We start from the raw sequence: 917,750 nt of genomic DNA, 5'->3' as shown, positions 1-917,750 counted from the left end.
GCCCAAGACGCGTGCGGCCTGCGGGACGGCCAGGTGCGGGGGCGCCCAGCTGAGCCCACCGAAGTCGCAGAACACCAGGTCGAAGCTCTCGTCGGCGAAGGGGAGTTGTTCGGCGGCGCCTTGCACCAGCGGGTAGCGGACCGCGCCCATCGCACGGGCCGCCGCGGCGAGTTGGGCTTCGGACAGGTCGAGCCCGACCACGGTGGCGCCCTCGGCGGCAAGCGCCCGGGACCACTGACCGGCGCCACAGCCGAGTTCGAGGACGCGCTTGCCGGTGACGTCACCCAGAGCGCGCAGGTGCACGTCGGGGATGGAGTACATGCCCCACAGCCGGGGTGCGGCGCCGATGTGCGGGTCGTGCCTGTGCTGGTAGGCGCTGCTGATCCGGTTCCAGAACCGCCGGTTGGCGGGGATGCTGTCCACGAGCCGACTCCAGCATTGCGCGCCGGGGGCGGTCAACACGATTAGGGCACCGACCCGCCCTCGCCGCGGTCCGGCCCAGGCTCACAGTAACGGAAAGCGATTAAGCGCCACACAAAGTAGACCTGTTGCCAAAAGTGGTGGAACAAGTTTAGATCGCCTGAATTCATGCGGATTAGGATGGGACCGACGGATGTAGATCGTTACGGTCCACAACCGATCACACAGAGCCCAGCCAGCACCCGAGCGGTGAGCGGAGGCGACAGTCGGCGTGGTGAACACCAGAAGCAGCGATGCGAATGGCATCGACTCCCCCAAGTCCCGCGTTCACCGTCCACCACATCAGACCCAAGGCCCGCGAACCGTGCAGACCATGCGGCCCCCGGCACGGCACAGCGTTCGCATGCGGCTGCTCGAGGCCGTGGCCGAGGACCGGCGGGACGTCGACGTGCTGCTGACGGCGCTCCAGCAGGCGGTGGCCGAGGTGCGTGGCCTGGGTGGGATGGTCCATCTCCCGGGCGGCGGCATGAGCGGCATCCTCTACTTGGTCGCCGACAGCGGCCTGCCGGAATCGATGACCCGGCCCTGGCTGATCATCCCGGCACGAGGCGCGGCACCGCCCAGCCGGGCCGCCCGTGACGACGCCATCACCTGGCAACCTCACCTGGCCCCGCCCGACCCGGTGCCGGGCCGGGACCCTGCCTCGCTGTGGCCTTCCCGGCTCCCTGCCGGCATCGGGCACCTGGCCGTCCCCATTCCGGGCGGCGGCAAGCGACGGGGCGCGCTCTCGGTCCTCTTCTCACCGGGTGAGCAACCCGGCGCGGCGGAGTGCGCGTTCCTGGACGAGGTGGCCGCCTGGGTGTCCGGGAGGCTCAGGGCTTCCGGGATCCTCAACCCGTCTCCCGCCCTGCTGCGGGCCCTGGAAAGCGGGCCCGGATCGCAGGCAGTGGATCCCTGGCATGCGGAAGGGGCGCCCTCCGTCACGTACACATGGGATCTGCGTACCGGTGAGCTGACCTGCGACCGACCCGTCGAGGAGGTGCTGACCGGCATAGATCCGGAGGTGATGGTCGGCGGTATCGAGGCATGGGCGGCACTGATCCACCCCGACGACCTGCCGGGGGCGGTCACCGGCTTCGACATGGGCATCCAGATGCGCGGCGGCTTCCAGGACGAGTACCGGATCCGGCGCCAGGACGGCACGTACCTCTGGATCGAGGCTCGCGCCCGGACGATCACGGACGCAGCGGGGGCGCCGGTGAAGGTGATCGGCACCCTTCGGGACAGCAGCGACACCCATACCGCGGCCGAGTCGGTGGGACGGGCGCTGCGACACATGAGCGACGGCTTCGTCTCCGTGGGCACAGACTGGCGCATCGGGTTCCTCAACGAGGCGGCTGAGGAGTTGTTCGGTCCCGCGGGGGACGTGGCCGGAGCCCTGCTCTGGGACATTCCCGCGCTGCATGCCGTGCCGGGGCTCGAGCAACGGTGTCGGGCGACGGTTGCCGAGGGCGAACCGGCCGGATTCGACGTACCGGGGCCGGACGGGTCGTCCTGGCACCACCTGCGACTGGTGCCGGTACCGGAAGGGCTCACGCTCTACATCACGGACACCACCGAGCGGCATCTGCGTGAAGTCGAGCGAGCCGACGCGGAACGGGCGGCGGCGGAACGGGCGGCCCTGGTCCAGCGGATCACGCGGGAGCTGGCCGAGGCGGCCACCGCCCAGGATGTGATGGCGGCGGTGGCCGACGGCGTGATGGCGCCTCTTGGGGCCACGGGACTCGTCATGCTCGGCGTGACCGGCGACCGGCTCACCGTGATCGGCTCCCGCGGGTATCCGGAACGGTTCATCCGACTTCTCGACGGCACCTGGGAATTGGGGGACACGACGAACCCGGTGGGGTACGCCCTGCACACCCGCGCGCCCCTCTGCGTCTCCTCGCCCGAGGAGATGCTGGAGAGCTACCCGGCAACCGAGAAGCTGGTCCGGGAAGGAGGCAAAGCGACGTGGGCCTTTCTGCCGCTGGCCGTGTCGGGGCGCGAGATCGGCGCGGCGGTGATCTCCTTCGGCCGGCCGCGGGCCCTGGACGAAGACGAGAAGACCCTGCTGGCGGCGCTCAGCGGACTGATCGCTCAGGCCCTGGAGCGGGCCGGGCTCTACGACGAAGCGACGACGCGAGCCCGTACCCTCCAGCGCAGCCTGCTGCCGAAAGCCCTGCCCGAGCTGCCTCAGGTGACGACGGCTGCCCGCTACCAGCCGGCCAAGCAAGGAGCCGACGTCGGTGGTGACTGGTACGACGTGATCCCGCTTTCCGCGGCGAGGGTGGCACTCGTGATCGGCGACGTGATGGGCCACGGCATGGCCGAGGCCGCCATCATGGGCGGCCTCCGCACGGCCGTGCGCACCCTCTCGGAACTTGACCTACCGCCCGACGAAATCCTCAGTCACCTCAACGACATCGTCGGAACCATGGGAAACGACGCCTTCGCGACCTGTCTGTACGGCATCTACGACCCGGTGACCCGACGTCTGTCCTACGCCAGCGCCGGTCACCCGCCCCCGGCCGTGGCTCACTCCGACGGCACCGTCGACTTCCTGCCTGTCACTCCGGACCCGCCGCTCGGGGTGGCCACTCCCCCCTTCGAAGCCCTGGAGACCCTGCTGCCCGCCGACAGCCTCCTCGCCCTCTACAGCGACGGTCTCGTCGAGAGCAAGGACAGGGACATCATCACCGGCATGAACCACCTCGCCGAGCTCCTCTCGCAGTCCATGACCGTCTCGGCGACCGCGCCGACGGACGCGCGGGATCTGGACACCCTCTGCGCCACCCTCGCCTCCGCCCTCCTTCCCGCCCACGGCGCGCTGAGCGATGACGCGGCCCTGCTGCTGGCCGGCACCCACCCGCTGACCGCGGAGAACGTGTCCGAGTGGCCGTTGCCCGAGGACCCGATGGCGGCCGGCCAGGCCCGCGAGCTGGTCCGCTCCCAGCTCACCGAATGGGGCCTGACCGATGAGGACCTGGTCATGACCACCGAGCTGCTGGTCAGCGAGCTGGTCGGGAACGTCATCCGGCACGCCTGCGGCCCCATCCGGCTGCGCATGCTGCGTAGCCGGACCCTGACCTGTGAAGTCTCCGACGCCAGCCTGACCACACCGCACATCCGCCACGCCTCCGCCATGGACGAAGGAGGGCGCGGCCTGCAGCTCATCTCCGCTCTCTGCCAACGCTGGGGCACCCGGCACACCCGAACCGGCAAGTCCATCTGGACCGAGCAGCCGCTTCCAGGGTCTCAGTGATCTCTGGGCATGGCGGGTTGCTGGGCCGATGGAACATCTGGCGCAACCTGTAACCGCCCGCGTCTCGTAGGGCGGGCCCAGCCGGAGTCCTCGCGTCACCTTCGCCAGAACAGGTGGTGCGTCACGCCGCTCGGGCTGGGCACGACCTCCAGGTGGAACCGGTCGAGCAGTTCATCGGGGGACTCCCAGAGCCGTAGTCCGGATCCGAGCTTCAGCGGCGACACCGCCACATGCATGGTGTCGACGAGGTCGGCGTCGAGGAACTGCCGGACGGTGGTCACCCCGCCGCCGAGCCGGACGTCCTTGCCCTGCGCCGCTTCCCGTGCCTGTTCGAGGACCGTGGCCGGGCTGCCGTCGACGAAATGGAACGTGGTGTCGGAGAGCGTGAACGACGGACGCGTGTGATGGGTCATGACGAAGACCGGGGTGCGGAACGGGGGCTCCTGACCCCACCAGCCGCGCCAGTCATGGTCCTGCCAGGGGCCGCGCTGAGGCCCGAACTTGTTGCGCCCCATGATCTCGGCGCCGATGTTGCGTGCGAAGTCCCGCGTGAAGTAGTCGTCGAGGCCGCGGCTCCCCCCGGAATCCCCGCGCATGGGCCAGCTCGCCGTGGCTCCGGCCCAGGCGAAGAGTCGCTCGGGATGCTCGAAGCCGAACGGCCGCTCGAGACTCTGGTGCTCACCGGCACCGATTCCGTCACTCGAGACGTTGAAGTTCATTACCCTCAGTAGCTGCTGCATGTCTGTCCTCGTCTGCCTTGTCGCGCCGGCGTGCGGGAAAGCACCGCACATCCCGACGTCGAACGGGACGCGGCAGGATCGACAGCGGCCCGTATATTTTTTCGAGCGTGTACGTTTTGGGCCCGGCGGTAGCGAAGCCCTGGCGATCAGGGTGTGTCGCCGGAATAGTGGAAGCGGCAGGCCACCCCCGGGCCGGGTGTGCGCGGCTCGTCAGCGCTCGGGTCGTACAGTGCACGGCCGCCGGGCCACCGCGACAGCTCGGTGGACAGGGCGACGCCGCCGTCGACTTCCTCGGGCATCCACCCGGTGATGTCCAGCAGCAGACCGTCCAGGGGCCCGCCGACGAGCGCGGCGTACGTCCGCTGGGGCAGGGGGCCGGGATGGGGGTCGTCGTGGTCGCAGCCGTAGACCCGGCCACGCAGCAGCTGCTCATCGCCGTTCATACGACCAGCCTCCCAGCCACCACTGACAACCCGGACAGGCGTGGGGCCGTTCGCCGGGCGTCCCCCAGGGCTTCCCCCTAAAAGCTCTCCGGCATCTCCAGCGCGCTCTCGTCGTCCGCCGCGGTCGGCAGTGCCTTATGGCCCTCCGACCAGTGATTGATCCACCCGCAAACGCCGCATGCGTACCGGCCATTGACCCCGGCGACCTCGGAACCACACCTCCCGCACTGGGTCCGGGTGATCTCCTGCCCGGCAAGGAACGCCGCGGCGGCCGCCGCCCGTTCGGGATCCGGGACCGGCTGTACGCGCTTCCGTGGTCGACTCACGACGTCGACCCTATCCGCGGCTCGGGGCGCGGTACCGGAGATCGGCCCGCGAAGTACACGACCTTGATCGGCGAGTGCGGGGGTCCGCAGTTTGTTCAACATGTTCCGTGACGACGCATGCCGTCACTTCAGTTCGATCTCGACGAAGGCGAGAGGGGCGGTGCCGGTGTTGACGACTTCGTGTTCACCACCGGCAGGGCGCGCGTAGGACTGGCCGGCCCGCAGTTCCGAGGAGGTGACGGTGCCGTCGGGAGTGATCACGCCGGTTTGCCCGTCGGTGACGGGTACGACGACGTAGTCGTACTCGTGCACGTGACGGCCGGTGCTCTCCTGGGGTTCGAAGTCCCAGCGGGTCACCCGAACCCGCTCGTCCTCGTGCTGCACGGTGGCGCGGGCGGTGGTCGTCATCGGCGAGCTCCTCATCGTCGGTCGCCGTACCGGTACGGCTGATGTCGCAGGTGGCAGGCTGACCGCCAGAGACTGCCGCGGCCGGGAGGCGTCCGTCCTTCGGCAGGCGGGCAGGTCGGCGACAACGGAGCCCCGGCAACCTGGGCGACGGGACTCCCGTCACTGGCCGGACGCCCGCATGCGTCAACCGCGGCGTGGGCCGGACCCGGCGCAGCGGACACAGGTCGTCGTCGCTGGACGGATCTCCAGGCGTTCCGGCGGGATCGTTCCGCCGCAGGCTTCACACTGCCCGTACTGTCCCAGATCCAGTCGTTCCAGCGCCCGGTCCAATTCGTGAAGGTGTTCGCGCGCCTGCGCCATCAAGGCGGCGACATGGGCGCGCTCGAAGGCGGTGGTGCCCCCTTCGGGATCGTGCTCGTCGTCCACCGCGATCAGGGCGTTCGCCGCGACGATCCCGTCGAAATCACGGCTCAGCGCGGCCGCCCGAGCCAGCGTGTCCGCACGGTCGGCCGCGAGGCGTGCACGCACGGTCGAGGCGGTGGGCGGGCCTGGCTCGTCATGGCCGTACCCGAATTCATCACCCATGCTCGGACAACAAGCCTCCTTGGCTCCCGATTCCAGGCGGCCGGCGGCGCCGGCCGCGGCGACCGGCCACCGGCCACCGGCCACCGGCGCAGGCTGTACGGCGGCCGAGTCAGGACTGCCGCCCCGTCCGCTCGGCGACGTAGCTCTGGACGAGGGACTGGAAACTGGGGTCGGGCTGCAGGCCGAGATCGGCGGCGCGGCGGTTGTCGAAGACGGCGGGCCAGGAGGCCACGATGGCTTCGACGGCCGGGTCTGGTGTGACGGTGACCAGGTCGGCCGCGGTGTCGCCGGCCGTCTCCCGCAGCACGTCGAGCATCTCGGCGACCGTCACGGTGAGGGCGGGGAGGTTGACCGGTGCTTGGCCGTCGAGCCGCCCGGGCCCGGTGCCACGGTCGGCCTGCGCGATGCGAAGGAGTCCTTGGAGGGTGGTCCGGGGTGACGCCAGCGCCACTTTCAGGTCGGGCCGCACAGGACAGATGGCGGGGAGTCCGGCAAGAGGCTCGCGGATGATCGAGGACAGGAAGCCGGAGGCGGCCGCGTTCGGGCGGCCCGGCCGCACGCTGACGGTCATCAGCCGGGCAACGCGCCCGTCCAGGAACCCCCGACGGGTGTAGTCGGCGATCAAGTGCTCGCAGATCAGCTTCTGGGTCCCGTAGCTGGAGCGGGGCATCGCCGGAGTCGCCTCGCTGACCACGGGCGGGAGCGGTAGGGCGGGGTCGTGGCCGTAGACGGCGAGGCTGCTGGTGAACACCACCCGTGCCACCGGTCCCCGCGCGGCGGCCTGTGCGCGTGCGGCATCCAGCAGCGCGCGGGTGGTGTCGATGTTGGCGCGCATGCCCAGGTCGAAGTCGGCCTCGCATTCTGCGGACACGGCGGCGGCGAGGTGGAAAAGGACGTCGACCGGTTCGGCGAAGATCTCGTCGAGCCGGTCGTTCAGGTCGCCGTGGATCAGGTTCACGAGCGGATCGTCTGCCGTCGTGTAATGAGGTGCCCGGACGCGGTCGGCCAGGACCAGCCCGGTGATCGGCACACCGTTGAAGGCGCGTTCACGAACGAGTGCCGTAGCGAGCCGCTCCCCCAGGAAGCCGGAGGCACCGGTGACGACGATCCTCATACGAGATCCTTCCGGGCGGGGTCTTCGCCTACGCGCGGGGTGCGGCCGCAGCGGACCGACGGGGTATTCACGGACTCATCCGCGGGCCGACGTGAAGAGGAGGCGGCGTTGCATCGATCACCCTGGTCTCGCCCACCCTCGCTGGAGCGAGCAGCCTGGCAGCCACAGTCATGCGTCGTCCCGCCTCTCCCCCACGGACACCGCCCAACCACCAGCGGCGGTCGCTCTACCCATCCCCACCCATCCGTCAAACAGAGACCTGCTCTGCAGGCCAGCGGTGCCACAGCGGACAAGACCACTTCACGCCACCTACGGGCGGACCGAGTGGTCGGCCTGCACGGGGGCCTACGTCGGCGAGAGGGCTGCCCCCTGACTGGCCGCAGTCAGACCGTCTTGACGACCGTGCCGGCCCCTTCCAGCGCGGTCACCTCGTCGGCGGGTGCGGACGAGTCGGTGACGAGGGTGTGCAGGAGCGCGGAGGGGCCGACGTAGGCGTAGGCGGTGCGGCCGAGTTTGCCGCCGTCCGTGGCGACGATGGTGCGTCGGGCGGAGGCGATGCTCGCCTTCTTCACTGCGGCTTCGTCCAGGTCGTAGGCGGTCAGGCCGTCGGCCGCGCTCAGTCCGCAGCAGCCGAGGACGGCGGTGTCGAAGCGCAGGGCTGCCAGGGAGGCGAGGGTGAGGGGGCCGGTGAGGGCTCCCTCGGCGGCTCGGGGCTGCCCGCCTGGCACCACCAGCGTGGCCGGGCCGGGTGTCTCGCCCAGCAGGTGGATGGCCTGCAAGGACAGCGCCAGGACGGTGACGGGCCGCTCCCGCAGGAGACGGGCGACCTCGAGGCAGGTGGTGCCGCTGTCCAGCAGGACACTCTCGCCGTCGGCGATGAGGGCGCAGACCTCGGCGGCGATCCGGCGCTTGGCGTCCACCGCCTCGTGGGCGCGTAGCGCGAAAGGCGGCTCCGCGCCCCTGAGCAGCAGGGTGCGTGCCCCACCTCGGACGCGTTCGAGGACACCCTGGGCTGCCAGCGTGTCGAGGTCGCGCCGGATGGTCATCTCCGAGGCGCCGGTCAGCTCGGCGAGTTCCTGGACCGTGGCACCGCCGGAGTCCCTGACGGTCTTCGCGATCAGCCCGTGCCGGTCTGCGTTGCTCATACCGGGATTGAACACCGCGCGTAAACAAACATGCAAGGCGTTCATTGCCGCCCCTTCCAAACATAAGACGTGTTCGTTTACGGTGAGCGGCATGGAACGTTCCCTTCGAGCCGCACGTGTGGCGACCTATGTCTACTTCGTCCTGTGCGGCACCCTCATGGGCGCATGGGTGGTGCACATCCCGGCCGTCGAGGAGCGGGTGGGCATCAGCCACGCCACGCTCGGTGGGCTGCTGGTCCTTCTCGGGCTCGGAGCCTTCGCCGGAATGCGGATGGCCGGCCCCTTGACCGACCGCCTCGGCGCCCGCGTCGTCGTGCCCGCCGGCGGCGTGCTGTGCGGCGCCACCCTGGTGCTGCCCGGTCTCGCCCGTGATCCGTGGACGCTGGCAGGAGCGCTGTTCGTCTTCGGGGTCTGCAACGGCTGCCTGGACGTGAGCATGAACGCTCACGCCGTGCACGTGGAGAAGGCGTACGGCCGGCCCGTCATGTCGGGCTTCCACGCCACGTTCTCCGTCGGCGGTGTCCTCGCCTCCCTCGTGGCGGCGAGCGCGGCGAGCGCCGGCCTCGACCTCGTCGCAAGCATGGCCGCCACGGGAGCCGTTGGCATCGCTATCGCTCTGGCGTCGGCACGCGCCCTGCTGCCGGCCGATCCCGCCGGCGCCGATGCGCGCGCCGCGGACGAGGCCGAGGCATCACCGACCGGCAAGCGCCGCGACACCGGGGGGCGGGTCTGGCTCCTCGCCGTCCTGGCGCTGATGGTCATGCTGTGCGAGGGCGCGGCCAACGACTGGAGCGCCCTGCACCTCAAGGACGTCCTCGGTGCGCCCGCCAGTACCGCCGCCTTCGCGTACGGCACCTTCGCTGCGGCCATGACCATCGGCCGGCTGGTCACCGACCGCCTCGTCGCCCGGTTCGGTTCCCCTGCGATCCTGCGCCACGGCTCGGCCATGGCCGCCGTCGGCATCACGCTCGTGGCTCTCGGCCCATGGATGTGGGCGGCGTTCGCGGGCTGGGCGCTGTTCGGACTGGGCTTGTCCGGGTGTGTCCCGCAGTTGTTCAGCGCGGCCGGGCACGCCGCCCCCGCGGCCGCCGGCGCCAACGTCTCCCGCGTCGCCGGACTCGGCTACGTCGGTATGCTCGCCGGTCCTGCCGTCATCGGCTGGCTGACCCACCTCGTCGCCCTGAACCACGCCTTCGTCCTGCTGACCCTGCTGTGCGTCACCACCGCTGTGGCTGCCGGGGTCCTGCGCACGGGGCCCGAACGCACGCGACGGAGCGAGATGGCGCGCGTCGGCCACTGACCGCTTGTGCGGCACGGTCCTGACCCCCAGGTGGTGCGATGTGGAGAGCCCCGAACCCGCCCTCGCCGCGTCGGATCTGCACGTGGTGATGTGCTGTGCGTTGTGCACTGTTACCTGTACGCGGTGCTGAGCTGCACTGTGTTGTGGGGAGTCGAACCCCCGCGTTGCTCTTCACGCGCCAGGAGTGGGCTGGAAAACCGCCGGCCCTCGGTGTGTGCACGCCTCCGAAGCAGCTACCTGCTCCACATCGTCCCAGCTTGCTGGACCGCTCAGTCCAGCAGATCGACCTCCCAGTTCGTACGCTGGATGCGCACGTCGACTTCGCGGATCTCCCGGGCGAGCGCATCCGCCTGACCTCGGAGTTCTGCGACCGGAAGTGCGGAAAGCATCATCAACTCGGACCGAAGCTGCCGGCCGTATCCCCGCTCGCCCTGGCCCGCCGCCGCGTCCGCTGCCGCGGTGACCACGGAGTGACGCAGCCGCAGGACATCCCGGCGTGCGAGGGCATCGGTGAGCGTGCCGTCCGGACCCATCTCCACGGTGGCGTTGGTGCGGTTGATCCGCCGGATCAACGTTTCCAGAGCGTCCAGCACCTCGCCGACCTCAGCCAGCAGCTGCGCTGCGTCCTCGGCGGGTGTCTCACCTTCCTGGTACCGCGCACTACTGACCACACGCGCGCGCAGTTGTTCTACACGGCGCGTCGCTTCCGCACGTTCCGCCAGTGCCTCGGCAAGCTTCATCGTCTCCCGCCTCCCCTCCATGAGTTCGCACGAGTATACGAGCGCCAACCGGCTCCCCCGCACCCGGATATTGGGTTCGCCGGGGCCCTGCTTCCGCGCCTTGTAAGGGGTGCTCGACGGGACCCACAGGGAGCCCGTGGGCCCCGTCTGTCGACGGCGCCGCAGTAGGCGCGGCCCGCCGGGGCGACGTGCGCAATCAGTTCCAGTTCGTGCACGCACGCAACCTGCCGCCCTTGCGGTTCGCGCAGGCCCTGGCCACGTAGCCGGGCGCGTTGTAGACGGCTCCGTCCCAGCCGATCGCCACGAGACCGTCGCGCGGCGAGATCTTGCCCAGCGCGTCGACGTTCTTCTGCGCGTGGAGGTTGGCCGTTGTGTACCAGCCGTTGACCGCCTTTCCGCGCACGGCCGGGTTGTGCGGCTGTCTCCGTGGCGCTCAGCGGTGGGCCGCTCCGACGAGTAGGACGAGCGCGGTGAGGACGACCGCGAGGGTCATCGCTGTCGTGACGGGCGCCCCGAGGACTCGCCGGTTCGCCGGTCGCTGCTTGTGGGCGAGTCCGAGCGCCACCCACGCCGCCTGCGCCAGTACACCGGCGACCACGGCGAGGAGCCACGGCATGAGAGCGTCCGGAATGGGGGCGGCGCTCGTCACGAAGACCCCCACGATCGGACTCACGCAGGCGAGCCCGATCCATGGAGCCATGCGCCGCCCAGGTTGCGTTCCCAGCAGTGCGGCCAGGGCCAGCCCCTCGCCGGCCGCGTGCACGAGGAGGGCCGCCACCACGGCGACCGAGGCGGTCAGGGCCAGGGTCGCCCCTTCCAGGAACCGGTGGAGAGCGAGCCCCGCGGCCGCGCCCATGCCGCCCGCGCGCCCCGGTGTGCACGGGCAGCCGAGGTGGGTCAGGGCGCCCACGAGCCAGAACGAGGCGAGCGCGGTCAGCGGCACTGCCCACTGCGGCACGCCGACCTCAGGGGCCTCCTCCCACGCGTCCGGCAGAAGATGGAGGACCGCGATGACCAGCAATATCCCGGACGCTGCGGCCAGTACGAGCGCCGAGCGCCCCGACGCCCGCCGCGCCGACCAGGCCCCCACGACCGTGGCCAGGGCCACCAGGAGCACAGCCACCAGTGATTCGGTGGAGGGCGGCTGCCGGTCCGCTCCGTCGGCGGTGTGCGCGCCCACTGCCTGAACCACGGGGAGCATGTTGCCTCCTACGGGAGCGGCGGGCTACGCGCCCAGCGCCCGCACGCCGCTTCGTCAGCGGCGGTAGCAGTAGGAGTCCGAGGAAGCGTCGCCTCCTTGCAGGCGCGTCTGGTGCACGCGCAGGCCGAGGAAGTCCTCGCCGTGCGGGAAGAAGCGGCTGTCGACCGAGAGACCCCCGTTCGAGGTGTCGGCGTCGAGCTTGATCATCCACGGATCGATGCCCGCGGGGTAGAACTGTTCGTCCCAGGCGGCGTACAGGGAGTTCGTCAGGTAGACGCGCCGCCCGTCGCGGCTGAGCTCGACCATCTGCGCTCCGCCCGTGAGCGGTACGTCGGGCTCGGCGGGGTGCGGCTGCCCGCCGCCGACGATGCCGCCAAGGCGCACCGCCGCGGTCTGTCTCGGATGGAACGGGTCACTCACGTCGTACTGGAACAGGTCGCCGGTACCCCATGCGGAGATGTACAGCCACTGGTCGTCCACCGACAGGTCGATGTCGGTGATCAGTGGGGGGACGGCTCCGAACGGCTTCAGGGCTGGGGGCAGGTCCTCAGGCTGCGCGGGCTCGGCCGGTATGGTGATCACCTTTCGGACCTTGAAGTCCTCTCCCTCCCTGTTCCACAGCCATACCGAGGCCGACAGGTCCTCCACGTTGATCACGGTGTTGGTGAACCCCCACGTCGCCTCCGGGTCGTGCGCGGGGCGCAGTTCCAGCACCATCTGGTGTTCGTCGCCCAGGTCCACCTGTTGCAGGTGCCGGCCGGTTTCGAGCTCCCAGAAGTGCAGTGAGTGGCCGTACTGGCGGTTCAGCAGCAGTTCGGGAACGACGCCGTCCTCGATCATGGAGGGGGTCCCCCACTCGCTGGTCACGGCCACGTTCTGGCGCAGATGCCACCAGACGTCGTACGCGAGCCGCTGCGGTCCGCGCTCGGTCTCCCAGCTGCGCAGCACGTCGAAGCTTTCGTGGTCCAGGAGCGCCACTCCGCCGGGCCCGTCCGCACCGTCCGCGCCGCCCAGGCAGGACAGGAAGACTCCGTCGGGGCCGCAGTGCAGGGTGTGTGGGCGCGAGTACCCGGCCTTGGTGGCCAGTTCCTCGGCCTCGATCACTTTGACCAGGCGAGGGTGCGCCGGGTCGGGGACGGTGTCGAAGACGTGCAGCCGGGAGGAGCGCAGTCCCGGAGCGATGAGAAAGCGACGTGCCGCGTGGTGGTGACCGGCGTGCGCCAGTGCGCTCGAGCAGGCGTTCCAGCCGAAGTGATGCAGTTCATTGCCCAGGTCGGGCAGCGTGGCGTGGGACTTCACGCGGCCATAGGTCGGGGATGCGGGGTCGGTGTCGACGGTGAACAACGCGTCCGCCTGCTGTGCGGTCGGGTCGAAGCCGACGACGTAGGCGAGCGCCTCGGGGGGCGCGGCCACGGCATCGGCCGGAGTGCGGTACAGGGTCGGGTCACCGTGGCCGTCGGAGTCGTGTATGTGCTCGGTCGTTCTCATCGCTTTCCCTTACTCCCGAACGGAAGCCAGGATCGGGTGAACTCCCGGCAGAAAGGCCGGATCCCTCGTTCGGCATCGACGTGCGGCGAGGGCCGGATGTGCCACCGATTCGAGCGTTTCACAGCCGCGGGAACTCTGCCAAGGCGACGGCACGACGGCCGTCCTGTATGAGCCATGTCCACGGATTCGCTGTCGGCACGGCTGCTGAGTGGATCGAACTTCCGGCGCCGTCTGCGGCGGCCAGGGTTCGTGGGGGGGCGCCGACCCTGGGGGGTTGGCGCCGACACCGTCGCGGCCTGCGGTTGCTCTGCCACCCAGGTGAGCGCAGGCCGAAGCCCGGAGATCAGGGCGGCGCCCGCGACACCGCGTCCGCACTGGCTATATGCAGGCGATTTCGGTGCCCTGGGAATTAACACACCGCGTCATTCCGAAGGAATGCGGAATTCGAATTCGGGACGATCCCACGGTACGGCGGGCGGGTTCGCGCGCGCGGTCCCAGTGCGCACGGCACCGACGCGGTGGTAGAAGTCCTCGGCGGGACGATGCGACACGACCATGACGCGGTCGAGCCCGGCGGCACGGGCTTCGGATTGCATATGCGCGACGAGCAGTCGTCCGATGCCCTGTCCCTGCGCTTCGTCGGCGACGAACAGCAGGTCGAGTTCCGGTGGATCAAGGACGAGCGAATAGAACCCGAGGACCAGGCCTCCGCGCTCGTCGGCGTCGACGGCTACGAAGGCGCGGTGGGCCTCGATGTAATCGGGACCGACCCGGTAGCCCGCGACTGCGGATGCGTACTTTCCCTCGTAGGCGCTTGAGTTGCGCACGAGCCGCGTGAGCCGTTTGGCATCCCGTGCGACGGCCCTCCGAATCATGATCGGCTGGCGGTTTTGGGACGTGCGTGAACTCATCGGGACAGTATGTCGCACCGGCAGATGCCTTTGTGCGACGGTCGGCTGCCGGGGCAGTTGCGGTCGGCGGCCCACTCGGTGCCGACCCACGCCGCACCGCCGACTCAGCCCCCCGCAGCCTTGACGTGTCCTGCGCCATGGTGAGGACAGGCAGAGGTCGAGGCGAGGTCCGCCACAACCGCGGTGCCGGCGAGTAGCAGCAGGCCGCACCGGTTCTGGCAGGCAGGGGGCCCTCGCGGGCAGTACCCGCGCCGCAGCGGCACGTGCGTACACCCCAGGCGCCGAGACCACCGCACACCGCCCTAGCCGGAATACGCACCCGCCCACCACCATCCCCACGGCCACAGCAGCTCCACCAAAACCACCACAACCGAAACCAGCAGCAAGGGCCGGGGCAGGTTCCGCACCCACGACCAGCACAACGCCGGCGACGGCCCGGTCAACGGCCAGTAGGGGCACAGGGCCGACCGGACGGGCGGTCCGCGACGAAGTGGACTCTCGCCGTTATCGACCGGCCGCTGATTGCTGTGGAGGGTGATCCGTCCTCCGCGACACGGCGGTGGCCCCCTGAAGCCCCCTGTGGTCTTGCAGGCAGCGCCGCATGGCGTAGTCAGATCAGTGAGCCGGCCGGCGGCGCGCCCGCATGGACGATCGAGCGGCGAACCGGCGTGTGTCTCATCCCCGAGTACGGGGCCCGCTGACCGCCGCTCTTCGTGCAGAGCTCCACCGGGACCGTGGTCAGGACCCGGCGGAGACGGCCGCGTCGAGGCCGCGCGAGGCGACGAGCTGTGCACTGCCGTCGGCCAGGCGGTAGCACAGGCCCACCACAGCGGCCTCACCGTCGGCCACCTTCTGGGCTAGTACCCGGGAGCGGTCCAGCAGCAGGTCGACGGTGTGCCTTATGTGCTCCGCGAGGATCTCGTCCGGCTCGACCCGCCCGGCGGCTCGCGCGGCCAGCACGCTGGGGGTCACCCGCTCGACGACGTCCCGGACGTATCCGGACGGCGTCATACCGTTCTCCAGGGCGGAACAGGCGGCGGCGACTGCGCCGCACGAGTCGTGGCCGAGGACCACGACCAGCGGGGAGCCCAGCACGTCCACGCCGTACTCGATGCTGCCGAGCACCTCCGGTCCCAGGACGTGGCCCGCGGTGCGTACGACGAACAGATCGCCCAGGCCGCGGTCGAAGATGATCTCGGCGGCAAGACGGGAGTCGGAGCACCCGAACATCACAGCGAAGGGCTGCTGGGAGGGCGCGATCTCACTACGGCGAGTGGCGTCCTGGTTGGGGTGCTCGGGGGCGCTGTTGACGAAGCGCTGGTTACCGGCCATCAGCAGCTCGAAAGCGTCGCGGGGTGTCGGGGCCTTGTTCTGAGTCATGGCCGCAGCCTAGGACCGGGCACCGGCCGTCGCACGCCTGGGTCCTCCCTGCCAGTCGGCGTGCCGTCGAAATACTTCGCCCTGGGCTCGACCGTTCCGGCAGCAGATAGCCTCACCGCTCCTCGGGGTGCAGGGCTCAAGCAGGTGGCTCTACGGCCGTCAGCAGCTCTCTCCTGGCCCGGCGGTCCCGACGGCCACAGTGATCACCTGTGCCTGTCGGCGGGCGCGGGATTCAGCTGGTGGCCGGGGCGGCGGCATTCAGCTGAGGGCCGGAGCGGCGGCGTACTCCTCGTCGGTGAAAGGCGTCAGCCGGTGCGCGTCAGCCAGTGCACTACGTCGTGATCGGTGTCAGCTTCGTTGATGGCCAGGTGCACCATCAGCCGGTCGGGCGCGGCGCCGTGCCAGTGCTCCTCGTCGGCCTCGAACAGGACGCGGTCGCCGGGCCGTATGACCTTGATCGAGCCGCCCCGGCGCTGGCACAGGCCGATCCCTTCAGTGACGAAGACGGTCTGGCTCAACGGGTGGCGGTGCCAGACGGGGGCGATGAACGCCGCAGCCTGCTGGTGTCGCGACGGCATCGGTACCACGCCGGACCTGATACAGGCAGTGCGCTGGTTCTTCGTCATGCTCGCGCGCGGCGACGGGGACGGCATCCACGAGGCGATCCGGCTGGCGAAGGCCGGGGCCCTGGACGAGGAGCAGATCCGCGAAGCTGGGCGGCTCGCCCGCGCCCTTGGGTCGGCGGAGGCCCTGATCAGCACAGTCCTGGGTAGCGGCCGGACCTGAGGAAATCTCCGGCCAGGGACAGATCCGCCGACCGCGCCTGGGTGGGTGCCGAGATCATCACGCTGTCCAGGGGGCGGGCTGGGAGTTGGCTTCCCACCTGGCACCCAGCCCGGACCGGGGCCGTTTGCGGAGTGGGCGCGCAGCCGACGCCATCCCCGAAATCGAGGCGACGAACTTCGTCGGTTCTCGGCAGACTGCAGACGTGTCCACGGACGTGAGCGGGATGATCGAGTGCAGGCCTCTGGCGCGGATCTATGGGGAGGACGACGAGGATGCGGTGTGGCATGCCGGCATCGACCTCTTCCTCCTCAACATCGGCAACGCCTACGACGCACTCGCCTGCCTCTTCGGCGTCCGCAACTCGTTCGGGTTCCAGCCCCTGGCGGAAGACCGCGGCCTACCCCATGACGCCTCGGACGGGCTACGGGCCGAGTTCGACGCGTGGAGCGGGCCACCGCACCCGTACGGAACAACATGGATCACCTGGGCCGAGTTGGCAGCCGCCGACTGGGACAGGACCGATGCATCGGGCAGACTCAGGCGCCGAGCGGTCGCTGGGCCAGGCAGCCACTGGGCGCCGGTATGGGACGTGATGCGGACGCTTGCCGAGCTCCACGGGCCGGACCACGTACGCCTCGTCGTGTGGTTCGTCTGAGCCCGCGAACGCTGTACGCCGGCAGGTGGGAGGGCGACGGCCGGATGGCCAGTGCCGGATGTCCGGGTGCCGCCCACCATCAATGCAGGATGCTCACCGCCCGCGCGATGACCAGGAGAGAGGTCAGCAGGGCCGAAACGCTCTCCACGCTCATCAGCAGCTTCGCCCGGCTGGAAAGCGGCATCGTGTCGGTGGGGCTGAACGCCGTGGAGTTGGTCAAGGAGACGTACAGGTAGTCGACCAGGGTCGGCACCCAGTCCGAACGGCTGCTGGAGCCGTCGGCCACCTCCTCGACCGTGCCCTCGTTCTCGTCCTGGGAGAAGCGGAAGTCGGCCAGCGGCAGTTCATCGCGCGGGAGTTGGGTGCGCAACACGGGTCCGCCGCGGTCCAGTTCCCAGAAGGCGAGACCGAAGACGATGATGTTGGTGAGCCAGACCTGGAGCGCCGCCAGCAGGAGCGACCGGCCGTCCTTGACGGAGGCGTAGACCAGTTGGTGGATGAGGAATCCCAGAGCCGACAGGTTGCTCACCGCGATGATGAGCACGAGCGCGAGAGACAGCACGCGGAAGGCACGGGTTTGCCGGGTGAGCCTTCTGGGGTTGATCGCCACGACCGGAATCAACAGCACTAGCTCCAGCGCGGGCAGTACATAGCGCGGAGCGACGAGCAGTTGCTGCGGCAGCAGCAGGTAGAGACAGATGGCGACGAGTGTCGCCACCACGGCCGGCAGCCGGGCCTCACCGCGGCGCTCGTGTCTCGGATGCCTGAGCCGAGCCTCATCACGACCGGTGCGCACCAATGTCCCGACCTCCTCGGTTGCGGCTGCCGCAGCGGAAACAGACTCCCACCTTCCCTGCCTCCACCTGCGAATGCGCGCGGTGGAGGTACGACTTGTCATCCCGTCGAGAGCCCAGTGGCCCGGGCATCCGAGCGGACGGTGACCATCGAACCGCCTGTGCATCACCCAGGCACAGTTGAGTTCCCGTACTCATGTCCGGCTTGGCCTCGGGTTGCGAGCATCAGTGCAGCGGCGGCGCCTGAGAGCGTCGCAGCCTGTCAGACGTTCAGCCAAGAGTGCTCAAACAAGAGTTACGGAGAACCCGCCATGTCCCGTCGTATCGCCCTGTTCGCCGTTGCCGGCGCCGTCGCCCTTGGAAGTGCCGGGGCCGTTGCTCTCGCCTACGCAGGCGATCAGCCGCCGGCCCTGGCACACAGCACCGCCCGATACACCGCCCCGCACGGTGGCCAGGACGGCTCGCTCGCCTTCTCCACCGAGGTCACTGCGTCCTCGGGCGTGAAGAGCCTCAAGGTGCTGGCCTGGCCGGCGAAGTCCGGGCTCGCCACGAAGCGGCCGACCGCCAAGGAGATGGCCGAGGTGGAGTCGGCCCACTGCAAGCCGGCCGGTGCGGACAGCGTGCGGTGCGTGTACTCGGCCGCGGTGACCGCCGCCGACGCCTCTTCGTCCCCGCACGGCTCCTGGCACGTGGCCGTTCTCGCCACGGCCGGGGACGGCACCACCACCCTGGACACCAAGGCGGCGGAGTTCACCGTCAGGTGACCTCGCGGCAGGCGGCAAGCGATCCCACCAGGTCATCTGCGGCAGGTCTGATCTCGCGATGGTGTTCAAGCTCGCCGAGTCCGCTCGGGCCCGCTGGCGCGCGATCACCGCACCACACCTCGGATGACCCTCGCGAGGAAACGAGGGCGGCGCCGCGGGCAGGACCGTGTCGAGGTCGTACCGGCTCTTGTGCGCCACGCGGAAGGAGGCCGGGCTGTCCGCCCGGTGCAGGAGTTCCAGACGCTCCAGCCGTCGGCCCTCAGGGCAGCAAAGGCCCAGCCGGTGAAAGCCTCCACAGCGCGGTCCAGTGGCGCAGTGCGGGGCCCGGGAACACTTCGACGAGTGCGGCAACGTCCTCCATAGAGCAGGGGCGGACGAGCTCGGGAGCAGACGGCGTCGCGCCCGCATGCAGGATGACGGTGTCGATCACCGGCCGACCATTACGGAAGGAGTCCGCCCCCACGCCGACGATCCCAGCCCGCTAGGGCGCGGACGGCCTGGACGGGCCAGTTGAACACCGGCGCCAGGCTTTGCGGGGCGGGCCAGCCGTTGATCACTGCGAGCAGCCGGAAGTACCGATCCCGGCGCGGGTCGTTCACGGTCTCCAGCCGGGCCGGCAGCAGGCGGCGCAGGTCGGTGTCGTCGGGGCGGCCGAGGAGGTGGGCATAGTGAGCCGCAAGCGCCGCAACGAAGTAGAGCGTGTCGCCATCCATGCCCCCACCTTGGCGTCTCCCCCTACGGGAGACTCAAGCCTCATCCGGCTATCGACGGCCGATCGCGCCACGAGTTTTGGCAATGTCTCGCAAATGTCGTTGCAAAGGATCAAGCATCCTGCCGTTGTCCCAACAAACGGGCCTGCTCCCTCTTCAGCTCGGAGAACCCCTGGCGTGCGTACACGGCGAGCGCCTCGCTGGGGAACGAGACCACCGACAGGTGCTGATCAAGGTGCCCATGCGCCCATCGGGCAGTCGTGATCTCGTAGCCGGACACATGCGCGCAGAGTTGGAGCAGTAGTGGCGGCATCTCCGGTTCGCTCAACAGGTCTGCGTGACTGATGACCAGGTCGCGCATGGCCTGGATGTTCGGAAGGAAGACCGTAGTGACCCACAGGCGCCATTCGGTGAGTTCGTCGGGGGTGGGCGGCGGTTCCTGAGCGAACGGCGATTCTCCGCCGGGGCGAGCGTGACGTTCCACGAACGCGCTGAAGGTGCGGCTGTTGGCCTCGGTGAGGGCATACAGCGGCCCGTAGAACTGGCCGAGTTGGCGATTCACGCGAGCAAGGCGTTCCTGACGCTGCGACAGGCGCAAGCCGTTGAGGTACGTGACGACGTAGCCGACGAACGCCAGCCCGATGGTGACGACCACTGCGATCATGAAGGGCGATGCTAGCGAGCAACGCGTCCCATGGTCAGAGGGCCGTCAGCGAGGGCCTCTTGCGGCACCTGACAGAGAGCCTCGTCGTAGCCATATCCCGGCGCTCGGGCCCGAGATGTACGAGGCGGTACTGGCCGTCCGCCGACGGTGTCGACCGGCTACTCCTCGGGCTCCCAGGCGATCAGCTGCTTGAACACCTGCTGGTCGCCCTCAATCTTGAGGTCGCTCAGCGTGAGGCGGCCCCAGACGAAGAGCAGCAGCTGCTCGGCCGTGCCCGTGGCCGAAGCGGAGGCGGGCGCGGCGTCGTCCGTGAGGGGTGCGGGCCAGGCGCCTGTGCCGTCCAGCGTGAGGAGCCAGGAGCGGCCCTCGGTGGCGTGGTAGTGGATGGTGGCGGCCTCGTGCGGCCAGGCTGCCGGGGTGGAGTTGCAGGTGTCGAGAAACTCGGCCACGCCGTCGATCGCGACGTCCGCCGGCATCGGCTGCACGGTGCCTGCGGCGAGCTGGGCGTCGTAGGTGTGCACCAGCACCTCGTGCACCCGGCGCCGGGCAACGCCCCAGGCATTCGCCGGTGACACGCCGGCGCTCCACCACGTCCAGCACGCGCGCTCCGGGCCGGCCTCGCGCAGCGCACTCAGCAGCAGCTCGTTCGACTCGTCGTACCAGGCCAGCAGCGCCTCGAGCTCGCGCGGCACCTCCGCGGCATCCTTGGCCGGCGGAGCCTCGGCCGGGCCGGCGGCGACGATCGCGGCCCACCACCGCTGGCCCGTACCCAGATGCTGCACGAGATCGAACAACGTCCACTCGGGGCAGGACGGCACCGGCGCGTCAAGGCCGGGCGCGGCGACGACCGCACTCCGGAACGCGGCCGACCGCTCGTCGATCAGCTGCAGCAGGGCGGAATACTCAAGACTCTCTGTCACGTCGCTTACCTATCACCCCAGATCAGCCGACCGCACTCTAATTTCCAGCCGTCAGCTTCGGGAGTGGGAACAGCTGATGGAACGCCTGGTCGTAGCCATGCCGCCGTACACGGCCTTGGCGGCGGGCATGGCCGGGCCGTCAGAGGGACGCCAAGAACGCGCGCGCGGACTGTTCGAGGACCTCAAGACGGAGGTGAGATGGAGCGACTCCGAAGAAGGATCGCCGGTCGGGGACCCTTCGGTCGGCGTGTGCAGAAGGTGGAAGTGATGTCCGAGTCCCGCACGCCCGCAACCGCCCGTGTCATCGTCGGGGTAAGCGGCTCGCCGGGGAGTCTCACCGCCCTGGGCAGGGCGGCCGGCGAGGCCCGGCACCGGGGAGCCGAGCTGTGGCCGGTGCTGACCTGGCAGGCCCCGGAGGGGGATCTCGCCGCCCGCAGGTTCCCCGCCTCCGCCTCCATGGTGCCGGCATGGGAGCAGCTGGCGCGGGAGCGGCTGCTACGAGCCCTGCGTGAGCTGTTCGGCAGCGTCGATACCGGGCCGGCCGGTCAGGCGCTCGTCGTCCGGGGTGCTCCCGGACCGGCGCTGGTACGGACCGCCGACCGGGACGACGACATTCTCCTCGTCGGCGCCGGTGGCCGGGGCCGGCTGCACCGGGCGCTGTGGCCGTCGGTCAGCCGCTATTGCCTCGCCCACGCCGGCTGTCCCGTCCTCGCGGTGCCGCCCTCCCCGCTGCAGGCGACGTTGGCGACGGTGCACCGCCGCAACGCCCTGCGGTTGCGCTTGGACACTGGCCATCTTGAGCGGGAGTTCGAAAGCTTGCCGCCTGACGCCTGAGGGGTTCAGGAGGTCGCGTCCGCCTGCAGGTCCAGGTGTCCCGGCCGCCCGCGCTCCGGTGCCGTGGGTAGGGCGAGCCTCCCAGCGCTACGACGACTCACTCCGCGGTGTCGGCGTCCGCCTCGGTCCCGCGGTCGCCCGTGGCTTCACCGAGAGGGAGCGCGTAGAAGAGTACGTCGCGCTCATGGCGCGGGGAACGGTCCCCACGGCAAGGGCGGTTGCCACTCTGGACTTGCACGAGCCACCGCAGGAATGCCCATCGACCATTGTCAGCACTGGGGCCTCCCTGTGGGAGTCGGTGCTGGGCGGTTCGGCGTTCAGTTCCTGCATCGTGGCGGACGACAAAAGTGGTTCACTTGCTGCCGGTTACCGGGTCTTAGTTACGGCCCCCTATAGCGAAGGAAGGCTGATAGATGACTGCCTCTGCTCCGATACCGCCTCCTCCGTCCGTGCCGCCTGCCACCGGTGGTCGTGCCCCCTTCGGCTGGATCGCGCTGTGGGTGGCTGTGGTCGTCGCAGCCGGTGTGGGCGTCGGCATCGGTTGGCTCCTCTGGGCCGGTTCGGACAACGCGGCGTCCGGGTCCGGCCCGGAGAACGCGGCGGCGGATGCCGCGGGCGCGTGCCAAGCGTGGAATCGGGTTCCGGCGTTGAGCAAGGTCTACAGCGACGACGAAATCTCCAGGGCGTACTTCGCCCGCGTCGGCGGTGCTGCCGCTCTGGCCCAGTCCGCCGCCCAACTCGACCACCGTTACGACACCCTGGACAAAGCCTTCCAGAACGTCACCAGGCGCCTGCAGACTTTCACTGTGAAGGGCGCCGGGGCAGTGGCGGCCCACGACAAGGTGACAACTCTCTGCGCCCGCCTGGACGACTGACCACACACCCTCACTCCCTCCCCCCGGTGTTGGCTGCTGAAGCCGATGGCGTCAGCTCCTCGGCTTGTTCCTCGCCGTGCGAGAAAAGCCAAAGGCCTGCCGGGGGGAAGACGTAGCGGCTGACGGCCAGGTAGGTTTCCGCCGTTGGTTCCCGGCCTGGCTGCGCGCCGGACCTGCGTGTCCTTTGGTGGCAGCCGACGCCGCCGCCGGCCAGACCCAGCGCCCAAAGGCGCAGGGAGCCGCCTCGGTCCCGGGCGGCGGAGGAGTGCTCATCTCACTCGTGGTTTCGTCCCGCTGCGGCAGTGCACTGTCCGCGCCCGTACAAGAATCATCCGAGCGCTGACACACCGTGCTGCACACACTGCGCGAGGCCGGCGCCACGGTCCGGTCACCTACGCGCATGGGAACCTCGCGGGCGGAGATCGTATCTGACAGGGCGACATGCCACAGCCGACAGAGAGTCCCCACGCGTTGCCCGGTCCGCCGGGCACCGGGACCTCCGGCACGGCAGCGCTTCGGAGACTTGGAGACACCCCCCATGCAGCTTTCCACCGCCCACAGAACCACGACCCGGCGGATCGCCTCCGCCGCTGTCGCCGCCGGCGCGGTCGTCGGGCTTCTCGGCACATTCACCGCGGCAGCCGACGCGGCGACAGGAGCGCACCCCACTCGCCCGAACCATCCCATCATCGGCGGCACCGAGAAGCCTGTCGGCTCGTACCCGTTCATGGCGGCGCTGCTGACCAAGGGCCGGGGCAACCCGCACGACCGGCAGTTCTGCGGCGGCAGCCTGCTGGCGCCGGACATCGTCATGACAGCCGCGCACTGCGTCATCGGCGCACAGCCCAAGCAGCTCGAAACGGTCGTCGGCCGCACCGTGCTGTCCAAGAAGAACCAGGGCCACCTGCGCAACGTCACCGACGTCGTCGTCCACCCCCGCTATGCCCGCGGGCAGGAGGCGTACGACATCGCCTTCCTGATGCTGGACAAGCCCGTGACCGGTACCGCACCGGTCAACTTGCCGACCGCCGGCACGGACGCTCTCATCCGCCCGGGCGCCAAGGCGACCGTCATCGGCTGGGGCAACACCGACACCGAGGTGACCCACTACCCCGACCGGATACGAGCGGTGGACGTCCCGATCGTGTCGCACATTGAGTGCAAGGCGTCCTACCCGGACTACGACAAGAAGGTCAACGTCTGCGCCGGCGTCGAGGGCAAGGACTCCTGCCAGGGCGACAGCGGCGGCCCGATGTTCCGCAAGCTGCCCGGCCGTCGCGGGGTCTACCAGACAGGCATCGTCTCGTACGGCGACGGCTGCGCCGCCCAGGGCGCTCCGGGCGTGTACACGTACACCGGTTCGGCCAAGCTGTGGGACACCCTGAGCGAGTCCGCGAAGGGCAAGAAACTGAAGCAACTGCTCGGCCGCTGATCCGGCGCAGGGGCGGGCCCGGCTGACCGGCTGCCCGCCCCAGCGATACGTCCCGTGACACCGGCAGGAGTGGCATCAGCTTGTTCACTTTTGCCGGTGCCGTTCTTTTGCGCGATCGCCATCTGGGACGGGGCCGACACACGCGCAGCCAGGCACGGCGAAGGCGCTGAGCAGCACGGCTGACCGTCCTGTTCCCTGCAGGGCCTGCCACCGACCGGCCGTCCGGCACGCATTCAACAGGCTGCGGATGCAGCCCACTTGTGATCTGCTGGGTAGCCCCGTCTCTTGGAGTGGCTGACGATCATTCAATACCGAGAGGCCCGAAGCCCAGGTCTTCCCGCATGAGACGACGCATCTGAGCCATGGCCGAGCGACGCATTCCTACCAGCGACGCTTCTTCGGCGGAGCCGACCGCCGTCCCCCGGGCGTACGCGTCGCGTATCGCGCGCATTCGATGAAACGCCTCGTTACTTGCCGCTACGACCTGCGGCGGGCCCACGAGCCAGAGTCGTTCGCTTGCTGTATAGAGACCGGTGCCACGGACGGCCTCCCTCACGGCCGCGTCACGCGCCGACTCGGACCGGTGATCGCCCAAGGCGACGGCCCGCATCTCCTCTCCGGCCTCCTTCAGGGCGGACACGAACTCTGTGTACACCTCGCGCCGCACTTCCAACGCGTGCCTGCCCTCCTCCCGGCGCCACCGGTTTCGATCGGCGATCAACGTGGCTGTGATGCCGATGACGGCACCGGTCAGTGTGGAGAGAAGCGACTTCCAATCCATGGGCCGCAGCTTGGCTCAACTCCCGCACCGGCACCAGTGGCTCTCACCCCACGGGAGCGGGCGCAGTAGTCCTCCCGGCGCCCTGCGGGCGTATGACCGCCCTCTCCGACATCGGACCAATGGCCGAGCACATCGACTGAGTCCGAGCCCTACCAGGCCGGGCGGGGGTCCCGGAGCTCCGGCGGCGTCTGTTTGGGCAGTCGCCGGTGAGTGTCGGTGCGCAGCAGGATCCCGGGGCTCGGCACGAACTCGTCGGTCGGCGGTGCAGGCTCGTGAAACCGCTCCGTGCGCGGCAACGCCACCTCCACCAGCTTGCCGTCGTGGAACATCCACAAGCCGAAACAGTCGTCGTCCTGGTCGCGAATCAGCACCTGCACCCGGAGCGGATTCGGCCAGGACAGCGCCTCCAGATCTGCGAGGAGCCCGGACCGTCCATAGGCCTTGTCGAATTCGAGCGCCCAGCCGTAGCCGAAGCCGCCATCCTGGCCCTGCACGGGTTCGAACCGCCCCCGCCAGCTGCGCTCGGGGTCCTGTCGGGTCAGCGGTTCCATCACTTCGTCGCTGTAGGGGGCCAGCACGATGACGTCTGCGTCTCTGCTCATGGCGAGATCGGACCACGCACCGCGCGCACCCGACAACCTCAATTGAGCGGCAGGCACTCGGCGAGCAGGGCGAGGACGTCACACCAGGCTCGCTGTGTGTGCTGTGGGTGGTGTCCGACGCCGGGGACCACGGCGTGGCCGACCGGTGGGTGGTGGAAGGCGTGCAAGGCGCCGCCGTAGACGACTAGGCGCCAGTCGACGGCTGCGGCCTGCATCTCGGCGGTGAATGCCTCCCGTTGCGCGGGTGGCATGATCGGGTCTTCCGAACCCACCCCGGCCCACACGGGGCAGCGGATGCGCGTCGACTCGCCCGGCCGGCCCGTGGTCAAGGCATTGACCGTCCCGATGGCGCGCAGGTCGACGCCGTCGCGCCCGAGTTCCAGCGCGATTGCTCCCCCGGTGCCGTAGCCTACGGCGGCGATCTGGTCGGGGTCGGTCCGCGGCTCGGCGCGGATCACGTCGAGCGCGGCGTGGCCGATGCCTCGCATGCGGTCGGGGTCGGCGAGCAACGGCATGCAACGGGCGAGCATCTGCTGGGGGTCTTCCAGATAGCGACCGCCGTGGAGATCGAAGGCCAGTGCCACGTATCCCAGCTCGGCGAGCGCATCGGCCCGGCGGCGCTCGACGTCGCTGAGTCCCATCCCTTCGGGCCCGACCAGGACCGCGGGCCGAGGGTCGGAACCGGCCGGAAGCGCGAGGTGTCCGATCATTGTCAGGCCGTCAGCCAGATACTGGACCGGGCGCGTTGTCACCGTCTTCATGCGTGGCGACTGTAGTGATCGACGGCGCCGGCAGGGCCGGTGTTCTGCCACTGGCAGACGTGGCGAACGCATCGCGTCTCAGCGTCCCCACCTGGGAGAGCCTCCACGATCCTCCTGAGCCATCGCAGATCAGGTGGTGTTTGCTGCCAATTTCTCGCTGGTCGATCGGCGACGGACCGGTCTCCGAGCATCGCGCGGATGTGAACGTTGCCCCACTGCCGCTCCCCGCTCCGTCGCTTCCGCCCGCCGGTAGCAGTCGATGCCGCAACCTGTCGACGTCCCGAGGCGATACGACTCCGCGGCCGCTACAGGGCTGGGGTGAGTTGGGCCTGGCCGAAGAGCAGGGCGTAGCCGGTGGGAAGCTGCTGCAGAATTCGGGTGAGGAGGTCGGGGCCGGCGAGGGCAGCCACGGTGGTGAGGACGGATCCGGTGTCCCAGCGGGTGGTGGCCAGGGACGCGCCGGCCTGTGTGGCGAGGTCCTTGACGAAGGCCCAGCCGGTCAGGGGCTGGAGGGTGGGGATCTGCGCGGAGAGGATGCGTGCGGCTTCCAGGGGAAGGCAGGCAGCGAGGTCGACGCGTTCGTCGCCCGTCAACTGGCGTCCGAGGCCCGCGAGGACGAGGCGTACGGCTTCTTCTGCTCTCTCCCGCGTGGGGTAGGCCCCTTCGTAGCGGACCTTCTCCAGCATCTGCTCATAGGTGATGGTGGAGTTGTGCTGCAGCGGTGCGTGCAGGTCGGTCGTCACTGCAGTGGCTGCCTTTCGTGTTCCTGTCGGGGTGCCCGGCCGACGGAGTGCGGCGGCACTTCCGTGCGGCCGCGGGCATCCGGTGAGTGTGATCAGTTGGGTTGGGGGTGGCCGAAGAGAAGGTCGTAGCCGGGGGGAAGCTGGAGCAGGATCTTCGACATGAGGTCGTCGCCGGCCGCGTCGGCGACCGTGCTGAGGACGGCGCTGACGTCCCAAGCGGCGGTCTGCTCGGTAGCCCCTTCGATCCAGGCCGCCGTCGCCCTGACGAACCTCTCCGGAGAAAGGGGTTCCGTGGCTTGCAGCGGACTGAGGAGGATCAGGGCGAAACCGTCCGACAGGCGCGCCGCCAACTGGGCGCGTACCTCGCCCACCAGGTGCGCGCCCAGCAGCGCGAGCACCACACGGGCCGCACGATCCGCTTCCTGCCGGTTCGCGTACTCGCCGCGTTCGGCCACGCGGTCGAGAAACGCTTCCATGCGCAAGGTCACATCGACCGCCACCTTTCCTCGGCCCGTGGCGCGGAGGACGGGCCAAGAGAGCGAGACGCCCGTCCTCCGCGGCAGCCCGTCCTCTGCGGCTGCCCGTCCTCCGCCGCTGCTCGGCCTGCTGTCGCTGCTCGGCCTGCTGTCGCTGCTCGGCCTGCTGTCGCCGATGGCTCAGCCGGAGATTTCCTTGCGGTCGGATCCCTCGCCGACGGCGATCTTGCGGGGCTTGGCGCGCTCGGCGATCGGGATGCGCAGGGTGAGCACGCCGGCGTCGTAGTCGGCCTTGATCCGCTCGGTGTCGAGCGTGTCCGCCAGCACCAGCTGGCGAGAGAAGACACCCAGTGGCCGCTCGGACAGTTCCATCTGCACGTCGTCGGACTTCGCCACCGGCCGGCGCTCGGCCCTCACGGTCAGCATGTTGCGTTCGACGTCGATGTCGATCGCCTCCGCGCTGACACCGGGAAGGTCGAAGACCACGACGTACGCGTCACCCTCGCGGTAGGCGTCCATCGCCATCGCCGACGGCCGCGACCACGTCCCCGGGCCGACCAGCTGCTGAGCCAGGCGGTCCAGCTCACGGAAGGGGTCGGTGCGCATCAACATCGGAAAACACCTCCAGCAGGTTCAGGCAGTTACTGCCAATGCGCCTCACGGAAGCTGTTGTAACATGTCATCCATTGGATGACAAGTTCAGCGTCGTCCAGGCGACGACCCCAGAAGGAGGTGCTGATGAAGTCAGCCGATCACCCGGACAGGCCGCTCCCCGCGAGGGCCGGCGCCCCGAGCCCGGCGTCCTTCCTCGCGGCCGCGGCGGCCCTGGAGGCCATAGACGGCGCCCTGCAAGCCGCCCAGCACCAACCCACACCCACCGGTGCGTCCGACGTGGGCCCGGAGCAGGCCCTCGCCTCGCTGCACCTGCTGCGGCAGGTCCGTGAGCAGCTCGCCGGCTGGGAGACCGGCCTGATCGAGACCGCCCGCGAGGCGGGGGCGAGCTGGGCCGACCTCGCACCTCCCCTCGGCGTCGCCAGCCGCCAGGCCGCCGAACGCCGCTACCTGCGCGGTCGGCCCGGCCCCGCCGGAAGCACCGGCGAACAACGCGTCCAGGCCACCCGCGACCGCCGCGCGGCCCAGCGCAGCACCAGCGCCTGGGCCCGCCGCAACGCAGCCGGTCTGCGTCGCATCGCCGGCCAGATCACCGCCCTCACCGATCTCCCCGCTGATGCCCGCCAACCCTTGCGCCAGCTCGACGAAGCCCTCGGCCAGGACGACCCCACCGCTCTCCTCGCACCCCTCAGAGCCGCGCAGCCCCACCTCGCGGCCCACCCCGACCTGGCCGCCCGACTCGACACCCTCACGACCTCCGCCGTGGCCGCGAACGATCCCGACTGATGCCCCAGCCCGGGCGGTCGGCGCTCCCCCACCACGAGATGCCTGGCGGAACCACCTCGGCCAGGCATCCACGTGGTGAGGCGTTCACCACCCCGGATCGGCACCGTCGGCGTCTCGCGACCTCCTTCAACTGCCTGCTCAGCGGCGCCCCAGACCCTCTTCCTGTAATTCATCATGTTGCTCCGATGACTGATTTGTGAGGTATCCACGACCATGCCGACCGAGACCTTCGAGTTCCAGGTAGAGGCCCGTCAGCTGCTCCAGCTGATGATCCACTCCGTCTACTCGAACAAGGACGTCTTCCTCCGCGAACTCGTCTCCAACGCCTCCGACGCACTCGACAAACTGCGCCTGGAGAAACTGCGTCACGACACACTGGACGCCGACACTTCCGACCTGCACATCGAGATCGACATCGACCAGGACGCCCGCACCCTCACCGTGCGGGACAACGGCATCGGCATGTCCTACGACGAGGTCGGGCAGCTCATCGGCACGATCGCCCACTCCGGCACCGCCCAGTTCCTCCAGGAGCTGCGCGAGGCCAAGGAAGGGGCGGAGGAAGGGCTCATCGGCCAGTTCGGCGTCGGCTTCTACTCCGGCTTCATGGTGGCCGACGAGATGACCCTGCTGACACGACGCGCCGGGGAAGGCGAAGGCACCCGGTGGACCTCCCGCGGTGAGGGCACCTACACGCTGGAGACGGTCGCTGACGCGCCGCAAGGCACCTCGGTCACCCTGCACCTCAAGCCGGCCGACCCCGACAACCAACTCCACGACTACACCTCGGCGTTCAAGGTCCGGGAGATCATCAAGCGGTACTCGGACTTCATCACCTGGCCCATCCGCATGGCATCCGAAGCTCCGGCTGCCGACAGCGATGACGACGGCAAGGGAGACGGGACACCGGCGCTGGAGACGTTGAACTCCATGAAGGCGCTGTGGGCACGGTCCCGCGACGAGGTGTCCGAGGAGGAGTACCACGAGCTGTACAAGCACGTCGGCCACGACTGGCGTGACCCGCTGGAGACGATCCGGCTCCAGGCGGAGGGCACTTTCGAGTACCAGGCCCTGCTGTTCCTGCCGGCCCATGCCCCCTTCGACCTGTTCACCCGTGACTACAAGCGCGGCCTGCAGCTCTACGTCAGGCGGGTCCTCATCATGGAGGACTGCGAAGCACTGCTGCCGCCGTACCTGCGCTTCGTCAAGGGGGTCGTCGACGCGGCAGATCTGTCGCTCAACGTCTCCCGCGAGATCCTCCAGCAGGACCGCCACATCGAAATGATGCGCCGCCGCCTGACGAAGAAGGTCCTCTCCACGGTCAAGGACATGATGGCCAAGGACTCCGACCGCTACGCCACTCTCTGGCGGGAGTTCGGGACGGTTCTCAAGGAAGGGCTCGTCACCGACTCCGAGAACCGCGACGCCCTCCTCGCCGTCGCATCGTTCGCCAGCACGCACCACGACAGCGAGCAGACGACCCTGAAGCAGTACGTGGAACGGATGAAGGACGGGCAGGACGCCATCTACTACCTGACCGGGGAGTCCCGGCAGAGCATCGAAGCCTCCCCGCACATGGAGGCGTTCAGGGACCGCGGCATCGAGGTCCTGCTGCTCACCGACCCGGTCGACGAGGTATGGGCCGACGCGGTCGGCGAGTACGAGGGCAAGAAGCTGCGCTCCGTCGCCAAGGGCCAGATCGACCTCGACACCCGGGACACCGACACCTCTGATGAGGAGCAGAAGAAGCGGGACGAGGAGTACGCGGCGCTCCTCGGATGGATGACGCAGGAGCTGGGCGAGGACATCAAGGAGGTACGCCTGTCCTCGCGTCTGACCGTCTCCCCCGCGTGCATGGTCTCGGACAGCGGTGATCTGACCCCGGCTCTGGAGAACATGTACCGCGCCATGGGGCAGGAAGTGCCCCGCACCAAGCGGATCCTGGAACTCAACCCCCATCACCAGCTGGTGCAGGCCCTCAACCAGGCGTACAACGAGCGCGAAGACCACGCGGAGCTCGGCGAGACCGCCGAAGTCCTGCACGGCCTGGCGGTCCTCGCCGAGGGCGGCCAGCCCAAGGACCCCGCACGGTTCGTCAAGCTGATGGCGGACCGCCTGGAACGCGCCCTGTAGCCGGCCCGGGCGCCGCAGCGAAGCCCACATGGGAACGGCCGTTCGATTTCCTCCGCTCAGCACAGCGGAGGCGCTCGCCGGATCGGGGCGCGCCGCACAAGCTGCCGGGCTGTGCGCCCCGGCCTAGCGAAGGACGCCGAACGCGGCTGCGTAAATACCCGCGGCGGCACGGTGGACGACACCGTGCCGCCCTACACAAGGCAACCGCGGCCTGCAGCCATGCAGTACTTTCCCGATGCCCGTCCGCCGGCGTCGAATCCACCGCCGGCCCGCATCCCTATGCGGTCAGAGCAGCGACGGCCTCACGCACAGTCGGGTAACACGTCAGGAATTGGTCGAGGCCGAGCACCTTGAAGAGCTCGGCCATGGTGGGACTGCTGTCCGCGATGACGAAGGCCGTGCCGATGGCTTCCGCGCGATGATGAGCATTGATGATCACCGTGATGCCTGTTGAGTCGCAGTACTGCACGCCTGACAGGTCGGCGACGGTGCCGGCGCCGCGGTCGAGGAGGGCGGCCTCGGTGGCCTGCCGCAAGACGGGACCGGTGTAGTGATCCAGTTCTCCCGTGACGCGAAGCACCACTACTCCTTGTGACCCCTGCTCCGTGGTGACGACGAGGGGGCCCTCCGGCTGGAGCGGCGGCCCTTGGTCATGGCCCGTGGGAATGCCTGCGAGGTCAGGCGCCGAACCACCATCACGGGAAGGATCCTCGGCAGGGTCGTGCAGGACGTCGTTCACTTTTACCCCCATCTGCTGCGTTCTGGCCGGGTCCCCCTGCCGACCTGCATCATGTTAATTGTGTGACGGCTTGTACGGACGACCGTCGACTGGTGAGGCGATATGGGAAGCCTGAAGAAGCCCATGAGCCGCTGTGCTGCCCTTGTTTTCGTGGCGACGGCAGCCGACGGGATGCGGTGTGCATCTCTTTCTTTCCACGGTGCAGAAGACAGTGAGCGAATCAGGCGCTCGATTCGCGCGCCGGCTTGCCGGTGACGGCGCCGTGAAGGTCGGCGGGAGGGAAAGGGTGACGTATGCCGGGTGGGGAAGAGAACGACGGTGTCGCGCTGCGGGCGGTCGGCGTGGACGTCTTCGCTGCCGACGCTGAGGTCGGCTCGGATCTCGCTGCGGTGGACTGGGCTGCGACGCCTTTGGGTCCACCGGAGGACTGGCCGCTGAGTCTGCAGACCACGGTCCGCATCCTGCTCTCGTCCAAATTTCCGATGTGGATGGCCTGGGGCGAACAACTCACGTTCTTCTGTAACGCTGCGTACCGTCACGCCACCCTGGGTCACAAATATCCGTGGGCGCTGGGCCGCCCGGCCAATGCGGTGTGGGCCGAGATCTGGGACGACATCGGCCCCCGCGTCCGCACGGTCCTCAGCTCGGGCCAGGCCACCTGGGATGAGGGTCTGCTGCTGTTCCTGGAACGGTCCGGCTACAGCGAAGAGACCTACCACACCTTCTCCTACAGCCCTCTCAGAGACGACTCCGGTGACGTCGTGGGCATGCTGTGCGTGGTCAGCGAAGACACCGAACGAGTGATCAACGAGCGGAGGATCGCGACACTGCGGGACCTCGGGTCGGACCCGAGCGTCGTCCGCACCGAGCAGGAGGTACTGAGCTTCGCCCACCAGCAGCTGTCCAGGAACCGTGAGGACCTGCCGTTTGCCCTGACCTATCTGTTCGAGGGCAGCACCGCCCGTCTGGCCGGCACGACCGGCATGCCCGTCGGACATCTGGCCGCACCGCCCACGCTCTCGACTGACGACGGGAACAGCCTGTGGCCGGTTGCCACCCTGTCGAGAGGTGAAACCGCACCGGTGCCACTCGCCGGTGACGCATTCTCCGGCCTGCCGGCAGGCACCTGGCCGGAGCCCCCCGTGCAGGCGCTGGTGGTCCCGCTGGTGCAGCAGGGCGCCCCGCCTTTCGGTTTCCTGGTGGCCGCACTCAACCGCTACCGGCCACTGGACGAGGGATACCGGGGATTCGTCGAGCTGACGGCCGGGCACATCGCCTCAGGAATCGCCAGCGCCCGCAGCTACGAGGCGGAACAGCGGCGAGCCGAAGAACTGGCCGAACTGGATCGAGCCAAAACCGCGTTCTTCTCCAACATCAGTCACGAGTTCCGCACACCCCTGGCCCTGATCATGGGGCCGGTGGAGGAGCTTCGGGACCGGCTGGCCACCGCCGGTGACGAGGCACGACAGGAACTCGACGTCATCCACCGCAACGGACTGCGGCTCGGCAGACTGGTCAACACTCTGCTGGACTTCTCCCGCATCGAAGCCGGCCGCATGCAGGCCCACTACGAACCGGTCGACCTGGGCCGGGTCACCGCCGAGCTGGCCAGCGTCTTCCGGTCAGCCATCGAGAAGGCGGGACTGGCCTTCGACGTCGACTGCCCACCGCTCCAGGAGCCGGTCTACGTCGACCGCCGCCTGTGGGAGAAGGTGATCCTCAACCTGGTCAGCAATGCGCTCAAATTCACTTTCGAAGGCTCCATCCGTGTCAGCGTGCGTCCAGCAGCCGGTCACGCCGTCGTTACCGTGACCGACACCGGCATCGGGGTGCCGGAAACGGAGATGCCCCGGTTGTTCGAGCGCTTCCACCGCATCGAGTACGCCCGCTCGCGTTCCCACGAGGGCAGCGGCATCGGTCTGGCCCTGGTGAAGGAGCTCGTCGGTCTGCATGGCGGCTCGATCACGGCTGCCAGCACCGAAGGAGTCGGCACCACGTTTGCCGTCCGTGTGCCCTTTGGGACGGCCCATCTACCGGCGGACGCCACGGTGACCGAGCCGAGCGGTAACGCGGCCTCCACGACCGTCGACCCCTACGTGCAGGAGGCCCTGCGCTGGCTGCCGGACCACAGCGCAAACCGGTTCGCCGAGGAAACCGTCGTCCAGACCGACGACACCCGCACACCCGGCTCGTCGGCCACAGCTGCCGGTGCCCGCGTGCTGGTCGCCGACGACAACGCCGACATGCGCGAATACCTCACACGCATCCTGACCGGTGCGGGCTATGCCGTCACCGCCGTCTCCGACGGGCACGAGGCATTCCAGGCCGTGCGCCGCGACTCCCACGACCTCGTGGTCAGCGACGTGATGATGCCCCGGCTGGACGGACTGCAACTGGTGACCCGGATGCGCGGCGACGCCCGTGCCGCTTCCGTGCCCGTCCTGCTGCTGTCCGCCAGGGCCGGCGAGGAGGCCTCCATCGAAGGGCTGGAAGCCGGCGCTGACGACTACCTGATCAAGCCGTTCGCGGCGGCGGACCTCCTCGCCCGGGTGCGGGCGAACATCGAGCTGGCACGGCTCCGCAACCATCACACCCGGTGGCGCAGCGCGTTGATCGACTCTCTCCAGGAGGGCTTCTTCGTGTGCGACGAGTCCGGGACGGTGGTGGAGATCAATCGTGCGTTCACCGACATTCTCGGGTACGGCCCCGACAGCCTGCCCTACGAGGCGGGTCAGCAGCCCTGGTGGCCGGACCCGGACACCGACCCCGACGCGCACCAGCAGGTCTACAAGGCGTTCGCCGATTTCCTGCGAATGCCCCGAGGCTCATTCACTCTGCCCGCCACCCACAGCGCCGGGCACCGGCTCTGGGTCACGGTCACCTTCACCAAAGCCGAGGACCCCGACACGGGACGGCTGGTCACCGTGGGCTCCCTGCGCGACGTCACCGCCGAGCACTACGCCGTTCAGCGGGAAACGGCTCTGGCCGCGCTGAGCACCAGCCTCTCCGAGGCCAGCAGCCTGGAAGAAGCGCTCGCGGGCGCCCTGCACGAACTGCAGACCCTATGGCGAGCCCGCCGAGTACTGGCCACGGTGCTGGGCAACGGCTACGTGCCGGCCCTGACCGCGACCGACCCCCACCTGCGCTGGGAAGATCTTCCCGCGGAACGTCGTCGGGGGATCGTCACGCTGGGCGAAAAAGCGCCCCTCACACCGGTCGCCGACGCCACGGGCGCAGGCGTCGTACTGGACCACCCCGACGGCGTCCTCGCACTCTGGATCGAACTCGGTGAACGCCGGCCCTTCACCCCGGAAGACCAGCTCTTGCTGTCCCTGCTGGCCGGCCGTCTCGCACAGGGACTGGTGCGCGCGCACCAGATGGACGAGCAACGCCATACCGCCCTCGCGCTGCAACGCGCCATCCTCGGACCGGCCCGCCTTCCCAAGGGCTTCGCCGTCCGCTACGAACCCGCCACCCCTCCTCTGGAAGTGGGCGGCGACTGGTACGACACCGTGCCGTTGCCGGACGGACGGATCGGCATCATCGTCGGCGACTGCGTGGGACGCGGCCTGGAAGCCGCCAGCGTCATGGGGCAACTGCGCAGCGCCTGCCGCGCGCTGATGCTGCAAAACACCAGCCCCTCCGAAACACTGATGGCCCTCGACCAATTCGCCGCGGGCGTCACGGGCGCGCCGTGCACGACCGTCTTCTGCGGCGCCCTCGACTCGAGCACCGGAGAGTTGACCTACTGCAGCGCCGGACACCCACCGGGCATCATCGCCCTCCCCGACGGCAGCACGCGGCTCCTCGACGAAGGGCGGTCACTACCTCTGGCCATTCGCACCGGCGTCCGGCGGCCGGAAGGCACGTACACCCTGCCGCCGCGAGGCACACTGCTCCTCTACACCGACGGTCTCGTGGAACGCCGCCGGCGTCTCCTCACCGACGGCATCGAAGAGGCGAGCAGGGCCCTCGAAGAAGGCCGCACCGTCCCCGTGGACGACCTCGCTGCTCGCCTCCTGACCCGGCTCGCACCGGCAGACGGCTATGAAGACGACGTGGCGCTGCTGCTGTACCGGCATCCAGCACCACTCAAGGTGAGCTTCCCCGCCGACGCGTCGCAACTCGCGACGATGCGCGGCACTTTGCGTGAGTGGCTCGACCAATTCGAGCTGCCGCCCAACGCGGTGCAGAACATCCTCGTCGCCGTCGGCGAGGCGTGCGCCAACGCCATCGAGCACGGGCACCGCCACTCGCCCGGCGCGACAGTTCGCCTGCACGCGGAAGTGGCCGTCGACCGGGTGCATCTCACCATCACCGACAGCGGACAGTGGAGAGAACCCCAGCCCGGCCGCGAGCCCCACCGGGGCCGCGGAATCCCTCTCATGCGGGCCATGATGCACCACGTCACCATCGCCCACAGTCTCTCCGGTACCACCGTCGACATGCAGATGAGGATCGCCTGATGCCCACACCCCTCTCCTTGACTCGCAGCCAACGCCCCGACGGAAAGCAGCAACTCACCGCTGCCGGCGAAATCGACATGAGCAACTACGACTCGCTCGCCAAAGCCCTCGAAGCCAGTGCCGAACCCGTGGTCCTGGACCTGACCTCAGTGGACTACCTCGACAGCGCCGGACTCATGGTGCTGTTCGCACACGCCGAGCGTCTCGAAGTCATCGTCAGCCCCCTGCTGGAGCCCGTTCTGTCCGTCTCGGGCCTCACTGATCTGACAACCGTCCACAGAACGGAGCACGGGCAAGGAGCACCATAGTCGCCCACCTGGGGCGGGAATGCAGGCAAGCGTGCGGGCCTGGCACTGGCTACAGCTTGCATCTCTTCACGCACCCGTTGGCCCGTGGGTACGCAGGGCGCTGGTGAGTGGGGCCAGTACGCGCCACCCCATCGTTTCGTACAGCGCCCGCCCATCCGGCGTGGCGCCCAGGACGCCCGCTGTAGCCCCCTGCTCAGCGGCAGCGTCGGCGAGTCCGCGCATCACCACCCGCCCGAGGCCGCGGCGCTGGTGGGCCGGGTCTGTCTCCACCTGGTCGACGACGGCGGTGGGGCCGGTGACAGCGATCTGTCCACGCGCGGCGAAAGCGCCGTCGGCTGTCCGCACCAGAGCGCGGGTAACGCCGGCACGGGTCCAGGTCGTCAGCCGATAGCCGTCAGGGACGGGGCCCGGGACCCCGGTGGGGGCGACGAGCAGGGACGCGGACATCAGGTAGCCCAATCCGCCGGCGAGTCGCCAGCCCGGGGCCAGCCAGGGTTCGAGTGTTTCCGGCGGGACGAAGGCCTTCAACCAGACGCCGGGTGTGGTGGTGCGCTGGGTGATCTCATGGACGGTCGCCTCGACCGCCTCGACCGCGGAGTACAGAACGTGGCGCATGACGTGTCCGGGGAGGCCCACGTCGACGGTGAAGCCCCAGGGAGACGGCGCGGGTTCGGCTGCGCCGCGCGAGGCGGACCAACCGTGAACCCATGCCCGTACAGCCTCGTCCGTGCTTGCGAAAGGCAAGGCTTCTCCCCCTCGTCGGTAACAGGTGAACTTCCCTCGTGATTATTACATCAGGAGGTCCACCGCGAGGGAAGGCTCGTCCCGGCTGGCCGCTCGCCGACCCTGGTGGCGCAGTGGCTCAGCTGAGGAAGCCACAGGGGAAGCAGCATGTAGAGGCGCAGAGAGCACAGCCAGGCTGGTAGATAGGGGCTTCCGCCACGACAGGGTGCCCCCGCCTCACTCCTGCTTGCGCCGTGCGAACCAGTTGGCCGCCAGCAGCCAGGACCACACCAGGACCAGCACGGCCGCTATCGCTACGCGGCTCACGCTGTCCTTGTCCATCAGGCGCCACACCAGCAGGCCGATACTCCGAGCGCTCTCGCTTGCTGTCAGATGTTCTGCACCAGCATCCAGGTGGCGAAGACCATGAAGATCACCCCCGTCACCCGCTGCATGGCGTACCCCTTCCCCGTGGGTTCGGTTCCCTCAGGATTCTTGACCCAGCCCCGCTGCATCCGGCTGTTGATCCGCCACAACAGCTGGGGACGGATGACCTGCACCAGGCCCATGACCAGGAACAGGCACATGAACACGATGAAGACGGGACTGGGAGTGCCACCGTCGGAGGCCACACGCTCTATCGCACTGTGTTCCATAATGCCCAGCTCCCCTGACCTATCCTCAGCAGAATTGCTGTCGCGGCTCGAACGTCAGCGCTTGTTACGCCGACGAATCGCCACCGCAGCGACCACGAAGCCCAGCACGACGATCAGTACCTCCACCCACGCGGGGACGAAATCCGGTGCACGGCCGCCCACCGCCGTCACGACCCACTCTCCGCCGGCCTCGGCGGACGACGCGCCTCGGACTCTTCGCCGGTAGTGCCGCCCGAGGGCTCGGTCTGCAGCGCCGCGCGCATCGTGCGCAGCCGACGGGTCTGCAGGTTGCTGTTGTAGACCATCCATCCGATGAAGACGACCGTGAGCACGGCCATGCCGATGGTCTGCCGTGGTCCGGCGGTGAGCGCGGTCAGCACGGTGATGGCACTGAAGAGCGCCGCCAGGAAGACCAGCGCGGCCACGCGGTGCCGGCTCCGGTGCAGCCGCTGCCCGACCAGGTCGCGCATCGCGGCCCGCTCCTGCGGATCCGACGGCACCTCGCCGGTTCGCAGCTTCCGGTCCAGTGACACGAGGCCTTCCGTCGTACCGCCCGCGGCCCGCTTCTCCCTGCGGCGCGCGACCAGCGCCACGGTGATTCCGCCAAGGGAAATGACCGCGGTCCGCGCCACCACGGAGGGAAACGACCGCCCCGGGTACAGCAGCGTGATCAGGACACTGGCAGTAAGGACGGACAGGGCGATCTGCGCCCACAGGTGCTTCGCCAGGAACACGTTGATCCGTTCCATCCCCGGCCTCCCTAGATCCGCTTCCTGGCCCGGACGGTCGTGAGCAGCGTGGCGCACGCCACCGCCAGAAGGATCCAGGCCACCACGCAGTAAGCCCAAGCCGTCATCCCCCGTGCCGCGCCGACCGAACTCGCCACCGCCCACACGGCCAGGACGAAACAAAGGGCGGTCCACGCGATGTCGGCCAGCCGCACACGTAGTTGAGCGCGCTGACGGGTGCCGGACTGCAGCGTGCCGAGTTCAGCGACCTCGGCCCTCTTGCTCGGTTCCACGAAACGTCACTCCTTTCAGCCGGACCGGGTCTCCCAACTACCCGGGCCCTACGCGCACACGCACCAAGTAGGTGTATATATGCGGAAGTTGTTGATCCGTTTGGCCCACGTAATGCCACCGCGGGGCCTGTTCGACCCCACCATCTCTTGCCGAGGACCCTCGTTTGTGATGGATCGACGAGGGCACGAGGTCTTCACCGCAACAATGGCGAAGACCCTACGAGGAGGCGTGCCTCATGAGTGCCGACGAAAAGGCCAAGGCGAAGACCGAGCAGGCTCAGGGAAAGGCCGAACAGGCTGTCGGAAAGGCCGTCGGGAACGACCGCATGGCCGCCGAGGGGCAGGCCAAGAAGAACAAGGGTGACGCCCGCGAAGCCAAGGAAAAGGCCAAGGACGCTTTCAAGCACTGAGCCGCCCTCAGCACAAGGGAGGGGCTGTCCCGGCATTGACTGGGACGGCCCCTCTTTCTCGTGCGCTCCAGAACCGCCGATCCACGCGGCCTGCGACAGCTCTGACCTGCGGCGCAGATCGCCGACCCAAGCCTGCGGCTCGCTATTGCACAGTGCACCCCGTCGCAGCGGACATCTGACAGGCTCCCCGCCTCGCCAACCTTCTCCATGTGTTTTGTCATGGAAGGTGGGGGCATTCGCAGCCTGCATCAAGGCGACGCGGGTAACGGCACCGTACTGCCCACGACATTCCGCGGACGGGACCAGGCCGAATCAGATGACGAGGGGTTGGTCACGATGACCGTGGCACGGCAGCAGGGCAGTGGGGGCGGCTCCAGCGGCCTGTACGACGTACTGGAGCTCATCCTCGACCGCGGGCTCGTCATCGACGCATTCATACGCGTCTCCGTCATCGGCATCGAGATCATCACGATCGACATACGGATCGTCGTCGCCAGCATCGACACCTATCTCCGCTTCGCCGAGGCGTGCAACCGCCTAGACCTGGAATCCGGGCCTCGCAAACCAGCCGGCCTCACTGATCTGACGGAGAAGCTGACCGAGTCCGGCTCCCGTGGCAAGGCCAAGGGAGCCCTCTCCGGCGCCGCCGAGACCGTCTTCGGCGCCTACCAGCAGGCACGCGACGAGGGCAGAGCCCGTCAGAGCGAGCGCGCTGCGGACCGGGAGACGGAATGATGCGACGACTACGAGGGCTGGCCGGGCGGTGCAGCCCCTGGTGACCTGGACCCGGGTCGGGGGGAGCAGACGACCCAGCGACCAGGTGGAGACACCCACCGCCACCCGAACGGTCCGGCGGCTTCTGCCTCGGGTGCGTGCCCCCGCCGGCTTCTGAGAACCTGGTGACGAGGGTGGTGTCCCATGACCGGTCCGTGCGGCGAGCTGAATCCTGGCTTCGGGGACGCCGTTCTACGTGACCTGGGTGCCGGTGTCTTCACTCTCGACACGGCCGGGCTGATCACCTACGTCAATCCATGGGCGGAGCGTCTGCTGGTCCGGCCGGCGGCGCAGATGCTGGGGCGTGACGCGCATGATCTGCTCCACCGCAGCCCGGACGGCGGTCGGGTGCCGCCCGAGCGGTGTCTGCTGCGGGCTCCGCTCGCGGGCGGCACGGATGCGGTCGAAGGAAGTGAGGAGTACTTCCTGCGCGGGGACGGGGTCCTGCTGCCGATCATCTGGTCGGCGACGCCGCTGGTGCTTCGCGGTGGCGCGCCCAGCGGGTTGGTGATCGTCTTCAGTGACTTCAGCCTGCACCGGGACGCCGAGGACCGGGCGACCGCCCACACCGCCGCTCTGGAAGCGCTCACCGACCGGCTGAATCTCCTCTCGGAGGTCTCGTCGGTCCTCATGTCCCACATGGACGCCACCGTCGCCGTACGCGAGCTGCTTCCCTTGCTGGTACCGGTGCTCGGTCACTGGGCCGCCATCGACCTCGTCGACGCGCAGTCCGGCACCTTGCGGCGCGTCGCCGTGCGCAGCCCGGCCGATCCACACCTCGCCAGGCGACTGACCGGCCCGCTTCCCCTGCCTGCGACGCAGCACCAGGCGGAGATCATCCGCGGCGACCGTCCGGTCCTGCTGCAGGCGACCGACATGCTCGATGCGGACATGCCGCTCACGGCCACCCACCGGATCTTGTTCGAACGGCTCGGCGGCCGCTGGGCCACAGCCGTACCCATCCGGTCCCGCCGGCGCTACTACGGCGTCCTGACCGTGGCGCGAGCCGAAGAGTCCCCTCCGCCCGCCGAGGCCGAGATGCGGCTGCTCGCCGACATCGGACGCCGTCTCGCACTGGTGCTGGACAACAATCAGCTCTACGACGAGCAGCGCAACGTCGCGGAGACCATGCAGCGCCAGTTGCTCGCCCCCTTGCCGCAGGTCGACCGCCTGCGCATGGCCGCCCGCTACCTGCCGGCGCAGCGCGCCCTGGAGGTCGGCGGGGACTGGTACGACGCCTTCCTGCTCTCCGACGGCGTCATGGCCCTGGTGATCGGCGACGTGGTGGGCCACGATCTGCAGGCCGCGGTCCACATGGCCGAGGTACGGAACATGCTGCGCGCACTGGCCTGGACCCACGTGGAGCCACCCAGCATGATCATGCAGCGGCTGGACGAGGCAGTGACCCACACCAGCGACGCACCCATGGCCACGCTGATCTTCGCCCGGATCGAAGGCCCCGAGGGAGGCCCTTGGCGGCTGCACTGGGTCAATGCCGGTCACCCTCCGCCGCTGCTGATCACGCCCGACGGAGCGACACGCTTCCTCAGCGGCGGCCACGGGCCGCTGATCGGCATGAGCACCACCTTGCACCTGGGCCTGACCTGGCCGGACGCGCGTGAGGACCTACCGGCGGAGGCCACCGTGCTCTTCTACACCGACGGGCTGGTCGAGAGCCGGGAACTGCCCATCGACGCCGGCATGGCCAGACTCCGCCATCACGCCTCTCTCCTGGCCGAACGACTGCACGCCGGGACCATCGACGACTTCTGCGATGAACTCCTGCGGCGCCTCTCCCCTCACGGCGACGACACCGCCCTGCTGGCCCTGCGCCTCCCATCGGCCGGAGCCGGCGCCGGCGACGACCACAGTCCGCCACCCCCACCGCAAGACCCTCACAGCCCCGCCGCCCCGGAACGGGCCGCCCCCGGTTCACTCCAGGAACACGCTCCCGTCCAGGACCCCACACGAGCGACCCGCGAGGCCCCTGTGTCGGACGGGGCCCGGTGACCGTGCCCATCCGCTGGCTTGGTCACCGGGCCCCGAGACAGTTCCGGCTGACTCTCCTTGGCCACTTCTGCGGTACAGCGCGGAACTCGCATGACGGTCCACGGAATCAACCTCGAAATGCCCCGCGTGTACTCGCAGGACAGAAGCTCCGAAATGACGACGTGGAACCGATCGAGTCGTTCGTGAGGTCAGTAATTCAGGTGAGGCCACCCGGTCGAGTTGCCCGCCCTCTGCTGGGGCACGCGCGCCACCCTGAGGTGATGGCCGGCCGAACGACCTGGCGGTACCTCCACTGCCGGCGGACGGCGGCGCGCACCGCCATGTTCACCCCAGTACAGGACGCTACCGCCAGCCAGGGCGAAGCCGATTCCCGCGCCCACCAAGGCACCGAAGGCACCTCCCGAGGCGAAGCCGAGCACGGCTCCGGTCAGCAACCCAGCCAGCGAGGCACGGAGGAAGTACCTGCGAATCCTCTCGTCCACCAAAATCACCGCCTTTCACAGAGGTCTCTGCCCAGCCCTCCGGCAACTAACCGGCGATTCGTCACACCAGGTGAATGATCGGCGGTTTCGGCGAGCCATGAAATGCCGACCAGCAGACTGGGCAGGTTCCTCCTTCATGACCAGGTGGTGAATACCGCCTTGGCAAGGGTCAGTTACTGCTGCCTTCTCGATTCGGCGAGTCCAACAGCCTGGAGCGGCCCCGCTGTCACCGGTCCCAGCGGGCACCAGGCCGACCGCGGGGCGTCCGCGCTGCACGAGCCATGTCGAAATCGACGGTCAGGTGTTGGAGCCGCCGCTGGTGTGACGTTGCCCGGAGCGGCTCCCGTGCCAGTCCAGCACCAGGGTGGTGGCGTCGTCCGCCAGGGAGCCGCCGCACGCGTCGAGTACCGCTGCGGTCAGGACCCTGACCACTTCGCGTGGGTGCTCGTCGCGGGTGTCGCGGAGCAGAGACGGCAGGTCGACCGCGGCAGCGCCGCGTTCCCGCATGCCGTCGGTGAGCAACACCAGGCGGTCACCGGGCTCCAGACACAGCCGCTGCACCTCGTACCTGACAGGGGCGGGCACCCCGAATGGCAGGTTGACCTTGATGGGCACTTCCTGCACCCGGCTGTTCCGCACCAGCAGCGGCCAGGGATGACCGGCGTTGATCAGCTCGCAGGCGCCGGTGTCCAGCTCGACGCGCAGCAGCTGCCCGGTTGTCATGCCGCGGGCGTAGCCGGCGAGCGCCCGGTGTGCGGCGTAGGCCTGATCGAGGATGCCGTGCCCTGCGCGGCGGGCTCCGCGCAGGGCGTTGACGGCCAGCGTGGCCAGCAACGCGGAGGCCGTGTCGTGGCCCATCGCGTCGGTGATCGACAGATGGAGGGTGTCCTGGTTGAGGGCGTAGTCGTAGGTGTCGCCGCCGATATCGTCGGCCGGGGCAAGGCCGCCGGCCAGGGTGAAGTGGGCCGCCTCGCAGCAGGACGCCGACGGCAGCAGCTGGTGCTGGATCTCCGCGGCCAGACTCATCGTGGTGGTGCGCCGGCCCCAGTGGTAGAGATCCGTGAAGCGGCGGTCGGTCACCACTATGTAGGCCAGCGCGTGTGCCGCCCTGCCCACCGCCTCACGTACCGTGTCGTCCGCGTACGGCACGATCAGGTCGAGGACGCCGATGCGGTCACCTCGGTTCGTCACCGGCGCCACCAGCCGCCAACCGCCCTCGACCTCCTCCTGGTGCAGTCGCTGGGACCGCAGAACCCGGTCGTAGACGCTGCCCGCCAGCACGATCCGCTCCGCCTCGCCTCGCGCCTGGGCGGCCGTCCCGGCCCTTGGCAGCCGTACGGCTGCATGCCCGAGCATGTCGACGAACAGAAACGAGACCTCCGCCGCCGAGAACCGCTTCTCCAGGTTCCGGGCGACCACGTCCACCGACTCCACCGGCGCGGCATCCTCCGCCGCCCGCAGCACCTCGTCCAGGCCCAAGCCCACATCACCGGCCACAGCCACCTCCGCAGTCCACTCGGACCGGGTTCCCGGCAGCCCGCGTATGGATGCGCCCGGCCTGGAACGTCGGGGAGCCGCAGCCCCCTAGCGCAAGCAGGGCATAACCGTTTAATATTCTCCGAACCTCTGCCGGAACTACGACGCTGCCCGCGTCGTAGTCACCGTTCGCCTCCTCGCAGGCACCCGGAAGGGGCTTCTTCATGACCTGCACTCCGAGCGAAGATCCGGCAGGCTCCGACTGGCGTGATCAAGCGGCTTGTGTCGGAGAAGATCCCGAGATCTTCTTTCCTCTCTCGGACCTCGTGGCTCCGCACGCGGAGGCTTCTCTGGCCCGCACGATATGCCGCCGCTGTCCCGTGATCATCGCGTGCCGCACCTGGGCGCTCGACCACGGTGAGGACGACGGCATCTGGGGCGCCACGACGGCCGCCCAGCGCCGCGCCATCCGCCGAGCGACCGCAGAATTCACGGCAGCGTCCGGCCGCCACAGCGACGAGACGGGAGAGCCTTCCGAGTTAGCCGTCCGGAGGCACGCCGTACCGCGGCCGCGCCTGCTCGGGAGGGCCGCGCGGCCGGCTACCCCGGTTCGCGGGAGGGCCTTGGTCAGGCGGCGCTCTTCTTACGACGCCGGCCGGCGCCGGCAAGGGCGTCGATGAGGTCCTCGCGGCTCATCTTCGACCGGCCCGGTACCTCCAGCTCGGTCGCCCGCTGATACAGGTCCGCCTTGCTCAGCTTCTGCAGCTCCCGTTTCCCGCCGGTCGCGGCGCTTCGGGAGCGGTTCGAGTCTGCTCCGGTCTTATTCGGCGGCGCCTTCCGCTTCGCGGTCTTCGCCGCCCTGCCGGCCGCGGCCTTGCGAGCGGGCCCGCCCGGCGCGGACGCCCGCCGGGCGGCCGGGTCCTCCCCACTGCCACGGCCGGAGCGGGCGGCCTTGAGGCTGCCCTCGAGGACCTTCATCAGGTCGATGACGTTGGTCGCGTCCGGCGGCGCGTCGGCCGTGGCGATCTCCTGGCCCTCTGCCTTGGCCTTGACCAGCTCACGCACCTTCTCCTGGTAGGTGTCGCGGTACCGCTTGGGATCCCAGTCGGTGCTCAGCGCGTCGACCAGCTGCAACGCCATGTCCACCTGCTTGCCCTGACCCGCCTTTCCGGAGGGCAGTCCGGGCAGTTCCTCGCCCGGGTCTCGAACCTCGTCCGCCCAGTGCAGGGTCTGCAGCACGAGCACCCTGTCCTCCGCGCGCAGGGCGGTCAGGTACTGCTTGTTGCGCATGACGAAAGCCGACCTCGTCACCGGTGCGCTCGTTCACCCGTCGGTTTCGGATCCGGTCGGAGGTGCCGCGCTGCAGCTGGTGGAAGTGCACCGTGTGGTCCTCGGTCGCGGGGCAGAGCCCCACCGGCACCGTGACCAGCCCGAACGTGATCACACCGGTCCAGGTCGCCCGCGCCATACCCCCGCTCCGTCTCGGCCACCCGGCTTCTCCCGGCACGACGGCCGGTGCTGCGCGCCCTGCCTCCACGCTCGCACCGCCGACGCCTCCTCGCCCGCCGGGCGGCCAGGTCAGACGCCCGAACGGGAGCGCCCCCGCACCGGCGATCCCAGGTCCTTATGGTCTCCGGCCGTCTCCGGGACTCGTGCATCTGTCCAGTCCCGAAATGCAGTGCCATGACGGGGCAGGCACGCGGCGGGCCTACTGGATGCACGACCACCACCAAGTCGCGCCGCGGCACCACCACCAAGACCACCACAACCGAAACCAGCAGCAAGGGCCGGAGCAAGTTCCACACCCACGACCAGCACAACGCCGGCGACGGCCCGGTCAACGGCCAGTAGGGCGCCCACCGGTAACGGCTACGGCCTGGGAGCCGGCGCCCCGCTCCCCGCCTGAGGCTGTCCCGCACCCACCGGTGCCGCGGCCCCGCGGAAGCTCCGGCCCGGCATTTCGGCCGGGAAACCGCCGCGCGAGACAGACCTCCCGTCGCGTAGTGTCACCGGTCATGACCGTGCTGCATGGTGCCTCCGTCGTACTCCGCCCGAGCGTCACCGAGGACGTTCCCGCCCTGGCTGCCATCCGGGCCACTCCCGAGGTGCAGGCCCGATGGAAGGGTGCGGACGATCTGGAAGCCGACGTCGCGGCCGGCCTCGAAGACGACGGCTGCCACTGCCTGACGATTCGTCACCAGCAGCGGATCATCGGCATGATCCAGTGGTATTCCGAGGAGGACCCGGACTACCGGCACGCCGGGATCGACATCTTCCTCGACCCCACCGCGCACGGCCGCGGGCTGGGCACCGACGCCGTACGCACCCTGGCCCGCCACCTCATCCACGAGTGCGGCTACCACCGGCTGATCATCGACCCGGCGGCCGACAACACCGTGGCGATCCGCTGCTACGAGAAGGTCGGGTTCCGCCCGGTCGGCATCATGCGGCAGTACGAGCGCGGTCCGGACGGCACCTGGCACGACGGCCTCTTGATGGATCTCCTGGCCTCGGAGCTGACGCGCTGAACCCTCCCCCGTCGCGCCGTCCGGTGACCGGAGAACGATCGCCCGTGCCCTCTGGCCTTCGGTCTCCTGCTGCCTCTAGGTTCGGTGCTGCGGGATCACCGAACCTTGTCAACTTCCTTTTCGCTTGGGAGCTTTACTCGTGAGTGAGCCAAGTCCCCGTCCGCATCAGACGCTCGCGTCCTCGACCGTGAAGCCGGGGGCTGACCGGTGAGGAGCGCTTCCCGGCTGGCCAAGGAGCAGAGGCAGTTGATGTCCGAGCTGGCCTCGGCCGTCGCCGGCCGAGTCGAGGTTCCCGCGGAGCCGACGGTCCTGTTCGAGGCGCTGTGCAATGCCATGGCCGAGCGGCGCGGCCGCCCCACGACGCTCGGCATCCGGGAGTTCCCGAAGGACATCGCCCACGGCACGACCGGGCTCTGGCTGGATCTCGAAGACCGGGATCTCGTGGTCATCGAGGAGAACCTGACTCCCGACCACCAGTTGGTCGTTCTCGGGCACGAACTCTGGCACATGCATGCCGGCCACGCAGGACACGCCATCGACGGCGGGGTGAGGGCCGCACGAGCGGCCCTCACCGCGGCGATCGACTGGCCGGAGATCGTCCGTCGCGTCGCCGCCCGTAGCCATTCGGTTCAGGACGACGAGGTCGCGGCGGAGAAGTTCGGGCTGCTCATGGGGAGTCAGATGCGCAGCTGGCTACTCGGCCCTCGTGCCGCCGGTGTGCAACTCGACGAGGTGGCACGACGGATCAACGCCGCCTTGGGGTATCCCGGAGTGCGGGGATGACCAGGTGAGCACAGGCAGCCTGGTCTACAACCCCTACACCGGCGTCGCGGTGCTCCTCGTGGTCGTGCTGTTGTACAAGGTGCCGGCGCTGGTGAGGGCCTGGCGCAATCCTCTGGTGCGCCAGGTCGGCGGGCTGCTCACGGTGGCCTGCTGCGTCTTCATCTTCGTCGTGCCCTCGACCATCAAGAAGGTCAACGACGTCACGGGGGTCACGAACTTCTCGGCACCGTGGGTCTACAGCCTGCTCACGGGCTTCTGTGCGTCGTGTCTGCTGCTGATCATCAAGTGGCGGGGCGGTCTCGAGGTGAAGGTCCGGCGCGCCACCTTCTGGGTCTACGGCAGCTATGGGGCGGTCGTCACCGCGCTCTGGGTGCTCTTCGCGCTCGGCGACCACCACGTCGAGCGGGTCAAGGACCTGGACACGTTCTACGCCACCACCCCGTACATGCGCGAGATGATCGTTCTGTACCTGCTCGCGCACACCGTGGCCGTCCTGATCACCTCCGCCCTGCTGTGGAGCTGGGAGAGCCGCGTGCGCGGCACCGGCTGGCTGCACGTCGGAGTGGTCGTCCTCGGCGTCGGCTACGCGCTGAACCTGGCCTACGACGTCGCCAAGGTGATCCCGGTGGTGGCTCGGTGGACCGGCAGGACCGGCCTCGACTGGATGAGCACCGACCTGGCGCCGCTGATCGCCTCGCTCGGCGGCCTGCTCATCGGCATCGGATTCGTCCTGCCGCACGCCGCCGAGCGTTTCTCCCACCGGTGGAGTGCCCGCCGCCTGTACTGGGCCCTGCGCCCCTTGGGCCGCGTCCTCCAGATGGTTCCCGCGGCGTCGGCGCCCGTGGCGCTCGGCCGCTTCGAGTCGCTGGACCTGCGCCTGACACACCGGCAGACCTTCATCCGGGACGCCCTGCGCCAGGTGGGCCCCTTCATGGACGCCGACTTGCGCGAGGCGACCCGGGAGCGGCACCTCGCCGCCGGCGACGATCACGCCGTGGCCGAGGCCGCGGCGGACGCGGCCGTCATCCTTGACGCCGTCCCACGACTGCACGTCAGCAGCAAGCCCCAACACCCCGTGCCACGACCGGCGGAGAGCATGCGGGACCTGGCCGCGATATCGCGCGCCATTCGCCGCTCGCCGCGCGTGCGGTCCACGCACCGGGCAGTGCCCAACCAGGAAGAGAGCGTGAACTCATGAGCGCGAGAGCCGCCATATCCACCACCGCCGATGCCGGTGCCGGTCGGAGGGCGATCGTCATCGGCGGCGGTCTGACCGGAATGCTCGCCGCGCAGGCTCTCGCCGGTGAGGCGCACGTCACCGTCATCGAACGCGACACGCTCCCCGACGCTCCGGAGCCTCGGAAGGGGCTGCCGCAGGCGCACCACGCGCACCTGCTGTGGTCCGGTGGCGCGGACGCCATCGAAACGCTCCTGCCCGGGACGGCTGAAGCGCTGGCCGGGCGCGGCGCACGCCGGATCCCGCTGACCGCCGGCATGGTGGGCTTGAGTCCGCAGGGTTGGTTCCGCCGCTGGGACGAGAGCAACTACGTGATCGGCTGCACTCGCGACCTCCTGGACGCGGTCGTCCGCGAGATGACGCGTGAGCACTCCGGCGATCGCATCACCGTTCTGCAGCGGACGGAGGTTCTGGGTCTGGAAGGCGATGCCTCCATGGTCACCGGCGTCCGTATCCGCCGGGCAGGGGGCGCGGAGGACGTCCTCTCCGCCGGCCTCGTCGTCGACGCGAGCGGCCGGTCCTCCCGCACCCCGCAGTGGCTGGGCGTCCTGGGCGTGCGGGCGCCGGCCTGCCGGGTGGTCGACTCCGGGCTCGTGTACGCCAGCCGGGTCTACCGGGCACCCGAGAAGACCCACCACATGGCGTGGCCCATCATCAACATCCAGGCCGTCAACCGGGGCGAGGGCCCCGGCCAGTCCGGTGTCATCCTGCCTGTCGAGGACGGCCGCTGGCTCGTCACCCTCTCCGGGACGAAGGGCGGGCAGCCCACCGGGAGCAACGACGACTTCCTGCCGTTCGCACGCCGGTTGCGGCACCCCGTCGTCGGCGAGCTGATCGAGAACCTCACCCCGCTGACCGACACCCGGATCAGCCGCACCACGGTGAACAGCCGACGGTTCTACGAGAAGACCGCCGTGCCGCGGGGCTTCGTGGTCCTCGGTGACGCGGTGGCCGCCTACAACCCGGCCTACGGGCACGGCATGTCCGTAGCGGCGTTGAGCGCGCTCACGCTGCGGGACACCGTACGTCGATACGGCTGGGCCGACCCGGGGGTGTCCCGGCGTGTGCAGAAGGGTGTGGCCGCCCACGTGAACACGGCCTGGAGCTTCGCCGCCGGATCCGACGTCTTCTATCCCGGCGCCACCGAGAACGGTCCCACCCTCGGGGAACGCGTGGCCGCGCGATTCGTGGACCGGCTCATCCACACCGCGACCGGCTCCGGACGCGTGGCCCGCGGCGTCACGGACGTCATGACGCTCCAGGCCGGCCCGCACACGCTCGCCCGCCCCAGCGCCCTGGTCGCGGCCATCCGCGGGCCTCTCAAACCGCCGCTGTCGCAGCCCCCGTTGACGGCCGAGGAACGGCGGGCCCTCGCAGCGACCTGACCGATCCGCCCCGGGACCGCGGCTCGGGACGGCCGTTTCCAGACTGCCCCGAGCCGCGGACCGGCGGCTCCTACCGCTTGCCGAGGATCTTGTTCATCTCGGTGATCTCGGCCGACTGCGAGGTGACGATCGACTCGGCCATCGTCGTGGCGGGTCCGTAGGCGCCCTTGGCCTGCTCGGTCTTCGCCATCTCGATGGCTCCCCGGTGATGGCTGATCATCATCTGGACGAACGCCCTGTCGAAGGCGTCACCGGACAGCTCCTCCAGCTTGTCCATGTCGTCGCCCGACATCATGCCGGGCTTGGACGAGTGGTCCATCCCGGGCATCGACGAGTGGTCCATGCCGGGCATCCCGGCGTCCGGGACCTTCTCGCCCCAGGCCTTCAGCCAGCCCGACATGGTGGTGATCTCCGGATCCTGCGCCTGCTCGATCTTGGCCGCGAGGTCCTTCACCCGTTGCGACTTCGCGCGCGACGGCGCCAGATCGGCCATGGCCACGGCCTGCCGGTGGTGCGGGATCATGCCCTGCGCGAACGACACGTCCTGCGCGTCGTGGCTGCCCTTCGCAGCCGAAGCGGTGGCCGACGCGCCGCCGGAGGGCATCGCCCCCATGCCGTGGCCCGAGGGCTTCGAGGACGGAGAGGAATCACTGCCGCCGCAGGCGGCCAGGACCACCGCGGCGACGGCGACAGCGGCCGGCGCGGCGGTCCGGCGGAAGAGGGAACGGCGAAATGCCATGGAAGTACAGCTCCTTGAGTGCCCGCGCCCATGCGCGGGAGAAAACGGATGCAGACACACCGGGGCACGCCACCCGCCTTTGGCAGGTGCCGTGCGGGCGCCTCTAGATCCGCAGAAGCTGCAGTTCGGAAAGATCGGGCGGGGCGCGTCCTTCCACCGCTCCGGCGACGGGTACGCCGCCGGCGGTCGCCGCGGGCCGGACGGCGACGGGTGACGGCACCAGGGCCGGCGGAATGTAGGCAGCGGCCGTACCGCCCGCTGCGCACGTACCGGCCGTATGGTCCATGGCCATACCGCCGTCGCCCGCGTCCGACAGGTGCCGGCAGTCTGCTCCGCCCGTGTGGACACGCGTGGGCTGATGCCCGTGGCCCGTCGACTGTGCGGCCATCAGGGCGTGCTGTCCGGTTGCCGGCACACCGGCGGGCGACAGGGCGTGCATGCCCAGCACCCCCGCCACCAGGGCGAGGACCAGCCACATCCAGCGCGCAGGACTCGTCTCAGAGTCGGTGTGCGCGCCGGTCGTCATGGGCCCATCGTAGGGGGGCGGCACCCCTGGAGGGCGCCACCCCCCTCCAAGTGCCTCATGCCACAGCCCTTCCAGGCCGGTGCCCGCCCTGCTCACTCCTCGACGGCACGCCGTACACGGCGGGAGGGTGAGAACGCGTAGAGGTCCAGGACGTCCGGCGGTTCGGCGATGCCCGGGCCGCCGGCCCGGACCCACGCCGTGATGTCGGCCGTGGCGTCGGCGTCGTTGACCAGTCCGAGCCACGCCGGTCTCCCGCCCGCGGCCCGGCCCGCCGGGGAGGGCTGTACGACGATGACGTTGGCCTGTTCGCAGGCGTCGAGGCAGTCGACCGCCCGGACCTGCGCCACCGGACCCAGCTCCGCCCTGAGTGTGGCGAGCTGGGCCGCGTGGTCGACGCCGGGGACCTTGGCGGTGCCGCAGCAGCAGCCCCGGCACACCGTGACCGTGCACCTCGGCGCGGCCTGCTCCTTGCCCGCCTTGCCGCGGCTCGTGCGGCGGCTCATGCTGCGGCCCGCTTCCACGCCGCCTCGCGCAGCAGTCGCAGGCCGTTGAGGCCGACGATGACGGTGGAGCCCTCGTGGCCCGCGACACCGAGTGGCAGCGGCAGCGTGCCGGCCAGGTCCCAGGCCACCAGGCCGGTGATGAAGACACCGGCGATGACGAGGTTCTGCACGACCAGGGCGCGGGCCCGGCGCGACAGCGAGATCACGGCCGGAACCGTGGTGAGTTCGTCGCGGACGACGACCGCGTCCGCGGTCTCCAGCGCCAGGTCGGAGCCGGCCCTGCCCATGGCGACACCGGTGTGGGCGGCGGCCAGGGCGGGGGCGTCGTTGACGCCGTCACCGACGACCAGCACCTTGCGGCCGGCGGCTTCCAGTTCCCTGACCGCGCTCACCTTGTGCTGCGGCAGCAGGCCCGCGCGTACGTCCTCGATGCCGACCTCTTCGGCGAGGCGGGCGGCGGCACGGGGGTTGTCACCGGTGAGCAGCACGGGCGCCGTTCCGGTCAGGGAGGCCAGCGCACGGACGGTCCGGGCCCCGTCGCGGCGGAGCCGGTCGGCGATGCCGAGCACGCCCACCGGCCGGCCGGCCACGGTGACGAGCACGGCCGTACGGCCCTCTTCCTCCAGTTCGGCGGCGAGGACCGCGGCGCGGGCGGACGAGGGGTCCGTGGCCCCGGTCAGCAGCCGCGCGGGTGTGCCGACCGCGACGACCTGTCCGTCGACGGTCGCGGTGACGCCCACACCGGAGGTCGAGTCGAAGTGCTCCGCGAGCGGCAGGGACAGCCCCCGCTCACGGGCCGCTTCCACGATCGCCCGCGCCAGCGGATGCTCACTCGGGTGCTCCGCAGCGGCCGCGAGACCCAGCAGCTCCTCGTCCGTGAGGCGGGAACGGGCCAGCGAGCGGACCTCGGTGACCCGCGGGGTGCCTTCGGTGAGAGTGCCGGTCTTGTCCAGGGCCACCGCGTCGACCTGCCCCAGGCGTTCCATCACCACGGCCGACTTCACCAGGACCCCGTGCCGTCCGGCGTTGGCGATCGCCGACAGCAGCGGCGGCATGGTGGCCAGCACCACGGCGCACGGCGAGGCCACGATCATGAAGGTCATGGCCCGCAGCAGCGAGCCGCCGAGGTCCGCGCCGGCAGCGAGGGGCACCAGGAACACGGCGAGGGTGGCGGCCACCATGCCGAGGGAATAGCGCTGCTCGACCTTCTCGATGAACAGCTGTGTCGGCGCCTTGGTCTCCGACGCCTCCTCGACCATGCGCACGATCCGGGCGATCACCGAGTCCGACGCGTCTCGCTCCACGCGCACGCGCAGTGCGCCGGTGCCGTTGAGGGTGCCGGCGAAGACCTCGTCGCCCTTGTCCTTGGCCACCGGCAGGGGCTCACCGGTGATGGTCGCCTGATCGACGTCACTGGCCCCGTCGAGGACCCTGCCGTCGGCGCCGACACGCTCGCCGGGCCGCACCAGGACGGTGTCGCCGACCGCGAGTTCCGCGACGGGGACCACGTGCTCGGTGCCGTCGTCCGCGAGGCGGGTCGCCGTGGCGGGCGCGAGGTCCAGCAGTCCGCGCACGGAGTCGGCGGTCCGTGCGGTGGCCAGCGCCTCCAGCGCGCCGGACGTGGCGAAGATGACGATGAGCAGCGCGCCGTCCGTCACCTGCCCGATCGCCGCCGCCCCCAGCGCGGCCACGACCATCAGCAGGTCGACGTCGAGGGTCTTCTGCCTGAGCGCCTGAAGTCCGGCCCGACCGGGTTCCCAGCCGCCGGCCGCGTAGGTGAGCGCGTACAGCGGACCCCAGGCCCAGGCCGGGGCGCCGGTCAGCCGCAGCGGCAGGGCGAGCAGGAACAGGACGAGAGCCGCGGCCGCCCACCGTGCCTCGGGCAGGGCGAGGACCCGGGTACGGCGCCGGGGCGCGCCGCCCTCCCGCAGGGGGACGGCCTTGCCTGTGGGGGCCGGAGCGAGCGTTGTCACGGAGATGCGGTCCTTCGAACGGCATGAGCGGACAGTGGGCTCCCGGGTTTCGCGGGTCCCACACAAGCCACCGTACAGGATTGAATGAAGAGTCATTCATGCGTTCATGGGTGGTCGTCCGTAGGATGAAGGCCATGGGCCACGGAGCTGATGCCAAGACCACCGCCACCGCGCGCCAGCGCCTGGAAACACTGGGCGCCGCCGATGTGGCCGCCACGCTCCAGGCCTTGGCGACACCCTCCCGGCTGCGGATCCTGGCCCGCCTCCAGGAGGGACCGTGCGCGGCGACCGAACTGGCCGACGCGGTCGGCATGGAACAGTCCGCCTGCTCGCACCAGCTGCGCCTGCTGCGCAATCTGGGACTGGTCACGACCGAGCGCCGGGGCCGCTCGATCATCTACGCCCTTTACGACAACCACGTGGCCGAACTTCTGGAGCAGGCCCTGTACCACCTCGAGCACCTGCGGCTCGGACTGCGCGACGCCTCCGCCGCGACGACCGCGGTGGCCGAGGCGCACTGAGGGAGCGGGGCCGGCGGCAGCGGGCCCGGAGGTCAGGTGGGGTGCGTCAGGGCGTGGACCAGCCGCTCCACCCGGTCCTGCTGGTGCGGTGCGGCGCAGGGCCGCCGCCGGCCGGGTCACCGCCCGCCCGACGACCCCGGGGTCCAGGTTCAGCAGCGCCGTGGCCAGGTCGACCAGGTTGCCGGCGACAAAGCCGCTGACGGGAGGTTCCGTCCGTGCACCCCCTTGCCAACACCGCGCAGGCAGAGGCCTGGAACGGCTACGAGGGCTCCCACCGGGCAGCCCACCACGACCGCCGGGACGCCGTGAACCGGGCCGGCGCCGAGAGCGCGGGCCCGGGCGACATCCGCTTCGAGCAGGGTGAGGCGCAGGTCCACCCACTCCCCCGGCCACGTTCGACCTCGCCATCAACCGCTTCGGCGTCATGTTCTCCACCGACCCGGCCGCCGCCTTCGCCCACATCGCCGCCGCACTGCGCCCGGGCGGCCGTGTCGCCCTGCTGTGCGCCGCCGAACCCGAGGGCTACCAGTGGCTGTCGGCCCTGGCGACCCTCCACGACCTGCTGCCGACGGCCGGCTTCGGCAAGCCCGGCACCCCCGGCATGTTCTCGCCGGCGCTGGCTGCTCACCGACACCGCGCCCGACGACGCCTGATCTCTGAGGCACGCCGTGAAAGGCGCCGCTTCCCTCAGACGGGCAGGCGGAGGGTGATCGTGGCTCCGGGACCCGTGGGGTCGGCGTGGGCCGTGCCGCCGTGAGCGGTGGCCACCGCGTGCACGAAGGCGAGGCCCAGACCGGATCCGTCGCTGGTCCGGCTGGCTTCGGCGCGGGTGAAGCGGTCGAACGCCCGGGGCAGGAAGTCCGGCGGGAAGCCGGGGCCCTCGTCGGTGACGCTCACCTGCAGCACGCCGGCCCGGACCGCCGCCGCGACGGTGACGGAGCCGTCCCCGTGCCGCAGCGCGTTGTCCACGAGGTTGCCGATGGCCGGGCGCAGCCACCGGTCGTCCACGTCGACGGCCACGAGGGCCGAGTCGACGGTGAGGGGACGACCGGCCTTCTGTGCCGTACCCCGATGGGAGGTGACGGCGGCGTCGAGGAGATCGGGAAGACGCACCGGAGTACGCGTGATGTGGTCGGTGCTGCCCAGCTCCTCCAGGTCCAGCAGGGCGTTGCTGAGGTCGGCCAGGCGCTGGACCTCGGCGTCGACGGATCGCAGGGTCTCGGTGAGTTCGTCGACCGAGCGGGGGCGGTGCAGGGCCACGTCGAGTTCGGCGCGCATCAGGGTGAGCGGTGTGCGCAGTTCATGGCTGGCGTCGGCGACGAACCGGCGCTCGCGTTCCGCGGATGCCTCCAAGCGGTCGAGCACGTGGTTGAGGGTGTGGCCGAGCCGGGTGATCTCGTCGTCCCGGTCGGCGGGCACGTCCAGGCGCAAGGTGTGGGTGCCGTCGGCGAGGGTGGCCGCCGCGGTGCGGTAGCGCTCGACCGGTCGCAGGGCGGCGCGGGCGGTGCGGTAGCCGACGTACGAGGCGGCGATCAGGGTCAGGCCGGAGGCGAGCGCGAGCTGCGCGAGGAGTTCCCGCAGCGCTTCGTCACGGTGCCCTCGCCGGACGGCGGCGATCACGACGTGTCGTCGGCTGCCGTCCGTGACGCGGTGGGCCTGCAGGCGCAGGGTGTCCGAGGTGATCGGCAGCAGGGAGCCGATGTCGCGCCGTACCGTGTTTCCGCGTGCGACGGCGCCGAGTTCGCCCGGTGTGAGCAGCGCCTGGTGGCGCACGGGCTCGCTGGAGCGCTGGACGTGGCCCTGTGTGTCGAGGATCTGGTGGAGGCTGCCGCTGGGGCCCGGCGGGAGCTTCGCCCCGGTGCGTACGGCCCGGTCGAGACTGCGCTGGTAGGCGGTCAGGTCGTCGTCGAGCTGCTGGTCGAGGGCGGTCTTGACCCGCCAGTAGACGAAGCCCGCCGCGCCCGTGAGGACCAAGGACATGGTGATCGCCACGGCCAGCACGAGGCGGGTGACGACGGGCATCCGCCGAAACCGCGGCAGCAGCCGACCGTACGGCTTCACGGCGCGGTCTCCAGCCGGTAGCCGCGTCCGCGCAGGGTCGTGATCGTCGTACGGCCGAAGGCGCGGTCGACCTTGGCGCGCACCTTGGAGACGTGCACGTCGATGGCGTTGCTGCGCAGGTCCGTCTCGCCGTCCCAGACCTCGTCGAGCAGGTGCAGCCGCGTCACCACGCGGCCGGCGTTCTCCATCAGCACCCGCAGCACGTCGAACTCGCGCCGGGACAGGTCCAGTTCGGTGTCGGCCCGCCAGGCCCGCTGCTGCCCCGCGTCGAGGACGAGGTCGCCGATCCGGAGACGGTCGGAGCAGTCGGGGCGGCGCCGGGACAGGGCGCGGAGGCGGGCCAGCAGTTCCTCCATGGCGAAGGGCTTGACCAGGTAGTCGTCGGCGCCGGCGTCCAGCCCGGCGACCCGTTCGCTGATCGCGCCGCGTGCCGTGAGCAGGATCACGGGCACGTCGACACCTTCGTCGCGCAGGGTCCGGCAGACCTCGAGTCCGTCCAGGCCCGGCAGCATCACGTCCAGGACGATGCCGTCCAGGCGCGGGTCGCGGGCGGCCGTGAGGCCGGAGGGGCCGTCGTAGCGGCCGTCGGCGGTGTGTCCGGACTCGGTGAGGTACCGGACGACGAGATCGGTCAGGCGGGTCTCGTCGTCGACGACCAGGTAGTGCATGGGGGTCAGGCTAACCATGCGTGACCCGGGGTTCGCCCGGCCAGGGAGGCTTCATGGTCTGTTCATGTGAAATCCCTACCGTCCTTCAGGTCGCGGTGCCCCGCGGACCGCGACCGGTCCGCCGTCCGACGTGCCGTGACGGAAGGGACTGCCATGCGTACACAGGTGCTCGCCGCCAAGGGCATCACCGACCACATCGCGGTCATCGACCTGATGGCCCGCGGTGGTCTGGACGTCATCGCCCTGCTGATCCTGATCGGCTGGCTCTACCGCCGCCGGCCCAGCGCTCCGGCGATGCCGCTGGTGCTGGCCGCACTGAACATCGGCCTGTTCGCCGCGATGAGCACGATCAGTGCCGGCAAGTTCCCCGCCGGCGTCGGATTCGGCCTGTTCGGCATTCTCTCCCTGGTCCGTCTGCGCAGCGCGGCCTTCACCCTGCGGGACGTCGCCTACACCTTCGTCGCCCTGGTGATCGCCCTGTGCACGGGGCTGCCGGAGCGGCAGACCTGGCTCGTCGTCGCGCTGGCCGTCGTGGTCCTGGTCGCGGTGCTCCTGGTGGACGATCCCCAGGGGTACGAGCCCGCGACGCGGACGGTGAAGCTCACCCTTGACCGGATATACCCCTCCCCGGCCGCGATCACCGAGGACGTCGAAAGCCGCTTCGGTCGGACGCCGCTGTCGGTCAGTGTGGACGAGGTCGACTACGTCCGCGAGACGACACGGGTGTCCGCCCGCTACCCCGCCGAGCCACGGGAACGCGCACTCGCCGCGGACGACGAGCCGCGGGAGCCGGTGACGGTGCCATGAACCCCGGCCTCTCCTTCCCGACCGGACTCGGCCTGGAGCAGCTGCGCGGAGCCACGCTCGCCGAGGTGGACGCGGCCGCCGCCCTGCAGCACCGCATCGACCGCAAGTACCTGGTCCCCCTCGGCCACGCCCGCCGCCTGCTGGCCCGCCTCGCCGACAGCCACCACGTCCTCGACCTCGGCGGGCGCCGTACGACGAGCTACCTGAGCACCTACTTCGACACACCGGAGCTGGGCGCCTGGCGCGCCCACATCCAGAAGCGCCGCCGCCGCTGGAAGGTCCGTACCCGTCTGTACGCGGAGGACGGTCTGTGCCGGGTGGAGGTCAAGACGAAGGACGGCCGGGGCGCCACGGTCAAGCACGCACTCACCGTGCCGGCCACCGCGTACGGGTCGCTCACCGACCACGCGGCCCGGTTCGTCGACCGCGTACTGGACCGCGCGGGCGTCCCCGTCACCGCCGGCGAGCTGACCGCCGCGGCCGAGGTCCGCTACGTCCGTGCCGCCCTCGCCGACCTCGGCCACGGCAGCCGCGTCACCCTCGACGGCGCTCTCACCTGCCACCGCGACGACCGCACCGCCGCGCTCGACCCCGAGCACGTCCTGGTCGAGACGAAAGGGGGCACGCGGCCCGCACCCGCCGACCGCCTGCTGCTCGGCATGGGCGCCCGGCCCCTCTCGCTCAGCAAGTACGTCGTCGGCCAGTCCCTGCTCACCCCCGGCCTGCCCGACAACGACGTACGCCACCTCGCCCGCACCCACTTCACCACCGGGCCCGACGCGGCACCTCTCCCGCTCCCGTTCGAAAGGATCCGAGTCGCATGACCATTCTGCGCGGCATCAAATGGCCGTACGTTCTGATCGCGCTGCTCGCCGCCGCGGCCGCCGTCGTCGGCCTGCTGCGACCGCAGTCGGTGACGGCCTCCACGTCCGCCGCCGCGAAGAAGAAGCCGGGCGCCACCGAGCGGATCAAGCAGAACCCGCCGCCGAAGCTCTTCACCGACGCCGAGATCGCCACGATCGGCAAGGACGCGGCGGCACAGCGCAAGAAGGCCGACGCCCTCTTCGCCCAGTGGAAGTCCACGCACGGCATCGCACGGGACGACAAGGCCTTCGCCGTGTGGGCCGCGAAGCAGGTGCCCGCCCCGCCGGCGGCGGCGCGCCGCACCGCGGAGCTTCGCCAGGTGCAGAAGCTCGCCAGGACGCGGACGCCGGCCGGGACGAAGGCCGCAACCTGGCTCGAGCTCAACGGCAAGAAGGACATCTGGAAGCTGTACCTGCACGACCAGCGCGAACTGATCCCCGCCCAGCAGGGCGAGGCCGAGAAGCTGCAGCTCAAGTCGGCGCTGAAGCTGGCCAAGACGATCAGTGACCGGCTGGCGGCCAAGGACAAGCAGTCCGCCCCGTTCGTGCTGGACCCCAGCCTGCGACCGGAGAAGCACATCAAGCCCGGCGCGAAGGGACCGTACTCCTACCCCTCCCGCCACGCGACCCGCTCGGCCGCGGCCGTCACCTTCCTCAGCGCCCTCTCACCGCACCGCGCCGCGGACTACGAGTGGATGCGGGCCGAAGTCCTCTACTCCCGCCTCTACATGGCCGGCCACGTCACCGACGACCTCACCGCGGGAACCCTTCTGGGCGATCTGATCGGCGACTACGAACTCGCCGTCGACGGCCACTGACAGCCGCGACCACTCGGGGTCGCCTGCTGCGCGGACGGGTAACCGCACAGCAGGCGAGCCGGTCTCCGACAGCGGGGACTGCTTCCGGCACCGGAGCCCATGGCACACTCAAAAAGGACGGCAGTATCCACACCGTCGTAAAGGGGCCGCCTGTATGCGCATCGCCGTCTATCTGCCGCTGCTGCTCTGCCTCTTCGCGCCTCTCGGCGCCCGGCCGCTGTCCGAGCGGTGCGAACCACGCCTGGCCACCTGGCTGCTCACCCTCTCCTCCCTGCTCCTGGCTGCGGCAAGCACCCTGTCCCTGGGGCTGCTGGCCATCACCGGCCTCATCCGGGTCCCCCGACTCGCCGCCCTCGGGCACTGGTCGGCCCACACCGCCCAGCACGACGACCCGACCGAACTCTCCATCGCCCTCCTCGCCGGGCTGCTGCTCGGCGGCGCCGTACTCATGGCCGCCCGCATGCTGTGGCGACGCGCCCGCAGCCTCGCCGCCACAGCGGCGGAAGCCGCCTGCCTGCCCGCACGGAACGGGCTGGTCATCGTGGACGACGACGTCCCGGACGCCTTCGCCCTGCCAGGGCTGCCCGGCCGGATCGTCGTCTCCACCGGCATGCTGCACACCCTCGACGAGACCGAACACGACATCCTGCTCGCCCACGAACGCGCCCACCTCACCGCTCACCACTACGCCTTCGTCGCCCTGGCCCAGCTGGGCGCCGCCGCCAACCCCCTCCTGCGCCCTCTCGCCACCGCCGTCAGCTACACGGTCGAACGCTGGGCGGACGAAGCCGCGGTCACCACCACCGGCGACCGGATCCGGGTCGCCCGCACCGTCGGCAAGGCAGCCCTCGCCTCCTACCGCACATCGGCCCGCACCAACAGGGCCGTCCTCGGCATGCTCGGCCGCCGGAGCCACCGCGACCCGCTCGCCACGGCAGGACCGGTGCCCCGGCGCGTCGCCGCCCTCCTCGCCCCTCCCCTGTCCCGCCGGCCGGCCCTGGCCGTCGCGACCGCCGCCGTCCTCGCCGCCGCGACGCTCGCCTCCGCCGAAGCCGCCCACGATCTCCACCGGCTGCTGGAGACCGTCGGAGTGTCCTAGAGACCGCGGAGAGGTACGGGCGTCGGAGGAACCCCGAAGCGCACAGTGGCATGTCCTCCATGTCGGCTCACAGGTGGGCCTGCGTGTGGTCACGCACGATGATCTTGCCGGTGTTGTCGCCGCGGAGCATTCCCAGGAACGCGTCCACGATGCGCTCGAACCCGTCGACGACCGTCTCGTCGAGAGCGAGCCGGCCACTCTGCAGATGCGGCACCGCGAAGTCGTACAACTCCTCTTGAAGAGCACGGTAGTTGCTGACCAGGAAGCCCTCCATGCGGATGCTCTTCTCCACGACGGCCGCGTGGTCGATGCGCGGAGACGGGGCGCCGGGAGTGTTGTACTGGCTGATCGTGCCGACCCGGACGATGCGGCCGAACTCGCGCAGCGCTCCCACCGCCGCGGCCAGCTGGTCACCACCGACGTTGTCGACGAACGCGTCGATGCCGTCGGGCGCGGCCTTGCCGAGCAGGTCGGCGGCGGGCCCCTCGTGGTAGTCGAAGACGGCGTCATAGCCCACCTCCCGGGTGAGGTGGCCGGCCTTAGCCGCCGAGCCCGTGCTGCCCACGAGCCGTCCGGCGCCGAGCAGCCCGGCGAACCGGCCGGTCGCCGTGCCGACGCCGCCCGCCGCGCCCGACACGAACAGGTCCTCGCCTCCCTGGAGCCGGGCGACCCGGGTGAGGCCCACGTAGGCGGTCAGGCCGGTGCCCCCGAGGACGCTCAAGTACGCGGTGAGGGGCACCCCGTCGAAGCGGGGCAACCGTCGGATCTCCTCGGGCCCGACCACCGCGTGAGTGCGCCAGCCCTGCCGGTGGAACACGATCTCCCCCTCGGCCAGCCGAGGCGTGCGCGAGGCGATGACACGCCCGATGGTGCGGCCCTCCAGCGGTGCGTCGAGGGCGAATCCACCGGGCACGTCGTCCATCATCTCCCGGTGGTACGGGTCGACGGACCAGTAGAGGTTCTCCACGAGCGCGCTGCCGGCCGCGGGCTCGGGAAGCGGGGACTCGACGAAGGCGAAGTGGTCGGCGGAGGGGAAACCGTGGGGGCGGGCGGTCTGCTGCACGGTGAGCGCGGTCTCGTTCATGCCCGGACCGTACGGCGGGAATGGGCGGCCTCATCAGGGGGTTCGGCTCATGTGACAGCCCGTTCCATGAACAGTTCTCATACCTTGAGGTGAGCGCCCCGTGGGCCGCACGAACGACTCCGATCTCGCGCCGCAGGAGCTGCGCGTCCTGGTGGCGGTCGCGGACGCCGGCGGGTTCTCCGCCGCGGCCGAGGCGCTCGGTCTGACTCAGTCCGCGGTGTCGCACGCGGTGCGCGGCAGCGAGCGGAAGATCGGTGCCGTGCTGTTCGACCGGGGCCGCGGCGGCGCCCGCCCCACCCCGGCAGGCGACAGGGCCGTGGCGCACGCCCGCCGCATTCTGCGCCTGCTGGACGTCCTGACCGCTGAGGCACGCGGCGCCGCCCGGCTCGACGCCGCGGAGGGGCCGCTACGGATCGCGGCCTTCCGAAGCGCTGCCCTCCACCTGCTGCCGCCCGTCCTCGCGCGACTGCGCGCCCGGCACCCCGGCATCGAGCCGCACGTGCGGATCGTCCGCGAGGTGGGGCGTGGCACCGCGGGCGAAGTGGCCGACGGCAAGGCCGACGTAGCCATCGCCACACTGGGCGGCTCCGCACCGCTTCCGCCGGGCCTGGTCGCGAGGGAACTCCTCGAAGAGCCGTACTCCCTCGTGCACCCGACGGGTCACCCCGCTCCACGCTCGCTGCCGCTGGTCGACTGGGCCGAGAACTGCGGATCGTACACGCGCGACTGGTGGGCGGCGCAGGACTGGATCCCGCGGGCGACCGTCGAGGCCGAGGACGACGGAGCGGTGCTCTCCCTGGTGAGCGGCGGACACGGAATGGCGATCATGCCGGCGCTGTCCTTGGTCGGAGCGCAGGGCTCGGTCGGGATCACCGATCTCGGTCTCCATCGCCCCAGCCGCCGGGTCGGCTATGTCACCACCTCCGAACTGGCCGGGTCCTCGGTCGTCCGGGCCCTGGTGAGGGAATTGCGAACCGCACTCCCCCAGGGTGTGAGCCTTCTCGGAAGCCAGGCGTGACGAGGCCGAGTGGGTGAACAGGTGCCTTGGTACCGGTGACCGGGCAGCCGTGTGGCCGCGGCCGGGAACGCGAGTGCGCCCACGGTGATGGCCGCAATGGTCGGACAGCGCGCGGAAGCAGAAGGGGACGCGAGGGTCCTCCAGTTACCCAAGTCGCCGCCGCGATCAGGTGTCCCGGCGGTGGCCCCCCGGTGGCGTGGGCGGGTCACTGTTGCCGAGCGGCACCTTCGCCGGTGAGGCGGGTCTCGAAGCCGTCGAGGAGCGACTGGAGGCCGAACTCGAAGGTAGGGTCGGGCGCTGCGACGTACTCGGTGGCGGCCGTAGTGTCGAGGCGTTCCCGCAGACGCGGAAATTGTTTGGCGATCTCGGCGGCGCGTGTCATGGCGTCGGCCGTCAACTGCCCGGCGTCCGCGCCGTCTTTGCTCAGCCGGCGGTTGAGTGAGACCTGCGCGGCGGGCCCGAGCGCATTGCCGAGCACGAAGGTGAACACGGCGGCGGCCGCCCGGTCCGCGTCGTCCGCGGCGAAGCCCGCCTCTTCGTAGATGGCCAGACCGAGGTCGTTGTAGCGCGCCTGGCCCGGGCCGTACAGGAGGTGGCTGCCGAACGCCTGCACGAGCCAGGGATGCCGGGTGAGCATCGCATGCATGCCCCGGGCATGGGCGGTGGCGGCGGCGCGCCAGTCGGTGCCATCGACATCGGGCAGCTCGACCTCGCCCCAGATCACGTCGCCGGCGAGCCGGACCAGATCGTCCTTGGTCTTGATGTGCCAGTAGACGGCCGTGGCGGCCGAGCCGAGCCGTTTGGCCAGGCTCCGCATGTTGAGGCCGTCCAATCCCTCGTCGTCGAGCAGCTCGATGGCCGCACGGACGATCCGGTCTGCGGTCAGGGTTTCGCGGGGCATGACCCCATCTTACTTGCACTTAGTTCAGGGAGCCTGTTCAGAGCGCCTTGCACTTTGTTCAAGTCGTGCCTACGCTGCTTCTCGTACTTAGTTCAAGTGTCCGGAGGGGGAGCCATGTCACAGGAGAAGTTGTCGGAGTTCGTCGGGGCGCAGGCCACATCACTCGGTGTCCCCGGTGTCGCCGTCGGCGTCCTCGTCGACGGTCGGGAGATCTACGCCTCGCACGGCGTGACCAGCGTCCACACCCCACTGCCGGTCGACGAGCACACGCTGTTTCCGCTGGCTTCGGTGTCCAAGACCTTCACGGCGACCGCGCTGATGCGCCTGGTCGCCGAGGGAAAGGTGGACCTCCACGACCCGGTACGGACGTACGTGCCCGAGCTGAAGCTCGCCGACGAGGAGTCCGCGGCACGGATCACCGTGCTGAACCTGCTCAACCACACCGCCGGCCTGGAGTGGAACCTGATCGACGACGGCGAGGGCGACCGCTCCCTTGCCGGCCTCGTGGCGAAGCTGTCCCAACTTCGCCTGATCGCACCGCCCGGAGCCCGCGCCTCCTACAGCCAGGCCGGTTACAACCTGGCGGGCCGGATCATCGAGAAGGTCACGGGCCTGCCCTTCGAGCAGGCCATGGCCTCCCTCGTCCTGGAACCGGTCGGCCTAGCGGACACCGTGTACGGCCTTTCCGAGGTGATGGTCCGCAAGTTCGCCGTGGGCCACAACCGCGGGGAGGACGGTAAATTGCGCCCCGCCCGGCCCTGGGCGGCTTTCAAGGAGGGCGCGCGCGGAGACAACCCGGGCGGCGGCCTCGCCTCCTCGGTGAGCGACCTTCTGCGCTGGGCACGGTTCCAACTCGGCGACGGTGAAGACGTGCTGCCGGCCGCGCAACTGCATCGCATGCGGGAGCAGACGGTACGGCTGCGCGCCAGCACGCTGGGCGAGGGCTTCGGGATCTGCTGGTTCCTGCACGACCTGGACGGCCTGCACGGGATCGGCCACGGCGGCTCGGGAAACGGCCAGTTCGCCGAGCTGCTGATCGTGCCCGAGCGCGACTTCGCGGTGGTCTGCCTCGCCAACGCCGGCCCGGACGGCTACCCCTTCAACCAGTCCGTCGTTCGATGGGCCCTGGAGCACTACCTCGGCGTCATCGAGAAGACGGTGGAGCCGGTCGCGCACGACGAGGGGCGGGCCCGGCAGGTCGCCGGCCGCTACGAGATCGACGCCATGAACCTCGACATCGCCCGCGACGGTACCCGGCTCACCCTGGCGGTCGGCATCAAGCCGGAGATCCGTGCGGCGTCGGACGAGGAGATGCCCCCGGACTACCCGGCCGCGGAGATCGGCTTCCTCCCCGGCGACGGCGACGGCGACGGCGACGGCGACGGCGACGAGTACATCGTCACCGAGGGCGGCCTCGCAGGGCAGCGCGGCTACTTCTCCCGCGACGCCGAAGGCGCGATCACCGGTGTCGACCTCGCCGGCCGGCTCTTCAATCGGGTCGCGGAAGCATCCTGATGGAACCCCGGCAGCCAGCCGGGGGCCGCTGGCTGAGCCGTATCCCACCGGCCGTGGCCAGCCCGGATCGCTCCGCCCGGTCACCGAACAGGGGCTGGTCGGACTTCGGGCCACGCGATGTCGTCGACGGCGAGAAACGGCTCCCGTGCCACGGCTGCGGGAGTCGCCCCGGTGAACTCCACGACGTCCCGGTGCAGATGGGACTGGTCGGCGTAGCCGGCGTCGGCCGCGACGCGGGCCGCGCCTTCACCAGCGACCAGGCGGTGGGCGGCATGGTCGAAGCGGACCAGCTTCGCTGCGCGCTTGGGCGGCAGCCCGATCTGTGACCGGAACCGGGACCACAACCGCTTACGACTCCAGCCGACCTCGGCCGCGAGTTCGTCGACCCGCGCCAGGCCGTGGCCGGCGACGATCCGGTGCCAGGCCCAGGTAACCTCCGGGTCCACCGGCGGCCCGGCCGCCTGCCGGCGAGCGAGCAGCGCGTCCGTCAACGCGAAGCGATCCTGCCACGCGGAGACCTCCCCGAGTCGCTCGCGGATCCGGGAAGCAGCCCTGCCCCACAGGTCGTCCAGCGACACGACCACACCGTCGAGTTCGGCCGGGGACGTGCCCAGCATCGCGCCTGCGACCAGCGGGGACAGCCGCACCTGCACACACTCGACGTTCTCCCCCCGCGCAAGGACTGCGCCCGCGGACCCGAGCCCCGGCCCGGCGACCACGCTTCCCAGCTGCTGCCGCCCGCCGGCACCGTCGATGACGGGCGAGCCGGCACCGAAATCCAGCAGCAGCGTCACGGCCGGGTGCGGGACGATCCGGAGTGCTTGGAGGTCACGGACGTGGAATCCGGCCATGGTGACACCGTCCACCCGGCTGGGCCGTCGCGGGCTCTCGACACCCCACACAGCCGCACCGTGCACGAAGGTCCGCATGATCCCATCTACGCTTGGTTGTCAGTGGCCTGCTCTATGTTGATTGCGCAGGAGCAGAGGGGGTGGGCTGGATGATCCGTGCGTACAAGTTTCTGATGCGGCCCACCGGGGGTCAGCAGGGTGCGCTCGCTGACATGTTGCGCGATCACTGCTCTTTATACAACGGGGCGTTGCAGGAACGGCGCGCCGCCTACCGGCACGGCTCGAGGACGACGGTCCGCTATGGGCAGCAGTCCGCTCAGCTGAAGGACATCCGGGCTTTCGATCCGGAGCGTCAGGGCCGCTGGTCCTTCTCCTCCCAGCAGGCCACCTAGCGCCGTCTGGACAAGGCTTTCGCCGCGTTCTTCCGCCGCGTGAAGTCCGGTGAATTGCCGGGTTATCCCCGGTTCCGCTCGAGCAAGCGGTTCGACACCGTGGACTTCCCGAGGGACGGGGACGGCTGCCGGTGGAAAGCGACCCCGCACGACCCCGTCACCCGCGTGCGCCTGCAAGGTGTCGGTCACGTCAAGGTGCACCAGCACCGGCCCGTGGTGGGGAAGGTCAAGACGATCTCGGTCAAGCGCGAGGGCAGGCGCTGGTACGTCGTGCTGACTGCCGAACAAGCTCGGCCCGACCCGCTGCCCGAGACCGGTGCGGTAGTCGGCATCGACATGGGTGTGGCGAACTTCCTCGCCACCTCCGACGGCGAGTTCGTGTCCAATCCTCGCCACGGGGAGAAAACCGCCGCGAGACTCGAAGCCGCACAGCAGGCCCTCGCCCGGTGCAAGCGCGGATCGAAGCGGCGCCGCAAGGCCGTGGAGACCGTGGCCCGGCTGCACCGCAAGGTCCGCCGCCGGCGCCTGGACCACGCCCACAAGACTGCGCTCGGCCTCGTGCGTGAGCATTACTTCATCGCGCACGAAGACCTCAGGATCCGCAACATGAGCAAGGCCCCCGACCCGAAGCCGGACCCCGGACAGCCAGGCAGATTCCTGCCCAACGGGGGCGGCCGCGAAGGCCGGGCTGAACCGATCGATTTTGGATGCCGGATGGGGGGTGTTCCTGCAGATCCTCACCGCCAAGGCAGCATGGGCCGGACGGGAAGTGATGGCCGTGGACCCCCGCAACACCTCCCGGCGGTGCCCCGCATGCGGGCACACCGCCAAGGAGAACCGGCCCACCCAGGACAAGTTCCACTGTCAGGTATGCGGCCACACCGCGCACGCGGACACCGTGGGCGCCCTGAACGTTCTACGGGCCGGGCTGGCCCGTCGCGAAGCCACACCGGCATAGCGAGAAGCCCCCTCATACATTGAGGGGGAGAAGTTACCGTAGGGGAGCCAGCTGAGGGGAACATTCGTCCAATCCAGCAGCGCGCACCACCGGAGACAGTGGGCGCATGAATGTTTCTGACGGTTCGTACGCGAGCGACGATGCCGGCGTCGCCGAGGCCTCGCCGGTGTCGGCCTCGTCCCTGTCGCTGGAGGACGGCGACATCCATGTGTGCCAGGACGGTCCCCGTGACGCCCCCGCGCTCCTGCTCATTCACGGTTCGGCGTCCTCGGGGCGCTCGTGGGCCCCGATGGTTCGGCTGTTGAGCGGATCCCACCACGTGATCCGCATCGACCTGCTCGGGCACGGCCGGTCGGCCAAACCCGCCGACGGCAGCTACGCGATCCCCGACCAGGCGCGACGCGCCGCCGCGGTACTCGACCGCCTCGGCATCGAGCGCGCGGTCGTCGTCGCCCACTCCAGCGGTGGCACGGTCGCCACCGCTCTCGCCGAACAGCGGTCCGAGCTGGTCACCGCGCTCGCCCTCGTCAACACCGGCCCCAGCCTGGCCGCCTACCTCGCACCGGACTCCGCCGCGACCGGCATCTTGCAGTGGCCGCCGACCGACGAACAGCTCAGGGAGCTGGCGAGCACCGGCTTCAGCCGACCGGGCTATCAGGTACCGGAAGAGCTCCTGGACGACGTCCGATCCATGACCCACCACACGTTCCTCGCGACGATGCAGGCCACCCGCTCCTACCTCGAACAGCGCCCGCTGCCGGACCGGCTGGCGGTCCTGGGCAAACCGCTCTTGGTGATCTTCGGTGCGGACGACCGCAGATGGCGGTCGTCCTCCGCCGGCGAGTACCGCGCCGTCGCGGGCGCCGAGGTCGAACTGCTGCCCGGCCTCGGACACTCGCCCCTGCTCGAGGATCCGCCGCGAACGGCCGTCCCGCTGCTGGCCTTCACCGCGAAGCACGCTGTGCCGGTGGAGCGATGAAGAGGAGCGCTGCCCTGCGCGTTCTGGTCTCCGGCGCCAGTGTCGCCGGTCCCGTGGTGGCCTACTGGCTCAGCAGGCACGGCTTCGCCGTCACGGTCGTCGAGCACGCACCCGCCCTGCGCAGGACCGGTGGTCACGCGGTCGACCTGTTCCGGCCCGCGGTGGACATCTCGCAGAAGATGGGCGTACTCCCGCAGATCGAGGAGCGGGCCGTCACCACCAGCCGTATGACCGTCCACCGGGAGGGCTCACGGCGTCCCGTCCGGGCGGACCTCTCCAAGATCTTCGGTGCCGCCTCCGACCGACACGTGGAGATCATGCGCGACGACCTCAGCGAGATCTACTACGACGCCGCACGCGACGACGTCGAGTACCTGTTCGGCGACTCGATCACCTCGCTCTCCCCCGACGGCGACGTGCGCTTCGCGCACGCCGGACCGCGTCACTTCGACCTCGTCATCGGCGCGGACGGGCTGCACTCCAACGTGCGCCGTCTCGCCTTCGACGGGGAGTCCCGCCACCGCAGCTTCACCGGGGCCTACTTCGGAGTGCTGACACTGCCGAACCTCTTCGCGCTCGACGGCGAGCTCCTCCTGCACGTCGGCATCGGCCGAACCGCGGGCATGTACGGCGCGCGGCACCTCGGCGACGCGCGGGCGTTGTTCCTGTTCCGCGGCGAGCGTCAACTCGCCTACCGTCGCCGGGACGTGCCGCGTCAGAAGGGGTTGTTGCGCGAGGCGTTCGCGGGCATGCACTCCCAGGTGGACCGCTGGCTGGACGAACTCGACCAGGCTCCTGGTTTCTACTTCGCCTCCATCACCCAGCTCCGCATGGACACTTGGTCGAAGGGGAGGGTGACGCTCGTCGGTGACGCGGGCTACTGCCCTGGCGCGGCCGTCGGTGGTAGCACCAGCCTGGCCGTCGTCGGTGCGTACGTCCTCGCCGGGGAGCTGGCACGGGCGGACGGCGACCACGAGCTTGCCTTCCCCGCGTACGAGCACGCGATGGCAGGGTACGTGCGCGGCAGTCGCGAGGTCGCGCTGAGCGCGGCCAGGACCCTGATCCCCACCTCACAACTCGGCGTTCGGGGGCTGGTCCAGGGCGCCCGGCTCATCTCCGCCCTGCCCGCCGGTCCCAGTCGCGCCCTCGTCCGCCTCACCACCAAGAGCGCACGCCTCCACAACTCCGTAGTTCTCAACGACTATTGGGCGTCGACCAGCCCCGTCACGACGCCACCCCGACCTCGCGGGTGACGCCCCAACCGGACTCGGGAGAGAACAGTCAGCGCGTCCGGAACACGGAAGGTCGCTGTCAGAAGGCGCGTGACCAGGACGAGTGCGGCCTCCGCTTCGGCCGACGGAAACCATCAGTTCACCGGGACAGGGCCGGCGTGCCGAAGGCGCAGGCCGGTCAGGCCCTTTCGGGCTTGCGGGCCAGCAGGCAGACGTGCGGTCTCTTCACCCGGCCGCCGGGCTCCTGCTCCAGCCTCGCGGTGACGACGAGTCCGGCCTGCTCCAGCAGACCGGCCATGCGGTCCGAGGGCAGGAGGTACGACTCGTAGGACACCGGACGGCCGTAACCCTGCGTCGGCTGCAGCCGCTCATCGCCGACATAGTCTCCCCAGAGCAGGTAGCCGCCCGGTGCGAGCGTGCGGTGGAACTCGGCGAACACCGTCGGCAGCCACTGCGGGGGTGTGTGGTGGGTGGAGTACCAGGCCAGGATGCCGCCGAGTTCGCCACCCCTCGTCTCCAACGCGGTCATCGAGCCCTCGGAGAAACGTAGTTCCGGGTAGGCGAGCCGGGCCAGTCCGATCATCTTCGGCGACAGATCGACGCCGAAGGCGGACACTCCCAGCCCGGCCAGGTGGGCCGTCAGACGGCCGGGGCCACACCCCAGGTCCGCGACCGGCCCCAGACCGGCCGTCCGCACGAGCTCGGCGAACCCGGCCAGCATCCCGCGCGACAGCGGGTCCAACTCGGCGGGAGGCGGTACGCGTTCGACGTAGTCGGCGGCGACGGTGTCGTACGACTCGCGCACGGCAGCCAGAAAGGAGGGCTCAGCCATGCGGGCGACCCTAGACGAGAGACCTGAACAGGCATGTCACGGTCTCGAGTTGACCTACGCGGCATCCGTCGCCGTAGACACCCGGCAGAACCCACCTCGGGGAGGGTTCTCGGGGCACGGCACTGGGTGACCTGAGGCTTCGGTCACCGCCCTGGTAAGTCGGCGGCCGGCTCATGCGATCACGCGGGCGGCTCTCGATCGAACGAGTGGACGGTCAACTCAGCAAATAGTCGGACGAATTGAGCCCTCGCTGGCGTACGTACCCACCGGCCAGACCTCGACGCAGGACAGGCTGGTACGTGACCGGGCTGGTGGCGGCCGTGGTCCCCCTGGTCGTGGGGCTCTTCCCGGAGCGGGTCGTCGGCTGGTTCGGCGGTGGCGACAGCGGCCGGGACGAGGCGCCGTTGGCCGCCGAGACGGCAAGCCCGCGCACGGCACCCGGCGCCGAGCCGGATCTGCGCCCGACGCTCACCGAACCCTTCCGCGGTTCGCCTGCCGCCCACTGGGCCGACGGCGCGGCAGGGATCACGGTGCCGCCGGCCAAGGCCACCGGCTGGATGGACACCGCCCAGGTCGAGCGGGCGCTGCGAAGAAGCCGGGACTTCCTCGCGGCAGCGGGGCTCGACTCCCGCGTGCTGCGCGGCGAACGGCCCACGAAGGCCATCGCGCTGCTGAACCCGCACCAGGAGGACGTCAAGGCGTATCTCTGTGCCGCCCTGTCGTCGGCGGCACCCACTGCCAAGACCGACCCGCTGCTGTTGTTCAGCCGCTTCCGACCTGAGCGGACCCGACTGGTCGGTGACGTGGTCAAGACGCGCGGTCGGCTCACGTACCGGGAGGGGAAACGCGGGGCGCTCGTGGTGACCGCCGACGTCACCTTCGTGTACCCGGTCACTCCGGCGGGCCACGGCGGGCGGGACCCAGAGGTCGTCCGCACGATCGTGCGGCGCAAGATAGTGATGAGCTGGGACGACCCGGCCAAGGTCATCACTGAACCGGGCACGATGTCGCTCGTCCTGTACGCACTCCACATGACCAACGGCGGCTGCTCCGCCCCGTCCGGGTACTTCGTGCCGCCCTTCGGCACGGCCGTCGAGCAGCCCACCGACGAGACCCGCACTATTGATCCGTACGACCGCAGCAAGCCGATGGGGACGGCCGCCGGCACGACGGCCTCGGGCAAGGACTGCGAGACCGCCACCCGCTCCTGAACCCGGCCGGCACAGGGTCTGCATCTCGGGCGTTTGGGCCGGTCGGCCTGGGCACAAGCCGACTCGCCGCGGGGCCAAGTGGCCACCGCACCACCCGGAGGGTGGGCGGTGGCCGGCAGCGCCACTGGTGGAGCGGGGACCTGGCCCGTCGGTTACAGGCCGACCGGGTTGACGTAGGTGCCCGGGTGGGTGGCGCCGTCCTGCTTGAGGATCTGGCCGCCGAACGGCCACTTCAGCGTGAAGTGCTTCGTCTCGTTCGGCGGGGTGACCAGGAACTTCGCCGGCACGAACTTCTGCTTCTGCGGCGTGGACTTGGCCACCGGGAGCAGGTTGATGCTGAAGTCGACCGTGTCCCCGTGCTCCAGGACGATCTTCTGGGGCTTCTTGGCCGAGCGCACCAGCGACCAGGTGCTGTCGGTCTTCTGAGCGCCGATCATGTCGACACCGGCGAAGCCGGACAGGGTGCAGGTGCGCTTGCTCTGGTTGGTGAACCAGATGAACGCCTGGGTCTGCTTCTTGGTCTGGTCCATCTCCGGCTTCGCGTCCTCCCCCGTCGCGAAGCCGGCCTTCAGGTCTGCGGTGTGGCAGCGGGTCGGCGCGGCCTTGGCGGTGGCGGCCGAGGCCGGTACGGCGGCAGCGGCGGTGCCGGCGACGACGACGGTCGCAAGGGCCACGGCGGTCAGCTTGCTCTTCATGGAGTTTCAGGTTCCCCTCGTGTACGAATCGGCGCGCGAGGTCAGCGCGCGCCTGCGCACCTGAAGACGTCCAACGCCTGGAAGGCGTTCCGTGTGCCGGGCAACCATTATCCGGCGGCCAGGCTTCCGGTCCGCGTCGTCCGACAGCCGCCCCTCTCACGCCGGCCCTCTCCTGCCGGCCCCGGGACGGGCGTCATCCACGGCGTTGCCCATGCTGGTCCGGACGTGCGCATGGTTGCCCGTGCCTCTCGGCGGGCACTCCGGAGCCCCGGCACTCTGACGGAATTCGCCTGACCGGGCGGACGCACCCTGGAAATGCCCCCTCGGACTCTGGTCCTCTCGTGCGAGGCGGTCGCCGCCATCCCTCGGTCAGGTGAGGTGCTGGACGGTCCGCGCCGTCGAGTCGTAGCTGCGGGCTCCTTCGAAGGTTCCGTCCCACTGCTGTGACAGTTCCGCGGGGAGCAGTTCATCCGGCCAGGGCACCGCACCGGACCTGGCCCGCGCCAGGCTGATGTGCGGGACCCAGTTGCCCGGCTCGTGCAGCGGGTTCCCCTCTCCTGTGCCATACCCGGCCAGCACCTCCCACACCTGCCGCTGCAGGGCCGCCAGCGCGGCGTCCGGCACCACGCGCCAGGCCAGGACCTTCACTCGCCCGGAGAAGCGGATGACGCCCCGCAGGCTCAGCGGAAGGGGAAGCGCCGTGAGAGCCGCGCACAGTTCACGCCGTACGCCCCAAGGCAGCTCGGGCGATGTCGCGAGCGTCACGTGCGGCCGGTTCGTCGGGTGCGGGTGAGCAGACAGACTCGGCAGACCCGCGTCGGCGAGCCGCTGCCAGATGTGGCGTACCCGCTCCTCGGTCGAGGTGTCGGCCAGCAGTTCCACTGTGTGCACGGAAGTAGCCTAAGAGCTGCCCCACAAAAGCCCGTGGGGCCACGCAACTCGGACTTCGCGCCTGTGGCAGCCGCCGTCATGCCTGCCGAACTGCGAGAGCATGCGGGGCGTCATTACGCCATCCAGTTCCACTACGCCTTGCCCGACGATGCCTGGGCCGTGGAACTGAGCGAGGCCGTGCCTGCGCCGGCTGCGTGGGCCGAGGAACCCCAGCGCCCAGAGGCACCTGCCTGGAGCAGCCGGTGGAATGATCTTGCCGTGGTTGGGGTGCTCACGGCGTCGGAGGCTTCCTGCGCAGTCCCGTTCACCGGGCGGAGCCTGCGGCACTTCGGAGCGGGTGACGGTTCCGCTGCGGCAGGTCGGCGCGGATGCAGAATGAAGGGCCGACCGTGGAGTCTTCCGTTGAGCCTCATTCGAACTCTGCCGGACCCACATCCTCACCCAGCCACTGACTCGACATAGCTGATACTTACGCAGGTGGATACACCTACCAGCGATTCCATCGACCAACCGCGCGATACCCGCCTGGCCGACATGGCCAACAATCTCTGCGGCATCATCAAAGGGGGCATCGGCCCTGCGCTGGTGGCCTCTCGCCTGGAGTCACTCGGCTGGAAGACTCGGTCGGCTTCCTGGTACTCCTACGAGGCCGAAACCCTTTGGTGCCGCATCGAAATCGACCAGACCGACGACGGGACGACACTGATCAATGGTGTGATCGACCCTCATCGGATCGATGACCTGGCCATGCTCCTTGCAAGAAGCGGCTGGCAGCACAGCCTTGAACTCTACGACGAGAACGACGAACTGGCCGAACGCCCCTGACTCGCAGCCTCACGACCTGACTGCACGTGGCTTCACCGGAGCGCAACCTGTGCGAAGAGACGGAATCGGCATCGTGGCACACCCGTCGTCGGCCAGGGGTCCCACCGATTAACGGGGCAATGAGCCCCCAATCGGGTTACGAGATAGGGTAATTCGATGCCACAGAAGCTCCCACCCTTGATCACTGAGGCGGCGGCTCTGGCCGTCGCCGGTGTCGGGCTCCACCGGTACGAAATGGGTCCGGCCGTGATCGGGGCGGGGGATGCGACCGTCGTCATAGTCGAGTCCGGGGACAACCCAGGGGTCAGCGGCGTTCAGGACGCCACCAACGTGCTTCTGCACGGGGATGCCGTTACGGCACTGCGCCCACGGCTCGACTTCCGGGCTCCCTGGCCCCTTCACGTCTTCGCCCGCCTGGACGGGGACTGCCTTCCTCTGGGCACCGCACTCTGCCGGGGAGGGTCGTCGACACCAGACCATCTCCACCATGCCCGTCTGGAACTGGACAAGCCTCTGACCCGCGAGGTGTTGGACGCGGTACGGCCCGTACCGGAACCCGGGCCGGTACCGGGGGTGGACTGGGTCGGCCTCGTGGAATCAGATCCGATCCGCGCCCTGGAGGCTTTCGTGCTCGGCTGGTTTCCCGCCGGGGCTGCAGGGTCGATCGGCGAGGGGGAGCAACCGGACAATCTCCCGGGGGCGTTGACGGCCTTCTACAGCCTGGCCCGCCTTCGCCCTGCCGTCCTCGGGTTCCACAACCCGGTGCTGCAACAGCCTCAACGGACCTCGGGCCCGTTCGGCGACCGGCTGGTCTTCGCCGTAGATGCCGAGGGAATCCGGGACTGGTCCATCGCTTGGCCGCCGAAGACCAGGACGCCGAGCGAGAACGATCCCCGCGTATGGCTCACCGAAGATCCGTCCATGGATGACCCGGAGACGAGCCCTGAAGAGGAACCGCTCAGTCGCTTCCTCCTGCAGTTCACCCTCTACGAGGCCATGAACATCGCCCCCTACCAAGCACGGACCTATTGCATGCCGTCCCCGTGCATCGCCCCTTTGCGGAGCGTGCTGCGTCCCGTTCCCCTGAGCCCGTTCCTGCCGACCTACACCGGTGAGCGGTTCTCTGTCGCCCCTGGACTGCTCGCGGCGATCAGCGGCGACGAGAAGGAGGCCGTCGTCACCTTCTCAGCACTGCACGGCGCCACTTTGACACCCCTGCTCGCACACGGATACCGCTGGATTCGCTTCGACGGTTGAGACGCGAGTTCTGCCACCACTGCGCACACCTCTTCGCCAGGGGAATCACGGCTGTACCCGCGGCGGGCTCGACGCAAAACGCCGTAGCCGAACTGCCCATGAGGGCTGTCCGTCAGCGGAAAGGGTCCGCACCGCAGCCGGCGGCCGGTCAAGACGTCGATAGCCTGCCTCCATGGTCACGGGCGAGGACGCTGAGCACATCGGAACCGATCTCGCGGACAAGCGCTGGGATGCGACCCGCGCATGGGCGGAGAAGCAGCTCGTCGAGGGCGAACACATCGCGGCGGTCGCACAGTTGCGCGGCGGCTGGACGTCGGAGATAGGCGGGATGGACGTCCGTGGGCCGAGCGGTCGACGCTCGCTGGTCCTCCGGTCGTTCGTCAGACCCTTCTTCGTCCGCCACGCCGAGGGCCTGCTGACCCGCGAGGCAGCCGTGCTGCGCCTGCTCCACGACACGGACCTCCCCGCGGCCAGGCTGGTGGCCGTGGACGCGACAGCCGAGTACTGCGATCACCCCTCGCTGCTGATGTCCCGGTTGCCGGGGACCCTTCGCCTGGGCGGTGAAGACGCGGACTGGCGTGCGGAGTTGCTTGCCCGGCAGTTGCTGCGCATCCACCGGCTACCAGTGACCGCCGAGGCGAGGCCCCGTGACTATCAGGCGTGGACCTCTCCTGAGCGTGTGCGGCCGCCTGAAGACACCGAGCAGCGCGGGCTGTGGCAGCGGGCCGTGGACGTGCTCCGCCGCGAGCCACCGCAATACCGGGGCTGCTTCCTGCACCGGGACTTCCACCCCGGAAATGTCCTCTTCACAGGGGACGGTGACGGCTTGCGGATCAGCGGCGTCGTCGACTGGGTGGAGACCTCCTGGGGGCCGGCCGACCTGGACGTGGCCCACTGCTCGACCGCCCTGGCTCTCCTCCACGGGGTTTCCACGGGCATGCGGTTCGCCGACCGTTACGTTGCAGCGGGCGGGGCGCTGGCTGACGACCCCGTCGACCATCTCTACTGGCGGCTGCTGGACGCCTTGGCCTTCGCTCCGGACGCCCAGAAGGTCGCCGTCCCTTGGCGCGAAGTGGGCCGTGCCGATCTGACTCCGGCCCTGCTCACCCAGCGGCTTGAGGGATATGTGAGGGCCCTCTTCGATCGTTACGCCTGCTAACGTGCGCGCATGGAGGACCTGGGACTCGTGGCGTGGCCGCCTGCGCCGATCAGGACCGGGCGGCTCGTGCTCCGTGAGCCCGAGGGTCGGGACCGTGCGGTGTTCATCGAGCTGCTTTCTTCGCCGGAGGTGAACGCCTACCTCGGCGGCCCCCGAAGGCGTGACGAGCTTGAACGCGAGACGCCTGAGGTGCCCGAGCGATGGCCCGGGAGTTTCGTCGTGGAACTCGACGGGGCGATGATCGGCCAGATCCTGCTCAGGAGAGCTACCCGGCACCGTCGCCCGGCTGCCGTGGGGAAGGCCGATCTCGGCTACATGTTCCTCCCCCGAGCCTGGGGGTTCGGGTACGCCGCCGAGGCATGCGCGGCAGCACTCGCCTGGTTCGACGGCGTCCTTCCCGGCGAGCCGGTGGTACTCACCACCCAGACCGCCAACGTCGGCTCGATGCGCCTCGCGGCGAAGCTGAGGTTCCGGGAAGTCGAGCGGTTCGAGGCGTGGGGCGCCGAGCAGTGGCTCGGCATGTGGTCCCCAGCCACACCGTCCAGTTGACCGGCGTCGACCGATCCTGCCTGCGTCGGCCGCCGGTGACCACCTGGGACCCGTTTTACGACCAGCAGGGCGGGCGCCCCACGTGCCCTCGGTCAGCCGCTGGGAGCCGAGCGGCCCCTGTCGAGCTACGCGGACGCACCGCCGGACCGCTCCGCACGGAGCATGGAGTAGATCACCTGATCGTGCCACTGCCCGGCGCGCCACTGCGCGGAGCGCAGCACGCCCTCCTTGACGAACCCCGCCTTCTCCAACGCGCGTTGCTCGGCGAGGTTGGCGCAGTCCGTCCAGGCTTGGAGCCGTTCCGCCCTGGTGTGGTCGAAGAGGTACTCGGCAAGCAGCCGCTGAGCGTGCGTGCCTATGCCGCGGCCGTGCGCGGCAGGCACCAGGCCGATCGCCAGGGTCCAGCAGGTGGAGGTCGCCGGCCGCCCCCAGGTACTGGCGAACCACTCCACCCGCCCCACCGTCCGGCCCGCCTCCGCCACGCAGAGCACGCCGCCGTCGGGCCTGAGCAGGCCGGTGTCGGCGAACTCCCGTCGCAGGGCGGCCGGTGAACCGAAGCCGAACCACTGATAGGGGCCGGTCCCCTCGGGCCCGCTGAACTCACGCTCGAACAAGTCGAGGTCGTCGGCCCTCACCGGACGCAGCGTAATCTCGGTGGACATGGAACGCCTCCTGTTCCTCATGGGCCCACGGCTCGACCTCGTACGGCCGGTGTGGGCGACGGCGCCCGACTCTTCCACACGCCTGGCCAAGCCCACGCAGGGTGCCGCGAGTTCGGATCCGAAAGCGATCACCGAAAGGTTGTCGGAGGCCGCCGACGGTCCGGGTTCCTCCCCCGTCAGGCCCGGCTGGTCGCGCTGGCGTGCAGATGGTTGAGGGCGGTCACGACTGCGGTGTTGCGGTACCACAGCAGCCACCTGCCGACCTGACTGCCGAGTTCCTGCAGCATCGTCAGTTGGGCGGGTGCGAGGTCGTGCAAGGGCTGCTCGTGATGGGAGGAGATCATCCCGATCACTGTGCCGTCCGGCCGGAGCAGGGGAACACTGTGACAGGCGCGGCTACCCGTCTGGAGGATCACCTGCCGGGAACCGTCGTCGAAGCTGTCCGAGGCGGCGACGTCCTTGACGGTCACCTGCCGGCGGTCGAGCGCCGCCTGAGCGCACGAGGTCGTCGATGCTCCGACGAAGGCGAAGTAGTCGCTGAAGCGCCGGTTCACTCCGACGTGCTTCTCCATGCGCAGCATCCCGTTCTCCACCAGCTGCACATTGCCCATGCGGGCGCCGGTCACGCTCAGCGTCCTGCGCAGGGCAGCGGTGAGGACGGCGCCCGGGTTGTCGAACCTGGCTCCGACCGCTCGCAGGGCGGGCACCGGTGGTGCGGCGCTGCCCCCGGTGCTCGGCACCCATTTGGGAGCGTCCGGCTTCGGAGCAGGGAGCTGCACGGCGACGTCGGCCAGAGTGTGCAGCTTGATGTTGAACTTCTGGGACGAACTGCGGAGCAGATCGAACGCCTCCCGCTTCGAGGACAGCCGGAAGTGCCTCACGAGCAGCTTCTCGGCACGGGCGACACCGGCGTGGGCCAACCGGCGATTGCGCTCATCGACGTCCTGTCCCGCGTCGTCCCGCAGCTCGGTCTCTGCGGCAGCCGGCGGGGCGGGCGCATGCGAATGTTCGGTCACTGACGGGCCTCCCAACCTGGAAACACCCGTACGCCAGCACGCGGCTGCGTCCGCGCACGAGCGGAAGCACTGCGGTGCCTGCTGGCCGAAGCACCCACCCCCACTCTAAGCACGCCCGCCCCCGCGCCCGCCAGACGGCCTCCCTCCGCTTCACCCGCCCGGGAGTTCCCACCTGATCTCGCCCTCATGCCAGTGACTGGTGGGCGTCAGACCGGCAGCACCGGCGACGGCCGCGGAGGCGTGGTGATCCGGGTGGATATGGGCACGGACCGCCCCTGCGTCCTGTTCTCGCAGCCAGGCAACCAGAGCTCGTGCCGCCTCGCTGGCAATCCCGCGGCCCTGCCACCGAGTCCCGATGACCCAGGCGATCTCGGCGGCGCGTGCGAACTCGCTCCCGGTGACCGTTGCTTGCACCGTCCCGACGAGACTCTTCTCCGCCCGGAGCCGGATCACCCAGTTCCACCACGTCTGGGAGGCATCGGGAGAGCCCGCCACCAGGCGTGCGTACCGTGACCGCAGAGCCTGCGCGGAGTACGGGGTGCCGCCCGTGAAGGCGTGCAGAGCCGGGTCGGCGAGTACGCCGGCCATCTCGTCCGCGTGCTCGACGGCCAGCGGTACGAGGCTCAGCCTCTCGGTCCGGACGGCCTCGATCTTCAGGGCGTCCACGCCGTCTCCGGTACGGACGCCTGCCCTTCCGCCGTCCCGGCGCGCACGTCAGCACTCCCGCACGTACGCACGGCCCGGGTGTTCAACGCGGTCCGCCCGCGCGTCGACGTCGCTGCGGGCGTCGGGTGGGCATGGGTGCGCCCTCGTCCGGGACCGCCGCGGGCGAGGAGAACCCGCCGGGAACGCTCGCCCGGGCGGCAGCCGGCACCTGCGCGACGGGCCGCTCGGCCACGCGGCGTTGACGCGCTGCGCGGGCTACGACGGTGATGTGCGGGATCCGCGAGGCGCAGGCCTCGCAGACCTCCTCGACGCTCCATACCTGGCCCACCGTCGGATCGTGGCGCAGGATCAGCACCACGGCGCCGGCGCACTGGACCGTCTCCGGGTGGGCGGAGCACTGCTGGGCGCCGCAGTAGCAGAAGGCATGGGGGCGTACGGTGGCCGCCTTGGCGTGGGCGGCCGCATGCCCGGCCGCGAAGGCGCGCAAGGCCGCGAGGTCGCGGGAGCGGGGCGGCATCCGGCAACCCTCCTTGCTGCACGTGACCGTGGCGGAGTGGTCACGGTGTCCGGTGAGCCGGACGGTCCAGGCCCGCCCGGGGACCCGCTCGGTGGGGGATTCGCTGTACGCGGTCGTCACAACAACGGCCGTCCATTCTTGGTCGCTGGAAGAGATGCGTCCACTATGAGTTACCCACCGAGCCAGCATGCACCGGTTTTCCGTCCACCACCGTGCGCGCCACCGGGTCGGCGGCTCAAATGGTGACGCAGAACCCGTCCTCGATCACCCGGCCGTCGCCCTCCAGGCCGCTGGGCACATGCCGCGAGCAGCGTCGCAAGCCTCTTCATGTTGTTCATGCCCCGCTGAACGATCACATGGCTCCGAGGTGACGATAGTCAGCGCGTAGCCCGCGACATCGACGACAATCCCGACGAAGGTCGTTTCCGTAGGAGTCATTGGAGGCAAAACCTCCAGCATGCTCGCCGGCTACCCGCACGGCTTCGGCAATGACAGGACCAGAGCGGTACGCGCCCCCAGCCCGGCCAAGCCGTGCCGACCGCGCGGCGACGTCACGGAGGGCGGCAGCCCGGCGAGGGGCGCTCCGTGCGATCGGTGAGACGCGCCCGTGCCGCCGCACGCGGCCACCCGTTTCGCCCGCTGGCCCCTCCGTACACATGAACGACTGGAGTCGCCATGAACTCCCTCTCCGCCACCGACGTCACTCTGAGGGGTGTGGGAGCGTGCTGCGCCGTCGGCAATGTGGTGCTGCACGCCCTCCTCGTCCCTGATCACCTCGAGGAGAAGTTCTACATCGGCGTTCTCTTCGCCCTGGGCAGTGTCGTCATGCTCATCGTGGCGGCGGCACTGGTGACCTGGAAACGCCCCATGATCGCGTGGCTGACCGGAGCCCTCGTCAGCTTCGGAATGATCATCGCCTTCCTGCTGTCGCGCACCGTCGGTCTGCCCGACGGCTACTACGAGTCCGGCTGGGAGCCGCCGTACGGCCCGCTTTCCTTGCTCGTCGAAGGACTGTTCATCCTCGCGTTCCTCACCTGGCTGACGAACACGCCGCCGACCGCCGGCGCAGCGAAACCGCCGGGGAACGCGGACCGGGAACCGGCCGTGGCCGCGCGAAACGGTTGGTGGAGGTGATACGGCGGGCGTCCGCCGGCCATGACTATGCGGTGGGCCGCGGCGCGCGCCGAGGTGCCCGCTGCTTCAGCTCCTCCTCGTCGACAAAGGTGAGCATCGGCTGCCCCGGTTCGCACAACATGGTGACGACGAACTTGGTCGGCGCGTCCGACAGGGCGTTGCCGTCCTGGTAATGGATCACGTCGCCGCCGGGTTCCCAGAACGTTTCACCAGCCTTCACCACGCGCTCCGGCTCTCCTTCGAGTTCGAAGCGGACGGCACCCTCGATCACGTAGCCGAAGCAGGGGCCCGAATGGCGGTGCGGCGGAGTGCCGGGGTCGCCCGGAGGCCATTCGACGAGGATGGTCATCCCCGACGCGCCCTCGGGGATGAACGGCGGTTTGACGTCCGCCAGCATCCTCGGTCCGTACGTCGCCGAGGTTTCCGGCCCGGTGGTTCCCTCGACCAAGTTTTTGTCCGACACCTCGCCACACCTCCGAGGGCTTGAAGGCCGACGCACCGGAGTAACCGCATCTGTGGTAATCCGTGCGCATTCGCTGCCCCGTTCAGGGGTTTCCCCCACCGTGCCTCGCTGCTGCGCCCGTCACAACTCGAAAGGCCGGTCCGAAGTGGTGGGACCCAGACAAGTCAGCTGCCCCAATATTTTCGCAGCTGGCCTTCCATGAACGGCTTCGGGCTCACGCTCACTTCGCCGGCGAAGGGGTAGTCGAGAACGAGGACGAGGGTAAGACTCAAGCCGACCAGCAAGGCGATGGTGCCTACGAAAAGCAGCTGCACCTTGAGGTTCTCCACCCCGTAAAGCAAGGTGACCAGCATCACGACCACCGCTCCCCCGTAGGTGAGGACCTGCAGAAGAGCGGGCAATCGTTGCGTCGCAGCCAGAATCCGGAGTCTGCGTTGTGCGGTCACATCGTTCAGTCGCTCGACCGACTCGTTGTAGAAGGTCTGCTCGGAAGTGCTTTTCGGATTGTAGCCCTGGAATACTCCGTACAAAGCCTCGAGTTTCCCCGAGGTCGCGCTGAGGCTGTTCTTTCCTTCACGCATGAGCGGCCATGCGTCCTCTACGACGGAGTGGATGTAGCCACCGACGGCCAAGTCCAGTTTTTTCTGTACCTCATCCGGAAACGAATGCGCGTTGCGGGAGATCACGGCAAGGTCTGTGGCCTCGGAAGTCACCACCGTCTGCACTTGCTCGAGCTCGGTCCACAAGGTCACGATGACGAAAGCAAGCACGATTCCGTAGATGGCTCCGAACAGCTCGAGGACCGTGCGCGACACGTCATTGGTCACGCCATGGGTCAGCTGCGGAAAAATTCGACGCGCCACCAGGCAAGCGGCGAGCGACAGAACAACCACGCCTCCCACCATGACGAGTGCGAGGCCGGCGGTGTTCAGGTTGTTCAGGAGCCAAAGTCCCACGCGGCCGACCTTACCATGCATGACCAGCTATTCCGGATTTCTGATGAATCCTCCAAAGCCGACCCTGTCCGTGGGCAAAGTGGTTAAAGGCGGAGTGCCGGACGAGTGAAACCCTTGCCATATGGGTTTTCGTCAGTCGGTTGCACCTTCCCGATCCGTGGCCCGCTGGACGCCGTACTCGGAGCGCCTGCGGTAAATCGTGTGACCGTGCCGTCCGGGCAGGCTACTTTGGGCGCATGAACGTCACGGGCCGAAGCACCACAGCGACCGCGCGAGCGACCAGCTCGCCGGTTGCCGCCGCCTGACGTACTCCACTTCCCACCGGCGACCGGAAACGGTTTGCCGGTGGTTCCATGGCGTTCCCGCCCGGGTTCCGATGATCGTGCCGCCCGTTTCCGGTGCCTCCCCGCCGCACACGCGAAGGAGCCACCCCATGAACACCGATCACGTCGTCCGCACATTCGTCGAGTACTTCCAGGAGCGCGGCCACCGCCGCATCACCGGCTCGACGCTGTTGCCGCCGCCCGTCGATCCCGTGCTGTTCACGACCTCCGGCATGCACCCGCTCACCCCCTACCTCGAAGGGCGCCCGCACCCCCTCGGCAGGCGGCTGGTGAACGTGCAGCGCTGTCTGCGTACGACTGACCTCGACGAGGTCGGCGACAACACGCATCTGACCGTCTTCGAGATGCTCGGTACCTGGTCACTCGGCGACTACGAGGGCCGGCAGAGTCTCGGCTGGGGATATGAGCTGCTCACCCAGGGATTCGGTGTCGATCCGGGACTGCTCCACGCCACTGCCTTCGGCGGCGACGGCCGGACGGGACCGGACACCGCCTCCCTGGAGGTGTGGCAGGAGCGCGGCGTGCCCGTGGAAATCACCACCGACGACAACTGGTGGTCCAACGGCCCGACCGGCCCCTGCGGCCCCGACTCGGAGATCTTCCTGTGGACCGGCGACACCCCACCGCAGTCGACGCCGACGGGTGACGACCGCTGGGTGGAGGTGTGGAACCACGTCATGATGCGCCATCGGCGCCTGGACGACGGTTCGCTCGTACCGCTCCCCCAGCGCAACGTCGACACCGGACTGGGTCTCGAACGGCTCGCCACTGTGCTGCAAGGCCGGACATCGGTCTTCGAGTGCGACGTGTTCGATCCCTGGCGCCGTCTCGTGCCCGCCTTGTGGGAACTGGACGAACCGTCGCTGCGGTTGGTCTGCGACCATCTGCGCTCGGCCATCGTGGTGATCGGCGACGGGGTGTCTCCGGCCAACACCGGACGCGGCTACGTGCTCCGCCGTCTGGTGCGACGGGTGCTGACCGTGCTGCGGCGCGACGATCCCTCCCGCGGTCTCGGAGACCTGCCCGACGAACTGTTCCGGCACACCCTCCACCGTTTCCGGCAGACCGTCGCCCCGGACGCCGTCCGCAAGGTGCTGCTCGACGAGGAGCGGCGCTTCGGTCGTCTCCTGGAGCGCGGTCGACAGGTCCTCGCCCGGCCCCGGTTCCGCGGCCCGTTGAGCGAGGAGGACCTCTCCTATCTCCACGACACCCACGGGCTGCCGCGCGACCTCGTCCGCAGCCTGCGACCGCGGTGACCGTTCCCTGCCCGGCGCACGGTCCCAGCCGCCCGCAGGAGTGAACCAGCCGGTGAAGAGATGAGGGCGGGTCCCCCGGTTGCGTGAATCGGGGGACCCGCAGGTGCGGCCGGCGCGGGCGGCCGCGTCAGCGCACGTCGACGTAGTCGGCCGGGCTGGTGGCGACGCCGGTCGTGGAGTTGCCGTAGTACACCCAGCGGTAGGAGCCGTCGACCGAGGCGGTGACTGCGGCCTTCAGGCTTCCGGTGCTGCTGGTGGTGGCCTTCTTGACCGTCTTGAAGGCGTCGGCGCCCTTGGCGCGGAACTGGAGGCTGACGGTACGCCCGCTGTAGGCGTCGTACTTCTTCGTGCTCCAGTTCGCCCGGGTCAGCTTGCCCGTGACGCTGATCGACCTGCCCTTGGCGACCGGCTCCGGCGAGGCGTTGGCGGTGGCCTTCGCCGCGCGCTTGAGCCGGGCGGTCTGAGCGCGCGTCTCCAACTCGCCGGTCTTGAGGCCGCCGTCGGCCTTCCACAGCTTCAGCGAGACGCCAACCTTCCAGGTGGTGGCGTCACTGTTGGAGTCGACGTGTTCCTGGCTCGGGTGAGGGTCGATGTAGAGGTTGCCCTCGCAGTGAGCGTGCTTGGAGTCGGTCTCGTAGCAGGTGTAGCCGCTGGGGCCGATGAAGTTCTCTCCGGTGTCGGCCGCCGTCGTGATACTGCCCCGGTAGAGGAAGGGGTACGCGTCATAGCGGGAGGGGTCGGCCGTGCTGTACCCGGAGGGCAACGCGATGGTGAAGCTGAGGGTCGGCTCCACCACCTTCGACGTGCCGACGACGATCGGCTTGTCGTTGTTGACGACGATGTCCGACACGGTGATACCGGTGTCCGCCGCCTGAGCCGTCGGCGCGTTCAGCGCCGAGAGCCCCAGCGCCCCCACGAGCGTGGCCACCGCGGCGGTTCGTCTGCCTGTCTTCATTCACACCTCTTCAGGAAGATCCCTTACAGGAGGCGGCAGCCTATCCGACGAGTTCGCGAGCAGTAGCCCTGGTTCCAGCAGCACACCTTGGGTCAGCCGAGACCGAACCGCTCGGCCTGTTCGGCCGTCACGGAGAGGAGGACCGTACGCGCCTCTTCCGCGCGGGGAGAGTCCAGTGCGGTGTAGAGGGACACTGCTCGGTCGAGGTGGTCGATGGCTTGCGCCCGCTCTCCCCTCGCCTGCCGGACGAGCGCCGTGCCCATGTGGGCGCGGGCCTGTTCCTCCTGTTCCCCGATTCCGCGGGCCACCTCCAGGGCCGCCGCGTAGGCGTCGAGGGCCTCGGCGTGCCGTCCGGTTCCGTGCAGGGCCTCGCCCAGGCCGTTGAGCGCGCCCGCTTCTCCGTAGGGTTCCCCGGTGCGGCGGAAGTGGTCGAGGGCCTGTCGTTGGTGTTCGGCGGCCTCGTCGTACCTTCCCTGTCGGCACAGTGCGTTTCCCAGGTTGGACAGCGCGTGCGCCTCTCCCCCGGTGTGCCCGAGCCGGCGGAAGAGCGCGAGCGCCTGCTCGAACCGCCCAGCCGCGGCCGCGTGGTCGTCCAGCCGCGACAGGACGATGCCCAGGTTGCCGAGAGCACTCGCTTCCCCGAACGTATGGCCGGTGAGCCGGTAGAGGGCCAGCGCCTGCTCGTACCGCTCGATCGACGCGTGGTAGTCCTCCAGCAACTCCTGCACGATGCCGAGGTTGTTCAGCACGTCGGCCTCTCCGTGGGCGTCACCGGCCGCGCGAAACAGTTCGACCGCCTTCTCGTGGTGCTCGGCGGCCTCCCGGTAGCGGCCCCGCAACTCGTGGAGCACGCCCACGTTGGTGAGATGACGCGCCTCCCCGGCCTCGTACCCGATCCGCCGGCACAGTTCCAGCGCGTCCGCGTGGTGCCGGTGCGCGCTCTCGTAGTCTCCGAGTCGCCGGTGGACCGCGCCGACGCAGGCCAGGACATCGATTTCACCCCGGGTGTCCCCCACCGCGCGGGCTGCGCGAAGGGCATGCGTGTGCACCGTCAGGGCGTCGGTGAGGTGTCCCGAGCGTTCGTAGTGACGGTGGAGCGTGGTGGCGATGCGCACGGTGTGCCGGGACGGTCCGGGCTCCTCGGTCCTGGAACACAGAGCCACCAGTGTGTGCTGGGCGGCGCGCAGCCAGGCACGGCACTCGTCGGCCGTCCGCAGAGGCGGCAGACCTGTGTCGGGCACTTCGACGGCGGGCCGCAGATGCCGTTCGGCGGGATACAGCACGTTCATGGCCGCCGCAGACGCCGCGAGGCAGTGGTCGAGCAGGCGGGTCAGGGCGGCGTCACACTCCGCCGCGCCGTCGTGCCGGCTCGCGAGCTCCGCGGCGTAGGCGCGCAGCAGGTCGTGCATGACATGACGGCCGGGCCCACTCCGACGCACCAGGTGCGCGCGGGACAGGACGTCCAGGGACCGTCGGGCGCGCTCCACGGTTTCGCCGGTCAGCGCGGCGGCCGCGTACACGTCCGCGTCGGTCCCTGGGTGCAGGCCCAGCAGCCTGAACAGTCGCGCCGCCTGGTCGGGGAGGCGGTCGTAGGACCAGGAGAAGACCGCGCGGACGGCGGCCCGGGGATCTCCGTCGCCGGAGTCGAGCAGGTCCAGGCGCCGCCGTTCGTCCCGCAGTTCCTCCACCAGGCGGGCCAGTGGCTCCAGGGGGCGTGACAGGGCCAGCTCGGCCGCCACTCGCAGGGCCAGCGGCAGGCGCCCGCACTGTTCGGCCAGGCCGGCTGCGGCCGCGTGGTCCGCGTCGACGCGCGGTCCGATCAGGGAGCGCAGCAGCGCGAATGCCTCGTCCGGGGAGAGGACGTCGAGGACCACGCGGTGCGCCCCGTGCAACGACACCAGGGACGACAGCGAGTCGCGGCTCGTGATGACCACTTTGCACGTCGGGCTTCCCGGCAGCAGCGGGCGCACCTGTGCGGCGGATGCGGCATTGTCGAGAAGGACGAGCAGCCGCCGTCCGTCCACCGCGGTGCGGTAGCGCGCGGCCCGGTCGTCGAGCCGCAGCGGTATCTCCTGGCCGGGCACGCCCAGGGCGGAGAGGAACCCCGAGAGTGCCTGGGCGGCGGAGACCGGTTCGTCCGGGTCGTAGCCCCGGAGATCGACGTAGAGCTGTCCGTCGGGGAAGGCGTCACGCACCTGGTGCGCCCAGCGCACCGCCAGCGCGGTCTTGCCGATGCCCGCGACGCCGGAGACGGCGGAGACGACCGCTGCTGTTCCGGCCTGCGGGCCGTCTGTGATGAGCAGGCACTCCGTGAGCTCGGTCAGCTGCTCCTCCCTGCCACTGAAGTGGGCTACCGCCGGTGGGAGTTGGGCGGGAGGCAGGACGGTGGCCGGGGCGGCTGACTTGGCCAGGACCGGGTCGGTCACCGTCGCCGCCGGCTCCTGACCTCGGGCGTCGCGCAGCAGCTCCTCGTACGCCGACCGCAGTTCACGGCCCGGAGCCACGCCCAGATCGAAGTCGAGCTGCCGACGGATCCGGGTGTAGGTGTCCACGGCCTCGGCGGTTCTCCCACTGGTGGCCAGGCTGCGGATCAGCAGCATGGCGAGGGGCTCGCTCAGCGGGTGCTCCGCCAGCAAGGGCCGCAGTACGGCGGGCACTTCCGCGGACTTCTCCTGCCTCAGCAGGGCGTGGGCCCACGCCAGCGCCGTCTCCAGACGCTCCTGCGTCCAGGCGGTACGCGTGCGCTCCGCCCATGCCCCAGGCAGCCCCGCCAACGGCACTCCCCGCCACAGCCGCAGCGCCTCTCCCAGGAACTCGGTGCGCTGCGGGTCGGACACCTGCGGCTGGCGCGCCCGCTCGACGAGCGAGCGGAATCGGAGCAGGTCGACGGCGTGTTCGTCCGCCTCCAGGACGTATCCACCGGAGGTGCGTGCGATGCGAAACGACGTCCTGGGTACGGCTGCCCGGTCACCGTCTGCCGTGGGCGCCACGCCGTCCGTGGATGCCGCGCCGTCGAACAGCCGCCTCAGACGGCTGATGTGGGAGTAGAGGGCGGAACGGGCTCCGTCGGGCGCGGTGGTGTCCCAGACCCGGTCCACCAGCGTGCTCACGGAGACCGGCCGACCGGTGTCGGTCGCCAGCGCCGCGAGGACCGCTCGACGACGCGGCTCCCCGATGTCGACCGCGCGTCCCGCGACACGCAGGTCCACAGGTCCGAGCAGGTGCAGGTTCATCGCGCCTCACGCGGGAGGAGGAGGGAACGGCCGTGGTGCGGCGGGCTGTTCATCCGCCGAGGAGGGCCGGCACGCCCTCGGTCCTCCGTCATTCGCTCCGGGGCCACCGACAGGGCGGCCGTCCCAAGGTTTCCGCAAGGTTCACCGTAGATCCTCACCTCACATGCCGTCAGGCGGATCGCGGCAAGCACCGCATGCCGCGGAGAACACCGACATCCGCTCCCGGAGCCTTCCCGGGAGCGGCGTGTCCGCCCGCCCTGCCGGCAGTCGCGTCAGACGTGACCAACCCGACGCAACAAGAGAATGGAATTGTCATGCGCAAGATAATGTCCCGAGCCAATCGGACAGCCGTCGCCGTCGTCGCGACCGCTTTCATGGCGTCCGGAGCGGTCGTCGCGGGGGCGACGACCGCCTCCGCGGACGGCTGTGTGGGTCCCCTGTGCGGCGCGGTGAAGAACCGGACCGGCGAGACGATGCACTACACCATGAGTCTTGGCGAGGGCCCGCACTACTGCGACGTGTGGAACTGGGGCGGCGGCACCGGGAGCGAGTTCAAGCACGCCAAGTGCAGGCAGGAGTCGTTCGGCAACGGAACGCGGGGCGGTAACGGCACCGGTAAGGACGTCGACGCCTTCACGTTCGCCACGCACGGCTACCACGAGCGGTTCTCGCGGGTCGGCACCTGGCACTGGCGGGCCAAGGGGGTCTGGACGAAGATCCGCAGCGGGGAGATCGGCGACTGCGGCATCGGGGACCACAACGAGGTCTGGTGCACCGTGCTCGTGCAGGCCTGAGGGAAGCCTCGCTCAGGCCTGAGGGCGCCTCGGGGAGGGAGAACGTCCCTGGAAGGCGGCGGCACGGGTATGCCGCCGCCTTCCGGCATGACCGGTCGCTGCCACCCGAAGCCACCGCCACAGAGAGTTAGCGCTCGATTACGCGTACGCGTCTGGGCAGTCGACTGACGGGCGCCGCGCCCTTCCGGCCGGCCCTCGCCTCCCCCCGACCGGAACCGGTCACCGGACCGGGCTATTCTGGCCGCCATACCTGGACACGGGGTGCCCCCGCACGGGGGCTGAGATCACACCCGTTGAACCTGAACCAGTTAGGACTGGCGGAGGGATGTCGTATGTCGTTGCCGTATGCCCATGATGAGACGGCCGTGGCCGAGGCGCGGGGGGTCTTCGACGGCCGGATGCCGACGGCCCCCGGCGATCTGCGAGTGGAAGCCCGCGGCATCGCGCCGGTGCCCGAGGACGCTCGCTACGGCAGCCCCCGCCGCCTGTTCACCGTGTGGTTCGCGCCCAACCTGACGATGACCGGCGTCTTCACGGGTACGGTCGGCGCGGCCCTCGGGCTGGACTTCGCCACCGCGCTGCTCGCCGTGGTGCTCGGTACCCTGCTCGGCGCGGTGCCCACGGCCTATCTGGGAACCTGGGGCAGCCAGACCGGGGCGGGCCAACTCCCGCTGGCGAGGCTGGCCTTCGGACGGGCCGTCGCTCTGCCGGGCGCCCTGCAGTGGCTGTCCTCCATCGCCTGGGACGCCCTGATCGGCCTGTTCGGGGGTGACGCGCTGGCCCAGCTGTTCGGCTGGCCGTTCTGGCTGGGCGTCCTGGTGATGCTCGTGGCCCAGGGGGCGCTCGGCGTGATCGGGTACGAGGCGATCCACCGCCTGCAGACGGTGATGACCTTCGCGCTCGCCGCCTCGTTCGTCGCGTTGGCGGTGAAGCTCGTGCACGGCACCCAGCCCGCGACGGCCGCGACCGTGCACGGTGCCGACCGGGCCGGCGCATTCGTGCTGACCTGCACCATCGCCTTGAGTCTCGCGCTCTCGTGGGCGCCGTACGCCAGTGACTTCAGTCGCTACCTGCCCCGCACCGCCTCGCGTCCCAGCATGTTCTGGTGCACCCTGCTCGGTGTCAGCGTGTCGTTCGTCGCCGTGCAGGCACTCGGTCTGTGGGGCGCCGCCCAGTTCACCGACCAGACCGCCCGCGGTGTCGACCGGCTGCTCGGCGGCGGCGCGCTCGGCGCGTTCGGCCTCCTCGCCGTCGCCGTCGCGGCCCTGTGCAGCAACGCCATGAACGACTACAGCGGGTCGCTGGCGCTGCAGACCATCGGCGTGCGGCTGCCCCGGCCGGTCGCCGCCGCGCTCGCCGCTGTGCTCGGATTCCCGCTCGTGCTGTGGATGCACGCCGCGGACACCACGGCCCGCTTCCAGAACGTGCTGTTGTTCGTCGGCTACTGGATCCCCGCGTTCGTCGCGATCGTGATCGTCGACTGGGTGGCCCGCGCACGGGCGCGCGGCGACCGCCCGGTCGACCTGGCGCAGGAGGAAGCCGCACCGCAGCCGTGGTGGCCGGCCGTCACCGCGTTCGTCGTCGGTTTCGCCGTGGCGGTGCCGTTCATGAGCACCAGCCTGTACGTGGGGCCCGTCGCCCGGGCCCTGCACAGCGCGGACCTCGCCTACCCCGTCGCGTTCCTCGCGGCGCTGCTCGTCTATGTGCCGTTGCGTGTACGACGCCGGTCCTGACCCGCGCGCCCTCCCGAGCGAGTGGGGCGGATCGTGTGAGGCGGCGGCGTTCCGGGACTGGGCCCAGGGCCTGTTGTGAAAGTGCTGGTCCGATGCCTTCGTACGCACACCAGGCTGGGCTGCCGCAGGTCGCGGTCAGCGCTTGGCAGTCAGGGTGATGGTGACGGCCTGTTCGCGGTTGCCGAGATCAACAAAGGTAGCGGTCCCCCCAGCGCCGACGTACGCTCCCGTGCCTCCCGTGACCGCGGCAGTCGGGTTCTCGCCGGCTTTCTGCCGACTGTGGAACATGATCTGTCCTTCGGGTAGATCAAGGACGCTGAGGCACTGAAGCATCGTGACGGGCGGTTCGTGCTGCGTGACAGTGCACTCCACCGCGAACGAGCCGATGACCTTGCCCCGAGCATCGAGGATGTCGCCGCTTCCGATCGTCTCATTCCCCACACTCGGCTGAGGGCCTCCCAGCTCGAGCACTCGAACCCGGGTCAGCCGGTTGGTGACCTTGATCACCTTGGCGGTCTTGCCGTCCCGACCCGTTTCCACCCCCGCAGCCAGGGACGACTCAGCCGGCGCCAGGAGTACCGTCGCGGCCGCCACACCAATCAGCCCCACGGCTCGCATACGACGCACCATCATTCGCTCCTCTGATCGACACGACGACCCCGCTGGACAGCGCATGACAACGTGTTGATCAGAACAGCCTTCACCCCGCCCCGCACTCCAAGCCAGCCACCCTAGTGAACGCGCGTCACCCGGTGGCGGAGGTAGACGACCTGCGAACCGAAGGTGCGGGTCTCGACGAGTTCGAGGTCCACGCGGCGCTCGTGCCGGGGGAAGTACGGGATGCCGCCGCCGACGAGCACCGGGTGGACCAGCGTCCGGTATTCGTCGATCAGGCCCAGCGCGGCCGCCTCGGCGGCGAGGGTGGCGCCGCCGATGGCGATGTCGCCCTCCCCCGGCTCGGCTCGCAACCGCTCGATCTCCTCCGCCAGGCCGCCGGAAGCGAGCCGGGCGTTGCCCTCGACCGCCGACAGCGTGGTGGAGAAGACCACTTTGGGGAGCCGCGTCCAGAGCGCGGCCCATTCGAGCTTCGAGTCGTCGAGCGACGGGTCCTGGTCGGCGGTCTCCCAGTACAGCATCGTCTCGTACAGCCGTCGTCCCAGCAGGTGGACGCCGACCTCTCGTGTCCTGTCGATCCAGGATCGAAAGATCTCCTCGTCGGGCTCCGTCCACGCGAAGCCGCCGTCCGGCCCGACGATGTAGCCGTCGAGTGAGACGCCCATCGAATAGGTCACGCTACGCATCGGAAGTCCTCCTCGGCCGCGGTTCGACAGTACGACCGCCGCATGCCGCGGGCTTGTTACGGCTCGCGACAGCCCTTGGCAAACCCTCGCCCCGCGGGCACTCTCCCCGTACCTGAGTACGTTCTGAGTAGGCGCGCTCATGCGGCCCGACGTGGCGCGGGACACACTCCGAACCATGACACATGTTCCGCCACCGGCCGAGGAGCTGCGGCTCATCGACACCGAGCTGTGGCAACTGGACGCTCGCCGGGCCCAGTTGCTGGCGCGCCGTGCCTGGCTGGTCGCTCGTCTGCCCTCGCTGTCACACCCGAGTCCGGTACCGCCCACGGCCCTGCCCCCACCGCGCGGCCCCGAGGCCACCGCGCCGCGCGTGCAGAACGTGCTGCTGCTCCTGGGCGGCCTGCTGCTGACCATCGCGGCGATCGCGTTCACGCTGGTCAGCTGGGGCCATCTGGGGATCGCCGGACGCTCGCTCGTGCTGGGCGCGGTCACGGTGGCCGCCCTGGCCGCCCCGCTGCCGCTGCTGGGTCGCGGTCTGCGTTCGACGGCCGAGGCGGTGGCCGGACTGGCGCTGGCACTCACGGTGCTCGACGCCTACGCCCTGCACGCGGTCGCCCTCACCGGCGTGGACCCCGCGGGGTACGCCGCCGGGGCGTCGGCGGTGCTGGCGGCCGTGTGGACGGGGTACGGACTCGTACCGCGTACGAGGACGCTGCGGCTGCCGCTGCCGACCGCGCTCACCGCGGCGCAGCTGCCGCTCCTGCTGGGGGCGGTGGCGGCCGACGCGGGTCGGTACGGGATCACCGGCGCGCTGCTCGTGACGGCCGCGTGCGACACGGCGGTGGCGCTGCGCGCTCCGGCCGGGCCGGTGCGGATCACGGCCACGGTCGGCGCGTACGGCGTGGGGGCCTGGGGAGTGCTGGGTGCCGCCTGGCTGTCGTGGACGGCGGACGGTCCGGGCGCCGCGACCCTCGCGGCCGTACTGCTGTTGTTCGCGGCCGGTACCGCCCTGGCGGCGGCATGGCGGGGTCGTGCCGCGGGCCACGCCGTCGGGCTGTCCCTCGCCGTCGGTCTGCTTGTGGTCGCCGCGCTCGGCGGCATCGTCCACCCGGTGCTGCCCGTCGCCTGGCTGGTTCCCGCCCATCTCGTCCTGGGCATAGGTCTGCTGGCTGCGGCGCGGGCCGTTCGGCTGCCGGAGCCCGTGCGGCTGCCGAAGCCCGTTAGGCACGGTCTCGTCCTCGCCTCCGCCGCCGTGCAGGGACTGGCGGTGCTGTGGGCGCTGCCGCTGCCGGCGCTGACTCTGCTGGGGCCGGCGGGCTGGGCGGCGCGGATCTGGTCGGGAACACCGGACGGTGCCCGGGAAGCGGTGTCGGCGGACGCGCCGTGGCTGCCGCAGCTGCTGACGGCACCGCTGGTCCTGATTGCCGTGGCTGCCGTCCTCGCGTTCGCGGTCCGCGCCACGACGTGGCGCCCGAGGGCGCTGGTGGGCGCGCCGGCGCTGGGGTGGTCGGCGCTCATGGCCGTCCCGGTGGTGCTCGACGCGCCGTACCCGGCGGTGCTCGTGGTGGAGCTGCTGGCGACGGCGGCCCTGCTCGCGGCAGCGTCGTGGTGGCCTTGGACGACGGAGAGCGGCGGCCCGCTCCCGGCGCTGGTGCTCGCCCTGGTCACGTCGGTTTCCCTCGCGTTCCTCTCGCTGCCGACGCGGTCCGCGACCGTAGGGGTGCTCGCCGCCCTGACAGTGCTCTTCGGGGCGGCGTCCCTCGTGCGGCGTCTCGTCACCCTCGCGGTCCCGGCCGCGCTCGGGTACGGGACCGCTCTGGCCTGCGCGCTGGGCGCCGCGGCGGGCTGGGCACCGGAGCACACGGCGCTGCTCGTGCTCGTGGTCCCCGCGGTGGCGGCGCTGTTCGCAGCGCGGGCGACCGACGCTCGGACGGCCGTGGTCGCCGAGGTGACGGGTGCGGCCGCGGGGCTCCTGGCGATCGGGCTGGCGGTCGGCGATCCGCCGATGCTCTCCCTGACGTTGTCCCTGTCTGCGGTGATCGCCGCAGGGACGGCCGTGCGCGCCGACCGCCGCCCCGCCGCCTATGCGGCCACCGCGCTCTTCGCGCTGGCCGCCTGGGTACGTCTCGCCGCATGGGGCGTCACGGCGCCGGAGGCGTACACGGTGCCGGCGTCCCTCCCGGCGCTCTTGATCGGCGTGCTGAGGCGGCGCCGGGATCCGCGGGTGTCGTCGTGGGTGGCGTACGGCCCCGGGCTGGCCGCCACGCTCCTGCCGAGCCTCGCTGCCGCCTGGACCGACGTGCACGCCACCCGACCGTGGCTGCTGGGCGCGGCGGCACTGCTGGTCACCCTGGTGGGCGCACGGCACCAGCTGCGCGCACCGCTGCTGCTGGGCGGTGGGGTGCTCGTGCTGGACGCACTGCACGAACTGGCGCCCTACCTGGTGCAGATCGCCGGCTTCCTTCCCCGGTGGGCGCCGCCCGCGCTCGCTGGTCTGCTGCTGCTCGCCGTCGGCGCGACGTACGAACGGCGGCTGCGGGACGTGCGGCGGGTGCGGGATGTGCTCGGCCGGATGAGCTAGGGGTACGTCGTCCGGTTCGGTCTCCGCACGTCGGCAGCGGACCGCATCCGGTCTTGGCTCGCGGAAACCTTCGGAGTACACCGTTGCGGCATCGGGGAAGGTCTTCTCCGATGCCGTCGTTCCGCTCAGACGGTGGCCGTCAGCGGGGCACTGGCACTGGCTTCCCAGACGAAGTCGTCCAGATCCTTGCAGGGGCCGGCGACGCCGGAGAGCACGAGACGATGCGATCCGGTGCCCTCGGCGGAGACGCCCACGTCCTTGGCGAGACCGCGGCGCTTGTACAGACCGAGCTTGACGTGGCCGGCGCCGGTGGCGAACTCGACGTACTTGCCGCCGAAGCTCTTGCCCACCGTCAGTCCCCGGTCGGCGTAGAAATGCTTGGTGGCCTTCACGTCCTCGACACCCAGCAGGACCACGAACTCGTCGAACTCCTGGGAGACCGGGCCGGTGTCCTTCTTCGCCGACGTCGCGATCTTCACGATCGTGCCGTCCGGGGCCTGGACGACGCCGCCGTAGCCCCACAGCGACTTGGAGGCGGGCTTGAGGGAGGTGGCACCTGCGTCCAGAGCCGCCTTGATGAGCGCGTCGGCGTTGCCGGGCTGGGACACCACCAGCGACAGGGTGAAGCCGCGGAATCCTGTCGTGGGGGTCCCGGACGCCCGCAGGCGCAGGTGCGGCGAGTCGGGCCCCAGAAGGGCGGAGTAGAAGCGGTTGGCCGCCGCGAGGTCGGCCACTTCCAGGATGACGGCGTCGATGGAGTTCATGCCGTCGACGTTACGGGCGGCGGGGCGACCGGTGCTTCTCGAAAACTGACCGATCGGCCCGCCGACGCTCATCAGACCACCGGTGGTCCCGCTTCGATCCGGCGCAGTACCGCAGGGAGGCGGTCGAGCCCGGGGCCGGTCTGAATCTGTCGCTCGTCCCACCAGGTGGCACCGGCGTCGTACAGGGGACCGATCACGTCCCTGGCCTTCGCCGCGTCCGAGGGCGTGGCACCGCCGAGCACCAACTCGAAGGGCCGCTCGGCCCCGGCCGTGCGGTGCTTGCGCACATAGGCGACCAGCTCGCGTACGTCGGACACGTCCGGCACGTGACCGTGCCGAGCCGTCTCGAAGAGCGGTACCGCGCCGTCCCACCGCGCTGCCCGCCGCATGGGCGCACGGCGTGGCCAGAACCCGCCGATCCACACCGGCGGTCCGGGCCGTTGCACGGTGGCGGGCAGCAGCGTCACATCGCGTACCTCGTAGTGCCGGCCCCGGTGGTTCACCGGTTCGCCGGACCAGAAGCGGGGCAGCAGCTCCAGCCCTTCGTCCAGCCGCTCGGCGAGGACACGCGGCTCGGCGGTGTCGCCGAAGCTCCGGTACTCGTCCTCCACGGGACCGCCCAGACCTGCGGCGAAGATCACCCGCCCGCCGCTGAGCTGGTCGAGGGTGGCCACCTGGCGGGCCAGCTGCTGCGGCCGGTAGCGGGGAACCGGCGTCAGCAGCGTGCCGAGGCGGATCCGGGAGGTGGCCAGCGCCGCCGCGGTCAACAGCATCCAGGGGTCTCCGAAGGGACGTCCTTGATGCTGTCGGTGCAGTACGTGGTCCCAGACGAACAGACCGTCCCAGCCCGCCTCTTCGGCGGCAGCCGCGACGGTCGCGACCTTACGGGGGTCGGCGAAGTCACCGAAGTTCGGGATGTTGACGGAGAAGCGCATCCGATCAGGTTGCGTGGGCGGCCGCGGTGCGGCAACTGGATATACGTACTTGTGGCTTGAACGAGCAATACGAGCCGCGCACGGTGTGTCGGGTGCCGTCGAGGGGAGATGTGCGCTGACGGCGCGAGCACCCTCAATTCCCCTCGCGGTGCATCTCCCACACCAACTCGTGCAGGGACTGCCTGTATTGATGGATCGCCTCGGCGTACACCGACTGTGCATCACCGGAGGCAGTGGCGTCGAGCAAGCACATGTAGATGGATCGCGAATGATCAAAAACGCGCTGAACGGCCTCGGCCACAGAGTTGCCGGCATCTACGACCATCACATCGCAGGCCCTGGTGAACGGACCGTATGCCTCGCGCAACTGCTTGGCGTGCTCCTCGACAGCCGCCGCCTTCTCCGCGCCCGCCGGCATGGCCAGGACGAGCGGCAGCTCCCTGTACAACGCGCCCATGTCATGCGCCCGGTTGACCACTTCGATGTAGGAGTCCCTGCGGGACTGTGCAAGCCAAGATCTCCTCTGCGCCCTGGCCGCAGCGTCAGCCTGCTCCCGCGCCGCCCTCAGACTCCCACGGCTCGTCACCCAGCTGGCCATGATCGCCGTGGCCGCTGTCAAACATGCCACCCATAATGACCCATCCCCCACGTCAGCGATTCTTGCGAACTCACTGCACTGGGCGAAAGACCGCCTACCGTCCGAGCAGAGGCAGGCAGCCGTCGTCCCTCGCTCGCGGCTTGATGCGCAACGCCAGGTTGTACTAGGTGTTTCATCGCAGCGCTCAACCACGTCGCGTCACCTGCGAAGGAGACACAGTGCCCGCTGAGGACATCAACGCCCGCGCCTGGGCCCTCTACGGAGAGCGTCAGCTCGCCCGCTCCTACATGCCGCCCATCCCCGATCGGATGTCCTGGGCACCGTGGGAGGGGGTAGGACCCGGTGCCGAGATCCTGGGCGACATCGGCGCCCGTCGCGTCCTGGACATCGGCTCCGGCGCGGGCCACCATGCCGTGCACCTCGCCCGGGCCCACGGTGCGCGCGTCACCGGGATCGAGCTGTCGCCCACCCAGTACGAGCGCGCCGCCTCAGCCCACGCGGGCGTCGTAGGCGTGGAGTTCGTCCAGGCCGACCTGGTCGACCACCTCGCCGAGTCCGAGCCCTTCGATGCCGCGTACGCCATCGGCACCCTGGCGTTCCTCGACCCGCACCGCTCCCTGCCCGCGCTGCGTGACGGCCTTCGCCCCGGGGCTCCGCTGATCCTCTCGCTCCTGCACACCGACCTGCACGACCGTGGCCCGTCCACCGAGGTCGTGCCACGCGAGCAGTTCATCCGGCTCAGGGACGATCCACCACTGCCCACCCGGATGTGGGTCCTGGCGCCCCACTTGTGGGAGGACCTGCTCACCGAGTACGGCTTCCGCGTGGAGGCCATCGACCTGCTGCGCCATCCCGACCGTGGTGAGCGGGTCGTTCAGCAGCTCATCCGGGCCCGCCGCCTCACCGTCCGGCCCGCACGTGTCTCCAGCCGCCCGCGCACTGGCCGGCCTCCGCTGCCGCACGCCGCCGTGGGTGTCGGGACGATTCTTCTCGGCGAGCAGGGACTGCTGCTCGGTCGCCACAGGCGCGGCACACTCGAACTGCCCGGCGGTACCGTCGAGGCCGGGGAGTCCTTCGAAGCGGCTGCTGTCCGCGAACTCCGCGAGGAGACCGGCCTGATCGCCCGCCCCGACGACGTCGAGCTGCTGGGCACGCTCGTCGATAACGCCGGAGGCATCGTGCGGGTCACCGTGGGCGCCGTGGTCGGCGCATGGGAGGGCCGACCCGCCACGCAGCCGGACGAGAGCGTAGGCGACTGGGCCTGGCATCCCCTGGACCAGCTGCCCGACGGCCTCTTCGTGTGCAGCGCACAGATCCTCACGGCCTGGCGCCCCGGCCTGCCCATCGACCACTCCCCCGCGCACTTCACGCCCTTCGCCACCCACCGCACCCCTCATACCACAACGCCCCCGACGGACGGCCTGACGTGACGGGCGTCGCCCAGCCGAACGGGGTTGAGTCTCCAGTGGGTGGAGACGGCAGAGTGAGGGCATGGACGTTACGACCCTCTGCTCGATCGGGGAGCTGTCCCGGCGGACCGGCTTGTCCGTGCGGACCATCCGGTTCTACTCCGACGCGGGGGTGGTGGCGCCGACCACCCGAAGCCCCGCCGGCTACCGGCTCTACGACCTCGACGCACTGCTTCGCCTGGAACTCCTCCGCACCCTGCGCGAATTGGGCCTGGACCTGGCCACGATCCGACAGGTCCTGGACCGGGAGCTCCCACTGGCGGACGTGGCAGCGGCACACGCCGACGCCCTGGATGTCCAGATCCGGGTGCTGCAGCTGCGTCGAAGTGTTCTGCGGGTCGTGGCCCGGCACGGCTCCGATCCGGAGGAGATCAAGTTCATGCACAGGCTCACGCAGTTGTCCGTCGAGGAACGCCGCCGTCTGATCGACACGTTCCTTGACGGGACCTTCGGCACAGAGGATGCCGATCAAGCCGCCGTCGCCATGGTCCGCGCCGCCACTCCCGACCTGCCCGAGGACCCGTCCGACGAGCAGGTCGCCGCATGGGTCGAGCTCGCCGAGCTGGTCGGCGACGAGGCCTTCCGGGCCCGGATGCGCCGCACGGCCGTACGCCAGGCCGCCGGGCGCCCGCTCGACATCGAGAGCGAGGCCGGCGAGGCCCTGACGAACCTCACCCGTCAGAAGGTGACCGAGGCCATGGAGGCGGGCATCGACCCCCTTGGCGACAGGGCCGTACCCATCATCGACGATCTGGTACGGCGCTTCGCCGAGGTGTTCACGCGCACTCCCGACCCGGCGTTCCGGAACTGGATGGCCCAGCAGTTCGAGGAGGCCCACGACCCCGAGGTGGACCGGTACTGGCGGCTGGTGTGGATCGTCAACGGCTGGGAGGTCGTCCCCAGCCTGACCCCGGTGTACCCCTGGCTCGTCCAGGCGCTGCGGAACGGCGACGCCGCCTAGGAGCCGTCCCCCTGGCCGGTGCCGACCGCCTCGACCAGCCGCTGGTCTGCGGCGCTCAGCGGCACCGCTCATGATCCGGTCCTGCCGCACGTGGATCCATCATGCGGCTCAGTACGACTGGTGACCGTGCCAGTACGACCAGGCCGCACAGGGCTGCCGTAGCGCTGGTTCATGTAGCTCAGGCCCCATGTGATCTGCGTGGCCGGGTTGGTCCTCCAGTCGGCGCCCGCGCTCGCCATTTTGACGCCGGGGTACGCCTGGACGAGACCGTAGGCGCCGGATGGGTTGAGGGCGCGATAGTCCCAGGTGGACTCGTGGGCCACGATGTTGCTGGAGCACTGGAACTGGGCCGCGCCCACGGTCTGCCGGGCCATCGTCTGAAGCTGCGCGACGGTGTAGGAGCTCTGAACGGGCATGGACGCGGGTGCGGACACGGAGGGGCGTGCGGTGGAGCGGTCGGCAGCCTTACGGGCGGTCCTGCGCTCCTTGGCCTCCGCTTCGGCCTTCCGCGCCGCCTGTCGCTTGACCAGCGCGTGGGCCGCGGCCTGCCCTCGGGCGGACTCCTCGGCGACCTTCTTCGCGGTCGTGTCGGCGGCGATGGCCTGTGCGTCGGCCTGCTGCGTCAAGGGCGCGCTTCGTATCGGGGCTTGCTGACCGGCCGGGACGGCAGCGAGAAGCGTCGGATCGTCGGCAAGCCCCTCGGCACTGTTTCCAGGCTCGCCGGTACTGGTGGAGGTAACTCCGCTGACGGCGCCCAACGCGGTGACCGCCGTGGCCGAAGCCACCGCGAGTCCCCGCACCGAAATCCTGGTCACGCCGATACCCGGACTGCGGTGTCTCCGGTCGACACGGGTGGTCGCCGCGGTTCCGGGACGGCCGGCGGCCAGACCGGCCGAACGGTTCGAGTGCACAAGCCCCTCCGCCAAGTGAAGTGCGGTCATCGACTCCTGTACGCACGGGCCCGGAACCGGGTTGCATCGGATCGGGATCGAGTGATGACCGCATTCCACGGTCGTTCAGCTGATTCTCATCATGAGGCCGCACACTCCGGGTGTGGTGTCGGCTGCCTGGTCGGCGCAGAACCAACCATTCGTCAGAGTCGATGTACAAGCGGCCACTTGTACGGCTCTTGAAGGAATATCCGGGGGATCCCAGTCATGAGGAGTGCGTTCAGGCGTCTGAGCCTGCGGTTGCGGCTCGGCCTGTCCGCGGCCGTGGCGGTGACCATCGCCGTCAGTGCCGTCGCGATCGCGTCGTGGCTGGTGACCAAGCAGCAGTTGACCGACCAGCTGGACTCCAACCTGCAGAACGTGCAGGCGTCGCCGGGATACGTCCAGGAACTGCTGAGCCTCTGCGGTGCTGAGCTGCCGGGTCGTGATCAGCGCACCGAGACCCCCACGCCCTATGTGGTGCAAGTCATCACGTCCGACGGCACGGTCTGCGTGGCGCCAGGACACAAGAAACTGGAGGTCGGCGACTCCGACCTCGCCGTGGCCCGGGGCATCCTCAGATCGACGGTCCACGACACCGTGTCAGCCGACGGGCAGAAGATGCGCGTCTCGACGACGCGCCCGAACACGCCGCCAAGGTTCTCTGGAGGCTACGCCGTATCGATCGCCCAGTCGTTCAGCGTCGTCCACGAGCCGTTGAACAGTCTTGCTCTCTGGTTGCTGGGGTTCTCGGGAGTGGGCATCATCGGAGCGGCGACAGCTGGTGTCGCCGTCAGCCGTAGCGGCCTGAGACCGGTCGAAGCTCTGACTCGGGCGGCAGAACGAATCGCTCGGACACAGGACTTGACCATCCGCATACCGGCCGACGGTGGCGACGAGATCGCCCGGCTCTCCAAGAGCTTCAACGAGATGACCGAAGCGCTGGCGGTCTCGCGAGACAGTCAACAGCAGCTGATCGCCGACGCGGGCCACGAGTTGCGTACGCCCCTGACATCGCTCCGCGCGAACGTCCAGCTGCTGGCCAAGAGCTACCGGTCCGGTCGAGAGCTCCCCGAGAAGGTGATGGACGATTTGCTCACCTCCGTGGAGTCACAGACCGGGGAGCTCGCCGTCCTCATCGCCGACCTTCAAGAGCTTTCCCGTTCCGACACGGTTCACGATGCGACCGCTGCCGGTGTCGTGCCGATGCATGAAGTGGCGCGTCGTGCCATGGAAAGAGTGAAACACCGCGGGAGTGACATCCAGTTCATCAGCGACCTCGACGAGTGGTACGTGATGGCCGAGGCAGCCGCGCTGGAACGCGCCGTTGTGAACCTTCTGGACAACGCGGTGAAGTTCTCACCGCCGGGTGCGGTCGTGAGTCTGCAGCTCAGCAGCGGACAACTCGTCGTACGGGATCGAGGATCGGGGATCCCTGCCGACGAACTCCCTTACGTCTTCGACCGATTCTGGCGGTCCCCGACATCTCGGGGCATGCCAGGGAGCGGCTTGGGCCTGGCCATCGTGGCGAAAGCGGTCGAGGGAGCCGGTGGCACCGTGTCACTGCGGGCCGCTGCCACCCAGGGAACCGAGGCAGTCGTCCGCGTTCCAGGCACCCGGACACCGCCCTCGGAGGGACCCGACCTCCCCTGACATCAGCAGCGACACGGCTCCAAAGTGTCGGGAGTCAGGTGTCAGGTGTCGGAACCCTCGGAGCGGCCGGTCCGCTCGTAGCGGCTGGGGAACGGGAAGTAGGACTCCAGGAAGGCCTTGAGTTCGCCGGCCAGATGATCGCGCTGCTCGGCGGGGGTGTTCACGTCGTTGAGGCAGAAGAAGTCGAAGCGGCGGGTCGCCAGCAGATCCGCCATGCGGTCGGCGGCGTCGGGCCGGGCGACGTCTATGTAGCGCAGCTTGAACGATCCCGGCACGGCTCGGCCGGTGAGGTACGCGTGGTGGTGGTGCAGGGACGCGCCCATGGCGATGTCGGTGGTGTCCCGGAGGCGGGAGCGACTGGTGCGGGCCACGTCCTCGGCGAACCGCTCCTCGATGTCGCGCATCACGGACCGGATCTGCGGGTGCGGGGTGTGCATGAACTTGTTCACGGTGAACCGCGCGTGCTCGCCCAGCAGGAGGCGGCGGACGTTCTTGCCGGCGGCGTTGGGCGCGGGCTCGTCGGGATGCGGGGCGCCCAGGCCCAACTGGAACGGCGAGAAGGGGAGCTTGGCGATGCCGTTGCCGTGGAAGAAGTGTCCGGCGGTGACGGGGCGGCCGACGAAGACGTCGTCGTTGAAGTAGAGGTAGTGCTCGGACAGGCCCTCGATGTGGTGGAGTTGGGTCTCGATGGCGTGCGAGTTGAACACCGGTAGCGCGGTGGGGTCGCTGAAGACGTCCTTGTGGTCGATGACCTGGATGCCGGTGGCGCCGGTGTCGAGCCAGTCAGGGGTCTGACCGTCGGTCACGAGGTAGACGGTGCGGACGAACGGGGCGTACATCTGCAGGGAGCGCAGGGAGTACTTCAGTTCGTCGTGGCTGGTGTAGCGCGAAGCGCCGGTCTCGCGGGCGTGGATGCGGGGTGCTGTGCCGTCGCTGAGATGGGCCTGGCGCCGAGCGGCGTGGACGGGGTCGTTGCCGTCGACCCAGGTGTAGACGACGTCGATGGGGAAGTCGACGGCGTCGATGGTGGGCTGGAGGAAGTCGGCCCACGTGGGGTACGTCCGGTCGGCTATGTCACGGGTTGCCGGCACGAGGGCGTCGACGGGCAGGACGTCCGATACGGCGTTCGAACGCGGTGCGACCAGGGCTCCGGCGAGCACGGCACGCGGGGTCTGGGTGCGCAGGCCGTCGATCCGTTCGGCAGCGCGCTCGTCGCCGCTGTCCTCAGCTGCGAGGAGTTCGTCTCCCTCGCGCCAGAACTCCACGTCACAGCCCTGGGAGAGATCTGCGAGCACCTGGTTCGCGGGGCCGAGCAGGATCTCGCCGAAGCGAATGGCGTCGCCTCGCTTGAGGGCCGTGGGCAGGGCGCCGTCCGCGTACAGGGCCGTGTCCGCCGACCAGGGGTCCTTGCCGGGCTTCATGGCGTACAGCGCCGTCGAGGCGTACAGCTTGCGCAACGCGTCCAGCAGTGCCTTGCGGTCCCCGAGGCGCACCCCGACGACGTGCCGCAGCGGTGAGCGGCCGGGCACCAGGAAGTACGGGACGCCCGCATGGTCCAGTGCGTCGGCGACCAGGGCCAGATTCCGGGCCGACGCCCCGGCCGCTGTGAGCGACTTCACCCTGCGACCGAAGTAGGTGCGGCCTCCCGCGGAGAATTCCGCCAGCTCCGCGTCATCCGCGAGCAGCTTCCCGCGACGAGCTGCGATCTTGTCGGCGCGTTCGCGCTCGGCCGCGCGCTGCTCCTGCTCAGCCGCCTCTGCTTCCGCTCGGCGGCGCATCTCCTCGCGCTCGTGCTCCCGACGCTGGCGAACGGAGGCGGGAAGGAGGCGCTCACCTGCGGTCTTCAGTCGCGACGGCATGAGTTGATCGATTCCTTCTTCGCAGCGGACGACTGCCTCGGCCGGTTTCGCGACCCTGGCGGACATGACAGATATCGAAATCCGCGGATCATACTAAGCCGCTTTTCGATCGCGATCTCTCGCGGCAATCACAACGCTGTAAATAGTGGGGATGTGCGCATGTTGGGGCATTTCCGGCGATAGCCAGATGCTCAGTACCGGCTCCTGAACAGGGCCCGGTCGCCTGCGAGTTCACCGGTCATGGCCGCCGCCGGGAGCCGGTCCGCGAAGCGCTCGTACGCGGCGCACTCCCCGTCGGACAGGTCGACGGGGCGGGTGCCCTCACCGAACCGCTCGGGCGCCAGGCCTCGGCCAGGATGTCGACGTCTTCGTCGGAGTCGAGCGTCAGGACGGCCACGGTCCGCTCCACCGTGCCGCGGTACGCACCCGGACCCGGCACGCTTTCGACGTCCGCCGCACCGTCGGCACGGTGGGTCGCCCGCAGGGAGGGGTTGGCATTCGCGCCGGCCCGGACGGTCGCCGTACACGCGTGAGGGCGCGCAGGTCCGATTCGTCGAGGGTGACCGGGTGGAACGGGACCGGACGCCTGCCGTCCGGGGCGTGGAGCATGCCGCCACGGTGGGGTCACCGTGTCCTGAGTGCAGGGCCGTACGACTGCCCAGGGCCGACGGGAACGCGCGATGGATGTTGCTCCAGGCGTCGAGGGCGGCCGGCGCACGCTCTCCAGACGCACGGCCAGCAGTCCGGCGGCGACACCGTACCCACACACGTCGCGCGTCATCCATGCGCCCTATCCCCGGTGACGGTCGCCCGCGCCACCCGCCGACGGCGTCTCGGAGCGCGCACCACGCCCACACCCGCTTCGGCCGTACGGGCGAGGTGTCGGCGCCCGGAGCACGTCTATCACCCGCGAAGGGCATCAACGCCCGGACGGAAGATTCCCTGCCGTGGACGATCGCGGCGTCTCCCACCGCTTCCACGAGAGGAGCTGTCGTGCGAGCCATCACCGTCCGAGACCGCGAAGCCGGGGTCAGCGGGCCGGCCCTGGAGGACCTGCCGCACCCGCACGCCGCCGAGAACGACGTCATCGTGCGGGTGCACGCGGCGGGATTCACCCGGGGTGAGCTCGACTGGCCCGCAACCTGGACCGACCGGGCCGGTCGTGACCGCACGCCGTCGGTGCCGGGGCACGAGGTCTCGGGAGTGGTGACGGAACTCGGTTACGGGACCACCGGGCTCAGCGTCGGCCAGCGCGTCTTCGGGCTGACGGACTGGGCCCGTGACGGCTCGCTCGCCGAGTACGTCGCCGTCGAAGCCCGCAATCTCGCTCCGCTCCCCGCCGACCTCGGCCACACGGTGGCAGCGGCGCTGCCGATCTCGGGACTGACCGCCTGGCAGGGTCTGTTCGACCACGCCCGCCTCACCACCGGCCAGACCGTACTGGTCCACGGTGCCGCCGGCGGCGTCGGCTCGATCGCCGTCCAGTTGGCCCGCGAGGTGGGAGCCCGCGTCATCGGGACGGGCCGGGCCGCCGACCGGGACACCGTCCTCGGTCTGGGCGCCGATGTGTTCCTCGCCCTGGACGCCGACCCATGGACGGCAGCCGATCAGGTCGACGTGGTGTTCGACGTGATCGGCGGCACGGTCCTCGAACGCTCGGCCCCGCTCGTCCGCGCCGGCGGCACGCTCGTCACCATCGCCCACCCGCCGACCGTGCGCCCCGAGGACGGGCGGTCCGTCTTCTTCGTCGTGGAACCCGACCGCGCCCGTCTCGCCGATCTCGCGCAGCGGCTTCGGGACGGACGACTCGAAGTGCGCGTCGGCTCCGTCCGCCCGCTGTCCGAGGCAGCCGCCGCCTTCGCGCCGGACCGCCGCGTCGAGCGCCGCACGATCGTCCGCGTCGCCGAGGACTGACCGGCTGCGACCCGCGATCACCAAGGAGGTCACAGCCCCCGCGGCGTCCTCACCGTCCGCTGTCGCGGGGTGATCCGCCGATGTGGGCGAAGCGACTCCCGGTGTTATTCAATGAGGTGTGCGGTCAGGGATCTCGGGGCCCCGTCGCACGGGTCCGAGTACGGCCCCGGTGCTGCGCCGGGGATTGCCGAGAGAGCCGCATGGACTCCACACCCTCCCCCTCGTCGTCCTCGCCGTTCGAGCTGGTCAGCAGCGCCCTCGGGCGCTACATCCCGCGCGGCGGAGCGGCAGCGGCGGGTGGGCCGGTCGAGGCGCAGGGCGACCGCGCCACCGGCCGGCGCGTGCCCGACAACGGGGCGGCCGGCCGGCAGGACCAGATCCTCGGCGCGATCAACGTCGACGGGGATCTGAGGATCACCCGCTGCAATCTCGACGCCCCGGTGTTCGCGGGCCTGGAAGCCGTGACCGGGAGCCCTTTCGTCGACCTGCTGCCTCCCAGGGACGTACCGACGGTGACCCGGCGGTTGCGGCAGGTGCTGGAGACCGGTGAGGCGCATGTCGCCCGGATCCAGCGGCTGCGGCGCCGCGACGGCTCGGAACTGGTGGTCTCGCTGAGCATCCTGCCCGCCGCGGTGCCCCAGGAGGGCCTGACCGTTTCCGTGATCGCCATGGCCAGGAGGCTGCACCTGTACGCCGCCGAGACCGCGATCGGCACCTCTCTGGACATCGGCGAGACCGCGCAGTCGCTGGCGGAGTCCCTGCTGGCCTGGGGGGACGTGGCCGCCATCGACCTCGACTTCGCCGTGTGGACGGGTGAGGGGGTCAGCGAGCGGGCGCACGGGCGCATCCGGCTGCGGCGCGCGGCCCTCGTACCGGACCGGGCGTGGCCGGAGGGCTATGTGACTCCGGGTGACGATCTTCCCAGTGACGCGAGTCGACTGCTGTCGCAGGCGGTGCAGCGTGACGACGCCCCGCAGGCCATCGTCATACCCGACCGGGAGGCGGTCGAGCGGGTGCTCGGCAGTCCGCGCGTGATGCGGGCCCTGGTGCCGGGCGACCGGTCGGCGGGGGTGGCGTGCATACCTCTGGTCCTGGACGGCGTGCCGCCGGTCGTGCTGGGGGTGGCGGAGGTCTGGCGGCGGGCGGACCGCCCCTTCCGGGACAGCGAGCTGTTCGAGCTGCAGGAACTGGTGGCCAGGACCGCCCATCATGTCGACCTGGCCCGTCAGCACCAGCGCGAGCACACGCAGGTCCTGGCGTTGCAGCGCCGGCTGCTGCCCAGGACCGGCGGCGACACCGTCGAGATCGCGAGCATCTACCAGCCCGCCACCCCGGACAGCGCGGGCGTGGGCGGTGACTGGGTGAACAGCTTTCCGCTGCCGGACGGCCGTACCGCGCTGGTGGTCGGCGACGTCGTCGGGCACGGTCTGGGGGCAGCGGCGACCATGGGGCAGCTGAGCATGGAGGCCCGCGCGTTGCTGTCCGCTGGGCTGGCGCCCGACGAGGTGCTGGAGCACCTGGACGAGACCGTGTCACTGCTGGACGACGCGGAGTCCGGGCTGGCGGCCGGCTACAGCGCCCTCGGGTCGACCTGCTGCATCGCCCTCTACGACCCGGTCAGCCACCGTGTGGCGCTGTCCAGCGCCGGCCACCTCCCCCCGATCCTGGTGTCGCCGGACGGGCACGCGGGCCCGCTCGCGGTCCGCCCCCATCCCGGGCTGGGCGCCGAGTTCGCCCTCCGCGAGCCGTTTGACGTGCACACGTTCGACGCACCTCCGGGGTCCCTGCTCGCCCTGTACACCGACGGCCTGGTGGAGGACCCGGCCCTGTCGATCGACGAGGGCATCGGCAGGCTGGCGGACGCCGTGTCCGCGGTGCACCCGTGGGACACCCTGCAGCAGGCCGCACGGCGTGTCGTCGCGGCCCTCGCGCCCGTGCGCCAGCGTGACGACGTGACCCTGCTGCTGGCCCGCATGATCGGCTACCGCAAGGAGGACACGGCCACCTGGCGGCTGCCCGCCCGTTACGACGCGCCCGCTCGTGCCCGAGCACAGGTCGCCGCGCTGCTCCGGCAGTGGCGCACCAGGGAGGGCACCCGGGACGACGTGTCGCTGCTGGTCGGCGAGCTGGTCACGAACGCGGTGCGCTACGCGACGGGCCCCATCACGGTACGGCTGATCCGGTCCGGTCACGGCCTGCTCTGCGAGGTCGGCGACACGGGCAACGGCAGGCCACGTCTGAGCCGGCGCGACCTCCTCGACGAGGGCGGTCGTGGCCTGCACATCGTGCACAAGCTCACCAAGCGGTGGGGGGTGCGGTGGACGGACTCCGGCAAGGTGGTCTGGGCGGAGGTCGCGAGGTGACGCGCAGTGCGGACCGACGGGTGGCCGGCGTACGGGCGGCGCATGGGGGGAGCTAGTGGCGGCGCATGGGAGGGGAGCTAGTGGCGGCGCATGGGAGGGGAGCTGGTGGCGGCGTGAGCGTAGGCCGCGGTCCGAGGGACGGCGCTCACAGCGGTACGGACGTCGTGACCGGTGATCCGGGCGGCCCGTGCGCCGGTACGGGCCGCGCAGGTGCGTACTACAGCCACTCCCCCTCCAGGGCGGTGGCGGTGAGGCCCGGTGCCGCCGCGTAGAGGACGGCGCGGCTGCCCGGCTTCTGTCCGGCGTCGTACGCCCGCCGCATGATGTCGAACACGGCGGCGCCACCGCGATTGCCACTGGTGTAGCTGTCGCGGCTGTAGTCCAGCAGCCCCGACGGCCAGGTCTCGGGCATCGTCTGCTCCATGTACTCCAGCACCCGGGTCCCGCCGGGGTGCGCGAGCAGTACGTCGGGGTGCCAGGAGTCGGGGCTGTCCTCGTACCGGACGCGCAGCCACTCCCACATCGCGGTGACCGTCTCCTGTACGGCGCGCGGGCCCCGCCGGTCCATCACGAAGTGGGTGCCGTCGGACCGTGTCTCCAGGCGGTGCAGGTCCATGGTGCCGGGCAGGGTGTGGTTCCAGGCGGCGTCCAGCCGCAGCACCGATTCACGCCTGGGGCGGCCCGTGACGACGGCGGCGACCGCGGTGTCCGCGAACAGCAGCCGGACGATCAGGGACTCGAGGGTGTCGTCCGCGGGCTGGTAGGTCGTGCTCAGCGCCTCCGAGATCACGACCAGGACCACTCGGTCGGGGTCCGCGGCCACGAGATCCGCGGCCAGCGCCAGGGAACGGGTTCCCGCGATGCAGGCCCACTGCGTGGCCGGCAGCAGCATCGCGTCGGCGCGGAGCTGGAGCTTGTTCGCCAGGGCGATGTCCAGTCCCGGCAGCGCCGGGGTGGTCGAGTTGCTGGTGATCAGGCAGTCCACGTCGGAGGCGTCGATCCCGGCGATCTGGAGGGCCCCGCGCGCCGCACGCTCACCGTAGTTCTGCACGGCCTCCCAGGCCGGCGCGGTCCGCTCCTGGACCGTCTTGGGTGCGGGTATCGCTTCGAGAGCGGCCATCACGCGGTCCACGTCCTGCTGGGTGAACCCCTCGCGCGCCAAAGCCTCTTGGGCCGGTCCGGCACCCACGGTACCCAGGCCGCCGCCACTGCCGGGTGCGACGGCTGTCTCCAGCGGCAGCATCCATCCGCGGCTTTCGATGCCCGTGCTGGCCGCGATGCCGTCGATTCGCGGCGCCCAGGCCGCATCCGGGTGCCGATCGCGCACCTCCGCCACGATCTCGCTGGTCTTCACGGCGTGCTTGCCGTGTATCACGGCAGGAGCGCAGACGTAAGCAGCCATGGTGGGGCCCTTTCTGGGGGAAGCAGGGAGGAACGTCACGATTGCTGTGTGATGGGCCACTTTGTGAGGTCACGCCCAAGGGGATGGCGGGTGGCTCCACTTCGGGAGCGAGTGGCCGGTTCGAGCATGGACGCTAAAGGGACATTTGCGCTGTGATGCACACAACTTGGGCACCTTTTAGGCGCGTGACGCGGCACACATCACCGAATGAACGGGGTGCACCTTGGGGCGAGCCGCGCCCACCCTCCTCTGTCTGACCTGCCGTCAGCCGGACTCGGCCAACTCGACGGGCCCCCCTGAAGCCAAAAGGGCATGGAAGGCCGACGCGACGAGGGCGGCCCCTCAAGGGGCGAGGCCGCAGGCCGGAACGCGCTCGTGACTGAGGCCACAGGTCGGCACGTTTTCGTGAGTGAGGCCACAGGCCGGCATGCGCTCGGCCACTTCGCCAGGCCCGCTCAGACGGGGCACTCCGACGACGCAGGTGCCGCGCCATGGCCCGGCCTGCTCAGAGGCCGACGGTTGCACTGGACAAATTAGGACATATACGCATCAAGCTTCTCCGGCGGGAGAGCGCGTCCCGCTCGGTCGCCTCACCGCAGGGGCTTCTCGAGGAGCGTGTAGGACTTGGTCGTGCCACCCGGCTGGGGCTTGCCCTCCTTGCGCCCTACGACGTGATAGCCGGAGTCGACGTAGTACGCGGTCAGCCGCGCATTGCCGGCCAGACAGTCGAGGCGGGCCAGGGTGCGGCCCGCTTCCGCCACACGGCGCTCAGCGGCTCGCAGCAGTCGCAGTCCTGTTCCTGGCAGAGCGGCGGTACGGTCCACCATCAGGCGGTGCACATACCCGGCCGTCGGAGGCTGCGGGCCCCAGGCCTCCGGGTCCTCCCACCACAGCTCCCAGGCCCCGACCGGACGACCCTGCAGTTCCGCGATCCACACTTCCCCGTCTTCCATGATCCGGCGGAAGTGCTCCTCATCCAGTTCGCCGGGCTGCCACTGTCCGGTGTTGCCCCGGAAGTTCATCCAGCGGGCGGCGTCGTCACGCAGGCGGACGAGGGTGGAGAGGTCCGAGCCGACAGCCGGGCGGAAGCGTAGATCGTTCACCCACCGATCCTCACACGCGCCCCCGGTGCACCTTTCTCCGGACCCGGGCCCCGGGCCCCGGGCCCCGGGGTGACTCTCCATGACCGCGAAGGCGACGACGATGCCGGGAGGGGCCCATGTCCACACGTACGCGACGTACGCGTACGTACGGCCGATGAGCCGGTCGCTGCCGGGGCCGGAATCCCGGCGCCCGGCCCGCCCCGCCGGCACCGCTCTTCTCATGCGGCGTGACGGACCCGAAAGCGGTCGGGCGACGCCGGATCTCGGTCGGCGACTTGAATGGGCGCCCCGAGCGACTGCCACACGCTGACGCCGTTCCTCCGGGAGAACCGAATCCGCCCGCGGGTGCCGTCAACTGCAACGCGGGGCCACGATTCGGCAACGCGCGCCCTGTCGGCGCCGTGCGAGCGCAGTGCTTCGGCGAGGACGGTGACGGTGTCGTATCCCTCGAAGGCAACGAAGGAGGGCGCTTCGACGAGCCGCGCACGCAGGGCTGCCTCGACTCGTGTACCGAGTGGGCCCAGACGTTCGGGCAGGTAGCGCAGGAACGGGATCCCTGCGCCGTCGACACCGAGCAGGTCCGCCCATGTGGCGAACTCCGGTTGGCCGGCCGGCGCACCGATCAGAATCTCGTCGAGGCGCCGGTCGCGGCGGACGGACCTGACGAGGGACACTGCCGGTTCCGGGTGGCCGACCAGAAGGAGGAGCGCCGTCGCCCGGTGGTCGACGAGCGCGTCGCACACCGCGGCAGGGGCGAGCCCGCCTGTGTCGAGTTCGATGACGGTGCCGCCGCGTGGAGTGAGGTGGTCCCCCAGGACGTCGACTCCGGATGCCCAGTAGACACTCGGCTGGGTTGCCACGACGATCCTGCTGTGGCCCGTACCGAGAAGGAAGTCCGCGTAGACCCGCCAGCCGTCGGACTGCGGCGGAGCAAGACGCGCGACCCACTGCGTCGGCTGTTCGGTAAGCGCGTCCAAAACTGCTGAGGAACACAGGAACGGCACACCGAGGGCATCCGCCCGGTCGGCAACGGCGCGAGCGACGACGCTGTGGTACTCCCCCGCCACGGCGACCACACCCTGCTGAGCCAGTTCCTCGACGGCCGCCGCGGCTTTCCCAGGGTCCGCGGCGGTGTCTCGTACCACCAGTTCGAGCGGTCTTCCACCGATCCCTCCGGCGTCGTTGACGTCGCGCGCGGCCAACTCCAGCCCGGCGAGGAGGTGTCGGCCTGCCTCGACCCAGCCGGGTCGGGTCAACGGAACGAGTGCGCCGATCCGAACGGGCCCTTCAATATGCGCTGCTGTGAGCGGCGACGAGGACGTACTCATGCTCATGCTCATGCGGTGGTCTCTCCCGTGCGGCGGCGATTCGGTTGCGGACGGGCAGGCCCGCTTGAACTCCTGACAAAAGTAATGGGCTTGGCCTGGTCGGAGGTCGGTGTCGTGCACGAGGCCGCCGGGCAGCGGGGTGCGTTCGGCCGTGTTGTCGCACGTGACAAACCCGGCGACGTCGGCGGGCATCCCCGGGATACTGGTCGCCCATGGATGAGGTCGAAGTCGTCGTCGCTCATTCCGAGCGCGCGACCTTGCGCGTCGGGGACGTGTTCCTGAAGGTGGACGCCGACCAGGCACGCGTCGACGTCGAGGTCGAGATGATGGCCCTCGCGCCGGCCCCGACCCCGACGGTCCTGTGGCGCAGGCCGCCCGTGCTCGCGCTCGCCGCACTCCGGGGACGACGCTCGGGCGCCTCGGCGGGCCGTCGACCGGGGCGCCGGCGGGGTGGGCCGCGGCGGGCGCCGCCATCCGGAGGCTGCACGAAGCTCCCCTGCCGCCCCGGACCGGCCGCGCCGGCCGGAGCATCGCCGCGCTGACCGCGGAACTCGACGACGAGTGCGAGTCGCTCGTGACGAACGGCGTCCTGCCCGCCGACCTCGTCACCCGCAACCGCCAGGTCGCCGAGGCCGCGCTCCGCCCGTGGGCCCCGGCGTTCACGCACGGCGACCTGCAGATCGCGCACCTTTTCGTCGACGGCGACGAGGTCACCGGCATCATCGACTGGTCCGAGGCGGGCCAGGGTGACGCCCTCTACGACCTCGCCACCTTCACACTGGGACACGAGGAACACCTGGACGACGTCATGGCCGGCTACGGCTCCGGCATCGACCTCGACGTGATCCACGCGTGGTGGTCGTTGCGAAGCCTGCTGGCGGTCCGCTGGCTGATCGAGCACGGCTTCGACCCGTTCGCGCCGGGCTGTGAGATCGACGTACTGAGATCCCGGATGTGAGGCTGCGGGGACCCGACTGGTCCGGCGTCCGGGGCCGGTTTCTCGCCTGCCGGTTGGTACGGCCGGACGAGCCGGCCTCTTGGGGGAGGCTGCCGAGATCACGCAGCTCCCCCGCGCCGAAGGGCTCCACCAGTGGCAGGCCGGTGCGTTCGGTCAGCGTCGGATCGACGAAGCCGCCCGCTGCCAGATTCCGGTGACGTCCCGCCCACGAACCGAGTGCTGCGACGAGGGCGTGCAGGTCCGTACCCTGCGGGTCCTCCATGATGACGGGGCGGTCCCGATCCGGCGGATCCCCCTCGATCAGGCGCCGGACCGCGTCGACGAATGCACTGGTCTCCATGGCCGTGAGTCAAGCGCATGCCACTGACATCCCTGCGGCAGGCTGGTCTCACCGCGGCAGCGTCTCTGTGGGAGCAGTTGTCGGGACGGTGCAAGCCAGCTGACGCGTGACCAGGCGGGGGGCCGTCGCGCTCTCGACCAGGACGCCTGTGCATCCCGGCCAGGTCCAGCCCAGCTCCACATCAAGGTCACCTGCGTCCGGACGGCGGCTCCTCGGTCCCCGCTTCTACGATGACAGTCATGGCAAGTCACGAGGACCTTCAGCCTCCCTTCTGGGACACCAGGAGTGGCTACGGCATACAGCCGCCCTTGACCGACCAGGCCGTGAGCGAGGCCGAGCGGCTGTTGGGCGTCACCCTCCCTGAGGCGCTGCTGGACCTGCTCCGGCGTCAGAACGGTGGCCAGGTCAGCGAGAGCCGGAGTGCCTTCCCCACCACTAGACCGACCTCGTGGAGTTCCGACCACGTCCCGTTCGACAGCGTGATGGGCATCGGTCACCGTGAGCAGACGCTGTCCCTGCTTGACAGTCCGTACCTGATCGAAGAGTGGGGCCTGCCAGCGGACGTGGTGGTGCTCTCGGGTGACGGGCACTGCTGGATCGGGCTCGACTACCGGACCTGTGGCCGACAGGGGCAACCCTCCGTTGCCTGGTTCGACGCGGACGACGAGTCGGAGCTGGCCCTCGCGCCGGATTTCGGCTCCTTCCTCCGGGGTCTCACCTCAACCGCGGAGTTCTAGAGCGAGCCGGGCCAAGGAACGACCGGCTGACCTCACCATTGGGCCGCCTACACACCCCGATCTCGACTCGACGACGCGGCAGCTGCGGATGTCGTAAGGAGCGGGTACGTAGGATCGCCGGCATGGCACTGCGACCTGTTCAGGTGAACATCAAGGCTGTTGACAGCTCGGCGGTCGGCCGGTTCTGGGCGGAAGCGCTCGGCTGGAGCGCGTACAGCCCCGGCGTGACCACCTACGTCGGGCCCGCCGGCGGCCCGGTCTGGCCGGACCCGGTCGCCGTCGGCATCGACGTCGTTCCCGTGCCGGAACGCAAGACGGCGACGAAGAACCGTGTGCACCTCGATCTCGCCACAACCTCTGCGGCCCATTACACCGAGTTGGTCGCACGCGTTCGGGCGCTCGGTGCGACGCCGGCCGACGTAGGTCAGGGCGACGTGCCGTGGACGGTCCTCGCCGACCCCGAGGGCAACGAGTTCTGCGTGCTCGAACCTCGGGACCTCTACCGGGGCACCGGGCCGATCGCCGCGGTTGCGGTCGACTGCGAGAATCCTCGGGCCATGGCCGGGTTCTGGGGCCAGGCGTTGGACTGGACCGTGCACGAGATGACCGACGACCTCGCGCGGCTGCGCTCCGCCAAGGGGAACGGCCCGTATCTCGAGTTCCTCCGCACGCCCGACGTGAAGACCGTGCCGGACCGTGTCCATCTGGACCTGCTGCCGTACCCCGGTGACGACAAGGCGGCGGAGGTGGCCCGGCTGCGGACTCTCGGCGCCACCGATCTCGACATCGGCCAGGGCGACGTCCCGTGGACGTGCCTGATCGATCCCGAGGGCCACGAATTCTGCGTCTGCGCCCTGCACTGACGGTGTGACGTGCCGGGCGCCCGGCACGCAGACCGCGTGCTCGGGGCTCACCGGCTTGCTACTGGCTCGCGATCGTCGGGTGTTCTCGTCAGTCCGCGGGCAGGGCGGTGGCGGTTGCGACCGCCCCAGGTTGGGTTCGTGTCGCCGTTGTTGGAGCAGGTCCGGTGCGCCGGTACACATGCGTGGTGGCCAGAGCGAGCAGCAGGAGGCCGCCCGCGAGGACGTAGACGGTGCGGGGCTGTACGACCGCGCCGACGAACCCCGCACCGACCAGGCCGGCGATGGTGGCACTGTTCAGGAGTGCGGCGTGGGCAGCCGCCGCGCTTCCCTGGCCGGCTGAGTCGATGGTGCGCCCCAGCGCTGTCTGACGTACGACACCGAATGCTCCGTTGGCGGCGCCTGCCAGAGCGGTCAGGACGAAGAGGACCGGCAGGCTGTTCAAGGCTGCGATGGTCAGAAGCGCTGCGCCCACAGCACACGCGGTGAGCGCGGCCGGTCGGGCCGTGGCACGTTCGGAAAGCAGACGCCCGGCAGTCCCTGCCCCGATGATCTGCCCTGCCGCCCAGGCCGTCGTCAGCAGGCCGAAGACCGTGGCGGTGGCTCCGTAGGAGTCGCGTACGAGGTAGATCTCCACGACGTTCGTGACCTGCAGGGCGAACGTGAGCACGAGTCCGACGAGCACCACACGTGCAAGGTGGAGGTGCTGCACGAGAATCCGAAGTCCGACCAGGAACCCGGACTGTTGTGCGGGCCGTGCGGGGTCGGCAGTGGTGGCGGACTCAGGTGGAGCGGGCAGGCAGAGGGCCACGAGGGGCACGGCAAGGTAGGTGGCCGCGTCCACCAGGAGCACGCCGCGCAGTCCGACGGCGTCCATGAGGAGGGCACCGACGGCGGGCCCGATGAGGAAGCCCAGGTTGGACGCCATGGAGACGAGTGCACCCGCACGACTGATCAAAGGCGCGGGTGAAGCCTGGAACAGTGCTTTCACGAATACCGGTGCCGCGATCGCCATGAGGCCTGACAGCACGGCCAGCAGGCCGACGAGCAATGCGACGGCATCGGTCAACGACATCACCGCGCACACGCCGACCAGGCCCACGCCCAGGGGAGGCAGCACACGTCTGGCCGGGTGGCGGTCGGATATCCGGCCGGCGAGCCCGGCCAGCAGGATCGCCGGCACGGACATCGCCCCGAACAGTGCGGCGATCCCCAAGCCGCCGGTGGCCCGGTCGTGGAAGTCGAGCATCAATGCGGTGATGGCCAGCCCGTCCCCCAGGCAGGAAACCAGGAACGCGGCAGCGATGGCTGTCACTTGACCTGGAAGACGGATGCGTGCGGCAGCCGAAGTCATGATCCGAAGCTATAGCTTCGAAGCTCACGATGGGAGCCAGTTTCGAAGTTGTTACTTCGAAGTTTTAGCTTCGGGGTTCAATGTCTGCCTCGGGAAGGACCTCCGGGACCGCCCGCAGCGAGATGGCCACCGGACGGCGACCCGCCTCGCCCCCGTCTCGCGCACGGTCGCCGTACGCCTGGAAGAGGGCCTTGACCTGAACGAGGAGTTCGTCCAACTCCTCGGGCCTCACCTCGACCTTGGCGTTGAGGATGGACAGCGCCTCACGCCACTCTTCCGGCTGCTCGCCCTCGACGCTGAGCCACTCCTCCAACTGCCGGTCGCCGCGGGACAGGTACTGCCGTAGCAGTTCCCGGCTCGCCGCACCGCCGTCGCTCCGGCTGTTCGCTACCACGAGTTGGGACGAGCGCGCGCGCCACAGGTGCTTGCGCTTGTCGGGATGCTCGGCTTCCTCGATCAGGCCGGACTCGGCGAGTGCCCGTAGGTGCCAACTCGTCGCGGACGGCGAGAGGCCCGTCGCGGCGGCACATTCGGTCGCCGTGCCCGGCCCCACCTCCGCCAAGCGCGCCATGATCGCCAACCGGGCTGGATGGGCGAGCGCCCGCATCACCTTGGGGTCATCGACGCGAAAGGGCGGCAGTTGAGGGTTCGTCGCTGGGGACATGCGGGCAAGCGTATCCGAAGCGATTCCTTCCGATTTGGCCGTCGTCCGGGCAGGCAGCACATGGTGACTCCTCGGCCTGTTCCGGTACGCGGCGTTCCAGCCAGGGCCCCCTCACCGCCTCGCCAATTCGTCCAGCCAAGCGTGTCCGGGATGCACACGCGTCAGCCAAGTGTTGAGTCTGTTTTGCCGTGTCCGGCTCAGCAGGGGGAGGACTCCGTGGAAGTCCGCCTGATCCTTGGGGCGAGCCGCCTTCGCCTTGAACAACAGGACGAGCTCGGGTGCCAGATAGGGGATGCCGTCCGTGGTCCGCTCGATGATCGTGTCGTACGGCAGTCTCAGGCTCTCGTCCCGTCGGCAGATCCAGGTCCTGCCCTCGTGCGGCTCCCGGAAGACGTCGAAGAGGAACCGACCGTCTTCCGGATCCCGCAGCCAGGTCTGGTGGGTGACGGCGAGCGCCTCCACTCCTGCGCCCGTCCAGATCCGCCCCGAGCCCACCGCGTCGAAGACGTACGTCGGGAACCGGTCCCGAATCTCCGTGAAGTCCGCCGCGGGCACTGCGATCTCCAGATCGTCGTGCGACCGCGACTGCTCTCCGCGGAACAGATCCAGTGCCCAGCCCGCCGCGACACACCACGGCGCACGGACACCGGCCAGCCGCTCAGCGACCTGTTCCGGCCGCCAGGCGTGCGCCCACCGGGCGTCCAAGTCATCCGGGTCGAGAACAGCGCCACCCGGCGGCACGGAGTCGGTCATCGGATCGGCGTACGGCTCGAGATGTCCTGCGACCGCCGCCGCCGGTGGGACCAGGCGCGGCGGAACCGTCGGGTCAGGACGGCGACGGAAGCCATAGACGCCGGTCCTGTCTCCCGGTACATGAGGTCGCCGTCATGGCGCCTCACTGCGGCCAGCCGGAGCTCCTGGACATCGATGAGGGCGTCGAGGAACGGTCGGTACTCGGCCGCGACGAGTGACGGGAGATCTCGGCAAGCGGCCAGAGCCGTTTCGGCTCGGTCGGTCTGAGCGCGGACCAGACCTTCCAGAGCGGGTACGCACGCCTGCGACCTGCTTCGCAGGTCCTCGAACTTCAATCCGTAGCGTACGAGTTCGTCCTGCGGAACTCCGATACGGCCTTGAGTCACGTCCTCGGCCAAGTCGGCGAGGAAGTCGCAGCGCTGCCACCCCTCGATCAGTGCTCGGCAGCCGGCGGCGAACGGGTCGTCCGCTGCGGCCTCCGGGCGGGGCGCGAGCAGCGACGCTGTCAGCATCAGGGCCGGGAGGGCGTAGCGGTCCACGTAGTCCTGGAAGCCGGCCTCGGTGTCGAAGCCTGTCCAAGCGGCCTCGACCGGTGCGCCCGCGAGAAAGGCGCGCACGCGTTCGGCCATGTAAGGGTGCCGATGGACGGTGTCCCACAGAGTCAACAGGGTGTGGTCCGCGGGCGGATCGTCGGCCTCCAGGGCCGTTGCGGTCTGCTCGGCCCAGGAGCGCAGAGCCGCCTGGCGGACGCTCACCTCGCCGGCGTCGATCAGCTCGTCCGTCCTGTGCATGTACGCCACGGCGGCGATGACGGGCGGCTGGAGCCGCGCGGGGAGCAGCAACCGGACAGCCACGTACTCGTGCGGGGCAAACTTTCGCACGTCCCGACGTTGTGTCTCGTAGGCCCGCCGCACGTGCGGATCAGTGATCCCCGCCTCGGTCAGAGCAGTGGACCAACGCATCGCACCCCTTTGTAGGACCGTCAAGCGGCCGCTGCCGGCGCTCCCACCACGGTTCCGGCCGGCGGCACCTTGTCGTGGAGGGGACAGTGTCCCAGCTGTGGTCACCGCCCTGCACGCTGAGGTGCGGGGTCGGGTGTCGGCGTCAGGGGATCCGGCCGGGAGAGCGTCTCGGACAGCGGCCGCCCGTCAGTACGGTGCCCGGGAGTGCGCCGGACATGACTTCGCTCCGCCGCCCCGGCGCGACGTCCGCCAGTGGTCGGTGGTGACCGCGGTGCCGGCGGAAGGCCTGCGCTACGAAGGACGATCGGCCTGCGGCTGTGACAAGGACCCCAAGTACCGTCCGCGGACACGCGCCGAACTCCCCACATCGCCCCTTGACTCGCGGCAATCGGGAACCTTGGACGTCCTGAGGCAATCGTTCATACCGTAGGCGTCACTCTGAGGCCGGGCGCTCGGCCTTGTGGCGTCGCTCAGGTGCGGGGCCTGGGGGTGAAAGGGTCTGTCGTGGGAGTGGAAGAGATCTTGGACGAACCTCGTCGTCGTGACGCGCATACGCCGCCCGCCGGGCGCCACGGCACGGGCCACCGCACGGAGGCCGGCAGGACACCGGGCATCCGGTTCGCCGTTCTCGGCCAGCTCCGCGCCACCCGCGCCGACCAGACGCTTCGCCTCGGGTCGCCGCAGCAGCAGGCGATGCTGGCGGTGCTGCTGCTGCGCTCCGGGCGGGCCGCGTCGATGGCGGAGCTCATCGACGGGGTGTGGGGCGACGAGCCGCCGTACTCGGCGGCCGCGATGATGCGGACGTACGCCTGGCGGCTGCGGCGGAGCCTCGACGAGTCCCCCACCCAGCCGCAGGTCCTCGTCTCCGTGGGCGACGGCTACCGGTTGGCCCTGGATCCCGGCGATGTCGACGCGGTACGGGCCGAACAGCTCGCCGGGCAGGCGGCCGGGCACCGCGCGGCCGGGCGGCCCGCCGAGGCGGCCGCCCGGATCGGGCAGGCGCTCGCGCTCTGGCACGGGGAGCCGCTGGCCGGTGTGCCCGGCCCGCACGCGGAGCAGCAGCGGGGACGGCTGGAAGAGGTGCGGCTGACGCTGCTGGAAGAGCACTTCGACCTGCTGATCGGCGAGGGTTCGCCCCTGCTGGCAGTACCTGAGTTGGGCGCCCTGGTGAGCGCCCATCCGCTGCGCGAGAGCTTCCACGCGCTGTACATACGGGCCTTGCAGCGTGCCGGGAGACAGGCCGACGCCCTGGCTGCGTACCACCGGCTGCGCACCCAGCTGGCCGAGACGCTGGGCGTCGAGCCGAGTCGGGAGCTGCGCACCCTCTACCAGCGCCTCCTCGCCGATGACGCCTCCTCCGCGCCTGCGGTAGAAGGAGAAGCAGAAACCCCGGGCCGTGCCTCGGGGGCCTCCACTGCCGGGTCCGGCCGGCGCTCCGCCGCACGCACGCCCGACGGCGGCGAAGGGACCTCGGCCGGTCGCGGGGGTGCGGTGTCGCCGGGCGTCGTGGGTCAGGCCTCCGCGTTATCCACGACGGGCCTACCGGACGATGCCGGCGAGGACGCCCAAGGTTCTCCGGCACCCGCCGGCGCGGCCACCGCCACGTCTTCCGCCGCAGCCGGCGGGATCTTCGTCGGCTCGCCTCCCGTGCCCGCGCAGTTGCCGGCCGGCACCGTGGACTTCACCGGTCGCTCGCCCGCTCTCGACCGGCTCACGCGGGCGCTGGCCACGGACCACGGCGACGCACCACCGGTCGTCGTGATCACGGGCATGGGCGGGGTGGGAAAGTCCGCCCTGGCGGTGCGGGCGGCACACGGTGTCAGTGCACGGTTCCCCGACGGTCAGCTGTACGCCGACATGCGTGGCAACCGGCACGACCCCACCGACGCCGGCGTGGTGCTCACCAGCTTCCTCACCGCGCTGGGAGTCGCCGCACAGTTCGTACCGGAGAGCCTCGACGACCGCGCCGGGCTCCTGCGCTCGCTGCTGAACGGGCGGCGCGTGCTGATCCTGCTGGACGACGTTCGCGACGCCACCCAGATCTCGCCGCTGCTCCCGGGAGCGGCCAGCTGCGCGGTGCTCATCACCAGCAGGTCGAGACTGTGGGGGTTGCCCACCTCGGCCCGTGTCGACCTGGCCGCTTTCGAGGCGGACGAGGCGGTGTCCCTCCTGGAACGCGTCGTCGGCCCCGCCCGGGTCGCCGAGGACCCGGCGGCAGCAAGGGAGTTGGTGCACAGCTGCGGTCTGCTCCCGCTGGCGGTGCGGATCGCCGCTTCCCGGCTGGCGTCGCGGCCCGCGTGGGGTGCGCGGTCTCTGGCGGTACGACTGGCCGACGAGCGGCGCCGGATGGCCGAGTTGCGTGCCGGTGACCTCACCGTGGCGTCGGTGTTCGAGATGGGCTACCGCCAGCTGAGTGAGGCGCAGGCCAGAGCGTTCCGGCTGGTCGCGGCGGTGTGCGACACGGAGATCGGCACCCCGGCGGCGTCCGCCGTACTCGGGATGGACGAGGAGGACGCCAAGGAACAGCTCGAGGCTCTGGTCGACCTCTCCCTCCTGGACACCTCCGGTCCGGGCCGGTACCGGCTCCACGACCTGCTCCGTGTCTACGGGCAGCAGCAGGCGACACAGGAGGAACGCCTCTCCGCGCTCGACCGGCTGCTCGACTTCCTGCTGGCCACCGCGGCCGGGGCCTTCCAGCGGGTGGTGCCCGGTGACGCGGTCGCCACCACCCTGAGCCCGACTCGCTCGGCCGGTGTGAGGTTCGCCGATGTGCGGGCGGCCCGGGACTGGGCCGCCGCCGAATCCGAGGCCGCCTTCTCCGTCGTCCTGGTCGCCGCCCGCGAGTCACAGGTGGCGGACGTGGCCGAGCCGAGCGCGGGGCCGCGAGCCGCAACCCGTGCGCCCCTCTTGCGCGTCGCCGTGGATCTGCTGATCGCCCTGACGGCCTTCGGACCCTACGTGCAGCGGGAGCAACTGGTCCGCGCCGCCGTGGCGGTGGCCGAGTCGGCCGAAGGACTCGCCGATCACCGCACCGTGGGCCGCGCCCGTTTCCTGTGCGGCAACATCGCGGTGCAGAGCGCCAGGCTGGGGGTGGCCAGGCAGCATCTGCGGATGGCCGAGACCCACTGCCGGGAGAACGGCGACGCGCCCATCCTCCGCCAGATCCTCAACGACCTCGGACTGGTCGCGCTCCTCCAGCACGATCACGAAGACGCCGTGGACCGCCTTGACGAGGCGGTCCGGCTCGCCCGCGAACTCGGCCAGCGGTCCGGCGCTCTGGTGACGACGGTGAACGCGGCCCTCGCCAGGCTGCGTTGCGGACGTGTCGAGGAGGCCCGGCGGGCTTGTGAGAGCGCACTGGCCGAACTGAGAGCCGCCGCGGACCATCAGGGCGTGGCCTACGCACTGTCCGTGCTGGGACTGTGCATGCACGAACTCGGGCGGTACGACGAGGCGGTGGCGCACTACACCGAGTGCCTGAGCGTATGCCGGGCGATGGAGCTGCACGGCCGGGAGGCACAGGCCCACTACCGCTTGGCCGACACCCTCCGTGCCCTGGGCAGGCCGGCGGAAGCGGTGGCCGCCGCCGGGCAGGCGGTGGCCCGCTGCGCGGACGGCCGTGCCGAGCGCGACCACGGGCACGCGCTGGTCGCGCTCGGCCGGGCGCTCGCCGACCTCGGCCGGAACGCGGAGGCGGCGGCCCGACTGGGCGAAGCCGCCGCCGTGTTCACCCGGCTGGAGTTGCCGGACGCCCTGCACGCGACGGCGCTGCGGGAGGAACTGCCCGTGTGACGACGGGCGGTATCGGCGTCGTGGACCGACGGGCGGTACCGGCGCCGTGAACCGATCAGCTCGTGGGGCGGGGCTGCGAGACGGTGTTGTTCCAGTCCTCCGGGCCACCCGCGGAGACGTGGACACCGGCCGGCCCGTCGCCGTGCCGGTGTTCCGTCACGCCGTGGGCCACCACGACGGACGCCGCCCCGGACAGGAGCGCGGCTGTGAACAGGCCGAAGGCGACCCTGACGGACACCGGCGTTCGTACGGCGCGCCCGTCCGGTCGACGGCCGGCCTCATGGGAACTGCGCATTCCACATCTCCTCGTGCTCTTCCGTGCTGACTTGCCGTGCGAAGGCGGGATCACCGTGGCAGGCTCCGATCTACATCGGATCTACGCCGCACTCCACGGCCGGGCGTCGGCGTCCCGACAGCGACTCGCCGGTCCCGGCCGCTACCAACGCCATCAGGACGCCGTCCCCCGGTCTCGGACGCCGGAACGGCCCCTCAGCCTCGCAGGAACACCTCCGCCCTCGCGGTCGAGTAGTGCAGCGACAGCAGGCGGAAGGGCAGGCGCAACAGGAGGATCAGCGCGCGTACCCGCTGCTGCTGATCCGCGTAGTAGTCGTCCAGGACGTCGATGTGGATCGCTCCGGAGCCGGCTTTTCCGAGGACGTCCGTCACGAGGGCCAGGACACCGGGGTCGGCGGACGCCAGGCCGGTGAACGGCGCGAACTTCCCTTCCAGGGCGGCCAGTCGGCGGATTCTCGCCTCGTGCTCCAGCGCTGCGTCGAGGATGCCGGTCATGGCCCGGTGGGGATCATCGGACAGCCCGAGGTGGTCCTGGAAGTACGCGTCGAAGCGGGCGGGATCGGTGCGGTAGATGAGGAGGGCCGCCTCCAGCAGCAGGCCGCCGCTGCTGGTCGCCTCCCCTGTGCCGCCGATCAGTTCCCAGTATTTGCCGTCCCCCAGATCGATGTAGAGGCCTCCGCGGTGCCGCTGCACCCGGTGTCCCAAGCCCAGCGCCAGCAAACGCGCGTAGAGGACGGCGGCGATCGACCGGACGAGGGGGCTGGCGGTGGGGACGAGGACGAGCGGCGACGCGGGCAGCCGGAGCCGCAGATAGGCGCGGTAGTTCCTGGGTGTCAGCCGGACGATCGGACCGTCGTCGTCCATCCGCGCCGTCAACAAGGGTGCCTGCGCGCCCTCTTCGAGGAGCCGGCGGAGGACTGCGCCGCCTACCACCGTAGCGGTCTCCTGCTCCGGACCCAGACCCCTGTCCAGCCGTACTCGACCGGGCACGACGCTGAGAACGGCGCACTCCCGGTGGGCGTCGGTGATACGGGCGGCGACAAGTGCGGCGGCACGCCGCGCCGACCGGTTCGAGCCCGGGGGCGGGGTCCGTGCGGCGTACACCAGGGCGCGCACCGGTGCCCCGGTCGCGCGTTCCGCGGCCACCTCGACGATGCCGGGGGCGGGCGCCCGGACGGTCACCGGTTCACCCGCCCCGGCCACCAGGACCTCCCCGTGCGCGGGGACGGGGGCCACCGAGGGGAGGCGGTCACGGCACAGCTGTACGGGATCGCGCCCCGGCTGCGACCCGGGCCCGGGCCGGTAGGCCCACCGCGTTCTCCGCGGAGCGCCGTCGTGGGTCACCAGGAGGAAGTCGAGTGCCGCGGCGGGCTGCAACTGGTGGACGTGGGCCCACAACGCCCACGCCGCGTCCGAGGGGGTGAGGTACCGCCGCAGGCCGTCGAGCAGCGCGGGAATGCTGCGGCCGTACGGCAGCCTCGCGCCGGCCACCACCAGGGCGTAGGCGTGATCCGCCGGGCTGATCAGAACGGTCCCGCGGTCCACCCGCTGACCGAGGGAAGGACCCGTGATCACGGGCCCGGGTAAGGGGAGGTCGCGGATCAGGCGGGTGCGGTGGGAGCGGATGGTGGAAAGGGCCGAGGCGAGCCTCTTCAGTGACGGCGGAAGCGAGGTCCGACCGGGCCGCGGGTCTGCCGTCAGAGGCGGGCTCGGGCACCCCGGGGCACGGCACGGATCGTCGCCCCCGTACCCCGGGGTGCCCGGTGAGCCGTACGCGGCACGGCGCAGTGCGCGCATGACCTCGCCCATGTGCGCGGCTTCGCCGGGTCGCCCGCCGGTCTCCAGGAAGGCCTCGACTGTGCCTACGGCGTCCAGGTCGTGGGCGGCGTGCGACGACAGGGCGAGTGCGTCCAGCAGCTTCGCCGGTGCGCCCGGCCCGTGTGCAGCCGTCAGAGCGCTGAGGCGGAAGAGGAGTCCCGTGACCGCACGTAAGGCGCGATCGCGCGGCGCACAGAGGTGGTCGGGGCGGCCGGGGGCGTCTAGGAGGTCAGGGACACCGAGGCCGTCCGGGCCGTCGAGCATCGCGTATGCCGTCAGGAGCCGACGGGCCGTCACGAGGTCCATGGAGCGGATCCTGTCGGCAAGTGATCAACAGTGCCTCTGCGGACGACCGTCGCCGCTCGCACGGGTGCATAGCGTGCGGAGAGCGAGCGTAGACCGGGATGCCTCAAGGTCGTCTCAGGCAAGGGTGCTCCGGTACGCCGGAACCGGTTCCCCGGGCACCTCTAAGCGCATGAGCACAAGGAGACTCCCCGCATGGCCACCTCCCCCGTCATCCGCACGTCCGGAATCTCACGGCGCCGCACGTCCGCCGTCTCGGTCGTGGCCGCACTCCTGGCCGTGGCGTCCCTGTCGGCGTTCACCGATGGACCGCGGCCCGGCGCCGATGCGCGGAGTGAGCACTCCGCGTCGGCGCCGGCCCGGACCGACCCGCCGCTGGACACGGATTTCCCGCCCTGCTGCTGAGTGCCTTGACTGGTTGTTGAACTGTCTGGTTTACTTTCCGGTAACATATCCGGAAGGCTGATTCCCGTGCACGACATGGCGGAATTGGGGTCGCGGATCCGTCGTCAGCGCCGCTTGAGGCGCATGTCGCAGACCGACCTCGCAGGCAGCGATCTCTCGCACAGTTACATTTCGCTCCTGGAAAGCGGCAAGCGCACCCCTTCCGAAGAGGTGCTGCGCCGCATCGCCGCGCGCCTGGAATGCGACCCCGGGTATCTGCTCGAGTGTCTGGCGCCGGAGCCGCCCGGCAACCTCGAAGTCGAGATCTCCTACGCGGAGATGTCCTTGGCGAACGGCGAGCCCGAGGCGGCGCTGACCACCTTCCTCGCCGCCCGCGAGAAGGCGGGCGACGGCGGACCGGCCGAGGTCCGGTCCGCCGTGGGCCTCGGCGTCGCCCGATCGCTCGAAGCACTCGGCCGCCTCGAGGAGGCACTGGTCGAGTACGAGCGCCTGCGCGAGGCCGGCACCGACCACCAAGGACAGCCGGCGAGCGCGGTGGCCGATCTGACCGTGGTCATCGCCCTGTGCCGCTGCTACCGGGAGCTCGGCGACCTCACGCACGCCGTGGAGCTGGCCGAGTCGAAGCTGGCCGACCTCCAGCGGCTGGAGATCCCTCCGTCCGTCACCGCGATCGAACTGATGTCGACGCTGGTGGGGCTGTACAGCGAGCGCGGCGATCTGAACCGCGCCGGATACCTCGCCGCACGCGCCATCGAGGAGGCGGAACACCTCACCGACAACCGGGCCCGTGGCGCGGCGTACTGGAACGCCAGCCTCGTCGCCCACCGCAACGGCCGGGCGGCGGACGCCCTGACCTTCGTCCGCAAGGCCCTCGCCCTCTACGCGGAGGGCGAGGACCAGCGGGCCATGGCCCGGTTGCGCAACGCCTACGCGGTGGTGCTGCTGGACGCGGAAACCCCGGACGCGGCCGCCGCCAAGCAGCAGCTCACACTGGCGGAGCGGGAACTCGACCGCCACGGCAGTACCGTCGACCAGGCCTACTGCCAGACGGCGATGGCCCGTGCGGACCTGGCTCTGGACGACAGCGCCGCCGCCGCGGAGCGGGCCCGGTCCGCACTGAACCTGCTGGGCACCGGGCACCGATTGCAGAGCGCCCGGGCGCTTCTGGTGCTGGCCAGGGCCGAGCTGCGGCAGGGCCACGGCGAGCGGGCCCGTGCGGCCTGCGAGCGGGCCGCCCTGTCCCTCGAAGCGTCCGAGGCGACCCGCCAGGCCGGCTTCGCCTGGGCCGAGCTGGCCGAGATCCAGCAGGAGTCGGGGGACGAGCGGGGCAGCCTCGCGTCCTACCGGGAGAGCCTGCGATGCCTCGGGTACCGCTCCAGCACCGTGTCGGCCGCCGAACCGGCTCCCGCAGCCGCCGAGGGCTGACACTCCCGGCACCCTCCTGCCCGTGGACCATCCGTGGTCCACGGGCTTCTTCGTCACCCCTCCCCTCGCCGACGCGTCCCGGCGCGTCTCCATCGGATCTCGCCCATTTTTGTGACTGACGATATTGACCCGTCAGTCACGACTATGTGACCATGGTGGTGACAGCACGGAGGACACCGAAACCGGGGAGGGATGGTGCTCGTCTTGAAAAACGCAGCGTCTTCACCTCTCTCCGGACGGGGCGTCACCGTTCTCGGAATGTCCGCGGGGGTCGGCAAGACCGCCGTCTCGATCGGCATTCTGCGCAGTCTTTTCCGCCGGGGCGTTCCTTGCGCTCCGTTCAAGGCGGTCGCCGTCGTCACCCCCGACGAATACGCCGGGCGGTCGCTGCCTCCCTGGCGACGGGGCGTGGTGCAGAGCTGCGCGGCAGCCGGGACGGTTCCCCGCTGGTGGCACAACCCCGTCGTGGTGAACCTTCCGGACGCGCGCACCCCCGTGGGGGACCTGTACGTACGCGGTCGGCGCCTCGGACGGGTCCCGGTCACCGGGGCCGACCGCCTCGATCTCGGTGCGCTGCCGGACCGGCTGCGCCGCCGCTGCCAGGACGCCGTCGAAGAGGGCTACCAGCGCCTCGCCGGCGAGGTGCCGTGGCTCCTCGTGGAGGGTGCCGCCGGGGTGGGAGACCTGCCCCCGGCCTCGGACCTGGCCAACCGGATCCTGCCCGAACTGGCGGGACTTCCGGTGATCGTCGTGGCAAGCGCCCGGCAGGCGGGTCCCGTTGACGTCTCTGGAGTCACGGACCGGCTGCCCCCGGCCCTGCGCGCGCTCCTGCTCGGCTTCGTACTGAACCGGGTGAGCGACCTTCCCGCCGCGGACGCGACCGCCCAACGGCTCACCCGCGCTTCGGACTTGCCCGTGCTCGCGCGGATCACCGACGCACCACCTCCCATCGGGTACGACGGCTCACCGGAGAAGATCGACGCCATGTGCGAGTACCGCGCCTCGCGTGTCGACGAGTCGGGGCTGATGCGCCTGCTCGACGCACTGCCCGCCGCCGGCCCCGGCCTCGTGGAGGCCGCGCGATGAACGCCGTGGAGGTCCTGGGACTGCACCGGAGCTTCCCTCCGTCACGTGGCGGAGGAACCGCACGCACCGCCCTCGACGGCGTGGACCTGTCGGTCGGCGAGGGCGAGGTGCACGCGCTGCTCGGCCCCAACGGAGCGGGCAAGACGACCCTCTGCAAGATCCTCGCCACCGTCCTGGTGCCCGACGCCGGTACAGCGCGCGTCCTCGGACACGACGTCGTGGGCGAACTCGCCGCGGTGCGCCCGCTGATCGGATGTGTCTTCGGCGGCGACCGGGGGCTGTACGGCAGGCTCTCCGCCCGGCGCAACCTGCACTACTGGGGTGCTCTGTACGGCGTGCCCGGCCGCGAGATCCGGCAGCGGGCCGCAACGCTCCTGGAGCGGTTCGGCCTCACCGCGCACGCCGACGAGCGGGTGGAGACCTTCTCCCGCGGCATGAAGCAGCGCCTGCACCTCGCCCGCGGGCTGATGCACGGCCCGCGTGTGCTGCTGCTCGACGAGCCGACCACCGGAATGGACCCCGTCGCGGCCCGCGACTTCCGCACCCTGATCGGCGAGTTGCGCGAGGAAGGGCGTTCCGTCCTGCTCACCACCCACGACATGGCGGAGGCCGAGGCCGTCTGCGACCGGGCCACCCTCATCGACGGCGGACGCATCCTGCGCACGGCCACCCCCCGTGAACTCGGCTCGCTCCTGTCGCGGCACGAGCGCATCGAGGCGACGGGCGTCCCGGACGAGCTCGTCGAACGGATCCGCATCCATCCCGGCGTGGTCACGGTCGGCGCGGGCCCGCGCGGGGCCACCCGGATCGAGGTGAGCGACCGTCAGGCGCTCGCACCCGTACTGCGGCTCCTCGTCGATGCCGGCGTCACCGAACTGGCGACCTCGCGCCCGGGGCTGGAAGAGGTCTATCTGAGCCTCATCGGCGAGCGCGGCATGGAGGTCGTCGGATGAGGCCCTTCCTGGCGGGCCTGCGCCTGCAAGCCGCCCTGCTGCGCCGGTCGCCCGGCGAACTGCACACGCTGGCGACCGTGCCGTTGTACACCCTGATCCTGCTGGCCATGACCGACGACCCCACCCGGCCCGGCATCGCGGCCAACGCGGTCATCGCCCCCATGCTGATGGCGCTCTGGTCGTTGGGACTGTTCACCGCCGGCGACCTGATCGACCGGGACCGCTACAGCGGCACCCTCGAACCCACGGTGGCGGCCCCGGCTCCGCTGGCCCTGGTCGTCGGCGGGCGTATCTGCGCCGTGACCGCGGCCGGTCTGATCGCCTTCGCCGAGGCATGGGCCGTCGGCCTGTGCTTCGGCGTCCACCTGACGCTGCACCACCCGCTCGCCCTGCTCGCCGGCATCCTCGCGTCGTGTCTCGCGACGGGATGCACCGCGACGATGATCGCGGCGATCCTCGTGCTCACCCGGCGCGGGCGGCCCTATCAGAACTCCCTCAGCTTCCCCGTCTACCTGCTGTCCGGCATCGTCCTGCCCCTCAGTGCGCTCCCCCACTGGCTGCACCCGGTCAGCCGCCTGATCTACCTGTCCTGGTCGGCCGACCTGCTGCGGTCCGCCTTCCGGCCGGACGCGCCCAGGCACCTGCCCGTGCAGCTGCTCGCGCTGATCCTGCTGGCGGCGGCCGGCCTGGGCGCCGCCACGCTCCTGCTGCGCCGGGTGCTCGACCGCGTGCGCGTGCTCGGCACCCTGGGGCACGCATGAGACCCCGCCCGCGCCACCAGGCGCTCACCATCCTGCGACACGGCAGCGCGATCGCCCTGGCCGAGTTGAGGGCCGTCTACACCTGGCGGACCTGGCTGTTCGGCTGGCTGGTCCGCATGCTCAGCCAGGTGGTGTTCTTCACCCTCGTCGGACGGCTGACCGGCGCCGGCAGCGACGAACGGTTCCTGGTCACCGGCAACGCCCTGATGGCCTGCGCCATCGAGGCCACCATGGTCGTCGCCTCCAGTGCCTGGGAACGCTCGCTCGGCACCCTGCCCCTGCTGATCGCGGCGCCCTCCCAGCTCGCCTGGACCTTCGTCGTGCGCAGCCTGCAGTGGGTCGTGAGCGGTACGGCCACCTCGGCGGCCGCGCTGTTCGCCCTGGGCCCGGTGTTCGGGCTGCGCTGGACCCCCGGCACCGTGCCGGTGGCCCTGGTGCTGGTCGTGCTGACGGCGCTCGGAACCTACTGCTTCGGGCTCACGCTGGCCGCCCTGGTCACCGACAGGCCCGCCCTGCGCAACGTCGTCTCCAACACGGCCTACCTCGGCATGATGGCGGTCTGCGGGGTCCAGGTCCCCACCGGCTACTGGCCGGTGCCCGTCCAGGCCCTGGCCCAGGCACTGCCGCTGACCCATGAACTCGATGCCCTGCGGGCCCTATTGGACGGTGGTCCGGCCGTGCGGGTACTGCAACAGGCCTCGCTGGGCGCGGTGATCGGGGCCGGCTGGCTGACTGTCGCCGTGCTCGCCTTCGGCCGGGTGGCACAGCGCGGGAGGCACACCGGAGCCATCGAGTTCGGCACATGACCACGGAACACCGCCCTGGCGGCCAGGCGGCCAGGCGGCCAGGCGGCCACCGACGCGTACCCCGGCACGCGTTCGTCGGCCGCACGAGCACCCACCGCACGACCACCAGATCCGCGACCACCAGATCCACGACCACCCGACACGCGGCCATCGACCACAGGGCCGTAGCCGCTCATGAAACGCCATGAGCCCGGCCCCTGCGCCACTGACCGGCGCATGGGTCCCCGAACCACCGGTACCGCGCCATGGTGCGGCGCCGGCGGCCGGCCGGAGGCTTCCGCCCGGCAGGCCATCGTCCCCCGGCCCCGACCCCGTGAGAGGAGGTGCACCATGGAGCGCAACCACGTCAGCCTTCTTCGTCCCCGCCTGGACAAGATCAAGGTGAAGCCCGTCAAGTAAGGCCCCGCTGCCGGGAAGCCGCTGTGCTTCCCGGCAGCGTCCGTCCGTCCACCGGCCTGGACCTCCGTGCGCCCGGCGGACCGTACCGCTATCCGCTGAGCGAGGGTGTATGAGCACGATGATCGGTGACCTGCCGGTTGCGGTGATCGGGGAGAGCGACGGGCGTTGGAGGACCACGACCCTCTGCCTGGCCGTCGACTTCGGTTCCCGTGACGATCCGCCCGCCCGGGGCGGAGTCGCCCATCTGCTGGAGCACGTACTGATGTCGGCGCCCGTCGACGGCGGCCGTTCGCTCAGCGAGCGTGTCGAGCGGCTCGGCGGACGGGCGAACGCCACCACCGGTCTCGACCGCATGTTCTTCCAGGCGCAGGTGCTGGGCGACCATGTCCCCGAGGTGGCCCGCCTCCTCACCCGGGCCGTGCTGGATCCGCAGCTCGACGAAGCCGTGCTGGAGACCGAACGCCAGGCGGTGCTGCAGGAGCTGGCCGCCGCGGCGGCCGATCCCAGCGACACGGTGCAGGACGCGTTCCTCGCCGCCTGCTTCTCCGGCCATCCGCTGGGCCGTCCGGTCGGCGGCACGGACCAGGCCATGCGCGCCATGGAGTTGGCGGACGTGCTGGGCGTGCACCGCTACGTCCTTCTGCGCAGGCGCATGACCCTGGTCTGCACGGGAGCGACCGCGCCCGCCGAGGTCGCCGAGCAACTCGCCGACACCCCCTTCGCCGGGATCCCCGCGGCCCGCCCGTCGGCGGCCGCCGAGCCGGCGGCGGAGCCGCTGCCCGATCTCGCGGCGGAGCCCTGGACCCCTCTGGACACGGGTGCCGATCCGGACGGATTCTCCTGGTTCGCGACCGGAAGCCGTTCCCCGTCCGTGCACGATCCCCGGCGCCACGCCTTCACCGTCCTGGCCCAGCTGCTCGGCCCCTCCCCCGCCTCACCGCTCTACCGCAGGCTGAGGGGCCGAGAAGGGCTGGTGTACGCCTTCTTCACCTGGTCGCGCGGATACACGGAGACCGGGGCCTGGCGCATCATGGCGGGGGTCGAGAACCGTAATCTCCGGCGCGCGCAGGAGGTCGTCCGCGAGGTGCTGCTGGAGATCGCCGCGGCCGGTCCCGATCCGGAGGACCTCGCCGTTGCCCGGCGCCAGGCGGTGACGGACCTGGTGACCACCGCAGAGCGGCCCTGGGACCATGCGATGGCCCTGAGCCAGGAGACCGGGCTGGGCACCCGACCGTGGTCCCTGGAGACGGGGATCCGTGATCTGGAGAGGGTGACGGCGGAGCAAGTACGGCAGGCCGCAACTTTTGTGACGGAGCATCAGCTCACCGTCGCACGGCCGGAGCCGGCGTGATCCCGGCCGGCCCCGGCCCCCAGGACGCCGACCCCGCCTATCTGGCGGCCTGCCGAGACGCCGGCCTGCTCGTGGACACCGGTGCGGGCCACTGTGTGCTGGGGGCGACGCAGGACCCGTTGAGCGGGCGCGACTACTGCCTCGTCGAGTACGCCCACCCGGCTCCGGTGACCACCGAGGCGGCCGAGGCACTGCGCCGGTATGCCACGGCCGTCCATCCCCACACCGGCGGAGTGCTCCTGCGCACCGGGCCCGGCGTTCGGCTCGGCGCGCCCTGGACCCCTCATCTGACCTACCTGCGGCACGACCCGCCCACCGACGCCGACGGCTCGGGCGGTGACGCCGTTTCCGATGTCGTCATTCGTGCGGCGGGCCCCGAGCACCAGGGGCGGATCCGTGCCTGGCTCGCCGATGCCTTCGAGGCGGGGGCGGCCCAGCAGAACGCGCCGGTGCATCGCGGGGACGCGGAGGTGCAGGCGGACGCGGTCATGGCCGCCCCCGGGCGGTCCAGTCTCGTCGCCGTCGCCGGCGGCGCGCCCGCCGGGCACGCGACGCTGCTGCCGTTCACCGACGAGGTGACCGGCACCGACTACCTCGAACTCTTCGACACCCTGGTCGCCGAGCCCTTCGACGTCCGCGCCGTCACCGCGCGTCTGGTCGAGGCCTCGCTCGCCCGGGCCGCCCGAGCCGGCGTGCCCCTGCTGGGCAATGTGGTCCACGGCGGCGCGACGGGCACGACGGAGCACGGCAGTCGCATCGTCGCCTCGCTGCACGGGCGTGGCTGGCGCACCGAGCACGTCTACTGGCACGCCCCCAACCCGACCGACACCGCGAGGACTTGACGTGAGCGCCCACGACGACGCCCAGGCGTCTCGCCACGAGCCCCACCCCGGCACCCTCCCGGTGCCGGATCTGGCCCTCTTCCGCCGCCTCCTCGACCTCCACGAGGACGCCACGCCCTACGAGGTGGTGACGGCGGCGGGCCGGGTCTCCCAGGCGTACCGGGCACTGGTGATGACGGCGGCCGCCCGCGAGGGCGTCGTCGGCAGCGGCTCGGCGGACGAGTTGCGGCGCCGGGCCGAACGCACCGCGTTCTACGCCCGTGTCCAGGAGCGCTGTGCCGCGCTGGGCGCCCGTCCCCTCAAGGGGCTGTCCCTCGCCGCGTGGTACCCGGACGACCTGCCCCGGCCGATGAACGACCTGGATCTCGTCGTACCGGACACGGCCACCCTGTGGCGGGTCGTCGGGGCGCTGGTGGCCGAGTACGCGCCCCAGGAGATGGACCTGGCGGTGCTGGACGGCGAGGCCCGGCATCTCGCGGTGGCCCTCTCCTGGCCCGGCGCGGATCCGCTGCTGGACTACGAGACCCGCGTGGAGATCCTGACCTGTGCGCTCACCGGCGACGAGGGCGCGGTGCCGCGGCGGCCCGTGCTGCCGGAGGATCCGCTCGCGGCGGCGCTCCTGGCCGTCGCCGAGGAACGCTTCCAACGGCCGTTCAACGGCAAGGACGTGGTCGACGTCATGATGGCGCTGGCCCCGGGGCGCCCTCTCGATCTGCCGTTGCTCGCGCGCGCCGCCGACGCGTACCACCTCGCTCCTGAGCTCGCGGAGCTCCTGGAGCTGTACGCCGGCGCGGTACAGGTACCGGGTCCGGGGTCGGCCCGGGATCCGGGGCGGCTGCCGTCCGGATTCCACCCGCTGCTCGCGACGCTGGGCGAGGCGTCCGTACGTGAGCTGCGGCGACGCGAGGACTGGCGCGGGGAGCGCGGGACGGCGACCGCCCCGGGTGCGGGCGCGCTGCGCCACGGCATGCGCCTCACGCCCCTCGAATCCGTGCCGCGGCCGCATCGCCGGGCGGAGGCCGCCGGCCTGCACCCGTTCGACGGCGGCAGCCTGCTGCTGACCCCGGTCGCCGATTTCCTGCTGGTGACCGGGGCCGTGGTGGATCCCGCGCTGTACGACGCGGCGAGGAGCGCTCTCGCGGAGGTCAGTCCAGCAGTCCGAGGGAGCTGAGCAGGGCCCCCAGGGAGTCCGCGTCGGCGGTGCCGAACGGCCGCTCGGGACGCTCCTTCCGCGCTTCGGAGGCGACGCCCGACTTGCGTTCCGCGAACGCCGTGAGATCGCGGTTGAGCCGCACCGCGTACTCCCCCACGGACGGCCCCCTCAGCAGCAGCGACACGGTTCCGGCCGCCGCGGTCGCGGAGTGCACGGCCTGCGGGTGCAGGACGTAGGAACTGCCCACGGACTCGGTGCGCTCCACCAGGTGCCGTGCCGGGCCGCCGTCCGCGGCCAGCCGTCGCTCCACGTCGGCCACGTCGCCGTAGAGCCGGTGGACGTAGCTGCCGTGCAGGATCGTGGAGGCGAAGGCCCAGCGGTGGTTGTGCGGGCGCCCGTGCGGGTCCTGGTCGCCGCCCGCCCAGTGCTGCAGACGCAGCCGGGTGCCCGAGGCCGGGTCCTCGTGGAGCACCATGCGATTGCCCCAGGGCCTGACCTCCGAAAGGCCGAGCAGTCGTGGGTCGGTCCGCGCGGAGCGCAGCAGGGCGGCCAGCCGGTCCGGTCGGGCGAACCGGCGCAGTGCGTCCTCAAGGGCTCGGGCGGTCCGTGCCGGGTCGAACCGGTCGGCCTCGGCCAGGTGCGGGTCAGGCATGGGCGCGCGGGACGGCGGGAGGGGGCTGCGGCATGGTGTACTGCCGGGCGATGCCCCGGGCGTAGGCGTCGGCCAGCCGGCGGCCGTCCGGGACGGTGAGCCACATCCGCATCAGATGGCGCTGCTCGTCGGGCCCGGTGCCGTTCTGGAAGCCGTCGCGGGCGTGCAGGACCGTGTGGTTGTCGACGTACTGGACGTCACCCGGCACGAGGTCCATGGACAGGGCGACGCCGGGCTCGCCGGCGATGGTGTCCATCATCTCCAGCGCCTCCAGCTGCTGCCGGCTCGGCTCGGGGGGAGCCTGGCCGCCGGCCGGCTGGAGGTAGGCGGGCTGTCCGTTGGCGGCGGCCCTGCGGCGCCAGGACGGCCGGCGCCGGAAGGACAGCTTGCCGTCCAGCCAGGAGATGTGCGAGGCCGCGTAGTACGGGACGCGGTCGCCGTCGGCCTCGTCCTTGTTGTTCATCCAGAACGGTTCGTAGAGGCCGTCGACGAGGTCGGGCCGGCGGCGCAGCAGTTCGTTGTACACGGTGACCGAGCTCGCCACGCGGGAGGCGCCTCCCGTGCGGGACCGGCCGACGCACAACAGGGAGACGATGTCGCACCAGTCGGTGTGGAAGGGCAGTTCCACGTTGGTCTGGTAGGCGAACCGGTCGGGGCGCGCGGGTCCGTCCTCGCGGACGTGGGCCAGGTACAACTCCCGTTTGTCCTGCGGTGTCGGGAACCCGATGGCGCAGGACAGCGCCCAGTACATGAGTTCCAGCCGCTCCTGCGACTGGCCGGCCACAGGCATGCCGCGTACGAGCAGCACCCCGGGGCCGTCCTCCAGGTGGTGTCGCCAGCCCACGGCCTTCACCGCGAGCCGGGGCAGCCGCAGTTCGTCCGCCGGGATGTGGTGCAGCGGGCGGGACCCGCTGGCCAACCGGTCGGCCAGCGCGGTGAGTTCGTCCAGGTCCTGGTCGGTGAGGCGGACCTGCCAGTCGCCGGGCCGGGTGGTCATGCGGTCCCCGCGCCAGGCGGCCGGGGAGTCGAGCGGGGTGCGCAGGACCGGGCCTGCCGTGAGGTCGGTGTTCATAAGTCGACGCTAGCCGTCGGCGAGTGTTTGTGACAAGTAATGTGACTAGCCTGTCACAAGCCCTTGATGGCTGGCTTGATGCTCTGTCATGATGGCCGTCCCGACGCCACTTTGGAGCAAAGTGAACGCTCATACCCCTCTCGCGGATCCCGTAGTCCGGCGGTCCGCCGTGACCACCGTCGAGCCACTGGAGCCCGTGGACGTCGTCGTACGTCACGAATTCTGCGGACCCCTGCTGTGGAGCAATCGCCGCCACGCTTTCTTCCTGCCGAAGGAGGCCCGCGAGAACGCCCTCGTCACGCGGGCCGTCGAGCGCAAGAGCGCCGGCCAGGAATGGGACGACGGGTCCCTGCCCGCCGGCCTCGCGGACGACCTGCGCGAACTCGGCCTGGACGGCCGGGTCCGGGAGATCCGGTCCCCCTACCAGGACCGGCTCAGCGGGCCGCTGGAAATCTACTTCGACTACACCTGGCTGTGTAATCTGGCCCGCCACAAATGCGGCCAGGACTCCTTCTGCTACGCCGCCGAGTTCCTGGGTCCCACCACGATGCGCGAACAGCGCGTTCGGGAACTCATGGCCGAACTCGCGCAGTGGGGCGTCATGCGCGTCCATCTCGCGGGCGGCGAGCCGACCATCAACAAACGCGCGCTGGCGAACTATCTGGACAGCGCGAGCGAGCAGGGGCTCTACACGTCGATGGCGACCAACGGTCTCCTCATCGACGACGACACGCTGGACATCATCCTGCGGAACGGGCTGAAGTCCGTCAGCTTCAGCATCGACGGCGCGTCGGAGGAGACGTTCGGCGCGGTGCGCGGCCCCGGTCTCTTCGACAAGGTCGTCGCCGCGCTGCGGCACACCGTGCGGCGCAAGCGCGAGACCGGTTCCGACATGCGGGTGTGCGTCAAGCCGACGTACACGCCGTCCACCCCCTACTCCGAACTGGAGGCGCTGGTCGAGCTCGGCATCGACGCCGGCGCGGACGTGGTGAAGTTCGCCAACCCCGAGCGCTGCCTCCACCACGAACAGGGCTTCTACTCCCAGCAGGTGGACGAGTACTACGCCGCCATCGAGTACATCGGCACGCTGCAGAAGACCTACGGCTCGCAGATCTCCATCACCAACGTCAGCAACCCGATGGCCGGCTGCGGCGACATCGGCATACCGGGCCTGTCCGGCTGCATCGGAGGTCAGGAGCTGATCGCGCTCAACCCGGACGGCAGCGTCACACCGTGCCTGATGCACCCGCGCAAACTCGGCAACATCGACGACCAGTTCACCGGTCTGCGGGACTTCTGGAACGGGTCGACGCAGCTCACCGACTTCTGGAAGGCCCTGGAGAAGCCCGAGGGCTGCTCCGGCTGCGACATCTACAGCTCCTGCCGCTCGGGCAGCACCACGCGCCGCATCGTCCAGATCGGCCGCTTCGACCCGGAGCGCACCACCGGCGACTTCAGCGCGGTCAAGGACCCGCTGTGCACCCGGGACTACCTCGCCCGGCATCCCGAGAAGAAGCTGCCCGAACCGCCGGCGGACGACCCCACGGCGCTGCGGCACTTCCGCGAGATAGCCGTACGCCACTCGCTGTGAACTCCCCTGCTCTTCGAGGAGCCCCCATGAGAGTCGCGCTCGTCAGTTTCTACGACTCGCAGCGCTTCGCCGAGTTCCCCATCACCCACGCGCTCAGCTCCATGCGACTCGGCGCCTACCTGAGCCGTCAGCACCCCGAGTGGGAGATCAGGCTGCGGGCGTTCGACGAGCAGGGCTGGTCGGCCGAGGCGGCCGGGGCCTCGCTGCTAACCGAGGGATTCGACGTGGTGGGCGTCCCCGCCTACATCTGGACCCTGGAGCGCACCCGGCAGCTGACCGTGGAGCTGTCGAACGCCCCGCAGGCCCCGCTGGTGGTCTGCGGCGGGCCGGAGACCAGGGCCATGCCCTACGCCGACTGGCCCGAGGGAACGGTGTTCGCCATGGGGCAGGGGGAGGAGCCCCTCACCTGGCTCTGCGAACAGCGCGCCGAGGACGCCGGGTTCGACGGGCTCCGCCTGGCGAACGGGCTGGCCCAACCCCTGTACTCGGCGCGCCGGGAGCGTCGGGACGCCTACCGGCACGCGGTCCCCGACCGGCGCGACCGACGACTCCCGCACGGTATCGAGCTGTTCGGCCCGGAGTTCGAGGAACTCCTGGCCGGTGACCCGGTGGAGACCGACTTCACCTGGTACGAGACCGCGCGGGGCTGCATCTACGACTGCAGCTTCTGCGGTCACAACACGCTGCCGTTCTTCGCCACCTTCGACACCGACTTCGTGCGTACCGAGATCAGCAACATGCGGGCCCGGGGGATCCGCCGCATCTTCCTGATCGACCCGATCCTCGGCGGCAAGGCGGCCCGCGGCAAGGAGATCCTGCGCATGTTCCGGGACCTCGCTCCGGAGATCGCCATCAACGCGTACATGCGCCCCGAGTTCCTGGACGACGAATTCGTCGAGGTCCTCGTCGAGTCCAACATCGAAGAGCTGCTGATGGGGCTCCAGACGACCAACCCCAGCGTGCCCAAGCACGTGCGCGGCAACCACTTCGGAAAGATCATGAAGTACGTCCCGCACCTGACGGCCCGGGGCATTCCCTGGCGGGCCGAGCTGATCGTCGGACTGCCCGGGGACGACATGGCGGGCCTGCGCGAGTCGCTGCGGTTCACCGTGGAGGAGCTGCGCCCGTGGTCGGTGCACTCGTACCACCTGACGGCCATCCCGGAGACCAAGCTGTTCGAACTGCTCGACCGCACCGACGACGAGATCTGGATCAAGGCCGACGACAAGCTGCGCGTGGTCTCCGCCAGCAGCTACAACGAGCGCGAGCTGCGGGACATGCTCATCTACGCGGGCGCCGTCACCTCGCTCCACGCCCACCTGCGCGAACAGGGCGTGTTCGACGTCCCGTTCAGCGAGCTCGACGCCCAGGTGGGCCGCATCCTGTCCGACCCCGCCGCCCGTTCGGCCCGCTCGACCTTCCTGCGGATGGGCCAGGACGCGGGGCGGGCCGCATGGGCCGCGTACGGCGCGGGCGCCGTCACGGCCGCGGCCGGCTGAGGGGGACGGTCGTGGCGACACACACCCCGGTGCGGTTGACCGTGCGCCGGCACGCCGAGTCGGTGTGGAACGCGCAGGCCAGGATCCAGGGCGACATCGCCTCGCCGCCCCTGACCGCGGCCGGAGCCGCCGAGGCCGAGCGGTGGGCGGCCGATCTCACGGTCGACGCCGGCATCCGCACCGTCTGGAGCAGCGACGCCGTGCGTGCCCGAGCGACCGCGGCCGCCGCCGGCCGCCGACTGGGTCTGCCCGTGACCAGCACCCGGCTGCTCGCGGAGGCGGGCGCGGGGGTCCTGGAGGGACTCACCCACGCCGAGGCAGCGCGCACCCTCCCCGAGCCCCACCGGGTGTGGAAGGCACGCGGCGACCTGGACGCCATCCCGGGAGCCGAATCGGGTGACCGGCTCCAGGCCAGGGCGATCGCCTTCCTCACGGCCGCGACGGGACCCGGCGGGGCGGAACTGTACGGCGGCGCCCAACTCGTCGTGAGTCATGCCGCGTTCCTGCGCTGCCTGGTGAACACCGCGCGGCAGCGGCCCCGCACCACCCCCGTGGCGATCGGTCACGGCGACACCCATCTGCTCACCGATCCCTGGACGGCTCTGCGGCCGGAGCGGCTCAACCAGCTCTGGCGGCCCGCGGCCCACCGTGTCTCCCCGGGCCCCGACGGCGGTGCCGGCCCGGCGGCCACGCGGTTCGTGGTCAAGCTGGTCCCGGGCCTCGGCGCCGACGGAAGGCTGGACCAGTACCGCACCGTCCAGCACGCCGTGAGCACCGCGACCGGCACTCCCCCGTTGCTTGCGGCGGCGACCCGCGGAGACGGCTCGGCCGTCACGGTGCGCCGATTCGTACCCGGTACCACCCTCGGCCACCGGCTCGGCACCGACGAGGAATGGGAACTCCTCGACTTCTACCAGCGGTTCAACACGCGGCTCGGGGCGGCGGTGCAAGCCGACGCCCTCACCGGCGTCCGGTCGCTCGCCGACCGCATCGACATCGCGCTGCGCGGACCGGACAACGAGGCGGTGCGCGAACTGCGCGCCCTCACGGGCGACCGCGGAATGCGCGCGTTGTTCCACGACCGTTCCCAGGTCGCGGACTTCGACCTCCACCGCGACAACACCCTGCGCACCGACACGGGGCAGTTGCTGCGGATCGACCTGGACTCGCTCTGCCCCGGCCCCCCTCTGCTCGGTGAGGCCTGTGCCCTGGTCGGCGCCTCCGCGCTCTATCCCACGGGGCAGTCCGCCTCCCCGTACGAACGACCTCACGTGAGGCGGCTCGGCGGCGACTCGGACCACGCCCGGGAACTGCGGCACCTGGTCCGGGTCCGGCTCCTGCTGGGCCTGTGGTTCTTCCTCGCCGCCCCCGGAGCCGCCGGCACCGAGGGCAGCGAACGGCACGCCGCGCTCTACCGCGCGGCCCTGACCGAGCTGACGGCGCTCGACCAGGAGAAAGGCAGCTGCACCCGATGACCGCACCGACCGAGGACTCGTTCCTCCTCCTCAAGCCCGACACGCTGGAAAGGGGACTCGCCGACCATGCCGTCGACGCCGTCCGCCGTGCCGGCCTCACCGTGACGGGGCGCGTGCCCGTCCGGCTGACGGAGAGCCAGGTGGCGGGGATCTACCCGCAGGTCGACCCGGACCGGCGTCCACTCACCGCGGGCATCATCCGCCGCTATCTGATCGGCAGGCCCGCCGCCTGCATCACGGTGAGCGGACGCGACGCCTGCGCACGGGTGGTGGAGGTCAAGACCGCGCTGCGCCGGGAACTCTCCGACGTCCTGTACGGCAACCTCGCGCACAGCCCCGACACCCCCGACCAGGCCACCTCCCAGCTGCTCGTGCTCGCCGGACGCGGACCCCACGCCGTGTTCACGCCCAAGCCGGGCCCGTGGCGCGGCTGGAGTCAGGAGCGCATCGAGGCGGCCCTCGACGTCTGGGCCGCGGACGCCGTCGAGGTGGGCACCCGCAGGCCCACCCGCTGGTCGCCGCTCCCGAAGACGGGAGGACCCGGGGTGCGGGTGGCCGTGCCGCGCCGCTGGGTCATCGCCTTCGACGACATCGCCGCCTTCCTCGCCCGGCTCGCCGGCCGCGACGATCCGGGATTCGCCGTACGGGCGACGCTGGCCGCCCTCTACGACCGTGACGGACTCCCGCTCGCGGCCCCCACCGCCGCCGACGCCGAGGCGCTCGCCGCCCAGGTGACCGAGTTCGGCCTGCTGGCCACGCCCGTGGCCGGATCCGACGGTTCCCGACGAGTCGCAAGGAGTGCCACACGATGACCGGCAAACTGGGCAAAGGCGTCCGCGCCGCGTCGGACCTCTGCTTCCGCGCGCTCTCGGCGACGGCCCGACGGATCACCCCCAAAGCGCGTGCGTCCACCCGGGAGCAGACCGAGTCGGATCTGATCCGCTTCCGGCGAGCGCGGAACCGCAGCGGCGACAGCTACCCGCTGTGGTGAGCCGCGCCGACGGGGCCGTCGCCGCCGTGTCGTACGCCCTGACCTCCGCCGTGTACTACGCCGTGATCACCCCGCTGGCCCTGCTCGGGCGCATCGGCGGTGCACGCGACCCCCTCGCTCTGCGGTCCTTCCGCGCGAGCACCGGCTCGGCCCTGCGCCGACTCGACCGGGCGTTCGGACCGGACGACTTCCTGCCCGGACGGGCCGGGATCTCACCCGCCGAACGTTCGTGCCACCGCCTCGACGGGCCGAAGGGACCGGTGCAGCCATGACCGCCATCGTGGGCATCTCGGCCTTCTACCACGACAGCGCCGCGGCGCTGGTCGTCGACGGCGAGATCGTCGCCGCCGCGCAGGAGGAGCGCTTCACACGGCGCAAGCACGACCCCGCCTTCCCCCAGCAGGCCCTGGCCTATCTGCTCGGTCAGGCGCCCGGCGAGGTGGACGCGGTCGCCTACTACGAGTCGCCCTGGCTCAAGCGCCAGCGGGTCCGGCGGAGCCTGCTCGGCACCGCGCCGGGAGGGGCCGAGGCGTTCCGGCTCGCTCTGCGCGGCGGTATCGCACGGCCCGACCACACCGAGCGGCGCATCCGTGCCGGGCTGCGCACCGCAGGACTCTCCGGGGACCTGCCCGTCCTGTGGTCGAGGCACCACCTCTCGCACGCGGCGAGCGCGTACTACCCCTCCCCGTTCGAGCGTGCCGCCGTCCTGACCGTCGACGGGGTGGGCGAGTGGGCGACCACCGGCATCTTCCTCGGCGAGGGCGCACGCATCACCGCCCTGGCCGAACAGGTCTTCCCGCACTCCCTTGGCCTGCTGTACTCGGCGGTGACCCACTTCTGCGGGTTCAAGGTGGACAGCGGCGAGTACAAACTGATGGGCCTGGCCGCCTACGGCGACCCCGGCTCCCCGCAGACCCGGGCGTTGCGCGAACTGATCCGGGAGCGGCTCGTCGACGTGCGCGAGGACGGCTCGTTCGTCCTGGACATGCGGTACTTCACCTTCCACCGCGGCGGCACCATCATCGACGTACGGCGCTGGGAGCGGCTGTTCGGGATGGCGCGTCGCAGGCCCGAGAGCGGGGGTGCCCAGCGGTACGCCAACCTCGCGCTCGCCGTGCAGCAGGTCACCGAGGAGGTGATGGTGCGTCTCGCCCGCCACGCACGCGAGCTCACCGGCGCCGACGCGCTGTGCCTGGCCGGCGGGGTCGCCCTCAACTGCGTGGCCAACTCCCGGGTGCTGCACGAGGCCGGGTTCGACCGGGTGTGGGTCCAGCCCGCCGCCGGAGACGCCGGCGGCGCCGTCGGGGCCGCCCTCGCCGCCCACCATCTGGCCCTGGGCGGTCACCGCCCCACCGCTCCTCTCCCGGACGGGATGAAGGCGGCCCACCTCGGCCCCGACATACCCGACGGCGCGGTCGCCGACCTGGTGCGCCGGTACGGCGCGCACTGCACGTCGTACGACGACTTCGACAAGCTGGCCGAGGAGGTGGCCGGGGAGCTGGCCGAGGGGAAGGTCGTCGGCTGGGTCCAGGGGCGGATGGAGTTCGGCCCCCGGGCACTGGGCAACCGCAGCATCCTCGCCGACCCGCGCAACGCCACCGCCAAGTCCTGGCTGAACGCGAAGATCAAGGCCCGGGAGGACTTCCGCCCCTTCGCGCCCTCGCTCCTCGCCGAGGCGGCGGACGCTTACCTGGAGCCCCCCGTGCCCTCCCGCTACATGCTGCTGACCACCCGGGTCCGGCCTGGCGACGACGGCTCGCCCATCCCGGCGGCCACGCACGTCGACGGCACCGCACGGCACCACACCGTCGAGGCCGCGGACAACCCCCGCTTCTGGGGGCTCATCGACGCCTTCCGGACCCGCACCGGCTGTGCCGCCCTGGTCAACACCAGTTTCAACGTCCGTGGTGAGCCGGTGGTCGCCACCGCCGACGACGCGTACCGGTGCTTCCTGCGCACCGGCATGGACCTGCTGGTCATCGGCGACCACCTGTTCCGTCAGGCCGACCAGTCGGCCGAACTCGCCCACGACAGCCTGCCGCTCGACTGACCCGACCGGACCGGACGCCCCGTTCACCGGGACGACGCGGCCGGCATCCGCCCGGCTGACGTCCGCGGCAGGAGGAGAAGGACAACTGATGACCACCGCGCTGCTGTGCACCGGCTGGCCCCGCGGGATCGAGGTGGCGCTGGACCGGCTCGAACGCGACGGGCGACGCCCCGCCCTGCTCATCCTGCCGGACACGGTGGCCGGCGACCGGGCGTGGACGGAAGCGGCGTTCGAACGGTTCGGGCTGCCGGTGCTCCTCCTCCCGCAGGCGGAGATCGTGGCCGGCCGGCTCGCCCCGGAGGGCAGGCGCGCGGTACGTGCCGCGGGCGTGACCGCACTGCTGGTGTTCCGTAACGACGGCGGGACGGTCGACCGCGGGGCTGCGGTCCGGTTCGCACTCTCGGTACCGGTACGCGAACTGCTGGTCATGCACGGACGTGGGGACGTCACCCGGTACGGGCGTACGGCTCTGCTGGCCGCCCTGTTCCGCGACCGTGAGCCGGGGCGCGGGGGGTGGCGCGAGCGTGTATCCCGCCGCACGCGTGGGACGGGGCGCGGCCGCCGCGAGGACGCCCCGCCGGCGGAGCTGTTCGATCCCGTGGCCGGACGGCACCTCCCCCGGGGCGGCGACTTCGCCGGCGTCGACGCGCGCGGCGGCCTGGACGTCAGTCCGCTGGGGTTCCTGCGCGTGCCCGGGATGGCGGAGCCCGCCGATCTGGAACCGTCCCACCGGCGCCGGGTGATCATGCTGGGCGGCAGCGCGCTGTACGGGCTCGGCCTGCCGGACAACGCCGCCACCGTGCCCGCACGCCTCCACCGGCGCCTCGCCGACGCCGACGACGGGCCCGAGGTGCTCAGCTTCGCCGTGCCGGGTGGATGGTCGCGCGGCGAGTCCGCGATGCTGCTCTACCGGCTGCGTCACGCCAGGCCCGACAGCGTGGTGACCCTCTCCGGCTGGAACGACTTCAACACCCTGTTCGCCATGGACCTGGTCAACGGTCCGGGTGCACAGGTGCTGAACTGGACCTTCTCCGACTACCACCACTACTTGAGGATCCACGCCCCGCACGAGATCGACGACACCCACGTCCCGTTCGCCCGCAAACCCTCCGTGGTGCGCAGCCTGCCGCACCTGGACTCCGCCGTCTTCCCCCGCTCGGGAGCACGGCTGCGCGGTTCCCAGTGGCTGGACAACCAGGCGCTGATGGCCACCGTCTGCGAGCAGCAGGGCAGCCACTTCGTCTGCGCCCTGCAGCCGCACTCGCTGCTCCAGCCGGCGCTGGGCACGGAGTTCACCCGGAACTGGGTCACCTCGCACTACGACTTCGCCTTCACCGGCAGGGACGGGCAGCCCGGCCGCGCCGAACTGTTCGACGCCTACGCCGATTCGATCGCCTCCGTCTACCAGGTCTACCGGCAGGGCCTGGCCGAGCTGTCCGCGCGCTTCCCGACCGCGACCTTCCTCGATCTGTCCACCGTGTACGCGGACGAGGACGCCCCCTGCTTCCTCGACGGAGTCCACCTCAGCGCCCACGGAGCGGACGTACTCGCCGACGCCCTCGCGAAGGCGCTGGGGCAGCCGACGGCCGGCGTCCCCCGCGGAAGCGGAACCGCGCCGTCCCGGACGGCGGACGAGAGCGGGGGCACTTGGTCTTCCACGCAGGGGGCGGCCGATCCGCGACCTGCTGCGGGGCGACGCCTTTCCGGCCTCTGAGCAGGCCCGCGATCCGCACTGCGAGCGCTACGGGTGCTGATCCCCGGCGCGGCGGGACGAGCGTGCTCGCGCCGCGGCCACCGTCAGGATCGACCCGCGGCACGGTCGGGAAGCCACCAGGGGCCGATCGACCGTCCCCGTTTCGCGTGCCGAGCGTGCGTTCGCTCCTCCACCCCTTGATCGGTGGGCGGGTGACCGGCGAGGGGAATCGACCGTGGGGGCGGTCGTGCAGTACACCGTGACGAGTGGGGGGCCAGGACCTGCCCGAGCCGAAGGACTGGACCGGCGCCCTCAAGGGCGTCCAGCACAGCAAGGACGCGGGACGGCAGGTGGTGAACCTCCTCGCCGACGAGATCTACCGCCACCTCCGACATGGGCCCGTGCCACTCCTGCCGGTCAGTGATCAAGGACTTCCGCAGGGGCTTCCCGGCCCTGACACTCCGGATCCGCTACCGCAACGCGCTGCGCGGCGGCAGCTCCGCGGCCCTGATCCCGGCGGGCGACGGCCTGTACGGGCAGTACGGAATCGGCGACGCCACGCAGCGCGCGGACCAGCTGTGGGCCAAGACCTACCCGGGCAATCCGGTGGCCGCAGCCGCCGGAACCTTCGACGTCAAGGTCACCGGGCCCGGCGGCCGGCGATTCACCGGCACCGTGCGGGGCATCGGCCAACAGCCCACTCCTCGTACCTGTGCCCGGCACCGACTTCGACCGCGGCTCCGCTCGACGAGGTGGCTGCTGTCATGGACGGGATCGCCCAGGACATCAGCACCCAGATGGTGCCCGAGCGGCTGATGCGCCCGCAGGCGTTCCGGCAGTGGATCCGCGGCATCGGCCAGGGGACCGTACGGCTCGACTGCGAACGAGGGCCCGGCAAGGACGGCAGGACGGCTACACGGACGCCACCGAGCAGGACGGGGGCACCTGGCTGAAGACCTTCCCGGCCGCCCGCTGACCCGACGGGGTCCTTCGCGCGCCCGTTCGCCCCTGCCGTTCCGGCCTCGGCCGAGCCGAGGAGGACAGCTTTACGGCGCTTCGGGCGCGTCGTTCTTCCCCGCGGTCGCGGGCCGCCGGGCTGACGCGTGTCACCTGGGCGCGCCACAGTGCTTCCACCGCAGCCCCCAGCCGCGTCCCGCAGGGCGTCCACCGCGATGGCGAGGGGTGTCGCCGTCGTGGGACGTCTCCGCGGGGCGCCGGGCGCCCCGACCGAGGACCGCGGTCGCTACAGCTTGGTCATCTTGCTGTACGGGCTCAGGATCCGCATCTGCTCGGAACCGAAGTCCACGAGTGCAGCGACTCCGTCCTCGATACCGATCACTCGGCCGAGGCCGTACGCGTCGTGCGTGACCTGGTCGCCCACGGCGAAGTGCTTCGGAGGCGGCGTGATGGGAGCCTTGAAGGGGCTCGTGGGCAAATGGCGCTTAGGTGCAGCAGGCTTTGTCATCGCCCCTAGTATGCGCCTACGAAGTGCACTGGTGGCTACCCTCGCTGACCGTTGGCCCCCTTTCCCGCACGAGCTGAGCCTGCCGGTCGGCCGGTCGGCGGGCGGTTCGACTTCGTGGAAGGCCGAACCGCCCGTACCCTTCTGGTGTCTACGGGCGTCACATAGCGGGCGCCGAAAAGTTGGAGGCAATACCTCGTGCTGATTGCTCAGCGTCCGTCCCTGACCGAAGAGGTCGTCGACGAGTTCCGCTCCCGGTTCGTGATCGAACCGCTGGAGCCGGGCTTCGGCTACACCCTCGGCAACTCTCTCCGTCGCACCCTCCTGTCGTCGATCCCCGGCGCTGCTGTCACCAGCATCCGCGTCGACGGTGTCCTGCATGAGTTCACCACCGTGCCGGGCGTCAAGGAGGATGTCACCGACCTGATCCTCAACATCAAGCAGCTGGTCGTCTCCTCGGAGCACGACGAGCCGGTCGTGATGTACCTGCGCAAGCAGGGCCCGGGTCTGGTCACCGCCGCCGACATCGCGCCCCCGGCCGGTGTCGAGGTCCACAACCCCGACCTCGCCCTCGCCACGCTCAACGGCAAGGGCAAGCTGGAGATGGAGCTGACCGTCGAGCGCGGCCGCGGCTACGTCTCCGCCGTGCAGAACAAGCAGGCGGGCCAGGAGATCGGCCGCGTCCCGGTCGACTCCATCTACTCGCCGGTGCTGAAGGTCACGTACAAGGTCGAGGCCACGCGTGTCGAGCAGCGGACCGACTTCGACAAGCTGATCGTCGACGTCGAGACGAAGCAGGCCATGCGTCCGCGTGACGCCATGGCGTCGGCCGGCAAGACCCTGGTCGAGCTGTTCGGTCTCGCCCGCGAGCTGAACATCGACGCCGAAGGCATCGACATGGGCCCGTCCCCCACGGACGCCGCCCTGGCCGCCGACCTGGCGCTGCCGATCGAGGAGCTGGAGCTCACGGTCCGTTCCTACAACTGCCTCAAGCGTGAGGGCGTCCACTCGGTGGGCGAGCTGCTCGCGCGCTCGGAGGCGGACCTCCTGGACATCCGCAACTTCGGTGCGAAGTCCATCGACGAGGTCAAGGCGAAGCTGGCCGGCATGGGCCTGGCCCTGAAGGACAGCCCGCCCGGATTCGACCCGACCGCCGCCGCCTTCGACGCGGACGACAACGGGGGCACGGGCTTCATGGAGACCGAGCAGTACTGATCGGCTCACCGGGCCGCGCACAGCGGGAAGGGCGGCCACGCCGCCCTCCCCCGATGCCCCCGGATCCGCGACGGCCCCCTCGGAGATCACTCCGAGGGGGCCGTCGTCTGCGTACTTCCGCACTCCCGATGTCCGTGCCGCCGCCGTACCAACTCGGGCGTGCCCTTATTGGTTTGCCGTGGGCCTCTCCCGCCGGATAGGAAGCTCGCATGTTGAGAGGCGGCAAGGTGGGGCTCAGGGCCCGGCACGAGGACGACATCCCGGTTCTGCGAGCCGAGCTCTACGACGACGTGGTCAACTCCTCCCGGGCCGAGAGCGGCCCGTGGCGGCCGATCACACCCGGCTACCAGGATCCGCGGCTCGTGGTGGACGACGAGGAGGAGCGGCGCGCCCAGTTCTCCGTGGTGGAGCTCGAAGGCGGCACCCTGGTCGGCTCCACGGTGCTCTGGGGCATCGACACGCACAACCGGTCCGCGCACATCGGGCTCGGGCTGCTGCCGGCCTCCCGTGGCAAGGGTTACGGCACCGACGTGGTCGCGGTGCTGTGCCACTACGCCTTCGTCGTGCGCGGCCTGCAGCGGCTGCAGATCGAGACGTTGTCGGACAACACCGCGATGCTGCGCTCCGCCGAGCGGAACGGCTTCGTCCGTGAGGGTGTGCTGCGTTCCTCGGCCTGGGTGCTGGGCGAGTTCGTGGACGAAGTGGTGCTCGGGCTCCTCGCCCGGGACTGGACGCGGGATGCGCAGGCTCAGGTTGCCGTCCGGACCCGCGGCTGAACGGTCAGCGGCCCTCCAGGTAGGTGGTGCGGCCGTCGTCGTCGAGTTCGAAGGGGCCCTCGGGGATGATGCAGAACTCGTTGCCCTCGGGGTCCGCCATGACCAGGAATCCCCCGTCCGCGTACTGCTCCAGCCGGCGCCCGCCGAGCGCCTCGACCCGCTGCTGCTCGCTCGCCGGGTCGGGTGAGGTGATGTCGAAGTGCATGCGGTTCTTGCCCGACTTGGGCTCGTCGGTCTGCTGGAAGCCGAGGCCAAGGCCGTTCTCCCGCCGCAGCCACACGTACGGCCCGGTCCGGCCCACGACGGGCCTGCCGAGCACCTCGGCCCAGAACGCGGCCAGCCGCTCAGGGTCGGCGGCGTCGACGATGAGGGCGTTGATGTGCATCGGGGAATCTGCCATGCCGGCATCTTCTCAGGACGCGTACGGCTGCCCCACGCACGCGCGATCACCGGAGCCCCCGGCGTCCCACTCGTCCACGCCGGCGCCCGCTTCGAACGCGGGCTGCCGGTGGATCACGGCCACACCTTCGCAGCCTGAGGAGCACCTCGAACCGTGACCGCTTTCGACACCTACGGCACGAGCGTCCACACCGCCCGGCAGCTTGCCGACCTGGTGACCGACCGCCTCGGCGCAGCCTTCACCGAACGGGACAGCGACCACCTCGGCGCCTTCTTGCTCGCCACCCTCAGCGACGCGACCCGCATCCAGGTCCAGCCCAACGCGATACCCGGCGACGACGGCGACGACGACCTCTACGACGAGCAGCACCCCGATCTGCCCGTGCTCCTTCTGATCACCGCTCCGAGTCCAGACACCGTCATCCACGACCAACTCGCAGGCATCGAAGGGCTCGTCAGGCTCGCCCCTACGCGAAGGTGAAGCCAGAGCCCGTACCACTCCCACGGGTTTGACGATCGTTCGCCAAGACTGCGAGTCGCGGCGCCTGGTGACAGTATGCGTACGGCGGTGCGCGCCGGGAGGAGTCGGGCGGACCGTCGGCGCCGGGGAGACGCGGGTCACATCCAGGGGTGTCACAGGGCGTTGGGCCGTCTCGTCTCAAGGGGTGAAGCCACTGACGAGCGTGGAGGAGCACACCATGGACGCGCGACTGAACTACTTCGCCGACCCGACCGCCGCCAAGGTCCTGAAGCACTTCATGTCGGCGGGCAAGGCGCTCAAGGAGTCGCCGCTGCCGGCCGCGACGCAGGAGCTGGTGGCGCTGCGCGTCAGCCAGATCAACGGCTGCGCCGCCTGCATCGACATGCACACCAAGGACGCCGCCGCAGCGGGCGAGACCTCGGTCCGGCTGAACCTGGTCGCGGCGTGGCGGGAGGCCACGGTCTTCACCGACGCCGAGCGTGCCGCGCTGGAGCTGGCGGAGGCAGGGACCCGGGTCGCGGACGCGGCCACGGGCGTCAGCGACGAGGTGTGGGCGTACGCCGCCAAGCACTACGCCGAGGAACAGCTCAGCGCCCTGGTGGTCCTCGTCTCCTTCATGAACGCGGCGAACCGGCTGAACATCATCACCCGGCAGCCGGCCGGCCACTACGAGCCCGGGCAGTTCCACTGACGTGAACAAGATCGATGAGTTCGAGGAGCTGCGGCCGCTGCTGTTCTCGATCGCCTACCGCATCCTCGGCAGCGTGGGCGAGGCCGAGGACGCGGTGCAGGAGACGTGGCTGCGCTACGACGGTTCGGCAACCCGGGTCGCGTCGGCCAAGGCGTTTCTGTCGGCCACGGTGACGCGGATCTCGATCGACGTGCTGCGCTCCGCGCGGGTGAGGCGGGAGGAGTACGTCGGCCCGTGGTTCCCCGAGCCGCTGCTCAGCGATCCGTATGAGGATCCGGCACGTTCGGCGGAGCTGGCCGACTCGGTGTCGATGGCGGCGCTGCTGCTATTGGAGCGGCTCAGCCCGCTGGAGCGCTCGGTGTTCGTCCTGCGCGAGGTGTTCGACTTCGGGTTCGACGAGGTCGCCGCCGCGGTGGGGCGGTCGGAGGCGGCGTGCCGGCAGCTGCTCGTACGGGCCCGACGGCACATGCGGGCCGGACGGCCACGGTTCGAAGCGGACGGCCAGGAGCGGCAGGAGCTGGCGACGCGGTTCTTCGACGCGCTGAGAGGCGGTGACGTGGGCGGGCTGCGGGATCTGCTGGCCGCCGACGTCCAGCTGGTCGGGGACGGCGGCGGCAAGGCCCCGCAGCTCGCCAGGGCGGTCAGCGGTACCGAGAACGTGGCCCGGCTGCTCGTCTCCGTCATCCCGCTGCTCGCCCGGATCGGAGTCACCTTCGAGCCGCGAGAGATCAACCGGGAGCCAGGCGCGATCTTCCGCGACCGGGACGGCAAGGTGCTCCACGTCCTCGCCCTTGACGTGGTCGACGGGCAGATCCGGACCATTCGCTCCGTGATCAACCCCGACAAGCTCGGCCACCTCGGGCCGGTCGCCGACGCCTGGGCCGTCGACCGCCAGGTGAGGCAGGCCCGGTTGGCCGACCACCGGTAGTTCTCGGCACGAAGGGGCCGTGAAGTGGCTGGAGCCGTTCCGCTCCGGTGGGGGTGGCCGGTCCGGCACGACTGTCAGAGGCGTCTGTCAGGCTCTGCCCATGGAGATGACGCTGCAACTGACGATCGACTGTGCCGATCCCCGGCGGCTGGTGGCGTTCTGGAGCGAGGCCCTGGGATACGTGCCGGAACCTCCGCCGGGCGGTCATGCCACGTGGCGGGCGTACTGGGCGGCCATGGGGGTGCCCGAGGAGGAGTTGCCCGATGGTGCGGGCGACGTGCCGGAGTCGATCGTCGACCCCGCCGGCCGGGGGCCGCGCGTGTGGTTCCAGCAGGTTCCGGAGCCCAAGGCGGTCAAGAACCGCATCCACTTCGACCTGAAGGTCGGCGGCGGGCGGGACGTCCCGTTGGCGGTCCGCACGCAGCGCGTCACCGCCACGGTGGAGCGACTGGTGAAGGCCGGCGCCGACGTGCTCCGGATCACGGACTTGCCGGACATGGGGCAGTACGCCGTCCTGCTCCAGGACCCGGAGGGCAACGAATTCGACGTCGTCTAAGGGCTGTCCCGCAATCCCCCGCGGGCGCACGCCGCCGGCTACGGCGCCTCGCTGCGTTGCCGGAACACCCGAATTTGCCCCGTATGAGGACGCTCCTCCGCCTTGCGATGCACCGCGTCCGACGCCGCGCACTGATCCACCAGGGACTACGGGACAGCCCTCAGCGCACCGCCGGGGCCCGGCTCCGCTTCGGGCGCCGGGATCAGCTCCTGGGCCGCGCCCGGTGGAGCTGCCAGGCCGCCAGGGCCTCGCGCCGGGTGCCGTCCGGGTGGCGGGCGTGCCAGTCCCGCAGGAACCGGTTGAGCTCGAACTGGGCCCCGATCTCCTGCGGTCGGGCCGCCTGCGGCCGAGTGGCGTGCCAGTGGGCCACCGCCTCGGCGAGGGTGTGGCCCGCTTGCCGGGCGATGTAGTCCCGCATGAAGGCGTCGAAGTGGAAGCCGGGCCCGATCTCCCGCAGGAAGTACTCGCGCAGCACCTGGCTGCACCGCTGACCCTCCGGAATCACGGTGTCACCGTCGACGGGGGCCGTGAGCTGGCGCCCGCCGCGCCGCGCGGGACGTGCCGGCTCCGGCGCGGGGAGACCGTCGAGCGCGGCGGCGAGCCGGGCCGTCAGCGCGGGCTTGCCCCCTGCGGTGGGCAGACCCATCCTGCGGGCCAGACCGGACAGTTCGGCCAGGGTCCAGTACCAGCGCAGGAGCTCCGCCCCGGTCAATCCGGGAGTCAGAGCGGGCCGCAATTCCTCTTCATTCGCACGCACGTTCCCATCCTAAGGCCGGTCCCGTAACTGCCGGTCACGGGTGAGGTGATCTTCCTGTGGCTAACTTGACGATGCGGCAGCTCGCTCCGCTGTTCGGGGTCTCGAAGTCGGCCGCGGACCGCGTCATCGACCATCTCGGGCCGGTGCTCGCGCTCCAGCCCCGTAGGCGGTTTGCCAGGGACACGGTGCTGATCGTGGACGGCACTCTCGTGCCCACCCGCGACCACGCGGTGGCCGTGCAGTCCAAGAACTACCGGTACTCCACCGCTCACCAGGTTGTCATCGACGCGGACACCCGACTCGTCGTGGTGGTCGGCCGGCCGCTGCCGGGCAACCGCCACGACTCCCGCGGCTGGGAGGAGTCCGGCGCCAAGGCCGCCGTGGGCAACACGACCACGATCGCCGACGGCGGCTACCAGGGCACCGGACTGGTGATCCCTCACCGCCGGGACCGCGGCCAGGCAGAACTCCCCGACTGGAAAGAGGAGCACAATCGGTCCGGCACTGGCGTCACTTGGCGTTGGGGTCACGCAAGCCGACTGCGTCATGCCGCCAGAACGGCTCTGCATAGACCAGCGTCCCCGTCATCCATGGCTCATACTCCGGGAACCTGATGACCTGAAAGGCACCATCCGGGATGCGCAAGGACGGCTTTCGGAAGCCCAGGCCACCACCGGGCACGAAACCGAAACGCGAGTAATAGCCCGGATCACCCTCCAAGAAGACGAGCGGAACAGCCCGCTCGGCCAGGACCCCCAGTCCGTGTCGAACCAGGGCTGAGCCGATACCCCGCTCATGGAGCTCAGGCATCACGGCCAAAGGACTGAGGACTTGCACGTCAACCAGCCGACGAGGCGCATCGAGAAGACTGCGGGTGAACATGACATGCCCGACGACCTGCCTGTCGTGCTCGGCGACCAGCGAGAGACCGTCCTCGGGTGTGATGGTGTCCCGCAGGGTATCGACCAGGTCGGCCACGGCAAGGCCATGGTCACCGAACGCCTGCAGGTGAACATCCCGCACGGCCTGCCTGTCGCCCGGAAGTTCTTCGCGAAGATCCATGCCCGGAGGCTAAAGGCCCCTCCGGGCGGCTCGCACACGGTTTTGGAACCGGAAGGACACTCGGCCAGTGCCCGCTCAGTTGCACACCGGAGCAGCATCCGAACCGAACGCTCGCCCCGGCGGGGCGAAGGTTCGCTGATGCGGCACTAGGATGAATCATGAACACTAACTCCATGCATCCTCGACGTGGTTGGACCCAGCGGCGGCGGACGGCTGTCCTGGCCTCCCTGTTGAGCGCGGCGGCCCTCGGATGGACCGCGGTCGCACTGAGCGTGCACACGACCGGCTCGGCCGCACTGGACCCCGACCGTGTGACCGACGCCGACGTGGCCCGGCTGGGCGCCGCTGTCATGGCCGGCATCGCGGCGCTGGCCGCGGGGCTGTGGGGGCGTCACTGGTCGACCCTGGCCCGGCCGATGGCCGGCGGTGGTTGGGCGCGCGGGGCGTTCGCTGCCACCGCCCTCCATTCGATGTTCGTCGTGCCGGTGATCCTGCTCGCCTCCTGGGAGTGGAAGGCCCTTGCCATCGCGTTCACGTGCGCGGTGCTCGCCGCCGGTGTGCGGGAGGCCGCCGGCGCGACCGGCCGAGCCACCGAGGCATTCGCCTAGGAGCTGTCCGGGCGATCTTGTGACTGGTCTCGGGCCGGGTCGTTGACCGGGAATGGGTCGGAAGATCTGACGGACGCCGAGTGGGGCCGGCTGCGGTTGTTTCTGCCGGTCAACAACGGTCGTTGTGGCGGCCCGGCCAGACTGGTCCTGCGCAGAAGGGGGGCGTTCAGCTCACCGCGTGCCACCTCCAGGACCGCTTTTCCGGGGATCCGACGTCCGCGAAGCGCCTCGGCCGCCTCATTGAAGCGGTCCCATGATCCTTGCCAGCCAATCTCGACGGTGACGGCCCCCTCGGCGGCCAGCTCGGTGAGAACGGCCAGCTCCGCGCCGGTGTCGCCCTGGATGACGAAAGAGGTCGGCGATGCTGGTGGGCTGGGCCGAGCGGCATCGGTCCGCGGTCGCCGAGGCCCGCGCCGCCTACGACACCGCGGCGAAGCAGGGACCCGACGCCGACTGAACGGGCCCGGACCGGCTCTCGGGCTTCTGCATGTCAGCGACAGCCAGCGGGGAGCGAAGGGCCTGCCATCGGCGTCACCAGACCTGCATGATCGCCCGGACAGGTCCTAGGGGCTACGGCAGGGCGCCGGTATGTACGCCGGTGTCAGCGGGTCGGCCGGCCTGTCGGCCTGGGCTCCGGAGCGCTGTCCCGCCCGCTGTCGGAAGACTTCCGCGGGCCCGGCCCTCATGAGGGTGCGTGGGGCGGCCGTGTCGCCGGAGGAACCTCGGGGCCGTTGCGCGTCTGTGCCTGATCGTGTCCGAGCTGCGCGCCGAGTGGCGCGTCGTAGGTGGGCCACGGGTGCGTTGACGGTACGTGGACGGCCGGCGCCTGCTGGGCGACGGTACTGACCGCGGCGATACCGCGGCGCCGTGCGAACCACAGGACGGCCGCGGCATAGATCAGGATCGTCGGTATGTCGACGGCCGCTTCCACCCAGCCCATGTCAGCGGCCGTTTCGTCCGTGTCGAGCGCACCCTCGACACCCGCCGCGACGCCCATTCCCACCAGGTTGTTCACGGTGTGCAACGCGATGGAGGCTTCGAGCCCGCCGGTGCGTACCGCCAGCAGCCCCATCACCCCGCCGAAGACGACCAGATCGGCGAAGCCCCACGCCGTGCCCCACCCGTGAGCCGCGGCGAACAGCACGGCCTGGGGCAGCACGGCAATCCACGGTGACCGCAGCCAGGACCCGACGGCCTGCACCAACCAGCCCCGGAACACGTACTCTTCGGCAGCCGCCTGCAACGGTACGAAGCAACAGAGCATCACGAGGGCCAGGAGGAACGAGCGCCAACCGACCCACTCGGCCTCCCCGCCGCTGTCCCCCGTCCCCGGCAGCAGGAAGGTGATCCCCAACGACACCGCGACGATCGGCAGCGCCAGGCAGAGACACAGTCCCAACCAGCGTCGGCGCAGTCGCCCCGTCACCGACGAGACGGTCCCGGCCGGACGGCCCTGCACCCAGCGCGCCGCCAGCAGGACCGCCGGGATCGCGATGGCTATGGACAGCAACTCGACGGCCATGTCGCCGATCGAGCCCCAGGTGCGCATGTCGTCGGCGTCGGTCGGGCGGTCGAGGATCGCCCCGCCGACCTCGGACACGACGACGAGCACCATCATGAGCAGGGCCGTGCCGACGCCCACCACGACCGTCCCGGCCAGCGGGCGCCACCACCGCCCGCGCCGTCCCTTCAGGAGCGCCAGCCGGTGATAGGGCAACGTAGGGGCCGGATCCGGGTCCTGCGGAACAGCCAGAGGACCGTACGGACGGGGGAAGTTGATCGACATGACGCCAGCATGCCAAGTTACGCCGGCCGGAGCACCCTGCCCACGGTCCGGCCGGTACTCCCCGGCCCACGCGTGCCCGGCCGCTGCGGATGTCTCCCGTCGCCCGGGCCGGGTGCGGTGGTGTTGAATACGGCGGCACGGGCGAGCGTGGGCGTGCGGCGAGTCGGACCGCTGGGCCGGTCTGCCAGGGGCGGGCGGCCGCGGACGGCAGAGCTGCTGACGGCCGGTTCGCGGATCCGGTGGCGGCACGGCTGCTCCGTGTCGCGGAGCGTGCCTCCGTGGACCTGGTTCGCGCGGGCACTCCCCCGCACGGCCGGCGGGAACGCACGGTGCACGAGAGTGTGCGAGCGTGCGGCGAGGTCGTCGTACCGCGGACCGTCGCGATCGACGAGGCGCTCCGTGCTCGCCCGACCGGATAGCTCGTGATCCTCGGAGCCGGTCTCGACCCGTGGGCGTGGCGGCTGGCCGAACTCGCGCGGACGGATGTGTGGAAGGTCGACCATCCCGCCTCCCAGCAGGACAAGCGCGCCCGTCTCGCCGAGGCCGCCGCCGTACCACGGGAGACGGACGAGGGCGACCGGCGCGGCGGCGGGTTGCCCGTCCTCGCCCGAGCCGTACGGTTCACGCCGGTCGATTTCGCCGTCGGCGATCTCGGGACCGCCTTGGAGGCCGCCCGGCACGATCCGTCCGCGCCGACGACATGGCTGTGGGAGGGCGTCGTGCCGTACCTCACGCGCGACGAGGTGCGCGCCACCGTGGCCGCCCTCGCCGCCCGGACCGCACCGGGAAGCGCACTCGTCCTCAAGTACCAGGCACCGTCGGCGAAGGCGGCCGTAGGACGGCTCCTGACGCGGGTGCTCGGCGGTTCCGTCAACGCGGGCGAGCCGTGGCGCTCGCTGTGGCGACCACGGCAGACGGCCACTGCTGGCGGAGTACGGCCTGCGCGTGGTGGTGGACGAGGACCTCCTCGACCTCGCCCGCACCCTCGGCGGTCCCACACGTGCGCGGGCATCCCTGCGGTCGGGGCGCGTGGCCGTCGCCGAGAGCCGCTGAGGCGTGAAACGGCATCGACGGTCGGCAGTCGGCGAACCGGCGAAGCGTGCAGGGCGTGGAGCCGCTCGGGAGCGGGTCCACGCCCTGCCGTGCGGTACGCGCGACCGCCGTCTACGGTTCCGTGCCCCATACCAAGGTGCCGCCCACGTACACGGTGACCTTCGTGGCGTCCGCGTACGACGTCCCGGTGCCGCGGCTGTAGTCGTCGGTCTCGTTGAGGTTGGACCAGTCCGCTTTCGCCAGCCGGAGCTGGATGTCGCCGGTGTTCGCGCCTGCAGCGAGGGAGCCCGAGGCGAAGGTGACGTCGAGGCTGTGGTCGGCGCCGGTGCGGCCGGCCGGGAGGGTCGTGACGGACGTCTTCACGGTGGAGCATCCGACCTGGGCGTAGTCGCACCACGTCTGAAAGCCCACGGACGACGACTCCCCGGTGAACCAGTAGCGGACGGTCACCCTCGACAGGTCGACGGCGCCGGTGCCCGTGTTGACGAGCTGGAGGCCGGGCTTGATCTGGTTGTCGCCGGAGGCGGAGTCGTTGTTCTTGTACCGCGCCTTCAGGCCACTGGTGCCGCCGCCCCCGCCGCCGGAGGTCTTCGTCGTCGCCGAGACGGCCGCCGAGGCGGTGGAGACGTTCCCCGCCGCGTCGCGCGCCTTGACCGTGTACTTGTAGGTGGTGGCGGGCGACAGCCCCTGATCGGTGTAGGACGTGCCGGTGGCCGTCCCGGCCTTGACGCCGTCACGGTAGACGTCGTAGCCGGCCACTGCGGTGTCGTCGGTGGCGGCGGTCCAGGTGAGGGAGACGCTGTCGGCGGCCGTCGCGGAGACGGTCAGGCCGGTGGGTACCGTCGGCGCCTTCGTGTCGCCGCCGGTCCCACCGCCGCCCGAACCGCCCACGGGCGGGTAGGCGTTGGCGAGCAGCTGGCGGAACTGGGCGGAGAACCAGTGACCGGCCAGCGGCGCGTCGGCCAGCGCTCCGGTGGGGTTGTTGCCGTTGCGCGCGTTGCCGGTGTACGTCGGGTCGCACATCCGGTCGAAGTTCTTGCCCTCGTCGTTGTCGACGGCTTTGCTCGCGCCGTCCGACTCGCCCGGCGGCTTGGCCCAGACGTAGGCGTCGACGCCGGCATCCGGTGCGGTGGCCGGACGTTCGCCGAGTCCAGCGCCGTTCTGGTTGCACCAGTTGCCGGCGTGGATGCGGCGGTCGACGCGGCCCCCGTCGACGTAAGCGTCCACGCTCGTCGAGGGACCGGGACCGGTCGGTCGTGCGGAGCCGCCCCAGCCGTTACGGGAGGTGTCGATCAGCATGCCGATGCCGCTGTCGAAGCCCTGGGCGACCAGCGCGGTGCGCAGGCCCTGGGCGTACGTCGTCTCGTCCACGTACTGGTTCCAGTCGATCCACTTCGACTGGCGGACGCTCTGCCCGTTCACCGTGTCGGTGATCTTGACGTGGGGTTCCTTGGTGGCCGAGTAGTTGGCGGTGTTCACGATGAAGCCGGTCACGTCGCCGACGGTCGCGCCGCTGGTCGTCGCGGCCTTCTTGAACTCCAGCGCGGAGGGCACCAGGTTGCTGTCCCAGCCGAGCCAGCCGTGGTGGCCGGCGTCGATGTAGTTGTACGTGTTCGACAGCGCGCCGAGCTTGTGCAGGGCGTACCCCACGCCCTTCTCGTAGTTGCCGTTGGACTTCATGGTGGCGCACTCGGGGGTGGACCCGGCCGTGCCGCCGGCGTTGGTGACCAGGTTGGGCAGCGAGTCGGGTTCGATGAGGTTGACGATGCGCAGGCTCGCGTAGGCCGGGTCGGCGAGCACCGTGGCGATGGGGTCGATGTACTCGGACTCGTAGCGCCCCAGGTCGTCGGGGCCCAGCTCGCCGTTGGAGGCGAGTGCCGCGCAGTCGCGGCCGGGCAGGTCGTAGATCACCAGCTGGACCAGGTTGGCGCCCTGTGCCTTGGCCGCGTCCAGGTGTGCCTTCAGACCGCGCGCCTCGGAGGTGCCGTTGATCGCGGCGATGCGGTCGAGCCAGACGAAGGTGGGCTGGTCGGCGACGGCCGAACCGCCGGGTTCCGCCGCCGCCCTGGCCGACCAGTCGGGGTTCACATAGGGCTTGGCTCCGACGTAGGGGTTGTCGAGTTCGGCGGCGGCCGACGCGGTGCCCGGCAGGGCTGCCACGCACAGCCCCGCCGCCAGGACGACGGACGCGAGGGATGCGGCGGACGCCGTGGCCGCTCGCTCACGGCGACGCCAGGGCTGCGGTGGCGAGGCGTCCGGCTCGCGGAAGCGTGTGACGGGCCTGGGGAGGGACATGAGGCGACTCCTGGTGGACGGCGGGCTGGTGACGGGCTGTGGGGTGGGCGCGGTCCGACCGCGGACGGGCCGCCTCGTGGGCGCGCGGGCACGCTCATTGGGCGGGCACGGGTGGTTCGGACGGCTTCCACGGGCTGCGCGCGTGGTGCAACGGGTGCGATCAGGTAGGTGCGTGGCGCACCTCGGTCCGACCGGAGCCTGGTCCGCGACACGGTGACGCGGGGCGTCCTTCCGACCACGGGGACTGTGGGCGGACCGGAGAGAACAGGACCAATGTGCGCCTCGCCGTCCGGCCCGGGCCGTACCGGCAGGCGAGTTCGTTCCGTCGAGCGAGCAAGCGACGGATCGACCGGCTGAGTGGCCCGCCGGTGCGGCGCGAGCCGGTGCCGCGGTACGACACCCAGGGCGGAGCACTCGGAGCGGTGCCCGGCCGCTGGGACACGCGGAGGACAGGGCACCGGGGGCTGGACACCGGGGACTGGGAGCGCTCCCACGGTGAAGCCGTCCGGCCTTTCATGTCAACACCCTTGCCGCGAAAGGCTTTTCGTCCGGTTCCCCACGCGGGACAGGCCGATTGCGACCGCAGGTATTGACGTGTGCACGCTTAGTGGCTTCCATGGGGCGCAGTCCGGCTCCGACGAGCCGGGCCGGCCGGGGCGGGACACCCCGGACGGCCCGCGGGAGCCGTCGGCCGGACGCCCTCCCCCACCCGAAACCGATATGCGACACCCCACGCCTGACCATGGGAGCGCTCCCACCTCATATCGGCCCGCCGAGAGGACCCCCACGATGCGTCATCCTCCCGCTCACCACCTCGGCCGCACCCTCGCCGCCCTCGTCTGCGCGGCCGCCACCGCGCTGGTCCCCGTGCTTTCCCTACCGGCCACGGCACGGGCCGCGACGCCCTCCGAGCCGCGTCGGCCGGTGGCGACCGCCGTGCCGGGTGCCGGCTACTGGCACACCAGCGGGCGCCGGATCCTCGACGCGCGGAACGAGCCCGTGCGGATCGCCGGGATCAACTGGTTCGGCTTCGAGACCGCCAACTACGCGCCGCACGGCCTCTGGTCGCGCGACTACAAGTCGATGACGGACCAGATGAAGTCGCTGGGGTACAACACGATCCGGCTGCCCTACAGCGACGACATCTTCAAGAACACCACGCCCAACGGCATCTCGTTCGCGGGCGGCATCAACGCCGATCTCGAAGGGCTGACGTCGCTCCAGGTCATGGACAAGATCGTCGGCTACGCGGGCTCGATCGGCATGAAGGTCGTCCTCGACCGCCATCGGCCCGACTCCTCGGGGCAGTCGGCGCTCTGGTACACCTCGGCCGTACCCGAGACGACGTGGATCGGCGACCTCAAGGCACTCGCCGCCCGCTACCTGGGCGACACCGCCGTGATCGGTATCGATCTGCACAACGAACCGCACGATCCCGCGTGTTGGGGCTGCGGTGACGCGGCCACCGACTGGCGGCTCGCCGCCGAACGCGCCGGCAACGCGGTACTGTCCGTCAACCCGGACCTGCTGGTCTTCGTGGAGGGCGTGCAGACGGTCGGCGGCCAGAGCTACTGGTGGGGCGGCAATCTCGCCGGTGCCGGTTCCGCCCCGGTGTGCCTGGACGTACAGGGCCGCCTGGTGTACTCGGCGCACGACTACGCCACCAGCGTGGCCCAGCAGCCCTGGTTCGGCGACGCGTCGTTCCCGGCGAACATGCCGGGGATCTGGGACAGGTACTGGGGCTACCTCTTCAAGCAGAACACCGCCCCGGTGCTCCTCGGTGAGTTCGGCACCACTCTCCAGTCCGCTGTCGACCAGAAGTGGCTGGCCGCGCTGGTGGAGTACCTGCGCCCCACCGGCACGTACGGCGCGGACAGCTTCAACTGGACGTTCTGGTCATGGAATCCGAACTCCGGCGACACCGGCGGCATCCTCAAGGACGACTGGCAGACGGTGGACACGGTGAAGGACGGCTACCTGGCATCCGTCAAGGCGCCCGGGTTCGGTGGAGGCGGCTCCGGCGGCGACACCACGGCCCCCTCGGTTCCGACGGGGCTCAGGGTGACCGGCACGACGGCGTCCTCGGTCTCGCTCACCTGGTCGGCGTCCTCCGACGACACCGGCGTGGCGGGGTACGACGTCTACCGGGGCACCGGCAAGGCCGGATCGGTCACCGGTACCTCGTTCACCGACAGCGGGCTGACGGCGGGCACCGCGTGCGACTACACGGTCCGGGCGCGGGATTCGGCCGGCAACACCTCGGCGGCCTCCGCCGCGCTCACCGCGACCACGGCCGGCACCGGTGGGGGCGGGGACGCGGGGTGTTCGGCCGTCTACAAGGTGAGCAGTGACTGGGGCAGCGGATTCAACGCCGACGTCACGGTCACGAACACCGGCCGTGTCCCGACGAAGTCGTGGCAGGTCACCTGGAGTTGGCCGGGCGGTCAGACCGTCACCGGAATGTGGAACGCCTCCTACAGCCAGAGCGGCCGGGCGGTGACGGTCAGCAACGCCGGTCACAACGGTGCCGTCGCGCCCGGCGCGTCCACCTCGTTCGGTTTCGGAGCGGCTCCGGGCGGTGCGGGTGCACCGGTCCTGGCCTGTCGCGCGGGCTGACGCCCGACGCCCCGTGCGGGGAGAGCCGGCCGGCCACGGCACTCCCCGCACTCGCCGGCCGCGCAGGATCAGGCGAGGGCGTCGCGCAGGTAGCCGGGCAGGATCTGACACACATCGGGGTCCACCGTCGAGCCGTGTGCGCGGAGGTCGTCCGGCGAGACGGTCAGGCTGCCGCCCGCGCCGGTGCGGACGACGGCGCGGAACGTTTCCCCACCGCGGGCCGGAACCCTGGCGAGGTGGCCGGCCAGGGCGGCACGGCCCAGCTCGACCGGGTCGACGTCGGTGGTCGTACGGCCGTAGCCCTTGCAGATCCACACGCGGCTGAACGGCTCATACCGCTGGACCTCCCATACCACCAGGCCGTCGGCGTCACTCTCAGGGGACATGACTGCGATCATGCCCCGAACCGCTGACCGCACCGCCGCTACCAGTGAGTACTGGCCGAAAACAGTGATGGGCGGCGGGAGCCGGAGGTTGACGTCCGGTAACGATCTACCGATCTCGGCCACGCCGGTACATGGAACATACATACGATCCCCTGCATGAACAGAGCTGTGAAGATCGGCCTCGCCGGTACGTGCACCGCCCTGCTCGTCCTCGGGGGAATCGGTACGTACAACGTCGTGCACAGCCTGAGTTCCCCGGATGACGGCACACCGGCCGCCGGGGGCACCTTCGACGCGGCGGCGTTGTCGAGCACGCCGCCGTCGAACGCCGAAGCGGTCAAGCTGACCCGCGCGTTCCTGGACAGCTGGTCGCATCAGCACCTCGAAGGCGCGGCGAGCGACACCGACGTGCCGAACACCGCCGGACAGGCTCTGCGCAACTACGCGGACGGCCTGCGGCTGAAGAAGCTGTCCTTCGCCCGCGTGCACGCCGCCGGGCCTTCGGCGGTCACGCACGGCGCCACCAAGGTCGACTTCGAGGTCACCGCACGCGTCGCCGGTGGCACGTGGACGTACCCGAGTGCGGTGGCCGTACTGAAGAGCGCGGAGGGCGTGCTCGCCGTCCACTGGAACAACTCGGTGCTCTACCCGGGCCTGGCCGAGGACCAGTCGTTGACCGCGGGTGAGCTCCCCGCCGACGCGAGCGCGGTGAAGGTGGTGGCACGCGACGGGAAGACGAAGCTGTCCGGATTCCCGTCCCTGCGGGAGATCACCGCGACGCTCCGCCAGAACGCCCGGGCCACCGGAGGCAGCACCGGGACCGGCGTGGCCGTGGTCGACGGCGGCGGCGCTCTCGTGGAGAGGGTGAAGGTCTTCTCCAAGGGTCGGGCACCGGTCGTCAGGACGACCATCGACGCCCGGCTCCAAGCGGTCGCCGAGAAGGCGGTGAAGGACTCCCACCTGCAGGACAAGCCCGCCGGGACCGTGGCGCTCGACTGGAGCAACGGCCACATCCTGTCGATCGCGCACACCGGTGCGGACGGGGACATCGCCATCAACGGCATCAAGTCGCCGGGCTCCACGATGAAGATCATCACCTCGGCGGCCCTGTTCGACCAGGCGGGCCTGACGGTGAACAGCCCGGCGCCGTGCACCGATTCGCTGATGGCCAACAGCCAGGTGTTCCACAACGACCCAGGGGTGAAGGCGAATCCGTCCTCTTCCCTCGTCCAAGCCTTCACCGTGTCGTGCAACACCTCTTTCATCAAGGACGGCTTCCACCATCTGGTGCACGACGGGGACGCCTCCGCCCTGCACGACGAGGCCGTGAACGTCTTCGGCATGGGCAGCTGGTCGATCGGCGGCGGCGTGGCCACCACCGACCCGAGCATCCCGCCGGACGTGCGGGGCAGTGACCAGGCCGCACAGTTCATCGGCCAGGGCAAGGTCACGGCCACTCCCCTGTTCATGGCGTCCGTGGCGGCGACCGTGCGCAACGCCGGCTTCGAGCAGCCGGTCATCCTTCCCGGGCAGCACCAGGACACCGCGCCCCGGCCCATCTCCGCGCGGACGGCCGGGGCTCTGCAGTCGATGATGCGCCGCGTCGCCACCTCCGGTACGGCGGCTCCCCGGCTGGGCGGCCTGGCGGGCGTCGGCGCCAAGACGGGCACCGCCGAGGAGGGCGACCACACCAACGGCTGGCTGACCGCGTACAACTCCCGCATATCGGTGGCGGCCCTCGTCGAAGGCGGCAGTTCCGGCGTGGACTCCGCCGGCTATGTCGTACGGCAGTTGCTCACCGCCCGCTGACACCCGCACCGGCGGACGTCGTTGCCGCGCCCGTCCTCCACGCGCCCTTCTCCCGGCGTGATCGCAACGGGACCCGGCACGCGAGGTGCCGGGGCCCTGGGGAAGGACGGCCCGTCGGTCAGGACGAGGGGACGGTGTCCTCGAACGTGGTGCCGGCCGACCGGTAGGCGGCCACCTTCGCCGCCACCGTCGCCGGGGTGAGTACCTGGTCCTTGACGTGCAGGACGTAGTCGACCTGCTCGTCGTACTTCCGCGGGCTGGTGCCGCTCTGGCCCGTCAGGTCGATGAGCCACTGGTTGAAGTTGATCGACATGGGCCGCTCCGGCAGGTAGGCGGCGTCGTGCGTGCCGAAGAGCCGGCCGTCGATGTAGTAGCGGATCGTGCTGTCGTCGATGGTGAGGAGGACGTCGTGCCAGCCGTCGTAGCTCTGCCGGCTCTCGGTGTGCTGGTTCACGGCCTGCCACGGGTCGGGGTTGTAGGTCTCCCAGGACGTCGTGTACAGGATGTTCGACGTCTCGCCCCAGCCGCCGTTGGGCAGGTACTCGAAGTCGTACTCGGCGTAGTCGTCCGCCATCGGTGCCTTGAGGTCGTTGATGGTGAAGAACGTCTGCACCAGGTGGTCGCCGTCCGGGCCGCTCCTGGGCGCGTCGCTGAACCTGATCCGTGCCGCGTACGTGCCGTTCTTGAACTTCGTGGCCTTGGTGAGGACTTCCGTCTGCCGGGTGCTCTCACCGGTGCCGGAGGTGGAGGTCTCCAGGTTCATCACCGAGTTGCCGCCGGAGGAGGAGAACGTCACGTTCTCGGGCGCCCAGGTGGCTCCCGGCACGCCGGGCCCGCCGGAGTTGGAGCGCACGTTCCAGCCGTGGGCCGAGATCTTGGGGTCGTTGTGCGCGGTGTAGTCGAAGTCGTCGAAGAGGGTGGCCCCTTGGGCAGGTGGATCGGTGGGATCGGTCGGGTCGGTGGGATCGGTCGGGTCGTTCCCCTCGGGTGCGCTCCCCCAGACCACGGCCCCGTCGAGCTGGGCGGTCACCTTGCTCCAGTTCCCGTAGGTGGTCTGCGCCGGGCCGAAGGAGTAGTCGTCGGCCTGGTTCAGCGGTTGCCAGTCCGAGCGGTAGAAGCGCAGTTGCAGGTCGCCGGAGTCGGCGCCGGGGGCGAGTGAACCGGCACCGGCGGTGAACCCGATCTCCAGGTAGCGGTCGGCGTTCGCCGTGGGACGGGCCAGGGTGCCGAACGTGCCGGTCACGTTGGCGCAGCCCTTGACGGCCCACGAGCAGGCGAAGCGGTAAGTGGTGCTCGGAGTGTCGGACTTGAAGTAGTAGCGCACCTTGACGCCGCTGAGCGCGACACCGGCGGCGCCGACGTTCTTCACCTTCAGCCAGGGTTCGGCCTGGTCGCTGCCGGTGGACCCGGTGTGGTACTGCACGGTCAGCTCGCCCGGGGCGGCGTTCGCGGTCGCCGGCTGCGCGGCGAGGCCCGCGCAGCCGAGCACGGCGGCTAGGGCGAAGGTCAGCGAGTTCTTCCTGGTTCTGCCGAGGCTGGGCCGGGGCATGTGCGTCCTCCTCATGGCTGTTCACTTCCGGAACGGTGGGGGCGTCGGGATGTGCGAGTCGGGGACGTACCGGTGGAGCGGCCCGTGCCGGGCGCGATCGGCGGGTGCACGGACGGGGGAGGTCGCGGGGCCGACATGTCCGGCCGTCGAGACCTGACCAGTTGGACTGGTCAGGTGACCTCTCGTAGGGGAGAAAGTGGCATAGACCAAAGGCCGCGTCAACTGCTCAGTGCGACAGTTGAGTTGTGGATCAGCGTGGGGGCGTGGTCAACTGGACAGGCAACTGGTCAGCCGGCGCTGAGGGGGGCGGACAGTGGACGCCGACGAGAAGAGGGGCGCGCCCGGGGCGGTGCTGAAACGCGAGCGCGTGCGCGAGCACATCCTCGAACTCGTCGAGGCGCGAAGCCCCGGCGACCCCATCCCCTCCGAGCGCACGCTCTGCGCGCACCTCGGTGTCTCCCGGCCCACGCTGCGCACCGCCGTCGACGAACTCGTCACCGCGGGCCTTCTCGTCCGCGAACACGGACGCGGCATGTTCGTCGCACCGGAGAAGATCACGCAGGAACTCGTCTCCCCGGGACACGCGTTGGCCGTCACCCAGGCCGCGGGCGCCTGGTCCAGCCGGCTGCTCGAGTTCACCACCATGCCGGCCGGGGCTCGCGTCGGCCGCAAGCTGCGTCTTTCACCGGCCGCGGGCATCGTCTACGTCGCCCGGCTGCGCCTCGTCGACGGCGCGCCCATGGCCATCGAGCACCTGCACATCCGCGCCGACCTCGTCCCGGGCCTCACCTCGGAGGAGTTGGAGAGCGGCGATCTGTACGAGCATCTGCGCGAACACCACGCCGTGCACGTCCGCGACGCCGTCCAGGCGATCGAACCGACCGTCGTCACGCGCGCCGAGGCAGAACTCCTCGGCGTGCCGGAGCTGTCGCCCGCCCTGTTGTTCGAACGGCTCACCTCGGACGCGGACGGGCGGCCCGTCGAGTACGTCCATTCGCTCTACCGGGGTGACCGCTACCGCATCGTCTCCCGGCTCACCCTGGGTCCGGCCGCGAACCTGGCCGACCCGCCGGCGGGCCATCATCCGGGCATCCCGCCGGGGGACTTCGCGCACCGCGACACGGTCGCCTCCTCCACACGGGGCGACGTGCAGGCGTAGCGGCTGCTTGCCGCCCGCCGGGGCCGTTGACCGCCTACGAGGACATGGCCGCCAGGAGCCCGCTACCAGGACTACGGGCTGCCCAAAGGTGCGGAGGTCGTCCTCGACCGCTGCCAGGTCCGGGATTCCGGCGCGCGCCGTACGACCAGTCGTGGATGTCGAGGCGAGCCGGCAGGGCTCCCGCCCGGACCCGTCGGTCGAAGCCGGCCAGTGCGGTCGCGGCGTCGCCCGGAGGACGAGCGAGGAACGGTTCGACCGAGCGGGTCGATGCCAGGACGTCGGTGCCCGGCTCGTCGGGGAACCAGCGCGCCGGATCGGCGTCCAGTCCCCCGGTCCACGGTCCACGTACCCGGTCAACTGATCAACGGTGAGAGGCACACGGGAAGACCAAGCGCCGGTTCCTGGCCGGACTCACGGGGCCGGGGCCCCGGTACGGCGCCCTGCGGCGGGACTCCGGGCCGGGTGCCGACGTCGGGCATGGAGACGCACTGAGTACGAGAACTCATGTGCCCCGGGACGGCGGCTGGCAGGCTGCCCCGCATGACAAGCGGCAGAGGGACGCTGACGGCCCTGCATCTCTTCCTGGTCTGGGCGGCGACGGCGGCCGTGATGCCGGTGCTCGGATTCGGGGTGGTGGTGGCGGGCTGGGGCGGTGGCGCCGGGGCGGCGGTGACCGTCCTCGTGCTGGGTGTGCCGCTCATGGTGGTCCTCCTGGTCCTGGCGGGCCTGCCGGCGAGGACCGTGGTGCCCCTGTGCGGCTCGGCGGGCCGGCGGGTCGGGTGGGCGGTGGCGGTCTTCGCCCTCGGCACGCTCGGTGTCCTGGCGGGGCTGGCCGCCTACAGCGGGGACGTCGACCTGGGGAGCGCCGGCACGCGGATCGCGTTGACGGGCGTGCCGTACGCCGTCGCCGCGGCGTGCTTCGTGCCGAACCGGTGGGTGCGGCTGGGGGCGGTGGCCGCGCTGGCGGCCGGCCTGGTCCACGGGGGCTTCGTCGGCCCGGCGCAGGCGGGGCAGCACCGTCACACAGCGGAGATCGCCCGCTTCCGGGAGCATCCCGGACTGCTGTATCTGGGCGCGGCGCCGTCCGGGATGCGGGTGTCCCGGGCCGTGGTCGGGCCCGCCTCTTTCAGCGTCGACTACCGCCCCGTGCGGGAGGGATACGAGTCGGGGCACGTGGGCCTGGTGGTGCGTACACCGTTGACGCCGGCACCCCGATGTCCGGAGCCCGCCGACAAGGGCGCCACCTGCACGGTGGACGCGCACGGTGTGATGCGCGTGATCCGCCGTCTCCCCGGCGGCGCCGTGGACATCACCCTCACGCAGCGCCACCACGACGCGGAGGTCGAGGTCGGCAGCCAGTCGCTGGACGAACCCGGCCTGCGTCGCCCGCTGCACACGGTGCACCCGCTGTCGGACACGGAGCTGGAATCCCTGATGCGGGAAAAGGCGATCACCCAGGGCTACTGAGTCGGACGGTGCCGGTCCGAGTATCGACTGGTGCCGGCAGCGGTCGGCGTCGCGCGGGACGACCCCGTGCGTGTTGGATGGGCACCAGCGGTGTGCGCCGACGCGGAGGAGGAGATGGTGCCCGGAAGAAGCACTCGGCTGTTCGCGGGCGCCCTGACCGCGGTCTGCGTGTTGCTCGTCGGCTCCAGCGCGCCGAACGGCGCGCTCCTCGCCAGGCCGCTGCCGGTCGACGCCGCCGAGACCGTCGTACCGAATCGCGTCATGACGTGGAACATCTGCAATCCCTGCAATCGGAGCGGATACAACGTCGGCCGGGCGGCGGAGATCGCCACCTACGCACCCCAGGTCATCGGCCTGCAGGAAGCGTGCGTGCGGGACGTCGAGGAGATCCGCAAGCTCCTGAAGAGCCTCTACGGCCTGGACTACCACGTCGAGTACGGGAGCGTGCTCCGTAACTGGAACCGCTGCGGGGGCCTGCCGTGGCGACCGGGAGCCTACGGCCAGGCCGTCCTCTCGGCGGCACCCATGACCGGGCGCATCAGCGTCGAATACCCCGACGGCGGGTCCGAGGACCGCGGGTACATGGCGGTGACCACTCTCGTGGGCGGCCGGCCGGTGCGCGTCTTCAACACCCACCTCGCCCAACGGCGTCAGGAGACGGTCCGGGCGGACCAGGTCGACGTGCTCGCCCCTCAAGTCGCCCGGTACGACCGGGTGATCGTGCTCGGCGACTTCAACAGCGTGCCGAACGCTCCCGAACTGGGGAGGATGTGGGCGCTGGCCTCGGACGCGGATCCCGAGTGCCGTCCGTCGCCCGCCGACGCCTGTGAGACGACCACCGACTGGCACAGCAAGTTCGACTACGTGTTCCTGCGCGGCATCGCGCCGCTGGCGCACGGTGTGCATCCGAGCCCGTACTCGGATCACCACCTCTTCCACGCCGACCTGGGGCCGGTCTGAGGCGTGTCCCGCCGGATGCCCTGCGAGCCGCCGGGTGGCAGAAAAGACGAAGGGCAAGGAGAGCCCTCTCCTTGCCACTCTCAAGTTATAGCGCGACGGGGGGCTTGCGGCAAGGCCCGGGTCACGGCGCAGAATCGTCGGCCGGTGCCCCAACGTGGGGAAATGAGGCGGCGATGCGATCGGCCACCGCGGTGTCACGGTGCACGCCCGCCCCGGAGGGAGCTTTGTGATCGAGCGGTACGTGTTGGATCTTCAGGAGACCGACGAGACCCAGGTCGCGGTCGTCGGCGGCAAGGGCGCGCACCTGGGCGGGCTGACGCGGATCGAGGGGGTCCGCGTACCGGACGGCTTCTGCGTCACGACGGACGCCTTCCGGCGGATCATGGCGGAGGCCCCGTCGCTCGATGATCTGCTCGCTCGGCTGTCGCGCGCGCACCCGGACGACCGGGAGACCATCCGCACACTCGGCGCGGAGATCCGCCGGACCGTCGAGGGGATCGCCGTCCCGGACGACCTCGCGACGGCGGTCACCCGCGCGCTCGCCCGGCTCGGCGAGGAAACCGCCTGTGCCGTCCGGTCCAGCGCGACGGCGGAGGACCTGCCGACGGCCTCCTTCGCCGGCCAGCAGGACACGTACCTGAACGTGGTGGGGCCGACGGCGATCCTCCGGCACATCAGCCGGTGCTGGGCCTCGCTGTTCACCGAACGGGCCGTGACCTACCGCCAACGCAACGGCGTCGACCACCGTACGGTCCAGATGGCCGTGGTCGTCCAGCGGATGGTCTTCCCGCAGGCGGCAGGCATCCTGTTCACCGCCGACCCCGTCACGGGGAACCGGACGGTGGCCACCGTGGACGCCGGCTTCGGCCTGGGCGAGGCCCTGGTCTCCGGTCTGGTGAACCCGGACGTCTTCAGGGTGCGGGATGGCGCGGTCGTCGCCAGAACGATCGCCGTCAAAGAGCGTGCCGTGCACGCGCTGCCGGCCGGCGGAACTCGGGAGGTGCCGGTCGACCCGCCCCGGCAGGGGCAGCCGACGCTGACGGACGCGCAAGTCGTGCGGCTCGTGGGGCTCGGGCGGCGGATCGAAGCACACTTCGGCCGCCCGCAGGACATCGAGTGGTGCCTGGCCGACGACGGCTTCCAGATCGTTCAGAGCCGGCCCATCACGACGCTCTTCCCCGTTCCCGACGTCGGCGACCGGGAGAACCACGTCTACGTCTCCGTCGGCCACCAGCAGATGATGACCGACGCCATGAAGCCCCTCGGGCTCTCCATGTGGCGGCTGACCGCCATGGTGCCGATGCACGAGGCCGGCGGGCGGCTGTTCGTGGACGTCACCCCGCGCCTGGCCTCCCCCGCGAGCCGCGCCGGCCTCCTGGACCTCATGGGGAAGGGCGATCCGCTGGTCAGGGACGCACTCGAGACCGTGCTCGACCGCGCCGGCTTCGTCCCGTCGCTCCCGGACGCGGGCCCGGGCGGGCCGCCCGCGGGCGGCGCGCCGGCCCCGATCCCGACCGATCCGGCCGTCGTCACCGAGCTGATCGAGCGCAGCGAGGCGTCCCTCGCGGCCCTGGAACGCGACATCCGGACGAAGACCGGGCCGGCGCTGTTCGACTTCCTGCTGGAGGCCTTCGAGGAGCACAAGCGAGTCCTCAGTGATCCGCTGAGCATCCAGGCGATCATGGCGGGCATGGAGGCCACCTGGTGGCTCAACGACAGGCTGCGGGAGTGGCTGGGCGAGAAGAACGCGGCCGACACGCTCACGCTGTCCGCCCCCGACAACATCACCTCGGAGATGGGCCTGGCGCTGCTCGACGTGGCGGACGTGATCCGTCCGCGGCCCGAGGTGGTGGAGTTCCTCCAGGGCGTCGAGGACGAGGACTTCCTGGACGAGCTGGCGAAGCTCCCGGGCGGGACCGAAGCGCGTGACGCCATCGAGGCCTACCTCGACCGGTACGGTATGCGCTGCGTCGGCGAGATCGACATCACGAGGCCGCGCTGGCGCGAGCGGCCCGCCACGCTCGTGCCCGTGATCCTGGACAACGTCCGCAACTTCGGCCCCGGCGCCGCCGAGCGGCGCTTCGAGCTGGGGCGCCGGAAGGCACAGCAGAAGGAACAGGACGTGCTGGCACGCCTGCGGGCCCTGCCGGACGGAGACCGGAAGGCCGACGAGACCAAGCGGATGATCGACCGGGTCCGCACCTTCATCGGGTACCGGGAGTACCCGAAGTACGGCATCGTCAGCCGCTACTTCGTCTACAAGCAGGCCCTCCTGGCGGAGGCCGAACGCCTCGTACGGGCCGGCGTGATCCCCGAGCGGGAGGACGTCTTCCACCTCACGTTCCAGGAGTTCCACGACGCGGTGCGCTCGAACCGGGTGGATCTCCGGCTGATCCAGCGGCGCAAGGACGCGTTCCGGTCGTACCAGGCGCTCACACCGCCCCGGGTGCTCACCTCGGACGGCGAGGCCGTCAACGGCGCGTACCGGCGCGACGACGTGCCGGCCGGCGCCCTCATCGGGCTCCCCGTCTCCGCCGGGACCGTCGAGGGAAGGGCCCGCGTCGTCCTCGACATCGCGGACGCCGACCTCGAAGCGGGCGACATCCTCGTCACGGCCTACACGGACCCCAGTTGGTCCCCGCTGTTCGTCGGCATCGCGGGCCTGGTGACGGAGGTGGGCGGCCTGATGACCCACGGCGCGGTGATCGCCCGGGAGTACGGCCTGCCGGCCCTCGTGGGTGTGGAGCGGGCCACCCGGCTGATCCGGGACGGGCAGCGGATCCGCGTGCACGGCACCGACGGGTACGTCGAGATCCTCTCGTGACCGGCCACGGGCGGTGAGGAGCGCCGTGCCGGCCCCTCCTGGGGCGAGGGGCCGGCACGGCGTGGACCGGTGTCACTGCAGGGCGGGTGGTGCCGCTTCCGTGCCGGTGCCCCACGAGGAGGGCGTCGAGCCGACCTGGAAGGACAGTTCGCGCAGCCGGCGGAGGTTATCGGTGGTCAGGTACGTCTTGCCGTAGGCGCTGCCGTCCGTCCGCGCGGACTGGATGTAGCGCCGGGAGTCCGAGGTGCCCGGCGCGCGCACGGTGAGCCGGCCCTGCGGGTAGTAGCGGCGGTCGAGCGTGATGTCGACACGTGCGAAGACGGGCGTCGACAGGCCCCAGGTGTCGGTGCCGGGCTGCACCGGGAAGAGGCCGATGGACGACAGCACGTTCCAGGCCGACATGGTGCCCAGGTCGTCGTTGCCGGTCATACCGGTCGGCGCGTCCGTGAACAGGGTCAGTGCCGCGTGGACCACGTCGGTGGTCTTCCAGGGCTGTCCGGTGGAGAGGTAGGTGTAGGGGGCGATCAGGTCCGGTTCGTTCTGCGGGTTGTACTTGTCCGCGTTGTAGTAGTCGTACGGCCCGTTGACCCACACCTCACGGGCGGTCCTCGCGGGGTCGGTGACCAGCTTGTCGTAGGCGAAGAAGGAGTCGAGCCGCTGGTTGGCGGCGTCCTTGCCGCCGATCAGGTCGATCATGCCGGGCAGGTCCTGGGGCACCAGCCACTGGTACTGCCACGACGTGCCCTCGTGGAAGCCCTCGCTGCGGGCCGGGTCCGCCGGTCCGGTGAAGGCGCCCGAGGCGTCGCGCGCGCGGAAGAACCCGGTCGACCGGTCGTAGATCTTCCGGTAGTTGCGTGCCCGCTCGGTGTACCGCCGTGCGTCCGCGCGGTGTCCCAGGTCCTTGGCCATCCGGCCGAGCATGGCGTCGGACAGGGCGTACTCCAGGGTGGCCGAGGCGCCGTGGTCGTAGTCGGAGTCGCCGGGCTTGGCGTGCGGCCGGCCCTTGACGTAGGGAGCGAAACCGTCGGCGATGTACTCCTTGTTGGCCTCACGGCCGACGGGAGCGGAGTCGGCGGGCGGGACACCGTCGGCGTTCCGCTTGAGCGCGCGGTAGGCGTCCTCCTCGTGCCCCTTCAACAGCCCCTGCTGGTAGGCGTTGGTGAGGAAGGGGGTGACGGGGTCACCGGTCATGATGTTGGTCTCGACCGTGCCGTAGCCCCACTTGGGCAGCCAGCCGCTGTCCTTGTCGACACGGATCACGGACAGCGCCATGTCCCGTGCTTCACGCGGCGCCAGAAGGGACAGCAGCTGGGTCTGGGTCCGGTAGGTGTCCCAGAGGGACCAGTTCTGGTAGTAGGTGAAATTTTCGGCGCGGTGCACCTTCTGGTCCCAGCCGGTGTAGCGGCCGTCGACGTCGCTGCCGATGTTCGGTGCGAGGAACGAGCGGTACAGCGAGGAGTAGAACGTTCGCCGCAGGGTCGTGCTGCCGCCCTGGGCTCGGACGTCGTCGAGCCGGTCCTCCCACGCGTCCACCGCGGCCCGGCGGGCGTTGTCGAAGGAACGGCCGCCCTCGGCGCGGAGGTTGGCATCCGCCCCTCGCGCGTCGACGTACGACAGGGCGGTGGTCGCCTCGACGGTACGGTCCTTGGAGGTGTCGAAGCGTACGAAGGCGCCGTTGCGCTCGCCGTCCGCCTGCGACGTCTTCGAGCCGTCGGTGACGTCGGCGCCCTTCCAGGTGCCGGACGCGGTGAACGGCCGGTCGAACCGCGTGATCGTGTAGACCGTGTACGGCTTGGTGTCCTGGCAGAAGCCGCTGCCCGTGATGGCCGTCCGCACGGTCCGGTCGTCGAGGATCTCCACCTTGGTGCGGAGGGTCTTGTGCAGCGACTGACCGGCGTTGATGAGCACGTTGGCCTTGTCGGTGGCCGGGAACGTGTAGCGCTGCACGGCGGTGCGCTCGGTCGCGGTCAGCTCCGCCCTGACACCGCTGTCGAGGCCGACGCCGTAGTAGCCGGGCGCGGCCGTCTCGTCGTCGTGGCTGAATCCCGCGGCGTAGGTGGCGTTGTCCGTGCTGGTGACGTCGCCCGTGGTGGGCAGCACCGGGAGGTCGCCGCCCAGCCCGCAGCCGACCCCGGACAGGTGGACCATGGAGAATCCGCGTATGTGGTCCTGCGAGTAGTCGTAGCCGGTGTTGTGCCCGGTGTCGGGGGAGAACTGGACCATGCCGAACGGTACGGCCGCGCCGGGATAGGTGTTCCCCTCGTTCTCCGTGCCGATGAAGGGGTTGACCAGATCGGTCAGCCGGTCCGCGCCGCGCGTCCCGCCGACCGCGGCATGCGCTGCCCGCGTGGTGAGCCCGGTGCCCGGCAGTCCGGTGCACAGTCCCGCGCCCAGCAGAGCGGCCACCGCCAACGCGCTCAGGGAGCGCGGTCGGTGACGGCTGATGCGTTGTTTCATCATGCGCCTTTCGACAACGTTGTCAGGGCCGCGGGCCATTCTTCGTGAGCGGTATTGGGGCGTCAAGGTGGCGTGCGGAGGGGGTTGTTGGGGAATCCTGAGGTGTCCGAGGGATCGGACGCATCCGGGAGTTCCTGCCGATCGGGCGACGGGAGACGGTTGGTGGGCGGCTGGTCGGTCGGTGGACTGGTCGGTCGGCCGGTCGGCGACAGCCAGTCCCGCCGGGGTTCGGCGGCGCCGTGTCGATGACGGGTGCCGAGGGGGCACAGCCGACGGCACCGTGTCGATAGCGGACAGCGATGGGGCACAGTCGGAGGCACCGTGTCGATCGCGGGTGCCGATGGGGCACAGTGGGAGAGTCACTCCCACGTCCCGTCGCCCGACGGCCCCGCACCACGCCCCCAGGCCCCACCTGGCCGAAGCCGGCCACTGTCGATGCCAGCACTGGAGCAGGAGGACACCGATGCGTCTCTACGCCCAGACCCCGCCCCGCCGGATCCGTCAGGTGTTCGCGGACCTGATCGCCGTGGCCCTGATCGCGGCCTCGGTCTGGTTCGCGCTGACCGTCCGCGACGCGATCATGTCGCTGGCCGAGCCCGGCCGGAAGGCACAGAGCGCGGGTGACGACCTCGCGACGGGCCTCAACAACGCCGCCGACAGCGCCTCCGGAGTACCGCTGATCGGGGGCGCTCTGAAGAAGCCTCTCCAGGCCGCGGCGAGCGCCGGCGACGGTCTCTCCGACGCCGGCCGGTCACTGCAGGACGTCGTGGGCCAGGTCGCCGACCTGACCGCCCTCGCGTTGATCGTCCTTCCCGTCGCCTTCGTCCTGGTGCTCTGGCTCCCACCGCGGCTGCTCTGGATCCGGCGCAGCGCCACCACCCGGCGGCTCCTGGACGCACCCGGGGGTGCCGACCTGCTGGCCCTGCGGGCCCTCACCGGGCCGCTCCGCGATCTCGCCCGGGTCCCCGTCCCGCCGGGTGGCCTGGCCGACGCCTGGCGCCGCGGAGACCGGCAGGCGATCGCCGACCTCTCCGAAGTCGCCCTGGCGCGGGCGGGGTTGCGGGCTTGACGGCCGGAAGGGGGCGGGCGGGGCGGTAGGGGCGGGGGCGCCCCGGCCGAGCGGGCTTTCCTGCCCATTGGGGGCGGACGCACGCCTCCGCCCCGGCCGGTCCTCCCCCTCCCCCACCGGCCTGATCCATTGCCGCCGGGTGCCTGGAGCCTGCCGTCCGGATCATTCCCCGCTCGGGTCGGCCGACAAGCCCTTTTGGGCCAGGCCGGCCTGATGGCGTCTCCGGACGGTGCTGCGCGGCTCGCCCTGCCGATCCTGCTCTGAACTGGCGTCGCGTGCTTCGCCTGCCGCCCGAGGAGAGCCTTCAGTGAAGATCCGACCGGACCTCGGTCAGTCGATGCCTTCGACGATGCGGAAGTCGCGCTCAACGCCGTCGGAAAGGGCGACCAACGCCTCCTGGTAGGCCGCACTCTCGTACGCCGCGACGGCCTGCTCGAAGCTGTCGAACTCGACCAGGACGGTGCGCTCGGCGATTCCGGCGCCATGCGCCACGACCCGACCGCCACGGACGAGGGTCCGGCCGCCCCCGGCCTTGACGGCCGCAGCGGCCAGCTTGCCGTAAGCAGCCAGTTTCTCAGGGTCCGAAATGGTGCGGTAGGCGCTGATCCAGTAGCCCTTGGGCATGGGACCTCCAGTGTGGGGATGAGTGCGTCTGGCTTACGAGGTGGTCTCGGACGAGCGTCTGTCCGGGGTGAGGATAAGGCCGCCGATGGCGCTGCCCAGGGAGTATTTGACGCTGCGGACGACGTAGTTGAAGCTCATGGCGCTCGACGTCTCGCTGCTGAGCGGCGTCCCGAGGCTGGCGACCGCCGCGACGACCAGAGCGGTGAACATCAGGGCGGGGCCAGCAGCCGCGCCTCGGAACGCGCCACCGGGAACGCCCCCACCGCGGCCCCGCCGACCGGCTGCGCGGTCACCGCTTCGGCCCTTCGCGGTCCTGGCTTTCGAGCTCTGCAAGATGCTTCAGCGCCGGAAGGGCCGCCACCAGCGCCTCGACCTCGCCGCCGGTGAGCTCGCCGGTCAACCGCTCGAACGCGAGAACGCCCGCCTGGTGCCGCGTCCGGGACATAGGAGGCGCCGGCCTCGGTCAGGCACCCCAGCGTGACCCGCTTGTCGGACGCGTCGCCCCGCCGCTCGACCAGGCCGTTCGCCTCCATCACCCGGACCAGGGCGGTCATCGCGGGCTGGGTGACGCCCTCGACCGCGGCCAGATCGGTGATGCGCCGCGGGCCGGTCCGGTCCAGGAGGAGAAATGGCCTAGCCGCGTGGGCTGATCCGGTGGTCGAATCCGAGGGTTCCGGGATCGAGGGCCGTCGTACCGCCGTCGACGGTGAGGACCGAGCCGTTCACGTACGACGCCGCCGGCGACAGCAACCAGTCGATCACCTCGGCGACTTCGCCCGGCTCGCCCGGCCGGCCCATGGGCAGGAACGCGGTCGCCGCGTCGTAGGCGGCGTCCACACCGCCGTCGAGGCTCGCTTCCTGCGCGAAGCGCGTCATGCGCCGGTCGGCCATCTCGGTGCGCACCCAGCCTGGGCACACGATGTTGGCCCGCACGCCCTGACGCCCGTAGTCGACGGCGACGGAGCGGCAGAGCTGGAGCAGGGCCGCCTTCGAGGTGGCGTACGGGGCGTTGCTCGTGCCGTTGCGCAGCGCGGACACCGAAGCGACGGCGACCACGGCCCCGCGCGCCGCCACCAGGTGCGGGAGCGCCGCGCGCAGGAGCATCAGCGGGCCCGTGACGTTGGTCCGCATCACCTCGTCCCAGTCCTTGAGGGACAGGTCCCCCACGGCTCCGCCGCGCCCGATGCCCGCGTTGAGCACCAGCCCGTCGAGTCGCCCGTGGGCGGCCAGGGCCGCCTGGACGAGACCATCGGCCGCCGCGGGGTCCCCCACGTCGGACGGATGGGCCAGAACCCCGGTCTCGGCTTCGAGGCGTCGCAGGGGCTCGACGCGCCGGCCGGACACGACGACGTGGTGGCCGCCCTCGCTCAGCAGCCGGGCCGTCGCCTCCCCGATACCCGAACCCCCACCCGTCACGATGACCACTCGTTTGTCCGTCACTGCTGTTCAGCGCCCTCCTCCGGGATCATGAAGCACGACCGAGCCTAGGTCCCGGCGATCCGTCGCGGACGACTTTGAGACAGGTGGACGACGCGGGCGACGCGGCTCAGGTGGGGGAAGGCCTGCCGGCCGGTGGCTCCGCCGGACGCCCGGGCGGAGGCCGCCGCACCCCTCGCCCGATCTCGTCGGCAGGCCGGGAATTTCGGGGTCACGCCCCGCGTTGCCGCGATCATGACGTCGCCGCTGCCCGAAGTTCTGCGCTACACCGCCTTCTCCAGCAACCCCGAGGGGGGCAACCCCGCGGGGGTTGTCCTGGACGCCGCCGGTCTGGACGACGATGCCATGCTGGCCATCGCCGCCGACCTCGGTTACTCCGAGTCGGCGTTCCTGACCGTCCCGCCGGAAGGCGTCGAGGGGCGAACGGAACGGGCCTACGCCATCCGCTACTTCAGCCCCAAGGCCGAGGTGTCGTTCTGCGGGCACGCCACCATCGCGACCGCCATCGCGCTCGCCGAGCGGACCGGCCCCGGAGAGCTGGTGTTCGCGACGCCCGCGGGCACGGTGCCGGTCGAGGTGGCCGCGGAGGGCGGCACGCTGCGAGCCACGCTCACCAGCGTCGCGCCGCACATCGAGGAGGTCTCCGACGCCGATGTCACCGAGGCACTGGCGGCCCTCGGCTGGCGGCGGAGCGAACTCGACCCGGCCTTCCCACCCCGGATCGCCTTCGCCGGCGCCCGCCACCTGGTCCTCGCGGCGGCCACCCGCGCCCGCCTGGCCGACCTCGCCTACGACTTCGCGCGCCTCGAGACGCTCATGCACCGCCTCGACCTGACCACGGTCCAGTTGGTGTGGCGGGAGTCGGACACGGTCTTCCACGTCCGTGACCCCTTCCCGGTCGGCGGCGTCGTCGAGGATCCGGCGACCGGCGCCGCTGCCGCCGCGTTCGGTGCGTACGCCCGCGAACTCGGTCTGGTTCCCGAGCAGTCCGTCCTCACCCTGCGCCAGGGTGAGGACATGGGCCGCCCGGGCGAGCTCACGGTGACGCTCCGCGCGGGAGACCCCCGCGTCCGAGTGAGTGGAGCCGGGACCCCCATCGGCTGAACGGGGTCCGCATCAACTGAACGGGGCTCGGCGCCGACGCGCTCGCGCCGGCACAGCCGTCCGAGTACGCGCCCGTGACGATTCGGGTCGAGCGGCGACCGGGTCCGCCGCCGCGGGGGCCCGCGTCGGCCGCAAGGGCCGTGCTCCGTCCGGCCCTTGCGGCCGTCCCGACGCACGCGCGGTTCGGACGTCGGTCGGCGTCACCGCTCGGGTCGGCGCCGTGCCGGCCGTGCACTCCGGCCGGCCCCGGCGGCGCCCGCGCGGTCCCCCAACCGCAACCGCAACCGCAACCGCAACCGCAACCGCAACCGCAACCGCAAGGACGACGCGCTGCACCGCGCCGATGCTCCTCGTTCCCGAAGAAGTTTCGATCCGATGCAACCCGGCCCCGGGCCCGTGCGTATACGAGGCGACACCGCACCTCACACGGGGGAACACTCATGCATCTGGACCGTTCGGCCGGTCGGACCGCCGGCCGCCTCGGCGCCGCTGTCACCGCCTGCGTCGCTCTGCTCTCGGCCGTCGGCTGCTCGACCGACGCGGGGACCGGCGTCCGTGTGGCCGATGACGCACCACGCACCCATGACTCCACGGCGGCCCCCGCCCAGACTCATGGCAGAACCGCCCATGCACGCCCCGCTCCGTCCACGCCGGAGCCCGCGGTACTGGCGCGGGCGACGGTGAACATGTCCGACGGGCAGACGGTCGGTGTGGGCATGCCGATATCCGTCACCTTTCCGCAGCCGGTTCCCCTCGCCGACCGCAAGGCCGTCGAGGACTGGCTGCGTGTGCGGACCTCGTCCGGTGCCACTGGCGCCTGGAGCTGGGTGAAGGGACACAACCTCTGGGACGGTCAGCGTGTCGACTTCCGCCCGAGCACCACCTACTGGGCGCCCGGCACCGAGATCACGCTCCGTCTGGGCTCGCACGGCGTCCGCCACTTCACGATCGGCCGTTCACTGGTCGCCACGGTCGACGCCGAGACGCACCAGATGACCGTCGTCACCGGGGGGAGGACGCAGCGCATCCCCGTCACCACCGGGGCGCCGGGTACGGACACCTGGAACGGAACCATGGTCGTCATGGACAAGCAGCCCAAGGTGCTCATGGACTCGCGGACCGTCGGCCTCGGTGACGAGTACCGCGGTGACTACTACTGGGCGGTGCACCTGACGACGTCGGGGACGTACGTGCACCAGAACCCGAGGGCGGACACCGAGGCCGGCCACCGTAATGTCACCCATGGCTGTGTCGGCCTCGCCACCGACGGCACCGCCAAGCGCTTCTACGACCAGGTGCGGATCGGTGACGTCGTTAAGGTCGTCGGGGCGAAGAAGGACCGCGTCGCCGCCGGCAACGGCTACGGCGACTGGAACCTGACCTGGAAGCAGTGGCTCGCGCACAGTGCCGCCGGCGCCACGACGACCGCGTGATCCCCACCGCACCGGCCCACCAGACGCGCCCCGCGCCGTGATGAAGAGAGCAAGAGAAGGTGACCGAGGACGAGTTCGACCTCTTCTACACGGCTGCCTGCCCGCGTCTTGTCGGCCAGTTGTACGCCTTGACGGGCGACTACGCCGAGGCCCAGGACGTGGTGCAGGAGGCGTTCGCTCGCGCCTGGGAGCGGCGTTCGTCCGTCCTCACCGGCGACCAGTCCCCGGAGGCGTGGATCCGCACGGTGGCGCACCGTCTGGCGATGAGCCGCTGGCGGCGCGCGCGCCACTGGTGGGACCTGGTCCGCGGCGAGTCGCCGCCGCGGTCGGTGCCCGAACCGAGCCCGGACCACGTGGCGTTGGTCGCCGCTCTGCGCCGCCTGCCGGAGGTCCAGCGGACCGCGATCGTGCTGCACCACCTGTGCGATCTGAGCGTGGAGCAGATAGCCACGGAGACCGGTGCGGCCGTAGGCACCGTCAAGGCACGCCTGTCACGCGGCCGTACGGCGCTCGCCGCTCACCTGGTGAGCGAGGAAACCCACTCCACGGAGGAAGCCCGTGTCTGACCGGACGCCACCGCAGCCCCTGACCGAGACGGAGTTGTCGGCCCGGCTCCGTGGCCTGGCCGCGCACGGCGCGGCACCGGCCACCGGGTCCCAGGCGAGGAGCCGGGCGCAGCGCCGCCGGCGCAACAGGCGCGCGGTGCTGTCCACGGGCGGGATCGCCGCGATGGCCGTGGCGGCCGTCGCGGCGGTCACCTCGGGCGGCCTCGACTCCCCCACCCGACCGGCCGTGCCTCCGCCCGCCCCTTCCCCGGCGCCCGTCCAGCGGGTGATGGTCGACCTGGACGCCCACACGCTGAGTATCGACGGGAGGGTGTTCACCATCGCCGCGCCGGCGAGCTTCTGCTCGATCGGCGAGACTACGGTCACGGTCACCGCCAAGTACGCCGGCGTGCACCTCCAGCCCAGCAAGCAGCACGTGGGCCGCCCGGGGCCCAGGAAGTGGGCGGTCACCTTCACCGACCGCAGTCACCACCAGCGGCTGCTGTTGTTCGCGATGGAGAAGTCCGATCTCCCCTACCTCGGCCAGGACCACATCCTCGGCGCCATCGCCCTCGCTCCGGCGGACGGGAAGCGGGTGTACGACGCCGTGCGGCCCGGCGCCCGGGTGGAGATCAAGGGCCGGCACGCCGCGAGCAAGGGCTCGGACTCGGCGTGCATCGACCGTCAGCCGATCACCCCTGGCCACTGATGTCGAACCTTCGACGCACCGCACACGCGGTGCACGCGACCCTGATCCCCGAGGAGAGGAAGTCCCGTGGCCCGCACCGGTATCGAGGCGGCTCTGAACGATCTGCTGTTCGACCGCGCACTCACCCTCCAGGAGGGGGTTGATCGCCACGTCACCCCGGAGTACCGCCGGCACGCCTACGGCCGGTTCAGCCGCATCGAGGAGACCACCCTGATGCTCCAGGGCTCCGGCTCGGACCGCGATCTCGGCAGCGCCCGCTGACCGCCTCCGGCGGGGGCCGTCGGACCCCGGCGGAGGAACACGTCGCGCTGAGCAGGGGTCAGGAAACGCTCGCGAGGATCTTCCGCGCCACCTCGGCCGCTGCGTGCCCCTCGTCGTCTCCACCCGACGTTGGGGCAGGCCCTTCGACGCGTACGGCGACGGCCGTGCGGCGTCCGCCGGGCGCCTCCGTCCAGCCGATGAACCATGAGCTGGCGGACTCCCCCCTGCCGCCGACCGTCCAACCCGCCTGTCCGCTCCGCCCGATGACCTCCCGCAGGGCGTCGGCCGTGCCCCGGGAGATCGCCCGCTTCGCGGAGCGGCCGTCCTGGGACTCGGGCCGGTGGGTGGAGCCGTCCGCATCCGTCACCAGTTTCACCAGCCGTGGGGGAACCAGCCGTCCGCCGTCGGCGACCGCGGCCACCACGCGCGCCATCGCCAGCGGAGTCGCCCGGACGTCTCCGGCGCCGATCCCCGTCAGAGCCACGCCGGCGGTCGACGTGCCGGCGGCTGGATAGCTGCTCTCGGCGACGGACAGGGGCACCTTGAGCGTGTCGTCGTTGAAACCGAACTTCTCCGCCACCGCACCGAGTCGGGTCAGGCCCAGGTCAGCGGCCATCTTGACGAAGACGTTGGCGCAGGAATGGCGCAGCGCCGTTCGGATCGAGGCGTTCTCGCACTGGGGCGATGTGCCGGTGACCCGTTTCGTGGACAGGGGGAGGACGAAGGTGCGCGGGCTGGCGGTGGCCTCGTCGACCGTCGTGTAGAGCTTCTGCTCCAGAGCCGCGGCCGCGACGACCACGCTGAAGGTGGCGCCCGGGGCATCGGGCTGTTTCAGGGCCCGGTTGAGCATCGGTGAACGGCTGTCGGTGGTGGCCGACTTCCACGCCCGAGCGTCCTTCGATCCCCGGCCGCTGAATCGCGCCGGGTCGTAGGACGGTGTACTCACGACGGCGAGGAGCTCCCCGGAGTCCGCGTCGAGCGCCACCGCGGCACCCTGCCGGTCGTCCAGCGCGTCGAACGCGGCCTCCTGCACGGCGGGTTCGATGGTCGTCGTGACGTCGCCCCGTGCGGAGCCGGACGCTCCGGCGCCCAGCGTGCGGTCGTACACTGCTTCGAGGCCGGAGTTGCCGTACACCATCGATCGGTAGCCGGTGACCGGCGCGTAGAGCGGGCCGTTCGTGTAGGTGCGCTGGTACGGGGCCTTGGCGAGGTGACTGGGCTGCGAACCGGTGACGGCCTTCCCGCCGACGATGATGTCACCGAGTCCGTGTTGCGAGCGGGGCGGAGTGACGCTTCTGCCGTTGGTGTCGGTGCTCGTGTCCTGGCTGCAGCCGGTCGTCACAGCCGCAATTGCGACGAGAGCCCCCGTGACGCGGAGCGCCACTCTCGTGGTCGTGTGCATGGGTGCATTTTAGAGAACACCGCCGAGAAGACGGGCAGTTGCTCACGAACGGTTCGTGGATCTCGTTTCCGTGTGCGCATCCGGACGGTGCGGGACGTGCGATCCGGACGGTGGCGGATGCGCGACTTCAGCCTCCGCCAGGGCGATCAGGACCACCTGGAAACGCGGGCTGGGACTTCGGCCGCCCGGCCTCCGGCCCAGTGGCACGGCCGAGATCGTCCGGCGCGGCCGTCGGCACGGCGCGGCTGCTCCACGTGCGGATGTCGCCCCCTATGGTGCGCGCGCACGGGCCGCTGACGGCTCCGGTTGAAGTCGTCGGCGGGCAGGCCGACAGTGGAGGGTATGAGCCGTCACCGGCGCCCGCCTCGCAAGGCCCCGTGGATCGCGGCCGGCGCGGCTGTGCTCGTGCTGGGGGGCGGCGTGGGTGTGTGGCTGGCAACCACGGACGGCGGTACGCCCCGTCCCAGCCCGTCGCCCTCGAAGGACATCTCCGTGCCGACGTCGACCCCGCGCCCGTCCCGAAGCCCCGCGCCGGAGACGTCGAGCAGCACACCGTCGGCGACACCGACCACCCCGGCGCCCCGTCCTACCCGGACGGCACCGAGCAGGCCGCCCCGGACGTCCCAGGCGCCGACCACCCCGCCGGCACACCGCCCCGCGCCGACCGCGCCCACCGTGTCCGCCCCCGCCCAGCCACCCACCCACCGGTCGACGCGGGTGACGCCGAACCCGGTCCGGCCGCCGGCGAGCACTCCCCGGTCACGCCCTCACGCCCCACGGCGACCACGGCCCCGCGGCCGTCGACGCGTCCGCATACGCCCGCTCCCACCGGCACTCCCACCCCCGCCCCGACCGCCACCGGGTCCGGTCCGACGACGACGTGGTTCACCTCGGCCGCCGCGATCGCCGCCGCGCAACGGATGGCAGCGGCCGGAACCGTCGGCGACCCCGCGTGTTCGATGGCCGCCGTGGGCCGGCCGGATCCGAGCCTCGTCCCCCAGGGCGGCCGTATCGGCATCGGGAGCTACGGCGGCTACTGGTGCCTGATCTGGTGAGCGGCCGGACCGCGCGGGTCAGTGCTGAAGCACCCAGCCCGGCGTCCAGGTGCCCGCCGTGTCGTGGCCGGCGGCCGCGGCCGCCAGGTAGGTCCGGAGGGTGGCCAGTGCCGGGTGGGGGTTGTCGCGGTGCCAGACGAGCGAGTGCGGGTAGACGGGCTGCGGGTCGGTCACCGGGATACGGCGCAGACCATGGGCGGCGGGCCAGACGTGACGGGTGTGCTCCCCCATGAAGGTGGCCAGCGCAGGGGTGTCGGCGATGGTGTCGAGGAGGGCGTCGGAGCCGAAGTTGGGGCCGGTCGCCTCGATCGTGAGGCCGAACTCGGCGACGAGGTCGTCGTAGTACGCGGCCCATTCGGAACCGGGGACGATGCCGGGCATCCAGATCCGGTGCCCGACGAGCTGAGCGACGGTCACCGAACGCGCGCCCGCCAGCGCGTGGGCGGGGCCGGTGAGGAGCTGGAGCGGCTCGTCGAGCACCCGGACGGACTCGATGTCCTCCGGGAAGGGCCGGCCGGGCATGGCGACCGCGCGGAAGGACGCGTCGATCGTGCCGGACCGGATGGCGGCGACGGCCGTCTCGATGTCGAGCAGCATCAGCACGTCGAGGTCGATCTCGGGGTGTGCCTCGTGGAAGCCGCGCATCAGGCCCGACGCCGCGCCACGTGAGGCGATCACGTCGACGCGCAGGGGACGGCGCCCGGTGTGCACGGACGCGACCGCGCGCTCGGCGACACGCAGCAGCTCGCGCGCGTGGGGCAGGAAGGCCTGCCCGTCGATCGTGAGCTCGGCCCCGCGTGGCGTGCGGGTGAACAGTCGTACGCCGAGGGTGCGCTCCAGCGCGGCGATGCGCTTGGACACCGCCTGCTGGGTGACCGCCAGCTGGGCGGCGGCCTCCTGGAAACGCCCCGCGTCGGCGGCGGCGACGAAGGTCCGGACGGTGTCGAGGTCCATGACCGCACCCTACGGCCACAACCACGGGTTGTGCGTAGCGCCTCGGTCGTTGTTTGACCCCTGGACACAGCGCTCGCTTTGATGATTCCGATCGCGATTCGGTTGTTCGGGTGAACGGTGTGTGGGGGCAGGCGTGCGGAGCGGGCACCGGCTGGGACGGCTTCGCGGCCGGCGACTGGGGCGGCCCTTCGGGTGGCTCTGGGCCGCCTACGGGACCAGCGCGCTGGGCACCTGGCTCGCCTTCGGCGCGTTCCCGCTGATCGCCGTCCAGGTGCTGCGGTGCGGACCGGCGGCGGTCGCCGCGCTCTCCTCCGTGGGGGCGGCGGTCGGCGCGGCCGTGGCGGTGCCGCTGGGGCCGTGGGTGGAGTTCCGCCGCAAGCGGCAGGTGCTGATCGCGATGGACCTGGTGCGGTGCGTGGCGCTGCTGACGATCCCGGCCGCGTTCACGCTCGGCGCGCTCACCTTCGTTCAGCTCGTGCTCGTCTCGGTCGTCGTCGCGGCGGCGGACATCACCTTCCGCGCGGCCTCCGGCGCGTACCTGAAAGCGCTGCTGCCGGGCGAGGATCTCCTCGTCGCGAACGCCCGGTTCGAGTCCACGTCCTGGACGACCACGATCGTCGGGCCGCCACTGGGAGGCGTGGCGATCGGGCTCCTCGGTCCGCTGGCGACGGTGGTGGCCGATGCGGTCAGCTACCTGCTGTCCGCTCTGGGCCTCCGTGCGATGGGCGGGGCGATGGGTGGGGCGATGGATGGTGCGACGGACGGGCAGGAACCGCGGCCCGAGCGCCGGAGGACCGCGCGCCTGCGCCCCGGGGACCTGCTCGACGGCTGGCGGTACGTCCTCGCCGACGTGCCGCTGCGGTCGCTGTTCTTCAACACCGCCCTGTTCAACGGCCTGGTGATGGCCACCCAGCCGCTGCTGGCCGTCCTCATGCTCGGCCGGCTCGGGTTCTCCCCGTGGCAGTACGGCCTCGCCTTCGCCGCACCGTCGATCGGCGGGCTCCTCGGTTCACGGCTGGCCCGGCCGCTCGTCACCCGGTTCGGACAGCACCAGGTCCTGGTCGCGACCGGGGCGCTGCGCGCGCTCTGGCCCGTGGGCCTGGCCTTCCTCGGACCGGGCACCGGAGGGCTGCTGCTGGTGATGGGCGTCGAGTTCGGGCTCATCTTCTGCTGCGGCGTCTTCAACCCCGTCTACACCACCTTCCGCCTGGAGCACACCGCGACCGACCGGGTCACCCGCACCCTGACCGCCTGGGCGGTGTCGACGAAGGCCGCGACCGCCCTCCTGACGGCTCTCTGGGGTGTGCTGGGCAGCCTGCTCGGCCCGCGTACGGCCATCGGACTGGCCGGTGTGTTCCTGCTGACGACCCCGCTCCTGCTCCCCCGCCGGCCGGCGGCACGAGTCCCGGAGCCGGAGCCGGCCCCGAACCGCGCCTGACGGCCGCCGGGCGGCACCGGGGGCATACGGAGCCTGAGCCCCCGACCGCTCTCCGTGATCGGCGGCTCAGGCGTTGTTCACGCCGTCGGCAGCAGCGGGCCGGAGGCCTCCGGCTCGGCGGCGCCGCCTTCCTCGCCGGACCGGAGTCGCAGTTCGGGGGGGCGGCGGAAGCCCGAGGAGCAGGTACCGCACGGCCGAGTGGCGGGTTCCCGCGCGCCACTGGCGCACGGCGTAGGCGATCACGCAGACGTTGACGAGCGTGAAGCCGAGGAACGCCCCGAAGTTGATGAAGGAGGTGGCGTCGGCCAGCGAGAGGTTCCCCCGCCTGCATCCTCGGCAGCGCCGGCGACCGGTGCGACTGACACGACCGACCCGGTACGACCGCGGAGGGCGTTGCCCGGTGTGGCTCTTAGGTCGGCTCCCGGTCGCTCCTCGGCGCGCCGGCCGCCAGCTTCAGGAGCTCATCGACCGACCACTGGTCGTAGGCGTGCTCGCCGTACTTGGCGGCGAGCACGCGGCCGTCGGGCGCGACGAGGAAGTCGCCGGGCAGGCCGAGCCGGCCGCCGTGCGGGCGGGTGACGGGCAGCCTCTCGCGGCCGCGGACGACGTTCCAGGTACCGCTGAGGACGGCCCACACGATGGGCCCCCAGACACGCGGGTCGAGCAGGGCGCGGGACGAGCGTTCCACACCGAACTCGACGTACAGCCGCCGGTCCGGGTCGGCTGTTACGGCGAACGGCAGGGCCTCCACATGCGGCGCCAGTTCCTCGGCCGGCGAGTGGAACAGCACGACTTCTCGCACACCGGCGGCTTCGATCTCCTCGTGCCGCCGCACCACGGTCCGCAGGTGCAGATTGCAGACCGGACAGCCGGCGAAGCGACGGAACTGCAGGTGGACCAGCCGGTCGGGATCGGGAAGGGTGATCCGCTCCCCGGAGACGGTGGACAGGTGGCGTGGGTCGACGGTGGATCCGGGCTCCACCGGGCCGCGTGTCGGGCGCATGCTTCCCCCTTTTTTAGGCGTACGGCCTACACTTACGAGTGTTAGGCGTATGTCGTACGCTGTCAACCGCCATGCCACGTCCTCGTTCGCTCACCCCGGAACAGCTCGCTTCGGCCGCCCTCGCCGTCATCGACCGCGACGGGCTGGCCGCGTTGTCCATGCGTGCCGTCGCCAAGGAACTCGGCATGAGCACCATGGCGCTCTACCGGTACGTGGCGGACCGCGGGGAACTCGAACTGCTCGTCGTCGAGCGGGTCCTGAACGACGTGGACACCGGGATGCCGGATCCGGCAGCGTCATGGCGCGAGCAGGTCTCGGTCATGGCACGGCGCCTGCGTGACACCGTGGGCGCCCACCCGGAGGTGGTTCCCCTCACGGTCGCCCACCGGCATCACTCCCTAGGGGTACTGCGCTGGTCGGAGACCGTGCTGGCCGTCCTCACCGCGGCCGGACTCGAAGGGGAGCGGCGAGTCGTCGCCCTGCGCGGTCTCCTCAGTTACGTCATCGGAGCCATCCAGCTGGAGCACCTCGGCCCCCTGGCCGGTCCCGGCACGACAGCCATCACCCGACTCTCCCCCACCGACTTCCCGCTCATGACCCGGACCGCCCGGGACGCCCGTGACGTCGGCCCCGACCAGGAGTTCCTGGGTGGCCTCACCATGCTGCTCGACGGCCTGGAGCCGTAGGACTCCGGCGGGTTCCGGGCCGCCGCTTGACGGTCACAGTCGCCGTACGCGCAGCACACCGGTCCGCATCGGGAGAGTGAACTCGCCGCGGGCGGTCTCCGGTCGGGTCGCTAGGAAGGCGTGGATCCGGGCCAGCGTGGCGTCCCGCTCCGGTTCCGGCATGACCAGCATCCCCGCGCGAGTCGCCAGGGTCGCGACCAGGGAATCAGCTGTACGGCGTTGACCGTGCGGGAACTCGGCCTGCCTCGGCCACCCGAATCGGGCGGCCGCGCCATCCCCGGGAAGGTGCATGGCGGCCGTCTCGGCGCGCCAGGCCGCGGGCGTGTCACGGGAGCCGACAGCCGCGTCCCCGCCGACCCGTGCCAACGCGGCCACCCACTCGACCTGGTCGTCCATGAGGTTCCACAGGCCGGCCAGGACGCCGTCGGGTGCGAGGACCCGGGCGATCTCCGGTCCCGCGGTGGCCATGTCGAACCAGTGCATCGCGTTGCCGGCCAGCACCGCGTCCACCGAGGCGTCCGGCAGCGGGATCGCCTCGGCACTCCCGGGCAGGGCGCGAACACCGGGCAGTGAGCGGCGCAGTTCGGTCCGCATCCCCGTATCGGGCTCGACGGCGATGACCTCGGCGCCCAGGACGACCAGCGTGGCGGTCAGCTTGCCGGTGCCGGCACCGAGGTCGAGGACGCGTGGGCCGGGCGCGGGTTCGAGTGCCCAGCGCACCGCGGCCCGCGCGTAGTCAGGTCGGTGCGCGGCGTACGCGTCCGCCACCGCACCGAACGACGAGGCGTGCAGCTGCCGTTCATCCTGATCCACGGGGTGACGCTAGCGGGGTGGCCGCCGGTCGGCCACCCCGCCCGGCCCCGTCGACGCGCGGGGGTCACCTGCGCGGTGCGGGGAACGCGATGCCGGTGGGGGTGTTGAGGCCGGTGAGGGGAACGGTGGTCTGCCGACCGCCGCTCTCCTGGAATCTCACGACGCGATGGTGCGAACCGTCGGCCACGTAGAGGTTCTTGTGGCCGTCGACGGCGAGGCCCAGCGGACCCAGCAGACCGGTGACGGGCACCGTGGTCTGCGATCCGCCGCGCCCGGCCACCTTCACCACGCGGTCGTTGCCACTGTCGGAGATGTAGAGGTCGCCCGCGGAGTTCAGGGCCAGTCCGGTCGGCTGGGAGAGGCCCACCGTGGGCACGGTGGTCTGACCGCTTCCGTCCACCGCCACCTTGACCACGCGGTTGTTGATGAAGTCCGAGACGTACAGGCTGCCGCCGGCGAGTGCGAGACCCCAGGGGTGCAGCAGGCCGGTGGTGGGGACGATGCTGCGCCGCCCGTCCGGGGTCACCCTCACGACGCGGTTGTCGAAGCTGTCGGCGATGAACAGGTTGCCGCCCCGGTCGACCGCGAGGCCCAGGGGGCGCGAGAGGTCGCCCGTGGGCACCGTGGACTGCGTGCCGTCCGCGGCCAGCTTCACGACCCGGTTGTTGCCCGTGTCGGAGACGTAGAGGTCGCACGCGGCGTCCCATGCCAGACCGGTCGGACGTACCACGCCGTCGAGCGGAACGGTCGCCTGTTCGTCTCCCGCGGCCGGCAGCGTGACCACGCGGTTGTTGCCGTAGTCGGACACGAACAGTGCTTCCTCGCCCGGCGCGCGCGTGTGGCCCTGCACGGCGCCGGCGGAGGGGATCGACAGAGCACAGGCCATGAGGAGGCTCGCGGCGCCCGCCAGTCGCCCGGTCCATCGGCGCGTGCGGTCGGCTCCGGGCAGAGCCGTGTCCGTTCGTGACGTCGCGGTGGTGTGCTCCACGATTCACCCCTCTGTCATCGACAGCCGGCGTGCTGCCGAACGTCTCTCGCCGACCTCGGGAAGCGGCTTCTCGCCGACCTTAGGAAGCGATGCGAGGGGGTGCGGGAACCACGCCACCGTCCGGTGTGCTGATCACTCCAATGCCCGCGGCCGATCGTGCTCGGACGGGGGGAGGCTGCCGAATCAGGCGGCGGCCGGGCTGCCGGCGTCGCCCGAGAAAACACGAAGGGCCCGGCCTGATCGGCCGAGCCCTTCGATTCGTAGCGGGGACAGGATTTGAACCTGCGACCTCTGGGTTATGAGCCCAGCGAGCTACCGAGCTGCTCCACCCCGCGTCGGTACCTCCACTCTACCCCCTCCAGGAGGGCCGCCCGACCAGCCTGCTCGGACGGCCCGGGGACCGGCATGGTCACGGCCACCGCGCTCTTCGTCAAGTCCCGAGTCCTCGGAACGTGACCCGGTTCTCGCATTCGGGCCTACTTGAAGCACGGGCCGCACCGGAAAGACCGGAAACAGAAAAGGCCCCTGAAACAAGTAGGAGAAAACCATGCAGCGCATCAGCCAGACCACCCCGGAAATCCGTACCAAGCGCGGCTTCCGTATCTCGACCCTCGTCGCCTCGGCCGTGGTCGTCGCCGGCGGAATCCTCCTTCCGGCCACCGTGGCGTCGGCGGGCACGATGCCCGACTCGGTCGTGACGACGGTGGCCGCCCACCATAAGAACCACGATCAGAAGAATCACCACGAGAAGAGCCATCACAAGGAGGATCACAAGAAGAACAAGGGCAATGCGACGGGTGGTAACGGCGGTGACGCCACGACCAATGGTGGCGGAAATGCGACCGGCGGAAACGGCGGCAACGCCACCACCAACGGCGGCGGGAACGCGACCGGCGGAAAGGGCGGCGACGCCACAACCAATGCGGGCGGAGATGCAACGGGCGGTAAGGGTGGCGACGCGACCACCAATGCCGGCGGCGACGCCACCGGCGGAAAGGGTGGCGACGCAACCACCAATGCCGGCGGCGACGCCACTGGTGGTGACGGCGGCAACGCCACGAGCAATGGCGGCGGCGACGCGACCGGCGGCAACGGCGGCAACGCCACGAGCAATGGTGGCGGGGACGCGACCGGCGGAAACGGTGGCGATGCCACTGCCTGAGGCATGAGCCGCTGACGGCAGTCAGTGAACGACAGGGGCTGGGTGGCGCGACCACCGGCCGGGCCACCCACTCCCCCGACCCACCCCTGATCTTCGATTCCGAGCCCCGACATCCCCGATCTCCACGGAAACGGCACTCCTCATGACCCGCAACGTCCGGAAGCACGGCCTGGCCATGGCCGCCGCCTCACTCCTGCTCCCCCTCGGCATGGTTCTGATCCCGGCGGGCGGCGCGGTCGCCGCCACCGCACCGCACTCGATGGCGGCCTCGGCGAAGCACGACGACCACGGCAGCGGCAAGAAGGACCACGGTGACCACCACAAGGGCGATCACCACAAGAAGCACGACGAGCACGGCGGCCGGCACCACAAGGACAACGGCGACCACGACACCTGCCGCCCCGGGAACGGCACCGGCGGCGACGGCGGCAACGGCACCGGCGGCGACGCGACCGTCTGCACCGCCCCGGGCGGCACGGGCACCGGTGGCACCGGCGGCCGGGGCAGGGGCTCCTGCGGCGGCAAGGGAACCAACGGCGGCAACGGCACGGGCACCAACGGCAAGAACGGCCCGCCGTGCCCCGACGGGAAGACCCCGCCCCCGCACAGCGGCGGCGGCTCCAGCACCCCGGACGGCACCGGCAGCACCCCGCCGCCCGAGAAGCCCGCTCCCGAGCCCGACACCGGCGGCTCCGCCCCCGACACCCCCGCTCCGCCGCCCCCGCCCGACGTGGTCGTCAAGTAGACAGACCCGACGGACACCCACCTGAAGATCTCCACCACGCTGCCCCGCCGCCCTCCTCGCGGCGGGGCGGCGCGGTGTTCCCCGAGCGGTCAGCCGGCACGGCAGGGACCGGTCAGCGGCGGACCGGCCGTCCCGATGCTCCCGCGTCGCCGCGCCGTCCGTCTCCGTTCGGGCGAAAATCGGGGGGAGGGGTGCCCTGACGCCCCTCCGTCCGCATGGCCCCGATTCGGGAGTGAGTGCTGTGGGAAATCAGCCCGGCATGATCGAGAGCGTGGTGCGCGGGGGCGCGGCAGGCGCCGCCGGCACGACCGTACTGAACGCCGTGACCTATGCCGACATGGCGGTGCGAGGCAGGCCCTCGAGCCAGGCTCCGGCCGAGGTGGTGGAGAAGATCGCCCAGGACACGGGGCATCCGGTCGCGGGGGCGGGCGAGACCCGGGACAACCGCCTCTCGGGCCTCGGCGCGCTGTCGGGTATCGCCGTCGGCTGCGGGATGGGCGTGGCCGTCTCGCTGATGCGTCAGGCCGGTGTCCGGATGCCCTGGTGGCTGGGTGGTGTCGTGACCGGTGGCCTAGCCATGGTCGCGACCGACCTGCCGATGGCCCGGCTGGGCGTGAGCGATCCGCGGACCTGGTCGGCCAAGGACTGGGTGTCGGACGTGATACCGCATGTGGCGTACGGACTGGTCACCTATGGGATGGTGACGGCTTCCGACCACCGGGCATGAGCGGGCACCGGGACCCGGCTGCCGTGCGCAGGTGCCCGATGCGGCCCTAGAGACTCGCCAGGATCTGCGGCGACACATTCTTGATCATGGTGTTGGTCCAGCGGATCTGCCGACGGGGTCTGCGGATGGCAGTCCGAGGCCAGGGTCAGCAGCGCCTCGTTCCTGGTGGCCTGTGCGACCTGGGCGAGCATCTCCCAGTACAGGGAGTTCTCCGTGGCGTAGAGATGCAGTGCGCGCAGGTCGCGCAGGAGGAGCAGGCCCGGCTCCGGACGGCGTCCGACCGCTTCGGCCGCCTTCCGCCCGAGCTCGGCGAGGACACCGGAGCCCGTCCCCGAGGAGTGGAGGTCGAGGCCCTGGTCGCGGGCCGCCTGGGCCGCCACTCGCAGCGCGTGTTCCACGGACCATCGGGCGAGGTCGGTGGCGACGTGGTGCACCTCGTGGTCGGTGCGGAGGCGGTCGGCGGCCAGCCGGAGTTCGCCGGCCAGGTGCTTCTCCCCGTGGTGGAGCACACGCAGGACGAGGGTGGTGCCGTTCACGGGGCGTCCTCCGTACGGTTGTCCCGGGCCGGCTCCGCCCCGCACCCCTCGGGCCGCGGTACGGCCGGCCCGGCTCGTCGGCGCGCCGGTCAGAAGAGTGTGGCCGCGCCCACCGAGGGAGCGTCGTCGTAGACGAGGAGACCGTCGTCGCGCAGGCGGACGCCGGGCGTCGGGGTGTGCGTGGTGAGGCGTCCGTCGTGCATGAGGTGGTGGACGGGCTCGCCGAGGGCCAGTACGGCGAAGTCCGCGATCAGGCGGCGGTGGCATCGCCACCACACCGCCTCGCTGCACATCACCGCGGTGCGTGCCGCACCCGCCTGCCGCATCAGCTCGTCCATGGCGGCGACGAACTCCGGGCTGCGGGTGTGCGCCGCGTAGCCGCGGAACGAGTCGTTGCGCCAGACCGTGTCCGGCGAGTCCGGCGACGGTTTGCGCCAGCCGCCCAGCCGCTGCTCCCACCGGTAGGCGAGGTGCTCCGCGGGCATCCACTCGGTCAGCCGCTGCCGTGACAGGTCGGGGTCGCGGCGGCTGCCGGGCGCGGTCCTGACGTCCACGACGGCGGTGACACCGGCGCCTCGGAGGAGTTCGGCCAGCGTGGTCCGGTCCGCTGTGCTGTGGCCGAAAGTGATCAGTCCAGCGGGGTTCGGTTGCCCCTCGGGCGGAGCCGGTCCGGTCATCACGGGCCCCGTCGCCGGCCGACGACCGTGCGTGATCCAGCCGAAAGCATCGTGCTCCTCGGGTTGCGGGCGATTCACTCCCCCGCCCCCGGTACCCGTCTCCGCCCGGTGCGATACGTCGCGGCGGGCGGAAGGGGCCTCCCGCTGCCCGCCAGGCGGCCCCGCGCCACCTCCTCCGCCGGCCGGCCGGCGGAGGAGCACGGGGGCGGTCAGCCTCGGCCGAAGCTCCGCCGCTCCAGCGCGACGGCCAGTTGGGGGTACCGGCCGGGCACGAGCCGTACGAGCCGGTCCACGATCTTGGCGTCGGTGCCGACGCGGATACGCGGTCGGCCCGCCTCGACGCCGTCGACGATGATGCGGGCCGCCTGCTCGGCGGGCATCTTCAGCAGCTTCTCGTTGTAGACGCGGGCGCGGTCGAGCTGCTGCCGGGTCGGGGCGAGCCCGCGTGCCCGGGCCTGTTCCAGTGCCGCGTTCGCGATGTTGGTTTTCACCCCGCCCGGGTGGACCACACTCACCTGGACCGGGTGACGGCCGGCGAGCATCTCGGTGCGCAGCGCCTCGGTGAAGCCGCGGACGCCGAACTTGCTCGCGCAGTAGGCGGACAGGGTGGGCTGTGCCAGGTAGCCGTTGAGGCTGGAGACGTTGACCACGTGGCCGTCGCCGGAGGCGATCAGGTGCGGCAGGAACGCCTTCGTGCCGTGGATGACGCCGAACAGGTTGACCGCCAGCGTCCGGTCGTACAGTTCCCACTCCGCGTCGAGGACCGACTGCCCGCCACCGGCGATCCCGGCGTTGTTGTAGATCTGGTGGACCACTCCGAAGTGCTCGGCGACGGTGGCGACGTAGGCCTCGACCGCGGCGCGGTCGCTGACGTCCAGGTGGGCGGCGTGCACCTCGGCGCCGAGGGCCTTCGCCCGGTCCGCGGTTTCGGCGAGACCGAGGTCGTCGACGTCGCTGACGGCCAACCGGGCTCCCCGCTTGGCCAGTTCGAAGGCCAGGTGCCGGCCGATGCCGGACCCGGCTCCGGTGACGGCGGCGACCTTGCCGCGGACGCTGCTCATACGGGATCTCCTGTCGGTGAGGCGGGCGTGACCGGGGCGGTGGCGGCGCCGGCGAGCTCGCTGGTGAGCTCGACCAGTCGGTCGAGGACGCCGGGGGCGAGGTGGTGACCCATGCCCGGGATCTCCACGTGCCGGGCGCCGGGGACGGCGGCGGCGGTCGCCCGGCCCCCGCTGGGGTGCACCATGCGGTCGGCGTCCCCGTGCACGACGAGTGTGGGCGCGGTGATGCGGCGCAGCTCGGCGGTGCGGTCGCCGGAGGCCCGGATGGCGTCGATCTGACGCGCCACCGGTGCGCCGGCGCGGTTGCCGCCGCACCGGTCCCAGACGGTGGCCGCCCAGGCTCGTTCGAGGGTCTCGTCGGGCAGGTACGAGGTCCCGCCGATGTGGGCGAGCATCGCCAGGTGCCGCTCCACGGACTCCTCGACGGTGCGCGCCGGGGCCTTGGCCAGCCGGACGAGGGTCGACCAGGCCGGCTGCCCGACGCGCCGGCTCCCCGTGGTGGAGAAGATCGAGGTGAGCGTGGCGACCCGCTCGGGGTGCCGGGCCGCGACGGTCTGCGCGATCATGCCGCCCATCGACATGCCGACCAGGTGGACCCGGTCGATGCCGAGGAAGTCGAGCAGGCCGACGGCGTCGGCGGCCATGTCGGCGAGGTCGTAGGCGTCCGGCCGGGGCCGGGCGAGGAGCTGGCGCACCCGGCCCGGCGGTGGGGCGTCGACGCGGCTCGACCGGCCGGCGTCCCGGTTGTCGAACCGGACGACGCGGAAGCCGCGGCCGGTGAACCCGTCGACCATCCGGTCCGGCCACGAGGTGAGGTCGAGCCCGAGCCCGGCGATCAGCAGCAGGGGGACGCCGTCGGCCGGACCTTCGACCCGGAAGCAGAGCCGCGGCCCGGCCGGCAGGTCGAGGAAGCGGTCCCCGGTCGCGTCCGGCTCGGTGGACTCGACGGGGGCGAGGCCCGTCATGCGGTCACCTCCGCGGGGGCGGCGGCACGGGAGAAGTGCAGCTCCGGATCGGACACACCGCTGCCCCGCAGCAGTTTGACGTCGTCCCGGTAGTCCATGGAGGTCAGCCACGGCATCCGGTCGCCCTGTCGGGGCAGGGAGTCGACGGCGCGCCGGATGTAGCCGGCGCCGAAGTCGAGGAACGGCCGGGTCGGCATGTCCGGGTCGGCCGGTTCGGGCCGGCAGATGTCGTACGCGTGCCGGTCCATGTGCGCCAGCAGCCGGCAGAAGTGCTCGCAGAGCAGGCCGATCTTCAGTGTCCAGGAGGAGTTGGTGTAGCCGATGGCGTACGCCAGGTTCGGCACGCCGGAGAGCATCATGCCCTTGTAGGCGAGGGTGTCCGCGAGCCGCACCTCCCGGCCGTCGACGGTGACCTGGACGCCTCCGAAGGCCTGCACGTTCAGCCCGGTGGCGGTGACGACGACGTCCGCCTCCAGTTCCCGGCCCGACTCCAGCAGGATGCCCTTCTCGGTGAAGCCGGCGATGCGGTCGGTGACCACCGAGGCGTCGCCGTCGCGGATCGCCCGGAACAGGTCGCCGTCGGGTACGGCGCACAGCCGCTGGTCCCACGGGTCGTACGGCGGGTTGAAGTGCTCGTCCACGGCGAACCCCTCGGGCAGCTGCCTGACGTTGATCCAGCGGATCAGCCGTCGCGCCGCCTTCGGGTGCCGCTGGCACCAGCTCCACACGAAGCGCTGCTGGGCGATGTTCTTGCGCCGGGTGAGCGCGTAGCCGCGCTCGGGGCCGAGGTACTTCTTCAGCGCGTTGCCGATCAGGTCCTTCCGCGGCACCGGCAGGATGTACGTCGGCGTCCGCTGGAGCATCGTCACGTGCGCGGCGGTGCCCGCCATAGCCGGTACCAGCGTGACCGCGGTGGCACCGCTGCCGATCACCACGACCCGCTTCCCGGCGTAGTCCAGGTCCTCGGGCCAGTCCTGCGGGTGCACGATCGGTCCGGTGAACCGGTCGCGGCCGGGGAAGGACGGGGTGAACCCCTCGTCGTAGCGGTAGTAGCCGCCGGCGCAGAAGACCCATCCGGCGGTCAGCGTGATCCGTTCCCCGGTGTCGGTGCGCTCCACGTCGACGGTCCACCGCCCCTCGCCGGTCGACCAGGACACCGCGTGCACCTTGTGGTGGTAGCGGATGTGCGGGTCCAGGCCGTTCTCGGTCGCCGTCTCCCGCAGGTACGACAGGATCCGGGGCGCGTCGGCGATGGACTGCTCGTCCCGCCAGGGCTTGAACTCGTAGCCGAAGGTGTGCAGGTCCGAGTCGGACCGGATGCCCGGGTAGCGGAACAGGTCCCAGGTCCCGCCGGAGGCCTCGCGGGCCTCCAGGATCGCGAAGCGCTTCGACGGCAGCTCGGTCTTGAGATAGCGGGCGGCACCGATGCCCGAGATCCCGGCCCCGACGATGAGGACGTCGAGATGTTCCGGGGCGGGTGGCTGGGGGGCGGTTGACATGGCTGGCGGCTCCGGGCGTTGTCGGTCGACGCGTCCATGGTGTGGGGCGGGCCGCGGGACCGCAAAGGGCATGTCGCACCGCTCCTGCCCGGCCTGGGTGGCGATCTGCACCTCTACGATGGTCGCCATGTCGTGGAAGACGCCCTCGCCGCGGGTCCGGGAACTCATTCGCCAGGGCGCCGAGATCGCGCTCAATCCGCCGGCCGAGTGGCTCGCCGAGCTCGACGCCGCCACCCTGACCGGCCAGGCGAGGCAGCAGATCGCCGCCGACCCGGTGCTCGCGGCCGGCACCCGCCAGACCAACCGCTCCAACCTGCTGTTCTGGGCCGCCGCCAACGTCCGCGCTCCCGGTGAACCGGTCCCGGCCAATGACACCGAGGCACCCCTGTCCGTCGCCCGGGACCTCATCCGGCGCGGCCTGGACGAGTCGGCCCTCGACGCCTATCGCGCCGGCGAGAGCGTCGCCGTGCGGCTGTGGACGCAGGTCGCCTGCTCGCTCACCACCGACTCCGAGGAACTGCGCGAGCTGCTCGACGTGTCCCTGCGGTCCATCGCCGCGTTCGTCGACGACACGGTGAGCGCGATCTCCGTGCGCATGCGCGCCGAACGGGACGAGCTGACCCGCGGCACACACGCGGAGCGGCGGGAGACGGTCGCCCTGCTGCTGGAGGGCGCCCCGATCACGCGCCGCCGGGCCGAGAGCCGGCTGGGCTACGGTCTCGAACCCACGCACACGGCCGCGATCGTCTGGACCGACGCCCCCGATGCCGATCTGCGCCACCTCGACCGTGCCGCGGACTCCCTCGCCGAGGCCGCCGGCCAGGCACGCCCGCTGAACATCCTCGCCAGCGCCGCCACCCGGTGGGTGTGGGTCCACGGCGGCCCCGACACCGACCGGTTGCGCGCCGCACTCGACCGGCTGCCGGGGGTGCGGATCGCGCTGGGCTCCACGGTGCCGGGCATCGACGGCTTCCGCCGCAGCCACCTCGACGCCCTCACCACCCAGCAGATGCTCACCCGGCTGACCTCGCCGTCCCGGCTGGCCTCCCATCACGAGGTCGAACTCGTCGCGCTGCTCACCGCCGACCCCGAGCGCGCCGACCGGTTCGTCAACCGCACCCTGGGCGGCCTGGAGACCGCGCCGCCCGAGGTCGTCGAATCGCTGCGTGTCTTCATCGCCGAGCAGTGCAACGCCACGCGGGCCGCCGTACGGCTCTTCACCCACCGCAACACGCTGCTACGGCGCCTGGCCCGCGCGGAACGACTGCTGCCGCGCCCCCTCGCCGAGCACACGGTCGAGGTCGGCGCCGCCCTGGAGGTCCTCCGCTGGCGGGGCCGTCCCTGAGCCGCCCCCTGCCCGCACGTAACCGTTGGGTAATTACCCGGTGCCGGGGTGCGGTTGCCGGGCAGGCTCCCCGGATGCAGATGACAGAGGACTTCGCCGCGACGGCCGCATCCGTGGCCTCGGCCATCCTGATCGCCGCCACTGTGGAGGTCAGCGCGTACCGCAAGTCCATCCAGAACTCGGCCAGGACCGGTTTCACGAGCTACCGCCGCCTTTCCGAGGAGTGGCGCGACCTCTCGCCGGAGGACCGCCGGGCGGCGGCCAGGTCCTTCTGGGAGTCGGACGGTCCCGCCCTCGGGGTGGGGGCGCTCAAATCCTGGGTGACCGTGGTGGTGGCCTGCGTCTGGTCCGTGCTGATGCTGGCGCAGGGCGTGGTGATCGTGGCGGGCCTCGCGTGGCTGGCCTCGGACCATCCGAGGGCGGAGCGGCTGGCGCTTGCCATGCTCGCGATCGTGGCCTGCGGATCGCTGATGGTCGCCGTGGTGCCGATTCTGCGGGTGCTGCGCGCGCCGTTCGAGCCCTTCGGCGGCATGTGGGCCGAGCGGTTGATCCGGGACCGGGCGGAGCGGGTGCTGGCGGACGAGAACGCCGGTGCGCACACCGCTGACGGCGGCGCCCCGTCGCGGGGGGCGGCGGGCGCGGACGAGCCGGCACCTCGCACAAGGTGACCTTGTGCGAGGTGCCGGCTTGCCTCATCCGTCAGCCCTGGGTGCCGCCCTGAGTGTTGCCGCTGCCTCCACCCTGGGTCCCACCCTGGGTGTTGCCGCTGCCTCCACCCTGGGTCCCACCCTGGGTGTTGCCGCTGCCTCCACCCTGGGTCCCACCCTGGGTGTTGCCGCTCCCGCCACCCTGCGTACCACCCTGGGTGTTCCCGCTGCCACCACCCTGCGTACCACCCTGGGTGTTGCCGCTCCCGCCACCCTGCGTACCACCCTGGGTGTTGCCGCTCCCGCCACCCTGCGTACCACCCTGGGTGTTGCCGCTCCCGCCACCCTGCGTACCGCCCTGGGTGTTCCCGTTGCCGGAGCCCTGGGTGCCGCCCTGGGTGTTTCCGCCCTTCGGCATGCTCTTCGAGGAGTTGCTCTTCGACGAGCTGTTGGAGCTGCTGTTCTTCGACGAGCTGTTCATCGAGTTCGTGGAGCTGTGGTGGGAAGAGCTGTGCTGGTGGTGATGGTCGCTGGCGTGGGACGCCGTGTGGTGCTTCATCATCGGCGCGGCCTCGGCGCTGGCCACACCGACCGATCCCGCGGCCAGAGCGGCGAGGCAGGAGATACCGGCGATACGGGCCAGGTGACGTCGGGCGTTCATCATGGGGATTCCTCGGATTTCTGAATTCTGTGATCTGTGTGGATTGCAGTTCGTGGTTGAACTTGCTTGATTTAATTTCAGCTCTTCCGGCCGCCGCTGTACGTCCCCCAGCCGGTGGAGCGACCGGCTGACCCGCGCGTCGCCCCCTCGGCCGACCGGTTGCGGAGCCTCCTGAAGGGTGAGGACCATTTCCGTGAGGCCGTCTGCACATACATGGCGAGGAGCCGGTTAGAGGACGAGATGACATCTCCGAACGCGTTGCCGACCGCCCACGAGGGCCGCCCGCCCGGTCACGGAGGGGAGGCCGAGGTTCCCGCGCTGCATCTGCGCAGGTCGTTCCGGTGGCAGGCGCTGCTGCGGATCGCCGTGGTGATCGCGTTCGCGGTGGATCTGGCGGTGTTCCCACCGTCGGAGCAGCTACCGCTGTCGGTGGCGGTGGCCGCCGTCTACGTGCTGTGGACCGCGGCGACGCTGTGGGCCGCCTTCGGACCGCACCAGCCGTTTCCGAACTGGGTGTATCCGCTGGCCGACCTGACACTGCTCACCGTGTTGATGGCGGTTTCCGGGAATTTCTCCGACCCGAACTGGAGCTCTCCGCTCTCGGCCGACATTTTCCTGTTCATTCCCGTTCTCGCCTCCTTTCAGATGGAGCCGATTCTCACCGCCACCTCCGGGGTGCTGGCCGCGGCGAGCTACGCCACCGGCACCGGCCTGGGACACATGCAGCAGCCGTACTGGCATTTCATCTTCGTCCACACGTTGTTCATTCTGGTGGTCTGCGCCGGCTGCGTGCTGCTCTCCGACGTCCAGCAGCACCGGGTGCGGTCGATCAGGGAACTCGCGGAACATCGCCTGTGGCTGCTGGACCGCATCATGGCGGCGGAGGAACGCGAGCAGCGGAAGATCGCGGAGGTGCTCCACGACGGCGCCCTGCAGAACGTCCTCGCGGCCCGGCACTTCATCGACGAGGCGGCGTGCGGCCCGGAGGACGTCACCGATTCCCTGCAGCGTGCCGACGAGGCCCTCACGGCCGCGAGCAGGCAGCTCCGCTCCTCGGTGCGGACGCTGCACCCCGAGGTGCTCGTCTCGGGCGGCCTCGTACCCGCCCTGGAACACCTGACCCAGCAGGCGTCCGAGCGCGGCCGATTCCACGCGGAGGTCCACGCGTCCGTCACCACGGCGGGGAGCGCCGACCGGCCGCTCTACTGGCTGGCCAGAGAACTGCTGGAAAACGTCGTCAAACACGCGCAGGCGAAGAACGTCACCGTCACGCTGCGGCAGAGCGACGCGGCGAGCGTAGGGCTGTCGATCCGCGACGACGGCATCGGAATTCCCCCCGACGCCATGACCAGAAGCCTTTCTTCCGGGCATATCGGTATCGCCTCACATCGTGCCCGCGTCGAGGGAATGGGAGGCACGTTCACCGTCCACTCCAATCCCACCGGCGGCACCACCGTCGAGGCCACTCTCCCCCTCGAATAGCCGCCCGTCCTTTCCGGTGGCGAGAGGCTGGGCGGCGTAGGTGAGGCGCACGACACCGTCGGCGTGCCGTTCCGCGGACGCGTGTACCCCGAACACGTCGGCGAGGATCTCGGGGGTGAGCACTTCGAGGACCGGTCCGGCCGCGACCACGGTTCCCTCGTGCAGGACGACGATGCGGTCGCAGAGCCGGGCGGCCAGGTCCAGGTCGTGCAGGACCGCCAGCGTGGTGACGCCGGTGGTGCGGATCAGCTCCAGCAGTTCGAAGCGGGCGCGGATGTCGAGGTGATTGGTCAGCTCGTCGAGCACGAGCAGCCGGGGCCGCTGCGCCAGTGCCCTCGCCAGCAGGACGCGCTGCCGCTCCCCTCCGGACAGGGAGGCGTAGTCACGGTCCGCGTAGGGCCGCACCCCGCACCGGTCGATCGCGTCCCGCACGGCCCGGTGGTCCTCGGCGCCGTCGCGTCCCAGCAGACCGTGGTGCGGGGCGCGGCCGAGCGAGACGATCTCGGTGACGGTCAGCCCGGACGTGCTGCCCGTGGCGTCCTGCAGGACGGCGGCGGTACGGCGGGCCGCGGCGCGTGCGGACAGGGCCCACACGTCGTCGCCGCCGACGGCGACCACGCCGTCCGCCGGCCGGAGCGAACGGTAGACGGCGCGCAGCAGTGTGGACTTCCCGCTGCCGTTGGGGCCGATCAGGCCGACGACGTCGCCGGTGCGTGCCTCCAGGCTCACGGCGTGCAGGATCGGCCGGTGGTCCAGGGTGATGCGGAGCTGGTCGACGGTCAGTTTCATGGGTCAGTCCAGGCCCTTGTCGCGGCGCAGCAGCCAGAGGAAGAAGGGGGCGCCCAGCAGGGCGGTGAGGATGCCCAGTGGCAGTTCGTTGGGGCGGTCGAGCGTCCGGGACAGCAGGTCGACGAGGACGAGGTAGAGGGCGCCCAGCTGGGCGGTGAGGGGCAGCAGGCGGCGGTGGTCGGCGCCCAGGGTGAGGCGGACCAGGTGCGGGATCATCAGGCCGACGAAGCCGATGCTGCCGGCCACGGCGATGACCGTTCCGGTGAGGAGCGCGCTGAGCACCAGGAGTGTCGCGCGCAGCCGGTTGACGTCGACGCCCAGCGCGGTGGCGGACTCGTCGCCCGCCAGCAGGACGTTCAGACGGCGTCCGAAGAGGGTCAGGAGGGCGGTGCCGGCCAGGACCACCACGGCGACGGCCGGGATGCGGTCCCACTGGGCACCGGCCACGCTGCCCAGCATCCAGAACATGACCGTGCGCAGTTCGGTCGGGGTCGCCTGGAGCTGGACGTAGGACGTCGCCGAGAGGAAGACGTAGCCGACGGCGACTCCGGCCAGTACCAGTCTGGTGGGTGCCATCCGGCCCCTGCGCCGTCCGAGCGCGAAGACGAGTGCGCCCGCCACCACCGCGCCGAGGAAGGCGGCCGCCGACACCCCCAGACCGGCGAGTGCCGCGCCGCCGCCCAGGGTGATGACCAGCACGGCGCCGAGCGTGGCGCCGTAGGAGAAGCCGAGGACGATGGGGTCGGCGAGCGGGTTGGACACCACGGTCTGCAGCACCGCTCCGGAGACGGCGAGGCCCGCGCCGACCAGCGCGGCGAGGACCACCCTGGGGGTGCGGAAGTTCCAGACGATCTGGTCGGTCGCGAGGTCGCCGGCCGTGCCCCGCCCGGTGAGGTGGTGCCAGACGATCCCCCAGACGTCGCCGAGCGGGACGGTGACGGCTCCGATGCTGATCGCCACGATCATGGTGGCGATCAGCGCGCCGGGCAGGAGGGTGAAGGCCAGGGCGGCCCCGAGCCTGTCGCGTCGGTTCAGAAGGCGTCCGGGTGCAGCATCCGCGCGATCTTCCGTACGGCCAGGTCGTTGCTCGGGCCGAGGTACATGGAGTCGGACAGGACCACGAACGTGTTCTTCCTGGCGGCCGGCCACTGGGGGAACTCCTTCAGCAGTTTCCTGGCGTAGGCCGCCGGGTCGGGGTCGTGGTAGCCGATGACGACGAGTGCGTCGACGTCGGTGGCGGCCACCTTCTCCTTGCTCAGGTCGGCGAAGGCGGTCCTGGAGGCCGACTCGAAGGCGTTGGCGCCGCCGGCCTTGGCGAGGATGTCGTTGTAGATGCCGTGGGCGACGACGGAGCTGAAGTCGTTGCCGCCCATGGACATGTTGGAGAAGAGGACCATGACCTTGGGCGGCTTCCTGCCCTTGACCATGGCGGCCACCTCGTCGATGTGGCTTCGGGAGGCGGCGATCAGCTTCTCGGCCCGCCGGGGGACGCCGAAGATCTTCCCCATGTCGCGCAGCAGCGTGTAACTGTCGGCGATGGTCGTCTTCGAGGTGTCCTGATCGCAACCCTGCGGTGAGACATAGGTGTTGGCCCCGACCTGCCCCAACTGGTCGCGGGTGGCGAAGCCGTTCTTCTCGTCGAAGCCGTACGACGTCGTGGACAGCACCAGGTCGGGGCGCAGGCCGAGCATGGCCTCGCGGGGAATGTCGTAGGCGTCGTTGAGTTCGATGTGTCCGGTGGGCAGCGCCTTGACGGCCTCGGCCCGGCCCGGCACCTCGCTCATGCCGTAGTTCTGCTCGTTGGCGACGATCCGGTCCCCGAGGCCGAGGGCGAGCAGGGTCGAAACCTCCGCCACGGAAGCGCCGTTCATCACGACGACCCGGCCGGGAGCCTTCTTGAAGGTCTCGTTCCGGCCGCAGTTCTCGATGGTCACCGGGTGCCCGGTCCTGGAGGCGGCCCCGGTCCGGTCGCCGTTCGTCCTCCCCTCGGTCGAGGAGTCGGCGCATGCCGTCGTGATCAGGCAGAGGGCCGCGGTCAGCACCGCGGCGACCGGCCGTTTGAGGGACATGGTGGCTCCTTGCTCACAGGCTCGGTGGTGTTCCGTTGGAGTAGTCGTGGCGCGGTGGTCCCGAGTTCCCGGCGCGGGGCGACCACTGCGCCGGGGAGGCCGGGCGGGGACCGTGTCCGGCCGGTGCGGGCAGCTTGCCGGTGGCCACGCAGTGGTCGAGGTACCGGAAGACCAGGCCGCGGTCGACGGGCGGACAGGTGAGGCCGCTGCCGCGCAGTCCCTGGCGGACGTGGTCGGTGCGAACGTGTCCGAGGCGCAGCTCGGGTGTGCCGCTCCCGGTGGTGCCGTGGGAGTCGAAGAAGGCGAGCAGGGTGGCGGCCGGCCCGGACGCAGGGGGCAGGTGGTCGCGCCATCGGGCGAGCGGCAGGCGTCGTACGGCGTACCCGTACTCCTCCACCCAGTCGTAGAGATCGCTCAGCCTGATCCGCGGTACGGCCGCGTGGTTGAAGACGGGTCCGGTGGCCGTGCGGGCGAGGTGCACCACGGCCTTGGCGATGTGGTCGACCGGTGTCCAGATCTCGTCGTCGAACAACTCCGGGAGGATTCCGGCCGGGAGACCCGCGCGCAGCACGCTCCACAGGAAGTCGTCGGTGTGGACGTATCCGGTTCCGGCGGGTCCGACCACGCGTCCCAGCCGGTGCACGGTGACCGGCAGACCGCGCCCGGCCGCCTGTTCGAGCAGGCGTTCGGAGGCCCATTTCGACTGCTGGTAGCCGTGGCGCAGGCCCTCGTGCGGTGGCAGGAACGCCTCTCGCACCTCGGGCTCGAGGCTCGCCGGCGGGGCCACGGACAGCGTGGACACGTAGTGGAGGGGAACGGTCCGTCGGGCCGCCAGGCGCAGCAGGTGCCGGGTGGATTCGGTGTTGACCGCGCGCAGGGTGCCGTACTCGCGCAGGATGCTGACCGTGGCGGCGTTGTGGAAGACCGCGTCGCAGGTCTCGGCCAGTTCACCGAGGAGTCCCGGTGCGAGGCCGAGGTCGGGGCGGGCGAGGTCGGCGGGGACGGCGGTGACGCGCCGCCGCGCGGGTTCCGGGAGGCCGAGGTGGTGTTCCCGCAGGGCCTTGCGCACGCGGCCGGCGGCCGCGTCGCCGCTGGGCGCCCGGACGGTGCAGACGATCTCCGCGTCCGTGGCGGCCAGGAGTTCCGCCAGCAGGTGCGCGCCGACGAAGCCGGTGGCTCCGGTCAGCAGGATGCGCGCCGGGGTGCCCGTGCGCCGGACTGTCCCGGGGCGGATGTCCGGATCGAGGACGGTGTCGGCGTGCAGGGCCGCGGGGAGGCCGGTGGCGGCGGGTGAGCGGTCGTCGAGGAAGCGGGCGAGTGCCTTCGCCGTCGGGTGCTGGAAGAGCCAGGCGACCCGCACGTCACGGCCGAGTTCCGCGCCGAGCCGGTTGGCGGCCTGGATGGCCTGCAGGGACTGCGCGCCCAGGTCGAACACGTCGTCGTCGGGAGTGATGCCGTCGACGCCCAGGATCCCTTGCCAGACGCCGATGACGGTCCGCTCCAGGGGGCTGCCGGTGGCCGGGACGCGGGGCCCGCACGCGGTGCCCAGTGCGGGGCGGTCGATCTTGCCGGATCCGGTGCGGGGCAGGCGGTCGTGGAATGCGACGGCCGAGGGGATCATCGCGGCCGGCAGCCTCGCCCGGAGGTGAGCCCTCACCTCGGAGGCGGACGGGTCCGGGGGGTCCGTGACCAGATGGGCGGCGAGCCGGCGGGTGCCGTCCGGCATCGCCTGGCCGACGACGGCCGCCTCGCGTATCCGGGGATGGGCCAGGAGCGCGCTCTCCACCTCGGCCGGGTGCACACGGTGACCGCTGATCTTGAATTCCTCGTCCACCCGGCCGAGGAACCGCAGTTGCCCGTCGTCTCCGATGTCCACCAGGTCGCCCGTGCGGTAGGCGCGGGGTGCTCCGGGAAGCGCTGCGAGAGGCGCGAACCGGGCGGTGTCGCGGGCTCCGGTCCCCCGGTAGCCGAGGGCCAGGTTGTCACCCAGCAGGTACAGCTCCCCGCCGACGACGGCGGCCCTGGTGCCGGGCAGGGGCAGCCCGATGGGTACGGCGCCCGGGGCGAGCCCGGGATCGTGCAGGTCGGCGACGGTGGCGACCACGGTGGCCTCGGTCGGACCGTAGGTGTTGAACAGCCGGACGGAGGTGCCGACGGCCTTGCGCCAGCGCTCCACCCGTTCCGGCAGCGCGGCCTCACCGCCGATGACGACGGTCCGTACACCCGCGGGCAGGGCGGCCAGGCCCGTCGAGAGGGCGTGGGTGAGTTCGTGCCAGTAGGCGGTGGGCAGGTCCAGCACGCTGATGCGCAGGCGCGCGCACGCCTCCAGGAATCGCGGGACCGACTCCGTCATGTCGTCGGTCCGCACGACGAGGGTGGCTCCGGCGCAGAGAGTCAGGAGGATCTCCTCCACGCTGGCGTCGAAATGGAGCGGCGCGAACTGCAGGACGCGGTCGTCGCTCTGCAGCCCGTAGCGGTGGGTCGCCCCGGTCACGAAGTTCGCGAGGGCGCCGTGGCCGATCTCGACGCCCTTGGGGCGACCGGTGGAGCCGGAGGTGTGGATGACGTAGGCGGGGTCCTCGGCCGACGGGGTTCTCGGGGCGGGGCCGCGCGGCGAGTCCGGCTGGTCGAGCGCGACGACGGGTGTGCCGGTGAAGGTGTCCGCCCGGGTGCTCGTCGTCAGGACCAGGGCGGGCTCGGTCCCGCTCAGCAGCTGTGCCGTCCGCTCGGGCGGCGCCGCCGGGTCGAGAGGGCAGTAGGCCGCGCCCGCGAGCAGCACGGCGAGGACCGCGGTGACGGCACCGATCCCTCTCGGCAGCGCCACGGCCACCAGGGTGCCCGGGCCGGCACCCCGCGCCGTCAGCCGGTGCGCCAGCTCGCGTGCGTCGGCGTACAGCCGTGCGTACGTGATGCTGTTCCCGGCGTGCTCCACGGCCGCCACCGCGCCCCGGTGGGCGGCGTGGTCGGCGATCAGGCTCAGCACCGGGCGGGCCGGGGCGGGCAGTGGGCCGCCGTCGAGAACCAGTGCGGCCGGCGGACCCAGGGGACGGTCGGGAGCAGCCACCGCCTCGGCCAGCAGGGCGAGCAACCCCGTGTGGAACACGTCGAGTTCGGTCTCGTCGTACAGGCCGGGGTTGGCGTCGGTCACGATCCGCAGGCCGGTTCCGTCCGAGCGGTCGTACACATTGACCGCCAGGTCGTCGACGGGACCGGCGGAGACGTTGTGCACGGTGCTGCGGTGTCCGGCGAACCGCAGATCGTAGGCGAACGGCATGATGTTGACGCCCGGCCCGGAGAGGCGCCGCTGTCCGCCCACCAGCTTCAGGTCGCGGCGCAACTGTTCGTAGCGGTAGCGCTGGTGCGGCAGAGCGGCGCGCAGTTCGCCGGAGACGCGGGCCGCCAGGACGCGCAGGGTGTCGCCGGCGGTGACGGGCACCCGCAGCGGCAGGATGTTGCGCACCATCGCCGGTACACGCAGCGCCACCGAGCCGAGACGGCCCATGACGGGCAGGCTCAGGACGGTCTCCGGGGCTCCGGTGACGCGGTGGAGATGGGCCGCCGTCACCGCGAGCAGCACCTCGGACCACGTCACCGCCAGCTCTCGGGCGACCGCGCGCAGCGCGTCCGCCCGGTCCGGTCCGAGGTCGGTGACGCGGCGGTGGAAGGTGTGGGCGGGCAGCGCGGACCGGCCGGCCGGTGAGGCCACCGGGGGCCGGTCGGCGTACCGCGTGTTCCAGTGGGCGCGGTCCCCGGCGTGACGGTCGCTCTCCCGGTACGCCTGTTCCTCGGCGCGGACGGAGTCCAGTGTGCCGAAGCCGCTGTCCGGTATCGGCTCGCCGGCCACGAGGGCGGTGTAGACCTGGGCCACCCGGCGGGCGACCAAGGAGAGGCCGAAGCCGTCGAGGGCGATGTGGTGCACCCGGTGGTACCAGAGGTACTGCTCGGCGCCGGTCTTCAGCAGGGCGTGGCCGAACACGGGTCCCCGGGCCAGGTCCACGGGCCGGGCCAGGTCCCCGGTCATCCACGCGGCGGCGGCGGCGCGCGGGTCCGGTTCGCCGGTGAGGTCGACGGTGTGCGGCTGCCAGTCGGTGACCGGAGTCTCGAGCTGCCAGGGGCGCCCCGTCCCGTCCGCCACGTAGGTGACGTTGAGGGCTTCGGTCTCGGCGACGACGTGGTGGAGGGCGAGTGCGAAGACGGCAGCGTCGACGGGTCCCTCGATGCACACGTACTCGGCCGTGTTGTAGGCGGGGCTGTCCGGGTCGAGCTGCTGGCCGGTCCAGATGCCTTCCTGCGCGGCCAGCAGGGGACGGCGGCGCGCGGGCCTAGGTGCCGGCATGGTGCCCTCCTCCTCGGCGTTCGGCGAGCAGCCGCCACCACTGGGCGAAGGAGGTGCGCTCGGCGAGGTCCACGAAGCTGACGTCGGCACCGGCGGCCTGCCACCGTTCGAGCAGGGTGACGATGCGCAGGGAGTCGAGGCCCGCGTCCAGCGGGTTGTCGTCCAGGTCGACTTCGTCGGGCCGCAGGTACAGGAACTCGGCGAGGTCGGCGCGGAAGCTGTCCGGGGTGAGGGGTTGAGGCATGGTCTCTCTCTACGGCGGTGTCGGCGGCGTCAGTTGACCTTGCGGGCGGAGTCGCCCCAGAAGCGGTCGCGCAGCTCCCGGCGGAGGATCTTGCCGCTGGGGTTGCGCGGTACGCGGTCGATGAACTCGTAGCGCGAGGGCAGCTTGAAGGCGGCCAGTCGCGGTACGAGGAAGGTGTGCAGGTCCCGTGGGCTCGGCCGTTCGCCGGGAGCGGGGACGACGAAGGCGTGGACCCGTTCGCCCCAGCGCTCGTCGGGGGCTCCGACGATCACGGCCTCGGCGACGCCCGGGTGGTTCGCCAGCACGTTCTCGATCTCGGCGGGGTAGACGTTCTCGCCGGCGACGAGGACGGCGTCCTTGATCCTGTCCTGGATGAAGAGGTAGCCGTCGTCGTCGAGGTACCCGGCGTCGCCGGTATGGATCCAGCCGTCCACCAGGGTCTGGGCGGTCCTCTCGGGCAGCCCCCAGTACGCGACCATGCGGGCCGGGGTGTGCAGGCAGACCTCTCCGATCTCGCCCGGTGGCAGCTCTCGGCCCTGGTCGTCGATCACTTTGGCGCGGACGCCCGGATAGGGGCGGCCCGCGGCCCGCATGCGCGCTCCGCCGGGCAGATGGTCGGCCGGTGGCAGGCACAGGGCGGTGTTGCCGGTCTCGGTGAGGCCGTAGATCTGGGCGAACTCGCAGTCCAGGACGGTGAGGCTGTCCTCCAGCAGGTTCTCGGAGATCGGCGAGCCGCCGTAGACGGTCTTGCGGAGTGTGGTGAAGTCCGCCGCGGACACACCTGGTTCGGTGAGCAGCAGACGGAGCATCGCCGGCACCACGCAGGCGGTGGTGACGCCGAGTTCGCGGATCAGGTCGATCGCGTGGCGGCCGGCGAAGGCGCGCATCGCCACGATGGTCGTGCCCGCGTTGAGGTTCTGCGTGGCCCACCACAGACCCCCGATGTGGAAGCCGGGGATGCCGACGAGCGCGATGTCACCGTCCCGCCAGTCGATCCAGTCGAGCCCTTCGCGCAGCAGGGCGTCACGGACGGCGAAGAAGCTGCGGTGCGCGAGGACGACGCCCTTGGGGAGTCCGGTGGTGCCGCTGGTGTAGAGCTGCGCGATCGGGGTTCCGGCTCCGGCCTCGAACTCCGTCTCCGTATCCGGGTGTCGGGCGCTCCACGCGGTGATGGATTCCAGCGGTACGACCGTCTCGGGCGGCGCGGTCGGCATGCGCGCCACGACCGGCGCGAACTCGCCTTCCAGGAAGAGGAGTCTGGTGCCGGAGTCCTGGAGGATGTGGCTCACCTCGGGGGCGGTGAGCCGCCAGTTGACGGGGACCAGCACGGTGCCGCTCTTGGCACAGCCGTAGAGGATCTCATAGTAGTGCTCGGACTCCTTGCCGAGGTACGCCACGCGGTCGCCCTCGGTGAGTCCGGCGGCCCGGATGGCGTGGGCGATGCGGTTGCTCTCGTGGTGCAGGGCACCGTAGGACAGGCTGCGGCCTTCGCAGAGCACGGCCGGGGTGTCGGGGCGGCGGCCGGCGTGGAAGCGGACGGTTTCGATGAGGGTTTCCATGGGCGGTCCCTTCGACGGCCGGGTCAGGGGAGGTTGACGAAGGCGAGGGTGGCCTCGCCGTCGCAGCGTCCGCCGTCGGCGTCCCAGTAGCGGTAGGAGGTCCTGGCGTGGAGGAACGGTCCGCGGCCGTCGGGCTCGCGCCGGATGACGGACAGGAACTCCATCTCGCCCGAGAAGGCGCGGGGGTCGATCGGGCGCCGGAAGCTGCCCGAGAAGCGGGCGATGAGGATGTCCGGGAGCTGGTGCCGCCAGAAGTCGTCCAGGGTCCAGTCCTCGAACCCGGCCAGCAGTCCTTCCCGGACGGACTTCGCGACGAGGTAGTACATCATCTGGTTGTAGGCGATGTTGACCTCGACCGAGTTCAGGTGCCCGGTGTCGTCGATGTAGCAGGACTCGGGGATCACGAACTCGCAGCGCGCCGCGGGGTGTTCCGGTCCTGGCGTGACGACCGCGGACGTCAGGTACTTGCAGTGCGCCTTGTACGGCGCCAGGACACGCTCCAGGAGGTCGGTGTCGGTGGCGTACGGGCGCCGGGCGGAAGTGGTGGTCATGGCACTCGTATCCCGTCGTGCAGCTTGTGGTCGTCGTGGACGGTGACGCGGTAGGAGACGGTCGGTTCCGGGGTGGCCGTGTGCCGGGCGCGGTGGACGAGGCTGCGGTTGTCCCAGACGAGGAGATCGCCCTGCTCGAAGCCCTGTAGATGGATACCGTCGTGCTCGAAGGTGTCGTCGAGCTGGCCGGTGGCCTCCAAGAGACGGTGCAGCAGGTCGTCGTCGAGGGGCCTGCCGTCCGCGTCCTCCATGCCGACCGTGAAGCCCTCACTGATGTAGAGCACGGTCTCGCCGGTGAACGGGTGCGTGAACGTGGTGGGTTGGCGCACGGCCGGAGTCTTGCGCTCGACCTCTTCGGCGACTTCGGAGAGCGGACGGTAGACGTCCTGCGGGCGGATCTTGAAGTATTTGCGGACGGAGTGCCGGCAGTAGGTGCCGGCGATCCGCTCGCGGAGGTCCTCGGGCAGTTTCGCGTGGGCCCGGCCCATGTCGATGAAGTAGGTGCCGCGGTCGCGTCGCGGGACGACCTGGGGGTGGATGAGGGTGATGCCGAAGGGGTCGGGCATGAACTGGTAGTCGGCGTGCCAGAACGTGCCGGTCTTCGGCACACCTATCCGCTTGCCGTTCTCCGGGACGTTGGAGGAGACGAAGATCTCCGGGAGCTCGGGGTGGTGGTACATGGGCTCGTAGTACGTCTCGGGACGTCCGAGGCGGCTGCCGAGGTCGAGGAACTGCCGGGGAGTGAGGTCCTGCCCCTTAAGGACGGCGATCTTCTTCGTGTAGACGGTCTGCTTGAGCCTCCGGACGTCCGCCTCCGCGGCGGTGGTGTGGTCGAAGCCCTCGATCGTGGCGCCGAGGGCGGAGCCGGGATGTTCGGTGATCTTCATGACGGGATTCCTTCGTGGGGGTGTTCGGAGAACGGGTGCCGGCAGCACCCCGTGGGGCGGCGCGGTCTAGGAAGCGGCCGGGGTCCTGCGCAGGGCGTGGGCCAGGGGCACACCGCAGGCGATCCCCGCCGCTATCGCGAACACGGCGGTGCGCAGGCCGGCCGCCGAGGTGCTGTCGGCCGGATGCCGTCCGGTGGCGCCGGCCAGCGCCACCAGCACCGCGAGTCCCACCGCGCCGCCGATCTGGAGGCCGGTGGAGGTGATTCCCGACGCCACGCCCTGGTCGTCGGGGGCGACACCGGCGCCCGCGGTGATCCATATACCGGTCCAGGCGGCACCCTGGCCCAGACCGACGAGCACGATGCCGGGGAGCAGCAGGAGGTAGGAGCCGTGCGGGGTGAGTGCGAGGCCGAGCGCGGCCGCCCCCGTCGCACCGAGTGCCATCCCGCCGGTCAGCGTGCGGTGCACACCGACGGCCGCGACGGCCCGCTCCCCGGCCTGTGTCCCCACGGCGACCACGACGGCGGGAACGACGAAGGCCACGCCGGTCGTCAACGCGCCGTACCCGCACACCTCCTGGAAGTACAGGGTCAGGAAGTACGGCAGCGAGCTGAACGTGGCGCTGTAGACGGCGGTCACGGCGATCGCCGTGACAAGCCCTCCGCGCCCGACGAGGCGGCCCGGCACCAGCGGATCGCGGGAGCGACTCTCGACGACGGTGAAGAGGGTGAGCAGAGCCACCGCGAGGACCGCGCTCACCAGGGCGGACGGGGTGCTCCAGCCGGCCCGGGGGGCACGCACCAGCAGGAACACCAGCAGGGTGATGCCCGCCGTACCGGTCAGCGCGCCCGCCAGGTCGAAGCTCCGCGCCGCGACCGGTGGGACGTCCGCGGGGAAGAGCGTCCAGCCCGCCCACGCGACGGCCGCCGCCAGGGGAACTCCGGCGAAGAACACCGACGGCCAGCCGAAGGCCTGCACCAGGACGCCGCCGAGAAGGGAACCGGAGCAGAGACCGCAGGCGCCCGCGGCACCCCACACCGCCAACGCCCGGTTACGGTCCGGTCCTTCGGCGTAGATCGTGTTGATCAGGGACAGGGTGGCCGGGAAGAGCAGGGCGCCCCCGATCCCCTGGACGGCCCGCACGGCGATCAGTGCTCCTGGAGTCACGGAGAACCCTCCCACCAGCGAGGACACCGCGTAGACCGAGGCCGCGACGACGAACGTACGGCGCCTGCCCAGCAGGTCCGCTGCCCGGCCGCCCAGCAGCAGGAAACCCCCTGTCGCCACGACGTAGGCGCTGACCACCCACTGCAGGTCGTGCTCCGCGAAGCCGAGGCCGGTGCCCATGGCGGGCAGGGCGACGTACACGATGTTGTAGTCGAGGGCGATGACCAGTTGGGCCAGCGCCAGAACGAGGAGCGGCAGCCGTGCCGACATGGTCCGCTCCACCTACCCGTCCGCTCCCATCAGCCGTCTGACCTCCGTGACGAGCACCACCAGCGCCCGCCGTTCGGCAAGGGTCGTCTCGGGATGCCAGAGGTCCACGAGGAGACAGGTGCGTGGACGGTCGCCGTCGTTGCGCGCCTCGTGCTCGAAGGAGTAGTCGAAGAGCAGGCACCGGCCCTCCTGCCAGGTACGGGTCTCACCGGCGACGGTGATGCTGCACCCGTCGGGGATGTCGACGGCCAGGTGCAGGTTGATGCTGAAGTTCCACAGGTCGCAGTGCGGGGCTATGGACGCCCCGGGCAGCAGGGTGGAGAAGTGGCTCTCCAGGAGGGGGCAGATCTTCTCCGAGTCGACGGCGAACTCTTCGAGCACCTTGTAGGCGGTGGGCACGAGCGCGGCCGACGGCTCGACCATGGCTCCACCGCGGTAGAGGTGGAGGGCCTGCCAGTCCTCCTGCCGGGTCAGATAGTGCTCGTAGGCGGAGAACGCCTCCCGGCGCATCTCCCAGGCCGAGGTCGACTCGTCCTTGATGGCGGGATGAGCGCGCTCCAGCGCCTCGACGACGGGGACCAGTTCCGGGTGGGCACGGGGCTCGTGCCACGGAGTGGCGGACAGACCCGGCAGGATCCATCTGGCCCCCCGCCGGAGCGGGTGCCGGGGGCCGCCCCCTCCGGGTTCCAGCATCCGCTCCACCCGGCTGAGGGATGTCGCACCGTGGTCGCTTCTGATCGCCGCGAACGCGTCGTCCGTCTCCGGTGTCATGAGGTCCTCCTGGCCGCTCGTGCGACCGTCCCTGTGCCGTGCCGTCGCATCAGTAGTCGGGCGGACGACCGGGCGAGTTCCCGTGACTTTCGGACAAGACGACGCGTCACCAGGGGAATTGGCACCTCCGTTCACTCGTGGGGAGCTGCGGCGGGGCGTCCGGGCCGGCGGTCACGTGAGGCGGCGCCGGCTGCCGGCGCCGCCTCGCGGGTCGTCCGCGGGCGGCACCGGTCCGGTCGCCGTCAGGCCGCCCGGCCGGCCGGGGCGGACCCGGGAGGAGTGGGTTTCCCGACGGCCGGGCCGCCGGCGGGCCCGTCGGCGTCGGCCAGCAGCGCGGTGAGGGTCGCCCGTGCGCGGGCCACGCGTGAGCGCACCGTCCCCACCGGGCAGCCCCCGAACCGGGCCGCCTCCTCGTAGGACAGGCCGACCACCTGAGTCAGCACGAACGCCTCGCGGCGTTCGTCGGGGAGGGCGTCCAGCAGGTCGAGGAGGGCGATGCCGTCGTCGAAGCCGGGCAGACCTCTCGGCTGCGCCCACTCGGCGGCCGCCTGCCAGTCGTGGGTGTGCGCCGTCCGGGGGCGTACGGCGGCACGGCGGAAACTGTCGACGACCGCGCGGCGGGCGATGGACAGCAACCAGGTACGGGCGGAGGCCCGGCCCTCGAAGCGGTGCAGGCTGTCGAGTGCCCGCACGAACGTGTCCTGGGTGAGGTCGTCGACGTTCTGGGGGTCGGCGCCCAGGTGGGTGACGAAGCGCAGCACGTCGGCGTGCAGGGCCCGCACGAAGCGTTCGGCCGCTTGCGGGTCACCGCTGCGGGCGGCCAGCGCCCAGGCGGTCGCGGCGGCGTCCGCCGCGGCCTTCTGCGTTCGCGAAGCGGGCAGGGCGGAAGTGATCACGAGGTGTCCTTCTCAGGTCCTCCGGAGCCCGGTTGTGGTGGGACCGCGGTTCTCCGGTGAATGGGGTGCCGCCGTAGGGGTGGTACGGCGGTGCCCGGGGCTCGTGCGCACTCGTGCGTGGGCAGCGGTGCTGGGGGTTCTCGGGAACCCATCAGGTCCCTTGAGGACCGCTCAGGTCCTCAGGACCGCTCAGGTCCGCGGGACCACGCAGGTCCGCGGGACCACGCAGGTCCGCGGGACCACGCAGGTCCGCGGGACCACTGAGGTCCTGGAGAACCGCTCTCGGCACGACCGCTGGACTCTTCCGAGGAGGTCTCAGAAACGCCCTCGGGAAGGGAAAGAAGGGGGAGCCCCGGTGGATCCGGCTGTCTCAGGCGACAGCGAGGCCCACCGGCGGCCCGCGGGAGATGATGGCGTGGCAGAGCAGGAGTCGTGCCAGGCGGCGGTGCCCGGGGGCGCGGCGCCTGCGCACCGGCGGCCGGCTCGGCGGCACGGGCAGGGCGAGCAGCATCCGCAGAGGGGCCACCAGGCGCGTCGCGGCGGTCCTCAGCAGGCGGAACACCGCGCGCTCGCCGTGCGCCAGCCACAGGCCGCACAGGATCGCGGCGAGCAGGTGGGCGGCGAACATGCCGAACGTGCCGTCGCCGCCCATGCTGTGAGCCATGTGCATGCTGGGGCCCATGGGCGTCACGGAGCCCGGCCCGGTGTCCCCCAGGCCGGGCATGTGCATCGCGTCCATGTGCAGGGAACCCATGTGCATGGGCCCCATGTGCAGCGAACCCACGTGCGTAGCGCCCATGTCCATGGCGTCCATGTGCGCGGAGCCCGCAGGACCCGCGCCCATGCCCATGGTGTCCACGCCCCGTGCCACGGCGGGCGGCCCCTCGGACCGGCCTGACACGAACGTCTGCGCCAGCGAGAAGCCCTCGTGCAGGACCGCCTGCGCACCGACCACGACCGTGACGATCAGCGCCTGTCCGCGCTCACGCCCGGCGAGGCACCAGCCGGCGGCACCCGTCCCGGCCGCCCCCGCCGCCATGGCCCACCAGGGCACCGGGACACCGGACATCATCACGTGACCGAGGGCAGCGAGCAGCACGCAGGCGGCGGCGAACACACCGGCCCGCAGCGTGCGGCACCACCCTCCGACAGTCATGACGCGCCCATCTTCCCACCAGTGGTCAGGTCGTCGTCAGGGGGTACGTACGGACGCCTGCCCCGGACTCAGCCAGAGAAGAGTGACACATACCGAACCGTCAGGGCGGGAACTCCACGGACGTCGCGGACGACTCCGGCACGTGGCCGTGCTCAGGCGCGGCAGCGCAGCAACTCCAGCGGCGGCTTGGTGTGGAGGTCCGTCCAGAAGTCGGCGCCGAACTCACGGACGCCGTCCTCGGACACCTGGAGCGGGACCCACTCCACCGCACGGAAGCCGGCCGCCCGCAGACTGTCCTCGTAGACCTCGCGGCGCGGCGCCGTGGTGACGATGGTGATCGGCTCGGGCTCGACGAGGGCGGTGACCCGCACCCGCGGACCCGTCTCGGTCTCCTCGCCGGTCGGCTCGCAGCGGAACCCGTACCGTTCCAGGGACGGGCAGTAGAACCGGTAGTCGGGCTTCTGCGCCAGCACGAAGAACGCCCCGCCCGGCACCAGGCTCCGGTGGATGTTGCGGCACATCCGCTCCATGGCCGCGACGTCCTCGGCGTAGTTGAGGCACTGGACGCCCACGGCGACGTCGAAGCGCCTTTCCCGAGGCCGGAGTTCGGTCACGTCGCCGACCTCGTGGCGCACCCCCAGCGGGTCACGCCGCTCGATGTCCCGGGCGGCGGCGATCATCTCGGCGGAGATGTCCACACCGAGGACGTCCGAGGCGCCGCGCAGCTGGAACTCCCTGCTGTAGAAGCCGGTGCCGCACGCCACGTCGAGGACCGACCTGCCGCGCACGTCCCCGACCATGCCCAGGAGGCTCGGCACCTCCCCGTAGCGCGTCAGCGGCAGGGACGGACGGGCCGTACCGTGGTCATGCGGCGAGTCTCCTCCGCGCCCGTCCGGACGGCGTACTGGCGGATGGCACAGGGAAGTTGGCCGGATACCCCCGAATCGACCAATCCCGTCCGGTCACGGCGTTCCCGCCATGGGCCTCGTCCGACACGGTCAGGGCCGGAAGGCGGCCGTCCCCGGGCGGACCACCACGGCGGGTATCCGCACTCGGCCGCCGCGGCGGAACGTCAGTGTGAACGACACCCGGTCACCCGCCCGCCACGCGCCGGCCGGGACCGGGACCGTCAGGTCCACCGAGTGCGGTGACATCGCGACCGTCCGCCCGGCCGGTATCTCGACCGCGTCGATCGAGTCCCGGTAGCCCGTCGCCCCTGCGCCCATGCGGTGCCGGGCGAGTGTCACCCCACCGGGGACCCCGGGTGAGGTGACCCCGAGCAGACGGTCGGTCGAGCCGCCGCCGTTGGTGATGCGGAAGAACGCCGCCGTTTCGGGCGAGGCACCGGTCGGGAGCAGCACGCGTCCTTCGGTGACTCGTATGCGGGCGGGGCTTCCCGCGTGGCCCGCGCCGACCCAGGCGGTCAGGCCGGCCAGCGCCAGGCCGGCCGCGGCGACGGGCACGAGGGCGGCGAGCAGGGCGTCGGTCAGCGGCCCGCCACCGGTGAGCCGGGCGATGGTCCCGGCAAGGGGTCCGTTCACCGCTGCACCGTCCTCCTCCGCCGCCGCTCACGTGCCGGAGCGGGCCGCCACGCCCGCAGGCGCAGGCTGTTGCCCACCACCAGCACGGAGCTGGCCGACATCGCCGCCGCGGCCACCATGGGGTTGAGCAGTCCGGCCACGGCGAGTGGCACGGTCACGACGTTGTAGCCGAAGGCCCACACCAGGTTGGCCCGGATCGTGCCGAGCGTGCGCCGGGCGAGCAGCACGGCGTCCACCAGGGCTTCGATGTCCTCGCGTACGAGGGTCAGGTCGGCCGCGCCGATGGCCACGTCCGTACCGCTGCCCATGGCGATGCCCAGATCGGCGCCGGCGAGCGCGGCGGCGTCGTTCACGCCGTCCCCGACGACCGCGACCCGGCCACCCTCGTCCCGCAACCGCCCGACGAGGGCTGCCTTGTCCTCAGGCGTGCACCGGGCGTGCACCTCGTCGATGCCGAGTGCGCCGGCCACGGCTCTGGCGGGTGCCTCACGGTCACCGGTGGCGAGGACCGGCCGGATCCCGAGTCGGCGCAGCCGGTCCACGGCTCGGTAACTGCCGGGCCGGACGACGTCGCCGACCGCGATCAGCGCCTCGGCGCGTCCGTCGACGCGTACGAGGACGGGGGTGTATGCGGCGTTCTCCGCCGCCGTGAGCGCGGCCCGCAGCGCGGTCGGCAACTCGCCCTCCGGGGCGACGACCTCCACCGTGCGGCCGTCGACGTGGCCGCGTACCCCCCGTCCCGGCGTGGCCGTGAAGTCGCGTACGGCGGGCAGCGGTTGTCCGGCCGGTGCGCGTCGCGCGCAACTGGTGACGGCTCGCCCGAGCGGGTGTTCCGACCCCTGTTCCACGGCACCGGCCAGGCGAAGGACCGTCTCCTGGCCGAGGCCGCCCGGAGCCGCGGTGATCCCGGCGACGGTCATGTGGCCGCTGGTCAGCGTTCCGGTCTTGTCCAGGACCACGATGTCGACGTGCCGGAGTGCCTCCAGGGTCCGCGGACCACGGACCAGTACGCCCAGTTGGGCCCCGCGGCCGGTCGCGGCCATGAGGGCGGTGGGCGTGGCCAGGCCGAGCGCGCAGGGGCAGGCCACGACGAGTACGGCCACGCACGCGGTGATCGCCGCCTGGGGGTCGGCTCCGGCGCCGAGCCAGAACCCGAGCACGGTGACGGCGACGGTCAGCACGACGGGTACGAACACCCCGGCCACCGCGTCGGCCAGTCGTTGCGCCCGCGCCTTGCCCGCCTGGGCGTCGGTCACCAGCCGGGTGATCCGGGCCAGTCGGGTGTCGCTCCCGACGGCGGTGGCTCGCACCAGGAGCAGACCACCGGCGTTGACCGCACCGCCGACCAGGGCCGATCCTGGCCCCACCTCGACCGGCTCGCTCTCGCCGGTGACCAGGGACAGATCCAGGGCGGAACTGCCCTCCACCACCAGGCCGTCGGTGGCGACCCGCTCACCGGGGCGCACGGCGAAGACCTGCCCCACCCGCAGCTGTTCGAGGGGCACGGAACGCTCGCCGTGCCCGTCCCGTACGGACACCTCCTTGGCGGCCAGCTCCGCCAGCGACCGCAGGGCGGCTCCGGTCCCTCGTCCCGCCCGTGCCTCCAGGAACCGTCCGGCGAGCACGAACAGCGGGACGCCGACCGCGGCTTCGAGGTACACGTGCGCGGGGCCTTCCGACGCGGACGGCAGCAGACTGAACGGCATCCGCATCCCCGGGTCGCCCGCTCCCCCGAGGAACAGCGCGTACGCCGACCAGGAGAAGGACGCCACCACACCCAGCGACACGAGGGTGTCCATGGTGGCCGCCGAGTGGCGCAGTCCGCGCACGGCCCGTACGTGGAACGGCCAGGCGCTCCACACCGCGACCGGGGCCGCCAGCACGAAGCACAGCCACTGCCAGTTCCGGAACTGCAGGGAGGGCGCCATCGACAGGACCAGGACGGGAACGGCGAGCAGCGCGGTGACCACGAGCCGCTCGCGCTCCCGCCGCGCGGCGGCCTCGGCGTCCCTCTCGCGGCCGTCGGTCCCTTCGCGCCCGTCCGGTACGGCGGCCTCGGGCAGCGCGGCCTCGTACCCCGCCTGTCCGACCGCCGTGACGAGGTCCTCCGCGGGGACGTCCGCCGGATGGCTGACCCGGGCGCGTCCGGTGGCGAGGTTGACGGTGGCCGTGACCCCGTCGAGTCCGGTCAGCTTCTTCTCCACCCGGCGGACGCACGCGGCACACGTCATGCCGCTGACCGTCAGATCCGTGACCACCAGCGGCGCCGGGATCTCGGCCCCCATCACTCACCGCCGCCGTGCATGCCGGGCATGTCACCCGTGCCGCCCCCGCTGCTTCCGCCGCCTCCGGAGCCGCGCATCCCGGGCGCCACCGGCCCGGTGGCCGATCCCACGGCGTACGACACCGAGAAGACCAGCACCAGCAGCAACAGGAAGCCGCAAAGCTTGGGCGGGGGCAGGAGCGTGCGGGGAACCCCGGCCGCGCGGCGGGAGGGGTGTCGGGACTCGGCCATGCTCGACCTTCCTGGTCGCTCGAACCGTCGTACGGCGCAGCAGGTCGCAGCCGTACCGCTCCAGCAGTCGGACGGATCGGTGGCCGAGTTCCCGCACGGGACGATGGCGTAGGCCACATGGCGTACGCGTGCGGGGCTCGACGTCAGCCGGTGTCCGCGGAGCGGGTGTTCCAGCGTTCCTCGATCCTGGCCAGGCGCCAGTAGGCGATGGCCACCGCCCAGACCACCACGAACAGACCGACGATGACGTAGCCGACGCTGTCCAGGTTCAGTCCCGCTATCCAGCCGGTGACGCCGTCACTCAGGCCGAGCTTGTCGTGCAGGACGCCGACCAGCTCGATGGTGCCGACGAAGAACGCGACGGCGATGGACAGGCCGGTGATCGTGAGGTTGTAGAACACCTTGCGGACGGGGTTGGAGAACGCCCACTGGTAGGCGAAGTTCATGAACGTGCCGTCGAGGGTGTCGAACAGGCTCATGCCCGCGGCGAACAGCAGGGGCAGGCACAGCACCGCGTACCAGGGCAGCCCGGCGGCCGCGCCGTTGCCGGCCAGGGCGAGGAGCAGGACCTCGGTCGTGGTGTCGAAGCCGATCCCGAAGAGGAAGCCGAGGGGGAACATCTGGCCCGGGCGGCGGATGGACCTGGTGAGCCGTCCCAGGACGCGGTTCATGAACCCGCGTGAGTCGAGGTGCGCCTGCAGTTCGGCCTCGTCGTACTGGCCGGCGCGCATGGCCCGGAAGACCCGGAGGATGCCGAACAGCGCCACGAGGTTGAGGGCGGCGATGAGGTACAGGAAGGACCCCGAGACCGTGGTGCCCACGGTGCCCAGGACCTGGTGGGTGCGGGAGCCGTCGTTCATCAGGGTGCCGGCGAGCTTCGCACCGCCGGCGACCAGGGCGGCCATCGCGACCACGACGCTGGAGTGCCCGAGGGCGAACCAGAAGCCCACGGAGACGGGCCGTTTGCCGTCGGCCATCAGCTTGCGGGTGGTGTTGTCGATCGCGGCGATGTGGTCGGCGTCGAAGGCGTGCCGCATGCCGAGCGTGTACGCGGTGACGCCCAGCCCGACCCCGAACGCCTTGGTGCCGACCTCATAGTGACGGGGTATCACCAGCAGGAAGAGGATCCCGAAGGCGACGACGTGCAGTGCCACGATCACGGCCAGGAGTCCCGCGGTGCGGACGGTGTCCTCGCGACGCCAGCGGAAGGACGGTTCGGCGTCGGTTTCGGGCACGCCTTGGGACACGGTCATGCGGTCACGCTCCAGCACCTCGTGGATCAGCTTCGTGATGCCGTGGCCGGTCTCCTGGCTGACGGGTCGACGCGCCCGCCCCTGCCTTCCCGGCCGTGCGGCCAGTGGCATACGTGGGGCGGGAACTCCCCGATCACAGTGGCGAGGGCCGCTCCGGCCTGAGCCCCTGAGGGCTGTCACCGGTCTTCCCGAACACCACGGCCCGTCCACCCTAGAAGGCCGGGGTCGTCAGCTGCAAGATTGCACAACTGCTCAGGTATGGAGGCGAACGCCCGGGGCTGCGATGATGGCGGCATGCATCTCGTCCCCGCGGACCGTTCCGGGCGGCGCACCATCGACGGCCACCGGGTCTGTGACGCCATCGCCGCCGTCGGCGAGCCCGAGCGGGTGCGCACCTGGGCCGACCGCTTCTCCCTGCTCTCCGATCCCGGTCGGCTGTCCCTGCTGCTCGCCGTCCACGAGGCCGGTCCCATCGCCGTCTCCGACCTCGCCGTGGCCACCGGCATGCGCGACACGACCGTCTCGCAGGCACTGCGCCTGCTGCGGGCCGCGGGAGTGGTCGAGGGCCGCAAGGACGGCCGGATCGTGCGCTACCACCTCGTCGACGGCCCGGTGGCCGCGCTGCTGGAGCACTGCAAGTCGGCCGGCACCGGCGACGGCCGCGTACGGCCCCACCGGTCCGAGGAGTAGGGCGTCGTACGCGGCTGCGCACCGGTGACGCGGCGCGGTCGTCGGGATCCCGGCCGGTGCCTGTGCCGGCCGGAGCCCTCAGTCGCGGATGCGGGCGTTGAGCCGGGCGGCCTGCCGCGTCAGGTGGTCGCGTTCCGCCAGGTTGGGAGCCTTGTGAGCCGCTTCGGCGTACAGGCGTGCCGCCGTCACCACGTCCCCGTCGCGCTCGTGCAGGTACGCCGACACGGCCGAGTGGCGGGGCAGCGAGGCGTCCAGCTCCGCCAGCGCGGCGAGCCCGGCCCGCGGGCCGTCCGCCTCGCCGACGGCGACGGCACGGTTGAGCCGGACGACGGGGCTGTCCGTGAGCCGTACCAACTCGTCGTACCACTCGACGATCTGCACCCAGTCCGTGTCCTGCGCACGCTGCGCGTCCGCGTGCAGGGCGGCGACGGCGGCCTGGGCCTGGAACTCGCCCAGCCGGTCCCTCGACAGGGCCGCCTGCAGGATGGTGATGCCCTCGGCGATCGCCTTCGTGTCCCAGCGGCCGCGGTCCTGTTCGGCGAGCGGCACCAGGCTGCCGTCCGGCCGGGTCCGGGCGGGCCGCCGGGCATGGTGCAGCAGCATCAGCGCGAGCAGCCCCGCCACCTCCGGGTGGTCGATCCCGGCCGCGAGCTGCCGGGTGAGCCGGATCGCCTCCGCGGCGAGGTCCACATCACCGCCGTACCCCTCGTTGAAGATCAGGTACAGCACGCGCAGCACGGTGGCGACGTCGCCCGGCCGGTCCAGCCGCACGCCCGAGACGGTGCGCTTGGCCCGGCTGATGCGCTGGGCCATGGTCGCCTCGGGCACCAGGTACGCCCGGGCGATCTGCCGGGTGGTCAGCCCGCCCACCGCGCGCAGCGTCAGTGCCACCGCCGACGACGGCGTCAGCGAGGGGTGTGCGCACAGGAAGTACAGCTGGAGGGTGTCGTCCACCGCCGGTGAGGGCGCGGGCGCCGGCTCCTGGTCGACGCGGTCCTCCCGCCGGCGGCGGGCGGCGTCCGCCCGCACCGCGTCGAGGTACCGGCGCCAGGCCACGGTCACCAGCCAGCCCTTCGCGTCCCGCGGCGGATCGGCCGGCCACACGCGCACCGCTTCGACCAGCGCGTCCTGTACGGCGTCCTCGGCCGCGGCGAAGTCCGCGCCACGCGCCACCATGACGGCGAGCACGCCGGGCGTCAGACTTCGCAGCAGCACCTCGTCCACGGCCGAGGTCACTCCGTGACGGTCGGCGGCTCGGCGAGGAACGGGCGCAGCTCCAGCCACTCGTGGATCGGCTCGCCGCCCGCGCCCGGCGCGGCAGACAGTTCGCCCGCCAGCTCGACCGCCCGCTCGTAGTCGTCGACGTCGATGACCATCCAGCCGGCGATCAGGTCCTTGGTCTCCGCGAACGGACCGTCGGTGACCGGCGGGCGTCCCTCACCGTCGTACCGGACCCACGTCCCCTCCGGGGCCAGCGCCTGCCCGTCGACGAACTCTCCGGTCTTCTCCAGCCGCGCCGCGAAATCGCGCATGTACTGCACGTGCGCCGTGATCTCGTCCTGCGTCCACTGGTCCATCGGCACGCAGTTGGCGGCGGCCGGAGCGCCCCGGTAGTGCTTCAGCAGCAGATACTTCGCCATGGTGACCGTCTCCTCGAAGCTCGTGCGGCCCATTGTGGCCGCCTTCACCCTGGAGACGGAGCGGCTCACGGGATCTCGACATCGCCGCCGGATTTTTTTTCGGCCGGGTTCGACGCCCTTGCACGACCGACTTGCCGCACGTCGGCTCGGCCGTGCCTCACCCGCGCGGGCTGCCGGCTTCGGGGAGCTTGCGTGCCATGCGTTCGTCGTGCACGAACAGGGCCAGTCCGGCCGCCAGCACCGCGCAGGCCGCCCACACCGCGCGGGTACCCCAGTGGAACGTCAGCCAGCCTCCGCCGAACGCCCCCGCGAGGAAGGCCAGCACCACGGCGGCGAAGTGGCGTGCCCGGCGGCGGGCGTCGGCGCTCCGGCCGACCACCGCCTCGTAGGCGTTCTGCATGGCCGAGCGGAGGTTCCCGGTCGTCATCGTGCTGTTGTAGACGGTGTCGACGAGGGTGCGGAAGGTGGACATCTGGACCGACGCCATGAACGCGATCAGGACCGTGACCAGGGCGTCGGGCGCGCTCGCGGGGATGAGTCCGACCACCGCCAGCACGACGCACTCCAGCACCATCGCCACGCAGGCCGGCCGGCGCAGCACCGCCGCCACCCTCGGTCGCCGGATCGTTTCGGCGACCAGGACACCGGCGAGGAAGGCAACGACCGCGGGGAGGTGGCCCAGCGCGTCCCACCAGTGCCGCTGCGCGGCCGCCACGCCCATCAGGACCACGTTGCCGGTCTGCGCGTTGGCGAAGACGCCTCCACGGCTGATGAAGGTGTAGGCGTCCAGTCCCCCGCCGACCAGCGCCAGCAGGATGCCCAGCCGTACGGACCGGTCCGTCGGCAGCACCTCTTCGACTCCACCGGGCCCGACGGCGGCGCCCGGCCGAGGCCCCGTCGAGTCGCCGTGCCCCGCGGCATCCTCCGCCCCGGCCGCGGCGGAACCCGACCGCTCGCCCGGGCGTCGTCCGGTGGCACCGCCGGCGTCCCCGGCACCATCCGCCCCGGCCGCGGCGGAACCCGACCGCTCACCCGGGCCTCGTCCGGTGGCACCGCCGGCGTCCCCGGCACCAGCCGGCCCCGGCGCACCCCCCGCCTGAGACCCCCTTGAGTCGCCACGCCCCTCGGCACCATCCGCCCCGGCCGCGGCGGAACCCGACCGCTCACCCGGGCCTCGTCCGGTGGCACCGTCGGACCCGGACCCTGCTTCTGCGCCCGTCCCTACAGCACCGTCGGCGGGCGGGCTCTGCTGCTCGGGGTGGCCTCCCGTCTGCGGTGTGGCGTCCGACATGTCTGCCCCTTCCGCCTCCCGCGGCCCGCCGTCCGGCAACCTGGCGCGCGGGGGTCGAGCCTGTCGTGTCCCGGCCGGCAGTCCGTGCCGCCGCCGCGCCCCGGCTCGATCAGCCGGCGTCCGTGCGCCGGCCGATCCGGCAACCGGTCGTTGGCGTGCTCGCGCGCCGCCGGGGCTCGGCCTGCCAGAGGTGCCTTGCGGTCCGGTCGGAGGCTCGCCCTGCCAGAGGCGCCTGATGTTCCGGCCGGCCCGGCGCCACCGCCCGCAGCCCCGGCGCGGCGCGCAGATGTCTTCCGATCATCCCCCACTCCCCCGGCGGCTGCCCGGTGGCGCGGGCCTCGGACGCCCTGCCATCGGGCCTGGCCGGTCCCGTCCAGGCCTCGTAGGACCGGCAGGGCCCGCAGGAGCCTCTGGTGATCGGCCCGCGTCACCGTCCCGCGTTCGCCCGGCGACGGCCCCTTCCGCGGGAGGAGCGCACCGACGCGTGCGTACGGCCCCCCGTGCGCCAGGCGGATGCGCCCGCCGCACGCCGGGGGGAGCATGGAGAACAGCCCACCACACAGCCACGCAGCCAGCTTCAGCCTCACGCGCCCTCCGGACGGGCGTCCGACGCGGGACACGGCCATGAACGAACCCACGGACCCCCAGACCACTCTGCACCGGGACTCCGCCCTCGCGACCACCTTGCGGGACGTCGTCGAGCACCTGGGCGCGAACACGGGCCTCGCCTACCTGCTGGACGAGGACAGGCGGACCCTGCGGACCGCGATCGTCGCGGGGGCCCAGCCCGCGATCTACACCATGCCGGAACGGGTGGACGTCGACGCCCCGTACGCCACCGCGGCGGCGTTCCGCACCGGTCAGATGACCATGGCCGGGTTCGCCGCCCCGTACTACCCCGATCTGAAGCTCGCCAGCCGCATCCCCTTCCCCTATTCGGTGATCTCCCTCCCCCTGGACGCCGAGAGCAGCCGCCTCGGCGTTCTCACCTTCGCCTGGGTGCCACCCCGTACCCGCTTCCTGCACGCCCACGAGATCGCCTGGCTGACCGACCGGGCCGAAGACCTCGGCCGTACCCTGCACACCCTCCTCGGCCAGGGCGTCGACATGCGTCCCGGCACCAAGCCCGCGCTGATCCCGCTGTACCAGCCGAAGTCCCACGCGGCGCAGGCCGACAACTCGGGCTGGGGCCTGCCGCACGTCCCGGGCTCCACCGAGGTCAGCTTCATGTACCAGGTGCACCAGCTCGCCGCCGAACTCAACGAGGCCGCGAGCATCGACGAGATCATGCAGGTCGCGCGCGACCGGGTGATGGCCCCGTTCGGCGCCTCCGCGTTCGTCGTGAGCACGCTCAAGGACGGCAGGCTCTGGATCACCGGGCACAGCGGGTATCCCACCGTCGCCCTGCGGCTGCTGCACGGCCAGGCCGCCGGCCCCCATCGCCCCGACGCCGACGCCCTCCTGACCCACACCCCGCTGTTCTTCGAGGACCACGCGACCCTCACGCAGGCGTATCCGCACGCCGTGGACGACGAGCTCGAAGCGACCGCCCACCTGCCGCTCATCCTCAAGGACCGGCTCACCGGGGTGTGCACGCTCGGCTTCGGCCGGCCCCGCACCTTCAGCTCGCAGGAACGCGCCGTCGCCATGATGATGATGGACCTCCTCGGTCCCGCGATCGAGCGCGCGAGTCTCGACGAGAACGCCCGCTCGTTGGCCGAGAACCTGCAGAAGAAGCTCCTCCCCCGCGATCTCGTCGAGGTCCCCGGCATCACCACCACCGCGCGCTACCTGCCCGCTCCGTCCACCGCCGGACTGGGCGGCGACTGGTACGACATGATCCCGCTGCCCGCCGGCCGCCTCGCCCTGGTCATCGGCGACGTCGAGGGGCACAGCATCGAGAGCTGCGTGGTGATGGGGCAACTCAGGAGCGCCGTCCGCGCGTACACCACCGAGGGCCACCCCCCGGACGCCGTGATGACGCGCGCCAACCGTCTCCTCAACGCCCTCGACACCGATCTCATGGCCACGTGCTGCCTCACCACCGTGGACCCCTCGACCGGCGTCGCCGAGACCGCCCTCGCCGGTCATCCGCCGCCGCTCATCCGCACCCCGAACGGGCAGATCGCCGCCCCGGACCTCCCTCCGGGCATTCCCCTCGGGATCGACCCCGAGACCACGTACACCGCCGACGAGACCCCGCTCAGCCCCGACACCCTGCTCATCCTCTACACCGACGGCCTCACCCACACGCACACCCACGACACGATCCTGTGGACCCACACGCTCGACACCACCACCTCGCCGCCTCCCCACGCTCCGCCGTCGGCCACCCCCGCCCAGGTCGCACCCTCCCTCGACACCCTCGCGGACCATCTGATCGACCAGGCCACCACGCACGGCACGCACCACGACGACGTCGCGCTCCTCCTCGCCCACTACGAGGGACCGCACCCCGGCCCCAACCGCCGCATCAAGCGCACCACGTTCCACCGCCACGACCTGAGGGCCGTCAAGGCGGCCCGTCAGTTCATCACCGACAACCTCCACCAGTGGGGCCTGGACGACCTCATCGACAACTTCCAGCTCATCACCAGCGAGATCGTCACCAACGCCCTCATCCACGCGGACAGCGACGTCGATCTCCGCCTGCGCGAGTACCCCGACCACCTGCGACTCGAAGTGCGCGACACCAACCCCACGCCGCCCATCCCGACGCCCATCACCCAGACCCTGGAACAGAATCAGCACGCCGAGCACGGGCGGGGGCTCAACATCGTCGACACCCTCTCCACGCAGTGGGGCAACACCCCCAGCGGGCGGGGCAAGACCATCTGGGTCGACATCTACAACACCTAGCGCGCGGTCGTCCGCCTCCCCGGCGCACTCGTGTCCCCCGTACGGACGGGACGGTTCCGCCCACGAACCCCCCAGGTGGACGACGGCGCCCGTGGCGACGGTCCCCAAATCTGGACGCCAGGGCACGAACCCGTGCCCGCGCCTGAGGAAAGGACTGTCGAGATGAAGCAGCACAACCGGTCGGTGTCCGTCGTGCTCGTGGCCGTGTCCGTGGTGGGTGTGTCGGCGGGCATCGCGTCCGCGGACGGCATGACCCCGTCGCACGCACCGAGCGACAAGGCCTTCGTCGCGTTCATGGCGAACGTGAACGTGAGCGAGATCGCCGCGGGGAGCAACGCGCAGAAGAACGCGACCAGCGAGTGCGTCAGGCAGGCGGGCCGTGTCCTGTACGACAACCACACGCAGCTCGAGGTGAAACTCAAGCCGGTCGCGAAATCCCTGGGCGTGTCGCTGCCCAGCGGTCCGACCACGGCCGACCAGCGAATGTTCGCCCCCGTGGCGGAGAAGGCGCACACACCCGCCTACGACACGGCCTGGCTGAAAATGATGTACCCGGGTCACAAGGAGGCACTGGCCACCATCGACCAGGAGATCGCGAGCACACGGAACAGCCAGGTCAAGGCGTACGCGGAGATGGCCCGTCCGATCATCCAGGCGCACCTGGACATGGTCTACGGCGCCAAGTGCCACACGCCCCCGAGCACGAGCTGACCCGCCGGGCGCAGGAGGTCCGGGCACCGCGGCGGGGCGGATCCTCTCGGGGGTTCCGCCCCGCCGCCTCGGGGCGTCGGCATGCGCGCCGCCCGGGGGCGTCCGCCCCGGTGCCGTCACACCGGGGACGGCATATGGTCCGTATATGGGTGATGCTCGACTGCTCGCCATGGGTGGAGCGGCACGGGGCGGCCACTGTTCCACCCTGGCTCGGGTGCCCGAGCCGGCCGGGCAGTTGACGCGCCGAGCGGCGAGTGCCCGCGCCCGGAGGTGAGGCGTGTCCGAAGCGGTCACCGGCTCTTCCGCCGCCGGCTCCGGTCCCGAGGCGGTCGGCGCCGTACTCGGCCGGCTCGCGCGGGACGCCGGCGCCTACGCGAGCGCTCTCTATCTGATGCCGCCGGACCGGCAGGTGCTGCAACTCGCCATGCTGAGCGGTCTGTCGATGCGCATCGCCTCGCCCTGGTCCCGGGTGGCGCTCGCCGCCGCGACTCCGGTGAGCGACGCGGTGCGGGAACGGCGGCTGGTGTGGATCGGCGGTCAGGAGGAACTGGCGCGCCGCTATCCGCAACTGGCGCTCGTCCTCCCCCATCCCTTCGCCATGGCCGCCGCACCGATCGTCACCGGCGACCGGGCATGGGGTGGAGTGGTGCTGCACTGGGCCGGCACCCACGCGTCCGTGCTGAGTGCACAGGAGCAGGACGCCGTCTCCGGCGCCTGCCACGACCTGGGGCACCTCCTGCGGGAGGCCGCCGGCAGCGGACACCCGGTGGTGGCCGGTCCGGAGCCGCGGGTCCTGCCCACCCTGCGGCCCCGTGCCACCACCCCGGCCGAGGCGCAGGCCGCGGTCGACTTCGCCGAGCGCCTCCCCAGCGGCTGCTGCGCGCTCGACCAGGACGGCAGGATCACCTTCCTCACCACCGCCGCCGCCGAGCTCCTCGACGCCGACATCCCCGACCTGCTGGGCCGGCGGCCCTGGGAGGCCCTGCGGTGGCTGGACAACCCCGTGGCCGAGGACCGCTACCGGGCCGCCACGCTCAGCCGCCAGCCGACGTCCTTCACCGCCCGGCGTCCGCCGGACCAGTGGCTGTCCTTCCACCTCTACCCGGACGCGTCCGGGATCAGCGTGCGCGTCGTCCCCACGCACTCGGGCGGCACCGTCGTCCCCCCGCACCTGCTGCACCCCGCGCCCGCCGCAGGACCGGGCCGCGCCACGGCGCTCTACCACCTGATGCATCTGGCCGCCACCCTCACCGAGGCCGTCGGCGTACGGGACGTCGTCGAGAAGGTCGCCGACCAGGTCCTTCCGGCCTTCGGGGCCCAGGCCCTCGCCCTCATGGCCACGGAGGAGGCCCGGCTGCGGATCATCGGGTTCCGCGGCTACTCCGCCGAGCTCTTGCACCGCTTCGACGCCGCCCCGCTGAGCTCCGACACGCCCGCGGTGCACGTCCTGACGACGGGCGCCGCCAAGTTCTTCGGCACCTTCACCGATCTGAAGCGGGCCTACCCGCCCGCGGTCCTCCAGGACGGCATGGCCGCCTGGGCGTTCCTCCCCCTGATCACCTCCGGGCGTCCGGTCGGCTCACTGGTCCTCGCCTACGACCGGCCGCGCGCCTTTCCGCCGGAGGAGCGGTCCTTCCTCACGTCGGCGGCCGGACTGATAGCCCAGGCACTGGACCGCGCCCGTCTGTACGACGCCAAGCAGCAGCTCGCCCACAACCTCCAGGCCGGTCTCCTGCCCCGCACCCTGCCCGGCGTTCCCGGCCTGGACGTGGCGGCCCGCTACCTCCCCGCGAGCCGCGGCATGGAGATCGGCGGCGACTTCTACGACCTCATCCGCCTCGACGAATCGACGGCCGCGGCGGCCATCGGTGACGTCCAGGGCCACAACGTGCAGGCCGCCACCCTGATGGGGCAGGTCCGTACGGCGGTCCACGCCACCGCCGGCGCGTCTCCCGGTGAGGTGCTCGCGCGGACGAACCGGCTGCTCAACGACCTCGACGCCGGTCTGTTCACCAGTTGCCTCTACGCCTATCTCGATCTCGACCGCCAGTGCGCCTGCCTGGCCACCGCCGGCCACCCACCGCCGATCCTGCGCCACCCCGACGGCCGAGCCGAGATCCTCCCGCTGCCGCCCGGAGTCCTCCTCGGCATCGATCCCGCCGCCGACTACCCGACCACCGAGGTGCCGTTCCCGCCCGGGTCCGTGCTCGCCCTGTACACCGACGGACTCGTGGAGGCTCCGGGCACGGACATCGAGGACGCCATCGACGCTCTCGCCGACCGGCTGGCGCACGCCCGGGAGCGGACCATGGACGCCCTCGCCGACACCCTCATCGACCAGGCCCGGCTCACCGAGCCCCGCAGCGACGACATCGCGCTGCTCCTGATCCACCCCCAGCAGACGGCCCGCTGACAGCGCTCGGCGCCGACGGGCCGCTCAGCGGCCCGTCACCGACCGGGCGGCCGCCTCGATGACGGCGGTGACCGCCGCCGGATGGGCGACGGGGATCGCGTGGGAGGAGTCCACCTCGGTGACATGGGCGTTCGCCCGCTCGGCCATGTGGCGTTGCGCGGCCGGCGGGATGACCCGGTCGTCGTTCGCCACCAGGTACCAGGACGGGAGGTCGTGCCACGCGGCGTTCTCGCTCCGGGCCGCCAGGGCGGAGGCGTCGATGGGCCGTTGGGTCGCGGCGAGCACCGCCGCCTCACGTTCCGGGACGTCCGCGGCGAACACCTCCCGGAACAGCTCCGGGCGCACATACAGATCCGTTCCCCGCTCGCCGTCGGCGAGCGGGTAGGAGGCCTGGTCGAGAGCGCCGGGGAGAAGGCTGCCGGGGAACGCGCCGAGGACGTCATCGGCGCTCTCGCCCTTCTCGGGCACGATCGCGGCCACGTACACGAGCGCCTTGACCTGGGGGCCGGCCGCGGCGGCGTTCGTGATCACCTCGCCGCCGTAGGAGTGGCCGACGAGTACGACGGGTTCCTCGATGGTCTCGAGGACGCTGCCCAGGTAGGCGGAGTCGGCCGCCAGGCCGCGCAGCGGGTTGGCCGGGACGACGACGCGGTGGCCGAGGATCTGAAGCCTCTCCGTCACCAGGTTCCAACTGGATCCGTCGGCGAAGGCGCCGTGCACCAGGACGACGGTGGGGTGCTGCGGCCGCTTCTTCGCCGGGGCGGCGAGAGAGGTCGTGGCGGTGCCGATGACGGCCGCGGCGGCGAGCGCCGAAACGGCCGGAAGGGTTTTGATCATGATGAGTTCCCGTGAGGTGTCGTGCGCGCACGCACGCTGGGCGGAGAAGTGTTCCGCCTTCACGGTCCCTGACCGGCCCACCCCGCCTCACCAACCGATCGGCCTACGGAACGGGGGAAGGCCGGTGGCCCGATCGACCGACACGACCCGTGTCCGCGAACACGGTTGAGCACCCGTCACCTACCGGGAGCAACTCGGCGGCTCGGCCGCACAAATACCGGACCACCCAGGCGGGCGTCAGCGAACGATCCGTCGAACCGGAGCAGGGCACGCTCAGTCCACGCCGTCGCCCGAGGGCGTCCCGAGTGGTGGCGTCGGGGGCAGGTCGTCGAGGATCTGCTGGAAAGGGCGGCGCAGGGCCACGGCCGCGGGTCGGCTGTCGGAGCGGGCGTAGGCCGCCAGTGCCGCGCGGGCCTCGGTGACGAGGGGCCGGAAGTCCTGCTCGGAGAGGAGGGCGTCGATGGCCCGTGCCGTGGCGTCCGCCACGGGACGCAGCTGCCGTTGGGCCCGTCGCACGTCCGCGGCCAGATCCGGGCGGTCGGAGAGGGCTGCCGCCTCACGGGCGAGGGTGCCGAGATCCACGGCGATCCGCTCCGCCGTCTCGATGGCCTGGACGAGGCCGGCCACGGCGCCTCGGTGCCGGCGCCGCAGCGGATTGAAACGCATCGCGCGCTGGGCCTCACGCGCGCGGGTGGCGTCCGCCTTGACGGCGGCGATGTGACCGTTGACGACGGCGAGGTTGTCCCGCGCGACGGCCGCGCCGCCGGTGAGGACGGCGGGGGTGACCGTGACCCCCTGGGCGAGCCGGTTGCGGCAGTCGTCCGCCAGGACCTTCAGGACGCGCCGTGGATGCGGCGGCCAGAGCAGCGGGGCGAGCGCTGTCGTCACCAGCGCTCCCAGGGCCGTCTCCCAGAACCGGGACAGGGCGTAGGCGTCGGGAGCGGGATTGGCGAGGACCAGCAGGGAGGAGGCGGGCACCTGGACGTTCAGGCCGGCGCCCTTGGGGAAGAAGATGCCGACCGCGAGGCCGAGGGCCACGACGACCACGAGCGACTCGGTCGACGGCCGCAGGACGTTCAGGGTCGCGATGCCGATCGCCACACCCGCGACGACGGCCAGGACACGCTCGTAGGAGATCTGCAGGGCGCTCATCGGGTCGCCGCGCAGGGCGACGAGGGGGACGATCGCCGCGTAGACGGGTGGCTGGTCGGCCCCGGCCCACTTGGCCGCCGTCCAGGCGGCGACCACGGTGACGAGGATCCGGGAGGCGGCCGGTCCTTCGGCGCGCAGCTGGTCGCGGATCCGGTCCCATCGGCTCACCCGTGAAGCGCGATCGGGCTTCATGAAGGGGAGGAATCATCGGAAACCGGCACGCGCGCACCCTATCCCGGGCATGGTCCGGGCAGGGGGCAACTCCGTGCCGGGGCGCAGGTGTCGTGAGCCGGGTGTCCGGGCCGTCCGCCGGGGTCAGCCGGCAGGGCGTGCCGTCGGGGCGGGGATCGCGGCGTCGACCCGCTCGACCAGGATCAGGGCCGCGTCGTCCTGTCGCCGGCCTCCCCCGTGCCGGAGAAGGTCCTCGCGCAGGGTGTCGAGCAGGGCCGCGCCGGTGAGCCCGGTCCAGCGCTGCAGCCGCCGCAGCAGGGGGTAGAACGTGCCGTCGTCGGCGCGGCATTCGGTCACTCCGTCGGTGTACAGCAGGATGCGGTCGCCCAGCCGGAAGGGCCTGGTCACCAGTTGGTGCCCGGCCTGGGCCAGGTCGCCGAACCCCAGCGGCAGTCCGCTCACGGACGGGGTGAGGGGCACCGAGCAGCCGCTGCGCAGCAGGAGCGGCCGGGGATGGCCGAAGTGCACGATGCGCACGACTTCCTCGGTGGGGATCTCGACGACGACGGCGGTGGCGAAGCACTCGGAGAAGGCGCCGGCCGTTCGCGCGTAGCGTTGCGTGCTGTCCTCCAGGCGCTTGGCCAGGCGGTCCAGTGACCTCTCGGTGTGCGCGGCCTCCCGGAAGCAGGTCAGCAGCGCGGCCGCGGCATCGACAGCGGGCAGGCCCTTGCCGCGGATGTCGGCGATGAGCACCCGCACGCCGAAGGCGGTTTCCAGGCATTCGTAGGCGTCCCCGCCGATGCGCGCCCGGTGGTGCGCGGCGAGGTAGAGGCCGTTCAGGCGGACCGGTCCGAGGCGTTCGGGCACCGGGCGCAGGACCACCCGCTGGGCCGTCTCGGCGATCAGCCGGACGTCGGCCAGTTCCTGTTCCCGGCGCAGCCGGACGGATCCCGCCCACATGGCCGCCAGCGACACGGCGGCGATGCAGATGATCGTGCCCAGGGACGGGGCGTCCAGGAGCCAGCCGTGGAGCCATGCGACGAGCAAGGACGTCAGGCTGGTGAGCAGCCCTGTGCAGGCTATGCCGGTCACGGTGCAGGTGGCCGCCGCCAGTGCGGGTACGGCCGCGAACACGGGTCCGAACCGGGTGTGCGAGGGAGCCCAGAGCACCAGGACGGCCGAGACGACCAGGGCGACGAGGGGCACGAGGATCCCTATGGTCGCCCCGTACGCCGCCTCGCCGACCGCGCGCCGGGCACGGGGCATGTGCGTGCGCTCCTGTACGAGCACGGGATCTCCTGTTCAACGGGCTGCCGACGGGCCTCCGTCGGGGGATCCGCGGCGGATCCGGAAGGCGTCTTCAAACTAGGGCCGGGACCGGACGCCGCTCGTGGCCCGTCCGGCTGTTCTGGCGGGCGGGGGGCCGTCCCCCGAGCGGGGGAACGGCCGGGTCCACCGGTCGGCGGACGGCGGCGTTCCCCCGATCGGCCGACACCCGCGTCAGGAGGCGCGTCCCTCCGCCGGCCCATTCGGCGGCCCGGGCGGCGGGCCTAGCGTCGAGGCATTCCCACTCACACAGGAGGACGACATGCCCGATGTCTTCGCACGCCTGGCCCGGGAGGGCGTCTCCGTCTGGCTGGACGACCTCGGCCGGGCCCGCCTGGACGCGAGCTCGATCGACCGGCACGTACGGCAGGGACGGGTGTCCGGGCTGATCACCGACCCGGCTCCCACCGCCCTGTTGCGCTGCATGTACGCGAGCCGCGTCGGCAGGGCAGCCGACCGGACGCCTTCGTGGTTCCCCGCTCCGGCCGTGCTGCGCGACATGGGGGCGGCCGATCTCCGTCTCTCGTGCGATCTGCTCGCGCCGGTCCACCGGGACAGCGGCGGCCGGGACGGCTACGTGAGCGTCGCGCTCTCCCCCCGGATCACGAACCGAGCGACCGACGTGGTGAACGCGGCCGTGGCACTGCGCGCCCGGGTCGGACGGCCCAACCTCATGATCCGGATACCGGCGACGGACGCGACCCTGCCGGCCGTCTCGGCCTGTCTGGAGCTGGGCATACCCGTCCAGGCGACCGGGGTGTTCAACCCGCTGCGGCACGAGCAGGTGCTGTCGGCCGCGTGCACCGGCCTGGAGCGGGCCCGGGACCGGAGGCAGCGGCTGAGTGACGTGGCCTTCGTGGTGTCCTTCGCGCCCGGCGCGGTGGACGTCGCCGTGGACCGGTGCCTGGACCTGGCGGGCGGAGCCGAGGCGGCCGCGCTGCGGGGCGTGGCGGGGCCGGCACTGGCCCGCCTCGCTCAGGAACGTCAGGAACGGCTGCTGGACAGCCCCCGGCTGCGGCGGCTGACGGCGGCCGGAGCACTGCCGCCGCGCATGCTCTGGCTGACCTCCGTCCCGGGCCGGTCCGCGGACACCCGCTACGTCGAGGAGCTGGTCTGCCCCGGCACCGTCACGGCGGTGCCCGAGGGCTTGCTGAACGCGGTCGCGGATCACGCGTGCGTCAGCGGGGACCGGGTGCACGGGCGTGTCGCCGACGCCCGTCGCAGGCTCGGCCACCTCGCGTGGTTCGGCGTCGAGCTGGACGGCCTGACCACGGCTCTGGAGCAGGAGGCGGCCCGTGGGACCCGTCGAGGACGGACACCGGCCACGCCCATCGCCACGGTCGACGCCTCGCGGACGGGTACGGCACGCGACGGGGTGCGTCACCCGGCGGGCTTCGCGGCCTGACGAGGAACGGGCTTCCAGGCACCGGGCCGGTCCCACGGGCCGTCCACGGCATGCGGAAGCCCCTCTCGCCGGATAGGCTCTTTTCCCCCTTCTGCACGGAAAATCCGTTCTCCCATCGGAAGATGGGCTCTTCCCCCGGGAATCGGTCATGCGCAGAACGCAGAGGACAGCTCGCGGTTGTGCCGCTGTGGCGGCCGCTTCGCTGCTCGGCGCGGGGCTCGGTCTCACGCCCGCCGCCGCGGCCGCGCCGCCGGCCGGCACACCCTCCGCCGCGTCGAGTGCCGGGCAGGACGCGATCACCCCGGTCACCGCGTCCACGACGACCGTCCCCGTCCCCGTCCGGGGCACGGACGGCAGGACACACCTCGCGTACGAGCTCACGGTGGTCAACGAGAGCACCCTGCCGGCCACGCTGACCGGGGTGACCGTCCAGGACCGCGACGGCCACCGCACCCTGCTGAAGCTGACCGGCGACGCCCTCGGGGCGCACTTCCGGCCGTCCGGTTCGGCCCCCGGCACCAAGCCCACCGACCAGTTGTCGCCGGGGCGTCAGGGACGGGTCTGGATCGATGCCGTCGTACCCGCCGGCATCTCGTTCCCACTGCGGCTCGGCCACCAGGTGTCGGTGACCTATCCGAAGGCCGTCGGCATCATCCCCGAACAGGTGACGGAGTCCGTCGCGAACCTGACGGTCCCCGACCGCCATCCGGTCGTCCTGCGTCCGCCGCTCGGCGGCGCCGGCTGGCTCGACGGCAACGGATGCTGCGACCAGGTCACTCCGCACCGGGGCGCGGGTTCCCCGCTGAACGGGTCCACGTACTTCGCCGAGCGCTTCGCGATCGACTTCGTGCGCCTGGGCGCCGACGACCGGCTGCGCACGGGTGCGGTGGACAAGGTGAGCAGCTATCCCTACTACGGCGTTCCCGTCACGGCGGCGGCCGACGGGGAGATCGTCTCGGTCGTCGACGGGCTGCCGGACTCCACCCCGGGCGAGAGCCCGGCGAACCTCCCGCTGAGCGACTACGCGGGCAATCACGTCGTGGAGAGGCTGCCGGGCGGCGAGTACGTGCTGTACGCCCATCTCGCCCCGGGCTCGACGGGCGGCAGGGTGCGGCCCGGTCAGAAGGTGACGGCGGGCACGCGGATCGGACAGCTCGGGAACTCGGGCAACAGCGACGCCCCGCACCTGCACTTCCAGGTGATGAACGGCCCGGACCCGCTCGCCTCGGACGGACTGCCGTTCGTGTTCTCGTCCATGTCCCTCCAGGGCGGCCTGCAAGGCTCCGTAGACAGCCTCTTCAGCGGGAAACCGGCCCGGATCAGCCCCGCCCCGGCCGACCGGGCCGACGCAGACGAGGAGATGCCCCTCTACCTCGACCAAGTGGCCTTCCCCGCGAACGGATGACTCTCGGGGTCCCCGCGAACGGATGACCTACGACGTCCCCACGAACCGGTGGCTATCGGTCCCCGGCCCGCCCTCACGCACGGCTGGTGAAGAACTCGGTCCAGACGGCCTTGCCGTCCGCGTCGTGGCTCTCGTACCCCCAGGCCGCGGAGAGCGACTCCACGATGAGCATCCCGCGCCCACCGGTGTCGCCTTCCGCCGGCTGCCGCACGCGAGGCGTGCTCAGCGGGTCGTCGTCCTCGACCTCGACCCGGATGAGGGTGTCGTCGGCGTCGATACGGACGTGGAAGACATGGCCGCCGTCCTCGGTGGGGGTCCCGTGGTTGACGGCGTTGGACGCCAGTTCGGAAACACACAGCCGCACGTCGTCCATGCGACCGGTCACCCGCCAAGCTTCCAGCGTTTCCTCGGTGAAAGCCCGGGCGGCCGCTATGGACTCGGGAACAGCGGTGAACGAATGTTCTGCGTGTTCTTGCTTGTGCATGGCATATGTCGCAATCAGGGGGCGCAACCGTACGGCACGCGTGTCCTTCTCTTGTCCAGAGCCGGCGCCGGTGAAACGCCTGTTCTCCTTGTGAGCGGCGGCGCTGCCGTTCTGTCCACCAGTACGCCTCCGACGGCGCTCGGCCCGCGTCGTCCGAACGGCTGACCCTGCGGGGGACTCGCGTCCATGCGGGTTGCAGTTGCCGCCCGGACGAGTCGAAACGGCGACCGCGACCGTTGTGCACGGCACCCGATAAGCCGCCAGAAAGGCCCCGCCATGCAGCGCACGACCTTCTTCCTCGCCCTGGGCGCCCTACTCAGCGCGGCGGCCACGGGGTTCCTGGCCACCACCGCCATCCGCAACCACCACGAACATCACTGAACCGTCGCCGAGGGCCGGTAGCCGCATCGCCAATCCAAATGCGCCCCGCTCACGTATCACGTGATGAGGTGACCTCGGGGCCGGCCCGTCTCGTGCCGCCGAGGTCGTGCGCGACGATGGAAGAAGGCGTATACCCATGCGAGCAACACGCCCGAAGCGTCTCGCCGTGGCGTCCGCGGTCGGCATCGTGCTGGTCGGCGGCGCCACGATCGGCGCGGCGGGGACGGCCGCGGCAGCGACTCCCGCCGTGCACACGAGCGTCGGCACCGGCTGGTGCGGCGGAGGCGACTGGAACCGCTGGTGCTTCGACCACCACGGCGACCGCTTCGACAACCGCTTCGATCACCGATTCGACCACCGCTTCGACCACCGCTTCGACCACCGCTTCGACCGGGGCGCGGTCGTGATCATCGTGCTGTAGCCCCCACTCCGGGGCCCCACGCGGTCGCCCTCCCGCCTCCGCTCGTCCGCCGCCCTGACCGGCTACGGGTGCTCGTAGAGCTGGAGCACGCCGGCGAGCGAGAAGCAGAGGGCGCCCGTGAGGGTGCCCCAGTTGGCGATGTCGGCGTTGACCGGACTGCCGGTCGCCGGGCGGGTGTACGCGGCGAGTGCGGAGGCCATGAAGAGGACGGAGCCGAGCTGGTTCACGGCGACGATCCACCAGCCCAGACTGTGCGGGCGGACGCAGGGCCGGCCGTGGCAGAGCTCGACGAAGCCCAGGTGCCCCGAGACGAGGAACAGTACGCAGCCGATCACGTCGGGCACCCAGATCAGCCGGTTGACCTGCTGGACGCTCAGGCCCTGGAGGAAGGAGTCCAGCAGGTTGACCGCGAAGACGAGTGTGCCCAGGAAGAGGACGAACGCGCCCAGCCAGTCCACCCGCATCGGCTCGTAGCTCCACCACCGCCAGCCGCGGGTGGCGAGCCGGCCTACCCCGGTGGTGTCGTGGCGGGGTGCGTTGATCACCTGGAGCAGCGAGACATAGCCGCCGGTGTTGAAGAACAGGCCGCCCGCGAAGTAGATCGACGCCAGCTCGGTGGCGTCGCCCGACCCGTACAGGGCGAAGCCGGCGCCGGCGGCGAAGAGGCCCCCTCCGATGACGAACGCGACCGCCGCGATGACGTTGAGTCTGCGCAGCCGGCCGAGCGCGGCGGCGTCCGCGCGGGTGTGCCGGCTCTCCGTCCCGCCGGGCGCCCGGACGGCGAGTGCTCCACGGCGCCGTGCGGTCCGTGACTCCCACACCGTCTCTCCGCCGCCGGGCAGCGGCCAGGTGACTCTGGTGACGAACGGTCCCGCGCCCTCGGCACGCTGCTCAGGCTGCCCCACGCGCCGAGCCTAGACATCGGCCGGGACCGCGTGGCCCGCGAAACGCCGATCCGCGCGCGGGTCCCCCTGGGTAAGCTCGCACGCGATTGTTCTCAGCCGGGCGGGAAGGGGTCGTGGCGGGCAGGCCCCGTGCGGACATGGCGGGCATCGAGACGGCAGGGCTCGGCAGCGGCCGACTTCTCCGCGTTCGATCCCGCGCGCCATCCGCGCGACCTCCCCCGATAACATGTTCGACTTGTGGCGATCACCCTGGACACCGGCCCTCGCACCGGTGAAGAAGCACCGTCCAGGCCGATCGACAACTTTCCTGGACAATATCTACTAAATCGGCCGGACAATTGACATCAATACCACCGCGGGTATTCGCGCGAATGGACTGGAGATCCGCATTCGCCGCATGGCGCCGGCCGCGGGCGATCCTGTGGACCGTGGCCGGGACCGTCACCGTCGGCTTCCTTGTCGCGCTGGAGATCGCCGCACGCCACTACGGCCTGCCCGGGCCCATGACCAACCAGGCGAAGGAAGTCGTCCTCGCCCCCAAGTCCGGGCCGCTGCTGTACGCCAGCATGGCGTTGATGATGGTCGTGCTCCCCTGGCGGCAACGGTTCGTCGCGGCCGGGGTGGCGGTCGGCATCGACGTCGTCTTCTTCCTGGTGCGATGGGCCGTCGACGCCAAGATGATGTTCGGCAACGGCGCGCTGTGGGTGGTGCTGGGCTACGCGGTCATCGCCGTCACACGACGCACCGGCCGCGAGCGCGTGCTGCTGCTGAAGGGCGTGGGCCTGGCGCTGCTGCTGGTGGCCGGCCGCAAGACGGGTGACACCTGGCTGCTCATCACGTCGAAGACCCGCCCGACGGTGCTGGATCAGTACGTGGCGACGGCAGACCACGCGCTGGGCAACCCGTCCTGGGTGGTCGGGAGAGTGGTCAGGGCCACCGGTCCGGTCGGCTCCCATCTCCTCGACTACGTCTACATCCAGCTCGCGGTCGCGGCCGTCGTCGTCGCGCTGTACCAGCTGCGTGACGTGGCGAAGGAGGGCCGGTTCCCGAGCCATCACCTGGTGCGCACCTTCCTGGTGATCGGCCTCCTGGGACCGGGCATCTACATGCTCTTCCCCGTGGTCGGGCCCGTCTTCGCCTACGGCCCCGGCGCCACCGGCACCGGCGGTCTGCACTGGGCGGTGGGCGACCTCTGGCCGAACACGCCACCGGTCGGCGCGCCGCACCCGATGCCCTACGACGACCTCACCCCGCGGAACTGCATGCCCAGCCTGCACACCGCGTGGGCCACCGCGATCTTCATCCATTCCCGCAAGGCCCCACGCGCTCTGCGCATCGGCGGGGCGTTCTGGCTCGTCGCCACCCTCGGCGCGACTCTCGGTTTCGGCTACCACTACGGCGCCGACATCATCGCCGGCGTGGTGTTCACGCTCACCATCGAGGCGGCCCTGCGTTCGGCCGCACGCGGCTGGAATCGCGCGGGAACGCAGTTCGTCGCCTACGGGACGACGGTTTTCGGCGCGCTCCTGGTCACCTACCGCTATCTGCCGGTGGAGATGGCGAGGCACCCGTGGGCTTTCGGCCCCCTTCTCGTACTGGCGACGGCCTCGGTGATCCAGGGCTACATACGGACCACCCGATCGTGGGAACCCCAGGTTCTCCCGGCCGTACAACCGGAGCCCCAGCCCGAACCCGTCTGAAGCCTGCCGCACCGAGATGTCGACCGGGTGAATCACCAGTGGCGGAATACGGTGCCGCGGGAAACGGAGGGAGTTCGCGTCCGCGGACAGGACCAGGAGCCGGCTGGTGCCGTCGGTGCGGTCGGTGGCGAAGGTCAGCCAGTAACCCCGGTCGCCTCGGTGGGAGCCGGGCACGGGGGCGAAGACGGGTTCGCCGACGGAGAGGTCACCGGCGGCCCAGACCACGGTGGTGGTTCCGGTGCCGCCGACGTCGTACCAGCGCAGCGCGTCGGTCCCGGGTTCCCGGCACCGGTCGTCCCCGGTGCCGTGCGTCTACAGGCGGACGACGATCAGGGCGACGTCGTCGCGTCCGCCGTCGGCCACGCCGAGCCGGGTCAGGAGGGTGTCGGCCAGCTCGTCCGGGCTCATCCGCGCGTGGCGGCCGACGACGCCGGTGAGACGGCGCAGCCCCACGTCGATGTCCTCGTCACGGCGTTCGACGAGCCCGTCGGTGTACAGGACGAGGGTGTCGCCCGGGTTGTACGGCACCGTGACCTGGGGGCGCTTGTCCTCGTCCGAGGGCACGCCGAGCGGCGGATCGGTGGCCTGGTCGAGCAGGACCGTGGTGCCGTTCGCCTGGGTCAGCACGGGCGGCAGATGGCCGGCGCTGGTGTAGGTGACGCGCTCGGCCCGCGTGTCGACCACGGCCTTGACCGCGGTCGTGGCCAGAGCGCCCTCACAGGTCTGGGCGTAGCGGTTCAGGACGTCCATCGCCCTGCCGGGTTCGTCGGTGGCGCGGATGGCGGCGGACAGCGTGCTGCGGAGCATGCCCATGACGGCGGCGGCGTCGAGGCCGTGGCCCACGACGTCGCCGACCGCGACGGTGTACCGGCCTTCCGGCAGGTCCACGACGTCGTACCAGTCGCCGCAGACGTTGAGTGAGCGGGCGGCCGGCAGGTAGCGCACGGCGATGTTGTCGTGCGCGGCCAGGTCCGGGGTGTGCAGCATGGACTCCTGGAGCCTGAGGGCGGTCTGCCGCTCCCGGCCGTGGGCGTCGCGGAGCTCGTCGTTCAGGCGCTGGAGTTCCTGCGCCCGCGTGTACAGCTCGGCCTCCATCGAGGCCCGCTCGCCGCACGGGTCGTCGGGGCCCGCCCGCAGGTCGCGGCTCAGCAGGAACTCGGTCATGTCCTCGACCCGGTGGATGATCCAGGCGACCTCTCCGTCGGGTCCGAGAACGGGGGTGTTGATCGGCGACCACCACTTCACCTGGAAGACGCCCGGACTGCCGGTGACGGGGACGTCGTACTTCTGCACCGCCATGGTGTCCGGCTTGCGCGAGGACATGACCCGCTCCAGGGACGCGCTCAGATTGCGCACGCCGTCGGCATGGGGGTCGGCGGGATTGTCGGGGTGGACGTCGAAGAGGTAGCGGCCGATCAGCTCGTCCCGGGTGCGGCCGGTGGCCCGCAGGTACGCCTCGTTGACCTCGGCGATCACCAGGTCGGGGCGCAACACCAGGTAGGGGCTGGGCGTCACGGTGAACAGCGCCCGATAGTCGATCCCCGATGTGGTCACGGCCGGCCTCCCGTCGTGCCGCCGGATCCCGTACGAGAAGTATGCGCCTGGCAGCGCGTGGCGGCCGACCGCGAGCGTGTCCGGAGGGGGGGTGCTCAGGGGCGCGGGCCCGCACCGCCGTCGAGTCCTGCGGACGAAAGACCCGTCCACTCGGCCGCCACGGCGGCGGGCTCGGTGTGCGGGCCGATCCACTCGCACAGCAGGACGGTGGCGTCGTCCTGGAGACGGCCCTCGTGGTATTCGAGCAGGGCGTGGATGAGGCGGCGCAGGGTCTCGGGCACGGGCAGGCCGTCGGCGTGGTGGCGGATGAGGAAGTCGGTGAAGCGCTCGATGCCGAACTCCCGGCCGCCCGGCCGGCGGGCCTCGGTGATGCCGTCGGTGTACAGGACGACGCGGTCGCCCGGCTGGAGGTGCTCCTGGCAGACGGTGGTGGGCAGTCCGAGGTCGGTGCCCATGGGATGACCGGGTGTGCAGGCCAGGCGGGTGGTCCAGCGGTTGTCCCGGATGACGATCGGCGGGTGGTGGCCCCGGTTGACCCACTGCAGGGTGCCGGTGCCGGTGTCGAGGGTGGCCAGGATGCCGGTGACGTACCGCTGGTGGCCGTACTGCTCCAGCAGGGCCGCTTCGACGGCCTCGGACCTGCCGATGAGGTCGGCGCCCTGGCGGCGGGCGTTGCGGTAGGCGCCCAGCGCGAGTGTGCCGGACAGGCCAGCCGCGGTGTCGTGGCCCATCGCGTCGAAGATCGCCAGGTGGACCAGGGGGCCGTCGACGGCGTACTCGAAGACGTCGCCGCTGATCCGGTAGGCCGGTTCCAGTGAGGCGGAGATGGCCACCCGCGCGTCCGCGTAGGTGCGGGGAGGCAGGAGGTTCCACTGCATCTCCGCGGCGAGGCTCATCGGCTGCGCCCGCACCCGCTTGGCCAGCTCGTCGCTGGTCGGCCGCTTGCTCACGATGATCAACGCGATGAGCGCGGCCAGCGCCTCCATGTCCGTGCGGGTCTCGGCGTCGTTGCGGCCCGCGCTCACCCGGAGCAGCCCGATGCGTTCCGTCCCGTCCAGCAGCGGCACCCACCAGTCGAAGACGTCCTCACCCGCCGACGCGGCGGGCAGGACGTCGATGTACTGGTACGCGCGTCCCGGCACGGTCCCCTCCACGTGGAGCTCCGCCTCGTGCCCCCGTCCGGTCGTCTCGTCCCCGGCCAGCAGGCGGAGGCTGGTGCGCTGCAGATCCGCCACGTAGATCAGCACCTGGTGGAAGCCGGCCGCGCGGGCGCACTCGGAGGCCTTCGCGGGCAGCATCTCGATCGGCATGAGGTGGCTGGCGCGCAACAGATCGGCGAGCATCGCCCGGCCTCCCCCGCCGCTCCTTGCCGTCACCGTCCACCTCCAGTCGTCGCCGGCCGCGTCACGAGCACGCACGCCTCCCTCCCTACGAAACACCAGGAAGCGGCGGACGCGCACGAGAACGCGGGCGGCGCGGCGGGGCCGGGAGCGGCGGCGCGGCGGGGCCGGGAGCGGCGGCGCGGCGGGGCCGGGAGCGGCGGCGCGGCGGGGCCGCGGCCGGGAGCGGGGGTGGGACGTCGCCGCGGCCGGCAGCGGGCAGGGCCGGGGCCGGGAGCGGCAGTGTGGCGGCGCCGCGGCCGGGAGCGGCAGTGGGGCGGCGCCGCGGCCGGCAGCAGCAGTGGGCGGGCGGCGCCGCGGCCGGCAGCAGCAGTGGGCGGGCGGCGCCGCGGCCGGCAGCGGCAGTGGGGCGGCGCCGCGGCCGGGAGCGGCGGTGGGGCGGCGCCGCGGCCGGCAGCAGCAGTGGGCGGGCGGCGCCGCGGCCGGCAGCGGCAGTGGGGCGGCGCCGCGGCCGGGAGCGGCGGTGGGGCGGCGCCGCGGCCGGGAGCGGCGGTGGCCCTGCCCGCTGTCACCCTGGCGGCGCCGGCCGTCGTGGCTCGGCGGCATTTACTGCACCTGAGCCCGGCGCGGCCGTGGACGCCCCGTGAAGGGGACGCCGCCGGGCCGCGCCGCGTCTCCCATCTACCGGCTGTGCCGGCGCAGCAGCGCGCCGAGCACGGCCGGGTCGACCTCGGCGGGCTCCGGGGGCGGCTCCAGAAGACGTCGTCGGTATGCTCCCGGACCTGCGCGCGGTTCGTCCGGGGCCGGCGCGGAGGCTCGCCCGGCGTACCCGTGTGCCGGGCTACGCGGAGGCTTCGAGAGCCGCCGGGAGGCCGTTCAGGCGGAGGCGGACGGCACCTCGCAGATGCGCGAGGTCGGCGGCGCCGTCACCGGTGGGTACGAGGAATGCCGCCTGCTCGGTCCAGGTCAGCGAGGTGCCCCGGCCCTCGGGGGTCAGTTCGACCGTCACCAGCGAGGTCCAGCGCAGGACGTCGTCGACGAGGGACTCGTACCCCTGGACGATGCGCCTGTCCGGCACGATGTCGAGGTAGCGGGAGCGGTATGCGAGGCGTTCCTCGGTGCCGTCGAGGTGGCGGAAGGTGCTGCGGGCCCGGTCGCCGCCGCCGACGCGGAAGTCCAGTGTGTACGTCGCGCCGTGACCGGGGAGTGCGAACCAGCGCCGCAGGACCACCGGATCGGCGAACGCCCCGTACACCGCCCGGGGTTCGGCGTCGAGGTGCCGGGTCTCGGTGAAGGCGGTGTGCCGGACGGCCGTCACCGCTCGCGCGTGGGTCATGCCCGGTGAACGCGGAGCCGGCGGTCCCCATTCCCGCCCCTGACGGCTCCGGCCGCCTCAACACCGTTCGGAGACCGCCGTGTTGCGGAGCCGGGGTCTCGCACCGGCAGCACGCGCCGCCCGGGACGCCTGCTCTCCGGTCGAGCGGGCATACGGCGTGAGCCGGGGGACGGACGCTGCCGGCGACCGCCGTACACCCGCTCGACCACAGGGGGAACCATGCCGACCGCCGCCATCCGGAGAACCGCCGGCCCTGCGCAGCCGGTGCGGGAGGGGTGAATGGGTACCGCCACGAAGGTTCCCGAGACCCGGGACATGAGCGGCGAGGAGCTGTCCGGCGACGAGGCGTGGGCGGCGCTGCGCCGCTACGGCGGCTGGTCCCTGATGCGCGACGCCTTCACCCGCTTCCGCTACGCCGACGGCTTCAGCCACTCCCGGGCCCTCGCCCTGCAGACGGTGCTGGCCGTCATCCCCCTGACGATCGCCTTCGTCGGCCTGTCGGCCACCCTGCACACCGAGACGCTGGGCAGGCTGGCCGAACTGACGATCCACCGGATCGCCCGGGGACCCAGCGCCGGCGTGGTCGACGACGCCCTCGCCCGCAGCCGGCGCACGGCCGGTGACGGCGCGGCGGTGGCCCTCTGGCTCTGTGCCGCCTTCTCCCTGGTCAACGTCACCACCGCGATGTGCCAGATCGAGCGGGGCGCCAACCGGATCTACGGCAACGAGCGCGACCGCCCCTTCCGTGCCAAGTACCTGCGCGGACTGCTGATGGCCCTCGGCGCGGGCCTCCCGCTCGGACTGGGGTTCGTCGTCCTCGTCGCCGGTGACGACCTCGCCGCGGCGGCGGTGACGGTCTACCACCTCGACGACGGCGCCCGGACGGCCTGGGACGTCCTGCGCTGGCCCTTCGGCCTGCTGCTGGCCCTCATCTCCGCGAGCACCGTCTTCCGCCGCTCCCCGCGCCGCAGGCAGCCCGGCTACACCTGGCTGGCGTTCGGCGCGGCCGTCTACCTGATCCTGTGGATGACACTGACCTGGCTGCTGACCCTCTACCTGAACGTCAGCGGTTCCTTCGACGCGATCTACGGCCCCCTGAGCGCCTTCATGTCCTTGCTGCTGTGGGCCTACCTGACCTCCATCGCCCTCTTCCTCGGACTCTCCTTCGCCGCGCAGCTTGAGGCGGCGCGCGGACGGCGACCCGAACCGATCCGGGCCGACCCGGGAGTGTGAGTGCTCGTGTCCGGGCACCCGCCATTCTTGGGACACGTTTTACGCAACGCACGCAACTGGGTCCGGTCCCCCGTCTGTCTGACAGGGAGTCGGGCCCATGAGGGCCGAAGGGCTAGAGAGCGGGGGCAGGTCGTGGGACGGCGCAAGGGCGGCATAGGGATCGCACTCGTCACGGCTGCGATGCTGGTGGGCGCGAGTGCCTGCGGCGGGGGCGGCAGTGACATGGCGGGCGGGGACGACGCCAAGGCGCCGGGCAAGCCGGGTGCGAGTGCCTCCCCCTCGCCGAAGAAGCCCAAGGGGCCGCCGATGCTGCTGGAGACGATCACTCCGCAGAGCGGGACCACGGTCGGCGTGGCCATGCCGATCTCGGTGGTCTTCACGAATCCGGTGGCGGCGAAGGCACGGGCGAACGTCGAGAAGCACCTGAAGGTCAGCACCTCGCAGCCGGTCACCGGCGCCTGGCACTGGTTCGGCGACAAGCGGGCCGACTGGCGGCCGCAGACGTACTGGCCGTCCGGCACCACGGTGAAGATCGACGCCGACATGACGGGCGTCGGCAACGGCAACGGCCGCTACGGGGTGCACGGTTACACGCACACCTTCAAGATCGGTGACGACGTGCGCGCGGACGTCTCCGTGACGGGCCACACCATGAAGGTGACTCGCAACGACAAAACGGTGCGCACCCTGTCGATCAACGCGGGCAGCCCGCAGTACCCGACGTGGAACGGCACGATGGCCGTCATCGACAAGCAGGAGAAGGTCCACATGACCTCCTGCAGCGTCGGCATCAGCTGCGACAAGGGCAGCCCCAACTACTACGACCTCACGCTGCCCTGGGACGTGCACCTGACCCAGTCCGGCACCTACGTGCACTACTCGACCGGCGACCCCAACCCGGGCAGCGGCAGCGCCCGTGGCTCGCACGGCTGCGTGCACCTGTCCATGTCGGACGCCAAGTGGTTCTACGGCCAGGTCAAGCAGGGCGACCCGGTCACCATCACCGGTTCGTCCCGCGCCAAGGCCCCGGCCGACAACGGCTATGCGGCCTTCAACCTGAGCTGGGACCAGTGGCTCGCGGGCAGCGCGTCCGGGAAGGGAACGACCTCGGCGCTGTGACGTCCCGAGGTGACGGGCGGATCGTCCGCCGCTCCCGCGGTCCCGTTCTCCTCCGGGAGAGCGGGACCGCCGTCCTTCCCGGGCGGCTCAGCCAATCCTGCCCCGGGACTTGATGAGCGGCGCGTCCCGGGTGAACTCCCTGAAGCCGACGCCGTAGTACAGCCCGCGCGCCCGGGCGTGTCCCGGTGCGCCGAGGCAGGCGACCGTCATGTGGTCGGCGCCGGCCTCGCGGGCCAGCCGCATCCCGTGCAGCAGCATCGCCGTGCCCAGCCCGCGCCGCCGGTGGTCCGGGTGCGTTCCGACCGGCTCGAACTGGGCGGTCCTGTTGACCGTGTCGAGCCACATGATCGTCGATGCGGCCATGGTCCCGTCCGGCGCCTCCACCAGGACGTGCAGGTCGCCGCGGTACGGCGGGGTCCGCCGTACCCCCTCGTAGCCCTCGGCCGTGTACGTCGACGGCGCCCAGGCGTCCACGTGGGCCCGGACCGCGGCGCGCGGCCCGGCCTCGTCGGCGGTGCGGAACCGGAACCCGTCGGGCAGGACCGGCCGTGCCACGTCGTCGAGGTCGCGCCGGTTGAGCTGCGTCCAGGAGCCGGTGTCGCCGAGTGCGGCCGGATCGGTCCCGTAGCCGTGCGCCGCCCACCGCCCCAGGGCGTACTCGTTGGCGGCGCTCGGCACCACGGTGCGCTCGACACCGGCCGCCACGGCGTCGTACCAGTCGATCACCTCGTCCACCAGCTCCCTGTGGTCGGGATGGACCTGGTAGGTCAGCGCGGCCCCGGTGACGTCCTTCACCGACCCGTCGCCGCGCGACACCCGGTGGGGCAGGGCCACCCAGCCCCAGGCGACCAGGACGTCACCGGAGAACCACAGCCGGCGGACCCAGCTCCCGCCCTCGCGCGCGTGGCCCTTGCCCCAGATCCAGGCCAGCTCCCCCAGCGACGCGTCGCTGTTCACGAGGTCGGGACGGACGGCGGTGACCCGCTGGGCCAGGTCCTGCATGAGCTCCACGTCGGCCGCCGTAAGACGCTCGAAGTCATCCATGGTGGGCCACTGTGCCAGGGCACCGCGGCGCCATCGACTGCTTTTCCCGGCGCGGAGCCGGCACCGGGGGGCGCGCGGGGCTTGCCGCGCGCCTGAGCGGTCTGGTTGGGTACCAGCGCCGTAGGCACGGTGGGCGTGCGGGGCGGTGGGAGCGGAGCGATCAACGTGCACACGACGGGACGGCAGGACGGCTCGTGGTCCTTGCCCGAGGGGCTGGGACAGGCGATCCGGGGCACTGCCGAGGAGATCGCCACGCTGGTGCGCGGCGTGGGCGACACGGCGCTCGCCGTGCCGGGGTCGGCGTGGGCCATCGGCGAAGCCGCCGCCCACCTCGCCCTGGCCAACGAGCTGATGGCCGACCTGGCGGCGGGACGGGAGCGCCCTTACGGCGACGGGACCCCGCAGAGTCTCGCCGAGGCGAACGCGCGGTCCCTCGCCGTCTTCGGGGAGCGCGGGGCGGAGCCCCTCGCGACGATGATCACGCAGCAGGCAGACGCGTTCCTGGACGCCGTGTCGCGTTCCGGGGCCGACGGCCCGGCACCCACCACGCCGCTGGGCCCGATGAACCGCTCCGTTCTCGCGTCCTACCTGCTCACGCACATGCTCGGCCACGGGTACGACCTGGCGCGCGCCGTGCGGCGGCCGCACATGATCGACCGTGACCGGGTGGGGCTGTGCATGCCGTTCATGCTGTCGGTCATGCCGCGGGTCACGAACCCCGCGGCGACGGCGGGGCTCGACGCCGACTACCGGATCCGGCTGCGCGGGGGCGGGACGTTCGGTGTGTCCCTGGCCGACGGCGCCGTACGGGTGACGCCGGGGGCGCCGCCGGGGCGCGCCGACTGCACCATCCTGCTCGATCCCGTCGCCTTCCTGCTGATCGCCCTGGGCAGGCTCAACCCGTGGCGTGCGATCGCGCAGGGGCAGGTCCTCGCCTGGGGCACCCGGCCATGGCTGGCCCCCCGCTTCCCCACCCTGTTCACCGCGCCCTGAGCCGGCCGTCAGCGGTTCGACGGGTGGCCCCGGCGCGGGCGGCCGGCGGCACCGCCGCGGGAGCGGTGGACCAGGAACAGCGCCAGGGCGAGCAGCGCGTGCACCTGGTGGACGAGCGGTGCGTGCGCCATGGCCGTGACGTCGGGTTCGGGGCGGTGACAGGTGACGGCCCTCGCCCGACGAGCGTGAACGCGCTCGTCGGGGTCCACCGGCCGAACCGGCGGACCCCCCGAGGCGGTCGCCTCCCCCGGTCAACCGAGCGCGTTCCAGAACGCGCAGTGGTGGCGTTGCCGCGCGGTGCCCGTGGGTACGACGTGGTCCGGTGCCAGTGACTGCACCGTCCGTTCGGACCAGGGCGGTGTGGACGGGCCGTTCGGGTCGCCGGTGCGGGCGAAGCGGGTCCAGTAGTCGATCATCGTGTCGGCCAGCCGGTGCTGTGGCGCGGTCAGCTCGCGGGGGCGTCCGCCCAGGTCGAACAGGTAGGGCAGCTCGCTCGCGTGCGGTGCGCCGAGTGGGAACGGCGGCGTGCCCGGGGTGAGGGGCGGGGCGTGCTCGTCGGCGAACTCGTACCGCCGGACGGGCACATGGGCGGCGAGCAGGTCCCCGGTGCGTGCCGTGGGGCAGGCGAAGTTCGCGTCACCGATGACCGCGCCGAACACCGTACCGCCGTCGGTGCGGTGCACGGGATACTCGCGGACGATCGCCTTGGCCCGGCCCGGGGCGGGGAAGAAGGTGGCGGCGACGTCGGGCCAGGTTGCGGGCGTGACGGGATTCCCGGCCTGGACGATGCCCGCGGCCCAGCCGTTGCCCTCGTCGTGGTTGTTGCCGACGAGCACGGGGACGTGGTGGAAGCGGCCGGCGGCGATCGCCGCCGCGGGCTCGTCGGGCAGCAGGGGTGTGGTGTACGCGGGCTGCTGGTCGGTGTCCTGGACCGCGAGCAGGCGGGAGACGTCCACGCGTCGCAGACAGGCCATCACGTCTCGGGCGGATCCGCAGCCGGCCCTCGCCGCCAGCTCCGCACCCGTGGCGCGGGCCGTGGAGAGTGGGACGGAGGAGGGGGCGAACGGCCGGTCGGGGCGCCCCGTGCACGGGCCGCTCTCGATGATCGCCCGGTCGAACAGGCCCGCGGCGGCCGGTGACGCGAGCTGGGCGCAGACGCTGTAGCCGCCCGCCGACTCGCCGGCCAGTGTCACGTCGTGCGCGTCCCCGCCGAAGGCTCCGATCTCGGCCCGGACCCAGCGCAGCGCCGCCTGCTGATCGGCCAGGCCGAAGGTGCCGGAGCCGGGCAGCCCCCGGTGCGCGAGGAAACCCAGGGCGCCGAGGCGGTAGTTCACGGTGACGACCACGACGCCGCCCCGGGTGCCCATGCGGTGGGCGTCGTACGAGCTGCCAGCTCCGGTGGTGAAGCCGCCGCCGTGCAGCCAGACGACCACCGGACGGGGGCGTTCGGGGCGCGCGCCGTCGGGCGTCGTGACGTTCAGGTGGAGGCAGTCCTCGTCGGTGCCGCCGCCGGGCACCTCGCCGGCGTGTTGCGGGCAGGCGCTCGCGGGCCGCGTCGCGTCCCGCACCCCGGACCAGGGGCCTCCCGGTGGGGCGGCGCCCAGCGCAGCCCGCCGACCGGGGGCGCCGCGTAGGGCATGCCGTCGAAGGTGCGGTAGCCGTCGTGGTCGGCACCGCGCACCAGGCCGTCGTGGGTGCGCAGGGTCGTGGTGGCACCCGGCCCCCGGCCGGCCCGGGCGCCGGTCGTCGCCACGGCGGGAGGGCCCGGCTGCGGTGGTGGTGCCGCCGACCAGGCCGTCGCGAGTACGGCGGTCAGGGCGCAGCCCAGGGTGGTCAGGACGCGGTGCGTGGTCATCGTCTCCCCCAGCGGGTCAGCTGCCGCCCATGCCGCCCTGCGCGGCGATCATGGTCGTCGGCAGGGCACGTACGGTCTTCTCCAGTCCGGGCGCGAGGGCTGCCAGCCGGGCCGTGCCGGCGTCGATGCGGGCCCGGAAGGTCTTCCGGTCCCGGCGTGACACGACCGAGCGGACTCCGCCCGCGGCGGCGAGCGCGAGCAGCGCGGCGTCGGCCAGGGGGATGTCCTGTACGGGGCCGTCCCCGTGCAGCGCGGCGGTCACGCGGGCGTGCGGGGCGGTGCGCGCGGCGGGGTCCGTCAGGGTCAGCCGCCGGGTGCCGAAGGGGGTGCGGGGTTCCCGCACGGTGAGAAGGCCCTCCGCGGCGAGCCGGTCTTCGACCTCCCTCAGGGTCCGCTTGCGGTGCTGGCGGACGAGCTGCTTCCAGCCGTGCCCGTCCGCGGCGTCGCGCAGCACGCCGTCGAGGACGGGGTCGCCGGTCGGCCGGCTGCCGGACACGGTGACGGTGCCGCCGTCCTCCCCGAGCCGGCCGCGCATGGCGAGGTCGACCAGGGCGGCGGCCCGGACCAGCAGCTCCGTCCGGGAGCGGTCGTACGGGCCGTGGGCCGTGTCGTCGTGGGCGAGCAGATACATGTGGCGGGTCAGGTCGTCGGTCACATCCCGACGCTACGGCGGGGCGCCCCGGCCACGGATCGGCCGCGGGAACGGACCGGCGCTGGGAGCACAGGAGGATCACCGCCCGGTCTCCTCCCCGAGGAGGAGACCGCTGTCAGGGGCGGCGCGGCTGGACGAGGCCGTGGTCGTAGGCGGCGACGACGGCCTGGACGCGGTCGCGCAGGCCCAGTTTGCGCAGCACCGCGGTGACGTGGTTCTTGACGGTGGCCTCCGACAGGCGCAGCCGCTCGGCGATCTCCGCGTTCGACAGGGCCTGCCCGATCAGGGTGAGCACCTCGCGCTCGCGGCCGGAGAGGTCCCGCAGCGAGGGCGGCGGCCCGGGGTCGGGCGTGGTGCGCAGGAACCGGTCGAGGACGCGGCTCAGGACGGTCGGCGCCAGGAGCGCGTCGCCGCGCGCCGTGAGCCGGATCGCGTCCACGAGTTCGGCGGGACGGATGTCCTTCAGCAGGAATCCGCTCGCCCCGGCGCGCAGCGCGGCGACCACGTGCGCGTCCACGTCCCAGGTGGTCAGCACGAGCACGCGGGCCCGGCTGCCGTACTCCGCGATGCGCCGGGTGGCCTCGATGCCGTCCAGGACGGGCATGCGTACGTCCATCAGCACCACGTCGGGCTGCCGCTCCCGCGTCAGCCGCACCGCCTCCTGGCCGTCGGACGCCTCACCGACCACCTCCAAGTCGTCCTGGGCGTCGATGATCATGCGGAATCCGGTGCGCACCAGGGTCTGGTCGTCGGCCACCACCACACGCAGGGTCATGAGGCACGCTCCATCGGCAGCCGGGCCGCTACCTCGAAGCCGCCTCCGGGCAGTGGACCGGCGCGCAGGCTGCCGCCCACGAGCCGGGCGCGCTCGTTCATCCCCAGGAGACCGCGTCCCGATCCGGCCGTACCCGAACCACCCGACGGGGCACGCCCGTTGTCGACCACTCTCACCGTCACGCACTCCTCCTCGACCGTCACGCGCACGCTCGCCTCGTCGGCGCCGGCCGCGTGGCGCAGCGTGTTGGTCAGTGCCTCCTGGACGATCCGGTACGCCGCCAGGTCCACCGCGGCCGGCAGCCCCTCGGTGGTGCCCTCGCGGTGCAGGCGCACGGTCATCCCGGTGGCCCGGACGGTGTCGGCCAGCTCGTCCAGACGCGCGAGCGAGGGCACCGGCCGCCTCGGCTCCCCCACTTCCTCCTCGCCCTCGTCGGGCCGGAACGCACTCAGCAGCAGGCGGAGTTCGCCCAGCGCCGAGCGGGCACTCGTCTCGATGGCCCGCAGGGCCTGCCGGGCCTGTTCGGGACGTTCGGTGAACACGTGATCGGCGGCGCCGGCCTGAATGACCATCACCGAGAGGGTGTGGGCGACGACGTCGTGCACCTCGCGCGCGATCCGTGCGCGCTCCTCCACCACGGCCCGGCGCGTCTCCGCCCGCGTGCGGGCCTGTTGCGCCCGGCGCCACTGCCCCGCCGTCCATGCCAGGACCACCGTCAGGAGATAGACCGCGAGCCCCGTGGGGCCGCCCGCCGTGAACGCCAGCGGCGCCGGCAGACACATCGCCGCGAGCGCCCACGCCGACAGCCGTCGCGGTCCGGTCGCCGACAGCACGCACAACGTGATCTGCGCCGCGAGCAGCGCTCCGGTCAGGGTGACCGCGGGCAGCAGCGCCCACACCGCGAGCCCCGTCACCGCGCCGGCCGCGAGTACGGCGACCGGGGCACGCGTCTGCCACCTGAGGGCGAGGGCCTGCGCGAGGACCAGGGCCGCGGCCACGGCCGGCCGCCGGCCGTCCCCATCGCCCGCGACGAGCACCGAGGTGCCGAGTACCGCGAGGACCAGACCGGCCGACCCCCACCACAGGGCCCTGGCCGTCCGGGGCGGCACCCGGCCCGGCGCCTCCCCGTCGAGGGCGTCGTCCCGGCCGCCGCTCACGGCCGGGGCCGGCCCGACGCGCCGGGCCTGAGCGGCGTCCTTCGGGGGGTGCCCTGCCGGCATCGTGTCTCCTGCCGCTGATGGTGGTACGTCACCGACCCTAACCTCCGCCGGGGGCGCGGCGGGGTCCGTCGGTGCACCACCGGTCGTGTGCCGCGCCCTCGCTGTGCAGGGCGAGCCTGCAGCACGGGATCAGCGGACCGGGCCGCTCACCCGGTACGCGACGCCGCCGCTCCCATTCCTCCTGCCACAGTCGGCGACGGTGGTCGGCGCGCAGGCGCCGTTCGCACCAGGCGAGGAAGACGGCGCAGTAGAAACCGGGCACGCACCACCAGGAGGCGTGGACCGCGAAGTAGACACCGGTGGCGGCGCTGGAGGTGGCGAGGACCAGACAGACACGGGCGTCTCGCAGGCTGTTCGTCATCGGCTGCTCCGGGGGGTGTCGGCTGCGGAGGGCTCGGCCCGCCCGACTGAGGCCGAGCAGAGCAACGGTGATGAACTGGAAACGACGCCGCCTACCGGGAGGACGCGGACATTCACCGTGTCGTTCCCGGTCGGGCCGTGGGCATGCGGACGGACGTTCGGCGCGGACACGGCCTAGCGCATCGCCGCGGCCGCGCTTGCCGGAATCGGTGTTCGCGAGTCGGGCATTTGCCTGAATCGTCGGCGCATCCCGGGCCCTGTGGCGGGCAGGCGGGCTGCTTCGCTTGAAGGAGACCGCAGGACGACACCACGTGTCAGGCGCGCTCGAAGGCCGCCGTACCGCACAGGCCGCCTTTCGCGCAGGGACCGAACAGCAGAGGAGTTGGGTATTCGTGAGCAAGGTGCTGTACGTGCATGCCAAGGGCGGCCCCCCGGTGGGGCACGCCCTGTCGCGGGTGGCCGCCAGGTCCGCGGTGCACCTGCTGGCACTCAGCGAACTGCCCGCCACCGTCGCGGCGGAAGCCGCCCGGCTGTGCGCCACGGCCGTCACCACCCCGGACGCCGACGGCGTCGACCTCGTCGAACTCATCACCGCACGCGCCCGCGAGGTCGGCGCCGACGCCGTCATCACGTTCTCCGAGTATGCGGTGGTCGCCGTCGCCGAGGCGGCACGGCGGCTCGGGCTGAAGGGTCCCGGGCCGGCGGCGACGCTGGCCCGGGACAAGCGGCTGATGCGTGCCGCCTGGGAGCGGCACGGCATCCCGCAGCCCCGGTTCCGCGGGGTGCGGGCCGTGGCCGAACTCGACGCGGCGGGCATGGAGTTGACGTACCCGCTGCTGCTGAAGGCGGCGTGGAGCGCCGGCTCCACCGCACACCAGATCATCGACTCGCCCGCGGATCTGCACGGCGCCTGGGCGCGTTCGGGTGCGGTGATGACGGAGTCCGCCCGGCTCGGCTTCGCGGAGCTGCATGTCATCGGCGCCGGCGAGGACTTCATCGTCGAGGAGATCGTCAGCGGCTGCGCGGAGGAGTGGTTCGACGGCCCCGGCTGGGGTGACTACGTCAGTGTGGAGGGCGTCGTGGTCGACGGCGTCTTCCAGCCGGTCTGCCTCAGCGGCCGGATGCCGACGATTCCTCCCTTCACCGAGCGCGCGGGCATCACTCCGGCCGCTCTCGGCGGCGAGGCGCAGGACAGGATCGTGGAGCTGGCCCGGCGCGCCGTGGCGGCGCTCGGACTCGAGAACTGCGGCACCCACACCGAGATCAAGCTGGGCGCGGAGGGCCGGATGTGGGTCATCGAGACGGCCGCCCGGTTCGGTGGCGCGATGACCGTGCCGCAGATCGAGGAGGTGTTCGGACTCGACCTGGTCGGCATGTTCACCGACCAGTTGCTGGGCAGGTCGCCGGACTGGCCCGCGCGCGTCCTGACACCCGACGACGCCGACGGCGCGGCCGGGTCCCTGGTCGTGCTCGCGGTGGACGGCGACGGCAAGGCGTGGCCGCAGCGGCACGTGTGGGACGCGTCCGCGGTCGTGCGGTCCGCGCCCCTCGGTCCGGGCAGCACGTTGTCCGTGGTCGCGGAGAGCTCCCTGCCGGACGGCACCCCCGTACCGGTCTACGACCCCGCCGCGGGCGCCAACACCATGGCGGGCCTGTGCCTGCTGTCGGCCGACCGGCCGCAGAGCGTCGTACGCGACTTCGCGGCTCTGGTGGACGCGCTGCCGCACCTCCTGCCCGCGGCCATCGGTGGGGAGGCACGGGCATGACGCTCGCCATGGACCAGGCCGGCCTGCCCGAGGCGGCGGGCGACCGCACCGTCGTCGGCGCCAACCTGTCGCTGCCGCTGTTCCGGACGCTGTCCGGGGTGCTCGCCGGTCACCCCTACCTGAAGGTGGTGCTGGACCGGTCCGAGGACACCTGGCATCTCCTCGACACCCGGGTGCACCCCTTTCACGTCAACTACATCGCCACCCGGATCCTCGGCATGACACTCGACGAACTCGACGCGGATCTGGACGCGTTCAACGCCTCCGTGTACATGGACCCGGAGCGCCGCTTCCTGCTCGGGGTGCTGTCCCTGCACACCGACGACGACCCCGACGGCTCCGAGCGGCCCTTCCTGGTGCTGGAGACGACCGAGGCCGACACGATGAGCGGTGCGCTGCTGGAGGAGTTCTACACCTATGTGCGCGGGCGGGTCGACGGGCGGCTGCCGCTGCTGCTGAAGCCCGCCAACCACGGGCAGGAGCAGGAGCTGGCCTCGATCGGTGAGGCCCGGGTGCCGCGCATCCTCAGCCACGAGCTGTTCGGCAACCGGACCCGTACCTGCCTCAACCCCGGGGAGGCGGAGGGCAGGCTTCGGTACTTCCGCAGCACGGCCGAGTACGCGGCGGCGGCCGCGGAACTCGGTTGGTCGGACATCGTCGCCATGCCGTGCCTGCCGGACGACGTGCCGCGGGTCGCCGGGTTCGTCAACACCGCTCCCATCACCCCGCTTTCGCACACCAACGTCCTCGCCTCGGGGTGGGCCATTCCCAACGCGATCGTCCGTGACCTCGACGCGCTCGTGGAGCGGGACGGTCTCGACGGTGCCTGGGTGCGCTACCGGGTCCGCGAGGACGCGATCACACTGGAACGGCTGCCCGGCGCACCGGCTCTGGACCGGCCCGTCTGGCATCAGCAGCGCATCCGCATCGGTGCGCCGCTGCTGGAGGAGGCGCCCGTCCTGGCACTGCACCGGCTGCGCCGGACCGACCGCGACAGCTACGGCACCAAGGCGGCCAACCTCGGGGAGCTGCACCACGTCCTGGACAGCCGTACCGCCGATCTGACCGCGTTCTACGCACGTCCGCGCCCGCCGCGGCCCCATCTGCTCGCCCACCTCGCCGCCCGTCTCGGCGAGACGGACCCGTCGCCGGAGCGGCTGCGCACCGCAGCGGCCGAACGCGTGGCGGACACGGTCCGGGCTCCGGACGGCGTGGCCCTGCCCTTCCGGCTGCACCACCTCTTCCTCACCTCCTCCCCCGCGCTGCAACAGGGCATCGGCAAACTGAAGATGGCCCTCGAACTGGAGGCGTTCGACGTCATCGACTCGCTCTGCCTGGGCCTGCAGCGTCTGATCCACGGCACACCCATGCCGGAGGAGGTCGTCCGGATGATCACGGGGGCGGTGCCGGCCGCTCTGGCGGACGGCCGCCGGCTGGTGGTGCGCTCCTCCTCCAACGCGGAGGACCTGCCGGGCTTCTCCGCGGCCGGCATCTACGACTCCGTCACCACGGTCCAGGGCGAGGACCAGCTCATGGACGCCGTACGGCAGGTGTGGGCCTCCCTGGTCTCGCCGCGCAGCGTGCGGCTGCGGCACCAGGTCGGCATCTCGCTGGACGACACCTACATGGGCGTGATCGTCCAGGAGTACGTACCCGCCGGCCTCGGCGGTGTGCTGGTGACGTGCAATCCCACGCGCCGCGAGGACTTCCGCAACGTGTATCTCAACTGCACGGCCGACTCGCCCGAGCGGGTGGTGGACGGGACGGTCCTGCCGCACCAGTACCTGTACAACACCGTGGAGGGCGGCGGTCGTACCGTCGACGTCGGCTCGTCGGGCGCGGACCTCCCCGGGCCCACGCGCGCGGCGCTGGCCCGACTCGCCCTGACGGGACGCCTGTTGCAGTCGCACTTCAGCGCGGAGGATCCCGACGACGCGCTGGACATCGAATGGCTGATGACCGCCGAGGGCGCGTTCCGGCTGGTCCAGATCCGCCCCTACGCCCGGTGAGGGACCGTATGCGCGCCCTGCCCTTCCGGAGGACCGCGGCGGCCGCGCCCCCGGCCGCCCGGCGCATCATCCGCCTCAACAACGGCTTCCAGCTGCTGTTCAACCTGCTGTGGTGGATGCCCGTCTTCTACGCGTACCAGCGGGACGCCGGTCTGTCCGACGGCCAGATCTTCGGCATCCAGAGCATCTACTACATCGCGTTCTGCCTGTTCGAGATACCGACGGGAGTGGTCGCCGACCGTATCGGCGCTCGCAACTGTCTGCGCGCGGGCGCCGTGGTCATGACGGCGGCCAATCTGGTGCCCGTGGTGTCGGCGTCGTACGCGGGCTTCCTCGTGCACTTCCTGGCCATCGCCGCCGGCCGTTCGCTGACGTCGGGTGCGGCGAGCGCCTACCTGTACGAGGGGCTGCGTGCCGAGCGGGCGGAGTCGCACTACCTCCGGGCGGAGGGTACGGCCCGGGCGCTCGGACTCGCCGCCAAGGTCGGCTGCTGGCCGCTGGTGGGGCCGCTGATGGCGCTGGCACCGCAGACCCCGTACGTGCTGAGCGCGGCGAGCGCGGCCGGTTCGCTCGGCTGTGCGCTCGCCCTGCCGCGGCTGGCCCCGGGCGGCGCGGAGGCCGGGGCGGACGCCCGGCGGGGCCGGCGTGGCTCGCTGCTGCGCGACTCGGGCGCCGCGCTGCGTGCCCTGCGGGCTTCGCCGTGGCTGGCTCTGCTCATGGTGCAGGGGGTGGCGGTGTTCACGCTGTCCCGGATCTGTCAGGTCAACCTGTTCCAGCCGGTGCTGCTGGAGCACGGGGTCGGGGAGAGCACGCACGGCAGTGTGCTGGCGGCGATGACGGTCGCCGAGGCCGTGGCCTCGGGCCGGCCGCAGTGGCTGTGCCGCCGGCTGTCGCCGATGGCGTGGGTGTCGGTGCTGAGCGTGGCACTCGCCGCGACGCTCGCCGGTACGGCCCTGGGCAGGCCGTGGGCCGTGATCGCCCTGCTGTGCGCGTTCGCCGCGGTCACCGGGTTCGTGTATCCGGTGCAGCGCAAGCTCGTCAACGACGCCATCCCGTCCGACGCGCCGCGTGCCACGCTGCTGTCGGTCGAGAGCATCGTGGACCGCGGTGTGTGCGCGATCGCGGCGGTCGCCGCCGGCGCGTACCTGGCGGCGGGCCGGCTGGACGCGCTGCTGTGGCAGAGCGCGGCGGTCACCTGTGTGCTCATTCCGGCGATCCACATGGCCCTGCACCGGATGAGCCCGGAGAAGGCCGCCGCCCGGAGGGCGAAGCGCGCCGCCTTCTCGGCCTCCGGCCAGCTTCCCGTCGACTCGGGCAGCCGTGCGGCTCCCCCGGTACCGGAACAGCCGGTGCCCCTGCCGGTCGACGAGGGAGCGGCACCTCGCCCGTGATCCGGCACGGGCGCGGTCCGCGGCGGCCGCCCACCCCGTCACCGGCTGGCCGGAACTGACCGGTCCGGCGCACATCTGAGCACTCACGCGTGGTATGTGACGCACAGTGAGCGAGTCGGTACGCCGGAGGAGTTGCCATGGACGAGACCGCTTTGAACACACTGCTGGCTTCCCTCCCCGTGTCGTGGTGGGAGGCCGGCCGCGACGCGGGACCGACGGGGAGCGGGGGCGGCGCGTTCGCGGACGAGCGCACCGCCCGCCGCTTCCTGGCGGCCCTGTGCGCCGAGCGCGCCGGTCCGTCGCGGCCGACGGACGACGGCCCCCACCCCGCCATGCCGTTCGCCGACCTCAGCCCGGCCGCGGTGTTCGTCCGCGATCCCGACGGTCGCTACGTCTGGGCCAACCACGCGTACGCCCACATGTACGGGACCACACGCGACACGCTGATCGGACGCCACCTGTCCGACTTCGACGAGCCCGACGACGCGGCCCGGTTCCTCGCCCTCGACGAGGAGGTGCTCACCCGCGGCCACCCCGTGCGGCACACGCTGGTCTACCAGCGATCGGACGGCTCCCCCGGCCACGCCGCCGGCTACCGCTTCCCCGTGCACTGGGGCTCGCGCTGCGTGGCGGGCATCTACGTCGACATCACCGACTACGTCCACGCGTTGGACGAACGGCGCCGGGCCGAGGAGGACCTTCGCGCGCTGCGGGACCACAGCGGCCTTCCGTGTCTGCGCCTGTCGGCGGACGGAGTGGTCGGGGAGGCCAGCGCCGCCGTCGCCGAGGTGCTGCGGGTACGGCTGCGCGACCTCGTCGGGCACCCTGCCGACCGCCATCTGGCGCCGACGCCCGAGCGGACCGCGTTGCACCGCGTGTGGGGCGACCTCGTCGGCGGCCGCCGCAGAAGCGTGCGTACCAGCGCGGTCATCGTCGACGGCGACCAGCGCCGGCGCCGGGCCTGGGTCTGCCTGAGCGCCAGTCGGCACGCCCCGGAACGCCGGCCTCACATATGGGCCGTCATCACCCAACTGGGCCTGAGCGACGAGGCGCAGTCCCCGCTGACGGCCACTCAGGTGCGCATTCTCGCCCTGCTGGCCGCCGGCCACAACAACGTGGACATCTCCAAGGCTCTGCACCTGTCGCGGCAGACCATCGACTATCACCTGGGGCGCCTGCGGCACCGGCTGGACGCACCCACGCGTCCCGCCCTCGTCGCCCGCGCCTACGCGCTCGGCATCCTCTCCCCCCATGCCTGGCCGCCTCGCGCCACCACGGCGACCCACCCGCGAAGTCCGGCGTGAGCGGCGCGATGGAGAGAGGCCGAGGACCCGCCGGGGTGGGACGGTCCGGGCACCGCGCGGGTGCCCGGACGGCGGGGACCTCGGTCCAGACCTTGCCGGCTGGGAGGTCGTGTTCGTTCTGGTTGCTTTGCGCAACATGCGGAGAGGGGCGCCGGTACGACCCCGGCGCCCCTCCACGAACCCGCGTGTCTACTTCAGCTCGGCGCCGAACGCCGCCTTGCTGTACGGCGCGCCGACCGCCTTCCCGCCGAAGCTGAGGACGTCGTCGGTGACCACGCCGGAGGGGCCGCCGCGCAGCACCCAGACCGCGCCGTTGCCGTTGTCCTCCCACGGCGCGTCGGCGGCCAGGTCGGCGCGGCCGTTGCCGTCGGTGTCGAGCAGCCGGACGGCGGCGCCGAACGCGTCGTACTTCTCGGCGGTGCCGGGCACGCCCTCGGTGTTCTGCCCGATCGACTGGGCGCCGGTGCCGGTCAGACCGGCACGGCTGCCGCGCAGAACGTTGACCACGCCCATCTCGTTCTCGCCGGGCACACCGACCGCCACGTCGTCGATGCCGTCACCGGTGAGGTCGCCGACGGCGATCGACGCGCCGAACCGGTCGTCCTCCTCCCGGCTGCCGGGGACTCCGGGCGAGTCCTGCGAGAACGTCGCCCAGGTCCCCGGCCCGCCGAGGCCCCCGGCCCTGCCGTACATCACCGAGACCGAGCTGTCGTTCTCGGAACCGGTCAGGAGGTCGTCATACCCGTCGCCGTTCACGTCGCCGACCGCCACCGCGCCGTCGCCCTCCGGGTGCTGGTCGGTGACGCGCTTGAGCCCGGTGGGACCGCTCAGGTAGAGGGTGCTGCAGTAGCTGCCGTCGCCGCAGTACTCGGTCACGACCAGGTCGGCGCGGTGGTCGCCGTTGATGTCGCCGGTGTCGCCGTCCCGGACGTCGATGTACTTCAGGTGGCCGGGGTCGAGCGGGGTCTTCGCGGCCGGGACACCGGTGCGCTTGAGCGGGCCCTTCCAGATCGTCCCGGTCGTGCCGATCGGGTCGTCGCCCGGGGCGAAGCCCGCCCGGAACACGGCGAGATCGAGGCGCCCGTCGCCGTCGAAGTCGGCGGTCTGCGTGGAGGTGGCCGGGATCGACCGGCCGCCGGACAGCCCGTGCGGGCCGCCCCAGACCACGACCGCGCCGTCCCGGGTCGAACTGCTGCCGACGACGAGGTCCGCGTAGCCGTCACCGTCCAGGTCGCCCTTGGACAGCTGACTCCCGAAGGCCTGTCCCTTGACGGCACTGCCGGGGACACCGGTGGTGGCCCGGCTGAGGTTCGTGCGGCGGGTGGTGGACAGGCCGTGCGGGCCGCCGTACATGACGGTGACGAACCCCGCCCCGGACTGGCCGCCGACCGTGCCGTTCGGGGCACCGACGGCCAGGTCGGCGTACCCGTCGCCGTTGAAGTCGTCGCGGACGGGCGTGCTCTTCGCCGGAGCGGCGGACGCGACCGGGACGGTGAGGGCGAGGGAGGTCAGGCCGAGGGTCAGCGGCAGGGCCCAGCGGACGTGCGAACGCGAGCGGAACAAGGAGGAACCCCCTGGTGTACAACTGATGGTCACCGCAGGAGACTCACCGCGTGTGCGAAGGGTTGTACGGCCAGGGGCCGTTCACCGTCCGCCGGGTCCCGGCCGGGCGCCGGCCACGCCCGCGGGGTGTTCCCGGTCGTCCCGTACCGCCGCGCCGGGAAGGGCCTCCCCGCCGCGCGCCGGGGGCCGCGTCGGCTCGGACGGCCGCCGGCACCTGTCGGCAGGGTCAGGACGGCGAGGCACAGGACGACGAGCGCGACACCGGCCCAGCCGGCGGCGGGGAGGCGTTCGCCGACGACGAGGACGGCCAGGACGGCGGCGACGGCCGGTTCGAGCAGGGACAGGGTGGTGGCCGTGCTCGCCGGCACATGCGTGAGACCCCAGCCGAACAGGAGGTAGCCGGCGAACATCGGGACGAGCGCCATGTAGGTGCCGACGGCCGCGTTGGTCCAGGAATCGACGAGCGGGCCGCCCGTCACCAGCAGGACGGGGAGGAGGAGCACTCCGCCGAGTCCGAAGACGGCGCCCATCGCCGCGCGTGAAGGGATGTCCCGCGTGATCAGCCGATGGGCGGCCCAGGAGTACAGGGCGTACGTCCCGGCCGCGACCAGCCCCAGTGCGATGCCGAGCAGCGTGCCGCCCAGGGACGAGCCACGCGTGCCGCCGGAGGAACGGGTGGCTTCCGCGACGCACAGCAGGACCGTGCCGAGCAGGCCGAGCGAGGCCGCGACCATCCAGCGGCGGGTGAGCCCGCGACGGTCCACGACCCGTTCGATCAGCGCCGAGGCCAGCGGCGTGGTGCCGATCGACACCACGGTGCCCACCGCGACGCCGGCCAGGTGCATGGAGCTGTAGAACGCCAGGGGGTAGACCGCCACCGAGACGGCGCCGAGGAGTACGGTCCCGCGCCGGGCGCGCAGTCGCGACGCGCTCCGGCTGATCGGTCCCGTGGCCGCGATGGCCTGGAGGAGCCCGCCCAGTCCCATGGCGACGGCGCCGATCGCGAGCGGGCCCACGGCGGGGGCAAAGGTGGCGGCCGTGCCCGTCGTACCCCACAGCACGGAGGCGGCCAGCACGCACAGCGCACCGGTCGTCGCGGACCGGCCGCCGTACCCGCCCTTCACAGCCGGTCCAGCAGGGCGCCGGCGAGGGAGCGGGCGCGCCGCAGACGCTCGTCGTCACCCTCCAGACCGGCGCGGGCCATCGCGCCCTCCAGCAGGAAGGCCAGATGCTCGGCGGTCTCGCGGGCCTCGTCGGCGCGCCCGGGGAGCAGCTCCGCGAGGTGCCCGGCGATCAGCCGCTCGACCTCCTCCTTGTGGGCGCGGACCACGGCTCGGCCCTCGTCGCCGGCCGGCAGCTCGGCGGCGGCGTTGAGCAGTCCGCAGCCGCGGAAGCCGCGCTCGTAGGTGAACGCGGCGTGGTCCGCGTACGCGTCGAACACCGCCAGCACGCCCTCGCGCGGCCCGTCGGCGTGTTCCAGCCGGGCCCGGTACAGACCGAGCCACTCCTCGTGGCGGGCGTCGAGATAGGCCCTGACCAGGTCGGCCTTGGAAGCGAAGTTGTTGTAGAGACTCATCTTCGCCACGCCGGCCTCGGCGGTGATCGTGTCGATGCCGGTCGCGGCCACACCGTCGGCGTAGAAGCGGCGGGCCGCCGCCTCCAGCAGCCGCTGCCGGGCCGGCCGGCGGCGGCCGCCGGTCCTCACATGTGCTTCCGTCTCGCCCATCACAATCCAGACTAGGTAGGTAGGTCTACCTAGAATAGGCACGGGCGCCGGGTGGCGCCACCTCCGGCGCGGGTGACCGCCTGGACCTGAGAAGGCGGGCCTCGGACTGACGGGCGTGCCGGTGCCGATGAGCGCGCTTCTCGCTCTGACCGGCCGCACGGCACGTGTTCAGGATGCGTTCAGGCTTCCTGTGCCACGGTCGGGGGTCTCGGCCGCCGTCGGCGGTCGGCACCTCCAACAGGGCGCTCGTCCCGCATTCGGGGCGGGCGCCCTGTCGTTCGACCGGCAAGGAGAGAGTGACTTGGAGACACCGGAGGTCCTCACCGACTTCGATGCGGCGCGCACGTCGAGCACGACCGGGTCGGTGAGGAAGAAGCTGCCCGAGGTGACGCCGGCGTTCTGGGTCATGAAGATCGCCGCCACGACTCTGGGCGAGACGGCGGGCGACCTCTTCGCGCAGACCCTGAAGCTGGGCTACTTCCTCACCACGATCGTGCTGTTCCTGGTGTTCGTGGTGACGCTGGTCGTCCAGCTGCGCTCGTCCCGCTACCACCCGTTCTTCTACTGGACCGTGATCCTGTCGACCAGCATGGCCGGCACCACGATGTCCGACTTCATGAACCGCGACGCCGGCGCCGCGTACCTCTCGAACGGCGCGACCAGGCTGGGCTGGGGCCCGCAGGGCCTGGGGCTGGGGTACCCCGCCGGCGCGGCGATCCTGCTCTCCGTCCTGCTGGCGATCTTCCTGGCCTGGAAGGTGAGCGGGATGACGTTCCAGATCCGCGACATCGTCACCTTCAGGGGGGAGGCCCTGTTCTGGTCGGCGATCCTCGTGTCGAACACCCTCGGCACCTCCATGGGCGACTTCCTGTCCGACAGTTCCGGACTGGGCTATGCCGGGGGCGCGCTGCTGGTGACCGGCGCGCTCGCGGTGCTCGGGGCGCTGATGCGGGTGCGCGCGGTCCCGAACGTCCTGTTGTTCTGGATCGCCTTCGTCCTCACCCGCCCGCTGGGCGCCACCGCGGGCGACTTCCTCACCAAGCCGGTGGCCAAGGGCGGCCTGGATCTCGGCACGGCGGGCTCGTCCGCCGTCCTGGTCGCCGTCCTGTTCGGGCTGATGGCCCACGCGCAGGTGCGGGAGCGCCGGGCCGCCGTCCGGCCGGCCGGGGCGGAGCGGGCCCCGGTCACCCGGCGGGCAGACCGACCGTGAATCTGGCCCCGGGCCGGTGCCCGGGGTCGTACGACACCTCGCCTCCGACGGCTCGGGCCAGGCGTCGCGCGAGCGACAGGCCGAGGCCCGCGCCGTCGTGCCCGTCGTCGGGGTCGGCGCGCCGGCCGGGCTGGAACAGTTCGTCGACGAACGCCTCCGACACTCCCGGGCCGTCGTCGGCGACGTCGATCCGTACGGCTCCGGGGACGCGCCGTGCGGACACGGTGACCTGGCAGTGGGCGTAGCGGAAGGCGTTGACGAGCAGGGGGCTGAGGATGCGTTCGAGGAGAGCGGGCGCGACCCCGGCTTCCAGCGCCGGGGCCCCGGCCCGGCGCACGGTGGGGTCCGTCTCCACCACGGTCTTCACCCCGTCGGGTACGACGAGGTCGCGGAGCAACCGGTCCAGAACGGGCAGGACGCCGGTGGTTCCGGGGGCCGTCGCCGGGCCGGCGGCGTTCTCGCGGGCGTCGGTCAGCAGGGTGTCGCAGATCGTGCGCATGGACCGGGCGGCCTCGGCGATCACCTCGTGGGTGGAGTGGATCTCGGCGTCCGTTCGGGGGCGGGCCCGGGACCAGTCGAGTTCCATGACGATCCGGGTGAGCGGTGTGCGCAGTTCGTGGGACAGCTCTCCCGTCAGCTGCTGTTCGTGGCGCAGGACGGTGCGTATGCGGTCGAGCAACGTGTCCAACGAGGTACCCAGTCGGGCGAGTTCGGCCGGGTGCTGTTCGTTGCCGAAGCGCTCGGCCGAGCCTACGGCGCTCCACTGTGCGGCCTGGTCGGTCATCGTCCGCACCGGGCGCAGGGCCCGGCCGACGGACAGGCGGGTGAGGACGTACGTGCAGCCGAGCATCACGGCGTCCAGGACGAGCGACCCCAGCAGCAGGGCGTCGGCCGAACTCCGGTACGGGGTCAGGTCCAGCGCGGTGACGACCGTGGCGGTGGCGCGGCGCCCGTGGAGGGGCTGTGCGCACAACCGGACGGGCCGGTGATCGGGCGCGCCGACGGTCGCGCAGGCATGCCTCCCCTGCGCGGCCAGCCGGTCGGCGGCCCGGGTCGGTGGGCTGCCGGCCGTGGCCGACGGCGGTTTCTCCAGCAGCCGGTTCCCGGCGTAGATCCACACGTGGGCGTCGAGGAGGCGGTCGTTGACGCTTTCCAGGACGCGGACCGCGGGTCCGGTGGTGTCGACGGTCGTCGCCACCACCGCGGCCCGGCTGCGCAGTTCGTCGTCCGCCTGGTGCCGCAGATGCCGGTCCGCCACGGCGTTGAACACCACGGTGAGGACCGTCATCAGCAGGGCGGCGGTGGTCAGTGCCACCAGGGAGAGGCGGCCGCGCAGGGTGCGCGGGGCGAGGCGGCGCAGGGTACGCGGGGCATGGTTCACGACAGGCGGTGTCCCCTCCCGCGTGCCGTGTCGATGCCGAGGCGACTGCCGGTCTCCCTGAGTTTGCGGCGCAGCCGGCTCAGGTACTGGTCCAGGGTGTTGTCGCTGACCTGTGCGCCCTCGGGCCAGCCGGCCCGCACCAGGTCGCGGCGGTGTACGAGCGTGCCGTCCGCGGCGACGAGCGTGGCCAGCAGCCGGAACTCGGTCGGTGACAGGGCGCTGCGCTCACCGCGCACGGTCATGCTGTGGTCCACGGCGTCCAGGACCAGGTCGCCGGTGGTGGCCGCCGCCGTCGCCGGGGTCCGTTTGAGGACGGCCCGCAGCCTCGCGGCGAGTTCGGCGAGGTGGAAGGGCTTGGGCAGGTAGTCGTCGCCCCCGGCGGAGAATCCCGACAGACGGTCGGTGAGCCGGTGCCGGGCGGTCAGGAAGATCACGGGGGCGGTGAAGCCGTTGGCCCGCATGGCCTGGCACACATCCCTTCCGTCCGCGTCGGGCAGGCCGATGTCCAGGACGGCGGCGGCCAGGCCGGCCGTGGCCAGCCGCAGGGCGGTCGCACCGTCGGCGGCAGGCACCGGGGCGAAGTCCGCCTCGGACAGGCCGCGGCGCAGCACGTCGCGCAGGGCGTGATCGTCCTCGACGACCAGGATCTTGGGGCGCATGATCCTCCGTCGGCTCCACGCCGGGTCGGGTGTGCGGGCGAGGAGGGCGGTGACGGCGCAGGAAAATCTCCAGCCACCCGTTGGCAGCCACCCTACCGTCTACAGTGACGTAGACACTCTAGCGGAAGCAGGCTCGCCCGAGCCGCACCGGAAGTGCGCGCGGCGGGGATGGCCGCACAGCGCACCGGCGATCCGGCTCCACGGGCCCCTGCTGCGCGCCGCCATCGACGGTGACGCGGAGAAGGCCGCGGACCTCGCCTCGGGACACGTGGCAAGGTTCGAGGCGGCGATCCGCAGCGTCATCCGACGCGGCACGCCGCCCGCGGCGCCGTCCGGACCGGCTCCACGGCCCTCCACGGCCATGAGTCGCGGGCGGGCCGCCACCCCTGATCACGTTTGCCGTATGGTCTCTTTGGCATATGCAGCCAACATTTGGTGGGGATGGCGTGACGACGGAGAGCAACTCCCAGATTCTGAGCGAAAGGCTGACCGCCGAGCGCGACGCCTTTCTCGCACAGTGGGCCCGGGTGGTCGGCACGGAGGTACAGGGCCGCCTGAGCACGGTCGAGCTGGAGCGTGAACTGGGCGAGTTGTACGACGCGGTCGTCGCCGCCCTCACCGCGGGCGGACTGGACGGCCGGGGCGAGCACTTCCGGGAGGTGCGCAGCCTGCTGATCGAGCTCTCCCGCAACCGCGCCCGGCAGGGCTTCACGCCCACGGAGACCGCCCGGTGCGTCTTCGCCCTCAAGGAGGTGCTGGAGCCGGCCCTCGCCGCCGACGAGAACGGCGCGCGCACGTACCTGCAGTTCGCGCGGCTCCTCGACGACCTCGGTCTGCTGACGACCGAGGCGTACGTGCGCACCCGGGAGGAGATCATCTCCTCGCAGGCCGAGCAGCTGCTGGAGCTCTCCACCCCGGTCGTCCAGCTGTGGAAGGGCGTGGTCGGCGTCCCCCTCGTGGGCACCCTCGACTCGGCCCGCACCCAGGTGGTGATGGAGAAGCTGCTGCAGAACCTGGTCGACAGCGACTCCACCCACGCCATCATCGACATCACCGGCGTCCCGACCGTGGACACCCAGGTCGCCCAGCACCTGCTGAAGACGGTGGTGGCCGCCCGCATGATGGGCGCACAGTGCATCATTTCCGGCATACGCCCGCAGATCGCCCAGACGATCGTGGCGTTGGGGATCGAGTTCGGTGACATCCCCACCAACGCCTCGCTGTCCGACGCGCTGCGCCGGGCGCTGAAGGAGATCGCCCAGGACGCCGAGGACGACGTGCGGGGTCTGCTGTGACCGACCGCGTCCCCGTACTCAAGATCGGCGCGATCCTGCTGGTCTCCATCCAGACGGACCTCGAGGACCAGATGGTGATGGACCTCCAGGAGGACCTGTCCAACCGCATCGTCGCCGACGACGCCAGGGGTGTCGTCATCGACATCTCCGCGCTGGAGATCGTGGACTCCTTCGTCGGCCGGATGCTGGCCACCAATGCGGCGATCTCGCGCGTTCTGGGCGCGGAGACCATCGTCGTCGGCATGCGGCCCGCCGTGGCCATGACGCTCGTGGAACTCGGCCTGTCCCTCCAGGGTGTCCGTACGGCCCTCAATCTGGAGCGCGGCCTGAAACTCCTGCGTCGTCTCAGCGCGAGCCGCGCATGAAGGACTACGGCACCGCGAGCGCCTCGATCGAGACCGTCTCCGTTGCCACCAGCAGCGACGTCGTCTCCGCCCGTCAGATGGTGCGTTCCCTCGCCCACAGCAACGGCCTGTCGCTGATCCACCAGACGAAGCTGGTCACCGCCGCGAGTGAACTCGGACGCAACATGCTGGTCTACGGCGGTGGGGGCGTCGTCCGGGCGGCTGCCGTCGACGACGCCGGCCGCTGCGGCATCTTCGTGGAGTTCGAGGACCAGGGGCCCGGGATAGCGGATCTGGAACTTGCGCTCACCGACGGGTGGACCTCGGGCAACGGCATGGGGCTCGGGCTCAGTGGCGCCAAGCGGCTCGTCGACGAGTTCGACATCGAATCGGGTCCAGGGGGTACCACTGTGCGCATTGTGAAGTGGGGCAGGTGAACGGCTCTCTTGTCGGCGCGGCCGGCGATGTCTGCTGGTTGAGGTCGGACATCGCGCTGGCCGCGGCGGCCCGCCGGCAGGCGGGGCTGCTGGCCCGCAGCATCTGCCTGTCCGAGGAGCGGGTGGCACGCTTCGAACTGTGCGTGACGGAGATGGCGACCAATCTCATCAAGTACGCGGACGACGGCTCACTGGCGCTGCGCGTCGTTCGCGTGCGCGACCGCGTGGGCGTCGAGTGCCTGTCCCTGGACAGCGGTCCGGGGATCGACGACGTCGAGCGGGCGCTGCGCGACGGCACCTCCGCGTCCGGCAGCCTGGGCATCGGCATGGGCGCCATCGAACGGCTCGCCGACGTCTCCGGTATCCACTCCCTGCGCGGCCGGGGCACCGTCGTCCAGGCGCGCTTCTGGGCGGACGGGCAGGTGCCGCCGCCCGGGCCGGCGGACACCGACGGGCTGACCCGGCCGATCAGTGGCGAGCAGGTCTGCGGTGACACGTGGGCGGTGCGCGCGGTCGTCAGCGACGGCGCCGAGGCGCTGCTGCTGATGATGTGCGACGGGCTCGGGCACGGGCCCCTGGCGGCGCGCGTCGCCGACCTGGCCGGGGAAGCCTTCCGGGACAGCCGTCACAGCCGCCCGGAGACCGTGCTGCAGGACGTGCACAACAGTCTGCGCGGCACCCGCGGTGCCGCCGTCGCCATCGCCCTGCTCGACCCGGCCGGGCAGCGTGTGCAGCTGTGCGGGGCCGGCAACATCTCGGCCCTGGTCGCGTCCGAGGGCACCCGCACCGGACTGCTGTCCATGCCGGGGATCGTCGGGGCGCAGCTGCCGCGGCTGCGTTGCTTCGAGGCCGCGTTCCCGCCCGGCGCCGCCCTGGTCATGCACTCCGACGGCCTCAGCGACCGCTGGAAGCCGGCGGACTTCCCCGGCCTGTTCACGCAGAACCCCTCGCTCGTCGCCGCGCAGATCCTCAACCAGGCCGCGGTCCGCCGGGACGACGCCGGGATCGTCGTGGCGATGCGCAGACAGCCGTGAACGCCGCGAGGTCCCTGCACGAACTGATCACCATCGGCCTGGAAGAGGCGAGGGACGTGGTCACCCTGCGCCGTTGCACCCAGGCGGTCTGCCGTGCCACGGGAGTGACGGGCACTCCTCTGGTACGGCTGACCACCGTCGTGAGCGAGGCCGGCGAGCACCTCCTCGGGACGCAGGACCTCACCGCGGAGCTGTGCCTGGAGGAGTCCGACGCCGTCGCGGTGGCCGTGCGGTTCCGCTGGAGGGAGGAACGCCGTCCGTCGGACGCCCTGCTGGCCGCGGCCGCCCGGCTGCTCGACGCCACTCGTCTGGAGCCCGTCACGGACACCGGCCGCCATGAACTCGTCCTCTGCCAGCGTGCTCCGGCCCCCGCGGGGTCCGTGCGGTAACTGGCCGCCGACGTGCGCGAGCGGCTCGCCGGCACCGACACGGCGGCCGATCTGATCGACGCGCTGCGCACCCAGAACCGCCAACTGCTGGCGGCACTGGAGGAATCGGAGCGCCAGCACGAGGAACTGCAGCGGCTGAACGCGGAGTTGGAGGAGACCAACGCGGGGGTCATGGCGCTGTACTCGGAGCTGACGAGCGAGCTCCAGGCGACGAACAGCGGTGTCGTGGCCCTGTACGCGGAGCTGGAGGACAAGACACGTCAGCTCGAAGTGGCCCACGAGTCCAAGACCCGCTTCTGGGCCAACGTCAGCCATGAGCTGCGCTCCCCGGTCAACTCCGTGATCTCCCTGGCCCGTCTGCTGCTCGACGCCGGTGCGGACCCGCTGTCCGACGAACAGCGTCAGCAGGTGGCGCTCGTGCAGGCGTCGGGGAGCACCCTGCTCGCCCTGGTCGACGAGCTGCTCGACGTCGCGAAGGCGGAGTCCGGCCGGCTGGAGCCGCATCCCGTGGACACCGATCTGCGGTCGCTGCTCCACCAGTTGCGCGGCACCCTGCGCGGCACCGCGCAGCCGGGGGTCGCTCTGCACATCCCGGACGAGAGCCAGTGGGGTCCGCTGCTGACCGACGAGGTCATGCTGACCAGGATCCTGCGGAACGTCCTGTCGAACGCCCTGAAGTTCACGACGGAGGGTTCGGTGACCCTCACCGTCACGGAAGTGGACGGCGATTCCGGCCCCCGCTTCGTCTTCCGCGTGCAGGACACCGGCGTCGGCATCCCGGCCGACGAACTCGACCGCGTCTTCGAGGAGTTCTACCAGGTACGCGGACCCCATCAGCGGGGCCGGGCCGGAACCGGCCTCGGGCTCCCCTACGCGCGGCGGCTGACGCAGTTGCTCGGCGGCAGCCTGACGCTCGGCAGCGAGGTCGGCGTGGGGACGACGGTGGTCGTCGACATCCCCGCCCTGTCGGCCCGGCCGATGCCGGAGACGACGGCCGAGCCGGCGGCAACGGTTGAACCGGCGCCGGCGGCGTCGGCGTACGACAGCCGGGCGGAATCCGCGGGCGCCGGTCCGGGCCTCGCGGCACCGGACGTGCCCCTCACGGAACGGGGCGGGCCACCCGAGCCGTCGCCGCACGCGGCGGTGAACTCCGTGGTGGTCGTGGACGACGACGAGACGTTCGTGGCCGGCTTTCGCACCCTGCTGACGGCGTACGCCGGGTCCGTCACCGTGGTCACCGACAGTGCCCTGGCCGTGGGCACCGTCGAGAGGGAGCGCCCGGACATCGTCTTCCTCGATCTCAACATGCCCGGCACCGACGGGTACGAGGTCAGCCGGCTGCTGGCCGCGAATCCGGCGACGGCCCGGGTGCCCGTGGTCGTACTGACCGCACTGGAACCCGCCGACGTGGACCGCACCCGCCTCGCCCAGGTCCGGCTGGTGCTGAACAAGTCCCGCCTCACCTCGGCCGGCCTCGCCGCCGCCGTACGGCAGGCCGCCCTCCGTCCACCCCAGTCCTTCGCCATCGACTCTCCGGCGCCGCCCCGGACCGAGGAACGCCGATGACACTCCCCAGCGACACCGACCACAGCCCGGCACTCATCCTGGTCGTCGACGACGCGCCGACCAATCGGTACGTCCTGGCCACCACCCTGCGCCGGGCGGGACATCAGGTCATAGAGGCCGAGGACGGCACGCAGGCCCTCGAACTGCTGAGCGTGCCGGGGCCGCTGCCGGAGATCGCCATCGTCGACGTACGGCTGCCCGACATGACCGGGTTCGAGGTCTGCGAGCACATCAAGAACACCCCGGCCACCGCCGCGCTCCCGGTCATCAACATCTCCGCCTCCGCGATCACCGTGAACGACCGGACACAGGGCCTCAACCGGGGTGCGGACGCGTACCTGGTCGAGCCCGTGGCCCCGGACGAGCTGCTCGCCACCGTCACCGCCACCCTGCGCTACGCCCGCGCCCGCCGCCGCGCCGAACTGCTGGCCCACCGACTGCACCTGCTCAACCACTTCACCCTGGCCCTGTACAGCACCACCGACTCCCAGGAGCTGGTCCGGGTGACGGCCCGCGCGGCCGCGGCCATCTTCGGATGCGGCGCGGCCGCGATGCTCACCACGCCCGAAGGCCGTCCCCTGGTGGCGCACACCTGGCAGGACCGGCCCGGCCGGTCGCGGCCGACGGAGCCGCAGGTGCACACGATGGCGGCCTGGCCCTGGCGGCGCGACCGTTCCGGCTCCCAGGACCGGCCGGGACCGGAACCCGAACTGCCGTGCCTGCCCCCCGATCTCAAGGACCCGGCGCACCGGCGCACCGTCAAGGGCCGGGCGAAGTCCGAGCGCCCCCCTGTGGTCGTCGTCATCGCCGCCGACGCCGTCACCACACCGGACGACGAGCAGGTGCTGGCCCAGCTCACCCAGGCGAGCACGCTGGCCCTGGAGGCCTTGCGCAGTTACAGCGAGGAGCACGCCCTCGCCCTCACCCTGCAGCGCAGCTTCCTGCCCGAGCGGCTGCCGGAGAACCCACGGGCGCAGCTGGCCGTGCGCTATCTGCCCGCCAGTGAACGCACCGAGATCGGCGGCGACTTCTACGAGGCGATCAGCACCTCCGCGGGCCTGGTCGTGGCCGTCGGCGACGTGGCCGGGCATTCGCTGGACGCGGCCATGATCATGGGCCAGATCCGGCACGCCCTGCGCGCCTACGCCGCGGAGGGACACCCGCCGGAGACGATCCTGGCCCGGCTCGACCACCTGCTGATGTCCGTGGAGCCGGGCGCCACGGTCACCCTCTGCGTCATCCTGATCGAGTACGACTCGGACACCCTCCACCTGGCGAACGCGGGACATCTGCCACCCCTGTTGCGCAACCCGGACGGTACGACCTTCTTCGTCCCGGAGCACGGCCCCCTCCTGGGCCTCGGCCTGCCCCACCCGCCCGCGCGGAAGATCACCGCGGAGCCCGGCGCACTGATCATCCTCGTCACGGACGGCCTGATCGAACGGCGGCACACGGATCTCCAGCACTCCCTGGGCAGTCTCGCCGAAACGGTGAGCGCGGCTCCCACCGGGCCGGAGGAAGCCTGTGCCCACCTGCTGGAGCACCTGCCGCCGGACGGCAGCGACGACGTGGCCCTGATGGTCGTACGGCTGAACGCCGCCCGAACCTGCTGACCGGCGCCGCCGGCCGGTGGCGGAGGGCGACCGGGGCAGAGTCACGACATCCACAGACGCGGAAACGATCCGAATCACTCATTAGGTTTCAGTGATTGCTTTAACCCGATTCGGCGGACATCGCCCGTGGCATGTTGACCTCCTCACACCACCTCGGGAGGATCCGCGTGCCCAACTCCCCCACGCCCACGGACGCGTCGCCGCGCTACCCCCGCTGGGCCGACCGGCTCATACGCCAGCTGGACGCCTTCGCCGCCACCCGGTCCCGGGCGGAGCGGGTGCCGGCCCTCGTCCTCAGCCGTCAGGAGGGCGGCGACGTCAGGGCACCCGCGTTCATGATCCGGGAGTACGAGCACCGGCTCTCACCGGTCCGCGGCACCACCCACTTCCAGGTGCCGCACGCCGTCGTCGACGACAAGGAGCTCACCGGCGGCTTCCTCGCCGCGATCGACCGCGTGGCCGTGCGGTTCCAGCTCACGATGCCGTCGGGACGGCTGCGCCTGCCGTCCTTCCACACCTGCCGGGCCGTGCTGGAGGCGGAGCGGGGCACGGGGGACCTGCAGGCGCAACAGCAGCCGATCGTCGATGAGTTGTACACCGCGCTGCTGACGAGGCGGAGGTCGCTCAGGACCGGCGCGCGGGTCGCGGAGCTGCTGGGGCAGCACCTTCTGACCGGCTGGCTGCAAGGGCTCGTCACCGCGCTGATCGTCGGCTTTCCCAAGCTCTGCTACCGCTTCCGTCTACGCCACTGGGGTCTGCGCTGGGTCGCGGACGAGAGCAACGCGACCTGCTTCCTGGACGCGGCGCTGGCCTTCTGCCGCGACGGCGAGCTGGACGCAGAGGATCCGCGGGTGCGGCGGATCCTGCTGCGCGCGCTGCTCACCGACCTGCGGAGGGCCACCCGGAGCAGGACCTGGCTGAGCCATGTGTGGGCCCGTCGCCGGTGGTCCTTCGTCGTCCTCGTCCCGGAGATCGACGACGTGGACGGCGCCGGCCGGGCGTTCCTCGGCACCTTCGAGGAACTCGCCGGCGACCAGCCGTCCCGCCCCCTCCTGGTCCTGGCCGCCTGCGCGGGCCCGCCCCCGGCGTACGCCGCCCCGATCGACGCCGACCTGCGCCGGCCGAACGGCATCCCCGACAAGGTCTTCACCTACCTCAAGGAAGGCAGTGCCGAGCCCGTACGTCTCGTCACCCTGCCGGCCGAGGACGACACCGAGGGCACGGCGAAGGAGCGGATCGAGACCCACCCCGGTGTCATGGCCCGCAGGGACCGCCCCCTGGACTGGCTGCGTCCGGCCGTGCTTCCCGCACTGGCCCTGGCGAGCGCCGGCGCCCTTCTGGCCCCGCACTACCTCTGGCCGGCGCCCTCACCCGAGCCGCCGGCGGCGCCCTCGTGCGTCACGGTCGGGACGGGCGAGCGGGTGGGCGTCACGGACGGCAGGCAGTGCAGTCTCGCCGTGCCGGGGAGCCGCGGGAAGGAACTGCGCGACCTCGAACGCCAGGTCGCGCGGGAGAACGCCCTCGTCCCCGGCGGGCGTTACCGCACACTGGTCTTCCTCGCACCCCTCAGCCTGCAGAACGGCGTCTACGACGATCCGCCGGTGGGGCTGCAGATCCTGCGCGGTGCGATCGCGCAGCAGCACCGCCTCAACGCCGGGGTCCGCCAGAACAAGATGCCGATCCGGCTGCTGATCGCCAACACCGGCCAGTACTTCAAGTACGGTGCCAGGAGCGCCCGGTCACCGAAGGATCCCGACGTCACCCGGATGATCGTCGAACGTCGGCGAAAGGACCACATCGCCGCCGTCATCGGGCTCACGCAGAGCCGACCCGAGTCGCTCGAAGCGGCCCGGGAACTCGACCAGGCCGGCATCCCGGTCATCGCCAACGGAGTGACCGGCAGCAACATGGTCGGGCCCGAGTCGCCGCAGCGCTACTTCCAGATCTCCGCACCCAACGCGCGGGTCGCGCCGGTCCTCGCCGACTTCATCGAGCACTCCCCCACCGTGCACGGCCTCAGCAGTGGCACACCGCACGCCGTGGTCGTGTACGACCCGACCGACGCATACTTCAGCACGGACCTGAAGAACCTGTTCCTCGACTCCTACGGCAAGCACGGCGGCGTCGACCTGGTCGGCTTCAGCGAGAAGCCCGGGGCGACCACCCCGGACAACATCGCGACGGACGTGTGCAACAAGGTCTCCGCCACCCACGGCATCATCGTGTACCTGGGCCGCTCCGGAGTCCTGCCCAGCCTCCTCAACGCCATGCAGAGCGCGGGCGGGCACTGCCAGCCGCCGGAGGGAAGCACCATCCCGCTGATCGCCGAGAGCGCCCCCATCGACTTCCAGCTCCACCCGGCCGAGACGGCGCGCGCCTACCCGTACATGACGCTCATGTACGAGACGGCGAACGCCCCCACGCAGGATCCGCGTGACCCGTACGCGCAGTTCACCCGTGATTTCGCGGCCGTCTTCGGCGGCCGCAGCGCCGACGCCGACGCCGCCGGCGGTTTCGACACGGTGGGCATCGTCACCAAGGTCGTCGAGAACCTGCTCCCGGCGTCCCACGACGTCCAGCCCAACGACATCTACCTGTGGCTCACCGCCCACGGGGTGTCCCAGTACCCCGGCGCCTCGGGCGTGCTGCGCCTGGACGGCAAGCACAAGTACCCGCCGGACAAAGCGGTGTTCATCCGCGAGATCGGCCAGCCCGACGGTGCGACGGCGACCCTGCTGAGCTGCGGGATACTGCCCAACCGGCAGCACCCGGCCCGCTGGGGGTCCGAGCCCGACACCTTCCCCTGCCCCCGGGACGGCTCCCCGCCCGCCTTCTGACCCGGTCCCGAGGACGGCCGCACGGCCGGGCGGTCAGAGACCGACCACGATCAGTGCGATGTCGTCGCGTGCGCCATGGCTGACCCCCAGACGCTCCAGCAGGGCGTCGGCCAGGGCGTCCGGGGTCTGCCCGAGGCAGTCGCGCAGGGTGTCGGTCAGACGCTGCAGTCCCTTGTCGATGTCTTCGTCACGGCGCTCGATCAGGCCGTCCGTGTAGAGGACCAGGACGTCACCCGGGTGGTAGGCGGCGCCCGCCTGGGGGCGCGGCACATGGGTGGGTCTGGCGCCCAGGGGTGGATCGGTGGCCTGGTCCAGGAGCTGGCAGGTGCCGTTCGGACGCATGAGGACGGGCGGCGGATGACCCGCGCTGGAGTAGATGACCAGCTGGGAGCGGGTGTCGACCAGCGCGGTGACGGCGGTGGCCGCCAGTGCGCCGTCGACGGAGCGGGCGTACAGGCCCAGCACCTCGAGCGCCTGGGCCGGGCCCGCCACGGCACGGCTGGCCGCCGACAGCGCGCTGCGCAGCATGCCCATGACAGTGGCGGCTTCGAGTCCATGGCCGACCACGTCGCCGACGGCCACGAAGAAGCGCCCGTCGGTCAGGTCGACGGTGTCGTACCAGTCGCCGCACACGTTCAGCGAGCCGATCGCCGGCAGGTAGCGCACCGCCACATTGGAGTGCCGCGCCAGGTCGGGCGAGTGCAGCATGGCTTCCTGCAACGTCATCGCCACCTGCCGCTCGCGCGCGTGCGCCCGCCGCAGTTCCTCGTTCACCCGCTCCAGTTCCTGGGCGCGGGCGTACAGCTCCGCCTCCAGACCCGCGGGCGGGGGGCCCGGCCGGTCGACGGGTTCCGGCCGCTGCCGCTCGCGGCGGCTGCGGACGAAGCCGGTCACGTCCTCGACCCGGTGGATGATCCACGCGACCTTGCCGTCCGGGCCGACCACGGGGGTGTTGACCGGCGACCACCACCGTTCCTCGAAGGAGCCCGGCTGCCTGGGGACGGGGATGTCGTACCGCTGGACGGCCATCGTGTCGGGCCTGCCCGTGGTGAGCACCCGTTGCAGGGAGGCCGACAGGTTCCGCCGTCCGTCGGCCTCCGGGTCGGCCGGGTTGTCGGGGAACGCGTCGAAGATGTACTGCCCGAGCAGTTCCCGCCGGGTGCGGCCGGTGACCCGGCAGTAGGCCGCGTTCACCCCGACGATCACCAGACCGGGGTCGACCACCAGGTAGGGACTGGGTGTGGCGGCGAACAGCGCGGCGTAGTCGACCAGGTCACCGCTCGGCTGCTCTCCGAAATCAGTAGCACCCACCTGTCCAATGTAAGCGGGCATCGCCCGGCAGGCTCGCGTACGGCGGCCGCCGCGGAGGGCCACCGTCGCGGGGTGCGGTCAGCGGTCGGCGTACAGCGTCTCCAGATCGCCCGAGAGCGCGGCGCGCACACGCCGGGTGACCTCGTCGACGAGCACTTCGGGCGCGTCGTCGAGCAGCGCGGCCATCGTCATCTCGGCCACGTCGGCCGCGAGGATCTTCGGTGAGTCGATGTCCGCCGCGAGATCGGTGTCCACGTAGCCCGCGTGCACGCCGACGACCAGCGTGCCCTGTTCGCGCAGCGCCAGCCGGAAGGCGTTGGTCAGCGACCACTGGGCGGACTTGGAGGCCGCGTAGCTCGGGAGCCGCCGGTTGGCCACCCAGGACGCCACGGACAGCATGGTGACGAGAGCCCCGCCGCCGTTGGCGGCCAGCACGGGCGCGAACGCCCGCGACACCGCCCAGGTGCCGAAGTAGTTGACCTCCATCTCCCGCCGTGCGCCGTCGAACGACCCCTCCAGGAGTGCCGGACCACCGGCGACGCCGGCGTTGTTGATCACGATGCTGACGTCGTCCGCGGTGCGCGCGGCCGCGGCGACCTGCTCCTCGTCGGTGACATCGAGCCGCAGCGGGGTGACTCCGGGTTCGCGCATGCTCTCCGGATCCCGGACACCGGCGTAGACCTTGGCGGCACCGTGAGCGAGCAGCGCCCGGGCGAAGGCCAGGCCGATGCCGCGGTTGGCTCCCGTGACGAGAGCGGCGGAACCCTTGATGTCCATGGTCGGCCCTCCTGTGACGGTGTGAGGTTGCGAACGTCCCGCGGGCCCCGCGGGCACCGGCAGTCGCCGGCGGGGGGCGAGGCCGGCAGCGTCGTGCGGAAGAGGGCCGGACACCTCCCGGCCGCTCGTCCCAGTGTCCTCTTCCGGCCTGCTGATCGCCTTCCGGTACGGGCGGCGGACCGAACCGGGGACCGTGGAAGCGGGCCGGCTGGGCGTCGCCGACGGACGAAGGGCGCCCGCCGGCCCCGGTGCGGGGCCGACGGGTGCCGGGGAGGGCGTCGGGGGGCGCCGGTGGATGTCACATCTTGGGCATCAGAACGGTGTCGACGATGTAGACGTTGGCGTTGGCGGTCTTCACGTTGCCGCAGACGACCTTGGCGTTGTCGTTGACCGTGTAGGACTCGCCCGATCCGGAGGTCGTGACCTTCGACTTCTCCAGGGTGTCGAAGGAGCCGTTCTCCAGGTCCTTCGGCGCGAGCTTCTGGCCGACGACGTGGTAGGTGAGGATCTTAGTCAGCTGGGCCTTGTCGGCCAGGACCTTGTCCAGGGTCGCCTTGGGGATCTTCTTGAAGGCGTCGTTGGTCGGCGCGAACACCGTGATGTCCTGGGCGTTGTTGAGGGTGTCGACCAGGCCGGCCTTCTTCACCGCGGTCACAAGGGTGGACAGCGCCGGGTTGTTGGAGGCGGCGGTGGCCACCGGGTCCTTGGCCATGCCGTCGAAGGAACCGGCGCCGTTCTTCGGCACGGCCGAACAAGCCGCACCGAACGGCTGGTCCGTGTTGCTCGCGCCGCTGCTCGAACCGCCCATGTCGGCTGCGCTCTCCGTGGCAGAGGCCGACGCCTTGCCGGCGGAGTCGGACTTGTCCGAGTCGCCGCCGGAGCAGGCGGTGAGGGCCAGGGGCAGTACGGCGGCCGCGGCGAGAAGGCCGGTGGTACGGCGGAAACGCGTGTTCATCATGTTCTCCTGTTGAATCGCGCAGCACTGTGCGGCTGCGTCGGGGGGTGTGGGGAAATGTGGCTCCGGAGGGCGCGAGGCCCGGGTGACGGGGCCCGCCCGGATCACTCGACGGTGACGACCACCGAGTGCCGTCCGCCGGCGCCGTCGGGGATGGTGCGGGTGCGTCTGTCCGCCTGCACGGCTCCCGTGCGGTCGGTGGCGCGCACCGTGAGGGTGTGGCTGCCCTTGGTGGCCTGCCAGGCGTGGGACCACTGGCGCCAGGTGTCCCGGGTGTCCTCGGCGGCCAGGCGGGCCTCCTGCCAGGGGCCGTCGTCGACGCGGACCTCGACCCTGTCGACGCCCCTGTGCTGGGCCCAGGCGACGCCGGCGACCATCACCGTGCCTGCCCGGGGCCGGGCGAACGGCCTGGGGGTGTCGATGCGCGACTGGGTCTTGACGGGAGCCCTGCGCGCCCAGCCGCGCTTGACCCAGTAGGGGTCGTAGGAGGCGAAGGTGGTGAGTTCGATGTCCTCGATCCACTTGCAGGCCGACACGTATCCGTACAGGCCGGGGACGACCATGCGGACGGGGAAGCCGTGGTCGAAGGGCAGGGGTTCACCGTTCATGCCGAGGGCGAGCATCGCGTCGCGACCGTCCATGACGTCCTCGACGGGAGTGCCGATCGTCATGCCGTCCACCGAGCGGGCGACCAGCTGGTCCGCCGGGCCACCGTGGGACGGGGGCCGCACCCCGCACTCGGCGAGCAGATCGGCCAGTCGTACGCCGGTCCAGCGGGCGTTGCCGACATAGGGCCCGCCGACCTCGTTCGACACGCACGTGAGCGTGATGTCCCGCTCGATCAGCTCCCTGCGCAGCAGGTCGTCGAAGGAGTAGACGGCCGGACGGTGCACCCCCTTGCCGTGAACGCGCAGCCGCCAACCGGTGGCGTCCACCTTGGGCACCACCAGCGCGGTGTCCACCCGGTAGAAGTCCTCGTTCGGGGTGACGAAGGGACTGATCCCGGGGACCCGCGGCCCCGCCCGCTCGGGTACCGGCTGTGCCGGTGACCCCGGGCGCGGCAGGACGACCCGCCGGCGCGAGGCTACGGCGTTCCGGCCGCGCGAGCCGTTCAGCGACCGTCCGACGGCACCCACGACCGCCGAGGCGGCCGCGGCGGAGGCGGCGGCCACCACGAACCCCCGGCGGTCCCAGTCCTCGGAGGCGGCCCTTCCGGCCGCCTCCTTCCCGGCCGAGGCTCCGGACTCCGCTCCGGGTGACCGCCTCACCGTGGTCAGGCGGTACACCAGGACGTACAGGAGCAGCCCTCCGGCGAGCGCCCCCACGACGGACGGCAGGGCGTCGGTGATGCCACGGGAATCGGGGCGGCTGAGGGCGGCCGCTGCCCCGACGACGCCGAAGAGCAGGACCCCGGCGGCCCCGCCCCGCCTGAACCGTGTCGCCAGCACCCCCAACGCCAGGGCCAGCACGGCCAGTACGGCGAGGATGCCGAGCCGCAGGACGAGCTTGTCGTCGGTGCCGAAGTGGCGGATCGCCCAGTCCTTGACCGGGGCGGGCGTCACGTCGATGGCCGCGCCTCCGACCGCGACGACCGGACCGGCCTGCGGCCGCACCGCCGCCGCGGCCAGTTCGGCCACGGCCAGGGCGGCGCAGCCGGCGAGCGCTCCGCTCAGCGCGCCCAGCGCAAGACGCGGCAGAACCGGCCGTGTTCGCTGATCCTTCTCTTCGTCCCTCACGCCGGGAATCCGGTTCTGCCCGCCCACCGGATTGGTGGTCCCCTCGATCAGGTGAAAGAAGATTTCGCACCAATCCGCGGCGCGTTCCGCAACGGATATTCCGCTTCACCTGGTCCGGCTCACCGGCGCTGGGGGTAAGACCTAGGCACTGCTCCGGCGAAGTCCGTGCAGGGACGGGGCGGCCCGACGCACTGCCGGCGGGGAGCACTTGCTCAGCACCCGATCCGGCTGGAACATCAAGCCGCACGGGAGATCGCCGCGGGTGGGCTCCAGGAAGGAAGGCGTCGAATCGATGATGCGAGGTCACGACGGCCGACCGGCCGTCCCGGCCCTGGGGGTCCGGCACTGCCCGCAGCAGCCGGAAGCCGCGGTCATCACCCTGCACGGAGGACGGGAGGACGGCTACCAGACGTCGCGGCCCTGGCATCCGGCGGCGCTGAGGATGCGTCCGGTACTGCGTACCGCGGCGTCGGCCGTCTCCCTCCAGGAAGCCGTGCTGGGACACGTCCGCTACCGGCACCGGGGGTGGAACCACGAGGATCCCCTCCAGGACGCCTACCGGGCGCTCGACGAACTCGAAGAGCTCGCGGGTCCGGTACCGGTGGTCCTGATCGGTCACTCGATGGGTGGCAGGGCGGCGCTGCGCGCGGCCTCCCATCCGCTGGTACGTGGTGTCGTCGCCCTCGCCCCCTGGCTGCCACCGGAGGAACCGACGGCACACCTGCGCGGCAAACGCGCCGTCGTCCTGCACGGTGACCGCGACACCGTGACCAGTCCGGACGCCTCCCTGGGCTACGTCCGCCGGGCCCGGCTCGCGGAGTCCCGCGCGGGCATCGTCCTGATCCGGCACGGCGACCACGCGATGCTGCGCCGGGCCGCCCTGTGGCACCGCTGTGTCGCCGGACTGGTCGCGGACCTCCTGCGCCCGCGGGAGAACCCCTCGGGCCTGGCCGCCGCGAGCTGTGCGGCCACAACTCCTTTGCTGCTGTAGGCGACCGGCCCGTTCTGCCCTTCGCCGCGCCCGGCAGTGTCTGGGCTGCCACCCACGACGAACTCGCCCGTCTTCTCGGCCGGCAAGACACCGGCGCGGCCCGCGCTCTGCTGATCCCTGCCATGCCTGGTTCGTGTGACGTGCCCGGTGGGCCGGGCAGCGGCGTCCAACTGGCGTGCACAGCCACCGGGCCCGTTCGGACGGGGCCTGCGGCTGTCGACCCACACTCATGGCGGTTCCAGCCACAGGGATGTCCGGTGCCGGTTCGGACGCCGGGAGTTCGCGACGCCCGCGACCTGGAGTGCGTCCCAGCCCCGCATTGTGGACAGCCCACCTGCACCGGGGCGCAGAAGGCGGCATGGGCGTCCGAGACCGTCCGAGAGCGTCCGGAGGATGTCGTCGCACTTTCTGTCCGAGGGCGCGGCCCGCTGTGCTGGAGCCGTCCAGGTCCCGCACCTCCCGTGTCCTCGGCGACCGGGCGGGCCGGGCCGTGCGGGCCCAGCCCCAGAGAGAAGGTGCTGCCGTGCGCCAGCCGTTTCCCATATTCGCTCCCGAACCGGGCAGTCCGCCCCCCGTGGCCGAAGATCGGCGCCAATCGGGCGCCGTGCGGACGACGGTCCGTGCGCTGTCCGCCGCGCCCACGGTGCTGCGTGCGGCGTGGCACGACGCGCAGCTGTGCTGCGCCGCCTTCGACGAGGTGGTGCTGCCGCTGGTGGCGGCGGAGACGCCCAAGGGGCCTGAGAGGGACCGGCTGGGAGCGGCGCTGCGGGCCTGGAGCGCCAAAGGCGGTCACATGGTAGCGGCCTGCTGCCGGGCCGCGGGCCGACGGTTCACCGGCGAGCATGCGGCCGTCTCCGCGCTGGGCTGTGCATTCGCGCGGCTCTACGACGACCTGCTGGACGAACCCGGCCGGACAGGCTTCGCCGAACGCGCGGGCCGGCTGTTCGCCGGCCGGCCCTGGACGCCACGCGATCCACTCGAAGCACTCGCGGGCGCCCTGTTCTCGACCCTCGAACAGCGTCTGGGCCGCCCACCCGGGGACGTCCTGTACACGGCTCTCGCCACGGTGCATCGCTACCAGTGCCGATCCGCCCGGCAGGCCGCGCCCGACGTGACCCTCGCCGAGCTGGAGGAGATCACTTACGGCAAGGGGGGCGCCACGATGGTCGTGTTGTTCGCCCTGGCCCGGCCGGGCATGACCGCGGCCGAGGCGGCCGCGGTCGCGGAACTGGGTGCGGCGCTGCAACTGTGCGACGACCACCACGACCGGGCCCGTGACGCGATGCTCGGCATCGCCACCCTGCCCGGCACCGGGGCCTGCGGTCGGGCTGAGCTGCGGGCGCGGCTGGCCGCCGCAGAGGCAGGGCTGGCGAACCTCTACGGGAGCCGTCCGGCCCGCCGACTGCTGGACGAGGCCCATGTCTTCCTGCTGCTGAGCGAGATCGGCCGGGCGGCGTCCGGCCTGCGTCGCCCCGCCCCCGTTACCGCCCCGACCCGCCCCCTGGTCGCGCTGCTGCGGCGCGGGCCGGCCGCCGTGGTCACGGCATCCGGGGGGAGCCGGTGAGGGCGACTGTGAACGAAATGATCGACGCCTTCCACCGCGACGGGCTGAGGGCCGCGACGGACGTCTACCTGCGGGCGACCCGGCGCGGGCCGCTGTCACGGGCCGGTGCACGGATCGTCGAGAGCGTGCTGCCGGTGACCGAGCTGTGCACCGCGCTGCTGCGCTACGACGCCGCGATCGGCACCTGGGGAGTGGGCCCGGGCTCCAGGGCGATGCTGGAGGAATGGGATCTGCAGCCCCGCTGCGAACTCCATCCTGATACCTGGCGGGTGCTGGACCACGAGCCGTTCCTCGCCTTCGGCAACCACGCCTGCGGCCTCGAACCCGCCCTGTTCAACGCTCTGCTGACACGGACGGACATTCACTATCTGGCCGGTGACTTCGTCGCCAGGGTCGGTCCGAACCTTGCCCGAGTGGTGCTGCCGCTAGCCCGCCCGGACTCACCCGCCCCCACTCCCGCCGGGCTCCGCGCTCGCGCGCTGGACGCCGTGGAGCGCGCACTGTGGCCGGCTCGCGACGACTTCGCCGCCCGCCGCGCCAACGCCGCGCAGCTGGCGCGGGCGGGCCGGCTGATCGGTTCCGGCGGCGCGGGCGTGCATGTGTTCCCGAGCGGCTCCCTGCACCCCGGGGCGCCCTGGCAGCCCGGGATCGGTCATCTGGTGCGGTCCCTGGCCCGGGCCCGGGGGACCCAGTCCTCAACACGGCCGATTCACCTGATCCCCATGGTGTACGGGGTGCGCGACGCCCACCTGCTGGCGGCCCGGGTGCTCGGGGCCCACCCGGGGATGCGGGCAGCCGCCCGGCTGCGGCTGGCCGTCCGGGACCCGGGCCCCTACGTCTACGCCGACGCACCGGTGCCTCTCGACGTGTTCTTGCCACCGGGCGATCCACTGCCACCGCCGGCCGTCCTCGCCGAACGGCTGAGGGAGCTGTGGCTGAGGGCCCGCGCCGGCGCGGACAGGGCGATCCCCGGCTGGCGGTCGGCGGGCTCCGTGCTGGGGCCCCGGAGGCTGCCATGACCGCGGCCGCGTCGACGGGCTCCCGGGTGCTGTGCCTGAGCGTGGTGATCGGGGCGCACGGGACGCGTGCGGTCAAGGTGCGGCTGCCGTACCGGCAGGGCGGCTCGACGGCTTACCTCGGGCGGCTCGGCGACGGGCTGGTGGCGAAGTTCTTGAAGGTCGACGACTTGCGTCGGGCGCTGCACACCGGAGCCGCGGGCGGGCGGCCGGCAGAGCCGCTGTGGGCGGAGCCGCTGCGCCACCTTCCATTGCCCGACAACCCGTTCCGGCCGACACGCGCCCAGGCCGCGCGGCTGCGGTACGGACACGACCGGGCGGTGGCCCGGATCCGCGCGATCGCCCCGGACGCGGCCGACGCCGTGCTGCGCCGGACCGCGCCCAGGCTGCCGGCCACCCGTCGGCACCTCCTTGTGGACCAGATGTTCGGCACGCGTGCCGCGGTGAGCTTCGCTCCGGAGCCGTCCGTGCTCACCACCGCGGACTTCCCCGAGCTGGGCATCGTCGACGTGCCCACGTTGCTCCAGCAGGACGTGGGCCCTCGGATCGCCCGTGCACTGCCGACCGAACCGGGCGCGGCGGGCGCCGCCCTCGCCGTGCTGCTGGGCCTGGCCCAGATCATCGCTGAGGACGACGGGATCGGTCTGGACGTCGTGCCACGTCCCTCCCGGCGCGGACTGGTGCTGCCCAATGTGCTGCTGCGCCCCGCCGGTCCGGTGTACGTCGACTTCTTCGGGCTCGGCGACCCGGCCGGCGGGCTCGTGGAACGCGCCGGGCACCGCGTCCTGTACGGCGGTGCACGCCCTGCGGCGGCGCTGGCCGCCCGTACCGCGGCCACCGCCGCGGCCCGACTCGCCCACTCCAGGGATCCGCTATGACAACGCGCGCCAATCCTGCGGCCGTACCCGCGCACGACCCGATCGCCCTCTCACGGCGGTTGTACCGCCGGGGCAACCGGCTGCTCGGGCCGATCGCTTTCTCCGCCACGCTCGAAGACCCCAGGACCGTCCTGCAGGCACTGCGGGTCGAACCCGGCCAGCATGTCCTCTGTCTCGCGTCCGCCGGTGACATCGGGATCGCGTTGCTGGCGACGAACCCGCGCCGGGTCACGGCCGTGGATCTGTCCCTTCCGCAGCTGCATCTCACCGAGCTCAAGCGCACGGCCGTGGCCTTTCTGCCGCACGACGGCTACCTGGCCCTGCTCGGCGCCTCCCCTGGCTCGCGCGGCCGGGGCGGCAGCCCGGCGACCGCCGCCTATCAGGCACTCCGGCCGGAACTGCCGGATCCGGTACGGCAGTTCTGGGACGGCAGGCTGGACATGATCGACGCCGGGCTGCTCTGGCAGGGCGCGGTCAGTCGACTCGCGACGCTCGCGGGTCCGCTGTGGCTGCCCTTCGCAGGAGCAGCTCCGCAGCGTACGGCGCTGCTGCTGCGCCGGGTTGCCGACGGCGCGCACCGACCTCTGTGCTGCCCGGCCCCCGTCGACTACCCCGGGCTGGCGACACGGGCCGACCGGCTGGTGCTGCGGCACGGCGACGTCCGGCAGCGGCTGCGCGCCGAACCAGCGGGCGGCATCGACAGGTTCGCGTTGTCCAACGTGGCCGACTGGCTCACGCCGGCGGGATGGCACGCCCTGCTGGCCGAGGTGGTCCGGACGGCGGCACCGGGCGCCCGCGTGCTGGCCTGCTCGCGCCGTCGCCGGCTGGAGGTGCCGAGCGGCCTCCGTGAGCGCCTCCGCCCGGACCGCCGACTCGAGCGGACGCTGCTCGGCGCCGACCGGATCCGCTACTTCCGCAGTCTCACCGTCCTGACGGTCCAGGGCCGGGATTCCGGCGGTACGGATGCCACGCCGTCAGCCCGAGGCGCCAGAACATGACAGACACCGCGAACCTTCCTTTCACCGGCCGACCACCGTGCGCCGTTCCGGACAGGCCACCGCGGCGCTCCTGTCCCGGCCGGCCCGAGTGCACCTCGCCGCGCCCGGCCGGGCCCCGCGGCCTCAGGCCCGGCCTCCGCTTCGCGACCGACCGACCGCTCGCCCCGGTCACCCCGCCGTCACCCGCCGCGGCCGCCTGCAGCGCCCCGCCAGATCCGTCCCGACCGAAGGGTCTCCGCCCCGTGACACACCAGTCCACCGCCGCCCCCCTCGCCGTCGGTCCCGCCCGCGACCTCATGCCCGAGGGCCGAGCGGAGTTGCTGTGGACCGTGCAGCGCACCCTGCGCGCGCACACGTCCCTGGCCCCCCGTACGTTCGAGGAGCTGGGCCTGGCCTACGACCAGGATCGCCTCCTGGTCGCCGTCACCGAGCGCGGTGACCTCGGCGGCTGGCTGCTGTGTGTCCGCCATGCCGACGGCGTCACCCAGGAACTCGCCGGTCTGTACGTCCGCCCCGGGTTCAGAGGGAGCGGCACCGCGCGCCTGCTGATCGCAGCGGCGCTACCAGGGGCCCGCACCAGCCTGGTGCTCACGACCCGGCAACGGTTCGCCCGGCACCTCGTCCGGCACGCCGGTTTCCGCCGCTGTGGGCCGCGCGACCTGGTCTCGGCCCAGTGGCGGGGGATGCTGGCCGACCGCTTGCGCCCGGCCCGCCTCGGCGCGCTCATCTCCGCCGGGCCGGCGGCCGGCCGTCCGGCTCTCCTGCGGCACGATCGGCCGGCCGAGTCCGAGCCGTGTCCCGGCTGCCTTCGCCCGGTCCACGACGGCCGCGCATTCACGGCACGCGACGCGGCGTTCGGCACCGGTGCGTCGAGCCGCTACGCCGCCTGTCCGCACTGCGGGCACCTCCGTCAGGTGTCAACAGGCACCGACGTGCTGGATGTGCTGTGCGAACCGGCGTCGCCGTTCACTGCCGGGGCGATGGACAGTGCCACCGTCGAGCGGCTCGTCTACCGGCCGCGCGCCCGCTGGCTGGCCCGGCACGGTGTCCTCTCCCCGGGCAGCCGGGTGCTCGACGTGGGCTGCGGGACCGGGGGCTTCCTCGCGCATCTCGCCGTACGCCACGGTGTCCGCGGCACCGGAGTGGAGGCCGACCCCGTGCTCGCGGCGCGGGCCCGGGCGCGCGGACTCGCCGTCCACCAGGCCGACTTCACCCGCTTCGAGACCGATCTGCGCTACGACGTCGTGACACTGTTCCATCTGCTGGAACACTGCCCCGACCCGGAGGCCGTACTGTGGCGAGCCTCCTCACTGCTCGCCCCGGGCGGAGCGCTGTGCGTGGAGGTACCCGTCGTGGGCGGGCTCGCCGGGCGGCTGTACGGAGCGCACTGGTTCCCGCTGCTTCCGCCGTTCCACCGGCACATCCCTTCGCGGGCCTCGCTCGCCGAGACTCTGCGCCGTGCCTGCCCGGACGGCCGTGTCGACGCCTCCCGGCCGATCTATCTCCCCGGCGAGTACGCCGTCTCGGCTGCGCTGCTCTTCGAGCCGCTTCTGCCCCATCCGCACCAACGCCGCCGACTGGGGCCGGCAGCGGCGGCCGTGGGCTCAGTGGCCGCCCTGACGGCGGCGGGCCTGTCGCTGCCACTGGAAGCCGCCTCCGCCGTCCTGCACCGGGTGGTACCTCTGGCCGGACACCACCGAATGCTCGTCCGTACGGCGGGCGACAGGTGACGGCCCCCGACAGCACGAAGTCCGCGCCGCACGTCCGGGGGATCTCGGTGATCGTGCCCGCCTGGAACGAGGAGTCGTTCCTGCCCAGGTCCCTCGGCTCGCTGCGCCACTCCGCACTCCGTCTCGCCGACCTCGGTTCCCCCGTGAACTGCGAACTCGTCGTCGCCGACAACGGAAGCACCGATGCCACAGCCGGCCTCGCCCGCGCCTACGGCGCGCGGGTGGTGACGATGCCGGAGCGCGGAGTGGCTCGGGCACGGAACGCAGGTGCCCAGGCGGCTGATGGTGATCTGCTGGTGTTCACGGACGCCGACTACCGGGTCCCGTTGGGCTTCCTGCCCGGCCTGGCCGCCCGTTTCGGCGAAGACGCCGGACTCACCGCGGCCGGCGTGCGTGTCGTGCTGGAGCCCGCCGAGATCGACCCCATCACCCGGTTGTGCGCGCACGGCGCGCTGCGGCTGCTGACCAAGGTCAAGCACATGTCCTTCGGCGTGCTGGCCGTGCGGGCCGGCTGGTTCACCTCGGTCGGCGGCTATCCGCAGGACCTCTACGCCTACGAGGACGTGGCCCTCCTGGAGCGCCTGCGTGTGGACGTCCGGGCCGGGCGGGCCCGCTGGAGCCAGCTCGACGACATCACCGTGCACGCCTCGCCCCGCGGATTCCACCGCGGCGGCATGTTCTCCACGTATGCGCTGATGGCGGTCTCCCGCAGCGCGCGCAAGGACCTCACTCGATGCGGATACTGGTATGAACGACCCTGAACCGTTCCCTGCTCCCCCCGCCGCGCCGGCCCCGCCCTCACCGATCGGCCGCTGCCGGGTGCTCTGTGAGGCCCTGCGCGTCCCCGGGCAGGCGGTGCGGCTACTGCCGACCCTGCCGGCCGTCAACGCCGACTGCCGGACTCTCGCCGCGGCCCACGCGTCCGCGGTGGCACCCCTGCTGCCCGGGGGCGCCGACGGCGCCCTCGGTCGACGGCTGCTGCCCTGGGCGGTCAAGGGCGGCCTGCTCGTGCTCCGTTATGCCCGTCTCACGGGCCACCCGGTCGACCCGGCGACCGCCGTCCTGGCGGGCGCGTTCACCCGCCTGTACGACGACGCCTTCGACGAGGCCCGCGGAGGCGAAGGTCTTGCGGTGCTCGACCGTCTGGTCGCCGAGCCCACGACTCCCGCCCCGCAAGCGCCGGGCACCCCCGCGGAGTCGGCCGCCGTGCTGTTCGCCGCATTGCGGGAGCGGCTCCCCGCCGATCGCCATCCGGTCTCCTACGGCGCGCTTTCCCAGCTGCACGCCGCCCAGCACGCCTCCCTGCGCCCGCCCGGGGACCGCCGGCCGAGCGCGCCCGAGCTCGTGCGGGCCTCGCGCCACAAAGGCGGGCTGGGCATGCTCGTGCTCGGCGGCCTGGTGCAGCCCGCCCCGGCGCCGGCCCAGCGGAAGGCGCTGCTGGCCCTGGGCGGCTTCTTGCAACTGGTCGACGACTACGAGGACCTGGCCGTCGACCTGCGCGCCGGGCTCCGCACAGCAGCGACCTGCGGCAACCTTCCGCTCGGCGCGCTCTACGCGGAGCTGTCCCACGTGGAGGCCCTGCTGGCCGCGCTGTACGGGCCGTACCGCACCCGGCGCTTCACCGACGGGCTGGTCTGCTGGTTGCACCTGGCAGCCGTGACCCGGCTGGTGCGCGGCCGCACGCCTCCGTCCTCCGCCGGACCGGCCGCCGCCGGACCACCGACCGTGACCGCTCTCTTCACCCGACGAGAGGTGATCCGTTGAGAACGACCCGTCGCCGCCGTGCCCTGCCCTGGCGCACCGCCAACGCCGAGTGCGCCCGCGCCGCCCACGAACTCGGTCTCCTGCGAGATGAGTTGCTGTTCCATCTCGACTCCCGCCTCGGTGTCGCGGAGCGCCGCCACCTCACCCACACCGTGCACCGGATCAACGCGCTGCTCTTCCTCTACGCGACGCTGCGCCGCGCGCCGCACGACACCCGGCTCGGAGTCCTGCTGGGGACGGTCACCCATCTCCTCGACCATGTCTACGACCGTCCGGCCGCCGGAGCCCGGACCGGACCGCTGGAGGAGGTGGTGCTCGGCACCCGGGTCCCGGATCCGGGGGATGTCTGGCAGAGCGTGCTGGGAGAACTGGCCGCCCGCTGCTGGACCTCGGTCGCCGACGCGGACGCGGTCCGCCCGTATCTGGTCCGCATGCTCGCGACCCAGCGGCGCTCCCGCGAGCAGATGGGACCTTCGGCCATGGAACCGGCCGCGCTGGAGGAGCTGACAAGCGACAAGGGGCACCACTCACTGTGTCTCTACTTCGCCGCCGTCAACGCCGGCTTCGGACCCGCGGAGGAGTCCGCGCTGCGCTCGTTCGGCTCCTACCTCCAGTACATGGACGACCTGGAGGACCGCTACGAGGACCGCGCAGACGGCCGCGTCTCGCCCGTCGGTCCGGGGTTCCGTGCCGTCCGCGAGGCCGGCCGCCGGTTCGCCGCGGCACGCCGGGACCTGGCCGACTTCTACGGCCGCGGTCCCGGCGCACGCCACCGGATGCTGCTTGCCTGGCTCACGCTCTTCCATATCGGCGTGGTCGTCGGCGCCGCCTGCGAGACGGCCGAGAGGCGTCTTCCCGCTCCTGTCCGCCGGACTCTCGACCGGGGTCGGCGCGGACTGGCCGCCCGGGTCCCCTTCTTCGAGGTCGCGCCGGTCGGCGCGCCGCCCCAGCCTGCCGGAGGGCAATCATGACCACTGACCTCGCGTGGACCGATACCCGGTCCTCTGCCCCACCTGCGCTCGGGGGCGTCTCCCACTACCTGGCCCTGTCGCGCCTGCCCGTCGCGGTCTTCACCTGGATCCCGTACGTGGTGGGAGGGCTCCTCGTGCCCGGTCTCGGCGTCGGCGGCTGGCTGGTGCTGATCGGCGCGGGCACCCTGCTCCAGGCTTTCGCCTGCCATGTCAACGACCTCACCGACCTGGCCTCCGACCGGTTGAACCCGGCGCGGCTGCGCAGCCCGCTGGTGCGCGGCGCGGTGGCCCCGGCGACTGTCGCGGGCTGGGCGGTGACCGAGGCCGCCGTCCTGGCCGCCGCAGCCTGGGCCCTGGCGGACGGCACGGTGGCACGGGCCGGGCTGGTCGGTGTCGTGGTGCTGACCGCGTGGCTGAACATCCTCCAGAAGTCACCGGAGAGGGGCTCCCCCATGCTCTGGGACTATCTGTTCGGGGTGGCGATGGCCGCGCCCCTTCCCCTGGTGGCACTGGCGCGGGGCGGTCACGCGGGCCTTCCCGTCTGCCTGTTGGTCGTGGGATTCGGGTTCCACATGGTGGCCACCAACAGTTCGGTGGGCAATCTGAAGGACATCGCCACGGACCGCTCGGCGGGGTCGCGCACCACGGCGATCGCGCTCGGCGTGCGCACCCGTCACGAGGGCGGGTTCCACTTCCCGCGGCGCTATCTCGTGTTCGTGCTCTCCGCACAGGTGGGCGTCGCGGGGTGCACGGTCGCGGCGGCCGTGGTGCTCGGGGTACGTGGCTGGGACGTCCGCCAGGCGGTGCTCGCCATGGGCGGGGCTGTGCTGGCGCTCGCCTCGTCGGCAGGCCTTGCGCGACTGTTCACGGGGCCCGGTCCGTTCGCCGACGTCTCACGGTCCGAGCTGACGGCCCCGTCGAGGCGGGGTCAGCTGCCGCCCGGATGGCTGCGCAACGGGGGCTGGTCGTTCGGCAACACGCTCGCCTTCCTCCTTGGCTGCGCGGCGGTGCTGCCGGGGCCGTCCGCCGCCCGACTGGCCCTTGCGGTGGCGGGCTGGTTCGCGGCGGTGCTGGCGGTGGCGCGGCTGCGCACGGTGCGGGCCCGGCGCGATGCGCTCGGCACCGGGGCAACCGGGGCCGCGTCATGACGGGCACCGTACTCGCCCTGTCGGGCCGCGAGGCACCGGCCGAGGTGCTGGCATGTCTGACCCTGCCGCGTGCGCGTGCCGAGAGATTCGAGGAGTTGCTGACGGACGCGGCCCTCGGTCCGGTGCCTTCGCTCAGCGCGGCGCTGAGCAACACCGTGCGACGCACGGGCAAGCGGCTGCGGCCGGGCCTGCTGATGGCCTTCGCACGGGCCGCCGGGGCAGACTCCGGGCCCCGGATGTTGCGCCGGGCCGCCGCGGTGGAACTGCTGCACTTGGCCTCCCTCGTGCACGACGACCTGATGGACGACGCGACCACGCGCGGTGGCCTGCCGACACTCCACCGTACCCATCTGGCCGCCGGGGCCGTCGTCGGCGGCGACCGGCTGCTCGCGGCAGCGGGCCTGCTGCTCGCGGACGCGGGGCCGGAGGCGCACCGGGTCTGGTCCGCGGCGTTCTTGGAGATGTGCGACGGCCAGGCGCTGGAGTCCGCCCACCGGCACCGGTTGATTCCCCCCGCTGAGTACCTGCGCCAGGTACGGGGCAAGACCGCCGCCCTGATCAGCGCGGCCTGTGTCCTCGGGGTACTCGCCGACAGGCCGCAAGCGCCGGCGTCCGCCGCGGCCGACGCAGCCGCCCGCTACGGCACCTGCCTGGGCGTGGTGTTCCAGATCGCCGACGACCTGATGGACGTACTCTCCACGTCCGAGCGCTGGGGCAAACCCGTGGAGCACGACGTACCGCAGGGCGTGTACACGCTGCCGGTGCTGCTGGCGGCCCGCGCGCCGGGCGGAGAGAAGCTCGCCGGGCTGCTGCGGCCGGAAGCGACAGCGCGGGAGACGGCCGCCGCGTACGGGATCGTCCGACGGTCCGGAGTGACCCCGGCGTTGGCCGTCGCAAGGGCCTGGGCGGCTCGGGCCGCGCGGACACTGGACATGGCGGGGTTCACCGGTCCGCTCGCGGCGGACCTCGGCACCTTGCCGGCGCGCTATCTGGAATCGGTGCTGGCCCACGCCGTGCCGGCGGCCCACGCGCGGTTCGTCGACGTGTCCGGCCTGAAGAAGCTGCACGCCCTGCCCCCGGCAGACCGGCCGGCGCTTCAGCCGTTCGATCCGGCGGGGTGAGGCGGGCGACCGGGTTCCCCGCTGGAATCGCCGCGGTGTCGCGTCCTGGGCAGCGCCGCGCCGTCCGGTGCCCCGGTGGGCTCGTCGAGGGCCCTACGGGGGCCAGGCGCGTGCGGATGGGCGTTACCCAGGACGCGGGTGCACTCCGACGCCAGTTCCCGGTAGGCGTCCCTGGCCGAGTCCGGCCCGTGCGTCTCCACGACGAGCCGCGTCAGATGCTGACGGGTCACCAGGGTGGCCGGATGGTCGGCGCCGAGCAGCACCGTGCGCTCGGCCAGGACGGTCCGCAGGATCTCGGCGGCGACGGTGTACCGGCCCTGTTCCAGCAGGACCAGGCCCAGGTCGTGCCGGGTCGCCAGGGTGTCCTGGTGGCCGGGTCCGAGGATCCGGGTGCGGGCCGCCAGCGTACGAGCGAACCACACGTGCGCCTCCTGGACGCGGCCCAGTGCCAGCAGCGCCCGGGCGAGGTAATGCTGTGTGGTGAGCGTGTCCGGGTCGGTCTGGCCGAGCACACGTACCCGGGCGTCGAGCACGGCGCGCAGTTCACGCACGGCACGAGCCGCGTCGCCGCAGCCGAGCCTGATGCGGCCCAACTCGTGTTCCAGGGCGAGTACATCAGGGTGGTCAGGGCCGAGCAGGCGCCGGCTCTTGGGCAGAGCGTCGGTGCAGATCCGTTCGGCCTCCCGGAGACGTCCGCTCACACGTCGGTGGCAGGTGGCCAGCCGGACCGGGAGCAGCAGGTCGTCTGGCACCGCGGGGACACCGGTGCCGCCGCCGAGGTCGTCGACCAGGTCGAGAGCCGCCTGCTCCTGACCCGCAAGGACTTCCAGGCCCGGCCAGGCGGCCGGGTCACGGGCCTCGTACTCGGCGAAGGCCACCATCAGCAACCGGGTCAGCAACTCGAAGTAGTCCGCCAGCCGAGTGCGTACCTCGGTGGTGTCCCGGAAGAGTCGGCGCACCGGGGAGGGCAGGGTCAGCAACTCGGTGTCGCCCTCGCGGTGCCGGGTGACGAAGCCCAGGTCGACCAACGCGTCCACCAGTTCGCACAGGGAAAGCGCGCCCAGCCCGGGGAAGAGCGGCGATCCGGCGAGCACGTCGGGACGCAGCACTCTCGTCCACGGGAACGGGCCGGGGGCCAGACATGCGGCCAGGTGCAGCAGGGGACGCGCCGCCTGCAGTCCGCAGCGCTCCAGCATGTCCAGGGAGAGTCGCCAGCTCCGGCCCATGGGGGCCGGTCGGTGGGGCGCGGCCAGCGCGCTGGGGTCGCCGCCCCGGTCGAGCGAGGCGGCGTAGTCGGCGAAGGTGCGGGGCGTTTCCGCATCGGCGAAGTCGATCGGAACGCGAGCAGCGGCGGCGAGCACCCCGCCGGCCAGCCGCAGCTCCAGCGGCAGACCCCGAGCCGTTCGGCGAGGGCGAGGGCCTCGGCCGGGCCGCCGCCGCGGGGAGCCAGTTCCAGCAGCACCCGCGCCGCGTCGCCGCTGGCCAGCGGCGCCACCAGGTGGGCGTCGAACCAGGCGCCCCGAGCCGGACCGCTGGGCCCCGGATGGCGCCAGGTGCGCCCGTCCCGGGTGGTGACCAGCACCATGCCCTGCATACCGGACACCGGGCGGACCCAGCCGGTGCCGTCCACCACCCGCCCGCCGCCCGGGGCAAGTACGTCGTCGGTGTCGTCCGCGCCGTCGACGACCAGCAGCCAGGGCCGTCGCTGGGCACTCAGCAGCCGCCACACCAGGTCAGGAAGGCTGGAGTGCTCCAACTGGTTCCGGGAGGCGCCCAGTTCGGCAGCGAGCGCGTACATGGCGTCGGCTGTCGCCGCAGCGCTGTCGGCGCCCACCCACCAGACCTGCGCGCCGTGTGCCACGGCCGCCCTGGCCAGGGTGAGGGCGACGGTACTCTTCCCCACTCCGGCTAGCCCGCACAGGACGTGCACACGTGGGGTGGAGGCGGTGCCCAGGGCGGTCGCGAGCCGGCCGACGAGCCCGTCCCGCCCGCGGACCACGGGTTCATGCGACAGTCTGGCGAGCGGCGGCCGGATGCTGCGCAGCAGTGCCCGGCCCGCCCGGCCACCCGCGGCGGTCTCGCTCCGTGGCGCCGGGGCGGGCACTCCGACCAGCCGGGATCGGGCGGCGGCGCGGGGCGAGGGGGCTTCGGCCGGCACCGGTCCCGTAGCTTGGGGCCGCACGGACCGCGGCTCCCGGACGGCACGGTTGTCCGGATGCGCCGACCGGGCGGCATCCCGCAGCCGGTGCCAGACCTCGTGCCAGGCTTCCTGCTCGGACGCGCCGACGCGGCAGGCGGTGAGGAGCCGGCTCAGCCGTAACTCCTGCCCGACGGCGGGAAGATGCGTACCGGCGAAGTATCCGCTGAGCGTACTGAGCGCGATGCCTGACGCCGCGGACACATCGCGCACGCTGAGCCCGGCCCGCTGACGCAACCGCGTCAGTGCCCTGCCGAAGTCTCGGACCCCCTCGACGGCATCCAACTCGACTGCATCCAAACCTGGTTGACACGATGCAGTACCGGCGTCCGTCACTCCGCCCGTGGCGTTCCGGTCACCGGCCTGGAATTCCCCGCTGTCGCGCACACTGCCCCTACCCCTGTGAAGCCGCCGACGGCCCGAACCGATCGGCCCCAACCCCGAAATCAAGCCAACAGACCCTTCACATCATGGCATTTCGGCATCTGCCAGACAGTCGGAACATAAAAATTCCGGGCGGCCATGGTGGCCGATGCACTCAGGAACGGTCCGAGCTCAAGATCGATTGTCAGTGGTGGGTGAGAGAGTTGGAACATCAAGACGGAACGAGGGGGAGCTGTCATGTCAGGAACCCAGAACTACATCAACCACGTTGCCCTGGTGCTGGACGCGAGCTCGTCGATGAGGCATCTGAGCAGCAAGGTCATCGAGGTCGCCGACCAGCAGATCGCCTATCTCGCCCGCCGGTCCAGGGAGCTGGACCAGGAGACCCGCGTCACGGTGTACGTCTTCGCCGACAAGGTGGAGTGCGTCATCTACGACAAGGACGTGCTGCGGATGCCGTCGCTGCGGCAGCTGTACCGCGTCGGTGGCATGACGGCCCTGCTGGCGGCCGCACTGAAATCGCAGGCGGAGCTGGCGCAGACGGCCCAACTGTACGGCGACCACAGCTTCCTGACGTTCGTTCTCACCGACGGTCAGGAGAACGCGAGTCACCGCTGCCCCGACGCCCCCACCAGGGATCCTCGTGAACTGGTGCGGGCCGTGGCCGAGATGATCGAGACGCAGCAGGACAACTGGACGCTGGCCGTCCTCGTGCCGGACCAGATGGGCAAGCGCGAGGCCATGCGGTGCGGCTTCCCGAAGGACAACATCGCCATCTGGGACGCCACGAGCACCCAGGGCCTGGAGGAGGCCGGCCAGGTCATCCAGGAGGCCACCGAGAAGTTCATGGTAGGCCGCACCAAGGGCATCCGGGGTTCGCGCGCTGTGTTCTCCGTAGGGGCCGAGGCGGTCAACAAGGACACCATCGAGGCGGCCGGGCTCACTCCGGTGGATCCGGCGCAGTACGAGCTGATTCCGGTGGCCCGGGACGCGGCGATCCGGGAATGGGTCGTGGAGAGCGGCCACACCTACCGTACGGGCGGCGCCTTCTACCAGTTGAGCAAGTCGGAGAAGATCCAGGCGCGGAAGCAGATAGCGGTGCTGGAGAAGAAGACGGACCGGGTGTACACGGGCCCGGAGGCCCGAGCCCTGCTCGGCCTGCCGGACGTGGAGGTGCGCGTCAAGCCGGACCACAACGACGACTTCACGATCTTCGTACAGAGCACCAGCGTGAACCGGAAGCTGGTGCCGAACACCCGCCTGCTGCTCATGAACTGACGCCTCGAAGGCCGCTCGCGCCCACACGGTCCCGGCGCGTGACCGTCAAGGCGCTGCCGACCTGGCCGGCCTCGATCGGGGCCGGCCGCTCGCCTCACGTGACCGGTCCCCGGTCACCGGGCGCAGGCGCACGGCGGCGTCCAGGCCGGTACCGGGAGCCGGATGCAGGGTGATGTCGCCGCCGGAGGCCTGGACCAAGTGGCGGACGATGGGCAGGCCGAGTCCGGTTCCGTCGTGCTGGGAGTCGGAGGAGCGCCAGAAGCGGTCGAACGCGCGAGCGCGATCGGCCTCGGTCATACCGGGCCCCTGGTCGATGACGTGGAGCCCGGTACCGGGCGCACGGTGGATCGTGACCGTGGTGCCGGGTGGCGAGACACGCAGGGCGTTGGCGACCAGGTTGTCGATGATCTGTTCCAGGGCGCCCGGGATCGCCCACACCCGGCCGGCCGCGCGGCCGGTGATGGCGAGGGCGACGTACTGCTCGGCGGCGAGCGGCTCCCACATGGCGGCCCGGTCGGCGATGACGGTGTCCAGGTCGACCGGTTCGGGCGTGGTGGCGCTGTTCTCCAGGCGGGCCAGGGCAAGCAGGCCCTGCACCATTCGGCTGAGGCGCTCCACCTCGTCGACGGCCTCCTCCAGACTACCGTGGGCGCGGGGGTCGAGGTAGGGCTCGAAGTTCTCCAGGCGCAGCCGGAGGGCGGTGAGCGGGGTCTTCAGCTGGTGGGAGGCTTCGGAGGCGAACGCCTGCTGGGCCTTGAGCAGTTGCTGCAGACGTGTGGCCGTACGGGTGAACGAGACGGCGAGGCTGCGCAGTTCGGGTGGGCCGGTGGTGGTGTCCGGCGGGTTGGTGAGCCGGCCGTCGGCCAGCTGGGCGGTGGCGGCCTCCAGCGTGCGCAAGGGGCGGGTGATCCAGCGGGCGAGGGTGAAGGCGGCCAGCGCCACCGCGGCCAGAACGCAGGCCCCGGCCAGGGCCAGGGCGCCCCAGATGCGGTGGACGCGGGAGTCGACCTCGGCCGTGGGACTGGTCAGCCGCAGGGAACCCCGCACGGTGGTGCCGGAGGAGCCGGGCACCGTGGCCGAGAGCACCTCGTCCCCGGTGACGACCGTCGGCTCGTTGCGCAGGGCACGGGCGATGTCCGGTGCGGCCGCGATGCTGACGCCGATACGACCGGACGGATCGGAGTCGGCCAGGACGACACCCTGCCGGTCGGTGACGACGACATGGCGGCCGGTGCGGGTGGCGTAGTCGCCCACGACCTCGGGCAGGGCTTCCAGGTTGCCCTCTTCGATGTTCTCCTCGGTGATCTCGGCGAGCATCGAGGCATCGCGCTCCACGCCTTGGGAGGCGCGGGTCATCTCGCCGCGTGCGTAGATCCAGCCGAGGGGGATCTCCAGTCCGGCCAGGACGAGGATCGCCAGGCCGAGGTAGCTGAGCAGCAGGCGCCGGGTCATCCGGCCGCTCCGGGTTCCCCGTCGGCGCCGGGGACGGTGAGGCGGAAGCCGACGCCACGAGCCGTGGTGATCCAGGCCGGGTCGCCGAGCTTGCGGCGCAGGGCGGCCACATGGGCGTCGAGGGTCTTGGTGGGGCCGAAGAAGTGGGGGTCCCAGACCGTGTCCATGATCTGTTGCCGGGAGTGCACCGTGCCCGGGTCCCCCGCGAGGAAGACGAGGAGGTCGAACTCGCGGGGGGTGAGGGCCACTTCCTCGCCGCGGAGGTGGACCTGCCGGGTACGGCGGTTGATCTCCAGGGCGCCGAGCACCTGTGGCCCGGGGACCCCGGCGGCGGGACGGGCGGGCGCGGGGTAGGTCAGCTCGCCGCTGGTGCGCCGGGTGACAGCACGGATGCGGGCCACCAACTCCCGTACGCCGAACGGCTTGGCGAGGTAGTCGTCGGCGCCCAGTTCCAGGCCGACGATACGGTCGGCCTCCTCTCCCCTCGCGGTGATCATGATGATCGGTACGGCGGAGCGGGCGCGCAGACTGCGGCAGACGTCCAGACCGTCCATGTCGGGCAGGCCGAGGTCGAGCAGGACCAGGTCCGGAGCGCCCTCGGTGCCGGCCAGTCCGGCGGCACCGGTGCGGGCGTGGTCCACGGTGAAGCCGTAGCGCCCGAGCCCTTCGGTGAGGGGGCCGGCGATTCGGTCGTCGTCTTCGATGAGCAGGAGCCGCATGCCGCAAGGCTCGCACAGCTGTGCCGAGGGAGTTCCGGTGTCCATGGGAAGCCGCCTGAGACTTGTGGGGCATCTGGGGTCCGGTGTAGCCGTGAGGGGCGCTCCGCTCGGCCCGCGCGTCTCAGCCGTCCTTCTCCGTCTCCTCGGTGCCTTCCTGCTTGGTGTCGGTGACCTTGAAGGACTTGTCCAGGTACACCTCGACCGTGGTGCCGTCCTCCTTCTTCACCTCGACCGCGTACATGCCGGGCTTCTCCGCGTCCTCCTCGGACTTCAGCACCGTGCCCGGGTACGCGGCGACGGCCGCCGCCTCGGCCTTCTGCTTCACCTCGCCGGTCAGCGGCGGTTCCTTCTTGTCGTCGGTGTCCCCGGCGCCCTCCCCCGCCGCGTCCGCGCCTCCCGAACCCTGCGCGGCCTGCTGGGTGTCCGACTGCGAACCGCCGGAGTCGGAGGCGGAGTCGGAACCACCCCCGCAGGCCGCGAGGGCGAACATCAGCGCGGCGGCGGGAGCGGCGAGGAGGGCACGGCGAGGCAGGGTACGCATGAACGGTCTCCGGTTTTCGGGGAGGGGGGTGATCCGGGAGCCGGACCACCGGGGGACGAGCACGACCCTATGAAGGCGCCGTAGAGAGGCCGTCCAGCGCAGGGGAAGCGGCAGCCCAGCAGATGTCCAAGGTTTCGCCACCATGGCAGCCGGAGGCCAACTGCTCCTGTGTGGGGCGGCGTTCGGCTGCAGGAGGTCAGTGAGCGCGGGGCAGGCTGATCCGGAAGGCGGCCCCTCCGGCGGGAGAGTCGGTCAGGGACAGGGTCCCGTGGTGGCGCCGGACGACGTCGCGGGCGATGGCCAGGCCAAGGCCGGCTCCGCCCTCGTCGCGGCTGCGGCCCTCGTCGAGGCGGACGAACCGTTCGAAGACGCGCGTGCGGTCGGCCGGGGCGACGCCGTCTCCGTCGTCGGCCACGGTCAGCACGACGGCGTCGCCCACGGCGTCCACGGTCACGGTGATGCCGGTGGAGGCGTGCCGCTGGGCGTTGTCCAGCAGGTTCCCCAGCACCCGGGAAAGCTGGTTCCTGCTGCCCTTCACCTCCAGCGCGGTGTCGGCGGCGGTGACGGCGGGGGTGACGCGGTCGGTCCGCGCGCGCCGTGCCACCTCTTCACGCACCAGGGCAGCCAGATCGACCAGGGTGTCCGCGGGCCGCTCGCCGGCGTCGAGGCGGGCGAGCAGCAGCAGGTCGGCGGCCAGGTGCTGGAGGCGTACGACGTCCTGCAGCAGGTCGGGCACGTCGAGCAGCTCCGGGTGCTGCTCCGCCACCTCCAGTTGGGTGCGCAGGGAGGCGATGGGGCTGCGCAGTTCGTGGGAGGCGTCGGCGACGAACCGGTGCTGGCGCTCCACCGACTGCTCCAGCGCCGCCAGGGTCTGGTTGGTGGTGCGGGCGAGCCGGGCGATCTCGTCGCGCGCGTCGGGCTCGGGCACCCGGCGGGCCAGGTCGCCGCTGCCGGTGATCTCCGCCATCTTCGCCCGGATGCCCTCCACCGGCCTGAGCGCGCGCCGCGTGACCAGCCAGGTGACGGCCGCGACGACGACGAGGAGACACGGCAGACCGGTCAGCATCGCGCGGACGACCTGGTCCGACGTGGCCTGTTCGTCCGCCAGCGAGGCACCCGCGTACACGGTGTAGGTACGGCCGTCGTACGTCGTTCCCTGGACGGCGGCGAACCGGTACGCGTGGGACTCGTCGCCGACCCGCACGGTCAGCGTCCTGCGTTCGACCTCGGTGCCGACCTTGCCGCGCGCCGGTGTGCTGTCGTGCCCGTGGTCGTCGTTGTCGTCGTCGTCCTGGTGCCTGCCGCCCGACGCCGTGCCCGCGGGTGCGGGCGTGGGCGCGGACGCGGGTGCGTAGTCGCTGAGCACAGGGCGTCCGCGCAGTTCGTCACCGGCGGCCAGTACCTTGCCCGTCGCGTCGGCGACCTGTACGAGGTCGTCCTCGTCGTCGGGCAGGTCGAGGGTGCCGAAGTCGCCGTTGAGCGCGGCCTGGGCGCCCGCCACGGTGCGGGCGGTGACCTCGGCCTCCAGGCCGGCCCGTTCGGTGAGGTTGTGCCGCAGGACGGCGACGACGAGGATGCCCGCGGCGACCAGGGCGATCGACACGACCGCGGTGGCGGCCAGCGCCGCGCGGGCTCGCACGGAGGCGAAGGGTCTAGGCAAGACGGCCCCCGTCGGCTTCCAGCCGGTAGCCGGCCCCGCGCAGGGTCGTGATCGACCGCCGTCCGAAGGGCACGTCGATCTTTCGGCGCAGGGCGCTGACGTAGACCTCGACGATGTTGGGGTCGCCGTCGTAGGCGAAGTCCCATACGTGATCGAGGATGTCGCTCTTCGACACCACCTGCCCTGCGTGCACGGCGAGGTGTTCCAGCACCGCGAACTCCTTCGCCGTCAGGGCGATGTCCGTCCCGGCGCGCTCCGCGCGTCTCGCGGCGGGGTCGACCGTCAGGTCCCCGATGCGCAGCATCCGGGCGCCGGCCCGGGTGCGGCGGCGCAGCAGCGCCCGGATGCGGGCCAGCAGCACCACGTACGAGAACGGCTTGGTGAGGTAGTCGTCCGCGCCGGTGTCGAGGCCCTCCGCCTCGTCGTACTCGCCGTCCTTGGCGGTGAGCATGAGGATCGGCGTGTCGTCGCCCGCGGCCCGCAACTGCGCGCACACGCGGTAGCCGTTGAGACCGGGCAGCATGATGTCGAGGACGATCAGGTCGTAGTCCCGCTCCCGCGCGAGATGCAGACCGGTGACGCCGTCATGGACGACGTCCACGGCGAAGCCCTCGGCACCCAGTCCACGGGCCAGGGCGGCGGCGAGACGTCTCTCGTCCTCAACGATCAGCAGGCGCATGTCTCCAACGTCGCAGACCCTTCCTGAAGGGATCTTCAGGAACCTTCAGCGTGGCTTCAGGATCGCTCGTCGATGGTGGTCGGCGTCGGGACGGGACGCACCGTCCCGCACTCGTCCAGAGCCTGGTCCGGATTCTCGCCCGGGCTCTTCCAGGCTCGTCCAGAGACCCAGCAACCCAGAGACCCAGAGATCCAGAGACAGGGAGACTTCCTCATGAGGGCTCGTTCGCACACTCCGACCGGTCGTCGCCGCACCATCGCCACCGTGATCGCGGCCACCGTGGTGCTCGGCGGCGCAGGGGCCGCGACCGCTGTCGCCTTCGCCGAGGACGGCGATCACCAGGGGATGGAGACGGCCGCGGCCGGCTCGGCCGGGGCCGACCACGGCGACCACGGCGACCACGGCGACCACGCCAGTAACCGCACCATCGCCGTGGCCGGCAAGGTCGATCTGGCGCAGGCCGTGGCGGTTGCCACTCGATCCGCGGCGGGCACGGTCACCGAGATCGAACTCGACGACAGCCTGGGCAAGCCGGTCTGGAAGGCTGAGGCCGTCGACGCCCGCGGCACCGAGCGCGAGTTCACCGTCGACGCCGCCGATGGCACGGTCACCGCCGCCGGCACGGCGAAGGACGACGACTCGGACGATGACGCCGCCCTCGCCAAGTCCGCCCGGACCGACGTGACCAGGGCGGTGAACGCGGCGCTCGCCAGGATCAAGGGAACCGCTACCGCCGCGGAGCTCGAAGGTGAACACGGCACGCCCGCCTGGCACATCTGCGTGACGGACGCCAGGGGGCACGACCACGAGGTCACCGTGGGGACCCGGTCCGGCAAGGTCACGGCCGCGGAGGCAGACGACCACCACCGCCACGGCGGCTCCGACGACCACGACGACGACTGACGGAGGAGCACGGAGGCACCACGGAGGATGGACTGATGCACTGATGCACTGATGCACTGATGCACTGACGTGCCACGAAAGGTTCGGTACAGGAACTCGGAGGTCGGCATGGCAGGGCGCGGGTCTGCGTGGTGAAGTGTGGGCCTCTGCCAACTCCGAGACCAGGGAGCGTTCCTTCCGATGACCGCACAGCCCGCACGCCCTGAGCGCAGCGGTCCCGAGACCGCCTCGGGCATGGATGTCTCGCCGTTCAAGCCTTCTCTCGTCAAGGCGGTGTTCCGGGACGTGACCCCGATGCACGTCTCTCGGGCGGCCGCGTGGGCCGCCGCGTCGGTGACGCGGACCGTGCTCACGGAGATCATCGACGGCGCGCGGAGAGCGGCGGCGGAGGAGGCACGGAAGAAGCTGACTCCTGGGGACCTCGTTTCGGCGATCGACCGGAACGTCGAGCTCGAGGTGGGGCACAAGTGGTACGACCACAGCCCGACGTTTCGAGGCCTGACCGGTGTCCTGTACGACGCCGACGGTGTCATCGTCCCTTCTCGCAAGCGCAGCAGGTCACGCAAACCCAGTGCGTTGGTCGGCGCCCACAGGTTCGAGGCCGGGGTCAGGAAGCTGCTGTGGGGCCAGGGGGTGACGGCCGTCCCTGCGATGGTCCGCGACCTGGACGGCATCGCGAGTGTGTTCCTGACGGACCTCGCCCGGGACGCGGCCATGGTCGTCCGCGAGGGCGGGGTGAGACGCTTTGGTACGGTCACCGTGGTGCTGTCGGACGAACCGGCCCCGACCCCGCTCCCCAAGGAGGCGTTCCGGGCCCCGGCCGCGCGCAGGGGGGACCGGCGGACCATCGGCAGGGACGACGTACTGGCCGCCACGGCGATGCAGTTGTTCGGCGGCCGTCTCAGACAGCGAGCCCTCGCCGAAGCCCGCGAGGCGACACAGAACACCTTGGCCGGCTGACCCCCCAGTCCCCCGGGGACTACCGTTACTCCCCCAACTCGACTGATCGCCGTACAGCTTCGCCACCGGGGGGATCATGCGCCGCACCGCCACCGTGTTCACCGCCCTCATCACCGTCTGCTGTCTCGCACCTTTCACCGCCTGCACCGGCGGCGGCGATGAGAGCAGCCCTAAGCCGAGTGCGCAGACGGTGCTCAAGCTGAGCCAGAGCGCCGATACCGCCGGTGCCGGGGGCGACGGGACCATGCGTATCACCCCCGACACCGTGCTCTACCTCCGCAGCACGAGCAACGGCACACCGGAGCACGGCCTGTATGCCATCGTCACCTTCAGCGCCGAGAACCGGTCCAGGAGACCGGTGACGGCCACGACGAAGACCGGTGGCTTCCGCTGGAAGGCAGCCGACGGGCACATCGTCCGCGCGGGGAACAGCAAGAGCGCGGCCAGGATCGCCCCCACGGGTTTCGCCGACGGCGGTCCGACCGTCGCCGGCGGCACCTTTCGCAGAGACACTGTCGCCTTCGACATCACCCACGCGGAGAAGGGCGGCACCCTCCTGTACGTCGACGGCAACGGTGACGCCCATCGATGGCAGCTCCCCGCCACCAGCTCCGGGCGTGCCGTATCGGCGTTGAAGCTTGCCCTCACCTGAGTGGTCCCCCAGCAAGGGATCCCACCCGAAATCGCTTCCCTGCCAACGGTCGACGGGGACTCGTCGGCGCTACCGTACTGAGGGTGACGGGAATCGACGCCCACCGGCGGTGGTCCGGGTCCATGCCGGCAGCCTACGATCAGTACCTCGTGCCGGTGGTCTTCCGGCCCTTCGCCGAGGACCTGGCGGCCCGCGCGGCGGCCCTCCGCCCCCGGCGGATCCTCGAACTTGCCGCAGGGACCGGCACTTTGACGTCCAGCCTGCTCAAGGCGGCCGCGTCGGCCGAAGTGACGGCCACCGACCTGAACGAGGCCATGGTCGCGTTCGGGGCGGCCCGGGTGCCGGACGCGGTGTGGCGACAGACGGACGCGCAGTCGCTGCCGTTCCCGGACGGCGGCTTCGACCTGGTGGTCTGCCAGTTCGGCGTGATGTTCTTCCCCGACCGGCACGCGGCCTTCGCCGAGGTCCGCCGGGTGTTGGCGCCGGGCGGCCGATTCCTGTTGAACACCTGGGGCCCGCTCGGCACGCACGCCTTCGGAGCCGCTCTGCAGGAGGCGCTGGAGCGGGCCTTCCCGTCCGACCCGCCGCAGTTCCTCCCGACGGTCCCCCACGGCTACTCCGACCCCGCCGTCGTGTCCGCCGAGCTGACGGCCGCCGGATTCGCCCTCGAGGAGGAGCGGGAACTGACGCTGGAGGGCCGGGCCGCGTCGGCCGCCGATGTCGCTACCGGCTTCCTCACCGGCACTCCGGTGCGCGCGGCCGTCGAGGAGCGCGGCGACGCACCCACGATCCGGGCGACCGTCATCGAAGAGATGACGGCCCGCCTCGGCCCGGGGCCGGTCGCCGCCCCCATGACGGCGTACGTCTTTTGCGCCACGTCCTGAACGCGGTAAACCTCCACGCCGGGGAGGACGGCAGACCTGGGACGACAGCGACGCCCGGAACGCGGACGCCACGACGTTCTGCCGTTCTGACGGCAAGGCAGGTGTGCCGCGACCACGCGCGCGCCCCCCTGGTCCTCAGTCCACGTCGGGAAGACCGGTCAACCAGGCGGCGAGAGCCGCGCCGATCTCGTCGGGGGCGTCCTCCTGCACCATGTGGCCGCCTCGGACGGTCAGATGAGTCTGGTGCGGCCATGCCCGGGCGACGGCCCGGTGCGAGGGGAACATGGCCCCCGGAACGGCCTCGATGAACAACTTGGGCACCGTCGACTGCGCCAGCCACGCGGCATAGCGCGTGATGGCGTCGTGCACCTCGTGCGGCTCGCCCGCGACGGGCACCTCGCGGGGCCACGTCAGGGTCGGCCTGCGCGATTCACCGGGCTCCGCGTAGGGGCGGCGGTACACGGCCATCTCCGCCTCCGACAGACCGCGCAGCACCTCCGTGGGCAGAACCTCCTCGACGAAGAAGTTCCGGTCGAGGACCATGTCCTCCCCCTCGGCGGAGCGGATCGCCCGGAAGACGGGCACGGCGGACTCCGGCCAGTCGCTCCAGGAGTCGATCGGGGCCACGAACGCCTCCATGTAGGCGATGGCCCGGACGGCGGAGGGGTGACGGTACGCCCAGTCGAAGCCCAGGGCCGAGCCCCAGTCCTGGACCACCAGGGTCACCCGCTCCCGCACACCCAACGTCTGGAGGAACGCGTCGAGGAAACGGCGATGCTCCACGAAACGGTACGAGTCCGGGCCACTGTCGGGCAGCTTCGCGGAGTCCCCCATCCCGATCAGGTCGGGGGCGATGCAGCGGCCCTTGTCCACCAGGTACGGCAGCACGTTCCGCCATACGTACGACGACGTCGGGTTGCCGTGCAGGAACACGATCGGATCGCCTTCGCCCTCGTCGACGTACGCCATCTCGAGTCCGCCGACGCCGATACGGCGCTTCCGGTAGCGCTCGCCCGCGGAAATCATGAAGCCCCTTCGCTTACACCGCTCCACCGCACGGGGTGATTATGGCCAGGTGCGGGCGGAATGCCGCGGTCATCGCGCCGAGCCCTTCGCCCGTACGGCACCACTCACGCGGGAGGAAGGCAGGAGCCGTGTCCCGGCGTCACCGGTCGCGCGTGGCCGGGCAGTGCTGCCAGCAGGAGACGGTCCCCCGGTGTGACGAAGGCGAGCGTCTTGACGGTCCGCCCTCGCGGGGTTCGACCGGCTGCCGTCCTTCACCGCGCCGGCCGGGCACCGTGCTTCGGGCGCCCGGCCGGGTCCTGTCCCGGTTACCGGTCCCGCTTACAGGTACGGGTGGGTGATCAGCTCGATCGCGTGACCGGCGGGGTCCTTGAAGTAGACCCCTCGGCCGCCGTGTTCGTCGTTGATCTCACCGGGGCGCCGCATCTGCGGATCGGCCCAGTGCTCGATTCCGCGGTCGCACAGCCGCCGGTACGCCCGGTCGAACAGTTCGTCGTCGATCAGGAACGCGTAGTGCTGCATCTGGATCTCCACCGGCGGCTCGGCGAACTGGAGCAGTACCCCGTCGTGGAGCTGGATGTTGGTGAAGGGACCCCAGGACGGTGCTTCCGGAAGTTCCAGCAGTTCGCGGAAGAAGCGCGCCGACTCGCCGCGGTCCTTGGCGGCGATGATGGTGTGGTTGAACGTGACTGACATGCGGTTGACCTCACTGTCGCTCTGCGCGGGAAAGGGATTCGTCGTGCGCGAGCGCGGGGAGGTCCGCGTGCCGGAGTGGAGTGCTGTGCACGCACCCGGCGTGCGATCAGCCCTCCACCGGATTGCCGATCCGTGTGTGGCGTAGAGCCGGTCCGGTGTTCACGTCGAGCAACCCTAGTTGATCTGAGGATCTGGCGGAAGCCGCGAAGGGAACCGGACCGCAGGCAGCACCTGAAGAGCTGTGCCAGACCTGCATCCGGTTGCCGCCGGTCAGCGGCGCATCGGTGTCCATCTCGGCGGGACCCGGTGTACGCCCGGTGTGCTGCGCAAGCAACAGACCGCCGCCCGGCTGGGCGAGGCCCAGACACCCTGGGCGCCGGCCCCTGCCGAAGCGCCCTCGATCAGGCCGCGCCCGTGCTGGCCGCCGACCTCACCCGGGGACCGGACACCCGCCGCTGGCCCGTCTTTCGCCCCTCAGGCGGTCGGCCTCGGCGTCAGGGCCGTCTTCTCCCTGCCGCTGAGCATCGGCCGGCCGGCCCTTGGCACCCTTGACTTCTACCGCGACACGGCCGGCGCGCTGGCCGACCGGGACCTGCGCACCGCCCTATGGGTGCGCGACGCGATGACGTTCACGCCGCTCAACCGGCATACCGCCGACGACTTCCCACGTATGGGCGAGGGACGGTGAACAGTGATGAACCGCGAACATCAGCTGGCCTAGGCACTCGTCGAGCGGGCCGACTGCCTCGCCGACGCGCCGATCCAGTGGTGATGCTGGACCGGCTCGCGCTGCGGTGTGTGGAGATCACCGGAGCCGACGACGTCGGCCCGACCTACGGCCGGAGAACGTTGAGCGGTGGTCCGAGCCGCCGGCGTGAGGCGGGCACGCTACGGCGCCCTCGGCACGGTTCAAGGTGCCTCGATCCATCGCGGCCCTCTGCGGCCCTCACGGCTTGAGGACGACCTTTTCGCAGTGGTCCTTCTTGTTCTTGAACAAGTCGTAGCCGGTCGGTGCCTCGGTCAGGGGCAGCCGGTGGGTGATGATCCGGGTCGGGTCGATCTTGCCCTGCTCGATCAGGCCCAGCAGCGGTTTCATGTACTTGTGCACGTGGCACTGTCCGGTGCGCAGGGTCAGGGACCTGTTCATCCAGGCACCCGCGGGGAACTTGTCGATCAGTCCGCCGTAGACGCCGATGACCGACACCACGCCGCCGCCGCGGCAGGACAGGATGGCCTGGCGCAGGGCGTGTGGCCGGTCGGTCTCGGAGCGGACCGCCTGCTTGGCGCGGTCGTAGAGGTGGACGTGTGAGGCGCCGTGTGTGGCCTCCATACCCACCGCGTCGATGCACTTGTCGGGGCCCCGGCCGCCGGTGAGTTCGAGCAGTGCCGAGCGTACGTCGGTGTCCTCGAAGTTGATGGTGGTGTAGCCCTGGGCGGCGGCCATGTCGAGCCGGTAGGTCTCCTTGTCGATCGCGATGACCTTCTCCGCGCCCAGGACCCGGGCGCTGTCCATGGCGAACTGGCCGACCGGGCCGGCGCCCCAGACGGCGACGACGTCACCTTCCTGGATGTCGCACATGTCCGCGCCCATGTACCCGGTCGGCAGGATGTCGGACAGGAACAGCACCTGCTCGTCGGTGAGGTCCGACTCGATCTTGAGTGCGTTGGCGTCGGCGAGCACCACGCGGGCGTACTCCGCCTGGCCGCCGGCGAAACCGCCGGTGAGATGGGAGTAGCCGTAGATGCCGGCGGTGGGATGGCCGAAGAACTTCTCCGACAGGCCGGCGTTGGGGTTGGTGTTCTCGCAGCACGAGTACAGCTCCGCGCGGCAGGACGCGCAGGCGCCGCACGCGATGGGGAAGGGGACGACGACCCGGTCGCCGACGCGCAGTTTGCCGTCGCTGATGCCGGGGCCGACCTCGACGATCTCTCCCATGAACTCATGGCCCATGATGTCGCCCTTTTCCATGGTGGGGACGTAGCCGTCGAGCAGGTGGAGGTCGGAGCCGCAGATCGCCGTCGAGGTGATCTTCACGATGGCGTCGCGGCTGTTGAGGATCGACGGTTCGGGGACGTCCTGCACCTCGACCGAGTTGCGTCCCGTCCAGCAGTTCGCCTTCATGCCAGGGCCTCCTTCAGTTCGTCCTCGGTCAGCGGTCGGGCCGGGTGCTGCGGGAACTCGCCGCGGGCCCGCTTTCCGCCGGGTGCGCCCTCGGAGCGGACGACCTCGCCGGTCTCCGCGATCTGCTTGAAGCGGCGCAGGTCGTCGTCCAGCTGCTGGTGCGGTTCCTCACCGAAGTAGCGCGCCGCGGCCTTGCCCAGTGTGCCGCCGGGCAGGTCGTAGCGCAGGGTCACCCGGATCTCCGTGCCCCGGCCGCCAGGGGCGGGCTCGAAGCGGACCTCGCCGGAGTTGTCGATGTCGGCGCCGTCCACCGACTGCCAGGCGATCAGTCGGCCGGCTACTTCCTCTGTGGTCTCGGCGTCCCATTCGACCGTCTTGCCGAACGGTGCGCTGGCCCGCCAGTGACTGGTGCGAGGGCCGGTGACACGTACCTCCTCCAGGTGCGCCATGAAGTCCGGCAGTCGCTCCAGGTCCCTCCAGAGGGCGTAGACCCTGTCCGGGGGCTGGGTGACGGTGGTGGTCGCGGTCAGTTCCATGGGGGTGCTCCTACGGGTGCGGGTCACGGCCGCGTAGACGTCCGTGGCCGTGAGGGCGGTGACCGCGGCGGTCGCGGCGACGGTGCGGCCCAGGCCCCGGCCGTCGTGGTTCTTCAAGGCCCGGGTCAGCATCGTCAGGTCCATGAGGTCGCCGCCGACGCGGCCCCAGAGCCAGGCGGGGTGCGGCCGTCCCAGCAGCCCGGCCGCCGCGGCCAGCTCGCGTACACCGACGGCGGTCGTGGCCGAGCGGTGCCGGAGTGCGTCGTCCACGCCCAGGGCCCGGGCGAAGCCCGCCGGGGCGGCGACCTGCGGCACGCCCAGGAGCGCACTGGCCCAGCCCAGGCCCCGGACGAGCGGATCGTGTCGGAGGCGGGAGGTGGAACGGGTGTCTGTCTTCATGAGTGCTCCCCACGTGCGGTGAGGTGAATGGATCGCGGTCCACTTGAGCAAGAGCGAGAAGGTGAAAGGCGCAGAGTGGACAACGGCGGAGTTACCGCGTGGCCCGCGACCAATCCTCAGCTTCCGTCACCTACCGGCTTCGCAGCGGTGAGCCGGCCACGGTTGATCGCCGTTGCCAGGCACGGCAGGGGCGCAGGCGACAGTCACCCTCTCGGCCCCGGCCGAAGCCGGGGTTGGACGCGGCGCACGTTTCTGCGGCCGTTCACCCGGATCAGTTGCAACGATGCGTCCGCCGGCGACCCGCTCGGCGGAGCTTCGACACTCCGACGGCGTGCGGTGCGGGTCCCCATCGGCATGCGACGCGAAACCACTCCTTTCAGCGATCGACGGGCAGGACGCGAAGACGACGCCCCGTCGAATCCGCACTCGGCAGCAGATCACGCTGCCATGCCGAAGGGCGGAAAGACCCGGGGCGGCACCCAGGGCTGATCACTGACAGGTCGGTGCCCCGCGGAGCGAGGTATCCGCGGGGCACCGGCACGCTGCCTTCGGTGATCGCGGCTTGCAGACCTGCCGGATCTTGCTCTGTACCGTCTCTGCAAACGCGGGCCCCCGGAGGGCGCCGACACGGCCGCCTACTGGCTGCCCCCGAGACCGCCCGGCGCATCGTCGCCCAGGGTCAGGCGGGCGGTGAGGCGCTTTCCGACCAGCTCCCGCATTACCTCGAACCCCTGGCAGACGGCCAGTACGATCCCCAGACCGTGCTGACCCACGCGCCCCGCATCAGCAGCCCGAGCCACCGGCAGCACCGGATCGCCATCCCACACCCGCACCTCCACCAGACCCCCGGCGATCCGCAGATCCAGAAGCACCGGCCCGGGCGCGTACTTCTGCGCATTGGTCACAAGCTCACTCACCACCAGCTGCGTGAGCTCCACCGCTCGCTGCGAGACGATGATCCCGCGCTCGACGAGCATCCGGACCAGGAAACCAGCGGCCCAGTGCCGGGCCTCGGCAATACACCCGCCTTGTCCGTCCAGAGCCAGCGCGGCGCCCGACGGGGCGTCATGGGAATCGGGCGTCATGCTGTCCTCGCCCCTCAGGGCCCGCGGTATCCGCGCCGCCTCTACACCTCACACCTGCCGCCCCTGGTACCCGTGATCGCGCCCGGCACTCCCTTCCGCGTCTGAACTATTGGCTATGCCAAACATCGGGGCCGCCTCCTGCGGTGCCGGACAGTACTCACGGCAGCACCGTGATCACCGTGACCGGCGAGATCGGCCACGCCATCGCCGCCGCTCGCACCGCCTGGTCGGCCCGGCCGGGCCCGTAACGCGCACCCTGCAGATCGTCGGCGTCGACCAGCTCCTCAGCTGCCACCCCACCCTGCGCGGCTAGCCCACTCTGGGCAGGCACCCCGTAACCCACCGAAACCCCGCCCACCGTCAGAAGATCTACCCCGTGACCTCCCCGAGCCAGCCCCGCCGCAACGGCCAACCCCACACCGTCGGCATGGGCCGCGGCGAGCTGGAGAACGAAGTCACCCAGTTACGCCACGCCGTCTCCTCCCACGCCGCCATCGACCGGGCCATCGGCGTCTCCATCTCCGTTGATAAACCGACGCCGAGTTGGTGTCGTTGGCCGCCACGAGCGCGGTGAGGAGGGGTTCGTCAGCCGGGGCCGAAGCGTCGACCTGGGCGAGAACGGCGACCTGGTCGTCGGGGTAAAGGTGATGGGGCAGGGCGGAGAACGAGCTGGCGGCACAGCCGTGTCCACGAAGTGGTGGAGCGCTCGCCGGCGGCCTTCTTCAACGCGTCGCGTACCGCGGCCGCCACCTCCACGCCCGCCCAGGTCGCTCAGGCGTGGCTAACGGCCGAGGGCGAGCACATCGTCCCGATCCCAGGAACCAAGGAGGTGGCGCGCGTCGAGGAGAACGTCGCTGCGGACAGCGTCGAACTCGCCCCGGAACAAATGGCCACGCTCGACAGCCTGCCTCCAGCTGCCGGCAGCGCCGAGAACGACGAGGCCAGGCGGCGGATCGAACGCTGACACACGCGCAGCGCCTCGGCGCCCCAGCGATCGAGCCAGTTGAGCCGATCTCTAAGGCTTGGCGGACGCCGGGAGCTGCGGATGTGGCCCGCAGGGGCAGGGCGTAATGTGGGCGATACATCCGGACCGCGCCCGCTGGGCGCGCAGTCCCGCGTGCCCCCACCGATTTCTCCGTGGCTGGGGTGCGCCTGGACGAGCGGAGGATCTGCGATGGGTACAGTCACGACCGACGACGGCACCACGATCTTCTACAAGGACTGGGGTCCTCGGGAGGGGGAGCCGATCGTCTTCCACCACGGGTGGCCGTTGAGCGCCGACGACTGGGACAACCAGATGTTGTTCTTCCTGGCGCAGGGCTACCGAGTCATCGCTCACGACCGCCGTGGCCACGGACGCTCCACCCAGACCGCGACCGGCCACGACATGGACACCTACGCCGCGGACGTGACCGCGCTGACCGACGCCCTCGACCTGCGGGGTGCCGTGCACATCGGCCACTCCACCGGCGGCGGCGAGGTCGCCCGCTACGTCGCCCGCGCCAAGCCCGGCCGCGTCTCCAAGGCGGTCCTGGTGGGCGCCGTGCCACCGCTGATGCTGAAGACGGAGGCCAACCCGGGCGGCCTGCCGATGGAAGTCTTCGACGGCTTCCGTGAGGGCGTTGCCGGCAACCGGGCTCAGTCGTTCATCGATATTCCCTCGGGGCCGTTCTACGGCTTCAACCGTCCCGGAGCTCAGGTGTCGCAAGGCCTGATCGACAACTGGTGGCGCCAGGGCATGATGGGCGCGGCGAACGCGCACTACGAGTGCGTTGCGGCTTTCTCCGAGACCGACTTCACCGAGGACTTGCAGCAGATCGAGGTGCCCGTCCTCGTCGCGCACGGAACCGACGACCAGGTCGTCCCGTACGACGACTCGGCACCCCTGACGGTCAAGCTCCTGAAGAACGGGACCCTCAAGTCCTACGAGGGCTACCCGCACGGGATGCTGTCGACGCATCCGGAGGTCCTCAACCCGGACATCCTCGCGTTCATCCGTTCCTGAACCCGGCGGGCCGGCCTCGCTCGCGGTCGACGTCCGCGGCCTGGTCATCGCGGTCGCTGTTTTCGCGGCTTAGGTGCACGACAACCGGGCCGGGACCGGCTGCTGGACCCCTCCGCTGCGCAGAACAGGTGCGTTCAGAAGGCATTGGTGGACCAGGGCGTCCTGCAGGCGAAGCGGTGGGTCGTCGGACGCACCTACGGGATCTTGATGCTGCACCGCCGCCTCGTCCGGCGGGTAGTCGGCCCTGAGTCCGTCTTGGTCAGCCGGGGGCGGAGGTTGTGGGGCTCGGGGCGTCGGAGGCCGGGGCACGGTGCCAGACAGGCCTGGCACATCGGCCACGCCGGCGTACGGCCCGCGCCGGGGCGCCTCATGCGCCTGGCGGAGATGATCGGCCCGCCGACGGCCTCCGCGGGGAGGAACGCGATGGTGTCGTCCCGCGGGGCTCCATCGGCAAGGGCCGCCGGCGGCAGTCCCGCTGTAGCAGCGCGCCGTGCGTCCGCCGCAAAGAGTGCCTGGCGAAGCCGTGGCCGCACAGGAGTCACCCCACGCGCACGCTGTTGCCCGGAACACCGGACGGTGCCACCGGCCCTCGGCACCCGGCCCCCAGCCCGGGCATCGGGTCCGCGCCGAGCCGGTCCCCTCCCCCGCAGTGCCGTGTCGCGAGTCCGCCAGCGCTCAGGGTTCCGCCGCGGAAGAGTCGGCGACGGCTCGGCTGTCGATCCGGGCCGCTCCGTCCGACACGGCGCGAAAGGGCACCGCACATGCATGTCGTCCCCGGACTCAAGGTCCTGTACTTCGGAACTCCGGTGGTGCTGATCAGCTCACTCAATGAGGACGGCACGGCCAACCTCGCCCCCATGTCCTCCGCGTGGTGGCTGGGTCAGAACTGCGTGCTCGGTCTCGGCAACAGCGCCCGGACCACCGAGAACCTGCTCCGGGAAGGTGAGTGCGTCCTCAACCTGCCCTCCTCCGCGATGGTCGACGCCGTCGACCGGATCGCCCTCACGACCGGGAGACCCGATGTGCCGGACCGCAAGGCGGGGCAGGGCTACCGGCACGAACCGGACAAGTTCTCGGCCGCGGGGCTGACCGAACAGGCTTCGGACCTGCTGCGGGCCCCCCGGGTCGCGGAGTGCCCGATCCAGCTGGAGTGCAGGGTCGTCTCATCCCAACCCGTCGGAAGCCCCGACGAGTTCGCCACCGCGTTCCAGGTCGAGGTCCTTCGCGCCCACGTCGAGGAGGAGCTGGTCATTCCCGGGACGCACCACGTGGATCCACTCGGCTGGGACCCCCTGATCATGAAGTTCTGCGAGTTCTTCGGCGGCGGACACACCGTGCACCCGTCGAGGCTCGCCGAAGGGTGGCGGATGCCCCACCCGCGCATGCCTAACCGACAAGCCGACGACGCCAGTTCAGGGAAGTGACGGAGATGGCGCGGGTGGGGTCGCGGTCCCACTCGACGTCGAGTCCGGCCGCTTCGAGGGCGGCCACCACCTCGTGCCCGATCGCCGCGGTGGTCTCGGACGAGCCGTCGAAGCCGCCGTACAGGAGCATGAGGCCGTGGCCCGACGCGGCGGAGTCGGTGCACTGGGAGTGGAAGTAGACGAAGCCGCGCGTGTCCGGACCGCCTTCGGCACCGATCTCGGCGTCACCGCAGTTGCGGCAGCAGGTGAAGTTCTCCCGGGCGGTGACACCGGCCTCCTGGAGAGCGGTGAACGCGCGGGTGAGCCGCTCGGGGTCCGTCTCGCCCTCCCAGGTGGTCTGCTCGGCGACGCGCTCCAGCCACAGCTGGTCGACCAGGGCGGTCGCCTGTGCGCGCGACACGGGCCGGCGGTCGCCGGTGACCAGGTACTCCTCGGCCAGCTCGGCCACTTCGGCGCGGGAGGCGTAGCCGCCGGCCAGTACCTCGCGAAGGCGGCTCTCCAGGTCCCGGCGGTCGCCCTCGTCCAGGTCGAGCGGCGGCACCTCGCGGACGGGCCCCATGTCCAGCGGCGACCAGGCGAATTCGGCGTCCCAGCCGTCCTCCCGGCGGGCCCAGCCGGTCAGCGCGGCCGTCACGGCCTCCGGTGTGCCGGCCGTCGTCTGGAAGTGCCGGTCGGCGGCGCCGTCGCGGTGCTCCAGGGTGTAGTCGCCGCCGCTCTCGTGCCAGACCTGGGCGAAGACGTCGGGCAGGTCGGGTATCCGCTGGAGCACCAGGAACCGGTCGTCCTCGCCCCCGATGCGCCGCACCAGCCCGGCCAGTTCGTCGGCGGACACCCGCACGTGCCGCTGCCGGTTCTCCGTCTTCACCACGATCTCGAGCATGGGCAGAGCCTGGCACACGCCACTGACATGGGGGCCGACGGGGCGTGCGGCCACGGCGGCCTGCCGGTTGCCGCCGCGCGGCGCGGCGCGGCGGCTTGGCACGGGGCCACCGCGTGGCCGGCGGGTGCTCAGCAGTCGAACACCGATCAGTCGAACACCGACCAGCAGATGTCGTTGCGCAGGCGCTGGTCGTCGAGTACCAGGTCGCGGATGGCGTCCGGAAGCCGGTCGCGCTGCCACCGGCACTCCAGCCGACCGGCGGCCTCGCGCTCCCCTTCCGGCGCGGCGGCGCGTACGGCCTTGATCGCGTAGGCGGCCGCACCCAGCTCGTGCGCGGCGACATGGGCGACGGCCCCGGCCTGGCCGGCGGCGTACGCGGCGTGGCGTGCCGCGCCACGCAGGGGGCGGGCCGCGCCCATCGCATGGCCGCCCGCCGCACGCGCCCGCATCATTCCGACCTCGCCGCGCGTCCAGGCGCGGGCGTGCTCGATCGCCTGGCGCGGCCGGGGGTCGTCGGGCCGTACGGACTCGAAGAGGCCCAGGACGTGTTCCGCGCAGGACGCCGCCCACAGGGCGAGGAGGTGATGATCCGCGTCCGTGAGGGTCCCGCCCCGCCGGATCGTCACGAAACGGGGGTCCCTGACCTTCGGGAGGATCATGCCCGTACTCCTTCTGCCAGCGTCCGCCCCGTATCGGCGGGCCGGGCGGCCGCCACCGTGCCCGCCCCGGGCGCAGCCTGCGCAAGCAGGTGGTCGGTCCGCAAGTCCGGCCACCGCTCCGGCCACCCGCGAAGCGGACGGGGCTCAGCGGTCGCCGCCGCGCTCGCCGGTGAGCAGGCGTTCGAGCTGGTCGAAGCGTGCGTGGAGGGCCTGGACGGTCTCCTCACGCAGCTGGTGGGCCCGGCCGCGCCTGCGGTCCTCCCGGCCGACGAACCAGGTCGCCAGCGCGGCCGTGACCATGCCGTACGTCGTGATGCCGACGACCATGACGACCGCACCGACGACCCTCCCCCACGGTGTGACCGGGAAGAAGTCCCCGTATCCGACGGTGGTCGCCGTCTCGATGGACCACCACAGGGCTTTCGGGTACGACGTCAGGTTCGCGTGGCGGGCGCCCTGTTCGGCGGTCACCACGGCCCAGGACCCGGCGAGCATCACCAGCACGAGGACGATCGTCGCGCCGCCCGCCGCCTTCAGGTGCAGTGACCGTCCCTCCCGGCCGACGAGCACGGCGAACACCCTGGTGAAGAACCCGGGAAGCATGATCACTCCTTCCGCCCGGGGCCAGTTTCCCCGGGGGCCCGCGGCCTCGCCCGCCGGGTGGGCCGTTCGGGCCCCGCGGGCGCGAGCCGGCGGCTTCCGCGCCCGGACCCGCGAGCGGATCGAGCCGGTCGGTCTGTGACATCTCTGGGCATGGCGTCCACCGCGCTCTACCCTCTGTGCCCGACCTCGGCCTCTTCCCCCAAGGAGGGCGTACTACGATGAGCTACAGAACGAACGGCACCCCGGACCACACCCGTTTACGACGTTCGGTCGCCGGTCTGGTCGCCTCGCTGCTCGCTGTCGCGGCGCTGGTGATCGGCGGCGCGCCGGCGCACGCGGCGCCCACGGCACCGTCCGGCCGGGCGTCCGCCGCGACGGTGGACCTGGCGCGGTGGATGGGCGACATGCACGGCTATCTCGACGGGCAGCCGCTGAACCGGATCGCCATGCCCGGCAGCCACGACTCGGGCAGCTGGAGCATCCCGGCCGACCCGGCGCTGTGCACCAGCGGTTGGTCCTACAACGTCGCCAAAGTCGATCCGCGGCTGGCGGCCAGCATCTCCCGCTCCCAGAGCGGCAGCCTCACCGACCAGCTCGACCAGGGCGCCCGCTATGTCGATCTGCGGCTGTGCTTCGAGGGCGGGCGGTGGCGGACCTTCCACGGCGCCCCGATGGGAGGGGTGTTCTTCGACGACGCCTCGGGTGAGGCGGCCTCGGTGAAGCGCTGGATCGACGCACACCCCTCGGAGGTCGTCGTCCTCAGCGTGTCGGTGACCGCGCCGGCGGGCACCGACGTGAAGGAGCCCCTGACCCGGCTGCGGGACCTGTTCGGCTCCCGGGTCGCCACCCGGACCGAGCTGTCCCCGAGCTCCACCTACGGCGACTACATGAGGGCCGGGAAGAACGTGGTGCTCGTGGACTCGTCGGGTGCCGTCGACCAGCCCTGGGCCTGGCACGGGGACAGCGTCTCCGACCGCGGCAGCTACCCGGCGGGCGATCCGTCCTGGTGGGACATCCTGAAGTCGTTCTTCAACGGGAGCCCGCCCCAGCAGATCTACGACCAGACGCTGTCCCTCAACCAGGCGGCGCTGGCCCGTGATCCCGGCGCCGACGCCGGCCGGTTCTTCGTGCTGTCGAGCATCGTCCAGCCCGATGTGCAGATACCCCAGCTGTTCCTGATCCGGTTGCTGTCACCGTTCTTCCCGGCCTCCGTCCGGGACAACTACCTGATGTACCTGGCCAACGGGCTCAACCCGCAGCTGGTCACCAAGCTGCGGACGGACTGGCGGGCACCCGCACTGGCCCGCAACATGAACATCGTGACGATCGACGATCTGGGCGGCCGGCCACAGGGCGATCTCCAGCGCGCCGTCATCGACATCAACACCCTCCCGGGCCGCACCGCTTGACCCTCACAGCAGTCCGCCGGTCCCCGGTCCGGGGACCGGCGAACGCGGCGGGGTCCTCGTGCGTCACAGGTCCGGCGACCACTTACGGACTCGCCTCGACGACGCACCATCGGACCCTGGGGGACTCATGCACACGACCACGACCACGACCACGGCCACCCGCGCCGTGCGTCTGCTCACCGCGCTCGCTCTGTCGGCCGTCACCGCCGCCGCGGTCACCGGATGCGGCGGCGAACACCACACCGGTCCGTCGAAGGTCCGCCCCGACCGGCCGGTGACCCGGCCCGAGGACCGGGCCCGCCAGGTGGCCGACGCCTGGGACGGTTCCGCGGCGGCCGCGACGTGGCGCAAGGGCTACTACCCGATGGCGGACGCGGTCCGGTTGCCCGACGGCGGTCTCCATGGTGCGGCCGACCGGCACGCCTACGAAACCGGCACCTTCGAACTGCGCGGCACGCTGCCCGCCGCGCCCCGGCCGGGCGGTGTGGTGAGGTGGCAGAACGGTGGCTCCCTCGGCATGCCGATCCTTTCGGCCCGGGAGGTGTACACAGCCCTGGTTCGCGACAGCGGCCCTGGGCCCCGCCTGACCGTGACCGGGGCGAGGCCGGGCGAGACGACCGTGGTCACCAGCCGGGGACGCGCGACCGTCCCCGCGTGGCTGTTCACCGTGCGGGGCTACGACACCCCGCTCAGGATCGCCGCCGTCAGCCCGTCCCCGCTCCCCCGGACCCCCGTCCGGCCGCTCGGGCCGGAGCCGACCGACGAGCAGGCGCCGCTCGGTGAAGTGGTCGACGTCGCGCCGGACGGCAGGTCCGTCACGGTCCGCGCCACCCACGGCTCCTGCGACGACGGCCCTGTCGTGAAAACCCTCGAGACAGCGCACAGCGTCGTGCTGTCGGCATCAGTGGCGGGGGCCCGGGACGGCATCTGCCCCAGCAACCTGCTCATCGAGCGGGTGAGGGTGACGCTGAAGTCCCCGGTCGGCGGCCGCGCACTCCTGGACGCGTTCACCGGGCGGCCACTGACGCACGGCCAGTGAGGCGGCCGCTGGGAAACGCGCTGGGGCCGGAGCCAGCCGGCCGGTAGCGTCGGAGCAGGACTCGGGGGGTGGGCCGGTGCGGCCGATGCTGCTGGTGGACGTGGACGGGCCGCTGAATCCGTATGCGGCGAAGCCGTCCAGACGGCCCGAGGGTTACGGCACGCACCGGTTGATGACCCCGCGCTGGGCTGCGGCCGAGCGGCGGCGGCTGGCTGCCTGGGGCCTTCCCGACAGGGCGGCGAAGCCCCTGCGGGTGTGGCTGAACCCGGCTCACGGCCCAGCGCTCACCGCGCTGCCCTTCGATCTGGTGTGGGCCACGACGTGGGAGGACGAGGCCAACGCCTTCCTCTCGCCTCTCCTGGGGCTACCCCCGCTGCCGTACATCGCCTGGAGCGATCCCCATGCCCGGCAGGAAGGCGGAGTGTTCTGGAAGACGCCGGACGTCGTCGCCTGGGCGAGAGGGCGCCCCTTCGCCTGGGTCGACGACGAGATCACGGACGCGGACCGGACCTGGGTGCAGGCCCACCACCCGGGTCCGGCGCTCCTGCACCATGTCGATCCGCGGATCGGACTGACCTCGGCGGACTTCGCGCGCCTGACGGACTGGGCGAGCCTCCTGGCCGGCTGACAGCACCTGGGCGCGGCACGCCGGGGCCCCGCCGTCGCCGCTCAGCGGACGTGGCGCGCGAGCCGGGTGGCCGTGTACATCGCGTGTTCGAGGGGGCCGCGCCGGAAGTGGTGGGTCCACAGGGTGGCCAGGAGAGCGGCGGCCGCGACGAACGCGAGGAGCACCGGCAGCTCGCTCATGCCGTCGCCGTCGACCGCGGGCACGTACCAGACGTCGAGGAGGAGCCAGAGGGCGACGACGTGCAGGACGTACACGGTCAGTGCCGTCATGCCGACCGCCGCGATCGGCCTGGTCAGGCGGTTGACGCGGGGCAGGCGCTCCGCGACGGTCAGGCACCCGGCCAGCACCAGCAGGGCGACACCCGTGTCGCCGATGACGGCGAAGGTGGTCTGGCTGTGCGGGGCGGCCACGAGCAGCCAGGCGAGCGGGGTGCGGTCGTCGGGGCTGCCGACGGTGTCCGACCACCACGCCGACGCGGGTGAACCGCCGTCCGTCGCGGCGGCGACGGCGGGAAGGGCGCCCGGCACCGTGTGCAGCGCCAGCCAGGAGCCGCCGTGGCCGAGCACGGCGAGCGCCCCGCCGGCCAGGGCCAGGCGGAGCCGGACGCCGGTCCGGGTGAGGTCGAGTCTGGCGACCGCCATTCCCGCGACCAGGAAGGGGATCCAGGTGAGAACGGGGTACGGCCCCGTGAACAGCAGCTCGATGAGACCGTCCGTGTCGGTGAGCCGGGCCAGCGGGTCCCACGCCATGACGGTGTCCGCCCAGTCACCCCCGTCGATCGACTGCCGGATCACGTACAGGATCTGCGGCAGGATCAGCGCGCCGGCGGCGGCGATGAGCGCGAGCGTTCCGGCCCGCAGCCGGTACAGCGGGAGGACGGCCAGGAAGAGCACCCCGTAGAAGCTCAGGATCACGTCCACCTCGGTGTCCAGCGCGGTCAGGACGTAGCCCATGGCCACGAGGACGGCCGCACGGATCGCGACGCGGGCGACGGCCTGCCGGCCGGCCCGCCCGGTCCGGGGCGCGGCCGGCCGGTGATGATCACCAGCGAGAAGCCCGCGAGGAGCGCGAACAGGGCGGACGAGCGGCCCCGCGCGCACTCCACCAGGAACCCCACCGGACCGCCCACCGCGGGGTCGGGGCCGACGTGGACGGAGTACATGCCGAGGACCGCGAGGCCGCGGGCCAGGTCGATGCCGACCAGCCGGCCGGTCGAGGGCGCGGCCGGAGCGTGAGCGGTCGAGGACCGGTCCGCGTCGAGTACGCGCGGCACCTCCGCCGCGACCGCGGGCCCTGCGTCATGCCCCATGTCCTCATGGTTCGCCCGGCATCCGGGACCGCTCACCGGGCGTGTTTCCGAAGGCGCCCCGCCGACCGGCCGAAGCCGCCCCCGCCGATCGGCGGGGTCCGGGCCGCCGATCGGCGGGATTCGGCTCCGCGCCGCGCGGTGCCGGCCTCCGCGTGGTACGCATCGAACAGCGGGCACGCAAGGAGCGGAGCGCACGGTGATCCGGGTACTGGTGGTCGACGACGAGGCCCTGGTCCGTACGGGCTTCACACACATCCTCAACACCGCGGACGACATAGAGGTCGTGGGGGCGGTCCCCGGCGGCCAGGCCGTCCGTACGGTGCGCGAGGCGCGCCCCGACATCGTCCTGCTCGACATCCGCATGCCGGACGTGGACGGACTCACCGTCCTGGCCGAGCTGCGCCGCATGCCGGACTGCCCGGTGGTGGCGATGCTCACCACGTTCGACTCCGACGAATACGTGGCGACGGCGCTGCGCTCGGGCGCCGCGGGCTTCCTGCTGAAGGACACCGATCCGGAGCAGCTCCCCTATCTGGTGCGGGCTCTGGCCGAGGGCGGTACGGTGCTGTCGTCCAAGGTCACCCGCACGGTGGTGGACGGCTATCTCGACCAGGGCGGCCGTGAACCCGCCGCCCGCCTCGCGGCCCGGCTGACCGAGCGGGAGCGCGCCGTCCTCGTCCTGATGGCGGAGGGCCTCGCCAACGCGGACATCGGCGAACGGATGCATCTGAGCGCCGGCACGGTCAAAGGCCATGTCAGCGCCGTGCTGAGCAAGCTGGAGGTCAGCAGTCGTGTGCAGGCGGCCTTGATCGCCGAGCGGGCGGGCCTGCTCGGGCCGGCGCGGGAGGAGGACACCCGGTGAAGCGCCGGGGAGTACCGCCTGCGCTGCTGGACGCCTTCCTCGTCCTGGTCGCGCTGATCGACACGTGGGCCAACGTCGGCTTCGACCGGGGTGCGCCGCTGGGCTGCGCGCTGCTCGCGTCCTTCGCCCTGGTGCTGCGCCGGCACCTGCCGCTGACGACGTTCCTGCTCACGCTGCCCACGGCCCTGGTCACGGACGCGGTGTTCGCCACGCTGGTGGCGCTGTACACGCTCTCCTCGCTCAACCGCCACCGCGTGCTGCTGGGAATCTGCGCCCTGACGTACGCGGTCATCGACTTCCTCCCCTGGCCGTGGTCGAACCTGCGGGCCACCGAGCTCGCGGGCACCCGCAACGTGGTCCACATCCTCTACTCCGTCGCCTCGGCGGCCGCGCCGGTCTTCCTGGGCCAGCTCGTCCAGGCCCGCCGTGAACTCTCGCTCCGGCTGAGCGAGATCACCGAGGCCCGGGAGAACGAGCGGCTGCTGACCGCCCAGAGCGTGCTGGCGAAGGAGCGGGCGCAGCTGGCGCGGGAGATGCACGACGTGGTCTCCCACCAGGTCAGCCTGATCGCCGTACAGGCCGGAGCACTCCAGGTGGGCAGTGGGGACCCGGAGACGAAGAGCGCCGCGGCGACGATCCGGCGGCTCAGCGTGCAGACCCTCGACGAGCTGCGGCACATGGTCAGCGTGCTCAGGGCGTCCGGCAGCCGTCCCACGGAGCTCACTCCTCAGCCTTCCCTCGCCGACCTCCAGCGCCTGGTCGACGGCAGCGGTATCGAGGCGGAACTGAAGACGGATCTGCCCGGGGACCTGCCGCCCGCCACCCAGCGCGCCGTCTACCGGACCGTGCAGGAAGCGCTGACGAACGTCCGCAAGCACGCCCCCGGCGCGCGAGCCATAGTCGCCATCCACCACATGAACGGCACCATCGGCCTCACCGTCACCAACACGGCGCCGACCCAGGCGCCGCTCCCGCTGCCCGGTGCCCACCACGGCCTGGTGGGACTGCGCCAGCGTGCCGAACTCCTCGGGGGGAGCATCACCTCCGGCCCCACCTCCGACGGCGGCTACGAGCTCCACCTCGAACTGCCGATAGGGACCACGTAGCGACCGGGGGGCGCGGCCGGCTCTCCGGCGCGCGGGCCCCGGCGGTGAGCGATGAGTTCGGGCGGTGCCTCAGGTCCACCCCGGTATGACACGCGTCATCGCCGACATCTCGGTCTCCCTGGACGGCTTCGTCACCGGCCCCGGCCCCGGCCCGCGCCACGGGCCCGGGTCGGGCGGCGAGGCCCTGCACACCTGGGCGTTCTCCGACGACCCCGACGACCGCAGGGTGCTGCGCGAGGGGACCGCCCGCTCGGGGGCCGTCGTCCTCGGCCGCCGGCTCTTCGACCTGGTCGACGGCCCCGCGGGCTGGGACGACACCACCGGCTACGGCGCCGGGGAGGTCGGCAGGCCGGGGTTCGTCGTCGTGACGAGCGCGCCGCCCGAGTCGGTACGGCTCACCGACCTCGACTGGACGTTCGTCACCACCGGCCTGCCCGACGCCGTCGCCGCGGCACGCGAGCGCGCGGAGGCTGCCTCCCCGGAATCCGGGGACGGCCTGGACGTCGTCCTCATGGGTGGGGGCGCCACGATCGGCTCCGCGTTCGAGGCCGGTCTGGTCGACGCGCTGTCACTGCACCTCGCGCCCGTCGTCCTGGGCGCCGGGACACCCCTGTTCACCGGCCGTACCCGCCGCACGCTTGGGCAGCGCGGCGCGACCGTGACGTCCACGGCGACGCACCTGTTCTACGACGTGCGCTGAGGGCCGGGTCCGTCATGCGGCCGCGGTGAGCGCGGCCGCGGTCAGCCGTATCGCCGTGTCGGCGCGGGCGAGGACGACCAGGCGGGTTCCCCCGGCGTCGGCGTCGGCCTCGAGCAGGCGCCGCACCGGAGCGCTGTGGGTGGCCACGGACATCACCAGGCCGAGGCGGCTGCACAGTCGGTGCACGCGCAGCACCACGCCGACCGCCGAGTCCGCCGCCGCGGGCCCGTCGAGCACGAGGACGAGGGAGGTCGGTGCGTGTCCCTTCACGAGATCGCTGATCCGGGCGAGCAGGACCGCACGGCCGTCGCTGCCGGGATCGTCGTGCACCGTGACGACGAGTACGCCTTGCTCGCGCATGGGACACCATCACGGCCATCCATCTCCTTTTCCGGCTAAACGGTTCACACTCGGACTACCCCTTCCGGGCGGGCTGATGCAGAAGGGCGGCCGGTCCCCGGGCCGGGGCCATCAGGGTGTCTCCGGGCGGTGTCGGGAGGCGGGCGCGGGGCCGCGTGGTCATGCTGGCCAGGTAGTGGCGGACACCAGGCGACAAGGAGCACGCTATGCCGACGGACGCGGTCGGACGGTTTCTGGCGGCACTCGACCCGGACCACCGGGAGGCGATCGGCGCCGAGCCGCGCGAGGAACAGGAGCGGCTGGCGGCGGCCTGGGAACGCGAGCTGGAGGCGGACGACGAGCTCGACACCCTGGACGAGCTCTCCCCGCCGGCGGCGGAGGCCGAGGCGGCCCGCCGCGTCCTGGAGCGCGAACTCGGCTGAAGCGCACCCGGTCATTGCGGGATCATGAACAATCCTCACGTTTCTGTGGACTCCTCGGCGGGGCTCTCCTAGGGTCACCGCGGCGCGACCACCCGTCGTCCGCATCCCGAGGAGCCCCATGTCCCGCAGGACACTCCACCGTGCCCTGGGCCTCGCCCTGGCCCTGGTCGCGGGTACGGCCGTGGCCGGGCCCGTGCCCGCTCAGGCCGACCCGATACCCGAGGCGCCCGGCCACCGCCTGGTCGACGCCTACACCGGCGCCCCGGCCGTCGCGCGTCCACTGCCCGGTGCGCAGCCCCCACAGCACCCGTACCTCGCGCCGAACGGCCGGTCCGGGATGCACGCGGACGGCTGGGGCAGCGCCACCTACCCCTGGTCCGGCCCGCTCGGCGCGCACCCGCGGGCCGACAGCGAGCGGATGGCGCTGCTGGGCGGCGAGTGCGCCAACGTGACCTTCGACCGGGCGGGCCGGATCGTCACCGTCTGCGGGACGTTCACCGGGTTCCTGGTGAAACTGCTCGACCCGCGTACCCTCGCGACGCTGGCCGAGTACAGGCTGCCGCAGCGGCCCTCCACCGTGGAGGCGATCACCCGGCTGGACTTCTCCCGGATCTTCAAGGACACCTCCGGCGGCGCCTACTCCTACCTCGACGACCAGGACCGGCTGGTGCTCGCCGACTCCCGCCAGCACATCGTCCGCCTCGCGCACCGGCAGCAGCCGGACGGCGACTGGGAGTTCACCGTCACCGACGACTGGGACCTCACCGCACGGGTGCCCCACGACTGTGTGACCTGGACGAACCTGTACCCCACCGGAACGTGCGACCCGGTCACCTCCGTCATGCCGGACTGGCGGGGCCGGATCTGGTGGGTCACCCGGCAGGGCCGCGTCGGCACGGTCGATCCGGGCAGCGGGAGGGTCCGCTCGATCCGGCTGGACGGGGAGGAGATCCAGAACTCCTTCTCCGTCGCCGCCGACGGGGTCTCGATCGTCTCCGACCACGCGCTGTACGAGTTCACCGCCGCGGCGGACGGGACCCCCGCGGTGGTGTGGCGGCAGACCTACGACCGGGGCACCGGCACCAAACCCGGCTCGGTGAACCAGGGCTCGGGCACCACGCCGGACATCTTCGGCGACGGCGGCAGGTACGTCGCGATCACCGACAACGCCGACGACCGCATGCACGTCCTCGTCTACCGGCGCGGTGCCGGCGTAACCGCCGACCGGCGGCCGGTGTGCGAGGTCCCCGTGTTCCGCTCCGGCGCGTCCACCACGGACAACTCCCTGATCAGCTGGGGCGACAGCCTGGTGGTCGAGAACAACTACGGCTACGGGAACGTCACCTCGCTCACCTTCGGACGGAGCGTGGTCGGCGGGGTCACCCGGATCGACGTCCGCCCCGACGGCAGCGGCTGCGACACGGTCTGGGAGAGCGCCGAGCGGTCGCCGTCCGTCGTGCCGAAGCTGTCCACCGGCAACGGGCTCCTCTACCTCTACACGAAGGACCCCGACCCCCTGGGCATCGACGCCTGGTACCTGACCGCCGTCGACTTCCGCACGGGACGCACCCGGTGGAAGCAGCTCGTCGGCACGGGCGCCGGTTACGACAACAACTGGGCACCGATCACACTCGGCCCGGACGGCACCGCCTACGTCGGCGTCTTCAACGGCCTGGCCGCCGTACGCGACGACGGCTGAACGGGCGGCGGGCATGCCGACGGTGTGCGGAATCCTCCCGTCGGCATGTCCCGCGAAAGTATGGTGCTGCCCATGAAGGCACTTTTGTTGTCTGGTGGCTCCGGTACCCGTTTGCGCCCTATAACCCATACCTCGGCGAAACAGCTCGTACCGGTCGCGAACAAGCCGGTGCTGTTCTACGGCCTGGAGGCGATCGCCGAGGCCGGGATCACCGAGGTCGGGATCATCGTCGGCGACACGGCCGAGGAGATCCGGGAGGCGGTCGGCGACGGCGGCGCGTTCGGCCTCGACGTCACCTACATCCCGCAGGAGGCCCCCCTCGGTCTGGCCCACGCGGTCCTGATCGCCCGTGAGTTCCTGGGCGACGACGACTTCGTGATGTACCTCGGCGACAACTTCGTCGTCGGCGGCATCACGGATCTGGTGACCGCCTTCCGCGCCGAGCGGCCGGAGGCGCAGATCCTGCTGACGAAGGTGCCGAACCCGACCGCGTTCGGGGTGGCCGAGCTGAACGCGGCCGGCCGGGTCGTCGGTCTGGAGGAGAAGCCCCGGCATCCCAAGAGCGAGCTGGCGCTGGTCGGCGTCTACCTCTTCACGCCGGCCGTCCACGAGGCCGTGCGCGCGATCGAGCCGTCCTGGCGCGGCGAGTTGGAGATCACGCACGCCATCCAGTGGCTGATCGACACCGGCCGTGACGTGCGCTCCACGACGATCTCCGGGTACTGGAAGGACACCGGGAACGTCACCGACATGCTCGAGGTCAACCGCTCGGTGCTGGAGACCGTCGAGCGCCGTATCGACGGCACGATCGACGACGACAGCGAGATCATCGGCCGGGTGGTCGTCGAGCGCGGCGCGAAGGTGACCGGCAGCCGGATCGTCGGTCCGGTGGTCATCGGCGCGAACACCGTCATCGTCGACTCCTACGTCGGCCCCTTCACCTCGATCGCCGCGGACTGCAGGATCGAGGACAGTGAGATCGAGTACTCGATCGTGCTGCGCGACTCCTCCGTGAGCGGTGTACGCCGCGTGGAGGCCTCCCTCATCGGCCGCAACGTCGAGGTCACCCCGGCGCCCCGCAAGCCGGCCGCCCACCGTCTCGTCCTCGGCGACCACAGCAAGGTGCAGATCTCCTCATGACGACGAACATCCTGGTGACCGGCGGTGCCGGCTTCATCGGCTCGCACTACGTCCGTACGCTCCTCGGCCCCGCCGGCCCCGGTGACGTGACGGTCACGGTGCTGGACAAGCTCACGTACGCGGGAAATCCGGCCAACCTCGACGAGGTGCGCGACCACCCGGGATTCGCCTTCGTCAAGGGCGACATCTGCGACGCGGAACTGGTCGACGGGCTCCTCGCCACGCACGACCAGGTGGTGCACTTCGCCGCCGAGTCACACGTGGACCGTTCGATCCTGGGGGCCGCCGAGTTCGTCCGGACCAACGTGCTCGGCACCCAGACCCTGCTGGACGCGGCGCTGCGCCACGCGCCGCGGACCTTCGTGCACATCTCCACCGACGAGGTGTACGGCTCCATCGAGTCCGGCTCCTGGCCGGAGACGGACCCGCTGAGCCCCAACTCCCCCTACTCCGCCTCCAAGGCGTCCAGCGATCTGCTGGCCCTGTCCTACCAGCGCACCCACGGGCTCGACGTGCGGGTGACCCGCTGCTCCAACAACTACGGGCACCACCACTTCCCCGAGAAGGTCATCCCGCTGTTCATCACCAACCTGCTGGACGGCAGGAAGGTCCCGCTGTACGGCGACGGCGGCAACGTCCGCGACTGGCTGCACATCGACGACCACGTACAGGCCGTCGAGCTGGTGCGTACCCGGGGGCGCGCGGGCGAGGTCTACAACGTCGGCGGCGGCACCGAGCTGTCCAACAAGGAGCTGACCGAGCTGTTGCTGGAGGCCTGCGGCGCGGACTGGAGCAGTGTCGAGTACGTCACCGACCGCAAGGGCCACGACCGCCGCTACTCGGTGGACTGCGGCAAGCTGCGGACGGAGCTGGGGTACGAGCCGCGCAAGGACTTCGCCACCGGCCTCGCGGAGACCGTCGCCTGGTACCGCGAGAACCGCGCCTGGTGGGAGCCGCTGAAGGAGCGCGCCGCGCTCTAGTTCCACGGCCGGGGGCGGTGGCCATCGCCGTCCCCGGTCCCCTTCCGACGACGAACAGGGAACCATGACCACCACTTGGCTGATCACCGGTGCGACGGGGATGCTCGGGCAGGACGTTCTGGCGCGGCTCGGCCGGGACGGCGAGGAGGCCGTCGGCCTGGGCAGCGGCGGTCTCGACATCACCGACCCCGACGCCGTGCACGACGCGGTCGCCGCGCACCGGCCCCGGATCGTGGTCAACTGCGCGGCGTGGACGGCCGTGGACGACGCCGAGGCGCGCGAGGCGGACGCGCTGCGGGTCAACGGTGACGGTCCCCGCAACCTCGCCGAGGCCTGCGAGAAGGCGGGTGCCGGACTGCTCCAGGTGTCGACGGACTACGTGTTCGCGGGCGACGGCACCAGCCCCTACCCCGAGGACGCGCCGACGGCACCGCGCAGCGCGTACGGACGTACCAAACTGGCGGGGGAACGGGCCGTGCTGGCGGCGCTCCCGGAGACCGGGTACGTCGTGCGCACGGCCTGGCTGTACGGCGCGGGGGGCGGGAACTTCGTCGACACGATGATCGGCCTGGAGGCGGCCCGGGACACCGTCGACGTGGTCGACGACCAGCGCGGGCAGCCCACCTGGACGGTGGACCTCGCGGACCGGCTGGTGCGACTCGGCCGGGCCGCCCTGGCCGACACCGCGCCCGCCGGTGTGTACCACGGCACCAGCGGCGGGGAGACGACCTGGTTCGGGCTGACCCGGGAGATCTACCGGCTGCTCGGCAGCGACCCCGGACGTGTCCGGCCGACGAACAGCGCCGCCTTCGCCCGGCCCGCGCCCCGCCCCGCGTACAGCGTCCTGGGGCACGACCGCTGGCGCCGTGCCGGTGTGGAACCGATCCGCCCCTGGCAGGAGGCGCTGGCGGCGGCCTTTCCCGCTCTGCTCGAGAAGAAGAGAGGTGCAGCCAGGTGAGCAACAGAATCCAGCCGACCGCCCAGGTCGACGAGAGGGCCACGGTCGGTGACGGGACGACGGTCTGGGATCTGGCCCAGATACGCGAGGACGCCCGGCTGGGCACCGGGTGCATCGTGGGCCGGGGAGCGTACGTGGGCCCGGGGGTGCGGATCGGCGACAACGTGAAGCTCCAGAACTACGCCCTGGTCTACGAGCCGGCGGTGCTCGGTGACGGGGCGTTCGTCGGGCCCGCCGCGGTCCTCACCAACGACTACTTCCCGCGGTCGGTCGACCCGCAGGGCCGGCTGAAGCGCGGGGACGACTGGGAGGCCGTGGCGGTCGTGGTCGGCGAGGGGGCGTCGCTGGGAGCCCGTTCGGTGTGCGTGGCGCCGGTGCGCGTCGGCCGCTGGGCGCTGGTCGCGGCGGGCGCCGTGGTCACCCGGGACGTGCCGGACTTCGCGCTCGTGGCGGGCGTGCCGGCCCGCCGCATCGGCTGGGTGGGCCGGGCCGGGGTGCGCCTGGTCGAGCGGGAGGACGTGCCGGGCGGGTGGGAGTGCCCGGAGACGGGAGCGCTGTACGAGGAGAAGGACGGCGAGCTCGTCGAGCGAGCCTGACGCCGATTTGCCCAAAACGCCGATCCTTGAACATCGGCAGGCATAACATGTGTTCGAACTGTGCAGACCGGGCACAGTGAGGCCACAAGTCAGTGGTGCCCAGGGGGGGTTACCGGGTGAGGACACCTGTGCCTGAAGCGAGGAGCGGGCACCGCTCCGTCGCCTGACGTCTTTCTTCTTCCGCCGCTCGGCCTGCGCGCCGCGGCGTTCATGAGTCTGTGCAAGCACAGGACCCACAGGGGGGTTGGTGTGTGCGAAGGATGACCAACACACGTCTGGCGGCGCTCGGCAGCGAGGATCCGCCACTGCTCTCGCTCACCCGACGACTGCTCGCGCTCGCCGAGTCGGGACTGCCCTCGATGCTCCTCGACGGCGGTGAGGGCTTCGCCTTCACCATGGCCGGGCGGGAGGCGCCCGACAGCACCTGGACCCTGCAACGGCGCGGAACCAGCGTCCGGTACGCGGCCATCACCGTGCTCGGTGCCCGGTTCCTGCCCGAGGACCGCCAGCGCGCGGTGCTCGGCGGGCGTACCGCCCAGGAGTTCGCGGGCCTGCTGATCGAGTCGCTGCCCACGGTGACCAACCTCGGGGACGCGGCGCTCATCGCCTGGGCCGCCGCCGACACCGCGCACCCCAAACTCTCCGACGCACTGGCTCGGGTGGACGCCCTGGACGAGGCGGGCCGGCCGCAGTACACCGTCGAGGCGGCCTGGGTGCTGTCCGCCCTCGCGGCGGCGCGGGAAGCGGCGGACGTGGAGGACCGGCTCATCGCGGCCCGCGACCGGCTGCTGCGCGCCCGGGCGGGGAACGGCCCGCTCTTCCCGCACGCCACCGGCCCCGGCCTGGTGCCCTGGTACCGGGCGCACGTGAGCTGCTTCGCCGACCAGACCTACCCGTTGCAGGCGCTGGCCCGCCTGCACGCGAGCGGCCACGGCGGCGACCCGGAGGCACTGGCCGCGGCCGAGGCGTGCGCCGCGCGCATCTGCGCACTGCAGGGCGACGGCGGCCAGTGGTGGTGGCACTACGACGCGCGCACCGGCGGTGTCGTGGAGGGCTACCCGGTCTACAGCGTCCACCAGCACGCGATGGCGCCGACCGCGCTGCTCGACCTCACCGACGCCGGGGGCAGCGACTTCGGCGCGGCGGTCCGCAAGGGCCTGCGCTGGATGACCGAGGTGCCCGAACTGGCCGAACACCCGGAGCCGTTGATCCTCGACGAGCTCGGCGTCACCTGGCGCAAGGTCTACCGGGGCGATCCGAAGAAGGCCGTACGCGCCGCCCGGGGCCTCGGCACCCGGGTCGCGCCCGGCCTGCGGCTGAAGACCCTGGACCGGGTGTTCCGCCCCGTCTCCGTGGACCGCGAGTGCCGGCCGTACGAGTTCGGCTGGATGCTCCATGCCTGGCAGGGGGGCCGGATATGAGGGCGCGTCAGTCGCTGTTCGGGGTCGAGCTGGACCCGCTGACCATGGACGAGACCGTGGAGCGGTGTCTCGAGGCCGTCCGGGACGGCAGGAAGCTCGAGATAGGCGTGGTCAACGCCGCGAAGCTGGTGAACATGCGGCGGGACCAGCGGCTCGCGCGGGCCGTGGCGGGCTGCGACCTCGTCCTCGCCGACGGACAGGCCGTCGTCTGGGCCGGCCGGGTGCTGCGCGCCCCGCTGCCGGAGCGGGTCGCCGGCATCGACCTGTTCCTGCGGCTGCTGGGCGAGGCGGAGTCCGCGGGCATGTCCGTGTACTTCCTCGGCGCCAAGCAGGACGTGCTGGAGCGGATGCTGCTGCGGGTGGCCGACCGCTTCCCCGATCTGAAGGTGGCCGGCAGCCGCAACGGCTACTTCGACGACTCCGAGCAGGAGTCGATCGCGGACGGCATCGCCCGCAGCGGCGCCCACATGCTGTTCCTCGGCATGACCTCGCCGAAGAAGGAGATCTTCACCGCGGCCCACGGCGAGCGCACCGGCGCCCGCATCGTGCACGGCGTCGGCGGCTCCTTCGACATCCTCGCCGGGGTCACCAAGCGGGCCCCCGAGGCCTGGCAGCGGTGGGGCATGGAGTGGCTCTACCGCGCGCTCCAGGAGCCGCGCCGGCTGGGCCGGCGCTACGTCACCACCAATGCCGCCTTCCTTCTCATGACGGCGCGCGAGTACTTCCGGGCCGCCGCGTCGCCCGCTCCCGCGAACAGGAGTCACTGATGCGCGTAGTAGTGGTTGGACAGGGTTACGTGGGCCTGCCGCTGGCCATCCGCGCCGCCGAGGTCGGACACGACGTGGTCGGCTACGACGTCGACTCCCGCCGGGTCAAGAGCCTCGCCGCCGGTGAGTCCTTCGTCGAGGACGTCTCCTCCGAGCGGATCCGCGCGGCACTGGACGCGGGTGTCTACCGCGCGAGCGACTCGGCCCGTGACTGCGCCGGTTTCGACGTGGCCGTCGTGACCGTGCCGACCCCGCTGCACGAGGGGACCCCCGACCTGCGCTACATCAGGGAGTCGGGGGCCACCCTCGCCCGCTACCTGCGCCCCGGGGCCACCGTGGTCCTGGAGTCGACCACCTACCCGGGCACCACGCAGGAGCTGTTCGCCCCCATCCTGGAGGACGGCTCGGGGCTCACGGCGGGCACCGACTTCCATCTCGGGTACAGCCCGGAGCGGATCGACCCCGGCAACGCCGTCTGGGGGTTCCAGGAGACTCCGAAGGTCGTCTCGGGCGTCAACGAGCAGTCGCTGACGGCGGTCAGGGGGTTCTACGCGCAGCTCGTCGACACCACGGTGCCCGTGGGATCGCCCAAGGAGGCCGAGCTCGCCAAGCTGCTGGAGAACACCTTCCGGCATGTGAACATCGCGCTGGTCAACGAGATCGCGATGTTCGCCCACCACCTGGACATCGACGTCTGGCAGGCCATCGACGCCGCCTCCACCAAGCCCTTCGGCTTCATGAAGTTCACGCCCGGGCCGGGGGTCGGCGGCCACTGCCTGCCCATCGACCCGTCGTACCTGTCCTGGCGGGTGCAGCGCGAACTCGGCCAGAGCTTCCGCTTCGTGGAGCTGGCCAACGACATCAACAACCACATGCCGGAGTACGTGGCGCGGCGCATCGGCGAGTTGTTCAACGAAAGACGCCGTTCCGTGAACGGCTCGAACATCCTGCTGCTGGGTCTGGCGTACAAGAAGAACACCGGTGACGCCCGGGAGTCGCCCGCCCTGCGCATCTCCCAGCTGCTGCTCGACATGGGCGCGCAGGTGAAGGCGGCGGACCCGCACGTCGTCGAGAGCCTGCCGGTGGACACCCGTCTGGTGCGGGTGGAGCCGACCGCCGAGGAGCTGGCGGCCGCCGACGTGGTGGTCCTGCTCACCGACCACGACAGCTTCGACTACGGCGTCATCGCCGAACACGCCCCCTTCGTCCTCGACTGCCGCCGGCGGCTGTCGCCCGGACCCACGATCGAGGTGCTCTGAGCCATGCCGCGTGTCGTCTGCGTCGCCGGGGCCCGCCCCAACTACATGAAGATCAAACCGGTGATGGACGCCCTGGAGAGCCGGGGCGCCGAGGTGATCCTCGTCCACACCGGCCAGCACTACGACCCGGCGATGAACGACGTGTTCTTCGCCGACCTCGGCATCCGTCCGCCCGACCGCTTCCTCGGAGTCGGCTCCGGTACCCACGCCGAGCAGACCGGACGCGTGATGACCGCGTTCGAACCGCTGCTCGGCGAGGTGTCCCCGGACATCGTCGTGGTGGTCGGCGACATCAACTCCACGCTGGCCTGCGCCCTGGTCACGGCCAAGGCCGGACCGCTGCTGGCGCACGTCGAGGCGGGCCTGCGCAGCCGCGACTGGAGTATGCCCGAGGAGGTCAACCGCGTCGCCACCGACCGGGTCAGCGACTACCTGCTGGCCCCCTCGCCCGACGCCACCGAGAACCTGCGCGCGGAGGGGTACCGGGAGGACCAGATCCACCTGGTCGGCAACGTCATGATCGACACACTGCTGGCCAACCTCGACCGGGCCCGGGCGTCCGACGTGCTCGGCCGGTACGCCCTGGCCAGGGGCGAGTACGGCCTGGTGACCCTGCACCGCCCGGCCAACGTGGACGACCCCGAGGTCCTCGCCGGACTGCTGAAGGCCCTCGGCGAGATCGCCGGCCGCTGCCCGCTCGTGCTGCCCGTGCACCCGCGTGCGGCCGAACGGCTGGCCGAGATCGGCGTACCGGGGGGCATCACGCTCGTACCGCCCGCCGGATACCTCGACTTCATCGCCCTGCAGGACTCCGCCCGCCTCGTGCTGACCGACTCGGGAGGCGTGCAGGAGGAGACCACGGCGCTGGGGGTGCCGTGTGTGACCCTGCGGGACAACACCGAGCGGCCCATCACCGTCGAGGAGGGCACCAATGTGCTGGCCGGCCGCGACCCGGCGCGCATCGTGGCCACCGTGAACCGGGTGCTGGACGATCCGCCAGCCGCGCGCCGGCCCGAGCTGTGGGACGGCCGCGCGAGCGACCGCATCGCCGACGTGCTGCTGGAGGGAGGGACGGCGGGCACCCGGCCGAGGCCCACCGATCGACCGTTCCCCATATGATCCGCCTGCAACCTATGCTCGTTGGACGTCGGGTCGCTAGGGGGGACCGCCATGGATCTCGCTGAGATCTTCCGTGTCATGCGCAGGCGCTGGTACGTACTGCTGCCCGGGCTGCTGCTGACCGCGTGCCTGACCGTGGCCGTGGCCCTGGTGGTCCCCGTCACCTACCAGTCGCAGAGCACGGTGGTACTGCTGAACTCGCAGAAGGCCACGGTGGCCTACGACGGCAACCCCTTCCTCAGCACCCAGACCTCGCTCACCGGCATGGCCGACAGCCTGGCCCGCAACCTCAACTCCGACATCTCCCTGCGGGAGCTCAAGTCCCGTGGGGCGAAGGGCACGTTCGAGGCCAAGCTCGCCGACAACGCCCAGGGGCCGTTGATGTGGCTCACCGTCACCGGCACGGACAAGGCCGCCGTGCTGGCCTCGGACCGCATCCTGACCGCCTATGCCAAGGAACGGCTGAACCAGTTCCAGAAGCAGCAGTCGGTGGCCCCGAAGGCCATGATCCGCATGACGACCATCGTGCCCCCGCAGAACCCGGTGGCGCAGACCAAGACCCGGCTCGAGTACCTGATCATGGCCGGGGGCCTGGGTCTGGTCCTGAGCCTGCTCGCCACGTTCTACGTCGAGGCACGCCGGCGGTCACGCACGGCCGCTGCGCAGCCGGACGGGACCGCCGGCCCGGACGGCAGCGAGACCGCGGGTCCGGCCGGGAGCGACACCGCCGGGCCGGCCACCTCCCCGACCGTGCGGCCGGGGAACCGGCCGCCGAACAGACCATCGCCCTGCGGACACAGCCCAGCTGGGCGCGGTCCGCCGAGAACCGGCCCGCCGCCGAGCCGAGGGCCGGGCGGCCCGTCATGGCCGCGGCGCCCGCCGCCGAGCCGCTGGACGAGGAGTCGTCGCATGGACAGCGTTCGCACACCGGACAGCGACCCCTCTGAGAGGAGCGGCGCCCCCGCGCCGCCCGAGCCTCCACCACCGTCCCCTCCCCCGTCCCTCGGCGGAAAGGTCCGTTCCGCGGCCCGCTGGAGCCTGATCAACACCGTGGTCATGCGCCTGGGCAACTTCGCCACCGGTATCCTCCTGGCGCGGTTCGCCCTCGGACCGGCGGAGTGGGGCGTCTACGGCATCGCCCAGACCGTCCTCCTGGTCCTGCTGTCCGCCAACGAGCTGGGCGTCGGGCTGGCCATCGTCCGCTGGGACGGCGACCCCCGCCGCTTCGCGCCCACCGTGCTCACCCTGGGAGCCGCCTCCAGCGCCCTGCTGTACGCGGCCATCTTCGTCTCGGCACCGGCCGTCGCCGGCCTGCTCGACTCCCCCGAGGCCACGGGCGTTCTGCGGGTGATGTGTCTGTGCCTGGTGATCGACGGTGTGGCCCAGGTCCCGGCCAACTTCCTCACCAGGGAGTTCGCCCAGGGCAAGCGGATGGTCATCGACGCGCTCAACTTCGTCCTCAGTACCGCCGTGACCCTGGTGCTGGCCTTCGCCGGCTGGGGCGCGATGAGCTTCGCGTGCGGCGCGGTCGCGGGCAACGTCGCCGCGCTGATCGGCTGCGCCCTGGCCGCCCCCGGCACCCTGCGGTTCGGCTGGGACCCTCAACAGGCCCGCGCACTGCTGGGGTTCGGGCTTCCGCTGGCCGGCGCGAGCCTTCTCGCCCTCGCCGTCGTCAACGTGGACACCATGATCGTCGGCTCGTCCCTCGGCCAGGTGTCGCTCGGTTTCTACGTCCTGGCGTTCAACATGTCCGGGTGGCCCGTGCGCATCATCAGCGAGGCCGCCCGCCGTGTCTCCTTCGCCGGCTTCTCCCGCCTGGCCGGCTCCCCGCAGGCCCTCGCCGAGGGCTTCGGCCGCGCGCTGGGCGTCCTGGTCACCGGCACCGTGCCGCTGTGCGTGCTGCTCGGCGGCCTCGCCGCACCGGTCGTCCACCTCGTCTACGGCAGCACCTGGGTGCCCGCGGCGGCGGCGCTGCCCTGGCTGATGGCCCTCGGCCTGGTCCGCATCGGCTGTGAACTGGCCTACGACTGCCTCGTCGCCGCCGGACAGCGCCGCTCCCTCATCCTGGTCCAGGCGCTCTGGCTCGTCGCCCTCGTCCCCGTCCTGGTCGCCGGCGCGCACCTGAACGGCATGGTCGGCGTCTCCCAGGGCCATGTGCTGGTCGCCGCCGGACTCGTCGTACCGGCGTTCCTCTACGCCCTCGGCCGGGCCGGGATCGGGTTCGGCACCATCGCCCGGGCCTGCGCCTGGCCGCTGCTCGGGGGAGCCGTGATGGCCGTGGTGCTGCTCGCCGCGCGGCGCATCCTCGGCGACAGCGCACCGGCCCTGGTCCTCGTCGGCACCGCCGCCCTCGCCTGCTACGTGGTGTGCGTCCTGCCAAGCCGCCGGTTCCTGCTGGGCTCCCGGGCGGTGGAGACCGTATGAGGGTGCTCCGCCGCCTGCTCACCGTCCTGCTGCTCGCGCTGTGCGCCGCCTGTTCCGGTGGCGGCGGCCCCGCCGAGGACGGCAAGGGAGCCGCCTCCGGCCCCGGCAGGGCCGGGACGGCGCACCCGCCGAGCGGCACGGGACGCGAAGCGGGCTTTCCCGACGCCAACACCACCGGCCCCCGTGTCCCCCTGACACCGCACGACACGGGCGACATGGCCATCCGGACCGACGGAACCGTCATCAAGGGCTGGGACATCACCGGCTCCCTCGACATCTACGCGAACGACGTGACGATCGTCGACACCAGGATCACCTCCGCCAACTGGTGGGGGATCAACCTGCGCCCCGGGTACCGGGGGCTGAAGGTCCTCCACAGCACCATCACCGCCGTACCCGGCAAGGGCCCCGACAACGGCGGGGTGGACTACGCCGTCTCCAACATGAGCACCAGCGCCGTCGAGGTCGGCTGGTGCGACATCTCCGTGTTCGGCAACGCCCTGTCCATGGGCCAGGGCCACATCCACGACAACTACGTCCACGACCTCGTGCCGTTCCGCAACGCGGGCGGCGAGTGGCAGCACACGGACGCGGTGATCAGCGGCGGCAGCAACAAGGGCAGGCTGATCATCCGGCACAACACCCTGCTCAATCCCGTCGCCGTCGGCCAGGGGGCCTCGGCGAGCATCGGACTGTTCTCCGACACCGGCCCCGTCTCCAACACCGTCGTGGACGGCAATCTGCTGGCCGGGGGCGCGTACACCCTCTACGGGGGCGGCAAGGACGCGACCGGGATCACGGTCACGAACAACGTCTTCTCCACCCGGTACCACCGCAACGGCGGCGGCTACGGAGCGGTCACCGCCTGGAACGCCGACGGCTCCGGCAACGTCTGGCGCGGCAACCGGTTCACCGACGGCACCCCGGTCACCCCCGCGCCGGCCGGCTGAGGAAGAGGAACATGCGACGGATCGCCCGCGCCCCCTGGGAACTGCTGAAGCGCGCCTTCGGCTGGCTCGTCCTGTTCGAGCTCCGCAACAAGGTCCTCCTCGCCCCGACCGCGCTGCGGCTGCGCCGGCTGGAGACCGCCGAGACCCGCCGGCTCGCGGCCGGCACCGCCGAGGCGCCGGCCGCCCTCGTCGCCACCGTCATCGCCACCCACCGCCGCCCCGACCAACTGCGGGCCGCCGTCCGCTCGGCACTCGGCCAGACGGTGCGCGACCAGGTCGTGGTGGTCGTGGACGACGGCGCCGGGCTGACCGAACTCCCGGACGACCCGCGGCTGTTCGCCGTGTCGCTGGCGCGGAACACCGGTGTGGCCGGTGTCGTGCGCAACGTGGGCATCCGCCTCACCCGCTCGCGGTACGTGGCCTTCCTGGACGACGACAACCTGTGGGAACCCGATCACCTGGAGCGGGCGCTGGCGGTGCTGGAGGCCCCCGGCGGGCCGGACGGTGTGTACACCGCGCTGCGCCGTGTCCTGCCGGACGGGACCGAACGGGACGTGCTGTCCGTGCCGTTCGACCGCCGCCGGGCCGCCCGGGAGTCGTTCCTCGACACCAACGCGTTCGTCGCGCGCCGCACCCGGGGCCTGCGGTTCAGCCGGCTGCGGCGGACGCCGGAGGTGCTGCCGCGCGAGGACTGGGAACTCGTCCACCGGTACAGCCGCGGCCACCGCGTGTGCCACGTACCGCACGCCACCGTGCGGTACCTGGTCAACCCCGAGAGCTTCTACACGACCTGGTCCGGCTGAGCGGCGCCCGGCCCGGCCTCACGCTCCCGCGGGGGCCGCAGTGCGCCCGGCCGGAGCAGGGCGGCCGCCGCCGCACGGCTGGCCTCCCTGCCGAGCGCGGCACGCGACGCCTCGCGCAGGAACACGGCCGCCCGGAAGCACCCGGTCGCGAGGGCGCCGTGCCGACGCCCGTACAGGCGCACCCGGTTGAGCGTGAGCAGGGTCCACAGCCGGGGCGACACCCGGGATTCGCCGCCCAGGTGCACGGCTTGAGCGGTCGGCTCCAGCTGTGTGCGGTAGCCCAGGTCCCGGGCGCGGAGGCAGTACTCGGTCTCCTCGGAGTACAGGAAGAAGGACTCGTCCCAGGGACCGCAGGCGGCCAGGCAGTCCACCGAGAGGGCCATGAGCGCGCCGGTCGCCCAGTCCGGGCGGGTCGGGCCGGCGTAGGCGGCGGGATCGGTGACCAGTTCGCTCAGCCGCGGGAAGCGTCCGGCCCGCCGGTTGCCGATGATCGCCTCCCCGAGCGCCCGGGCCACCGTGGACTCACGGCGCAGCGAGTACAGCGGCGCCTCGCGGCCCTCCTCGTACAGGAGGGGTACGGCGATCCCCACCTCGCCGTCGAGCCGGTCGACGAGCCGCTTGGCGCAGCCCTGCCGCATACGGATGTCCGGGTTGCAGACGAGCACGGTTCCGTAGCCGCCGTCCCATTCGCCGGCGGCGTCGAGTGCGGCGTTGATGCCCGCCGCGTATCCGGCGTTGCGGCCGGTCTGCACGACGGTGGTGTCGGGCGCGAGGGCGCGCAGGACCTCCACGGTGTCGTCGGCCGAGTCGTTGTCGGCGACGACGAGCCGCCAGTCGAGGCCGGCCATGCCGTCCGGGAGGGCGGCGAGGAACCCGGGGAGCACCGCGGCGCTGTTCCAGGTGACGACGACGACTGCGACGGGGCTCATCGGATCTCCGCGAGTTGGGGCGACGGGGTGTCGGGGGACTTGCCGGGCACCGGGGCGGCGGCAGCGGCAGCCGCCTCGCGCCGGACGAAGCTCAGATAGCTGCCTCCCGCCCCCAGGACCAGGAAGAACATGCCGGCGAACATGGGGAAGCTGAGCGAGTCGAAGGTGGCGCTGATGACGAGGGCGACCAGGGACGAGGCGAAGAAGGCCTGGCCCAGTTCGCGGTCGGACTCGGTGCGGGCGAGGCGCCGGATGGAGCCGCCCTGGTGGATGCCGGTGATGAACAGCACGAGCAGGGCGACCGCCCCGAGCACTCCCATCTCGGCGAGGGTCAGCATGTACTGGTTGTCCGTGAAGAAGTACAGGTCCGGTGTGAAGGTGCCGAAGCCGCGCCCGAACAGGGGGTGTTCCTTCAGGTAGGGCACGATCGCGCTGTACTTGACGGTGCGGGCCTGGGTGCTGCTGTCGGAGTTGGACAGGAACGACGCGAACAGTTCGGTGATGGTGCCGATCAGCCCGGGGATGAGCACCTTGAAGCCGGCCACCGACGCCGTCATCAGGCCGAGCGCGGCCCAGCGGCGCCGGGGCTTCCAGCGGGGCACCATCACCAGGGCGATCAGCAGCATGCCGATGATCGAGGTCCTGGACACGGTCAGCGGCAGCGCGCCGGCCATGAGGACGACCGGCCCCCAGCGGCGCAGGACGTGGAGGTGGCGGCGCACCGGGTCGAACGCCTGCTGGACGGCGAACGGCACCAGGATCGCGAGCATGCCGCCGAACTCCAGCGGCTGGGCGGTGGTGGACCGGGGACGGGTGAAGGAGCCGCGGTCCATGGCGGTGACCTGGGCGACGCTGGTCTGCAGTCCGGGGATGTGGATGGAGTCGGCGATGTTGGTGGCCGAGAAGAAGTCGTAGTAGCCGATCGCGGCGACGACGGTCCCCATCACCACGAGGCGGCGCATCAGGACGTCGAGCCGGCCGCGTTCCTGCACCCCGGCCGAGGTGAGGACGACCAGGGACACCCACACCAGGAATCCGATGAGTCCGCGGTCGGCCCCGAGGACCTCCTGGTGCGAGCTCTCGCGCATCGAGTCGGCGATGTACGCCATGAGGACGGCCGTGCCCAGCACGCACATGGCGATCCGGACGAGCCGGGTCCCCGGCGCCGGGAGGATGCGGCCGCCGAGCCAGGTCGCGAGGTACCACAGCAGTCCGAGCAGGGCGAACACGTTGGCCGGGGTGCCGACGCCGCCGAGCGCGGGCAGCGCCAGGTTGGACGGGACGAAGAAGGCCAGCACCAGGTAGACGGTGAGGATCGCGGTGGCGTCGACGCGCCTGCTCAGCGCGCCCGCGCGCAGCCGTCTGGGGGCGCGGGGCTCCTTCTTCGGCGCGGCGGCGCCCGGGCCGGCGCGCCGGCGGCGGCGCACGACCGAGACGCCCTCCATCAGGATCGACAGCAGGAACGCGCTGACCACGCCGAGGATGACGACGGCCGCGATGTCCTGGTAGCGGCTCTTCGACTTCGCCACCGGGGTCTGCGGCAGCACGACGGGCGTGGTCTGCACACGGTAGGGGGTCGGCACCTTGTCGGCGGACTGCAGGGCCTTCAGCTGCTCACCGGCGAAGGTGGTCAGGGTGTTGGTCTCCGCGAGCACCTTCTCGCGGTCGGTGCCGGTGACGCTGAGCACGAGCAGGGGGCTGTCGCTGGCCGGGGCGAAGCCGGCCGTGTACGGATCGGTGACGCCCCGGCCGCGCAACTCCTTGGCGGCGTCGCTCGATTCGAGGGTGCGGATCAGCACGTCGGCGGTGACGATGAGCGAACCGCCTGCGTTCGAGATGGGGTTGCCGAAGGTGGGGGCGAGACGTGCGACGGCCGAGGAGTCCAGCAGGGCGACGGAGCTCTGCGACTGGTAGGAGACGGGCACGGTGACGTACAGATAGCCGCCGCCGAGCAGACTGAGCAGCGTGAAGGGCACCATGAAGTACCAACGTCTGCGCAGAATGGCCCATATCTCACCAAGGCTCACGAACCATCCCCCCATTCGGTGGCATCCAGCCGTGTGTCCTGCCAGTATCGGGGGTGACGGAAGGATCTCCTATGTCGCCCGGGAACGTCGCCGACGCGCTGCTGCGCCGCTGGTACGTCGTGGTGCTCGCGCTGTTGCTGACGGCGGCCGGCGCGTACCGGGTGGTGCGCCCCGCCCCGCAGTTCACCGGCTCGGCGGTGGTCGTCCTCAAGCCGCCGGTGACCCGGAACCAGCCCAACCAGCTCACCAATCTGCAGCCGCCGCTGGCCCTGGTCTCGTACGGGATCGTCGAGCAGCTGCAGTCCCCCGCGGGGGCACGGGAGTTGCGGGCGGCGGGCGTGCGGGGGACCTACCATCTCATCCCCCGCAACAGCGGCACCAGCGCGACGCCCCGCTATCTGATCCCTTCCTTGCAGGTGCAGTCGCAGGCGTCCGGTGCGGACGCCGCGGTGACGGCGGTCCGCCGGATCGTCGACGTCTACACCGAGCACGTCGAGCGGTTGCAGACCGCGCAGGGCGTCTCCGCCGGAGCGCGGATCACCGCCGCCGTGCTGGTCGCGCCGAGCGCCGCCGAGGTCCAGGGCGACCGGAGCCGGGGTCTGGCGGGCACGGCCCTGCTGGGCGCGGCGGCCGGTGTCCTCGGCGCGTTGTGGCTCGACCGGTACCTGATGGGCCGCCGGACGGTGTCCCCCGGTCGCCACGCCGGTGCGGTGGCGGTGGCCGACTGAGTGGTGCCGGTGGTCCATCAGATGCCGCGGCGCTTCCAGGACTCCCACCACAGCGCCTCCCGGCCGCGCTCGGCGACGGCCGACCACACCAGCGGCTGCAGGTAGGGCATCGCCTTCGGGCCGATCCGCCGCCGGAGCCGCAGCGCCCGGTACTCCGGCAGCGCCGCGTAGTCCGGCAGGCACTCCGCGGCGAACGCCACGCAGTCGTCGACCGGGACGACCTCGGTACGCCCCCGGTCGTAGGCCCGGTAGGCGCGGCGCAGGGCGAACCGGGCGAGCCGGGTGTGGACCTGGTCGGCCAGCCGGTCGGCGTGCGGCAGCCGGTCGCCGCACTTGGCGAGCACCGAGTCGAAGGCGACCAGGCGCTGGCGCAGGTCGTCGAGCTGGCCGCCGAAGTCGGTGGTGGACATGTTCTTGCCGTGGACGCGGTAGAACGCCTGGTCGGCGCCGCGTACGTAGCCGACGTCGGCGTGGGCGGCGAGCCGCATCCACATCTCGATGTCGCCGGCGTGGGGCAGGGCCGGGTCGTAGCCGCCGACCGTGCGCTGCAGGCTGGTACGGACCACGACCTCGGGCGAGGTGATGCAGCCGGTGCCCTCGCGGAACCGGCGCTCCAGCCACCACTGCCCGGGGTAGACGACCGAGCCGGTGGAGCGGGTGCGGGCCCGCGGCAGGGGGCCGCCGTGCTGGAAGCGCAGCGGCCGTCCGTAGGCGAACCCCGCCTCGGGGTGGGCGTCCAGGAGGGCGGCGGCCCGTACGAGTGAGCCCGGGACCAGCCGGTCGTCGGCCGACAGGAGGGCGACGTAGTCGCCGTCGGCCCATTCCAGCAGGCCCTCGTTGTAGGTGGCGATGTGGCCCTTGTTGGTCTCGTGGACGAGGACCTCGATACGGGGGTCGGAGGCGGCGAGTTTGAGCGCGGCCTCCGCCGAGTCGTCGGGCGAGGCGTCGTCGATGATGAGCACCCGGACGTCGACGCCGTCCTGCTCGTCCAGGACGCTGCTGACGCAGTCGGCGAGGAAATGGCCGTACTTGTAGCACGGGATCACGACACTGACGGTGCTCATCGGTGGGCAAGCCAATCCCCGGTGGTGGTCCCCGCCCCGCTGGACGGGGACCACCACCGGTGGGTGCGGTCGGTCAGTTCTTCTTCTTGCGGACGGTCTTGCTGGTCAGGGTCCAGCTGTGGGACTTCACCGTGTGGCGGTGCTTGTCCCGGGCCGAGAGCGTGACCTTGAACCGGGTGCCGTCGGGCAGCGGTGCGGACAGGTGGACGGCCATCCTGTGGGTGGCCCGGTCGTAGGAGGTGACGGCCGTGACGTGGAGCTTCCTGGCGGCGGCCGCCTGGGCGCCCGGCAGGACGGTCAGGGTCGCCTTGACGTTCGACAGCTTCGTCCCGGCGGGGAGCGTCACGGTCAGGGGGTGGGCCGCGTCGGCGGTGTGCTTCAGCGAGGACGTGGTCACCTCCGAGGAGGTGGCCCTGGCCAGCGATCCACTGGGGTTGTCCGCGGTGAAGACGGGCCCGACCCAGTAGTTGGCCGATCCGTAGGAGCTGTTCGGGAAGGCCGGTCCTGCGCCGTACCGGTAGAGACCGTTGTGGTGCGCGGTCGTGTCGGCGGTGCCGGTCAGCGGGTAGGACTGGTGGGCCGCCGCGAAGTACCCGCCGTCGACGGCGTAGTGGCCGTTCGGGGCGTGGTACGAGACGACGTACGCGGTGTCCGCGGTGACGGCCACCGGGGTGGTGAACGTCATCTGCTGCCAGCCGGTCGCGGTCTCGCCGGTGAAGGTGCCGGTGGCGAGGAGCGTGCCGTCGTCGGACCACAGGCTGCCGGTGTGGGTTCCGGTGTTGCCGGTGCCCTTGTAGAAGGTGACGCCGGTGATCCAGCCGGCCGCCGAGGACGTGAACCGGGTGCCCAGCTCCACGGAGTTGGTGTCACCGGTGACGTCGGTGGTGGCCGGAACCGTGGCGGAGTTCCACAGCGTGCACGGGCAGGTGACCGCGGGCGGTGTGGAGCTGGTGGTGAAGGTCCATGTCACCGGGTCCGCCATGGCGTTGCCCCACAGGTCGGAGGCCTGGACGGACGCGGTGTACGTGGTGTGCAGCGCCAGCTCGGTCGACGGGGTGAACGTCGCCTTGTTCGAGGCGGGGAGTGTCTTCGCGCCGGGAACGGTGTCGCCGCCCGCGTCCTTCAGGGTGAAGGTCAGGGTGTCGGCGTCGACGGCCGAGCTGAAGACGGCCGACACCGGCGCGGTGATCGACACGCCGGTCGCGCCGGACGTCGGGGAGGTCGAGGTGACGGTGGGCGGGGTGGTGCTGGCCGTCGAGGTGTCCAGCACCACGTCGACCCAGTAGTTGCTGCCGGAGGACGCCGACGACGGGAAGGCGCTGGTCGAGCCGTAGTGGTAGACCCCGTTGCCGCCGTCGGTGCCGGACTTCAGCGCCGTGAGCGGAGCCAGGCCGGCGTCCTTGTCGGAGAAGTAGCCGCCGTCGTAGGAGTAGCCGCCGTTGGGGGCGAAGTACGAAGCGACGTACGTGGTGTTGGCCTTGACGGACACCGGGGTGGAGAAGTTGAGCTGCTGCCAGCCGGAGGCCGTCTCGTTGGTGAAGGTGCCGGTGGCCAGGCGGGTGCCGGAGGCACTCCACAGGCTGCCGGTGTGCGAGCCGGTGTTGGCGGGCGACTTGTAGAAGCGGACACCGGTGATCGAACCGGCGGCGGTGGTGCGGACCTTGACGCCGAGCTCCACGGAGCTGCCGTCGCCCGCGTTGACGGTGCCGGGCACGGCCGAGGCCGGCCAGACGGTGCAGGGGCAGGCCTGCGGGCCGACGGTCACCGGGACGGTGGTCACGGCGCCGATGTTGACGCTGTCGTCCACCGCGCGGACCTTGACGGAGGCCGCGCCCGGGGTGGTCGGGGTCCAGCTGTAGCTCCAGGAGGTCAGTCCGGTGGCGGCGTTCCAGGTGGATCCGCCGTCGGTGGACACCTCCACGCGGGCCACCACACCGCTGCCCGAGTCGCTCGCCGTGCCCTTGACGGTGACCGGCTTCAGCGCCGGGACGGTGACCCCGGAGGCCGGGGCGGTGACGGTGACGGCCGGGCCGGTGGTGTCGGTGGAGGCCGTGGCGGCGGTGAGGTTGCTCTGCGGGCTCTTCGGCTGGACGCCCATGTCGGCGAGGACGTTCAGCGTCGCCTGCTGCATGCGGCTGTCCTCGGTGACCACCGTGTCGTCGGGGTTGTACGTGGGCACGTTGGTCAGGCCCCACGACCACTGCACGGTCCCCGAACCGAAGACCAGGGCCCCGGAGTCCTGGTCGCGGAACTCGACGAGATTGTGCGTCGCGGTGCCGTTGCCGTAGACGTTGCCCCAGTCCTTGCGGAGCTTGCCGTCGTTGATGTCGACCGTCGTGGACGACACGTCGATGGCTCCGGCCGGACGGGTGCTGTTGTCGAGGTCGCTGTCCCACTCGTAGCCGAGGGTGCCGGTCGGGAATGTGGCGGTCTGACCGGCGGAGAGGTTCGCGACGGAGGTGTTGCGCCAGATCCGGTTCTTGCCGTACGAACCGGGGACGGTGATGGCGTCGCTGCGGTAGCCGTTCACCGTGAACATGGAGCCGGTGAGGATGTTCGGCGGCTGGTAGGTCTGCCCGTACTGGGTGCTCGTCGGGTCCATCCAGGTGCCGGTCCAGGTGCCGCTGGGGTCGGCGATGCCGTTGCCCTGCGCCATCTTGGTCATCTTGTAGCAGACCATGGTGCGGTTCGCGGTGTTCGCACCGTCGATGCTCGGGGCGAGCCGCGTCTTCCAGAAGACCTCGTTGCCGCTGAAGAAGGCCTCGCGGACGCCCGCCTTGCGGGCGGCGAGCACGTTGGAGTACTGGCTCTGCGTCCAGTACTCGTCGTGCCCGGAGGACACGTACACCTTGTGGTTCTTCAGCAGGGTCGCGCCGTTGGCGGACACGTCCACCCCGGAGAGGTAGCTGACGTCGTAACCGTTGCGCTCCAGCCAGGACAGCATCATGAACTCGGAGCCGTAGATGCCGTTGTCGCCGCCGATGTCCAGCGGCCGGTTGTAACTGACCTCGTAGGCACGGCCGTCCGGCGCGGGGCCCGCCCCGCCGTACAGGTCCTGGCCGCCGTAGTCGTTGTACGCCTGCCAGGTCTGGTCGCTGGTCTGCACGACGACGTCGGAGGTGCTGGAGTCCTTGCGGACGACGAACGGGTACGGCATCAGGCCGTCTCCGTCCGTCTGCGTCAGGTTCGCGATGTACAGGCCGGACACCGCGTCGCTGGGCACCGTCCAGCTCGCGGTCACCGGCCAGTTGCCGCAGTCGACCAGGCCGGTGCCGGCCTTGGTGGTGCAGTTCGCGGGCTTGGTGGTGAAGTTGGCGGGATAGGTCACGGCCGCCTGTGCCGCGGTCGAGATCTCACGGGCGCCGTCGCCGCCGTACCAGCCCAGGCGGTAGATCTCGATGTGGTACGAGGTCTTCGACTGGACCTTGAACTGGACGGTGTCACCGGCCTGCACGCTCTCCTTGGTGGAGAAGCCCTGGATGTCGCCATAGGCGTTGGGCGAGAACCAGTCGGACTTGGGGTTGCCCGGCTTGGAGTTCTCGCAGACGATCGGGTTCGAGCCCGAGCCGCACGGATCGGACGCCGCCTGGGCGGGCACGGCCAGCGGGAGCACCGCCCATATCAACGCTGCCACGACGGCGAGGCGACTGCCCCGGATCCGTCTGCTCCATTTTTTCATGTGTACCTCTCAGCGGTGCTGTGCAGGACCGACCCGTGCGGTCGGGGTGGTGCGTGAGGCCAGGTACCGATCAGCCTCGAAGCGCGTCGGCGAGCGCGTCCACGACCGTCTGCTGCTGGTCGGGGGTGATCTGCGGGTAGAGCGGAAGCGACAGGATCCGCTCCGCGGCCTTCTCGGCGTTCGGGAAGTCGCCCCGGGTGTGGCCGAGGTGCCGGTACGCCGGTGTGAGGTGGACCGGGGCGGGATAGTGCACGCCCGCGCCGATGCCCTCCGCGTTGAGCTTGCCCACGACGTCGTCGCGGTCGGCGCCGACGACCTGGACGACGTAGAGGTGCCAGACGTGGATGTTGCCGGCGGCCGTCGTCGGCAGCACGACGCGTCCCGCCGCGGCCAGATCGGCGAGCAGCGTGTCGTAGCGGGCCGCGGCGGCGCGCCGGGCGGCGTTGCCGTCCGCGAGCCGGGCCAGCTTCGCCCGGAGCACGACGGCCTGCAGCCCGTCCAGCCGGCTGTTGAACCCGGGCACGTCGTGGCGGTACTTGGCGACGCCGCCGTGGTTGGCGATCGCGCGGATGAGGCCGGCCAGTTCCTCGTCGTCGGTCAGTACGGCGCCGGCGTCGCCGTAGGCCCCCAGGTTCTTGCCCGGGTAGAAGCTGGTGGCCGCGATCCCGCCGCTGCCCGGCGACCGGCCGTCTCGGGTGGCGCCCTGGCTCTGCGCGGCGTCCTCGACGACCCGCACCCGGCCGGGCAGCCGGCCGGCCAGCCCGGTCACCTCGGCGCACTGCCCGTACAGGTGCACCGGCACCACCGCGCGGGTGGCCGGGCCGACCGCGTCCAGCGCGGCCTGCGGGTCGAGCAGGTAGCCGTCGGGCAGGCAGTCCGCGAGCACCGGCCGCGCGCCGGTCCTGGCCACCGCGCCCGCGGTGGCGATGAACGTGTTGGCGGGCACCACGACCTCGTCGCCGGCCCCGACCCCCACGGCGCGCAGGGCGAGTTCGAGGGCGTCGGTGCCGTTGGCCACGCCCACGCAGTGCGCGACGTCACCGAACTCGGCGTACTCGCGCTCGAACCGGCGGACCTCCTCGCCGCCGACGAACGCGGTGTCGGCCAGGACCCGTTCGAATCCGGCCCGCACCTCGTCGGCGACTTCCTCGTGGGCCGCCTTGAGGTCCACAAGCGGAATCTGGTTCATGTGGCCGGTCCCCCCGTTGTCCGTGTCCCGAGCTCGTCCAGCACCGGCGCGGCCGCCGCACGCAGCCGCCGCGCCGGGTTCCCCGCCCAGATCTCGCCCGGCGGTACATCGCCGAGCACCGTGCTGCCCATCCCGACCAGCGACCACGCGCCGACCGTCGTGCCCTCCCGCACCAGGGCCCCGGCGCCGACGTAGGCGCCGCGCTCCAGCCGCGCTCCCCGCCCAGCCGGGCGCCGGACGCGAGCGTGGCGAAGTCCCCGACCACGTCGTCGTGGGTGAGGACGACGTGCGGCATCACCGCGACGTGCGCGCCGACCCGCACGGCGGCCGTCAGCGCGCAGTGCGCGAGCAGCACCGATCCGGGGCCGACGTGCGACGTCGAGGAGACCGCCGCCGTCGGATGGACCACGGTGGCGTAGCGGTCCCCGGCGAGGCCCAGCCGGCGCACCAGACGGGCGCGGGAGGCGTAGTCCCGGGGGTTGCCGACGCAGATCACGACCTGTGCCGCGGAGCGGTCGTGGACCAGGTCGCAGCCGCCCAGGACGGGCACGCCGTCCACCTCCGTGCCGTGCAGGGAGGTGTCGTCGTCGAGGTGCCCGAGCAGTTTCAGGTCGCCCGCGTCCCGTACGGCCTGGGCGGTCTCCCGGGCGAAGCCGCCCGCGCCGATGATCAGCAGTTCGTTCATGGGCGGGCCTGTTCGCGCAGTACCGCCACCACCCGGTCCTGCTGGGCCTCGGTCATCGTGTGGTACATCGGCAGGATCAGCGAGTCGCGGCTGATCCGCTCGGTGACCGGCAGCGGTGCACGGGGGTGGTCCGCGTAGGCCGGTTCGAGGTGCGTGGCCATGATCCCGCGCCGGGCGGAGACGCCGGCCGCGGCGAGCGCGGCGAGCAGGTCGTCCCGTCCGACGGGGAAGTCCTCGGCCGGAAGCACCCAGTACGACTGGAAGTTGCTCTGGCCGTGGGCGGGGTCGCGGACCGGTACGAGGCCGGGGACGTCCTGGAGGAGGGCGTCGTAGCGGGCCGCGAGGTGGCGGCGGCGCTGGATCATCGCGTCGAGCTTGCCGAGCTGGACGAGGCCGATCGCGGCCTGGACGTCCGTCATGCGGTAGTTGTAGCCGACCTCGAGGTAGCTCTCCAGGACCGGCCGGTCGCTCGCGTGACGCTCGGCGGCCGAGACGTTCATCCCGTGCTCGCGCAGCCGGCGCAGGCGCGCCGCCCATGCCGCGTCGTCCGTGGTGATCATGCCGCCCTCGCCGGTCGTGACGACCTTGCGGGGGTGGAAGGACCAGGCGGCGAGCAGCGCGCCGTGTCCGACGGGCTTGCCGCCGACGGTGGAGCCGATGGCGCAGGCCGCGTCCTCCACCAGGGGCAGGTCCCACTCGGCGCAGGCGGCACGGAGGGCGGCCACGTCGGCGGGTGCCCCGCCCTGGTGGACGGCGAGGACGGCCCGGGTGCGGGGGGTGCGGACCGCGTCCACGGTGGCCGTGGTGAGGTTGCCGGTCGCCGGGTCCACGTCCGCGAACACGGGCTCGGCGCCGACGTACCGCACGGCGTTGGCCGTGGCGATGAACGACAGCGACGGGACCACGACCTCGTCGCCGGGTGCCAGGCCCAGTGTGACGAGCGACAGGTGCAGGGCGGTGGTGCAGGAGCTCACCGCGATGCCGTGCTCGGCGCCCACCCGCTCCGCGAAGGCCCGCTCGAAGGCGGCGACCCGGGGCCCCTGGGCCACCCAGCCGGACAGCACGGCGTCGGAGGCGGCCGCGGCCTCCTCCTCGCCCAGCCAGGGGATCATCACCGGGATGCGGTCCGTGCTCATCGCGCGGCCTCCCCGGCGGCGTCGGCGGCGCGCTCCGCGCGCCACCAGTCCACCAGGTCCCGCAGGCCCGTGCGCAGGTCGATCCGTGCGGTGAAGCCGAGCCGTTCGGCGGCCCGGCCGGTCTCGGCGAGGCGCCGGGTGACCCCGTTCACGGCGCGCGCGGGTCCGTGCTCCGGCTCCAGACCGGACGCGCCCATCGCCTCCAGCAGGCCCTGGGCGAGCTCCTTCAGCGAGGTCTCGGTGCCGCTGGCGACGTTGAACACCTCGTCGGTGAGGTCCGACTCGGCGGCCAGCACATTGGCCCTGGCGATGTCCCTGACGTCGACGAAGTCCATGGTCTGGCTGCCGTCGCCGAGGATCAGCGGCGGCTCGCCCGCCTCGATCCGCTCCATCCAGCGGATGAGGACCTCGGTGTAGAGGCCGTGGATGTCCATGCGGGGGCCGTAGACGTTGAAGTAGCGCAGGGCGACGTAGTCCAGGCCGTACATGGCGTGGAAGCTGCGCAGCATGCCCTCGTTGAACGCCTTGGCCGCGCCGTAGAAGGTGTCGTTGTTGTAGGGGTGGTGGCGCTCGGTGGTGGGGAACTCCTCGGCCATGCCGTAGACGGAGGCCGAGGAGGAGGCGATCACCTTGCCGACGTCGGCCTCGACGGCCGCCTCCAGGACGTTGAAGGTGCCGTCGACCATCACCTCGTTGGCGAGCCTGGGTTCCTCGGCGCACTGGGTGATGCGGATCGCGGCGAGGTGGAACACCAGGTCGGCGCCCTCGGTGACCTTCCGTACGGTGGCGGCGTCGCGGATGTCGCCCTCGACGACCTCCACGACACCGCTGCCCAGGGCCCGGGCGAGGTTGCCCATCCGTCCGCGCACGAAGTTGTCGAGTACGACGATCTCGCGGGCACCGCCCTCGGCCAGGAGGTCGACGAGGTTGGAGCCGATGGTGCCCGCCCCTCCGGTGACCAGGATCTTCTTGCCTCGTACGCTGCTCAACTGCACTGCCCTCTCGGTGGGTGGAACTGTCAATGCCCGGCGCGGAGGCCGACGACCGCGCCGCGGAACTCCAGGCTCCGGGAGGCGGCTTCGAGAATGTCCAGCACGCGCAGCCCGGCCCGGCCGTCGGTGAGCGGGGCGCGCCGGTGCCGGATGGCGTCGGCGAACTCGTCGACCATGCTGCGCAGCGCTTCCTTCTCGCCGATGGCCGGGGCGACCATGTCGCCGGAGCGGTACGAGACGAGCATCTCCCGGCGCTCGTCCGCGCCGATCTCCTGGGGCGCGGCCAGGTCCACCCCGCGGTCGTAGACGGAGACGCGCTGGAGCGGATTGAGGTCGTCCCACAGGAGGGTGCGCTTGGCGCCGCCGACCATGGTGGTCCGCACCTTGGTCGGGGAGAGCCAGTTGACGTGCACGTGGGCGATGGCGCCGGTGTTGAGCTGGAGCGTCAGATAGGCGACACAGGCCTGTCCGGCGCCGATCGGGTCCGCCCCGTGGGCGGCGACGGCCACCGGTTCGACGGTGTCGGGGAGGATGAAGTCCAGGATGGACAGGTCGTGCGGGGCGAGGTCCCACATGACGTCGATGTCCTTCTGGACGAGCCCCAGGTTGATCCGGACCGAGTCGACGAAGTGGATCTCGCCGAGTTCCCCGGAGCGGACCAGTTCGCGGATGCGGCCCACGGCGGGGGTGTAGCAGTAGGTGTGGTCGCACATCAGGGTGAGTCCGCGTTCCTCCGCCTCGGTCACCAGGCGCAGGCCGTCGGCGTAGGTCGCCGCGAGCGGTTTCTCCACGAGGACGTGCTTGCCGGCGCGCAGGGCGGCCAGGGCGATGTCGAGGTGGGTACCGGCGGGTGTGGCCACGGCGACGGCGGCCACGGAGGGGTCGGCGAGGACGGCCTCGTAGTCGGCGGTGGCCTGGACGGTCGAGTAGCCACCGAGGACCCGCTGGGCCCGGTCCACGTCCAGGTCGCACAGCCAGCGCAGCCGGAACCGGTCGCTGGCCTGGAAGTTGCGCACGAGGTTGGGGCCCCAGTAGCCGGCCCCGACGACCGCGACGCCCAACGGCTCCGTGGTGCCGCTCACCGTGTCCTTCTCCTTGCGGTTCATCAGTAGGCCCCTGTTCCCCGCACCACGGCCGAGCCGGTGCGCATCAGAATCACCAGGTCGAGGCTCATCGACCAGTTGTCGACGTAGCCGAGATCGAGCCGGACCGCCTCGTCCCAGGGCAGGTCCGAGCGGCCGCTCACCTGCCAGAGCCCGGTGAGGCCGGGTTTCACCAGCAGCCGGCGTTTGACCTCCGGCGTGTACTCCTCCACCTCGTCGGGCAGCGGCGGGCGCGGTCCGACGAGGGACATGTGGCCCTTGACCACGTTGATGAGCTGGGGCAGTTCGTCGAGCGAACTGCGGCGCAGGAAGGATCCGACGCGGGTGACGCGCGGGTCCTCCTTCACCTTGAACAGCAGCCCGTCGCTGTTCTGGTTGAGGTGCTCCAGCTCCGCCCTCAGGTCCTCCGAATCCGGCCGCATCGTACGGAACTTGAGCATCGTGAAGTGGTCGCCGTACCGGCCCACCCGCTGCTGCCTGAACAGGGCGGGCCCGGAGCTGTCCAGGCGGACGATCAGGGCGATCAGCAGCATGGGCAGGGCGAGGAACAGCAGGAGCGCCGCCGCGAGCGAACGGTCCAGCAGTTCCTTCGGCAGCCGGGACATCGGGGAGAGGTTGGGTGCCTGGATGCGCAGCAACGGCACGCCGTTGATGGGCCGTACGGTCAGCCGGGGGGCGGACACGTCGGCGAGTACGGGGGCGAGCAGGAAGTCGACGTCCTGCACGGCCGCCGTCCAGGACATCCGGCGCAGTACGGAGGCGTCGAACTCGGGCGCGGGCAGCACCACCACGGTGCTGACGCCCAGGGCTCGGACGACGTCGTCGATGTCGCCGACGCCGCCGACGACGGGAAGGCCCAGCTCGCGGATCCCGGCGGCGTTCTCCGGATCGCTCAGGCACACACCGGCGACCTGGAGTTCGTGCACGCCACCGGCGCGCCGCAGGGCGGCGAGCAGTGCCGCGGCGGAGTGCGACGGCCCGACGAGAAGCGTCGTGCTGCGGTCCCGGCCTCGCGCCCAGCGTCGGTAGAGCCGGCGGCGGAGCGCGTAGCGGACCGGCAGGGCGAAGGCGGCGGCCGGTACGGCGGCCATGATCATGTCATGGAGAAGCCCCCAGTCGTGCGTGAACAGCCAGTGCACGCAGGCCGCCAGAGCCGGCAGCGCGACCGCACCGCGCAGCACCCGTACGTACTCCTCGGACCCCCGGCCGAGGGCACCGCGGTCGTAGCAGCGGTGGGCCACCATGGTCACGATCCACATCGGCGGCAGCACCAGGGCTACCGTCCAGCGGCCGTACACCGCGTGGATCGTTAAGGCCGCGGCGACGGCGGCGAGGCCGTCCGCGGCCAGCAGGACTATCCGGTACTTCCGTTCCCAGCGTCTTCGGCGAGCATCCGGGATGCTCCGTTCCACAACCAGCTGCTCATGCGTGACCTCAATGGTCATGCCCCCCCCACCACATACGCGGCGATCCCCTGACCGAACCGAACCGATGCATTCGGCAGCCAGTCCCCGGTCAGGGCTGGATCAGCACCGCTGTGTCTCCTCCACACAACGGCACTGGAAAATGAGGGAGCTTCGACGGTTCCCCAACCGCCTCATGCCCCCCGCATGGTGCGTAGCGCCGATCCTGACCCGGTTCACAAGGCTGCGCCCTGGCGTACCGCCAAGGCCGCTTCCCCCTCCCAAACCGGTCCGGCGGTCATCAATCTAGACCACTGGACGCAGTCGCGGGAACAGTTGGACGAAACACTCGGCGCACGGGTGATGACGACTGCATACTGCCCAGGTGACGAGCATCGTGATACCCGCGCACAACGAGGCGCGTGTCATCGGCCGGCTCCTCGATGCGCTGCTGACCGATCCCTCCGACGACGCCACCGACATCGTGGTCGTGTGCAACGGCTGCACGGACGACACCGCCCGGATCGCGGCCGAACGGGGCCCGCGCGTACGGGTGATCGAGATCCCCGTCCCCTCCAAGCACGCCGCCCTGCGGGCCGGGGACGAGCACGCCCAGGGCTTCCCGCGCGTCTACGTGGACGCCGACGTCGTCCTCACGGCCTCCGATGTACGGGCACTCACCGGACCGTTGCGCGACGACGCCTCGGGCGTCCTCGCCACCGCCCCCGATCGCCGCGTCCCGCTGGCCGGCTGCGCCTGGCGGGTGCGCGCCTACTACCAGGTGTGGCAGCGGCTCCCCGCGGTGCGCGAGGGGCTGTTCGGCCGGGGCGTCATCGCGGTCTCCAAGGCCGGCCACGACCGGATCGCCGCACTGCCGCCGCTGATGGCGGACGACCTGGCCGCCTCCCTGGCGTTCACCTCCGGGGAACGGCTCGTCGTCCGCGAGGCGGGGGTGGTGGTCCACCCGCCGCGCACCTGGCCGGACTTGATCAGGCGACGCATCCGGGCCGCGGTGTCCACCGCCCAGGTGGAGCGGCACCAGTCTCCGGTGCAGGGCTCGGCGCGGACGAGCAAGGCGGACCTGGCGGAGCTGCTCCGCGCGGAGCCGAGGCTCCTCGCCGGCGTCGTCGTCTTCGTCGCCGCTGCGGTCGTCGCCCGGCGGAAGGCCGAAAAAGCCATCCGCGCCGAGGACTTCGGGACCTGGCTACGGGACGAGAGCAGCCGGCAGAACTGACCGCACCGCACCGGAGTCCTTGAACATGTACCTCACCGACCGCTCCACCCCTCGCGACGCGGACACCGGGACCGCCCGGGGACGGGGCCCGGCGCGCAGGGTCGCCCCCGTGGTGCTCGTGCTGGGCACGGTCAGCCTGATCACCGACGTCTCCTCCGAGATGGTCACCGCCGTCCTGCCGCTCTACCTCGTCACCCGGCTCGGCTTCAGCCCCCTCGGATTCGGCACCCTCGACGGCGTCTACAACGGTGTGAGCGCGCTCGTCCAGCTCACCGGCGGCCACCTCGCCGACCGGGTGCGCAACCACAAGCTGATGGCCGGGCTCGGCTACGGCCTGTCCGCGCTGTGCAAGCCGCTGCTCCTGCTCGCGGGCAGCGTCGGCACGCTCGGCACGGTCCTCGCCCTGGAACGGACCGGCAAGGGTCTGCGCACCGCCCCGCGGGACGCGATGATCTCCCTGTCCACACCGTCCGCGAACCAGGGCCGGGCCTTCGGCGTGCACCGGGCCATGGACACCACCGGCGCCATGCTCGGCCCGCTGGCCGCCTTCCTCATTCTGCGCACGGCCGCCGACGGCTACGACGCCGTGTTCGGGGTGAGCGCGTGCGTCGCCGTGCTCGGCGTACTCGTGCTGGTGCTGTTCGTACCGGGCAGGCGCCGCGGCGCGCCGGAGGCGGAGGAACAGAGGCAGCCGGTCCGCGTCCGCGAGGCGCTGGCGCTGCTGCGGCTGCCTCGGCTGCGGGCCCTCGCCGGCTGTGCCGCGCTGCTCGGCCTGACCACCGTCAGCGACGCCTTCGTCTATCTGCTCCTGCAACGGCGCGCGGGCATCGGCGACGAGTGGTTCACCCTGCTGCCGCTGGGCACCGCGACGGTGTTCCTGCTGCTGGCCGTGCCCGTCGGCGCGCTGGCCGACCGGATCGGGCGGCGCACGGTGTTCCTCGCCGGGCACGCCGGTCTGCTCACCGCCTACGCCCTGCTGCTGTGGACCCCGTCCACACCCGTCCTTCCCCTTCTCGTCCTCGCCCTGCACGGCACGTTCTACGCCGCCACCGACGGCGTGTTGCCGGCCGCCCTCGCCGACGTCGTGCCCGAGCGGCTGCGTGCGACCGGCCTGGCCGTCGTCGGCACCAGCCAGGCGCTGGCCCGGTTCTGCTGCTCGCTGGCCTTCGGCGCCGCCTGGACGGTGTGGGGGGACGGCCCGGCGCTGGCCGGATCGGCGGTCGGCCTGCTGTGCTGCGCCGCCGTCGCGGGCATGGTGCTCCGGCCCGCCGGCGGTGCGCGATGACCACGAAGACGACAAGGAACCGGATGACACCGCTGGCCCGCCGCCTGCTCGTACTCGTCACGGCGGTACTGCTCCTCGCGGGCGTGGGCACGGGCATCGTCCTGCACGCGGCCGCACGGGCGGACCGCGCGAACCAGCCGCGGTCGGGCGGTCCCGGCGTCAACGCGGGCAAGGTGTCGCTCGATCAGAAGGGCCGCCTGATGTTCGTCAACGCGGCCGCGGGCCCGCACCGCACGGCGGTCGCGTCCGTCCCGGCCGGCGACCCCGACTCCGGGCGGACCGCCGCGAACCTGAAGTGCGCGCGCTTCTACGCCGCGGCCGGCACCGGCGTCTGCCTCCAGTCCGTGCCCGGGGTGCTCAAGCAGAGCAACCGGGCCCTGCTCCTGGACGCCGGTCTGCGCACCGTGCGTACCTTCCCGCTCGCAGGCAACCCGAGCCGGGCCCGGGTCTCGCCCAGCGGCCGCTTCGCCGCCTGGACCGTGTTCGTCTCCGGCGAGTCCTACTCGTCCGCCTTCTTCTCCACGCGGACCTCCATCCTGGACACCCGCACCATGCGGCTGACCCCCAGCCTGGAGACGTTCGCGATCGTCAGGGACGGCAAGCCGTACCACGCGTCCGACGTCAACTTCTGGGGTGTCACCTTCGCCGCGGACGACGACACGTTCTACGCCACCCTCAACACCGCCAACCGCACCTATCTGGTGCGGGGTTCGCTGTCCCGGCGTACGGTCACCACGCTGGTCGAGAACGTGGAGTGCCCCTCGCTGTCCCCCGACGGGACGCGGGTCGCCTTCAAGAAGCGGATCCTGTCGCGCACCAACCTCTGGCACGAGTACGTCCTCGATCTGAGGACGCTGCGCGAGACCGCGCTCGCCGAACGCCACAGCGTCGACGACCAGGCCACCTGGCTGGACGACCACACCCTCGCCTACGCCCTGCCCAGCGACGGGAAGATCGGCGGCAGCGATCTGTGGAGCGTGCCCGCGGACGGATCGGGAACCCCGCGCCTGCTGATCGCGGGCGCCTCCTCCCCCGCTCCGCTGTAGGCCGGGACCGCTGACGGCGTCCCCGGGGCCGACCGGCACCGTGGACGGTGCCCGTGGGGCGAACGGGGACGGAATCGCGACAGGCCCGCGCCGGACACCGTCGCACCGTGATCACGGCCGTACGCTCGGGCCCATGGTCCGGCATCGCATGGTCGACGTGAACGGCATCCGGCTGCACCTCGCCGAACAGGGCGACGGCCCGCTGGTGGTGCTCCTGCACGGCTTCCCGGAGTCCTGGCACTCCTGGCACCGCCAGTTCGGCCCGCTGGCCGACGCCGGCTTCCGGGTGGTCGCGCCCGACCAGCGCGGCTACGGGCGCAGCGACCATCCCGAGGACGTCGGCGCGTACACCATCCTCCATCTGGTCGGCGACGTCGTCGGACTGGTCCGGGCGCTGGGCGAGGAGAGGGCGTACGTCGTCGGGCACGACTGGGGCGCGCCGGTCGCCTGGCACACCGCGCTGCTGCGACCGGACGTGGTGCGCGGGGTGGCGGGCCTCAGTGTGCCGCCCCCGTTCCGCGGGGCGCGGCCACCGCTCGCCACCATGGAGGAGATGTTCGGCGGCCGGTTCTACTGGAACTACTTCGCCCGTCCGGGTGTCGCCGACGCCGAGTTCGGGGCGGACCCGCGCACCGCCCTGCGGAAGTTCATCTTCTTCGCCTCCGGCGACGCGCCCGACGCCGGTGAGGGCGGGCAGCCGCTCGTCGACCCCGAGCGCGGCTGGCTCGCGACCATGCCCGATCCCGAGGTGCTGCCGCGGTGGTTCACCGAGGAGGATCTCGACGCCCTCACCGAGAGTTTCTCGCAGGGCTTCACCGGCGCGCTCAACTGGTACCGCAACCTCGACCGCAACTGGGAGCTCACCGCTCCGTGGCAGGGTGCCGTGGTGGACCGGCCCGCCCTGTACGTGTACGGCGACCGGGACGTGGTGCCCGCCTTCCCCGGCACGCCCGAACTCATCTCCCAGCTGCCCGAGTTGATGCCCAGCCTGTGGCGCCCGCCCCTCGAACTGGCCGGCTGCGGGCACTGGACCCAGCAGGAACGCCCGGAGGAGGTGAACGCGGCCCTCGTCGAATTCCTCCGGGCCTGCGACTGAGTCCGACCCGCCCGGCCCGGCAGGCCGGCCCGGCCTCCCTCGGCTCTCCAAGCGGTCCTCGACCGGGACCTCGCACACTGCGCGCAGTCAGCAGCCGCTGCAACCCAAGGAGAGCCGTGTCCACACGTCTGTTCACTTCGGAGTCCGTCACCGAGGGGCACCCCGACAAGATCGCCGACCAGATCAGCGACGCCGTCCTGGACCACCTGCTGGCGGCCGACCCCGCCGCCCGCGTGGCCGTCGAGACCCTGATCACCACCGGTCAGGTGCACGTCGCCGGCGAGGTCGGCACGACGGCGTACGTGCCGGTCGCCCGGCTCGTCCGGGACACGGTCCTGCGCATCGGGTACGACGCCTCGGCCAAGGGGTTCGACGGGGCGTCCTGCGGGGTGTCCGTGTCGATCGGCGCCCAGTCGCCCGACATCGCCCAGGGGGTCGACACCGGCGGCGCGGGCGACCAGGGGCTGATGTTCGGCTACGCCTGCGACGAGACGCCCGAGCTGATGCCGCTGCCGATCCACCTCGCGCACCGGCTCTCCGCCCGCCTCGCCGAGGTGCGCCGGGACGGCACGGTGCCCTACCTGCGCCCGGACGGCAAGACGCAGGTCACCATCGAGTACGACGGTGACCGGCCCGTCCGGCTGGACACGGTGGTCGTCTCCTCGCAGCACGCGGCGAACGTCAGCCTGGACGGGCTGCTGGCGCCGGACGTGCGCAGGTACGTGGTGGAGCCGGTGCTGGCCCGGCTGGCCGAGGACGGGGTGAAGGTGGACACCGAGGGCCACCGGCTGCTCGTCAACCCGACGGGACGCTTCGAGATCGGCGGGCCGATGGGCGACGCGGGCCTGACCGGCCGCAAGATCGTCATCGACACGTACGGCGGCATGGCCCGGCACGGCGGTGGCGCCTTCTCCGGCAAGGACCCCTCGAAGGTGGACCGTTCGGCGGCGTACGCGATGCGCTGGGTCGCCAAGAACGTCGTGGCGGCGGGCCTGGCCTCCCGCTGCGAGGTGCAGGTGGCCTACGCGATCGGCCGGGCCGAACCGGTCGGGCTGTTCCTGGAGACCTTCGGCACGCAGGAGGTGCCGGTCGAGCGGATCCAGGCGGCCGTCACCGAGGTCTTCGACCTGCGCCCGGCCGCGATCATCCGCGACCTCGGGCTGCTGCGGCCCATCTACGGCCAGACGGCCGCGTACGGGCACTTCGGCCGGGAACTCCCGGACTTCACCTGGGAGCGCACGGACCGCGTGGACGCACTGCTGTCGGCGACGGGGCTCTGACATGACGGACGCACCGACGCCCCGGGGCAGCGCTCCCCGGACCCTCGCCGTCACCGGGTCCATCGCCACCGACCACCTGCTCACCTATCCCGGACGGTTCGTCGAGCAGTTCCTGCCCGGCCGGCTCGACCACGTGTCGCTGTCCTTCCTCGCCGACACCCTCGACGTGCGGCAGGGCGGGGTCGGCGCCAACATCGCCCACGGACTGGCCGCGCTGGGGCACCGACCGGTGCTGGTCGGCGCCGCGGGCACCGACTTCGAGCCGTACGGCCGGGCGCTCGCGGCACAGGGGGTGGACGTCTCGGCGGTGCACGTCTCCGAGACCCGGCACACCGCCCGGTTCATCTGCACCACGGACGCCGACGGCAACCAGCTCGCCACCTTCTACCCGGGCGCGATGGCCGAGGCGGACCGCGCCGGCCTGACCGAGGTGATCCTGGCCCGGGACGTGGACTACGTCCTGATCGGGGCCGACGACCCGGCGGCGATGCTGCGCCACACCCGCGCCTGCCGCGCCCTCGGAGTGCCCTTCGCCGCCGACCCGGCCCAGCAGCTCGCCCGGCTCGACGGTCCCGCCGTGCGTGAACTCGTCGACGGGGCCCACCACTTGTTCACCAACGAGTACGAGCACGACCTGCTGCTCACCCGCACCGGCTGGAGCCGCGCGCAGGTACTCGACCGCGTCGGCACCTGGGTGACCACGCTCGGCGCCCGGGGCTGCCGGATCGAGCGGGTCACCGGCGACGGGACGGTCGTGCCCGCCGTGCCGGTGGCGCACCCGGTCGACCCCACGGGGGTGGGCGACGCCTTCCGGGCCGGATACCTGGCCGGTCTGAGCCGCGGCCGGCCCGAGGCGGACCGGGCCCGGCTGGGCTGCGCCATGGCGTCGCTCGCCCTGGCCGCGGTGGGCACGCAGACGTACACGGTCGGGCCGGGCGTGCTGGGCGCGGCGCTCACCCGGGCCTACGGTCGCGACGCGGCGGCGTCGGCGGACCTGACAGGAGTGGAGGCGGCATGACGGAGATCGCACTGGTGACCGGGGCCAACAAGGGGCTCGGCAAGGAGATCGCGCGGCGTTTGGCCGCGAAGGGCCTGACCGTGTACCTCGGGGCCCGGAACGAGGAGCGGGGCCTCGGGGCGGCGCGGGAGCTGGAGCGGGCCGGGCGGGAAGCGGTCCCGGCCGGCGGGGACGTGCGGTTCGTCCGGCTCGACGTCACGGTGCGCGAGCAGGTCGACGCGGCCGTACGGCGGATCGAGGAGGAGTGCGGGCGGCTCGACGTCCTGGTCAACAACGCGGGGATCGTGACCGAGTGGGGCGTGCCCGTGGAGGAGGTGACCGAGGACCACCTGCGCCGGGCGTTCGAGGTGAACCTGTTCGGCGCGGTCGCCCTGACCCAGGCCTGTCTGCCGCTGCTGCGGCGCTCGAAGGATCCGCGGGTGGTCAACCTGTCCAGCCCGCTGGGCTCGTTGAGCCTGCTGAGCGATCCCGGCGGTCATCCGGCGGCGTCCCGCGGTCTGCTCGCGTACAGCTCCTCCAAGGCGGCGCTGAACGCGGTGACCCTGGTGTACGCCGAGGCCCTGCGCGCGGAGGGGATCCGCGTCAACGCGGCCAATCCCGGTCTGGTCGCCACGGACCTGAACGCCGACTCGCCGTTCAGCCGGGGCACGCGCACGGTGGAGCAGGGTGCCGAGGTGCCCGTGAGGCTGGCGCTGGGCGCGGGCGGCACGGGTGGCTTCCACGGCGGTATGGAGGGGGACGTGACCGAGCGGGTGCCCTGGTGACCGCCGGCGCGGGACGGCGCGCGGGCTGAACGCGGCCCGGGCGGGGCGGGTCGCGCGTCGCGACGGGAACGGCCCCCGGCGGCACCTCTGCCGCCGGGGGCCGTTCCCGTCCGAGGGTGTGCCCGGGCCGGTCAGCCGCCGGTGCGGACCGCCCCGTTCGCCAGGTCGAGCAGGTTGCGCGGCGTGCGGGCCTCGGACACGTCCTCGTCGGGCAGCACGATCCCGTATTCGTCCTGGATCGCCGCCGCCGTCTCCATGAGCGCGAGCGAGTCGTAACCCAGCTCCTCGAAAGGGGTGTCGAGCGTGGCACCGCTCACCTCGGCGCCCTCCTCCTCACCGGCGCAGTCCACCAGGATGCGGCGCAGGTCCTCGATGTCCAGGGTTGCCATGGCAGTCGTCTCCTCGAAGTGCGTGTGACGTGGTCCCGGGCATCGTGCGGCCACCGTCTTGGAGGCCGCTGGAAGCGGTCCAGCGGCGCTCCGGTGGCCTCCCAGCCGCCCGCGATGCCGGTCTCCCACGCTGAGGACCCAACGGGGGCTGTGGAAGGGGCGGTGGGCCATGGGCACGGACGACCGGCGGGCACGGGCGGCCGGCGGGGGACCCGCACGGACGGGAGGCGCCCGGTCCCACGGGCTGAGGGTGGTGCCCGGTGGGCTGGGTCCGCTGGAGCCCCGGCGGCTGGTCGAACACGCGGAGGCGGCGCTGGAGGTCGTCGTCGGGGCCGTGGGCGGGCCGGACACCGGTCGCCTCGGCCGGATCCCGGCGGACGCCGTGGGCGCCTGCTACCTCGACCTGTGGATCTGCGACCGGCTCCTGCGCCACGACGGGGGTGACCGGTCGGCCGCGGCGCAGTGCCTGGTCCCGCTGCTGTTGCTGGAGGGCGTCGGCGGGTTGGCGGCCGCTCTCGGGGCCGGGCTGCACCGGCCCGAGCCCGCGGCGGTCGAATACCGGCGCCGGCGGCGGGTGCTGGTACGGGCGGCGCGGGAACGTTCGCCGCAGGTGTGGGGGCGGCTCGCCCGGCGGATGGACCGCCTCGCGGCGGGCGAGGACCGTCTGGCCCACCCGCTCACCGCCGTACGGCACCGCGCGCTGCCGCCTCCGCTGCCGGAACTGGTCGGCGGGCTGGAGGAGGAGCGGCGCCGCCTGGCCACCGCCGTGACCCGCGAGCCGGCCGCCGACCTGCGGTACGGTCCCGCCGAGCGGTACGCCCTGCTGACCGCAGCGGCCGCCTGTGCCGACGGCTGGCGCCCCCACGGTGCCGGTGTCCACGACAGCACCCTCGGCGTCGGCGCCCGTCGCGCCCGCCTGTGCGGGGCCCTGTGCCGGCTCTCCGTGCGGCTCGATCTGCCGGTGTCCGAGGCGGCGCGCACGGCATGGCGGGCGGACGTGCTGCGATGCGCCGTGGCGTGACGCCGCTGGTAGCCGTGGCGCCGGCGGACTCCTTGGGACCGGTGCGGGCGGCGCTCGCCCGGTACGGCGATGTGGCCGTGCACGCGGACGCCGCGGACTGGGCCGTGGACCGGGCGGAGGAGGCCGCGCTGTGGGCCGGCGCCGAGCGCGGGCGGCTGACCGGACCGCTTCCCGCGCCGGTGCGGCGGCGGCTCGTGGCGTCCCGGCGGCTGGTCAGATGCGTGGCGGGGTCCGTCCTCGGGGTCGATCCGCTTCTCCTGGAACTCACCCGTGATCCGGGCGGCCGGCCCCGGCTGCGCGGGTACGCCCACCTCCAGGTGAGTCTGAGTCACACCGGGAACCGGCTGGCGCTAGCGCTCGGTGCGGGCGGCGTGCCGGTGGGGGTGGACGTGGAGCGTGCGGACCGGCCGGTGCGGGTGGAGACACTCGCGCGCCGTATCTGTACACCCCGCGAACGGGCAGTGCTGGCGGGTCTGCCGCCGGCCGAACATCCTGCCGTACTACTGCGGTTGTGGACCCTGAAAGAAGCGCATGCCAAGGCGCTCGGGGCCGGACTGCGGCTGCCGTTCACCGGCTTCGGATTCCGCTTGCTGGGCCGTACGGCGGTGCTGACCGACGACCGGGGGCAGCCGGTGCGGCCCGTGGAGTCGCGGTTCACGACCCATCTCACCGCCACCGGACATCTGGTCAGCGTCGCGGCGGGTTCCCCCGCGGGCTGATTCCGCTTGGCGGACGGGAACCGAGCGGAAATTCGTACGCCTTTTCGTCGATATTTTGTGAAGACCGTTCCGGGCGCCGGTGAATCCACCCGTCAATGAGAGCAGTTCACGGCTAGTGTGACGCCGATCACTTCTGAGCCGCTGGCATTGATTGCGTTTGCTCTTATACCGTTCAAAATAGACGTGGACTGGACCACCAGGTGTACGCGGACGGCCGCACGGGGGCACCGCGAATCATTCTCGCCACATCCGACGTCACCTCCATCATCCGTAGCGGACGGAGATCGTTTGCACGATTCGGCGGACCATTTCGCGCGCTCGAAAAACAGGGGGAAAGAAATTGAAGTTCAAACTGCTGGGACAGTTCGAAGTAGTACTGAACAATGGCCGGCCGACGACCCTGACCAGGTCGAAAGTCAGCCAGCTCCTGGGACTGCTGGTCGTGCAGAACGGCGAGTCCGTCGGGGCCCACACACTGATCGAGGAGCTGTGGGGGGAGAACGTACCGCGCAGCGCGCTGACGACCCTGCAGACGTACATCTACCACGCCCGCAAGCTCTGCGGCATCGGCCCCGGCCGCCAGTCCGTCCTGGTGACCCGGCCGGCCGGCTACAGCATCGAGGTGCCCGGCGACTCCGTCGACAGCGTCGTCTTCGAAGGCCTGGTCAACCGCGCGCGTACCGCGCTCGACCAGCGTGACGCGCAGAGGGCCGCCGGGCTGCTCGACCAGGCCTTCGCTCTGTGGCGCGGCCCGGTGCTGGCCGGAATGATCACGGGGCCGGTGCTCGACGCCCACCTGACCTACATCAACGAGCTGCGACTGTCCGCGCACGAGCTGCACATCGCGGCCTGCGCGCGGCTGGGCCGCCACCAGGAGATCATCCCGCGCCTGCGCCTGCTGGTCGCGGAGAACCCCCTCAACGAGAGTTTCCACGCCCAGTTGATCAGGGCCCTCTACAAAAGCGCACGGCGGGCCGAGGCCATCCAGGCCTACCGAAATCTCTGTCGCATACTCGACACGGAACTGGGCATCGAACCCGCACCGGAACTGCAGACGCTGCAACAGGACCTCATGACCGGAATTCCGGCGGGCCAGTCCGCCGACCACTCCTTCGGGCAGGTTCTGTTAGCCGAAGGAGCAGTCCCCCGGCGCAGCTATTGCTGACAGCCTGGAAGCGTGCCCGGGCCGCGGCAGCGGAGATCGGGCGGGTATTCACCCACACAATTCTTGGCTGTCCGGAGGGAAACGCATGTCCGAGAACCCGGTATCCGTCGCCATCGCTTATCACAGCGGGTACGGGCACACCACGAGAATGGCCGAGGGGGTCGAGGAGGGCATCAGGTCCGTGGCGGGCGCCGCGGTCGAGGTGGTCAAGGTCGACGGCATCACCGAGGAGGACTGGGCCCGGCTCGACGCCGCCGACGCGATCATCTTCGGATCACCCACCTACATGGGTTCGGCGAGCCCCGCCTTCCACACCTTCGCCGCGGCCACCAGCGGCCGCTGGTACGGGCTGGCGTGGAAGGACAAGGTGGCGGCCGGGTTCACCACGTCCGGCGCGATGAGCGGCGACAAGCTGAACACGCTCCAGTACTTCACGGTGCTCGCCGCACAGCACGGTATGCACTGGGTGAACCTCGACCTGCTGCCCGGTGACACGGAGAACGACCTGAACCGGCTAGGCGGCTGGCTGGGCGCCATGGGCCAGTGCCCGGGCGACCAGGGTGCGGAGTCCATGCGTAAGGGCGACCTGCTCACCGCGGCCCACCTCGGGCGCCGGGTGGCGGAACACGCCCTGCTGCTGCGCACCGCGCGGGAGCGCACGGCCGCCTGACACCGGCACGGCGCACGAAGAGGGTGCCCCGGGGACTCGCATCCCCGGGGCACCCTCTTCTCTCTTCCTGCACGCGTCCTGGTACGCCGGGTCCGCTCAGTCGGCCCGCAGTCCGCGGCGCAGCGCGTCGATCTGGTCGCGCACCATCCGGCGGGACACGTCGGCGTGCCCGATGCCGACGGAGGCGTGGAACGTCCCGGGGTAGTGGACCAGTTCGGTGGACACGCCCGCCTTGATCAGCCGGTGCGCGAAGTGGATTCCCTCGTCCCTCAGCGGGTCGTACGCGCACACCCCGACGAACGCGGGCGGCAGCCCCGACAGGTCCTCCGCACGGGCCGGGGCGGCGAGGGGGGAGGCCGGTCCGGAGCCGGTGTAGTGCTTCCAGCTGAGCACCAGCGCGGCCCGGTCCAGCACCGGGGTGTCCGTGAACTCCCGTGCGGAGACGGTCTCCAGGCGGTCGTCGAGCTGCGGGAAGAGCAGGTACTGGTAGCGGATGCGCGGACCGCCGGTGTCGCGGGCGCGCAGTGCCAGACCCGCCGCCAGCGCACCGCCCGCACTGAACCCGCCCACACCGATCCGGTCCGGGTCGACGCCCAGTTCACCGGCGTGCGCGCGGGTCCACTCCAGTGCGGCCCAGCAGTCGTCCAGGCCGGCCGGGAAGGGGTGTTCGGGGGCGAGCCGGTAGTCGGGCGAGACCACCACCGCGCCCACCTGGTCCGCGATCCGGGCGGCGAACGCGCGCGGGGTGTCCAGGTCTCCGGTGACGAACCCGCCCCAGTGCGGGAAGAGGAGCGCGGGCAGCGGGTCACCCCTCCGGGCTGCCGGGGCGTACACCCGCACGGTGAGGCGGGGGCCGCCGTCGACGGGCAGCACCCGGTCGCTCACCCGGACCCGGTCGAGGTGCTCGTAGTGCGGCTGCTTGGCCATCACCCGGCGCATGACCGCCCGGGCCGACTCGGGATCGGCGTAGTCCAGCGGCCGCATCCCCGGTGCTTCCGGGGCGAGTTCGGGGTCGAAGTCATAAGGGGACGGCATGACGGAACTCCTCGGGGACGGCGAGGGACGGCGTCGGCGGCCCGGCCTCGGCTGCGCCGGGCCGCCGACGCCGTCGAGGGGGGGTGGGACGGTGGTCGGTGGTGGTGCCGCCCCGGAGCGACGGCGGGCGGCACCCGTCAGCCGGCGTTCCGGGTGAAGACGGTGAACCTGCGGACGCCGAGGGCCGCGCCCTGACCCCACAGACGGTTCTCCGGACGGCTCGTGTCGTCGAGGAAGCTCTGAGCGGTGGGCTCGCCGCGCACCGGGTCGTAGTAGTGCCCCGTCTCCGTGGTCAGCCGGACCAGACCCGAGCCGGGCACGCCGGGCCGGGCCCCGTCGAGGGCGTCGAACAGGCCGAGCCCGAAGGTGAACTGGCGCGGCGTCACCGTGGCCGGTGTACCCCCGTGGTCGAGCAGCAGGTGGCGGCGGGAGGGCAGCAGCCGGCCGATCCGGTCGACGGTGAACACCTCGCGTCCCTCCAGGTACCAGCGGATCACGCCCCGGGAGCGGTCGTACGCGATGCGGACGTGGTGTTCGGCGGTGGGCGAGGGGCGGCGGGCGACCGGCACGGCGTAGGTGAAAGCCGCGTAGTCACCGAGGGTGTCACGGTGGTTGGGGAGGCGCTCGTAGAACGCGTACACCGTCCTGTCGGTGAAGAAGAAGTCGACCGCGATGCCGGTCTCCTGGTCCTCCGCGGGCAGTCCGGCCATGGCGAGCCGCAGGTCGTCGTGCGGATCGGCGACCGCGGAGCCGAACGGGTGGGCCGCCGTACCGTACGTGGTGGCACTCAGCCGCGCCTCGGCGACCAGGAGGCGGCCGGGCTCGGCGGTGAAGCCCAGCAGGCCGTCGGCGGTGTGCTGGTCCGGGTACGACAGCCACTTGACGTGGTCGAGCGAGCCGGGCAGACCGCTCGGCTCGTGCTGGCCGAGGGTCAGGGTGTAGGCGGGCTCGCCGGTGCGCGGGTTGCGGCCCTTCGCCGCGAGGCGCAGGCCGCGCCCGGACGTGTCGGCCACGGCGTCCTCGCCGACGCCGCCGCCGAAGGGGATCCCGGTCCAGCGGGCGCCCGGGCCACTGGTGGCGAAGCCGCCGGAGAAGTCGTCCTCGAACAGGACGCGCCGGCCGGCGGACGGGGCGGTGCCCCTCGCCGCGGCCGGTCCGGCCGACAGGGCGGTACCGGCGAGGGCGGCGGCGGTGACGGTGAGTGCCGTGCGGCGGCTCAGGGACATACGGGTTCCTTTCCGGAGGGCGTGCGCGGGGTCGGTGGGCTGATCAGAAGCCGAGCGACTGGTAGGCGTAGGCGGTGGCGGCGGACTCCACCTGGAGGCCCTGGTGGCCGGCCATCGAGTTGACGTCCCGCCAGAAGCGCTGCACCGGTTCGGCCGTGGACTGGCCGGTGGTGCCGACGCCGCGGAAGAGCCGGTTGGCGACGCCGACCAGGAGGTCGGTGGCCATGGCGCAGTCGCGCCAGCCGCGCATGGTCCGGGCCGGGGTGAGGCCGTGGCCGCTCTCGTCGGCGTTGCGGGCGGCGCGCTCCAGGAGCAGCTCGGCCGCGTCGATCTCGCCGGCGCTCCGCGTCAGGGTCACGTCCCAGGTGACGCGGTTGAAGGACGGCATGCCGGGCAGCGCGGGAGCGGGGTTCCGCGCCGCCGCGCGGATCTTCCGCTCGGCGTGCCGCCGCCAGGCCGCGAGCGCGCCCTTGGCGGCGCCCAGTGCGGGGGCCGCGAACATCATGGTCGTGCCCTGCATCGGGACCGCCAGGCGCGGCGCGACGTCGACGGCGCCCCGCCCGGTGAACAGGTCCTCACGGCTGACGGAGCGTGCCTGGGGCACGAACACGTCCTCGACGGTGACGGAGTGGCTGCCGGTCGCGGCCATGCCGACGTTGTGCCAGGTGTCCTCGGTGCGCCAGGCGCCCCGGGGCACCGCGAAGACACGGGGGGCGCCCGCCGGGCCGGAACCGGCCGGCGGGTTCGCCGCGAGCAGCGCCCAGTCGGCGTGGTCGATCGCGCTGACGTAGCGCCAGGTACCGCTGAGCCGGTGGCCGCCGGGGACGGGGCGCGCGGTGCCGAGCGGTGTGAGGGAGGCGACGAGGAACGCGTCGGGGCCCTCGGCCCACACCTCCCGGCGGCCCTCCAGCGGCAGATGGGCCGCCATCCGGCCGACGTGCGCGGCGAGCGAGACGCACCAGGCGGTCGCCGCGCAGCCCTCGCCGACGGCGCTCACGGCCCGCCCGAGTTCGAGGAAGGTCCCCTCGGTGCCGCCGTGTGCCGCGGGCACCAGGTGCCGTGCGAATCCGGCCGCCACGGCCGCCTTGACGACGTCCGGGGCCAGGCGCCGCTCCCGCTCCGCGGCGGCGGCACACCGGGCGGCCTCCTGGGCCACGTCCCGGGCGGCCGCCACCAGCGCCTGACGGTCCGGCGGTGCGTCGGTCGTCGCCTGCGGGGGGCCGGTGCTCGGTGTCGGGGCCATGCTGGTCTCTCCTCGACTCGTACGGTGGACCGCCCCGGGCGTTGTCGCAGCCGGGCGCGGCCGGTCGGCGACCGGGAGCCTCCCCGCCGCCGCCCGTATTTCGCTTGGCCGGCGCTTGGACGTGCCTGGCGCGGTGCGCGCCGGACACCAGCGGCCTCCCAGCCGACTGCGAGGCACCGCCGGAACGCTGTGGCCCGTCACCGCATCCCGTGCGCCTCGGAGGAGAGCCCGTGATCATCCACACCCTCGTCTACCGGTTCGCGGACTCGGTCGACGAGTCCCAGCGCCGCGAGTTCTTCACCGACCTGGAGAAGATCGCGCGCGGCTCGGGCCTCGTCACGCACTTCGGCCACGGTCCGCACCACCGGCTGCCGGTCGACGACCACGCCGCCGGGACGACCGCGAACGCCGTGGCCCAGTTCGCCTGCCGCGACATCGACGACCTGCGGGCGTTCTCGGAGCTTCCGCACGTGCACGAGCACATCGCCGGCTGGCGGTCCCGCATCGCGTACGAGGCGGCCTACGCCAACCACGACGACCTGCTCCACGTCATCGCGCCCGCACTCACGAAGGAGAGTCCCATGCACCACACCGAACACACCGTCACCGTCGACGCCCCGGCCGCGATCGTCTGGGACGTCCTCGTCGACGTCGAGGGCTACGCGCGCATCTTCCCGCCCACCGAGGACGTGAAGATCCTCGAGGAGTCGCCCGAGCACCAGATCGCCCGGCTGACCGTCGACGTCAACGGCGAGGTGCAGTCCTGGATCTCCCGGCGGGACATCGACGCCGGCCGCCGTGTCATCGCCTACCGGCAGCTGGAGAACGCCCCGATGATGGGTTACATGGGCGGCGAGTGGCGGGCCCTGCCCATCGACGAGCACACCACCCAGCTGGTCCTGACCCACGACTTCAAGCCCCGTGAGCCGGAGGACGGCCTGGTCGCCGGAAAGTTCACGTACGAGCAGGCCGACGAGATGATCAAGGCGGCGGTGGAGCGCAACAGCGTGGCGGACCTCGGCGCGGTCAAGGACGAGGCGGAGAAGCTCGCCGGTGAGGGCGCCGCCGAGTGAGGCGCCTCGTCGACCTGAGCGTGGTCACCCGGCACACGCCGAGCGAGGCGACACCAGTCACGGTGGAACTCCTCGACCACGTCACCGGCGCCACCGTCCTCGGTCTGACGCCCGAGGACTTCCCGGACGGGATGGCGATCTCCAACGAGACGGTGACGCTGACCACCCACACCGGCACGCACATGGACGCGCCGCTGCACTACGGCCCGCTCAGCGGCGGCGCGCCCGCCAAGAGCATCGACCAGGTGCCGCTGGAGTGGTGCGTGGGTCCGGGCGTACGGCTGGACGTGCGCCAGGTGCCGCCCGGCGAGGGCATCACGGTCGAGCACCTGCGCGCGGCACTGCGCGCGGCCGGACACACCCTGCGGCCCGGCGACATCGTCCTGCTGTGGACCGGTGCCGACGCGCTGTGGGGCGAGGCCGAGTACCTGACGAAGTATCCGGGACTGACCGGCGAGGGCACGGCGTTCCTCGTGGAGTCCGGGGTACGGGTGATCGGCATCGACGCCTGGGGCCTGGACCGGCCCATGCGGTCGATGATCGACGACTACCGCCGCACCGGCGACAGGAAGGCCCTGTGGCCCGCGCACGTCTACGGCCGCACGCGCGAGTACCTCCAGTTGGAGAAGCTCGCGCAACTGGCCGCGCTGCCCGCGCCGACGGGCTTCACCGTGGTCTGCTTCCCGGTGGCGGTCGCCGGGGCGGGGGCCGGCTGGACCCGGGTGGTGGCCCTTCTCGACGACGAGGACCCTCATGCGCGCTGACGACCTGGTCGGGGTGTGGCACCTGGTGTCGTTCCGGGAACTGGACGGCGCCGGCACCCCCGGCGTGGGCCCCCTGGGCGACGCGCCCCGGGGCCGGCTCGTCTACACCCGCGACGGGCACGTCTCGGTGCACATGATGCGCGGTCCGGACCCCGGCCCCGTCCCGTACATGGGCTACGCCGGAACTTGGCGCCTGGACGGCTCCCGGATCGTGCACCGGATCGAGGTCACCCCCCGGCACGATTGGATCGACACCGAACAGACCCGGGAGGCGACGCTGGCCGGGGGCCGTCTGACGCTCCACGCCCGCACCCGCGTCGACGGGGTGGAGCACCGCAGGGTCCTCGTCTGGCGCAGGGACCGCGCCTAGTAGTGCTTCGTTAGATTCTGGACTGTCTGTTGATGCTCCGAGGGCCGCGACCACGGACGGGTGGTCGCGGCCCTCGGGTCCGCCGTACGGCGGCCCTACGACGACGTCGGTGGACCAGGACTACGACGTCAGCGCCGGCGCGGTCGGGAACCCCGCCGCCAGGGCCAGTGCCGCCGCCTCGCCCCGCGTGCTGACGTCCAGCTTCTTCAGGATCTTCGCCACGTGGAACTTCACCGTGTGCTCGCTGATCAGCAGACGCCCGGCGATGACGCGGTTGCGGTGGCCCTGGACGAGCAGTTCCAGGACGTCGAGCTCGCGCGGGTTGAGCTCGCCGAGCGGGTCGTTGCGCTGCCGTTCCGGCGCGGCCAGCGGCAGCCGGACGGTGACGATCGTGCCCCATCCCGGGACCGCGTCGACGTCCACGGCCCCGCTGACGGCCGCCGCCCGGTCGGTGAGCCGGTGCACGGCGAGCGCGTCACCGGCCAGGGTGCCGGGGCCGTCGTCCCGGATCACCGCGCGCACCTCGGACTCCTCGACGTGCCAGCTGATCCGGACCCGGCTCACCCCGCCCTGCTCCAGCATGGTCAGCACGGTGCCGCGGGCCGTCGTCCGCGCCGTCTGGGCGATCACCGAGGGGATCAGCCGCTCGGCCGCCTCCCCCACCGGACCCTCGAACTCCAGGCGCACGTTGCCGTACCGGGACAGCAGTCCGAGCATCTCGGTGAGCCGTCCGAAGGCGTCGTGGGCCGTCTCCTCCCCCGGCACCCGCTCGGTGTCACCCACCGAGCGCAGCTCGATCAGCGAGGACACCGCCAGGTCGACGGCGGTCCGGCGGGCCGTGCCGTCGTCGAGGCTGCGGTTGCGCAGCAGCCCGATCAGCGAGGTGAGCGTCGAGGCGTGGGAGTCCGTCAGATCGGAGACGATGCGTGCGCGTTCACTGTTCGCCATCCAGGGCGCGGTCTGGTTGACGGGGACGACGGTGGGCCACAGGGCCATCACCCGCAGCATCGCCAGATCCCACAACTGCTGGACGACGGGCAGGACTTCGGGGTCGGGTGCGGTGCCGTCCACCGGCAGTACCGCGAGCAGCGCGCCCGCCGAGCCGGGTGGCGCCGAGGCCACCGCGAGCACCGGGCGCGAGGCGTCGGCGAGTCTCGCCCGGTCGAACCGCGGCCTGCCGATGTCGACGTGCGTGGCGAGCTGGGCCATCTCGGCCGCGGTGACCGCCTCGGTCAGCTCGGCGTCCCCGTGGCTCCAGGTCGCCGACGTCGGGCAGTCGCCGGTCAGCATCACCAGGGCCTCGTGCGCCACCAGGTCGGACAGCGCGTCGGAGAGCGTGGACAGTACCTGCTTGATGGGTGCCTGCATCAGCGCGGCCGCAACCGTCAGGGCACGCTGCGGGTTCCCCCAGTCCCGATATGCCATGTCTTTCATGCTACGGCCCCGGTGTCCGCTTCCCACTCGCCGAATGGCTGGTAGTGACCGCCCGTTCGGGTGGTCCGCCGGGCCCCGGCGGACGCCCCACCATCCTCCCAGCGCCGTCCCAGCGGCCCGTAGGGCGGTGTCGGTCATGTTGGGCGCGGCGCACGGCACATGGCCGGACGCCGTCAGCTTCGGCACGAAGGGGGCCACAAGGTGAACGAGTCAGCAGCGGCTCGGCAGACGGGCGGGACGCGATGACCCGCCGCACGGTGATCACCGGCATGGGGGTGCGGACGCCCGGCGGGAACGGGGTGAAGGCGTTCTGGGAGCTGCTGACCTCCGGCCGCAGCGCCATCCGCCGCATCTCCTTCTTCGATCCGTCGCCCTATCGGTCGCGGATCGCCGGCGAGGCCGACTTCGACCCCGTGCTGGAGGGGCTGACGCCCCTGGAGATCCGGCGCATGGACCGGGCCACGCAGTTCACCGTGGTCTGCGCGCGGGACGCGGTCGCCGACAGCGGGCTCGGCTTCGAGCGGCTGGATCCCGGCCGGGTCGGGGTGAGCCTGGGCAGCGCGGTGGCCGCGGCGACCAGCCTGGAACAGGAGTACCTGGTGCTGTCGGGCAGCGGACGCGACTGGCTGATGGACACCGCCAACCTGTCCCCGCACATGTTCGACTACCTGGTGCCGAGCGTGATGCCGGCCGAGGTGGCCTGGACGGTGGGCGCCGAGGGCCCGGTGGCCATGGTCTCCAACGGCTGCACCTCCGGGATCGACTCCGTCGGCCACGCCTGCCGGCTCATCGAGGAGGGCAGCGCCGACGTGATGCTCGCCGGTGCCGGCGACACTCCGGTCACGCCGATCGTCGTGGCCTGCTTCGACGCCATCAAGGCGACCACCTCGCGCAACGACGAACCCGAGCGGGCCTCCCGGCCGTTCGACCGCACCCGCAACGGCTTCGTCCTCGCCGAGGGCGCCGCGATGTTCGTCCTGGAGGAGTACGAGCACGCCCGGGCCCGCGGCGCACACGTCTACGCCGAGATCACCGGCTACGCCACGCGCTGCAACGCCTACCACATGACCGGGCTGAAGGCGGACGGCCGCGAGATGGCCGAGGCGATCCGCTCGGCTCTCGACGAGGCGCGCACCGACGCCACGGACATCGACTACATCAACGCGCACGGCTCGGGCACCAAGCAGAACGACCGCCACGAGACCGCCGCCTACAAGCGCAGCCTGGGCGAGCATGCCCGGCGCACCCCCGTCAGTTCCATCAAGTCGATGGTGGGTCACTCGCTGGGCGCGATCGGGTCGATCGAGATCGCCGCCTCGGCCCTCGCCCTGGAGAACGGCGTGGTCCCGCCCACGGCCAACCTGCACGAGGCGGACCCCGAGTGCGACCTGGACTACGTGCCGCTCACGGCGCGCGAGCGCGGTCTGCGCAACGTCCTGACCGTCGGCAGCGGCTTCGGCGGCTTCCAGTCCGCCATGGTGCTCCGGCACGCCCCTGGAGGTACCGCGTGAGCAGCGCACTCGTCACCGGAATCGGCCTGATCGCACCGAACGCCGACGGCCCGGAACCGTACTGGGCGGCCACGGTCGAGGGGCGGACCGGCATCGGCACCCTGACCCGCTTCGACGTGTCCCGCCATCCGGTCCGGCTGGCCGGTGAGATCCGGGACTTCGACGCCTCCGCCCGGCTGCCGGGCAGGCTGCTGCCGCAGACGGACGTCTCCACCCGGTACGCGCTCGTCGCCGCCGAGCGGGCGCTCGCCGACGCGGGGATCGAGCCCGGCGCCTACGCCGACTACGACATGGGCGTGGTCACCGGCAACGCGCAGGGCGGCTTCGAGTTCACCCACCGCGAGTTCCGCAAGCTGTGGTCGCAGGGCCCGGAGAAGGTCAGCGTGTACGAGTCGTTCGCCTGGTTCTACGCGGTGAACACCGGCCAGATCTCCATCCGCCACCGGCTGCGCGGCCCCAGCAGCGCCCTGGTCGCCGAGCAGGCCGGCGGTCTGGACGCGATCGGGCACGCCCGGCGTACGGTCCGGCGCGGCACGCCGATGGTCGTGACGGGGGGCGTCGACTCGGCGTTCGACCCCTGGGGCTGGGTGTCGCAGATCTCCGGCGGGCGGCTGACCACCTCCGGCGACCCGGACCGGGCCTACCAGCCGTTCGGCACGCACGCCGACGGCCATGTGCCCGGCGAGGGCGGTGCGATCCTCGTCCTGGAGGACCCGCGGACGGCGCGGGAGCGGGGTGCCCGGCAGGTGTACGGGGAGATCGCCGGCTACGCCTCCACCTTCGACCCGGCGCCGGGCTCGGGCCGGCCGCCCGGCCTGCGCAGGGCGGCCGAACTCGCCCTGCGTGACGCGGGGTTGTCACCCTGCGACATCGACGTGGTGTTCGCGGACGCGGCCGGCAGCCCGGACCTCGACCGGGTGGAGGCGGAGGCCGTCGGCGGGCTGTTCGGTCCGCACGGCGTGCCGGTCACCGCGCCCAAGGCCCTGACCGGCCGGCTGTGCTCCGGCGGCGGTCCGCTGGACGTGGCCGCCGCGCTGCTCTGCCTGCGCGAGGGCGTGATCCCGCCGACGTACGGCACGGACGAGGTGCCCGAGGAGTACGGCATCGACCTGGTGCGCGGCGCGCCCCGCGAGGTCCCGGTCCGGGCGGCGCTGGTGCTGGCGCGCGGCAAGTGGGGCTTCAACTCGGCGGTCGTCGTGCGCGCCGCGGGGGTCCGCGATGACTGAGGGACTCAAGGAGGTCGTGGAGACGGCCGGCGGGCTCCGGGAGGCCATGGCCCGGTTCCCGACGGGGGTCGCCATCGCCACCGTGTGCGACGAGCGCGGACTGCCGCACGGACTGACCGTCAGCTCCTTCTGCTCGGTCTCCCTGGACCCGCCGCTGGTCCTGCTCTGCGTCGCCAGGTCGGCGCAGTGCTTCCCGGTGTTCGCGCGTGCCTCCGAGTTCGCGGTGAGCGTGCTGCGCGAGCACCACGCGGAGCTGGCCGCGCGGTTCGCGACGGCGGGGGCCGAGAAGTTCGGGCCCGGCGGACTGGGGCGCACCGCGCGGGGAGGCGTGGTCGTCGACGACGCCCTCGCCGTCGTGGAGTGCCTGGTGGAGCAGCGGCACGACGCGGGCGACCACGTGATCGTCGTCGGCAGGGTCGTCGGTACGCACCTCACCGAGTCGGGCGCACCCGCCGTGTACTTCAACCGCCGGTTCGCCGCCCTCGGCCCGGCCTCATGACGACCCCCTCTCCGGACACTTCGAAGGTGACGCACATGGCGTTCAGCCGGCCGCTGCGGCCGATTCCCGACGACGAGACCCTGCGCCGCCACCTGGCGGGCGCGGACGTGCCCGCGCTGTTGCTGACGGTGGCCCACCTGACGGGGGACACCGCCCTGCTCCGCGACGACCTTCGCGCACCGGGCTGGCTGTTCCAGCCGCAGGGCGGCCTGACCGCCGCGCGGCAGGACGAGGCACGCCGGCTCGCCTTCGAGGCGCTGACCGCGTGGCGGGACCGGGGCGGCACCCACGAGCCGCCGGACCCCGCGCTGCTGCGGACGATCACCACCTGGGCGATGGGTTCCGACACCGGTGATCTGCTGGACCTGCTCGCCGAGGAGATCGCGCTGCCGCGGGACGACCCCAAGGCGCCCGGCTGGACGCTGGAGGGGCTGCGCCCCGGCGCCGATCTGGACGTGGCCGTGATCGGTGCCGGGTTCAGCGGGCTGCTGGCCGCCCACCGGCTCGGCCAGGCCGGAGTGCCGGTCGTGGTGTACGAGAAGAACGAGGACGTCGGAGGCACCTGGTTCGAGAACACCTATCCGGGCTGCCGCACCGACGTGGCCAGCCATCTGTACAACTACTCCTTCGCGCCCCGCGCCGACTGGCCGGACCACTTCTGCCGCCGCGACACGGTCCTGGAGTACCTGCGGGACTTCGCGAAGGAGTCGGGGGTCGCCGACCGCGTCCGGTTCGGCACCGAGGTGCGGGAGCTGCGCTGGGACGAACGCGAGCGCCGCTGGCACCTCACCCTGGACGGCCCCGGCGGCCCCCGGACGGTCACGCACCGGATGGTGATCAGCGCCGTGGGCCAGCTCAACCGGCCGCAGCTGCCTGCCGTCGACGGCCTCGGCAGCTTCACCGGGCCCGCCTTCCACTCCGCCGCCTGGGACCACACGGCGGACCTCACCGGCAAGCGGGTCGCGGTCGTCGGCACGGGCGCCAGCGCCTACCAGATCGTGCCCGAACTGGCCGGCGCCGCCTCCGAGGTGGTCGTCTTCCAGCGCAATCCGCCCTGGCTGCGGCCCACCCCGCACTACCACCAGCCGCTGTCCGGCAGCACCTCCTGGCTCTGCGAGCACCTGCCGTACTACGCGCAGTGGTACCGCTTCTGGCTGTTCGCGCCCGGACTGCGCGGCATCCTCGACGGCTGGATCGTGGACCGCGGCCACCCGCCCACCGAGCGTGCCGTCTCCGCCCTCAACGAGCAGCTGCGCGCCTCCCTCCTCCAGGCCATGGAGGCCCAGCTCACCGACGCCCCCGAGCTGCGCGAGAAGGTCGTGCCGCGCTACCCGGTCGGCGCCAAGCGGGTACTGCGGGACGACGGCACCTGGCTGGCCACCCTCAAGCGGGACGACGTGAGGCTGGTGACCGCCCCGGTGGAACGGGAGACACCGCGCGGACTGGTCGCGGACGGCGAGGAGTTCGAGGTGGACGTCATCGTCTACGCCACCGGGTTCCAGGCCTCCCGGTTCCTCACCCCGATGAAGGTGACCGGCGAGCGGGGCGTGGACCTGCACACCCACTGGGGCGGGGCGCCCCGTGCGCACCTGGGCATCAGCGTCCCCGGCTTCCCCAACCTGTTCTGCCTGTACGGGCCGAACACCAATCTCGTCGGACAGGGCGGCAGCATCGTCTACTTCTCCGAGTGCGCCACCCGGTACGTCCTGGACGCGATCCGTCTGCTGCTCACGCGGGACGCGGAAGCGGTCCAGGTCCGCGAGGACGTGCACGACGACTACAACGCGTGGGTCGACGCGGCGAGCGCCGACCGGGCCTGGGTCTGGTCGAAGGTGAGCGGCTGGTACAAGGACGGCTCCCGTTCCTCCACCAACTGGCCCTTCTCCGCGGCCGAGTACTGGACACGCACCCGGCGCGCCGACCCCGAGCACCTCCGACTGCGCTGACATCCGACAGCTTCCGCGAACCGAGGACGGGACACACACATGGTGGACACAGCCGCCGGCCCGCTGGCCACGGCAGCCCGCGACATCGCGGCGACGGCCGCCGGGCTCGCCGCCCGCATGGAGCAGCAGCGGCACATCGACGCCGGCCTGGTGACGGCGATGCGCGAGGCCGGCTTCATGAGGCACCTGGCACCCGGGCGGTACGGCGGCGCCGGGGGCACCCTCGCCGACCTGCTGGACGCGGTGGCGACCCTGGGCGAGGCCTGCCCGGCGACCGCGTGGTGCGCCTCGCTGTTCGCGAGCACACCCCGGTTCGTGCCCTGCTTCCCCGAGGCCGGGCAGAAGGAGTTCTGGGCCGACGGTCCGGACACCGCGTTCGTCTGCTCGGTGCTGCCCTTCGGCGAGGCGGTCCCGGACGCCGACGGCGACGGGCTGCGCGTCAGCGGACGGTGGCCGTACATGAGCGCCGTGGAGCACGCGGACTGGGTCGTCGTCTGCGCCCGGAGCACCGGCGCCGGCGGCCCCCGGCTCACGCTGGTGGCGGTGCCCGCGTCGGCCGTCCGCATCGAGGACACCTGGGACAGCGTGGGGATGCGCGCCACCGGCAGCGACACGGTGGTCCTGGAGAACGTGCCCGTCCCCGCCGGCCGGTACGTCGACCGGGACGCGGTGTTCGCGGGGCGGACCGCCGACGGAACCGCCATAGCCCCGCTCGCCGCCGTGAACGGTCTGACGTTCGTCGTGCCCGCGCTCGGCGCGGCGCAGGGCGCCCTGGCCGAGCTCACCCGGTACCTGGCGGGCAGGCTGACCGAGGTGACGCCGACGCCGGGCATGCCCGGACCCGGGGGCAGCCTGGCCACCCACGAGATGGCCCTGGCCCGCTCAGCCGCCGAGATCGACAGCGCCCGTCTGCTGCTCACCCGCATCGCCCGACTCGCCGACGAGGGCGGCCCGTTCACCGGGCCGGCGATCGCGCGGAACATGCGCGACAGCGCCTTCACCGTCGAGTTGCTGCTCTCCGCCGTCAACCGCGTCTTCCGCGCCGCGGGCACCGGCGGGCAGGCGGCGCGCGGCCCGCTGGAGCGCTTCTGGCACGACGTCAACGCCGTCGCCACCCACCAGGCCGTGCAGTTCGAGCCGGCCGCGCACCACTACGCGCGCGCCCTGTTCACCACCCCTTGAGGAGGACGTCATGAAGAACACGAACCCGCCCCCGGAGTCCGCCCCCTCGGCCGACCGCATCCTGGAGACGGCCCTGGCCTTCCAGGCGTCGAAGACGCTGCTCAGCGCGGTCGAGGTCGGCGTCTTCACCGAGCTGGCCAGGAAGCCGGCCGACGTCCACGAGCTGCGGGAGCGGCTCGGCCTGCACCCGCGCGGCGCCCGGGACTTCTTCGACGCGCTGGTCGCGCTGGGCTTCCTGCGCCGCGAGGACGGCGTCTACCACAACACCCCCGAGTCCGAGGCCCACCTGGACCGCGCCAAGCCCGGTTACGGGCACGTGGCACCGATGCTGGAGATGGCCGGGTCCCGGTTGTTCGGCATCTGGAACCGGCTGTCGGACGCCCTGCGCACCGGCCTCTCCCAGGACGAGTCGAAGGACAGGGACGAGGACACCTACGACGCCCTGTACGCGGACCCGGACCGCCTGCGGACGTTCCTCTCGTCGATGACGGGCATCAGCCATCGCGCCAATCTCCGGATCGCACGGCAGGTGCCCTGGGAGGACTACACGACGATGGCCGACATGGGCACCGCGCAGGGCGACCTCGCGGTGCAGGTGCTGCTCGCCAACCCCGGGCTGTCCGGCACCGGTTTCGACCTGCCCCAGGCGGAGCCGGTGTTCACCGAGTACGCCGAGCGGCACGGCCTGACGGACCGGCTCGGCTTCACCGGCGGTGACTTCTTCACCGACCCCTTCCCGCGGGCCGACGTGCTGACCTTCGGCCACATCCTGCACAACTGGGGCCTTGAGCGGAAGAAGGTCCTGCTGCGCAAGGCGTGGGAGGCGCTGCCGCAGGGCGGCGCGGTGGTGGTGTACGACACCCTCATCGACGACGACCGGTCCGAGAACGCGTTCGCCCTGCTCATGAGCCTGAACATGCTGGCCGTCACGGACGGCGGCTTCGGCTACACGGGCCACGAGTGCCAGGAGTGGATGCGGGAGGCCGGTTTCGACCGCACCTGGACGGAACACCTCGTGGGGCCCGACTCGATCGTGGTAGGGGTCAAGGAATGAACGCGATGAAGCAGAACAAGGAACTGGTCGCCGAATACATCCGGCTGTTCTACAACGAGAAGGACTTCGACCGGGCCCGGGAGCTGCTGACCGAGGGCTTCGTCAACCACCACCACGGCGTCGGCGCCGGCCGGGACCGTACCGTCGAGACGTTCCGGGCCGCCGTCTCGGTGATGCCCGAGTTCTCGCTCACCGTGCGGCGCGTGGTCGCGGAGGGCGACCAGGTGTGGACCCACAGCGTGGCCAGGGCGGCGCCGGGGGCGCACCCGTCGGTCGTCGTGGACATCTGGCGTGTCGAGGACGGCCGGCTGGCCGAGCACTGGGACGTCGGCCAGCCGGTGCCGGAGGGTTCGGCCCTGGACGCGATGATCGAGGACGCCGGATGACAGCTCTGATGCGGGCCGTCGTCCAGCGCGCCTTCGGCGGGCCGGGCGTCCTGGAGCCCGCGCGGGTGCCCCGGCCGGCCCCGGCGCTCAACGAGGTGCTGGTCCGCGTGCACGCGGCCGGGGTGAACCCGATCGACGCCCTCGTCCGGTCGGGGGAACTTCCCCTGCTGGGCGCACCGCCCTTCACCGTCGGCTGGGACGTCTCCGGTGTCGTGGCCGGGACCGCTCCGGGCGTGACCCGGTTCGCCGTCGGGGACGAGGTCTACGGCATGCCGTGCATCCCGCGTGCGGCGGCCGCCTACGCCGAGTACGTCGTGGCGCCCTCCCGGCAGCTCGCCCGCAAACCGGCGTCCGTCGATCACCGTACGGCGGCGGGGCTGCCGCTGGCCGGGCTGACGGCGTGGCAGGCGCTGGTCGAGACCGGCTGGGCGGGGCGCGGCACGCGGGTGCTGGTGCACGGCGGGGGCGGCGGCGTGGGCCATCTCGCCGTGCAGATCGCCAAGGCCCGCGGGGCCGAGGTGATCGCCACGGCGAGCGCCGGCAAGGCGGCCTTCGTACATGCCCTGGGCGCCGACCGGGTGATCGACTACCGGGCGGTCGACTTCGCCGCCGAGGTCCGGGACGTCGACGTGGTCCTCGACGGCGTCGGCGGCGAGACCGCCGTACGCTCGCTCGACGTGCTGCGGCCCGGTGGCGCGCTGGTGACGATCGTGGAGATGCGGAACCCGGAGCTGGCCCGGCTGGCCGAGGCGCGCGGGCTGCGTTTCCACGGCGTCACGGCGGAACCGGACCACGTGGGTCTGGCGGCCCTCGCGGACCTGGTCGACGCCGGTCTGCTGCGCCCGCACATCGACCGCTCGCTGCCGCTGGACGAGGCGGCGCAGGCCCACCGGCTGCTGGACGCGGGCGCGCTGACCGGGAAGGTGGTGCTGGAGACGGCCTGACCTCGCGGACCGGCGCGGTCAGGCGGGCGCGAGCGGTTGGACGCAGGCGATGAGGAGGGCGACGTCGTCGTGGCCGGCGGGGTGCCGCAGCTCCCGCAGGAGCCGGTCGCAGGTCTCCTCCGTCGACCGGTCCGGCGGTGTCAGGAGGCGCATCAGGTCGTCCAGCCGCTCGTCGATGGGATCGTGCCGGGTCTCCACGAGTCCGTCGGTGTACAGGACGAGGCGGTCGCCGGGCTCCAGAGCGAGGGTCGTCACCTCGAAGGGGACCCCCCGCACGCCCAGCGGCGTGCCGGTGGGCAGCCGGAGCAGTTCCGGCTGCCGGCCGTCCCGCACCAGGACCGGGGGCAGATGGCCGGCTGATGCCACGTGCAGCCGGGCGCGGTGCGGGTCGTACACCGCGTACAGGCAGGTGGCGAGGTAGTCCAGATCGGCGGTGATCTTGTCGAGGTGGGTGAGGATCCGCGCCGGGTCGAGGTCCAGGTCGGCGAGGGTGGAGGTGGCGGTGCGCAGCCGGCCCATGGTGGTGGCGGCGGTGACACCGCTGCCCATGACGTCGCCCACCGCGAGGGCGGTCCGGTCGCCGTCGAGGGCGATCACGTCGTACCAGTCGCCGCCCACCTCGCTGAAGGCCTGGGCGGGCCGGTAGCGGGCGGCGACCTCCAGGCCGGGACGGCCGGGCGGGAGCTGCGGGAGGAGGCTGCGCTGCAGCGTCTCCGCGGCACCCCGGATGTGCTGGTGCAGCACGGCGTTGTCGATGCTCAGCGCGGCGGACGAGGCCATCTCGCAGGCGAGGGTGAGGTCGTCCTCGTCGAACGGCAGGGGGTTGCGGGCCCGGGCCAGGCCCATGACGCCGATGATCTGTTCGCGGGCGATCAGCGGAACGGCCATGTCGGTGTGCACCCCCGCCCGGGCCAGCAGGCGGGCGGCCTCGGGGCCGGCGGCGATACGGCTCAGATCGTCGCCGCTCACATGGGTGATCATGAGGGGGCGGCGGGTGCGCACGCAGTGGGACGCCGGATGGTCGGCGTGGTACGTGACGAGGCTGCCGGGCGGCACGATGGCCCGGTCGGCGTCGGTGGGGTAGGCGGTCTTCACCGCGACGGCACGGAACAGGGCCGGCCCCTCGTCGAGGTCCGCCCGGCCCGTCTGCAGGACCGAGTCCAGGAGGTCCACGGCGACCATGTCGGCGAGGTCGGGCACCAGGACGTCTGCCAGTTCCCGGGCCGTGCGCTCCACCTCCAGGGTGGTGCCGATCCGGCCCGAGGCGTTGGCGAGGAGACGCAGCCGGTGCTGGGCCTCGTCGGCCTTCTTCGCCGCCCGGTACCGGTCGGTGACGTCCACGACCACGTAGGCGAGGCCCAGGACGTCACCGTGGTGGTCCTCCAGGCGGTACGTCGACACCGCCCACGCGTGGTCGGTCTCCGGGTCGGCGGCGGTGCGCCCCACCACCTGCTGGTCCACCACGGGGGCGCCGGTCGCCAGCACGTGCCGCATCACGGTCTCCGCTCCCAGGAAGGGGGCGCCGGGCAGGATCTCGCGGAACCTGCGGCCCACGTGGTCGGACTCGGGGACGCCGTGCATCGCCGCCAGGGCCGGGTTGATGGCCAGGTACCGCATGTCGGGGTCGAGGACGGCAAGCCCGATGGGTGCCTGGGTGACCAGGCGGTTGGACAGGGCCACCTTGCGCTCGACATGCCGCACCGTGGCCCGGTCGGCGGCGAGCCCGAGGGCGTAGTGGTCGCCCAGGTTGTCGGTCAGCCGCATGTTGCGGAACTCGACCATCCGGGTGCTGCCGTCCTTGTGCCGAACGGGGAAGGCCCCGGCCCAGTCCCGGCCGGTCGCCATCACCTCGGCGAACAGTTCGATCACCGCGTCCTGGTGCTCCGGGTGGACGAGCAGCGGTGCGGCGTACTGCCCGACCGCCTCACTGCGGGCGTAGCCGAACAGCTGCTCGGCCTGGGGGCTCCACATGTCGATCCTGCCGTCGGCCTCCAGCAGCACCGCGGCGACGTTCAGCAGGTCCATCAGCCCGCTCGGGGCCACCGCGCCGCTCGCCGGACCGTCCGCCGGCCGCGAGCCCGGGCTCGCTGGCGTCATCGCACGCGCTCCTTCCACCTGCCGGTCCCGGCGGCCGTACCGGCTCCGCCTCGCCGGTCGGCCGGAACGGTTTCCTCCCGGGAGATCAGCAGCTCTCTCCACGATGCAGCACCGGGCCGGGGACGGCCACGGCGGCGGACCGGACGGCCCAGGGGCGGCGGCCGTCCGGCGGCGCGGATCCGGCGCGGCATGGCGGCGGATCCGGAGGGCACCCGTGGTCCGTGCCCAGGACTCCCGGGGTGGCCGGAAGGAGCGGGGATGAGCGACGAGCGTCCGGGATCGGACGAAGGGCGGACCCGGCGGCTGCGCGAGACGGCCGCGGAGGTGTTCGGCTGGGAGGAGCTGCGCCCGCAACAGCTCACCGCCATGGAGTACGTGCTCCAGGGCAGGGACACGCTCGTCGTCATGCCGACCGGGTCCGGGAAGTCCGCCGTGTACCAGGTCCCCGCGCTGCTGCTGACCGGACCGGTGGTGGTCGTGTCACCCCTGCTGGCCCTCCAGCGGGACCAGATCGCCGGGCTGCCCGACGGCGACCGCGCCCCCGGTGCCGTGGCCCTGAACTCCGACCTCGGCGCGGCGGAGGCGGAGGACGCCTGGGACAAGGTGCGCGGCGGGGAGGTCCGGTACGTCTACCTCTCCCCCGAGCAGCTCGCCAAGGACGACGTCGTACGGCGGCTCGCCGACGCGCGCCCCGGGCTGTTCGTGGTGGACGAGGCCCAGTGCGTGTCCTCCTGGGGCCACGACTTCCGGCCCGACTACCTGCGGCTGGCGCAGGCCGCGCGGCGCCTCGGCCGGCCACCCGTCCTCGCGCTGACCGCCACCGCCGCTCCCCCGGTCCGGCAGGACATCGTCGAACGGCTCGGCATGGACCGGCCGCGCCAGCTCGTCACCGGATTCGACCGGCCCGAGATCAGACTGGAGGCGCGCCGTCACCTGGACGACGACGAGCGGCGGCGCACGGTCGTCGAGCGGGCCGCCGCCGAGGAGAAACCCGGCATCGTCTACGCGGCGACCCGCAAGGACAGCGAGTTCTACGCCGCCGAGCTGAGCGCGCTCGGGCTCGCGGCCGAGGCGTACCACGCGGGCCTGCGCGCCGCCGAGCGCCGGCGGATCCACGAGGCCTTCCTCGCGGGCCGGACGGATGTCGTCGTGGCGACCTCGGCCTTCGGGATGGGCATCGACAAGGAGGACGTGCGTTTCGTGCTGCACGCCTCGCTGCCGGGTTCCCTGGACGCCTACTACCAGGAGATCGGGCGCTGCGGCCGGGACGGGCGCCCCGCCCTCGCCGTGCTGCACTACCGGACCGAAGACACCGGGATGCAGGCCTACTTCAGCGGCCGCACGCCCGGCCGGGACACCGTGGCGACCGTCGTACGGGCCGTGCACGGCCGCGGCGATCCGGCGGGGCTCGACGAACTGGGACGGGACACCGGCATGGGGCGCACCCGGCTGACCAAAGCCGTGAACCTCCTGGAGGAGGCCGGCGCCGTGGTCACGGACGCCTCGGGCGCCGTCGGGCCGGTCCCGGGCACGGCCGAGGCGGGCGCGGTGCGCCGGGCCACGGACAGCGCGGAGGCACACAAGCGTATGGACCGCTCCCGGGTCGACATGGCCCGCGCCTACGCCGAGACGACCGGATGCCGACGGCGCTTCCTGCTGGGCTACTTCGGCGAGGAGTACCAGGAGCCGTGCGGCAGCTGCGACGTCTGCGACGGGCCGGAGGCCGAGCGCGGCGAGGGGACGCCGGGCGAGCGTCGTCCGGCGCATCCGGACACCGGCCGCTATCCCGTCGGAGCCGCGGTACGGCACCAGCGGTTCGGCCGGGGGACGGTACTGAGCGAGGACGGCGACCGCATCACCGTGCTCTTCGACGAGGTCGGCTACCGGACCCTCGCCCTGGACGCCCTGGCCGGCCAGGACGGTCTCCTCACGGTGACGGACGCACCGGACGGGCGGGGACCCGGCTCCTGACCGGGCGGCCATCCCCCCGACGGCGTCCACGCGTTGGGGGCCGCGCCGCACCGGCCCGTCGGCCCCACCGGCCGTCAGATGCCGGCCGCGGCCCTGCGGTGCGCCTGCTCGAACTCGGTCAGCGGGTCGCCGTCGGCCTGCCAGGGCCACGCCGTGACCACGCCGCCGAGCGCCTCGAAGACCGCGGCGGCCTCCCGGCGCCGGTCGGCGGCCATCAACGCGTAGGCGAGGACGTTGAGGTCCGCGAGGGCCCTGGCGTGACGGAGGAACCCGGGCTGCGCCCACGTGTGGGCCACCTTGTCGACGGCCTGGACGGCCATCGGCTGCGACCAGTGGTTACGGGCCACCAGTGCCTCCACCCCGCCCCGGCCCATGAGCGAGTGGTACTGGTGGACCTGCGCGGTGAGTTCGGTGGCCACGCAGGGCACGTTCGCCGGCATGCGCAGGCTCAGGGAGTCCACGAACTCCAGTACCTGCACGCGCGATCCGGCCTCCTCCGGGCTGAGGTAGCCGAGCATGCCGAGGTAGGCCTCGCGGTTCCAGCGGTCGCGCGCGAGGACCTCGTTCCACACGCCGAAGACCTGCGACTGCTCCCAGACCTCGAGGCGGGCGACGGCCAGCAGGATGACCCAGGGGGTCGGGTCGTCCGGGGACGTCTCGGCCGCCCGGAGGCACAAGTCCACGACTCCGTCGGCGTCTTCGAGGGAACCCTGCCGGCGGCCGCGCACGACCTGCGTCCAGGCGTGCAGTGCGAGCGCGTCCGCGTTGCGCGGTTCCCGGGCGGCCCACGCGCGCGACAGCTGCGTTTCGGTCAGGTAGTCGGCGAGTACGCCCATCCGGTGCGCCCGGCGGTCCCAGTCCCCGCGGTCCTGGTCCTCCAGGAGCCGGGAGATCTGCGCCACGCACAGGTCCGTCGTCGCGATCATTCCGGTCTTCGTCGTCGCCATCAGCGACTTCAGCAGCCTGCCGAGGTCCTGGTCGTCCAGTTCCGGGGCAAGGCGCGACCTTTTGCGGCGACCTGAAAGAAATCCCATGCCGGGAGGCTAAAGGGGACGGGGCGGTACGCAAGGTTTGCGCCAAGATCGTTATGGATTCCACGACTCAAGCGCCTGATGACACGTCTCACCTCCCGGTTACCCGCTCGTAGCGTGGACTGCTCCGGCGCCACGGGTGCCCGGCCCGGTCCGCCGCGTCGGCGGCTGCGCGTGCGCGCGGGGCGAAGTGCGGGACGGCTGCGCGGGCGTGAGGGATTGAAGCGCGGAGGCCGGCAGCCGAACGTTCGGCACCGGCCTCTCCGGGCGCCCGGTGTCCGGGCGCGGCCGATCGGTCCGCACTGCTCACAGGGAGCCGGGCGGGAGGTTCCCGCCGGGCGCGTGCGCCCGTTGCCGCGGCACGTTCGCGACGGGCCAGGGCGCCGAGGGCAGCACCCGGGAGAGCTGGTCGCGGACGCGGTTGGCCTCGTCACGGACCTGCGCGGGGACGTCACCGCGCTCGGCGACGAGGCGGTTGAAGATCGGGGTTTCGTGGAACACGCTGAGATCTGCCTTTCGGGCGCTCGCGACGGCGATCGCCGGCCGCGACCGCCGATCATGGACTGATCGAGTATCCGATGCCGAGGGCCGGCCCGGTGACCAGTTGAGGCCGACCGGACGAGGGAATTGGTCACAGAGCGGTGCCGTCGGGCCGACGGAGCGTTCCCGGGCGGGTCAGTGCTGCCAGGTCTCCGGGCCGGCGCCCCGCCACTCGATCCACTCGGCGTTCGCGACGTCCACCGGCTCGACGTCCTCCAGACCGGCGGCCCGCAGGAACTCGACGATGTCGATGAGCGTGTACGCCATCCCGGCGAAGGACCGGCCGATGCGGACGCGGCGGCCACCGTCCTCCGCGGGCGGAAACACGGTCACCTGGTCCATGGAGCCACCTTCGCCCGGGCCGGGCCGTCGCGCACGCGGAGGACCCCCGGGCGGGTGGTGGTCCGGGAGCCCCGCGCACGGCCCCGGCCGCCCGGGTGCGGACGCCGCGCCCCTGACTGAGGATCGGAGGGCGCACGCACCCGCGAGGAAGAGGTGGCGGCAGTGGCCGACACGACGAGCGACGACGACAAGCGCGAGACCCGGGACACCTTCGGCGAACTGGTCAACATGACGCCGGCCGCCCTGGAGAAGTGGCTGGCGACCGACGCGTCGCGGTCGGCGGGGCAGCACAAGGACGGCGGCGAGTCGACCGGGCACGCCTCGGGCCGCGCCATCGTGGAGATCCTGCGCAAGAAGAAGGGCGATCTCACGGACGCCGACTACGCCCACATGCGCAAGGTCAACGGGTACGTCCACCGCCACCTGGCCCAGCGCCCGTCCGGGGACGTACGGGACAGCCGGTGGCGGCACTCGCTGATGAACTGGGGGCACGACCCCCTGGACGAGGGCTGACCAGGCGGGCCGTACCCGCGGACCGCGCGCCGGCCGGCGCCGACATCACACGCGCGATCGGGGGTACCCCGCTGGTGGAGGTCATGATGTTCGAGGCTGGAGACATCCGTGAATGGCGGGGACACGACGTGGTGGACCGGGACGGCCACAAGATCGGCACGCTGGAGTCGGTCTACGTGGACACGGCGACCGACCGGGCCTTCTTCGCCACGGTGACCGTGGGCATGCCCACCCGCCGCCGTCTGGCGTTCGTCCCCCTGTCCGGCGCCACGGTGGGGCCGGGCTACGTGAAGGTCGCCCACAGCAAGGACGTGGTCAAGAAGGCCCCGTCGATCGAAACGGACGGGGAACTGCCGGCCGCCGAGGAGCCGGGCGTCTTCGCCTACTACGAGCTGGACTACGCGGCGGGCGCCGGCGGCGAACGACGCCTCGGCCGCCGCTGACGCACCGCGGGAATCGGGAGATCCGATGGTCTTGTTCCTGTTGCTGATTCTGGTGGCCCTCGTCCTGGGCATCATCGGGTTCGCCGTCCACGGCCTGTTCTTCCTGCTGATCATCGGCGCCGTCGTGCTCGTCCTCGACCTCGTCTACGCCGCGACGCGGTTCCGGCGCGGCGGGCGGAAGCACCGCATCGTCCGCTGAGCCGGCCGGCGGCCGGACAGGTGGGCCGGTCAGTCCACGGTCTGTCCGATGCCCAGCATGTTCCCCTCGCTGTCCCGGAACCAGGCGCCCCGTGCCCGCCGCGGGCCCGGCGCACGGGAGCTCAGGTACCCCTCGACGTCCACGATCCCGTCCCGGGTGTGCGCGCCGCCGTACACGGGGGGCAGCCCGAACTCCTCGAACTCCACGCCGCGCCCCCGGAGTTCCGCGACGACCGCCTCGATGTCGTCGACCTCCCAGGACATCTGCGTGAAGCCGCCGGACGAGGCTCCCGCCGAGTGGAACACCTGGAACTCCGCGCCTGCGCACCGGTACAGCAGCCCGCCGGGTCCTTCCTCGGCGGGCCGCAGTCCGAGCCGCTCGGCGTAGAAGCGCCGTGCCCGGTCCAGGTCCTGGGCCGGGAGCCTGGTCGCCACACGTCCGCGGGCCAGCAGGGTGCCGTCTTCTTCGTTCATGGCCCCAGTCTGGGCGCCCGGCCGGCCGCGGACCGCGCAGGCGTGACCCCGTTTCGAAATATCCCGCGGACAGCGGTACAACCAATCCGTTCCTCCGCGGGTCACATGATGCAAGGAGCAATTACCTCCAGGACTTACTAGGGGGAGAAATGCGATTCACTCGTTCCGCTCTGGCCGCCACCGCCTTGGCGGCCCTCTCCGTGGGAGCCACGACCGCATTGGCGGCACCGGCTTCCGCGGCGGCCAACACCACCCCGCAGAAGGTCTGCGGAAGCGGTTACAAGACGGTCAACTCCGCACCCGTCGGCTCGCTGGGCACTGTGTACCTGACGTACAACGCGACGAACGGCAGGAACTGCGTAACGACCATCCGCAACAACCCGGGCACCACCCTCTCCATGTCGGCGTGGGTGTACGTCTCCGACACCGACCAGGGTGACGAGGACTACGGCGTGTACACCTCGTACGCGGGTCCGACGTACGTCTACGGCAAGGCTCACTGCGTGGACTGGGGCGGCAACATCAAGAACGTGTACGTGCAGGTCACCGGCTCCAACTGCGCCTCCCTGAAGGAGAACCGGGTCACGTTCACCCGCTGACCCGCGCTGTCACCCACCCCCGCCCGGAACGGAAGGCGTTCCGGGCGGGGGCGAGGTGTCAGAGGCCTTTCGCCCCCTGCGCGCATCAGCGCACGCTCGTCGATCACGACGCATTCGGGGAGCCGGAGGGCCGACGAGTCGCGCACCACGGAAGGCTTTCCGTTCCTTCACGGAATCGGATTCACCGGGTGCGCGGAATTCACGTCCGGAGACCAATTCCGGGTGCCCTTTATTCGTTCTCGCGTCGCGCCACGGCCACGTTCTCGTGCATCCATGACATTCGCTCACCGCGCCCGGTTGTAAAACGCAGCGGTTGCAGCGGCTGATGACCGAGGCGGCCGAGGCCGAGCGGCCGGATATCGCGGCTGTCGATTATCGCGTCACCGCGCCTCCTTTGCCCCCTCGTCGCCGTCCTCCAAGGCCTGCGCTCCCACTCCGAACACCTCACCGAACAACTCGCCAACCTGGGGCCTCACCCGTGGGACGCGCAAGGTGCACGTCCCACGGGACGAGGACGGGCGCATCATCACCGGCGTCCCCACCGGCACCGGTCCGGAAGGGCCGCAGGCCGAGAGAGCGGCGTGGCGGAGTCGGAGCCGCTGCTGTTCTCCGGCCCCCGCCCCCGTCACCGTCGCGGCGTTCCCGCGCACCCGCGTCTACGGCCACAGTCCCTGGTCTGGCTCGATGACGTCGGAACGCAGGTGGGGTCACGACCGCGTTCCCGCTGGGCAGGAGGGTGCACCAGCAACGCAAAGCCCGGCGGGGCTGCCGAGCAAGCTGACGCCGATCTACCACCCATCGCCTGCGGTCGCGGCGATGCGGGCGGCTCAGAGGCTGCCGAGCGCGCCCACGGCCGCGAGGATGTGGGCCGCCCCGAGGATGTGGGCCGCCCCGAGGGTGTGGGCCGGCCCGAGGGTGTGGGCCGGCCCGAAACGCGCCCTCTCTCCGGCGCACCACCAGGAGAGCTGCCCCTGGACCTCGTGCGCGTGCACGCCCAGGTTGTGTTCGACGCACAGGGGCCACGCCTGCCACAGACACTCAGTGACGGTGTCCTGCGCGGCGTCGGCGACGATCGCCAAGGCATGAGCAAGGTCTTCGGCCGCCTTTGGGTACAGGTGACCGCCGTGCCACTCGCCACTGGCCAGCGCAACGTAGACGTACTCCGGCTCGCCCGCCTCGTAGGAGGGCTGGGCCACCAGTCGCAGGGGCCCCTGCTCAGGAAGGGTCGCTGCCACGTCCCGGTTGAGGAGCGCAAGAGCCTCGTCCCACAGGGGGTACTCGCCCAGCGAGACGCGACGGAGCCCGGGATCTTCGAAGAGAGCATGCACAGGGCAATCCTCCACCACGGACGGTCGCCCCCAGTCGCGCACCTCCGGCCGCATGAGCTACGAGGAGCGAGCCGCGATGCGAGGGACGATCTCTCCGCCCAGGGTGCTGCTGCTCGTACCAGTAGGCGTAGTCCCGCGGCCGGAGGGCTGAGATCTGGACCCGGCAGTCTCCCAAGGCGGCGCCGAGATCCTGATCTTCGGCCCTCGGCCGGACGACCCACCTTCCTTCTTCCAGCGCCGGTCACTAGGCGGATGTGTACCCGGCCCAGGCCGCGACCACCGCGGGCACCCCCACGGTGCACGAGGGACCAGAGCGCCTGCCCACGCGGCTTCGTGTGCATCACAGCCCGCGCAACAACGACACCCCTCGTGGCGTGTAACCGCCTTGAGGAACTGACGCCGCGACAAAGACCAGTGCACCCCGGATGCCAGCGGGCCGCCCGGCAGGGGTCGGATTCACGCTGACGCGTGCGCCGTCTCGGGGCGCTCGTCAGAGTCGGGGGCGCAGCGGAGGTCGGGTGGTGGGGGGTCGCCCCGCCAGCTCGGTGAGCAGGCGGGTGCAGACGTCGTTGAGCTTGAGGTTGGTCTGCTGCGAGAGCCGGCGCAGGAGGTCGAAGGCCTCCTCCTCGGTGCACCGTTGCTGTTGCATGATGCTGCCGATGGCCTGGTCGATGATGCGGCGGGAGGAGAGCGCGGCCTGCAGGTCGTGGGTGAAGTCCGCTGTGTCGGCGAGCCGCTGGGCCAACGCGATCCCGCCGCCGGCCTGGGCCGCGAACGACGCCAGCGTGTGCCGGTCGTCCTGGGAGAATGCGTGCGGGTCGGCGGCGTAGAAGTTCAGGGCGCCCGCGGTGTGGGTGTGGACGGGGATCGGCAGGGACAGTGAGGAGCGGATGCCCAGGTTGGCGGCGAACGCGGGGTAGGAGCCCCAGCGGTCCTCTTTCAGTGTGTCCGCCACGTGTACGGGCCGGGCCGTGCGAAGGGCTTGCAGACAGGGTCCGTCGTCCTGGCCGTACTGCTTCTCGTCCAGCTTTTCGGCCACTCCCCCGGTGCTGACCACGGTCAGCGGCCGGTGCCGCCGCTGGATCGTGACGCCGCAGCCGTCCGCCCCTGAGACGGAAACCGCGTCGTCGACGAGGTGCTGCAGGAAGTCGCGTACGGAGGCGGTGTCCAGCAACCAGTCGATCATGTCGTGCGCGTTCAGCCTTCCCTCTGGCCGGTCCACCGCCCGTCACCTCCCATTCCTGCATCCCGTATGAGCGCGTCCGCTGTGCGAATCCCCTGCGTCCCGTGTTGGTGCCCTTGGTCCGCCGTGGCGCGCGGAAAGTGCCAGGGCCGTCGACGCGTCCGGGTTGGCGAGGGGCCGGATCCCCGCTCGGCCTCGCGCCGCCGGCCGAGCCGTCTTGGCGCGTGGCTGTCGGTGGCAGGCCGGGTCGGCCGGACGGGCGCTGCGGCGCGGAGGGCGGGGGGAGAGGGTCGGATGCCGGCCCTCCGCTGCCGTTCAGCGTCCGGCTCAGCCGGAGATCTCCTTGCGGTCCGCTCCGCCGCTGATGGCGATCTTGCGGGGCTTCGCCCGCTCGGCGATCGGGATGCGAAGGGTGAGGACCCCGGCCTCGTAGTGGGCGGAGATGCGCTCAGTGTCCAGCGTGTCGGCCAGGACGATCTGGCGGGAGAAGACGCCCAGGGGCCGTTCGGAGAGTTCCATCTGCACGTCGTCGGACTTCGCCACGGGCCGGCGTTCCGCCTTGACGGTCAGCATGTTCCGTTCGACGTCGATGTCGATCGCCTCCGCGGTGACGCCGGGGAGATCGAAAGCGACGACGTACTCGTCCCCCTCGCGGTAGGCGTCCATCGCCATCGCGGACGGCCGCGACCAGGTCGCCGGGCCTGTCAGCTGCTGGGCCAGCCGGTCGAGCTCACGGAAGGGGTCGGTGCGCATCAACATCGGAAAAACACCTCCAGGGCTTCAGGCAGTAGCTGCCAATGCGCTGCACGGAATCCGTTGTAACATGTCATCCAATGGATGACAAGCTCAGATGTCATCCAAATAATGACACCCTGAGAGTGGTGTTGTGACAGCAGCCAGCCGGCCGAACCCGGAGGACGGCGCACGGGATCCGAGGTCGTCACTCGCAGCAATCGCGGCGCCGGAAGCCCTGGACGACGCCCCCCCCCGCATCGCCACCGAGCAGCCCCGCGGCCAACTCAACACAGCCCTCGGCCACGATGCCCCCGCCGCCCTCCTGCCGGCGTCGAGCATGAGAAAAGAAGCTCTCGCCGGAAGCTGACCCGGGTGCTGTGCGACGAGACGCAGCGGCTGGGCCTTCCACCGTGCGGGAGGCCCCATGCTGGGCGCTCGTTGGAGCAGGCCTCGCGCTCCCCTGCCGACCAGGTGTTGGCGCTGGCGTTCTAGGCCTCGGCGAGCGGGACCAGACAGTCGGGGCCGAGCCCCGTGGGGCCCTCGAAGTAGCGGTCGCGGCGACGGCGAGATCCGAGTTCAGGTCGCCCCCCGGGGCGACCTGCCCGCTCCCCCACCCCCCGCACGAGTCTTGATTTCCTACGCGTCAGTAGCGATCCTTCCTGGGCAGCAGACCGCCCAGTACATGACAATCGGACCGCCGACCGAGGGACGTGGGTCGTGAGCGCAGGTGTCAGGCCGTACCGCCGCAAAGAAGTGACCGTCGTGTCGCTGCTCCTTCTCGTACTCGCCTGCGTCCTCGGCCCGACGCCGAGTTCCGCGGCGGCGAACGAGTGGTGGGTGCCCGTCTCCCGGCCCGCACCGGACTCGGGGATCGATGTCACCGGCGAGCCGTTCACGGGCACCGACGCCCAGGGCAGGGTGCGCGGCTTCGTCGACGCCCACGACCACCTGTTCGCCAACGAGGGCTTCGGCGGGCGCCTCATCTGCGGCAGGACGTTCTCGCCCGCGGGGATCGCCGACGCGCTCAAGGACTGCCCGGAGCACTACCCCGACGGCTCGCTCGCCGTCTTCGACTTCATCACCAAGGGCGGTGACGGCCGGCACGACCCGGTCGGCTGGCCCACGTTCAAGGACTGGCCCGCGCACGACTCGCTGACCCACCAGCAGAACTACTACGCGTGGGTGGAACGGGCCTGGCGCGGCGGCCAGCGGGTGCTCGTCAACGACCTCGTCACCAACGGCGTGATCTGCTCGGTCTACTTCTTCAAGGACCGCGGCTGCGACGAGATGACGTCCATCCGGCTCCAGGCGAAGATGACGTACGAACTCCAGGCCTACGTCGACAAGATGTACGGCGGCACCGGCAAGGGCTGGTTCCGGATCGTCACCGACAGCGCGCAGGCCCGCGAGGTGATCAAGCAGGGCAAGCTGGCGGTCATCCTGGGCGTGGAGACCTCCGAACCCTTCGGCTGCAAGCAGGTCCTGGACATCGCCCAGTGCGACAAGCACGACATCGACGCGGGGCTGGACGAGCTGTACGCGCTGGGCGTGCGCAGCATGTTCCTCTGCCACAAGTTCGACAACGCGCTGTGCGGGGTGCGCTTCGACTCGGGCAGCCTCGGGACGGCGATCAACGTCGGGCAGTTCCTGTCCACCGGCACCTTCTGGAAGACGGAGAAGTGCGCGGGGCCGCAGGCCGACAACCCCATCGGCAACGCCGCGGCCGCCGGCGCCGAGGCGAAGCTCCCGGCGGGCGTGACCGTCCCCTCCTACGCGGCGGACGCCCGGTGCAACACCCGCGGGCTCACCGACCTCGGCGAGTACGCCGTGCGCGGCATGATGAAGCGGAAGATGATGCTGGAAGTCGACCACATGAGCGTCAAGGCCGTCGGCCGCGTGCTCGACATCTTCGAGGCTGAGTCCTATCCCGGTGTCATCTCCTCGCACAGCTGGATGGACCTGAACTGGACCGAACGGGTCTACCGCCTCGGCGGCTTCATCGCCCAGTACATGCACGGCTCGGAGGGCTTCAGCGCCGAGGCGAAGCGCACGGAGGCACTGCGCGACAAGTACCACGTCGGGTACGGCTACGGCACGGACATGAACGGCGTGGGCGGCTGGCCCGGACCCCGCGGTGCCGACACCGCCAACCCGGTCAAGTACCCCTTCCGCAGCGTCGACGGAGGCTCCCTGATCGACCGGCAGACCACCGGCGAGCGCACCTGGGACCTGAACACCGACGGAGCCGCGCACTACGGCCTCGTACCGGACTGGATCGAGGACATCCGGCTCGTGGGCGGACAGGACGTGGTCGACGACCTCTTCCGCGGGGCGGAGTCCTACCTCGGCACCTGGGGAGCGACCGAGCGGCACCAGGCGGCCACCGATCTGGCCAAGGGCGCCCCGGCGACGGCCAGTTCGACCGAGTGGAACCCGTTCACCAGCTACGCGCCGGGCCGGGCCGTGGACGGCAGCCGCGACACCCGCTGGGCCAGCGGCTGGAGCGACGGGCAGTGGCTGCGGATCGACCTGGGCTCCACCCACCTGGTCGGCCGGGTCACCCTCGACTGGGAACGCGCGTACGGGAAGTCGTACCGCGTCGAGCTCTCCACGGACGGCGAGAACTGGCGGACCGCCTGGTCGACGACCTCCGGTGACGGCGGTCTCGACACCGCGCGGTTCGCCGGCACACCGGCCCGCTACGTCCGTGTCACCGGCACGGAACGCGGCACCCAGTGGGGCTACTCGCTGTACGACGTCGGCGTCCACAGCGGCTGACCCCGGCCGTCCCGTCCCGGGCGGCGCTTGCACCGACCTCCTCGCCGCCCTCACCCGTTCGAGGCACCCGTCGCTGCGCCTGCGTGTGTCAGCGGCGGGGACGCCGGAGTGTGCCCCCCGTGGAAGCTACGACCGACGGGCGACGGAGAGACGAGATGATCGTGTCGGTGGTGTCGATGCCCGCGGGGACCACCACGGGCACGGACCTGGCGGAGGCGCGTGACCGCCTCGCCGCATCCGACTTCCTGCTCGTCGACGTCCAGCTGCCCGACGATCCGGCGAGCGAGGCGGGACCGGTCGTCGACGGGCTCGGACTCGCGGCCGAGGCTCCGCCCTGGTTCGGCAGGGCGGGTGAGCCGGCGCGGGCCCAGTTCCTCGGCGACCGGGCCGGACTCGTCGTCCCCGTCGTCGACGAGGGCCAGGTGGACCACGTGCACGTCCTCGTGACGGAGCGGCACCTGATCACACTCCACCGGGGGCCCGCCGAGCCCCTGGGGAGTCTCCTCGTGCGGCTCGGGCAGGAGAACCCGCCCGACACCGTGTCCCTGCTGTTCCTGCTGCTGGAGGAGGCCCTGGACACCTTCCGCCGGGCCGCGGTCGCCGACCTCCTCGTGGTCGAGGACCTCGAGGACGAGATGTTCGAGAGCCGGCGCCCCCAGCAGGTCTACCGCCTGTCCCAGCTGCGGCGGCGCTCCGCGCTGCTCCACCACCACCTGTTGCCCTACCTCCAGGCGACGGACGAGCTCATCAACCGCAGGGTGCTCAACCGCGCCTTCCCGGAGGAGCGGCAGCGGCTCGCCCGGGAGTTCCAGCACACCGGCCGGCTGGTGCTCACCGACATCCAGTCCCTCCAGGAGGCCAACCGGCGCGCCTTCGCCAGCTACTCCTCCCTGGTGTCGGGTGAGCAGAACGGTGTGATCAACCGGCTGGCCATCGTGTCTACGATCTTCCTGCCGCTGACGTTCATCACCGGGTACTTCGGCATGAACTTCACGTACCTGACCGACGAGATGGAGAGCAGGGCCATCTTCTGGCTGCTCGCGGTCGCGTTGCAGGTGGTCGTCCTGTTCGGCGCCCTCTACGTACTGCACCGCACCCACATCTGGCGCAGGCTCCGCGACGACGGGCTGGACGACGGCTGAGCGGGCGCGTCAGTCCGGGGCGAAGGAGAAACTGCGCCACAGGCCGGTGGACCGGACGACCTGGTCGGAGGACGGCCCGTCCAGGTAGATGCTCTCCCCGCCGGGCGGCACCGTGCAGTCGGGTGTGGTGTACATGAGCAGACTGCTCGTCGTGAAGTTGTCGACGCGGGTCACGCCCTCGCGGAAGCGGTAGCACCCCTCGGTCACCGGATTCGAGATGGTCTGCACGTGCCGGGCGCCGTTGTGGGCGACGATCTGACCGTTGGCCTGATCCTCGCAGGCGGTGAGCGCGAGGCCGAGCACGGCGATGCCGGTGAGCGCGGCCACGGACCGTGAAGCGGGCATCGAGCCTCCTGTGCCGGGGGACGGGGAAAGCTGCCGGGGAGTCCTCCCGCCCACCACTATCCGCCAGAGCGGGCGGACACGCCTGGTGAGTACGACCGTTGCGGTCATGTGCGGGGGGGCGGCACCCGTACGGGCGGCGCGTTCCCGCGTGCCGGGCGACAGTGGAGGCGTGTGCCGGCGAGGCCGCCGTGCCGATCCGGTCCGCGCTCACGGGAGGTCGCGGATGGACCTGATCCACTTCCGGATGGTGGTGCCGCCCGACCTCACCCAGCCGGTCCTGGACCTGCTCGCCCCGCACGACCGCGTCCTCAACCTCGTCGTCGTACGAGCGGCACATGTGCCCGACGGCGACGCGGTCGAGTGCGACGTACTGACGGGCGCCGCGAACGGCGTGCTGGCCGATCTGCGCGGGCTGGGCATCGACCGTACGGGGTCGATCGCCGTCGACGACGTCGACATGATGCTCTGTTCCTGGTCATCACGAGCCTCATCGGCTCCGTCGGCATCATGACGAACTCGCAGATCCTCATCGTCGCGGCCATGGTGGTCGGCCCGGAGTACCACGCGATCACCAGCGTCGCCCTCGGCCTGGACCGCCGTAGCCGCCCCAGGGTGCGGGAGGGGACGCAGGCGCTGACGGCCGGTTTTCCGCTGGCCATCGTGGTCACGTTCGGGTTCGCGGCCCTGGTGCGCGCCTTCGGCCTGCAGTCCGCCGCCTTCCAGCGGGGTCTACGGCCCGTGTCCCATCTGATCGACACTCCGGACTTCTTCTCCATGGTCGTGGCCGTCCTCGTCGCCGTCCTCGTCGCCGTCGGTGTCGTCACCCTGCGTCTGCAGCGGCGCGTGTGGCGCCACGCGGCCCGCCGCGCGGAAGCAGCGCTGAGCCAGCGCTGACAGCGTGTCCCCTCCCTCCTGACCTGGGCATCTCACCTCTGACGAGTCCGACGGGCCGGAGCCGCGGCACCGGCTTACGCTGATCCGGAGGGACGCGTTCGGGTGAACCGCGCACCGGAAGGGGCAGCCCGATGGACGACTACCCGCTCATCGAGAACCACGGTCTGCTCGGCGATCTGCAGACAGCGGCGCTGGTGACCACCGACGGCACGGTCGACTGGCTGTGCCTCCCGCGGTTCGACTCGCCCAGCGTGTTCGGCGCGCTGCTGGACAAGGACAAGGGCGGCCACTGCACGGTCCGGCCGGTGCACGAGATGTACGCGACGAAGCAGTTGTACCTGCCCGACACTGCGGTCCTGGTGACCCGCTTCATGACCGAGGCGGGCGCGGGCGAGGTCCTGGACTTCATGCCCGTGACGGGCACGACGGCCACCGACCGCCACCGGCTCGTCCGGCTGGTGCGCTGTGTGCGCGGCAGCATGACGTTCGACGTCGAGATCGCTCCGCGGTTCGACTACGGCCGCATGGCGCACCGGCTGCACATCACCGAGCACGGGGCGCTGTTCGAGGCGGCGGACGGCACGGAACTGACCGTGCACCCCATCCGCGAACCGGAGGACGAACGGCTGGTGGACGTCCTCACGGACCGGGGGAACGACCTGCACTTCACCCTGACGCTGGAGGCCGGCCAGCAGCGGGGGCTGGTCCTGGAGTCGGCCGCCGACGGACCCCCGCGGCAGATCCGCCTCGCGCAGTACCAGGAGCTCTTCGAGGAGACCATCAGGTTCTGGCGCTCCTGGCTGGGCCAGTCGCAGTACTCGGGGCGCTGGCGGGAGACGGTGGAGCGCTCCGCGATCACCCTGAAGCTCATGACGTACGCCCCGAGCGGTGCCCTGGTGGCCGCCCCGACCACGGCGCTGCCCGAGCAGCTCGGCGGGGAGCGCAACTGGGACTACCGGTTCACCTGGATCCGGGACGCCTCCTTCTCCGTGTACGCCCTGCTGGGGCTGGGGTTCACCGAGGAGGCGAAGGCGTTCATCGGCTGGCTGGGCGACCGGGTGAAGGAACGGGCCGGCAGCGAGGGCGATTCGGGGCCCCTGAACATCATGTACCGGGTCGACGGCACCTCCGACCTGGTCGAGGAGACCCTCGACCACTGGGAGGGCTACGCCCGTTCGGCCCCCGTGCGGATCGGCAACGGCGCGGCCGACCAGCTCCAGCTGGACATCTACGGCGAGGCACTGGACAGCATCTACTTCGCGCACCGGCACGGGATCAGGCTGGGACACCAGGGATGGACCTCGCTGCTGACCAACCTCGACTGGCTGGTCGACCACTGGGACCAGGCGGGCGAGGGTCTGTGGGAGACCCGCGGCGGCCGCAAGAACTTCACCTACGGCCGCGTCATGTCGTGGGTGGCGTTCGACCGCGCGCTGCGCCTCGCCGAGTCGCACGGCCGCCCGGCCTCGACCGCCCGCTGGAGCAGCGAACGGGACGCGATCTACGAACAGGTCATGGCCAAGGGCTGGAGCGAGGGACGGCAGGCCTTCGTCCAGCACTACGGCGGCGACGTGCTCGACTCCGCGCTGCTGCGCATGTCCACGGTCGGGTTCATCACGCCCGAGGATCCGCTGTGGACGTCGGCGCTCGACGCGATGGAGCAGGAACTGGTCAGCGACAGCCTGGTCTACCGCTACAACCCGGAGGCCTCCCCCGACGGCCTGCGCGGCTCCGAGGGCACCTTCTCGCTGTGCACGTTCATGTACGTCGACGCCCTGGCCCGGGCGGGACGCACCAACCGGGCCCGGCTGGTGTTCGAGAAGATGATGGGCTACGCGAACCATCTGGGCCTGTACTCCGAGGAGATCGACCCGACGGGCCGTCAACTCGGCAATTTTCCGCAGGCGTTCACGCACCTGGCGCTCATCGACGCGGCGCTCACACTGAACGAGGTGCTGGAGAAGCGGTAGCCGGGGCCCGGTTCAGGAGGGTGAGGGCGCCGGTCCGAGGAGGACGACCGCGTCGCCCTGCCGCCCGGTGGCGGGCGGCGGATCCTCGGTGACGGGTTCCAGGGCGCCATCGGCCCGTACGACGAACAGCACGTCGTGGCCGGGCGGCCGGGGCGCCGACGCCGGCTGGACGTGGAAGCGGGCTCCTCGCCCGTGGCGGTCCGCGAGCGCGTGGCGGACCAGGCGCGGGCCGAACAGCGTGCGGCCGCCGGTGTAAGGGGCGACCACGCCTTCCCCGCCCGGGGGCGGGCCGATGCGGTACACCGCGCCGTCGACGCTGTCCTCCAGGACGATCGAGGCGAGCGCGTTGAAGTCGTCGTCGGCCGTCAGCAGGAAGACCGAGGTGACCCCCTCGAGTCCGGCCTGCGGCTCGGTGGCCAGGGCCATCAGCTCCCCGCCGGCCAGGTCGACCCCCGCCCGCTCGATCCGCTCCCGCTCCTGTGCGCCACCCGCCCACATCAGCACGTCGACACCGGCGGTGCGCAGTGCCCGCGCGAGTGCGACGACCCAGCCGTCGCCGCCCACCAGCAGCGGACGGGCCCGCTCGGGACGTCCGACGCCCAGCCGGCCGGCGACCGGCTTCGCGGTCAGTCCGTAGACGAGGACGGTACCGACGATGACGAGGAAGGTGACCGGGAGGATCTTCCCGGCGCCGCGCAGCCCCGCGGTGGTGAGCGAGGCGGAGAAGGTCGTGGCGGTGGAGGCGGCCACGATGCCGCGCGGTGCCATCCAGCCGACGAAGGCCCGTTCACCCGCGGCAAGGTCCGTGCGAGTGGTGGACAGCACCGACACCAGGGGCCGGACCAGCACGACGAGCACGGCGACGAGGGCGAGCGAGGGCAGCAGCACGCCGACGAGCGAGCGCGGTGTCACCGTGGCCGAGATGGAGACGAACAGCAGGCCGATGATCAGCTGGACGAGCGTCTCGAAGAACGGCTTGCGTGCGGGCATGTCGAGTCCGGGCAGATTCGCGACGGCCAGCCCGGTGACGATCGCGGCGATGAGGCCCGTGTCGTCGTACGCCATGTCGCAGCCCGCGGCCACCGCGACGACGGTGGCCAACTGGGCGAGCGTCCCCAGCGTCTCGCCGAGGCGGAGCCTGCGCAGGGCGCACCAGAGCAGCGCGGCGCCGATCGCCCCGCCGGCGAGTCCGACGGCGAGGCCGGCGAAGAACGCGGCGAAGCGGAAGTGACCGCTCCGGAGCCCCCCGGAGACGATCGAGTGGAAGACGACCGCGCCGAGGATGCCCCCGACGGGGTCGATCAGGGTGCCCTCCCACATCAGGACCCGCCGCGCCTTCTCCGACGGCCGGACGTGCTCCAGCAGGGGGCCGACGACGGTCGGTCCGGACACCACGAGAATGACCCCGATCATGCTGGCCGCGGCCACCGGCACACCGAGGAGTGCCGGCCCCAGGGCGACGACGGCGCCCCAGGTCAGGAGCACGCCGAGCACCATCAGCCGGACGACGACGCGGCGGGTCGCACCCCGCAGGTGGCGCAGGTCCAGGCCGAGGCCCGCGTCGTAGAGGATGATCGCCACGGACACCGAGACGAGCGGGGAGAACGCCGGCCCGAGCAGCTGGTCGGGGTGGACGTCGTCGGTCAGGGCCCCGGCGGCGAACCCGGCCGGCAGCAGCAGGAGCAGGGCCGGGATCCGCAGCCGGCTCGCCAGGATCTGGCACCCGGCGGCGAGGGCGACGGTCAGCCCGACGCCCAGCAGGATGTCGTCCGTGGTCACGTGGATTCCGCCCGCGCCCGCACGTCCGCCAGGGGCCGGCCCGCCGCCGGGTCAGCCCTCGTCACCGGTGCCGGCGCGCCGCAGGTCGGCGTCGGTGAGGCTCTCCAGCTCGCCGTGGGTGTCCAGCCAGTAGAGCAGGACGACCGCGGGGATCACGAGCACCAGTGCGACGAGGGTGACGAAGCCCAGCCATCGCATGGTGCTGTGCGCGCCCGCGCCGTCGGCGACGGTCAGTGAGGTCGGGATGAGGTAGGGGCGCTGCGCCATGCCCCAGGCGAGGACGGACGAGGCGACCGCGGCGACCGCCGTGGCCCGGGACCAGGCTCCGGCGGGGCGGGTCAGCAGCCAGGCGGTGGCGGCGGTGGCGAGCGCCGCCACGACCACGAAGAAGAGGCCGACGCCGTGCGTGAGCCCGTGCCACACATGGGGGGCGTCCCCGTGGGTGACGACCAGGGTGATCACGGCGAGGACGGCCAGACCGGCCAGGGCGCCCCAGGCCCGGCGCCTGAAGTAGACGTCCAGGTCCGGCGCGGCGAACCGGCGGGCGTCGGCGGCGAGGAAGACGGCGCCGAGCGACGCGGTGGCGGCGATGGCGAGCAGCCCGAACAGCAGCGAGGTCGGGTTGGCCCAGGCGTCCGTCGAGGCGGTCGTCGTCGCGTTCACCCGGCCCGAGGCCACTCCCCCGGCCGCGGCGCCCAGGAAGAACGGTGTCAGCAGGGAGGCGACGGCGAACACGGCCCCGTACAGGCGCCGGCCGGCCAGCCGCCGGGCGGGTTTGCGCAGGGCGAAGCCGGCGCCGCGCAGCACGGTGCCCACGGCGGCGAGCACCAGGGGCAGCCACATGGTGACGAACACCTGCTGGAAGAAGACCGGGAATCCGGTCCACATGATGACGAGGACGAAGATCAGCCAGACGTTGTTGACCTCCCAGACGGGGGCCATCGCGTGGTCGATCAGCCACCGCGGACGCTTGCCGCGCTCGGCCCCGCCGGCGGTCAGGTCCCAGAACCCGGCTCCGTAGTCGGTGCCGCCGCCGCAGGCGTAGGCGGCGACGGCGAGCAGCAGGACGACGGCGATGACCCCGGCGATCACCGGGGGCTCCCGGCGGAGCGCGGCCCGTACGGGGTGTCGGCCTCCGGTGCCTCCCGTGGCGGGCGCGGGCCGCCCGCCGCGTCCGCCTCGCGCCAGCGGGTCCGCATCTTCAGCAGAATCACCAGGAACGATCCGAAGACGAACACGTAGACCACGATGACGAGGGCGAACATCACCCACAGACTGGACGCGCGCGTCGAGGTGACCGCTTCGGCCACGCGCATGTTCTGGTACACGATCCAGGGCTGGCGGCCGACTTCGGTGGTGATCCAGCCGCATTCGACCGCGGCCACGGAGGCCACGCCCGCGACGGCGGCGCAGCGGTAGAACCAGGGGGAGGCGGGCAGCCGCCGGTGGCGCAGCCAGACGAAGGCGTAGCAGAGGGCGAGCAGGATCAGACCCGAGCCGATGAACACCATGCTGTCGAACGTGAAGTGGGCGATGGTGGCCTCGGCGGCCGTCGGCCGGTCACCGGCGGGCACCGAGGTGAGCCCGGTGACCTTGGTGTCCGGGCGGAAGCCGGCGAGGATCGAGTCGAGTTGCGGGATCTTGACGCCGCCGGAGACCGTGCCGTCGGGTTGGAGCCGGCCGTAGAGGTACTCCGGGACATGGGTGTCGGTCTTCCAGACGATCTCCATGGCGGCGAACTTCACCGGCTGCTTGTGGAACACCTGCCGGGCGATGGAGTCGCCGAGCACGAACTGCACCGGTGTGCACACCGCGGCGAGGGTGAAGGGGATCGTGAAACCGAGGCGGTGGTAGTGGTCCCGGCGCCCGCGGAGCCAGCCGGTCGCGTACACACCGGCCACGACGTAGCCGGCCGTCAGGAACATCGCCACGACGAAGTGCCAGTACTGCGGGCCGAACATGGGCGTGAAGATCGCCTTCCAGATCTCCACGTCGGTGGGGTTGCCGGCGGCGTCGAGGGTGAAGCCCCGCGGGGTGTTCATCCACGAGTTCGCGGCGATGATGCCGAAGGCGCCCAGCAGGGCCGCGAAGGGCAGGGGCAGGCCGAGCAGGAAGTGGGTGCGCGCGGGGAGCCGCCGCCAGCCGTAGAGGTAGACGGCGATGAGCACGGCCTCCAGGAAGAAGGCCCAGGCCTCGACCCCGAAGCCGATGCCGAAGACGTCGCCCCACCGGCCCATCATGCCCGGCCAGAGCAGTCCGAACTCGAAGGACAGCACGGTGCCCGTGACGACCCCGATCGCGAACTGGACCGCCATCACCGCCGACCACCGGCGTGCCAGCAGGAGGGCGGTCTCGTCGCCGCGGCGCAGCCCGTAGCCGTGCATGATCAGGGTGATCAGCGGCAGGGCCACACCCAGCGGCACCAGGATGATGTGCGACGCGAGGGTGAAGGCCATCTGGGATCTGGCCGGGAGCATCTGCGCGGGCGGGTCCGCCAGCATCAGGACGGTGTGCATCGGTGCCTTTCCGGGAGGCGACGCCGGGCTGGTGGGTTCAGCCGCCGGTGGCGAAGCCGGGGAACAGGGTCATGCCTCCGTCGACGTACAGGGTGGTGCCCACGACGTAGTCCATGAGGTCGGAGGCGAGGCCCACGACGGCGTGGGCGATGTCGTCCGGCTCTCCGACCCGGTCGTAGGGGATCAGCTTCAGCAGGTCCCGCTCCGCCTGCGGCGTCTCCCAGGCACTGCGGTTGATGGGTGTCTTGATGGCTCCCGGGGCGACCGCGTTCACCCGGATCTTCTTCGGGGCGAGTTCCTGGGCGAGGGTCTCCATCATCATCTGCACGCCGCCCTTGGACGAGGCGTAGTTGACGTGACCGGCCCAGGGGATGAGCTGGTGCACCGAGCTCATGCAGATGATCTTCCCGGCCGCCCGCGACACCTCGGGGACGACGCCGCGGCGCAGGAACTCCTTGGTCGCCTCCCGCGCGCACAGGAACTGCCCCGTGAGGTTGACGTCGATGACCTTCTGCCACTGGGCGAGGGTCATCTCGGTGAGGGCGGCGTCGCGCTGGAGTCCCGCGTTGGCGACCAGGATGTCGATGGTGCCGAACTCCTGGACCATCCGGTCCACCATGGCGACGACCTGGTCCTCCTTCGAGACGTCGGCCTCGTAGGCGGCGGCCTTCACCCCGAAGGCGGCGATCTCCCGGACCACCTCCTCCGCCTCGTCGCCGCCGGCCACGTAGTTCACGACGACGTCGGCCCCGGCCCGGCCGAGGGCGACGGCGGTCGCCCTGCCGATCCCGGAGTTGGCGCCGGTGACCAGCGCCTTCTGGCCCGCCAGCAGCTGTGCCGGAATCACGTTCTTCGGTGCGCCCTCGGTGGAACTCACGATGCCCTGCTCCTCTGCCTGCCCGGATCGTCCGGGCGCGGCCCGGACGGTTCAGGCGCCAGACAAACACCGTGCCGCGCCCTCGGCATGCCGGGACGGACCGCATTGCGCCTTGCGGCCGAGCATCTTCGCCCGCGTGGAGGGCCCGGCGGCCGCGCCCGGCGGTCGCGTCAGCCGAGGCGCTCCAGCAGGTGGTCGCCCACGCGCAGGGCGTTCGCGATGGCCGTGAGGGACGGATTGACCGCGCCGATGCTCGGGAAGAAGCTCGTGTCGACCACGTAGAGGTTGTCGAGGTCGTGGGCCTTGCAGTTGAGGTCCAGGGCCGAGGACGCCGGGTCCGTGCCGAAGCACACGGTGCCGGCCTGGTGGGCGGTGGCGCCGATCGGCATCCCCTTGTGCAGGTAGATGCTGCGGGACAGCAGGTGGTGTTCGTGCATGCCGAGGCGGCCGAGCATGTGCTGCAGCTTGTGCCGCAGCCGCTTGAGACCGGCGATGTTGTTGTCCTCGTCGAGCGTGAGCCGGATACGGCCGTCCTTCTCCAGCGTCACCCGGTTGTCCGGCCGGGGCAGGTCCTCCCCGCACAGCCAGAAGTCGACGGCGTGGTGCGCGAGGACCTCGAACGGCATGTCGGGGCTCACCGCGCCGGCCCAGCGCGGGGCCTGGCCGTGGATCTGCTCGGCGTCCGACTTGCCGAGCATCTGGATGCCGCCGAGCGGGTAGTCCCAGTCGTCCGCGCCGAGGTACCAGTCGTGCAGGGCGAGGGTCTTCTGGAACTGGGTGTCGTTGGGTTCCTTCGAGACGGCCATCAGCGCGAGATTGTTGTGCCGCATGTAGTTCCGGCCCACGACACCGGAGCTGTTCGCCAGCCCGTCGGGGTGCCGGTCGTCGGCGGAAGCGAGCAGCAGGGCCGCGGAGTTGACCGCGCCGCAGGCCACGACCACGACGCTCGCGGAGAACCGGGCCTCCTCGTCGCCGGGGAGCTGGGCGACGACGGTGGTGACGCTGCGCCCGGTCGGATCGGTCTCCAGCCGCGTCACGCGCGCGTGGGTGACCATGTCGACGTTGGGGTGCTCGAGTGCCGGCTCCACGCAGATCACCTGGGCGTCGGACTTGGCGCGGAGCAGGCACGGGAAGCCGTCCACCCGGTTGCAGCGGATGCAGGCGCTGGCGTGGGTGGCCCGGCCGAACTCGTCCTGGGTGAGGTTGACCCCGATCGGCAGGTGGAAGGGGTGCAGCCCCTGCTTCTCCAGGTCCTGGCTCAACTGCTCGATGCGGGGCTCGTGTTCGACCGGCGGGTAGGCGTACTGCGCGCTGCTCGGCCCCTCTGTGGGGTCCTCGCCGTGCCGGCCGTGCACCAGATAGAGGTGCTCCGCCTGCGTGTAGTACGGCTCCAGGTCCTCGTAGGCGAGGGGCCAGGCGGGCGAGAGGCCGTCGTGGTGGCGCAGTTCGCCGAAGTCCTCGGGGCGCAACCGGAACAGCGCGGCGCCGTAGAACTTGGTGTTGCCGCCGACGTAGTAGTTGACCTCGGGCGGGAACTCGTCGCCGCGCCGGTCGAGCCAGAACTCGGGGGCCCGGTACTTGGCCTTGACGAACACGGCCGTGGAGTCCCAGTTGTCGCGCTCGCGCGGCAGGTAGCCGCCGCGTTCGAGGATGAGCACCCGCTTGCCCGACGGGGCGAGGCGGTGCGCGAGGGTGCCGCCGCCCGCGCCGGTACCGATGACGATCACGTCGTACGGGGGGAGTGCGTCCACGGCGACCACCGTCCTCGCTCGTGTGGTCTGGGCTGTTGCCGGCTTTTCCTCTTCGAACGTACGCGCAGTGCGGTCGGGCGGCACCCGGAGCGGGACCGGTGCCGGACCGGCCGGCTCACAGAACGGCGATCGGGTTCACCGGGGAGCCGGTGGCCGCGGGGAGCCGCAGGGGGGCCACGACGCACAGGAAGTGCCAGCGGGCCTGCTCCTCGCAGACCGGGACCAGCTCCTCGAAGTCCAGCCAGTCCAGCAGGTGCACGCCCATGGCGTTGACGGCCAGGACGTGCACGGGGAACGGGACCTCCGCCACGGCGCTCGGCGCGGCGTCGCTGTTGCCGTCCGACCCGAGGACGGACACCTGCCGCTCGGCCAGGAAGCGCATCGCCGTCGGGTGCAGGCCGGCCCGCTCCCGTGTCACGTCCCAGGCGCCCAGGGTCCGGCGCCGGAGCCGGTGGCCGACGCGCACCAGCAGCAGATCGCCAGGCCCGACGCGAGTCCCCTGGGCGGTCTCGGCCGCGGCGAGGTCGCCGGCGGTCACCTGGTCCCCGGGGTCGAGCCACGGCACACCGCGCAGGCGCGGGACGTCCAGGAGGACGCCCCGGCCGACGATGCCGTCCCGGACCAGGTCGACGGTGAGGGTGCCGGCGCCGTCCGGGGTCACGGTGCCGGCCGGGACCCCGCCGTACAGTGCGCCGTCGAACATCACGTGGCACAGGGCGTCCAGGTGGCTGTCGACATCTCCGTGCACGTTCATGGCGAACCGGTCGCGGGCGAAGTACAGCCCGTGCTCGTGGCCTTCGCGGTCCGTCGGCGCGGTCATCCGGTGGCTCGCGGGCTCCGGGCTGTCCGGACCGGGCCGGGTCTCGACGGGGGCGGCCAGCGACACCGTGCGTCCGGACCGCACCCCGGCGGCGGCCGCCACCACGCGCTCGGGGGTGATCAGGTCCAGCGCGCCGCGCCGGTGCTCCCCGCCCGCGGGAGCCGGCTCGCGCAGCCTCCGGTACAGCTCGCGGAAGGCCGCTTCCGACATGGGCGGCGCGGCGGCGGGCGGTCGCTCGATCACCGCGGCCTCCCGGACGCCGGCCCCGGTTCGGGCTCGGCGCCGTCGTCCTCCCAGGTGGCCGCGGGCCGGGCCGCGGGCGGGCCGGCGGGCCTGCCGACCGGCGGCACGGCGCGCCCGGGCGGCAGCAGCTCGACGGTGACGAAGCCGACGACGGCGGCGAGGATCGCCACGGGGATCATGGCTCCGCTGCCGAGCACGAGGACGACGAGCAGCACGCTGCTGACGGGGAGCCGCAGCGCGGCGGCCGTCGCGGCGGCCATGCCCGCGGCCATGCCCGGCACCACGCCGAGGCCGGGCAGGGGCGCGAGCAGGACGCCCACCGCCGCGCCCAGGAAGAGGGAGGGGAAGACCGGGCCGCCGCGCAGGCTGCCCAGGCACAGCGCGTACGCCACGGCCTTGCACAGCAGGACGGCGACCAGGGCGCCCACGCCCCAGGCGTGCGGGTCCGCGGCCAGCCGCTGCAGCACGGCCTCGCCGGAGGAGGCCACGTCCGCCGGTGAACGGCCCACGGCGAGGGTGTACACCGCGGCACACGCACCGGCGCCGAGCGCGCACAGCGCCGTGTGCAGGACCGGTCCGCCCGCGACGAACACCGCGGCCCGCCGCCCCATGGACAGCACCAGGTGCACGGCGGTGGCGAGGGCGACGGCCATGAGCACGGACCACAGCACGTCGCCCGCGTCGAGGCGGGGGAACGGGACGCCCACGGTCATCGAGAGGCTTCCGGTGGACAGGCCCGTCCAGCGTCCGAAGCCGGTGAAGACCAGCGACCCGATGCCGCTGGACAGGAGCGCGGGCAGCATGACCGCGAAGAGCTGCGGGCCGCCCACGCCGGCCACCTCGATCAGGATCACCGCGCCGATCAGCGGATTGCCGAAGATCGCCGACAGGGCGGCCGCGGCACCGGCGGCGCCCACCAGGGCGGTGCCCTGCGCGGTCACCGGGGTGCGGATCAGGTCCCGGAAGAACAGGGCGAGGCCGCCGCCGAGCGCGATCAGCGGGGCCTCGGGACCGAGGGTGGCGCCGAGCGGCAGACTGGCCGCGGCGGCGAGCACCACTCCCGGCAGGGCGGCCGGGGACATTCCCCCGGTGTGCAGACCCGAGGCGGGGATGTGCCCGCCGGCGCCCCGCATCCGGCTGACGACCAGACCGACGAGCAGACCGGAGACCGCCAGCAGAGGCAGCGGCCACCACCAGGGCGGCGTGCTCCAGCCCAGATCGGCCGGGAGCCCCACCCACAGCAGGTGTTCGAGTTCGTGGAGCCCGGCGAGGAACCAGAAGGCGGCCAGGGAGACCGGCACACCGACGACCGCCGAGAACGCGAGCGTCCTCTGGTAGGCGGGGTCGCGCAGCAGCGACCGTAGCCGGTCGGCCTCTTCGGGCTGGGTACCGGCGGCCGGCGCGGGAGTCGCATCGGACCGGGTCACGACACCGTCCCTCCCGTGTCAGCCGGGGATCGTGCGCTGGTGTGCCGCGCGCCTCCCTGGCGGCGCGTCTCCCGTCATTGCAGCACTCGGCACTTGGCCCCGCACGTCCGGACGGCTTCCGGAGCGGTTACGGTGACGGCTGCCCGGCGCCGATCGCGTGTCCGGGCGGGGCTGTTCGGGTGCCGGTGCCGCCCGGGCGCCCCGCTCCGTGTGCGGGACCCCGTCGCGCCCCCTTCACTGAGAGGGACAGACGGATCCGATCGCACGGGAGGCGCGGCATGACAGGGAACTGGACACGGGGTGCGGCCGGCACGGCGCTGGCCCTGGCCGTCACGGTCGGGGCGGCCGGCTGCTCCGACAACTCCGGAACCCCCTCCACCGGCTCCAGCAAAGCGGCGTCGGCGGCCAGCAAGGCGGCTTCGGCGGCCTCCTCCCTCGCTTCCCAGGGGACCGACGCGCTGGCCTCCGCCACCGCGGAGGCCAAACGCAAACTCGACGAGGCCAAGGGCGGTGTCAAGGCCAAGGACGACGTCAGCCTCGGCTCCGCCACCATCGGCGGCGACGGCAAGGCCACGGTCAAGGTGACGGCCAAGAACACCGCGGACGCCGCCAAGTCCTTCGCCGTGCAGGTCAACTTCACGGACACGAGCGGCAATCTGCTGGACGTGACCGTGGTGAAGATCAGCGACGTCGCCCCCGGCGCCTCCGGTGACGGCACCGCCACCAGCAACCGGAAGCTGACCGGACAGGTCAAGGCCGACGTCGCCACGGCCCTGCGCTACTGAGCCGCCCGTGGCCCGCGCTCACCAGGTGTGGGCCACGTCCACCACCAGACGGTCGGCCACGTGCTGCACCCGGAACGGCAGCCGTGCCCGCACTCCCAGACCGACCTGGGTGACTCCCTCGAAGCTGGAGCCGAACTTCGTGTCCCTGAAGGTGCGGTAGCCGGTGAGGCTGACGCCCGGCAGCGACTTGCCGGGCCGGGCGGGATAGGTGGGTTTTCCGGTCTCGGGGTCGTACGCGGGCGCGCCGACCCTGATGTCGAGGATCGCCCCTCCGGCGACCGGTATCACCGTGTCGGAGGGGTCCTGACGGAAGGTCTTCACGTAGGCGACGGAGTAGGTCAGCGGAGCCGTGCCGCCGCCGACGTCGAAGACCATGCGGTCGTAGCAGGTGTGCCGGCCGGTGCGGATGTCCGTCAGCGAGTGCGCGACCGCCGAGTCGCGGGTCGCACGCTTGGGCAGACTGCCCCATCCGGTCGGGCACGCGGTCGCGGCGGCGGCCGAGGTCCTGCCGTCGGCCGCCGACGCGGCCGTGGCCACGAGGTTCAGTGACCCCGCTGTCACGAGCGCGACCACAGCGACCGCCGGCCATTTACGCTTGTTCATGTTTTGCCCCCTGGCGTGACGGTATCGAGCGAAGCGTCACTCATATGACGTTCGCCACCGGCGTTTGGTTGTGCTGTCTCCGGAACGATGCCTACCGCCCCGCTCTGTCCGCCGGTCCCGCCGTTGCGTACCGTACGGTCCGACGGAGGAGGGGATCGCAGATGGCCGAACTGCGCCTGGGACCACTGCTGAGGCACACCGACGAATCGTCCGCCACCGTGTGGGTGGAGACGAGCCGGCCGTGCGCCGTCGAGGTGCGCTGCTCGACCGGGGCGCGGGCGCACGCCCCGACGTTCCAGATCGCCGGGCACCACTACGCGCTCGTCACCGTGACCGGTCTCGAGCCGGGGACCTCGGCCTCCTACGAGGTGTTCCTGGACGGCGGCGCGGTCTGGCCGTTGCCCGGTTCCGCGTTCCCGCCCTCGGTCATCCGGACCCCCGCCGAGGGCGACACCGTCCGGATGGCCCTCGGTTCCTGCCGGTGGGCGGCGCCGCCCGCGGACGGCAAGGACCCGGTCGGCACGGACGCCCTCGACAGCCTCGCCACCCGGCTGGCCACCGACCCCGACGCCGAACGCCCGGACGTGCTGCTGCTGTTGGGCGACCAGGTCTACGCCGACGAGACCTCCGCGGCCACCCGGAACTGGCTGTCCTCCCGCCGTGACCTCCGTGAGGCCCCGGGCGGTCAGGTCGCCGACTACGAGGAGTACTGCCACCTCTACTACGAGTCCTGGCTCGACCCGCAGATCCGCTGGCTGCTGTCCACCGTGCCGAGCCTCATGATCTTCGACGACCACGACGTCGTCGACGACTGGAACACCTCGGCGGCCTGGCTGGCCGACATGCGCGCGACCGCGTGGTGGCAGGAGCGGCTGCTGAGCGGTCTGATGTCGTACTGGGTGTACCAGCACCTCGGCAACCTCACCCCGGCCGAGCTCGCCGACGACGCGACGTACGCGGCGGTGCGCGACACACCCGACGGCACCGACGTGCTGCGCGCGTTCGCCGCGAAGGCGGACGCCGACTTCGCCTCCGTACGCTGGAGTTACCGGCGTGACTTCGGCCGGGTCCGGCTGCTGATGGTGGACTCGCGGGCGGCCCGGGTGCTCGACGAGGACCGACGTGCCATGCTCGACCCCGCCGAGGCGGAGTGGGTGCGCGAGCAGGTGCTGACCGGCCCGGGATCGTACGACCAGCTGCTGATCGGCACGTCGCTGCCCTGGCTGCTGCCGCATCTGGTGCACGACGCGGAGGCCTGGGACGCGGCCCTGTGCGCGGGAGAGCGCGGGGCGCGGTGGGCGCGGCGCGGCGAACGCCTGCGCCGCGGGGCCGACCTGGAGCACTGGGCGGCGTTCCCCCGGTCCTTCGCCGATCTGGCCGCGCTGATCGCCGAGGCGGGTTCCGGGGCGGGTGCGCCGGCCGGTGTGTACGTGCTGTCCGGGGACGTGCACCACGCCTATGTGGCGGAGGCCTCTTGGCCGTCCGGTGGCCCCGACGCGCGGGTCGTGCAGCTCACCTGCTCGCCCGTGCACAACTCCGTGCCGGTGTGGATGCGGCTGGGGTTCCGTTTCGGCTGGAGCCGACCGGCCCGGCTCCTCGGCCGCGCGCTCGCCCGACACGGCCGCTGTCCCCGGCCGCCGGTGAAGTGGCGCAAGAGGGGCGGCCCCTGGTTCGGCAACCAGCTCATGACCCTGACGCTGCACGGGCGTTCGGCCCGGCTGCGGCTGGAGCGGGCCGGCGCGGACGGCAGGCTGCGCACCGTGCACGAGACCACGCTGACCACCCCGTAGGCCCGCGCCCGTGCGGCGCCGGCGTCCGTCAGGGGCCGGGTGGACCGCCGCCGGTGCGGAAGGTGAAGATCTGGTCGAGGCCGACGATGGTGAGGGTGCGCAGCAGGCTGGGCGGGACCTCGGCCAGGACGACGTCGGCGCCCGCGGCCATGGCGCGTTGCCGCGCGGCCAGGAGTTCCGTGATGCCGGTGGAGTCGCAGAACTCCAGACCGGACAGGTCCAGGGTCAGGCTCTCTCCGGGGTTGAGGACGACGTGCTCGACCTGCCGGCGCAGGGTGGCGGCCTGCTCCCAGTCGAGTTCGCCTGCCACGTCGAGCACGGGCCCGGTGGCGGCGGAGCGGTGAGTGATGTTCAGCGGAGTCATCAGGAGGGATTCGTTGCCGGGCGGGTGGCGGATTGGTGGGCGGGGACGCCTGTGGCGATCAGGGCCTCCCCTCCGTACAGGTCGTCACGGGTGGGTCCGTTGCGGGCCTCGGTGAGCCCGTCGGTGTAGAGCAGGAGGGTGTCGCCGGGAGCCAGGGTGGTCCTGACGGTGGTGAAGGGCGCGGTGGGGACGACACCGACGAGCAGGCCGCCGGGGGTGGGCAGGTACGCGGCGTGGCCGTCGGCCCGCAGGACGAGGGCCGGGGGGTGGCCGCCGGAGGCGAGGTGGACGGCGGTGCGGCCGTCGGCGCCGGGTTCGAGGATGCCGAAGACGCAGGTGCAGTAGCGGGGGTCGCCGGTGCCGGTGTACCGCTCGTGCAGGACGGCGTTCAGCGTGGCCAGCGCCACGCGGGTTCGGGGTCGTATGGGCCGCGGCGCGCAGGGTGTAGCGCGTCAGCGAGGTGACCGCGGCCGCCTGCGGGCCCTTGCCGCCCACGTCGCCGAGGAAGAACGCCCGGGGCCGCCCGCGGCCGGGGTGTCCGGGGGCCCGGCCGCCGCCTCAGGTCGCCAGGTGGCGCTGGATCCAGTCGGCGGCGGAGCGGCGGAAGAGGCGGCGGTTGTCCGCGCGGCGGAAGTCGTGGCCCTCCTCGCGCAGCATCAGGAGTTCGGCGTCCAGACCGCGCTCCCTGGCCGCCCGGACGAACTGCCGGGACTCCCCCACCGGCACGTTGGTGTCGTGCTCGCCGTGCACGGCGAGCACGGGGACGCGCAGGGCGTCGATGCGGCTCATGGGTGACAGGGCCCGCAGCAGGTCGGCGTCGCGTTCCGGATGCCCGTACTTGTGCGCGGCCGACTCGGCGAGCCACGGCTCGGTGCCGGCGAAGAAGGTGGACAGGTCGGACATCCCGCAGACGGCGACCCCGGTGCGGAACAGCTCGGGGTGCCAGACGAGGGAGGCCATCGTGAGGTATCCGCCGTACGAGCGGCCCATCACGGCGAGGCGCTGCGGGTCGGCCAGGCCCGCCACCACGACGTGGGCCGCGCAGTCGGCCACGTCCTCGATGGCGGCGAACCGCCCGGTGCCGAGGTCCGCGTCGACGAAGGAGCGGCCGTGGCCGGAGGAGCCGCGGACGTCGGGGGCGAAGACGTCCAGGCCGCGTTCGAGGAGTTCGTGGTAGAGCGGCTGGAGGACGGGACGTTCCTGTTCCTCCGGACCGCCGTGCAGATGCAGCACGCACGGGGCGGCCTCGTCCGGGGAGCGGCCCGGCGCGCGGTAGTACCAGCCGCCCAGGGCGAGCCCGTCCCGGGCGGTGGGGTGCAGGGGAAAGGGCCGTACCGGCGGATGGCCGGCGGCGAGGACCGCGTCCTGGTCGCGCGAGGACCAGGGGGTGCGCAGGGCGGTGCCGTGCGGCAGCCACCACACGCCGGGCCGGCGCCGCGAGCCGGACAGGGCCACCACGGGGCTGTCGGGGTCGGCGGTCGGTACGACGCGGGTGACCACCTCGTGCGGCAGCGGCACACCACGCGAGGTGTCGTCCCTGGAGCCGTCGGCGGGCGGCTCGCGCAGGTCCGTGCCGAACTCCAGCGGCGCGCGTGCGGGCAGGGCGGTGATCTCCAGGTCGCTGACACCGTGCCGGTTCCAGGCCAGTACGGCGTGCTGCCCGTCCCGGTGCAGGCCCAGCAGTTCGAGGTCGCAGTCCGGGCGGCCGGCGGCCACGCGCTGCCCCAGCCACTCGCCCCGCGGGCCGAGCCGGACCTCCAGCAGCGCGGCGAACTCGCGGTGGGTGTCACTGCGCAGCCAAAGGGTCCGGCCGTCCGGGGAGAAACCCCCGATCCACGGGTCGCCGTCGGCCGCCCGGACGGTGCCGGTCACCGTGCGGTCCCGGCGCCTGAGGACGACGGCCTCCCGGCGCCCGCGCGGCCCCCGGCGCAGCAGGGCGAGCCTGCCGTCGCGGGTCAGGGCGCAGGCGCGCAGGGTCGGTGCCCCCGCCTCGGCCGCGACCAGTTCCGGTGCGCTCGTGCCCTCCGGGTCGACGAGGTAGACGGCCAGCGCCCGGGGGGCGGCCTCGCGTGTCTGCGCGGCGTGGTCGGCCTGGACCACGGTCCGCTCCGCCTCCTGGTCGGTGGCGGTGGCGAGCGGCCTGCCGCCCAGCAGGACCGCCTGGCCGTCGCGGCCGGCCCAGCGGCCGGTGTGGGCGGGCGCGGGCAGGTCGGTGGCCGGCGGGGGCCAGTCGGGTCGCGCCCGGACGTCGCCGGCGGGCGCGGGTTCGGTGACGGTGACCGCGACGGCGGACCCGTCAGGGGTCCAGCAGCCGAGGTAGGCCGACGCGCCGGGTTCGCCCCCGGCCAGGAGCCGCCTTCCGGTGCCGTCGGGGCGTACGCACAGGACCCGGGTGAGTTCCCCGCCGCCGGGGGCCGTGGTGTAGGCGATCCACCGGCCGTCCGGCGACCAGGAGACCTCCGTGACCGGGTCGGGGTCGGCGTCGAGGAGCCGGGGCTCGTCGCCGTCCACCGGGCCGGTCCACAGCTGCGGCACACCGGTGCGGTCGCAGATGAAGGCGACGTTCCGGCCGCCGGGGTCCACGGACGGGTACCAGCAGCTGTGCGCGACGAGCCGCTGCGGTACGTCGTGCGGGACCGAGGCGTCGGCGAGGAGCACGGGCTCCGGAGCCGCGCGGGCCGAGGCCGCGGTCGCGGCGGCCGTCGGGCCGGGCTCGGCGAGTGCCGTGAGGGCGGCGGCCGCCGTGCCGTTCCCGCCCGCCGCCGGGTCGATGTGCGGTGGCGGTGCCCCGGTGTCCGGGCGCGGGCCGGTGGTCAGCGGATGCCGTGTGTCTGCAGCCATGTCTCCAGCAGCGCTACCTGCCACAGTGTGTTCGCTCCTCGCCGGGTGCGGTGCGCGTTCGGTGCCGCGAGCAGTTCGTCGATGTGGTCCTGGCGGAAGACGCCCCGCTTCACGGCTTCCGGGGCGGTGAGCGCCTCGCGGACCCGTTGCAGGACGGGGCCCGCCATGTGCTTGATCGCCGGTACCGGGAAGTAGCCCTTGGGCCGGTCGACGACCTCTCGTGGGAGGACCTTGCGTCCGGCGGCCTTCAGGACGCCCTTCCCGCCGTCGGCCAGCTTCAGTTCCGGCGGGCAGGCGGCGGCCAGCTCGACCAGTTCGTGGTCGAGGAAGGGCACCCGGGCCTCCAGGCCCCAGTCCATGGTCATGTTGTCCACGCGTTTGACGGGGTCGTCGATCATCATCACGTGGGTGTCCAGCCGCAGGTCCGCGTCGAGCGCCGTGTCGGCGCCGGCGGCCGCCATGTGGGCGTGCACGAACTCCGCGGAGACGTCCCGCTCGGCCAGCATCTCCGGTTCCAGGATGCGGGCGAGGTCGGCGTGGGACCGGTCGAAGTAGGTGTCGATGTAGGCCTGCGCGGCCCGCTCCCGGGGCACGCCGGCCATCGCCGGGTACCAGCTGTAGCCCGCGAACACCTCGTCGGCGCCCTGGCCGCTCTGGACGACCTTGACCTCCTTGGCGACCTGCTCGGACAGCAGGTGGAAGGCGACGACGTCGTGGCTCATCATCGGCTCGCTCATGGCCAGCACCGCCGCCTCCAGGGCTCCCGACACCCGGTCGGAGGGCACCATCAGCTGGTGGTGGCTGGTGCTGAAGTGCCGGGCCACCAGGTCGGAGTAGTGGAACTCGTCGCCCTCCTCGCCGCCCTCGGACTCGAAGCCGACGCTGAAGGTGGCGAGGTCGTGCTGCCCCTCGTCGGCGAGCAGGGCGACGATGAGGCTGGAGTCCAGTCCGCCGGAGAGCAGCACCCCCACGGGCACGTCGGCCACCATGCGGCGGCGCACGGCGGTCCGCAGCGCCTCCAGCACCGCGTCCGTCCAGTCCTCGGCGCCGAGACCGGCGTGCTCCGGTCGGCGTGTGTACGGCGGCTGCCAGTAGCGGTGGTCACGGAAGGTGCCGTCCGGCTCGATCACCCGGACGGTGGCCGGGGGGAGCTTGCGGACGCCGTTCAGGACGGTGTGGGGCGCGGCCACGGTCGCGTGCCAGCTGAAGTACTGGTGCAGGGCGACGGGGTCGAGGGAGGTGTCGACGTCGCCGCCCGCCAGCAGGGCCGGCAGGGAGGAGGCGAACCGCAGCCGGTCGAGCGTGTGCACGAGGTAGAGCGGCTTGATGCCGAGCCGGTCACGGGCCAGCACCACGCGGCCGGTGTCCAGTTCCGCGATCGCGAAGGCGAACATGCCGAGGAAGTGGTCGACGCAGTGCGTGCCCCACTGCCGGTAGGCCTTGAGCACCACCTCGGTGTCGGAGTCGGAGTAGAAGGTGTGGCCGAGCGCGCGGAGTTCGTCCCGCAGCTCACGGTAGTTGTACACGCAGCCGTTGAAGACGCCGGCGATCCTCTCGCGGGGGTCCGCCATGGGCTGGGCGCCGCTCTCCGACAGGTCGATGATCTTCAGCCGGCGATGGCCGAGGGCCACCGGCCCCTGGGACCAGAGGCCGCGTCCGTCGGGGCCGCGCGGCGCGAGCCGGTCGGTCATCCGCTCCAGCGCGGCCATGTCCGGCCGCTCGCCGTCGAACCGTATCTCTCCGCTGAGTCCGCACATCAGAGGATCCCCTTCTCCCGGGCTGCGGACCGTACGGTGCGGGCCGTACGTCCGTTGCGGCGGAGCTGCCGGCCGGGTGGCCCGGTGCGGGCCGGGCGCTCCGGCGATGGGTGCTCGGGAGTCGGGGGGTCCTGTGGGATGAGCATGAGCTGGTCGCACTCCTTGTTCGGACGACGGTGGCCGGCGGTTTCGGCCACGCGGCCGGCCCGCCCGCCGGTCGCGGGCGGGGCGGTCTGATCAGGCGCTCGGGGTCGGGGCGGGGGCCTGCCGGGTGACGGGTGGGCGGCGAGGGCGTCCAGCCGTGCGGTGGCGGGCCGCCGGCCGGCCGCGGGGCGCGAGGCCGGGCGTTCGCCGCGGGTCTCGGCCACCATGAGGTCGACGCTGGCGAGGAGGTCGTCGGCCTGGGCGGCACGGCGCAGCCGGTGCGCCGCGGTGCCGTCGGCCAGCGCCTCCTCCAGCAGGCCGTGCACGGTCTCCCAGTCGCCGGCCGCCTCCAGCGCGGGGCGCAGCCTGGCCAGCATGCCCGTCAGCACGTCCGGCGCCGGCGCCCCGTACCGGGTGACGGGGTCGACCAGGTGTCCTTCGAGGCCCGATCGCGCCGCCCGCCAGGCCGCCGCCCGCAGCCAGTCGTGGCGGCCGTCGCAGACGGGGCCGTCGGCGTGTTCCAGGTGCTCGCAGGCCTGGCGCACCAGGGCCCGGAAAAGGCCCGCGACCAGCACCACGGTCTCCACGCGGGGGCAGGCGTCGCAGATCCGCAGTTCCAGGGTGTTCTGGTGGGCGGAGGGCCGGACGTCGTGGTAGATCATGCCGGCGTCGCTGATGACACCCGACCGGATCAGTTCCGCGACCGCCTCGTCGTAGTCGGCGGCGTCCCGGTGGCAGCCCGCCGGTCCGGCGGTGGGCCACCGCTGCCACAGCATGGTCCGCCAGCTGGCGTACCCGGTGTCCGTCCCCAGCCAGAACGGTGAGCTGGCGGAGAGGGCCAGCAGCGGCGGCAGCCAGGGCGACACCAGGCACATCGCACGGACGGCGGTGTCCCGGTCGGGGACGTCCACGTGGATCTGCGCGCTGCAGATGAGCTGTTCGTCGGCGACGCGCCGGTAGTCGTCGGCCATACGCTGGTAGCGGGGATCGGCGGTGACGTCCCGGGAGCCGAGACCGGCCAGCGGGACGGTTCCCGCGGCGACGACCGCGAGGCCCGCCGCGGAAGCGGCCGCGTCGAGGCGGCGCCGGGTGGAGGCGAGGTCCGTCCACAGGCCGTCGAGGGTGTCGTGCACGCCGCTGTTGCTCTCCACGACCGACCGCTGGAGCTCGCTGGTGAGGCCGGGCCGGTCGAAGCGGCCGAGCAGTTCGGCGGCCCGCGGGACGAGCCGCCCGCTCTCGACGTCGAGGACATGGAACTCTTCTTCTGCCCCGAGGCGCACTGTCACGATTTCTCCCCGGTAGTAGTGGACAGCCGCCGCTGCGCCGGCGGACCGGCCGAGTGGCGGCGGTTGACGTGGTCCGGGTTCCCTCATCGTCCGCCAACAAGCCGCATACGGCACATTTTGCGGTGGAAATTGCTCATCTGAGCATGAGGCTGCTCCTACGACCCACTGTCTCGGCTGTCACACGCGTACCCGGACAGGGGCCATGTCTCACCCGTCCCGGGCGAAGCGGTTCCCGGTCCCTCGCCCGACGGGGCCGTACTCAGGGCCGCGGGCCGGGGCCGCCGGGCAGGTCGGCGTTCCAGTCGAGACGGAGGACGGCCAGGTCGTCGGTGTGCCGGTCGGCGTTCAGGGTGCGGGTGCCGGCGATCAGCCGGTCCAGGTGGATGCCGGGGTCGGGGGTGCGGATGCCGTCGATGATGCGCAGCAGGCCCTCCACGCCGAGCCGGGCGCCGGTGGCGTCGGCGAAACCCTCGACGAGGCCGTCCGTGTAGGCGATGAGCGCACCCCGGGCGGGCAGCGCGAGGGTGGTCGCGGGCCACTTGCCGAGCCCGGGCGCGATACCGAGGGCGACTCCGTGCGCGGCGGCGATCTCCTGAGTGCCCTCGGGGGTGACGAGGAGGGGTTCGTGATGCCCGGCCAGATGCAGGGTGAGGGTGCGCGCACCCGGATCGAGACTGATGAGGGTGCAGGTCGCGAACAGGTCGCTGCCGGTGCGTTCGGCGATGTGGATCTGTTCCAGGAGGTGCAGCAGATGCTGGTCGCGGTGGCCGCCGAGCGTCAGGGCGCGCCAGGCTATGCGCAGGCAGACACCGAGCGCCGCGGCGTCGGGGCCGTGGCCGCTGACGTCCCCGATGACGGCGTGGACCTGTCCGTCGCCGGTCTGGACGACATCGAGGAAGTCACCGCCGAGGAGAGCCTGCGCCCGGCCGGGGTAGTAGCGGCTTGAGGCGGTGACGGCGCCGGACGACAGCAGGGGCTCCGGCAGCAGCCCGCGTTCCAGGCGGGCGTTCTCCTCGGCGCGCAGCCGCCCGATCTGGAGGTCCGCGTTGGCGCGCTCGGCCTGCTTTCGCTGGACGGCGTAGCGGACGGCGCGTTGCATCAGGTCGGGGTCGACCTTGCCCTTGATCAGGTAGTCCTGGGCGCCGGCGGCGAGGGCGTCGACTCCGGCGCGGGGTTCCTCGAGGCCGGTCAGCACGATGATGGCGGCACGGGTGTCGGCCTGGATGGCCTGGACCGTCTCCACTCCGGACGCGTCGGGCAGGTGCAGGTCGAGCAGGACGCAGTCGACGGGGTGCGCGGCCACCGCCCTCCGCGCGTCGGCGGCCGTGCGGCAGCGCGTCAGGGCGTGCGGCATGTCGGTGTCGTGGAGGAGTTCCTCGACCAGGAGGGCGTCCCCGTCGTCGTCCTCGACCAGGAGGATGCGGAGCCGCTCCGCGCGCCGCGCGGCCCGGCCGGTCACGCCCGCGCCTCTCTCGCCGGCGGGCGCCGACCCGGCGGCGGGCAGGGTGAGGACGACCCGGGTGCCCAGCTTGTAGTCGGGGTCGATCCCGATCGTGCCGCCGTGGAACTCGACGACCTTCTTGCACATCGCGAGGCCGATGCCCGTGCCCGGATAGGCGTCCTTGGTGTGCAGCCGCTGGAAGAGGACGAAGACCTTCTCCTGGAACTCCGGTGCGATCCCGATGCCGTTGTCCGTGACCGTGAACTCCCAGACGCCGCCGTCGGACACGGCGCCGACGTGGATCCGGGGCGGACGGTCCGGGCTGCGGAACTTGATCGCGTTGGACAGCAGGTTCTGCCACAGCATGCCCAGTTGGGTGCTGTCCCCGACGACCGTGGGCAACGGGTCGTGGGTGATCTCGGCCCCGCTCTCCTCGACGGACACGCTCAGCGCGTCCAGCGTCCGATCGAGCCCGCCTTCGAGGTCCACCGTCTGATGGTCGTTGTGCACCCGGCCGACCCGCGAGAAGGCCAGCAGGTCGTTGATCAGGAGCTGCATGCGGTTGGCGCCGTCGACGGCGAACGCGATGTACTGGTCCGCCTTGTCGTCCAGCTGTCCGCCGTAGCGCCGCTGGAGGAGCTGGGTGAAGCTGGACACCTTGCGCAGCGGCTCCTGGAGGTCGTGGCTGGCGACGTAGGCGAACTGCTCCAGTTCCGTGTTCGACCGCTTGAGGTCCTCCGTCTGCTCGTCCAGCAGACGGCGGGCCGCCTCGCTGAACTGGAGCTCCTCCACCAGCCGTCGGCGCATCGACTCCACGTCGGAGGCCAGCTGCCGCAGGTCGGCGGGGCCGGTGCCCACGAGGGAGCGGTCGAAACGGCCCCCGGCCACCTCGCGGGCGGCCGTGCCCAGCCGGGCGAGCGGGCCGGTGACGCCCCGGCGCAGCCCCTCGAAGACGAGAACGGCGACGAGGGCGATGACGCCGGCGATGACGGCGAACATCCAGTTCCGCAGGGTCACCGCCCGCCGCAGGTCGTGGACGGCCCGCTCCCGCTCGCTCTGCAGGTGGCCCTGCTGCCGGGTCACCGCGCCGCGCAGCGCGTCGAACGCGGACTTGCCCTCGGTGGCCCGCCGGGTGGACAGCGCGATCGCCTCCTGGGCGTCGGCGGCCGAGACGGGCTCGGCGATGCGCCGCTGCCAGGTGCCGGCCAGCTTCTCCACGGTGGCCAGGTCGGCACGGGCCCGGGTGTCGCCCTCGACCAGGGGCCGCAGCCGGCGCAGTGCGGCCTTCTCGGCGGCCACGCCCTCGGCGTACGGCTGGAGGAAGTCCGAGCGGCCGGACAGGCCGTAGCCGCGGATGCCCGTCTCCTGGTTGACCAGCGCCTGTTCCACCCGCATGGCGTCGATCAGCGCGGGCGAGCGCCGGTCGACCAGCTGGGTCGTGATCTCGGACGTACGCCACATGGCCCAGCCGCCGAGTGATCCGAGGACCGCCAGGACGAGCAGGGTGCCGGCGACCCCGGCCCGCAGCCAGCGCCGGGTGGTCCAGCCGGAGAACGCGGCCGTGGCGGACGGCTCGGTCTGTATCGCGCTCTGCATTCTTCCCTCGACGAGTCGGCCGCTGTTGTCATGTGGCAAGCACACTGTACCCAGGGACCGACAACGCATGTTGTCTCGTCACCGATCGACGCCGTAGGGTGACGCCATGCCCGGTCGCGCTTCCCCCTCACCTTCGCACGGGGAAACGACGGCGCTGGTGACCCAGGTGGTGGAGGAGCTCATCCGGCGACTCGCCCGGGACGCCCCTCAGCCGCCGGCGGGCACGGTGACCGACGCCCGGCGACGGGCGCTGCTGCGTCTGCGCGTCCTCCGGGGCGTCAAGCAGGCCGTCCGGCACCTGGAGGACCAGGCGGCCCGCGCAGCGGCCGCGGGCGGAGCCGGATACCCCGAGATCGGCCGGGCCGTGAACATGAGCCGTCAAGGAGCCCGTCGCCGCTGGCCCGGGCTGATCAGCAACCGCACACCTTCCCCGACCTCGCCCGAACACCGGAGCTCGTGACCCATGGCTGCCGCCGCAATCCGCCCTTACGACGTCCTGCTGGTCGAAGACGACGTCGCCGACGCCATGCTCATCCAGGACGCCCTCGCCGAGCGCGGTACCCGGAACCTCACCCAGGTCTCCGACGGCATCGCCGCCCTCGAGTACCTGCGCGACCCGGACAACGAGCGCCCCGACCTCATCGTGCTCGACCTCAACATGCCGCGCATGAACGGACGCGAATTCCTCGCCGTGGTCAAGGAGGACGCCGATCTGCGCACCATCCCGGTCGTGGTCCTGACCACGTCCGCCGCTCCCGACGACGTCACCGGCGCCTACCGGCACCACGCCAACGCCTATGTCACCAAGCCGGTGAACCTGGAGGACTTCGAGGCGGCGGTCCGCAGCATCGACTCGTTCTACCTCGACATCGCGGTCAAGCCGCCCCGGGAGTAGGGCCCCTGGAGGGGCGGCGCCACGTCGCCGCCCCTCCGACAGACGTGACGAACGGCCGGATCCGGTGGATCCGGCCGTTCTCAGTCCGCTTGCGGTCCGCGCTCGGCCCGCTCTCAGTCCACGCCGAGCATGCCCTCGCGCAGGCGCGCCAGGAGGCGGGAGATCAGGCGGGAGACGTGCATCTGGGAGACACCGAGGCGTTCGCCGATCTCAGCCTGGGTGAGTTCCTCCACGAAGCGCCAGTGGATGATCCGGCGGTCGCGTTCGCCGAGTTCGGCGATCATCGGGGCGAGGGCGTGGAAGTCCTCGACCAGGCCGAGGGCCGCGTCCTCGTCGCCGATGAAGTCGGCCAGCGCCGCCTCACCTTCCTCGCTGCCGCTGATCGCCGCGTCCAGGGACGCCGACTTGTAGCCGTTGGAGGCGAGCTGGGCCTCGACGACCTCGTCCTCCGGGAGGCTCATCAGCTCGGACAGTTCCTTGACCGTGGGGGTACGGCCGAGCCGGCTGCGCAGTTCCTCGTTGGCGCGGGCCAGCTGGACGCGGGCCTCCTGCAGGCGCCGGGGCACGTGCACGGCCCAGGACGTGTCGCGGAAGAACCGCTTGATCTCGCCCACGATGTACGGCACCGCGAAGGAGGTGAACTCGACCTCGCGGGACAGCTCGAACCGGTCGATCGCCTTGATCAGACCGATCATGCCGACCTGGACAATGTCCTCCATCTCCTCCGGCCCACGGCTGCGGAACCGCGCCGCCGCGAAACGGACGAGGGACATGTTCATCTCGATCAGCGTGTTGCGCGCGTACTGGAACTCCGGCGTGCCCTCCTCCAGCTCCGCGAGCTGGTCGAAGAACACCTTCGACAGAGCCCGCGCGTCCCGGGGAGCGACCTTGGACGGGTCCGCTATCGCCGGAACGTCCACCTTCTTCTCAGTACCCTGCACGGTCGTCGTCGCCATCATGCGCCCCACCCGGTCGTTCGGCCCTGTCGTCGTCGGCTCCCCGGCCGACGCTCCCGCGTCTACCCCGGCCCGAGGCATGCATGCCACCCGATTACGAATCCGGTTCCAGAGCGATCGTCGCGGTGACCCGCTTGCCGCTCTCCACCCGCTCCGCGTCGAGTGCCAGCGCGATGGCCTTGACGATCTCCAGCCCGTGCTGGCCGATCCGCCCGGGGTCCGCCGGCCGCGCGGTGGGCAGCACGGGATCACCGTCCCACACCTCCACCTCCACCGTGTCTCCCGTCAGGCGGAGCTTCAGCAGCACCGGGCCGGGCGCGTACTTGCAGGCGTTGGTGACCAGTTCGCTGACGACGAGCTGGATGAGATGCAGGCTCCGCTCCGAGACGGCGCGGCCCCCCGCGGCGACCTCGGCCAGGAACCCGGCGGCCAGGTGACGCGCTTCGGCTATGCAACCGCCGTCACCGGACAACACGGCCGTTCTCCCCCGCCCGCCCACCGCGACCGGCTCGGCCGTAATCACCGGTTCGACCGGCGGGGTGCCGGTCCACGCCGACGCCGATTCCGTCCCCACCGGTCCGGCCGTCGGGATCGGCACGGCCGGACCGGTGGGAGACACGGCCGTCGTCACCGGGTCGGGCACCGGCGGTGGGCCGACGGTGATCACTGGCTCGGCCGGCGCGACCGCCGTCGTCGGCTCGGTGGCCGGCAGCGGGCCGATGCCGGCCAAGGGCTCGGCCGGCGGCACCGCAGGGGCCGTCACCGGCCCGGCCTCCGTCGGCCCGGTCGGCGGCGTCGGAGGTGCGGCCGTCGTCGCCGGGCCGGCCGTCGCCGTCGGCCCGGTCGGCGGCTCGCCGGCGTCCGGTATGCCGCAACACCCGCCTTCGGGCTCAAGCCCCATCCGCTCTGCCATACCCACCTCATCCACACGGCTCCGCACCCGGGCGGGCACGGGGTTCGCGCTTCTCATACCTGTGCCGAGGCCATCCGGGTGCATAACCAGTACCATGCGCGTGCCCCTCCCCGGACCGGAAGCCGTCCGCGCCCTGCCCGGAGCGTGCCTCCGTCCCGCCGGGCACCCCCCGCGGCCCCGGGAGTGAGGCGGGGGCCGCAGGGCATCTGATTGTCCGGGCTGGATCGGAGGCCCGCATCACGTCTTGCACAACTGAAGGAGACCGGGCGTGACCCTCGACGGCATAGCGGCAGCCCCCGTTCGCACCGGCGAACCGGACCTCACGGCCCGCAAGCAGCGCCTGCGCCGGCGTCTGGAGCGGCTGATCGGCGTGGCCGCCACCGAAGGCAACGAGCTGGTGCCGCTGCGCAACGGCGACGAGATCTTCCCGGCGATGCTCGGGGCGATCCGCGCGGCCGAGCACACGATCGACATGATGACGTTCGTGTACTGGCGCGGCCAGATCGCCCGCGACTTCGCGGCGGCGCTCACCGACCGGGCCCGTGCGGGCGTGCGGGTACGACTGCTGCTGGACGGTTTCGGCGCCCAGCAGATCGAGCAGCACCTGCTCGACATGATGGACGAGGCGGGTGTGGAGGTGGCCTGGTTCCGCAAGCCCGTGCGGCTCTCGCCGTTCAAGCAGAACCACCGCTGTCACCGCAAGGCCCTCATCGTCGACGAGCACACCGCGTTCACCGGTGGGGTCGGCATCGCGGAGGAATGGTGCGGCGACGCCCGCAACCCCGGCGAATGGCGGGACACCCACGTCCAGCTGCGCGGACCGGCCGTGGACGGCGTCGCGGCCGCGTTCGCCCAGAACTGGGCCGAGTGCCACGACGAGCTCTTCGACCACCGCGACCGGTTCGTCGAGCACCCGCAGCCGGGCTCGTCGGTCGTGCAGGTGGTGCGTGGCTCCGCCAGCATCGGCTGGCAGGACATGCAGACCCTGATCCGGGTGATGCTGACCTCGGCCGAGGAACGCTTCCGCCTCGCCACCGCCTACTTCGCCCCGGACACCTTCTTCATCGACCTGCTGTGCCGGACCGCCGAGCGCGGCGTCACCGTGGAGATCCTGCTCCCCGGCCCGCACACCGACCAGCGCGCCTGCCAGCTCGCCGGCCAGCATCACTACACCCGTCTGCTCGAAGCGGGCGTACGCATCCGCCAGTACCAGCCGACCATGATGCACGCCAAGATCATCACCGTGGACTCGGTCGCCTCCCTCATCGGTTCCACCAACTTCAACCGGCGCTCCATGGACCACGACGAGGAGGTCATGCTCGCCGTCCTGGACGAGGAGTTCACCGCCACCCTCGACGCCGACTACGACGCGGACCTGAAGGACAGCGTCGACATCGACCTCGGCCGGTGGAGACGGCGCGCGGTGCTCCAGCGCGCCAAGGAGGTGGCCGTCACCCCGATCCGCCGGTTCCTCTGACCCGGGTCGGTGACCGCTCGCCGGGCGCACACGCTTCAATGGGCGGGTGATGGAGATTGCGTTCCCACTCGTCGAAGGTTTCGTGACCGCGGGACATCGCCCGGCCGGACGCGCTTGCCCCGCGACACTTCGGGTACCGCGATTGAATAAGAGTGGTAACCGTGTGGACGGGCGATTACTGAAAGCGATGCGTTCGTGACTGGCCTCAGTGGCTCCGGAGACAGCCGAGCGAGCGGACCGGACGACGACTCCGTGTCCCTCGCTTCGACGATCGCCGAAGCCGTGGACAGACTGGCCAGTCTGTGGTCGGTCGCCGCACAGGGGGCGAGTCTGCGGTTGTCGCCGCACCAGTTGCGGGCCCTGCGGATCCTGGAGGCGGAGCCCGGGCAGAATCTCACCGCGCTGGCGGTGGGCATGGACATCGGGCTGCCGACGGCCAGTCGGCTGTGCGACCGGCTGGAGGCGGCCGGCCTGCTGGAGCGGGTGCTGCACCCGCAGAAACGGCGTGAGGTGCAGCTCCACCTCACCGGGCACGGCCGGCAGGTACTGCACGAGGTGGCCGCGCGCAGGTCGCGGGCGCTGGCCACCGTGCTCGCGGCCATGGAGACGACCGAGCGCGACGCGCTGCGGCGCGGACTCGAGAGCTTCCTGGCGGCGCAGAACGGGGACTCCCCGGACGGAGGCGGCCCCGGCTGACGGCGTCGCGTCAGGCCGGGGGTCCGTGCCAGTCGAGGCAGACCACGGCTGCGTCTGACACCAAGTCGTCGCTCCCGAAGTGCTCGACCAGGCCGGCGACGACCGCGCGTGCCGCCTCGTGCGGCGGCGCGGGGCGGGTGGCGCTGAGGATCTGCCGCAGGGCACCCTCGCCATAGAGGTCGCCGCCCGCGGAGCGGGTCCCGTGCACACCGGTACTGACCACGATCAGCCGGTCGTCCGGTTCGAGCTGGAAGTGCTGCTCGACGTAGTCGGTCTCCTCGAACATGCCGAGCGGGAGCTGAGCGTCCAGCTCGATGCGTTCGGTGTGGCCCCCTCGCTGGCGGAACAGCTGGGGTGAACCCGCGTCGACGGCGGTCACCGCGCCCGTGGCCAGGTCGCACCGCAGCAGCAGGGTCGAGGCGTACATCTTCCCGCCGTACTGGGCGTACACGGCCTGGTCGGCGAGGCAGGCCTGGTCGGCCAGGCCGAGACCGCCCCGCCGGGCGTTGCGCAGCGCGCCGACCGTGAGGCTGGTGAGGAGAGCGGCCTCGATGCCCTTGCCCATGCCGTCGGTCACGGTGATGGTGAGATGGCGGGCGTCGGCCGACCAGTCGAAGTTGTCGCCGCCGATGGAGTAGGCCGGCTCCAAGTGGGCGCCGATGACGTACTCCTCGCGGGCGCAACCGCGGCCGGGCAGGAGCTGCCACTGCATCTCGGCCGCGAGGGTGAGCCGGCGGGTGCGACGGGCCTGGAGGTAGAGGTCGGTGTCCTGGTCGGCGGTGACGACCTCGTGCCCCAGGGCCGTGGCGAAGTCGCCCAGCTGGAGCACGGTTTCCGGATCGGCGGCGCCTTCGGGCAGGCGCACGGACAGGACACCCAGGCGGTCCCCGCGCACGGTTATGGGGAGGTGCACCAAGTGGGCGGCCGGTTCGCGGAGGACCTCGATCACCGGGCTCTGCCGGACGAAGGCGCTGCCGACGGGGCCGTCCTGCGCGGGCACCGGTTCTCCTGTGTAGGGCAGGTGGGAGACCGGCTGCAGGACGGCCAGACCGTAGTCGGCGAGCAGGAGGGTCACCTCCTGCGCACCGAGGCGGTCGGCGAGGATGCGGCGCGCCGTGGCGACCAGGGCGTGGGGCGGGGCCGCGCGGAGCTCGGCCTCCACGGACGGGAGCGGTTCAGAGGCTGTCACGGCATCGGCCCTCTCGACTCGTACAGCCACGCTATCGCGCCTGGAGGACCGGCGGCCGGGGAGCGTCACGTCCGGCCGGGCCGGCCGCGCCAGTCCAGGCACACGACCAGCGCGTCGTCGTCCGGGAGGGCGGCCGTGCCCCGGTGACGGTTCAGCTCCGTCAGGATGGCGCGGGGCACGTCGGCCGCGGGCAGCAGCCGGGTGGACTGGATGGCCCGCACGAGGGCGGACTCGCCGTACGCCTCGCCCTTCGGAGAGGCCACCGCGTGGACGCCGTCGCTGACGAAGACGAGCCGGTCGCCGGGCTCGACCGCGAAGTCCTGAGCCACGTAGTCGGTCTCCTCGAACATGCCGAGGGGGAGCTGGGCGTCGAAGGTGACCCGCTCGACGGTGCCGCTCCGCAGCCGCAGCAGCTGCGGGGATCCCGCGTCCACGACGGTCGCCCGGCCGGTGGCCAGGTCGAAGTCGAACATCAGGACCGACAGGTAGCAGCGCCCGCGGTAGTGGGCGTAGACGGCCTGGTCGGCCAGGGCGGCCTGGTCGGCGATGGGGATGTCGGCGCGCCGGGCGTTGCGCAGCGCGTTGATGGCGAGGTTCGTCAGCAGGGAGGCCTCTATGCCCTCGCCCATGCCGTTGGTGACGTACAGCGTCAGGTGGTCGGCCGTGGCGGACCAGTCGAAGTTGTCACCGAAGATGGCGTAGGCGGGTTCCAGCTGGGCCCCGAGGTCGTACTCGGCGCGGGAGCAGGAGCGGCCGGGCAGCAGTTGCCACTGCATCTCGGCGGCCAGGGTGAGGCGTTCCTTGCGGCGCGCCTGGAGGTACAGGTCGGTGTCGCGCTCGGCCACGATCACCTCGTGCCCCAGCACATCGGCGACCTCGGCCAGCTCGGACACCAGCTCGTGCGTCGCGAGGCCGCCCGGGAGGGTGACCGACAGCACGCCGAGCCGGTCGCCGCGTACGCTCACCGGCAGGTGCGCGTACGTCCGCCCGTCCCGCCCCTCCTCGCAGTACGGCGCCTGCGAGGCGAAGGCCCGGCCGACCGGGCTGCCGTGCACCGGGACCGGCTCCAGGGTGTGCGGCAGCACGGACACCGGCTGAAGCACCGTCAGGCCGTAGTCGGCCATGAAGAGTTCGACCGCCTCCGCGTCGTACCGTTCGGTCAGGACGGCACGGACGGCGTCGAGCAACTCATGGGGAGCCGCTGTGCGCAGGGCGCGTTCAGCTGCTTCGAATCTGTTCACGATGGGGATACACCAATCCTTCTCCGGACGACGTGCGGGCTTCTCCGGGCCGGGTTCGGCGGGAGGAGCCGCGACGGTCGCCCCGAGTCATCTGTAGCCAGCGCGGGCGCCTAGTACGCTGAGGGGCACCACAGTGCCTGCGAGAGTGTGACCGTGACTGCCTTCCGCCGCCGCCCAGAGCCCGACGAGGTCGCCCGTGTGACCACCACGGCCGCAGAGCTGCTGGAGGTCGTGTGGGGTCGCGCGTCCACCGCGCCCACCTCCGCGTCCCAATTGCGCGTCCTGCACATCCTCGAACACCAGGACGGCATCAACCTGCGCACCCTGGCCGAATGCCTGGCCTCCACGCCGCCGTCCACCAGCCGGCTGTGCGACCGGCTGCAGGCCGCGGGGTTCGTCGAGCGGGTGGTCGCCGCGGAGGACCGGCGCGAGGTGCGGCTGCACCTCAGCGGCCGGGGCCGCGCGTTCCTCGCCGACCTGCGCGCCCGCCGGGAGCAGGAGCTGCGGAAGGTCCTGGCGGACATGCCCGCCGCCAAGCGCGTGGCCCTGCTGGACGGGCTGGAGGCCTTCTGTGCCGCCGCGGGGACGCAGATACACAGGGGCACGCCGGAATCCGGCAGCCGGACCGCCTGAAGTTCCGCACGCGGCAACGGTGTCACCACCGCCCTTCGGCGATCGTGACCAGTACACGGAGCGGTCTCCGTCCACCGGAGCATTCCACGTCCTTCCCCGCGTACATCCGACACGGCTACTCTGTTGCCTCATGACTATTGTTGTCAAACAACAACAGTGCCCGAGGGGCGTCCTGCCCGAAAGTTCGAATACCCCGTACCGGGGCGATCTGCTGTGACTGTGTGCCATGTCTCGCGGAGCCGGTGGCCCGGCCGCGATCCGGGTCCGCGGTGACGCGGTCGCGCGCGGCGAGGAGAGGTTCAGAGCGGTGACACACTGCGGCGCCGCGGACGCCCGGGAGGGCGGGCCCTGTCGACGCCTGTGCCGCTCGTACGGGTGCGTTCTGCGATGTCCTTCATGAGTCCCCCTTTACCCGCTGCGACGGCTCACATGGGGGAGATCACCCCCGGGGCCGACGTACGCGTACAGCCGGCAAGTACGACTAGACCCGCAGAACTCTGCGCTGTGAGGATGACTTCATGCACGCGGCTCCCGAGATAAAAGTCCACGTAACCCGCCACGAGCAGACCTGCGTCCTCACCGTGCGCGGCGAGGTGGACCACGACGACGCGGAGGACCTCGAGGCGGCGTGGGAGGCGGCCGACCGGGCGGCGCTGCCGGTGACGGCGGTCGATCTGTCCCAGGTGAGTTTCGCCGACAGCATGCTCCTCAACGCGCTGCTGGGGGCGCGGCGCCGGCATCTGGCGGACGGCCGGGACCTGGTGGTGCTCGGCCCGTTGCAGCCGGCGGTCCACAGGCTCCTGACCATCAGCGGCACCCTCGACCACTTCCATGTCGTCGACACCGGAAACGGCCGTGTGGACGGCACCACATCATGAAGCTCATTACCGCGGGTAGGCGAAAACGGCACAACGAGAACACTGTGCTGTCAACGGCACGGACTCAACAGGCACGGAGACATATCCATGGTCATCCCGCTTAGGAAGCAGGCGGAGGATGAACGACACGAGGAGGGCCCCCTGCGGTCCGGCACGGCCTGGGACACGGCCGGGATATCCATCGCCGACACCCGGCGCACGGTCCGCACGCTACTGGCGCGGGCGGGCCATCATCCCGACCACCGGCCGAGTCAGGACGCCCAGCTGGTGGTCAGCGAACTCGTCACCAACGCCCTTCGCCACGCACCCGGACCGGGCGCCCTTCTGCTCGAACTCTCGCCCGACGACGCCGTGTTGCTGATCACCGTCCGCGACGGCTCGCCCCGCCCGCCGGACGTGCACCCGCAGGACGGCAGCCGCGTCGGCGGACACGGACTGCGCCTGGTGACGCAGTTGTGCGAGCAGGTGCACACGGTCCCCTGGGCGACCGGCAAACAGGTCACGGCACAGCTGCGGTTGGGCACGCCCACCGACTGAGTCGAACTTCCGCACGGGCGCGCCTTGTCACGGCGCCCCGCCGCGCCCCTCCCCCGCTGCTCCGCCCGCCGTCGGCAGGCGTGCCGCTCCGCCTTGCGGGCAACCGGAAGCACGAGGGGAAACGGGGCGGACATGGGGGATGACCAGAAGGAGGTCGGCGATGGTGTGGTGGCTCTGGGTGGTCCTCCTCGTCGCGGTGGTCGGACTGCTGAGCGCGGCGACGCTGGCGGTTCAGGCCAGACGCCGCGCGGGGACCGTGATCGCGGTGCGCGGAGGCGGCCGCTCCGGCCGGGGAGGCCGCCCGTGAACCGGCTGATGCTCGCCTCCGAGCTGGGCAAGCGCGTGGTGGTGACCCTGGGCGGCGAGGCCGTGGCACAGATCAAGGACACCGTGTTCGACGCCGGGGCGGGCCGGATCACCGGGTTCACCCTGAGCGGGCGGGGCCTGCTGGCCGGCCCGCTGAAGAAGAGCCTGCCGTTCGCCGCGGTGCACGCCCTCGGGCCCGCGGCCGTGATGATCCCGAGCGAGACGGTCCTGGAGGACCGGGACGCGGTCGTGGGGTCGCGGGACGCGGGGCACGGTCAGGTGATCGGGGTGCCCGTGCTCACCGACGAGGGCACCGAGGTGGGCACCGTGCGCGACATGGTGATCGCGGCCGGTACCGACGGGCGGGTGGTCGGCTTCGAGATCGCCGCCAACGAGAACCTGGACCCGCACAAGCGCCGGGTGTTCATCCCCCGCGGGCAGACGCTGGCCGTGTCGGGGCAGGCGGTGGTCGTGCCCGCGCGTGCCGGTCACTTCGTCGCCGACGACCTGCCGAGCTTCGAAGCCCAGGTGGAGGCGTTCCATGCGGACGCCGGCCGGGCGGTTCCCGGAACCCGTACGGCCGGCGAAGGAGACCTCGCATGATGCTCTTCACGCAGACCCGGGGCCTGCCGGTGGTCACGGCCGACGAGGCGGCGACCCTGGGCACGGTGAAGGACCTGACCGTCGATCCCCACTCCCGGAGCGTCGCGTGTCTGCGCCTGTCCGGGGCGCCGAAGGACGCCGCGGTCGTCGACTGGAGCGCGGTGGAGGCGGTGGGCAAGGACGCCGTCATCGTGCGCTCGCGCCACGCCGCCGGGGCCGGGCAGGACCACCTACCCGAGCACCACGAAGCGGTCGGGAGCCGGGTCCTGACCGAGTACGGCGTGGAGCACGGCACCGTCAAGGACATCGCCTTCGAACCGGCCACGGGAGCGATCCTCACCGTGTACACGGCCCTCGGCGACATCGCGGGGGAACGCCTCATCGGCCTGGGGTCCCACGCCATGGTCGTACACGCCGAACGAGCCTGACGGGCGGCCAGTGTGCCGCGGCCGGTTCCGAACCGGCCGCGGCACTTTCCAAGGAGCACGGGTTGAGCCCTCGACCCGGCACGGACCGGGTATCCACCAGGGCCCGGACCAGTCGGCTCCATACGGGTGATCGGCAACGACGGCGGGCCGTCAGTGTCCGTCCGCCCGGCGGACCGCGCCCGTGCCGAGCGTGATCACGGCTCTGGGGCGCATGGGCTCCTCGCCCCGCCGGGAGAGCAGGACCACCTCCTCCACCACGGCCGAACGCGCGGCGAGCCGGGCGGTGCACTCCGCGGCGAGGCCCTGCGGGTCCTGGGTACGGCCGAGGGACAGGTGCGGGGTGAAACGGGCGCCGCGTCCGCGGCTCAGCGGGAACCTCGCCGCCAGCACCGCGTGCAGCCGGGCCCACGGTGCCGGCCCCGCCGCGGCGGGGTCGAGCCACACGGTCGCGTAGTGCCGGTGGCGGAAGTACCGCACCCCGGCCAGGCGGGCGGTGAAGGCCCGGCTCTCCGACGCGGCCTCGGCCAGCAGCGGCAGGGCCGCCCGGAACTCCTCCTCGGGTACGAAGCCGAACAGCAGGTTCACGTGCGGTGGCCACCGGCGTACCTGCGGGTCGTGCTCCCAGCGGATGTCCTGGATCACCGGCCAGAGCTCCCGCGGCGGCAGCCACGCCACCGCCGTACGGGGCGTCGGTGCCACCTCGAGCGCGTCCACCGGCTCGGCCCCACCGGAATGCTGGTTTCCGTCCACACTCCATGATGCGGTCCGCGGTGCGCCTGCCACCGGTTGCGGGACCGGTGCCGCGGGCGGGCGCCCCGGTCGCGGACGGCCGTCAGGTGCCGGCCGTCGCGAGCAGGAGGCCGAAGCCGATCGGTGTGACGCCGGTGGTGCGCCCGAGCGCGCGGCGGATCCGCGGCTGGTGGAGCACGGGCCCCGGCCCTGGACAGCAGGAGCACGTACCCGCCAAGCCAGGCCGGGGTCAGCGCGGTGTGGAGCAGGACGAGGAGTGTCATCGCCCAGGCCGGGGGCAGCCCGGGCGGGGCCGGCGCGGGCAGCAGCCCGGTGTGGAAGACGGCGATCTTCGGGTTGAGGAGGTTGCTGACCAGTCCCGTCCGCCAGGGGCCGGCGACCGCCGCGGGACCCGTGCGCGCGGGGGCGGCGGATGCGGCGCGCCGGTGCTGCCACAGCGCCTGGGCGCCCAGGAACCCCGGGTAGCCGGCGCCCAGGAGCCTGACGGCCGGATAGGCCGCGGGCGAGGCGGCCGGCACGGCGGCGAGCCCGGCCACGGCCGGCGCGCCCCAGACGAGCAGACCGGTCGCGATCCCGGCCACGGTGCGCAGGGCGTCCCTCGGGCCGGCCACGGCCTCTCCTACGCCCCCTCGTCCGTCTCCCAGCAGCTCTCCCTGCTGGAGGCGGAGGTCGGTCTGCCGTTGCTGGAGCCGGTCGGGCGGCGGGTGCGGCTGACCGAGCAGGCCGAGATCCTGGTCGCGCACACGGAGGCGGTCCTGGAGCGCCTCGAACGGGCGGAGGCGGACGTCGCCGCCTCGCTGACCGACCTGACCGGGACGCTGCGTGTCGCCTCGTTCCAGACGGCCGCGCTGACCCTCGCACCGGACGTGCTCGCCCTGTTGCGCCACAGGCATCAGCATCTGCGGGTGCACGTCACGCACATGGAGCCGGAGAGGGCCCTTCCGGCGTTGCGGGCACGCGACTTCGACCTCGTCCTCGCCGAGGAGTACCCCGGCAACCCCGGCCCGCGGCCCGCCGGCCTCGAACAGCAGGACCTGCTGGAGGACCCGCTCCGGCTCGCCGTGCCGGAGGCGGCCGGCTCCCGCGGCCGGGGTCCGACGGCGGCGCCGCGTGCGCTGGCCGGCCACCCCTGGGTGATGGAACCCGAAGGCACGGCGGCACGGCACTGGGCCGTGGCGGTGTGCCGGGACGCCGGCTTCGAACCCGACGTGCGGTTCGGGACGACCGACCTCCTGCTGCACCCGCGCCTCGTCGAGCAGGAGCACGCCGCGGCCTTCCTGCCCGACCTGCTCCGGTCCGCACAGCCCGCGGCCGTCCCGCTGCGACCACTCCCCCGCGGCCGGAACACCCGCCGCGTCTTCACCGTGGTCCGCCGCGGCCGTGGCTCCCACCCCGCCGTCGTGGCGTGCCGCGACGCGCTCCTCCGCGCGGTGGACCGGGGCGCGGGCCGGGCACGGGACGGCACGGCCCGGTGAGCGGTCGCCGCCCTCAAGCGACGAACTGCTGGCCGCCGTCGATGTCGTAGGTTGCCCCGGTGAGCGCCGTGTTGGTCATGAGGTGCACGGCGAGCGCGGCGACGTCCTCCGCCACGACGACCCGCCCGATGGGCAGCGTGGCGCGCAGCTGCTCACGGCGGGCGTCGAGCTCGTCCCCGAGGAGCCTGGCCGACAGCGGGGTGTCGACGAAGCCCGCGGCGATCAGGTTGACGCGTACGGGCGCCAGTTCGAGGGCGAGGCCGGCGGTGAGCGCGGGCAGCGCCGCAGTGACGGCGGGCGCGCTGCCGAGGCCGCCGCGGACCCGCCGGGCGCCCGTGCCGCCCATGAGCAGCAGGCTGCCGCCCGGCCGCACTCTGCCGGACAGGTGGCGGGCGACCTCCAGCGCGAGCACCATGTGCCCCGTGAACGCGCGCCGCGCGTCGTCGGGGTCCATGTCCAGCAGACTGCCGTACGACGGGTGGCCGGCGGTGATCAGCACATGGTCGATCGGCCCCGGCAGTTCCTCGAAGAAGTTCCGCAACTGCGCCGGGTCGTCGGCGTCGAAGGCGGCGGTGCCGACCGCTTCGGCCTCGGCGGCCGCGGTGCGCAGCCGCTCGGGGTCCCGGCCGGTGAGGATGACGTCGGCGCCCTCGGCGCGGGCGTGCCGTGCGGTGGCCAGTCCGATGCCGGCGCTGCCGCCGATCACGATGAGGGTCTGTCCCCGCAGAGCGGGATCACGGGGGTCGCGCGGCGCCGATGGCTGAGCACTCATGGACCCTCCTCCGCCGTGGCGACGTCGTCCTCTGCCAGCCTGCACCCTGGACGGTGGCCCCGCATGTGAGCGGCGCCGCGGCCGGGGGCTGCGGACCCGGGCCCCTCCCCCTCCGCCTCGCGTGAGGTGGACGTGAGGTGGAGGGGGGCGGCCGGACGGGTCCGGTCAGGGCTTCCTGGCGAGTCCGCCGTGCTCGGCGATGACCTCCCCGGCCGGCGCACCGGGCTCGGGACGCCACTGCGTCACCGGGACGACGCCGGGCTCGACCAGCTCCAGGCCGTCGAAGAACGAGGTGATGTCGTCGACGGTGCGCAGGTTGTAGGGGACGGCACCGCTCTTGTTGTAGCCGTCCTGGGCCTCCTCGAAGACGGGGTCGATGCCGCGCGACCCGTCGTTGATGGAGAGGTAGCTGCCCGACGGCAGCGCCGCCATGAGCCGGGTGACGATGGAGCGGGCCTGCTCCCGGTCGGCGACGTGTCCCAGGATGTTGCTCAGGATGAGCGCGGTGGGACGGCTGAGGTCCAGCGTCTCGGCGGCGGCCGCGATGATGCGCTCCGGGTCCGTCACGTCGGCGTCGATGTAGGCGGTCGCCCCCTCGCGCGACGAGTACAGCAGCGCGCGGGCGTGGGCCAGCACCATGGGGTCGTTGTCGACGTACACGATCCGGGCGTCGGGCGCGAGCCGCTGGGCGACCTCGTGGGTGTTGTCGGCGGTGGGCAGGCCGGTGCCGACGTCCAGGAACTGCCGGATGCCCGCCTCGGTGACGAGGTGGGTGATGTTGCGGCGCAGGAAGGCCCGGCTGCTGCGGGCGATGGTGACGATGCCGGGGAAGACCGCGGTGTACGCGTCTCCGGCCTCCTCGTCGACGGGGTAGTTGTCCTTGCCGCCGAGCCAGTAGTTCCAGATGCGCGCGGAGTGCGGCACCGACGTGTCGATCTTCTGGGTCTCTGGTCCGGGCGTCGTCGCAGGGTCGGTCATGGGTCGAGTCCGTCTTTCAGCCAGGGCGTGGATCAGTCATGGCACAACCTACGTCCGAACACCGCCCGCCCACTCACCAGTTCGGGTTTCCGACCGCTCCGTCGCGCGGGCCGCGGCCCCTGGCGCCGGCCGCCCTCGGGGGCGGCGGCACGGTCCCCGCTCCCCCGCCGCCGGCGGTCCTGCCCGGCCGGGTACGCGGCCCGGGAGGGCCGCGGCCCCCGGTTGGCATCACGGGTGCGAAGACACGTAGGGGGCTATGTGAGACCGTAGTGCAAGGAAAAGTTGCCCGCGGACGGGGCCGACAGCATGGGTCTCAGGGATACGGCGAACGAGCACCGGGGCGATCCGTTCGGCATCACGTCGGCCGCCGTCGTCCTGGTGGACGTGCACGGCATGATCCGTCACTGGAGCGAGCGGGCGGAGACTCTGCTCGGGTATCCGGCGACGGACGTGCTGGGGCGTCCGGCGATGTCCGTGCTGGTGAGCGAGGAGTCACCGGCGTCCATGATGTCGCGGGCCCGGCGTTTCGAGGGCTGCTGGGAGGGCCTGGTCACCGCCCGTCATCGCGCGGGCCACCCCGTGGAGCTGGCCGTACGGGCGTGCCCGCTGGACACGGAGCAGGGCTCGGGCTGGCTCGCCGTGGCCTGCGACGTCGCCTCCTCGCGCCAGTGGGAGTTGGACCAGGCGGTGCTGCGGAGCCTGCTGGAGGAGTCGCCGATCGGCGTCGGGGTCCTGGACACCGATTTGCGGTTGCAGTGGGTGAACCAGGTACTGGCCGCGATGGAGGGCCTGCCGCTGCACGACGGGGCCGAGGGCGCGGCCCGTATCCCGCAGACCGGTGAGGTGCCGCCGTCCGTCGACTGGCAGGCGCGCCAGGTGCTGATGTGGGGCCGGGTGTCACCGGCCCTGGAGCAGGTGACGCCTCCGGCAGGCATGTCCCGGCGGGGCTCGCACGGTCACCTCAGGCTCCGCTCCTCGTTCCCGCTGCGCGACCCCTACGGCAAGACGCTCGGGGTGTGCCACACCGCCGTCGAGTTCAACGCCGAGGACCGGGCGCGTGAGCGGCTGGCCCTGGTCAACGAGGCGGCGCAGCGCATCGGCACCACTTTGGACCTCGACCGCACGGTGCAGGAACTCGCCGAGGTCCTCGTGCCGCAGCTCGCCGACTTCGCGGCGATCGATCTCTTCGAGGGCGTCCTCGCCGCCAAGGACCTCAGCTCCGGACCGATCTCCGGGGGCATGCTCCGGCGGGCGGCGCACCTGTCGATCCGCGAGGAGGTACCGGAGGCGGTCGTCCCCATCGGCGAGCCCACCGGCTACCCGCCCAAGTCTCCGCAGCGACGCTGTCTGACCACCGGCCGGACGATCCGCGATCCGGTGCTGAATCCGACGACCTGGTGGCTGGCCGGCGATCAGCAGCGGCTGGCCAAGCTCGTCCGGCTCGGAGTGCACACCCACCTGGTGGTGCCGCTCCGGGCACGGGGCGTGACCATGGGGGTGGTCACGCTGCTGCGCTGGGACAACCCCGACCCCTTCGACGAGGAGGACCTGCTGCTCGTCGAGGAGCTGGTCGCCCGCGCCGCGGTCTGCGTGGACAACGCCCGGCGCTTCGTGCGCGAACACAATGCCGCCCTGGCTCTGCAGACCAGCCTCCTGCCGCCCGACCTGCCCGATCACTGCGCCGTCGAGGTCGCCTACCGCTATCTGCCGACCGACGCGGAGGCGGGCGTGGGCGGCGACTGGTTCGACGTCATCCCGCTGTCCGGCGCCCGGGTCGCCCTGGTCGTGGGGGACGTCGTCGGCCACGGCATCCATGCCGCCGCGAGCATGGGGCGGCTGCGCGCGGCCGTGCAGACCCTGGCCGACCTGGACCTGACGCCCGACGAGCTGCTCGCCCATGTCGACGACCTGGTGCTGCGCCTGGCGGAGGAGGCCGAGGCGGCGACGGACAACCCGATGGTGGTCGGCGCCACCTGTGTGTACGCCGTCTACGATCCGATCTCGCGGAAGCTCAACGTGGCGCGGGCCGGTCATCCCACCCCCGCCATCGCCCACCTCAGCGAGCCCGTCGAGCTGCCCGACATCCCCGCCGGTCCCCCGCTCGGCCTGGGCGGTCTGCCCTTCGAGTCGGCCGAGATCGAACTGGAGGAGGGCAGCGTCGTCGCCCTGTACACCGACGGTCTGATCGAGGCCTCGGACCGCGATGTGGACGTCGGCTTCGAGCGGCTCTGCTTCGCCCTGGCCCACCCCGACCGGCCGCTGGAGGAGATCTGCGACACGATGGTGCGCATCCTGCTGCCGGACCATCCGCGCGACGACGTGGCCTTCCTGATCGCCCGGACCCGCGCGCTGACCCCCGACCGGGTGGCCTCCTGCGAGGTGCCCGCCGATCCGCAGGCGGTGCACGAGACACGCGAGAAGGTCGCGTGCCAGCTGGCCGCGTGGGGGCTGGAGGACGTCGTCTTCACCACCGAGCTGATCGTGAGCGAACTGGTCACCAACGCCATCACGCACGCGTCGGGGCCGATCGGTCTTCGGCTGATCCATGAGCGGACCCTCATCTGCGAGGTGTCGGACACCAGCAACACCTCGCCCCACCTGCGCCGTGCGCTGAGCACCGACGAGGGAGGGCGCGGTCTGTTCCTGGTCGCGCAGGTCGCCCAGCGCTGGGGCACCCGGTACACGGCGACGGGCAAGACCATCTGGGCGGAACAGCAACTGCCCGGCGCCGGCTGCCGGTGACGACCGGGACGCCCGGGGGTCGCGCGGCCCACGCGCGGCCGGAGGCCTGACCCCGCAGGTCAGTCCTCGTCCCGTGTCCCGCTCGTCTCGTGGGCACGGTGGAGCGACGCCTTCTCCGCACGGTCGGCCAGGGCCAGCAGGCGGTCTCGGCGCCGCGGCCACCACAGCAGGTCGGCCAGGAGGAGAGCGACCAGCAGCCAGGAGGCGACGGTCTCCCCGGTGGTCCCTGACAGGGTGTCGTACACGGCGAGGGCGAGCGCGAGTACGGTGACGAGCAGGATCACCCAGCGGCGCAGCCGGTCCTCCTCGGCGGCCCGGCGCAGGGCGCCCGCGTACTCGGCGACGGCGGGCGCCAGCCGGGGGTCACCCACGGCCTCACCCCGCCGGGTGGCGCGGACGACGGCCGCGCGGTCGGCGGCGTTCATGTCCTCGGCGGCGGGCCAGAGCCTGTCCATCCGGCGGGCCACGCGGATGCCGTAGAACACGCTCAGCACGACGAAGACCACCGCGGGGCCCAGCCAGGATCCCGCCTCGACGAACACGAAGGCCCCGAAGAACACGCCGGTGGCAACGCCGGCGCCCAGCGCCCTGCCCACCTGCCCCCGCCGCCACAGCACGCCCGGTACGAGGATCATCTGTCCACGGTGGCCATCACCCGGCACGGCCGCAACCGGCGGTCCGCGCGGCGGCCGGCAGCCGGCGCGGCGCCGGTGCCGTCAGAGGCTGCTGGTCCTGCGGGTCCACTTCGTCCGGGTGGCGCCGAAGCCCGTCTCGTGGTCCCAGATGTGCGTGCACGAGGGGCACTGCAGATGGAGCAGGCTGCCGGTGTTGGTGAGCAGGTAGCGCCAGTGGTCCGGGCACCGGCGGCCCTGCTCGCACACGGGGCACTCCCGGTGGTCCTCGCAGTTCGGGCAGGTCACCCAGGCGCGGCGCCCGATGTCCGCCTGCGGATCAAGCGGAAGCACGGCCGTTCCCGCGTTCGGGGAGAACGCCGGCCCGCACGAGGGTGTCGTACACCCGCTGCTGTTCCTCGTCGAGGCCGGAGTACAGCAGGTCGTACGCCGCCTCCTCGTCGCGCAGCACCTTCACGGGGTCCCAGCCGGGGCCGAGCGCGTCCATGACGTGGGCCCGCCGGATCATCTCGTGGCTGTGCAGATCGACGGCGAAGTCGACCGGCTCGGTGGGAGGAGTGGGGTCATGAAGGGACATACCATCGAACTTAGGTACGCCTTCCCCTCCGCGACAAGGGCAGGTGGGGGACATCACAGGCCGGCGCGGGGTCCCGGATTAATTCGGATGCGCACACCGCGTGCCCGCGGATAGCGTCCCCGTGACGTCTTCCGATGCGTCGAGCCCCGGTTACTTCCTGACGACGCAATCCATACCGGTGCCCCATCCTTCTCGGGAGACGTCCCCCACGCTTTCCTCACCTCTCTTCCCGCCTGTCCACCGCACCCTTCAGGGGGATCCGTCTGCATGACCCGGTTCAGCCGCCAACGGGCCAAGACCGAAGCCAGGAACGAGATTCGGGCCGAGGTACCCGGGTTGACCGCGCGAGGACGCACCTCGCCGCTCTCCACACACGGGCAGTGGATGCTGCCCGCACGGCGGTGGGTACCCGCCGTGCCCTCGGCCGTGTCCGTCAACCACCAGGGCGGCGCGGGATACGCCCGCACGCCGAAGGAGGAACTGTTCCTGCTGGCCGTCGGCAACATGGTCGGGCAGGAGACCTTCTACGAGGGCGCCGGCTCACGGGACGACCGGTACTCCGCTCTGGTACGGCGGCTCGCCCTCAGCGATCCCGCGTGGACCCTGGGGCTGCTCCGCTGGCTGCGCACGGAGGCGCACATGCGGACCGCGTCCGTCGTCGGTGCGGCCGAGTTCGTCCGGGCACGCCAGGAGGCCGGAGCCGCCGGGTACTCTCGGCAGGCGGTCGACGCGGTGCTGCAACGCGCCGACGAGCCGGGTGAGTTGCTCGCCTACTGGACCTCCCGGTACGGCAGCCGGCTCCCCCAGCCCCTCAAGCGCGGAGTCGCCGACGCCGTACGGCGGCTGTACACCGGCCGTGCGCTGCTGAAGTACGACAGCCCGTCCCGGGGCTTCCGCTTCGCCGACGTCCTGCGCCTGACCCATCCCGCAGCCGCGCCCGACCGGCCCTGGCAGGACGGGGTGTTCCGGTACGCCCTGGACCGGCGGTACCGGCCCCACCTGGCCGTGCCGCCCGCGGGCGACCGCCTCCTCCACGCCCACCAGGCCCTCATGCGCGTGCCCGAGGAGGAGCGGTACGGCCTCGTCACCTCGCCCGGCGGGGCCGAGCGGCTCTCCGCCGCCGGAATGACCTGGGAATCCGTGGCCGGATGGCTCCAGCGCCCGCTCGACGCGGCCGTGTGGGAGGCGCTGATCCCCTCCATGGGTCCGATGGCCCTCGTCCGCAACCTGCGCAACTTCGACGCCGCAGGCGTCGACGACCGCGTGGCGGCCGAGGTGGCCGGCCGTATCTCCGACCGGGACGGGGTGCGCCGCTCGCGCCAGTTCCCCTTCCGCTATCTCGCCGCCCACCGCAACGCGCCCTCGCCCCGCTGGCACGACGCCCTGGAGACCGCTCTCGGGCACTCGCTCGCCCAGGTGCCCGCGCTGTCCGGCCGCACCCTCGTCCTGGTCGACCGTTCGGGGTCGATGTTCGACACGCCCAGTGCCCGGACGCAGCTCAACCGCGCCGATTCGGCGGCCGTGTTCGGCACCGCCCTCGCGCTCCGCGCCGAGCACGCCGACCTCGTCGAGTTCGGCACCGGCAGCCGGGTCGTCGCACCGGCACCCGGCGAGTCCGTGCTGCGCGCGGTGGACCGGTTCCACGACCTCGGCGGCACCGACACCGCCGCCGCCGTCCGCCGGCACTACCGCCGCCACGACCGCGTCGTCGTCGTCACCGACGAACAGACCCACCCGTCCTGCGGCGTCGACCCGTTCGCCGCCGTCCCGCGGAACATCCCCGTCTACACCTGGAATCTCGCCGGATACTCGTACGGCCACACCGCGAGGGGCCGGCACCGGCACACGTTCGGCGGCCTGAGCGACGCCGCCTTCCGGCTCGTCCCGCTCATCGAGTGCGGCCTCGGGGCGGCCTGGCCGTGGGAGACCGGCGCACGCCCGCAGGAGCACCCGATCGGCTGACCGGCGTGCGTTTCCCTTTCGGGCACGCCTCGTTAGGTCACACATGATCAAGAAGATTGCCTGTGCGTCCGCCGTCGTCGCCGCTCTCCTGGCTGCCGCCGCCCCCGCCGCCGAGGCGGCCCCGAAGCCCGTCCCCGCCAACGGAGTTCCCGCGGCGCCCCTGCTGAACGGGCTCCTCGGCTCCCTGGAGGTCGGTCATCCGGTGACCTCCCTCAAGACGATCGTCCCCACGGGCGTGCGGGGCGAGTGACCGGCTCCGCCCCCGGCGCGCGCGGGCGACCGGCACCACCGATCCCCACGATCCACCGCTGCGGCCGCCGGTCCTGGGTACACGAACTGCGTCGGGTCGTACCAGGAGAGGGTCGCAGTGGACGGATCGTCGCTCCGGGCGGTGGGCTGGGCACGCTCGCTGCCGTTGAACAGTGAAGTGAAGGCGGCACGGGACTGGGCGCGTGCGCACCTGAAGTCCCTCAACTGGACCAGGGATTATCCCGAGACGGTGGACGCGGTGCTGCTCGCCGTCTCGGAACTGGTCACCAACGCCCATGCCCACGCGCACAGCAGCGCGCAACTGGTCCTCACGTGGGACAACAACTGCCTGCACATCGCCGTGCACGACGCGTCCAGCAAGCTGCCGACGCCCCGTCCGCCCAGTACGGACGGGCTCGGGGGCCGGGGCATGCTGCTGGTGGACGCCGTCGCGGACGAGTGGGAGGCCCGCCCCTGCTCCCGGGGCAAGACCGTCATCGCCTGCTTCCGGCCGCGCGCCGAACCGACCGGGCCTGAAAAACGATGACTTGACGATCTCCCTTTCGCCGGTTTCGACGCAGGTCTCCGTCCGCGAACGCTCCGACCGGGCCAATTGCCCTTGTCACGTGCCGTCGGAGAGAAGTCGCGCCAGACGAAAGGGTGATAAGCCATAACCAGGACACATGTAGCGGCGTTTCATCGGGTGCGGGTGATTGCCCGCGACCATGTATGGAAGGCAAGGGACCTATGAGACGGGCTACCCGAAACAGTGTCATCGCCGTCGCAGCCGCTTCGGGCGCGATGGCCATGGTGGGCTCGGCGCACGCCGACTCCGCAGCGGACGGTGCCGCGGTCGGTTCGCCCGGACTGATCTCCGGCAACAGCATCCAGTTGCCGGTGCACCTCCCGGTGAACGCGTGCGGGAACACCGTGAACGTGGTGGGGCTGTTGAACCCCGCGATGGGCAACCGCTGTGCGAACGAGGGTGGTGAGGCGGCCGGGACCGGCGCCTCCTCCACTTCGAGCAGCCGGGGTGCCGAGGCCGCGAGCGTCACCCGCGACTCGCCGGGCGTCGTCTCCGGCAACGGCATCCAGCTGCCGGTCGATCTCCCGGCGAACGTGACGGGCAACTCCATCGACGTGGTGGGGGTCCTGAACCCCGTCTTCGGCAACCAGTCGACGAACACCTCGCACCGCCCGGAGACCGAGACGCCGGCCGAGCCCTCGCCCGAGCCGCCGACCCGCGTCACGCCGCCGGTCCACAGCGAGCCCCCGGCCGCGCCGCGGCCGCACGTCCCCCGAAGCCGGCTCCGGTGCCCGTGCCGGACAAGGCGGTGCCCGTGCTCCCGCACACCGGTACGGACGGCATGCTGGCGGCGGCCGGGGTCAGCGCGGCCTCGCTGCTCGGCGGCACGCTGCTGTACCGGCGCTTCCGTACGCCGGCCGCCCAGCCGAGGGGCTGACCGGCCCGCGCCCGGCTGCCCTGATACGGATCGCGTCACCTGATCGAGGGGGTCGCGGGCCCGCACACCGCGGACCCGCGGCCCCCTCGCCGGAAGACGGCGGGACGGTCAGGGCAGGATCGAGTCGATGTACCCGCCGTCCACGCGCAGCGCGCCGCCGGTCGTGGCCGAGGCCTGCTCGGAGCTGAGGTAGACGACCATGTGCGCGATCTCCTCGGGCTCGATCAGCCGCTGGAGCAGGGACTGCGGGCGGTACTCCCGCATGAACGCCCGCTGGGCCTCGTCCCAGGGCAGGTCCCGGTCGACGAGTTCGTAGACGAAGTCCTCCACACCGCCGGTGTGGGTGGGGCCCGCGATGACGGAGTTCACCGTCACGCCGGTGCCCGCCGCCTTCTTGGCGAATCCACGGCTCACCGCCAGCAGGGCCGTCTTCGACATGCCGTAGTGGATCATCTCCGCGGGGATGACGACGGCCGAGTCGCTGGCGACGTACTGGATCCGGCCCCAGCCGTGCCCGGTCATGCCCGGCAGGTACAGCCGGGTCAGCCGTACGGCGGCGAGGACGTTCACCTCGAAGTAGCGCCGCCACTCCTCGTCGGTGATCTCCAGCGGGTCGGCGGTACCGAAGACACCCAGGTTGTTGACGAGGATGTCGACCTCGGGCAGCAACTCCGCCACCCTGTTCGCGCCTTCGTCGGTGGAGACGTCGGCCGCCACGGGCACGAGGTCGGCGCCGGGCACCTCCCCGGTCAGCGACTCGACGCTGTCGGCCACCCGCCGCTCGTCGCGCCCGTTGATCCCCACCCGGGCCCCGGCCCGGGCGAGGGCCGTGGCGATGGCCGCTCCGATGCCCTGCGTGGAGCCGGTGACCAGGGCCGTACGTCCTGTCAGGTCGATCTGCATGGGGGGACGGGTTCCCTTCGTGCGCTCCTGAATGCGACAGTCCGTCAAGTGTGGCGGGGCGGCACGCGGAACGGACGCGGGGCGCGACCACGATGGGCCTTTCGGCCCAGGCGCCGGCACGGCGGCCGGTGCGGGAGGTGCCCGGTGCCCCTCGGGAGCGGACCGAGTCCGGCGTTCACCCGTTCGGCGTCAGTGTCCCGGGGCGGCCCGGAGAGCCCCGAGGGCCTGTGGGGCCAAGGGCGCCAGTGGGTCTGACCTGGTCTTTCGGTCCGCTTTCGCGTATCCCGGGGCACCGTCCGGGGTGCGTCATCGCATACGTGTCCATACCGTCGAAGTCGGGATCAGCAGCGCCCGACGGCCGCTCGCGGCCGGATGCCCTTTCGTTCCGGGTGGGCGACGCGAAGGTTTCCGGCTAGTCAGGGAGACGGACAGGCATGAGCCGAGCCAAGCGCAGGCCCCACGGTGCCGCCCGCCACGGGGAGACGCCGACACCGGACGAGCAGGGTGAGGGCTCCCGCCCGCACCGGGAGAGGGAAGCCGCCGGGTTCCGGCGAATAGTGCCGCCCGACGACGTCGGGCCCGTGACCACGCACCGGAGTCCGGCCGGGGAGCACACGGGAGCCGTGCCGCCGCCCGGGCCGACACGCCGGTCCGGCCCCCGGACGATGCGGGTACGCATCTCCGAGGGGGATCCGTGGTCGGTGATGGTGACCAGCTTCCTGCTCCTGGCCGGTCTCGGCGTCGTCGCGATCGTCACCACGGTCGTGCTGTGGGTCATGCTGGAGGTGCTGGCCCCGAACGCCCTGCCCGACCTGACGACCGTGCTGGCCATCGCCGTCGGGGTGGTGATCCTCGAAGTCGTCCTGGGCGCCGGCCTCGCGACGCTGAGCACGTTCGTCTACAACCTGTCGGCGCAGTACCACGGGGGGCTCGAAGTGGCCGTCACCGACGACCTGTCCGACCCCACCCCGGCCGCCGCCGAGGCGCTGCTGCTCATGGCCCGGAGCCGGGCACGCGCCCGCACCTATCTGCGTCGGCACAGTCCGTCCTGGGCCCGCGAGGCCGTACGGCGTCTGCCCGAAGGCGGCCCGCGCACCGGCGGGACCCCTCCCGCCCGGCCCCAGCCGGTGGCCGACGGGCCGGCGCCGGCGGCCGACGGTCTGGACGCGACGCCGAAGGGTTCCGACACCGTCTGACCGTCGTGCCCCACGACGAGGCCTGCTCCGGATCTCTAGCCGTTGACGGGTATCCGGTCCGCCAGGGCCGTGACGTGCAGATCGCCGTGGTCCACCCACTGCGGGAACTTCAGCGTCTTGTAGCTGGTCGCGGCCGGCGGGGTGACCTGGAGGTAGGCGGCGTGCACCGCGTCGGACGTGCCGGTGTTGGCGTGCGTCCAGGCGACGACCGCCTCGGCGCTCCGGCCCGGGGCGAGGGACAGCGTGGACTTGGCGGGGCTCTTGGCGTACCAGGTGTCGCCCCAGTGGGTGGTCGAGTGAAGCGTCCGGTGGGTGCCGTTCTCCAGGCCGAGACCCGGGTAGCCGCGCAGCAGGCAGGTGCGGGCGCCGACGTTCTTGAGCTTCAGGACCACGCCCTGATGGTTCATGCCGCCGGCCAGCTGCTGTCCGAACGAGGCGCTCAGGCCGGACACGGAACAGGTGGGCGTCGTGGCCGCCGCGCCCGTCCCGGTCGCCCCCGCGACACCGGCGGCGGTGATGCCCAGTCCGGCGGCGGTGGTCACCGCGAGCGCCGCGTGTACGAGGCTCCGGCGGCGCCCGGGGCGGTCGGCCGCGGTGGTCCGGGGCGTGAGGCTCTGGTGCTGGGTCATGGCGAGCGTTCTCCCTTCGATTCCGTTCTCGGGTTCTCCTTCACCCTGGTGTGATGCCGGAAGCGGGGGAAAAGTTCGGGAGCGGGCGGGATTGGCGCGAAAAGGCCGGAGCACCACCGGCGCGGGGTGCGCGGTGGTGCTCCTGTCCCCGTGGTGCGGCCCGGTGCGGCCGCGGGTGGTTCAGGCGCCGGCGAGGAGACCGAGCGTGTCGATCACACGGTGGGAGAAGCCCCACTCGTTGTCGTACCAGGCGACCACCTTGATGTGCCGGCCGTCCACGCGGGTGAGGGCCGAGTCGAAGATGGAGGAGGCGGGGTTGCCCGTGATGTCGGCGGACACCAGCGGGTCCTCGGAGTACTCCAGGACACCCGCGAGCCTGCCCTCCGCGGCGCCGCGGTAGGCCGCCAGCACCTCGTCGCGGGACACGTCGCGACTGACGGTGGTGTTCAGCTCGACGATCGAGCCGACCGGGACCGGCACGCGGATGGAGTCGCCGGACAGCTTGCCGTCGAGGTTCGGCAGGACCAGGCCGATCGCCTTGGCGGCGCCCGTGGTGGTCGGCACGATGTTGACGGCGGCGGCACGGGCGCGGCGGGCGTCGCGGTGCGGGCCGTCCTGGAGGTTCTGCTCCTGGGTGTAGGCGTGCACCGTGGTCATGAAACCGTGCTCGATCCCGGCGAGGTCGTCGAGCACGGAGGCCAGCGGCGCGAGCGCGTTGGTCGTGCAGGAGGCGTTCGAGACGATCGTGTGCAGGGCCGGGTCGTAGGCGTCGGTGTTCACACCGTAGGCGATGGTCACGTCGGCGCCGTCCGAGGGCGCGCTGACGAGGACCTTGCGCGCGCCCGCGTCGAGGTGGGCCCGGGCGGCCTTGGCGGAGGTGAAGCGGCCGGTCGCCTCCAGCACGATGTCGACGCCGAGCTCGGCCCAGGGCAGCTGCGCCGGGTCGCGTTCGGCGAGCACGCGGATGCGGCGGCCGTCCACGACCAGGGTGTCGCCGTCGACGGTCACCGGGCGGCCGAGCCGGCCGGCCGTGGTGTCGTAGGCGAGCAGCCGGGCGAGGGTGGCGGGCTCCGTGAGGTCGTTCACGGCGACGATCTCCAGGTCGCTGGAGCGTTCCAGCAGTGCGCGCAGCACGTTGCGTCCGATGCGGCCGAATCCGTTGACGGCGATGCGAGTCATGTGTGGTGTCCCTTCGTCCGGGACCAGCCTCGCGTCCGGACGGGGTCCGTCGGCCGTGGCGTGAGCGCCATGGTTCGCAAGGATCGCGCCAGGGCGGGCCAGGGGCCGTGGGGGTGCCTGCCGGGCCCCGCTATTCGCCCCGGGTGAAGGTGCGCCGGTACTCGCTCGGGGTGGTGCCGAGGATGCGCTGAAAGTGGGCGCGCAGGTTCGCCCCGGTGCCCAGGCCGACGTCGTTGGCGATCTGCTCGACGCTGCGTTCGGAGCGTTCCAACAGCTCACGGGCCATGTCGATACGGGCCCGCATGACCCACTGCATCGGCGTGTAGCCGGTGTCCTCGGCGAAGCGGCGGGAGAAGGTGCGGGGCGAGACCGCCGCGTGCTGTGCGAGCACGTCCAGGTTGAGCGGCTCGTCGAGCCGGTGCAGCGCCCACTCGCGGGTGGCGGCGAAGCGTTCGCCGAGCGGTTCGGGCACGCTGCGCGGCACGTACTGGGCCTGGCCGCCGCTGCGGTAGGGCGCCGCGACCAGCCGGCGGGCCGCGTGGTTCGACGCGGCCACGCCGAGGTCGCCGCGCAGGATGTGCAGGCACAGGTCGATGCCCGAGGCCGCGCCGGCCGATGTCAGGACGCTTCCCTCGTCGACGAAGAGCACGTTCTCGTCGACCTTCACCAGGGGGTGTTTCGCGGCGAAGGCGCGCGTGTAGTGCCAGTGCGTCGTGGCGCGCTTGCCGTCCAGCAGCCCGGTCGCGGCGAGCGCGAAGGCGCCCGTCGAGATGGCCGCGAGCCGCGTCCCCCGGGCGTGGGCGTCGATCAGCGCGTCCACGACGGCGCCCGGCGGGTCGTCGCGGTCCGGGAACCGGTAGCCGGGGATGAAGACGATGTCGGCCCAGGCGAGGGCTTCGAGGCCGTGGGCCACGTGGTACGACAGTCCGTCGCCGCCGGCGACCGGTCCGGGCGCCGCACCGCACACCCGGACCTCGTAGGGCATGCTCGCGCGGGTCGTGAACACCTGTGCCGGGATGCCCACATCGAGCGGCTTGGCGCCTTCGAGGACGACGACGGCTACGCGGTGAAGACGCAAGGACGGCACGGGACCAGCGTAGATGCCGGGCGTCCGCGCCCCGGCCCGGTGCCCGTGCCCGCGGGCCACCGGCTCCCGCTCCGCTGTGACATGCAGGCCGGGCGAAGGGCGGTTAGCGTGAAGGGGAAGGGCCGCGTTCCCGGGGGGTACGCCCGCCCCCGCGGGCGAGAGCCCTGTCATCGGGGCCGACAGCCCACGTCGCATGTCGTGCTTCTCGTCCCCGCGCGGTTCCGTCCGTGGCCGCGTCCTACCTTCCCCATCGCGGCCACGGCACCTTCCCCCTCGTCCCGGAAACCCCCACAAGAGGTGGAAAGAAGGAAGGCAGGCCCATGAAAGGACAGCGAGCGAGGCGCCTGAGCGCGCTGACCGCGATCGGCGTTCTCATGGCCGGTGGCGCTGCCGTCGGAGCAGCGGGCTCGGCCTCCGCGGCCACTCCGGACCACGCATCGACCTACGGTGGCTGCTCCGGCGGCTGGTGGAACGGCTACTGCAACGGCTACGGAAACCGGGGCGACTTCTACCGCAACGGCTTCATCGGCGGCAACGGGTTCGTCGGCGGCGGCGGTGTCGTGGTGATCGTGCTGGGCTAGGCGGTGGAGAGGAACAACCGGCACAGCCACCGCACGGGACGGTCGGGGCATCATGCCGCGGCCCGATGACACGAGTTCGCACGGTTCACGCCGGGCCACGGCCCGGCGTGAACCGTGCGGTCGTGAACCGTGCGGCCGTCGGAACATGCCGCCTGGTGGAGCAATCACGGTGTGCCGCGGTTCGGCGCAGCAGGCTGGTGGTTCTTGTCGGGGCCGGGTGACGGGAGACCGGGGTGCGAAGGCCGCGTAAGCCGAACCGACGGGCGGGTCGTACTCCCCCGCGCCGTGCCACCCGCACCGCTCTCGCCGTTCACGCGCAGGCCGCGGCGCCCGCGCGCGGGAGCGACGGGTGAGGCTCGGACGGGGCCGCCAGGACCCGCAGGCCGTCTCGGCCGCCCGGACCGGGTTGCCCGCGCCACCGGTGTGGATGCGCTGGCTCCCGGTGCTGTACGTCGCGGGTCTGCTGGTGCTGGAACCCATGACGCCGGTGGACTGGCCGGTGAGTTTCGTGCTGGTCGCGCTGCCCCTGGTGGCGGCCTTCGCCCACGGGCCGGCGGTGGTGGCCGCCACGACGGTGTTCGCGATCGTCTTCGAAGGTGTCCTCGCGGGCACCCCGTGCTGCGCGGGCCGGGCCGTCGGCTATCTGTGGGACCGCCACTACGTGGCCTCCTACGTGTGCACGGCCCTGGTGGGGGCGCTCGGCACGGTCCTGGCCGCCCACCGCACCCATCGTGAGCGCACGCTCGCGGACGTCCGGTTCGTGGCCGACATCGCCCAGCGCGTCCTGCTCAAACCGGTGCCGCACCGGATCGGCGGCCTGCGCCTGGACAGCCTCTACCTGTCCGCCGACGCGGAGGCACGCATCGGTGGCGACCTCTACGAGGCCGTCCCCACGGCGTACGGCGTCCGGTTGCTCATCGGGGACGTACGCGGCAAGGGCCTGCCCGCGGTGGAGACCGCCGCCGCGCTGCTCGGCGCCTTCCGCGAGGCGGCGCACGACGAACCCGATCTCCCGGCGCTGGCGGACCGCGTGGAGACGAGCATGAGCCGCCGGGCCACGCAGCTCGGGGGCAGTGAACTGGCGGAGCGGTTCGTCACCGCGGTCTTCGCCGAGATCCCCCCGGGTGGGAACGTCGTACGGGTCGTCAACTGCGGCCACCCTCCACCGGTCCTCATCCGTCCCGGCGAGGTGCGCGAGCTGGACCGCGGGCGGTCGGCTCCGCCGCTGAACCTCGGCATGCTCGTCGGGGACACCTACACCGTCGACGAGTACGACTTCGGACCCGGCGACCAGCTCCTGCTGTACACGGACGGCATCACCGAGACCCGCGACCCGGCCGGCACCTTCTATCCGCTGCTCCAGCGGCTGCGGTCCTGGGGTCCGTTGCCGCCCCGGGAACTGCTGGAGAACCTCCACGACGATCTGCGGGCCTACAGCCACAACCGGCTCACGGACGACACGGCCGCGCTCTCCGTGTACCTGCTCGCCGACGAGCCGTCCCGGGCGGCCCCGCCGCCGGCCGACGCCGGCCGGAGCGGCGAACCGGGCTGACACCGGGGCCCCGGCCCGTCGAACAGGTGCGTGGTAGCGTCCCGGCGGAGGCGCGGACGTGCCTGCCCCGGACGAGATGTGCGCCGTACCCGGTCCGCCAAGACGACGCACGCGCGGAGGCATCGTGGACACCGGCACGCACCCGATCGACTTCGGCGGCACCCCGCCCCGGGCCCGCCCGCTGGAGGTGCGATGGATCCACGGCTCGCCGTCGGCCAAGCACAACACCGACCCCGACATCCAGGTCCACGCCTACGACGAGCACACCTTCGTGCTGCGGCAGAACAAGGCGGTGCACTACGAGGCGCCGTTCCTGTTCCTGCTGTGCGGCGAGGAGCGGGCCGTGCTGATCGACACCGGGGCCACCGAGTCCGCGGAGTTCTTCCCGCTGCGCAGGGTGGTCGACGCGACGCTCGCGGACTGGCTGGACCGCCATCCCCGGGACGGTTACGAGCTGCTTGTGCTGCACACGCACGGACACGGTGACCACGTCGCGGGCGACGGCCAGTTCGCGGACCGCCCCCGCACCACGGTGGTGAGCGCCGAACCCGCGGTCGCCTGGCGGTACTTCGGGTTCGACGCGGACCCCGACGCCGTCGCCCGGGTCGACCTCGGCGGCCGGGTGCTGGAGTGCCTGGCCACCCCGGGCCACCACGAGGCGGCCGTCACCTACTACGACCCGCCCACCGGGCTGCTGCTCACCGGTGACACCGTCTACCCCGGCCGGCTCTACATCCAGGACGTGCCCGCCTTCACCCGCAGCATGGACCGGCTGATCGAGTTCGCGGACCGCCGGCCGGTCACGCACGTGCTCGGCTGCCACATCGAGATGACGACCGAGCCGGGCGTGGACTACCCGGTCCGCACCACCTACCAGCCCGACGAGCCCCCGCTCCAGCTGACCCCCGCCCACCTGCGCCGGATCCGGGACGCGCTCGACGACCTCGGCGACGACGGGTCCCGGCGCGCCCACTCCGACTTCGTCCTGTGCCCGCACGACTGACCGACCGCGTCCAGGAGACGGACGACCGGGGCGGGGATCAGGCCGCCGCCGTGGCGCCACCCGGTTCCCGGTCGCGGTGGATCGGCGTTCCCGAACCGGTCAGCGGAGCACCCGTGCCGCCCCGCCGGGCGGCGACGATCTCCGCCGCGATCGACAGGGCGGTCTCCTCGGGGGTGCGGGCGCCGAGGTCGAGACCGATCGGCGACCGCAGCCGGGCCAGTTCGCGCTCGCTGACGCCTTCGTCCCGCAGCCGCCGGTCGCGGTCCTCGTGGGTGCGGCGCGAGCCCATCGCCCCGACGAACGACACCGGCAGGGCGAGTGCCGTCCTGAGCAGCGGTACGTCGAACTTCGGGTCGTGGGTGAGTACGCACAGGACCGTGCGGGCGTCGGTCGTGGTGCGCCGCAGGTAGCGGTGCGGCCAGTCGACGACGACCTCGTCGGCGTCGGGGAAGCGGGCCCGGGTGGCGAAGACGGGGCGGGCGTCGCAGACGGTGACGTGGTAGCCGAGGAACTTGCCGGCCCGAGCCAGCGCCGAGGCGAAGTCGATCGCGCCGAAGACGATCATCCGCGGTGGCGGCACGCTCGACTCCACCAGCAGGGTGAGGCCGCCGGGGCAGCCCGAGCCGTCCGCCGACACGTCCACCGTGCCGGTACGGCCGGCGTCCAGCAGGGCCCGCCCCTCGGCGGCGGCGTTCCGGTCCAGGTCGGCATGGCCGCCGAGGCCGCCCTCGTACGTGCCGTCGGCACGCACCAGCAGCGCGCGGCCGAGGAGTTGGGCGGGGCCGCGGGCGACGCGGACGAGGGCCGACGGTTCGCCCCGGAGGGCCGAGGACACGGCCGGCCCGAGGACCGCCCGGGCCGGCGCCCGCGCGCTCACCGGCGTGATCAGCACCTCGATCGTCCCGCCGCAGGTCAGTCCCACCACGAAGGCGTCCTCGTCGCTGTAGCCGAAGCGTTCGACGAGGCTCTGCCCGGTGTCGAGCGCCTGTCGGCACAGCTCGTACACCGCGCCCTCCACGCAGCCGCCGGAGACGGAGCCGATGACGCTGCCCGCGGTGTCGACCGCGAGGGCGGCGCCGGGACCGCGGGGGGCGCTGCCGCCGACGGCCACCACGGTGGCGACGGCGAACTCCCGGCCCTCCTCGATCCACTGGTCCAGCTGCCCGGCCAGGTCAAGCATCCGGCGCTCCTCCCGCCTCCGGTCCGTCGCCCGGCAGCGGCCCGGTTCCCGGCACCGGCCCGCCGACGGACGCCGCGAGGACACGGTCCGGGCGGATCGGGAGGTTGCGGTGACGGGTGCCGGTCGCGTGCCAGACCGCGTTGGCGATGGCGGCCGCCGCTCCCACGATGCCGATCTCGCCGATGCCCTTGATCCCGACCGGGTCGTTCGGGTCCGGGTCCTCGATCCAGTCGGCCTCGACGCGCGGGACGTCGGCGTTCGTGGCCACGTGGTAGCCGGCGAGGTCGGCGCCGACGACGCCGCCCGAGGCGCGGTCCCGCACGGCCTCCTCGTGCAGGGCCATGGAGATGCCCCAGATCATGCCGCCGACGAACTGGTTGCGCGCGGTGAGGGGGTTGACGATCCGGCCCGCCGCGAACATTCCGAGCATGCGCCGTACCCGGACCTCGCCGGTGGCGGGGTCCACGGCCACCTCGGCGAACTGCGCCCCGAACGAGTGCCGTTCGGCCGGCGCGAGGGCGCCGATGGCGGCGGTGGTGTCCGACCGTACCGTGATGCCCTCCGGGGGGATGTCCGTGCCGAGGACCAGCCTGTCCCGCAGTTCGCCTGCGGCGGCCGTGACCGCCCAGGCCCAGGAACGGGTGCCCATGGAGCCGCCGGCGATCATCGCCGGGCCGAAGTCGCTGTCGCCGATGCGGACCCGGACGCGCTCCGGGGGCACGCCGAGCGCGTCGGCTGCGACGAGGGTGAGGGCCGTACGGGCTCCGGTGCCGATGTCGGCCGCGGCGATCCGCACGCCGAAGGTGCCGTCCGGGTGGGCGGTCACGGTCGCGGTGGACGGCGCGGCGCCCGCCGGGAAGGAGGCGGCGGCCGTGCCGGTGCCCAGGAGCCAGCGGCCCTCCCGGCGCAGCCCGGGTCGCGGGTCGCGGTCCGCCCAGCCGAACCTGCGGGCGCCCTCCTCGAAGCAGGCGGCCAGGTTGCGGCCGGCGAACGGCAGGCCGGAGACAGGTCCCCTGTCGGGTTCGTTGCGCAGGCGCAGCTCGATCGGGTCGATGCCGCACTTCTCGGCGAGTTCGTCCAGCGCCGCCTCCAGCGCGAACGATCCGGGTGCCTCGCCGGGGGCGCGCATGAACGTCGGTGTGGGCACGTCGAGGGGTACGACGCGGTTGGCGGTGTGGTGGGCGTCGGCGTCGTACATCACGCGGGCGACCCCGGCGCTCGGTTCGACGAACTCGTGCACGGTGGAGGTGAGGCTGACCGAGCGGTGCTCCAGGGCGCGCAGGCGGCCGTCGGCGTCGGCGCCGAGCCGGACGTGCTGGGTGGTGGGGCTGCGGTAGCCGGCCAGCGAGAACATCTGACGCCGGGTCAGGACGACGCGTACCGGGCGCTGCAGGACGGTCGCGGCCATGACGGCGGCCACCTGGTGGGCGCGCACGCCCTTGCTGCCGAAGCCGCCGCCGACGTGCTCGGAACGGACGCGCACCGAGGCGGGGTCGAGCGAGAAGAGGTTGGCGAGTTCACCGATGACCCAGGTGGCACCTTGGTTGGAGTCGACGACCTCGAGGCGTCCGCCGTCCCAGTGGGCTGTCGCCGCGTGCGGTTCCATCGGGTTGTGGTGCTCTTCGGGGGTGGTGTACTCCTCGTCCACGACCGCGTCGGACGCGGCCAGTTCGGCATCGAGGTCGCCCTTCTCCGTCACGGCGGGCATGTGGCCGTCCACCGGGTGGGCGTCCGGGTGCTCGCCCGTGAACTCGACGTCGTGGGGCTGCTGTTCGTAGTGGACCAGCAGTGCCTCCGCGGCCTCCCGGGCCTGTTCGGAGGTCTCGGCGACGACGAGGGCGACCGGCCAGCCCAGGTGCGGTACGCGGTCGTGCTGGAAGACGGCGCAGGTCGGGTCCGGCGGGATGCCCAGCAGGCCGACGTAGTCGGTCGAGACGCGGGGCGCGTTGCGGTGGTCCAGGACGGCGAGCACGCCTGGCATGGCCAGGACGGCCTCGGTCTCGATGGCGCTGATGCGGCCCCGGGCGATGGTGGACAGGACCAGCCAGCCGTGCGCGAGGTCGGCGAAGGGGATCTCACCCGCGTAGCGGGCCGCTCCGGTGACCTTGTCCCGGCCCTCCACGCGGGTGTGCGCGGTGCCGACGGAGGGGGCGGGTGCGGCTGTCCGGGTTCCGGTGGTGGCGGTGGTCATCGGGCGGACTCCTCGGTGAGTCGGGTCAGCTCGGCCACCACGAGGTTGCGCATGAGGGCCACCTTGTATCCGTTGTGCGGAAGCGGCCTGGCCGCCGTCAGTTCGGCGTCCGCCGCCGCGGTGAAGGTCGTGTCGTCGGCGGGGGCGCCGATGAGGACGCGTTCGGCGGCCAGGGCGCGCCAGGGCCGGGAGGCGACCGCGCCGAGGGCCAGGCGCGCGTCCCGGACGACGCCGTCGCGGACGTCGAGCGCGGCGGCGAGGGAGCCGATGGCGAACGCGTACGAGGCACGCTCGCGGACCTTGCGGTAGCGGGAGTGGGCGGCGACCGGGACGGGCGGCAGCGTGACGCCGGTGATCAGCGCGCCGGCGGGCAGGGCGGTCTCCAGGTGCGGGGTGTCGCCGACGGGCAGGTAGAACTCTCCGAGCGGCGACTCCCCCGGCCCGTCGGGGGCTTCGTAGTGCACGACGGCGTCGAAGGCGGTGAGGGCGACGGCCATGTCCGAGGGGTGTACGGCCACGCAGTGGTCGGACGCGCCCAGGATGGCGTGGTTGTGGTGGTCGCCGTCCAGGGCGGGGCAGCCGCTGCCGGGCACCCGCTTGTTGCAGGGCACGGTGATGTCGGTGAAGTAGCCGCAGCGGGTGCGCTGGAGCAGATTGCCGCCGACCGTGGCCATGTTGCGCAGCTGGCCGGAGGCCCCGGCCAGCACCGCCTGTGCCAGCGCCGGGTAGCGCCGCCGGACCTCGGGGTGGGCGGCCAGGTCGCCGTTGGTGACGGTGGCGCCGATGCGCAGGCCGCCGTCCGGCGTGGACTCGATGTCGTCGAGGGGCAGTTCGCGGATGTCGATGAGCCGGTTGGGGCGTTCGACACCGGTCTTCATCAGGTCGACGAGGTTGGTGCCGCCGCCGAGGAAGCGGGTGTCCGGGTCGGCGCCGAGCAGGGCGACGGCGCCGGCCACGTCGGACGCACGCTGGTAGCCGAACTCCCTCATGCCACGGCCCCCTCGGTGTCGTTCGCGGAGCCGGCGGACGCCCGTCCGCGGGTGTCCGCGCTGGTGCCGGCCGCGGCCGCGCGGGCCACCGCCTCGACGATCGAGACATAGGCGCCGCAGCGGCACAGGTTGCCGCTCATCCGTTCCCGGATCTCGTCGGCGGTCAGGGGCGGCGGTCCCGCTTCGGGCCGGACGTCGTCGGTGACGGCGCTCGGCCAGCCGGCCGCGTGCTCCTCGATCACCCCGATCGCCGAGCAGATCTGGCCGGGGGTGCAGTAGCCGCACTGGTAGCCGTCCAGGTCGAGGAAGGCCTGCTGCACGGGGTGCAGGCGGTCGCCCTCGGCCAGTCCTTCGACCGTGGTGATCTCGTGGCCTTCGGCCGCCACGGCCAGTTGCAGGCAGGAGACCGTTCGGCGCCCGTCCAGCAGGACGGTGCAGGCACCACACTGGCCCTGGTCACAGCCCTTCTTGGAACCGGTCAGATCCAGGCGCTCGCGCAGGGCGTCGAGCAGGGTGGTGCGGTGGTCGACGGGCAGTGTGTACTTCTCGCCGTTGATCTTCAAGGTGATGACACTGGACGTCGATAGGGCCATGAGCAGCTTCTTTCGCGTTTCCGGAAGGAATGGGGGGTCCGGCGGCAGGAGTGCCGGCTGGTGCGAAGCGTGCGAGGTGGGTGCCGGGGCGAGGTGAAGGGCCGGGTGCGCGGGGACCTGACCGCGGGCGGCCTGTCCCGACTGCCGCGTCGGCGGGTACCGAGGCGGCAGGCGCCGACTGCCGTGAGGCCTCGCCCGCGGCTATCGTGGGCGTAACCGGACGACTGTCCGCTACCCCTGAAACGTAACGGACAGTTGTCCGCTTAGCAAGTGCGGGCTTCGGCCAGGAACCCGCGAGGAGGACGAGTGCCGCAGAAGAAGGACGCACCCCTGCGCTCGGACGCCCAGCGCAACCGTGAACGCATCCTGGAAGTGGCACTCGTCGAGCTGACCCGGTGCGCGGACGCCCCGCTGAGCGCGATCGCCAAGAAGGCCGGCGTCGGGCAGGGCACGTTCTACCGCAACTTCCCCAACCGCGAGGCACTGGTCCTCGAGATCTACCGGCACGAGATGCAGCAGGTCGCCGACAGTGCCTGCCAGTTGCTGCGGACCGGGCCGCCCGAGCGGGCGCTGCGGGCCTGGATGGACCGGCTGGCGGAGTTCGCGATGGCCAAGGCCGGCCTGGCGGACGCGATCCGGCAGGTCACCGGTGTCCCGGGCGGACCGGCGAAGCCGGAGCCCACGCCGGTCGCCGCCGCGGCGGACCTCCTCCTGCGCGCGAACGAGGAGGCCGGCACCATCCGCCCGGGCGTCACGGCCGACGACCTCCTCCTCGCCATAGCGGGTCTCTGGCAGCTCGCCCCGCACGACGACTGGCAGCCCCGCGCCACCCGCCTCTTCGACCTCGTCATGGACGGCCTGCGCACGGGGGCACCCGAGGACTGAACGGGTCCGGCCCGCACCACCCGGCGGAAACTCGCCAGGGACGCGGGGCCGCCGGTTTCCGCCGACGGGTCCATGCCCGGCACAGCGCCTCCGGTGCCCGCCCACGGGTCCGTGCCCGGCACCGTCAGGCACGGCTTGGCGGCGGCCCGCCGCCAGAGCACGGCCAGGGACGACCGCGACGAGGCAGCACGCGTCACCGGCACCGGCACCGGTACCGACCGGCACACGATTCGGCCGGTGTCCGCCCATGGGTCCGTCCCAGGCACTGTCCCAGGACGGCATGGCGGCCCGCCGCCGGAGCACGGCCAGGGACGACCGCGACGAGGCCGCACGCGGCACCAGCACCGGCAGGGGCACGACTCGGCCGGTGTCCGCCCACGGGTCCATCCCATGCACTGTCCCAGGACGGCATGGCGGCCCGCCGCCGGAGCACGGCCAAGGACGACCGTGTCGAGGCAGCACGTGTACCGGCCCCCGGCAGGGACACGGCGGCGCCGGCATCCCCCCGCGGTGGTGCCCCGCACAGAGCCTCTGATGACCGCCCCACGAGTCCGTGCCCCGCCCCCGTCCGACACGGCACGGCGGCCCGCCGCCGAGGCGCGCCCGGGGACGACCGCCACGAGGGGGCATGCGGCACCGGCTCCCGGCAGGGACACGACATGGCCCCTACCCGCCCACGGGTCCGTGCCCGGCACCGTCAGGCACGGCTTGGCGGCGGCCCGCCCGCCGGAGCACGGCCAGGGACGGCCGCGACGAGGCCGCACGCAGTACCGGCCCCCGGCAGGGGCACGGCAGGGGCACGGCGCCGCCGGTATCCGCACGAGTCCGGGCCCGGCGCAGCGCCTCCGGTGCCGGGATCGCTCACAGGGCCAGGGTGACCGCCGCTCCCGCCCCGCCGAGGCCCAGGGCGACCGCGGCCTCGGGCCAGCCGCCGCGGCCCCAGGGGAGGTAGTGGTCGACGGAGAAGCGGCCCGGGCCGATCGCGGCGACGGCCAGGGCGGCCACGGCGATGCAGACGTTGTACTCGACACCGCCGTCTGAGTCCCACAGACCGTGGGCGCCGGTGACGGTCACCATCGCGTTGATCATCGTGCCGATCAGCGCGGCGGCCGCCAGCGGCGTCAGCACACCGAAGGCCAGGCCGAGGCCGCCGAGGAACTCGGACCCGCCGCCGATGGCGGCGAAGACCTTCCCCGGGCGGTACCCGAGCCCGGCGAAGGCCTGCCCGGTCGCCGTCAGACCGCCGCCGCCGAAGAGTCCGAACAGTTTCTGCGCGCCGTGCGCGGCCATCAGCAGCCCGAAGGTCAGCCGCAGAAGCAGCAGGCCCCAGTCCGCGGCGGACGACGTCGTTGCGCTCGTGGCGTGCGCGTCCGCCGGACCCGGCGGACGGCGCGGAATGCGATTCTCGTTCATGGCAGTGCTCCGGTAGCGCGCCGCAACAGGCGTTGCCCCCTGCCGATCCTTCCGCCGCGTCCATGATCACGCATCCGGGGCGGGCCCGGACCCCGGGCGGTAGCCTGCTCGTGAGGACAGCCATGGCCGACGAGGTACGCATCCGGCTCCTCGGCGGGTTCGCGGTGGCGGTCGAGGACCGCCCGGTCGCCGCCGGGGCGTGGCGCCTGCGCAAGGCCCGCAGCCTGCTGAAACTGCTCTGCCTGTCACCCGGCCACCGGATGCACCGCGAACAGGTCTACGACCTGCTGTGGCCCGGCCTCGACCGCTCCGCGGCGTCGAACAACCTGCACCAGGTGCTGTACGCGGTGCGCCGCGCGCTGGCCGCCACGGGAGCGCCCGGTGAGGTCGTGGTGCTCCGCGACGACATGGTGGTGCTCGGCCCGGAGGGCGGCGTACGGGTCGACCTCGACGCGTTCGACGAGGCGTCCCGGCGCGCCGCCGACGGTGGCGGCCCCGCGGCCTACCGCGCCGCGCTCGACCTGGCCGGGCCAGGTCTGCTGCCGGAGGACCGCTACGAGTCCTGGGCGGGCGAGGCGGCCGAGGCGCTGGAGAGACGGCGCACGGCCCTGCTGCTCGGCCTCGCCGAGGCGCTGGAGCACGATCACGACACGGCCGGGGCCGTCGACGCGCTGCGAACCCTGATCGCCGGGGATCCCCTGCACGAACCGGGTCACCGGGCCCTGATGCGCGTCCTGGCCGAGGCGGGGCGGCGCCGGGAGGCACTGGCCCTGTACGAGAGTCTGCGGGACGCGCTCCGGCGCGACACCGGCGCCGACCCCGACCCGCAGACGCGCGGGCTCTACCGTGCGCTGCTGGCCGACTCGGTGGAGCCCCCGCAGGAGGCGGCGCCCCCTCGGCACCGGCTGCCGGCGCCGGCCACCGAACTCATCGGCCGGGAACGCGAGATGGCGGAGATCGCCCGGTGCCTGGGGCGCGGCCGGCTGCTCACCCTCACCGGGGCCGGGGGCTGCGGCAAGACCCGGCTGGCGCTCGCCGTGGCGGCCCGCCGGGGCGGCGACTTCCGGGACGGTGCCTGTTTCGTGGACCTGGCCGGGCTGACGGAGCCGGACCTCGTGCCCGAGGCGGTCGCGGCCGCCCTGGGGCTCCCCCTGCCGCCGTCGGGCCGGAGCGGGCAGGCGCTGGTGGCCCAGCTGACCGGCCGGGAGCTGCTGCTGGTGCTGGACAACTGCGAGCACCTCGTCGACGCGTGCGCCGCCCTGGCCTCGGAGATCATCGCGCGTTGTCCGGGCGTCGCCGTCCTCGCGACCAGCCGGGAGCCGTTGCGCAGTTACGGGGAGCGGACCTTCCGGGTGCCCTCGCTGGGGCTGCCGGATCCGCACCGGCTGCCGTCCGTGGCGGATCTGGGCCGCTTCGCCTCCGTACGGCTGTTCACGGAGCGCGCGGCGCGGGCGGACCCGGGGTTCCGGCTGACGGACCAGAACGCCGCGGCCGTGGCGCAGATCTGCTTCCGGCTCGACGGCATGCCGCTGGCCCTCGAACTCGCCGCGGCCCGGGCGCACGTGCTCGCTCCCCGGCAGATCGCGGAAAGGCTCGACGACGCGCTGGCCCTCCTCAGCCGGGGCGACCGGCGGGGCGTGACCCGGCAGGAGACGCTGCTGGGCACCCTGGAGTGGAGCCATCGCCTGCTCGACGAGGAGGAGCGGCGCCTGTTCCGCCGGCTCGCGGTGTTCGTCGGCGGGTTCTCACTGGCCGCCGCCGAGCAGGTGTGCGCGGACGGCGCGGACGGCACGGACGACGGCGCCGTCCTGGACGTCCTCGACCGGCTGGCCGACAAGTCCCTGGTGTCGGTGGAGCCCCGGCAGGACGAGGTGCGCTACCGGCTGCTGGAGACGATCCGTCAGTACGCCGCGGACCGGCTGCGGGCCGCCGGGGAGGCGGCGGCCACCGAGGCCCGGCACCGGCGTTTCTACCTGGCGCTCGCCGAGGCCTGGGACCACGAGCCGCCCGCGGGGGCGCCGGCCGCCACGTCGCTGGAGCTGGAGGCCGACCACGGCAATCTGCGGGCCGCCCTGCGCTCCCTCCTGCGCGACGAACCGGACGGTGCGCTGCGGCTGGCCGTCGCCCTGCGGTCGTTCTGGGCCGAGCGGGGACTGCTCGCCGAGGGCCGGCGATGGCTGGAGGACGCCCTGGCCGCCGCGCCGGAACCGTCGCCGCAGCGGGCGCGGGCGCTGATGGGACGGGCCGTGCTGGCGATCCGCCTGGGTGACGGTGCCCCGCTGGAGGAGATCGCCGAGCAGATCGTGGCGGTGCACCGGGGACGCCCGGACCCGGCGGCGCCGGCGTCCGCCCACTGCCAGCGGGCCATCCTGCTCTGGATGCGCGGCTCCTGGGAACGGGCCCGGACCGCCCTCGACCTCGCGCGCGCCCTCGCCCGGGAAGCGGGCGAGCCGTCGGTCCTCGCCGCCGCCGCCCATCTCGCGGGCGTCTGGGCGGTCTGCCGCGGCGAGGGCGCGGCGGCCCGGGAGGCGGCCGGGGAGAGCCTGCGGCTGCTGGAGGACGTCAAACCCGGCTGCCGGCCCTTCTTCCCGGTCGTCACACCGGGTTACACGGTCGAGGAGGACGCGTCCGGAGAGGTCTCGCTGTACTTCGAGGAGACGGTGCTGGCCGGCCGTGCGGTGGGCCCGTCCCGCGCCCGCGGCTACGCGCTGGCGAACCTCGCGTGGGCGTGCCGCCTCGACGGGGACACCGGCGCCGCCACGACGGCGGCGGAACGCGGTGTCGACTGCTTCCGCGGGCTGGGCGACCCGTACGGCGAGTCCCTGGCCCTGAACACGCTCGGCAACGTCCTGCGCGGCGCGGGTGATCCGGAGGCCGCCGGACCGTGCCTGGACGCGGCGCTGGCGATCAGGCGCCGCCTCGGCGACCGGCGCGAGGAGGGCATCACCCTCGGCTGCCTGGGGCTGCTCCGGCTGGCCGGCGGTGACACCGGCGCCGCCCGGACCGCGTTCACCCGGGCCCTCGCCGGCTTCGAGGAGACCGACGACCTCCCGGGCACCACCAACGGCCTGCTGCACCTGGGGCTGGCCGCCCGGGCCGCCGGCGACCCGGCTCGCGCCCGTACCCTCCTCGGCCGTGCCCGGGAGCTGGAGCACGTCGCCGGGTCGACGTCCGCCGCCGGCTGGGTCTGTCTGATGCTGGCGCGGTTGGAGGAGCAGGCGGGGCAGCGGCAGGCGGCGCAGGCGACGGCCGCCCGGGCGGGCGAACTGTTCGCCGGCCTCGGCAACGCCCGGGGAACGGACGCCCTGCGCCGCACGATGTCATGGGCGGACGGCGGCAAAGCCGCTGCTGAGTGAGTGCTAAGAGCCGCTGCCTACGGTCGTGGGTGTCAGCGGAAGCACACTCACACCGAGGAGCCGACCATGTCGATCGACACGGCAAAGGGCATCCTGGGGGACGCCACGATCGCCGAGCTGGAGGCGGCCCTGCGCGGCACCGTCGTGCGTCCCGACGACGCCGACTACGACCGGGCCCGCGCGGTCTGGAACGGGTCCCACGACAAGCACCCGGCCCTGATCGTGCGCTGCGCCGGGACGGCGGACGTGATCCGTGCCGTCGAGTTCGCCCGCAGCCAGGACCTGCTCGTCGCCGTGCGCGGCGGCTCGCACAGCATCGCCGGGTTCTCCACCTGCGACGACGGCATCGTCATCGATCTGTCTTGTATGAAGGGCGCGGTCGTCGACCCCGTGCGGCGCCGGGTGGTCGCCCAGGCGGGCATGACCTGGGGCGACCTCGACCACGAGACCCAGGCGTTCGGGCTCGCCGTTACCGGTGGCCTGGTGTCCACGACCGGGATCTCCGGCTTCACCCTCGGCGGCGGGGTGGGCTGGCTGCTGCGTCGCCACGGCCTGGCCTCCGACAACCTGACGGCGGCCGAGGTCGTCACGGCGGACGGCCGCGTGGTGCGCGCGGACGCGCGGGAGCACCCGGAGCTGTTCTGGGCCCTTCGGGGCGGCGGCGGGAACTTCGGTGTCGTGACCTCCCTGGAGTACCAGCTGCACCCCGTAGGGCCGCAGATCCTCGGCGGCCTGATCGTCTACCCCCTGGAGCAGGCCCGGCAGGTCGTCACGGGCTGGCGGGACCTGATCGGCGGTATGCCCGACGAGCTGACGACGCTGGTCAACCTGATGACGGCGCCTCCCCTGCCGTTCCTGCCCGAGGAGGTGCACGGCACCAGGGTCGCGGTGGTGCTCGGGATGTACGCGGGCGATCCGGCGGCGGGCGATGCGGCGGTGGCCCCGCTGCGGGCGCTGGGCACCCCCGTCGCCGACCTCATGGGCCCGATGCCGTACACGGGCATGCAGTCGATGATCGATCCGCTGTGGGCGGCCGGTGCGCAGAACTACTTCACGTCCGCGTTCGTCGAGCCGTCGGACGCCGCGCTCGACGCCGTCCTGCGCCGGCACCTGACCACACCCACGCCGAACAGCGAGCTGCATCTGCACCAGCTGGGCGGTGCCTTCGCGCGGATGCCCGCCGACGCCACCGCCTTCAGCCAGCGGGACGCGGGCGTGCTGTGCAACGTCATCGCGCGCTCCCCCGACGCGACGGACTTCGACTCGCACATCGCCTGGGCCCGGAGCACCCGTGAGGAGATCGCCCGCCATGGCCGCGGGGCCATGTACGTCAACTTCACGGGCGACGCCGCCGAGGACAAGGTGCGCGCCTCGTACCCGGACGCCGTCCACCGCCGGCTCGTCTCCGTCAAGGACACCTACGACCCGGCCAATGTGTTCCGGCTCAACCAGAACATCCGCCCCTCGCAAGCGAGTTGACGGGCCTCCCCGGTCCGGCCGCCCCGCGGAGGGCGGCCGGACCCGTGTCAGAAGGCGATCTCGTCGAACAGCACGGACAGGTCCGGTTCCGAGGTGCGGCCCAGTACCTGCTCGGCCCAGATGACCTTGCCCTTCGCCACGTACCGTGTCCCCCAGCTGTCCGCGAACTGGGACACGAGGAACAGGCCGCGCCCTCCCTCGTCGTTGAAGCCCGCCCGGCGCAGCCGGGGCGAGGTGTTGCTGCCGTCGGACACCTCGCAGACGAGGGTGCTGCCCAGCAGGATCCTGACCCGGACCGGCGGGGCGCCGTAGCGGATGGCGTTGGTGAGGAGCTCGCTGAGGATCAGTTCCGTGCTGAACGCCTGCTCCTCCAGCCCCCAGTCGGCGAGTCGCATGCTCACCTCGGTGCGGGTCCGGGACACGGCCGTGGTGTCGAACGGTACGTCCCAGGTCGCGACGTGGGACGGGTCGAGCAGCCGGGTCCGGGCCACCAGCAGCGCCACGTCGTCACTGGGGTGCTCGGGCAGCATCGTGGTCATGAGGGCCCGGCACGTCTCCTCCGGGGTCTGGTCGGCGTGCGCGACGGTGGAGCGGAGCATGTCCAGTCCCTCGTCGATGTCCCGGCCGCGGCTCTCGATGAGGCCGTCGGTGAACAGGACGAGCCGGCTGCCCTCGGGGAGGTCCAGCTCACCCGTCTCGAAGGGGTGGCCGCCGACGCCCAGGGGCGGGGACAGCGGCAGGTCGGGGAAGGTCACCCGGCCTTCGGGGTCCACCACGGCAGGCGCGAGGTGCCCGGCACGGGAGAGGGTGCAGTGCCCGCCGACGGGGTCGTAGATGGCGTAGAGGCAGGTGGCGCCGGTGAGCGGGGCGCGGTCGTCGTCGTGTGCCGTCGGCGTGTCGAGGCGGGTGACCATCTCGTCGAGGTGCCCGAGCAGTTCGTCGGGGGTCAGGTCGAGGGAGGAGAAGTTCAGCACGGCGGTGCGCAGCCGGCCCATGGTGACCGCGGCCTGCAGCCCGTGTCCGACGATGTCGCCGACGACCAGGGCCACCCGGAAGCCGGGCAGGGGGATGACGTCGAACCAGTCGCCGCCCACCCCGGAGCGCGCGGGCAGATAGCGCGAGGCGATCTCCAGCGCGTCCTGTTCCGGCAGGCCGAGGGGCAGCAGGTTGCGCTGGAGGGTCACCGCCATGGCGTGCTCACGGCCGTAGCGGCGGGCGTTGTCGATCGCGACGGCGGCCCGGGCGACCAGTTCCTCGGCCACGGCGACGTCACCCTCCTCGAACCGGGGTGAGTCGGCGGCCCGCCAGAAGTTGACCATGCCGAGGACCACCCCGCGGGCGCGGAGCGGCACCGTGATCAGCGAGTGGATGCCGGACTCCAGCACCCGCCTGGCGCCGTCCGGGTCCTGGGCCCGCCAGTCCTGGGCGTCGTGCAGCGTCGGCACCAGCACGGCCTTGCCGCGGCGCAGGGCAGCCACGCTCGGCGTGTCCGCCATCACGAAGCGGATCACCTCGCCCACCGGTTGCAGCGGCGTACCCGACCGGGAGGCGCGCAGCGCGGTGCGCCGCATCTGGCGCACCGCCCCCGTGGGCTCCTCGCCGCGCAGCACGGAGTCGAGGAGTTCCACCGTGACGACGTCGGCCAGCCGCGGGACGGCCACCTCGGAGAGCTCCTCGGCGGTGCGCCGCACGTCCAGCGTGGTGCCGATCCGCATTCCGGCCTCGTACAGGAACGACAGCCGGCCGCGCGCCAGTTCGGCCTGCCCGGACAGGGCCCTCAGCTCGGTGGTGTCCCGGAAGGTGGCGACGAGGCCCTGGGCGGCGCCGTCCGGCCCGATGAGCCGGGTGTTCACGGCCAGCAGCCGGTCGCCCGCCGGAGTCACCTCGTCGGACGCGGCCTCCCCCGACAGCAGCAGCCGTCGCAGGCCGGGCCCCAGCTTCAGCTCGTTGAGCTTGCGCCGGTCGGCGTCCTCGGGCAGGTCCAGCAGCCGGTGTGCCTCGTCGTTGGCCAGCAGCACCCGACCGTCGCCGCCGATGATCAGGACGCCTTCGCGCACCGCGTGCAGCACGGCGTCGTGGTGCTCGTACATGCGGGTCATCTCGGCCGGGCCGAGCCCGTGGGTCTGCCGCAGCAGCCGGCGGCTGACGAGCGCGGTGCCGCCGGTCGCGAGCAGCAGTGCTCCGGCCGCCGCCCCGAGCAGGATGGGCAGCTGGTCGTTGAGCACGTGGGCGAGGTTGGCGTACTGGATGCCGGCGCTGACCATCCCGACCACGCGCCTGCTCGCGTCCATCACGGGCACGACCGCGCGCACCGCGTCGGTGGGCTGGCCGTGGTATGTCTCGGTGAACGCCTCGCCCGCCGCGGCCGGACCGACTCCCTCGGCCTTCTTGCCGATGAGGGCCGGGTCGGTGTCGGCGAGCCGGACCCCCTTGGGGTCGAGGACGGTGATGAAATCGACTCCGGCGGCCTTCTCCGCCTCCTCCGCCGCCTGCTGGAGCCGTGCGCCGGAGCCCGGGGACCGCAGGGCGAGCGCGGTACCGGGTGCGTGCGCGAACGCCTCGGCGGCGGCCAGCGACTTCTCCCGGGCGCTCTGCTCGCCGTCGTAGCGGCCCTGCACCACGAGGGCGGCGGACGCGACGGCGACGAGCACCAGCACGATGAGGGCCTGGAGCAGAAAGACCTGCGCGGCGAGCGTGCGGATGCTCAGGGGTGATGTGAAGCGGCGTCCGCGTGACGGCCCTGGACCGCGGGGCGGTCCGGACGACCGCCGCCAGCCGAGCGGCAGCGCCGCTCTCGCCCATGACCGGCGGGAACGTCCGCTCATGTCCCTTTTCTAGCACTCGTGCTCGCCGATCGGCGACCGGGGGTGTCCTCCGGCGCCGCGGGCCGAACGGGAATCGCCTGGTCGGCGCGGTTTCCGGCCGCTTCCTCGCGGTCACCGCTGCGGGCAGTCGGTTCACGGGTGGGGGCAGCACCGGCGCGGGCAGAGGAGCGGCCCCCTTGCCCTCGGGACGCAACCTCGGGCCGCGCATCGCCCTCTCACCCTCCGGAAAGGGGGACACATGAGGATCACGCTTCGCTCCGCGTCCGTCGCGGCGGCGCTCGCCGGCTGCTGCCTGGCACTCGTCTCGTGCGGTACGGACCACCCGGAGGCGCGCGGGACGGGTGGGCCGACGGGGACGGCCGCGGGCACACCCGCGCCGGGAGTGCCGGCGCTCCGTGCGTTCCGGACGTACCTGCGGACGAAGGGGCCGAAGGCGGACGCCGCCATCGCCTCCCACGTGCTGAGCGTCCGGGTCCACGAGGCCGGGTCCGGCGCGCGGACCCGGGCCACGGTCGAGGTCGACTACGGGGTGTGGGACGACGAACGGCTGGACCGCACCGCCGAGGTCTTCGCCCACTGGCGGCGTTCCGTGTACGGCGGCCACGGCCATGTCCGGGTCCTGGCACCGGCGAAGATGGACGCGGAACGGGACTGGTAGGGGGGCGCGGCCCGGCTCAGTCGTGGACGGGTGTCATCTCCGCGGTGGCCCCGGCCGTCTGGTCGCCGTACGCGATGCGTGACATGTCGGTCAGCAGCGAGTCGAACCAGGACACGGTGGCGTAGTACAGGCGCGGGGCGCCGGGCGGCTCCAGGGTGAACCCCGCGAGGGCGGAATCGATCAGCGGCAGGGGCGCGGTCGGGGTGTCGTCCCCGGGGTCCAGGGCCGCGGACACCAGCAGCATCCGCCCGGCCACCCGCTCCCCCAGTCCGCCGACCGAGTCGGCCGCGGCCATGTTCAGCCGGGCGAGCGGCGGGTCCAGCAGCCGGTCGGAGCCCCACAGCGTGTGGTGCCCGGCGATCAGCACCGACTGCCAGTCCGCGGGCTGCACCGTCTCGTGCCCCCGGCCGCCGAAGGGCGTCGGTTCGCTCTGGTACTGCGCGTACGCCGATTCGGCGAGGATGACCGCGCGTTGCAGGGACCGACGGCCCGGGACCCGCGAGGGGGCGGCCGTCCCGCAGCCGCCCGCGACGGAGGCGCCGGTGGCGACCACGATCTCGGCCGCCCGGCGCAGGAGTTCCGCGCCCGCGTGCCGCAGCTCGTCGTGGGCTCCCCGGGGCCAGGCGAGGAGGCCGAAGACGGCGCCGATCGCGCTGCCGACCAGCACGTCCAGCATCCTGGCCTCCGCCAGTCGCCAGGTCGGCGGCGCCAGCTGGGCGAAGACGAGGGCGACGAGCACGGTGAACAGGCCCTGCGCCCAGCCGACACCCTTGACCGGCCCCACGGTGAAGGCGAACAGCATCCACAGGGGCAGCAGGGCGGCGTACACGGCGTTCTCGGCCCCGGCCGCGCTCAGGATGCCGGCGGTCAGCACGGCTCCCGCGAGCGTGCCCGTCAGCGCCCGGCGGATGGTGCTCCACGTCTCGTCCATGGTGGTCCGGGTCAGGGTGAGCGTGGCCAGCGTGGCCCAGAATCCGTGCGGCAGGGTGTCGAGACCGGCCACGAGCCTGGCCGCCGTCAGGGCCAGGGCGATACGGACCGCGTTCTGGAAGAACACCGACCCTCGTCCCGCGTGGCCGCGCAGCCGGTGCCACCACAGGACGGGGGCCGGGGCGGTGGCGTACCAGAACCGGCCCCGCGCCACCTCCACCCGCGCGTGCCGGCCCCGCACGGCGAGGTCGGCCGCGGTGCCCATGGCGAGCGCCGCGTCGGCGATCTCCAGCAGGGCGGCGTGCAGCCGCAGTACGGCGGGCGGGAGACCGTACGGCGTGGTCCCGTCCTCCGGTACGGGCCGGGCGGAGCCGGTGGCGAGGAAGGCCGGGCCCGCCGTCCCGGCCGTGCACGCGGTACCGGGTTCGACGACCGGGCCGGGTCCCGCCGACGCGGCCGACAGCCGGGCTCGCGCCCCGACCAGCTCCTTGTGCGGCTCCACGGGGGACGGCCCCCCGTCCAGGCAGTTCTCGGTCGCCGTGGCCAGGCGCGCCACGGCCCGCAGGACCGCGAGCACCTCGCGCCCCGGTTGTTCCCCGGGCACGGCGCGCAGGCGTGCCAGCCGCCCGAGCAGGGCGCGGGTGGCGAGACCGGTGTGGGACAGTGCGCGGTCGCGCACCCCGGGCCCGGCGGGGCGCTCCGCCTCCGGCACGGTCAGGGACCGCAGCGACTGGCCCGCCTCCCGGGCCTCGCCGATGTCGGCGGCGGTCAGGGCGTGGGGCGGCGCGACCAGGAGGGTCGCGCAGCGGGCGGCCGTCCCCGCGGCCCGGGTGGCTCGCGAGCGGTACGTCTCCGGGCGCCGCTCGGGCAGGATCAGCGCCTCGGCGGCGATGAGCAGGGCCAGCCCGGTGGTGGTGCCGATCAGCCGGTCGTCGAGGGAGGCGGGGTCGTACGGGGGGAACGACGGCAGGATGTACAGCAGTTGCAGACCCGGTGCCGCCCCCGCCTGACGCGGGCCGCCCACGGCGGAGAAGGCCAGCGCGAAGCCGACCACCAGCATGCCGACGACCGCGGTCCACGTCCGCACCGACAGGTAGGTGCCGACGACGACCAGCACCCAGCACACCGGCACCATGCGGGCCACGACCGCCGCGCGCTGCCGTCCGGTGCCCGGGATCCGGGAGAGGCCGCCGAGGGCCACGGTGGCGAACAGCGCGTAGGTGGCCGCGACGGGGTCGCCGAGGCCGTAGCGGAAGAGGAAGAAACCGGCTGCGGCGACCAGCGTCACACGTATCGCCCGGCGGCCCGGGGCCACGTAGGCGGCCGGTATCCGACCGGCTGGGACACCCCACACCCCTACAGAATCTCCCACCCGGGCACGCCCGGCACCTTTCAGGGTTCCCGGTGCTCGTGCGCGGCGCGCTCCAGCTCCTGTGCCTCCGCCTCCGCCAGCCGGGTCTCGGCCTCCACGTCGATCGAGCGGCTCAGCCACCAGTACAGCAGGGCGGACACCGGCAGCCCGATGAACAGGGAGATGTCGGCTCCGCCGAGTGCGTGCGCCGCGGGTCCGACGAACAGGGTGCCGACGGAGAAGAACGGGATCATGACGGCGAAGCCGACCAGGTAGGCGATGATGCCGTGCCAGCCCCACCGGCCGTAGATGCCGTTCGGCTTGAAGATCTCGGCGATGGCGTAGTGGCCGCGGCGCACCACGTAGTAGTCCATGAGGTTGACCGCGGTCCAGGGGATGAACAGGTAGAGGACCAGCAGCAGGAAGTTGTTGAAGTTGGCGAGGAAGTTCGCCGTCGCGGACAGGGCGCCGATCAGGGAGAGCGCCGCGGTCAGGCCGATGGTGAGCAGGCGCACGCCCAGCGTCGGCCGTACGCGTTTGAACGAGTCGATGGCGCTGATGAGGGTCAGCGAACCGCCGTACATGTTGAGCGCGGTGACGGAGACCAGGCCGAGGGCGGCGAAGAGCAGCACGATCGCGCCGAAGCCGGTGAAGACCTTGTCGCCGGCCGCGTTGATCGACTTGATCGTCTCGAAGTCCTTACCGGCCCACGCGGCGAGCAGGGCGCCGAGGACCATCAGCCAGATGCCGCCGAGCGCGGAGCCGAAGTACGTCCAGTAGAACGTCTTGCGCACCGTCACGTCGGGCGGGAGGTAGCGCGAGTAGTCGGAGACGTAGATGGCCCAGCTGATCTGGTAGCCGGCGACCACGCCGAACTGGGCGAGGAACGGGGTCAACTTGAAGTCGCCGAGGTCGAAGGAGCCCGCCGGGTAGTGCAGGGTGACCAGGACACCGACGGTGAAGATCCCGAAGACGACCAGGAAGGTGTACGTCAGGACCCGCTCGGCCTTGTGGATGATGTCGTAGCCGACCAGCGCGATGACGAGCGCCACGACCGTCACCACGACCACCCACAGCTTGACGCTGCCGTGCAGGGTGGTGTGCAGGGAGTCGGCGGCGAGGATGCTGTTGAAGACGTTGAAGCCCGCGTACTGCACATAGGCGAAGAGCCACACCAGCAGGGCGCCGACGTAGCCGAACTGGGGGCGCGACTGGATCATCTGCGGCAGGCCCAGCTGGGGGCCCTGGGCCGAGTGGAAGGCCATGAAGAAGGTGCCGATGACGGTGCCGGAGACGATGGCCAGCAGCGACCAGATGAGGTTGCCGCCCTCGGTGATGCTGATCAGCCCCACGGCCAGGGTGGCGATCTGCGCGTTCGACATGAACCACAGGGGGCCCAGGTGCCAGAGCTTGCCGTGCCGCTCGTCCAGCGGGACGTAGTCGATGGACCGGACCTCGAGACCGGACACCCGTGGCTCCGCTGAAGTGCTCATGACGCCTCCCGAGGCCAGTGTGCCCCTGAAGGACATTGTCGTCTTCCGGGGACGCGGTGACGAGCGCGGATCGCGTGTGGATCGTGCGGGGATTCCCGACCGCTCGAATTGCGGTTGTCCGCCGTCGCGCTCCGGCTCTACGGTGCCGCCGTGGACCACTTCTCACGTTCGTGGACGGCGTTGCGCACCGCGGTGGCCGAGCTGGGGGACGCGGATTTCGCGCGGCCGTCCGGCTGTGCCGGCTGGCTCGTGCGGGACCTGGTGTGCCATCTCGTCATCGACGCCCAGGACGTCCTGATCACCCTGGTCACGCCCGTGGACGCCGAGCCCACCGTCGACGCGGTCGGCTACTGGAGCCTCGTGGAACCGCCGACCGGCGAGGACCCGCTGGACGCGCTGATCCCCCGGCTGGCGGCGGCCTACGGCGAGCCGTGGCTGCTGCGGTTCCACCTCGACGACGTGGGATCCGCCGCGGGCCGCGCCGCCGTACTCGCCGACCCGTCCGTACGGGTCGGCACCCGCGACCAGGTGCTGACCGTCGGCGACTACCTGACGGCGTACGTGCTCGAATGGACGCTGCACCACCTCGACCTGATCGCGCATCTGCCGGCGGCCGCCGGGCCGCCGGCCGACACGCTCGCCGCGGCCCGCGCCGCCCTGGAGAACATCGCCGGGGCGCCCTTCCCCGCCGCCCTCACCGACCGCGACGCGCTGCTCGTCGGGACCGGCCGCCGCCCACCGACCGACGCGGAGACCGCCGTCCTGGGCACCCTCGCGGCGAGGCTCCCGCTCGTCCTCGGCTGAGGGGACGCGGTCGGAACCCGGCCGCCCACTCGGCCGGCGTACTCAGCCGGCGTGGAGACGCGTGTCCAGCCAGTCGAAGACCCGCTGTTCGAACAGGGCGCGGCCCATCGGCTCGCAGTGCATGTGCGCTCCCTCCGCCCGGGTGAAGCGCACCAGGTGTTTCGGGCCAGGCAGCGCGTCGTACAGGCGCTGCGAGGCGCCGGGCCAGAAGTGCTCGCCCTCGGGGTCGGTGATCAGCAAGGGAGTGGTGATCCGGTCGAGGACGGGGGTGAGGTCGTACCGGGAGACCTCGGCGAGCAGGTCGAACGGGGACTCGACGGCATAGGGCTTGGCACGCCAGCGCCAGGTGGCGGCCAGGGCGGGGTCCTCGTCCAGCGCCCCCAGGACCACCTTGTCGAAGGTCGCGCGGTCGCCCGACTCCCACAGGTCGCGCAGATCGGGTCCCAGGTTGTGCCACCAGCTCTGCACCACATCGACGACCCCGGGATCCGCGACGGCGGCGGCGACCCGGTGCTCGTACGCCAGTGCGCGCGGCACCCAGTAGCCCGCCTGACTGATGCCGGCGAGGACGATGCGGCCGGGGTCGACGTCCGGGCGGGCGACGAGGAAGTCGACGACCGGTGTGATGACGTTCTCCCAGTCGTGCCGGAAGGTGACGCCGCGTTCGAACAGCATGGACTGCTGGCCGGGGCCGTCGAAGAGCAGCGCACGGTAGCCGCGGGCCACGGCCGGCGCGGCGAGCAGTGTCCAGGCGGAGCTGATGGGGCCGTCGCTGCCGTTGTTGGCGATCAGCACGGGCAGCGGGCCGGCGCGGTCGGCCGGGCCGACGAGGTATCCCGGCAGGGAACCGCCCTCGTACGGGATCGCGACCCGTTCGGCGGGGGGCTCCCAGGCGCGCAGGAAGCGGTCGAAGCAGTCGCGGTGCTCGGGGAACACCTTCCGCAGGTGGGCCTCCGGATCCGGGAAGGCGTCGACGGCGACGAGGGCCGTGCCGAAGTAGCCCGCGGCGCGGAGGTACGCGTCGCGGGCGCTCACCGTGTGTCCGGCCGCCCCGCTCCGCTCGGCCTGTGCGCGGACCCGCCGGGCCAGTTCGGTCCACACGGTGAACCACCGGCGCCCGTCGCCGTCCGCGACGGCGGACGCGGCGGACAGCACCTCGCCCACGTCCGCGCCGTGCTGCCAGGCCGAACCCAGCGCGAGCCGGATCTCGTAGTCGAACTGGTCGTTGTCGCTGAATCGGTGGGTCATGGCTGCTCCCGGACGGACCGGCACCGCCCCCGCGAACGGACCGCACTCCCACGGTAGGAGCCCGCCGAACGGCCCGCACGCGGTGCGGCATGCGACCGGTGGCGGGCGACCGCATGATGGAGGAGCGGTGGCGGGGGCGGTCACGACAGTGAGGGGAGAGCCGCATGGCGCAGCAGCAGTCGACGACGAAGGCGCCGGCCGAACAGGCCGTCGGCGCGGGCAGCGTGTTCCTCTCGTTCGCGCCGTGGATCATCTTCGGGGTGGTCGCGAGTCCGAGCACCTGGGAGTACGCGGCGCTCGCCGCGCTGGTCGCCGCGATCGTGCTGTCGGGCAAGGACATGCTCCGCGGCAGGCTCCGCGTCCTGGACATGGCCGGCATCGTGTTCTTCGCCGTGCTCTCGATCCTCGCGCTGGCCCTGGACCGCGGTCAGCTCATCTGGCTGGAGACGTACGCGCAGGTCATCTCCAACGGGCTGGTGGCGGTCGTGGCGCTCGGCTCGCTCCTCGTCGATCCGTTCACCGCCCAGTACGCCCGCGAGTCGACGCCCCGGGAGTACTGGCACTCGCCCGTCTTCCTGCACATCAACCGGGTGCTGACGGCCGCCTGGGGCCTGGTGTTCGTCCTGATGACGGTGTCGACCTGGCTGGCCATCCGTTTCCCGTCCCAGGACGACTGGTTCAACTGGGTCGTTCCGGTCGTGCTGCTGGTGTGGGCCATCAGATTCACCAACAGCTACCCGGAGTCGTACAAGGCGCGTGTGACCTAGCTAGGGGTGCGCGTTCGCGACGCGTTCCCCGGTGAGGCGGGGGAAGGCGCGGGCCGCCGCCAGGAAGACCCCTGCGGTCAGCACGAACGGCCAGGTGAGCACGTGGCCGCCGGACGGGGCCAGCACGGCGGCGACGGCGGGCGTGAGCGTGGTGGCGGTCGCGGCGCCGAGCAGCGCGTACCCGAGCGTGGCCCGGGTCGCCGCCAGGCACCCCCCGTGGAGCGCGAGTGTCACGAGCACGGCGTTGTACCCCGTCGTGCCGTCGGTGATCCGTGCGGGCGGTGCCCCCAGCGCCCAGGCGGTGAGGAGTCCCGCCGCGCTTCCGGAGCAGGCGGCGAGCCCCGCCGTCCGGCTCGCCAGGAAGAGGCCCGCGAGCAGCAGTGCCCCCGCGTACCACTGGTCCAGGAAGACGACTTGGGACACGTTCCGGAAGAACGCCCGCCACAGGTCGTGCGGCGGGAGGGCGGTCGGACCGGTGGCGGGCCGCGGGAGTACGGCGCTGCCGTCGCCCGGGGGCCGGATCCGCCGGAAGGCGGGTGCCGCGAGGGTCATGGCGCCGGCCACCAGGCAGAACGGCACGGTCAGCGGCGGCAGGTTCCACACCCGTAGCAGCCGGGTCACCGCCGCCGTGACGATGGTGGCCAGTACGGAACCGGCCGCCGCGAGCAGCGCCGTCGCCGGCCGGCCCGCGTCGAGGAACACCGCGCAGCCCAGGGCGGTCAGACAGGAGTTGAAGCCCTCCAGCCCCGCCCGCACCCGGTCGCGGGCCACGCCCAGCAGCCACGCGGTCGCGGTGCCCAGGGCGGCGCCGCCCACCGCGTAGGCGCCGTAGCGCCAGTCCGCCGCGAGGAGGGCCAGGCCGAGGACGGCGCCGGCCCGGGCCCGGTCCTGGAACAGGACCTGGGCCAGGCCTCGCAGCACGTACGCACCGAAGGCGAGGCCCCTCCGTACGGGCTGGTCCGATCGCCACCCCCGTCTTCGCGTCGACGCGTGCCCGTGGCCGGGCTCGGGCTTCCTCCTGCCGTACCGCATACGCCTTACCCCCACCCACTGTTTTCCGCTTCGCGGCATTCTATTTCCGCGATACGGCATGGGTGTGCGGTCGACCACGTAGTGGACCACTCCTGTCCGCCGGGCCGCTCAGGGAGCGGTCGTGACTCCGAAGTCCCACGGCCGGGGCCCGGTGCCGTCGTGCCAGGCGCTCAGCTCGTCGCCGTTCACGCACAGGATTCCGCACTGTTCGGCGTATTCGAGGGCGGGGGCGGTGAAGTCGCTCGTCGTGACGACCACGGCTATGTCGGCCTCGTGGACGGTGAAGCAGGTGCCCCCGAACCGCTGGAGATCCTGCGAGCCGACCTTGTTGGTCTCGCCGTAGCGCTTGCACTGGACGATCAGGCGCCGCCCGTCCGGGGTGACGGCCGTGACGTCGGCGCCCAAGTCCCCGGCCCCTCCGACCACTTCGACGTCCCCGCAGCCGTCACGCAGACACAGGTCGGCCACGGTCCGCTCGAAGGCGTCGGGGTCGAGTTCGGCGCAGTCCACCGGCAGGTCGAGAACGGCGGTGGCCTCCTCCCCCGCCGGGCCGGGCGCCGGCGGCACCTCCGGGCGGAGGGGAGCGGCGCCGTACCCGGAGGCCGGGTCCGCCGCGCCGGCCGGGCACTCGACGGCCGGTACCGCGACGGCCGCCGCGGCGCCCCTGACACCTTCGGCCGCCGCCGCGCCGCGCACGTCCTCGGCCACCGCCATGCCGGGCATGCCCTCCGCCGCCGCCCCATGGCGCATGTCGCGGAGGCTGTCGGACGCGGTCTCGGCCGCGGCCTCCAGCGCCTCGGCCGCGCGGCGCGCGCATCTCGCGGCGGACAGCCTGCGCCACCGGGACCGGGAGGCGAGCACGGACGCGACGATAAGTACGGCGAGCAGTCCGGCCCATTCCGGGCGGCGTTCCACCATGCCCGTCGCGAGGCGGGCCACCGACGCCACGAGACACAGGACGAGCGCCAGCAGGACGAAGAACAGCGTGGTGGTACGAAGATCGAACCGCCGGTCGCGGTACAGGCGTCGGTCGCGTGGTGCGGGTACGGTCATGCCGGTCTTCCCCTCCCGAGAACGAAGATCGTTCCTGTCCTCGTTCCCAAGATCACCGACTTCATCGGTGGGGAGGGCGAACCGAGTTGGGGACGGCCGGCCGAGGGGCGCCGGACCTCAGGACGCGGCGGAGCGGGTTCCCGCACCTGCGCGGAAACCCGCTCCCGGCACCCGCCTTTCGGTGCCGGACCTCCTGGAGGAGGTCGGGTCGGTCACCAATAGTGCCGTCGGCCGGCGACCGCGTGCCCCATGGAACCCAGGATCCACAGAACAGCCCCGATCACCACCAGGATGATGCCGATGGTCCACAGGATCGATACGCCTGTGAGGAAACCGATGATGAGCAGGATGATGCCGAGGGCGATCATGTCGTGCCTCCTGCCGATAGCATTCCTTCTGCTCTCCGTGTGCCCCCAACTCGCTTTTATGTGCGCCAAAAAGAGCAAAAGCTTTCCGGGAAGATCCGCACGCGAGGGAAATACTCGGGATCGAGCTGCATTCAGGACGGAAAGCAAGATGACGGGTGCCGCATTTCTTTCACTTTAAGGTTGAGCAGCTAATTAATCTTCGTATCAGCGACCACGGCCGGTCCGGGGGGCGGTCGAACCGGTCGCCCCGGGTCGCCCGCCGGTCGCGAGGGCGACGGTCAGCAGGAGGAGTCCGCAGGCCGCGACCAGGAGCCAGCCCGGGCGGGAGGCCCGGGCGAGACCGGCGGATTCTGTGCCGGACACGAACGCGCCCGCGAGGGCGATGCCGAGGGCGGCGCCGAACTGGCGTGCCGTGGAGGTGATCGCCCCGGCCACGCCGGCCCGGGCGGGCGGCAGCCCGCTGACCGCGGTGTTGGTGAGCGGCGCGTTGGCGAAGCCGAAGCCGACGCCGATCAGGAGGGAGGCGAGCAGTAGGAGCAGAAGACTCGTGTGCTGCTCGATGCCCGTGAGGCACAGGCCCCCGGAAGTAATGAAAACCGCGCCGAGGATCAGCGGGAGCCGGGGGCCGACGCGTCCGACGAGACGGCCGGACCACGGGGCGCACACGGTCGCCCCGACCGCCATGGGAAGGGTCACCGTGCCCGCGGCGAGCGCCGAGTATCCCCGACCGTGCTGCAGATAGAGGGTGTTGAGCAGGAGCGTCACGTTCAGTGCGACGAAGACCGCCGTGGCGCCCACGACCGCGCCGCTGAACGAGCGACCGCGGAAGAGCCGCGGATCGATCAGCGGCTCGGACCGGCGGAACTCCACCCATATGAATCCCAGTGTCGCGGCGGCACCTGTCGCGTAGGCACCGAACGCCGCCGGTACCGTCCAGCCGATGCGGGGGCCTTCGATGAGCACGCCGATCCAGACCGCGATGACCACGGTCAGCAGGACCTGCCCCGGCATATCGAGCCGACGGGCCCGCGGCGCCCTGGACTCCGGTACGAACACCGCGCTGAGCACCAGGGCGGCCACCACGACGGGGGCGTTGATCCAGAACAGCGACCGCCAGCCGAACCCCGCGACCAGCGCGCCGCCCGTGATCGGGCCGACGGCCATGCTGAGCCCGAAGACGGACGCCCAGACACCGATCGCCTGCGCCCGCTCCCTCGGATCGGGCATCGCGTTCACCACGATCGCGAGCGCCACCGGACTGAGCATCGAGGCGCCCACCCCCTGGACCGCGCGGGCCGCGACGAGCGCGCCGACCGACGGAGCCAGCGCGCAGAGCAGCGAGGCCGCACCGAACACGGCCAGCCCGCACTGGAACACGCGCCGCCGCCCGAACCGGTCCGCCAGGGCGCCGGAGGAGATCAGCAGGGCGGCCAGGACGATGGTGTACGCGTCCACGGTCCATTCGAGACTGCGCGTCCCGACGCCGAGTCCGCTTCCGATCGAGGGCAGGCCGACGTTGACGGCGGTGGTGTCCAGGCCCACCAGGAACATGCTCAGGCAGCAGACGGCCAGCACCGTCCAGCGTCTGCGCGCACTCGGTTCGGGTCCTGCGGGAAGAAGGGTGGTCGCGGTCACGGTGGCCTCTCACGTACGGGAGCACTGAGAGGCCAGGTTCGGCCGTAACGGCAATATTCGACCAGCGTTTTTGCGAGGACCGCAAACGGACGGCGTGCCGGTCCCCGTGGTCGTTCCCCCGCGGCCCCGCACGACCCACCCCCGCCCGTCAGGCGACCGGTGCCGTGATCTCCCGCTTGAGGATCTTGCCGCTCGGACCCATCGGCAGGGCGTCCGCCAGCCAGACACGGCGCGGGTACTTGTAGGCCGCCACGCGGTCCCGGACGAACCGCTGGATCTCCTCGGTGTCCGCCTGGACGCCCGGGCGCAGGACGACCGCGGCGACCACCTCCTCCCCGAGCCGCTCGTCCGGCACACCGAGGACCGCGGCGAGGGCGACGGCCGGGTGCTCGTGCAGCACCTCCTCGATCTCGCGGGGGTAGACGTTGTAACCGCCCCGGATGATGAGGTCCTTCTTGCGGTCGACGATGTACAGGTAGCCGTCCTCGTCCCGGCGGGCCAGGTCGCCGGTGCGCAGCCAGCCGTCGGGGATGGTGGCGGCGGTCTCCTCGGGCCGGTTCCAGTAGCCCTTCATCACGTTCGGCCCGCGTACGGCCAGTTCGCCGACCTCCCCCGGCGCGACGTCCCGGCCCTCGTCGTCGAGCAGCCGTACCTCCACGTCGCGTATGGGGGTGCCGATGGAGCCGGCCTTGCGGGGGCGGTCGGGGTGGTTGAAGGAGACCACCGGGCTGGTCTCGGACATGCCGAACCCTTCGAGCACCATGCAGCCGAAGCGCCGCTCGAACCCGTGCAGGACCTCCACCGGCAGGGACGCCCCGCCCGACACGCACATGCGGAGGCTGGACACGTCGGCCGCGCCGGCCTCCGGGTGCTGGAGCAGCGCGGCGTACATGGTGGGGACGCCCTCGAAGACGGTGGCCCGGTCGCGGGCGATGGCGTCCAGGACGGTCTGCGGCTCGAAGCGCGGAACGAGGGTGAGCGACGCGCCGCTGAACACGGCGACGTTCATCGTGCAGGTCTGCCCGAAGATGTGGAACAGCGGCAGACAGCCGACGATCACGTCCTCGGAGGTCATACGCTGCACCTCGGTGACGTTGACCTCGGTGTTGTGGCGGATGCCGGCGTGGGTGAGCGAGGCTCCCTTGGGGCGGCCGGTGGTGCCGGAGGTGTAGAGCAGTACGGCGATGTCGTCGCCGGCGGTGGCGGCCACCTCGTACCGCGGTTCCAGACGGGCGAGTTCGGCGGCGAGGGCGGCCGGTTCGACCGCCAGGTGCCGTACCCCGGCCGCGGCGGCGCCCGCCGCGCCCTCGCCGGGCGCCTGGTGCCACTCGAAGAGCAGCACGGCGCCGGAGTCCCTCAGGTGGTACTCGGTCTCGCGTTCCTTCAGCAGCGGGTTCATCGGCACGACGATCGCACCGGTGCGGAGGACGGCGTAGTACAGGACGACGAACTCGGGTACGTTCGGCAGCATCAGCGCGACCCGGTCGCCCGCGCGCACGCCCTCGGTGTGCAGGAGAGCGGCGGCCTGGGCGCTGAGCCGGTCCAGCTCGGCGTAGGTGGTGGTCACCGGCCCGAGCCGCAGGGCCGGGTGCTCGGGCAGCCGGCGCGCCGTGTCCACCAGGAATTCCGCCAGGTTGGCCATGATGCCTCCTCGCATCCGTGCTCTCGGCGTTCACGGGTCCCGTCGTCAACGCTCACGAGATGGTGTCCCGCGGGATCAGGGACGTCCATGGCGGGACCGACAGTTCGGGCGTCCCGGTGTTGTTCCGGGCCACAATTCGGCTGCCGTACGCTGCGGTCATGGGTCTGACGAGTGTGGGTGCCGCGCTGCGGACGCGCCTGCCTGAGCTGGGTGGGCTGATGACCGAGCGGATACGCGCGGAGGTCGAGTCGTACGCCGACGACGCGCTCATCCCCTTCTCCTCGCTCCGGGAGTCCTGCGAGGACAACGCCGATCTGCTGCTCGCCCGTTTCGCGTTCGGCGCCGGGCCGGACGTCGGGGCCGCGCAGCAGACGGGGCGGCTGCGCGCCGAACAGGGCGTGCCTCTGGCGGACACCCTGCACGCCTACCGGGTCGGCTTCGAGTTCCTGTGGTCGGAACTGGTCGACGAGGCCCGCAGGCACCCGGATGTCACCGATGCCGAACTGGTCGCCGGGTCGTCCGAGATCTGGGCCCTGTTCGGCCGGTACGCGGAGGCCGTGGCCGCGGCCTACCGGGAAGCGAGCGCGGAGCTGACCCTGCAACGCGAGGCACGCCGATCGGCCCTGGCCGAGGCGCTGTTCACGGGCGCCCTCGCAGACCGTACGACGCCGTGGGAGGCGGCCAGGCAACTCGGTCTGCCCGAGCGCGGACCCTACGCGGTGGTGGCCGCGTCCGTGCCGGACCCCGGTCAGGAACCGCTGCCGGGGATCGAGGCGGCGCTGCGCCGCTCCGGGTTGCCGTCGGTCTGGCGGCTGCTGCCCGACCAGCAGATCGGGCTGATCGCGCTCGGGCACCGCGACGCGGAGTCGGTGGGTCTGCGGGCGCTGCGCAGCCGGCGCGCCAGGGTCGGCGTCAGCCCGCGGTTCGACTCGCTGCGGGACACCCCGCAGGCGCTGCGCTTCGCCCGGCTGGCGCTGACCGGGCTGCCCGGTGACGGGCCGGGGGTGACCCGCTTCGACGACAGTCCGCTGGCCATGCTGGTCGCGGCGGCCCCGGCGGAGGCGAGCCGGCTGGTGGAGGTCTCGCTCGGGCCGGTCCTCGCGCTGCCCGCAGCCGAGCGTGCGCGGTTGCTGCGCACGCTCGGCCACTGGTTCGCCGCGGGCGGTGTGACCGCCGAGGCCGCCGAGGGCCTCTTCGTCCACCCGAACACCGTCCGCTACCGGCTGCGCCGCATCGAGGAGCTGACGGGCCGTCCACTCACCGACCCCCTGACCGTCGCCGACCTCGGCGCGGCCCTGTACGCCCTGCGCCTGCTGCCCACGTGACGCGAGCCGACGACACCTGATCACCGGCCGGCGTGGCAGGCCTGACGGCACCTGTTCTCGACGCTCCACGTGACCGCCGACGCCGCGGACGCCCTCTTCGTCCACCCGAACACCGTCCGCTACCGGCTGCGCCGCATCGAGGAGCTGACGGGCCGTCCACTCACCGACCCCCTGACCGTCGCCGACCTCGGCGCGGCCCTGTACGCCCTGCGCCTGCTGCCCACGTGACGCGAGGTGGCGGAATCTGATCACCGGCCGGCGTGGCAGCCGAGTTGTACGGAGCAGCGGGACCGTTTGCCGAACTGCCGCGTCGGCCGGACGACGCGCACGCGCCACCGGCGCCGCCGACGTGGCGCACAGAAGAGGCGGTGCCGCCGTGCCGGTTGGCTGTGGCAGCACCGCCCTGTCGTACTCCCGTCAGCCGCGGCGGCCGGCCGGATCGTGGGTGACCGCGTCCCGGCCGTCGCCGCCGGAGGCGTCTCCCGGTCCGGTGCCCGCGCCGGACGCCGTCGGCTTCGCCTGGTCGCCGTGGCCCGGCCACCACGCCGCATGCCCGATCAGCGCGGTCAGACTCGGGGTGAAGAACATCGCCATGACGAAGGCCGCGACGGCGATGCCGAAGGAGACGGCGAAACCCATCTCCGTGAGCAGGGCGTTGCCGGCGAGCATCATCGTGGCGAAGGTCGCCGCCAGGATGAAGCCGGCCGCGGCCACGGTCGGCCCCGCGTGCCGCAGTGCCATGCCGGCCGCCTCACGCGGATCGCGCCCTTCTCGGGCCTCCTCCCGGAGCCGGGCGATCATGAGGATGTTGTAGTCGGTGCCGATGGCGACCACGAAGAGGTACATGATCACCGGCAGCATGAACATCAGACCCGAGTGGCCCTGCCCCTCCTGGAAGATCCAGACGGTGGCGCCGAGGGTGGCGCCGAAGCCGAGGCCCACCGAGGCGATCAGGTACCAGGGGGCGACGACACTGCGCAGCAGCAGGCCGAGGATGACCATGATCAGCAGGGCGGCGACGGGGAACACCGTCCGGTAGTCGTGGTTCACCGCGCTGTCGATGTCCTTGAAGATCGAGGACATGCCGCCGACGAGGGCCTCGGTGCCGTCGGGCGCGGCCGAGTGCGCGACGTCACGGACCTGGCCCACGGCGTCGATCGCCTTGTCCGTCGACGCCTCGTACTTGAGGGTCACGGTGAAGTCCGCTGTCGTACCGGCTTTGTTGACCTGCGCCATACGGGCGTTCGCCACACCCTCCACCGCGCCGAGCTTCTGCGCGTAGGCGCCGAAGGCGGCCTTGTCCAGCGGCTTGCCGTCGGTGCTGGACAGATAGACGTCGGTGGGTGCCGCGGCGCCCGCCGAGTACGCCTGCTGCATCTCGTCCTGGACGACCATGGACTCCTTGGTCTTCGGCATCGAGCCCGACGCCAGGTCGAACGTGGCGTTGAAGCCCAGCGTGCCGAGCGACAGGACGACCAGGACGAGCCCGGACAGCACGGCGGTCAGCGCGGGGCGGCGCTGCACTCCCCGTCCGAGGGCGGCGAACCGGGCGTTCTCCGGCTCCTTCTGCCAGGACTTGGAGGGCCAGAACACCTTCGGGCCGATGAGGGAGACCACGGCCGGGATGAGGGTGAGGCCCGCGATCAGCGTGGCACCCACGGCGATGGCGAGCGCGGGGCCCATCTGCTTGAGGAAGCCCAGCGTCGACAGCACCAGCGCGAGGAAGGCGATGATGACCGCTCCGGCGGCCGAGGCGATGGCCTCGCCGACCCGGTCGACCGCGTTCACCATGGCCTGCTTGGGTTCGTCACCGGCGCGCAGACGTTCGCGGTAGCGGAACATCAGGAAGAGGAAGTAGTCCGTGCCCACGCCGAACAGCACGACGATCAGGATCGACGAGATCGAGCTGTTGGCCTGGAGATCGAACAGCTTGGTGGCGTAGGCGATCAGCCCGTTGGCGATCGCGGACACCAGTCCGATCAGCAGCAGGGGCAGCACGGCGAGGATCGGCGCCCGGAAGATGATCAGCAGCGTCACCAGGATGATCACGAAGGTGCCGATGCCGATGAGGGCCTGGCCCCGCTTGGACGAGTCCTCCTGGTCGAGGGCCTGCGCGGCGGAGCCGCCCAGCTTGACGTCGAGACGCGTGCCCTTGGCCAGGTCCTTGACGTCCTTGCGCAACTCCTTGGCGGCGTCCACCTGTTGGGGCTGGCCGGCGTTCTTGCTGTCCATCTGGACCAGGGTCATGGCGTACTTGCCGTCCTTGGACGGCCGGCCGGGGACGACCTTCTGCACCTGGTCGATGTGCTTCGCGCCCAGTTCGGAGGTGATCCGGGCGACGTCCTTCTGGTCGGCGGCGGTCAGTCTGCCGCCGTCGGTGCGCTGGTACAGCGCGATGGCGGACGGAGTGAAGGCGCTGGGGAACGCCTTCTCCTGGAGCTCCGCCGCCTTGATCGACTCGTAACTCCTGGGCAGGAAACTGCTCTCGTCACTGTTCGAGGGCAGACTCGGAGCGGTGGCGACGATCGCCACCGCGGCAATCAGCCACGCAACGATCGTCCAGACGGGATGTCGGACGACGACGTTGCCTATTCGTCGGAACATGCGGAAGGTCCTCCTGGGCAGGAAGATCACCGCAACCCGGGGAGCGGTCCCTGGCATCGGCGACCCCGACCGGCGGGCCTGGAACGGGCCGGTCGAATGGTTGTCTTGGTCTCACATCGTAGTGACCACGCCCCAACCCCGCCGAGGCAGCCGCCTCTTGGCGTGTCCCCGGCCGTCCGTGCGCCTCAGGACCCCGGGCGCGCAAGTGCGGCGCGGACGTCACGCGCTCGTTCGGGGTCCGGTTCAGGCGGGTGCGGGCGCGCCCGGCCGGCACAGCGTGGCGGTGTCACCGCCGCTCCTCGCGGGTACGGCGCCGAGCCGGTAGGAGGCGGACAGGTCCCGCACCTCCACCGAGAACACCGCGCGGGCCGCGCCGTCGCCCGTCAGATGCCTGGCGAGCAGGGCCAGGATGCGCTCGGACAGACGCGCCTTGCGCGCCTCGGACCGGCCGGGCATGAGGCCCACCTCCACGTGGACGAAGACCGTATCTTGGCCCGTGGGGTCGCCGACGTACGTCTCCACCGGGCGGAACAGCGTCTTGCACACGCCGGTCGAGCCGGACTCCTCCACCACGAGGGGGTGCAGTTCCCGCGCCAGGGCATCCGCGTCGAGGACTCCTGCCGGCCGGGACGAGTAGTCGATGGCGAGCTGCGGCATGGGGGACCTTTCACGGATCCAGTTTCTCAGGGCAACTATTTTCCCCCACGCGGTGACCGGCCCGAACCGCGCCCCCCGCCGCTTGACCTTGCCCCTAGGGGCAGGGTCTACCGTGCGAGTGAGGTGAACGGAATGAGAATCAGCGAGCTCGCACACGAGGCCGGCGTGACGACCAAGGCGGTTCGGTACTACGAATCGCTGGGCCTGGTCAGACCGGCGCGCCTGACCAACGGATACCGCGACTACACCGGGGACGACGTACGGCTCGTACGGGAGATCAGGGCGCTGCTGCGGCTCGGCATCCCGGTCGAGCGCACCCGGCCGTTCCTGGAGTGCCTGGCGGCCGGGAGTGCGTACATCGACGACTGCCCCGCCTCACTGGCGACCTATCGCGAGGCCATCGACGAGCTCACCGGGCGCATCGAGGCCCTGACCGCCCGCCGGTCGGCGCTGATCGCCCACCTCGACGCCGCCGCGCGCCGGGGCAGCACCGTCGTACCCGCCGGCACCGGATCCGCGCACGACGCGCACCTGGCCCTGCCCGCGGACCTGCCCGCTCCCGAGGACGACGGGGCCGCCGACCACCTGCCCGGCACGAAGGCACCCGCCATCGCCCTGACCGACACGGCGGGCCGCGGTGTTCGGCTGGACGAGCTGGGCCCCCGTCGTACGGTGATCTACGTCTATCCGCTCACCGGCAGGCCCGGGGTCGATCTGCCGGAGGGCTGGAACTCCATTCCCGGGGCGCGCGGCTGCACCACGGAGGCCTGCGATTTCCGCGACCACTTCCAGGACCTGCTCGAAGCCGGCGCCGGCCGGGTGTACGGGCTGTCGAGCCAGGACACCGGCTACCAGAACGAGGTCGTGGACCGGCTGCGGCTGCCCTTCGGCATGCTCTCCGACCCGGACTTCGCCCTGGCCGGCGCTCTCGGCCTGCCCACCTTCGAGGCGTCCGGCACGAGGTTGTACAGACGTCTGACCCTGGTCCTGCGGGACGACAGGATCGAGCACGTCTTCCATCCGGTCTTCCCTCCGAACGAACACGCCGGGCAGGTCCTGGACTGGCTGCGCGCGAATCCGCTGTAGGGCCCGGCTCGGGTACGGCCGACCGGGGCCGTGGGGGCGTCCGGCCGGCCGCGGCTCTGCGTCGTGCGGCGGGGGACGTCAGGCGCGAAGTTCCGGGGGGAATCCGGTCCAGCGGAGCTCCGGGGTCAGGTGGGACATGTCGTTCGTCAGGAGGAGCGCGGCGGGGCGGTCGGGGCTGTAGCGGATGACGGTCAGGGAGGCGTTGCCGTGGTTGAGGCCCATCCAGCGCCAGGGCGGTGCGTCCAGGGCGTCCCGGACGAGCCAGGCGATGAGGAAGTTGTGCGTGACGACCAGCTCGTGCCGGGGTTCGTCGCCGTCGACCGGACCCGTGAAGCGGGCCAGGGCCCGCCGGGCGAGGTCGGGCCGGCGCTCCTCGGCGGGGAACGGCGCCAGCCGGTCGAGCAGGGAGTCGGCGAACTCGGCCGGCAGCTTGTCCCGTTCGGGGACGTGGGGCAGGTAGTCACCGGCGAGCTCCGAGGACTGCACCGGGATTTCGTCGAGTTGGCCGGCGACCAGTCGCGCGGTCTGCTCGGCGCGGGGCAGGGGGCCGTGGTGAACCGCCGACAGCGGGGTGTCGCGCAGCCGAGCGCCCAGGAGTTCGGCCTGGCGGCGGCCGGCGTCCGTCAGCTCGCTCTCGTCCCGCGACGCCTCGCCGTGCCGCGCGAGGTAGAGGTATCGAGGAGCTGTTCCGATCACGGTTCCGGTCATGCGGGGTCCCCCGGGTCCTTCGGCGACGACGTGGACGATCTTGCTTTTGGTCGGAAGGACGCCGCCCGCTCCGGCCCGGTTCCCCGCAAGGCCGCTGGGCCACCGGCCGGCCGGCTGCCGTGGGCGGCCGCCGGCAGCGGCAGGCGCACCATGAACACGTCCACCGGATCCTCGGACTCCACGGTGAACCCGTGCCGCTCGTACAGCCGCCGGGCGGGGCTGCCCTGGAGCACGTTCAGCCGGACCGGGACCCCGTCGCGGTCGCACCGGGACAGCAGTCGGCGCAGCACGGCCGCACCGATGCCACCGCCCTGCAGACGCGGGTCCAGGTAGAAGTGCTCCAGCCGGAGGCCGTCCGCGCCGGGCCGCAGGGCCACGCAGCCCGCGAACCCGCCGTCCGCCTCGACGACCCAGGTGTGCGCGGGCGCGAACCCGTCACGCAGCCGCTGCCGTACCCGCCGCTCGTCGTACCGCCCGAGCCGCTCCAGGTCGGCCCGCAGCACCACGGCCCGCAACTCGGCCACCGCCTCGACGTCCGCCGCCACCGCCGCCCGCAACTCCCAGTCCGCCATGATCGGCAGGTTAGCCGGGTGGCGATACCGGGACGGGGGCACACCACTGAAGTCCCATTCAGGGGTTAGAGGTGCCGGTGAGACACAAAAATCGCGGGCCCCTCCCACCCGGAACTAGGATCGGGGTCGGCGCACGACGCACCGCTCCGTGAGGGGGCTCACCGGCTCATTCAGGAGAATCGCCATGGCGACGCTGCTGTCCGTCAATGTGGGAATGCCGAAGGACGTCCCCTGGCAGGGGAGGACGGTACACACCGGCATCTGGAAGACCCCCGTCCAAGGGCCCCGCACGGTCCGGCGTCTGAACATCGACGGCGACGGCCAGGGTGACCTGGCGGGACACGGCGGCGAGATGCGTGCCGTCCTCGTCTACCAGATGGAGTCCTACGACCACTGGAGACGCCACCTGGGCCGGGACGACCTGGACTTCGGCGTCTTCGGGGAGAACTTCACCGTCGACGGACTGCCGGACGACGAAGTGTGCATCGGCGACCGGTACCGCATCGGCGACGCGGAGTTCGAGGTCAGCCAGCCCCGGGTCACCTGCTACCGCGTCGGCATGCGCCTGGGCGAACCCGCCATGCCCTCCCTCCTGGTCGCCCACCACCGCCCCGGTTTCTACCTGCGCGTCATCACCGAGGGCCAGATCCGGGCCGGCGACGAGATCACCCTCACCCGCAAGGGGCCCGAACACCTCACGGTCGCCGAGGTGGACGCCCTGCTCTACCTCCCCGGCCGCGACCCCGAGTTGCTGCGCAGGGCGCTGAACATCCCCGCCCTGAGCCCCGGCTGGCAGCAGTCGTTCCGTGAGCTCTTGGCGCCTCGCGAAACGGACCGGCCGGCGGTGGGCGCCGGCGCGCCGCCGGCCGCGCGGGGATGGCCGGGTTTCCAGGCGATGCGCGTCGCCCGCATCGTCGCCGAGACCTCCACCGTCTCGTCGCTCTACCTCGACTCCGCCGACGGGACGCCCCTGCCCGCGGCCCGCCCGGGCCAGTACCTCTCCCTGCGCCTGCCCGTCGGCACCGCACCCTCCGTGCGCAGCTACTCCCTGTCCTGCGCGCCCGTCGACGGCGTCTACCGCATCAGCGTCAAGCACGAGCCCCACGGGCAGGTCAGCCACTACCTGCACACCCGGCTGCGCCCCGGAGACACGGTGGACGTGGCGAGCCCGCGCGGGACCTTCGTCCTCGAGGACGGCACGGCCCCGGTCGTGCTCGCCTCGGCGGGGATCGGCGCCACGCCCGTACTGGCCATGCTCCACCAGCTCGCCGCCACCCGGGACCCGCGCCCCCTGTGGTGGATCCACGTCGCCCACGACCGTGCCGGCCACGTCTTCGCCGACGAGGCCCACGCCCTCCTCGCGCAGCTGCCCCACGCCCAGGAACACATCTACTACACCGCGCCCGGTGACAGCGTCCCCGAGCCCGGCCGGCCGCCCGTCACCCCGGGCCGTCCGAGTGCCGCGTCACTGGCGGCCATGGGCATCCCCAGCGACGCCGACGCCTACCTCTGCGGGCCGACCGCCTTCATGGACGACTTCGGCGCGCTCCTCGGCGACCTCGGCCTGCGTCCCGAACGGATCCGCACCGAGCAGTTCAGCGCCCTGTCCGCCATCAACCCGGGCGTCACGGCCGCGGACGCGGTCCGGCCGCACCAGCCACCCGGGCCGCCGGGTGCCGGCCCGCTGATCACCTTTGCCCGCAGTGGCATCACCACGGCCTGGTCACCGGCCCACGCCTCCCTGCTCGGCCTCGCCGAGGCGTGTGACATCCCCACGCGCTGGTCCTGCCGCACCGGGGTCTGCCACACCTGTGTCACCCCTCTCGTCGCCGGTGACATCACCTACACCACCCAGCCCCTCGAACCGCCCGAGCCCGGCACCGTCCTCGTCTGCTGCAGTGAGCCCACGACCGAAGTCGTCCTCGACCTCTGAGGACCGTCGACCCGGGCGGCCGCCGGTCTCGGTGCCCACCGCCGTCTGCCACCGCTCCCCCGGCCCGGGTGACCGATCCCTCATGCGTCCCTCCTCGAAAGGGGTGGACCCCCCTGCCCGCCACGGCCGATCGTGGGCGGCATGAACGATCACCGTGAGGTCCCCGCCCGCCCGGCCGCCGCCGCCGCTTCGAGTGACATCACCAGCGCGCGCGAAGAGGCCGGTGAAGTGCGCCGGTTCTGGGGCGGCCTCGGTCTTCCCGGGCTGGTCGACGTCCACACGCACTTCATGCCCGAGCGGGTCCTGCGCAAGGTGTGGGACTACTTCGACACGCAGGGGCCGCTGACCGGTGGACTCGCGTGGCCGATCAGCTACCGGAAGGAGGAGGCCGAACGCACTCTGCTCCTAAGGGAGTTCGGCGTCCGGGCCTTCACCTCGATGCTCTACCCGCACAAGCCCGGCATGGCCCCGTGGCTGAACGGCTGGGCGGCCGGGTTCGCCCGCCGCACCCCCGACTGCCTGCACACCGCCACCCTCCACCCCGAGCCGGGCGTCGAGACGTACGTGCGGGAAGCCGTCGAGGCGGGCGCCCGGGTGTTCAAGGCACATGTACAGGTCGGTGCCTACGACCCGGCGGACGAACTCCTCGACGGCGCATGGGGGGTGCTGGCCGAGGCGCGGATCCCGGTGGTGATCCACTGCGGCTCGGGGCCCGCGCCCGGCAAGCACACCGGGCCGGAACCGATCGCGCGGGTACTGGCACGTCACCCGCGGCTACGGCTGATCGTCGCGCACCTGGGCATGCCCGAGTACGAGGACTTCCTCGCCCTCGCCGAACGGTACGACGAGGTACGGCTGGACACCACCATGGCCTTCACCGACTTCGCCGAGCGGCTGGCGCCGTTCCCGCCCCGTGCCCTGCCCCGGCTCGCCGCCCTCGGTGACCGCGTCCTGCTCGGCTCCGACTTCCCCAACATCCCCTATCCGTACCTGCACCAACTGCGGGCCCTGGAGCGGCTGGACCTGGGGCGGGAGTGGCTGCGGGCGGTGTGCCACGACAACGCTGCGAGGCTGTTCGGGCTGCCGGCGGGCCAGGAGGACGGCGCCGGCGGGTGACGACGGGCGGGCCGCTCCGGGTCAGACGGCCGTCGTCAGCAGTTCGCTGAGCGGCTGCGCCGAGTCGGTGCCCGAGTGGCCGAAGGGCGCGTCGAAGCTCCAGACGAGGAAGAGCAGGAAGACCACGAGGGCACTGAAGGCGGTGGCCAGCATCAGTTCGCGGGTCGAGCGGCGGATCTGCAGGGTGTACAGGAGGCCGAGGGTGATGACGGCGCCGGCGACGAGACCGAACCACACCGCGCCGGGCAGGGTGGTGCCGGCGCTGTCCAGGCGCTGGTGGCGGGCGTCGTCCGCGGCGGCGACCTGGTCCAGCAGGGGCTGGTAGGCCTGGGCCTGGAGTTCGTCGGACGGGGCGTGGTGGGCGATGTCGCTGCGGATGCGGCGCAGCAGGGCGGCGCCGGTGCCGTCGACGGGCGCGTCCTTCTCCATCGCGGGCCACTCGGTGCCGACGGCGTGCCTGGCGTAGTCGTTGATGTGCTGCTGCACCTGGGTGTGGAAGGCCGCCGGATACACGTCCAGGCGCTGGTCGATCTCGTACAGCGCCTGGGCCTCGCGCTGGACGGTGTCCTCGGCCGCGCCGCGCGCCTCCCACACGCCGGCGATGGCCAGGCCGAGCACGATGGCGTAGACGACGCCGACCATCATGACCATGTACTCCAGCACGTCCGGGGTCTCGGAGGTGTCCTCGTCCACGGCGACGCGGCGGTGACGCAGCACGATCGCCGCAACGACGAGGACACAGACCAGGATCGAGACCAGGGTGTAGACGAGCCACTCGGGCACAGCACAACTCCAGTGAGCGGACGAACAAGGGACGGGTGAACGGGGCAGGTGTGGCCGGTCCGGTGGGCACCCTGAGGCGACGGCCGGTCGGGGCGCGGGGTCAGCCTCGGGTGCGGCGGCGGGAGGGCCGTAGCGCCGCCGCGGCCAGGATGGCCGGTGTGGTCACCACGACGGTGGTCATGGTCGTCGGTGTCCCGGTGAACACCGGCCGCCGCGGGCCGCCCGTGTAGTGCGCGCGCGGCACCCATCGGAAGGCGGCGGGCGCCTTCGGCGGGGCGGAGGCGGACGCGCGGACCGGAGCCGCCGCGGGAGCGGGTGCGAATGCGACCCGAGTCGGTGGGTCCGCTTCCCGGGGGACGGGCGGTGTCGCTACCGGCGCATGTGCGGGCTCCGCGGCCGGAGCCTCGGAGGGCGGCGGTGGCACCTCCACAGGTACTTGCCGGGGTGCGTGCCGAGGTGGTGCGGGCACCGGAGCCGGGGCGGCGGGCGCGGGCGCACACGGTGAGGGCGACCGCCGGGCCGAGTCCGGTGCCGGCCGCGGGGGTTCGGGCTCGGACGCCCAAGGTCCGTGGCCCATGTCGATCCACACATCGGGTGCGCAGACGACCATGTGCGCTGCCGCCGGCCTGTGGTCGATGGTGACGGTGGTGTCACCGTGCTGGGACAGCGGGCACAGAGCGGCCGCCGCTCCGAGCCCGACGCCGATCCAACCGCCCACCAGCAGCTCCTTGCCTCTACGACGTACTTGACGACGTGCTTGACGACGGGCCTTCCGGCACGTCCGGTCGTCCACCGGGACGCGGGGGTCGCCGCTCCGAGGCGGCGTCACCGGAAATAACGATCATGGGCGCCTCCGGACACGGACAGCGACATCCGAACAGGGGCTCGGTACGGGCGGTGCCTGCTGCGCTCGGCGAAAGGGCCGGTGGGCGCGGCCCGTCACCGTGAAGGCCGCAACATCGACCGTCCTCTGCTGGTCCTGGTGAGTTCGGCCGCCTGTGTGGCGGTCGAACTCTGGCTGCACCGGGTACTGGATCTGACCCGGAAGTGTGCCCCCGGCGGGGCATGGAACTCATCAATTCCGGGGGGAAGATGTCGACCAAGTGGAAACAGGTGGGCCGACCCGTATCATCCATGTGTCGGGCCGGACCCGCAGTACCCCACTTCTGGTCCCCGCTTGCCACGACCACCCACCGGGGAACCCGTCAGGGTTACGGATGGAGGACAGATGTCTGAGAACACCACCCCCGTCACCGAGTTGACTTCGCACTACGTCAATCAGGTGGCCGGCGACCTCGAACAGAACGTCAAGGAACAAGAACGCCTCGCGGCCGAGATCGGCTCCCTGCAACAGCAGTTGGCGACGCTGCAGCAGGACCACACCATTCTGGTGAGCATGCAGCAGGCACTCGGCGCGGTGGCCTCGGTCACCACGGCCACGGAGCCCGCCGGCCCCGTGGTGCCCGCACCGCGGAAGAAGTCCTCCGCCGAGCCCGTCAAGCGCAAGGCGGGGAAGGCGTCGTCGTCGGCCGCCGAGCAGGCCGGGACGGCGAAGAAGGCCTCCGCCAAGAAGGCGGCGCCCAGGCCCGCGGCCAGGTCGACGGCCAAGCCCGCGAAGAAGACGGCCGCCAAGACGGCTCAGCCCACCCTCGTCGAGCTCGTCCGCGCCCATCTCGCCGAGCAGAGCGAGCCCCGCTCGGCGGCGGAGGTCACCGAGGCGCTCGGCCGGGCGCACCCGGACCGCGGGATCCAGACCAAGGTCGTCCGCACCACCCTGGAGAACCTGGTGGCGCGCACCGGTGCCCAGCGCACCAAGCAAGGGTCCTCTGTCTTCTACACCGTCTCCGGCACCCAGGATCCGACGACGGGGGACGAGAAGCCGGCGGAGCCGGCCGCCGCCGGTTAGGGCGGTGGTCCGTCGAGCGGGCCGGCAGTCGGGTCAGGCCGCGCGGGGGCGGTCCGCCTCGGCCGGGCGAGGCGGACGGGCGGCAGTCGGTGCCGCCCCGTCGCATCCCGTGCCGGGCAGGGCCCCGGAGGTGCGCAGCCTGCGCCACTCGCGGGGCGAGTGGCCGTACGCCCCGCGGAACACCCTGCTGAAGTGCGCGGGATTGACGAAGCCCCAGCGCTGGGCGATCGCCGACACGGCGAGCGCGGCGCCGCCGCCGCGGGCGAGTTCCCGCGCGCACTCCTGGAGCCTGCGGCGCTGGATGAGACGGGCGACGGTGATCCCCTCGTCCTCGAACAGCCGGTGCAGGTAGCGGACCGAGATGTGGTGTGCCGCGGCCACGGTCTCGGGCGCCAGGTCCGGGTTCCCCAGGTGCCGGTCTATGTGGTCGCGGATGCGCAGCACCAGCTGTTCGCGCGCGGTGTCGGCGATCCCGGCCCGGCTGCGTTCCGCCACCAGCGTGGTGAACAGGTCCACCGCGCTCGACGCGAGCCGCCCGGCGACGGCCGGCGGGCAGGAGTGCGCCTCGCCGACGAGCGTCGCGAGGAACGGTGTGAGGATCGCCCCGAGCCCGGCCGTGGCGGTGATCGGTGTCGCCGTGATGTCACGCAGGTGCTCGTCGGGTACGTCCAGGGCGCGGCGGGGCAGTTGGACGACCCGGCCGACGAACCGCTCGGGGAAGTCGAGGGTGTACGGGCGCGCGGTGTCGTACACCATCATGTCGCCCGGGCCGGCCGTGACGCGGCGGCCGTCCTGGAGAAGTGTCGCCCTGCCGGCCGTCTGGACATGGACGGCGACGCAGGGGTCCGAGCCGCCCGTGTGTGCGGTGGTGCGGCTGATGCGCTGGGCGTCGGACTCGACGGCGGCCACCCGCAGCGAGCCCAGCCGTCCGCCGGTGATCCGGCCGTGGAGCGGGCCCGCGGCGCGAGGCACGACGGACACCGGGACCAGGGCTCTGCCGACCGCGTCCCGCCAGTAGGCGAGTTTCTCGTGGTCGGGGACGGTGTCCGTCGACAGCACCAGGTCCACACGGGTCTCCTCTCGGTCACCACGAGCCAACCAGGCGGGCGGCACCGTTCACCAGGCACCTTCGAGGCAGAAACCGCCGGCACCGGCCGGGGAGAGTGCGCGCGGGGAACGGCGGCGTGCGGCTAGTGCTCCGACCGCATAGGCGAACCATCCCAACCACACGGTTCAGAACCGGGCCCTGCACGCCTACCTGCGGTGGCGCGACGCCAACGCCCGCCATCGCGACGTCCTGGCCGCCGAACGCAAGGAACGCGCCCGCCTCCGCAGCGAGAAGGGCATCCGCTGGGTCGGACGCCCCCTCGCCACCGCAGCCTGAACGACCCGGCGAACCTATGCGGCCCGAGCACTAGCTAGGCCTGGGAGGGGCAGACGGGGTCCGCTGACCGGCCCGGCAGGTAGGCGGTCCGTTCCTGCTTGGTCAGGTCCCGGCCGGCTGCGCGGCAGATGGTCCGGATCGCCTCGGCGGGTCCCGGCAGGGCGACATTCCACAGGTGCACGGTCTTGTCGACGCTGCCCGAGGCGAGGACCCGGCCGTCCGGGCTGAACGCCACCGAGGTCACCTCGTCGGCGTGCTGCCCAATGAGGGTCATGCGGTTCTTACCGGTGGTGACGTCCCACAGTCCCGTGGTCCAGCCGGAGTCGCCGGTGGCGACGGTACGGCCGTCGGGACTGAACGCCACCGACGCAGCGACGTCGATACGTCCGGCGAGGGTGGTCCGGGTCGTGCGGGTGGCGACGTCCCACAACCGTACGGTGTAGTCACCGACGGCGATGGCCAGGGTGCGGCCGTCAGGGCTGAACGTCACATCGTGCACTTGGTCGGGGGTGGTGATGGTGTGGGCCTTGCCGGAGGTGACGTCCCACAGGCGCACGGTCTTGTCGGCGCTCCCGGTGGCGACGGTGCGCCCGTCGGGACTGAACGCCGCGGAGAAGACGGCTTCGGTGTGTCCCTTCAGGGTTTTGCCGGGCTTGCCGGTGTCGGCATCCCACAGCTGCACGGTGCCGTCGCGGCCTCCGGTGACGAGCCGGCCGTCGGGTCCGAACGCCACCGAGTGAAGGGGGGTGGTGCCGCTCAGGGGCGCCAGGCGGGGCTTGCCCGTGGTGGCGTCCCACAGCCGCGCGGTGCCGTCGGCGCCGGCGGTGGCCACCGTGTGTCCGTCGGGGCTGAACGTGACTGCGAGTACAACGTCCTTGTGCCCGATGAGGCTGAGGCGCTTCCTGCCGGTGGCGACGTCCCACAGGATTGCGGTCTTGTCGCCACTGGAGCTGGCGACAGTGTCGCCGTCGGGGCTAAACGCCACCGAGTAGACGATGTCGGTGTGCCCGACCAGGGATGTGTCTCCGCTCGCGGTAACCTTCCACAGGCGTGCGGTCGTATCATCGCTGCCGGTGGCGAGCGTGCGGCCGTCGGGACTGAACGCCACCGCGTTCACGGCGTCGGTATGACCGATCAGGGACTTGCTCATCGCACGGGTGGCCACATCCCACAGCCGCGTGACACGGTTGGTGCCGGCGATCGCGATGGTGCGGCCGTCGGGGCTGAACGCCACGGAGAGCACCGTGCCGGTGAGCACGTCCACCTCGGGGCCGGGCTTGCCGCTGACGGCGTCCCACAGCCGCATGGTGCCGTCGCCACCTCCCGTGGCGATGGTACGGCCGTCGGGGCTGAACGCGACCGAGAGCACCTGTGCCGTGTGCCCGGTGAGCTTGGGGCCGGGCTTGCCGGTGGTGGCGTCCCACAGCCGTGCGGTGCCGTCCGCACTGGCGGTGGCGACGGTGCGGCCGTCGGGACTGAACACGGCGGAGAACACGGTGTCGGTGTGCCCGGTCAGCTTGGGGCCGGGCTTGCCGGTGGTGGCGTCCCACAGCCGTGCGGTGCCGTCCGCACTGGCGGTGGCGACGGTGCGGCCGTCGGGACTGAACACGGCGGAGAACACGGTGTCGGTGTGCCCGGTCAGGGGGGTGCGGGCCTTGCCGCCGGCTGCGTCCCACAACCAGGCGCTGTAGGAACTGCCGGTGGCGATGGTGCGGCCGTCGGGGCTGAACGCCACCGCGTTCACCTCGCCGTACAGACCGGTGAGCCTGGTGCGGGTCTTTCCGGTGGCGGTGTCCCAGACGCGCACGGTGCCGTCGGAACTCCCGCTGGCGAGGGTGCGGCCGTGGAACGCCACCGCATTCACCGCCTTGGTGTGCCCGAGCAGACGCCGGCCCAGGGGAAGGTGCGCGTCGGTGCGCAGACTCGACAGGGCCTCCGTCGTGTGGCTCGTGCGGTACGCCTGGACGGCCAGCAGCGAGGAGAGTTCGGGATTGACGTTGATGAGCGTGCCGGACTCGACGGCGAGCTGCCGGGACAGGGCCGCCTCCCGTTCGGCCACCGTCGCACGCCACTGCCGGAACGCCACCGCGCCGGCGAGCAGCGCGAGCACCAGCAACGCCGCCAGTACGGTGATCAGCCGTCTGCGCCGCTGGGCGATCGCCTCCTGACGCTGCCGGCTCGCGGTGAGGAAGTCCGCGATGTCCTTCGGCAGGCCACGGCCTCGCGACAGTCTGTTGCTGTCGGCAAGGGCCGTACCCGCGAGCAGATCCCCCGGATCCCGCTTCTTGGCCCAGCGCAGTTGCCGTTCACGCGTCCGCTCGAGCCATTCGTGGAACTCGTGCTCCTCGCTCACCCACTTCCGCAGTCTGCCCCAGTCGCGGATGAGCGCGTCATGGATCAGTTCCGCGACCGGCTCGGGCGGGGCATCGGGGCGGTCACGGTCGCGGAGGGTCTGCGTGGTGGTGATGATGCGACGGCGGGCCAGAGTGGCGATGACGGCGTCCACGTCGTCATCGGGCGCACTGCCGGCACCGGCCGCGAGGCCGCGCAGCTCGTCGAGGGGTACCTGTGCGCGCACCGGTGGGATGCGGCGTTGGGTGTCCGCGGGGCGCACCAGGGAGGTGAGGACGTTCTTCGCGATGTCCTGCTGATCGGGTGACAGTTCCTTCAGAGCCTTCTCGCACCATGCGGTCAGGCTCCCCCCGACCGCTCCGATGCGCTGGTACGCCTCGTGGGTGAGGTAGCCGTCCTTCCGCTGGCGCCACAGCTCCGTGAGGGTCATCTCCAGCAACGGCAGCACGGTCACGGGCGCCTGGCGGCTGATCACCGCCTCGGGGTTGGCCTCCAGGATGTCGCTGATGATCTGCTCGGGCAGCCCCTGCTGGAAGTGGAGCCCAACGTTCTCTGCGGGCTCGACGATGATGTCGCACAGGTCCTTCCGGCCCAACGTGCCGGGCACATTGAGCAGACCGGGCGTCGCCGCTTCCAGCAGACTCCCCGCGCTCGCGGCGAGTTGGGGGTAGAAGTCGTCCCGCATGACGAGGATGACGCTGAGTTCGCTGTCCGAATCGGCGACCGTGGTGATCTCGTCGATGACGGCGAGGAATTCCCGCAGCCGCCCGTCAGCGCTCTGGACCAGTAGTTCTTCGAACTGGTCGATGACCAGCAGCACACGCCGGCGGTCGGGTTCGCTCGCCAGCCGGCGGTCCGCCGCCGCCATGAGCCCGTCGTGGCGCGCCCCCGGCAGTCCGGCACGCTCGATCTCCGTCAGCAGGTCCTTCCGGGGCCGCGTCAGCACGGGCAGCCAGCTCTCACTGCCCCGCAGTCTCCCCTCCGCCAAGGCCGGCAGCACCCCCGCCTGGATCAGGGACGACTTGCCCGACCCGGACGGGCCGAGCAGCAGGGTCAGGCGGCGCTCCCCGGCCAGGTTCGCGAGGACCTGCTCCACCGCCTTGTCCCGCCCCTTGAACCAGCGCGAGTGCGCCGCGGTGAACGGTTCCAGTCCCCGGTACGGACACACCTCGTGCTCGGCCAGGGCGGCCACGATCCCCCGCAGGACCTGCGTAGGCGTGGCGTATGCGATGCCCTGCCCCCGTTCGTACTGGTCGGGTGCCGTGATCTCGGAGAACATTCCGATGACCAGACTGGTCGTCTCGTCCAGCACCGGCGCACCGCTGAACCCGGTGGTGAGGTCGTTGGCCTCGGTTAGCTGAAGACGCTCGCGCCCGACCGGCGAGGCCTTCAGCAGATCGGCCACCGTGGCCTTTCCGAGGTGTCCGCCCTGCGCCGCCTGGGCCGCGAAGCCGAACGACCGGACCTCGTGGCCGCTGCAGCCCTCGGCGGAGCCCAGCGGCAACACCCAGGTACCGGTCGGCGTTTCGGGCAGCCGGACGAAGGCGACGTCCTCCTCCTCGGTCTCCCGCCACTGCTCGACGTGCCCCTCCAGCAGATCGGCACCCGTCACACGGGGGAACGTCACCAGCACCCGGCCCCGGGGCCCGGAGCCGGCCGCCCGGACGACGTGCGCGCAGGTGACCAAAAGGTTCTCGGCCACCAGGAATCCGGCTCCCACCACCGTCCCGTCCGGACCGAGGATCTGCGCCACCGCCATGGGCAGGTCCGACGGGGTCGCCCCGTCTAGCCAGCGCGCGGCGCTAGCCACCGTCGCCCTTCCACGACACCGTCACCTGCAGATGACAGCCGGCCGTACCCTTGGTGAGCACCGCGCCCGCCGCGACCGAGAGGTCCACGCCGAACTCCACCGTGATCGCGTCGGGCCGCGCCTTCCGCAGCTGGTCGAGGGCCGCCTGTGCCGCCTGGGTCACCGGCTCCAGAGCATCCTGCAGCGTGGTGGGCGCCTGCCGGACGAAGTCGCCCAGGCGCCCGGCCTTCACCGGCCCCTCCACCCCGGCCGGCGACTCGACCAGGAGGAAGCCCCCGCCCTCCAGCGGAATCCGGGTCAGGACGGTCACGACTCCTCCTTGGATACGCGTGTGTCCGTCAGGGATCCCGGCCAGCATCCGACACCCGCGGCCCACGCCGCAGCCCGGGTGGGCCGGCCGAGCACACCTCCCACCCACCCGGCGCAGCCCACCGGGCACGGGCATGCCTGGACCGCATGACCGGGATCCTGATCTGCGACGACACCGGCTTTGTGAAGAAGGGCACCCGCTCCGCCGGCGTGCAGCGCCAGTACACCGGCACCGCGGGCAGAACAGAGAACAGCCAGGTCGGGACTCTAGCGCGCGATCGACGCGGCGGTTCCCTTCGCGTGGGTCACCGCGGAGGAGGCGTAGCGGAAGCGCATCTCCGGCGGCCAGGCTCCCACGGCGAATGGATCTACCACTGGGCCCGTGTCGCGATCCGTCCCATCCGGGAGAGCGGCTTCGGGTACCGGGTCCTGGCCCGCCGTTCGATGAGCGATCCGACCGACGTCGCCTCCGGACCCAGGAAGCCGCAAAAGGGGCGAAAGTCATGACACGTACGAACTCATACCTCTGAGCGTCCCGGAGATCCGCTGGCTGATGGGCCACCTCGGCACAGCCGCCACCACACCAACGCGCACCATCTGCATCCCCAAATGCGGGAGCCCAGCTGGGCGATCACCGGAACCCGGTTCCCGCCGGCCGCGGCCAGCAGCATCATCGCGCGCCGATAGCGCACCGAACTGGCGCTGCCCCGGCGCACGATCTGCTGCAGCTTCTGCCCTTCCTGTCGGTCAGTCTGCGCACACGTAGGGACTCGGCCACGCCTCCATCGGTCGGATCGGACGTCACCCCACATCCAACTGTCACGCCCGTCAACCCGGCGAACCCATGCGGTCACAGCACTAACGCCATGTGCCCTCGCGGGCGCGGGACTTGTCGTGGTGTCACCGGACACCGCCCACGGTGGTCACCGGTCCGCGTCCATGCGGGCGAGGTGGGCGCGCACCCGGGCGACGCGCGAAGGGTCGGCGCCGGGGCCGAGGGAGACACAGCGGCCGAAGGCCTCGCGTGCCTCCTCCGGGCGTCCGGCGGCGAGCAGCGTCTCGCCGAGCACGGTGAGGTAGCGGCTCTCCAGGGCGGTGTTGCCCTGGGCACGGCACAGTTCCACGGAGATCCGCAGGTGGCGGACCGCTTCCTCCCAGCGGCCCAGGCGGGCGTGGATGCGGCCGAGGCCGACGAGCCCGCTGCCCCGGGTGAACGCGGCGATGTGCGGCTCGACGCGGTCACCGGCCTCCTCCAGCCGGTCCAGGGTCTCCTGATAGGCGACCAGTGCCTCCTCGTCGCGCTCGGCGCTCTGGAGGTCGTAGGCGCGCTGCAGGAGCGCCTGGAGCAGGCCGTGCACGTCACCCGCGGCGCGGAACAGCGGGACGGCCCGCTCGTTGCGGTCGGCGGAGGAGACGGATTCGCCGAGGAGACGATGGGCCCAGGAGGCGTACTCGTGTGCCCAGGCCTCCTGGACCGGATCACCGGCGCGTCGTGCGGCGGCCAGGGCCCGTGCGGAGTGGGGCAGGCTGTCGCGGGGGCGGCCCTCGCACAACAGCGTCGCCCAGGCGTGGTAGTTGAGGTGGGTCGCTTCGAGCAGCGGATCGCCGAGGGCCTCGGCGGAGCGGGCGGCGGTGCCGAAGACCTCGGGCCAGTGGCCCCAGAAGATCCACTGGTCGGAGAACCAGTGCAGGGACTCGGCCACCTCGACGACGGTGGCGTGCTCGCCGTCCGCGGCTGCGGCGCGCAGGGCCGCGAGCCAGTTCACGCCCTCCGTCTGGAGCCATTCGCGGGCCTTGCCGGCACTGGACAGGTCCACCGTGCCGCGCCACGACGCCGGGGGCGCGCCGTGCCCGGGCTCGTACCAGCGGCCCGCGACGACGGCCGTCTCCAGCAGCCAGCGGAACATCGACCGGCGCGCCCGCTCGGCGTCCTCGGGGTCCTCCTCGGCGGCGAGCCGGTCACGTGCGTAGAGGGCGAGCAGGTCGTGCAGCCGGTAACGGTCGCCGGCGGTGCCGAGCAGGCCGGCCTCGACGAGTTCCTCCAGGGTGTCCTCGGTGTCGTACAGGTCCTGCCCGGTGAGCCGGGCGGCGCAGGCGGCGCCGGTGTCCGGGCCGGGGACCAGGCTGAGGCGCCGGAACAGCCGGGCGGCCGTGGGGGTGAGCTGGCGGTACGACAGGTCGAAGGCGCCGGCCACCCGCAGGTCGCCGGCGGTCAGCGCGTCGAGCCGTCGTTCCTCCAGGGCCAGCCGGTCGGCGAGGCGGCGCAGACTCCAGCCGGAGCGGGTGGCCAGCCAGTTGCCGGCCACCCGGAGGGCGAGCGGCAGGTGCCCGCAGAGCCGGGCGACCTCCGCGAGGGCCTCCGGATCGGCGCCCGCGCGGTCCTCGCCGACGAGGGAGGAGAGGAAGGCCGCCGACTCCGCGGTGCCGAGGCCGCCGAGGGGCAGCCGGTGCACGCTGTCGAGGCCGGTCAGCATGCGACGGCTGGTCACCAGCACCAGCGCGCGTCCGGTGCCCGGCAGCAGCGGCCGTACCTGGGCCTCGTCGCGGGCGTTGTCCAGGACCACCAGGCACCTGCGGTCGGCGAGCACCTGCCGGTACAGGGCCGGGTGGGCCGGTGCGCCGGCCTTGGCGAGGTCCCGGTCGGGCACGCCGAGCGCCCTGAGCACGCCGACCATCAGTTCGGCCGGGGCGGGTGGGGCGTCGTCCGTGCCGCGCAGGTCCACCACGAGCTGCCCGTCCGGGAAGCGGTCGGCGAGCCGGCGGGCCGCGCGCAGGGCGAGGGTGGTCTTGCCGGTACCCGGTGCCCCGGAGACGGCGACCACGACGGGCTGGCGCGCGCCGGCGTCGTCCTTGCCGGTGAAGTCGCCGGGTGCTCCCGCGAGTTCCGTCAGCCGCAGCAGTTCGCCCTCGCGGCCGACGAAGTCGTCCGTGCCGCGGGGGAAGGAGCGCACACCGAAGGGGTGGTATCCGGGGGTGCGGCCGGTACGGGCGGCGGCGAGCAGGCGTTCCCGGTCGGTGTCGTCGAGTCCGAGGCCGTCGGCGAGGGCGGCCACGGTGCGGCGCTGCGGGGCCGCGCGGCGTCCGCGTTCCAGGTCGCCGATGCCCCGCACGCTGACCCCGGACGCCTCGGCCAGCCCTTCGATGGTCAGCGAGTGGGCCAGCCGGAGTTCTCGCAGCAGCGCCCCGAACGACGCGTCGTGTGCGGACACGGCCCACCCCTTTTCGCACCTGAGGTTGAACATTCTACGAGGCGGGAGGCGTTGTCGATCAAGAAACAGAGGGGCGGCGAATCCAGCCACCGCGCGCGGGCCGGGGCGGCGAATCGTTTCGCGAGACGTGTGGCCGGGGGGCCGCCGACCTCCGCCGGAACGGATTCCACCGCGGCGCCGGCGCCGGCCGGCGGCGGCCGGGATGACCGGAGCCGGTGGTTCATGTGGCGCGATCTCATGTACGCGACCCGCGGAACGTCTGGTACAAAGCGGGATCAACCAACCCGGTCGGGTCGTCGCAGGAGCGTCTCGCATCCCATCCTTACCAGGGTTTCTTTCTGTCTGTCGAGTACGCCTGCCCCCTTGCGCCACAACCGGAATTTCCGCTTCTACGGAACGACCGGCAACGGCTGACAAATCGTTCGACATGGTTACGGTCAATTGTCGCCAACCTGACCCGTACCACTACCCCACCCTAGGGCAGATGTCTTAGATTCTGCCCCAGGAATAGATTCCCGACATGACGGTCAACCTACCAGCTTTGCCGGTCCACACATGATCACCGGGAGCGGAATGGAACCCTTCTGTAACACCGAGCGAAGCCTGGCCTGCGTACTGCAGGACGCGGCCGGGAGAGGCACCATCAGGGGGACGCGAATTCAGATCGGCCGGCGGGAGCACGTCTATAATCTCGGCCAGCCCGACGCGAACATTTACCTCGTCGAGAGCGGCCAGGTCAAAACACTCACGCACACACGCGACGGCAAGCAGTGCCTCCTGTCGATACACGGCCCCGGGGACGTGTTCGGGGAATCCAGCGTGCTGGCCGCGAACCGCACCGAGACCGCGCAGGCCATGCAGGTCACGACGCTGGTCCAGGTACGCGTGGCACAGATCATGAACGACTGCGACCCACCCCTGCGCGAGGCGCTCATCGGCCACATGGCGAGCCGGCTGCTGGAGCAGCAGCAGGTGATCGCCAACCTGGTGACGATGGACAGCGAACACCGGCTCGCGGCGCTACTGGTGAATCTCGGCAAGAAGGTCGGAAAGCGTAGGGACCAGACGGCACTGATTCGCGACCGGATAACCCAGGAAGAGCTGGCGGAGATGGTCGGGACGACCCGTTCGCGTATCGGTTACTTTTTGAAGAGGTTTTCGGTCGCCGGTGTGGTGCATCGCACCGAGGACGCGCACCTCTGCATTCATATAGCGGAGCTGACGGATTATCTGGAGAATTCCTCGCTGTCCGCCGGCCTGTAGGACCCGCAGACCGGGGCCGGATATCCCGGAATATTTCTCGGCGGCGCCGGATCGGCGCCGTCGGATTCCGGGACCTCTTCCCGCACGGCCTTCTCCATACGTCGGACCATTTCCTCCAGCAAGCGCTGCGAGGTGCCGAAGTTCAGGCGGACGAAGCCCTCGCTCCCGTATTCGCGGCCGTCGCTGACGGCGACCTTCCCGCGGCTGAGGAAGAATTCCGCCAGGTCGTCGGTGCCCAGCCGCTCCGCCAGCCGGCGGCCGTCGAGCCAGGCGAGGTAGCTGGCCTCGGGCGGTACCAGCACCAGGTCGGGGCCGAAGGACTCCAGCAGTTCGGCCAGCACCTGCCGGCTGCCGTGCAGATAGTGCCGCAGGGTCCGCAGCCAGGGACCGCCCCGCGTGAAGGCGGCCTCGCTCGCACTGACGCCGAGGATGCCCACACCGTCCCGTTCCCTCGGGCGCATCTCCATGAGCCGGTCGTGGTCCTCGGGCCGGCCGGCGACGGCCATCGCGCACTTCAGACCGGACAGGTTCCAGCCCTTGCTCGCCGAGGCGGCCGTCACCGTCGGCACCCGGGCGGCCTCCGGCAGCGAGCCGAGCGGCACGTGCCGGTGTCCGGGGTGGGTGAGCGGGGCGTGCACCTCGTCCGAGAACACCGCCACCCGGAACTCGGCGGCCAGCGCCAGTACTTCGCGCAGTTCCTCACGGGTGAGGACGCGGCCGGTGGGGTTGTGCGGGTTGCACAGGAAGTAGGCGGCCGCTCCCGCCCGGAAGGCCCGGGCCAGCCCTTCCAGGTCCAGCCGCCAGCGGCCCCCGCGCAGGCGCATCGGCTGGGAGACGACCTGCCGTCCCGCCGCCGCGATCGCCTCGAAGTACGGCGGATACGCCGGTACGTCGACGACGACGGCGTCACCGGGCTCGGTGAACCGCTCCAGGGCCACCTCCATCACGCGCATGGTGTCCGGGAACAGCACCACCTTCTCCGGCTCCACCCGCCAGCCCCAGCTCTCGTGGGCCCAGGCGGCGAACGACCGCTGCACCGGCGCGTCGGTGGTGTAGACGTAGGCGTAGCCGAGGTCCCCGCCCTCCGTCAGGTGCGCCCGGACGGCGTCGATCACCGGCTCGGCCACCGGGAAGTCCATCTCGGCGATGAAGGCGGGGAGGATGTCGGGCGGGTAGCGCCGCCACTTCTCGCTGCGCCGCCCGGACAGCGTCATGGCACGCAGACCGTCGAACAGGTGGATGAGCTCCTGCTGTACCTCCGACAACGCTCCTCCTCCGGGCGGTGGGCGCGGCTGACGGCTGGTGGCGGGCCGGTGCCGGCTCACCAGGTGACCGGCAGCTCCTTGACGCCGTGGATGCCGAACAGGTGGTGCCAGAAGGGCACGTCGGCCGCGGGGACGGCGAGCCGCAGTCCCGGCAGCCGGGTGAACAGCCGGTCCAGCGTGACCTGGAGCTCCACGCGGGCCAGGGACTGTCCGGGACACTGGTGGGGCCCGTGGCCGAACGCGAGGTGGCCGCGGACCGTGCGGGTCACGTCGAAGCGGTCGGGATCGGCGAAGACGTCGGCGTCCCGGTTGGCGGTGGCGAGCTGGCACACCACGCCCTCCCCCGCGTGAATCGTTTCTCCGCCGAGGGTGACGTCGGCCGTGGCGATGCGGTTCATGCCGATCTGCATGGCCGTCTGGTGCCGCAGCAACTCGTCGACCGCGCCGGGGATCAGGGCCGGATCGGCCCGCAGTGCGGCGAGCTGCCCGGGATTCTCGAGCAGCAGCATCGTGCCCGTACCGATCATGGTCGCCGTGGTGTGGTGGCCGGCCGCGAGCAGCAGCCAGGCGATGATCGCGACCTCCGCGCGGTCCAGCAGGCCCGGCGCCACCTGCTCGACCAGCAGCCGGCTGATCAGGTCGTCGCCCGGCTGCTTCTCCTTGGCCGCCACCACCCCTTCCAGGTGGTCGAGGATGTCGTCCTTGGCCCGCATCATCTCCTCGGGGCCGCTGCGGCCGTTGATGAGGACGCGGGTGCGCGACTCGAACAGCGGGCTGTCCTCGGCGGGCACTCCGAGCAGTTCGCAGACGACGGTGGACGGAACGGGGTAGGCGAGCGCCTCCATCAGGTCCACGGGGCCGCCGCCGGCCTCCATGAGGTCCAGGCGTCCGTCGACGATCTGCTCGATCCGGGGGCGCAGTTCCTCGGCCCGGCGGCCGGTGAAGTCCCGGGCGAGCATACGGCGGTAGCGCAGGTGCTCGGCGCCGTCGAGCCGCGGGAAGGTGCCCTTGAGGACCTGCGGCACGGGACGAGGGAACATCCGGGGGAAGTCCGGGTGGGAGCTGTCGGCACTGAAGCGCGGATCGTCCAGCACGGCCCGTACGTCACGGTGCCGGGTGACCACGCGCGCCCGCTGCCCGCTGGGCAGGGTGGCCGGGGCGAACGGGTCCTCCGCCTGCAGCCGGCGGTACCCGGGGGGCGGGTCGAACGGGCAGCCGGGCGCCTTCTCCTGGGGGAAGGCCGGTGGCTCCGCGCCGGGGGCCGGGTCCGGCTCCCCCTGCGGCCCGGTCGGGTCGGTCGAGTCCGTCATGTGTCACCCTTCCCTCGCCGTAGCGCGGTCGGCACCGGCACGGGCCTCGACGCTACGTGCCGGCGTCCGGCGGTTCTGTTCACTTCTGAGCACCACCGGGCCCGGACCGCTCGTTTCACGCCTCCGGGTGGGCGAGAACGACGGCGGAGTTGAAACCGCCGAAGCCGAACCCGTTGGACAGCACGAACCCGTCGCGCACCGGCCTGGCCTCCTCGCGTACGAAACGCAGCCCGGGGTCGACGGGATCCAGCAGGCCGGGATCGGGGTGGACGAACCCGGCCCCCAGCTGCACCACCGCGGCGACGGCCTCCACGACGCCGGCCGCGCCGAGGCAGTGACCGGACAGGGCCTTCGTCGCGTTGATCCACGGTCCCTCGTCGCCCGTGCCGAACACCTCGCGCAGGGCCTCGGCCTCCGTCCGGTCACCGAGGGGCGAACCCGTGCCGTGGGCGCTGACCCAGCCGATGTCGCCGGTACCGACACCCGCCTGCGCCAGCGCGCCCCGCATGGCCCGGACCTCGCCGTCCACCGAAGGGTCGGCCAGGTGGTTGCCGTCGAGGACGACGGCGCACCCCGCGAGCCGGGCCAGCACCGCCGCTCCCCGTCCGCGGGCGGACCGCGCGGACTCCAGGACCACGCAGGCCGCCGCCTCGCCGGGGTGGAAGCCGCGCCGGCCGGTGTCGAACGGCGCGGGAGCGCGGGCGGGCGAACCCTCCGCGGGGGCCATGGCCCCGAGGGCGAGGTAGCCGCGTGTCTGGAGCGTGGACAGCCGGGTCATCGCGCCCACGACCACACAGACGTCCGCCGCCCCCGCCGCCAGCATGCGGGAGCCGTGGGCGAGGGCGAGGTTGCCGCTGGCCGAGGCCCCGCCGACGGTGCATCCCTCACCGCGGATGCCGAGGACGCGGCTGAGCGTGCCGACGTGATCGGTGTCCTGCTGGTGCAGGGCGTACCGGGCGGGCAGATAGGCCGCGCTGCGCTGTGCGCGGAGCCGGCCGTCCTCGGTGACCCGCTCCGTGAGGTTGTTGCCCGCCACGACGATCCCCACGCGGTCGGGCGGGGGTGCCGTGCGGTGCAGCCCGGCGTGCCGCCACGCCTGGAGGGCGGCGACGACCGCGGCGCGTACGGCGACCGGGGAGCGCAGCGCGGTGCGGCGCGCCAGCGTCCGCAGGTCCGGCGGCAGGTCGGGCATAGCCTCCAGCGCCCGGTCGGGGTGTCCTCGGCCGCCAGTTCGGCCGTGAACGCGGGCCAGGCCACGCCGGGTTCGCCGGCGTCCTCGGGGGGCCGCGGCGCGGCGAGCGCTCCGCGGCCGGTCCGCAACGCGACGCCGAGGTCCCCGGGATCGGACGCGACCGCGCCGAGCACGCCTAGTCCGGTCACCACCACGGCGCCGGCCCCCGCAGGTCCGCTCACAGCCGCTTCCGCATGACGGCGGCCAGCGTGCCGATGTCGAGGCCCTGGTGGAACTCGTGCACGGGCACCACGACGCCGAGTTCCTCCATGGTCAGGGTGACGATGTCCGCGCGGTCGATGCTGTTGCACCCCAGGTCCGACAGGGTGCGGTCGGGGGTGAACAGGGCGGGGTCCACCTCCGGCACGATCTCCAGGGTGGTGCGGCGCAGCACCGCCAGCACACGCTCCTCGTCGCCGTCCGGACCGGGGACGTTCGCGGCTGATCGGTTCACTGGTGGTACCTCCGGTTCGTCAGATCCATGCGTAGCGGCGGTGGTAGTCGCGTACGCCGGTGAGGGCGAGCAGCTCGGGGCGGTCGCCGGCCCGCCGCAGCAGTGCGTCGTACCGGCCGGGGTCGATGTCGCGGTGGGGTTCCGGCCGCAGGCAGGCGGTGTTCTCCGGGAGCAGCGCCGCGTACTCCTCGAAGTCGAGGTCGGCGCGGGCCCGCAGCCGCGCCCCGATGCGTGCCTCGGCGACGGCGGCGGCCGACTCGGGTCCGGCGACGCCGCTGAAGAACTCCGAGGAGCAGCCGGAGCCGTAGGAGAAGAGCCCGACGCGGGCGGGCCCGTCGAGCCGGGCGTGGTCCAGCAGGCTGGCCAGAGCGAGGTAGAGGGAGCCGGAGAACAGGTTGCCGGTCTGGCCGGGGTGGACCAGCGACGGGGCGACCCGGCGTTCGAAGTCCTCGGTGACGGCGGCCGCCGGGCTGCGGTACAGCTCGCGCATGAGGCGCCGGTGCGCCGCCCTGACCATGCCGGAGAACGGGGTGTGCAGGGCGAGCAGGTCGAACGTCGTGGCGAAGTCGGCGCCCTCCACCCGGGACCGGTAGTCGGCGAAACTGCGGGAGAAGCACTCCAGGTAGGCCATCAGCGACCGGTCGGCGTCGGCGATGTCGAGGTCGGGCCGGGGCCGGGCGGAGTCCAGGGTCTCGAAGCTGTGCACGCCGAACGCGCCCAGGTCGGCGGCGAGGACACGGGGGCGGTCGCCGACGAGCAGGGCCACCGCGCCGGTCCCGGTGACCGGTTCGGCGTACTGGGCGCGGGCGTCGGCGAGGGACATGTCGGTGGAGACGATGAGCACCTTGGCCCCGGGCGAGAGCCCCGCGGCGAGGTAGCCGACGGCCAGCTGGAGCGCCGCCGTCGCGGCGTAGCAGGCCTGCTTCATCTCCAGCAGCCGGCAGGTGGGCGGCAGGCCGAGGTGCTCGTGCACGTACGAGGCGACCGACTTGCTGTGGTCGAGCCCGGACTCGGTGGTGGTGACGAGCAGTTCGATCCGGTCGCGGTCGGCCGGGGCGAGCCGTCGGAGCAGCGGCCGGGCCGCGTTGACGGCGTGGGTGACCGGGTCCTCGAAGGGCAGTGCCACGGACCGGCGGTCGGAGGCGACGTTGTCGAAGCGGCGCGCGTCGAGGCCGCGGCCGTCGAAGACCGCCCGGGCGCTGATGGCCGCGCTGCCGGCGTACACGTCGAGGGCCTCGATGCCGAACCTCGCGGCCGTCCCGCTCATCGGTCCTCCCCCGTGCTGCCCGGTGCGGCGGAGTCCGGCGCGGAGGTGCCGGAGGTGCCGGAGGTGTCGGAGGTGCCGGAGGTGTCGGACGGGTCGAGGGACGTGAGGAAGGCGAGCAGGGCGGTGGTCACCCCGTCGGGGTCGGTCACGGTCGGGAAGTGCCCGGCCCGCGGCAGTTCGTGGTACCGGGCGTCGGGGATCGCGCCGTGCATGAGGTGCGAGGTCTTGCGCGGGACGACGGCGTCGACCGCGCCGGCCACCACGAGGGTGGGTACGGCGATGTCACCGAGCCGGCCGAGCAGATCGGGCTGCTGCGCGAACACGTCCAGGTAACGCAGGCCGATGTGCGGAGCCATGCTCTCGCACCGCAGCAGCCGGGCCGTGACCTCCGCGCGCCGCCGGCCGACGTCCGCCGCACCGGCCGCGACGACCCGGTCCAGGTCCTCGGCGACGAGGTCCTCCAGGCGGTTCACCTCGCCGGCGCGGTTGGCGTACTTGTACGAGCTGCACACGAGGGCCAGGGACGCGGCCCGCTCCGGGTGGGCGAGGACGAAGCTCTGGGCGAGGAGTCCGCCGAAGGAGGTGCCGACCACGTGCACGGGACGGGTCAGCCCCAGGCGGTCCAGCACCGTGACGTACAGGTCGGCGATGCCGGGCAGGGAGATGTCGTCCGCGCTGGTGGTGGCGCCGACGCCGGGGTGGTGCACGACGAGCACGCGGTACCGGTCGCACAGGCCCGCCACCTGGTCGGCGAAGACGCCGGCCCCCATGTTGAACGGGGGCAGCAGCAGTACGGTCGGACCGCTGCCGCAGTCGAAGACCTCGACCGCGCCGCCACCCGACGGCAGCAGGTGCCGCCGTGCCCCGGGGGCGCGTTCGCGCAGGACGGTGAAGTTCTCGGACGCCGGGAGCGGGGAGCCGGGCTCCTCCTCCAGTGCCCGGCGGATGTCCGCGGGCAGGGCGTCCGTCGGATGGTAGGCGCGGAGCGCCGAGGGGCCGGCCGCGCCGGGGACCTCGGTGAGGTCCGCCACGGGTGCCGGGTCGGCGACGAGTTCCGCGAGCCGGTCGGCGGCGCCCTCCAGCGCCTTGCGCTCCATGCCCAGGGGCACGGCGAGCCGGATCAGGTGCCGCTCCGGCGGTTCCGATCCGTCGGTGAGCCGGACACCCGGGGCGAGGTGCGGGCCTCCGCGTACCCCGGTGGCCGCGTAGATCCAGGACAGGTAGGAGGCCACGGGGTGCCGCAGGGGGGTGCCGGGCGCGGCCTTGTCCACGTCGAGCAGCACGCAGTGGGCGGTGGGTCCGGGCACCAGCGGCACCCCGCCCAGCTCGAGGCGCTGTCGGAACGCGGCCACGTCGGCCACCCTGCGGGTCACGAGACGCTCCGTGGACTCCTGGTGCAGCAGTGCGGCGGACAGCACCCGGCGTGCGGACAGTCCCGGTTCCCGGCCGCGCTCCAGCATCCGTTCCGTCAGCCGCTCGGCGAGGCGCTCGTCGGTGGTGGCGACGAGACCGCCGCCGTCGACGCCGAAGTCCTTCGACAGACTGAACGTCACGGCCTGCGCGAGGCCCAGCATGTCCTCGGCGACCTGCCACAGGTCCTGGGCCGGCCGTCCGGAGGCCGCCGTCACCAGCAGCGCGTTGTCGAGCAGCCGGGTGGCGTCGAGCACGAGCGGCACCCCCCGGGCACGCGTCCGCCGTGCGACCGCGCGCAGGTTGTCCAGCGACAGCGGGGCGCCGCCGTGGGCGTTCGTCGCGGTCTCCACCAGGACGAAGGACACGCCGTCGGCGTACCGGTCGAGGGCCTTGTCCAGCGCGTCCAGGTCGAGGTCGGCCGCGTAGGGCCCCGCACCGGCGACCGGCAGCGCCACGGACGGGTCGAAGCCCTGCTCCACCAGCGTGCCCAGCCAGGTGGGGAACGCCGAGTTGTGCAGGACGCGGCCGCGGGGCCCGGGCCAGGCGCGGCACAGCCGTTCCTCGGCGGCACGGCCGGACGCGGCGAAGAAGCGGTGGGCGAACGGCAGCCAGGGCAGCTCCGGCGGCCGCTCGCCCGTGAGCCCGGCCTCGTCGGCGAGGTCTGCGAGCGCCCGCGTCCGTTCCCGCTGCCAGGGGTCCGCGCGGTCCGCCCACGAGTCGGTGACGAGGTCGAGTTCCACCTCGACGTGCGGGATCAGGACGGGGTTGTGACCGTGGGCGGCGAGCCGGGCCAGACGGGGGCCGCGATCGGGGGCGGAGTGCGGCTCGTGGGCGCGGGACACGGGCTCGACGCCGTCCCCGGACGTACGCCGGCCGACGTCGCCGCGAGGCCGGTCGTCGCCCTCGGCGGTGACGGTGACGGTGGCGGTGACGGCGGCGGGCGTCGGGTCGGCGGCGGGTGCCGCGGGGTCGACAGGGGGTGCCGCGGGGTCGACAGCGCGTGCAGCAGGGTCGACCGCGCGTGCCGCGGGATCGGCGGCGGGTGCCGCGGGGTCGGCGATCAGCAGGATGACGTCGCTGACCTCGGAGGCGTCCTCGCCCTCGGGCTGCACCAGGTACAACGTCCGGTTCTCCGGGCGGAACTTGTTCTTGAACTGGTAGTTCCCGCCGCCGAAGATCCCGGCGTCACGGAGCTCGGCCAGCGCGCGCACGGCCCGCTCGGAGGCGTTGGGCGACGTACCCATCTCACCACCGAAGCTGGCACCGAAACTGAACACCTCGCAGCCCTCGTCGCGCAGGCGCTCCAGGATCCGGACGAGGGCGAACTCCAGCCCGCCCAGCGGCATGGCGTCGGGATAGAACTCGACGTCGAGCAGATGACCGTTCTCGGACGGGATCCGGGTGATCACGACGGCGTTCACCAGTACGTCGTCCAGGTACGTCAGGAAGACCCGGTGCCGCTGGTCGAGCCGGCCGCCCGCCAGCTCGTCGCGCACGCGCCGTACGTACGGGTTGACCATCTGCTTGGTGGCCGCCCAGCCGTCCACGAGGCGGGCCAGTTCGGCGTCCACGGCCGCATCGTCGCCGCTGCGGTACTCGTCCGTACGGCAGGCACCGGCCTTCTCGAAGCGTTTGACCATGTAGCGCAACCGGCTCATGCGGCCGCCGGAGAGTGTGAACGCGCCGAGGTTTTCGATGCGCTGCAACGCGCCGAAGGGGGTGGCGGTCACGGGCGCGCCGTCCACCTCGTCCAGCCGTACCAGCGACAGCAGGTTGGGGCGCAGGCCGTGCTGCCGGGCGTGGCGGAAGTACTCCCCGGCCAGTTCCGCGAAGTGCTCCTCGGGGCCGGTGTAGTTCCACACGAGCATGGCGCCGCCCTGCCGCGAGAGCGCGAAGAAGCCGCGGCGTTCGGCACCGACGAAGAGGTGGGGCGCGATGTCTCGGCCGCCGAGCCCGCTCTCCTTACCGTGCCGCTCCTCCAGTTCCGCGAGCACCGGGGCGAGTTCGGGGTCGGCGGCGGCCTCGGTGCGCGTCAGCGTCCGGGCCCGCGCCGCGGTGCCGGGTTCGGCAGTGGTGCCGACCGCCTGGGCCGGGTCGGCGGCGGCACCGGCCTGCGGGGCGGGCGGCCGGACACGGGCCACGGCCGCCTCTCCGTGGGTCTCGCACAGGGAGCCGGCCAGGGACTCCAGCGTGGGCCGGTCGAACAGCAGGGCCTTGGGCAGGGCACCGAGCCCGGACTCCAGGGCGCTGACGGCGCGGAGCATGTCGAAGGAGGTGAAGCCGTTCGCCTCGAAGGTGACCTCCGGGTCGAAGGGGCGCCCGAGGACGCCTTCGAGCAGTCCCCGCAGGGCCCTCACGGCGTCCTCGCGGCCGGCGGGCGCCTGCGCGCCGGGGGCGGGGGCGCGGGCGCGGGGGTGTCGTCGCCGCCCGGGGTGGCCGCTCCCGGTTCGGCAGCGGGTGCGGCCGCCGGTGCCGGCGAGGGCGGGATCTCGCGCGGCGCCGGTCGCGGCGCGGCGACCGCGGACGACCGGACGTGCGCGGCCAGCGCGGCGATGGTGTCGTGCTCGTAGAGGTCGGCTCCCTGGAGGTCCAGGCCGTGCAGGTCGTTCAGGGCGCGTGCCACGTCCATGCGGAAGATGGAGTCCAGCCCGAGGTCGCCGAACGGCGTGTCGTCCCCGAGGTCGTCGGCGGAGAGGCCGAGGACGTCGGCGACGAGGCCGCGTACCGTGCCGCGCACCTCGGCGTCCGGGAGGTGCCGGGCCGCTGGTTCGGGCGCCGGGGGCGCGTCCCCGTCACGCGGGGCGGCCGTCGGTCCGCCGGCGGCCGATGCGGCGGCAGCGGCAGCGGTGGGGCCTCGCCCGTCGGCGGAACCGCGGTCGGCCGGTCCGGGGGCCGGGGTGTCCGTCCGGGCCGGTACGGCCTGTTCCGGGGACGCGGCCGGCACGGGCGCCGCGGCCAGGGGCTGGAGCCTGATCCTGGGACGGGGGGCGGGGGCCGGTGGCGGTGCCGTGCCGGCCTCCGGTGCCGGCGCGGCGACGGGTGCGGTGCTCGATGCCTGGGGGACGTGCGACAAGGGGTTCTCCGTCCTCGCTTGCCCGGTGCCGGTACCGGGCGGGTCGCCGAACCAGTGGCGGCGCGGCCGGAACACGGCCCGCGGCACCGACCGGGTGTGTCCGTCCGGCCGGTGGGCGTCGTCGGGCGGTGTCCAGGCCTCCAGCACCACATGGGCGTTGGTGCCGCCGAACCCGAACGAACTCACCCCGGCCCGCCACGTGACGCGTCCGTGCTCGTCCTTCGCCCCCTCCCAGGGAGCGGTCGCGGTGCCGATGCGGAACGGCGTGCCGTCCAGTTTCAGGAAGGGGTTCGGCTCCCGCAGGTGCAGGTGGGCGGGCAGGGTGCGGTGTGTCATGCACAGCAGCACCTTGAGCAGGCCGGCGATCCCCGCCGCGGCCTCCAGGTGCCCGATGTTGGTCTTCACCGATCCGAGCGTGATGTGCGGTTCGCTCGGCACGGGTTCGCCCGCGTCGGCGTACAGGCGGCTGAAGGCGTCCTTCAGGCCCTCGGCCTCGATCGGGTCGCCGAGCCGGGTCCCGGTGCCGTGTGTCTCGACGTAGGTGACGGTGCCGGGGGCGATGCCCGCGGCCCGGTGGGCACGGACGACGACGTCGGCCTGGGCGCGCGGATTGGGCGCGGTCAGGGAGGGTGACCGGCCGCAGTGGTTGACGGCGCTGCCCCGGACGACGGCCAGCACGCGGTCGCCGTCCGCCTCGGCCCGGTCGAGCGGCTTGAGCAGGACCGCGCCGACGCCCTCGCCCCGCACGTATCCGTCGGCGTCCTTGTCGAAGGTGCGGCAGCGTCCGGCGGGGCTGAGCATCCCGGACCGGTCGAAGACCCGGAAGAGGCCGGGGCTCAGGGCGAGGCTGACACCGCCCGCGACGGCCTCGTCGCACTCGCCGGAGGCCACGGCGCCGACCGCCCGGTGCAGGGCGACCAGCGAACTGGAGCAGGCGGTGTCGACGGTCTCGCTCGGGCCCCGCAGGTCGAGCAGATGGGAGATCCGGTTGGCGACCAGCGACCGCGCCACCCCGGTGGCCATGTGCGCCTCGTTCGGCGCGCCGGAACGGGCGATCAGCTCGCCGTAGTCCGAGGTGGCGACGCCCACGAACACCCCCGTCGAGGTGCCGGCCAGGTCCTCCGGGCGGTATCCGGCGTCCTCGAAGGTGCGCCAGACCGTCTCCAGGAAGAGCCGGTGCTGCGGGTCCATGAGGCGTGCCTCGGTCGGCGAGATCCGGAAGAAGGCCGCGTCGAAGTCGGCCACGTCCGCGAGGAATCCGCCGCGGAGTTCCGCGGTGGCGGGGTCGGCCAGCAGGTCGGTGCGGTCCGGCGGTACGGGTCCGACGAGGTCGTCGCCGGCGGCCAGGTGCCGCCAGAACGTGTCGAGGTCCGGCGACCCCGGCAGTCGTCCCGCCATGCCGATGACGGCGACGTCCCGGCGGCGGGCGGGGCCCTCGGTGGCGAACCCGGGCCGGGTGTGCGGGGAGGGCGCCACGTCGGAGGTGTCCCCGGCGGGCCGCGGTGTGAAGGCGGTGTCCCCGGCGGGCCGCGGTGCGACGGCGGAGTCCCCGGCGGGCCGCGGTGCGACGGCGGAGTCCCCGGCGGGCCGCGGTACGGCGGCGCTGTCCTGCACGGGTGCGGAGCCGTCGGTGTTCTCGGCCGGCCGGGGCTCCGGGGCGGTCGTGGACGTCGTCGGCACGGGCGTCACCGACACCGGCGTCGCCGCCACGGTCGCCGGTCCGTGGGCGGCGCGTACCGCGGCCGGGTGTGCGCGGCTCAGGTAGGAGGCCACGTCGCCCAGCGTGGGGTGCTCGAACAGGACGGTCGGCAGCAGTTCGAGCCCGTACCGCTCGTTGATCCGTACGATGAGTTCGCTCAGCGAGAGCGAGTCGAAACCGAGGTCCATCAACTCGGCCCCGGTGTCGACCTCGTCCGCGTCGACCATCAGGAACTCCGCGCCGAACAGCCGAAGCTGCCGCCGCACCGACTCGGTCCCCTCGTGGGTGTACGGCTCCTGCGGGTCCGGGGCAGGCCGCGCCGCGTCCAGGGGTTCGATGTGCGTGTCGGTGTGCGTCTCCTTCTCGGACTCTGCCGCCGCGGCGGTCGCCGTCCGCTCCACCGGGAGGAGCCTCGGCTCCGTTCCGGCAAGTGCGGTCCGGAAGACGGCGAGACCCGTGTCGGTGCGCAGCGGGACCATCGACCACAGCTGGGCGAACAGCCGGCGGGTGGCGTCGTCGACGTCCATGCCGCCGTCCTCCCACAGGGGCCAGCCGATGGCGACGGTGCGGCCGGAACGCTCGCCCAGGTCCCGCAGCCGCTCCCGCGACTCGGCGAAGTCCAGCTGGAAGGCGTTGGCGTAGGCGTAGTCGCTCTGCCCCAGGTTGCCGGTCTCCCCCACGAGCGAGGCGCACAGCACGTAGAAGTCGAGGTCCTCGTCCCGCGTCGCCTGGTCGAGCAGCACCGTGCCGGTCACCTTGGGACCGAGTACCTCGGCCGCCTCGTCGGCGGTCTTCAGGACCGCGCGCGCGTCCCGGTGCACGCCCGCCGCGTGCACGATGCCGTTCAGGGTGCCGTAGCGGGTGCGGATGTCGGCCAGCAGGCCGGTGACGTCCTCGGCGGAGGCGAGGTCGGTCTGCCGGTACCAGACCGTGCTCCCGCCGCGCCACAGCTCCGCCGTGCGCCGCTCGATGTCCGTGTCGAGCGGGGTGCGCCCGGCGAGCACGAGGTTGACCGGGGCCTCGTCGGCGAGGAAGCCGCCCAGGATCCGGCCCAGGGCACCCGCGCCGCCCGTGACGAGGTAGGTGCCACCCGGCCGGATCGGCAGGGGCGCGTCCGGCGCCGCCTGGGGTGCCGGCCGGTCGGTCAACCGCCGTACGCGGCACAGGCCGTCGCGGTCGACGGCGAGTTCGGTGACGCCGGTGGTCGCCCGGGCGAGTTCGTCGGCGATGACGGCCGCGAACCGGGCCGCCGCCGTGTCGCCGTCCGGCCGGGCCGTCTCGTCGTACGTGTCGAAGGCGATTCTTACCCCGGCGCAGCCGCTGTGCTCCAGCGCGAGGGACTTCAGCAGGCCGCCGGTGGCCGAGAACTGCGGCTGCCGCCAGGCGGGCCCGTGCGCGACGGCGGTGCGCAGCCGCACCCGGCGGTCCCGGGCGAGCAGGGCAGCGGCCGCCCACAGCAGCGGGTACGGTCCGGCGTCCAGGTCGTCGCCGAGGGTGCCCGGCCGTGGCGGCCCGGCGTCCGGCGGGCAGGCAAGGACGACGGCGTCGGGCAACCGGTCCCGCTCGGCGAGGAGTTCGGCGAGCCGGCGCAGGTCGGCCGGGGCGCTGTGCGACGGGAGGACGACGGAGTCTCCCTCCAGCGCACAACGGTCACCGGGACGCGTCGTCAGGCAGTCGCTGCCCCTGCGGGCGAGCTCCGCGGCGACGGCGCGGCGCACCGGGGATTCGGGGCCGAGCAGCAGGACGCGGCGGGGTGTGTCGGCCGTCCCGGGCACGTCCGCGGACCGCGGTGCGAGCACGGGCGCCAGACGGTACACGGTGGTGCCGCCGGGTTGCGGGTGCCCGCCCGGCCCGTCGCCGGACGAGGCGTGCGCCCCGGGGCGCTGTTCTCCCACGGCCCCGTCGTGCGGGAGTTCCGCAGCCTGGCCGGGAGTGCCCAGGGTGGGGTCGGTGACGCCCGTGTCCAGCCAGTGCCGGGTCCGGTCGAAGGGGTACGTCGGGTAGGTCACCCGGCGTGCCGCGCGCCCCGCCCAGAGCGCGGTCCAGTCGACGTCGTCCCCGCTCGTCCAGCGCGCGCCGAGCCGGGCGAGGGCCGCCGCGGGGTCCGTACCGGCGGTGCCGTCCGTCGCGCGGGCGTCCCGCAGCAGGGCGGAGTCGGGGCCGTGCCGCCGGCTGCCCGCGCCGGGGACCGCCCGGCCGACGGTGATGCCGGGAACCTCGGCCCGGCCCGTGTCGGCGTAGGACCGCAGCAGGGTGGCGAGCCGGGCCGTGTCGGCGCAGACGACCGCGAGCCGCTCCGGGAAGTGACGGCGGCCGGTCTGGCTGGTCCGGGCGAGCGACGCGAGGGCGGTTCCGGCGCCGGACGGTGAGTCCAGATGGTCCGCCACCCGGCCCGCGTAGACCCGGAGCCGTTCGGCGGAACGCGCCGACAGCAGGAACAGGTGCGGTCCGGGTTCGGCCGGGGAGGGGTCGTCGGGCCCGCGGTACTCCTCCACGACGAGATGGGTGTTGGCACCGCCCGCGCCGAAGGAGCTGACGCCGGCCCGGCGGGGGCCGCCGTCCGGTGGGGCCGGCCAGTCGGTGAGCGTACGCACCGGTTCCAGCGCCGATCCGGCGAAGTCGATCTTCGGGTTGAGGTCGTCGAGGCCGACGCAGGGCGCGAGCTGCCGGTGCCGCAGCTGGAGCAGCAGCTTGGTCAGGCCGGCGATGCCCGCGGCGCCCTCCAGATGCCCGATGTTGGACTTCACGGACCCGACCGCGCAGGTACGCGGCCGGTCCGGGCCGCCGAGCGCCCTGCCGAGCGCGGCGATCTCGATCGGGTCGCCCAGCGAGGTGCCGGTGCCGTGGCACTCGACGTACGACACCGTCCCGGGCGGCACCGCGCAGTTGTCCAGGACCCGACGGACCAGTTCGGCCTGGGCGTTGGGGTTGGGCACGGTGTAACCACCTGTCTTACCGCCCGCGTTCATCGCGCCGCCCTTGATCACCGCCCAGATCCGGTCCCCGTCCGCGACGGCCCGGTCCAGCGGTTTGAGCAGGACGGCGCCCACGCCCTCACCGGGCACGAACCCGTCGGCCCCGGCGTCGAACACCTTGCACCTGTCGTCGGCCGACAGCATGTTCAGGGCGCTCAGGGAGACGTGGTGCGCCGGGTGCAGGATCAGGTTCACCCCGCCGGCGACGGCGGTACGGCACTCTCCGCGCCGCAGGCTCTCGCAGGCGAGGTGGACGGCGGTCAGCGAGGAGGAGCACGCGCTGTCCACGGCGAGGCTCGGGCCGTGGAAGTCGAAGAAGTACGACACCCGGTTGGCCACCGACCAGTGGGCCGAGTGCGCGCCGGACAGCCTGCCCCGGGGCCAGCCGGTGGCGGCGAGCTGACCGTAGGTGCCGTACATGACGCCCACGAAGACTCCGGTGTCCGCCTCATGGGTCTCCGGACCGAGCCGGCCGTTCTCCTCCAGGAGGTTCCAGGCCGTCTCCAGGAACAGCCGCTCCTGCGGGTCGATGTGGGCGGCGTCCCGGCCGAGGATGCCGAAGAACGCCGGGTCGAACAGGTCGATGCCGTCGAGGAACGCCCCCCAGCGGCTGTACGAGCGCTGCGGGGTGCCCCGCCGGGCGTCGAAGGTGGGCCGCCAGTCCCAGCGTTCGGCCGGCACCTCCCTGAACGAGGCGGTGCCGGCGGCCAGGTTGCGCCAGAACCCGTCCACGTCGTCCGCGCCCGGATAGCGGCCGCTCACGCCGATGACGGCGATGTCGGACGCGGCGGGCCGGCTGGGCGGGGCCTCCGGGGCGGCGGTAACCGTCCGGGGGCGTACGTCCGCGTCCGTCTCCGTGTCCGCGTCCGCCTGCGCGTCCTCGTCCGTATCCGTCTCCGTCTCCGTCTCCGTCCGCTGCGGCGGGGTCTCCGCGGCCGGTGCGGTGTCGCTCAGCAACGCGTCGAGGGCCGCGCCGTGTTCGGTGGCGAAGTGGTCGGCCAGCTGGGCGATCGTCAGCTTCTCGAACAGCAGCGTCGCGGGCAGTTCCCCGAAATCCTCCTCGAAGCGGCCGATGATGCGCAGGCTGACCAGCGAGTCGACGCCGTAGTTCTCGAAGGTGACCTCGTCGGCCAGGGAGGCGGGGTCGAACTTCAGCACCTCGGCGAAGACACCGCGCACATAGCCGCGGACCCGCGCGTCGTCGGGCGCGGACGCCGTGCCACGCGCCGGGTCCTGTGCGGAGGCGGCGGCGACGAACACGCACTGTTCGAGGTCTTCGGCCGGGGTACCGGGCACGCCCAGAGTCCTGAGGGGCCCGAACCCGCACGCCGTCAGCTCCCGGTGCCACTGGGCGGGCCCCAGCAGCGGTGCGTGCGGCAGCCGGTGCTCCGCGTCCTCGAAGGCCCACCAGCCGGGCGTCAGCCCGAAGGTGAGCGTGAGGAAGTCGGAGGCCCGGGTCACCTCGTTGATCAGCAGGCTGCCACCGGGGGCCACGAGTTCGCGTACGTGCCGCAGGGTGCGCCCGATGTCCGCCGTCGCGTGCAGCACATTGGTGGCGAGGACCAGGTCGTAGCTGCGGGGGGTGAAACCCTGGGCGGCGGGGGGCCGTTCGACGTCCAGCGTACGGCAGTGCAGATACGGGCGTCCCGGTCCGAACTCCCGCTCACCGTGGGCGAGGAAGACGGGCGAGACGTCCGTGTAGTCGTAGGAGACCGGCAGTTCTCCGCGGGCCGCACCGGGTTCGCCGAGTGCCTCGTCGAGCGCGTCGAGGACGAAGGCGGTGCCCGCTCCCGTGCCCGCGCCGATCTCGAGGATCCGCAGCGGGTGTCCGGCGGAGGCAGCGGCCCGGTGGCGGCGCAGCGCCGCCACGGTCTCCGCCGCCATGAGCCGGTGGTAGTGGTCGGACAGCGGCTGGCCCCGGTAGACCGCTTCGACCGGTTCCACGGAGCCGCCGGGGAAGAGGACGTCCGTGGGCGGGCGGGTGCCGTCGAGGACGTCGGGCAGCGCCGCGACACAGCGCTCCAGCAGCGTCACGTGCGGCCGCATCGCCGGATGGCGGGCGACGAGGGCCTCGGCCGGGTCCGGGCCGTCGGCGCCGGTGGGTGCGGTCCTGCGCAGGATGTCCGTCACCGCGTCGAGCAGACGACGGCCCGCGCTGCCCTCGAGGTGCCCACCGGCCCGTCGCCCGGGCCGCGAGGTATCCGGATCCCCGGTCGAGATCGCCGTGTTGCGCCGCAGCAGGACGGCGGCGACTCGCTCCAGGCCCGCGAAGGCGTCGCGGGCGTCCTGGAGGGAGCCCGGGTCCTGGAGGGAGTCCGGGTCCTGGAGGGAGTCCGGGACGGCATCGGCCCGGCGGGCACAGTCCTCGGCGACCGCATCGGCCCGGCGGGCGCGGTCGTCGGGGGCCGGCGTCGGTTCGGAGCCTGCCGGTACGGCGCCCAGCAGGGCCAGGCCGCTCGGTGTGCCCTTGACGACGACGGCCTGTCCGAGGCCGGCCCCGAGCACGTCCGCCAGAGCGGCGAGGCCTTCGGCGGCTTCGAGGGAGCCGATGCCGAGCGCGGCGAACCGTTCGACGTGGCGCTGCTTCGCGACCGCGCCGACACTCCCCCAGAAGCCCCAGTTGATCACGGTGACGGGGAAGCACGCGTGCTCGCGCAGGTGTGCGGCGTAGGCGTCCTCGAAGGTGCTGGCCGCCGCGTAGTTGGCCTGGCCCGGTGCGTCGGCGAAGGAGATCGCCGAGGAGAAGCAGACCAGGAAGCCGGGCGGGTCCTCGCGGAGCGCTTCGGCGAGCGCCCGGAGACCGGCCGTCTTGGGTGCCAGGACGTCGAGGAAGGTGTCCTCGTCCATGCCGGCGAGCGTCCGGTCGCGCAGGACGAGCGCGCTGTGGAAGACGCCGTCGATCCCGCCCGCCCAGGTGCGCGCCTCCGCGACGACGCGGCGCGCCTGCGCCGGGTCCGCGATGTCGCCGCGCAGGTACACGGCCTCCCCGCCGAGTGCGGACAGCTCCGCCAGCAGGGCGCGGACGGTGTCGTCGAGGGGACGGCGGCCGACCAGGGCGAGACGCGCGTGGTGGGTTCGGGCCAGGTGGCGGGCGAGCACCGTACCGATGCCGCCCGCGCCACCGGCCACGAGGTAGGCGCCGCCCTCGCGGAACGGGCCGTCAGCCCCGTCGGGCCGGCCGGCCGGCGCCGGTACGAGCACGCGGACCATACGGCGTCCGCCGCGCACGACGACGAGGGGTTCCGTACAGGGTTCGGCGATCAGCAGCCCGGCGAGTTCCGCCGCCGAGGACGCCTCCGGAGGCAGGTCTACGCAGCCGGCCCGCCACTTGGGGTACTCGGCGGCGGCCGAACGTGTCAGGCCCAGCAGGCCCGCGCTGTGCGGCTGGACGGGACCTGCCCCGTCCGTCGCCACCGCTCCCGACAGCACCACCTTGAGGGTGAGGCCGCGGCTTCCCACGCCACGGGCGAGCAGCGCCTTCAGCAGCCGGAACAGGCCGAGCGTGGCCGGATCGGGCCCGTCGGCGGGCACGGGGTCCGCGGGGTCGTGCGTCGCGAGCCAGTACACGGTGTCGGGCAACGCGCCCAGGGAGTCGGGGAACTCCGGTTCGCCGACGGTTTCCAGGGGGACGGTGGTCACGGCGGACGCGGGGTTCTCCGTGCGGGTTCCGGCGCGGTCGAGGGCCGCGGCCAGGGCGGCGGCCAGGGATCGGGCCCGGGCGGTGTGGAACACCCAGGTCGTCCCGTGCGCCGGGCTTCCCGCCGGCTCCGGGACGACCGGAGGGGCGTCCCTCAGGTGCGGGACGTGGACCACCGTCCGCGGAACCACCGTCTCCCGGCCCGCCGACGAGGACTCCGACGATCGTGTCTCCTGCGCGCGCGCAGCCGGTGCGGCACCGGCGCCGGCCCCCGGCAGCTGCCGTAGGGCCACCCCTAGGAGACGCACACAGACCCGCCCTTCGGAGTCCGTCACCCGTACGGTGAACCCGGAGCCGTCCGGTGCCGCGTGCGCGTACCCCGCCCTCGGGACCGGGCCGCACACCTCCAGCGCCCGCATCGCGAAGGGCACCAGCGGGTCGCCGTCGTCACCGGCGGTCAGGACGGTGAGCGTCTGCAGGGCCGCGTCGAGGACGGCCGGATCGAGCGGCCAGGACGAGTCGTCTCCCACCGCCGCCGCCGGGGCACGCAACAGGCCGAGTGCCTCGCCGTCACCGGCCCACACTCCCTCCAGCGCCCGGTAGGCGGGTCCGTAGGCGAGGCCCCCGGCGGCGAAGTCCGCGTACAGCTCGTTCCCGGGGCGCCAGGACGGGCAGCGCCGGCGCACCGCGTCGGGGTCGAGCCGGTCGGTCACCGTTCCGTCGCCGGTCAGCGTCTCGAAGCGGCCACGGGCGTACGGCAGTCGGTCACCGTCGGCCGTCAGGACCTCGAAGCCGGCCGCGCCCCCCGGCCGGTCCGTGGTCGTCACGCGGACCTCGCGGCGGGCGGTCACCTCCAGCGGGCGCAGCCACTGGATCTGGGAGAGCCGGACGGGCCCGGTGATGCCGTGCCGTGCGGCGGCTCGCACGGCGAGGGACAGACTCGCGACACCAGGGAGCACCGCCTTGCCGGCCAGCCGGTGGTCGGCGACCACACGGTCCCGCGGATCCAGCGTCTGCCGTACCGTGCCGTCCTCGTCCGCCGCCGCTTCGGCCTCCACCGACGAGGGCGGTGTGCCCTCTACGGGCCGGAGCCCGGCCGCCCAGTGCCGGTCGCGGGCGAACGGGTAGGTGGGCAGCGGCACCCGGCGGGCGCCGTCCGGGTACCGGACCGCCCGGCCGAGGTCGAGGGGCCCGCCGCGTACGAAGGTCTCGGCGAGTGGTCGCAGAGGCTCCCCTGGACCGGCCTCCGCGCCGAGGTGGACGTAGGGGAACTCGGGTCGTTCGGCCGCCGTGCGCAGCGCGCGGACCAGTTCGCCGCGGCCCTGTACGACGAACGCGGCGCGCAGCGGGAAGTGGGTGCGGCCGGTGGCCAGCGTGAAGGCGACGTCGGCGAGTTCGGGAACCGGGCCGTGCGTGGTGTCGAGGGCGTCGGCGAGCCGGTGCAGGCTCTGTCGCAGTGCCTCGGGGGTCCGTGCGGACACCGGCACGAGGTGGGCCCGGGCGGCGGCATCGCTGGTACGGCGGCGCGGCCCGGGGGCCGGTGCCTCGGCGACGACGGCGTGTGCGTTCGTGCCGCTGAAGCCGAAGCTGCTGAGCGCGGCGACCCGGACCCCCGCGGGGCCGGGCCGCCACTCGTCGGTGCGGGCGAGCACCCGGAAGGGGCCCCGATCGAAGTCGATCTCGGGGTTGGACTCGCGGTAGTGCGGCGAGGGCGGCAGTTGCCGGTGCCGCAAGGCCAGCAGCACCTTGAGCAGCCCGGCGACACCGGCGGCCATCGTGGTGTGGCCGATGTTGGCCTTCACCGAACCCAGTGCCGTCCGGCCCGCGGGACCGCCGTCGGCGGTGCGGAAGGCGTCCTGGAGCGCCTTCACCTCGATCGGGTCGCCGAGCGGCGTCCCCGTGCCATGGGCCTCGACGTACCCGATGTCCTCGGGAGCGACGCCGGCCGCGCGGTGCACCCGGCGGATCAGTTCGGTCTGCGCGGCGGCGCTGGGCGCGGTCATGCCGTTCGTCCTGCCGTCGCCGTTGACGCCGGTGGCCTTGATGACGCCGTGGATGTGGTCGCCGTCCGCGAGGGCCCGCGCGAGCGGCTTGAGGACGACCACGCCGACGCCCTCGCCGAGCACGATGCCGTCGGCGCGCGCGTCGAAGGGTGCGCTCGTCCCGGTCGGGGACAGCATGCCTGCGTTGCTGCACCTGATGTGCACCCTGGGGGTGAGCATCAGGGCCACGCCGCCCGCGAGCGCTGTCTCGCACTCGCCTCGGCGCAGGCTCTCACAGGCCAGGTGGACGGCCGTCAGTGACGAGGAGCAGGCCGTGTCGACCGCCAGGGTGGGACCCGTCAGGTCGAGGAAGTACGCGATGCGCGCGGCCAGGACGGAGGGGGCGGAGCCGAGGAACGCGTGGCTGGTGTCGGACTGCCCGGCCGCCGCGAGGACTTCGTCGTAGTCACCGGTCCCGCATCCCACGAACACCCCGCAGTCGCGGCTGCCGCGCTCGTCGGCCCGGCCGGTGGCGCCCGATCCGTACCCGGCGTCCTCCAGCGCTTTCCACGCCTCTTCGAGGAAGAGCCGCTGCTGCGGCTCCATGGCCTCCGCCTCCAGGGGCGACAGCCGGAAGAACGCAGGGTCGAACTCGTCGACGCCGCGCAGCAGGGCGGCCCATTTGCTGTCGGTGCGGTCGGTCATCGACCGGTCGGGGTGGTACCAGCGGCCGGTGTCCCAGCGTTCCGCCGGCACCTCGGCGATCTCGCTGCGGCCGGCCGACAGGTTCTCCCAGAAGGCGTCCAGATCGTCGGCGCCGGGAAAGCGGCCCGCCATGCCGATGACGGCGATGTCCGCGGCGCCTACGGGAGCGCCCTGGCCGGCGTGATCCGTGAGCGGTGAGGGGTGCGGCGCGGGTTCGGGCTCGCCCTCCGGTTCGTCGTCGCCCCGTGCGGCCGGTGCCGCGGCCGGTGCGCGGCGGGGCACCGGACGGAGGGTCACCATGCCGGAGGCCGCGGCGGACACCGCCGGTGCCGTGCCCGCGCCGCCCGGCACGGTCGTGTGCGAAGGGGCCGGCGGGTGGGGCTGCGCACCGGTCCTCGCCGGGGTGCCTCCGGTACCGGAGCCGCCGTGGTCGCGTGCCCCGTCCTCCGCACCGGTTCCGGCCGCCGGGCCGGAGTCGGCCTCGGCCGGTGCGGGCTCGGGGCGACGGGATCCGGCGGACGGTTCGGGGGCGAGGGCGGCGCGGTGCAGGGCCGTGGCCCGGCTGCGGGCGGCCGACAGGGCGGCCGTCATCGCGGGCACCGTCGGGTGGTCGTACACCGCGACGGCCTCCAGACCCGCGCCGTGGCGCTCGTTGAGGTCGCGGACCACCTCGACGGCGCCGATCGAGTCGAGTCCCATCTCGGCGAAGGTACGCTCGTCGTCGATCTCCTCGGGGCGCAGATAGAGCACCTGGGCGAGGGAGGCGACGACGTCCGCCCGCAGGTCCGCCGCGGAGGGCCCAGCGGGTTCCGGGTCGGGGCCGGGCCCGTCGGCGGTACGGTCGTCCGCCTTTCGTACGACGGGTGGCGGGGGTGCCTCAGCCGTCCGGGCGGCCTCGGTCGGGAGGCCCGTCCGGGTCCCGGTGTCGGCCGTACCCGTGGGCTGGGGACCGGCCGTCGGCCGCTCCTCGTCACCCCTCCCGGTGTTCCGGAACGCCTCCACGCGGGCGAAGTGGCCCCGGACCCGGTCGCGTGCCTCGGTGCCGAGCACCTCCTCGTGCATCCGGACCTCCCGCCCGACCACGTCGTCCAGCCGGGCGAGGACGCGGCCGGCCAGCTCCTGCTTGAGGCGGCGCACGGCACCCTGCGGCTGCGCCGCCAGGGAGCGGGCGCGGTCCAGCGCGGCCGGCAGGACCTCGCGGCGCGGCAGGACCGTCACCATGGCGCCGTGACGGCGCAGTTCGGCCCCGGTCAGGGACCTGCCCGTGAGCATCATCTCGTCGGCGAGGGCGGAGCCGAACCGGCGTTCGAGGACGTAGGTGGCGCCCATGCCCGGGGTGAAGCCGTAGGTGACAAAGTTCGCGCTGTAGACGCTCTCCTCGGCCATGAGGACGACGTCGGCGTACAGCCCGAAGGCCAGGCCGCCGCCGGAGGCGTGTCCCTCGATGGCGGCGACCACGGGCCGGTCGCAGCGCAGCAGTCCCTCGTACACGAACGGCTGGTCGGTGAAGCGCCCGTCGCCGCCGGCGAGTGTGGCCAGGGCCTCGGAGGTGCCGCCCATGCTGAACACGCCGTCCGAGCCGGTGACGACCACGGCCTTGATGTCCGGCCGCGCGGCCACGGTGTCGAAGGCGGACCGCAGTTCCCGCAGCAGCCGCTCGGTGAACATGGGCGACGCCATGCGGATCAGGCCGATCCCGCCGTCCAGGACGACGAGTTCGGCTCCGCCGTCCCGGTCGGACGGGGTCCGTGCGGGCGGGGTGGCGGCTTCCGCGGGCGGGCGGGAGGGGCCGGCCGCCGTGCCGGTGGGCGCGGCGGCCGTGGCATCGGCGGTGGCGGGTACGACGTCTCCGGCGCGCTCGCCGGTGGATCCGGTCCAGCCGCCGGGCCAGCACCGCTCCTCCCGGAAGGGGTACCCCGGCAGGGGGATCCGGCGGGGAGTAGCGCCTTCGTCCGTGCCCGGCTCGGTCCAGTCGGCCCCGGTCTCCCCGGCGACCCACCGGCGTGCCCATTCCTCCAGCGCGGCCCCCTGTCCCGGGAACACGTCCTGCGTCCGGGACGGCACGGTCGTCCGGTCGTCCGTACGCGCGGTGTCCGCGGAAACGGTTCCCCGGTACTCGCCGGGGCCGGGTTCGGCCCCCTTCACCAGGCGCTCCAGGGCCGCGCGGAGCCGGGGCAGGCCGTCGGCGACCGCCGCGAACCGGACGGGCATGGCCGTACGGCCCACCCGCAGGGTGTGGGCGAGGTCGTCGGTCCTCGGCAGCCCGTCCCCGGTGCCGGCCCGCGCCTCCAAGGCGGTCCAGACGCGGGCGGCCTCGTCGAGCGTGACGCCCGGGTGGACGGCGGCCACGAGGTCCGCCGCCGTCGGCGCGCCGGGTCCGACGTGGTCCGCGAGGTCGCGGGCCAGGTGCAGGAGGGCGGCGGGGTCGAAGCCGAGGTCCTCGAAGGTCTCACCGCCGCCGAGCGAGGCCTCCGGCACGGCGAGGCGCCGGGCGGCCAGTGCTCGTACCAGGGCGTCGGAGGTGAGGGGTGCGGGCCGGGCGGCGGCCCGCTCGCCGTCGGGGGCGAGGAAGTCGAGCAGGGCGGACGCGCGCTCGCGCAGGGCTTCGTCGTCCTTGGCGGACAGGACGAACAGCCGCGGTCCGCGGGGCGCGGGCCTGGCCGGGAGTTCGGGGGGCTCCTCCAGCACCAGGTGGGCGTTGGAGCCGCCCGCGCCGAAGGCGCTCAGACCGGCGAGCCGGCGGGCGCCGGCCGGGCGGGGCCAGGGCGCGGCGGTGCGCTGCAAGGCGAGCCGGCCGTCGCCGAAGTCGAGGTGGGGGTTGAGCGTGTCGGCGTGCAGGGAGGGAGCCAGCGCGCCGTGGCGGAACTGGAGCAGGACCTTGGTGAGTCCGGCGATGCCGGCGGCGCTCTCCAGATGGCCGATGTTGGTCTTCACCGAGCCGATCGCCACGTGCTCGGGGCCCGGCTCGAAGGCGGCCAGGGCCGTGCGCAGGCCCTCCAGTTCGATGGGGTCGCCGAGGGCGGTGCCGGTGCCGTGCGCCTCGACGTAGCCGAGGGCGCGTACGTCGGCGCCGGCGTCGCGGACGGCGGCGGCGACGAGCTCGGCCTGCGCGGTGGGGCTGGGCACGGTGAAGCCACTGGTGCGTCCGCTGTGGTTGAGGCGGGCGGACCGGATGACCGCGTGGATGTGGTCACCGTCGGCGAGCGCGCGGTCCAGGGGTTTGAGCAGGACGGCCCCGACGCCTTCGCCCGGCACGTAGCCGGTGCCGCCCTCGCCGAAGGCACGGCACCTGCCGTCCTGGGACAGCCAGCGCCCGCGGGCCAGCTGGAGGTACTTCTGGGGGTGCGGCATCAGGTTGACGCCGCCGGCCAGGGCGAGCGTGCTCTCGCCGCGGCGCAGGCTCTCCACGGCGAGCTGCACGGCGGTCAGCGAGGAGGAGCACGCGGTGTCGACGGCGAGGCTGGGGCCGCGCAGGTCGAAGGCGTAGGAGACGCGGTTGGCGACCGAGGAGTGGAGGGCGACCGGTGCCGCCCCCTCGTCGGGGTCCTCGACGAACTGGAAGTGGTTCCACATCACCCCGGCGAAGACGCCGACCTGTTCGCCCGCGAGAGCGTGCGGCGGGTGTCCGGCGTCCTCGAGGGTCTGCCAGGCGATCGTCAGGAACAGCCGCTCCTGGGGGTCCATGCGTTCGGCCTCGCGCCGGGAGATGCCGAAGAACAGCGGGTCGAAGCGGTCCATGCCGGCGAGGAAGCCGCCCCAGCGGCCGTAGGTACGGCCGGGGCGGCCGACCTCGGGGTCGTAGATCGCGTCGTGGTCCCAGCGGTCGGGCGGCACTTCGGTGACGCAGTCGCGGCCCGCCGCGAGGTTGGCCCAGAAGGTCTCCAGGTCGGGTGCCTGCGGGTAGCGTCCGGCGACGCCGATGACGGCCACGGGCCCGGCCGACCGCCGCTCGCGGGCCCCCGTCGTCGTCACGGCCCGGTGCGGGGTGGCGGGTTCGACGGGGACGGGCTCGTCCAGCGGGGCGAACAGACCGGAGGTGAGCGGGCCTGGAGTCCCGCCGTCCTGGGTCGACAGGGCTCGCGGGTCGGCGTGGACGGCGACCAGCCGGGCGGGGCCGGCGGGTTGGGCCAGGCACTGGTCCAGCAGGCGCAGCGCGGCCGCGGTGGGCAGGGGCCGCAGCCCGGCGCTCGCCGCGCGGGCGAGTGCGGTCGTGTCGGCGCGCATGCCTCCGTCGGACCAGTAGGGCCAGGCCAGGGAGAGGGTACGGCCGGTGCGGGACGGGTCCGCGGCGCGCCGTTCGGCGAACGCGTCGAGGAAGGAGTTGGCGTAACCGTAGGCGCACTGACCGGTGTTGGGCAGGACGGCGGACAGGGAGGAGAACAGCACGAACAACGCGGGGTCGTCGACGGCGGTGGCGCGGTCGAGGTGCAGGGTGCCGGCCAGTTTCGGGGCGAGGACGGCACGGGTGTCGGCGGCGTCCTTGCGGAAGTGGAGCGCGTCGTCGGTGCGGCCGGCGCAGTGGAGGACCGCGTCGATACGGCCGAACAGCTCGCGGCAGCGGGCCGCCGCGGCCGCGGCGCCCTCCGCGCGGGCGATGTCGGCCTGGAAGTGGTGTGCCTCGCCGCCGAGCGCCGCGCAGCGGTCGAGCAGGTCCGACACCGCGGGGTCGAGCGGCCGGCGCCCGCACAGCAGGAGCCGTGCGCCGTAGGTGCCGGCCAGGTGTTCGGCGAGCAGCGAGCCGATGCCTCCGGTGCCGCCGGTGATCAGGCAGACGGCTCCCCGGGGCAGGCCGGGGGCCGTGGCGCCGTCGAGGGTGTGCGGGGTGAGGCGGCGCACCTCGCGCGCGCCGTCGGGTCCGTGCCGGTACCGGGTCTCGCTGTCCTCGGTGGGGTCGGCCGCCTCCGCCAGGAGGATGCCGGCCAGGTCGTCGGCGTCCGGGGTGCCGACGACGAGGGTGCTCCGGCAGTGCAGGGCGGGGTTCTCCGCGCTGATGCCCCGGGCCAGGGCGGCGATCGCGGTGTGCTGGGGTGCCGCTTCCTCGTGGCGAGCGCTGTGGAGGAAGCGGAGCCGGCGGGTGCCGTCGGCCGTCCTGCTCGCCAGCGCCGCGGCCAGGGCCCAGACGACGTCGTAGCCGTCTTCGGTGTCGGCGGCGGGGCCGGAGGCCGGGTCGGGGCGGACGGCCAGCACCGTCGGGGCGGTGCCCTCGGCGGCGAGTTCGTCCAGCAGGCGGGTGAGGTCGGCACGGCTGCCGGTCGGCAGCCGCCAGGAGTCGGGTCCGGTCCGCTCGTAGGTGTCGGCCGGCTGCGCGTGGACCGTGCGGCGGGCGGGCCCGGTGCGGCGGCGCAGCGCCGCCGGCAGGGCCGGATCGGAGGTGACGACGAGCAGGTCGGCGGGTGTGTCCGGGGAGGGGGCCGCCTGGGCGGGGCGCGGGACCCAGACGGGGCGGTGGACGGACGGCGTGGCGTCGCCCGTGCCGTTCGCCGGGTCCGTCGGCGAGGTCGCCGGTGACGCCGGTCGCGGTGCTGCGGCGGGGGCGGCCGGTGCCGCGGCTCCGGGAGCGCCGTCGGGCAGCGTGAGCGTGTGCCGCCGGGCCAGGTGCCGGGCGACGGAGGTGACGTCGGTGTGCTCGAAGAGCAGGGTCGGGTAGAGCCGGCCGTCGACGACCTGCTCCAGTCCCGTGCTCAGCGCGAGCAGGGCCACGGAGTCGAGTCCGAGTTCGTAGAAGCCGCGGTGCGGATCGACGGCTTCGGGGTCGCGGCCCAGCAGCCGGCCGATGAGCGTACGGAGGTGGTCCGCGAGCCGGCGCTCGGTGTCGTCGCCCGCCGTGGCGACCGCCCGGGCGACGGCCGCGGTGGCCGCCTGCGCGGGTGCCGGCGGTGCGGTCGCCGCGGGGGTGTCGAGGAGCCGGGTGATGAGTCCGGCGTGCCGTACCCGCTTGCAGCTGAGCTTGGTGAACCTGGCGACGAACCGGCCCTGTTCGTCGTGGATCAGGCAGTCGTTGTGCATGACGTCACCGGACGGGGCGAGCGTCTCCGGCGCGGGCACGTGCACCCAGCAGGGCCCCGCCACGGCGCGTGGGGCCCGGAACTCCTCGATGTAGACGGGGATGAACGGGTCGGGTCCGGGCGGCGGCCGGTGGCCGAAGGCGACCAGGGTGGCGGCGTCCAGTTTCGCCGGGTGAAGGTGGAAGGCGCTCTCCTGCTCGCGGGAGCCCGGGTCGAGTTCGAGGCGGGCCAGCAGCCCGCCCGTGTCGAGGAGGTGGAGACCGCCGAAGCCCATCATGGGCGGGCCGTGCTCGATGTCCTCGGCGCGTGCCTGCCGGTACAGCTCGGCCATGTCCCGGGTCCGCTCGGAGCGGGTGAGGAGGGCGCGCGGGTCGATCGGCGGGGGCGGCGGCTCGTCGGTGAACTCCAGGCGGGCGGAGAAGTGCGGGCGCCAGTCGGCACCCCCGGGCGCGGCGGCCGTGTCCGCGCCCGGTGCGACGACCGCGCCGGCCGCCTCGACGCGGCGCGCGCCGGTGGTGTCCGGGGCGTCGATCGTGACCCGTACGGCGAGGTCGCGTCCCGGAGCGGTGGCGATCGGCTCGGCGAAGAGCACGTCCCGCAGCACCGCGCGTGCGGTGTCCACCCGCTGGGCGCGCAGGATCCGGTACACGATGTCGAGGAAGGTCGCGCCGGGCATCACCGACACCCCGTGGATGCGGTGGTTGCGCATGATGAAGTCGTCGTGCGGCAGCGAGAGGTGACACTCGATCGGGTCGTTCACGGCTTGGTCTCCCCCTCGTGTCCGAGCCGGCCGGCGGCGTCCTCGCGCAGCCGCGACCGGTCCGTCTTTCCGTGGGCGTTCACTGGTGCGTCGGGCAGCCACCACAGGTGGCGGGGCAGCATGTAGGGCGGCAGGCGTTCGGCCAGCCGCTCGGCGAGCGCGGCCGTGTCGGGCTCGGTGTCGCCGAGCAGGTAGGCGACGAGCCGGGTGCCGCCGGGGGCGTCCAGGGCGAACGCGACGGCGTCTCCTCCCGAGGCGTCGCGCAGGGCGGCCTCCACCTCGCCGACCTCCACGCGATAGCCGTTGATCTTCACCTGGGCGTCCTTGCGGCCGAGGTGGACCCAGCCGTGCGCGGTGGCGCGCACCTGGTCGCCGGTGCGGTACCAGCGGCGGCCGTCGCGGTGCAGGAAGCGGTCCTCGTCCTGCCGCGGGTCGAGGTAGCCACGGAACATCTGCGGGCCGGTCATGACCAGTTCGCCGGTGTCCTCGGCGGGCCGGCCGTCGGGGGCCAGCAGCATCGCCTCCATGCCGTCGTTCGGGTGGCCGATGGGCACGGTCGCGCCGTACTGCGGGCCGGACAGGTCCTGGCCGGGGTCCCAGCGGAACGCCGTGCAGGCGATGGTCAGTTCGGTGGGTCCGTAGATGTTGTCGAGGACGCCGCCGGGCGCGGCCCGCTGCCAGTACCGGGCGGTGTCCACGAGGAGCGGCTCGCCGGCGAACACCGACTGGCGCAGGCCGGTGAGGCTGCCCGGGGCGAGGCGGTCGGCGCGCTGGAGGCTGCGCGCGAGGCTGGGGGTGCTGTGCCAGACGGTCAGTCCGTAGCGCGGGACCCAGCGTGCCGGGTCGAGCGCCTGGAGGCGGGACAGCACGCACACACAGGCGCCGCCGGCCCAGGCGGGGAAGATGTCGCACATCGCCAGGTCGAAGGTGGTCTCGTGGACCTGGCTGAACCGGTCGTCCGGGCGGACGCCGTAGCGGGGCAGCGACGTGGCGAGGAACGCGGAGACGTTCGCGTGGCTGACGGGTACGCCCTTCGGGGTGCCCGTCGAGCCGGAGGTGAACAGGATGTAGGCGAGGTCGTCCGGGGTGCCCGCGGGGGCCTGCCGGCCGGTCGCCGGGGTGGGTTCCGTCAGTTCGTCGGCCGTGAGGACCCGGGCGCCGCCGACGGCGGTGGCCAGTTTGGCGGGCAGGGCCGCGCGGCCGGTGCGCGGGGCCAGTACGGCGTGCACCGGCGCGGACTCCACCAGCCGGGCCAGGGAGCCCGCCGCGTCCGGCTCGGCGACGACGGCGCCGCAGCCCGCGGCGCGCAGGACGGCGGCGTTGCGGGCCGGCGGGTTCTCCGGGTTCAGCGGTACGGCCGGGGCTCCGGCGTACAGGGCGGCGAGCAGGCCGATGTACGCCTCGGGTGTCTTCGAGGCGAGGACGGCGACCGGGGCGCCGGGTTCGCCCACGGTGGCGATGGCGGCGGCCCACGTCCGTGCCGTGCCGTCGACCTCGGTGTAGGTCCAGCTCCGGTCGAGGATGCGCAACGCCGGGCCGTGCGGGTTGCGGGACAGGCCGTCGGCGAACCAGTCGTGGAGCATCCTCGCGCCGTGCGGCCGTACGACCGCCGCGTCGGCCGTCACCGGTCCGCCAGGCAGCCGCTGACGACCCGCCAGAGGTCGCCGGCCGTGGCGAAGGTGGCGGGTACGAGGGCGCCTTCGGGGAACTCGATGCCGTAGGCGTCCTCCAGCCGGGCGGAGAGGCCGACCATGCCGAGGGAGTCCAGGCCGTGCGCGGGCAACGGGACGTCGGCGCGCAGCGGAGCGGTCGGGGGGTAGTCGGTGAGCGCGGCCCTGACCAGCTTCTCGTAGGTGTCGTCCCAGTTCGTCGCCACGGTGCGCCTCGTCCTTCTCGTCGTCGCCGGGGTTGGTGCCGGGGTGCCGGGTGAGCCGTATCGGTGTGCACGCGTCGGACGGTTCCGGGTGGGGCGTCGCGGAATGGGCGTGCGGGCCCGGAGAGATAATTCCGGCGCGGGGATGCTAACGACGGAATTTCGGCCGCCGCAAGGGCGTCAAGGGACTTTTCTGGCGTGCTCAGTATTGAGCAGAATTCCGGTGTGTAAATGCAGGATCATCTGGGGTCTTCTATTTTTTTCCCGGCCGCTGGAATCACGCGCTCGGCGTTCCCGCCGGCCCTCGGTGCGGCGGGTTCGCGAGCCGGCACAGGAGGACGGAACGCATGCCGCAGCGTGTGCTGATCGCAGGTACCTCGGCGCTGCTCGCCGGCCGTCTGGCGGCCCGGTGCCTGAGCGCTTCCGGCGACACCGAGGTGGTGCTGTTGTCCGCCGCCGTCTCGCGGCCGGGCGCGATCGCCCCGGACCGGAAGGAGATCGCCTCGTTCGTGGCGCAGTCGGCCCGGCTCCCCGATCCCGGGGGCAGGCTGACCGTCGTGTGCGGGGCACCCGAGGCGGTCGCGGGCGAACTCGCGGGGCTGACGGCGGATCAGGTGTGGTGCGTGGTCCCGGGCTGGGACCGGGCGCCGGTGCGCGGGGCACGCGGGGACGCGGCGCTGGCCGGCTCGGTGCTCGCCGCGCTGCCCGCGCTCGGGGCCGTCGGATACGTGCACGTCGGACCGGACGGGGCGGCGGACGACGGTCCCGCCGGACCGGTGCGCCGCGGCTACCGGGAGCTGGAACGGCGCGCCGTGGAGGCGTGTCTGGACGCCGGTGTGGCCTGGCGGGTGCTGCGTACGCCGCCGGTGCTGGACGACCAGGCACCGGTGTTCGGCGAGTGCCCGCCGGGCGCGCACCGGCTGCTGTGGGCCCTGCACGCGGTGCGGACGGAGGTCGAGGACCGGGTGCCCGACTGGTTCGAGCGGCATCCGCTGCGGGCGGCGGGGGCGGCGGGACTCGGGCTCACGCTGCTGCCCGCCGAGCAGGCCGCCGAGGAGCTGTGGCGGGCCGGTGCGCCGGGCGGACTCCCGGACGGGTTCGCGACGGTGCCCGCGCCCGCGCCGGTCCCGCTGGCCGACGTCCTGGCGCGGGCCGGCGCGGTCCACGGCATCGACGTCCGCCCGGTGGCGGACCGCGCGGGGCTCTCCGCCGCCGACCGGCTGCTCGACCTGCGCCTGGCCGACGTCCGTGCGCAGGCCGTCCGGCTCGGGCGTCCGGCGGAGGCACCCGCACCCGGGCCGTCCGACGGCACGGGTCCAGCGGCCGGCGTCGGCGCCCCGGAACCCGCGGCGGCCGGGCAGCCCCCGGCGCCGTCGGCGGACCTGCCGGAAGCCGCGGATCCTCCACCCCGATCAGCCACCCCGACCCTCGCCGCGCCGCTGTCCGCCGCCGCGCAGTGGGAGTTGTTCGGGAGGGTGCGGGCGTACCAGGCGGTCGACGGGCGGGCGGCGGGGACGGCGGGGCGGGAGGACGTGGGTCTGCGCCGGCGTACCGTCGAGGTCGCCGGGCGGCCGCTCGCCGTGTACGAGGCGGGCGACGGTGACGGGCCGCCGCTGGTGGTGCTGAACGCCCTCGGTCAGGGCCCCGGGTTCCTCACGCGGCTGTGCGCCCGGCTCGCGCCGCACCATCGCGTCGTCACCTGGCAGGTCCGCGGCACGGAGCGGGACGATCCGCCGTGGCGGGCCGGGGACCAGCTCGACGACCTGGAGGCCGTCCTCGACGCGGCCGGGGCCGACCGCGCCCATCTGCTCGGCTGGTGCACCGGCGCCAAGATCGCGACGGCCTTCCAGCGGCGCAGGCCGGACGCCGTGGCCTCGCTGGTGTTCCTGAACGCCACGTTCCGGCAGAACGGCCGCTGGGACGGCCTGGACACCAAGTACGAGGCCGATCTGGCGGCGGTGTGCCGTGCCCTGGACCGCAGTCCGGCGAAGGCCACCCGGATGCTGGGCCTGCTGGCCCCCGGCGCGGGGGGCGGCAAGGGCAGCCCCGGCGCCCGGGACGCGGGCGTGCTCGGGGTGCTGAGCCGGGCCCTCACCGACGAGGTCAGGCGGCCGTTCCGCGACGCGGAGGTGCTGGTGCGGTACGCGCGGCAGCTCGTGGACCTGTGGCGGCTGGACTCGGCGGCCCAGGCGGCGCGGGTGACGGCGCCCGTGCTGTTCGTCTGCTCGGAGTTCGACGGGATCTCGTCGCCGGCCCGGGCGCGCGAGGCGGCCCGCTGCTTCCCGCGGGCGCGGTACGCGGAGCTGGCGGTCGCCGGTCACTACGCGCCGCACGACCGCCCGGCCCTGGTGGCGGAACTGATCACGGAGTTCGTCCGCGCGCCGGACGAGGTCGCGGACCTCGTGCGGTACGCGGAGATCACCTGGCACATCGACACGGAGGGAACTGCACGGTGACCGAGGCCAAGGCCTTCGACCGGGTCGCGGACGACTACGACCGGATGCGGGGCGGAATGGAGCGCGGCCGGCAGGCCGCGGCGCAACTCGCCGGGGACCTGGTACCCGGCCCGGTGCTCGAAGTGGGTGTCGGTACGGGCATCGTGGCGGCGGGACTGGCCGAACTCGGCCACCGGGTCCACGGCGTCGACCTGTCGCTGCCGATGCTGTCGCGGGCCGCGGAGCGGCTGGCGGGGCGGGTGACGGCCGGGGACGCCCGGGCCCTGCCGTTCCGGGACGGCACGTTCGACAACCTGGTCTTCACGCACGTCCTGCATCTGGTCGGGGACATGCCGCGCGCCCTCGCGGAGGCGGCGCGGGTGCTGCGCCCCGGCGGGCGGCTGCTCGCGGTGCACGGCGACCCCGCGGCCGACCCGGACGACCTGGTCGCCGTACTGGACCGGCTGGCCGTGCTCCAGCCGCCGCGGCCCGACACCCCGAACGGCTGGACGCGGCCGCGGCCGCGGCGGGGCTGACCCGGCTGCGGCACGAGTTCGCGCCGGACTACGAGCGGGCCACCACACCGCGTCAGCTGCTGGAGAGCCTGGAGCGCCGGCTGCCGCCCTACCTGTGGGAGGTCGACGACGAGACCTGGGGCCGGGTGGTGGAGCCGGCCCTCGCCGAACTGCGCGGCCTCGCGGACCCGGACCGGCCGCGGGTGCAGCAGTGGCGGGTGCACCGCAGCGTCTACGCCAAGCGGTGAGGCGCCGGGGGCCGGGAAGGGCCGGAACGGCCGGCCGCGCTCCACGGCCCCCGGCCGTTCAGCGGGGTATCAGCTCGAAGGCGATCGCGGGGCGGCCGCCGAACCGGGCCCCCATCGCCTGGGCGAGTCCCAGCAGGGGCCCCCGTACGTCCGTGACGGGCGGCTGCATCGCCGCCAGGTAGCTGGCGTGCGCCTCCAGGGAGGCCACGGCCCGGTCGATGTGGTCGCCGACGTCCACGGCGTGGGTGGGCCGGGGCGAGTTGGAGATCGCCACGTACCGGACGCCCTGCCAGGGGCCCGGTCCGTCCTCGGGGAAGATCCACCGGTTGGCCGCGTCGCCGACGGCGTCGAGCAGCGCCCGGCCGGTGTTGCGGTGGTCCGGCGAGTTCCAGCGTCCGGTCGAGGTGTGGTCGTGGTGGCAGAAGCCCAGTACGAGTTCGGGGCGGTGCCGGCGGATCGCGGTGGCGAACTGGCGGCGCAGCTCGGCTGAATACTCGATGCGTCCGTCGGGATGGTCGAGGAACTCCACTCCCGCGGCGCCGACCACGGCGGCGCTGGCCCGCTGTTCGGCCTCACGGACCTCGGCGGCCTTCTCCGGCGCCATGGTGTCGATGCCGGCCTCGCCCCGGCTCGCCACCACGTAGGTGACGGTCTTTCCGGCCGCGGTCCAGCGCGCGACGGCGCCCGCGGCCCCGAATTCCATGTCGTCGGGATGCGCCACCACGGCCAGGGCGCGGGTCCAGTCCTCGGGCATTTCCTGGAATTCATCGCTCATGGGCCGAAGATAACAGCGGGCATTACTCCGCCGGTACCCTGGGAATGCATTTCGCCGAACTCCGCCGGCGCCTTGCGTCCGGTTCGGAAAATACCTCGTGACGCTCTGAGGGAACGCTCAATTGTGAGCAGAGCCGCGGGTGGGGACGCGCGAGGATCCGGCTGATCCCCGTCGGCGGCCCGGTCACCGGCGCCGCGGTCCCGTGAGCGAGAGGACAACGCATGCAGACGCAGTCGACCAGCACGATGACCTGGGACCCCTGGCAGCCGGCCCCGTTCGAGCAGACCGACGGCGCCCCGGTGCTGCTGCACGGCGAGGTGGCCAACCACTACCGCGGGACCATCGAGGCCGAGGGCGTCCAGCAGGTCCTGATCGCGCTGTCCCCCGGCGGTGCCAGCGTGTTCACCGCGCTGGAGCGGGTGACCGGCCGGGTCGGCGACCGCAGCGGCAGTTTCGTCCTGCAGATCAGCGGCACCACCGGCGGCGGCGCGGCGAAGGCCACGCTCGAGGTGCTGGAGGGCTCCGGGACCGGTGAGCTCGCCGGGCTGCGCGGCACCGGCACCTACTTCTGTGACAACCCCGGTCCGGACGGACACGCGAGCGTGACGCTGGACCACTCCTTCGAGTAGTCCCGGCGATCCGCGTGCCCGTGTGTCGGCCGAGGGCATAGGCTCGTCAACACCGGAGCAGCACGCGGTAGTTGCGTGCCGGAGACGGCCGACCCTTGAGGAAGGAAGTTTTTCATGTCCCCCATTGGGCAGCTGGCAGCGGTCACCCTGGACGCGCCGGACCCGAAGGCTCTCGCGGAGTTCTACAGCGCCGTGACCGGCTGGGAGTCCCTGTTCGCGAGCGAGGACTTCGCCTACATCGGAACCCCGGACGGGTCCAGCCGCATCGGCTTCCAGCGGACCGAGAGCCTGAAGAAGCCCTCCTGGCCCGGCGACGACAAGCAGATGCACCTCGACTTCAGTGTGAGCGACCTGGAGGAGGCGGTGGAGCGGCTGACCGCCCTCGGGGCGACCAAGCCCGAGCACCAGCCGGGTGGCGAGAAGTGGGTCGTGCTGATCGACCCCGCCGGTCACCCGTTCTGTGTGACCACCATGGCCTGACGCCCGCCGGTCCGGCACGCGTCGGGACGGACGTCCCGGCGCGGGGCCCGGCGCACATGTCACGACGGGGCCGCGGCACTCGGTGAGTGCCGCGGCCCCGTCGTGTCGTGGTGCCGGCCTCGGCCGTCAGTCGCCCCAGTACTGCGGTGTCAGGCAGCCGTCGTGTCCGCTGCCCTCCAGCATCAGGCTGTCCCAGCCGCCACCGCCCTCTTCGCGCGGGACCCAGTCCTGCAAGTAGGTGGCGCGCGGGGCCTCGGGGTCCGTGCGGGCGTCGATGCCCATCAGCTTGTACATGGTGCCGAGCGTCTTCATGTGGATGAGGAAGTGCATCCGCTCCATCGTGCCGAAGAGTTCCTCGAAGACCAGTGCGGTGGCGTCCCCGCCGGAGTTGAGGTTGGTGTTCTCGGCGACGGTGCGGGCGAACAGCCGGGCCTCGGCGCGGTACTTGTAGCTGAAGTCCACCACCCGGTGCATCACCACACCCGCGGTGGCGGTGTTGAGGAGGCCGTCGGCTGCGACGGACGTCTGGTGCTGTGCGGGGAGCACCTCGAACCAGGGCTCGTCCCGGTCGGCGGCCAGCGGGCTCATGGACGGGTCCTGCGCCATCGTCCGGGTGGCGGTGCCGAAGATGCCCCAGCGGTGCGGCAGCATCATGGTCTCCCGCACACTGCCGGGCACGAACGCGGCCTGCCAGTCGTCCGCCTGATGGTGTGCCACGTAGCCGCCGAGGACGCCGTCCCGGAAGTCGCGCGCGCCGCCCATGTGCAGCAGCCGTTCGTAGTCCTCCAGGGACCGGAAGTGGATCAGCCAGTGCAGGCGGTCCTTGACGCCGAAGGTCTCCTCGTAGACGAAGACGGTCGCCAGTCCCGGGTGCTTGGCGTTGACGAACTCGGCGGCCTCCCGCGCCATCCGGCGGGCGGTGTCGCCCTGTCCCCCGGCGATCTGGGCGACCCGCTCGACGACGACCCCGGCGTTCGCCGAGTGCAGGATCTTGTCCGCGGGCTGCGCCGTCTGGTGCCGGGCGGGCGGGACACTGGGCATGCCGCTGTCCACGGTCATGTGGCTCTCTCCTCGGTGTGTGGTGACGGGTGACGCACGCCGGGTCAGGCGTAGGCGGCGAGGCGGTCGCTGAGGACGCGGGCCGCCCCGGTCATCAGCAGGTCGGCGATGCGTTCGACGTGCCGCTCCGGCCAGGGCTCCAGGGCGGTACCGCCGACGCAGCGGTTGAAGGCGCCCGCGGCGGGCCCGCAGTGCACCTGGTAGTTGGCCCGTTCGGCGGGATCGCCCTCCTGGGCGGCCCGGTTGGTGCGGGCGAAGTAGGACTTGAAGACGAGCGCCATCCGGTGCTTCGGATCCCGCTCGGCGCGTTCGGTCTCGTGCGCGCGGCCCGTGTCCCGGTAGTAGGCGCACGTCTGCTTCCACACCTGGTCCAGGGAGGCGCGCAGGCAGTCGCGTTCCAGCCAGGCGAGGGTGGGCCCGTCGAGGTCGTCGAGGCCCGTGTGGGTGCGGTAGAGCTGGTAGAGCTTGTTGGCGCGGGCCGCGAAGAGGGTGCCCTTGCGGACCACCTGGACGCGGGAGCCGAGTTCGAACAGGTCGCCGGCGGGCGCGTACGCCGTGTCCTGCACGTCCAGGGCGGCCAGCAGGTGCTTCACCGCGTCCGAGGTGCCGGCCTGCGGGGAGCACTGGTTGACCGAGCCGGTCACCACGAAGTCCGCGCCGAGGACGAAGGCCGCGGCCACCGCCTCCGGGGTGCCGAGGCCGCCGCACGCGCCGACCCTGAGGCGGCGCGCGTAGCCGTACCGCTCGGTGAGCCGGGCGGCCAGCGCGACCGTGGTCGGCACCAGTGCCAGGCTGACGCCGCCGTCGGTGTGGCCCGCCGAGTCCCCCTCGACACAGACGTCCTGCGCGACCGGCAACGCGCGCGCCGCGTCGGCCTCGGCGGTGGTCAGCGCGCCCTCGGCGACCAGGCGGTCCAGCAGCTCCGGGGCGGGCGGTGCCATGAACTGGGCCGCGACCTCGGGCCGCGAGCACTTGGCGACGACGGTGCGTACGGCGGCGGGGGTGCCGTCCGCGGCACGGTGGGCGCCGTGGAACCGGAATCGGACGAGGTCCGGGGTGACGGCGGTGAAGGCGGCCGCCTCCACGTGCCGTACGCCGTGCCGCAGCAGCAGGTCGACCAGGGCGCGCTCGGCTCCCGGACGGGTGAGGTCGTGCAGCAGGTTCACCCCGTAGCGGCCGTCGAGGCCCGGGGTGCGGGCCAGTTCGGTGACCGCCTTGCCGACCGTCTCCAGGTCCAGGCCGCCGGCGCCGAAGTAGCCCTTCAGGCCCGCCCGGCCGAGCCGGGCGACCAGGTCCACGGAGGAGACGCCCCGGAACATGCTGCCGGCCAGGTAGGCGTAGCGCAGTCCGTGGTCGTGCCGGAACTCCGCGGAGCCCAGCCGCGCGGCGGCCGGGTCACCTACGGGCTCCGGCTCGGGTGCGGCCGCCCGGGGTGTGCGTCCGATGGCCGTGATGGCGGCGGGCGGGGAGGCGGTGCCGGCGGGCGGCGGGTGCGGCGCGCCGCCCGCGGGGGCGGGGCGTGCGGGTGGTGCCGTACGGGCTTCGGTGCCGGGCCCGGTCCCGGGGACGGAGGTGGCCGCCGTGCCGCCGGGGCGCCGCTGGGCCGGCGGGGCGGGCTCGGCGGCCACGGAGTCCCACATGGGCCGCAGCATGGGCCGGGGACCGAACTCGCGTGTCTCGGTCACGCCCCGGCGGATCAGTTCCCGCAGGGACTCGTGCCAGCGCACCGGCGCGGCGATCTGGCGGGCCAGCAGGTCGGCGACACCGTCCGGCGGGTGGGGACGCGCGGTGACGTTGGCGATCACCGGGATGCGGGGCGGGCGGAACTCGACGGTGTCCAGGAAGGCGGCGAACCGTTCCTGGGCCGGCCGCATGTGCCGTGAGTGGAAGGCGCCGCTGGTGGCCAGCGGCACGCACCGGGCACCCGCGGTCGCCCGCACCTCGGTCTGCACCGCCTTGACGGCCTCGGCCGGGCCCGACACGACCACCTGGGTGGCGGTGTTGAGGTTGGCCAGGTCCACGTCCGTGGCACCGCAGCGGTCCAGCAGGGCGCGCACCCCGTCCGGCGGGAGCCCGAGGACGGCCAGCATGGCGCCGCCGTCGGCCTCCCCCATCAGCTCGCCGCGCCGTTTCACGATCCGCAGGCCCGTCTCGAAGTCGAAACACCCGGCGGCCAGCAGCGCGTTGTACTCGCCGAGGCTGTGGCCGGCCAGGAAGTCGGGCGCGGGGCCTTCCGCCAGCGCTTCGGCGCAGGCGAGCGCGTTGACGACGTACAGCGCGGGCTGGGTCCAGCGGGTGCGGTTCAGCCGGCCGTCGGGATCGTCCAGGCACAGTGCGCGCACCGGCTCGCCGAGCACCCGGTCGGCGATCGCCACGTACTCGGGGAAGCGGTCGAAGAGCCGCTCCCCCATGCCCGCGCGCTGCGCCCCCTGGCCGGCGAAGAGCCAGGCCCTCACTCGGCCGCGGTCAGCTGGTGCGGCAGCAGCAGGGTGTCCTCGATGGTGCCGGGGACGTAGGTGCGGCCCCAGGTGCCGCCGCCCTTCTGGTCGGCGATGAACTGCCGCTCCCCCAGGGCCCTGAAGTCCTTGTCGGTGCGCTCCAGTTCGAGCAGTTCCTGGTAGGCGTCGAAGTCCTTCAGGTGCACGAGCCAGTGCAGCCGGTCCATGACGCCGAAGGTCTCCTCGTAGAGGTAGGAGGTGGCGCGTCCCGGCAGTTTGCGGTTGACCTCGTTCTGCCAGGCGAAGGCGTAGAGCCGGGCCTCCTTGCGGAACTCGTGGGTGGCCTGGCCCGTGCGGTGCAGGGTGAGCATGGCGTTCGCGGAGTGCAGCAGTTCGCCGTCGGGCCGGCCGGTCTGGAGCTTGGCCGGGTCGACCCAGAGCTCACCGGGGTCGTGGTCGTCCTCCTCGTGCACGAGGCCGTGCTGCGGGACGAGGATGCGTTCCTGGACGGAACCCTCGACGACGGCGCGGCCCCAGACGCCCGCGCTGGCGTCGTCGACGACGCGGTCGCTCTCCAGCAGGTCGATCATCTTCTCGTCGTGGTCGACCATGTGCAGGCTGATGGCGTAGTCGTTGGGTGTCTTCCAGTGGATCAGCCAGTGGACCCGGTCCTGCTTGCCGAACGCCTCCTCGTAGAAGTAGAAGGAGGCGCCGTTGAGGTCGGACTGGTTCATGTAGGCGATCACGGAGGCGAAGAGCTTGCGGCCCTCGTCCCGGTGCTCGTACTTCAGCTGGGCGCTGCGGGCGATGGTGAAACCCGAGTTGCCGGAGTGCAGCAGCTTGTCGGCCGGCACGGGGCTCTGTGCCGACGCGGGGCTGAGACCGGCCGTCCTCCGGGCTGTCCGCTGATCCATGGAATGGCCGTCCTTCCGGTGCGGAGATGCGTGGCTCGGGCCGGCCCGCGGGGGCCGGCGCGAGCCACGCTAGGCGGACCGCCGCCGGGGGCTGCACAACTTTGAGCAGGCGGGGGCGGTTCGCCGGCCCGCCGCGGGTCAGCTCGTCGCGGGCGCCTCCTCGGCGGGCCGCTCCGTCGCGGGGTCGGCCCGGCGGGGCATCTCCTTGAGGAACAGGGACACCACGAGGGCCACGGCGACCAGCAGCACGCAGACGAGGAACATGTCCCCCATGGCGTGTGCGTAGCCGTCCAGCGCTCGTCCGCGCAGCGGCTCGGGCAGCCGGTGCAGCGCGGTGACGCCCTTGTCGGCGGCCCGCGCGGCGTCGGGGCCGACGTCGGTGAGGCGGTCGGTCACCCGGGTGGTGAGGACGGTGCCGAGCACGGCCACGCCGACCGCGGAGCCCATCCGCTGGAAGAAGTTGGCGGCGCTGGTGGCGGCGCCGATGTCCTGGGGCGGTACGGAGTTCTGCACGGCCGTGATGACGGGCTGCATCACCAGGCCGACACCGGCGCCGAACAGGAAGGCGTACAGGCCGATCTGCCAGTAGGGCGTGTCGGCGTCGAGGCGGGACAGCAGCAGCATGGTGACGACGAGCAGCGCGGACCCGGAGACCGGGAAGACCTTGTACTTGCCGTTCTTGCTGATCAGTTGTCCGGAGGCGATGGAGGTCACGGTCAGGCCGAACATGGCGGGCAGCATGGCGAGGCCCGAGCGCGTCGAGGACATGCCCATGACCGCCTGGAAGTACAACGGCAGGAACACGATGCCCGCGAACATGGCGGCACCGGCCAGCAGCCCGAACAGCGCGCCGATGCCGAACACCGGATTGCGGAACAGGCCCATCGGGATGACCGGTTCGGCCGCCCGGGTCTCCACCCACACGAACAGCACGCCCAGGGCGACGGCTCCGGCGGCCAGCAGCAGCGACCCCGGCGCGGCCCAACCGTAGGTGTCACCGGCCCAGTTCAGGTACAGAAGGGCGCAGACGACCGCACCGGCGACCAGTGCGGCTCCGGCGAAGTCGACGGTGTGCGGCCGCTGCGGGCTGCGGATGCGCAGGCCCACCGCGGTCGCGACCAGGGCGAGCACACCGACCGGCACGTTGATCAGGAAGATCCAGCGCCAGCCCGGGCCGTCGGTGAACCAGCCGCCGACCAGCGGCCCGACCACGCTGGACAGACCGAACACCGCGCCGAACATGCCCTGATAGCGGCCCCGGCGCTCCGGCGGCACGACGTCGGCGATCACCGCGAGCGCCAGCACGAACAGGCCGCCCGCGCCGAGACCTTGCAGTCCTCGGAAGACGATGAGCTGCCAGATGCTCTGGGCGACGCCGCACAGCACGGATCCCACGACGAACACACCGATGGCGCACTGCACCACGGTACGGCGGCCGTAGAGGTCGGAGACCTTGCCCCACAGCGGTGTGACCGCCATCGAGGTGACCAGGTAGACCGTCACCACCCAGGGCAGACGTTCCAGTCCGCCCAGTTCGCCGACGATGCTGGGCAGGGCGACGCTGACGACGGTCTGGTCGAGGGCCGACAGCAGCATCCCCGCCATCACGCCGGCGATGGCCAGGGTGGCCTGACGAGGGGTGGGCAGGGCCGGTGCCGCGTCCGCGGCCGGGGCCGCCTCTGCGGAGTTTTCCATGGCTGGTCCGTTCCTTCCGTGGGGGGTCTGGCCGGCGGGCCGGGCGCTACGGCACGGGCGCCGCCGGGGTGGGTGCGGAAACCTCGGCCGTCACCTGGCGGGTGACGAAGCGGAGATCGAGGATGGCGGCACGTACCGGAGCCGGCCCGGGATCGGGCGTGCGGTCCGGGGTGCCCGCGTGGGAGACGGAGCCGGTGGCCGTGCCCCTGCCGGAGACCGGGTCCGGCGAGGGCATGGCGCCCGCGGGACCGGTGTGTGCGGGGGCGGCGGTGTCCCGCTCCAGCCACAGCCGCCTGCGGCGGTACTCGGGTGCGGGCAGCGGCTGTCGCACCGGTACGCCCGCGGGACGGTCGCGCGGGTCGAGCGCGGAGGCGACGAGGTGGGCGTTGGTCCCGCCGAGTCCGAAGGAGCTGATCCCCGCGACCCGCCGCTCGGGCGGCGCCGCCCATTCCTCGACCGCCGTCACCGGCCGGAACGGGGAGTGCGCGAAGTCGAAGCGCGGGTTGGGTGTGTCGCAGAAGAGGGTGGGCGGGATCAGTCCGTGCTCCAGGCTCAGCGCGACCTTGATCAGACCTGCCACGCCCGCCGCGCTCAGCAGGTGCCCGACGTTGGCCTTCACGCTGCCGATGGCACAGCGGCCGTACGGTTCCTCGGCACCGGCGAACGCGTCGGTGAGCGCCTTGAGTTCCATCGGGTCGCCGATCCGGGTGGCGGTGCCGTGCGCCTCCACGAGCCCGATCTCGTCGGCCCGGCGGCCGGCGGCGGCCAGGGCCTTGCGGACGACGGCGGTCTGCGCGGCTGGGTTCGGCGTGGTGGTGCCCATCGTGTGGCCGTCGTTGTTGACGGCGACCGCCTCGATCACGGCGTGGACCGGGTCGCCGTCGCGCAGGGCCGCGCCCAGCGGCTTCAGCAGTACGGCGCCGCAGGCCTCCCCGGGCACGATGCCGTCCGCCTGCTCGTCGAAGGGGCGGCAGCGGCCCGTCGGCGACAGCACCCGTGCGGCGCTGAACTCCAGGTAGGGGCGTTCGTCCAGCAGGATCTCCACACCGCCGGCCAGGGCGAGCTCCGACTCCCCGGACAACACGCTGCGGCAGGCCAGCTGCACGCTCACCAGGGACGACGAACAGGCGCTGTCCACCACCAGGTTGGGGCCGCGGAAGTCGCACCGGTGCGCCACCTGGGCGGCCAGGAAGTTCTGGTCGGACTGGAGCACGTCGGGCCGCAGCGGCGCGCGGCGCGGGTAGGTGGAGATGCGGCCGCCGACGAACACGCCCACGTCCCGGCCGCGCAGTTCCTCGTCCCGGTACCCGGCGTCGGCCAGGCAGTCCCGGGTGGCTTCGAGGAACAGCCGGATGCCCGGGTCCAGGACGGTGGCCTCGTCGTCCGTGAGCCGGAACGGCTCGGGGTCGAAGCGTTCGAGGCCGTCGAGGAATCCGCCCCACTTCCCGGTGCTGCGGCCCGGTGCGTAGTCGGGGCTGTAGAGCGCCCCGGTGTCCCACCGCCCGGGCGGTACCTCGGTGACGGCGCAGTCTCCCTGGAGGAGGTTGCGCCAGTAGGTACGGACGTCGGGCGCACCCGGGAAGCGGCCCGCCATGCCGATGACGGCGACCTTGGTCTCCGTACCGCCGTGCGCGGGGCGGGGGGCGGCCGCGGGGACTTCGGCCGGGTGCGAGGGCTCGTGGGCGGGTGGCGCGGACACGGCCGGGGAGGCGGGTGCGCTCGCGGTGGGCGCGTCGGCGGGCGGGGCCGTCCGCGGTGCCGCCTCGTGGCGCGGGGCGAGGCCGAGACCGGTCAGGTGGCCGTGCAGCTGCTCGACGCTGGGGTGTTCCAGCAGCAGCGACGGCGGCAGGCGTTCGCCGACGGCCTCCTCGACGTGATCGAGGAGCTCGCCCAGCATCACGGACTCCACGCCGAGGTCGGCGAAGTCCGCCGTGACGTCGAGGTCGGCCTCCGGGGTGCCCAGCACCGCGCACACCAGCCGCACCAGCCAGGCGGGTCCGCCGTCCGTCGGGGATTGCGCGGAGGACACGTCGGCACACGCAGAGGACACGTCTGCACCCGTGGCCGACACGTCGGCGCGGCCCGCGTCGGGCGCGGGCCGTGGACGTACGGCGGCCGCCGGCTGCGCGGGCGCGGTACCCCCGGCCCCGCCGGCCCGGCTGTCGAGCAGTGTGCCGGCGTCGAACGACGGGTCCAGCGGAACTGCCGGCAGCACCGTGCCGCCCCAGGGCATCGCCAGTACCTGGTCGAGGACGCGCAGGCCCTGCGTGTCGTTCAGGGTGTCCAGGCCGACGGGCGCGCAGACGTTCTCCTTGCCCCGGGCCGCCCCGCTGTCGGTCCACATCGGCCAGCACACCGAGCGGAAGTGGGCACCGCCCTGCCGTACCCGGTGGGCGAGGAGGAAGTCCATAGCCGCGTTGGCGGCCGCGTAGTCCGTGACACCCGCGGCCAGGCGGGGAACGAGCGCGCAGGCAGAGGAGAAGGCCACGAAGAAGTCGAGCCGGTCACCGGCGCAGAGGGTGGCGAGGGTTTCGAGGCCGTCGGCCTTGGGTGCGAAGGACGCCCGTATCGAGGCGGTGTCCTTGCCGACGAAGGCGGGACGCCCGGTCCCGATCCCGCCCGCGCAGTGCACGACGCCGCCCAGGGGCGCGAGTTCGGTCCGCACACGGTCCAGGAAGGCTCCGAGGGCGGACGCGTCGGTGAGCGGGCCGGTGTGCACCAGGACGCGGGCGCCGAGCCGTTCCAGCCGTCGTACGTTCTCCACGGCCTCGGCCTCGGCGTCGCCCAGTGCCTCGGGCGCGTTCCACAGGTGACGGGCCGGCAGCGGCCGGCCGCCGAGGACGGCGATCGCCCCGGCCCCGCGTTCGGCGAGGTGGGCGGCGACGCGGGCGCCGATGCCACGGGTGCCGCCGGTGACGACGTACGCGCGGTCGGGGTCCGGGGTGAAGGGGACGGCCCGGCCGAGGGTGGGGCGCAGCAGGGGTTCGTAGCGCAGCCCGTGCCGGTGGCAGATCTCCGCCCTGGCGCCCGGCCGGTGCCACTCGCCCCACAGTGAGGCGGCCAGCCGGTCCGTGTCGGCGGTGGCCAGGTCGGTGTCGACCACGGTGGTGGCCAGCCGGCCGTACTCGGCGCCGAGGCAGCGCAGGAACCCGGCCATGCGGGCGCCGGAGGGATCGGGGGCGGGGCCGTCGAGGTCCTGGAGTCCGCGTACGGCCTGGATGCCGCGCAGTCGTGCGCCGGGCCGGGCTCCGAGCAGGCGACGGACCAGCAGCAGCCGGGCGGTCCACGGCCCGGGGTCCCCGGGGTCGGTGCGGTCCAGGTCGGTGAGGTCGATCCAGCCGGCGATCAGCGGATGGCGGGCGAGCAGGTCACCGGTGACGGCGTCGGCCTGCTCGTCGTCGGCGAACTCGGGGGTCGCATCGCGGAGTTCGGGGGTTCCAGGGTCATCCCGGACGAGGACGGGAACGAGGGTGCCCGGTGGTGCCGACGCCGCGAGTGCGTCGGCGAGACCGCGCGTGGCCGTGCCGTACAGACAGAGCACCACGCCCTCGGTGGGACCGGAGCCGGCGCCGACCTCGCCGGTGGGCAGCCACTCCCGACGCAGCAACAGGGCGTCACCGTCCGGCTGTTGCTCGGCCCGGCCGGGGCCCGCCGCGGCGGCCTGCGCCCGCACCGCCTCCCCGGGCCGGGGCGGGCCCGCGACCGCCGGTGCCGGAGCGTCGGCGGCGGGCGCACCGGGTGCGGTCTCCGGTATCCAGCACCGCATACGGGCGAAGGGATAGGCCGGCAGGGTGGCGACGCGTGGCCGTGCCTCCGGCTCCCGCGGGTGCAGCAGGGGCCAGTCCACCGGCCCGCCGGACACCCAGTGCCGGGCGAGCGCGCCCAGGTCGGCCTCGGGTCCGTCGGGCAGCAGCCGTCCCTGTGGCCGTCCACCGTGCGGGGCCCGGCCGCGTACGACCACGTCGGCGCCGGTGGCGGAGCCGGCCGCGAACTCCGCCAGACGGGCGGACGCCTCGGCGGGGTCGCGGGCCACGAGCGCCAGCCGTTCCCGCAGCGGTTCCCGGCCCACCTGGAGGGTCCAGGCGACGTCGGCCAGGTCGGGTGCCCCGGGAGCGCGCAGCCGCGCGGCGAGGCGCGAGGCGGAGTCCTGCAGACGCTGTTCGTCGTACGCCGACAGCACGAGCAACTGGGGGCGGCCCGGTCCGGTCGCCCGCGGTGCGGTGGTGTCCGGCTCGTTGCGGGCGGGGTACTCCTCCACGATCAGGTGGGCGATGGTGCCGCCCGCGCCGAAGGAGCTGATGCCGGCGCGCCGGGGACGCGGTGTGCCGTCCGGGCCGGTCGGCCGCGGCCACGGGGCGGCGGTCCGCTGGGCCCGGAAGGGGACGGTGTCCCAGTCGATGTTCGGGTTGAGGTCGTCGGCGTGCAGCGTCGGGGCCAGGGTGCGGTGCTCCAGCTGGAGCAGGACCTTGGTGAACGCCGCGATGCCGGCCGCGGCCTCGGCGTGCCCGATGGTGGACTTCACCGAACCGATCGGCAGGGATCCCGCGGCGCGGTCGCCGGTGCCGAAGACCCGGCCCAGACCGTCGATCTCGACCGGGTCACCGAGGGCGGTGCCCGCTCCGTGGGCCTCCAGGTAGTCGATGTCGCCGGGGAGCAGTCCCGCGTCGGCGAGGGCGCCGCGGACCACCTCGCCCTGCGCGGCGGGCGACGGCACGAGGTAGCCGTTGGTGCGTCCGGCGTGCACCACGGCGCTGCCCCGGATCACGGCGCGCACCCGGTCGCCGTCCGCGAGGGCGCGTTCCAGCGGCTTCAGGACGAGGACGCCCACGGCCTCCGCCGGTACGAACCCGTCGCCGCCCGCGCCGAAGCTGCGGCACCGGCGGGAGCTGGAGGTGAGGGACATCAGCCGCTGCTGGACGAACTTGTTGGGGTGCAGGGAGAGGTTGACGGCACCGGCGAGGGCGATCTCGCAGTCACCGGCCCGCAGCGCCCGTACGGCCAGGTGCAGGGCGGCCAGCGAGGAGGAGCACATGGTGTCGACGGCGAGGCTGGGACCGTGCAGGTCGAGGATGTACGAGACGCGGTTGGCGATGTTGCCGAGCGCGCCGCCCGCGTAGGCGGGGCGTCCCCGCAGGGTTTCCTCGACGCCGAAGAAGGCGTAGTCGGCGTACATGGCGCCGGCGTACACCCCGACCCGGGAGCCGTGCCGCTCGCGCAGCCGCTGCCGGGGGTGGGCGGCGTTCTCCAGGGCGGCCCAGGCCGTCTCCAGGAAGAGCCTTTCCTGCGGGTCCATGAGGGAGGCGTCGCGGGGGGTGATGCCGAAGAGCAGCGGGTCGAAGCGGTCGACGTCGTCGAGGAATCCGCCGATCATGTCGTCGACGGGCCAGCCGGGCCGGTGCCGTTCGGGCGGCAGGGCGGTGACGCAGTCGTGTCCGGTGGCCAGACGCGACCAGAAGGTCTCCAGGTCCGGAGAGTTCGGGAAGCGGCCGGCGACACCGATGACGGCGATCGCGCCGGTGCCGTCCGCCGCGGGCCGCGCGTCCGGGCCCGCGGCGGGATGTGCCGCCCCGGCCGGGAGGGTGCGGAAGACGGGGTCGCGCGACGTTTCCGGTGCCGGCTCCGGCGTGCGGCGCCGGGCTCCGCACCGGTGCACGGCGTCCGCGGCCACCGCGGCGATGTCGCCGTGCTCGAAGAACAGGGTCCGGCTGCCGACGCCCCAGTCGTCGGCCAGCAGTGCGTTCAGTTCGCCGATCTGCAGCGAGGTCAGTCCGTACTCGACGAAGGGGGTCCGCGCGTCGAGCTCGTCCCGGGGTATCCCCGACACCTCGGCGTACCGGTCGAGAAGGGCGTCCTCCAGTGCGGCCACGCGCGGTTCGGCCGGATCCGGTGCCTGAGCCGCTTGCGGAGTGCCGGGCACGCGGGCGGTGTCCGGTGCGTGCGGTCGTGTGGCGTCGGCGGACTCGGACTTGGACTTGGACTCGGTCATGGACACGGACGGGGACGCGGACTGGGCCTCGGCTCCTGCGCCGGCCCCGGCCTCCGTCTCCGTCTCCGTCTCCGTCTCCGCGAAGGGGTACACCGGCAGGGGCACACGGGACCGCCGCGTGCGCCAGTAGCTCTGCCAGGGCAGGTCGGCGCCGTCGGCCCACTGCCGGGCCGCCTCCGCCGCGGTGACGGGGGAACCGGCGGCGGCCCGCGCTCCGGGGGCTGCCTGCCCGGTGTGCACGGCCGGGTCGGGGCGGCCCGCCAGGAAGGCGCCGAGCCCGGCGAGGACACCGTGGAGATCGGGGTGCACGACGGCCAGCCGGTGCCGCATCGGCACCCTGCCGGTCTGCGTCGTCCAGGCCACGTCGGCCGCCGCCGGCGCCCGTTCCTGCCGCACCAGGTGGGCGAGGCGGTCGTGCAGGGCGCGTGCGGCACGGGCCAGCCGCGCCGGGTCGCCCGCCGACACCAGGACGACGACGGGATCGGCCGGCCCCGGTTCGGCGCCGGCGGGCCGCGGGTCCGGGGTCGGCGGCGGACCGGAGGTACCGCCGCCGGGGTGGCTGTCGATGTCGGTGCGCTCCATAGGGTTCATGCCGTCTCACTCCACGGGTGTCGACCTCTGCTCGGTCCGTGTCGGTCCGGGCACGCCGCATGCCCGTGAGGTCCCGTGTACGGGACGCCACTGTCCGTCGCAGACCGTATCGGCGATTGCTTGGTGTGTCCGCTCATTCATGGGCGCATTTCGGCCCGGCTCACCACGCCCGCGGCCAGGAGTTCCGCGGCTTTTGTCAGCAGGTGTCCGGCGACCGCGCCGGGCGTGCGTGCCTGGCGCGCGGCGAGTCCGGTTCCCAGGGCCGCTCGGTTGAAGTGCGTCAACTCCGGGTCGCACGGGAGCTGGTGGTCCAGGGGGCGGACGGGGTCCCCCGCGCCGGTGCGGCGGGCCGTCTCGCGCACGTACCAGCGGAAGACGTCGGTCGTGCGGACCCGGCCGTCGAGGGCGCCGGGCGGCAGGCCGGCGGCCGGCCCGCCCAGTACCTCCTCCTCGATGTGCCGCCGCCGGGCCGCCGGGACCTCGACGAGGAACCGGTGCGCGCGCAGGAGGCGGTGCAGCAGGTGGGCCCGGGCCGGGAAGAGGGTGCCGCGCCGGACCACCCGTGCGGGGACACCCAGCGTGGCGTACCGCTCGGTGGGCGCCCAGGTGAGGTCGTCGTCCGTCACCTCCGTGAGGGTCCGGCCGAGTTCGGCGGACAGCCGGGCGTTCGGCGCGCAGGCCGTGAGCGAGGTGGAGACGAGGAAGGCGGCGCCCAACGCGAAGGCCGTGGCGGCCTGTTCGGGTGTGCCGACGACCCCGCGCAGGCCGACGTGCACGGGTTCCGGACCCGGGCCACGTGCGGCGAGAGCGGCAACGGACGGCAGCAGCTGATAGGCGTCGGCGCCGTCGGCGTGCCAGCCGGCCGGGGCCTGGACCGCCAGGTCCGAGGCGACGGGCAGTTCCCGGGCGGCGTCGGCCTCCTGCGCCGACAGCCCGCCGGTGCGGACGAGTTCCGCGAGCAGGTCCGGCGAGGGGGCCGCAGGAAGGCGGCTGCCTGGTCGAGCCCGGACACCCGGGCGAGGACGTGCCGTCGGGCGACCGGGGTGCCGGCCGGGGTGCGCCGGGCACCGGTGAAGCGGAAGCGGACGAGGGCCGCGTCGGGGCCGTAGGGGTGGTCGGCCTCGACGTGGCGCACTCCTCGGTCGAGCAGCAGGGTGACCAGCCGGTCCGCGCCGGGCCCGGCGCGCAGACCGATCCCCCAGCCGTGGCGGGCCGCGGCGGTCACGGCCTGAACCAGTGCCTCGGCCGGGGCTTCCGCGGTCCGGGGCCGTCCGGCACCGGGCCGGCGTCCGGCGCGGCGGCAGGTCCGGTGCGGGCCGCCGGACCGGTCGGGTCGGCGAAGTCCGAGGGACCCCTCGGGTCGGCGAAGCCAGCCGGACCCGTCGGGTCGGCGAAGGCAGAGGGACCCACAGAGTCGGCGAAGGCCGCCAGACCCGCCTCCCGTGCCGCCCGGCACACCTCCTCCCCGACGGCCCCGTCACCGGTTCCGGACGCCACCCAGGCCAGACGCAGTCCGTAGCGCTCCCGGAACCGCGCCGCTCCCAGCCGTTCGGCAGTCGGCCGCCCGGGACGCGCGAGGGAAGGTGTGCCCGTCGGCCCCGCGGCGGGCGTCACTCCACCGGCCCCCGGGGGCACCGCCCCCGGGACAGCAGCCGGTACCTCACGGGAGGCCTCGGACACCTCGGTCTCAGCCTCCACCTCTGCCTCGGCCGCGGCCCCCACCTCCACCTCCGCCTCCGTGCCCGCGCCCGCGTCCGCCCCCACCAACGTCCCCACCCCCGCCGCCGGTCCCGGGAGTTCGGCCCGTGCGACCGCCCACAGTTTCGTCAGGACGTTGCCGGGGCCGACCTCGACCAGGTCCGTGACCCCGTGGTCGACGAGGTGGGCGAGGCTCTCCCACCAGCGCACCCCCTGGCACATGTGCTCACGCAGCCGCGTGGCGATCTCGTCGGCGCGGTGCGGCCGGGCGGTGACGTTGGAGACGACGGGGACCCGGGGTTCGCGGAAGGTGACGGTGTCGAGGACCGCGCCGAGCCGCCGGGCCGCCTCGGCCATGTACCGGGAGTGGGCCGCCACGCTGATGTGCAGCAGCACGCACTTGCCCGCGCCCGCGCGCCGCAGCACGGGCGCCAGCTCGCGGATCGACTCCTCGGGCCCCGAAAGGACGCTCTGCACGGGCGAGTTGTGGTTGGCCAGATCGATGTCGTCCGCGCCCTCCCGGCGCAGCACCTCGCGCAGCCGGTCGACGTCAAGACCGACGACGGCCAGCATCCCGCCCCCGCTCGTGCCGCCCATGATCTCGGCGCGGGCGACGACGAGACGCAGTCCGGTCTCGAAGTCGACCGCCCCGGACGCGTAGAGCGCGCTGTACTCGCCGAGGCTGTGCCCGATCATGAAGTCGGGCTGCGACCCCCGGGCGGCGAGGTCCAGATAGGTCAGGGCGCTGATCGTGTAGAGCACGGGCTGGAGGGCGCGGGTGTCGCGCAACGCCTCCTGATCCGCACTGAGTTCGCGCACCGAGCGGCCGAGCACGGCGTCGGCGCGGGCGACGACTCCGGGGTGCCGGTCGAAGAGACCCACGCCCATGTCCTTGCGCTGTGATCCCTGGCCGGGAAACGCCCATACGACGCTCATCCGCGCTCCTCCCTGCGGTGCGCTCGGCGGCTCGGGGGCGGCGGGCTCACCGCTCCCACGGATAGCGTCCTTCGGCGGCGAACCGTGCCATGCCCTCGCGGACTCCCGGTGCGGCGGCGAGCCGTGCGAACGCGGTGACCGCCCGCTGCTCGGTCTCGGCGGTGAGGGGATGCAGCGCGCAGAGGTAGGACTTCGCCTCACCGATGAGCCGGCCGTCGAGCTTGGTCAGCCGGGACAGCAGCCGCCGCACCAATACGCCGGGATCGGGCGAGAGTTCGTCGGCGAGTCCGCGCCGCACCGCCTCCTGGGCGGTGAGCGGCAGGGTGGTGAGGGTCATGGTGCCGGCCGTGCGGAAGCCGGTGCGGCGGATCAGGAACGGCAGGACGGAGCAGGGCAGGAGACCCCAGAGCGCCTCGGGGAGGCTGAACACCCCGCGTTCGGTGGTGTGGACGAGGTCGCAGGCCGCGGCGAGGCCGACCCCGCCGCCCGCGACCCGCCCGTCCACACAGGCCAGGGTCAGTCTCGGCAGTTCGGTGATCCGGCGCAGCAGCCGGAAGAAGCCGGCCCCGTCGGTCGCGGCCGGGCCCAGTCCTTCGTCGCCGGTGCTCCCGGAGGAGGGCCCGAAGGCGTCCTCTCCCGCGGCCTCCGCCATGTCCATCCCGTTGCAGAACACCTGGCCGGGCGAGTCGATCAGGACCAGCCGGCAGGTGTCGGACTTCTCGGCGGTGTCCAGTGCCTCGTGCAGGTCCGCGATCAGGTCGGAGTCGACGGTGTTGCCGCGCTCGGGGCGGGCCAGGGTGATCCGCAGGACGGCGGGGTCCTGGTGCTGGACGCGGACGGTGCCGTGGCTCATCGGTCGGTCAGCTCCAGGTGTAGAGGCGGTGGAAGTTCTCGATGCGGTCGAGGATCAGCAGTCCCGCCCGGTCGAACAGGTCGTCGTAGAGGTCCGCGTAGGGTTTGGTGTCGACGTCCAGGTCCCGCACCCCGAACGCGCGGTCGCCGCCGAGTTCGGTCACGGCGTCGTACTCGGCCATGGTCAGCTCGCGCCGGGCGTCGAGGGCGGCGCCGATGCGCAGGGCCCCGGCCTCGGCGACGGCCCGCTCGCCCAGGACGCCACTGAAGAACTCCGACTGGCATCCGGAGCCGTAGGAGAACAGGCCGATGCGGCACGGCACTTCGGGGCGGCCGTGATCGAGGAGGGAGCAGAGCGCGAGGTAGAGCGAGGCGGAGAAGAGGTTGCCGACGCGGGAGCCGTATTCGAGGGTGGGGGCGACCCGGCGGGTGAAGTCCTCGGCCGCGTCGCGGGGACCCATGCCCTTGTGGCTGCGCAGCAGCATACGGTGGGCGCCCTTGACCATGCCGGCGAACGGGGTGTGCAGCACCAGGTGCTCGAAGCTGTCGACGACGTCGGCACCGGCCACCCGTTCGCGATAGGCGGCGAAGCTGCGCTCCAGACAGGTCATGTACGACAGCAGGGACACGTCGGAGTCGACGACGTCGAGGTCCGGGCGGGGGCGCAGGGTGTCCATCACCTCGAAGGTGTGCAGTCCGCTGGCGCCGGGATCGAGTTCCAGCACCCTCGGGTCGCGGCCGACGAGGAGGGCGACGGCGCCCGCGCCCTCGGAGGGCTCCCAGTAGGTGCCGCGGGCGGCGGCACTGGGCGCGTCGGCGGCGATGACCAGCGCCTTGGCGGTGCCGACGGGGGACGCGCCGATGATGCCGGCCGCGGTCTGCAGCGCGGCCGTACCGCCGTAGCAGGCGTGTTTCACCTCGAAGGACCGGCAGCGGGAGCTGAGGCCGAGGTGGTGGTGGATGTAGGTGGAGATGGGTTTGCCGAGGTCGAGCCCCGACTCGGTGCCGACGACGAGGAGTTCGATCGCCTCGCGTTCCTCGGGGGCGAGCCGGTCGACGAGCGGCTTCGCCGCGTTGACGGCGTTGGTGACCGCGTCCTCGCAGGGCAGGTTGACCGACTTCTGACGCATCATCAGGTTGTCGAACCGGGTCATGTCCAGGCCTCGACCGCGGAACAGGTCCGCCACGCCGAAACAGGCGCGTGCCACATAGGCGTTGATCGCCTCGATGCCGACGGCCATGGTCGCTCCCGCGGTCGGGGGCCGCCCACCGGGCCCCGGCTCTCCCGGTTGTAACCGTCGTGGCCGTCCTGGATCTGCTCACTTTTGAACGGCACGGGTGGTTCCGTCGGCCGCAGGCTCGCTGCGAGGACCCCGGGGGCGTGGGCCGCGAGGGCGTGGGCCGCGGGGTGCGACGGCATCGGGAGGCGGCTGTGCACAGCGGCACGGAGGCGGATCCGCCGTTCCGGTCCCGGCCGCCCGCACCGCTTCCGCTGCGTGGCGGGGTCACCGGCGCTCCCCTGGCCCATGTGTGGGCCGTGGCTCCAGGCACGTACGGCGACCTGCCGCTGCCGTCGGCCGGGGAGCGGCGGCGTCTCGCGGCCTTCCGGCGGGACGAGGACCGGCTGCTGTACGTCACCGCGCGCGGTCTGCTGCGGGCCGCGCTCAGCCGCTGCGTGCCCGACGTCGCGCCCGCGCACTGGCGTTTCACCACCGGGCCGCACGGCCGGCCCGAGGCGGCGGGACCGCGCACCGTGCCCCGGCTGCGCTTCAGCGTCGCCCACGCCCCGGGCCTGGTGGTGTGCCTGGTCTGCCCCGAACTGGACTGCGGTGTCGACGTGGAGGTGCTGGACCGCCCGGTCGACCCGGTACGGGTGGCCCGCGCGATGTTCCACCCGTGGGAGACGGCGCGGGTGCTCGCGGCGCCGCCGGCGGAGCGCGCCGCCGTGTTCCCGCGCCTGTGGACGCTCAAGGAGGCCTACGGCAAGGCGCGGGGCCTGGGCTTCCTGCTGCCCTCGGACTCGTACGCCTTCACCCTGCACGCGACGGGCGCGCCGCGGCTCGCCCGCGCCGCCGACGACGACGGCGGGCGGTGGCAGTTCGCCCAGTGGTCCCCGGGTGCCCGCCATGTCGTCGCGGTGGCGGTGCGCAGGGGTGACGGGCCGGACGTGACGGTCGTACGGCACTCCGGACCGCCGTGATACCGGCGGTGGACGCGGCGGTTCAGGACACCGTCTGGCGTATGTCGGTTCGCAGGTCCTCCAGCAGGTCCGTGCGCAACGGCTCGGGCAGTCCGGTCAGATAGAAGTGGTCGCCGTCGTACACCCGCATCCGGAACGGGCCGTCGGAGACGGTGTCCCAGAGCCTCAGTTCGAGCGGGGTGACCTCCGGGTCCCGGTCTCCGGTGAACCCGGACACCGGGCAGCGCAGCCGGGGGCCGGGCAGCGGCCGGTACGACTCGTTCAGGTGGAAGTCGGCGCGCAGCGCGGGCAGGAACATGCGCATCAGATCGCGCTGCCGCATCACCTCCTGGGGCGTGCCGCCCAGTTCGGCTACGACCCGCAGGAAGTCGTCGTCGGCCAGGCCGGCGAACGGCGGGCGCCGGGCCGCCAGATGCGGGGCCCGCCGCCCGGAGACCAGCAGGCGGCGCGGGCGCGCCGCGGGTCGTCCTGGAAGCGGCGCGCGACCTCGTAGGCGACGGCCGCCCCCGTGCTGTGGCCGAACAGCGCGTACGGCCGGTCCAGGAAGGGGGCCAGGCCCTCGCACAGCGGGCCGATCAGCTCCTCCATGCTCCGGTGGGCGGGTTCGGCGACCCGGGTCTCCCGGCCGGGCAGGATCACCGGGCACACCTCGACCTCCGGCAGGACGAAGTCCCGCCACGGCCGGAAGAAGCCGCCTCCGCCGCCGGCGTGGGCGAAGCAGAACAGGCGCAGCGGCGCGTCGCAGGTGGCGTCGCCGCTCTTCAGCCAGGTACCGGTCACCGGTGTCCCCTCACTCGGTTCCTCTCGAATCCTCCGGTGCGGCGCGCGGGAGGCGGGCCGCAGGGGCTCCTGGGACGCCCGGCCGCTGGTGGCGCGCTCACCGGTCGCCGTCCGCGGAGCGGAGCACGGCGTGGCCGTACGAGCCCGTCGCCGAGACCGCGTTGACCAGGGCGCGCAGCGGAGCGTTGGGGGCGGCGGGGGTCCAGGGCCGGGCGGTGTCGGCGACCGTGAGCCGGGTCCAGTCCGCCAGCTCGGTGCGCCGGGGTGCGACGGCGGTGGGCGCCAGCGTCCGCTCGCGCAGTTGCAGCAGCACCTTGGTGAGCTGGGAGAGGCCGGAGGCCGCCTCCAGGTGGCCGATGTGCGGCTTGACGGTGCCCACGAGCAGTGCGCCGGTGGCGCCCGGCGGCCGCAGCGCGCAGAGCAGGGCGTCCAGTTCGGCGGCGTCGGCGAGCAGCGCGCCGGAGGCGGCGCACTCGACGTAGCCGATGTCCGCGCCGGTGAGGCCGTGCCTGTCGAGCATGCGGGTGAGCGAGCGGGTGAGCGGGTCGGCGGACGGCATGCCGAACGGTCCGGGACGGCCGGCGGCGCCGGCACCGGTGGCCTCGACCACCCCGTGCAGCACGTCGCGGCGGTCCACGGCGTCGCGCAGGGGCGCAGCAGCAGGGCTCCCGCGCCTTCTCCGGGCGACCAGCCGCCGTCCTCCGCGGCGAAGGCCCCCGCGGCCGGCCGGTGCGCCGACAGGCCCAGGTCGCGCAGCAGGGCGAGGTGGTAGGGGTGGGCGACGACGTTGACGCCGCTCACCACCGCCGCGTCGCACTCCCCTTGCCGCAGGCTGGTCGCGGCGAGGTGCAGGGCGGTCAGCGAGGAGGAGCAGGCGGTGTCCACCGCGACGGCGGGCCCCTCGAAGCCGAAGCAGTGCGCGATCCGGGCCGGGAGGTCGGAGGCGGCGCCCGCCTGCCGGGCCGGGCCGCCCGCACGCCATACGGCCTCGCCGGCCTGGCGGTGGTCGTGCCACATCGCGGCGGTGAACACCCCGACGCGCTCGCCGTCGCGGGTCAGGCTGCCGGGGGTGTGACCGGCGTCCTCCAGGCACTGCCACACCACGGGCAACAGCAGCCGCAGTTGCGGATCGAGGCCCTCGGCCTCCTGGGGCGAGATGCGGAACATCCGCCCGTCGAACCCGTCGCCGCCCCGCAGGTACCCGCCGTGCGGCAGCCCCTCCGTGTGCGGTGCGGGTGTGCCGGGCCCGGCGGCGGCCGTCAGCGCGGCCAGCCGCTCGGCGGGCAGCGGGCCGACCGAGCGGCGCCCCGACCGCAGGTTGTCCCAGAACTCGTCGAGCGTGCGCGCACCGGGGTACCGGCCCGCGGCTCCGATGACGGCGATGTCCGCCGAGGCCGCCCGGGGCGCCGGTGCGGGACCGGCACCGAGCCCGGTGGTCACGGCGGGACGCTGCGGGCGGGCGTCGGCGGCGGGCGCGAGGGGCCCGGCGAGGAAGGCGTGCAGCAGCCGCTGACCCGGGTGGAGCCGGAGCGCGTCACTGACCCGGCCGAAGGCGAGACTGCCCACGGCGCACAGGCCGACGCCCGTCTCCTGCTGGCCGCTCATCAGCAGCTGGCCCATGTAGCCGGCCTCGACGGCCAGGTACAGCTCCGACTCCTCGCCGTACAGCGGAGCGATGCCCCGCGGTTCGGAGACGAGGTACACCTCGAAGGCGGCCCGGTCGTAGACCGCGCGGTTGTAGGAGAAGTGGACGGTGCGGTCGATGCCGGGGTCGGCGGTGACGCGCTGCAGCGCGTGGTCGTCCGGCCGGTGGTAGTACAGGCCGCCGGGGACGCCCTCGACCGCCCCGGGCTTGATGTGCAGATAGGTCTGTACGGCGTAGGTGTCGCCCGCCGAGGCGTACAGCCGCCGGGGGCCGTCGCCCGACGGCCGTGCGCGCAGGGCGTTCAGGAACGCGAGGAAGTCCTCGTGCGGGAGCGGGCCTTCGGCGAAGTCCCGGTGCGTGGCCCGTTCCCGGTACTTCTGGGCGGGCGGGGGCGGCCCGTCGAGCACGAGGAGCGGTTCGTCGTCGTGGCGCCGGCGCAGGTGCCAGTCGGCCGACTTGTACCGGTCCCGGTCCTCGGGCGAGAAGAACTCCACGGCGTCGGGGTCGGTGCGGGGCTCGGGCGGTTGCGTCACCTCCGTGGGAGAGGCGTCCGCGGTGACGTCCGCGCCGGCTTGCGCGGGGGTGTCCGGCCCGGCGAGATGGCGGGCCATGCCGTTCACGGTGGGCTCCGCCAGCAGGGCCGACACCGGGATACGGCGCCCGTAGCGGGCCCTGAGCGCCGAGGACAGCTGGGCCAGGGTGAAGGACGTGGCGCCCTGGTCCCAGAGGTCGAGCGTCGGGTCCAGCTCCGGGACACCGATGAGACCGGCGAGCAGGGCACCGATCTCCTCCGCCAGCCGGTCGGCGGGCGGGAACGCCGGGAGCCGTTCGTCCGTGCTGCCGGCCGTCTCGGCGAGGGCCGGCACCGCGGGTCCGGCCGCCGGGGCGGTCGTACCGGGCCCGTCCTGTCCGGGTCCGGCCACCTCGCCGGGCGGGCCGGGCGCGTCGTCGGGCGTCCGGTCGGGCGCGGGCAGCGGCCATGGCAGCGCGTCACGGTCCAGCTTGCCGTTGCCCGTGGCGGGGAACGACGGCAGGAAGCCCACGAAGTTCGGGACCATGTAGTCGGGCAGCGTCCGGGCCGCGTGGGCACGCAGCTCGGACACGGACGGCCGGGCGCCGCCCGGCTCGGCGAGCAGGTACGCGACCAGCCGCCGGTCCCCGCCGCCGTCGGGCCGGGCGACGACCACGGCGTCGTGGACGGCGGGATGGCTGCGCAACCGGTGCTCGATCTCGCCGAGTTCGACCCGGAACCCCCTGATCTTGACCTGGTGGTCGCGCCGCCCGAGGAAGACCATGACGCCGTCGCTGCGGAAGCACGCCCGGTCGCCCGTGGCGTACATCCGGGCGTCGGGGCCGCCCGCGAAGGGCTCCGGGACGAAGCGTTCCCGGGTGAGTTCCGGCCGGCCGTGGTAGCCGAGGCTGAGCACGTCGCCGGCGATGTAGAGGTCGCCCTCCTCGCCGACGCGGCACGGCTCCAGCCGCTCGTCGAGGATGTAGTAGCGGGCGTTGTCGATGGGCCTGCCGTACGGGATGCTGCGCCACTCCGGTTCGATGTCGCCCACGGGGAACCAGTTGGACCACACGGTGGCCTCGGTGGCGCCGCCGAGGCTGATCACCCGCGCCCGGCCGAACACGCGGCGGACGTCGTCCGGGAGGGACAGCGGGATCCAGTCGCCGCTGAGGAAGACCAGGCGCAGGTCGCCGGTGCCCGGGTGCCCGCGGCGTTCCTTGAGCAGCGGGGCGAGCCGGGCGAGCGTGGTGGGCGCGGAGTTCCAGAAGGTGACCGGTTCCCGCAGCAGGGCGTCCACGAGGAGTTCCGGGTCCCGCTGCTCGGCCTCGTCGGCGATGTACAGGCCGGCGCCGTGGCCGAGCAGGCCGAGGATGTCGAAGACGGACAGGTCGAAGCCGAGGGAGGTGACGCACAACCCGGTGTCCTGCGGGCCGAACTCGAAGGTGCGCCGGCACCAGTCGAAGAGGTTGTGCAGGGAACGGTGGGCGACGACCACGCACTTGGGACGGCCCGTGCTGCCGGAGGTGAACAGGCGGTAGGCGACGGAGTCCGCCGCGGTGACGGGTTCCGGGTCGCCCGGGTCGGGCAGGTGCGTGCCGGTGACGTCGGCGGCGTCCAGGTCGACGAGGCGTACGCCGTCCGGCACCTGCCAGCCGGGGCCGCCGGCCGTGACGAGGAGGTGGCCGGTTCGGGTGTCCCCGAGCATGCCGTGGGCGCGCTCGCAGGGCAGGGAGGGGTCCACCGGCACGTAGGCGCCGCCCGCCTTCAGGACCGCCAGCACGGACACGGCCATCGCCGGGCCGCGGCGCACGGAGAGCCCCACCGAGGTGTCCTCGCCGACGCCCGCCCGTCGCAGCCTGTGCGCGACGAGGTTGGCCCGGCGGTTCAGCTCGCCGTAGGTCATGGTGCCGTCGCGCCAGCGCAGTGCCACCGCGTCCGGGCGGATGCGGGCCTGCTGTTCGAAGAGCAGGTGGACGGGGCCCTCGGCGGGGTACGGGCGGGCGGTGTCGTTCCACGCGTACAGGACGCGGTGCCGCTCGCTGTCGTCGTCGGCCGTTCCCGTGCCCGGTGAACCGGCCGCCGCGGGTGCCGCGGAGTCGCGCTCGTCGGCCGACGCGGGCACGGACGCACCGGTGACGTCCTCGTCGGGGGCGTCCGCCTCCTCGGCGAGGCGGGTGAGCGTGTCGACGTAGTGCGCGAACGCCGTGTCCAGGGCTCCTTCGGGAAAGCGGTCGTCGAGAGCGTCCCATGCGAGGTGGAGGGTGCTGCCGTCGTCGACGGTCACGCAGTCCAGGGCCACGTCGGTGGTCGCGGTGCCGGCGGGGCCCGGCCGGACGCCGGCGGGCAGCGGGCAGCCGGTGACGTCGAGGACGGTGGTGAACACCACGGGGTGCTCGAAGCTCTCGTCCCTGCGGCGCCGCATGACGTACGAGCGCATCTCGGACAGTCCGGCGCCGCCGCCCTCGGCCAGGTCGGCGGTGAGCTGCCGGTGGCAGGCGAGGACCGCGGCCGCGAGGTCGGTGCCGCGGGCGGGTGAGCGCACCCAGGTCAGCTCGGTGAACTCGGCGGGCCGGGCCGTGTCCGCGCCGGTGAAGCACACCACCGGGAGGGCGAACGGCTCGTCGTACACCGCGCCGAGGGCCGCGCAGTAGGCCGTCAGCAGGGTCGCGTCGAGGGTCACTCCCCGTCGGCCGGCCCAGGCGGCGAGGCCCGCCCGGTCGCCGAACACCCGCTCCCGGCGTCGCGGGCACGGCGGTTGCCCCTCGTCCCGCAGCGGCGGCCCTGCGGGCAGGCCGGCCAGCCGGTCACTCCAGTACGCGGCGGCTGCCCCGCTCGCCTCCCCGGGCTCGCGCGGCAGCCGGGTCGCGGTGGGCGGGGCGCCCGCGGGGTCGGCGTACCGGGCGAGGAGTTGCCGGGCGAGCAGCACGATACTGCGGGCGTCCCCGACCAGCAGGTCGCAGGACAGGTGCACGGTGGCCGGCCGGCCGGGGGAACGGACGACCCTGAGGTCGGTGAGCGGCCCCCGGTCCAGGCCGAAGGAGCGGTGGGTCATGTCGGCGCGGACGGCACGGTCGACGGCGTCGGGGTCCACGTCCTCGGGTACGTCGGTGACCGGGATCCAGGCGTCCGCCGGGGCGTCGTCCAGCACCCGGAGCGTGCCGTCGGCCCCGGCCCGCAGGCGCAACGCCTCGTGGGCGCCCACCAGTTCCCGCCAGGCGGTGCGCAGCCGGTCCACGTCGAGTTCGTCGACGTGGAAGCTCTGGTGGTACTGGCAGCCGCGGCTTGTGGGCCCGTCGAGGCGGGCCACGAGATAGGCCTGCTGGAGTTCGCGCGGGGGTACGGCCGTGTCGGGCACCGGTTCGCACAGGGCCTGGAGCAGCCGGCAGAAGCGGCCGAACAGGGCGTCGGGGGTGCCCGGCGGGAAGAGCGCGTCGGCGGTGTCCCAGCGGAAGTCGAGGCCGCCGTCGTGCTCGCGCATCTGGTGGTCGAGCGCGATCCCGGAGGTCTGGCCGACGGCGTGGCGCTCGTGGCGCGCCATGCCGCCCCGCCCGGAACCGTCGCGGCCCACGTCGAGCAGGCTGGTGAAGACCACCGGGAGCGCGGGCGACCCGGTGCCGTGCGCGCGCAGTTCGCGCAGGACCTCGACGCTGCCGGCCGACGCGTGCGACAACGCCTCCCACACCCGCTGGTGGGTGGTGCGGGCGGTGTCGTCGAGAGAGGCCCCCTGGGCGCGGGGGTCCACGACGAGCAGGCAGCCGGAGGTGTACGGGCCGACGAGTTCCTCGGCGGCGGCGGGCAGGCGCGGCCGGTCGGTGGTCGTGAGGACGAGCGTGAAGGGCTCGTCGGAGCCGGCCGGTGCGACCGCGTCGGTGAAGGCGGTCAGCACGAGCGAGGTGGGCGAGACGCGCAGCGCGGCGGCGCGGGCGCGCAGCCCCTCCCACTGGGCCGGGGTGAGCCGGCCGCGGCGCGGGGTGCGCAGATGGCCGTCGAGGCCGGGCGGCGGCTCGGGAGGCTCGGCCAGCAGGACGGCGGGACCGCCCGGCAGGCCCTTGAGCCGTTCGGCGGCGCGGGCGACGGCGGCCCGGTGTGCCTCGGAGTCGCGGTGGCGGGCGAGGGCGTCCAGGGTGTCGCGCAGGGTGAACGGCACTTCGGGCAGCCGGTGGTCGTCGTCCGTGTACGCCTGCCACCAGTGGCGCAGCAGCAGGTCGGTGCCGTGGGCGTCGGTGACCGTACCGTCGAGGCTGAGGTGGACGACGGCGCGTCCGGTGGGTTCCCGGCAGATCTCCACCTGGAACGGCGGCCATTGCCCCGGCGGGTACCGGTGGTGGGACAGCCGGCGGCGGACGGCGGCCGCCTCGGTCTCCAGGGCGTCCGGGTCCGGGGTCTCGTGGACGGCGGGTTCGGGCACGCGTACGTGCTCCTGGACCCGCTGGTTGCGTCCGACGCCGGTCAGGCGGAGGGCGTCGACGTGCTCGACGAGGCGCTTCCAGGCCCGGGCGAGGCGGGGGGCGTCCAGTTCCCCGAAGGCGAACTCGTGGTAGTGGTGGCAGCCGAGGGCGTCCGGGTCGAGCTCCGGGTACTTGCCGACGACGTAGGCCTCCTGCATCGGGGTCGCCGGTGCCGGTTCGTACCGTGACTCCGGGGCGGCGACCACGTCCAGCGGGCCGGAGCCGCCGCCGGGCTCCTCGCCCGTGTCCTGGTCGATCCAGGCGGCGAGGTCGCGCGGGGTGCGGCAGTCCAGGAGCCGGGAGAGGGGCACCTCGATCCCGAACTCCGTCTCGATGTCCAGCATCAGGCGTACGGCGGCGAGCGAGGAGAGTCCGGCGTCGGCGAGTTCGCCGTCCGGGTCCAGTGGGCGGCCTTGGGCGACCAGCGGCTCCAGGATGCCGAGCAGCCGCTCACAGGTCGCGCTGGCGGTCACCTCGGCGGGTGACGCGGTGACGGGCTCCGCGGGCTTCAACGATCCCCCCTGGGTTCGGTGGTCGGTATCGGCAGGGCCGGTTCACCACTGCCAGCGGCCCAGTTCGGGGTACGGCGGCTGGAGCATGGGGTGGTTCTCGTCCTGTGAGGCCTTGGTCGTGAAACCGGCCGCCTTCTCGACGTTGGCGGTGAACGCCTTGCGGAAGCGGTCGTCGTCGGGCAGCCCCACCGCGTCGGCGGACGCGAGCATCAGCGTGACGAACCGCTCGCTCATCTCCGGGGTGATCCGCATGCCGACATGGGCCCGCAGCAGGGCGATGAACCCACCGAGTTCCCCGGTGTACCGGGCCGGACCGCCGAGCATCTCGGTGAAGAACGCCGCCAGGTGGTCGGCGTGGTCCGGTGAGCCGGCACGGAACAGGGGTGCCAGCAGCGGGTCGTCGAGCACCGTGCGGTGGAAGTGCTCCGCGAACCGGCGCAACGCCTTCTCACCGCCGACGTGTTCGTACATCGTCGTCATGGATCCGCCCTCCCGTGTGCCGCTCGACCAGCGGGGACGGTACGCCGGGGCGCCCGGCCCCGGCTGCTCAACTTTGTGCACCACCGCAGGCGGGGGCGGTGGCCGGGACGGCGGCGGGCCGAGCCGGTCGGGGCCGCCGCCCCTGTCACATGGTGCTGGCGCGCAGCCGGACCGGCTCACACGAGGCTGGCGCGCAGCGGCGGGCGGGCTCACACGAGGCTGGCGCGCAGCGGCGGGCGGGCTCACACGAGGCTGGCGCGCAGCCGGACCGGCTCACACAGTGGTGCCGCACAGGCGGACCGGCTCACACAGTGGTGCCGCACAGGCGGACCGGCTCACACAGTGGTGCCGCGCAGCCGGACCGGCTCACACGGAGGTGGCGCGCAGGCGGGCGGGCACGGCCCACCACTGGTCCGGGCGGTCCACCACCGGTGCGTCCGGTCCGGTCTCGACGAAGCGGGCGAGACGGAGCAGGTACGCCGCGATGCCCGCCGCGCCCTGCATCCACGCGGTGCCCGGGGGCAGCAGCGGTGGGTCCTGCCGGTGCTCCAGGAAACGCCAGCGGGTGCCTGTGTCGTCCCTGATCGCCCGCGTCACCAGCGCGTCCCCCATGGTGCGCGCGGCCCGCACCAGGGTGTCCGCCCGAGCCGGCGTACCGCAGTCCTGTGCCGCGTCCAGCAGGACGTCCCCGACGCCCGCGGTTCCGCAGCAGCGGCCGTCGTTGTCCCAGAAGCCTGGGCGCAGCCGCTCCGGGATTCCGGAGGTCAGCAGCGAGGTCAGGCAGCGGTCCCGCAGCTCGCCGACCGGAAGCCCGGACACCTCGGCGACGCCCGCGTGCGCCAGCGCGGCGAACAGGTGTGAGGTGCCCGCCGGGCCGTGGCACCAGGTGTAGGTCACCGGTTCCACGTCCCGCTTGGAGGGCGGGATGGTGTGCGGGACGACCAGGCCGCCGCCCTCCAGCGAGCCCACGGACACGACGTGCCGGGCGCCGTCCACCGCCGCCTCGACGAAGTCCGGGCGGTTCAGCGCCGCACCCGCCACGGCGAGCGCGGATGCCACTCCGGCGGTGCCGTGCGAGTAGTTCGGGCACTTCGAGGTGGCGCCCGGGGCGATGCCCCAGTCCAGGCCGACCTCGGTGCGGTCGGCCGCGCGCAGCAGCGCCTCGCAGCCCGTCGTCGCGATCACCTCCGCGGACTCGCCGCCCGCCCAGACCGCCGTCAGCACCACTCCGGCGTTACCCATGACGATGTCGTTGAGGGGGGCGTCGGAGCCGGGCTCGAACTCGAGGGTGGTCCGCCACCCGTCGGGCGTCGCCAGGTCGGCCAGCCGACGCAGGGCGGTCTGCTCCGCGCCAGGGGCCAGCAGCCTGAGTGCCATGGCGTCACCCGCCAGGCCGTCGTACAGCGACGGTTCGGCCCGGTGCGCGGCCTGTGCCGACAGCCGGGAGACGATCCCGTCCGCGAGGCTCCGCTCACTCGCGGTCATTTCCCGGTACCGCGCGATCTCCGCGAGCACCGGGGCGAGGCCCGCGATTCCCGCGTACAGCGTGTCGCGGTCCGGCGCCGGTTCCCCGGGCGCGCCGTCCTCCGGGACGGTCTCGGGCAGCCAGGGGCCGTCGTCCTCCCGGATCTGCCGCAACACCCACGCCCAGGCGCTCTCGCCCAGTTCCCGGTACATCTCGTCCGCCGCCACGCGGTCACGCTACAACGCGTGCGCGGTGCTCCCCGACACCCTGGTCCCCGTCCCCCGCCCACCCGACGGTACGAGCAGGTCATGGACCGGCCCCCCGGCCGCGCCCCCGCGGGCGCCTCCCCTTAAGCTCCGCGCATGAAATTCTTCCGGTCCCGCGGCCGCGACGGCGCCGGGCAGACCACGGAATCGCCGCTGATCCGGGCCATGACCCTGTACCAGGACGGGAGTTACGCGGAGGCGGAGGCCGAGAGCCGCGCCGTGGCGGCCGCCCGGTCCGGGCTGCGCGACGACCCGTACGCGCCGCTGGCTCTGGGCATGGCCGCGCTGGCGGCGAACGCCCAGGGCCGCCATGCCGAGGCCGTCGCCGCGTACGACGGGCTGCTGCCGGAGTTCGGCAGAATCCTCGGTGCCGCGCACCCGCAGACCCTGAAGCTGCGCTCGGACCGCGCGCAGGCGCTGAGCGCGCTCGCCCGGTACACGGAGAGCGAGGCCGAGTGCGCGGCGTTGGCCAGGATCGCCCGCCGCGGCGCCGGCCCGCACATGGCCCTCCTGTTGGCCGCCGCCCGCAACGGACGGATCTTCGCCCTGAACGGCCTGGGCCGGCACGCCGAGGCCGAGACCGTCGCCCGGGAAGCCCTGGCCGCCCACGGCGACCGGGACAGGTTCCGCCTCGTCCTGCTGCTCGGTCTGGCCCGCAGCCTCAACGGCCAGGGCCGGCACACCGAGGCGCTCGCCGAGGCCGGGAGTGCAGACGAGCTGCGCCGCGGCCTGCCCGAGGGCGAGGGCCGTTCGGAGACCGGTGGCGTCGAACTTGCCTTCGCCACGGCCCTGTTCGGGCTGGGACGGGACGTCGAGGCCCGTACCCTGGCCGCGACCGCCCACGCCTCCTGCCTGGCCGCCTTCGGCCCGGACCACCGTCGCACCGCCGAGGCCCGGGAACTCCTCGACCGCGCCGACACCCCTGAGCACCCCTGACCGCAACTTCCTTCCGCGGGAACACACTTCAGTGTGTGCGCCGCGCGCAGGCGCGTCTTCCGGACAACGCATTGACACGCCCCTGACAATTTTACGGTTCCATGGCACTCTGCGTCACGCACGTCCGTCCATCCGCACCGTTCTTCGTTCCCCCACCCTGCCCGGAGCCGACCAGTCCGGGCACGGCAGAAGGAGACCTGCGTGAGACGCCATCGCACTGCCGCGGGCATACTCTTGGCCGTCGGAGCCCTGTTCGCCGGCGGACTCGCCGGCGCCGGTGCCGCGGACGCGGCGCCCCGGCACCCGGCCCCCGACCGTCGGCGGCGGTCCGCACCGCCCCGGCCGCCGAACAGCAGCGGGCCCGCACCTTCTGGACCCCCGAGCGCATGCGCGGCGCCACTCCCCTCGATCTGCTGCTCACCCGGCATGCCGCCAAGAGCCTGAAGACCCCGCGGGCGGGGGCGGAGACCTCCACCGTCGCACCTACCGCCGCCCCCGCCTCCTTCCCGCAGGCCGGCGGCCCGTGGACCGGTGGCGGCGCCGTCGTCCCGACCTCGGGGCGGGTGTTCTTCACCTTCCAGGGCCGCACCGCGTCCTGCACGGGCAACGCGGTGACCAGCCAGAACGCCGGCACCGTCATCACCGCCGGACACTGTGTGAAGTACCAGGGCAGCTGGCACACCAACTGGGTCTTCGTACCGGGCTACGACAACGGCAACGCCCCGTACGGGCAGTGGAGCGCGGCCAAGACCCTCACCACCCCGCAGTGGGAGGCGAGCGAGGACATCAACTACGACGTCGGCGCGGCGGTCGTCACCCCGCTGAACGGCCGGAACCTCACCTCGGTCGTCGGCGCCCAGGGCATCCAGTTCAACGGTGGCTACAACAAGCAGATGTACTCCTTCGGCTTCCCGGCCGCGTCGCCGTACGACGGCACTAAGCTGATCTACTGCAGCGGCAACAGCTCCAAGGACTTCCTCTTCTCGCAGGACCACAGCCTCGGCTGCAACATGACCGGCGGGTCCAGCGGCGGCCCCTGGTTCACCGGGTTCAGTGAGTCCGCCGGTACCGGGCTGCAGGTCTCCGTGAACAGCTTCGGCTACGTCTTCCTGCCGAACCGGATGTTCGGCCCGTACTTCGGAGACGTCGTCAAGGCCCTGTACGACAAGGCCCAGGCCGCCTAGCCGAGCCGGTCCAGGCGGCCGCGCGGGGGCGAACTGTGGACTCCGGGACGGTACTTGGGAATCCGGGCAGTGATCTTCATGCCTGCCCCGACGCCGGTCTCGATCACGAGTCCGTGCTCGTCCCCGTAGACCTGCCGCAGCCGCTCGTCGACGTTGCGCAGCCCGATGCCCGCCGAGGGACTGCCCTCGCCGCGCAGGATCCGGCGGAGCCGGTCCGGCTCCATGCCGACCCCGTTGTCCTCGATGACGATCCGGGCCAACGCCCCCTCGTCCTGCGCGGCGATGGTGATCCGGCTGCGCTCGACGCTCTCCTCCAGTCCGTGTTTGACCGCGTTCTCCACCAGCGGCTGAAGGCACAGGAAGGGCACCGCCACGGGCAGCACCTCGGGGGCGATCTGCAGGGTCACCTCCAGGCGCTGCCCGAACCGGGCGCGCACCAGCTCCAGGAACTGCTCGACGGAGCGCAGTTCCTCCGCGAGAGTGGTGAACTCGCCGTGCCGGCGGAACGAGTAGCGGGTGAAGTCGGCGAACTCCAGCAGGAGTTCACGGGCCCGCTCGGGGTCGGTGCGGACGAACGAGGCGATCGCCGCGAGTGAGTTGTAGATGAAGTGCGGGGAGATCTGCGCGCGCAGCGCCCGGATCTCCGCCTCGATCAGGCCGGTGCGGGCCCGGTCGAGGTCGGCCAGTTCGAGCTGTACGGACACCCAGCGCGCCACCTCCTCGGTGGCGCGGACCGCCGGGGCGGACTCCCGGGCGCCGAGCACGACGAGGGCGCCGAGCACCCGCTGGTCGACGGTGAGCGGCGCGGCGGCGCCCCAGCGCACCGGGCAGTCCGGATCCCGGCACTCGACGGTGAAGGTCCGCGTGCGGCCGGTGCCCAGCACCTGGCGGGCCCGGTCCAGGGCCGCCTCCTCGTGATGCCGGCCGGGGCCGTCCCAGGCCAGCGTCCGGTCCTCGGCGGTGAGCGCGAGGGCGGCCGTGCCGAACAGCGGACGGAGGCGGCGCACCGCCTTGCGCGCCGCGTCCTCGGTGAGTCCGGCGCGCAGCGGGGGTGCGGCCACGGAGGCGGTGTGCAGGGTGTGGAAGGTCGCGCGCTCCACGGGCGTGCCGAGGTCGGCCCGCTCCTCGGCGGCCCGGCGCACGAGCAGCCGGCCGGTGGCGAGTCCCGCCGCGAACAGCAGGGCGCCGCCCGCGAGCAGGGCGAGCGCGATCATGCGAAGGCCCGCGGGGCGGTGGGCCGACGGGTCGTCATGGGGTCGCTCCCGGCGGCTGGTGGGCGCCCCGCGGCGCGGGGCGCTCGGGCAGGTGGAGGCGGGCCATGGCGGCCTCGGTGCCGGCCGGGATCCGGTGCCGGGTGGCGAGCGAGACAAGGATCATGCTCAGGAAGCCGAGCGGCACCGACCACACGGCCGGCCAGGCGAGCAGGGTGTGCGCCCAGCCGTCCGCCAGAGGTCCGGCGATGGTCAGGGCGACGGCGGTCAGGGCGCTGCCCCCACCGGTGAGCAGGCCCGCGATCGCGCCGGGCGCGGTGAGCCCGCGCCACCAGATGCCGAGCACCAGCAGCGGACAGAAGGACGAGGCCGCCACGGCGAAGGCCAGCCCCACGGCGTTGGCGACGGGCAGCCCGCTGACGGCCGCGCTGGCCGTGGTCGGTACGGCGATCGCCAGCAGCGTCGCCAGCCGGAAGTGGCGGACGCCCAGGGAGGGCAGGACGTCCTGGCTGAGCACGCCCGCGACGGACAGGGTGAGGCCGGAGGCGGTGGACAGGAAGGCGGCGAAGGCGCCGGCGGCGATCAGGGCGCCGAGGAGGTCGCCGACAAGGCCTCCGACGAGGCGCTCGGACAGGACGAGGACGGCGGCGTCGGTGTCGCCGGTGAGGAGCAGATCGGGGGCGTAGACACGGCCGAGGAGACCGTACAGGGGTGGCAGCAGGTAGAAGCCGCCGACCAGGGCGAGGACGATGACGGTGGTGCGCCGGGCCGCGCGGCCGTCCGGGTTGGTGTAGAAGCGGACCAGTACGTGGGGCAGACCCATGGTGCCGAGGAAGGTCGCGCAGATCAGCCCGTACGTCGTGTACAGCGGGTGGTCGTCCCGGCCGCCGGACAGCGGGGTCGCCCAGCTGGAGGCGCCGGTGCGCCGGCCGCCGTCGGCGGCGCGCTCGGGCACCGGGGTGTCCGGCGGGAACCGCAGGGTCGTACCGGCCCGGACCTCGTGCACGCCCGGCCCCAGCGACACCCGGCCGCCGTCGTGGCGCTCACCGTCCACGGTGCCGGTCACGTCCGCGCGCAGCGGCTCCGCGATCCTGAGGCGGACGGTGCTGTCCACGGTGACCACGGTGTGCCGGCGGAAGGTCGGCGGCTCGTCAAGGGCGGCTCCGGGGCGCGGGTCGCCGTGCCAGGCGGCGGCCAGGAACAGCGCGGGCACGAGGAGCGCGGCCAGCTTCAGGCAGTACTGGAACGCCTGGACGAAGGTGATCCCGCGCATCCCGCCCGCCGCCACGGCCAGGGTGACGACGACCGCGACGAGCACGCCGCCCAGCTCCCTCGGTGCGCCGGTGACCAGGCCCAGGGTGAGACCGGCGCCCTGCAGTTGCGGCAGGAGGTAGAGCCAGCCGACGCCGACGACGAGCACGCTGGCCACGCGCCGCGCGGCCCTGGACTCCAGGCGCGACTCGGCGAAGTCGGGCAGCGTGTAGGCCCCGGAACGGCGCAGCGGGGCGGCGACGAACGCGAGGAGGACCAGGTAGCCGGCGGTGTATCCGACGGGGAACCACAGCATGTCGACGCCCTGGGCGGCGACGAGTCCGGCGATGCCGAGGAAGGAGGCCGCCGACAGGTACTCGCCGCTGACGGCCATGGCGTTGAGATACGGCGGCACGGTGCGGGAGGCAACGTAGAAGTCGGAGGTGGTGCGGGAGATGCGCAGTCCCGTCGACCCGATCACCAGGGTCGCGACGACCGCCGCGGACACGGCCACGATGCCGTACGTCTGGTTCACCCGGCGGCTCCGCACGGGTGGCCGGCGCGCGGCTCGGCGGCGGTCACCTTCAGGCCCTCCCGACGAGGTCCCCGGCGTCCCGTTCGTTGCGTTCGGCGCGTACGACGTACCACCGGCCGATCAGCACGAGTGCGGGGTAGGCCGCGACACCGAGGACGGCCCACACGATCAGCGCCCGGCCCGGCCAGGGCGACTGTGCGGGCAGTGCCGTGAAGACGAGGGGCAGTAGTCCGATCACCGTGACCAGCAGCCCGAACGTGGCTATGGCCAGGCGGAGTTGGCGGCGCATCAGGGCTCGCAGGACCGCGGAGTCGACGGCGGACAGCTCTTCGAGCGCGCGGATCTCCCGGGCGGGGCGGGCCGGCCCCTGGGCCGTGCGGGGGCTCTGCGGGGTCCAGGTGACGACCTCACGCCTGGGAGTCCCGGGAGCACTCATGACGCAGCCTCCGCCCCACGATGATCACCGTTCGCAGTGGAGTGTACGCATCGAGAAATCCCCGGCGATAGGCCGCGGCGCCACCTCGGTCCCCGAATGTGACCTCCGCTCCCGCGCCAGCCTCCTCGCGGATCAGCGGCCGTTGCCCGGCCGGCCCGCCTTGGCGTCGCTGAGGAGCAGATCCCGCAGCTCCCGGGCGTTGCGGCGGCTCACGGCGAGTACCGCGCCGCCGACCCGGACCGTCAGGCTGCCGGCGTCGACCCGGAGTTCCTCGATGCCGGCGACCGAGACCAGGTGACGCCGGTGGATCCGGACGAAACCCCTCGCCCGCCAGCGCTCCTCCAGCGTCGACAGCGGTATCCGCACCAGGTGGCTGTCCTCGCGGGTGTACAGCCGGGCGTAGTCGCCGTGGGCCTCGGCGTAGGTGATGTCGGCTATGGGCAGGAAGCGGGTCACTCCCCCGCGCTCCACCGATATGTGGTCCGCGAGGGGGGAGGCGGGAGGCCGCGACGGCCCCGGGACCACGCCCGTACCCGAGCCCGTGCCCACGTGCGCATCGGCCTCCGACGACGGGGACGAGGACGGGAACGCGGACGCGGACATCGCGGCGCGGGTGGCCCGGTCGGCCTCGACGAGTTCCGCGACCCGCCGTACCGCCTCCGCCAGGCGCTCCCGGCGCAGCGGCTTCAGCAGGTAGTCGACGGCTTTGAGGTCGAAGGCCCGCAGGGCGAAGTCCTCGTGCGCGGTGACGAAGACGACGCGGGGCGGCGCGGCGAACCCGGTCAGGAGCCCGGCCACGTCCAGACCGCTGAGCCCGGCCATGTGGATGTCCAGGAACACGACGTCGACGTGGTCCGCGCCGCCCTGTCCCCCGTTCTGGGCCCGGCCCAGCCGGCGCAGCGCCTCGGTCGCCGCCAGGGCTCCCTCGGCGGAGTGCACCCGGGGATCTGCCCGCAGCAGGAACAGCAGTTCCTCCAGGGCCGGTTCCTCGTCGTCGACCGCCAGCACGCGCAGCATGGAGCGGGATTGTAGACCCTCGGCCGGGACCGGGCACGGGTGCCGGCAGGGCGCCCGGGTCACCGTCCGCGCAGGGCGCTCGCCGTCTCCCCGGTGCGTTCGCGCAACAGGATCCGGAGCGTGTTGGCGTGCTCGTAGCCGACCTTGCGGGCGATCACCTCCAGCGGCAGGTCCGTGGTGCGCAGCAGGTGTGAGGCGCGCTCGACCCGCAGGTCCCGCACGAAGCCGACGGGCGAGGTGCCCAGGGTGCGGCGGACGGCCCGCTGGAGCGTGCGCTCGCTGACGCCGAGGGCCCGTGCCCCGTCGGCGATGGAGATCGGCTGGTCGAGGTGGTCCCGGGCCCAGCGCTCGAAGGCCGCCAGGGTCGGATCGCTCTGTGCCAGCGCGGCGGAGATCGTGTACGCCGCCTGCGAGGGGCGCTCGTCGACGACCAGGTAGCGGGCGACCAGGTCCGCCAGGACGGGGCTGCTCATCCGGACGATCGCCAGGGCCAGGTCGACGTGCCCGAAGGCCGCACCTGCCGTGGTCACCCCCTCGCACGTGGCGACCATCCGGCTCTCGTCGACCGTCACGGCGGGGTAGCGCTTGCGGAAGTACGGTGCCAGCCACCAGCTGGTCGTCGCCCGGCGCCCGTCCAGGATCCCGGACTCGGCCAGCAGGAACGTCCCCGTGCAGGCGGAGGCGACGGGGGTACGGCGTTCACGGGTGGCGGCGACGAGGCGTCGTACGGGCGCCGCGTCCCGGCCCGACACGTGTGCGATCAGGGCGTCGGGGCGCCGCTCCGCCAGCGCGGGCACCACCAGCAGGTCCGTACGCTCCGCGGCCCCGACGGGGGTGGTCTCCACGAGGTGCCCGGCGCCCGTGCGGATCCGGCGGCGGAAGCCGATCGTGGTGACCGTCAGGGCGGGCGGCGGCTCGGGCAGCTCCTCCCGCAGGGCGTTCGCCCCGTCCAGCACGTCGAGCAGGGCCGCGAGCCCGGAGTCGAAGACACCGTCGTAGGCCAGCACAGCTATGTCCATGGCGGAAAAGATATCGAACGCGTCGTTTCCGACACTGGGTGGGAGGGTCCGGACGGCATAGCTTTCTCGGTGTCCGGACGCGTTCCGGTGCCCGGTACCGGCACCGCACACCTTCCACGAAGATCCACACCACGGGAGTGCACCATGACGAAACTCGGACTGCTGGCACGCATCGAGGCCAAGCCCGAGTACGCCGACGCGGTCGAAGGCCTGCTGCGCGACGCGCTCGAACTGGCCCGAGCGGAGGACCACACCGTCACCTGGTTCGCGTTCCGGCAGGGCGCCACCACGTTCGGCGTCTTCGACACCTTCGACGACGAGCAGGGGCGCCAGGCCCACCTCCAGGGCAAGATCGCCGCCGCCCTGATGGACGCCGCGGGGACGATGCTCAGCGAGGCGCCGGACATCCGTCCCGTCGACCTCCTGGCGGTCAAGCTTCCCTGACCGGAAGACGCCGGTTGGCGGTGCGGTGTGCGCACCGCACCGCCGCCCGGCGACCCGCACACCACCACCCCGGCCGCGGGCCGCGAAGCGGCGGCCGCGAGCCCTTCGAAGGACGGAAAGCAGCATGGCGCAGTTCGCCACCCACGACCGCGGCGTCTCCGGCACCACCACCCACTCCGGCACCGCACCCGGAGCCGGGACCCGGTCGCGCACTCATTCCTGGGAGCCGCCGGTCGGTTACGCCGCGGCCGGTGACCACACCGGCCTCGAACTGGCCCGCATGAGTCTCGACGGGCGGCTGCCGGAGGCCCCGATCTGCGGGACCCTCGGCTTCCGGCTGGTGGGGGCCGAGGAGGGCAGGGCCGTCTTCGAGGGCGACCCCGGTGAGCACCTCTTCAACCCCATGGGCACGGTGCACGGCGGCTTCATGGCCACCCTGCTCGACTCCGCCCTCGGCACGGCCGTACTGACGGCGCTGCCGGCCGGTCGCGCGTACACCACCGTGCAGCTCGGGGTGCACCTGGTGAGGCCGGTGTTCGCGACCACCCCGACGCTGCGCTGCGAGGGCCGCACGGTCCATGTCGGCCGGACGACGGCGACCGCGGAGGCCCGCGTCGTCGGGGCCGAGGACGGCAGGCTGTACGCGCACGGGACCACGACATGCGCGGTCTTCCCGGTGCCCGGCGCGGTGTGAGCCCCTTGCGGGCCGGGCGCCCTACGCGTGTCCCTCCGCGGGGCGGTCCGCCAGGACTCCGGTGACCTGCGGGCGGACGACCTCCCACGCGGCGGCCGGCAGGTCGCCGAGCGCCGTCCGCCGCAGTTCCTCCAGGGCCTGTCCGGCGTCGCCGGTCGCGGTGGCGACCCCGCTGACCACCTCGTAGCCGTCCCGCACGGCGACGAGCAGGCGCTCGCCGCCGCCGTCGCGGGCGTGCAGCGCCGAGGCGACGACGAGCGGGGGCGCCCCGCCCGCTTCGGCGGGCAGCTTGCGGTAGGCCGAGGCGATCGGTGTGCGCCAGTGGAGGCTGAGCAGGACGGGCCGCTTGGCCACCACTTCGGCCAGGTCGGTCTCGTGCACGCCGTCGGGCTCCAGCACCGTCGCCCGGGCGTCCAGGACCAGCGCCGCGGGCAGCAGGCAGCGCAGGGTGCTGCCGACCAGGTTGCCGCCGACCGTGGCCGTCCGGCGCACGGCCCCGGTGCCCACCGTGGCGGCGGCCAGCCGCAGGACGTCCGGCACCCGGTCGTCGATCCGGTGCAGGACCACGGCGGCCCCGACCGACTCCGCACCGAGGACGTTGGCCTCCGTCAACTCACGCAGCGACATGGCGAGTTCGGGAAACCCGTCCCGTTGCCAGGTGGCCCATACGAGGGTGGCCCCGCCGATCGGCGCGGCGCCCGCGGCCAGACATTCCTGCGCTTCGGAGACGGACGTGGGCAGACGCAACAGCACGGGCCACCTGCCTTTCTGGGGAGTCGGGCGGCGAGCGGACGGCTTGCCGGTCGCCGCCCCGCGGCAGGGAAGTCTGGCCTCCCCGGCGGGGGCGCGTCCAGGGCACACGGGGGCGTCCTGTGCGCCCCCGTCAAGTGCACTGTGGGCACAACAGCCGTACGCTCAGGGTCAATTGCCCTGCCTCCGGTCGATTTACGGTGGCTTCCAGCGGTACCGGACACGTCGGAGACACGCCCGGCCCGTGTGCCGGATCCCCGGCAGCCCGTGCAAGACGAGGAGAAGCCATGTCCGATGCCGTGGTGCCGGTGAAGCCGGTGCTGGAACCCGCCGCAGCCGCGTTCGCGGAGGCGACCGCGAACCCGCCGTACCTGTTCGACCTGCCGCCGGCGGAGGGCCGCAAGGCGGTCGACGAGGTGCAGTCCGGCGACTCGGGCAAGCCGGCGGTCGACGAGGAGTGGATCACCGTCCAGGGTGGTCCCACCGGCACCGTCCGGGCACGGATCGTCCGGCCCGCCGGAGTCGCCGGCACCCTGCCGGTCGTCCTCTACATCCACGGTGCCGGATGGGTCTTCGGCAGCGCCCGCACCCACGACCGGCTGGTGCGCGAACTCGCCGTCGGCGCGCGGGCGGCGGTCGTCTTCCCCGAGTACGACCTCTCCCCCGAGGCCCGCTATCCGGTGGCCATCGAGCAGAACTACGCCGTCGCCCGGTGGATCGAACAGGAGGGCGCGGCCAAGGACCTGGACGGTACGCGGCTGGCCGTGGCCGGGGACTCCGTCGGCGGCAACATGACCGCCGCCCTCACCCTGATGGCCAAGGAGCGCGGCGGTCCCGCGCTGGTGCAGCAGGTGCTGTTCTACCCGGTCACGGACGCGAACTTCGACACGCCGTCCTATCACCAGTTCGCCACCGGCTACTTCCTGCGCCGCGACGGCATGCGGTGGTTCTGGGACCAGTACACGACCGACGAGTCCGAGCGCGCGCAGATCACCGCGTCCCCGCTGCGCGCCACCGTCGAGCAGCTCCGGGGTCTGCCCCCGGCCCTCGTCGTCACCGGTGAGGCCGACGTGCTGCGCGACGAGGGCGAGGCGTACGCCAACAAGCTGCGCGAGGCCGGCGTGGCCGTCACCTCGGTGCGCTTCCAGGGCGTCATCCACGACTTCGTGATGCTCGACGCCCTGCGGGAGACCCAGGCGGCCGGGGCCGCCATCGACCTGGCCGTGCGCACCCTGCACACCGCCCTGCGCGGCGCCTGAGCCCGGGAGACAGCACCGACATGACCACCACCACACCCACCGTCGTACTCGTCCACGGCGCGTTCGCCGACGCCGCGAGCTGGTCCGGCGTCGTCGCGGAGCTCCAGCGCGACGGCATCCCCGTCGTCGCTCCGCCCAACCCGCTGCGCGGCCTGGCCGCCGACGCCGCCCACATCGCCTCCGTGGCCGCCCGGATCGACGGGCCGGTCGTCCTCGTCGGCCACTCGTACGGCGGCGCGCTCATCACCGTCGCCGGTACCGCCGACAACGTCGTCGGGCTCGTCTACGTGGCCGCGTACGTCCTGGAGGAGGGCGAGAGCCTCGGTGAACTCCAGGGCCGCTTCCCGCTCTCGCCGCTCGTCGAGAACCTGGAGCGATGGACGTACCCGGTGCCCGGCGGACCGGACGCCGTCGAGGTGACCATCGCCGTGGACGCCTTTCCGTCGGTCTTCGCCGCGGACGTGGACCCGGAGATCACCAGGGTGCTCGCGGTGGCACAGCGGCCGCTCGCGGCGGCGGCGTTCGAGGAGACCGCGTCCGCCGCCGCGTGGCGGACCAAGCCGTCCTGGGCGCTGATCGCCGGCGCGGACCGGGCGATCAACCCGGAGGTGGAGCGCTTCGGCGCGAAGCGGGCCGGCGCGACCGTCGTGGAACTGGAGGGCGCGTCCCACGCGGTCGCCGTCTCCCGCCCCGAAGCGGTCGCCGCCCTGATCCGCGACGCCGTACGCGCGACCGGCTAACACCACCGCGCCGTCGACGCGACGGCTGACACCCGACGCCGTCGACGCGATGGCTGACACCCGACGCCGTCCGCGCGACCGGCTGACACCCGACGCCGGGGACGGCTACCGGCGGGCACCCGTGCGGGGCGGCTTCGCCGGGCGCCGTCGCGGGGCCGGCCGGTAGGTGTCCGGTCGCCGTCGCGGGCCCGTCAGGTAGGTGTCCGTTCGCCGCCAGCACCGCCCGGGGCCGGCGGATGGAATGGGGACATGACTTCACGAGGAACGCTCAACGGCAGGACGGCCCTGGTCACCGGCGGGAGCCGGGGTATCGGCGCGGTGACGGCGCTGCGCCTCGCGCAGGAGGGCGCGGACGTGGCGGTGACCTATGTGCGCGGCAAGGACGCGGCCGAGGAGGTGGTACGGGCCGTGGAGGCGCTGGGTCGGCGGGCGGTGGCCCTGCGCGCCGATTCCGCCGACGCGGAGGAGGCGGCCGGCGCGGTCGACCGTGCGGCCGAGGCCCTCGGACGGCTGGACGTGCTGGTCAACAACGCGGCCACCGGGCTGATGGGGCCGCTGGAGGACATGTCCCTCGCCGACGTGGACCAGCTTCTCGCCGTGAACGTCCGCGGGGTGTTCCTGACGTCTCAGGCCGCCGCCGCGGTCATGACGTCAGGCGGGCGGATCATCACGGTCGGCAGCTGTGTCACCCAGCGCGTGCCCGGCCCGGGCGCCACGCTGTACGCGATGAGCAAGTCGGCCGTCATCGGCCTCACCAAGGCCCTGGCCCGTGAGCTGGGCGGGCGCGGGATCACGGCGAACGCGGTGCATCCGGGCCCGATCGACACGGACATGAACCCCGCCGACGGCCCGTACGCACCGGCCCAGGCCGCCATGACCGCCCTCGGCCGCTTCGGTACGGCCGCGGAGGTGGCGTCCCTGGTCGCCCATCTCGCGGGGCCGGAGGCGGCCTACGTGACCGGCGCGGAGTTCTCGGTGGACGGCGGGCACGCCGCCTGACCCGCCACCGGGTGTGGCGGACCGGCCGGCCCGCCACACCCGGTCCACCGCCCGGTCCATCTGCCGGTTCACCTGTCGTCGAGCCGGCGTACGTCCTCCTCGTCCCACTTGCTGGTGTCGCGGGGCTGTGTGTAGGGCTCGGCCTCGGCCGGATGTCCGCCGGCGATGGCCCGCTGGCGGACGGTCTCCGCGTCGAACTCCAGCCCCAGCAGGATCGCCAGATTGCTGATCCAGAGCCAGACCAGGAAGACGATGACGCCCGCCATGGTGCCGTAGGTCTTGTTGTAGGAGGAGAAGTTCGCGACGTAGAACGCGAAACCCGCCGAGGCGATCAGCCAGATCAGCAGGGCGAGGAAACTGCCAGGGGTGACCCACCTAAGGCCCCTGACCTTGGCGTTCGGAGTGGCCCAGTAAAGGATCGCGATCATCACGGTGACCAGCAGGACCAGGACCGGCCACTTCGCGATCGACCAGACGGTCAGGGCCGTGTCCCCCATGCCGATCGCGCCGCCGGCCCGACGGGCCAGACCGCCGGTGAAGACCACGATCAGCGCGCTGGCGACGGCCAGCACCATCAGCACCACCGTGACGCCGACGCGCACCGGGAGGATCTTCCACACCGGCCGGCCCTCCGGCATGTCGTACACGGCGTTCGCAGCGCGGATGAACGCGGCCACGTACCCGGATGCCGACCACACGGCCAGGAGGATGCCGATCACGGCGACGACCGAACCGGTGCCCGAGCCGTTCTGCAGCTGCTCCACGGCCCGCGTGATGATGTCGCGCGCGGAGCCGGGCGCGAGATGCTTGAGGTTGGCCAGCACCTTGTCGGTGGCCGATTTGCCGGCGACCGCCAGCAGGGACACCAGGACCAGCAGGGCCGGGAACAGGGAGAGGACGGAGTAGTAGGTGAGGGCCGCGGCCCGGTCGGTGAGCTCGTCGTCCTTGAACTCGCGCAGTGACCCCTTGAGCACCGCGAGCCATGCCCCCCTGGGCAGCTTGGTGGGGGTGTCCGGTGCCGCCTCCTCGACCTCCGGATCCGGCCCGGCCTCGGCCGGAGTGGGTACGCGCGGCCCGGGATCCTCGTCGCCGGCTCGATGCTCTTTACGCCCTGGAAGATGCAGCTTCGCCATATCAGGCGGGTACCCCGTCGTGCCGCGTCAAGCCGGTGAGTAGTTGCGGACCGGTTCGTCACGGGTTCCGGGGCGGTGGCGGGGCGTGGTGGCGGGGGCCGACGGAGGGTCCCGCACCGGCTTCGCGCCGGCGTCCCGGACGTCCGGCCGCGCTCCCGCGTGAGGCCGGCCGCCTGCCGGGAACCACTCGCCGGGGTGGTCGGGTTGTCTCCCGGGGACCGTCTTTCGCCCTGTGTGCGGGGCGAGTTGGGGAAGCCGACGGCCCGCCGTCGTAGGGGCGCGCCCCGCGGCGCCGGTTGTTGACCGGGCCACGGGGGTGGGATTTCATGAGGACCATGTCTGAGGGATCACGGAACGCGGCGGATCCGGTCCTCCCCTTCGCCACGCAGGACGCGTGGGAGAAGTGGCTTGAGGAGAATCACGAGGTCGTCCCCGGTGTCTGGGTGAAGATTCCCAAGGCCGACTCCGGGATCGACGGGGTCGACTACGCGCAGGCGCTGGAGTCGGCGCTCTGCTACGGCTGGATCGACGGGCAGAAGAAGAAGTTCGACGACCAGTACTGGCTGCAGCGCTTCACCGCGCGGCGCAAGGGCAGCAAGTGGTCGAAGGTCAACCGGGACAAGGTCACCGATCTGACCGAGCGGGGCCGGATGCGGCCCGCAGGCCTGCGCGAGGTGGAGAAGGCCAAGGCGGACGGCCGCTGGGAGGCGGCGTACTCGTCGCAGAGCAAGGCGACGGTCCCCGACGACCTGCAGAAGGCACTGGACGCGGCACCGGCGGCCCGTGACTTCTTCGCCACGCTGGACAGCCGCAACCGGTTCGCGATCCTCCACCGGGTCGAGGACGCCAAGAAGCCGGAGACCCGGACGGCCCGGATCGAGAAGTTCGTCGCCATGCTCGCCGAGGAGAAGAAGCTCTATCCCTGACCCCGAGCCCGGAGCCACGCGCGCCCCGGGTGCCGCCCGCGAGACGCGCCACGCCCTCCACCCCCGGCCGGACCGGGGGTGGAGGGCGTTCGCGGTCACCGCGCCCCGAGGGTCGTCAGTGGGCGTCGGCGAAGCGCTTGAAGGCGGCCTTGGTGCCCGAACCGGCGATCCCGTCGATGGCGCCCCGGTAGCCGTAGGAGTCCTTCAGCAGGCGCTGCAGGCCCTTGATCGTGCCCTTGCCCACGACGCCGTCGATCGGGCCGGTGTAGCCCCAGTACTTCTTCAGGCAGCGCTGGAACGCCTTCCAGCTGTTGGGGCCGAGCTTGCCGTCGATGGAACCGGTGTAGTGCCAGTAGCTCTTCAGCCAGCGCTGAACCTTCTTCGCCTGGGCGGTGCTCAGGCCGAGGTTGTTCACGGCCTGCGGGGTGACGGCCTCGGAGGTGACCGCCGGGTGCGCGGCCGCGGGTGCCGCGAAGCTGGTGCCCGCGGCGGCGAGGCTGCCGGCGGCGAGAGCCGCGACGGTCGTGGTGGCGAGGAGTGTCCTCGTGACGATGTTCGTTCGCATCGTGTCGTTCCCCCTGTGTGTCGGGTGCCTCTCGGCACAGCACACAACCTACGGCTCCGGGCCCCCGCGCGTCGCCGAACCGCGAGTTGACGTCCGCCTCCACCGGTCGCGGTAGTGGGGCCGGTGTACAACCTCCGCGTAGCGGCGGCACGTCGGCGGACGGACGGGACCGGCGGCAGGACCGGGGCGGGCGGGACCGCGCTAGCCGTGGATGGCGCCGCTGGCCGCCCAGAGGTCGCGGAGGACGCCTATCTCCGCCATGTGGTGGATGAATTCGAGGTTCGTGCCCCACAGCACGGCCGCGTACGGGTCGTCGGGGTCGGAGCCGTAGGGGTACTGCGAGAGGCCGACGGTGTCGAGCTGTTCGTCGGTCAGGGCGGCGACGCTGTCCCGCCAGCGGTCCAGCAGCGACCAGAACCGCTCCAGCGCGGGGCCGGCCTCCGGGGTGAAGTCGACCAGCAGCTTCGGGTCCGTGCGCCGTTCGCCGAAGGTCCACTCCCACTGGCCCGCGAAGCAGAAGTGCAGGTGGGCGAGGCGCCACGCGATCGTGGTGACCGGGGAGTCGTCGGGTAGTGCCGGGCCGGTGTGGCGGAGGACCTCCTCGACGCGTTCGACGCTCACGCTCCAGTCCTCGGCGATCTTCGCGACCGTCATGCCGCCGGCCGCCTGCCGGGCGACCTCCGCGTACTCGCTCGCGGGGATGTCGGGGGCGCCCTGGTCGAGCACCCACTCGCCCGGGCCGAACGCCCTCGGTGTCGTCGCCTCGCCCCGGCGCCGGATCGACCAGCATCCGGGGACGGGCTCCCAGAGGTACTCCGCGTCGCCGAGTCCCGTCAGCCGTACCCGGGCCTGCTCCCTGGCGCAGTCGAACTGGTCGAGCAGCAGGCCCAGTCGGTCGGTCCGTACGCGCTCGGTCCCCATGTGCGTCCCCCTCCACGGTCAGCCGCCTCGCTGCGGTGAGGCGGAGGCTAACGGCCCGTCCGCACGCCGCGCGAGGGATTTCCGGGCCGAGACGAGCACTCCGCCGGGGACGGACGCGGACCGGCGAGGGCAGATCAGTTGCGAGCAATTGCATTGCGCCAAACTACAGGAGGCCTTTGTCACGCTTTGAGAGATGCGGACTCGGCCGCCGGGAGGGCATCGCCGACAGGGTCGCCGATGCGCACCGAAACCGACTTGGCCGTTTCTGTCGGTCGGATTGTGCGAGTGCGGCGGTGCGGGAGGAATGTGGGGTTCCGCGGAAGATCTCCGCGACTCACCGTGGGGCGCCACCGTCGTCGGATCGGCGAGCAGGCTCCTCTCCTGACGCGGCCCGCGCCCGAAACCTGCACCCATTCCGGCTGGTCACGACGGAACCGGCGCTCCACCAGAACGCACCGTCGTCGCCGGCCACTTCCGAAAGACAACCCGAATGACCATCTCCAAGCGCTCCATCCTGACGGCAGCAGCGGCCGCCTTCATCGTGGGCGGCGTCGCAGCTCCTTCCGCGCCGGCAGCTCCGAGTGCGGCTCCGGCCTCCACTCCCGCACCTGCGCACGGCACTCTGGGGGCGGAGCTCGACAACCTGCAGTGGACCCCGGTGCGCACCATGAGCGGCGGTACCGTCTGGATGCTCCGGGTCAGCCGCGACCCGCACGTCGAGGCCGGCGGCGTCTACTTCCTGTACAACCCTGACGAGTCGTCCGTCGCCGGCTCGTTCTCCGTCGGCGACGACGTACGAGTCCGCACCGTGCACGACTGGCGCGCCGCCGTCTTCGCTCCCGCCCGGGACGCCCACCGCATCGAGGTCCGCTACGGCAACCTCCAGGCCCCCGACACGGCCCGGGTGGTCGCCAGCGTCACCGACACCCTCGGCAACGAGTAACGCGGGTAACCCACTGGCCTTTTGATACGGGCAACGGGCACGCCTGGCGCCCTGCCCTCCCCGCACCGCGGGGAGGGCAGGGCGTCCCGCGGCCCCGACCGCGGCGTCACCGAAGGCCGACACGCTCATGCGTCTGCAGCGGCAGCGCGCGTCCTCGGGGCGCCGCGGCGGCCTCCAGGCCGGCGATGACGGTCTTGCGGTCGGCGACCGAGGCGACCGGGTTGGTGCAGGTGATCCGGCACGCCTTGATTCCACAGACGCGCGACGTAGGTGCGGTCGGCGTCGATGAGGACGGAACGCTGACCGGGCAGTCCGGGGCCCGTGTAACCCATCCCCGATCCACTGCGCGGCCTGCCGGATGTCTGCCTCCGGGGCACCGGTGATCTCGCCCGGCTGCCCCGCTCACGACCTTGCAGTCAGTGCCCTCGACGGCGTCGTGCAGCGTCTGCCCGCTCCCTCGCGCCGCTCGCTCAGGCGCTGAGGCCGTCGATGGCGACGGGCAGGTGGCGGGGGCCGCGCAGGACGGCGTTGGTGCGGTAGGGCGGGGGGTCCTCCAGCAGCCGGAAGTTCTTGACCCGGCGGAACAGTTCCGGCAGGGCGAGGCGTGCTTCGATGCGGGCGAGTGGGGCGCCGAAGCAGTAGTGGATGCCCGTGTAGAAGCCCAGGTGCTCGTTGTCCTCGCGGTCGGGCACGAATCGGTCGGGATTCTTGAAGCGGCTGGGATCGCGGTTGGCTGCGGCGATCATGAGCCAGACCGGCGATCCCTTGGGGATGGTGACGTCGGCGATGTCGATGTCGGCCAGGGTGATGTTGACGGGGACGAACTGCACGGGCGGTTCGTAGCGCAGCACTTCCTCGATGAGCGGGACGGTCAACTCGGGTTCGTTCTGGAAGCGCTGCAGGACGTCGGGGTGGCGCAGCAGGGTGAGGGTGGTGTTGGTGATCAGGTTGACGGTGGTTTCATGACCGGCGACGAGCAGCAGGATCGCGGTGGCCACCAGGTCCGCCGGTGTCATGCTGCCGCCGGGTCCGGTGTCGGGGGCGAGGGCGCTGAGGATGCCGGGGCCGGGGTGGCGGCGTTTGGTGTCGATCAGGTCGGCCAGGTAGGCGCCCATTTCCTTGCGTGCCTGCTGATACTCGGCCGCGCCGAGGCCGCCGTGCTGGGGATCGATGCCGGAGGCCACCGGGTCGGCCCAGCGGTGGAAGCGTGGTTCGTCCTCGCGTGGCACGCCGAGCACCTTGCAGATGGCGGTGACGGGCAAGGGGTAGGCGAAGTCCTGCACGACGTCGATCCGGTCCTTGCCGTCGAAGGCGTCGAGCAAGGCGGTGACGGCGGTGGCGAGTTCGCCGCGCAGGCCGTCGAGGAACCTGGGGCTGTACGGGGGGCCGAACGGCCGGTTGACGGTGGCGCGCAGCCGGTCGTGTTCGGGCGGGTCGGTGAGGATGAAGCTCGGTGGCAGGCCGGAGTCCTCCTCCGAGTGGCCGGGGGCGGCGTAGCCCGGCGGACGGTTGCGGGGATCCTGGCTCACTCGCGGGTCGTTGGCCAGGCTCCGCACCGCGTGGTAGCTGCTGACCAGGTAGGTACCGTCGTCCTCTCGCAGCACCGGTGTCTTGCGCAGTTCCGCGTAGAGCGGGTACGGATCCGCTCGGTTGGCGTAGTCGAGGATCTGCGCGGAGAGGCTGCCGGGGTTCATGGGGGCCTCCTGGACCGTAGGGTTGCACGGGGATCAGGCGTGCGACGGCACGAACTTGACCCGCCGTTCGCTCGGTGAGTGGCCCGTGAGGGTGACGGTGGGCCCGTGGGTGGGCAGGTGGGGGTCGGGGAACTGGGGGTCGATGACGGGCAGGGTGCTGGTGCGGCGGTCGACCAGGCGGTAGTCCGGTGGGAACGGGGCGGCGGCGGCGATCTGCTCCTCGTAGAACCCCAGCCATCTGGCTCCGTCGAAGGACGCCGCGGCGATGACCCGGCCCCGGTAGCCGTACACGGCGACGAAGCGTTCCTCGGCGAGCGTCCCCTGGGCGATGACCATCTGGTCGCCCATCGAGGGAATGCCCACGGACTTGATGTTGACGCGGAACTGGGTGGACCAGAACATCGGCAACCACAGGTGCGGGCGCCGATCGGGGCCCGCGCAGATCATGTTGTGGGCCGCTGTCTCCGCCTGCTCGACGGCGTTGCCCCAGTGCTCCAGCGAGAGGAACTGGTAGTCGAACAGCGGGTGCGGACTGCGTGCGACGTCCCCGGCGGCGTAGATGTCGTCCGTGACGATGCCGTTGACGTCGAACACCCGGCATCCCGCGTCGCAGGCGATGCCCCTTGGCCCCGCGGCCACCCCCGAACCGGCCAGCCATTCGGTGTTCCGCAGGGCGCCCAGGGAGACGACCGCCACCTGAACGTCGATCGCCGTGCCGTCGGACAGGTGAGCACGCCTGAGCCGACCGGATTCGTCGCCCTCCAGGGCCGTGACGCTGACGCCGCACCGGAGGTCGACGCCGTTCCTGCGCTGCATCCGGTCCGCGACCGCGCCGATCACACCGCCGAGTGCGCCCACGAGGGGCGCCGGGCCGCGTTCGGCCACCGTGACGTCGATGCCCAACTCGCGGCACGCAGAGGCGACTTCGCAGCCGGTGAAGCCGGCGCCGATCACCAGCACCCGAGCGGGTCCGCTGGTCAGTTTCCGGTTCAGGCGTGCGGAGTCGTCACGGGTTCGCAGGACGAACACCCCGTCCAGCTCCGCCTGTTCCGGGTGGAACCACGGGCGCGCCCTGGTGCCGGTGGCGATCAACAGGCGGTCGTAGCCGACGGTGTCGCCGTTCGCCAGGCGTACCTGCTTGGCGTCCCTGTCCAGGCCCTCGGCGGGAACACCGATACGCCATTGCGCGTCTATGTCACGCCGCCGCGGCAGTTGCGTGTCCTCGGCCCGGGCCCGCCCGAGCAGCACCTGCTTGGACAGCGGCGGCCGGTCGTAGGGCTCGTACGGCTCGTCACCGATCATGGTCAGTGATCCGGTGAAGCCCTGCTCGCGCAGGGTCTCCGCGGCACGCAGGCCCGCCAGGGAGGCGCCCACGACGACGATCCGGCCGTCCCGGCGCAAGGCTGCGACGTCGGTGTCAGCCGACACGGGGCTGCACCCCCTCCGTCGGCTTGTCCGAGTAGTCGACGAGAATGGCCTGGACCGGGCATGCGGCCGCGGCCGCTTCCACTCGGTCACGCAGCCCCTCGTCGAAACGGGGCGAGAACAGCAGCCCCTCGTCGCCGTGCAGGGCGAAGACGTCCGGGGCGAGGAAGACGCACTGCGCGTACGCCTGACACCGATTGAGATCGACGACAAGCCTCATCAGAACCCGCTCCCTGCGCGGCGCGCCGCGGTCGAAAGCCCGCAGCCGCCTGCGCTGGTACATACGGTGGGTTGGCATGCCTCTTTCTCAGGATCGCCCCCCGCTGTGGTGGCCCGCAAGGCGGACGGTCCAGGCCCACCGCAGCCCCCGCCGCAGGACTGTCCGTCGCCGCAGGGCGGGTGCCGGACGGCTGCGCGGCAGGGCCGCCGGAGGTCTGTCGCGGGTGTCTCGGCGCCGGTGACCCGGATCCCGCGCGGAGCGAAAATCAGACTGCCAGGCGTCGGACGGCGACTACGGCCGCGTCGTCGTCGAGGTGTCCGTGTACGTGAGTCTTCAGGTCGTCTCGGAGATGGCGCAGGAACGCGTCGGGGTCGTCCTCGGACCACTCGGGCGCCCGTGCGGCGAACGGATAGAAGAGTCCGTCGGCATCGCGTGCCTCGGTGACGCCGTCCGTGTAGAGGATCAGCAGGTCGCCGACCTCGAACGGGAACGTCTGGACGTCGTATGCGGCGAAGCCGAAGCGCTCCCCGAATCCGATCGGCAGGTGGGTCACCTCGGGCGTCAGGGTGGTGACGCGCGTCCCTCGCAGGAGCAGCGGCGGTGGATGACCGCAGTTGACGAGGTGAACGACCGGATCGTGGTCGGGGATGTCGAGCAGGATCGCGGTGGCGAAGTCCTCGTCGGTGTCCTGCTCTTCCTCCGGCCGCCACTGGCTGGTGTCCCAGCGGAACGCGGCGTCCAGGTGAATGGCGAGGCGGGGCAGGGTGGCCTGCCGGTGGGCGGCGGCGCGGAAGGCGCCGAGCAGGAGGGCGGCGTTGCTGATCGCGCCGAGCCCGTTGCCACGCACGTCGCCGATGAGGAGCCGGGTGCTGTGGTGGTCGGTCCGTGCGGCCGCGTACAGGTCTCCGCCCAGATCGGCCTCCTCCTCGGCGGGCATGTACAGACCGGCGATCCGAAGCGGGCCTGCGTGGGCGGGCAGTGGCCGCAGCAGCACACTCTGCGCCGCCTCGGCGACAGACCGCACCTGGTGCAGTTGGCGCTCGCGCCGGTCCCGCACCATGCAGATGCTGACGCAGACGGCAGAGACGACGAGCAGAGCGGCGATCTGCGCCTGGACGTTGGCGGTGGTCAGAGTCCCTCTCAGCACACCGATCAGCACTTGGGCCGTCACCGCCAGCGCTCCCATCAGCGCCGTCACGCGGGCACCTGCGAACGCCACGGTGATCGCCGGCGCCGCGACCAGCAGCGGGCCGAGGTGGATGTGCGGCGGCGCCAGCACATCCACCACACAGGTCGCGACGATCACTCCGAGTGGGATCACCAGCAGCGCGGGCACGTGACCAAGGTGCCGCGCTCGCCGGAGTTCCAACGACGGTCGAAAGGCCATCCACCAAGCCTTCCACCCGCCGCCGCGCACAGAACAGCGCCGCTCCCCGAAGGTGCGGGGTTTTCAGCGGGCATGCAGGTGCCGCCGGGCATCGACAAGGAGGCCCTGGTGGTTGCGGCGGTTCGGCCCAGCACGGCCCGGTCGCCACGCGAAGCGGCGAAAGATCGACTTACCCGATGCGGTCTTCACCGCGAAACTGAGGAGAGGACGCCGAGGAGGGCGGGCGCATGGCGACGGAATCAGAGGAAGCAGCGCTCACCCGCCATGTCGCCGAGCGGCTGCTGAAGGCACATCCGCAGGTGGACCCGGGCCTGGTGCGGAAGGCAGTGCGGACCGCGTACGAAGAGTTCAAGTACGCACGTGCGCCCACCCACCTGCCGATCCTGATGGAACGCAGAGCGGACGACCTGCTGCCCTACGTGGAGCCGACCGATCGCTGACCTGCGGTACCCGGGAGAGCATGCGGGCCCACGGGCACGCCGAGCGGCCAGGCGTCGGGGAGGACGGAGCCGCAGCGCAGCGGGCCCGGGAGACTCGGGCGGGCCCGCTGTCCCTGGTCCAGGGATGGCCCCAGGACCAGGGGCACGGCGGCGTTGTCGTCGCCGTACCGCCACGGTGGGACCAAGCCACCAATGCCAGGGGCCCGCACACGGCCGACCGCCGCAGCGCGCCGGCTTCTCGGCTCCGCTGAGCGCAGTCGGCGTGGGGGCGCGGCGAGGAAGGCAGGCGGGGGGTCCAGAGCAGCTCCGGTGGTTGCGGCGCACGCGCTCCGTTCAGACGGTGCCGCAGCCGCCGCCTGCTCCACGGGCCGGTGAAGCATCCTGGCGGGTGGACTGACGGCGCGCCTCGGCCTGTCTCCGCGCCCGGAGGGTGGCGGGCACCGTCCACCACGCCGGGTGACGCGCGGGCGGTCAGTGGGTCAGCCGGGTCACGATCCCCGTGCCGGCGGCCCGGCCGTGGTGCCGGAAGGCGAACGGCTGGCCCTCTTCGAGGGCGACCGGTTGCTCCAGCGCGACCGTGACCGTTCCTCCGTGCAGGGGGCGGAGCACGTCCGTGCCCGGGGCAAGCGTGACAGCTCCGCGCACCACAGCGGCACGGAAATGGAACTGCAGACGTTCACCGGTGCGTACTTCGGCACCGCCGTGGTCGTCGGCCGGCAGCGCGATGTCCGCCGTGAAACGGGCATGGGCGCCGACCGAGCCTGGCGCTGCCAGCACCTGTCCGCGTGCGACCGATCCCGACGCCTTGCCGGGCAGCGACAGGCCCACGTTCATGTCCGCCCGCGCCTCGGCGACGCGACGGCGGTACACGTCGACGCCTTCGACCGGGAGGACCGTGCCGCCGTGGAAGCCGACGATCTCCACCTCGTCGCCCTCGCGAACCCGCTCGCGCTCGATCCGCCCCGTCACCAGGACCGTCCGCCCCTGATGTGTGTCGAAGACATCCTCGACACACATCAGGAACGGTTCTCTCCCCGCCTCCACCGCGCCCCCCTCTCTCTCACCGTCGACGCACAGGTGCCGAAGCCGGCAAGGCGGCTCTTGAGTCGACTCGCTCGCGCCCTGACCGACGGATGGTCGAAGCCCTCAGGGAACTCGACGCGGTCCGGTGCCGCAATCCGGCCTGATGTGAGGGGGATCACCCGTCGGCCCTCACATCCCTTGGGGTCTCCCCCGAGTCCGACGAGCGGACTGTCTTGTTTAAGGGGAAACAAAATATGAGCAAGCGAACTCTCATGGCAGCGGCGAGTCTGTGCGCGACGGCGGTGATGGCCCTCACGGCTTGTGGTGGTGAGAAGAAGGCCGACGGCAAGGGGTCAGGCGACTCCAACTCGGCCACCGCGGAGGCGTTCAAGGGACTGAGTGCGGCTCAGATCTCCGAGCAGGCCCGCGTGGCGATGGCGAAGCTGGACTCGTTCAAGGTCAAGGGCGCCATGTCCACCGACGGCCAGCACATGACCTTCGATTTCGCCGTCGCCAAGAAGGGCGACTGCCAGGGGACCTTCACCACCGGCGGTGCGTCCGCGGAGATCCGTCAGGTCGGCGACGCCGCCTACATGAAGGGCGACGAGAAGTTCTGGCAGCAGATGGGCGGCGAGGACGGCTCCTCGTCCAAGGACACCGACGCTCTCGTCGAGATGCTCAAGGGACGCTGGTTCAAGATGCCCGCGCAGGACGCGAAGGCGGACGACAAGTTCCCCTTCTGTGACATCGAGACGATGTTCGAGAAGGACGAGAAGGAGGGCCATCTGACCCGGAAGGAAGACACCGAGGTCAACGGGACGCCCGCCGTGACGCTCACCGGGAAGGACGGCGCCGCGACCCAGACACTCCTCGTAGCCGCCAAGGGCGAGCCCTACGCACTCCGGATGACCGTCAAGGGCGGCAAGGAGCCCGGCTCGTTCGACTTCTCCGCCTTCAATGAGCCGGTCACGGTCACGGCCCCGCCCGCCGGCGAGGTCATGGACACGGACAAGCTCAAGGGCTGACACACCGCACCGCCCGCCCGCGCCCCCGCCCCATGTGCACGAGCGCGGGCGGCGACGGGTGACACCTCCCAATCGGTCGGGACCAGCCACCGCCTTCGCACCCTGGAACCGGCCGTCCAGGACAACGCACGGTCTGTGGGCGCGCCGCGCACGCGAACGCCGCGTCGACGAACGGCCGGATCACCGACGCCCCCCTGTCGGCCGGGAGTTGAGGGACGCCCCGAACACCGCCGGCTTCCACCAGGAGTATCGGCAGGCCACCTCCTACGTCGGTGACGCCACGAACGGCCGGGCGAGCTCCATCGCCATGCTGTGAAGCCACCGCGGGAAACAGCGCCCGCCCCTCCCCCTCCCCCTCGGGGGGCGGGCGCCACGCCGTACTCAGTAAGTCGGAGGAGGCGAGGAAGGGGGCCCTCGAGACGGGAGCGGAGCACGTCGATGCCGGCAGGCGCCTCGCCGGGACCCCCAGCCGCGCCACATCGGTGACAGGCGACCTCTCCAGCGGGATCGCCGACGGTTCTATCCCTTGCCGACCGCAGCCGCTTCCCGCGCCGGATTCCCCTCCCACCGCGCCAGGGGCGGGACTTCCTCGCCCTTCATCAGGAAGGTGTCGGCGTCGAGCCGCGCCCCGTCGCCGATCCTGGTGCCGTAGTGGGTAAGGGTGTTCACGCCCAGGGTCACGCCCGCGCCGATCGACACGCGATCGCACTTGAAGGCACCGTCCTCCTGCGAGTGGCATTGGATGACGGAGTTGGCGTTGAGGGTGCAGTCGTCTCCGAGGTGGACGAGGGTACGTTCGGTGATGATGCAGCCGTCGTCGAAGACCCGGCGGCCCATCTGTACGCCGAGCAGGCGCCAGACCATGGGCTTGAACGGTGTGCCGTTGAAGACGTGCATGTAGTGGTGGGACGAGAGCTTCCAGAAGCGTTCGTGCCGCCAGAAGTCGGGGTCGTAGATCGAGCAGTACAGCGGCTTCACCGGCTGGATGTGGATCACGGTCCGCTCGACGAGCGTGAAGTAGACGACGGTGAACACCCAGGTGAGCAGGGAGGCGAGCACGAACGACACCACGCCGATGGTGTGGTAGAGCTCGATCGCCGCCATGGTGATCAGGGTGAGAGCGAAGAAGTGGACCCAGCGCACCAGCAGGTGCATGCTCGCGGTGAGCGTGTTGTGCCTGTTCTTGGCGGCGAGGCGACGGCGCAGCTCGTCACCGTGTGCCAGATGGTCGAAGCGGGCGTCTCGCATCACGGAGCGGGGAATCTCGAAACAGGGGGAGCCGAGCAGGCCCACGCCTTCGCGCTCTGGCCCGTCGATGGGGACCATGACTTTCGTCGCCAGCAGGCAGTTCTCACCGGTCCGGCCGCGGGTGGGGTAGACGATGCGGTTGCCGAGGAAGTTGCTCGGCCCGATGGAGGTGGGGGTGAGACGGAAGGACGAGCTGGAGAAGTCGACGTTGATGATGGACAGTCCGTCGGCGATCATCGTGCCTCTGCCGACCGTGCTCAGCTGGGGGATGTCGTGCTTGACGAGCGAGCCGAAGTTGGATCCGGTCTGCTGGACCCGGCACAGGTCGTAGCCGACGCCTTGCAGGTAGTGCACGATCGCGGAACTGTCACCGAACAGCGTGGTGAAGAACTTGACGTTGGTCAGCCGGGTGATCGTGCGCTGGAGGCTGTGGTGGATGCCGTAGAGCGGGTACGTCCTGCCGGGCTCGATCGCGAGGCCGAGCAGCCGGGGGAGGGTGCTCACCATCAGCAGGCCCACCACGATGCCGCCGAAGAAGGCCACGAGTGACGCGAAGAGCGCCTCGACGTAGAACGTGGGATGGGTGAAGGCCAGCGGTCCCGGGGTGAACACCGTGTTCAGCCGGGGCACCGCCGTGAGGACGAGGCTCGCTCCGGCCAGCGTCAGAGGCAGGTACACCAGCACCAGGCCGAGCAACTGCGACAGGCTGAAGAGCACCCTGCGGCGGGCCCTGCAGGCAACCGGCTCGACGGCACGGAAGTCCGTGGTCGTCGGCTGCGCCGGCGTGCCGTGCCATGACTGACCGGCCGGGATCGTCTGCCCCGAGTGCAGAGAAGAGGCATGGCCCAGCTGGGAGTCGTCGCCCATCGACGTCCCGATGTCGATGACGGCCTGCTCGCTGACCGTCACGTCCCTGCCGAGCACGACGTGCCCCGTCTCGATCCAGCCGCCGTCCGCCCGGTAGCAGGAGAGCAGCGCGTCCTTGCGGACGACCGTGCCGTCACCGATGGACAGCAGGTCGGTGCAGACGGGCGCGGTACGGGTCAGGATGGTGACGCCTTTCCCGATGTGCGCGCCGAGCGCCCTGAGGTACAGCGCGTAGAGCGGTGACCCGGTGAACAGACGCACCGGGCTGGTGCGGATGAGGGACTTGACGCACCAGAAGCGGAAGTAGGCGGCGCTCCATATGGGGATCCTGCGCGGGGTGAAGCGGCCGATGAGCAGCCACTTGGCGGCGATGGGCAGCGCGCAGACACCGAGGAAGAAGACCGCACTGCAGAGGACCGCCCGCAGATAGACACCGACCGTGCCCGTGCCCTCCACGGCCCACTCGTAGCCGAGGACGGTGATCGTGGCGCCGAGGGCGGAGAACACGAGGAAGGCCAGGAGCTGTGCGGTCCCGCAGAGCGCGTGCTGCCGCGCGCCTGCCGGCGGTCGGGGCTCTTCGGAGTCGCGGTCGGGCCCCGCCGGGACGGGCGAGGAAGATCGCGTGGGTGTCTGGGCGGCTGCCGGTGACTGGACGTTCGCCGCCGAGCGGGGGAACGCGGCGGCCAGGGAGCGCACCGTCGAATGCCGGTAGATGTCCTTCATCGACACGGTGGGGAGGTCGTCGCGTTTACGTACGCGGGCACAGAACTGCGCCATCACCATGGAATCGGCGCCGAGCTCGGTAAAGAAGTCGCCGTCCACGGGTACGTGCTCGGCGCGCAGGACCCCGGCCAGAATGTCGGCCAATTGCCCTTCGGTCTCGGCGCCGGGCGGGTCGGTCAGGGAGTCCGCCGTGCCGTCGGTGGTGGCGGGTGCCCGTGCCGAGGCGCTGTCGGCGAAGGCCGTGGCCAGGCCTCGGATCGAGGAGTGCTGGTAGATGTCCTTCATCGACACGGTGGGGAGGTCGTCGCGTTTACGTACGCGGGCACAGAACTGCGCCATCACCATGGAATCGGCGCCGAGCTCGGTAAAGAAGTCGCCGTCCACGGGTACGTGCTCGGTGCGCAGGACCCCGGCCAGGACATCGGCCAGTTTTCCTTCGGTATCGGCCGCTGGATCACAGGTCTCCGCGGCTGGGGTTTCGGAGCGCATCTTCCCATCGCCTCCTGTCAGGTCCGTGTCCTGTGGGCGCTGTGTACCGTCGCTCTGGGGCTCTGCACGGTGAGAGTCCGGGCAGTGACGGAACGTGTCCAGGAGCAGTGTGGGGTGCTCCACTGAACAGGTTTCGGTCGATCGCCGGGCCGGCGGACCAGGGCGAGGGGTAGCCACCGGGCCCCGCTGCGGAGGTCCGGGGTGGCGTGTGCGAGAACCAGGCTGGTCGTGGACATAGGCGAAAAAAGGTCGTCCGGGATCGGTGACGCGGACGACGTGGCCCGAGCTGAGTCCTGTCCCATGTTTCCAGGTTGCGGAGAAGATCGCCGCTTCAACCACTTGGCAGGTGTCCGGCCCTCGGTTCAGTCTCCGGGCGGCCCGTGCACCGGGGGGCGTCGGGGATCGTGAACGCCCACGCTCCCGGTGGTCCCGCCTTACCGGGGCCCGCGGCGACCGGCGCTCGCCGGCGCAGATGCGTCCTGGCGGCCTCACGTGCGGGCGGATCACCTCTCCGAAGGGGCGCCCCGTCACCCGGCGTGCCGCCAGGCCCGACACGGCAGAAGCCAGCTTCTCCCGACCGACCCTGATTACCGCTGCTGCCACCACCTGACTACTGCTGCTGCCACCAGTCGTACTGATCGGCTGTGTCGCAGGAAGCGGCTTGCGGGATCGTGCGATTGGCAACGCTCGGGGTGGTCAGGCACAGGTAGCTCTGCGTGCTCTGCCAGACCGCCACGTTCGGCGCCCCGGGCCGTGTGGCGTAGACGCGCCAGAGCTGGGACGGCCGGGTGCTCGTCGCGGGGTCGCAGATCGACAGCGTGATCGACCCGGCGCCGGGAGGTGCGGTGACGCAGTATCCGGTCCGCTGGTTGATGAAGCGGTACCTTCCGCTCCCCCAGTTCTCCGTCAACCATTTCTCGTCGGAACCACTGTCGCAGCTCCACATCTGGAGTCGCGCCGCGTTGTCGACGTCGCTGTCGAGGCAGTGACTTGAGTTGAAGACGCGGATGTTGGTCGCACCCGCAGCCTGAGCAGGCGTGCCGGTCAGCGCGACGGCCGACACGGTCAGCCCCGTGGTGACGAGCGATGTCGCAGTCCGTAATGCACCCATGCGCAACTCCCCCTACCTATCTGGTGATTGCTGGTACTGCCGTACAGATCCGGCGAATTGCACGGTACATGCCAGCCGGGCCGGAGGTTTCGATTCACCTCAAACGGGCCTCCAGCGGGCGCCTGCCCATGTGCGAGCGCGGCATCGACAGGCGGCATGATCTGCGGTCGCAAGCTGCGACGTCGCGTAGGCCAACAGCGCTGCTCGGACGCGCGCTGGTTTGCCCCGGTCACCGCCTTGGCCACCCATGCCCCATGATTCCCTCCCGGGTCGACGCAACCCTGCCGGAGCTGGCTCCCTTTAACTGGCACGGGTGCTACAGGCGTTCCTCGCCGGGACGCCGGTGGAGACAAGAGGCTTCGAACGTGAGGCCCTCTACCGGCGGATGTCTGATGTCGACCTCTGGTCGGCGCTTCTCAGCCGCTGCGAACACCTCACCGAGATCGCTGCGGCCGCAGCGCCCTTCTTCGCCGAGCACATGCGCGAGGAGCTGATCCTGCACCGCTGGGGCTACACCGACGGCCTCATCGAACGCCGCCACCAGGACATCGACACCGGGCTGAGCCGGCTCACCGACGCCCTCGCCCGCCACAGAGCACTCACTCACCCCGAAGCACTCGCCGACGCCGTGATCAACGACCTGATCCCCGCCGAAGGCGTCACAGACGACTCCGCCCTGGTCGTCGTCAGCCTGTAAAGGCGACCCAGTCCACGAAGCCCCCACCGAATGCGATGGCGTGTTTCAGGGAACGCCGCAGCTAGACGCTCCGCCGGGGCAGGTGACGTTGTCGTTGGACATCCCGCCCGCGATCCCCAGCACCACGACGATGAGAGCCAGGACGATCAGAGGTACGTTGTCGGCAGCCCAACTGCCCTGCTCGGACCGAGCCTTCGGAGTGTCGGCCGCGGGCTCGGCATCGGGCTCGTCGTGCCCCTCTGTCGCCATCAGGCCTCCCGTGATTGCGCCTTCCACGATGACACGGCACCGGGCCTCACCCGTCAAGTGCAACTGACCGAGCAGGGCGCCTCCTTACGCCAGTGGGCCCGGCCAGGTCGGCCGGGCCCACTCGTGCTCGCGTGGCGCTCCTCGCGCCGGCGTTCCTCGTCTACCAGCGATACCAACGGCCCTTACGGCCACCGCTGTCCGCCGTACGGACGACGAAGCCCAGCAGCCACACGACCAGCACGATCACCGCGATCCACCACAGCGCCTTCAGTGCGAAACCCGCACCGAACAGGATCAGAGCCAGCAGAAGAACCAGAAGCAGGGGAACCATATCTATCAACCTCCTGGCCATCAGGTGCCCCTACCGCCGCCACGCAAGCCCACGAAACGTGAGTTACTTTCATGAAGTACGGGGCATATACGCACCGCCGCGACGGCTTTCCGCAGGTGGGAGCGGCCTCCGGGCGCTCAGCCCGCCTGCGGGCCGCCGACCAAGGCGTCCACCTCGGCGGCGAAGAACCTCGCGGGGTCGAAGCCCATCCCCGCGAAGTGCCCGGCGAGTTCCAGGGACAGCACACCGTGCAGCCGGGTCCAGAAGGCCAGGGCCCGGTGCAGGTCCGCGGGCGTCGCGGGATGGCCGTCCGCCCAGACCCGGTGCTCCTCGAGGTGCGCCTGGAACGGCACCGCCGGGCCGACCGACGGCAGCGCGGCACAGGCGTCCAGGAGGGTCGACATGATCTCGGACGCGATCGCGGTGATGTCGTCGGGCGCGTGGTAGCCGGGAACCGGCGTGCCGTAGACGAGGAAGTAGCGCTGCGGGTCCTGCAGTGCCCATTCACGCAGGGCGTGTGACAGCGCGCGTACGTCGGGGCCGGCCCCCGCGGCCGCGCGGAAGGTGTCGGCGAGGCCCCGGTAGGCGTCCCTGACCAGCTCGGTGATCAGCGCGTCGCGGCCGTCGAAGTACCGGTACAGCGCAGGTCCGCTCATGCCCATCTGCTTGGCGATCGCGTTGAGGGAGAGCGCGGACGCGCCCGCGGTGGCGATCTGCTCCCACGCGCGCTCCTTGATCTCCGCACGCACCTGGGCCCGGTAGCGCTCGCGGGGGGTCTTCGTGTCCTGATCCGCCACTGATCTGCACCTTTCCGCTCCGTTGCGGCAGTGCCCGCAAGTTCCAGTTAGAGGTTATCACTGAAGCTATTGACTCTCCGCCCGTCGGTCAGTTACAACTTCTAACGAACACGAAGCCAAGTAACGGCTTCGGACGCGGACGCAGCGGAGGTCACCATGAACGCCGAAGGACTCGTCGAGGTCGTACTGCCGGGCAAGGTCGAGCCCGAGGGCTTGGAGATCCGGCACGGAGCGGTCCCCACCGCGGGCCCGGGCCAGGTCGTCGTGCGGGTGGAGGCCACCGGCGTCTCCTTCGCCGAACAGCAGATGCGGCGCGGCCGCTACTACGACCAGCCGCCCTTCCCCTTCGTGCCCGGTTACGACCTCGTCGGCACAGTGCTGGCGACCGGCGAGGGAGTCGATCCGGCCCTCGCCGGCACCCGGGTCGCCGCACTGGTCAAGGTCGGGGGCTGGGCCAGCCACGTGCTCGTGGACGCGGCGGACACGGTGCCGGTCCCCTTCGGGATCGGTGCCGCGGAGGCGGAGACCCTCGTCGTCAACGGCATCACCGCCTGGCAGATGCTGCACCGCAAGGCCCATGTCCGCGCGGGGCACACCGTCGTGGTGCACGGCGCCAACGGTGGTGTCGGGTCGGTCCTGGTCCAGCTCGCCCAGGCGGCGGGAGCGCGCGTGATCGGCACGGCGTCCGTACGCCACCACGACGCGCTGCGCGAACGGGGCGTCGTACCTGTCGACTACCGCGGCGACGACGTCGCCGCACGGATCCGGGCACTCGCCCCCGGCGGCGTGGACGCCGTCTTCGACCACGTGGGCGGCCGGGGCATCGTCGGCTCCTGGAGCCTGCTCGCCCCCGGCGGCACGCTCGTCTCCTACGGCAGCGCCTCCACCCGTGACGACGAGGGTTCCAAGCAGTGGCCCGTCCTCAAGCTGCTACTGCGGGTGTGGCTGTGGAACGCGCTGCCGAATCGCCGTAGCGCCTACTTCTTCAACGTCTGGGCCGGCCGGTCCCTGGCCAAGAACCGGTTCCGCGCCCGGCTCCGCACGGACCTCACCGAGGTCTTCGACGCCCTCAGGCGCGGAGAGGTCACCGCCCAGATCGCCGCGCAACTCCCGCTCACCCACGTCGCCGAAGCCCTGCGGCTGGCCGAGTCCGGCACCGTCGCAGGCAAGGTCGTCCTCAAGCCGTGAGCAGCCCCACGGCTCTTGATGCCGGCCCGGCGCATCGAGGCGTTTGAGTGATCACGTGAGCGGCTATCCGGAGTCCATGACTGATGCGGAGAGACGTACCGGGCGCGACGAGACCGAGGATGAGCGCGCCGACCGGAAGTGGGGCGAGCTCATTCAGGAGGTCCGCGTCGCGCAGACCGGCGTGCAGATCCTGTTCGGGTTCTTGCTCACTGTGGTCTTCACACCCAAGTACACGGAGCTGGGCCAGGTCGAGCAGGTCATCTACATCGTCACCGTAGTGCTCGGTGCTTGCGCCACCGGTGCCCTCATCGGACCCGTGTCGTTGCACCGCCTGGTGTCGGGGCAGCAGGTCAAACCTCAAGCCGTACGACTCGCGTCCCGCCTGACCTTCGTCGGCCTGCTCCTGCTGCTGGCCACCATGGTCTCCTCGCTGCTGCTCGTGCTGAGGGTCGCCACTCACAACGCCCTCGTACCCTGGCTCGTGGGAGCCGTCCTGCTCTGGTACCTGACGTGCTGGTACGCGCTGCCCCTGTGGGCACGCTTTCGCCACGCCGACCGCTGATGAGTCCGCCGCTCCCGTCAGGCGCCGGCCTGACAGGACGACAGCTGTTCGGGACGAGCGCGGGCGACGCGGGAGAGCAGTAGCTCACGACCCGGCCGTACACCCCCCCTGGCTACTGCTGCAGCCACTGCTCCTTGGTGATCTCGTACCGCACGCCCCCGTGTTCGGAGCCTTCGACCATCTCCATGTCGGGAGGAGTGAGGATGGTGGCAGTGAGAGTCATCCCGAGCTTCTCCATGATGTTGCGTGAACCGTGGTTCACGGCCATCGTCTCCGCCCAGACCATGCGTATGCCAAGCCTCGTGAACGCCCTGCCCAGCAAAGCCCGGGAGACTTCGGTGGCATACCCCTTGCCCCAAGCCGCCTGCCTCAGCCGGTAGCCGAGTTCGGCCTCGTCCAGCGGGCCCTGAGGCTCGGGACGCAGGCAGAACCAGCCGATGAACGCGCCGCCGTCCTTCTCGTACGCGGCGAACAGTCCGAGATCGCCGCGCCATCTCTCGTATCCGGCGATGATGTTCGGCAGGTGCTGCTCGCGGACGATGTCGGGGGCGGTCGGATGCCCCCCGGTCAGATAGCGCATCACCGCGGCGTCGCTGTCCAACTCGATCAGCAGGTCCGCATCGTCGCTGGTGAAGCGGCGCAGGGTCAGGCGCTCGGTCTCAAGGTACGTGATGTCCACAGAGTGGATCATGCCTGCAGCGCGCCGGGCGGTCCACCGGCTTTCTTCGGAGCACCGCGTGGGACCCGTACGGCCTTCGTGTCTTTGCGCTGCACGCGGTCATGATCCCCGGCGGCTGGTGGTGGGACAAGGCCTGCTGAGTAGGCCAAGGTGAAGATCGGCGCGTACTTCATAGCGGATCCACGGCGTTTGAACCGGGGGCCGGAATGGACACTCCGGTTGGCGCACGCGCGGACGAAGGCGGTACGGCCTTCCGCCTCGTACCCGTACAGGGCAGTGGCAAGCCAGCGCACCAGATGGGTGAACGATGAAGAGCACGACGGAAGCTGAGGAGTTCTGCAGGGCCTCGATGCGTAGGCGCACGATCCCGTAGTGACAGAGGACCGGCAGCCCGAAAGCGTGAAAAACTTCGAGCGAGCCTGCCCCGGTGCGCCAAGGGCTACGGCAACTCCTGGCGCACCAATGCACGCGCGAACGGTTCACCGGTCCTTCGCGCGTACGCCATCCGCTCGCGCACCTCGCTGAGCGTGCGCGGACGATAGCCAGGGCCTCCGCAGCAACTCTTGTGGAAGCGGACACCCGCATGCAGAAGTACCGACAGGGTCCGCCAGGCAGCAGTGTCGCGTCGGCGCGGCGCTGCGAAGGCGGAACCCACGTGAATCAACGGCTCGGCACAGCGCGGGCAGATCCGGTCGTGGTCACCGAGGTAAGGCTGCTTGTACGAGGCGCGACAGGGCAGGCAGACATAGGAGGTCTTGGCGTGGGCCATGCCGACCAGGCTACGGCTCGCCCGGATGGAACTCGACCGGGTTTCCACGGCGTTCCACGAGAGCGAAGGGGGCAGACCGTCCCCCGCCGTACAGGCGCGTTCCGCCAAGGCCTCGTACGGCGAACAAGATGATTCAGGAATGCCCCAGGCGGTAGTTGACGCAGCACATCTGAAACCTCACTGGCCCAGCCGACCGCCTGTTGCGAAGCTCGGGCACCTCCGCATCCTCCGCGGCCCGTTCCCCGAGGCCAGTGACACCGTCATCGCCGTGCCAGGTATCACCGTGGCGCGGCCAGTCGCGCAGCTGGACCGCGCTGACCGCGCCACAATTCGTCAGGGTCGGCAGGAGGGTCGGACCCTGAGCAGCTCGGTCGGCAGCGCGGGCGTGCCGTCGACAGGCGCCGGGTCCTCCGCAGTTGGTTCGATACCGCCGGCAGCGACCTTGTCGAGCGTCTTCAGGCCGGCGGCGCCGACCGTGCCGAACACCGTGTAGTTCGGTCGCAGTGCGGAGTCGCCGTAGACGACGAAGAACTGCGAACCGTTGGTGTCCGGCCCGGCGTTGGCCATCGCCAGCAAGCCGCGCCCGTAGAGGCGGCGGGCGCCGGTCGGATCGCTCGGCGCCGGCGGCAGGTCCACCGGCAGCTCGTCCTTGTACTTGTACCCCGGCCCACCCTCGCCGGTGCCGGTCGGGTCGCCGCACTGCAGGACCTTCAGCGTCGGATACGCCGTCAGCCGATGGCACACCGTACGGTCGTAGAAACGGTGTTGAACCAGGTGCATGAAGCTCTGGACCGTGCACGGCGCCTTCGCCCGGTCCAGATGCAGCGGGAGCGGGCCCTGGCTGGTCCGGACAGCCACATCGACCGTGCCGTGGCTGGGGGTGTGTCGCGGATCGCGCGGCAGGGGAACCGGCCGCGCCGCCGGCTCGTCCGGGGTCTCGGTGTACTGGCAAGGACCGTGCGTGGTGCGCGGCGGGGCATCGGAAGCGGAGGCGGTGGTGCTGCCCCCGGACACGACCAACGCTGTCGCCGCCAATGCGGTCATGAGAGCTCGGTTCATCCTGCACACCCTCCAGAAGATCGCCAGATTTCGGAGCGGTCGCAGTCTAGGGCGCGGCCTGGCGGTCGAGAACCCGCCCTCAAGCCACATCTGCCTCTGGCTCCGGGGCTTCCCCCGCGACCACAGGCCACTTGGTTCGGATGCGGCACGGCGCCAAGTGGCCGATCAGGGTGTCCGTCCGGTGTACGACGGATGCTTCCCGAAACCGGGCGAGCGGCCCTCCCGGTGCACGCGGAGGACAAGCACGGGAGACCCCACGCCGCCGCGCGGTTCCGAATCGGACCTACCCGCAGGTAACTTCCCGGTCAAGACACCCCCTCCCCCACGCCAAGCACCGGCAAAGTCGCATGCGCTGAAGCTCAGACAGGGCTCAACCGCTCGCGTCCGCATATCGGATTCACAGGTTCCAAATGCGGACAGGACGCACCCACATGCGGAGCACAAAAATCCGTTTGTGGGGTCAACCTGCGGTTTTGGTTGTGATTCGATGTGCGACGACGCGAGCACCGACCACAGCTCGCCAGCACATTGGGGGGAACCAATGTCTTCTGCGTCAACGGGGCGCGGCGCCACCACCGCCATTCAGGTGCTGAGTACGATCGTGCTCACTGCCGGCCTGACTGCCGCCCCGCAGGCCCTGACTTCGGGCCAGTCGGCGTCCGCGGCGGATGCCACCTGCACGACTTTCTCCGTGCCGACCTACGTACTCGAACCCGCCACCACCAGCAACATCGCCGGCAAGCGGATACTGCACAAGTACATGGAGTGGGGTCCCAAGAGCGCGGACACCGACCTGCTCGACACTCAGTACACCGCGAGCCTGCCGGCGACCAGCAAGGTGTTCACCGGCGGCGGCAACGGCATCATCTACGAAGCCACCAGCGGCGGACAGGTGAAGACCTACAAGGACACCACCGCGACCGGCGGTTCGCTGCTCACCGCGGTCAAGACCTACAGCCTCGACCTGTCCTCGGCCAAGCGGATTCTGACCAACGGCACCCGCATTCTGGCGATCAACGCCGACGGCACCATGGACGTCTACAACCAGTCCGCGCCGGCGACCGGCGACGGCACGATCACCAAGATCATGGACGGCGCGAAGACGACCGTCACGAGCTCGCTCGCCGCCGCCGACGACGTGTGGATGATCAACTCCGCTGTGCAGTGGCTCAAGGACGGCAAGGTTCAGCAGAGCACCATCAGCAACCTGCCCCCCGGCATCGGGAACATCACGCCGCCCGGCATCCGGCTGGAAACGCCCACCACTGTTGCCACCGGCGTCGATGCAGCCCAAGGATGGGCACCCGGCCCGAACGCCCTGAGCACGCAGTCGGTCAGCAGCGACCCCGACACCACCGGCCAGGTCCGCGCCTACACCACCGGCCCGCTCACCTCGGTGGACGACGACGTCCGCTCGGGCATCGTCGGCGACATCATGGCCGACGCAGGTCCCTGCCTGACCGACCCGGACCCGGAAGTCGCCCCCTACTTCGGCGACCTGCCGGACGACAGCGGAGACGTCCTCACCGACCAGCAGACGTCGGAAACCCCGGCTCCCCCGTCCCGTACCGTGAGCGGCAAGTTCACCGTCGGCAACGGAGAGCCGGCGCAGGGCCTGCCCGTCACCATCACCGCTCCCGACGTCAACATCGACGCGACGGGGGAGACGAAGGAGACCGTCGTCGGCACCGCCACCACCGGGGCGGACGGCACCTGGTCCTACACGTTTCCGCAGACTCTGTCGGCCGACGTCCAGAAGGCGAAGGACGACAACGGTGGAATCCTCAACCTCTCCGCCGTCGCCATGGGCACCACCAGCAGCGGCGTCAAGATGCTCGGCTTCGACCGTCTCACCGCAATGACCGACCAGGCGACTGTGGACGCCAGCGTGGACGGCCCCGACGACGATCACAGTGTCGAGCTGATCCCGAACACAGCAGACAGCAGCGGATCCCTGCCCGACTCCTTCGCCGCCGCCACCGAGTCGCAGACCTACGCCGCCAAGGCCGAGGACAACCCCGCCGTCGTCGACGGTGAGGACCCGCAGTGGCAGAGCGACAACAGTCTCCTCCCCGCCGGCTACAACCCGTACCTGGTCAGCGGCAAGGACGTCAGCGCGGAGCCCGTCTCCCCGCTCGTCGACGCCAAGGCTTCGGGAAGTTGTGACACCATCCGCGTCCCCGTCTCGTCCAAGATCAAGTACACCGTGGTCGGTGAGGCGCACGCCGGGTGGGACGCCAAGGCGTCCTTCGAGTACGAGTCGTCGATGAGCAGCAGCATCGAGACGGCCGTGAAGAGCAACGGAAACTGGAACCTCGGCGGTTCGAAGGAGCTCTCCCAGAACGTCAGCATTTCCGTCGGCTACGCGAACAGGGGGCCCCACTACGCCAAGCAGTACAAGGTCCCGATCGAGTACGTCAAGATCAAGAGCCAGTACATCTGCTTCGGCGGCGTTCGATCCACCTGGTACACCATCGAGCCCAAGCGGTACAAGGCACCTACCGGTGGCGCGCTCGGCAAGGTGGGCAAGGATGTCTCCGGCAAGGACGGTTCCTCGGCCTTCAAGCGTTCCAAGAAGGCATATCGGAACTACCTCAACCCCGGCGACGTCGCCCAGCAGTCCAGGGGCAAGAGTGTGAAGTTCGGCGGCGCCGTCAGCTTCTACGGCGTCTCCATGGGAGCGAAGACCGGCTACGACTCCAATCACAAGCAGAGGCTCGTCGCCGGTACCAAGTCGGGCAAGCACTGGGTATGGGGGCGCAATGGACAGGTCGGCACCAGCGGAGCCGGCGTCTTCTACTCGAAGTAAGCGCCCCGTACGCCGAATTGCGCTGGCCGCTGCGGCCGTAGCGGTGAGTCTCGCAGGTGTCGCAGTCTGGCGGTCCGCACCTGGCAGCGTCGCGCACGACTTCCGCACCGGGACGGCCCTGGCCGATGAAGCGGACATGGAGGTGACGAGCCCGCACGCGCAGGTCGGCAAGGAGTACTGGGTGGCCCTGCCCGCGGCGGACAATCTGACCAACCGCCCGCTGACGCTCCTCCGAGGGGAATTCACCCGCGTTCCGCATGGTCTGAAGCTCATCGAGTACAGAGCGTTCAGCCATGAGGACACAGAGGGGCACCCCATGGGACCCACCCCGGTCGGCGGTTCGCCCGGGATCCCGGACCTCACTCGTCTGCACGACTACTCCGACCGGCCATCACGAGTGGCACCACACGAGCCCGGCGACATCTTCTGGGCCGCCAGGCTCCGTGTGACGGGCAAGGTGACGGGAGCCCTCACCGGCTGCCGCTACTTCTACAGGCAAGGGAGCACGGACTATCAGCAGGACCTGAGCTGCGTCACCAAGATCCGGCTCGGCCCACCCCTCAAAATCCGAAACTGAGTGGTCTGGGTCCGAGCGACATCACGGATGCACCGGAGGGCGATACCCCTCCGCACCCGGACGCCCGGCGGTCGCGGCCTGGTAAACCGCGGACGGGACCACGACCTGCTGTTTCCTTCGTAGCAGTAGGGCAGATCTACCGCCGGCGGCCCGCCCCCAACCCGTGGGGGCGGGCCTTTCGCATGCGTTCAGGGTGCGACGGGCAGCTTGCGGCACGGGCGCCCATCAGCAGCCGCGTGGGGGGTCGTAGCCACCGGTGACCGACGAGGATGGCGGCGATACCGGCGTAGCCGGACAGCGCTCCAGCTTTCGCTCGTAGCGGCCGTGCAGGCGCCGGCAGCGTGCCCGCCGGGGACATCGAGAGCCGGAAGTGATCGTCTTGGCAGTACTGTGTGCGCCGCCCGACACCTGAGGGGGGACTGTGGGTACGAAAGCGAGTACTGCTGCGCTGTGCCTGTGCGTAGGTGCTGTCACGGTCGGCTGTGCGGACACCGGCGACACCGCTCACGCACGCACCGCCGAGATACGCTCCGCCGACCAGATACTCAACGAGACCGACCGCACCATGAAGGCGCTCACGTCGGTGACCTTCACCACCGACGTCTCCTCCACTGACAGCGGCAGACGCTATTCCAGCCGCGTGACGACCGATCTTGAGCACAGGTGCAGGATGACGGCGGCCTGGTCCCAGGGCGCCACGATGGAACAGATCCGGATCGGTGAGACGGACTACATCCACCCCAACGACGCGTACCTCGAGTTGTGGGGGCGAACTACGGTTCCCGCGATGCGCCACAAGCCCTGGCTGAAGAGCCCCGCGAGCGCAGCAAGGGGAGCGGACAACCTCGTCGACTGCGCGTGGCCGTTCTCGTCGATCGCCAAGGGCAGGGCCACGCTGGGCGCCCTGACTGAGCTCGACGACAAGCCCGTCATCTCTGTGAACGTGAAAGAGGAGGTGGCCGAGGGAGGCGTCTACACCTTTTACATAGCCGCGGAGGGCAAGCCGTACCTGCTGCGGATCGACTACCGCACTCCTCGCCATCACGCCATCAGGAAGTTCAGCGGCTTCAACGACCGCTTGGCCGTCCAGCCCCCGGCGGCGGCCGACGTACTGGACCTGAGCACCCTGCCGTCGAACGCACCCTAGAGGGATGGGCGGATCGACGCTGTTCCCAGTCGATCCGTCACGTCATCGACGGCGTGGCCTCGGACCTGTCATATCGTTCCTCGTCACCGTACGGCAAGGAGGATCATGAGCAGGTCCGTCGTGCGCAGGCACTTGGCGTGGATGGCTCTGATGACCGTCGGCATGACGGCGTGCAGCGCTGAGCCTGACGGGGGTGCTCAGACGGCGACGGGCGGAGCGGGCTCGAAAGGGGTCGGCAACGGGGGCGTCAGCGCCGGACGTCGTACGTCCCCTCCGCTGTGTGCTCCGGTGTGTGCTCCGGTCAGCGCCGCAGTCGATGGAGGCAGCGTCTACGCCCCCGTCGGAAGCGTGCGGCGTGTCGCCGGGACGGAGGGGCACTCTGCGCGAGCATCCCCAGCGCTGGTCGACGCCCAGTCGAAAGCGCTGAACGCCGTCACGCGAAGCACTTCATAGTCGTACTCCCGTGCCCACCGCGAGAGCGGACAGCGGAATCCGGGAGTGCGGCAAGTGGGATGCAAGTGCGTGGCAACCCTCGTCCGCAGGCTGGGGACATGACGACGAGCGACACTTCACACTCCCCCGCCCACCCCTACACCCGCGAGATGGCGATGATCCACCGGGTGTTCCGCCGCGAGTCGCGCTTGCTGGCCGAGCTCGTGCAGGACGTTCCGGCGTCGGACACCGTCCGCGCGGGGATCCTCGCCGAGCACTGGCGGGAGTACACAGTCGGGCTGCACGCGCATCACACCGCCGAGGACGAGGTGCTCTGGCCGGCGCTGCTCCCCCAACTCGATCTGGACGCCGAGCAGGTGCTGGCGATGGAGGCGCAGCACCACGAGCTCACCGGTGGGATGTGCGAGGTGCAGGTGCTCATGGACCGGTGGCGGGCACGGGCGCTGGCGGCCGACCGTGACGAGCTGGCCGAGGCGCTGCGCCGACACCACCGGCAGTTGTGCGCCCACCTGGACGAGGAGGAGCGGGAGGTCATGCCGCTGGTCGGGCGTCACGTGAACGACCAGGACTGGCACGCGGTCGGTGAGCGTGGTCTGGCCGAGACGCCCAGGAACCGGCTGATGATCGCGCTGGGCGCCATCCTGGAGGACTGCCCGCCCGACGAGCGCCGGGAGTTCCTCGCCCGCCTGCCCCTGGCCGCGCGGGTGATGTGGAAGCTGCTCGGGCAGCGGCAGTACCGGCGCGAGACACGTCGGATCCGCGGCCGGCACGCGACCGCGTGAGCCGTGGCCCCGTCCGGCCGCCCCGGACGCCCGGGGCGCCGTCCGGGGCGAACCGACCCGTGCCGACCCGTACCCATCGAGGAACCCCGAAAGATGCGCATCGGATTCTCCGTCCCCCAGTTCGGCCCCTTCGCCGACCCCGGTCACACCGCCCGCATGTGCGCTGCCCTGGAGGCGCTGGGCTGTCACAGCCTCTGGGTTGCCGACCGGCTGCTGGCGCCGCTGACTCCGCCCGAGGGTTACCCGGGCGGGGCGATGCCGGCCCGCTACGGCACCCACCTCGATCCGCTGCTCACGCTCGGCGTGGCGGCCTCGGCGACCGGGCGGGTGCGCCTGGGCAGCAGCACCCTCAACGCCCTGTGGCAGCCTCCGCTCGTGCTCGCCCGGTCACTGACGACTCTCGACCTGATCAGCCGCGGACGTCTGGACGTGGGCATCGGACTGGGCTGGATGCGTGAGGAGTACGAGGCCGCCGGAGTGCCGTGGCAGGGGCGCGGCGCCCGGCTGGAGGAGACGCTGGACGTCCTCGAGGCCGTGTGGCGGTCCGGAACGGTCACGCACACGGGCCCGTTGTGGACGATCCCCCCGTCGACCGTTCTGCCCCAACCCCTCCAGAGTCCGCGGCCGCCCCTCCTGCTGGGCGGCTTCACCCCGGTCGCCCTGGAGCGGGTCGGCAGGCGTGCGGACGGCTGGCTCGCGGCCTCGATGCCGCTGCCGTACTTCGACGGCCTCTGGGCGGTGGCCCGCGCATCGGCCGAGCGGGCGGGGCGTGACCCGGATGCGCTGCGCCGGGTGTTTCGCGTCAACGCCCATGTCACACGGGGCGAGGCAGCGCCGGCGGAGACCCACCACCGGGGAACCGTACGCCAGCTCTGCGACCACCTGAGGACGATGTGCCGGGCGGACACCGACGAGGTACTGGTGGACCTGCAGCTGACGACGGACTCGTCCGAGGAGTACCTCGATCTGGCGGCGGAGTTCATGGCCGAACTGGCGGGCGGTCGCCCGTGGCGTCGCTATACGGAGCCGGGCGCCGGCGGCAGGGAGGCCAGGGCCTCTCGGGCCGCGGCCTCCCAGTGGGGTGACTCCCAGGCGGCGGCCACCCGCAGGGCGTCGAGGTAGTGGCTCCGGGCCTGGTCCGGGCGGCCCAGGAAGCGGGCGAGGTCACCGAGCGTCTGGGCGACGGGCCGGTAGACGATGCTGAGGCTGCTCGCGCCGCCCGCCAGCCCCTGGAGGGGAAGCAGGTCCGTGTAGACCTCGGCGGCTGCCTCGCGGTCGTCGAAGGCGATGGCCGCCGCTCCGCGCAGGCCGGCCAGGATCGGGTAGGCGAAGTCCCGCAGGAGCGGCACGCGCCGGCCGAAGACCTCCCTGGCCTCCTCGGGGCGGCCGGCGGCGAGCAGGGCGAGGGCCGTCAGGGCTTCGTTGTGCGGCTGGTACTGCTCCCACACCGCGAGGAGCACGGGCAGGACCTCGGCGAGGCGGCCCTGCCGGAGCCGGATGCACCCGACGGCGAGCCCGGCGAGCCCGCTGAGGTCCACCGCCCCGCGGACCCGTAGTTCCGCCACCGCCGCGCCCAGTTCCTGCTCGGCCTCCTCGAATCGGCCCTGTGCCATGGCGAGCATGGGGCGGCGCAGCCTGGCCACCGCGAACGCGCCCCGGAGCTCGTAGGTGCGGGCGATCTCGTCGGCCCGTACGAGGCACTGCTCCATGCGCGCCGGGTCGTTGTCCGCCGCGGCGAGGCGGGCGGCGGTGTAGGCGCTCATCCAGGAGTACTCGGGGCTGTCCTGGGAGTCGGCCACCTCGGTGAGTTCCTGGTGGAGCCGCAGGTAGGCCGCGGAGTCGAGTTCGCAGTCGGTCCGGCGCAGCAGCGAGGTGAGGGTCAGACCCCGCAGCCGGGGCTCGCCCAGGGACCGGGCGAGTGCGACCGCCTGGTGTGCGACGGCCACGGCCCGCGGATCGCTGTCGTCGAGCGCGTCGGCGAGCTGGTCGAGGAGCAGGCACCGCTGCCGGTCGTCGGGGCCCGGGGTGTCCAGCAGCCTGCCGAGCTCCTCGACGGCTTCGGGGTCGGAGTCCGCGTACGCGCGCACGCGCCAGGGGGTGGGTTCGGTCCAGGTCGTGTAGGCCGCGGTCAGCAGGTCGTCCCGGCCTTCGGCGCGGGCGATCCGCACGGCCTGCTGCTGGGCTTCGCGTGCGGGGACGACGGCGCCCATCCGGATCCGGCAGTCGACCAACTGGCCGAGCAGCCGGACCCGTAGCAGCGGGGCGTCCTCTCCGGTGAACGCGGCCGGGTGGGCGGCCAGCAGGCCGAGGGCCGCGTCGAGGAGGGTCTCGGCGTTCTGCGGGGCATGACGGCGTACGGCCTGCTCGCTCGCGAGGCGGGCGTGGTGGACCGCGGGCCCGGCGTCGTCGGTGAGCACCGTGGCGGCGTGGAGGAGATGGTGGGCGGTGGCGGCGACGTCGTGGGAGCCCATGGCGATCAGGCTCCGGCCCAGCCTGGAGTGCATGCGGGCCAGCCGCAGGCGGGTGAGGTCGGCTTCCAGGGCGTCCCGTACGAGGGCGTGGGTGAAGCGGACCGTGCCGGGCCTCGGTTCGGTGAGCAGTCCCGCGGTGACACCGGCGTCCAAGGCGTCGAGGAGCTGGTCCGCATCGTGGTCCGCGGCGTGGATCAGCAAAGAGACCGGTGCCTCGCGTCCGGCGACGGCCGCCAGGCGCAGTCCGGCCGTGGCGGTCGGCGCGAGCAGGGCCAGCCGGCGCCGCAGCACGTCCTGGACTCCCTGCGGGATGCTGGCCAGTGCCCGCTCCTCGCCCTCGCCGGCCAGCAGGAGGGAACTCTCGCGCAGGTAGAAGGGGTTTCCGCCGGCCCGTTCGGCCAGGGCCGCGGCGGCCCGCTCGCTCATGCCGGCCGCCGCGCGCCTCAGGAAGGTCTTGGCTTCGGTGTCCGACAGTCCGCCGAGAGCCAGCCGCACGGGCGCGCAGACGGCCAGCCGGGCCAGGGCCGCGGTCGGATCGCCCTCGCCCGTGCGGAACGAGCCCACCAACAGCAGGGGGACGTCCCGCAGTTGTTCGGCGCAGAGCAGGAACAGCTCCACGCTCTCCTGGTCGCCCCGGTGCAGGTCGTCCATGAAGACGGCCAGGGGCTGCCGCCGGGCGGTGTCCCGGAGCCAGCCGAGCAGCGCCTTGTGGAGACGGAAGCGCAGCGCCGGGCTGCCGTCCGGCTGTCCGGGGTCGCTTCCGCTGCCCGGGGCCAGCAGCGGCGCGAGTTCGTCGGCGTACGGGCCCGGCGGGGCCGCTTCCGCGAGGCGCGGCAGCATGTCGAACCAGGCACGTCCGGGCGGGGCGCCCTCGCTCTCCGGGCACTGTCCGAAGGCGCACAGCCAGCCCTGTGCGGGCAGTTGCCCGAGGGCGGCTTCCAGGAGGCTGGATTTGCCGATGCCGGCTTCGCCGGAGACGAGGACCACCTGGGACCGGCCGGTTCGGGCCCGGTCGGCGGCGGAGGCGAACCGGGCCAGCTCCTCGTCGCGGCCCAGGAGGAGGTCCGTCGTCAGCACCGTCGGGCCGGTCGGCGATCGGTGCTCCTCGACTGCGACCGGCTCCCCCACGGCCTCCGCGGCACGGGCCGCGCCCGGGTGGACCGTGGCCGTGGCGGGCACGCCGGTTTCCCGGTGCAGGAGGTCGAGCCGCTGGTGCAGCAGTGCCTGTTCCAGCTCCAGCAGGGCGGGGCCGGGGTCGACGCCGAGTTCCTCGCCGAGGACGCGCCGGGCCTGTCGTAGCACGGTCAGCGCTTCCCCCTGGCGGTCGCGGGCCCAGAGCGCCAGGGACAGCAGCCGCCATCCCTCCTCGTGCAGGGGCTGCTCCCTGGTCAGCGCCCGTGCGTCGGTGAGTGCCTGCGCGGCCTGACCGCAGCGCAGCTGTGCCGCGGCGAGCCGCTCGCGCGCGGTGCGGTGTATCTCTTCCAGGCGGGTGCGCTCACCCACGGTCCACGGCTCGTCCGCGAACTCGGCGTACGGCTGCCCGCCCCAGTCGGCGAGCGCCCGGGCAAGGCGTTCGGCGGCGAGGTGGGCGGGCAGTCCCGCCGTCGAAATGGCCGCCACCCGGTCCTCGAACGCCCACGCGTCCACCGCGTCCCGCTCCACGGCGAGGGAGTAGCCGTAGGGTGCGCTGACCAGCAACCGGGCGGGGGTCCGGGGCGCCCGTTCCGGTTCCAGAGTCCGCCGCAGACGCGCGATGTAGGCGTGGAGCGACGCCTGTGCGCTCGGCGGGACGCGATGCGGCCACAGCCTCTCGACGATGCGTTCCGTGGGCACGACCGCGCCCCGGGCGAGCAGCAGTTGGACCAGCACCATGCGAGCGAGCCGGCCCCGCGTGTCCGACGGCTGCCCGCCGACCTCGACCCGGAACGAACCGAGCACCTTAAATGTGACCATGACAAGAACATCGTAAGGGGCGCCCGGGCGACGAATGATCTTCAGGGATCGCGCCCGGAAGTGCCGAGCGGCCTCCCGGACCCGGCACGCCGCGGGGGTGGTCGTACGCCCATGGTCAGTGGTGGGGGGAGCCCTTCACCGGCGACGGAGCGGCCGGCAGGACCGGTGCCGGCTGCACCAGGGCGCGGAACGAGTCCCACTCCACCTTCGGGCGGGTCAGCCCCCGGCGTGCGAGGTAGCGGTCGGTGGACCGCTTCGTCCGGCGAAGGACCCGCAGGGCGTCCTTCGCGCGGCCCGAGCCCATGGGTTCGATCACGCGCGAAGGCACCAGGATCCAGCCCGCACCGGTCCGTTGCAAAGTGCCGCGGACGAAAGCGTTGTACATGTGGTTGAGTCGTTCGTCGTGCCGGTGGACCAGCAGGCCGGCCGGGCCGTCCTCGACCGGGCAGTCCGCCGGCACCTCGACCAGATAGCCCGACGGAGTCGGCCGTGGCAGGGTGCGGGCCAGGACCGGGGCCCCGGAGGCGTTTCGTGCGGCCAGTACGGCCGAGGGCGCGCGCCCCAGCTGCGCCGCTCCGGGCAGCGGCGGCGTACCCGCCACGGACACCGGCGCTCCATGATGCACCAGCTCTTCCGACGGCGGTCGCAAGACGACGTGTTCCGGTTCGACGGTGATGAGCAGGCGCAGGTAGTACCACGACATGAGCGGCCTCATCGGATGTGTCAGGTACGACCGGCTGTGCGGCTGCCGCTCGAAGAGCCTGCGCCAGTAGTCCTCGGCCCCCTGCGGTCCCGCCATGATCGTCTCGGGACACTCGGCGCGGCCGCTGACGAACACCTGCGGGGCGTGGCCGAGACCGCTGCCCGTCGGGTCGGAGAAGAGCAGGGCGACCCGGCCGTCGCGCCGTACGTTCAACGCCTTCTGCGCGAAGGCGAGACAGGTGGTCACCAGCAGGGTCCCGTCCTCGCGACGCGCCACCGCGGTGGGCCAGGCCAGCGGAGTGCCGTCCCGCCCCAGGGTGACGAACTCGCAGGTGCGGTAGGCGTCCAGGACGTCGTGGAGTCCGGAGGCGGCTTCCGGAGGGGAGGCGCGGTGGGCCGCGAACTTGTCGTGGCCGGGACGGTCTTGGGAGGTGCTGCTGAGGGACACGCTCGGTTGCTCCAGGTTCGATACCGACAGCGGATACGACACCGTGACTGCTCCCTCTTGGCAGGCACTTGCCGATGACTTGCCATTGCTACGGCGCGGCGAACAGGGCTTATTCGCGTAGGAGTTCCGGGGGTGGGCGACGGGGCCCGGTACGGGGACACCGTGTCAGGCACACGGAACCCGCCGCCCCCGTACGGCAGAGACCCCGATGGCCAGATGTTCTGGCGCACCGAGGTCTCGACCTGGCGGGCTTTCAAGGTGTCAGGATGTTCCTGGCAGTCGCCCCCGCTTTCCGAACAGCGAGCCCGTCACTGGTCGTCGCCGTAGTACGCGTACTGGTCGATGTCCAGCGACGCTCCGGCCTTTGCGAGCCAGGCCAGCAGGGTCGCGCTCAGCCAGATGCCCTTCTGCTGCGGGTCCTCCGGGTCGGTGAGCTCCTGCACGATCACCAGGGACACATCGGCGTCCTCGGAAGCGGCCAGTCGCCCCAGGGCCGCGGCGAACTGCGGGCCCCAGCCGAGGACCACGGGTTCGAGATCCTCCGGCCGTCCGGGCCCGTCACCGGCCGATGCGTGCCGGATCCAGGTCGTGTGCGCACGCGGCGGCGACTGGGGACGTCTGCGGCTGCCGATCGCGGTCGCTTCGTCGGGGCCGGTCTCCAGCCGCGCGGAGATCTGCTCCGGTCGCAGGGACTCGCTGACCACTCGCAGGTACATCCGGAAGGCGCTCACGGCCGGTACCTGTAGTTGGTCGGAACCAAGATCTTGCCATCCTTGCTCACGAGGACGACCCTGCCCTCTCCGTCGCGCATCGCGTCGAACCGCGACACGTTGTTCTTCCCGACCCAGTCCGCCTTGAAGCCGTGCGGGTCCTCGCCGACGCTCTTCAAGGCCTTCTCGAGCTGCTTCTCCTTGATCTTGACCAGGGAGCCGCGTTCGATGGCAGCGGCGTCGGGGATCTCTCCGCGGATAAAATCACACGACGCGTTGTGGACGAGTACGGGAGTCCTGCCCGCCAGCACATAGTAGGTGTGCAGGTCGTTGACGGTCAGGTTGTAGGCGCCCTGCGGCTCCTTCCAGTGCGTGACCTTGTCGATCCGCACGCCGGTGCCGTCGGGGGCGCGGAGGGTGTCACCGGAGTTCAGGTCGCGGGCGTCGGTCCACTGTCCCCGGTTCTCCACCCAGAAGGGATGGTGGTCGGTCGCGGTGAGCGCGGGCGGTCCGTCGTCGGCGTCGCCGGCCAGGCTCACGCCGGTGAAGTCCTCGTCCTCGGGGGTGTAGATCGTGTCTTCCACCTGGCGCGCACCGGTGCTCCCCGCCTGCGGGTCGCCGGCCAGGACACTGTCTCCGACCGTGATCTCCTCGATGGGCAGGGTGGTGGTGCCGTCTCCCATGAGGACGCGTGTGCCGGCCGGGAAGCTGTTGCACGGGGGCAGTTTGTCGCCCTTCCGGGCTGCGCGGATGTCCTCCGGAAGCAGCTTGCCGCCGTACTTGAGCCAGCGCATGACCGCGAGCGAGCCCAGCAGCCGGTCGGTGCCGCTCACCTTCTCGCCGGTGGCCAGATCGGTGCCGGTGATGGCTTCGAGGATGCCCTTGCCGTCGCCGATCCCGGGGAGCAGGTTGAGCAGCAGCGACATCCGGCGCTCCTGCGCGGCCCGTTCCTCGGGAGTCGTGTCCTTCGAACCGATCCGGTCGGCGAGGCGGGAGAAGTCGAAGTCGAACTCGGGTACCTCGTGGAGCTTCGACGCGCCCTTGCCGATTCCGTCGACGGCCTTCTTGGTCTCGTCGAGCCCCTTGTTGGCCTCCTTGATCCCCTCGTTGAGCTTGTCCATCCCCCGGTTGGCCTTCTCGATGCCCTTGTTGGCCTTGTCGAGGCCCTTGTTGACCTCGGCCGTGGCCCTGTTCATGTCATCGAGGGCGCCGTTCATCTTGTCGAAGCCGGCGTTGATCTGGTCCAGGCTCTTGCCGATGTCCTTGAAGAAGCCCGCGATGTCCCAGGTGTCCTTCGGCGGCCGGTCGTCGGAGGGTTTGGGATCCGGGTAGTAGTCCCCCACCACCACGGCGAGCATGGCCAGCGCTTCGACCGACTCCGTGTGGGCGTCGAGCAACCGGGACGCCTTCACGAGGTCGGTGCGCAGCTTGTCGACGTGCGGCTTGGTGGCCTTGAGCGTCTTGAGCGTCTGCTCGAAGATCTTCGCTTTCTTCTCCGGATCGGGCTCCTTGTCCGGGTCGAGCAGGAGTTGGGGCTTGAGCTTGTACAGCTCGGTCAGCTCCTTCTCCAGTCCCTTGAAGGAGGCGCCCTCGTCCTTCATCGCGTCACGGGTGACGTAAAGAAAGACGCCGACGCCAAGGCCCAGTTTCGCGGACTTGAGAGCGAACTCCTTTATACAGGCGGGCCGTTCGAGCAGTGGCTGGGATTCGCAGCCGGAGTACTGCGCCACTTTGGCCGCGATCTCGAGCAAGGTGGGCTCGGGCTCGTGCTTCGGTGCGGGTCCGGCCGCCGCCGCGGTGCCCGCGCCCACGGTCAGCAACAGGGCGGTCGCGAGCGTGACGATCTTTTGTTTTGCGTGCAGGTACATTTCTTCCTCAGGGCGCAGACCTCACGGCGCCGCGACATGCGGCGCGGGTCGACGCTTCCCCCTGGGCGGCCTGGCCGCCCTCGTATTGCGCGCGTTTCGAACGCGTGGTCGTCATCACCGTAGACCGTTACCTTCGGTCATGCTCAACTGCACGCATTGCGGGGTGACATGACGAAGACGCGGGGTGACATGACCAAGACTTCGCCTCTACGCGTGAGTGTCGGGGGCGCCGAGGAACGCGGATGCGGAACGAACGGCCACCGGGCGACCGCGCCCCAACGCCCGCGCTGACGCTGCACACGGTGTGGGCCCGACCGGCGAACCGGTCGGGCCCACATCATTCGCCGAATGGCGACCTGTGCCCGACTACGCGCGCTACCGCACGTCGACGAAGTCGCTCTCCGAGGTCTTGGCGCTCGTGGTCGTGGTGCCCGCGAAACTCCACCGCCAGTAGCCGTCGGCGGAAGCGGTGACCGTGGTCTTCAACGCACCCGTGCTGTTGGTCTTCACCGTCTTGATGGTCGTGTAGGTGCTGCTGCCCTTCTTGCGGAACTGCAGCTTGACCGGCTGGCTGGTGTAGCCGTGGTACTTGTAGTCGTCCCAGCTCGCGCGCTTCAGCGTGCCCGTGACCGTAAGAGTGCGGCCCTTCTGCACCGGCTCGGGCGACGCGTTCGTCGTCAGCGTGCTCGCGCGCTTGAGACGGAAGCTGTCGATGCGCTCGTCCCAGCGGTAGTCGTCGTCGATGGCATCCACCCAGGAACCGACGTACCAGGTGCCGGCCTGACCGTTGTCCAGATCGACGCGGGGGTCGAAGGTGAACGAGTGGGTGCATGAGTAGTCGGTTTCACAGATGGTCTCGTCACTGGCGTACCCGGCGCCGGGGCCGTCCAGAGTGGTGTCCGCGGACAACAGGCCCGAGTCGTCGTAGGCGTCGATCTCCACGTCGAACGACTTCGGGTACGTGGTGCCGATGATCACGCTGGAGCCGTGGTTGACGGTCACACCGAGGATCTCCGTGTCACCGGCGCCGCCGTCGGCGTAGGCGGCCGGAGCCACCAAGCCGATGGCTCCGAGCGCGGCGGCAATCGACATGGCAATGCGCTTACTCATGAGTTGTCTCTTTCTGCCAGGTCACGGAGCGCACCAGGTGTGCGGTGGCATGCGCACGGCCTGGTGGTGCAGTCCGCTCCCGATTCGTTGTGCTGCCGATCCAGGCTTCGCATGGAAAGCAGACACGGTGAGCGGTGAGGGGCCTCCTGCCAGACCCTGCTTCGACGCCACCCAGGCAGCCGTGTGGCAGCCCGTGAAGAATCCAGGCCACCCCACCGACCCGCTCTCGGCCGGAGCCTGAGCAGTCGCGAGGGGCGAGGATGCCGCGTTCTACCGGCTGTCGGCCCTCCTGCGCACAGCCAGGCACAGCCGCACGGCGGTGCCCCCGATGACGGTGACGGTCGACCTCACGCATCGATCATGAACGACAGATGAACGCCGTGGAAGATGTGTGATCATCTCGTGATGCCCGGGACGGGAGGACGGCCGTCCGGCTCTCAGCACAGTCATCCCACCCGACCGGTTCCCCTTACCCCACTCGCCCACTACGGTGATCAAACTGTCGTCAAGGAACGTGAGGATCCCGTTCCGCGTCGGGGAGACGCACGGCAGACCTTTGATCACACTCCTGTGGGGGCACATGAAGATTCACAGACGCCGCGTGCTCGCGGCGCTGGGCACCGCGACAGCGGTCGCGGCGGGCATGGCCGTCGCTCCGGGCGCCGCTGCCACCGGTCCGGTGACGTGGACCGCGACGGACGGGATACTGGCGGTCCGCAACGGGGCTGAGCAGAGCCTGCAGGTCGTGAAACCGGGCAGCAGCACCTACACCACCATCGCCGACCAGGCCTCCGAACCGGCCTGGTCACCGGACGGCAGCCGGATCGCCTACGTCCGTAACGGGCGCGTCGAGACCCGCCGGTACACCGGCTCCACCCTGGTGAAGATCCCTGAGCGGAGCTCGTCCGTGGGAAGCGCGGACGATCCCACGTTCGTCGGCGGCGGTTCGACCGTCGTGTACTCGGCCGGCGGGCGGCTCCGCTACGCCCCGTCCGACGGCTCCCGTTACTCCGAGCCGCTGTTCTCCACCACGGAGGACGGCTGCGACCGTCAGCCGAGCGGGTCGGTCAACTACCTCATCGCCTTCGTCCGTACGGGAGACACGTGCGGGAGTACGACCGGATCGGCGATCTGGCTCTACGACACGGACACCCGTGGTTTCCACAAGCTGACCGGTAACGGCTCACATCCGGCGATCTCGCCCGACGGTACGCGCGTCGCCTTCGTCCGCGTCGTGGGTGGCATCAGCGAGCTGTTCTTGATGAACATCGACGGCACAGGAGAGCAGCAGCTCACCACCCAGGCCTACGCCACCACTCCGGAGTGGGCGCCCACCGGCACGAAGATCGCGTTCAACACCGGGGACGACGATGCTTCGTGGACGCGCATCCTGAACCTCGCCGACCACTCGATCTCCACGTTGCCGACGCCGGCCCACTCGTCGTCGACCGTCGACGTCGCCTGGCAGCCACTGCGCGGCCAGAGCACCGACCGCGTGTGGGGCGCCGACTCCGCGGGCACCAACAGGGCGGCCTCCCGCTGGACGTGGAGCACCGTCGGCCAGAGCGAACCCGGCCTCGTCGGCGCCAGGACCGCCGTCCTCATCAACCAGGACAGCCCGTCCTACGCACTGACCGCGCAGTCGCTCGGCGGTCAGAAGCAGGGCCCGGTGCTGATGACGTCGAAGTCCTCGCTGTCGTCCGCCGCCCAGGCGGAGCTGAAGCGGACGCTCAAGCGGGGTGCCACGGTCTATCTGGTCGGCGGCACCGACATCCTGTCCAGCGCGGTCTCCAGCAAGGTCAGCTCCCTCGGCTTCACACCGAAGCGCCTGGCGGGCACCTCCCGCTACTCGACATCCGTGGCCGTCGCCAAGGCCGTGAGCGGTTCACCGGACTATGTCTTCCTCGCCACCGGCACCGACTACCACTCGGCCCTCGCTTCCTCCGCCGCCGCCGGATCACTCGGATACGGAGGCAAGGGCACGGTCGTCCTCAACGACGGCAACACGCTGACCTCCTCCGTGAAGTCGTACCTCAACTCGCTCGACCCCGACGAGACGATGGTCATCCCCGTCGGCGCCGCCGCGAAGTACGCGCTCACGCACACCAAGTTCTCCCACTGGCCCACGACCTGGACCTACTACCCGATCAGCGGCACCGGGCACGACGGCACCTCGGTCGCCCTCGCCCGGTTCTGGTGGTCCGCCCCGCCCCAGGTGGGACTGGCCTCGTCGGACAGCTGGCGCGGCGGCGTCTCCGCGAGCGCCGGCATGCTCTGGTACGGCCCGCTCCTGTGGTCCGACGGCACGACGCTGCCGGAGACCGACGCGACCTACCTGCGGCAGCAGGCCGCAGGCGTGGGCGCCGTCGTCGCGTTCGGCGGCAGCACCTCCATCTCGTCGTCCGAGCTGACGGCGGCGGGCTCAGCCATCAGCGCGGGCAGCTCACTGGTGACGTACCACCCGTACTACAACGGGCTCGACGCACAGCAGAAGTCCGCACTCTCCTCGCCGCTCGGCGGGGACGCCAACGGCACGGCCACCCCGGCGCGGGTCACGGCGGCGGCCCCTCAGCCGGACCTCGATTCGGTGCGGACCACGCACAAGTAGAGCGAGCCGATCGGCCGGCTCCGGGTGCACCTGTGTACCCGGAGCCGGCCTACGTGCGGCGTAACCGCCTCGTGGGCAACGTCAGGCTGGTTCCCCGGCGGTATCGGGCAGCGGCCGACGGGCGTCCGAGACCGCCGCCCGGCCGGGGGCCGATCGCGCGGTTCCCAGGCGACGGTCGAGGGCCGTTGAAAGGCCTCTCCCTGCGCACGGGGCTCAAGCAGGCCGCCGGGAGGGCGAGACGCTTCCGCATGCCCGTGCTGCACTACCTCCGGCGCACCCCCGACACTGCGGTGAAGGCGGTCGTCCTGGAGGACACCGCGGCCCTCATCGGGCTGGCGCTCGCGGCGCTGGGGCTGCTCGGCAGCCGGCTCACCGGGTCCGGTGCGTGGGACGGCGTCGCGTCCATCCTCATCGGGGTGCTGCTGGTCGTCGTCGCCTGGGTCCTGGGCCGCTCCAACGCCGAACTGCTCATCGGCCGTGCGCTGCCCCGGCCGATGCGGGACGCGGTGCGCGGTGAACTGATGGCCGTTCAGCACATCGACGACGTCCTGGAGTTGATCACTCTCGTGCAGGGCCCGGAGGAGATCCTCATCGCCGCGAAGGTCGACTTCCGGGACGTCTCCACGTCGGACCAGATCGAGTGGGCCTGCGAGGACGCGGAGACGCGCCTGCGTGCGCTGCTTCCGGCGATCCGGCGCGTCTACCCGGACCCCACGCCGAGGCGCCGCGGCGGGTGAGGCGGCAGGGCGTGGGTGGCGTCCGCCCGTCAGGCGCCGGTGGCTCCCACGTGGCGCAGGGCCGCTGCCGCCGCCTTGGCGCCGCACATGCCGTGCGCCCCGGGGCCGGGCGGGGTGGCCGCGGAGCACTGGAAGACCCCGGGCAGCCCGGTGGAGTAGGGATCGAGGGTGGGCCGTGTCCCCAGGAGCAGTTGGGGCACGGTCTCGGCGCCGGTCATGATGTCGCCGCCCGCGAAGTTGGGGTTGAACTCGGCGAAGTCACGGGGGCTGGTGACCTGGACGCCCAGGACGCGTTCGCGGGCACCGGGGGCGAAGCGTTCGATCTGGCCGAGGACGGCCTGGGTCGCGTCCCGGTCGTAGCCGTAGGGGACATGGGCGTACGCCCAGACCGGGTGCACGTCGCCGACCGACCGGGACGGGTCCGCCAGATACTGCTGGCCGACGAGGACGAACGGACGCTCGGGCATACGGCCGGCCGCGACCTCCCGCTCCGCCCGCGCGACCTCGGTGATCGTGCCGCCCAGGTGGACGGTGCCGGCGCGGCGCGCGTGCGCGTTGCGCCAGGGGATGCCGCCCTCGACGGCCAGATCGACCTTGAAGGCGGCCGGGCCCCGGCGGAAGCGCCGGTGGGCGGCGCGCACCCGGCGCGGCAGCCGGTCGCCGTAGATCGCCGCGATCTGGCCGGGGTCGAGGTCGAGGAGGGTGACGTCGGCCGGCGGGATCTGCCGGTGGTCGGTGACGCGGACGCCGGTGTGGATCGTGCCGCCGTGCTGGCGCAGCACCCTCTCCATGGCGCGCGCTATGGCCTGGGAGCCGCCTTCGGCCACGGCCCATCCGGCGGCGTGGCCGGCGGTGAGGATGCCCAGTCCGATCGCCGAGGTGAGCGGCCGGTGCAGGGGGCGGAAGGCGTGCGCGGCGACTCCGGCCCACAGGGCCTTGGCCTGCGGGGTGGTGAAGAGGCGGGCGAGGGCGGTGGCCGGCAGGGCGGTCGGCAGACCGAAGCGGGCGAGGAGCAGGGGGTGCGAGGGGATCCGCAGGAGGGGACCCATCACGTCCTGGGCCAGGGCGTCCCAGCGGCGCACGGAGGGCTCGACCAGTGCCCGGTAGCGGTCGCCGTCGGCGCCGAGCATGCGGACGGTGTCCTCCACGGACTTCGCGAGGACCCCGGCGCTCCCGTCGTCGAGCGGGTGGACGCAGTCGAGGTCCGCCAACAGCCAGCGCAGCCCGTGCCGTTCGAGATCGAGTGCGCGCAGCGCGGGCGAGGTGACGGCCATGGGGTGGATGGCCGAGCAGTGGTCGTGCAGCAGCCCCGGCAGCAGTGCCTCGTAGCTGCGGGTGCCGCCGCCGACCTCGTCCGCCGCCTCCAGCAGGGTGACGGCCAGTCCGGCCCTGGCGAGGAGGGCGGCGGCGGCGAGCCCGTTCGGCCCACCGCCGACCACGACGGCGGACGTCATGAGGCGGCCCGGCCGCGCGGGGTCATGGATCTCACGGGGAGGAGTCTGCCGGTGGAACACCCCGCCCCACAAACCGGCCGGACCGGGAACGGGCCCGTCAGGGACGGGCGCCCGGTACCGTGGCCGTCTCTCTACGGCGCCTCAGCACTGGGGACGGCGGCCGTGGTTCGCGGAGTGCTTGCGGCGGGACTTCTTCTTGCGGCGTCGCTTCGAGGACATGGGCATCTCCTGACGGGGAGGACGGAGACCGTGCGGCTCCGGAGAACGTGCGGACAGAACGCACAGATCCGATGCGTGCAGACCGATGCGTACCGACAAACACCGTATCTCTGGATGTTTCACACCTCTACCGGAGGCGTACGAGGCGATGCCGGGCGGCCACGACGGCGGGAGGGCACGGGCTCGCACGACGGCACCCGATTGATATGATGCGGAATGTCGGACTTGTCGATCTTCGTCCGGCTGTTCCGTCTCCGTCGGAGGAGCAGACATGACCGGTGGTCCCGAGCCGATCAGCGCCGAGGCCCGGCGCGCCCTGGAGCAGGAGCTTGCCGACCTGCGCGACGAACGCCGGCTGGTCGCCGGAACCCTCAAGAGCGACACCGAGGTGGGCGATCAGGCCGACCAGGCCGACGAGTTGCAGCGCGCGGACCAGCTGGACCGCCTGGACCGCCGTATCGGCGACATCGAGGAGCGGCTGCGCGGGGCGTCGGAAGCCGGTCCCGCCCCCACCGACGTGGTCGGGGTGGGCAGCACGGTCACGGTCCGCTTCACGGACGGCTCGCAGGAGACGCTCCAGGTCGGCGAGGTCGCCGAGGCTCTGGACCAGACAATGGTCACCGCGGACAGCCCGCTCGGCCGCGCGCTCCTCGGCTGCCGCCCGGGCGACAGCGTGCAGTACGACACCCCGGACGGCCACACCGGTGTGGTCGTCGTGTCGATCGGGGACACCCCCGGCGAGGACTGACCCACCCCGGACGGGACGCCCCCGGTGGACGCCCCCGGCGGGGACCGACCCGCCCGTCCCGTTCGCCCAAGCCCCTTTCGCCTCAGCCCTCTTCGCCTTCGCCTTCGCCGGCTTCCGCCTTCCGCACGATGCAGTGCAGCGAGTCGTCCCGCACATCGGCGACGATCGTGTCCCCCGGGTCCGCCTCGCCGCCGAGGAGCAGGGTGGCGATGCGGTTGTCGAGTTCCGCCTGGATGGTGCGGCGCAGCGGGCGGGCACCGAACTCGGGCTGGTGGCCGTGGGCGATGAGGAGCTTCTTGGCGGCCTCGGTGACCTCCAGGTGCAGGCCCTGGGCGCGCACCTTGCGCTTGCTCATGTCCAGCAGGTGGTCGACGATCTCGCCCAGGTCGTCCTCGGTCAGACTGTGGAAGATGATGATGTCGTCGATGCGGTTGAGGAATTCGGGCAGGAACCGGCCCCGCAGGTCCTCCATCAGCGCGTCCTTGAGTTCGGACACGTCGCCCTTGTGGTCGAGGATGCGGTGCGCGCCGATGTTCGACGTCATGATGATGACGCAGTGCCGGAAGTCGACGGTGCGGCCCTGGGCGTCGGTCAGGCGGCCGTCGTCGAGGATCTGCAGCAGCGTGTTGAAGATGTCGGGGTGGGCCTTCTCCACCTCGTCGAACAGCACCACGCTGTAGGGCTGGCGGCGCACCTTCTCGGTGAGCTGGCCCGCCTCCTCGTAGCCGACGTATCCGGGAGGGGCGCCGACGAGCCGGGCCACGGTGTGCTTCTCCTGGAACTCGCTCATGTCGAAGCGGATCATGCGGTCCTCGTCGCCGAACAGCAGGGAGGCGAGGGTCTTGGCGAGTTCGGTCTTGCCGACACCGGTCGGGCCGAGGAACAGGAACGATCCCACGGGGCGGTTCGGGTCGCCCATGCCGGCGCGGTTGCGTCGTACGGCCTGCGAGACGGCGGTGACCGCCTCGTCCTGGCCGACGATCCGGTCGTGCATCTCGTCCTCGAGCCTGAGGAGCTTCTCCTTCTCACTGGCGGTGAGCTGGGAGACGGGGATGCCCGTGCGGCGCGAGACGATGTCCGCGATGTCGGCGGCCGTGACCGAGACGACGCCCTCCCGGCGCTCCTCGATGCCGGCCAGTTCGCCCTCCACCTCGGCGATCTCCCGCTTCAGCTCCGAGGCCTTCTCGAAGTCCTCGGCGGACACGGCCTGTTCGAGTTCGCGACGGAGTTTGGCGATGCGGTCCTCGCGGCTGACGATCTCCGTGGAGCGGCCCGCGCTGCGCAGCCGTACCCGGGCGCCGGCCTGGTCCATCACGTCGATCGCCTTGTCGGGCAGGAACCGGTCGGTGATGTAGCGGTCGGAGAGTTCGGCCGCGGCGACCAACGCCCCGTCGTCGAAGCGGACCTGGTGGTGCGCCTCGTAGGAGTCGCGCAGGCCCTCCAGGATCTGCACCGTCTCCTCGACGGACGGCTCGGGGACCATCACGGGCTGGAACCGGCGCTCAAGGGCGGCGTCCTTCTCGATGTACCTGCGGTACTCGTCGATGGTCGTGGCGCCGACGACGTGGAGCTCACCGCGGGCGAGCGCCGGCTTGAGCATGTTGCCCGCGTCCATGGCGCCCTCGCCGGTGGCTCCGGCCCCGACGACGGTGTGCAGTTCGTCGATGAAGAGGATGATCTCGCCCTTGGCCGCCTGGACGTCCTCGATGACCTTCTTCAGCCGTTCCTCGAACTGCCCGCGGTACTGCGCGCCGGCCACCATGCCCGACAGGTCCAGGGCGACCACCCGCTTGTTCTTCAGGCTCTCGGGGACCTCTCCGGCCACGATGCGCTGGGCCAGGCCCTCGACGATGGCGGTCTTCCCGACTCCGGGTTCACCGATCAGCACGGGGTTGTTCTTGGAGCGGCGGGAGAGGATCTCGACGGTCTGCTCGATCTCGTCGGAGCGGCCCACGACGGGGTCGAGCTTGCCCGCCTTCGCCTCGTCGGTCAGGTCGCGGCCGAACTCGTCCAGGGTCGTGGCCGGCTGCTTGCGCTCCGCGGCCGGTGCGTCGCCGCGTGCGGTCTGCTCGGCCAGGCTCGCGACCCGCTTGGTGTCCACGCCTTCGGCCTGCAGCAGCCGCGACGCCCCGGTGTCGCTGTCGCCGAGCAGGGCGCCCAGGATGTGCTCGGGGCCGATGTAGGACACGCCGGACGCCTGGCTGTGGGCGAAGGCGGCGCTCAGGGTGCGCTTGGCCGCAGGGGTGAGGCCGGGTTGCGCGGAGGGCTCGCCGGACTCGCGCGGCAGGATCTTCGCGATCTCGGAGGCCAGCGAGTCGGGGTCCACGCCGACCTGGGTGAGGAGCCTGCGCGAGGGGTCGACCTGCGTGGCCGCCCAGAGCAGGTGTTCGGTGTCGAGGTCGGTCGTGCCGTCCTCCACGGCCCGCTGGGCGGCGCGGTTGAGCAGTTCCTGGGACGACTCGGTCAGCAGCCGTCCGATGGGCACACGCTGCACCGCCGGCGGCGAGGACGCCGGGGACATGCCGAAGAAGCGGTTGAACATCTCACTGAACGGATCCGAGGAACCGAACGGTGCGCCGAACGACATCGACATGACAGCTCCAGATGCGCGAGGGGATGCGCGGAGGGGCCCGCGACGGGGGTTCGCGAGGGGGTCCGTACCTCACTGAACCCCGGTGCAGAGTGCCTCGCAAGCGGAGGGCTGCCGCCCTCGGCCGGGCCTCCGTGGGGCTCAGGACCGGGGGGATGCGGGCAGGTCGTCGAGGAAGGTGAGGGGCGGTACGTGGAAGAGACTGCCGGTGACCGGGACGGAGAAGTCGAGGATCCGGTCGTGCCGGCCCGGCTGCCTGCCGAGGAACATGTTCCGCAGCATCTCCTCGGTGACGTCCGGCGTGCGGGCGTACCCGATGAAGTAGGTGCCGAACTCGCCCTGCGCGATGTTCCCGAAGGGCATGTTCTCGCGGACGATCTTGCGTTCGTTCCCCTCCTCATCGGTGATGGTGTTGAGCGCGACGTGGGAGTCGTCCGGCTTCACGTCGTCGGGGAGTTCGACGTTGGCCTGCTTGGTGCGCCCGATGACCTTCTCCTGCTCGTCGGCGGTCAGGGCGTTCCAGGCGGCCATGTCGTGCAGGTACTTCTGGACGATCACGTAGCTGCCCCCGCGGAAGTCCGCGTCCTCGTCGCCGATGAACACCGCGTCGTCGGCGAGACCGCCCTCGGGGTTCTCGCTGCCGTCCACGAATCCGAGCAGGTCGCGCTCGTCGAAGAACTTGAAGCCGTGCACCTCGTCGACGACGGTGGCCGCCTCGCCGAGCCGTTCGCCCAGCAGCCGCGCGAGTTCGAAGCAGAGGTCCATGCGCTGGGCGCGGACGTGGAAGAGGAGGTCGGCGGGGGTGCCCCGGGCCTGGTGGCGCGGTCCCAGCAGGTCGGTGAAGGGGTGCAGCTCCCGCGGGCGCGGCCCGCTGAAGAGCCGGTCCCAGGCCGCCGAGCCGATGCCGACGACACAGCTCAGTTCCATGTCGGGGGCGCGGAAGGCCACGGAGCGCCGCAGGCCCGAGACGTCCTCCAGCAGGTCCCGGACGGTGTCCTCACCGTCGGGTGCGATCGTGGCGACGAGGAATACGGCGGCCCGGGCCGGCGGGACGACGACGGGCTGCGGCTCGACCACGGTCGTGTGCCTCCTCAGCGGGCTCTGTGGCAGCGGGCTGTCGGTGTCGGGGCCTCCGCGGACGCATGCCGCCTCGGTACGCCCCTCGAACCAGCATGGCCCGGCAGGGCCGACTCAGCAGGTCGGGCGACCGGCCGGGCCAGGTCGCGAGCCCGCTCCGGTGCGGGCTCCCGGTCGAGAAGCCTGAAGAACCGGTCGGCGAGCGTGCCGGTCTCCGCGTCGGCGCCCGCGCTCGTTCCGTACGTATTCGCCGGGTATTCGTGCGGACCGGAGCGCCGACGCCGCCGGAGGATGTCCTGTCGCTAGTGTGATCGGATGTTCCATCAAGTGACCGATGCCGACACCGCCGTGGCCGCCGGCAGCGGCGACGTACCCGTCCTCGCCACCCCGAAGCTGATCGCATGGCTGGAGGCGGCGACCGTGGAGGCCGCCGCGCCCTTCACCGAGCCGGGCCGGACCACCGTCGGCACGGCGATCCGTATCGAGCATCTACGCGCCACGCCCGTGGGCGGCCGGGTGGAGGTGTTCGCCGAGCCCCCGTCGTCCGTGGCGGGACGGCGCCTCACCTTCTCGGTGCGGGCCGTCGACGACTCCGGCCGGCTGGTCGCCACGGGCGAGATCGACCGGGAGATCGTCGGCCGCCAGCGGTTCCTCGCGAGCCTGCCCCATCCGGCGGCCGACCGGTGACCCGGCCCGGGGACGGGCGCCGTCACACCGGTGTGTGCCCCTGCAGATAGGTGCGCACGGACCTCGGCAGAGGGGTGCCGGCGGTGTCCGCGATGGCGGCCCAGCGCAGCCGCTCGGGGGCGAGGCGTGCGCCGTCCGACGGTTCCGCGCTCAGCAGTTGGCACACCACGGCCGGCGCCTCGTCCGCCCGTGCGTTGTCGTGCGCTCCCAGCGTCTCCGTGCCGTCGACGAGGTAGCCGGTGAGCTCGTAGACGACACGCGCGGCGGTGGCCTCCGCCGACTCGGCCGGCTGCGGTGTGCCCGACGGCAGTTCCCACCCGTCGTCCGGGCGTACCAGCAGCACTCGTCCGTCGTACAGGACGAGTGCCTGCACCGCGCCCTCTCCGTGTTCCCGCGTCATGACCGGCCTTCCCTCCCCCGGCCGTCTGCCAGGTGCTCTCCCCCTACCCAGGGGCGCACCGCGACGCACCTGCACCGGGGTCCGTCGCGCCGCGCTTCGGGTGTGCCGTCAGTACAGCACCGGCAGATCGGCGGGGCGCACCCGCAGGGTGACGGGCAGGGTGGCCTCCACCTCGCCGTCGGCGCCGTACGGGACGGGCCGGGACGCCTCGATGCGGAGCTCCTTGCCGCGCAGGACGCGTACTTCGGGGCGGCGGACGTGTGCGCCCGTCCTGAGCTCGTTCATGAGGGTGAAGAAGAGCCGGCGCGGCGCCTCCCGGATCAGCACGATGTCGAGCAGACCGTCGTCGACCTTCGCGTCGGGGGCGATGAGCCGGCCGGATCCGTAGTAGGGGGAGTTGGCCGCGACGACGGTGTAGCCGCGGTGGGTGTGCTCCTCGCCGTCGACGGTGACGCGGTAGTCGGCCGCCCGCCAGGTGGTGACCGCGCGCAGGCCGCCCGCGTAGTACGAGGCGGAGCCGCGCAGCAGACGGGCGTTGTTGGCGTGCCGGTTGGCCTCCGCGTCGACGCCGGCGTACACGCTGCCGAGGACGACGGTGCGCGGGTGGACGGCCGACTCCACCTCGATGGTGTCGACCGCCCGGGGTTCCGCGTGCAGCAGGATGCGGGCGAGCGCGGCGGGGTCGGCCGGCAGGTCCAGTGCCCGGGCGAAGTCGTTGCCGCGTCCGGCCGGTACGAGGCCCAGGACCGTGCCGGTGCCGCTCAGCGCACCGCCGATGCCGCCGGCGATCCCGTCGCCGCCGACGGCGAGGACGATCCGGCCGCCCTCCCCCGCCCGGACGGCGATGTCCTGGGCGTGGGCGAGGCTGTGGCTGTACTCCGTCTCCAGCTCGGCCCCTGCCTCGCGGAGCAGCCGGGCCAGCTGGAGCAGGGTGGCCGCCCCGGTGGAGCCGCCCGCTGTGGGGTTGACGACGGCGGTGAACTGTCGCATCGGTGTGCCTTTCGGGGCGGGCGGGTCGGTGGGATCAGTCGGTGGGCAGCAGGACGCCGGGGTTGAGCAGTCCCTCGGGGTCGAGTCGGCGTTTCACGGCGCGCAGGGCCGAGATGCCGAGCGGGCCGGCCTCGCGGACGTACCAGTCGCGGTGGTCGGTGCCGACCCCGTGGTGGTGGGAGATGGTGCCGCCGGCGGCGAGCAGGGCTTCGTTGGCCGCGTGCTTGGCCGGCTCCCAGTGGGCCACCGGGTCCTCGCCCTGGGCGCTGACGACGGTGAAGTACAGCGAGGCGCCGTTCTCGTACACGTGGGAAATGTGGCACATCACCAGGGGCGGGGTGCCGGCCTGGGTGAGGGTGTCCGTGAGCGCGGTGCGGACGGCCGCGTACAGCTCGGGGATGCGGGACCAATAGGCCGCGGTCTCCAGGGTCTCGGCGAAGGCGCCGACCTCGAGCAGGGAGTCGCGCAGGTACGGCGCGGAGTAGCGGCCGTGGGCCCAGCGCTCGCCGGGCTCGGTGCCGACGAGGGTGCCGCCGCACGCGGTCAGGACGGCGGCCGCCTGCTCGCGGCGCAGGGCGGTGTCCTCGGCGGTGCCCTCGTAGCCGGTGATCGCCATGCAACCGGCGTCGCCCTGGGTCAGTCCGGCCCCGATGGCGTCGGGCTGTGCCAGGCCGATGAGCGTCTCGACCTCGTCGGACAGGCGCAGCACCGTGGGGCGGGGTCCGTCCTGGGCGAGCCGGCGCAGCGCCGCGGCTCCCTCCTCGAACGACGCGAACCGCCAGCCCTCGTAGACGCGCACCTCGGGCACCGGGCGGATCCGCACGGTGACGGAGGTGATGACGCCGAACGCGCCCTCCGAGCCGAGGATCAGCTGGCGCAGGTCGGGTCCGGCGGCGGAGCGCGGGGCGCGGCCGGTCTCTATGGTGCCCTCGGGGGTGGCGAGGGTCAGGCCGAGCACCATCTCGTCGAAGCGGCCGTAGCCGGCGGAGGCCTGCCCGCTGGAGCGTGCCGCGGCGAAGCCGCCGATGGTGGCCCACTCGAAGGACTGCGGGAAGTGCCCGAGGGTGAAGCCGTGCTCGGCGAGCAGCGCCTCGGCCTCGGGGGCGCGCAGGCCGGGCTGGAGGACGGCGGTGCGCGAGACCGGGTCCAGCTCCAGCAGGCCGCTCATGCGGCGCAGGTCGAGGGCGACGAAGGCGCTGCGCTCGGGGGCGAGGCCGCCGACGACGGACGTGCCGCCGCCGAACGGCACCACGGCCAGTGCGTGTGCGGAGCAGGCGCGCAGGACGGCGAGGACCTCGTCGTGGGAGCCGGGCAGGACCACGGCGCGCGGGAGGTCCGCGAAGTCGCCGGCGCGGATGCGCAGCAGGTCGGGCGTGGACTTGCCGCGGGTGTGCCGGATGCGGCTCTCCGCGTCCGTGCGGACGTACGCCTCGCCGCCCACGGCTTCGGCGAGTGCCTTCAGGGCGGCGGGCTCGGCCGTGTCGGCCGGCAGGCCGATGTCATCGAGGGCGAGCGAGGGGGTGGTGCGCGGCTTGACGCCGAGCATGTCGCGCAGCAGTCCCGTCACCGAGTCGGGCAGCGGTGCCGCCTTCGCCGGGTCGCCCCAGCCGTTCCACAGCATGTCCATTGAACGGTCGTCCTCACAGGTCGGTGTGCTCGGTTCGCGCGGCTCGGCGGCCGTCCCGGGGCCTCGGCCGCTTCCGTCCGACCCCCGGGGCGTTACACTGTGACACATGACGCCTATTCGTCACAACGGTTCGGACAGCGATCATGTGCTCGACGCGGTGCGCGACTGCGTGCTGGCCGTCGGCGTGCGCCGCACCACGCTCGCCGACGTGGCCCGCCGCGCCGGCGTCTCCCGGATGACGCTGTACCGGCGCTGGCCGGACCTGCGCACCCTGGTCGGCGACCTGATGACCCGCGAGTGGATCGACGTGGCCTCCCGCGCGATCCCCCCGGCCACACCGGGCACCGGTACCCGCGGCCGGATCGTGGACGGGCTGGTGGCCGGGATCGAGGCGTTCCGGGCGCACCCCCTCTTCCGCAAGATCGTGGACGTCGATCCGGAACTGCTGCTCCCCTACGTCCTCGACCGCCGCGGAGCGAGCCAGGAAGCGCTGCTGGCGCTGCTGGCCGACGCGCTGCGCGAGGGGCACGCGGACGGCTCCGTGCGCCCCGGCCACACCGAGCGGCAGGCCCGCGCCCTGCTGCTGACCGTGCAGTCCTTCACCCTGTCTCTGCGCACGATGACCGACGAGGACGATCCGGAGCTGGACTCCGCCGCCTTCCTCGGTGAACTGCGCACCCTCCTGGAGAGGACCCTCACGCCATGAGCCACACCGAGGCCGCACCCGGCTCGTCCCTCAGCGCACCCCGCCGGGTCCGGGAACTGGCCGAGGCCGCGGACGGCCGGGTGGCCGACGTCCTGGTCGTCGGCCTGGGCGCCACCGGGGCCGGCGCCGCCCTGGACGCCGCCGCCCGCGGACTGGACGTCGTCGCGGTGGACGCTCACGACCTGGCCTTCGGCACCTCCCGCTGGAGCTCCAAGCTCATCCACGGCGGGCTGCGCTACCTGGCTTCCGCGCAGCTCGACGTGGCGCACGAGAGCGCCGTCGAACGCGGGGTGCTGATGACCCGTACGGCTCCGCACCTCGTGGCCGCGCAGCCGTTCGTGCTGCCGCTGACCCCGCTGGTCTCCCGGGCCCAGGCCTCGCTCGCCTGGGCCGGGTTCCGGGCCGGGGACATGCTGCGGCTGGCGGCCCGGACTCCGCGGCAGGTACTGCCCGCGCCGCGACGGCTGTCGGCGACGGAGGCACGGCACCTGGCACCGTCGGTGCGTGCGGCCGGCCTGCGGGGCGGTCTGCTCTCCTGGGACGGCAAGGTGACGGACGACGCCCGGCTCGTGACCGCCCTGGCGCGGACGGCCGCCGCGCACGGCGCCCGGGTGCTGACCCGGGTCAGGGTGCTGGAGCTGACCGGTACGGGCGCCCGCGTCCGCGACGAACTGACCGGCGAGGAGGGCGAGATCAGGGCCCGAGCCGTGATCAACGCCACCGGTGTGTGGGCGGACGGCCTCGTCGACGGCATCCGCATCCGCCCCTCCCGCGGCACCCATCTGGTCCTGCGCTCCGAGCGGCTCGGCGACCTGCCCGCCGGCCTGCACATCCCGATCCCCGGCGAGACGAACCGCTTCGTGCTGGTCCTGCCCCAGGGCGACGGCCGGGTGTACGTCGGCCTCACCGACGAACCGGTCGAGGGCGGGATACCCGACGTGCCGGAGGTCCCCGAGACCGACATCGGCTTCCTGCTGGACGTGCTCGGTTCGGCCCTGGACGTACCCGTGTCCCGCAAGGACGTCATGGGCGCCTTCGCCGGTCTGCGCCCGCTGCTGGACACCGCCGAGCACGACGGGTCCGCGGGGGCACCCGCCCGGACGTCGGACATCTCGCGGCGGCACGCGGTGCTCACCTCACCCGACGGGGTCACCACGGTGGTCGGCGGCAAGCTCACCACCTACCGGCGGATGGCCCAGGACGCCGTGGACGCCGCCACCGCCGCCCGGGGCTGAGCGCCGCGCCCTCCCCCACGGCCGCGCTGCCGCTGGTCGGCGCCGCCGCGCCCGAGCGGCTGCGGGCCCTGCCCGTGCCGCACCGCCTGGTCCGCCGCTACGGCACGGAGGCCGCCGCCGTCCAGGAACTCGCCGCCGGGGACCCGTCCCTCGCCGAGCCGGTGCTGCCCGGCCACCCCGTCACCCGGGCGGAACTCCTCTGGGCGGTCCTGCACGAGGGCGCCCTCGACGAGTCCGACCTCCTGGACCGCCGCACCCGCATCGGCCTGGTCCCGGCGGACCGTACCGAGGTGCTCGCCACCGCCCGCGAGACCCTGGACCGGGCTACGGCCGCGCACTCCTGAGCCCGCCGGGGCGGCTCGTCACAGCAGGCGGCGGATGTCGCCCCGGACGCGGTAGAAGCCGCCTGCCGCGGGGTGCAGGGCGTCGACGACGTAGCGCGCGCCGGGCTGGCGTATCGCCCGGGGGAACTGGACGTTCCACGAGGTGTCGTAGCCGTCGGACAGCACGTGGACGCGCAGTCGGCCGGACTCCTGGACGCACTCGACCACGACCGCCCCGGCGGGGGCCTGGGCCACGGTGGCCACCGCCGCCACGGCGGTCGCGGGCGCGTACGTCGGCAGCGCGGCGGCGAGCTTGACGTCCCGGACGACCGGCACGGTGCCCTGCTGGGCCGCGGTGACGGCCGCCTCGCTCGCGTCGACGCACACCAGCGAGCCGTCCGTGGTCACCAGATAGAGCCGCTCGTCGCGGTACTGCATCGACAGCGCCGAGCCGCCGCCCGTACCGAGCTTCCACAGCCGCGTGCCGTCCCGGTCGAAGCAGTAGACGGACGAGGCGGCGTCACCGGCGAAGACGAATCGTCCGCCGGGTGAGGTGGCACAGGAGTACACCGCGCTGTCGCAGGCGTACGTCGCCTCGATGGCGCCGTTCGCCTTGGACAGCCGCTGGACCACGCGGTGGGCGGTGCCCGCGTACACCGCGTCGTCCTCCTGCCAGCCGAAGAGCACACCGCCCCGGGTGGCGCTGTGCCACAACTCGCCGCCGCCGTCCGGGGCGTAGGCCGTGACGCCCGACTGGTGGCCGTGGTAGACGGCCCGGTCGTCGGCGCGGACCATCCAGGCGTGCTCGCCCCGGCTGCGGCGGGCCCACTGGTGTTCGTCCTCGTGGTCGATGACGGTGAGCCGGCCCGCACGGTCCGAGACGTTCAGGATGCCCTCGTGGATGTCCAGCCAGAAGATGTCGACGTCGGCGGCGATGTCGTACGCGGCGAACGGCAGCTTCGAGGAGAGGTCGTAGACCTTGCCGTCGTCGCAGCCCGCGTAGATCCAGAAGTCGTCCGCGACCAGGCACTTCACGCCGTCCGGCAGGTTGAACCGGGCACGCACCCCGCCCTCGTGGTCCAGGGTGTAGACGTCGCCGGCCTGGTTGCCCACCCAGCAGTGCTGGTCGTCGACGTGGATGCCGAAGGCCGCGGAGCCCGTGCGGAACCGCCACAGCACCGGTGCCACGGCACGGGCGGTGGACGGAGCGGAGCTGACCTGACGGCGGGTCACCGAACGCGGGGCCCGCTGCCCCTGGACGGCGGGGGCGTACCCCTTGCGGACCTTCTCCCCCACCTTCTTCGCGGCGGCGGCCCGCGCCTTCTCGACGGTCGGGAACGTCGTCGTCTGCGTCTGGCCGGCGGCACCGATCCGTCCGTACCGCACCGTCACCGTCAGGCCGTCGACGGTCACTTCGTAGAACTTGTGGGCGCCGTCGCCCTCCTGTGACAGCTCCAGATACGTCGTCGACACCACGGACGCCGCGGACATGGCAGACCCCTCCCCAGGACGGACCCGCGGCCGTTCCGGCAGGTCCCCACTGCTGAGAACCGTAAGGGGAGGCACTGACAACGTTCCCCGGACGGCCCGTTGGTGGGGCGCCCGCGGGCCCGGGCCGGCGGTGGGGCGGCCGCCGGTCCGGGCCGTGGGGGCGGGTCAGCCGAGGGTGACGAGATCGCGGTAGTCCTCGGTCCACAGGTCTTCGTCCGCGTCCGGCAGGAGCAGGACACGGTCCGGGCGCAGGGCGTCGAGCGCGCCTTCGTCGTGGGTCACCATGACGATCGCGCCCGGATACGAGCCGACGGCGGTCAGGACCTCGTCACGGGAGGCCGGGTCGAGGTTGTTCGTCGGCTCGTCCAGCAGCAGCACGTTCGCCCCGGAGTGGACGAGTCCGGCGAGTGCCAGACGCGTCTTCTCCCCGCCCGACAGCACGGCCGCGGCCTTGTCCGCGTCGTCCCCGGTGAACAGGAACGCGCCCAGGACGCGCCGTGCCTCACCGGCGTCCAGCCCAGGTGCGGCCAGGGTCAGGTTCTCCAGCACGCTGCGTCCGGTGTCGAGGGTGTCGTGCTCCTGCGCGAAGTAGCCGAGGCGCAGCCCGTGACCGTGCACCACCCGCCCGGCGTCCGGGCGTTCGGCGCCGGCGAGCACCCGCAGCAGGGTGGTCTTGCCCGCGCCGTTCAGACCGAGCACCACCAGCCGGCTCCCCCGGTCCACCGCCAGGTCCACTCCGTCCAGCACGCGGTGGCCGCCGTAGGACTTGGACAGGCCGATCGCGCCGAGCGGCATGCGGCCGCAGGGGGCCGGCTGCGGCAGCCGGATCCGCGCGGTCCTCTCGGCGCGCCGGGCCGGCTCCAGTTCGGCCAGCATGCGGTCGGCGCGGCGGGACATGCTCCGTGCCATGGTGGCGGTGGCGGAGCGGGCCTTCATCCGGTCCGCCTGGGTGTGCAGCGCGGCGGCCTTGCGTTCGGCGTTGGCCCGTTCCCGGGTCTGACGTCGTGCGTCCTCCTCCCGGCGGGTCAGGTAGGTGTGCCAGCCGGTGTTGTGGACGTCGATCGTCGCGCGCGTGGCGTCCAGGTGGAAGACGCGATTGACGACGTCGGCGAGCAGGTCCGTGTCGTGGCTGATCACCACCAGTCCGCCCCGGTGCCCCTGGAGGAACGTGCGCAGCCAGGCCAGGGAGTCGGCGTCGAGGTGGTTGGTCGGCTCGTCCAGCAGCAGGGTGCCGTCGGTCCCGGCGAACAGGATCCGGGCGAGTTCCACGCGGCGCCGCTGGCCGCCGGACAGGGCGCCGACCGGTTCGGCCATGATCCGTTCGGGCAGGCCGAGTCCGGCCGCCACGCGGGCCGCCTCGGCCTCGGCCGCGTATCCGCCGCCGGCCTGGAAGGCCGCTTCGGCGCGGGCGTAGGCGGTCATCGCCCGTTCCAGCGCGGCCGGCCGGTCGGCCGCGGCCATGGCCGTCTCCGCCCTGCGCAGCGCGTGCAGCGCGGTGTGCAGTCCGCGGGCGGACAGCAGCCGGTCGGTGACGGTCACGGCGGGGTCGGCGGCGCGGGAGTCCTGGGCGAGGAAGCCGACGCGGCCGGTACGGGCGACCGTGCCCGCGGCGGGCGCCGACCGGCCGGCGAGCGCGGTCAGCAGCGTGGTCTTGCCGGCGCCGTTGCGGCCGACGAGACCGATGCGGTCCCCGGGGGAGACGGTGAGGGAGATGTCGGAGAGGAGCAGGCGCGCGCCCGCGCGCAGCTCGACACCACGAACGGTGATCATGAAGGAACGCTCCGAATAAGCGAAAGGACACACTTCTGGCGTGGAAGCGGGTCCTCAGCTAGGAGATTCGGGGCGTAGACATGCCTTCACGCTAACGCACGGGCTCTCAGCGCGGTACGCGTTTTGCGCCCCGAGGGTCGGGCGCCCAGTGCCGTGGGACGGCGGGTCGCCCGATCAGGGCAGTGCCGTGACCTCGACCTTCGCGAGGCGTCCGAGCGCGTCGAAGTGGGCCTCGGCCGCGCTGCCGCCCGGCAGGTCGGCGGTGATCCGGCCGGGCTCCGCACGCTGGGGCAGACCGTGGTGGTCGAAGTATCCGCCGACGACATGCCGGGCGGAGAAGCCGATCAGGCCCGCTCCGGTCAGGAGGATCCGCGGCAGGGTGACCGGGTCGGGGGCCGCCCGGGGGACCTGCGCGTCGTCGGGGAGGAAGTACACCTGGGTGCCCCCTCCCGCGGGCACGCCGATGTAGCCGGGTGCTCCGGTGATTCCCATGCCGGTGAAGGCGAGCATCTCCGCCGCGCGTCGCGGATCGGCGAAACCGGACAAGTCCACGGTCCCCGCGGTCAGTTCCGCGATTCCGTGGCCCTGTCCGTACCGCTCGACGGCCACGCCCGCCGCCACGACCTCGGTGCCCCGCAGGCCCGGGTTGGCCCAGCCCCACATCCAGGTCCGCTCGGCCATGTCGTAGGTGCCCAGTACCGCGACCCGCAGGTCCAACTCCCCCTGCCGGTAGGCGCATGCGGCCAGGTCGGCGCTCCACGGCCCCTCGGGCAGGAAGCCGGTCAGCACCTCGAGCTGGGCCGCACCCCAGGCGGCGTGCCGTTCGGCCTCCGTGAGGAAGGCGTCGCTGAATTCGGTGATCATGCCCCGACCTTAGAGGTCGGCCGCGCCCGAGGCCCTGACCGCGGCAGGGATGGCCCGTGCCCGAGGCCGCGGCGAGTGCGGCCCACCCTCGGTCGTCAGGCGCTCATGAGCCGGCTGAACCTCTCGGCGTCGATGTTGCCGCCGGAGGCGATGACGCCGATGCGGGGCGGCAGGTCGAGGCGGCCCGCCAGGAGCGCGGCGAGGGCGGTGGCGCCGCTGGGCTCCAGGACGATCTTCAGGCGCTCGAAGGCGAAGCGCATGGCGTCGATGATCTCCTCGTCGGTGACGAGCGTGACGGCGTCCACCAGGCGCTGGTTGATGGTGAACGTGATCTCGCCGGGGGTGGGCAGGGCCTGGCCGTCGGCGATGGTGCGCGGCACGGGTACGGTGACGCGCGCGCCGCTCTCCAGGGAGCGTTTGGTGTCGTCGCCCGCCTCGGGCTCGACGCCGACCACCCGGACCCGGGGATGCAGGGCCTTCGCGGCGATGGCGCTGCCGGCGATGAGACCACCGCCTCCTACCGGTACCAGGAGGGCGTCCAAGGGACCTGTCTCGTCGAGGAGTTCGAGCCCGGCCGTGCCCTGGCCGGCGATGACATGGGGGTGGTCGTAGGGCGGGATCAGGGCGAGACCCCGTTCCTCGGCGAGCGCCTCGCCGAGGGCGGTGCGGTCCTCGGTGTAACGGTCGTAGGTGACGATCTCGGCCCCGTACCCGGCGGTGGCCTCCCGCTTGGAGCGGGGGGCGTCCTCGGGCATCAGGATGACGGCGCTGGTGCCCAGCTCTCGGGCCGCCAGGGCGGTGGCCTGGGCGTGGTTGCCGGAGGAGTAGGCGGCGATGCCCTTCGCGAGCTGCCGCGGCGTGAGCTGGGCGGCGGCGTTGTAGGCGCCGCGGATCTTGAAGGCGCCGACGCGCTGGAAGTTCTCGCACTTGATGAACACCTCCGCGCCGACACGGGCGTCGAGGGTGCGGGAGGTGAGGACGGGGGTGCGGTGGGCGACGCCGTCGAGGCGTACGGCGGCTTCGCGGATGTCGTCGAACGTCACGGGCAGGGCGGCGGCCACGGCTGTGTCCTCATTCCACGTGGTGCCGCTGGTCACGGCGTCGTCTTCGCGTAGTTGTAGACCGTCGCGCGGGAGACGCCGAGCAGATCGGCGATGGTCTGCGCCGCGTCCCGCGAGTCGAAGTGGCCGTCCCGGTGGAGCTGCCGCACGAGGGCTCTCTTGTCCTCGCGGCTCAGCGACCGGGGGGTGGCGGCACGCCGGGCGCACAGCTCCTCCACCGCCCGGCGCAGCTCTCGCGCGTTGCGGTCCCGCAGCGTCTCCAGTGGCTGCTCCCGGTGCGCGGTGTCGGTGGCCACGAGGTTGGCCAGGGTGAGCGTCAGGGGCGACAGCAAGGAGACGTCGAGATTCAGGCAGAGCGCGGCGACGTACTCCCCTTCGGCGTTCCGGATGCCGATGGACGTGCTCTTCGCCGGGCGGCCGTCGGGGAACCGGTTGGGGTAGTTCTGGACCACGTCGGGGTATGCGGGGTCGGCGATCCGGGCCAGACCCAACTCGGTCGCGGAGTCACCGATCTGACGTCCCGACAGGTTGTTCTCGATCGCCCGGACCGCGCGCTCCGGGTCCCGGAGGTCGTGCAGCACGACCTCGCACAGTCCGGGGAACATCCGGCCGAGGGCTACGGCGATCTTCTCGGCCTCCCGGATCAGGTGCTCGTCCGCCTCCGCGGCGTCCGGCCGTGCCGGGGGCGCCCCGCCGGGGTCGGCCCTCGGCGTCTCGACCGCAGATTCGCGCACCCGGCCCTCCTTGGAATTCCTGTCCAACCCTGGACAGAAAGACTAAGGAGTGGGCCGGGCGCTGTCCAGCCCCCGCCGGGCGGGAGCCGCTCGTCAGGCGGCCAGTTGCGGGTACATCGCGGCCAGGTCTCCCGAGAGCCCCGCCTTCACCTGCCGGGACACGTCGTCCGCCAGGACCTCGAACGCGCCGGACTCGACGCCGTCCAGCGCCAGGGCGGCCACATCGCCGGGCGCGGACTTCGGGGCGTCGACGTGCGCGGCCATGTCCGTGTCGACGTAGCCCACATGCAGTCCGGTGACCTCGATACCGCGCGGACGCAGTTCCAGGCGCAGGGTGTTGGTCTGCGACCACAGGGCCGCCTTGGTGGCGCTGTAGGAGCCGGCGAGGCCGATCCAGGAGAGCACGGAGTGGACGTTCAGCAGGTGCCCTCCCCCGTTGCGCTCGATGACCGGCGCGAAGGCGCGGGTGACCAGCAACGGCCCGAAGAAGTTCGTCTCGAACTCCGCACGGATGTCACCCACCGCCGAGTCGAGGAAGGAGGTCGCGCCGAGGGAGACGCCGGCGTTGTTGACGAGCAGGGTGACGTCCGGGGCCTGGGCCGCCGCGGCCTGGACGGACGCCGGGTCGGTGACCTCCAGGGCGAGGGGTACGGCGTCGGGGTGCGTGACACTGCGGGGGTCGCGGGCCGTGGCGTACACCTTGGCGGCGCCGCGCGCGTACAACTCCTCGACCAGCGCCTTGCCCAGCCCGCGGCTGCCGCCGGTGACCAGCGCGACGGAGTCCTTGATCGCAGTCATGGTGATATCTCCCAGTAGAGGAAACCGATCGGTTTCCACCAAGGTAAACCGATCGGTTTCCGACGGCAAGCGGATCGGCCCGCGAACCGGACCGGACGCGGGCGCACGGCGCCACCCCGGAGCACCGACAGGACGGACACGGCCACCGGGTGCGGCCATGCCACACCGGGAACTCCCGGCCTGTAGCCGGTCGTTGATGGGGGAGGCCGTCGCCCGCCGCTCGCGGGTCGAGGCCGTGGCGGTGGCCGAGAGGAGCGCAGCGTGACAGGACGGCGTCGACTCCCCTTCCACCCCCTTGACCGACCCCCCGTCCACGGCTCCATACTGGCGGCCAAATCGATTTGGCCAAATCGATTTGGCCGCCGTCCACGGCCGGATCGTCGAGGCCTGAGCCGAGCGAGCCGAACGGAGCCCGCGCGTGTCCAGTCCCGTACATCCCGTCGACCCCACTCCCCCGCCCCGAGACACCCCCGATGCGGTCCATCCCGTGGACGAGTCCCGGCCGCTCGGCCGGATCCTGCTCTTCGGCGTCCAGCACGTCCTCGTCATGGCGGCGACCCCCATCTCCGCGATCTTCCTGATGAGCGCCACCCTGCGGCTCAGCCCCGGGATCACCGTCGATCTGCTCTCGGCGGCCCTGCTGCTGTCCGGGATCGGATCGCTCGTGCAGTCCCTCGGCCCCTGGAAGTTCGGGCCAAGACTGCCGTTCGTGATGCTGCCGGGCGGTGCGCCCCTGATCCTGTTCATGGCGATCGCGCAGCAGCACGGACTGCGTACGGCCACCGGGGCGGTGCTCCTCACGGCGGCCTTCACCTTCCTGGTGCTGCCGCTGTTCGCACGGCTGCTGAGGTTCTTCCCGCCGCTGGTCATCGGCACCATGATCGTCATCGTCGGGGTCAACCTCGTGAAGGTCGGCGCCCTGCTGGTCACCGGCCCACCGGGCGCGCCCGGCTTCGGCGATCCGGCGCGACTGGGGCTGGCGTTCGCCACCATCGGTCTGATCGTCCTGTTCACCCGGCTGCTGCGCGGAGTACTCCGGCAACTCGCCGTACTGCTGGGCCTGGCCGGGGGCACGGCCCTCGCCTTCGCCGTGGGTCAGGTCCACCTGGACGCGGTGCTCTCGGGCGGCCTGATCGGCGTACCTCGGCCGCTGCCGTTCGGGGCGCCCGTCTTCGACGTGCTGGCCGCGCTGCCGCTGATGCTGTACAGCCTCGCGTCCATGGCGGAGGCGACCGGGCAGACCGTCATCAACGCGGAAGCGGTCGGCAAGAACATCGACGTCCGCTCGGACGTGCCGCGCACCGTACGCGGGGACGCGCTGACCTCCCTGCTCGGCGGCTGCTTCGGGCTGCCGCTGATGGTGACCAGCGGGGAGAACATCGGGATCGTGCGGGTCACCGGCGTGCGTAGCCGGTACGTGACGGCCGCCGCCGGTGTCGTCCTCGTCGTCCTCGGCTTCCTCACTCCGGTCGCCCGGTCGATCAGTGTGATGCCCTCCGCGGTGGTGGGAGGCGCCGCCATGGTCGTCTTCGCGGTGATCACCGTGCTCGGTGTGCAGATGCTGCACCGGGCCCGGCTGGAGGACCACACGTCCATGGTGACCTGCGCCGTCGCCCTCGCACTGGGGCTGCTGCCGATCCTCGTTCCCGGGGTGTACGCCGGATTCCCGTCCGGCGTACGGATTCTGCTGGAGAGCGGGGTGGCCGTGGGCGCGTTCGTGGCGGCCGTCCTCAACGTCGTCTTCCACCATCTGGGGCGCCGTCACGAGGCCGTCCCGGCCCGGCCGGCCGAGGCGCCGGGCCCCGCCGCCCACGTATGAGCGCCGTCCACCGCCCCACCACCACGACCAGCCGTCCACAGCTCCGCCCGCAGCCTACGGAGAACCATGACCGACCCGACCCACGACCTGCTCCGCCACGACACTCTGCTGCTGGTCCCCGGCGTGACGCTGACCTCCGACGGCCCGCTGGACCGGCAGGCCGTCCTGGTTCGGGGCGGTGTCTTCGATGACGTCGGCCCCGTCGAACGACTCCTGCGCGCCCACCCGTCGCTGACACCCGTGCGGCTGCCGGAGCACGTGCTGATGCCCGGCTTCGTCGACACCCACCACCATCTGACCCAGAGCTTCGGCGGCGCCCTCGCCTTCGGGGAGCCGTCGGAGATCTTCCGGCGGGTGTGGGTGCCCCTGGAACGCGCCCTGGACGAGGAATCGGCTTACGTCGCCGCGAAGTTGGCCGCGCTGGAGTCGCTGCGGGGCGGCTTCACGACCGTCGCCGAGTCCGGTACCCGGGCCGCCGTGGACGTCGACGTGGTGGCCTCGGCCACGCGGGACGCGGGCATCCGCTGTGTGCTCGGACTCGTCTGCAACGACGCCTCGGACGGCACCGGCGCGGACGCCGATGCGCGGGTCGTGCTCGCCGCCGCCGAGCGGCATCTGGCGCGCTACGGCGGCGCAGACCTCGTCCACCCGTCGCTCGCCGTGTCGGTGCCGGAGGCGGCCACCGCGGCCACCTTGGCTGCCACCGCACGGCTCGCCGCCGACGCGGGAGCGGTGGTGCAGATCCACGTGAACGAACACCTCGTCGCCGTAGAGCGGTCCCTGGTCCGGCACGGGCTGCGGCCGCTGGAGTATCTGCATCAAGTCGGTTCGCTCGGGCCGCAGTTGCTGGCCGCGCACGCCACGCTGCTCACGCCGTCGGAGGTGACGCTGCTCGCCGACAGCGGCGCGGCGGTGAGCTACAACCCGGTGGCCAGCGCCTGGAAGGGCAACGCGGTCGCTCCGGCGACCCTGTTCGCCGAGCGCGGTGTCCGGTTCGGGCTGGGTACGGACGGCACGCGTGGGGACGGTTTCCGGCTCGCGGACGCGGCCGAGTTCGCGCAGCGGCTCACCTACGGCCTGGCCAGCGGCGACTCGTCCTGCGGTGCGGGCTGGACCTGGCTGGAGCGGGCCACCGCGGGCGGTGCCGACGCGGCCGGACTCGGCGGGCTCACCGGGCGCGTCGCCCCGGGCGCCGCCGCCGACTTCCTGCTCGTGGACGTCGGCGGGCCGGAGATGCAGCCGTCCTGGGACCTTCCCTGGGAGCTGGTCCGGCGGGGCAACCGGGACCAGCTGACCGCGGTGTTCGTCGCCGGCCGCATGCGGTTGTGGCGGGGCTGGCCGCCGGACTGGGACGGCCCGGCCCTGGTGCGCCGGGCCGCCGAGCTGGGCCGGCGGGTGGTACGGCGGGCCCAGGTGGTGCGGGCCCATCCGACCTCGATGGCCGCGAGGAACCGCGCGGCGACGGCTCCTCCCCGCTTTCCGGCCCCGCCCCCGACGCGGCGGGGACCGCGGTAGCAGCCGCCGGCCTGGCGGCTCCCGCGCGACCCGAGGGCTGTCCGCGATGAGCGGCGGCATGCTCGTGGTGCTGGCGCTGACCGTCGCGGCGGCCGCGTTCGTGCAGGGCGCCAGCGGCCTGGGGTTCGCGCTGATCGTGGCTCCGGTCGCGGGACTGCTCGATCCTGGCCTGCTGCCGGTGTTCGTGCTGACGGCGATGATCCCGCTCAATCTGTACGTCGCCTGGCGTGAACGGCGCAGCCTCGACCTGCGCGGCGCCCGGTGGATCACGGCGGCCCGGCTGGCGGCGACACCGGCGGGACTGGCGCTGCTGTGGGTGATCCCGGAGGGCGATCTCGGGGCCGTGGTCGGGGCGGCCACCGTGCTGGCGGCCGTGGTCAGCCTGGCCGTACCCGCCTTCGTGCCCGGCCCGGGCGCCTACGTGGGCGCCGGGCTCGTCACCGGCCTGACGGAGACGGCGACCGGGGTGGGTGGGCCGCCCCTCGCCCTCGTCTACCAGCACCGGCCGCCGGGGGAGCTGCGGGCCACGGTCGCCGTCTGCTTCCTGGTCGGCGAAGTGGCCTCCCTCTGCCTGCTGTTCGTCACCGGGCGGGGCCGTGCGGCGGACCTGGGCTGGGCGCTGCTGCTGCTGCCCGCGCTCGCGGCGGGTGCCTGGCTCAGCCGGCTGGTGCACCAGCGCGTGGACACGCGGAGGATGCGCGCCTTCGTCCTCGTCTTCGCGCTGGTGTCGGGAGTGGTGCTGATGGCGGGCACCTGACCGGGCGATTCCGCCTCAGTCGGCGGTCCGTTCCGGCCCCCGGCCGGGCCCGGCAGCGCCGGGGCGTCGGGGCCGGCCGGGTGCGGCCGGCGCAGTGACGAGGCGCGCGCGACGAGCCGGGGCTCGGGCGCGGGCGTCACCCGCCCGTCGGCCGGCAACTCCCCCTCACCGCCGGGCCGGCCCCCGCCCAGCCGGGTGAGCAGCAGCTCCACCGCGTCCCCGGCGGCCCGGTCCAGACGCAGGTCGACCGCGGTGAGCGGCGGCTCGCAGGTCCGGGCCCGCAGTCCGTCGTACCGGGTGACGACCATGACGTCGTCGGGGACGCGGCGTCCCGCCTCGCGCAGCGCACGTACGGCACCGACGGCGAAGGCGTCGACGAGGACGCACAGCGCGTCGACGTCGGGGTGTTCGGCGAGCAGGGCGGCGCAGCACGCGTACCCGGCCTGCTCGCCGCCGTCCTCCGGCGCGCCGGCGACGACCGGCGGCCAGCCGTGTGCGGCCGCCGCCCGTTCGTAGGCCGCGCGGGCGTCGACCGTGGAGTGGCGGGTGCCCGCGCCGACGACGAGCGCGGGGTGCCGGGCGCCCTGCGCGCGCAGGTGCTCCAGCAGCAGGTCGACGACCGTGCCGCCGTGCAGGTCCACGTAGGGTGCGTCGTCGTCGGGCCCGGTAGGCCGGCCCAGGGCGACGTACGGCAGGCCCCGCTCGCGCAGTTGGGCCACGGCCGGATCATCCGCCTCGGGTTCGACGACGATCGCGCCGTCGATGTCCACCGAGTACAGGGCGGACGCGGACCGCACGGGCGGGATCAGCACGAGGGCGTACTCGTGGACGAGGGCCCGCTCGGCGGCGGCCGCGGCCACCTCCATGTAGAACCCGAGGCGCGAGGGGCCGCCGGCCACCGCGAAGGGCATGGAGGAGGCGAGCGCGATCGCCCTGGCCTGGCCCCGGCGCAGCCGCTGGGCACGCAGGTTGGGCCGGTAACCCAGCTCCGCCGCGACCCGCTTGATGCGCTCGCGGGTGCGGGGATCGACCTTGCCGATGCCGTTGAGAGCGTGGGACACCGTGGTGCGCGACACCGACGCCGCCTCGGCGACGTCGGCGATCGTGGGCCGGCGGTCGCCTCGGGGCAGGGTCATGCGCCCATCTTGCCTCAACCGCCGCTCTCCGGGCCCGGCGCCCTCGGCCCGGCCCGTCGCAGGTCGGGGGTGTTCACTGCACCAGGAACGCATTGACGCGGCCGGCGGCGATCTGCCGCTTGCCCGTGACCGGCTGCGCCACCGCGGGGAACGGCTCGGAACTGTTCACGCTCCAGCGGTATCCGGCGAAGAGGTCGGTGCCCGGGTCGGCGTAGAAGACCATGTGGCCGTAGCCCACGCCGTTGTGCTCCTCCCAGCGGTTGTCGGCGGTGATGTCGGCCCGGGTGTCGGGGTTGGCCCGGTAGCGGTCGACGCTGGTCTGGCTGGCCATGTCGGGACCGCCGTGCGGGTTGTCGGTGCAGTCGACGACCTGGAAGAGGTGCGGGACGACACCGGGTATGCCGAGCCGGCTGTCGACGGAGGAGGCGTAGGTGCCCAGGTAGGCGCGGATCATCACCGTGTGGCCCGTGTAGGGCGCGGTCCGCGCGTCGGGGTCCTTGTCCCAGGCGACGAGGTCACCGGGGCGCAGATTGACCGGCTTGGTCACCGGATCGAAGTGCGGTACGGCGGAGGCGTTGAGGAAACCGGCCTGCAGGTCCTCGGCGTTGGGGTAGGAGCCCGTGCCGCGGGTGGAGCCGTCCTTGGGCGGGAAGTACTGGTCGAAGTACGACGGGGTGGCCCAGCCGTAGGCGGTGTCGGTGCCGTAGGCGCGCTCCAGCAGGAGCGTCAGGAACGAGGCGCACTGGGAGAGGTTCTCGAACTCCTCCGGGTGCCCGGCGCGGCCCCAGGTGACCGTGGTTCTGCCGAGGGTCCTGCCGTCGTGCTCCGCGTTGTACCGGTTGTGGCTCCACTGGTCGGCGCGCAGGCGCAGGTATTCCACCAGCGTCTCGGCCTCCAGCAGGTGCGGCGGCTTGAGCGGGTACATCGCGGCCGTCTTCTGCTCGGCGGCCACGGCGCGGCCCGTCGTGACGAGCGGCGTGGCGGTCGCGGCCAGCGCGAGGCCGGCGGTTCCGGCCAGCAGACGGCGACGGGAGGGGCGGGCTGAGGGCGTGGACACGCAGGCTCCTTCGAGGCGGACGGTGTGTGCGGTTCGGCCGCACCCTACTCACAAGTGATCTTGTGACGGAAGGCGCGGATGCCCTATGAGCAGGCATGAAACAGGAATCCGGGCCTCCGGCCGGGCCTCCCGCGTGCCCCTTGATCACTCCGGTCCGGCCGGCATCCGCTTGGTGCGGGTCGCGCGATGGTGCGACGCTTGGGGGGAGAGGTGCCCGACGAGGGGATTCCTGGAGGGCCGATGGGACGGGACGTCCCGGCGCTCGTCTTCACCCGCGAGGACCGCCGCCGGTACCGGATCAAGATGCAGGAGTGCCTGGACGCACTGGCCCAGATGCTGCGCGACGAACGGTTCGAGTCCGAGCGGCCCCAGGTCGGCCTGGAGATCGAGCTGAACCTGGTGGACGACGACGCCGAGCCGGCCATGCGCAACAGCGACGTGCTGGAGGCCATCTCCGATCCCGCCTGGTCCACCGAGCTGGGCCGGTTCAACCTGGAGATCAACGTTCCGCCGCGGCGCCTCACGGCGGGCGGCCCGGACGCCTGGGAGTCGGAGATCCGCGCGGCCCTCAACCACGCCGACGAACGCGCCCGGTCGGTCGGCACCGGGCTGATCATGGTCGGCATCCTTCCCACCCTGCGGCAGCAGGACATCGGTGAGGACTCGCTGTCGGAGAATCCCCGCTACCGGCTGCTCAACGACCAGGTGTTCGCGGCCCGGGGCGAGGATCTGCGCATCGAGATCGACGGCGTCGACCGGCTGCGGACCTACGCGGACACCATCACCCCGGAGGCCGCCTGCACCAGCACGCAGTTCCATCTCCAGGTGTCACCGGAGGAGTTCGCCCCGTACTGGAACGCGGCGCAGGCCATCTCCGGCGTCCAGGTCGCGCTGGCCGCGAACGCGCCGTTCCTGTTCGGCAAGGAACTGTGGCACGAGACCCGTATCCCGCTGTTCGAGCAGGCCACGGACACCCGCCCGGAGGAGATCAAGGTCCAGGGGGTGCGGCCCCGGGTGTGGTTCGGCGAGCGCTGGATCAACAGCGTCTTCGACCTGTTCGAGGAGAACCTGCGCTACTTCCCGGCGCTCCTGCCGCTGTGCGACGAGCAGGACCCGGCGGAGACCCTGGACCGCGGCGACATCCCCGAGCTGGGCGAGCTCACCCTGCACAACGGCACCATCTACCGCTGGAACCGGCCCGTCTACGCCGTCGCCCACGACGTGCCGCATATCCGCGTGGAGAACCGGGTGCTGCCGGCCGGGCCGACCGTCGCCGACACCCTCGCCAACGGCGCCTTCTACTACGGGCTCACCCGGGCCCTGGTGGAGGAGGACCGGCCGGTGTGGTCGCGGATGTCCTTCGCGGCGGCCGAGGACAACCTGCACACCGCCGCGCGGAACGGCATCGACGCCCTTCTGTACTGGCCCGGGATGGGCGAGGTGCCGGTACCGGAGCTGGTGCTGCGCAGGCTGCTGCCGCTCGCGCACCGCGGCCTGGAACACTCGGGCATGGACGCGGCGTGGCGGGAGCCGCTGCTCGGGATCATCGAGCAGCGCTGTGTGACGGCCCGCAACGGAGCCGTGTGGCAGAAGGAGATGTTCCACCGTTTCGAGACGACCGGGCGCACCGGCCGTCATGAGGCGCTGCGGCGGATGGCGCAGCTGTACATGGACTACATGCACCTCAACGCCCCGGCACACACCTGGCCGGTGGACTGAACCAGGTCATCGGCGCCTCGCCAGCAGGCGGACCGCCCGGTCGAACGCCGAGTCGCGGTTCTTGTCGAACTCCTCCTCGGTGAAGACCGGTTCGGCCAGCTGCGGCGGGATCCCGGCGCCGTCGAAGGTGCGGCCCGTGCGGGTCAGGTACTCCTCGTTCGGCAGGGCGAACAGTATGCCGTCGGGGAGGTGGCGGACCAGCACGTCCGAGAAGACGCCCTGGGTGGGCTGCCCGATGCGCACGGTACGGCCGGGACGGTCCAGCAGCGCCTGGGTGAAGGTCTCGCCCGCGCTGACGGTCGACCCGCCGGTGAGTACGGCGACGGGGCCGCCGTAGCGGGGTGCGCGGGCCGGGACGACTCGTACGGGTTCGGGCCGGGTGTGCCGGGCGGGGTCGGCCGGGTGGTTACGGGCGCGTTTCGCGTAAGCGGTGTAGGGCGTCCGGGTCAGCCGCTCCGCGATGCGGATGCCGAGCGTGTCGGAGCCGCCGTCGTTCACGCGCAGGTCGATGATCAGGCCGCGCAGGCGCCGCGTGCGGTCGCGGGTGAGGACGGCGTCCAACGCCCCGTCCAGTACGGCCCGTTCGGCGGCGTGCGGCGCTTCCTCGCCGGTGTAGCCGCCGAAGCCGGACAGCCGCAGGTAGCCGAGGTCGCCCCGCAGATCGGCGTAGGTGATCCGGCCCGCGCCGAAGTCCCGGCGGCCGGAGGCGTGCCTGAGGTCCCGGGCGACGACGAACTCCTTGGTCCTGGCTTCCAGTTCCGGGGTCGGCCGCGCGGTGCCGGGGCGTATCTCGCTGAGGACGCGGTCGCCGTACCGCAGCACGACATGGGCGTCGTACAGGGGACGGAGCATCCGGCTGAAGATCTCGAACAGCTGGTCCCCGGTGGTGTCCCGGTGGACCTGCGGCCGGTAGCGGTCCCGTACGGCGTGCCAGTCGACGCCCTTCTGCGCGAAGAACGGGTAGTTCTCCTCGAAGGTCTGCCAGAGGATGTCGAAGGACGTGCGCGGGTCGGTGGCCGCCGGCCGCGCACAGGCGGCGGGAAGGGCCGGCAGCCGGGTCAGCCGTCGGCGGCCCGTCGAGGTGTCGGCGGTGAGCCGGGCTCGGTCCGGGTCGCTCGTGGTCCGCACGGTCAGGACGGTTCCGGCCGCCGTCGTGTAGGTACCGGGCCCGGTGCGCCGCGCGGTGTCGCCCCTGACACAGCTCAGGGAGGTCGTCTGGTACTCGCGCAGCGCTCCCCCGCCGAGGACGAGGACGGTGCCGTAGCCGTCCGTGCGCCACACCCCGTCGGTGCCGGGCGGGCCCGGTCGCTCGGCGGCCGTGGCCGGTACGGCTCCGGCGGCGAGGGTCAGGGCGGCGGCGACGGCCATGACGAGGCGCACGAGCGGTCCTTCCGGTACGGGATCACGGGCCACCAGGGTGACCGACGCCCGCACCCCCCGGCCACCGGTCCGCTTCCTCGCATCACCGGTCGACTGCCCGCCGACGAAGCGGCACCGCCGACGAGTTGGGGGAGAAAGGGCGGTCCGCAGCAGGCTCGGGCGACGTCACACGGCTCGATGGCGCCCCGCGCTCTCCTAGGCCGTCGCGCCGGCCGGTCGCCCCCGGTCGAGGCCGCCGGTACACGGTCCGGCGTCCGGCAGATGGACCTTCGCCCATTCGGCGAGCTCCTTGAGCGCGGGTTCCAGGGCGGCTCCGGCGCCGGTCAGCCGGTAGGAGACCCGCAGCGGCGGGCCCTCGTCCACCTCGCGTAGGACGAGACCGGCGGCACCGAGTTCCGCCAGGCGGTCGGACAGCATGCGTTCGCTGATGCCGGGGACGGCCCGGCGCAGGTCGGCGAAGTGCGCGGGCTGTTCGACCAGGACCGCCACGATCGGGCCGCTCCATCGTTTTCCGAGCAGCTGGAAGACGCGGGTGATGCCCTCGTCCACCCGCTTGCACGCCGCGCTGTCGTGGTTCTGGTCCGCCGCCATGGGATCAGGGTACTACCCCGAGGTAGGGGGATGAAAAAAAGTAAGTACCTATGTTAGACATAGTCGAGTACGAAACGTGAGCCCGTTGTCGTCGAGGCAGCGGGCTGCCCTTCCCGTTTTCTGGAGATTTCCATGGCCACCCTGCTGCACATCGACTCCTCCGTGTCCTCCGGCGAGGCGTCCTCCTCGCGCGCCGTCACGGCGGCCTTCCGGGCGCACTGGCAGGAGCAGCACCCGGAAGGCACGGTCGTCTACCACGACCTGGCCGCGCGGCCCGTCGCCCACATCACCGCTGACGCGCACTTCGCCGGGTTCGCCGACCCGGCCTCCCACACCCCCGGACAGGCCGCCGCGTTCGCCGAGCGCGTCAAGCTGATCGAGGAACTGGAGCAGGCGGACGCCGTGCTGATCGGCGCCCCGATGTACAACTTCTCGATCCCCTCGACCCTCAAGGCCTGGCTGGACAACGTGATCCTGCTGGGCCGCACGGCGGGCGAGGCCCAGTCCGCCAAGGGCACCCCGGTGACCGTCGTCGCCAGCCGCGGCGGCTCCTACGCGCCGGGCACCCCGCGCGAGCCGTTCGAGTACGTGCAGAACTATCTGTCCGCCGTCCTCGGCACCGCTCTCGGTCTCGACGTCGACTTCATCGTCCCGGAGCTGACCATGGCCCCGCACAACCCGGCGATGGCCGAGCTGGTCCCGCTGTTCGAGGCCTCCCGGGACCGCGCCCTCGAGGAGGCGGCCGCCAAGGCGAAGGCGCTCGCCGGGCGCACCGCGGCCTGACCCCCGGCCGGCCCGGGCACCGCGACGGTCGCGGTGCCCGGGCCGGTGACGTGTCCGGGACGGTGACGTGTCCGGGACGGTGGAGTATGCGGGGCCGGCGGCTCGCGGCTCGGCCGCGTCCGGGTCGTCGCCTACGGGTATTCGCAGTAGACGGGGCTGCTGTCGGTCTCGGTCGGGACACCCGGGACCGGGCCGTCGTTGGAGCCTCCGCTGACGTAGACGGCGCTCACCCAGCCGAGCCACCCCTGCGGGGTGACGATCTCCACCCAGTAGTGGTTGTAGTAGGGCCCGTCGGTCACACGGTCGCCCCAGCGCTGGCAGTAGGCGTACACACTGACATTGGTCAGCCGCTCGCTGCTCGCCAGACCGCACGTGGTGCTCGCGCACTGGCGCACCCTCACCTGGCTTCCCCAGATGTGCACCGTGCCGCCGGAGGCCGCGGCCCGGGCCGGGCCCGGCGCGACGCCCAGCAGGGCGGCCATGCCGAGCAGGGCGGCGAGCAGGGCGCGCACGGGGAGCCGTGACCCGGACGAGCGGGTCGTGATCTTCGAGGTCACCGCGGAATTCCTTTCCTTCACACACATGGCCGGAAGCGGGCGCGGTCAGCGACAGTCACTGTCCGTCGGCAGCCCGGGAACCGGTTCGTCGTTGGCGCCGCCGCGCACGTAGACCGCGCTGATCCAGCCGATGGGTCCGCCCGCGTTGACCTGGACCCACCAGTCGTTGCGGTAGGGGCCGTCCGTCACCTCGCTGCCGGTGCGCTGGCAGAAGGCCGTGACCCACCGCTTGCCGATCTGCGCGTGGCTGATCGGCGGGCACGCGGCGGACACCTGCGGGCAGGCCCGGACGTTCACGCCGGTCGCCCACACGTACACGCTGGTGTCGTCGGCGGTCGCGTGTGCCGGTGCCGCGCACAGCAGGGGCACCACGGCGGCGACGGCGACGGCACCGGCCGACAGCGTGCCGCGCAGGGCGCGCCTGGCCGTACGAAGGCTGGTCGTCATGGCTCTCCTGTTCCGGGGCGCTCCTCGGCGGGCCGCGGGCACCCGGGGGCGGGGCGGGGTGCTGTCGCCGAGGGGACCGCTCGGGCGGCCCCGCCGTATGACTGCGGCGTCCGCGGGTACTCCCGGACGTGCCGACGGCGGGCGGGAGCAGGCGGGGGTCCTGCTCGGGGGGGGCGGGGAGCCGGCGCCTCAGGCCAGGACGAGCACCAGGGGGATCCCGCGGCACGGCACCAAGAGCATGCCGTCGTACGTGCCGGGCCGCCCGTCGGTGAGGAGTTCGCCGAAGTCGGGGCCCTTGGTGAGGGAGCCGGCCAGCTGGGCGGGGTCGGTGGAGGCGGCGACGCGGCCGCGGGCGTTGACGAGGCGGGCGGGGCGGTCCAGGTGCCGCAGCAGGGGGAGGACGGCGGCCTCGAAGTGCCGGAGGTAGACGTCGGCCGCGGCCACTCCGGCGAACCGGCCCCGGACGCACACCGGTTCGGAGAGGGTGAGGCTGTACTCGTCGGAGCAGAGGTAGTCGACGTACGGTCCGGCCACGGCCCGGCGGCCGGTGTCGCGGGGCAGCGCGAACCAGTCCCAGTGGGTGTAGTCGGCGTACGCGGAGTGGCCGGGGTCGAGGTCCAGGACGAGCGGGCGCACCTCGCCGTCGGCGTTCGACTGCCACCACTCCAGCCAGGCGGGCACGTCGGCCAACAGGCCCGGGGCCACGACGAATCCGGCGCCGGAGACGAGTTCCTCACGGGTCAGGCGCAGGTGCAGGCCCGGTCGGAGGGCGGCGAGGTCGGCGCTGGTCGGGCGGCGGCCGTCGGCGGTCGCGCGGCCGAGCAGGGCCGCCGTGTCCGCGCGGGTCGCCGCGACCGCGTCGAAGACCGCCTCCAGCGCACCGCCCACCTGTGCGGCCACCCACGTTGTGGTGTCCGTGCCGAGGGTGGCCGGCCCGGAGCTGACGCCCATGGTGTCCTCCAGCGGACGGGAACCGGACGCGGCGCGGTCAGAGGGACAGGCGTACGGCGACGAGTCGTGCCGTGGCGTCCCTGACGCACCGCTCGGCCAGCGTGCCGGCCGATTCGTGGGCCCCATCCTGCACGGCGGAGATCACGGCGCGGTGACGTTCCGCAACTTCTTCACGATATGCGTCGTCGGCGAGGACGAGGCAGAGCAGCGCGCCCACCTCGCTCTGCAGCGCGACCTGTTCACGGGTGAGCCGGGCGGACTGGGCCGCCGCGGCGAGTTCGACGTGGAAGCGGCCGTACAGACGGCTGCGCGCGCCCGCGTCCACGGCCTGGGCCAGGTCCTCGGCGGTACGGCGCAGGGGGTCCAGTTCCTCGGGTTCGGTGCGGTCGGCGGCGAGGCGGGCCGCGGCACCGGACAGGGCGGCCCAGTGGTCGCCCAGGTCGCGCAGTTCGTCGGTGCTCCAGCCGCGCAGCCGTGCCTTGAGGCGGTCGTCGGCGGGGACTTCGGGCAGGGAGACGAAGCTGCCGCCGCCGCGGCCCCGGCGGGTGGTGACGAGGCCCTGCTGCCGCAGGGCCATGAGCGCCTCGCGCAGGGTCACCGTGGAGACCCCGAGCTGTCCGGCGAGCTCGGTCTCACCCGGAAGCTGCTCGCCGTCGGCCAGGAGGCCCAGTTCGATGGCGTCGCCGATGCGGCGGACGACGGCGTCCACGCGGGCCCGGTTGTCCACCGGGCTGAAGACGGCCTTGCGGGCGCCGCCGTCGATCTCGTGCTGCCTCACGGTCACCACCTCGTGCGTTGACTCAAGCTTTACCCTAAGGGGCCCTTGAGCTTTGAACTATGACTTCATATGTTTACTGTCAACGTACAGCGCGCCAGAAAGGTTCCCCTATGGAGGGAATTGCGATCCGGCTGCGGGACCTGCGGAAGTCCTTCGGCGGGACGACCGCGGTGGCCGGGGTCGACCTGGAGATCCGGGACGGGGAGTTCTTCTCGATGCTCGGCCCGTCCGGCTCGGGGAAGACCACGGTCCTGCGGCTCGTCGCCGGGTTCGAGACACCCGACCAGGGCCGGATAGAACTCGCCGGACAGGAGGTCACCGGCCTCGCCCCGTTCGAGAGGGACGTGCACACCGTCTTCCAGGACTACGCCCTCTTCCCGCACATGACGGTCGAGCAGAACGTCGCCTACGGGCTCAAGATCCGCAAGGTGCCGAAGGCCGAACGCCTCGTCCGCGCCCGCAAGGCGCTCGCGGAGGTCCGCCTCGAGGGCTACGGCCAGCGGCGGCCCGCCCAGCTCTCCGGCGGGCAGCGCCAGCGCGTCGCGCTCGCCCGCGCGCTCGTCGGCCGGCCCCGCGTGCTGCTGCTGGACGAGCCGCTCGGCGCCCTCGACCTCAAGCTGCGCGAGCAGATGCAGGTCGAACTCAAGGCGATCCAGCGGGAGGTGGGTATCACCTTCGTCTTCGTCACCCACGACCAGGAGGAGGCCCTGACGATGAGCGACCGCATCGCCGTCTTCGACCAGGGCCGCATCGCCCAGGTCGGCACGCCCGCGGAGATCTACGAACGCCCGGCGACCCCGTTCGTCGCCTCCTTCGTCGGCACCTCCAACCTGCTGGACGGCGAGAGCGCCCACCGGATCGTCGGCAGCCCCGGCACCTACAACATCCGGCCGGAGAAGATCCGGGTGCTGAAGGAGTCCGCCGAGGCGGACGAGCCGGAGCACACGACCGCCACGGGCACCGTCGCCGAGGTCGTCTACCTCGGCGACGCCACCCGCTTCCTGGTCGACCTCGACGGCGGCGGACGGATCACCGCGCTGCAGCAGAACCTGGAGACCTCCTCCGAGGACGTCGCCGCCTACCGCGGCACCCGGGTCCGCCTGCAGTGGCACCGCAGGCACGCCGTCGCCCTGCCCTCCTGAACCCTCCCCACCTCTACGTCCCCTGGAGAACGTCGTGCGTCTCACCCGCGTCCCGCGTGCCGCCGCCGCGGCCGCCGCGCTGCTGCTCGCCGCCGCCTGCGGCTCCTCCTCCGGCTCCGGCGGGTCCTCCGCCACCGGGCTCAACCCGCCCGACCTCAAGGCCCCGACGAAGCTCGGGAAGACCGAGGGCCAGGTCAACCTGATCGCCTGGGCCGGCTACGTCGAGGACGGCTCGAACGACCCGAAGACCGACTGGGTCACCGGCTTCGAGAAGCGGACGGGCTGCCAGGTCCACTCCAAGGTCGCCGCCAGCTCGGACGAGATGGTCAAGCTGATGAAGACCGGTCAGTACGACGCCGTCTCCGCCTCCGGCGACGCCTCCCTGCGGCTGATCGCCTCCGGTGACGCCGCCCCGGTCAACACCGCCCTCGTCCCCAACTACAGGGATGTCTACAGCGGGTTGAAGAACGGCGCCTGGAACTCCGTGAAGGGCCGCATGTACGGCATCCCGCACGGCCGGGGCGCCAACCTGCTGATGTACAACACCGAGAAGGTGAAGCCCGCGCCCACCTCCTGGTCCGCCGTGTTCGACGACGCCGGGCAGCACAACGGACACGTCACCGCGTACGACTCGCCCATCTACATCGCCGACGCGGCCCTGTACCTGAAGGCCACCAGGCCCGAGTTGAAGATCGAGAACCCCTACGCCCTCGACAAGAAGCAGTTCGACGCGGCCGTGGCCCTGCTCAAACAGCAGAACGCGGACGTCGGCGAGTACTGGAGCGACTACCTGAAGGAGGTCTCCGCCTTCAAGAGCGGGGACTCGGTCGTCGGCACCACCTGGCAGGTCATCGCCAGTCTCGCGGCCTCCGAGGGCGCGAAGGTCAAGGCGCTGGTGCCGAAGGAGGGTTCGACCGGCTGGTCCGACACCTGGATGGTCTCCGCCAAGGCCGCCCACCCCAACTGCGCCTACAAATGGCTCGACTGGATCGTCTCGCCCGAGGTCAACGCGCAGGTCGCCGAGTACTTCGGCGAGGCCCCGGCCAACTCCAAGGCGTGCGCGCACACCAGCGACAGGAACTTCTGCACGGTCTACCACGCGGCCGACGAGAACTACTGGAAGCGGATCGCCTTCTGGAACACCCCCATCGAGCAGTGCCTCGACGGCCGCGAGGACGTCCGTTGCGTGCCGTACGCCAAGTGGGTGCAGGCCTGGACCGAGATCAAGGGCTGAGCCGTGACGACCGAAGTGACGACCGCCGCCGGCCGGGGAACCGTCCGGCGGCTCGCCGGAACGCTCCACCGCAGGCCCCGGCTGCGGCTGACCCTGCTGCTCACCGCACCGCTGCTGTGGCTGGCCGTGCTCTACCTCGGCTCCCTGGCGGTCCTGTTCGTCTCGGCGTTCTGGACGACCGACTCTTTCACCTCGCAGGTGGTCAAGGTCTGGTCGACGGACAACTTCCACGAGCTGGTCACCACCCCGGTCTTCCGTCAGGTGATCCTGCGCAGCGTGGGCGTCGCGCTCGCGGTGACCGCGCTGTGCGCCCTCATCGCCTTCCCGGTCGCCTTCTACACGGCCCGGGTGGCCCGGCCGCGCCTGCGCCCCCTGCTCGTGGTGGCCATCCTCACCCCGTTGTGGGCGAGTTACCTGGTCAAGGTGTACGCGTGGCGGCTGATCCTGTCCGAGGGCGGGCTCGCGGACTGGATGCTGGCCCCGTTCGGGCTGAGCGGTCCCGGCTTCGGGCTGCCGGCGACGGTCCTCACGCTGACCTACCTGTGGCTGCCGTACATGATCCTGCCGATCCACACCGCCCTGGAGCAGCTCCCGGCGAGTCTGCTCGACGCGTCGGCCGATCTCGGGGCGCGGGCCGGGCGGACCTTCCGGTCGGTGGTCCTGCCGATGGTGCTGCCCTCGGTGGCGGCCGGCTCGGTCTTCACCTTCTCGCTCAGCCTCGGCGACTACATCACCGTGCAGATCGTCGGCGGCAAGACCCAGCTGATCGGCAACCTCGTGTACTCCAACATCGAGCTGAACCTGCCCATGGCGGCCGCGCTGGGCACCGTACCCGTGGTCGTGATCGTCCTGTACCTGCTGGCGATCCGCCGCACGGGCGCCCTGAACAGCCTGTAGCCCGCCCCGAACGCCTGGAGAAGAAGAGCGCCATGCATCTCAGCCGTACCGCGCGCGTCGCCCTGCGCATCGGCGCCGGGCTCGGTTTCGCGGTGATCTACGTCCCGCTCCTGCTCGTCCTCGTCAACTCCCTCAACCCGGACCGCAGCGCGAGCTGGCCGCCGCCGGGGCTCACCGTGCGCTGGTGGTCGGTGGCCCTGCACAACTCCGGTGCCCGCGACGCCCTGTGGGTCTCGGTGAAGGCGGGGCTGGGTGCCACCGCGATCGCGCTCGTCCTGGGTACGCTCGTCGCGTTCGCCGTCGCCCGCCACCGCTTCTTCGGCCGGGACACGGTGTCGTTCGTCGTCGTGCTGCCGATCGCGCTGCCCGGCATCGTCACGGGCATCGCCCTCAACTCGGCCTTCAGCACGGTGCTGGAACCCCTCGGGGTGGGTCTCGGGCTGTTCACGGTGATCGTCGGGCACGCCACGTTCTGCATCGTCGTGGTGTTCAACAACGTGGTGGCACGGCTGCGGCGCACGGCGGCCTCCTACGAGGAGGCGGCCATGGACCTCGGCGCGACCACGTTCCGCGCGTTCGCCGACGTGACCTTCCCCCTGGTCCGCTCCGCCCTGCTGGCCGGCGGGCTGCTCGCCTTCGCCCTGTCCTTCGACGAGATCGTCGTCACGACCTTCACCGCGGGCCCCGGCATCGAGACCCTCCCCATCTGGATCTTCGGCAACATGACCCGCCCGCAGCAGGCACCGGTGGTGAACGTGGTGGCCGCCGTCCTGGTCCTGCTGTCGGTGATCCCGATCTACGTCGCCCAGCGTCTGTCCGCCGACACGGCGACGGCGAGCCGGGTATGAGGGGGACCAGGGCGGGACGACGGATCGTCCGCCACGACGGGAGGACCCCATGAGCGCAGCGCACCCCCCACATCCGGCACGGACGCTGCGGGCGGCCTACGAGGCCTCCGCCGCCGTGGTCGCCGGGCTCGGGGACGACGAGTCCTGGCTGCCGACCGGCTGTACGGGATGGGCCGTTCGGGATCTCGTGTTCCACTGCCTGCAGGACGCCCAGCGCGGGCTGGTGGCGCTGCACACGCCGGCGGACGGGGACACCGACCGGGACGCGGTGACGTACTGGCGGGACTGGCGGCCGGACACCACCGGAGCGGCGAACGGGCGGCGGTGGGTGCGGGTGAACGCGAGCATGTTCCTGGACTTCGGCCAGTTGCGGAACCTGTATCTGGACACGCTGGCCGCGGCCGTGCACGCGGCGGACGCGGCCGATCCCACGCGCCGCGTCGCCACCCAGGGACACGTGCTGACCGCCGCGGACCTGATCGACACGCTCGCGGTGGAGGCGACCGTCCACCACCTCGACATGACCGTGCGGCTCCCCTCGGCCCCCGGACCCTCCGCCGAGGGGCTGGCCGCGGTGCGTGCCGCTCTGGACGGCCTGCTCGGCCGGCCCGCCCCGCCGGACTGGAGCGACGCGCACTACGCCCGCGCCGGTACCGGGCGGGCCGCCCTCACCGACGCCGAGCGCGCCGCCCTCGGTCCGGCGGCGGACAGGTTCCCGCTGTTCGGCTGAGGGCCGCCGGCCGCACACACCCAACACGGGGACACCCGTGGGCGACTTCTGCGCGCTGCGGGGCATGCCGGGCGGACAGATGGAAACCTGCGCCCCATGAACAACCCTCCCAGCATCAACAATTACGTAGACCGGGTCACCGCGGGTCCCGGCGGGGCGATGACGGAAGAGGTCGGTGTCATCACCGGCGATCTCACCGTCGCGACGATCCTGCTGTCGGACGGCCGCAGTGCGCGCGTCGCGGTCCAGCACTCCGGCGGCGAGACCTGGTACACCCTCAGCGGCAGCCCCGCCCCGGTACCGGAGGGCCAACTCGCCGCCTTCCACCGGGACCTGCTCGGCCGGATCCGCAGGGGCGGCGGAACACGCGCCACCTGAGTCCCGCGGATCCGGAGCGGGAGTCGGCCGGATCCGCTGCGTGAGAAGGCTTCCCACGGGTAACCGGCGATGTCATGAACACGTTGACACAGTGCCCGCAGGGTGCGCCGCGCCGTCCGGGCTCACGACCGCCGACCGTGGCCACGGCCACCGGCCCGGGGAGGTAACCGTGCTCTTCCTTGTCGTCGCCCTGCTCCTGCTGGGCATCGTCGTGGGGGCCGCCGCCTACCTCCCCTGGCCCGTCGCCCTGGTACTCGGCTGCTTCATCGCCGTCTGGCTCGTCGTCTTCGCGGGACGCGAACGGCGGCGCCGCGACCGGACGAGGAGGGCCTGACCATGCGGCTGACCGCGCCCCCCTCGCACCGGACGGGCCGGCAGGACACCGAAGGCATGGCCGTGGCCTCCTTCGTCCTCGGCCTCGTCGGGCTCCTCGTCCTCAACATCGTCCTCGGCCCCATCGCCATCGTGCTGGCCGTCATCGCCCTGCGCCGGGACACCCCGCGCCGCTTCCGCGCCTGGCTGGGCCTGGGGCTGGGCGTCGCCGACCTGGTCGTCCTCGCCCTCCTGGCGGCCGGGCAGGGCACGGCGAGCTGGTCGGTGTGGGGCGGCTGAACAGCCGGGCGCCCGCGCGCCGGGTTTCGGCAGCCGCCCCGGGGGGAGTCGGTGCCCGTGGTCTCGTACGGGCCTGAACAACGCGTGTACGTTCCCGAGCTGCGGGCCGACTGGCTGACCCAGACGTCCGTGCACTGGGCCTACTCCCCCGATCAGGTCCAGCGCCTGCTGCCGGACGGACTCGCCGTGGACACGTTCGACGGCTCGGCGTGGGTCAGCCTCACGCCGTTCGTCATGGCCGGTGTGCGGCCACCGGGGTTCCGCAGCACACTGCGCCCGTTCGCCGAGACCAACCTGCGCACCTATGTGCGCGGGCCCGACGGCCGGGACGGGCTGTGGTTCCTGTCCCTGGAGGTCGCCACCCCGGTGATGCTGGCCGCCCGCGCGGTGGGGATGCCGTACCACCTGGGCCGCCTGCGGCTGAACCGGCACGCAGGCGGCCTGGAGTACACCGGTGCGCGGCGCGGCGGACGGCCCCGCTACCGCCTGGCCGTCCGCCCGGGCGAGCCGATCCGGCCAAGCCGCCGGGACGTGTGGCTGACCTCGCGATGGCGGGCGTACACCCGCCGGTGCGGTGTGCTGTGGGAGACGCCCGTCGAGCACGCGCCCTGGCCGTTGCGCGAAGCACACGTCGACGTCGTCGAGGAGTCGCTGGTCCGGGCGGCCGGGCTGCCCGCGCCCACGGACGCGCCGCTCGCGCACTTCTCCGACGGGGTGCGTGAGGTGCGCCTGGGTGTCTCGCATCCGATCCGGTCGGCCCGTGCGCACCCGGCCGGACCGAGGGCTCCCGTGGCGCACCGCACGGCAGGAGGGAAGCGGCCGTGAAGCCGCCCCTGGCCGTGGTGGGGAACCTGGGACCGGCGGCGGGCCGGCGCCGCGGCCGGGTCCGGCGGCACTCCGGCCCGGGCGGATGAGCGCCCACCGGCCCGGCGGTGCCCGGGCCGCCCGGCTGCGGTTCGACGGCTGGATCGCCAGTGTCGGCACGGCGTCGGGCACCCGTCTGGTGCTCGGGCACTGGCCCCGCTCCCCCTTCGGCCCGTTCAGCGACGTGATGGTCGAGACACCCGACGGCCACCGCGCCCTGCTGGCGCCCACCCGGCGGATCGCGGACTTCATCGCCGGCACCTACGCCTTCCACGAGGTCCGGGTCGTACCGGTGCTGGTGCGCGTCACCGGTGACCACTGGTCGGTCGACGCGGGCCCACAGCTCGGGCTGCGGCTGACCGTCAGCCGCAGAGGACTGCCGGGGCTGCTGCTCAGGGCGGTGCCCGGAGCGCTCGCGGGCCTGCCGTCGTGGACGGCGGTGACCGATCCGCTCGCCCGCGTGCTGCTCGGCACCCGCACCCGCGGCACCGCAGGCGGCGGACGGCGCGAGTGGTACGGCGCCCGCGACCTGCGCCTGATCACCCAGGCGACCGCCGTCCTCGAAGGGCGCGACCTCGGGCGCCTGTCCCCCGTCGAGCCCGCCGTGCGCTTCGGATTCGGCTCGACGCCCCGTACACCCAGTCTGGTACGGGTCACGACGACGGTCGGCGCGGCCGCACCGGTCGCGCGCCGTCGCCGTAACCGCCATTCCGCCGTCACCCGCCATGGGCTCCCACGCCCCTCCCCACCAAGGAGACCTGTCATGAACGGACCGTCGAGCGACCGCACGCTCGCGTCCGAGTCGGCCGGCGGCACCGCCGCGAAGCTGCTCGGCATCTATCTCAACGACCACCTGGCCGGCGCCACCGCGGGCACCGAGCGGGCCGCCCATCTGGCGCGCGCCACCCGCGGATCCGCCCTGGGCCGCGCCGTGGCTCCCGTCGCCGCCGAGATCAGGGAGGACCGGGCGGCGCTGCTCGGCATCATGCGCGATCTGGACGTCCCCGTGCGCCGTTACAAGGTCTGGGCGGGCTGGGCGGCCGAACGCGCGGGCCGGCTCAAGTCCAACGGCCGCCTGGTACGGCGCTCGCCGCTGAGCACCCTGCTGGAACTGGAGGCGCTGCGCATGGCTGTGGAGGGCAAGGCGGCCGGCTGGCAGACCCTGCGCCGGCTGACCGCGACGGACGACCGCCTGGACCCCGGGCTTCTCGACAACCTCCTCGAACGGGCCCGGCGCCAGCAGGACACGGTGGAGGAGTGGCGGGTGCGTCAGGCGGACACGGCCCTGCGGACGGCGGACCGGAGCACCGCAAGCCCGGCACCGTGACCCGAAGCCGTCCGGGCGCCCACCGCGGCCCCGGTCGCCCTGCGGGCAGGCCCGCCGCTCCCGGGTACGGCTCGTGCCGGCCGGGTGTCAGCGCGTGGGTACGGCCGCGCTGATGTGGCCCAGCGTGGACTCGGGGTCGTACTCCAGGGCCACGTCGCCCAGGGCGACGATGCCGACCACCCTGCCGTCCTCGACCACCGGCAGCCGGCGCAGCGCCTTGCCGCGCATGAGCTGCACGGCGCGGTCCACGTCGTCGTCCGGCGCGACGGTGACCAGTTCGCTGCTGCACGCCTCGGCCACCGTGCGTCCGGTGACGTCCCCGCAGTCGGCGAGGATGCGCACGGTCAGGTCCCGGTCGGTGACCAGCCCGCGCAGCCGGTCGCCCGCACAGACGAGGACCGCGCCGATGTCCTCGTCGCGCATGCGGACGGCGACCTCGCAGACCGGGGTCTCCGGCGTCACCGTGATCGGATTGCAGGTCATGATCTCGCGGACCGCCTGCGTCATGCGCTCCTCCTCGTCCCTCGCCCCGGCGCCTCGTCGGGCAGGTACCCCGGATTCGGCCGGACCGCTCGTCGCGGCACGGCCGCGCGGCCCTCCAGGCACCGCGGGACCCGGCGCGGCGGCGCCGCCTTTCGTACGCTGAAGAGGCCCGAGCCTTCCCCGGGAGGTCCGCCGGCAGGCAGGAGACCGTCGTGATCGAACTGGCCGCGGCGTTCGCCGTCGCGGGAGCGGCGAGCAACGCCGTGGGCACCGCCTTCCAGCGGAAGGCGGCCTCGGCCAGCAGCCGCGGCGGTCTGCGGCTGCTCATGGAGCTGGTGCACCGGCCCTTCTGGGTGATCGGCATGGCCGGGGTCGTCTGCGCCGCGCTCTTCCAGAGCCTGGCCCTGGTCAACGGCCCCCTGGCGCTGGTGCAGCCGCTGTTCATCCTGGAGCTGCCGTTCGCCCTGCTCGTCGCCGCCCCGCTGATGCACCGGCGCCTCCCCCGCTCGGGCTGGTGGGGTGTCGGCGGCTGCGTGGCGGGCCTCGCCGTCCTGCTCGTCGCGGCCGCGCCGCACGGCGCGACCGACAGCGCGCCGCTCGTCCGCTGGATCCCGGCCCTGTGCCTGTGTGTGGGCGCGATGGCGGCCGCCGTGCTCTTCGCCGGACGAGGGCGCCCGCCCGCGCGGCGCGCGGCACTGCTGGCGGCCGCCTCCGCCATCGGCAACGCCCTGACCGCCGCCCTCCTGAAATCGGCCAGCGGCACCTTCGCCGACCAGGGCTTCACGGCGTTCCTGCGGTCCTGGCAGACGTACGGCTTCGCACTGGCCGGCGTCGCCTCCGTGCTCCTGCTGGAGAACGCCCTCCAGGCCGGTCCCCTCGCGGCCGCCCAGCCGGCGCTGACCATCGGCGACGCGGTGGTCAGCCTGACCCTGGGCATCGTCCTGTTCGACGAGCGGATCCGCACCGGCTGGTGGCTCGTGCCGGAGGCCTGCGGCGCGCTGCTGATCGTCGCGGGCGTCCTGGTGCTGAGCAGGGCCGTCCAGCGCATCGTGGTGCTGCCGGCCCCGGCGGAGGAGCGCCACATGGCCACGTGAGCGACGTGGAGTGCTCCGGCCGGAGTGCGGCACGCCTCTCGATCGGCCGCGACCCTTCGACCGCCGCCCTACCCGCCCGCGATCCCGTCGATCCAGGACTGCAGCCGGTCCCCCTGGGCCGCCATCAGGCCGGGGTCGCGCAGGGTGTTGGTGAGGACCGACATGCCCTGGTAGGCCGCGACGAGTTCGACGGCCAGTGCGGCGGCGTCGGCTCGGCCGAGCCGGGCGAACTGGGACTCCACCCAGTCGATCAGTGCCCGCATGACCCTGGCGGCGGCCAGGTCGAGCCCGTCGTCCCGCTTGTCGAGTTCGGTGGCGAGGGTGCCGAAGGGGCAGCCGAACCGTGCCGCTGTCTCACGCTGGTCGACCCAGCCGGCGACCAGGGCCTTCAGCCTGGCGGCCGGATCGGGTAGCTCGTCCAGTCGGGCCGTGAGCGCGTCGAGCTGCTGGCAATGGGCGTCCACGGCGGCCTCGACCAGCTGGTCCTTGGTCTTGAAGTAGTAGTAGACGTTGCCGAGCGGGACCTCGGCCGTGCGGGCGATGTCGCCGAGCGTGGTCTTCTCCACGCCCTGCTCGTGGAAGACCCGTACGGCCGCCCGCACCAGGGCCTCGCGCTTGCCGCCACGGCCGGACCGGCCCGGCCGCGCCTCGGTCTCCGCCGGAGTTTTCGAGTCAGTCACCTGACTAACCATAGACACCCATCCTCGGCAGGCTCTACCCTCACTACTTAGTCAGCCAACTAACTTATACGGGAGGACCGTCATGATCACTGTCACGGGTGCCACGGGAAACGTCGGCCGGGCGCTGGTCGCCGAACTGATCGCCGCGGGCGGGACGGTGACCGCAGGCGCCCGGCGGATCGCACCGGAGGACGTTCCGCCGGGCGTGCGGGCCGTCGCCGTCGATCTCGCGCAGCCGGAAAGCCTCGCGCCCGCCCTGGAAGGAGCCGAGGCGCTGTTCCTGCTGGTGGCGGGCGACGACCCCGACGGGATACTGCGCGAGGCCGCCGCGGCCGGGGTCGGGAAGGTGGTGCTGCTGTCCTCGCAGGGCGCCGGCACCCGGCCACGTGCGTACGCGCACGCCGTGCGCTTCGAGGCGGCGGTGGCCCGTTCGGGGCTGCCCTTCACGATCCTGCGCTCGGGCGGGATGGCCTCGAACGCGCTCGCCTGGGCCGAACCCGTCCGCCGGGAGCGCGTCGCGCCCGCGCCCTTCGCCGACGTGGCCCTGCCGTTCGTCGACCCGGCCGACGTGGCCTCGGTCGCCGCGACCGTACTCCGCGAGGACGGTCACGCCACGGCCACCTACACCCTGACCGGCCCGGAGCCCCTCACCCCGCGCCGGCGTGCCGCCGCCCTGGCCGACGCGCTCGGGGAACCGGTGACGTTCGTCGAGCAGAGCCGCGAGGAGGCGTACGCCCAGCTGCTCCGCGTCATGCCTCCCGCCGTCGCCGAGGGCACGCTGGCCGTCCTGGGCGAGCCCACCCCGCAGGAGCAGGCCGTGAGCGGGGACGTGGAGCGCCTGCTGGGCCGCCCCGCCACCCCCTTCGCCGCCTGGGCGGCCCGCAACGTCGCGGCGTTCCGCTGACCCGACGCCCGCGCCCGTGGTCGCGCCGGCACCGGCACCGGCCGCCTGCCCGGAGTTCGCCACGCCACGCCGGACCCAATCATCCGATTCATACGCTTATCGCCCTTATTGTTCCCGATGAGGGGGCCACCGGCCGGGGGTGCACAACGCGTCCGCAGCGGACGCGGGTTGGGATGGCGATGAGTGGAATCAGCCGCCGGGGCCTGGCACGCCTCGGCCTCGGTGCGGGACTCGGCGTGGCCTCCGCGGCGTGGGCCGGCTGCGGAGGACCGGGCGACTCCCCGGCGGGAGCGGGCGGCCCCGGGGCGGCGACCCGGCTGATCGGGGACGGCTCGACCTCGTACACCGGCCCGCAGCCGCACCAGCCGGACCCGCCCGTCGCCCTCGAACCCGGCGAGACCCCACCGCAGTTCGTGGTGTTCTCCTGGGACGGCGCCGGCGAGATCGGCACGGGTCTGTTCCCCCGCTTCCTGGAACTCGCCCGGACCCACCGGGCGCACATGACGTTCTTCCTGTCCGGGCTCTACCTGCTGCCGGAGGAGAAGAAACGGCTGTACCGGCCGCCGAACAACCCGGCGGGCGCCTCGGACATCGGGTACCTGACCGACGCACACGTCAAGGACACGCTCAGGTACGTGCGTGAGGCCTGGCTCGACGGCCACGAGATCGGCACGCACTTCAACGGGCACTTCTGCGAGGGTCCCGGATCGGTGGCGAACTGGAGCCCGGGGCAGTGGCGTTCGGAGATCGAGCAGGCGAGGTCCTTCGTCAAGTCCTGGCGCACGCACACCGGCTGGCACGAGCTGCCGCCGCTGCCCTTCGACTACGACAGGGAACTGATCGGCGGCCGCACCCCGTGCCTGCTCGGCCAGGAGAACCTGCTGCCCGCCGCGCGCGAGCTGGGCTGGCGCTACGACGCCTCGTCGCCGGGCGGGATGCAGCTGTGGCCGAGGAAGCGGGAAGGGGTCTGGGACTTCCCCCTGCAGAGCATCCCGTTCCCCGGGCACTCCTTCGAGGTGCTGTCCATGGACTACAACGTGCTGGCCAACCAGTCCAAGAGCACGACGCGCGCACCCTCGTACAACTACCCGTACTGGCGCGCCCAGGCGACCCAGTCCTACCTGGCGGGGTTCGACCGGGCGTACGAGACCAACCGGGCGCCGCTGTTCATCGGCAGCCACTTCGAGCAGTGGAACGGCGGCATCTACATGGACGCGGCCGAGGAGGCGCTCCGGCAGATCGCCCTCCGTCCGGACGTACGCCTGGTGTCGTTCCGCCAGTTGGTCGACTGGCTCGACGCCCAGAACCCGCGTGTCCTCGCACGACTGCGCACCCTGGAGGTCGGCCAGAAACCGGAGGGCGGCTGGGCGGAGTTCCTGCGCGCCTGAGGCGACCGCCCGGCCCGCCCCCGTCCGGGAGATGACGGCACGGTCGGTCCGCAGCCGTGGGGCGACGGGCCCGTCATCCCTCCGGGCGGACCGGATGCCGGCTCATGATCGAGACGCGGTTGAACGCGTTGATGGTGACCGCCACCCAGATCACCGCTGCTATCTGGTCGTCGGTGAGCACGTCGCGCGCGGCCGCGTACGCGGCGTCCTGCGCGGTTCCGTCGGCGGCGGCGGTCGTCGCCTCGGCCAGGGCGAGGGCGGCCCGCTCGGCGGGCGTGAACACCTCGGTGTCCCGCCAGGCGGCGAGCACCCCGAGACGCTGCGGGGTCTCGCCCGCCCGCAGCGCGGCACGGGTGTGCACGTGCAGGCAGTAGGCGCACCCGTTGATCTGCGAGACGCGGAGGTTGACCAGCTCCACCAGGGCGCGGTCCAGCCCGGCCTCGGCGGCGGTCGCACGGACCGCCTCGGACGTCTGCACCAGCGCGTGATACGCCTTGGGGCTCTGCTTGTCGATGTAGATCCGCCGGGTGGCGCCGGCCGGGACGGGACTGGTCAACCTGGACTCCTCCGGGTGCCGTGGCCGGCTCCCCGCGCAAGCGGATGCGCGGAGCCGGGGCAAGGGTTATGCTCGCGATAATTGTTGAATCTAAAACTATCATGGATGGGAGGTGGGCTCGAATGAGCAACACCGAGACGAGGCCCGCCGAGATGCTGTGCGGCTCCCCCGCCGAGCGGGACCGGACGGGCGCCGAGGCGCCGGTCGAGGTACTCACGCCGCGGGACGTGCCGCTCGGCGGCCCCCGCGCGATGACGGTGCGCCGTACGCTGCCGCAGCGGGCCCGCACACTGATCGGCGCCTGGTGCTTCGCCGACCACTACGGCCCCGACGACGTCGCCCACAGCGGCGGCATGGACGTCGCCCCGCACCCGCACACCGGACTGCAGACGGTGAGCTGGCTGTTCAGTGGAGAGATCGAGCACCGGGACAGCCTGGGCAGCCACGCCCTCGTACGCCCCGGCGAGCTGAACCTGATGACCGGCGGCCACGGCATCGCCCACACCGAGGTGTCCACACCCCGCACGACCGTGCTGCACGGCGTGCAACTGTGGGTGGCGCTGCCCGAGGAGCACCGGCACACCGCCCGGGACTTCCAGCACCATGTGCCCGAGCCGGTGCGTCTCGACGGCGCCGTACTGCGGGTGTTCCTGGGCTCCCTGGCCGGTGCGGTCTCGCCGGTGCGCACCTTCACCCCGCTGCTCGGCGCCGAGATCGTCCTGGAGCCGCACGCCACCCTCACGCTGGCGGTCGACGCCGGCTTCGAGCACGGCGTGCTCGTGGACGAGGGAGACGTCCGCGTGGGCGGCACCCCGCTGCGCCCCGCCGAGCTCGGCTACGTCCCCGACGGCTGCGGCACCCTCGACCTCGCCAACGCATCCGACGGCCCGGCCCGCGTGGTCCTGCTCGGCGGGCCGCCGTTCGGCGAGGAGATCGTGATGTGGTGGAACTTCATCGGCCGCACGCACGACGACATCGTCGAGGCGCGGGAGGACTGGGAGAAGGCCACCGAACGCTTCGGCGCCGTGCACGGCTACCCCGGTGAGCGGCTGCCCGCGCCCGTGCTGCCGAACGCCACGCTGAGCCCGCGCGGCAACCCGCCCCGCCCCTGACCGGACCCGACCCGACACCCCCGAGCCCCCGAGCCCCCGCGCGCGCGAGCCCGGACGACTCCCGGGCCGGCCGCCGTTCCCGAGGCGTCCGGCGCGCTGCCGGTCTCACTCCTCGCCGCCCCCGTCCCGCCCACCGCCCTCGCCCAGCAGCGGATGCTCCTCGACGAAGCGCCGGATCTCCGCCGTGAGGGCGGCGGGATTGTCCAGCTGGACCAGTGTGCGCGCGTCCGGGATCTCCACGTAGCGGGAGTCGGGCAGGAGCGCGGCCAGCCGGCGGCCGGTGGCGGGCGGCATCATGCGGTCCTCCGCACCCCAGGCGACCAGGGCGGGCCTGGTGAACGCCCGGAGGTTGCCCGCCGCCTCCAGATAGCAGCCCTTCCGCGTCGAGCGGAGGAACCTGGCCAGGTCGCGCCGGATATGACGGCTGGTCAGCAGCGGGCGGTACCAGCGAGCGATCAGCTCCTTCGGCAGCGGCCGCTTCGCCATGCCGCCGAGCGAGGTCTCCATGCGCGCCAGGAACGGGAACCGGAAGGACTGGACGAGGAGGAAGAGCCCGCCGGGGACCCGGCCGGCCGCGCACAGGAGCCGCCCCTGGAGACCCGGCGGATAGTTGTCCAGTGCCTCGCAGGAGGTGAGGACCAGCCGCGCGACGCGCTCGTCCCGTACGCCGACCAGGAGTTGGGCGGTGCCGGCGTCGTTCTGGACGAGGGTGACGTCGTTCAGCTCCAGCCGGTCCATGAACTCGGCGAGCAGCCGGGCGACGCCGTGCGCGGAGAGGTCGGCGTCGGGGCGCATCGGGCGGCGATGACTGCCGATCGGCAGGACGGGCACCAACACGCGGAAATCGGACCGCAGTTCGGCGACGACGTCGGCCCACACCGACTCGTCGAAGCCGAGGCCGTGGGCCAGGACCACCACCGGGCCGTCTCCTCCGGTGTCCTCGTAGTCGATCGTTCCCGCGCTCAGCTCGATCTCCGGCACGCCCGCCCCCGATCCCGGTTCGCTGCCCGGATGGCACTTGATAGATCGTTCTAGTGACAGAATAAGCGCCGACCGCCCTACGGCGACAGTGGCTCCGCGGAGGTGTCCCCCTTGAGCGACGGCAAGGCCGCCGGCACCCATGAGACCCGGCAGCGCATCGTGACCGCCGGCACCGAGCTGTTCCGGCGCACGGGGTACACCGGCACGGGCATGAAGCAGATCGCCGGGGCGGCCAGTGCCCCCTTCGGGTCGATCTACCACTTCTTCCCCGGCGGGAAGGCCCAGCTGGGCGAGGAGGTGATCCGCACGTCGGGCGCCGTCTACCTGGAGCTCATCGCCGAGCTGACGGCACCGTACGCGGACCGGGTCGCGGCCACCGAGGCGGCGTTCACCGCGGCGGCCGGCACCCTCGCCGAGCTGGACTTCGCCGATCCGTGCCCCATCGCGACCGTCGCCCTGGAGGTGGCGAGCACGAGCGAACCGCTACGGCAGGCCACCGCCGACGTCTTCGGCAGCTGGATCGACCACCTCGCCGACTACTACGCCCGAGGGGGCGTCCCCGAGCAGGCCGCCCGGGACACGGCGAGCTCGGTCATCGCCCTGCTGGAGGGTGCCTTCATGCTCGGGCGCGCCACGCGCAGCACCGCACCGGTGCTCGCGGCGGCCACGGCGGCAGCGGCCGTCGTGCGGGCGGCACGGGACGGGGCGTGACACCGGCCGGGTCCGTCAGCCCCGCCCGCGCGCCCGGTGGAGGTCGCGGAGCAGGGCGATCTCCGCTCCGTGGTGCAGCAGCTCCTGGTTGACCCACCACACGATGTCCAGAAAGGGTTCCTCGACGTCGCTGCCGTACGGGTAGGTGCAGTGGCCGACGGTGTCCAGCGCGGTGTCGTCGACGCTCAGCAGCGCCCGCCGCCAGGCGTCGGCGGCCGCCTCGAAAGCCGCGACGGCACCGGCGGCGTCCCCGTTGACGGGATGCCCGTCCCGGGTCGCCGAGCGGCTGCCGCTGGTGTGGTCGGCGCGCAGGGCCAGCATCTCGGTGAGGTGGCTGAGCCGCCAGGCGATGGTGGTGACCGGCGGCGGCCAGGGGTGCGGGTAGGGGGCGGCGTCGCGTCCCCACGTACCGCCGCCGGCCAGGAAGGACGCCCGCTGACCCGGTCCGTCCGCACGCCGCCGCACCGACCAGCAGCCGGGCACGGGTTCCCAGAGGTACTCGTCGTCGGTCACCGGTTCGACCCGGGTGCCGGTGCCGTCACCGCTGTCCATGACGGGCCCGCTCAGCCGGCCGACCAGCCGCTCGCGCGCGAAGTCGAACTGGGCCAGCAGGGGAAGCAGTCGGGGCGGTGTCGTCATCGGACGCTCCTGGGTCGACCTTGCGCGGACGGACGGTCCCGGGCCGGGGGCCGGGTCCCGCCGACCGGTCAGCCTGGCACGCCGGGGCGTGCCCTCGCGCCCGGTTTTCCGGGTACGGCGTGCTGCCCCGTGCGTCCCGGGGGCGGGGCCGGGCGACCTCCGCGTGTGCTCACAGCTGCCGGCGCACCCCGGCCTCCCGTTCCGCCTGGTCGAGCTGGTGGCCCAGGTCGCCCTGGAGGGAGGTGCGGGCCCTGCCTCGGCGGCCCAGCGGGAGGACGGTCCGCTGGGCGCCGTCCTCCAGCAGGAGGGCCAGGCCGCCGTACAGGGCGAACGACGCGAGCGCCACGCCGGTCCAGCCGGCCGCGGCCAGCAGGACGGCCCCGCCGCCCGCGTCGTACACGCCGGTCAGGACGAAGCGGCCGGCCCCGATCAGCAGCAGCACACCGAACAGCGGTTTGCCGCGGAGCGCGGCGACGCAGAGGACCAGCATCAGCGGGGCCACGCTCAGCAGGAACACCGCCATCGCCGGACTGCGCTGCCCCGGCGGCCCCGACAGGGTGACCAGCGCGGTTCCCGCCCAGGTGCAGCCGAGCACGGAGAGAGCGGTGGCCGCCCCGCCGTCGCGGGCCAGGAACGCGAAGATCCCGGCCAGCAGCTGCAGGGGGACCACGAACACCAGCACCAGGAGCATCAGCGGCCGGGTCTGGTCCAGGGGCACCCAGTGCAGCTGCGTGGCGCTCAGCAGGACGCTGCCGGTACCGAAGGCGAAGAAGCCCAGCGGCAGACTGCTGGCCAGCGGCCTGAGCATGATCCTCGTCAGGGCCTCCGGGCGCGGCGGCCCGCCGGCCGTGTCGTACGTCCGCGCTGCTGGTGACATCGGGATCACTCCGTCCCTCGGGCCCGTGCCGTCGTCGCTCGTGTACGTCACGGGGTACCCCGATGGCGGCGAAGCCCGCGCCGGCGCGTGCTGCCGTACGGCGGGCCGGTCCCCGCTCCCGGCAGGCCGGGGCTTCGAGCCGCCCTTCGACGGGCGGCCGGCGGACCGGGATCCTCCCTCAACGGAGCATCCGGCTCGGCGTGTTGGCGGCGCTCGGCCGCGATGGACCGGGCTCCGCCCGGGGTTCTTCGCGGAAGCGCCGCGGAATTGTCCGTGATCTGTAACAGCGGGATCCCCAGTTCCCTTCTGCCCGTCCTGACTGATGCACGGGAATGAACCGACGGACACGGCACAGGGGCGGGGCGGACATGGCGCGGCATGGTGGCGGGCGGGGATGGTACGGCCGGGTGGCAGCGGCGGCGGTCGGGGTCACCGCGGTGGCCGCCGCCACCTCGGTGTGGACCGCGCAGGCCGGGCAGACGGGCGGCGGGTCCGGGACGAGCGCGGGGGCGCGGCCCGCCGCGTCGAAGCCGGCGGCGGTCTCCCCTGTCATCGCCCACTCCTCGGACAAGGGCGCGCACGCGGTCAACATCACCATCGACGACGGCCCGGACCCGCAGTGGACGCCGCAGGTGCTCCAACTGCTGCGCGAGAACGGTGTGAAGGCGACGTTCTGCATGGTCGGCACCCAGGCCGAGGCCCATCCGGACATGGTCAGGAAGGTGGTCGCGGCCGGGCACCGGCTGTGCGACCACACGGTGTCGCACGACACCACGATGGACACCAAGTCCCAGGCGTACCAGAAGCAGCAGATACTGAAGGCCGAACAGCAGATCACCAAGGCGTCCGGTGGTGTGCGGCCGATGTACTACCGCGCCCCCGGCGGTGCCTTCACCCCGTACAGCCGGCACCTCGCGGCCGGGCGCGGGATGCGGCCGCTGGGCTGGAACGTGGACTCGAAGGACTTCGAGCGGCCGGGCACCGACGCCATCGTCACCACCGTCAAGACCGAACTGACCAACGGGCCGACGATCCTCTTCCACGACGCGGGCGGCGACCGCTCACAGACCGTGGCCGCCCTGCGCACCCTGCTGCCCTGGCTGAAGCAGCAGGGGTATTCCTTCGGCTTCCCGGTGCGCTGAACCCGGGGCGCTCCCCTCGATGCCCACAGAAGGACACAAATCAGTGGTCCCGCGGTCGGTCGGGCTGCTGCAATGGCGCGATGCTGCAAGCACAGTCGATGATCCTGGACCGTGGCGCTTACCCGGACGCGGTGACTCCCTGGGAGCGGGAGACCTGGCGCGCCTCCGCCCTCGCCTGGGTGGAGAACGGCCTCGCGGCGCACGGCCTGCGCGGGACCGGCGGGCTTCGGGTGCGGCTGCGGCCGTGGTCGGTGCTGGTGCGCGTGCCCGTCGAGGGGCGGAGCGCGGTCTGGTTCAAGGCGAGTCCGCCGGCCGCCGCGTTCGAGGGCCCGCTGACGGCCGCGCTGGCCCGCTGGGTCCCCGAGGACGTGCTGAAGCCGCTGGCCGTCGACGTCGGGCGCGGCTGGACCCTGCTGCCCGACGGGGGCGAACTGTTCCGCGACCTGCTCGCCCGGGAGCCCGTGGACCCCCGGGTCTGGGAGAGTTTGCTCGGCCGGTACGCGCGCATGCAGCACGACCTGGTGCCCCACGCCCGGGAGATCGAGCGGCTGGGCGTACCGTCCGCCCGGACACGTGACCTTTCCGAGGTGTTCGGCAGGCTGCTCGACGGTGCCTCCGCGCTGGCCCCGGACGAACGCGCGCGCCTCGACGCGCTCCGGCCGCGCGTCGCCGAGTGGTCCGCCGAACTCGCCGCCCTCGGCATAGGGGACACGCTCGACCACGCCGACCTGCACGACGGCCAGCTGTTCTGCCCGGCGCCGGGCCGCTTCACCTTCTTCGACTGGGGCGACGCGACCGTCTCCCACCCGTTCTGCAGCCTGCGGATACCGGCCGAGCGAGCCGTCGACCGGTACGGGCCGGGGGTGCTGCCCCGGCTGGTCGACGCCTATCTGGAGCCCTGGACCGGGAGCGGCCGCACCGCGGCCGAGCTTCGCCACGCCGTCGGGACCGCCTGGCGGCTGAGCGCGCTGGGCCGCGCCGCGTCCTGGGGCCGCATGTTCCCCGATCCCTCCGGCGTGGCTCCCGGAGCCGGACAGAGCGCGCAGTGGCTGCTGGAACTCCTCAACGATCCGCCGCGCACCGGGTGATGAGGAGAAGGCCACGCACCAGGTCGTGGGACGACGTCAGGGCAGCGGCGTGCCACCCGTCACGTTGAGGATCTCCGCGGTGACGTAGCCGGCCTGCGGAGAGGCCAGGTAGACGTAGGCCGGGGCCAGTTCCGCGGGCTGCGCCGGCCGGCCGAGCGGGCTCTGCTTGCCGAACTCCCGGGTGTCCGGCAGCGTCGACGGGATGAGCGGCGTCCACACCGGTCCGGGTGCGACCGCGTTGACCCGGATGCCGCGTTCGGCGGCCATCTGCGCCAGTCCCTGGGTGAAGGTGACGATGGCGCCCTTGGTCATCGCGTAGTCCAGCAGGTGCGGGCTCGGCTTGTACGCCTGGACGGACGCGGAGTTGATGACACAGCCGCCGGAAGGCATGTGCGGCAGGGCGAACTTGGTCAGCCAGAACATGCCGTACAGGTTCGTCCGCAGCACCCGGTCGAACTGCTCGGTGCTGATGGCTTCGATGCCGTCCGGCTGGGCCATCTGGTAGGCGGCGTTGTTGACGAGGACGTCGATGCGGCCGAACTCGGCCACCGCCCGGTCGATCAGCGCGCGGCAGTTGTCCTCGTCGCGGATGTCGCAGCCCACGGCGACCGCCTTGCGGCCGGCGTCCTCGACCAGCCGGGACGTCTCGCGGGCCTCGTCCTGCTCCTCCGGAAGATGGGTGAACAGCACGTCGGCGCCCTCCCGGGCGAAGGCGAGCGCCACCGCCCGGCCGATGCCCGAGTCCCCTCCCGTGATCACGGTCTTACGCCCGTCGAGACGGCCGGCACCGCGGTAGGACTCCTCCCCGTGGTCGGGCGGTGGGTCCATCGGGCCGGTCCAGCCCGGGTGCGGCTGGTCCTGGGAGGGGAAGTCGGGGCGGGCGTACTGGGTGACCGGGTTCGGCCGGTCGGCGCGCGGGTCGGTCACGATGGCCTCCTGTGTCACGGGGGACGGGACGGCCGGCCGGGTTCCCGGATCACGACCGCCGAAAAGCCGGCGGCCAGTGGGACCGACGCAGGTCGGGTCAGGCCGTGGGGGCCTGCCGTCCCAGGGCACGCATCCGGTCCCTGCGGGCGATGTTGTAGAGCCGCAGAAGATGCTTGGACACGGCACAGGGCGCGGCGTCGGCATGGCACTGGCGGCAGGTCCGCATGTGCTGCTCGTAGGTGAGGCGCGCGTTCTCGAGCGCGTCTTCGACAGAGGACATGGTGATCTCCGGACGTGGCGCGTCGGAACAGCGGCGCCGAGTTGACTGACTGGTGCAACCGGAGACAAGGTGATCATGTTACTTGCGGTACTGGGAAACTCACGGAAGAACCCGGTCCGGAACCGGCCCAGGACCGGTCCCGGCCGGCCACGCCTTCGTCCGGTTCACCCGGCCGCACCCTCGTCCGCTGGTCCGGCTGCACCATCGGGCGCACCCCGGACGGCTGACCTCCGCGAGGGGCGCGAGCCGCGTTGTCAGTGCCCCCTGCGACTGTGGACACATGACGCCCACCACCGTGGAAGCCGCCCCCGACACGCTGGTCGAGGTGCTCCGCCTGCCGGTGTGGAACACCCTCGCCCAGCGGGCCGACAGCATCCGGCACACCCTGCCGCCACGTCCCGAGGCGGTCGTGGCAAGGCTCGCCTGGCTGCGGTCGCTGACACCCGAGCAGGCCCGCCGCGCGGCCCTCCTCGACCATCTGGACGCCCTCTGCGGGCACATCGCCGGGCACCCCGCGCTCGGCTACCCTGCCGACGACCCGCTGCCGGACGCGGCCCTCCAGGAAGCCGAGGGCTACAACCGGCAGCTCACGGCGCTCATCGCCGCCTACCGTGCGGCCCGCAGGAATCCGCCCGCACGCGGCGGCGGAGTCGACGGCTGAGGCGCCGCCAGGCGCCGCGGAACCGTCCGGTACCGCAGCGCCGCCGTGCTCCCCGGATGCGCCCTGTGCGCACCGGACCGGAGCCCGCACGCTCGACCGTATGGGCGAGACCGACAGCATCGTCCCGTTCTCCGTGCCGGGACCGGACGGATTCCGCGAGCCGGCCGTCGGCTCCCCGCGGCCGTGGGAGGCCGCCGACCGTGCCCAGGCGGCTCGCGACGGCGCCACCGGACCGGAACCGCCCGACCCCCGGTCTGTCCCGCATACGGGCTCGCCGGGGCCGACCCGCACCGCCCGTGCCCGCCCACCTCGCGCCGGGCGTGCACCGCCGGCATGTCGACGGCAACGGCGTCGCGTGGAACGACGGCCCGGACGAACCGCCGGCCGGGACCACGTGCCGGATTCCGCACCGGCTCGCCTGCCCGGGGCTCTCCCCGTCCGCGGACGAGTTCCGGCCCTGGAGCCGGCTCGCAGAGACGCGGGAGCACAACGCCCCTGCCGGCACGGCGGAAGGCCGACGAGGAGGCCGTACGGCGGACACGTTTTCCGGACGCCGGGTGACGGAGGTACCGGGGCGGGACTCCGCCTTCTGGCGACCACCCCAGGGGGCCCGGCGGCCGGAGCCGTCACGACGGGCCGGGGCCCGCCCCGCCCGCGTCCTCCTCGCGCGCCCGCAGCCGCTCGCGCTGCGGCCGGACCACGTACGCGGGGTCCTTCGTGGACACCACTCCCGCCTCGAAGGTGCCGAAACGCTGGAGCACGCTGCCCGCCAGCAGGGCAAGACCGCCCGCCGCGGCAGCCGTGCGACTGCGCCGGGCGAGGGTCAGGGCCGTCAGGGCGCCGCCCAGCGTCAGGTACTCGGACGCCTTGCGGAGGCGGTGCGGGCGGCCGCTCGTGTACGCCTGCGTCACCAGTCCGGGACGCCGGTCGACGAGGCGGGAGGCGACGATCTCGGCCGCCGCGCCCACGACGCCGAGCCGCCGCGCCGGACCGGCCTCCGCGACCGGGGCCAGCAGCATGCCCAGCCCGGCCCCACTGGCCGCGGCGCTGCCGGTGAAGACGAACGGCAGTTCCTTGTGCGCCTCGTGCCATGCGGGGACCGCCGTCTGCGAGAGCAGTGCCGCCGTGTACGAGGCCACGCCGGGCGCCAGCAGGGCCGCCGACAGTCCCGCCGGGCGTGCCGTCAGGCCCAGCAGCCGTCCGGGCAGCGTGGCCCGGGCACCGGCCGGCAGCAACTCCGCCGTCGCCGCCAGGGCGCTGCCCGGTCCGTACGCGACGAGGACCCAGGTGCCGACGGACATCGGCGAACTCGGCTTGGCGACCCGCAACATGTGGTGGAAGCGCTCGGGCCGGCCCAGGTCCGCGACGAGCAGGTACATGCTCGCCAGCAGGGCGGCGAAACCGCCGACCCGGCCTGCCCGGCGCAGTTCGGGGCGCTCGGTGAGGTCCGCGCCGGCCGCGAGCAGGGCGGCTCCGGCGGACAGTCCGCCGGTGAAGAGGTAGGCGGGGATCTTCCACTCCCACACGGGCGGCTTGAGGACCGGACGCCCGTAGTAGGAGCGGAACTCGGCCTTCGGCACCATCGACCGCTCGCGGCTGCCGTCGTCGTCCCGGCCGGGCCGGTGGCCGTCCGGCCGCCCGTGCCGGAGCGCCCCGTCGCCGCTCATCGCCCCGCCTCCACTCATCGCCCCGTCCCCGGTCATCGCCGCGGCCCGCGGGCGAAGACGGCCGCGGAGGCGGCCAGCAGCGCCGACGCGGCCACGCCCACGTGCTTCCAGATCGACGGGAGGTCGCGGGTCGGCACCACCGGGTCGGGTGGGAAGCCGTACACCTCGGGTTCGTCGAGGAGCAGGAAGAAGGCGCCGTCGCCGCCCACCCCGTCCTCGGGATCGCGGCCGTAGAGCCGGGCCTCGGGCACGCCCGCCTCGTGCAGGGCCGCCACCCGCCGGTCGGCCCGCTCCCGCAGCTCGTCCAGCGGACCGAACTGGATGGAGTCGGTCGGGCAGGCCTTGGCGCACGCCGGTTCCAGGCCGTCCTTCAGCCGGTCGTAGCACATGGTGCACTTCCAGGCCCGTCCGTCGTCCGGCCGCCGGTCGATGACGCCGTAGGGGCAGCCGGAGACGCAGTAGCCGCAGCCGTTGCAGATGTCGGGCTGCACCACCACGGTGCCGAACTCGGTGCGGAACAGCGCCCCGGTGGGGCACACGTCGAGGCAGCCCGCGTGGGTGCAGTGCTTGCACACGTCCGAGGACATCAGCCAGCGGAACTCCGTGCGCGCCTCCGCTCCCGTGCCGGCGCCGGGCAGTTCGAAGGAGGGGAAGCCCAGGTCCACCGGGGCCGTGCCGAGGTCCGCGCCGCCGCGTCTGGCGAACTCCAGGGCGTCCGCGACCACTTCCTCGGTGTCCTCCGTGCCGGACGGGCCCACGGGCAGGTCGGTGAGGCCCGCGTCCTGGCGGCCCAGCGGGCGCTGCTGCTCGACGAACGCCACGTGCCGCCAGGAACTCGCGCCCAGCATCCCGGTGTTGTCGAAGGACATGCCCAGCAGGTCGATGCCGTCCTCGGGGACGTCGTTCCACTCCTTGCACGCCACCTCGCACGCCTTGCAGCCGATGCACACGGAGGTGTCCGTGAAGAAGCCCATGCGCGGCGGGTGGTCGGCGTGGCCGGCGTTCTCGGCGGGGTCCTCCAACGGACCGTAGAAGCTGTTGTCCGGGGTCATGACGGCGCCTCCGGCGGTTCGTCCGTCTCGGTGTGCGTGTACTCGGCGCGGCCGTCCGCCGTCGCGATCCGCGTGCCGGTCCGAGGGGTGATGCCGGCCCGGCGGCGGTAGTCCGCCACGTACGCGAGCAGGTCGGGGCCGCGCGGGCGCGGCCCGGGCCGTACGTCGCAGGTCAGCACCTTGCTCTCCTGGATGAAGACATTGGGGTCGGCGACCACGCCGATCAGGTCGTTGACCACGTCCCCGGACGTCAGGCCCGTCGAGCCCCAGTGGTAGGGCATCCAGACCTGGTGGACCACGCGGCCGTCGATCCGCAGCGGTGCCATCCGGTCGGTGACCACCACCCGCGCGTCGACCGCGGTCCTGCTGGTGATCACATGGGCCCAGTCGAGGTGCCTGAGTCCGCGCTCCCGCGCGAGCTCCGGGGACACCTCCACGAACAGTGCCGGCTGCAACTCCGCCAGGTACGGCAGCTGTCGGCTCATGGCGCCCGCCGTGTGGTGCTCGGTCAGCCGGGCCGCCGTGAAGACGTACGGGAACACCTGGGAGTGGGCCTCCGGCGGTGCCGGGTTGGACGGGTTGTCGGGGCGTCCGTAGACCTTGCGCACCGGGTTGCCCTGCTGGCCGTAGAGCAGGTTGCGCATCGGCGACTCGTGCGGCTCGTAGTGCGTGGGCAGCGGCCCGTCGGCGAGTCCGGCCGGCGCGTACAGCCATGCCTTGCCGTCGCTCATCATGATGAACGCGTCCTCGCCGCTCAGCGCCGCCGGGCCGGACGCGCCCTCCGGCGGCCGGTAGTGCGGCGATTTGGTCCGCTCGAAGTCGGGGGTGTCGTGACCGGTCCACTCCCCGGCCCCCTCGTCCCACCAGATCAGCTTCTTCCGTTCGCTCCAGGGGCGCCCGTCCGGGTCGGCGGAGGCGCGGTTGTACAGCACCCGGCGGTTGAGCGGCCAGGTCCAGCCCCATTCGGCGTCGTACGGTCCCGTCTCGGAGCGGGGGGTGCGGCGGCGCGCCTGGTTGGTCTCGCCCGCGTACACCCCGCTGTAGATCCAGCAGCCGCACGCCGTGCTGCCGTCGTCCCGCAGGTCGAGATAGCTGTCGACGGTGCGGCCGGTGCGCAGGTCGATGCCGTTGATGTGGCGCAGTACGTCCGACGGGGACGGCTCGTCGCCCTCCATGTCGTAGTCCCAGGCGAGGTCGAGGACGGGGCGGTCGCGTTCGTCGGCCGAGCCCGCGAGGCGCTCCTTCAGCAGGCGGCCGAGCCGGTGGAAGAACCACAGCTCGGAGCGCCGGTCGCCGACGGGCTCCACGGCCTGGTCGCGCCACTGGAGCATCCGCTGCGTCTGGGTGAAGGTGCCGGCCTTCTCCACGTGCGACGAGGCCGGGAAGAAGAAGACCTCCGTGCGGCAGCGCTCGGTGACGATCTCCCCGGTCTCGATCTCCGGCGCGTCCTTCCAGAAGGTCGCGCTCTCGATCATGGTGAGGTCGCGGACGACGAGCCAGTCGAGGTTGGCCATGCCCAGGCGCTGCAGCCGGCCGTGCGCCGAGCCGACGGCGGGGTTCTGCCCGAGCAGGAAGTAGCCGAACACCTTCCCGTCGACCATGTCCATCACGGTGCGGTAGGTGCCGTGGTCGCCGTTGACGCGGGGCAGGTAGCCGAAGCAGTAGTCGTTCCCGGCGGTCGCCGCGTCGCCCCAGTACTCCTTGAGCAGCGAGATCATGTAGGCGTCGGCGTCACCCCAGAACCCTTTCTGGCCCGTGCCGCGCACGGTGTCGAGATAGCCGGCCAGGTTCCGGTGGGTGACGCTCGGCATCGGCAGGTAGCCCGGGAGCAGGTTGAACAGGGTGGGCACGTCCGTGGAGCCCTGGATGCTGGCGTGGCCGCGCAGGGCGTAGATGCCGCCGCCCGGACGCCCGATGTTGCCCAGCAGCAGCTGGACGATCGATCCGGCCCGGATGTACTGGGCACCGACGGAGTGCTGGGTCCAGCCGACGCTGTACACCAGCGCGGTGGTCCGCTCCCGGCCGGAGTTCTCCGTCCAGGCCCGGCACACGTCGAGGAACAGCTCCCGCGGGACTCCGCAGATCCGCTCGACCATCTCCGGGGTGTAGCGCGCGAAGTGCCGCTTGAGCACCTGGAACACGCACCGGGGGTGTTCCAGCGTGGGATCGGACTCGATCCCGCCCTCGGCCTCCTCGACGAGCGGGCCCCGGGCGCCGTGCTGGTAGGGCTCGGAGGTCTCCTTGGCGTGGTGGCCCGGCCGCTCCCGGGCGCGGACGCTCGCGTACGACCAGCTCGACGGGTCGTACGCCGCGGTGTGCGGTTCGTAGCCGCTGAACAGCCCGTCCAGATCCTCGGTGTCCTGGAAACTCTCGTCCACCAGGGAGGGCGCGTTGGTGTACGCCCGCACATAGTCCCGGAAGTCCAGGTCGTGGGTGAGGATGTGGTTGATCACGCCGCCCAGGAACGCGATGTCCGTGCCGGCCCGGATGGTGACGTGCTGGTCCGCGTGCGCGCTGGTTCGGGTGAAGCGCGGGTCGATGTGGATGACCTTGGCGCCGCGCGCCTTGGCCTCGATGACCCACTGGAACCCGACCGGATGGGCCTCGGCCATGTTGGAGCCCATGATGACGATGCAGTCGGCGTTGACCAGGTCCTGCTGGTAGTCCGTGGCGCCGCCACGGCCGAGCGAGGCTCCCAGACCGGGAACCGTGGCGGAGTGTCAAATACGGGCCTGGTTCTCGATCTGCAGGGCCCCGAGAGCGGTGAACAACTTCTTGATGAGGTAGTTCTCCTCGTTGTCCAGCGTCGCCCCGCCCAGACCGGCGAAGCCCATGGTCCGCCGCAGGGTCCTGCCGTCCGCGTCGGTCTCCTGCCAGCCCCTGCGGCGGGCGTCCAGCACCCGGTCGGCGACCATGTCCATGGCCGTGTCCAGGTCCAGCTCCTGCCAGTCGGTGCCGTACGGCGCCCGGTACAGGACGCGCTGCTCGCGCTGCGGGCCGGTGACCAGCTGCTTGCTGGCGGACCCCTTGGGACACAGCCGGCCTCGGGAGATGGGGCTGTCCGGGTTGCCCTCGATCTGGATGATCTTCTCGTCCTTGACGTACACCCGCTGGGCGCAGCCCACCGCGCAGTACGGGCACACCGAGTGCACCATCCGGTCGGCGGTCTCGGTCCGGGAGCCCAGGGCCGAGGAGCGGGCCGACTGCACCGCCTTGCCGCGGCCCAGCGGATCCGTGCCGGTCAGCTGCCGGTACACCGGCCAGGCGTCGAGCCAGCGCTTCAGGCCCATCGGATCGCTCCCTCGTGCGGGGCCCCCACCACCTGTCGACGCTACCGGCCGGGCGGGCGCCCGCAAGTCGGTGCGGGAGCGGCCGGACGGCTACGGTCCGTGTACGGCCGCTGCTCACCGGCCCGGGTGGGCGGCCCGGCCCGGTCGCCTCACTTCGTGGTGGTGCCGAACCGGGCGAGCTGGTCCTTGACCCAGGGGTCGAACACCGCGAGCCGCTTGGCGGACGACGGGTGGAAGGTCGCCAGCTGGTCCTCGATCCACGGGTCCGTGGGCTGCCGCGCGTCATGGCGGCGCCCGGCGGACGGCTGCTCGGCGCCGGCCGTGACGGGGTGGTGCCCGGGGGTGTGAGGAGTGGCCGCGGCCGCGGGACCGCCGCCGATCGCCATCGCGCCCGCGGCCATCGCCGCGGAGGCGCCGACGATCGCGATCCGTCGCGTGAACTTCATGGTTTCCTCCTCCTTGACGTGCTCGGACGGCGCGACTACCCGCTCCCACGCCTCGCACACCCCTTCCGGGACATCCCGGGCATCGAGGTCAAGGATTCAGCGCAGCACGCCCGGCCGAGCCAGTCGGACGCCCAGGCTCAAGATCCCCTCAAGACAGCTGCGGTCGCCTCGATGGGTGGTGGATTCTCCCTGGCAGGAGCACATAAGGCCGACCGCACAGGGCCCGACCACAGATCTGGGGGGAACACCCATGCCGAACCCGCTCAGCCGAGCCGTGACCGCCCTCCGGGACGCCGTTTCCGGCCGTAGCCGTCTCGCGAAGTACGGTGCCCCGGAGGCCCATCGCCACCGCCACCACCGGGACGTCGACCTCGCCAACCACTACATCCCGACGGCACCGCAGGTTCTCGGGAACCTGCCCACCGGCATGTAGACGAGGCACACATCCCTCAGGCGGGTGGGGCCTCGGCGGGGGTGTCGTCGCTTCGTCGTCCCGAGTGGATGTGCGGCAGGTCCCTGTCTGCCGGGTCCGCGGTGGCGGAGGCGTCGGGGGCCGGGAGCAGCACCAGGATCCTGTCCTCGGCGGACCAGACGCGCCGGTCGCTCTTGCGGGGGCAGAGCACGACGTCCGCGGGGTGCGGTTCCGGCGCGTGGTAGCCGATCGCGCACTGGCCCCGGTCCAGTGCGGCCGCCACCACGGTCGCGAAGGACGCCTCCCGGCCGGGCAGGACGTACTCCCCCGCCGGACGCAGGTCCAGCGCGCCGCCGCGCGTGGCGAAGATCTCGTCGAACACCGGGGCGAGCGACGGGTGATGGGTGAGCTGCGCCATGAGCAGCGCCGTCAGCCGGCCCCGGACCACCGTGTCCGCGGCCCGGCCGAGCGGAGCCAGACGTTCGGTGCGATGGTCGTGCAGTTCGGCGACCACGGGCAGCGCCCGGCCGGCCGTCTCCTCTGAGGAGCGCAGCGCGAGCAGGGTCAACAGGGCCCGGTCGTCGGGGCGTTCGCCGGCCTGGCAGGTGTCCGGTCCGAGCACGATGACACTGTCGTAGCCGAAGAGGTCCAGGCCGCGCAGGACTTCGGGGCGCGTGGGGTCGCCCGGACGGTGCGTGACGGCGAGCCGTCCGTCGTCCGGTTCGCCGGCCTGCTGCCCCGGGAGGAGGCCGCTGTCCGGGCCGGCGACCACGTCGAGGACGGATCCCGGACGGGCGCCGCGCCGTAGCAGATCCGCGATCAGCGGCCCGCGCCGGTTCCAGCCCAGCAGCAGGACGCGCACGGGCCCGTCGGCGGCCGGGGTGGCCGCGCTGATCGCCGTGGGGTCCACGTGCGCGCAGTGGTCGGTGGGCGCCGCGGGCCGGTCGTCGTGGGCGACCACGACCAGCCGGTCCCCGGCGGTGAGCACGGCGCCCGCTGGCGGCGTGAGCAGAAGACCGCCGTCGGCACGCAGATATCCGACGGCACAGGACGTGTCGTGGCGCAGGGCGATCTGCCGGAAGGTGAGCCCGGCCAGGTGCGGGGCGTCGGCCAGGTGGAACTCGGCGCCGGCGAAGTCGAGGAGGTCGCGCAGGGCGGACGTCAGTCCCGGGCGCCGCGCGGCCTGTACCAGCAGCCGGGCGGTGGTGCCGTCCGTCTCCAGCACCGTGCCGCGCGCTCCGGCCGCGAGCCGTGCGGCGGGCAGCCGGCGGCCGTCGCGTACGGCGGACACCACCCGCGGTCCGCCTTCCGGCCCGGTCAGGGCCCGCAGGGCGAGCAGCACGCGCACGACCTCGGTGTCCGCCTCTCCTCCGCGGCCGGCAGGACCAGCACCGAAGCGGCGGTGGCCGGGCCGACCAGGGCCAGCGCGGCGGGGTCCGCGGGCGAGCCGGTACGGCACACGAGCCGGGCACGGCCCCGGACGCCGTGGACGGCCAGCAGTTCCCCCTCCATCCCGGTCGAATCGCGGTCGGCGAGTACGGCGATGGTGGGCCGGCCGCGATCGCCGTGGGCGGCCGCCAACTCGCCGACGATCGTGAACACCTGGTCCGACCAACCGAGCACGACCACATGCCCGCTCTCCAGCACCATGGAGCGGCCCCGGCGCAACTCCGCGACGCGGTCGCCGAGGCCGGTGGTGATCACCCCCACCAGGGTGGAGACGCAGAGCAGGGCGATCAGGCCGAGCAGGACGGAGAGGAGCATCCGCAGGGGCGCGCCGGTCACTGCGCCGAGCCGGAGCGTCTCCGCGCTGGTGCGCCACACGGCGGTGAGGCGGCCGGACAGCGAACGGGGTGCCGCGGGATCCATCCACACCAGCGCCGTGCTGACCGGCACGACCACGGCCAGACAGCACACCGCCAGCCAGCCGAGGAGGGTGCCCGTGCTGCGGGCCAGGGTCTGGTCGAACCGGTAGCGTGCCCGGTCCCGTAACGCCGACCGCCGCCTGGCCACATGCGCCCCCTGCCGTCCCGCTCACCGCCTGTCGACGGGGATCCTGCTTCGCCGGCGCCCGCGACACGCCGTCCGACCGGGGCATTCATCCTTTCGGGATACGGCGCGGCGTGACAGGCGTTCCGACGGGTACTCCCAGCCGTCCGGGGCGCCACGGCGGCGGCGCGGGGCACACCGGGCTCCGCAGGCCCGCCCGTTCCGGAAGTGGAACCCTGGGAGCATGAGCAAGACCGCGCTGATCGTCATCGACATGATCAACACCTACGACCACCAGGACGCCGAGCTGCTGCTCCCGTCCGCGCGGCAAGTCGTCCCGGTGCTGACCGATCTGCTGCGCCGCGCGCGGCGCGACGGGGTGACGGTCATCTATGTCAACGACAACTTCGGGGAGTGGCGCTCGCACCACGGCGAACTGCTGGAGCACGCCCTGACGAGTCCCCACGCGGATCTCGTCGAGCCCCTGCGGCCCGACGGCGACTCGCTGTTCGTCCTCAAGGCACGGCACTCCGTCTTCTACGAGACCCCCTTGACGTATCTGCTCCACCAGCGGGGGATCGAGCAGCTGGTGCTGTGCGGCCAGGTGACCGAGCAGTGTGTGCTCTACTCCGCGCTCGACGCCCACATCCGCCATTTCGAGGTGGTCGTCCCCCGGGACGCCGTGGCACACATCCACGACGACCTCGCCGAGGCGGCGCTGCGCATGATGGAGACGAACATGGGCGCACGCGTGTGCGCGAGCCAGGACCTGTGGTCGTGACGGCGGGGCCGGGCGGCCCGCGGTACCGGTGAGGACGGCCACGCCGCGCATGCTCTGTTGACCAATCAATTACGCTCGTGATTGATCGAGTTGCAGGCCGTGACATCCGGCCGCAGGCTGAGTACGTAGGGACCTCACGGCCCCACTGTGCCTACCGCCCTCTCTCTCATCGGGCCCCAGTTCGTTGCCCCGTGATCCATGTGGGAGTGATGATGGCGCTGACGCTCACTCACATGATCTGAAGAGCCTTTCCAGAGGTCGCTGGAAAGGTCCGGCAGCCGTTTCCCACCACCGTCGCCGGCTCCGACGAGCCGGCCCCACGCGGGTGACGGCCCCCATCGGGCGAGTTCTCCCGCCCACAGGCGATCCAGGCCGGCGAAAGCGCCGACCGCAGGGTCGCGCACTGCCTCGATCCACCCCTTCAGTCGCGTTCAGCCACCGCCCATCGGCGAGTGGCGCGAAGGGACACCTCATGGCCATCACCACCACCGACCACGCGGTCCCGCACACGTCGACCGTCCCCGCGACGCTCGGCCAGAAGGTCGAACTCTTCGTGCGGGAGCACGACGGCTCGTCCTCCGGTCCGCCCGCGAACCGCAAGGCCGTCCTCATGCTGCACGGCAGGAGCGTTCCGGCGCTGGCGGGCTACGACCTCCAGCACACCTCGTACGGGTGGGCCAAGGCCGTCGCCCAGGCCGGGTACGACGTCTTCATGATGGACCTCCAGGGCTCGGGACTCTCACCGCGCCCGCGCATGGAGGACCCGTGCAACGTCAATCCCCAGCAGCAGGCCGCTGTCACGCCCCCGCTGATGGGCGCGCGCTCGCCGAGCTACCCGTACGTACTGACCAACTCCCAGAGCGACCGGGACGAACTCGGCACCGTCGTCGACTACATCCGCAGCGAGCGCCACGTCTCCGAGGTCGCCTTCATCGGCTGGTCGGCCGCCGCGTTCGCGATGGGACCGTACGCGGTCAGCAATCCGAACAAGGTGGAGAGTCTGTTCCTCCTCGCGCCGATCTTCCCACCGCTCGGCCCCTCGACCCCGCCGACCCTGCCCGTCTCCGGCTTCCCCACCCACGTCCTCACCCGCAAGGGGCTCGACGACGCCTGGGCAAAGGAAGCCAAGTGCCCGAACCAGCGCGAGGACGACATGATCGACGTGGTGTGGGACGCCCTGATGGAGATCGATCCCCTCGGCCGCACCTGGGGGAAGATCGAGGACGGGCGTCCGTTGGGTGTCAGCCGGTACCGGAACTTCGTGTCGTGGGGCTGGAACAACACCACCGCGGGGCAGGGCGGCGTCCTCGGCGGAAGCGTGCCCGTGCTGATCGTGCACGGCGAGCACGACAAGACGGCCAACACCACCCCGCCCAACCCCAACCCGGTGCTCGACTTCCATGTCCCCGCGCTCTACGACGCCATCCAGGGACCGCACAACATCCTGGTCACGGTGAAGTGCGCCGGTCACTCCATGCCGTGGGAGATCCAGCACAAGAACCTCCAGAACCTCTCGAAGAACTGGCTCAAGCACCTGGCGGTCGCCGGCAAGACGCAGGGCCGCTACGAGATGGACCTGAACGGCGACATCAGCCCGGAGCCGGAGGTCCCGCCGGTGCTCTAGTCCTGACCGGTCGCGGCCAGTTGTCGACGGCTCGCGGTCGTTCCGGCCGGGGTGAGCCTGGAGCGCGCCGCGGACGCTGCCGGGAACGCCGAGCCGGTCGTCGGCCGGCTCGGCGGGCCGCCGGTGCCCCCGCCCAGTTCGATCCGGGGTCAACTCGCCTTGAGTTCGACGGCCTTGGCCGCGTGGGTGCGCTGGTGTTCCGCGCGGGCCGTTTCCAGCAGGCGACGCCAGGACGTGACGGTGGGCCGGCGCCGCAGCAGGGCCCGGCGCTCCCGCTCGGTCATGCCTCCCCAGATGCCGTGCTCGATACGCTGGTCCAGGGCGTACGCGAGGCACTCGGTCCGGACGCCGCAGCCACCGCACAGTGCCTTCGCGCGGTTCTGCGCAGCGCCCTCGACGAACAGGTCGTCAGGGTCGGCCGTCCGGCAGATCCCCAGTTCACTCCAGTCGGTGCCCGCCATCCCGTGATGCCGTCCTCTCCCCTACCCGCCGTGTCGTTGCCTCTGCTGAAGGCAGCGGGCATATGACACTACGCCGTTCGACTATTACTCCTTCCTCCGCTGCGCAGCATCACACCTTCGGGTGAGCGACATTTGCCTTCTGCATGGGTCGACGCTAAAGAGGTGCAGTCGACGGAACGCCTCGGGGCCCGGGAGGGTGAGTTCCCGGCGCCCCGTCACGCCGGCCGACGGCGGCGTCTGCTCGCCCCGGCTCGGATCTCGCTGTCCTTTCCGGCGTCGTCGGGGACCCGGGAGCCGTGGACGCCGGCGGTCACCCGGTGGGGCAGGTGGACGGTGGCGATCAGGTCGAGGCCGGAGGCGTCGAGGACCAGCAGCTGCGAGGCGTCCTGCTTGAGGTCGCAGACCATGGTGAGCAGGTAGCCGTCGTCCTCGCGGGTCACTCCCTCGGCGGGCACGAAGACGGCTTCGCTGGGCAGCCGGGCGTCGCCGGCCCGGTGGATGCGGCGGGCACCGGTCGTGCGGTCGTACCTGACCACGCCGTAGCCGCCGTAGCCCTGTTCGTCGGGGAAGGAGACGGCGTACGGGTAGCGGATCTCGGCACGCAGGTACCGCTCGTCGAGGGTCGGGAACTCCACCGGCAGGTCGTCGAGCGAAGGAGGTCGGCGTCCCGGTTCGGCGGCCCGGCAAGGGGGCGACGAGCCGCCAGAAGGGCCCGTGAGCCTCAGCGCCCGGAGCGGTGCCGCGGCAACCCGACCATGCCAACTCCCCAGCGCAGGCACTAGGATTCCGTCCGCGGCCAGAGTCAAGACGTCGCCCGGCGGCGGCTCGCGCCGCCGGCCGCGACGGTGGGTCCTGGCCGTTGGTAGCGCCGGAAGCCGAGATGAGCGCATCGGGGGAACTGTGGGCACCAGGAGGGAGATGCGTCGTCTCGCCGACACTCTGATCGGCTCCATGAAGGTGCCGGCGCTGCCCGCGGATCCCGAAGCGCTCTTCGACGCGCTGGTGGAGTCGGCGCGGGAATGGCGTCAGCGTCCACTTCGTGTGGTGCTGCGCGAATTCCCGCCGCACACGGCGTCCGGTCTGTGGATCGAGCAAGAGGACCGGGACATCGTCATCGTGGACCGGCGCGCGCCGAAATGGATGCAGATCGTCATCCTCTGCCACGAGCTCTGGCACGTCCACAAGGGGCAGTCGAGTCCGCTGCACATGCTCGGCGGCGCCGCCGGTGACGGCTCACGGCCTGCCGCGGCGCGCACCACGCTCTCCGAGAAGCACGAGCGGGAGGCCGACCGGTTCGGGATGCTGATGGGACTTGAGCTGCGGCCCTGGATGGAGGCCTCCGAGCACTCCGTCTACTGCCACGAGCCGACGAGCCTCGCCGGGCGCATCGGCGCCGCGCTCAACTACCGCGGCGAGGCCTGACGGTGAGCAGCGCGATCAACTACGCGGCATGCGCGCTGCTCTGGCTGGGTCTGGTCCCGAAAACGCGTGACCTGTTCCGTCACCGCAACGAGCCCTATCTGCTGGCGCTGTGCGCGGCACTGGCCCTCGGCAGCGTCAGCTGGCTGCTCGGTGCTCCTCTGACCATCGGCGCCGTCAACGGCCTCAGCGGCGTCCCGAACCTCGCCGCGCCGTTGACGTACGCGGCGATCACCGCGTACAGCGCCGCCCTGCTGGTACTGATCGCCTACTGGCAGGAATCCCCCAACGTGCGCCGGATCGCCCGCCGTTGGATAGCCAGCTACACGGCCATCCTCGCCGTGGTCGGTCTGCTGTTCGCCCTGGGGTCCTCCCCGGTCGAGCGCAGGCGGGACTTCGACACCTACTACGCCGGTACGCCGTTCGTCCGCGAGATGATCGTCCTGTACCTGGTGGCCCACCTCACCGCGGTGACGTTCACGGCCCTGCGGTCGCTGGGCTGGGCGCGCAAGGTCCGCGGCGAGGTCTCCCGGTGGACGCTGACGGGTCTGCTGACCCTGGGTGCCGGCACGCTGATCACGGCCGGTTACAGCGTGTCCAAGCTGGTCGCGGTCGGGGCTCGCTGGTCGGGCCGGGACTGGGACTGGCTGGGTACGGCGCTCGCCCCCTCCTGCGCCGGTCTGGGCACGCTCCTGACGGTGGCGGGAGTCCTCGTCCCCCTGATGGGCCAGCGCTGGCAGAGCAACGACCGGCTGCTGTACCGGCGCATGCGCCCCTTGGAGAGGGAGCTCGAACGCATGCTCAGACGGCGCAAACTGCGCCTGTCGCGGCCCGTGTGGGGTGCCTCGTCCGCGAGCCTGCTGACCTGGCGGGCCACGAGCATCCACAACGGGCTGAGCTACCTCAGTCCCTTCTACGACCCGGCCATCTTCCAGCACGTCCTGCGCGCCGCGCAGGACACGGACCCGCCCGAGAAGGCGCTGGCGGCCGCCTGGGCCGCGGTGATCGCGGCGGCCGCGCACGAAGAGGGGTGCCCCACCACCCCGGCCCCTGCCGTGATCCGACTCCAGGCGCCCTCCCCCAGGACGCCGGAGGAACTCGTCCTCATCGCCGAGGCACTCAAGGGCGAGCGTCATGCCCGGTAGCGACATCCGTACAGCCGGGCGCGCCCACCAACCCCCCACACTGCGCACCTCTGATCGGAGTCCCCGGTGAGCTATGTCGTCTACCTGGCGGCCGCCATCTTGGGCATGGCGGCGATCCTGCTGTTCCGGCGGCCACGCCAGGCGCTGACGAATCCCCTGACCGCCTCTACCTGCGTCTCCATCCTCATCGGCGCCTGCTGCTTCTCCGCGGCCGCACCGGCGACCCTGGCGACGGTCAACCGCATGACGGGCATCGCCAACTTCGGTGCCCCGATGACGTATTCGCTCATCTCCGCCTACAGCTGCTCGCTCTTCATCCTGCTGATCTACTGGCGGGGCGGCCCGGTCGTCACCCTGAGGCGTACGGCCCTCGCCTTCATCGGCGTGTACGGGCTGCTCATCGCGGCCATCATCACCCTGTTCACCGTCGGCGACGCCCATGTGGAGAGGCTGCGGGACCTCGACACCTACTACGCCAACACGCCGTACATCAGGGAGATGATCGTCCTCTACCTGCTCGGCCATCTGGTCTGCTGCCTGGTGATCTGCGGAGTCTGTCTGCTGTGGACCCGGCAGCTGCGGCAGGAGACCGCCTCGCCCGCCGCGGCGGCGGGCGCCGGCCCGGGCGCACCCGCGGCGAGCAAGGGCGACCGGCTGCTGCGAGCCGGGCTCTGGCTGATCGTCATCGGCCTCGGGATGGACATGAGCGGCTTCGTGCTGGCGAAGATCATCGCCGTGACGGCTCGCTGGTACGGCCGGGACCTGGACTTCCTGTCGACCACCGTGGCTCCGCCGCTCGCCTCCGTGGGCGCCGTGATCTGCTCACTCGGGTTCGTCCTTCCCCGGATCGTGCCCGCGGTCGGAGCGCAGTGGCGCAGTCTGCGCCACTACCGCAGACTGGCGCCCCTGTGGAAGGTGCTGAGGCATGTCCCGACCGCGTTCGTGTCGCCCAGCACCTGGTACCGACTCCCTCAATCACGCCTGCGCATGCGCGAGATGGCCATCCACGACGCCCTGCTCGTCCTCACTCCTCACCTCGACGAGCGAACGGGCAGCGGCGTGCTCCGGCGAGCGCTGGCAGCCGGGTGCGATCCGACCGCCGCGCGGGCCAAGGCCGAGGCCTCCATGGTCGTGGAGGCCGCCAGGCAACTCGCCGGGGGCGCGGCCGACTCGCTCACCGAGCCGGGCACCTACGAGCTGCGCACCTCCAAGGACGCGAGCCGCGGACTGCTGAGACTGGCGCAAGAGCTGAACACCCCCGGCACTGTCACCGGCGTCGATCCGCTGGCAGCGCCCACGCACGGAACGAGGAATGGATCATGACAGGTAGAGCGGTCGTCATAGGGGCCGGGATAGGCGGCATGCTGGCCGCCGCGGCGCTGGCTCCCGCCGTCGGCGACGTGGTCGTCGTAGAGCCGGACGCACTCGCCGACGGACCGCACCAGCGGAAGGGGCTGCCGCAGGGGCAGCACGCCCACTTGCTGATGGCGGGCGGTCTGGACGCCATGCGGAGTCTGCTCCCGGGCCTGGACGTGCGCCGGTACCTCCTCGACGCCGGGGCCGTCGAGGTCTCCCTCGCCTCCGGTCTCCTCGCCCGCACCCCCGACGGCTGGTTCTCCCGCTTCAGGCACGACAGCCACCACCTGCTGACCTGCACCCGGGCCCTGCTCGACTGGGCGGTGCGCGCCGCCGTCCTGAGCCGCCTCAGCAACGTCAAGATCGTGCAGGGGAAGGCGCTCGGCCTGGTGGGCACCGCGCAGCGCGTACAGGGGGTCAGGGTCGCCACCGACGCCGGAGAGGACCTGCTCCGGGCGGACCTGGTGGTGGATGCCGGGGGACGCGGCTCGCGCATCGTGCACTGGCTGGCCGACCTCGGGATCGACGGCATTCAGGAGAAGGTCGTGGACACCGGCCTCACCAACGCCACCCGCATCTACCGCCGGCCGGCCGTCGTCACGGACTGGCCGCTGACGCTCCTCCAGGCCGACCCCTACCGCGGCGAGCCCGGCCGCAGCGGCATGATCCTGCCCATCGAGCCCGACGACGGGGGTGAGCGCTGGATGGTCAGCCTGGCGGGCACCAAGGGCGGCGAACCCCCCGCCGATCCGGCCGGTTTCCTCGCGTACACCTTCGACGCACTGGCGGATCCCGTCATCGGCGAGCTCATCTCGCACGCGGAACCGCTCACGGACGTCGTCCGCACCCGGGGCCGTATGACCCGCAACGTGCGCCGGTACTTCGAGCAGTCCGCGAAGTGGCCCGAGGGGCTGGCCGTCGTGGGGGACGCTCTCGCGACGTTCAACCCCGCGTACGGCCAGGGCATGTCGGTCGCGGCCCAGCAGGCCGTGACGCTCCGGGACGCCTTCGACCGTGCGGACGTGACCACGCCCGGCCTCGCGCGCGGGATCCAGCGCGCGGTGGCCGAGCACGTCGACGGGCCCTGGACCACGGCGGTCAGCCAGGACGTGCTGTACCCCTTCGTCACGGGCGCCGCCCCCACGGTCGCCGACCGCGTCGCCGCCCGGTACGCCCGCAGAGTGGCAGCCACCGCGACGGTGTCCTACCCCGTGGCCCGTGCGCTCTGGGACGTCACGGGTCTCCGGGCCGGACCCGCCCGGCTCATGTCCCCCGGCACGCTGCTGAAGGTCCTCCTCGGCCCGCCCGCGCCGCTCAACACCGAGATCCCCCTCAAGCCCCGCGAGCGGCGGACGCACCGCGAACTGCGGTGCGTATTGCAGGAGTAGAAGCGGGGCCGGCCGGGTCACGTTCCCCTGGTGCCGGGCCGGGGGCTGCCTTCGACCACCCTCGGATCAGGACCCCGGCCCCGGCTCCGCCTCCCCGGTGCCGTACGACTCCCGCTGCCACTGGGCCTCGCAGAGGAGGTCCAGGCCCTGGCGCAGATGGCGGCGGTAGGTGCCGTAGGGCAGACCGAGGCGGCGGGCGGCGGCCTCCTGGGTGGGGGCGCCCGAGAGGTGGCCCGCGGTCAGGGCCTCGCGGGCGCGCACGCCGCGCGGATCGCGGGCGAGGTCGTCCACGGCCTGGCGCAGCAGGGCCCGCAACGGTGGACAGGGGTTTTCGGACCCCGAAGGTTCGCGCGGGCGTCGTGATCCGGGGCCGAAACGGTTCCTCCCCCGCCGACATCGTGCGGCGGGGGAAGAGACCGTCGGCGCCGCTGCCTCTCGTGGTGGCAACGGTGCCGGTCCGGGGGCGGGGTAGGCGCGGTGGTTCAGCCCGTGACGGAGGTGGTGGCGGCGCGGGCGCCCTCGTCGGTCGGGGCGGCCTCGCCGTCGTCCAGGGAGACGTCCTTGGTCTCGTCCCCGAGCAGGAGCGCGACCAGCGTCAGCACCGCCATCGCGGAGAGGTAGACGCCGACCAGCCACGGCGAGCCGTCACCGGCCTGCCAGAGCGCCACGGCGATGAACGGGGCGACGGCCGCCCCGAGGATGGAGCTGACGTTGTACGAGATGCCGGACCCGGTGTAGCGCACGCTCGTCGGGAACAGCTCGGGCAGAAGCGCGCCCATCGGGCCGAACGTCATGCCCATCAGCGTGAAGCCGAGGACGAGCCACAGCACGACACCGAGCGTCCCCAGACCGATCAGGGGCACCCACACGAGTCCGAAGACCACGATCGCGGAGGTGACCAGGATCAGGGTGGTGCGTCGTCCGTACTTGTCGGCCAGCGGGCCGGAGACGAGCGTGAACACGGCGAAGAAGAGCACACCGAAGATCATCATCAGGACGAACGTGGTGTAGCTGTAGCCGAGGCCGGGTACGGCGGCGGTCTTCGCGGTACGCCCGTAGCTCAGCGAGAACGTGGTCATCAGGTAGAAGAGCACGTACGTCGCCAGCATGAAGAAGGTACCGAGGATCAGCTGCCTCCAGTGGCCGCGGACCGCGTCGGCCAGCGGCAGCTTCCGCACCTTGCCGCTGTCGCGGTTCTTGGCGAACACCGCCGACTCGACGAGCCGCGACCGTACCCACAGCCCGATGGCGACCATCACGGCGGAGAACAGGAACGGGATGCGCCAGCCCCAGCTGAGGAAGGCGTCGGACGGCTGGGTGGGGTCGGCGCCCGTCGCGGACGGCAGCAGGGCGCCGATGACCAGGAACAGCCCGTTGCCGATGATGAAGCCGAGCGGGGCCCCGAGCTGCGGGAAGGTGCCGTACAGGGCGCGCTTGCCGCGGGGGGCGTTCTCGGTCGCGACGAGCGCGGCGCCGCTCCACTCGCCACCCAGTGCGAAGCCCTGTGCGAGCCGCATGAGCACGAGCAGCGCGGTGGCGATCCAGCCGGCCTGCGCATAGGTGGGCAGCACGCCGATGAGCAGCGTGGCGAGGCCCATCGTGAGCAGGGAGACCACCAGCGTCCGTTTGCGGCCGAGGCGGTCGCCGAGGTGCCCGAAGAAGATCGCGCCGATCGGGCGGGCGACCATCGCGGCACCGAAGACGGCGAACGACGACAGCAGCGCCGTGGTCGGGTCACCGCCCGGGAAGAACAGGGACGGGAAGACCAGGACGGCGGCGGTCGCGTAGACGTAGAAGTCGTAGAACTCGATCGTCGTGCCGATGAGGCTCGCGACGAGGACGCGGGAGCGCGGATTGACGGGGGCGCGGGCGGGGCCGCTGGCTGGTGCAGGCATTGCTGGGTCTTTCGCGCGAGGTGCAGAGCGGTTGCCGGGGTCCCGCACCCCGCACGCGTCCCCTCGCCGAAACACCGTGCGATTTGTACGGGCACTTAACAATGTCAGGCGTCTCGCTGCACGGAAAGTCGGTGCCACCATGTGAGACACCGGTATGCGCTTGCCATCGGCCCGGACGGGGCCCACCCCTCGGACGGCGCCGGGCTCCCCCTACGGGACGGCGCTCAGTCCGGGCCGCGGTTCCGGGTGCGATGCCGACGCGGTCCGCGGTTCCCACAGCCTGGTGAGGTGGAGGTAGCCGTGCACCACCGAGCCCAGCGCCAGCAGGAGGAGGGGTCCGAACGCCCACGGGTGCCGGGCCATGTCCACGGACAGAAAGCGGTACGACAGCAGGAGTGCGGTGAAGACCGCGGCTCCGTAGGCGGCCAGCATGATCCCCGACCGGTCCCCGCCGCGGTCGTACGCGCGCAGCGCCACCTCGATGGTGAGGGTGAAGACGACGCCGGCCACGAGGTCCACGCCGTAGTGGTAGCCGAAGCCCAGCGTCGCGGTGAGGGTCGCGGTCAGCCAGAAGGCGCCCGCCGCGCGCAGGACGCGCGGGCCCGTGCGGGTGTGGATGAAGATCGCGGTGGCCCACGCGGTGTGCAGACTCGGCATGCAGTTGCGAGGGGTGAGCCCGTCGTACGGCACCGGGTGCGGACTGCCGATCGAGGGCGGCGTTCCGGGCCACAGGTCGGCCACCGCCCATTGCACGCCACCGGTGCCGGAGGCGCCGGGGCCGTAGGCGAAGACCGGTCCGACCACCGGGAAGAGCATGTAGATGCCCGGCCCGAGCAGGCCGATCAGCAGGAAGGTGCGCACCAGGTGATGGCGCGGGAAGCGGCGCTCGACCCGCACGTTCCGCAGTTGGTAGAGCGCGACGACGACCGCGGCCACCGCGAGCTGGGCGTACACCAGGTCGAGAACGTGGGTGCCTACGGGGTCGGTGGCCGCGACGAGCCGGCCGACCAGGAACGACGGGTTGCCGAGCGCGTGGTCGGCGGCGGCCACGTACGGATCGAGGACCATCGGGCGGGTCTTCGCCGTGATGAGCAGCCAGTTGTCGCCCGCCTTGCGGCCGGCCACGAGCAGCAGTCCCAGACCCACGCCCTCCAGCAGCAGCCGTTCCCGGCCGGTGCGGCGTGTCACGGCGATGACCGCGTAGCCCGACATCACCCACACCGGGCCGCTGGCGAAGAGGTGGACGTCCGTCATCCCGCCCTCGATCGCCCACCGCACCGGCATGAAGACGGCGTCGACTCCGATCGCGGCACCTGCCGCGATGAACCGTTGCCGCCAGGTGAGCACGACCATCATCAACGCCAGACCGCCGTACAGCGGCCCCGGTTTGGGGGAGAATATGGCGTCCTTCACCCAGTCGGCGATCGGCTCCGGGTCGCCGGAGCTGCGACGGGCGACGATCTCCAGCGTGACGACGAAGGCGAGGGCCACCACGGCCGCCAGGGCCCACAGCATCGCCCGCGGTCGACGCCCGGCGGCGAACGTGGTCTTGGCTTGTATTCGCGAGAACAACCGCGAGACTGGAGGAGTCAATTCTCTGGCCGATGTGTTAGTTGCTGGTCGAATGGGTCATCTCGTGCCGAACAGTGCCGATTTCCGGTCGGGGACGCGCGACGAGGGCGCTCGTCAACAGCCGATCATGCCATCGGAGCGGTGCCGGACGCCGCCCTGGTGACGGGCCGCACACCGGCCGGCCGGAACCGGCCGGGGAAATCTCCGACGGCTGCCGCGAACTCCGCCGGGACGGGCGGAGTGACGCTGTCCGCGCCGGTCGGCGTGGCCCGGTCCGCGCCGGTCGGGCGATGACGCGCAAGGAGTCCCCCGGCGCCTGGGCCGAGCGGGTGAAGGCGGGGGCCTTCCGCGACGTGCGCGTGCGGGGCGGCGGGGAGCGCCGCGAGCACCGCGGCTCGGGCCGGAGGCCGGCGGCGAGCGCCCCGGGGTGGAGGCCGGATCCGGCCACCGACGAAAACGTGGCCCCCGGAGAGAACTCCGGGGGCCACGCTCAGGGCATCGACTAGGCGACGACCGTGATGTTCTCGGCCTGCGGGCCCTTCTGGCCCTGCGTGACGTCGAAGGTCACGGCCTGGCCTTCCTGGAGCTCACGGAAGCCGGAAGAGTTGATGTTGGAGTAGTGCGCGAAGACGTCGGGGCCCCCGCCGTCCTGCTGAATGAAACCGAAGCCCTTCTCGGCGTTGAACCACTTCACGGTCCCGCTGGCCATGCGTTTACCTCTCGGTCGAGCCGGGTCCGCACCGTGCAGACCCGCAATGGTCGTCCTGGAAGCGCCCATACATCAAAACGCCCGCACCTGGCGGCACGGGCAGGAACGGCGAACCACGACAACCACTGCGACGCTACACGCCGCGTTCGTCCAACGCCAGAGAGAAACAGCCCAACGGGGTCAATGATCCCTGTCGCATCACCTGAGTGACCCCATCACGCCACCTCCGCGGGCCCGCCGCGACGGCCGGCGCCGGCCGTCGCGAAGAACCGGGAGCGCGCAGGCGCGCGCTCCCGGTCAGGGGCTTCGGCGGACGGGGCTCAGCCCTCCAGCTTGCCCGACTCCCGGACGGAGATGGGCTTCGAGGTGCGGCCGGACTGGGAGCCCAGCTTCTCGATGGTGTCGACCACCTCGGTGCCCTCGACGACCTTGCCGAAGACGACGTGCTTGCCGTCGAGCCACGGGGTGGCGGCGGTGGTGATGAAGAACTGCGAGCCGTTGGTGTTGCGGCCGGCGTTCGCCATCGAGAGCAGGTACGGGCCGGTGTGCTTCACCTGGAAGTTCTCGTCCTCGAACTTCTCGCCGTAGATGCTCTTGCCGCCGGTGCCGTCACCGCGGGTGAAGTCACCGCCCTGGAGCATGAACTGCGGGATCACACGGTGGAACGGGGAGCCCTTGTAGCCGAAGCCGTGCTCGCCGGTGGCCAGCTCCAGGAAGTTCTTGGCCGTCTTGGGCGTGACGTCCTCGAAGAGCTCGAAGACGATCCGGCCGGCGTCCTGGCCGGCGATGTCGATGTCGAAGAAAACGCGGGGATTACTCATGGTCCTATTCTGACAACACCGGACCGCCGCCCTGCGCGCGACCCAGACCACTTCACCTCATCGCGTTGCTCCGGCCCGCCGCCGCGGCCCCGCGGCACCGCCTCGGAGCGCCGCCGTCACGGCGTCGAACGGGGCGCCACCGCCCCGGGGACAGCCCTGAACTGTGACACGGTTCACTGGCCAGCCCCGGCGCACACCGGGGCCCCACCCGCGCCCCGAGCGCCTCACGGGCCGGCAGCGGGGCCGGGACGACGCCGCGGGCCGAAAAACCGGAGGCCGACGTGGACCCGTGGCGGGTTCAATGCGCGCATGGACGACGCACTGTGGGACAGGCTGCCGTTCGAGGCGCGCGCGGAGGTGGACGAACTCATCGCCGTCCGTCGCCATGTGCAGGCCATCGCGTTGATGCGCGAGCGGATCGGGGCACCGCGGCCGAGCATCCATGACTGCGTCGACCTTCTGGAGTGGCGTGCGAAGGTTCTGCGGGGCTAGGGCCTGTCGTTTGGATCATGCCCGCGTCGCGGGGCGTGGCACGCGCGTCTGCGGCGTTGTCGTCGGTTGTCGACGCTCCGCGTCGCCGCCCTCCTCCGCCTTGCAGCTGCACGCACCACGCCCCGCTCGGGTCGGCCGACAAGGCACCGTGGGCCAGGCGGGCCTGATCCAAACGACAGGCCCTAGGGGGTCCTCACGACGGCACCCGGCCCGGTCGTGTCGCCTCCTTTTCCCTGGGCGATTCAAGGCGCGGGCCAATACATGACTGAGTGTGAGAGACGGTGCGCCTGCCATACGGATACCGCGCGGCAATGACACCGTGCGGGCACCGCGTCGGGACGCTCCGCCGGCGTTACCGTGGCCACGCATCGACCGCCCGAGAGCGCTGGAGGAGCGAGCGGCCATGGAGATCGTGACGTCACAGAAAATCACCACGTTCCTGATGTTCGAGGGCGAAGCCGAGAACGCGATGACCTTCTACAGCACGCTTTTCGACGACGCCGAGATCGTCAGCATCCAGCGTTACGGCGCGGACGGCCCCGGCAAGGAGGGGAGCGTGCAGCACGCGACGTTCTCGCTCGCCGGCGAGCAGTTCATGTGCATCGACAGCCCCGCGAAGCACGCGTTCGCATTCACCCCCGCGATCTCCCTCTTCGTGCAGTGCGCGGACGAGGCCGAGATCGACCGCCTCTACACGGCACTGGCCGAACAGGGCACGGAACTCATGCCGCTGGGCGACTACGGCTTCAGCCCGAAGTTCGGCTGGATCAACGACAGGTTCGGCGTCTCCTGGCAACTGAACCTGTCGGCGTAGCTACCTGTCACAAGTGATCACTGGTGTATCAACTTCCATCCCTGCTTGATCAGTTCGCGCCGTTCTCGGGCAGGCAACTCACTCCCGCGGTCGGGGCGCCTACGGTGCGATCACGGGCGGGCTCGCTAGCGGGTCCGCCGAGGCCGACATCCAAGGGGAGGCGCCGATGGCGAACGTGGAAGTGGCACTCAAGGAGATGATGACCGGGATCGAGGGGGCGCTGGGGGCCGCCGTGGTGGACTACACCAGCGGCATGGCCCTCGGCACTCTGGGTGGGGGCAAGGGCCTGGATCTGGAGGTCGCCGCGGCCGGCAACACCGACGTGATCCGTGCCAAGGTGCGCACCATGGAACACCTCGGCCTGCAGAGCCAGATCGAGGACATCCTGATCACGCTGGGCCAGCAGTACCACCTCATCCGGCTGGTGACCGGCCGGAACGGCAACGGCCTGTTCCTCTATCTCGTGATCGACAGGGAGCGTTCCAACCTGGCGATGGCCCGCCGCCAACTCAAGCGCATCGAAGAGCAACTCGAGGTCTAGACGTTCTTCGAACCGGGCTGACGCATGCCCATGAATTGAAGAATTCTTCAAGTCATCACATGGAGAGGACGACAATTCATGAACGAGAGCTGCCCTGACCGAGAAAGATGAACAGGCATGACTCACGGCGCGGCGGCGCCCCGAGCCGCCGCCGCGCCGCGAGAGGCCACCCGAGAGGCAGGAAGAGCGCATGCAGGTCCCTCTTTACCAAGCCAAGGCCGAGTTCTTCCGCATGCTCGGACACCCCACGCGCATCCGGGTCCTGGAGCTGCTGCAGCACGGCCCGGTACCGGTACGGGACTTGCTCGCCGACATCGAGATCGAACCCTCCAGCCTCTCGCAACAGCTCGCCGTGCTGCGCCGCGCCGGCATCGTCGTCTCCATACGCGAGGGCTCCACCGTCAGGTACGCCCTCGCCGGCGGTGACGTGGCCGAACTGCTGCGCGCCGCCCGCCGCATCCTGACCGAGCTGCTCGCCGGGCGGAACGAACTCCTCGCGGAACTGCAGCAGTCCGACACTCGCCCGCCGCGCGTGCCGGCGGCCGACGAACCCTCCGTGGCGACCAGCACCCGCTGAAACCCCTTCATCGCCGTGGCCGGCGGTGTGGCACGATCTCCGTGTGGAGTGGGCGACTCTCATAGGGACGGCCCTCGGAGCGGTGCTCGGGGTCGGGGCGACGCTGATGGGCGAGCACCTGCGCTGGCGGCGGACCGTCAGGGACAGCAGGCTGCACACCCGCCGGACCATGTACGCGGACTGCCTGGTCGCGCTTCGCCGCGCTCATGAGGCCATGCGGCTGGCCGCCGACGAGGAACACGCGGATCCGCAGGCCAGGGCGGCCAGGATCCGGCAGGCGTTCCAGGCGTCGGGGTGCGACGAGGCCCGGGAGCGGCTCGTCCTGACGGCGGACGCCGAGGTGGGCGAGGCGATAGACGCCTCGTACCACTCCCTGCGCCAGGTACGCGAAACGCTGGCGTCCGGGTACACGTTGACGTCCGACGAGTACCACACCGCCCGGCAGGCCCATGGGGACGCGACCCGGGCGGCCCGTGCGGTGCTCCGCGACGATCTGGCCGCTCTGGAGGCCTGAACCGGCCCCGGACAGGGCCGGCGGGCGTCGGCGACTCAGCGGGAGGTGGGTACGGCCATCTCGCCCAGCTCCGACCAGTCGTCCTGGGGGACGGTCACGTTGACGATCCTCGGGGTCTCGGCGAGATAGGCGGGCAGGGTCGCGCACGCCGTGGCGAAGTGCTCGGTGCCGACGTGGGCGGCGCCGGCCTCGTCGTCGCGGAACGCCTCGATCAGCACGTACTCGTTGGTGTCGTCGAGGCTGCGTGACCAGTCGAACCACAGGCACCCCGGTTCCGCGCGCGTGGCCTGCGTGAAGGCACGGGTGAGCTCGGGCCAGTCGTCCGCGTGCTGGGGCAGGACACGGAAGCGGGCGGTGATGAAGATCATGGGCTTTCCCGGTCTGTCGTGGCTGACCGGCGGGGACGCTCCGCCCCCGCCGGCTCGCTGTCGTCCCCGTCCAGGGGCTGGGTCAGGGTCAAGATCAGGGTACGAGAATGGCCCGCCCGCGGACGCGTCCGGCGTCGAGGTCGTCCAGCGCGTCCTGGAACCGGTCGAGCGGGTAGGAGGTGGTGTGCAGCCGCACCTTGCCCTTGGCCGCCAGGACCATCAGCTCGCTCAGGTCGTTGTACGAGCCGACGAGGTTGCCGATGAAGCTGATCTCGGCGGAGATGATGTCGATGGTCGGCACGTCGATGTTCTCGCCGTAACCGACGACGTGGTAGTCACCGGCCCTGCGGAGCATGCGTACGCCGTCCCGGGTCGCGCCTCCCTCGCCGACGAAGTCGATCACGACTTCGGCTCCCCGGCCGCCGGTCAGCTCCAGCACCCGCTCCACGTGGTCCCCGTCGGCGAGGACGCCGTGGTCGGCGCCGATGGTCTCGGCCAGCTTCAGCGCCTCCGGGTTGCGGTCGACGACCACGATCTCCACGGCGGTCAGCGCCCGCAGCACCTGCACTCCGATGTGCCCGAGCCCGCCGGCGCCGATGACCACGCAGCGGTCCCCGGGGCGCAGCCTGCGGGCCGCCTTGGCGACGGCGTGGTAGGCGGTCAGCCCGGCGTCGGCCAGGGCCGCGACATCGGCCGGCTCCAGGGCGTCGTCGATGCGGACGACACTGCGGGCGGAGGTCTTCAGGTACTCGGCGTAGCCGCCGTCGGTGTCGATGCCGGGGAAGAGGCTCTGTTCGCAGTGGACGTCGTCGCCGGACCGGCAGGCCCGGCACAGCCCGCAGGTGATCAGGGGGTGGACGATGACCTTGTCTCCCTCGGACACATGGGTGACGGCGGCCCCGACGGCGTGCACCCAGCCGGCGTTCTCGTGCCCGATGGTGTACGGCAGCGTGACCCCGGACTTCTCCGCCCACTGTCCCTCGAGGATGTGCAGGTCGGTGCGGCACACACCGGCGCCGCCGATCCTGACGACGACGTCGTAGGGGCCGGGGGCGGTGGGAACCGGCACGTCCGTCATCTCGGGGTTGCGGCCGTAGGCGACGACCTGGACTGCTTTCACGGGGGCTCCTTGCAGGGGGTGACGAGGGTGGTGTCCTCGGCGCGCGGGGTCTGGTCGGGGGCGGAGTCCGGGTAGCGGGTGCGCAGCAGACCGCGGCAGAAGTGCGCGTTGCCGTCGATCGACCGTCGCACCGACCGGGCGAAGCGCAGGCGCAGTGGGATCTCGCCCGGCGGACAGGGGTGCCCGTCGTCGTCGACGAGGACGGGTGCGGCCGGATCCGTGCCGAGGCCGACCGCCTCGCGCCGCAGCAGCAGGGCACGGGTCGCCGCCGTGTCGGGGAGGTCGCCGAGCACCACGCCGCCCAGCCGCTCCTCGGTCAGCTCGGGGTCCTGCCGCAGCAGCTCGCTCAGGGCCCGTTCCATCGCCGCGGTGTGGGCCTTGCGGCGGAAGATCAGCCGCAACTCCTCCAGGTCGTTCTCGGCCTCGGCGCCGAAGGTGCCGCGGTAGCCGGCGTCGGCGGCCAGGCCGCGGTTGATCAGGTCGGAGTCGTGGTGGTCGTCGAGCAGAACGGTGACCGCGGTGGCGTCGGGCAGGGCGGCCAGGGCGTCCTTGGCGTCGGAGGCCATCAGGTAGGCGAAGTTCGGGGAGCAGAAGGACGTCGGCAGTCTGAGGTGCACCGTGAGCCGGTGGTCGGGGCCGGCCTCGACCGAACGGACGAAGCCGAGATCGGTGATGGGTTCGTCCAGTTCGGGATCGCGGACGGCGTCCAGCGCCCGCCTGGCCCGCTGCACCAGGGGGTCGGCGGGCATGTCACGCCTCGGTGGGCTGCGTGGCGACGGAGGCGGCCCCCGCCGGGCCCGCGGCCGAGGGGGTGCCCGCGGTCGTGGTCGTGGTCGCCGCCGCGGCGGGCACCGGGATGTCGTACAGGGCGGCCGCGTTGAGGCCGAGGATCTTCTTCTTCTGTTCCACGGTGAGCGGCTGGAACTCGCCCTGCATGTCCTCGGGGATCTGGAAGTCGACGAACCGCTCGATCAGCCACCGGGGCGTCCACAGCGCGTAGTCGCTGCCGAAGAGGATGCGGTCCTCGTCCAGCCAGTACAGCAGCTCGCTGATGATCTGCGCCCAGTAGCGGGGCCGGGTGTGGATGAACGGGACCGCCACGGCGAGGCCGGCGTAGACGTTGGGCTCCTGCGTGGCGATCCAGCAGAAGTCCTCCAGCCGGGGCAGGCCGCAGTGCTCGACGACGAAGTTCAGGTCGGTGAAGTCCGTGGCCGCCGCGTCGACGTCGGCTACGTCGAACGCGTCGCGGTCCAGCGGACGGATCGTCGGGCCCTTGTGGACGTGGATGTTCTTGATGCCCAGTTCCTGGCACGCCTCCAGGTAGCGGTAGGCCCACGGGTCGCTGAGCTTGTACCCGCGCGAGTCGCCCTGCCACTCGGCCGTGTAGAGCTTGACGCCCTTGAGCCGGAAGCGTTCGGCGTCCCGGCGGAGCCGGTCGAGGCCCTTCTGCTCGAACCGGGGGTCGAAGCAGTGGTTGTAGGTCAGCTTCTCGGGGTGTTCCTCGGCCAGCGCGAAGGCTTCCTCGGTCTGCCCGAAGCCGTTCCCGTAGAACGCGCCCAGATACGCGGGCTGGAAAATCGCGTGGTCGACGTATCCGTCGACGAAGAGGTCCTTCATCAGCCGCTGTCCGCCGTAGTAGAGGAATTCCTCGTACGGCCACACTTCCGGCTCGGGGCTGAGATTGCGGTGGTAGTCGTAGAAGCAGTCGATGAACTGCTTCCCGTGGATGTTCAGCTGGTTCTCGGGGCGCGCGTCCCACAGTGCGACGTGCGCGTCCACGACGAAGTAGTTCTCGCCGTCCTTTGTGTACATGTCGGCCTCCGTCCCGGTGACGACCTCGATCTCGGAAAGCGACATTGAGCAGACTCGCATGAGGCGGGCAGCGCCCCCATTGTCTCACTTTGTGACAAACCGGCAGGCGGTTCCGTTCCCGCCCCGGATACGTCCGCGCAAGAATCACCCAGTACGGCATCGCCGCCCACCGCGTGGGCCGACCGCCGCCGCGCCCGGCCGTGCGGCCGCTACTCGACCCGCGCCCCCCGCAGGGTCCGCGCGTGGTTCATGAAGGCCGTCAGCCCGACCTCGAAGGCGCGGTCGGCCCGGCCGTCGCCCACCGCGGCGAGTGCCTCAGCGAGGCGGGGGGTCGGGGTGCCGTCCGTCAGCTCCCACATCGTCTCGGGAGCGGCCAGGTCGAGGGCCGAGCCCAGCACCAGGTTCTCCAGGGCGATGATCAGCGGCATGATCCCGGCGCTGTCGAACCCGGCCTCCAGCAGGAGGTTCACGGCGCGCTCGTACTGTTCCAGGACCCGGGGCGCGCGTACCGGCGAGGTCATGAGCATCGGGATCACCCGGGGGTGAGCGGCGAACGCGGCGCGGTAGGAGCGGGCCCAGGCCTCCAGGGCCGTGTCCCAGGGGTCCAGGTCGAGGGTGGCCGGGTCCATCGCCGCGCAGATCCGCTCGCGCAGCAGCTCGACTATGCCGTCGCGGCCGTCCACGTGGTGGTACACCGAGCCGGTCTGCGCCCCGAGCCGCCGGGCGATCGCGGGGACGCTGAAGTCACCGGTCTCGTCGATCAGCCGCAGCGCTGTCGTGGTGATGCGCTCGCGGTCGAGGAGCGGTGTGCGCGGCCGTCCCATGGTCAGCGATCTCCCTGAGGTCTTCCCGGATGCCCAACGGCAGGTTACATTGCGGAAACCGAAAGCCTTTAGGTTTACGGCTCCGGGCGCCCGCCATCCCTCGTGCTCCCGACGGACGCCGGCCCGGGCGGACCATCTCCGCCCCGCCCACCGGCGCCCGCGCAACCGGCCGCCCCGCCTCCGGGCCCCCGTCCCTCCGCCGCCAGAAGGGCTCCCCCGCATGTCCGTGACCACCTCCGAGCCACCGGAGCAGAGAACGTCCCGCGACGCGACCACCCTCCGCTCCGGTTCCCTAGGCACCGCCGACATCGCCTTCTTCGTCGTCTCCGCCGCCGCGCCACTGACCGTCATGGCCGGCGTCGCCCCGCTCGCGATCCTGCTGGGCGGCATAGGCGCGCCCGTCGGATACCTCCTCGCGGGGCTGACCCTCGCGGTCTTCGCCGTCGGCTTCACCACCATGAGCCGCCACGTCACCAGCGGCGGCGCCTTCTACGCCTTCATCACCCGGGGCCTCGGCCGCCCGGTCGGCATCGGCGCGGCCCTGCTGGCGCTGATCGGCTACAACGGCATGGAGATCGGCGTCTACGGCCTCCTCGCCACCACCACCCGGGACACCCTGCACTCCCTCGTCGGCGCCGACGTGCCCTGGCTGCCCGTCTCGCTGGCCGGCCTGGTGCTGATCGGCTACGGCGGCTACCGGTCCATCGACTTCGGCGCCAAGCTGCTGGGCGTCCTGCTCGTCGCCGAGACCGGGATACTCGTCCTGCTCGCCGGCGGGGTCCTGCTGAAGGGCGGCGCACACGGGCTGTCCCTCGCCTCGCTCGCCCCGGCGCACGTGTTCGTGCCCGGCACGGCCGCCGTACTGGCCTTCGCCTTCGCCGCGTTCACCGGCTTCGAGTCGACCGTCATCTACCGCCGTGAGGCCCGCGACCCGGAGCGCACGGTCCCCCGCGCCACCTATGCGGCGGTCGGATTCCTCGGCCTGTTCTACGCCTTCGTGGTCTGGATCGCCGTCCAGGCGTTCGGCGACGACCAGGTCGTACGCGCCGCGGGCGACGACCCGGCCGGACTGTTCTTCACCGCGATCGCCACCTACGTGGGCGGCTGGGCCGCCGACCTGATGCACCTTTTCATCGTCACGAGCGTCATCGCCTCCCTGCTGGCCTTCCACAACGCCATCAACCGCTACGCGCTCGCCCTGGCCGAGGAGGGTGTGCTCCCGCGCCGGCTCGGCCGCGTCCACGCCCGCCACCGCTCCCCGTACGTCGCGGGCCTCGCCCAGACCGTTCTCGGCGCACTGGTCGTCCTGGCCTTCTGGGCCGCGGACGCCGACCCGTACCAGCAGTTGCTGCTGTGGGTGAACACCCCCGGGATGATCGGTCTGCTGGTGCTGCAACTGCTCGCCGCGATCGCCGTGCCCTGCTACTTCCGCCGGGTGCGGCACACGGAGGGCGCCCTGCGCACGGTGGTGGCGCCGGTCGTCGCCGCCGTCCTGCTGGTGACCGCGATCGTGCTGGTGGTGACCCACATCGACCTGTTCACCGGCGCGTCCCCGGCGGTCAACGCCCTCCTGGTCGTCGTGGCGCCGGCCGTCTTCCTCCTCGGCCTGCCGCTGGCGTGGTGGCTGCGCCGGGCCAGGCCCGACGTCTACGCCGGGTTCGCGGCGGAGCCGGACGAACCCGCCGGATCCACCGGGGCGACCGTGTCCCCCGTGTCCGCGAAGTGACCCACCGCCCCTTTCCCGTACAGGAGTCGCCCCCATGCACGCTGCCGACCTCATCCTCGCCGGCGCCCAGGTCCGCACCCTCGATCCCGGCCGGCCCGGCGCCTCGGCCGTCGCCGTACGCGACGGCGTGATCGCCGCGGTCGGCGAGGCGGACGACGTCCGGGACTGGCGGGGCCCCGGCACCGAGGTCGTCGACCTGCGCGGCGCGCACCTCGTGCCGGGCCTCGTCGACTCCCACAGCCATCCGGTGTGGGGCCTCGACATGGCGACGGGCACGGACCTGTCCGGTGTGACGGACCTGGCCGGGCTGCGGGCGGCGCTCGCCGGGGCGGAGCGCGTCGAGGGCTGGGTGGTCGGGTACGGCCTGGACCACAACGCGTTCGAGGGCCGTCCCGTCCATCACGAACTGGTGGCGGACGTGCTCGGCGACACCCCGGCCTTCCTGCGGCTCTACGACGGCCACTCCGCCCTCGCCGACGGCGCGGCGCTGGCGGCGGCCGGGGTGACCGGTCCGCGCGCCTTCGCGCAGCGCGCCGAGGTGGTGTGCGACGCCACCGGCCGGCCCACCGGCCATCTGGTCGAGCACGCCGCGATGGACCTGGTGGCGGACGTCGTACCCCGGCCCGCGTACGCGCAACGGCGGGCGCGGCTGCTGGAGTTGCTGTCTGCCATGGCCGCGACGGGGCTCACCGGAGCCCATGTGATGGACGGCGGGGACCTCGGCCTAGTGGCGGAGGTCGCACGGGAGACGGTCCTGCCGCTGCGCCTGCGGTTCGCGCCCTGGTGCATGCCGGGCGCAAACCGCGACACCCTGCGGGAGCTGATCGCGTTGCAGGGCACGGGCGGTCGGCACTGGCTGGTCGGCGGGGTCAAGTTCTTCATGGACGGCACCGTCGAGGGCGGCACCGCCTGGCTGGACCACCCCGACTGCCACGGCCGGGGTACGGACGCCTTCTGGCCGGACCCGCGGGCGTACGCCGAGGCGGTCCGCACCCTGCACGCGGCCGGAGTGCGCACCGCCACGCACGCCATCGGGGACGCGGCCGTACGGCACGTCCTGGACACCGTGGCCTCCCTGGGAGCCGGAGGCCGCGGGGCGCACCGGATCGAGCACATCGAGACCGCTCCGGACGAACTCCTGCCGCGCTTCGCGGAATTGGGTGTGGCGGCCTCCATGCAGCCGCCGCACACCGGCTACACGCGGGACGACGGCACGGACGAGTGGTCGCGCCGGCTGGGCGGTGACCGTGCCGGACGGGCCTGGCGGCTGCGGGACCTGCGGGAGGCCGGGGCAACGGTCGCGCTGGGCTCGGACTGGCCGATCGCGCACTACGACGTGCGGGCGGTGCTGGCGACCGCCCACCGGCCGAAGGGGGCGGCGGCCCACCGGCCGGGCCTCACTCCCCTGCAGGCGCTGGAGGGCTGTACGACGCACGCGGCGGCCGCCGCCGGCGAGTCGGACCGCGCCGGCCGCGTGGCTCCGGGCTTCCGCGCGGACCTCACCGCGCTGTCCGTCGATCCGGGACGCGCTCCCGGTGACGAACTGATCGAGGCGCCGGTCGTGTTGACGGTGACCGGAGGCCACGTGGTGCACCGCGCGGTCTGAGGCGCGCGGGCCGGCAGGGCAGACTGGGCGGGTGAACGACCTCCGACCCGTCCATCTGGACCCCGCCCCGGAGTGGTACGGGCGCCTGCGCGTCCGTACCGACCTCTCCCCCGCCCGCTGGCTCACCGAACGCCACCCCGGACAAGGCGACTTCGGGACGGTGGCGGGCGTGGCCGCGCCCGGCTTCGCCCGGTACGCGCGGATCCTGCATCCCGCCTCCCTGGAGGAACGGCCGGTGCGCTGGGACACCGTGGCCGCCGCGCACGGCACCCGGGTGACGCCGGGCGCCCGGTGGCACGAGGTCGTCGGGATGGACCAGGACCAGCGCAACGCCTCCGAGTACAGTCGGCCCGGCGTCTGGGACGAGCACCCGTGGGAGGGCCCCACCCCGCCGGACGTCGCCGAGGCGCTCATCCCGGTGCTGGCGCGGCACACCCGCACGCCGGAGCACTGCTGGTTCGGGCTGTGGCACGGGTACGGCCGCTGGGACTTCGGTGGGCTCCCGGCCTTCGAGACGCCGGGTCGGGACGAGGTGCTGCTCTCCGGCACCCTCGCCGACGCCGTCTCCCCGGTGCGCATGGACGAGTTCGCCGAGCTGCCCGACCTGTGGTGGCCCGAGGACCGCGCCTGGTGCCTGGGCGGCGACGTGGACCTGGTCGGCACCTACATCGGCGGCTCGCCCGCGCTGATCGCCGACCTGCTGGCGGCACCGGGACTGGAGGCGCACGCGGTGGCGGCGGACGACACCGTCGGCTGAGCCGGCCGGCCGCCCGTCCCGGAGGAGTCGGCCGCCGGGCGCGGACTACTCGCCGGGGGCGACCGCGCGGGCGATGACGCGGGCCGCCTCGGCCACGAGTGCCTCGTCCACCGTCGCGTCCTCGGTGCTCCTGGCCGACAGCACGGCCAGCACGACCGGTGTCCGCCTCGTCGTCCAGGCCACGCCGATGTCGTTGGCGGTCGCGTAGGAGCCGGTGCCGGTCTTGTCCGCCAGGACCCAGCCGTCCGGCAGGCCGCGGCGGAACCGCTCGGCGCCGGTGGTGTTGCCCTTCAGCCAGCCGACGAGGCGCTCCCTGTCCGCGTCGCCCAGGGCCCGGCCGAGGGCGAGCCGTTCGAGGCTCGCGCCGATCCGAGTGACCTGCTGGTCTATCCGGCGAGGGCGAGGTTGTGCATGCGGGCGATGCCGAGCATGGCGTGGTGGACGCCGTCGCCTTTGAGGCGGCAGCCGCGGAGCATCTTCCAAGTCTTCAGGCGGGCGAAGACGTGCTCGACAGCGGAGCGAGCTGCCGTTTCCCCGGGAGATGTGGTGGTGGCGGCGACACCCCCGTGTCCTCGCCGGAGACCTGAGCCAAGCAGTCCAATCCGCAGGCGCCATCGGTACTGAGCTGGACACGCCATGACGCGAACGCAAGTCCTACCCGGCAATGGCCAGCACTTGCGGGACAACTCTTAGCCCCGCCACTCCGCTTCCCTTACGTAGCAGCCTGAATATTCGCTGGAGGCCAGGGCCTTGGGCATGTCATTGCGCCAATAAAAGATGTCCTCCCGACTTGCTCCGCCGCGGATTTCATCAACGGCTTTCTTTGAAATAACCAGGCAGAACTTCTTGACCAGTGGGCTGCGATTCCCCGTTCGGCTAAGTTGAAGCAACCCTTCATACCGGCCCGGCTTGAAGCTCCAGCCGTCGGCCTGGAACAAGAAGATCGGCTGCTGAGGTTTGTCCTGGCTGACAAGGAACGGGGCGGGATCACCCGACCATCTATACGAGATCCATTCAGCAGCGGGGTCGAAGTTCCACGTGCCGACCTCTTTCCAATAGAAAACCGGTCTTTTCGAAGAGGAAATCGATCCAACGGGAGACAGCTGGAAGCGTGCGTCGCGGATGACCTCGACATTCTGGGTCTTTACCCGGGTGGACACTGTCGGCTGAAGATAGAAATGGGTATCCTTGCCCACCAACCCAATGCGCATGAGATGTGGAAGCACCAGATCGATTTCAGGCTTCTTTTGAATTTCAGCGAAGTTATACAGTGAAAAGACCAGGGCTGCTACGGCTGCGGCTGTAGCAGCCCATTTATGCATGGCGTCGAAACGACTCCTCCCGGACGTCGTCGCCGCATCATCGCTGTCGACCACGCTCTTATCTTGGCCAAGATCGCAGCTCTCAACCCGTTGCACTAGTCCATATGGCCAGTTCAACGCCCGGCCAATGCGTTCACTCGTCCTGCGACGAGGTACATGCTGACAGCACCGCCGCAAGGTGCTGAGCCTGCGCATCTCAGTCACAGGGAACGCCCCCGTCACGACGGGCGGAGCATGAGTGGCCTCGTCAGATCAGACCTGCTCCCCCTCACGCGCCGTCGGCGCCAGCGGAGCGATCGGGCGGGTTGGACCACCCATCCCATAGCCATCTCGACCCTCCGGGTGTTCTCAGCCTCGCTGTCGTCGATACAGCCCGCGTAGCGACGGTTAATGACCTCAGGCGAGTTGCCGGCGCGCCGGGCTACCTCCGCGACTGGGAGGCCCGCCCGGAGCCAGTTCGTGATGCACGCGGCCCGGAGGTAGTACGGCTTCCGCGCCAAGGGCGAGGCCACCTTGTCGGGCGGGAGTGCCAGCGGTCTGGCTTCCTGCCACACCCGCCAGTAACTGGAGTGCCGAGCAGGTCCCCTCGTTCATTGGGGGAGATCCGCCCGTCCTTGGCGGTGCCGAACTCCTTCAGGGTGCGCTCGGAGCATCGCCCCCAGCACGGACGGAATGGGTACCGGCCGATCCGTACCTGGCTCCCGCGACTTCAGCCCCGGTTGTCGTGCCGCTCACCCGAATCGGTCCCCGCCGCTACGAGCGCAAAGCCGAGCACTTCCTGGCCTTCACCAGCATCGCCTGCACCCTCATCTGCTACCGCAGACTCACCAAATGTGATGACGTCTGAGGCCGACCGTCCCGTGCATAGCCGCTCGGCCCTGTCTGCTTCCACCGGTACTCGCGCGGGCGTCGCTGGCCGCTGCTGACTCCCCCCGCGTGGGCGGCGCGCGGCAAGGGCACGGTCGCGCGCAACAACGCCATGGGCCCGTGTCCTGGCACCCCGAGGGGGTGTTGTGCCAGGGCTGCAGGCTAGCTGCCGTCGCGGCCGTCCAGGGGCGTGACGCTCCGGGTGCTCACCCGGCCGCGAACCAGATCGAGCCACTCTCGTGGGCGCCGGATTCCGGGCCGGGCCGGAGAGTTCAAGAATCCTTTCCTCAAGCATCACCCCAGGTCAGAGCCCTCCGTATCACGGGTGGCGGCTGGCGGCAAGGCAGGCTCGGGATGACCGGATGACGGTGCTGGTGGCCGCGGATTGTCAGTGGCGTGGGCGAGAGTCCGTCCGCAGAGCACAGCCACGCCACACCGAAGGAGACGGGTGCTGTCGACGCGTCATGCAATCCGCCGCTCGGGCGACCGTCCCGCCGCCTTCCCCGTATGTGTGAATCGAACGAAGCGAGAGGAGCTGCCCACGCAGACGGCGCTTGCCGTCCGCGTCCCGGCGTCGAACCTTCACTCGACTCGTCGCCCGCGGCTGCCCGTAGCGGCCCTGTGATCAGGTGCGTTGTCCGGGTGCTCTACCCCGTTTCCGAACCGAGGAGAAGCCGTGAATCCCGTCCGCTTGGTCACCCTTCACCCTGCTCTTGAGAACCCTCCTGCTGCGGCCGCCGAGGCCCTCGCGCACCGGCGGCCCGTCGATGCCCGCCGCGTCCTGTTCGCCGCAGCATCACGACCGTCATCGGGGTGGGGGGCATGACCAACCCGACCACTTTGCCCCCCACCCTGCTCGCGTGGGCCAGCCGGGCACTCGGCGCCCGTCCCGCCGTCAAGGACGTCAGCCATCCGCGCGAGAACTCCCGCGTCTGGCGGCTCGACCTGCCCAGGGCGCGCCGCTTCTACCTGAAAATCTCCCCCACGGCCGTGATGTACGAGCGCGAGACGCTCGCCCTCCGAAGTGCTGCACCGGCCCTCGGCGCCGGCGGTGCGCCGCAGCTGCGCGCCTCGAGCGCAAAGGATCTGGCACTGCTGCTGACCGCCGTCCCAGGACGGCCGCTCAAGCAGCTGGGGCTCTCGCCCGTGGAGGAAGCACGCGCGCACCGGCACGGCGGCGCCCTGCTGGCTCGCCTCCACGTGGCCAGTGATCTGTCCGGTCCTCGACGGGCCGAGGCAGCGCAGGCTCTGCAGGCCGCGGCAAACGGCGCCGAGGGGCACCTGGCGGCGGCCGGGGACCGGCTGACCGCGCCGGAGCAGAAGCTCGTGCGCCGGCTGGCCGAGGAGTTGCGGGCCCTGCCGCCGCTGCCACTCGCGTACATCCACGGCGACGCGTGGGAGCGCAACCTCATGTGGTCGACCGCCCGGCAGCAGGCCGGATGGATCGACTTCGAACGCTCCCGGGCCGCGACCGCCGTGCAGGACTTCGTGCTGATGGCCTGCTCTACCTGGACCGATCGGCCCGACCTGCGCGCCGCGTGCCTCCAGGGCTACGGCCGCAACCTCACCGTCGAGGAGCAGCACGCCCTGAAATGCCTGGCGGCGATCGATGCGGTGAGTTGCCTGGTCTGGGGGCCGAAGCTCGACGACCCCCATCTCACCGCACGCGGACGGCGCACCCTGGACCGGCTGATGGCGGGGGTGTTCGCATGACCGCACCGCACCACCGGACCGACTCCCCGGCCGCCGGCGCAGCACACGTCAGCGGCGAGGCGGCGGCCCTCCCGGCCGCGCGGACGGGCCCTCCGCAGCCCTCGGCACCGCCGGAGCTCGACTACAACGGGCGCAGACACCGGCGGGCGATGGACGACGCCGCCTTGTGGGACATGGCCCGCCGCATCCCCGCGGCCCTGATCCAGACGGCCCGCCTGGCCTGGAGCGTCGACCGGCGCATGGCCCTGACGATCGTCGTATGCCAGCTGCTGTCCGGCATCGGCACGGCCGTGATGCTCACCGCCGTCGCGAAGGCCCTGCCGAGGCTGATGGCCGGCAACCCCCGCCAGGGTCTGACCCATGCGTGGCCGGCGCTGACCGTCGCCGTCGTCGCGATGGCCGCCGGCGCGTCCATGTGGATCCTCGCGGACTGGGCGACCAGGCGCCTGAATCCGCAGATCGCCTCCGCCGCGGACCTGCAGCTCGTGGATCTCCACATGCGGGCTGAACTCGCCGCCTACGACGCGGAAGGGTTCGGCGACCGGAGCCAGGCGGCGGAGATCGGCGCGCTGCGCGCCGTCGACCTCGCCGACGACGCCAAGACCCTCACCAACGGAATCGTCCAGCTCGCCTCCGCGGCCGTGGTACTCACCACCTTGCACCCCCTGCTCCTCGGTGTGCTGCTGCTGTCAGTCGTCCCCCGCGGCCTCGGCGGCGTGATGGCCGCCCGGGTCGACTACCGCGTCCACGACCAGACCATCTCCGCCCGCAATGTCCGCGGCATGATGCGCTGGTGGCTGACGACGGCCGAGCTCGCCGACGAGCTCCGGGCCAACACCATGCGCGGCTACCTCCACTTTTGGTACCGGTCCATGTGTGACCGGGTTGAGTTGAGGGAGGTCGCCGGGGCGCGCCCGTATCTGCGGATCACGCTGCTGGCCGCCTCGCTCGGCGGCCTGTTCACCCTCGGCATGTGGGCCTCGCTCGCCGGCCTGGTCCTTGCCGGGGCCATGACGACCGCGCTCGCAGGCACCGCAGTCGTCGCCTCCCAGACCGCCGGCCGTGCCCTGAACTCGATCATCCGCTACTCGACGGTCATGTTTCACCACGGGCTCTACCTCTCCGATTACTACCAGTTCATCGACGAGGTCCGCGCCATGACCACAGCCCGCGGCACCGCGCGGGCCAAGCCTCCGCAGCAGATCCGCCTGGAAGGCGCCTCCTACACCTACCCAAGCAAAGAGGCCGCGGCCGTCCAGCCGATCACCCTCACCCTGAACCGCGGCGAAGTCGTCGCCCTCGTCGGGGAGAACGGCGCCGGCAAGTCCACACTGATCCGCATGATCACCGGGCTGACCGTCCCGACCGACGGCAAGGTCCTGTGGGACAGCACCGACCTGGCCGGCGCCGACGCGGAGTCGGTGTGGCGGCACGTGGGCCTGGTGCCGCAGAAGAACGGGCACTGGCCGCTCGCCGCCCGGGAGAACATCACCCTGGGCCAGCCCCGCGAGCACGGCGACGAGCGGATCTGGGACGCGGCCGGACGCGTCGGCATGACCAAGGCCCTGCGTGATCTCCCCAAGGAACTGGAGACGCTGCTCGCCCGGTCGGTGTGGGGCGGCCACGAGCTGTCCGGAGGGCAGTGGCAGAGGCTGGCCTGCGCGCGAGCGATGTACAGGGAGCCGGCCGTGCTCGTCCTGGACGAGCCGACCAGTGAGATGGACGCCCGAGGAGAGCACCAGATCTTCAGGGAGCTGCGGGCCATGGCCTTGGACCGGATCACCGTGGTGGTCACCCACCGCCTCGACAACGTGAGGATGGCCGACCGAGTGATCGTCCTCGACCAGGGAACCGTCCGGGAGCAAGGCTCCTTCGACGAACTCATCGCGACCGAGGGGAGTTTGCTCGGCGAGCTGTACGCCCTCTCCCAGGACCGCTGACCCGCGGCCCCCAGCAGAGGTCCACGCGGGGCCGTGCAGCCGGCGCGGCCCCGGCGCCCAAGTCCTGGGCGACCTGACCACCCTGCGCGTCCTGGACCTGTGCTCCGGCCTGGGCAAACACGCCGCCCACCTGGTGCACGAGCACGGAGCCACGGTCGACGCCGTCGAAGCATCCGCCAGCCAGCACGCACGCGCCCTCGCCCGCTGCGGGGACCGCCCGGGCTGGATGCCACCGAGACCCAGGGCCGACCGGCCTGTAGCGAGCCGCAGAGACAGAAGGGCGTTCATGCCGGGAAGAAGAAGCAGAACATCATGAAGGCCACTGTCGTCGCCGACCAGCGCGGTCGTACGTGATGGCCCGCCCCTGCGACCAGGGCGGATACATGACAGCCCGCGACCTGCACCACCACCGCGACCCCCGGCTCTGCGATCCCCTCCATCATTGAGCCATCGTCACCACAGACCAACTCACCGCCGCACTCGATGGCTCTCGGTGAACATCGTCGGAGATCCCATGTGGGGCAGGTACCTCGCCCCGCTCTGGTCTGAGCGACGGCCACGGCGGGACCGCTACTACTGATGCCTCCGTCCGCACCAGGTGGCTCGAGATGCCAGTCGGATCGGTGACGAGGACAAAACGACCGAAGACGTCGCATTCGTACCGGATCACCGCGCCCAAGGGAGCAGTGACGCCCAACTTGCTGGAAGCGGCGATGCTGGCGTGGGTGGGCACCAGCTTGTCGTCGACGATATAGACAGTTTCCTTGCGTGGTCGGTGGGCCGGCGAGATGGCCAGCAGGGATGCGAGGTGATCGAGATGCGGCAGCATTAGACGCTGCCAACCACAGGGCTCACACTCATCCCGTCGAGATCCGCGCGCCTGTGTATGCCTGGATGTAGCCAATCTCGACGTACCAGCTGCGGTTCTCCTGGCCGATGGTCTGCAGGCAGTGGCCGGAAGTGGTGAGCGCGGAGGTGCTGCCGATGCCCTGGGCTTGGACGTCGGCGGTGTAGTGCGGGCCGCCGGAGTCTCCGCGCTCAGTGCAGGTTGTGTCACGGGTGAGGTTGAACACCGTACGGCCCGTGTCGGATTGGACCACCGATTCGCCCCGCGCCCGGATTACGCCACAGGTGATGTTGGTGGTGCGTCCGGACTTGCACACGGAACTTCCGATAGGCCGCTGCTGCGTGCCATGCACGAGCAGGGGGGTATCGTCCGGCGTGTGCTGGGAGATCCATGGGCCCTGCACCCACCGGCTGTCGAGAGAACCGATGATGCCCCAGTCGTAGTTCAGATCGCGCATCCACCAGCGACCGAGACTCAAGGACACGGTGCTGGAGTTTCCAAAGCCCGACACGGTGGTGGAACCGGTTGAGCAGTGCCCCGCGCTGATGATCACGGGGTCCGACACACCAGGCAAGTCGGAGTACGTCAGCCGCGCATTGAACCCGAGCGAACAGATCTGCGATCCGGACAGGATCCCTTCCCCGCCGTCCACGAACGTCCAGTCATCGACGGTGGCAGTGGCGGGCCCGATGGCGGTTTCGAAGCGTACGGCTCTGCCCGCGGCCGCCGCTGCCTTGGCAAGCGCGCCCTGGGTACGCCCGGCCAGGGTGGTGACGACGACACGGTCAGCCACCGGGTCGACGCGCCAGGACACCACACCCGCTGCGGCGGATGGCGTCGCCTTGGCCAGGGTGTCGAGTCGGCCCTTGATTGCATTGAGCTCGGCGAGCCCGAAGCCGTGTGGTGTCACCTTGGGGATGGCGCCGTGTTCACGCACCTGCTGCGCATGGGCGGCATCGGTGATGCCGACGACCAGCTTTCCGCGCTCCGCATCGAACCAAGATCCCGCGTAAGCCCCGCCCAGCGCCGGCGCCAGCGCAGCCTCGGCCTTCGCAGCCGCAGCTTCGTCCGTGAGCCGCCGGCGAGCGGCGGCAGCATCCAGGTGCAGGTCGCGCTCCATGGCCCTCAGAACCGCCGGGCTTGGCCCTTCCGGATCGCCCGGTCGTTCAGGTGCAGCCTGCGCGGCACCCGGCAGACCCAACAGAACACTCGCGAGGGTGAGGATTAAGGCACCGCACAAGCGCCTGACCTTCATCGTCATTTCGCTCCCTTCTGCCTTTCCAAGGAGAGGCAGATCCTCAAGCCCGATGTCGTTGTTACGACTATCGCTGCTTGGGCAGCCCCTCGGGAGGGCGCGCGTGAGTGCGCGAGGGCGGCGCTCAACATGCATTCGAGCGCGAGGAGTTGGGCGAGTACGGACCGTCAACGTCACCGCCGCCCGTCGCTGACCAGATCGTCACCCAACGGCGCGACACCGGGCAGGGGGTCGTGGCGAGGTTGTGGAAGCGCCAGCAAACGCCAGTTGTCTGGCTCAACCAGGTCGGGCTGCCCGCTACCGCAGCAACCTTCAGGTGTCTCGGCGAGGCCCGCGCCTGAGGCCGCATGGTCACATCGATGAAACTGTCCCAGTGAGTCGTTTGCAACCCCTCGTGCCAGTTGGGCAGTTGGCCCGAGGCACGAATGAAGTCTCCTGGTAGATGGGTAAGGGAACCCAATGCGCTGAATCTACGTGGCCAGCTCGCTCATCGCCCGGGAACCATCCGCACGCGTGCGGGGAGCAGCGGGATCTCTCCATCGGCCCCGACAGCGGGGAGGGACCATCAGGTATTCGCCTTCGTCAGCAGCCGACGCCCCCAGCCGGTGCAGCATGCCAAGCGGCCCTTGGCCTCTCCCCGGCTCAAGAGCCACGGACCGCCAACACGCATATCCGGGGTCGCAGACGCCGTAAGCGGGGTCGTGGTTGAGGTCTTTGGCGGGGCGAGCGGCGGGGGTCGTGCCCGTGCCCAGGACGCGGAAGGGCGTCGGGGGACCACTTCGCGGTCCGCGCCCGGTAGCTGGGTGGGCGACCGGCATATGATCGCGCTCCTCTAGCAACGCGTACCGTCCAGCCAGCAGAATCAGATCATGGACGCAGGACTTGCAGGGCTCCTCGGCGGTGTTATCGGGGCCGCGGTCGGTGCAGTCGGCGCTACAGCATCCGCCTGGATCACCGGAACGAAGGCAGAGCAGCAGGCCGCGATCCAGTCCGAGACGCAGTTGAGACAAGCCCGCCTTCAGATAGCCGCGGAACGGACTCGTGCTCTTCGCGAGTCGCGCAAGAGTGCCTACCTGGGCTTTGCCGAGGGTTGTCATCTGGTGCACAGCGCGCTGAGTGACGCGGGCATCAAGCTCGGAGGCATCGCAGCAAGCGACCCTCCCGAGGAACGCGAAGAGCGCCGCCAAGCCGCCCGCCGCCTCTGGAACGAAGCACGAACTCTCAACCGCCGGCTCGACCGCCTTCAGCACATCGTGTTCATGGAAGGCCCCAGCGAGATGGGAGCCGCCGCGCAAGCGGCAACAGCCGCCCTGGTGCCGCATTTCGCCGCAGTCCTCAACTGGTTGCATGCCGTCGACAGAGAAGCAGAAACGCCGCAGCACGCGGCAGAACAGGACACAGCCCACACAGAGGCGTACGGCAAGCTCCTGCAGTTCCTCCATGCCGCCGCAGATACCACCCTGCCGGACCTCCATGACCGATGACCCGAGGCACCGCCGACCGCCTCTCGGTGACCGCTGGTCACGCCGTGCGGGAGCAAGCTGCGCTGCAGGGTTACCCGGTGCGAGGGGGGGACCGTTGCCCGGCGGTGTCCCCCACGAGCGCCGCCGACCCACCGCGGCCTCGACCCACTGACCGCCAAGTCACCGCGCTGTGTCGGCCGTCGGCGGCCGACCACCGTCCGGTGAGGGTGTCCTCGACGCGACTACGTCAGAAAGCCGGCCTGGCGGTCGGCGTTGAGGACCTGGGCCCCGCGATTCGGTTATCCATCAGCGATCCCTGCTTCGAGCACTGCGAGAACGCCGAGAGGAGGAGCGGCTGTCCGCCACCGGCATTGCGGGGCCGAGCGTTCACCTCCACATCATTGCAACGAAGGCATGTTCGTTCTCGGTGGCTCGGTCACCCAGTCTGCCCGAATGCCAGGCTTGCTGTGAGCGGAGGGGTTCAGCGCAGTCGTCGCGCGCGCAGCACCAGGTCGTCGGTATGGTGCGCGCCGGCGCCGCCGTCGGGTGCCACGCGTGGTCGCTGCTCGTTCACCTCCGCCTTCCACTCGTCGGTGAGCAGGGCGGCGACCATCGAGGGCCAGACGTAGTCGGCCGGGTCGAAGCCGCTGTCGTGCGCCTGCTGGGTGTCCATCCCCGCGTGGTGTACGAGCAGCAGCACGCCGCCGGGCGCGACGGCCGCGAGCAGCGCTCGCTCGGCTGCGGCGTCGGGGGTGCGCAGCAGGGCTGGATACTGCGCGGAGACCAGGTCGAAGGAGGCCGGCGGGAGCGCCGCTTCCGTCAGCGCGGCGTGTACCCAGCGAACGGCGACGCCTGCGTCCCGCGCGTGCCCGGCCGCGCGCTCCAGCGCCACGCCCGAGACCTCGAGCGCGGTCACGTCCCAGCCGCCGCGCGCGAGCCAGACGGCGTCCGCGCCTTCGCCGCAGCCGACGTCGAGCACCCGCCCGGGCGTGAGTCCGGCGACCTCGGCCACGAGCGCACCGTTGGGCCGGCCGCTCCACAACTGTTGCCGGCCGGCGTATCGGTTGTCCCACTCCGCCCGCACCGCGGGGTCTCCGACGTATCCGTCGCCGGGCAAGGAAGTGTCAGACGCGGGCGATCCCGCTGTGATGTTGTCGGTCACGGGCCCAACGTCACCCATCGTGGCCCGGTCACGCCACTCCTGTTGCCGCTCCGGCAAAACGGACAGCTCGGGGAAGGCGGCGCGGAGGCGGGCGGTGGAGCTACCCCCGCGGGCGGGGGGGTAGCTCCACCATCAAGCCCGCCTTCGGCCGTATCGTGCAATCGTCCCCGCATCTGCGGGGGTAGCTCCTCCAGGCCCGCAGCGGTGGCCCGGAACGTACTCCAGCGGCCCAATCCGGCGAGGAAAAGGCCCACTCGGACGAGCGCCTACCGCAAGTTGGGTGTGACAAGTGCTGTGGGAGGCGTGTCGAGGAGCAGGGGGCGAAACGGCGGGGGTACCGAGCCGAGGCTGGCCACGGACCACACCCGCAAGGCCGGGGTTCGGCACGGCGCGCACGGCTGTCGACCGATCGGCCGCGAGGCTCTGTTCGTGCCCGTCAGCCCGCAAAGCCGATCACGCTGCGCCCTCGCCCGGCGACGCCTCGACGTCCTAGGTGCCCTCGTACACAATCAGCGGATCTTCGAGGCTCAGCCTCAAGCTTGTGGCTCTCCTCGTCCGTGAACGCCTGGCAGTCGCGCCATCACGGGACGACCAGCAGAAGCCGCACCAGCTCGTGCAGGCCGATGGCATTCAAGCCGCTCTCTCCAGCAGGCCGTGGGCACGGCGCAACAACTGGGCGGCAAGACCGCGGTGGAACTGACGTACCGGGGGCCAGAATCACGGCCGTCGAGGACCCGCGGCTGGCCGCGATCTTCACGAGAATGGCGCTGCACGAGGGCGACCGGGTGCGCTCTGCCGTCGGCTACGGCGGCCTCGGCACCAACCTCGGTATCTTCCGGACCCGTTGTCAGGCGGGTGAGACGGTGTTCCTCGTACAGATCAACAAGGGTGGGACGAGCGCGGACCTGCGCATCCTCTTCCCCCGCTATGTCGAGGCCGAGGCCGCCCGCCTAGGCTGCGGCCCGCTGAAACTGAACCTGCCACGTCCGGGCGAGGGGCGCTGACTCCCGCCCGGACGCCGTGCCGTCAGTTGCCGCAGATCCTCCCGCGCCCAGGGCGAGGCGGGGGCAGGGCGCTTCACCGTGCAAGCCGTACCGCAGAGCACACTCACTACGTACGCGCAGCCCTGACCCCGAGTGTGAATGGCCCGCTCCGGCGCGGTGTCCCATGCGGGGACTGTTGCGGGCGCCGTCGCCAACCAACGCGAGGAGGAACCCGAGCGCGGCCGTGGTGTCGCTGCGCCCGGCGGACGCAGCCGCACGCGACAACGCCTGGGTCGACTCCCGGTACAGCTCGCGCGCCCGACCTTCCAGATCCCGCGCCGCCGGCGCGCGTCCAGCGCGCTCGAACTCGGTCGCGGCCTGCCTCATCTGGTAGCGCACCAGACGCGGGGAAAGGACGGCGGCGACCACGATGAGGTCGCCGAGCGCTGCCACGTCTCCGGCTCCCTGCTGCAACCCGCCCGCGCCCAGCTGCTCGGCTGCGGCGCGCACCTTCTCCTCGGCAACGCGCCACGCCATCGCTGACGCCGCTGCCGTTCCCGGAGCCTGCTGCCACCGCTCGCGTACCCGGGGCAGCGACAGATCGGGGGCCAGCTTCGAGCCGGAGAACCACACCGGCTGCTGGGCGCCGTGGCGGTCGCCGGGCAGCGCGACGCTGTAGCCGGTGACATTCCCGTCCGGCGCGATCCGCTGCTGCACCCGCAGTCCCGTCGCGCCGATCCGTGGCCCGCGGGGTCGTGGTGTCGCGGAGGTCGCCGGGAATCGCGGTGTTCAGCTCCGGCCCACCGGTCGAGCCGGCTGACGTCGTCGCCGAGCGAGCGGAGGAAACGGGTCAGGCCGGCCGGTCCGCCGATCTCCCGCAGCAGCAGGTTGCCGGCCGCGTTGTCGCTGTACTGAATGGCCGCGGCGCACAGGTCCCCGACGGTCATGCCGGTCGCCAGGTTCTCCTGCGTGCGCGGCGAGTGGGGAAGGATGTCGTGCGGCGGGTAGGGGATCACCCGGTCGAGCGGTGCGCGGTCGCCGTGGTCGCGCAGGACCGCCGCCGCCGCGAACGCCTTGAACGTGGAGCACATCGCGAACCGTTCCCCGGCCCGGTGGGAAAGGGTGTGCCCCGTACGGACGTTGCGCGCGAGCACGCCGAGCCGGGCGTCGTAGCGCTGCTCCAGGTCGCGCAACTCGGCCTCCGCGCCGGGTGATCCGGTGCCCGGAGCGGCAGCCGCGGGGGGCGCGGACGCGGCGAGGGCAGTGGTGGCCGTGAACGCGAGGCCCGCCGTGAGCAGACGGCGGCGCGGCATCGGTCCGGGGCGTTCGGAGCTGGTCATGGGCGCGGTCCCCCCGGGTTGAGGGATCTTCGACGGGGACAGCGAAACAGCGGGGGCGACTAGGGCAGCAGGCGCTGCTCCTTCGCCACCGCCACGGCGCCGGCTCGGGTGTCCACGCCGAGTTTGTCGTAGATGCGGCGCAGGTGGGTCTTGACGGTGGCCTCGCTGATGTAGAGGGCGCGCGCGATGGCGTGGTTGGGCAGTCCGCGCGAGAGGTGGGTGAGGATGTCGCGCTCGCGCGGGGTGAGGGCGGGGCGCGGGTTGCGCAGGCGGGACATGACGAGGTCGGCGACCGGCGGGGAGAGCGCGGGGCGGCCCTGCGCGGCGGCGTGGATGGCGGTGAAGAGGTCCTCGGCGCGCTCGGCCTTGAGCAGGTAGCCCGTGGCGCCGGCCTCGACGGCACGGGTGACGTCGGCGTCGGTGTCGTACGTCGTGAGGACCAGCACGTGCGGGGCGGGGGTGGTGGCGCGCAGGCGGCGGGTGGTCTCCACGCCGTCGATGCCCTCCCCCAGCTGGAGGTCCATGAGGACGACGTCGGGGGCGGTCTTCCGGGCCAGCGCGAGCGCCTCCTCGCCGCTGCCGGCCTCGCCCACGACCTCGATGTCCGGGGCGCTGCGCAGCAGGGCGAGCAGTCCGGCGCGTACGACGGCGTGGTCGTCGCAGACGAGGATGCGGACCGGTGGACGGGCGGGCGTCGCGCCGGTGCCGGGGGTGGGGGTGGGGGTCATCGCGGCTCCAGGGGGATGGCCGCCGACAGGGCGGTGCCCTCGCCCGGCGCCGACTCGACGGTGAGGGTGCCGCCCAGCTGGCGCAGGCGGGCGCGGATGGCGGGCAGGCCGTGGCCGCGCCGGTCCTCGGTGACGGCTCCGGCCGCGGAGGCGGCCGGAGCCCGCGGGTCAAAGCCCCGGCCGTCGTCCGTGACGTCGAGGACGATCTGGTCGTCCAGGCAGGTCAGGGTGAGGGTGGCGGTGTGGGCGGCCGCGTGTTCGCGGACGTTGGCGAGGGCGCCCTGGGCGATGCGCAGCAGGGCGGACTCCACGGGTGCGGGCAGCGGCGCGGGCGGGGTGCCCTCGGTGTGGACGCGAACGGTGAGGCCGGGTGTCGTCTCGCGCTCGGCGACGGCGTGCAGGGCCCGGATCAGGCCGCCGCCCTCCGCCAGGTCGGCGGGGGTGAGGTCGTGGACGAAACGGCGGGCCTCGGCGAGGCTGCGCTCGGCGATCGCGGCCGCGGTACGGACGTGGTCCCGTGCGGTGCCCGGTTCGGTGTCCCACAGCCGGTCGGCGGCCTGGAGGAGCATCCGCTGGCTGGACAGGCCCTGGGCGAGGGTGTCGTGGATCTCCCGGGCGAGCCGTTCGCGTTCGGCGAGGGTGCCCTCGCGGCGCTCGGTGGCGGCCAGGTCGCGGCGGGTGCGGACCAGGTCGTCGATGAGGGCGTCCCGGCGGGCCGCCTGGCGCTGCATGACGACGTAGACGGTGGTGGCGACGGCGGCCACCGCGGGCGGTGCGAGCAGCACGTTCGGGTCGGGCCAGCCGGCGAGACTGAGCTGGGCGGCCACGGCCAGCGCCGTGAGCAGCGCGACCAGCGGCACGGCGGCGCGCGGCGGAAGGGTGCGCAGGCCGGTGTAGAAGAGCGGGACCGCGCACCAGGCGAAGCTGGGGGCGAGCACGACCAGCACCGCCCAGACCGCGACGACCAGGCCCAGCCAGGTCAGGCGGCGGGGTGTCGGCCGGGTGCCGAGCGCGATGCCGAGGACGTACAGCAGGGCCAGCAGCGCGGACAGGGCGACGATCCAGGGGGTGTGGGGTCCGTCGGCGTGCCGGGCGAGGTAGCGGGCCAGGGACGCGGCGAGCAGGACGAAGAACGCCGTGTGCATCACGACGGTGAGGGCGCGGGTGTCGTCGTGTCCGGCCTCCGGCACGGCCCTCACCTCCTTCTCACCGCGCTGAACTGGGCAAACACCTTCCATTGTTCCCTGGTCCGGTGCGGTGGGGGTCATCCGAACGGATGACCCCCGGGGCAACCGGTCCGGCGACGGGAAGCGGCCGGGACCGGGCCGAGGATCGAGGTCGGGAGCGCATCCGCTCCCGTAGCGCTCGCCGCGGCGAGTCCCTGCCACAGGAAGGTCGTTCGCCCATGTCCAGCCGTAGGAAGCCGTCCCGCCGTACCCGTGTCCTCGTCGGCGGTGCCGCCCTCGCCGTCGCCTGCGCGGGTGTCGTCGGTACGGTCGCCGCCAACGCCGCCGACTCGGGCGGCACCGCTCCGGCCGCCGCGCCCGCCGCCGCCCGGGGCGGTGACCTGGTCCAGAGCACGCACCTCACCCTGGACGCGGCCACCGGGGCGGCGCGGGCCGCGGTGGAGGCCGCGGAGAAGGACGGCCGGCATGTCTCCGTGGCCGTCGTCGACCGCAACGGCAACACCCTGGTCACCCTGCGCGGCGACGGCGCGGGTCCGCAGTCGTACGAGTCCGCCGTGCGCAAGGCGTTCACGGCGGTGTCGTGGAACGCGCCCACCTCGGAGCTGGCCGGCCGGCTGGCGCAGGCGCCGGGCCTGAAGGACATCCCGGGCACGCTGTTCCTCGCGGGCGGTGCGCCGGTGACCGCCAAGGGCGCCCCGGTCGCCGGCGTCGGCGTCGCGGGCGCCCCCTCGGGCGACCTGGACGAGAAGTACGCGCGGGCGGGGGTGGCGACGCTCGGTCACTGACCCGGCGGCGTCCCCGCCGGACGGCGGAGCGTCCGGGTCCTCCCCGCGGGGGCGGACCCGGACGCTCCGGCCGGACGGGTGGATCAGACGAGGTCGAACCGGTCCAGGTTCATGACCTTGTCCCAGGCGGCGACGAAGTCCTCGACGAACTTCTGCTTCGCGTCGTCGCTCGCGTAGACCTCGGCGAGCGCGCGCAGCTCGGAGTTGGAGCCGAAGACCAGGTCGGCGCGGCTGCCGGCCCACTTCAGCTCACCGGTGGCGGCGTCGCGGCCCTCGAACGCGGTCTGGTCCTCGGAGGTCGCCTTCCACGTCGTGCCCAGGTCGAGCAGGTTGACGAAGAAGTCGTTGGTGAGGACGCCGGGCGTCTTGGTGAGGACGCCGAGCTGCGTGCCCTGGTGGTTGGCGCCGAGGACGCGCAGGCCGCCGACGAGGACCGTCATCTCCGGGGCGCTCAGGGTGAGCAGGTTGGCGCGGTCGAGCAGCAGGTACTCGGCCGGCAGGCGGTTGCCCTTGCCGAGGTAGTTGCGGAAGCCGTCGGCGACCGGCTCCAGCGCCTCGAAGGACTCGGCGTCGGTGTGCTCCTCGGAGGCGTCCACGCGGCCCGCGGTGAAGGGCACCTGCACCTCGAAGCCGGCCTCCTTGGCGGCCTTCTCCACACCGGCGGCACCGCCGAGGACGATGAGGTCGGCCAGGGAGACCTTCTTGGCGCCGGAGGAGGCGTTGAAGTCCTGCTGGATGCCCTCCAGGGTGCGCAGCACCTGGCCGAGCGTGTCCGGGTCGTTGACCTCCCAGCCGCGCTGCGGCTGGAGACGGATGCGGGCGCCGTTGGCGCCGCCGCGCTTGTCGCTGCCGCGGAAGGTCGAGGCGGACGCCCAGGCGGTGGTGACCAGCTGGGACACGGTCAGGCCGGACTCCAGCAGCTTGGTCTTGAGGGCCGCGACGTCGGCGGAGTCGATCAGTTCGCCCTCGCGCTCGGGCAGCGGGTCCTGCCACAGCAGGGTCTCCGCCGGGACCTCCGGGCCGAGGTACAGCGACTTCGGGCCCATGTCGCGGTGGGTGAGCTTGTACCACGCGCGGGCGAAGGCGTCCGCGAATTCCTCCGGGTTCTCGTAGAACCGGCGGGAGATGGGCTCGTAGATCGGGTCGTAGCGCAGCGACAGGTCGGTGGTGAGCATCCGCGGGCGGTGCTTCTTCTCCGGGTCGAACGCGTCCGGGACGTTCTCCGGGGCGTCCTTGGCCACCCACTGGTTGGCGCCGGCCGGGCTCTGGGTGAGCTCGTACTCGTACTCGAAGAGGTTCTTGAAGAACCCGTTGCTCCACTGGGTCGGGGTCGTGGTCCAGATGACCTCCAGACCACTGGTGATGGCGTCCTTGCCGACACCCGTGTTGTAGGTGCTGCGCCAGCCCAGGCCCTGCTCCTCCATGGTGGCGGCCTCGGGGTCGGCACCCACGTGGTCGGCCGGGCCGGCGCCGTGGGTCTTGCCGAAGGTGTGGCCACCGGCGATCAGCGCGACGGTCTCCTCGTCGTTCATGGCCATGCGGCGGAACGTCTCACGGATGTCGCGGGCCGCGGCGATCGGGTCCGGGTTGCCGTTCGGGCCCTCGGGGTTGACGTAGATCAGGCCCATCTGGACGGCGCCGAGCGGGTTCTCCAGCTGGCGGTCGCCGGTGTAGCGGCGGTCGTCCAGCCAGGTGGTCTCGGGGCCCCAGTACACGTCCTCCTCGGCCTCCCAGACGTCCGCGCGGCCGCCGCCGAAGCCGAAGGTCTCGAAGCCCATCTGCTCCAGCGCGACGTTGCCGGTGAGGACCAGCAGGTCGGCCCAGGAGATGTTCTGGCCGTACTTCTTCTTGACCGGCCACAGCAGACGGCGGGCCTTGTCGAGGTTGCCGTTGTCGGGCCAGCTGTTGAGCGGGGCGAAGCGCTGCTGCCCGGCGCCCGCGCCGCCGCGGCCGTCGCTGATGCGGTACGTGCCCGCGCTGTGCCAGGCCATACGGATCATGAGGGGGCCGTAGTTGCCGAAGTCGGCGGGCCACCAGTCCTGAGAGGTCGTCAGCACCTCGGCGATGTCCCGCTTCACGGCGGCGAGGTCCAGGGCGTTGAACGCCTCGGTGTAGTCGAAGTCGTCGCCCAGCGGATTGGCCACGGCCGGGTTCTTCGCCAGGATCTTGAGGTTCAGCCGCTCCGGCCACCACTGGCGGTTGCCGCCGCCCTGGGTCGGGTGTGGGGCACGGTCGTGGGCGACGGGGCAACCGCCGCTTCCCTCCGCCTTCGCGTCTGTGACGATCGCGTCGTGGTTCTCAGTCATGGCAATCCTTCCGAACTGTGCGGAACTCGGTGCTCAGGAACTGTGGCCGGTGGAGCAGTCGGGGCAGATGCCCCAGTAGACGACCTCGGCCTCGTCGATGCGGAAGCCGCGGTCGTCGGAGGCGGTCAGGCACGGCGCGTCGCCGACCGCGCAGTCGACGTCGGCGACGGTTCCGCACGACCGGCACACGATGTGGTGGTGGTTGTCGCCCACGCGTCCCTCGAAGCGGGCCGGATGGCCGGCCGGCTCGATGCGGCGCACGAGGCCCGCCGCGGTGAGGGCGTGCAGGGCCTCGTAGACGGCTTGCAGGGAGATGTGGCCCACGCGGTCTCGGACCCCGGTGGCGATCGCCTCGACGCCGAGGTGGTCGCCGTCCCGGACGGTCTCCAGCAGCGCGACGCGGGCTGCCGTCACGCGCAGGCCGGCACCGCGGAGCTCCTCGGCGGTGGTCGGGGTCGGGGAGGCGGTCATGACGCCGAACCTACCCTCATAAACACGAAGGGTTCAAGAAAACGAACGATGCAATTTTCGTGGCCCCACCGTCGCCAAGTGTTCGCCTCCGCGGAGGTCTGCCGGGGATGGCGACCGGCGTCCGGACGGGGGCACGCACGCATCATGCGGCCGGGCGCCACCGGGGGCCGGACGCCGAGCCGGATCATCCTCCCAACGGGTGAAACGGGGGGCGGCCCTCAACGCGTCAGCGGGCCGCGCGTGCGGTGGCGTAGCGGTGGGCCAGCGCGTGGAAGGCCGCCTTGGGTTCCCAGTGCCAGCCGGAGGCGGGGTCGTCCGGCCGGTCCTTCAGGGTCTTGGTGACGGAGTAGCCAGCCATGTCGAGGTCGTGCGGCGGGTCGTCCGGACGGTGCGGGGCGTCGGGGGTCACGAACTCGAAGGCCATCGCGGCATAGAGGTCCAACGAGTCGAATACGTCGAGGAGTTGACCGAGGTAGGCGGCCTGGGTGCGCTCACTGCGGACCAGGTGCCCCTTGATCTCCTCGGGGTGCTTGTCGTGGTCGACGACATCCCAGCCCATGCCGGCGGTCTCCGGTGCGCCGACGTAGGCGCAGGTGCCGAACTCCGTGATGGCCAGCGGCTTGCCGAAGCGCAGATAGCGCTTCAACTCCCTTATGTAGTGCGCCTTGTCGGCGAAGTACGAGTAGTAGTCGATGCCTACAACGTCGAAGAGACGCCAGTCCACCCGGTCGTCCTGGGCGGCCGCGTAGCTCAGCCGGCCACGGAAGACGGAGCGGCCGACCGCCGCCGCCTTCGCCGTGAACCGGTCCAGACGGCGCTGCATCACGACGGGGTCCACCTTGCCGTCGAGGAGGTTGCGGACGCGTTCGAGGACGGTGTCGCCCGGGACGATGCCGGGCACGAACAGCCCGAACTCGCAGCCCACGCTGAGGTCCACGACGGCACCCTGCCGGCGCAGCCGCTCGGCGAACCGGCCGGTCTCCGCGAGATGTTCGAGGATGTCCCGTTCGGGCACGTCGCCCAGGGTCGGCTGGAGCCACACGCGCAGCCCGCGCTCCGCCGCCTCCGCGGCGGTGGCCGTGAGGCGTTCCACCCCGTCCCCGGTGACGTCGACGGTGTCCGCGTGCAGCTCGTCGCGGATCACGCGGATGTCGCGTCGCATCCGGTTCGCGCTGAAGGCCGTACCCGGTGTCTCGCCGGCGCCGACGGTGTAGACGACGCCGTGGTGCCGGAGCCCGGGCCGCTTCCCCGGCCGCTCCTCGCCAGGCCGCTCCTCGCCAGGCCGCTCCTCGCCAGGCCGCTTCTCGCCCGCCCGGGCCGCGCACGCGGGAAGCAGCGCCGCGGCGAGCGCGGCGGAGGCCGTACCGGCCAGGAGCTGTGCGCGATCGATCCCTGTGGTCTTCTCCATGCGGCCACCCTGCCGGGCATTGGGCCCGCGCCGCCGTCGGCCGACGGTCTGCGCCGCGGGGCCGACGGTCTACGGCGCGACGTCCAAAGATGCGGGCGGGGCACCGAAAGTCGCAGTCCGGGCACCGGGGCACCGGCAGTCCGGACCGTGCCGCGGGCGGCGGGCCCTCGCGGCCCGTCCCCGCGGGCGGACCGGCGGACACGGCACATGGTTCGCGCCCCGTGAGGAACCCGGACGCCGTCATCGAAGTGGCCGTCGAGAGGGACGCCGGTGGACCTGGACGCCGTCGCCGACGAGCTGTACGCACTGCGGCCGGAGGAGTTCGTCGCGGCCCGTGACCGTCGCGCCCTGGACGCCCGGCGGTCCGGCGAGCAGGGCCTCGCCGCGGAGATCGGCGCACTGCGCAGGCCGAGCCTGGCCGCCTGGGTCAGCAACCTCCTGGTGCGCCGGGAGCCGGACGAGGTCCCGCCGCTGCTCGCCCTCGGCGAGGAGCTGCGCCGCGCCCACCGTGAACTGGACGGCCCCCGGCTGCGCCGGCTCGCACGCCGGCAGAGCGAGGTGATCGGCGCGCTGGCCCGGCAGGCCCGTCGGCTGGCCGGGCAGTCCGGGCATCCGGTGGGTGAGGGCGTCCAGCGCGAGGTCGAGGAGACCCTGCACGCGGCGCTGGCGGACGCGGACGCCGCCCGGGAATGGGCGGCGGGCCGGCTGGTGAAACCGCTCCACGCCACCGTCGGCTTCCCGGCGGCCGGCGCGACTCCCCGGACCGCCGGACCGCCACCCCGGCGAGCGGGCCGGGGAAGCGCGCGACGGACGACGAGCCCACCGGCGACCCGGACCACGCGCCCGGGGAACGGCCCCGCGTCCGCCCGGACCGCGCCGGGAGGCAGACGCCCACCAGCCGACCTGACCGCGAGGCCGGAGAGGAGCGCCGCGAGAGCCGCCGGCGGCTCGCCGAGGCCCGGACCCGGGCCCGGGAGGCCGAGCGGGACCTGCGGGCCCGGGAACAGGAGGCGGAGGCCGCCGAAGACGAGACGGCGGAGGCCGGTGCCCGGGCAGCCGAACTGGAGGAGCGGGTCCGGGAGCTGGAGGACCGGTTGCGCGAAGCCCGGGCCGGGCAGGGGGAGGCCCGCGCCGCGGCCCGGGCGGCGCGGGAGCGGTCACGCCGGGCCGAGCAGGCCGTACGGGAGGCCCGGCGGCGAGCGGTCGCGGCCACCGAGCGGGCGGGTCGGCCGACGCCCGGCTGACGTCGGCGTCCGGAACGGGCTTCCGCATGGTCCTCAGCGGGGTCGAGCCGTCGGCAAGCCCCGGGTGAGGCGTCCCGTGAGCCGGCTGGGCCGGGCCGACCGGTTCCGCGGGCGCCGTCACTCGTACGGGTGCAGCCGGTCCGGCCGTCCGTGGCACAGCGGGGGCTCCGTCGTTCGGCAGCAGTGTGATGTTTGCCTCGCGACGTGATGGATCGGGGGTGAGCGGGCAACGTACCCCTTCATGCTCCAAGCGAACCCTCTGCGGCAGGTGACTCGATGATTACGGCGACGAACCGGGCGCTCCGGACGCCGCCCGCCAGAGCCGGCGCGAAAGGCACCGGACTCTCCCCCTCCGCCGCCATGCCCTCCTTGCCGTCCCTCACCGGGCTGCGGTGGATGGCGGCGCTGCTGGTGTTCGGACTGCACGTGAACAACTTCGGCTACTTCGGTGGCACCGGCGGCCGCTTCGTGAAGTGGGGGTTCGGTGCCGGTGCCACCGGCGTGTCGTTCTTCTTCGTGCTGTCCGGATTCGTGCTGACCTGGTCGGCGAGACCCGGCGACCGGGCGCTCGCCTTCTACCGCCGGCGCATCGCGCGCGTCTACCCGGTGCACCTGGTCACCCTGCTGCTGGCGCTGATCATGGCGTACACGCTGGCGCACCAGCCCCGGCCGACGCCCAAGCAGGCGCTGGCCAACGTCCTGCTGCTGCACTCGTGGTGGCGCCCCTGGTGGCAGACGCTGAACCCGGTCAGCTGGTCCCTGACCTGCGAGGCATTCTTCTACGCCGCCTTCCCGCTGCTGATCCTGGTACTCCGCCGGCTGGGCCCGCGCGGTGCGGTCGCGCTGGGCGGCCTGTCGATGGCGGCGGTCCTGGTGCTGGCCCGGGCGGACGCCCACCACTGGTGGAAGTACGCCCTGTACTCGTTCCCCGGCGCCCGGCTGCCGGAGTTCGTGCTCGGCGCCGTCACCGCGCGGCTGGTGCTGCTCGGCCGGTGGCGCGGGCCAGGTCTGGAGGCGTCGCTCGCCCTGGCGCTGATCGGGTACTTCCTCGTCCCCCAGGTCACCCCCGGCTACACCGCGACCGTGTGCACCCTGATCGGGTTCACGCTGCTCATTCCGGCCGCGGCCGTCGCCGACCTGCACGGGCTGCCCTCACTGTGGCGCGGCCGCAAGCTCGTGCGACTCGGGGAACTGTCGTTCGCCTTCTACATGATCCACCTGCTGGTGCTCCGTACCGGAACCCAGTTGCTGGGCAAGAAACCGCATTTCGGTGTCCTGGGCGGGCTGGCCGTCACCGCGATCGTGTTCGCCGTGTCCCTGGCGCTGTCCTGGCTGCTGTACGAGGCGGTGGAGTGCCCGGCGAGACGCCTGCTGCTGCGGCGCCGGCCCTCCCGCCGGGCCCCGGAACCGGCGCCGGCCCCCGCCGCCGCCCCGGACTGAGGCACCCGGCCACACGACGAGTTCGCATGCACGAGGAGTTCGCATGCATGGACCGCGCGGAGCCAGGAACCCGATCCCCCAAGCATTCGACAGCGACGAGAGGGATCATTCATGTCTCAGGTCGAGGAGTCCGTGCGGGTCGACGTGCCGGTGCGCACCGCCTACAACCAGTGGACCCAGTTCGAGACCTTCCCCGCCTTCATGGAGGGTGTGGAGCGCATCGAGCAGCGGACCGAGACCCTCACGCACTGGGTGACCAACATCGGCGGCGTCCGGCGCGAGTTCGACGCCGCGATCACCGAACAGCGGCCCGACGAGCGGGTCGCCTGGACCACCGTCGACGGCGAGGCGCGGCAGGCCGGTGTGGTCACCTTCCACCGCATCGACGAGTCCAGCACGAAGGTCATGCTCCAGCTGGACTACGAGCCCGAGGGCGTGACCGAGACGGTCGGCGACAAGCTCGGCCTGGTCAAGCGGCGCGTCACGGGCGATCTGCACCGGTTCAAGGAGTTCATCGAGAAGCGCGGGGGCCAGGAGACCGGCGCCTGGCGCGGCGAGGTCGGCGGTGCGGGAGGCGGCACCGGCCTCTGACCGGTCGCACTCCTGGGTGACGTCGGCAACAGTCAGGAGAGTCCGGCGCGTTTCGGGGTAGACGGCCCAGCGACACCGGCCCGGCGGCGGAAGCCGCCGGGCCGAGACCGCTTGACGCAACGAAGGAGCCGTGTCGACGTGCGCGGGAAACAGACCGGGGTGTCGCGGCGGACGGCCGGTGACCCGGCCGGGGCCGCCGGGCACCGGCGGCCATGTGCCTACCGTCCGCTCCCGCGGGCTGCCGGCGCGGCCTCGCGGCCCGGGATCCGCGGGGCCGCGGCGACGTCACCGGGGGCCCGTCCGGCGAATCCGGTGGTCGGGAGCCAGTCGCACAGCCGGCTCGCGGACGGAGCCGTGGTGCCCGGGCGACGGACGGGCGCGGGGCCTGCCGGCGCCTCCGGCAGAGTCGCCGCCCCCGCGGTCACCCGCGCGGCCTCGTTCGGCACCGGAGGGGTGCGGAACGCGGTCACGCCGCCCCTCTCGAAGGCGATGGGACGATCAGCGGCGCCGGGGCGATCAGCGCCCTAGGCGGCGGCGTGCCGGACGGGGGCTGCCGGCACGGGCGGCCGTGGCGGGGCGCGAGGGCGCCGGAGGTGACACGGTCACCTGCCGGGTGGTTTGGCCGGACGGGAACGTGGCGGATAATGTTGTCATACGGCAACTAACTGCTCGGGTCCGGCCGACCGGTGCCGGCACCTGGCTGTGCGAGAGGAGAGATGCAAGTGCCGGAGCAGGACGCGGCCGAGTCGGCGCCGCAGGCGGTGAGTTCCTTCCTGGAGCGGCGCCGCGAACAGATCGCCCAGCGCTGGGCCGACGCCCCCTTGTTCCGCACGGTCTTCACGGTCTCCCGCGACGAGGCGGTCGAGGCGGGCAAGGCCGTGGTGGACGCGCTGTCCCAGGTGGCGGCGACCGGTCGGCTCGACGACATCGAGGCCCCCGGCTTCGGCGCCGTGCGCGACCAGCTGGGACGTACGGCCCAGACCAGGGCTCGTACCGGCGCGACCCCCTCGCAGATCTCCGACGAGGTGAGCGCCCTGCGCGAGCCGGTGACGGAGTTGCTGCGCGCGGAGTTCGCCGACCCGGCCGCACCGCACGCCCACGAGAGTGTGCTGGCGCTGACCGTCCTGCTGGGGACGCTGCGCGTGGTGGTGATGGAGACCGCGCTGCACGCGGGCAGCGAGCTGATCGAGCGGCAGCGCCAGCAGCTGCTCGAAGTGGCCACCCCCGTCATCCAGTTGTGGGAGGGGACCGTCGCCGTACCGCTGATCGGCACCCTCGACAGCGCGCGCAGCCAGGTCGTGATGGAGTCCCTGCTGGAGGCCATCGTCGACCAGCGGGCCCGGTACGCCATCCTCGACATCACCGGCGTGCCCACCGTCGACTCGCTCGTCGCGCAGCACCTGATGAAGACCGTGGCGGCGGCGCGGCTCATGGGTGCCGAGTGCATCGTCTCCGGCATCCGCCCGGCCATCGCGCAGACGATCGTGCAGCTCGGCATCGACCTGGGCTCCGTGCTCACCCGTGCCTCGCTGGCCGACGCGCTGGCCTACGCGCTGGGGCGGCAGGGCATCGAGGTCACCCGTACGGACGCGGGTGCGAGTGCGCGGTGAACCAGACCTTTCCCGGTCGTCCCGCCCAGGTCCCGGTACTCGCCCTGGGCGACGTCCTGCTGGTCTCCCTGCAGGGCGAGCTGCACGACGGCATGGCCGAGCAGCTTCAGCACGACATCACGAGCCGCATCTCGGCCAGCGGGGTGAGCGGTGTGGTGCTCGACATCTCCGGGGTGGACGTCGTCGACTCGTTCCTCGGCCGGGTGCTGGCGGAGATCGCCTCGACGGCGCGGCTGCTGGCGGCCCGCACGGTACTGGCCGGGATGCGGCCCGCCGTGGCGATCACCCTGGTCGAGCTGGGGCTCACCCTGCCCGGGCTGGTCACCGCCCTGGACGTGGACCGGGCCATGGAACTGCTGTCCCAGAGGGGGACGTGATGCAGACGTCCGGCCGGACCACCGCGACCAGCCTGCCCATCGGCTCGGACGCGGATCTGGCCTGGGTGCGGCAGCAGGTGCGGCAATGCGCGGCGCAGCTCGGTTTCGGCCTGGTGCAGCAGACGAAGCTGGTCACGGCCGCGAGCGAGCTGGCCCGCAACACCCTGGTGCACGGCGGCGGCGGTCGGGTGGAGATCACCCCGCTGGACAACGGCCGTACCCGCGGGCTGCGGATGTGCTTCATCGACAGCGGGCCGGGCATCCGTGACCTGGAGCTGGCGATGACGGACGGCTACACCAGCGGCGGCGGGCTCGGGCTGGGACTGAGCGGCGCCAAGCGGCTGGTGCACGAGTTCGGTGTGGACAGCGAACCGGGCCGGGGCACGACCGTGACGGCCGTCGCCTGGGTGGCCCAGGTCCCCTCGTCGCGTCCGGGGTTCGGATGAGCCGGGTGTGGGAGGTCCCGGTGCACGACTCCACACGGGTCCGGGACGCCCGGATGGCCGCCCGGGAGGCGTGCGCCCACGCGGGCCTCGCCGCGGAGCGCACGGCGGCCGCCGAGCTGGTCGCCACCGAGCTGGCCACCAATCTGCTCAAGCACGCGGGCGGCGGCCGTATGGTGGTGAACCCGGTGGCACCGCCGGCCGGTGGCGCCGGGACCTCGGTGCAGCTGTTCTCCCTCGACAACGGCCCGGGCATCGCCGACGTCACCGCGGCGCTGCGGGACGGCTACACCACGGCGGACGTCTCCCTCGGCGCGGGCCTCGGCAGCTGCCGGCGGATCGCGAACGCCTTCCACCTTTACAGCGTTCCGAGCCGCGGGACGGTCGCCACGGCCCGGATCGACCCGGTGCCCGGCAAACGCGGGACATGGGCCGCCGAGCTGCCCGCGGGCGGGATCGCGGTCGCGCTCGGCCAGGCGGAGCAGTGCGGCGACGCCTGGGCCTGGGCGCGCTCCGGCGGGCTCGTGACGCTGCTGCTCGCCGACGGCCTCGGACACGGCCCCAAGGCGGCGCACGCGGCCGGCGTCGCGGTGGCGGAGCTGCGCGCTCTCGCTCCCCTGCCACCCGAGGACATCCTGCGCCGGCTGAACGCCGCGCTGCGGCCGACCCGGGGTGCGGCGGTCTCCGTCGCCCAGCTGGACACGGAACGGCGGGAGCTCGCCTTCGCCGGCGTCGGCAACGTCGGCGCCCGGCTGCGCACCGAGGACTCGTGGACCTCCCTGGTGACCCGTCCGGGGATCGTCGGGGCGTACTTCCCGGCGCACCTCCCCGCACGTCGGCTCCCCTGGCGCCCGGACAGTCTGCTCGTCCTGCACAGCGACGGACTGCCCAGCCGCTGGACCCCGCCCGACGACCCCCGTCTGCTCACCCACGACCCCTCGGTGGTGGCCGCGGCGATCCTGCGCGACGCGGGCAGCCCCGCCCGCCCCGTACGTGACGACACCAGTGTGGCCGTACTGGCCCCCGACCGCCGGACCCCCACTCCATGACAGCCCCCTCCGACACCTGGACCATCGCCTCCGCCGCCGACGCGGCCCGCGCCCGCGCCCTGCTGGCACGGCTCACGGCGGACGCCGGGGTGCCCGCGCTCGAGCGGGCCCGCTTCCTGACCGCGCTCGGTGCCCGGCTGCGCCACGGCCTGGCCGAGGGCGGCGCGGAACTGCGGGTGACCGCGGACCCGGGCGGCTGTCTGCACGTGGCCCTGCACGGACCGGCCCTGACCGAGCCCTGGCAGCGGGCGCTCGTCTGCCCCTCCCCCGTCACCGGCCCGCTGCCCCGCCCGGCGGCCGTGGACGACATCGGCCTGGCCGAGGCGCTGCTGGCCGCCGACGAGGACACGACCGCCGTACTCACCGGTCTGGACGAGACGGAGGAGCTGGTCGAGTTCCATCGCGAGGAGCTGCACCAGACCAACCAGGGAGTGCTGGCGCTGCACGCCGAACTGGAGGCGGCGGCGCTGGCCCAGCGCGAACTCCTCGACGCCGAGCGGATCGCACGCGCCGAGGCCGAGAACGCCCGCAGACTGCTGACCTTCCTGGCCAACGCCAGCGCCGTCCTCAACGCTTCCCTGGACCACGAGGACATCCTGCGCCGGATCCCCGAGCTGCTGGTCCCGGAGTACGCCGCGAACGTGGACGTCTGGCTCCTGGAGGACGAAGGGGCGCCGGCGGACGGGCGGCCGGCGGCCACGGTCGCGGCGGCCCGCACCGGGCGCCCGCAGTACGCAGGCCCCCATCCCGGTGAACTCCCGGGCGTGGACGACCTGCCGGCCTCCGTGCTCTCCCCCGACCGGCCGCTGCTGTGCCTGCCGCTCGGCGCCCGCACGGTGCAGGGTGTGCTGACGCTGACCGCGCCCGGCGACCGCTTCGCCCCGGACACCACGGTGATGCTGCTGGAGGTGGCCCGCCGTGCGGGCATCGCCCTGGACAACGCCCGCCGGTACGAGCAGCACCGGGACGTCGCCGAGGCCCTGCAGCGCGCCCAGCTCACCGACCTGCCCTCGACCCCCGGGCTCGCGCTGGCCGCCCGCTATCTGCCCGCGACGCACGGCCTGAACATCGGCGGCGACTGGTACGACGCCTTCCCGCAACCCGACGGCAGTGTGCTGGCGGTGATAGGGGATGTCACGGGGCACGGACTGCGCGCGGCGGTCATCATGGGGCAGTTGCGCACCGCCCTGCGCGCGTACGCCGTCGAGGGCAACGGCCCGGCCGGGATCCTGACGCTGCTGCACCGCATGCTGCTGCACCAGCAGCCGGAGTTGTACGCGACCTGTGCGATCACCCGGTTCACGCCGGGCACGCCGGAGGTGGTGTGGGCGGCCGCCGGGCATCCGCCGCCCGTCATCCGGGGGCCCGGGGGCGAGGTGCGGGTGCTGGAGGCGAAGCCGGGGATCATGCTGGGCGTTCCGGTGCCCTACGAGTACGAGGAGCACACCGTCGAGCTGCCGGCGGGGTCCACGATCGCGCTCTACACCGACGGTCTGGTGGAGCGGCGGTCCGCCGGGATCGACGCGGGGATCGACCGGCTGGCCCGGGCCATGGAAGCGCTGGACGGGACGGAGCCGGCGGACCTGGAGGCGGCGGCCGACTCCCTGCTGAAGCCGATGCTGCACGACGCCGAGCACGACGACGACATCTGTCTGCTGCTGTGCCGCACGACGGAGCCCACCGAGCCGGCGGAGACCGCCGAGGCGCCTGCCGGGGCGGCGCGGACGACGGGGTCCTGAACGGCCGTGCGCCGGCCCCACGGGAGGGGCCGGCGCACGGGCGTCGTCAGTCGTTGACGCAGGAGCTGCCGCCGGCCGGGTTCAGCAGGCCGACGAGGTCGATGCTGTCGCCGCACAGGTTGACCGGGATGTTGACCGGCACCTGGATCACGTTGCCGGAGAGGACACCCGGGCTGTTGACGGCGCTTCCGACGACCGGGGCCGGGTCGGCGTGTGCGACGGTCGCACCCGCGAGTCCGAGAACACCTGCGAGAACGGCCGTCGTGGCGATGCTGCGAATGCGCATGATCTGCCTCACTGGTTGGGCGTAGGGACCCGTCCATCACACCTGCCCGCCACGCCGTTCGCCTCTCCGGCTAGGCCGATCGGACCGCCGTGCGTCCGCCGTGCCGGTCAGGCGGCCGAGGGGAAGCGTTCCCAGACCCGGTGGGCGCCGAGCAACCGGGTGAGCTGTTGCAGCACCGCCGTCGCGGTGTCTCCCGCGACCACACCGGGGGCGTCGAGCGGGATGCCGGCCGCCTCCAGCGCGGTCTCGCCGCCCTTGGCGGCACCGATGGCCTTGCCGTGCCGGTAGGCCTCCGCCAGCAGCAGCCCCACCCGGGGGTCGGGGGTGCCCAGTTGGGCCGCGGGCGAGCCGGCCTTGGCGTCGCGGGCGCCGTAGGCGTCGGCGCCGACCCCGGGGGTCCCGGCCACCAGGAGGGCGTCGAACTCCACCGAACGCGCGGTGGCGTAGGTCCGCTGGACGGTCAGGGCGTCCGTGCCGTCGCCGAGGGTGCCGCCGGCCGGCGCCACGATCAGGGGGACCATGCCGCCGCTCAGCACCTCCTCGCGCACGGCCCGTACGCCGTCGAGGTCGCCGTCGGGGCCGGTGACGATGCCGACGATCCGGCCGTCGGTGGGCCAGGTGTGACCGACCTGGGAGAGGGCGGGGCTCGGTTCGACCTCGGCCAGGGGCACGGTCGGCTCGGGTGCGGGCAGGCCGAGTCCGGCGGCGACACCGGCGCACAGCTCCGGGTCGATGTTCGCGAGGACCTGCAACGCCCGTTCCCTGATGGCCTGTTCGTAGCACTTGGCGAGTTCGAAGGAGTAGGCGCCGATGATGTGCTCGCGCTCCACCGGGCTCATACTGAGCCAGAACCGGCGGGGCTGGCTGAAGTGGTCGTCGAACGACTCCGGTGCCGCACGGACCTTGGTGGCCTCCGGCACCTTTACGGGTGTCTCGATGAACGCGCCCGTGTCGGCACCCGCGGTGAACGGGCAGCCGCCGTCGAGGGAGTTGGGCCGGTAGGGGGCGACACCGCGGTGCACGGCGGTCTGGTGGAAGCCGTCGCGCAGCATGTCGTTGACGGGCGAGTGCGGCCGGTTGATCGGGATCTGCGCGAAGTTGGGGCCGCCCAGCCGGGTGATCTGGGTGTCCAGGTAGGAGAAGAGCCGGCCGGCCAGCAGCGGGTCGTCGGTGACGTCGATGCCGGGGACGAGGTGCCCGACGTGGAAGGCGACCTGCTCGGTCTCGGCGAAGTAGTTCGAGGGGTTGCGGTCGAGGGTGAGCAGGCCGATGGGCTGCACGGGGGCGAGTTCTTCGGGGACGAGGTTCGTCGCGTCCAGCAGGTCGATGCCCTCGAAGGTCTGCTCGGGTGTGTCGGGGAAGGTCTGGATGCCCAGTTCCCACTCCGGGTAGGCGCCGGACTCGATGGCGTCGTAGAGGTCGCGGCGGTGGAAGTCGGGGTCGACGCCGTTGATGATCTGCGCCTCCTCCCACACCAGGGAGTGCACGCCCAGTTTCGGCTTCCAGTGGAACTTCACCAGGGTGGTCGCGCCCGCCGCGTCGACCAGGCGGAAGGTGTGGACGCCGAAGCCCTCCATGGTGCGGTACGAGCGCGGGATGCCCCGGTCGGACATGTTCCACAGGGTGTGGTGGGTGGCCTCGGTGTGCAGCGTGACGAAGTCCCAGAAGGTGTCGTGGGCGCTCTGGGCCTGCGGGATCTCCCGGTCGGGGTGCGGCTTGGCGGCGTGGACGACGTCCGGGAACTTGATCGCGTCCTGGATGAAGAACACCGGGATGTTGTTGCCGACCAGGTCGAAGACGCCCTCGCTGGTGTAGAACTTCGTCGCGAAGCCCCGGGTGTCGCGGACGGTGTCGGAGGAACCCCGGGAACCGAGCACGGTCGAGAAACGGACGAACACCGGTGTCTCGGTGTCCTCGGCGAGGAACGCCGCCTTGGTGACGCCTGCCGCGGTGCCGTAGCTGCGGAAGACGCCGTGCACGCCCGCGCCGCGGGCGTGGACGACGCGCTCGGGGATGCGCTCGTGGTCGAAGTGCATGACCTTCTCGCGCAGGTGGTGGTCCTGGAGGAGGACCGGGCCGCGCGGGCCCGCCTTGAGCGAGTGGTCGGTGTCGTACAGCCGGGTGCCCTGCGCGTCGGTCAGGTAGCTGCCGCTCTGCGCCATCCGCGCCTGGTCGGCGCCGGTGGGCTGACCGGTGGGCGAGACGGTGTCCGGGCCGGTCTGGTCGGGCTTGGGCGGCAACGGCTCACGGGGCTCGGTCGGTTCGGCGACCGGCGGCGACTCGGGGCCCGGCTTGCCGGGCACGCCGTCCTCCGGGCCCTCGGCAGCACCGCGCAGGGCCTTCGCCACCTTGTCCGCCGCATGCTTGAGAGGATTGGTCTCGCTCATCAGTGGCAGTCCTTCGCTGGTCATAGGGGGGTACGCGCGCGGACGCGGTGCTGGTGCGCGCCGCGCGATGGCCACGCCGAGGGATACGGCCGACTCGGTGCACGCATCAGGCCGAACACGGAGGAAAGGGCCGGCACGGCTCCCGTACCGAGGTCCCCGGGCCGGGGCGTCCGAAACCGGTAACCATGGGAGATTTCCGGTCGGGGTGAAGTCGGGCCGTCTCCTGTCGAGTACCGGGGGCAGGCCCGCCGGACGCACTGGTCCGGTCCCGGAGACCGCCGGACGGGGCCAAGGCCCGCCTGCCGGACGCGTCTTCGTCAGCAGGGCCGGCTTCTTGACCCGGGTGGCGGGCGCCAGTCCGGTCGCCCGCAGGGGCCACCCTATCCGTCGGCCGGTACGGCCGCAGTTCGGGACGTACCGGTCCTGCGCCTGGGCCAGCACACCCTCGGACTGGCGGCGGTCGTCGAGCCCGTTCAGGCCGAGCACGTCGGAGCGGAAGACGTCGATGCCCAGGACCTCGGCGACCGGGGGTCGGTCCCCCGGCCCCCGCCCCTGCCGGGTTGCACCCGGACACTGGCCCAAACACGGTGTGTCGCCGTACGGCCGGGCGGCACGGTCGGTGTGCCGGTGCGGGGCGCCTCGGCGCGGGCCACCGCACCAGGGTGTCCGCCACCTCGCGCAGCTTGATGTCGGTGTGCTCCGAGATGTGTTTCAGGGCCGCCCAGCCCTGCTCGGGGGTGATGACCACGCCGACCAGGTGGCCGGCCGCGAGGACGGCGCGCCTTCCGTACGGCTGACCGGGCACCGTCCGCAATCGGCGGCCGCGGCCCGCCACCGTGCGCGCACCATCACCCACCTGCGCGAAGGCGTGCTGTCGGATCCGGAGATCGCGGACCAGCCGCTGATCGCCGCACGGCGCCGGCCGAGCCGACCGCCGCCGACCGCAACGACCGCATCCGGTGTTGCTGCGCCGGGCCCTCGCCTACATCGACGGCCACGCGGACCAGCATGACGGTACGGGCGCTCCGTCTGCGCCGGGTGCGGCTCACGCACGCCCACCGGGACCTGGTGGCCGCCGACCGGGACGCCGGGACGACGGTGACGGAGGTCGCGGCCCGCTGGGGCTCAGCGGTCCGGGAATGCGGCCGTTCCGGGACGGGAGCGGGCCCCGTCCCGGAACGGCCGCGCGGATTACGGGAAGGAGGTCACCTTGGAGGGGACGGTGCTGGTCCCCGAGGTGGGTGCCCCGGTGTTGTTGACGACGTGGGCGTACTGGCCCATGCCGCCGAGCGAGATCACCTGCAGGTCGTGCATCTTGATGCCCGGGGTGGTGGGCACCTGGAAGCCGTGGGTCTGCACGATCGACGGGTCGGCCGTGAAGTTGCAGTAGCTGCCCAGGCCCCAGGCCTCGTGAGTGGTGACGGTGTCGGCGACCTTGTAGGCCGCGTAGCCGACGATGCCGTCGTGGGTGACGGCGGCGGCGTTCGGGACGTCGTACGCCTTCTCGTTCTGGAAGAAGATCGTGCGGCCGCGTTCGCCGTTCCAGTAGACGTCGTACTTGTTGAAGTGCTCGACGAACAGGCCCGTGGCGAGGACGTCGTCACCGTTGACGCGCAGTCCGTAGTCGGCGCGGTTGGTGTCCCAGCCGACACCGCTGCCGTGGTCGGCGCGCCAGATCCAGGTGTGGTCGATGATCACGTCGTCGCTGTCGACCACCACGGAATCGGTCGCGAGACCGGGGCCCGCGCCGCCGACGCGGACGAACACGTCCTGCATGGTGGTGGGGTTGGCGGAGTGGTCGGCGCCGGCGCCGGGGGTGCCGATCCGCAGCAGGGCGTCGGATCTGACGGAGCCCGCGTCGATGAGGAAGCCGGCCAGCTTCACTCCGTCGACGTCGGCGACGTGCATCGCGTCGACGCCGTTGTCCGGCACCAGGGTCGCGAGGCCGAGCCCGAGCACGACGGTGTTGGCGCGGGTGACGTCGATGGTCCGGTCGAGGTGGTAGACACCGGGCGTGAACAGGAGGTTGAGGCCCTGGGCGAGGGCCGCGTTGATGGTGGTGGCGGTCGCGCCGGGCTTGACGACGTAGAACTGGTCGAGCGGGACGGACGTGCCCGGGTTCGCCGGCCAGGACACGCCCCGCGCGTTGGTGCGCTTGGCGGGGACGAACACCTTGTAGGCGGAGCCGTCCAGGTAGAGGAAGGGCTTCTCCCGCGAGACGGGGGTGTTGTCCAGGGTGGTGTACGGGCCGTTGTCGAAGTTGGTGGCGGGGGCGCCCTGGACGCCGGAGAAGGTCATGTTCCACACGCCGTTGGTCCAGCCGCCGACCGAGCTGTCCCGGGTGTACCACTGCTGCTGGGAGTACGGGCCGACGGTGCCGTCGATCTTCGAGTCGGCGATGTAGCCGCCGGAGGCCCAGCCGTAGCCGTTGGGGGCGAGGTTGAGTCCGCCCTTGACGTGGATACGGCGGAACGGCGCGGCCTGGGCCACGGCCCAGCGGTCGGTGCCGTTGGACGGGGTGATGGCGAGGTTCTCCGCCGAACGCCAGAAGTTCTGGGTCGCGTTGCCGTTGAACCAGCCGGCGTCGACGGTGACGTCACCGTTGATCTGGGTGTCGTCGGGGTTCAGGCCGAGTCCGGAGATCGAGGTGTAGAAGCCGATCTGCGCGTTGATGCCGTTGTAGGTGCCGGGCTTGAGCAGGAACTGGTAGCGGCCCGTGCCGAACTGGGCGGATTCCTGCTGGGCGAAGACCTGGTCGAACTTCTGCTGGAGGTTGGGGGTGGAGGGGTCGACGACGATGACGTTCGGGCCGAGGTCCCCGCCGCCCTGGACCGGCGGGGTGCCGGTGCCGCCGGTGTGCACGGCGGCCTCCCACAGCGAGTAGCCGTAGCCGGTGCCGCGGGCGGTGCCGTAGATCCGGACGTACCGGCCGGAGCCGCTGACGTCGTAGGACGCGGTGCCGCCGGTCGCGCCGGTGACGCTCTTCAGGGTGTTCCAGCTCTGCCCGTCCGACGAGGCCTGGATCTGGAAGTCCTTGCCGTACGCGGCCTCCCAGGTGAGGTCCACCTTGCAGATGTCCTGGACGGAGCCGAGGTCGACGCGCACCCACTGCGGATCGGCGGCCTGGCTGGACCAGCGGGTGCCGGGGTCGCCGTCGAAGGCGGCGGAGGCGGGGGTGCCGGCGTTCTCGGTGGAGGAGGCCGAAGCGGCCCCGCCCTTGGCGGCGTTGGCCGTGCCGCAGCCCGGCTGACTCGTGGACGTCGATCCGAAGACCTGGAACTCCCAGAGCGAGTAACCCCATTGCGTGGCCCGGTGCACGCCCTGGAGGCGGACGTAGCGGCCCTGTCCGCTCACGTCGACCGTGTCGGTGCCGCCGTCCGAACCGGTGACGGACTTCAGGTCGGTCCAGGTGGCGGCGTCCTTCGAGATCTGAAGTCTGTAGTCCTTGCCGTAGGCGGCCTCCCAGTTCAGGACGACCTGGGTGACGGAGGCGGTGGCGCCGAGGTCCACCTGGAGCCACTGGTCGTCGCTCGCGGCGGAGGACCAGCGGGTTCCGGTGTTGCCGTCGACGGCGGCGGAGGCGGGGGTGCCGGCGTTCTCGGTGGAGGACGCGGTGGCCGACTTCCCCTGGGACAAGGGGGTTTCGGCCGCGGCGGCGGGACCGTTGGTCAGGGGCAGGGCGATCAGCGCGGCCATGGCGGCCAGGGCGACACCCAGGGGTCTCAGTCGTGCGGGATGTGGACTCATACGGCGGCTCCATGCGGCTGCGGGGGCCGGAAGACCGGCCCCACCACTTACTTCATGTTTTGATTTAAGTGGTGAACCAAGCGGGCCACAAGCCTTCGGAAGCCAAATCCTTCGAACGGCGTTGCCTGGACGGTGACTTCAGCCGGTGGAGCGGATGAGCTCCAGCAGCGCGGCGTGCGTCCCGGCGTCGGCCGCGGCGACGAGCCCGCCCGACCCGGTGAGCACGGGCTCCCCGTACAGACCGGTCACCGTGCAGCCCGCCGCCCGGCACAGCGCGATTCCGGCGGCGAAGTGCACGCTGTCGCGCAGATCGCCGTCGGTGACGTAGGCGGCCCTGCGTCCCGCGGCGACCCATGCCACCGCCAGGGTGCTGGAGATCACCCGGGGCCGGAACCGCTCGGTGAAACCGGGCTCGCCCAGCAGGCGCACGGCCCGGAATCCGGGCGCGCTGGGAAAGGGCGGGTCGAGGTTGACGTCGACCAGCGCGGACCCGGCCGACGGGGTCAGCTCCTCGTCGGTGCCGTCCCGGCGGACCCGGGCCCGCACGCCGTCGGTCCAGAACACCTCGCCGCTGAAGGGGTCGGCCGTCGCCGCCGCCGTGATGGCGGTGCCCTCGCGCAGGGCGACGTTCACGCCGACGAGCATGGTGTGCACGGCGTAGTTGAGGGTGCCGCACAGCGGGTCGACCAGCCAGCGGCGGTGCGCGTCCGCGGCGCCGGTGCTTCCGCCCTCCTCGCCGGTCACCGCGTCCTGCGGCCGGGCCCCGCGCAGGAGGTCCACGACGGCCCGCTCGGCGGCGAGGTCGGCGGTCGTCGCGAAGTCGCCGGCGGACTTCTCATGGCGCGCGAGGCGCTTGCCGTACAGGTCGCGCACCACCGCAGCGCCGGCCAGGGCCGCGGCCACGGCCAGCTGTGCATCGGTGTCCCCGTCGATGATCGGCATGGGCGCAGGATAGGAGGAAGTCACGGGAGGAGCCAGGCGGTTGGCCGGGCCCGCACGGCCGGGGTGCGCCGGGCGGCCCCGAGCCGCCGTTCACCTCCCGGCCGGAACGAGGGTCAGGCGCTGTTCGGCCGCGGTGCGGCCGGCGCCGACCGAACTGCCGCTCCGGTCGGTCCAGTTGCGCGCCGGTGTGGTCTCGGCGAGCCGGCCGGGCCTGGCGGAGAGGCCGAGCACGAGGCCGCTGTACCGGTTGACCAGCCGGTAGGCGCCGTTCGCCGAGGCGTCGGGGAGCACGAACCACTGCTGCCCCACGGTGGGTTCGCCGCCGCGCTCCGCGGTGACGGTCGGCCTGGCGCCCCAGGCGCGGCCGGCCGCGGTGGTGGCGTCGACGCCCAGCAGACGGCCGCTCGCCGCGTTGGCGACGGTGAACGCGCCCTCGCCGGTCGGCCGGAAGAGCCACGCGTCCCGGCCGGATCGCGCGGGCTTCGCGATCGAGGTGGTGGCGGAACCGCCGGACGCCTGGGCGAGGTACCGGCCCGCACCGCTGGCGATACGGTGCGCGCGGCCGGTGTCCACGGGCGGGGCCGCCGGGTCGGAGGTTCCGACGGTGAGGTCGACGTACTCGCCGGAGGCGTCGTGGGAGCAGCCGAAGGAGCAGTACGACCGGAAGCTCTTGCCCACGACGGCGGACGAGGTGCGGTTCGCGCCGTCCAGGAACCAGCGGTACCAGGAGGCGTTGGTGTACCCGCCCGTGTCGCCGATGAGCCGCCACTTCTGGGTGGCCAGGTCGTCGGTGGCGTACAGGTACTGCGGTGAGCCGCCGCTCTGGTCGACGGCCTGCGGGGTGCCGATGTACAGGCCGAGATAGGCGTCGTAGGCGATGTTCATGACGAACAGCGGCGAGGTCGGCGGCATCTTCCCGGCCGCGATCTGCTCGGCGGACGTGCCGGTGTTCGCGGGGTCGTACTCGTCGGCGACGGGCGTGTAGCCGGTGGGGTGGCCGGTGTCGACGGGGACGATGTCGCTCTCCCGGCCGCCCGTTCCGGGTTGCGTCCAGGCGCCGTCGTACCACTTGCGCCAGGAGCCGGGCGCCATCTTCCCGGCGATCGGCGCGCGGGCCACGTGCTCGTAGAACGCCTTCCAGCTGCCGCCCTTGTCGACGATCCGCGAGCCGTAGTAGACGTAGAAGTAGCCCGAGGCGGTGTCGACGAACAGGCGCTGGTCGCCGTCGCCGTAGGAGTACGTCTGGTTCGGGAAGGCCGCCGTGTCCCCGCGGTCGGTGCTGTACGGGGACGTGATGACATGGTCCTCGATGGTCCAGGTGCGGCCCTGGTCGGTGGAGACGGCGTAGTCGATGGCGTCGTAGTGCAGTCCGTCGCCGAAGGGGCGCGGGGTGAACTCGTTGTGCACCAGGCCGTACCAGTCACCGGTGTCGGGGTCGACCCACACCCCGGACAGGTCGCAGTAGTTCTTGCGGGCGTAGCCGGAGCCGCTCGGGGCGAACGTCGCCTCACGCCCGGTGGGGCTGTTCTCGCACCGCCAGGTGGTGTCGTCGTTGCGGTCGACGGGGTTGGCCGGGTCGGCCGCCTCGCTGAGCTTCTTGTCGTAGCCGGCGGTGTCGAAGTCCTTGCCGGTGTAGAAGTCCCAGACCCGCGGGTCGTCGGCGCCGTAGAGCGCGGCGGACTGCTGGTAGTGGAAGGTGCCGTCCTTGTCCGTGAACGGGGTGGCGGGGGTGTCCGTGGGGTGGATGAAGGGCACCGGGGTGCCCACGGTCACGCTGTAGGTGGCGCCGGCCGGGACCGGGGCCGCCGGGGAGGCTGTGCCACCGCCCAGGACCAGGGCGGCGGCCGCGGTCACGGCGCCGCCTGCTCTGCTCAAGAGTCGCACGGGTGCTCCTTGTCGCCGAAGGGCCGGTTGCACGGAACGATCCGGCTCCGGCGGATTCCCCGGCAATGGACTCCAGTGCTCCGCCTCTTGCACTTTCGCGAGCGGACGCACCCCGGGCGGGACCGGGTGTGCGGGCGGGAGCGCGCCGGTCAGTCCGCCGCGGGCGGGTCGGCCGGGAGGGCGGTGTCCCAGGCCAGTTGGCGGATCAGGTCCTCGTCCGGCGCCGTGGGACGGGCCGCGCCGCCGGCCGGGCCGGCCGCGGTCCCGGGAGCCGGGCGGGACGGCGCGTGGGTGCCGCGGGAGATGCCCCCGCTGACGGTGATGTTGTGCTCCGCCCGCGGACGGCGGTGCCGCTCGTACGCGGCGAACGCGCCGAGCGGGTCGGGCAGGTCGCGCAGGGCCTTGGCGAGGACGACGGCGTCCTCCAGGGCCATGGAGGCCCCCTGGCCGGTCGCCGGGGAGGCCGCGTGGGCGGCGTCACCGATGAGCAGGACGCGCCCGGAACGCCACGTGGCGCCCAGCGGCAGTTCGGTGGCGTTGGTGACCGTGATGCCGTCGCCGGCGGCCTCGACCAGGTCGGCGGCGGGCGTGGCGTCCTTGCGCAGCAGCGGCAGCAACTGCCCGCGCAGGGCGGCGGACGGACCGCCGGAGGCACCGGCGGGCAGCGGGTCTCCGCCGACCCGGGCGAACCAGTACGCCTCGCCGGCCGGCGACACCGCGTACCCGAAGGCGGCCTCGCTGCCCCGCACCATGGTGATGGTGCCGTCGGGACCGGCCACGGGGGCGGCGGCGGTGTAGCCGTAGTAGACGCGCTGGCCGGCGTAGCCGGGCCTGACGCCGGGTGTGATGAGCCGCCGGACGGTCGAGTTCAGCCCGTCGGCGCCGACGAGGAGGTCCCCGGTGGCGCTCGTGCCGTCGGCGAAGCGGGCGGTGACGCCGTCCGGGCCGTCCGTCACGGACTCCAGACGGGCGCCGTGGCGCAGCGGGATGCCGCGGCGGGCGGTCTCGCCCTGGAGGGCGGCGTTCAGCTCGCCGCGGCGCAGGCAGCGGTAGCGCAGGGCCGGGTCGGCGGCCTCGCCGAGCGGTGCGTGCGCGGCCTCGGTGCCCTGGTGGTCGAGCAGGCGCAGGGAAGTCAGCGGAAAACCGACGGCCGTGACCGCGTCGGTGGCGTCGAGCTGGGCCAGGGCCCGCATGCCGTTGCTCGCGAGGGTCAGGAAGGCGCCGATGTCCTCCGCCGAGTCGGGGTGGGACTCGAACACGGTGACGTCGAACCCGGCCTTGTGCAGGCCCAGCGCGGTCGCGGTGCCCGCGATCCCGCCGCCGATCACCAGTACTCTCGTGACAGCCGTTCTGGTCAAGTACCGCTCCCCTGCCGACAGTGGTCGGTCCATCTAAGGGCAGTGCGGGCCGTATGCGCACATAGGGGGCCGAGATCCGGACAGCTCCGGCCGGTCGGGGCGCTTCCGGTTCGTGCGCCTCTTGCCACCGGTACGTGCCGGACGGCCGTGGGCGCCGGGCCCGGGGGCACCGGCCGGGCGGCTGTGCACCGGCACGCCCCCCGTGCGAAGCGTCGCAGTCGGTGAATTGGGTACTCCCCGGCCATGCGGGTGAGTGTGGTGGACGCGGGTTCGAACACGGTCAGACTGGTGATCGCGGATGTGGAGGGGGGTGTTCCGCTGCCGGTGCACACCGTCAAATGGAAGCTGCGCCTGTCCGAACATGTCGGTCCGGACGGCACCATCGCCGAGGAGGCGGTGGAGCGGCTGGTCAAAGCGGTGGCCGCGGCGGGCGCGACGGCCCGGCGGTGGCACGCCTCGGGACCGCTGGCCTTCGCGACGGCGGTGGTGCGCGGCGCGCCCAACCGGCAGGAGATCCTGCACCGGGTGGCGTCGTCGACCGGGATCCGGATGTGCACGCTGCCGGGCGAGACCGAGGCCGAACTGACCTTCCTGGCCGCGCGGCGCTGGCTGGGCTGGAACGCGGGACCGCTCGCGCTGCTCGACATCGGCGGCGGCTCGCTGGAGGTGGCCTTCGGCAGGGGGCGGCTCCCCGACTTCGCCGTCTCCCTGCCGCTCGGCGCGAGCCGGCTGACGCGGGAGCACCTGAGCGTCCAGGATCCGCCAGGGCCCGGTGAGCTGAAGGAACTGCGCCGCCGGATCCGGCACGAACTGCGGGACGTGGCCTCGCGGATCCGCTGGGAGCGGCCGCGCACCGCCGCCGTCACCTCGCGTACGTTCCAGCAGCTGGCCCGGTTGTGCGGGGCCGCACCGGGGCGGTTCGGGCCGTTCGTGGAGCGGGAGTTGGTCTGCGGGGACCTGGGCGGGGCGGTGCGCCGTCTCGCCGCGCTGTCCACCGTCGAGCGGGCCCAGCTGCCCGGGATCTCCGCGCCGCGCGCGGCCCAGAGCCTGGCCGGGGCCGTCGTCGGGCACACGGCGCTCAAGCTCATGGGGCTGCGCCGGGCCGTGGTCTGCCCCTGGGCGATCCGCGAAGGCGTCCTGCTGCGCTACATCGAGGACGGCGCCGACTGGTGGACGGACGCCACCGGCTCCGCCGGCTCGGGAGCGCCGTCCCCCGGGGCGACCCTGCGCATAGCCGGTCCGTCCGCCTAGGGCCTGTCGTTTGGATCATGCCGGCGTCGCGGGGCGTGGCACGCGCATCTGCGGCGTTGTCGTCGGTTGTCGACGCTCCGCGTCGCCGCCCTCCTCCGCCTTGCAGCTGCACGCACCACGCCCCGCTCGGGTCGGCCGACAAGGCACCGTGAGCCAGGCCGGCCTGATCCAAACGACAGACCCTAGCCGGCACCGGCTCAAGGTGGCCGGGGCATGCTGGTGGGGAGCGGACCGAGATCGGGAGGTGGCCGGGGTGCGGTGGTGGACCCTGGGGTGTGCGGTCGCCGCGGTCGTCGTGGTGGCCGGGTGCGGGGCGTCGTCGGAGCACGGCGGGCAGGCCGGTGCGTCCGGGGGCCCGCCGGCCCGGCCTTCGGAGTCGGCGTCCTCGGCTCGGGGGTCCTCGCCGCCCGGTTCCCCGGTGTCCCCGGGCGTCTCCGTGCCGGGCTCCTCGGCCGTGCCGGGTTCACCGGCCGCGTCGGGGCGTTGCCTCGCCGGGCGGGCCGAGCTCGCCGTCTCCCCCGGTGATCCGGTACGGCGGCGGTTGTGCGTGCGGCCCGGGACGGTGGTGACCCTTGTGCTGCGGCCCCGGCCGGACGACAAACGCTGGAAGGAGGTGCGGAGTTCGGCCCCCGCCCTCGTCGTCGCCTCGGGCTGGCGCCTGGACGCCGGCGGCACCGCGCACGCCAGCCTGCGCTGCGCGGGCACCCGGGGAGGCGAGGCCCTGGTCACCGTGACCGCCGGGGCGCCGGACGTGGCCGGTGCGGCCCGCCCGGCCTTCACGCTGGACGTGCGTGTGGTGCCGTACGCGCGGGAGGGGTGACCCGGCACCGGCCGGATCACCCCTCGGCGCTCAGCGCAGGTGCCGCAGCTTGACGGAGTAGATGCCCCGGCCGTGCGTGGCGGCGTACAGCGTGCCGCCGTCGGGGCTCGTCTTCAGCTGGAGGACGGCGACGGCCGGCAGGTCGCCGACGCGCTTCCAGGTGGTGCGCCCCGGCGCCCGGTAGACCACACCGAGGTCGGTGGCGACGGCGAGGCCGCCGTCCGCCGTGACCAGCGCGGAGTCGGTGGGCACGTCCGGCAGGTCGGCCGAGATGTCCTTCCAGGTGGTGCCGCCGTTCGTGGATTCGAAGACATGGCCCACACCGGCGCCTGGGCCCTCGGTCCAGTGCCGGGAGAAGCCGTTGACGGCGAGGAAGACGTGGTCGGCGTTCTTCGGGTCGACGGCGAATCCGCTCAGGTAGCGGTTGGGCACGGTGCCGTCGACGGGCAGGGTGATGTCGTGCCAGCCGGTGCCGTCCGCGTTGCCGACGGCGATGCCGCGGGCGAAGCCCTGGTTGTTGCAGGGGCCGCACCAGGCGGCGTAGATCCTGCCGCCGGAGGCGGCGACGGCGGTGGCGTACCGGCCCTCGCCGAAGTCGTGCACGCTGGTCCACTCGGAGCCGCTGCGGATCGCGTAGCCGTGGTTCTGGACCCAGACGTGGCGGCCGCCGGCGACCCAGGCGGCGGGGTTCTTCAGGTCGGCCGCGAGCGGCGCGATGAAGCGGGCCTCACCGGTGGCGTTGTCGGCCGGCGCGACACCGTACGAGGTGGCCTTGGCGGGGTCGCTCACCCAGCCGCCGTCGTTCACGGCGCAGTTCTGGGTGACCTGGACGGCGAGGTAGACGTACTCCTCGGCGATGTTGCAGCCGTTGCCGGGATCGGTGAGGGTGTCACCGCCGTCGCCGCCGAAGTTGGAGCCCATGACCTTGTCGTCGCCGCGCAGCACGGACTGGCCGTTGTCCTGGAGGCCGCCGGTGACGGACAGGCCGCCGTGGTCGGGGTCCTTGCCGATGCCGACCGAGTAGTACTGGAGCGTGTCGATCGTGCCGTCGTTGAGGGACGTCCAGTCGGTGGCGTGGCCGGAGGCGTCCTGGGAGCCGTCGACCGGGCGCTTGTAGACGCCGCCGTCGTTGCCGACGTACACGTACGACTTGCCGTGGTGCCGGCCGATCGCCACCCCGTGCTGGTCGGAGTGGGTGGTCTGGTGGCAGTCGCCGGTCTGCCTGGCCGGGTCGATGCTCCAGCAGGAGAAGCCGAAGTTCCAGTACGGGCCCACGGTGGACCAGGTGGCGCCGCCGTCCTTGGTCTCGTAGACCTCCTCCAGGCCCGCGTAGACGTGCCGCGGGTCGCTCGGGTCGACGGTGAGGAACTGGTTGTACCAGGCCTGAACGCCCGGCATGTATCCGGGTGAGGTCAGCGCCGAACCGGACGCGGCGAGGCCCTTGTAGTCGGCGATCTTCGTCCAGGGCCCGGTCGGCGAACCGGACTTGGAGACGAAGATACCCTCCAGGCCGCTGTCCGGGTTGGTGTTGAGCTGTTCCGGCGACTGGTCGATGGCGTAGTAGCGGGAGCCGTCGGCGGAGCGCGCGAAGGTGACGGCGCCGACGCCGTCCGCGTCGGCCGGCAGGTCGCCGAGGCCGCTGGTGATCCGCGTCCAGGTGTGACCGGACCTGGTGTAGAAGCCGTTGTAGTCGTCGCCGCTGCGCCAGCCGATCGCGAGGACCACCTTGGCGGGGTCCTTGGGGTCGACGGCGATGTCGTTGGCGATGTTCTTGTACGGGGCGTCCGGGTCGTCGGCCCGCGAACCACCCGGCAGGAACTCGGGGTTGGGCGCGAACTCCAGTTTCCACGCGCCGCTCAGCCTGTGCGTGGAGTGGCTCCACACGCCCTTGCTGGTGGCCGCCCACACCTTGCCGCCGCCGAAGCGGAGTTCGTGGATGGTGGTGCTGTCCAGCTCGTCGCCGCCGACCCGGCCGCGCGAGGAGAACGTGCCGTGGTGGGGGTGGGTGAGGACGTACACGCCGCTGCCCAGGTAGGCGTCCGCGTTGGTGGTGGCCTCTCCGGTGCCCAGCCACAGCCGGCCCGATCCGTCCAGCGCGAGGGCGCCGGTGGACTGGGCGGGGAGCCGGTCGCTGATGGGCCGCCAGTGGCCGCCTCCGCCGCGGGAGCGCCACACGCCGCCGCCGGCGCTGCCCGCGTAGACGTAGCCGTCGTCGTCGGCGGCCACGGCGGCCATCCGGCCGGTGACGTCGCCGGACCCGCCACTGGAGTTGGAGTCGATGTCGCGGTAGCGCCGGTCGTCGGAGTCGTACGGCAGACCGGTGAGGTGGTGCCAGTCCCCGCCGGTGCTCCTGAGCCTGCTGAGGTCCCGCCAGGCGGCGCCGTAGGCGCCGGGTGCGACGACCCCGGGCGAGGTACGGGCCTCGGCGTACTGGTCGGCGCCCTCGGCGATCTCGTCCGCCTCGTTGCCGTCGTCGTCGTCCGCCGCCAGGTGCGGTGCGGCGGCGCCGACCGACTGCTCGCGTTCGTGCGCGAGTTGGCCGAGGACGCGGACGCCGAAGGGGTTCGCCCCTCGGCCGGACGCGGCTGACGGGGGGATCACCGCCAGTGCTGCGGACGCGGTGAGCGCACAGACGGTGAACCACCGTCTTCTGCGGGTTGGCACGGACACCAGGCCTCCCGGATCGGGTGTCGACACTGCTGACGCAGGAGACCCGACCACAGGGACCGGTGCACGTCCGGCATTTGGCCGATTCTTGACACGCACCTGCCAGTAACGGGCGGAGTGACACCGCGGGCGACGGAGGCGTCGGCGCGCGCCGAGGTCCGCGCGGTATTGACATGAACCTGCATTAACCCTGAGGCTTCGTGCGTGAACTTGCTCGAATGACCGCGATTTCAAGCTCTTCCGAGCACCTTCACCAAGGACAGACAATCCGCAAGGGTGCGAGGGGAGCTGTTCCGCCGTGCGAAGACTCCGACATCGTGTGCCGTGGCTGGCCTGGGTGCCGCTGGGGCTGGCGACCGCGCTGGCCGCGACAGTCCTGGCCGGCCCGGTGCCCGCCGAGGCCGCCGCCACCGCTTCGGGAGCCGTGCTGGATCCGGCCCACAGCAGCGTGGACTGGCGGAGCCCGGTCTACGCCAAGGGCACCGGCGGCGGCACCGAGAGCTGTCCCGACGCCGCCGCCGACCCCGGGAACAAGGTCTGCGACCGCTTCGACCTGACCGTCTCGGTGCCGGACGGCTACTGGGACGACAACCCCGAGGGCGGCGTCCCGCTGTCGGTCCGATGGGACAGGCCCTCGGCCGACTTCGACCTCTACGTCTACGACGACCACGGCAAGCAGGTGGCGTCCAGCGCCGGCACCGCCGACCCGGAGGCCACGGTGATCCCGCGGGCGTCGGGCACCTACCACGTGGTCGTCGTCCCGTACGACGTGCACGACGACTCCTTCACCGGCACCGCCTATCTGCCCGCGACCACGGACGCCGGTGACCTGACCTCCTTCTCGGGCCGTGACGGCGGCTACACCATCGGCGCGGGCGGTCTCACGGCCCGTGCGGACTTCCTCACGGGAGGAGGGCTGCGGCTCCAGGCCGACCCGTCGGGCTCGCTGAGCGACCCGGCCGGGACCGCCATCGTGCGCGAGCGGCCGGAGCCCGAGCGGCGCACCTCGTCCTTCGACGCGGGCGACTACTACGGCATCCGCTCCCCGGACGCCGTCCTGCGGGTGTACAAGAAGCCGCTGCGGTTCGGCCTGTACGAGCCGGACAACCGCACCCGGATCTGGCAGGAGGACAAGCCGCTGCGCTGGTCGACCGGCGGCATGCGCCAGAGCCTCGCGCGCGGCGCGGACGAGCAGTTCTTCGGGGGCGGGGAGCAGAACGGCAGCTTCTCGCACCGCGGACGGACGATGTACGTGGCGAACAGCTTCGACTGGAACGAGGGCGGTTACAACAACTCCCAGCCCTTCTACCTCTCCAGCGCGGGCTACGGCGTCTTCCGCAACACCTTCGCGCCGGGCGTGTACACCTTCGGCTCGCCGGTCACCACCGGTCAGCAGGAACGCCGCCTGGACGCCTACTACTTCCTCGGGAACGCCAAGCAAGTGATCGGCAAGTACACGGCGTTGACGGGCAGGCCCTTCATGCCGCCGGTCTACGGCCTGGAACCCGGCGACTCCGACTGCTATCTGCACAACGCCAACCGGGGCGAGCGGCACACCCTGGACGCGCTGAAGGTCGCCGACGGCTACACGGAGCACGACATGCCGCTCGGCTGGATGCTGGTCAACGACGGCTACGGCTGCGGCTACGAGAACCTGGAGCAGACCGCCGGGGGCCTCGCGGACCACCACGCCCAGCTCGGCCTGTGGACCCAGGACGGCATCGGCAAGCTCGCCGACCAGGTCAAGGCCGGCCAGCGGGTGGCCAAGCTGGACGTGGCCTGGGTCGGAAACGGGTACAAGTTCGCGCTGGACGCCTGCGACGCGGCCAAGAAGGGCATCGAGGACAACAGCGACGCCCGCGGCTTCGTGTGGCTGCCGGTGTCCTGGGCGGGCGCCCAGCGCTGCGGGGTGCTGTGGTCCGGCGACCAGAAGCTGTCGTGGGACTACATCCGCTGGCAGATCCCGACCTACGCCGGGGCGACCATGTCCGGCATCGCCTACAACACCGGTGACGTGGGCAGCATCTACCGCCACGACGCCAAGATGTACACCCGTGACCTCCAGTGGAAGGCCTTCCTGCCGGCCGTCATGACCATGGACGGCTGGGCGAGCGACATCACCACGGGCAAGCCCGCCGATCAGCAGCCCTGGCTGGACGGGGAGCCGTACACCTCGATCAACCGCAAGTACCTCCAGCTGAAGGAACGGCTGCTGCCGTACATGTATACCCTGTCGGCCGAGGCGGCGAAGACGGGCGTGGGCGCGGTGCGTCCGCTCTGGCTGGAGTACCCGGGCGACCCGGCCACCCTGGGCGAACAGGCGAAGTACGAGTTCCTGTCCGGCCCCGACCTCCTCGTCGCACCCGTCTACCAGGACTCCGGCACGCGCGACGGCATCTACCTGCCGAAGGGCACCTGGACCGACTACTGGACCGGCCGCACCTACCGCGGGCCGACCACGCTGAACGGCTACCACGCCCCGCTGGACACGCTCCCGCTCTTCGTCCGCGAGGGCGCCGTCGTGCCCATGTGGCTTAAGGGGACGACGAGTTGGCAGAGCCGCGACCGGCACGAGCTGGACTGGGACCTGTACCCGGCCGCCCACGGCACGAGCCGCTACACGCTGTACGAGGACGACGGCGTGACCCGCGACTTCGCCCAGGGCTCCGCCGCCACGCAGCGGGTGTCGGTGCGCACCGACGCACGGGGGACGACCGTGCGGGTGGGCGCGAGCCGGGGCGACTACGCGGGCAAGGTGGCCGCGCGGAGGTACCGGTTCACGGTGCACGGCGGCTCCGCGCCCGCACGCGTCCTGCTCGACGGCCGTCAACTCCCGCGCGGTGCCTGGTCGTACGACTCCGGCACCCGCGTCACGACGGTCACGACGCCGGGGCGGGCGCTGGACCGGGAGTTCACCGTACGGCTGGTCGACGGGAAGTAAAGAGGTCGTATGGTCTAGTCCAAAGAGCGAGTTGGTCTAGTCCAACTCATTGACGTGAGCGCAACACCTCCCAGAGGGTGGGGCTCCCCCGCTCAGGGGCTCTCCCCCACCCCCACCCTCTGGAGGCACGCAGTGAGACGTCTTCGGGCATGTCTGGGCGCGGCCGCGGCCGTGACGCTCGCCGCCGCGGGCACGACCGCCCTGGTCGCGAGCAACGCCTCGGGCGCGACGAGCGCGCTCGGCAACCGCTGGTACGCCGCCGCCCCGTACCTGATGCCGCTGGACAACGACCCGCCCGACCCGGCCGCGATCATGGACGCCACCGGCCTCAAGGCCTTCCAGCTGGCCTTCGTCCTCGCCCCGAACGGCGGTGGCTGCACGCCCACCTGGGGCGGCACGGCACCGGTCTCCTCGGACACGGCCGTCCAGTCGGTGATCAACACCATCCGGGCCAAGGGCGGCGACGTCTCCGTCTCCATCGGCGGCTACGGCGGCACCAAGCTCGGCCAGGCCTGTTCGGACGCCGTGTCCACGGCGGCTGCCTACCAGCAGGTCATCACCAAGTACGGCCTGCACGCCATCGACTTCGACCTGGAGGAGCCGGAGTACGAGAACACCGCGGCCGTCCGGAACGAGATCGGTGCCGCGAAGATCCTCCAGCAGAACAACCCCGGACTGTACGTGTCCGTGACCACGGCCGGCACGGCGGACGGCACCGGCTGGTTCGGCAAGCAGATGCTGCTGGAGGCGAAGTCGCAGGGGTTCACCCCGAACAACTTCTCCATCATGCCGTTCGACGGCGGCTTCAACGGGGCGGCGAGCCAGACGAGCGCGCTGACGAACTTCAACACGATCCTCCAGTCCACCTTCGGCTGGGACCAGGCCACCGCGTACGCCCACGAGGGCTTCTCCGGCATGAACGGCCGCAGCGACACCGGCGAGTACTTCAGCCAGGCGGACTTCCAGACCGTGCTCGACTACGCGACGAGCCACCACATGGACCGGTTCACGTTCTGGTCGCTCAACCGCGACCGGCAGTGCACCCCGGCCGACAACGGCGGCCGCACCTCGGGCACCTGCTCCAGCGTGACCCAGAACTCGTGGGACTTCGCCAAGTACTCGGTGAAGTTCGCCGGGGTCACCCCGCCCACCGGTACGCCCACCCCCACACCGACCCCGACGCCGACCCCGACGTCCTGCAAGACGGCCTGGAACGCGTCCGCGGTGTACACGGCCGGCGACGAGGTCTCGTACGGCAAGCACAACTGGAAGGCGAAGTGGTGGACCCAGAACGAGACGCCCGGCGCCGCCGAATGGGGGCCCTGGCAGGACGAGGGAGCCTGCTGAACCCCTTGACGTGTCTGGTTCATACCTTTAACTTCTCGGGTCATCGGTGACCAAGGATGCGTTCAGTGTTCATCATGCTGAACGCATCCCGGTCCGACGAAGGGACCCCCCACATGACCCGATCCCGGCTGCTCGCGGCGACCACCACCGCGGGCCTCGCCCTGACCCTCACCGCGCTCGGCACGAGCGGCGCGGACGCGGCCGACCCCCATGTCGCGCCCGGCGGCAACTTCGACCTGTCCGTCTGGCAGCTCCAGGAGCCCGTCGGCTCCCCCGGCTCGCCCACCACCATTCCCTCGTCCAGGCTCCAGGGCGCGAACGGCTACCAGGACGCCTACTTCTCCACCGACACCCGCGACGGCGCGATGACCTTCTGGGCGCCCGAGAAGGGGGTCACCACGCCGAACTCGAACTACGCCCGCTCCGAGCTGCGCGAGATGAACCGCAACGGCTCCGCCGCCGACTGGGCGCTCGCCGGCTCCCACCGGATGAGCGCGACGCTGCGGGTGGTCTCCGTGACCAAGAACGTGTGCGTCGGCCAGATCCACCTGGGCTCCGGCGGCTCCTCCACCAAGCCGCTGCTGGAGCTCTACTACCACGCGAACGGCGACATCGTCCTCGGCACCGAGAACTCACCGTCGGGCGGGCAGACCCCGCACACCGTCGGCCATGTGTCCGTCGGCAAGACCTGGAGCTACACCATCGCCGTCTCGGGCGGGAACACCATCGACCTGACCGTGAACGGCACGACCACGCACTACGGCATCCCGTCGTCGTTCAAGCCCTACAAGCAGTACTTCAAGGCCGGTTCCTACAACCAGTCCTCCTCCGACAGCACCACGAAGGGAGCCAGGGTCGCGTTCTACGGACTGACCGTCTCCCACGGCTGACACACGGTCCGACCTGCGCGATTGGTGCATTCGGGCGTACGGTCGTAGCGTCAGTGTGGCGTCCGACACAGTACGACGGCGGGAGCGGACATGCGCGGATCTCTGGTGGGAACGGCGATCACCCTCGCGGCGGGCACGCTGCTCACAGCGGCCATGACGACGGCCGCGGCGAGTACGGCGACCACCGCGGGAGCGAAGCAGGCCTCCCCGCCGCCCGTGCTCGTCGACTGCCAGTGGCGGCGCGACTACCGCCCGGTGGACTTCATCCTCGCCTGCGGCGACGGCAACAGCCGGCTGTCCGGACTCCAGTGGAAGCACTGGAACGCCGAGGGGGCCACCGCGGTGGGCGTGAACATGGTCAACGACTGCAAGCCGTACTGCGCGGCGGGCACCTTCCGCTACTACCAGGTGACCGTGCGCCTGGACCGCCCGCAGGCCTGGAAGAAGGACCCGAACGTCCAGCACTTCACGCGGATGAGCCTCACCTATGCCGACGCCCGGCCGGAAGGCTACAAGCAGGTCATGACCTATCCGCTCTGGGACTGACCCGCCGAACGGCGCGCAGCCGCCCGCAACCGCACGCCGCTCGCCGCGGCCGGGACGTCCCGGCCGCGGCGAGCGGCGTGACGGGCGCTCTTCGCCCCCGCGCGGTCAGCCGATCTCGGCCAGCAGGTCGCCGCCCTCCACCTGCTGGATCCGGTTGATGGCCAGCCGGGACACCCGGCCCGCCTTCGGAGCGGTGATGGTGGCCTCCATCTTCATCGCCTCGATGGTGGCGATCGTGGCTCCGGCGGCCACCTCGTCGCCCTCGGTCACGGCGAGCGTCACCACGCCGGCGAAGGGGGCCGCGACATGGCCCGGGTTCGACCGGTCGGCCTTCTCCGTCACCGGCACGTCCGAGGCCGCGGCCCGGTCACGTACCTGAATCGGCCGGAGCTGGCCGTTGAGCGAGGACATGACCGTGCGCATGCCCCGCTCGTCGGCCTCGCCGACGGCCTGCAGCTCGATCAGCAGCCGGACACCGGGCTCCAGGTCGACGGCGTACTCCTTGGCCTGGCGCAGGCCGTAGAAGAAGGCCTTGCTGTCGAGGACGCTGGTGTCGCCGAAGGACTGGCGGTGCGTCTCGAACTCCCGTGTCGGCCCGGGGAACAGCAGCCGGTTGAGGGTGGCCCTGCGGTCCTTGGCCAGCCCCTCCCGGTCCTCGGTGGACAGTTCGGGGGCCGGCCTGGCGGCGGTACGGCCCTGGAGGGCCTTGGTGCGGAACGGCTCGGGCCAGCCGCCGGGCGGGGTGCCCAGCTCGCCGCGCAGGAAGCCGATCACCGAGTCGGGGATGTCGAACCGGTCGGGGGTCGCCTCGAAGTCCGCCGGGGAGACACCGGCGCCGACCAGGTGCAGCGCGAGGTCGCCGACCACCTTGGAGGAGGGGGTGACCTTCACCAGGTGGCCCAGGATGCGGTCGGCGGCCGCGTACATCGCCTCGATGTCCTCGAAGCGGTCGCCGAGGCCGAGGGCGACCGCCTGGGTGCGCAGGTTGGACAGCTGGCCGCCGGGGATCTCGTGGTGGTAGACGCGGCCCGTCGGGGAGGCGAGCCCCGCCTCGAACGGGGCGTAGATCTTCCGCACGCCCTCCCAGTAGGGCTCCAGGTCGCCGACGGCCTGGAGGTCGAGTCCGGTGGGCCGTTCGGAGTGGTCGGTGGCGGCGACGATCGCCGACAGCGACGGCTGGGAGGTGGTGCCCGCCATGGACGCGACCGCGCCGTCCACGGCGTCGGCGCCCGCCTGGATCGCGGCGAGGTAGGTGGCGAGCTGGCCGCCGGCGGTGTCGTGCGTGTGCAGGTGCACCGGCAGGTCGAACTCCCGGCGCAGCGCCGAGACGAGCTTGGCGGCGGCGGGGGCGCGCAGCAGTCCGGCCATGTCCTTGACGGCGAGGACGTGGGCGCCGGCCTCGACGATCTGTTCGGCGAGGCGCAGGTAGTAGTCGAGGGTGTACAGCCGCTCGGACGGATCGCTCAGGTCGGCGGTGTAGCAGAGGGCGACCTCGGCGATCGCGGTGCCCGTCTCGCGCACGGCCTGGATGGCGGGGCGCATCTGGCCGACGTCGTTGAGGGCGTCGAAGATGCGGAAGATGTCGATGCCGGTGGCGGCGGCCTCCTGCACGAAGGCGTCGGTGACCTCCGTGGGGTACGGCGTGTAGCCGACGGTGTTGCGGCCGCGCAGCAGCATCTGGAGACAGATGTTGGGCACGGCCTCGCGGAGTGCGGCCAGCCGCTCCCAGGGGTCCTCGGCGAGGAAGCGCAGCGCCACGTCGTAGGTGGCGCCGCCCCAGCACTCCAGGGACAGCAGCTGCGGCAGGGTGTGGGCGACGACCGGCGCGACGGCGAGGAGGTCCTTGGTGCGCACGCGGGTGGCGAGCAGGGACTGGTGGGCGTCGCGGAAGGTGGTGTCGGTGACGCCGATGGTCGGCGACTGGCGCAGGTGCCGCGCGAAGCCCTCCGGGCCCAGCTGCACGAGGCGTTGGCGCGACCCGGCGGGCGGCTCGCCCTGCGGCAGCGCGGGCAGCTTGGTCAGCGGGTCGAGCAGGTCGGGCCGCTCGCCGTGCGGCTTGTTCACCGTCACGTCGGCGAGGTAGGTCAGCAGCTTGGTGCCCCGGTCGGCGGAGGACCGGGCGGTGAGCAGGTGCGGCCGCTCCTCGATGAAGGAGGTGGTCACCCGGCCGGCCTGGAAGTCGGGGTCGTCCAGGACCGCCTGGAGGAACGGGATGTTGGTGGCCACACCGCGGATGCGGAACTCGGCGACCGCGCGCCGGGCCCGGCCGATCGCCGCCTTGAAGTCCCGGCCGCGGCAGGTCAGCTTGACGAGCATGGAGTCGAAGTGGGCGCTGATCTCCGTGCCGGCGTGCGTGGTGCCGCCGTCGAGACGGATGCCGGAGCCGCCCGGCGAGCGGTAGGCGCTGATCCGTCCGGTGTCCGGGCGGAAGCCGTTGGCCGGGTCCTCGGTGGTGATGCGGCACTGGAGGGCGGCGCCGCGCAGCGTGATCCGGTCCTGGGCGAGGCCGAGGTCGGCGAGGGTCTCGCCGGAGGCGATCCGCAGCTGGGCCTGGACCAGGTCGACGTCCGTGACCTCTTCGGTGACGGTGTGCTCGACCTGGATGCGCGGGTTCATCTCGATGAAGACGTGGTTGCCGTCGCGGTCGAGCAGGAACTCCACGGTGCCCGCGTTGCGGTAGCCGATCTCGCGGGCGAAGCGGACGGCGTCGGCGCAGATCCGGTCACGCAGCGCGGGGTCGAGGTTGGGGGCGGGCGCCAGCTCGATGACCTTCTGGTGGCGGCGCTGGAGCGAGCAGTCCCGCTCGAACAGGTGGATGACCTCGCCCTCGCCGTCGGCGAGGATCTGCACCTCGATGTGGCGCGGGTCGACGACGGCCTTCTCCAGGAAGACGGTCGGGTCGCCGAAGGCGGACGCGGCCTCCCGGGAGGCGGCCTCGATGGACTCGCGCAGCTGGTCGGGGTCCTCCACGCGGCGCATACCGCGACCGCCGCCGCCCGCGACCGCCTTGACGAAGACGGGGAAGCCGATCTCGTCGGCGGCCCGTACCAGTTCGTCGACGTCGTTGGAGGGCTGGGAGGAACCGAGCACCGGTACGCCCGCGGCGCGGGCGGCGGCGACCGCGCGGGCCTTGTTGCCGGTCAGCTCCAGCGTCTGCGCGCTGGGCCCGACGAAGGTGATGCCGGCGTCCTCGCAGGCGCGCGCGAGTTCCGGGTTCTCGGACAGGAAGCCGTAACCGGGGTAGACGGCGTCGGCGCCGGCCCGGCGGGCGGCGGCCACGATCTCCTCGACGGAGAGGTACGCCCGCACGGGGTGCCCCGGCTCCCCGATCTCGTACGCCTCGTCGGCCTTGAGCCGGTGCAGCGAGTTACGGTCCTCGTGCGGGAACACGGCGACCGTACGCGCGCCGAGTTCGTAGCCCGCCCGGAACGCGCGGATCGCGATCTCTCCACGATTGGCGACCAGCACCTTGCGGAACATCCTGGATTCCCTTCAGCAGCTGCCTGCCGGCGACGAACACCCTGGTGTCAGCCACGCCTGGCCGTATCTCGCGGCCACCCTAGGGGGTGTCCGCATGTGTCGACGTGCGAAAACCATCACACCGACGGGGTGGGCGGCGCCACAGGGACACACCGTGCGCGGTCCTTGACCTCCGCTCGGCGTGCCGACGTCACCCGCATCGCCCCCTTAGGTCCCCCGAAGGCGGAAACATCCCCCGGTGGAGGCGCACCGCGGGTGGTCACCTTCGCCCGGTATGACTGTCCACTTCGTGGAACGTGCACGGTTCCTTTCAGTTTTGATCACGAACTCTCGTATAGTGACCGCGAGTTCAGCGTCGCGTGGCATCTCTCACCCCCCTGAACGTCTCCTGCCCAACCCCCCAGCCTGCCCCTTTCTGCGCGAGGACCCGACCGGACGATGACCGCGCCCACCCCTCCCGGCGACCGCCCTTCCCTCCGTACGTTCGTCATCGCCCTCGCCGCGACCGGTGCCCTGTCGGCGCTCGTGGTCTGCGCGGCCGTGGTGGCGGCCCCGGGCGGTGCGCGCACCCCGCTCGCCTGGGGCGGCGGAGCCGCCGCGGTCCTGCTCGGCCTGGCGGTGGCCACGGCGGCCCACGCCCTGCGGGCCGGGCGGGACACCCGGGCCCGGCTGGAGAGCGTGACCCAGGACCTCGGGCGGCTGCTCCAGCAGCAGGCCCGCGCGACCTCGGAGACGCGCCAGGAGCAGCAGCGCCTCATCGACGAACTCGCCGAGCAGCGTGCCGAGTTCACCGAATCCTTCGCGACCGAACGGGAGCGGCTGGAGCAGGAGGGCGCACGCGAGACGAAGCGGCTGCGCGAGGAGAACGCCCGGCTCACGGGTGAGCTGGAGCAGGCCAGGCGGGAACGCGACGCCGCCGTGTCCGCGACCTCCAACGCCTCCGGCCGGATGCAGGCCCTGGCCACGGCCACGCTCGCCGACCTGCGGGCCATGGAGGACCGGCACACCGACGAGGACGTCCTCGCCGACCTCCTCCACCTCGACCACCGCACCGCCCAGGCGGGCCGGCTCGCGGACTCCATCGCCGTGCTCACGGGTGCGCGTTCGGGCCGCAGGTGGGCGCGGCCGATCGGCATGGAGTCGATCCTGCGCGGCTCGATGGGCCGGATCGCCGGCTACCGCCGGGTGCGGGTGCACTCGGTCAGCGGGGTCGCCGTCGCCGGGCACGCGGCCGAGGGCGTGATGCACGCGCTCGCCGAACTCCTCGACAACGCGGCGAACTTCTCACCGCCTACCGCCGAGGTCCACGTGTACGTGGAGGAGGTGCCCGCCGGCGTCATCGTGTCCGTCGAGGACAGCGGTCTGGTGATGGGGGACGTGCAGCTGCGCCGCGCCGAGCGTGCGGTCTCCGGAGACGTCTCGGAGCTGGGGGGTCTGACCGGAACCCGGCTGGGCCTCGCCGTGGTCGGCCGGCTGGCCCGCAAGCACGGCCTCAAGGTCTCCTTCCGGCCCTCCGCGCGCGGCGGCACCGGGGTACTGATGCTCGTCCCGCAGGACATCCTCGCCGGCCCGGCCGCACCCGAACCGGCCCCCGCGGCCGCCGAGGCGCCGGCCGCCGTGGAGGCCCCGCCGGTCCACGAGGCGGCCGCGCCCGAGCCGCGGGAGGACACCGCCGGGCTGCCCAAGCGGCGCCGGGGGCGCACGCTCGCCGAGGCCGAGCGCTCCCGTTCGGCCCGGACGGGCGGCGGCCGTCCCGCTTCCGGCGCCGACGAGGGCAAGGCGCGGGCGGCCCGCTTCAGCAGCTTCCGCGAGGCCGTACGACCGCCGGCGGACACCGGCACCCCCGCTCCCGTGCCGGGCGACCGCGGCACGGACGACACGCGGCCCCCTGCCCCCGGCGGCCGTACGGCCGGCTCCCCCGAGGACCCGGCCCACGACGGCCAGTTCACGGACGAGGCCCGAACCACGGCGCCCGACGGCCGTGTGCACGACGGCCGGGCCCCCGGCACTCCGCAGGGCCCCGCCCCCACCGGCGCGGACACCGCACCCGCTTCCTCCCACCCGCACGCGCACCCGGAAGGCGACACCACTCCATGACCGGCCCGACCACCGCCGACGACAAGCTCACCTGGCTCCTGGAGGGCCTGCTGGAGAGGACGCCCGGCGCCCGGCACGCGCTCGTGCTCTCCCGGGACGGGCTGAAGCTGTGCCGTACCCCCGAGTTGAGCGTGGACCAGGCCGACCAGCTCGCCGCGATCGCCGCCGGCATCCAGTCGCTGTCGCACGGAGCCTCCGCGGAGTTCGGCGACGGCAGCGGCGGTGTGCGCTCGGCGATGGCGGAGTTCTACGGCGGCGTGCTGTTCATCGTCGAAGCCGGCGCGGGCGCCCACCTGGCCGTCGTCACCTCGGAGGACGCGGACGCCGGGGTCGTCGGGCACACCATGAGCGAACTGGTGGAGCAGCTCGGCGAGCACCTGACCGCTCCGCCCCGGACGTCATGAGCCGTCCGGGCAGGGACGACGCGCCCGACCGTCTGTACACCATCACCCAGGGACGCAGCCGGAGCGCTCCGGACAGCCCCTTCGACCTGGTCACCCTCGTGGTCGCCGAGTCGGACCCGGCGGCCGGCATGCAGTCGGAGCACGTGGCGATCCTCGAGATGGCCCGCTTTCCCACCTCGGTGGTGGAGATCGCCGCCGAACTGCGGCTGCCGGTGAGTATCACCAAGGTGCTGCTGTGCGACCTGCTGGCGGCGGGCCGCGTCAGCGCCCGTCATCCCCGCCGGCCGGCCATAACCGACCCCGACATCCTGGAGCAGGTGCTCGTTGGACTCCGCAACCTCTGACGCCCGCACCCCGTTGGGTGCCTCCGCGGACAACGGTCTCAAGATCGTCGTCGTGGGCGGCTTCGGCGTCGGCAAGACCACCCTGGTCCGCTCCGTCAGCGAGATCCGCCCCCTCAACACCGAGGAGACGATGACGCAGGCCGGCGAGTCGGTCGACGACATCGGCCAGGTGCGGGGCAAGTCGGCCACCACGGTCGCCTTCGACTTCGGCCGGATCAGCCTGGACGCCCACAACGTGCTGTACCTGTTCGGGGCGCCGGGCCAGAAGCGGTTCTGGTTCCTGTGGGACCGGCTGTTCTCCGGCACGCTCGGAGCCGTGGTGCTGGTCGACACCCGCCGCATCGACGACTCCTGGTACGCCATCGACCGGCTGGAGCACCACGGCACGCCGTTCATCGTGGCGTGCAACGACTTCGGCGGCACCGTGCGGGCCGGCGAGGACGTCCGCGAGGCCCTCGACCTGGACCCGCACGTGCCGCTGATCGACTGCGACGCACGCTCCCGCGAGTCCGGCAAACAGGTGCTGATCACCCTGGTGCAGCACGTGAAGAACCGGTACGCCGACCCGTCCGCGCGGGCGGGCCTGCCCCGACAGGAGTTCGTGTGACCACCCCCGACGCCGTGCCGCTCGGCGGCCCCCGCTTCCAGACCGAACCCGCCACCCTGTACCGGGAGATGCGGCGCGACCACGGATCCGTGGTGCCGGTGACCCTCGACGGCGACGTCCCGGCCTGGCTGGTGCTGGGCTACCGGGAACTGCACCAGGTCACCGGCGACCCGGTGCTCTTCAGCCGGGACTCCGACCTGTGGAACCAGTGGGAGAACATCCCGGCCGACTGGCCGCTGCTGCCGATGATCGGCCGCAAGCAGCCGTCGATCCTCTACACGGTCGGCGAACGGCACCGGCAGCGCGCGGCCATGGTCAGCAACGCCCTGGAGGCGGTGGACCCGTTCGAACTGCGGCGCCACGCCGAGCGGTTCGCGGACGAGCTGATCGACGGGCTGTGCGGCGCGGGCGAGGCCGACCTGGTCGCGCAGTACGCGATGCTGCTGCCGGTCCGCGTCCTGGCCCGGCTGTACGGCTTCCCCGACGAGGACGGCCCGGGCCTGGTCACCGCCCTCAACGACATGATCGACGGCCGTGAGCGCGCCCTCGCGGGACAGGCGCATCTCGCCACGTCCATGGGGCAGTTGCTCGCGGACCGGAAGAAGGAGCCCGCCGCCGACGTGGTCTCCCGGATGCTCGCCGACGACAGCGGGTTCAGCGACGAGGAGATCGCGCAGGACCTGATGGTGATGATGGCGGCCGGGCACCAGCCGACCGCCGACTGGATCGGCAACTCGCTGCGGCTGATGCTGACCGACACCCGGTTCGCGGCCTCGCTGTTCGGCGGGCGCAACAGCGTCGCCGAGGCGATGAACGAGGTGCTGTGGGAGGACACCCCGACCCAGAACGTGGCCGGCCGCTGGGCCGCCCGCGACACCCACCTCGGCGGCCGCCGCGTCCGGGCCGGTGACCTGCTGCTGCTCGGGCTCCAGGGCGCCAACTCCGATCCGCAGGTGCGCACCGACGCCTCCGCGCTGACCGGCGGCAACAACGCGCACTTCTCCTTCGGTCACGGCGAGCACCGCTGCCCGTTCCCTGCGCAGGAGATCGCCGAGGTCATCGCGCGGACCGGCATCGAGGTCGTACTGGACCGGCTGCCGGACATCGACCTGGCGGTGCCGGCCGAGTCGCTGGGCCGCAGGCCCTCGCCCTGGCTGCGGGGACTGACCGGGCTGCCCGTCCGCTTCACACCCGTACCCGCCCGCTGATCCCGCGGCGCACCGGCCGCGCGCTGTTCCGCCGGGGTTTTCGGGGACCGTCCCCCGCAACCGGCGCAGTACCCCGACCCTGCCCTGGGAGGCACGTCACGATGACGACCGGTACCGAAGCACCCCGGATCGCCCTGGACCCCTTCGTCACCGACCTGGACGGCGAGAGCGCGGCGCTGCGCGCGGCCGGCCCGCTCGCCGCCGTCGAACTGCCGGGCGGCGTCCCGGTGTGGGCCGTCACCCACCACGCCGAGGCCCGCGCGCTGCTCACCGACCCGCGGCTGGTGAAGGACATCGACGTGTGGGGTGCCTGGCGGCGCGGCGAGATACCCGCCGACTGGCCGCTGATCGGCCTCGCCAATCCGGGCCGCTCCATGCTCACCGTGGACGGCGCCGACCACCGCCGGATGCGCACGCTGGTCGCGCAGGCGCTGACCCCGCGCCGGGTGGAGCGGATGCGCGAGCGCATCGAGAAGCTGACCCAGGACCTGCTCGACGCGCTGCCCACGGGAGGCGGCACCGTCGACCTCAAGGCGGCCTTCGCCTACCCGCTGCCGATGTACGTCATCGCCGACCTCATGGGCATCGAGGAGGCGCGGCTGCCCCGGCTGAAGGTGCTGTTCGAGAAGTTCTTCTCCACGCAGACCCCGCCGGCGGAGGTCGTCGCCACCCTCACCGAGCTGGCGCACATCATGGCGGAGACGGTGGCGGCCAAGCGGGCCGAGCCCGGTGACGACCTGACCAGCGCGCTGATCCTGGCCTCCGAGGACGGCGACCACCTCACCGACGAGGAGATCGTCTCCACGCTCCAGCTGATGGTCGCGGCGGGGCACGAGACGACGATCTCCCTGATCGTCAACGCGGTCGTCAACCTCTCCACCCACCCCGACCAGCGCGCCCTGGTGCTGTCCGGCGAGGCCGACTGGTCGGCGGTCGTCGAGGAGACCCTGCGTTTCTCCACGCCCACCTCCCACGTCCTGATCCGCTTCGCCACGGAGGACGTCCCGGTGGGCGACAAGGTGATCCCGGCCGGGGACGCGCTCATCGTGTCCTACGGCGCGATCGGCCGTGACGAGCACGCGCACGGCCCGACCGCCGGAGAGTTCGACATCACCCGCACGTCGGGCAGCCGGCACATCTCCTTCGGGCACGGCCCGCACGTGTGCCCCGGCGCCGCCCTGTCGCGGCTGGAGGCGGGCGTGGCGCTGCCCGCGCTGTACGCCCGCTTCCCCGGCCTGGAGCTGGCGGTGCCGGCGGCCGAGCTGCGCAACAAGCCGGTCGTCACGCAGAACGACCTGTTCGAGCTGCCGGTGCGGCTCGGCGCGTAGTCCCACGCACCCGGTACGCCCTTGACTTCGAGCGCGCTCCAGCTCGTAGCGTCGCAGTCACCGCGTGGGCACGCGGTACCCGGCACACCCCACGGGATGCCGGGTGCCGCGATCCGTCGCTAGATGGAGGAAGGCCCTCGCGCCCCGGAGAACGACGCACGAGCGTGCACGAAAGGCTGGGACACCACATGCAGAAGCGCAGTCTGCGGGACCTCCAGGTATCGGCCATCGGCCTCGGATGCATGGGCATGTCCGCCTTCTACGGCTCCACCGACCAGGAGGAGGGCGTCGCGACCATCCGTCGCGCCCTGGAACTCGGCATCGACTTCCTCGACACCGCGCAGCTCTACGGCCCGCTCACCAACGAGTCGCTGGTCGGCGAGGCGGTACGGGGACACCGCGACGAGTACGTGATCGCCACCAAGTTCAACTACCGGATGGACGACGCCGTACCCGGCGACATGAGCACGATCGGCCGGCAGGACGGCTCGGCCGAGCACGTCCGCAGCTCGGTCCACGGCTCGCTGGAGCGCCTGGGCACCGACTACATCGACCTGTACTACCAGCACCGGGTCGACCCGGACGTGCCCATCGAGGAGACGGTCGGCGCCCTCGGCGAGCTGGTCGCCGAGGGCAAGGTGCGGCACATCGGGCTGAGCGAGGCGAGCGCGGAGACCATCCGGCGCGCCCACGCCGTGCACCCGGTCACCGCGGTGCAGAGCGAGTACTCGCTGTGGTCGCGGGACGTGGAGGCCGAGGTGCTGCCCGCCTGCCGGGAGCTCGGCATCGGCTTCGTGCCGTACTCGCCGCTCGGCCGCGGCTTCCTCGCGGGCCGCTTCAGCTCCCCCGACGAGCTGGACGAGAACGACTTCCGCCGCAACAACCCCCGCTTCACCGACACCAACCTGGACGCCAACCTGCGGCTGGCGGAGAAGGTCAAGGAGATCGCCGCCGAGAAGGACGTGACCCCGGCCCAGCTGGCGATCGCCTGGGTGCTGGCCCAGGGGGAGGACCTGGTGCCGATCCCGGGCACCAAGCGCCGCAGCTACCTGGAGCAGAACGCCGGCGCGGCCGGCATCGAGCTGACCAAGGAGGACCTGGCCCGCATCGACGCCGAGCTGCCCGAGGTGGCGGGCCAGCGGTACGACGAGGCGGGGATGCGCGCGATCAACCGGTAGCCGGCCGGGCGGTTCCCCACATCACCCTTCGGGAGGGGGCGGTACCCCGCGTCTCCCGGAGGGTGCGGTGTGCCGTACGCCACCATGACAGCGGGCCGGCAGGGCGGCCGCGGGGGTCTGTGAGGAAGCACACGGCGGTTCTCAACCGTGCCGCGCGCAGGGGCACTTGGTGGTGCGTACGGGTTCCCGGCCGGGGGTGCCGCCGACGGCTCGACCGGCCCGTCTGCCACCATGGTCGACGCCCTGACCAAGCACCCTGGCCGCGCAGCGCAGCCGGCCCGACGGGGTTCTCCGGTCACTCTCCCGACCCCGGTTGTCGAGTACCCCGCCGTGTCTGCTTCCTCTTCCCTGCCCACATCCGCTTCCCGTGCCGCCGTCTCGCGTTCGCCGTGGCGGTCCCTGAGACACCGCAGCATGCGCTGGTGGTCGGCGGCGAACTTCGTCTCCAACGCCGGCACCTGGATGCAGCTCACGGTGCAGAACCTGCTCGTGCTCCAGATCACCGGTTCCGCTGCGGCGACCGGCCTGTCGATGTCCGTACAGGCGGCGCCCGCGCTGTTCGTCAGCCTGCTGGGCGGCGCCGCCGTGGACCGCTGGCACCGCAGGCTGACGGTCGCGGTGAGCCAGGCGCTGCTCGGCGCGGTCGCCTTCACCACCGCACTGCTGGTGGCGCTGGACCGGATCGACATGCCGGCACTGCTGGTACTGGCCGCCGTGACCGGCGTCATCGCCACCGTCGACGGACCGGCGTGCGCCCTGCTCGGCAACGATCTCGTGCCCGTGGAGGACGTGCCGTCCGCGATCGGCGTCGGCTCCCTGGTGCACAGCGCGGGCCGGCTGACCGGCACCGCCCTCGCCGGGGTGACCGTCGGCTTCCTCGGCACCGGCGCCGCCTACGCGGCCAACGGGCTCTCGTTCCTCTTCGTGGCGGCGGTCGTACCGTTCCTGCGCCCGGCACCCGGTGCCGCGCGGGAAGCGGTGGCCGAGGCCCCCGCCGCTCCGGCCCGCGCGGAGATGAGCGTCCGGGAGGGCCTCACCTTCTTCGTGCGCCGGCCCCGGCTGGTCGCGCTCGCGGGCATCACCGGCATCAGCTCGGTCTTCGGCCGGAACTACGGCCTGACCCTGGCCGTCCTGGTGACCGGCCCGCTCGCCGGTGGCGCGGGAGCCTTCGGCACCGTGTCCACCGTGCTGGCGGTCGGCGGCATCCTCGGCGCGGTCCTCGGGGCGCGGCTGCACAGGCCGTCGGTGCGGACCGTGGGTCTGCTCGCCGCGGCGGGCGCGCTGCTCCAGGTCGTCGCGGGACTGTCCCCGTCGCTCGCCGTCCTGCTGGTGCTGGTGCTGCCGATGGCGGTGGTCGAGTCCGTCTCCGACACCGCCGGTACGGCCGTGCTGCAGACCGATCCGCCCGCGCATCTGCGGGGCCGGGTGCTCGGGGTGTGGAGCAGCATCGGCACGGTGTGGGGCCTCGGGGGCCCGCCGCTGCTGGGCCTGCTGATGGAGTGGGCCGGGGCGCGCGGTGCCCTGGTCGCCGGCGGTCTGCTCATCGCCGGGTCGATCGGTGCGGGCCTGCTGGTGCGCCGGCGCGGTGGCCTGGTACCGGTGGCGCTGGCCGCGAAGGACGGCGACGTGACGGGGCGGTCGGCTCTCGGCACGGCCGCCTGACCGTCGCGCCCGCCTGCGTCACCGTACCGCCGGCTCGGGTCACGCACCCTGCCGCGGGTCCGGGCCGCCCGGCAGGTGGTAGACGTGGAAGGCCTGCCCGATCACCGGCTGGGCCACATTGCGCACCCGGACACCACCGCTGGTCATGCCGTGCTCGGTGCCCGCGTGGGCGTGGCCGTGCACCGCGAGGTCGGCGCCGCCGGTGTCGATGGCCTCCGCGAGCAGATAGCTGCCGAGGAAGGGGTAGATCTCCAGCGGTTCCCCGGCCAGCGTGTCCGGCACGGGCGCGAAGTGGGTCAGCGCGATCCGCACGTCGCAGTCGCGGCCCCCCAGGTCCTTCAGGGCGCCGTGCAGGGCGTCGGCGCTCCTGCGGGTGTAGCGGACGAACTCCTTCATGAGCGGTTCGCCGAACTCCCCGGCGCAGCGGCCGACGAATCCGCCGCCGAAGCCCTTGGTCCCGGCCACCCCGATCCGTGCCCCGCCCGCGGTGACGACGACGGCCTCGCCCTCCAGGACGTGCGCGCCCGCGTCCCGGAGGATCGCGGTGACCTCCTCGGGCCGTTCGTCGTGGTGGTCGTGGTTGCCGAGGACGGCGACGACCGGCACCGCGAGGCCCTCGATCTCCCGGGCGACGACGGCCGCCTCCTCGGGGGTGCCGTGCCGGGTGAGGTCCCCGGCGAGCAGCAGGACGTCGGCGCACTCGGGCAGGGTGTCGAAGGAGGGCCGCAGGGTTCCCTGGCTCTCGGGGGCCATGTGGATGTCCCCGACGGCCGCCACGCGGATCATGTGAGGTCCTCCCCGTGGTCGGGCGAGGAGGTCCCGGCGACGAGCATGTCGCTGTGGACCGGGTGTCCCGCCAGTTCCTCGCGTGCCCTGGCCAGGATCTCGTCGCGGCACTGGGCGGACGGCACGGTGCCGGTGAGCAGGACGGCGTCGCCGCGCAGCTCCACCCGTACGCCGAGTTCACCGAGCGGCCCGGAGGCCAGGTGCTCGGCGAGGTGGGCGACGCGGTAGTCCAGGTTCGCCGCGCCCGTCGGGGGCGAGGCGCTTGCGTCGGTCATGGCTGCCCTTCCTGGGGATCGATCACGTTCAGCCGTTCGAGGAGGAAGAGGAAGGCGGCCGGCATCGGCTGGTCCCCGCACTCCTCGCGCACCACGTCCCAGTCGACCTTCTCCCGGACCGCACGCGCCACCGGCAGCACCGACCCGAAATCGCAGTAGTGCTCCGAGAAGGCGCTGATCAGGCTGTGGATCAGGTCGGTCGGGCAGAGCACCGGCATGAGCACCGAGTCGACCGGCAGGACATGGGCGCGGTCGAGCATGTCCTTGGTGACGGGCTGGTGCGCGAGGGCGAAGATGACGTCGACGTTCTGCCCGTGGCAGGTGGTCTTCAGCAGCCAGTCCTCGGGCGGTATCCGCACGGCGAGTCCCGCCTCGCGGAGCGTACCGGCGACCGCCTCGGCGTCCTCGGGGAGGATGGCGAAGTCGGCGTCGTGCTGGAGGTAGCGGCTGCCGCCGTGGGCGTACACGGCGACACTGCCGGCCAGGGCGAAGGGGTGGCCCGCGCGCTTGAGGAGGGCACCGATCTGTTTGGTGGCCTCCAGGATCGCCTGGCTGCGGTCCTCCGGCAGGGTCGACGGCTCCGGCAGCGCCGACGCGGGCGGGCCTTGCCCCTCCGTGGCGAGGCGCAGCCCGGTGCCCTCGGGGCGCCTGCCGGGTTCGGGCGCGGTGTCCTCCCCGTTGTGCGTCATGACCTCTCCAATCGCGGCGCACTCCACCCCCGGGCGGCCGGGTCGGCGCCGGGAGCCTTCCGGGTACCCGGGGCGCACGGACCGACACCGGCCACCGTCCACTCCTCCACGACGAGCGCCGGGGTGCCGGTCGTGCGTACGGGGCGGTGGACGAGGCCATGGCGGGTGCGGTGACGAAGAGCGGGGTGGGGAGAGGACGCGGCCCACGACCGGTCCGGCGAGGGCGGTGTCCGAGGTCCGAGGCGGGCGGGTCGGCAAGCCCCGGGCGGCCCGCCGCCCGGACCCGACGGCCGTCCGGGCGGCGGCGGTGAGGCAGGAGTCCGACGAGGACGGTCATCGCGACGTGGGCGGCCGCTTCTCGCCGCGTGACCTGCGTCGCGTCCGTCGCCACCCGCCGACGGCGAGTGGCCGGCCGCCCGGCCCAGGGGCACGCTGGTAGGCATGAGATCCCGGATCGGGGGCGCGAGCGCGCGGCAGCCGTGGCAGTCCTCGCACGCCCTGCTCCTGCTTCCGATCACGCTCATCGTGGTCATCACCGCCGTCGACATCCACGCGCCCACCGACGTCCACCTGGGCCCGACCCTGGTGATCGCGCCCGCGATCACCCCGTCCTTCGCCGGCCCCTGGACCACGGCGGGCATCGGCGCGCTGGCCACGGGCGCACAGATCCTCATCGGCGCCACGCACGGCGGGCTCTACACGACGAACCACATCGTGCAGATCATCACCCTCGCGGTGCTCTCCGTGCTCTGCGTCATCTACAGCGCGCTGCGCGAACGCCGGCAGGCCCAGCTGGCCCAGGTGCGCACGGTCGCCGAGGCCGCGCAGCACGTGCTGATGTGGCCGCTGCCCGAGCAGATCGGCCCGCTGCGGATCGCCTCCCTCTACCTGGCCGCCGAGGACGAGGCGCAGATCGGCGGCGACCTGTACGCGGCGACCGTCAGCGACGGCGCCGTCCGCGTCCTGATCGGCGACGTCCGCGGCAAGGGGCTGCCCGCCATCGGGGAGGCCGCCCTGCTGCTCAGTTCCTTCCGGGAGAGCGCGCACCGGCACGTCCCGCTGGCGGATCTCGCCACCATCCTGGACCAGAGCGTCAGCCGGTACGCGGCCGACCTGGAGCCACCGGAGGAGGCGGGCGAGCGCTTCGCCACGGCGCTGCTGGTGGAGATCCCGGACCGCGATCCGGTCACCCGGATGACCAGTTGCGGTCATCCGCCGCCCCTGCTGCTGAGTCCCGGCCACGTCGTCAACGTCCCGAGCCTGCATCCGTCACCGCCGCTCGGTGTGCACGCGGACGCCGAGCACACCCTCGACGCGTTCTCCTTCGAACCCGGTGACACGCTCCTGCTCTACACGGACGGTGTGGTGGAGGCCCGGGACACACGCGGCAGGTTCTACCCGCTCGCCGAGCGCGTCGCGCGCTGGACCGACGACAGCCCCGAGGCGCTGATGCACCACCTGCGGCGCGACCTGCTCGACCACGTGGGCGGCCGGCTCAACGACGACGCGGCGCTCATCGCCGTGCAGCGCACCCCGGTCGAGCGGCGCCGCCACCACGGCCGAGTCGGCGGCGACACCGCCCGGCACGGCGCCGGTACGGAGGCCGGCCACCCGACCGGCTGACCCTGCCCGGCCGGACGTTCACCTCCCTTTGCGCCAATGTTGGCTCCCCGGGGTGGCCCGTCCGGCGAGGCCGTTGCGAGAATCGCCGGCGCCCCCAGAACAGGGAGATCCCGTGCGACTTCCGCTGTCCCCACGCACCGTCCTCGCCGGCCTGGCCCTGATGCCGGCCCTCCTGCTCCCGGCCACCGCCCACGCGGCACCGGGCGACCCGCACCCGCACCGTTTCGACCTCCAGGCCCACCGCGGCGGCATCGGCATGACGACCGAGGAGTCCCTGGAGGGCTTCGCCAAGGCCATGCGGCTCGGGGTGTCCACGCTGGAGCTGGACACCCAGATCACCAAGGACCTCAAGGTCGTCGTCAACCACGACCGGCAGATCAGCGGCGTCAAGTGCGCGGACACCGGCCCGGTCACGCCCGGCGACCCGCTGTACCCGTACGTCGGGAAGTACATCAAGGATCTGACGCTTGCTCAGATCAAGACACTGGACTGCGGGTACCGGCAGCTCCCGGGCTTCCCCGAACAGGAGGTCGTCAAGGGCTTCCGGATGGCGGAGCTGCGGGACGTCCTGCAGCTGGTCAGGAGCTACCACGCCGACCGGCTCAAGCTGAACATCGAGACCAAGGTGGAGGCGGGGGCGCCCGAACAGACCGCGCCGCGCGAGGTGTTCGTCCGGCGGGTGTACGAGGAGATCCACCGGTCGGGCATCGAACGGCAGGTCACCATCCAGTCGTTCGACTGGGGGGCGCTGAAGGCGATGCACAGGCTGGCGCCCCGGTGGCCGCTGGTGGCGCTGACGAACTACGACTTCCTCCAGGTCGGCATGGACGGCGCGTCCCCATGGCTCGGCGGGATCGACGCGGACGACTACGGCGGGGACTTCGTCCGGGCGGCCGCGACCGTCCCCGGTGTCACGACGCTCTCCCCCAACTACGGCTTCCCGCAGAACGGCAAGGTCGGCGACCCCGGGTTCCGCTTCTACGCCGACGAGGCGATGGTCGCCGAGGCGCACGCACGCGGTCTGAAGGTGGTCCCCTGGACCTGCGACGACATGCCGACCGTGGCCGCGCTGATGGACGCGGGCGTCGACGGCGTCATCACCGACTACCCGAATCGCGTACGGCAGTTGATGGCCGACCGCGGGCTGCCGCTGCCGCGGCCCTACCGTCCGCACGGGCGCGCCTGAACGTACCGCGGGCGTGAGCCCCGCCCCGAGTGGGGCGGGGCGGGACCGCACGCCCCGTCCTCCGGGTCAGCGGACCGTCTCGAGGTCCGTGATCTCGAGGGTCTTGAGGTCCGACAGGACGTCGACGCCGGTGACCCGCGCGTGCGGCCCGTGGCCCCAGGTGAGGGTGACCCGGCTGGTGGCGTGGCCCGCGCCGGAACCCGTGTGCGCCACCTTCCACTTGACCGGCACGCCCCGCGCGAACAGGACGCCGTCGGCGTGCTGCCTCTTCTGGTAGGCGCTCACCTTCGCGCGGGCGGCGGCGGAGAGGTAGAAGCCGCGCAGGGCCTTGGCGCCGGCGGCTGCGGACGGGTCGTCGGCGGCCCGGACGGAGTCGATGTAGGCCGCGTAGAAGTCGGCCACATGCCGGGTGACGTCGCGCGGGTCGCCCTGGACGGTGGACACGGCGCCGGCCCGGGCGGTGCGGTGCGCGCCGGCGCCCGCGAGGGCGGGCGCCACGGCGGCCAGGCTGAGGCCCGCGGTGAGGGCCACCGCGGTGAGGAGGGTCTTGCGACTGCGGACGGACATCTTTCTCGTTTCCCCCGTTTTCCTCGCGACCGGTACCGCTCGGTCGTCGACGGACCGTAAGACCGTGCTTTCCGCGCTCAGGTTCCGCTTCTTTCCGTTTTCTTGGCACTCAATGCCCGGAAGGTGGAAACTCGAAAAGGTTGGAACGCAAACCGGCCGGGTTTCGCCACTCTTTCGGTCATTCCGCTTCGGGTGACCGCCCTTCGCCGACCAACCGGGCGAGGTTGTCGAGGGCCGTACGGGTGCCCAGCTCGTTGTCCTCACGGGGTACGGCGTCCGGGACGCCCTCGTGCAGCATCTCCACGTCCGTGCCGTCGCCGCTCGCCGTGAGCTTCGTCGTCAGGGTCATCGTGGAGCGCAGGGCGGCGTCGAGGGACTCGAAGGCGAACACCTCGACGACCAGGGCGTCGGGCACGAGCCGGGCGAAGTGGCCGCGGTAGGTGTCGGTGTGCTCCCCGGACTTGCCGGCGCCGCTTGCGTCGTCGTAGGTGAGGGAGATGCGGAACTCCCCTCCCTCCCGGGCCTCGAAGGCGTGCACGCGCGCGGTCATGCCGGCCGGGACCCGCCAGGCGGCGAGCGCGTCCGGATCGAGCAGGGCCCGGTAGACGGCCTCCGGGGGCGCTGATACGTGCCGGGTGACTCGGGTGGCGTACATGGCCCCACGCTAGCGGCCGCGGGGCGTCCGGCCCGGCCGATGACGGCAGGGGTCAGAACTCCTTGCGGATCGCCTCGAGCAGGGCTTCGGCGCTCCGGGCCGGTGCGGCCCGGGCGCCGAGCCGGTCCAGCGCCTCGCGGTACAGCCCGACGTCGCCCACCTTGTCGAGGTAGACGGCCCCCGCGAGACCGTTGAGGTAGACGATGTCGGGCAGTTCGGGGGCCCGGAACCGGAAGAGGTGGAAGGCCCCGGCCCGCACGGCGGGGTGCGGGCCGTCGGCGAACGGCATGAACTGCAGCGTCACATGGGGCAGCCGGCCGATCTCGACGAGGTGGTCGACCTGCGCGCGCATCACCTCGGCCCCGCCGACCGGCCAGCGCAGCACGGTCTCGTCCATCACCACCCACACCCGGGGCGGAGCCGGCCTCGCCAGCAGTTCCTGACGGCGCATGCGCAGCGCGACCCGCCGCTCGGTGGCCTCGGCGGAGGCGTTCGGGTCGCCCGCGCCGAGCAGGGCCCGGGCGTAGTCCTCGGTCTGGAGCAGTTCGTGCACGAACTGGCTCTCGTAGGCACGGATCTGCGAGGCCGCCTGTTCCAGACTGAGGTAGGCGGCGAACCAGTCGGGCATGACGTCACGGTAGGTGTGCCACCAGCCGTGCTTGTTGGCCTCGCGTACGGAGTGCAGGAAGGCGTCGATCTCCCGCCGGTCGGTGACGCCGTAGAGCTGGAGCAGCTTCTCGGCGTCCGCGAGCCGCAGACGGGCCACCTTGGCGGCCTCCATGCGGCGGATCGTGGAGTGGCTGACCCCGAGGGCGGCGCCCGCCTCGGCGTAGCCGAGACCGGCCCGGATACGCAGTTCCTCCAGCCGCCGCCCGAGGATCATGCGCAGCACGGACGGGGCGCCGCCCCAGTCGGTCTCCGCGGTCACGCCCACCCCCTCGGCAGGTGCCGGATCCGGTCTCGCACGCGTCTTTCCGGTGCGCTCATTCGATCACGTCCGGACCTCGAGCGACACGCACGGGGACACTTGCAAATTTCAACTTGCCTGTTGCGAGCGGATGTTGGCGGATGACACAGTGGGCGTACTGCTCCGGCCGACCCGAGGAGCAGGCGGCGCGGCCGGGTCGGGGGAGACCGGGCCGGCTTACGGCCTCGGTGGAGGCGGTGTGTCGTCTGCTGCGCGAGCGGCCGGACTCGGCACCGGACACCCCCCACTCGCGAGGCCGGACGAAAGGCGCACGATGGTTCCGCCCTCCCTCCCCCGACTTCCCGAGGACCGAAGACCCGAGCGGACACTGCCGGAACAGGATCCGGTGCGGCTGCCCGCGCTACCCGTACCGCACCGGCCCCCCGCCGCCGCCGGACCATCCCTGCCGGCCCCCGATCCCGCCGGACCACCCCACCCGGCCCCGTACACCCGAGAGCGCCCCCGCCCGGCAGCCGGCGGTGCGGAGCGTCCCCACCTGCCGCCGGTCCCGGCCGCCGGCTCCCGACGCCCCGGAGGCGAGCACCCCGGTCGACTCCCTGGGCCCGACGGCTCCGGCCGGCCCGCCTACGGGGCCTCCTCCGCCGGCTCCGCCGCGTTCGACCTGCCGGCTGTGCCGGTGGCCGTGGGCACCGCCCGCCGGATCGTCCGGGACCTGCTGACCGCCTGGGGCGTGCCCGGGGAGGCCCGGGACGATGTGCTCCTCGTGATCTCCGAGCTGGTCACGAACGCGCTGGTGCACGCGGCGGGCGAGCGGATCTCCTGCCGGCTGCGCCGCACGGCGGAACGAGTGCGCATCGAGGTCGAGGACCAGGACGGCGGCCCCGGACTGCCGGTGGTCGGCCGCCCCGGCCCCCACGAACAGCACGGACGCGGTCTGTTCCTGGTCGAGGCGCTGAGCAGCGACTGGGGAGTGACGGCCGTGCCGGACCGGCCGGCACGCGTCGTCTGGGCGGAACTGCCCTCGGTCCCCCATGCCTGACACCCCCCACGCCCCCCAACCCGACACCCGACACCCGACGCCCACGGACCGTCCCCCACTCGTCCGAAGGGATTCCCATGCACCCCGTCCCCCCGCACCGCTTCAGCCTGCGCCGTCCTCCCCTCCCCCGCGGTGCCCTGCGCCGCACTCGCGCTCTCCGCTGTCATTCCGGTTCCACGCCGTCCGCGGACCCGTCCTGGACCGCCGGCCGCCCCAGGCCCGGCACACCGCCGGCGGACCGGCTGAACCCGCCCGGCGCGTCCCCCCGGGCGGACAGCGTCCGGAACACCGCCGGTGACACGACGTCCGGCCTGGATTCCCGCTAGATTCACCGCCGGTGCGGGACTTCCGCATCCGCCGGCGGATCCGTGTCCGCCGCGCGAGCCGCAGCGTCGGGGTACGGGGGCGTCATGGTCTGGTCGCTCATCCGCCGGGGCCGGACCGCGCCCGGCCTGCCCGTGCCCGGACGGTGCGCCCCGGGCCGGCACGTCCTGGCGACGGCACGGCTGCTGCTGTTCACGCCCCGGAACCGGCTCGACGTGGCGGCGGCACTCGCCGCGTGCGCGGACGCCGAGGCGCAGCGGTGGCTCGGCACCCAGGCGGACGAGGTCGTCCCCGATCCCGGCACCCGCCGTACCCTGCTGCGGTGGCGGCCCGCGGGAGACGACGGCCGCCGCGTGCCACGGCACCTGGCCGAGCCGTTCGCACCCGGACCCGACGACCCGACGATCCTGGTGTGCGTCCGCAGATCCGATCTCAGTTACGCCGGAGCGCTCGAACTGGAGCCCCGGTCGGGCGAGATGGGCGGCTGGCTGGCGCCGGGCTGCCGCGGCCAGGGCCTGGGCGCGGAGCTGTTCCGCGCGGGCGCCGCACTCGCGCACACCCATGCCGGGCTCACCACCGTCCGCGCCGGCGCCGAACCCGGGAACACCGCCAGCCGGCGGTCCCTGGCCCGCGCGGGCTTCGTCCGGGACCAGGGACCGCTCCGGCACACCCTGCCCGACGGCCGTGTCGTGGACGCCGTCTGGCACCGGCACGACACCGTGACGGCCTCCCGCTGCCTCTGACCGCGCGAGGACGTGCCCGTACCGCCGCGCTTGAGGTGAGCGGGGACGGGCCCGCGCTTCCGGCGGCCGGGTCCGCGGCGCCGGTGCTCAGTCGCCGGTCATCAGGCCCGCCGCGACCGTGGCTCCCAGTTCCCAGCACGCTTCCGTGTCCGCCTTGCCGGGTTCGCCGGTGACGGTCACCGGGTCGGCCGCGCGCCGCCAGCCGAGGCCCGTGGTGACGGCCTCCACGGCACGGACGGCACCGGTGACGTCGTTGCCGCCGTGGACGTAGTAGCCGAAGGGGCGCCCCCGGGTCTCGTCCAGGCACGGGTAGTAGACCTGGTCGAAGAAATGCTTGAGCGCACCGGACATGTAGCCGAGGTTGGCCGGGGTGCCGAGCAGGTAGCCGTCGGCTTCGAGGACGTCGGAGGCGGTGGCGGCGAGGGCCGCGCGCCGGACCACCCGGACGCCTTCGATCTCGGGAGTCGTGGCCCCGGCGACGACGGCCTCGAACAGGGCCTGGCAGTTGGGCGACGGGGTGTGGTGGACGATCAGCAAGGTAGGCACGCCCCGCACCCTGCCGTGCGGCCGCCGTCCCCGGCAAACGGCGGGCCCCTCGGTGCGTCGCGGGCGTCCGTCCGGGGTAGGACGGTGCACGGCAGCGACGACGGGAGGAGACAGGGTGGCCGAGGACGATCACAGGGCACCGGCCGCCGTGGTGTTCGACGCTCTGGGGCTCGACTACGAGAAGGCGTTCGCCGCGTCCGAGGCGCACCAGGCGTCGCTGCGGTGGCTGTTGGAGCGGCTGGCACCGGGCAGCAGCGTGCTGGACGCGGGCGCGGGTACGGGACGGCCGACCGCCGATACCCTCTCGGGGGCGGGCCACCGGGTCCTGGGCGTCGACGTCTCGCCGGTCATGGTGGAGCTGGCCGCCCGACAGGTGCCCGCGGCCGAGTTCCGCCTGGCGGACCTCCGTGAACTGCCCCTGCCGGGCGCCTCGTTCGACGCGGTGTGCGCGTACTTCTCGCTGCTCCAGATGTCCCGCGCCGAACAGGCCGCCGTCGTGGCGCGGCTGGCCCGGGCGGTACGGCCCGGTGGTCTCGTGGCACTGGCCACCGTTCCGCTGGACGTGGAGGGCGTCCAGGCCCTCTTCATGGGGCAGCCGGTGGAGGTGACGAGCTTCTCCGCGGGGGCCTTCACCGAGCTGGTGACCCGGGCGGGCCTGACGGTACTGGCCGAGGACGATGCCGTGTTCACCCCGGCCCACCCCGACGCCGTACCGGAGCCGCACCTGTTCCTGCACTGCCGGCGCGCCCCGGAGTGACCCGGCTCGACCGCTGATCCGGGCATATCCGTTCGGTGATGTCGGCGCTCTCCGTTACAGTGACGGCGCTGAACCGGAGGGGAGACGACAGTGCAGGTCAGGGTGGGGTCCGTAGGAAGCCGGGCGATCGTGGCGGTCGCGCTGGCAGCCGTGCTCGGCGGTTGCGCGGGCGCGGCGGACGACGACGGGAAGAAGGGCGCGAGCGCATCGCCGGCCGCCAAGGGTGCGGGGGGCGAGGACACGGGGCCCGGGGGCGGGGCTGCCGCGCGCGGCGGGACGATCGGCGCGGCCGGTTCCCCTTGCGAACTGCCCGTCAGCTTCTCCCTCGCCAAGGACTGGAAGCCCAAGGCGATCGACGCCGAGGCCCAGCTGGCGAAGGCGTCGAAGGGCTCCGACGACGATCTGAGCGGCGCGTTCGCGGAGAGCTTCCTCCGCCAGGGCCCGGTCATCGCCGCCTGTGAGATCGACGCCAAGCCGGCCGGCAACATCGGCTTCCTGCGGGTGTGGACCGGCAAGAAGGGCGACGCCGACGCGGGCGGTGTGCTGCGGGCGTTCGTCGCCGCCGAGGACAACGTCAGCAAGGCGAAGTACCACTCGTTCAGGACCGGCGGCGGCGTGTCCGCCGTGGAGGTGGAGTACCTCTACACGAGCAAGCTCCTGGACGAGACCAAGAAGGAGAGCGCCTTCGCGGTCGCCACTCCCGACGGCCCGGTCGTCCTGCACCTCGGCGGCATGGACACCGAGGAGCACGAGGCGATGCGCCCCGCCTACGACCTCGCCAAGCAGACCCTCGAACTCGCCTGAGGGCCGCCGCCCGCGCCGCGCTCAGTCCGACGCGGTGGCCCACCGCCGGTGCAGGGCGTCCAGGAAGGTGCTCAGCAGGGCGCGGCCGGGGCGGCAGGAGGTCGATGTGCAAGTGGGGCGCCGGCGCCGCGGGCTCCGGGTAGCGGCTTGCCGGCCGGGGTATCCAGGCGCGCCGGAAGTCCTCGACGAAGCGCCCGGTGTCCGCGGTGCCGACGATGTATCCGACCGCCCGGCCCGTACAGACGTCCGCCAGGTCGTCGCGGTCGGCGGGACGGTGCTCCCACAACCCCGGGGACGGCAAAGGCCCGCCCGGTACACCGTCGACGGTGTGCCGGGCGGGCCGGGTTCCGGTGCCGGGCGCGTGGCGCGCCCCCGGATCAGGTGCGGTAGGCGTAGAACGCCGCGGTCGGGTACGACGCGACGAGGCTGGCCACCGACCGGTTGTACGTGTTGGTCGAGTGGTACGTCACGTACGGCACACCGGAGCGGTCGCGGTAGGTGACGATCATCGAGTGGTCCTTGGACCCGTCCCGGTTGAAGTCCATCTGCAGGACGTCACCGACGTCGAGCTGGTAGACGTTCGCCAGGCTGCTGACCCGCTTGGACGACAGGGCGAACCAGGAGAACTCGTTCACACCGACGAAGGAGTCGGACTGGATGTCGGCGGTGCCGAACCACTTGTGGAAGTCGTTGGTGTACCCGGGCACGTGCTTCCAGCCGCCCGCCTTCAGGGACTGGCTGACGAAGTTGGTGCAGTCACCGCCGGCGCCCTGCCCGTTGAAGTCCGGGTAGGCGGTGTTGTAGGTCCGCCAGTACTTGGCCGCGTACGCCGCCATGGCCTGGTAGTCGTACCCGGTGCCCGAGAAGTTCTTCGGCTTGGCGGGCGCCGGCCAGGAGGTGGCCGAGCGGATCGCGTCCGGCGGGTTGTCGTCCGCGGTCTTCACCGAGGCCACGGACGGCTTGGCGACCTGGTTGACGGCCAGGTAGCCGTCGTCCGTGTCGTGGATGCCGGTGAGCTGCCAGTCGCCCTGGCGGTCGGCCCGGAAGGTCAGCTCGTGGTGGGCCTGGAAACCGGTGGTCTTCTGGTCCTTCGACACCGGACGCTCGTAGGTGAGCGTCGTCGTCTCGGTCACGGCGACCTTGGCCCGGCGGCCGTTGACCTGGGTGGCGTCCAGGACGACCTTCGTGGCGCCCGCGCTGTACTTCTCGCCGAGCTTGGCGAGCACGCTGCGGCGGTCACGCAGCTGTCCCAGGGCGGAGTCCTGCTGGCGGGTCTGGCCACCGGACAGGCGCACCGACCCGGAGAACCCGGCCGTGTGGCGGGTCCGGGACTTCCCGGTGCCGTCCACGAGGGCCTGGGTGCGGTCGGTGAACACCGCGTCGGCCAGACGCTGGAAGGTCGCCTTGGTCTTGGCGTCCACCGTCGGGTCGTCGGTCACCGCCGCGCCCGCGCTCCAGTTGGGCACCAGCGCCACGCCGGCGACCACCGAGGCGGCGGCGACCGTGACTATGGAGGCGCGGCGCCCCTTACGGCTCAGTCTTCTCGATTTCAATGATGTTCCCCTTCACTCCGGTACACCTACCGGGGGAGTGAGATCTTCCCACGGCCTGTGCGGGGGTTGTGAAGGGGGTATACGCAAGTGGAACCTTCAGACCCACCAGGTCACTTGACCACCGTCGACCAGTCCGGCGACTGGGCGGGGTCGAGGCTGCGCAGGGCGGCCAGGGTCGCGGGCTTCTGCACGTCCAGCCAGTCGGCCAGCTCCTTGAAGGACACGCACTTGACGCCCTTCTTGGAGCAGACGTCCTTGACCACCTGGTCGATGGACTTCATGTAGATGCCGCCGTTCCAGTCCTCGAAGTGGTTGCCGATGAACAGCGGTGCGCGGCTGCCGTAGTACACCCGGTTGAAGCCGGCCATGTACGAGTCCACAGTCTGCTGCTGCCACTTGGGAAACTCGGCCGGATCGCCCTGGGTCTCGCCGTCGGACTGGTTGTAGAGGAAGTTGAAGTCCATCGACAGGCCCTGGTACTTGCCCTTCTCGTACGGCAGCATCTGGAGCGGGAAGTCCCAGATGCCCTTCTTCTTGGAGGGCCATATCTGGAAGTCGCCGGGGGAGCTGGCGTCGTAGCGCCAGCCGTAGCTCTTGATGGCCTTCAGCAGGTTCGGCTGGCCCTCCAGGCAGGGCGCGCGGCCACCGGTGACCTCCCGCTTGAAGTCGAAGGGCAGCGGAGGAATGTCCTTGAAGCCGGTGTTGGTCTTCCAGTGCTCCGCGAAGGAGAAGAACTGGTCGATCTCGCTCTTCCACTCCTGCACGCTCCAGTCGCCGCCGCCCTTGGCGTCGCAGAAGTGGCCGTTGAAGTGGGTGCCGATCTCGTTGCCCTGCTCGTAGGCGAGGGAGAGCTGCTCCAGCGTGGTGCGGATGTGGTCGTCGGTCGCGTAGTCGATCGCCGCGTCACCGGGCGAGTGCATCGGGCCGTGGTACTTGCTCTTCTCGCTCTTGGGCAGCAGGTAGATGCCGGTGAGGAAGAAGGTCATGTGGGCGTCGTACTGCTTGGCCAGGTCCCGGTAGTGCGAGAAGAGGTGGTCGCTGCCCTCCAGGGCGCCGTCCCAGGAGAACACCACGAACTGGGGCGGCTTCTCCCCCGGCTTGAGGGGCACCGCCTTCAGCTGGCCGCGCTGCGGCCCGGTGTAGGAGGTGGAGCCGTCGCCGAGCACCCGGGTCTTGCCGTCCCAGCTGGGCGTCGCCCCGGCCTTCGGGGCGGCCGACGGCTTCTTGCCCGCCGAGGCGGCCGGCGCGGTGTCGTCCGGACGGCTGAGCGCCAGGTACCCGGCGACCAGCGACGCCACGACGAGGAACGCGGCGAGTGTCAGGATCTTCGGCCGGGTGGTCGCGGGGAGGCGGCGGCTGGGGGTGGCCCGACGGCGGCCCGTCGGTTTGTTGGTGGGCATGCGCGGCTCATTCTCCGGAGGGGACGTGGAAGGGGCGGGTCTCTTCGTCAGTCAAGACCCGTCGCGGCCGACCAGAGGTCGTACGGGACGCTGTCGCTACTGGTTCCGGCCAGTCCTTCGAGCGGCAGCGGCTCCAGGGACTTCGCCAGGTCGATCCGGTACACCACGACCGCCGTGGACACGGAGTCGGCGGTCCCGGCGTACCAGGAGGCGGTGTCCTTCTCGGTGGTGCCCGCCTTCCCGCCCGCCCCGGGCTCGGCGGCGGCCGCCTGCGGGTGCGTCGCGCGGAACGAGTCCACGAGTGCCGCGCTGACGTCCTTCGCCACCTGGGCGCCGATCGCGCGGTGGGCGCGCGGGACGGTCAGCGCGACCGGCGCGCCGTTGCGGGTGATGCGGCGCACCGAGTACGGCTCGGTGTGCGTGCCGCCGGCGGCGAAGGTGGCGTAGCCGCTGGCCATCCGGATCGCGCTGGGGGTCGAACTGCCCAGCGAGAGCGCGGGCACCTGCGGGCCCATGCTGGAGGGCAGCAGCCCGGAGGCCTCGGCGGTCTGGCGGACCCGCTCCAGACCGGTGTCCATCCCGAGCTGCATGAAGGGGGTGTTCACCGACTGGGTGAGAGCCTGGCGCAGGGTGATCCGGCCGTAGGACTTGCGGCCCTCGTTGTGCGCGGCGACCTTCTTGCCGCTGCGGTCCCAGTACGGGCCCTCGGGGGTGGTGACGGGCACGCCGTCGTCCCCGTCGTAGACGCTGTCCGGGGTGACGGGGGTCGCGGGGCCGCCGCGGGTGAGGTGGGCGCCGTGCTCGAGGCCCGCGGCGTAGACGAATGGCTGGAACGCGCTTCCGGCGGGAACGGTGGTGGCGTTGGACTCGTTGTAGCCCTGCTTGCGGTGGTCGGGACCGCCGTAGACGGCGAGGATGCGTCCGTCGGTGGCGACCGAGGCACCGCCGTAGTGCCCGTTCTTCGCGGCCTTGGGGTTCTCCCGGCCGGCCTTCTTGCGGGCCTGGGTGACCGCGTCGGTGAGCGCCTTCTCCCGCTTTCGGTCGAAGGTCGTGTAGATCTGGTATCCCCCCAGGTCGAACTGTTTGTCGGTCAGGTGGCCGGCCTTCTTGGCGTACTGCGAGGCCAGCTCCACCAGGTAGTCGCTCTGCTCACCGGTGTTGTAGAGCGGGTTGCTCTTCAGCGGCTCCGGGAACGTCTTGTACGTGGCCCGCTCCCGCGGCGACAGCTTGCCGATCTTGACCATACGGTCGAGGATCCAGGTCCAGCGCTCCTCGGCCCGCTGGTGGTTGGCCTTGCCGAGAGTGGGGTCGTAGAGGCTGGCTCCCTTGAGCAGCGAGGCCAGCATGGCCGCCTCGGAGGCGTTCAGCTTGCTGACGTCCTTGCCGTAATACGCTTGCGCGGCCCGCTGGATGCCGTAGGTGCCGCGCCCGAACCAACTGGTGTTGAGGTAGCCCTCGAGGATCTGGTCCTTGCTCATCTTGTTGTCGAGCTTGAGGGCGATCATCGCTTCGGTGAATTTCCGGGTAATGGTCCGGTTCTGCGTGAGATAAACGTTCTTCACGTACTGTTGAGTGATGGTGGAACCACCCTCGGTGTCCCCCTGACCCACCGTGCGGTACAGAGCCCTGGTGAGGCCTTTGACGGAGACACCCGGATCCGTATAGAAATTCTGGTTCTCCGCCGCGAGCACGGCCCAGCGGACGTCCTCGGGTATGTCCTTCAGCGGCATCGCCTGCCGCTGCACCCACCCGGTGCGCGCCATCGGCGTGCCGTCGGACCAGAAGTAGACGTTGTCCTGCTGTGTGGCGTACGTGTTGAGGTTGCTCGGTATGTCGGTGAGCGCGTACGCGGTGACGAGGAGCGCCCCGAGGAGGCTGAACGCCCCCAGGATCCCGCCGATCCACTGGCGCCAGGAGGGTATCCAGCGCCGCCAGCCGGTGCGATTGGGCCGGGGATAGAGAGGCTTGAGACGGCGTGCGTACGGCGCGAGCCGGCGGATGTACGGGGTCAGCGGCGCGAGCGCCCGCGACAGTGGCACGGTGACGCGCTCCCGGGCCGAGGGCCGGGCACTGCGCCGGCGCTCGGCCCGGCCGCCCTCGGCGACCGGCTCCGGCGGTGGCACCCGCAGCTGCATGGTCTCGTCCGCTCGGGGAGTGCCGACCCTCAGGAAGAGGGTCTCGTCGCCGTCGAACGAGCCCTCGTCACGACCGCCCCTTTTCCCGGGCCGGTCCTCCCCCTGCGACGCCTCGGTCACGGCGCCCCTTTCTACGTGCTTGATCTTGCTCGCGCGGGTGAACTGAACAACCTCGCAGCGGCATTCACAAGTTATCAGCGAAACTTTCGATTCCTGCGCACACGTGTCCGATGAAATGCAACACTCATGAAACATTGAGTCGCGGCCGCACCCGCTCCGACAAGCCTACGGAGACGTCGCCGACCGCCTCATTGGTCGCCGCGAAACGGTCAAACCATCGCCAACGGCCCACTTGTAGCGAGGTACGGCCGGGGGCGCGGTGCCGCGCTCCCGCGCGCCGTTGCCCGGACGGCCGGCAGGGAAAGGATCCCCCGCGAAACGCGAGTAGGGAGATCCGTCATGGCCAGTGAGTTCCAGCGGGACAAGCTTCATGTTCGACGCGTTCGACGCGGACCGCGACGGCTACCTGGAGCGGCAGGACTTCGAAGCGCTCGCCGCCAGGTGGTGCCGTATGCCGCGGGTGGCCGGGGAGCCGGGGCTGGCGGGGCGGGTGGAGAGCGTGATGCTGGGCTGGTGGGGGCACCTCGCGGCGGCCGTCGGCCCGGGCGGTGACGCCCGGATCGACATGGACGGGCTTCTCGGCGTGGTCGACCGGCTGCCCGCCGTGCGCGCGGAGACGATGGCCACCGCCGACGTCATGTTCGACGCCGTGGACGACAACCGGGACGGCCGGATCTCGCGGACCGAACACCGGCGGCTCATCGACGCCTGGCACGGCCGGCCCGTCGACACCGCCGACGTCTTCGACCACCTCGACCAGGACGGCGACGGCTGTCTCTCCCGCTCGGAGTTCGCCTTTCTGTGGACGCAGTTCTGGACGAGCGACGACCCGGGGGACCCCGGCAACCTGATGTGCGGTCCGCTCGGCACTGAGGAGGCGTAGGGCTGTGGTCCGCGATCCGCCCGCGTCGCGGGGCGGCAGGGCCCCGGAGACGTATGCCGCCGCCGCTGGGACACGCGGGGCTCCGCCGTCGTGCGTACGGAACCCCGCGTGCCGGGGGGCTGCGGTCAGGCCGTGTGCAGGGTCAGGCCGTAGCGGTTGAGGATCTCGTTGACCGGCTGGAACCAGGTCTCGCCGCCGCCGGAGCAGTTGCCCCAGCCGCCGGAGGTGACGCCCTGGGCCTGGTCACCGCTGATGAAGGAGCCGCCCGAGTCACCGGGCTCGGCGCAGACGCTCGTCTTCGTCACCTCGTGCACGGCACCCTGGCTGTAATTGACGGTCTCGTTCAGGGCGAGCACCGTGCCGCAGTGCCAGTGGGAGGTCGACCCCGAGCGGCAGATCGAGGAGCCGGGAGGCGCGACGTTCGAGCCGCGCACCAGCTGGTCCGACACCTGGCCCCAGCCGAGGACGACCGGCACCGTCCACCAGCCGCTGCCGACGCTCACCCAGGCGTAGTCGTTGTCCGGGAACGAGGAGCCCTGGAAGGTGCCGATGTAGGAGTGGTCCCAGCCGCTGACTCCGGCGCCCGGCTGTCCGCAGTGCCCGGCGGTCACGAAACCGCCGTACACCGAGAAGCCTATGGAGCACCGGACGTTGCCCGTGTAGTAGGGGTCACCGCCGACCGTGCCGGCGGCGAAGGTCCGCGGAGCCGCCGAGACGGTCCCGACGGTCACGGGACCCGCCTTCCGGGCGCGTGCCAGGAAGCGCCGGACATCGTTGTCAGCACGCCTGCCGCGCACGATGTCGACCACCACCGTGTTGGCCCTCGGGTCGACGCGCCAGCTGCTGACCCCCGCCGGGGCCGGTAGCCGGTCGATGCGCGCCTTGACCGCCTCCAGTTGCCGGGCACTGCGGGCGACCGCGCGGACGTCGGCTCCCGCCGCCTCGATCGCCCGGACGGTTGCCGCGGGGGCGTGCGCCGTGAGCGCCACCGCGAGCCGTCCGCGCGTGGCGTCGTACCAGGATCCCGCGTAGGCGTCCGCGGCGATGCGGCGCACCTTCGGGTCGAGGGCGGAGGCGGCCTTCTCGGACGCCAGCCGCGTCTCGGCCTGCTGCCTGGTGAGACCGAGGTCCCTGCTCATGGCGGCCACGATCGAGTCGGACGCCGGCTTCGGGGACGGGGCGGTGAGGCCCCGCTCGGGCGCGGGCCTGGCCGCCGAGGCGGGGAACGCGCTCGCCGCGCCCAGTCCTCCGACGGTCAGGAGTGCGGCCAGGACCACGTGCACAAGTCTGCGTTCGCTCATGGGGGTTGCCCTTCGTCGTTCGAGTGGGGGGCGGGACAATCGTTCGTGAGAGCGCTCTCATGCTGGGCTGGGGCAGATCGTAGCGACGCGGGAAAGTCAGGTCCATGCCAATGCGGGCAAAATCCGACGGCGCGTCAGGCGCACGGGGGCGCGGGCGGGGCGGGACCCCGCGTGCACGGGGCCCCGCCGTGTGGTGCGGGTGGTGGGTCAGCGCAGGTAGGTGTCGCAGAGGGTGCCCGCCTCGGCGGGGGCGGCGGGCTGGTGGGCCAGGCGGCACACGGTGCGCATGTCGTCGGTGGTTCCCGGGCGCGGGGCGCGGGGGCGTGCCGGGTGGGGACGCGGGGTGCGGTGGCGGTGCTCGACCGGGGCGGGGCGGTGCGGTGCCGTGCGGTGCCGCGGCGCGGACCGTACCGCGAGGCGGGGGCGCGGGTGCGGGGCTGGCCGCCACGAGCGGTGCCGGGCGCCGTGGCGGCGGGCGGGCCTCCCCGGCTTCGCGTCGGTGCCGGTGTCGACGAGGGCACCGCGGGCGGGGGCCTGGCTGACGGACGTGACGGCGGACGACGGCGCACGGACGGTGGCGCCCTCCATGACCGAGGCCGAGGCCTGGTGGGCGGGGATGTGGACGCAGCCCGAGGTGAACAACAGGGCGGCGAGCGCGGTGAGAACGCGGAGCTGGTGGTGCATCCCCTCAGGGTGGCGGCGCGGCGGGCACCGCGGTGGGCCGCCTCGCGGGTGATCACCGGCACGGGTGACGCGGCGAACGCGGGGGTGGTCGCGCCGCCCGTCCCGCCGCCCGGCCGCGGGGAGTTCCCGGGCAGGGGAGGGCCGCCGTCCTCGGGGGCGGGATACGGCGTGTCCGGGCCCGTGCACCGCACGGCGGCCATCCCTCGCGGGGATGGCAGCCGTGGGCGGTTCGGGACGGTCAGGCCCCGGGTCCGCCGGCCGTGCCGGTCGTCACGGGGACGTTCAGTAGCGCAGCCGCTTGGCCCGCACCAGCATGAACAGGCCCGACAGGGCGAGCAGCACGCCGATGGCCGCGGGCCACAGCTGCGCGCCCGTCTCCGCGAGACTGCCCCGGGACGCCTGGGGTTCGGTCCCGGCACCCGCCGGCGGCGCGTACGCGGCGGCGGTGGCCTGGTCCGAAGCCGACGAGGCGGGCGTGCGGGAGCCGGACGCGGAGGCGGCCGGGGCCGGCGCGGAGTCCGCCGAAGTGGACCGGGGCTCCGCCGACTTGACCGGTGTCGCCTTGTCGCCCTTGTCGTGCCTGGTGGTGCGGCCCGGCGCGGTCGACGCCTCGGTCCGGGGCGCCTGGTCGTCCGCGGACGCCGTGGGCGCGGAGGTCTCGTCGTCACCGGGTGCCGTGGCGCTGTCGTCGCCGGGCTCCGTCGTGTTGCCGTCGCCGGGCTCCGCCGTGTTGCCGTCGCCCGGTTCGCCGGTGGCGTCGTCACCCGGTCCGGCCGTGGCACCGGAGCTCGCGGTGGGCGCCGCCGTCGCCCCGTCCCCGGGGCTCGCCGTCGGAGACGCGGTCGAACCGTCGCCGCCACCGGTGCCGTTGCCACCGCCGTCGCCGTTGTCACCGCCGTCGCCGCCGTCCGGACCGCAGGTGCGGCCGGAGTTGATGCAGTCGACCATCTTGCCCATCAGGTCCTCGTCGAAGACGTTGATGAAGTCGCCGTGGTCGGTGACGGGCTTGTGCAGCTGCTCCGGGAAGGAGTCCACCGCGAACAGCGGCACGGTACGGCCGCCGTCCTGCACGCTCGGCGCGTCGATGTCGTAGACGATCCGCTGCACCAGCTGGGGTATCGCCCGGAAGCCGGCCGGGCAGGCGCCGTCGGCACCCGCGAAGGCCACATGGGTGCGGTGGTTGGCGCTGTCGATGTTGCGGCCGTCCCAGCAGCTCTGGAACCGGAAGGTGCGTACGACGTCACTGCCCTTCGGGCACAGCGGGTACTTGTCCTTCAGCTGCCGGTTCTCGAAGCCGGTGCAGCTCCAGGAGGCGTTCGCGTTGCCGGGGCCGTTGACGAACGCCTTCGCGTCGCCGGTGATGATGCGCAGCAGGCGCGGCATCGCCGTGACCTTCTCGCGCGGGTTGCCCACGAACGTCAGGGTCACCTGCTTGGGCGTGACGATCTGGCCCGCGTTGCCCTCCGTGCCACCGCCCGGCGACCCGGCGTCGCGCTCCTGGGTGCCGTTCTGCAGGCGCACCACGGGCCAGTAGTAGGTGGACTTGTCGCCCTGGTCCACGCAACTCGTCTTGGCGTTGGCCAGGTCCTCGTCGCTCGCGAAGGCGGTGTTGCTCTGGTTGCCGATGTAGTCGTGGAAGTGGTGGGCGCCGTTGGTGACGCCGGGAGCCACGATGACGTTGTCCGAGTTGAACAGGCCGTTCGCGTTGACGCCGCAGTCGGAGGCGAAGGAGCCGCGGGAGGCGCCGGACTGCTCGGGCGGGTTCTGCGCGTCGGGCTGTACGGAGGCGATGTCGACGTAGTCGGAGACGACGGGCCCGTTGCCGCCCTGTCCCGCGCCGCCCGGCGCCTCGCTCGCCCCGCCCTGCTGGGATCCCGTGCTCGGGGCGGCCGTCGCCCCGTCGCCGTTGCCACCGCCCTCGCCGGGCCGCAGGGTGCAGCCGGCCAGGTCGTCCAGGCCCTCGGGGCGCTCGCCCGCGCGGTCGATGGCGTCGGCCATCTTGCCGATGGTCTCCGTCCGCTTCTCCTTCAGCGGGTTCATGATGGAGTCGTCGACGGAGTCGGCGTCCTGACCGCCGGCCTGTCCCGCGGCGCGGAGCTGCCCGTAGGCCGCCGCCGTCTGCTGGTCCAGCGCGGCGAGTTGGCGGTCGACGTCCGCACGGGCCCCGTCCGGTACGTCCGTGAGCCGGCTGCCGACATCGGGGCAGTCGATGGTCGCCATGCCCGACGAGAGAACCTGTCCCGAGGTGGTGGTGGAGCCGTCGCCCCAGCCTTCGGAGGCCGAGGCGTAGACGTTGGCCGCCACGAGCCCGCCTCCGCCCAGCATCAGGGCGACCGCTGCGAAGGTCGCGCGTCGTGCGCCGGTCGGGCGTCTGCGCCTGTTGCGTACCAAGGTCGTCCCCTGTGTCTCATCGCCGGTCTCGGGCATGGAGTTCCCCCGAGCCACATACGGACGACGGTGCCACTGTGTTCAACCGAATCGCGAATTCACCGGGATCTCACAGGAAAACGTGAGGCACATCTCTTCCCGTCCGAACGTCTCCGCGAACATCACGAATACGTATCGGACATTCCACGCCTCAACCTTCACACGAGGTACACACGTTGGCTAGGTTGACGCGAGGCCGCCCGGCCGAGCCCCGGCGAGCCGCCGTGTGGTCCGGCGCCGGGTGCTCGACGGGTCGGGCGCGACGGCCCGACTGCCCTGCGGGGCAACTGCCCCGAGGGGCAAGGAAGGAGCACGTCTTCCATGGTGCCGGAGAACCGCGACGAGGTTCGGCAGCGGATCGATTCCCTCTACGACCGGGCGGAGAACGCGACCGGGAACTTCAACGCGACCCGGGCCATGGCGGCCCGCACGCGGTCCCGGGGCGTTCCGCTGGCCAAGCGGCGGGGGCCGTCCGGCCAGGATCCCGCGCTCGACGCGGTGGCCCGGCAGTGGTTCGACGGGGCCCGCGCCAAACTCGGTCCGACCGTCCCCGCCGCCCTGCCCGCCGACCGGCTGCCCGCCGCGTCCGCCGTGCCCGCGCGTCCGCGCGAGGGGATGGGCGGTTTTCCGGGGGCCGACCGGGAGAGCCGCGCTCTCACGGGCGGCGACCTGCGGGAACTCGCCCTTCCCGCGCCCGACAAGGAGGTCCTCGCTCTTCCGGCCGGCGACCGGGCCATCCTGGCCCTTCCGGCAGGTGGCGATGACTCCGCCGGACTGCCGGGCGGGGGCTCGGACGCCGTCGGCTTCGCCGGGGGCCGGGGGGAGGTCAGGGCCCTGCCCGCCGGTGACCGGGCTACGGAGACGGGCGGCCCGGCTCCCCTGCTGCCCGACCCCCTCTCCCCGCGCGCCGAGTACGCGATGGCAGCCCTGACGGCCGGTCCGTCGACGGAGCCGGCCGCGTTCCCCCAGCAGGCCACGGAGGGCGCCCGGACGGCGGTTCCCGTCACACAGACCGTCCAACAGCCGTACTTCGCCGACGAGATGCCCGGCGGAAGCACCGGATGGGTGCCGGACCCCGCCTGGGCACACTCCTCTTCTTACGCCGGTGCACAGCAACTGGCGGAACCGCTCGCGGTGCAGGCCGCGCAGCCGGTCCAGCCGGTCCAGCCGGCTCAGGCGGAGCAGTGGCTGCAGCCCGCGTGGGAGACACCTGCTCCGACGGCGGGCGCCTTGGCGATGCCGGCCGCGGGGGTGCAGGCCGTGGCCACGGCGACCCCCGTGACCGACACCGGTTCCTTCACGTACCCGCAGGCGACCATTCCCGTCACGGACACCGGGTCCTTCACCTACCCGCAGGCGCCCACTCCCGTCACGGACACCGGCTCCCTCACCTACCCGCAGGCGCCCACTTCCCCCACGGACACCGGCTCCCTCACCTACCCGCAGGCGCCCACTCCCGTCACGGACACCGGGTCCTACGCCTACCCGCCCGCATCCGCCGCGCCTCTCACCGGCCTCGGCGCCGCCACCTACGCACCCGCACCCCTCACGGACACCGGGTCCCTCTTGTACCCGCCCGCGTCCGACCCTGTCGTCGACACCGGCTACTTCGCCGCCCTCACGGACACCGGCTCCTACACCTCCCCGGTGCCCGCGGCCGCCGAACCGCTCCCCCTGCCCGTGCCGGTTCCGGAGTCGCCGCGGGCTCTCCGTGCCGCGAAGGCCATCGCGTTCGCCCGGGCGCAGGTCGGCAAGCCGTGCGTCTGGGGAGCGACCGGCCCCGATTCCTACGACTGCTCCAGCCTCACGCTTGCCGCGTGGCGGGCGGCCGGTGTCGAGCTGCCGCGCGCCGCGCACCAGCAGGCCCTGGCCGGCGCTCCGGTCACGCTCGCCGGGCTCGAACCCGGTGATCTCGTCCTCTTCTTCGACGACGACCGGCACGTGGGCCTGCACGTCGGCGACGGCATGATGGTCCACGCCCCCGGGCCGGGGTCGACCATCCGCGAGGAGTCGATCTACGGCGCCGGGGAGGCTGCGATCCACCGCGTCGTCCGGCCGGCCTGACCGGGGTCAGTCCCGGCGCCGGGCGCGCCGGGACTCGTAGTGGTCGAGGAGGGTCCTGTCCACCGGCCGGTCGGTGCGGCCGAATTCGTCGATGCCGCGACTGCTGTCCACCCGGAAGCGGATGCCGAGGTGCCCTCGGATGTCCTGGGTGAGTCACCGCCGCGATCCGCGCCGCGTCCTCGCCCCCTCCCGCCCCATAAGGCCGTCCTGGGCAGGGCATAAGATCGCCTTATGAGGTCATAGACCGGACCCCCGTACTAACTTAGGTCTGCCTTAGTTTAGGCTTCCCAGTCGAGACGCCTGTCGCACGCTCGAAGGGAACCTGATCATGCCGCGCCCCCTGCGGGTAGCCATCGTCGGAGCCGGCCCCGCCGGGATCTACGCCGCCGACGCCCTGCTCAAGTCCGAGGTGGCCGCCGACCCCGGTGTGTCCATCGACCTCTTCGAGCGGATGCCCGCCCCGTTCGGCCTGATCCGGTACGGCGTCGCACCCGACCACCCGCGCATCAAGGGCATCATCACCGCCCTGCACCAGGTGCTGGACAAGCCGCAGATCCGCCTCTTCGGCAATGTCGACTACCCGACCGACATCAGCCTGGACGACCTGCGCGCCTTCTACGACGCGGTGATCTTCTCCACCGGCGCGACGGCCGACCGCGAGCTGGCCGTCCCGGGCATCGACCTGGACGGCTCATACGGCGCCGCCGACTTCGTGCTGTGGTACGACGGCCACCCGGACGTGCCGCGCACCTGGCCTCTGGAGGCCGAGAAGGTCGCCGTGCTCGGCGTCGGCAACGTCGCGCTGGACGTCGCCCGCATCCTCGCCAAGACCGCCGACGAGCTGCTCCCGACGGAGATACCCCCGAACGTCCACGACGGTCTGAAGGCCAACAAGGCACGGGAGATCCACGTCTTCGGCCGCCGCGGCCCGGCGCAGGCGAAGTTCAGCCCGATGGAACTGCGCGAGCTGGACCACTCCCCCACCATCGAGGTCATCGTCGACCCCGAGGACATCGACTACGACGCCGGCTCGATCGAGACCCGGCGCGGCAACAAGCAGGCCGACATGGTCGCCAAGACGCTGGAGAACTGGGCGATCCGGGACGTCGGCGACCGCCCGCACAAGCTGTTCCTCCACTTCTTCGAGTCGCCGACCGAGATCCTCGGCGAGGACGGCAAGGTCGTCGGCCTGCGCACCGAGCGCACCGCGCTGGACGGCACCGGCAACGTCAAGGGCACCGGCGAGTTCAAGGACTGGGACGTCACCGCCGTCTACCGTGCCGTCGGCTACCTCTCCGACAAGCTGCCCAAGCTGCCCTGGGACATCACTTCGGGCACGGTGCCGGACGACGGCGGCCGCGTGATCGAGGAGGGCGGCGGTCATCTGCAGTCCACCTACGTCACCGGCTGGATCCGGCGCGGCCCGGTCGGTCTGATCGGCCACACCAAGGGCGACGCCAACGAGACCGTGGGCAACCTGCTCGACGACTACGCGGGCGGCCGTCTGCACACCCCGGCCTCCCCGGAGCCGGAGGCCGTGGACGCCTTCCTCGCCGAGCGCGGCGTCCGCGTCAGCACGTGGGACGGCTGGTACAAGCTGGACGCCGCCGAGCGGGCGCTCGGTGAGCCGCAGGGCCGCGAGCGCGTGAAGATCGTCGAGCGCGAGGACATGCTGCGGGAGAGCGGGGCGTAAGCCCCGGTCCACAGGGCCCCGAGGGGGCCGGTGCCGAAGGGCGCCGGCCCCCTCGTCCCGTCCGGAACGCCACGCCCCGGCCTGCGCGGACACCGGGCGGACGCCCAACGGACGGCGGGGGCCGCCCTGTTAGGGTCCTTCGGTGCACTCCCTCCGTGAGCCCCTGTTCTTCACCCGGCTGCGCGGGGCGCGGCGGGTCCTCGTCGCCGGCGCGGGCGGCGGCTTCGACGTCTACGCCGGACTGCCCCTCGCGCTCGCGCTGCGGTCCGCCGGCGCCGAGGTCCATCTGGCCAACCTGTCCTTCGCCGACCTCTACGGCCTCGGACTCGACCACTGGGTCGCGCCGGACGTCGCGGCCGTGGACCCCGAAACCCCGCTGCGCGGCGACTACTTCCCCGAGCGGTCGCTGGCCCGGTGGCTCCGCTCGCGGGACCTGACGGACACCGTGTACGCCTTTCCGCAGACCGGTGTGCAGCCGCTGCGCGCCGCCTACCGGGCGCTGCTGGAGCATCTGGGCGGGGTGGACGCGGTCGTGCTGGTGGACGGCGGTACGGACATCCTGATGCACGGGGACGAGCACGGGCTCGGCACCCCGGAGGAGGACATGGCGAGCCTGGCGGCCGTCGCCGGCCTCGACGAGGTCCCCGAACGGCTCGTGGCGTGCCTCGGTTTCGGCGTGGACGCCCACCACGGCGTCAACCACTCGCTGGTGCTGGAGAACCTGGCCGCCCTGGACCGCTCGGGCGGCTACCTGGGGGCCTTCTCCCTGCCCCGCGAGAGCGCCGAGGGCGCCGCCTACCTCGACGCGGTGGCCCACGCCCAGCAGGCCCACGCCACCCACCCGAGTATCGTGCACGGGTCCGTCGCCGCCGCGGTACGCGGGGAGTTCGGCGACGTGCGGTTCACCGAACGCACCCGCGGCACCGAACTGTTCGTGAACCCGCTGATGGCGATGTACTTCTGCGTCGACCTGCCCGCGCTGGCCCGCGCCAACCTCTATCTCGGCCGGCTGGAGGAGACGGTCCTGATGCGGCAGATCAGTACGGCCGTCTCCGGCTTCCGTGACGGGCTGCCGCGGCAGCGGCCGCCCCGGGCGTTCCCGCACTGAGCGGGCGGCGGTCCGGGCAGCCCCCTCAGCGCCGGGCGAGGTCCCGGCCGCCCACCACCGCCAGGGCCGCGACGAGCAGGGCGAGCGCCGCCGTCTGCCCGAGGCCGCCGCCGACGAGCGGACCGGCTCCGGGCACGTGCAACCAGGGCCGGAGCGCCGCGAGCCGTACGGCCAGGATGAGCAGGCCGAGAGCGGCGAGGGCGAGGGCGGCGCCGGGCGAGGTGCGGTCAGTGCCGCGGGTGCGCCACAGGAGCCAGCCGACGGCGCCCACGACGAAGCCGGTGGCGGGTGCCCAGACGGCGTCGGCGGTGTACGGGAACAGGACGACGGACGCGCCCATCACCACACAGCAGGCCAGGAGGACCTGCCCGGGGGAGCCCAGTGGCGAACGGGTGGGCGGCGCGTCCCGGTGCTGGGCGGCGCACAGGGTGAGCGCCGACAGCCAGGCGAGCAGCGCGGTGGCCGTGCCGTACAGCGGGTCCGGCGGCACCGTGTCGGCCACCAGTGGACCGAGCAGCGGCCAGAGGGTGGGCAGGGCGGCGCCGAGCGCGGCGGACCGGGCGAGGCGCGGGCGGCCGTGCACCAGGGCGAACCAGGCGACCGTCCACAGCAGGGGCAGCGTCCAGGTGAGCACGGCGAACACCGTGGCGGACGGGCCGCGGCCGGTGAACCCGGTGAGGAACAGGTGCCGGCCTTCGGCGCCCCGGGTGAACGCCCAGGTCAGCTCCAGTGATCTGTCGACGACCGCGGCGGCCGCCTGGAGCAGCACGGCGAACAGCGCGAAGTGGCGGGCACTCGAACCGAGGAGGACGTACCGGCGGGGCGCGCCCGGGCCGCCCAGCCTGCTGCGCACCGCGAGGGCCGCGACGCTCGCGACCTCGCCGAAGGTGGGCCGGCTCTGGTCCTGCGTGGCCCGGTCGATGTCCCACAGGTACGTCTCGACCATCTCCTCCTCCCGTTCACGCCGGTAATAGGCGGGGAGCAGGCGCAGGACGGCGCGGTAGCGGGCTTCCAGGAGCGTGGTCATGCGCGGCCTCCCGCGAGTCCGAGTGCCGTGGGGGGTTCCGGCCGGGGCGGGGCCCCGGAGTTCGGGGCGGCGTCGGTGCCGGCGCGGCGGCCCTCGGCGATGCGACGCTTCGCGGCCCCGGCGCCGGCGGCCATCCGTTCGGCCTCGGCGTCGAGGGCGGCCACCCCGTCGTCGGTGAGCCGGTAGTAGCGCCGCAGCCGCCCCTGCCGGACCTCTTCCCGGTCCAGCACGGTCAGGCCGTCCGCGCTGAGCCGGTCCAGCACGCCGTACAGGGTGCCGACCCTCAGCTGCACCTCCCCGTCGGACATATATCGGGTGATGTGGGCTCGCGAGGTGGGGCCGCGAACGGGGTCCACCCCAGGGCGGATGGACGGGCGGCCCCCGTTCGCCCGGCCATTCTCGGTGGCGCGGCCGGGCGCGGCCACGGGTGAACGGTGGTCACCCGACGCGTCCGACGCGCACCCCGGGTGTGCCGCGCGCGTCCCGTGCGCGGGGCGCGCGAAGTCCGCCACGCGCCGCCTCCGGGCCCCCACCGACGTTTCCCGGCGCGCAGTGGTGATACTGGGAGGCACCCCCGCCCCCATCAGCAGATTGGCTCATGTCGAACTCCGCCAGCGACCACGCCACCATCCCCCAAACCCTCTGGGCGGCCCGTGGCCGCCATACCGGTCCCGCTCCCGAGGACGTCCTCCGGCGCACCCTGCGCCGGCACAAGGAGAGCGGCGACATCGACGACTTCGCCGAACCGCCCGTGCCGCAGGACGCGGCCCGCAGAGTCTTCGAGGCGCGCTGGCGGGCCGGCGGCACGGTCACCGTGCGCGCCCGCCTGACCCTCGTACCGCCCGAGGGCCGGCCGCAGGGCCACGAGTGGCGCCTCGTCGCCGAGGCGGAACGCCCCTGGGACGAGTCATGGCCCTCGCCGGCCACCCTGTTCTGGCCCGAGAGCGGGCCGGCCGAGGGGGACGACGGCTCCTGGGACCACGCCGGTGTCGCCGGCGTGCACCTCCGGCAGGTCAACGCCCTGCCCGCCGACGACAAGGAGATGCGCCGGCGGCTGCGGGACGCGGCCCGTGAGGCCTGGTGCGTCAACGTCGTCGTGCACGAGGCGATGACCCCGGACGAGCGGGGCCGGCTGCCGCTCGCACAGCTGCTGCCGCCCGGTCTGAGGCACCGGGTGGTGGAGCACCGGGCCGCCCCGCACCAGCTGCGCGCCGTCAACTGGGCGTTGAAGGAGTTCGGTGTGGAGGTGCCGCGCGGCGGCGCCGTACTGCTGCCGCCGGACCCGGCGCCGAAGGAGTACGACGGCGACGCGCACCGGGTACGCAACCTCTTCCTGGACGGTTCCGAACCCGTGGAACTCGTCGCGGCGCTGCGGGACTTCGTCGCCCTGCCCCGGCCGCTGCCCCGGGACGCCGAGGAGGCGCTGACCGACCTGCGCGACAACTGGACCCTGCTGACGCTTCAGGAACAGCTGGCGCACGAGCGGGGGCTGGTCGCCATGTACGCCGAGGCGCTGGAGGCGATGGCCAAGTCCCGGGACCTGTACAAGCAGGCCGCCGAACAGGCGCTGGAGGCACTGGCCGCCTACCGGGACGTCCCGGCCCCGCTGCCGCAGCAGCGGCCCGCCGCCCGAACGCCCGCCGCCCTGCAGCAGTTGACGCGGACGTTCGAACGGCTGAAGTCCGGAGTGAAGGGCACCCGTAACACGACGCCCGGTCCCGACGCCGTACCGGCCGTCGCACCGGGCGACTCGCCGGCCGTGCAGGCGCGGGCACTCGCCGAGGCCGCCGCCACGGTCGAGGCGGACGGCGCCGACGGCACGGAGAGCGCGGACGGTACGGACGGCAAGGCAGGCGCGGACCGGACGTCGTAGTCCGCCGGTGGACGGACCACCGCCGAAGGAGGAGACCCGATGGACACCACCACGACCCTGATCGTGGTCGCCGCCGTCGTCGCGGCGGTGCTGCTCGCGGTGGCCGTCGGCCTGCTGGTGCGGCTGGTGCGGGCGCGCCGCACGCTGCGGCGGGCCGGGCTGCCGACGGGACCCCGCTGGGTCTTCTGGGGCGCCGTCGCCTACTTGCTGCTGCCCACCGACCTGCTGCCGGACCCCGTCTACCTGGACGACATCGGCGTCCTGCTCCTCGCGCTGCGCAGTCTGCGCGCCGCCCGTCCGCTGCCGCCGGACGTCACCGGGGTCTGATCGCCGGCCAACCCGCCGTACACCGGCGCCCGGCCCGCCCCGCAGGGGGCCGGCCGGGCGCGGACGGGAAGGGTCACCGGCTGCCGTCGGACCCCGCGCCGCCCGTCGTCAGCGCGGCGGCCAGGACGGCCAGCGCCGCCAGCGCGGCCGCCGCCGCGGCCGTGCCGGCGAGCCAGGAGGGAGCCAGGGTCCCGTCCCACAGCCGGGAGATGCCGCGCGGGCCGAACCGCCCCGCGAGCAGCTGTCCGACGGCGAGCACCGCGGTGACGCCGACGGCGGCCGTCGCCGCCACGAGCCGGCCTGCGGCGCCCGCGCGGGCAGGGTGAGGGCCAGCAGCATGCACAGTGCCGCGACGACGACGGTGCTGCCGAGGACGCCCTGGGACAGTGCGGTCCAGTAGCGCGGGGCGTGCGCCACACCGCACAGGAACACCAGCAGCGCGGCGCCCCGGGCGGTCCACAGAGGCGCCGGGAACGTCCGGTCGTCGGGGGAACCGCCGGCCGCGCCGTCCTTCGGGGCGCGGTCCCTGGCGGCCCGGGGCCGCAGGGAACGGACCGTCACGGTACGGGACTTCACGGGCCGGGGCTGCTCGGCACCGGGTTCCGCCGACCGGGGCGGCGCGCCTGCCGCCTGGGGTGCGGGTACGGCCGCTGCCGCCGCGACGGCGAACGTGGGCAGGTGCAGGGTCTGCTCGGGGGCCGGCGGCTCGGGCAGCGGGCTCTCCTGCCGGGTCCGCTCGGCGGCCAGCCGGCCGATCAGCTCGGCGAGTTCCTCGACCGGCCGGCTCACCGCCGCCGCCTGTACGGCCGCCTGCCCGCAGCGGCGCTCCACCGGATTGCGGTGCAGCAGTTGCATCAGCAGGGTGACGTCCTCCAGGGAGCGGCGCTCGGCCGCGGCCCGGACCACCTGGTCGGCGCTGTCGGACTCCCGGGACGGCTCGGTGAGCAGTGCCACCAGACGGGTGACGTCCTCCACGGACCGGTCGACGCCGGCTGCCCGCAGTGCGTCGGCCGCGGTCCGGGCGTGTTCCGGCGAACGCTCCAGCAGCGTGATGAGCTGCGCGACGTCCTCCACGGGGCGGTCGGCGACGGCCGCGTGGACCAGCTGGTGCAGCGGATCGCCGGGGGGAGGGTCCTCCGGGTGGAGGACGCCCGGGAGCTGCTCCGGCGCCGGTGCCGGCCAGCCGAGCAGCTGGGGGTACGGCGTGGGGACGCCGGTGCCGGCCGGTGCGGGCGATATGAGGGAGTCGTCGGGACGAGGGGACGAAGAGCGGGTGGTCATCTCGGCTCCAGGGGAGGATGCGACCGCACCGGCGCCCCCGCGTGCGGCGCGCGGCATTACGTGTCCATTACTAGGAGCGGGCACGTGGCCCCGCCACCCGGACGCGGCAGCGGTGTGAGCCCGTCGGGGTGAGCCGGCGGGCCAGGCGGGCTCAGCGCGAACGCAGGGTCTGCGACGGGAGTTCACCGAACCGGGCACGGTACTTGTCGGCGAAGCGGCCCAGGTGGCCGAAGCCCCAGCGGTAGGCCACGTCGCTGACGGTCGTGGCCGCCGGGTCGGCGCGGAGCAGTTCGTCGCGGACGCGTTCCATGCGGACCTCCCGCAGATACCCCATGGGGGTGGTGCCGGTCTGGCGGCGGAAGACCTCCTGGAGCCAGCGCGCGCTCACGCCGCCGACCTCGGCGAGTTCCGTGGTGGTGAACGGGTGTTCGGGGCGGGCGCGGATGACCTCGACCACGCGTGTGACCGGGCGGGCGAAGCCGTGCGGCACGGGCCGGTCCAGGGCCTCCCGCCAGGGGTGGCCGGTGGCCAGGAGCAGCCCGGTGAGCAGCGCGTCCTGGAGATCGGCGGCGAGCAGCGGCTGGCGCAGCAGCCCGCGGTCGTCGTCGATCTCGTCGGTGACGAGCCGGACGAGCCGGGCCCAGCTGCGGCCGGGTCCGGCGGTGAGGTCCATGGTGGGCGCGAGCCGCAGCGGGGCGCGCAGCGAGTCGCCGACGAGCAGCTCCAGGTGCCGGACGAGGGCCGCGGGGGCCACCTTGACGGCGAGCAGCCGGCAGGTGCCGTCCCACCGCTCCAGGGTGGTGCGGCCCTCGGGCTGGAAGACCGCGGCCCGGTCCGGTGTGGCGAGCCGGGTCCCGCGGGGGCCCTGCCGCCAGGCCAGCCGGCCGGTCAGGGGCAGGTCCACGTGGTAGGCGCCGAGGTCGTCGAAGCGCATGCGGACGTCCGCGCCGCAGCACAGCTCGCCCACGGTGAACGGGCCGAGGCGGGCCATCGAGAAGTCCGTGTCCAGCAGGCGCCGGGAGTCCAGCAGCTCGATGCGGGGGTCGTAGTACATCGTGCCGATCGCGAGGCGCGCCTCGTCGAGATCGGCGGTGCGCAGCGCCAGTCGGACGGGGGCCGGGCCGGTGCGGTCGGCGGACTCGGCGTTCTCGGCCACGGGTCGCGGCTCCTCTCGTCGCCCGGCGCGTCCCACCGCTTCCGGGACGGCCGCCGGGGCCCCGCACGGCATGGTCGTCGACCTCGTACCCGTGGGCGGGTCCGCGCCAACCGCGCTCTTCGCGCGGGTTTCGCGGAGACGGGGCGGGGGCGCCTCCACAGACCGGCGCCGGCCGGGTGGCCGGATCGCGCCGGACGGTCGGCGGGTGCGTTCCGGACACCCGGCCTATGTCGCCCGGGGTGGCGGTCGCCAATGCTTGAGCACATGAGTCACGAGGCGGCACCGGCCCGTTCCCGCGGGCTGCCGCAGCCGCTCCCCCGGTCTGGCGACCGGGTCCAGGAGGAGGTCGGTGTTATGGCGATCCGGCTCACGTTCGTGTGCGCGCCCGGCGGTGACGCCACCCTGGGGCCACTCCTCGGTGACGCGCCGCTGAGCGAGCAGGGCCTGCGGATGGCTCGTGCCGCCCGTGCGGTCCTCCCGGCCCACGCGACGGCCGTCCGGGCGCCCTCGGTGCGCTGCGCGCAGACCGCCGACGCCTTCGGTGTGACGGCGGCGGCCGAACCCGAGCTGCGCGACGTCGACCTCGGTGCCTGGTGCGGCCGTACCGTCGGCGACCTCGCGGCGAGCGACCCCGACGGGTTCACCGCCTGGCTCACCGACCCGGACGCGGCACCGCACGGCGGTGAGTCCGTGCGCCGCTTCTGCCGCCGTACCGCGAACTGGCTGCGCGACCTGCCCTCCGACACCGGCTCCGCGCTGGCCGTCACCGAGGCGGCCGTCGTGCGGGCCGCGCTCATCCATGCGCTGGCCCTGCCGGAGCGGAGCTTCTGGCACCTGGCCGTGCCGCCGCTGTCCGCGGCCACCCTCACCCGGCGCGGCGGCGGCTGGGACGTCGGGTTCGGCCATGTCACGCCGCGCAAGGACCAGCGATGGGTCCTCTCCCGGTCGGCGACCCTGGTGTGCACCGACGGCGACCCGTTCGCGGCGACCGCCCGCGTGGGCGGCGCGCCCCGGCCGGGCGTCTCCCGGGAAACGGTCCGCTCCGGCTCCGAGTAGCAGCTGACCGGCGCTTTTCGGCACGGCACCGGCCACGGCCCGCGTACCCGCCGCCGCCCCCGCGACGCGGGCTCACCACTCCCCTCCGCCCAGGTGCGTTCCGTGGGCTTCCTGGCGCATTCTTGCTGTGTCATCCTTCCGGAGGCGCACGGGACGAGGTAGGGCCGATGGCTGGGAGCGGCGAGCAGGCGGTCCGCACGCGGGCCCGGCTGGCCGCGCTGCTGTCCGACGCCTCGACGGCCGCGCTCGGCGCGGCCGGCGGCCGGGTCGCGGGCGTGTACCTGCGCTCCAGCACGCCGCGCCTGCTGCGGCTGTCCGTGCTGGTGGGACTGCCGGGCCGGCTGTTCCGGCCCTGGTGGCGGCTGCACGTGGACCGGCCCTTCCCGGTGGCCGACGCCTACCGGCTGGGCGTCCAGGTGGTGCTGCCGAACGCCACGGAGACGATGCGCAGGTACCCCCAGCTCGCGGCGGCTCTCCCCTTCCCCTTCGGCTCGGTGTACGTGCCGGTGCCGGGCGGGGACGAGCCGCTGGGCGTCCTCACGGTGCTGCGGCCGGCGATGACCGAGTCCGTGGACGAGCTGCTGGACCGGGAGCTGCTCGGCCGGCTCGCCGAAGGGCTCGGCGCCGAACTGCTCGGACTGGCCGACGGGGACCCGGACGCGCTCCTCTGGGACGGGGAGCCCCTGTGCGTGCGGCCGCCGGTGAGCCCGCCCGCGAGTGTCGCCGTGGGGCGGTTCGACTGGGACCCGGCGACCTCCTCGGTCCGTGCGGACGACCGGCTGCACACGCTGCTCGGTCTGCGGCCCGGGGAGTTCGAGGGGACGGACAGCGCGCTCGCGGACGCCGTGGCCCCGGCCGACGCGCACCGGATCCTGGCCGCGCTGCGCGAGACCGCCGAGGGCAAACCACCGTGCGCGCCGCTCAGCCTGCGCTCGCCGGACGGCACACCGCGGCTGCTGGACCTCTGCCCGGCCGCGGACCACGGCGCCGCGCCGACGGTCGGCGGAGTCGTCTTCGAACCGGGCCCGGCCGCCGCCGCGGAGGGCGCCGCCGACCTGCTGCCGCACGGGGTGCTCTGCCTGGACCGGCTGGGGCTGATCGTGTACGTCAACGAGGCCGCGGCCGGGCTCATGGGCCGCAGCCGGGACCAGTTGCTCGGGCGGGAGCTGTGGGAGGTCGTGCCCTGGCTGTCCGGGCCGCCCTACGACGACCATCTGCGCGGTGTCCTGGTCTCCGCCGACCCGGTGCACTTCCATGCCCACCGGCCCGCCGCCTCGCCGGAGGAGCCCGGTGAGGGCGACTGGCTCGCGGTCTCCGTGCACCCCGGCACGGACCTGCTGGCCTGCACGCTCGTGCCGACCAGCCGGATGGACGCGCCGGCCGAGCCGGTCGCGGACGTCCACGTGCCCGAGGACACGGTGGCGGGCGGCCACTCGATGGAGCCGCTGTACCGGCCGATCGCGCTGGCCATCGCGCTGACGGACGCGGTGACCGCCCGGCAGGTCTCCGCGGTGGTCATGCAGGAGCTGCTGCCCGCGTTCGGCGGCCGTCGCCTCGCCATCTACCTGCTCCAGGAACGGCATCTGTACCTGGCCTGGGAGACGGGCTTCCCGCAGGGGTTCCTCGCCCCCTTCGAGGGGATCGGGCTCGACGCGCACCTGCCGGGGGTGGAGACCCTCACCACGGGCCGGCCGCTGTTCTTCGAGTCCATGGAGCTGCTGGCGACGGCCTATCCGGGCATCCCGCTGGACGCCGACGAGGGCGCCCGCGCGTTCCTGCCGCTGATCGCGTCCGGCCGGCCGGTCGGCTCCTGCATCCTCGGCTTCGAGGGGGCACGCGGCTTCAGCACCGAGGAGCGCACGGTGCTGACCGCGCTCGCGGGGCTGATCGCGCACGCCATGGAGCGGGCGCAGCGCTACGACAGCGAGGCGGCCCTGGCACGCGGGCTGCAGCAGGCGCTGCTGCCGCGCCGGCTGTCGACGCACCCGCGGGTGGAGACCGCGGGCCGCTATCTGCCGGGTACACAGGGCATGGACGTGGGCGGCGACTGGTACGACGTCGTCGAGGCGGGTGACGGGCTCGCCCTCGTCATCGGCGACGTGCAGGGGCACGGGGTGCAGGCGGCGGCCACGATGGGCCAGCTGCGCAGCGCGGTCCGGGCGTTCGCGCTGGGCGACCGGCCGCCGGACGAGGTGCTGAGCGGGACGAACCATCTGCTGATCGACCTCGACCCCGGCCAGTTCGCCAGCTGCTGCTACCTGCGGCTGGACCCGGTCACCGGGCTCGCCCGGATGGCCCGGGCGGGTCATCCGCCGCCGCTGCTGCGCTCCCCCGACGGGCGGACGCGGGTGCTGGACATACCGGGCGGAGTGGTCCTCGGGGTGGATCCGCACGCCCGGTACCCGGTGACGGAAGTGCCGCTGGAGCCGGACGCGATCCTCGCGCTGTACACGGACGGGCTGGTGGAGCGGCCCGGCACCGACATAGACGACGGCATCGCGGCGCTTCGGGTGCGGCTCGCCCGGGCCGGCGCGGTCGCCGGCCGGCGCGGCGGGCGGTCGCTCGCGGGCGTCGCCGACCGGCTCACCGCGAACGCCCGGCACGCGGCCGACCGGCCCGACGACGTGGCGCTGCTGCTGGCCGCCCGCCGCGCGGCACCGGCGCAGGGCGGTGGCCGTACCTCGACCCGGTCGGGGGTGGTCACCCCGGCCGAAGGTCTCGCCCGACGGCACCGGGCAGTGTAGACATGGGCACATGGTGCGACTGCCCGGCCGGCCCAGGCCGCCCCGTCCCTCCGGGCACCCGCGCGCACCACGGCTGCCGAAGCCGGAGGACGAGGACGTGAGGGGCGGTCGGCGGCCCGGGAGGCTGCGGGCGGCGGTGACCGGGCGCAGTGTCGCCGGTCAGGTGTTCGTGCTCCAGGTGGTGATCGTGCTGCTGCTGGTCGTCGCGGCCGTGGTGGCGCAGGTGCTCCAGGTGCGGCACGACAGTGACGTCGAGGCGGCGAATCGTTCCCTCGCCGTGGCCGAGACGTTCGCGAACGCGCCCGGCACGGCAGCCGCGCTGCGCGCGCCGGATCCGACGGCCGTCCTGCAGCCGAAGGCCGAGGCCACGCGCGAGGCGACGGGTGTGGACTTCGTCGTCGTGATGAACACCGACGGCATCCGCTACACGCACCCCAAGCCGGACCGCATCGGCAAGAAGTTCGTCGGCGACATCGGCCCGGCCCTGGCCGGCGGCACGGTCGTCGAGCACATCAGGGGCACGATCGGCCCGCTGGTGCAGGTCGTGGTGCCGGTGAAGGACGCCCAGGGCAAGGTGGTCGGCCTGGTGTCGTCCGGGATCACCACCGCCCATGTGGGCGGCGCGGCCGACGAGCAGCTTCCGCTGCTGCTGGCCGCGGCGGCGGCGGCGATGGCGCTGGCCACCGGGGGTACCGCCCTGGTCAGCCGCCGGCTGCTGCGCCAGACGCACGGGCTCGGCCCGTACGAGATGACCCGGATGTACGAGCACCACGACGCGGTGCTGCACGCGGTGCGCGAGGGCGTGCTGATCGTCGGCGGCGACGGCCGGCTGCTGCTCGCCAACGACGAGGCGCACCGGCTGCTGGACCTGCCGCACGACGCCGAGCGGCGCAGTGTGCTGGAGCTGGGCCTGGACGGGGAGACGGCGGCGCTGCTGGCGTCGGGACGGGTCGTCACCGACGAGGTGCGGCTGGTGAAGGACCGGCTGCTGGCGATCAACCAGCGGCCCACCGATCTGCGCGGCGGTCCGGCCGGCAGCGTCACCACGCTGCGCGACTCCACCGAGCTGCGCGCCGTGGCCGGCCGTGCCGAGGTGGCGCGCGAGCGGCTGAACATGCTGTACGAGGCCGGGGTGGGCATCGGCACCAGCCTGGACGTGGCCCGCACGGCGGAGGAGCTGGCCGAGCTCGCGGTGCCCCGGTTCGCGGACTTCGCGACGGTGGACCTGTTCGACGCCGTACTGAAGGGCGAGGAGCCGAGACCCGGGACGGCGCTCCGGCGCACGGCCTGCGCCGGGCTGCGCGAGGACGCCCCGCTGTACCCGGTGGGGGAACGCATCCGGTTCGTGGCCACCTCGCCGCAGGCGCGGAGCCTGACCACGGGACAGTCGTTGGTGGCGGCCCGGCTGCGGGAGGCGCCCGGCTGGCGGGCGCAGGACCTGGAGCGCACCGACCAGGTCCTGGGGTACGGCATCCACTCGCTGATCACGGTGCCGCTGCGGGCGGGCAGCCTGGTGCTGGGGGTGGCGAACTTCTGGCGGTCGGAGAAGCCGCAGCCGTTCGACTCCGAGGAGCTGGCGCTCGCCGAGGAACTGGTGGCGCGGGCGGCGATCTCCATCGACAACGCCCGCCGCTACACGCGCGAGCACAGCATGGCGGTCACCCTGCAGCGCAGTCTGCTGCCGCGGTCGCTGCCCGAGCAGGGTGCCCTGGACATCGCCTACCGCTATCTGCCGGCGCAGTCGGGCGTGGGCGGCGACTGGTTCGACGTGCTGCCGCTGTCCGGGGCCCGGGTGGCGCTGGTCGTCGGCGACGTGGTGGGGCACGGTCTGCACGCGGCGGCGACCATGGGCCGGCTACGCACGGCCGTGCACAACTTCTCCTCCCTCGATCTGCCGCCCGACGAACTCCTGGGTCTGCTGGACGAACTGGTGGCGCGGATCGACCTGGACGAGACCCCGGAGGCGGATGCCGCCGTGGTGACGGGCGCGACCTGCCTGTACGCCGTGTACGACCCGGTGTCCCGGCGGTGCACCATGGCCCGGGCCGGTCATCCGCCGCCCGCGCTGGTCCGTCCCGACGGCAGTGTGGAGTTCCCGGAGATTCCCGCGGGACCGCCGCTGGGCCTGGGCGGGCTGCCGTTCGAGACGGCCGAGCTGGAGCTGGCGGAGGACAGCCGCCTGGTGCTGTACACGGACGGGCTGGTGGAGGACCGGGAGCGGGACATCGACGAGGGTCTCGAGCTGCTGGGCGACGCCCTGCGCCGCACGCGGGGCGCGACCCCGGAGGAGACCTGCCGCACGGTGCTGGACCGGCTCCCGAACCGGCCGAGCGACGACGTGGCCCTGATCGTGGCCCGGACCCGGGTCCTCGATGCGGACCGGGTGGCCGAGTGGCAGGTGCCCTCCGAACCGGCGGCCGTCTCCGAGGTACGGGCGTCGGTGACCCGGCGGCTCGCGGACTGGGGCCTGGAGGAACTGGCGTTCACGACCGAGCTGATCCTCAGCGAGCTGGTCACCAACGCCATCCGCTACGGGCGGGCGCCGATCGGCGTACGGCTGCTCCGCGACCGGGCGCTGATCTGCGAGGTCTCCGACCGCAGCACGACCTCGCCGCATCTGCGGTACGCGGCGAGCACCGACGAGGGCGGCCGGGGCCTGTTCCTGGTGGCGCAGCTCGCCGATCGGTGGGGTACCCGCTACACCCCCGAGGGCAAGATCATCTGGGCCGAGCAGCCGCTGCCCTGAGTCTCCGGCCGGCGGTCGCGCCCCTCCAGGGCAAATGTGTTGAGGACACGACAGCCCTCGGGTGATGATCTCCGGCATGTTCTCGCGCAGGAATCGCCCGCCCAAGTCCCCCGAACTCCGCACGGCCTGGGACTCCCTGGAGTCCGGGGACGTGCCCGGCGCGCTGCGGCAGCTGCGGGCGGCGGGCGAGGACCAGCCGCTCGCCCAGGTCGCACAGGTGGTGCGGCGGGCCGCGGACTCGGCCGGCTTCGACGACCTCGCCGAGGCCGCCGCCGCGCTCGCCGCCGACCCGGACAGCCCGAGGGCCCTCCACGGCTTCGGCTACGCGTGCGTCGAGCGCGGGGTGTCCTATCTGGCCGTCCCCGCGCTGCGCGAGGCGCTGCGCCGCAGCGAGGGCGCGCCCGCCGTGCTGCGGGAACTGGTGTCCGCGTACGAGGACGAGGGCCGCCACCGCGACGCCGTGGACGCACTCACCGCCCAGGCCGAGCGGCACGCCGGGCGGTTCGCCGACTGGCCGGACCGCTATCTTCTGGTGTTCAACGCCGTGATGGCGGGCGACCTCGACCTGGCCCGGCGCGTCCACGCGCTCCTGGACGCCCCCGAGAACGAGGTGTGGCTGCCCGCCCGGGACCGGCAGAACCAGGTACTCGCGCGGGCCGCCGACGCCGAGCGGGCGGCCCCGCTCGACCCGTCCGATCTGCGCGGCTGGCAGTACGTCATCAGCGGCACCGTCCTCGGCACCCTCTCCCCGTACGGCTTCGCGTCGGGCATGAACGGGCGCTACGCCTGGCTGCAGGACGACGTGGACCAGTGCCTGCGCGGTCTGCTGCGGCTGCGCGCGCTGCTGGAGGCGACGGGGACTCGGCCGCGCTCGGTGTCGCTGCTGCCCGACCGCGACTCGCAGATCCTGGGCCTGGCCGCGGCGGAGGTGCTCGGGCTGCCCGCCGAGACGTTCGAGTCGGGCCGCCCGGACACCGTGGTCGTCGCCTACGACCTCGACGGGCTCGCGGCGCACGACGGCGGCCCGGAGCTCGTCGGGGACCTCTTCGAGCGCGCGCCCGGCCAGGTGCTGCACGCGCACGCGAGCTGCTGGACCGACCCGCCCGCGATCACCGCGGACAGCGTCGGCCTGCTGCACCAGTCGATCGTGGCGCCCTGGGCCGAGCGGCTGCGCCAGGGCGCGGACGGGGCCGTCGAGAAGGGTCCGGCGGACGCCCGTCCCGCGGCCGAGATCGCCGCCGGAATCGTCGCCGCCGACCCCGCGCCGGACCGGGGGACGGCGAGGGCCCGGCGGACACCGACGCGGAGTTCACCGCGTTCGCCACGGCCGTCAGGGGCACCTGGCTGCGCGGCGATCGGGCGCGTGTGCGGTCCGCCGGGCCCGTCCCGAGTTCCCGGTTCACCTGAACGGGGCGGCGGTCAGCCGCCGTTCAGCCGCGAGCGCAGCAGCTGCTTGCCGATCTCGGCACCCTTGCGGCTGTCGGCCTGGGCCTTGCGGAACAGGTCCACGACCTCGCTGTCCTTGTCGCGCTCGGCGTCCTGGATGTACTGCTCCAGACGCAGCGCGTTGCTCAGGCACGCCTCGACGTACCAGATCAGGTTGTAGTCCTTGTCGCGGGTACCGGTGACATCGCCGGTCTCGCTGGTGCTGGTCATCCGGGGTCTCCTTCTCCTGTGACCCTGAGCCGTTGGAGCCTTCGGACACCCCGGGTACCCGTGCGGGACCCGCGGACACACCGGAGCGGCCCCGTGCGGCGGACACCGGCGGGGCCGGGGAGCGGGGCCGGATCAGCCGAGGGCGCGGTCCAGGTTGAACGCGGCGCTGATCAGTGCCAGGTGGGTGAACGCCTGCGGGAAGTTGCCCTGTTGCTCGCCGGTGCGGCCGATCTCCTCGGCGTACAGGCCGAGGTGGTTGGCGTAGGTGAGCATCTTCTCGAAGGCCAGCCGGGCCTCGTCGACCCGGCCGGCCCGGACCAGCGCCTCGACGTACCAGAACGAGCAGATGGAGAAGGTGCCTTCGTCGCCGCGCAGTCCGTCGGGGCTGGCCTGCGGGTCGTAGCGGTAGACGAGGGAGTCGGAGACCAGGTCCTCGGTGAGGGCGTCCAGGGTGGACAGCCACTTCGGGTCGGTGGGGGCGATGAACTTGGCGAGCGGCATCATCAGCAGGGAGGCGTCGAGGACGTCACCGCCCTCGTACTGCACGAAGGCGTTCCGGCGCTCGGACCAGCCGCGGTCCATGATCCGCCGGTAGATGGCGTCGCGGGCCTCCCGCCAGCGCCGGTGGTCGGCGGGCAGCCCCCGGTGGGTGGCGAGGCGGATGGCCCGTTCGATGGCGACCCAGCACATCAGGCGCGAGTACAGGAAGTTCTTGCGGCCGCCGCGGGTCTCCCAGACGCCCTCGTCCGGCTGGTCCCAGTTGTCGCAGACCCAGGTGACCAGGTGGCAGACGTCGTCCCACTGGCCGCTGGGGATGGGCTGGGCCCATTTGTCGTAGAGGTAGATGGAGTCGATCAGGGCGCCGTAGATGTCCAGCTGGAGCTGGCCGACGGCGGCGTTGCCGACCCGGACGGGGGCGGAGCCCTGGTGGCCCTCCAGGTGCGGCAGGACCCGCTCGGGCAGGTCGGCGCGGCCGTCGATGCCGTACATGATCTGCAACGGGCCGGTGCCGTCGTTGGAGCCGGGGCTGATGTGCGTGGTGAGGAACCGCATGAACGCCTCGGCCTCGCCGCTGAAGCCGAGCCGGAGCAGCGCGTACACGGCGAAGGCGGCGTCGCGCACCCACACGTACCGGTAGTCCCAGTTGCGCTCGCCGCCGAGCTGCTCGGGCAGGCTGGTGGTGGGGGCGGCGACGATGGCACCGGTCGGGGCGTAGGTGAGCAGTTTGAGGGTCAGGGCGGAGCGGTGCACCATCTCGCGCCAGCGGCCCCGGTAGCGGGACTGGTGCAGCCAGCGCCGCCAGTAGGCGACCGTGGCGTTGAACTGGTGCTCGGCCTCGGCGTGGGCGCAGCCGCGCGGGGAGACCCGGCCGTCGACCTGGTCGAGGGCGAACACCGCGGACTCGCCCTCGCCGAGCTTGAAGTCGGCGCGGGCGTCGAGGCTGTCGCACTCCAGGGCCACGGTCGAGGTGAGCGCCAGCGATCTCCCCGTCGACTCGAACACGACGAGCCCGTCGAGGGTGCGCAGGGTGTGCGGCGCGGCGCCGTAGTCGAAGCGCGGGGCGACCAGCACCCGGAAGGGGACCGTGCCGCGGACGCACACCACCCGCCGGATCAGCCGGTGGCGGCCCTCGTCGCCCGGGCCGTCCCCGGCGACCGGCATGAAGTCCTGGACCTCGCCGACGCCGTCCTCGGTGAAGAACCGGGTGATCAGCACATTGGTGTCGGGGAAGTAGAACTGCTTGGTCCGCGACGGCACGGAGGCGGCCAGTTCGAAGCGGCCGCCGCGCTCGGCGTCGAGGATCGCCGCGAAGACGCTCGGGTCGTCGAAGGACGGGCAGCAGTACCAGTCGATCGTGCCGTCGCTGCCGACCAGGGCCACACTGCGCAGGTCACCGATGAGTCCGTGCTCGGCGATCGGCAGGTAGCGGGGCCCGTGGTGTGCGTGGGGTGCGTGGGGTGCGTTCGCGGAAAACGGCATCTCGGCCATCGCGGCCTCCCGGTACGTGATGCGGGTGTTTTCCAGCTTAGGAGCGAGTGCATCCGTGTGGCGTGGGCAGGCGATCCGCACCCGCCCCCGAGGTGCTTCCGGATGCAGGGTGCGCCCGGGCGGGGAATGGTGAGAGTGTGCCCCATTTCTCAAGGCACCGGCACGGATGCGGTCATCCGGACCGAGGAGGAGGCATCATGTCGACATCCACACCCGAAGGATCCCGGTCGTCCGACGACCACTGCACCCCGGACGCCCTGCTCCACTCCGCTCCCTCGAGGGACATCTCCCCGGAGGACCTGGTGATGGCGGCGGGCAGGGACGTCACCCCGAAGACCCTCGACTGGGCGCGTCGCAAGCTGGAGACGGAGGGCCACGCAGCGATCGAGAAGCTGCTGCCCTAGGGGCCAGGGCCGTCCGGGGAACGGCAGAGCAACGGGGAGACCGGCCGGGCGAGGCAGCGCCCGGCCGGCGTCATGACCGCGGCCGGGCGCCGTCGGCGACGGTGTCGGCGCACACCACGCGGACCCACCGCACCGCGTTGTTGGCGAAGCCGCCGCGGTTCCACCGCTGGCCGAGGGGCTGGACACGGCCGTCGGCGTCGACGGCGCGCGCGGCGAGGTCGCGGTCGCCCGGGGTGGCGAGCCAGGCGGCGCGCCAGGACCGCCAGGCCCAGCGGTTGCGGGGCGTGGCCGGTTCGAGGTCCGCGGGCTCCCAGCTCACGCCGCCGTCGGTGCTGACCTGCACCCCGGTGACGGGAGCCTGACCGGACCAGGCCCGGCCCTCCAGCGTCACCGGTCCCGGCCGCACCATCCGGGCCCGGGACATGAAGTCGGGGAAGCCGGGCGGCACCAGCAGGGCACGCGGGGCGATCCGGGTGACCGGTTCGCCGGGGTCGTCGACGGTCTGCCGCAGCCGGTAGGCGACCGTCTGCTGGAAGCCGTCGAACGATGTGTCGCTCACGGTGACCGAGCGCAGCCATTTGACGTGCGCCATGCCGTACCAGCCGGGCACGATCAGCCGCAGGGGGCGGCCGTGCTGCGGGGGCAGCGGGGCGCCGTTCATGGTCGTGGCCACCAGTACCTCGGGGTCGCCCCCGGTGGCGACGGCGAGCGGCAGCGCGCGCCGGTAGTCCTGTTCGACACCGCGTTCCACGCCGTGGTCGGCGCCGGTGAAGACGACGTCGACGGCGTCCGGGGCCGCGCCGGCCTCCTCCAGCAGCAGCCGCAGCGGCACCCCGGTCCAGTCGGCGGTGCCCACGGCCTCGACCAGCCAGGGCTGGCTGACCGGGCGGGGGGTGAGCAGGGCCCGTCCGTTGCCCGCGCACTCCAGGGTGACCCGCGTGGTGACCTGCGGGAACGACAGCAGGTCGGCGAGGCTCAGGTCGAGCGGACGGGACACCCGGCCGTCGACGGTCAGCCGCCAGGCGCCGGCCTGCGGCACGTAGGGGATGTCGTAGTGCGTGAGGACGTAGTGCAGGCCGGGCGGGGTGACGTCGTAGCGCATGGCCTCCAGCGGGAGTCCGTGGTTGCGGGTGGCGAGCGCGAGTTCGTCGGCGCCGATGCCCTCTTCGGGGCCGGCCAGCCGGGCGGGGGCGCTCACGTCGGCGGTTCGTGGGCCCATGGGCTCATTGTGCGCCCGGCGCGCGGTCGCGGCGAGGAGAGCGGGAGCCGGCCGCAACTCGCGTGCGTGCGCCGGGATTTCAGCAGCGGCCGTTCCCTTCCCCGGACGGGCGGACGGCTGGCACACTCCCGGGATGCCCGACTTCGCGTTCGACATGCTCGTCATCGGATCCGGACCCGGTGGCCAGAAGGCCGCCATCGCCGCGGCCAAGCTGGGCCGCCGGGTCGCCGTCGTCGACCGCGCCGACATGCTCGGCGGGGTCTCCCTGCACACCGGCACGATTCCCTCGAAGACCCTGCGCGAGGCGGTGCTGTACCTGACCGGTCTCACCCAGCGTGATCTGTACGGGCAGAGCTACCGGCTCAAGGAGGACATCACCGTCGCCGACCTGACCGCGCGCACCCGGCACGTGGTCGGACGCGAGGTGGACGTCGTCCGCAGCCAGCTGGCCCGCAACCACGTGACCCTCTACTCCGGCACGGCCCGCTTCACCGACCCGCACACGGTCGCCCTGTCCGAGGCGTCGGGCCGGGAGCGGCTGATCGGCGCCGAGCACGTGGTCATCGCCACCGGCACCAGGCCGGCCCGCCCGGCCAGCGTCGAGTTCGACGGGCGGACCATCATGGACTCGGACAACGTGCTCTCCGTGGAGCGGGTGCCGCGTTCCATGGTGATCGTCGGCGCGGGCGTGATCGGCATGGAGTACGCGTCGATGTTCGCCGCGCTGGGCAGCAGGGTGACCGTCGTGGAGAAGCGGCCCGGCATGCTGGACCTGTGCGACGTCGAGATCGTGGAGTCGCTGAAGTACCACCTGCGGGACCTGGCCGTCACCTTCCGGTTCGGGGAGACCGTGGCCGCCGTGGAGCGCCACCCGCGGGGCACGCTCACCGTGCTGGAGAGCGGCAAGAAGATCCCGGCGGACACGGTGATGTACTCGGCGGGCCGGCAGGGGCTCACCGACGACCTGGACCTGGAGCGGGCGGGACTCGCGGCGGACCGGCGCGGGCGGATCGAGGTCGACGAGAACTACCGGACCGCGGTGCCGCACATCTACGCCGTCGGGGACGTCATCGGCTTCCCGGCGCTGGCGGCGACCTCCATGGAGCAGGGCCGGGCCGCCGCCTACCACGCCTGCGGGGAGCCGGCGGGGCGCATGCACCGGCTCCAGCCGATCGGCATCTACACGATCCCGGAGATCAGCTTCGTGGACCGCACCGAGGACCAGCTCACCGAGGAGCGGGTGCCGTTCGAGGCCGGCGTCGCCCGGTACCGGGAACTGGCCCGGGGCCAGATCATCGGCGACTCGCACGGCATGCTGAAACTGCTGGTCTCACCCGAGGACCGCACCCTGCTCGGGGTGCACTGCTTCGGCTCCGGCGCCACGGAACTGATCCACATCGGCCAGTCCGTGATGGGCTGCGGAGGCACGGTGGACTACCTGGTGGACGCGGTCTTCAACTACCCGACGCTGGCGGAGTCGTACAAGGTGGCGGCGCTGGACGCGACGAACCGGCTGCGCCAGATCGAGCGGCTGGACTAGGGTCTGTCGTTCGGACCAGCCGGCCTGGTCCGAACGACAGACCCTGGGCGACTCGGCCTGATTGGCCCCAGGTCAGGGTTCCTCCTCCACCACGTGGACCGCCGCCTCCTCCGCGCCCGCCGCTCCCCCGTCGATGCCGACGTCGTGGGCGACCTCCTCCTTGACGGTGTCCGGGTGGGCGCCCTCGTCCGGGGCGACCAGGCGGCCGGCGCGGGACGCGCCGGCCTCGGGGTCGACCGGCTCGCCCTCGCCGCCGGGCAGGTCGCCGATGTCGTCGCCGGCCGGCGCGTCCACGTCCGGGACCTCCTGTCCGAGCCGTTCGTCGAGGGTCTCGCCCTCGTGCTGCTCGGCGGCGGTGGTGCCGTGCTTGGTGACGCCCAGCGGCCGTTCGGGCGGGGAGTAGCCCTCGTCGAGGATGTCGTCGTACGAGCGCTCACCGACCGCGTCCTGGAGGTCCAGGGGTCCGGCGTCCTCCTGTTCCTCGTTGGTACCGGTGGGCTGGTAGGCGTCGTCCGCCATCGGGGTCTGCTCCGACTGCTGGTCGCTCATCGTCGCCTCCTTCTCGGCTCGCGGGCGGTCCCGGTCCGCGTTTCCCGCAGCGGGATCATTAACCCCGTCTCCTCGCGGCGGCCGCCGCGCGACACTTCGACTACAGTGCAGTAGTCGGTCTACACCCGTGTAGTCGAGTGCGAAGGGTCGCTGCGAGCGTCATGGATCGAAAGAGGACCGCGGAGGCGGCGGGCGCCGGAGCGCTCGGCGCCTGGCTGGCGTTCGGAGTGCTCGCGGTGGTGCTGACGCACCGGCACGGTGCCCCGCTCCCCCTCGACCAGGGGCTGCTGACCTGGTCCGTCGGACACCGCCCGCCCATGGCGGTGGCGGTCGCCCGGGGACTGACCGTCACCGGCACGGGGGTCGTCCCGTACGTGCTGGCGGTGGTGGCCGGGCTGATCGCGGGCTGCGGGGCCCGGCAGCGGCTGGTGGCCGTGCTGCTCGCCGTGGGCTGCCTGAGCGTGGGCCAGGGCCTGCGGTACGCGGTGATGAACCTGGTCGCCAGGGCCCGGCCGCCGCAGTACGAGTGGCAGACCCACGCGTCGGGCTGGTCGTTCCCGTCCGGGCACACCACGACGGCCGCGCTGACGGCCGGACTGCTGATCATCGCCCTGTGCCTGCGCTTCCCGCACGGGCGGACCGCCGTGCGCCTGGCGGTCGGGTGCTGGGGAGCGGCCGTCGGACTGACCCGGGTCTACCTGGGGGTGCACTGGTTCACCGACGTCGTCGGCGGCTGGCTGTTCGCGCTCGGCTGGCTCGGGGTCCTGCTGTGGGCGGTCGCCCGCCTGCTGCCCCCGCACCTCGCCCACGGCACTCCGGAACCGGCCGCTGACCCCTCGGGGGACCGGGCGGCGACCCGCCGCCCGGACGGGGGCCGCGCGCCTCCCGGCCCGAAGGACGGTCGCGCCCCGCCTGACCCGGCGCACCGGGCCGCGTTGCCCTCATCGGCCCGCGGCGGCTCCGCTGGCCGGTACGGCGTAGTACAACCGCACCTCGCCCCCCGGCGCCGACGGCCAGTCGCGGGCGTACCGGGGTACCCGGGTGCCCCTGGCCACGAGGACGGCCACCGGGACACGCCCGGCGGTGCGGACGATGCCGGCCGTGGTGGCGTTGGCGTTGTGCCCCTTCGTCGCGGCCGAGGAGCAGCCGGCGTAGAAGGCGACCGGGATGGCCTCGTGGCCGGTGAGCAGGCACGGCGGCCGTACGCCGAGATCGTGCAGGGCGGACGCGGTACGGGACCAGGCCCGGTGGGAGGCGGTCGTGCGGTCCACCGTGTCCCGCAGCACGGCCAGCTGGACCGCCAGGTGGGCGGCGAGACCCAGGCAGAGCAGGGTCACGGCCAGGGGGCGCCAGGTCCGCCGCGGGCCGCTCACCGGGCGGCAGACCAGGTCGGCGACCGGGACCGCCAGCAGGGCGTAGGCAGGGAGCAGGAAGCGGGGCGCCGCGTAGCCGATCAGGAACAGGTACGGGAAGGCGGCGGTCGCCGCGCAGGCGAGCGGCACGGCCGTGGCCGCCGTACGCCGGGCGCGGACCGCGACGGCCAGCGCGAGCACGGCGAGCACCGGCAGCGTGAACCACCACACGGCGACGACCGGGTTGGGCAGCTCCCCGGTGCAGGGCCGGCACAGCGCCCGCCCGCCCATGCTGCGCAGCTGGTCCACGACGGCGAAGTGCCAGCCGAGGCCGCCCTGGATCGCGGAGCCGTCGGAGAGCCGGCGGCCCAGGCCGCCGTAGCGCGCGTACGCCTCGGCGACCCACTCCGCGGCGCCGGCCGCGAGCCCCGCGAGCAGCACCCACAGCGTTCGCCGCCGGTGGCGCGGCAGGCCGAGGGCGAGGAGCGGCAGGACGGCCCAGACGGCGTCCACGGGCCGCATCAGCGCCATGAGCGCCGCGCAGGCCGCCAGACCCCACAGGGCGGGGCGGTCGGTACGGTCGGCCCGGGCGCGCAGGAAGCAGGCGACGGCGGCCAGGGCGCCCACGGCGACCCAGTAGTTGGGCATGGCCTGCGGGCCGTAGAACAGCGTCACCCACAGGGTGGCGAACAGGGCGCCCGCGACGGCGAGCACACGGACCGGGAACAGACCGAGCCAGGTCCGCAGGGCCAGGAACAGCCCGAGTCCGGAGAGGACCGCGAGGTAGACGCGCAGCAGGGCCGTGGAGGACGACCAGGCGGTGACGGGCGCGACCAGCAGGGAGACGCCCCGGGCGCGGGGTGCGCTGAAGAAGGCTGCGGGGGCGTGCGCGCTGACCTGGCTGACGTACACCGTCTCGTCCCAGCCGAGGCCCATGCCGGGCCGCACCAGAAGCAGTTGGGCCAGGGTGAAGGCCACCGCGACCGCCGCCAGTGGCGCGACGGCCCGCGGGCCCCGGGCGTGCCCGGAGGGGCGTCGTGGACGCTCGCGGCGCAGTCCGGTCGGTGGTGCGTACGCGCTGCCGGCCATCGTCACCTTTCCGCCGCGGGCGCAGACAGCGACAAACTAACGTAATCGGGAAGCACGCGCCGGACGGGAGGTGCCTCCGGCCGGCGGCCCTACGCGCTGTAAGGTTGGCCCATGGCTGGCACAGGGTCCCGCGGCAGAGCGGAGCGGCGCAGCGCCGGTGAGCTGGAGAGCGAGGTCCTGGCCACCCTCTGGGCAACCGAGCGGCCGCTGACCCCGGCGGAGATCCGAACCGGCATCGGCGGCGGACTCGCGTACAACACGATCCACACCATCCTCAAACGTCTGTACGACAAGGGACTGGTGCTGCGGGACGCCGACGGACGGCGCGGCGCGTACCGGCCGGCCAAGGACGCGGCGGAGCTGACGGCCGAGGCGATGCACGACGCCCTGCACCGGGGCCCGGACCCGGTCGCCGCGCTCCAGCACTTCGTCACCGGGCTGAGCGCGCAGGACGCGCTGGCGCTGCGCGAACTCCTGGCCGGACACGGCGAATGAGGCCGGTGCCCTAGGGGCACGGGCCGTCCGAGGGGGCGGGCGCCGGGCGCGTCGCCGCCCGCCCTCCTCGCGCAACCGCGCCGTGGCTCAGCGGCCGTTCGGCGCGCGGTGCGGCGGCTGCTGCGGGGTGGGCCGGGAGACGGGACGCGGCACGGTCCGCACGGCCGGCTCCTCGGCGCTCACCGTCAGCGGTTCGCCGTGGTGGTGCAGGGTCAGCGGCGGACCGTCCAGGAGCTGGTACGTCGCCTTGTCGGCACCGATCTCCACCCGCAGCCGGCGGCCGCGGAACTGCACGTTGAACGCGAGCCGGCTGAGCCGCTCGGGCAGGCGCGGCGCGAAGCGCAGCCGGTCGCCGTCCCGGCGCATGCCGCCGAACCCGGCCACGAGCGCCATCCAGGTGCCGGCCAGCGAGGCGATGTGCAGGCCGTCCCGGGTGTTGTGCTCCAGGTCGTGCAGGTCCATCAGCGCGGCCTCGGTGGTGTACTCCCAGGCCAGCCCCAGGTGACCGGCCTGGGCGGCGACGACGGCCTGGCAGCAGGCGGACAGGGAGGAGTCCCGGACCGTCAGCGGCTCGTAGTAGGCGAAGTTCCGGGCGATCTGCTCGTCGTCGAACAGCTCCCCGCAGGTGTACATGGCGAACACCAGATCGGCCTGCTTGACGACCTGTTTGCGGTACAGGTCGAAGTACGGGAAGTTCAGCAGCAGCGGGTACTGGTCGGGCCGTGTGCCGTCGAAGTCCCAGCGCTGGTAGCGGGTGAAGCCCGCGTGCTGTTCGTGGACGCCGAGCTCGTCGTTGTAGGGCACGTGCATGGCCTCGGCGGCGTCCCGCCAGGCCGCGCTCTCCTCCTCGCCCACGCCGAGCCGTTCCGCCTCGTGCGGGTGGCGCTCGACGGCGTCGGCCGCCGTGAGCAGGTTCCGCCGGGCCATGAGGTTGGTGTAGGTGTTGTCGTCGGCGACCGCGCTGTACTCGTCCGGGCCGGTGACGCCGTCGAGATGGAAGACGCCGTGGCTGTCGTGGTGGCCCAGCGACCGCCACAGCCGGGCCGTCTCCACCAGCAGCTCCACGCCGACCTCCCGCTCGAAGTCGGTGTCGCCGGTCGCCTCCACGTACCGGACGACGGCGTCGGCGATGTCGGCGTTCACGTGGAAGGCCGCGGTGCCGGCCGGCCAGTACGCCGAGCCCTCCGAGCCGGCGATGGTGCGCCACGGGAAGGCGGCCCCGACGTGGCCGAGCTGCGCGGCCCGTTCACGGGCCTCGTCCAGGGTGTTGTGCCGCCAGCGCAGCGCCTCGGCGACGGCCGCCGGCGCGGTGTGGGTGAGCAGGGGCAGCACGAACATCTCGGTGTCCCAGAAGGCGTGTCCGTCGTAGCCGGACCCGGTCAGGCCCTTCGCCGGGATCGCGCGCTGCTCGGCGCGGGCCCCGGCCTGCAGCACGTGGAACAGCGCGAACCGGACGGCCTGCTGGATCTCCTCGTCGCCCTCGACCTCGACGTCGGCGCGGGCCCAGAAGTCGTCGAGGCAGCCCCGTTGGTCCGCCAGCAGCCCCTGCCAGCCGTCGTGCGCCGCGGCCGCGAGCGCCGCGTCGACCTGGTCGGCCATCGCGGGCAGCGAGCGGGTCCCGGACCAGCCGTGCGCGACCAGCTTCTCCAGCCTGAGCGTCTGGCCCGGCTCCAGGACCGAGGTGACGGTCAGCCGGGCCACGTCGATGCCGCTCTCGCTGCGGGTCGTGGTGCGCTCCGGGCCGCTGACGGCGTGGTCCGCGGCGACGGCCACCCGGAGGCCGCTGCGCCGGGTGCGGTGCACCAGCCGCAGCCGGTTGCCCGAGGCGAACCCGTCCTCCTGTTCCAGGGGGGACTTCAGCGCGATCGCCGCGCGCGGGTCGCCGTTGGGCTCCGGCAGGCTCTCGTTGGCGACCAGTTCCGACTGGATCACCACCCGGCTGCGGCTGCCGACGGCCTCCACCTCGTAGGCGACGGCGGCCACCGCCCGCTGGGTGAGCGACACCAGCCGGGTCGACCGGACCCGGACCGTCGAGCCGGCCGGGGAGGTCCACTCGCAGGTCCGCTCCAGCACTCCCCGGCGCAGGTCCAGTACACGCTCGTGGGACACGAGCCGCCCGTAGCGCAGGTCGAACGGCTCGTCGTCCACCAGCAGCCTGACGACCTTGCCGTTGGTGACGTTGATGACCGTCTGGCCGGACTCCGGGTAGCCGTAGCCGGCCTCGGCGTACGGCAGCGGATGCACCTCGTGCACACCGTTGAGGTAGCTGCCGGGCAGGCCGTGCGGCTCCCCCTCGTCGAGGTTGCCGCGCCAGCCGACGTGGCCGTTGGACAGGGCGAACACCGACTCGCTCTGGGCGAGGACGTCCAGGTCGAGGGCGGTCTCCCGGACGGTCCACGGCTCCACGGCGTACGACCGCTCGGTGATCACTGCTTGCCTCCCAGCTCGGCCAGGTCCTTCACGACGACGCTGGCGCCGTGCGCGTAGAGGGCGTCGGACTGCCCCACCCGGTCCAGTCCGACCACGTACCCGAAGCCTCCCGCGCGGCCCGCGTCCATGCCGGCCAGCGCGTCCTCGAAGACGGCCGCACGGGACGCCTCGACACCGAGGTCGCGGGCGGCGGCGAGGAAGGTGTCCGGGTGCGGTTTGCCCGGCAGGTTCCGCTCGGCGGCCACCACGCCGTCGACGCGGACGTCGAAGAAGTGCTCGGCGTCGACCGCGCGCAGCACGTCCCGGCAGTTGGCGCTGGAGGAGACGATCGCCGTGCGCAGTCCCGCGGCGCGGACCGCCTCCAGATAGCGCAGGGTGCCGTCGTAGGCCTCCACGCCGCCGGTGCGGATCTTCTCCAGGAGCAGGTCGTTCTTGCGGTTGCCGAGTCCGTGGACGGTGCGGGCGTCGGGCGGGTCGTCGGGGGTGCCCTCGGGCAGGTGGATGCCGCGCGAGTCGAGGAAGGCCCGGACACCGTCGGCGCGGGGGCGTCCGTCGACGTACTCGTCGTAGTCGGCGGCCGCGTCGAACGGCCGTCCCTGGTCGCCGTCGAAGTCGCGCAGGAACGCGTCGAACGTCTCCTTCCAGGCGGCCGCGTGCACCACCGCCGTCTTGGTGACGACCCCGTCGAGATCGAAGAGGCAGGCCTGGATGTCGTCGGGCAGACCGAGCTGAGTCATACCCTGCACTGTTCCCCGCCGGGCGCCGTCCAGTGGGTGGCGCACGCCACATGTTCGCCGGATCGCGGATGACACACTGTGCGGTGTGCCGCCGACCTTCGACGCCCTCCTCGCCCGCGCCCGCGGCCTCACCGCGGACGGCCGCCGTGCGGTCCTCGGCATCGCGGGCGGCCCGGGATCGGGCAAGACCACGCTCGCCGAGCACCTGGTGCGCGCCCTCAACGCCCAGGACCCGGCCCGCGCGGCGCACGTCCCGATGGACGGCTTCCATCTGGCCGACGCCGAGCTGGACCGGCTGGGGCGCAGGGACCGCAAGGGCGCGCCGGACACCTTCGACGCGGCCGGGTACGCGGCCTTGCTGCGCCGGCTGCGGGAGGACACCGACGAGGTGGTGTACGCGCCCGGCTTCGAGCGGGTGCTGGAGCAGCCGATCGCCGGCGCGGTCCCGGTGCCGCCGGCCGCCCGGCTCGTGGTCACGGAGGGCAACTACCTTCTGCTGCAGGAGGGTTCGTGGGCGCGGGTGCGGCCGTGCCTGGACGAGGTGTGGTACTGCGAGATCGCCGAGGACGAGCGGATCCGCCGGCTGGTCGCCCGCCACGAGGAGTTCGGCAAGGACCCGGAGGCCGCGCTGGCCTGGGTGCTGGGGACCGACCAGCGCAACGCGGATCTGACGGCGACCACCCGGGACCGTGCGGACCTGCTGGTGACGGCCGACGCGCTGCCGGCGCCGCGCGCCGTGCGGGACCTGGGGGCGGCGGGTCACGAGCGGGCGTGAACGGCCCTCCCGTGGGCGGCCGGCACGCGACGGGGCCCCGGGGGCGCGGGTCGGTGCCCCCGCGTCCGGTGCCGACGGCGGACCGGTGGCGCCCGTCCGCCGCGGTGTCTTCGCCGGGAGGTGAACCGCGACCGGCCGCGGGCCGTATCCGTGGGCACGGCAGAGGGTCTGCCGGGTACGACGCGTGCGGCGGAGACGGCCGCGACGCCGGAAGCGACGCGACAGGTGGGGCCCTGAACCGACCGTCGAGCGCTCCCGCCGGCGCACGGCCGGTGCCGTCGCGGGGCGGATGATGGCACACGAAGAGCAGGCGGTCCTCCCCCGTGGGACCGCCGTGGCGGGGCCCGCACGGCCGGCACCGGCGGACCCGTGCACCCGGCCGCGCCGCCACCGGCGCTGGCTGCCGCCGCTGCTGGTGGCCCTGCTGCTGGCCCAGATGGCCGCCGCGATGGTGACCACCGCCGTGCGGCAGACGCCCACGATCGACGAACCGGTGTACGTGGCGACGGCCACCGACTATCTGCGTGAGCACCGCCTGCGCTACAACCCCGAGCACCCGCCGCTCGGCAAGCTGCTGATCGCGGCCGGCGTGGCGGTGGCCGACCCGGTCTACGACCCGTCGTACACCGGCACCCAGGGCGACGTAGGACGGCACCTGCTGTACGAGTCGGGCAACGATCCCTGGCGGCTGATGCTCTGGGCGCGGCTGCCGGTGATCGCGCTGACCCTGCTGTTCGGGCTGGTGGTCCTCGCGTTCGCACGTGAGCTGACGGGGACGGCGGGCGGGCTGGTGGCGCTCGCCCTGTACGCCTTCTCCCCCGACGTGATCGCGCACGGCTCACTGGCCACGCTGGACGTGCCGGCGGCGGGGTTCGTGCTGACGTCGGCCTGGCTGACGTGGCGGGCCCGGCGGCGGCCGCAGGTGTACCTGCCGCTCGCGGGGGCGGCGCTGGGGGCGGCCGTGGCGACCAGGATGAGTGCGCTGCCGGCGGTACCGGTGCTGATGGCGCTCGCCGCGGTGTCGGTCCTGGCCCGGACGCGGCGGGAGGAACCGCTGCCGGAGTCCGGGAAGGAGGGCGCGGGCCGGTGGCGGCCGGCGGTGTCCCCGGCCGGGGCCGGTGGCGGGCACTCCTGCCGGGGCCGGGACACCCCGGCGGGCGATGGTGCGGGCGCTCGTCGGCGCGGCCGTGGTCGGGCTGGCCGCGCTCGCCGTCGTCTGGGTCTCCTACCTGGCCGTGGACCCGCGCCTGCGGTTCGCGCCCGCCGAGGCGGTACCGGCGCTGCACGGGCTGCGCGGGCGGGTGGTGGACCTGCTGCCCGTGCCCCCCGCGTACCGGGCCGGCATGCGGGTGCAGTTCGGCCTGGAGAAGTACCCGTGGCAGGGCTATCTGTTCGGGCGTCTGTACACCGGCTCGCTCTGGTACTACCTGCCGGCCGCCCTGCTGGTGAAGACGCCGCTGGGGCTCCAGGCGCTGGGCGCGGCCGGCGCGGTCACGGCCGTGGCGCTGCGGCGGCTGCGGCCCGCGGCGCCGTACCTGCTGCTGCCCCCACTGGTGCTGCTGGCGGTGGCGATGACGGGTGCGCGGGACTTCGGCACCCGCTACGCGCTGTTCGTGCCCGTGTTCCTCGCGGTGGCCGCGGCCTGTGTGCTCCGTTCGCGGCGGCGGTGGGCCGGGCTCGCGGCCGGCGCGCTGGTGCTGTTCGCGGCGGTGAGTTCGCTGCGGACGTTCCCGTACTACCTGCCGTACGCCAACGAGGCGTTCGGCGGACCCGCGCGCACCCACGTGCTGCTGCACGACGCCAACGTGGACTGGGGGCAGGATCTGGGCAGGCTGGCGGACCGACTGCGGCAGCGATACCCGGGCGAGCGGGTCTGGCTGGTGTACAAGGGCAGCGGTGTGCCCTCGTACTACGGCATCCACGCCGACGATCCGCGCAAGGTGCCCACGGAGCGGGTGCACGGGCTGCTGGTGGTGTCGGACTCGGCGGCGGCCAAGGCACGCGGCCGGCTCGCCGAACTGATCGACAGCAGTCGGCAGGTCGACGAGGTGGGCCATTCGATCACCCTGTTCCGGCGGTGAGCCCGGCACCTTCAACCCCTGGTCACGACGGTCGGTGAGCTATGTTGAGTGCTCGTGGCAGACAAAGGAGACCGACCGGTGCCCTCGCCGCAGCAGGCACGCGCACAGGCGTCAGCGATCACGTCGGGCAGGACCGTCCCGGAGGCGGAGTCCGCCGCCCCGACGTCCCGGCTCAGGGAGCTGTTCGACGGCCCGCGTCTGTCGCCGGGGCAGCGGCGCATCGCCCAGTACCTGATCGAGCACATCACCGAGGCCGCCTTCCTGTCGATCACCGAGCTCGCGGACCGGGTCGGGGTGAGCCAGCCGTCCGTCACCCGCTTCGCCGCCGCCGTCGGCTTCAGCGGCTACCCGGCCCTTCGGGAGACGCTCCAGTCGATCGCGCTGCGCACGCTGGCCGGCGGTCCGGACGACGAGGACCGGGCCAACGAGCTGCAGGCGGCGGTCGACGCCGAGATCGCGAACCTGGAGAACCTGCGGCGCGACTTCGCCGACCCCGACCGGGTCATCCACGTCGGCCGTGAACTGTCCCGGTCCACCCCGCTGACCGTGCTGGGCCTGCGCATCTCGGAGTCGCTCGCCGAGTACTTCGGCTACGCGGCCCGTCGTATCCACCCCGACGTGCGGGTGGTGACCCGGGGCGGCAGCGTGGCCTACGACGCGCTGCTCCAGGCCCGTGAGGCCGGCGGCACCTGGGTGCTGGCGTTCGCCATGCCGCGGCACTCCCAGGAGACGCTGCACGCGGTCCGGGTAGCACGCGGTGCCGGTCTGAAGGTCGCCCTGGTGACCGACCTGGCGCTCGGGCCGCTGGCGGACGAGGCCGACATCGCGTTCGCCACGGGCACCGGTTCGCGGCTCGTCTTCGACTCCTACGCCGCGCCGGGCGTACTGGCCGCTGCGCTGCTCCAGGCCATGACCGACGCCGATCCGGAGCGCACCCAGGGCCGTCTGGAGAAGTACGAGCAGCTCTCCGACCAGCACCAGTTCTTCCTGAAGGACTGATTCCGGACAGATCCGGCGCGGCGCGGGCCGGCGTCCGGCCGGGTTCCGGCCTTCCTCCAGGTCTGGACCTGCCCGGCCGATCCTTTCGTACGCACCGGTAACTCGTGAAGATCTTGCGGCTTCATGGTCGAAGACGGGGATCATTCACCTCATATCGCGCATGAATGTTTTCATACGTCTTGCAAAGCGCTCGGCATATATAAATACTGCTCACGGATCGCGCCCGGCCCACTCCTGGCACGATCCCACCTGCGGACCCACCGCTCGCACAACGCCCCGAGAAAGCCGACGGACCGCCCATGCGCCTGCAGCCCCGCACGCCGCACCGGCTCCCGACGCCCGGGGCACTCATACGGACACTCCCAGCCGCCGTTCCCTACCCACGTCGGCGCGAGGGGTGTACCGGGGCGCATCGTCTGCGCGATGCGCCCGTGGCGGCCCCGGCCATCCCCTAGGCCGGGGCCGCCCCGAACCCGTCGGACACCCTCACGACGCCGCACACCGGAAGCGAAGACCATGCCCCTGACCAGCACGCGCATCAGCCCCGACTGGCCCTGCCAGGTCAAGACGCCGGGCAGCTACGACTGGGAGCGCTCGGCCGCCAAGTGGCTGCGCGAGCTGATCCCCGCGCGCTACGCGAGCTATCCGGCGCTCATCCGGCACCCCGTGCTGCTCGCCCGGCACGCGCAAATCCAGGTCCAGCAGGAGATCCGGGTGGCCAGGACCGCACTGCAGACCGCCCGTGCCGAACTGCCGGTGCTCGGGCTGCCGGAGTCGGTCATCGAGCACACGATCAAGATGTACGCGGCCGAGGTCATGCAGCTCCAGCACATCGCCCGCAGCGTCCGCGCGGTGGCCGACGCCCTGGGTGCCCGCGGCCTGACCCGCTGACCTTCCCGGCCGACTGCCGCGACCGCCCGAGCCGCCCGGCACCGACCCAGCCCCTGTCGGCGAACGGCTCCCGCCTCCGCCACCGGCCCGGACAGGCCGGACCCGCTCCCCCGACGCGCCGAACCTCCCCGTCCGTACGGCGCCCACGGGCGTCGCACCCGAGCCGGCCGCCCCGCACGGGACGCCCGCCGGGGCTTGCAGGCCAACTCGGGGTGCCCGCCGCCCCGCCGTACGCCGTACGCCATTCACCGACGTCGGAACCCGAGCCGGCTCCTTACCGAACGCCCGCCTCCTCGTACGCCGTTTCGGAGTGCCCCCCGTCCCGCTGAATCGCAGACGGCCGGACGGCAGCCCCGCACACGCGGTCCAGGCCCGGCCGAAGCGCGCCGGGCGTCCGCGAGGCTTCGGTCCGCCGGATGCCGTCCCCTCGGTGCCGGGCCCGGATGCGGCCCGCCCCACCGTTTCCCTTTGATCCGCTTCGTGCCGACGCGGACCACTCGCACCTGCCCCCACCTGCTCCGTCCGGTGCCGTGGCTCCCTCCGTACGGCCCGGTCCGGGTACGGGGAAAGTTCACGCGAGGACGAGTCGGCAGACGAGTGATCCAGCGCGTCCGGATGTGCGATGCTCGTCGCGTGACGAGCGAGCCCGTGCCTCCGGTGGACCCCAGTACCGGCGCCGATCTGGCGGCGCTGGCCAAGGTCGTGGCCCGGCAGCGCGCCGAGATGGACCGGCTCCGCGACCTCGCCGCGACCGCGGCGGTCCTGGAGCGCGCCAAGGGTGTCCTGATGGCCGTCATCGGGTGCGGTCCGAGCGCCGCCCACGAGGAACTCCTGCAACGGGCCAAGGACGGCAACCGCACCCTCCTCGAACAGTGCTGGCTCACCCTGGGCGAGCTGCAGCCTGCCGAGGAGCGGGACTCCGGCCCGGCACCGGCCTCCCCCACGGGACGGCCCGGCCCCGCCGGCACCTGGGAAATGGCGCCCGCGGGCACCGCGGACATGGCCGACCTCCTGGGCCACATCGGCCGGTCGCTGATCCGCGTGGGCTCGCCGCGCGAGCTGGCCGAGTGCCTGCTGGACCGGCTGGCGTCCGAGGTGCGCGCCGACGCCGTCATGCTCTACGCGCGGCTGCCCGAGGGCGGACTCGAACTGATCGGGCACGCGGGCATCGACGGCACCCTCGCCGCCCAGTGGCGGCAGGTGCCCCCGCTGACCGGGATCACCGCGTTCGAAGCCCTGCAGTCGGGCGAGCCGCGCTGGCTGGAGGACTTCTCCACGGACCGCACCCGCCATCTGCTGATCGGGGACCCCCCGGAGCGGTGGCGTACCAGGGCCTGGCTGCCGGTACCGGCCGGGGACACCGCGAGCGTCGCGCTGGGCGTGCTGCGCCGGTGCCCCGGGCCGTTCGAGCCCCGCGAGCGTGAGCTGCTGCGGGCCGCAGCCCGGCTGTGCGCGGGCCGGCTGCGGGCCTTCGACGCCTCGCGGGAACGCCCCGAGGAGAACGGCCTCGCCCGCACCGTCCAGGAGGTCTTCGACGCGCTTCCGGGCGCCGCCATCCTGCTCGCTCCACTGCGCGCCCCCTCCGGCAAGGTCGAGGACTACCGCATCGAAGCGGCTACGGCGGAGGCCGTCGACGTGTTCGGCCGCACGGGCCGCGACATGGTCGGCGCGCGCATCCTGGAGAGCTACCCCTCCGTCGCGGGCGAGCCCCTGTGGCACGGCTACCTCCAGGCCCTCGAGACCGGGGTGCCCTTCGAGGGCGAACCCTTCGCCTACCAGGACGAGTCCGACGGGGTGCCCGTCACCGCCACCTACTCGGTGCGCGCGGGCCGGCTGGGCGACGGGCTGCTGGTGACCTGGCTGCGGCACGACCCCGGGGACCGGCAGGAACAGCGTCTCCTCGACGTGCAGCGGCTCGGCAATCTCGGCTGGGCGAACTGGAACCTGGTCACCGAGGAGATCACCTGGTCGGCACAGGCGTACGCGGTGCTCGGCCTGGTGCCCGCGCGGGGGCCGCTGCGCCTCGAGCGGCTGCCGGACCTGGCGCTGCCGGAGGACGCCGGGCTGCTGACCCACGCCGTCGACCGGCTCGTCCGCCACGCCAAGCAGTTCGACGTGCCGTTCCGCATGGAGACACCCGAGGGCGTACGGCACCTGCGGATGGTCGCGGAGGCCGTCACGGAGCCGGACGGCACCCCGGTCGAGGTGCACGGCTTCGTCCAGGACCTCACCGCGCAGCGCAGCGCGGAACTCGCGCTGGTGGAGAGCGAGCGCGCGATGCTGCTGCAACGCGGCGTCCTGCAGGCCGAGCGGGCCCTGGCCGCGAAGATGCAGCACGCCCTGCTGCCGCTGCCCAGCAAACCGGTGCGGCTGGCGGGCCTGCGCGTGGAGGTCGCGTACGTACCCGCGCAGGCGGGGATCCATGTCGGCGGCGACTGGTTCAGCGCCATCGAACTGCCCGACTGCGACGCGCTGTTCGTCGTCGGTGACGTGGCCGGTCACGGCATCGACGCCGTCGCCACCATGGCCCAGCTGCGGTTCACCGCGAAGGGCATGGTCAGCACCGGTTCCTCGCTCACGCAGGCGCTGACGCGGCTCAACCAGTTGCTGCTGCACTCCCGGGACAGCCGGACCACGGCCACCATGGTCCTCGCCCGCTACCACCGCGAGGAGCAGGTGCTGGCCTGGGCGCAGGCCGGGCACCCGCCGCCGCTGCTGGTGCGCCGCGGCGAGGTGCGCTACCTCCCCCGTCCCGGCGGGATGCTGCTCGGTGCGAGCGGAAGCCCGCTCTACGAATCGGCGGAACTCCGCCTGGAACCCGGCGACCGGCTGCTGCTGTACACCGACGGTCTGGTCGAGCGGACCGGTGAGGGTCTGGACGCGGGCTTCGAGCGGCTGGCCGAGGCGGTACGGGCCCACGGGCGCGGCGAGTCGGGTTCGCTGGACGCGCTGCTCGCCACGATGCTCGCCGAGGGACGGCGGGACGACGTGTGCGTGGTGGACATCCGGATGCCGCAGGAGGACGACGTCCCGGACGCCCAGGACTGACGGGCAGGACGGACGCGCGGGACCGGCGCGCCGGGAACGCGGGCGCCTGGTCGGTCCCGGGGACCTGGTCGGCCGCGCGACCTGGTCAGTCGTCGTCACGGTGCCGCCAGTACCAGCAGACGCCGGCGACCAGGGCCAGCAGGAACACGGCGGGCACGAAGAGACCCGGGATGCGGGAGCCGGTCATCGGCGACGCCTTCGGTTCATGGTGCGGCTGAGCACGCGACCGGTGGCCGCGGGCTGCCCATTGTGCGGGGCCGCCACCGGGCCGTCCAGGCGATCTCCCGGACCACTCCCCGGTGTTCGAAGCCTTTTCAGTCCACCGGGTGACCGGCGTCGATGCCGGAGACGTGGGAGAGCTTCAGGAGCGGGCCGTCCCGGTCCCCGCCCCAGCGCACCGGGTCCAGGACGAAACCGACGTGGTCGCCGCCGTCCGTGCGGTGCAGGATGGTGCCGACGAACCAGGCCGCCGCGTCCGCGAGGACGGGGGCGCCGCCGGGCCCCTCCCACCAGTCCAGGCGCGCGAACTTGTCGATCTCGTCGCCGGTCTGCCCGCCGAGGAGTTCGGCGAGGTCGCGCTGGTCACGCGTGAGCAGATGGACGGCGAGGTGATGGGCGGCCCGGGCCACGTGATAGGTGTGGTTGACCTTGGAGAGCCATACGGCGAACCGCGGCGGGTCGATGGAGCACTGCGAGGCGAAGCCGACGAGACATCCGGCCCGCTCACCGTCGGCGGCGGCCGTGACCACGCACATGTCGGGGTTCAGCCGCCCGAGGAATCCGTCGAGCGCGGACCCGCCGGGTTCCGCGCCGCCGTGCCTGTCCGTCATGCCGCTCCGCTCCCGTCCGTCGCGCGGTGGCCGCCCGGGTGCCGCCCGCCCCCGTCACCCGGCTCCCGGCACGCCCTTTCATCCATCGTCGCCGGGGTCGGTGCGCGACTCCAGTGCGCGGCGCGTGTCGTCGCCGTAGACACCGGTCTCGTCGCCGCTGATGCCGTACCAGAGCTGGAAGCGGGCCACGGCCTCGGTGAGGGTGGTGTCGTAGACGCCGCTGGTGGAGCCGCCCCGGTAGACGTCCGGGACGCGCAGAAGGCGTTCTTGCAGATCGGTGACCTCGGGTCCGGTGTCGCCGCCGCGGAGGGTACCGGGGCCGTCGGGGTCGGCGCCGGCGGCGGTGGGGGCGGCCTGGCCGGTGGGAGCGGATGCGGTGGGGGCCGGTGCGGTGGCGGACGGCGCGGTGGGGGCCGGTGCGGTCGGCCGGTGCGGGGAGGGCCGTGCGGTCGCGGCGGCCTCCTGGCGTCCGGTCAGCAGGAGAGCGGAGCCGAACCCGGCGAGTGCGGCTGCCGCCACGGCGAGGGCCACGGCGGTCCGGCGGATGCCGCGGCCGGTGCGGCGCGGCGCGGAGGCCGCCGGGAGGCGCGTACCCGGTAAGGGCGGCAGTTCCCGGGTCTCCTCCTCGGCGGTCTCCGGCGTGCGGAAGGAAGCGGAGGATCGACCCGGGGGCGCGGGGCCCGGCTCGTCGGCGGCCGGGTCCGGATACATCTCGCGCATCAGCTCGGCGAGGGCGTCGAAGCGGCGGGGCCGCAGGACCCGGATGGGTTCCAGTACCGGTCCTGGGCGCGGCGGTTCGGGGTCGGGCGGTGTCGGCACCTGGCTCTCCTTCCGTCCCGTCCGTACGGGAGTCCGGGGTCCCCGTGCTGAGATACGGCCGGCGCCGCGGCCCCGTTCAGGCTCACCCCGCAGCCGCCCCCGCAACCCCGCGGTGCCGATCCGGTGGGCGCGGCGTGCGCCTGCCGTCAGGCCGGGCTGAGCGCTCCCTGCACGAACCGGCTCAGGGACGCGGTGAACGCCGTGACGAAGGCTTCCGCGGCCTCCTCCGGCAGCGCCTCCAGGGAGAGGTAGGGGTTCAGGTCCTCCAGCTCGACCAGGAGCAGTCCCCCGTCGGGCGCCCGGCAGGCGTCGACCCGCTGGATGCCGGAGCCGAGGTCGTTCCAGTCGACGAAACGCCGGGCGAACTCCAGGTCGGCGGCGGTCGCGGCGTACGGCTCCAGCTCCCAGCGGCGCTCCGGGTCGGGGGCGTACAGGGCGTACTGGAAGTCGTCGTCGACGAAGTAGAAGGAGACCTCGTAGGCGAAGTCGACGCAGGGCTGGATCAGGACGTCGCCGGTCGCGAGGGGGGCGACCTGCCCGGCGGGGACGATCCGCATGCCGAGGGAGTCCGCGCCGAGGCGGGGCTTCACCACGTAGGCGTCGGCGGCGGGCAGCAGGTGCAGGTCCTCGGCGCGGCCGACGGTCGGGATGACGGGGAACCCGGCGGCGCTCAGATCCAGCAGGTACTGCTTGCCGGCCATGTCCGCCTTGCCGGTGAGCGGGTTGTACACGAGGGCGCCGGTGGCGAGCGCACGCGCGCGGAAGGCCTCGTACTCGCTCCGGTAACCGAGCACCGGCCCGCTGTTGCGGACCACCACGGCGTCGAAGCCGTCCATCAGGGCGACGGCGTCCCGGGGATGGCACAGGGCGAGGTCGAAGCGCTCACGCAGCCGGGCGGCGAGGTGGATGTCCTCGTCGCAGTAGCGGCGCCCGCGGGCCTGGTACGCCAGGTCCGTGACGTAGAGCAGGCGGGGGCGGGCGGCGGACATGCGGATCTCCTCCGGCGAGCGCGGGCGGCGTGGGTGGAGAAAGGTTACGTCGCAGGGTGCGGACTGCCTCTACCGCCCCCGGGGGGAGGTCGGCACCCAGGACGCGGGCGCGGCCCGACAGGTGTGCCGGGACCTCCGGAAAGCACTCGGTTCCCCCTTACGGCCCGTTCCGCTGCACTGAGTGTCATGAATGCCGTGCGGGTGCTACGTTCCCGGTCATGAGCTCCAGCAGCGCGGCGCCGGCCGCGAAGCCGCCCATGCGGGACGCCCTGGTCGCGGCGGCCTTCCGGCTCTTCCTGGACCGCGGCTACGAGCAGACCACCGTGGACGACATCGTGGCCCTCGCCGGGGTCGGCAGGCGGTCGTTCTTCCGCTACTTCCCCTCGAAGGAGGACGTGGTCTTCCCCGACCACGAGCGCTGCCTGACGGACATGACCGCGTTCCTCGCGGGGGGCGAGGACGAGGAGCACGACCCGGTGGCGCGGGTGTGCGACGCGGCGCGGATGGTGCTGCGGATGTACGCGGAGAACCCGACCTTCTCCGTGCAGCGCTACCGTCTCACCAGGCGGGTCCCGGGACTGCGGGCCTACGAGCTGTCGGTGGTGTGGCGGTACGAGCGCGCGCTCGCCGAGTACCTGCGCGCACGGTTCGCCGGGCAGACCGACGGGACGCTGCGGGCCGACGTGATCGCGGCCGCGGTGGTCGCCGCGCACAACAACGCCCTGCGCTCCTGGCTCCGGTCGGACGGCGAGGGCGACGCGGGGACGCTGGTGGACCACGCACTCGGGCACGTGCAGCGGGCGTTCGGCCGCCCGGCGGACGCCCCCGTGCGCGCCGTGCCGGTCCGTGCCCTGCCGGACGAGGGGGACGAGCGGCCCGAGGACGTGGTCGTGCTCGTCTCCCGCCGGGACGCCCCGGTCTGGCGTGTGGTGCAGGAGTGGGAGGCGGCACTGGGCCGCGCCTGACGCGGGCCGCCGGCGAAATTCAGGGTACGCAGTGCCTTTACGAGTGACACTGAGTGCCATACTCTGTCGGCGTGCACGGTGGCACGGCTGCCGGGCACTCGCGTGCACGGCTCGCGCCGTGCGTACGGGATTCCGGCCGAGCGCAGGGAGTTGACCAGCGTGTACCACCACTCAGCAAGCGCCTCGCATCCGGCGGCCGGTTCCGCGGCGGGTCTTCTCGACCCCGTCTCCGCGGACTCCAGGGACGCCATCCACTTCCAGCGCTGCACCTGGTGCGGCACCGCGATGTACCACCGGCTGCTGTGTCCGGTGTGCCAGGGCAGTGAGCTGCGCACGGAGCGCAGCGAGGGGGTCGGCACGGTCCGCCACTCCACGGTGGTGCACCGCAACACCCCGGCGGCGCGCAATGTGTCGCTCATCGAGATGGCCGAGGGGTTCGTCGTCCGGGGCCGGGTCATGGGCCCGCCGGTCGGCATCCACAGCGGCGACCGGGTCCGCATGTCCACGGCGAAGGACCCGGTACGCGGGGAGCCGGTCTTCCAGTTGATGGACGAGCCGTACCGGGCGTGGACCTGACGGCCCCACGGGACCGCGGCGGACGCCGGACCGCCGCCCCCACCGTGGCCGAACTACGCGGTCACGGGGCGTTGTTGCGCATGATGTGATCCATCACTTCTCCTCCACAGGCAACCCACTCACTCGCCGTTCCATCCTCCGGGGACGAGAGGGCTCCCGGAACCGACGGGACGCCCGGGTCCGGGGTTCGAGGAGGAACAGTGGTCCGTGCCCGGCACATAGGGGTGACCGCCGCCGCGCTGCTCGCGGTGGCGGGAGCCTCACCAGGGGTGGCAGCGGCGCAAGCCCGACCACCCGCGCAGGTGAGAACGTCGACGGCGGCGGACGACGGGCATCTGCCGCCCGGTTGGCGGATCTCCGACGGACGCTCGGCACCGCAGCTGGAGTGGCGCTCGGACCGGCCGGTGCCGATGGGCGACGCACGCGTCGAATTCCGTTCCGGGGGACAGCTGTTGGGAGTGCCGCGGCCGGGCCGGGACGGGCACACCTTCCGGCTGCCGCTCGACGGGCACCGGGCCGGGGAACTGACGGGTCTGCAGGTCTGGTCGGGAGGGCGCCGGCTGGATGCGCGGAGCACCGCCCCGACGGCCGACGCGGCCCGGCCGCCGGCCCCGCTGCCCGCGAACGCGGTGGACCCGGGCAAGCCCGGTTCGTACCGCACGAAGACGGGCGAGTACGGCCTCAAGTCGGTGCGGCTGCCCGGATTCCCGGCGCCGGTGGAGATGCGCGCGGTGGTCGTCGCGCCCGTCGGCGCGCCCGGCAAGCGGCCGCTGGCGCTGTTCCTGCACGGCCGGCACTACACGTGCTACAAGGGGCGTGACATCTCCGGGGAGTGGCCCTGCCCGGCCGGCACGAAACCGGTGCCGAGCCACCGCGGCTATCTGCGGGACCAGAAACTCCTGGCCTCCCAGGGCTACATGACCGTGTCGATCTCCGCCAACGGCATCAACGGCCAGGACCACCTGGCCGAGGACGGCGGCGCGCAGGCACGTTCCTCGCTGGTCCGGCAGCACCTGGCCCGCTGGGCCGACTGGGCCGAACACCCCGACACCGCGCCGGCGGTCGTCCGCGACGCGCCCCGCACCGACCTGTCGCGGGTGCTCCTCGTCGGGCATTCCCGCGGCGGCGAGGGGGTCAACCGGGCGGCGCTGGACAGCCTCTACGCACCGCCCGCCGACCAGGACGCCCAGCCCGGCCCGGCCCGCTGGAACATCCGCGGCACCGTCCTGATCGGCCCCACCGTCTTCGGGCAGAACCCGGTCCCCGACGTGCCGTCCCTGACGATCCTGCCGGGCTGCGACGGTGACGTCTCCGACCTCCAGGGCGAGGTCTACGTCGACGGCACCCGCGCGGTCAGCAGCGGTACCGCGCTGCACAGTGCCGTGTACGTGGTCGGCGCCAACCACAACTTCTTCAACTCCGAGTGGACGCCCGGCCAGTCCGCGGCGCCCGCCGAGGACGACTTCTCCGACGACCCGCAGCACCCCGACAAGGTGTGCGGCAAGCGTGCCGCGACCCGGCTGACCGCCGGACAGCAGCACAAGGCCGGGGCGACGTACATCGCGGCCGCCGCCCGGCTGTTCCTGGCCGGCGACGACAAGGTGCGGCCGCTGCTCGACGGTTCCGGCAAGCGGGCGCCGACGGCGGACCCGGCCCGGGTGCTCAGCCATGCCGTGGGCGCGCGCCGGGGTGCCGGATTCCTGCCGGACGGCGGGGTGTCGGTGACCGGCGGCAAGCTGTGCGACGCGGTGGACCCGAGCCCGTCGAAGACCTGCCTCGACCCGGGCGCCAAGGGTTCCTCCCCGCACTTCGCGCAGTGGGAGACCGACCGGGAGGCCGGCCGGCACGCGGTCGCGCTGCACTGGACGCACGCCGGTACCGCGACCCGGGTGAGCGCCGGGAAGCCCCTGTCGCTGTCCGGCTCCACGTCGCTGGCGCTGCGGCTGTTCGTGCCGCCGAACTCGCGGGGCACCCAGCTGGACGTGTCCGTCACCGACGCCACCGGGAAGAAGGCGACGCTCGGCCGCCTCCGGGCGGACGGTCTGCCCGGCAGTGAGCGCACCGCCTCCTACTGGGCGCGTGAGTACCGGGTGCCGCTGACGGCGGCCACCCGCGCGGGTCTCGACCTGAAGTCGGTCAAGTCGCTCACGCTGACGCCTCGTTCGGCGTCCGGGCGGGCCTGGCTGATGGACGCCTGGGGCTGGCGTGCGGGAACGCCCGCGGTGCGGGCCGCCGCGCTGCCCCGGGTGGACCTCGGCCGCACGACGGTCGACGAGGGCGACTCCGGCGTGCGCACCTACCACGTCCCGGTCCGGGTCACGGGCGAGGGCAGTGGTCAGGTCCGGGTGTACGTCGTCGACCCCGCGACCGGCCGGACGAAGAACCGTCTGGTCACCGTGCGGGCGGGCGGCGACGGCATCGACGTACCGGTCGAGGTGAAGGGCAACACGCGGTACGGCACCGACGTGTCGTACGACGTGCTGGTGAAGGCGGTCCGCGGGGCGGTCGTCGGCTCCTACCGGGGCGGGATCACCGTCCACGACGACGATCCGGCGCCCACCATGACCGTCACCCCCGTCGCGGACAAGGTGGCCGAGGGCAAGTCGCTGAAGTGGCGGGTGTCCCTCTCCCAGGCGGTCGACGTCGACATGACCACGATGTTCCAGGTCGCGCCGGTCACCGGTCCGGAGCTGTCCACCAAGGACGTCTCGGCACGCTGGCTGCGGGACACCGCCGGGGCGAAGCCGGACCCGGAGCGGCGGCTGTCGAAGGTGGACGGCCTCTATCTGTGGGTGGACATCCCGCCGGGGCGCACGAGCACCGACATCACCGTGCCCACGGTCGAGGACCGGGTGACGGAGCCGGTGGAGTCCGTGCGGTTCCGGCAGATCGACCCGGAGACCGGTAAGCCGCAGACGGGCGGACTCGTGCTCGACGGCTCGGTGCAGAACGCGTCGTAGCACGCGAGGGCGGTGAGGCGGCGCGGCACGCCCCCGCCCACCGGGTGGCCCTCAGTCCGTGAGGGCCACCCGGATGCCCACCGTGCCGTCGAGGCCGCGGCGCAGCCGGCTGCCCAGCAGCGTCAGCCGTCCGACGACGCCGTACTTGCGGGCGATGAGGCCCCGGTAGCGGGCGGTGGTGGCCGCGTCGGCGATCGCGGCGGTGGCCGGCACCTGCTCACCGGTGGGGTTGCCCCGCAGGTCACAGGGGCCGACGAGGACGTCGGCGCGGCGCCGGATCCGCTTGACCTTGTAGCTGTCGGCGGCCGTCCACACGCCGAGGCCGTCACCGTCCCGGACCACCCACACGGGAGTGGCGACGGGGGTGCCGTCCTTCCGGTAGCTGGTCACCAGCAGGTACTTGCCGGAGCCGAGCAGGTCAAGCCGTGTGTCGTCCATTCCCGCAGTGTAGGTCCGCACGGCCGTGAAGCCCCCGGTCGGTCGCCGGGGCCGGTCGCTCAGCGCAGGGCCGCCGCCATGCGCCGTACCCCCTCGGTGAGGATCTCGGGCGAGGTCGCGAGGTTGAGACGGGCGTGGCCCGCGCCGCCGGTGCCGAAGGGGATGCCGGAGCTGAGGGCCACCCGGCCCCGGTCCAGGAACGTCCGTGCCGGGTCGTCACCCAGGCCGAGGGCACGGCAGTCGAGCCAGGCCAGGTAGGTGGCCTCCGCGGGGTCGTAGCGGACGCCGGGCAGATGGTCGGCGAGCAGGTCGCGGAGCAGGAGCCGGTTGGCGCGGAGCCCGGCGAGCACGGCGTCGAGCCAGCCGGTGGCGTCGCGCAGGGCGGCGGTGTGCGCGATGACGCCCAGGTGGCTGGGGCCGTGCCCGACCTCCTCGGGCATGCGGTGCAGGTCGTCGGCGGCTCCGGGCCCGGCGAGCGCGAGGGCGGCCTTGAGGCCCGCCAGGTTCCAGCCCTTGCTGGCCGACATCAGGGACAGGCCGCGTTCGGCGCCCGGGACGCTGAGGTAGGGCACGAAGGCGACACCGGGGTCGACGAGCGGCGCGTGGATCTCGTCCGCGACGACGCGGACGCCGTACCGTTCCGCGAGACCGGCGACGGCCGCCAGTTCACCGGCGGTGTGCACGGTGCCGGTGGGGTTGTGCGGACTGCACAGCAGGTACGCGGCGCGTCCCCCGCCGGCCGTCACCTCCTTGAAGGTCTCCTCCAGGGAGGCGAGGTCGATGCGCAGACCGGCCCCGAGCGGATCCTCCACCACCCGGCGGTCCATATGGGTGATGAACTGGTAGAACGGTGGATAGACGGGCGAGTTGACGACGACCGGATCGCCGGGGCCGGTGACCAGCCGGAGCATCTCCACCACTCCGAGCATGACGTCCGGCACGATCGAGGTGCGCTCCACGCAGACGTCGTACCAGTTCCAGCGGTCGGCGGCGAACGCGGCCAGGGCCTCGGCGTAGGCGGTGCCGGCGGGGTAGCCGGTGTCGCCGAGGGCGAGCGCGTCGGTGACGGCGCGGACGACGGGTCCGGCGAGCGGGACGTCCATCTCGGCCACCCACAGGGGCAGCACGTCCTCGGGATAGGTGCGCCACTTCATGCTCGTACGACGTCGCAGCCGCTCCAGGTCGAGGGCGCGCAGCGGGTCCGGTTCGCCGGGTGTGACGTGCGGGATGCTGGTCATGGGGCCCAAGATAGGGGGCGCTGCGGGCGGCGGGAACGCGGACACGGGGGCGGTTCCCGGTCCGTTCGCCGTCCGGTGGGCACCGGTCGTACCAGGACCCCGCCGGTGACGCGGGGCGGGGTCCGCGTGCGGAAACGCCGGGTCGTGCGGCGGAGATCAACTCGGGCGTCTAGATTGCGTCTTGCACGGTGCACCGCGCGCGTCGGGCGACCCGCCGGGCGGGGCACCGGACACCTCGTCAGGCATCTTCTCAGGCATCCCCGGCATCCAGGAGCTGACCCACGTGACCGAGAACCCGGCAGCCACCAACGACGTCGCCGCGTCGCTGCGCGCCCGCATCAACACCGGCCAGCCGCACACCGCCCGGATCTGGAACTACTGGCTCGGCGGCAAGGACAACTACGAGGTCGACCGCGCCGCCGGTGACCAGATACGCCAACTGCACCCGGGCATAGGCGAGTACGCGCGCGCGGACCGGCTGTTCCTCGGCCGCGCGGTGCGGCACCTGGTGTCCGAGGTGGGCATCCGGCAGTTCCTGGACATCGGCACCGGGCTGCCCACCGCCGACAACACGCACGAGGTCGCCCAGCGCGTCGCGCCGGAGTCCCGCATCGTGTACGTCGACAACGACCCGCTCGTGCTCGCCCACGCCCGGGCCCTGCTGACGAGCACGCCCGAGGGCCGCACCGACTACCTCGACGAGGACCTGCGCAACGTCGACGCGATCGTCGAACACGCCGCGAAGACGCTGGACTTCAGCGAGCCGATCGCGCTGATCCTGCTCGGCGTGGTCATCTTCATCGGCGACCAGGAGGACCCGTACGGTCTGGTGCGGCAGCTGACGGACCGGCTGCCCGCGGGCAGCCACCTGGTGCTGTCCCACACCATCACCAGCCCGTCCATGCCGGACGTGGACGAGGCGGTGAAGTTCTGGAACGAGCACGGCACCCCGAAGCTGACCCAGCGCACCCCCGAGGACGTGACCCGGTTCTTCGACGGCCTGGAACTGCTGGAGCCGGGCGTGGTGTCCTGCTCGCGCTGGCGCCCGGAGGACACCGCCCAGGGCGAGCCGGAGGAGGTCGCCATGTTCGGCGGGGTGGCGCGCAAGAACTGACCGCCGCCGGTGAACGCCGCCGCCGCCCGCGCCGTATGGAGGAACGGGCACTCGACGACCCGAGTGCCCCGCGGTGCCGGTACGGGCATCGCCCCACCTGGTTCGGTTTCGGGAGCCCTGCATGCGGCACGCACGACGACGGGTCGTCCGGCGAGTGACACGGCTGGCGGCGGTCGGCGGACTCCTCCTGGGGGGCGCCATGGTCACCCAGGCCGCCATGGCGAGCGAGACACCCCCGGCCACCACCGGGGCGCTCCGCTCCGCCGCCGGCGCCGGGGACCCGGGTGACGCACTCGTGGCGCGGCTCGGCACCGCGCGGACGGCGGGCAGCTGGATCGGCGCGGACGGGCGGCCCGTCGTGGCGGTGACCGACGACGCGGCGGCGCGGGCGGTCCGGCAGGCGGGGGCCACGGCGAAGGTCGTCCCCCGCAGCATGGACGAGCTCAAGTCGGCGACGGCCACGCTGCGTTCGGCACCGCGTGTGGTCGGCACGGCCTGGGCGGTGGACTACCGCACCAACCGGGTCGTGGTGCGGGCGGACAGCACGGTGTCGGCCGGCGACTGGTCGCGGATGACGCAGGTGGCCGCGGGAATAGGCGGCTTCGTGCACATGGAACGCACGAAGGGTGCGTTCACCACGCGGCTGAACGGCGCCCTGCCGATCCTGTCGACCGGTGGCCGCTGCTCGGCGGGGTTCAACGTCACCAACGGCCAGCGCGACTTCATCCTGACGGCCGGCCACTGCGGGCCCGCCGGATCCACCTGGTTCGCCGACAACCAGGGTGACCAGCAGCTCGGCCAGACCGTCGACAGCGCCTTCCCGGGCACCGACTTCTCCCTCGTGCAGTACGCCTCCGGAAAGGCCGGGGCGGGTGCCGACGTCGTCTCGGTCGGCGGCGGCAAGGGCGTGCGGATCACCGGGGCAGCCGATCCGGCCGTGGGACAGCGGGTGTTCCGCAGCGGCAGCACCAGCGGACTGCGCGACGGCCAGGTCACCGGACTGAACGCGACCGTCAACTACCCGGAGGGGACGGTCACCGGACTCATCGAGACCGACGTGTGCGCCGAACCGGGCGACAGCGGCGGCCCCCTGTTCTCCGAGGGCATCGCGCTCGGTGTGACGTCCGGCGGCAACGGGGACTGCAAGACCGGCGGGACGACGTTCTTCCAGCCGGTGACCAAGGCGATGACGACCCTCGGGGTACGGCTGATCGTGTCGGCCCAGAACGCGGGCGGCGCCCAGGGCACACCGCCCTCGGGCGCGCCGTCGGCGCCCGCCGCCCAGGGCGGGATGGCGCCCAACGCGGCCTCGCCGGGTTCCTCGGCACCGGTCACGGGCACGTCGGAGGGCAGCACCCTGCTGGCACGGCTCACGGACACACGGAACGTCGGTCCGGGCCTGCTGGTCGTCGCGGGCAGTCTGATCGCTCTGGTCGCGACCCGGTACATCCGCTCGGAGCAGGACCGCAAGGCGTACCAGCGGTACTACTCGGCGACTTGGGGCTGACCGGCCGGCGGGAGCGGACCGGGCGCACGGCACGCGGCCTTCACGGGGCGCCGTGCGCGGTTCGGGCGGGCTTCGGGACGGCTGCGCCGTGCGAGGGCCCGGAGGGAGAACGAGAAGGGCACCCGTGCGCTCACGGGTGCCCGGGACGGTGCGGCGCGACGGGCGCCGGGTCGGTCAGGCCGCGCGGTGCGGCCGTGCCTGCGGGGCCGCGGCGGCCCACTCCAACACGAGGCGCTGGTACTCCGCGCGCTGCTCGGTCGTCAGTGTCCCGCCCGACCGGAGCCACAGGGCCCGGATCTCCTCGTTGACCTCCGCGGCCGATCGCTCGGTGACGGCTTCAACAGTGGTGGACATGCTGTGAAGCATATGCCGCCGGAGGTGAAGGCGCTGTGAGTAAGCCCACCGGATACGGACATATCGGACCGTGTTACTCATCACGTCAATGAGTCCGTCACGGACGGGAGTTCACTTTTCCCTCCCGCCGGGCACCAGGACCTGGATCGCCAACACGGCCGCGCCACGCGCCCAGTCGTGGAAGTCGGAGACCCTGGTCTCCAGGTCGACCGGGGCGGCGAGCGGATGGCGGTGGGCGCGGACGGTCTCCCGGACCGTGTTCCCCGCCACATCCATCAGTCCGACCCCCTCGCCGGCCAGCAGGATCTTCTGCGGCATCGCGACGTTGGCGATCTGCGCGACGAGCGTGCCGAGCGCCCGGGCGGCCTCGCCGATCACCCGGGAGGCCATGGGTTCGCCCGCTCCGGCACCCGCGAGGATGTCCTCGTAGCGGGCGTCCGTGCCGGTCCCGGGGACGGTGAGCAAGGACACAGTACTGCCCCGGGCGCCGTCGGGGGTGAGCGGGCCGGAGGGGTCGAGGATCCAGTACCGGCCGAAGCCCCGGTCCTCCTCCTCGAAGGGCACCCGCGTGCCGCCGAGCACCAGCCCGTGGCCGAGGCCGGCGCCGATGGTCAGGACCGCGAACCGGTCGAGTCCCCGGCCCGCGCCGAACCAGGTCTCCGCCTCCACCAGGGCGGCCACGTCGTTCTCGACGACGACGGGCAGGCCGGTGCGCTCCTGGAGCAGCGCGGCGAAGGGCACGTCCCGCCAGCCCAGGAAGGCCGACTCCGCCACCACCGCGCGCTCGCGCACCCGGCCGCCCACACCCCATGTCACCGATCTGCTGCCCGAGCGAGCCGAGCGGCTCGCCGCCGCGCAGGGCCTCGCGGGCACCTTCCCGTCGTACGCGGCCATGCTGGAGTCGGCGGCGGTCGACGCGGTCGCGATCTTCACCCAGCGCTGGACGCACGGCCCGCTGGTCCTCGCGGCGCTGAACGCCGGCAAGCACGTGTACTCCGCCGTCCCCATGGCGATCACCACGAACGAGATACGGGCGATCATCGACGCGGTCCGGTCGACCGCATCGCGCCCGAGCTGCGGGCGGCCTTCACCTCGGGGTCGGCGCCGGTGCACGACCGCTCCCGGCTGCCGCGCGTCTTCGACGGGCTGCACAACGGGCACGAGGGCAGCCACCACTTGGGTGGCCGCCCGCTACACCCTGCCGGGCATCGTCGCGCACGAGTCGGCACGGCAGGGTGGGGTCCGGCTGGCGATCCCCGACTTCGGGGACGCCCCCGGGGCGTGAGGGCTCAGGTGCCCGGCTTGCGGCCGTAGACGAAGACGTCGTCGCCGTTCTTCAGCAGCGACCAGTACTTCTTGGCGGTCGTGGTGGTCATGTTGACGCAGCCGTGCGAGCCCGGCGGGTTCCACATGCTCAGACTCACCGAGTGGAAGGCCTGGCCGCCGTCGAAGAACTGGCTGTAGGGCATCGGCACGTTGTAGATGTTCGACACGTGGTCGATGTCCCGCCAGTAGATCTTCTTCAGACCGGTGCGGGTCTCGTAGCCGTCGCGTCCGGTGCGCACCGGCACCGGGCCGTAGACGAGCTTCTTGCCGTCCTGGATCCAGCTGAGCTGGAGCGTGAGGTTCACGCAGGCGATACGGCCCTTGTTCACCGGGCACTTGCCGTCCTTGTTCGGATTGCTCCCGACGGCCTTCTGCTTGTTCATCAGGTCCATCACGCCCCAGGTGACGGACCCGGCGTAGCCGATGTTGGGCGTGATGCCGTGCTTGGTCTGGAAGGCCTGCGTCGCCTTGCAGTCGGCGGCGGACTGCTTGCCGTCGACCGGGCGGCCGAGGAACTTCTCGACCTGCTTCTGGTACGGCCCCGCCTGCGTGGTGCAGCTCGCGGCCTGCGCCGGTGCCGCGGTGAAGGCGAGGGCGAGCGGCGCCACCAGCCCCGTGACGCCCAGCACGACGGCACCTCGTCTGCGTATGTCCCCCATGATGGGTACTTCCTCTTCTCCCCGGCGCCCCGGGGCCTCCCCCGGGTGTCTCCCTGCGCGATTCCCGCGACCTCGGACTACTAGACCCGCCGGGGGCGGCCATGGTTGTGCGAGTGGCCGGGCTGTGACAAAACGGTGAACTTCGCCGCCCGGCCGGACGGTGACACGGGTGGCCGGCGGGACCCGACACGGTCCAGTTGTCGCTGATTGGACCGGGTGCGCGGCCGGCCGGTCGTCCTACGCTGCGGCACATGCACCCCGCACTCGCCGGCGATCTCTCCCGGCTCCCCGAACTCCTGCAGGACGCCTGCGACTTCGCCGCCGGCGAGCTGACCGGTCTGGCCGAGCGCCCGGTCGCCGCCACCGGCCGGGCGCCCGGGCGTGCCCCGCTTCCGGCCGAGGGCGCCGGGGCCGAGGCCGCCCTGACCCGGTTCGCCGAGCGGTGGGCGCCGGGCTTCTCCGGTTCGGCCGGCCCCCGTTATCTGGGCTTCGTCACCGGCGGCGCCACCCCCGCGTCGGTCGCGGGTGACTGGCTGACGTCCGCCCTCGACCAGAACCTGTCGGGCGCGGGCGGCTCGTGGGCTGGGGAGCTGGAACGGGAGACGGTGGACTGGCTGCGCGACCTGTTCGGTCTGGGCGACGCGCACGGCGGGGCGTTCGTGACGGGCGCCACCATGTCGAACACGGTCGGCCTCGCGATCGCGCGGGAGTGGATCGGCGAGCGGCTGGGCGTGGACGTCTCCCGGCAGGGCGCGGCCGCGCTGGGCCCGGTCGACGTCTACTCCGGCAGCCCGCACTCCAGCATCACCAAGGCGATGTCCGTGCTCGGCATCGGCCGCGACCGGCTGCGCCCGGTGCCGCTGCTGCCCGGCGGCCGGGAGGCCGTCGACGTCGGCGCGCTGGAGGCCGCGCTCGCCGGGCGGGACGGCCGGCCCGCGATCGTCGTCGCCAACGCGGGCACCGTGAACACCGTCGACTTCGACGATCTGCGGGCGATCGCCGCCCTGAAGGAGCGGTACGGCTTCTGGCTGCACGTCGACGCGGCGTTCGGCGCCTTCGCCGCGCTGTCCCCCGAGCACGCCGCGCTCGTCGACGGTCTCGACGCCGCCGACTCGGTCTGCGTGGACCTGCACAAGTGGCTCAACGTGCCCTATGACGCGGCCGTGCAGTTCACCCGCCGCCCCGATCTGCAGGTGGCGGTGTTCCACAACGCCTCCCCCTACCTCGGCCTGCCCACCGGCGAGCCCGACTTCCTGCACCTGACCCCGGAGAACTCGCGGCGGCTGCGCGCCCTTCCGGCGTGGTTCTCGCTGGTTGCCTACGGCCGCGCGGGGCACCGGGAGATCGTCGAGCGGAACGTGGCGCTGGCCCGCCGCCTCGGCGCGGGCATCGACGCCCTGCCCGGTCTGCGGCTGCTGGCGCCGGTCCGGCTCAACGTCGTCTGCTTCACCCTCGCCGGGGATCCGTCGCAGGAGCGGGTCGACGCGCTGGCCCGGGCGGTCGCCGCCTCCGGGGAGGCGTACGTGACGCCCACGGTGTACGGCGGGGTGCCCGGACTGCGGGCCGCGTTCAGCAACTGGCGCACCACCCAGGCCGACACCGACCGCGTGCTGGAGGCGCTGGCGGCCGCCGCCGGGTGACGTCCGGGGCCCCGGGCGCGCTCAGGGGGTGGGCCGTACGGCGGTGCGGAAGCCGGTGTTGACCGCGGTCAGGCCGCCGTCGACGACCAGACTGGTGCCGGTGATCCAGGCGGCGTCACGGGAGGCGAGGAAGGCGACGGCCGCGGCGATGTCCTCGGGCTCGCCGACCCGGCCGAGCGGGTACAGACCGCGGACGGCGGCGAGGTCGTCGTCGCGCCCCTCCCACGCCGAGGTGCGGACCGTGCCCGGCACCACCAGGTTGACCCGCACCCCGCGGGTGGCCGCGTGCCCGGCGAGGGTCCGGGTGAGGGAGCCGAGGCCGGCCTTGGCCGCGCTGTAGCCGTGGTTGCCGAAGTCCTGCAGGCCGTTGACCGACCCGATGCTCACGATCGCCCCGCGGCCGGAGGCGGCGAGGTGGGGCAGCGCCGCCCGGCAGCAGCGGTGGGCACCGGTGAGGGTGACGTCGAGGTCGCGGGCCCAGGCGTCGTCGGGGTCGTCCTCGAACAGCGGGACGTCCGGGGTGCAGTGGGCGGCACAGTTGACCAGCACGTCGAGGGAGCCGAAGGCGGCCACGGCGCGGGCGACGGCCGCCTCCACGGAGCCGCGGTCGGCGACGTCGCAGGCATACGCCTCGACGGTGAGGCCCTGCCGGCCGAGCGCGGTGGCGGTGCGCTCGGCCTCCGGCAGGTCCCGGTCGGTGACCAGGACCCGGCCGCCCTCCTCGGCGAGCCGCCGGGCGACGGCGGCGCCGATGCCGCGGGCGGCGCCCGTGACGAGAACTCCGTGTCCCGCGAAGCGGGTGTGATCGGTCATGGGGCGACCGTACGGCCCCGGAGGGCGCCGTATCACGGGAACCGGTGGACCCCGCGGCTCACCGGTATCCGGTGACGTCGGCCGGCTTGCCCGCGTCCTGCACCTCGACCAGGTACCGCCAGGCGTCGGGGCGGCTGCCGTCGAGGTCGGTGAAGCCGTAGACCCGCGCCAGCCCGCCGCTGGAGAGCGACCGGCCGTTGAAGCGGGCCACGTCGGGGTCGGCGGCGAGCGCGGCGACGGCGCGGCCGGTGAAGCGCGGGGTCTCGGAGACCGCGAAGTGCGGTTCGCGGTCGAGGGCGTCGCGCCAGTTGTCCTCCCGGACGCCGAACGCCTCGAGCATGATCTCCGAGCGCATCCAGCCCGGTGTCAGTGCCACGGCCGTGGCGCCGCGCGGGCCGAGCTCGTGGCCGAGGGCGAAGGCCATGCGCAGCACGGAGGCCTTGGCGAGGTCGTAGAAGAAGTTCACGCGGTAGGTGTCGCGGTTGTACTCGGCGGTGCCGTCGGTGACCTCCACGACCAGTCCGCCGGGCCGGCGCAGCAGCAGCGGCAGGGCGTGGTGGCTGGTGATGGCGTGGGTCTCCACGGCGAGACGGAGCAGCCGGAGCCCGTTGTCGAGGTCGTGCTCCCAGACGGGGGTGTCCCACGCGAAGAGCTTCTCGCCGCCCCAGATGTCGTTGACGAGGACGTCGAGCCGGCCCTGCTCATCCGCGATGCGGTCCACCAGGGCCCGTACGGCGGACTTGTCCAGATGGTCGACGGGTACGGCGATGCCCCGTCCGCCGGCCGCGGTGACGAGGTCGGCGGTGTCCTCGATCGTCTCGGGGCGGTCGTACTCCGAGCGGCGGGCGCGGGTGCTGCGGCCGGTGACGTAGACGGTGGCGCCGGCCGCGCCGAGTTCGACGGCGATGCCCCGGCCCGCGCCCCGGGTCGCCCCGGCGACCAGCGCCACCTTGCCCTGTGGTTCGTCCGACATGTCCGGCCTTCCGTGCGGTGCGACTGCTGTCGTCCTCCACTGTCGCGGGAAAGCCGGACATCTCCTGTCGTCTTTTCCAGCGGGTCTAGTGACCGCGCTTGATCCACTCCTCCAGGTGGGGGGCCTCGGCGCCGATCGTGGTGGGATCGCCGTGGCCGGTGAGGACCTTGGTCTCCGGTGGCAGGGTGAGGAGGCGGTCGCGGATGGAGTCGATGATCGTCGGGAAGTGGGAGAAGGAACGTCCGGTGGCGCCCGGGCCGCCCTGGAAGAGGGTGTCGCCGGTGAAGACGGTGCCGAGGCCGGGGTCGTACAGGCAGACGGCGCCCGGCGCGTGCCCGGGAGTGTGCAGGACGGTCAGGTCCGCGCCCGCGGTCTCCAGGACCTGGCCGTCGGCGAGGTGCCGGTCGGGCTCGCGGTCCGGGTGGGTCATCCGCCACAGCGGCAGGTCGTCGGGGTGCAGCCAGATGGTGGCGCCCGTGAGGTCGGCGAGGGCGGGGGCCGCGTCGATGTGGTCGTTGTGCGCGTGGGTGCACACGATGGCGGACAGGCGCCGGTCGTCGACGGCACGGGCGATCGCCTCGGCGTCGTGGGCGGCGTCGATGACGATCACCTCCCGTTCGTCGCCGACGATCCACACGTTGTTCTCGACGTCCCAGGTGCCGCCGTCCAGGCTGAATTGGCCGGAGGTGACGAGGCGTTCGATGCGGACGGTCATCAGAGGACCACCACCGAGCGCAGCACGTCGCCCTGGTGCATCCGCTCGAACGCCTTCTCCACCTCGTCCAGTTGGATCGTCTCGGTGACGAACGCGTCCAGCGGGAGCCGGCCCTGCAGGTGCAGGTCGATGAGCATGGGGAAGTCACGGCTGGGCAGGCAGTCGCCGTACCAGGAGGACTTCAGGGAGCCGCCGCGGCCGAACACGTCGAGCAGCGGGAGTTCGAGCTTCATCTCGGGCGTCGGGACGCCGACGAGGACGACGGTGCCGGCGAGGTCGCGGGCGTAGAAGGCCTGCTTGTACGTCTCGGGGCGGCCGACGGCCTCGATGACGACGTCGGCGCCGAAGCCCCCGGTGAGTTCGCGGATCGCCTCGACCGGGTCCGTGTCGCTGGAGTTGACGGTGTGGGTGGCGCCCAGCGTGCGGGCCTTCTCCAGCTTGCGGTCGTCGATGTCCACGGCGATGATCCGGGCCGCGCCGGCCAGGTACGACCCGGCGACGGCCGCGTCGCCGACGCCACCGCAGCCGATGACGGCGACGGAGTCGCCGCGGCCGACCCCGCCGGTGTTGATGGCTGCGCCGATGCCGGCCATCACGCCGCAGCCCAGCAGTCCGGCGACGGCAGGGGAGACGGCCGGGTCGACCTTGGTGCACTGTCCGGCGGCCACCAGCGTCTTCTCGGCGAACGCGCCGATGCCGAGGGCCGGGGAGAGTTCCTGGCCGGTGGCGGCGAGCGTCATCTTCTGCGCGGCGTTGTGGGTGTTGAAGCAGTACCAGGGGCGGCCGCGCAGACAGGCCCGGCAGGCGCCGCAGACGGCACGCCAGTTGAGGACGACGAAGTCCCCGGGCGCCACGTCGGTGACGCCGTCGCCGACCGACTCCACGACACCGGCGGCCTCGTGGCCGAGCAGGAAGGGGAAGTCGTCGGAGATGCCGCCCTGCTTGTAGTGCAGGTCGGTGTGGCACACGCCGCAGGCCTGGACCTGTACGACGGCTTCGCCGGGCCCGGGGTCCGGCACCACGATCGTCTCGACCCGTACGGGCTCGTCCTTCCCCGGTGCGATCACGCCGCGTACTTCCTGCGCCATGGCCTGGCCCCTTCCTTCGACATGCCTACCCGCCGACCCTACGCGCTGTCGATCGGCGGGCGGGACGGACCACGACGACGAACGTGGATCTTTCCGGTGACCGGCTCCCGAGCGCCCCTTCCACCGGCCGCCCCGGATCACGAACCCGGGGCGGACCACCCGGCGTTCGCGCCCCCGTGCGGGCGGAAACGGCGAGGGCCGCCCCGGTCGGGACGGCCCTGCTGCCCGGGTGCGGGCTCAGTGGATGGGGATGGCCGACGCCAGGCCGAGCACGGGCGCGGCGGGGGCGAGAACCTGCTCCACCTGGTTCAGCTGGTTCAGCTCCTGGAGGTGGTTGAACGCCTGGAGCTGCTGGGAGACCCGCGGGATCTTGGCCTGGTCCTGCGCGGGCATGCCGCTGACGGCCAGCGAGTCCAGCGTGTTCACCGCGCCGAGCTTGTCGACCAGCGGGGCGCCGCCGGCCGCGTTCGCCGACGATGCGGCGAGGCCGGTGATTCCGGCGGCCAGGGCGACCGCGGCGGCGATGCGTCGTGTTGAGATCATGCCTTGAGCAACGGTTCGGGGGCCCGACCGGACACGGGCGGCGGGCCGCGCTCACCCGTGAGGCGGAGCCCCCGTTCTGCGCTTGCCGAGGCCGCCGGGCCGGAGGAGTCTCGGAGGTGAGGCCCGCGCGGCTCGTTCCTCATCGGGCCGCGGGCGCCTGAAGGAGGTCACCATGGGCACCGCGACAGGCCGCGCCTTCGACGCCGAGACGTTGCGCCGGGGCATCGAAGGGAACACCGGTAACACTCTTCTGTCCCTCTACGCCGACGACGCGGAGATCCGTATCGTCGACCACAACCACCAGCCGAGCGAGCCCACCGTGCTGCGGGGCCGGGGCCAGATCGCCGAGTTGCTGGACGACATCTACAGCCGCGACATGACGCACAAGCTGGAGCAGTGCGTCGTGCAGGGCGACCACGCCGCGTTCAGCGAGTCCTGCCAGTACGGGGACGGCACCCGGGTCATCGCCGAGTCGATGGTCACCCTGCGCGACGGCAAGATCACGAACCAGCTGCTCATCCAGGCCTGGGACGAGTAGGAACGGCCCGGCATGGCAGGCGGCGCGAGGAGGAACGCCAGGGTCCAGGTCAGCACGCGGCTGACCTGGACCCTGTCGGCGCGGGCGGTGCTCGGCCGGGTGCCCCGCACCCGCACGCGGTGGGGAGCGCCCGCCCTCACGGTGCGGCTGCCGGTGTCGACCGCCCTGGTCCGGTCGGTGCTGGCAGGCATGCGCTCACGTCCTTCGCTGCCGCGTGGCCCGAGGGGACGGCGGACCCGGCCGCGCTGAGCGACGTGCGGATCCCCTGGTCACCTGTTCGGTTACGCTGTAGCCGGCCGTGACTGGCGCTGAGGTGGAGAACCACCGGGGAGCGGCCTTCGGTGGATGCCGCGCGCCTGGGCGAGGAGAGTCGATCCAGCTCAGGAGTGTGCAGCATGACCCAGGCCCGTCTGATGGACGGTACCGCCCTCGCCCGCCGCATCGTCGAGGAGACCGCGAAGAAGGCCGCCGACCTCACCGGGCGCACGGGCAGCGCGCCGTGTCTGGCGACGGTGCTCGTCGGCGAGGACCCGGCGTCCGTGACGTACGTCCGCATGAAGCAGAACCGCTGCCGGAAGGCCGGCATCGAGTCGCGGCACGTGGCCCTGCCCGCCGCCACGACCACCGCCGAACTCGTCGCCACGCTGCGGGAGTTGTCGGCCGATCCGGGGGTGCACGGCATCCTGCTCCAGCATCCGGTGGGTGACCACGTGGACGAGCGCGCGGCGTTCGAGGCGATCGCCCCGGAGAAGGACGTCGACGGGGTCACCTTCGCCTCCTTCGCCACGATGAGCTTCGGCCTGCCCGGCTTCGTCTCCTGCACGCCCGGCGGGATCGTGCGGCTGCTCGACGAGTACGGCGTCGACCCGGCCGGGAAGCGGGCCGTGGTGGTGGGCCGCAGCGCTATCCTCGGCAAGCCGGTGGGCATGCTGCTGCTGGCCCGGGACGCCACGGTGACGTACTGCCACTCGCGCACCCGGGACCTCTCGGCGGCCGTCCGCGAGGCGGACGTCGTCGTCGCCGCCGTCGGCCGCCCCCGGCTGATCCGCGGGCAGGACGTGAAGCCCGGCGCGGTCGTGATCGACGCCGGCTACAACCCGGGGAACGTCGGCGACGTCGACTTCGACTCGGCCGTGGAGCGGGCCTCGCTGATCACGCCGGTGCCGGGCGGTGTGGGTCCGATGACGATCGCCACGCTGCTGGAGCAGACCGTCGACGCCGCCGCCCGGCAGCTCGGGGTGTGATCAGCGCAGCCAGGCGCTGTATCCCATGACGTCCCCGGCCTTCACCCCGTAGCCGGGGTCGTCCTCGGTGAAGGTGTCCTCCATGCCGAGGACGGCGCCGGTGCGCGGCTCCAGCACGAGCATGCGCCGGATGCCGCGGGCGTCGTGGACGTACGCGTGGCCGGAGCGGCCCAGGCGGTCGGTCACCTCGCCGACCGGGCGCAGCCCACCGGTCCGCGCGAACAGGTGGACGAGGGCCGCGGACTCGCGGGCGCCGAGGGTCCAGTGGTCGAGCAGTTCCACGGTGGCGTCGAGGAGTTCGGCGGTGCTCAGCGGGGCCGTGCTCCGGTCGGTCCGGGGGCGGACGACCTCGGTGAGGTAGGCGCTCAGGGCCGCCGCGGTGTGCGGCGGGGGCGCCTCGGGCGGGGCGTCGCTCCACATCGGCGGGTAGGTCGTCCGGCTGATCACATGGCCGTCCGCCACCTCGTGCGGCGCGTCGCCCTCGACGTCGCCCTCGTCGGTGAGGACCGGCCTGCCGGGATGCCGCGGGTCGGTCGCCACGACCAGTTCGGTGTGGGTGGCGTCCGCGTGCCAGCGCACCACGCGCTCCTCGGGGAGGGTGACGGGGGGCTTGCCGTCGCTCATGCCGAGGCTCCACGACTGCACGTGCGTCCCCCTGCGCAGACGCGGCGAACCGCCCGAGGCGGCGGCGTCGGCGAGGGCGGTCAGGTCCGTCAGGGGCACGGGCGCGGACTGGGTGCGGACGGTCAGCGGGCGGGGCGCGGCGACGGCCCGCGGGGTGCCCGCGCCGCCGAGCACGGCGTCGAGGGCGACGGCGAGGACGACGGCGGTGGCGGCGAGGCCCCAGACCAGCCGGGCGCGCCGAGTACGGCCGGGAGGCGGCGGAAGCAGCCGGCGCCGGGCACGCGGGGGACGGCGGGAGGGTGCAGTCAGCAGCCGGGCCCACGGGCGCCGGGAACGGCCGAAAAGTGCCGCAAGCAGCCGGACCCACGGGCGTGCAAGCCGGCCGGAAGGTGCAGGTAGCAGCCGGGCCCACGGGCGCCGGGAACGGCCGAAAAGTGCCGCAAGCAGCTGGGCCCACGGCTGCGCAAGCCGGCCGGACGATGCCGGAAGCGACCGGCGCCGGCGTCGGCCCGCGTGCTCCTCGGTCATCAGTCGCGTGAGCCGCCGCTCGGCGGGATCGTCGAGCGGCCCGTCGCCGAAGCGGGGGTGGTCGGCCGGCACCGGGTCGGCGCGGCGGAGGAGTTCGAGTTCGTCAGCCATGTCCGTGGTCCTTGCACAGGGTCGCGTCGGCGGGGACGGGAGCCGGCGGCGGCCGGTCTTCGGCCGGGGCGGACGGGGCGGGGCCCAGCCGGTCGATCTCGGTCCGGAGCCGGCGCCGTGCCCGGTGCAGGCGCATCGTCGCCGCGCGCCTGCCGCAGCCGAGGGCGACCGCGATCTCCTCGGCACCGAGTTCCTCCCAGGCGGCCAGCCGGAGTATCTCCCGGTCGGCCGGGGACAGCCGGTCCAGGGCCTCGTGCACCCAGGCGCCCGGGGCCTCGGCGTCGGGGCTGTCCACGACGTGCCGGCCGTGCGCGGCCTCGTCGTTGCCGAGCCGGTCCACCAGCCGGCGCCGCCGCCCGTAGCCGCGTACCGCGTTCGCCAGGCAGTTGCGGGCGACCCCGTACAGCCAGGGCAGCGGCGAGGCCGGCAGGTCGGCCCGGCGCCGCCAGGCGACCGTGAACACCTCCGCCACCACTTCCTCCACCTCGCCGGTCCGCCCCGGAAGCCGCCTCGCGACATAGCGGCTGACCGCCCAGTAGTGCTCGCGATAGGCAGCGGCGAAGATCTCGTCGTTGCTCATGTTCGGTTCGTGTCCGGCACGGCCCGGATCGTCACACCCTTCTTCCGTGATGCTCCTCGCGTCGCCCGAGTGTGACGCGTGGGGCGGGCGCGGACACAGGCGGGGCGTGAAGAGGATCCAAGACACCAGGGCCGTACAGTGGCTCACCACCACCGATCACAAGACGATCGGGACGCTCTACTTGGTCACCGCGTTCGGGTTCTTCCTGTTCGGTGGTGTGCTGGCGCTGTTCATGCGCGCCGAGCTGGCCCGGCCGGGCCTGCAGATCATGTCGAACGAGCAGTTCAACCAGGCGTTCACGATGCACGGCACCGTGATGCTGCTGATGTTCGCGACGCCGCTGTTCGCCGGTTTCGCCAACTGGATCATGCCGCTGCAGATCGGCGCGCCCGACGTGGCGTTCCCGCGGCTGAACATGTTCGCCTACTGGCTCTACCTGTTCGGCTCGCTCACCGCCGTGAGCGGCTTCCTCACCCCGCAGGGTGCGGCGGACTTCGGCTGGTTCGCGTACGCCCCGCTGTCGGACGCGATCCGGAGCCCGGGGCTCGGCTCGGATCTGTGGATCATGGGTCTGGCCTTCTCCGGCTTCGGCACCATCCTCGGCGCGGTCAACTTCATCACCACGATCATCTGCATGCGCGCGCCGGGCATGACCATGTTCCGCATGCCGATCTTCGTGTGGAACGTGCTGCTGACGGCCGTCCTCGTGCTGCTGGCCTTCCCGGTCCTCGCGGCCGCGCTGTTCGCCCTGGAGGCGGACCGCAAGTTCGGCGCCCACGTGTTCGACGCCGCCAACGGCGGCGCCCTGCTGTGGCAACACCTCTTCTGGTTCTTCGGCCATCCAGAGGTGTACATCATCGCGCTGCCGTTCTTCGGCATCATCTCCGAGGTCATCCCGGTCTTCTCCCGCAAGCCGATGTTCGGCTACATGGGTCTGATCGCCGCGACCATCGCGATCGCCGGTCTGTCCGTGACGGTGTGGGCCCACCACATGTACGTCACCGGCGGAGTGCTGCTGCCGTTCTTCTCCTTCATGACGTTCCTCATCGCCGTACCGACCGGCGTGAAGTTCTTCAACTGGATCGGCACGATGTGGAAGGGCTCGCTGTCCTTCGAGACGCCCATGCTGTGGGTGATGGGTTTCCTCGTCACGTTCGTCTTCGGCGGGCTGACGGGCGTCATGCTCGCCTCACCGCCCATCGACTTCCACGTCTCGGACTCGTACTTCGTGGTGGCGCACTTCCACTACGTGGTGTTCGGTACGGTCGTCTTCGCGATGTTCGCCGGCTTCCACTTCTGGTGGCCGAAGATGACCGGCAGGATGCTCGACGAGCGCCTCGGCAAGCTCACGTTCTGGACGCTGTTCACCGGTTTCCACGGCACGTTCCTGGTGCAGCACTGGCTCGGTGCCGAGGGCATGCAGCGCCGGATCCCCGACTATCTGGCGGCCGAGGGGTTCACGACGCTCAACACGGTCTCCTCGGTCTTCTCGTTCCTGCTGGGTGCGTCCCTGCTGCCGTTCTTCTACAACGTGTGGCGGACGGCCCGGTACGGCGAGCGGGTGGAGACCGACGACCCGTGGGGCTACGGCCGTTCGCTGGAGTGGGCCACTTCCTGCCCGCCGCCCCGGCACAACTTCCGCACGCTCCCCCGGATCCGCAGCGAGTCCCCGGCCTTCGACCTGCACCACCCGGAGATCGCGTCCCACGAGCGGGAGTCGGCCGTCCGATGACGGCCGAGGACTGCGGCGACCGGGCGGGACCGGCCCTCGTGCGGGAGATCGAGGGCCATCTGCTGCTGGCCGCCGCACGGCAGGAGGGCCGTACGGCGGGCGCACGCCTCGCCTCCCGGCTGGGCTGGCTCACCGAAACCCAACGGGAGGATCTGCAAGCCCAGTTCGAGGCGGAGTACCTGACACTCACCCGCGCCTCCTGGCACCGCACCGCCGAACGGGCCGAGGAACTGCGCCGGGACTACGAAGCCCGCTACCGCACCCTGCGCACCCGCCTGCTGGCCTGCCTCCTGCTGGGCTGCGCGGTGCTGGCGGGGAGCGCGCTGGTGCTCGCCGCCGCCGGGTAGGCGCCCCGGCGCCCCCGTGCGCCGGTCGGCCGGCGCGTCACAGGCACTGCTCGCGCGCCGCCGGTCGCCATACTGGGACGCGTGCGGGTGGCGATCATGACGGCGGGCTCACGGGGCGACGTGGCTCCCTACACCGGGCTGGGACACCGGCTGCACCGGGCCGGGCACGAGGTCACCCTGGTCACGCACGGGCGGTTCGCGTCGCTCGTGGCGGGTTCCGGGGTCGGGTTCCACGCGCTGCCGGTCGATCCGCGGGCGGAGCTGGAGTCGGCGCGCGGCCGGGGACTGCACCGCAGCGCGAGCGGCGCCGGGAAACTGATCCGGGTCGTGGAGCTGGCGCGGCGGCTGGTCGGCCGGATGACGGACGACCTCCTCGCGGCGGCCCGCGACAGCGACGTACTGCTGCTGTCGGCCTCGGTGGCTCCGCTCGGGCACACCATCGCCGAGGGGCTGCGGCTGCCCAGCATGGGTGTCTACCTGCAACCCCTCACCGCCACCCGGGAGTTCGCGCCGGCCGTGCTCGGCGGCGGCTCCTGGGGCGGTACGGCGAACCGGGCCGCCGGGCACGGGGTGGGCCTCGCCGTGGAGCGGGTCTTCGCCGCCACGGTGCCCTCGCTGCGCTCCCGGCTGGGCCTTCCCCCGGACCGAGCCGGAGTGGCGCGGCGGACGCGGGAGCGGGTCTGGCCGGTGCACCACGGGTTCAGCCCCGTGGTGGTGCCCCGGCCGCGCGACTGGCGGGCCGGTCTGGAGGTGGGGGGCTACTGGTGGCCCTACGACACCGGGACGGAACTCCCCCGGGCCGTCGCCGAGTTCCTCGACGCCGGGCCCCCGCCGGTGTTCGTCGGACTGGGCAGCGCCACCGTGCCGGACGCCGGCCGGCTCAGTGCCCAGGTGGTCGCGGCGCTGCGGCGGGCCGGGCTGCGCGGGGTGATCCAGCGCGGCTGGGGCGGGCTCGCGGCCGACGGCGAGGACATGCTCACCATCGGCGAGGTACCGCACGCCCTGCTCTTCCCGCGGATGGCCGCCGTGGTGCACCACGCGGGCGCGGGCACGACGGCGGCGGGACTGCGGGCCGGGGTGCCTGCCGTACCGGTGCCGGTCCAGTTCGACGCGGGGTTCTGGTCCGCCCGGCTGGTGGGCCTGGGTGTCGCCCCCGGTGTCGTACCGCTGCGCCGGCTGACCGCGTCCGCCCTGGCCTCGGCCCTGGTACGGGCCACCCGGGACCCGGCGTACCGGGAGCGGGCGCGGGCGCTGGGCACCCGCGTCCGGGGCGAGGACGGCGCGGCCCCCGTGGTCGGGGCGGTGGACCGGCTGGGCGGCCGGGGCGTCAGCCGGCGGTGAGCAGCACCATCCGGAAGCGGGCCCGTCCGGCGAGCATCTTCTGGTACGCCTCGTCCGCCTCCGTCAGCGGGACGGTCTCGGTCATCGGGCGGATGCTGTGCAGGGCGCTGAAGGCCATGGTGTCCTCGACGTCCTGCGAGGTGCCGGACGGGTGGCCGCGGACCACGCGCCCGGCGAGGAGCAGCTGGGCCGGGTTGATGCCGAGCGGTGCGGTGTCCGCTCCGATGACGACCAGCTCCCCGCGCGGCGCGAGGCCGTCGGCGGTGCCCGTGATGGCCTCGGAGTTCCCGGCGGTGGCGAGCACGACGTGGGCGCCGCCCAGGGACTGCAGGGATTCGGCGACCGGGGTGCCGGAGGTGCTGTCGACGTAGTGGTGGGCGCCGAGCTGCTTGGCGAAGTCGGCCTTCTCGGCGCCGCGGGCGATCGCGATGGTCTCGAAGCCCATCGCCACCGCGTACTGCACCCCGAGGTGCCCGAGGCCTCCGATGCCGAGCACCGCGACCCGGTCGCCGGGCTGGGCGGAGCTGCGCCGCAGTCCGTTGAACGTGGTGACGCCCGCGCAGGCGAGGGGGCCGGCGTCGCTCGCCGACAGCGCTTCGGGAATCCGGGCCAGGGCGTCGACGGGCGCGACGACCTGGTCCGCGAAGCCTCCGTCGTAGGTCCAGCCGGGGACCTGGAGGTTGACGCACACGATGAAGTCGCCCTGGCGGCAGGGCGTGCAGTGGCCGCAGCTGCCGCCGAACCAGCCGACCGCCACCCGGTCGCCGACCTGGTATCCCCATGCCTGCGTGTCCTCGCCGAGCTCCTCGACGCGTCCGGCGATCTCGTGCCCGGGCACCACCGGGAACGTGACGCCGGGCAGGCCGCCGCTCACGAAGAGGGCGTCACTGTGGCAGATCCCGCAGGCCTCGACGGCGATCCGCACATGGCGGGGCCCCGGCCGCGGCACCTCGCGCTCGACCAGCTCGAAGGCGCCGTCCGCGGTCGCCACCTGCGCGACTCGGTAGGTAGTCATGTGTCTCTCCGGAGAACGGGTACGACGGCCCCCCGCACCAGCAGACCAGTTCCCGGCCGATCGCGCGCGCCGAACGGCCGGCACCCCCGCTGACCTGGGCCTGCCAGGTCCGGCACGCCTCGTCGGCATCCGCGCCGGACCAGCCGGCCGCGCCGCCCCGGCCGCGCCCTCACCCGGCCGCGGGCCGCCAGCCCTCCGGCCGGAGCATGCCCAGCAGCAGCCGCACCAGCTCGTCCACCACCTCGTCCAGGGTGGCGTCCACCCAGCCGGCGCTCCAGTCGTGCAGGAGGCCGTTGACGCTGCCGATGAAGGCCGTGGCCGCGAGGCGGTAGTCGCGCGGTGCGGCGTCCCCACGGGCCACGGCGGCGTCGGCCTCGGCGCGGATCAGGTCGATCCAGCGGGCGCGGCGCGCGAGGCGCTGCTCCTCCAGGTGCGGGCTGACCCCGATGATCTCCACGAAGGTGATGCGGATGCGGCGCGGGTCGCGGGTGACGCCCCGGGCGTAGGCGCGGAAGAGGACGGCGGCGCGCTCGGCCAGGGGCAGTCCCTCCGCCGAGGCGAGCGCGTCCAGCACGGCCTCCTCGGCCCAGTCGTTGACCTGGAGGTGGAGCGCGGCGAGGACGTCCTCCAGGCCGCGGAACTCCTCGTAGAACTGGCGCGTGGACAGTCCGGCGGCCTGGCTCAGAGCGGCGACCGTCGTGCCCCGGTAGCCGGGCGTGCCGCCGAACAGCCGCAGCGCCGCGTCGAGGAAGCGCCGCCGGCGCTCGGCCTGCCGCTCCTCGGCGGTCCTGCCGCCGTAGCGGCCCGTGGGCGTCTTGAGCCTGCCCGTCACCCTGCTCCCTCCATAGCCCCTGCGATCACCCAATCTTGTCGTGCACACATCTTGTCGAGAAGCCCCACCGCTCCTTACTTTTCGGTAAGTCGACTGTGAAAGCGCCCGTGTTCAGATTCCCCCACGAGGAAAGAGAGCAGTCATGCCTGCCTCCAGAACCCGGCACCTTTGCTCCGTGGCCGCCGCCCTCGTCCTGACCGCCGCCGGTCCCGCGGCCGCCGCCTCCGCCGCCGGCGCGGCGGCCGGCACGTCCGGCGGACTGCGCGAGGTGATGTTCGTCGGCAACAACTGGGACGGCACCGCGGACGTCATCAGGTCCACCGGCGACTACGCGAAGGTGGGCCGGATCGACGTCGTCCCGGACAAGGCCGCCCGGATGGCGGAGATCAACGCCGACCCGATCAAGTGGATCTACTTCCAGGCGATCCGCAACGGTGTCGGCGAGGGCCACGACCAGTTCGCGGACGACATGTACTCCACCCCGGACGGCCGGTCGGTCGTGGTGTCCCGGCCGAGCTTCGCCGACGTCGTCTCCCTCGACCTCGCCACGGGAAAGGTCAACTGGCGTTTCCCGGTGGCCGGTTACCGCTCCGACCACATGGCGGTCTCGCCGGACGGCACCCGGGTGGCGGTGTCCGCCTCCACCGCGAACACCGTGCACGTGCTCGACATCGACACCGGCAGGCAGCTGGGTTCGTTCGCCACCGGCGACAAGCCGCACGAGAACATCTTCTCCCGCGACGGCAAGTACATCTGGAACATGTCGATCGGGGACGTCAACACCGCCCTGGACGACCCGATCTGGGACTGGACCAAGGGCGACCGGCGCATCACCGTCGTGGACGCGACGACGTACAAGCAGGTCAAGGTCATCGACATGCGCCAGCGGCTCGACGCGTTCGGGCTGAAGAACTACTCCGACGCGGTCCGCCCGGCGGTCTTCTCCCCCGACGAGTCGAAGCTGTACTTCCAGGTGTCGTTCTTCAACGGCTTCCTGGAGTACGACGTCGCCACCGACCGGATCACCCGGGTGAAGACCCTGCCGAAGAACCCGGCGACCAGCGAGGACCGCACCACGTGGGTCAACGACTCGCGCCACCACGGCATCTCGATGAACCCCGCGGGCACGAAGCTGTGCGTCGCGGGCACCATGGACGACTACGCCACCGTCGTCGACCGCGCCACCCTCCAGGAGGGTCCGCTGGTCACGACGTCGAAGCCGTACTGGGCGACGGTCAGCGGCGACGGCAAGGACTGCATCGTCTCCGAGAGCGGCGCCGACCAGGTGACGGCGATCGACTTCGCCACGGGCCGGAAGGTGACGTCGGTCCCCGTCGGCGACCATCCGCAGCGCGTCCGGCTGGGGCACGTACCGGCCGACTGGACGGGCCCCGCCGGGAGTTGAGCGGACCGTCGGATCAGTCCCCCATCCGGCCCGCCACGTTCAGCAGGTACTCCTTCCGGTTGAGCGGGTTGTGGTCGGTGCGCGGACGTTCGGGAACCTGGCCGCGGGTGACGGGGGCGTAGTGGTCGAAGGCCGTCTCCAGCTCGCCCTCGCCCCGGGTCAGCCCCGGCAGCCGCTGGTCCAGCTCGTGCACCCGGGCCGCGGGCACGGCGCCCTCCAGGACACAGGCCGGGCCGTGCGTCGCGGTGGTCTCGGGTACGGCACCCAGCCGGGCGAGCACCGGCAGCAGCGCGCCCAGCGTGTCGGCCGGCGCCTGGAGGCGGAAGCGGTGCACGGGCTCGTGCACCAGGCTGCCGGCCCGGCGCAGCGCCTCGGTCAGGACCAGGGGGGTCAGGCCCCGGAAGTCGTGGCCGGTGCTGGACATGCTCTTGTCGAAGCCCTGGTGGGCATGGCTCTGGCGGGGCGAGTAGCCGGAGTGGGTCATGGTGACCGTGCAGTCGGTGACCCGCCAGCCGTGCAGCCCCTGGCCGAGGCTGTCGCGGACGGTGTCCTCGACGGCCCGGAAGAAGGCGTACGGCATCGAGCCCAGCTCGACCTCCAGCCGGAACGCCACTCCCGAGCCGGGCGGCGCCGGGTCGACGCGCAGTCCGACGGTGGCGAGGAAGGGGTTGGCGTCCTTCTTGTTGAACTCCACGGCGTGCCCGGAGCCGGCCGGCCGCTCGATGCAGAGGGTGGTCGTCCCGCGGAAGGTGACGGCCAGGCCGTACTCGTCCGCGAGGGTGGCCTGGACGACCTCCTTCTGCACCTCGCCGTAGAGCGAGACGGAGGTCTCCCGGCGCCGCTCGTCGTGCCGGACCCCGATGAGCGGGTCCTGCTCGGCGAGCTGGGTGAGCGCGAGGTGCAGTGACCTCCGGTCGGTGCCGGGACCCGGGACGACGACGGACTCCAGGGTGGGCGGCGCGAAATGATGCCGGTACGCCGCCGCCGGCACCCCGAGCGCGTCCCCGATCCGGACCCCGCCGAGACCCCACACCTTGACGATCCGGCCGGACCCGGCGCTGTCCCGCCGTACGTCGGAGCCCCGGTCGAAGACACTGATCGCGGTGACCCGGCCGTCCTTCCGGGCGGCGGTGGCGCGGGAGGTGGCGGCGGGCCGGTCGCCGTCCGCGCCCACGGGCACCCGGTCGCGGACGCGGAGCGTGCCGGTGTGGAGGCGGGCGTAGGCGATCTTCTCGCCCGCCGGGCCGCGTTCGACCTTGAAGACCGAGGCGGACAGGGGGCCCTCCGGGTCGCCCGCGGCGGGCGGCAGCAGGTGCTCGATGCCGTCGATCAGCTCGGGCACGCCGGCGCCGGTGGCGGCGGAGCCGAAGTACACCGGATGGACCAGTCCGCTCCGGGTCCCGGCCGCCAGGGCGGAGCGGAGCCGGGCCTCGGGCACCTCGCCGTCCAGGTACGCGGCGAGCAGCCCGTCGTCGTGGTCGGCCAGGGTGTCGAGCGCGGCCGGGCCGAGGTGGGGGACGAAGCGGGCGGCACGGGTGCCGCGCGCCGCGGTCCGCCCCATCGGAACGAACGGCGCGGCCAGCCGCCGCGCGAGGCCGCTCAGCACGGCGCCGTCCTCGGCGCCACGCCGGTCGATCTTGTTGACGAAGACCAGCGTCGGGATGCGCAGCCGGCGCAGCGTCCGCATCAGCACCCGCGTCTGCGCCTGGACGCCTTCCACGGCCGACACGACCAGCACGGCACCGTCGAGGACACCGAGCACGCGCTCGACCTCGGCGATGAAGTCCGGGTGACCGGGTGTGTCGATGAGGTTGACGGTGACGCCGTCGAGCGGGAACGACACGACGGCGGACTTGATGGTGATGCCTCGCCGCCGCTCCAGCGCGAGGGTGTCGGTGGTGGTGCTGCCCTCGTCGACGCTGCCGACCTCGTCGATCACTCCGGCCGTGTACAGCAGCCGTTCGGTCAGACTGGTCTTACCTGCGTCGACATGCGCGAGAATTCCGAGATTGAGCAGATGCACTGAGCGTGATGTCCTTCGGCACGGGGTGGGTTCCTTCCTGGGTGGACATGCACGCTGCGCGCATTCGAGGGGTCCTCTCCGTGTGACGTCCCGAGGGGCATCGGGTCCCGAGCAGTGCAGCAGGGACGCTCCGTCGACGGCAATCGATTAACGCTCAACAAGTCGGCGCCGCAGCACTCGCCGCGTCCGGAGAGCCGCCATAGAGTGACCTACATCACGCGAGCGTGGCTGATTCCTCACTCCTGCCCGCACGGCCTGGAGGGCGCATGACCCACATCAAGGTGAACGTGGACAGCACGACGTACGAGGACGACGTGGAACCCCGTCTCCTCCTCGCCCACTATCTGCGTGACCGCCTCGGACTCACCGGCACCCCGATCGGCTGCGACACCTCCAACTGCGGGGCGTGCACGGTCGACCTGGACGGCGCGACGGTCAAGAGCTGCTCAGTGCTGGCCGTACAGGCCGACGGCGGCGAGGTGACCACGATCCAGGGGCTGGCCCGGGACGGCGAGTGGACGGCGCTCCAGCGCGCCTTCCACGAGCGGCACGGTCTGCAGTGCGGCTACTGCACCCCCGGGATGATCATGGCGGCGCGGGATCTGCTCCGCGAGAACCCGCACCCCACCTCCGACGAGGTCAGGCAGGCCCTGGAAGGCAACCTCTGCCGGTGCACCGGCTACCAGAACATCGTCCGCGCGGTGCTCGCCGCGGCCGACGGGGAGAACTCCCCCGGCCGGGCGGAAGCCGGGCAGGGGGCCGCCTCCGGACAGCAGGTCACCGAGGAGGCGACGGCATGACCGACCAGGCCGTAGAGCGCGAGATCGGCCGCTCCCGGCTCCGCAAGGAGGACGCCCGGCTGATCACCGGCCAGACCAGCTGGACGGACAACATCCAGGTCGCCGGCCTGCTGCACCTGGCCGTGCTGCGCAGCCCGATGGCGCACGCCCGCCTCACCCGGGTCGACGTCTCGCCCGCCCTCGAACGGCCCGGAGTCATCGCCGCGTACAGCGGCGCCGACCTCGCCGAGGGCCTGGGCTCGCTGCCCTGCGCCTGGCCCGTGACCGAGGACATCGTGCTGCCCGACCACCCGCCGATCGCCGTGGACGAGGTCCGCCACGCCGGTGACCCGGTGGCCGTCGTGATCGCCCGCGACCGGTACGCCGCCGCCGACGCCCTGGAAGCGGTGGAGGTCGACTACGACCCGCTGCCACCGGTGCTCGACCTGGAGGCCGCCCTCGCCGAGGACGCGCCGCTGGTCCACGCCGACAAGGGCACCAACCGCTGCTACACCTGGCCGCTCGCCACCGGCGAGAGTTTCGACGCGGTCCGCGAGCGCGCCGAGGTGACCCTGAAGCGCCGCTACCACCAGCAGCGGCTGATCCCCAACGCCATGGAGCCCCGCGCGGTCGTCGTCACGCCGATCGCCGCCTCCGGCGAGTACACCGTCTACTCCGCGACCCAGATCCCGCACATCCTGCGGATCATGCTGGCCACGGTCACCGGCATCCCCGAGCAGAAGCTGCGGGTGATCGCCCCCGACGTGGGCGGCGGCTTCGGCTCCAAGCTCCAGGTGTACGGCGAGGAGGCGCTGGCCCTCGCGGTGGCCCGCAGGCTCGGGCGCCCGGTGAAGTGGACCGAGTCCCGCTCCGAGGGCTACCTCGCGACGCACCACGGCCGCGGCATGATCCAGGACGTGGAGATCGCCGCCACCCGCGAGGGCAGGCTGCTCGGCCTGAAGGTGGACCTGCTCGCCGACATGGGCGCCTACCTGATGCTCGTCACCCCGGGCATCCCGATCCTCGGCGCCTTCATGTACCCGGGCATCTACAAGATGGACTCCTACGAATTCAACTGCACCGGGGTCTTCACCACCCGTACCCCCACCGACGCCTACCGCGGCGCCGGCCGCCCGGAGGCCACGTACGCCATCGAGCGGATCATGGACGAACTGGCCGTGGAACTCGGCCTGGACCCCGTGGAGGTACGGCGCCGGAACTGGATCCGGCACGAGGAGTTCCCGTACGCCACGATCGCCGGCCTGACCTACGACAGCGGCAACTACGAGGCCGCGACCGAGAAGGCACTGGCCCTGTTCGGCTACGACGACCTGCGCGCCGAGCAGCGCAAGCGCAACGAGCGCGGTGACACCGTACGCCTCGGCATCGGCGTGTCGACGTTCACCGAGATGTGCGGCCTCGCGCCGAGCCGGGTGCTGCGCGACCTGCGGTACGGCGCCGGCGGCTGGGAGGCGGCGAGCATCCGCATGCTGCCCACCGGCAAGGTCGAGGTCGTCACCGGCACCAGCCCGCACGGGCAGGGCCACGAGACCTGCTGGAGCCAGATCGCGGCCGACGTGCTCGGCGTGCCGTTCGAGGACATCGAGGTCGTGCACGGCGACACCAAGTCCGCCCCGATGGGCATGGACACCTACGGCTCGCGTTCGCTGGCCGTCGGCGGCGAGGCCGTGCACCGGGCGGCGGTGAAGGTCGTGGACAAGGCACGGAAGATCGCCGCGCACCTGCTGGAGGCGAGCGAGCAGGACCTGGAGTTCAGCGGCGGGGCGTTCTCGGTGAAGGGATCCCCGGAGGCCCGCAGGACCATCCAGGAGATCGCCTTCGAGACGTTCACCTCGCACGACCTGCCCGACGGCGTCGAGCCGTCCATCAACGCCGAGACGGTGCTCGACCCGGAGAACTTCTCCTTCCCGCACGGCACCCACCTGTGCGCGGTCGAGGTCGACACCGAGACCGGGAAGACCCGGATCCGTTCGTACGTCTGCGTGGACGACGTCGGCACGGTCGTCAACCCGATGATCGTCGAGGGCCAGGTGCACGGCGGCCTCGCCCAGGGCATCGCGCAGGCGCTGTTCGAGGAGGCCGTCTACGACGACCAGGGCAACCTGGTCTCCGGCACCATGGCCGACTACCTGGTGCCGTCGGCCGCGGACCTGCCGGACTTCGTCACCGACCGCACCGAGACCCCGGCCGTCGACAACTCCATGGGCGTCAAGGGCGTCGGCGAGGCGGGGACCATCGCGTCGACGCCCGCGGTCGTCAACGCCGTGGTGGACGCCCTGCGGCCGCTCGGTGTGCGGGACGTCCGGATGCCCTGCTCACCGCACCGGGTGTGGCAGGCGGTCCAGGCCGCGCGGTCCGGAGCCGGCGTCGCGACCGAGGACGTCGAGGGGACGGGGCCCGCGCAGTCCGGCCAGTCCGGGCAGGCGGCGCAGTCCGGCGACGTGGGCCAGTACGACCCCTCGGGGAAGGAGGACCAGGCATGATTCCCCCCGCATTCGAGTACGCCCGCCCCGACAGCGTGGACGAGGCGGTGCGCACCCTCGCCGACGCGGGCGAGGACGGCAAGGTGCTGGCCGGCGGGCAGAGCCTGCTGCCGCTGCTGCGGATGCGGCTGGCCTTCCCCGAACTCGTCGTGGACGTCGGCAGGATCAGCGAGCTGCGCGGGGTCCGCGAGGACGGCGACACGCTCGTCATCGGCGCGATGACCACGCACCACGAGGTGGTCCGGGACCCGCTGGTGCGCCGGCACGCCGGTCTGCTGGCCGAGGCGACGGCCACGGTGGCCGACCCGGCGGTACGGCACCGGGGCACCCTGGGCGGCTCCCTCGCGCACGCCGACCCGGCCGGGGACCTGCCCGCCGTGGCCCTGGCGCTGGACGCCGGCCTGGTCGTGGCAGGACCCGGCGGCCGGCGCACGGTACCGGCGCGGGAGTTCTTCGTCGACTACCTCCAGTCGGCGCTGGCGCCCGACGAACTCCTGGTGGAGGTGCGGATCCCGAAGACGGACGGCTGGAGCTTCCACTACGAGAAGTTCCACCCCGTCGCCCAGTCCTGGGCCATCGTCGGTGTCGCCGCGCTGGTGCGGCGCGACGACGGGCACATCGCCGAGGCGCGCGTCGGCCTCACCAACATGGGCTCCACACCGCTGCGCGCCACGGCCGCCGAGGAGGCGCTGTCCGGCGCCGACGGCCCCGAGGCCGTGGCCCGTGCCGCCGAGGCGGCGGCCGAGGGCGCCCGGCCGTCGCAGGACCTGGCGGCCTCCCCCGAGTACCGGCAGCACCTCGCGCGCGTGCTGACCCGGCGGGCGGTGCTGACCGCCACCGGATGGGGGTGAGCGCCGATCACCCGGATGGACGACCCGGAGCAGGTGCGGGCCCGCCTGGAGGAGACGGGGTACCTCGTCGACGAGGGGCTGGCCGTCACCTGCTTCCTGGCCCTGAGGCTGCACCGGCCGCTGTTCTGCGAGGGCGACGCGGGCGTCGGGAAGACCGCGCTCGCCGCCGCCCTCGCCGAGGCGCTCGGCGCGCCGCTGATCCGCCTCCAGTGCCACGAGGGCATCGACGCCTCCCAGGCGCTGTACGACTGGGACTTCCCACGCCAGCTGCTGCACCTGCGGGCCGCCGAGGCGGCCGGGGTGACGGACGCCGACCGGCTGGAGAGCGAGCTGTACGACCGGCGCTTCCTCATCGCCCGGCCGCTGCTCCAGGCCCTGCAGACGCAGCCGTCGGTGCTGCTCGTCGACGAGATCGACCGCGCCGACGACGAGTTCGAGGCGTTCCTGCTGGAGCTGCTGTCCGAGTACTCCGTCTCGATCCCGGAACTCGGCACGCTGCGGGCCGAGGTGCCGCCGGTGGTGGTGCTGACCTCCAACCGGACCCGGGAGGTGCACGACGCGCTGAAGCGGCGGTGCCTCTACCACTGGTTCGACCATCCGTCCTTCGCGCGGGAACTGGCCATCGTGCGGCGACGGCTCCCCGAGGTGTCGCAGCGGCTGGCCGAGCAGGTGACCTCGCTGGTGCAGACCCTGCGGGGCGCGGACCTGCTCAAGCCCCCGGGGGTGGCCGAGACGATCGACTGGGCGCAGGCGCTGGACGCGCTGGGCGCCCGGGAGGCGGACGCGGACCTGGTGGTGACGACGCTGGGTTCGGTGCTGAAGTACCGGGAGGACATGGACCGGGCCCGGGGCCTGGACCTCGCGGCGGCCCTGGCCGCCCGGGGGGTGTGACGGCCATGGCCCCGGCCGACGGCGCGGCGGACCGGCCGCCCGCCACGGCTAGCGGCCCGCCCGGGACACCGCTCGGCGCCGACGCCGTGCTGGTCGGCTTCGTCCGGGCGCTGCGGGCGGCCGGGCTCGACGTCAGCACCGAACGGCTGTACGCGTTCCTGCGGGCCGTGGCCGTACTGCGGCCCGGGATGCGGGCGGACGTGTACTGGGCGGGCCGGGCGACGCTGTGCGGCGGGCACGACGACCTGGAGCGCTACGAGCGGGTGTTCGCCGCGTACTTCGGGGCACGCGGCGCCCCGGCCCCGCGCCGGGTGCGTGCCACTCCCCCGCCCCGGCTGCGGCTCACCGTGCGGGAGGCGGTCGGCGTACCGGGCGGGCCGGCCGGGAGCGAGCCGGCGGGTCCGCCCACGGCCACGCTCGCCAGCTCGGCGGAGGTGCTGCGCCATCGTGACGTGGCCGGGTTCGACGCCGCGGAGCGGGCCCAACTGCACCGCCTGCTGGCCGCGTTCGCGCTGCACGGCCAGACCCGGCGAACGGCCCGGCGGCGGCCGGCCCGGCGCGGGGACGTCGATCCGCGGCGCACGGTACGGGAGTTGCTGCGGCGCGGCGGGGAACCCGCCCGGCTGCGGCGGCACGCACGGACGGAGCGGCCCCGCCGGGTCGTCCTGCTGGTCGACGTGAGCGGTTCGATGGCGCCGTACGCGGATGCGCTGCTGCGGTTCGCGCACGCGGCGGTGCGGGCGGGGCGCACGGAGGTGTTCACCATCGGTACCCGGTTGACCCGCACGACCCGAGAACTGTCCCACCGGGACCCGGAGCTGGCGATGACGGCCCTGGCGGCGGCCGTGCCGGACTGGCGCGGCGGCACCCGCCTGGGCGAGCTGCTGCGCGAGTTCCTGAACCGCTGGGGGCAGCGCGGCATGGCGCGCGGCGCGGTCGTCGTCCTCATGTCGGACGGCTGGGAGCGCGGGGACCCGGAACTGCTCGGCGCGCAGATGCGCCGGCTGCACGCCCTGGCCCATCAGGTGATCTGGGCCAACCCGCGCAAGGCCCGCCCCGGTTACGCGCCGCTGGCGGCTGGGATGGCCGCGGCCCTGCCGAGTGTCGACGCCTTCGTCGAGGGGCACAGCCTCGCGGCACTGGAGCGGCTCGCGGCGGTGGTGCGCGGGGCGGCGGGCGGCGCGGACGACGTGAAAGGAGCGCAGCGTGCGTGAGATCCTCCCGGCGCTGGAGCGCTGGTACACCTCCCGGATCCCGTTCGGGCTCGCCACGGTCGTCGCGGTCAGCCGCAGCGCGCCGCGGGGGCCCGGTGCCGCCATGGCCGTGGGTCCGGACGACGAGGTGGTGGGGAGCGTGTCGGGCGGCTGCGTGGAGGGCGCGGTGTTCGAGCTGGCGCAGGAGGTGGTGGCGAGCGGCGAGGCCCGGCTGGAGAGCTTCGGGTACAGCGACGAGGACGCCTTCGCGGTGGGGCTCACCTGCGGCGGGGAGATCACGCTGCTGGTGCGGCCGGTGTCGCCCGAGACGGACCCGGTGTTCGGGGCGGTCGCGGGCGCGGTGGACGCGGGCGAGCCGGTGACCGTGGCGACGGTGGTCGACGGGCCCGCCCCGCGCGGTGCCGCCCTCGGGGTGTGGCGGGACACCGTGGCCGGCACGCTCGGCACGAGCGGGCTCGATGCCGCCGTCGCGGCCGACGCGCGCGGTGAACTCGCCCTCGGCGCGACGGTCCTGCGGCACTACGGCCCGCGGGGCGAGCGCCGTGAGGACGACGTCACGGTGTTCCTCCAGTCGTTCGCGCCGCCGCCGCGGATGCTGGTGTTCGGCGCGATCGACTACGCGGCCGCGGTGGCCCGGATCGGCGACTTCCTCGGCTACCGGGTCACCGTGTGCGACGCCCGCCCGGTCTTCGCGACGCCCAAGCGCTTCCCGACCGGCGTGGAGGTCGTCGTGGAGTGGCCGCACCGGTATCTGCGCAGCACCGGCACCGACGAGCGCACGGTGATCTGCGTCCTCACCCACGACCCGAAGTTCGACGTGCCGCTGCTGGAGGAGGCGCTGCGCCGGCCGGCCGCGTACATCGGGGCGATGGGCAGCCGCCGTACCCATGACGAGCGGCGCGAACGCCTGGCCGAGGCCGGTCTCACGCCGGTGGAGCTGTCCCGGCTGCGCTCACCGCTGGGGCTCGACCTCGGGGCGCGTACACCCGAGGAGGTCGCCGTGTCCGTCGCCGCCGAGATCGTCGCCCTGCGCTGGGGCGGCAGCGGAACGCCGCTGACCGCGACCACCGGGGCCATCCATCCGCCCGCCGCCGTCTGAGTGCTCTGAGTGCGAGGAGAAGTCATGGAGCTGCAGCACGAGTTCACCGTCCCCGTCCCGGTCGGCGAGGCCTGGCCGGCGCTCCTGGACATCGAACGCGTCGCACCGTGTCTGCCGGGCGCGGCGGTGGAGGAGTACGACGGCAAGACCGTGACGGGTTCGGTGAAGGTCAAGGTCGGCCCGGTGACCGTGACCTACCGGGGCACCGCGGTGTTCGAGGAGCAGGACGAGGCGGCACACCGGATGGTGCTGGTGGCGAGCGGCCGGGAGACCCGGGGGCAGGGCACGGCCCGGGCGACGGTCACCGCGGAGCTGACCGGACGCGACGGCGGTACGGCGGTCTCGGTGCGGACGGATCTGACTGTGACCGGTCGTCCGGCGCAGTTCGGGCGCGGGGTGCTGGCGGAGGTGGGCGACCGGCTGGTGTCGCAGTTCGCGGACTGTCTGGCCCAGCGGCTGACCGAGCCGGCCCCGGCCGCCGAGGAGCGGCCGGGCGAGGAAGCGACGGCGGCGGCGACGGCCGGTCCGGCGGAGCCGGAGCCGCTGGACCTGCTGCACGCCGCAGGCCTCCCGGTGGCCAAACGGGCGGCGGCCCTGGCGGCGGCCCTCGCCGCCCTGACCGTGGTGGTCCTGCGCCTGCGGCGCCGCGACCGAAGCCGCCACGGAAGACGACGCCGCTAGCGCCCCGGAAGGGCCGCGGGGAACTCCGCGACGAGCCACGACGCACCCGCAGCGCGCTAGGCGGGGTCTCCGGAGACGCGTGCGTGGACGTGCTGGTCGTGCCAGCCGTCGGCGTGCAGCAGGGCGCTGCGGTGGGTGCCCTCGAAGAGGTAGCCGGCCTTCTCGGCCACCCGGCAGGAGGCGGGGTTGCCGGTGGAGTGGCACAGCGTCAGCCGGTGCAGACCCAGCTCGTCCAGGGCCCAGCGGCTGAGCGCGCGGGTCGCCGCGACCGCGATGCCGCCGCCGCGTGCCTCGGGCAGCACCCAGTAGACGACCTCGGCACTGCCGCCGGCCAGGTCGACGTCGTTGAGCCCGGCGAGTCCGACGGCCGCGCCGCCGGCCGGGGCGACGGCCCAGATCGCGCCCGTCTCGGCCGTCCGGCGGGCGTGCAGCCGCTCGATGCGGGCGCGGGCCTCGTCCCGGCTGCCGACGGAGAAGAGGTTCCAGTGGCTGATCGCCGGGTCCTGTCCGGCGGTGTGCAGGGCGTCGGCGTCACCGTCGTCCAGCCGCCAGGGCCGCAGCTCCAGACCGCCGGGCAGCGGCAGCACGGGCTGTGCCCCGGCGGCGAGGCGGCCCGCGGGGACGACGTCGGGTATGCCGGCGGTGGAGGTCATCCGGTGATCATGCCACGGGCCGTCACCGCCGGGGCAGCCGGTGCAGCGTCACGTCGGTGAGCGCTCCGCCGTCGACCGCCGCCGTGAGGTAGGTGCAGTGGGGCTGGCGGCGGCGGTCGGTCGGGGAGCCGGGGTTGAGCAGGCGCAGGCCGCCGGGGGCGGTGGTGTCCCAGGGGATGTGGCTGTGCCCGAAGACCAGGACGTCGAGGTCGGGGAAGCGGGCGGCGCAGCGGGCCTCGCGGCCCTGGGCGGGGCCGGTCTCGTGCACCACGCCGAAGCGCAGGCCCCCGAGGTCGGCACGGGCCACCTCGGGGAGCCGGGCGCGCAGCTCGGGGCCGTCGTTGTTGCCGTACACCCCGACCAGCCGGCGGCTGCGGCTCTCCAGCAGGTCGAGGGTGGCCGCGTCGACCCAGTCCCCGGCGTGCAGGACGACGTCCGCGTGCGGGAGTTCGGCGAGCAGCTGCTCCGGGAGCCGCTTGGCGCGCTTCGGGAGGTGGGTGTCGGACATCAGCAGGAGACGCACGCGGTCAGCCTAGGCGGCTCAGGAGGTCAGCCGGCGGACGCCGCGTACGGCGCCCAGTACGGCGGCGCCCGCGCCGACCGCCGTGGCCGCGGGGTGCCGGACCAGGATCTCCTGCCAGGACCGGGCGTGGGCGGTGTCGTCGAAGGCGCCGTGGGCGCCCTGGTCGCCCGCGGGTTCGCGGTCGACCGGCTCGAAGAGGTTGTCGAGGCCGGCGGGCGGGACGCTGTCGGTCTGCTGGGCGTCGAAGCCGGTGCGGGCCAGGTAGCGGTCGAGCAGGGCCGGTGCGAGGCGGTTGGCCCAGATGGTGGCGACCGTGGTGGCGCCGACGTAGTACTGCTTGCGGCGCGGGTGGTCGGCCGCGTACGCGACGCCCCGTGCGGCGACCTCGGGCTGGTAGATGGGCGGCACCGGCATGGGGTGCTTGGCCAGCCGGGAGCGCACCCACTGGAACTGGGGGGTGTTGACGGCGGGCATCTGGGCGACGGTGATGTGCACGCGGCTACCGCGGTGCAGCAGTTCGGTGCGCAGGGAGGAGGTGAAGCCGTTGATGGCGTGCTTGGCGCCGCAGTAGGCGGCCTGGAGCGGGATGGAGCGTTCCCCGAGCGCGGAGCCGACCTGCACGACGGTGCCGCGGTCCCGGGGCAGCATCCGTTTGAGGGCCGAGCGGGTGCCGTTGACGAAACCGAGGTAGGTCACCTTCGTGACGCGCTCGAACTCCTCGGCGGTGATCTCCTCGAAGGGGGCGAACACCGTGGAGAACGCGCAGTTGATCCACACGTCGATGGGTCCGAAGGTCTCCTCGGCGGCGTCGGCGGCCGCCTCCACGCCTGCCGGGTCGGCGGTGTCGGCGACCTGGACCAGCGGGCGTCCGCCGAGGGCGGCGACCTCGTCCGCCGCCTCCTCCAGGCCTCCCTTGCCCCGTGCGATCAGTACGACGTCGGCACCGCGCCGCGCGTACAGGCGGGCGGTGGCGCGCCCGATCCCGGCGCTGGCACCGGTGATGACGACGGTCTGGGGCATGGTCATCTCCTCTCGTACGGCATGTCGTACGTCTGGGAACGGTTCGTCGGGCGGGAAGCGGCGGTTCGCATCGGTCTCACTCCACGCGGTACCGCCGCGCCTGCTCCTCGACGAGGGTGAGGCCCAGTCCCGGCGCCCCGTCGGCGCCCGGGGTGACGCTGCCGCCGCCGGGGTCCAGGACGCCGTCGAAGAGGAGCCCCTCGACGCGGACGTGGTCGTGGAACCACTCCAGGTGGCGGAGGTTGGGCACGGCGGCGGCGACGTGGGCGTGGGCGTGGGGCGCGCAGTGCCCCGAGATGTCGAGTCCGTGCGCGTGGGCGAGGGCGGCGGCGCGCAGCCAGACGGTGATGCCGCCGCACCGGGTGACGTCCGCCTGGAGGCAGTCGACGGCGCCGGCAAACAGCATGGCGGCGAAGTAGGGCAGCGTGTAGCCGTACTCGCCCGCGGTGACGTCCATCGGGACGCGGCCGCGGATGTCCGCGAGCATGCCGAGGTGGTCGGCGGAGACGGGTTCCTCGAACCAGGTCACGCCGTGGTCGGCGAGGCCGCCGGCGATCCGCACGGCCTGCCCGCCGGTGTAGGCGCCGTTCGCGTCCACGTAGAGCTCGGCGGTGTCACCGACGCCGGCCCGCGCGCGGGCGACCCGTTCCAGGTCGCGGGTCTGCCGGGTGCCCCAGGACTCGCCGATCTTGATCTTCACGCGGGGGATGCCCTGTTCCTCGGTCCAGCCGCGCAGTTGCCGGTCCTGGCGATCGGCGTCATAAGTGGTGAAGCCGCCGCTGCCGTAGACGGGCACGTCGTCGCGGGCGCGGCCGAGGAGGTGGACGAGGGGGACGTCGAGCAGCCGGGCCTTGAGGTCCCACAGGGCGATGTCGACCGCGGCGATCGCCTGGGCGGTCACGCCGGGCAGCCCGGCGTTGCGGACGGCCCGGCACATGCGCTCGTTGGCGCGCGGCACGTCGAACGCGGGGAGACCGGTGACGGGGCCGGCGAGCAGGTCGCGGACGACGTGGGCGGTGGCGGCGGGCGCGTAGGTCCAGCCCAGTCCGGTGGTGGGGCCGGAGCGGACGGTGACCAGGACCAGGGTGGTCGAGTCCCAGGCGAGTGTGCCGTCCGCCTCGGGGGCGTCGGTGGGCACGGTGTAGACGGCGGTGTCCACGGTCTCGACGGCGGGCAGGTCGGTCATGGTCACCTCCGTGGCCGGCACAGCCCGCCGACCGCGCCCGCGGCGAGTACGGCCAGGGCGACGGTGGTCGCCCAGCGGGCCGTGCGGGACGGCTCGGCAGGCCGGTCGGCGAGGCGTTCGGGCCGGTCACCGGGGAGGTTGCCGTCGAGGGCGAGCGCGAGGACTTCGGCGAGGTGCAGGGCGCGGCGGCCGGTGCCGCCCTGTTCGATCTGGGTGCGGCAGCTGAAGCCGTCGGCGAGGACGAGGCTGTCCGGGGCGGCACCGCGCACGGCGGGCAGGACGCCGAGTTCGCCGACGGCCATGGACACCTCGTGGTGGCCGCGCTCGAAGCCGAAGTTGCCGGCCAGTCCGCAGCAGCCCTCGTCGAGGACGTCGGCGTCGAGGTGGGCGCGGCGCATCAGTTCGCGGTCGGCGTCGAACTTCATGACGGCGTGCTGGTGGCAGTGGGTCTGCACGGTCGCCTGCCGGGCCGGTTGCGGTGGCCGCCAGTCGTCGGGCGCGTGGTGGACGAGCTGTTCGGCGAAGGTGCGGACCTGGCCGGCGAGCCGCCGCACGTCCTGGTCGGCGGGCATCAGCTCGGGGGCGTCGGACCGGAAGACGGCGGTGCAGGACGGTTCGAGGCCGATGACCGGGGTGCCCGCGTCCAGGTAGGGGCGCAGGACGTCGAGGGTGCGCCTCAGGACCTTCTGGGCGACGGGCAGTTGGCCGGTGGAGATCCAGGTCAGGCCGCAGCACACCGGTTCGGTGGGGACGGCGACCCGGAAGCCGGCGTCCTCCAGGACCCGTACGGCCGACTTCGCGATCGAGGGGTGGAAGTAGGTGCTGAAGGTGTCGGGCCAGAGCACGACGGTGCGCGGGTCATCCGGGTCGGGGTTCTCGGTGTCGCGCTGCCGCCACCACTGGAGGAAGGACTGCGCGGCGAACACGGGGGCCTCGCGGGCCCCGTCGACGCCGGCCAGCCGCTTGCCGGCGCGGGCCAGACCGGGCGCGTGGAGCACGGAGTTGACCAGCCGGGGGGCGATGCGGGACAGCTTCGCCCACAGCGGGAGCCAGCCCATGGCGTAGTGGGCGGCGGGGCGCAGGCGTCCCTCGTAGTGGTGGGAGAGGAACTCGGCCTTGAGGGTGGCCATGTCGACGCCGGTCGGGCAGTCGGACTTGCAGCCCTTGCAGGCCAGGCAGAGGTCGAGCGCGTCGTGCACGGCGGTGGAGCGCCAGCCGTCCTTGACGGCGGAGTCCGCGTGTCCGTCGAGCATCTCGAACAGCAGCCGGGCCCGGCCGCGGGTGGAGTGCTCCTCCTCCATGGTGGCCCGGTAGGAGGGGCACATGACGCCGCCGGTGTGGCCGCGGCAGTTGCCGATGCCCACGCAGCGCATCACCGCGCGGTTGAAGGAGTGGTCGTCCTCGGGGAAGCCGAAGTGGGTCGCCGGGGTGTCGGGCCGCCAGGTGGGTCCGAGCCGCAACTGGCCGTCGACGGGGTTGGGGTGGACGATCTTGCCGGGGTTCATCCGGTTGCCCGGGTCGAAGACGGCCTTGAACTCGCCGAAGGCGGTCACGAGCCGTGCGCCGAACATCCGGCTGAGCAGTTCGCCGCGGGACTGGCCGTCCCCGTGCTCGCCGGACAGGGAGCCGCCGTAGGAGACGACGAGGTCGGCGGCGCGCTCCACGAAGCGGCGGAAGCCGGCCACGCCCTCGGCGGTCTTCAGGCCGAACGGGATGCGGGTGTGGACGCAGCCCTGCCCGAAGTGCCCGTAGAGGGAGGGGTGGTCGTAACCGAACTCCTCGAACAGCCCCTTCAGGTCGCGCAGGTAGTCGCCGAGCCGTTCGGGCGGTACGGCGGAGTCCTCCCAGCCCTCCCAGGTCTCCCGGTCGTCCGGCGGGCGGGCGGTGACGCCGAGGCCGGCCTCGCGGGCCCTGAGCATCTTCTGCTCGCGCTCGGGGTCGTCGGAGAAGGCGACGTTCGCGTCCTTCTCGTCGCGGCCGACGGCGCGCAGCAGGGCGTGGGCCTGGGCGTCGACGTCCTCCTGGCTGTCGCCGCTGTACTGCACCAGCAGCCAGCTGTCGCCCTCGGGCAGGGTGTCGAGCGAGTCGAGGTAGGCGCCCTCCTCGCGCATCAGCTGGGCCATGCGGCCGTCCAGGGCCTCCAGCTGGCTGGGCGAGCAGTGCTCCAGGAGGTGGGACACGTCGTCGGCGGCGGCGCAGATGTCGTCGTAGCCGAGGACGAGCAGCGACTGGCGGGCGGGGACGGGGACGAGGTCGAGTTCGGCGCGCAGGAAGGTGACCAGGGTGCCCTCGCTGCCGACGAGCGCCTTGGCCACGTCGAAGCCGTTCTCCGGCAGCAGGGAGTCGAGGTTGTAGCCGGAGACGCGCCTCGGGATCTTCGGGTAGCCGCGGCGGATGTCCGCGAGGTACTCGGTGGCGATGCGGTCGAGGCCCGTGTAGATCTCGGCGAGCCGTCCGCCGCCGGCGACGATCCGGGCGCGCTCGGCGGGCGGGGTGGGACCGACCCAGGCGCGCTGGCCGTCGTAGGTGAGGATCTCCAGGCGCCGGACGTTGTCGACGGTCTTGCCGTAGGCCTGGGCGGAGGCGCCGCAGGAGTTGTTGCCGATCATGCCGCCGAGCGCGCAGTGGCTGTGAGTGGAGGGCTTCGGGCCGAACTGGAGCTTGTGTACGGCCAGTTGCCGGTTGAGTTCGTCCAGGACGATGCCGGGTTCCACCACGCAGGTGCGCCGTTCGGCGTCGACGGTGAGCACCTTGGTGCAGTACTTGCTCCAGTCGATCACCACGGCGGTGTTGGTCGTCTGTCCGGCCAGGCTGGTGCCGCCGCCCCGGGACAGGACGGGGGCGGCGAAGCGCGCGCACACCGCGACGGCCCGGGCGCCCGCCTCCACCGTGCGGGGGACGACGACGCCCAGCGGGACCTGCCGGTAGTTCGAGCCGTCCGTGACGTAGGCGCCGCGGCTGCCCGCGTCGAAGCGGACTTCGCCGTCCACCTCGGCACGGAGGGCCGCCTCCAGGCCGGACGTGTCCGGAGGGGTCATCTGCGCTCCTTCACCTGCCGTCGACGCAAGGCCCGGGCCCGCCTGAGTGGTCCGACGGCGGGCGAGTACCCGACAATTGTTCAGGCAAAGCTGAACAGTTCCACCTGGACAGTTTCCGCTGTCGGTCCTAGGCTGACGGCATGGATCACCTCTCCGACTCGGCCGTCCGTGCCGCCCGTGACCTGCGGGTGGTCTTCAGCCGGCTGCGGCGCCGCATCCGGGAGATCGCCCAGGACGCCGACCTGACCCCCTCCCAGGAGTCGGCGCTCACTCTGGTCGGCAAGCACGGCGCGGCCACGGCCAGCGCCCTGGCCGCCGCCGAGGGCGTACGGCCGCAGTCCATGGCGACCACGCTGGCCGCGCTGGAGCAGCACGGACTGATCCGCCGTGCCCCCGACCCCGACGACGGGCGGCGCCAGCTGGTCACGCTGACCGACGCGGGCAGGGCGCGCGTCGAGGGCAACAAGCAGGTCCGCGAGGAGTGGCTGGCCCGCGCCTTCCAGGACCGGTTCACCGCCGAGGAGCGGGAGACGGTCCTGCGGGCCCTGGAGCTGATGGACCGGCTGTCCCAGCCGTGATCCGGCCCTCCCCCGCCCACGCCGCCCCCGCGGCGCAAGGGCCGTCCGGCCACGTCCCGGCCGGCGCGCCCTCTCCATCCCCCCGAACCCCGGAAAGGCCCGGCCGACCCATGTCGCTCACCGCCCTCGACCCCCGTACCGCCCTCGTCGCGATCGACCTGCAGAACGGCATCGTGGCCATGCCCACCCAGCCGTACCCGGGCCCGGAGGTCGTGGCCCGCACGGCGGAGCTCGCCGACGCCTTCCGCGCCCGGAACCTGCCCGTGGTGCTCGTCCGGGTCTCCTTCGCGGCCGACGGGGCGGACGCCGTCCCCGGCCGCACCGAGCGCCAGGCTCGCGGGCTCGCCTTCCCCGAGGGCTGGGACACCCTCACCGACGAGCTGTCCGGGCACCCCGGTGACATCCGGGTCACCAAGCACAACTGGAGCGCCTTCCACGGCACCGACCTCGACGTGCAGCTGCGCCGCCGGGGCATCACCCAGATCGTGCTGACCGGCATCGCCACCAGCATCGGCGTGGAGTCCACCGCCCGTGACGCCTACGCCCACGGCTACCACGTCACCCTCGCCACGGACGCGATGGCCGACGCCGACCCCGCGGCGCACCAGGGCAGCGTCGAGCGCATCTTCCCGCGGCTCGGCGAGTCCGGTACGACCGCGGAGATCCTGGAGCTGCTGGCCAAGACCCACGTCTGACCCCCTCGGCCCGGCTCCTTGTGCGCGGTGTCCGCACACGCGCACGAGCCGCCGGGTTAGCATGCGCCCACGCACACCGTGTCACCGAGGCAACGGCAGGCGGACAAAGGGGGCTTGGAACCGGATGCCGGTCAAGGTCAGCGTGGTCGTCCCCGTCTACAACCCAGGGCCGTACATCGAGGACTGCGCCGCCTCGCTGCTGAACCAGTCCCTGCCCGCCGACGCGTACGAAGTGATCTTCGTGGACGACGGCTCCACGGACGGCACCTCCGCCCGGCTGGACGAGCTCGCCGCACAGCACGCGCACGTGAAGGTCATCCACCAGGAGAACTCCGGCTGGTCGGGCAGGCCCCGCAACGTCGGGATCGACGCCGCCCGGGGCGAGTTCGTGATGTTCGTCGACAACGACGACCATCTGGGGCACGAGGCCCTGGAGCGGATGTACGACTACGGGGTGGCGAACAAGGCCGACGTGATCGTCGGCAAGATGGCCGGAAAGGGCCGCCCGGTGCCGGTGGAGCTGTTCCGCCGCAACCACCCGCACGCCACGGTCGACAACGCGCCGCTGATCGACAGCCTCACCCCGCACAAGATGCTCCGGCGCTCTTTCCTGGACCGCACCGGCCTGCGCTTCCGCGAGGGCCGGCGGCGCCTCGAGGACCACGTCTTCGTCACCGAGGCCTACCTGCGCGCGGACAACGTCTCCGTACTCAGCGACTACGTCTGCTACTACCACGTCAAACGCGACGACGCCGCCAACGCCGGCTTCCAGCGCTTCGACCCCGTCGGCTACTACAAGAACCTCCGTGAGGCCCTCGACGTGGTCGAGCGGTACACCGAACCGGGGCCGCTGCGCGACAAACTGCTGCGCCGCTGGCTGCGCGTGGAGATGGCCGACCGGATGAGCGGACGCCGGCTGCTGGCGATGCCCGACGACTACCGGCGCGAGCTGTTCCGGGAGATCCACGCCGTCGTGGTGGAGCGTTTCGGTCCAGGAGTCGCCGCCGGGCTCCGTCCCGGACAGCGGATCGTCGCCGCGCTGCTCCGCGAGGACCGCTACGACGACCTCGTCGCCTTCGCCGAGTGGGAGGCCGGGGTGCGGCCCCGGTCCGTCCCGACGGCCGTCGAGTGGCAGGACGGCATCCTGCGGGTCGGCCTCACCGCCGAGTACGTCACCGCCGACGGGCCGTTGACCGTGACCGCCGACGCCCCCGGCCCGCGGCGGACGGCGTGCCCCGCGACGCGGCCGAGGCCGCCGCATGGCTGGGCGCCGCCGCGGCGGACGGCTTCGAGCGGGCCACCGCCGACCTGATCCTGCGCGACCGGGCGACCGCGGCCTCCTTCTTCCAGCCGGTCGAACTCACCCGCGAGCGCGTCCCCGCCGAGGACGGCGGCACCCGCCTGGTGCTGCGCGCGACGGCCGGGGTGGACCCCGGCACCGCCGCGGGCGGCGCCCCGCTGTACGGCGGGCTGTGGGACATGTTCGTCCGGGTCTCCCTGGGCGGCTGGACCAAGGAGTGCCGCCTTGGCCCCGCCCCCGAGCAGGCGCCCGCGCTGCCGCCGGCCGGGATCGTCGCCGGGCGGGTCGTGCTGCCGTACTGGACGAAGCAGGGCCGCAACCTGTCGCTGGACGTGGACCGTGCCGTGAAGTCCCTCGGCCTGCACCGGCTCACCCCGGCGGACGCGGCCGTCTCCGACGCCGAAACGCTGACGGTGGCCCTGCCGCTGTACGTCCCGGACAGCACGGCGGCCACCCTGCGGCTCACCGCGACGGCCTCGGGCCGCACGCTCGACCGGCCGGCCGTGCTCACCCCCGCCGACGGCGTCCACTCCCTGCTGGAGGCCTCGATACCGTCGCGGGAACTGCGCAACACCGTCTGGCGGACCGGTCTCGGCCTGCCGGACGGCCGGGTGCCGGCGCTGGCGCTGCTGCTGCGGGTGGGCCGCGGCCGCGGTGACGTCGAGGTGGTCCGGGCGGGGCGCCCGGGACCGCTGCGGCGGCTGGTACGCGTGGCGCGGCGCGCACTGCGCGCGGCGCTCGGCAGGACATCGACGGGAAGGGCCTGATCACGTGCGGCAGTTGGGGATAGCGGACGCCTGGGTGCTGGAACCGCAGGTGTTCCCGGACGAGCGGGGCAGCTTCCACGAGTGGTACCGGGGCGGGGAGTTCCGCGAGGCCACCGGCTACGACCTGGAGCTCGCCCAGGCCAACATGTCGGTGTCCGCCCGGGGCGTGCTGCGCGGCATCCACTTCGCGGACGTGCCGCCCGGGCAGGCGAAGTACATCACCTGCGTGCGCGGAGCCGTCCTGGACGTGGTCGTGGACATCCGCGTCGGTTCGCCCACCTACGCGCAGTGGGAGGCCGTGCGGCTGGACGACGAGAGCCGGCGCGCGGTGTTCCTCGCCGAGGGCCTCGGGCACGCGTTCATGGCGCTGACCGACGACGCGGCGGTGGTGTACCTGTGCTCGGCCGGGTACGCGCCCGGGCGCGAGCACGGGCTGCACCCGCTCGACCCGCAGCTGGGCATCGCCTGGCCCGAGGGTGTCGAGCCGGTGCTGTCGGCCAAGGACGCCGAGGCCCCGACGCTCGCCGAGGCGGAGCAGTCCGGGCTGCTGCCCACGTACAAGGAATGCTCCGCCCACTACGAGCGGTTGCGCGGCCGGTAGGGGCCGCCGGGTTCAGCGTCCCGCGGCGTACGGCGCGAGCGCGCGGCGCAGCGGCTCCCAGCCGCGGGAGCGGCCGGTGCCCCGGTTGCGGGAGGCGGCCAGCGGCTTCCAGAACCCGGCGCCGAGGAAGTCCTCGGGCTTGACGGCCGTGGTGCGCCCGAGGACGGACTCCGGGACCTTCTGCGGGTCGGGGGCCTCGAACTCCGCGACGATGTCGTCGTAGCGGTCCTTGAGGACGGTGTTGTCCGGGTCGGCGCCGAAGACCACCAGCTGGCCGGTGGGCGCGGTGTCGACGAGCACGGTCACCAGGTCGGGGCGGTGGCGCTGGAGGATCTCGATCAGCTTGTAGACGTCCCCGGTCCAGGCGTCGGTGTGCCGGTCGCGGGCGGCCTCGTCCACGTTGCGGGGCAGCATGTCGTCGAAGACGATCACACTGGCCCAGTCCGCGTGCTTCTCGATGTTGATGAAGTCCCGCAGCGCGTACTCGAACAGGTGCATGCCGTCGATGAACGACAGGTCCAGGGTGGTGCGCTTCCAGTAGCCGAGCGGGCTGCGGTTGCGGGCGAGGTTGCGCAACGGGTGGCGTCCGCCCCGCAGATGGGCGAGCGGGTTGTCGCGCGCGAAGAAGTCGTCACTGGTCGCCTTGGCCAGGTGGACGTCGCAGCGGATCTCGCTGACCACCTTGAAGGCGGGGTCGATCGCGATGCTGGGCACCCGGGACAGCGCCAGGCTGCGGCCGTCGTTGACGCCGATCTCCAGGTAGTTGCGGTTCGCGGTGGCCTTGTGGAGTCCCCGCAGGAACTCGTGGCGTTTCACTCGGACGTCTCCTCGCGGATTCGCCGACCGCTTGCCCGTCGGCCACCGGCACCCGTCGCTCGGCCGAGGTGTGCGCGATCGGTCGCAGCCTGGACCCGGTGCCGCCGGAGAGCACCAGAGCCTTCCTTCGCCCCACCCTAGTGGCGGTCGTCCCGATCGGACCTGCGTTTGGACGACTGGACGCTCACGTCGGGACACTGCGCGGCCCACCGCGGTTCACCGCGCGTTCCGGGCCCGCGGTGCGCCCTTCCGGGCGGTCGTCTCAGTCGTCGCCGCGCACGATGTTGTCCTCGCCCGCCTCGCCCTGCCGGCGGTCGGCCGCGTGCTTCAGCACGGCGGGCCGGCAGGTGCGCGGTCCGTGGCCGCGACGGCGGCGGGCCTCGGCCCAGCCGGTCTCGGCGTAGGGCAGTGCGGTCTTCTCGTGGGCATGCGCGGTCACGTCACTTCATCTTCTTTCTGCACGATCGGGGTCCGGCCGGGTCCCCCGATCGGGCGCGGGCAAACCCGGACGGAGGACGGCGGTCAGGTCCGGCCGCCGCCACCGCCGCCGAACGAGCCGCTCGATCCGGGGGACCAGCGCGGGCGGCTCTGGTCCTCGGCCCGCTTGCTGCCGACGTTGCCGAAGTGGTGCGGGGTGAGCCGCTCGTCACCGTCCGCGGCCCGCGGCACCTCGTCCGGCTCCCGCATCTCCTGCACTTCGCGGACCGGCCCGGAGGGCGGCACCCGGGGCTGCTCGTCGGGGCGCGGCGGTGCCGGTTCACGCTCGCGCACCTTCGCGCCCAGCCGGAAGGCCCAGATCAGTCCCGCCACACAGGCCAGCCCGGCGACCAGGATGAGGACGTATCCGAACACCTGAACGCCGGCGGCCGCTTCGTACATGGAAGTCGTCATGGGCGGCGGGTACCCGGGGCCGCGCCGAGGATGCCGGGCCGGACGGCGGTCAGCCGTTCGGCGCAATCCACGGCCGCGCGGGGCGCGGACGTGCAGGGCGTGGCGCTGACGGGCCGCCTGGCCCCGGGAGTACCGTCACCCGCGATGACCGATTCGCCGCACATGTCTGAGATCGTGGAGATCACCGCCCGGTACACGGAGCCCGCTCCGCGCCCCGGCCGGACTCTCCTGCGCTGGGTGTCCACGGCCGACCACAAGGTGATCGGCCGTCTCTACATGGTCACGGCGTTCTGCTTCTTCCTGCTGGCCGGTCTGCTCGCGCTCGCCATGCGCACCGAACTGGCCGAACCGGGCATGCAGGTGCTGAGCAAGCAGGGCTACCTGGAGTTCGTCACGATCCACGGCACGATCATGATGCTGCTGTTCGCCACGCCCATGTTCGCCGGGTTCGCCAACGCCGTCATGCCGCTCCAGATCGGGGCCCCCGACCTGGCGTTCCCGCGGCTCAACGCGCTGTCGTACTGGATGTACCTCTTCGGCGGGCTGATGGTGGTGTCCGGCTTCCTGGTGCCGGGCGGGGCCGCGGCGTTCGGCTGGTTCGCCTACGCGCCGCTGAACAGCGCCTACTACTCCCCCGGCGCGGGCGGTGACCTGTGGACGATGGGGCTGGTCGTCTCGGGTGTGTCGACGACGCTGACCGCGGTGAACTTCATCGCGACGATCATGTGCCTGCGCGCGCCGGGCATGACGATGTTCCGGATGCCGATCTTCACCTGGAACGTGCTCTTCACCTCGATCCTGGTGCTGCCCGCGTTCCCGGTGCTGACGGCGGCGCTGCTGGCCCTGGAGGCGGACCGGAAGTTCGGGGCGCACGTCTTCGACGCGGCGAACGGGGGCGCGCTGCTGTGGCAGCACCTGTTCTGGTTCTTCGGGCATCCCGAGGTCTACATCGTGGCGCTGCCGTTCTTCGGGATCGTCTCGGAGATCATCCCGGTCTTCTCCCGCAAGCCCCTGTTCGGCTACGTGCCGATGATCGGGGCCACGATCGCGATCACCATGCTGTCGGCGGTGGTGTGGGCACACCACATGTTCGCGACCGGCGCGGTGCTACTGCCCTTCTTCTCGATCATGTCGTTCCTGATCGCGGTGCCCACGGGCATCAAGTTCTTCGCGTGGATCGGCACGATGATGCACGGTTCGCTCTCGTTCGAGACGCCGATGCTGTGGTCGGCGGGCTTCCTGGTGTCGTTCCTGCTGGGCGGGCTGAGCGGGGTGCTGATCGCCTCGCCGCCGCTCGACTTCCATCTGACGGACTCGTACTTCATCGTGGCGCACCTGCACTACGTGCTGTTCGGCACGGTGGTGTTCGCGATGTTCGCCGGGTTCTACTTCTGGTGGCCGAAGTTCACCGGGAAGATGCTGGACGAGCGGCTCGGCAAGGTGCACTTCTGGCTGCTGTTCCCCGGGTTCCAGCTGACCTTCCTGGTCCAGCACTGGCTCGGTGAGCAGGGCATGCCGCGGCGGTACGCCGACTATCTGCCCGGTGACGGGTTCACGGCGCTGAACACGCTGTCCACGGCGGGCGCGTTCCTGCTGGGCGTCTCCACGCTGCCGTTCCTGTACAACGTCTGGCGCACCGCCGTCAGGGGCGAGAAGGTCGGCCTCGACGACCCCTGGGGCTGGGGGCGGGGCCTGGAGTGGGCGACGTCCAGCCCGCCTCCGCGGCACAACTTCGTCGCCCTGCCCCGGATCCGGTCGGAGTCCCCCGCGTTCGACCTGCACCATCCGGGGATCGACAGCCCGCCCGGGAAGAAGGCGACGCGATGAAGGCCGAGGCGATGCTGTTCGGCGCCGTTGCGCTGTTCTTCGGGGGTTCCGCCGCCCTGTACGGGGTGTGGTCGGGGGATGCCACGGGCACGACCGCGCTGGTCGTCGCGTGCGGGATGGCGGCCCTCGTCGGCTTCTTCTGCCTGATCCAGTACCGGCGCCGGGGGCCGCGCCCGCAGGACCGCACCGACGCCGAAGTGGCCGACGCGGCCGGGCCGGTGGCGTTCTTCCCGGACGCGAGCGTGTGGCCGATCGTCACCGCGCTCGGCTTCGCGGTGACGGCCGGCGGGGTCGTCTACGGGCTGTGGCTGTTCCTCATCGGTCTGGGCGTTCTGGCGCGCGGGGTGTTCGGGATGGTGTTCCAGTACGCGCGCCGGTGAGCGACCTGCGGGGAGCGCCCGGCCGGAAGGACTCGACGGGTTCGTGGTCGCCCTCGTAGCCGCCGGTGACGCTCTGGCGGATGTCGCCGGTGGGCACTCCCTCGGCGAGCCGCTCGCGTTCGGCCGCGGTCAGGGCCCGGCACAGCCACCGGGTCACCAGGAACGCGAGGACCGGCGCCACCACCAGGGCGGCGCGCAGGATCCAGGTCAGGGCGTCGACCGAGACCCGGAAGACCTGGGCCATGATGTCGTTGGCGCCGGCCAGCAGCAGCACACCGTAGAAGACGGTGCCGGCCACGCCGAGGCCGGTGCGTACGGGGCGCTCGCGCGGCCGGTCGCACAGGTGCTGCTCGTGACGCCACTCCCCGGTCAGGCGCTGCTCGACGAAGGGGTAGGCGTAGAGCACGGCGAACAGCAGACCGGGCAGGACGACGGCCGGGAGCAGCACGTTCCACATGACGGTGTGCCCGGCGACGTTGGTCTCCCAGGGCGGTACCAGTCGCAGCGCCCCCTCCAGGAAGCCGACGTACCAGTCGGGCTGGGAGCCGGTGGAGACCTGGTCCGGGCGGTAGGGGCCGTAGGTCCACACCGGGTTGATCTGGGCGATGCCGGACAGCAGCACCAGCACGCCGAACACCGTCAGGGACAGGCCGGCCGAGGTGCCGGTGAACTGCGGGTAGAGAGGCTTGCCGAGGACGTTGCGGTTGGTGCGGCCGGGACCGCGCCACTGGGTGTGCTTGAGGTGGAAGACCAGGATCAGATGGGCCGTCACCAGGGCGATGAGGGCGCCCGGCAGCAGCAGGATGTGCAGCGGGTAGAGCCGGGTGACGATGTCGTGTCCCGGGTACTCGCCGCCGAAGGCGAAGAAGGCCAGGTAGGTGCCCACCACCGGGATCGACGTCATGATGCCCTGGGCGATGCGCAGTCCGGTGCCGGAGAGGAGGTCGTCGGGGAGCGAGTAGCCGGCGAAGCCCTCGGCGAGCGAGAGCATGAACAGGGTCACACCGATCGCCCAGTTGAGTTCGCGCGGCCGGCGGAAGGCGCCGGTGAAGAAGATCCGCAGCATGTGCAGGCCGATCGCGGCCACGAAGACGAGCGCGGCCCAGTGATGGGTCTGCCGCATCAGCAGGCCGCCGCGCACGTCGAAGCTGATGTGCAGGGTGGAGTCGAACGCGGCCGACATGGCCACGCCCTGGAGCGGCACGTAGGAGCCCGTGTAGACGACCTCGCGCATCTCCGGCTGGAAGAAGAAGGTCAGCCACACACCCGTCAGGATCAGCACCAGCAGGCTGTACAGGGCGATCTCGCCGAGGAAGAAGGACCAGTGCTCCGGGAACGCCTTGCGCAGCAGCGAGCCGCCCTCCAGGACGGGCAGCCGCGCGTCGGCGGCGTCGGCCAGCCGCTCGGCGCGGCGGGCCGTCCGGCTCACGTGGCCTCCGTCGCGGCCGCCCGCTCCACCTCGGCCTCCACCTCGGCACGGGGCCGGCCCGTCTCCCTGGCGTACTCGCTCACGGCGGTCTGCACGTCCCGGGCGAGGTCGCGCCAGGCGCGCAGGGCGGTCTCGTAGGTGCCCGACTGGGCGCCCGTCATCCGTCGCTCGGCCGGCGGGCCGTAGGCGTCCCGCAGCTCCTCGACCGTGGTGTGGGCCGCGGCGGCCGCACGCTGCTTCTGCACCAGTTCTTCGAAGGTGTGTGCCACATCAACCGACCCTAGGCACCGCTCGCCCGATGCGCCTCCCCAGCCTGCCTGAACGGTGTCCGGCCGCACCCGAGTGGGTGTCAGCCGGGGGCGACGAGGTCCGCCCAGACCTGCTTGCCGCCGCTGACCGGGATCGTGCCCCACGCCGCCGAGACGGCCTCCACCAGCAGGATGCCCCGGCCTCCGGTGGCCTCCCAGCCGATGCTCGCGGGCTTCATGGGGCTGCGTGGCGAGGAGTCGGCCACGGCGAGCCGCAGCCGGTGGTTGACCAGGCTCATGTCGAGCCGGACCGGGCCGCCGGTGTGCACGAGGGCGTTGGTGACCAGCTCGGAGACCACGAGCAGGGCCGCGTCGAGGGTGTCCCGCTCGACGCCCCAGGCGCGCAGGGTGCGCCGGGTGAAGCGGCGTGCGTGGCGGACCGCCTCCGGTACCCGCCACACCGTCCAGCTCTCGCGCAGCGGCCGTACCGCCATGCCGTCGAAGCGCATCAGCAGCAGGGCCACGTCGTCGCCGCGGTGGGCGCCGGTGAGCAGGGCGTCGGCGACCTGCCCGAGGTGGGCGGGGTCCGCGGCGGAAAGCGCGCGGGCGAGTCGTTCCATGCCGACGTCGAGGTCCTCGTCGGCGGACTCCACCAGGCCGTCGGTGGTCAGCGCGAGCACCGTGCCCGGCTGGAGCCGGAGCGGGGTCATCAGGAAGTCGGCCCCGCCGAGCACGCCGAGCGGCGGGCCGCCCTCGGCCTCCACGATCGTGGCCGAGCCGTCCGGGTGGCGCAGCACCGGCTGGAGATGGCCGGCCCGTACGCACAGGGCGGTGCCCTGCTCCATGTCGACGTCCACGTAGGCGCAGGTGGCGAAGAGGTCGGTCTCCATGTCCATCAGCAGCCGATTGGCGTGGGAGACGACGACGTCCGGGGCGTGGCCCTCCGCGGCGTAGGCGCGCAGCGCGGTGCGCATCTGGCCCATCAGGGTGGCGGCGCCCGCGTTGTGGCCCTGGACGTCGCCGATGACGAACGCCACGTGGTTGTCGGCGAGGGGGATGACGTCGTACCAGTCGCCGCCGACCTCCAGGCCCGCGGTGGTGGGCAGGTAGCGGGCGACGGCGACCGCGCCGGGCAGCCGGGGCAGGCGGCGGGGCAGCAGGGTGCGCTGGAGCATGCCGACGAGTTCGTGCTCGGCGTCGAAGGCGTGGGCGCGCAGCAGGGCCTGGCCGGTCAGGCCGGCGCAGACGGTGAGCAGGGCGCGTTCGTCGGGGGCGAACTCGCGCGGGCGGTCCCAGCCGATCAGGCAGGCCCCGGCCATGCGGCCGCCGGCGGGCAGCGGCAGCACCGCGAGGCCGCCGGGGCCGACGTCGGCGAGGGCGGGCTCCAGCGGGCTGCCGGCGGGCCAGATCCGGGCGCGGCCCTCACGCAGCGCGGCCGCCAGGGTGGGCATGGACCGCACCGGCGCGTCGGGCCACTCGGTGCGCCACTCGCTGCGCCACACCTCGGGCCAGGCCTCGGGTTCGGGCGGGTCGAGGACGGTGACCACGAGCCGGTCGTTCTCGAGTTCGGCGAGCGCGATCCGGTCGGCCTGGAGGGGCTTGCGCAGGGCCGCGACGACGGCGTTGCCGACGTCCTTGACGGTGCCGGCGGTGGCCAGGGCGGCGGCGAGGCGCTGCACCCGGGCCACGTCGGTGACGTCGGAGCGGAGCGTGGAGGCGTCGGCGAGGGTGCCGACGAGCCGGGCCGGGCGGCCCTTCTCGCCCGGCAGCAGCCGGCCGCGGAGCCGGAGCCACTTGGGCGGGCCGGAGGGCTGCAGGATGCGGAACTCCAGCTCACGGTCGCCGATGGACATGTGGTCGGCCTCGACCACGGACATCAGTGCGGGCAGGTCCTCGGGGACGGTCTGCCCGAGCAGGGTCTCCACGCGGCCGTCGAAGCCGTCGCGGGGAATCCCGAAGAGGGCGAGGATCCCGTCGCCCACCTCCACCCGGCCGCTGTCCATGGCCAGGCTGAAGGTGTCCGGCGGCAGCTCGCGGCCGTCCTCGGCGGCCTCCGGCGGGGCGGGTACGGCGACCGCCCGGACGATGAGGTCCAGGCAGGCGCGGTCGTCGCTGCCGAACCCACCGGGGTGCTCGCTGACGGCCAGCAGGCAGCCGGATCCGGCCGGGCCGAGCGGCAGCGCTGCCACCGAGAAGTCCCCGGACGGGGTGCGCCGGGCCTCGGGACCGCCGGCCAGTTCCGCCGGACCCAGCCAGCGCGGGCGTCCGGTGCGGTGGGCCTCGGCGACCGGGGAACCGCCGGCCACCGGATAGCTGTCCCTGAGGCCGTACAGGGTGCGGGGCAGGCCCGCGGAGTCCGCGAGGCACAGCTGGGTCGGGTCGTCGCCGGGCGTGTACACCCCGGCGAAGGACGCGGCGGCGAACACGAGGGCCTGTTCGAGGATGCGGCGGAGCCGGTCGGGGGTGACCGGCGACGCGGTGAGCGTGTCGAGGGCGGATTCGGCACGTTCCGTCCTCGTGCCGCTGATCGCAGCGCCGTCACTCACCACGTTCGCCATTACAGCGCGTGTGGGGCTCCCGCGCAGCCCCTGTGAAGAGTCCGGGTGTCCGACGGGCCCGCGCGCCGCCTGTTCCGGGCCCCTCGGATCGAAAGCGGCCGAACACATCTTGACCCGTGAGTTCCGCACGCGGATGTCGTGACAGACGTGACTGTCCGCGACCGGCCGGACGCTGAGAGTGTCTTCCCGTCACCGCACGGCACCGCACGAGAAGGGACGGGAGGCGCATGGACAAGCGCTACGAGGTGTACGCGCTCGCCGACGGACACTTCTACGACGCGCCCGACCGGCTCTCGGCCGCGGACGGGGAGCCCGCGCCGCTGTTCGCGACGGCGTGCCGCACCGTTCCGCAGGGCTGGCACGCGGCCCGCTCCGGCGACTGGCTGACGCTGACGCCGGTGGACGCGGACGGCGCCCCGCTCCCGTCGTCGGCCCAGGGCTGGAAGATCCACTCCTCGGCGACGGCGGCGAACGCGGAGCGCATCGCCGCGATCGTCTGGGACTACTGCGTGCCGCGCCGCATCCCGTTCAAGTTCGTGCCCGGACCGCACCTGCTGCACCTGCGCAACGCCAAGTACGCGGGCCGCGACACCAGCGGCAAGTTCGTCACCGTTTACCCGGCCGACGAGGAGCAGCTGCAGACCACCCTGCGGGAACTCGGCACCCTGCTGGAGGGTTTCGAGGGGCCGTACGTCCTCACCGACCTGCGCTGGCACGACGGCCCGCTCTACGTCCGCTACGGCGCGTTCGCCCGCCGGTACGTGGTGGACGAGCGGGGCACGCTGGTCCCGGCGGTCGCCGACGGCGCCGGACGGCTGGTCCCGGACCGGCGGGCGCCGTCCTTCCAGGTGCCGGAGTGGGTGAGCCTCCCGGAGTTCCTGCGGCCGCACCTCGACGCCCGCAACACCACCACGGTCGGCGACCTGCCGTACCGCATCGAGAAGGCGCTGCACTTCTCCAACGGCGGCGGGGTCTACACCGGCACGGACACCCGGGACGGGCGCCGGGTGGTGCTGAAGGAGGCCCGGCCGCACGCGGGACTCGCCGCCGACGGCGCGGACGCCGTCGCCCGGCTGGAGCGGGAGCGGGCCGCGCTGGAACGGGCCGCCGGCACCGGCGTGGTGCCCGAGGTGCGGGACTGGTTCACCCTGGGCGACCACCGGTTCCTGGTCATGGACTTCCTGGAGGGCCGCCCGCTCAACTCCTTCTTCGCCGAGCGGCACCCGCTGCTCACCCCCGACCCCGACCCGGCGAAGGTCGCCGCGTACACGGCGTGGGCGCTACGGGTCCACGCCTCGGTGGAACGGGCGGTGGCGGCGATCCACGCACGCGGGCTCGTCTTCAACGACCTGCACGTCTTCAACATCATGGTGGCGCCCGACGAGGAGACGGTGCACCTCATCGACTTCGAGGCCGCGGCCCCCGCCGAGGAGAACGCCCGGCAGACCGTCGCCCATCCCGGATTCTTCGCTCCGCCGGACCGGCGTGGCACGGACGTCGACCGCTACGCCCTGGCCTGTCTGCGGCTCGCCCTGTTCCTGCCGGTGACCACGCTGTTCGTGGTGGACCGCGGGAAGGCCGCGCATCTCGCCGAGGTGATATCCGAGCAGTTCCCGGACGTGCCGAGGGCGTTCCTGGACGAGGCGGTCGCGGAGATCACCCGGGACGCGGGCGGCGGGCGGAGCCGGCCGGCCGTGCCGGTGGTGCCCGGCGACTGGCCCTACAGCCGGGACTCGATGGTGAAGGCGATCCTCGCCTCCGCCACCCCGGAACGCGACGACCGGCTCTTCCCCGGCGACATCGCCCAGTTCTCCGACGGCGGCGGCCTCGGGCTCGCGCACGGCGCGGCCGGTGTGCTGTACGCGCTGGAGGAGTCCGGCGCCGGCCGCTACGACGAGGGCGAACGCTGGCTGCTCGACCACACCGCCCCGCCGCCGCCCGGCACCCCGCTCGGCCTGTACGACGGCCTCGCCGGCGTGGCCCTGGTCCTCGACCGGCTGGGCCACCGCGGCCGGGCGCTGGACCTGCTCGACGGCATCCTGCGGGAGAACTGGCGCAACCTGGCCTCCGATCTGCAGGGCGGGCTCGCGGGACTGGGGCTGGTCCTCGGCCGGCTCGCGGCCACGACCGGTGAGCCGGGCCTGCGGCAGCACGCCGCCGACGCCGCCGACATCCTCGTACGGCGCCTCGCCGAACCCGTCCCGGACACCCCGCGCCGGCGCGCCGGGCTGCTGCGCGGCGCGAGCGGGCCCGCGCTGTTCCTGATCCGGTGGTACGAGGAGACCGGTGAGACGCGGTTCCTCGACGCGGCAGCCGAGGCGCTGCGCCGGGACCTCGCGGTCTGTGTGGTGCAGGAGGCGGGCGGTGGCCTGGAGGTGGACGAGGGCTGGCGGACCCTGCCCTACCTCGGCGACGGCAGCGCAGGGATCGGCCTGGTCCTCGACGACTGGCTCGCGTACGCCGACGACGAGCGGTTCCGCACCGCCCGGGACGGCATCCTCGCCGCCGCGACCTCACGCTTCTACGCGCAGCCCGGCCTCTTCCAGGGCCGCGCCGGGATGATCCTCCACCTGGCCCGCAGCTCCGCCCCGGGTGCCACCCGGGAACGGCTGGAGCAGCAGATCGCGGGCCTCGGCTGGTTCTCCATGGACTACCAGGGCCAACTGGCCTTCCCCGGCCATCAGATGATGCGGCTGTCCATGGACCTGGCCACCGGTACGGCAGGCTGCCTGCTCGCGCTCGCCGCGGCACGCGAACCCGAGCGCACCGCGCACCTGCCCTTCCTGCCGCCCCCCGCGGCGGCCCCCGCACGCGGCTCCGCGCATTGACGGAGTCGTGACACAACCCCCGTCCCCATACAACGAAAGGACACCACCATGGCACTTCTCGACCTGCAGATCCTCGAGTCCGACGAGCACACCCACACCGGCGCCAGCACCGCGAGCCTGCTGTCCTGTGTGTCCGCGGCGAGCGTGCTGCTCTGCCTCTGACCGAACAGGTGCGTTCACGGCTCCGGGCGGCCCTCCTCGCGGGGAGGGCCCCCGGGGCCTTGCCGTTCCCGCAGGCACCGGGCCCCGTCGCCGCAGCCCGCGTCGCCGGAGCCCGCGTCCTGCCGGAGCCTCGGGCGCGCCGGTCTCCCCCGCCCTCACAGCCACCGCTTCCGTCCGACCCGAGCGAGGCCGCAGCCGATGACCCTCCGTGCCGATGCCGCCGACGTCGCCGACGCCCCTCCGACTCCGGGTCCCGCGGCCGTCCGTGACCTGTCGCGCGCGGTGCTCCGGCACACCGGCGCCCGCTGCGCCGCGCTGTGCGCCGTGAGCACGGCGGCCACGGCGGCCGGCCTGCTGCTGCCCGCGCTGCTCGGCCACACCCTCGACCTGCTGCTGGCGCACGCCTCGGCGGCCCGCTGGGTCGGCGGGTGCGCCGCCCTCGTCCTGCTGACCGCGGTGCTGGAAGGCTGCGCGGGCGTGCTCACCGGCACCGCCGACGCGCGGGCCACCGCCTGGCTGCGCCACCGTCTCACCGGGCACGTCCTGGCACTGGGACCGCGCGCCACCGCCCGGTTCGGCTCCGGGGACCTGGTGGCGCGGCTGGTCGGCGGCGCGGCGCAGGCCGGGACGGCGCCGGGCGCGCTGGCCGCGCTCGCCGCCGCGCTCGCCGGTCCCGTCGGCGGGGTGATCGCCCTCGGCCTCATCGACCGGTGGCTGGCGGCCGTCTTCCTGGCCGGGGCCCCGGTACTGGCCCTGCTGCTGCGCGCCTTCGCCCGCGACACGTCGGCCTGCGCGGCCGACTACCAGCGGGTGCAGGGGCGGATCGCGTCCTCCCTCGCGGACGCGGTCGGGGGGTTCCGCACGATCCGGGCCGCGGGCGCCGAGGACCGGGAGACGGCACGGATCCTCGCCCCGCTGCCCGAACTGTCCCGCGCCGGGCACCGCATGTGGCGGGTGCAGGGGCGGGCCGCCGCGCAGGCGGTCACCGTGGCGCCGCTGCTCACCCTCGGCGTGGTGGCGGTCGCCGGACTGCTGCTCGTCCGGCACCGCCTGACGGTGGGTGAGGTCCTGGCCGCCTCCCGGTACGCGGCGCTCGCCACCGGAGTCGGCGTCCTGGTCGGCCAGTTGGCCGCCCTCGGCCGGGCCCGGGCGGCGACGGCACGGCTCGCCGAGGTGACCGCCGAGGCCGCGCCCGTCCACGGCGCCCGCGGCCTGCCGTCCGGTCCCGGCCGGCTGGAACTGCGGGGGTCACCGCCCGCCGCGGCGCCCGGACCCTCCTCGACGGCGTCGACCTGGTCGTCCCGGGCGGCACGACCCTGGCGGTCGTGGGCCGGTCCGGCACCGGCAAGTCCCTCCTCGCCGAGCTCGCCGGCCGGCTCGCCGACCCGGACGCGGGCGAGGTCCTCCTCGACGGCGTCCCGCTGCCCGAACTCTCCCACGCTCAGCTGCGGCAGGCGGTCGCCTACGCCTTCGAACGGCCCGCGCTGCTCGGCACGACGGTGGCGGACACCATCGCGTTCGGCCTCGCGGCCCCCTCCCCCGCCGGAGTCCGGGCCGCCGCCCGCAAGGCCCGCGCCGACGCCTTCGTCCGCCGTCTGCCCGCCGGCTACGCGACCCGCTGCGACGCTCCCCGCTCCGGCGGCGAGTCCCAGCGCCTGGGCCTGGCCCGCGCCTTCGCCCACGGCGGCCGGCTGCTGGTCCTCGACGACGCCCTGTCCAGCCTCGACACGGTCACCGAGCACCAGATCACCCAGTCCCTCCTGGGCCCCGGCCCGACCCGTCTGCTGATCGCCCACCGCGCGACGACAGCGGCCCGCGCGGACACCGTCGCCTGGCTGGAAGGCGGCCGCGTACGGGCCACCGGCACACACCACGACCTGTGGGCGGACGCGGACTACCGCGCGGTCTTCGGCGAGGAGAACGGGCCGGCTGCCGGGGACGGGGGCGCCCTCGTGGGAGGCGGCGGGATCGGCCCGCGCGCCGGGGGTGGGGGCAGCCATGCCGACGGGGTCGGCCCGGACCCCGGGAGCGGGGGCGCCCCCGCCGAACACGTCGAAGTCCGGCCGGGCCCCGGTACTCCCGGGTCCGCCGGCGGGGACGCGGGAACGGGCGCCGGAACGGGCGCCGGGGGCGGGGGTGCCCCGGCCGGCGCCGTCAGGCAACGAACGAGGGCCGAGGGCGACGGCGCCCTGCCCGGAGGGGCCCGGGACTGGACGGGCACCGGGGGCGAGGACGGTCCGGCGGAAGACACGGCGGCCGGCACTGGCACCACGGCCGAAGACACGGCCTTCAGCACGGGTGTCTCGGCCGAAGACACGGCGGTCGGCACAGGTGTCCCGGACGGAGACGCCGGGAGTGGGGAGCGGTGACGGTGGGCGTGGGTGGGCGGGTGCGTCGGACGTTGCGGGTCCGGTGGCGGGTGCTGGTCCGGCTCGGTGCCTGGTCGGTGCTGGAGGCGGGCCAGACCTTCGTCGTCGGTCTCGCGCTCGCGCGGGCGCTGGACTCCGGCTTCCTGGCCGGAAACGCGCGGGCCGGTCTGCTGTGGCTGGCGGCCGCCGCGCTCGCCGTGGCCGTCGGCGCGCACGGGACCGGGCGGGTGTACGGCGCGGTCGCCGCGCTGGTCGAGCCGGTGCGGGACCGGCTCGTCACGGCCGTGGTCGGACGCGGGGTCCGGGAGGCCGACCCGGGGGCGCTGTCCGGACTGACCCAGCAGGTGGAGATCGCCCGGGACGCCCTCGCCGGACTGGTGATGGTCTCCCGCTCGTTCCTCTTCACCTCCGCCGGCGCGCTGATCGGCCTGTTCTCCCTGGCCCCCCTGCTGCTCGCGGTCGTCCTGCCGCCGCTGCTGGCCGGCACGGCCCTGTTCGCGGTGACGCTCCGGCCGCTGGCCCGCCGTCAGGAGGCGTTCCTCGCCGCGGACGAGGCACTCGCCGGGGAGCTCGGCAGGGTCTGCCCCGGACTGCGGGACGTCACGGCGGCCGGTGCCGAGGCCCGCGTCGCCACCGACACCGGGCGGCTGATCGACGCGGAGCTGCGGGCCGCCGGCGCGCTGGCCCATTGGAGCGTGACCCGGGTGGCCGCCCTGGCCGTGGGCGGCCAGTCTCCCGTGGTGCTGCTGCTCGCCACGGCGCCCTGGCTGCTCGACCACGGTGTCACCCCGGGCGCGCTGGTCGGCGCGCTGGCCTACGTCACCCAGTCGCTGCTACCCGCCCTGCACAACCTCGTCCACGGGCTCGGCACCGGCGGCGCCCGCCTGACGGTCGTCCTGCGCCGCCTGACCGCACCGCGGACCCCCGCGCAGGGGCGCCCCTCCGGCTCCCCGACCGTGCGGAACCCGGCCGTACCCGACCCCGCCGAGCGGACGCCCGGCACCGCGGCGGTGCCGGCCCGGCGTACACCGGAGCCGGAGCCGGGGACCACCCGGCCGCACCGGCCACCGCGGACTCCCCGCGCGGTCACGGCCCCACCACGCCCGGACTTCTGCACACGAGCGCGGGCCGGCCGGCCCGGAGCCCGCGGGGAAGCCACCCGCGGCGCCGCGTCCCGGCGCCCCCGCCCTCGACCTGGATTCCGTCACCTTCGCCTACGGCCCCGCGAGTGAGCCCGTGCTCGACGGGTTCGGTCTCACCGTGCCGGTGGGCGGACATCTGGCCGTCGTCGGGCCGAGCGGGATAGGGAAGTCGACGCTCACGGGACTCGTCGCCGGGCTGCTCAGCCCGGTGCACGGCGGCATCCGCGTCCACGGGCACGCCGTACCGGGGCCCGAGGCGGCCGCGCTGCGGGTCCTCATCCCCCAGGAGGCGTACGTCCACGGCGGCACACTGGCCGAGAACCTCACCCTCTTCCGCCCCGGCCCGGTGCCCGTGGCGGAGCTGCTGGCGGCCGCCGACGCCCTCGGGCTGACCCCGCTGCTGCGGACGCTGGGCGGCCCCGGCGGCCGGATCGATCCGGCGGCGCTCTCGGCCGGGGAGCGGCAGCTGATCGCCCTGACCCGGGCCTACCTGGCCCCCGCCCCGCTGGCCCTGCTCGACGAGGCGACCTGCCATCTCGATCCGGCGGCGGAGGCACGCGCCGAGCGGGCGTTCGCCGAGCGGCCGGGCGGCACGCTGGTGGTCGTCGCCCACCGGATCAGTTCCGCCCGCCGGGCCGACCGGATCCTGGTCATGGACGGCGCGCACACGGCCACCGGCACGCACGAGGAGTTGCTGCGGGCCTCGGCCCTGTACCGGGACCTGGCCGGCGGCTGGAGCGTCCCGGCACCGCTCGCACGCTAGTCACACCCAGCCCTCACCCCTCGATATCCGGATCGCGTCGACGCGGTTGCGCGCGCCGGTCTTGCGGGTGATGGACGCCATGTAGTTGCGGACCGTGCCGTGGGAGAGGTGCAGGCTCCCGGCGATCTCCGCGATCGACGCGCCGCCGGCCGCCAGGGACAGCACGCTCAGCTCGCGCCTGGTCAGCGGCATCTGCGCGGCCTTGAGGAACCCGAATCCCAGCGAGGCGTCGACGAAACGTTCCCTCGATGCGACGCTCCGTATGGCGCGCACCAGCCGGTCGGGCGAGCCGGCCTTGTCGACGAAGCCGAGCGCCCCCGCCTCCGCCGCGCGTCTGAGCAGTCCGGGCCGGTACGCGTGCGCCAGCACCACCAGCGCCGGCGGTCTGCCCCCGGCGCCCGGCGGGCACAGGTCGCCGAGCGGCGGCACCCCGTGGCCGTCGGTACAGTCCAGGTCCGCCGCGCACACGTCCGGACATAACGACCGTAACCGCGAGGAGGCTCCGCGCCATGGCGTGTCGTCCACCGCGAGCCCGGGATCCCGTCGCAGCCACTCCGCGAGAACCGATCGCACCAGACTCGTGTCGTGCACCAGAAGCACCCGGATCACTGCTCCGCCCCCTCGGCTGGTCGCCATGCCTGCGTTCGTCCCGGCCGGCGCGGTTCGCTGCCGGCCGACTTCCTGTCGTCCGCGCCGTCGTACGCGCCCTCTTCCGCGCCGTCTTCCGCGCCCTCTTCCGCGCCGTCGACTTTCGGGCGCGGTGAGCGCGTGCCCATTCTTCGGCCCGATCATCCAGGGCGGGCGCGAAGATCCGGCCATCGGGGTGCGCGGGGGCGCACGGGGAGCGGGCGTGTGCCGCCACATGCATCGGCCGACCAGGCATGCGTCGGGGCGTTCGGGGTATGCAAAGGCACCCTTCGTGCGGGTCCGGGCCGTGATCCGGGGCCGGCTCGCCGTGCGCGGGACGCACCCACGAGGGAGTCTTGGTCCTTGGGTGCGACGCGCGGCCGTAGGAGGAGGTGGTCGGCGTGTCCGACGGGCCGGGGCCGGGACGCGCGGCGTCGGTCGGGCGGCCGGTGCTGTCGCTCGCGCTGGCCTCGCTGGTCGAGGAGGTGCAGGCGCACTCGGGCGCGGTGTACCTGCTCAGGCCCGACGAACCGGTCCTGGAGATGGCGGTGACCGCGGGCATGCCCCGGGCGTTCGCGGCGCCGTGGGAGCGGGTGGGGCTGAGCGCGCCGATCCCGGTCGCCGACGCGGTGCGGCACCGGCGGCTGGTGTGGGTGGCCGGCGAGGAGGAGATGGCCCGCCGCTATCCGCGGATCTCGGTGGTGCTGCCCTACCCCTTCGCGCTGGCCGCGCTTCCCCTGGCGACGGAGCGCGGGGTGTACGGCGCGGTGTTCGTGACCTGGCCCGGCGCGCATCCGCCGGAGCTGTCCGACCGCGAGCGCGAGAGCCTGTCGGCGGCCTGCGACCGGCTGGCGCTGCGGCTTCAGCGGGCCGCCGAGGAGAACCGGCCGGTCGGCCCCGAGGCCGACGTGATCGCGGCACCCGCACCGGGCATCGCCGGCACGCTGGGCTCGCTGGAGGCGGTCCGGATGGTGTCCAGGCTGCCGTACGGGCTGGTCTCCCTCGACCTGCACGGCCGGATCGGCTTCGTCAACGCGGCGGCGGCCGAGATGCTCGGCAGACCGGCCGCGGAACTGCTCGGCAGCAAACCCTGGGTGTCGGTGCCCTGGCTCAACGACCCGATGTACGAGGACCGCTACCGGGCGGCCCTGATCAGCCAGCAGGTGATGTCGTTCGTGGCGCTGCGCCCACCGGGCGAGTGGCTGTCGTTCCGCATGTATCCGAGCACGACCGGGCTGAGCGTGCGCATCAGCCGGGCACGGGCGGTGGCGGAACTGGTGCGCCGGGCACCGGAGACGGAGGCGCATCCGGCGCGGCTGGTGACGATCTCCCAGGTGCTGAGCCTGGCGGGTGCGCTGACCGAGGCGGTGGGCGTGCAGGACGTGGTGCAGCTGGTCTGGGACGAGGTGGCCCCGGCCGTCGGCAGCCGGGCGCTGGTGGTCCTCGGCTCGCAGGGCGGCCGGCTGCACGTGCTGGGGCATCGCGGGTACGCGGACGCGCACGTCGTGGAGCGGTTCAACGGGCTGCCGCTGAGCGAACGCACCCCGGGCACGCAGGCCCTGAACAGCGGGGTGCCCGCGTTCTTCGACTCGCGGGAGCATCTGGAACGGCTGTATCCCGGCCGGCACGAGACCCCGGACGGGTTCGCGGCCTGGGCGTACCTGCCGCTGATCGCGTCCGGCCGGCCGGTGGGAACCTGTGTCCTCGCCTACGCCGAACCGCACGCCTTCCCCGCCGACGAGCGGGCGGTCCTGACGTCCCTCGGGGGTCTGATCGCGCAGGCGCTGGAGCGGGCCCTGCTCTACGACGCCAAGACCCGGCTGGCGCACGGCCTCCAGCAGGCGCTGCTGCCGAGCACGCTGACGCCCCTGCCCGGGATCGAGGCGGCGGCCCGCTATCTGCCGGCCACCCACGGCATGGAGATCGGCGGCGACTTCTACGACCTGGTGCCGACCCGGCCGCTGGCGGCGGCGGTGATCGGGGACGTCCAGGGGCACAACGTGACCGCGGCGGGCCTGATGGGGCAGATCCGCACCGGGGTCCGCGCGTTCACCACGGTGGGGCAGGCGCCGCACGAGGTGATGAGCAGCACCAACCGGCTGCTCATCGACCTGGGTTCGGAGCTGTTCGCCAGTTGTCTCTATCTGCGGCTCGATCCGGAGCGCGGACGGGCCGTCATGGCGCGTGCGGGGCATCCGCCGCCGCTGCTGCGGCGGCCCGACGGGCGGGTCCGGGTGCTGGACCTGGCCGGCGGCCCGCTGCTGGGGATCGACGCGGCGGCGGTCTACCCGACGACCGAGGTGTCCCTGGCGCCCGGTTCGGTCCTCGTCCTCTACACCGACGGGCTGGTGGAGTCCCCGGGGATCGACATCGAGGACGCCCTGATCGAGCTCGGCGCGCTGCTCTCCGAGATCGGTGACCAGCCGCTGGAGACCCTGGCGGACGAAATCCTCCGGCACAGCGCGGCTGCCCGGGAACGCCTGGACGACGTGGCGGTGCTGCTGCTGCGGGCCCGCGGCGACGACTGACGCCGCCGTGACCACGGCCGGTTCACGGTGGTCCACAACCGTGTCACGCCCGCGCCGGCCGGGCCGCCGCGGGCGTCAGGGTCCGGCCCTCCCGCCGGAGGGCCGGGCCGGCCCCTGCCCGCCGGAACCGCGACGAGGTGGGCAGGGGGTCCGGGTAAGACCGGTCAGTGCGTGTCGGTCTGCGACGAACCGTCGTCCGCGGCGCCGCTGCCGGACTGGTCGCCCGCCGCGCCGGACGGGTCCGCGCCGCCGCCGATCTGGTCGCCGCCGGCGCCGGATCCGTCACCGGCGCCCGCCTGCTCGCCCGCGCCGGACTGGTCGCCCGCACCGGCCTGGCCGCCCGCCGAGGCCGACGGGTCGGCGGCGCCGGACTGGTCACCGGCACCCGCCTGGTCACCGGCGCCGGCCTGATCGCCCGCACCGGCCTGGTCACCGGCGCCGGCCTGGTCGCCCGCGCCGGCCTGGTCGCCCGCGCCCGCGCCGCCGTCGCCGAGGGTCGCGCCGGTGGCCTGGAGCGCGGCGGTGACCGGCTGGAAGAAGGTCTCGCCGCCGCTGGTGCAGTCGCCGCTGCCGCCTGAGGTGAGGCCGACGGCGCCGCCGTCCTGGGTGAACAGGGAGCCGCCGCTGTCGCCCGCCTCGGCGCAGACGTCGGTCTGGATCAGGCCGGTGACGGTGTCGACGCCGCCCGGGTCGGTCTCGCTCTGGAAGTTGACGGTGGCGTCGAGGCCGGTGACCTTGCCGTCGTGCAGTCCGGTGGTGGACCCCATCCGGAACACGGCCTGGCCGACGGTGGCGTCGGCGGCCTGCTTGATCTGCACGGTCTGGCCGTTGCCGACGTTGACCTCGCTCGGCGCCTGTGTGTTCGGGTCGTTGTACTTGACCAGCGAGAAGTCACCGTTGCCGGGGAAGGTCGCCTGGTCGACGGTGGCGATGGGCTGCCCGTTCTGGGAGTCGGACCAGTCCTTGGCGGCGACCCCGCAGTGACCGGCCGTCAGGAAGGCCGGGCTGCCGTCGGAGGCGGTGACGTTGAAGCCGAGGGAGCAGCGGACGTTGCCGCCCTGCACCTGGGAGAAGATCGCGTCGCCACCCGAGACGAAGGTCTTGAAGCTGCCGGCGGACTTCTTCAGGGTGGCCATGTCGGCGCCGAGGCCGCGTACGGTCGACTGCAGTCTGTCCCACTTGGCGCCGGTGACGGTGGAGTCGGCGGTGACGAGGACCTTGTCGGTGCGCGGGTCGACCGCCCAGGAGGTGCCCGGGATGGTGGCCCTGGTCTTCAGCGTCTTCGCGGCCTGCCGGAGTTCGCCGAGGCTGTTGTCCACCTCGCGGACGACGGCGCCGGCCTTCTTCGCCTGGACGATCACGTTGTCGTCGCCGTCGACCACGTTGACGACGAGCTGCTGCTTGCCGCCGTCGTAGTACGAGCCGGCGAAGGCGTCGCCGAGGATCTTCTGCAGCTGACCGGCGAGGTTCGAGGCGTCCGCTGACTTGAGGGTCTTCGCACCGGTGGCGCCCGACGCCGCGTTCTGGCCGTTCCGGTCCTGCGACGCGTTGGCGTTGGGCAGCAGGAGGGCCGCCGCTCCGAGCGCCGCGACACCGCCCACCGCTATCGCGACCTTGCGCTTGGGCATTCGCCTGTGACTCAAACTTCTCGACCTCCTGAGACGGGGGGGGCTGCCTGTGAGGGGCAGTTCGTTCCGGGGCGCCTGGATGGCCGTTTGTACGCACCGGCCGTGCGGTGTGTTCAATTCCGTTTCTCAACGGCCGCCGTTCGGCGGGGAATCGGCCACCGTCCGCGTGGCGGGGAAGGCGGCCGGGAACGATCCGCCGTATGACGATGACCCCCGCCGAAGGCGACAAGATCCTCTCCGCCAACTTCGCCCCCTGGGTGCTCGATCTGGGGCTGACCGTGGAGGAGGTGGGCGAGGACCGGGCCGTCCTGCGTCTGCCCTGGTCCGAGCGGCTGGCCCGGGAGGGCGGCGGGCTGTCGGGGCAGGCGCTGATGGCGGCCGCGGACACGGCGACGGTGATCGCCGTGTCGGCCGCGCGGGGCGGCTTCGTGCCGATGACGACGGTTCAGCAGTCCACGTCGTTCCAGCGGGCGGTGACCGGTGCGGATGTCCTGATCGAGGCGGTGCTGACGAAGCTGGGCCGGCGGATGGCCTTCGCCGACATCACGCTGAGCGACGCGGAGTCGGGCGCGCTGGCGGCCCGGGCGAGCACGGTCTACGCGATCCTGGCCTGACACGCTCGGCTACCGGGCGGTAACGGTGTGTCCCGGAGACGGAGCGGAATCCCGGCTTCAGGGAATCTACACATTGAATGCTCAACCAAGTCACCGCCGTCGGCTTATCTGCACATCCGCACGCCCCCTCGCACGCCTTTGGCGCGGAGTGCCGGATTCGCCGCCCGGTGGGCAAGGGGTGGAGCGGCGGCGAAGTCGTGCCGCATGTGAAGGAGTCGCCGACAAGCCGTGCGCGCACCTGCACGGTTGAGGCCGTTCCCGAGCCAAGTGCCCAGGTGAGAGCACTGGTTGATTGGAAGCGCGCCCGCCGTGCGTGCTTTGATCCATCGCACCGCAGGGTCGCCGGGGCCTTGAGGAACCCGGGGCCCGGTTCCCTGCGGTCGCGGCCGTCCGTCTGTCCCCAGAGGGGCCGCTCTCCCCCTTGTGAAATATCCATACGAAGGGAAGTTCCATCATGAACTCCACCCCCCAGGTTGAGACCGTCGAGATCTCGGACGCCGAGCTGGACAACGTTTCCGGCGGTCTGTCCGTGAACGCCCTGAACACCGTGACCGGTGCCGTCAACGGCCTCGCCCCGGTTTCCGGCCTGGTCGACACGGCCGTCGGCACCGTCGAGGGTGTCACCGGCCTGAACGTGGCCCCGGTTTCCGGCCTGGTCGCCGGTCTCTGATCGCACCTCGGTGTGTCACCGCTGGTCCCGGAGCCGTCCCTCGGCTCCGGGGCTCTCGGGTGCCCGAGGGCGGCTGCCGTCCGCGGCAGCGCCCCCTTGTGTCGTGACGATGTCTCTCCTCGGGTGAGGGAAGTTCCGTGCAGTTCCGCCAACAGGCCCTCGCCAAGCTCCAGTCGCCGGAGGAGCTGGACCTTCCGGTGCGGCTCGCCCGCCCGCAGGGCTGGCTCGCGCTCGGCGTCACCGTCGTCGTGATGGCGGCGGCCTCCGTCTGGGCGGTGACCGGCTCGGTCACCTCCACGGTGAGCGCGCAGGCCGTCCTCACCCACGGGCAGGGCAGCTATGTGCTGCAGAGCCCGGTCGGCGGCCAGGTGACGGGCGTCCTCGCCGAACAGGGCCAGCGCCTCCCGGCGAACGCCCCTGTCCTCAAGGTCCGTACCGCGCAGGGCACTTCGATCGTCCGCACGGTCGCCGCGGGCCGTGTCACCACGCTCGCCGCCACCATCGGGCAGATCATCCGGACCGGCACCGACGTCGCCGCGGTCGAGAAGGTGGCCCACGCCTCCGACCCGCTGTACGCGACCGTGTACGTACCCGCCGAGAACGCGGCGGCCATTCCCGCCCACGCCTCCGTCGACCTCACCGTGTCCTCGGTGCCGAGCGAGCGGTACGGCGTGCTGCGCGGCCGGGTGAAGTCGGTGGACCGCACCGCGCAGTCCGCACAGTCGATCTCCGCGTTCCTCGGCGACACCCAGCTCGGCGAGCAGTTCACCCGCAAGGGGCGCCCGGTGGCCGTCCTGGTCGCACTGGAGCGGTCCGGGAGCGCCAGGAGCGGCTACCGCTGGTCCACCGCCGGCGGGCCGCCGTACCGGCTCGACTCGATGACCCTCGCCTCCGCCTCGGTCAGGCTGACCGACCAGCGGCCCGTCGATTGGCTGCTCCCGTGACCACCACGCAGGAATCCCGCGGCCGCAGACGCGCCGCCCCCGCCAAGCGGCCGGTCCCCAAGTCCCGTACCGGCACGGTGCGTACCCCGACCGTGCTCCAGATGGAGGCCGTCGAGTGCGGCGCCGCCTCCCTCGCCATGGTCCTCGGCCACTACGGCCGGCACGTCCCGCTGGAGGAGCTGCGCATCGCCTGCGGTGTCTCGCGGGACGGCTCGCGCGCCAGCAATCTGCTGAAGGCGGCCCGCAGTTACGGCCTGACGGCCAAGGGCATGCAGATGGACCTGGCCGCTCTCGCCGAGGTGCGCTCCCCGGCCATCCTCTTCTGGGAGTTCAACCACTACGTCGTCTACGACGGGATCGGCCGCCGCTTCGGCCGGCGCGGTGTCTTCGTCAACGACCCCGCCAAGGGCCGCCGTTTCGTGCCCCTGGAGGAGTTCGACGGCAGTTTCACCGGTGTCGTGCTGGTGCTGGAGCCCGGTGAGGGCTTCACCAGGGGCGGGCGCAGGCCCGGTGTCCTCGGCGCGATGCCGGCGCGGCTGCGCGGTACGGCGGGCACCCTGCCCGCCGCCGTGCTGGCCAGCCTCCTGCTCGTCGCCGTCGGCGCGGCCGTGCCCGCGCTCAGCCGCACCTACATCGACATGTTCCTCATCGGCGGCCAGACCTCGCTGCTGGGCGTGCTGTTCACCTCGATGGCCACCTGTGTGCTGCTGACCCTGGTGCTGACCTGGCTCCAGCAGGCCAATCTGCTGCACGGCCGGATCATCTCCTCCACCCTGTCCAGCGCCCGGTTCCTGCGCCACCTGCTGCGCCTGCCGGTGACGTTCTTCGCCCAGCGCTCCCCCGCCGACCTGGTGCAACGGCTGCAGTCCAACGACCAGGTGGCGGAGACCCTGGCCCGCGACCTCGCGGCGGCCGGGGTGGACGCGGTCGTGGTCGTGCTCTACGCCGTGCTGCTGTACACGTACGACCCGCAGCTGACCTTCGTCGGCATCGGCGTGGCGCTGCTGAACCTGGTGGCCATGCGGCTGGTCGTACGGCTGCGCGCGACCCGCACGGCGAAACTGCGGGCGGACACGGCGCGGCTCACCAACACCTCGTACACCGGGCTGCAGCTGATCGAGACGATGAAGGCGACCGGTGGCGAGGACGGCTACTTCCGCAAGTGGGCCGGGCAGCACGCCACCACCCTGGAGGAACAGCAGCGGCTCGGTGTGCCGAGCGCCTGGCTCGGAGTGGTCGCCCCGACCCTCGCCACCGTCAACAGCGCCCTGATCCTGTGGATCGGCGGGATGCGGGCCGTCGAGGGCCATATATCGGTCGGTCTGCTGGTCGCCTTCCAGGCGCTGGTCGTCCGCTTCACCGCGCCGCTCACCCGGCTCAACGGCGTGGCGGGCCGCATCCAGGACTTCGCGGCCGACGTGGCCCGGCTGAAGGACGTCGAGAACTTCCAGGCCGACCCGCTCTACGACCGCCCCGGCACGGGCGACTCCACGCGCCGGCTGCACGGGCACGTCGAGCTGGAGAACGTGACCTTCGGCTACAGCCCGCTGGACCAGCCGCTGCTGACCGGCTTCGACCTGACCGTCGGACCCGGCCGGCAGGTGGCCCTCGTCGGCGGCTCGGGCAGTGGCAAGTCCACGGTGTCCCGGCTGATCTCGGGCCTGTACGCGCCGTGGGACGGGGTGATCCGGATCGACGGCCGCCGGCTGGAGGACATCCCGCGCGGCGCGCTCGCCTCCTCCGTGTCCTTCGTCGACCAGGACGTGTTCCTCTTCGAGGGCTCGGTCCGCGACAACGTGGCTCTGTGGGACCCGTCGATCCCCGACGAGGCCGTGGTGGAGGCGCTGAAGGACGCGGCCCTGTACGACGTGGTGACGCGCCGTCCCGGCGGCATCCGCAGCAGGGTCGAGCAGGACGGCCGGAACTTCTCCGGCGGCCAGCGCCAGCGGCTGGAGATCGCCCGGGCGCTGGTGCGCCGGCCCAGCATCCTCGTGCTGGACGAGGTGACCAGCGCGCTGGACGCGGAGACCGAGCTGATCGTGATGGACAACCTGCGCCGGCGCGGCTGCGCCTGCGTGGTGATCGCCCACCGGCTGAGCACCGTCCGCGACAGCGACGAGATCGTCGTGCTCCAGCACGGCACGGTCGTCGAACGCGGGCGGCACGAGGAACTGGTGGCACACGGCGGCGCGTACGCGGCGCTGGTCAGGGAGCGTTGAGATGACGACCGTTCAGGAGGGCTACGACGGCGACCTGGTGCTCGGGGCGCTCGGCGCGCTCGGCACCCGGTCGGACTGCGCGGGCCTGACCCGGGTGGACCTGGAGGGCCCGCAGGTCCTGTGGCTGGTCGCGGCCGGCGCCCTGGACCTGTTCGCGGTGGACGCGGCCGAGCAGGGCCACTGGCACCACCTGGGCCGGCTGGAGGCGGGCGCGCTGCTGCTCGGCCCGGTCGCCGGCCCCCAGCACACCCTGGTGGCCCGCCCGGTCCGCGACTGCGTCCTGCACCGCGTCAACCTGCGCGAGCTGTACCAGCCCGCGCACACCCAGACCTGGTCGTACGACGAGTACGGCAACCCGCAGTACGTCCCGCCGACGTCGAGCCCGCTCGAGTACGCGCTCGCCCTCGGTGTCGGCCGCGGACTGTCCGTCCTGTTCCAGGCACCCATGGCCGAGGAGCGGACCGCGGCGCCCGCCGACGACGACGTCTTCTGGATGCAGGTGCCGCCGGGCAGTGTGCAGTACGGCTCGCTGTACGGCGCGGAGGCCGCCGCCGATCTGCTGATGGACCCGGCGCTGTGGCAGAGCATGGTCGACCAGCAGTACCGGCTGCTGACCGCGCTCGACCGGTGGATCGAACAGCTGGAGCGCACCCACGAGACCCGTACGGCCGCCGGTATCAAGGCCGGTGAGGCGGTGCGGGCCCAGGCCGACCGGACCCTGCTGGCCTCCATCGGCAAACGCTCGGCCCGCCGGACGACGGCCGCCGACGCGGACGCCTCGTACGCGGCCTGCCGGCTCGTCGCCGAGGCGGCCGGGATCGAGCTGGCCGAGCCCGCGCAGAGCGGCACCGAGAGCGACCGCCTCGATCCGGTGGAACGGGTGGCGCTGGCCTCCCGGGTGCGCACCCGGGCGGTCCGTCTGGACGGGCGCTGGTGGCGGGAGAACGTGGGCCCGCTGGTCGGGCACCGGGCGCTGTCCGGGGCGCCGGTGGCGCTGCTGTGGCGGCGTGGCGGCTATGTGGCCGTACAGCCGGCGACGGGACGCGAGACACCGATCGAGAAGGCCAACGCGGAGGAGTTCGAACCGCGCGCGGTGATGTTCTACCGGCCGCTGCCCGACAAGCGGCTCGGGGCGCTGGGGCTGCTGCGGTTCAGCCTGCGCGGCACTCGCGGGGACCTGCTGCACCTGCTGCTCGCGGGGCTGGTGACGGTGGCGATCGGCGCGCTGGTGCCGGTGGCCACGGGCAAGGTGCTCGGCGAGTACGTGCCCCGGGCGCAGACCGGCCTGATCGTCCAGGTGTGCCTGGCGGTGATGGTGAGCGGGCTGGTCGCGGCGGCGTTCACCCTGCTGGAGAACCTGTCCATCCTGCGACTGGAGGGCCGGATCGAGGCGGCGCTCCAGCCGGCCGTCTGGGACCGGCTGCTCCGGCTGCCCACCCGGTTCTTCACCGAGCGCTCGACCGGCGAACTGGCGAGCGCGGCGATGGGCATCAGCGCCGTCCGCCGGCTGCTGGCGGGGGTCGGCCCGGTGGTCGCGCAGTCGGTCACGATCGGCGCGATGAACCTCGGCCTGCTGTTCTGGTACAGCGTGCCGATGGCGATGGCGGCGATCGGCATGCTCGTCGTCATCGCGGCCGTGTTCCTGGGACTCGGGCTGTGGCAGGTGCGCTGGCAGCGGCGGCTCGTGGTGCTCGGCAACAAGCTGAACAACCAGGCGTTCCAGACCCTGCGCGGGCTGCCGAAGCTGCGGGTGGCGGCGGCCGAGAACTACGCGTACGCGGCCTGGGCCCGGGAGTTCGCGCGCAGCCGCGAGCTCCAGCAGAAGGTCGGCCGGATCAAGAACCTCACCACGGTGCTGGGCGCGGTCTACCTGCCGGTGTGCACCCTGCTGATGTTCATGCTGCTGGCGGGTCCGGCGCGGGGCGCGATGTCGGCGGCGGACTTCCTGACCTTCAACACGTCGGTGACCATGGTGCTGACGGCGGTGACCCAGCTGACCGGGTCGTTCGTCTCGGCGGTGGCCGCGTTGCCGCTCTTCGAGGAGATCAGGCCGGTCCTGGACGCCACGCCCGAGGTACGCAGGGCCAGCACCCGCCCCGGCCCGCTGTCGGGCGCGCTGGAGGCCCGCAGGCTGTCGTTCCGCTACGACGACGACGGCCCGCTCGTCCTCGACGACGTGTCCTTCGCGGTCCGGCCGGGCGAGTTCGTGGCGATCGTCGGCCCGAGCGGCTGCGGCAAGTCCACCCTGCTGAGGCTGCTGATCGGCTTCGACAGGCCGGTGTCCGGGAGCGTCCTGTACGACGGCCAGGATCTCGCGGCCCTGGACCAGTCGGCGGTGCGTCGCCAGTGCGGGGTCGTCCTCCAGCACGCGCAGCCGTTCACCGGCTCCATCCTGGACGTCATCTGCGGCGCCGAGCCGTACACGCCGGAGGAGGCGATGGCGGCGGCCGAGATGGCGGGGCTCGCGGAGGACATCAAGCGGATGCCGATGGGCCTGCACACGATCGTCGCGGGCAACGGCGCGATCTCCGGCGGGCAGCGCCAGCGGCTGATGATCGCCCAGGCCCTCGTCCGGCGCCCGCGGCTGCTCTTCTTCGACGAGGCCACCAGCGCCCTCGACAACGACACCCAGCGCATCGTCATCGACAGCACCCGCAAGCTGAACGCCACCCGTGTCGTCATCGCCCACCGGCTGTCCACGGTGCTGGACGCCGACCGGGTGATCGTGATGGAGGACGGCAAGGTGGTCCAGCACGGCAGCCCGGCCGAACTGCTCGCGGACACCGCCGGCCGCCTCCACGAACTGGTGCGCCGCCAGATGGCCTAGGCGGCCGCGTCCGGATCAGTCCTGGTCCCGCGCACCGGGTTCGTCCTCGTGGTGGGACGGCATCCAGTGGTGTTCGGTGAACCAGCGGCCGAACAGGGCGCCGCCGTAGATGACGAAGCCGACGCCGATGAGCCAGGACTCCACGACGAGCACCGTGCCGACGGCGCCGTAGCTGAGGGCGTTGGTGACGATGAGCGGCGTGAAGACGAGGTAGGAGAAGGCCCGCAGGCCCGCCAGCCCGATGACGGTGGCGAACGCGCCCGGCAGCAGAGCCCGCCAGCGGACCTGGCCGCCGAGCAGGAAGCGCTGTCCCCACCAGAAGAAGAGCACGCCGCTCACCGCGGACAGGGCGATCCGCTGGCCGCCGTGCAGCGTCGTCTTCGTCGCCACCTCCTGGTACAGGTACACGGTCAGCACCACCAGCCAGGTCGCCTGCCGCCACACCCGGTGCCAGGGGCCGGCGGCCAGCCCCCAGATCCGTTCGTAGGCGTTCTGCACACTGCCCCCGAAGGCCACGCCGAAGACGGCGAGCAGCACACCGCTCAGGACGCTGGTGGCGCCGATGACGTTGCGCGGCGGGCTGATGACGTCGGTGATCACGTGCGCGGACCGTCCGGACAGCCCCATCCCGTCGGTCAGCCAGGACGCGAAGCCGCCCCGCCCCAGGGGGTCGGCCGCGGCGACCACGATCAGCAGCGGTGCGAGGGTCACCAGGGCCAGGGTGGCGAATCCCATGGCCCGGTGCATGAGTTCCAGCTCGCGGCCGTGGTCGAACAGGGTGCCGACACGCAGCCACTCCCACGCGCGGTGCAGGCCGCGCCGCCACCGGTTCACGGCTCCTCCCGTGCTCGCCGCCCACACGCTCTTCTGTGCCGATTCATCCACCCTGGCGCGTACCGGGCAACTCGCCGGGGAGCCGGGGGCACGGCGCCATGGTGCGCGGCCCCGGCCGCCGGATCCGGCGACACGTCAGGCACGTCCGCCGTTTGCGCGCCGCGTCACCGGAGAATCGGGTCCCGTGCGTACTCCTGCCGAAGTGCCCGGCACGGACCGGCACATGCCGGGCCGCGGGCGGCGAACACTCATCGTGACCGCGAGCATGGGGGCCGGGCACGACACCGTCGCCGCGGAACTCGCGCGCCGCGCCACGGCGTCCGGGCACGAGCCGCACGTGGTCGACCTGCTGGAGCTGCTGCCGTACGGCGTCGGCACGGGGCTGCGCCGCTGCTACCGGGCCTCGGTACGGCACTTCCCCTGGGCGTACGCCGGCGTCTACGGCGCGTTCCTGCGCACCGGCACCGGTCCGCGCCCCAGCGGGGTGCCACTGGCCCGGCTCGCCGCCGGCCGGCTGACCGCCCTGGTGGACCGGCTCGACATCGACTTGGTGGTGTCCGTCTTCCATCTGGCCGCACAGCTGACCGGCCATCTCCGGCAGCGGGGCGGGCTGCGGGTGCCGAGCGCGGTGTTCCTGATCGACTTCGCCGTGCACCGGCAGTGGCTGCATCCCGGCAACGACCGGTACCTGTGCCTGACGGACCGGGCGGCGAGCGAGGTGCGCCGGGCGCTGGGCACGCCCGTGGTGACGACCGGGCCGGTGGTGTCGCCCGCGTTCCTCACCCCGGCCCCCGGGGCGGCGCGGTGGCGGGAACGCTTCACCGGGCTCGCGCCGGGCCGGCCCGCCGTCCTGCTGTCCGCGGGTGCCTGGGGAGCGGCGTCCCGCCCGGTCGGCACCGCCCGGCTCCTCGCGGGGGCCGGCTATCTTCCCGTGGTGCTGTGCGGCCGCAACGAAAGGCTGCTCGCCCGACTGGACGGGGTGCCCTCGGTGCTCGCCCTGGACTGGGTCGAGGACATGCCCGGACTGCTGGCCGCGTGTCACGCCCTGGTGGACAACGCCGCCGGCCAGACCGCCGTGCAGGCCCTGGCCTCGTCTCTGCCCGTGGTGGGGCACCGGCCGCTGCCCGGCCACGGGGCGGAGGGGGTGCGGCGGATGGCGGAGCTGGGGCTGTCGGAGTACGCCGGCGACGGGCGCGCGCTGCTGACGGCGCTCGGCCGGCTCCCGGCGGGCGGCCGGGAACGCGCGGAACGCGCGGCCCGGGGCCACGCGCTGTTCCGCCACGATCCGATGGAGTACGTGGCCGGCTTGTGAGACCGCCGGTCGCACGACGGCCCCTACCGCACCGTGCGTGATCCACGGCTCCCGCCGCCCTCCTACTGCCGCCGGGCCGGTGCCGGGCGCGGCGGGACGTGGCCGACGAGCGGACCGCCCACCGTGAGGCCCGCACCCGCACCCCGCCGCGCGGCGGCCGGCGGAACCGAGCGCGACGGGCGTGGCACGGCGCGACCCGGCACCGCACGCGATCCCCGGCCCTCACCCCTCCCCGGCCGGCGACACCGCGCCCGGCCGCGCCGGTCCCGCGGGGTGGAGGTGGTCGGCGAGGAGGCCCACCGTGAGGCCCGCACCCGCACCCCGCCGCGCGGCGGCCGGCGGAACCGAGCGCGACGGGCGTGGCACGGCGCGACCCGGCACCGCACGCGATCCCCCGGCCCTCACCCCTCCCCGGCCGGCAACACCGCGCCCGGCCGCGCCGGTCCCGCGGGGTGGAGGTGGTCGGCGAGGAGGCCCACCGTGAGGCCCGCACCCGCACCCCGCCGCGCGGCGGCCGGCGGAACCGAGCGCGACGGGCGTGGCACGGCGCGACCCGGCACCGCACGCGATCCCCGGCCCTCACCCCTCCCCGGCCGGCGACACCGCGCCCGGCCGCGCCGGTCCCGCGGGGTGGAGGTGGTCGGCGAGGAGGCCCACCGTGAGGCCCGCACCCGCACCCCGCCGCGCGGCGGCCGGCGGAACCGAGCGCGACGGGCGTGGCACGGCGCGACCCGGCACCGCACGCGATCCCCCGGCCCTCACCCCTCGCCGGCCGGCAACACCGCGCCCGGCCGCGCCGGTCCCGCGGGGTGGAGGTGGTCGGCGAGGGGGCCCACCGTGAGGCCCGCGTCCTGGCAGCGCCGGACGATGGCGGGCAGGGCGCCGAGGGCGGAGTGCCAGCAGCCGGGTGCCGAGTGCCGGTCCGTGTCGTGCAGCAGGACGGTGCCGCCGCCGCGCAGGTCCGCCGCGACCCGGGCCCGTACGGACGCCGCCGTGGCGTCGGACGTCCAGTCCTCGCCCCAGGCGGACCACAGCACGGTCCGCAGTCCGGCCCGCCGGGCGGCCGCCCAGCGGCCCGAGGTGAGGATGCCGTACGGGGGGCGGTACCACTGCGGCCGGCGGCCGGTGACGTCCCGCACCGCCCGCACGGTCCGGGCGATCTCCGCCGAGTCCCGGGCGGGCGCGGGGCGCCAGGGGCGGTCGTGGGTCCAGCCGTGCACGGCGAGCTCGTGGCCGCGCGCCACCGTCTCCCGGGCCAGGCCCGGGTCGCGCACCAGCCGCTCGCCGAGCACGAAGAACGTCGCCCGCGTCCCGAGGTCGTCCAGCGCGTCGAGGAAGCGCGGTGTCGACTCCGGGTCGGGGCCGTCGTCGAAGGTCAGCGCCACGTGGTCGGGGCGGCCGGTCCCGCTCAGCCCGGGGCAGAACCGCAGCCGTAGGCCGGGGAGCCAGGTGGCCGCCGGACCGATGTGCGCGGCGGCGACGCCCACCGGCAGCAGGGCCGCCGCCGTCCGCCACGCGCGGCCGGACACGAGGGACATCGGACTGCCTCCTTGAGTGGGTGCGGACGACGGCGGACGGCCTCGGCCGGTGTCAGGGCCTGCGGGGTGCCGGCGCCCGCCGCCCGTTCCGGTCGGGCGGCCGGTCCGGTACGGAGGTGTCCCAGTCCTGTCCCGCGGACTGCGCGTGGGCCAGGCCGATGCTGCCCGCCCCGATCAGGACGACGCCGATCACCTCGGGGATCACCCGCAGCCCCAGGTGGATCGTCTCGTCGAACAGGACCCAGCCGAGGACGACGCTGGTCAGCGCGTCGCCGAGGGTGAGGGCGGGCTGGGACGCCGTCAGCGATCCGGCGCTCAGCGCGCTCTGCAACAGCAGGAAGGCGACTAGTCCGGCCCCGGCGGTGGCGTACAGCGACCAGTGCGTGAACATGGCCTCCGGCCCGATGGCGAGCCGCCCCACCGCCTCCTTCATCAGCGCCGCCGTGGTGGCGAAGGACACCGCGGAGGCGAGACCGAGGAGCGCCGCGCGGGCCGCGCCCCGGACCGGGCGGGAGACGGCGACCAGCACGACGACCGCCCCGAGCGCCCCGCAGCCGCCCAGCAGCCAGGCCTCCGGCGGCGCGGTCGGCCGGCCGGGTGACGGCGCCGCCGCGAGGAGGAACAGGGCGAGCCCGACGGCGAGGGCGGCGAACGCCAGCCAGGTGCGGCCGTCCGGCCGCCGCCGGAAGACGACACTGCCCACGGCCAGCGTGAACAGCAGCTCGGCGGCGAGCAGCGGCTGGACGAGGGACAGGCTGCCCGTGGCCAGCGCCCCGGCCTGGAGCAGGCTGGACAGCGCCAGCAGTCCCGCGCCGGCCAGCCAGGACGGGCGCCGCAGCAGTTGCAGGAGCCGGCGTCCGGCGGCCCCCGCACCGGTGCCCTCGTCGGGCTGCTCCACGGCGGCCCGGCGCTGGAGCACCGACGCGGACGCGTTGGACAGTGCCGCGAGCAGGGCGAGCACCACCGTGACGGCGATCATGTCCGCTCACCCGAAGCGCGCGGCGAGCCGCCGGTAGAGACCGGGTGCGGCCCCCCGTACCAGGGCGGGCACGCGCAGCCAGCCGGGGACGTACACCTCGTCCTTGTCGCGCCGGACGGCGGTCCACACCGCGTCCGCCACGCGCGCGGGCGGCACCGGTCTGGGCCAGGGCCGCGTGTACGGGGTGCCCCGCCGGTCGAAGAAGGGGGTGTCGACCACACCGGGGACGACGTGGCTGACGCGGACGCCGGTGCCGCGCAGTTCGTACCGCAAGGCGTCGGCGAAGGCGGCCAGGGCCGCCTTGGCCGCGGAGTAGACGGCTTCGCCGCGCACGCCGACGCTGCCGGCGAGGGACCCGACGAGCACGACGCGTCCGGATCCGGCCGCGACCATGTGGGGCAGCACGGTGCGCACCAGGTGCAGGTTGGCCAGCAGGTCGACGCCGACGACCTCGTCGATGCGCGCCGCGGGCATGGCGGTGAAGTCCCCGGCCCAGCCGACCCCGGCGCCGGCGACGAGCAGGTCCAGCTCCCCCAGGTGGTCCAGGGCCAGCTCGGTGAGCCGGCGGCCGGCGCCGGGCCGGGTCAGGTCAGCGGGCAGGGCCACGGCACCGGCCAGGGCGGCCACCTGCTCCAAACGGGTGACGTCCCGCCCGTTCAGCACCATCCGCCAGCCCCCTCGGCGGCGAGCCGGCGGACCACGGCCGCGCCGATGCCGGAGGAGGCGCCCGTCACCAGAGCCGTGCCGCCCCGGCCGGTCCGCTGCCCGGCGTGGGCGGCGGAACCCGTCCGCGGAGCGGAGGTCACGACCGGCCCGGCACGGTTCGAGGGGCCTGCGGGGGACGGTGCGTGGGACATGGTGACGACCTCATTGCGACGGTGTGCACGGGCTCGCGGACTCCGGGGCCGAACCCTCGCGGTGTATCCAGGGCGCCACAGACTGAAACACCGCGCACGGCGGAGCCGCCGGCTCCCGTCCCGCGCGCGTCCCCGGTCGCCGGGCGGGGCCACGGGAGCGAGCATGAAGGCGAGGGAGGATTGGGGGCCGGTCCCCCGCCCGTTCACCGGGACCCTGGCGGGAGAGGCGGATGACGGACACCGACGTACTCGTCGCGGGGGCGGGCCCGGTCGGTCTGTCCGCCGCCCTGGAACTGCGCCGGCGGGGCGTCGGCTGCCGGCTGGTGGACCGGCTGCCCGCCCGGCTGCCGTACGCCAAGGCGGTCGGTGTCCAGCCGAGGACGTTCGAACTGTGGGAGCGGATGGGCGTGGCCCGCGCCGCGCTCGACGCCGCCCTGCCCATGCGCGGCCAGCTGGTCTACGTGAACGGTGTGCAGCAGGCGCGCGTCGAGCTGGGCCTGCCGCCGGAGGTGCCGTACGGCTTCGCGTGCCTGCCGCAGTACGAGACCGAGCGCATCCTGGAGGAGCGGCTGGCGTGCTTCGGCGGGCGCATCGAACGCGGGACGGAACTGGTCTCCTTCACCCAGGACGCGGACGGCGTCACCAGCTTTCTGCGCACGGCCAACGGCGAGGGGCTGGAGATCCGCTCCCGCTTCGTCGTCGGGTGCGACGGCGCGCACAGCGTCGTGCGCAAGACGCTGGGGCTCTCCTTCGAGGGCGGTGCGCTGCCCGAGGAGTACATGCTCGCGGACGTCGAGCTGGACTGGGACCTGGCGCCCGGCTACGGCGTGCGGGCCATGCACGTTCCCCCCGGCGGCGAGGTGGACGACCTGCTGGTGTGCATCCCGCTGCCGGGCCGGTGCCGCTACCGGTTGTCCATGCGGGTCCCGCCGGAGCTGTCGCTGGGAGGCCGGGCGCGGGGGCAGGACGCGGTGGCGCACGGTCCGGAGTCGGGGCGGGCGCCGGGTCTGCACCACATCCAGGAGGTCGTCGACCGGCTGTCGCCCCGTCCGGCCACGGCCTCGGCGATGCGCTGGTCGTCGGTGTTCCGCGTCAGCCACCGCCTGGTGGACCGGTACGGCGAGGGACGGGTCTTCGTCGCCGGCGACGCGGCGCACATCCATCCGCCGACCGGCGCGCAGGGCATGAACACGGGGATCCAGGACGCCTGCAACCTCGCCTGGAAGCTGGCCCTCGCGGTGGCGGGCGACGCCGAGCCCAAGCTGCTGGAGAGCTACGACGCCGAACGGCGGCCGATCGGCGAGGAGGTGGTGGGCCGCACGCTCAGGCACGCGACCCGGCAGGGCGTGCACAGTGATCCCGGCGATCCGGTGACGCTCATATTGCGCGAGGCGCAGCTGCTGATCACCTACCAGGACAGCCCGGTCGTGGAGCCGGGTCCCGCGGCCGGGCGCGGCCCGGCCGCGGGTGACCGCGCACCCGACTGCGGGGGCCTGCGCGATCCGATCGCGGCCTTCCCCCTCCGCCTGCACGAGGTGCTCGGGGCGCACGACCACGTGCTGTTGCTCTACGCCGACTCCGCGGGCGGGACGCCGGACTGCACAGCGCTGGCGGACGAAGCACGCCGTCTGTCGCACGGGCGGGTGGCCGTGTACTGCGTGCTGCCGGACGGGGTCGAACCGGGCTTCCTGGCGGTGCCGGTGCTGCGGGACGGCCGGGGCGAGTTCCGCGACCGGTACGCGGTCGGCGGGAGCACCGCCTTCCTGGTGCGCCCGGACGGCCATCTGGGCGCCCGCGTCTCACCGGCCGGTCCCGGCTCCCTGTCGTCGGCACTGGCGAAGGTGTTCGCGAGTTGACCCGTCCCCGCGGCCGCCGGGGTGATCGCCGGGTCCGCCGGGGGCACCCCGGTCGGCGGACGGGTCAGTCCAGGCCCGGCACGGGCGCCCCGGAGGGCACACCGGCGTCGACGTAGCCGTCGTAGAACTCCTTCCAGGTCGCGCTCGCCCCGGTGTGCGGGCCGTCGGCGTCCGCACCGCGCGCCGCGGCGTCCAGGGCGGTCAGGCACACCTCCCAGCCGGCGGCGTTGCGGGCGGCGGTGTCCGCGGCGCCGAGGACGTCGGTGAGGGTGAGGCGGGTGCGCCCGTCGTCCGGGGCCGCCAGGTCGAAGTGGAGTTCGTCGCCGCCCCAGGCGAAGGACAGGTGGCGGGGCGGGTCGACGGCGAGGACGCGGCCGGTGGACTCGGGCATGTTCGGGTCGCCGGTGAAGCGGACGGCGCCGCCGGGGCGCAGGTCCAGCTCGGCGCGGGAGGGGAACCACCGGGACAGTTCGGCGGGTTCGGTGACGAACCGCCAGACACGCTCCACGGGTTGGTCGTAGGAACGGCCGAAGCGGACGGCGGGGCGGCCGTCGTCCAGGGTCAGGTGGACGCCGGTGAGTTCGACGGACATGCGCTCGGGTCCTTCGGGTCGGGGCGGGGTGTGTCGTCCGGCGTCTCGCCGGGGCGGCGGCCCGGGGCGGGCGCCCCAGCGAAACGTTGCCGTTTCGTTCGGACTGGTCTAGGCTCCATGTGTACGAAACGGTTTCGTTTACGCGCCGTTCTTTCTCTTGCGTATCCGCACCCGGACGACTTCCCTGGAGTGGTTCCCCCATGTCCCAGAAGACCCTGGCCGAGTCCTCCCGAGCGGGGGCACCGGCGACCGAGCGGGGCGAGGCCTCGCCCCGGCGGTGGTGGATCCTCGCGGTCATCGCCATCGCGCAGCTGATGGTGGTCCTCGACGCCACGATCGTGAACATCGCCCTGCCGTCCGCCCAGAGCGACCTGGGCTTCTCCGACGGCAGCCGCCAGTGGATCGTCACCGCCTACGCGCTGGCGTTCGCCTCCCTGCTGCTGCTCGGCGGCCGGATCGCCGACCTGTTCGGGCGCAAGCCGGCCTTCCTCGTCGGGGTCGTCGGCTTCGCCCTGGCCTCCGCGCTCGGCGGTGCCGCGAACGGCTTCACCATGCTGGTCGTGGCCCGCGCCCTGCAGGGCGCCTTCGGCGCGCTCCTCGCGCCGGCCGCGCTGTCCCTGCTCAACACCACCTTCACCGACGCCCGCGAACGCGCCCGCGCGTTCAGCGTGTACGGCGCGATCGCCGGCGCCGGCGGTGCCGTCGGCCTGCTGCTCGGCGGTGTGCTGACCGACGCGCTCGACTGGCGCTGGACCCTGTACGTGAACGTGGCCATCGCGGTCGTCGCCTTCGCGGGCGGCTGGATCCTGCTGGGCAACCACCGCGACGCGGCGGGCGCCAAGCTCGACGTGCCGGGCACCGTCCTGGTCGCCTCCGGCCTGTTCTCCCTGGTCTACGGCTTCTCCAACGCCGAGTCCCACGACTGGGGCTCTCCGCTGACGTGGGGCTTCCTGATCGCGGGCGGCCTGCTGCTGACCGCCTTCGCCTGGTGGCAGACCCGGGCGGCGCACCCGCTGCTGCCGCTGCGCATCCTGCTGGACCGCGACCGCGCGGCCTCCTTCCTGGCCGTGCTGATCACCGGTGCGGGCATGTTCGGCGTGTTCCTCTTCCTGACCTACTACCTCCAGCTCAACCTGGGCTTCAGCCCCACGAAGACCGGTGTGGCGTTCCTGCCGATGGTCGGCGCGCTGATGGTGGCCGCGCAGCTCGGCACCACCGTCCTGGTGCCGCGTCTCGGCCCGAAGGCGGTCATTCCGCTGGGCTTCGCGATCGCCACGGCCGGCATGGCCTGGCTGACCGGCATCGGCGTCGGCTCGCACTACGTGAGCGCCGTGCTGCCGCAGCTGGTCGTGATCGGTGCCGGCCTCGGCCTGGTCATGCCGCCGGCCATGCAGCTGGCCACCGGCGGGGTGGCGGCCGAGGACGCGGGTGTGGCCTCCGCGACCGTCAACGCCATGCAGCAGGTCGGCGGTTCCATCGGCACGGCCCTGCTGAACACCCTCGCCGCGAGCGCCGCCACCGACTACCTCGCCGGGCGGGACGCCACGAGCGAGCTGGTGCGGGCCCGGGCGACCATCGAGAGCTACACCACCGCGTTCTGGTGGTCCGCGGTCCTCTTCGGCGCGGGCGCCGTGATCGCCTTCCTGCTCTACCGGCGCGGCGTGCCGAAGCAGGACGCGAACGCGGCACCGGTCGTCCACATGTGACACCGCCCACCCGCACCCCCGAGGGGCCGCCGTCTTCAGGGAGACGGCGGCCCCTCGCCCTGTCCGTGAGGGGCGACACGGGGGCCGGCGCCGGCTCGCATCGGAGGCGGACCGCTCCGGGCGACGGCACCCCTGGCACCCCTGCACCCCTGGCACCCCGGCGGCCAACGCCACGACTCCGCCAGCAGGTCCGCGCAGCCCGGCAGAAGACCTGCGCCGTGGCCCAGCCGAACCTGTCCCGCAGCCTCAAGGAAAGCCGACGCCACCGTGGGGCGGTTCACCCCCGGCGGGGCAGGCGTGCGTGCATGGCCGCAGGGCGTTCCACCGCGGGACGGACCCCCGGGGCCCCGATGGCCGTGGCGCAGCCCCCGCGGGACGCTTGAGGCGGCGGGTGCGGGTAACTCGCGGTGGATCACGACCGTACCGATTCGAGGAGGCGCCATGCCCGGCGGGAACGACCACGAGGAGCGGCCCGAGACGGCCCTGGAGGAAGTGCTCCGGGAGGTCGAGGAGGCCGAGAAGCGGGACGAGGAAGGCTCCCGGTCGGGCGAGGCCGGGGACGCCACCAGCCCGAACACCGGCGCGCAGGAGCAGGCCGAGGGGGACTGACGCGGGCGCTGGCGGTGCGACCACTCCCGGCCGCGCTCCTCCTCCAGGCAGTCGGGGCCGGGCCCGGGGCCCAGGTGCCAGTACGTCCGGGCCCGGCCGGGGATCGTGCAGCCGATGTCCGCGAGGGCGCCCTGGACCTCGCTGATCACGTGGCGGGCGCCGTCCCCGTTGCCGGTGACGACCACGCCCGCGACCCGGTTGCAGGCCACCGGGCGGCCGCCGTCGTCGGTCTCGGACAGCATCGCGTCCATGCGCTCCAGCACCCGCTGGGCCACGGAGGACGGGCGCCCCGGCCAGGTCGACGACCCGTACGACGTCGACGTCGAGGCCGTCCTTCGCCAGATGCCCGGTGACGACCCGGGTCAGCGCGTCGGTGTTCGAGGGCTCCGGTGATTTCTTCAGCGCGCAATCGATCACTAGTGCTTTCCCGCGGCCCGGGTACCCGGGCCGCATGAACCACCACCTGCGAGGACCTCAGCTGCCCCCGTCCAGAGGACCGCTGTCCGCCGCGGTCACCGGGTATCTCGGTGGCACCGGCCCCCTCCCCCGCCCGGCGGCCGCCGAGGACGCGGACCCGTACGGCGACGACCTCCAGCTCGCCCTCTACCTCTGCTACGAGCTGCACTACCGCGGCTTCGCCGGCGTCGGCCCGGACCGCGAATGGGACCCGGAGCTGCTGCGGGTCCGCGGCGCGCTGGAGCGGCGCTTCCTGTCCGCGCTGCGCGCCGACACCCCGGTGCACGACAGCCTCGACGACGCGCTCGGCGCGCTCCTGGTCGAACCCGTCGAGGGCGCGGGCGTCAGCCACTTCCTGCGCGACGAGGGCGAGCTGTGGCACCTGCGCGAGTACGCGGCCATG

General features: G+C 72.4%; 770 protein-coding genes, 1 tRNA gene, 48 pseudogenes and 4 riboswitches (2 of these 823 cut by a window edge). Of the genes and pseudogenes, 399 read left to right on the top strand and 420 right to left on the bottom strand.

The features are described from left to right. Window positions 1–423: the 5' portion of a class I SAM-dependent methyltransferase gene (locus tag N8I86_RS37225; RefSeq protein ID WP_263279935.1), read on the bottom strand. Its footprint begins 318 nt before the window's first position; 423 of the gene's 741 nt are visible here — the first part of the coding sequence; its start codon is at window positions 421–423; its stop codon lies off the left edge, out of view. 400 nt (window positions 424–823) lie between these two features. On the opposite strand from N8I86_RS37225, the gene N8I86_RS37220 reads away from it, so the two are divergent. Beyond that, window positions 824–3,721 carry a SpoIIE family protein phosphatase gene (locus N8I86_RS37220; protein ID WP_263279934.1) on the top strand — a complete coding sequence of 966 codons (2,898 nt, stop codon included), beginning with the start codon at window positions 824–826 and terminating at the stop codon, window positions 3,719–3,721. 95 nt (window positions 3,722–3,816) lie between these two features. Here the strand turns inward: N8I86_RS37220 and N8I86_RS37215 are convergent, their stop codons facing one another. From N8I86_RS37215 to N8I86_RS37185, 6 genes are all read right to left on the bottom strand, one after another. Next, window positions 3,817–4,461 carry a dihydrofolate reductase family protein gene (locus N8I86_RS37215; RefSeq protein WP_263279933.1) on the bottom strand — a complete coding sequence of 215 codons (645 nt, stop codon included), beginning with the start codon at window positions 4,459–4,461 and terminating at the stop codon, window positions 3,817–3,819. Window positions 4,462–4,607: 146 nt separating this feature from the next. Further along, window positions 4,608–4,904 carry a hypothetical protein gene (locus tag N8I86_RS37210; RefSeq protein WP_073898536.1) on the bottom strand — a complete coding sequence of 99 codons (297 nt, stop codon included), beginning with the start codon at window positions 4,902–4,904 and terminating at the stop codon, window positions 4,608–4,610. A 449-nt stretch (window positions 4,905–5,353) separates the two neighbouring features. After that, entirely contained in the window at window positions 5,354–5,638 is a 285-nt protein-coding gene (locus N8I86_RS37200) for a cupin domain-containing protein (protein ID WP_263279931.1), read from the bottom strand. 183 nt (window positions 5,639–5,821) lie between these two features. Then, window positions 5,822–6,223: a TraR/DksA family transcriptional regulator gene (locus N8I86_RS37195; protein ID WP_263279930.1), complete on the bottom strand. Its 402-nt coding sequence runs from the start codon at window positions 6,221–6,223 to the stop codon at window positions 5,822–5,824. 109 nt (window positions 6,224–6,332) lie between these two features. Next, window positions 6,333–7,337 (bottom strand): D-erythronate dehydrogenase, encoded by a 1,005-nt coding sequence (gene denD / locus N8I86_RS37190; RefSeq protein ID WP_263279929.1) that lies wholly within the window; start codon window positions 7,335–7,337, stop codon window positions 6,333–6,335. Between the two features lie 383 nt (window positions 7,338–7,720). Continuing rightward, window positions 7,721–8,482, bottom strand: coding sequence for a DeoR/GlpR family DNA-binding transcription regulator (locus N8I86_RS37185; protein ID WP_263279928.1), 762 nt, complete (start codon window positions 8,480–8,482; stop codon window positions 7,721–7,723). 91 nt (window positions 8,483–8,573) lie between these two features. Here N8I86_RS37185 and N8I86_RS37180 point away from each other — a divergent pair, with 91 nt between their 5' ends. After that, window positions 8,574–9,782 (top strand): MFS transporter, encoded by a 1,209-nt coding sequence (locus tag N8I86_RS37180; protein WP_263279927.1) that lies wholly within the window; start codon window positions 8,574–8,576, stop codon window positions 9,780–9,782. A 269-nt stretch (window positions 9,783–10,051) separates the two neighbouring features. Here N8I86_RS37180 and N8I86_RS37175 read toward each other — a convergent pair whose 3' ends face one another. From N8I86_RS37175 to N8I86_RS37145, 7 genes are all read right to left on the bottom strand, one after another. Further along, the gene (locus N8I86_RS37175; protein ID WP_073899117.1) at window positions 10,052–10,522 is read right to left on the bottom strand and encodes a DIP1984 family protein; all 471 of its coding nucleotides are present in this window, start codon (window positions 10,520–10,522) and stop codon (window positions 10,052–10,054) included. Window positions 10,523–10,718: 196 nt separating this feature from the next. Further along, on the bottom strand, window positions 10,719–10,925 hold the full coding sequence (locus tag N8I86_RS37170) for a hypothetical protein (RefSeq protein WP_073898527.1): 207 nt from the start codon (window positions 10,923–10,925) through the stop codon (window positions 10,719–10,721). Between the two features lie 30 nt (window positions 10,926–10,955). Next, the gene (locus N8I86_RS37165) at window positions 10,956–11,714 is read right to left on the bottom strand and encodes a hypothetical protein (protein ID WP_263279926.1); all 759 of its coding nucleotides are present in this window, start codon (window positions 11,712–11,714) and stop codon (window positions 10,956–10,958) included. Window positions 11,715–11,777: 63 nt separating this feature from the next. Further along, the gene (locus tag N8I86_RS37160) at window positions 11,778–13,211 is read right to left on the bottom strand and encodes a selenium-binding family protein (protein WP_263279925.1); all 1,434 of its coding nucleotides are present in this window, start codon (window positions 13,209–13,211) and stop codon (window positions 11,778–11,780) included. A 422-nt stretch (window positions 13,212–13,633) separates the two neighbouring features. Beyond that, entirely contained in the window at window positions 13,634–14,122 is a 489-nt protein-coding gene (locus N8I86_RS37155; RefSeq protein WP_263279924.1) for a GNAT family N-acetyltransferase, read from the bottom strand. Between the two features lie 738 nt (window positions 14,123–14,860). Further along, entirely contained in the window at window positions 14,861–15,502 is a 642-nt protein-coding gene (locus tag N8I86_RS37150) for a carbonic anhydrase (RefSeq protein ID WP_123441129.1), read from the bottom strand. Window positions 15,503–15,807: 305 nt separating this feature from the next. Then, window positions 15,808–16,020, bottom strand: a complete 213-nt coding sequence (locus tag N8I86_RS37145; RefSeq protein WP_263279923.1) for a cupin domain-containing protein — start codon at window positions 16,018–16,020, stop codon at window positions 15,808–15,810. A gap of 25 nt (window positions 16,021–16,045) precedes the next feature. On the opposite strand from N8I86_RS37145, the gene N8I86_RS37140 reads away from it, so the two are divergent. Both N8I86_RS37140 and N8I86_RS37135 read left to right on the top strand, forming a co-directional pair. Beyond that, complete coding sequence (locus N8I86_RS37140) at window positions 16,046–16,288, top strand: hypothetical protein (protein WP_263279922.1); 243 nt, start codon at window positions 16,046–16,048, stop codon at window positions 16,286–16,288. 202 nt (window positions 16,289–16,490) lie between these two features. Then, complete coding sequence (locus tag N8I86_RS37135) at window positions 16,491–16,943, top strand: hypothetical protein (RefSeq protein ID WP_263279921.1); 453 nt, start codon at window positions 16,491–16,493, stop codon at window positions 16,941–16,943. Window positions 16,944–17,022: 79 nt separating this feature from the next. Here N8I86_RS37135 and N8I86_RS37130 read toward each other — a convergent pair whose 3' ends face one another. After that, complete coding sequence (locus N8I86_RS37130) at window positions 17,023–17,664, bottom strand: hypothetical protein (protein ID WP_198960505.1); 642 nt, start codon at window positions 17,662–17,664, stop codon at window positions 17,023–17,025. 384 nt (window positions 17,665–18,048) lie between these two features. Here N8I86_RS37130 and N8I86_RS37125 point away from each other — a divergent pair, with 384 nt between their 5' ends. Beyond that, window positions 18,049–18,501, top strand: a complete 453-nt coding sequence (locus N8I86_RS37125; RefSeq protein ID WP_263279920.1) for a DUF5707 domain-containing protein — start codon at window positions 18,049–18,051, stop codon at window positions 18,499–18,501. 259 nt (window positions 18,502–18,760) lie between these two features. Here N8I86_RS37125 and N8I86_RS37120 read toward each other — a convergent pair whose 3' ends face one another. The 4 genes and pseudogenes from N8I86_RS37120 to N8I86_RS37105 form a co-directional block, all read right to left on the bottom strand. Then, entirely contained in the window at window positions 18,761–18,931 is a 171-nt protein-coding gene (locus tag N8I86_RS37120; protein WP_263279919.1) for a hypothetical protein, read from the bottom strand. 10 nt (window positions 18,932–18,941) lie between these two features. Then, window positions 18,942–19,190: pseudogene (locus N8I86_RS37115) on the bottom strand (hypothetical protein); the annotation flags it as partial. A gap of 133 nt (window positions 19,191–19,323) precedes the next feature. Then, complete coding sequence (locus tag N8I86_RS37110; RefSeq protein WP_263279918.1) at window positions 19,324–19,875, bottom strand: hypothetical protein; 552 nt, start codon at window positions 19,873–19,875, stop codon at window positions 19,324–19,326. 158 nt (window positions 19,876–20,033) lie between these two features. Continuing rightward, entirely contained in the window at window positions 20,034–20,795 is a 762-nt protein-coding gene (locus N8I86_RS37105; protein WP_263279917.1) for a maleylpyruvate isomerase family mycothiol-dependent enzyme, read from the bottom strand. A 267-nt stretch (window positions 20,796–21,062) separates the two neighbouring features. On the opposite strand from N8I86_RS37105, the gene N8I86_RS37100 reads away from it, so the two are divergent. The 3 genes from N8I86_RS37100 to N8I86_RS37090 all read left to right on the top strand — a co-directional run bounded on the left by N8I86_RS37100 (window position 21,063) and on the right by N8I86_RS37090 (window position 23,936). Then, the gene (locus N8I86_RS37100; RefSeq protein WP_263279916.1) at window positions 21,063–21,629 is read left to right on the top strand and encodes a universal stress protein; all 567 of its coding nucleotides are present in this window, start codon (window positions 21,063–21,065) and stop codon (window positions 21,627–21,629) included. 449 nt (window positions 21,630–22,078) lie between these two features. Continuing rightward, window positions 22,079–22,504 (top strand): hypothetical protein, encoded by a 426-nt coding sequence (locus N8I86_RS37095; protein WP_158075370.1) that lies wholly within the window; start codon window positions 22,079–22,081, stop codon window positions 22,502–22,504. Window positions 22,505–23,042: 538 nt separating this feature from the next. After that, window positions 23,043–23,936, top strand: coding sequence for a S1 family peptidase (locus N8I86_RS37090; RefSeq protein WP_073898514.1), 894 nt, complete (start codon window positions 23,043–23,045; stop codon window positions 23,934–23,936). Window positions 23,937–24,237: 301 nt separating this feature from the next. On the opposite strand, the gene N8I86_RS37085 is transcribed toward N8I86_RS37090, so the two are convergent. From N8I86_RS37085 to N8I86_RS37060, 6 genes are all read right to left on the bottom strand, one after another. Continuing rightward, window positions 24,238–24,717, bottom strand: a complete 480-nt coding sequence (locus N8I86_RS37085) for a hypothetical protein (RefSeq protein ID WP_263279915.1) — start codon at window positions 24,715–24,717, stop codon at window positions 24,238–24,240. 149 nt (window positions 24,718–24,866) lie between these two features. Then, on the bottom strand, window positions 24,867–25,319 hold the full coding sequence (locus N8I86_RS37080) for a hypothetical protein (protein ID WP_263279914.1): 453 nt from the start codon (window positions 25,317–25,319) through the stop codon (window positions 24,867–24,869). Window positions 25,320–25,357: 38 nt separating this feature from the next. Next, the gene (locus N8I86_RS37075) at window positions 25,358–26,080 is read right to left on the bottom strand and encodes a dienelactone hydrolase family protein (protein ID WP_263279913.1); all 723 of its coding nucleotides are present in this window, start codon (window positions 26,078–26,080) and stop codon (window positions 25,358–25,360) included. A 305-nt stretch (window positions 26,081–26,385) separates the two neighbouring features. Beyond that, window positions 26,386–26,766 carry a DUF2267 domain-containing protein gene (locus N8I86_RS37070; protein ID WP_123441424.1) on the bottom strand — a complete coding sequence of 127 codons (381 nt, stop codon included), beginning with the start codon at window positions 26,764–26,766 and terminating at the stop codon, window positions 26,386–26,388. Between the two features lie 149 nt (window positions 26,767–26,915). Then, entirely contained in the window at window positions 26,916–27,311 is a 396-nt protein-coding gene (locus N8I86_RS37065) for a DUF2267 domain-containing protein (protein ID WP_263280217.1), read from the bottom strand. Between the two features lie 168 nt (window positions 27,312–27,479). After that, entirely contained in the window at window positions 27,480–27,911 is a 432-nt protein-coding gene (locus N8I86_RS37060) for an Hsp20/alpha crystallin family protein (RefSeq protein WP_073898507.1), read from the bottom strand. Window positions 27,912–28,037: 126 nt separating this feature from the next. Here N8I86_RS37060 and N8I86_RS37055 point away from each other — a divergent pair, with 126 nt between their 5' ends. Then, window positions 28,038–28,697: a type III effector protein gene (locus N8I86_RS37055; protein ID WP_073898506.1), complete on the top strand. Its 660-nt coding sequence runs from the start codon at window positions 28,038–28,040 to the stop codon at window positions 28,695–28,697. Between the two features lie 213 nt (window positions 28,698–28,910). Beyond that, complete coding sequence (htpG, locus tag N8I86_RS37050; RefSeq protein ID WP_263279912.1) at window positions 28,911–30,830, top strand: molecular chaperone HtpG; 1,920 nt, start codon at window positions 28,911–28,913, stop codon at window positions 30,828–30,830. Window positions 30,831–31,107: 277 nt separating this feature from the next. Here the strand turns inward: htpG and N8I86_RS37045 are convergent, their stop codons facing one another. Continuing rightward, a complete protein-coding gene (locus tag N8I86_RS37045) occupies window positions 31,108–31,569 on the bottom strand; it encodes an STAS domain-containing protein (RefSeq protein ID WP_263279911.1) in 462 nt (153 codons plus the stop codon). A gap of 293 nt (window positions 31,570–31,862) precedes the next feature. Between N8I86_RS37045 and N8I86_RS37040 the strand changes: the two genes are divergently transcribed. Together N8I86_RS37040 and N8I86_RS37035 are read left to right on the top strand one after the other, a co-directional pair. After that, window positions 31,863–36,035, top strand: a complete 4,173-nt coding sequence (locus N8I86_RS37040) for a SpoIIE family protein phosphatase (protein ID WP_263279910.1) — start codon at window positions 31,863–31,865, stop codon at window positions 36,033–36,035. Next, window positions 36,035–36,343 carry an STAS domain-containing protein gene (locus N8I86_RS37035; protein WP_073898502.1) on the top strand — a complete coding sequence of 103 codons (309 nt, stop codon included), beginning with the start codon at window positions 36,035–36,037 and terminating at the stop codon, window positions 36,341–36,343. Before N8I86_RS37040 ends, N8I86_RS37035 begins: the two co-directional genes overlap by 1 nt. A 66-nt stretch (window positions 36,344–36,409) precedes the next feature. On the opposite strand, the gene N8I86_RS37030 is transcribed toward N8I86_RS37035, so the two are convergent. From N8I86_RS37030 to N8I86_RS37015, 4 genes are all read right to left on the bottom strand, one after another. Next, window positions 36,410–36,958, bottom strand: a complete 549-nt coding sequence (locus N8I86_RS37030) for a GNAT family N-acetyltransferase (RefSeq protein ID WP_263279909.1) — start codon at window positions 36,956–36,958, stop codon at window positions 36,410–36,412. A gap of 497 nt (window positions 36,959–37,455) precedes the next feature. Then, complete coding sequence (locus N8I86_RS37025; RefSeq protein WP_260148968.1) at window positions 37,456–37,698, bottom strand: DUF6199 family natural product biosynthesis protein; 243 nt, start codon at window positions 37,696–37,698, stop codon at window positions 37,456–37,458. 191 nt (window positions 37,699–37,889) lie between these two features. Then, complete coding sequence (locus N8I86_RS37020) at window positions 37,890–38,471, bottom strand: hypothetical protein (RefSeq protein WP_263279908.1); 582 nt, start codon at window positions 38,469–38,471, stop codon at window positions 37,890–37,892. 11 nt (window positions 38,472–38,482) lie between these two features. Then, window positions 38,483–38,743 carry a hypothetical protein gene (locus tag N8I86_RS37015; protein WP_073898494.1) on the bottom strand — a complete coding sequence of 87 codons (261 nt, stop codon included), beginning with the start codon at window positions 38,741–38,743 and terminating at the stop codon, window positions 38,483–38,485. A 236-nt stretch (window positions 38,744–38,979) separates the two neighbouring features. Between N8I86_RS37015 and N8I86_RS37010 the strand changes: the two genes are divergently transcribed. The 3 genes from N8I86_RS37010 (at window position 38,980) to N8I86_RS37000 (ending at window position 41,937) form a co-directional block, all read left to right on the top strand. Continuing rightward, the gene (locus N8I86_RS37010; RefSeq protein ID WP_263279907.1) at window positions 38,980–39,153 is read left to right on the top strand and encodes a CsbD family protein; all 174 of its coding nucleotides are present in this window, start codon (window positions 38,980–38,982) and stop codon (window positions 39,151–39,153) included. Window positions 39,154–39,489: 336 nt separating this feature from the next. After that, window positions 39,490–39,888, top strand: coding sequence for a gas vesicle protein GvpJ (gene gvpJ / locus N8I86_RS37005; protein ID WP_123441110.1), 399 nt, complete (start codon window positions 39,490–39,492; stop codon window positions 39,886–39,888). Between the two features lie 183 nt (window positions 39,889–40,071). Beyond that, the gene (locus tag N8I86_RS37000) at window positions 40,072–41,937 is read left to right on the top strand and encodes a SpoIIE family protein phosphatase (protein ID WP_263279906.1); all 1,866 of its coding nucleotides are present in this window, start codon (window positions 40,072–40,074) and stop codon (window positions 41,935–41,937) included. A 779-nt stretch (window positions 41,938–42,716) separates the two neighbouring features. Here the strand turns inward: N8I86_RS37000 and N8I86_RS36995 are convergent. Beyond that, window positions 42,717–43,916: a PP2C family protein-serine/threonine phosphatase gene (locus tag N8I86_RS36995; RefSeq protein ID WP_079192679.1), complete on the bottom strand. Its 1,200-nt coding sequence runs from the start codon at window positions 43,914–43,916 to the stop codon at window positions 42,717–42,719. Window positions 43,917–44,119: 203 nt separating this feature from the next. Between N8I86_RS36995 and N8I86_RS36990 the strand changes: the two genes are divergently transcribed. After that, entirely contained in the window at window positions 44,120–44,575 is a 456-nt protein-coding gene (locus N8I86_RS36990; protein WP_073898486.1) for a WhiB family transcriptional regulator, read from the top strand. Here the strand turns inward: N8I86_RS36990 and N8I86_RS36985 are convergent. Both N8I86_RS36985 and N8I86_RS39525 read right to left on the bottom strand, forming a co-directional pair. Further along, window positions 44,523–45,185: a Rho termination factor N-terminal domain-containing protein gene (locus N8I86_RS36985; RefSeq protein WP_317633637.1), complete on the bottom strand. Its 663-nt coding sequence runs from the start codon at window positions 45,183–45,185 to the stop codon at window positions 44,523–44,525. The two genes, N8I86_RS36990 and N8I86_RS36985, sit on opposite strands and share 53 nt — an antisense overlap. Before the next feature lie 67 nt (window positions 45,186–45,252). Continuing rightward, window positions 45,253–45,363 (bottom strand): annotated as a pseudogene (locus N8I86_RS39525) (Ku protein); the annotation flags it as partial. 215 nt (window positions 45,364–45,578) lie between these two features. Between N8I86_RS39525 and N8I86_RS36980 the strand changes: the two are divergent. From N8I86_RS36980 to N8I86_RS36960, 5 genes are all read left to right on the top strand, one after another. Next, window positions 45,579–45,746, top strand: coding sequence for a hypothetical protein (locus tag N8I86_RS36980; protein WP_158075368.1), 168 nt, complete (start codon window positions 45,579–45,581; stop codon window positions 45,744–45,746). A gap of 164 nt (window positions 45,747–45,910) precedes the next feature. Continuing rightward, complete coding sequence (locus N8I86_RS36975; protein WP_263279905.1) at window positions 45,911–46,423, top strand: GNAT family N-acetyltransferase; 513 nt, start codon at window positions 45,911–45,913, stop codon at window positions 46,421–46,423. Between the two features lie 249 nt (window positions 46,424–46,672). After that, window positions 46,673–47,206, top strand: coding sequence for a toxin-antitoxin system, toxin component (locus N8I86_RS36970; RefSeq protein WP_263279904.1), 534 nt, complete (start codon window positions 46,673–46,675; stop codon window positions 47,204–47,206). 4 nt (window positions 47,207–47,210) lie between these two features. Further along, entirely contained in the window at window positions 47,211–48,404 is a 1,194-nt protein-coding gene (locus N8I86_RS36965; RefSeq protein WP_073898480.1) for an MAB_1171c family putative transporter, read from the top strand. Further along, window positions 48,401–49,828 carry an FAD-dependent oxidoreductase gene (locus N8I86_RS36960; RefSeq protein ID WP_263279903.1) on the top strand — a complete coding sequence of 476 codons (1,428 nt, stop codon included), beginning with the start codon at window positions 48,401–48,403 and terminating at the stop codon, window positions 49,826–49,828. The genes N8I86_RS36965 and N8I86_RS36960 overlap by 4 nt, the downstream gene beginning before the upstream one ends. 70 nt (window positions 49,829–49,898) lie before the next feature. On the opposite strand, the gene N8I86_RS36955 is transcribed toward N8I86_RS36960, so the two are convergent. From N8I86_RS36955 to N8I86_RS36940, 4 genes are all read right to left on the bottom strand, one after another. Beyond that, a complete protein-coding gene (locus N8I86_RS36955; protein WP_073898476.1) occupies window positions 49,899–50,567 on the bottom strand; it encodes a DUF305 domain-containing protein in 669 nt (222 codons plus the stop codon). 103 nt (window positions 50,568–50,670) lie between these two features. Further along, entirely contained in the window at window positions 50,671–51,093 is a 423-nt protein-coding gene (locus tag N8I86_RS36950; RefSeq protein ID WP_263279902.1) for a DUF6153 family protein, read from the bottom strand. Window positions 51,094–51,185: 92 nt separating this feature from the next. Beyond that, window positions 51,186–51,596 (bottom strand): (2Fe-2S) ferredoxin domain-containing protein, encoded by a 411-nt coding sequence (locus N8I86_RS36945; RefSeq protein WP_263279901.1) that lies wholly within the window; start codon window positions 51,594–51,596, stop codon window positions 51,186–51,188. Next, entirely contained in the window at window positions 51,593–53,665 is a 2,073-nt protein-coding gene (locus N8I86_RS36940) for a heavy metal translocating P-type ATPase (protein WP_404830860.1), read from the bottom strand. Before N8I86_RS36940 ends, N8I86_RS36945 begins: the two co-directional genes overlap by 4 nt. A 38-nt stretch (window positions 53,666–53,703) precedes the next feature. Here N8I86_RS36940 and N8I86_RS36935 point away from each other — a divergent pair, with 38 nt between their 5' ends. Both N8I86_RS36935 and N8I86_RS36930 read left to right on the top strand, forming a co-directional pair. Next, entirely contained in the window at window positions 53,704–54,090 is a 387-nt protein-coding gene (locus N8I86_RS36935; RefSeq protein ID WP_263279900.1) for an ArsR/SmtB family transcription factor, read from the top strand. 388 nt (window positions 54,091–54,478) lie between these two features. Beyond that, a pseudogene (locus tag N8I86_RS36930) lies at window positions 54,479–54,847 on the top strand (hypothetical protein); the annotation flags it as partial. Here the strand turns inward: N8I86_RS36930 and N8I86_RS36925 are convergent. Both N8I86_RS36925 and N8I86_RS36920 read right to left on the bottom strand, forming a co-directional pair. Next, window positions 54,778–56,112, bottom strand: coding sequence for a HAMP domain-containing sensor histidine kinase (locus N8I86_RS36925; RefSeq protein ID WP_263279898.1), 1,335 nt, complete (start codon window positions 56,110–56,112; stop codon window positions 54,778–54,780). The pseudogene N8I86_RS36930 and the gene N8I86_RS36925 sit on opposite strands and share 70 nt — an antisense overlap. A 35-nt stretch (window positions 56,113–56,147) precedes the next feature. After that, window positions 56,148–56,819: a response regulator transcription factor gene (locus tag N8I86_RS36920; protein ID WP_263279897.1), complete on the bottom strand. Its 672-nt coding sequence runs from the start codon at window positions 56,817–56,819 to the stop codon at window positions 56,148–56,150. 153 nt (window positions 56,820–56,972) lie between these two features. On the opposite strand from N8I86_RS36920, the gene N8I86_RS36915 reads away from it, so the two are divergent. The 4 genes from N8I86_RS36915 (at window position 56,973) to N8I86_RS36900 (ending at window position 60,406) form a co-directional block, all read left to right on the top strand. Next, a complete protein-coding gene (locus tag N8I86_RS36915) occupies window positions 56,973–57,626 on the top strand; it encodes a DUF4956 domain-containing protein (protein ID WP_263279896.1) in 654 nt (217 codons plus the stop codon). Then, a complete protein-coding gene (locus tag N8I86_RS36910) occupies window positions 57,623–58,450 on the top strand; it encodes a polyphosphate polymerase domain-containing protein (RefSeq protein WP_263279895.1) in 828 nt (275 codons plus the stop codon). Before N8I86_RS36915 ends, N8I86_RS36910 begins: the two co-directional genes overlap by 4 nt. Beyond that, window positions 58,447–59,307: a phosphatase PAP2 family protein gene (locus tag N8I86_RS36905; protein ID WP_263279894.1), complete on the top strand. Its 861-nt coding sequence runs from the start codon at window positions 58,447–58,449 to the stop codon at window positions 59,305–59,307. The genes N8I86_RS36910 and N8I86_RS36905 overlap by 4 nt, the downstream gene beginning before the upstream one ends. Before the next feature lie 154 nt (window positions 59,308–59,461). After that, window positions 59,462–60,406: a M56 family metallopeptidase gene (locus tag N8I86_RS36900; RefSeq protein ID WP_263279893.1), complete on the top strand. Its 945-nt coding sequence runs from the start codon at window positions 59,462–59,464 to the stop codon at window positions 60,404–60,406. A gap of 67 nt (window positions 60,407–60,473) precedes the next feature. Here N8I86_RS36900 and N8I86_RS36895 read toward each other — a convergent pair whose 3' ends face one another. After that, a complete protein-coding gene (locus tag N8I86_RS36895) occupies window positions 60,474–61,490 on the bottom strand; it encodes an NADP-dependent oxidoreductase (protein WP_263279892.1) in 1,017 nt (338 codons plus the stop codon). Between the two features lie 100 nt (window positions 61,491–61,590). On the opposite strand from N8I86_RS36895, the gene N8I86_RS36890 reads away from it, so the two are divergent. Beyond that, window positions 61,591–62,508, top strand: coding sequence for a LysR family transcriptional regulator (locus tag N8I86_RS36890; RefSeq protein ID WP_263279891.1), 918 nt, complete (start codon window positions 61,591–61,593; stop codon window positions 62,506–62,508). 205 nt (window positions 62,509–62,713) lie between these two features. Here N8I86_RS36890 and N8I86_RS36885 read toward each other — a convergent pair whose 3' ends face one another. Continuing rightward, window positions 62,714–63,409 carry a TetR/AcrR family transcriptional regulator gene (locus N8I86_RS36885; RefSeq protein ID WP_263279890.1) on the bottom strand — a complete coding sequence of 232 codons (696 nt, stop codon included), beginning with the start codon at window positions 63,407–63,409 and terminating at the stop codon, window positions 62,714–62,716. A gap of 114 nt (window positions 63,410–63,523) precedes the next feature. On the opposite strand from N8I86_RS36885, the gene N8I86_RS36880 reads away from it, so the two are divergent. Beyond that, window positions 63,524–64,924 (top strand): serine hydrolase domain-containing protein, encoded by a 1,401-nt coding sequence (locus N8I86_RS36880; protein ID WP_263279889.1) that lies wholly within the window; start codon window positions 63,524–63,526, stop codon window positions 64,922–64,924. 80 nt (window positions 64,925–65,004) lie between these two features. Here the strand turns inward: N8I86_RS36880 and N8I86_RS36875 are convergent, their stop codons facing one another. After that, window positions 65,005–65,853: an AraC family transcriptional regulator gene (locus N8I86_RS36875; RefSeq protein WP_263279888.1), complete on the bottom strand. Its 849-nt coding sequence runs from the start codon at window positions 65,851–65,853 to the stop codon at window positions 65,005–65,007. A gap of 71 nt (window positions 65,854–65,924) precedes the next feature. Between N8I86_RS36875 and N8I86_RS36870 the strand changes: the two are divergent. From N8I86_RS36870 to N8I86_RS36860, 3 genes and pseudogenes are all read left to right on the top strand, one after another. Further along, a pseudogene (locus N8I86_RS36870) lies at window positions 65,925–67,125 on the top strand (RNA-guided endonuclease InsQ/TnpB family protein). 106 nt (window positions 67,126–67,231) lie between these two features. Then, a complete protein-coding gene (locus tag N8I86_RS36865) occupies window positions 67,232–68,104 on the top strand; it encodes an alpha/beta fold hydrolase (RefSeq protein WP_404830859.1) in 873 nt (290 codons plus the stop codon). Then, window positions 68,101–69,357, top strand: coding sequence for an FAD-dependent monooxygenase (locus tag N8I86_RS36860; RefSeq protein WP_263279887.1), 1,257 nt, complete (start codon window positions 68,101–68,103; stop codon window positions 69,355–69,357). The genes N8I86_RS36865 and N8I86_RS36860 overlap by 4 nt, the downstream gene beginning before the upstream one ends. A 157-nt stretch (window positions 69,358–69,514) precedes the next feature. Here the strand turns inward: N8I86_RS36860 and N8I86_RS36855 are convergent, their stop codons facing one another. Continuing rightward, entirely contained in the window at window positions 69,515–70,168 is a 654-nt protein-coding gene (locus N8I86_RS36855; RefSeq protein ID WP_263279886.1) for a class I SAM-dependent methyltransferase, read from the bottom strand. Between the two features lie 251 nt (window positions 70,169–70,419). Between N8I86_RS36855 and N8I86_RS36850 the strand changes: the two are divergent. After that, window positions 70,420–71,379, top strand: a pseudogene (locus tag N8I86_RS36850) (hypothetical protein); the annotation flags it as partial. Window positions 71,380–71,531: 152 nt separating this feature from the next. Here the strand turns inward: N8I86_RS36850 and N8I86_RS36845 are convergent. Further along, window positions 71,532–72,074, bottom strand: a complete 543-nt coding sequence (locus N8I86_RS36845; RefSeq protein ID WP_263279885.1) for a DUF4232 domain-containing protein — start codon at window positions 72,072–72,074, stop codon at window positions 71,532–71,534. A gap of 369 nt (window positions 72,075–72,443) precedes the next feature. After that, window positions 72,444–72,965 carry a 2'-5' RNA ligase family protein gene (locus N8I86_RS36840; RefSeq protein ID WP_073898443.1) on the bottom strand — a complete coding sequence of 174 codons (522 nt, stop codon included), beginning with the start codon at window positions 72,963–72,965 and terminating at the stop codon, window positions 72,444–72,446. A 477-nt stretch (window positions 72,966–73,442) separates the two neighbouring features. On the opposite strand from N8I86_RS36840, the gene N8I86_RS36835 reads away from it, so the two are divergent. From N8I86_RS36835 to N8I86_RS36820, 4 genes are all read left to right on the top strand, one after another. Next, the gene (locus N8I86_RS36835) at window positions 73,443–73,790 is read left to right on the top strand and encodes a hypothetical protein (RefSeq protein ID WP_263279884.1); all 348 of its coding nucleotides are present in this window, start codon (window positions 73,443–73,445) and stop codon (window positions 73,788–73,790) included. Between the two features lie 156 nt (window positions 73,791–73,946). Continuing rightward, window positions 73,947–75,047, top strand: coding sequence for a hypothetical protein (locus tag N8I86_RS36830; RefSeq protein WP_263279883.1), 1,101 nt, complete (start codon window positions 73,947–73,949; stop codon window positions 75,045–75,047). Between the two features lie 172 nt (window positions 75,048–75,219). Beyond that, window positions 75,220–76,206, top strand: a complete 987-nt coding sequence (locus tag N8I86_RS36825; protein WP_263279882.1) for a phosphotransferase family protein — start codon at window positions 75,220–75,222, stop codon at window positions 76,204–76,206. Between the two features lie 9 nt (window positions 76,207–76,215). After that, the gene (locus N8I86_RS36820) at window positions 76,216–76,755 is read left to right on the top strand and encodes a GNAT family N-acetyltransferase (protein WP_263279881.1); all 540 of its coding nucleotides are present in this window, start codon (window positions 76,216–76,218) and stop codon (window positions 76,753–76,755) included. 125 nt (window positions 76,756–76,880) lie between these two features. Here N8I86_RS36820 and N8I86_RS36815 read toward each other — a convergent pair whose 3' ends face one another. From N8I86_RS36815 to N8I86_RS36800, 4 genes are all read right to left on the bottom strand, one after another. Beyond that, complete coding sequence (locus N8I86_RS36815) at window positions 76,881–77,417, bottom strand: GNAT family N-acetyltransferase (RefSeq protein ID WP_263279880.1); 537 nt, start codon at window positions 77,415–77,417, stop codon at window positions 76,881–76,883. Window positions 77,418–77,593: 176 nt separating this feature from the next. After that, window positions 77,594–78,433: a GAF and ANTAR domain-containing protein gene (locus tag N8I86_RS36810; RefSeq protein WP_241841267.1), complete on the bottom strand. Its 840-nt coding sequence runs from the start codon at window positions 78,431–78,433 to the stop codon at window positions 77,594–77,596. A 150-nt stretch (window positions 78,434–78,583) separates the two neighbouring features. Then, window positions 78,584–79,099, bottom strand: a complete 516-nt coding sequence (locus N8I86_RS36805) for a GNAT family N-acetyltransferase (protein WP_263279879.1) — start codon at window positions 79,097–79,099, stop codon at window positions 78,584–78,586. Between the two features lie 82 nt (window positions 79,100–79,181). Beyond that, window positions 79,182–79,616 carry a hypothetical protein gene (locus N8I86_RS36800; RefSeq protein ID WP_123441418.1) on the bottom strand — a complete coding sequence of 145 codons (435 nt, stop codon included), beginning with the start codon at window positions 79,614–79,616 and terminating at the stop codon, window positions 79,182–79,184. 675 nt (window positions 79,617–80,291) lie between these two features. Here N8I86_RS36800 and N8I86_RS36795 point away from each other — a divergent pair. Then, the gene (locus tag N8I86_RS36795) at window positions 80,292–80,750 is read left to right on the top strand and encodes a hypothetical protein (protein WP_263279878.1); all 459 of its coding nucleotides are present in this window, start codon (window positions 80,292–80,294) and stop codon (window positions 80,748–80,750) included. A 25-nt stretch (window positions 80,751–80,775) separates the two neighbouring features. Here N8I86_RS36795 and N8I86_RS36790 read toward each other — a convergent pair whose 3' ends face one another. Together N8I86_RS36790 and N8I86_RS36785 are read right to left on the bottom strand one after the other, a co-directional pair. Then, window positions 80,776–81,147 (bottom strand): cupin domain-containing protein, encoded by a 372-nt coding sequence (locus N8I86_RS36790; protein WP_079192672.1) that lies wholly within the window; start codon window positions 81,145–81,147, stop codon window positions 80,776–80,778. 230 nt (window positions 81,148–81,377) lie between these two features. After that, a complete protein-coding gene (locus N8I86_RS36785; protein ID WP_073899095.1) occupies window positions 81,378–82,169 on the bottom strand; it encodes a bestrophin-like domain in 792 nt (263 codons plus the stop codon). Between the two features lie 433 nt (window positions 82,170–82,602). On the opposite strand from N8I86_RS36785, the gene N8I86_RS36780 reads away from it, so the two are divergent. After that, a complete protein-coding gene (locus N8I86_RS36780; protein WP_263279877.1) occupies window positions 82,603–83,769 on the top strand; it encodes an alanine--tRNA ligase-related protein in 1,167 nt (388 codons plus the stop codon). A gap of 127 nt (window positions 83,770–83,896) precedes the next feature. Here N8I86_RS36780 and N8I86_RS36775 read toward each other — a convergent pair whose 3' ends face one another. Together N8I86_RS36775 and N8I86_RS36770 are read right to left on the bottom strand one after the other, a co-directional pair. Further along, window positions 83,897–84,724 (bottom strand): hypothetical protein, encoded by an 828-nt coding sequence (locus N8I86_RS36775; RefSeq protein WP_263279876.1) that lies wholly within the window; start codon window positions 84,722–84,724, stop codon window positions 83,897–83,899. A 92-nt stretch (window positions 84,725–84,816) separates the two neighbouring features. Then, window positions 84,817–87,957 carry an AfsR/SARP family transcriptional regulator gene (locus N8I86_RS36770; RefSeq protein ID WP_263279875.1) on the bottom strand — a complete coding sequence of 1,047 codons (3,141 nt, stop codon included), beginning with the start codon at window positions 87,955–87,957 and terminating at the stop codon, window positions 84,817–84,819. A 314-nt stretch (window positions 87,958–88,271) separates the two neighbouring features. On the opposite strand from N8I86_RS36770, the gene N8I86_RS36765 reads away from it, so the two are divergent. Together N8I86_RS36765 and N8I86_RS36760 are read left to right on the top strand one after the other, a co-directional pair. After that, entirely contained in the window at window positions 88,272–88,751 is a 480-nt protein-coding gene (locus N8I86_RS36765; protein WP_263279874.1) for a hypothetical protein, read from the top strand. 247 nt (window positions 88,752–88,998) lie between these two features. After that, window positions 88,999–89,094, top strand: a riboswitch (TPP riboswitch). Next, on the top strand, window positions 89,084–90,484 hold the full coding sequence (locus N8I86_RS36760) for a purine-cytosine permease family protein (RefSeq protein ID WP_073898415.1): 1,401 nt from the start codon (window positions 89,084–89,086) through the stop codon (window positions 90,482–90,484). Its footprint overlaps the riboswitch before it by 11 nt. Window positions 90,485–90,619: 135 nt before the next feature. On the opposite strand, the gene N8I86_RS36755 is transcribed toward N8I86_RS36760, so the two are convergent. Both N8I86_RS36755 and N8I86_RS36750 read right to left on the bottom strand, forming a co-directional pair. Continuing rightward, window positions 90,620–91,117, bottom strand: coding sequence for an allene oxide cyclase barrel-like domain-containing protein (locus N8I86_RS36755; RefSeq protein ID WP_263279873.1), 498 nt, complete (start codon window positions 91,115–91,117; stop codon window positions 90,620–90,622). 98 nt (window positions 91,118–91,215) lie between these two features. Next, window positions 91,216–91,785: a dihydrofolate reductase family protein gene (locus N8I86_RS36750; RefSeq protein ID WP_073898411.1), complete on the bottom strand. Its 570-nt coding sequence runs from the start codon at window positions 91,783–91,785 to the stop codon at window positions 91,216–91,218. Window positions 91,786–91,960: 175 nt separating this feature from the next. Between N8I86_RS36750 and N8I86_RS36745 the strand changes: the two genes are divergently transcribed. Beyond that, the gene (locus tag N8I86_RS36745; protein ID WP_263279872.1) at window positions 91,961–94,366 is read left to right on the top strand and encodes an SCO7613 C-terminal domain-containing membrane protein; all 2,406 of its coding nucleotides are present in this window, start codon (window positions 91,961–91,963) and stop codon (window positions 94,364–94,366) included. 125 nt (window positions 94,367–94,491) lie between these two features. On the opposite strand, the gene N8I86_RS36740 is transcribed toward N8I86_RS36745, so the two are convergent. The 3 genes from N8I86_RS36740 to N8I86_RS36730 form a co-directional block, all read right to left on the bottom strand. Continuing rightward, window positions 94,492–95,130 (bottom strand): VOC family protein, encoded by a 639-nt coding sequence (locus tag N8I86_RS36740; RefSeq protein WP_263279871.1) that lies wholly within the window; start codon window positions 95,128–95,130, stop codon window positions 94,492–94,494. A gap of 71 nt (window positions 95,131–95,201) precedes the next feature. Then, window positions 95,202–96,065, bottom strand: a complete 864-nt coding sequence (locus N8I86_RS36735; protein ID WP_073898405.1) for an LLM class flavin-dependent oxidoreductase — start codon at window positions 96,063–96,065, stop codon at window positions 95,202–95,204. Window positions 96,066–96,198: 133 nt separating this feature from the next. Then, a complete protein-coding gene (locus tag N8I86_RS36730; RefSeq protein WP_263279870.1) occupies window positions 96,199–96,663 on the bottom strand; it encodes a hypothetical protein in 465 nt (154 codons plus the stop codon). A gap of 218 nt (window positions 96,664–96,881) precedes the next feature. Here N8I86_RS36730 and N8I86_RS39145 point away from each other — a divergent pair, with 218 nt between their 5' ends. After that, window positions 96,882–98,093 carry a bifunctional class I SAM-dependent methyltransferase/NUDIX hydrolase gene (locus tag N8I86_RS39145; RefSeq protein WP_317633635.1) on the top strand — a complete coding sequence of 404 codons (1,212 nt, stop codon included), beginning with the start codon at window positions 96,882–96,884 and terminating at the stop codon, window positions 98,091–98,093. Between the two features lie 61 nt (window positions 98,094–98,154). Further along, the gene (locus N8I86_RS36715) at window positions 98,155–99,093 is read left to right on the top strand and encodes a MerR family transcriptional regulator (RefSeq protein ID WP_263279869.1); all 939 of its coding nucleotides are present in this window, start codon (window positions 98,155–98,157) and stop codon (window positions 99,091–99,093) included. Window positions 99,094–99,201: 108 nt separating this feature from the next. Here the strand turns inward: N8I86_RS36715 and N8I86_RS36710 are convergent. Further along, window positions 99,202–99,908, bottom strand: a pseudogene (locus tag N8I86_RS36710) (aggregation-promoting factor C-terminal-like domain-containing protein). A gap of 342 nt (window positions 99,909–100,250) precedes the next feature. Between N8I86_RS36710 and N8I86_RS36705 the strand changes: the two are divergent. Then, window positions 100,251–101,675: a sensor histidine kinase gene (locus N8I86_RS36705; protein WP_263279868.1), complete on the top strand. Its 1,425-nt coding sequence runs from the start codon at window positions 100,251–100,253 to the stop codon at window positions 101,673–101,675. Window positions 101,676–101,716: 41 nt separating this feature from the next. Here the strand turns inward: N8I86_RS36705 and N8I86_RS36700 are convergent, their stop codons facing one another. Next, window positions 101,717–103,534, bottom strand: coding sequence for a stealth family protein (locus N8I86_RS36700; protein ID WP_263279867.1), 1,818 nt, complete (start codon window positions 103,532–103,534; stop codon window positions 101,717–101,719). A gap of 993 nt (window positions 103,535–104,527) precedes the next feature. On the opposite strand from N8I86_RS36700, the gene N8I86_RS36695 reads away from it, so the two are divergent. Next, window positions 104,528–105,448: an NADP-dependent oxidoreductase gene (locus N8I86_RS36695; protein WP_263279866.1), complete on the top strand. Its 921-nt coding sequence runs from the start codon at window positions 104,528–104,530 to the stop codon at window positions 105,446–105,448. Window positions 105,449–105,648: 200 nt separating this feature from the next. Further along, entirely contained in the window at window positions 105,649–107,811 is a 2,163-nt protein-coding gene (locus tag N8I86_RS36690; RefSeq protein WP_263279865.1) for an ATP-binding SpoIIE family protein phosphatase, read from the top strand. A 217-nt stretch (window positions 107,812–108,028) separates the two neighbouring features. Here N8I86_RS36690 and N8I86_RS36685 read toward each other — a convergent pair whose 3' ends face one another. From N8I86_RS36685 to N8I86_RS36675, 3 genes are all read right to left on the bottom strand, one after another. Beyond that, a complete protein-coding gene (locus N8I86_RS36685; protein ID WP_263279864.1) occupies window positions 108,029–109,213 on the bottom strand; it encodes a beta-ketoacyl-[acyl-carrier-protein] synthase family protein in 1,185 nt (394 codons plus the stop codon). 590 nt (window positions 109,214–109,803) lie between these two features. Continuing rightward, on the bottom strand, window positions 109,804–110,316 hold the full coding sequence (locus tag N8I86_RS36680; RefSeq protein ID WP_263279863.1) for a GNAT family N-acetyltransferase: 513 nt from the start codon (window positions 110,314–110,316) through the stop codon (window positions 109,804–109,806). Window positions 110,317–110,534: 218 nt separating this feature from the next. Then, window positions 110,535–111,644: an ABC transporter substrate-binding protein gene (locus tag N8I86_RS36675; RefSeq protein WP_263280213.1), complete on the bottom strand. Its 1,110-nt coding sequence runs from the start codon at window positions 111,642–111,644 to the stop codon at window positions 110,535–110,537. A 212-nt stretch (window positions 111,645–111,856) separates the two neighbouring features. Between N8I86_RS36675 and N8I86_RS36670 the strand changes: the two are divergent. From N8I86_RS36670 to N8I86_RS36660, 3 genes and pseudogenes are all read left to right on the top strand, one after another. After that, a pseudogene (locus tag N8I86_RS36670) lies at window positions 111,857–112,602 on the top strand (phosphotransferase family protein). Window positions 112,603–113,181: 579 nt separating this feature from the next. Beyond that, window positions 113,182–113,679 carry an SMI1/KNR4 family protein gene (locus tag N8I86_RS36665; RefSeq protein WP_263279862.1) on the top strand — a complete coding sequence of 166 codons (498 nt, stop codon included), beginning with the start codon at window positions 113,182–113,184 and terminating at the stop codon, window positions 113,677–113,679. 122 nt (window positions 113,680–113,801) lie between these two features. Further along, window positions 113,802–114,542 (top strand): VOC family protein, encoded by a 741-nt coding sequence (locus N8I86_RS36660; RefSeq protein WP_263279861.1) that lies wholly within the window; start codon window positions 113,802–113,804, stop codon window positions 114,540–114,542. Window positions 114,543–114,630: 88 nt separating this feature from the next. Here the strand turns inward: N8I86_RS36660 and N8I86_RS36655 are convergent, their stop codons facing one another. The 4 genes from N8I86_RS36655 to N8I86_RS36640 all read right to left on the bottom strand — a co-directional run bounded on the left by N8I86_RS36655 (window position 114,631) and on the right by N8I86_RS36640 (window position 118,191). Next, entirely contained in the window at window positions 114,631–115,893 is a 1,263-nt protein-coding gene (locus tag N8I86_RS36655) for an MFS transporter (protein WP_263279860.1), read from the bottom strand. A gap of 64 nt (window positions 115,894–115,957) precedes the next feature. Next, window positions 115,958–116,557 carry an ArsR/SmtB family transcription factor gene (locus tag N8I86_RS36650; RefSeq protein ID WP_263279859.1) on the bottom strand — a complete coding sequence of 200 codons (600 nt, stop codon included), beginning with the start codon at window positions 116,555–116,557 and terminating at the stop codon, window positions 115,958–115,960. A gap of 111 nt (window positions 116,558–116,668) precedes the next feature. After that, window positions 116,669–117,310 (bottom strand): nucleotidyltransferase domain-containing protein, encoded by a 642-nt coding sequence (locus N8I86_RS36645; RefSeq protein WP_263279858.1) that lies wholly within the window; start codon window positions 117,308–117,310, stop codon window positions 116,669–116,671. Continuing rightward, window positions 117,307–118,191, bottom strand: a complete 885-nt coding sequence (locus tag N8I86_RS36640) for a squalene/phytoene synthase family protein (protein ID WP_263279857.1) — start codon at window positions 118,189–118,191, stop codon at window positions 117,307–117,309. The genes N8I86_RS36645 and N8I86_RS36640 overlap by 4 nt, the downstream gene beginning before the upstream one ends. A gap of 603 nt (window positions 118,192–118,794) precedes the next feature. Between N8I86_RS36640 and N8I86_RS36635 the strand changes: the two genes are divergently transcribed. Continuing rightward, complete coding sequence (locus N8I86_RS36635; RefSeq protein ID WP_263279856.1) at window positions 118,795–122,064, top strand: AfsR/SARP family transcriptional regulator; 3,270 nt, start codon at window positions 118,795–118,797, stop codon at window positions 122,062–122,064. A 55-nt stretch (window positions 122,065–122,119) separates the two neighbouring features. Here N8I86_RS36635 and N8I86_RS36630 read toward each other — a convergent pair whose 3' ends face one another. Both N8I86_RS36630 and N8I86_RS36625 read right to left on the bottom strand, forming a co-directional pair. Next, window positions 122,120–122,359 carry a hypothetical protein gene (locus N8I86_RS36630; protein ID WP_263279855.1) on the bottom strand — a complete coding sequence of 80 codons (240 nt, stop codon included), beginning with the start codon at window positions 122,357–122,359 and terminating at the stop codon, window positions 122,120–122,122. Window positions 122,360–122,553: 194 nt separating this feature from the next. After that, entirely contained in the window at window positions 122,554–124,482 is a 1,929-nt protein-coding gene (locus tag N8I86_RS36625; RefSeq protein ID WP_263279854.1) for a hypothetical protein, read from the bottom strand. A 192-nt stretch (window positions 124,483–124,674) separates the two neighbouring features. On the opposite strand from N8I86_RS36625, the gene N8I86_RS36620 reads away from it, so the two are divergent. The 9 genes from N8I86_RS36620 (at window position 124,675) to N8I86_RS36580 (ending at window position 133,678) form a co-directional block, all read left to right on the top strand. Then, the gene (locus tag N8I86_RS36620; RefSeq protein WP_263279853.1) at window positions 124,675–124,884 is read left to right on the top strand and encodes a hypothetical protein; all 210 of its coding nucleotides are present in this window, start codon (window positions 124,675–124,677) and stop codon (window positions 124,882–124,884) included. 75 nt (window positions 124,885–124,959) lie between these two features. Further along, the gene (locus N8I86_RS36615; protein ID WP_073899085.1) at window positions 124,960–126,309 is read left to right on the top strand and encodes a helix-turn-helix domain-containing protein; all 1,350 of its coding nucleotides are present in this window, start codon (window positions 124,960–124,962) and stop codon (window positions 126,307–126,309) included. 258 nt (window positions 126,310–126,567) lie between these two features. Beyond that, entirely contained in the window at window positions 126,568–127,395 is an 828-nt protein-coding gene (locus tag N8I86_RS36610) for a cobyric acid synthase (RefSeq protein WP_263279852.1), read from the top strand. After that, window positions 127,392–128,348 (top strand): ABC transporter ATP-binding protein, encoded by a 957-nt coding sequence (locus N8I86_RS36605; protein WP_263279851.1) that lies wholly within the window; start codon window positions 127,392–127,394, stop codon window positions 128,346–128,348. Before N8I86_RS36610 ends, N8I86_RS36605 begins: the two co-directional genes overlap by 4 nt. Next, window positions 128,345–129,109, top strand: a complete 765-nt coding sequence (locus tag N8I86_RS36600) for an ABC transporter permease (protein ID WP_123441047.1) — start codon at window positions 128,345–128,347, stop codon at window positions 129,107–129,109. The genes N8I86_RS36605 and N8I86_RS36600 overlap by 4 nt, the downstream gene beginning before the upstream one ends. Continuing rightward, entirely contained in the window at window positions 129,106–129,915 is an 810-nt protein-coding gene (locus tag N8I86_RS36595) for an ABC transporter permease (protein WP_263279850.1), read from the top strand. The genes N8I86_RS36600 and N8I86_RS36595 overlap by 4 nt, the downstream gene beginning before the upstream one ends. Before the next feature lie 508 nt (window positions 129,916–130,423). Next, window positions 130,424–131,665: a M16 family metallopeptidase gene (locus N8I86_RS36590; protein WP_263279849.1), complete on the top strand. Its 1,242-nt coding sequence runs from the start codon at window positions 130,424–130,426 to the stop codon at window positions 131,663–131,665. Beyond that, complete coding sequence (locus tag N8I86_RS36585) at window positions 131,662–132,507, top strand: hypothetical protein (RefSeq protein ID WP_263279848.1); 846 nt, start codon at window positions 131,662–131,664, stop codon at window positions 132,505–132,507. Before N8I86_RS36590 ends, N8I86_RS36585 begins: the two co-directional genes overlap by 4 nt. A 1-nt stretch (window position 132,508) precedes the next feature. Continuing rightward, window positions 132,509–133,678, top strand: coding sequence for a hypothetical protein (locus N8I86_RS36580; protein ID WP_263279847.1), 1,170 nt, complete (start codon window positions 132,509–132,511; stop codon window positions 133,676–133,678). On the opposite strand, the gene N8I86_RS36575 is transcribed toward N8I86_RS36580, so the two are convergent. Both N8I86_RS36575 and N8I86_RS36570 read right to left on the bottom strand, forming a co-directional pair. Beyond that, window positions 133,653–134,312: a hypothetical protein gene (locus tag N8I86_RS36575; RefSeq protein ID WP_263279846.1), complete on the bottom strand. Its 660-nt coding sequence runs from the start codon at window positions 134,310–134,312 to the stop codon at window positions 133,653–133,655. The genes N8I86_RS36580 and N8I86_RS36575 overlap by 26 nt on opposite strands. After that, window positions 134,305–135,384 (bottom strand): TauD/TfdA family dioxygenase, encoded by a 1,080-nt coding sequence (locus N8I86_RS36570; RefSeq protein WP_263279845.1) that lies wholly within the window; start codon window positions 135,382–135,384, stop codon window positions 134,305–134,307. Before N8I86_RS36570 ends, N8I86_RS36575 begins: the two co-directional genes overlap by 8 nt. A 169-nt stretch (window positions 135,385–135,553) precedes the next feature. Between N8I86_RS36570 and N8I86_RS36565 the strand changes: the two genes are divergently transcribed. The 9 genes from N8I86_RS36565 (at window position 135,554) to N8I86_RS36525 (ending at window position 145,499) form a co-directional block, all read left to right on the top strand. After that, complete coding sequence (locus tag N8I86_RS36565) at window positions 135,554–136,975, top strand: radical SAM/SPASM domain-containing protein (protein WP_263279844.1); 1,422 nt, start codon at window positions 135,554–135,556, stop codon at window positions 136,973–136,975. A gap of 26 nt (window positions 136,976–137,001) precedes the next feature. After that, window positions 137,002–138,474, top strand: a complete 1,473-nt coding sequence (locus tag N8I86_RS36560) for a B12-binding domain-containing radical SAM protein (protein WP_263279843.1) — start codon at window positions 137,002–137,004, stop codon at window positions 138,472–138,474. Between the two features lie 11 nt (window positions 138,475–138,485). Next, a complete protein-coding gene (locus N8I86_RS36555; RefSeq protein ID WP_263279842.1) occupies window positions 138,486–139,949 on the top strand; it encodes a histidine phosphatase family protein in 1,464 nt (487 codons plus the stop codon). Beyond that, window positions 139,946–140,761 carry a nucleoside-diphosphate kinase gene (locus N8I86_RS36550; RefSeq protein WP_263279841.1) on the top strand — a complete coding sequence of 272 codons (816 nt, stop codon included), beginning with the start codon at window positions 139,946–139,948 and terminating at the stop codon, window positions 140,759–140,761. Before N8I86_RS36555 ends, N8I86_RS36550 begins: the two co-directional genes overlap by 4 nt. Beyond that, the gene (locus N8I86_RS36545) at window positions 140,758–140,940 is read left to right on the top strand and encodes a hypothetical protein (protein ID WP_073898337.1); all 183 of its coding nucleotides are present in this window, start codon (window positions 140,758–140,760) and stop codon (window positions 140,938–140,940) included. Before N8I86_RS36550 ends, N8I86_RS36545 begins: the two co-directional genes overlap by 4 nt. Beyond that, window positions 140,934–141,212, top strand: a complete 279-nt coding sequence (locus N8I86_RS36540; RefSeq protein WP_263279840.1) for a hypothetical protein — start codon at window positions 140,934–140,936, stop codon at window positions 141,210–141,212. Before N8I86_RS36545 ends, N8I86_RS36540 begins: the two co-directional genes overlap by 7 nt. Then, window positions 141,209–142,990, top strand: coding sequence for a carbamoyltransferase family protein (locus N8I86_RS36535; protein ID WP_263279839.1), 1,782 nt, complete (start codon window positions 141,209–141,211; stop codon window positions 142,988–142,990). Before N8I86_RS36540 ends, N8I86_RS36535 begins: the two co-directional genes overlap by 4 nt. An 88-nt stretch (window positions 142,991–143,078) precedes the next feature. Continuing rightward, window positions 143,079–144,704: an SGNH/GDSL hydrolase family protein gene (locus tag N8I86_RS36530; protein ID WP_263279838.1), complete on the top strand. Its 1,626-nt coding sequence runs from the start codon at window positions 143,079–143,081 to the stop codon at window positions 144,702–144,704. A 399-nt stretch (window positions 144,705–145,103) separates the two neighbouring features. Continuing rightward, window positions 145,104–145,499, top strand: a complete 396-nt coding sequence (locus N8I86_RS36525; RefSeq protein WP_263279837.1) for a hypothetical protein — start codon at window positions 145,104–145,106, stop codon at window positions 145,497–145,499. A gap of 427 nt (window positions 145,500–145,926) precedes the next feature. On the opposite strand, the gene N8I86_RS36520 is transcribed toward N8I86_RS36525, so the two are convergent. Next, a complete protein-coding gene (locus tag N8I86_RS36520; RefSeq protein ID WP_073898329.1) occupies window positions 145,927–146,148 on the bottom strand; it encodes a hypothetical protein in 222 nt (73 codons plus the stop codon). Between the two features lie 195 nt (window positions 146,149–146,343). Between N8I86_RS36520 and N8I86_RS36515 the strand changes: the two genes are divergently transcribed. Next, window positions 146,344–147,360, top strand: coding sequence for a DNA-directed RNA polymerase subunit alpha (locus N8I86_RS36515; protein WP_073898327.1), 1,017 nt, complete (start codon window positions 146,344–146,346; stop codon window positions 147,358–147,360). 209 nt (window positions 147,361–147,569) lie between these two features. Continuing rightward, entirely contained in the window at window positions 147,570–148,136 is a 567-nt protein-coding gene (locus N8I86_RS36510; RefSeq protein WP_263279836.1) for a GNAT family N-acetyltransferase, read from the top strand. 4 nt (window positions 148,137–148,140) lie between these two features. Here N8I86_RS36510 and N8I86_RS36505 read toward each other — a convergent pair whose 3' ends face one another. Next, window positions 148,141–148,536, bottom strand: a complete 396-nt coding sequence (locus N8I86_RS36505; protein WP_263279835.1) for a VOC family protein — start codon at window positions 148,534–148,536, stop codon at window positions 148,141–148,143. A 153-nt stretch (window positions 148,537–148,689) separates the two neighbouring features. Here N8I86_RS36505 and N8I86_RS36500 point away from each other — a divergent pair, with 153 nt between their 5' ends. The 4 genes from N8I86_RS36500 (at window position 148,690) to N8I86_RS36485 (ending at window position 151,191) form a co-directional block, all read left to right on the top strand. Continuing rightward, window positions 148,690–149,016, top strand: a complete 327-nt coding sequence (locus tag N8I86_RS36500; RefSeq protein WP_263279834.1) for a hypothetical protein — start codon at window positions 148,690–148,692, stop codon at window positions 149,014–149,016. Window positions 149,017–149,233: 217 nt separating this feature from the next. Next, complete coding sequence (locus N8I86_RS36495; RefSeq protein WP_263279833.1) at window positions 149,234–149,707, top strand: carboxymuconolactone decarboxylase family protein; 474 nt, start codon at window positions 149,234–149,236, stop codon at window positions 149,705–149,707. 1 nt (window position 149,708) lies between these two features. After that, complete coding sequence (locus N8I86_RS36490; protein ID WP_263279832.1) at window positions 149,709–150,635, top strand: RNA polymerase sigma-70 factor; 927 nt, start codon at window positions 149,709–149,711, stop codon at window positions 150,633–150,635. A gap of 100 nt (window positions 150,636–150,735) precedes the next feature. Continuing rightward, window positions 150,736–151,191: a VOC family protein gene (locus N8I86_RS36485; RefSeq protein ID WP_263279831.1), complete on the top strand. Its 456-nt coding sequence runs from the start codon at window positions 150,736–150,738 to the stop codon at window positions 151,189–151,191. Window positions 151,192–151,393: 202 nt separating this feature from the next. Here N8I86_RS36485 and N8I86_RS36480 read toward each other — a convergent pair whose 3' ends face one another. After that, window positions 151,394–151,948, bottom strand: a complete 555-nt coding sequence (locus tag N8I86_RS36480) for an SAP domain-containing protein (protein ID WP_263279830.1) — start codon at window positions 151,946–151,948, stop codon at window positions 151,394–151,396. Window positions 151,949–152,010: 62 nt separating this feature from the next. Here N8I86_RS36480 and N8I86_RS36475 point away from each other — a divergent pair. After that, window positions 152,011–152,478, top strand: a pseudogene (locus N8I86_RS36475) (transposase); the annotation flags it as partial. Here N8I86_RS36475 and N8I86_RS36470 read toward each other — a convergent pair. Next, window positions 152,459–153,010, bottom strand: coding sequence for a GNAT family N-acetyltransferase (locus tag N8I86_RS36470; protein ID WP_263279829.1), 552 nt, complete (start codon window positions 153,008–153,010; stop codon window positions 152,459–152,461). The pseudogene N8I86_RS36475 and the gene N8I86_RS36470 sit on opposite strands and share 20 nt — an antisense overlap. 173 nt (window positions 153,011–153,183) lie before the next feature. Here N8I86_RS36470 and N8I86_RS36465 point away from each other — a divergent pair, with 173 nt between their 5' ends. Beyond that, entirely contained in the window at window positions 153,184–153,618 is a 435-nt protein-coding gene (locus N8I86_RS36465) for a hypothetical protein (protein ID WP_073898311.1), read from the top strand. Window positions 153,619–154,300: 682 nt separating this feature from the next. Here N8I86_RS36465 and N8I86_RS36460 read toward each other — a convergent pair. Next, window positions 154,301–155,404: a CPBP family intramembrane glutamic endopeptidase gene (locus N8I86_RS36460; RefSeq protein WP_263279828.1), complete on the bottom strand. Its 1,104-nt coding sequence runs from the start codon at window positions 155,402–155,404 to the stop codon at window positions 154,301–154,303. Window positions 155,405–155,826: 422 nt separating this feature from the next. Between N8I86_RS36460 and N8I86_RS36455 the strand changes: the two are divergent. After that, a pseudogene (locus tag N8I86_RS36455) lies at window positions 155,827–156,111 on the top strand (class I SAM-dependent methyltransferase); the annotation flags it as partial. Between the two features lie 457 nt (window positions 156,112–156,568). Here N8I86_RS36455 and N8I86_RS36450 read toward each other — a convergent pair. Next, a complete protein-coding gene (locus tag N8I86_RS36450) occupies window positions 156,569–158,752 on the bottom strand; it encodes a glycoside hydrolase family 6 protein (RefSeq protein ID WP_263279827.1) in 2,184 nt (727 codons plus the stop codon). Between the two features lie 789 nt (window positions 158,753–159,541). Here N8I86_RS36450 and N8I86_RS36445 point away from each other — a divergent pair. Then, on the top strand, window positions 159,542–161,368 hold the full coding sequence (locus N8I86_RS36445; RefSeq protein ID WP_263279826.1) for a cellulase family glycosylhydrolase: 1,827 nt from the start codon (window positions 159,542–159,544) through the stop codon (window positions 161,366–161,368). A gap of 68 nt (window positions 161,369–161,436) precedes the next feature. Here the strand turns inward: N8I86_RS36445 and N8I86_RS36440 are convergent, their stop codons facing one another. Beyond that, window positions 161,437–161,754: a hypothetical protein gene (locus N8I86_RS36440; RefSeq protein ID WP_079192665.1), complete on the bottom strand. Its 318-nt coding sequence runs from the start codon at window positions 161,752–161,754 to the stop codon at window positions 161,437–161,439. Between the two features lie 156 nt (window positions 161,755–161,910). Here N8I86_RS36440 and N8I86_RS36435 point away from each other — a divergent pair, with 156 nt between their 5' ends. Continuing rightward, on the top strand, window positions 161,911–163,563 hold the full coding sequence (locus N8I86_RS36435; protein WP_263279825.1) for a penicillin-binding transpeptidase domain-containing protein: 1,653 nt from the start codon (window positions 161,911–161,913) through the stop codon (window positions 163,561–163,563). A gap of 118 nt (window positions 163,564–163,681) precedes the next feature. Here the strand turns inward: N8I86_RS36435 and N8I86_RS36430 are convergent, their stop codons facing one another. Next, window positions 163,682–165,112, bottom strand: coding sequence for a cellulose binding domain-containing protein (locus N8I86_RS36430; protein WP_263279824.1), 1,431 nt, complete (start codon window positions 165,110–165,112; stop codon window positions 163,682–163,684). 313 nt (window positions 165,113–165,425) lie between these two features. Between N8I86_RS36430 and N8I86_RS36425 the strand changes: the two genes are divergently transcribed. From N8I86_RS36425 to rph, 4 genes are all read left to right on the top strand, one after another. Continuing rightward, window positions 165,426–166,271, top strand: a complete 846-nt coding sequence (locus N8I86_RS36425; protein ID WP_263279823.1) for a GntR family transcriptional regulator — start codon at window positions 165,426–165,428, stop codon at window positions 166,269–166,271. A 540-nt stretch (window positions 166,272–166,811) separates the two neighbouring features. Further along, window positions 166,812–167,738, top strand: a complete 927-nt coding sequence (locus N8I86_RS36420; RefSeq protein WP_263279822.1) for a hypothetical protein — start codon at window positions 166,812–166,814, stop codon at window positions 167,736–167,738. A gap of 114 nt (window positions 167,739–167,852) precedes the next feature. After that, the gene (locus N8I86_RS36415) at window positions 167,853–168,698 is read left to right on the top strand and encodes an endonuclease/exonuclease/phosphatase family protein (RefSeq protein ID WP_073899077.1); all 846 of its coding nucleotides are present in this window, start codon (window positions 167,853–167,855) and stop codon (window positions 168,696–168,698) included. Window positions 168,699–168,924: 226 nt separating this feature from the next. Further along, window positions 168,925–171,522 carry a rifamycin-inactivating phosphotransferase gene (gene rph, locus N8I86_RS36410; protein ID WP_263279821.1) on the top strand — a complete coding sequence of 866 codons (2,598 nt, stop codon included), beginning with the start codon at window positions 168,925–168,927 and terminating at the stop codon, window positions 171,520–171,522. A 72-nt stretch (window positions 171,523–171,594) separates the two neighbouring features. Here rph and N8I86_RS36405 read toward each other — a convergent pair whose 3' ends face one another. After that, window positions 171,595–173,979, bottom strand: a complete 2,385-nt coding sequence (locus N8I86_RS36405; RefSeq protein WP_404830891.1) for a GH92 family glycosyl hydrolase — start codon at window positions 173,977–173,979, stop codon at window positions 171,595–171,597. A 463-nt stretch (window positions 173,980–174,442) separates the two neighbouring features. On the opposite strand from N8I86_RS36405, the gene N8I86_RS36400 reads away from it, so the two are divergent. Next, window positions 174,443–175,048 (top strand): hypothetical protein, encoded by a 606-nt coding sequence (locus N8I86_RS36400; protein WP_263279819.1) that lies wholly within the window; start codon window positions 174,443–174,445, stop codon window positions 175,046–175,048. 330 nt (window positions 175,049–175,378) lie between these two features. Here the strand turns inward: N8I86_RS36400 and N8I86_RS36395 are convergent, their stop codons facing one another. The 4 genes and pseudogenes from N8I86_RS36395 to N8I86_RS36375 form a co-directional block, all read right to left on the bottom strand. Next, window positions 175,379–175,672 (bottom strand): DUF1330 domain-containing protein, encoded by a 294-nt coding sequence (locus tag N8I86_RS36395; protein WP_073898295.1) that lies wholly within the window; start codon window positions 175,670–175,672, stop codon window positions 175,379–175,381. A 33-nt stretch (window positions 175,673–175,705) separates the two neighbouring features. Beyond that, window positions 175,706–175,882, bottom strand: coding sequence for a hypothetical protein (locus N8I86_RS36390; protein WP_263279818.1), 177 nt, complete (start codon window positions 175,880–175,882; stop codon window positions 175,706–175,708). A gap of 79 nt (window positions 175,883–175,961) precedes the next feature. Further along, window positions 175,962–176,352 (bottom strand): annotated as a pseudogene (locus N8I86_RS39140) (MarR family winged helix-turn-helix transcriptional regulator). Continuing rightward, window positions 176,306–177,112 (bottom strand): SDR family NAD(P)-dependent oxidoreductase, encoded by an 807-nt coding sequence (locus N8I86_RS36375; RefSeq protein WP_263279816.1) that lies wholly within the window; start codon window positions 177,110–177,112, stop codon window positions 176,306–176,308. Before N8I86_RS36375 ends, N8I86_RS39140 begins: the two are co-directional and overlap by 47 nt. A 231-nt stretch (window positions 177,113–177,343) precedes the next feature. On the opposite strand from N8I86_RS36375, the gene N8I86_RS36370 reads away from it, so the two are divergent. The 5 genes from N8I86_RS36370 to N8I86_RS36350 all read left to right on the top strand — a co-directional run bounded on the left by N8I86_RS36370 (window position 177,344) and on the right by N8I86_RS36350 (window position 181,161). After that, the gene (locus tag N8I86_RS36370) at window positions 177,344–178,213 is read left to right on the top strand and encodes a PhzF family phenazine biosynthesis protein (protein WP_263279815.1); all 870 of its coding nucleotides are present in this window, start codon (window positions 177,344–177,346) and stop codon (window positions 178,211–178,213) included. A gap of 557 nt (window positions 178,214–178,770) precedes the next feature. Continuing rightward, window positions 178,771–179,646, top strand: a complete 876-nt coding sequence (locus tag N8I86_RS36365; RefSeq protein ID WP_404830890.1) for a L,D-transpeptidase — start codon at window positions 178,771–178,773, stop codon at window positions 179,644–179,646. A 59-nt stretch (window positions 179,647–179,705) separates the two neighbouring features. Continuing rightward, window positions 179,706–180,212: a SigE family RNA polymerase sigma factor gene (locus N8I86_RS36360; protein ID WP_123441013.1), complete on the top strand. Its 507-nt coding sequence runs from the start codon at window positions 179,706–179,708 to the stop codon at window positions 180,210–180,212. After that, the gene (locus N8I86_RS36355; RefSeq protein ID WP_263279813.1) at window positions 180,205–180,900 is read left to right on the top strand and encodes a hypothetical protein; all 696 of its coding nucleotides are present in this window, start codon (window positions 180,205–180,207) and stop codon (window positions 180,898–180,900) included. The genes N8I86_RS36360 and N8I86_RS36355 overlap by 8 nt, the downstream gene beginning before the upstream one ends. Window positions 180,901–180,966: 66 nt before the next feature. After that, window positions 180,967–181,161, top strand: a complete 195-nt coding sequence (locus tag N8I86_RS36350; RefSeq protein ID WP_263279812.1) for a hypothetical protein — start codon at window positions 180,967–180,969, stop codon at window positions 181,159–181,161. A 58-nt stretch (window positions 181,162–181,219) separates the two neighbouring features. On the opposite strand, the gene N8I86_RS36345 is transcribed toward N8I86_RS36350, so the two are convergent. Next, complete coding sequence (locus N8I86_RS36345; protein WP_263279811.1) at window positions 181,220–182,563, bottom strand: penicillin-binding transpeptidase domain-containing protein; 1,344 nt, start codon at window positions 182,561–182,563, stop codon at window positions 181,220–181,222. Window positions 182,564–182,991: 428 nt separating this feature from the next. Between N8I86_RS36345 and N8I86_RS36340 the strand changes: the two genes are divergently transcribed. Then, window positions 182,992–183,618 carry a hypothetical protein gene (locus tag N8I86_RS36340; protein WP_263279810.1) on the top strand — a complete coding sequence of 209 codons (627 nt, stop codon included), beginning with the start codon at window positions 182,992–182,994 and terminating at the stop codon, window positions 183,616–183,618. A gap of 18 nt (window positions 183,619–183,636) precedes the next feature. Here N8I86_RS36340 and N8I86_RS36335 read toward each other — a convergent pair whose 3' ends face one another. Beyond that, complete coding sequence (locus tag N8I86_RS36335; protein ID WP_263279809.1) at window positions 183,637–184,572, bottom strand: LysR family transcriptional regulator; 936 nt, start codon at window positions 184,570–184,572, stop codon at window positions 183,637–183,639. A gap of 133 nt (window positions 184,573–184,705) precedes the next feature. Between N8I86_RS36335 and N8I86_RS36330 the strand changes: the two genes are divergently transcribed. Next, complete coding sequence (locus N8I86_RS36330; RefSeq protein ID WP_263279808.1) at window positions 184,706–186,010, top strand: MFS transporter; 1,305 nt, start codon at window positions 184,706–184,708, stop codon at window positions 186,008–186,010. 409 nt (window positions 186,011–186,419) lie between these two features. On the opposite strand, the gene N8I86_RS36325 is transcribed toward N8I86_RS36330, so the two are convergent. Beyond that, on the bottom strand, window positions 186,420–187,013 hold the full coding sequence (locus tag N8I86_RS36325; protein WP_263279807.1) for a peroxiredoxin-like family protein: 594 nt from the start codon (window positions 187,011–187,013) through the stop codon (window positions 186,420–186,422). 71 nt (window positions 187,014–187,084) lie between these two features. Between N8I86_RS36325 and N8I86_RS36320 the strand changes: the two genes are divergently transcribed. Beyond that, window positions 187,085–187,699, top strand: a complete 615-nt coding sequence (locus tag N8I86_RS36320) for a TetR/AcrR family transcriptional regulator (RefSeq protein WP_263279806.1) — start codon at window positions 187,085–187,087, stop codon at window positions 187,697–187,699. A 33-nt stretch (window positions 187,700–187,732) separates the two neighbouring features. On the opposite strand, the gene N8I86_RS36315 is transcribed toward N8I86_RS36320, so the two are convergent. The 3 genes from N8I86_RS36315 to N8I86_RS36305 all read right to left on the bottom strand — a co-directional run bounded on the left by N8I86_RS36315 (window position 187,733) and on the right by N8I86_RS36305 (window position 189,835). Beyond that, a complete protein-coding gene (locus N8I86_RS36315; RefSeq protein WP_263279805.1) occupies window positions 187,733–188,512 on the bottom strand; it encodes a class I SAM-dependent methyltransferase in 780 nt (259 codons plus the stop codon). Window positions 188,513–188,576: 64 nt separating this feature from the next. Beyond that, a complete protein-coding gene (locus N8I86_RS36310) occupies window positions 188,577–189,500 on the bottom strand; it encodes an SMP-30/gluconolactonase/LRE family protein (RefSeq protein WP_263279804.1) in 924 nt (307 codons plus the stop codon). A 261-nt stretch (window positions 189,501–189,761) separates the two neighbouring features. Further along, window positions 189,762–189,835 (bottom strand) — tRNA-Met (locus N8I86_RS36305). A gap of 212 nt (window positions 189,836–190,047) precedes the next feature. Here N8I86_RS36305 and N8I86_RS36300 point away from each other — a divergent pair. From N8I86_RS36300 to N8I86_RS36290, 3 genes are all read left to right on the top strand, one after another. Next, the gene (locus tag N8I86_RS36300; protein ID WP_263279803.1) at window positions 190,048–190,662 is read left to right on the top strand and encodes a hypothetical protein; all 615 of its coding nucleotides are present in this window, start codon (window positions 190,048–190,050) and stop codon (window positions 190,660–190,662) included. Window positions 190,663–190,804: 142 nt separating this feature from the next. Further along, entirely contained in the window at window positions 190,805–191,407 is a 603-nt protein-coding gene (locus N8I86_RS36295; RefSeq protein WP_263279802.1) for a hypothetical protein, read from the top strand. A gap of 259 nt (window positions 191,408–191,666) precedes the next feature. Continuing rightward, on the top strand, window positions 191,667–192,134 hold the full coding sequence (locus tag N8I86_RS36290) for a hypothetical protein (RefSeq protein WP_263279801.1): 468 nt from the start codon (window positions 191,667–191,669) through the stop codon (window positions 192,132–192,134). A 46-nt stretch (window positions 192,135–192,180) separates the two neighbouring features. Here the strand turns inward: N8I86_RS36290 and N8I86_RS36285 are convergent. The 5 genes and pseudogenes from N8I86_RS36285 to N8I86_RS36265 form a co-directional block, all read right to left on the bottom strand. After that, window positions 192,181–192,670: pseudogene (locus N8I86_RS36285) on the bottom strand (hypothetical protein). Window positions 192,671–192,759: 89 nt separating this feature from the next. Then, window positions 192,760–193,347 carry a DUF488 domain-containing protein gene (locus N8I86_RS36280; RefSeq protein WP_263279800.1) on the bottom strand — a complete coding sequence of 196 codons (588 nt, stop codon included), beginning with the start codon at window positions 193,345–193,347 and terminating at the stop codon, window positions 192,760–192,762. A 209-nt stretch (window positions 193,348–193,556) separates the two neighbouring features. Continuing rightward, window positions 193,557–194,408: an SDR family NAD(P)-dependent oxidoreductase gene (locus tag N8I86_RS36275; RefSeq protein ID WP_263279799.1), complete on the bottom strand. Its 852-nt coding sequence runs from the start codon at window positions 194,406–194,408 to the stop codon at window positions 193,557–193,559. Beyond that, window positions 194,405–195,373: an alpha/beta fold hydrolase gene (locus N8I86_RS36270; RefSeq protein WP_263279798.1), complete on the bottom strand. Its 969-nt coding sequence runs from the start codon at window positions 195,371–195,373 to the stop codon at window positions 194,405–194,407. Before N8I86_RS36270 ends, N8I86_RS36275 begins: the two co-directional genes overlap by 4 nt. Then, window positions 195,370–196,872 (bottom strand): flavin-containing monooxygenase, encoded by a 1,503-nt coding sequence (locus N8I86_RS36265; RefSeq protein ID WP_263279797.1) that lies wholly within the window; start codon window positions 196,870–196,872, stop codon window positions 195,370–195,372. The genes N8I86_RS36270 and N8I86_RS36265 overlap by 4 nt, the downstream gene beginning before the upstream one ends. A 127-nt stretch (window positions 196,873–196,999) precedes the next feature. Between N8I86_RS36265 and N8I86_RS36260 the strand changes: the two genes are divergently transcribed. Then, window positions 197,000–198,217 carry a PucR family transcriptional regulator gene (locus N8I86_RS36260; protein ID WP_263279796.1) on the top strand — a complete coding sequence of 406 codons (1,218 nt, stop codon included), beginning with the start codon at window positions 197,000–197,002 and terminating at the stop codon, window positions 198,215–198,217. A 74-nt stretch (window positions 198,218–198,291) separates the two neighbouring features. Further along, entirely contained in the window at window positions 198,292–198,885 is a 594-nt protein-coding gene (locus N8I86_RS36255; RefSeq protein ID WP_263279795.1) for a hypothetical protein, read from the top strand. Between the two features lie 31 nt (window positions 198,886–198,916). Here the strand turns inward: N8I86_RS36255 and N8I86_RS36250 are convergent, their stop codons facing one another. Continuing rightward, window positions 198,917–199,528 carry a hypothetical protein gene (locus N8I86_RS36250; RefSeq protein WP_263279794.1) on the bottom strand — a complete coding sequence of 204 codons (612 nt, stop codon included), beginning with the start codon at window positions 199,526–199,528 and terminating at the stop codon, window positions 198,917–198,919. A gap of 255 nt (window positions 199,529–199,783) precedes the next feature. Between N8I86_RS36250 and N8I86_RS36245 the strand changes: the two genes are divergently transcribed. Next, window positions 199,784–201,007, top strand: coding sequence for a sensor histidine kinase (locus tag N8I86_RS36245; RefSeq protein WP_263279793.1), 1,224 nt, complete (start codon window positions 199,784–199,786; stop codon window positions 201,005–201,007). Here N8I86_RS36245 and N8I86_RS36240 read toward each other — a convergent pair. The 17 genes from N8I86_RS36240 to N8I86_RS36160 all read right to left on the bottom strand — a co-directional run bounded on the left by N8I86_RS36240 (window position 200,909) and on the right by N8I86_RS36160 (window position 221,011). After that, window positions 200,909–201,796 carry an ABC transporter ATP-binding protein gene (locus N8I86_RS36240; RefSeq protein WP_123440993.1) on the bottom strand — a complete coding sequence of 296 codons (888 nt, stop codon included), beginning with the start codon at window positions 201,794–201,796 and terminating at the stop codon, window positions 200,909–200,911. The two genes, N8I86_RS36245 and N8I86_RS36240, sit on opposite strands and share 99 nt — an antisense overlap. Before the next feature lie 3 nt (window positions 201,797–201,799). Next, the gene (locus N8I86_RS36235) at window positions 201,800–202,762 is read right to left on the bottom strand and encodes a FecCD family ABC transporter permease (protein ID WP_263279792.1); all 963 of its coding nucleotides are present in this window, start codon (window positions 202,760–202,762) and stop codon (window positions 201,800–201,802) included. Window positions 202,763–202,827: 65 nt separating this feature from the next. Beyond that, window positions 202,828–203,865, bottom strand: a complete 1,038-nt coding sequence (locus N8I86_RS36230; protein WP_263279791.1) for an ABC transporter substrate-binding protein — start codon at window positions 203,863–203,865, stop codon at window positions 202,828–202,830. A gap of 13 nt (window positions 203,866–203,878) precedes the next feature. After that, the gene (locus N8I86_RS36225; RefSeq protein WP_263279790.1) at window positions 203,879–208,201 is read right to left on the bottom strand and encodes an amino acid adenylation domain-containing protein; all 4,323 of its coding nucleotides are present in this window, start codon (window positions 208,199–208,201) and stop codon (window positions 203,879–203,881) included. After that, window positions 208,188–208,445 carry a phosphopantetheine-binding protein gene (locus tag N8I86_RS36220; RefSeq protein WP_073898243.1) on the bottom strand — a complete coding sequence of 86 codons (258 nt, stop codon included), beginning with the start codon at window positions 208,443–208,445 and terminating at the stop codon, window positions 208,188–208,190. Before N8I86_RS36220 ends, N8I86_RS36225 begins: the two co-directional genes overlap by 14 nt. A 29-nt stretch (window positions 208,446–208,474) precedes the next feature. Continuing rightward, window positions 208,475–210,004 carry a long-chain-fatty-acid--CoA ligase gene (locus N8I86_RS36215; RefSeq protein WP_263279789.1) on the bottom strand — a complete coding sequence of 510 codons (1,530 nt, stop codon included), beginning with the start codon at window positions 210,002–210,004 and terminating at the stop codon, window positions 208,475–208,477. A 23-nt stretch (window positions 210,005–210,027) separates the two neighbouring features. Continuing rightward, window positions 210,028–210,555 (bottom strand): (2E)-enoyl-ACP glycyltransferase, encoded by a 528-nt coding sequence (gene scoD / locus N8I86_RS36210; RefSeq protein WP_263279788.1) that lies wholly within the window; start codon window positions 210,553–210,555, stop codon window positions 210,028–210,030. After that, window positions 210,552–211,442 (bottom strand): (3R)-3-[(carboxymethyl)amino]fatty acid oxygenase/decarboxylase, encoded by an 891-nt coding sequence (gene scoE / locus N8I86_RS36205; protein ID WP_073898238.1) that lies wholly within the window; start codon window positions 211,440–211,442, stop codon window positions 210,552–210,554. The genes scoD and scoE overlap by 4 nt, the downstream gene beginning before the upstream one ends. A 66-nt stretch (window positions 211,443–211,508) precedes the next feature. Then, window positions 211,509–212,879, bottom strand: coding sequence for an MFS transporter (locus tag N8I86_RS36200; protein ID WP_263279787.1), 1,371 nt, complete (start codon window positions 212,877–212,879; stop codon window positions 211,509–211,511). 12 nt (window positions 212,880–212,891) lie between these two features. Then, window positions 212,892–213,650, bottom strand: coding sequence for an aspartyl/asparaginyl beta-hydroxylase domain-containing protein (locus N8I86_RS36195; RefSeq protein WP_123440986.1), 759 nt, complete (start codon window positions 213,648–213,650; stop codon window positions 212,892–212,894). Window positions 213,651–213,892: 242 nt separating this feature from the next. Further along, window positions 213,893–214,546: a sigma-70 family RNA polymerase sigma factor gene (locus N8I86_RS36190; protein ID WP_263279786.1), complete on the bottom strand. Its 654-nt coding sequence runs from the start codon at window positions 214,544–214,546 to the stop codon at window positions 213,893–213,895. Window positions 214,547–214,916: 370 nt separating this feature from the next. Then, on the bottom strand, window positions 214,917–215,702 hold the full coding sequence (locus N8I86_RS36185; RefSeq protein ID WP_263279785.1) for a hypothetical protein: 786 nt from the start codon (window positions 215,700–215,702) through the stop codon (window positions 214,917–214,919). Window positions 215,703–215,854: 152 nt separating this feature from the next. Next, window positions 215,855–216,544, bottom strand: coding sequence for a class I SAM-dependent methyltransferase (locus N8I86_RS36180; RefSeq protein WP_404830889.1), 690 nt, complete (start codon window positions 216,542–216,544; stop codon window positions 215,855–215,857). A gap of 156 nt (window positions 216,545–216,700) precedes the next feature. Continuing rightward, window positions 216,701–217,243 carry a copper chaperone PCu(A)C gene (locus N8I86_RS36175; RefSeq protein ID WP_263279783.1) on the bottom strand — a complete coding sequence of 181 codons (543 nt, stop codon included), beginning with the start codon at window positions 217,241–217,243 and terminating at the stop codon, window positions 216,701–216,703. Beyond that, window positions 217,240–219,528, bottom strand: coding sequence for a heavy metal translocating P-type ATPase (locus N8I86_RS36170; RefSeq protein ID WP_263279782.1), 2,289 nt, complete (start codon window positions 219,526–219,528; stop codon window positions 217,240–217,242). Before N8I86_RS36170 ends, N8I86_RS36175 begins: the two co-directional genes overlap by 4 nt. After that, window positions 219,528–219,758, bottom strand: coding sequence for a hypothetical protein (locus N8I86_RS36165; RefSeq protein ID WP_073898227.1), 231 nt, complete (start codon window positions 219,756–219,758; stop codon window positions 219,528–219,530). The genes N8I86_RS36170 and N8I86_RS36165 overlap by 1 nt, the downstream gene beginning before the upstream one ends. Before the next feature lie 143 nt (window positions 219,759–219,901). Then, on the bottom strand, window positions 219,902–221,011 hold the full coding sequence (locus N8I86_RS36160) for a Nickel transporter NicT (protein ID WP_241841250.1): 1,110 nt from the start codon (window positions 221,009–221,011) through the stop codon (window positions 219,902–219,904). 27 nt (window positions 221,012–221,038) lie between these two features. Further along, window positions 221,039–221,226: riboswitch (cobalamin riboswitch) on the bottom strand. A 79-nt stretch (window positions 221,227–221,305) separates the two neighbouring features. On the opposite strand from N8I86_RS36160, the gene N8I86_RS36155 reads away from it, so the two are divergent. After that, window positions 221,306–221,701, top strand: coding sequence for an ArsR/SmtB family transcription factor (locus tag N8I86_RS36155; protein ID WP_263279781.1), 396 nt, complete (start codon window positions 221,306–221,308; stop codon window positions 221,699–221,701). A gap of 78 nt (window positions 221,702–221,779) precedes the next feature. Here the strand turns inward: N8I86_RS36155 and N8I86_RS36150 are convergent, their stop codons facing one another. From N8I86_RS36150 to N8I86_RS36140, 3 genes are all read right to left on the bottom strand, one after another. Then, complete coding sequence (locus N8I86_RS36150; RefSeq protein ID WP_263280212.1) at window positions 221,780–222,925, bottom strand: RNA polymerase sigma factor; 1,146 nt, start codon at window positions 222,923–222,925, stop codon at window positions 221,780–221,782. An 8-nt stretch (window positions 222,926–222,933) separates the two neighbouring features. Continuing rightward, on the bottom strand, window positions 222,934–223,341 hold the full coding sequence (locus N8I86_RS36145) for a YciI family protein (protein ID WP_073899065.1): 408 nt from the start codon (window positions 223,339–223,341) through the stop codon (window positions 222,934–222,936). Window positions 223,342–223,498: 157 nt separating this feature from the next. After that, a complete protein-coding gene (locus N8I86_RS36140) occupies window positions 223,499–224,191 on the bottom strand; it encodes a YoaK family protein (RefSeq protein ID WP_073898221.1) in 693 nt (230 codons plus the stop codon). Window positions 224,192–225,256: 1,065 nt separating this feature from the next. Between N8I86_RS36140 and N8I86_RS36135 the strand changes: the two genes are divergently transcribed. The 3 genes from N8I86_RS36135 (at window position 225,257) to N8I86_RS36125 (ending at window position 230,615) form a co-directional block, all read left to right on the top strand. Next, complete coding sequence (locus N8I86_RS36135) at window positions 225,257–227,491, top strand: ATP-binding SpoIIE family protein phosphatase (RefSeq protein ID WP_263279780.1); 2,235 nt, start codon at window positions 225,257–225,259, stop codon at window positions 227,489–227,491. Between the two features lie 162 nt (window positions 227,492–227,653). Next, complete coding sequence (locus N8I86_RS36130; protein WP_263279779.1) at window positions 227,654–228,202, top strand: DUF4142 domain-containing protein; 549 nt, start codon at window positions 227,654–227,656, stop codon at window positions 228,200–228,202. A gap of 277 nt (window positions 228,203–228,479) precedes the next feature. Continuing rightward, the gene (locus N8I86_RS36125) at window positions 228,480–230,615 is read left to right on the top strand and encodes a SpoIIE family protein phosphatase (protein ID WP_263279778.1); all 2,136 of its coding nucleotides are present in this window, start codon (window positions 228,480–228,482) and stop codon (window positions 230,613–230,615) included. Between the two features lie 24 nt (window positions 230,616–230,639). On the opposite strand, the gene N8I86_RS36120 is transcribed toward N8I86_RS36125, so the two are convergent. From N8I86_RS36120 to N8I86_RS36110, 3 genes are all read right to left on the bottom strand, one after another. After that, the gene (locus N8I86_RS36120; RefSeq protein WP_073899063.1) at window positions 230,640–231,452 is read right to left on the bottom strand and encodes an alpha/beta fold hydrolase; all 813 of its coding nucleotides are present in this window, start codon (window positions 231,450–231,452) and stop codon (window positions 230,640–230,642) included. 273 nt (window positions 231,453–231,725) lie between these two features. Continuing rightward, entirely contained in the window at window positions 231,726–232,772 is a 1,047-nt protein-coding gene (locus N8I86_RS36115) for an FUSC family protein (protein WP_263279777.1), read from the bottom strand. A 147-nt stretch (window positions 232,773–232,919) separates the two neighbouring features. After that, on the bottom strand, window positions 232,920–234,065 hold the full coding sequence (locus tag N8I86_RS36110) for a PP2C family protein-serine/threonine phosphatase (protein ID WP_079192659.1): 1,146 nt from the start codon (window positions 234,063–234,065) through the stop codon (window positions 232,920–232,922). Window positions 234,066–234,363: 298 nt separating this feature from the next. Here N8I86_RS36110 and N8I86_RS36105 point away from each other — a divergent pair, with 298 nt between their 5' ends. Both N8I86_RS36105 and N8I86_RS36100 read left to right on the top strand, forming a co-directional pair. Beyond that, complete coding sequence (locus N8I86_RS36105; protein ID WP_263279776.1) at window positions 234,364–235,506, top strand: transaldolase family protein; 1,143 nt, start codon at window positions 234,364–234,366, stop codon at window positions 235,504–235,506. A gap of 187 nt (window positions 235,507–235,693) precedes the next feature. After that, entirely contained in the window at window positions 235,694–236,911 is a 1,218-nt protein-coding gene (locus tag N8I86_RS36100; protein WP_263279775.1) for a M23 family metallopeptidase, read from the top strand. A gap of 73 nt (window positions 236,912–236,984) precedes the next feature. Here N8I86_RS36100 and N8I86_RS36095 read toward each other — a convergent pair whose 3' ends face one another. Beyond that, window positions 236,985–237,395, bottom strand: coding sequence for an ATP-binding protein (locus tag N8I86_RS36095; RefSeq protein WP_073898205.1), 411 nt, complete (start codon window positions 237,393–237,395; stop codon window positions 236,985–236,987). Between the two features lie 517 nt (window positions 237,396–237,912). Here N8I86_RS36095 and N8I86_RS36090 point away from each other — a divergent pair. After that, the gene (locus N8I86_RS36090) at window positions 237,913–238,197 is read left to right on the top strand and encodes a hypothetical protein (protein ID WP_263279774.1); all 285 of its coding nucleotides are present in this window, start codon (window positions 237,913–237,915) and stop codon (window positions 238,195–238,197) included. A gap of 62 nt (window positions 238,198–238,259) precedes the next feature. Here the strand turns inward: N8I86_RS36090 and N8I86_RS36085 are convergent, their stop codons facing one another. Beyond that, the gene (locus tag N8I86_RS36085; RefSeq protein WP_263279773.1) at window positions 238,260–239,102 is read right to left on the bottom strand and encodes a hypothetical protein; all 843 of its coding nucleotides are present in this window, start codon (window positions 239,100–239,102) and stop codon (window positions 238,260–238,262) included. Window positions 239,103–239,473: 371 nt separating this feature from the next. Between N8I86_RS36085 and N8I86_RS36080 the strand changes: the two genes are divergently transcribed. Further along, a complete protein-coding gene (locus N8I86_RS36080; protein WP_263279772.1) occupies window positions 239,474–240,802 on the top strand; it encodes a phosphatase PAP2 family protein in 1,329 nt (442 codons plus the stop codon). Between the two features lie 138 nt (window positions 240,803–240,940). Here the strand turns inward: N8I86_RS36080 and N8I86_RS39520 are convergent. The 4 genes and pseudogenes from N8I86_RS39520 to N8I86_RS36060 form a co-directional block, all read right to left on the bottom strand. Beyond that, window positions 240,941–241,027: pseudogene (locus N8I86_RS39520) on the bottom strand (hypothetical protein); the annotation flags it as partial. An 87-nt stretch (window positions 241,028–241,114) separates the two neighbouring features. Further along, window positions 241,115–242,356: a PP2C family protein-serine/threonine phosphatase gene (locus tag N8I86_RS36070; RefSeq protein WP_263279771.1), complete on the bottom strand. Its 1,242-nt coding sequence runs from the start codon at window positions 242,354–242,356 to the stop codon at window positions 241,115–241,117. 95 nt (window positions 242,357–242,451) lie between these two features. Then, window positions 242,452–243,699 carry a PP2C family protein-serine/threonine phosphatase gene (locus tag N8I86_RS36065; protein WP_263280211.1) on the bottom strand — a complete coding sequence of 416 codons (1,248 nt, stop codon included), beginning with the start codon at window positions 243,697–243,699 and terminating at the stop codon, window positions 242,452–242,454. Window positions 243,700–244,537: 838 nt separating this feature from the next. After that, window positions 244,538–245,032, bottom strand: coding sequence for an SRPBCC domain-containing protein (locus N8I86_RS36060; RefSeq protein WP_263279770.1), 495 nt, complete (start codon window positions 245,030–245,032; stop codon window positions 244,538–244,540). Between the two features lie 279 nt (window positions 245,033–245,311). Between N8I86_RS36060 and N8I86_RS36055 the strand changes: the two genes are divergently transcribed. Next, window positions 245,312–246,265 carry a YihY/virulence factor BrkB family protein gene (locus N8I86_RS36055; protein WP_263279769.1) on the top strand — a complete coding sequence of 318 codons (954 nt, stop codon included), beginning with the start codon at window positions 245,312–245,314 and terminating at the stop codon, window positions 246,263–246,265. 132 nt (window positions 246,266–246,397) lie between these two features. Then, entirely contained in the window at window positions 246,398–247,384 is a 987-nt protein-coding gene (locus N8I86_RS36050) for a L,D-transpeptidase (protein ID WP_404830858.1), read from the top strand. An 87-nt stretch (window positions 247,385–247,471) separates the two neighbouring features. Here N8I86_RS36050 and N8I86_RS36045 read toward each other — a convergent pair whose 3' ends face one another. Next, window positions 247,472–248,428 (bottom strand): GNAT family N-acetyltransferase, encoded by a 957-nt coding sequence (locus N8I86_RS36045; protein ID WP_263279768.1) that lies wholly within the window; start codon window positions 248,426–248,428, stop codon window positions 247,472–247,474. Window positions 248,429–248,593: 165 nt separating this feature from the next. Between N8I86_RS36045 and N8I86_RS36040 the strand changes: the two genes are divergently transcribed. After that, complete coding sequence (locus N8I86_RS36040) at window positions 248,594–249,421, top strand: maleylpyruvate isomerase family mycothiol-dependent enzyme (RefSeq protein WP_123440965.1); 828 nt, start codon at window positions 248,594–248,596, stop codon at window positions 249,419–249,421. 8 nt (window positions 249,422–249,429) lie between these two features. Here N8I86_RS36040 and N8I86_RS36035 read toward each other — a convergent pair whose 3' ends face one another. From N8I86_RS36035 to N8I86_RS36010, 6 genes and pseudogenes are all read right to left on the bottom strand, one after another. Then, on the bottom strand, window positions 249,430–249,552 hold the full coding sequence (locus N8I86_RS36035; protein WP_263279767.1) for a hypothetical protein: 123 nt from the start codon (window positions 249,550–249,552) through the stop codon (window positions 249,430–249,432). A 120-nt stretch (window positions 249,553–249,672) separates the two neighbouring features. Next, a pseudogene (locus tag N8I86_RS36030) lies at window positions 249,673–251,276 on the bottom strand (carboxylesterase/lipase family protein). 16 nt (window positions 251,277–251,292) lie between these two features. Beyond that, complete coding sequence (locus tag N8I86_RS36025) at window positions 251,293–251,931, bottom strand: GOLPH3/VPS74 family protein (protein ID WP_263279766.1); 639 nt, start codon at window positions 251,929–251,931, stop codon at window positions 251,293–251,295. Window positions 251,932–252,043: 112 nt separating this feature from the next. Then, window positions 252,044–252,703, bottom strand: coding sequence for a response regulator (locus tag N8I86_RS36020; protein WP_263279765.1), 660 nt, complete (start codon window positions 252,701–252,703; stop codon window positions 252,044–252,046). Beyond that, window positions 252,700–253,923, bottom strand: coding sequence for a sensor histidine kinase (locus N8I86_RS36015; RefSeq protein WP_263279764.1), 1,224 nt, complete (start codon window positions 253,921–253,923; stop codon window positions 252,700–252,702). Before N8I86_RS36015 ends, N8I86_RS36020 begins: the two co-directional genes overlap by 4 nt. A gap of 37 nt (window positions 253,924–253,960) precedes the next feature. Beyond that, a complete protein-coding gene (locus N8I86_RS36010; RefSeq protein WP_073898186.1) occupies window positions 253,961–254,284 on the bottom strand; it encodes a hypothetical protein in 324 nt (107 codons plus the stop codon). A gap of 391 nt (window positions 254,285–254,675) precedes the next feature. On the opposite strand from N8I86_RS36010, the gene N8I86_RS36005 reads away from it, so the two are divergent. The 4 genes from N8I86_RS36005 to N8I86_RS35990 all read left to right on the top strand — a co-directional run bounded on the left by N8I86_RS36005 (window position 254,676) and on the right by N8I86_RS35990 (window position 260,753). Then, window positions 254,676–256,049: an ATP-grasp domain-containing protein gene (locus N8I86_RS36005; RefSeq protein ID WP_263279763.1), complete on the top strand. Its 1,374-nt coding sequence runs from the start codon at window positions 254,676–254,678 to the stop codon at window positions 256,047–256,049. Next, on the top strand, window positions 256,046–258,058 hold the full coding sequence (locus tag N8I86_RS36000) for a PEP/pyruvate-binding domain-containing protein (RefSeq protein WP_263279762.1): 2,013 nt from the start codon (window positions 256,046–256,048) through the stop codon (window positions 258,056–258,058). Before N8I86_RS36005 ends, N8I86_RS36000 begins: the two co-directional genes overlap by 4 nt. Window positions 258,059–258,066: 8 nt before the next feature. Further along, window positions 258,067–259,449, top strand: a complete 1,383-nt coding sequence (locus N8I86_RS35995) for an MFS transporter (protein ID WP_263279761.1) — start codon at window positions 258,067–258,069, stop codon at window positions 259,447–259,449. 137 nt (window positions 259,450–259,586) lie between these two features. Then, entirely contained in the window at window positions 259,587–260,753 is a 1,167-nt protein-coding gene (locus tag N8I86_RS35990) for a PAS domain-containing protein (protein WP_263279760.1), read from the top strand. Window positions 260,754–260,942: 189 nt separating this feature from the next. Here N8I86_RS35990 and N8I86_RS35985 read toward each other — a convergent pair whose 3' ends face one another. Genes N8I86_RS35985 through N8I86_RS35975 form a run of 3 tightly spaced genes read right to left on the bottom strand, consistent with a single transcriptional unit; the run spans window position 260,943 to window position 264,042 of the window. Further along, window positions 260,943–262,316 carry an FG-GAP-like repeat-containing protein gene (locus tag N8I86_RS35985; protein ID WP_263279759.1) on the bottom strand — a complete coding sequence of 458 codons (1,374 nt, stop codon included), beginning with the start codon at window positions 262,314–262,316 and terminating at the stop codon, window positions 260,943–260,945. 29 nt (window positions 262,317–262,345) lie between these two features. After that, window positions 262,346–263,440: a DMT family transporter gene (locus N8I86_RS35980; RefSeq protein WP_263279758.1), complete on the bottom strand. Its 1,095-nt coding sequence runs from the start codon at window positions 263,438–263,440 to the stop codon at window positions 262,346–262,348. Beyond that, a complete protein-coding gene (locus N8I86_RS35975; RefSeq protein WP_263279757.1) occupies window positions 263,437–264,042 on the bottom strand; it encodes a TetR/AcrR family transcriptional regulator in 606 nt (201 codons plus the stop codon). Before N8I86_RS35975 ends, N8I86_RS35980 begins: the two co-directional genes overlap by 4 nt. 301 nt (window positions 264,043–264,343) lie before the next feature. Between N8I86_RS35975 and N8I86_RS35970 the strand changes: the two genes are divergently transcribed. Further along, window positions 264,344–265,252, top strand: a complete 909-nt coding sequence (locus N8I86_RS35970; protein ID WP_263279756.1) for a COG4705 family protein — start codon at window positions 264,344–264,346, stop codon at window positions 265,250–265,252. On the opposite strand, the gene N8I86_RS35965 is transcribed toward N8I86_RS35970, so the two are convergent. Together N8I86_RS35965 and N8I86_RS35960 are read right to left on the bottom strand one after the other, a co-directional pair. Continuing rightward, a complete protein-coding gene (locus N8I86_RS35965; protein ID WP_263279755.1) occupies window positions 265,227–266,633 on the bottom strand; it encodes a sensor histidine kinase in 1,407 nt (468 codons plus the stop codon). The genes N8I86_RS35970 and N8I86_RS35965 overlap by 26 nt on opposite strands. Continuing rightward, window positions 266,630–267,292: a response regulator transcription factor gene (locus N8I86_RS35960; RefSeq protein WP_073898175.1), complete on the bottom strand. Its 663-nt coding sequence runs from the start codon at window positions 267,290–267,292 to the stop codon at window positions 266,630–266,632. The genes N8I86_RS35965 and N8I86_RS35960 overlap by 4 nt, the downstream gene beginning before the upstream one ends. A gap of 446 nt (window positions 267,293–267,738) precedes the next feature. Between N8I86_RS35960 and N8I86_RS35955 the strand changes: the two genes are divergently transcribed. From N8I86_RS35955 to N8I86_RS35920, 8 genes are all read left to right on the top strand, one after another. Then, the gene (locus N8I86_RS35955) at window positions 267,739–268,587 is read left to right on the top strand and encodes an STAS domain-containing protein (protein WP_263279754.1); all 849 of its coding nucleotides are present in this window, start codon (window positions 267,739–267,741) and stop codon (window positions 268,585–268,587) included. Further along, window positions 268,584–268,952, top strand: a complete 369-nt coding sequence (locus N8I86_RS35950) for an STAS domain-containing protein (protein WP_263279753.1) — start codon at window positions 268,584–268,586, stop codon at window positions 268,950–268,952. The genes N8I86_RS35955 and N8I86_RS35950 overlap by 4 nt, the downstream gene beginning before the upstream one ends. Further along, window positions 268,949–269,368 carry an anti-sigma regulatory factor gene (locus tag N8I86_RS35945; protein WP_073898169.1) on the top strand — a complete coding sequence of 140 codons (420 nt, stop codon included), beginning with the start codon at window positions 268,949–268,951 and terminating at the stop codon, window positions 269,366–269,368. Before N8I86_RS35950 ends, N8I86_RS35945 begins: the two co-directional genes overlap by 4 nt. Further along, complete coding sequence (locus tag N8I86_RS35940; RefSeq protein WP_263279752.1) at window positions 269,356–270,402, top strand: ATP-binding protein; 1,047 nt, start codon at window positions 269,356–269,358, stop codon at window positions 270,400–270,402. Before N8I86_RS35945 ends, N8I86_RS35940 begins: the two co-directional genes overlap by 13 nt. Then, entirely contained in the window at window positions 270,399–270,791 is a 393-nt protein-coding gene (locus N8I86_RS35935; protein WP_263279751.1) for a hypothetical protein, read from the top strand. Before N8I86_RS35940 ends, N8I86_RS35935 begins: the two co-directional genes overlap by 4 nt. A 12-nt stretch (window positions 270,792–270,803) precedes the next feature. Continuing rightward, window positions 270,804–272,357, top strand: coding sequence for an ATP-binding protein (locus tag N8I86_RS35930; RefSeq protein ID WP_263279750.1), 1,554 nt, complete (start codon window positions 270,804–270,806; stop codon window positions 272,355–272,357). Beyond that, window positions 272,354–273,970: a fused response regulator/phosphatase gene (locus N8I86_RS35925; RefSeq protein ID WP_263279749.1), complete on the top strand. Its 1,617-nt coding sequence runs from the start codon at window positions 272,354–272,356 to the stop codon at window positions 273,968–273,970. Before N8I86_RS35930 ends, N8I86_RS35925 begins: the two co-directional genes overlap by 4 nt. 167 nt (window positions 273,971–274,137) lie before the next feature. Beyond that, window positions 274,138–276,807, top strand: coding sequence for an ABC transporter substrate-binding protein (locus N8I86_RS35920; protein WP_263279748.1), 2,670 nt, complete (start codon window positions 274,138–274,140; stop codon window positions 276,805–276,807). Window positions 276,808–276,840: 33 nt separating this feature from the next. Here the strand turns inward: N8I86_RS35920 and N8I86_RS35915 are convergent, their stop codons facing one another. From N8I86_RS35915 to N8I86_RS35900, 4 genes are all read right to left on the bottom strand, one after another. Beyond that, on the bottom strand, window positions 276,841–278,139 hold the full coding sequence (locus N8I86_RS35915; RefSeq protein WP_263279747.1) for a PP2C family protein-serine/threonine phosphatase: 1,299 nt from the start codon (window positions 278,137–278,139) through the stop codon (window positions 276,841–276,843). A gap of 57 nt (window positions 278,140–278,196) precedes the next feature. Beyond that, window positions 278,197–278,895, bottom strand: a complete 699-nt coding sequence (locus N8I86_RS35910; RefSeq protein WP_263279746.1) for an SDR family oxidoreductase — start codon at window positions 278,893–278,895, stop codon at window positions 278,197–278,199. Between the two features lie 298 nt (window positions 278,896–279,193). Next, entirely contained in the window at window positions 279,194–279,850 is a 657-nt protein-coding gene (locus N8I86_RS35905; protein WP_263280209.1) for a fasciclin domain-containing protein, read from the bottom strand. A gap of 104 nt (window positions 279,851–279,954) precedes the next feature. Beyond that, the gene (locus tag N8I86_RS35900; RefSeq protein ID WP_263279745.1) at window positions 279,955–281,586 is read right to left on the bottom strand and encodes a sulfite oxidase; all 1,632 of its coding nucleotides are present in this window, start codon (window positions 281,584–281,586) and stop codon (window positions 279,955–279,957) included. 292 nt (window positions 281,587–281,878) lie between these two features. Between N8I86_RS35900 and N8I86_RS35895 the strand changes: the two genes are divergently transcribed. The 11 genes from N8I86_RS35895 (at window position 281,879) to N8I86_RS35845 (ending at window position 293,767) form a co-directional block, all read left to right on the top strand. Beyond that, the gene (locus tag N8I86_RS35895; protein WP_263279744.1) at window positions 281,879–282,577 is read left to right on the top strand and encodes an alpha/beta hydrolase; all 699 of its coding nucleotides are present in this window, start codon (window positions 281,879–281,881) and stop codon (window positions 282,575–282,577) included. A gap of 604 nt (window positions 282,578–283,181) precedes the next feature. Further along, a complete protein-coding gene (locus N8I86_RS35890) occupies window positions 283,182–284,141 on the top strand; it encodes a hypothetical protein (protein ID WP_073898158.1) in 960 nt (319 codons plus the stop codon). A 17-nt stretch (window positions 284,142–284,158) separates the two neighbouring features. Then, window positions 284,159–285,160 carry a hypothetical protein gene (locus N8I86_RS35885; RefSeq protein WP_073898157.1) on the top strand — a complete coding sequence of 334 codons (1,002 nt, stop codon included), beginning with the start codon at window positions 284,159–284,161 and terminating at the stop codon, window positions 285,158–285,160. Continuing rightward, window positions 285,157–286,035, top strand: a complete 879-nt coding sequence (locus N8I86_RS35880) for a hypothetical protein (protein WP_263279743.1) — start codon at window positions 285,157–285,159, stop codon at window positions 286,033–286,035. Before N8I86_RS35885 ends, N8I86_RS35880 begins: the two co-directional genes overlap by 4 nt. After that, window positions 286,032–287,033 (top strand): BtaA family protein, encoded by a 1,002-nt coding sequence (locus N8I86_RS35875; RefSeq protein ID WP_263279742.1) that lies wholly within the window; start codon window positions 286,032–286,034, stop codon window positions 287,031–287,033. The genes N8I86_RS35880 and N8I86_RS35875 overlap by 4 nt, the downstream gene beginning before the upstream one ends. Window positions 287,034–287,275: 242 nt before the next feature. After that, window positions 287,276–288,763, top strand: a complete 1,488-nt coding sequence (locus N8I86_RS35870) for a GNAT family N-acetyltransferase (protein WP_263279741.1) — start codon at window positions 287,276–287,278, stop codon at window positions 288,761–288,763. Continuing rightward, a complete protein-coding gene (locus tag N8I86_RS35865; protein WP_263279740.1) occupies window positions 288,760–289,524 on the top strand; it encodes a glycosyltransferase in 765 nt (254 codons plus the stop codon). Before N8I86_RS35870 ends, N8I86_RS35865 begins: the two co-directional genes overlap by 4 nt. After that, window positions 289,511–290,527, top strand: a complete 1,017-nt coding sequence (locus N8I86_RS35860; RefSeq protein ID WP_143611346.1) for a class 1 isoprenoid biosynthesis enzyme — start codon at window positions 289,511–289,513, stop codon at window positions 290,525–290,527. The genes N8I86_RS35865 and N8I86_RS35860 overlap by 14 nt, the downstream gene beginning before the upstream one ends. After that, a complete protein-coding gene (locus N8I86_RS35855; protein WP_263279739.1) occupies window positions 290,524–291,498 on the top strand; it encodes a hypothetical protein in 975 nt (324 codons plus the stop codon). Before N8I86_RS35860 ends, N8I86_RS35855 begins: the two co-directional genes overlap by 4 nt. Further along, window positions 291,495–292,646 (top strand): UbiA family prenyltransferase, encoded by a 1,152-nt coding sequence (locus N8I86_RS35850; protein ID WP_263279738.1) that lies wholly within the window; start codon window positions 291,495–291,497, stop codon window positions 292,644–292,646. The genes N8I86_RS35855 and N8I86_RS35850 overlap by 4 nt, the downstream gene beginning before the upstream one ends. Continuing rightward, on the top strand, window positions 292,643–293,767 hold the full coding sequence (locus N8I86_RS35845; protein ID WP_263279737.1) for a polyprenyl synthetase family protein: 1,125 nt from the start codon (window positions 292,643–292,645) through the stop codon (window positions 293,765–293,767). The genes N8I86_RS35850 and N8I86_RS35845 overlap by 4 nt, the downstream gene beginning before the upstream one ends. Here the strand turns inward: N8I86_RS35845 and N8I86_RS35840 are convergent. Both N8I86_RS35840 and N8I86_RS39515 read right to left on the bottom strand, forming a co-directional pair. Then, the gene (locus tag N8I86_RS35840) at window positions 293,743–295,128 is read right to left on the bottom strand and encodes a tetratricopeptide repeat protein (RefSeq protein ID WP_263279736.1); all 1,386 of its coding nucleotides are present in this window, start codon (window positions 295,126–295,128) and stop codon (window positions 293,743–293,745) included. The genes N8I86_RS35845 and N8I86_RS35840 overlap by 25 nt on opposite strands. A 308-nt stretch (window positions 295,129–295,436) precedes the next feature. Then, window positions 295,437–296,300: pseudogene (locus N8I86_RS39515) on the bottom strand (AAA family ATPase); the annotation flags it as partial. A 285-nt stretch (window positions 296,301–296,585) separates the two neighbouring features. On the opposite strand from N8I86_RS39515, the gene N8I86_RS35835 reads away from it, so the two are divergent. Next, window positions 296,586–297,626 (top strand): vWA domain-containing protein, encoded by a 1,041-nt coding sequence (locus N8I86_RS35835; protein WP_263279735.1) that lies wholly within the window; start codon window positions 296,586–296,588, stop codon window positions 297,624–297,626. 45 nt (window positions 297,627–297,671) lie between these two features. Here N8I86_RS35835 and N8I86_RS35830 read toward each other — a convergent pair whose 3' ends face one another. From N8I86_RS35830 to N8I86_RS35810, 5 genes are all read right to left on the bottom strand, one after another. Next, window positions 297,672–299,078, bottom strand: coding sequence for a sensor histidine kinase (locus N8I86_RS35830; protein ID WP_263279734.1), 1,407 nt, complete (start codon window positions 299,076–299,078; stop codon window positions 297,672–297,674). Continuing rightward, entirely contained in the window at window positions 299,075–299,797 is a 723-nt protein-coding gene (locus N8I86_RS35825; protein ID WP_263279733.1) for a response regulator transcription factor, read from the bottom strand. Before N8I86_RS35825 ends, N8I86_RS35830 begins: the two co-directional genes overlap by 4 nt. A 121-nt stretch (window positions 299,798–299,918) precedes the next feature. Next, window positions 299,919–300,338 (bottom strand): peptidase, encoded by a 420-nt coding sequence (locus N8I86_RS35820; protein WP_263279732.1) that lies wholly within the window; start codon window positions 300,336–300,338, stop codon window positions 299,919–299,921. A gap of 196 nt (window positions 300,339–300,534) precedes the next feature. After that, complete coding sequence (locus N8I86_RS35815) at window positions 300,535–301,977, bottom strand: sensor histidine kinase (protein WP_263279731.1); 1,443 nt, start codon at window positions 301,975–301,977, stop codon at window positions 300,535–300,537. Window positions 301,978–301,990: 13 nt separating this feature from the next. Beyond that, the gene (locus N8I86_RS35810) at window positions 301,991–302,677 is read right to left on the bottom strand and encodes a response regulator transcription factor (protein WP_263279730.1); all 687 of its coding nucleotides are present in this window, start codon (window positions 302,675–302,677) and stop codon (window positions 301,991–301,993) included. A 213-nt stretch (window positions 302,678–302,890) separates the two neighbouring features. Between N8I86_RS35810 and N8I86_RS35805 the strand changes: the two genes are divergently transcribed. The 4 genes from N8I86_RS35805 to N8I86_RS35790 all read left to right on the top strand — a co-directional run bounded on the left by N8I86_RS35805 (window position 302,891) and on the right by N8I86_RS35790 (window position 306,076). Continuing rightward, window positions 302,891–303,580 (top strand): PepSY domain-containing protein, encoded by a 690-nt coding sequence (locus tag N8I86_RS35805; protein ID WP_263279729.1) that lies wholly within the window; start codon window positions 302,891–302,893, stop codon window positions 303,578–303,580. 180 nt (window positions 303,581–303,760) lie between these two features. Further along, a complete protein-coding gene (locus tag N8I86_RS35800) occupies window positions 303,761–304,540 on the top strand; it encodes a hypothetical protein (protein ID WP_263279728.1) in 780 nt (259 codons plus the stop codon). A 76-nt stretch (window positions 304,541–304,616) separates the two neighbouring features. Next, on the top strand, window positions 304,617–305,192 hold the full coding sequence (locus N8I86_RS35795) for a hypothetical protein (protein WP_263279727.1): 576 nt from the start codon (window positions 304,617–304,619) through the stop codon (window positions 305,190–305,192). Window positions 305,193–305,314: 122 nt separating this feature from the next. After that, window positions 305,315–306,076 (top strand): class I SAM-dependent methyltransferase, encoded by a 762-nt coding sequence (locus tag N8I86_RS35790; RefSeq protein WP_263279726.1) that lies wholly within the window; start codon window positions 305,315–305,317, stop codon window positions 306,074–306,076. Window positions 306,077–306,211: 135 nt separating this feature from the next. On the opposite strand, the gene N8I86_RS35785 is transcribed toward N8I86_RS35790, so the two are convergent. Next, window positions 306,212–307,102: a haloalkane dehalogenase gene (locus N8I86_RS35785; RefSeq protein ID WP_263279725.1), complete on the bottom strand. Its 891-nt coding sequence runs from the start codon at window positions 307,100–307,102 to the stop codon at window positions 306,212–306,214. A 318-nt stretch (window positions 307,103–307,420) separates the two neighbouring features. Further along, complete coding sequence (locus N8I86_RS35780; RefSeq protein ID WP_263279724.1) at window positions 307,421–307,795, bottom strand: VOC family protein; 375 nt, start codon at window positions 307,793–307,795, stop codon at window positions 307,421–307,423. 319 nt (window positions 307,796–308,114) lie between these two features. Here N8I86_RS35780 and N8I86_RS35775 point away from each other — a divergent pair, with 319 nt between their 5' ends. Next, window positions 308,115–308,483: a hypothetical protein gene (locus tag N8I86_RS35775; RefSeq protein ID WP_263279723.1), complete on the top strand. Its 369-nt coding sequence runs from the start codon at window positions 308,115–308,117 to the stop codon at window positions 308,481–308,483. A gap of 258 nt (window positions 308,484–308,741) precedes the next feature. On the opposite strand, the gene N8I86_RS35770 is transcribed toward N8I86_RS35775, so the two are convergent. The 4 genes from N8I86_RS35770 to N8I86_RS35755 all read right to left on the bottom strand — a co-directional run bounded on the left by N8I86_RS35770 (window position 308,742) and on the right by N8I86_RS35755 (window position 312,232). Further along, the gene (locus N8I86_RS35770) at window positions 308,742–309,917 is read right to left on the bottom strand and encodes a zinc-dependent alcohol dehydrogenase (RefSeq protein ID WP_263279722.1); all 1,176 of its coding nucleotides are present in this window, start codon (window positions 309,915–309,917) and stop codon (window positions 308,742–308,744) included. Further along, window positions 309,914–310,852, bottom strand: a complete 939-nt coding sequence (locus N8I86_RS35765; protein WP_263279721.1) for an SRPBCC family protein — start codon at window positions 310,850–310,852, stop codon at window positions 309,914–309,916. The genes N8I86_RS35770 and N8I86_RS35765 overlap by 4 nt, the downstream gene beginning before the upstream one ends. Window positions 310,853–311,487: 635 nt before the next feature. Continuing rightward, on the bottom strand, window positions 311,488–311,937 hold the full coding sequence (locus tag N8I86_RS35760; protein WP_123440927.1) for an ATP-binding protein: 450 nt from the start codon (window positions 311,935–311,937) through the stop codon (window positions 311,488–311,490). Window positions 311,938–312,094: 157 nt separating this feature from the next. After that, window positions 312,095–312,232 carry a hypothetical protein gene (locus N8I86_RS35755; RefSeq protein ID WP_263279720.1) on the bottom strand — a complete coding sequence of 46 codons (138 nt, stop codon included), beginning with the start codon at window positions 312,230–312,232 and terminating at the stop codon, window positions 312,095–312,097. Between the two features lie 399 nt (window positions 312,233–312,631). Here N8I86_RS35755 and N8I86_RS35750 point away from each other — a divergent pair, with 399 nt between their 5' ends. From N8I86_RS35750 to N8I86_RS35740, 3 genes are all read left to right on the top strand, one after another. Continuing rightward, window positions 312,632–312,901, top strand: a complete 270-nt coding sequence (locus N8I86_RS35750) for an aldo/keto reductase (protein ID WP_404830857.1) — start codon at window positions 312,632–312,634, stop codon at window positions 312,899–312,901. Window positions 312,902–313,111: 210 nt separating this feature from the next. After that, window positions 313,112–313,942, top strand: a complete 831-nt coding sequence (locus N8I86_RS35745) for an alpha/beta fold hydrolase (protein WP_073890052.1) — start codon at window positions 313,112–313,114, stop codon at window positions 313,940–313,942. Window positions 313,943–314,703: 761 nt separating this feature from the next. Then, window positions 314,704–315,366 (top strand): flavin reductase family protein, encoded by a 663-nt coding sequence (locus N8I86_RS35740; protein WP_263279719.1) that lies wholly within the window; start codon window positions 314,704–314,706, stop codon window positions 315,364–315,366. On the opposite strand, the gene N8I86_RS35735 is transcribed toward N8I86_RS35740, so the two are convergent. The 3 genes from N8I86_RS35735 to N8I86_RS35725 form a co-directional block, all read right to left on the bottom strand. After that, window positions 315,329–316,246, bottom strand: coding sequence for a DUF6891 domain-containing protein (locus tag N8I86_RS35735; protein ID WP_263279718.1), 918 nt, complete (start codon window positions 316,244–316,246; stop codon window positions 315,329–315,331). The two genes, N8I86_RS35740 and N8I86_RS35735, sit on opposite strands and share 38 nt — an antisense overlap. Window positions 316,247–316,392: 146 nt before the next feature. Then, window positions 316,393–316,905, bottom strand: a complete 513-nt coding sequence (locus tag N8I86_RS35730) for a putative immunity protein (protein ID WP_073898112.1) — start codon at window positions 316,903–316,905, stop codon at window positions 316,393–316,395. Between the two features lie 144 nt (window positions 316,906–317,049). Further along, a complete protein-coding gene (locus N8I86_RS35725; RefSeq protein ID WP_073898110.1) occupies window positions 317,050–317,508 on the bottom strand; it encodes a potassium channel family protein in 459 nt (152 codons plus the stop codon). A gap of 218 nt (window positions 317,509–317,726) precedes the next feature. Between N8I86_RS35725 and N8I86_RS35720 the strand changes: the two genes are divergently transcribed. The 3 genes from N8I86_RS35720 (at window position 317,727) to N8I86_RS35710 (ending at window position 320,584) form a co-directional block, all read left to right on the top strand. Further along, window positions 317,727–318,917, top strand: a complete 1,191-nt coding sequence (locus N8I86_RS35720; RefSeq protein WP_263279717.1) for a PI-PLC domain-containing protein — start codon at window positions 317,727–317,729, stop codon at window positions 318,915–318,917. A 127-nt stretch (window positions 318,918–319,044) separates the two neighbouring features. Then, window positions 319,045–319,956 carry a hypothetical protein gene (locus N8I86_RS35715; RefSeq protein ID WP_263279716.1) on the top strand — a complete coding sequence of 304 codons (912 nt, stop codon included), beginning with the start codon at window positions 319,045–319,047 and terminating at the stop codon, window positions 319,954–319,956. An 85-nt stretch (window positions 319,957–320,041) separates the two neighbouring features. After that, the gene (locus tag N8I86_RS35710; RefSeq protein ID WP_263280208.1) at window positions 320,042–320,584 is read left to right on the top strand and encodes a hypothetical protein; all 543 of its coding nucleotides are present in this window, start codon (window positions 320,042–320,044) and stop codon (window positions 320,582–320,584) included. A 41-nt stretch (window positions 320,585–320,625) separates the two neighbouring features. Here the strand turns inward: N8I86_RS35710 and N8I86_RS35705 are convergent. After that, window positions 320,626–321,893 (bottom strand): annotated as a pseudogene (locus N8I86_RS35705) (DUF418 domain-containing protein). A 196-nt stretch (window positions 321,894–322,089) separates the two neighbouring features. Here N8I86_RS35705 and N8I86_RS35700 point away from each other — a divergent pair. The 3 genes from N8I86_RS35700 to N8I86_RS35690 all read left to right on the top strand — a co-directional run bounded on the left by N8I86_RS35700 (window position 322,090) and on the right by N8I86_RS35690 (window position 324,561). After that, the gene (locus N8I86_RS35700) at window positions 322,090–322,755 is read left to right on the top strand and encodes a response regulator (protein WP_263279715.1); all 666 of its coding nucleotides are present in this window, start codon (window positions 322,090–322,092) and stop codon (window positions 322,753–322,755) included. Then, window positions 322,752–323,861, top strand: coding sequence for a sensor histidine kinase (locus N8I86_RS35695; RefSeq protein WP_073898100.1), 1,110 nt, complete (start codon window positions 322,752–322,754; stop codon window positions 323,859–323,861). The genes N8I86_RS35700 and N8I86_RS35695 overlap by 4 nt, the downstream gene beginning before the upstream one ends. 85 nt (window positions 323,862–323,946) lie before the next feature. Continuing rightward, the gene (locus N8I86_RS35690; protein WP_263279714.1) at window positions 323,947–324,561 is read left to right on the top strand and encodes a dihydrofolate reductase family protein; all 615 of its coding nucleotides are present in this window, start codon (window positions 323,947–323,949) and stop codon (window positions 324,559–324,561) included. Between the two features lie 12 nt (window positions 324,562–324,573). On the opposite strand, the gene N8I86_RS35685 is transcribed toward N8I86_RS35690, so the two are convergent. Beyond that, a complete protein-coding gene (locus N8I86_RS35685; protein ID WP_263279713.1) occupies window positions 324,574–324,921 on the bottom strand; it encodes a hypothetical protein in 348 nt (115 codons plus the stop codon). A 206-nt stretch (window positions 324,922–325,127) separates the two neighbouring features. On the opposite strand from N8I86_RS35685, the gene N8I86_RS35680 reads away from it, so the two are divergent. The 13 genes from N8I86_RS35680 to N8I86_RS35620 all read left to right on the top strand — a co-directional run bounded on the left by N8I86_RS35680 (window position 325,128) and on the right by N8I86_RS35620 (window position 339,459). Further along, window positions 325,128–325,343 carry a hypothetical protein gene (locus N8I86_RS35680; protein WP_073898098.1) on the top strand — a complete coding sequence of 72 codons (216 nt, stop codon included), beginning with the start codon at window positions 325,128–325,130 and terminating at the stop codon, window positions 325,341–325,343. 118 nt (window positions 325,344–325,461) lie between these two features. Continuing rightward, window positions 325,462–327,042, top strand: coding sequence for a hypothetical protein (locus N8I86_RS35675; protein ID WP_073898096.1), 1,581 nt, complete (start codon window positions 325,462–325,464; stop codon window positions 327,040–327,042). 72 nt (window positions 327,043–327,114) lie between these two features. After that, entirely contained in the window at window positions 327,115–328,182 is a 1,068-nt protein-coding gene (locus N8I86_RS35670; protein WP_073899039.1) for a glucose-1-phosphate thymidylyltransferase, read from the top strand. Next, a complete protein-coding gene (gene rfbB, locus N8I86_RS35665) occupies window positions 328,179–329,162 on the top strand; it encodes a dTDP-glucose 4,6-dehydratase (protein WP_073898094.1) in 984 nt (327 codons plus the stop codon). The genes N8I86_RS35670 and rfbB overlap by 4 nt, the downstream gene beginning before the upstream one ends. Before the next feature lie 64 nt (window positions 329,163–329,226). After that, entirely contained in the window at window positions 329,227–330,120 is an 894-nt protein-coding gene (gene rfbD / locus N8I86_RS35660; RefSeq protein WP_263279712.1) for a dTDP-4-dehydrorhamnose reductase, read from the top strand. After that, window positions 330,117–330,716 (top strand): acyltransferase, encoded by a 600-nt coding sequence (locus N8I86_RS35655; RefSeq protein ID WP_073898090.1) that lies wholly within the window; start codon window positions 330,117–330,119, stop codon window positions 330,714–330,716. Before rfbD ends, N8I86_RS35655 begins: the two co-directional genes overlap by 4 nt. A 260-nt stretch (window positions 330,717–330,976) precedes the next feature. Next, window positions 330,977–332,137, top strand: a complete 1,161-nt coding sequence (locus N8I86_RS35650) for a hypothetical protein (protein ID WP_263279711.1) — start codon at window positions 330,977–330,979, stop codon at window positions 332,135–332,137. After that, complete coding sequence (locus N8I86_RS35645; RefSeq protein ID WP_263279710.1) at window positions 332,134–332,904, top strand: WecB/TagA/CpsF family glycosyltransferase; 771 nt, start codon at window positions 332,134–332,136, stop codon at window positions 332,902–332,904. The genes N8I86_RS35650 and N8I86_RS35645 overlap by 4 nt, the downstream gene beginning before the upstream one ends. After that, window positions 332,904–334,163 carry a nucleotide sugar dehydrogenase gene (locus N8I86_RS35640; protein WP_263279709.1) on the top strand — a complete coding sequence of 420 codons (1,260 nt, stop codon included), beginning with the start codon at window positions 332,904–332,906 and terminating at the stop codon, window positions 334,161–334,163. Before N8I86_RS35645 ends, N8I86_RS35640 begins: the two co-directional genes overlap by 1 nt. A gap of 3 nt (window positions 334,164–334,166) precedes the next feature. Continuing rightward, window positions 334,167–335,282 carry a non-hydrolyzing UDP-N-acetylglucosamine 2-epimerase gene (gene wecB, locus N8I86_RS35635; protein WP_263279708.1) on the top strand — a complete coding sequence of 372 codons (1,116 nt, stop codon included), beginning with the start codon at window positions 334,167–334,169 and terminating at the stop codon, window positions 335,280–335,282. 51 nt (window positions 335,283–335,333) lie between these two features. Further along, complete coding sequence (locus N8I86_RS35630; protein WP_263279707.1) at window positions 335,334–337,706, top strand: oligosaccharide flippase family protein; 2,373 nt, start codon at window positions 335,334–335,336, stop codon at window positions 337,704–337,706. Continuing rightward, entirely contained in the window at window positions 337,703–338,656 is a 954-nt protein-coding gene (locus tag N8I86_RS35625) for a hypothetical protein (RefSeq protein WP_263279706.1), read from the top strand. The genes N8I86_RS35630 and N8I86_RS35625 overlap by 4 nt, the downstream gene beginning before the upstream one ends. Window positions 338,657–338,667: 11 nt before the next feature. After that, window positions 338,668–339,459, top strand: coding sequence for a glycosyltransferase family 2 protein (locus tag N8I86_RS35620; RefSeq protein ID WP_263279705.1), 792 nt, complete (start codon window positions 338,668–338,670; stop codon window positions 339,457–339,459). Here the strand turns inward: N8I86_RS35620 and N8I86_RS35615 are convergent. Together N8I86_RS35615 and N8I86_RS35610 are read right to left on the bottom strand one after the other, a co-directional pair. Next, window positions 339,438–340,388, bottom strand: a complete 951-nt coding sequence (locus N8I86_RS35615) for a glycosyltransferase family 2 protein (RefSeq protein ID WP_263279704.1) — start codon at window positions 340,386–340,388, stop codon at window positions 339,438–339,440. The genes N8I86_RS35620 and N8I86_RS35615 overlap by 22 nt on opposite strands. Continuing rightward, window positions 340,385–342,415, bottom strand: a complete 2,031-nt coding sequence (locus N8I86_RS35610) for an O-antigen ligase family protein (protein ID WP_123441390.1) — start codon at window positions 342,413–342,415, stop codon at window positions 340,385–340,387. The genes N8I86_RS35615 and N8I86_RS35610 overlap by 4 nt, the downstream gene beginning before the upstream one ends. Window positions 342,416–342,486: 71 nt before the next feature. On the opposite strand from N8I86_RS35610, the gene N8I86_RS35605 reads away from it, so the two are divergent. Continuing rightward, the gene (locus tag N8I86_RS35605; RefSeq protein ID WP_073898069.1) at window positions 342,487–343,143 is read left to right on the top strand and encodes a hypothetical protein; all 657 of its coding nucleotides are present in this window, start codon (window positions 342,487–342,489) and stop codon (window positions 343,141–343,143) included. 17 nt (window positions 343,144–343,160) lie between these two features. On the opposite strand, the gene N8I86_RS35600 is transcribed toward N8I86_RS35605, so the two are convergent. The 3 genes from N8I86_RS35600 to N8I86_RS35590 all read right to left on the bottom strand — a co-directional run bounded on the left by N8I86_RS35600 (window position 343,161) and on the right by N8I86_RS35590 (window position 349,075). After that, window positions 343,161–344,207 carry a glycosyltransferase family 2 protein gene (locus N8I86_RS35600; RefSeq protein ID WP_263279703.1) on the bottom strand — a complete coding sequence of 349 codons (1,047 nt, stop codon included), beginning with the start codon at window positions 344,205–344,207 and terminating at the stop codon, window positions 343,161–343,163. Window positions 344,208–344,280: 73 nt separating this feature from the next. Further along, window positions 344,281–347,841: a DUF4082 domain-containing protein gene (locus N8I86_RS35595; protein WP_263279702.1), complete on the bottom strand. Its 3,561-nt coding sequence runs from the start codon at window positions 347,839–347,841 to the stop codon at window positions 344,281–344,283. A 115-nt stretch (window positions 347,842–347,956) separates the two neighbouring features. After that, window positions 347,957–349,075, bottom strand: coding sequence for a DegT/DnrJ/EryC1/StrS family aminotransferase (locus tag N8I86_RS35590; protein ID WP_073898063.1), 1,119 nt, complete (start codon window positions 349,073–349,075; stop codon window positions 347,957–347,959). 245 nt (window positions 349,076–349,320) lie between these two features. Between N8I86_RS35590 and N8I86_RS35585 the strand changes: the two genes are divergently transcribed. Continuing rightward, a complete protein-coding gene (locus N8I86_RS35585) occupies window positions 349,321–349,494 on the top strand; it encodes a hypothetical protein (protein WP_263280232.1) in 174 nt (57 codons plus the stop codon). An 83-nt stretch (window positions 349,495–349,577) separates the two neighbouring features. Here the strand turns inward: N8I86_RS35585 and N8I86_RS35580 are convergent. The 5 genes and pseudogenes from N8I86_RS35580 to N8I86_RS35560 form a co-directional block, all read right to left on the bottom strand. Next, window positions 349,578–349,760 (bottom strand): annotated as a pseudogene (locus N8I86_RS35580) (PglD-related sugar-binding protein); the annotation flags it as partial. Next, window positions 349,757–350,896 (bottom strand): DegT/DnrJ/EryC1/StrS family aminotransferase, encoded by a 1,140-nt coding sequence (locus tag N8I86_RS35575; RefSeq protein ID WP_263279701.1) that lies wholly within the window; start codon window positions 350,894–350,896, stop codon window positions 349,757–349,759. The pseudogene N8I86_RS35580 and the gene N8I86_RS35575, both read right to left, overlap by 4 nt. Beyond that, on the bottom strand, window positions 350,893–351,891 hold the full coding sequence (locus N8I86_RS35570) for an NAD-dependent epimerase/dehydratase family protein (RefSeq protein WP_263279700.1): 999 nt from the start codon (window positions 351,889–351,891) through the stop codon (window positions 350,893–350,895). The genes N8I86_RS35575 and N8I86_RS35570 overlap by 4 nt, the downstream gene beginning before the upstream one ends. A 23-nt stretch (window positions 351,892–351,914) precedes the next feature. Further along, window positions 351,915–352,994, bottom strand: a complete 1,080-nt coding sequence (locus tag N8I86_RS35565; protein WP_073898059.1) for a Gfo/Idh/MocA family protein — start codon at window positions 352,992–352,994, stop codon at window positions 351,915–351,917. Continuing rightward, window positions 352,994–354,436: a sugar transferase gene (locus tag N8I86_RS35560; protein WP_263279699.1), complete on the bottom strand. Its 1,443-nt coding sequence runs from the start codon at window positions 354,434–354,436 to the stop codon at window positions 352,994–352,996. The genes N8I86_RS35565 and N8I86_RS35560 overlap by 1 nt, the downstream gene beginning before the upstream one ends. Window positions 354,437–354,779: 343 nt before the next feature. On the opposite strand from N8I86_RS35560, the gene N8I86_RS35555 reads away from it, so the two are divergent. From N8I86_RS35555 to N8I86_RS35525, 7 genes are all read left to right on the top strand, one after another. After that, on the top strand, window positions 354,780–355,628 hold the full coding sequence (locus N8I86_RS35555; protein WP_263279698.1) for a glycosyltransferase family 2 protein: 849 nt from the start codon (window positions 354,780–354,782) through the stop codon (window positions 355,626–355,628). A 25-nt stretch (window positions 355,629–355,653) separates the two neighbouring features. Then, complete coding sequence (locus N8I86_RS35550) at window positions 355,654–356,913, top strand: MFS transporter (RefSeq protein WP_263279697.1); 1,260 nt, start codon at window positions 355,654–355,656, stop codon at window positions 356,911–356,913. A 23-nt stretch (window positions 356,914–356,936) separates the two neighbouring features. Then, window positions 356,937–357,959: a TolB family protein gene (locus N8I86_RS35545; protein WP_263279696.1), complete on the top strand. Its 1,023-nt coding sequence runs from the start codon at window positions 356,937–356,939 to the stop codon at window positions 357,957–357,959. 133 nt (window positions 357,960–358,092) lie between these two features. Continuing rightward, window positions 358,093–359,055 carry an alpha/beta fold hydrolase gene (locus tag N8I86_RS35540; protein ID WP_263279695.1) on the top strand — a complete coding sequence of 321 codons (963 nt, stop codon included), beginning with the start codon at window positions 358,093–358,095 and terminating at the stop codon, window positions 359,053–359,055. Between the two features lie 116 nt (window positions 359,056–359,171). Beyond that, a complete protein-coding gene (metK, locus tag N8I86_RS35535) occupies window positions 359,172–360,335 on the top strand; it encodes a methionine adenosyltransferase (protein ID WP_263279694.1) in 1,164 nt (387 codons plus the stop codon). A 1-nt stretch (window position 360,336) separates the two neighbouring features. Then, entirely contained in the window at window positions 360,337–361,353 is a 1,017-nt protein-coding gene (locus N8I86_RS35530) for a carbohydrate kinase family protein (protein ID WP_073898048.1), read from the top strand. Further along, complete coding sequence (locus N8I86_RS35525; RefSeq protein WP_263279693.1) at window positions 361,350–362,117, top strand: SDR family NAD(P)-dependent oxidoreductase; 768 nt, start codon at window positions 361,350–361,352, stop codon at window positions 362,115–362,117. Before N8I86_RS35530 ends, N8I86_RS35525 begins: the two co-directional genes overlap by 4 nt. A 131-nt stretch (window positions 362,118–362,248) precedes the next feature. Here the strand turns inward: N8I86_RS35525 and N8I86_RS35520 are convergent, their stop codons facing one another. Continuing rightward, the gene (locus tag N8I86_RS35520) at window positions 362,249–362,506 is read right to left on the bottom strand and encodes an acyl carrier protein (RefSeq protein ID WP_073898046.1); all 258 of its coding nucleotides are present in this window, start codon (window positions 362,504–362,506) and stop codon (window positions 362,249–362,251) included. A 169-nt stretch (window positions 362,507–362,675) separates the two neighbouring features. Here N8I86_RS35520 and N8I86_RS35515 point away from each other — a divergent pair, with 169 nt between their 5' ends. The 4 genes from N8I86_RS35515 (at window position 362,676) to N8I86_RS35500 (ending at window position 366,081) form a co-directional block, all read left to right on the top strand. Beyond that, complete coding sequence (locus N8I86_RS35515) at window positions 362,676–363,527, top strand: hypothetical protein (protein ID WP_263279692.1); 852 nt, start codon at window positions 362,676–362,678, stop codon at window positions 363,525–363,527. Beyond that, the gene (locus N8I86_RS35510) at window positions 363,524–364,246 is read left to right on the top strand and encodes a 4'-phosphopantetheinyl transferase family protein (RefSeq protein ID WP_263279691.1); all 723 of its coding nucleotides are present in this window, start codon (window positions 363,524–363,526) and stop codon (window positions 364,244–364,246) included. The genes N8I86_RS35515 and N8I86_RS35510 overlap by 4 nt, the downstream gene beginning before the upstream one ends. A gap of 340 nt (window positions 364,247–364,586) precedes the next feature. Then, window positions 364,587–365,411, top strand: a complete 825-nt coding sequence (locus tag N8I86_RS35505) for an AfsR/SARP family transcriptional regulator (RefSeq protein ID WP_073898016.1) — start codon at window positions 364,587–364,589, stop codon at window positions 365,409–365,411. A gap of 85 nt (window positions 365,412–365,496) precedes the next feature. Then, entirely contained in the window at window positions 365,497–366,081 is a 585-nt protein-coding gene (locus N8I86_RS35500; RefSeq protein ID WP_093471988.1) for a flavodoxin family protein, read from the top strand. Between the two features lie 96 nt (window positions 366,082–366,177). Here the strand turns inward: N8I86_RS35500 and N8I86_RS35495 are convergent, their stop codons facing one another. From N8I86_RS35495 to N8I86_RS35485, 3 genes are all read right to left on the bottom strand, one after another. Beyond that, the gene (locus N8I86_RS35495) at window positions 366,178–367,116 is read right to left on the bottom strand and encodes an alpha/beta hydrolase (protein WP_263279690.1); all 939 of its coding nucleotides are present in this window, start codon (window positions 367,114–367,116) and stop codon (window positions 366,178–366,180) included. A gap of 137 nt (window positions 367,117–367,253) precedes the next feature. Beyond that, entirely contained in the window at window positions 367,254–368,342 is a 1,089-nt protein-coding gene (locus N8I86_RS35490; protein ID WP_263279689.1) for a DUF6081 family protein, read from the bottom strand. 43 nt (window positions 368,343–368,385) lie between these two features. Further along, a complete protein-coding gene (locus N8I86_RS35485) occupies window positions 368,386–369,585 on the bottom strand; it encodes an acyl-CoA dehydrogenase family protein (RefSeq protein WP_263279688.1) in 1,200 nt (399 codons plus the stop codon). A gap of 230 nt (window positions 369,586–369,815) precedes the next feature. Here N8I86_RS35485 and N8I86_RS35480 point away from each other — a divergent pair, with 230 nt between their 5' ends. From N8I86_RS35480 to N8I86_RS35470, 3 genes are read left to right on the top strand one after another with little or no spacing between them, the layout of a single operon-like run. Next, window positions 369,816–370,658: an aromatase/cyclase gene (locus N8I86_RS35480; protein ID WP_263279687.1), complete on the top strand. Its 843-nt coding sequence runs from the start codon at window positions 369,816–369,818 to the stop codon at window positions 370,656–370,658. Further along, window positions 370,655–371,422 carry a cyclase family protein gene (locus N8I86_RS35475; RefSeq protein ID WP_123440890.1) on the top strand — a complete coding sequence of 256 codons (768 nt, stop codon included), beginning with the start codon at window positions 370,655–370,657 and terminating at the stop codon, window positions 371,420–371,422. The genes N8I86_RS35480 and N8I86_RS35475 overlap by 4 nt, the downstream gene beginning before the upstream one ends. Beyond that, window positions 371,412–371,792 (top strand): lipocalin-like domain-containing protein, encoded by a 381-nt coding sequence (locus N8I86_RS35470; protein WP_073898003.1) that lies wholly within the window; start codon window positions 371,412–371,414, stop codon window positions 371,790–371,792. The genes N8I86_RS35475 and N8I86_RS35470 overlap by 11 nt, the downstream gene beginning before the upstream one ends. Window positions 371,793–371,912: 120 nt before the next feature. Here N8I86_RS35470 and N8I86_RS35465 read toward each other — a convergent pair whose 3' ends face one another. Beyond that, on the bottom strand, window positions 371,913–373,217 hold the full coding sequence (locus N8I86_RS35465) for a LuxR C-terminal-related transcriptional regulator (protein WP_073898001.1): 1,305 nt from the start codon (window positions 373,215–373,217) through the stop codon (window positions 371,913–371,915). 251 nt (window positions 373,218–373,468) lie between these two features. On the opposite strand from N8I86_RS35465, the gene N8I86_RS35460 reads away from it, so the two are divergent. Genes N8I86_RS35460 through N8I86_RS35425 form a run of 8 tightly spaced genes read left to right on the top strand, consistent with a single transcriptional unit; the run spans window position 373,469 to window position 381,974 of the window. Beyond that, a complete protein-coding gene (locus N8I86_RS35460) occupies window positions 373,469–374,737 on the top strand; it encodes a beta-ketoacyl-[acyl-carrier-protein] synthase family protein (RefSeq protein ID WP_263279686.1) in 1,269 nt (422 codons plus the stop codon). Then, entirely contained in the window at window positions 374,734–375,963 is a 1,230-nt protein-coding gene (locus N8I86_RS35455) for a ketosynthase chain-length factor (RefSeq protein WP_123440886.1), read from the top strand. The genes N8I86_RS35460 and N8I86_RS35455 overlap by 4 nt, the downstream gene beginning before the upstream one ends. After that, window positions 375,956–376,462 carry a flavin reductase family protein gene (locus tag N8I86_RS35450; protein WP_073897995.1) on the top strand — a complete coding sequence of 169 codons (507 nt, stop codon included), beginning with the start codon at window positions 375,956–375,958 and terminating at the stop codon, window positions 376,460–376,462. The genes N8I86_RS35455 and N8I86_RS35450 overlap by 8 nt, the downstream gene beginning before the upstream one ends. 35 nt (window positions 376,463–376,497) lie before the next feature. Next, a complete protein-coding gene (locus N8I86_RS35445; RefSeq protein WP_263279685.1) occupies window positions 376,498–378,408 on the top strand; it encodes a flavin-containing monooxygenase in 1,911 nt (636 codons plus the stop codon). A 39-nt stretch (window positions 378,409–378,447) separates the two neighbouring features. Beyond that, window positions 378,448–379,590 carry an acyl-CoA dehydrogenase family protein gene (locus N8I86_RS35440; RefSeq protein WP_263279684.1) on the top strand — a complete coding sequence of 381 codons (1,143 nt, stop codon included), beginning with the start codon at window positions 378,448–378,450 and terminating at the stop codon, window positions 379,588–379,590. A 10-nt stretch (window positions 379,591–379,600) separates the two neighbouring features. After that, window positions 379,601–380,644: an acetylserotonin O-methyltransferase gene (locus N8I86_RS35435; protein WP_263279683.1), complete on the top strand. Its 1,044-nt coding sequence runs from the start codon at window positions 379,601–379,603 to the stop codon at window positions 380,642–380,644. 5 nt (window positions 380,645–380,649) lie between these two features. After that, complete coding sequence (locus tag N8I86_RS35430; protein ID WP_158075363.1) at window positions 380,650–381,030, top strand: nuclear transport factor 2 family protein; 381 nt, start codon at window positions 380,650–380,652, stop codon at window positions 381,028–381,030. Between the two features lie 8 nt (window positions 381,031–381,038). After that, a complete protein-coding gene (locus tag N8I86_RS35425; RefSeq protein ID WP_073899025.1) occupies window positions 381,039–381,974 on the top strand; it encodes an NADP-dependent oxidoreductase in 936 nt (311 codons plus the stop codon). 18 nt (window positions 381,975–381,992) lie between these two features. Here N8I86_RS35425 and N8I86_RS35420 read toward each other — a convergent pair whose 3' ends face one another. Then, the gene (locus tag N8I86_RS35420) at window positions 381,993–384,071 is read right to left on the bottom strand and encodes a SpoIIE family protein phosphatase (RefSeq protein WP_263279682.1); all 2,079 of its coding nucleotides are present in this window, start codon (window positions 384,069–384,071) and stop codon (window positions 381,993–381,995) included. A gap of 258 nt (window positions 384,072–384,329) precedes the next feature. Here N8I86_RS35420 and N8I86_RS35415 point away from each other — a divergent pair, with 258 nt between their 5' ends. After that, window positions 384,330–386,042: a RecQ family ATP-dependent DNA helicase gene (locus N8I86_RS35415; RefSeq protein ID WP_263279681.1), complete on the top strand. Its 1,713-nt coding sequence runs from the start codon at window positions 384,330–384,332 to the stop codon at window positions 386,040–386,042. A gap of 74 nt (window positions 386,043–386,116) precedes the next feature. Here the strand turns inward: N8I86_RS35415 and N8I86_RS35410 are convergent, their stop codons facing one another. The 3 genes from N8I86_RS35410 to N8I86_RS35400 all read right to left on the bottom strand — a co-directional run bounded on the left by N8I86_RS35410 (window position 386,117) and on the right by N8I86_RS35400 (window position 387,955). Then, on the bottom strand, window positions 386,117–387,076 hold the full coding sequence (locus N8I86_RS35410) for a hypothetical protein (protein WP_073897984.1): 960 nt from the start codon (window positions 387,074–387,076) through the stop codon (window positions 386,117–386,119). A gap of 303 nt (window positions 387,077–387,379) precedes the next feature. Beyond that, a complete protein-coding gene (locus N8I86_RS35405) occupies window positions 387,380–387,574 on the bottom strand; it encodes a hypothetical protein (protein ID WP_073897982.1) in 195 nt (64 codons plus the stop codon). Between the two features lie 174 nt (window positions 387,575–387,748). After that, entirely contained in the window at window positions 387,749–387,955 is a 207-nt protein-coding gene (locus N8I86_RS35400) for a hypothetical protein (protein ID WP_073897980.1), read from the bottom strand. A 162-nt stretch (window positions 387,956–388,117) separates the two neighbouring features. Here N8I86_RS35400 and N8I86_RS35395 point away from each other — a divergent pair, with 162 nt between their 5' ends. The 3 genes from N8I86_RS35395 (at window position 388,118) to N8I86_RS35385 (ending at window position 389,110) form a co-directional block, all read left to right on the top strand. Next, on the top strand, window positions 388,118–388,468 hold the full coding sequence (locus N8I86_RS35395) for a DUF3140 domain-containing protein (RefSeq protein WP_123440877.1): 351 nt from the start codon (window positions 388,118–388,120) through the stop codon (window positions 388,466–388,468). Between the two features lie 86 nt (window positions 388,469–388,554). Continuing rightward, window positions 388,555–388,911: a PRC-barrel domain-containing protein gene (locus tag N8I86_RS35390; RefSeq protein WP_073897976.1), complete on the top strand. Its 357-nt coding sequence runs from the start codon at window positions 388,555–388,557 to the stop codon at window positions 388,909–388,911. Window positions 388,912–388,936: 25 nt separating this feature from the next. Then, window positions 388,937–389,110, top strand: a complete 174-nt coding sequence (locus N8I86_RS35385; RefSeq protein WP_185091699.1) for a hypothetical protein — start codon at window positions 388,937–388,939, stop codon at window positions 389,108–389,110. A gap of 29 nt (window positions 389,111–389,139) precedes the next feature. Here N8I86_RS35385 and N8I86_RS35380 read toward each other — a convergent pair whose 3' ends face one another. Further along, on the bottom strand, window positions 389,140–389,583 hold the full coding sequence (locus N8I86_RS35380) for a VOC family protein (protein WP_263279680.1): 444 nt from the start codon (window positions 389,581–389,583) through the stop codon (window positions 389,140–389,142). 149 nt (window positions 389,584–389,732) lie between these two features. Here N8I86_RS35380 and N8I86_RS35375 point away from each other — a divergent pair, with 149 nt between their 5' ends. Beyond that, window positions 389,733–390,182, top strand: coding sequence for a spore-associated protein (locus tag N8I86_RS35375; RefSeq protein ID WP_263279679.1), 450 nt, complete (start codon window positions 389,733–389,735; stop codon window positions 390,180–390,182). 827 nt (window positions 390,183–391,009) lie between these two features. Here the strand turns inward: N8I86_RS35375 and N8I86_RS35370 are convergent. From N8I86_RS35370 to N8I86_RS35360, 3 genes are all read right to left on the bottom strand, one after another. Beyond that, entirely contained in the window at window positions 391,010–391,510 is a 501-nt protein-coding gene (locus N8I86_RS35370; RefSeq protein ID WP_263279678.1) for a hypothetical protein, read from the bottom strand. Between the two features lie 490 nt (window positions 391,511–392,000). Continuing rightward, on the bottom strand, window positions 392,001–392,696 hold the full coding sequence (locus tag N8I86_RS35365; protein WP_073899023.1) for a GAF and ANTAR domain-containing protein: 696 nt from the start codon (window positions 392,694–392,696) through the stop codon (window positions 392,001–392,003). A gap of 324 nt (window positions 392,697–393,020) precedes the next feature. Beyond that, on the bottom strand, window positions 393,021–393,452 hold the full coding sequence (locus N8I86_RS35360) for an Hsp20/alpha crystallin family protein (protein WP_073897968.1): 432 nt from the start codon (window positions 393,450–393,452) through the stop codon (window positions 393,021–393,023). Window positions 393,453–394,181: 729 nt separating this feature from the next. Between N8I86_RS35360 and N8I86_RS35355 the strand changes: the two genes are divergently transcribed. Beyond that, a complete protein-coding gene (locus N8I86_RS35355; protein WP_263280207.1) occupies window positions 394,182–396,206 on the top strand; it encodes a galactose-binding domain-containing protein in 2,025 nt (674 codons plus the stop codon). Window positions 396,207–396,361: 155 nt separating this feature from the next. Further along, window positions 396,362–397,348 (top strand): CorA family divalent cation transporter, encoded by a 987-nt coding sequence (locus tag N8I86_RS35350; RefSeq protein ID WP_260148938.1) that lies wholly within the window; start codon window positions 396,362–396,364, stop codon window positions 397,346–397,348. A 9-nt stretch (window positions 397,349–397,357) separates the two neighbouring features. Here the strand turns inward: N8I86_RS35350 and N8I86_RS35345 are convergent, their stop codons facing one another. After that, window positions 397,358–397,693 (bottom strand): hypothetical protein, encoded by a 336-nt coding sequence (locus N8I86_RS35345; protein WP_143611341.1) that lies wholly within the window; start codon window positions 397,691–397,693, stop codon window positions 397,358–397,360. A 223-nt stretch (window positions 397,694–397,916) separates the two neighbouring features. Here N8I86_RS35345 and N8I86_RS35340 point away from each other — a divergent pair, with 223 nt between their 5' ends. The 3 genes from N8I86_RS35340 to N8I86_RS35330 all read left to right on the top strand — a co-directional run bounded on the left by N8I86_RS35340 (window position 397,917) and on the right by N8I86_RS35330 (window position 400,557). Beyond that, window positions 397,917–398,204: a hypothetical protein gene (locus N8I86_RS35340; RefSeq protein WP_263279677.1), complete on the top strand. Its 288-nt coding sequence runs from the start codon at window positions 397,917–397,919 to the stop codon at window positions 398,202–398,204. Continuing rightward, window positions 398,201–398,587: a DUF389 domain-containing protein gene (locus N8I86_RS35335; protein ID WP_263279676.1), complete on the top strand. Its 387-nt coding sequence runs from the start codon at window positions 398,201–398,203 to the stop codon at window positions 398,585–398,587. The genes N8I86_RS35340 and N8I86_RS35335 overlap by 4 nt, the downstream gene beginning before the upstream one ends. Before the next feature lie 131 nt (window positions 398,588–398,718). Next, the gene (locus N8I86_RS35330; RefSeq protein ID WP_073897962.1) at window positions 398,719–400,557 is read left to right on the top strand and encodes a glycoside hydrolase family 15 protein; all 1,839 of its coding nucleotides are present in this window, start codon (window positions 398,719–398,721) and stop codon (window positions 400,555–400,557) included. Between the two features lie 12 nt (window positions 400,558–400,569). Here the strand turns inward: N8I86_RS35330 and N8I86_RS35325 are convergent, their stop codons facing one another. From N8I86_RS35325 to N8I86_RS35295, 7 genes are all read right to left on the bottom strand, one after another. Next, window positions 400,570–402,336, bottom strand: a complete 1,767-nt coding sequence (locus N8I86_RS35325) for a cation:proton antiporter (RefSeq protein WP_263279675.1) — start codon at window positions 402,334–402,336, stop codon at window positions 400,570–400,572. A 51-nt stretch (window positions 402,337–402,387) separates the two neighbouring features. Beyond that, window positions 402,388–403,428, bottom strand: coding sequence for a cytochrome d ubiquinol oxidase subunit II (locus tag N8I86_RS35320; protein ID WP_073897958.1), 1,041 nt, complete (start codon window positions 403,426–403,428; stop codon window positions 402,388–402,390). Beyond that, window positions 403,425–404,852 (bottom strand): cytochrome ubiquinol oxidase subunit I, encoded by a 1,428-nt coding sequence (locus N8I86_RS35315; RefSeq protein ID WP_263279674.1) that lies wholly within the window; start codon window positions 404,850–404,852, stop codon window positions 403,425–403,427. Before N8I86_RS35315 ends, N8I86_RS35320 begins: the two co-directional genes overlap by 4 nt. 37 nt (window positions 404,853–404,889) lie before the next feature. Next, a complete protein-coding gene (locus N8I86_RS35310; RefSeq protein ID WP_263279673.1) occupies window positions 404,890–405,729 on the bottom strand; it encodes an SDR family oxidoreductase in 840 nt (279 codons plus the stop codon). 170 nt (window positions 405,730–405,899) lie between these two features. Continuing rightward, a complete protein-coding gene (locus N8I86_RS35305) occupies window positions 405,900–407,489 on the bottom strand; it encodes a GMC oxidoreductase (protein WP_073897954.1) in 1,590 nt (529 codons plus the stop codon). 106 nt (window positions 407,490–407,595) lie between these two features. Further along, window positions 407,596–408,510, bottom strand: coding sequence for a cyclase family protein (locus tag N8I86_RS35300; protein ID WP_263280206.1), 915 nt, complete (start codon window positions 408,508–408,510; stop codon window positions 407,596–407,598). A gap of 29 nt (window positions 408,511–408,539) precedes the next feature. After that, the gene (locus tag N8I86_RS35295; protein ID WP_079192647.1) at window positions 408,540–409,970 is read right to left on the bottom strand and encodes a chloride channel protein; all 1,431 of its coding nucleotides are present in this window, start codon (window positions 409,968–409,970) and stop codon (window positions 408,540–408,542) included. Window positions 409,971–410,248: 278 nt separating this feature from the next. Here N8I86_RS35295 and N8I86_RS35290 point away from each other — a divergent pair, with 278 nt between their 5' ends. After that, on the top strand, window positions 410,249–410,755 hold the full coding sequence (locus tag N8I86_RS35290) for a hypothetical protein (RefSeq protein WP_073897952.1): 507 nt from the start codon (window positions 410,249–410,251) through the stop codon (window positions 410,753–410,755). An 18-nt stretch (window positions 410,756–410,773) separates the two neighbouring features. Here the strand turns inward: N8I86_RS35290 and N8I86_RS35285 are convergent, their stop codons facing one another. Further along, entirely contained in the window at window positions 410,774–411,358 is a 585-nt protein-coding gene (locus N8I86_RS35285; protein WP_263279672.1) for an AMIN-like domain-containing (lipo)protein, read from the bottom strand. A 161-nt stretch (window positions 411,359–411,519) separates the two neighbouring features. Here N8I86_RS35285 and N8I86_RS35280 point away from each other — a divergent pair, with 161 nt between their 5' ends. Further along, window positions 411,520–413,148 (top strand): alkaline phosphatase D family protein, encoded by a 1,629-nt coding sequence (locus N8I86_RS35280; protein ID WP_263279671.1) that lies wholly within the window; start codon window positions 411,520–411,522, stop codon window positions 413,146–413,148. Window positions 413,149–413,176: 28 nt separating this feature from the next. Here N8I86_RS35280 and N8I86_RS35275 read toward each other — a convergent pair whose 3' ends face one another. The 7 genes and pseudogenes from N8I86_RS35275 to N8I86_RS35245 form a co-directional block, all read right to left on the bottom strand. Further along, entirely contained in the window at window positions 413,177–413,512 is a 336-nt protein-coding gene (locus N8I86_RS35275; protein ID WP_263279670.1) for an STAS domain-containing protein, read from the bottom strand. Window positions 413,513–413,556: 44 nt separating this feature from the next. Then, window positions 413,557–414,028: pseudogene (locus tag N8I86_RS35270) on the bottom strand (PP2C family protein-serine/threonine phosphatase); the annotation flags it as partial. A 42-nt stretch (window positions 414,029–414,070) separates the two neighbouring features. Beyond that, entirely contained in the window at window positions 414,071–416,353 is a 2,283-nt protein-coding gene (locus N8I86_RS35265; RefSeq protein WP_263279669.1) for a prolyl oligopeptidase family serine peptidase, read from the bottom strand. After that, window positions 416,326–418,110: an N-acetylglutaminylglutamine amidotransferase gene (locus tag N8I86_RS35260; protein ID WP_073897947.1), complete on the bottom strand. Its 1,785-nt coding sequence runs from the start codon at window positions 418,108–418,110 to the stop codon at window positions 416,326–416,328. The genes N8I86_RS35265 and N8I86_RS35260 overlap by 28 nt, the downstream gene beginning before the upstream one ends. After that, window positions 418,110–419,540, bottom strand: a complete 1,431-nt coding sequence (locus tag N8I86_RS35255) for a carboxylate-amine ligase (protein WP_263279668.1) — start codon at window positions 419,538–419,540, stop codon at window positions 418,110–418,112. Before N8I86_RS35255 ends, N8I86_RS35260 begins: the two co-directional genes overlap by 1 nt. Before the next feature lie 259 nt (window positions 419,541–419,799). Then, window positions 419,800–420,999 (bottom strand): PP2C family protein-serine/threonine phosphatase, encoded by a 1,200-nt coding sequence (locus N8I86_RS35250; RefSeq protein WP_263280205.1) that lies wholly within the window; start codon window positions 420,997–420,999, stop codon window positions 419,800–419,802. Between the two features lie 96 nt (window positions 421,000–421,095). Continuing rightward, window positions 421,096–422,442, bottom strand: a pseudogene (locus N8I86_RS35245) (sensor histidine kinase); the annotation flags it as partial. A gap of 241 nt (window positions 422,443–422,683) precedes the next feature. Between N8I86_RS35245 and N8I86_RS35240 the strand changes: the two are divergent. Both N8I86_RS35240 and N8I86_RS35235 read left to right on the top strand, forming a co-directional pair. After that, complete coding sequence (locus N8I86_RS35240) at window positions 422,684–423,037, top strand: hypothetical protein (RefSeq protein WP_241841234.1); 354 nt, start codon at window positions 422,684–422,686, stop codon at window positions 423,035–423,037. Window positions 423,038–423,040: 3 nt separating this feature from the next. After that, window positions 423,041–423,472, top strand: coding sequence for a response regulator (locus N8I86_RS35235; RefSeq protein WP_073890469.1), 432 nt, complete (start codon window positions 423,041–423,043; stop codon window positions 423,470–423,472). 113 nt (window positions 423,473–423,585) lie between these two features. Here the strand turns inward: N8I86_RS35235 and N8I86_RS35230 are convergent, their stop codons facing one another. Together N8I86_RS35230 and N8I86_RS39510 are read right to left on the bottom strand one after the other, a co-directional pair. Further along, window positions 423,586–424,428, bottom strand: coding sequence for an RNA polymerase sigma factor SigF (locus N8I86_RS35230; protein ID WP_263280204.1), 843 nt, complete (start codon window positions 424,426–424,428; stop codon window positions 423,586–423,588). Between the two features lie 94 nt (window positions 424,429–424,522). Next, the gene (locus N8I86_RS39510) at window positions 424,523–424,951 is read right to left on the bottom strand and encodes an ATP-binding protein (protein WP_388935048.1); all 429 of its coding nucleotides are present in this window, start codon (window positions 424,949–424,951) and stop codon (window positions 424,523–424,525) included. Between the two features lie 658 nt (window positions 424,952–425,609). On the opposite strand from N8I86_RS39510, the gene N8I86_RS35220 reads away from it, so the two are divergent. Together N8I86_RS35220 and N8I86_RS35215 are read left to right on the top strand one after the other, a co-directional pair. Beyond that, on the top strand, window positions 425,610–426,818 hold the full coding sequence (locus N8I86_RS35220; protein WP_079192364.1) for a phospholipase D-like domain-containing protein: 1,209 nt from the start codon (window positions 425,610–425,612) through the stop codon (window positions 426,816–426,818). A gap of 195 nt (window positions 426,819–427,013) precedes the next feature. Then, window positions 427,014–427,514: a MarR family winged helix-turn-helix transcriptional regulator gene (locus N8I86_RS35215; protein WP_073890472.1), complete on the top strand. Its 501-nt coding sequence runs from the start codon at window positions 427,014–427,016 to the stop codon at window positions 427,512–427,514. Between the two features lie 10 nt (window positions 427,515–427,524). On the opposite strand, the gene N8I86_RS35210 is transcribed toward N8I86_RS35215, so the two are convergent. Both N8I86_RS35210 and N8I86_RS35205 read right to left on the bottom strand, forming a co-directional pair. Then, on the bottom strand, window positions 427,525–428,703 hold the full coding sequence (locus N8I86_RS35210; protein ID WP_263279667.1) for a PP2C family protein-serine/threonine phosphatase: 1,179 nt from the start codon (window positions 428,701–428,703) through the stop codon (window positions 427,525–427,527). Between the two features lie 65 nt (window positions 428,704–428,768). Continuing rightward, window positions 428,769–429,944 carry a PP2C family protein-serine/threonine phosphatase gene (locus N8I86_RS35205; RefSeq protein ID WP_073890475.1) on the bottom strand — a complete coding sequence of 392 codons (1,176 nt, stop codon included), beginning with the start codon at window positions 429,942–429,944 and terminating at the stop codon, window positions 428,769–428,771. A 198-nt stretch (window positions 429,945–430,142) separates the two neighbouring features. Between N8I86_RS35205 and N8I86_RS35200 the strand changes: the two genes are divergently transcribed. From N8I86_RS35200 to N8I86_RS35175, 6 genes are all read left to right on the top strand, one after another. After that, window positions 430,143–430,577 (top strand): MarR family winged helix-turn-helix transcriptional regulator, encoded by a 435-nt coding sequence (locus N8I86_RS35200; RefSeq protein ID WP_263280202.1) that lies wholly within the window; start codon window positions 430,143–430,145, stop codon window positions 430,575–430,577. A 518-nt stretch (window positions 430,578–431,095) separates the two neighbouring features. Beyond that, entirely contained in the window at window positions 431,096–431,455 is a 360-nt protein-coding gene (locus N8I86_RS35195; protein ID WP_073890479.1) for an STAS domain-containing protein, read from the top strand. 87 nt (window positions 431,456–431,542) lie between these two features. After that, window positions 431,543–431,992, top strand: a complete 450-nt coding sequence (locus tag N8I86_RS35190) for an ATP-binding protein (RefSeq protein WP_073890480.1) — start codon at window positions 431,543–431,545, stop codon at window positions 431,990–431,992. Between the two features lie 160 nt (window positions 431,993–432,152). After that, on the top strand, window positions 432,153–432,299 hold the full coding sequence (locus tag N8I86_RS35185) for a hypothetical protein (protein ID WP_185091697.1): 147 nt from the start codon (window positions 432,153–432,155) through the stop codon (window positions 432,297–432,299). Further along, complete coding sequence (locus tag N8I86_RS35180; protein ID WP_263279666.1) at window positions 432,296–432,901, top strand: PRC-barrel domain-containing protein; 606 nt, start codon at window positions 432,296–432,298, stop codon at window positions 432,899–432,901. Before N8I86_RS35185 ends, N8I86_RS35180 begins: the two co-directional genes overlap by 4 nt. Continuing rightward, the gene (locus N8I86_RS35175; RefSeq protein ID WP_263279665.1) at window positions 432,898–433,329 is read left to right on the top strand and encodes a PRC-barrel domain-containing protein; all 432 of its coding nucleotides are present in this window, start codon (window positions 432,898–432,900) and stop codon (window positions 433,327–433,329) included. Before N8I86_RS35180 ends, N8I86_RS35175 begins: the two co-directional genes overlap by 4 nt. Before the next feature lie 150 nt (window positions 433,330–433,479). Here the strand turns inward: N8I86_RS35175 and N8I86_RS35170 are convergent, their stop codons facing one another. Together N8I86_RS35170 and N8I86_RS35165 are read right to left on the bottom strand one after the other, a co-directional pair. Beyond that, a complete protein-coding gene (locus N8I86_RS35170) occupies window positions 433,480–434,043 on the bottom strand; it encodes a 2'-5' RNA ligase family protein (protein WP_263279664.1) in 564 nt (187 codons plus the stop codon). A gap of 281 nt (window positions 434,044–434,324) precedes the next feature. Then, window positions 434,325–434,660 (bottom strand): annotated as a pseudogene (locus N8I86_RS35165) (LysE family transporter); the annotation flags it as partial. Between N8I86_RS35165 and N8I86_RS35160 the strand changes: the two are divergent. Then, window positions 434,571–435,554 carry a LysR substrate-binding domain-containing protein gene (locus N8I86_RS35160; RefSeq protein ID WP_263280201.1) on the top strand — a complete coding sequence of 328 codons (984 nt, stop codon included), beginning with the start codon at window positions 434,571–434,573 and terminating at the stop codon, window positions 435,552–435,554. The pseudogene N8I86_RS35165 and the gene N8I86_RS35160 overlap by 90 nt on opposite strands. A 13-nt stretch (window positions 435,555–435,567) precedes the next feature. On the opposite strand, the gene N8I86_RS35155 is transcribed toward N8I86_RS35160, so the two are convergent. Together N8I86_RS35155 and N8I86_RS35150 are read right to left on the bottom strand one after the other, a co-directional pair. After that, the gene (locus tag N8I86_RS35155; RefSeq protein WP_263279663.1) at window positions 435,568–436,326 is read right to left on the bottom strand and encodes an SDR family oxidoreductase; all 759 of its coding nucleotides are present in this window, start codon (window positions 436,324–436,326) and stop codon (window positions 435,568–435,570) included. A 165-nt stretch (window positions 436,327–436,491) separates the two neighbouring features. Further along, window positions 436,492–437,304: an SAM-dependent methyltransferase gene (locus N8I86_RS35150; protein WP_073890485.1), complete on the bottom strand. Its 813-nt coding sequence runs from the start codon at window positions 437,302–437,304 to the stop codon at window positions 436,492–436,494. A gap of 306 nt (window positions 437,305–437,610) precedes the next feature. On the opposite strand from N8I86_RS35150, the gene N8I86_RS35145 reads away from it, so the two are divergent. Beyond that, window positions 437,611–440,046 (top strand): SpoIIE family protein phosphatase, encoded by a 2,436-nt coding sequence (locus tag N8I86_RS35145; protein ID WP_263279662.1) that lies wholly within the window; start codon window positions 437,611–437,613, stop codon window positions 440,044–440,046. A gap of 59 nt (window positions 440,047–440,105) precedes the next feature. On the opposite strand, the gene N8I86_RS35140 is transcribed toward N8I86_RS35145, so the two are convergent. From N8I86_RS35140 to N8I86_RS35130, 3 genes are all read right to left on the bottom strand, one after another. Further along, complete coding sequence (locus N8I86_RS35140; RefSeq protein WP_263279661.1) at window positions 440,106–440,681, bottom strand: hypothetical protein; 576 nt, start codon at window positions 440,679–440,681, stop codon at window positions 440,106–440,108. Window positions 440,682–440,762: 81 nt separating this feature from the next. Next, window positions 440,763–441,011 carry a hypothetical protein gene (locus N8I86_RS35135; RefSeq protein WP_263279660.1) on the bottom strand — a complete coding sequence of 83 codons (249 nt, stop codon included), beginning with the start codon at window positions 441,009–441,011 and terminating at the stop codon, window positions 440,763–440,765. Then, a complete protein-coding gene (locus tag N8I86_RS35130; protein ID WP_073890489.1) occupies window positions 440,998–441,255 on the bottom strand; it encodes a DUF6400 family protein in 258 nt (85 codons plus the stop codon). The genes N8I86_RS35135 and N8I86_RS35130 overlap by 14 nt, the downstream gene beginning before the upstream one ends. 267 nt (window positions 441,256–441,522) lie before the next feature. Here N8I86_RS35130 and N8I86_RS35125 point away from each other — a divergent pair, with 267 nt between their 5' ends. From N8I86_RS35125 to N8I86_RS39635, 4 genes and pseudogenes are all read left to right on the top strand, one after another. Next, window positions 441,523–443,217, top strand: coding sequence for a TROVE domain-containing protein (locus tag N8I86_RS35125; protein ID WP_404830856.1), 1,695 nt, complete (start codon window positions 441,523–441,525; stop codon window positions 443,215–443,217). 43 nt (window positions 443,218–443,260) lie between these two features. Then, window positions 443,261–443,467 (top strand): hypothetical protein, encoded by a 207-nt coding sequence (locus tag N8I86_RS35120; RefSeq protein WP_073890491.1) that lies wholly within the window; start codon window positions 443,261–443,263, stop codon window positions 443,465–443,467. A 117-nt stretch (window positions 443,468–443,584) separates the two neighbouring features. Continuing rightward, a complete protein-coding gene (locus N8I86_RS35115; RefSeq protein ID WP_073890492.1) occupies window positions 443,585–444,013 on the top strand; it encodes an ATP-binding protein in 429 nt (142 codons plus the stop codon). A gap of 200 nt (window positions 444,014–444,213) precedes the next feature. Then, window positions 444,214–444,929 (top strand): annotated as a pseudogene (locus N8I86_RS39635) (chaplin family protein). Window positions 444,930–445,037: 108 nt separating this feature from the next. On the opposite strand, the gene N8I86_RS35095 reads toward N8I86_RS39635, so the two are convergent. Then, window positions 445,038–445,832 carry an SDR family NAD(P)-dependent oxidoreductase gene (locus N8I86_RS35095; RefSeq protein WP_073890495.1) on the bottom strand — a complete coding sequence of 265 codons (795 nt, stop codon included), beginning with the start codon at window positions 445,830–445,832 and terminating at the stop codon, window positions 445,038–445,040. A 434-nt stretch (window positions 445,833–446,266) separates the two neighbouring features. Between N8I86_RS35095 and N8I86_RS35090 the strand changes: the two genes are divergently transcribed. Further along, window positions 446,267–447,028 (top strand): DUF3566 domain-containing protein, encoded by a 762-nt coding sequence (locus tag N8I86_RS35090; RefSeq protein WP_263279659.1) that lies wholly within the window; start codon window positions 446,267–446,269, stop codon window positions 447,026–447,028. 35 nt (window positions 447,029–447,063) lie between these two features. On the opposite strand, the gene N8I86_RS35085 is transcribed toward N8I86_RS35090, so the two are convergent. The 3 genes from N8I86_RS35085 to N8I86_RS35075 form a co-directional block, all read right to left on the bottom strand. Continuing rightward, a complete protein-coding gene (locus tag N8I86_RS35085) occupies window positions 447,064–447,657 on the bottom strand; it encodes a DUF4232 domain-containing protein (RefSeq protein ID WP_263279658.1) in 594 nt (197 codons plus the stop codon). Between the two features lie 180 nt (window positions 447,658–447,837). Then, window positions 447,838–448,836 (bottom strand): type I glyceraldehyde-3-phosphate dehydrogenase, encoded by a 999-nt coding sequence (gap, locus tag N8I86_RS35080; RefSeq protein WP_263279657.1) that lies wholly within the window; start codon window positions 448,834–448,836, stop codon window positions 447,838–447,840. 130 nt (window positions 448,837–448,966) lie between these two features. Then, a complete protein-coding gene (locus tag N8I86_RS35075) occupies window positions 448,967–449,923 on the bottom strand; it encodes a GlxA family transcriptional regulator (RefSeq protein ID WP_073891927.1) in 957 nt (318 codons plus the stop codon). Window positions 449,924–450,243: 320 nt separating this feature from the next. On the opposite strand from N8I86_RS35075, the gene N8I86_RS35070 reads away from it, so the two are divergent. The 3 genes from N8I86_RS35070 to N8I86_RS35060 all read left to right on the top strand — a co-directional run bounded on the left by N8I86_RS35070 (window position 450,244) and on the right by N8I86_RS35060 (window position 453,059). Beyond that, window positions 450,244–450,504: a hypothetical protein gene (locus N8I86_RS35070; RefSeq protein ID WP_073890501.1), complete on the top strand. Its 261-nt coding sequence runs from the start codon at window positions 450,244–450,246 to the stop codon at window positions 450,502–450,504. A gap of 349 nt (window positions 450,505–450,853) precedes the next feature. After that, the gene (locus N8I86_RS35065; RefSeq protein WP_263279656.1) at window positions 450,854–452,056 is read left to right on the top strand and encodes a PP2C family protein-serine/threonine phosphatase; all 1,203 of its coding nucleotides are present in this window, start codon (window positions 450,854–450,856) and stop codon (window positions 452,054–452,056) included. A 44-nt stretch (window positions 452,057–452,100) separates the two neighbouring features. Next, window positions 452,101–452,168, top strand: a riboswitch (guanidine-III (ykkC-III) riboswitch). Window positions 452,169–452,180: 12 nt separating this feature from the next. Then, window positions 452,181–453,059, top strand: a complete 879-nt coding sequence (locus tag N8I86_RS35060; protein WP_263279655.1) for an MBL fold metallo-hydrolase — start codon at window positions 452,181–452,183, stop codon at window positions 453,057–453,059. Window positions 453,060–453,096: 37 nt separating this feature from the next. On the opposite strand, the gene N8I86_RS35055 is transcribed toward N8I86_RS35060, so the two are convergent. From N8I86_RS35055 to N8I86_RS35040, 4 genes are read right to left on the bottom strand one after another with little or no spacing between them, the layout of a single operon-like run. Beyond that, window positions 453,097–454,239, bottom strand: a complete 1,143-nt coding sequence (locus N8I86_RS35055; RefSeq protein ID WP_263279654.1) for an XdhC family protein — start codon at window positions 454,237–454,239, stop codon at window positions 453,097–453,099. Next, window positions 454,232–456,430: a xanthine dehydrogenase family protein molybdopterin-binding subunit gene (locus N8I86_RS35050; protein WP_263279653.1), complete on the bottom strand. Its 2,199-nt coding sequence runs from the start codon at window positions 456,428–456,430 to the stop codon at window positions 454,232–454,234. Before N8I86_RS35050 ends, N8I86_RS35055 begins: the two co-directional genes overlap by 8 nt. Beyond that, the gene (locus N8I86_RS35045) at window positions 456,427–457,419 is read right to left on the bottom strand and encodes an FAD binding domain-containing protein (protein WP_073890504.1); all 993 of its coding nucleotides are present in this window, start codon (window positions 457,417–457,419) and stop codon (window positions 456,427–456,429) included. The genes N8I86_RS35050 and N8I86_RS35045 overlap by 4 nt, the downstream gene beginning before the upstream one ends. Further along, a complete protein-coding gene (locus tag N8I86_RS35040; protein WP_123440837.1) occupies window positions 457,416–458,012 on the bottom strand; it encodes a 2Fe-2S iron-sulfur cluster-binding protein in 597 nt (198 codons plus the stop codon). Before N8I86_RS35040 ends, N8I86_RS35045 begins: the two co-directional genes overlap by 4 nt. Window positions 458,013–458,318: 306 nt before the next feature. Between N8I86_RS35040 and N8I86_RS35035 the strand changes: the two genes are divergently transcribed. Further along, a complete protein-coding gene (locus N8I86_RS35035; RefSeq protein WP_073890507.1) occupies window positions 458,319–458,897 on the top strand; it encodes a TetR/AcrR family transcriptional regulator in 579 nt (192 codons plus the stop codon). Between the two features lie 861 nt (window positions 458,898–459,758). Here N8I86_RS35035 and N8I86_RS35030 read toward each other — a convergent pair. Next, window positions 459,759–460,310: a DoxX family protein gene (locus N8I86_RS35030; RefSeq protein WP_263279652.1), complete on the bottom strand. Its 552-nt coding sequence runs from the start codon at window positions 460,308–460,310 to the stop codon at window positions 459,759–459,761. Between the two features lie 122 nt (window positions 460,311–460,432). Here N8I86_RS35030 and N8I86_RS35025 point away from each other — a divergent pair, with 122 nt between their 5' ends. Both N8I86_RS35025 and N8I86_RS35020 read left to right on the top strand, forming a co-directional pair. After that, window positions 460,433–463,666, top strand: coding sequence for a tetratricopeptide repeat protein (locus tag N8I86_RS35025; RefSeq protein WP_263279651.1), 3,234 nt, complete (start codon window positions 460,433–460,435; stop codon window positions 463,664–463,666). Between the two features lie 66 nt (window positions 463,667–463,732). Continuing rightward, window positions 463,733–465,145, top strand: a complete 1,413-nt coding sequence (locus tag N8I86_RS35020) for an FAD-binding oxidoreductase (protein ID WP_263279650.1) — start codon at window positions 463,733–463,735, stop codon at window positions 465,143–465,145. Window positions 465,146–465,192: 47 nt separating this feature from the next. Here N8I86_RS35020 and N8I86_RS35015 read toward each other — a convergent pair whose 3' ends face one another. Beyond that, window positions 465,193–467,970: a SpoIIE family protein phosphatase gene (locus N8I86_RS35015; RefSeq protein ID WP_185091694.1), complete on the bottom strand. Its 2,778-nt coding sequence runs from the start codon at window positions 467,968–467,970 to the stop codon at window positions 465,193–465,195. Between the two features lie 238 nt (window positions 467,971–468,208). Between N8I86_RS35015 and N8I86_RS35010 the strand changes: the two genes are divergently transcribed. Next, window positions 468,209–468,628, top strand: a complete 420-nt coding sequence (locus tag N8I86_RS35010; RefSeq protein WP_123440832.1) for a hypothetical protein — start codon at window positions 468,209–468,211, stop codon at window positions 468,626–468,628. A gap of 16 nt (window positions 468,629–468,644) precedes the next feature. Here N8I86_RS35010 and N8I86_RS35005 read toward each other — a convergent pair whose 3' ends face one another. Together N8I86_RS35005 and N8I86_RS35000 are read right to left on the bottom strand one after the other, a co-directional pair. Then, window positions 468,645–470,852, bottom strand: a complete 2,208-nt coding sequence (locus tag N8I86_RS35005) for an FUSC family protein (RefSeq protein ID WP_404830888.1) — start codon at window positions 470,850–470,852, stop codon at window positions 468,645–468,647. 98 nt (window positions 470,853–470,950) lie between these two features. Further along, complete coding sequence (locus tag N8I86_RS35000; RefSeq protein ID WP_185091693.1) at window positions 470,951–472,402, bottom strand: purine-cytosine permease family protein; 1,452 nt, start codon at window positions 472,400–472,402, stop codon at window positions 470,951–470,953. Window positions 472,403–472,552: 150 nt separating this feature from the next. Here N8I86_RS35000 and N8I86_RS34995 point away from each other — a divergent pair, with 150 nt between their 5' ends. Continuing rightward, a complete protein-coding gene (locus N8I86_RS34995; RefSeq protein ID WP_073891946.1) occupies window positions 472,553–473,206 on the top strand; it encodes a maleylpyruvate isomerase N-terminal domain-containing protein in 654 nt (217 codons plus the stop codon). A gap of 42 nt (window positions 473,207–473,248) precedes the next feature. Here the strand turns inward: N8I86_RS34995 and N8I86_RS34990 are convergent, their stop codons facing one another. Next, window positions 473,249–474,454, bottom strand: coding sequence for an alpha/beta hydrolase family protein (locus N8I86_RS34990; protein ID WP_263279648.1), 1,206 nt, complete (start codon window positions 474,452–474,454; stop codon window positions 473,249–473,251). A gap of 164 nt (window positions 474,455–474,618) precedes the next feature. Between N8I86_RS34990 and N8I86_RS34985 the strand changes: the two genes are divergently transcribed. Continuing rightward, complete coding sequence (locus N8I86_RS34985) at window positions 474,619–475,221, top strand: hypothetical protein (protein ID WP_073890515.1); 603 nt, start codon at window positions 474,619–474,621, stop codon at window positions 475,219–475,221. On the opposite strand, the gene N8I86_RS34980 is transcribed toward N8I86_RS34985, so the two are convergent. The 5 genes from N8I86_RS34980 to N8I86_RS34960 all read right to left on the bottom strand — a co-directional run bounded on the left by N8I86_RS34980 (window position 475,222) and on the right by N8I86_RS34960 (window position 480,951). Next, on the bottom strand, window positions 475,222–476,142 hold the full coding sequence (locus N8I86_RS34980) for an urea transporter (protein ID WP_263279647.1): 921 nt from the start codon (window positions 476,140–476,142) through the stop codon (window positions 475,222–475,224). 219 nt (window positions 476,143–476,361) lie between these two features. After that, window positions 476,362–477,306, bottom strand: coding sequence for a restriction endonuclease (locus N8I86_RS34975; protein WP_263279646.1), 945 nt, complete (start codon window positions 477,304–477,306; stop codon window positions 476,362–476,364). Between the two features lie 212 nt (window positions 477,307–477,518). Continuing rightward, window positions 477,519–477,674 carry a DUF6131 family protein gene (locus N8I86_RS34970; protein WP_093472119.1) on the bottom strand — a complete coding sequence of 52 codons (156 nt, stop codon included), beginning with the start codon at window positions 477,672–477,674 and terminating at the stop codon, window positions 477,519–477,521. A 204-nt stretch (window positions 477,675–477,878) separates the two neighbouring features. Then, window positions 477,879–479,309, bottom strand: coding sequence for an MFS transporter (locus tag N8I86_RS34965; RefSeq protein WP_263279645.1), 1,431 nt, complete (start codon window positions 479,307–479,309; stop codon window positions 477,879–477,881). A gap of 148 nt (window positions 479,310–479,457) precedes the next feature. After that, window positions 479,458–480,951, bottom strand: a complete 1,494-nt coding sequence (locus N8I86_RS34960) for a long-chain-fatty-acid--CoA ligase (RefSeq protein WP_073890519.1) — start codon at window positions 480,949–480,951, stop codon at window positions 479,458–479,460. A 158-nt stretch (window positions 480,952–481,109) separates the two neighbouring features. On the opposite strand from N8I86_RS34960, the gene N8I86_RS34955 reads away from it, so the two are divergent. After that, complete coding sequence (locus N8I86_RS34955) at window positions 481,110–482,276, top strand: PucR family transcriptional regulator (protein ID WP_263279644.1); 1,167 nt, start codon at window positions 481,110–481,112, stop codon at window positions 482,274–482,276. 75 nt (window positions 482,277–482,351) lie between these two features. Beyond that, window positions 482,352–482,504: pseudogene (locus N8I86_RS34950) on the top strand (helix-turn-helix domain-containing protein); the annotation flags it as partial. Window positions 482,505–482,693: 189 nt separating this feature from the next. On the opposite strand, the gene N8I86_RS34945 reads toward N8I86_RS34950, so the two are convergent. Further along, on the bottom strand, window positions 482,694–484,880 hold the full coding sequence (locus tag N8I86_RS34945; protein WP_263279642.1) for an MMPL family transporter: 2,187 nt from the start codon (window positions 484,878–484,880) through the stop codon (window positions 482,694–482,696). A gap of 243 nt (window positions 484,881–485,123) precedes the next feature. Next, window positions 485,124–485,537 carry a 5-carboxymethyl-2-hydroxymuconate Delta-isomerase gene (locus N8I86_RS34940; protein WP_263279641.1) on the bottom strand — a complete coding sequence of 138 codons (414 nt, stop codon included), beginning with the start codon at window positions 485,535–485,537 and terminating at the stop codon, window positions 485,124–485,126. A gap of 132 nt (window positions 485,538–485,669) precedes the next feature. On the opposite strand from N8I86_RS34940, the gene N8I86_RS34935 reads away from it, so the two are divergent. Further along, window positions 485,670–486,623: a MerR family transcriptional regulator gene (locus N8I86_RS34935; protein WP_263279640.1), complete on the top strand. Its 954-nt coding sequence runs from the start codon at window positions 485,670–485,672 to the stop codon at window positions 486,621–486,623. A 78-nt stretch (window positions 486,624–486,701) separates the two neighbouring features. Here N8I86_RS34935 and N8I86_RS34930 read toward each other — a convergent pair whose 3' ends face one another. Next, entirely contained in the window at window positions 486,702–487,319 is a 618-nt protein-coding gene (locus N8I86_RS34930) for a histidine phosphatase family protein (protein ID WP_263280199.1), read from the bottom strand. A gap of 134 nt (window positions 487,320–487,453) precedes the next feature. Continuing rightward, window positions 487,454–487,903: pseudogene (locus N8I86_RS34925) on the bottom strand (GNAT family N-acetyltransferase); the annotation flags it as partial. A gap of 184 nt (window positions 487,904–488,087) precedes the next feature. Between N8I86_RS34925 and N8I86_RS34920 the strand changes: the two are divergent. After that, entirely contained in the window at window positions 488,088–489,836 is a 1,749-nt protein-coding gene (locus N8I86_RS34920; protein ID WP_263279638.1) for an MOSC and FAD-binding oxidoreductase domain-containing protein, read from the top strand. A 141-nt stretch (window positions 489,837–489,977) separates the two neighbouring features. Beyond that, window positions 489,978–490,952, top strand: a complete 975-nt coding sequence (locus tag N8I86_RS34915; RefSeq protein ID WP_263279637.1) for an amidohydrolase family protein — start codon at window positions 489,978–489,980, stop codon at window positions 490,950–490,952. Window positions 490,953–490,973: 21 nt separating this feature from the next. On the opposite strand, the gene N8I86_RS34910 is transcribed toward N8I86_RS34915, so the two are convergent. Next, window positions 490,974–491,735, bottom strand: a complete 762-nt coding sequence (locus N8I86_RS34910) for a bestrophin-like domain (protein ID WP_123440820.1) — start codon at window positions 491,733–491,735, stop codon at window positions 490,974–490,976. A gap of 1,228 nt (window positions 491,736–492,963) precedes the next feature. On the opposite strand from N8I86_RS34910, the gene N8I86_RS34905 reads away from it, so the two are divergent. After that, window positions 492,964–493,641: a hypothetical protein gene (locus tag N8I86_RS34905; protein ID WP_073890544.1), complete on the top strand. Its 678-nt coding sequence runs from the start codon at window positions 492,964–492,966 to the stop codon at window positions 493,639–493,641. A gap of 33 nt (window positions 493,642–493,674) precedes the next feature. On the opposite strand, the gene N8I86_RS34900 is transcribed toward N8I86_RS34905, so the two are convergent. Next, window positions 493,675–494,709: an AraC-like ligand-binding domain-containing protein gene (locus N8I86_RS34900; RefSeq protein WP_263279636.1), complete on the bottom strand. Its 1,035-nt coding sequence runs from the start codon at window positions 494,707–494,709 to the stop codon at window positions 493,675–493,677. A gap of 142 nt (window positions 494,710–494,851) precedes the next feature. On the opposite strand from N8I86_RS34900, the pseudogene N8I86_RS34895 reads away from it, so the two are divergent. Further along, window positions 494,852–495,025, top strand: a pseudogene (locus N8I86_RS34895) (IS630 family transposase); the annotation flags it as partial. A gap of 34 nt (window positions 495,026–495,059) precedes the next feature. Here the strand turns inward: N8I86_RS34895 and N8I86_RS34890 are convergent. Together N8I86_RS34890 and N8I86_RS34885 are read right to left on the bottom strand one after the other, a co-directional pair. Then, window positions 495,060–499,187 carry an nSTAND1 domain-containing NTPase gene (locus tag N8I86_RS34890; RefSeq protein WP_263279635.1) on the bottom strand — a complete coding sequence of 1,376 codons (4,128 nt, stop codon included), beginning with the start codon at window positions 499,185–499,187 and terminating at the stop codon, window positions 495,060–495,062. Then, window positions 499,180–499,497, bottom strand: coding sequence for a CU044_2847 family protein (locus tag N8I86_RS34885; protein ID WP_079192376.1), 318 nt, complete (start codon window positions 499,495–499,497; stop codon window positions 499,180–499,182). Before N8I86_RS34885 ends, N8I86_RS34890 begins: the two co-directional genes overlap by 8 nt. A gap of 155 nt (window positions 499,498–499,652) precedes the next feature. On the opposite strand from N8I86_RS34885, the pseudogene N8I86_RS34880 reads away from it, so the two are divergent. Further along, window positions 499,653–499,760 (top strand): annotated as a pseudogene (locus N8I86_RS34880) (transposase); the annotation flags it as partial. A gap of 356 nt (window positions 499,761–500,116) precedes the next feature. Here N8I86_RS34880 and N8I86_RS34875 read toward each other — a convergent pair. After that, a pseudogene (locus N8I86_RS34875) lies at window positions 500,117–500,274 on the bottom strand (IS630 family transposase); the annotation flags it as partial. A 145-nt stretch (window positions 500,275–500,419) separates the two neighbouring features. Continuing rightward, window positions 500,420–502,705 (bottom strand): ATP-binding protein, encoded by a 2,286-nt coding sequence (locus N8I86_RS34870; protein WP_263279634.1) that lies wholly within the window; start codon window positions 502,703–502,705, stop codon window positions 500,420–500,422. A 555-nt stretch (window positions 502,706–503,260) separates the two neighbouring features. Between N8I86_RS34870 and N8I86_RS34865 the strand changes: the two genes are divergently transcribed. Then, window positions 503,261–503,968 carry a Crp/Fnr family transcriptional regulator gene (locus tag N8I86_RS34865; protein WP_107423640.1) on the top strand — a complete coding sequence of 236 codons (708 nt, stop codon included), beginning with the start codon at window positions 503,261–503,263 and terminating at the stop codon, window positions 503,966–503,968. On the opposite strand, the gene N8I86_RS34860 is transcribed toward N8I86_RS34865, so the two are convergent. The 9 genes from N8I86_RS34860 to N8I86_RS34820 form a co-directional block, all read right to left on the bottom strand. Beyond that, window positions 503,932–505,233, bottom strand: coding sequence for a MalY/PatB family protein (locus N8I86_RS34860; protein WP_263279633.1), 1,302 nt, complete (start codon window positions 505,231–505,233; stop codon window positions 503,932–503,934). The genes N8I86_RS34865 and N8I86_RS34860 overlap by 37 nt on opposite strands. Before the next feature lie 56 nt (window positions 505,234–505,289). Continuing rightward, complete coding sequence (locus tag N8I86_RS34855; protein ID WP_263279632.1) at window positions 505,290–506,543, bottom strand: cytochrome P450; 1,254 nt, start codon at window positions 506,541–506,543, stop codon at window positions 505,290–505,292. 115 nt (window positions 506,544–506,658) lie between these two features. Beyond that, entirely contained in the window at window positions 506,659–507,735 is a 1,077-nt protein-coding gene (locus N8I86_RS34850; protein ID WP_263279631.1) for a beta-ketoacyl synthase N-terminal-like domain-containing protein, read from the bottom strand. A 217-nt stretch (window positions 507,736–507,952) separates the two neighbouring features. Beyond that, window positions 507,953–508,228 carry a phosphopantetheine-binding protein gene (locus N8I86_RS34845; RefSeq protein WP_079192377.1) on the bottom strand — a complete coding sequence of 92 codons (276 nt, stop codon included), beginning with the start codon at window positions 508,226–508,228 and terminating at the stop codon, window positions 507,953–507,955. A 19-nt stretch (window positions 508,229–508,247) separates the two neighbouring features. Further along, window positions 508,248–509,495, bottom strand: a complete 1,248-nt coding sequence (locus N8I86_RS34840; RefSeq protein WP_263279630.1) for a hydroxymethylglutaryl-CoA synthase family protein — start codon at window positions 509,493–509,495, stop codon at window positions 508,248–508,250. Further along, on the bottom strand, window positions 509,492–513,265 hold the full coding sequence (locus N8I86_RS34835) for an alpha/beta fold hydrolase (RefSeq protein ID WP_263279629.1): 3,774 nt from the start codon (window positions 513,263–513,265) through the stop codon (window positions 509,492–509,494). The genes N8I86_RS34840 and N8I86_RS34835 overlap by 4 nt, the downstream gene beginning before the upstream one ends. Further along, window positions 513,262–531,744, bottom strand: a complete 18,483-nt coding sequence (locus tag N8I86_RS34830) for an SDR family NAD(P)-dependent oxidoreductase (RefSeq protein ID WP_263279628.1) — start codon at window positions 531,742–531,744, stop codon at window positions 513,262–513,264. The genes N8I86_RS34835 and N8I86_RS34830 overlap by 4 nt, the downstream gene beginning before the upstream one ends. Beyond that, window positions 531,741–533,369, bottom strand: a complete 1,629-nt coding sequence (locus N8I86_RS34825) for an AMP-binding protein (RefSeq protein ID WP_263279627.1) — start codon at window positions 533,367–533,369, stop codon at window positions 531,741–531,743. Before N8I86_RS34825 ends, N8I86_RS34830 begins: the two co-directional genes overlap by 4 nt. Beyond that, the gene (locus N8I86_RS34820) at window positions 533,366–533,620 is read right to left on the bottom strand and encodes an acyl carrier protein (protein ID WP_263279626.1); all 255 of its coding nucleotides are present in this window, start codon (window positions 533,618–533,620) and stop codon (window positions 533,366–533,368) included. Before N8I86_RS34820 ends, N8I86_RS34825 begins: the two co-directional genes overlap by 4 nt. A gap of 344 nt (window positions 533,621–533,964) precedes the next feature. Here N8I86_RS34820 and N8I86_RS34815 point away from each other — a divergent pair, with 344 nt between their 5' ends. Next, complete coding sequence (locus tag N8I86_RS34815; RefSeq protein ID WP_263279625.1) at window positions 533,965–536,073, top strand: alpha/beta fold hydrolase; 2,109 nt, start codon at window positions 533,965–533,967, stop codon at window positions 536,071–536,073. After that, the gene (locus tag N8I86_RS34810) at window positions 536,070–536,588 is read left to right on the top strand and encodes a class I SAM-dependent methyltransferase (protein WP_263279624.1); all 519 of its coding nucleotides are present in this window, start codon (window positions 536,070–536,072) and stop codon (window positions 536,586–536,588) included. The genes N8I86_RS34815 and N8I86_RS34810 overlap by 4 nt, the downstream gene beginning before the upstream one ends. 285 nt (window positions 536,589–536,873) lie before the next feature. Here the strand turns inward: N8I86_RS34810 and N8I86_RS34805 are convergent, their stop codons facing one another. Continuing rightward, window positions 536,874–537,590 carry a PIG-L deacetylase family protein gene (locus tag N8I86_RS34805; RefSeq protein ID WP_123440807.1) on the bottom strand — a complete coding sequence of 239 codons (717 nt, stop codon included), beginning with the start codon at window positions 537,588–537,590 and terminating at the stop codon, window positions 536,874–536,876. A gap of 221 nt (window positions 537,591–537,811) precedes the next feature. Here N8I86_RS34805 and N8I86_RS34800 point away from each other — a divergent pair, with 221 nt between their 5' ends. Together N8I86_RS34800 and N8I86_RS34795 are read left to right on the top strand one after the other, a co-directional pair. Further along, window positions 537,812–538,219 carry a DUF3224 domain-containing protein gene (locus N8I86_RS34800; protein WP_079192380.1) on the top strand — a complete coding sequence of 136 codons (408 nt, stop codon included), beginning with the start codon at window positions 537,812–537,814 and terminating at the stop codon, window positions 538,217–538,219. A gap of 114 nt (window positions 538,220–538,333) precedes the next feature. Further along, window positions 538,334–538,699 (top strand): VOC family protein, encoded by a 366-nt coding sequence (locus tag N8I86_RS34795; RefSeq protein WP_073890565.1) that lies wholly within the window; start codon window positions 538,334–538,336, stop codon window positions 538,697–538,699. Between the two features lie 126 nt (window positions 538,700–538,825). Here the strand turns inward: N8I86_RS34795 and N8I86_RS34790 are convergent, their stop codons facing one another. From N8I86_RS34790 to N8I86_RS34750, 9 genes are all read right to left on the bottom strand, one after another. Continuing rightward, a complete protein-coding gene (locus N8I86_RS34790) occupies window positions 538,826–539,758 on the bottom strand; it encodes a DUF6039 family protein (protein ID WP_263279623.1) in 933 nt (310 codons plus the stop codon). Between the two features lie 44 nt (window positions 539,759–539,802). Then, window positions 539,803–542,214 (bottom strand): ACP S-malonyltransferase, encoded by a 2,412-nt coding sequence (gene fabD / locus N8I86_RS34785; protein WP_263279622.1) that lies wholly within the window; start codon window positions 542,212–542,214, stop codon window positions 539,803–539,805. Continuing rightward, the gene (locus N8I86_RS34780) at window positions 542,211–543,110 is read right to left on the bottom strand and encodes a DUF6039 family protein (protein WP_073890570.1); all 900 of its coding nucleotides are present in this window, start codon (window positions 543,108–543,110) and stop codon (window positions 542,211–542,213) included. The genes fabD (N8I86_RS34785) and N8I86_RS34780 overlap by 4 nt, the downstream gene beginning before the upstream one ends. Window positions 543,111–543,248: 138 nt before the next feature. Next, on the bottom strand, window positions 543,249–544,805 hold the full coding sequence (locus N8I86_RS34775; protein ID WP_260148924.1) for an MDR family MFS transporter: 1,557 nt from the start codon (window positions 544,803–544,805) through the stop codon (window positions 543,249–543,251). A gap of 46 nt (window positions 544,806–544,851) precedes the next feature. Next, window positions 544,852–551,382 carry a beta-ketoacyl synthase N-terminal-like domain-containing protein gene (locus N8I86_RS34770; RefSeq protein WP_263279621.1) on the bottom strand — a complete coding sequence of 2,177 codons (6,531 nt, stop codon included), beginning with the start codon at window positions 551,380–551,382 and terminating at the stop codon, window positions 544,852–544,854. Between the two features lie 137 nt (window positions 551,383–551,519). Further along, on the bottom strand, window positions 551,520–552,158 hold the full coding sequence (locus tag N8I86_RS34765) for a beta/alpha barrel domain-containing protein (protein ID WP_263279620.1): 639 nt from the start codon (window positions 552,156–552,158) through the stop codon (window positions 551,520–551,522). 445 nt (window positions 552,159–552,603) lie between these two features. Then, window positions 552,604–554,016 (bottom strand): ACP S-malonyltransferase, encoded by a 1,413-nt coding sequence (gene fabD, locus N8I86_RS34760; RefSeq protein WP_263279619.1) that lies wholly within the window; start codon window positions 554,014–554,016, stop codon window positions 552,604–552,606. A 46-nt stretch (window positions 554,017–554,062) separates the two neighbouring features. After that, on the bottom strand, window positions 554,063–554,869 hold the full coding sequence (locus N8I86_RS34755; protein ID WP_123440802.1) for an enoyl-CoA hydratase-related protein: 807 nt from the start codon (window positions 554,867–554,869) through the stop codon (window positions 554,063–554,065). Between the two features lie 7 nt (window positions 554,870–554,876). Next, a complete protein-coding gene (locus N8I86_RS34750; protein ID WP_263279618.1) occupies window positions 554,877–556,109 on the bottom strand; it encodes a hydroxymethylglutaryl-CoA synthase family protein in 1,233 nt (410 codons plus the stop codon). 191 nt (window positions 556,110–556,300) lie between these two features. Here N8I86_RS34750 and N8I86_RS34745 point away from each other — a divergent pair, with 191 nt between their 5' ends. Next, the gene (locus N8I86_RS34745) at window positions 556,301–557,068 is read left to right on the top strand and encodes a 4'-phosphopantetheinyl transferase family protein (protein WP_073890578.1); all 768 of its coding nucleotides are present in this window, start codon (window positions 556,301–556,303) and stop codon (window positions 557,066–557,068) included. 22 nt (window positions 557,069–557,090) lie between these two features. Here the strand turns inward: N8I86_RS34745 and N8I86_RS34740 are convergent, their stop codons facing one another. From N8I86_RS34740 to N8I86_RS34725, 6 genes and pseudogenes are all read right to left on the bottom strand, one after another. Next, window positions 557,091–557,480, bottom strand: coding sequence for a thioesterase II family protein (locus N8I86_RS34740; protein ID WP_263280198.1), 390 nt, complete (start codon window positions 557,478–557,480; stop codon window positions 557,091–557,093). After that, a pseudogene (locus N8I86_RS39505) lies at window positions 557,420–557,737 on the bottom strand (thioesterase II family protein); the annotation flags it as partial. The gene N8I86_RS34740 and the pseudogene N8I86_RS39505, both read right to left, overlap by 61 nt. 208 nt (window positions 557,738–557,945) lie before the next feature. After that, the gene (locus tag N8I86_RS39500) at window positions 557,946–558,407 is read right to left on the bottom strand and encodes a beta-ketoacyl-[acyl-carrier-protein] synthase family protein (RefSeq protein ID WP_404830887.1); all 462 of its coding nucleotides are present in this window, start codon (window positions 558,405–558,407) and stop codon (window positions 557,946–557,948) included. A gap of 101 nt (window positions 558,408–558,508) precedes the next feature. Next, window positions 558,509–564,925 (bottom strand): annotated as a pseudogene (locus N8I86_RS34735) (amino acid adenylation domain-containing protein); the annotation flags it as partial. An 81-nt stretch (window positions 564,926–565,006) separates the two neighbouring features. After that, the gene (locus tag N8I86_RS34730; protein WP_073890581.1) at window positions 565,007–565,444 is read right to left on the bottom strand and encodes a group II truncated hemoglobin; all 438 of its coding nucleotides are present in this window, start codon (window positions 565,442–565,444) and stop codon (window positions 565,007–565,009) included. Window positions 565,445–565,810: 366 nt separating this feature from the next. Further along, on the bottom strand, window positions 565,811–567,136 hold the full coding sequence (locus tag N8I86_RS34725; RefSeq protein ID WP_263279616.1) for a lanthionine synthetase LanC family protein: 1,326 nt from the start codon (window positions 567,134–567,136) through the stop codon (window positions 565,811–565,813). Between the two features lie 135 nt (window positions 567,137–567,271). On the opposite strand from N8I86_RS34725, the gene N8I86_RS34720 reads away from it, so the two are divergent. Continuing rightward, the gene (locus N8I86_RS34720) at window positions 567,272–568,111 is read left to right on the top strand and encodes a tetratricopeptide repeat protein (protein ID WP_263279615.1); all 840 of its coding nucleotides are present in this window, start codon (window positions 567,272–567,274) and stop codon (window positions 568,109–568,111) included. A gap of 201 nt (window positions 568,112–568,312) precedes the next feature. After that, window positions 568,313–569,295 (top strand): annotated as a pseudogene (locus tag N8I86_RS34715) (trypsin-like serine peptidase). On the opposite strand, the gene N8I86_RS34710 reads toward N8I86_RS34715, so the two are convergent. The 5 genes from N8I86_RS34710 to N8I86_RS34690 all read right to left on the bottom strand — a co-directional run bounded on the left by N8I86_RS34710 (window position 569,292) and on the right by N8I86_RS34690 (window position 574,764). Then, on the bottom strand, window positions 569,292–570,509 hold the full coding sequence (locus N8I86_RS34710) for a sensor histidine kinase (RefSeq protein ID WP_073890585.1): 1,218 nt from the start codon (window positions 570,507–570,509) through the stop codon (window positions 569,292–569,294). The pseudogene N8I86_RS34715 and the gene N8I86_RS34710 sit on opposite strands and share 4 nt — an antisense overlap. Window positions 570,510–570,543: 34 nt before the next feature. After that, window positions 570,544–572,292, bottom strand: a complete 1,749-nt coding sequence (locus N8I86_RS34705; protein WP_123440794.1) for a sodium/solute symporter — start codon at window positions 572,290–572,292, stop codon at window positions 570,544–570,546. A gap of 49 nt (window positions 572,293–572,341) precedes the next feature. After that, window positions 572,342–572,728 (bottom strand): hypothetical protein, encoded by a 387-nt coding sequence (locus N8I86_RS34700; protein ID WP_073890588.1) that lies wholly within the window; start codon window positions 572,726–572,728, stop codon window positions 572,342–572,344. A gap of 132 nt (window positions 572,729–572,860) precedes the next feature. Continuing rightward, a complete protein-coding gene (locus N8I86_RS34695) occupies window positions 572,861–573,745 on the bottom strand; it encodes a LytR/AlgR family response regulator transcription factor (protein WP_263279614.1) in 885 nt (294 codons plus the stop codon). A gap of 59 nt (window positions 573,746–573,804) precedes the next feature. Beyond that, window positions 573,805–574,764, bottom strand: a complete 960-nt coding sequence (locus N8I86_RS34690) for a GlxA family transcriptional regulator (protein WP_263279613.1) — start codon at window positions 574,762–574,764, stop codon at window positions 573,805–573,807. A 144-nt stretch (window positions 574,765–574,908) separates the two neighbouring features. On the opposite strand from N8I86_RS34690, the gene N8I86_RS34685 reads away from it, so the two are divergent. Both N8I86_RS34685 and N8I86_RS34680 read left to right on the top strand, forming a co-directional pair. After that, complete coding sequence (locus tag N8I86_RS34685; RefSeq protein ID WP_073890593.1) at window positions 574,909–575,208, top strand: putative quinol monooxygenase; 300 nt, start codon at window positions 574,909–574,911, stop codon at window positions 575,206–575,208. Between the two features lie 124 nt (window positions 575,209–575,332). Beyond that, a complete protein-coding gene (locus N8I86_RS34680; RefSeq protein WP_263279612.1) occupies window positions 575,333–575,902 on the top strand; it encodes a PaaI family thioesterase in 570 nt (189 codons plus the stop codon). 21 nt (window positions 575,903–575,923) lie between these two features. Here N8I86_RS34680 and N8I86_RS34675 read toward each other — a convergent pair whose 3' ends face one another. Beyond that, the gene (locus N8I86_RS34675) at window positions 575,924–576,655 is read right to left on the bottom strand and encodes an FAD binding domain-containing protein (RefSeq protein ID WP_263279611.1); all 732 of its coding nucleotides are present in this window, start codon (window positions 576,653–576,655) and stop codon (window positions 575,924–575,926) included. 284 nt (window positions 576,656–576,939) lie between these two features. Between N8I86_RS34675 and N8I86_RS34670 the strand changes: the two genes are divergently transcribed. From N8I86_RS34670 to N8I86_RS34660, 3 genes are all read left to right on the top strand, one after another. Beyond that, window positions 576,940–577,911 (top strand): alpha/beta hydrolase, encoded by a 972-nt coding sequence (locus N8I86_RS34670; RefSeq protein WP_263279610.1) that lies wholly within the window; start codon window positions 576,940–576,942, stop codon window positions 577,909–577,911. Between the two features lie 20 nt (window positions 577,912–577,931). Further along, window positions 577,932–578,651 (top strand): alpha/beta fold hydrolase, encoded by a 720-nt coding sequence (locus N8I86_RS34665; protein ID WP_123440787.1) that lies wholly within the window; start codon window positions 577,932–577,934, stop codon window positions 578,649–578,651. Window positions 578,652–578,900: 249 nt separating this feature from the next. Further along, window positions 578,901–579,650 carry an SDR family oxidoreductase gene (locus tag N8I86_RS34660; RefSeq protein ID WP_263279609.1) on the top strand — a complete coding sequence of 250 codons (750 nt, stop codon included), beginning with the start codon at window positions 578,901–578,903 and terminating at the stop codon, window positions 579,648–579,650. 68 nt (window positions 579,651–579,718) lie between these two features. Here N8I86_RS34660 and N8I86_RS34655 read toward each other — a convergent pair whose 3' ends face one another. Next, window positions 579,719–580,783 carry a YihY/virulence factor BrkB family protein gene (locus N8I86_RS34655; protein ID WP_263279608.1) on the bottom strand — a complete coding sequence of 355 codons (1,065 nt, stop codon included), beginning with the start codon at window positions 580,781–580,783 and terminating at the stop codon, window positions 579,719–579,721. A gap of 335 nt (window positions 580,784–581,118) precedes the next feature. Here N8I86_RS34655 and N8I86_RS34650 point away from each other — a divergent pair, with 335 nt between their 5' ends. After that, the gene (locus tag N8I86_RS34650) at window positions 581,119–581,709 is read left to right on the top strand and encodes a YdeI/OmpD-associated family protein (protein WP_073890601.1); all 591 of its coding nucleotides are present in this window, start codon (window positions 581,119–581,121) and stop codon (window positions 581,707–581,709) included. Between the two features lie 115 nt (window positions 581,710–581,824). On the opposite strand, the gene N8I86_RS34645 is transcribed toward N8I86_RS34650, so the two are convergent. Together N8I86_RS34645 and N8I86_RS34640 are read right to left on the bottom strand one after the other, a co-directional pair. Further along, window positions 581,825–582,274 (bottom strand): peptidoglycan-binding domain-containing protein, encoded by a 450-nt coding sequence (locus N8I86_RS34645; RefSeq protein WP_073890602.1) that lies wholly within the window; start codon window positions 582,272–582,274, stop codon window positions 581,825–581,827. Between the two features lie 201 nt (window positions 582,275–582,475). Further along, window positions 582,476–583,195, bottom strand: a complete 720-nt coding sequence (locus N8I86_RS34640) for a DinB family protein (RefSeq protein ID WP_263279607.1) — start codon at window positions 583,193–583,195, stop codon at window positions 582,476–582,478. 490 nt (window positions 583,196–583,685) lie between these two features. On the opposite strand from N8I86_RS34640, the gene N8I86_RS34635 reads away from it, so the two are divergent. After that, complete coding sequence (locus N8I86_RS34635) at window positions 583,686–584,138, top strand: hypothetical protein (protein WP_263279606.1); 453 nt, start codon at window positions 583,686–583,688, stop codon at window positions 584,136–584,138. Window positions 584,139–584,304: 166 nt separating this feature from the next. Here the strand turns inward: N8I86_RS34635 and N8I86_RS39495 are convergent. The 5 genes and pseudogenes from N8I86_RS39495 to N8I86_RS34615 all read right to left on the bottom strand — a co-directional run. Continuing rightward, a pseudogene (locus tag N8I86_RS39495) lies at window positions 584,305–584,497 on the bottom strand (hypothetical protein); the annotation flags it as partial. Between the two features lie 111 nt (window positions 584,498–584,608). Beyond that, window positions 584,609–585,832, bottom strand: coding sequence for a cytochrome P450 (locus N8I86_RS34630; protein ID WP_263279605.1), 1,224 nt, complete (start codon window positions 585,830–585,832; stop codon window positions 584,609–584,611). Window positions 585,833–585,865: 33 nt separating this feature from the next. Further along, window positions 585,866–587,260 (bottom strand): NAD(P)/FAD-dependent oxidoreductase, encoded by a 1,395-nt coding sequence (locus N8I86_RS34625; RefSeq protein WP_073890608.1) that lies wholly within the window; start codon window positions 587,258–587,260, stop codon window positions 585,866–585,868. Beyond that, entirely contained in the window at window positions 587,250–587,477 is a 228-nt protein-coding gene (locus N8I86_RS34620) for a ferredoxin (RefSeq protein WP_073891974.1), read from the bottom strand. Before N8I86_RS34620 ends, N8I86_RS34625 begins: the two co-directional genes overlap by 11 nt. 265 nt (window positions 587,478–587,742) lie before the next feature. Beyond that, window positions 587,743–588,864, bottom strand: a complete 1,122-nt coding sequence (locus tag N8I86_RS34615; RefSeq protein ID WP_263279604.1) for a PP2C family protein-serine/threonine phosphatase — start codon at window positions 588,862–588,864, stop codon at window positions 587,743–587,745. 227 nt (window positions 588,865–589,091) lie between these two features. Between N8I86_RS34615 and N8I86_RS34610 the strand changes: the two genes are divergently transcribed. Beyond that, window positions 589,092–589,304, top strand: a complete 213-nt coding sequence (locus N8I86_RS34610) for a three-helix bundle dimerization domain-containing protein (protein ID WP_263279603.1) — start codon at window positions 589,092–589,094, stop codon at window positions 589,302–589,304. Between the two features lie 471 nt (window positions 589,305–589,775). On the opposite strand, the gene N8I86_RS34605 is transcribed toward N8I86_RS34610, so the two are convergent. Further along, window positions 589,776–590,321 carry an EF-Tu C-terminal domain-related protein gene (locus N8I86_RS34605; protein ID WP_263279602.1) on the bottom strand — a complete coding sequence of 182 codons (546 nt, stop codon included), beginning with the start codon at window positions 590,319–590,321 and terminating at the stop codon, window positions 589,776–589,778. Between the two features lie 260 nt (window positions 590,322–590,581). Here N8I86_RS34605 and N8I86_RS34600 point away from each other — a divergent pair, with 260 nt between their 5' ends. Continuing rightward, window positions 590,582–591,352, top strand: coding sequence for a hypothetical protein (locus N8I86_RS34600; protein ID WP_263279601.1), 771 nt, complete (start codon window positions 590,582–590,584; stop codon window positions 591,350–591,352). A gap of 519 nt (window positions 591,353–591,871) precedes the next feature. Here N8I86_RS34600 and N8I86_RS34595 read toward each other — a convergent pair. Both N8I86_RS34595 and N8I86_RS34590 read right to left on the bottom strand, forming a co-directional pair. Then, a complete protein-coding gene (locus tag N8I86_RS34595) occupies window positions 591,872–594,679 on the bottom strand; it encodes a Pls/PosA family non-ribosomal peptide synthetase (protein WP_263279600.1) in 2,808 nt (935 codons plus the stop codon). Between the two features lie 610 nt (window positions 594,680–595,289). After that, window positions 595,290–595,790: an RICIN domain-containing protein gene (locus N8I86_RS34590; RefSeq protein ID WP_073890618.1), complete on the bottom strand. Its 501-nt coding sequence runs from the start codon at window positions 595,788–595,790 to the stop codon at window positions 595,290–595,292. A 511-nt stretch (window positions 595,791–596,301) separates the two neighbouring features. Here N8I86_RS34590 and N8I86_RS39630 point away from each other — a divergent pair. Continuing rightward, window positions 596,302–596,487, top strand: a pseudogene (locus tag N8I86_RS39630) (SpoIIE family protein phosphatase); the annotation flags it as partial. Window positions 596,488–596,532: 45 nt separating this feature from the next. On the opposite strand, the gene N8I86_RS34580 reads toward N8I86_RS39630, so the two are convergent. The 3 genes from N8I86_RS34580 to N8I86_RS34570 form a co-directional block, all read right to left on the bottom strand. Next, entirely contained in the window at window positions 596,533–596,736 is a 204-nt protein-coding gene (locus tag N8I86_RS34580) for a hypothetical protein (RefSeq protein ID WP_263279599.1), read from the bottom strand. Window positions 596,737–596,896: 160 nt separating this feature from the next. After that, entirely contained in the window at window positions 596,897–597,067 is a 171-nt protein-coding gene (locus N8I86_RS34575) for a DUF5670 family protein (RefSeq protein ID WP_011113206.1), read from the bottom strand. 137 nt (window positions 597,068–597,204) lie between these two features. Continuing rightward, entirely contained in the window at window positions 597,205–597,864 is a 660-nt protein-coding gene (locus N8I86_RS34570; protein ID WP_073890636.1) for a TetR/AcrR family transcriptional regulator, read from the bottom strand. 156 nt (window positions 597,865–598,020) lie between these two features. Here N8I86_RS34570 and N8I86_RS34565 point away from each other — a divergent pair, with 156 nt between their 5' ends. Both N8I86_RS34565 and N8I86_RS34560 read left to right on the top strand, forming a co-directional pair. Continuing rightward, window positions 598,021–599,052, top strand: coding sequence for a medium chain dehydrogenase/reductase family protein (locus N8I86_RS34565; protein ID WP_263279598.1), 1,032 nt, complete (start codon window positions 598,021–598,023; stop codon window positions 599,050–599,052). A gap of 76 nt (window positions 599,053–599,128) precedes the next feature. Then, window positions 599,129–599,614: a DUF6328 family protein gene (locus tag N8I86_RS34560; RefSeq protein WP_073891980.1), complete on the top strand. Its 486-nt coding sequence runs from the start codon at window positions 599,129–599,131 to the stop codon at window positions 599,612–599,614. A 112-nt stretch (window positions 599,615–599,726) separates the two neighbouring features. Here the strand turns inward: N8I86_RS34560 and N8I86_RS34555 are convergent, their stop codons facing one another. From N8I86_RS34555 to N8I86_RS34545, 3 genes are all read right to left on the bottom strand, one after another. Continuing rightward, window positions 599,727–600,293 carry a GNAT family N-acetyltransferase gene (locus tag N8I86_RS34555; protein WP_263279597.1) on the bottom strand — a complete coding sequence of 189 codons (567 nt, stop codon included), beginning with the start codon at window positions 600,291–600,293 and terminating at the stop codon, window positions 599,727–599,729. A 439-nt stretch (window positions 600,294–600,732) separates the two neighbouring features. Continuing rightward, complete coding sequence (locus N8I86_RS34550; RefSeq protein ID WP_073891983.1) at window positions 600,733–601,062, bottom strand: deoxyxylulose-5-phosphate synthase; 330 nt, start codon at window positions 601,060–601,062, stop codon at window positions 600,733–600,735. A 333-nt stretch (window positions 601,063–601,395) separates the two neighbouring features. Continuing rightward, entirely contained in the window at window positions 601,396–602,106 is a 711-nt protein-coding gene (locus tag N8I86_RS34545) for a peptidylprolyl isomerase (protein ID WP_241840828.1), read from the bottom strand. A 706-nt stretch (window positions 602,107–602,812) separates the two neighbouring features. Here N8I86_RS34545 and N8I86_RS34540 point away from each other — a divergent pair. From N8I86_RS34540 to N8I86_RS34520, 5 genes are all read left to right on the top strand, one after another. Next, entirely contained in the window at window positions 602,813–604,930 is a 2,118-nt protein-coding gene (locus N8I86_RS34540; RefSeq protein ID WP_263279596.1) for a hypothetical protein, read from the top strand. Window positions 604,931–605,066: 136 nt separating this feature from the next. Continuing rightward, window positions 605,067–605,507: a hypothetical protein gene (locus N8I86_RS34535; protein ID WP_263279595.1), complete on the top strand. Its 441-nt coding sequence runs from the start codon at window positions 605,067–605,069 to the stop codon at window positions 605,505–605,507. 421 nt (window positions 605,508–605,928) lie between these two features. Next, window positions 605,929–606,654, top strand: a complete 726-nt coding sequence (locus N8I86_RS34530) for a hypothetical protein (protein ID WP_263279594.1) — start codon at window positions 605,929–605,931, stop codon at window positions 606,652–606,654. 551 nt (window positions 606,655–607,205) lie between these two features. Further along, complete coding sequence (locus N8I86_RS34525; RefSeq protein WP_263279593.1) at window positions 607,206–607,889, top strand: hemerythrin domain-containing protein; 684 nt, start codon at window positions 607,206–607,208, stop codon at window positions 607,887–607,889. A 93-nt stretch (window positions 607,890–607,982) separates the two neighbouring features. Then, window positions 607,983–609,011, top strand: coding sequence for a TIGR03619 family F420-dependent LLM class oxidoreductase (locus tag N8I86_RS34520; RefSeq protein WP_079192385.1), 1,029 nt, complete (start codon window positions 607,983–607,985; stop codon window positions 609,009–609,011). On the opposite strand, the gene N8I86_RS34515 is transcribed toward N8I86_RS34520, so the two are convergent. The 5 genes from N8I86_RS34515 to N8I86_RS34495 all read right to left on the bottom strand — a co-directional run bounded on the left by N8I86_RS34515 (window position 608,906) and on the right by N8I86_RS34495 (window position 617,151). Further along, complete coding sequence (locus N8I86_RS34515; RefSeq protein ID WP_263279592.1) at window positions 608,906–612,313, bottom strand: BTAD domain-containing putative transcriptional regulator; 3,408 nt, start codon at window positions 612,311–612,313, stop codon at window positions 608,906–608,908. The genes N8I86_RS34520 and N8I86_RS34515 overlap by 106 nt on opposite strands. 115 nt (window positions 612,314–612,428) lie before the next feature. After that, on the bottom strand, window positions 612,429–613,463 hold the full coding sequence (locus N8I86_RS34510; RefSeq protein ID WP_263279591.1) for a pyridoxamine 5'-phosphate oxidase family protein: 1,035 nt from the start codon (window positions 613,461–613,463) through the stop codon (window positions 612,429–612,431). Between the two features lie 308 nt (window positions 613,464–613,771). Further along, window positions 613,772–614,194, bottom strand: coding sequence for a DUF4279 domain-containing protein (locus N8I86_RS34505; RefSeq protein WP_263279590.1), 423 nt, complete (start codon window positions 614,192–614,194; stop codon window positions 613,772–613,774). After that, a complete protein-coding gene (locus N8I86_RS34500) occupies window positions 614,191–616,041 on the bottom strand; it encodes a polymorphic toxin-type HINT domain-containing protein (protein WP_073890651.1) in 1,851 nt (616 codons plus the stop codon). The genes N8I86_RS34505 and N8I86_RS34500 overlap by 4 nt, the downstream gene beginning before the upstream one ends. Window positions 616,042–616,416: 375 nt before the next feature. Next, on the bottom strand, window positions 616,417–617,151 hold the full coding sequence (locus N8I86_RS34495; RefSeq protein ID WP_073890653.1) for a calcium-binding protein: 735 nt from the start codon (window positions 617,149–617,151) through the stop codon (window positions 616,417–616,419). 580 nt (window positions 617,152–617,731) lie between these two features. Here N8I86_RS34495 and N8I86_RS34490 point away from each other — a divergent pair. After that, the gene (locus tag N8I86_RS34490) at window positions 617,732–619,759 is read left to right on the top strand and encodes a cell wall-binding repeat-containing protein (protein WP_263279589.1); all 2,028 of its coding nucleotides are present in this window, start codon (window positions 617,732–617,734) and stop codon (window positions 619,757–619,759) included. A gap of 185 nt (window positions 619,760–619,944) precedes the next feature. Further along, window positions 619,945–620,496 (top strand): annotated as a pseudogene (locus tag N8I86_RS34485) (cation transporter); the annotation flags it as partial. Window positions 620,497–620,525: 29 nt separating this feature from the next. On the opposite strand, the gene N8I86_RS34480 reads toward N8I86_RS34485, so the two are convergent. Beyond that, complete coding sequence (locus N8I86_RS34480) at window positions 620,526–621,950, bottom strand: phytoene desaturase family protein (protein WP_073890654.1); 1,425 nt, start codon at window positions 621,948–621,950, stop codon at window positions 620,526–620,528. A gap of 490 nt (window positions 621,951–622,440) precedes the next feature. Here N8I86_RS34480 and N8I86_RS34475 point away from each other — a divergent pair, with 490 nt between their 5' ends. Continuing rightward, complete coding sequence (locus tag N8I86_RS34475; protein WP_263279588.1) at window positions 622,441–622,917, top strand: GreA/GreB family elongation factor; 477 nt, start codon at window positions 622,441–622,443, stop codon at window positions 622,915–622,917. A gap of 82 nt (window positions 622,918–622,999) precedes the next feature. Here N8I86_RS34475 and N8I86_RS34470 read toward each other — a convergent pair whose 3' ends face one another. Both N8I86_RS34470 and N8I86_RS34465 read right to left on the bottom strand, forming a co-directional pair. Beyond that, window positions 623,000–625,510 (bottom strand): ATP-dependent Clp protease ATP-binding subunit, encoded by a 2,511-nt coding sequence (locus N8I86_RS34470; RefSeq protein WP_263279587.1) that lies wholly within the window; start codon window positions 625,508–625,510, stop codon window positions 623,000–623,002. A 138-nt stretch (window positions 625,511–625,648) separates the two neighbouring features. Continuing rightward, complete coding sequence (locus tag N8I86_RS34465; RefSeq protein ID WP_263279586.1) at window positions 625,649–626,584, bottom strand: Dyp-type peroxidase; 936 nt, start codon at window positions 626,582–626,584, stop codon at window positions 625,649–625,651. 315 nt (window positions 626,585–626,899) lie between these two features. Here N8I86_RS34465 and N8I86_RS34460 point away from each other — a divergent pair, with 315 nt between their 5' ends. Beyond that, window positions 626,900–627,271, top strand: coding sequence for a thioesterase family protein (locus N8I86_RS34460; protein WP_073890660.1), 372 nt, complete (start codon window positions 626,900–626,902; stop codon window positions 627,269–627,271). A 22-nt stretch (window positions 627,272–627,293) separates the two neighbouring features. Here N8I86_RS34460 and N8I86_RS34455 read toward each other — a convergent pair whose 3' ends face one another. The 3 genes from N8I86_RS34455 to N8I86_RS34445 all read right to left on the bottom strand — a co-directional run bounded on the left by N8I86_RS34455 (window position 627,294) and on the right by N8I86_RS34445 (window position 630,288). Next, entirely contained in the window at window positions 627,294–627,671 is a 378-nt protein-coding gene (locus tag N8I86_RS34455; RefSeq protein WP_263279585.1) for an NUDIX hydrolase, read from the bottom strand. Between the two features lie 108 nt (window positions 627,672–627,779). Continuing rightward, a complete protein-coding gene (locus N8I86_RS34450) occupies window positions 627,780–628,661 on the bottom strand; it encodes a diacylglycerol kinase family lipid kinase (protein WP_263279584.1) in 882 nt (293 codons plus the stop codon). Window positions 628,662–628,695: 34 nt separating this feature from the next. Next, window positions 628,696–630,288: an FAD-binding oxidoreductase gene (locus N8I86_RS34445; RefSeq protein ID WP_263279583.1), complete on the bottom strand. Its 1,593-nt coding sequence runs from the start codon at window positions 630,286–630,288 to the stop codon at window positions 628,696–628,698. 106 nt (window positions 630,289–630,394) lie between these two features. Between N8I86_RS34445 and N8I86_RS34440 the strand changes: the two genes are divergently transcribed. Next, entirely contained in the window at window positions 630,395–630,994 is a 600-nt protein-coding gene (locus N8I86_RS34440; protein WP_073890666.1) for a TetR/AcrR family transcriptional regulator, read from the top strand. Next, a pseudogene (locus N8I86_RS34435) lies at window positions 630,991–632,573 on the top strand (glycerol-3-phosphate dehydrogenase/oxidase). Before N8I86_RS34440 ends, N8I86_RS34435 begins: the two are co-directional and overlap by 4 nt. Before the next feature lie 18 nt (window positions 632,574–632,591). On the opposite strand, the gene N8I86_RS34430 reads toward N8I86_RS34435, so the two are convergent. The 6 genes from N8I86_RS34430 to N8I86_RS34405 all read right to left on the bottom strand — a co-directional run bounded on the left by N8I86_RS34430 (window position 632,592) and on the right by N8I86_RS34405 (window position 639,270). Beyond that, window positions 632,592–634,043: a WGR domain-containing protein gene (locus tag N8I86_RS34430; RefSeq protein ID WP_123440744.1), complete on the bottom strand. Its 1,452-nt coding sequence runs from the start codon at window positions 634,041–634,043 to the stop codon at window positions 632,592–632,594. 165 nt (window positions 634,044–634,208) lie between these two features. Next, complete coding sequence (locus N8I86_RS34425; protein ID WP_263279582.1) at window positions 634,209–635,813, bottom strand: ABC-F family ATP-binding cassette domain-containing protein; 1,605 nt, start codon at window positions 635,811–635,813, stop codon at window positions 634,209–634,211. Window positions 635,814–635,987: 174 nt separating this feature from the next. Then, a complete protein-coding gene (locus tag N8I86_RS34420) occupies window positions 635,988–636,677 on the bottom strand; it encodes a DUF6882 domain-containing protein (protein ID WP_263279581.1) in 690 nt (229 codons plus the stop codon). Window positions 636,678–636,772: 95 nt separating this feature from the next. Beyond that, window positions 636,773–637,738, bottom strand: coding sequence for a threo-3-hydroxy-L-aspartate ammonia-lyase (locus tag N8I86_RS34415; RefSeq protein WP_263279580.1), 966 nt, complete (start codon window positions 637,736–637,738; stop codon window positions 636,773–636,775). A gap of 32 nt (window positions 637,739–637,770) precedes the next feature. Further along, complete coding sequence (locus N8I86_RS34410; RefSeq protein ID WP_263280196.1) at window positions 637,771–638,385, bottom strand: helix-turn-helix transcriptional regulator; 615 nt, start codon at window positions 638,383–638,385, stop codon at window positions 637,771–637,773. A gap of 180 nt (window positions 638,386–638,565) precedes the next feature. Beyond that, the gene (locus tag N8I86_RS34405) at window positions 638,566–639,270 is read right to left on the bottom strand and encodes an SDR family oxidoreductase (RefSeq protein ID WP_073890674.1); all 705 of its coding nucleotides are present in this window, start codon (window positions 639,268–639,270) and stop codon (window positions 638,566–638,568) included. Window positions 639,271–639,688: 418 nt separating this feature from the next. On the opposite strand from N8I86_RS34405, the gene N8I86_RS34400 reads away from it, so the two are divergent. The 3 genes from N8I86_RS34400 to N8I86_RS34390 all read left to right on the top strand — a co-directional run bounded on the left by N8I86_RS34400 (window position 639,689) and on the right by N8I86_RS34390 (window position 643,361). Further along, window positions 639,689–641,089: a uracil-xanthine permease family protein gene (locus N8I86_RS34400; protein WP_263279579.1), complete on the top strand. Its 1,401-nt coding sequence runs from the start codon at window positions 639,689–639,691 to the stop codon at window positions 641,087–641,089. 66 nt (window positions 641,090–641,155) lie between these two features. Further along, window positions 641,156–642,604, top strand: coding sequence for an amidohydrolase family protein (locus tag N8I86_RS34395; RefSeq protein WP_263279578.1), 1,449 nt, complete (start codon window positions 641,156–641,158; stop codon window positions 642,602–642,604). A gap of 46 nt (window positions 642,605–642,650) precedes the next feature. Next, on the top strand, window positions 642,651–643,361 hold the full coding sequence (locus N8I86_RS34390) for a sulfite exporter TauE/SafE family protein (protein WP_263279577.1): 711 nt from the start codon (window positions 642,651–642,653) through the stop codon (window positions 643,359–643,361). Between the two features lie 83 nt (window positions 643,362–643,444). Here N8I86_RS34390 and N8I86_RS34385 read toward each other — a convergent pair. After that, a pseudogene (locus N8I86_RS34385) lies at window positions 643,445–644,497 on the bottom strand (LacI family DNA-binding transcriptional regulator); the annotation flags it as partial. A gap of 73 nt (window positions 644,498–644,570) precedes the next feature. Further along, the gene (locus tag N8I86_RS34380) at window positions 644,571–645,554 is read right to left on the bottom strand and encodes a hypothetical protein (RefSeq protein WP_263279576.1); all 984 of its coding nucleotides are present in this window, start codon (window positions 645,552–645,554) and stop codon (window positions 644,571–644,573) included. Window positions 645,555–645,794: 240 nt separating this feature from the next. Between N8I86_RS34380 and N8I86_RS34375 the strand changes: the two genes are divergently transcribed. Continuing rightward, a complete protein-coding gene (locus N8I86_RS34375; RefSeq protein WP_263279575.1) occupies window positions 645,795–647,273 on the top strand; it encodes a glutamate--cysteine ligase family protein in 1,479 nt (492 codons plus the stop codon). A gap of 6 nt (window positions 647,274–647,279) precedes the next feature. Here N8I86_RS34375 and N8I86_RS34370 read toward each other — a convergent pair whose 3' ends face one another. Together N8I86_RS34370 and N8I86_RS34365 are read right to left on the bottom strand one after the other, a co-directional pair. Next, window positions 647,280–648,653: a S41 family peptidase gene (locus N8I86_RS34370; RefSeq protein WP_263279574.1), complete on the bottom strand. Its 1,374-nt coding sequence runs from the start codon at window positions 648,651–648,653 to the stop codon at window positions 647,280–647,282. A gap of 195 nt (window positions 648,654–648,848) precedes the next feature. Further along, complete coding sequence (locus N8I86_RS34365; RefSeq protein ID WP_263279573.1) at window positions 648,849–649,244, bottom strand: winged helix-turn-helix transcriptional regulator; 396 nt, start codon at window positions 649,242–649,244, stop codon at window positions 648,849–648,851. A gap of 132 nt (window positions 649,245–649,376) precedes the next feature. Here N8I86_RS34365 and N8I86_RS34360 point away from each other — a divergent pair, with 132 nt between their 5' ends. After that, window positions 649,377–650,027, top strand: a complete 651-nt coding sequence (locus N8I86_RS34360) for an FMN-dependent NADH-azoreductase (protein ID WP_123440733.1) — start codon at window positions 649,377–649,379, stop codon at window positions 650,025–650,027. A 131-nt stretch (window positions 650,028–650,158) separates the two neighbouring features. Here N8I86_RS34360 and N8I86_RS34355 read toward each other — a convergent pair whose 3' ends face one another. The 4 genes from N8I86_RS34355 to N8I86_RS34340 form a co-directional block, all read right to left on the bottom strand. Next, complete coding sequence (locus tag N8I86_RS34355) at window positions 650,159–650,584, bottom strand: hypothetical protein (protein WP_263279572.1); 426 nt, start codon at window positions 650,582–650,584, stop codon at window positions 650,159–650,161. 45 nt (window positions 650,585–650,629) lie between these two features. Continuing rightward, on the bottom strand, window positions 650,630–651,031 hold the full coding sequence (locus tag N8I86_RS34350; RefSeq protein WP_263279571.1) for a hypothetical protein: 402 nt from the start codon (window positions 651,029–651,031) through the stop codon (window positions 650,630–650,632). Window positions 651,032–651,220: 189 nt separating this feature from the next. After that, on the bottom strand, window positions 651,221–651,982 hold the full coding sequence (locus N8I86_RS34345) for a cache domain-containing protein (protein ID WP_073890689.1): 762 nt from the start codon (window positions 651,980–651,982) through the stop codon (window positions 651,221–651,223). A 37-nt stretch (window positions 651,983–652,019) separates the two neighbouring features. Then, the gene (locus N8I86_RS34340; protein ID WP_073891997.1) at window positions 652,020–652,760 is read right to left on the bottom strand and encodes a FadR/GntR family transcriptional regulator; all 741 of its coding nucleotides are present in this window, start codon (window positions 652,758–652,760) and stop codon (window positions 652,020–652,022) included. A 110-nt stretch (window positions 652,761–652,870) separates the two neighbouring features. On the opposite strand from N8I86_RS34340, the gene N8I86_RS34335 reads away from it, so the two are divergent. The 11 genes and pseudogenes from N8I86_RS34335 to N8I86_RS34285 all read left to right on the top strand — a co-directional run bounded on the left by N8I86_RS34335 (window position 652,871) and on the right by N8I86_RS34285 (window position 660,792). After that, window positions 652,871–653,902: an ABC transporter ATP-binding protein gene (locus N8I86_RS34335; protein WP_073890690.1), complete on the top strand. Its 1,032-nt coding sequence runs from the start codon at window positions 652,871–652,873 to the stop codon at window positions 653,900–653,902. A 34-nt stretch (window positions 653,903–653,936) separates the two neighbouring features. Continuing rightward, window positions 653,937–655,136: an ABC transporter substrate-binding protein gene (locus tag N8I86_RS34330; protein ID WP_263279570.1), complete on the top strand. Its 1,200-nt coding sequence runs from the start codon at window positions 653,937–653,939 to the stop codon at window positions 655,134–655,136. Between the two features lie 3 nt (window positions 655,137–655,139). Next, window positions 655,140–656,033: an ABC transporter permease gene (locus tag N8I86_RS34325; RefSeq protein ID WP_073890693.1), complete on the top strand. Its 894-nt coding sequence runs from the start codon at window positions 655,140–655,142 to the stop codon at window positions 656,031–656,033. A 32-nt stretch (window positions 656,034–656,065) separates the two neighbouring features. Further along, window positions 656,066–656,881, top strand: coding sequence for an ABC transporter permease (locus N8I86_RS34320; RefSeq protein WP_263279569.1), 816 nt, complete (start codon window positions 656,066–656,068; stop codon window positions 656,879–656,881). A gap of 49 nt (window positions 656,882–656,930) precedes the next feature. After that, window positions 656,931–657,611, top strand: coding sequence for a maleylpyruvate isomerase N-terminal domain-containing protein (locus N8I86_RS34315; protein ID WP_073890696.1), 681 nt, complete (start codon window positions 656,931–656,933; stop codon window positions 657,609–657,611). Window positions 657,612–657,707: 96 nt separating this feature from the next. Further along, window positions 657,708–657,989, top strand: coding sequence for a hypothetical protein (locus tag N8I86_RS34310; RefSeq protein ID WP_073890698.1), 282 nt, complete (start codon window positions 657,708–657,710; stop codon window positions 657,987–657,989). 169 nt (window positions 657,990–658,158) lie between these two features. Continuing rightward, window positions 658,159–658,323, top strand: a complete 165-nt coding sequence (locus tag N8I86_RS34305) for a hypothetical protein (protein WP_185091689.1) — start codon at window positions 658,159–658,161, stop codon at window positions 658,321–658,323. A 2-nt stretch (window positions 658,324–658,325) separates the two neighbouring features. Beyond that, window positions 658,326–658,601: a DUF4190 domain-containing protein gene (locus N8I86_RS34300; protein ID WP_263279568.1), complete on the top strand. Its 276-nt coding sequence runs from the start codon at window positions 658,326–658,328 to the stop codon at window positions 658,599–658,601. Between the two features lie 84 nt (window positions 658,602–658,685). Continuing rightward, window positions 658,686–659,426, top strand: a complete 741-nt coding sequence (locus N8I86_RS34295; RefSeq protein WP_263279567.1) for a YqjF family protein — start codon at window positions 658,686–658,688, stop codon at window positions 659,424–659,426. An 85-nt stretch (window positions 659,427–659,511) separates the two neighbouring features. Further along, window positions 659,512–660,132 (top strand): annotated as a pseudogene (locus tag N8I86_RS34290) (hypothetical protein); the annotation flags it as partial. A gap of 96 nt (window positions 660,133–660,228) precedes the next feature. Then, window positions 660,229–660,792 (top strand): hypothetical protein, encoded by a 564-nt coding sequence (locus N8I86_RS34285; RefSeq protein WP_073892000.1) that lies wholly within the window; start codon window positions 660,229–660,231, stop codon window positions 660,790–660,792. Window positions 660,793–660,879: 87 nt separating this feature from the next. On the opposite strand, the gene N8I86_RS34280 is transcribed toward N8I86_RS34285, so the two are convergent. Beyond that, a complete protein-coding gene (locus tag N8I86_RS34280) occupies window positions 660,880–661,299 on the bottom strand; it encodes a CBS domain-containing protein (RefSeq protein WP_073890702.1) in 420 nt (139 codons plus the stop codon). 188 nt (window positions 661,300–661,487) lie between these two features. Here N8I86_RS34280 and N8I86_RS34275 point away from each other — a divergent pair, with 188 nt between their 5' ends. Then, window positions 661,488–662,369, top strand: a complete 882-nt coding sequence (locus tag N8I86_RS34275; protein ID WP_263279566.1) for a DMT family transporter — start codon at window positions 661,488–661,490, stop codon at window positions 662,367–662,369. A 68-nt stretch (window positions 662,370–662,437) separates the two neighbouring features. On the opposite strand, the gene N8I86_RS34270 is transcribed toward N8I86_RS34275, so the two are convergent. Continuing rightward, on the bottom strand, window positions 662,438–663,049 hold the full coding sequence (locus tag N8I86_RS34270) for a TetR/AcrR family transcriptional regulator (RefSeq protein ID WP_382986300.1): 612 nt from the start codon (window positions 663,047–663,049) through the stop codon (window positions 662,438–662,440). A gap of 82 nt (window positions 663,050–663,131) precedes the next feature. Here N8I86_RS34270 and N8I86_RS34265 point away from each other — a divergent pair, with 82 nt between their 5' ends. Next, a complete protein-coding gene (locus tag N8I86_RS34265) occupies window positions 663,132–663,953 on the top strand; it encodes an NAD(P)H-binding protein (protein WP_263279565.1) in 822 nt (273 codons plus the stop codon). 179 nt (window positions 663,954–664,132) lie between these two features. Next, entirely contained in the window at window positions 664,133–665,341 is a 1,209-nt protein-coding gene (locus N8I86_RS34260; RefSeq protein ID WP_263279564.1) for a polysaccharide deacetylase family protein, read from the top strand. Between the two features lie 73 nt (window positions 665,342–665,414). Here N8I86_RS34260 and N8I86_RS34255 read toward each other — a convergent pair whose 3' ends face one another. After that, complete coding sequence (locus tag N8I86_RS34255; RefSeq protein ID WP_073890707.1) at window positions 665,415–665,897, bottom strand: carboxymuconolactone decarboxylase family protein; 483 nt, start codon at window positions 665,895–665,897, stop codon at window positions 665,415–665,417. Window positions 665,898–666,019: 122 nt separating this feature from the next. Between N8I86_RS34255 and N8I86_RS34250 the strand changes: the two genes are divergently transcribed. Further along, entirely contained in the window at window positions 666,020–667,009 is a 990-nt protein-coding gene (locus N8I86_RS34250) for a pirin family protein (protein ID WP_073890708.1), read from the top strand. 105 nt (window positions 667,010–667,114) lie between these two features. Here the strand turns inward: N8I86_RS34250 and N8I86_RS34245 are convergent, their stop codons facing one another. Further along, entirely contained in the window at window positions 667,115–667,990 is an 876-nt protein-coding gene (locus tag N8I86_RS34245; protein WP_263279563.1) for an alpha/beta fold hydrolase, read from the bottom strand. 111 nt (window positions 667,991–668,101) lie between these two features. Between N8I86_RS34245 and N8I86_RS34240 the strand changes: the two genes are divergently transcribed. Continuing rightward, complete coding sequence (locus N8I86_RS34240) at window positions 668,102–668,701, top strand: TetR/AcrR family transcriptional regulator (RefSeq protein ID WP_263279562.1); 600 nt, start codon at window positions 668,102–668,104, stop codon at window positions 668,699–668,701. Window positions 668,702–668,716: 15 nt separating this feature from the next. On the opposite strand, the gene N8I86_RS34235 is transcribed toward N8I86_RS34240, so the two are convergent. Together N8I86_RS34235 and N8I86_RS34230 are read right to left on the bottom strand one after the other, a co-directional pair. Continuing rightward, window positions 668,717–669,340, bottom strand: a complete 624-nt coding sequence (locus N8I86_RS34235) for a DinB family protein (protein WP_263279561.1) — start codon at window positions 669,338–669,340, stop codon at window positions 668,717–668,719. A 169-nt stretch (window positions 669,341–669,509) separates the two neighbouring features. Further along, window positions 669,510–670,217: a GPR1/FUN34/YaaH family transporter gene (locus tag N8I86_RS34230; protein ID WP_263279560.1), complete on the bottom strand. Its 708-nt coding sequence runs from the start codon at window positions 670,215–670,217 to the stop codon at window positions 669,510–669,512. Window positions 670,218–670,585: 368 nt separating this feature from the next. On the opposite strand from N8I86_RS34230, the gene N8I86_RS34225 reads away from it, so the two are divergent. Together N8I86_RS34225 and N8I86_RS34220 are read left to right on the top strand one after the other, a co-directional pair. Then, window positions 670,586–671,359 (top strand): polysaccharide deacetylase family protein, encoded by a 774-nt coding sequence (locus N8I86_RS34225; protein ID WP_073890716.1) that lies wholly within the window; start codon window positions 670,586–670,588, stop codon window positions 671,357–671,359. A gap of 80 nt (window positions 671,360–671,439) precedes the next feature. Beyond that, on the top strand, window positions 671,440–672,447 hold the full coding sequence (locus N8I86_RS34220) for an aminoglycoside phosphotransferase family protein (protein WP_263279559.1): 1,008 nt from the start codon (window positions 671,440–671,442) through the stop codon (window positions 672,445–672,447). 36 nt (window positions 672,448–672,483) lie between these two features. On the opposite strand, the gene N8I86_RS34215 is transcribed toward N8I86_RS34220, so the two are convergent. Next, a complete protein-coding gene (locus tag N8I86_RS34215) occupies window positions 672,484–673,374 on the bottom strand; it encodes an SDR family oxidoreductase (RefSeq protein ID WP_073890717.1) in 891 nt (296 codons plus the stop codon). A 97-nt stretch (window positions 673,375–673,471) separates the two neighbouring features. Continuing rightward, complete coding sequence (locus tag N8I86_RS34210) at window positions 673,472–673,654, bottom strand: hypothetical protein (RefSeq protein ID WP_073890719.1); 183 nt, start codon at window positions 673,652–673,654, stop codon at window positions 673,472–673,474. A 280-nt stretch (window positions 673,655–673,934) separates the two neighbouring features. On the opposite strand from N8I86_RS34210, the gene N8I86_RS34205 reads away from it, so the two are divergent. Both N8I86_RS34205 and N8I86_RS39485 read left to right on the top strand, forming a co-directional pair. After that, window positions 673,935–674,315, top strand: a complete 381-nt coding sequence (locus N8I86_RS34205; RefSeq protein ID WP_123440717.1) for a hypothetical protein — start codon at window positions 673,935–673,937, stop codon at window positions 674,313–674,315. Between the two features lie 56 nt (window positions 674,316–674,371). Next, window positions 674,372–674,749: pseudogene (locus N8I86_RS39485) on the top strand (DUF6083 domain-containing protein); the annotation flags it as partial. Window positions 674,750–674,941: 192 nt separating this feature from the next. On the opposite strand, the gene nrfD reads toward N8I86_RS39485, so the two are convergent. From nrfD to N8I86_RS34185, 4 genes are all read right to left on the bottom strand, one after another. Then, complete coding sequence (gene nrfD / locus N8I86_RS34200) at window positions 674,942–675,982, bottom strand: NrfD/PsrC family molybdoenzyme membrane anchor subunit (protein ID WP_263279558.1); 1,041 nt, start codon at window positions 675,980–675,982, stop codon at window positions 674,942–674,944. A gap of 32 nt (window positions 675,983–676,014) precedes the next feature. Beyond that, on the bottom strand, window positions 676,015–677,034 hold the full coding sequence (locus N8I86_RS34195; RefSeq protein WP_263279557.1) for a 4Fe-4S dicluster domain-containing protein: 1,020 nt from the start codon (window positions 677,032–677,034) through the stop codon (window positions 676,015–676,017). Then, a complete protein-coding gene (gene fdh / locus N8I86_RS34190; protein ID WP_263279556.1) occupies window positions 677,031–680,324 on the bottom strand; it encodes a formate dehydrogenase in 3,294 nt (1,097 codons plus the stop codon). Before fdh ends, N8I86_RS34195 begins: the two co-directional genes overlap by 4 nt. A gap of 149 nt (window positions 680,325–680,473) precedes the next feature. Continuing rightward, the gene (locus N8I86_RS34185) at window positions 680,474–680,770 is read right to left on the bottom strand and encodes a hypothetical protein (protein WP_263279555.1); all 297 of its coding nucleotides are present in this window, start codon (window positions 680,768–680,770) and stop codon (window positions 680,474–680,476) included. Between the two features lie 250 nt (window positions 680,771–681,020). Between N8I86_RS34185 and N8I86_RS34180 the strand changes: the two genes are divergently transcribed. Continuing rightward, on the top strand, window positions 681,021–681,203 hold the full coding sequence (locus N8I86_RS34180) for a hypothetical protein (protein WP_263279554.1): 183 nt from the start codon (window positions 681,021–681,023) through the stop codon (window positions 681,201–681,203). 16 nt (window positions 681,204–681,219) lie between these two features. On the opposite strand, the pseudogene N8I86_RS34175 reads toward N8I86_RS34180, so the two are convergent. Beyond that, window positions 681,220–683,195, bottom strand: a pseudogene (locus tag N8I86_RS34175) (CASTOR/POLLUX-related putative ion channel). Window positions 683,196–683,415: 220 nt separating this feature from the next. Between N8I86_RS34175 and N8I86_RS34170 the strand changes: the two are divergent. After that, the gene (locus N8I86_RS34170; RefSeq protein ID WP_263279553.1) at window positions 683,416–683,952 is read left to right on the top strand and encodes a cysteine hydrolase family protein; all 537 of its coding nucleotides are present in this window, start codon (window positions 683,416–683,418) and stop codon (window positions 683,950–683,952) included. 472 nt (window positions 683,953–684,424) lie between these two features. Beyond that, window positions 684,425–685,576 carry an alpha/beta hydrolase gene (locus tag N8I86_RS34165; protein WP_263279552.1) on the top strand — a complete coding sequence of 384 codons (1,152 nt, stop codon included), beginning with the start codon at window positions 684,425–684,427 and terminating at the stop codon, window positions 685,574–685,576. 149 nt (window positions 685,577–685,725) lie between these two features. Here N8I86_RS34165 and N8I86_RS34160 read toward each other — a convergent pair whose 3' ends face one another. Both N8I86_RS34160 and N8I86_RS34155 read right to left on the bottom strand, forming a co-directional pair. After that, the gene (locus tag N8I86_RS34160) at window positions 685,726–686,037 is read right to left on the bottom strand and encodes a WhiB family transcriptional regulator (RefSeq protein ID WP_073890734.1); all 312 of its coding nucleotides are present in this window, start codon (window positions 686,035–686,037) and stop codon (window positions 685,726–685,728) included. Window positions 686,038–686,252: 215 nt separating this feature from the next. After that, complete coding sequence (locus N8I86_RS34155) at window positions 686,253–686,927, bottom strand: carotenoid oxygenase family protein (protein WP_263279551.1); 675 nt, start codon at window positions 686,925–686,927, stop codon at window positions 686,253–686,255. Window positions 686,928–686,955: 28 nt separating this feature from the next. Here N8I86_RS34155 and N8I86_RS34150 point away from each other — a divergent pair, with 28 nt between their 5' ends. From N8I86_RS34150 to N8I86_RS34135, 4 genes are all read left to right on the top strand, one after another. Continuing rightward, the gene (locus N8I86_RS34150; RefSeq protein WP_241840836.1) at window positions 686,956–687,459 is read left to right on the top strand and encodes a toxin; all 504 of its coding nucleotides are present in this window, start codon (window positions 686,956–686,958) and stop codon (window positions 687,457–687,459) included. Window positions 687,460–687,461: 2 nt separating this feature from the next. Continuing rightward, window positions 687,462–688,601 carry a hypothetical protein gene (locus N8I86_RS34145; protein WP_263279550.1) on the top strand — a complete coding sequence of 380 codons (1,140 nt, stop codon included), beginning with the start codon at window positions 687,462–687,464 and terminating at the stop codon, window positions 688,599–688,601. Between the two features lie 66 nt (window positions 688,602–688,667). After that, window positions 688,668–689,924 (top strand): DUF6545 domain-containing protein, encoded by a 1,257-nt coding sequence (locus N8I86_RS34140; protein ID WP_263279549.1) that lies wholly within the window; start codon window positions 688,668–688,670, stop codon window positions 689,922–689,924. Then, on the top strand, window positions 689,921–691,345 hold the full coding sequence (locus N8I86_RS34135) for an FAD-dependent oxidoreductase (RefSeq protein WP_263279548.1): 1,425 nt from the start codon (window positions 689,921–689,923) through the stop codon (window positions 691,343–691,345). The genes N8I86_RS34140 and N8I86_RS34135 overlap by 4 nt, the downstream gene beginning before the upstream one ends. Before the next feature lie 66 nt (window positions 691,346–691,411). Here N8I86_RS34135 and N8I86_RS34130 read toward each other — a convergent pair whose 3' ends face one another. The 3 genes from N8I86_RS34130 to N8I86_RS34120 form a co-directional block, all read right to left on the bottom strand. After that, window positions 691,412–691,660, bottom strand: a complete 249-nt coding sequence (locus N8I86_RS34130) for a hypothetical protein (protein ID WP_263279547.1) — start codon at window positions 691,658–691,660, stop codon at window positions 691,412–691,414. Between the two features lie 167 nt (window positions 691,661–691,827). After that, window positions 691,828–693,240, bottom strand: a complete 1,413-nt coding sequence (locus tag N8I86_RS34125) for an MFS transporter (RefSeq protein ID WP_123440707.1) — start codon at window positions 693,238–693,240, stop codon at window positions 691,828–691,830. A 210-nt stretch (window positions 693,241–693,450) separates the two neighbouring features. Continuing rightward, entirely contained in the window at window positions 693,451–694,755 is a 1,305-nt protein-coding gene (locus tag N8I86_RS34120) for a phosphatase PAP2 family protein (RefSeq protein ID WP_263280195.1), read from the bottom strand. Window positions 694,756–695,102: 347 nt separating this feature from the next. Here N8I86_RS34120 and N8I86_RS34115 point away from each other — a divergent pair, with 347 nt between their 5' ends. Further along, complete coding sequence (locus tag N8I86_RS34115; RefSeq protein ID WP_263279546.1) at window positions 695,103–695,318, top strand: hypothetical protein; 216 nt, start codon at window positions 695,103–695,105, stop codon at window positions 695,316–695,318. Here the strand turns inward: N8I86_RS34115 and N8I86_RS34110 are convergent. Next, on the bottom strand, window positions 695,315–695,521 hold the full coding sequence (locus N8I86_RS34110; protein WP_031174240.1) for a cold-shock protein: 207 nt from the start codon (window positions 695,519–695,521) through the stop codon (window positions 695,315–695,317). The two genes, N8I86_RS34115 and N8I86_RS34110, sit on opposite strands and share 4 nt — an antisense overlap. Before the next feature lie 320 nt (window positions 695,522–695,841). Beyond that, window positions 695,842–696,342, bottom strand: a complete 501-nt coding sequence (locus N8I86_RS34105) for a peptidylprolyl isomerase (protein ID WP_073890744.1) — start codon at window positions 696,340–696,342, stop codon at window positions 695,842–695,844. Window positions 696,343–696,651: 309 nt separating this feature from the next. On the opposite strand from N8I86_RS34105, the gene N8I86_RS34100 reads away from it, so the two are divergent. The 5 genes from N8I86_RS34100 (at window position 696,652) to N8I86_RS34080 (ending at window position 699,280) form a co-directional block, all read left to right on the top strand. Beyond that, window positions 696,652–696,834 (top strand): hypothetical protein, encoded by a 183-nt coding sequence (locus N8I86_RS34100; protein WP_263279545.1) that lies wholly within the window; start codon window positions 696,652–696,654, stop codon window positions 696,832–696,834. 403 nt (window positions 696,835–697,237) lie between these two features. Then, complete coding sequence (locus tag N8I86_RS34095; RefSeq protein WP_263279544.1) at window positions 697,238–697,648, top strand: VOC family protein; 411 nt, start codon at window positions 697,238–697,240, stop codon at window positions 697,646–697,648. Window positions 697,649–697,814: 166 nt separating this feature from the next. Then, window positions 697,815–698,189 carry a hypothetical protein gene (locus N8I86_RS34090; RefSeq protein ID WP_073890749.1) on the top strand — a complete coding sequence of 125 codons (375 nt, stop codon included), beginning with the start codon at window positions 697,815–697,817 and terminating at the stop codon, window positions 698,187–698,189. 190 nt (window positions 698,190–698,379) lie between these two features. Continuing rightward, the gene (locus N8I86_RS34085; RefSeq protein ID WP_263279543.1) at window positions 698,380–698,766 is read left to right on the top strand and encodes an ArsR/SmtB family transcription factor; all 387 of its coding nucleotides are present in this window, start codon (window positions 698,380–698,382) and stop codon (window positions 698,764–698,766) included. A gap of 43 nt (window positions 698,767–698,809) precedes the next feature. Beyond that, the gene (locus N8I86_RS34080; RefSeq protein ID WP_073890752.1) at window positions 698,810–699,280 is read left to right on the top strand and encodes a hypothetical protein; all 471 of its coding nucleotides are present in this window, start codon (window positions 698,810–698,812) and stop codon (window positions 699,278–699,280) included. Window positions 699,281–699,315: 35 nt separating this feature from the next. Here the strand turns inward: N8I86_RS34080 and N8I86_RS34075 are convergent, their stop codons facing one another. The 5 genes from N8I86_RS34075 to N8I86_RS34055 form a co-directional block, all read right to left on the bottom strand. After that, complete coding sequence (locus N8I86_RS34075; RefSeq protein ID WP_073890753.1) at window positions 699,316–699,648, bottom strand: putative quinol monooxygenase; 333 nt, start codon at window positions 699,646–699,648, stop codon at window positions 699,316–699,318. Window positions 699,649–699,742: 94 nt separating this feature from the next. Further along, window positions 699,743–700,768, bottom strand: coding sequence for an NAD(P)-dependent alcohol dehydrogenase (locus N8I86_RS34070; protein ID WP_263279542.1), 1,026 nt, complete (start codon window positions 700,766–700,768; stop codon window positions 699,743–699,745). Then, the gene (locus N8I86_RS34065) at window positions 700,765–701,517 is read right to left on the bottom strand and encodes an iron-sulfur cluster assembly protein (protein ID WP_073890755.1); all 753 of its coding nucleotides are present in this window, start codon (window positions 701,515–701,517) and stop codon (window positions 700,765–700,767) included. The genes N8I86_RS34070 and N8I86_RS34065 overlap by 4 nt, the downstream gene beginning before the upstream one ends. Before the next feature lies 1 nt (window position 701,518). Continuing rightward, complete coding sequence (locus N8I86_RS34060; RefSeq protein ID WP_241840839.1) at window positions 701,519–702,625, bottom strand: amidohydrolase family protein; 1,107 nt, start codon at window positions 702,623–702,625, stop codon at window positions 701,519–701,521. Window positions 702,626–702,789: 164 nt separating this feature from the next. Next, window positions 702,790–703,404 carry a TetR/AcrR family transcriptional regulator gene (locus N8I86_RS34055; RefSeq protein ID WP_263279541.1) on the bottom strand — a complete coding sequence of 205 codons (615 nt, stop codon included), beginning with the start codon at window positions 703,402–703,404 and terminating at the stop codon, window positions 702,790–702,792. A gap of 220 nt (window positions 703,405–703,624) precedes the next feature. On the opposite strand from N8I86_RS34055, the gene N8I86_RS34050 reads away from it, so the two are divergent. From N8I86_RS34050 to N8I86_RS34040, 3 genes are read left to right on the top strand one after another with little or no spacing between them, the layout of a single operon-like run. Further along, a complete protein-coding gene (locus N8I86_RS34050) occupies window positions 703,625–705,130 on the top strand; it encodes an APC family permease (RefSeq protein WP_263279540.1) in 1,506 nt (501 codons plus the stop codon). Window positions 705,131–705,164: 34 nt separating this feature from the next. Continuing rightward, window positions 705,165–706,736, top strand: a complete 1,572-nt coding sequence (locus N8I86_RS34045; RefSeq protein ID WP_263279539.1) for an amidohydrolase — start codon at window positions 705,165–705,167, stop codon at window positions 706,734–706,736. A gap of 31 nt (window positions 706,737–706,767) precedes the next feature. Next, the gene (locus N8I86_RS34040) at window positions 706,768–707,493 is read left to right on the top strand and encodes a hypothetical protein (RefSeq protein ID WP_263279538.1); all 726 of its coding nucleotides are present in this window, start codon (window positions 706,768–706,770) and stop codon (window positions 707,491–707,493) included. 45 nt (window positions 707,494–707,538) lie between these two features. On the opposite strand, the gene N8I86_RS34035 is transcribed toward N8I86_RS34040, so the two are convergent. From N8I86_RS34035 to N8I86_RS34025, 3 genes and pseudogenes are all read right to left on the bottom strand, one after another. Then, window positions 707,539–707,883 carry a serine hydrolase gene (locus N8I86_RS34035; protein WP_404830886.1) on the bottom strand — a complete coding sequence of 115 codons (345 nt, stop codon included), beginning with the start codon at window positions 707,881–707,883 and terminating at the stop codon, window positions 707,539–707,541. After that, window positions 707,880–708,014 (bottom strand): annotated as a pseudogene (locus tag N8I86_RS34030) (IS5/IS1182 family transposase); the annotation flags it as partial. The gene N8I86_RS34035 and the pseudogene N8I86_RS34030, both read right to left, overlap by 4 nt. A 168-nt stretch (window positions 708,015–708,182) precedes the next feature. Next, window positions 708,183–708,869, bottom strand: a complete 687-nt coding sequence (locus N8I86_RS34025) for a hypothetical protein (RefSeq protein WP_263279537.1) — start codon at window positions 708,867–708,869, stop codon at window positions 708,183–708,185. 670 nt (window positions 708,870–709,539) lie between these two features. On the opposite strand from N8I86_RS34025, the gene N8I86_RS34015 reads away from it, so the two are divergent. From N8I86_RS34015 to N8I86_RS34005, 3 genes are all read left to right on the top strand, one after another. Then, on the top strand, window positions 709,540–709,662 hold the full coding sequence (locus N8I86_RS34015; protein ID WP_263280230.1) for a hypothetical protein: 123 nt from the start codon (window positions 709,540–709,542) through the stop codon (window positions 709,660–709,662). Between the two features lie 842 nt (window positions 709,663–710,504). Continuing rightward, window positions 710,505–711,395, top strand: coding sequence for a phosphotransferase (locus N8I86_RS34010; RefSeq protein WP_263279536.1), 891 nt, complete (start codon window positions 710,505–710,507; stop codon window positions 711,393–711,395). Then, window positions 711,392–713,335, top strand: a complete 1,944-nt coding sequence (locus N8I86_RS34005) for an ATP-binding cassette domain-containing protein (protein WP_263279535.1) — start codon at window positions 711,392–711,394, stop codon at window positions 713,333–713,335. Before N8I86_RS34010 ends, N8I86_RS34005 begins: the two co-directional genes overlap by 4 nt. A gap of 284 nt (window positions 713,336–713,619) precedes the next feature. On the opposite strand, the gene N8I86_RS33995 is transcribed toward N8I86_RS34005, so the two are convergent. From N8I86_RS33995 to N8I86_RS33985, 3 genes and pseudogenes are all read right to left on the bottom strand, one after another. Continuing rightward, entirely contained in the window at window positions 713,620–713,778 is a 159-nt protein-coding gene (locus N8I86_RS33995; protein ID WP_185091685.1) for a hypothetical protein, read from the bottom strand. Between the two features lie 254 nt (window positions 713,779–714,032). Beyond that, window positions 714,033–714,152 (bottom strand): annotated as a pseudogene (locus N8I86_RS33990) (IS5/IS1182 family transposase); the annotation flags it as partial. Between the two features lie 40 nt (window positions 714,153–714,192). Beyond that, the gene (locus N8I86_RS33985; RefSeq protein ID WP_263279534.1) at window positions 714,193–715,443 is read right to left on the bottom strand and encodes a S1 family peptidase; all 1,251 of its coding nucleotides are present in this window, start codon (window positions 715,441–715,443) and stop codon (window positions 714,193–714,195) included. 863 nt (window positions 715,444–716,306) lie between these two features. Between N8I86_RS33985 and N8I86_RS33980 the strand changes: the two genes are divergently transcribed. Further along, the gene (locus N8I86_RS33980) at window positions 716,307–716,921 is read left to right on the top strand and encodes a hypothetical protein (RefSeq protein WP_263279533.1); all 615 of its coding nucleotides are present in this window, start codon (window positions 716,307–716,309) and stop codon (window positions 716,919–716,921) included. A gap of 460 nt (window positions 716,922–717,381) precedes the next feature. Here the strand turns inward: N8I86_RS33980 and N8I86_RS33975 are convergent, their stop codons facing one another. Further along, a complete protein-coding gene (locus N8I86_RS33975; protein WP_263279532.1) occupies window positions 717,382–718,062 on the bottom strand; it encodes a class I SAM-dependent methyltransferase in 681 nt (226 codons plus the stop codon). 761 nt (window positions 718,063–718,823) lie between these two features. Between N8I86_RS33975 and N8I86_RS33970 the strand changes: the two genes are divergently transcribed. Continuing rightward, entirely contained in the window at window positions 718,824–719,066 is a 243-nt protein-coding gene (locus N8I86_RS33970) for a hypothetical protein (RefSeq protein ID WP_263279531.1), read from the top strand. Here N8I86_RS33970 and N8I86_RS33965 read toward each other — a convergent pair. The 4 genes and pseudogenes from N8I86_RS33965 to N8I86_RS33950 form a co-directional block, all read right to left on the bottom strand. Beyond that, window positions 719,013–719,762 carry a hypothetical protein gene (locus N8I86_RS33965; RefSeq protein ID WP_263280229.1) on the bottom strand — a complete coding sequence of 250 codons (750 nt, stop codon included), beginning with the start codon at window positions 719,760–719,762 and terminating at the stop codon, window positions 719,013–719,015. The genes N8I86_RS33970 and N8I86_RS33965 overlap by 54 nt on opposite strands. 80 nt (window positions 719,763–719,842) lie before the next feature. Further along, window positions 719,843–720,358 (bottom strand): annotated as a pseudogene (locus N8I86_RS33960) (serine hydrolase); the annotation flags it as partial. An 86-nt stretch (window positions 720,359–720,444) separates the two neighbouring features. Further along, the gene (locus N8I86_RS33955) at window positions 720,445–721,113 is read right to left on the bottom strand and encodes a response regulator (RefSeq protein WP_123440686.1); all 669 of its coding nucleotides are present in this window, start codon (window positions 721,111–721,113) and stop codon (window positions 720,445–720,447) included. Beyond that, window positions 721,110–722,351: a sensor histidine kinase gene (locus N8I86_RS33950; RefSeq protein ID WP_404830854.1), complete on the bottom strand. Its 1,242-nt coding sequence runs from the start codon at window positions 722,349–722,351 to the stop codon at window positions 721,110–721,112. The genes N8I86_RS33955 and N8I86_RS33950 overlap by 4 nt, the downstream gene beginning before the upstream one ends. 167 nt (window positions 722,352–722,518) lie before the next feature. Between N8I86_RS33950 and N8I86_RS33945 the strand changes: the two genes are divergently transcribed. Continuing rightward, window positions 722,519–723,085, top strand: coding sequence for a GlcG/HbpS family heme-binding protein (locus N8I86_RS33945; protein ID WP_263279530.1), 567 nt, complete (start codon window positions 722,519–722,521; stop codon window positions 723,083–723,085). 83 nt (window positions 723,086–723,168) lie between these two features. Here N8I86_RS33945 and katG read toward each other — a convergent pair whose 3' ends face one another. From katG to N8I86_RS33925, 4 genes are all read right to left on the bottom strand, one after another. Beyond that, window positions 723,169–725,391 (bottom strand): catalase/peroxidase HPI, encoded by a 2,223-nt coding sequence (gene katG / locus N8I86_RS33940; RefSeq protein ID WP_073890767.1) that lies wholly within the window; start codon window positions 725,389–725,391, stop codon window positions 723,169–723,171. A 33-nt stretch (window positions 725,392–725,424) separates the two neighbouring features. Further along, a complete protein-coding gene (locus N8I86_RS33935) occupies window positions 725,425–725,862 on the bottom strand; it encodes a Fur family transcriptional regulator (protein WP_073890768.1) in 438 nt (145 codons plus the stop codon). Between the two features lie 226 nt (window positions 725,863–726,088). Further along, window positions 726,089–727,270, bottom strand: a complete 1,182-nt coding sequence (locus N8I86_RS33930; protein ID WP_263279529.1) for an abortive phage infection protein — start codon at window positions 727,268–727,270, stop codon at window positions 726,089–726,091. A gap of 240 nt (window positions 727,271–727,510) precedes the next feature. After that, window positions 727,511–727,927 (bottom strand): hypothetical protein, encoded by a 417-nt coding sequence (locus tag N8I86_RS33925; RefSeq protein ID WP_263279528.1) that lies wholly within the window; start codon window positions 727,925–727,927, stop codon window positions 727,511–727,513. Window positions 727,928–727,959: 32 nt separating this feature from the next. Between N8I86_RS33925 and N8I86_RS33920 the strand changes: the two genes are divergently transcribed. The 8 genes from N8I86_RS33920 (at window position 727,960) to N8I86_RS33885 (ending at window position 735,763) form a co-directional block, all read left to right on the top strand. Beyond that, window positions 727,960–728,514 carry a hypothetical protein gene (locus N8I86_RS33920; protein WP_263279527.1) on the top strand — a complete coding sequence of 185 codons (555 nt, stop codon included), beginning with the start codon at window positions 727,960–727,962 and terminating at the stop codon, window positions 728,512–728,514. Window positions 728,515–728,790: 276 nt separating this feature from the next. After that, on the top strand, window positions 728,791–729,954 hold the full coding sequence (locus tag N8I86_RS33915) for an acyltransferase family protein (protein ID WP_123440682.1): 1,164 nt from the start codon (window positions 728,791–728,793) through the stop codon (window positions 729,952–729,954). A gap of 111 nt (window positions 729,955–730,065) precedes the next feature. Next, window positions 730,066–730,545: an SRPBCC family protein gene (locus N8I86_RS33910; RefSeq protein WP_073890772.1), complete on the top strand. Its 480-nt coding sequence runs from the start codon at window positions 730,066–730,068 to the stop codon at window positions 730,543–730,545. Between the two features lie 716 nt (window positions 730,546–731,261). Then, window positions 731,262–732,155: an STAS domain-containing protein gene (locus N8I86_RS33905; RefSeq protein ID WP_263279526.1), complete on the top strand. Its 894-nt coding sequence runs from the start codon at window positions 731,262–731,264 to the stop codon at window positions 732,153–732,155. Further along, window positions 732,152–732,532 (top strand): STAS domain-containing protein, encoded by a 381-nt coding sequence (locus tag N8I86_RS33900; RefSeq protein ID WP_073890776.1) that lies wholly within the window; start codon window positions 732,152–732,154, stop codon window positions 732,530–732,532. Before N8I86_RS33905 ends, N8I86_RS33900 begins: the two co-directional genes overlap by 4 nt. Then, the gene (locus tag N8I86_RS33895) at window positions 732,532–732,978 is read left to right on the top strand and encodes an anti-sigma regulatory factor (RefSeq protein WP_073890777.1); all 447 of its coding nucleotides are present in this window, start codon (window positions 732,532–732,534) and stop codon (window positions 732,976–732,978) included. Before N8I86_RS33900 ends, N8I86_RS33895 begins: the two co-directional genes overlap by 1 nt. Continuing rightward, window positions 732,975–734,024, top strand: a complete 1,050-nt coding sequence (locus N8I86_RS33890) for an ATP-binding SpoIIE family protein phosphatase (RefSeq protein WP_263279525.1) — start codon at window positions 732,975–732,977, stop codon at window positions 734,022–734,024. The genes N8I86_RS33895 and N8I86_RS33890 overlap by 4 nt, the downstream gene beginning before the upstream one ends. Then, on the top strand, window positions 734,021–735,763 hold the full coding sequence (locus N8I86_RS33885) for a PP2C family protein-serine/threonine phosphatase (RefSeq protein WP_263279524.1): 1,743 nt from the start codon (window positions 734,021–734,023) through the stop codon (window positions 735,761–735,763). Before N8I86_RS33890 ends, N8I86_RS33885 begins: the two co-directional genes overlap by 4 nt. A gap of 46 nt (window positions 735,764–735,809) precedes the next feature. Here N8I86_RS33885 and N8I86_RS33880 read toward each other — a convergent pair whose 3' ends face one another. From N8I86_RS33880 to N8I86_RS33855, 6 genes are all read right to left on the bottom strand, one after another. Then, window positions 735,810–736,049 (bottom strand): chaplin, encoded by a 240-nt coding sequence (locus N8I86_RS33880; RefSeq protein WP_263279523.1) that lies wholly within the window; start codon window positions 736,047–736,049, stop codon window positions 735,810–735,812. Window positions 736,050–736,156: 107 nt separating this feature from the next. Continuing rightward, window positions 736,157–738,436: a catalase gene (locus tag N8I86_RS33875; RefSeq protein ID WP_263279522.1), complete on the bottom strand. Its 2,280-nt coding sequence runs from the start codon at window positions 738,434–738,436 to the stop codon at window positions 736,157–736,159. A gap of 1,191 nt (window positions 738,437–739,627) precedes the next feature. After that, the gene (locus tag N8I86_RS33870; protein WP_073890786.1) at window positions 739,628–742,183 is read right to left on the bottom strand and encodes a discoidin domain-containing protein; all 2,556 of its coding nucleotides are present in this window, start codon (window positions 742,181–742,183) and stop codon (window positions 739,628–739,630) included. 138 nt (window positions 742,184–742,321) lie between these two features. Continuing rightward, window positions 742,322–743,125 carry an inositol monophosphatase family protein gene (locus N8I86_RS33865; protein WP_263279521.1) on the bottom strand — a complete coding sequence of 268 codons (804 nt, stop codon included), beginning with the start codon at window positions 743,123–743,125 and terminating at the stop codon, window positions 742,322–742,324. A 90-nt stretch (window positions 743,126–743,215) separates the two neighbouring features. Then, the gene (locus N8I86_RS33860; RefSeq protein ID WP_263279520.1) at window positions 743,216–745,009 is read right to left on the bottom strand and encodes an RICIN domain-containing protein; all 1,794 of its coding nucleotides are present in this window, start codon (window positions 745,007–745,009) and stop codon (window positions 743,216–743,218) included. A gap of 149 nt (window positions 745,010–745,158) precedes the next feature. Further along, a complete protein-coding gene (locus N8I86_RS33855; RefSeq protein ID WP_263279519.1) occupies window positions 745,159–746,367 on the bottom strand; it encodes an FAD-dependent oxidoreductase in 1,209 nt (402 codons plus the stop codon). Between the two features lie 243 nt (window positions 746,368–746,610). On the opposite strand from N8I86_RS33855, the gene N8I86_RS33850 reads away from it, so the two are divergent. Continuing rightward, window positions 746,611–747,618, top strand: a complete 1,008-nt coding sequence (locus N8I86_RS33850; protein WP_263279518.1) for a Ppx/GppA family phosphatase — start codon at window positions 746,611–746,613, stop codon at window positions 747,616–747,618. Window positions 747,619–748,183: 565 nt separating this feature from the next. Beyond that, window positions 748,184–748,438, top strand: coding sequence for an acetyl-CoA synthetase (locus tag N8I86_RS33845; RefSeq protein WP_263279517.1), 255 nt, complete (start codon window positions 748,184–748,186; stop codon window positions 748,436–748,438). A 30-nt stretch (window positions 748,439–748,468) separates the two neighbouring features. Here N8I86_RS33845 and N8I86_RS33840 read toward each other — a convergent pair whose 3' ends face one another. Then, window positions 748,469–751,108: a beta propeller repeat protein gene (locus tag N8I86_RS33840; RefSeq protein WP_263279516.1), complete on the bottom strand. Its 2,640-nt coding sequence runs from the start codon at window positions 751,106–751,108 to the stop codon at window positions 748,469–748,471. Window positions 751,109–751,403: 295 nt separating this feature from the next. Between N8I86_RS33840 and N8I86_RS33835 the strand changes: the two genes are divergently transcribed. The 4 genes from N8I86_RS33835 to N8I86_RS33820 all read left to right on the top strand — a co-directional run bounded on the left by N8I86_RS33835 (window position 751,404) and on the right by N8I86_RS33820 (window position 756,829). Then, window positions 751,404–754,046, top strand: coding sequence for a glycoside hydrolase family 31 protein (locus N8I86_RS33835; RefSeq protein WP_450169250.1), 2,643 nt, complete (start codon window positions 751,404–751,406; stop codon window positions 754,044–754,046). A 132-nt stretch (window positions 754,047–754,178) separates the two neighbouring features. Beyond that, window positions 754,179–755,393 (top strand): chitinase, encoded by a 1,215-nt coding sequence (locus N8I86_RS33830; RefSeq protein WP_263279515.1) that lies wholly within the window; start codon window positions 754,179–754,181, stop codon window positions 755,391–755,393. Window positions 755,394–755,506: 113 nt separating this feature from the next. Continuing rightward, a complete protein-coding gene (locus tag N8I86_RS33825; protein WP_073892018.1) occupies window positions 755,507–756,283 on the top strand; it encodes a polysaccharide lyase family 7 protein in 777 nt (258 codons plus the stop codon). A gap of 90 nt (window positions 756,284–756,373) precedes the next feature. Beyond that, entirely contained in the window at window positions 756,374–756,829 is a 456-nt protein-coding gene (locus N8I86_RS33820; protein ID WP_263279514.1) for a hypothetical protein, read from the top strand. A 105-nt stretch (window positions 756,830–756,934) separates the two neighbouring features. Here the strand turns inward: N8I86_RS33820 and N8I86_RS33815 are convergent, their stop codons facing one another. Then, window positions 756,935–760,309: a pyruvate carboxylase gene (locus N8I86_RS33815; protein WP_263279513.1), complete on the bottom strand. Its 3,375-nt coding sequence runs from the start codon at window positions 760,307–760,309 to the stop codon at window positions 756,935–756,937. Between the two features lie 438 nt (window positions 760,310–760,747). Between N8I86_RS33815 and N8I86_RS33810 the strand changes: the two genes are divergently transcribed. From N8I86_RS33810 to N8I86_RS33775, 8 genes are all read left to right on the top strand, one after another. Then, window positions 760,748–762,406, top strand: a complete 1,659-nt coding sequence (locus N8I86_RS33810; protein WP_263279512.1) for a sensor histidine kinase — start codon at window positions 760,748–760,750, stop codon at window positions 762,404–762,406. After that, window positions 762,403–762,810 (top strand): roadblock/LC7 domain-containing protein, encoded by a 408-nt coding sequence (locus tag N8I86_RS33805; protein ID WP_073890801.1) that lies wholly within the window; start codon window positions 762,403–762,405, stop codon window positions 762,808–762,810. Before N8I86_RS33810 ends, N8I86_RS33805 begins: the two co-directional genes overlap by 4 nt. Next, on the top strand, window positions 762,807–763,154 hold the full coding sequence (locus N8I86_RS33800) for a DUF742 domain-containing protein (protein ID WP_073890803.1): 348 nt from the start codon (window positions 762,807–762,809) through the stop codon (window positions 763,152–763,154). The genes N8I86_RS33805 and N8I86_RS33800 overlap by 4 nt, the downstream gene beginning before the upstream one ends. Continuing rightward, the gene (locus N8I86_RS33795; RefSeq protein WP_371129913.1) at window positions 763,135–763,761 is read left to right on the top strand and encodes a GTP-binding protein; all 627 of its coding nucleotides are present in this window, start codon (window positions 763,135–763,137) and stop codon (window positions 763,759–763,761) included. Before N8I86_RS33800 ends, N8I86_RS33795 begins: the two co-directional genes overlap by 20 nt. Continuing rightward, entirely contained in the window at window positions 763,758–764,969 is a 1,212-nt protein-coding gene (locus N8I86_RS33790; RefSeq protein ID WP_073890806.1) for a cytochrome P450, read from the top strand. The genes N8I86_RS33795 and N8I86_RS33790 overlap by 4 nt, the downstream gene beginning before the upstream one ends. Window positions 764,970–765,070: 101 nt before the next feature. Further along, complete coding sequence (locus N8I86_RS33785) at window positions 765,071–766,297, top strand: cytochrome P450 family protein (RefSeq protein WP_123440664.1); 1,227 nt, start codon at window positions 765,071–765,073, stop codon at window positions 766,295–766,297. A gap of 188 nt (window positions 766,298–766,485) precedes the next feature. Next, a complete protein-coding gene (locus tag N8I86_RS33780; protein ID WP_263279511.1) occupies window positions 766,486–767,475 on the top strand; it encodes an aldo/keto reductase in 990 nt (329 codons plus the stop codon). 414 nt (window positions 767,476–767,889) lie between these two features. Beyond that, window positions 767,890–769,137, top strand: coding sequence for an MFS transporter (locus N8I86_RS33775; RefSeq protein ID WP_385330263.1), 1,248 nt, complete (start codon window positions 767,890–767,892; stop codon window positions 769,135–769,137). 39 nt (window positions 769,138–769,176) lie between these two features. Here the strand turns inward: N8I86_RS33775 and N8I86_RS33770 are convergent, their stop codons facing one another. The 3 genes from N8I86_RS33770 to N8I86_RS33760 are packed head-to-tail and all read right to left on the bottom strand — an operon-like array spanning window position 769,177 to window position 770,887. Further along, the gene (locus tag N8I86_RS33770) at window positions 769,177–769,923 is read right to left on the bottom strand and encodes a metallophosphoesterase family protein (RefSeq protein WP_073890812.1); all 747 of its coding nucleotides are present in this window, start codon (window positions 769,921–769,923) and stop codon (window positions 769,177–769,179) included. Further along, window positions 769,920–770,198 carry a BON domain-containing protein gene (locus tag N8I86_RS33765; protein ID WP_073890813.1) on the bottom strand — a complete coding sequence of 93 codons (279 nt, stop codon included), beginning with the start codon at window positions 770,196–770,198 and terminating at the stop codon, window positions 769,920–769,922. Before N8I86_RS33765 ends, N8I86_RS33770 begins: the two co-directional genes overlap by 4 nt. Further along, the gene (locus N8I86_RS33760; protein ID WP_263279509.1) at window positions 770,195–770,887 is read right to left on the bottom strand and encodes a nucleotidyltransferase family protein; all 693 of its coding nucleotides are present in this window, start codon (window positions 770,885–770,887) and stop codon (window positions 770,195–770,197) included. The genes N8I86_RS33765 and N8I86_RS33760 overlap by 4 nt, the downstream gene beginning before the upstream one ends. Window positions 770,888–771,328: 441 nt before the next feature. Here N8I86_RS33760 and N8I86_RS33755 point away from each other — a divergent pair, with 441 nt between their 5' ends. Further along, on the top strand, window positions 771,329–772,510 hold the full coding sequence (locus N8I86_RS33755) for a PP2C family protein-serine/threonine phosphatase (RefSeq protein ID WP_073890816.1): 1,182 nt from the start codon (window positions 771,329–771,331) through the stop codon (window positions 772,508–772,510). Window positions 772,511–772,634: 124 nt separating this feature from the next. Continuing rightward, window positions 772,635–773,696 carry a glycerophosphodiester phosphodiesterase family protein gene (locus N8I86_RS33750; RefSeq protein WP_073892020.1) on the top strand — a complete coding sequence of 354 codons (1,062 nt, stop codon included), beginning with the start codon at window positions 772,635–772,637 and terminating at the stop codon, window positions 773,694–773,696. A 66-nt stretch (window positions 773,697–773,762) separates the two neighbouring features. On the opposite strand, the gene N8I86_RS33745 is transcribed toward N8I86_RS33750, so the two are convergent. From N8I86_RS33745 to N8I86_RS33735, 3 genes are all read right to left on the bottom strand, one after another. Next, window positions 773,763–774,263 (bottom strand): hypothetical protein, encoded by a 501-nt coding sequence (locus N8I86_RS33745; protein ID WP_263279508.1) that lies wholly within the window; start codon window positions 774,261–774,263, stop codon window positions 773,763–773,765. Between the two features lie 178 nt (window positions 774,264–774,441). Next, on the bottom strand, window positions 774,442–774,918 hold the full coding sequence (locus N8I86_RS33740; protein ID WP_073890819.1) for an SRPBCC domain-containing protein: 477 nt from the start codon (window positions 774,916–774,918) through the stop codon (window positions 774,442–774,444). A 52-nt stretch (window positions 774,919–774,970) separates the two neighbouring features. Further along, window positions 774,971–775,846 carry a helix-turn-helix domain-containing protein gene (locus N8I86_RS33735; RefSeq protein WP_263279507.1) on the bottom strand — a complete coding sequence of 292 codons (876 nt, stop codon included), beginning with the start codon at window positions 775,844–775,846 and terminating at the stop codon, window positions 774,971–774,973. A gap of 676 nt (window positions 775,847–776,522) precedes the next feature. On the opposite strand from N8I86_RS33735, the gene N8I86_RS33730 reads away from it, so the two are divergent. Together N8I86_RS33730 and N8I86_RS33725 are read left to right on the top strand one after the other, a co-directional pair. Next, window positions 776,523–776,885 (top strand): ATP-binding protein, encoded by a 363-nt coding sequence (locus tag N8I86_RS33730; RefSeq protein ID WP_263279506.1) that lies wholly within the window; start codon window positions 776,523–776,525, stop codon window positions 776,883–776,885. 410 nt (window positions 776,886–777,295) lie between these two features. Further along, window positions 777,296–777,952 carry a GNAT family N-acetyltransferase gene (locus tag N8I86_RS33725; RefSeq protein WP_263279505.1) on the top strand — a complete coding sequence of 219 codons (657 nt, stop codon included), beginning with the start codon at window positions 777,296–777,298 and terminating at the stop codon, window positions 777,950–777,952. Window positions 777,953–778,039: 87 nt separating this feature from the next. On the opposite strand, the gene N8I86_RS33720 is transcribed toward N8I86_RS33725, so the two are convergent. Then, window positions 778,040–778,498 carry a flavodoxin family protein gene (locus N8I86_RS33720; RefSeq protein ID WP_073890822.1) on the bottom strand — a complete coding sequence of 153 codons (459 nt, stop codon included), beginning with the start codon at window positions 778,496–778,498 and terminating at the stop codon, window positions 778,040–778,042. A gap of 115 nt (window positions 778,499–778,613) precedes the next feature. Between N8I86_RS33720 and N8I86_RS33715 the strand changes: the two genes are divergently transcribed. Both N8I86_RS33715 and N8I86_RS33710 read left to right on the top strand, forming a co-directional pair. Next, window positions 778,614–779,255, top strand: a complete 642-nt coding sequence (locus tag N8I86_RS33715) for a class I SAM-dependent methyltransferase (RefSeq protein ID WP_263279504.1) — start codon at window positions 778,614–778,616, stop codon at window positions 779,253–779,255. A 90-nt stretch (window positions 779,256–779,345) separates the two neighbouring features. Beyond that, a complete protein-coding gene (locus N8I86_RS33710) occupies window positions 779,346–780,059 on the top strand; it encodes a lipoprotein (protein WP_404830853.1) in 714 nt (237 codons plus the stop codon). A gap of 377 nt (window positions 780,060–780,436) precedes the next feature. On the opposite strand, the gene N8I86_RS33700 is transcribed toward N8I86_RS33710, so the two are convergent. The 3 genes from N8I86_RS33700 to N8I86_RS33690 form a co-directional block, all read right to left on the bottom strand. Beyond that, the gene (locus tag N8I86_RS33700; protein ID WP_260148998.1) at window positions 780,437–781,546 is read right to left on the bottom strand and encodes an amidase domain-containing protein; all 1,110 of its coding nucleotides are present in this window, start codon (window positions 781,544–781,546) and stop codon (window positions 780,437–780,439) included. A 176-nt stretch (window positions 781,547–781,722) separates the two neighbouring features. After that, a complete protein-coding gene (locus tag N8I86_RS33695; protein ID WP_073890827.1) occupies window positions 781,723–783,012 on the bottom strand; it encodes a polysaccharide deacetylase family protein in 1,290 nt (429 codons plus the stop codon). Between the two features lie 47 nt (window positions 783,013–783,059). Continuing rightward, window positions 783,060–785,147: a transglycosylase domain-containing protein gene (locus tag N8I86_RS33690; RefSeq protein WP_263280194.1), complete on the bottom strand. Its 2,088-nt coding sequence runs from the start codon at window positions 785,145–785,147 to the stop codon at window positions 783,060–783,062. A gap of 490 nt (window positions 785,148–785,637) precedes the next feature. Between N8I86_RS33690 and N8I86_RS33685 the strand changes: the two genes are divergently transcribed. Then, complete coding sequence (locus N8I86_RS33685) at window positions 785,638–786,150, top strand: EF-hand domain-containing protein (RefSeq protein ID WP_263279502.1); 513 nt, start codon at window positions 785,638–785,640, stop codon at window positions 786,148–786,150. Window positions 786,151–786,275: 125 nt separating this feature from the next. Here the strand turns inward: N8I86_RS33685 and N8I86_RS33680 are convergent, their stop codons facing one another. From N8I86_RS33680 to N8I86_RS33670, 3 genes are all read right to left on the bottom strand, one after another. After that, window positions 786,276–787,451, bottom strand: coding sequence for a S1 family peptidase (locus N8I86_RS33680; protein ID WP_263279501.1), 1,176 nt, complete (start codon window positions 787,449–787,451; stop codon window positions 786,276–786,278). Between the two features lie 207 nt (window positions 787,452–787,658). Beyond that, a complete protein-coding gene (locus N8I86_RS33675) occupies window positions 787,659–788,135 on the bottom strand; it encodes a hypothetical protein (RefSeq protein ID WP_263279500.1) in 477 nt (158 codons plus the stop codon). A 282-nt stretch (window positions 788,136–788,417) separates the two neighbouring features. Beyond that, a complete protein-coding gene (locus N8I86_RS33670) occupies window positions 788,418–790,460 on the bottom strand; it encodes a DUF1996 domain-containing protein (RefSeq protein ID WP_263280193.1) in 2,043 nt (680 codons plus the stop codon). Between the two features lie 423 nt (window positions 790,461–790,883). Here N8I86_RS33670 and N8I86_RS39480 point away from each other — a divergent pair, with 423 nt between their 5' ends. The 3 genes from N8I86_RS39480 (at window position 790,884) to N8I86_RS33655 (ending at window position 795,427) form a co-directional block, all read left to right on the top strand. Further along, window positions 790,884–792,626 (top strand): NlpC/P60 family protein, encoded by a 1,743-nt coding sequence (locus N8I86_RS39480; RefSeq protein ID WP_404830852.1) that lies wholly within the window; start codon window positions 790,884–790,886, stop codon window positions 792,624–792,626. 328 nt (window positions 792,627–792,954) lie between these two features. After that, entirely contained in the window at window positions 792,955–794,319 is a 1,365-nt protein-coding gene (locus tag N8I86_RS33660) for an FAD-dependent oxidoreductase (RefSeq protein ID WP_263279499.1), read from the top strand. Window positions 794,320–794,461: 142 nt separating this feature from the next. Continuing rightward, complete coding sequence (locus N8I86_RS33655; RefSeq protein ID WP_263279498.1) at window positions 794,462–795,427, top strand: DUF1152 domain-containing protein; 966 nt, start codon at window positions 794,462–794,464, stop codon at window positions 795,425–795,427. A 25-nt stretch (window positions 795,428–795,452) separates the two neighbouring features. Here N8I86_RS33655 and N8I86_RS33650 read toward each other — a convergent pair whose 3' ends face one another. Beyond that, window positions 795,453–796,454: a hypothetical protein gene (locus N8I86_RS33650; RefSeq protein WP_263279497.1), complete on the bottom strand. Its 1,002-nt coding sequence runs from the start codon at window positions 796,452–796,454 to the stop codon at window positions 795,453–795,455. Next, the gene (locus N8I86_RS33645; protein WP_263279496.1) at window positions 796,451–796,762 is read right to left on the bottom strand and encodes a PadR family transcriptional regulator; all 312 of its coding nucleotides are present in this window, start codon (window positions 796,760–796,762) and stop codon (window positions 796,451–796,453) included. Before N8I86_RS33645 ends, N8I86_RS33650 begins: the two co-directional genes overlap by 4 nt. Before the next feature lie 290 nt (window positions 796,763–797,052). Between N8I86_RS33645 and N8I86_RS33640 the strand changes: the two genes are divergently transcribed. Both N8I86_RS33640 and N8I86_RS33635 read left to right on the top strand, forming a co-directional pair. Further along, entirely contained in the window at window positions 797,053–798,327 is a 1,275-nt protein-coding gene (locus N8I86_RS33640) for a hypothetical protein (RefSeq protein ID WP_263279495.1), read from the top strand. A gap of 39 nt (window positions 798,328–798,366) precedes the next feature. Further along, window positions 798,367–798,654 carry a DUF1232 domain-containing protein gene (locus tag N8I86_RS33635; RefSeq protein WP_073890840.1) on the top strand — a complete coding sequence of 96 codons (288 nt, stop codon included), beginning with the start codon at window positions 798,367–798,369 and terminating at the stop codon, window positions 798,652–798,654. A gap of 108 nt (window positions 798,655–798,762) precedes the next feature. Here the strand turns inward: N8I86_RS33635 and N8I86_RS33630 are convergent, their stop codons facing one another. Both N8I86_RS33630 and N8I86_RS33625 read right to left on the bottom strand, forming a co-directional pair. Then, window positions 798,763–799,935, bottom strand: coding sequence for a hypothetical protein (locus N8I86_RS33630; RefSeq protein WP_263279494.1), 1,173 nt, complete (start codon window positions 799,933–799,935; stop codon window positions 798,763–798,765). A gap of 151 nt (window positions 799,936–800,086) precedes the next feature. After that, complete coding sequence (locus N8I86_RS33625; protein WP_263279493.1) at window positions 800,087–801,091, bottom strand: AraC family transcriptional regulator; 1,005 nt, start codon at window positions 801,089–801,091, stop codon at window positions 800,087–800,089. 354 nt (window positions 801,092–801,445) lie between these two features. On the opposite strand from N8I86_RS33625, the gene N8I86_RS33620 reads away from it, so the two are divergent. The 3 genes from N8I86_RS33620 to N8I86_RS33610 all read left to right on the top strand — a co-directional run bounded on the left by N8I86_RS33620 (window position 801,446) and on the right by N8I86_RS33610 (window position 807,637). Beyond that, window positions 801,446–802,147, top strand: a complete 702-nt coding sequence (locus N8I86_RS33620; RefSeq protein WP_073890841.1) for a histidine phosphatase family protein — start codon at window positions 801,446–801,448, stop codon at window positions 802,145–802,147. 167 nt (window positions 802,148–802,314) lie between these two features. Then, a complete protein-coding gene (locus N8I86_RS33615; RefSeq protein ID WP_263279492.1) occupies window positions 802,315–804,891 on the top strand; it encodes a SpoIIE family protein phosphatase in 2,577 nt (858 codons plus the stop codon). A 10-nt stretch (window positions 804,892–804,901) separates the two neighbouring features. After that, on the top strand, window positions 804,902–807,637 hold the full coding sequence (locus N8I86_RS33610) for a SpoIIE family protein phosphatase (protein WP_263279491.1): 2,736 nt from the start codon (window positions 804,902–804,904) through the stop codon (window positions 807,635–807,637). Window positions 807,638–809,056: 1,419 nt separating this feature from the next. Here N8I86_RS33610 and N8I86_RS33605 read toward each other — a convergent pair. Both N8I86_RS33605 and N8I86_RS33600 read right to left on the bottom strand, forming a co-directional pair. Beyond that, window positions 809,057–809,293 carry a hypothetical protein gene (locus N8I86_RS33605; protein ID WP_093472473.1) on the bottom strand — a complete coding sequence of 79 codons (237 nt, stop codon included), beginning with the start codon at window positions 809,291–809,293 and terminating at the stop codon, window positions 809,057–809,059. A gap of 132 nt (window positions 809,294–809,425) precedes the next feature. Next, a complete protein-coding gene (locus tag N8I86_RS33600; RefSeq protein ID WP_073892039.1) occupies window positions 809,426–811,273 on the bottom strand; it encodes a glycoside hydrolase family 15 protein in 1,848 nt (615 codons plus the stop codon). 206 nt (window positions 811,274–811,479) lie between these two features. Between N8I86_RS33600 and N8I86_RS33595 the strand changes: the two genes are divergently transcribed. Next, entirely contained in the window at window positions 811,480–811,686 is a 207-nt protein-coding gene (locus tag N8I86_RS33595; RefSeq protein ID WP_073890846.1) for a hypothetical protein, read from the top strand. A 70-nt stretch (window positions 811,687–811,756) separates the two neighbouring features. On the opposite strand, the gene N8I86_RS33590 is transcribed toward N8I86_RS33595, so the two are convergent. Further along, complete coding sequence (locus N8I86_RS33590) at window positions 811,757–812,905, bottom strand: molybdopterin-dependent oxidoreductase (RefSeq protein WP_073890847.1); 1,149 nt, start codon at window positions 812,903–812,905, stop codon at window positions 811,757–811,759. Window positions 812,906–813,038: 133 nt separating this feature from the next. Here N8I86_RS33590 and sthA point away from each other — a divergent pair, with 133 nt between their 5' ends. After that, on the top strand, window positions 813,039–814,445 hold the full coding sequence (sthA, locus tag N8I86_RS33585; RefSeq protein WP_263279490.1) for a Si-specific NAD(P)(+) transhydrogenase: 1,407 nt from the start codon (window positions 813,039–813,041) through the stop codon (window positions 814,443–814,445). A 72-nt stretch (window positions 814,446–814,517) separates the two neighbouring features. Here sthA and N8I86_RS33580 read toward each other — a convergent pair whose 3' ends face one another. Further along, on the bottom strand, window positions 814,518–814,994 hold the full coding sequence (locus N8I86_RS33580; RefSeq protein WP_073890850.1) for a DUF5709 domain-containing protein: 477 nt from the start codon (window positions 814,992–814,994) through the stop codon (window positions 814,518–814,520). A gap of 161 nt (window positions 814,995–815,155) precedes the next feature. On the opposite strand from N8I86_RS33580, the pseudogene N8I86_RS33575 reads away from it, so the two are divergent. Further along, window positions 815,156–815,716, top strand: a pseudogene (locus tag N8I86_RS33575) (phosphatase PAP2 family protein); the annotation flags it as partial. Window positions 815,717–815,935: 219 nt separating this feature from the next. Here N8I86_RS33575 and N8I86_RS33570 read toward each other — a convergent pair. Further along, window positions 815,936–817,435 (bottom strand): DUF2142 domain-containing protein, encoded by a 1,500-nt coding sequence (locus N8I86_RS33570; protein ID WP_263279489.1) that lies wholly within the window; start codon window positions 817,433–817,435, stop codon window positions 815,936–815,938. Window positions 817,436–817,546: 111 nt separating this feature from the next. Between N8I86_RS33570 and N8I86_RS33565 the strand changes: the two genes are divergently transcribed. Further along, the gene (locus tag N8I86_RS33565) at window positions 817,547–817,930 is read left to right on the top strand and encodes a BlaI/MecI/CopY family transcriptional regulator (protein WP_073890854.1); all 384 of its coding nucleotides are present in this window, start codon (window positions 817,547–817,549) and stop codon (window positions 817,928–817,930) included. A gap of 87 nt (window positions 817,931–818,017) precedes the next feature. Here N8I86_RS33565 and N8I86_RS33560 read toward each other — a convergent pair whose 3' ends face one another. Further along, window positions 818,018–820,360, bottom strand: coding sequence for a glycoside hydrolase family 65 protein (locus N8I86_RS33560; protein ID WP_263279488.1), 2,343 nt, complete (start codon window positions 820,358–820,360; stop codon window positions 818,018–818,020). Beyond that, on the bottom strand, window positions 820,357–821,097 hold the full coding sequence (locus N8I86_RS33555; protein ID WP_073890857.1) for a beta-phosphoglucomutase family hydrolase: 741 nt from the start codon (window positions 821,095–821,097) through the stop codon (window positions 820,357–820,359). Before N8I86_RS33555 ends, N8I86_RS33560 begins: the two co-directional genes overlap by 4 nt. 85 nt (window positions 821,098–821,182) lie before the next feature. Between N8I86_RS33555 and N8I86_RS33550 the strand changes: the two genes are divergently transcribed. The 5 genes and pseudogenes from N8I86_RS33550 (at window position 821,183) to N8I86_RS33530 (ending at window position 828,891) form a co-directional block, all read left to right on the top strand. Beyond that, window positions 821,183–821,872, top strand: a complete 690-nt coding sequence (locus N8I86_RS33550) for a nucleoside/nucleotide kinase family protein (RefSeq protein WP_263279487.1) — start codon at window positions 821,183–821,185, stop codon at window positions 821,870–821,872. A 289-nt stretch (window positions 821,873–822,161) separates the two neighbouring features. Further along, a pseudogene (locus N8I86_RS33545) lies at window positions 822,162–823,953 on the top strand (phospholipid carrier-dependent glycosyltransferase). Between the two features lie 78 nt (window positions 823,954–824,031). Beyond that, window positions 824,032–824,952: a MurR/RpiR family transcriptional regulator gene (locus tag N8I86_RS33540; protein ID WP_073890862.1), complete on the top strand. Its 921-nt coding sequence runs from the start codon at window positions 824,032–824,034 to the stop codon at window positions 824,950–824,952. 516 nt (window positions 824,953–825,468) lie between these two features. Then, window positions 825,469–825,843 (top strand): hypothetical protein, encoded by a 375-nt coding sequence (locus N8I86_RS33535; RefSeq protein WP_073890863.1) that lies wholly within the window; start codon window positions 825,469–825,471, stop codon window positions 825,841–825,843. A 615-nt stretch (window positions 825,844–826,458) separates the two neighbouring features. Then, on the top strand, window positions 826,459–828,891 hold the full coding sequence (locus tag N8I86_RS33530) for a SpoIIE family protein phosphatase (protein ID WP_404830851.1): 2,433 nt from the start codon (window positions 826,459–826,461) through the stop codon (window positions 828,889–828,891). Between the two features lie 314 nt (window positions 828,892–829,205). Here N8I86_RS33530 and N8I86_RS33525 read toward each other — a convergent pair whose 3' ends face one another. The 3 genes from N8I86_RS33525 to N8I86_RS33515 all read right to left on the bottom strand — a co-directional run bounded on the left by N8I86_RS33525 (window position 829,206) and on the right by N8I86_RS33515 (window position 831,529). Further along, the gene (locus N8I86_RS33525; protein WP_263279486.1) at window positions 829,206–829,721 is read right to left on the bottom strand and encodes a flavin reductase family protein; all 516 of its coding nucleotides are present in this window, start codon (window positions 829,719–829,721) and stop codon (window positions 829,206–829,208) included. Between the two features lie 78 nt (window positions 829,722–829,799). Next, window positions 829,800–830,540 (bottom strand): peptidoglycan-binding protein, encoded by a 741-nt coding sequence (locus N8I86_RS33520; protein WP_263279485.1) that lies wholly within the window; start codon window positions 830,538–830,540, stop codon window positions 829,800–829,802. A 146-nt stretch (window positions 830,541–830,686) separates the two neighbouring features. Further along, window positions 830,687–831,529 (bottom strand): ATP-grasp domain-containing protein, encoded by an 843-nt coding sequence (locus N8I86_RS33515; protein WP_073890869.1) that lies wholly within the window; start codon window positions 831,527–831,529, stop codon window positions 830,687–830,689. A gap of 218 nt (window positions 831,530–831,747) precedes the next feature. Here N8I86_RS33515 and N8I86_RS33510 point away from each other — a divergent pair, with 218 nt between their 5' ends. The 3 genes from N8I86_RS33510 (at window position 831,748) to N8I86_RS33500 (ending at window position 836,030) form a co-directional block, all read left to right on the top strand. After that, window positions 831,748–832,494: a TetR/AcrR family transcriptional regulator gene (locus tag N8I86_RS33510; RefSeq protein ID WP_263279484.1), complete on the top strand. Its 747-nt coding sequence runs from the start codon at window positions 831,748–831,750 to the stop codon at window positions 832,492–832,494. A 159-nt stretch (window positions 832,495–832,653) separates the two neighbouring features. Next, entirely contained in the window at window positions 832,654–833,070 is a 417-nt protein-coding gene (locus N8I86_RS33505; protein ID WP_123440633.1) for a Zn-ribbon domain-containing OB-fold protein, read from the top strand. Between the two features lie 200 nt (window positions 833,071–833,270). Then, window positions 833,271–836,030, top strand: coding sequence for an alpha/beta hydrolase (locus N8I86_RS33500; protein ID WP_263279483.1), 2,760 nt, complete (start codon window positions 833,271–833,273; stop codon window positions 836,028–836,030). Window positions 836,031–836,081: 51 nt separating this feature from the next. Here the strand turns inward: N8I86_RS33500 and N8I86_RS33495 are convergent, their stop codons facing one another. Both N8I86_RS33495 and N8I86_RS33490 read right to left on the bottom strand, forming a co-directional pair. Beyond that, the gene (locus N8I86_RS33495; RefSeq protein ID WP_073890875.1) at window positions 836,082–836,468 is read right to left on the bottom strand and encodes a PPOX class F420-dependent oxidoreductase; all 387 of its coding nucleotides are present in this window, start codon (window positions 836,466–836,468) and stop codon (window positions 836,082–836,084) included. Between the two features lie 59 nt (window positions 836,469–836,527). Further along, window positions 836,528–837,706, bottom strand: a complete 1,179-nt coding sequence (locus N8I86_RS33490; RefSeq protein WP_263279482.1) for a MalY/PatB family protein — start codon at window positions 837,704–837,706, stop codon at window positions 836,528–836,530. 283 nt (window positions 837,707–837,989) lie between these two features. On the opposite strand from N8I86_RS33490, the gene N8I86_RS33485 reads away from it, so the two are divergent. Together N8I86_RS33485 and N8I86_RS33480 are read left to right on the top strand one after the other, a co-directional pair. Next, the gene (locus N8I86_RS33485; RefSeq protein WP_123440630.1) at window positions 837,990–838,820 is read left to right on the top strand and encodes an SAM-dependent methyltransferase; all 831 of its coding nucleotides are present in this window, start codon (window positions 837,990–837,992) and stop codon (window positions 838,818–838,820) included. A gap of 121 nt (window positions 838,821–838,941) precedes the next feature. Further along, complete coding sequence (locus tag N8I86_RS33480) at window positions 838,942–840,327, top strand: S1 family peptidase (protein WP_263279481.1); 1,386 nt, start codon at window positions 838,942–838,944, stop codon at window positions 840,325–840,327. Between the two features lie 174 nt (window positions 840,328–840,501). Here the strand turns inward: N8I86_RS33480 and N8I86_RS33475 are convergent, their stop codons facing one another. Both N8I86_RS33475 and N8I86_RS33470 read right to left on the bottom strand, forming a co-directional pair. After that, the gene (locus tag N8I86_RS33475) at window positions 840,502–840,693 is read right to left on the bottom strand and encodes a hypothetical protein (protein ID WP_073890881.1); all 192 of its coding nucleotides are present in this window, start codon (window positions 840,691–840,693) and stop codon (window positions 840,502–840,504) included. Window positions 840,694–840,792: 99 nt separating this feature from the next. Next, window positions 840,793–841,488, bottom strand: a pseudogene (locus N8I86_RS33470) (ROK family protein); the annotation flags it as partial. 1 nt (window position 841,489) lies between these two features. Between N8I86_RS33470 and N8I86_RS33465 the strand changes: the two are divergent. Beyond that, window positions 841,490–841,966, top strand: a pseudogene (locus tag N8I86_RS33465) (Gfo/Idh/MocA family oxidoreductase); the annotation flags it as partial. Window positions 841,967–841,970: 4 nt separating this feature from the next. Here the strand turns inward: N8I86_RS33465 and N8I86_RS33460 are convergent. After that, complete coding sequence (locus N8I86_RS33460; RefSeq protein ID WP_263279480.1) at window positions 841,971–842,666, bottom strand: L,D-transpeptidase; 696 nt, start codon at window positions 842,664–842,666, stop codon at window positions 841,971–841,973. 251 nt (window positions 842,667–842,917) lie between these two features. Here N8I86_RS33460 and N8I86_RS33455 point away from each other — a divergent pair, with 251 nt between their 5' ends. Next, the gene (locus N8I86_RS33455) at window positions 842,918–844,306 is read left to right on the top strand and encodes a pyridoxal phosphate-dependent decarboxylase family protein (RefSeq protein ID WP_263279479.1); all 1,389 of its coding nucleotides are present in this window, start codon (window positions 842,918–842,920) and stop codon (window positions 844,304–844,306) included. 21 nt (window positions 844,307–844,327) lie between these two features. Here the strand turns inward: N8I86_RS33455 and N8I86_RS33450 are convergent, their stop codons facing one another. From N8I86_RS33450 to N8I86_RS33430, 5 genes are all read right to left on the bottom strand, one after another. After that, on the bottom strand, window positions 844,328–845,119 hold the full coding sequence (locus N8I86_RS33450) for an SDR family NAD(P)-dependent oxidoreductase (protein ID WP_263279478.1): 792 nt from the start codon (window positions 845,117–845,119) through the stop codon (window positions 844,328–844,330). A 58-nt stretch (window positions 845,120–845,177) separates the two neighbouring features. Then, entirely contained in the window at window positions 845,178–846,092 is a 915-nt protein-coding gene (locus N8I86_RS33445; RefSeq protein WP_123440626.1) for an SDR family oxidoreductase, read from the bottom strand. Window positions 846,093–846,177: 85 nt separating this feature from the next. After that, on the bottom strand, window positions 846,178–846,807 hold the full coding sequence (locus tag N8I86_RS33440) for an MBL fold metallo-hydrolase (RefSeq protein ID WP_073890890.1): 630 nt from the start codon (window positions 846,805–846,807) through the stop codon (window positions 846,178–846,180). Then, on the bottom strand, window positions 846,807–847,895 hold the full coding sequence (locus N8I86_RS33435) for an S-(hydroxymethyl)mycothiol dehydrogenase (RefSeq protein ID WP_123440624.1): 1,089 nt from the start codon (window positions 847,893–847,895) through the stop codon (window positions 846,807–846,809). The genes N8I86_RS33440 and N8I86_RS33435 overlap by 1 nt, the downstream gene beginning before the upstream one ends. A 237-nt stretch (window positions 847,896–848,132) precedes the next feature. Next, the gene (locus tag N8I86_RS33430) at window positions 848,133–848,438 is read right to left on the bottom strand and encodes a hypothetical protein (protein WP_073890893.1); all 306 of its coding nucleotides are present in this window, start codon (window positions 848,436–848,438) and stop codon (window positions 848,133–848,135) included. A gap of 172 nt (window positions 848,439–848,610) precedes the next feature. On the opposite strand from N8I86_RS33430, the gene N8I86_RS33425 reads away from it, so the two are divergent. From N8I86_RS33425 to N8I86_RS33415, 3 genes are all read left to right on the top strand, one after another. After that, window positions 848,611–848,976, top strand: coding sequence for a nuclear transport factor 2 family protein (locus N8I86_RS33425; protein ID WP_073890895.1), 366 nt, complete (start codon window positions 848,611–848,613; stop codon window positions 848,974–848,976). A gap of 12 nt (window positions 848,977–848,988) precedes the next feature. Next, window positions 848,989–849,225, top strand: coding sequence for a hypothetical protein (locus N8I86_RS33420; protein ID WP_263279477.1), 237 nt, complete (start codon window positions 848,989–848,991; stop codon window positions 849,223–849,225). Between the two features lie 39 nt (window positions 849,226–849,264). Further along, a riboswitch (ZMP/ZTP riboswitch) is annotated at window positions 849,265–849,345 on the top strand. A 26-nt stretch (window positions 849,346–849,371) separates the two neighbouring features. After that, on the top strand, window positions 849,372–850,220 hold the full coding sequence (locus N8I86_RS33415) for a bifunctional 5,10-methylenetetrahydrofolate dehydrogenase/5,10-methenyltetrahydrofolate cyclohydrolase (protein WP_073890896.1): 849 nt from the start codon (window positions 849,372–849,374) through the stop codon (window positions 850,218–850,220). On the opposite strand, the gene N8I86_RS33410 is transcribed toward N8I86_RS33415, so the two are convergent. Together N8I86_RS33410 and N8I86_RS33405 are read right to left on the bottom strand one after the other, a co-directional pair. Next, window positions 850,221–851,483: a CU044_5270 family protein gene (locus tag N8I86_RS33410; protein WP_317633630.1), complete on the bottom strand. Its 1,263-nt coding sequence runs from the start codon at window positions 851,481–851,483 to the stop codon at window positions 850,221–850,223. Further along, complete coding sequence (locus N8I86_RS33405; protein ID WP_073890898.1) at window positions 851,476–852,063, bottom strand: RNA polymerase sigma factor; 588 nt, start codon at window positions 852,061–852,063, stop codon at window positions 851,476–851,478. Before N8I86_RS33405 ends, N8I86_RS33410 begins: the two co-directional genes overlap by 8 nt. Window positions 852,064–852,112: 49 nt before the next feature. Here N8I86_RS33405 and ctaD (N8I86_RS33400) point away from each other — a divergent pair, with 49 nt between their 5' ends. From ctaD (N8I86_RS33400) to N8I86_RS33390, 3 genes are all read left to right on the top strand, one after another. Then, complete coding sequence (ctaD, locus tag N8I86_RS33400; protein ID WP_404830884.1) at window positions 852,113–853,795, top strand: aa3-type cytochrome oxidase subunit I; 1,683 nt, start codon at window positions 852,113–852,115, stop codon at window positions 853,793–853,795. After that, window positions 853,792–854,142, top strand: a complete 351-nt coding sequence (locus N8I86_RS33395; RefSeq protein WP_263279475.1) for a hypothetical protein — start codon at window positions 853,792–853,794, stop codon at window positions 854,140–854,142. Before ctaD (N8I86_RS33400) ends, N8I86_RS33395 begins: the two co-directional genes overlap by 4 nt. Window positions 854,143–854,238: 96 nt before the next feature. Then, window positions 854,239–855,483 (top strand): glycosyltransferase, encoded by a 1,245-nt coding sequence (locus N8I86_RS33390; protein WP_263280190.1) that lies wholly within the window; start codon window positions 854,239–854,241, stop codon window positions 855,481–855,483. On the opposite strand, the gene N8I86_RS33385 is transcribed toward N8I86_RS33390, so the two are convergent. Together N8I86_RS33385 and N8I86_RS33380 are read right to left on the bottom strand one after the other, a co-directional pair. Continuing rightward, window positions 855,470–856,498, bottom strand: a complete 1,029-nt coding sequence (locus N8I86_RS33385; protein WP_263279474.1) for an alcohol dehydrogenase — start codon at window positions 856,496–856,498, stop codon at window positions 855,470–855,472. The genes N8I86_RS33390 and N8I86_RS33385 overlap by 14 nt on opposite strands. A gap of 169 nt (window positions 856,499–856,667) precedes the next feature. Beyond that, window positions 856,668–857,330 (bottom strand): TetR/AcrR family transcriptional regulator, encoded by a 663-nt coding sequence (locus N8I86_RS33380; RefSeq protein ID WP_263279473.1) that lies wholly within the window; start codon window positions 857,328–857,330, stop codon window positions 856,668–856,670. A 142-nt stretch (window positions 857,331–857,472) separates the two neighbouring features. On the opposite strand from N8I86_RS33380, the gene N8I86_RS33375 reads away from it, so the two are divergent. Beyond that, on the top strand, window positions 857,473–858,735 hold the full coding sequence (locus N8I86_RS33375) for a YncE family protein (RefSeq protein ID WP_263279472.1): 1,263 nt from the start codon (window positions 857,473–857,475) through the stop codon (window positions 858,733–858,735). 13 nt (window positions 858,736–858,748) lie between these two features. Here the strand turns inward: N8I86_RS33375 and N8I86_RS33370 are convergent, their stop codons facing one another. Continuing rightward, a complete protein-coding gene (locus tag N8I86_RS33370; RefSeq protein WP_263279471.1) occupies window positions 858,749–860,758 on the bottom strand; it encodes an elongation factor G in 2,010 nt (669 codons plus the stop codon). Window positions 860,759–861,024: 266 nt separating this feature from the next. On the opposite strand from N8I86_RS33370, the gene N8I86_RS33365 reads away from it, so the two are divergent. From N8I86_RS33365 to N8I86_RS33335, 7 genes are read left to right on the top strand one after another with little or no spacing between them, the layout of a single operon-like run. Continuing rightward, window positions 861,025–861,558: a (2Fe-2S)-binding protein gene (locus tag N8I86_RS33365; protein ID WP_263279470.1), complete on the top strand. Its 534-nt coding sequence runs from the start codon at window positions 861,025–861,027 to the stop codon at window positions 861,556–861,558. Beyond that, complete coding sequence (locus N8I86_RS33360) at window positions 861,555–864,041, top strand: xanthine dehydrogenase family protein molybdopterin-binding subunit (RefSeq protein WP_263279469.1); 2,487 nt, start codon at window positions 861,555–861,557, stop codon at window positions 864,039–864,041. Before N8I86_RS33365 ends, N8I86_RS33360 begins: the two co-directional genes overlap by 4 nt. Next, a complete protein-coding gene (locus tag N8I86_RS33355) occupies window positions 864,038–864,892 on the top strand; it encodes an FAD binding domain-containing protein (RefSeq protein ID WP_263279468.1) in 855 nt (284 codons plus the stop codon). Before N8I86_RS33360 ends, N8I86_RS33355 begins: the two co-directional genes overlap by 4 nt. A 15-nt stretch (window positions 864,893–864,907) precedes the next feature. Further along, entirely contained in the window at window positions 864,908–865,783 is an 876-nt protein-coding gene (locus N8I86_RS33350; protein ID WP_073890918.1) for an AAA family ATPase, read from the top strand. A gap of 5 nt (window positions 865,784–865,788) precedes the next feature. Then, window positions 865,789–866,997, top strand: coding sequence for a vWA domain-containing protein (locus N8I86_RS33345; protein WP_263279467.1), 1,209 nt, complete (start codon window positions 865,789–865,791; stop codon window positions 866,995–866,997). Beyond that, window positions 866,990–868,096 (top strand): XdhC family protein, encoded by a 1,107-nt coding sequence (locus N8I86_RS33340; RefSeq protein ID WP_073890920.1) that lies wholly within the window; start codon window positions 866,990–866,992, stop codon window positions 868,094–868,096. Before N8I86_RS33345 ends, N8I86_RS33340 begins: the two co-directional genes overlap by 8 nt. Window positions 868,097–868,120: 24 nt before the next feature. Beyond that, window positions 868,121–868,777, top strand: coding sequence for an SRPBCC family protein (locus N8I86_RS33335; protein ID WP_263279466.1), 657 nt, complete (start codon window positions 868,121–868,123; stop codon window positions 868,775–868,777). 56 nt (window positions 868,778–868,833) lie between these two features. Here the strand turns inward: N8I86_RS33335 and N8I86_RS33330 are convergent, their stop codons facing one another. The 5 genes from N8I86_RS33330 to N8I86_RS33310 all read right to left on the bottom strand — a co-directional run bounded on the left by N8I86_RS33330 (window position 868,834) and on the right by N8I86_RS33310 (window position 875,197). Beyond that, complete coding sequence (locus N8I86_RS33330) at window positions 868,834–869,430, bottom strand: GNAT family N-acetyltransferase (protein ID WP_263279465.1); 597 nt, start codon at window positions 869,428–869,430, stop codon at window positions 868,834–868,836. A 22-nt stretch (window positions 869,431–869,452) separates the two neighbouring features. Continuing rightward, window positions 869,453–869,953, bottom strand: a complete 501-nt coding sequence (locus N8I86_RS33325; protein ID WP_123440609.1) for a metallophosphoesterase family protein — start codon at window positions 869,951–869,953, stop codon at window positions 869,453–869,455. An 18-nt stretch (window positions 869,954–869,971) separates the two neighbouring features. Continuing rightward, window positions 869,972–870,973, bottom strand: coding sequence for an SDR family oxidoreductase (locus tag N8I86_RS33320; RefSeq protein ID WP_107423647.1), 1,002 nt, complete (start codon window positions 870,971–870,973; stop codon window positions 869,972–869,974). Between the two features lie 76 nt (window positions 870,974–871,049). Next, window positions 871,050–872,159: an enolase C-terminal domain-like protein gene (locus tag N8I86_RS33315; protein WP_123440608.1), complete on the bottom strand. Its 1,110-nt coding sequence runs from the start codon at window positions 872,157–872,159 to the stop codon at window positions 871,050–871,052. A gap of 2 nt (window positions 872,160–872,161) precedes the next feature. Beyond that, complete coding sequence (locus tag N8I86_RS33310) at window positions 872,162–875,197, bottom strand: FAD-binding and (Fe-S)-binding domain-containing protein (RefSeq protein WP_263279464.1); 3,036 nt, start codon at window positions 875,195–875,197, stop codon at window positions 872,162–872,164. Window positions 875,198–875,337: 140 nt separating this feature from the next. Here N8I86_RS33310 and N8I86_RS33305 point away from each other — a divergent pair, with 140 nt between their 5' ends. The 5 genes from N8I86_RS33305 to rfbC all read left to right on the top strand — a co-directional run bounded on the left by N8I86_RS33305 (window position 875,338) and on the right by rfbC (window position 879,138). Then, window positions 875,338–875,775 (top strand): MarR family winged helix-turn-helix transcriptional regulator, encoded by a 438-nt coding sequence (locus N8I86_RS33305; protein ID WP_073890928.1) that lies wholly within the window; start codon window positions 875,338–875,340, stop codon window positions 875,773–875,775. A 110-nt stretch (window positions 875,776–875,885) separates the two neighbouring features. Continuing rightward, on the top strand, window positions 875,886–876,470 hold the full coding sequence (locus N8I86_RS33300) for a hydrolase (RefSeq protein WP_263279463.1): 585 nt from the start codon (window positions 875,886–875,888) through the stop codon (window positions 876,468–876,470). 124 nt (window positions 876,471–876,594) lie between these two features. Beyond that, entirely contained in the window at window positions 876,595–877,782 is a 1,188-nt protein-coding gene (locus N8I86_RS39120; protein WP_317633629.1) for a glycosyltransferase family 2 protein, read from the top strand. Beyond that, window positions 877,701–878,537 carry a hypothetical protein gene (locus tag N8I86_RS39115; protein WP_317633628.1) on the top strand — a complete coding sequence of 279 codons (837 nt, stop codon included), beginning with the start codon at window positions 877,701–877,703 and terminating at the stop codon, window positions 878,535–878,537. The genes N8I86_RS39120 and N8I86_RS39115 overlap by 82 nt, the downstream gene beginning before the upstream one ends. A 4-nt stretch (window positions 878,538–878,541) precedes the next feature. Further along, the gene (rfbC, locus tag N8I86_RS33290; RefSeq protein WP_263279462.1) at window positions 878,542–879,138 is read left to right on the top strand and encodes a dTDP-4-dehydrorhamnose 3,5-epimerase; all 597 of its coding nucleotides are present in this window, start codon (window positions 878,542–878,544) and stop codon (window positions 879,136–879,138) included. Window positions 879,139–879,150: 12 nt separating this feature from the next. Here rfbC and N8I86_RS33285 read toward each other — a convergent pair whose 3' ends face one another. The 4 genes and pseudogenes from N8I86_RS33285 to N8I86_RS33270 form a co-directional block, all read right to left on the bottom strand. After that, on the bottom strand, window positions 879,151–879,954 hold the full coding sequence (locus tag N8I86_RS33285) for a class I SAM-dependent methyltransferase (protein ID WP_073890934.1): 804 nt from the start codon (window positions 879,952–879,954) through the stop codon (window positions 879,151–879,153). A gap of 37 nt (window positions 879,955–879,991) precedes the next feature. Next, window positions 879,992–880,090: pseudogene (locus N8I86_RS33280) on the bottom strand (sugar phosphate nucleotidyltransferase); the annotation flags it as partial. Between the two features lie 126 nt (window positions 880,091–880,216). Continuing rightward, window positions 880,217–880,393 carry a hypothetical protein gene (locus tag N8I86_RS33275; RefSeq protein ID WP_263279461.1) on the bottom strand — a complete coding sequence of 59 codons (177 nt, stop codon included), beginning with the start codon at window positions 880,391–880,393 and terminating at the stop codon, window positions 880,217–880,219. 83 nt (window positions 880,394–880,476) lie between these two features. Continuing rightward, on the bottom strand, window positions 880,477–880,845 hold the full coding sequence (locus tag N8I86_RS33270) for a DUF6479 family protein (protein ID WP_241840864.1): 369 nt from the start codon (window positions 880,843–880,845) through the stop codon (window positions 880,477–880,479). Between the two features lie 162 nt (window positions 880,846–881,007). Between N8I86_RS33270 and ctaD (N8I86_RS33265) the strand changes: the two genes are divergently transcribed. Together ctaD (N8I86_RS33265) and ctaF are read left to right on the top strand one after the other, a co-directional pair. After that, the gene (ctaD, locus tag N8I86_RS33265; protein WP_073890937.1) at window positions 881,008–882,672 is read left to right on the top strand and encodes an aa3-type cytochrome oxidase subunit I; all 1,665 of its coding nucleotides are present in this window, start codon (window positions 881,008–881,010) and stop codon (window positions 882,670–882,672) included. Beyond that, a complete protein-coding gene (gene ctaF / locus N8I86_RS33260) occupies window positions 882,669–883,052 on the top strand; it encodes an aa3-type cytochrome oxidase subunit IV (RefSeq protein WP_073890939.1) in 384 nt (127 codons plus the stop codon). The genes ctaD (N8I86_RS33265) and ctaF overlap by 4 nt, the downstream gene beginning before the upstream one ends. On the opposite strand, the gene qcrB is transcribed toward ctaF, so the two are convergent. From qcrB to N8I86_RS33245, 3 genes are all read right to left on the bottom strand, one after another. Beyond that, on the bottom strand, window positions 882,988–884,481 hold the full coding sequence (gene qcrB, locus N8I86_RS33255) for a cytochrome bc1 complex cytochrome b subunit (protein WP_263279460.1): 1,494 nt from the start codon (window positions 884,479–884,481) through the stop codon (window positions 882,988–882,990). The two genes, ctaF and qcrB, sit on opposite strands and share 65 nt — an antisense overlap. Next, window positions 884,478–884,750, bottom strand: coding sequence for a hypothetical protein (locus tag N8I86_RS33250; protein ID WP_073890940.1), 273 nt, complete (start codon window positions 884,748–884,750; stop codon window positions 884,478–884,480). The genes qcrB and N8I86_RS33250 overlap by 4 nt, the downstream gene beginning before the upstream one ends. A gap of 80 nt (window positions 884,751–884,830) precedes the next feature. After that, window positions 884,831–887,287 (bottom strand): SpoIIE family protein phosphatase, encoded by a 2,457-nt coding sequence (locus N8I86_RS33245; protein ID WP_263279459.1) that lies wholly within the window; start codon window positions 887,285–887,287, stop codon window positions 884,831–884,833. A gap of 227 nt (window positions 887,288–887,514) precedes the next feature. Here N8I86_RS33245 and lanKC point away from each other — a divergent pair, with 227 nt between their 5' ends. The 4 genes and pseudogenes from lanKC to N8I86_RS33225 form a co-directional block, all read left to right on the top strand. Beyond that, window positions 887,515–890,115 (top strand): class III lanthionine synthetase LanKC, encoded by a 2,601-nt coding sequence (gene lanKC / locus N8I86_RS33240; RefSeq protein WP_263279458.1) that lies wholly within the window; start codon window positions 887,515–887,517, stop codon window positions 890,113–890,115. Window positions 890,116–890,163: 48 nt separating this feature from the next. Continuing rightward, complete coding sequence (locus tag N8I86_RS33235; protein WP_073890943.1) at window positions 890,164–890,277, top strand: SapB/AmfS family lanthipeptide; 114 nt, start codon at window positions 890,164–890,166, stop codon at window positions 890,275–890,277. A gap of 198 nt (window positions 890,278–890,475) precedes the next feature. Beyond that, window positions 890,476–892,223, top strand: a pseudogene (locus tag N8I86_RS33230) (ABC transporter transmembrane domain-containing protein); the annotation flags it as partial. A gap of 476 nt (window positions 892,224–892,699) precedes the next feature. After that, window positions 892,700–894,527: pseudogene (locus tag N8I86_RS33225) on the top strand (ATP-binding cassette domain-containing protein); the annotation flags it as partial. A 24-nt stretch (window positions 894,528–894,551) separates the two neighbouring features. On the opposite strand, the gene N8I86_RS33220 reads toward N8I86_RS33225, so the two are convergent. Continuing rightward, window positions 894,552–895,160, bottom strand: a complete 609-nt coding sequence (locus N8I86_RS33220; RefSeq protein WP_073890944.1) for a response regulator transcription factor — start codon at window positions 895,158–895,160, stop codon at window positions 894,552–894,554. Window positions 895,161–895,570: 410 nt separating this feature from the next. Between N8I86_RS33220 and N8I86_RS33215 the strand changes: the two genes are divergently transcribed. After that, on the top strand, window positions 895,571–897,706 hold the full coding sequence (locus N8I86_RS33215; RefSeq protein ID WP_263279457.1) for a SpoIIE family protein phosphatase: 2,136 nt from the start codon (window positions 895,571–895,573) through the stop codon (window positions 897,704–897,706). A gap of 164 nt (window positions 897,707–897,870) precedes the next feature. On the opposite strand, the gene N8I86_RS33210 is transcribed toward N8I86_RS33215, so the two are convergent. Further along, window positions 897,871–899,334 carry a S1 family peptidase gene (locus tag N8I86_RS33210; RefSeq protein ID WP_263279456.1) on the bottom strand — a complete coding sequence of 488 codons (1,464 nt, stop codon included), beginning with the start codon at window positions 899,332–899,334 and terminating at the stop codon, window positions 897,871–897,873. Between the two features lie 200 nt (window positions 899,335–899,534). On the opposite strand from N8I86_RS33210, the gene N8I86_RS33205 reads away from it, so the two are divergent. The 5 genes from N8I86_RS33205 to N8I86_RS33185 all read left to right on the top strand — a co-directional run bounded on the left by N8I86_RS33205 (window position 899,535) and on the right by N8I86_RS33185 (window position 906,608). Continuing rightward, window positions 899,535–899,948 (top strand): PaaI family thioesterase, encoded by a 414-nt coding sequence (locus N8I86_RS33205; protein ID WP_073890946.1) that lies wholly within the window; start codon window positions 899,535–899,537, stop codon window positions 899,946–899,948. Between the two features lie 454 nt (window positions 899,949–900,402). Next, entirely contained in the window at window positions 900,403–900,618 is a 216-nt protein-coding gene (locus N8I86_RS33200; RefSeq protein WP_073890947.1) for a hypothetical protein, read from the top strand. Between the two features lie 137 nt (window positions 900,619–900,755). Further along, window positions 900,756–901,562 (top strand): HlyD family efflux transporter periplasmic adaptor subunit, encoded by an 807-nt coding sequence (locus tag N8I86_RS33195; RefSeq protein WP_263279455.1) that lies wholly within the window; start codon window positions 900,756–900,758, stop codon window positions 901,560–901,562. Then, window positions 901,559–903,781 (top strand): NHLP family bacteriocin export ABC transporter peptidase/permease/ATPase subunit, encoded by a 2,223-nt coding sequence (locus N8I86_RS33190; protein WP_263279454.1) that lies wholly within the window; start codon window positions 901,559–901,561, stop codon window positions 903,779–903,781. The genes N8I86_RS33195 and N8I86_RS33190 overlap by 4 nt, the downstream gene beginning before the upstream one ends. 1 nt (window position 903,782) lies before the next feature. Beyond that, window positions 903,783–906,608: an NHLP bacteriocin export ABC transporter permease/ATPase subunit gene (locus N8I86_RS33185; RefSeq protein ID WP_263279453.1), complete on the top strand. Its 2,826-nt coding sequence runs from the start codon at window positions 903,783–903,785 to the stop codon at window positions 906,606–906,608. Window positions 906,609–906,623: 15 nt separating this feature from the next. On the opposite strand, the gene N8I86_RS33180 is transcribed toward N8I86_RS33185, so the two are convergent. Further along, window positions 906,624–907,442, bottom strand: a complete 819-nt coding sequence (locus tag N8I86_RS33180) for a ribonuclease BN (protein ID WP_073890954.1) — start codon at window positions 907,440–907,442, stop codon at window positions 906,624–906,626. A gap of 223 nt (window positions 907,443–907,665) precedes the next feature. Here N8I86_RS33180 and N8I86_RS33175 point away from each other — a divergent pair, with 223 nt between their 5' ends. After that, entirely contained in the window at window positions 907,666–908,754 is a 1,089-nt protein-coding gene (locus tag N8I86_RS33175) for an MGDG synthase family glycosyltransferase (RefSeq protein WP_450169254.1), read from the top strand. A 758-nt stretch (window positions 908,755–909,512) separates the two neighbouring features. On the opposite strand, the gene N8I86_RS33170 is transcribed toward N8I86_RS33175, so the two are convergent. The 3 genes and pseudogenes from N8I86_RS33170 to N8I86_RS33160 all read right to left on the bottom strand — a co-directional run bounded on the left by N8I86_RS33170 (window position 909,513) and on the right by N8I86_RS33160 (window position 912,128). Beyond that, window positions 909,513–910,292 (bottom strand): polysaccharide deacetylase family protein, encoded by a 780-nt coding sequence (locus tag N8I86_RS33170; RefSeq protein ID WP_263279452.1) that lies wholly within the window; start codon window positions 910,290–910,292, stop codon window positions 909,513–909,515. 52 nt (window positions 910,293–910,344) lie between these two features. Further along, entirely contained in the window at window positions 910,345–911,271 is a 927-nt protein-coding gene (locus N8I86_RS33165) for a DMT family transporter (RefSeq protein ID WP_263279451.1), read from the bottom strand. Window positions 911,272–911,277: 6 nt separating this feature from the next. Then, window positions 911,278–912,128: pseudogene (locus N8I86_RS33160) on the bottom strand (SDR family NAD(P)-dependent oxidoreductase). 230 nt (window positions 912,129–912,358) lie between these two features. Here N8I86_RS33160 and N8I86_RS33155 point away from each other — a divergent pair. Beyond that, window positions 912,359–913,984, top strand: coding sequence for an FAD-dependent monooxygenase (locus tag N8I86_RS33155; RefSeq protein WP_263279450.1), 1,626 nt, complete (start codon window positions 912,359–912,361; stop codon window positions 913,982–913,984). Window positions 913,985–914,048: 64 nt separating this feature from the next. On the opposite strand, the gene N8I86_RS33150 is transcribed toward N8I86_RS33155, so the two are convergent. Beyond that, entirely contained in the window at window positions 914,049–914,576 is a 528-nt protein-coding gene (locus tag N8I86_RS33150; RefSeq protein WP_073890963.1) for an SRPBCC family protein, read from the bottom strand. Between the two features lie 200 nt (window positions 914,577–914,776). On the opposite strand from N8I86_RS33150, the gene N8I86_RS33145 reads away from it, so the two are divergent. Both N8I86_RS33145 and N8I86_RS33140 read left to right on the top strand, forming a co-directional pair. Further along, on the top strand, window positions 914,777–916,282 hold the full coding sequence (locus N8I86_RS33145; RefSeq protein WP_263279449.1) for an MFS transporter: 1,506 nt from the start codon (window positions 914,777–914,779) through the stop codon (window positions 916,280–916,282). A 441-nt stretch (window positions 916,283–916,723) separates the two neighbouring features. Continuing rightward, on the top strand, window positions 916,724–916,891 hold the full coding sequence (locus tag N8I86_RS33140) for a hypothetical protein (protein ID WP_263279448.1): 168 nt from the start codon (window positions 916,724–916,726) through the stop codon (window positions 916,889–916,891). Between the two features lie 11 nt (window positions 916,892–916,902). Here N8I86_RS33140 and N8I86_RS33135 read toward each other — a convergent pair. Beyond that, window positions 916,903–917,344: pseudogene (locus N8I86_RS33135) on the bottom strand (flavodoxin family protein); the annotation flags it as partial. On the opposite strand from N8I86_RS33135, the gene N8I86_RS33130 reads away from it, so the two are divergent. Beyond that, window positions 917,343–917,750: the start of an iron-containing redox enzyme family protein gene (locus N8I86_RS33130; protein ID WP_263279447.1), read on the top strand. It continues 606 nt past the right edge of the window; the window shows 408 of its 1,014 coding nt (coding positions 1–408); it begins with the start codon at window positions 917,343–917,345; its stop codon lies off the right edge, out of view. The pseudogene N8I86_RS33135 and the gene N8I86_RS33130 overlap by 2 nt on opposite strands.

This window comes from Streptomyces albidicamelliae (assembly GCF_025642175.1).
Classification (GTDB): Bacteria; Actinomycetota; Actinomycetes; order Streptomycetales; family Streptomycetaceae; genus Streptomyces; species Streptomyces albidocamelliae.
Note: the sequence above shows the minus strand (reverse complement) of the source record. Positions and strands in the feature narration are given on the sequence as shown.

Coding starts and splice junctions, on each gene's coding strand:
- N8I86_RS33165 (WP_263279451.1), bottom strand. CDS start 911,271: ATGATCGCCGTCACGGTGGTGCTCGCCCTGCTCGCGGCACTGTCCAAC.
- N8I86_RS34680 (WP_263279612.1), top strand. CDS start 575,333: ATGGCGCAGTTCGCCACCCACGACCGCGGCGTCTCCGGCACCACCACC.
- htpG (WP_263279912.1), top strand. CDS start 28,911: ATGCCGACCGAGACCTTCGAGTTCCAGGTAGAGGCCCGTCAGCTGCTC.
- N8I86_RS35345 (WP_143611341.1), bottom strand. CDS start 397,693: ATGCCCGCTTCACGGTCCGTGGCCGCGCTCACCGGCATCGCCGTGCTC.
- N8I86_RS35515 (WP_263279692.1), top strand. CDS start 362,676: ATGGGCACGGACGACCGGCGGGCACGGGCGGCCGGCGGGGGACCCGCA.
- N8I86_RS36255 (WP_263279795.1), top strand. CDS start 198,292: ATGCAGATGACAGAGGACTTCGCCGCGACGGCCGCATCCGTGGCCTCG.
- N8I86_RS34615 (WP_263279604.1), bottom strand. CDS start 588,864: ATGGCCTTTCGACCGTCGTTGGAACTCCGGCGAGCGCGGCACCTTGGT.
- N8I86_RS33805 (WP_073890801.1), top strand. CDS start 762,403: ATGACCGGCCCGACCACCGCCGACGACAAGCTCACCTGGCTCCTGGAG.
- N8I86_RS36790 (WP_079192672.1), bottom strand. CDS start 81,147: ATGCTGGCGGACGTCAAACCGCCGTTCATCCCCGAGGGCGCGTCGGGG.
- N8I86_RS35905 (WP_263280209.1), bottom strand. CDS start 279,850: ATGAACACGCGTTTCCGCCGTACCACCGGCCTTCTCGCCGCGGCCGCC.
- N8I86_RS36975 (WP_263279905.1), top strand. CDS start 45,911: ATGACCGTGCTGCATGGTGCCTCCGTCGTACTCCGCCCGAGCGTCACC.
- N8I86_RS35350 (WP_260148938.1), top strand. CDS start 396,362: ATGATCGTGTCGGTGGTGTCGATGCCCGCGGGGACCACCACGGGCACG.
- N8I86_RS34445 (WP_263279583.1), bottom strand. CDS start 630,288: ATGGACATGCTGTGGAACGGCTGGGGCGACCCGGCGAAGGCGGCACCG.
- N8I86_RS36660 (WP_263279861.1), top strand. CDS start 113,802: ATGGCACTGCGACCTGTTCAGGTGAACATCAAGGCTGTTGACAGCTCG.
- N8I86_RS35095 (WP_073890495.1), bottom strand. CDS start 445,832: ATGCAGATCGACCTGACAGGACGTACGGCCCTGGTCACCGGCTCCACG.
- N8I86_RS36780 (WP_263279877.1), top strand. CDS start 82,603: ATGAACACCGATCACGTCGTCCGCACATTCGTCGAGTACTTCCAGGAG.
- N8I86_RS33930 (WP_263279529.1), bottom strand. CDS start 727,270: ATGGAGAAGACCACAGGGATCGATCGCGCACAGCTCCTGGCCGGTACG.
- N8I86_RS33870 (WP_073890786.1), bottom strand. CDS start 742,183: ATGAGTCCACATCCCGCACGACTGAGACCCCTGGGTGTCGCCCTGGCC.
- N8I86_RS36770 (WP_263279875.1), bottom strand. CDS start 87,957: ATGAACCTGCACCTGCTCGGACCTGTGGACCTGCGTGTCGCGGGACGC.
- N8I86_RS34640 (WP_263279607.1), bottom strand. CDS start 583,195: ATGGGGACCGAGCGCGTACGGACCGACCGACTGGGCCTGCTGCTCGAC.
- katG (WP_073890767.1), bottom strand. CDS start 725,391: ATGACTGAGAACCACGACGCGATCGTCACAGACGCGAAGGCGGAGGGA.
- N8I86_RS33760 (WP_263279509.1), bottom strand. CDS start 770,887: ATGACGCACAACGGGGAGGACACCGCGCCCGAACCCGGCAGGCGCCCC.
- N8I86_RS34360 (WP_123440733.1), top strand. CDS start 649,377: ATGGCCACCCTGCTGCACATCGACTCCTCCGTGTCCTCCGGCGAGGCG.
- N8I86_RS35895 (WP_263279744.1), top strand. CDS start 281,879: ATGATGCGAGGTCACGACGGCCGACCGGCCGTCCCGGCCCTGGGGGTC.
- N8I86_RS34515 (WP_263279592.1), bottom strand. CDS start 612,313: ATGGTCACATTTAAGGTGCTCGGTTCGTTCCGGGTCGAGGTCGGCGGG.
- N8I86_RS33820 (WP_263279514.1), top strand. CDS start 756,374: ATGCGCGGATCTCTGGTGGGAACGGCGATCACCCTCGCGGCGGGCACG.
- N8I86_RS33310 (WP_263279464.1), bottom strand. CDS start 875,197: ATGACCCCTCCGGACACGTCCGGCCTGGAGGCGGCCCTCCGTGCCGAG.
- N8I86_RS33725 (WP_263279505.1), top strand. CDS start 777,296: ATGGTCTGGTCGCTCATCCGCCGGGGCCGGACCGCGCCCGGCCTGCCC.
- N8I86_RS34310 (WP_073890698.1), top strand. CDS start 657,708: ATGAACAACCCTCCCAGCATCAACAATTACGTAGACCGGGTCACCGCG.
- N8I86_RS35735 (WP_263279718.1), bottom strand. CDS start 316,246: ATGCTCGAGATCGTGGTGAAGACGGAGAACCGGCAGCGGCACGTGCGG.
- N8I86_RS33570 (WP_263279489.1), bottom strand. CDS start 817,435: ATGGCCGGCAGCGCGTACGCACCACCGACCGGACTGCGCCGCGAGCGT.
- N8I86_RS33755 (WP_073890816.1), top strand. CDS start 771,329: ATGAGATCCCGGATCGGGGGCGCGAGCGCGCGGCAGCCGTGGCAGTCC.
- N8I86_RS36325 (WP_263279807.1), bottom strand. CDS start 187,013: ATGCGCCCGACACGCGGCCCGGTGGAGCCCGGATCCACCGTCGACCCA.
- N8I86_RS36590 (WP_263279849.1), top strand. CDS start 130,424: ATGAGCACGATGATCGGTGACCTGCCGGTTGCGGTGATCGGGGAGAGC.
- N8I86_RS34620 (WP_073891974.1), bottom strand. CDS start 587,477: ATGAGGCTTGTCGTCGATCTCAATCGGTGTCAGGCGTACGCGCAGTGC.
- N8I86_RS36940 (WP_404830860.1), bottom strand. CDS start 53,665: ATGACTCTTCATTCAATCCTGTACGGTGGCTTGTGTGGGACCCGCGAA.
- N8I86_RS33620 (WP_073890841.1), top strand. CDS start 801,446: ATGGCGATCCGGCTCACGTTCGTGTGCGCGCCCGGCGGTGACGCCACC.
- N8I86_RS36990 (WP_073898486.1), top strand. CDS start 44,120: ATGACCTGCACTCCGAGCGAAGATCCGGCAGGCTCCGACTGGCGTGAT.
- N8I86_RS36875 (WP_263279888.1), bottom strand. CDS start 65,853: ATGCGGACCTTCGTGCACGGTGCGGCTGTGTGGGGTGTCGAGAGCCCG.
- N8I86_RS36090 (WP_263279774.1), top strand. CDS start 237,913: ATGCGAGCAACACGCCCGAAGCGTCTCGCCGTGGCGTCCGCGGTCGGC.
- N8I86_RS36295 (WP_263279802.1), top strand. CDS start 190,805: ATGACCCGCAACGTCCGGAAGCACGGCCTGGCCATGGCCGCCGCCTCA.
- N8I86_RS35795 (WP_263279727.1), top strand. CDS start 304,617: ATGCGCCGCACCGCCACCGTGTTCACCGCCCTCATCACCGTCTGCTGT.
- N8I86_RS35340 (WP_263279677.1), top strand. CDS start 397,917: ATGGACCTGATCCACTTCCGGATGGTGGTGCCGCCCGACCTCACCCAG.
- N8I86_RS34010 (WP_263279536.1), top strand. CDS start 710,505: ATGACCAACCCGACCACTTTGCCCCCCACCCTGCTCGCGTGGGCCAGC.
- N8I86_RS33630 (WP_263279494.1), bottom strand. CDS start 799,935: ATGACCACCCGCTCTTCGTCCCCTCGTCCCGACGACTCCCTCATATCG.
- N8I86_RS33205 (WP_073890946.1), top strand. CDS start 899,535: ATGACGATGACCCCCGCCGAAGGCGACAAGATCCTCTCCGCCAACTTC.
- N8I86_RS37125 (WP_263279920.1), top strand. CDS start 18,049: ATGTCCCGTCGTATCGCCCTGTTCGCCGTTGCCGGCGCCGTCGCCCTT.
- N8I86_RS35055 (WP_263279654.1), bottom strand. CDS start 454,239: ATGCTTGACCTGGCCGGGCAGCTGGACCAGTGGATCGAGGAGGGCCGG.
- ctaD (WP_404830884.1), top strand. CDS start 852,113: ATGCTCCTCGCGTCGCCCGAGTGTGACGCGTGGGGCGGGCGCGGACAC.
- N8I86_RS33605 (WP_093472473.1), bottom strand. CDS start 809,293: ATGACCAGCACCAGCGAGACCGGCGATGTCACCGGTACCCGCGACAAG.
- N8I86_RS35770 (WP_263279722.1), bottom strand. CDS start 309,917: ATGAAGGCGAACTGCTGGACGGGACGCAACTCGGTCGAGGTGCAGGAC.
- N8I86_RS34280 (WP_073890702.1), bottom strand. CDS start 661,299: ATGACGCAGGCGGTCCGCGAGATCATGACCTGCAATCCGATCACGGTG.
- N8I86_RS34545 (WP_241840828.1), bottom strand. CDS start 602,106: ATGACCGCATTGGCGGCGACAGCGTTGGTCGTGTCCGGGGGCAGCACC.
- N8I86_RS33850 (WP_263279518.1), top strand. CDS start 746,611: ATGCGGGTGAGTGTGGTGGACGCGGGTTCGAACACGGTCAGACTGGTG.
- N8I86_RS34650 (WP_073890601.1), top strand. CDS start 581,119: ATGTCTGAGGGATCACGGAACGCGGCGGATCCGGTCCTCCCCTTCGCC.
- N8I86_RS34450 (WP_263279584.1), bottom strand. CDS start 628,661: ATGCGACAGTTCACCGCCGTCGTCAACCCCACAGCGGGCGGCTCCACC.
- N8I86_RS33865 (WP_263279521.1), bottom strand. CDS start 743,125: ATGCCGATCATCGACGGGGACACCGATGCACAGCTGGCCGTGGCCGCG.
- N8I86_RS37220 (WP_263279934.1), top strand. CDS start 824: ATGCGGCTGCTCGAGGCCGTGGCCGAGGACCGGCGGGACGTCGACGTG.
- N8I86_RS34600 (WP_263279601.1), top strand. CDS start 590,582: ATGAGCAAGCGAACTCTCATGGCAGCGGCGAGTCTGTGCGCGACGGCG.
- N8I86_RS36620 (WP_263279853.1), top strand. CDS start 124,675: ATGGCCACCTCCCCCGTCATCCGCACGTCCGGAATCTCACGGCGCCGC.
- N8I86_RS34520 (WP_079192385.1), top strand. CDS start 607,983: ATGCGCATCGGATTCTCCGTCCCCCAGTTCGGCCCCTTCGCCGACCCC.
- N8I86_RS39500 (WP_404830887.1), bottom strand. CDS start 558,407: ATGCCGTCCGCCGACCCGCTCACCCGCTCGCTCACCCGCATGCTCGAC.
- N8I86_RS36865 (WP_404830859.1), top strand. CDS start 67,232: ATGAATGTTTCTGACGGTTCGTACGCGAGCGACGATGCCGGCGTCGCC.
- N8I86_RS35290 (WP_073897952.1), top strand. CDS start 410,249: ATGACAGGGAACTGGACACGGGGTGCGGCCGGCACGGCGCTGGCCCTG.
- N8I86_RS34635 (WP_263279606.1), top strand. CDS start 583,686: ATGACCATCTCCAAGCGCTCCATCCTGACGGCAGCAGCGGCCGCCTTC.
- N8I86_RS37155 (WP_263279924.1), bottom strand. CDS start 14,122: ATGAGTTCACGCACGTCCCAAAACCGCCAGCCGATCATGATTCGGAGG.
- N8I86_RS34315 (WP_073890696.1), top strand. CDS start 656,931: ATGAGCGCAGCGCACCCCCCACATCCGGCACGGACGCTGCGGGCGGCC.
- N8I86_RS34660 (WP_263279609.1), top strand. CDS start 578,901: ATGACTTCACGAGGAACGCTCAACGGCAGGACGGCCCTGGTCACCGGC.
- N8I86_RS33875 (WP_263279522.1), bottom strand. CDS start 738,436: ATGAGCGAGACCAATCCTCTCAAGCATGCGGCGGACAAGGTGGCGAAG.
- N8I86_RS37160 (WP_263279925.1), bottom strand. CDS start 13,211: ATGAGAACGACCGAGCACATACACGACTCCGACGGCCACGGTGACCCG.
- N8I86_RS36165 (WP_073898227.1), bottom strand. CDS start 219,758: ATGGCCGAGTCCCGACACCCCTCCCGCCGCGCGGCCGGGGTTCCCCGC.
- N8I86_RS33155 (WP_263279450.1), top strand. CDS start 912,359: ATGACGGACACCGACGTACTCGTCGCGGGGGCGGGCCCGGTCGGTCTG.
- N8I86_RS33345 (WP_263279467.1), top strand. CDS start 865,789: ATGGCCCCGGCCGACGGCGCGGCGGACCGGCCGCCCGCCACGGCTAGC.
- N8I86_RS34595 (WP_263279600.1), bottom strand. CDS start 594,679: ATGCGCTCCGAAACCCCAGCCGCGGAGACCTGTGATCCAGCGGCCGAT.
- N8I86_RS35435 (WP_263279683.1), top strand. CDS start 379,601: ATGAAGAACACGAACCCGCCCCCGGAGTCCGCCCCCTCGGCCGACCGC.
- N8I86_RS33475 (WP_073890881.1), bottom strand. CDS start 840,693: ATGCTTCACAGCATGTCCACCACTGTTGAAGCCGTCACCGAGCGATCG.
- N8I86_RS36000 (WP_263279762.1), top strand. CDS start 256,046: ATGACGCTCGCCATGGACCAGGCCGGCCTGCCCGAGGCGGCGGGCGAC.
- N8I86_RS33995 (WP_185091685.1), bottom strand. CDS start 713,778: ATGATGGAGGGGATCGCAGAGCCGGGGGTCGCGGTGGTGGTGCAGGTC.
- denD (WP_263279929.1), bottom strand. CDS start 7,337: ATGAGGATCGTCGTCACCGGTGCCTCCGGCTTCCTGGGGGAGCGGCTC.
- N8I86_RS33660 (WP_263279499.1), top strand. CDS start 792,955: ATGCCGCGCCCCCTGCGGGTAGCCATCGTCGGAGCCGGCCCCGCCGGG.
- N8I86_RS35575 (WP_263279701.1), bottom strand. CDS start 350,896: ATGAGCACGGACCGCATCCCGGTGATGATCCCCTGGCTGGGCGAGGAG.
- N8I86_RS37180 (WP_263279927.1), top strand. CDS start 8,574: ATGGAACGTTCCCTTCGAGCCGCACGTGTGGCGACCTATGTCTACTTC.
- N8I86_RS36845 (WP_263279885.1), bottom strand. CDS start 72,074: ATGAAGAGCAAGCTGACCGCCGTGGCCCTTGCGACCGTCGTCGTCGCC.
- N8I86_RS36575 (WP_263279846.1), bottom strand. CDS start 134,312: ATGCCTGACCCGCACCTGGCCGAGGCCGACCGGTTCGACCCGGCACGG.
- N8I86_RS37210 (WP_073898536.1), bottom strand. CDS start 4,904: ATGAACGGCGATGAGCAGCTGCTGCGTGGCCGGGTCTACGGCTGCGAC.
- N8I86_RS34960 (WP_073890519.1), bottom strand. CDS start 480,951: ATGGCCAACCTGGCGGAATTCCTGGTGGACACGGCGCGCCGGCTGCCC.
- N8I86_RS37150 (WP_123441129.1), bottom strand. CDS start 15,502: ATGACTCAGAACAAGGCCCCGACACCCCGCGACGCTTTCGAGCTGCTG.
- N8I86_RS33245 (WP_263279459.1), bottom strand. CDS start 887,287: ATGGCGAACGTGGTGAGTGACGGCGCTGCGATCAGCGGCACGAGGACG.
- N8I86_RS35470 (WP_073898003.1), top strand. CDS start 371,412: ATGCGCGCTGACGACCTGGTCGGGGTGTGGCACCTGGTGTCGTTCCGG.
- N8I86_RS34920 (WP_263279638.1), top strand. CDS start 488,088: ATGGCGACGCTGCTGTCCGTCAATGTGGGAATGCCGAAGGACGTCCCC.
- N8I86_RS34075 (WP_073890753.1), bottom strand. CDS start 699,648: ATGATCTTCATCACCGCCCGCTTCCGTGTCCTGCCCCAGCACGCGGAC.
- N8I86_RS37060 (WP_073898507.1), bottom strand. CDS start 27,911: ATGTTGATGCGCACCGACCCCTTCCGTGAGCTGGACCGCCTGGCTCAG.
- N8I86_RS33270 (WP_241840864.1), bottom strand. CDS start 880,845: ATGACGACTTCCATGTACGAAGCGGCCGCCGGCGTTCAGGTGTTCGGA.
- N8I86_RS35410 (WP_073897984.1), bottom strand. CDS start 387,076: ATGGGATTTCTTTCAGGTCGCCGCAAAAGGTCGCGCCTTGCCCCGGAA.
- N8I86_RS36370 (WP_263279815.1), top strand. CDS start 177,344: ATGACGTCGCCGCTGCCCGAAGTTCTGCGCTACACCGCCTTCTCCAGC.
- N8I86_RS36230 (WP_263279791.1), bottom strand. CDS start 203,865: ATGTCCCTCAAACGGCCGGTCGCCGCGGTGCTGACCGCGGCCCTCTGC.
- N8I86_RS36625 (WP_263279854.1), bottom strand. CDS start 124,482: ATGGACCTCGTGACGGCCCGTCGGCTCCTGACGGCATACGCGATGCTC.
- N8I86_RS36915 (WP_263279896.1), top strand. CDS start 56,973: ATGCGTACACAGGTGCTCGCCGCCAAGGGCATCACCGACCACATCGCG.
- gap (WP_263279657.1), bottom strand. CDS start 448,836: ATGACTCGCATCGCCGTCAACGGATTCGGCCGCATCGGACGCAACGTG.
- N8I86_RS35590 (WP_073898063.1), bottom strand. CDS start 349,075: ATGAACCAGATTCCGCTTGTGGACCTCAAGGCGGCCCACGAGGAAGTC.
- N8I86_RS34535 (WP_263279595.1), top strand. CDS start 605,067: ATGGAGGTGACGAGCCCGCACGCGCAGGTCGGCAAGGAGTACTGGGTG.
- N8I86_RS35330 (WP_073897962.1), top strand. CDS start 398,719: ATGGACGACTACCCGCTCATCGAGAACCACGGTCTGCTCGGCGATCTG.
- sthA (WP_263279490.1), top strand. CDS start 813,039: ATGCCCGACTTCGCGTTCGACATGCTCGTCATCGGATCCGGACCCGGT.
- N8I86_RS33355 (WP_263279468.1), top strand. CDS start 864,038: ATGATTCCCCCCGCATTCGAGTACGCCCGCCCCGACAGCGTGGACGAG.
- N8I86_RS35725 (WP_073898110.1), bottom strand. CDS start 317,508: ATGCTTCCCGGGTTCTTCACCAGGGTGTTCGCCGTGCTCGTCGGCCGG.
- N8I86_RS34135 (WP_263279548.1), top strand. CDS start 689,921: ATGACAGGTAGAGCGGTCGTCATAGGGGCCGGGATAGGCGGCATGCTG.
- N8I86_RS34630 (WP_263279605.1), bottom strand. CDS start 585,832: ATGAACCCCGGCAGCCTCTCCGCGCAGATCCTCGACTACGCCAACCGA.
- N8I86_RS36560 (WP_263279843.1), top strand. CDS start 137,002: ATGAGAGTCGCGCTCGTCAGTTTCTACGACTCGCAGCGCTTCGCCGAG.
- N8I86_RS36495 (WP_263279833.1), top strand. CDS start 149,234: ATGGACGCGCGACTGAACTACTTCGCCGACCCGACCGCCGCCAAGGTC.
- N8I86_RS37070 (WP_123441424.1), bottom strand. CDS start 26,766: ATGCTGGAGAAGGTCCGCTACGAAGGGGCCTACCCCACGCGGGAGAGA.
- N8I86_RS36685 (WP_263279864.1), bottom strand. CDS start 109,213: ATGGCTGCTTACGTCTGCGCTCCTGCCGTGATACACGGCAAGCACGCC.
- N8I86_RS36650 (WP_263279859.1), bottom strand. CDS start 116,557: ATGTCCCCAGCGACGAACCCTCAACTGCCGCCCTTTCGCGTCGATGAC.
- N8I86_RS36955 (WP_073898476.1), bottom strand. CDS start 50,567: ATGGCATTTCGCCGTTCCCTCTTCCGCCGGACCGCCGCGCCGGCCGCT.
- N8I86_RS36925 (WP_263279898.1), bottom strand. CDS start 56,112: ATGCCCGTCGTCACCCGCCTCGTGCTGGCCGTGGCGATCACCATGTCC.
- N8I86_RS34770 (WP_263279621.1), bottom strand. CDS start 551,382: ATGAACCCTATGGAGCGCACCGACATCGACAGCCACCCCGGCGGCGGT.
- N8I86_RS36265 (WP_263279797.1), bottom strand. CDS start 196,872: ATGTCAACCGCCCCCCAGCCACCCGCCCCGGAACATCTCGACGTCCTC.
- N8I86_RS34550 (WP_073891983.1), bottom strand. CDS start 601,062: ATGGCCCACGCCAAGACCTCCTATGTCTGCCTGCCCTGTCGCGCCTCG.
- N8I86_RS34915 (WP_263279637.1), top strand. CDS start 489,978: ATGAACGATCACCGTGAGGTCCCCGCCCGCCCGGCCGCCGCCGCCGCT.
- N8I86_RS36960 (WP_263279903.1), top strand. CDS start 48,401: ATGAGCGCGAGAGCCGCCATATCCACCACCGCCGATGCCGGTGCCGGT.
- N8I86_RS36765 (WP_263279874.1), top strand. CDS start 88,272: ATGCGCAAGATAATGTCCCGAGCCAATCGGACAGCCGTCGCCGTCGTC.
- N8I86_RS36820 (WP_263279881.1), top strand. CDS start 76,216: ATGGAGGACCTGGGACTCGTGGCGTGGCCGCCTGCGCCGATCAGGACC.
- N8I86_RS36505 (WP_263279835.1), bottom strand. CDS start 148,536: ATGGCAGATTCCCCGATGCACATCAACGCCCTCATCGTCGACGCCGCC.
- N8I86_RS34235 (WP_263279561.1), bottom strand. CDS start 669,340: ATGACGACACCGCCCCGACTGCTTCCCCTGCTGGCCCAGTTCGACTTC.
- N8I86_RS36825 (WP_263279882.1), top strand. CDS start 75,220: ATGGTCACGGGCGAGGACGCTGAGCACATCGGAACCGATCTCGCGGAC.
- N8I86_RS35800 (WP_263279728.1), top strand. CDS start 303,761: ATGACCGCACAGCCCGCACGCCCTGAGCGCAGCGGTCCCGAGACCGCC.
- N8I86_RS37030 (WP_263279909.1), bottom strand. CDS start 36,958: ATGCGCCACGTTCTGTACTCCGCGGTCGAGGCGGTCGAGGCGACCGTC.
- N8I86_RS33770 (WP_073890812.1), bottom strand. CDS start 769,923: ATGATCCGCGTGGCGGCCGTCGGGGACATCCACATGGCCCCCGAGAGC.
- N8I86_RS35530 (WP_073898048.1), top strand. CDS start 360,337: ATGACGGACGCACCGACGCCCCGGGGCAGCGCTCCCCGGACCCTCGCC.
- N8I86_RS35850 (WP_263279738.1), top strand. CDS start 291,495: ATGACCACTGACCTCGCGTGGACCGATACCCGGTCCTCTGCCCCACCT.
- N8I86_RS36045 (WP_263279768.1), bottom strand. CDS start 248,428: ATGGATGACTTCGAGCGTCTTACGGCGGCCGACGTGGAGCTCATGCAG.
- N8I86_RS34420 (WP_263279581.1), bottom strand. CDS start 636,677: ATGATCACCGAATTCAGCGACGCCTTCCTCACGGAGGCCGAACGGCAC.
- N8I86_RS36235 (WP_263279792.1), bottom strand. CDS start 202,762: ATGATCGTGGCGATCAGCATCGGAGCCGTCACCGTCCCGCTCGGCGAC.
- N8I86_RS36195 (WP_123440986.1), bottom strand. CDS start 213,650: ATGACACCGGAGACGGACGACGCGTTCGCGGCGATCAGAAGCGACCAC.
- N8I86_RS37020 (WP_263279908.1), bottom strand. CDS start 38,471: ATGGAACGGATCAACGTGTTCCTGGCGAAGCACCTGTGGGCGCAGATC.
- N8I86_RS33980 (WP_263279533.1), top strand. CDS start 716,307: ATGGACGCAGGACTTGCAGGGCTCCTCGGCGGTGTTATCGGGGCCGCG.
- N8I86_RS36160 (WP_241841250.1), bottom strand. CDS start 221,011: ATGACCGTGTCCCAAGGCGTGCCCGAAACCGACGCCGAACCGTCCTTC.
- N8I86_RS35300 (WP_263280206.1), bottom strand. CDS start 408,510: ATGTCGGAAGCGGCCTTCCGCGAGCTGTACCGGAGGCTGCGCGAGCCG.
- N8I86_RS33885 (WP_263279524.1), top strand. CDS start 734,021: ATGACAGCCCCCTCCGACACCTGGACCATCGCCTCCGCCGCCGACGCG.
- N8I86_RS34105 (WP_073890744.1), bottom strand. CDS start 696,342: ATGAGTAATCCCCGCGTTTTCTTCGACATCGACATCGCCGGCCAGGAC.
- N8I86_RS34375 (WP_263279575.1), top strand. CDS start 645,795: ATGGGACGGGACGTCCCGGCGCTCGTCTTCACCCGCGAGGACCGCCGC.
- N8I86_RS36900 (WP_263279893.1), top strand. CDS start 59,462: ATGCGCATCGCCGTCTATCTGCCGCTGCTGCTCTGCCTCTTCGCGCCT.
- N8I86_RS35545 (WP_263279696.1), top strand. CDS start 356,937: ATGACACCGCTGGCCCGCCGCCTGCTCGTACTCGTCACGGCGGTACTG.
- N8I86_RS33565 (WP_073890854.1), top strand. CDS start 817,547: ATGGCTGGCACAGGGTCCCGCGGCAGAGCGGAGCGGCGCAGCGCCGGT.
- rfbB (WP_073898094.1), top strand. CDS start 328,179: ATGACGACGAACATCCTGGTGACCGGCGGTGCCGGCTTCATCGGCTCG.
- N8I86_RS33690 (WP_263280194.1), bottom strand. CDS start 785,147: ATGCAGCTGCGGGTGCCACCGCCGGAGCCGGTCGCCGAGGGCGGCCGG.
- N8I86_RS35605 (WP_073898069.1), top strand. CDS start 342,487: ATGTCGCCCGGGAACGTCGCCGACGCGCTGCTGCGCCGCTGGTACGTC.
- N8I86_RS35525 (WP_263279693.1), top strand. CDS start 361,350: ATGACGGAGATCGCACTGGTGACCGGGGCCAACAAGGGGCTCGGCAAG.
- N8I86_RS36510 (WP_263279836.1), top strand. CDS start 147,570: ATGTTGAGAGGCGGCAAGGTGGGGCTCAGGGCCCGGCACGAGGACGAC.
- N8I86_RS33320 (WP_107423647.1), bottom strand. CDS start 870,973: ATGCCCCAGACCGTCGTCATCACCGGTGCCAGCGCCGGGATCGGGCGC.
- N8I86_RS36535 (WP_263279839.1), top strand. CDS start 141,209: ATGACCGCCATCGTGGGCATCTCGGCCTTCTACCACGACAGCGCCGCG.
- N8I86_RS35125 (WP_404830856.1), top strand. CDS start 441,523: ATGACCCGGTTCAGCCGCCAACGGGCCAAGACCGAAGCCAGGAACGAG.
- N8I86_RS33590 (WP_073890847.1), bottom strand. CDS start 812,905: ATGGGCCCACGAACCGCCGACGTGAGCGCCCCCGCCCGGCTGGCCGGC.
- N8I86_RS34285 (WP_073892000.1), top strand. CDS start 660,229: ATGAACGGACCGTCGAGCGACCGCACGCTCGCGTCCGAGTCGGCCGGC.
- N8I86_RS34490 (WP_263279589.1), top strand. CDS start 617,732: ATGAAGATTCACAGACGCCGCGTGCTCGCGGCGCTGGGCACCGCGACA.
- N8I86_RS36065 (WP_263280211.1), bottom strand. CDS start 243,699: ATGCTCGCCGATCTGTTGCGCGCCAGCCACCTCATGCCGATCGAGATG.
- N8I86_RS37055 (WP_073898506.1), top strand. CDS start 28,038: ATGAAGTCAGCCGATCACCCGGACAGGCCGCTCCCCGCGAGGGCCGGC.
- N8I86_RS36155 (WP_263279781.1), top strand. CDS start 221,306: ATGCATCTCGTCCCCGCGGACCGTTCCGGGCGGCGCACCATCGACGGC.
- N8I86_RS36800 (WP_123441418.1), bottom strand. CDS start 79,616: ATGCCGCCCCGCTCCCGCGACCTCGCGGCCTTGCGCGCCTTCGCGGCC.
- N8I86_RS36015 (WP_263279764.1), bottom strand. CDS start 253,923: ATGCCGGCAGGGCACCCCCCGAAGGACGCCGCTCAGGCCCGGCGCGTC.
- N8I86_RS35995 (WP_263279761.1), top strand. CDS start 258,067: ATGCGCGCCCTGCCCTTCCGGAGGACCGCGGCGGCCGCGCCCCCGGCC.
- N8I86_RS35365 (WP_073899023.1), bottom strand. CDS start 392,696: ATGATCGACTGGTTGCTGGACACCGCCTCCGTACGCGACTTCCTGCAG.
- N8I86_RS33430 (WP_073890893.1), bottom strand. CDS start 848,438: ATGATCTCAACACGACGCATCGCCGCCGCGGTCGCCCTGGCCGCCGGA.
- N8I86_RS33815 (WP_263279513.1), bottom strand. CDS start 760,309: ATGTTCCGCAAGGTGCTGGTCGCCAATCGTGGAGAGATCGCGATCCGC.
- N8I86_RS35465 (WP_073898001.1), bottom strand. CDS start 373,217: ATGGCATATCGGGACTGGGGGAACCCGCAGCGTGCCCTGACGGTTGCG.
- N8I86_RS36970 (WP_263279904.1), top strand. CDS start 46,673: ATGTCCGAGCTGGCCTCGGCCGTCGCCGGCCGAGTCGAGGTTCCCGCG.
- fabD (WP_263279619.1), bottom strand. CDS start 554,016: ATGAGCGTCGTATGGGCGTTTCCCGGCCAGGGATCACAGCGCAAGGAC.
- N8I86_RS33510 (WP_263279484.1), top strand. CDS start 831,748: ATGAGCTCCAGCAGCGCGGCGCCGGCCGCGAAGCCGCCCATGCGGGAC.
- N8I86_RS34590 (WP_073890618.1), bottom strand. CDS start 595,790: ATGGGTGCATTACGGACTGCGACATCGCTCGTCACCACGGGGCTGACC.
- N8I86_RS34665 (WP_123440787.1), top strand. CDS start 577,932: ATGACCACCACCACACCCACCGTCGTACTCGTCCACGGCGCGTTCGCC.
- N8I86_RS33915 (WP_123440682.1), top strand. CDS start 728,791: ATGATTACGGCGACGAACCGGGCGCTCCGGACGCCGCCCGCCAGAGCC.
- N8I86_RS34865 (WP_107423640.1), top strand. CDS start 503,261: ATGATCACCGGGAGCGGAATGGAACCCTTCTGTAACACCGAGCGAAGC.
- N8I86_RS35185 (WP_185091697.1), top strand. CDS start 432,153: ATGGTGTGGTGGCTCTGGGTGGTCCTCCTCGTCGCGGTGGTCGGACTG.
- N8I86_RS35495 (WP_263279690.1), bottom strand. CDS start 367,116: ATGCCGTCCCCTTATGACTTCGACCCCGAACTCGCCCCGGAAGCACCG.
- N8I86_RS37085 (WP_263279915.1), bottom strand. CDS start 24,717: ATGGATTGGAAGTCGCTTCTCTCCACACTGACCGGTGCCGTCATCGGC.
- N8I86_RS34840 (WP_263279630.1), bottom strand. CDS start 509,495: ATGAGCGGGACGGCCGCGAGGTTCGGCATCGAGGCCCTCGACGTGTAC.
- N8I86_RS36275 (WP_263279799.1), bottom strand. CDS start 194,408: ATGAGCAGCGTCCGCGGCAAGGTCGCCGCCGTCACCGGAGCCGGGTCC.
- N8I86_RS35715 (WP_263279716.1), top strand. CDS start 319,045: ATGCACACGACCACGACCACGACCACGGCCACCCGCGCCGTGCGTCTG.
- N8I86_RS36655 (WP_263279860.1), bottom strand. CDS start 115,893: ATGACTTCGGCTGCCGCACGCATCCGTCTTCCAGGTCAAGTGACAGCC.
- N8I86_RS35615 (WP_263279704.1), bottom strand. CDS start 340,388: ATGAGCCCCGTCGCAGTCGTCGTCGTCACCTGGAACAGCGCCGCGGTG.
- N8I86_RS35445 (WP_263279685.1), top strand. CDS start 376,498: ATGGCGTTCAGCCGGCCGCTGCGGCCGATTCCCGACGACGAGACCCTG.
- N8I86_RS34430 (WP_123440744.1), bottom strand. CDS start 634,043: ATGTCCGCGGCGTCCGTGGTGTCGACGACGTATCTGGAGCTGTCACAG.
- N8I86_RS33825 (WP_073892018.1), top strand. CDS start 755,507: ATGACCCGATCCCGGCTGCTCGCGGCGACCACCACCGCGGGCCTCGCC.
- N8I86_RS35625 (WP_263279706.1), top strand. CDS start 337,703: ATGAGGGTGCTCCGCCGCCTGCTCACCGTCCTGCTGCTCGCGCTGTGC.
- N8I86_RS35675 (WP_073898096.1), top strand. CDS start 325,462: ATGTCCCGCAGGACACTCCACCGTGCCCTGGGCCTCGCCCTGGCCCTG.
- N8I86_RS36320 (WP_263279806.1), top strand. CDS start 187,085: ATGCCACGTCCTCGTTCGCTCACCCCGGAACAGCTCGCTTCGGCCGCC.
- N8I86_RS34565 (WP_263279598.1), top strand. CDS start 598,021: ATGAACGCCGAAGGACTCGTCGAGGTCGTACTGCCGGGCAAGGTCGAG.
- N8I86_RS33390 (WP_263280190.1), top strand. CDS start 854,239: ATGACGGCGGGCTCACGGGGCGACGTGGCTCCCTACACCGGGCTGGGA.
- N8I86_RS33670 (WP_263280193.1), bottom strand. CDS start 790,460: ATGCTGGGCGGAGGCGGGCTCGTGGCGGCCAACGTCTACGCCTCGGCC.
- N8I86_RS36010 (WP_073898186.1), bottom strand. CDS start 254,284: ATGACGAACAGCCTGCGAGACGCCCGTGTCTGTCTGGTCCTCGCCACC.
- N8I86_RS35540 (WP_263279695.1), top strand. CDS start 358,093: ATGGTCCGGCATCGCATGGTCGACGTGAACGGCATCCGGCTGCACCTC.
- N8I86_RS33435 (WP_123440624.1), bottom strand. CDS start 847,895: ATGGCGCAGGAAGTACGCGGCGTGATCGCACCGGGGAAGGACGAGCCC.
- N8I86_RS36630 (WP_263279855.1), bottom strand. CDS start 122,359: ATGCGCAGTTCCCATGAGGCCGGCCGTCGACCGGACGGGCGCGCCGTA.
- N8I86_RS34050 (WP_263279540.1), top strand. CDS start 703,625: ATGTCCGTGACCACCTCCGAGCCACCGGAGCAGAGAACGTCCCGCGAC.
- N8I86_RS33385 (WP_263279474.1), bottom strand. CDS start 856,498: ATGACTACCTACCGAGTCGCGCAGGTGGCGACCGCGGACGGCGCCTTC.
- N8I86_RS35825 (WP_263279733.1), bottom strand. CDS start 299,797: ATGCGGCTCCTGCTCATCGAAGACGACGACCGAATCGCCGGCCCCCTC.
- N8I86_RS36440 (WP_079192665.1), bottom strand. CDS start 161,754: ATGTCCCCTGAGAGTGACGCCGACGGCCTGGTGGTATGGGAGGTCCAG.
- N8I86_RS33950 (WP_404830854.1), bottom strand. CDS start 722,351: ATGGAAGGTGTTTGCCCAGTTCAGCGCGGTGAGAAGGAGGTGAGGGCC.
- ctaD (WP_073890937.1), top strand. CDS start 881,008: ATGTCTGAGATCGTGGAGATCACCGCCCGGTACACGGAGCCCGCTCCG.
- N8I86_RS36950 (WP_263279902.1), bottom strand. CDS start 51,093: ATGACGACCGGCGCGCACACCGACTCTGAGACGAGTCCTGCGCGCTGG.
- N8I86_RS37075 (WP_263279913.1), bottom strand. CDS start 26,080: ATGAAGACGGTGACAACGCGCCCGGTCCAGTATCTGGCTGACGGCCTG.
- N8I86_RS35560 (WP_263279699.1), bottom strand. CDS start 354,436: ATGACCATTGAGGTCACGCATGAGCAGCTGGTTGTGGAACGGAGCATC.
- N8I86_RS34260 (WP_263279564.1), top strand. CDS start 664,133: ATGAGTGGAATCAGCCGCCGGGGCCTGGCACGCCTCGGCCTCGGTGCG.
- N8I86_RS37035 (WP_073898502.1), top strand. CDS start 36,035: ATGCCCACACCCCTCTCCTTGACTCGCAGCCAACGCCCCGACGGAAAG.
- N8I86_RS35155 (WP_263279663.1), bottom strand. CDS start 436,326: ATGAGTGCTCAGCCATCGGCGCCGCGCGACCCCCGTGATCCCGCTCTG.
- N8I86_RS36665 (WP_263279862.1), top strand. CDS start 113,182: ATGGCAAGTCACGAGGACCTTCAGCCTCCCTTCTGGGACACCAGGAGT.
- N8I86_RS37185 (WP_263279928.1), bottom strand. CDS start 8,482: ATGAGCAACGCAGACCGGCACGGGCTGATCGCGAAGACCGTCAGGGAC.
- N8I86_RS33445 (WP_123440626.1), bottom strand. CDS start 846,092: ATGTCGGACGAACCACAGGGCAAGGTGGCGCTGGTCGCCGGGGCGACC.
- N8I86_RS33935 (WP_073890768.1), bottom strand. CDS start 725,862: ATGACCGCCTCCCCGACCCCGACCACCGCCGAGGAGCTCCGCGGTGCC.
- N8I86_RS36645 (WP_263279858.1), bottom strand. CDS start 117,310: ATGACCGACTCCGTGCCGCCGGGTGGCGCTGTTCTCGACCCGGATGAC.
- N8I86_RS35415 (WP_263279681.1), top strand. CDS start 384,330: ATGAGCGACGAGCGTCCGGGATCGGACGAAGGGCGGACCCGGCGGCTG.
- N8I86_RS35885 (WP_073898157.1), top strand. CDS start 284,159: ATGATCGACGCCTTCCACCGCGACGGGCTGAGGGCCGCGACGGACGTC.
- N8I86_RS35550 (WP_263279697.1), top strand. CDS start 355,654: ATGTACCTCACCGACCGCTCCACCCCTCGCGACGCGGACACCGGGACC.
- N8I86_RS36345 (WP_263279811.1), bottom strand. CDS start 182,563: ATGCACACGACCACGAGAGTGGCGCTCCGCGTCACGGGGGCTCTCGTC.
- N8I86_RS33610 (WP_263279491.1), top strand. CDS start 804,902: ATGGTGCGACTGCCCGGCCGGCCCAGGCCGCCCCGTCCCTCCGGGCAC.
- N8I86_RS35280 (WP_263279671.1), top strand. CDS start 411,520: ATGGCCGAACTGCGCCTGGGACCACTGCTGAGGCACACCGACGAATCG.
- scoE (WP_073898238.1), bottom strand. CDS start 211,442: ATGAAGATCACCGAACATCCCGGCTCCGCCCTCGGCGCCACGATCGAG.
- N8I86_RS36215 (WP_263279789.1), bottom strand. CDS start 210,004: ATGGAAACCCTCATCGAAACCGTCCGCTTCCACGCCGGCCGCCGCCCC.
- N8I86_RS34935 (WP_263279640.1), top strand. CDS start 485,670: ATGAGAATCAGCGAGCTCGCACACGAGGCCGGCGTGACGACCAAGGCG.
- N8I86_RS36735 (WP_073898405.1), bottom strand. CDS start 96,065: ATGCGCTTCTCCGTCAACATCCCGAACTTCGGTGACTTCGCCGACCCC.
- N8I86_RS36415 (WP_073899077.1), top strand. CDS start 167,853: ATGGTGCCCGGAAGAAGCACTCGGCTGTTCGCGGGCGCCCTGACCGCG.
- N8I86_RS33480 (WP_263279481.1), top strand. CDS start 838,942: ATGCGGCACGCACGACGACGGGTCGTCCGGCGAGTGACACGGCTGGCG.
- N8I86_RS36135 (WP_263279780.1), top strand. CDS start 225,257: ATGAACGAACCCACGGACCCCCAGACCACTCTGCACCGGGACTCCGCC.
- N8I86_RS36260 (WP_263279796.1), top strand. CDS start 197,000: ATGTCGTGGAAGACGCCCTCGCCGCGGGTCCGGGAACTCATTCGCCAG.
- N8I86_RS35450 (WP_073897995.1), top strand. CDS start 375,956: ATGACTGAGGGACTCAAGGAGGTCGTGGAGACGGCCGGCGGGCTCCGG.
- N8I86_RS34645 (WP_073890602.1), bottom strand. CDS start 582,274: ATGCGAACGAACATCGTCACGAGGACACTCCTCGCCACCACGACCGTC.
- N8I86_RS34945 (WP_263279642.1), bottom strand. CDS start 484,880: ATGTTCCGACGAATAGGCAACGTCGTCGTCCGACATCCCGTCTGGACG.
- N8I86_RS34975 (WP_263279646.1), bottom strand. CDS start 477,306: ATGACCGTACCCGCACCACGCGACCGACGCCTGTACCGCGACCGGCGG.
- N8I86_RS33600 (WP_073892039.1), bottom strand. CDS start 811,273: ATGCCGTTTTCCGCGAACGCACCCCACGCACCCCACGCACACCACGGG.
- N8I86_RS36700 (WP_263279867.1), bottom strand. CDS start 103,534: ATGCCGTCGCGACTGAAGACCGCAGGTGAGCGCCTCCTTCCCGCCTCC.
- N8I86_RS34115 (WP_263279546.1), top strand. CDS start 695,103: ATGACGCGCAAGGAGTCCCCCGGCGCCTGGGCCGAGCGGGTGAAGGCG.
- N8I86_RS33880 (WP_263279523.1), bottom strand. CDS start 736,049: ATGCGCATTCGCAGCATCGCCACGACGGCCGTTCTCGCAGGTGTTCTC.
- ctaF (WP_073890939.1), top strand. CDS start 882,669: ATGAAGGCCGAGGCGATGCTGTTCGGCGCCGTTGCGCTGTTCTTCGGG.
- wecB (WP_263279708.1), top strand. CDS start 334,167: ATGCCGCGTGTCGTCTGCGTCGCCGGGGCCCGCCCCAACTACATGAAG.
- N8I86_RS34730 (WP_073890581.1), bottom strand. CDS start 565,444: ATGACGACGATGTACGAACACGTCGGCGGTGAGAAGGCGTTGCGCCGG.
- N8I86_RS33330 (WP_263279465.1), bottom strand. CDS start 869,430: ATGACCTCCACCGCCGGCATACCCGACGTCGTCCCCGCGGGCCGCCTC.
- N8I86_RS36520 (WP_073898329.1), bottom strand. CDS start 146,148: ATGACAAAGCCTGCTGCACCTAAGCGCCATTTGCCCACGAGCCCCTTC.
- N8I86_RS36570 (WP_263279845.1), bottom strand. CDS start 135,384: ATGAACACCGACCTCACGGCAGGCCCGGTCCTGCGCACCCCGCTCGAC.
- N8I86_RS34720 (WP_263279615.1), top strand. CDS start 567,272: ATGAAATTCTTCCGGTCCCGCGGCCGCGACGGCGCCGGGCAGACCACG.
- N8I86_RS35400 (WP_073897980.1), bottom strand. CDS start 387,955: ATGGACCAGGTGACCGTGTTTCCGCCCGCGGAGGACGGTGGCCGCCGC.
- N8I86_RS34110 (WP_031174240.1), bottom strand. CDS start 695,521: ATGGCCAGCGGGACCGTGAAGTGGTTCAACGCCGAGAAGGGCTTCGGT.
- N8I86_RS35085 (WP_263279658.1), bottom strand. CDS start 447,657: ATGACCCAGCACCAGAGCCTCACGCCCCGGACCACCGCGGCCGACCGC.
- N8I86_RS33555 (WP_073890857.1), bottom strand. CDS start 821,097: ATGACTCAGCTCGGTCTGCCCGACGACATCCAGGCCTGCCTCTTCGAT.
- N8I86_RS35645 (WP_263279710.1), top strand. CDS start 332,134: ATGAGGGCGCGTCAGTCGCTGTTCGGGGTCGAGCTGGACCCGCTGACC.
- N8I86_RS34690 (WP_263279613.1), bottom strand. CDS start 574,764: ATGGACATAGCTGTGCTGGCCTACGACGGTGTCTTCGACTCCGGGCTC.
- N8I86_RS35045 (WP_073890504.1), bottom strand. CDS start 457,419: ATGAGGGAGTTCGGCTACCAGCGTGCGTCCGACGTGGCCGGCGCCGTC.
- N8I86_RS34300 (WP_263279568.1), top strand. CDS start 658,326: ATGCGGCTGACCGCGCCCCCCTCGCACCGGACGGGCCGGCAGGACACC.
- N8I86_RS35175 (WP_263279665.1), top strand. CDS start 432,898: ATGATGCTCTTCACGCAGACCCGGGGCCTGCCGGTGGTCACGGCCGAC.
- rfbD (WP_263279712.1), top strand. CDS start 329,227: ATGACCACCACTTGGCTGATCACCGGTGCGACGGGGATGCTCGGGCAG.
- N8I86_RS34250 (WP_073890708.1), top strand. CDS start 666,020: ATGAGCAACACCGAGACGAGGCCCGCCGAGATGCTGTGCGGCTCCCCC.
- N8I86_RS34710 (WP_073890585.1), bottom strand. CDS start 570,509: ATGATCGCGCTCGCCCTGCTCGCGGGCGGCGCCCTGCTGTTCGCGGCG.
- N8I86_RS37100 (WP_263279916.1), top strand. CDS start 21,063: ATGTCCGAGTCCCGCACGCCCGCAACCGCCCGTGTCATCGTCGGGGTA.
- N8I86_RS34955 (WP_263279644.1), top strand. CDS start 481,110: ATGGGTCTGACGAGTGTGGGTGCCGCGCTGCGGACGCGCCTGCCTGAG.
- N8I86_RS34850 (WP_263279631.1), bottom strand. CDS start 507,735: ATGCCCGACCTGCCGCCGGACCTGCGGACGCTGGCGCGCCGCACCGCG.
- N8I86_RS34755 (WP_123440802.1), bottom strand. CDS start 554,869: ATGAGCCACGGCACCGTCCGCGTCCAGCACCAGGACCCCGCCGTCCTG.
- N8I86_RS33405 (WP_073890898.1), bottom strand. CDS start 852,063: ATGAGCAACGACGAGATCTTCGCCGCTGCCTATCGCGAGCACTACTGG.
- N8I86_RS36035 (WP_263279767.1), bottom strand. CDS start 249,552: ATGGCGCACGCACCGCTCGTCCACCAGGTGCACGCGCTGCTCGCCCTG.
- N8I86_RS34610 (WP_263279603.1), top strand. CDS start 589,092: ATGGCGACGGAATCAGAGGAAGCAGCGCTCACCCGCCATGTCGCCGAG.
- N8I86_RS36705 (WP_263279868.1), top strand. CDS start 100,251: ATGAGGAGTGCGTTCAGGCGTCTGAGCCTGCGGTTGCGGCTCGGCCTG.
- N8I86_RS34085 (WP_263279543.1), top strand. CDS start 698,380: ATGCAGGTCCCTCTTTACCAAGCCAAGGCCGAGTTCTTCCGCATGCTC.
- N8I86_RS34090 (WP_073890749.1), top strand. CDS start 697,815: ATGGCGAACGTGGAAGTGGCACTCAAGGAGATGATGACCGGGATCGAG.
- N8I86_RS34395 (WP_263279578.1), top strand. CDS start 641,156: ATGACCGACCCGACCCACGACCTGCTCCGCCACGACACTCTGCTGCTG.
- N8I86_RS35720 (WP_263279717.1), top strand. CDS start 317,727: ATGAGCTACAGAACGAACGGCACCCCGGACCACACCCGTTTACGACGT.
- N8I86_RS35670 (WP_073899039.1), top strand. CDS start 327,115: ATGAAGGCACTTTTGTTGTCTGGTGGCTCCGGTACCCGTTTGCGCCCT.
- N8I86_RS36400 (WP_263279819.1), top strand. CDS start 174,443: ATGCGTCTCTACGCCCAGACCCCGCCCCGCCGGATCCGTCAGGTGTTC.
- N8I86_RS33415 (WP_073890896.1), top strand. CDS start 849,372: ATGACCCAGGCCCGTCTGATGGACGGTACCGCCCTCGCCCGCCGCATC.
- N8I86_RS34670 (WP_263279610.1), top strand. CDS start 576,940: ATGTCCGATGCCGTGGTGCCGGTGAAGCCGGTGCTGGAACCCGCCGCA.
- N8I86_RS33895 (WP_073890777.1), top strand. CDS start 732,532: ATGCAGACGTCCGGCCGGACCACCGCGACCAGCCTGCCCATCGGCTCG.
- N8I86_RS35620 (WP_263279705.1), top strand. CDS start 338,668: ATGCGACGGATCGCCCGCGCCCCCTGGGAACTGCTGAAGCGCGCCTTC.
- N8I86_RS35740 (WP_263279719.1), top strand. CDS start 314,704: ATGCATGTCGTCCCCGGACTCAAGGTCCTGTACTTCGGAACTCCGGTG.
- N8I86_RS35020 (WP_263279650.1), top strand. CDS start 463,733: ATGTCGATCGACACGGCAAAGGGCATCCTGGGGGACGCCACGATCGCC.
- N8I86_RS39120 (WP_317633629.1), top strand. CDS start 876,595: ATGCCGGTCAAGGTCAGCGTGGTCGTCCCCGTCTACAACCCAGGGCCG.
- N8I86_RS35360 (WP_073897968.1), bottom strand. CDS start 393,452: ATGTTGATGCGCACCGACCCCTTCCGTGAGCTCGACCGGCTGGCCCAG.
- N8I86_RS35380 (WP_263279680.1), bottom strand. CDS start 389,583: ATGAACGAAGAAGACGGCACCCTGCTGGCCCGCGGACGTGTGGCGACC.
- N8I86_RS35500 (WP_093471988.1), top strand. CDS start 365,497: ATGTCCGAGAACCCGGTATCCGTCGCCATCGCTTATCACAGCGGGTAC.
- N8I86_RS36080 (WP_263279772.1), top strand. CDS start 239,474: ATGGACTGGAGATCCGCATTCGCCGCATGGCGCCGGCCGCGGGCGATC.
- N8I86_RS36610 (WP_263279852.1), top strand. CDS start 126,568: ATGTCCGCGGGGGTCGGCAAGACCGCCGTCTCGATCGGCATTCTGCGC.
- N8I86_RS36390 (WP_263279818.1), bottom strand. CDS start 175,882: ATGTTCACCGCTCTGGTCGTCGCGGCGGTCGCCAGCCTCGGGACGCCG.
- N8I86_RS33460 (WP_263279480.1), bottom strand. CDS start 842,666: ATGGGGGACATACGCAGACGAGGTGCCGTCGTGCTGGGCGTCACGGGG.
- N8I86_RS35275 (WP_263279670.1), bottom strand. CDS start 413,512: ATGACTCCGCTGAACATCACTCACCGCTCCGCCGCCACCGGGCCCGTG.
- N8I86_RS35425 (WP_073899025.1), top strand. CDS start 381,039: ATGCGGGCCGTCGTCCAGCGCGCCTTCGGCGGGCCGGGCGTCCTGGAG.
- N8I86_RS36855 (WP_263279886.1), bottom strand. CDS start 70,168: ATGGCTGAGCCCTCCTTTCTGGCTGCCGTGCGCGAGTCGTACGACACC.
- N8I86_RS35385 (WP_185091699.1), top strand. CDS start 388,937: ATGGTCTTGTTCCTGTTGCTGATTCTGGTGGCCCTCGTCCTGGGCATC.
- N8I86_RS35195 (WP_073890479.1), top strand. CDS start 431,096: ATGCACGCGGCTCCCGAGATAAAAGTCCACGTAACCCGCCACGAGCAG.
- N8I86_RS35640 (WP_263279709.1), top strand. CDS start 332,904: ATGCGCGTAGTAGTGGTTGGACAGGGTTACGTGGGCCTGCCGCTGGCC.
- N8I86_RS35845 (WP_263279737.1), top strand. CDS start 292,643: ATGACGGGCACCGTACTCGCCCTGTCGGGCCGCGAGGCACCGGCCGAG.
- N8I86_RS34265 (WP_263279565.1), top strand. CDS start 663,132: ATGATCACTGTCACGGGTGCCACGGGAAACGTCGGCCGGGCGCTGGTC.
- N8I86_RS36745 (WP_263279872.1), top strand. CDS start 91,961: ATGACACATGTTCCGCCACCGGCCGAGGAGCTGCGGCTCATCGACACC.
- N8I86_RS36935 (WP_263279900.1), top strand. CDS start 53,704: ATGGGCCACGGAGCTGATGCCAAGACCACCGCCACCGCGCGCCAGCGC.
- N8I86_RS33780 (WP_263279511.1), top strand. CDS start 766,486: ATGCAGAAGCGCAGTCTGCGGGACCTCCAGGTATCGGCCATCGGCCTC.
- N8I86_RS35565 (WP_073898059.1), bottom strand. CDS start 352,994: ATGAACCGCAAGGAGAAGGACACGGTGAGCGGCACCACGGAGCCGTTG.
- N8I86_RS34990 (WP_263279648.1), bottom strand. CDS start 474,454: ATGACCCACCGATTCAGCGACAACGACCAGTTCGACTACGAGATCCGG.
- N8I86_RS36615 (WP_073899085.1), top strand. CDS start 124,960: ATGGCGGAATTGGGGTCGCGGATCCGTCGTCAGCGCCGCTTGAGGCGC.
- N8I86_RS35015 (WP_185091694.1), bottom strand. CDS start 467,970: ATGAGCGGACGTTCCCGCCGGTCATGGGCGAGAGCGGCGCTGCCGCTC.
- N8I86_RS35880 (WP_263279743.1), top strand. CDS start 285,157: ATGACCGCGGCCGCGTCGACGGGCTCCCGGGTGCTGTGCCTGAGCGTG.
- N8I86_RS33635 (WP_073890840.1), top strand. CDS start 798,367: ATGGACACCACCACGACCCTGATCGTGGTCGCCGCCGTCGTCGCGGCG.
- N8I86_RS33985 (WP_263279534.1), bottom strand. CDS start 715,443: ATGACGATGAAGGTCAGGCGCTTGTGCGGTGCCTTAATCCTCACCCTC.
- N8I86_RS35485 (WP_263279688.1), bottom strand. CDS start 369,585: ATGGCCCCGACACCGAGCACCGGCCCCCCGCAGGCGACGACCGACGCA.
- N8I86_RS34455 (WP_263279585.1), bottom strand. CDS start 627,671: ATGACGCGGGAACACGGAGAGGGCGCGGTGCAGGCACTCGTCCTGTAC.
- N8I86_RS33945 (WP_263279530.1), top strand. CDS start 722,519: ATGTCCAGCCGTAGGAAGCCGTCCCGCCGTACCCGTGTCCTCGTCGGC.
- N8I86_RS33595 (WP_073890846.1), top strand. CDS start 811,480: ATGTCGACATCCACACCCGAAGGATCCCGGTCGTCCGACGACCACTGC.
- N8I86_RS36445 (WP_263279826.1), top strand. CDS start 159,542: ATGCGTCATCCTCCCGCTCACCACCTCGGCCGCACCCTCGCCGCCCTC.
- N8I86_RS34800 (WP_079192380.1), top strand. CDS start 537,812: ATGCAGACGCAGTCGACCAGCACGATGACCTGGGACCCCTGGCAGCCG.
- gvpJ (WP_123441110.1), top strand. CDS start 39,490: ATGACCGTGGCACGGCAGCAGGGCAGTGGGGGCGGCTCCAGCGGCCTG.
- N8I86_RS34390 (WP_263279577.1), top strand. CDS start 642,651: ATGAGCGGCGGCATGCTCGTGGTGCTGGCGCTGACCGTCGCGGCGGCC.
- N8I86_RS34065 (WP_073890755.1), bottom strand. CDS start 701,517: ATGCCCGCCGACCCCCTGGTGCAGCGGGCCAGGCGGGCGCTGGACGCC.
- N8I86_RS35680 (WP_073898098.1), top strand. CDS start 325,128: ATGCCGACGGACGCGGTCGGACGGTTTCTGGCGGCACTCGACCCGGAC.
- N8I86_RS35925 (WP_263279749.1), top strand. CDS start 272,354: ATGACACTCCCCAGCGACACCGACCACAGCCCGGCACTCATCCTGGTC.
- N8I86_RS33905 (WP_263279526.1), top strand. CDS start 731,262: ATGCAAGTGCCGGAGCAGGACGCGGCCGAGTCGGCGCCGCAGGCGGTG.
- N8I86_RS36200 (WP_263279787.1), bottom strand. CDS start 212,879: ATGTCGGCACGGCTGCCGCTCCTCGTTCTGGCGCTGGCCCAACTGGTC.
- N8I86_RS33420 (WP_263279477.1), top strand. CDS start 848,989: ATGGCAGGCGGCGCGAGGAGGAACGCCAGGGTCCAGGTCAGCACGCGG.
- N8I86_RS33495 (WP_073890875.1), bottom strand. CDS start 836,468: ATGGACGACACACGGCTTGACCTGCTCGGCTCCGGCAAGTACCTGCTG.
- N8I86_RS33680 (WP_263279501.1), bottom strand. CDS start 787,451: ATGAGCGAACGCAGACTTGTGCACGTGGTCCTGGCCGCACTCCTGACC.
- N8I86_RS36880 (WP_263279889.1), top strand. CDS start 63,524: ATGTCACAGGAGAAGTTGTCGGAGTTCGTCGGGGCGCAGGCCACATCA.
- N8I86_RS34795 (WP_073890565.1), top strand. CDS start 538,334: ATGTCCCCCATTGGGCAGCTGGCAGCGGTCACCCTGGACGCGCCGGAC.
- nrfD (WP_263279558.1), bottom strand. CDS start 675,982: ATGAGCGGCGACGGGGCGCTCCGGCACGGGCGGCCGGACGGCCACCGG.
- N8I86_RS35790 (WP_263279726.1), top strand. CDS start 305,315: ATGCCGGCAGCCTACGATCAGTACCTCGTGCCGGTGGTCTTCCGGCCC.
- N8I86_RS36905 (WP_263279894.1), top strand. CDS start 58,447: ATGACCATTCTGCGCGGCATCAAATGGCCGTACGTTCTGATCGCGCTG.
- N8I86_RS36885 (WP_263279890.1), bottom strand. CDS start 63,409: ATGCCCCGCGAAACCCTGACCGCAGACCGGATCGTCCGTGCGGCCATC.
- N8I86_RS34225 (WP_073890716.1), top strand. CDS start 670,586: ATGGCGCGGCATGGTGGCGGGCGGGGATGGTACGGCCGGGTGGCAGCG.
- N8I86_RS37200 (WP_263279931.1), bottom strand. CDS start 5,638: ATGACGACCACCGCCCGCGCCACCGTGCAGCACGAGGACGAGCGGGTT.
- N8I86_RS35810 (WP_263279730.1), bottom strand. CDS start 302,677: ATGCGCCTGCTGATCGTTGAGGACGAGAGACGTCTCGCCGCCGCCCTG.
- N8I86_RS34125 (WP_123440707.1), bottom strand. CDS start 693,240: ATGCCTGCACCAGCCAGCGGCCCCGCCCGCGCCCCCGTCAATCCGCGC.
- N8I86_RS36910 (WP_263279895.1), top strand. CDS start 57,623: ATGAACCCCGGCCTCTCCTTCCCGACCGGACTCGGCCTGGAGCAGCTG.
- N8I86_RS36435 (WP_263279825.1), top strand. CDS start 161,911: ATGAACAGAGCTGTGAAGATCGGCCTCGCCGGTACGTGCACCGCCCTG.
- N8I86_RS37175 (WP_073899117.1), bottom strand. CDS start 10,522: ATGAAGCTTGCCGAGGCACTGGCGGAACGTGCGGAAGCGACGCGCCGT.
- N8I86_RS34470 (WP_263279587.1), bottom strand. CDS start 625,510: ATGTCGATGTCGTTCGGCGCACCGTTCGGTTCCTCGGATCCGTTCAGT.
- N8I86_RS36095 (WP_073898205.1), bottom strand. CDS start 237,395: ATGCACAAGCAAGAACACGCAGAACATTCGTTCACCGCTGTTCCCGAG.
- N8I86_RS33440 (WP_073890890.1), bottom strand. CDS start 846,807: ATGACCGTCCGCATCGAACGCCTCGTCACCTCCGGCCAATTCAGCCTG.
- N8I86_RS35335 (WP_263279676.1), top strand. CDS start 398,201: ATGACGAACTCGCAGATCCTCATCGTCGCGGCCATGGTGGTCGGCCCG.
- N8I86_RS35420 (WP_263279682.1), bottom strand. CDS start 384,071: ATGACGCCAGCGAGCCCGGGCTCGCGGCCGGCGGACGGTCCGGCGAGC.
- N8I86_RS36220 (WP_073898243.1), bottom strand. CDS start 208,445: ATGCCTCAACCCCTCACCCCGGACAGCTTCCGCGCCGACCTCGCCGAG.
- N8I86_RS34780 (WP_073890570.1), bottom strand. CDS start 543,110: ATGGATCAGCGGACAGCCCGGAGGACGGCCGGTCTCAGCCCCGCGTCG.
- N8I86_RS34150 (WP_241840836.1), top strand. CDS start 686,956: ATGCGTCGTCTCGCCGACACTCTGATCGGCTCCATGAAGGTGCCGGCG.
- N8I86_RS34095 (WP_263279544.1), top strand. CDS start 697,238: ATGGAGATCGTGACGTCACAGAAAATCACCACGTTCCTGATGTTCGAG.
- N8I86_RS33200 (WP_073890947.1), top strand. CDS start 900,403: ATGAACTCCACCCCCCAGGTTGAGACCGTCGAGATCTCGGACGCCGAG.
- N8I86_RS33360 (WP_263279469.1), top strand. CDS start 861,555: ATGACCGACCAGGCCGTAGAGCGCGAGATCGGCCGCTCCCGGCTCCGC.
- N8I86_RS34815 (WP_263279625.1), top strand. CDS start 533,965: ATGCCGCAGCGTGTGCTGATCGCAGGTACCTCGGCGCTGCTCGCCGGC.
- N8I86_RS33145 (WP_263279449.1), top strand. CDS start 914,777: ATGTCCCAGAAGACCCTGGCCGAGTCCTCCCGAGCGGGGGCACCGGCG.
- N8I86_RS33745 (WP_263279508.1), bottom strand. CDS start 774,263: ATGTCCGTCCGCAGTCGCAAGACCCTCCTCACCGCGGTGGCCCTCACC.
- N8I86_RS34210 (WP_073890719.1), bottom strand. CDS start 673,654: ATGTCCTCTGTCGAAGACGCGCTCGAGAACGCGCGCCTCACCTACGAG.
- N8I86_RS35260 (WP_073897947.1), bottom strand. CDS start 418,110: ATGTGCGGACTCAGCGGAGAGATACGGTTCGACGGCGAGCGGCCGGAC.
- N8I86_RS33650 (WP_263279497.1), bottom strand. CDS start 796,454: ATGACCACGCTCCTGGAAGCCCGCTACCGCGCCGTCCTGCGCCTGCTC.
- N8I86_RS33315 (WP_123440608.1), bottom strand. CDS start 872,159: ATGACCGACCTGCCCGCCGTCGAGACCGTGGACACCGCCGTCTACACC.
- N8I86_RS36335 (WP_263279809.1), bottom strand. CDS start 184,572: ATGGACCTCGACACCGTCCGGACCTTCGTCGCCGCCGCCGACGCGGGG.
- N8I86_RS35130 (WP_073890489.1), bottom strand. CDS start 441,255: ATGTCCCTTCATGACCCCACTCCTCCCACCGAGCCGGTCGACTTCGCC.
- N8I86_RS36395 (WP_073898295.1), bottom strand. CDS start 175,672: ATGCCCAAGGGCTACTGGATCAGCGCCTACCGCACCATTTCGGACCCT.
- N8I86_RS35760 (WP_123440927.1), bottom strand. CDS start 311,937: ATGACGCCCGATTCCCATGACGCCCCGTCGGGCGCCGCGCTGGCTCTG.
- N8I86_RS35315 (WP_263279674.1), bottom strand. CDS start 404,852: ATGCACACCGTCCTGATGCTGGCGGACCCGCCCGCGCAGATGCTCCCG.
- N8I86_RS36830 (WP_263279883.1), top strand. CDS start 73,947: ATGCCACAGAAGCTCCCACCCTTGATCACTGAGGCGGCGGCTCTGGCC.
- N8I86_RS34345 (WP_073890689.1), bottom strand. CDS start 651,982: ATGGGCGTCAGCTCCGGGCCGGCCACCCTCGGCACGGACACCACAACG.
- N8I86_RS36530 (WP_263279838.1), top strand. CDS start 143,079: ATGACCACCGCGCTGCTGTGCACCGGCTGGCCCCGCGGGATCGAGGTG.
- N8I86_RS34165 (WP_263279552.1), top strand. CDS start 684,425: ATGGCCATCACCACCACCGACCACGCGGTCCCGCACACGTCGACCGTC.
- N8I86_RS35050 (WP_263279653.1), bottom strand. CDS start 456,430: ATGACCACCGCCACCACCGGAACCCGGACAGCCGCACCCGCCCCCTCC.
- N8I86_RS33580 (WP_073890850.1), bottom strand. CDS start 814,994: ATGAGCGACCAGCAGTCGGAGCAGACCCCGATGGCGGACGACGCCTAC.
- N8I86_RS36020 (WP_263279765.1), bottom strand. CDS start 252,703: ATGACCCTGCGTGTGGTGGTGGCCGACGACCAGACCCTGGTGCGCACC.
- N8I86_RS33150 (WP_073890963.1), bottom strand. CDS start 914,576: ATGTCCGTCGAACTCACCGGCGTCCACCTGACCCTGGACGACGGCCGC.
- N8I86_RS35860 (WP_143611346.1), top strand. CDS start 289,511: ATGAACGACCCTGAACCGTTCCCTGCTCCCCCCGCCGCGCCGGCCCCG.
- N8I86_RS36130 (WP_263279779.1), top strand. CDS start 227,654: ATGAAGCAGCACAACCGGTCGGTGTCCGTCGTGCTCGTGGCCGTGTCC.
- N8I86_RS33810 (WP_263279512.1), top strand. CDS start 760,748: ATGACCGCGCCCACCCCTCCCGGCGACCGCCCTTCCCTCCGTACGTTC.
- N8I86_RS34405 (WP_073890674.1), bottom strand. CDS start 639,270: ATGACTGCGATCAAGGACTCCGTCGCGCTGGTCACCGGCGGCAGCCGC.
- N8I86_RS33685 (WP_263279502.1), top strand. CDS start 785,638: ATGTTCGACGCGTTCGACGCGGACCGCGACGGCTACCTGGAGCGGCAG.
- N8I86_RS33185 (WP_263279453.1), top strand. CDS start 903,783: ATGACGACCGTTCAGGAGGGCTACGACGGCGACCTGGTGCTCGGGGCG.
- N8I86_RS36250 (WP_263279794.1), bottom strand. CDS start 199,528: ATGATGAACGCCCGACGTCACCTGGCCCGTATCGCCGGTATCTCCTGC.
- N8I86_RS34750 (WP_263279618.1), bottom strand. CDS start 556,109: ATGGCCGTCGGCATCGAGGCGATCAACGCCTATGTGGCACGCGCCTGT.
- N8I86_RS36485 (WP_263279831.1), top strand. CDS start 150,736: ATGGAGATGACGCTGCAACTGACGATCGACTGTGCCGATCCCCGGCGG.
- N8I86_RS36460 (WP_263279828.1), bottom strand. CDS start 155,404: ATGTCGATCAACTTCCCCCGTCCGTACGGTCCTCTGGCTGTTCCGCAG.
- N8I86_RS34230 (WP_263279560.1), bottom strand. CDS start 670,217: ATGTCACCAGCAGCGCGGACGTACGACACGGCCGGCGGGCCGCCGCGC.
- N8I86_RS33455 (WP_263279479.1), top strand. CDS start 842,918: ATGCACCCCGCACTCGCCGGCGATCTCTCCCGGCTCCCCGAACTCCTG.
- N8I86_RS37010 (WP_263279907.1), top strand. CDS start 38,980: ATGAGTGCCGACGAAAAGGCCAAGGCGAAGACCGAGCAGGCTCAGGGA.
- N8I86_RS34180 (WP_263279554.1), top strand. CDS start 681,021: ATGCCGAACCCGCTCAGCCGAGCCGTGACCGCCCTCCGGGACGCCGTT.
- N8I86_RS35000 (WP_185091693.1), bottom strand. CDS start 472,402: ATGAGCACTTCAGCGGAGCCACGGGTGTCCGGTCTCGAGGTCCGGTCC.
- N8I86_RS35910 (WP_263279746.1), bottom strand. CDS start 278,895: ATGGACATCAAGGGTTCCGCCGCTCTCGTCACGGGAGCCAACCGCGGC.
- N8I86_RS35960 (WP_073898175.1), bottom strand. CDS start 267,292: ATGCGCCCCAAGATCCTGGTCGTCGAGGACGATCACGCCCTGCGCGAC.
- N8I86_RS36740 (WP_263279871.1), bottom strand. CDS start 95,130: ATGAACTCCATCGACGCCGTCATCCTGGAAGTGGCCGACCTCGCGGCG.
- N8I86_RS33300 (WP_263279463.1), top strand. CDS start 875,886: ATGTCGCTCACCGCCCTCGACCCCCGTACCGCCCTCGTCGCGATCGAC.
- N8I86_RS36300 (WP_263279803.1), top strand. CDS start 190,048: ATGCAGCGCATCAGCCAGACCACCCCGGAAATCCGTACCAAGCGCGGC.
- N8I86_RS34425 (WP_263279582.1), bottom strand. CDS start 635,813: ATGATCACCGTTCGTGGTGTCGAGCTGCGCGCGGGCGCGCGCCTGCTC.
- N8I86_RS34560 (WP_073891980.1), top strand. CDS start 599,129: ATGACTGATGCGGAGAGACGTACCGGGCGCGACGAGACCGAGGATGAG.
- scoD (WP_263279788.1), bottom strand. CDS start 210,555: ATGACCACCACTTCCGCCCGGCGCCCGTACGCCACCGACACCGACCTC.
- N8I86_RS36730 (WP_263279870.1), bottom strand. CDS start 96,663: ATGGCCAGCTGGGTGACGAGCCGTGGGAGTCTGAGGGCGGCGCGGGAG.
- N8I86_RS34580 (WP_263279599.1), bottom strand. CDS start 596,736: ATGGCGACAGAGGGGCACGACGAGCCCGATGCCGAGCCCGCGGCCGAC.
- N8I86_RS33525 (WP_263279486.1), bottom strand. CDS start 829,721: ATGACGGACAGGCACGGCGGCGCGGAACCCGGCGGGTCCGCGCTCGAC.
- N8I86_RS36775 (WP_263279876.1), bottom strand. CDS start 84,724: ATGAAGACAGGCAGACGAACCGCCGCGGTGGCCACGCTCGTGGGGGCG.
- N8I86_RS35430 (WP_158075363.1), top strand. CDS start 380,650: ATGAAGCAGAACAAGGAACTGGTCGCCGAATACATCCGGCTGTTCTAC.
- N8I86_RS36290 (WP_263279801.1), top strand. CDS start 191,667: ATGATCGAGAGCGTGGTGCGCGGGGGCGCGGCAGGCGCCGCCGGCACG.
- N8I86_RS37040 (WP_263279910.1), top strand. CDS start 31,863: ATGCCGGGTGGGGAAGAGAACGACGGTGTCGCGCTGCGGGCGGTCGGC.
- N8I86_RS34170 (WP_263279553.1), top strand. CDS start 683,416: ATGAGCAAGACCGCGCTGATCGTCATCGACATGATCAACACCTACGAC.
- N8I86_RS36920 (WP_263279897.1), bottom strand. CDS start 56,819: ATGCACTACCTGGTCGTCGACGACGAGACCCGCCTGACCGATCTCGTC.
- N8I86_RS33775 (WP_385330263.1), top strand. CDS start 767,890: ATGCGCTGGTGGTCGGCGGCGAACTTCGTCTCCAACGCCGGCACCTGG.
- N8I86_RS35190 (WP_073890480.1), top strand. CDS start 431,543: ATGGTCATCCCGCTTAGGAAGCAGGCGGAGGATGAACGACACGAGGAG.
- N8I86_RS33210 (WP_263279456.1), bottom strand. CDS start 899,334: ATGCCCAAGCGCAAGGTCGCGATAGCGGTGGGCGGTGTCGCGGCGCTC.
- N8I86_RS36430 (WP_263279824.1), bottom strand. CDS start 165,112: ATGCCCCGGCCCAGCCTCGGCAGAACCAGGAAGAACTCGCTGACCTTC.
- N8I86_RS36675 (WP_263280213.1), bottom strand. CDS start 111,644: ATGAGTACGTCCTCGTCGCCGCTCACAGCAGCGCATATTGAAGGGCCC.
- N8I86_RS35600 (WP_263279703.1), bottom strand. CDS start 344,207: ATGAGCACCGTCAGTGTCGTGATCCCGTGCTACAAGTACGGCCATTTC.
- N8I86_RS35460 (WP_263279686.1), top strand. CDS start 373,469: ATGACCCGCCGCACGGTGATCACCGGCATGGGGGTGCGGACGCCCGGC.
- N8I86_RS33740 (WP_073890819.1), bottom strand. CDS start 774,918: ATGTACGCCACCCGAGTCACCCGGCACGTATCAGCGCCCCCGGAGGCC.
- N8I86_RS34575 (WP_011113206.1), bottom strand. CDS start 597,067: ATGGTTCCCCTGCTTCTGGTTCTTCTGCTGGCTCTGATCCTGTTCGGT.
- N8I86_RS35030 (WP_263279652.1), bottom strand. CDS start 460,310: ATGAACGAGAATCGCATTCCGCGCCGTCCGCCGGGTCCGGCGGACGCG.
- N8I86_RS34495 (WP_073890653.1), bottom strand. CDS start 617,151: ATGAGTAAGCGCATTGCCATGTCGATTGCCGCCGCGCTCGGAGCCATC.
- N8I86_RS33535 (WP_073890863.1), top strand. CDS start 825,469: ATGCCCCTGACCAGCACGCGCATCAGCCCCGACTGGCCCTGCCAGGTC.
- N8I86_RS35785 (WP_263279725.1), bottom strand. CDS start 307,102: ATGATTTCCGCGGGCGAGCGCTACCGGAAGCGCCGTATCGGCGTCGGC.
- N8I86_RS35070 (WP_073890501.1), top strand. CDS start 450,244: ATGAAAGGACAGCGAGCGAGGCGCCTGAGCGCGCTGACCGCGATCGGC.
- N8I86_RS35830 (WP_263279734.1), bottom strand. CDS start 299,078: ATGACCCGGCGCCTGCTGCTCAGCTACCTCGGCCTGGCGATCCTCGTC.
- N8I86_RS33675 (WP_263279500.1), bottom strand. CDS start 788,135: ATGCACCACCAGCTCCGCGTTCTCACCGCGCTCGCCGCCCTGTTGTTC.
- N8I86_RS36755 (WP_263279873.1), bottom strand. CDS start 91,117: ATGATGGTGCGTCGTATGCGAGCCGTGGGGCTGATTGGTGTGGCGGCC.
- N8I86_RS36465 (WP_073898311.1), top strand. CDS start 153,184: ATGCATCCTCGACGTGGTTGGACCCAGCGGCGGCGGACGGCTGTCCTG.
- N8I86_RS33765 (WP_073890813.1), bottom strand. CDS start 770,198: ATGACCGACGCAAGCGCCTCGCCCCCGACGGGCGCGGCGAACCTGGAC.
- N8I86_RS36240 (WP_123440993.1), bottom strand. CDS start 201,796: ATGAAACTGACCGTCGACCAGCTCCGCATCACCCTGGACCACCGGCCG.
- N8I86_RS33910 (WP_073890772.1), top strand. CDS start 730,066: ATGTCTCAGGTCGAGGAGTCCGTGCGGGTCGACGTGCCGGTGCGCACC.
- N8I86_RS35265 (WP_263279669.1), bottom strand. CDS start 416,353: ATGGCTGCAGACACACGGCATCCGCTGACCACCGGCCCGCGCCCGGAC.
- N8I86_RS36270 (WP_263279798.1), bottom strand. CDS start 195,373: ATGACGGGCCTCGCCCCCGTCGAGTCCACCGAGCCGGACGCGACCGGG.
- N8I86_RS36055 (WP_263279769.1), top strand. CDS start 245,312: ATGGGTACCGCCACGAAGGTTCCCGAGACCCGGGACATGAGCGGCGAG.
- N8I86_RS35975 (WP_263279757.1), bottom strand. CDS start 264,042: ATGGGCGAGACGGAAGCACATGTGAGGACCGGCGGCCGCCGCCGGCCG.
- N8I86_RS36405 (WP_404830891.1), bottom strand. CDS start 173,979: ATGAAACAACGCATCAGCCGTCACCGACCGCGCTCCCTGAGCGCGTTG.
- N8I86_RS35835 (WP_263279735.1), top strand. CDS start 296,586: ATGTCAGGAACCCAGAACTACATCAACCACGTTGCCCTGGTGCTGGAC.
- N8I86_RS35990 (WP_263279760.1), top strand. CDS start 259,587: ATGGACGAGACCGCTTTGAACACACTGCTGGCTTCCCTCCCCGTGTCG.
- N8I86_RS36760 (WP_073898415.1), top strand. CDS start 89,084: ATGTCGTTGCCGTATGCCCATGATGAGACGGCCGTGGCCGAGGCGCGG.
- N8I86_RS35805 (WP_263279729.1), top strand. CDS start 302,891: ATGAGGGCTCGTTCGCACACTCCGACCGGTCGTCGCCGCACCATCGCC.
- N8I86_RS35520 (WP_073898046.1), bottom strand. CDS start 362,506: ATGGCAACCCTGGACATCGAGGACCTGCGCCGCATCCTGGTGGACTGC.
- N8I86_RS36450 (WP_263279827.1), bottom strand. CDS start 158,752: ATGTCCCTCCCCAGGCCCGTCACACGCTTCCGCGAGCCGGACGCCTCG.
- N8I86_RS34365 (WP_263279573.1), bottom strand. CDS start 649,244: ATGGCGGCGGACCAGAACCACGACAGCGCGGCGTGCAAGCGGGTGGAC.
- N8I86_RS35025 (WP_263279651.1), top strand. CDS start 460,433: ATGGCCGACGAGGTACGCATCCGGCTCCTCGGCGGGTTCGCGGTGGCG.
- N8I86_RS34655 (WP_263279608.1), bottom strand. CDS start 580,783: ATGGCGAAGCTGCATCTTCCAGGGCGTAAAGAGCATCGAGCCGGCGAC.
- N8I86_RS33640 (WP_263279495.1), top strand. CDS start 797,053: ATGTCGAACTCCGCCAGCGACCACGCCACCATCCCCCAAACCCTCTGG.
- N8I86_RS34985 (WP_073890515.1), top strand. CDS start 474,619: ATGGCGCAGCAGCAGTCGACGACGAAGGCGCCGGCCGAACAGGCCGTC.
- N8I86_RS34475 (WP_263279588.1), top strand. CDS start 622,441: ATGACCGGTGGTCCCGAGCCGATCAGCGCCGAGGCCCGGCGCGCCCTG.
- N8I86_RS34160 (WP_073890734.1), bottom strand. CDS start 686,037: ATGGCGGGCACCGACTGGAGTGAACTGGGGATCTGCCGGACGGCCGAC.
- N8I86_RS35145 (WP_263279662.1), top strand. CDS start 437,611: ATGGGTCTCAGGGATACGGCGAACGAGCACCGGGGCGATCCGTTCGGC.
- N8I86_RS35690 (WP_263279714.1), top strand. CDS start 323,947: ATGACACGCGTCATCGCCGACATCTCGGTCTCCCTGGACGGCTTCGTC.
- N8I86_RS35710 (WP_263280208.1), top strand. CDS start 320,042: ATGCTGCTGGTGGACGTGGACGGGCCGCTGAATCCGTATGCGGCGAAG.
- N8I86_RS35285 (WP_263279672.1), bottom strand. CDS start 411,358: ATGAACAAGCGTAAATGGCCGGCGGTCGCTGTGGTCGCGCTCGTGACA.
- N8I86_RS34695 (WP_263279614.1), bottom strand. CDS start 573,745: ATGCTGCGCGTGCTGGCGGTCGACGACGAGGAACCGGCCCTGGAGGAA.
- N8I86_RS35685 (WP_263279713.1), bottom strand. CDS start 324,921: ATGCGCGAGCAAGGCGTACTCGTCGTCACGGTGCACGACGATCCCGGC.
- N8I86_RS33955 (WP_123440686.1), bottom strand. CDS start 721,113: ATGACCCCCACCCCCACCCCCGGCACCGGCGCGACGCCCGCCCGTCCA.
- N8I86_RS37080 (WP_263279914.1), bottom strand. CDS start 25,319: ATGAGCAGAGACGCAGACGTCATCGTGCTGGCCCCCTACAGCGACGAA.
- N8I86_RS33920 (WP_263279527.1), top strand. CDS start 727,960: ATGGGCGGCGGGCCGGCTGGTGAAACCGCTCCACGCCACCGTCGGCTT.
- N8I86_RS35375 (WP_263279679.1), top strand. CDS start 389,733: ATGCGATTCACTCGTTCCGCTCTGGCCGCCACCGCCTTGGCGGCCCTC.
- N8I86_RS35780 (WP_263279724.1), bottom strand. CDS start 307,795: ATGTCAGTCACGTTCAACCACACCATCATCGCCGCCAAGGACCGCGGC.
- N8I86_RS33350 (WP_073890918.1), top strand. CDS start 864,908: ATGGACGACCCGGAGCAGGTGCGGGCCCGCCTGGAGGAGACGGGGTAC.
- N8I86_RS33645 (WP_263279496.1), bottom strand. CDS start 796,762: ATGTCCGACGGGGAGGTGCAGCTGAGGGTCGGCACCCTGTACGGCGTG.
- N8I86_RS34685 (WP_073890593.1), top strand. CDS start 574,909: ATGACGAAACTCGGACTGCTGGCACGCATCGAGGCCAAGCCCGAGTAC.
- N8I86_RS37090 (WP_073898514.1), top strand. CDS start 23,043: ATGCAGCTTTCCACCGCCCACAGAACCACGACCCGGCGGATCGCCTCC.
- N8I86_RS36860 (WP_263279887.1), top strand. CDS start 68,101: ATGAAGAGGAGCGCTGCCCTGCGCGTTCTGGTCTCCGGCGCCAGTGTC.
- N8I86_RS35240 (WP_241841234.1), top strand. CDS start 422,684: ATGCCCGGTCGCGCTTCCCCCTCACCTTCGCACGGGGAAACGACGGCG.
- N8I86_RS33530 (WP_404830851.1), top strand. CDS start 826,459: ATGTGCGATGCTCGTCGCGTGACGAGCGAGCCCGTGCCTCCGGTGGAC.
- N8I86_RS33170 (WP_263279452.1), bottom strand. CDS start 910,292: ATGTCCCTCGTGTCCGGCCGCGCGTGGCGGACGGCGGCGGCCCTGCTG.
- N8I86_RS34005 (WP_263279535.1), top strand. CDS start 711,392: ATGACCGCACCGCACCACCGGACCGACTCCCCGGCCGCCGGCGCAGCA.
- N8I86_RS36595 (WP_263279850.1), top strand. CDS start 129,106: ATGAGACCCCGCCCGCGCCACCAGGCGCTCACCATCCTGCGACACGGC.
- N8I86_RS34440 (WP_073890666.1), top strand. CDS start 630,395: ATGACGCCTATTCGTCACAACGGTTCGGACAGCGATCATGTGCTCGAC.
- N8I86_RS35010 (WP_123440832.1), top strand. CDS start 468,209: ATGAGGATCACGCTTCGCTCCGCGTCCGTCGCGGCGGCGCTCGCCGGC.
- N8I86_RS35230 (WP_263280204.1), bottom strand. CDS start 424,428: ATGGCGACGACGACCGTGCAGGGTACTGAGAAGAAGGTGGACGTTCCG.
- N8I86_RS36470 (WP_263279829.1), bottom strand. CDS start 153,010: ATGGATCTTCGCGAAGAACTTCCGGGCGACAGGCAGGCCGTGCGGGAT.
- N8I86_RS33450 (WP_263279478.1), bottom strand. CDS start 845,119: ATGACCGATCACACCCGCTTCGCGGGACACGGAGTTCTCGTCACGGGC.
- N8I86_RS35140 (WP_263279661.1), bottom strand. CDS start 440,681: ATGATCCTCGTACCGGGCGTGCTGTGGCGGCGGGGGCAGGTGGGCAGG.
- N8I86_RS36225 (WP_263279790.1), bottom strand. CDS start 208,201: ATGCCGGCACCTAGGCCCGCGCGCCGCCGTCCCCTGCTGGCCGCGCAG.
- N8I86_RS35730 (WP_073898112.1), bottom strand. CDS start 316,905: ATGATCCTCCCGAAGGTCAGGGACCCCCGTTTCGTGACGATCCGGCGG.
- N8I86_RS35650 (WP_263279711.1), top strand. CDS start 330,977: ATGACCAACACACGTCTGGCGGCGCTCGGCAGCGAGGATCCGCCACTG.
- N8I86_RS34905 (WP_073890544.1), top strand. CDS start 492,964: ATGTCTGAGAACACCACCCCCGTCACCGAGTTGACTTCGCACTACGTC.
- N8I86_RS33695 (WP_073890827.1), bottom strand. CDS start 783,012: ATGCCCACCAACAAACCGACGGGCCGCCGTCGGGCCACCCCCAGCCGC.
- N8I86_RS35915 (WP_263279747.1), bottom strand. CDS start 278,139: ATGCCCGCTTACATTGGACAGGTGGGTGCTACTGATTTCGGAGAGCAG.
- N8I86_RS33490 (WP_263279482.1), bottom strand. CDS start 837,706: ATGACCAGCATCCCGCACGTCACACCCGGCGAACCGGACCCGCTGCGC.
- N8I86_RS34460 (WP_073890660.1), top strand. CDS start 626,900: ATGTTCCATCAAGTGACCGATGCCGACACCGCCGTGGCCGCCGGCAGC.
- N8I86_RS36795 (WP_263279878.1), top strand. CDS start 80,292: ATGAACTCCCTCTCCGCCACCGACGTCACTCTGAGGGGTGTGGGAGCG.
- N8I86_RS34045 (WP_263279539.1), top strand. CDS start 705,165: ATGCACGCTGCCGACCTCATCCTCGCCGGCGCCCAGGTCCGCACCCTC.
- N8I86_RS35120 (WP_073890491.1), top strand. CDS start 443,261: ATGATCAAGAAGATTGCCTGTGCGTCCGCCGTCGTCGCCGCTCTCCTG.
- N8I86_RS33335 (WP_263279466.1), top strand. CDS start 868,121: ATGGAGCTGCAGCACGAGTTCACCGTCCCCGTCCCGGTCGGCGAGGCC.
- N8I86_RS33140 (WP_263279448.1), top strand. CDS start 916,724: ATGCCCGGCGGGAACGACCACGAGGAGCGGCCCGAGACGGCCCTGGAG.
- N8I86_RS36420 (WP_263279822.1), top strand. CDS start 166,812: ATGACAAGCGGCAGAGGGACGCTGACGGCCCTGCATCTCTTCCTGGTC.
- N8I86_RS34500 (WP_073890651.1), bottom strand. CDS start 616,041: ATGTACCTGCACGCAAAACAAAAGATCGTCACGCTCGCGACCGCCCTG.
- N8I86_RS36120 (WP_073899063.1), bottom strand. CDS start 231,452: ATGATCAAAACCCTTCCGGCCGTTTCGGCGCTCGCCGCCGCGGCCGTC.
- N8I86_RS34055 (WP_263279541.1), bottom strand. CDS start 703,404: ATGGGACGGCCGCGCACACCGCTCCTCGACCGCGAGCGCATCACCACG.
- N8I86_RS34970 (WP_093472119.1), bottom strand. CDS start 477,674: ATGATCGCCCTCGGCATCATCCTGCTCATCATCGGTTTCCTCACAGGC.
- N8I86_RS37140 (WP_263279922.1), top strand. CDS start 16,046: ATGAACGCCGCAGCCTGCTGGTGTCGCGACGGCATCGGTACCACGCCG.
- N8I86_RS33235 (WP_073890943.1), top strand. CDS start 890,164: ATGGCACTTCTCGACCTGCAGATCCTCGAGTCCGACGAGCACACCCAC.
- N8I86_RS37000 (WP_263279906.1), top strand. CDS start 40,072: ATGACCGGTCCGTGCGGCGAGCTGAATCCTGGCTTCGGGGACGCCGTT.
- N8I86_RS36985 (WP_317633637.1), bottom strand. CDS start 45,185: ATGCGCAACAAGCAGTACCTGACCGCCCTGCGCGCGGAGGACAGGGTG.
- N8I86_RS35040 (WP_123440837.1), bottom strand. CDS start 458,012: ATGGCCCTATCGACGTCCAGTGTCATCACCTTGAAGATCAACGGCGAG.
- N8I86_RS34205 (WP_123440717.1), top strand. CDS start 673,935: ATGACGCCCACCACCGTGGAAGCCGCCCCCGACACGCTGGTCGAGGTG.
- N8I86_RS36600 (WP_123441047.1), top strand. CDS start 128,345: ATGAGGCCCTTCCTGGCGGGCCTGCGCCTGCAAGCCGCCCTGCTGCGC.
- N8I86_RS33970 (WP_263279531.1), top strand. CDS start 718,824: ATGGCGCTGCACGAGGGCGACCGGGTGCGCTCTGCCGTCGGCTACGGC.
- N8I86_RS34605 (WP_263279602.1), bottom strand. CDS start 590,321: ATGTGTGTCGAGGATGTCTTCGACACACATCAGGGGCGGACGGTCCTG.
- N8I86_RS34060 (WP_241840839.1), bottom strand. CDS start 702,625: ATGTCGCTTTCCGAGATCGAGGTCGTCACCGGGACGGAGGCCGACATG.
- N8I86_RS36605 (WP_263279851.1), top strand. CDS start 127,392: ATGAACGCCGTGGAGGTCCTGGGACTGCACCGGAGCTTCCCTCCGTCA.
- N8I86_RS35490 (WP_263279689.1), bottom strand. CDS start 368,342: ATGTCCCTGAGCCGCCGCACGGCACTCACCGTCACCGCCGCCGCCCTC.
- N8I86_RS35150 (WP_073890485.1), bottom strand. CDS start 437,304: ATGACCGACCCTGCGACGACGCCCGGACCAGAGACCCAGAAGATCGAC.
- N8I86_RS36550 (WP_263279841.1), top strand. CDS start 139,946: ATGACCGCACCGACCGAGGACTCGTTCCTCCTCCTCAAGCCCGACACG.
- N8I86_RS36105 (WP_263279776.1), top strand. CDS start 234,364: ATGCCCGATGTCTTCGCACGCCTGGCCCGGGAGGGCGTCTCCGTCTGG.
- N8I86_RS37110 (WP_263279918.1), bottom strand. CDS start 19,875: ATGATCGCAGTGGTCGTCACCATCGGGCTGGCGTTCGTCGGCTACGTC.
- N8I86_RS33410 (WP_317633630.1), bottom strand. CDS start 851,483: ATGGCTGACGAACTCGAACTCCTCCGCCGCGCCGACCCGGTGCCGGCC.
- N8I86_RS35820 (WP_263279732.1), bottom strand. CDS start 300,338: ATGCGTACCCTGCCTCGCCGTGCCCTCCTCGCCGCTCCCGCCGCCGCG.
- N8I86_RS33305 (WP_073890928.1), top strand. CDS start 875,338: ATGGATCACCTCTCCGACTCGGCCGTCCGTGCCGCCCGTGACCTGCGG.
- N8I86_RS33375 (WP_263279472.1), top strand. CDS start 857,473: ATGCCTGCCTCCAGAACCCGGCACCTTTGCTCCGTGGCCGCCGCCCTC.
- N8I86_RS37195 (WP_263279930.1), bottom strand. CDS start 6,223: ATGGGTGATGAATTCGGGTACGGCCATGACGAGCCAGGCCCGCCCACC.
- N8I86_RS39480 (WP_404830852.1), top strand. CDS start 790,884: ATGGTGCCGGAGAACCGCGACGAGGTTCGGCAGCGGATCGATTCCCTC.
- N8I86_RS34350 (WP_263279571.1), bottom strand. CDS start 651,031: ATGACGACCAGCCTTCGTACGGCCAGGCGCGCCCTGCGCGGCACGCTG.
- N8I86_RS34335 (WP_073890690.1), top strand. CDS start 652,871: ATGGAGGGAATTGCGATCCGGCTGCGGGACCTGCGGAAGTCCTTCGGC.
- N8I86_RS33365 (WP_263279470.1), top strand. CDS start 861,025: ATGACCCACATCAAGGTGAACGTGGACAGCACGACGTACGAGGACGAC.
- N8I86_RS35875 (WP_263279742.1), top strand. CDS start 286,032: ATGACAACGCGCGCCAATCCTGCGGCCGTACCCGCGCACGACCCGATC.
- N8I86_RS34155 (WP_263279551.1), bottom strand. CDS start 686,927: ATGCGCTCATCTCGGCTTCCGGCGCTACCAACGGCCAGGACCCACCGT.
- N8I86_RS34120 (WP_263280195.1), bottom strand. CDS start 694,755: ATGCTGTGGGCCCTGGCGGCCGTGGTGGCCCTCGCCTTCGTCGTCACG.
- N8I86_RS35390 (WP_073897976.1), top strand. CDS start 388,555: ATGTTCGAGGCTGGAGACATCCGTGAATGGCGGGGACACGACGTGGTG.
- N8I86_RS34700 (WP_073890588.1), bottom strand. CDS start 572,728: ATGAGTGCTCCCGGGACTCCCAGGCGTGAGGTCGTCACCTGGACCCCG.
- N8I86_RS34320 (WP_263279569.1), top strand. CDS start 656,066: ATGCATCTCAGCCGTACCGCGCGCGTCGCCCTGCGCATCGGCGCCGGG.
- N8I86_RS36060 (WP_263279770.1), bottom strand. CDS start 245,032: ATGACCCACGCGCGAGCGGTGACGGCCGTCCGGCACACCGCCTTCACC.
- N8I86_RS36280 (WP_263279800.1), bottom strand. CDS start 193,347: ATGACCGGACCGGCTCCGCCCGAGGGGCAACCGAACCCCGCTGGACTG.
- N8I86_RS36715 (WP_263279869.1), top strand. CDS start 98,155: ATGGACGTTACGACCCTCTGCTCGATCGGGGAGCTGTCCCGGCGGACC.
- N8I86_RS34100 (WP_263279545.1), top strand. CDS start 696,652: ATGGACGACGCACTGTGGGACAGGCTGCCGTTCGAGGCGCGCGCGGAG.
- N8I86_RS35440 (WP_263279684.1), top strand. CDS start 378,448: ATGGTGGACACAGCCGCCGGCCCGCTGGCCACGGCAGCCCGCGACATC.
- N8I86_RS35765 (WP_263279721.1), bottom strand. CDS start 310,852: ATGAAGACAGACACCCGTTCCACCTCCCGCCTCCGACACGATCCGCTC.
- N8I86_RS36945 (WP_263279901.1), bottom strand. CDS start 51,596: ATGAGCCGCCGCACGAGCCGCGGCAAGGCGGGCAAGGAGCAGGCCGCG.
- N8I86_RS36690 (WP_263279865.1), top strand. CDS start 105,649: ATGGACTCCACACCCTCCCCCTCGTCGTCCTCGCCGTTCGAGCTGGTC.
- N8I86_RS36145 (WP_073899065.1), bottom strand. CDS start 223,341: ATGGCGAAGTATCTGCTGCTGAAGCACTACCGGGGCGCTCCGGCCGCC.
- lanKC (WP_263279458.1), top strand. CDS start 887,515: ATGGACAAGCGCTACGAGGTGTACGCGCTCGCCGACGGACACTTCTAC.
- N8I86_RS36895 (WP_263279892.1), bottom strand. CDS start 61,490: ATGAACGAGACCGCGCTCACCGTGCAGCAGACCGCCCGCCCCCACGGT.
- N8I86_RS34805 (WP_123440807.1), bottom strand. CDS start 537,590: ATGAGCGATGAATTCCAGGAAATGCCCGAGGACTGGACCCGCGCCCTG.
- N8I86_RS35630 (WP_263279707.1), top strand. CDS start 335,334: ATGGATCTCGCTGAGATCTTCCGTGTCATGCGCAGGCGCTGGTACGTA.
- N8I86_RS33425 (WP_073890895.1), top strand. CDS start 848,611: ATGGGCACCGCGACAGGCCGCGCCTTCGACGCCGAGACGTTGCGCCGG.
- N8I86_RS33785 (WP_123440664.1), top strand. CDS start 765,071: ATGACGACCGGTACCGAAGCACCCCGGATCGCCCTGGACCCCTTCGTC.
- N8I86_RS34480 (WP_073890654.1), bottom strand. CDS start 621,950: ATGACGTCCGCCGTCGTGGTCGGCGGTGGGCCGAACGGGCTCGCCGCC.
- N8I86_RS33515 (WP_073890869.1), bottom strand. CDS start 831,529: ATGTCCGCCGCCCGCCCCCGCCTGCTCTACGTCACGGACCTGGCGTAC.
- N8I86_RS36980 (WP_158075368.1), top strand. CDS start 45,579: ATGACGGGGCAGGCACGCGGCGGGCCTACTGGATGCACGACCACCACC.
- N8I86_RS35235 (WP_073890469.1), top strand. CDS start 423,041: ATGGCTGCCGCCGCAATCCGCCCTTACGACGTCCTGCTGGTCGAAGAC.
- N8I86_RS36545 (WP_073898337.1), top strand. CDS start 140,758: ATGACCGGCAAACTGGGCAAAGGCGTCCGCGCCGCGTCGGACCTCTGC.
- N8I86_RS34525 (WP_263279593.1), top strand. CDS start 607,206: ATGACGACGAGCGACACTTCACACTCCCCCGCCCACCCCTACACCCGC.
- N8I86_RS33890 (WP_263279525.1), top strand. CDS start 732,975: ATGAGCCGGGTGTGGGAGGTCCCGGTGCACGACTCCACACGGGTCCGG.
- N8I86_RS34775 (WP_260148924.1), bottom strand. CDS start 544,805: ATGGAAAACTCCGCAGAGGCGGCCCCGGCCGCGGACGCGGCACCGGCC.
- N8I86_RS36170 (WP_263279782.1), bottom strand. CDS start 219,528: ATGGGGGCCGAGATCCCGGCGCCGCTGGTGGTCACGGATCTGACGGTC.
- N8I86_RS36185 (WP_263279785.1), bottom strand. CDS start 215,702: ATGACTGTCGGAGGGTGGTGCCGCACGCTGCGGGCCGGTGTGTTCGCC.
- N8I86_RS33615 (WP_263279492.1), top strand. CDS start 802,315: ATGGCTGGGAGCGGCGAGCAGGCGGTCCGCACGCGGGCCCGGCTGGCC.
- N8I86_RS34195 (WP_263279557.1), bottom strand. CDS start 677,034: ATGACCCCGGACAACAGCTTCTACGGTCCGTTGGAGGACCCCGCCGAG.
- N8I86_RS35745 (WP_073890052.1), top strand. CDS start 313,112: ATGGGTACAGTCACGACCGACGACGGCACCACGATCTTCTACAAGGAC.
- N8I86_RS37215 (WP_263279933.1), bottom strand. CDS start 4,461: ATGCAGCAGCTACTGAGGGTAATGAACTTCAACGTCTCGAGTGACGGA.
- N8I86_RS33175 (WP_450169254.1), top strand. CDS start 907,666: ATGCCGGGCCGCGGGCGGCGAACACTCATCGTGACCGCGAGCATGGGG.
- N8I86_RS33395 (WP_263279475.1), top strand. CDS start 853,792: ATGACGGCCGAGGACTGCGGCGACCGGGCGGGACCGGCCCTCGTGCGG.
- N8I86_RS34220 (WP_263279559.1), top strand. CDS start 671,440: ATGCTGCAAGCACAGTCGATGATCCTGGACCGTGGCGCTTACCCGGAC.
- N8I86_RS36815 (WP_263279880.1), bottom strand. CDS start 77,417: ATGTCCACCGAGATTACGCTGCGTCCGGTGAGGGCCGACGACCTCGAC.
- N8I86_RS34940 (WP_263279641.1), bottom strand. CDS start 485,537: ATGCCGCAGCTCGCCATCGACTACTCGTCCCGGCCGGCAGGAGTCCTC.
- N8I86_RS34185 (WP_263279555.1), bottom strand. CDS start 680,770: ATGAAGTTCACGCGACGGATCGCGATCGTCGGCGCCTCCGCGGCGATG.
- N8I86_RS35945 (WP_073898169.1), top strand. CDS start 268,949: ATGAAGGACTACGGCACCGCGAGCGCCTCGATCGAGACCGTCTCCGTT.
- N8I86_RS34855 (WP_263279632.1), bottom strand. CDS start 506,543: ATGACGGACTCGACCGACCCGACCGGGCCGCAGGGGGAGCCGGACCCG.
- N8I86_RS34790 (WP_263279623.1), bottom strand. CDS start 539,758: ATGACCGTGGACAGCGGCATGCCCAGTGTCCCGCCCGCCCGGCACCAG.
- N8I86_RS35090 (WP_263279659.1), top strand. CDS start 446,267: ATGAGCCGAGCCAAGCGCAGGCCCCACGGTGCCGCCCGCCACGGGGAG.
- N8I86_RS33800 (WP_073890803.1), top strand. CDS start 762,807: ATGAGCCGTCCGGGCAGGGACGACGCGCCCGACCGTCTGTACACCATC.
- N8I86_RS36750 (WP_073898411.1), bottom strand. CDS start 91,785: ATGCGTAGCGTGACCTATTCGATGGGCGTCTCACTCGACGGCTACATC.